This window comes from Burkholderia sp. KL41 (assembly GCF_057005415.2).
Genome location: NZ_CM174446.1, coordinates 1244982 through 2156364, shown reverse-complemented (window position 1 = coordinate 2156364; position 911383 = coordinate 1244982). Strand labels below are relative to the sequence as shown.

Sequence of the window (911383 nt, the reverse complement as noted above, 5' to 3'; positions counted from 1 at the left end):
CGCCGACGCTGCGTCGGGGGATTCCCTCGATGACGATCTGGCCGGCGACGCCATGCAGGCGCCCGTCGTGCCGTCCGCGGCGGCCGACGACGCGCCGCGCGTCGTCGAAGTGCCGCTGTCGCTCGCGGGTGAGCGCCTCGACAAGGCGCTCGCCCAACTGTTCCCTGAATTCTCGCGCAGCCGCCTGCAGAGCTGGATCGAGGCGCAGCGCGTGCTCGTCGACGGCGCGCCGGCGAAGATCCGCCAGCCGGTGCCGCTCGGCGCCAGGATCGAGCTCGTGCCCGACCTGCTCCCCGAGCAGCTCGCCTTTACGCCGGAACCGGTGCCGCTCGACGTGATCTACGAGGACGACGCGCTCGTGGTCATCAACAAGCCGGCCGGCCTCGTCGTGCATCCGGCCGCCGGCAACTGGAGCGGCACGATCCTCAACGGGCTGCTGCATCGCTATGGCGACGCGGCGGCCGGCCTGCCGCGCGCGGGGATCGTCCACCGGCTCGACAAGGAGACATCGGGCCTGATGGTGGTGGCGCGTACACTGGCCGCGCAGACGGACCTCGTGCGCCAGTTGCAGGCCCGCACGGTGAAGCGCCGCTATTTCGCGCTCGTGTGGGGCACGATGCCCGAGGAGGGCACGATCGATGCGCCGATCGGCCGCGATCCGCGCGAACGCACGCGCATGGCCGTCGTCACCGGCGCATCGGGCAAGCCCGCGCGCACGCATTTCCGCACGGTTGACACATGCCTGTGGCAACGTCAGCCGGTTTCGGCGATCCAGTGCGATCTCGAGACCGGCCGCACGCACCAGATCCGCGTGCACTGCGCGCATGCCGGCCACCCGCTGCTCGGTGACCCCGTGTACGGGCGCGCGCGCGGCAAGCGCTCGGTCGCGCCGTTGCCGGACGGTTTCGCGCGGCAGGCGCTGCATGCATGGCGGCTCGGTCTCGTGCACCCGGTCACGGGCAAGGCGATGCAGTGGCGCTGCCCGCTGCCGGACGACATGAACGCCCTCGTCGCGGCGCTCGGTTTCGGGCAGGGCGACGAGGAATTCGACGACGATGACGGTGTCTACGACGATGACGATTTCGGCGGCGAGTATCACGACGATGAGCCGTACCTGGACGATGAGGAGGAGTGAGTGCCGATGACGAACCTGGCGCCGTTGACGTGGCAGGACTGCGTACAGCCCGACTGGCAGGTGTCGCCGCGCGTGCGCGCGCTGATCACGACGCGCGACGGCGGGGTGAGCGAAGGCCCGTACGGGCGCTGGCAGGGCGCGGAAGCTCTGCCGGGCGGGATGAATCTCGGCCTGCATACCGGTGACGATCCGGCTCATGTCGCCGGGAATCGCGCGCGCCTGCTCGCGCTGGCTGGCCAGTCGAGCGCCGCGTGGCTCGAGCAGGTTCACGGCGCGCAGATCGTGCGCGCGGACGAGGTGATCGCGGCGGCAGACGCGGCGACAAACGCGGCGGTCGCGCCGGTGCAGGCCGACGCGAGTGTCACCGACCGTGCCGGTGCCGTCTGCGTCGTGATGGTCGCCGATTGCCTGCCCGTGCTGCTGTGCGACACGCAGGGCCGCGCCGTCGGCGCCGCGCATGCGGGCTGGCGCGGGCTCGCGGCCGGCATCGTCGAACAGACGGCGGCGCGGGTCGCGGCGCTCGCGGGCGGTGCGACGGACGCGCTTCATGCTTACCTCGGGCCGGCGATCGGCCCGCGGGCGTTCGAGGTCGGCGCCGACGTGCGTGACGCGTTTCTCGACACGGCCCCGCAGTCGGAGCATGATGAAACCCGGCTTGCGTTCGTCGCGATCGATGGCGCGCCCGGCAAGTTCCTGGCCGATCTCTACGCGCTCGCGCGCTTGCGTCTTGCCCGTGCGGGCGTGGCGCACGTGAGCGGCGGGACGGCCTGCACGGTCACCGAACAGGCGCGCTTCTATTCGTACCGGCGCGACCGCGTGACGGGCCGCATGGCGGCGGCGATCTGGCTGGCGGATTGACGGGATGCGCATGGGCGCGGAATTTGTCGCGCTGCAAAATCGGGTTATCTCGATTTTGCAGCGGCCATGCCGCGTTACGTGCGCGGCTGAATGAAAAATGCGAAGTCAAGTCAATCAAAATGTTTTATGTTTCGCCGGAACCCTTGTCCCGCCTGTTGCGCGAGGATTATCTCCGTGCGGAATTGTTCAGCGGTTTGATATGGCGCTTCACATGGGGAAAACGATAATGATAAAAATACCGCACTGCGGCAGAATCTGGAGACGCCTCTCCAGAGCATGACGGCCCGGCTCGCAGCCGGCATGCCGCGCGCGAGCAGGATTTCACGATAGACGCTCACGAATCACCGGTAAGGCAGGTAATGACAGCATCGAAAAAATCGTCGACGTCCGCTGAGGCGGGCACTTCCTCGGGCAGCATTGGTTTCGATCCGGCCGCCCAGCCGATGCAGCAGATGTTCGAGTCGTGGTTGAACGCGTGGCGCGGTTTTGCGGATCCGGCACGTGCCGCGACTGCGTCGGCCACCGTGAATCCGTTCGCGACATTCCAGTTTCCGACCTCGTTTCCGTTCCAGGTGCCGTCGATGCCCGATTTCGGCGCGATGGCGTCGCCGTTCGCCGGGCTGAAGCTGCCGGCTGCCGCGATTCCCCCCGAGCGGCTTCAGGCGTTGCAGGCCGACTACGCGCGCGATTGCATGGCACTGATGCAGCAGGCCGCCGCCGCGAAGCTCGAGTCGCCCGAACTGAAGGACCGCCGCTTCAGCGGCGATGCATGGAAGGCGTCGCCGGCGCATGCGTTCGCGGCGGCCTGGTATCTGCTCAACGCGCGCTATCTGCAGGAACTGGCCGACGCGCTTCAGACCGATCCGAAGACGCGCGAGCGCATTCGTTTCACGGTCCAGCAGTGGACGGCCGCCGCCGCGCCGAGCAACTTCCTCGCACTCAATCCCGACGCACAGAAATCGATTCTCGAGACGCAGGGCGAAAGCCTGCGGCAGGGGATGATGAACCTGCTCGGCGACCTGCAGCGCGGCAAGATTTCGCAGACCGACGAATCGCAGTTCGTGGTCGGCAAGAACCTCGGGTGTACTGAAGGTGCGGTCGTCTACGAGAACGACCTGATCCAGCTGATCCAGTACACGCCGAAGACGGACAAGGTGTTCGAGCGGCCGCTGCTGATCGTCCCGCCGTGCATCAACAAGTTCTACATCCTCGACCTGCAGCCCGAGAATTCGCTCGTCGCGCATGCGCTGTCGAACGGCCATCAGGTGTTCCTCGTGTCGTGGCGCAACGCGGACGCATCGGTCGCGCACAAGACGTGGGACGACTACATGAACGAAGGGCTGCTCGCGGCGATCGACGCCGTGCAGCAGGTGAGCGGCCGCGAGCAGATCAACACGCTCGGCTTCTGCGTCGGCGGCACGATGCTCGCGACTGCGCTCGCGGTGCTCGCCGCGCGCGGCGAACATCCGGTCGCGTCGATGACGCTGCTCACCGCGATGCTCGACTTCAGCGACACCGGCATCCTCGACGTGTTCGTCGACGAGGCGCACGTGCAGATGCGCGAGCAGACCATCGGCGGCAAGAACGGCACGCAGCCGGGGCTGATGCGCGGCGTCGAGTTCGCGAACACGTTCTCGTTCCTGCGGCCGAACGACCTCGTGTGGAACTACGTCGTCGACAACTACCTGAAGGGCCGCACGCCGGCGCCGTTCGACCTGCTGTACTGGAACGGCGATTCGACGAGCCTGCCGGGCCCGATGTACGCGTGGTACCTGCGCAATACCTATCTCGAGAACAAGTTGCGCGAGCCGGGCGCGTTGACCGTGTGCGGCGAATCGGTCGACCTGACGCTGATCGACGTGCCGACCTTCATCTACGGCTCGCGCGAGGATCACATCGTGCCGTGGCAGACGGCCTATGCGTCGACGTCGATCCTGTCGGGCCCGCTGAAGTTCGTGCTCGGCGCGTCGGGGCACATCGCGGGCGTGATCAATCCGCCGGCGAAGAAGAAGCGCAGCTACTGGATCAACGACAGCGACCTGCCCGAATCGGCGGACGACTGGTTTGCCGGTGCAACCGAGCATCCGGGAAGCTGGTGGACGACCTGGGTCGAGTGGCTCGACCAGTACGGCGGCCGCAAGGTGGCGCCGCCCGCCCAGCCCGGTTCCGCACAGTTCCCGGTGATCGAGCCGGCGCCGGGCCGGTACGTATTGCAGCGCGATTGACGAAAGACGGACAGCGGCGCACGCTGTCCGATGCACCGCAGTTTTTTTTAACAGGGCCGGTAGCGATGCGCCGTGTCGTGCGGGCCTGGAGGAAAGGGAAATGACGGACGTAGTGATCGTATCGGCCGCGCGGACCGCGGTCGGCAAATTCGGCGGTTCGCTTGCGAAGATTGCGGCGCCCGAACTGGGCGCGACGGTGATCCGCGCGGTGCTGGAGCGCGCGGGCGTGAAGCCCGAGCAGGTGAGCGAAGTGATCATGGGCCAGGTGCTGACGGCCGGCTCGGGCCAGAACCCGGCGCGGCAGTCGCTGATCAAGGCGGGGCTGCCGACGGCAGTGCCGGGGATGACGATCAACAAGGTGTGCGGCTCGGGCCTGAAGGCCGTGATGCTGGCGGCGAACGCGATCGTCGCGGGCGACGCGGACATCGTGATCGCGGGCGGCCAGGAGAACATGAGCGCGTCGCCGCACGTGCTGCCGGGCTCGCGTGACGGCTTCCGGATGGGCGATGCGAAGCTGGTCGACACGATGATCGTCGACGGCCTGTGGGACGTGTACAACCAGTACCACATGGGCATCACGGCGGAGAACGTCGCGAAGGAATACGGGATCACGCGCGAAGAGCAGGACGCATTCGCGGCGCTGTCGCAGAACAAGGCGGAAGCCGCGCAGAAGGCCGGGCGCTTCAACGACGAGATCGTGCCGGTGTCGATCCCGCAACGCAAGGGCGAGCCGCTGCAGTTCGCGACCGACGAGTTCGTGCGACATGGCGTGACGGCGGAGTCGCTGGCGGGGCTGAAGCCGGCGTTCTCGAAGGACGGCTCGGTGACGGCGGCGAACGCGTCGGGGCTGAACGACGGCGCGGCGGCGGTGCTGGTGATGTCGGCGCAGAAGGCGGCGGCGCTGGGTCTGACGCCGCTGGCGAAGATCAAGGCATACGCGAACGCGGGTGTCGATCCGAGCGTGATGGGGATGGGCCCGGTGCCGGCATCGCGCCGGTGCCTGGAGCGCGCGGGCTGGACGCTGGGCGACCTGGACCTGATGGAGATCAACGAGGCGTTCGCGGCGCAGGCGCTGGCGGTGCACAAGCAGATGGGCTGGGACACGTCGAAGGTGAACGTGAACGGCGGGGCGATCGCGATCGGTCACCCGATCGGCGCGTCGGGCTGCCGGATCCTGGTGACGCTGCTGCACGAAATGCAGAAACGCGACGCGAAGCGCGGGCTGGCGTCGCTGTGCATCGGCGGCGGGATGGGCGTCGCGCTCGCGGTCGAGCGTCCGTAACAGGCCGTTCGTAATCGGCCGTTCGCCACCGGCGAACCGAATCCGTGCGCCGGCCGATTGCGGCTTCGGCCGGCGTCACGTGAAGTCAGAGGGGGCTCCGGCAGCTCTCGAAACCAAAAAATGGAGTGAGATTTATGTCTCAGCGAATTGCGTACGTAACGGGCGGGATGGGCGGCATCGGCACCAGCATCTGCCAGCGCCTGTCGAAAGACGGCTTCAAGGTGGTCGCAGGCTGCGGCCCGAACTCGCCGCGCCGGGTGAAATGGCTCGAGGACCAGAAGGCGCTCGGGTACGATTTCATCGCATCGGAAGGCAACGTCGGCGACTGGGACTCGACCAAGGAAGCGTTCGACAAGGTCAAGGCTGAAGTCGGCGAGATCGACGTGCTGGTCAACAACGCGGGCATCACGCGCGACGTCGTGTTCCGCAAGATGACGCACGAAGACTGGACCGCCGTGATCGACACCAACCTGACGAGCCTGTTCAACGTGACGAAGCAGGTGATCGACGGGATGGTCGAACGTGGCTGGGGCCGCATCATCAACATTTCGTCGGTGAACGGCCAGAAAGGGCAATTCGGCCAGACCAACTATTCGACCGCGAAGGCCGGTATCCACGGCTTCACGATGTCGCTCGCACAGGAAGTCGCGACGAAGGGCGTGACGGTCAATACCGTGTCGCCGGGCTACATCGGTACCGACATGGTGAAGGCGATCCGCCCCGACGTGCTCGAGAAGATCGTCGCGACGATCCCGGTGCGGCGTCTTGGCGGCCCCGAGGAAATCGGCTCGATCGTCGCGTGGCTTGCGTCGAACGATTCCGGTTTCGCGACCGGCGCCGACTTCTCGCTGAACGGCGGCCTGCACATGGGCTGAGCGTCCGGGTTGCGCGGGCCGGGTGGCCGCGCAGCCGGGCGTTTTCCGAAGGCCCCCGCCTCCCGGATTCGGGCGGCGGGGATTCGTCACTTGCGCTACGCTGCACTCAAAGGCGTTACATGACTACTACAAAGAAGACGGCCGAACGGCTCATCAAGAAGTACCCGAACCGCCGGCTCTACGATACAGAGACAAGCACGTACATTACGCTGACCGACGTGAAGCAGCTCGTGCTGGAGCAGGAGGATTTCAAGGTCGTCGACGCGAAATCCAACGAAGACCTGACGCGCAGCATTCTCCTGCAGATCATCCTCGAAGAGGAAAGCGGTGGCGTGCCGATGTTCTCGTCGTCGATGCTGTCGCAGATCATCCGTTTCTACGGTCATGCGATGCAGGGCATGATGGGCACGTACCTGGAAAAGAACATCCAGGCGTTCATCGACATCCAGAACAAGCTCGCGGATCAATCGAAGAACCTGTACGAAGGCAACGCGATGAATCCGGAAGTCTGGTCGCAGTTCATGAACATGCAGGCGCCGATGATGCAAGGGATGATGACCAGCTACATCGAGCAGTCGAAGAACATGTTCGTGCAGATGCAGGAGCAGATGCAGAACCAGGCGAAGTCGATGTTCAGCACGTTCCCGTTCAAGCAGCCGGGTGCGCCGGAGCCGGAGAAGAAGTAGCGATTCGCGGCAGGCCGGCCGCGGCGGCGCGAGCCGTCGGGCGTCGGCGCCGCGAAGCAGGGCGGTCGATCGCCGTCGTGCATTCGGGCACGACGATGCGCGGTTGCCGCCTGCCGGAAGAAATCGCCGACGGTCGTCCAGGATCGTCGGTACCGAATGCCCGTGCCCGGTACGCGCGGGCATCGTCGCTCTCCAGTCGATCGAGATCCAGTCCATACGAATGAAAGCCGGGACGCGCCGAGCCTGACGGTGCGCGTTCGTGTCCGCGCGGGCGCTCGCGTGTCGTACCATAAGCGGCGCTGCACGGCGCTGCGTGGAAGCCGCCTCTGGCGAACGCGGTAGCGGTTCCTGCGCACGGCGAGATGTGCGATGCCGCGTCGACGCGGGGCGGCCGAGAAAAACAAACCGACTGAGAGAGAACATGCGAGGGATTCGAACGGCATCGACCGGCAGGCTGACCGGTCTTGTTGCGATGTTCGTGATGGGCGTCGGCCTGGCCTTGCCGGGCTTTGCGATGGATTGCGCGAAAGCCGTCCAGCCGATCGAGAAGCGCATCTGCGCGAACTCCATGCTGCGCGCGGCCGACGCGCGCATGAACGCGGCGTACTCGGGCGCACTGAAGGCCGCGCCGGACACGGCGATCCGCGACATGCTGGTGCGCGGCCAGCGCCGCTGGATCGACGCACGCAACAACCGTCTCGACGCCGATTACGAAGGCCATCTGCTGGCCGTCGACGAAGTGCGCAAGGCCATCGATCGGCGCACCGCCGTGTTGGCCGATCGATCGGACAAAGGGTTGATCGCTCGTGCACTGGCCGAGCGCAAGTGGCTCGCGAATTACACGGGCGGCCCGCTCACCGGTTTCGATGCAAACTGCGATTTCATTCCCGACGATGCAAGTGGCGCGCACGTTTCCTATGCGTGTTTCGGTGCTGTCCATGTGCAGCATCGTGCGCGGGTCTGCAGCCAGAGCGAGGACTGGGCGACCGGCGCGGTTTATCAGTACCGGTCGGTGGGCGCGGCAGACGGCGGGAAGGTGCGCCCGGTTGCGTTCTGCGAGGCGCAGGCGCATGGGCATGCGTGCGATAACGGGGGGGTGCAATCGGGGTGGATGCGTGCGGGGGCGTCCGGTGACGATAAGCGTGCGCCCGCGCCGGCAACCGGTTTGCCGCAACTCGATGCCGAAATGTGGCCGATCGGCGATGGCGACGATGCGATGTGGTTCGAGCGGTGTTTGACTGCGGCGATGTTTCCGTGAGTGCAGGGTTGGATCGAACCCTGCTCCGGCGGGCTTTTTTACGATCTCGTCGCTCGAGTGATTTCACGCAACGCGGGCCGGACGCGTGCGATCGCCGGCGGCAACGCCGACGGTACCGGCCCGGATTGCTTTACAGCGCCGGGAATCCTTGCTCGTCGTCGTGCGGAGGAAGGTCGAGCACGAGCTTGACGGCGCTGTAGTTGGCCTTGAGTGAGAACACGCGGCCGATCACGAGAAACGTCTGCCGCGAATTCTCGAGTTCGACGAAGTCGCCGGGCTGCGGCACGTGCGCGCCTTGATCGTAGGAAAAGCTGGTGCTGGTTTGTTCGCCGATGGCTTCTGCTGCGTGCTCGGTGAATTCGATCGTGATGTGGGTGGTCATGCGAACCCCGTTGGGTAATTGAAGAGAGCGGACGCTGCGATTTTCGCATAGTGACGGGGCCGTTTCGGGGCGATTCCGGCGCGGTGGCGTTTGCACGATCGTGCCCGTCATATCGTCGCGTCTCCCGGAAGGGACGGATCTGGTTCGCCTGTTGACTCGGGGCGCCCGCGAGAGCGCGCACATTGACGTCGAGGTTCGTAGCGTCGGAACCGCCGGTTTGGGTTCGCTGACCGAAAAATTGCTGTAGTCCCACGCTTTTGCTACCACGCCCCCACACGCCAGATGTTCCAATCCCCAAAGTCGGGTTTGTATCCCTCGGGTGCGCTTGAGGCAATAAAAAAACCGATCCCGACGTTGTAAAGGCGAGGGGGCTTGACGGCTTTCCTTGCGGCGGGTGCAGTCTGGGTCACGCTTGGTTTGTCTTTCTCAAAAAAGGTCACTATGGTGATCTTTTCTATTCCTGATAAACCCGCCAGGACTCGGCGGAAGTTTGCAGAAAGTGTATTTGTTCACTGTGCGTGACAAAAATTCAGGAAAGCTAAACCTGATGTTGGCCGAGCTAGGCGACACGAGCCTGGTGTCGAGTCGCTGGCTGCAGGTTTCCGAGGCGGGTGAATATAGTTTCACGAGGTGGTGTGGGGTGCGTGGGCGCTCCGCAGGCGTGACCTACAACGGGGTTTGCGAAGGTTGCACGCCCCCGCGCAAAACTTCCCCGAGGCATTCGAATCCCTCCAGCAGCTTCGCTTCGCCACCAGACGCGTTGCTAACGCTCGCGCGCACGAAGTGCGGTACGGCACCGCGGCCGACACTGAAAGCCTCGGCGATGCTGATGAGGTGATGGCGTTGTCGCAAGTGGTGCTCGACTTCCGCCGACCGCCAAGGGGCGGGTACTTCGATCCAGAAGTGCGGGCTGTGATCGTGCGTCCGATAATTCAAGCCTTCGAGGAGATCGCTGACCAACGCCTTGCGGCGTTCGATTTCGGCGATCTGTTGACGCAGTAACGCGCGGGCCGTGCCGTCTTCGATCCAACGACTGGCGATCTCCAGGCCCAGCGGCGCCGCCATCCACGAACTGGCGCGAATGGCTGCGGCCTGGCGACTCACCAAGGGAGCCGGCACGTGAAGGAAGCCGGCGCGCAGACCTGCCGCTACGGCTTTGCTCAGGCTGCTGATAAGGATACTGCGCTCAGGCGCGAAGTAGCTCAACGGCAACGGGCGGTCCTCCATCAAGACCCCGTGCGTCTCGTCCTCGATCACCATGAGGTTGTGTTCGCGACAGATTGATGCAATGGCGTGGCGGCGTGCTGGGGACATGACCGCTGTCGTCGGGTTCTGGATCGTTGGCGTGCAATACATGGCGGTCACCCGGTTGGCCCGGCAGGCGTCTTCGAGCGATTCGGGCACCAATCCCTCGTCGTCCATCGCGATATCGATCAGCTTGATACCCAGGAATCGCGCTAGGCCGGCGAGGCCCGGGTAAGTGAGTTGCTCAGTGACGAGCGTGTCGCCCGGACGTACCAAGGCCATCAGCGCGCAGAGCAAGCCATGCTGGCTACCGTTGACGCAAAGCACTTGATCGGCGGACGGCGCAAATTCCCCGTGTGCAAGCCAACGTGCGCCGGCCTGTCGATGATGCGGCAAGCCCGCATCCGGCGTGTAGAGCATCAGTTCCTGGAGTGCACGAGGTGACTGCGACAGTTGCGCGAGATCGCGAGCCAACAGCGCTGCCTCCTGTCCGGGAATATGCATGTTGCGGCTCATGTCGTGGCACAGGGCGGGCGCGTCGACGAAGTTGCGGAAGCCGGCGTCGCGCCCCCGCTCCTGTTCGCGCGAGTGCACGTAGGTGCCGTCGCCCACTCGGGCCACCACTAGCCCAAGCCGCTCCAACTCAGAGTAGGCCCGGCTGACGGTGCCAGGCGTGACCGCTAAGGCGTCTGCGAAGACACGGTGAGGTGGCAACTTGGTGCCTTGTGCGATCGCACCGGACTGAATGGCGCTCTGCAGCGCAAGTGCAAGACGCAGGTACTTGGGGCCCTGCCCATTTGCGAGTGCATTTCCAATGATTGACATGGTGTCAATATTTGTTTTGACAGTCATATTTGCCCCAATTTAACCTGTGATTTCAGTGCTTTGTATGAAAATCGCAAGGCAATTATCTCATAATGAATTCATTCTGGTGTATTGATGCGATGTCAATCTCGATTAATGAACAGCCCTCGGTGCGGGACAGGCTGGCCGGGTTGGTGACGGCAGTGCTTTTTCTGATCGTCTGTCTGAGTTGGGGCACGACCTGGCTGGGTATCAAAATCGCGGTGGAGAGCGTGCCGCCGCTGACTGCCGCGGGGCTTCGCTTCCTGCTGGCGTTTCCGTTGTTCGTGTTGTTCGCGCTCGTTCGGCGAGAGCCGATCCGCTTTCCCCGTCATCAGTCCGGCTTCTTCGTTTTCGTCACGCTGTGTTATTTCGGAGCGCCGTATTACCTGCTCAACTATGGGGAGCTCTACGTGTCGTCAGGACTGACGGCACTGTTGTTCAGCAGCATGCCTGTGTTCATCCTGATTTTCTCGGCCGCGTTCCTGCGGGAGCGGGTATTCATTTCGCAGGTCGTGGGCATCGCTGTTGGTTTCGGCAGTCTGGCGATGATCATCCATTCTCAAGGGCTGCATCTCGGCTACGGTGAGTTGTTCGGTGTTGTCGCCATCCTCGTCGCGGCCATCATGCATGCGCTTTGTTACGTGATCACCAAGCAGCGCGGAAGTGTGCTCAGTGTCATTACATTCAATACGTTGCCTATTGGGATCGCTGGGGCGGGTCTCTTTCTTGCCGGCTTGGTCGTGGAGCACCCCGACTTGGCCCAGATCACGTCGCGCTCCTGGGGCGCACTGCTTTACCTCGGCCTTGCTGCATCGGTCGGTGGATTCATCGTGTATTTCTTTCTGCTCAAACGCCTTAGTCCGGTGATCCTTTCGTTCGTGTTCATCATCTTTCCGGTGTTCGCCGTGCTGATTGGTGCGTGGTACGAGAACGTGCCGGTATCACGCGAATTGCTCGTCTATTCGGCGCTGCTTCTGGCGGGCTTTGCGATTACGAAATTGCCTATCGAAACGTTGTGGGCGCGAAGGAGGTAAGTCAACGTGTATCCACTCAACGAACGGAACCTGGCAATGGTCTATCAGCACGCCGAGCAAACCTATCCGAAGGAGTGCTGTGGTTTTGTGCATTTCGATGGACAAGTGCATGAGGGGGTGAACATCCAGGATGAACTGCATGCACGTAGTCCGGAGGTGTATCAGCGCATCGCCAACTACGGATACACCTTCTCCGTAGCCGATACCGTTCTGTTGAACAACAGCTTTCGCACCGACAATCCGGTGGCTGTCATCTATCACTCTCATCCGGACGTCGGTGCGTACTTCAGCCGTGAGGACATCGATAAAGCGCTGTACGACGGGCAACCGATCTATCCGGTGCAGTACCTGGTGGTGGATGTGAAAGCGGGAAAGGCAAAGGGCGCCAAGCTATTTGAATGGCGCAACGGGCAGTTTGTGACGGCGCGTGAATTTGTTGTTTGATTTGGAGTTACGAAGGAGCAGCAGGTCATGGATGAGCGAGCAGTGATTTTCCCCGAAATACTCGGGCGCGTCGCCAAGTTGAATACCACGCGCCTGACGGGGCGAGGCCACACACCGCGCGAGGTGATGTTCGATATTTGCGAACGACACCCGGTGCTTCGGTCGCACCTGTTCTATGCCAATGGGCATTTCAAGGAGCATTTTCTGGTGACAGCCGCAGGAAGCCTGGTCGATCTCGACGCGCCACTGGAAAGTCGGGACGAGATCGAGATCATGCTGGCGACATCGGGTGGCGTCGATGTCAATAAGCTGACCAATGCAGAAGTGCAGCGCTACGTTCGTCACATCACCTTGCCGGGTGTCGGCCGTGAAGGCCAGGCGCGGCTGAAGAAGGCGCGGGTGTTGATTATCGGCACCGGCGGCCTCGGTTCACCTATTTCACTGTACCTGGCAGCCGCAGGGATCGGTACGATCGGTCTGGTTGATTTCGATATCGTGGAAGTAAGCAATCTTCAGCGGCAGATCGTTCACGGGCATCAAACGATTGGTGTCCACAAGGTCGATTCCGCCAAGAGGCGGCTGCTTGATCTGAATCCGCACATCGACATCAGGACGCATGCTTACGCGGTCGACAAGAGCAACGCCTATGACCTGATCGAGCAGTATGACGTTGTTATCGACGGCACGGACAACTTTACATCCCGCTACGTTGTCAACGAAGCATGTGCACGCCAGGCGAAGCCGTTAATCTACGGCGCGCTGTATCGCTTCGACGGACAGGTAAGCGTGTTCAATTTGGCAGGTGGGCCTTGCTATCGCTGTCTTTTCCCGAAGAGTCCTCCTCCGGAATTGGCCCCGAGCTGCAATGCAGGTGGCGTGATCGGTGTTCTGCCTGGCGTTATAGGACTCCTGCAGGCAACGGAGGCGATCAAGCTGATCATGGGCTTGGGTAAACCGCTCTCTGGAAGGCTTCTACGCTTCGATGCGCTCGGCATGGCATTCTCGGAAGTGGCGTTCGAGCGGCGAGATGATTGTCCTACGTGTTCCAGTGGGGCGCGAGTCGATATTGATGACGATGCCGCTGTGTGCCAAACCAGCGGAGTGGCTGCGACACGAATGGAGCCGCATTGCTACATCGCACCCGCCGAGCTTGATGTACTGATGCATGCGGGAGCCTCAGGTGTACGGCTCATCGATGTGCGCGACGCCAACGAGTTGGAGGTATGTCGTCTGCCGGGAGCGTTGCATATTCCGCTGTCCGAGTTGGACGAACACCTCGGGGGACTGCAGCGCTCGGAGCGGTATGTCGTGGTGTGCTATGCGGGTACGCGTGCGGAACGCGCGGCGTCCTCGATGCTGGCATCAGGATTCGCGAAGGTTCAGGTGCTTGACGGCGGAATTAGACGCTGGGCGAAGGACGTCGAGCGCGATATGCCGATGTATTGAAGGAGGCCTTGGGTACCGATGATCTTCGATTCGATCCTTGACCTGATCGGTAAGACGCCGATCGTGCGACTTGCCAGCGTGTCCGCTGACACGGGGCTCTCCGTGTACGCCAAACTTGAGTCATTTAACCCGGGGCGAAGCCACAAGGCGCGGATCGCGCTCGGTATGGTGCTTGACGCCGAGCACAAGGGGCGGCTGGTTCGCGGGCGTGGTCAAACCATTCTGGAGCCGAGCGGTGGCAATACGGGGATCGGCTTGGCCATGATCGGCAACGTGCTCGGATACAAGGTCATACTGGTCATTCCCGACAACTACAGTCCGGAGAAGCGCCGCCTGCTGGAAATGTACGGCGCGACAGTCGTTCTATCGGATAGCCGCCGAGGCAACAATTCGCACGGCGAGAAAGCGATGGAGATGCAGCTGGAGCATCCGGATTACGTGATGCTTAATCAACAACGAAATCCGGCCAACCCGGACGCGCATCGGCAAGCCACCGCCAGAGAAATCATCGACGAATTCGCCGACTATTCACTGGATGCATTCGTCGGTGGTATCGGTACCGGCGGCCATATCACCGGGATAGGCGAGGTACTGAAGCAGTGGCGTCCCGGCTTCCAGGTTTTCGGCGTGGAACCAGAACAATGCGACCTTTTGCGCGGCAAGCATGCGCCTCATGATATCCAAGGGCTCTCGATTGGAATCGTGCCGGATGTGCTGAATCTCTCGGTACTCGATGGCATGATCCGCGTATCCAGGGACGAGTGTCTCGCGATGGTCTCGCAGGTCATGCGGCGTGACGCCATCAGTCTTGGCATATCGTCAGCAGCGAACCTCGTGGCCGTATCGAAGTTGGCGACGATGCTCAAGCCTCGGGCCGATGTGTTGACGATGATTTACGACGATGTGGATTCTTACCTGTCCTATTTCCAGTAGTTTCAGATTGCGAGATCGTGTCGATTTGCGTTCGCGACGTAAAGGACACTGGAAACCACATCCATGTGGTTATTAAACGATGAAAGACATAGTACGGAACCACATGCGCGCAGCGCTCATGGAATGCTGCTCGCCATCGACTGTCGATTGGTTGGAGCAGTCTCAGCCGTTCGAAGCGGCCGTTTGGGCTGCAACGGAAGACCTCATGGCGTTCGCGCAGAAAGATCCTGCGGCGCGTGGCGAAGCGAAGGCGATCGCCTATGGGTACTTGTCGTACAAGGCTGTCTTGCACTATCGCCTTGCTCGTGCAATTTCGGGCATGTTGGACGGCCAGCGCGGTATGCCTGCCGAGTTGGACGCCGCCGTGCTGTTGGTGTCTGCACGAGGACGCATGCTGTCAGGCGCGGAGATTCATCCGCGAAGCATGATCGGGCATCGGCTTGTGCTCGATCATGGATATGGCACGGTGATCGGCGAAACGACGCAGATCGGAGACGATTGCTACATCCTCGGAGGGGTGGTGCTCGGTGCCACGGGAATATCCGCCAACCCGGCAGGAAAGCGTCATCCCACGTTGGGCAATCGTGTTGAGGTGGGCGCCTTCGCCAGGATCTTCGGCAACGTCACTGTCGGAGACGATGTGTTGATCGGTCCACATTGCGTCATCAAGGACGACGTGTCGGCGGGGTCGGTCGTTACGGTGCGGTCGGTGTTGCAAGTGACACGCGGGCGAGCGCTCGATAGTAAATCGAGAGCAGCGATTATCTAAGTTCACCTTCTACGATGACCGGAAAAATTACCGGACGTAAGTTGCGAGAAGCTCTTTATGCCTACAGAAGCACTGTTTCGAACCAATGCCTATCTCCGCAGTTGCGAAGCACGAATCGTCCAGATCGGCGAGGCAGGGGTGATACTGGATCGCACCGTATTTTATCCGCATGGTGGCGGCCAACTCGGTGATACTGGCACCATGACGTTGGCTGACGGCATGCGATTGACGATCGCTGACGCACGCAAGCCAGCACAAGCGAACGCTCATCCCGACGATGTCGTCCATATTCCAGTGTCGGGGCAAGAGGCGGTACTTGCTCGCTTGGCCCCGGGCGATATGGTGACACTCGATATCGATTGGGAGCGCCGATATCGACTCATGCGTTTCCACACCGCGGCTCATTTGATGTGTGGCGTGCTGCCCTATGCGGTCGATGGGTGCAGCATTACGTCGGACTATGCGCGTCTGGACTTCGTGACCAGCGATCCGTTGTCCCGGACGGACATCGATCGGGCGTTGGATGAGCTGGTCTCCGCCGCTAAGTCCGTGCGTAGCGATGTCGTGACCGACGCAGAGTTGCGAGCCAATCCTGAGTGGGTCCGCACGGTGAGCGTGATGCCCCCGGCAGGACACGGCACGGTACGCGTCGTGACTATCGATGGTATCGATCTGCAGCCGTGCGGAGGAACGCATGTCGCGAATACCGCCGAAGTCGGCGCTGTTTGTGTACAGAAGATGGAAAAGAAATCCTCGCGTACGCGGCGAGTCGTGATCGGGTTCAAAGAGGGCGTGTAGGCGCGACGGGTACGCCGCGAACCGGGTGAACCGGGGCGGTGAAGACGTAAGGCCGCCATCACCGGCAGCGATGTGGTTGCCAATAGCCCAGTGGCGGCGAGGTTGAGGGCTTCATGGCGTGCGCCTGGATTGGTGTCAGGGGTGCAGAGTCGACCGGGCATTGCTTACTCAGACCGTCGGAAAACCGCTTTGGCTACCGCCCGCATGGTTGGTTGATCACGTGATGACCGTAATCCCGGTATCGGCGATCTGCGCGGGCTGCGCCAGCGCCGGAATTGGGGGCGGCTCGACTCGAGCGGTCCAGGTCCTGAACGATCAGTACAGAGCCGTCCAGCATCTGACCAATGCCGATCTGCCGGCCGACGCACGACGAGCCCCCCTTTCCGGACGTGGTGCTGACGGCAAGCGCATGCCCCGCTGTTCCGAAGTGAAAGGGCTGCATCACATGCCGTCTCGCACTTGGCTATCCGCCGCACGGTGTATCCGAGTTGAAAGCCTGCGCCGTCCCCAGCCGCTCGTTTTAGGCTGCTGGACCCTAAATCGCTGTAAACTCACGCTTTTGCTGCCACGCCCCCACATTCCAGATGTCCCAATCCCCCAAAGTAGGGTTCGTATCCCTCGGGTGCCCGAAAGCCCTCGTCGATTCCGAACAGATCATCACGCAACTGCGTGCCGAAGGTTATGAAATCTCCGGCACCTACGACGGCGCCGACCTCGTCGTCGTGAACACCTGCGGCTTCATCGACGAAGCCGTGCAGGAAAGCCTCGACGCGATCGGCGAAGCGCTGACCGAGAACGGCAAGGTGATCGTCACCGGCTGTCTCGGCGCGAAGTCGAGCGCCAGCGGCTCGAACCTGATCGAGGAAGTCCATCCGAAGGTGCTCGCCGTCACCGGCCCGCACGCGGTGGGCGAAGTGATGCAGGCCGTGCATTCGCACCTGCCGAAGCCACACGACCCGTTCACCGACCTTGTGCCGGCGGCCGGCATCAAGCTCACGCCGCGCCACTACGCGTACCTGAAGATCTCCGAAGGCTGCAACCATCGCTGCACGTTCTGCATCATCCCGTCGATGCGCGGCGATCTCGTGTCGCGTCCGGTCGCCGAAGTGATGCTGGAAGCCGAGAACCTGTTCAAGTCGGGCGTGAAGGAACTGCTCGTGATCTCGCAGGACACGAGCGCGTACGGCGTCGACGTGAAGTACCGCACGGGCTTCTGGAACGGCAAGCCGATCAAGACGCGCATGACCGACCTGGTCGCCGCGCTCGGCGAACTCGCGGCACAGTACGGCGCATGGGTGCGCCTGCACTACGTGTACCCGTACCCGAGCGTCGACGAAGTGATTCCGCTGATGGCCGAAGGTCCGTTCAAGGGCCACGTGCTGCCGTATCTCGACGTGCCGTTCCAGCACGCGCATCCGGAAGTGCTGAAGCGCATGAAGCGTCCGGCGAACGCCGAGAAGGTGCTCGAGCGCGTACAGAAGTGGCGCGAGATCTGCCCGGACCTGACGATCCGCAGCACGTTCATCGCGGGCTTCCCCGGCGAGACGGAAGAGCAGTTCGAAACGCTGCTCGACTTCATCCGCGAGGCGGAACTCGATCGCGTCGGCTGCTTCGCGTATTCGCCGGTCGAAGGCGCGACGGCAAACGAACTCGACGGCGCGCTGCCGGATGAGGTTCGCGAGGAGCGTCGTGCACGCTTCATGGAAGTCGCCGAGGAAGTGTCGGCGAACCGCATTCAGCGCAAGGTCGGCAAGACCCTCAAGGTGCTGATCGACGAAGTCAGCGAGGAAGGCGGGATCGGCCGCACGGCGGCCGATGCGCCGGAGATCGACGGCGTGGTCTATGTCGAGCCGGCGGCGAAGGCCTCGAAGCGCTACAAGGTCGGCGATTTCGTGTCCGTGAAGATCACGGGCGCCGACGGCCACGATCTGTGGGGCGAGGTGTAAGCGATGGCCGCCGCATTCCCGGAGATCCTCGCGCTCGGCGAAGCGATGATCGAGTTCAACCAGTCGCAGCCGGGCCGGCCTGAATTCCTGCAGGGCTTCGGCGGCGACACGTCGAACTTCTGCATCGCCGCGGCGCGCCAGGGCGCGTCGACGGGTTTCGTGTCGGCGATCGGCGACGATCCGTTCGGCCGGCTGCTGGCCGACATGTGGCGTGCGGAACGCGTCGACACGACGTACGTGCGGATCGATCGCACGGCGCCGACCGGCGTGTATTTCGTCACGCACGGCGCCGACGGCCACCAGTTCGACTATCTGCGTGCGGGCTCGGCGGCGAGCCGCTATGCGGCAGGCGACCTGCCGCTCGACGCACTGGCCGCCGCGAAGGCCGTGCACCTGTCCGGCATCAGCCTCGCGATCAGCACGGCTGCGTGCGACGCCGCGTTCGCGGCGATCGACCACGCGCGCCGCAACGGTGCGAAGGTCAGCTTCGACACGAACCTGCGCCTGAAGCTGTGGCCGCTGCCGCGCGCCCGCGCGGTGATGCGCGAGGCGCTGCGCCAGACGGATATCTGCCTGCCCAGCTGGGACGACGTGACGGCAATCACGGGCGCGAACGATCGCGACGCGATCGTCGACGCGATGCTCGAACACGGGCCGCAGGTCGTTGCGCTGAAGCTCGGCAAGGACGGCGCCTACGTGGCGACGCCGAACGAGCGGCGCGTCGTGCCGGGCTTCGCGGTCGAAGCCGTCGACGCGACGGGCGCGGGCGACTGCTTCGGCGGTGCCTTCGTCGCGCGGATCGTCGCGGGCGACGATCCGTTCGCGGCGGCGCGTTATGCGAACGCCGCGGCGGCATTGTCGACGACGGGCTACGGTGCGGTCGCGCCGATTCCGCAGCGCGAGGCGGTGGAGCGCCTGATGCAAGGCTGATGCGCAATACGCGCGCCGGCCGCGGCCCCGTATGACGGCCAGCGCATCGCCGCAATTTACGAGCGAATCTGAAGCAAGGAGCAACACAAGGTGGGTCGATATTCGCAATGGCAACGGGCGCTCGTCGTCGCGGGCGCACTGGCGGCGGGCACGGCGATGCCGGGCGTGGTCGCGGCGCAGGCTGTCGCGCCGGGCGTGCAGCAGGACGAACCGGCACCGGCGCGGCCGCTGAAGCCGAATCCGGAGTTTGCCCGCCTGCCGCGCTACGAAGGCACGCTCGGCGACCGCCCGATCGTCGTGCATCTCGGCCCGAAGACGGACGAGGAAGGCGTGCACGGCGAATACCAGTTCGCCGATACGGGCGAGGTCGTACTGCTCGCGGGCGATCGCGACGGCGACACGCTTGAAATCGAGGAATCGAACGACGGCACGAACATCACGGGCGTGTGGATCGGCCGCTTCGACGCGACGGGCACCCTGAAGGCCGACCGGATGAACTCGGACGAGTCGGATCCGCAGCCCGTCGTGCTGCGTCTCGCGCCGGGCAAGCGCGCGGCGCTGCAGGTGCGCGACGGCCGCGTGCAGGAAATCGAGACGGTGGGCGGCGTCGTCAACCTGCGCACCGACAACTGAACCCGCGCTGGCTCGGCGCGCGCGGCGCGCATTGTACCGGGCCAATCGTGCCGATTTTGGCTAATCTGGCGACTTATTCCGCAACCGAACGGCCTCGTGCCCGGCTTCCTGTCATGACTGCATCCACTCCCAAGCGCGCGCTGCAAACCCGCATCGTTCAACCCGACGACGTGATCCCGGAAGGTTTCCGTTCGTTCGTGCCGCCGGTCGCGCGCGCGTCGACGGTCGTGTTTCCCGATCTCGCGACGATGCGTGCGCTCGTCTGGCACAACGACAACCAGTGGCGTTACGGGCTGCATTCGACGCCGACGTCGCTCGCGCTCGCGCAGCGGCTTGCCGAGATCGAGGGCGGCACGCATGCGCTGCTGCAGCCGTCGGGCCTCGCGGCGATCATGAACGTCTACTTCGGGATCGTGAAAGCCGGCGACGACGTGCTGATTCCGCACAACGTGTACGGGCCGAACGCCGATTTCGGCAACTGGCTCGCGAAGGATTTCGGCATCACCGCGCGCTACTACGATCCGCTCGTCGGTGCCGGCATCGCCGACCTGATCCAGCCGAACACGCGGCTGATCTGGATCGAGGCGCCCGGCTCGGTGACGATGGAAGTGCCCGACGTCCAGGCGATCACGGCGGCCGCGAAGGCGCGCGGCATCGTCACCGCGATCGACAACACCTTTTCGGCCGGGCTCGCGTTCAAGCCGTTCGAGCACGGCGTCGACATCTCGGTGCAGGCGCTGACCAAGTACCAGTCGGGCGGCAGCGACGTGCTGATGGGCGCGACGATCACCGCGAGCGCCGACCTGCAGGCGAAGCTGAAGCTCGCACGGATGCGCTGCGGGATCGGCGTGTCGGTCGACGATTGCTCGCTCGTGCTGCGCAGCCTGCCGAGCATGCAGGTGCGCTTCGACGCGCACGGCAAGAGCGCGCTCGCGCTGGCGCAATGGCTGAAGGCGCGGCCGGAGATTGCGTCGGTGCTGCATCCGCAGATGGCCGATTGCCCGGGGCACGCGTCGTTCATGCGCGATTTCACCGGCGCGGGCGGGCTGTTCTCGGTGGTGTTCGACGAACGCTACAGCGCGGAGCAGGTCGACCGCTTCGTCGAGTCGCTCGAACTGTTCGCGATCGGCTGGAGCTGGGGCGGCGCATGCAGCCTTGCGATGCCTTACGACGTCGCGTCGATGCGTCCGGACTGGCCGCATCGCGGCACGCTGGTGCGTTTTTATGTCGGCCTGGAAGACGAAGCCGACCTGCGCGCGGACATCGAACGCGCGATGCAGGCCGCACTCGGCTGATCGCCGGCCGGTCAGGTTCCCCGGCACGACAAAACGCCGGCGCGATGCAACATCGCGCCGGCGTTTTTCATTTGACGCGCGGCAGGATCAGAACAGCCGCAGCAGCCCGTCGAGGCCGACGTGATCGAACGCGACCGTCGCCGCGTCGCGCACGACGGGTTTCGCGTGGTACGCGACCGACAGCCCGGCTTCGGCCATCATCTTCAGGTCGTTCGACCCGTCGCCCATCGCGATCGCGCGGCTCGGCTCGAGGCCGAGCGACGCGCACGTCTCGCGCAGCAGGCGGGCCTTCACGTCGGCGTTGACGATCTCGCCGAGCACCTTGCCGGTCAGCTTGCCGTCGACGATCTCGAGCGTGTTCGCATGCGCGTAGTCGAGGCCGAGGCGCGCCTTCAGCCGCTCGGTGAAGAACGTGAAGCCGCCCGACACGAGCAGCGTCTTCATGCCGGCGGCCTTCACGCCGGCCAGCATCGTCTCGGCGCCCGGCGTCAGTTGCAGCCGTTCCTCGTATACGCGTTCGAGCGCGTGCGCGTCGAGCCCGGCCAGCAGCGCGACGCGGCGCGTGAGGCTTTCGTTGAAGTCGCGGATCTCGCCGCGCATCGACGCTTCGGTGATCTCGGCGACCTGCGTTTTCAACCCGCAGAAATCGGCGATCTCGTCGATGCATTCGATCGTGATCAGCGTCGAATCCATGTCCATCACGGCGAGCCCGAAATCGGCGAGCGTGCGGCCGGCCTCGACGAACGCGAAGTCGAGCGCGTGCGTGCCGCAGTACGCGTCGATGTCGAGGCGCTGTGCCGGGCTCGCGTCTTCGATGCGCAGCGCATGATCGTCGGTCTGCACGATGCGGGTGCCGCGCGACAGCGCGAGCAGCGGTTTGTGATGGGCGTCCGACAGCGGCGCAAGGCTCTGGATGACGAGGTTGTGGGTCATGACGGGATGGTTGGGAGACGGATGAAAAGCGTGCGCGGCCAATGGGCGGCCGTCTGCGTGCGTGGCCCCGTTCGACTGCGGGCCATTGCGTCGCGAACGCGCCATTGTAGCCGGTTGGCCGGGCCGGGCGGTCGCGGCAGGGACGAATCCCGCGGCCCGACTCGAGCCGGTACGCCCGCGGCGCGAACCGAACGAAGGCACCTATCGCCCGTCCGCGCGATCCCAGTACGGTGGATCGCCGAAATGCTCGGCCAGGAACGCGATGAACGCGAGCGTCTTCAGCGGCACGTGTGTGCGGCTCGGGTAGACGGCCCAGATCGCGACGTCGTCGGCGAACGGATAGTCGTCGAGTATCGTGACGAGCGTGCCGCTCGCGAGCAGCGGGCCGACGTCCCAGGTCGACTTGATCGCGATCCCGAAGCCGTCGACCAGCGCTTCGCGGATCGCCTCGCCATTGCTCGCGACGAGCCGGCCGCCGACCCGCACGGTCAGCGGGCCTTGCGGCGTCGTGAACGACCAGTCGCGCTGGTCGCCGAGGATCACGCATTCGTGCTGCGCCAGGTCGGCCGGATGGCGCGGCGTGCCGTGCCCGGCGAGATACGCGGGCGAGCAGCACAGCACGCGGCGGTTGGCGGCAAGCTTGCGCGCGACGAGCGTCGAATCCTTCAGCGCGCCGAGGCGGATCGCGACGTCGTAGCCGTCGTCGACCAGGTCGACGATCTCGTCCGACAGCCGCAGGTCGAGCGACACGGACGGATAGCGGCGCAGGAATGCGGGAATCACCGGCGCAACATGCTGCCGGCCGAACGACGACGACATCGACACCTTCAGCCGCCCGTACGGCTCGGTGCGGCCGTGGCCGACCGATGCGCGCGCGGCGTCGGCGGCCGACAGCAGCGTGTCGGCGTGCGCCATGAATACCTCGCCGTCCTGCGTGAGGCTGATACGGCGCGTGGTGCGGTGCAGCAGCCGTGCGCCGAGCTGACGCTCGAGTTGTGCGATGCGCGCGCTCGCGACCGCGGCCGACACGCCGAATTCGCGCCCGGCCGCGGTGACGTTCGCGAGCAGGGCCGCGCGAACGAACAGCGCGACGTCGAGCAGGTCGAGCGGCTTGTCGGGGGCCGGAATCGGATCGGAGGCCATTATTCTGAATTTCCTGAAAATGTTTCAGGAAATATAGCGGTTTTCTCGAATGATCGGGTTGCCTACGATGATGTTCATGGGGCTGCGCCGCGGCCCCCAGGTTTCCAGAAGGAGTTTCGTGATGAAGGCCGTTGGACTGACCCGTTACCTGCCGATCGACGATCCGCAAGCCTTGCTCGACGTGGAGCTGCCGCAGCCCGTGCCGGGCCCGCGCGACCTGCTCGTGAAGGTCGAGGCGATTTCCGTGAACCCGGTGGACACCAAGGTGCGCGCGCCGAAGCCGCAGGTCGAGGACACGCCGCGCGTGCTCGGCTGGGATGCGGCCGGCACGGTGGTCGCGGTCGGTGCCGACGTCACGTTGTTCCGGCCCGGCGACGAAGTGTTCTATGCGGGCAGCATCACGCGGCCCGGCGCGAACAGCGAATTCCATACGGTCGACGAGCGGATCGCCGCGCTGAAGCCGCGTACGCTCGATTTCGCCGCGGCGGCCGCGCTGCCGCTCACCGCACTGACAGCGTGGGAGGCGCTGTTCGACCGGCTGCACGTGTCGCCGCAGGGTGCGGACGCCGGCAAATCGGTGCTGATCATCGGCGGCGCGGGTGGCGTGGGCTCGATCGCGATCCAGCTCGCGAAGGCGCTCGGCAAGCTGCACGTGATCGCGACCGCGTCGCGGCCGGCGTCGGCCGAATGGGTGCGCGCGCTGGGCGCGGATGCGGTGGTCGACCATTTCGACGACTTGCCTGTGCAGTTGCGCGAGGCCGGGCATCCGAGCGTCGACTACGTGCTGATTTTCAACGATACGGATCGTCATTTCCCCGCCGCTGCGGAGGTAATCCGGCCGCAGGGCGGCATTTGCACGATCGTCGAGAACGACAAGCCGGTGCCGGTCGAACTGCTGAAGGCGAAAAGTGCGGCGTTTCACTGGGAGTTCATGTTCACGCGTGCGATGTTCGAGACGCCGGACATGATCGAGCAGCACCGGATCCTCGGCGAAGTCGCGCGGCTCGTCGACGGCGGCACGCTGCGCACCACGCTCGGCGAACAGCTCGGCACGATCAATGCCGCGAACGTGCGGCGCGCGCATCAGCTGCTCGAGGCCGGGCGCGCGATCGGCAAGCTCGTGCTGAGCGGCTTCTGAGCCGGCATCGCGCGTAAGGTTGCGGCGCCGCGAACGCAAGCGGGGTAACACCCGATGCGTTTGCGGCGCACGGCATGCCGCTTGGCGGTAGACTGGCAGCGCATCATGCATCGAAAACCGCGCGGCACGCGCGTGCCGCCGCATACCAAGGAGGTCAGCATGAGCCAACGCAGCTTGTCAGTCGCCGCATCGTGGTCGGTCGTGTTCGCGGCGGCGTGCGTCAGCGCGAGCGTATTCGCGGCGCCGCCGGTCAAGGGCAGCCTGAAGGGCGGCGGCACCGGACAGCTCGAATACACCGTCAAGGTCGACTCGAAGACCTTCGGCAACACGCAGGAGACCCGCAAGATCCGCTCGGGCGAGACGGACGACTTCAACTGGAAGTCGGTGCCGCCGAGCGGTGCGGTCGCGATGCCGGACGGTTGCCCGAACGCGGACAGCCTGCCGCGCGACGCGAACGGCGCGATGGTCCGCCAGACCCAGGTGCGGCTCGCGCCGTCGATCGACGCGAAGGGCGTCGCCAACGTGCAGATGAGCTTCCAGGCGGCCGCGCCGAAAGGCACGCGCAACGTGACGGCCGGCGGCAAGTCGCTGCAATGCCCGGACGTCGCGTCGGTGAGCCAGGTGAAGTGGGTGTCGATCCCGACCAACGGCGGTTCGAAGTCCGTCACGATGAGCGACGGCACGAAGGTGACGGTGTCGATCAAGCGCTGAACGGCGCGCGCGGGACGCTGCCGGAACCGGTGCGCGCGCAACGGGTTCGACGCGCGGGCCGGCCCGGCGGCGCGTGAGCGTTTCGTGTCGCCGTCACGATGCTTTCCCGCGACCCGCTCGCTGTGCCGTGTTGCGGCAACGGTAGGGCAGCAGCACGGCGTGCGGCGGTGTCGCGCGTCGACCTGCGTGACGTCATGTGAATGTCACGCTATGCTCGCCCGCATCATCCACTTCCCGCAACGACATCCCGATGAAATGCCGAATCCGCGCATTGCTGTGCGCCATTGCGTTCGCCGCCATGCACGCGCACGCGGCCGACGATTGCGGTTTCGTGAAAAAGGTCGGGCTGCCGTCCCGGCAGCAGGTGGCCGTCGTGTCCAGCGGCGCGCTCGAACCGTGCTCGACCGGCAGCTACGCGGTGCGGGTGTATTCGACCGCGCATGCCGCCGCCGGCTTCGATACCGACGACTACGTGACGGGCGCGCTGCGTGCGCGTGACGGTACGGTCACCGATGCGTTCACGGCCGACCTCGGCGCGCGGGCGCCGCAGGCGCTCGTCGTGACGACACGCTCGGCCGGCAGCGGCGGTTATGTCGGCGCGCAGGCCTATGTGACGACGTCGCGCGCGGTGCGGCTCGTTGCGTCGGTCGACGGGCTCGCAGCGGACGCGGACATCGCGGCCGCATTGCGGCAGGCGCTCGGCAAGCGTCGCGGCGCGCGCTGACCGGCGAACCGCGCGAACGCGTCGCGCGGCGACTACGCGTGTCAGTGCGCGCGTTCCTCGAGCCGCGATGCGAGAAAGCGGTGATCCGCCGAGAACAGCCGGCGATAGGTCATCAGCACCGCGCCGACGGTGCCGAGCGCGGAAGCCGCGGCGATCAGGAACATGATCACGATCTGGTAGCGCACGGCCTGCAGCGGCGACTGGCCGGCCAGCACCTGGCCCGTCATCATTCCCGGCAGGCTCACGACGCCGACGACGGCCATCTGGTTCAGCGTCGGCAGCATGCCCGCGCGCACGGCCTGGCGCGCGGCGTCCTGCGCGGCTTCCCAGCGCGTCGCGCCGAGCGCGAGTGCGGTTTCGACGCGGTCGCGGCGCGCCGTGAGCTCCTCCATCATCCGCTCGACGCCGAGCGACACGCCCGTGAGCGTATTGCCGAGAATCATCCCGAGGATCGGAATCGCGTATTGCGGTGCGTACCACGGATGGATGCGGATCACGACGAACAGGCCGACCGCCGCGACGAACCAGCTGCTGAACCAGATCGACGCGATGCTGTCGATGCGCTGGCCGCGGTAGGTGCGCTTGCCGCGCCCCGCGCCGGCGAACCCGGCGATCAAGGTCATCAGCGCGGTGAGCGGCAGCACGATGTACCAGTGAGGATGACCGAATACCCAGCCGAGCACGTAGCCGATCGCGAGCAACTGCACGACGGTGCGCACGGCCGCGAGCGCGAGCTTGCGGCCGAGGCCGAGCGACAGTGCCATCGAGATCGCGCCGTTGACCGCGACGAGCGCGGCGGCGATGCCGACGTCGACGAGGCTCAGGTCCTGCAGTGCGGGGCTCATCGTGTTGCCTCCGTCGGGTTGGCAGCGTGTATCACGCCGGCCTGCATCACGAGCCGTATCGTGCCGATCCGTGCGGCCTGGGCGGGATCGTGCGAGATCCACATGTACGCGCGGGCGTCGGGCGCCGCGTCGAACCATGCGCCGACGAGCGACTCGATCGCGCGCGCCGATTCGGGATCGAGCGCGGAGGTCGGCTCGTCGAGCAGCAGCACGTCGGGATCGAGCTGCAGCACGCGCAGCAGCGCGGCGATCTGGGCTTCGCCGCCCGACAGGTCGCTCGCGCGCTTGTCGAGAAAGTCGGGGCCGCGGCCGGCCTGCGCGGCGAGCGCTTCGGCGCGCGCGCGATCGAACGCGACGTCGCGATAGATCGCGAGCGAATACGGATAGCGCAACTGCGATTCGACGGTGCCGTCCATTTGCGCGGGGCGCTGGCGTACGTAGGCGATGCTGCGCCGGTAACGCGGGATCGCGCTGCGCCGGATCCGTTTGCCGCGCCACAGGATGTGGCCGCCGTCAAGCGGATCGAGCAGCGCGAGCGCGCGCAGCAGCACGCTCTTGCCCGACCCGGACGGTCCCGTGACAGCAATTCGCGATCCCGCTGCGAGGCTGAAATCGGTCGGGGCGAGCAGGGTCTTGCCGCTGCTGGCGTCGCGCCGCGTGATGTGCTGCGCATCGATGAGGCCGGTGGGGGCTGTCATGTCACAAATGAAAAAAAGCGTTAATGGCGCCGAAACGTCACCATGGCGTGCGTCATAATACCGACTGAAAAGCCGCGGGTGTCGTGCGCCGTTCGTCCACGCAAGCGGCCCGGCATGGTGCGGCGACATTTCAGAACAACAACGGAACCGCCATGACGCTTACCCGAGCCATCGGCAAATCGGCTGCATGGATCGTCGGTATCGTCGCGGTGCTCATCGCGGCGGCCGGCGTCTTTCTCTTTACGTTCGACTGGAACCGCGCGAAGCCGTGGGTCAACGAACAGGTGAGTGCCGCACTCGGCCGCCCGTTCGCGATCAACGGCGATCTCAAGGTCGGCTGGCGCCGCCCCGACGGCGAAACCGGCTGGCGTGCCTGGGTGCCCTGGCCGAGCTTTTCGGCCACGCAACTCGAGATCGGCAACCCCGACTGGGCGAAGACGCCCAAGTTCGTCACGCTCGATGCCGCGCACTTCGACCTCGCGATCCTGCCGCTGCTCGCGCATGAAATCGTCATCCCGTCGATCGACGTCGTGAATCCGGCCGTCGACCTCGAGCGGCTCGCCGACGGCCGCAACACGTGGACCTTCCAGTTCAAGCAATCGTCGCAGCCGTCGCCGTGGAAAGTGCGGCTCGACAGTTTCGGCTTCGCGAAGGGCACCGTCACGTATCGCGACGCGATCACGAAGGCCGACCTGACCGTCGCGATCGATACGCTCGGGCAGCCGATTCCGCTCGGCGATGTGCTGAAGGAGCAGGAACAGACGTCGCGCGCGGCATCCGCGCAGCGTGTCGGCAAGCGCGGCGCCGCGCAACTGAGCGCGAAGGCCAGCGCTGATGCCGCGTCGAGTGCGGAGGCGGCGAGTGCGTCGAGTGCGGCGTCGGCGCCGGGCGCTTCGGCTGCTTCGCGCGTTGCATCGGCTGCTTCGGGTTCGTCCGCTGCTTCTGCTTCCTCCGCTTCTTCCGCATCGACGGCTGCCGCCGCGTCCGGCGCAAGCGGCGCCGCGGCGCCCGCGAAGCCGTCCGGCCCGACCTATGCGTTCGGGTTGAAGGTCGACGGCCGCTACAAGAACGTGCCGATCAGCGGTACCGGCAAGCTCGGCGGCGTGCTGGCGATCCAGGACGCGTCGCGGCCGTTCCCGCTGCAGGCCGACGTGAAGGCCGGTGACACGCGGCTCGCGATCGTCGGCACGCTGACCGATCCGATGCATCTCGCGGCGATCGACCTGCGGCTGTGGCTGCAGGGCACGTCGATGTCGCACCTTTACCAGCTCACCGGCATCACGCTGCCCGACACGCCGCCTTACGCGACCGAAGGGCGGCTGATCGGCAACTTCAAGCGGCGCGCGAGCACGTTCCGCTACGAGAACTTCAACGGCCGCGTCGGCGGCAGCGATCTCGGCGGCACGCTGGTGTACGAGCAGCGCGAGCCGCGGCCGAAGCTGTCGGGCGAGCTCGTGTCGAACCTGCTGCAGTTCTCGGATCTCGCGCCGGTGATCGGCGCGGATACGGCCGCAAGCAAGGCCAGGCGCGGCGACACGACACGCCAGCCGCCGGGCCGCGTGCTGCCGGTCGAGACGTTCCGTACCGATCGTTGGCGCGAGATCGACGCGGACGTCAAGTTCACGGGCCGCAAGCTGATCAAGAGTTCGAACCTGCCGATCACGAACCTGTACACGCACATCGTGATGCAGGACGGCGTGCTGTCGCTCGAACCGCTGCAGTTCGGCGTCGCGGGCGGCACGCTCGCGACGACCGCGCACCTCGACGGCAGCGGCGCGCCGCTGAAGGGCCGCTTTACGGTGGCCGCGCGGCACCTGAAGCTCAAGCAACTGTTCCCGACGCAGAAGGTCATGCAGTCGGCGCTCGGCGAGATCAACGGCGACGCGTCGCTGTCGGCGACCGGCAACTCGCCGGCCGCGCTGGCCGCGACGTCGACCGGCGAAGTGAAGGCGCTCGTCACGGACGGCCGCATCAGCCGCCTGCTGATGGAGGCGGCGGGGCTGAACGTCGCGAACGTCGTGTACGAGAAGCTGTTCGGCAACAATGACGTGAAGATCAACTGTGCGGCAGTCGATTTCGTCGCGACCAACGGGATGCTCGACCCGAAGGTGTTCGCGCTCGACACCGACGACGCGCTGATCAACGTCGACGGCCCGATCAGCCTGCGCGACGAAACGCTCGACCTGAAGATCCATCCGCATACGAAGGGTTTCCGGATCTTCTCGCTGCGCTCGCCGCTGTATGCGAAGGGCACGTTCAAGAATCCGAAGGTCGGCGTCGATGCGGGCGCGCTCGCGCTACGCGCCGGCGCGATGGTCGGCCTCGGCCTGATCAACCCGTTCGCGGCCTTGATCCCGCTGATCGCGCCGAGCAACAACAAGGACGTGCCGTGCTCGGAGCTGTTCGGGCAGGTGAAGGCGACGGCGGCCCAGAAGGCGGCCGCGAAAGCCGGCAAGTGACGGACGTGCGTCGCGCGGCGAACGCGACGCACGTGCGGCCGATGCAACCGTCCCGTGCTCGGCGCAGGCTCGCAACGACCTGCCGCCTGGCCGTATCGATCCGGCGAACCGTTTCGACCGTTCGTGGCGCGTCAGCTACCCGCGCGCGCCCACAGCAGCACGGCGTCGACTTCCCGGCCGTCGATTCGCACGGGGCCGGCGGTGCCGAGCTGCAGGCGATCGCCGTCGAGCCTGAAGACCCGCTGCTGCACGTTGCCGATCCAGTTCGGGAACAGGCTGACGTCCATTTCGTGGGTCAGCGTGCCGTCGTCGTCGAGATGAAAGGGGCCTGAATAGGCAATGTAGCCGCGAGCGGCGGCCGTGCACTCGCTCTCGGTGCCGCGGTGCAGATCGCCGCTCGCGTACGGCGGGCGGCCGGCAGCCATCAGCTGGGCCGACATGTAACCGTCCCGCGTATAGAGAATCCAGCCGCGCGCGTCGCGGCCGAGCGGATAGGTGACGGCGCTGCCGTCGCGCGGGCGGATTTCGTAGGACACGAGGCGCCACGCGCCGACGAGTTGTTCGCGAAGCTGGCTGGCGAGCATGCGGGATTCCTTTCAGGCGGCGGCGGGGCGCGGGCCGTCGTGTTGGCGGGCCGCCGGGCGGCGGTCCAGGGGGCTGGAATGCGCTGCCGGAACGGCGTGGTCGGCAGTTTCTCCGACACCTGCTAAAATACACGGTTTTCCGTCGATTTATCCTTTAACGGGACCTGCCGTGCTTTCTACTGCCAACATCACGATGCAATTCGGGCCAAAGCCCCTGTTCGAGAACATCTCGGTCAAATTCGGCGAGGGCAACCGCTATGGTCTGATCGGCGCGAACGGCTGCGGCAAGTCGACGTTCATGAAGATCCTGGGCGGCGACCTCGAGCCGAGCGCCGGCAACGTTGCGCTGGAGCCGAACGTGCGCCTGGGCAAGTTGCGCCAGGACCAGTTCGCGTATGAAGACGTGCGCGTGCTCGACGTCGTGATGATGGGCCACACCGAGATGTGGGCCGCGATGACCGAGCGCGACGCGATCTACGCGAACCCGGAAGCCACCGACGACGACTACATGCACGCCGCCGAGCTCGAAGGCAAGTTCGCCGAATACGGCGGCTACGACGCCGAGGCGCGCGCGGGCGCGCTGCTGCTCGGCATCGGCATCGAGGAGAAATTCCACAACGGCACGATGAGCGACGTCGCACCGGGCTGGAAGCTGCGCGTGCTGCTCGCGCAGGCGCTGTTCTCGAAGCCGGACGTGCTGCTGCTCGACGAACCGACCAACAACCTCGACATCAACTCGATCCGTTGGCTCGAGCACACGCTCAACGAGTACAACTCGACGATGATCATCATCTCGCACGATCGTCACTTCCTGAACTCGGTGTGCACGCACATGGCCGACATGGATTACGGCACGCTGAAGGTCTGGCCGGGCAACTACGACGACTACATGCTCGCATCGGCACAGGCGCGCGAGCGTCAGGCCGCGGCGAACGCGCGCGCGAAGGAGCGCGTGGCCGAACTGCAGGACTTCGTGCGCCGCTTCTCGGCGAACAAGTCGAAGGCCCGTCAGGCAACGAGCCGCGCGAAGCAGATCGACAAGATCAAGATCGAGGAATTCAAGCCGTCGTCGCGTCAGAACCCGTTCATCCGCTTCGAGTTCGAGAAGAAGCTGCACAACGTCGCGGTGGTCGCGGAAGACATCACGAAGAAGTACGAGCGCACGATCTTCCAGAACTTCAACCTGTCGGTGCAGCCGGGCGAGCGGATCGCGATCATCGGCGAGAACGGCGCGGGCAAGACGACGCTGCTGCGTTCGCTGCTCGGCGCGCTCCCGCTCGAGCACGGCACGGTGAAGTGGTCCGAGAACGCGAATGTCGGCTACATGCCGCAGGACACGTACGAGGAGTTCCCGAACGACATCACGCTGATGGACTGGATCGACCAGTACCGCAAGGACGGCGACGACGAAACGATGGTGCGCGGCACGCTGGGCCGCCTGCTGTTCTCGTCGGACGACATCAAGAAGTCGGTGAAGGTGCTGTCGGGCGGTGAGAAGGGCCGGATGATCTGGGGCAAGCTGATGCTCGGCCGCCACAACGTGCTGCTGATGGACGAGCCGACCAACCACATGGACATGGAATCGATCGAGTCGCTGCAGATCGCGCTCGAGCAGTTTGAAGGCACGCTGATCTTCGTGTCGCACGACCGCGAATTCGTGAGCGGGCTGGCGAACCGGATCATCGAAGTGCGTACGGACGGCACGCTGTTCGACTTCGGCGGGAATTACGAGGAGTTCCTGACGAGCCAGGGGCAGGAATAAGTGTCCTGAGCGTTCCTCCGGCCATATGTCGCGGCTAGGCAGGCAAGCAGCACCTCCAGCCGTCCCCACGGAGCGAACCGCCGGAAGTACACGGAGCCCGCATCGACAGCGTTGTCGATGCGGGCTTTTTCATTTCCGCTTGCCGCGCGGCCCGGCAGCGTTTCTCATTCCGGTTTCCTCCCGCGAATCGACTTCGGGTAAATTACCCACCGAACGCCAATCATCATTCCCCATTTCGACCCGGAGCCGCTCCCGATGCCGGACCATCCTCTCCCGCTCGACCTGTCCGGCCTTGCGCAAAGCCTGTACGCGCAGGGCACCGAGGAGGGCATCCTGTCGCGCCTGATGGAGCGGATCACGCCGGTCAACCGGTTCTGCGTCGATATCGGCGCCAGCGACGGCCTGCGCAACAGCAACACCGCCCTGTTGTTGCGCGAACAGGACTGGGCCGGCGTGCTGGTGGAAGGCAGCGCGTACCGGTTCGGCAAGCTGGCCGCGCACTACGCGGGTGCAGCGCGCATCCGCCTGCATCACGACCGCGTCCAGCCCGACACGGTCGATCATCTGCTCGCCGACGCGAACACGCCGACCGACTTCGACCTGCTGTCGATCGACATCGACGGCAACGACTACTGGGTCTGGCGCGGCCTGCAGGCGTTCAAGCCGCGCATCGTCGTGATCGAATACAACCCGTACTACACGCCGCCCGAGCGTTGGGTCATGTGCTTCAACCCGGATCACGAATGGGACGGCTCGACCTATTACGGCGCGAGCCTCGAATCGCTCGTGCACCTCGGCAGGCAGAAGGGTTATGAACTCGTCTGCTGCGACGACATGGGCAACAACGCATTCTTCGTGCGGCAGGACCTGTATCCGCTGCTCTGCATCGCGAACAACGATCCTTCGGTGCTGTTCCGGCCCGCGATGTACAAGCTGCGCTATGTCGGACACAACACGTTCCTGACCGGTCATCCGTATCGGCACGGGCCGGCCGAGCACATCTGAATGGGCCCGCTCGCCGCGACCTTCGACGAGATCCTGGAAGCCTGCGCGCTCGGCCGTAGCGGGCCGCCGCGCCAGGTCAGCGAACGCGTGTGGCACCTGCCGACCGATGACGGCGGCGTAGCGGTCAAGCTCTACGCGGCCGGGCATCAGGCGCGTGCGGCCAGGGAAGCCGCGGTGCTCGCGCACTTCGAGACGCACGGCGATACACGTTTCCATGTGCAGGCGCTGAAACGCACGGCAGCCGGCGCACCGCTGTGGACAGGGGCGAACGCCCACGCGATGCTCACGCGCTGGGAACCCGGACAGTTCAGAACCTACGACACGTTTTCGCCGGCCGAATGGGATGCGCTGGGCGCGAGCCTGGCCGCGTTGCATCTGAGTCTCGAACGGCTTCAGCTGCCATCGCTCGACACGATCCGTGCGCGGTTGATCGCGATCGACGCGGATGCGGTGCGGCGCAGTTTGCTCGATGCGCTGAATCACGCGCGCTCGAACGAGAACGCCGCGAACCTGCGCCGCTACGTCGATCTCGCGCTGCGCATGCTCGACCGCTACTATCCGGGCAGCATCGACGCGTTTCCCGCCGACGATCCTCAGCACCCGATCCACAACGACTACAACCAGTTCAACTATCTGTTCACGGGCACGCTGCCGCCGCTGATCCTCGACTGGGAAGCGACGATCGGCGCGCCGCGCGAATACGAACTGGTGCGTTGCCTGAACCATTTGCCGCTGGAAGCGCCGCAACTGGCGGAAGCGTTCGTGCGCGCATACCAGCGGGTGCGGCCGGTGGATCCTGCACGCATTGCCTGGGCGGTCGATACCGCATGCCTGCAGCACGCGCTGAAGCTCTGGATCGTGCAAGGCTGGCTCGACGATCCGTCGCGTTTCGCGTCGCATCTGAGCGGCGCGGTGACGATGGCATCCGCGATGGTGGATGCCCGCGACCGTCTGGTCGATTTCTTTTCCCGTTGCATCGAAGCAGGACGCTGAAGTGAATTCGAACCTGAACCGGATGTCGCCTCCGACGTCGCCGCCGGGCGAGCGGCAGCACGTATTTCCGCCGCCGCTGGATCGCGATTACCGTGTCGAGGACGGGCGCGTCCTGACGCGCTCGCTGGAAGCGCATATCGTCGACCACTGCAACCTGACGTGCGCGGAATGCTGCTCGCTGTCGCCGCTTCTGCCCGAGTGGTACGCGAGCCCGGCATCGCTCGAGGCCGATCTGCGCCGTGCGGCGAAGGTGCTGCGCCCGCGCATGTTCAAGCTGGTCGGCGGCGAACCGCTGCTGCATCTGGCGCTGGTCGAGATCGTCGGGCGCGTGCGCGCCACGGGTATCGCGCCCGTGATCTCCGTCACGACGAATGGCCTGAAGCTCGGCGAGATGACGGACGCGTTCTGGCAGGCGGTGGATGCGCTGACGATCTCGCGCTATCCGAAGCCGTCGCTTTCGGCCGACCTGGTCGCGCACATCGAGCACCAGGCCGCGCGCTTCGACGTGCGCCTGAACTGGAAGGTGCAGGACGTGTTCACGACGATGAACCGTGCACAGCCCGGCACCGACCGGGACGCCGCGCAGCGCCTTTACCACGATTGCTGGATTCGCGAGCGCTGCCATATGATTCGCGACGGCATGTTCTACACGTGCACGCGTCCGGCGCATTTCCACACGCTCTACAAGGGCGAGAAGGATTTTCGATCCGACGGCCTGCCGCTGCGCGACGACGCAGGCATGCTCGACGCGATGCTCGCCTATCTGCAACGCGAGGCGCCGCTCGAAGCGTGCCTGCATTGCCAGGGCGGCAGCGCGCCGGTGGCGCCGCATCGCATCCTCAAACGCATTGAAGTGGACTCCTTGAAGGCTCGTTATCCATGATCGTCGGCACGCGCGACCTGTTCGGCTTCGACCGGCTTCACTACCATCCGCGCAGCGGCACGGCGGCGTCCGGCATCCGGGCCGTCCTGCGCGCGTCGGCGCAACCGGCCGGCGAGCCGGACGCGGCGGCCATCGCGGGCTACCTGAGCGGCGAGCGCCTGGTCGGCCGCACCGTGCTGCGCGACGTGCGCGCGGTGCCGCCCGGCCATGCGCTGATCCGTTCGCCGCAAGGGCTGGCCGTTCAGCCGGCACCCGGGCGGCCGCGGCACGCGGATCTGGAAACCGTGCTGCGCGCATCGCTGCAACGTGCGCTCGACAGCGGCAAGCGCGTTGCGCTGGCGTTGAGCGGCGGGCTCGATTCGGCGTTGCTGCTTGCGCTGCTGCGCGAACTCGGCGCGCAGCGGCACGTGACGTCCTACATTCTCGTGACCGACATGCCGGACTATTGCGAACGCGACGCGGCACTCGAACTGGCCGGGCAGATGCAGGCGAACGTGAAGCTCGTGCGCGTGAACGAGGCGGATTTCGTCGCGGCGCTGCCGAGAACGACCCATGCGGTCGAGGAGCCGATGTTCAACCTGCATCCGGTCGCGAAGCTGCTGCTGGCCGAGGCGATGGCCGCGGACGGCATCGAGGTGGCCATCACCGGCGACGGCGCGGACCAGGTGTTGCGCCGCGACCAGTCGGCCAATTATCTGCCGCTGTGCCATGCGTTGTTCGACGCGGCGTCGGTCGACCTGCATCCGCCGTTCGTCGACGATGCCGTCGTCGCGCATCTGACCAGCATCGCACCCGATCCGGACAAGCAATGCCTGCGCGATCTCGGTGCGCGCCTGAACCTGCCGGACCGGCTCGTGCATGGCCCCAAGCGCGGGCGGCTCGCCCCGGCGATGGATCTCGCGACGCTGCTCGATCGCGACCGCACGCGCGCGCTGGCCGACACGCTCGGTCTGGACGCGCCCACGCTGCAAACGGACAACGAACGCGTGCTGTGGACGACGCTGTCGCTGATCCTCGATCATTTCAACCGCCTCGACACTCCCCTCGATGCCGCGCATCGTCCAACCTGAGCCGCTCATGAAACGCATCCTGTTCTGCGTGGTGCCCGAGAAAGGGCACGTCAATCCGTGCATCGGCCCGGCCCAGCATCTGCGCGCCGCCGGTTGCGACGTCGCGTTCTATGCGCCGGCCGACATCAGCGCCCAGCTCGACGGCGCCGGCGGCTTCGCGTTCGTCGGGCCGCGCGAGACACCCGAGCGTCACGACCTGTCGCGCGGTGCGAGCTTCGCCGCGAACATCCGCGACGCGGACTGGCTGCGGCACTGGATCCGCACGCTGCTGATCGACCTGGCGCCCGCGCAGGTGGACGGCATCCGCGCGGTGCTGCGCGACTGGCGGCCCGACGTGGTCGTGATCGATCCGCTGCTCTATGCGGCGGCGATCGCCGCCGAGCTGGAGGGGCTGCCGTGGGTGGCGATGTCGAATTCGCTGAATCCGGTGCTGCCGGACGATCTCGATTCCGAATTGCTGCGCACGGTGCGATGGCTGGCGCCGGAACGCACCCGGCTGTTCGCGCGCTACGGGCTCGATGCGCGCTTTCGCGGTTGCGACATCCTGTCGCCGCACCTGACGCTCGCGTTCACGACCGACGCGCTGGTCGGCGCACCGCCGCCCGGTGTCGAACTGGTCGGCCCCGCGCTGCCGTCCGGCCCGCGTGGCGACGAGACGCCGTTCCCGTGGGAGCGCCTCGATGCCGATCGTCCGCTCGTCTACATGTCGCTCGGCAGCCAGCTTTATTACCATCCCGATGTGTTCGCGAAAGTCATCGAGGCGGCGCGCGCGACGCCGGCGCAACTGGTGTTGTCGGTGGGCGAGCTGGTCGATGCGGATCTGCTGCCGGCCGACGACGCGCGTGTCATCGCGGTGCGTTACGTGCCGCAACTGGCGCTGCTGCGACGCACGCACGCGTTCGTCAGCCATGGTGGTGCGAATTCGGTGATGGAATCGCTCGCATGCGGCGTGCCGATGTTGCTGTCGCCGTTCTGCAACGACCAGTTTCATTCGGCGCACTTCGTCGAGCGGGCCGGCGCGGGGCGCGTGCTGGATCTGCAGCACGCCGGCGTGGCCGACATTGCCGATGCGCTCGCGTGCCTGTTGCGCCCCGGTTCGTTGCGCGAGCAGGCGGCGCGGATTCGTGCGAGCTACGCGCGTGACGGCTCGGCGGAGGCCGCGCGCCTGATCAGCGAACTCGCTTCAGGAAACCGCCTGGCGACAGCGTCATGAGTACGCGGTCTTCGATGTCGTAGTCGACCTCGAACCGGTCGTCGCGGCCGAGATAGTCGCGCACGGCGGTGGCCGGGTTGTTGCCTTTGCCGTACGGCTTGCCGTCGAACATCGACGCGGGCAGGTATTCCATGACGGTATCCATCACGATCGCGTAGCTGCCCGGCGTCACGAGCGGCGCATAGCATTCGAGTTCGCGCAGCACGTGCGCGTGGGTATGCGTGAGGTCGAGGATCGCCATCACGCGCGCATCGTGCGGGATCTGTGCGCGTACCGATGCGAGCGTGTCGGCCGCGCACGACTCGCCTTCGATCAGCACCATGCGATCGGCGAGCCGATGCGACTGCAGGCGCCGCCTGACGTCGTCGCGCAGGCGCGGCTCGATCGCGACGACACGGCCGCGATCGCCGTTCAGCGCCAGCATCGACGCGGAGAACACGACGCCGCCGCCTGCCGCGATGCCGGTCTGCACGATGCAGTCGGGACGCTCGCGCCAGATCAGTTCCTGGAGCGCGAGCATGTCGCCGGGCAAGTGGAAGAAGCGCTCGCCGAGCCAGCGCGTCTGGAACAGGTGGTCGAATTCGGCGGCACGCATCAGCCATTCGATGTTGATGTCCCGCATGCGGGCCGAAGGACGCTCTGACATGGTCAATGCAACGAGTAGGAGTGACGTGAAAACGCTGGAACCGTGGCTTCACCGGTATTGGAACATCGGGCCTGCACGCGTGCAGGCGCTGGCGTCGGGCCATACTAACAAAACGTATCTCGTCGAGTGCGATGCGGGGCGCGCTGTGCTGCGCGTGTCGTGGTCCGGCAAGCCGGTCGGACAGGTGGATCGCGAGGCGGCAATACTCGGTCATCTCGGTGAGACGCGGACGGCGCCGATGCTGCCGGCGCTGCCGCGCCTGCGGCCGACCGTGGACGCGCAATCCGGCGTGCGACTGCCTGACGGAAGCTGGCTGCATCTGTTCGAGCATATCGCCGGCAGCCCCGGCCTGCCGGCCGAAGCGGAGGCGGGCGCGATCGACGCGATGCGTGCGCTCGCGCATCTGCATACGGCGCTGGCGGCGATACCCGTGACCGAATCGGCGCCGCTGGCCTGGCTGGCGGCGCGGCACGCACGTGTTGCCGCGCGTGCCGCGCCGCCGTTGCCGGGGGACCTGAGCGACCACTACGGGACGACGATCCGTCGGATCGGCGCGCATCTCGACGCTGCCGCACGCTGGCTGACGGGGACGGTGCACTGGCTGCACGGCGACTATCACGCGGGCAACCTGCTGTACGTGGGGGGCGCCGTGAACGGCGTGCTCGATTTCGACGACGTCGGGCAGGGCGCGCAGTGGCTCGAAGCGGCGTTTGCGCTGTTCGCGCTGTCGCGCGATGCGGGCCGGGACGATCGCTTCGTATTCGACGCGCGCCGCTGGGACGCCGGCCTGCAGGCCTATGCGGCGACGCGGCCCGATGCCGTGCCTGACTGGATGCATGACCGCCGCGACGCGCTGATGGCCCTGTTCTGCGCGGACCAGACGCTGATTCACCTGGAAGCCGCGCAGCGCGGCCTGTGGCTGCCGGGGCCCGGCATCGGTTTTCTCGGCGGGTGGCGGCAGTTGCTGGATGGCGCTGCGCCCTGACGCCGGCCGGATGCCATGTCAGCGCGGCCGATTCAGGAACAGGCGCACGGCTTCGACCGTGTTGGGCCGCGCCTCGCTGTGCCGCGATCCGTCGTGCATGCAGAACAGCACGTCGCGCTGCCGTGCCGCGCTGGCGTCGACATGGGCGCACATCGCGTCGAACAGCGCCTGCGGCGACGGCGCCGGCCGCTGCCAGTCGTCGAGGATCGCGGTCCAGCCGGTATGTTCACGTTGCAGCCGTGCGAGCACGCGGGCGCGACTGTCCTGCGGCATCAGTCCATAAGGCAGGCGCAGCGGGATCGCATCCGGCGCGGGCACACGGGCCTCGCGATAGGCATCGCGGATCAGCGCGTCGGTCGTCTCGATCTCGTCGATCAACGCGTCGTCCGACAGCGTGCCCGGCTTCGCGTGCGAACGGGTGTGATTGCCGAGCCGGTGGCCTTCGCGCGCCATGCGTGCGGCCACATCGAGCGCGCCTGCCAGATTCCGGCCGAGCAGGAAGAAGGTCGCGCGGCACGACGCGGCGTGCAGGACGTCGAGCAGGAGGGGCGTCGACGGGCCGGGGCCGTCATCGAAACTGAGGCAAATGGGCATCGCAGGTGGGGGCGCCGTTCAAGGTGTACCGGGGGAACGATAGCGCAAGTCGCGGCGACTAGCCGGCCGGCTACTCGCGCGGCTCGATGGCCAATGGACAGGTGCCGACCCGACGCAAGCGCGTACCGGTCCACTCGTAGAAGAACCGGGCCGCTTTCGCGTCGTTGTAGTCGCAATCGTCGTTGAAGCAGCCCGCGACGATCAGCAGCGTACTGCCGGGCCGGAAATCGACGCGCTCCTCGTCGTTGCCCATCACGCCTGCGATGGCCTGTACGCCGGGCATCGTGTACGTCGCGCCCGTGTACTTGTCGACGATCGCGAAATTCCGGCAATCCGTTCCGCAACCCCAGATCGCGACGCGGTAGTGGCCGGCAAAGTTGGCCGGTTGCGTGAATTCGTCGCGAATGACGGTGCGGTAGAGGCGAGCTTCCCGGGTGGTCAGGCGTGGTGCCGCGGCGGGCTTGCGCGGTGCGCTTGCGGCGGGTGCCGGATAGCGCTCGAACGACGGCGAAGGGCATGCGGCCGTGGCCGTGGCCGTGGCCGCGCCGGCGGTGCCGGCGCCGCAATCCAGCGCGGCCGCTACGCCGGCGAACAGCAGAAATCGATGGGCAAGCGTCACGCGAGCGTCCTTCAAGTTCGGGATCGAGATCGGGCCGGCGTGTCCGGGCGGCCGGCGACGACGATTCTATGACGCTTCGCGCGCGCGGGCGACCCGGGCGGGCGATCGCGCGCGGATGCAAAACCGGCATGTCCGCACGCGGCGCGCCGTCAAGCTTTGTCAAATCGTGGCGATATCACGATGCCTGACGTTTCAGGCCGCCTCCGAAGGCTGTCATGCACGGGTTGATTGAGTATCCTTGGATTCGATTCGCGGTACTCACGCAGTCACAACCGGGAGGCTTCACATGAATGCACGTCTATACCGCGCGACCATTGCCGGTGCGCTGATCGGATTGCTCGCGCCGTTTTCGGTGGCGCATGCGCAGCTGGGCGATGTCCTGAAGCAGGTCGGCGGCGGGGGCGATTCGGGCGGCAGCGCGGGCGGTGCGCTCGGCAACCTCGGCGGCATCGGCGGCGCGTTGACGGGCGGTGGCGGTTCGTCGCTGATGCCGGGCAGCACCGGCAACGTCGCGGGCCTGCTGCAGTTCTGCATCCAGAACAACTATCTCGGCGGGGCATCCGGCGGTGCGTCGTCGGTGAAGGACGCGCTGATGGGCAAGCTCGGCGGCAACGCGTCGTCCGACAGCGGCTATACCAGCGGCGCGAGCGGTGTACTCGACGCCGGCAATGGCAGCAAGCTCGACCTGAGCGGCGGCGGACTGAAGCAGCAGGTAACCAGGCAGATCTGCGACAAGGTGCTGACGCAGGCGAAATCGCTGCTGTAAGCGCGCATTGCGGGTCGGGGGGGCGGTGCGCGACGTACCGCCCTCGTCAGTCTTTCCGGCTGACATTCCCGTCAGCGAAAGGAGCGCCGCGCCGCGCGTGCCGTCCCGATCGTCAATCGGCCAGCCGCTTGTCGGCGAGCGCCTTGCAGCAGTCTTCGTAGACCCATTGCACGAGTTTCGCCCGATAGTCGAGGTCGTCGGTATCGACGATTTCCTCGACCGCGTCGCGCGCCCACGACGCATCGACGAACCCGGCGTGCCGCTTGGCGATGTCCTGCGCGAGCGCCGCGAGCTTGGCGATCGCGAGCCAGTCGGCCTGACGGTGATGGCGGTCGAGCCAGCGGTGCGCGGCCTGGACCTGGAACGTGGCGTCCGGCCACGATTCGTTGAGGTAAAACGCGCCGAGGTTGCCGCAGGTGAGCCAGCAAAGCAGCTCGAGGCGGTCTTGCGAGCCGAGGGTATGGGGTGCGTCGGACATGGCAGCGCTCACGAAATACGTCGATTCCGGGCGGCGCCGGTTGCAACGGGCCGGTGCCGATAGTAAAAACATAGCACGATGCGGGCCCGGCCGCGCACCCGGGCGGATGCTGACATGGCGGTGGCGAAACGGACGCTGCGCCGGCGCGGACGGCCGATGGCGGAATGAGGGGGCGGCGGGAACGAAAAGTGCGCGAGCGCGTGAGGAACGACGCGGGAAGATGCGGCCTGGAAGCGACCAGGAAGCGGCCGCTTGCGCCGCGAAGCGGGCCCGTTGCCGGGCCCCCGCAGCCCGGCGCGCGGGCTGGCGGATGAGCGGGTTCAGGTCGCCGTGTGCGTGGCGCGCGCGATCGAGCGGATGCTGCGCTCGACGCGGATCAGGATGATCAGCACCGCGAGCGACACGAACGAATACAGCGCGACGAGCGCGGCGACGCCGGCGAAGCGCGCGGTCTGGCCGTTCTCGGCAGCCGTTTCTTCCGCGGCCTTCTTCTCGTTGTCGATCGCGGTCCGGCGTGCGTCGTAGCGCTCGGAGAAGTCGCGCATGACCGCCGACACGACGTCGGTGTACGCCTGCTCGCGCGCATATTCGTCGCCGTGCCCGGTGACTTTCTTCTTGACGCTGGCCGCGACGTCCGCGCGTGACAGCACCTTGTCGAGATACGCGATCTGCTGCTCGTAGTACGCGACGTCCGGATGGTCGTCGTCGCCGAGCACGCGCTGGAACGACGGCTCGTACGCGTCGCGATCGACCGCGTAGTCCGGCGACAGGGCCGCCCGGCCGTGCTTCTGCACGATGCCCGACAGTTGCGTCGACAGGCGCAGCGCGGGCGACGCGTTGTCGTCCTTCGCTGCCGCGCCGTCGGCGGCCGGCGTGGCCTTGGCGGTTGCGCCGTTCTCCCACGCGAACGATGCAGGATCGACCTGGATGGCCGAATCGACCTTCGGCGGTTTCGACAGGCGCGCATCGAGTGCGATCGCGCCGAATATGACCCCGCCGATCAGGACCGCGGTCGCGAACAACAGCACGATCACGCGCAATACCTGAAGATAGCCGCCCTCGATTTTGGTCAGGATGCTCAAGGCATTCTCCTTTCTTATGATGAATGAGGCGCCGAGGCTAAAGACCTTTCCAATAGCTGTCAATCGTCACACCGGCCGGCCGAAACGCTCGCTAGAATGTCGGCTTTCCTGGAGGCGGAAAACGATGAAAATCTACGACCAGTTCTATATCGACGGCGCGTGGCGCAAGCCGGCCGGCACCGGCACGATCGACGTGATCGACTCGGGTACCGAAGCCGTGATCGGCCGGATTCCGGAAGGCGTCGCGTCCGACGCGCAGGACGCGATCCGCGCGGCGCGCGCTGCCTTCGACGCGTGGGCGGCCACGCCGGCCTCGACGCGCGCGGGCTACCTGCGCAAGATCGTCGAGCATCTGCAGGCGCGCAGCGAGGAGCTCGCGCAGTCGATCACCGGCGAAGTCGGGATGCCGATCAAGCTGTCGCGCGCGATCCAGGTCGGCGGCCCGATCTACAACTGGAAGGCGTACGCGAAGCTTGCCGAGTCGTTCGAGTTCGAGGCACAGGTCGGCAACTCGCTCGTCGTGCGCGAGCCGGTGGGTGTCGTCGCGGCGATCACGCCGTGGAACTATCCGCTCAACCAGGTGACGCTGAAGGTCGCACCGGCGCTCGCGGCCGGCTGCACGGTCGTCCTGAAGCCGTCCGAAGTCGCACCGCTCAACGCGTTCATGCTTGCCGAGGCGATTCACGAAGCCGGGCTGCCGGCCGGCGTGTTCAACCTCGTGTGCGGCTACGGCCCGGTGGTCGGCGAGGTGCTGGCCACCGATCCGGACGTCGACATGGTGTCGTTTACGGGCTCGACGCGCGCCGGCAAGCGCGTCGCCGAACTGGCGGCCGCGGGCGTCAAGCGCGTTGCGCTCGAGCTGGGCGGCAAGTCGGCGTCGGTGATCCTCGACGATGCCGATTTCGCGACGGCGGTGAAGGGCACGGTCAACGCGTGCTACCTGAACGCGGGGCAGACCTGCTCGGCGCACACGCGCATGCTGGTTCCGGAAGCGCGCTACGACGAAGCGCGCGAGATCGCGAAGGCCGCGGCCGAATCGTACGTCGCGGGCGACCCGCGGCAGGATGCGACGCGTCTCGGCGCGCTTGCGTCGGCCGTGCAGCAGCAGCGCGTGCAGGACTACATCCAGCGCGGGATCGACGAAGGCGCGGAGCTCGTGACGGGCGGCACGGGCCTGCCGGAAGGGCTCACGAAGGGCTTCTTCGTGAAGCCGACCGTGTTCGGCCGCGTCGATCCGAAATCGACGATCGCGCAGGAAGAAATCTTCGGGCCGGTGCTGTCGATCATCACGTATCGCGATGAGGACGAGGCCGTGCGGATCGCGAACGATTCGCCGTACGGGCTCGGCGGCGCGGTGTGGGCCGGCAGCGACGAACGCGCGATGGGCATCGCGCGCCGTATCCGCACCGGGCAGGTGGACATCAACGGCGGCACGTGGAACGGCGCCGCGCCGTTCGGCGGTTACAAGCAGTCGGGGCATGGCCGCGAGAACGGCGTGTACGGGCTCGAGGAATATCTCGAGTACAAGTCGATGCAGCTCAAGCCCGCGAAGCCTGCCTGAGCGCTTCGCACCGCACGAACCGGAAACGGCACGCTGGTGCCGTTTTTTTATTGACGGTCGTCAAGGTGCGCGGCGGTGGATCGTCGATCATCGCGGTTCCGATGTTCCGACGAGGTTTCAGATGACCGTACGCACTTCCTTTCCGCCGCTGACGATCCGCGGCCACACCTTGCTGCCTGTCGTGCAGGGCGGCATGGGCGTCGGCATTTCCGCGCACCGCCTGGCGGGCAGCGTCGCGCGCGAAGGCGCGGTCGGCACGATCGCGAGCATCGACCTGCGTCACCATCATGCGGACCTGCTCGCGCGTTGCCGCGCGCAACCCGATCGCGCGACGCTCGAGGCCGCGAACCTCGAGGCGCTCGCCCGCGAGATCCGTCTTGCGAAGACCTACAGCGAAGGACGCGGGATGATCGCGGTCAACGTGATGAAGGCCGTGAGCGCGCATGCGGACTACGTGCGGGTCGCATGCGACGAGGGCGCGGATGCGATCGTGATGGGCGCGGGCCTGCCGCTCGACCTGCCCGATCTCACGCAAGGACACGACATCGCGCTGATCCCGATCCTGTCGGACAGCCGCGGGATCGCGCTCGTGCTGAAGAAGTGGATGAAGAAGGGGCGCCTGCCCGACGCGATCGTGATCGAGCATCCGGCGCATGCGGGCGGCCATCTCGGCGTCACGCAGATCGACGACATGCACGACCGCCGTTTCGATTTCGCACGCGTGCTCGACGAGACCGCGCAGGTGATGGCATCGCTCGGCATCGCACGCGAAACGATCCCACTGATCGTTGCGGGCGGGATCAACAGTCACGACACGGTGCGCGCGGCGCTCGAGGCCGGCGCGAACGGCGTGCAGGTCGGCACGCCGTTCGCGGTGACGGAAGAGGGCGATGCGCATCCGCACTTCAAGCGCGTGCTGGCCGACGCGACGCCCGACGACATCGTCGAATTCGTCAGCGTGACGGGGCTGCCCGCACGCGCGGTGAAAACGCCGTGGCTCGATCGTTACCTGCGCAACGAGACGCGCATCCGCAGCAAGCTCGGCGCGCTGAAGCAGCGCTGCCCGACCGCGCTCGAATGCCTGAGCGTATGCGGCTTGCGCGACGGCATCGAGAAGTTCGGCCATTTCTGCATCGACACGCGGCTGGCGGCGGCGCTGCGCGGCGACGTCGCGAACGGGCTGTTCTTCCGCGGCCGTGAAGCGTTGCCGTTCGGCCGCGCGATTCGCAGCGTGCGCGACCTGCTCGACCTGCTGCTGACGGGCTGTGCGACCGAGCCTGCGGCAAACCGTCCCACGTTTACGCTGGCTTGACGGATATCAAGACAATGAAAAGACCCTACGAGGAGAATGGGAACCATTCTTTGGGGGTCCGTACCATGCTTAAAACGATTCGAACTTGTGTCACCGCTGCCGCCGCTGCGGCCAGTTTCGTCGCGATGCCTTCACTGTCGCACGCGGCCTCGCCGGGCGACGGCATCAACCAGGGCGACGTCCTGGTCCGGCTGCGTGCGATCAGCATCCAGCCGAACGAACGCGCGAGCGACACGCTGGGCGCGCTCAACGTCGGCGTGAACAACGCGATCGTGCCCGAGCTCGACTTCACGTACATGATCCGCGACTACCTCGGCGTCGAACTGATTCTCGGCACGTCGCGGCACCAGCTGACGTCGAGCCTCGGCAATCTCGGCGGCGTGGGCGTGCTGCCGCCGACGCTGCTGCTGCAGTATCACTTCAACCATGCCGGCAAGGTGCGTCCGTATTTCGGCGCGGGCGTGAACTACACGTACTTCTACAACAACGGGCTCAACGTCGGCGGGCAGGGCGTGTCGATCAACAAGAGCAGCTTCGGCCCGGCATTGCAGTTCGGCGTGGACGTGCAGTTGACGAAGAAGGTCTTCATGAACGTCGACGTGAAGAAGATCTGGATGAGCACCGATGCGACGCTCGGCGACAAGGGCATCGGCACGCTGCACATCGATCCGCTGATCGTCGGCGTGGGCGTCGGGATGAAGTTCTAGACGCGGCGGGAACGGAACAGAAACAGAAACAGAACAGAGTTGGGGTTGGCGGCATGGCGGTCTGCATGCCGCTTTTTTTTGCGCGGCGGATTTACAGCTTGTCGTACTGGAAGCGCATCGCGGTGCCTTCGCGCTGGATGCGTTCCCACACCGCGCGCTTTTCGTCGTCGCTCAGGAACACCCAGTTCGACACTTCGGCCGCCGTGCGGCCGCAGCCCTTGCAGACTTCGTCGAAGAGGGTCGAGCACACGCCGATGCAGGGGCTGTCGGGCAAGTCGTGGAGATTGGAGGCCATCGGAGGGGTTCACGCAGTTGAATCGTCAGCCGCCATTTTAATGCATCGCGGCCGGCCGGTCGGGCGGGTGCGGCCGGCATACCGTACCGGTGCAGCGGCGTGACAGTACGGCCGGGTTCGGGCGCAGCCGCGGCACGGCTCGCGCCCGGCCGGCGAACGCGGTTTCGTCGCTGCCTGTCTTTCCCGGTGGACAGCCGCCGATTACCCGATAGAATTCCCCGGGAACGTCCCGCCGCACGGGCCGCCTGACCGGCCGGCAGCGGGATATCTGTTCCGTTTGCGCGACACCGGCATGATTTTTTTGTGACGGGGCGCGAATGATGGTAGTTTTCGGGGTTTTCGAGGGGCGGCGCGCCAGAATGCGCCGCCATGACGAGGCAGACGGCAGCCGGGCAACGTGTCCGGCCGGAGGGAGAACGGGATGAAAGCAAAGGTAGTGGGCCGGTTCGCAGCGCTCGCGCTGTGCGTGGGTGCATCGGCGGCAGCGGCGAAGGATACGCAGCTCAATGTCTATAACTGGTCGGACTACATTGCGAAGGACACGATCCCGAACTTCGAGAAGCAGACGGGCGTCAAGGTCCGCTACGACAACTACGACAGCGACGATACGCTGCAGGCGAAGCTGCTGACGGGCAGCTCGGGCTACGACATCGTCGTGCCGACCAGCAACTACGCCGGCAAGCAGATCGCCGCCGGCATCTTCGCGCCGCTCGACAAGTCGAAGCTGCCGAACCTCAAGTACCTCGATCCGCAGTTGATGGCGCTCGTCGCCGGCGCGGACCCGGGCAACAAGTTCTCGGTGCCCTGGGCGTACGGCACGACCGGTCTCGCGTACAACCTGACGAAGGCGCAGCAGGCGCTCGGCAAGGTGCCGCTCGACAACTGGGACATCCTGTTCAAGCCGGAAAACATCTCGAAGCTGAAGACCTGCGGCGTGTCGGTGCTCGACGCGCCCGACCAGATGTTCGCGGCGACGCTGCACTACATCGGCAAGGATCCGATGAGCACGAACCCGGCCGACTACAAGGCCGCGATGGAAGTGCTGAAGAAGATCCGCCCGTACATCACGCAATTCAACTCGTCGGGCTACATCAACGACCTGGTCGGCGGCGACATCTGCTTCGCGTTCGGCTGGTCGGGCGACGTCGTGATCGCGAAGCATCGCGCGATCGAGGCGAAGAAGTCGTACAAGGTCGAGTACTACATTCCGAAGGGCGGCGCGCCGGTGTGGTTCGACGTGATGGCGATCCCGAAGGACGCGAAGAACAAGGAAGCCGCGCTGGAGTGGATCAACTACATCGAGGATCCGAAGGTGCACGCGGCGATCACGAACGCGGTGTACTACCCGAGCGCCAACGCCGAGGCCCGCAAGTACGTGCGGCCCGACGTCGCGAACGACCCGGCCGTCTATCCGCCGGCCGACGTCGTGAAGACGCTGTTCCTGCTCAAGCCGCTGCCGCCTGAAATCCAGCGTCTGCAGACGCGTCTGTGGACCGAGCTGAAGTCGGGCCGCTGACGCGAGCCGGCGTTCCCAGCAGTCATGAAGCCCCTGGTGCCCCCGGGGGCTTTGTTCGTTCAACGCAGGAGAGATGCAGCACATCATGAATAGCCAGTCGGGTGCGCCGGTCGCGGGCGCACCGTCCTCCGTTTCCTCCTCCGGCGCCGATGCGCGCGCCGAGAACTTTGTCCAGATCGTCGACGTCGTCAAGAAATTCGGCGACACCGAAGCCGTGCGCAGCGTCAACCTGACCGTGCGCCAGGGCGAGCTGTTCGCGCTGCTCGGCAGCTCGGGCTGCGGCAAGTCGACGTTGCTGCGGATGCTCGCGGGCCTCGAGACGGTCACGTCGGGCAAGATCCTGATCGACGGCGAGGACCTCGCGCAGATGCCGCCGTACAAGCGGCCCGTGAACATGATGTTCCAGTCGTATGCGCTGTTCCCGCACATGTCGGTCGAGTCGAACGTCGCGTTCGGCCTCAAGCAGGAAGGCACGCCGAAGGCCGAGCTGAAGGAGCGCGTGGCCGCGGCGCTCGAACTCGTGCAGATGAGCAAGTACGCGAAGCGCAAGCCGCACCAGCTGTCGGGCGGCCAGCAGCAGCGCGTCGCGCTCGCGCGCTCGCTGGTCAAGCGCCCGAAGCTGCTGCTGCTCGACGAGCCGATGTCCGCGCTCGACAAGCAGATCCGCCAGCGCACGCAGATCGAGCTCGTCAACATCCTGAACAAGGTCGGCGTCACCTGCATCATGGTCACGCACGACCAGGAAGAAGCGATGACGATGGCCAATCGCCTCGCGGTGATGAGCGAAGGCCAGATCGTGCAGATCGGCTCGCCGAACGAAGTGTACGAATACCCGAACAGCCGCTTCTCGGCCGAGTTCATCGGCTCGACGAACCTGTTCGAAGGCGTGACCGTCGAGGACGAACCCGACCACGTGTACATCGAATCGCCGGAGCTGCCGAGCCGGTTGTACGTGAGCCACGGGATCTCGGGCCCGCTCGGGATGCCGGTCACGGTGTCGGTGCGCCCCGAGCGGATCGCGCTCACGCGCAAGCCGCCCGAAGGCGCGTTCAACTGGGCGCGCGGCCGGATCGGCAACGTCGCGTACATGGGCGGCTATTCGCTGTATCACGTGAAGCTCGACGGCGGCAAGACGGTGATCGCGAACGTGTCGAGCCTCGCGATTTCGGAACTCGACACGCCGTCGCTCGGCGACGAGATCTACGTGCGCTGGAGCGCGACTGCCGGCGTGGTGCTGACGTCATGACCTCGTTCAAGTCCATGCTCTCGTGGCCGGTGCGGCGCTTCAACCTGACGGGCGCCACGGCGGTCGTGGCCGGCCCGTTCACGTGGCTCGTGCTGTTCTTCCTCGTGCCGTTCGTGCTGGTCGTCAAGATCAGCTTCGCGGAGCTGCAGCTCGGCATCCCGCCGTACACGGAGCTTGCGTCGTACGCCGACGGCGTCGTGCACGTCGCGCTGAACCTGTCGCACTACGCGTTCCTGTTCACGGACAGCCTGTATTTCGCGACCTACGTGAACTCGGTGTGGGTGGCCGCGATCACGACGCTGCTGTGCCTGCTGATCGGCTATCCGATGGCGTACTACATCGCGCGCTCGAACCCGGCGACCCGCAACCTGCTGATGATGGGCGTGATGCTGCCGTTCTGGACGTCGTTCCTGATCCGCGTGTATGCGTGGATCGGCATCCTGAAGAACAACGGGCTGCTGAACAACTTCCTGATGTGGATCGGCCTCACGCATACGCCGATCGAGCTGTATCGCACCAACTACGCGGTGTACATCGGGATGGTGTATTCGTACCTGCCGTTCCTCGTGATGCCGCTGTACGCGCACCTGGTGAAGATGGACCTGCGTCTGCTCGAAGCCGCGTACGACCTCGGCGCGAAGCCGTGGAAGGCGTTCGTGCAGATCACGCTGCCGCTGTCGAAGAACGGGATCATCGCGGGCTGCCTGCTCGTGTTCATCCCGGCGGTGGGCGAGTACGTGATTCCCGAGCTGCTCGGCGGCGCGAACACGCTGATGATCGGCCGCGTGATGTGGAACGAGTTTTTCAACAACGCAGACTGGCCGATGGCGTCGGCCGTGACCTGCGCGATGGTGCTGCTGCTGCTCGTGCCGATGGCGATGTTCCAGCACTTCCAGGCGAAGGAGCAGGGAGGCCGTCGATGAAGCCGAATCGTTACCTGCAGTTCGCGGCGCTGTTTGCCGGCTTCGCGTTCCTGTACATCCCGATCATCAGCCTGATCGTCTATTCGTTCAACGAGTCGAAGCTCGTCACCGTGTGGTCGGGGTTCTCGTTCCGCTGGTACTCGGCGCTCGTCGAGGACGACGAGCTGCTGACGGCCGCGTGGCTGTCGCTGAAGATCGGCGTGCTGACCGCGTTCGCGTCGGTGATCATCGGCACCTGGGCCGGTTTCGTGCTCGCGCGGATGGGGCGTTTTCGCGGTTTCGCGCTGTTCAGCGGGATGATCAACGCGCCGCTCGTGATTCCCGAGGTGATCCAGGGGATCTCGCTGCTGCTGCTGTTCATCGAACTGGCGAAGTGGATCGGCTGGCCGGCCGAGCGCGGCATCTTCACGATCTGGCTCGGCCACGTGATGCTGTGCATCTCGTATGTCGCGATCATCGTGCAGTCGCGCGTGCGCGAGCTGAACCCGTCGCTGGAAGAGGCTGCGCTCGATCTCGGCGCGACGCCGCTGAAGGTATTCTTCACGATCACGCTGCCGCTGATCTCGCAGGCGCTGATCGCGGGCTGGCTGCTGTCGTTCACGCTGTCGATCGACGACCTCGTGCTGTCGGCGTTCCTGTCGGGCCCCGGCTCGACGACGCTGCCGCTCGTGGTGTTCTCGCGTGTGCGCCTCGGGCTGAACCCGGAGATGAACGCGCTCGCGACGCTGTTCATCGTCGCGGTGACGGCCGGCGTCGTGATCGCGAACTTCGTGATGCTGCGCCAGGAGCGCAAGCGGATGGCGGGGTTCGCGACCTGACGCCTGAATGGCGTCTGCCATGAACAACGCCCGGTGCCGACGACGAGTCGGGCCGGGCGTTTTGTCTGGCGCGACGGGAGAAAGGAATTGAAGATTTCGGAATTGCTTGGTGCAAGCCTGACTGCCGCGATCGTGGCAGGCTTGCTGATCGGCGTTTTGTCCGTCAAGGATTTCGGCGGTGTTTCGATCGTTTTTTCCGCTGTGGCTTTCACGGTTGCATTTCCCGTGGCAATGCTGCTTTCGTATCCGGTCTATCTGGCCAGCACGCTGCTTCCTCGGAGGGCGGTATTGCCGATGCTGGTCATCGTGGGCGGTGTGGCTGGATCGACCGTTCTTGCGGTTCTGACACAGGCAGCATGGCCGGACATCGCAAGGAACGGAGAAATGGCCTTGCTGTATGCGGCAATCGGAATGATGTGTGCGGTTTCTGCGCTGGGGTATGTCGAGCGATCCGGGATTGCCGGCAGGCTGCGCAAATGGCTCAAAAGGCCGAATTGACGGCCATCCGGCATCTGTCTTGACGACGGCGGGGCGTCGCGCCGTTGGCCGGTGGCGCCCGCGATAAAAAACGCCCGGTGTCGACGTCGAGTCGGCCGGGCGTTTTGTCTGGAGGCGCTGCGCGTCGATCGGCGCCGGTCGGTACGCGATTACGCGCCGAACGCCGCCTTCGCCAGCAACCCGAGCGCGACACACACGAGCACGGCCGCGAAGCCCGCCTGCACGTGCCGCGCGGCGAGGTGCCTCGACGCGCCGCGACCGGCGGCCATGCCGAGCGCGGTCGCGACGGTGAACCACAGCGTCACGTCGAGCGGTGCACGTGTGCCCGACACGAGCGTTGCGAACACGCCGCCGGTGCCGACCAGCGCGATCACCATCAGCGATGTTGCGACCACCCCATGCATCGACACGTTCGTGAACTTGCGCAGCATCGGCACGATCACGAAGCCGCCGCCGACGCCGAGCAGCCCCGTCATCAGGCCCGTCATCGCGCCGGTCGACGCCAGCGCCACTCCGACCGGCCAGGACCACACCAGCCGGCCCGTATCGGGATTCACGCGGCCGACGCACAGCGGCGACGCGTCGGCGTCGACCGCCGCCTGCCGCAGCGCCTGCCGCAACAGGCGGCCGGCGACGATCAGCATCGTCAGTGCGAACAGCGCGAGCAGCAGGCGCTGCGGCAACACGTGCGCGAGCCGTACGCCGAGCGTGGTCAGCGGCACGCCGGCCACGGCCATCAGCAATGCCGCTCGATAGCGCACGAGCCCGCGGCGGAAGCCTTCGAGCGCGCCGAGCGCCGCGCTGCCGGCCACCGCGACGAGCGCGACGGGCGTGGCCTGCTGCATCGGCCAGCTCATGCCGACGACGAGCGCGGGCACCGCGAGGATGCCGCCGCCGGCGCCGGTCAGGCCGAGCACGGCGCCGACGAAACCGCCCAGTACGAGGGAAATCAGCATGACGTCATCGGGCTCCGGTCAACGCGCGATCGCGGGTTTCGCGAGCCATTCGCGGCCCTTGAGCATCGCCTTCCAGTAGAGCGGCGGCAGCACGCGTTCCTTGAGCAGCCACGCGAGCCGCGACGGGCGCTTGCCGTCGATCAGCCACGCGGGGAAGGTCGGCGCGACCTTGCCGCCGTACAGGAATTCGGCGAGCACGATCTTGCCGCGCTCGACGGTGAGCGGGCACGAGCCGTAGCCGTCGTATGCGGCGTCGCCGTGCGCGCGGCCGAGCGACACGAGCAGGTTGTGCGCGACGACGGGCGCCTGCTTGCGGGCGGCCGCGGCCGTTTTCGCATTGGTCGTGTTGGTGGCGTCGCCGAGCGCGTAGATGTCCGGGTACTGCCGGTGGCGCAATGTCGCCGGATCGACGTCGATCCAGCCGGCCGCATCGGCGAGCGGGCTCGACCGCACGAAATCGGGCGCCTTCTGCGGCGGCACGACGTGGATCATGTCGAACGAGCGCACCACGGTTTCCTTGCCGCCGTCGGGCAGCGCGCGCGCGAACGTCGCCTGGCGTGCCGGGCCGTCGATCGCGACGAGGTTGTGGCCGAACGACAACGCGATGTCGTAGCTTTTCACGTACTCCATCAGCGCGGGTACGTAGTCGGCGACGCCGAACAGCGCGCCGCCCGCATTCAGGAACTCGACGTTCGCGGCCTCGAGGTGGCCCGCGCGCCGCCAGTGGTCGCACGACAGGTACATCGCTTTCTGCGGTGCGCCTGCGCACTTGATCGGCATCGGCGGCTGCGTGAAGAGTGCGTTGCCGCCGCGGAACGCGCGCACGAGTTCCCACGTGTACGGCGCCAGGTCGTAACGGTAGTTGGACGTGACGCCGTTGCGGCCGAGCGTGTCGGCGAGGCCTTCGATCGCGTGCCAGTCGAGCTTGAGCCCCGGGCACACGACGAGCTTGCGATAGCCGATGCGGCGGCAGCCGTCGAGCACGACCGCGTGCGCGTCGGGCTCGAAGCCCGCGACGGCGGCTTGGATCCGGTGCACGCCGCGCGGCAGCACGTCGGTGATCCGGCGTGCGGTGGTCTCGGGCCGGAAGACGCCCGCGCCGACCATCGTCCAGCCGGGCTGGTAGTAGTGGACGTCGGCCGGATCGATCACCGCGATGTCGAGCGACGCGTCGCGTGCGAGCAGGCTCGATGCGACCGCGATGCCGGCCGCGCCCGCGCCGACGATCACGATGTCGTGCCGCGCGTCGACGGCCGGTGCCGCCTGCTTGCCGCCTTGCACGACACGCGACGCGAGCGCGTGCAGGTCGTAGCCGGCCGCGGCGGCCGTCGCGACGATGTCGTTCAGCGGGCGCAGGCCGGCTTGCGACAACGCCCACAGCGTGGCCGAACGCATGCCGCTGCGGCAGTACGCGAGCACCGGGCCGTCGAGCGACGCGACGAGTGCGCCGAATTGCGCGGCCTGGTCGTCGGTCACCTTGCCCGTATCGACCGGCAGGTAAAGCACGTCGATGCCGAGCGGCGCGGCGGCCGCGCGGATTTCGGTGACGGTCGGCTGGTCGGCGCCTTCGCCGTCGGGGCGGTTGCAGATGATCGCGCGGATGCCGGCCGCGTGAAGCGCGGGCAGGTCGGCCGCCGCGATCTGCGGCGAGACCGACAGCGCGTCGGTCAGCTTGCGGGTGGAGGTCATGTCGGGGGTCTCGGTTGGGGCGCCGGCGCTCAGATCGCGTCGAGCGGGATCTTCAGGTAGCGCACGCCGTTGTCTTCGGGCTCGGGCAGGTGGCCGGCGCGCATGTTGACCTGCACGGACGGCAGCATCAGCACGGGCATGGCGAGCGTGGCGTCGCGCGTGGTACGCATCGCGACGAAATCGTCCTCGGTCACGCCGTCCTTCACGTGCACGTTCGCGCGGCGCTGCTCGGCCACGGTCGTCACGAACTGCACGTCGCGGCCGCCCGGCTGGTAGTCGTGGCACAGGTACAGGCGCGTGTCGGGCGGCAGGCCGAGCACGCGCGCGATCGAGCGGTACAGCGTGCGCGCGTCGCCGCCCGGGAAGTCGCAGCGGGCCGTGCCGTAGTCGGGCATGAACAGCGTGTCGCCGACGAATGCCGCGCGCTGCGTCGCGTCGTCGACGCAGTAGGTCATGCACGCGGGCGTGTGGCCCGGCGTATGCAGCGCGCGGATCGTCAGCGTGCCGAGCGCGAGCGTGTCGCCGTCGTCGAGCAGCCGGTCGAACTGGCGGCCGTCCTGCGCGAAGCCGGGGCCCGCGTTGAACAGCGTGCCGAACACGTGCTGCACGCGGCGCACGTGCGAACCGATCGCGATCCGGCCGCCGACGTGTTCCTTCAGGTACGGCGCGGCCGACAGGTGGTCGGCGTGCACGTGGGTTTCCAGCAGCCAGTGCACGTCCGCGCCGAGTTCGGCGACGCGGGCGATCAGCCGGTCGGCGCTGGCGGTGCGCGTGCGGCCGGATGTCGGGTCGTAGTCGAGCACGCTGTCGATCAGCGCGCATGCGCGGCTCGCGGTATCGAGCACGAGATAGCTGACGGTGTGGGTCGCCGGGTCGAAAAAGCCTTCGACCGACAGCGTGGTGGCATTGCTCACGGGGTGTCCTCGATCGGGTTCTGCATCTGCAATCGCGATCTGTAACTCAAGAAGCGTGCCAGCCTGCATCGCGGCACTGGCCGATCTGCCAGGGATTTGATTCGACTCGGGTTTTCGGCGCAGGCGCGGCGAATCACGGGCATCGCCGGCGCACGGTTGCCGCTGCGGACTGCCACTTATGGCAGTGTCGTGGCAGAATTGGCAGTCCGCCTGGCAGTGCGCCCGCCAGTTCGTCAGGCATCTCCTTCACCGAGCGTCCGCATGAATCCGCACGACACCATCCCGATCGTCCCCGCGCCGCGCCCCGACGTCATGCCCGACGTGCGCGCGCTCGTCGCGTATCTCGAGCAGGATCCGCAGCCGATGATCGTCGTCGATCCCGATTACCGCATCCTCGCGGCGAACGATGCGTACCGGCGCCAGTTCGGCGTCGCGGGCGTCGAGCACGTGGGCCGGCACTGCTTCCAGGTGTCGCATCACTACGACGTGCCGTGCGACCAGGCCGGCGAGCATTGCCCGATGAAGCAGGCGCTCGAGTCGCGTGGGCTGAACCGCGTGCTGCACATCCATCACACGCCGCGCGGCCCCGAGCATGTCGACGTCGAATTGCGGCCGATCTTCGATGCGCACGGCAACGTGATCGCGTACGTCGAGCGGCTGACCACGGTGCGCAGCGCATCCGCGCAGCCGAGTGCGGAAGGGCTCGTCGGCGGCGCCGACGCGTTCAATGCGGCGCTCGGCGCACTGCAGCGCGTCGCGCCGTCGATGCTGCCGGTGCTGCTGCTCGGCGAATCGGGCACCGGCAAGGAATTGTTCGCCCGCGCGCTGCACGAGGCGAGCGATCGTGCGATGGGGCCGTTCGTCGTCGTCGATTGCTCGGGGATCGCCGAGACGCTGTTCGAGAGCGAACTGTTCGGTTACGAGAAGGGCGCGTTCACGGGCGCGAACCAGCGCAAGCCGGGCCTCGTCGAGACCGCGCAGGGCGGCACGCTGTTTCTCGACGAGATCGGCGATGTCCCGCTGCCGATGCAGGTGAAGCTGCTGCGTCTGATCGAGTCGGGCACGTTCCGCCGCGTCGGCGGCGTCGAGGCGCTGCGCGCGGACTTCCGGCTCGTCGCGGCGACGCACAAGCCGCTGCGCGAGATGATCGACGACGGCCGGTTCCGGCAGGATCTCTACTACCGGATCAACGCGTTTCCGATTCCGCTGCCGGCGTTGCGCGAGCGCCGCGGGGACGTCGCGCTGCTGGCCGAATCGATCCTGCGGCGAATCGCGAACGCGCGCGCCGGCGCGGGCGAGACTGGCACACGGCCGTTCGCGGCCCGGCCGTTCGTCCTGACCGAACGCGCGCGCGCGTGTCTCGATGCCTATGCGTGGCCGGGCAATATCCGCGAGCTGCGCAACGTGCTCGAACGCGCATGCCTGTTCGCGGACGACGGGACGATCCGGGTCGAACACCTGCCGGCCGAGCTGGTCGCCGCATCGGCGGCGCCGCAGGATCGCGCGGCCGATGCGCGCGGCGTGTCGGACGCGGAGCTCGTGCGCATCGCGCGCACGTTCGACGGCACGCGCAAGGCGCTCGCCGAGCAGGTCGGGATGAGCGAGCGAACGTTGTACCGGCGGATGAAGGCGCTCGGGCTCGGGGCGCGCGAGCGCTGAACGGGCAGGCGGCTGGCAGAGGCACGCGGCTGTGTCGATAATGGCGCGTTCGATCCTGCTTCCACCTCGCCGATGAAGAGACGCTTCCTTTCGCCTTGCCTGTTTCTTGCCGCCACTGCGCTGTGCAACCCGGCGCAGGCCGCCACCGAATACACGTGGACCGACGCGGCCGGCGCACATGCGGTGACGCTCGCACGCACCGCGTCCGGCGACGACCTCGAGCTCAAGGTCGCCGCGACGCTCGACGGCCGGCCCGACTGGACCGTGCGCGACTACGTGAAGGCATGCCCGGTCGACGTGATTCTCGACGTCGTGCCCGCGTCGATCGAGATGCGCGACCTGCTCGGCAACGGCCGCAAGCAGTTTCTGTTCGCGTACAGGATCGGCTGCCGCGGCGACGTCAGCGCCGACCAGGTCAAGTACTTCCTGATCGACCAGGGCACGAAGTACGTGCTGCGCGGCGAGGAAACCGTCACGGTCAACGGCAAGTTCATGGACGGCGGCGCGGCGCCCGTGCCGAATGCGGACCTGAAAGCCCGACCCGCGTTTCTGCGCTACATGACGAAGCACTGGCACGCGATCAGCGCGCGCGACTACCGATAGGCGCGCGCCCCGCGCTCGTGACGGCGCGTGCGACTCACGCCTGTTGGGGATGAGTCGAACCTGTCGAACAATAAGAAATCATGATGTAACAGCAATAAATTATCGTTTTACGATAATTTTAGACGTACAATCGGCGCTCGTTCATTCGTCGTCGAGGACAAGTCATGCATTCCGATCGCATCGCCCGTATCAGCCAGCAGATGGCCACCGTCACGCTGTGGTTCATCGTCGGCATGCTGGTGCTCAACGCCGCGTGCTGGGCGTTCCCGTCGCTGAACGCGGCGTCGGGGCCCGGCCTCGTATTCGGCCTCACCGATTCGGTGATCTCGAACCTGCACGTCGATGTCGCCGCGTTCCCGTGGTGGCAGAAGGCGGTCGGCATCCTGCTGTCGAGCGTGCCGCTGATCGCGCTCGCGAACGGCCTGCGTCATCTGCGTGCGCTGTTCCGCACCTACGCGCGCCGCGATTATTTCTCCGCGCAAGCGGCCGGCCATCTCGGCAAGACGGGCCGTGCGATCGGGATGTGGGTGTTGCTGAGCCTGCTGTGCGAACCGCTCCTGAGCGTGTGGGCGACGCTGCGCGAACCGGTCGGCCATCGCGTGGTCAGCATCGGTTTCAGCCTGCCGTACGTGGTCGCGCTGTTCACCGCGGCCTGCATCGCGGTCATCGCGCATATCCTCCGGCAGGCGAGCGAACTCGATGCCGAACATCGGCAGTTCGTCTGAGGCGCGCCATGTCGATCGTGGTCAAGCTCGATGTGATGCTCGCGACGCGCAAGGTCCGCTCGAAGGATCTCGCGGCGGCGGTCGGCATCACCGAACAGAATCTGTCGCTGCTCAAGCAAGGGAAGGTCAAGGGCATCCGTTTCGCGACGCTCGAGGCGATCTGCCGTTATCTCGACTGCCAGCCCGGCGACCTGCTCGCGTTCAGCGATGACGGTGTCGGCGAGCAGGACTGACGCATCGCCCTCGCGGCTTGCCGGCGTGGCAGGGCGGCGCCGGCCGCGCATCGTCGCGCTGGCTGTCGTCGCGTCCGTATCGATTCACCTGCTCGGATGGTTCGTGCTGCAGCGGGCGTCGACGGTGGCCCGCCCGAACGCCGGGGCGCGGCCCCGGCTCGCGCTGCGCGTCGAGCTGATTCCCGCGCGGCCGGTGCCCGTGGCGGGCGTGCCTGACGCGGGGCGAACCGGGCCCGCCGCGAGTGGGCGCGGTGCCGAGGGCGCCGTGTCATCGACGAAACGATCCGCCGCGGTCGCTGCGTCGCGCATGACGACGCGGGCGTCTTCGAATACGGAGGGCGTTTCGCGTCGGCATGGTGAAACGCCTGCCGACGCAATCGCGACCCGACGCGACCCCGATCCCGAGCCCGCATCAGGCCCCGATCTCGACTGGCGCCGCGATCTGGACGCGATCGGCTCGCGGCATGCGGCGGCGCGCAGTCCGGCGCAGGCGGCGGTCGGGGCATTGGGCGCGTCGTCCGGCGGCGTGGCCGCGCGCCGTGACAGCGTCGACGCGAGGCTGGCCGACGGCGTGTCGAATGCCCGTCGTACCGACTGCCGTCACGCGTATTCACACGCGGGCCTGCTGGCATTGCCGATGTTCGCGCTGGATGCGGTGCGCGACACGGGCTGCAAATGGTGAAACGGGCGGCACGCGGGAAACCCGCGTGCCGCCCGCACCTTCATGCGCTCAACGCGTTCAGCGCGCGGGCGCAAGCTGCGCCATCGCCTCCCGCACGAAACCGATCAGCGTGTCGTCGACCCACGTATCCTGCGTCAGTGCAGGCTCGTTCATCATCGCCGCGCGGAATTTCGCGTGCGTGGCCGGATCGTGGCCGGCATAGCTGCAGAACAGCTCGAGCCAGCGCTGCGCAAGCGCGCGGCCTTCCGGCGAAGCAGGTCGGGTACCCGCATCGATCGCGTCGCGCACGTCGCCCATCAGTTGCGGCCATTCCATCGCGCGTTCGCCGTAGTGCGCGCGCATGAAGCGGATCTCGTCCGGCGCGAGATACTTCTCGAAGATCCGCATCTTGTTTTCGGACGACGCACGCAGCACATAGTCGCGCAGCGCGGTCGAAATGCCGATCTTCGACTGCATCGCCGGTTCGTGCTCGTGCATCAGGTTCAGCTTCGCCAGCAGCCGCGGGTCGTTGTTCGTGTCGCGCACGAGCAGCGTCATCCAGCGACTGGCGAGCGCACGGGGGCGTTCGTCCTCGGCGGGTACGCCCGCGTCGTGCAGCGCGCGCACTTCGTCGACGAGTGCGATCCATTCGGCGTCGCCCGCCTGGCTTTTCTGGTACATCGGCAGGCGCGCGAGTTCTTCCTCGGAAAAATATTTGTCGTACACGGTCATCAACTCCAGTGTGGTGAGCCAATCGGCCAGCTCCGGCTCCGTGCCCGCGGCGAGCTGCGCATGCAGGCTCACGAGGCGCTCGCGTAGCTGCGCGGTCTGCGCGAGCTGACGGTCGAGCAGCGCGATCTGCTTCGCGACGAGATCGACGAGCGGGGTGCCGGGCTGGTTCAGGTGGTCGCCGATTTCGGTGAGCGACAGGCCGAAGCGACGCAACGCCTGGATCTGGTGGAGCCGGGCGATGTCGTGGCGGTCGTACAGCCGGTAGCCGTTGTCGGCGCGCGCCGAAGGCGTCAGCAGACCGATCGCGTGATAGTGATGAAGCGTGCGGACGGTCAGCCCGCTGCGTTTCGCCAGTTCTCCCACTTTCAGTCGCATTCGTTCCTCCGTTCGGTACGCACACTGGAGTCTCGAACGTTACGCTACGTGAGGGTCAAGCGGAAGATGGGGAGGCGTGCGCGGGATTCCGCGCGCACGCGATGGCGGGCCGGCTTATTGCGGCGAAGGCGGCGAAGGCGGCGTGTCGGTGGCGGCAGTATCGGCAGTGGCGGCGTGCGCTTGCTGGCCGGTTGCGCCGTCGCCGGCGGTGTTGCCGGCCTTGCCGGACGGCCCGCCCTTGTCGACCGGCGGCGTGCCCATCGCCTGGTAGAGCCGCGCGGTATCCGCGAACCGCGCGCCGGTCGCGCGGATCTCGTCGAGCCGTGCATTGCGATACTGCAGCTCGCTGGCGCGCGCGGCCGACGGCGGCAGCGCGCCGAGCCGCACGCGGGCCGCCGCGTCGTCGTACGCGCCCCGCGCGGACAGCGCGGCGCGCGACGACGCGTCGAGCGCTTCCGCATCGTGCTCGAGCGCCGCGAGCGAATCGGCGACGTTCTGGAACGCGCCGAGCACGGCCTGCTTGTATTGGTCGACGGCGGCCTCGTAAGTGGCCTTCGCCGCGCGGCGCTGGGCGAGCAGCGCGCCGCCGTGGAAGATCGGCTGGCTCAGCGACGCGCCGACGTTCCAGATCGCGCCGGCACCCGACAGCATCGTCGGCCAGCTGAAGCCGCCTTTGCCCATCGCGGCCGACAACGACAGCTGCGGGAACATCTGCGCGGTCGCGAGGCCGACTTCGGCCGCGGCCGCCTTCAGCCCCGCGTCGGCGGCCTGGATGTCCGGGCGGCTTTGCAGCAGGTCCGACGGCACGACGACGGGCACCTGTTCGGGCAGGTGCAGATCGGCGAGCGTGAGATCGGCCGGCGGCCGGTCGGGCGTGCGGCCGACCAGCACCGCGAGCGCATGGCGGGCCGAGTCGCGCTGCTGGCGCAGCGCGGGCAGGCTCGCCGCGAACGTGTCGGCGCTTTGCCGCGCGTTCAGCGCGTCGCTGCGCGAGGCGGAACCGAGTGCGTAGCGGCGTTCGGCATCGTGCGCCTGGTCGTTGGCGAGTGCGACGAGCCGCTCGGTCGTGTTGATCTGCGCATTCAGCACCGACACCGTGATCGACGCGGTGACGATGTTCGCGGCCAGCGCGCGCCGCGCGGATTCGAGCTGGAACGCGCTGACGTCGACGCGTCGCGCCAGCGCGCGATTCGCGAAACGCGACGCGCCGAACAGGTCGATCGTGTAGCTCGCCTGCAGCTGGCCGACGAACGTGTCGTACAGCAGCGTCGGCGCGCCGAGTGCGGGGATCGGCACGCCGAGCGCACGCTGGCGCGTGGCCTGTCCGACCGCATCGATCGACGGCAGCATCGAGCTGCCGATCTGCCCGCGCAGCTGTTCGCGCGCGGCATCCAGCGAGTGCGATGCCGCACTGAGCGTCGGGCTGTTGCGCAGCCCTTCGTCGACGAGCGCGTTCAGCGCATCGGAGCGGTACTGCTTCCACCAGTCGGGCACCGGCTGCGCGCCGACCTCGAACTGCTGCGCGACGCCTTGCGCGGACACGGTCTGCTGCACTTGCGGCATGGTGCCGTAGTGCGCGGGCGACGGCATCGCGGGCGGCTCGCCGCTCGGCGCGAACCAGGCGCAGCCCGCGAGCGGGCCGGCGAGGCTCGCGACGGCGAGTGCGCGCACGGCTTTCGTTTTCAGGTTCATCGATCGATCCATGGTCAGGCTCCCGACGGCGCGGCCGGCGTGCTGCCGCCGGGCGGCGGGCCGTTCTGCGGGTCGCGTTCGTCGCGCTTCACGCGGAACCACGTCGCATACAGCGCGGGCAGGTAGAACAGCGTCAGCACGGTCGCGCTCGTGATGCCGCCCATCAGCGCGGTCGCCATCGGCCCGAAGAAGTTCGAGCGCAACAGCGGGATCAGCGCGAGCACGGCGGCCGCGGCCGTCAGCGTGATCGGGCGGAACCGCCGCACGGTCGCGCCGATGATCGCGTCGACGCGGCCGTGGCCGGCGGCGATGTCCTGCTCGATCTGGTCGACGAGGATCACCGAGTTGCGCATGATGATCCCGAACATCGCGATCACGCCGAGCATCGCGACGAAGCCGAACGGCTGGCCGAACATCAGCAGCGTGGCGACCACCCCGATCAGCCCGAGCGGCGCGGTCAGCACGACCATCAGCACGCGCGAGAAGCTCTGCAGCTGGATCATCAGCAGCGTGAACACGGCGATCGCCATCAGCGGCATCTGCGCATTGATCGATTTCTGCGCCTTCGCGCTTTCCTCGACCGAGCCGCCGATGTTGATCTGGTAGCCGACCGGCAACTGCGCGCGCAATGCGTTCAGCTTCGCGTCGACCGCATGCGTGACGTCGATGCCCTGTGCACCGGCGCGTACGTCCGACTGCACGGTGATGGTCGGCTGGCGGTCGCGCTCCCACACGACGCCGTATTCGAGCGTCGGCTTGAAGCGGCCGAGCGAGCCGAGCGGCACCGGGCCGTTCGGGGTCGGCAGCGCGAGGCCGGCGAGCTTCGCGGGGTCGACGCGATCGGCCTTCGGCGCGCGCAGGTCGACCGCGATCAGCTTGTCGCGTTCGCGGTACTGCGTGACGGTCGTGCCGGACAGCGTCATCGCGAGGAAGCTCGAGACGTCCTGCGACGTGACGTTCAGTTCGCGCGCCTTCTTCTGGTCGATCTCGAAGCGCACCGAGCGCTCGGCCGGCTCGTCCCAGTCGAACTGCACGTTGACCGTGCGCGCGTCGCCGCGCATCGTGGCCGCGACCTTCTCGGCGATCGAGCGGACCGTCGCGATGCTGTCGCCGCTCACGCGGAACTGCACCGGGTAGCCGACCGGCGGGCCGTTCTCGAGCCGCGACAGCCGCCAGCGCACGGCCGGGAACTGCTCGCGCAGCGTGGTTTCGAGCCAGGTCGCGAGCTTCTCGCGATCCTTCACCGATTTGGCGGTGATCACGAACTGCGCGAAGTTCGGCAACTGAAGCTGCTGGTCGAGCGGCAGGTAGAAGCGCGGCGCGCCGCTGCCGACGAAGCTCACCGAATGATCGATCTCGGGGCGCTTGTCGATCACTTTCTCGAGGCGCTCGGTCTCGCGCAGCGTCGCCGCGAACGACGCGCCTTCGGGCAGCCGCAGGTCGACGAGCAGCTCGGGGCGATCGGAACTCGGGAAGAACTGCTGCGGCACGAGCGAAAAGCCCATCATTGCCACGACGAACAGGGCACCCGTGATCAGCAGCACGACGAAGCGCCGCTCGATGCACCAGTCGATCCAGCCGCGCAGGCGGCGGTAGAAGCGCGTGTCGTAGATGTCGTGCTCGTGATCGTCGGGCAGGTGCGCCTCGTGCGCGTGCCGCTTGCGCTCGGGCAGCATGTGGTAGCCGAGCAGCGGAATCAGCACGACGGCCGCGAACCACGATGCGATCAGCGCGATGGCCGACACCTCGAAGATCGAGCGCGTGTATTCGCCGGTGCTCGATTTCGCGAGCGCGATCGGCAGGAAGCCCGACACGGTGACGAGCGTGCCGGTCAGCATCGGGAACGCGGTGCTCGTATAGGCGAACGCGGCGGCGCGTGCGCGGGTGTAGCCCTGTTCGAGCTTCACGGCCATCATCTCGACCGCGATGATCGCGTCGTCGACGAGCAGCCCGAGCGCGAGCACGAGCGTGCCGAGCGACACCTTGTGCAGCCCGATGTCGAACAGGTACATGAAGAGGGCGGTGACCGCGAGCACGACCGGAATCGAGATCACGACCACCATCCCGGTGCGCAGGCCGAGCGACACGAGGCTCACGACCAGCACGATCGCGACCGCTTCGGCGACGGCTTCGAGGAAATCGTCGACCGAATGCGCGACCGCGTGCGGCATGCTCGACACCTCGACCAGCTTGAGGCCTGCCGGCAGTTGCGCCTGCAGGTCCTTCGATTCGGCGTCGAGCGCCTTGCCGAGCCGGATCACGTCGCCGCCCGGCTGCATCGTCACGCCGATGCCGAGCACGGCCTTGCCGGCCGAACCTGAGCCGCCCGCGCCTGAGCCGGCCGCGCGCATCTGCGTGACGACCGGGTCGTCGTAGCCGCGCTTCACGGTCGCGAGATCGCCGAGCCGGAACGTGCGGCCGTTGATGCGGATCAGCGTATCGGCGATTGCATTGACGTTGTCGAACTGGCCGCTCGGCCGCACGAACACGCGATCGTCGGCGGTCGTCAGTACGCCGGCCGACGAGATGTCGTTCTGCGCGTTGATTGCCTGGCCGAGCTGCTGCGGCGAGATGCCGAGGCGCGTGAGCTGCGCGTTGTTCACCTCGATGAAGATCCGCTGGTCGGGGTCGCCGAAATAGTCGACCTTGCCGACGCCCGGCACGCGCAGCAGCACGGTGCGCAACTGATCGGCGTAGTCGTGCAGTTGCGCGGGCGTGAAGCCGTCGCCCTCGAGCGTCCAGATGTTGGTGTAGACGTCGCCGAATTCGTCGTTGAAGAACGGGCCCTGCACGCCGGGCGGCAGCGTATAGCCGATGTCGCCGACCTTCTTGCGGATCTGGTACCAGGTCTCGGGCACGTCCTTCACGGGCGCCGAATCCTTCATCGTGAAGAAGATCAGCGATTCGCCGGGGCGCGAATAGCTGCGCAGGAAGTCGATGGCCGGCGTTTCCTGCAGCTTGCGGCCGATCCGGTCGGTCACCTGTTCCTGCACCTGCCGCGCGGTCGCGCCGGGCCAGAACGTGCGGATCACCATCACGCGGAACGTGAACGGCGGGTCTTCGGACTGCGCGAGCCGCGTGTACGCGAGGATGCCCGCGAGCGTCGCGAGCGCGATCAGGTAGACGACCAGCGCCTGGTGGCGCAGCGCCCATGCAGACAGGTTGAACCGGCCTTCTTCGTGCGGAGTGCTCACGATGCGAAGTCCTCCGGATGCAGCGGCGCGATCGCGCGTACCTTCTCGCCCGCGCTGACCGTGTGCACGCCCTGCAACACGACGCGCTCGCCGGGCTGCAGCCCGTGCGACACCGTCACCGTGCGCTCGTTGAAGCGCGCGACGTCGACGCGGCGCAGCTCGAGCGTGTCGTCCTTCGTGCGCACGACCCACACGGCCGGCTGCGCGCCGTCATGGAACAGCGCGGTCGCGGGCAGCGTGATCGACGGCGCGTCGCCGGCGGCCGGTGCGCCGTCGAACGCGACGCTGGCCGTCATCCCGAGCCGGATCGCCGGATCGGGCGCGGCGAGCGTGAGCTTCACGCGATACGTGCGGCTTTGCGGATCGGCGGCCGGCGCGATTTCGCGCACCTTCGCCGCGAACTGGCGACCGGGCAGCGACGGCAGCGTGACGCTGGCCGCGTGGCCGGGCGTGAGCGATGCAAGCGCGGCTTCGGGCACGTCGCTGACGACGTCGACGTCGCCGGACCACGCGAGCTGGTAGACGGGCTGGCCGGCCGACACGTTCTGGCCGGTGTCGGCCTGTTCGGCGGTGATGTAGCCCGCGTGATCGGCGACGAGCGTCGCGTAGCGAAGCTGGTTCCGGGCGAGCGCGAGCTGCTGCTGCGCCTGGTCGCGCTGCGCGAGCGCCGACGTGTAGCTGTTCTCGGTCTGTTCGAGCTGGGCGGTCGCGATCAGGTTTTCGCGCGCCTGTGCGCGGTCGCGGTCGAGCTGCTGCTTCGCGAACGCGAGGCTGTGCGTCGCGGCGTCGAGTTGCGCCTGTGCGCTCGCGGCGTTCTTCTCGACGTCGGACGGATCGAGCAGCGCGACGACCTGGCCGACCTTGACCGTATCGCCGAGGCGCACCTTGCGCTCGATGATCTTGCCGGCGATGCGGAACGACAGCGGGGTGGCATAACGCGGCTGGATCTCGCCGGGGAGCGTGCGGGCGACCGCGGCGTCGTCGGCATGCGCGGGCAGTGCGACGACGGGGCGCGGGGCGGGCGGCGCGGATTCTTTTGGATGACAGGCGGCGAGGACGAGCGCGGTGCCGACCAGCAGCACGGCGCGGGAACCGGAGCGATTCACGAAACCCCCAAGTGAGGTGAGAGCGAGAGCGGAACGAAGCCGGCAAGCGCGGCCGGCGCTTGCCCCGAGCGGCGCCGACAGAGGCGCGCGGACAGCATTTTCAGAAACTGTGGCGAATTCTAATACACACCTGTATCTGAGTGCAAAGATGAATTTGAAAGGGAATCGATGCTAGACTGCGCGCCATGAAACCACAGCGCTTAACCCGCGAGCAGAGCAGGGATCAGACGCGCGAACGTCTGCTGAATGCCGCGCATCGCATTTTTCTGAAGAAAGGCTTTGTGGCCGCGAGCGTCGAGGACATCGCGGCCGCGGCCGGCTATACGCGCGGCGCGTTCTACTCGAATTTCCGCAGCAAGTCGGAACTCCTGCTGGAGTTGCTGGAGCGCAACCATGCGCTGGTGCAGGCCGATTTCCAGGCGATCTTCGACGAGGGCGGGTCGCGCGAACAGATGGAATCGATGACGCTCGCGCATTACCGCACGCTGTTCGCCGACGACGAATTCTCGTTGCTGTGGGGCGAGGCGAAGCTGCAGGCCGCGCGCGACGCGAAGTTCCGCGTGCGCTTCAACCAGTTCCTGCACGCCAAGCGCGTGCAGATGGCCGAATTCATCCGGCGCTTCTCCGAGCGCTCCGGCACGCCGCTGCTGTTGCCGGCGGAGACGCTCGCGTTCGGGCTGATGTGCCTGTGCGACGGCGTGCAGTCGTATTACGCGGCCGATCCGCAACACGTGCCGGCCGACGTGGCCGAGTCGGTGCTCGCGGGGTTCTTCGCGCGTGTCGTGCTCGGGCGCGCGCCCGACTGACGCGGCAGCGGATTCGTCGTGCCGCGTGCGATGCGCGGCACAGGCGGGGTGCGATGAAGCATGCGGCATGCGCCGCGCCTCATCGCGTCGTGCGAATCAGCGCTCGCCGGTCATCCGCCGGTACGCGTCGAGCAGCGACGTCTTGTAGACGACGCCCGCGAGCGTCGGCTCGGCTTCGCTTTCGATCACCGGCAGGCGTTCGCCCTGGAACGCCATGAAGCGTTCGAGCGCGGTGGCGAGCGGCATGTCGGGCGTCAGGAGCGGAAACGGCGTGTGCGCGTAATGCGCGGCCGTCTTGTCGGTCGTGTCGCGCTTGTCGAGCAGGTCCGACGTGATGTCCTTCAGCGCGACCGCGCCGCGAAAGCGCCCGGCATCGTCGGTGACGTACAGGTACTTCACCGGATATTCGAGAAACACGCGCGTCATGTCGGCGACGCTCGCCGTGAGCGGCACGACCGTCTGCGCGGGCTGGATCAGTTCGCGCATCTGCGTGGTGCGCAGCCGCAGCTTCTCCTGCGCGTCCTGGTAATGGTGCTGCGTGATTTCGTACATCGACGTCGTGCCGGTCGCGCGCGCGACGAAATACGCGAATACGCACGACACCAGCAGCGGCAACACGACCTGATAACTCAGCGTCATCTCGAAGATCATCAGGATCGCCATCAGCGGCGCCTGCGTGGCGCCCGCCATGAACGCCCCCATCCCGACGATCGCGTACGCGAAATACGCCGACGTATGGCCGGGCCACAGCGCTTCCATCGCGAGCCCGAACAGCGAACCGAACACCGCGCCGACGAACAGCGTCGGCGTGAACACGCCGCCGATCGCACCCGAGCCGACCGTGGCCGAGGTTGCGATGACCTTGAACACGAGCACCGCGACCAGCGCCTGCCAGGTCCACGGCGAATGCAGGATCTGGTTAACGACGCTATAGCCGTTGCCCCATACGTCCGGCGTCCACACCGAGATCACGCCGACCACGAGGCCGCCGAGCGCGAGCCGCACCGGCAGCGGCACCGGCAGCCGCTTGAAATGGTTCTTCGACGCGTCGAGCAGGTGCAGGAACTGCGGCGCGAGCACGCCGCACAGCGCGCCGAGCACGACGAACAGCAGCACCTCGGGGCCGGTGACGGCCGGAAACACCGGCATCTCGTACGGCGGCCGGTAGCCGGCGAATTCGCGCATCACGATGTTCGCGACGACCGACGCGACGACCATCGGGCCGAAGCTCTCCATCGCGATCGTGCCGAGCACGATTTCCGACACGAAGAATGCGCCGGCGATCGGCGCGTTGTAGGCGGACGTGATGCCGGCGGCCGCTCCGCAGGCGACCAGCAGGCGCAGGCGCGGCGGGTCGAAGTGCGCGAAGCGGCCGACGAGCGACGCGGCGAGCGCCGCGAGCTGCACCATCGGACCTTCGCGGCCGATCGAGCCGCCGCTGCCGATCGTCAGCAGCGACGACACGCTGCGCCACAGGCTCTGCCGTACCGGCACGACACCGTTGCCGAGCGCGACCGATTCCATGTAGTCGGTATTGCCCGCCTTCCTGTCGCCGCGCGTCGCGAGCAGCAGCACGCAGCCGGCGAGGAAGCCGCCCGCGGCCGGCATCCAGAACCGCACGTACCACGGCAGGCGTTTCGCCATCTGCACGAAGCTGCCGCTTTGCCCGGAGATCAGGTGCTGCATCAGGTCGATGCCTTCGCGGAACGCCATCGTGGCAAAGGCGCCGCCGACGCCGACGATGGCCGACCAGATCAGCATCGTATGGGCGTCCGACAGGCGGAACAGCGTTTGGGCGCGAGTGCGCAGCTTCAGCAGGAACGAGAGCACGGCTGAAAGAGGGCGATGGAAAACGACGCGAAGCATAGCACTGCGACGCGCCCGCGGGACCATCCCGGCGGGCGCGGCGCGCGACGTGTCACGGGCGGGCAACTCAGCCAAGCCAGTGCTGCACGGCCCAGGTGATCCCGTAGCCGCCGGCGATCAGCCACACGTACAGGATCAGGCCGGTCATCAGCGCGCGCGGGCCGGCCGCGCGGATCTGCGCCACGCGGGTTTCGATGCCGAGCGCGGTCATGGCCATCGTCAGCGCGAAGGTGTCGAGCACGTTCAGCGTGTGCGTGACGTCCGTCGGCAGCACGTTCAGCGAGTTGACGATCACGAAGCCGAGGAACCCGAGCGCGAACCAGGGCACGGCAACCTTGCGCTTGCCTTGCGCGCCGCCGGCGGTGGCGCGGGCCGAGCGGGCGAGCCACCAGCCGAGCACCAGCAGCACCGGCACCAGCAGCATCACGCGCGTCATCTTGACGATCGTCGCGATGTGCGCGACCTGCGGGCTGATGTCGCTCGCCGCGCCGACCACCTGCGCGACCTCGTGGATCGTGCCGCCGAAGAACAGGCCCAGGCCGGCCGGGTCGAGATTCAGCAGACCGGCGTGATAGGCGATTGGGTACAGGAACATCGACAGCGTGCCGAACAGCACGACGCTGCCCACGGCCATCGCGCTCTGGTGCGGCTTCGACTGCAGCGTCGACTCGAACGCGAGCACGGCGGCCGCGCCGCAGATCGCGCTGCCGGCGGCGGTCAGCAGCGCGGAATCGCGGTCGAGCTTCATCAGCTTCATGCCCGCCCAGGTGCCGATCGCGAGCGTGCTGACGACGACGAGGACCGACACCGTCAGGCCCGGCAGCCCGACCTGCGCGATTTCCTGCAGGCTCACGCGCAACCCGAAGAACGCGACCGCGATGCGCAGCAGCTTGCGCGCGGAGAAATTGACGCCGGCCGCCCAGCTGGCCGGCATGCCGTCGCGCAGCGCGTTGCCGTACAGCGCACCGGCGACGATGCCGACGATCAGCGGCGACAGGCCGAGCCCCGCGATCGCGGGAAGCTGGGACAGGCTCGTGACGGCGGCGGCGAACAGCGCGACGAACAGCACGCCGTTCAACTGGCCGCGCATCGACGGCGCGGCATGGTTGAGATGGGGAGTCGGGGCAGTGGACATGGAAGCACCGTGATGGAGCGTGTTGCGATGCTGTAATCCTAATTTCGTTATATCGATATGAAAAATTGTGATTTGTGACGTAAACTATCCGGAAAGCCGATAATTTATCCCCATGACCCCGGATCAACTGATAACGTTCGCCGCCGTCGCCGAACACCTGAACATCAGCCACGCCGCCGTGGCGCTGCATCTGTCGCAGCCGGCCGTGTCGGGCCAGTTGCGGCTGCTGCAGGACGAATTCGGCGAGCCGCTGTACCAGCGCGAAGGCCGCGGCATCCGCCTGACCCCGGTCGGCGAACAGCTCGCGCAGTACGCGAAAGCACAGCGCGACACGTTCGCGCAGGCGCGCGCGTTTCGCGACGCGGTGCGCGGCCTGGAAGCCGGCACGCTGCGCATCGGCGCGAGCACGACACCCGCGAGCTACCTGCTGCCTTACCTGATCTCGGCGTTCCAGCCGCGCGCCCCGCGCGTGGCGATCCATACGATGAGCGGCAACACGGCCGACGTGGTCGCGGCGCTGCCGTCGCTCGACATCGCGATGATCGAAGGGCCGCCCGGCGAGGCGCTGCCGCCGGGCACCGCGGTGCACGCGTGGCGCGAGGACGAGATCGTGGCGATCGTGCCGACCGGGCATCCGCTGGCCGCGCCCGAATACGCGCCGGGCGTCACGCTCGACGCGCTGGCGGCCCATCCGCTCGTCCTGCGCGAGGCGGGCTCCGCCGTGCGGCAACTCGTCGAGCGCGCGTTCGCGCAAGGCGCGGCGCCGATGCGGGTCGCATTCGAGATCGCGGGTGTCGAGGCCGTGAAGGAAGCCGTGCGTGCCGGGATGGGCGTCGGATTCGTGTCCGCGATGTCGCTGCGTCACGACGATGCCGCGCTCGTCCTGCGCTCGCTCGCGCCCGCGCCGCTCACGCGTCATTTCTCCATCCTCGTGCCGCACGGCGGCGCGCCGTCGCGGGTCGCCGCACAATTCCTCGAAATGAGCCTCGCGCACGATATCGGCTGAGCCTCGGCTGAACGGCCGAAGCCGGCCCGGGCATGCGTGATGCGTGCCGTCGGAGCGTGCGTCCGCGCCATGCCCCAACTTAGGGATTTCCTCTATGGCGTGGGTTCGAGGCGAAGCGCACCATCCGTCTCAAGCAAATGGAACCGGTTCCATTCCGGGGAAAAGAGGGCAGAATGACAGACATCGTGATCGTGGCGAGCGCATTCGGGGTGGACCGCGTGCGTCAGGAGGGCCACAGCGCATTCGTCGCGACCGCGGCGGCATCGGGTGCGACCGGTTTCGAGGTGCGGCGCGAACTGTTCGCGTCGGAAGCGGACGCCGCGCCCGGCGCGCTCGCCGCGCTGGGTGCGCTGCTGGCCGGCCACGGGCTGTGGTCGGTCTATTCGACGCCGGCCAACCTGTACACGGAAACGGGCGCGCTCGATGCGGACGCATTGCGCGGCGCGCTCGCGGAAGCCGACGCGCTCGGCGCGCGCTTCGTGAAATTCCAGCTCGGCGGCTTCGCCGGCGACGCGCACGCGGCCGACATCGTCGCGCTGTCGCGCGACGCGAAGGCCCGCGTGGTGGTCGAGAACGGCCAGCTTCCGGTCGGCGGCGCGCTCGCGCAGTTCCGCGGGCTGTTCGATGCATTGGCCGCCGCGGGCATGCCCGATGCGCTCGGGATGACGTTCGACATCGGCAACTGGCAGTGGCCCGGCGAGGCGCCGCTTGATTGCGCGCAAGTGCTCGCGTCCCATGTGGAATACATTCACTGCAAGGCCGTCGAGGGCGAGGGCGCGCGCCGTTTCGCCGCCGCGCCGGCGCCGAACGACCCGCTCGTGACCGGCGTGCTCGCGGCGCTGCCGCAGCAGGCGCCGCGCGGCATCGAGTTTCCGTTCGACGCGGCCGACCTGGCGGGCGATGCGTGCCGGCGTGTCGCGTGGCTCGCAACCGCGTGACGGCGGAAGGATCCTGGAGAGTTCATTCATGAAAGCAGCACTCGATGTCGTGACCTACGGCGAAGCGATGGCGATGTTCGTCGCGACCGAGCCCGGTCATCTCGCGCATGCGACGCAATTCGCGAAGCGGATCGCGGGCGCCGACCTGAACGTCGCGATCGGCCTGTCGCGGCTCGGCTTCCGGGTCGGCTGGATGAGCCGCGTCGGCCGCGATTCGTTCGGCGGCTACGTGCTCGACACGCTGGCGCGCGAGGGCATCGACGCATCGTGCGTGACCGTCGATCCGCGCTACCCGACCGGCTTTCAGCTCAAGTCGCGCAACGACGACGGCAGCGACCCGACCGTCGAGTATTTCCGCAAGGGCTCGGCCGCGAGCCACCTGTCGTGCGACGACTACGTGTCCGACTACGTGCTCGGCGCGCGCCACCTGCACCTGACGGGCGTGGCGCCGGCGATCTCCGCGACGTCGTGCGAGCTCGCGTTCAAGCTGGCGCGCGAAATGCGCGCGGCCGGCAAGACGATCTCGTTCGACCCGAACCTGCGCCCGACGCTGTGGCCGTCCGCCGACGTGATGGCGAAGACGCTGAACGCGCTCGCGTCGCTCGCCGACTGGGTGCTGCCGGGCATCGCCGAGGGGCGGCAACTGACCGGGCACGACACGCCGGCCGATATCGCGGGCTTCTATCTCGCGCAAGGCGCGCGCGGTGTGGTGATCAAGCTCGGTGCCGAAGGTGCGTATTACCGGACGGCTGACGGCCGTGACGGAACGGTGGCGGGCGAGCGTGTGCGGAACGTCGTCGACACGGTCGGCGCCGGTGACGGCTTCGCGGTCGGCGTGGTCAGCGCGCTGCTGGAAGGGAAGACGATCGAACAGGCCGTGGCGCGCGGCAACCGCATCGGTGCGCTCGCGATCCAGGTGATCGGCGACTCGGAAGGGCTGCCGACCCGTGCCGCGCTCGATCGATTCGAAAACGTCACCAATCACGCCGATCGCTTAGAGGAAACCTTCACCGCGCAATGAGAGGCCGGACACGGCACAATCCGCGGACTCATTTAGTCGTGCATGTATGGGATCGGAGTAAGCGTTAAAGCACTAACTCTGGTCGATCGCGAAGCATGGGATCGGAGTAGGTGCTGGAGCGCGAACTCTGATCGACCGCGAAGCATGGGACCAGAGTAAGCGCTAAAGCACTAACTCTGATCGACCGCGAAGCATGGGACCAGAGTAAGTGCTAAAGCACTAACTCTGGTCGACCGCGAAGCATGGGATCAGAGTAAGCGCTAAAGCGCTAACTCTGGTCGACCGCGAAGCATGGGATCAGAGTAAGCGCTAAAGCGCTAACTCTGATCGACACAGGAGACATTCTGATGGCCAATACACTCGCTGCCCGCCGCTGGTGGACGATCATGCCGATCGTCTTCATCACCTACAGCCTCGCCTACCTCGACCGCGCGAACTACGGGTTCGCCGCCGCAGCCGGCATCAACCAGGACCTCGGGATCAGCAAGGGCCTGTCGTCGCTGATCGGCGCGCTGTTCTTCCTCGGCTACTTCTTCTTCCAGATCCCCGGCGCAATCTATGCGGAACGCCGCAGCGTGAAGAAGCTCGTGTTCGTCAGCCTCATCCTGTGGGGCGCCTGCGCAGCGCTCACGGGCGTCGTCAGCAACATCCCGTCGCTGATGGCGATCCGCTTCGTGCTCGGCGTCGTCGAGGCGGCCGTGATGCCGGCGATGCTGATCTACATCAGCAACTGGTTCACGAAGAACGAACGCTCGCGCGCGAACACGTTCCTGATCCTCGGCAACCCGGTCACCGTGCTGTGGATGTCGATCGTCTCGGGCTATCTCGTGCACGAATTCGGCTGGCGCCACATGTTCATCGCCGAAGGCGTGCCGGCCGTCCTCTGGGCCGTGTGCTGGTGGTTCCTCGTGCAGGACAAGCCGGCCGATTCGCCGTGGCTCAACGCACAGGAAAAACGCGACCTCGACGCCGCGCTCGCGGCCGAGCAGGCGGCGATCAAGCCCGTGCGCAACTATGGCGAGGCATTCCGCTCGCCGGCCGTGATCAAGCTGTGCGCACAGTATTTCTGCTGGAGCATCGGCGTGTACGGCTTCGTGCTGTGGCTGCCGTCGATCGTCAAGAACGGCTCCGACCTCGGGATGGTCGCGACCGGCTGGCTGTCCGCGCTGCCGTATCTCGCCGCGACGATCGCGATGCTCGCCGCGTCGTGGGCGTCCGACAAGGTCGGTTCGCGCCGTGGCTTCGTGTGGCCGTTCCTGCTGATCGGCGCGGCCGCGTTCGCCGCATCGTACGCACTCGGCTCGTCGCATTTCTGGATCTCGTATGCGCTGCTGGTCGTGGCGGGCGCCGCCATGTACGCGCCGTACGGCCCGTTCTTCGCGATCGTCCCGGAACTGCTGCCGAGGAACGTCGCCGGCGGCGCGATGGCGCTGATCAACAGCATGGGCGCGCTCGGCTCGTTCGTCGGCTCGTACTTCGTCGGCTACCTGAACGGTGCGACCGGCTCGCCCGTCGCGTCGTACGCGTTCATGAGCGCCGCGCTCGTCGCCGCGGTGATCCTCACGCTGTCCGTCAAACCCCAGGCGCCCGATACGCATCCGCTCGCGGCGCCGCTGCAAGGAAAATGAATCAGATGAAACCCCGTATCGTCGCGTACAAGCCGCTGCCCGATGACGTCCTCGCGTACCTGCGCGAGCATGCGGACGTCGTGCAGGCCGACGGTGCCGCAGCCCTCGCCGATGCGCTCGGCGACGCGGACGGCGCGATCGGCGCGAGCCTGAAGGTCACGCCGGACATGCTCGACCGCGCACCGCGGCTGAAGGCGTGGTCGACGATCTCGGTCGGCTACGACAACTTCGACGTCGCGGATCTCACGCGGCGCGGGATCGTGCTCGCGCATACGCCGGACGTGCTGACCGAATCGACCGCCGATACGGTGTTCTCGCTGATCCTCGCGTCCGCGCGACGGGTGGTCGAGCTGGCCGAGTGGGTGAAGGCAGGCCACTGGCATCGCAGCATCGGCCCCGACCTGTACGGTACCGACGTGCAGGGCAAGACGCTCGGCATCGTCGGGCTCGGGCGGATCGGCGGCGCGGTCGCGCGCCGCGCGGCGCTCGGCTTCCGGATGCAGGTGCTGTACGCGAACCGGTCCGCGCATGCGGAAGCCGAAACGCAGTACGGCGCACGGCGCGTGACGCTCGACGAACTGCTCGCGCAAGCGGATTTCGTGTGCCTGCAGGTGCCGCTGTCGCCCGAAACGCACCACCTGATCGGCGCGGCCGAATTCGCGAAGATGAAGCGCGGCGCGATCCTGATCAACGCATCGCGTGGGCCGGTGGTCGACGAAGCCGCGCTGATCGATGCGCTGCGCGCGGGTACGATCCGCGGTGCGGGGCTCGACGTGTTCGAGAAGGAACCGCTGGCCGCGGATTCGCCGCTGCTGCAGATGAAGAATGTCGTCGCGCTGCCGCATATCGGCTCGGCGACGCACGAGACGCGCCACGCGATGGCGCGCTGCGCCGCGGAAAACCTGGTCGGCGCGCTGGCCGGCACGCTGCGCACGAATCTCGTCAATCCGGATGCGCTCGCGCGCGCCTGAGCCGCGGCGGGTAACGGGCCGGCCACGAGCAGGTGCCCGCCCGGCGGACGGGCGCCTTCGTTAGAGTCGATGGTCTTGGTGCCGGAGGGCTGGCTGCGTTATGATCCCCGCGCGTCGTATCGACGGCACGGCAGCGCTGCCGGCGGCGTCTCGCGACGGGTATCCGCGCCAGGTCCGGTGCGGCCGACTGCCTGTGCACGTGACCGGGGCGGGTGCCGACGCGCCGGCGCAGATCGACCGCGAAGCATGGGATCCGCGCAAGCGGTGAAGGGCGAACGCGGATCGACCGCGAAGCATGGGATCCGCGTAAGCGGTGAAGGGCGGACGCTGATCGACCGCGAAGCATGGGATCCGCGTAAGCGCTGAAGCGCTAACGCGGATCGACAGGAGATTCCACCGGGTGGCTTACGTTTCCAACAACAAAGATCCGTCTGCTCACGAAGCGGCGCGGATCGAACGTCGCGAGGCACGATAGTGACCGATTCGCAACCAACCACAACGCGTCCGGCGACGATCAGCGATGTCGCGCGCGAAGCCGGCACCGGCAAAACCAGCGTGTCGCGCTACCTGAACGGCGAGACGCACGTGCTGTCCACCGACCTGCGCCAGCGGATCGAAGCGGCAATCGCGCGGCTCAACTACCGGCCGAACCAGATGGCGCGCGGGCTCAAGCGCGGCCGCAACCGGCTGCTCGGCATGCTCGCAGCCGACCTGACCAATCCCTATACTGTCGAAGTGCTGCAAGGCGTCGAGGCTGCCTGCCAGGCGCTCGGCTACATGCCGCTGATCTGTCACGCGGCGAACGAAGTCGAGATGGAGCGCCGCTTCCTGCAGCTGCTCACGACCTACCGCGTCGAAGGGCTGATCGTCAACGCGCTCGGCGCCGATGAGGACGTGCTGCGCCCGCTGCGCGGGGCCGGCATCCCGGCCGTGCTCGTCGACCGGACCGTCGAGGGCTTCGAGGCCGACCTGATCGGCCTCGACAACGCCGACGCGATCGAGACGGCACTCGCGCACCTGGTCGAACACGGTTTCGACGCGATCCATTTCGTCGTGCAGCCGTTCGAGCGCGTCAGCTCGCGGCGCCTGCGCGAGGCCGCATTCCGCGCGGCACTGGGCGCGCGCGGGCTGACGGTGCCGTCGACCGTCGTGCTCGACCTGAACGAGCCCGATGCGACCGCGACGGCGCTCGCCGACATCGATGCCCGCATCGACGACGCGGCACGGCGCGGCGTGCGCGCGGCGCTGTTCGCCGCGAACGCGCCGGTCGCGCTCGCGATCGCGCGCCACCTGCGCGCGCGTTTCGGCGCCGCGTGGCAACAGAAGGCGGCGCTGCTGTCGATCGACGATCCGGAATGGGCCGAGCTGATCGGCATCACGACGATCCGGCAGCCGACCTACGAAATCGGCTACAAGGCCGTCGAATTCGTGCACGAACGGATCGACGGCGCAGCGGGCGACGTACGCGTCTCGCTGTTGCCCGGCGAGCTGGTTGTGCGCGCGTCGACCGCAAGCTGAGTATCATTCGGGGCACGCAGCGCGTCAGGTGCGCTGCCCCGAACAAGGAAATACATGACTGTCGCCCCCGTCACGCTGGCGGTGCTGATCGCCGCCACGCTGATCATCGCGCTCCTGCCGCTCGTCCTCTTCCGTATCCTGCGCAAGCCGCTTGCGCTGAACCGCCGCGACACGATCGTCGGCGTGGCCGTCTTCACGCTGTTCGCGATGATCGTCGAACGCGCATTCCACGGGCTCGTGCTGAGCCAGACGCCGCCCGACGGCTGGCTCACGCAGCCGCTCGCGTTCGTCGCGTACAGCGCGCTTGCGACCGCCGTGTTCGAGGAAGTCGGTCGTTATCTCGGGATGCGTTTCCTGAACCGCCGCTACGGCGCGTCGGCCGGCGACAGCCGCGGAATCGGCTACGGGATCGGCCACGGCGGCGCCGAAGCGTGGTTCGTCGGCGTACTCGTGTGGGGCCAGTGGTCGTATCTCGCGTGGCTCGCGAGCCGCGGCCAGCTCGAGACCCAGCTCGCCGACCTGCCGGGCGATACCGTCGTGCGGCTGCACGTGATGCTCGCGACGCTGTCGGCACAGTCGATCCTGCTGTTGCTGCTCGAGCGCTGCGCGGCGTTCGTGCTGCAGCTTGCGCTGTCGGTGCTGGTCTGGCGCGGCGTGCGCGCCGGCCGCGCGGGCGTGTTGCCGCTCGCGATCGTGCTGCATGCGCTGGCAGCCGCGCCGGCGCTGCTGTATCAGGTGCGCGTGCTGCCGGCCGGCTGGGTCGAGGCCGCGTATTTCGTGCTGGCCGCGCTTCTGGTCGTCGTGCTGGTGAAGACGTGCCGGCCGTCGCAATCGGCAGCCTGACGGGAGAGACGGGATGGACGACTATCTGATCGAATGCCAGAGCGCGGAATTCGACGCGCTCGCACGCGTGATCTGCGATCTCTTTCCGGAGCAGACGCGGTTCGCCGAAAGCAGCGACGCGCGCGGGCGGTTCCTGTCCGTGCACTGGCTCGCGATGCGTTTCGGCGCGACGCCGAAGCGGATGACGCTCGATATCCGCATCGTGCCGGCGGCATTCGCGCGCTATCTGGCGCTCAAGCCGATGCAGCGCGCGCGCAGCCATGCGGTGCTGCATGCGTATACGGAAGCGATGCTCGGGTCGCTCGAGGAGCGCCACGCGGCCGGCGAGGCTGTCGAGCGGGACGCCGAACTCGAGCTCGACGAAGACTTTGCGTGATCGTTCGCGCCGGCGCGATGCCGGCGCGCCGCGTCACGCGTCGCGGTAGACCTGCGCGAAGCGCTGCGCCTGCACGACACCGTAGTCGCCGGGCGCGTATTGCATCACCCAGTCGCCGGCGACGCCGCGCAGCGTGTCGCCGTTTTCCGAGCGGGCGATCGTGAACGGCTCGTCCATCCGGCGGGCGAGCACGACGGCCGGCCGGTTCCGGTAGGCGCCCGGCGCGCCGTGTGCGAGTGCCGGATCGGCGGGCAGGTATTTGGCGTCGAAGCGCGCGCGCGACACGACCCAGCGGTCGCCGGTGGAGCCCGTGATCAGCGCGTCGCCCGCCACATAGCGGTTCGGGCCTTCGAGGCTCATCAGTTCGCCGTCGGCGTCCGCGAAGGAAACGGCGACGGTTTCGTCCTTGACGACGCGACGGGCCTGCGGATCGGTACGCAGGTCGATGTGCTTGAGTTCGAGCATGGCGGGGAAGTGCGGGAAAAGCCGGGAGCTTATCCCGAATCCGGCGCGCCGTGTGACGTGCCGGTCGCCTGTAGCGGTGCCGTTCGGCCCGGACGGGCCGTATACGGTGCCGGCGGCGCCGGCAGGGCGGGCGTCAGGGCTGCGCGGGTGCGCTGGCGGCCGGCGCGGCTGCCGCCTTGCCTTCCTTGCCCTTCGTCTTGCCCTTGCCACGATGCTCGCCGCCGTGGTGCAGCCAGCTGCGGAACGTCGTGTCGGCCAGTGCCTTCTGGTCGGCCGGGAAACTCTCGTAGAGCGGTGCGAAGGCGTCGGCGAGCTTCTTCGCGCCGTCCGCGTTCGCTTGCGACAGTTCCGCATACTGCTTCATGTCGTCGAGTGCGGAGACGTCGTGCCTGGCCATCCGTTCACGATAGAGGCGGCCCATCGTGTCGCCGTTGCCGCGCATCGTGTCGGCGAACGTCTTCCACTGCGGCTCCTGCGCCGACGTGATCTTCAGCTGGTCGTGCAGGTACTTGATGCGCTGCTCGACGCGGGCTTCATGGCGCGCCTCGCGCTGCTCGGCGGTCGGGGCCGAAGCCGCGGCTGCGGCCGTCGTGGCCTGAGCGGGCGCTTGCGGCTGCGCCGGGGTTTGCGCGAACGCGCTGGCTGCAACGGCGAGCGTAGCGAGGGTGAGCGAAATTTTCTTCATGGTTGGCTCTCCGGGGTGGTGTCTGGCGAGCGGGCGCGGCGGCAATTGCCGCAAGCGTGCATCTCGCGTCGCCCGCTATTAGTAGCACGTTGAGTGCGGCGCAGCAGTGAATGCGACACTTGCTTACATCCGATACGAATCGAAATTGAAAGGTTCGAATCGGTTCCGGGCGATGCCGTTTGGGCAGGCCGGCGTTCGGCGCTATCATCGCGTCACCTTCCACTTTGCCGGCACGTCGTGCCCCGGCCCAGCCTCATGCGTCCACCCCGCCTCGACCAACTCGACGATCTCGACCGGCAACTCGTCGCGCTGCTGCAGGCCGATGCGCGCGCCAGCGTCGCGGATCTCGCGCGCCAGCTCGACGTCGCGCGCACGACGGTCGTCGCACGCATCGCGCGGCTCGAACGGACCAACGTGATCGCCGGCTACAGCGTCCGGCTCGGGCAGGACGTGCTCGACGCGAGCATTTACGCGTATGTCGGCATCATCCTCACGCCGAAGTTCGGCAAGGACGTGTTGCGCAAGCTCGACCGGATGCCCGAGGTGCAACTGCTGTGCGCGGTGAGCGGCGAGTACGACTACGTCGCATGGCTGCGCGCCGATTCTCCCGAACGGCTCAACGACCTGCTCGACCAGATCGGCACGCTCGAAGGCGTCGAGCGCACGACGACGTCGATCATCCTGTCGCGCAAGATCGATCGCGGGACGATCGGCGGCTGACGTTCAGGCGCGGCGTTCGTTGCGCCGCGCTTGTTGTGCTGCCGTATCGGCCCGACTGCCGGGCTGCGTCGTGCCAGGCCCCCCGCAAGCGGAATCCGCACCGGGATGTGCCCACCCGCGCGACTGCGCTTCGTTTGCACGGGCGAGCGTGATGTCGACGCTCAGCCGGTTCGCGACGGGCCGCACGATCGCGGTCGGGAACGGCGGGATCGTCCATGCTGCTGCGAAACCGGGTGCGGCATCGTTGCGCGCTTGCGAGAGCAGATCGCCGACCGGCGCGACGAACGCGCGCGTCAGCATGTACACGATCCGGAACGACGGCACCGCATTGACGCCGAACCGCCACATCGCGAACACGGTCGCGATCAACTCACCGAAGCACAGCGCGCCGAACGTGAAGCCGAACCCGATCGTCTCGGTTGCAAGATCGCCCGCGGCGGTGCCGGACGCGAACGTGCACGGGATCGCGGTCGGATAGAGCCGCTTGCATTGCGGTGTGACGATCGTGTCGATCGACAGCGTGCGTTCAATGCGATGCCGCACGATGAAGATCGCCGCGAGCGCGACGACCAACACGGCGCGCTCGCTCGGAGGCTGACGTTCACTCCGACGATCAGCAGGCCGGTGATCCTCGTACCGACGATGTTGACCAGCACCACCGTTGGCTGGCAGATCCACGGCACCTCGCAGTGCGTACGCAACTGCATTCACGGCGCCATCGCGAGCTGCGACGCCATCGCGATGCGTGCCGATCCGGCCGAGCCCCACGTTGACCGCGAGAAAGTCCACGCCGGTTTCGCCGACCGTGGTCGACATGATCCTTGACGATCCGGAGCGACAGCGCGACGTCGGACACCTTGTTCAGCCAGTGCGGCATGCGTTCGGCGGGCAGGGACTGCATGCGATGCCTCCTCGGCAATCGTGTAGTCGGCATGCAGTCCGGCTCGCGAGACTTTGGCCAGTCACCGCAGGCCCGTAGCTGGTGAAAAAAACCTCGTTTCGACGTTTCGACGAAATGTGTCGTCGTAACGTCGAAATTATCGGTCGTTTCGCATCATTCTTCGTCTTGGAACTGATTTTGCGCGTCCCTAAACTGTGTTCATGGCTCAACGCCGTCCACTACATCACACCCATCATCAGGAGATAAGCGCATGAAAATCGCCATCGTCGGCGCAGGTCTGATCGGCCACACCATTGCTCACATGCTGCGTGAAACGGGCGACTACGAAGTCGTCGCGTTCGACCGCGACGCGGATGCGCTCGCGAAGCTGTCGCGCGAAGGCATCGCGACGCAACGGGTCGATTCGGCCGACGCCAACGCGATTCGCGAAGCAGTGAAGGGTTTCGATGCGCTCGTCAATGCGCTGCCTTATTACCTCGCGGTCAACGTTGCCGCCGCCGCGAAGGCTGCCGGCGTCCACTACTTCGACCTGACCGAAGACGTGCGCGCGACCCACGCGATCCGCGAGCTGGCCGAAGGCTCCGACCGTGCGTTCATGCCGCAGTGCGGCCTCGCACCGGGTTTCATCGGTCTCGCCGCACATGAACTGGTGAACGGCTTCAGCGAAGTGCGCGACGTGAAGATGCGCGTCGGTGCCTTGCCCGAGTATCCGACCAACGCGCTGAAGTACAACCTGACGTGGAGCGTCGACGGCCTGATCAACGAATACTGCCAGCCGTGCGAAGCGATCCGCGACGGCCGCAAGCAGTGGGTGCAGCCGCTCGAAGGCCTCGAGCACTTCTCGCTCGACGGTACCGAATACGAAGCGTTCAACACGTCGGGCGGCCTCGGCACGCTGTGCGAAACGCTGTCGGGCAAGGTCGAGACGCTCGACTACAAGTCGGTGCGCTACCCGGGCCACCGCGATCTCGTGCAGTTCCTGCTCGAGGACCTGCGCCTGTCGACCGATCGCGACACGCTGAAGTCGATCATGCGCCGCGCGGTGCCGTCGACGAAGCAGGACGTCGTGCTGGTGTTCATCACCGTGACGGGCGTGAAGGACGGCCAGCTGGTGCAGGACGTGTTCACGCGCAAGATCTTCGCGAAGGACGTGTGCGGGATGCACATGAGCGCGATCCAGATCACGACGGCCGGCGCAATGTGCGCGGTGCTGGATCTGTTCCGCGAGAAGAAGCTGCCGCAAAGCGGTTTCATCCCGCAGGAAAAGGTGTCGCTGAAGGCGTTCCTGTCGAACCGCTTCGGCAAGCTGTACGAAGGCGGCACGATGGAGCGCGTGCACGCGGTGGCCTGACCGTCCGCCAGCCTCCTGCACGAGGGCCGTACGACGCCGGGAGCGCAGCAGCGCTTCCGGCGTTGTTTTTTGCGGGAACGAAAAGGCGGGGCGATCAGGCCGGCAGCGGCGGGACGATCGTCGCTGCGGGCGGAGGCGGCGCGATGCGGTACAGCAGCGTATCGATGTCGGCGTCGGAGGGCGCGGTGTTGTCGAACATCACGATGCCGTCGCATTCGTGGCCGGTCGGCACGAAGCGGCGCTGCCGGTATTCGTCCCAGTGCGCGAGCTTGTAGGCATCGTTCGGGTTGCCGCGTGCGACGATCCGCTGGTGCGCGACGTCTTCCGACGTGTAGACCCAGACGACCGTCAGCGTGACGTCGGGGGCGATGCCGAGCCATGCGCGGTCGAGAATGCGGCGATCGCGCACTTCGCGCGACAACGGGCCGACGACGAGCGCGCCGATGCCCAGCGTGAGGTTTTCACGGGCCGTGTCGAGCAGGCCCTGGTATTCGGGATCGCGCAGGTGCTTCAGGTAGAGCGGGCTGTCGCGGTCGTTCGGATCCTCGGTGAGCGCACCCATCGCGGCCGAGCTGTAGCGGCCGTACAGCGTGTCCTTGTCGAGCAGGCAGAAGGCCTCGCCGGTCGCGCGCATCAGCGGCCCGATGAGCCGCTTCGCGAGCGTGGTCTTGCCGGTGCCGGCGTGACCGCAGAAGAACACCAGGTGCGTCACGAAACCTTGCCTCCCGGCCGCGGGCTCGGCGCACCGTTGCGCTTGTCGCCGCGCGAGAACACTTCCGCCTCGAGCCACATCGCGTTGATGATGCCGAAGCCGAGCGCCACGCCGATGCCGAGTATCCACGAGAAATACCACATGGGTCTGTCTCCTTGACGGTTGGGCCGCAGTGTCCTGGTGCGCGTGCTGCGGCGCACGCAGCCCGATCATGACCAATATCGTCGTGCCGCGCAAGCCGGGCCGCCCGCGCAGCAAACCGGTAAACTGATGCGCAAACCGCAACATCAGAGGCACCATGCTGATCAACTGTGCTGCATACCAGGACGGCCGCAAGCTGGCCGACATCGATATCGACGCCATCAGCGACTACGTGTCGAAGCCCGAATGCTTCGTGTGGGTCGCGCTGAAGGATCCGACGCCCGAGGAAATCGACCTGATGGGCGAGGAGTTCGGGCTGCACGAGCTCGCACTCGAGGATGCCCGCAAGGGGCACCAGCGGCCGAAGATCGAGGAGTACGGCGATTCGCTGTTCGCGGTGCTGCATACGGTCGAGCTCGATGGCGACGGCGAATTCAAGGTGGGCGAGCTGAACGTGTTCGTCGGCCCGAACTACGTGCTGTCGATCCGCAACCACACCGAGCAGGACTTCCGCGACGTTCGCAAGCGCTGCGAGCACGAGCCGCATCTGCTGCGGGAAGGCTCGGCGTTCGTGTTCTACGCGCTGATGGACCAGGTCGTCGACCGCTATTTCCCGATCCTCGAAACGCTCGGCACCGAGCTCGAGGAACTCGAGGATCGGATCTTCGCGAAGGCGACGCCCGCGTCGTCGCGCGCGATCATCGAGGATCTCTATTCGCTGAAGCGCCGGCTCGTGATGCTGTACCAGCACACGGCGCCGCTGATCGAGCCGCTCGCGAAACTCACCGGCGGACGCGTGCCGCAAGTCTGCAGCGGGATGGCGGCTTATTTCCGCGACGTGTACGACCATCTGCAGCGGATCGTGAAGACGATCGAAGGGCGCCGCGAGATGGTCGTCACGGCGATCCAGGTCAACCTCGGGATGATCTCGCTGGCCGAGAACGAAGTGACGAAGCGGCTCGGTTCGTTCGCCGCGCTGTTCGCGATACCGACGATGATCGCCGGCATATACGGGATGAACTTCGCGAACATGCCCGAACTGCACCTGAAATACGGTTTCTACGGCTGCATCGCGGTGATGGTCGTCGCCGACTTCGCGCTGTGGTGGCGATTCAAGCGGGCAGGGTGGCTGTAGTCCTGCGTCGCGCCTAGCGCGGCGCGTGCTTGCCGATCACGACGCGCCACGGACGCACACGCCACGATTTCACGAGGCCGTTCTGCACATACGGATCGGCGCGCGCGAACGACTCGGCCGCCTCCGGCGAATCGCCCTCGAACACGAGCACGGCCTGGTCGGCCGGGTCCGACAGCGCGCCGGCGAGCACGAGTTCGCCGCGCTCGGTCGCGGCCTGTGCAAGCGCGAGATGTTCGGCGCGGAACGGTTCGCGCCGCGACAGGTAATCGTCGACGAGTTCGTAGATCAGCTGGTAATGCATGCGTGGCTCCGGGAAGGGACGGCGGCGCGGTCGTCGTGTCGGCGCGGCTGCCGGTCAGTCTGTTGCGGCCAGTATAGGACAGCCGGGTGGCCGGCGCGTCCCCACCGGGAGCGTAATCCCGTTCCCTGAATTGCAACTAACGGTCAGTCAACTCCGCAACCGGAAATCCCGACCGCGGTCGCGCCTTTGATCCCACCGCTTTTTCTTCTTGCTTTGCAGGGCCGGGAGACGCGGTTCGCATCGACGATGCGGTCACGTCTGCAGGGCAGGCCCTTGCGGAAGCTCGATGTATGCGCCGTGGGCGCTCCGGCGGCCCGCGCCTACGCCTTGTATCCGATCGTGCGCAGCAGATCCTTGCGCCAGCGCACGTCGTCGTCGTTCTCGACGCCGAGCGGCGGAAAGCCGTCGACGACACCGGCGATCCCGCGTCCCTGCGCGCTTTCCGCGACGATCACGTCGGTCGGGTTCGCGGTCGCGCAGTAGATCCGGCAGACCTCCGGCACGGCCTTGATCGCATTGAGCACGTTGACCGGATAGAAACCGTCGCCGAGGAACACGATGAACGCGTGACCGGCGCCGATCGCAAGGGCGTTGCGGCACGCGAGCTCGACGAGTTCCGCATCGGTGCCGGAACGGCGCACGAGACGCTTGCCCGATGCCTCGCAGAACGCGAGCCCGAAACGAATGCCCGGCACGGTGCCGACCAGCGTCTCGTGGATGTCCTCGACGGACTTGATGAAATGCGACTGGCCGAGGATGAAGTTCACGGCCTCGGGTTTGTCGACGGTGACGGTTTCGAATTGCAGCATGGCGGACCTCGTCTGGCGATGCGGCGCGCGCGCCGCAATGGGCTCTCCAAGCTTAGTACGCGGCGGCTGGCGTCGAAAGCGACGCGTCCTATCCTTGGTTGTGTAGGGCGCGCGAGCGCGAATGCAACGGAGGGCAACATGGACGTGCGACACGGCTTCGTCGACTGCGTGGGACGCACGCCGTTGATCCGGCTGGCGAAGCTCAGCGCGGAAACGGGCTGCGAAATCCTGGGCAAGGCGGAATTCATGAATCCGGGCGGTTCGGTGAAGGATCGCGCGGCGCTCTACATCATTCGCGACGCCGAGCAGCGCGGCGCGCTGAAGCCGGGCGGCACCGTCGTCGAGGGCACGGCGGGCAACACGGGCATCGGTCTTGCGCACATCTGCGCGGCGCGCGGTTATCGCTGCGTGATCGTGATTCCCGACACGCAATCGCCGGACAAGATGGCGATCCTGCGCACGCTCGGCGCCGACGTGCGCCCGGTGCCGGCGGCGCCGTATCGCGACCCGAACAACTATCAGAAGATTGCCGGGAGGCTCGCGGACGAACTCGACAACGCGGTATGGGCCAACCAGTTCGACAACGTCGTCAACCGGCAGGCGCACTACGAGACGACCGGACCGGAAATCTGGCGCGATACGGCGGGCACGGTCGATGCGTTCGTCTGCGCAACCGGCACGGGCGGCACGCTGGCGGGCGTGAGCCGCTACCTGAAGGAGCAGAATCCGGAGGTCCGGATCGTGCTGGCCGATCCGCACGGCAGCGGGCTCTACGGTTACGTGAAAACGGGCGACCTCGGTGCCGAAGGCAGTTCGATCACCGAAGGCATCGGCTCGACGCGGGTCACCGCGAATCTGGCCGGCGCACCGATCGACGACGCCGTGAGGATCGACGATTCGCAGTGCGTGACGATGGTCTACCGGCTGCTGCGCGAAGAAGGGCTGTACGTCGGCGGATCGAGCGGAATCAACGTCGCGGCGGCGGTCTGGCTGGCCCGCAGGATGGGCCCGGGGCATACGATCGTGACTTTGCTGTGCGATCGCGGCGACATCTATCGGGCGCGGCTCTTCAACCGCGAATGGTTGCGCGAAAAAGGGTTGGAACCGGGGTTGGAACCGGAACGGGAGCCCGAATGAGCAGAGGGGGAGGCGGCGTTTCCATTGGCTCGAATGCGACCTATGCTGAACAAATCCGGAGCGAACGCCGTTCGCCCGATTCGCCCAGACGAGGTGTGCCATGCCAGTATCAGCCACCCTGCAGGATTGCCTGCGCCAGAAGTCATCGCGGTACGAAGTGGTGTACCACCCCTATAGCCATACGAGCATGGAGACGGCCGCCGCCGCGCATATCCCCGGCGATCGCCTCGCGAAAACCGTGCTCCTCGAAGACGACGAAGGCTACGTCGCAGCCGTATTGCCGACCACGCACGCCGTGCGCCTGTCGGATCTCTGGGTGAAGACGGGACGCCATCTCGTGCTCGCCCGGGAGGTCGAACTGCGCGAGCTGTTCAAGGATTGCGACATGGGTGCGCTGCCGCCGGTCTGCATGGCGTACGGCATGAAGACGTTTCTCGAGGAGCGTCTCGCACAGCAGCCGGAAGTCTATTTCGAAGCCGGCGACCACGAAGCGCTGATCCACATGATGCAGGATGAATTCCTGACGCTGATGGAGACGGCCGAGCGTGCGCATTTCTCGCACAAGATGCAGGGCATGCAGTCCTGACGCCAGCGGTGCACGGGCAATTGTCGGTGCGTGTGTGACAGGGGTGCAGGTCCTGCCAGTTGGCAGGTCTCCGGATAGTTAATTCGATGTGCGAAGTGTTTGGTGATGTGTTTTAGTCCGACGACCAATCATGAATTTATGTCGCATTCCAGATTAACTGTTTTGGGTACCTCGGGTACGGCCTCGCTGGTACGCCGTCCTCGAGGAAACGATCCCGGCCAGTTCGAGGCGGTCGACCGGCATGTCCGTCGACATGCGGGCGATGACGAAGCGGGGGATACATCCGCGAGATTATTGTTCGAATGCCCTTTTTTGGTGCGGTGCAGGAGATATGCCGATATTTATGTTGAAGCGGATCAATATCCGTTTTTGCATATACCCATACAATTCAATTACCAATTGAATAATAAAAGTTGTATTTGTGCTTACCGGAATATTATTTGAATATCCCCTCCAAACTTTGTATTCGGGTATCAAATAAAGTTTGACGGCAAAATTTTTTCCTTGCTATCTTCTGCACCCAAGTGAACGGCGCCAATGACATCACCGTGTAACGAACGGCGAATCGTCATACGAAACGCGCGGCGCCGCCCGCTCAGCTGACAATTGCCTGAACGTGCAGGCGCGTGGTTTTCCGGTGCAACACCGGGCCGCGCCGGCCGGAACGATTCCTTGAAAAAGAATGTATTGGAATTCGAATGCAATTCTTTCAATTCGGATTGCAAATTGAATTTGAAATGAAATGTTCGGGTGGATGCGATGACGATGCCGACCTGGCTTCGTCGCCGGCAGCAATCCGAAACTGGGCGAATCGCTTGGGGGATGGATGGTGGGCATGAAAGTCGAAGAAAGTCTGGTTACGTCGAACAGCGGGCTGGCTACGCTGGGCCGTCCGCGAGAGTTCGGCAAGAAGCAACAGAATCCGGTACGCCGGTTCGGCGGCGTCGGAATCGTCCTGGTGCTGCATGCGGTGCTGATCTACGCGTTGCTCAACGGCCTGGCGACGAAAGTCGTGCAGGTGATCCAGCACCCGATCGAAACCCGCATCATCGAGCCGGTCAAGCCGCCGCCGCCACCGCCGATGCCCGTGGTCAAACTCCCGCCGCCGAAGTTCGCGCCGCCGCCGCCGCCGTTCGTCCCGCCGCCGGAAGTGCCGGTGCAGGCGCCGCCGCAGGCGACGATCACGCACCAGTCGGCGCCGGTACCCTCCGCGCCGGCCGTGCAGGCGCCGGTTGTGGCGCCCCCGGCGCCGGCCAAGCCCGTCAGCCATGACGTGGGTGTCGTCTGTCCGAATTCGGATGCGCTTCGCGCGTCGATCCAGTATCCGAAGGAAGCGCAGGAAAACAACATCACGGGTGACGTGACGATCGAATTCGTCGTGGATGCGGAAGGGAACATCACGAACGAGCGCGTGGCGCAGTCGGCAGATCCGGTCCTCGATCGCGCTGCCTACAACACCGTAAAACGATTCAAGTGCGTCGCGCAGGGCCAGTCGGTGCGGGTCCAGGTGCCGTTCTCGTTCAATCTGAATTGATGCAGTGGGCGGCCCGGCGCGAACCGGGCCGGGAAAAACCATCACGAACTGACGTATTAAGTTCACCGAAATAACTGGAGTGGGGTATGACGAAGCGTTCACTGGCCGCGTTGGCGGCAAGCATCCTGATGTCCGTCGTCGCAGTCGACGGGTTCGTTGCGCCGCAGCTCGCCCATGCGCAGGCAAGCGGCGCGGCCGGCACGGCGGCACAGGCGGCGGCGCCGTCTGCCGCACCGGCCACGGCTCCGGCCGCCGCCGAACCGGCTCCGCCGCCCGCGCCGGCCACGACGGAAGCGGTCGAGAACCCGTACGGGCTCGGCGCGTTGTGGAAGAACGGCGACTTCGTCGCCCGTTTCGTGCTGATCCTGCTGGTGATCATGTCGATGGGGAGCTGGTACATCATGATCACGAAGTTCCTGGAACAGTTGCGCGCCAACCGCCGCGCGAAACTGGCAGATGCACAGCTCTGGTCCGCACCGTCGCTGGCCGAGGGCGCCAGGCTCCTCGACGAGGCGTCGCCGTTCCGGTTCATCGCCGAAACGGCGATCGAGGCCGGCGAGCATCATGAAGATGCGCTGCTGGAAGCCGTGGACCGCAACACGTGGATCGACGTATCGGTCGAGCGCTCGATCACGAACGTGTCGAACCGGATGCAGGACGGGCTCGCATTCCTGGCCACGGTGGGCTCCACGGCGCCGTTCGTCGGGCTGTTCGGCACGGTCTGGGGGATTTATCACGCGCTGACCGCGATCGGCATCGCCGGCCAGGCGTCGATCGACAAGGTCGCGGGCCCGGTGGGCGAGGCGCTCATCATGACCGCGATCGGCCTCGCCGTCGCGGTGCCCGCGGTGCTCGGCTACAACTTCCTGGTCCGGCGCAACAAGTCGGTGATGGAGCGGGTTCGCAACTTCGGCGCGCAACTGCACACGGTGCTGCTGGCCGGCAATCGGCGACCGGTACGCGCGGCGTCCTCGTCGCCGGCCGCGGCGTCGCTTGCGAACTGACCGCCTGACGGAGACGCGCGATGGCCATGAACGTCGGGCAGGACGACAGCGACGAGGTGATCGCCAACATCAACACGACGCCGCTCGTCGACGTGATGCTGGTGTTGCTGATCATCTTCCTGATCACGATCCCGGTCGTGACGCACACGATCCAGCTTCAGTTGCCGAAGGAGACGGTGCAACCGCTGCAGACGACGCCGAAGAGCATCGAGATCGCGGTGAACCGCGATGGCGACTTCTTCTGGGGCGAACAGCTGGTGGATGCGCAGACACTGCTCGCGAAGCTGAAGGACGTGTCGCAGCAGCAGCCGCAGCCGAGCGTCCACGTGCGGGGCGACCAGAACACGCGTTACGAGTTCATCGGCCGGGTGGTCACGATGTGCGAGCGCGCGGGGATCGCGAAACTGTCGTTCATTACGGAGCCGCCCGCACGCGGCGGTTAGTCGTGGGCGGGAATCTTGGTGAGAGGGCGGGCTGGCGGCAGGGGTTGATGCACTGACGCAGGTGGGCCTTGGGGCATGGGGTCGGCGTAAGTGCTGAAGCACCAACGCTGATCGACCACGAAGCATGGGACCAGCGTAAGCGCTGAAGCACTAACGCTGGTCGACCGCGAAGCATGGGATCAGCGTAAGTGCTGAAGCACTAACGCTGATCGACAGGAGTCGACGATGGGAATGAATGTGCCTTCGGGCGGAAGCAATGCCGAACCGGAAGTGATGGTCGATATCAACACCACGCCGCTGATCGACGTGATGCTGGTGTTGCTGATCATGCTGATCATCACGATCCCGATTCAGATGCATTCGGTGAAGATGGACCTGCCGGTGGGTAACCCGCCGCCGCCGGCCACGCCGCCGGAAATCGTGCAGATCGACATCGACTTCGACGGCACGACGACGTGGAACGGCGCACCGGTGCCGGACCGCACGGCGCTCGAGGCGAAACTGACCCAGGTGGCGGCGGAACCCGTGCAGGCGGAAATCCACCTGCGCCCCAACAAGCTGGTGCCGTACAAGGACGTGGCCGCCGTGCTCGCGTCCGCGCAACGCGTGGGCGCGACCAAGATCGGCCTGATCGGTAACGAACAGTTCATGCAATGACGCCACGGACGAGCCGATGAACCAGCGACGATGGAAACGGATGATGGCGGTGGCGGCGCTCGGCGCGGCAGGCTTGCTCGGACGCCCGGCATTGCCGGCGGACGCGCTGCGGCCGGACGTGGCAAAACCGTTGGCGGCCGCACAGGACCTGTACCGGACGCACAAGTATCGCGATGCACTGGGCAAGATCGCCCAGGCGGCGGCCGTGCCGAACCGGACGCCGTACGAAACCTACATGGTGGAGGAGATGCGCGGCGCGGCCGCGATGGCGGCCGGCGATTCCGGCACGGCCGCGCAGGCCTACGAGGCCGTGCTGAACTCGGGGCGGCTGTCGGGCGAGGACGAGCAGCGGACCACGGCAGCGCTGGCCGGCATCTACTTCCAGCAGAAGAACTACCCGCTGGCGATCCGGATCGCCCAGCGCTACCTGAAGGCCGGCGGATCCGATCCGGAAATGCGCACGCTGCTCACGCAGTCGTACTACCTGTCAAACGATTGCACACCGCTCGTGAGCCAGTTGAAGGCGAGCACCGACGCGCAGGCGAACGGCGGACACGCGCCGGATGAAGGGCAGTTGCAGATGCTTGCGAGCTGTGCGCAGAAAGTGAAGGACGGCAACGCATATCGCGGTGCGCTCGGGCTGCTGGTGGCTTACCACCCGAGCCCCGCGTACTGGGACGAAATGGTCACGGCGATTCGCGGCAACCCGGGGTATCTGCCGTCGCTCGATCTCGACATCTACCGGTTGCGCCGGGCCACGGGCTCGCTCGCGACAGCCGACGCGTACATGGAGATGACGCAGCTCGCGCTGGTGGCAGGGTCGCCCGCCGAAGGCAAGCAGGTGATCGACCAGGGGTTCGCGTCCGGCGTACTCGGCAAGGACGCACAGGCGGATCGCGAGAAGCGGCTGCAGGCGCTCGCGGCAAAGCGCGCGCAGTCGGGCGGGGACACCGCGACGCCGGCTGCGCCGATCGACGCGGGTATGAACCTTGTCTTCGCAGGCAAGGCGCAGCAGGGCTTGCCGATGATGGAGCAGGCGATCGCGAAGGGCGGGCTCGAGCATCCGGACGCGGCGCGACTGCGGCTCGGCGAGGCGTATTACGTGGCCGGTCAGAAGGCGCGGGCGGTCCAGGTGCTGCGCACGGTCAAGGGCACCGACGGTTCCGCCGACCTCGCACGGCTCTGGACAGCGGTGGCATCCCGCTAACGCAACGCAAGGGCACGACGGCTCGCAGCGCGGGAGCAGGCGTGGTCGGTGAGCGGAAATCGGTGCGCCGCTGCAATGGCACCGACGCATGAAGGGCAGGTCAGCCGAGGGAAAAGGGGCAGCCTTGTTGATTAGTAAACCGAATGAAATGTGCCGGATCGGCGCGACTGCGCGATGCGGGTGCCGTGCCGCACCACGCGCGGCTTGCGCGCCGCGACAGCGTGCAGCCGGGTATCGCGCCGGGCCGGTTGCGTCACGGCATCGGTCAAGGCTTGACGACATCAAACCGATTTCGACTGCGAGGGACCGTCTTCCCATGGTTGTGCCCCCTGATGAGTCGGTGCTCGTCGCCGTGTCGCTAGGCAACAAGATCCGGGCGCTGCGCCAGCGCCTGAAACTCACACTCGACGAAACGTCGACGATCGCCGGCATTTCGAAGCCGTTCCTGTCGCAGGTCGAGCGTGGGCGGGCGACGCCGTCGATCACGTCGCTGGTCCGGATCGCAAAGGCGCTGGGCGTGACGATGCAGTACTTCATCGACACGCCGACGGAGGCACGCTCGGTATGCCGCGGCGATGCGCTGCAGTATTTCCAGTTCACGAACTCGGCCAGCCGGTTCGCCAGGCTGACGAATCTGGTGGACGGCCGCAAGCTCGACGCGATCCTCGTCAGGATGCCGGCGGGGCAGTTGTCGTCCGAGATGACGACGCACGCGGGCGAGGAATTCGTCTACGTGTTGCGCGGGCAGGTGGCGCTGACGCTCGAGGATTGCACGTTCACGCTGAACGAGGGCGATACCGCGCATTACGAGTCGACGATGCCGCATGCGTGGCGCAATACGGCCGACGAAGAGGCGGTGATCGTCTGGGTCGGCACGCCCAGGCTGTTCTAGCAAGGGCGGCCGGCACGGCGGGCCGTCAGGAAGGAGAGGTACCCGATCGGCAGCGGATGCCGGTCGAATCGGCAGGAAGCAGGTAATGCGCTCAATGTAGGTGTTTAGTATGGCGAATCAAAATAGAAAACGACGGTGACGCTGAATGGTGCTGGTGCCCCGAAGCCGAGCCGTTCGAGTCGTGGCGGTAGAAAGCGTGGCAATCGAAGGCGTGGCAATCGCGGGTTCCGTTACACGGTCACCCAGGACGCGCAAGGAATTCACAAGGTTCCGGCGCGCAGCAGGTGGGGTCTTACTACGAGCGAGAGGGAACAAGATGAAGCAGAGAGTTTTGGCGTTGGCCATCAAGAGGATAGTCTGGGCGGAGCTGGCGCTGACGGCGGTATTGGCGCCGCCGGCGTTTGCCCAGAGCCAGCCGGCGCCGGGCGCCGTCGCGATCGCGGATGCGGTCGCGAACGGCGCGCCCGTGACCGTTGCACAGGCGGGCGGCACGCCGGATGCCGCCGCTGCCACGGGCGCCGCGGCGCCCGACGCGGCAACCGAGGCCGCGCCCGCCGCACCCGGTGCGAACGGGCAGGGCAAGGTCGCGCAGATCAAGCGCTTCGAAGTGACGGGTTCGCTGATCCGGCAGGCCGACAAGACCGGTTTCCAGCAGGTGCAGACGATCACGCCGAAGGAAATCCAGGCCAGCGGCGCGGTGACCGTCACCGACTTCCTGCGCGATGCGGCGGCCAACTCGGCGAACAGCTGGGGTGAAGGGCAATCGGGCAACTTCGCGGCCGGCGCGGCCGGTATCGCGCTGCGCGGCCTGTCCGAGAAGTACACGCTCGTGATGGTCGACGGCCAGCGCGTCGCACCTTACGCATTCTTCTCGAACAGCGTCGACTCGTTCTTCGACCTCAACACGATCCCGCTCAACGATATCGAGCGGATCGAAATCGTGAAGACGGGCGCCGTGTCGCAGTACGGTTCGGACGCGATCGGCGGGGTCGTCAACATCATCACGAAACACAATTTCCGCGGCCTGCAGCTCGACGGCAGCCTCGGCAGCGCGATCAATGCCGGCAACGGCGACGGCACGACGAAGTTCGGCGTGCTCGGCGGCTTCGGCGACCTGAACGCCGACCGCTTCAACGTGACGGCCGCGCTCAGCTACTACAAGTCGAACGGCTTCACGCTGGCCGACCGCGATTCGACGCGCAACCAGGACTTCACGGGCAAGCCGGGCGGCTTCTCGCTGCTCGCGCCGTCGTACTGGAACATGCCCGGCGGCGTCGCGCAGGCGCTGAGCGGGGGCTGCCCGTTCGGCGGCTCGGTGCATCCGGCCGCATCGAATTCGCTGTCGTCCGGCTCGCCGGGCACCGTCTGCGCGTACAACACGGCTGAAAGCACGTCGATCCTGCCGATGACCGAGCGCCTGAACGCGAAGCTCCATGGGGACTTCAAGATCGACGACAAGACGACCGCGTTCGCGGATTTCCTGGAGAGCTACAACACGACCACGACCAACGACGGCCTGTGGAACAACGTGATCGGCAACCCGCAGAACCCGGCGCTCGTCTGGAATCCGCAGACGAAGCTGCTGTCGCCGTTCAACTACACGGTACCGGTCAGCAACCCGTACAACACGACGGGCGCGGCCACGCCGCTCACCTACGCGTTTCCGAACACGGTCGCGCAGAAGACCTGGGCGAACTACTGGCGTGCGGCCGCCGGCATCAAGGGGTCGTTCACGCTGCCGTACGGCGACTGGGACTGGGCGACGTCGGTCAGCCACTCGCAGAGCACGGTGTCGAACGTGTTCACGAACCAGCTGAACGTCAACGCGCTGAACAACATCTACCAGAACGGCACGCTGAACTTTGCGAACCCGGCGGCGACGCCGAACGCGTTCAACGGGCTGTACCAGGAAGCGAACAACCTCGGCATCTCGAAGCTCGACACGATCGACGCGACGCTGTCGACGCCGAACCTGTTCCATCTGCCGGCCGGCGACGTCGGGATCGGTTTCGGCGCGCAGTTCACGCACCAGAGCGAAGTGCTGACGCCGGGCTCCGAATACCTGAGCGGGGCGGTCGTTACCCCGGACCTCGAGACGGTGAACGGCCAGCGTAACGTCGCGGCCGTCTATTACCAGATCAACGTGCCGATCCTCGAGAACCTGACGTTCAGCCAGGCCGGCCGCTATGACCACTACACGGACGTGGGCGGTGCCTTTTCGCCGCGCTTCGCGTTGCGCTACCAGCCGATCAAGGCCCTCACGCTGTATACGTCGTACAACCGCGGCTTCCGCGCGCCGACCTTCGTCGAGGACAGCAAGTCGCAGACGCTCGGCATCCAGGTCGATCCGGCCACCGGCCAGAACTACACGTCGATCACCGTCGGCAACCCGAACCTCGCGCCGGAACGCACGCGCAACTTCAACATCGGCTTCCAGGTGTCGCCGAGCCGCTACACGGATCTCGGCTTCGACTGGTACAAGATCCGCATCGACAACGTGATCGGCCAGGGCGCGCCGTCGCAGGTCGTGACCGATCCGACGACGGGCCAGCTGCTGTACAAGATGATTCCGTACCAGAACCTCGGTTACCTCGACACGAACGGCTTCGAAGGCACGTTCCGCCAGGGCCTGCCGCTCAAGGGCTGGGGCACGGTCACGCTGTCGGGTGACTGGGCGTACATCAACAGCTACAAGATCGGCTTCCCGGGCGGCACGCCGGTCAACGGCGCGGGCAACAACTTCACGATCACGCAGCCGTTCGGCGGCAGCTTCCCGCGCTGGCGCGGCAACACGACGCTGGACTGGAACTACCGGAAGTTCGATGCGGCGCTGACGTGGCAGTTCACGGGCCCGTACGCGCAGAACCTGCTGCCGGCGCCCGCGCCGTCGAAGGTCGGCTCGTACAGCCAGTTCAACCTGATGATGACGTACACGGGCTTCAAGAACTGGACGATCTACGGCGGCATCAACAACCTCTTCAACCGCACGCCGCCGTACGACCCGATCTTCGCGAACGGCACGCTGGACCAGAGCGGGTACGACACGTCGGTGTATTCGTACATCGGCCGGTTCGCGCAGGTGGGCGCGACGTACAAGTTCTGACGGCGATCGTTATGCGCTGACAGGCTTTGGACAGGCCGCTCCACGTCCACTACCCCCTTTTCGGGGCGGCCTTTTTTCGCCTGGCGCCACGACGTCCCGCAACCGGGGCGCGCGGCGGCGCAGTTGATCCGATCGTGTACAGCACGAACCACACGCGGGACGCGGCCGGCATGCGGCGTCCGGCACAGGCATCGACCGTGCGCAGGCAGCGCGCCCGCACGCTTCCGGACAGACTGACCATGAGACTGTTGAATGGGCGACGGGCACGCGTGCCGCGCCACTCGCACCTGAAGCGCCTTCAGTGCCTGAAGCGCACGCATGCGCGGATGCGTGCCGCCACGCGCGCCGCGCTGCTTGCGTGCGCCGCGTGGCTCGTGTCGGGCGGCGTCATGCCGCAGGCCGCGCTCGCCGTGCCGGCGATCTCGCAATACGACCATCCGAAGTATCCGCCGGGCTTCACGCATTTCGACTACGCGAATCCGGATGCACCGGACAACGGCACGCTCGATTTCGAAAACTACGACGAAGCGCAAAGCTACGACTCGCTGAACCCGTTTCTCGTGCGCGGCTCGCCTGCGCCGGACATCAAGAACCTGATGTTCGACACGCTGATGCAGCGCAGCTGGGACGAGCTCGCGTCCGAATACGCGCTGATCGCCGACGATGTCGAGGTCGCGCCCGACGGGCTGTCGGCGACGTTCCACCTCGATCCGGCCGCGCGCTTCTCGAACGGCGACCCGATCACCGCGGCCGACGTCAGGTATTCGTTCGATACGCTGACGAGCCCGCAGGCCTCGCCGCTGTACAACGCACAGTTCTCGATCATCAGGCGTGCGGTGGTCGTCGACGGCCACACGGTGCGCTTCGAGTTCAAGCACGCGGAGCGCGACGCCGCGCTGATCGCGGGCGACCTGCCGGTGTTCTCGCCGAAGTGGGGCATGCGGGCCGACGGCACGCGGCCGCCGTTCGACCAGATCGCGACGGTGCCGCCGATCGCGAGCGGCCCGTACCTGATCGAGCAGCGCAAGAACGACAAGCAGATCGTCTATGTGCGCAACCCGCACTACTGGGCGGCGAACCTGCCGTCGCGACGCGGCATGTTCCGCTTCGCGCGCGTGTCGTTCAAGCTGTACCTGGATCAGTACACGGCGCTCGAGGCATTCAAGGCCGGCGACATCGACGCGCGCATGGAATACAGCGCGACACAGTGGGCGCGCAAGTACGTCGGCAAGAACTTCCGCAACGGCATGCTCGAGCGCGGCGAGTTTCCTGACGGCCCCGCGCAGATGCAGGGCTTCCTGATCAACATGCGCAAGCCGATGTTCCGGGACGTGCGGGTGCGGCACGCGCTCGCGCTGGCGTTCGACTTCGACTGGATGAGCCGGATGATGTTCTACGGGCAGTATCGCCGTACCAACAGCTTCTGGGAGGCAAGCCCGTTCGCGGCAACCGGCATGCCGAGCGAGAAGGAGCGCGCGTTGCTCGAACCGTTCCGCTCGACGCTGCCCCCGGAGGTGTTCGGCCCGATGATCCGGCAACCATCGACGCTGCCGCCCGACTCGTTGCGCGCGAACCTGAAGCAGGCGCGCGACCTGCTCGCGCAAGCCGGCTGGTTCTACCGCGACGGCGCGCTGCGCGACGCGAACGGCACGCCGATGACGATCGAGATCATCGACGACCAGCCCGGCATGGACCGCCTGATCCTGCCGTACACGCAGGCGCTCGCGATGCTCGGCATCCACGCGTACCTGCGCGAGATCGACAGCGCGGTCTACCTGAAGCGGCTCGACAACTTCGAGTACGACATGACGACGTACATCTACCTGCCCGTGACGATCCCGGGTGCGGAGCTGACGCGCCGCTTCGGCAGCGCGGCCGCGTCGCAGCCGGGCTCCGAGAACTATCCGGGCGTGAAGTCGAAGGCGGTCGACGCGCTGATCCGCGCGGCGCTCGCCGCCGACACGCTCGACGATCTCGAGACGGCCACGCACGCGCTCGACCGCGTGCTGATCAACCTGTACGCGCTGATCCCGCAGTATTACCTGCCGAATGCGCGGATCGCGTACAAGGCGACGCTCGGCCACCCGGCGATCGTGCCGGACTCCTATCAGTACGAAGACTGGATCATCGACTACTGGTACGTGAAGCATCCGGCGGCGAAACCCGCGCCGGCAGCCTGACGGGGGAACGACGATGCTGGCATACATACTCAGGCGGTTGCTGCTGATGGTCCCGACGCTGATCGGGGTGGTGACGATCACGTTCGCGGTCACGCAGTTCGTGCCGGGCGGCCCGGTCGAACAGGTGCTCGCGCAGCTGCGCCACGGCAGCGCGCGCGGCGGGGAGGCGGGCGGCGGAGGCGGCGGCTACCACGGCAGCCAGGGCGTCGACCCGCAGCAGATCGAACAGATCCGCAAGCAGTTCGGCTTCGACAGGCCGCCGCTCGAACGCTACGTGCTGATGCTGAAGAGTTATGCGACGTTCGACCTCGGCCAGTCCTATTTCGCGCATCGCAGCGTGTGGGCGGTCATTCGCTCGAAGCTGCCGGTGTCGATCACGCTCGGGATGTGGACGGTGATCCTCACGTACCTGGTGTCGGTGCCGCTCGGCATCGCGAAGGCGGTGCGCAACGGGTCGCGGTTCGACACCGTGACGAGCGTGCTGGTGCTGGCCGGCTACGCGGTGCCGGGCTTCGTGCTCGGCGTGCTGCTGCTGATGCTGTTCGGCGGCGGCACGTTCTGGCAGGTGTTCCCGATGCGCGGGCTTACATCCGACAACTTCGACGACCTGACGGTGATCGGAAAGGCCCTCGACTATCTGTGGCACATCGTGATGCCGGTGACGGCGTCGGTCGTCGGCAACTTCGCGATCGTCACGATCCTCACCAAGAACACGTTCCTCGAGGAGATCGGCCGGCAATACGTGCTGACCGCCCGCGCGAAGGGCGCGCCCGAGCGCGACGTGCTGTGGAAGCACGTGCTGCGCAACGCGGCGATCCCGCTGCTCACCGGGCTGCCGGCCGCGTTCGTCGGCGCCTTCCTGAACGGCAACCTGCTGATCGAGACGCTGTTCTCGCTCGACGGCATGGGGCAACTGTCGTACGACTCGGTGATCCGCCGCGACTATCCGGTCGTGCTCGGCTCGCTGTTCCTGTTCACGCTGATCGGCCTGCTGACCAAACTCATCGCGGATATCTGCTATGTCCTCGTCGACCCCCGTATCCAGTTCAACCGCCTGGACCACTGACCAGGCATGCGCCGCGTGCGCGGCCTCGCCGTCGCCGTGGCGGCGCACGTGGTTGCGCTTTCGCGCACAGCCGCTCGGCTACTGGAGCCTCGTGATCTTCACGGTGCTGTTCGTGCTCAGCCTGGGCGCGAACCTGCTGTCGAACGACCGGCCGCTGATCGTGCGCTACGACGGGCACTATTACTTCCCGATCGTGAAGGACTATCCGGAGACCGCGTTCGGCGGCGATTTTCCCGCGATGACGAACTATCTCGACCCGTACATCCGCACGAAACTCGAGTCGCACGGCAATTTCGCGCTTTATCCGCCGAACCGCTATCGCTACGACACGATCGACTATTTCGCGTCGCGCCCGTATCCTGCGCCGCCGTCGGCCAGCAACTGGCTCGGCACCGACCAGTTCGGGCGCGACGTGCTCGCGCGGCTGCTGTACGGGTTCCGGCTGTCGGTGCTGATGGCGTTCGCGCTGACGGTATCGGGCGTGCTGGTCGGCGTGCTGACCGGTGCGCTGCAAGGCTTCTACGGCGGCCGTACCGACCTGGTCGGCCAGCGCCTGATCGAGATCTGGAGCGCGCTGCCCGACCTGTACCTGCTGATCATCTTCGCGTCGATCTTCACGCCGTCGCTGTGGCTGCTGTTCGTGCTGCTGTCGATGTTCGGCTGGCTCGTGCTGTCCGACTACGTCCGCGCCGAATTCCTGCGCAACCGCGCGCTCGACTACGTGAAAGCGGCACGCACGATGGGGCTGACGAACGCACAGATCATCTGGCGCCACGTGCTGCCGAACAGCCTCACGCCGGTGATCACGTTCCTGCCGTTCCGGATGAGCGCGGCGATCCTGTCGCTGACGAGCCTCGACTTCCTCGGGCTCGGCGTGCCGCCGCCGACACCGAGCCTCGGCGAGCTGCTGCAGGAGGGGAAGAACAACCTGGATGCGTGGTGGATCTCGATCGCGGCGTTCGCGGCGCTGGTGGTGACGCTGCTGCTGCTCACCTTCATGGGCGATGCGCTGCGCAACGCGCTCGACACGCGCACGCGCGGCTCGGCATTCGGCGGAGGGCGATGATGACGAGACCGTTGCTGCAGATCGACGGGTTTTCCGCGCATTTCGGCGCGAACGCGGCCGTCCAGGACCTGAGCCTGTCGATCGGCCGCGGCGAGCGCGTGGCGCTCGTCGGCGAGTCGGGGTCGGGCAAGAGCGTGACCGCGCTGTCGATCCTGCGGCTCGCACAGCAGGCGACGCTGTCGGGACGGATGCTGTTCGACGGCGAGGATCTGCTCGCGAAGACCGAGCAGCAGATGCGCGGCATCCGCGGCGCCGATATCGCGATGGTGTTCCAGGAGCCGATGACGGCGCTCAATCCGCTGTATACGATCGGCAAGCAGATCGCCGAGAGCCTGCGGCTGCACGAGGGGCTGCGCCCGGGTGAGGCGCGCGAGCGCGGGATCGCGCTGCTGCGCCGCACCGGGATTCCCGAGCCGGAGCGGCGTATCGACAGTTTCCCGCACCAGCTGTCGGGCGGGCAGCGGCAACGCGCGATGATCGCGATGGCGCTGGCGTGCCGGCCGCGGCTGCTGCTCGCGGACGAGCCGACCACCGCGCTCGACGTGACGGTGCGCCAGCAGATCGTCGACCTGCTGATCGAGCTGCAGGAGCGGGAGGCCGCCGAGCGCGGGATGGCCGTGCTGCTGATCACGCACGACCTGAACCTCGTGCGGCGCTTCGCGCAGCGTGTGGCCGTGATGGAGAAGGGCGTGCTGGTGGAGACCGGCACGACCGCCGGGCTGTTTGCGGCGCCGCAGCATCCGTACACGCGCCGGCTGCTCGACAGCGCGCCGCAACGGGCGGTCGAGCCGGTCGCCGCCGGCGCGCAGACGATCCTCGACGTGCGGCAACTCGCCGTCGACTACCGCATCGCGGCAAAGGGCTGGCGCTCGGTGCTCGGCAAGACGACGTTCCGCGCCGTGCACGACGTGCAGTTGAGCCTGAAGCGCGGCGAAACGCTCGGGATCGTCGGCGAGTCGGGTTCGGGGAAATCGACGCTCGCGTCGGCGGTGCTCGGCCTGCAGCGGCCGGCGTCGGGCGGGATCGAGATCGACGGCATGCCGCTCGCGTCGCTGCGCACGACGCAGGGCCGGCGCACGCTGTACGGACGCATGCAGGTGGTGTTCCAGGATCCGTTCGGCTCGCTGTCGCCGCGCATGACGGTCGAGCAGATCGTCGGCGAAGGGCTGGGCGTGCACCGGCCGCAGGTGACCGGCGACGCGCGGCGGGCGCGGATCGCCGCGCTGCTGCAGGAGGTCGGGCTGCCGGCCGAGGCGATGCTGCGTTATCCGCACGAGTTTTCCGGCGGGCAGCGGCAGCGGATCGCGATCGCGCGGGCGCTGGCGGTGGAGCCGGAACTGCTGGTGCTCGACGAGCCGACCAGCGCGCTCGACGTGTCGATCCAGAAGCAGGTGCTGAATCTGCTGACGAATCTGCAAAAGAAGTACAAACTCAGCTACCTGTTCATCACGCACGATCTGGCGGTGATGCGTGCGATGGCCCACCGGGTCATCGTGATGAAGGCGGGGCGCGTGGTCGAGGCGGGCGAGACGCTCGACGTGCTGCACGCGCCATCCCATCCGTATACACGGGCGCTGCTCGCGTCGTCCATGCCGACGCCGGCGCGCGGCCTGGAGCAGAGGCAAGAGAGAACCGATGATTGACGAGAACCGGGCGCCGGGCGCCCGAGCCGTACAGGCGGCGCAGGCGTTGCGCAGCGACGCCGATTTCTGGTCGCTGCGTATCGTCGACGAGACGATCGACGAACATGCGGTGCGCAACGACGTCGCGCAGCCGTTCTCGCGCACGCGCGAGCGCGGCGCGATGCTGATGGCCCGGGCCGGTACGGGCGCGGGTTATGCGGCGACACCCGACCTGTCCCCGGCCGGGCTGCAGGCGGCGCTCGACATCGCGACCGCGCGGGCACGGGCCAGCGCGCCGTGGGCGCTGGTCGATCATCGCCAGGCCGCGCGCCCGCAGACGAGCGGCACGTATGCGTCGCCCGATGTCGACGCGGCGCTGCCGTCGCGCGCGGAATGGATCGAGCGTCTCGCGCACGAATGCGCGGCGGCGAACCTCGGCGCGCGCATCGTCGAGCGCGCGGCGAGCGTGATGATCGTCGACACCGAGCAGTGTTACCTGACGAGCGACGGCGTCCGGATCGACCAGCGGTTCCGCTTCCTGATGCCCGAGCTGCACGCCGTCGCCCACGGCGACGGCGACACGCAGACGCGCTCGCTCGGTCAATCGGGCACGCTGGCGCAGGGCGGCATCGACGTGCTGGCGCGCTACGGCTTCGACGGCGCCGGCGCGCGCGTCGCCGACGAGGCGCTGCAGCTGCTGGCCGCACCGAACTGCCCGACCGGCCGGCGCGACCTGTTGCTGATGCCCGACCAGATGATGCTGCAGATCCACGAATCGATTGGCCATCCGCTCGAACTCGACCGGATCCTCGGCGACGAGCGCAACTTCGCCGGATCGAGCTTCGTCAGGCCGGAGATGGTCGGCCACTATCAGTACGGCTCGCCGCTGCTGAACGTCACGTTCGATCCCGAGCCGGCCGCCGAAGCCGCGTCCTACGCGTTCGACGACGACGGCACGCCGGCGCGCAAGCAGTACCTGATCCGCAACGGCGTGCTCGAACGGCTGCTCGGCGGGGCGCTGTCGCAGCAGCGTGCGGGCCTGCCGGGTGTCGCCAATTCGCGCGCGTCGAGCTGGAACCGCGCGCCGATCGACCGGATGGCGAACCTGAACGTCGAACCCGGCGACCAGTCGCTCGATGCGCTGGTCGCGGGCACCGAGCACGGGATCCTGATGCGCACCAACACGTCCTGGTCGATCGACGACCACCGCAACAAATTTCAGTTCGGTTGCGAATTCGGGCAACTGATCGAGAACGGCCGGCTCACGCAGGTCGTCAAGCGCCCGAACTACCGCGGCATCTCTGCGCAGTTCTGGCGCAGCCTGCGCGCGGTAGGCGATGCGGGCACGTTCGGCATCTACGGCACGCCTTATTGCGGGAAGGGCGAGCCCGCGCAGATCATCCGGGTCGGCCACGCCGCGCCGGCCTGCGTGTTCGCCGATGTCGACGTATTCGGAGGCGCGTGATGACGGGATTCGATCCGATGGCACGCCGCGCCGGCATCGACTGGCATGCGCATTTCACCCGGCTCGCCGACGAGGCGCAACGGTTGAAGGCGCCGGCCGAAACCGTCCTGCTCGGTTTCTCGAGCGAAACGTCCGACTTCGTCCGCTTCAACGGCGGCAGGATTCGCCAGACCGGGCGCGTCACGCAGGGGCGATTGTCCGTGCGGCTCGTCGACGGGGCGCGGCAAGCGCACTCGGCGCTGACCGTCTGCGGCGATCCGGCGGCCGACCTGCCCGAACTGGCCGCCGCGCTGGCCGTGCTGCGCGACGGCCTGCGCGATGCGCCGGACGATCCGCACCTGCTGTTCGATACCTCGTCGTGGCTGCAGGAAACCCACCGCACCGGGCGCCTGCCGGATGCGGACGGGCTCGCGCGCGTCGTGGCCGAATGCGCGCGCGGTCTCGATTTCGTCGGCTTCTACGCGGGTGGCACGCTGGCGCGCGGCTTCGCGTCGTCGACCGGCAGCCGCGGCTGGTACGAGGTCGAGAACTTCAACTTCAGCTGGTCGCTGTACGACCCGAGCGGACGGGCGATCAAGACCGCCTACGCAGGCGACGACTGGAGCGATGCGGCGTTCGCCGCCCGCGTCGAGGCGGCCGCCGCGCGGCTGCCCGTGCTCGGCCGCACGCCGAAGGCGCTTGCGCCCGGACGCTACCGCGCGTATTTCGCGCCGGACGCCGTTCACGAGATGACGAGCCTGCTCGGCTGGAGCGGCTTTTCGGCGCGTGCGCTGGCGAGCGCCCGCAGCCCGCTGCATCGCCTGTACGCCGGCGAGGTCGCGCTCGATCCACGCGTGTCGATCACCGAGGATTTCTCGCTGGGCATCGCGCCGGCGTTCAACGCCGACGGCTACCGGCGCGACAGCGTGCCGCTCGTCGTCGGCGGGCGGGGGGAAGGGCAGCTCGTGAGCGCACGCACCGCGCGCGAGCACGGGCGTGTGCCGAACGGGGCGGACAACGGCGAATCGCCGCAGTCGCTGACGATCGCGGGCGGCACGCTCGCGGATGCCGACGTGCTGGCCGCGCTCGACACGGGGCTCTACGTCGGCAACCTCTGGTACCTGAACTTCTCGGACCCGATCGCCTGCCGGATGACGGGGATGACGCGCTTCGCGACGTTCTGGGTCGAAGGCGGGCGCATCGTCGCGCCGGTCGACGCGATGCGGTTCGACGACAGTTTCTACCGGCTGTTCGGATCGGAGCTCGAGCAGCTCGGCGCGGCGCCCGCGCTGCTCGCGAACGACGACACCTACGGCGAGCGCGCCACCGGAGGCGCGCAGTTGCCGGGGCTGCTCGCGCGCGCGTTCGAACTCACGCTGTAACGCGGCTGCCGATACTCGCCGATGCCGTCATTCTTCATCGACCGTCCCGTCTTTGCGTGGATCGTCGCGCTCGCGATCGTCGTCGCGGGCGTGCTGGCCATTCCGCAATTGCCGATCGCGCAGTATCCGCGCCTGGCGCCGCCGCGGGTCGTGGTCACCGCGTCTTATCCGGGCGCGTCGACCGAGACGGTCGATGCCGACGTCGGCAGCGTCATCGAGGAAAGCCTCGACGGCGCCGACGGGCTGCTGTACTACGAGACGAGCAGCGACGGTCACGGCAACCTCGAGATCGACGTGACGTTCTCGCCCGGCACCGATCCGGACATCGCGCTCGTCGACGTCAACAACCGGTTGAAGCAGGTCGAGCCGCGGCTGCCGCAGCAGGTCGTCCAGCAGGGGATCGGCGTGTTCAAGGCGGCGAACACGTTCCTGATGCTCGTCACGCTGACGTCGACCGACGGCACGCGCGATTCCGCGCAGCTCGGCGATTACCTGAACCGCTACGTGCTGCGCGAGCTGAAGCGTGCGCCGGGTGTCGGCGCGGCCGAGCTGTGGGATGCCGACGAGGCGCTGCGGGTGTGGCTCGATCCCGTGAAGTTGCGCGAATACGATCTCGGCGCCGACGACGTGATCGCGGCGATCAGCGCGCAGAACGCGACGGTCACGGCCGGCGCGATCGGCGACGCGCCGTTCGTGCACGGCCAGCAGCTGACCGCGACGGTCGTGGTCAAGGGGCAGCTTGCGTCGCCCGAGGAGTTCGGCCGGATCGTGCTGAAGTCGAAGCAGGACGGTTCGGCGGTGCGCGTCGCCGACGTCGCGCGCGTCGAGATCGGCCGCGACGATTATTCGTTTTATTCGCGGCTGAACGGCCGGCCGGCCGCGACGGTCGGCATCCAGCTCGGCCCGCGCGGCAACGCGCTCGAAACGTCGAATGCGATCCGCGCACGGCTCGCCGAGCTGTCGCGGACGCTGCCGCCGGGCGTCGCGGTCGAGATTCCCTTCGACGGCGCGCATTTCGTCAAGATCGCGATCCACGAAGTCGTGCTGACGCTCGTCGAGGCCGTCGTGCTGGTGTTCTGCGTGATGTGGCTGTTCCTGCGCGACCTGCGCTACACGCTGGTGCCGACCGTCGTGATTCCGGTCACCCTGATGGGCGCGTTCGTCGCGATGTGGGCGTTCGGGCTGTCGATCAACGTGTTCACGATGTTCGGCCTCGTGCTGGCGATCGGCATCCTGGTCGACGATGCGATCGTCGTCGTCGAGAGCGTGCATCGCGTGATGGAGGAGGGCGTGTCGCCGCGCGACGCCACCCGCCGGGCCATGAAGCGGATCGGCGGGGCGATCGTCGGCGTGACCGCGGTGCTGACCGCCGTATTCGTGCCGATGGCGTTTTTCCCGGGCAGTGTCGGCGGCATCTACCGGCAGTTCGCGGTGGCGATGATCGCGTCGATGCTGGTGTCGTCGTTCATGGCACTGTCGCTCACGCCCGCGCTGTGCGCGAACCTGCTGAAGCCGGTCGCGCGACACGGCGGCGGAACCGGCCGGGCGAGGCGACGCGGCGTCGGCGCGCGCCTGGCCGACCGGTTCGGCGCGGCCTTCGCGCGCGCCGAATCCGGCTATCGCCGCGTCGCGGTGTTTGCCGTGCGCCGCACCGGGATGATCGTGGCCGTCTATGCGGCACTCGTGCTCGCATGCGGGCTGCTGTACTGGATGATGCCGGGCGGCTTCCTGCCCACCGAGGATCAGGGGCAACTGCAGGTGATGATCCAGTTGCCGGCGGGCGCCACGCAGGCGCGTACGCTCGCGGTCGTCGAGCGTGTGGAGGTGATCCTGCGCGCGGAGCCGGCGATAGCGAACGTGACGAGCGTGATCGGCTGGAGTTTCGCGGGCAGCGGGCAGAACGTCGGGATGGCGTTCGTGGAACTGAAGGACTGGGCGCAACGCGACGTCGACGCGATGGCGTTGCGCGACCGGCTCAACGCGCGTTTCGGCGCGATCCTCGACGGCGACGTCGAGGCGGCGCTGCCGCCTTCGGTGCGCGGCATCGGGCATTCCGACGGATTCACGTTCCGGCTCGAGGATCGCGGCGGGGGCGGGCTCGACGCGCTGAAGGCGGCCCGCGCGCAGCTTGCCGAGCGTGCGAAGGCGGATCCGCTGCTCTCGGCCGTGCATTTCGAAGACCTGCCGGACGCGCCGCGTATCGAGCTCGATGTCGATCGCGCGAAGGCGTATGCGCTCGGCGTGCCGTTCGAGCGGATCGCGGGGCTCCTGGGCGGCACGTTCGGCTCGAACTACATCAACGACTTTCCGGCGTCGGGCCGGATGCGGCGGGTGATCATCGAGGCCGACCCGGTCGCGCGCGCGACCGACGCGCAACTGATGGCGCTGACCGTCCCGAACCGCACCGGTGACATGGTGCCGCTTTCGGCGCTTGCCGCGCCGCACTGGACGATCGGCCCGGTGATGCTGAACCGGTACAACGGCTATCCGTCGCTCGACATCAGCGGCCGGGCGGCGACCGGCACGAGTTCGGGCGCGGCGATGGCGGAGATGGAGCGGCTGGCCGGTGCGCTGCCGGCCGGGATCGGTTTCGACTGGGTCGATGCGGCGCGCGAGGAGCAGGTTGCCGCACGGCAGACGCCGCTGCTCGTCGGGTTGTCGGTGCTCGCGGTCTTCATGGCGCTGGCCGCGCTGTACGAAAGCTGGACGATCCCGCTGTCGGTGCTGACGATCGTGCCGCTCGGCATGATCGGCGCGATCGCGGCGGCACTCGTGCGCGGCATGCCGAACGACGTGTACTTCAAGGTCGGGATGATTACCGTGGTGGGGCTGGCGGCGAAGAACGCGATCCTGATCGTGCAGTACGCGCGCGACCTGGCCGGTCATGGCGTGCCGCTGCGGCAGGCGGTGGTCGATGCGGCCGCTGCGCGATTCCGGCCGATCGTAATGACGTCGATGGCGTTCCTGCTCGGTGTCGTGCCGCTCGTGCTGGCGACGGGCGCCGGGGCGGAAAGCCGGCGATCGATCGGCACGGGCGCGTTCGGGGGTGTGCTGGCGGCGACGGTGTTCGGGCTCGTGTTCGCGCCGGTGGCGTTTCGTGTCGTGGCGTCGGCCGGGCGACGCGGCCGGCGTGCGGCGGTGGCGACGCGCGACGATCGTCAGGCTGAGGCGGTGGGGGAGTGACGCAGTGCCACGCAGTGCCGGCAGGTGGATTTCGTGCGTTGCGTTGATTGAATGCGATCGTCGTGCGGACGTCTCGCAGACGGCGCGATGCTCAATTCGAATTCAAGTCGTTAAAGAACCGAACGACTCTTCACGACATGTGGGGAATCTGGAAGATGCAAAGTATCGGCACGGCCTTCAACATAATACGGCCGGCGGTCAATGCGACGCCATCAGAATGGTGGGCAATCCCGATCGACGCGCCCAAGCTGGATCACCCGTTCACCCCAGTAGCAATGAAGTTTGGCAGTCCGACCGCACCCGTCCATGACGGCCCCGCAGCAACGAGCCTATTTAACGAGGGTAACGACCCGGTCGCGGCCGCACGCGACAAAAACAAGGCTTCTGCTAACAAAAAGCCGGGAGACGCGATCGACAACTACAAGGGAGCGACGCCTCTTGGGAACGAGGATAGCGAAGCAGGTGTGTGATTGTGAAAGGCGATTCCGATTTCAACGTGGAGGGTAGCTTCGCGTCGTTCGACGGTCACAAGACATCATGCGGCGCGGTGCTGATCACGTCGCTTCCAACGTCCGGGCGAGCCTAGCTTCTCGCACGACCACGCACGCGCCGACGAGCTTGGTATCGCTTGACAGGTCTCGCGTACGCGTTCGATCGAATACCAACGCGGCCCACCGTACTCCGGCCTTGTATTATCGCGGCGCGTAGAGCATGGCAAGCATGCGTACCGTCTCGCCGGGCTCCGGGAGCCGATCGAGATCGCCGCGAAGAACCACACTTTTTCCCATTGATCGTTGCGGAGAGCGTTCGGTTACGTTCGAGCGGCTTCGTTGCCGCCGGATCTCGCGACCCCGACGACCGACAACTACCGCCTTCGGCAACTGCCCGCAGGGCAGGATCGCCGATCACCATCAATCGAAACCACTGATCACATTCAACCGAAATCGTCGGCTACGTTTGCCGAAATACGCAGCTTGACCGCTTCGAGCCGGCGCCACAGCGTGGGCGAGCCGAGCAGCGTCGGATCGGCGGTGGTCATCACCACCGCCTCGCCGTTGGCCCAGAATGCGACGCCCGCCGGCGGCAACGCACCGTCGGACGACACCGCGTCGAAGCGCGGCTCATTGCCGCGCGTGCGGGCGTTCATATCTGGATCGCGTAGTCGAAGCGCAGGTCGGTGGCGGCTTGGCCGCCGCGCATGCCCCAGTTGTCGAACGGTTCCTCGCGCAGCAGCACCAGCACGCAGGCCGGATCGATTCCGCGCAAGGTCGCCACGTTGTCGACGACGCGGCGATAAAGCCGTCGCTTTACATCGAGCGAGCGTCCTGCGAATAGCGTGATCTCGAGCGACACGTAATGCGTCGCCCCGTTGGGCGCGAAGAAATCTTCGGCGTCGAACGTGCTGTATCGGGCCTGCAATTCCTCGTGGTTCACACAGAGCGTGGCCTTCAGCGCGTCGTACGCGGTTTCTACCAGACGCTTCTTTTCCAGCGCGGTGCGTGGGCCGCGCTCCTCGATCTTTACGATGGGCATGTCGTGACCTTTGAAACAAGCTCGACGCCGTCGAGCGGATTGGGGTATGCGCGCGATTGCATGTCGGCCAGACGGCTCAGTGTGCGTGACAGATCGTGCGCACCTTCGAGTCCGTTGAGCACCTCGGCGACCGGCCGGTCCGAGGCCATGAAGAGAGCGCGTTTGCGATCGTAGAAAATATCGATGAGCCACACGAATCGCTGCAGCGTTTCCGGTTTCTCGAGCCAGTGAGTCGCCACGCGATCCACGATCAGACCTCGCCAGCGTTCGGCCATGTCGAGATAGTCCAGGTGGGAGCGGCTGGCCACGCACAGTTCCTGGAAGTCCGTCCAGACCAGCGCATTGCCGGCCGCCCGCACATGCAGGGGCCGCCCTGCCGCCAACAACACGCGCGGCCGCAGCACGTGGTCGGCCTCGTATTGCAGGAAGACGGCCTCCAACGCATCGGCGCTCGTGGTGTCGAGCGGTGCGAAGAAGCGTGGCCGTTCGGCGCGCTCGCCCGCGAGACGATAGTCGCGCGGGCCGTCGAAATGGATCACCGTGAAATGCTTGTCGATGAGTTCGATGGCGGGCTGAAAGCGCGCATGAAATTCCGGATTCGGCAGCAGGCCCGCGGGCGCATAGTTCGATGTCAGCACGATGCGCGTGCCGAGCTTCAGTGCGACCTCCAGGAAGCGGCCTATCAGAAACGCGTCGGCGATATCGTGCACGTGGAATTCATCGAAGCAGAGCAGTTCGACGCCGTCGAGCCATTCGCGCGCGACGTCGCCGAGTCGGTCGTCGCCGCGCGCATGGCGCACGAGTCGCTGATTCATCTCGCGCAGAAACTCGTGAAAATGAATGCGCCGCTTCGGGCAGGTGGCAAGTTCGAATACAGTGTCCACCACCAGGCTCTTGCCTCGGCCGGGCAGGCCGTGGCAATACACGCCGCGCACACCGTCCATCGCGCGCACTTGCCACGGCCAGCTACGTCGCGTACGCGCGCCGAGCAAGACCACCAGCGCGCCGATCGCATTCCGTTGCTGCGTATCCGGCACGATGCCGCGTGCGGCCAGCGCGTCCGTCACTTGACATTCATCGATCATGAGTTTGCGTGTTCCGTGGCGGCAGAAATGTCTCGAGCAGCGGCTTCGGACTGCGTGCGCGGGTCGCCAGCATATGATCCAGCGCGGCATGCTGATCGGCCAGCCCCTTGTCCTGCGAGAGCTTGATGCGTGCTTCCTCGTGTTCCACCAGGACGCGCAGACCAAGCACGTGCGACACGAAACCCTTTACACGCTCGTCGTCGGCGTCGAACTGGTAGGGGGCGTCGTCCGGTTGCAGCCGCGCGGCGGTTTCGCGCAACACGTCGAGCTTGTAAGGCAACGCGTCGACCACCTCCACGACGCCGTTCATATGCACGGACACGTAATTCCAGGTCGGCAACTGGCGCGTGACATAGGCCTCGGGCGGGATGTAGCTGTCCGGCCCCATGAACACGATGCGCGCATGCAGGCGACGCTGGCCGCGAAATTGCGGGTTGACGGCGTCCACGTGACCGAACAGATCGCGCGACCCGGCCACGCGAAATAACGGCACATGGCTGGCGAGAGGCTGCGGGCCGTCGACGCTCACCACCATCGCCAGCGGAAAGCTGTCGACAATGGCGTCGATTCGTTCGGGATCGGTAAAGCGAAAGGCGTCGTAATGAAACGGAGCGGGCGCCGCAGTTGGGACGATAGCTTCGATCGGAATCATGGCTGTATCGGTCGATGTCGGTGTGAGATCAGTCGATTGGAAAAATGGCCGCGTCGTGAATCAGGGTTGCGGCGAGACGGTCGTGCCGCGCGCGCCGGCGGCGTTCGGCGGCAATCAGCCGGCGCGCGAACCACACGCCGAGTTGCGGCGCGCGCACCGGCTTGAGGGGACGCAGCGGAATGGGGATCGACGCCACAGGCGCGTCGGCGGCGAGTTCCGCGAGCCATTGCCCCATCAGGAACGACAACGCGATGCCGCGGCCATTGCAGCCGGTCCAGCCGAACACGGTCGGCGCGAGTTGCACCAATTGCGGCAAGCCGCGCGGCGTTACGCCGACGCGGCCCGCCCACAGGTCCGAAGGCGGTGCGAGGGTAAGGTCGAAGGTGAGTCCGATGCGCCGCTGCAATTCCGCCTCCAGTCCGTCACGCGCAAAACGCTCGCCGGTCGGGAACAGTCCGGTCAGCAAACGGTTGCCCGGCAGCCGGCGAAAGAAAGACATGTCGCGGCCCACGTCCGAAAACGGCTGGTTGGCGCGCAGCACCTGCTCCGCGCCATTCGACGGCAGGTCGTAGGCGGCCAGTATCATCGCGAACGGCAAGGTGGCGGCGGTCAGGCCGTTCGCGCCGCCGTGACCGTAAGCGTTGGTCGCCATTATCACGCGCCGGGCGAAAACCCGGCCGTGCGACGTGTCGAGCGCGGCCAGCCGGTGGGTCTGCGGCACGGCCGGGGTGATTAGACGGCAGCCGTTGACGAGCATGCCGCCGATGCGCCCGAACGCGCGCGCGAGGCCGCGCGTGAAGGCGAGCGGATCGATCTGGCCGCCTTCGGTCAGGCATAGCGCGCAGGGGTAGCGCGCCGTGCCGGTCAGGGCCTGCAGTTCGTCGCGCTCGACCAGCCGTGCCCGCGCGGCGCCGGCGCGCTGCGCGTGCAGGCGTTGCTCCCAAACCGGGTCGTCGGAATCGGACAGGTCGGGTTGCAACCAGCCGTTCTGCCGCGCGTCGCAGTCTATCCGCTCCGCCCGAATAAACTCGAACAGCGCATTCGCCGCGCTGCCCAGTCGTGCGTTGAAGCGGGTCGCACGCGTTTCGCCCCATGCACGCTGGACCTCGGCGGGCCCGACGCGGCCGAGCGCCGGAATCACGAAGCCCGAGTTGCGGCCGGAAGCCCCCGCGCCGGGTTCGTTCGCTTCCAGCACCGCGACGCGCAGACTGCGCCGCGCCGCGTGAAACGCCGCCGTGAGGCCGGTGATGCCCGCGCCGATCACGACCACGTCGAAGGTCTCGCCGTCGAGCGCGGGCGCGTCGTCGGCCGCCTCCGGAGGCGTCGCGTCGCGGGCCCAGCAGGGCGATTCAGCGAGCAACGTCGCTAGCGAGGTCAAGGGCTGCATGCGGCGCCTGCTGGGTGGAAAAAGGCGAGGGGGGACGCGCCGCGCCGTCGGCGAGCCGTTCGGCGAGCGACTGCGCGATGGCGGCCGAGCGCAGCGCCAGCAGGCTGAACGAACCGGAGTCGCCCATTCCGTGCGACGACTCGCACAGTCCGTTCAGATAGAGCGGCGCGGCATGCGCAGGCTGGCCGGAGAAACGCACGCGGTAGTCGATCGATACATCCAGGTGACCGCTGCCCAGTTCGAGCAGGGGCGCCATCGCCGACAGCAGCGGCGGATACGCTTCGCGTTTCGGACCCACGCCGATGTCGAGAAAACCGGTGGCGAGCACCACGAGATCGAACGACTCGACGCTGCGCGCATCCGTGATCGTATTACGCAGCGCCAGATGCACGCCCGCGCCATCCGCGTCGACTTTGTCGACTTCCGTGTTGGTGCGGATTTCCAGTGTGTCGCGCTCGAGGATCCGGTTCGCGTAGAGCTTCACGTACAGCGCTTCGAGCACGTCCTTGTCCGCAGCCGAATAGTTGGTGCCTTCCAGTTCCGCGCGCAGACGGCCCTTGGTTTTCTGGTCCGCGTGAAAGAACGTCTGCACGAACTGCGGAAAATACACCTCGTCGGAAAACGGGCTCGTGTCTTTCTGGCGGAAGCCGAAATTGCGCGTGATGCCCACCACTTTCCTGCAGTCGCCGAGTCCGTGCGCGTGCAGCAGGATCTCCACCGCGCTCTGGCTGCCGCCCACGACCGCGACGCGCGGCGGCCGGCTTTTGCGCACGCGGTTCAGCGCGAACAGATAGTCGTTCAGATGCACGATACGTTCGCCGTCCACGTCGGCGAACTGCGCCGGCACGTTCGGCGTGCGGCCCGGCGCCATCACGACCGAGCGCGCACGCCATTCACGGCCGCTCGCGTCGCGCACGCAATAGCCTTGCAGAAGCCCGCTCTCAGCGTCGACGAGCGGTTCGACGGCGCTGACGTTCACCCCGTACCGCACCTGATGCGCGAACAGTTCCGCAACCCAGCGCACGTACTGTTCGTATTCGATACGCAGCGGAAACGGCAGACCGAGATTCAGATGCTCGAACAGCCGGCCGTTCTCGAACAGGAAATTCGTGAACGAATAGCGGCTGCGCGGATTGCGCGGCGTCACCAGGTCGCGCAGCGGATGATTCTGGATGTCCGAGTCCTCGAGCAACATGCCTTCCTGCCAGCGCGGACTGTCGCGTTTTTCGAGGAACAGCACGTTCAGGCCGTCGGTTAGCTCCTCGAAGGCGATCGCGAGCGCGATGTTCGCCGGACCGAAGCCGATGCCGATCACGTCGAGCATCGGCGCCTGCGTGACGGGGCGGTTCATAGTGCCTCCGCTTTCGGCGCATCGGCCTGTTCCGTTCGAGTGGTGTAGACGGAAAGCGCGATGTCGAGGATGGCAAGAATCTCATCGGCCTGCGCATCGGTCAGCACAAGCGGCGGCAACAGACGCAATACCGCCCCGTGACGTCCGCCGGTTTCGATGATCATGCCCTGCCGCAGGCATTCGCGTTTGATGCGTTTGGCGAGTGCGCCGTCAGCGGGCGGCAGGCCGCGCGCGTCGCGCCGGCCTCGCGGGTCGACGATCTCGACACCGAGCATCAGACCGCGGCCGCGCACGTCGCCGATGCAGTCGAAGCGCGCCTGCAAGGTTTCGAGCCCGGCGCGCAGCCTGGCGCCCACGCGGGCGGCGGCGGCCGGCACGTCGTTCTCGCGCAGATACCGCAGCGTGGCCGCGCCCGACACGAGCGCGATCTGGTTGCCGCGGAATGTTCCGGTGTGCGCGCCCGGATTCCATTTGTCGTATTGCCGGTGATACGCGATCAACGCGAGCGGGAAGCCGCCGCCCACCGCTTTCGACATAACGATGGCGTCCGGCACGATGCCGGCGTGCTCGTGCGCGAACATGGCGCCGGTGCGGCCGAAGCCGGTTTGCACTTCGTCGATGACGAGCGGAATGCCATGACGTGCGGCGAGCGCCGCCAGGCCCCGCAACCACGTCGCGCTGGCGGGAATGCAGCCTCCCTCTCCCTGCACCGCTTCGACGATGATCAGCGCTGGCGGCGTAATGCCGCTCTCCGGGTCGGACAGCAGATGGTCGATATACGCGAGCGACAGCGTATCGCTCGCTTCCCCGCCCATACCGAACGGGCAACGGTATGCGTTCGGATAGGGCAGGAAGAACACTTCCGCCATATGTCCCGCCACCGCACGCTTGGGTTCGATGTTCCCCATCAGGCTCAGCGCTCCCATCGTCATGCCGTGGTAGGCGCCGTGAAAGGCCAGCACCGAGCGTCGGCCGGTGGCGGTCTTGAACAGCTTGATGACGGCCTCCACGGCGTCCGCGCCGCTCGGCCCGCAAAACTGCAGCTTGGCGTTCGCCGCGAACGCGGGCGGCAGGACCTGATACAGCTCGTCGACGAACGCGAGCTTGGCCGGTGTCGCGATGTCGAGCCCCTGCAGGATATGGCCGGACGCAAGGAACTGGCTCGTGCGCTCCATCACGTAGGGATGGTTGTGGCCGAGCGGCAATGCGCCAGCGCAGGCGAGGCAGTCTAGATAGCGGCGGCCTTCGCTGTCGTAGACCACCGCGATTTCTCCTTTGGTCAATACGCGGTCGATCGAGCGGGCGTAGGTGCGCGCATTCGATTCCCGCTCGGCGAGCAGGCTGAGCGCGGAATGCGGCGCGCTGTGCGTGGCGTGGTCATGCATAGGACGTGCTCCTCGACGAATCGGTCTGGGCAGGCTGTATCGGCTGAACCGGGATCAAAGGGGAAGAGGCTGAAGGTGCGGCTTCACCGAGCGTCTTCAGCCAGCGGCGGTATTCGACGGCGAGCCGGTCGCTGCGCACATGCATCTCTTCGCGCAGATCGAGCGGCAACCGGTAGGGCCGCTGCGATTCGACGATGCGGCGGTCCTGTTCGAACACGCGGTCCTGGCGGTCGAGAATCTGCGCCTCGGTCAGGTCTGCGCCGAAGTTGATCGCGACGATAAGGTAGAGCACGGCTTCGTCCTCGTCGGCGGGCGTGGCGTTCAGGAACGTGCAGAAGCGTTCGGTGACGCCGGTCTTCTTCGTGAAGTACGCCGTGGTAGGCTGGAACACGTGATACGTATAGCGCGCCGTCACCGGAATGCCGCGATGGTCGCCGTACGGCTGGAATACCGTGATTTCAGAGGTCTTCAACCCCTGGGGCGTCTTGAAGACGTCGTAGTCGTCGATCGGGTCCGGGTTATCCGGGTCGCCGTTCAGGTTCGCGTGCACGAACGGAAAGTGCGACGCGTCCAGAAAGTTCTCGACCGAACGCAACGCGTTGGCGCGATAGCGGTACGGCCCGGCGTAGACTTTGCGGAACGACGGATCGTCCCATTCAGGAAACGCCGGCACGTCGCCTTCCGGCTGCCCGAGGCTGACCCACACGAGACCGTAGCGCTCCGTCACGCGATGCGGAAACACGAGTCGTTGCTGCGGTGGTTCGTGATCCGGATGGGCGGGCACCTTCACGCACCGGCCATGTTCGGAATAGCGCCAGCCGTGGTACGGACATTCGATCTCGCCGTTGCGCACGCAACCGAGCGAGAGCTTCGCGCCGCGATGGCCGCAATAGTCCTTCCACGCATTGATGCCCGCTGGCCCGCGCCACAGCACGAGCTCCTCGCCGAGCAGACGCACAGGCAACGGTGCGCCGTCGCGCACTTCGTCCGCTCGCGCGACCACGTGCCACTGATTGCGCAACGCCCTGTAGTCGATACCTTCGCGATCCCACTTCCCACTATAGTTCATGATGTGCGGGCTCCGTGCTTAAACCATGAAACCGGCTTCGCGCTGGCCGTCGAAGCGCCACGCGGGATGACGCCAGCCTTCGACGCCGTAGTCGGACAGGCACTGGTCGACCAGCGCCTTGCACCGGTCGATCGCGCCTGCGGCGGTGGAGTGGTTCAGCATGTCGAGCCGCACTTGCTCGTTGTTGCCCGCGTAGTTGTGTTCGTACAGTTCGTGGCGACCACCGAACTCGCTGCCGATGGCGTCCCACAACAGCTTGACGAGCTTCAGGCGATCCTCGGCATTCGAATGGGTGCCTTGGAAGTACGTGTCGATCAGCGGGCGTAGTTCGGGGTTGATCATGTCCGCGAAGCTCGCCACCTGCATGATCGGCGAGCCGCCCAGGATGGTGTCGAAGATCGGCTTGATCTGCGAGATGATCTGCGCGCCGAAGTAGCGCACGGTGGCGGCGGCTTCGAGGCGCGGCACGACCGACCCGTCCGCGCGCGTTTCCGGCGCGCAGCACAGCGCCTCGGTCATCGCCCACATCGCGTTGCGCCAGCCCACCACTTCCGCTACCCGGGTGCGCACGCCGCGGAATTCGTACGTGCCGTTCGATTCGAGCAGCTTGACGAGCACGCCGCACATGAAGTCGAGCTTCACCGCGAGACGCGTGCCGGACTGCAGCGGATAGCGGTTCAGGAAACCCGACGCCGAGTAGAAGCTGCGCGCCTTCGGCACGTTGCGATAGATGAGCACGTTTTCCCACGGCACGAACACGCCGTCGAAAATCAACACCGAGTCGTTTTCGTCGAAACGGCTGGAAAGCGGGTTGTCGAACGGGCTCAGTGCGGACGCCTCGAACGAGCGGCGGCAGACGATCTTCAGGTTCGGTGCATTCATCGGCATGATGAAGCACAGCGCGAAGTCGTCTTCGCGGCCTTCGGCGTATTGCGTCGCGCTGTTCTGCGCAACGAACGTGGCGTTCGAGATCGCCGCACTGGTCGCGACCATCTTGGCGCCGCGCACGATTATGCCGTCGTCGCGTTCCTTCTCGACGTGCAGATAGATGTCACGCATGCTGTCGACGGTTTTCGCGCGGCCCACCGGCGGATTGACCAGCACGTGATTCATGAATGTCACATTGCGCGCGGTCTGGTTGTACCAGCGTATCGCGTTGTCGCGAAACGGGTCGTAGAAATCCGGGTCTGACAGCAGCGTGGCGGTGAAGCCCGCCTTGTAGTCCGGCGTGCGCCCCATGAAGCCGTATGACAGGCGCGACCAGTGCGCGATCGCATCGCGCGCCTTGAGCAGATCGTCCGACGAGCGCGCGGGCGTGAAGTAGCGATGCGTGCGGTAGCCGTGCGGATCGATCGTGGTCATCACGTCGCTCGATTCCGGCGCATGCAGCGCGTCGTACAGCCTTGCGATGGATTGTGCGCTGTTGCGAAACGCCGGGTGGGTGGTCACCGAGCGCACTTTTTCGCCGTAGATATAGATCTCGCGGCCGTCGTCGATGCTGGCGAGATAATCCGCGGCAGTGAACATTTCGTTTTTCTCCGCAATTTCCAGTTTCAATGCGGTGTTTGCGCTCTGATTCATGGACTCCTCCAAATTGATGCCTGCCTGACTGGCGATGCGTGCAGACCGTCCGGGTAGACCGGGACGGCGTGCCCTTCAGTCGTTCGGGGTCAAAGGGATTAGATGACGGAATATCAGGTACTGAATGAACTCGTGATGCGTGGCTACGAAAAGTAACGGACAATCAGGAACAAGCCGGACACGAGAATCACCACGTTCACGAGCTTCACGAACTGTTCGCGGGACAGCTTCAACGTGATATGACGGCCCAGCCAGACACCGGCGAGCATGCTCGGAGCGAGCAGTAGGGCGAGCAGCAGCAGGTTGACGTCCGCATAGACTCCAGCCACGAGGAAAATCACCAGCCGGGTGAGCGTGGACAGACCGATGAGCGTGGTTTGCGTGACGCGAATGCGTTCCTTGCTGTCGAGGCGGCTTTGCAGGTAAATCGCATAAATAAAACCGCCGCTGCCGAACAGTGCACTGAATATCCCGCCCACGAGGCCGAACGGCACCGATAAAACCGGCCCGAATTTGCCGACCGGTTTAAAGCCGCTCAGCGAATATACGGAGTAACCGATCACGAATACGCCGAGCAGCAGCAGAAGCACGTCGGGCTTGGTGAAAAGCAGAATCAGCGCGCCGATCCCGCTGCCCATCATCATCAGCGGCACGAGGCGTTTCAATTCGCTGAGCTCGGCCTTGCGGCCGTCACGCATCAGATTGGTCGTAGCGGCGAAAAAATCGAGTAACGCGAGTAACGGCACGATGTGGGAAACCGGCATGAACTGCGCCAGCAGCGGACTGGCGACCAGCGCGGTGCCGAAGCCCGCGATCCCGAATACCACATACGACAACGCGACGCCCATCCAGATAATGGAAAGATGGGATATGCTCAGATTGATCAGCACGGCCTGGTTTCCTTGTGCGCTGTTGGTTTTTTTATCCTGATTTTGGTTTTCATGATCCGCGTTCAGATACGGATCGTTCAGTCGATTTTCAGGTCATATTTTAATTCCCGTTAATCGCCTGGGGTTTGACTGTAAACCAGTTCGAAGAGGTTGCGATATGTTGCGGGGTGAATAATTGATTTTCGAATGATTATTTTGCGAATCAGAATATATATTGATCCCGGTTCGCGATGCGGGAGGCAACTCAATATATTCTGGCGGCGGCATACTGACCAATATAAAATACGCAAACAGATATCTAAAAAAGGCATAGCCATGGTGTCGATGCGGCAACTACGCTACTTCGTGGAGATCGTCGAGGCAGGCAGCTACAGCCTGGCGGCCGAGCGCCTGTTCGTGGCGCAGTCGGCGCTCAGCCGACAGGTCAAGGAACTCGAGGCTTCCGCCCAGGTTCAGTTGCTTACGCGCGGCGCCCGCCGTTTCGAACTGACGCCGGCAGGCAAGACCTTTTACGACGGCGCAAAGCGTCTTTTATTCAACCTGAATGAAACGCTGGTGCAGACGCGTCATGCCGATCGCGGCGAACAAGGCGTCCTTCGTTTATTGCATTCCAGTTCCGTGCCGCTTGCCGATCCGCTCATCGAACGGATTCAGGCTTACCTGGCCCGGCATCAGGGCGTGTCGCTGGAGGTGTCGCAGATGTCGTCGGAGCAACAGGGCGAGGACATCGAGGAAGGGCGCAGCGACGTCGGCCTCGTGCGGCTGCCCGTGCACGTCAAGTTTCCCGGCGTGCGGGTGGAAGAGTTGTATACCGAGCAGTTGATGCTGGCGGCGCCCAGCGCACATCCGCTCAGTCAGCGCACCGAAGTGTCGGTGACAGAACTGCGCGAGGAGCCGTTTGTCTCGTTGCCGCACGGCGAGCGGGGTGGCCTCAGTTATCGCGTGGCCGAATTGTGCATGCGCAACGGTTTCTTTCCGCGTGCAGCGCGCGCCATCTCGCGTAAGACCACCTTGCTGAGCCTCGTGGACGCCGGCCTTGGCGTGGCGCTTGTACCGGGTAGCATGCGCTCGATCGCCCCCGGAGGCGTGCGCTTCGTTCCGCTCGCCGCCGCGGACTGTTCCACGGCCGTGGCATTGTTGTACCGGCGTGGGGTGTCGCCGCTGGTGGACGGTTTCGCCGCCGCGCTGCGCGCGGAGACGGACTGACGCAGGCCGATGCCGCCGCGGCGCCGGGCGAATGCGGGCGTCCGCGCCGCGGCGAATTCGTGCACGTAACGGGTGAACATCGCGGGGCTCGCCGCATTCATCCCGTGCGACGTGCCGCCGATGGTCCGTCGCTGCGCATCGGCAAAATGCGCCACGGGTAGCGCATCGACGGCGCACCGGCATCCGACGCCGTGCTTACACGCGTGCTGTACGCGCATGGGCGGCGCTTCAAGTTCGGCGAGGTGGCACGTTCGCACGCACGGGGTGCTTTGCCGCTGTCGCGAGCGCAACCAACACGCCAGAATTCGGTGAGAGTGCTGAAGTTGCGGCGGCGGACGCCGCACACGGAGGAGCTTCGTTGGAACTCCTTTATTTGACATAATCATAGTTATCGGCAATTTGTGTTGTAGCAGCTATATCCTAATGTCGTGTTCTGGCTATTTACAGATGTCGTGTTTTTGACTGCTGGCATGCTGGACGGCTCGTTGAGCAAGCACGGGGGCCGACCATGCAGCCAGCCGGATTGGTGACACTGACGATGCGAGAGCTTGATCGACTCAAGGTAATCCAGGCCGTGGTGGACACGGGCTTGAAGCCTGGGCGTGCGGCTGAACGGCTGGGCCTGAGCGTGCGCCAGGTGGAACGGCTGATCATCCGATATCGAGAGCAAGGAGCCAGCGGCGTAGCTTCGGGCCGTCGCGGCCGGCCGGGCAACCGCAAGCTCGACGACGGGCTGGCGTTACGTGCCCTGACCGTTATTCGCGATCGCTACGCCGATTTCGGGCCGACGCTGGCCTGCGAGAAGCTCTGGGAATGTCACGGCATCCGGTTGGCCAAGGAAACGGTCAGGAAGCTGATGACGGAGGCTGGTTTGTGGATTCCTCGCCGGCAGCGACCGCCGAAGGTTTATCAGCCACGAGCGCGTCGGGCGTGCCTGGGTGAACTGATCCAGATCGACGGCAGCGACCATCGGTGGTTCGAGCAACGGGCGCCGGCCTGCACGCTGCTGGTGTACGTCGATGACGCAACGAGCCGGTTGATGATGCTGCACTTCACGCAGACCGAATCGACCTTCAGCTACTTCGAGGCCACGCGGGCATATCTGGAGCGCCACGGCAAGCCGGTGGCGTTCTACAGCGACAAATACAGCGTGTTTCGCAATACGAGTGCCGGCAAGACAGGCCAGAGCGTGACGCACTTCGGCCGGGCCATGTACGAACTGAACATCGACACGTTCTGTGCGAACAGCAGTTCGGCCAAGGGACGTGTCGAGCGTGCACACCTGACGTTGCAGGATCGGCTGGTCAAGGAGTTGAGACTGCGTGGCATCAGCACGGTAGCCGACGCCAACGCTTATGCGCCCTCCTTCATGGCCGCCTACAACGCGCGCTTCGCGAAGCCGCCGCGCAGCGACTTCGACGCGCACCGGCCGCTGCGGGATGACGAGGATCTGGATGTCTTGCTGACGTGGCGCGAAACACGGCGGGTCACGAAGGCGCTGACGGTGCAATACGACCGGGTGCTGTACCTGCTGGACGACACACCGGAGAATCGGGCGTGGATACATCGCGACATCGAGGTGTGGGAGTACCCGGACGGGCGCATCGAGCTTCGAGCGGCGGGTCAGATTCTGTCGGCCCGAGCCTATGACCGGCTGGCCGAGGTGGATCAAGGCGCGATCGTGGATCACAAGCGCTTGAGTCATGCGTTGCAGGTCGCACAAGCGTTTCAGGCGCAGCGCGACAGCCGGCGGATCGGAACCGCGCCGTCGCGAACCCATCGAGGGCTGCCAGTGCGGGCGAACGAAGCGCATCCCGGCACGAAGAAGCCACGCCGGTTCACGGAGGCAGACATGGACGCAGCAATTCTGCAGGTTACATCTCAAGCGGAATCGAACCGGCGGTCTGCCAAGGCCCGCGGGTGAACGTAAGCGCCCTGCTGCTTCAGGCTCGGCGCTTCAACACGGCATGACGGAAAACCGATGAAACATGCGACATCTGTATTTAGCTGGCGCTACGACATCTGAATCCGGGTATGACATGTGTTGTAGTGGCTAGATTGAAATGTCCGCTTTTAGCTACATAGAAATGTCCGCTTTCGTGCCGCGTAAGCTGTTCGGCCGCCGGGTGTCCGGCGCCGGAGGCTGCGATGGCTGCAACGGAGTGGATCACGATGACGATGCGCGAGCTGGACCGATTCAAGGTCATTCAAGACGTGGCGGATGGCAAGCTCAAGCCGTGGCGTGCAGCGGAACGGCTGGAACTGACGACCCGGCAGATTCGCCGGCTGGTCGCCCGACTTCGGGAACATGGCGCGGCGGGTTTGGTATCGGGACACCGAGCGAAGCCGAGCAACAAATGAGCAATGGCAGCGCTATCGAGTCGAGCGCTTCCCATGGATCCGGCGCTTCTTCGCGAGAAGATGATGACCGCCCGCCAGAACGAGTCGCTCCATGAACAGCCGCTCCGATTCGATATCGTCCCGCGACGCGGGATGAAATGCGATGCCAAGATCAAACCAGCGCGCCCCGATCGAGATGCGTGCACAGCGCGATGCGTGCACTCGAACGCACCCTGCGAAGATCCACGCCCGCCTACTCCTGCCGCGACACCCCGCCCGGCAACTACCACTACTGCCAGTACCTCCGCTGTCCGTGCCCCCTTACTCTTGTCGGCATCGCTGGCGCGCCGTCCGAGGCCGCGCCGCTTCGACCGGAGACACGACAGATGCCATTTGACTGGACGCAGGAACAGCATGCGACGCTCGCGCGCTTTCGCGACATCGGCACGGAGATCGCCGCGGCGGAACGCGACGCTCGCGCGCCTGCCGGATTCGATGCAGCCGGCTGGACCCGGCTCGGCCAGGAAGGACTGTGGGACATGATCGTACCGGAGACCTACGGCGGCGACGGTCACGGCTGGTGGCACTTTTCCGCGGCGCTGGAAGGGCTTGCATCGACGATCCGCCGCCCGGCGCTGCTGCTGTCGGTGATCGCGCAGGCCGGCATGGTGCGCGCGCTCGAACGCTACGGCACGGCAACCCAGCAGGACCGCTATTTCGGCGCGATCCTGCGCGGCGAACTGAGCGCGACGGCGATCGCCGAACCGGGCACCGGCACCGACGTGCGCAGCATTGCGACGAAGCTGGTCGAGCACGGCGACGGCTACCGGCTGACCGGCAGCAAATTCAACATCGCGCACGCGCCGATCGCGCGCTTCATCCTCGTCGTCACGCGTGTTGAAACGCTCGGCCGACGCAATACGGCGCTCGTGATCGTCGACCGCGACCAGCCGGGCATGACCGTCGCGGCGCCCGACAGCAAGCTCGGCCTCGACGACCTGCCCACCGGCGCGCTGCATTTCGACGACTGCCCGATCGCGCGTGGCCAGCTGCTGGGCGAACCGGGCGCCGGGCTCGGCAACCTGATCGACATCATTTCGCTCGGCCGCCTCTACTACGGCCTCGTCGCCGCGCAGGTGACGGCGCCGTACCTGCGCGACGCAATCGCCTATTGTCGCGACCGGCGCAGCTTCGACAGCACGATCGACGCGCACCAGTACGTGCAGCGCCGCCTGGTCGACCTGCAGATCGGCATCGAGCGCGGCACGTGGCTCGCGCGCGGCGCGCTCGCGCAGTTGCTGACGGATCACCCGCAAGCGCTGATGACCTGCTCGATCGCGAAGCTGGTCGGCGCGCAGGATCTCGTCGACGGCGCGCTCGGCCTCGTGCGGCTGTACGGCAGCCTCGGCTACCAGGCCGGGCCGGTGGCCGCATTCGCGTCGGACGCGCTGGGTTTCATGAGCGTCGGCGGAACCGAGGAAATGCATCGCAAGAACATCTTCAACCAGATGATGCGCGCCGGCTGAACGCCCGCCATCGACATGCGTACGACGCACCCTACAGGAATCCAAGCATGACAACGACCCACCGACGCCCTTCCCGCCTGCGCCGCTCCTGGCTGTTCCTCGCCGGCGCCGATCACGATGCGCTCGTCGACGGCGCCGCAAGCGGCGCGGACGTATTGATCCAGGAACTCGAGACCTTTACGCCGCCGGACCGGCGTCCGGCCGCGCGCGAACTCAGCGAGCGCGTGCTCGCGGGCTGGCGCGATGCCGGCATCCTCGCGTCCGTGCGCGTGAACCCGCTCGACGCGGGCGGCATCGACGACCTGCGCGCGGCGATGCGCGGCCGGCCGGACATCGTGATGATGTCGTACGTCGCGACGCCCGAGCAGGTCGTCGCGCTCGACGAAGCCGTCACGCGCTTCGAGCGCGAATACGATATCGCGCCCGGCTCGACGGAACTGGTGCCGAACATCGAGTCGACGCTCGGGCTCGTGAACACGATGGCGATCGCGCGTTCGAGCCCGCGCGTGTCGGCCGTGCTCGTCGCGACCGAGGACATGGTGGCCGACATGGGGGCCGAGCGCACCCGCGCGGGCCGCGAGCTCGACTATGTGCGTTCGCGCTTTCGCGTCGAATGCGCGGCCGTCGGCATCACCGCGATCGACTGCCCGTACAGCTATGCCGACAACGAAGGCGCGGAGCTCGACATGCGCGTGTCACGCGGCCTCGGATACCAGGCCAAGGCGATCGTCAACGCGCAGTTCGTGCCGGTCGTCAATCGCGTGTTGACGCCGACGGCCGACGAAGTCGCCCTCGCCCGCCGCGTGATCGACGCGTTCGACACCGCCCGGCGCGCGTCCGGCGGCCGCCGCGTGGCCGCGGCCGTCGTCGACGGTTTCCTCGCGGAAGTCCCGGACTATCTCGCCGCGCACCGGCTGATCGCCCGCGCGACGCAATTCGGCATTGCCTGAGCCCGCCATGGATACGATCGCCACGCGCCTGAAGGCGCTGAAAACCCTCGCGCATGCGGCGCCGCACGTTCCGGCCGAGAACTGGCCCGACACGCCGCAAGCGCAATTCGAACGCTGGCTCGACGAGGCCGTTGCCGCAGGCGCCGTCGAACCGCAGGTGATGACGCTGTCGACGGTCCGCCCGGACGGACGGCCCGACGCACGCTCCGTCGTACTGCTGAACGTCGACGCGCGCGGCTGGCATTTCGCGGCGAGCACGCGCAGCCCCAAGGGGCGCCAGATCGAAAACCGGCCGTTCGCCGCGCTGACGTTCTATTGGCCGGCGATCGCGAGCCAGGTCCGCCTGAGCGGCCCGGTCGAGCGGCTGCCGGCCGCCGAAGGCCGCGCCGATTTCGCGGGCCGCCCGGAGCGGTCGCGCGCGAGCATCCTGGCCGGCCGGCAAAGCGAACGGCTCGACGATCCCGCCGACCTGACGCGCGCGATCGACGCGCAGCTCGCGCGGCTGGCCGCCGACCCCGCACTCGTGTCGGAGGACTGGCACCTGTACACGCTCGCGCCGGACGAAGCCGAATTCTGGCGTGCCGACAGCGCACGCCGCTTCGCGCGGCAGGCGTACCGTCGCGACGGTCAGCGCTGGGAACGGTGTGCGCTATGGCCTTGAAGTCCGCCGCCCCCCCGTCGCGACCGGACGGCACTCGGCACGACGGCATGAATGACCTGATGCACGACCGGATGCACGAAGACACGCGCCTCATGCACGCGGGCCGCGACAGCGCGGCCTGGCATGGCTTCGTCAATCCGCCCGTCTACCATGCGTCGACCGTGCTCAGCCCGACGGTGTCCGATCTGCTGAACCGCACGCAGCCGTATATCTACGGCCGCCGCGGCACGCCGACGACCGACGCGCTCGAGCGCGCGGTGACCAGCCTCGAAGGCGGTGCCGGTGCGGTACTGTGTCCGTCGGGTTTGTCCGCGTGCACGCTGGCGCTGCTGTCGTGCCTGAAGCCCGGCGATCACCTGCTGATGACCGCATCGGTCTACGGCCCGGTACGCCATGCGTGCGAAGGCGTGCTTGCGCGGCTCGGCGTCGAGACGACCTGGTACGACGGCAGCACGCCCGTCGCCGCCTCATTCCGTGCGAATACGCGCGCGCTGTATGTCGAAGTGCCGGGCTCCTATACGTTCGACATGCACGATATCCCGGCGCTCGTCCGGCTCGCGCACGCACACGGCGCGCTGGTCGTCGCGGACAACAGCTGGGCCACGCCGCTCTTCTTCCAGCCGCATGCGTTCGGCATCGACCTGTCGATCCAGGCCGGCACCAAGTACCTGGTCGGGCATTCCGATGCGATGCTCGGCACCGTGTCGGCCACCGAACGCGCGTGGCCCGCGTTGAAGCAACTGCATGGCGATCTTGGGCTGTGCGCAGGCCCCGACGACGTCTATCTCGCGCTGCGCGGGTTGCGCACGCTCGGCGTGCGGCTGCGGCAGCACCAGCGCAACGCGCTGGCGGTCGCGAGCTGGCTCGCGACGCGCCCCGAAGTGCAGCGCGTGCTGTACCCGGCCCTCCCCGGCGACGACGGACATGCGCTGTGGCGCCGCGATTTCCGCGGCGCATCGGGGCTGTTCTCGATCGTGCTGCAGCCGGCGCCGCCGCACGCGGTCGAAGCGTTTCTCGACCACCTCGCGCTGTTCGGGCTCGGTTATTCGTGGGGCGGCTACGAGAGCCTCGCGCTGCCGTTCGAACTGGACGCGCACGGCCTTGCCGCGCGCTGGCCGGCCGGCAGCCGCGGCGTGCGCGTGCATGTCGGGCTCGAGGACCCGGACGACCTGATCGCCGATCTCGCGGCCGGTCTCGATCGTTATGCGGCGTGCGCGCGGCAGACCGCCGCCTGCGAGGATGCCGCGCGATGCTGACCGTCTGGGGGCGCCGCACGTCGTTCAACGTGCAGAAGGTGTTGTGGCTTATCGGCGAGCTGGGCGTGCCGTACCGGCACATCGCGGCAGGCGGTGAACACGGCTCGCTGCAGACGCCCGCGTTCGCGGCGCTGAATCCGACCTGCCGGATTCCGGTGATCGACTGGGATGGCGACGTCGTGTGGGAGTCGCACACGATCCTGCGCTATCTCGCCGCGCGGGTGCCGAACAATCCGTTCTGGTGCCGCGACGCGTTCGCCCGTTCGCGCGCCGAGCGCTGGATGGACTGGTCGCAGACCGCGCTCGAACCCGACGTGATGACCGGGCTGTTCTGGGCGCTCGTGCGAACGCCGCCGGAGCGGCGCGACGATGCGCTCGTACGCGACAAGGCCGCGCGCAGCGCGACGCATTTCCAGCTGCTCGACCGGCTGCTGTCGACCCAGCCCTTCCTGGGCGGTGCGACGCCGGGCCTGGCCGACATTCCGGCCGGCGCGACGCTGTTCCGCTATTTCTCGCTCGACGTCGAGCGGCCGCGGTTGCCGCACGTCGAGGCCTGGTACGCCCGCCTGAGCCGACGCCCCGCCTATCGCGAACAGGTCATGGTGTCGTTCGACGCGTTGCGCGGCCAGCCGGGCTGACGCTCCGCGTGACGACTCACACGGCCTCGCGGTTTCACGAACTCTCGACCTCACGAACTCACGACCTCACGACCTCACGACCTCACGACCTCACGAACTCACGACCTCACGAACTCACGAACTCACGAACTCACGACCTCACGACCTCACGACCTCACGAACTCACGACCTCACGACCCTCTCGACACGACATGACGCACTCCGCCCTTCGTCCGATCCTGATCGTCCTGCACCGCGAACAGTCGAGCCCCGGCCGGATCGGTCGGCTGCTTGCCGCCCGCGGCCATCCGCTCGACATTCGTCGTCCGCCGCTCGGCGATCCGCTGCCGGCGACGCTGGCCGACCACGCGGGCGCGGTGGTGTTCGGCGGCCCGATGAGCGCCAACGACGGCGATCGCTGGATTCAGGATGAAATCGACTGGATCGGCGTGCCGCTGCGCGAGGCGGCACCCTTTCTCGGTGTCTGCCTGGGGGCGCAGATGATGATCCGCCACCTGGGCGGCCGCGTGATCGCGCATCGCGACGGGCGCGCGGAAATCGGTTATTGGCCGATCGCCGCGACGCCCGCCGGCCGGCGTCTCGGGTCGTGGCCGTCGCACGTCTACCAGTGGCATCGCGAGGGCTTCGAACGCGTCGCCGGGCTCGAGATCCTCGCGACCGGCGAGCACTTCGAGAACCAGGCCGTGCGCTACGGGCCGCGCGCATACGGCGTGCAGTTTCATCCGGAAGTGAGCTATCCGATGATGCGGCGCTGGAGTACGGCCGCCGCGCACAAGCTGTCGGCGCCCGGTGCGCAGGATCTCGCGACGCAGGCACGCGAAGGCCGGCGGCACGACCGCGCGACGGCCGCGTGGCTCAGCGCGTTTCTCGACCGCTGGCTCGACGACGCGCCCGCATCAGGTCGGCACGGTCACGTCGGAGATGCTGATCAGCCCCCACTCGACCGCGCGCAGCACGGCTTCGTGCCGACGTGACACGTTGAACTTGCGGCGGATGTTCATGAAGTGGAAATTGATGCACGACTCGGTCACGTTCAGGATGTGGCCGATTTCCCACGACGTCTTGCCGGCCGCGTGCCAGCGCAGGCATTCGACTTCCCGCCGGCTGAGCCGCGGCACGCTGTCGGGCGGTGCATGGCAGCGCGTGCCGGCGATCGCTTCGCACGCGACGTCGCGCAGCAGCGTCAGCGCCGCGAGATGGCGGTCGCAGTGCTCGCGCGTGGCGGCGAGCTCGTCGGTGCTCGCACACAACAGCATGCCGACCTCCCCCTTCGCGCCGCGCACCGGCAGCACGACGCCGCTGCGCATGCCGTATGCGGCCGCCGCTTCGTAACACGGGCGCTGCTCCGGCAGCGCGAACAATGCGTCGTCCCAGACGAGCGGCAGTGCCGAACGGAAGCAATGCCGCAGCATCGGGTCGACGCGGTCGAACTGGCGCTGCCGGTACAGCGCCGTCCAGCCGGGCACGCCGCTGCTCCATTTGCGCGCGAGATCGAACGACGCGCCGCTAAACGGCAACACGATCAGCACGACCTTGTCGAACCCCATTCCGGCGGCCGCGTCGGTCATTCTCTGCCATGACGCGTCCGTGTCGCCGGGTACCAACCATTTCAGACAATCCAGTCCATTCATACAAGCCACCCCGTTCGTTTAGTTGGAATCTGCAGCCAGGCGGACTTGCGCAACCGGTTCGAGACGTTGCGCGTGAACGGGCCGCGCTAGACCGCCTCGGCCAGACGTCGCCGGCCTGCCTGCCTCGCGTCGTCGAGCGACGCCGTCACGTCGAACGGAATGCCGAACGCCTTTTCGATACCGGATGCGTTCGCGATGGCCGCTTCACGCTCGGCCGGGTCCGGTTCGATCGTGATGAGCGCACGGCAGACCGCGGCGAGCGCGGCACGGTTCTGCTTGAGCCACATGCCGCGTTCCTTGCGGTCGTCGTGCGCTTCATCCGGGCGGGCCGGCGGAAAGATCATGACAAACGGCTCGCCGTGCCGCATCAGCGCGTGCATGTCGTCGAGCCAGCGCTGTGCGTAGCCGGCGGATGCGATCGCGTCGTTGCGCACGACGACGAACGGAAATTCCGCGACGTCGAACACGGCGAGCGTCGCCAGGTCGGGGGGCATGGCACCAGCGTGGTGGGTGGGCATCGGGTCAACCTCCATCGAATTGAACAGCATGGGTCGGAACGGGCCGCGCAGCGCCCGCTTCATCGTTTCGCGGCGGCGCCGGGGCCGAACGGCGGACGGGCGAGCCAGACCACCGCGATCACGGCGAGATACACGCAGCCGAGCGCGAACGAAACGTCGTTGAACGAGATCTGGTACGCCTGCGCATCGACCAGGTTGCCCAGCAGCGTCGCCGCGCGCTGCGGATCGCCGCCGCCGAGCCGCGCGACTTCGGCGCGCACGGCGGGATCGAACGCGCTCACGTGCTCGCTGAGCTGCGCGTGGTGCAGGATCGCGCGCCGGTCCCACAGGAACGACGTGATCGACACCGCGAAGCTCGCGCCGAGCGTGCGCAGGAACGTCGACAGGCCGGAGCCGGCGGCGATCTCGTCCGGCTTCAGGTCGGACAGCAGGATGCTGTTGATCGGCATGATGAACAGTGCGAGGCCGAGGCCCTGCAGCAGCTGGATCAGCGCGATGTGCGTGAAGTCGATGTCGGGCACGAAACCCGCGCGCAGGAACGACGACGTGCCGAGGATCGCGAACGCGCAGCACACGAGCGCGCGCATGTTGAAGCGCGGCGCGTACTTGCCCATGAACGGCGTCATCAGCACCGGGATCACGCCCATCGGCGCGACGGCGAGCCCGGCCCAGAACGCGGTGTAGCCGAGCGTGCGCTGCAGCCACTGCGGCACGATCACGTTGACCGCGAAGAACGCCGAATACGCGAGCACGAGCGTCAGCGTGCCGGCCGCGAAGTTGCGATGCGCAAAGAGCCGAAGGTTCACGATCGGGTTCGGCTCGTTGAGCTCCCAGATCAGGAACAGCGCGATGCCGAACGCGGCGACCACCGACATCACGACGATGAACGTCGAGTTGAACCAGTCGGCTTCGTTGCCCTTGTCGAGCACGATCTGCAGCGCGCCGACGCCGACGATCAGCGCGGCGAGGCCCACATAGTCGACGCGCGCGGCAACGGTCGTCTCGACGCGTGCGCGCATCTGCGCGAACACGCACAGCGCGGCGAACACGCCGATCGGCAGGTTGATCAGGAACGCCCAGCGCCACGAGTAATGCTCGGTGACCCAGCCGCCGAACACGGGCCCCGCGATCGGCGCGACGACCGTGACCATCGCGATCATCGACAGCGCGAAACCGCGCCGCTGCGGCGGATAGATCGACAGCATCAGCGCCTGCGTGGTCGGGATCATCGGCCCGGCCACCAGGCCCTGCAGCGCGCGGAACGCAACGAGCTGCGGCAGGTTTTGCGCGAGGCCGCACAGGAGCGACGCGAACGTGAACGCGAGCGTCGCCCACACGAACAGCCGCACCTGCCCGACGCGCTTGACGAGAAACCCGGTCAGCGGCAGCGCGATCGCATTGCTGACCGAGAACGTCGTGACGACCCACGCGCTCTGCGTCGTGCTCACGCCGAAGTTGCCGGCGATCGTCGGCAGCGACACGTTGGCGACAGTGCCGTCCAGCACCTGCATGAACACCGCGAGCGCGAGGCCGAAGGTCGTGAGCCCGACGCTCGACGGTCGAAAGCCGCTGTCGGCGGCCGCCATCGGGCCGCTCATCGCACCGTCTCCGCGCGCGCTGCCGACGGCAGGTTCGCATGGATGACGTCGGCGATCAGGCTGTCGGCGCGTGCCAGCTCGTCGCGGTACACGTCGGTGCGGAAGACCGGCGCGCGCTGCTCGCGACGCGACAGCATCGCGCCGCTGCGGTCGTGCTGGTCGACGCGTGCGTGCATCGACAGGCCGATGCGCAGCGGATGCGCGTCGAGCTGGGCCGGCTCCGTCAGCTCGATGCGCACCGGCAGCCGCTGCACGATCTTGATCCAGTTGCCGGTCGCGTTCTGCGCCGGCAGCAGCGAAAACGCGCTGCCGGTGCCGACGCCGAGGCTTTGCACGCGGCCGGTATAGCGCACCGCGTCGCCGTACAGGTCGGCGGTCAGTTCGACCGGCTGCCCGATGCGCATGTGTTCGAGCTGCTTCTCGGTGAAGTTCGCATCGACCCACAGCTCGCGCAGCGGCACCACCGCCAGCAGCGGCACGCCGGGCGACACGCGCTGCCCGACCTGCACCGTGCGCTTCGCGACATAACCGGTGACGGGCGTGACGACGTCGGTGCGTGCATGCGCGAGGTACGCGGCGCGCAGCCGTTCGGCCGCGGCCTGCACGTCGGGATGCGACGCGACCGCGGTATCGTCGATCAGCGCCTTGCTCGTCTGGTGCTGCTCGCTCAACGTGGCGAGCGCGCTTTGCGCGGCCGCGTACGCGCTTTGCGCGGAGGTCAGCGTGTCGCGTGCATGCGCGAGTTCCTCGCGTGAAATCGCGCCGGAGCGGCCGAGATCCTCGCGGCGGCTGTAGTCGGCCTTCGCCTTGTCGAGCGCGGTGCGTCGCGAGTCGAGTTCGGCGCGTGCGCCGTCGATGCTGTTTGCCAGCCCGCGTTCGTTGCTGTACAGGCCGCGCACCTTGCGCACCGTTGCCGCGAGATCGGCCTGCGCGGTCGCGAGCGCGATCTGCGCGTCGCTCGGGTCGAGGCGTACGAGCGGCGTGCCGGCGCGGACGAGGTTGCCGTCGTCCGCGTCGATCGACACGACGGTGCCCGTCACCTGCGGCGTCAGCTCGACGACGTTGCCTTGCGCGTATGCGTTGTCGGTGGATTCGTACCAGCGTCCGACGATCACGTACCAGATGCCCCAGCCGAGGATGCCGAGCGCGAACACGGCGACAAGCGCACGCACCAGATGCTTGCGCCGTGCCGGCGGTGCGGGCGGCGTCGCGGGTGCGGCACCGCCGGATGCCGGTGGCGTGCGGGTGTCCGGCCCGCCCGGCGCGCGGGGTGCGCCGGTGTGGTCGGCCGCCGGCTGCTGGCGGGCGCTGGCGGAATCGGCGGCGGCCGGCCGCGCGGGAGTCTGCAGGGAGTTGTCGCTGCTCATGGTTCGATATCAAGGACGTTGGGAAGGAGTGGCGGCGAGCGCGACGTCGTCCGGCTCGGCGCGAAAGCCGCCGCCGAGCGCGGCGACGAGCTGCAGCGACTGATCCGCGCGCTGCGCGCGCAGCGCGGCGACCTCGCGGCTCGCGACCAGCAGTTGCTGGCGCACGACGAGCGCGTCGAGGTAGCTGCCGACGCCGGCCCGGTAACGCGCGTCCGCGAGCCGCCACGCATCGGTGGCGGAGTCGAACGCACGCTGCTGCGCATCGGTCTGCACGGCGAGCGAATCCAGCCGGTGCAGATCGTCGGCCACCTCGCCGATCGCACCGATCAGCGTCTTGTTGTAACCGGCGACCGCGAGGTCGTATTGCGCGTCACGCCGGCGCAGCACGCCGCGCCGCTCGCCGCCGTCGAAGATCGGCAGGCTCACGGCCGGGCTGACGTTGTAGGTGCGCGATGCCGCCTGGAACAGCGATGCGCCCCCGCGCGTCGCGAGCCCGATCAGCGCGGTGAGACTGACGTTGGGCAGGAAATCCGCACGGGCGGCCGCGACGTTGCGGCTGGCCGCCTCGACCCGCCAGCGCGCGGCGACGAGGTCGGCGCGCCGGCCGAGCAGCGCGGCCGGGAGGTCGGCCGGCACCGCGAGCGCGGCGGTCGGCAGCGGCGCGGGCCGCACGAGCGCAAGGCCGCGGTCGGGGCCGGCGCCGAGCAGGATCGCGAGCGCGATGCGCGCACTGTCGATTGCCTGGGCCGTGCGTGCCTGCTCGCGCGTCGCGGCCGCGACTTCGCTTTCCGCCTGGCGCTGTTGCGCGACGTTGTCGATGCCTTTCGTGACGCGCTGGCGCGTGAGCGTGAGCGCTTCGTCGGCGCGCGCGTATTCGGCCCGCGCGACGTCCTGCTGATCGAACGCATACGCGAGATTCACGTAGGCGCGCGCAACGTTGACCGACAGCAGCACGCGTGCGGCCTGCGCATCGATTTGCGCGGCGCGCGCTTCGCCGAGCGCGGCTTCCCACGCGGCACGGCGCCCGCCCCACAGATCGAGATCCCAGCTCAGGCCGAGATTGACTTCGCGCGTGTGGCTGAAGAAGCCGCCGCCCTCGCCCGACGAAAACTGGGTGCCGGACAGCCGCTCGGCCTTTGCGCTCGCGCGGCCGTCGAGATGCGGCAGCCGCGCGGCCCGCGCTTCGATCACCAGCGCTTGCGCTTCGCGTGCGCGCGCATCGGCGGTCGCGAGATCGGGATTGCCGGCGAGCGCCTCGTCGATCAGCGCGCTCAGTTGCGCATCGTTCAGCGCGCGCCACCAGTCGGCGGCCGGCCAGTCGGCGGCGGGCACATGCGCGAGGCTGCGCGATGCGGCGAGCGTATCGGCGCCGCGCAGCGTGCCTGCGGGTGCGAGCCCGTCGCGGCTCGCGCACGCGCCGAGCACGACGAGCGCGGCGGCGGCGGCGATTCGCGACATGACGCGCAGTGCGCCGGCATCGCGTGTCCAGGGAGCAAGTGCTGCATGCATCGCATTCCTCTGCTTCGTATCGGTTTGAACACGACACGCATTGTTGGACGCCCCCGGGCAAAGCTGATAATGTTGTTTAGACAAAAAATAATGAATTCCGGCCATGCCCATCCGAGACACTTCTCCACCGCGCACCCTGCAGCGCGCCGATTCCGATCCGAGCGAACGCGAGGACGGCCCGTCACTGATCGCCGTCTGGGGGGAGGACGACGGCAGCAACACGTACCGGCTCGGCACCCGCGAGGTCGACTGGCACAGCCATCTGCGCGGGCAGGTGTTCTGCGTGGAAAGCGGTTTCGCGCACGTGCGCACGCCGCACGGTTCGTGGCTGTTGCCGCCGCATCGCGCGGGCTGGATTCCGCCCGGCGAGCAGCACAAGGTCAGCATCAGCGGCGCGTTGAGCGGCTGGAGCGTCGTGATCGCACCGGCCGCAAGCCGGCGGATGCCGGGGCAGCCATGCGTGATCGCGATCACCGAGCTGATGCGCGCGCTCGTGCGGCGCGCGGTGTCGTGGGCGGACCAGGACAGGCTCGACGTCGAGCAGGCACGCATCAGCGTCGTGCTGCTCGACGAGATGCGCCGCGCGCCGCACGAGCCGCTGCACCTGCCGATGCCGCGCGACCGGCGGCTGCTGCGCATCGCCAACGCGATCCTCGGGCAGCCGCACGACAGCCGCACGCTCGAAGCGTGGGCCGAATGGGCCGGGCTGTCCGCCCGCACGCTGAGCCGGCTGTTCGTCGCCGAAACCGGCACGAGCTTCGCGCAATGGCGCCAGCAGGCGCGCCTCACGCATGCGCTCGAACGTCTCGCGAGCGGCGATAGCGTCGCCAACATCGCCGACGCGCTGGGCTATGCGACGCCGAGCAACTTCATCGCGATGTTCCGCCGCGCGTTCGGCGATTCGCCCGCGCATTACTTCGCGAAGCGCAGGCAGCCGTAGCGCGGTACGGCCCTGCCCCTATCACCCCTGCCAGTACAGCACCCGCATCGACGTCGCTATAGTCGCCGTGCGACCGGCCGGTCGGTCGCTCAATGTGACTTGTGGAGGGTGTCGATGTCGAATGCCGTTGGGTCGGACCACACGCCGATCGTCTCCGAGCAGCAGCTCGCCGATCATCTGGCCGCCGGCTGCAAGCCGGCCGTGCAGTTCCGGATCGGGACCGAGCACGAGAAGTTCGTCGTCGCGCGTGCGACGCACGCGGCCGCGCCTTACGACGGGCCGTCGGGCATCGCCGCGGTGCTCGCGGGGCTGCAAGGCGACGGCGCGCCGATCGTCGATGCCGGGCGGATCGTCGGCGTGATCCAGCGCGACGGCGCCGCGATCTCGCTCGAGCCGGCCGGCCAGCTCGAACTGTCGGGTGCGCCGCTCGAAACGCTGCACGATACGCATGCCGAGCTGCATGCGCATCTCGCCGCGGTGCGCGACGCGTGCGAACCGCTCGGCCTGCGTTGCGCGCCGCTGGGGTTTCACCCTCACCTTGCGCGCGCGGCACTGCCGTGGATGCCGAAGCAGCGTTACGGGATCATGCAGCGCTACATGCCGCGCGTCGGGACGCGCGGGCTCGACATGATGCAGCGCACCTGCACCGTGCAGGTCAACCTCGATTTCGCATCGGAAAGCGACATGGCGCGCAAGATGCGCGTGTCGCTTGCGTTGCAGCCCGTTGCGACCGCGCTGTTCGCGAACTCGCCGTTTGCCGAAGGCAGGCCGACCGGCCTGCTGTCGACGCGCGCGCACACGTGGCTCGACACCGACGAGGATCGCTGCGGGGTACCTGCGCTGTTCCTGTCGCGCAGCTTCGGCTTCGAGCGCTACGTGAGCTGGCTGCTCGACAACGTGCCGATGTATTTCGTGCGGCGCGGCGACCGCTATGCGGACGCGACCGGATGGACGTTCCGCGATTTCATGCGACGCCGCATTCCGCATCTCGAGGGCGAGACGCCGACCCTCGGCGACTTCGCCGACCACCTGACGACGGTCTTCACCGAAGTGCGGCTCAAGCGCTACCTCGAGATGCGCGGCGCCGATGCGGGTTCGCCCGCCATGATGGTCGCGCTGTCGGCATTCTGGACCGGCCTGCTGTACGATCCGACCGCGCTGTCGGAGGCGGAGACGCTGGCCGCCGCGATCGACCGCGGCGCGCTGCTGACCCTGCGGCGCGACGTGCCGCGTTTCGGGCTCGGCGCGTCGGTCGACGGCCGCCTGTTGCGCGCGTTCGCGGCCGATGCGCTCGCGATCGCGCATCGCGGCCTGCGCGCGCGGGCGCGCAGGGATGCGGCCGGCCGCGACGAATCCGTGTATCTCGCGCCGCTCGACGAGATCGTCGCCGGTGCGCCGACCCAGGCCGAGCACTGGCTTGCCCGCTATCGCGACGCGTGGGCCGGCGACGCGACGCGGATCTACGACGAAGCCGAAACCTGACCGCGTCGCGCGGGGCCGCTCATGCGCAGCACGCGAGGAGCGGCTCGTGCGCGAACTCGACGTCCGGCGCCGGCGCATGGCCGCGCCGGCGCGCACGAACCGCGTGCGCGAGCGTCTCGAGGAGCTGCGTGGTATCGGCGAACGAGAGGCACGCGTCGGTGATGCTCTGCCCGTAGCGCAGCGGCACGCCGGGCACGAGGTCCTGGCGCCCTTCGATCAGGTTCGACTCGACCAGCACGCCGACGATGCGCGTATCGCCGGCCGCGACCTGCGCGGCGACGGCCGTGCCGACACCCAGCTGATTGCGGAACTGGCGGCGGCTGTTGCCGTGGCTGACGTCGATCATCACGCGCGGCGCGCAGCGTGCGGCCGCCATGCGTTCGCATGCGGCATTCACCGCGGCCGCATCGAAATTCGGCTCGCGCCCGCCGCGCAGCACGACGTGCGTATGCGGATTGCCGGGCGAGGCCGCCGCGCATAGCCGGCCGCCCGTGTCGACCGACAGGAAGCGATGCGCGCGTGCGGCCGCGCACATCGCATCGACGGCCACCTGGACATTGCCGTCGGTGCCGTTCTTGAAACCGATCGGGATCGGCAGCGACGACGCCAGCTCGCGATGCACCTGCGATTCCACGGTGCGGGCGCCGATCGCCCCCCATGCGACCAGGTCGGCGAGGTAGCGCGGCGACAGCGGATCGAGAAACTCGGTCGCCGCCGGCATCTCCGCGCCGTTGATGTCGCACAGCAGCGCGCGGGCCGTATGCAGCCCCGTGTCGATCCGTTCGCTGCCGTCCAGCAGCGGGTCGTTGATGAGCCCCTTCCAGCCGACCGTGGTGCGCGGCTTCTCGAAGTACACGCGCATCACGATTTCCAGCTCGTCCGCGAAGCGCGCGCGTTGCAGCGCGAGCCGTGCCGCATAGTCGCGCGCCGCGGCCGGGTCGTGCACCGAGCACGGGCCGGCGATGACCACGAGACGGTCGTCGGTGCCGTTCAACACGTCGACGATCGCGTGGCGAGCCAGGTGAACCGTGCGCGACGCGCGCAACGCAGGCTGCAGCGCGCCGGCCAGGTCCGCGGGGGACGGCAGGTGCAGCTCGGCGTCACGGTTCGTCGTCCAGGTATTCGCATGCATGGGGACTGCCCTCCTGTCGATAATTCGGGGGATTTTTTACTACAGCGCGACTGTATTGAATGGCGCTTTCCGTGCGCAACTAACATAGTTGCCAGTTTCTAATTCATAACCTTATGAATGACAGAAATAAGCAAGGCGACCGGAAATTCAGGCATTGGGTTTGCCTGATTTTGAGACACGCCACTGGCCGGGAATGCGATTTTTTATTCTCGGTTCCGGAGCATTTTATGACGCGCGGATGCCGATTGTTCAACCTTTCGAAGCGGGTTGCTATTCGTTCTGATAGTGGCGTCGCGATAGGCGTTCAATTAATTTTCAGATTCCTGACAGGCCGATCAGGTTCATATATATAAATCAACCCAGTCATTGCGGAGAATCACCATGTCGAAACGTCATTATGAAACGCCGATTCACGTCAAGTATCGCGATACCGATTCGATGGGCCATGTGAGCAGTCCCGTCTATTACGACTATCTGCAGCATTCCTATCTCTGCTACATGTTCGATCTCCTCGGCCTGCCGCGAAGCGAGAAGCTGCCGCACATCATGGTGAAGACGCAGTGCGAGTACCTCGCACCGGCGCAATTCGGCGACAACCTGACGATCCGGTCGAGCATCGTGCGTTTCGGCAGCAAGAGCTTCGATCTCGAACACCTGATGGAACGCGACGATCAGACCATCGTCGCGCGCGGCATGTCGACGCACGTGATGTTCGATTACGCGAACAACACGACGCAGGCCGTGCCCGACGAGTTCAAGGCGCGCGTGCTCGAATTCCAGGGTTCGCTGTGATGCGCGCGCGCCATTTCGGGAGCGACACGTGAGCGCCGCGGTGGCGCGCGCCCGGCGCCGGATCGGTGCGATCGTCGAGCGCCGTGACGACCGCGCGATCGTCATCGTCCGGCATGCGGCGCAGGCGTTGCTCGAGCCGGCCGCGCTCGACCGGCATCGTTCGCTCGTCAGCCGTCACGAGGACGAACTCGAGGTGCTGCTGCAGCCGTGCGGCGGTGCGCACGACGGCGTGCGCCCGCTGCTCGGGCGGCTGCGGGATGCCGGCGTGACCGTCGCGCTCGACGCGGCGACGCTCGCTCACGACGCGTCGCTGCTCGAGTTCGCGAGCTGGGTCACGCAGTGCGCGACGCCCGGCGACACGGCGCAGCCGCGCGACGATGCAGCCGTGCCGGGCGGCGGGCTGTTCTGCGGCCTGGTCGTGCGATGGCGCGACTTGCGCAACGGGTGGCGGCGGCCGGAACGCGACGACGCGCCCGAACGCACGCCGCAAACGATCGCGGCGGATGCGGCCGAGCACATCGCGGCCGGCGATCCGGACGGCCAGGTGCTCGGCGTGCTGCTCGACGCCGACGACGCGGCCACCGACGCGGCGCTCGACACGTTGTCGGACGCGGTACGCGCGCGGCGGATCTGCGCGGCGACGCGGGCCGGCTGGCCGCTTGCGCGACGGTTATGAGCGCCGTCGCCACGGCGGTCGACGTGCGTGCCCTGCCCGACCGCGCGTTCCTGGTCGGCATGATGGGCGCGGGCAAATCGACGCTCGGCCGCGCGCTCGCGGCATCGCTCGGCTGGACGTTCGCCGACAGCGATGACGAGATCGCGCGGCGCACCGGCCGCTCGGTCGCCGAGCTGTTCGACAGGGTCGGCGAAGGCGGCTTTCGCCTGCTCGAAACGCAAATCGTCGACGAACTGACGCAGCGCCCGAACGTCGTCGTGGCGACCGGCGGGGGCGCGGTGCTGAATCCGCGCAGCCGCGCGCGCCTGAGCGAGCGCGGCTGCGTGATCTACCTGCATGCGGACCCCGATGCGCTGTGGCGCCGCACGCGCGATGACACGCGGCGGCCGCTGCTGCAGGTGGCCGACCCGCGGCAAACCCTCGCCGCGCTGTACCGGATGCGCGACCCGCTGTATCGCGAATGCGCACATGCGTTCGTCGACACGACGGCGCAGGACGTCGCGCGCGCGACGGCCGACGTGTTGACGGTGCTGCTGGCTCGGATCGATGCGCCGGATTGACGGCGCGTGCGACGGACGTTCGCTCCCCTGCCCCCCGAAGCGATGGCGGGACGCATGGGCGCGGCGCGAACTTCGAGTATCCGACGCGTTTTCGAAACGGCGAGTTTGGATTTTCAATCGTGTTGTTGTGATAAGAAAAGTTATCTCGATGATGTGGTAGGGAACGGAAAAGCGCCGGCAAGGCGTCGCTGGAACGTGCGCCATTTCACGCCGGATTTCCTGGCCTGCGCTTCCACCGGAGCGCCATTTCCGCGGCACGGCCGGATGTGCGTCAGCATGCCGCCGATACGCGTCGTTTCGTCCGCTTTCCGGAGCTTTCCGGAGCACCTCGGGAATGAATTGCGGCTGCCTGCCTTGACGAATTGGCGCATCGTCTCCGGCGAGGTTCGCGGGTCCCGCTGCGCGTGCGGAGTTCGTCGACAACTGCGCTTCGCGCCAACGGGCGACAACTGCCCTCCATCGCATTTGTTCCCGAGACGCAAGACTGTTGCGCCACGGTGGGTGTTCGAGATCGTGACCGGCGTGTCTACAGTGAGCCCATCGGATTCATCGATCCGTTCGGCACTGAAGCCGGGAACCCATCACCTATCGAGGCAAATCATGAGCGCATCCAAGGTCATCATCGTCACCGGCGCATCGCAAGGCATCGGCGCGGAAACGGTCAACGCATTCCGGGCGCGCGGCCATCGCGTCGTCGCGACGTCACGTTCGATCGGCCCGTCAAACGATCCGGATCTCGTCACCGTCGCGGGTGACATCGGCGATCCGGCCGTCGCGCGGCGCGTGGTCGACGCGGCCATCGAGCACTTCGGCCGCGTCGACACGCTCGTCAACAACGCCGGCGTGTTCATCGCGAAGCCGTTCACGCGGTACACCGCGGACGACTATGCGCAGATCACGAACGTCAACCTGAGCGGTTTCTTCCACGTCACGCAGCATGCGATCGCCGCGATGCAGAAACATGGCGGCGGCCACGTGGTCAGCGTCACGACGAGCCTGGTCGATCATGCGAACAGCAACGTGCCGTCGGTGCTCGCCTCGCTGACGAAGGGCGGATTGAATGCGGCGACGAAGTCGCTCGCGATCGAGTATGCGAAGGCCGGCATTCGCGTGAATGCGGTGTCGCCCGGCGTCATCAAGTCGCCGATGCATGCGCCCGACACGCATGCGACGCTTGCGTCGCTGCATCCGGTCGGCCGCATGGGCGAGATGAGCGACGTCGTCGACGCGATCCTGTACCTGGACTCGGCACCGTTCGTCACGGGCGAGATCCTGCACGTCGACGGCGGCCAGAGCGCCGGGCATTGAGTCGCGGCGTCGAAACCGCGAGCCGGCGCGCCTATCGCGATGCGCCGGCCCGTTTGGCGCGCGTCCCGACCGGCTGCCTGGCCGGCTCGCGCGCCAGTTGCTCGACGAGAAAATCGACGAACACGCGCACGCGCGACGACAAAAAACGCGCATGCGGATACAGCAGCATGAAGGGCCGCGACCGGCCGCCGAGGCCGGGCAGCACTTCCACGAGCGTGCCGGCGTGCAGATCCTGCTCGACGATGAAGCGATAGGTCTGGAACAGGCCCGCACCGCTGCGCGCGAGCGTCACACCGCCAAGGTAGTCCCCCGACGTTCCGTAGCTGCCGGTCGTCGTGACATCGACTTCCTCCGCCCCATCGTTGAACAGCCAGGGAATCGGCCGCCCGCTGCTCGGCAGCTCGAACTGGATGCATTCGTGCGCATGCAGATCGTCGATGGCGGCCGGCAGGCCCGCGCGCTTCAGGTAGCCGGGCGTCGCGACGACCACGAGTTCGGCGTCCTCCAGCTTGCGCGCGACCAGGTTCGAATCGGCCGGCGCGCGCCCGCGAATCGCCAGATCGTAGCCTTCCTCCGCGAAATCGATGTTGCGGTTGCTCAGGTGGGTTTCGACGCGCACGTCCGGATACCGCTCGCGAAATGCCGGCAGCAGCGGCAGCACGCGATAGTGCCCGTACGGTGTCGGCATGCTGATCCGCAGCAGGCCGGCGGGCGTGGCCTGCTGGCCGGTTGCCTCGCGCTCTGCGTCGACGAGTTGCGCCAGCGCGTCGCGGCATTGCTCGAAGTAGCGGCGGCCGGGATCGGTCAGGCGGATCTGGCGTGTCGTGCGCACGAACAGCCGCACGCCGAGGCGCTCCTCGAGCCGCGCCACCGACCGGCTGACCGCGGCCGGCGTGACGCTCGCCGCGTTTGCCGCGAGCGTGAAGCTGCCGAGTTCGGCGGCAAGACAGAACAGCTCGATGCTGCCCAGCAGCAGATCGTCGAATTGTCGTTGCATGGTTCCTGCGGTCTCCGGCGGATGGCGCGCGATGGAGCGACGAGTGTGCATGAATCCCGTGCGGGAAACCAGCGGGCGCGCACGGCGAGATTCGTTACACCGCGTCGTGAATCAATTGCGCGACCGACATTTACCGGCTTCGGTCGCGTGACTACAGTGACTCGCAGGCAGTACCGACCGCCCGACCCTTTTCCCGCAAGGAGCATGACATGACCGTCGAACAGAAGCTGGCCGACCTCGGCCTCGCGTTACCCGAACCGCCGAACCCGCTCGGCAGTTATACGGCCGTCAGCGAAGCGGGCAACCTGCTGTTCGTGTCGGGACAACTGCCGCTCGTCGACGGCAAGGTCGCGTATACCGGCCGCGTCGGCGAACGGTTGAGCGTCGACGACGGCAAGCATGCCGCCCGGCTCGCGGCGCTGAACGTGCTCGCGCAGATCCGCCGGCACCTGGGCGGCTTCGAGCGCCTGAGCAAGATCGTGCGCGTCGAGGGGCACGTCAGTTCGGCCGACGGTTTTTTCGGGCAGCCGGCCGTGATCGACGGCGCGTCGGACCTGTTCGCCGCCGTGCTGGGCGACAAGGCGGGACACGCGCGCTCGGCGTTCTCCCAGCGCCAGTTGCCGGCCGACGCGGCCGTGATCCTCGTCGTGATCGCCGCGATCGATCCTGCGTGACGGTTCGGCCGCCCGGCAGGGCCGCAAACGGCCTCCCGCGCGCTATACGGCCGTCAGCGACGCCGGCACGCCGCCTTTCCGAATCAGCACGTCGGGCGTCAGGCCGCTGCACCGTTCGACGCCCAGCATGGCCATGTTCCGGTCCACTTCGTCGCGCAGCAGCCCGATCGCGTGCATGACGCCGGCTTCACCGGCCACGGCCGCCGCGTAATTGAACGGCCGCCCGACGAACACCATGCGCGCGCCCATCGCGACCGCTTTCAGCACGTCCGACCCGCGCCGAAAGCCGCTGTCGATCATCACCGGATAGTCCGCGCCCAGCGCCCGAACCACGTCGGGCAGGATCCGCATCGGCGAGACCGCGCCGTCAAGCTGGCGGCCGCCGTGGTTCGACAGGATGATGCCGTCGGCGCCGGCGTCGCGGGCGATGACGGCATCGTCCACGCTGAGGATGCCCTTGATCACCAGCTCGCCCTTCCATTCCTGCCGGATCCGTTCCAGGTGGCCCCAGTCGAGATGGTCGCGGGCCGAGAAATCCCGCTGCACCGTGGACGACAGGATCGGCGCGCCGCGGGTGGCAAAGGAGTTCTCGAAATGCGGCATGCCGTGCGCGAGCAACGTCCGGGCGAAGGTGCCGGCGAGCCAGCGCGGGCGCACGATGCCGTCCCAGAACAGGCGCGGCCCGGGGCGCAGCGGCGTGGTGAAGCCGGTCCGCACGTTGTTTTCGCGATTGGCGGACACGGGGATGTCGACCGTGATCACGAGCGTCCGGTAGCCGGCACGCGCCACGCGTTCGAGCAGCGCGCCGATGCGGCCTGCGTCCCCGGGCAGGTATGCCTGGAACCAGGTTTCCGGCGCGGCGGCGGCGACCTCCTCCAGTGGAATGAGCGACGAGCCGCTCATGATCGACGCGATGCCCGCGCGCTGTGCGGCACGCGCCAGCACGATATCGCCGCGATAGGCCGACAGCGCATGGATTCCCATCGGCGCGATGCCGAACGGCGACGCATAGCGTCGTCCGAACAGCTCGACGCCCTGCTCCCGCTGCGAAACGTTGCGCAGCACGCGCGTCGCAAACCCGTATTCGTCGAACACGGCACGATTGTCGTCGCGCGTGCGGTTGTCTTCCGCGGCGCCGCTGACGTAGCCGAAGATCGGGCGCGGCAGCGCGCGGCGTGCCGCGGCTTCGAAATCATGGAGGCACAGCATGTTTCGCAGCACGCGCGGCATGTGCGGCGTGCGCGTATCGGCCAGGGGGCGGCTTGTTCCGGAAACGGATGAGGCGGAAGGAGTCATGTCTGAAGCCTGTTTTCGAATCGATGGCGGGATTTTAGGTACGCGCGGCGTGCTTAAAAAGCGATAATCTTCCAATGAATTTGTTCGATAAAAGCGAAAGACAATGGCGACCCCGACTCTCAAGCAGCTCGACGCGTTCTACTGGGCGGCGACCTGCGCAAACTTCTCGACCGCTGCGCAACGGCTGCACCTGTCGGTGTCGTCGCTGTCCAAGCGCATCAACGAACTGGAACAGGTCGTCGAACGCACGCTGTTCGACCGGAGCGGCCACCGGGCCGTGCTGACCGACGATGGCGAGGCGCTGCTGCCGGCCGTGGTGCGGGTGCTCGAGTCCGTCGCCGCGCTGCAGGAATCGGTTGCCAGGGATGAAGGGTTGAGCGGCCGGCTGCGCTTCGGCGTCGGCGAACTGTCGGCGCTGACGTGGCTGCCGCGCTTCGTGGCGGCGGTCCAGAAGCAGCACCCGAAGCTGGCGCTGGAGCCGTATGTCGACGTGGGCGCGGCACTGGAGGAGAAAGTCGATGCCGGTGAACTGGATTTCGCGGTGATCGCCGGCCGGTCGTCGCGCAGCAGCGTGCTGTCGCAGCCGGTGGCGGAAGCGCGGTTCGCATGGATGGCGGCCGAGGCGCTGGTCGGCCGCGAGCGCGTCCTGACGCCGGCGCTGCTCGCCAGCCATGCGCTGGTGCTGCTGCCGTCCGGTTCGGGCGTGACACGTATTCTCGACGACTGGCTGCTCGCGTGCGGCGTCAATCATGCGCGCAGGATCGAGTGCAACAACTGGAGTGCGGTGGCCGGCATGCTGGGCGAAGGCGTCGGCATCGGCTTCCTGCCGGTCGACTGGGCACGCGCGCGGCCGGGCGGCCATCTCGTGCAGCTGACGAGCGAGCCGCCGCTGGCGCCGCTTCAATATGCGTTCCAGTGGCGCCGCGGCGACGTGCGCGGGCTGATTCCGTCGATGCTGTCGCTGGTGCGGCATTACGCGGACTTCCGCTGAACCCGTGCTTGCCGCCCGGCGTCAGGCCCGGGCGATCGCGACGATGCGTACCGTCGTCACGCTTCGTCGATGCGCGAGACCTGCTTGGGATCGGGCATCCACAGGTAGCACAGCAGCGACACGAGCACGCACGCCGACACGTAGTAGAAGAACCACGCTTCGTGTCCGATGCTCTTCATCCACAGCGCGACGTATTCGGCCGTTCCGCCGAACAGCGACACCGTGATCGCGTACGGCAACCCGACGCCCAGCGCGCGCACGCCGACCGGAAACAGTTCGGCCTTGGCCACGGCGCTGACCGACGAATACAGGCTGACGATCAGCAGCGCGGCGACGATCAGCGCCAGCGCGGCGCCGGTTGTCTGAACGCCGCGGAGCGCCTGGAAGATCGGCACGGTGCAGAGCGTGCCGAGTACGCCGAACGCGATCAGCAGCGGGCGACGCCCGACGCGATCGGACAGGCTGCCGAAGATCGGCTGCATCGCGACGAATGCCAGCAGGCTGATCACGGAGACCATCGATGCGTCGGCCTTGCTCATCCCCGCGCTGTTGACGAGGAATTTCTGCATGTACGTCGTATAGGCATAAAACGCGACCGTGCCGCCGAGCGTCAGGCCGGCCACGATCAGGCACTCGCGTTTGTGGTGGAACAGGTCGGCGATCGACGCGTGGCGGCGCTTGCTGCGGCGGTGCTGCTCGAACGATGCCGTTTCCTGCATGTTGCTGCGCAGGAAGATCGCGCTGCAGGCCAGCAGCGATCCGAGCAGGAACGGGATGCGCCATCCCCAGCTTTCGAGTTGCGCGGTGGTCAGGAAAAACTGCTGCAGCACGACCAGCACACCCATCGCGAGCAACTGGCCGAGCGACAGGGTCGCGAACAGGAAGCTCGAATAGAAGCCGCGCCGGGATTTGTCGGCCATCTCGCTCAGGTACGTTGCCGAACTCGCGTATTCGCCGCCGAGGCTCAGCCCTTGCAGCAGTCGCGCGAAGACCAGGAGCACCGGCGCGGCAAGGCCGATCGTGTCGTAACCGGGGGTCAGGCCGATGATCAGCGAGCCGACGCACATCGCCAGCACCGAGACGAGCAGCGCGGCCTTGCGGCCGTTGCGATCCGCGTACAGGCCGACGAGCCAGCCGCCGATCGGCCGCATGACGAAGCCGACGGCGAAGATGGCCGCCGTGTTCAGCAACTGCACGGTCAGGTTGCCGTTGGGAAAGAACGCCTTCGCGAAATACAGCGAAAACGCGGAGTACACGTACCAGTCGTAATACTCGATGAGGTTGCCTACCGATCCGCTGAAGATGGATCGAAGGTTCGCGAGGGTTCCGGTCGGCCGGGAATCCGTGGCCGTTGCAAGAGGGCTGACGCGCGACACGTAATGTCTCCGTTTCGATTGTGCTCGTGATCCGTGCAAGTGCCGGCCGTGGGCGGGCCGCTTGCGATCGGGTGTGGCAAGGTTAGAAGAGACGTTGCGTTGTAGAAAGCGAAATAATGACAAGGAGCCTGTTCGCTTTATGGAAAGTCAGGCCGGCAACTCCCCGCTTCCGTGTCTGTTTCGGCGTCGTTCCGTGTTCCCCGGTTATCAGGGATCGATCGCCGGAAAGGCTTGTCCTGAAAGGCGCTCCGCGTTCCGGATACATTGAAATACAAAATATCGTATGCGATTTAATCGAATGCGCTTGACGCGAGTGGGCGACAAGACCAAACTGCGTCGCATGCGATCGAATCGCATCTGAGACAAACCTCAACTGACGGAGCAAATGATGAGCAAGATCGAACACGTGCTGTACACGGGCAAGACGCATACGACTTCCGGCGGCCGCGACGGCGCCGCACGCAGTTCCGACGGCCGCCTCGACATCCAGTTGTCGTCGCCGGGCAGCGCCGGCACCGGCACCAATCCCGAGCAACTGTTCGCGGCGGGCTGGTCGGCCTGCTTCATCGGCGCGATGCAGCTCGCGGCGCGTGCCGCGAAGGTGACGTTGCCGGCCGATCTCGCCGTCGACGCCGAAGTGGACCTCGGCACCGCCGGCAACGCGTACTTCCTGCAGGCCCGGCTGAACGTGAGCGTGCCGGGGCTCGATCGCGACGTCGCCCAGCGCATCGTCGATGCCGCACACCAGACCTGCCCGTATTCGAAGGCGACGCGCGGCAACATCGACGTCGACATCCGTATCGCCTGAACGTGCGTCGGGCGGCCCGGCGCCGCCTGACCGAATGCCCGGTTCTTTTTCTTTTTTTCGAGGTGAATGATGAATACCCGATTGATCGCCGCCCTTCTCGTCGCTGTTTCGGCCGCCGCCGCCGCACCGGCGTTCTCCAGCGAAGCCACCGTGACGCGTGCGCAGGTGCGCGCCGAACTTACCCAACTGCAACACGTCGGCTACCCGCTGAATCGCGCGGCCGACGCAACCTATCCGGACGATCTCCAGGCCGCACTCACGCGGATTGAGGCGGCCGATGCGGTTGCCGGCAACGACCGGGCGTCCGGCTACGGCGGCAACGGCGATGCGGCCACGCAATCGGGCCGCCGGCATGCAGTCAGCGTGGCCGACCGCTCGGTGTATTTCGGACATTGAGCGTGCTGCGCCGTCCGTCGAAACGCGAACCCTGAATCCCTTCCATCCCCGTTCTGTCGAGGTAAATGATGAAAACCCAATTGATCGCCGCCCTTCTCGTCGCCGTGTCCGCCGCCGCCTCCGCCGCCGCACCGGCGTTCGCCGATGAAGCCGTCGTGTCCCGCGCGCAGGTGCGTGCCGAGCTCGTCCAGCTGGAACAGGCCGGTTATCGGCCGGGCCGCGCGAACGATCCGCACTATCCGGTCGACCTGCAGGCCGCGCTGACGCGCATTCACGCGAACGATGCCGTGGTGGCCGATGCGGCGACATCCGGTTACGGCAGCGAAACCGTCGCCGCGACGCAGTCGGGCCGCCGGCCCGCGACACGCGTCGCCGAACGCTCGATCTACTTCGGTCATTGAACGAAACCGCGAACGGCGCCGGCTGCCGGCGCACGATGCGCAACCGCTGAATCCATTTTTTGTCGAGGTGAATGATGAAGACCCCACTGATCGCCGCCCTTCTTGTTGCCGTGTCGGCCGCCGTTGCCGCGCCGACGTACGCTGGCGAAAGCACCGTGACGCGTGCGCAGGTGCGTGCGGAACTGGCCGCACTGCAAACGGCCGGCTACCTGCCGAACCGCCCCAACGACCCGAACTATCCGGACAATCTGCAGGCCGCGCTGCGCCGGGTTCACGACAACGATGCGGTCGCGGTCGAATCGCAAGCGTCCGGTTACGGCGGCGACGCCGTCGGGGCGACGCAGTCGGGAAACCGCAGCGCGATTCGCATGGCGGAACGCTCGATCTACTTCGGCCATTGAGCATGCGTTGCCGGAATCGTGACGCCTGTTCGGGCGGCTCGGTACGACGTGCGGGGAACGGGGGCGCGCAAGCACGGCGCGCTCCTCGTCGGCCTTCGGCGGAAAGCAGCGATGCAGGCTGATGTACATCCGTTACTTGTGTCGGCCCGGGATTCGATCGCGCGCGGCACCGATGCGGCCGCCGGTTCTCGCGATCAGCGGGCATGCAGGAAAAGACAGCAGCCGTGCCACGCCGAACAACACCCCATTCCCGAGCGTGTTCACGATGATGAACGCGCGTCTGCCGATGGCCCGGCGCCGCTCGAATCGAGTGACGGCGTATGGCGCGACCGGACAATATCGACGCCGTGCAGGATCGTTGCTTCCGCAACCGCATCCCGCTGCGGCGGAGCATCGGGCCATTGACGGCCGATTGCATCGACCCGGCGTTCGAAGCGGTACACGACGGCGGGCGGAAAGTTCATCCACGCAATGCCGATCCGGACGGCGCGAATGCGCATCGCCTCCAGGTAGCGCGCCGGGATCGGGCAGCGCGGCACGCAGGTGAACTGGTCGAACACGCGATCCGCGGCCAGGTGGCGCGCGAACGCGCAGTGAACGATCGCGACGGCCTGTTCGGCCGGCATCGCGACGAGCGGCATCCCGTCGAGGTGACTGCCGGTATCGGCGGGGACGGGCTGGCGGCGATCCTGTCGTTTCCGGTCTGGGTGGAGCCGGCGCGCCGGTAACGCTGGCCCGGGCTTCGCAACACGTGCCGCGCATCCCGCACCGAGCCGGTGACACGATCGATGTTGCGCCGCGCCCTGCCTGTCCGGTCCCGGTCTATGCTGTGCAACCGAAACCTTCAATCGAGGAGCAGCCGATGTCCGATGCAACGACCGGAAACGCAACAGGCGCAACAGGCGCAACAGGCAGTACGCACCCGCTCGACCGTGTGGTGTGGAACGCGCTGACCGGCAGGCAGCGCCGCTTTGCGCTCGGCGACGGCCGTGCATGGCGGTTTCCGGTGGCCATCGCGCCGTTTGCCGCGATCGAGGATACCGGCGTGGCATCGTTCGACGCGTTGCGCGCACTGGTCGCCGCACACGGGCCGGCGGCACTCGTCATGCCAGAGGAGATCGAATTGCCGGCGGGCTTGTCGGCGATCCGGCGCGCGACCCTGTTGCAAATGGTCTGGCAAGGGACGCCCGCCCCGGCACCTGAAGCGGGCCACGTCACGCTCGCCGAAGCCGACGTGCCGGACATGCTCGCGCTGACCACGGCCGCGCAGCCCGGCCCGTTCGGCCCACGCACGTTCGAGCTTGGCCGCTATATCGGCATCCGCAACGAAGGCAGGCTGGCCGCGATGGCCGGCGAGCGGATGCAGGTCGACGGGTATACCGAGATCAGCGCCGTGTGCGTGGATGCCGCGTTCCGGCGGCAAGGGCTGGCGGCACGTCTGATCCGGTCGTTGATCGCGGCCATCGACGCGCGCGCGGAAACGCCTTTCCTGCACGTCCTCACATCCAACCGGGTCGCGATCGAGCGCTATCTCGCACTGGGTTTTGTCGTGCGCCGCGAGATGCACCTGCTGGTGCTGGGCGACGGGCACGCATGACGACGCGGCCGGCACGATGCACGTGCCGGCCGCTGGTAGCCCGTGGGGTTATTCGTCGGTCGAGCGGATCAGGTTGCCGCGCAGCGTGACGATCGCCTTCTGCATCTTCGCGAATTCGTCCGGCTTCAGCCCGGTGGCCTCGACCAGGTTCATGTCGAGCCCCTTCTCGCGCACGCGGCGCCCGCTCTTCGTCAGGCTGACGAGCACCTGGCGCTCGTCCGACGGATCGCGATGCCGCTCCAGGTAGCCCATTGCCTCGAGCTTCTTCAGGATCGGCGTCAGCGTATTGGATTCGAGGAACAGCTTCTCGCCGAGCTGGCCGACCGTCTGGTTGTCCTGCTCCCACAGCGCAATGATCGTGATGTATTGCGTGTACGTGAGGCCCAGCTCCTCGAGGATCGGCTTGTAGGCCTTGCCGAACGCGAGGTTCGTCGAGTAGATCGCGAAGCACAGGAACTCGGACAGCTTCGGCGCGGCGGTGGATGGTGCTTCGGTCGGTTTCATGAACGTCCTCCAGCGACGCGAACGGCCGCAGATGGACGCATTATATATCGCATGCGATCTTATCGGAAGCATGATAAATCGGCCTCGATGAACCAACGGGCGCCGCGCGCCGTCAATCCGGCGTGCGGCGCTTGCCGGTCTGCACGCGGCTGGCCGACAGCAGCGTGCATTGCACCGGATGCGCGATTTCGGTCGCGACCCCGCCTGCCGCAAACAGCAGGATCATCAGCCAGCGTTTCATGCGTCCTCCACGACCGAAAGGCTCGCGCCGTCGGCGACCGTCGCGTCGAGCGCATACGGGTCGATACCGTCGAGGCAGCCGAGATTGACGCGCCAGCAGGCCGGGTCCTTGCGGGTCTGATGGAACGGATAGACGCCGCAATGGCTGCAGAAATAGTGGCGTGCCGTGTGTGTGTTGAAGCGGTAGCACGTCAGCGCGCCCTCGCCTTCGACGATCTTCAGTTCGCTCGCGGCGAACATCGGGCTCATCAGCGCGCCGCGCCGGCGGCACAGGCTGCAGTTGCAGCGAACCGCCGGCGTCACGGCGGTTCGGACTTCGAATCTGACGGTCCCGCAATGGCAGGACCCTTTGAACCAGGTTGCAGACATCGTGCGCTCCGGAAGAGGTCATGCCTGCTTTATAGCGGACGCCCGAACCTGCGATGTATCGCGATGTATCCGCGGTTTGCGCAGATACAGGACGTTTCAAATCGGCGGCGGGCAATCGCGTTGCATTCTCAGATCTCCGGCATGCGCATGCGGCCCGCCGCGCGTGGAGCGCGGATCGTGCGATCAATCCAGCACGTGCTGCATCCGCTCGATCGCCGCCCGCGTCTCGCGTTCGAGCGCGGCGAACAGCTCGGCCGCCGGCAACTGCCGCACGAGCGGCGCCGCCTGCCCGGCCCACTGCGCGCCGTAGCCGAATTCGCCCTTTGCCTTCGCGGCTGCATGCAGCGCCTTGCCGGCGTCGTAGGCGATCGGGTACGCGGGCGTGGCCGGCGCCTGCGGGTCGTCGCCGAGCGTGGTCAGCCGGTTCGCGATGCCGCGCGCGATCCGGCCGGAGATCGCGGCCGTGAACGTCGTGCGCCGTGCGGCGTCGCTCAGCAGCGCGCGGCGATAACCGTCGTCGATCGATGTCTCCGGGCATGCGACGAACGCCGTGCCGAGCTGCGCGGCCTGTGCGCCGAGCGCGAGCGCGGCGGCGATGCCCTCGCCGTCCATGATGCCGCCGGCGGCGATCACCGGCAGCGCGCATTCGCGCACGATCAGGCGCGTGAGCGCGAACGTGCCGAGGCGGTCGTCATGGGCGGTCGAATCGAACACGCCACGGTGGCCGCCCGCTTCGATGCCCTGCGCGACGATCGCGTCGATGCCGGCGGCGGCGATCCGGCGTGCCTCGTCGAGATTCGTCGCAGCCGCGAACAGCGTGACGCCCGCGCGCTTCAGCGCGTCGATCACGTCCGCGGACGGCAACCCGAAATGGAAGCTGACGACGGCCGGCTTCTCTTCGACGAGCAGCGCCTGCATCGCGTCGTCCGCGACGAAACTCGTATAGATCTCCGACAGCGATGCGGGCGGCGTCGCGCCGTATTCGCGGAACACCGGCGCGAGCCAGTCGAGCCACGCGCGTTCGACGGCCGCGTCGGCGCGTGCCGGCTGGTGGCAGAACACGTTGATGTTGAACGGCCGGTCGGTGAGCGCGCGCGTGTCGCGGATCATCCTGCGGGCGCCGTCGGCGTTCGTCGCGCCCACGCCGAGCGAGCCGAGCCCGCCCGCATTCGACACGGCGGCCGCCAGCGCCGGCGTGCTGACGCCGGCCATCGGCGCCTGGACGATCGGTGTGCGCACGCCGAGCGTGCGCAACAGCGTCCGGTTGTCGGTCGATTGATTCATGTCGCTGGCCTCCTGCAAGATCCGCAATCGAAATGCTTCGACCGGATGCGGGCCGAAGCGCGTGGGTCGGGTTCGGATCGGTGCGCGTGGGTCGTGCCTTGCACGCAGCCGGTCGCATGAAAGTTCTGTCGAAAAAAGCGCGCAGCCGTGCGGTGCGGTGTTTGCCGTCGCGGCGACGGTGTACGACATCGCGCGTTGCGCGGCGCGGCACCTGCTGCTGCGCCCATCCTACGCCCGCTCGTGACCCGCCGGCCAGCGGCTATCGGCTATCGGCTATCGGCCGCGCGCCCAATGCGCGAGCCCCGCGCAAGCCGCCAGCAGCGCACCCGTCACGAAGAACACCGAATGCAGCCCGAGCGCGACGCCGATCTGCCCGCCGATCACCGGGCCGATCACCTGCCCGCTGAATTGTGCGGACTGCAGGTAGCCGAGCATCTGCCCGGTCGCGCGCTCGTCGACCGATTGCCGCACGAGCTTGCCGATCGACGGCAGCAACCCCGCGAGGGTCATGCCCATCAGCGCGCGCAGCGCGGCGAGCTGCCACCAGTGCGTGACGAACGCCTGCGGCACCATCGCGAGCGCGGTCAGCAACAGGCAGCCGATGATCACGTTCCAGCTGCCGATCCGGTCGGCCAGCGCGCCGAGCCGGGCGGCGGTCAGCATGCTGCCGAGCGCCGAGCACGCCATCACGACGCCGGCGACACGCGCGAGATGATCGCCCCCGACACCGAGGCCGCCAATATAGACGGTGATGATCGGCTCGATCGACATATTCGCGAGCAGCACCATCATCGCCGTCACCAGCAGCGCGGCCACTGCCGCACGATCCGTGCCGCGCGACGTGCCGGCCGTCGCGCTCGCGGTGCGCGGTTTCGCGTCGGTGCCGGCGTGGAAATCCTCCTTCACGACGAAGATCGTCAGCAGCGCGGCGACGGCGATCATCGCGCCACCGGCGAAGAACGTGCCGCGAATGCCGAGCCAGCCTGGCAGCAGCCCGCCGACGAGCGGCCCGACCAGGTTGCCCGCGAGCGCGCCGGTCGACAGGATGCCGAGCGCCCAGCCCGCGCGTTCGCGCGGCGCCTGTGTGCCGACCATCACGGTCGATGCCGACGCGTAACCACCGACGAGCCCCGCGAGCAGTCGCAGCACGACGAGTTCGACCACGTTGTGCGCGACGCCGATCAGCGACATCACGATCGCCATGCCGATCGCCGCGCGCACGAGCATCGGCTTGCGGCCGAAGCGGTCCGCGAGCCGGCCCCACAGCGGCGCGGTGACGGCCGTGCCGAGAAACGTCGCGCCGAACGCGACGCCCGACCACTGGATCACGGCCGACTGCGCGTCGACGCCGAGTTGCCGCACGTACAGCGGCAGGAACGGCAGCAGCATGCTCAGGCTGACGAGCGTCGTGAACGACCCGAACACGCAGACGGCGAGATTGCGCCGCCAGTAGCGCGCGTTGCGTTCGGCGTAGCCGGCGGCGGGCCGTTCGGCCCTTGCCGCGGCGGGAGCCTGCGAGATCGTGCTCATTGCGCCCTCGCCGTCGCGGTCGTCGGTGCGGCAAACCCTTGCGCGACGAAGTTCGCCGGCAACGGCACGAGGGCGAAACGCGCCATGCCGATGCCGGACCCGGCGCGGCGCGCGCCGAATGCACGGGCGCGGGGCCGGCCGGGAAGCGCTCGATTCATGTTGACCTCCATTCGCTGAACGGGCGCCACGCGCGTCCGTTGGTTGAAGGAAGTCTAGATTGAGCCGATTGCCGAGTGAATCGCCGTCACTCGAAAGCCATTCTTCCGCATCCCGGTTCAATCGCCGTCGGTGATGGCCGCCAGCCGCGCGAAGTGCTCGCGCAGGCGCGGCGCCGCGAAATCGACGAACGCACGCACCTTCGGTACGGAAAGTCGCCCGTAAGGCGTGACGAGATGGATCGGCAACGGCGCGTGTTCGCTGTCGCGCAGCACGATCCGCAGCGTGCCGTCCCGCACCGGTTCGGCGACATGATAGGAAAAGAGCCGCGTGACGCCGTGGCCGGCGACGGCCGACGCAACCGCGCCGCGGATCGTGTTGATGATGAAGCGCGGCGCGAACTGGACGACCTGCGGCAGCGCCGCCGGCGCGGACGGCGGGAAGCTCCACGAATCGAGGCCGAAATGCGTCATCGAGATGATCCGGTGCCGGGCGAGATCGGCCGGCGTTTCGATAGCCGGATGTCTGGCCAGGTAATCGGGCGACGCCACGACGACCCGCCGCACCGCGCCGACCGGAATCGCGACCAGCGTCGAATCGCTCAGGTGCGCGATTCGCAGCGCGACGTCCATGCCTTCGTCGATCAGGCTGACGGGACGGTCGAGCAACTGCAGGCGGATCGACACGGCGGGATGGCGTTCGATGAATTCGTCGAGCAGCGCGCGCAGCACGTCCTCGCCCGCGGCGACCGGCGCGGTGACGGTAAGCATGCCGCGCGGCGCCGAGCGTTCGTCGGCGACCAGCATGTCGGCTTCCTCGAGGTCGGACAGGATGCGGCGGCACGCGGCGGCGTAGCGTTCGCCGGCTTCGCTGAGCCGGATCGTCCGGGTCGTGCGGTACAGCAGCGCGGTGCCCGTGTGCGCCTCGAGAAACGCGATCGCGCGGCTGACCGCCGCCGGCGACCGGCCGAGCTTGCGGCCCGCGCCCGCGAGGCTGCCTTCGTCCAGCGTGGCGACGAACACCTTCATCGCGTCGATTCGATCCATGGTTTGAGCGGGCCGGGTGCGAACGGTCGTGTGATGGGCGGCAGGCAAGCGAGCGAGCAGTCTACCGCACCCCGGTGCGATGCCCGGCCCCGGGGATACTGCACGTGCCGCTTTGGCCCTACAATGCGCAGGCGAAGAAACCGCACGAACGGCCGTCAGGATGCCGCGTTCATCGAACGCAGCGTCCGACATTCAAGCGGTACCGCTGAATAACGAACCACAACCAACCAGCACTCATGAAAAGAAGAACATTTCTCGCGCTGCCCGCCGTGGCCGCGTCCGGCATGCTTGCCGGCTGCTCCAATTTCGGCCCCGTCACCAAGGCGTGGATGAGCGATTCGAAATACGACGAAACCTTGTCGACGTTCCTGATTACCGCGGACGGCAAACAGCTCGTCGTACTCGGCAAGAAGTATCACTACATCTTCGAGATGCCGCCGAGCCTTGCGACGGTGCTCAACGCCCCCTATCGCCCCAAGATTCACACGGCGTTCAGCGATTTCGAGGCGCACGGCGACGCGATTACCGGTCAATACACGATGCGGCTGGACTACGCGGATGCGCCGACCGGCTCCGACGTGCGCGAGCGTGCGCTCGCCGACGGTTTCAAGAAGGACGGTGCCTACCTGGAGTCGGAGGGCAGGATCAGCGGCAAGCGCTATCTGCCGAACGATGTCACGTCTTCGTCAGTCCCGCAGGCGTTCAATCGGCCTTACGAGGTCACGGTGACCGACAAGCTGACGGCTGTCGGCCGCGGCGCGAAGCTGGCCTTGTCGCCGATCGCGATGGCGGCCGATGGCGCGTTGGGCCTGCTCGGCCTCGCGCTGTTTCCGATCGCGCTCACCACCTTCATCATCGTGGCGAGTTGAGGTGCGATCGGCGATGAAATCTCCTGTCCGAAACCTGTTCCGCATCGGCTGCGTGGCGGCCTGCCTCGCGTTCGCGCAACATGCCGCCGCCGAAAGCGACTGGGACGCCGCGCGCCATGTTCGTACCGACTGGGTGTTCGCGTCGATGAAGGAAAGCGACGTGCGGCCCACGCTCGATCGCGCGCTGAAGGACCAGGCGCGCTGGGCCGGCCTGCCCGGCAATGCACCGGATGCCGGTGCGTTCAGCTGCACGAAGCTCGCGTTGCCGCCGCCGTCGGCCGAAGCGCAGGCCGCGTTCGACGCGGCGCCGTCGTCGCGCGGCCGCGACGCCGACAAGGCCTACGCGAAGGCCGCATCGCTCGGTTCGTGGCGTGCGGCCGCGCGCCTCGCGAGCAGTTCGCTCGACGACGAGGATTGGGAAGGCGCGCAGCCGGCGATTGCTTGGCTGCTCGTTCATCACGTGCCGGCCGGCTACAACAAGCTCGCGGATGTCTTGCAGGCGATGTCGGGCTACGACGGCGAAACGCCCGGCGAAGGCATGAGCGGGATGATCGCGTCGCTGCGCTGGCGCGCGGCGCGCGAAGGCGATCCGGTCGCGCAGATGGAAATGGCCGACCTGTTCGAGAAGCTCGGCCAGCCCGATCTCGTCACCGCGTTGCGCACGTGTGCGACGCAGCAGAATCCCGCGCTGAAATGATGCGAGCCGGTATGCCGCAATGATGGGCGGCATACCGGTTCGTGCGGTGACGTTTGCCGCGACGTTGCCGCATCAGACTTCGTACCGCACCGCATGCGCTTCGGTGGGCAGCGGCGGATCCCAGCGCGGCAGCATCGCCTCGAGCGCGCGGTTCGTCAGCGACGTGTCGCGCCGCGCGTTGCGGCGCAACAGCTCCGCACGCGGCTGCTCGAGATAGACGAGCGTCACGTCGGCGCCGTACGCGAACAGCAGGTCGAGCGTCTTCTTGCGCATCAGCGGCGACAGGTTCGTCGCGTTCCACACGAACGGCCGCTTCTCCCGCAACAGTGCCTTCGCGGCGTCGACCGCACGGTGCGCGACGGCGCCCTCGTTCTGGCCATGGCGCAGCCCCAATGCATCGCGTGCATCGTCGAACGACACGACGGGCAGGTCCGGATGATGCTGCGCGACCCACGTGTTCTTGCCCGACGCGGGCAGGCCCGACATCACGACGACCCGCGAGCCCGGCGTGCGGAACAGCGGATAGTCGGGATGCACGTCCGCGCCGCGAAAGTAGCTGAGCGCGGTGTGCGCGTCGGCGAACGCGCGCGGCTGGCCATAACACCCCTCTTCCCGCGCCAGTTCGCGCAACAGTTCGATGTTGTCGAGCACGCGCTGCGTATCGCTGCAGATGCGCCCGCGCATATCGGCTTCGGCGAGCAGGCACAGCAGCGGCAGGCTCACCTGCCACGACAGTTCGCGCGCGATGAACTCGGGCGTGCCGCGGCGCGACCCGCTCATCGCGAAAAACGGCACCTGGTGCACGGCGATCATCCGGCAGATCGCCTCGCGCACCGCGAACGGCACGCCGGCGTCCCACAGCGCGATACGCGCATCGATCGCCCCCTTGCGCGAGTGGCCGGGTTGACCGATCGCGCCCGTGACGGGATCGACGACCGTCGTGCGGTACTTCGCGATGTCGTGCAGCAGCGCGGCCAGGAACACGATTTCCTGGTCGGCGCGCGATGCGGCCTGATAAGCGGGCAACGCGAGCAGCGCATCGATCACCATCGTCGTATGCGTCCACACGTCGCCTTCGCCGTGATGCGCCGGCTCCTGCGGTGTCGTCTTCGCCTGTTCGAGCGCGGGAAACGCCGCGAGGCAGGCGCGGTAGTCCGGCTGCCGTCCGGGCGCGGGCACGAGTGCCTGCAGTTGTTCGTACTTCATGATCAAGACTCCTCTCGAAACGGCGCACGGCCGTTCCGCATTCATGGGTGCGCGCGCGTCGCGGCGATCGATCGCCACGTGACCGTCGGGCGCGGCGCATACAGGTCGACATCCGGCGCGAGCAGGTTCGGGATGAACGGCTGCTCCGAGTGATGGCGCGCCGATTCGAGAATCGCCTGCACGAAATCGTGGCGGACCCACTTCAGGCGCGCGGTCGTCGTGTCGTCCGTCTCGACCTTCACGTAGAGCCCTTCCGCGCGGGCCGACCTGTCGCACTGCTGCCATGCGCGCGCGAGGTCGAGCCCCTGCCGCCGCACCGTTTCCTCGAACGCGCGACGCCAGTCCGGCGTCTTCGCGAGCGACGGGCCGAGCAGTGCCTTCAGGTCGGCGAGCCGCGCCGGGGCGATGCCTTCGTACAGCACGGGCACCGACAGCACGGGCCCGTCGGCAAGCAGCGCGCGACGCGCGCACGTCGACAGGAAACGGCCCGTCGTGCGGTCGAACACGTCGAATTCGAAGAAGTGATGCGGCAGCGCGTCGTAGAACACCGCGTGCTTCTTGCTCATCGTCTCGCCGTACATCACGTAGCGATCGCCGAGGCGGTCGAGCAGCCAGCCTGCATGGGCGGCGGCCCACGTCTTCACGAAACCGAACTGCCGCTCGCGGCCGCCGCCGGCCAGATAGTGGCCGCGCGACTGCAGCAGCAGTTCGCCCGCCGGGCCGAAGCTGATGCCCGTGTTCGCGCCGTCGAGCTTTTCCTCGACGACGATGTGTGCGCCCGCGAGGGTGCGATAGGGAACGTGTTCGCGACCTTCGTCGCCGTCCTGCAGGCGCGAGCCTTCGAGATGCGGCGTGCGCGGGTAGCGGGCGAGGTCGAGCGATTGCGCGTATGCGCGAAAATCCAGCGTCATGGTCTTTCTCCGGAAACAGGGGAAAAAGCCGACGACGTGAACGAACGGTATGGTGTGCGTTGCGGTGTCAGTGCTTGTCCGGGCGCGTTCCTGCAGTCGACGTTCCGGCGCCGCGAGGCAGGCGGAAACGGGCAGGACGACACGCGGCCGGGACGGCAGTCGTCGGCGTATCAGGCGAAGGGACGAATGTTTGCGGGCACTTGGATCACCGGTTCGATGAGGGTTCAGGGATGAAGCAGGCGGATGCTACGAAACGGCTTTTGCACTGTCAAGCGCTGTCGGAACCCGCTGATGCGGCCGTCGGCATGCGTTGAATACCTGCTGCGGCGTGCCGCACGCACCGTCGGCACGAGAATTGTCAGGATGTCTATATGTGTGTTTTTCGCCACATCGGGCGACGATTCGATGGGCAGTGCCGTGCTACCCGCTTGCTGCGCCCGCTGCGTGCATGCTAGAGTCGCCGCCATTCCGATCAACCCCTCACTCGCAAGGAGAAGAACATTATGACGTCACGCCATCGCTCCTCCCGTCGCGGGTCGTAGTCCGGGTTTTTCGCGTCCGTCCGTTTCATCGTTCACGCCACGCAGCAGCACACCGTATCGCCGTCACGGCGATGAGCCGGGTCGTTCCGATCCGGTCGTGCCGCCCTCTTCCCGACTTCCGATGTCGGGCAGCGCATTCGAGCGCTGCCTGCGCCATGGCCCGCCGTTCTACCTTTTCATCGAACGGAAACCTCCATGGGCAATTCCATGCAATACCTGGGCGAGCGCGTCACCTTGTGCGCTTGCGCTACCACCTGGATCGAAGGTGAGGCCATCCGGCAGCTCGAACACGCTGCCACCCTCCCCGGCATGCGGCGTGTCGCCGGCATGCCCGATCTTCACCCCGGACGCGGCTACCCGGTCGGCGCCGCGTTCTTTTCGACGGGCCGGCTGTACCCGGCGCTGATCGGCGGCGATATCGGCTGCGGAATGGCGCTGTGGCAAACCGCGCTCGATGCGCGGCGCGTCAGCGCGTCGAAGCTCGCGAGCCGGCTCGGCTCGATCGACGCCACGCCCGATGCAAGCTGGCAGCCGCTCATCGCGGCCGCCGGGTTCGCGGATCACGCGTTCGCGGCATCGCTCGGCACGATCGGCAGCGGCAATCATTTCGCGGAAGCGCAGCGGATCGACGCGGTGTACGACGCCGATGCCGTCCAGGCGCTCGGCCTCGAGCACGAGCGCCTGCTGCTGCTCGTGCACAGCGGGTCGCGCGGTTTCGGCCAGTCGATCCTCGAACAGCACATGCGCGAGCACGGCTACAACGGGCTCGACGACACGGATGCCGCATGCACGGCATACCTTGCGCGCCACGACGCGGCGTTGCGCTACGCGATCGCGAATCGCGACCTGATCGCGCGGCGCATGCTGGCGCGCTGGCGCAGCGACGGCCGGTGCGTGCTCGACGTGAACCACAACCTGGTGAGCCGCGCGCGCGTCGACGGCGAGCCCGGCTGGCTGCATCGCAAAGGTGCGACGCCGGCCGATGCGGGGCCGGTCGTGATTCCCGGGTCGCGCGGCGACTACAGCTATCTCGTCGCCCCCGTGCGGCCCGACGATGCGGCCAGCCTCGCGTCGCTTGCACACGGCGCGGGCCGCAAGTGGGCGCGCGGCGATTGCAAGGGGCGTCTCGAACGGCGCTTCACGCCGTCGCAGCTCACGCGTACGCCGCTCGGCAGCCACGTCGTCTGCGAAGACCGCGAACTGCTGTACGAGGAAGCGCCGCAGGCCTACAAGCCGATCGACAGCGTCGTCGATGCGCTCGAGGCGGCCGGCCTGCTGCGCAAGCTCGCGCGGCTCGCGCCGGTGCTGACCTACAAGACGTCCGGGGAGGCAGGCCGATGCTGATGCAGATTTCTTCCGCGCACGGGCCGCTGGAGTGCCAGCTCGCCGCGGCCAATGCGTTGCGGCGCCTGCAGGCGGAAGCCGATGCGCAGCGCGTCGTCGTCACGGTGCTCGATGTGCAGCCGGGCGAACGGCCCGGCACGCTGCGCTCGGCGCTGCTCGATCTCGACGGTGCCGGCGCGCAGGCGCTGGCGGACCGCTGGACGGGCACGCTGCAATGGATTTGCGCGAGCCCGTACCGGTTGCGCCATCCGCGCAAGAACTGGTTCATCGGTGTCACGCGCTGCGCCGACGCGCAGCCGCTGCCGGATGGCGACGTGCGGTTCGAAGCGATGCGCGCACGCGGGCCGGGCGGCCAGCACGTGAACAAGACGAGCTCGGCGATTCGTGCGACCCATGTCGCGACGGGCCTGTCGGTGCGCGTGGAAAGCGAGCGCAGCCAGCACGCGAACAAGCGCCTCGCGCTGCAGTTGCTGCAGGTTCGACTGCAGCAGGAAGCCGACCGTCACGCGTCCGACGCGCGCCGGCAGCGGCGGATGCAGCACTTTGCGCTCGAGCGCGGCAACCCCGTGCGCGTGTTTCACGGGGCGGCGTTCGTGCCGGCCGACTGAGCACGAAGGCCCGACTGCCGGCGGTTGTTTCGCCGGCAGTCGCGCAACGGGCCTCATGGTTTTCCCGGCCAGCCGGTTGCGTGAGCGCGCCGGCGGTTCCGGTGCACGACCGCACGCCACGCAGGCTGCACGGGCCTCACGCACGGATGCCGACTGCCGCGTGTTCCGCACCCTTTCTGCGCGGGAAAGGACGCTTGAAACATCCGCAATTATCACGTGCCGCGGATTTGCCCACCATGTGCCGGACGATCGGTACAGCCCGCCTGTCCGGCCCTTTCAACGGGCTTGCGGTGCCTGCCGCCACGTCGTGCGACCGGATGCATCGCGCCGGTCGCGAACGGCCGGGCTTCGCGCCACGGCGTACCGATAATCAGGAGACACGATGAACAGCCATTCCCTCGATCTCGGCGGCAACGCGGGCGAACCCGCGCCCGCACGACCTGCGGCCGCCGCCGCGTCGGCCCTCCCCGCCCGCCGCGTCACGCTCGGCGATTTCATGGACGACCTGCCGGTCGGTGCATTGCACCGGTTCGTCGTCTGGGTGATCGGCATCGGGCTGTTTTTCGACATGTACGAGATCTTCCTCGTCAGCACGATCGGTTCCGCGTTGCAGAACGAATACGGGCTGAGCCGGCAGAGCACCGATTTCAAGCTGCTGCTGGCATCGGCGTTCATCGGCATGTTCGTCGGCGCGATGTGCCTCGGCAGCCTCGCCGACCGCATCGGCCGGCGCAAGGCCTTCCTGCTGACGCTTACGTGGTACAGCGCGTTCTCGCTGGTCGGCGCGTTTTCCGTGAACGCCGACATGCTCGTCGCGTGCCGGTTCCTGACCGGCATCGGCGTCGGCGCGATCTATCCGGTTGCCGACAGCTTCCTGTCCGAGATCCTGCCGAAGGAAAAGCGCGGGCGGCTCGCCGCGTGGGCCTATACGACTTCCTATGTCGCGGTGCCGCTCGTCGGTTTCCTCGCGCTGTGGCTGAATCCGCTGCACGTGGGCGGTGTGGCCGGCTGGCGCATCATCCTCGCGATCGGCAGCCTCGGCGCGGTGTACGTGCTGTTCGTCCAGCACCGGCTGCCGGAAAGCCCGCGCTGGCTGCTCGCACAGGGCCGCACCGCCGATGCATACGCGGCATTGCGGCGCTTCGCGGAGGGCACCGGCGTGCGCGTGCCCGAGCAATTCGCGGAACCGGTCGAGCCGCAACGGCCGCTCGGGCTCGGCGAGCGTATCGCGTTGCTGCGGCGCGAACCGTACGGCGCGCGCTACCTGATGCTCGCGATCTTTCATCTGTTCCAGGGTTTCGGTTATTACGGCTTCGGCACGCTGGCCGGCACGGTCGTGAAAAGCCGCGGATTCGACGTGACGGACAGTACGCTGTTCATCGCGCTGTCGTTCATCGGCTATCCGGTCGGCTCGCTGCTGTCGATTCCGCTGCTCAACTGGATCGAGCGCCGCACGCTCGTGATTGCGTCGATCCTGTCGATCGCGGCGTTCGGGCTGTGTTTCGCGTACTCGGGCCAAACCGTGCTGATCGTCGGCTTCGGGTTCCTGACGACCTGCGCGTCGAACGTGTTCAGTAACGCGTATCACGTGTACCAGGCGGAGATCTTTCCGGCGCGCGTGCGTTCGACGGCGATCGGCAGTACCTATGCGCTGTCGCGCATCGTCAGCGGTGCGCTGCCGTTCGTGTTGCTGCCGGTGCTCGGCGGTTACGGCGCGGGCGCGATGTTCGGCGTAATCTCGGTTGCGCTCGGCATTGTCGCCGTCACGCTGCGCGTGCTCGGGCCGCTGACGACGCGGCGCAGCCAGGACGAGATCAATCCGGTTTGAGCGTGTGTCGATGCGGGGCGCGGGAACGCGCTCACGCATCGTTCCCGAGGCTGCGCCGATGGCCGGGCTATCGGTCGCCCGGCGGCCCACGGCAGGCGGTCGTGTCTTCCGCGCACGGTCACGGTGACGGCCGCGGTCGCGCAACGCCCGCGAGCGTCGACCGCTGGCGCGCGAAATCCGAAGCGGGATGCCCGGCGATCGATGGTTGCGCCCTTCACTGCGCGCCGTCGCGGCAAGGACCCTGCGACGCCATGTCCGCTCGGGAAACGACGACCGTGAATTCGATCCCGGATTCAAAATCCAGCGTCATGGTCGAGAAGCGCGGATCGTCATCGAGATAATGCTTGTACGGTCGAACGGCGTCCTCGGCCGTGTACATGTTATCGGCCAGGACGATCGACCCCGGGCGCAGCAGGCGCTCGATCTGCGTGAACAACTTCAGGTAGGCGTCGGCCCAGACGTCGATGAATACCATGTCGAAGTGCCCGCCCAGTTCGGCAACGGTCTCGAATACGTCGCCCTCCCGGAGGTCGACATGGGCGTCCAGGCCCGCCGTGCCGACGTGATCGCGCAAACGGGCGCACTTGAGCGGGTCGCGTTCGGTCGCGACGACCACGCCACGGCCCAACGTGTGCAGTGCCTCGGCGAAATACAGCGTGGACACGCCGCATGAGCTGCCGAGTTCGAGGATGCGGGCCGGCCGTTGCGAGAGCACCATGTTGCGCAAGAACCCGCCCGTTTCCGGCGACACGGCCAACGATAGCCGGCTGCCTTCCGGGGAGTCGAAGTCGTCGGTGAACAGCCCGAACGTTTCGAGAAACCGCCCCCGCAGACGAGGGGCGATCGCTTCGTATTCCTCTGCTAACGACAGAAGCTCCTCGTTCGATCCCAGGAACTGCGCGCGGGTGCGGGCGATGATTTCGGTCCGGCTCTCTTCGTGGAGCCGTCGCAGAAGAACGGCGGTGGATGAAGCCATGTGCGTTCCTTGACGAGATTGATCACGTCGACGATGTATCCGGCGGCGCTTCTTCCGCCAGGGTTTCGGCGCGGCCGCTCGATATCGGCGACACGCGGAGGTTGTCATGCGATTCGGGCGAGCGTGATGGCGCGCTCGGGGCACGCGGTCACACACAGTCCGCATGACCGGCACGCATGCGCGTTCGGTGTGTAGGCGACTTTCATGCCGTGCACGCGCAGCTTCAGGCGATGCATCAGGCCGAGGCCGACGTAATCGGCCGGGTCGATGCGTCTGACCTCGAACACGTTTTCAGGGCAAACCGCGACGCAATCCCCTTTGCCTTCGCAACGTTTCAGATCGACGACCGGCGCGATCACGCCCGGTTGCTGCTTGCAGTCGCCCGTGGATTTTTCGCGCACGTTCACGCTCCCGTGGGCCGGTCGCCGCCGGAGCGCCACGCGTTGCGGAAATGCTCGCGTTCCTCGGGCGTCATGGATTCCCACTTGCGCCAGTGGCGCCGGCCGCGCCAGCCGTGGTGTCCGCGGAAGCCGCCGAACAGGATGCGGCTCAACACGAGCAGGCCCAGCGCCCGGGCGAAATCGATCGTACGGGCACCGACGAACAGCGCCGGCATCACCCAGTTCCACAACATCATGACGACCCATCCGAGCACGCCTATGGCAATCAAGGCGAGCACCGCCTTGCCCGCGCATCTGATTCGAAAATTCATTTGTCGACTCCTCTAGGGTCTGTTTACATATGGAACGCACATGCGTTGCCACGAGAACGGCCGCTCGCGAGGCGCGTGACGCCGCGAATACTGACGTATTCGCAAGGAGCGCAACGCGGCGAGCGGCCGTTCTCGTGGCAACCCCTAATAAAAAAATTCATTCCACGGGAATGCCCGAAATCGCCCGTATGGCGGCGTCGCTCGTCGCTTGTTTGGCTCGGCCAAACGGCGCTCCTCACTTCTTGCCCTACGCCCCGGAGGAAGTCCCCTTGGGGGACGAGCGATTTCGGGCATTCGCATGTGCGTTCCATATGTAAACAGACCCTAGATATTGTCCAGTTCGTCATGAATGAACTGCAGTCGTGCACGCAGATGCAAGACCGCATAGCGTTTGCGCGCGAGCAGCGTATTGAGCGCGACGCCGCTTTGCGTGGCCATCTCCTTGAAGGAACGGCCCTCCAGTTCGTGCGCGATAAACACCTCGCGCTGATTCGCCGGCAGCTCGTCGAGCGCATCCTGCAAGGCTTCGAGCAGGAGCGTGCGCGCGTAGACGGCTTCGGGGCCGGCATCGTGCGCCGGCAGCACGAGATCCAGCCGGTACTCGCTGTCCGCGTCGTCGTCGGCCTCGGACAGATCGGTCAGCGGCTGCTCCTTCTTCTTGCGAAAGCGGTCGACGATACGGTTGCGCGCCGCGCGGAACAGCCACGCGCTCACCTGTTCGATCGGCGCCGGAAGCCGGTAAGCCTGGACGAATTCGTGAAACACGTCCTGAAGGATGTCCTCGGCATCGTCCGGGTCGCGAATCCGACGCCGGATGAAGCTCACCAGCCTCGTTCGTTCACGCATCACTATCGCGGTGATGTCGCGGTCTGGGTCGGTCATGTGCGTGAAGTGGGTGGCGATTCCATGCACCTGAAGACGTTTCAGGCGCGGGAATATTGTGTCGAGTGCGAAAAATGACTGCTCAACGGGGCGGCTTCAAGGGGGAGATCGGTTACACCGCCCGTCCAGCGGGCAGCAATTGGTCCGGCCCGCCGGTCATCGCCGACACGAGCGGGAACGGTGTAACGATAGTGCAAGGAACGAACCCGCGACGACAAGGCGAAGCATGCGCTTCGCGGCGGCGCAATGTGCGGGCGGCAGGCACGGGCGTTGCCGGGGCCAGACAGGAACGCGCGTGCCGTGCTCGCGACTGTCGGCTGCATCCGGGCCGTACTACTCGCCGGCTGTTCGCAGTCGTCCGCCGGTCGGTCTGACGCGGCTGCTACGAATGGCTTCCCGCAACGGCATCGGCTTCCCGCAGCGGCGAGCCGAACGCGCACCGACGATCGCCCTTCCCCGAAGCCGCACCGCGACAATTCCCGCCGGCTCGCAGGGCGGCCTCAACGCGCCGACATGAAATCGAACAGCTTCGCGATATCGGTCGTCAGCACGGTTCCGGCCTTCACGCCGACCCAAAGCGTGCGCGTCGCCCACGCATCGTCGAGCGTCACGACCCCGAGCCGCGCCGCGCGCTCGCCGGTCACCGCGTCGCGCGGCAGGATGCCGATCCCGAGCCCGGCCTCGATCATCCGGCTCACGCCGTCGAAATTCGATACCTGGATCCGCAGCTTCAGCGAACGCTCGACCGCGAACGCGGCGTCGGTCATGCGCGCGAGCAGCGAACTGCCGTCGCTGAGCCCGACGTAGTCCTCGTCGAGCGTGTCCGCGAAGCGGATGCTGTCGCGCGCGGCGAACCGGTGCGTGCGCGGCACGAGCAGCACGAGTTCGTCGCGGCGGTACAGCCTTCGTTCGATACCGGGGGCCGGCACGTTGTCGGCGAACACGCCGAGATCGGCCTTGCCGGACGTGAGCGCGTCGACGATCTCGTGGCTCAAACGCTCCTCGAGGCTGACCTTGATACCCGGATTGTCGGTGAGGAACGCCGCGAGATCGGCGGGCAGGAACTGGACGATCGCGGACGTGTTGGTCCACACATGGATGTGGCCACGCACGCCGGCGACGTAGTCGCTCATCTCGTGCGCCATCCGGTTGACCTGCTCGATCACCTTCGCAGCATGGTCGAGCAGCGCGCGGCCCGCGGGCGTCAGCTCGACACCGCGCGCATGCCGGACGAACAGCGCGCTGCCCGTCACGCTTTCGAGCTCGGCGATGCGCTTGCTGACCGCGGACAGCGTGAGCTGGCCATGCTCGGCCGCTTTCGTCAGGCTGCCGTGCTCGGCGACGAGCGCGAACACGCGCAGCGATTGCAGATCGAAATGAAGCGGATTCACCATGTCGTGGGTCCTGGGGAGGCCAGGCCGGCGCTTGCCGTCAGCGCGGCGGCCTGACGCCGATCATACGCCCGGCCGCCCCCTCGCGATACGGTGCACGACGGCGCAAAACGGCGCGCCTAGCGCGGCGCGATCGACTGCAACGCGGTGAGCATCGCACCGTCCGGCTTCGCGAGATCGTCGAGCACGTCGAAGTGCCGCATGCCGGGGAGCCCGACGTGGACGATCCGTTCGCCTGCCGCTTCGCATGCGGTCGCATAGTCGCGTGCCTGCCGGACGAGTTCGGGCAGCTCGGCATCGCCGACCGCAACGACCGTCGGTGCGCCGGGCCCGACATGGCGCAACGGGCTGTACGCGTCGACTTCGCGCGCGCTGAGCTGCAGCTTGTCGTTCAGGACGCACAGCGAGATCGGTTCGAGATCGACGAGCGGGCTGATCGCGAGCGTCGACACGACGGCCGGATGCGCGCGGTACACGGCCGTCAGGTGGCCGCCCGCCGAATGGCCGCTCAGGTGGATCGGCCGCCCGGCGGTACCGATTGCGTCGGGGTCGTTCGCCAGGTAGTCGAGCAGCGCACCGATCTCGCCGACGATGCCTGTCATCGTCGCCAACGGCGCCAGCGTGTATTCGGCGAGTATCACGTCGAAACCGCGCGCGAGCGGCCCGCTCGCCGCGTACGCGAAATCCTCTTTCGCGCAGTGTTGCCAGTAGCCGCCGTGAATGAACACGAACAGCGGCGCATCGGGCCGACCGCACGACAGCCAGTCGAATCGCTGCGCGGGCTGCGCACCGTAACGCAGGTCGCGCCGGCCGCGCGTCGTGTCGTAGAGCGCCGCGCTGCGCGCCTGCATTGACGCCAGCAACGCCGGGAAATCGGGTACCACCTTCGTGTTCAGGTAGGCGGCGTCGAGTGCCGCGCGGTCCATGCCGCGATAGAGGATCGTCATCGGAATCGTATGGGTCGGGTTGCGGAAGCGCGGACGCAGGCGTCGCGTCCGGTGCGAAGGCGGCTTCTCAGTCGCCGAAGCACGCATTATCCGCAGCGCGGCATGGGCCGGCTATCCGGAATCGGCGAGCGCGGAAACCGGCTGTCCGTTTTCGGCGGCAGATCGACGTGGCAGGAGGCCGCACCGGTACGATCCGGGCCGCATGCGCGATGGCGCGAGGTGCGCGCCGGTGCGCCGGCGGTCGGATCGAGTCAGATCAGCTCGGAGATCTCGATCAGGTTCAGGTCGGGATCGCGCACGTAGACCGAGCGGATCTTCCGCGTCGCGCCCGTGCGTTCGACGGGCCCTTCGACGATCGGCCATTCGACGCGCTTCAGGTGCGCGATCACGTCGTCGAGCGGCACCGACGCGATGAAGCACAGGTCGAGCGCGCCGGGCACCGGCACATGCGCTTTCGGTTCGAACTCCGCGCCGCGCACGTGCAGGTTGATCTTCTGGTTGCCGAAGCGGAACGCGATCCGGCCGGCTCCGAAGGTTTCGAGCTGCATCTGCAGCACCTCGGTGTAGAAATGCGTCGTCCGGTCGGGATCGACGCAGGTCAGCACGAGATGGTCGAGGTGGTCAATCAGTGCCATGAGATTCGCTCCGGTTGGTCGTTCACGAGAAAGCGCGTTGTGCGGGCATGTCGCCGGCGTCCGCGCGCGGCGGCGGATGAAGGTCCGAGCGGCGCCCGGCCTTCAGGATCTGGCTCGGCACGTCATGGCCGATCAGCGCGGGCAGCCGTGCCGACGCGGCCAGCACGGCCGCGAGATCGACGCCCGTATCGTAGCCGTCGAGTTCGAGCATGTGCACGAGTTCCTCGGTGCACGCGTTGCCGGTCGCGCCCGGCGCATACGGGCAGCCGCCGAGGCCGCCGAGCGATGCGTCGAAGCGGTCGATCCCGGCGTCGAGTGCCGCAAGCGTGTTCGCGAGCGCCATCCCGCGTGTGTTGTGGAAGTGCAGCGTGAGCTGCAGCGCACCGAAGCGCTCGCGTGCACGTGCCGACAGTTCGCGCACTTGCGACGGAAACGCCATCCCCGTCGTATCGCACAGCGTGAAGCCGTGCACGCCGAGATCCGCGAAGCGCTGCATCCACGCGAGCACGCCCTCGGCCGCGACGTCCCCTTCCATCGGGCAGCCCATCGCGGTCGACAGCGAGACGTTGATGGCGACGCCCGTGCCGCGTACCGCGTCGATCACGTCGCGCAGCTGCGCGAACGATTGCTCGCGCGTCATCCGCAGGTTCGCGCGGTTGTGGCTTTCGCTCGTCGACATCACGAGGTTCACTTCGTCGACGCCGCACGACAGCGCGCGCTCGGCACCACGCACGTTCGGCACGAGCACCGTATAGACGACGCCCGGTGCGCGCGCGATGCCGTGCATCACGGCCTCGGCGTCGCGCAACGCGGGGATCGCCCTCGGCGACGTGAACGACGTGACCTCGATCTTCGCGTAGCCGCAGGCGCTCAGCGCGTCGACGAGCGCGATCTTGTCGTCGGTGTCGACGAATGCCGCTTCGTTCTGGAAACCGTCGCGCGTCGCGACTTCGTGGATGTAGAGCCGTGTGCGTTGCCCGCTCATGTCGTCGTCTCCTGGTTCTGGTTCTGGTTCAGATCACGCCGCGCGTGCGCCAGTCGCCGCGCGTCGCCGCATCGATGCCGAGCGCTTCGAGTACCGCGTCGGTGTCCGCGCCCAGCGCGGGCGCGGGGCGCTCGATGCGCCCGGGCGTCGCACCGAGCTTCGGCACGATGCCGGGCACGAGCACGGGCGTGCCGTCGGGGAGCGCGGCATCGACGAGCATGTCGCGCGCGCGGTAATGCGGGTCGGCGGCGATGTCGGCCACGTCGTAGATGCGCCCGGACGGGATGCGTGCGTCGTTCAACGCGGCCAGCACGGCGTCGAGATCGTGCCGCGCGCTCCACGCGCCGATCGCCGCGTCGATGCGTTCGACCTGCGCGACGCGCCCGTCGTTGTGCGCGAGCGCAGGATCGTTGCCGAGATCGGGCCGGCCGATCAGCTCCATCAGGCGCCGGAAGATGCTGTCGCCGTTCCCGGCGATCAGTGCGTACCGGCCGTCGCGGCAGCGATACGCGTTGGTCGGCGCGATGCCGGGCAGGCTGCTGCCGGCCGCCTCGCGCACGGCACCGAACGCCGAGTATTCGGGCAGCAGGCTTTCCATCATGTTGAATACCGACTCGTACAGCGCGACGTCGACGACCTGCCCCTTGCCGCCCTGCTGCTCGCGATGCCGCAGCGCGAGCAGCACGCCGATCACGCCGTGCAGCGCCGACAGCGAATCGCCGAGCGAGATGCCGACGCGCACCGGCGTGCGGCCAGGCTCGCCGGTCAGGTGCCGCAGGCCGCCCATCGCCTCGGCGATCACGCCGAAGCCGGGACGGTCGCGGTACGGGCCCGTCTGGCCGAAGCCCGACACGCGCAGCATCACGAGCCCCGGGTTGATCGCGGACAGCGCGTCCCAGCCGAGCCCCCAGCCTTCGAGAGTGCCGGGCCGGAAGTTCTCGATCAGCACGTCGGTTTCCGCGACGAGGCGGCGCACGACGTCCTGCCCTTCGGGCGTGCGCAGGTCGAGCGTCAGCGAGGTCTTGTTGCGCGACTGCGCGGCCCACCAGACCGACGTGCCGTCGTGCAGCAGCCGCCATTTGCGCAGCGGGTCGCCGAGCGCGGGCGGCTCGACCTTGAGCACGTCCGCACCGAATTCGGCGAGCATCCGGCCCGCGAACGGGCCGGCGATCAGTTGTCCGAGTTCCAGCACGCGGATGCCGTCGAGGGGGCGTGTCATGGCTGTCTCCGATGAAAGCGTGTTGTCGATGACGGCGATCATGACGGCGTTCCCGCCCGGCGAAAATCGATCGATGCTCAACCAGCCTTTCCGAAACGGAAAGGCGTGCGCGACGTCCGTTCACATATGCGGTGCGCCAGCCTTTCCATCCGGGAAAGCGCACTCGCGCAACGGTCAAACGACGGTCTGCGCGCCGCCGGCAGAATCGAACCCGTTCCGCGCCCGCCCCGGGCGCCTGCCAGCGAGGCCCGCCATGTTTTCCGTTTCCTCTCCCGCGAAGATCGTGTTCCTCGACCGCGCGACGCTGTCGCCGCAAACCGTGCTGAAGCCGTTCCCGTTTCCGAACGTGTTGCGCACGTTCGAGCGGACGGCCGCGCACGAGGTCGCTTCGCGCATCGGCGACGCGGACATCGTCGTGACCAACAAGGTGCGGCTCGACGCAGCGGCGCTTGCCGACGCGCGGCGCCTGCGGATGATCGCGATCGCCGCGACAGGCACCGACATCGTCGATCTCGACGCGTGTGCCGCGCACGGCATCGTCGTTAGCAATATTCGCGGGTATGCGGTCCGCACGGTGCCCGAGCACACGTTCGCGCTGATCTTCGCGCTGCGCCGCAGCCTCGTCGCGTACCGCGACGCGGTGCGCGCGGGGCGCTGGCTCGACAGCGGGCAGTTCTGCTTCTTCGATCATCCGATTCGCGACCTGGCCGGCTCGACGCTCGGGATCGTCGGCGACGGCGTGCTCGGGCGCGCGGTGGCCGGCATTGCGCGCGCGCTCGACATGCGGGTACGGTTCGCCGCGCACGGCGATGCGTCGGGGGACGACTACGCGCCGCTCGACACGCTGCTTCGGGACAGCGACGTGATCACGCTGCACTGTCCGCTCACGCCCGCGACGCGACACCTGATCGACGCGGCCGCATTCGCGCGGATGGCACGCCGGCCGCTGCTGATCAATACCGCGCGCGGCGGGCTCGTGGATGAAAACGCGCTCATCGACGCATTGCAGTCGGGGCAGATCGCGGGCGCGGGGTTCGACGTGGTCACGCAGGAGCCGCTGCCGGCCGCGCATCCGTTCCACGCGATCCTGTCGCATCCGGCCTTCATCCTGACGCCGCACGTCGCGTGGGCGAGCGACGAGGCGATGCAGGCGCTCGCCGATCAGCTCGTCGACAATGTCGCCGCGTTCGTCGAGGGCGCTCCGACGCATGTAGTGTGATGCGCAGCCGCGGGGGTCGTTTCGACGGCTCTACGAGAAAAGCCCCGCTCGATTGCTCGAAGCGGGGCTTGGGATCGGGAGTTGCTTACGCCAGTGACCCGGCACGTAGCGGGTTTGTGCATCCGCCCTGTCTTGCAGCGGGTTTCTGAATGCCTGATGAGCGCTACGTCAGGGAACTCGGGCCGCCGATGCTGCAGGGCCGGTCTGACGCTGGTCGGGCCCCGCACTGGAACGCGCCGGTTTCGCCTGCGGCGCACCACCCGGCGCGCTGATCCCGACCCGAATGCGCGCGTTTCAGTAAGCGGACATCTCGACGCAAGGATCGACCTTGGACGGCGAGCAGATGACCGAATACTTGGCGCTCTCGCGCATCAGCGCTTCGCCTTCGTGCAGCGCGATCTTGATCTCGGGGTGACGCTCGTACGCGAGGAATGCCGAGCACACGACCGCGGACATCACGACGAGGGAAAACACAAATTTTTCAAGGGTTTGGAAACGTTCAGGCATGGTTCGACCTATCACTTAGGCCGTGATTATATCTCGAAATAAGGGTTTTCCCTATAAGCCGGCCCGCATACCGAGGATGCATTCGGTCGCGCGCGGACGCGATGCTCGCGCCCTTTTTCCCTGCCAGTCCGCGCCTGAGTGTCGGTCGAACAGGATGGGTCGACCGGTTGCGGGGTTCGCGCCGTACCGGCGCTGCCGGCAACCGTGTCCGGCCACCAGGCCGGTCGCGGGCGCCGCCCCGCCGCTGCGCCAGCCCCGGTGCATCCGGCGATGCGCTCGCGGGCAATCGGTCGGTGGCGTGAAGTCGGTGGAAGGCGCGGCGCGGCGTTCGGGCGCGACAGGCCGCGTATTACCGGAGGGAAACGCCCCGCCCGTCGCCCTCGCAGGTCACCGCGTCACTGCGGTGCCGACGCGCCGCTTGCCGCATTGCCGGGCCATGCCTTGCCGATCTGGTCGACCAGCGATTTCGCGGTGCCCGTCACGATCGCCGCGTCGACGCCGGACGTCTGCCACGAGCCGTCGGCGGCCTTCACGAAGGTCAGGTTCGCGCGCGACGGCTTGTAGTCGGTATTGCGCCACGTGACCACGACGTCGCACGAGTAGGTGCGATCGCCGACCTTCTTGCAGTCGCCGTCGGGCTTCGCCGACACGACATCGGCCGAGACGGGCAGCGGCTGGCCGAACAGCGCGTTCAGCCCGCCGTGGTTTTCCGCCTCGAGCGCGCGGCGCACGGCGGCATCGACGTCGCCCGATCCGGGGCCGTCGTGGAGCAGGTTGCAGGCGGCCAGGAGCGTCGATGCACCGGCGAGTGTCAGCAGCGTCTGGAACTTCATGGATATCCGTTATCGGGGGAACGCCGCGTAGTCTGCAACGTCCGCGTATCGTGCGCGGTATCCATTTGTAACCAATTGCACGGGCGCGATCGCCCCTCCGCTTCGCCCGCGCCTGCTGACGCCCCTACTGCCGCTCCTGCTTCACGCGGCTCACGAGCTGCGTCGGGCTCACGAACTGCAGCGCGATGACCACCCACACGAGCGTGATGGCCATGTAGATCATCGCCATCGCGTCGATCGACTGCGGCGCGCGCACGCCGGTCGAGAACACCGCGTAATACAGCGCGACGACGAGCGTCTGCGTGCTCGGCCCCGCGGTGAAGAAGGTCAGCTCGAACATCCCGATCGTGCGCACCAGCACGAGCAGCCCCGCCGCGAGCATGCCGGGCACGAGCAGCGGCAGCAGCACATGGCGGAAATAACGCCACGTGTTCGCGCCGAAGATGCGCGCGGCGGCTTCGAGATTCGGATCGATCTGCTCGATGAACGGCGTCATCACGAGGATCACGAACGGCAGCGCCGGCACGAGGTTCGCTAGGATCACGCCGGGCAGCGTGCCCGCGAGCCCGACCTTGTACATCACGGTGGCCATCGGGATCCCGTACGTGACGGGCGGCACCATCAGCGGCAGCAGGAACACCAGCAGCGCGAAGCGCTTGCCGCGAAACCGCACGCGCGCGAGCGCATAGGCGGCCGGCACGCCGAGCGCGATCGACAGCAGCACGACCGCGCCGACGACCTCGACGGTCACCCACAGCACACTCGCGAGCTGGAAGTCCGCCCACGCCTTCGCGTACCAGTGCAGCGTGAAACCCTGCGGCAGCGGCGTGCCGAACCAGCGTGTCGCGATCGAGTTCACCGCGACGGTCGCGATCAGCAGCATCACGTTCAGCAGGAAGAACGCCATCAGCCCCCAGACGAGCGCGTGCCACGCACGGCCGGCGAGATGGCCTGCCATCTTCCGCGGTTTCCTCGCGTCGGCGGGCCGCACATCGGGCGGATCGGGCGCATCGTGCTTCGGCGGCCACGCGCGGGCGGCATGATTGTCGGTCGCCATCAGCCCTTGCCCCCCGTCACCGCGCCGGTATAGAAGAAGCGGCGCGCGCCGAGCATCGACGCGACCACCAGCAGCTGCACGAAACCCATCACGATCGCGATCGCCGATGCGAGCGAATAGTCGTAGCTCTCGAACGCCGCTTCCGCCGCCGCGATCGAGATCACGCGCGTGGGCCCGGCCGGCGCGCCGAGCAGCACGGCCGACGGGAACACCGAGAACGCCTGCACGAACGACAGGCACGCGGCCATCGTGAGCCCCGGCACGAGCAGCGGCAGGTAGATCCGCCGGAACTGCTGCCACGGGTTCGCGCCGAGCGTCGCCGCCGCGCGCGCGAGTGTCGGGTCGATGCCGCTGATGTACGAGAGCATCAGCAGGAATGCGAACGGAAAGCCCGACACGATCAGCGACAGCAGCACGCCCCAGTAGTTGTGCGTGAGGCGCACTTCGTCGGTGTACAGGTGCAGCCCCTGCAACGCCTGCGGGAACCAGCCGTTCGGCCCGAAATACGTGAGCATCCCGTCGGCGACGAGCACCGTGCCGAGCGTGACGGGAATCACGAGCAGCGTCGTGACGAACTTCTGGTAAGGCGAATTGCGGCGCAGCGCGAACGCGACGGGTACCGCGACGCCGACGTTGAGCAGCGTCGCCGGCACCGCCAGCTTCAGCGTGACGAGCACCGTGGGCCACATCGCGGTATCGGTGAAGAACTGCACGTAGTTCGCGAGCGCGCCGCCGCCGTTCATCGGCTGGAACGACAGCACGAGACCGTAGGCGAACGGATAGATGAACAGCGCGACGATGAACGCGAGTGCGGGGGTGACGAGCCAGGCTTTCGCGTCGCACGGTGTGCCGCCGGCCGGGAGCGTGCTCACGCGGCCTCCCGGTGGCGCGTTGCAGCGCACGCGATGCGGCGGCCGTTCATCGCGCGTCTCCCGCATAGACGAGCGTGCGCGACGGCGCAACACATAACCGCAAATGCTCGCCTTCCGCGAATTCGCCGGCCACGCGCGCCCAGATCGGGCCGAACGGCGTGGCCGCACGGATCAGCGAATCGCGGCCGCCGTATTCGACCGTTTCGACGGTCGCGTCGAACGCGTTGTCGGCGCCGTCTGCCGCGCGCTCGATGTCGTCGGGACGCAGCGCGACCGCGACGTCCTTCGCGTCGAAGCCGGCCATCGGCACGCCCGTGAGCCGCACGCCTGCGGCGCTGACGTTTACGTGGCCGCCGGCCATCCCGTCGAGCGTGAACGGCAGCACGTTGCGATAACCCATGAAACGCGCGACGTGCAGGTTGTGCGGGCGCGTGTAGACGTCCTTCGGCGTCGCCACCTGCTGTACGACCCCCTCCTTCATCACGACGATGCGATCGGCCATCGACAGCGCCTCGTCCTGGTCGTGCGTCACGTAGATCGTCGCGCGTTCGAGCTGCGTGTGGATGCGGCGGATCTCGGCGCGCATCTCGATGCGCAGCTTCGTGTCGAGGTTCGACAGCGGTTCGTCCATCAGCACGAGCGGCGGCTCGATGACGATCGCGCGTGCGATCGCGACGCGCTGCTGCTGTCCGCCCGACAGTTGCCCGGGCAGCTTGCCCTCGTGCCCGACGAGCTGCACGAGTTCGAGCGCCTGCTGCGCGCGCCGCCGCGTTTCCTGCTTCGGCACGCCGCGCATCTTGAGGCCGAAACCGACGTTGTCGAGCACCGACAGGTGCGGAAACAGCGCGTAGTTCTGGAACACCATCCCGAAGCCGCGACGCTCGGGCGGCAGCACGTCGATGCGCGTGTCGTCGAGCCAGATGCCGCCGCTCGTGAGCGGCTGCAGCCCCGCGATGCAGTTCAGCGCGGTCGACTTGCCGCAGCCCGACGGGCCGAGCAGCGCGATGAACTCGCCGCGCCGGATCTCGAGGTCGAGCCCGTTCAGCGCGGCGACCTGCGCACCTTCCGCATTGGTGAAGCTGCGGCTGACGCCATCGAGCCGCAGCCGTTCGAAACTCTGCTTCATTGCGCGAACTCCATCGACGCGGGCGCCGCGGCGCCCGCCGGCCCATGCGTCACTTCGACTTCTGCGAACCGATCTCGCGATCCCACTTCTGGAACGCGGCGACCATCGCCTGTGCGCTGAGCGGCTGCACGTGCGGGCGATCCGCCAGCAGCTTCGCGTATTCCGGGCGGCCGAACTTGCGGATCACTTCCTGGCTGTGCGCGGGCGCCATCTCGAGCGTCACGCCCTTCACCGCCGGGCCCGGATAGAAGTAACCGTCGTCGTAGGTCATCGCCTGCTGCGCCGGTTCGAGCAGGAAGTTCATCAGCTTGAACAGCACGTCGAGCTTGTCTTTCGGCACGCCCTTCGGGATCACCATGTAGTGCGCATCGTTGACCCACGTCATGTTGTCGAACGCCTGGACCCGGAACTCGGCCGGCACGATGCCGAGCGCACGCGGGTTGAGGTCCCAGCCGGTGACGGTCACGGTCATGTCGCGCGTGCCTTCGCCGAGCTCCTTCATCACCGCCGACGTGCCGCCCGGGTAGTACGGGACGCAGTCGTTGAGCTGCTTCAGGAACGCCCAGGTCTTGTCCCAGCCGTTGATCGGGTCCTGCGGGTTCTTGTCGCCGAGCACATATGGCAGCCCCATCAGGAACGTGCGGCCGGGGCCCGAGTTCGCCGGGCGCGCGTAGATCAGCTTGTTCGGGTGCGCCTTGCACCACGCGAGCAACTGGTCGGGCGTTTTCGGCGGGTCGCTGACCTTCGCCGGGTTGTATTCGAGCAGCGGGCCGGCCGGCATGTAGGTGACTTCGAGGCCGAGGCCCTGTGCGAGGTCCTGCATCTTGCGCGGGCCGGGTGCGTACCTGTCGAGCACGCCGGGGAATGCGCCCGCGTTGTCGGGCAGCACCTTCAGCCACAGGTTCTGCTCGATGCCGGCGGCCAGCGCGTCGGTGCCCGTCAGCACGAGGTCGATGTCGGCGCGCCCCGCCGCCTGCATCGCCTTGATCTTGCCCGGCAGCTGCGGCGCCGGCGCGTTCGTGAACGTGACGCTCGACACGAGGGTCGGGTTCTTGTCCCTGAAGGCTTCGATGGCCTTCTGCGTGAGCTGCAGGTTGCCCGCGACATCGACGATGTTCAGCGATACGGGGGCGGCAACGGCTGCCGAGGCCGACAGCGTGAAGCCCACGGCGAGTGCGATCCGGCGGACACGGCGAGCGATCGTGGTGGCGTTCATGTCTCCTCACTTCGGTCGGTGGATTGGACCTTTCTTTTCAGGAAATCATGACGGCGTTATACGATGTCGGTCAACAAAAAACCGAGGTGGCCGGGGCGGGACTTTCCCTGACAAACACCTTCCGGTGAATGCCAATTTGGTTGCCGGGCAAGATGGGCCGGGGATCGCGGCTGGACGCCAAGTCGTCCTGCGACGTCATATCTCTGCTGGGGGCAATCCCGGCGAAGTGGATTCAGCCGGCCCCGACGGGATCGGGGCAGTCAGCGTTCGGCAGGCCCGGCAAATCAGCGGTTCTTCAGCGCGATCAACACGTCCCGGTGTCCGGAAATGACTTTTCGCGCCGCGCGCGGCACGTCACCCTCCTCGGCTTCGGTCGAAGCCTTGGCCTCGTGGGTGGGACGGATGATCGTGCGGGGTTTCAACGCAACGCCGTACAGCACCTTTCGTTTGGGATCCGTGACGGCATTCCGCAAAAAATGACAGCGATCGGCCGCTTGTCCGTCAATCGGATGGAGCGGTCGCGTCGCTGTCAGTCATGGCGCCCGATGAATGGACGAAAAAGGCCCGAGGACGGCAAACAATGCCCGAATATCAATTCCTCAAGCCTGAATCGCCTTCACCCAACGCCTTCACCTCTTCGATCAACCGTTCCGCATCACGCCACTCGCCATACCCCGACGCCGGATTCAGGTGCCCCACTTCGCCGAGATCGACGAGCCTGCTGCCCCACCCTGCCGCCAGCGTTTCGACGCGCTCGAAGCGCGCGAGCGGATCGTTGCGGCTCGCGGCGACGATGCTCGGAAACGGCAGCCGCCCGGTCGGCACCGGCGTCCAGCCGTTCGCGTCGATCGCGTCGGGCGCCGGATAACCGGCGGGCATCGGCGTATCGAGATCGGCCGGCGCCGCGAGCAGCGCGCCGTGGATCTCGCGCGTGGCCTGCCGCGCCCAGTGCACGGCAATCATCACCCCCGCGCTGTGCGCGACGAGGATCACGGGGCCGTCGATCGCGGCCAGCGCCGCATCGAGCGCCGCGACGCGTGCGGCGCGGCTCAGCTTGTCGGCTTCGAGCGGCGCGACGGCGCGTGCGTTCGGCAGGCGTCGTTCGAGGTGCGTCTGCCAGTGGTCTTCGACGTGATCGCGCAAGCCGGGCACGATCAGGATGGTGGGTGCGGTCGTCAGGGTCATGCAGCCTCCGAAGCGTTCAGGAAAGTCTGGACGCGCGCCGTTCGCGTTCGACGCGCGCGAGGTCGGCCACATAGCTCGCGCGTCCGATCGCGAACAGCACGGCGGCCATGAGCGGCACGACGGGAATCCATTGGAGTGCGCCGACAAGGCCGGCGCGATCGGCGGCCCACCCCGTCAGCAGCGGGCCCGGCGCCATGCCGAGCAGGTTGTTGGCGAGCGTGAGCGTCGCGAACGCCGATGCGTGGATCGCGGCCGGCGTCAGGTTCGCGACCATCGCGCCCGACGCACCGGACGCGCCCGCGCCGACCAGCATGCCAGCGCAGATCAGCGCGAGCTGCAGCGGCCCGGGCGGCAGCCGGAACGCGACCGCGAGGCAGACGCCGGTCAGCACGCAATACGCGATCGCGGTCAGCCACTTGCGCTTGCCGTCGGTTTTGCCGACGCGGTCGGTGACGATCCCGCAGCCGACCATCCCGATACCCGCGAGCAGCACGAAACCGGCGGCGAGCACGGCCGCGCGGTCGGGCGCCATCGCGTAGTAGCGGTTCAGGTAGCTCGGCAGCCATGCGAACAGCGCGCCCGGCACGAACAGGTGCAGCCCGCTGCCGAGATACGCGCAGATCACCGAACGCGACGCGAACAGCCCCGACATCAGCACGCGCACGCTGCCGCGCAGGTCGCGCGGCGTGTCGGTGTCGCGCCGGCAGGGTTCGGCGCCGCATTCGGTGCCGAATTCAGAGCGATATGCGGCGAGCCGCCGTTCGGTCACGACGCAGCGATACGCGACGAGCAGCACGATGCCGAGCGCGGCCATCACGCCGAACGACCAGCGCCAGCCGAGATGCGCGCCGACGAGCCCGCCGAGCGCCATGCCGAACACGGAGCCGAATGCACCGCCGGCCATGAACGCGCCGGTCAGCGTCGCGCGCAGCCGCGCCGGGAAGATGCTGAGGATCAGCGCGACGCCGACGCTGCCATACGCGGCTTCACCGAGCCCGACGAGGCCGCGCGCGACGAGCATCTCCGTGTAATGGGTCGACAGCGCGCAGCCGAGCGTCGCGACGCTCCACAGCGCGGCCATCAGCACGATGCTGCGCACGCGCCCGAAGCGGTCGGCGAGCACCGACAGCGGAAACGTCAGCAGCCCGACCAGCAGCGCGACGACGCCGGAGAGCGAACCGAGCTGCGTGTCCGACAGCGCCCATGCTTGCTTGAGCAGCGGGAACACGGCGTTGAGCACCTGCCGCGACATGTAGTCCGACAGCAGCAGGCCGACGGTCAGCCCGAACACGAGCCACGCATAGGCGGGCGCGCGCCGGCCGGCGGCGGCGACGTCCTGGATCGACGGCTCGACATGATGGATCAGCATGCGTGTCTCCTCCGGCACCGGAGCGATCGTGCTCCGGCGCGGCTTGCGTGGCCCCGCTCCGTTGACCGGAGTCCGCCCCCGCATCACGCGCGGGGATGGGTGCCACGCCACAACGATCGGCGGGCCGCGGCCGCCATGGCCGCTGGCCCGGATGCGCGGCGCGTCAGGCGACCCGCAGCGGCACGTTCGGCTGGCCCGGCCGGCGGTTCGGTGCCATCCCGAGCTGCGCGAGGGTCTCGTCGATGCCGTCGTACTGCACGCCGATCCGGTAGATCGCCTTCGCCTCCTTGCCGGTCGCGATGTCGCGGCCGAGTTCGCGCGCGATCCGTGCGCACTGCTCGACCTGCTGCACCGAGGTCATCCGGTTGCCCTTCTGGTCGATGATCGTGTCCTCGATCCCGCAGCGCGGATGCAGGCCCAGCGCCATCGCGACCGTGTTGATCGGCAGCACGTTCTTCATCAGGGATTCGAGCGTGATGCACGCGCCGTCCGGGCAGCGCCGCACGAATTCCATGAAGTTGTACGGATTCGGGCCGTCGAAGCCGCCGCCGATGCCGACCCACGTGACGTTCAGCGGGCCGCGATAGACGCCGCGGCGGATGATCCGTTCGAGCGTTTCCAGCGCGTGCATGCCGGTGAGCTGGAAATGCGGCTGGATGCCGGCCGCCTGCAGGCGGCGCAGGTGCTCGTCGACCCAGCCGGGGCCGGCCGGCACGGTCATCTCGCGGTACGCGTCCCACAGCGCGGCTTCGTTCAGCGACGTGCCGGCGATGTCCTTGCGGTTCATCAGCTCGGTGATGTTCATCTGCACGGTGTTGATCGCGACGGTCACCTGGTCGGGCTTCGGCGTCAGCTCGGCGAGCATGTGGCGCGTGTCGTCGGACAGCCATTTCGCTTCCGCGCCGTCGCCTTCCGGCGCGAACGAGATCGAGCCGCCCACCTGCAGGATCATGTCGGGCACCGCCTCGCGCAGCCGGCCGAGCAGCTCGTTGAACTTCGACAGCCGCTTGCTGCCCTTGCCGTCGAGTTCGCGCACATGCAGGTGCAGCACCGTCGCGCCCGCGTTGTAGCAGTCGACGGCCTTCTGCACGTGCTCGTCCATCGTCACCGGAATGTCTTCCGGAAAATCGGCGGGCATCCATTCGGGGCCATACGGTGCGACCGTGATGACTACCTTGTCCTGGTTTTCCGGGTGCAGCGAATCGTCGAGAAATTGCATGTCGTCCTCCAGTGGAAATCGTTTTTGTGCAGGCGTACGGGCGTGCGTATCCCGCCGCGCCGGGCGGCGGGCCCGGCGCGTTGTTCGGGGTGGCGAGTCGGTTAAGGTGCGAGCGCGCTCAGAACGGCACGTCGCCGACGATGCCCGCGCGCTCCATCCGGCGCACGCACGGCGGGTAGTCCATGACCGCGTAATGCTGCGTGCTGCGGTTGTCCCAGATCGCGACGCTGTTCTTCTTCCAGCGCCAGCGCACCTGGTATTCGGGGATGTATGCCTGGCTGATCAGGTATTGCAGCAGCTGGCCGGCGCCGGGATTCGCGTCCTGCCCGACCCGCACGCGCGCGGGCGTGTGGTAGTTCGTGAAATGCGTGGTGAACGCGTTCACGTACAGCACCTTCTCGCCGGTTTCGGGGTGCGTGCGCACGACCGGATGCTCGGCGTCCGGGTACTGCGCCTTCAGCGCGAGGCGCTTGTCGATCGGCATCGCCGCACCGAAGCTCGCCTCGATGCTGTGGCGCGCGCGCAAGTCGTCGATCTGCTGCTTCACGTGGTCCGGCAGGCGCTCGTAGGCGAGCACCATGTTCGCCCACATCGTGTCGCCGCCAACCGGCGGACCGTCGATGCAGCGCAGCACGCAGCCGAACGGCGGCGCCACGCGCCAGCTCGCATCGCTGTGCCACGCATTCTCGTAGCGGTCGTTCGGCTGGTCGGGCGACTTGTAGATCCGCACGAGCCCCGGGTGTTCCGGGTCGCTGCCGGCGACCGGATGATCCTCGAGCTCGCCGAAGCGCCGCGCGAACGCGACGTGCTCGGCGCGCGTGATGTCCTGGTCACGCAGGAACAGCACGCGATGCCGCAGCAGCTGCGCGCGGATCTCGGCGAACAGGCCGTCGTCGCGCACGGCGTCGGCGAGGCTCACGTCCAGCAGTTCCGCGCCGAGCGCGCAGGTCAAGGGTTCGACTCGCATGCGCGTCTCCTCAGACGATGAACACCGACGAACCGGTCGTCTTGCGCGATTCGAGATCGCGGTGTGCCTGCGCGGCATCCTGCAGCGCGTAGCGCTGGTTGATTTCGATCCTGATGCGGCCGGCCGCGACGTGCGCGAACAGTTCGCCGGCCAGGTCGTTCTTCTCGGCCGGATCGGCGATGTAGTCGGCCAGCGCCGGGCGCGTCAGGTAAAGCGAGCCCTTCATCGCGAGGCGCTGCGGATCGAACGGCGGGATCGGGCCCGACGCGGTGCCGACGCACACCATCAGCCCGCGCCGCTTCAGCGAATCGAGCGAGCCTTCGAAGGTGTCCTTGCCGACGCTGTCGAACACGACGTCGACGCCCGCGCCGTCCGTCAGCTCGCGCACGCGTTTCGCGACGTCCTCGCGGCTGTAGTCGATCGTATGGTCGCAGCCGTGCGCGCGGGCGATCGCGGCCTTGTGCTCGCTCGAAACCGTGCCGATCACCGTGAGCCCGAGCAGCTTCGCCCATTGCGACACGATCAGCCCGACGCCGCCGGCGGCCGCGTGCAGCAGGATCGTGTCGCCCGGCTCAAACGCGTGGATACGGCGCAGCAGGTAGGCCGACGTCAGGCCGCGCATCGTCATCGCCGCGGCCGTTTCGCACGAAATGCCGGCCGGCAGCCGCACGAGCGGCGCGGCGGGGATCAGCCGCTCGGTGCTGTACGCGCCGAGCGTGTTCAGGAAGCCCGTGTAGGTCACGCGGTCGCCGACGACGACGTTCGTCACGCCGGGGCCGACGGCGTCGACCACGCCGGCCGCCTCGACGCCGATCCCGGCCGGCAGCGGCACCGGATACAGGCCGCTGCGGAAATACGTGTCGGCGAAATTCAGTCCGACGGCCTCGTGCCGCAGGCGCACCTGGCCGGCACCCGGATCGCCGACGTCGACTGCTTCCCAGCGCAGCACGTCGGGGTCGCCGGTTTCGTGGAATCGCACTGCATGTGCCATCGTGTTCTCCGTATGTTGTCAGTCGGATGCGCGCCGCGCATCGTCGGGTTCGTTCATGCCCGGCGGCGTCGCGGCTGCGCCGTCCGCCAGCGGGTCGTCCAGTCCGGCCCAGTCCGCGTCGCCCAGGTAGCGTCGCGCGGCCGGGAAAATCACGCCTTCCATCCGCCCCATCTGCTCGAACGCGCCGTGTGCATAACGGGCGAGCGCCGCGTCGAACGCGGCCGACGGCAGCCCGTCCGCGGCGATCCGCTCGAGCGCATCGAGCGCTTGCGCATCGCGCTGCCGCTGGCGGTCGAGTTCGTCCAGTTCGGCCGCGACGCACTCCGCGCGCACGCGCAATGCCGCGAAGAGGTGCGCTTCGGCGGCCGTGCCGACACGGGCGCGCTGCAACGCGGCGAGCGATGCCAGCGCACGCTGCGCGTCGGCCGCGTGCCGCAGCGGTACGTCCGCGTGTGCGGCGGACGCCATCGGGCCATGCTGCGCGTCGCTCGCTTGCCGCTGCTGCTGTGCATCCACGTCCGCGGCCGCAGCCGCGTCCACGCCGGACGCCATCAGCGCATGCAGCAACCCGCCGACCGCGCGATGCGCATCGAGGCAACGCGCCATCACGCGCGCCTCGGCCGGCGTTCGCCGCGACGTGCACACCAGCACCGGGACACCGCTCGTCGCGAGCAGGTGCCGTCGTTGCGCGCAGGCCGCCGCATCGGCATCGTGCGGCAGCGCCGCGACGCCGATCAGGTCGCAGCCGAGTTCGGCCGCCAGCGCGCCGGGTGCCGCGTCGCCGGCCCCCGGATGGCCGGCCCCCGGAAGGCCGGCCCCCGCGATCGCATGGGACAAACCCTGCGCCCGCGCGGCGGCTTCCACTTTCGCACCGTGTTCCGGCAGCCGCGCTCCGGATAAACGCGAGGCCGGTGCGCCGCCGGCCAGCAGGAACGTGACCCGGGCGCCGACCGCGCGCGCCAGTTCGAGCGCATGGCCGATCGCGTCGATGCCGCCGGGCGCGCCGTCGACCGTCACGAGCAGATGGCGGTACATCGTGCCGCTCCGTTTATCCGGCGAGCGACGCGTTGCGCCGCGTGCCGCTCGATACGATGTTCATGGCCCTCTCCTCGTTGCGTTCGTCATGGATCGGAACCCATGCTATCGACGCGGTGCCGGTACGGCCCCACTCGTCGCGGGGGGGATTGACGCGCGAACGCGGTTCGGCCGATCCTTCCCCCCACACCCACCCCGGACGCTGGCCCGCACGGCACCGCCGGATTCCCACTGCTGCCCGATGGCCCACCCACCCGCTCGCGCCGACGCGCCTCCCACCGAACTGGTCCTGAAGACGACCGCGCCGCGCGTGCCGGCGCAGTTGCTGGCCCGCGCGCGGCTGAGCCTCGCGTCGCCCGCTTTCGACGGCCGGCCGGTCACGCTCGTGCAGGCGCCGGCCGGTTACGGCAAGACGTCGCTGCTCGCGCAATGGCGTCGCGAGACCCTCGCGCTCGGCCGCGCGGTCGTATGGCTGTCGGCCGACGAGCGCGACGATGCGCCCCGGTTGCTGCAGGGCCTCGTGCAGGCGGTGCGGACCGGTTGCGCACGGCCCGGCTTCGGGCGCCTGATCCCGCCCGGCGCGGCCGACGCGGCGCGTGCGCTCGAGGGCGTGACCGCCTGGCTGGCCGAGGTCGCGCAACTGTCGATCGACGCGCTCCTGATCGTCGACGATGCGGAGCGGTTGCCGCCGGCCGGCCTCGAGGCGCTGACCTACGTGCTGCACAATGCGCCGCAAAACCTGCATGTCGTCGTCGCCGCGCGGCGCGGGCTCGACCACACGGCCGGCGACCTGCTCGCCGGCGGGCAATGCACGCTCGCGGGCCCCGACTGGCTGCGCTTCACGCTCGACGAGACGATCGCGCTGGTCGGCGCGCGCTTTGCGCAGCGGGTCGACGCCGACGCGTGCGCGCGGCTGTTCGAACGCGTCGACGGCTGGCCGCTCGGCCTGCAGCTCGCGATGGCCGCGATGGCGCGCTCGGCCGATCCGCGCCAGGCGGTCGACGCGCTCGCCGCCCGCGTGGACGGCACGCGTGACCGCCTCGTCGAGCTGCTGCTCGCGAACCTGTCGGCCGACGACACGGCGTTCCTGATCCGCACGAGCGTCGCCGATCGCCTGCATCCGTCGCTGTGCGCCGCGCTGCTCGATGACGCGGACGCGCCCGGCCGTCTCGCGCGGCTCGCCCGCGATACGCCGCTGTTCATCGCGTCCGACGATTCGGACTGGTGCCGGCTGCATCCGCTCGTGCGCGACACGCTGCGCGACCGCCTGGCCGCGGACGCCGGGCGCAACGCATTGCATGCGCGTGCGGCCGCCTGGCTCGACGCGCACGGGATGACCGAGGAAGCCGCGCGCCACGCGTATGCGGCCGGCCAGTTCGAGGTGGCGTACGCGCTCGCGCAGCGCTGCCTCGAGGATGCGATCAAGCAGGGCCGCATCAACGACGTGCTCGACTGGCTCGCGCTGCTGCCCGACGCGGAGCTCGACAAGCGCCCGACGCTGCGCATCGCGGTCGCGTGGGCACTGGCGCTCGGCGAGCGCCACGTCGAGGCGCAGCGCCAGATCGCGGGCATTCTTGCCGACACCGGCACGCCCGCGGCGATGCGCTATGAATGCGCGCTGATCCTCAGCGCGGCCGCGTATTACGCCGACGAAATCGACCGTTTCGTCGAGCTGTTCGAACCGTGGGCCGACTTCACGCCGCCGGCAGCCACGTGGCTCGCGCAAATGCACGCGAACCGGCTGTCGGCGCGCGCGATCATCGTCGGCGAACCGGCGCAGGCGCGCCGTTTCCAGCACGCCGCGCCGCGCGGCGAGACGGCGGCCGGGTTCGGCTACGTCGCGCGCTGGGGCGAGCTGATCACGGGCCTGAGCTACCTGCGCGAAGGCCAGGTCCGGCTGGCCGACGACACGCTGTCGCCGGCGCTGGCACGCGCGGAAGCCGATCTCGGGCGCCGCCATCCGCTCACCTGCATGCTCGCGGCGATGTGCGCGGCGCTCGCGTACGAGGCCGACCGCGTCGACCAGGCCGCCGCGTTGCTCGCGAACCGGCTCGACGTGCTCGAACATGCGGGCACGCCCGATACCGTGCTGCTCGGCTATCGCACCGCCGCGCGCATCGCGCTGCTGCGCGGCGTCGAGCACCGCGCGATCGACCTGCTCGAAGCGCTCGACGCGATGGGCGTCGCGCGCCGCCTGCCGCGCCTGTCGGTCGCGAGCCTCGCCGAACAGGTGCGCATTCACGCGGCGCGTTATCGCGAGGCGACCTGCCATGCGCTCGTCGAGCGGATCGATGCGATCGCGGCCGCCGAGTTTCCGTCGCACGGGCCGTTGTGGCGGCGCCCGGTCGTGCTGCTTCAGGCGAGTGCGCATGCGGGTGCGGCGCTGGCCGCGCGCCGCTGGGACGACGCGCGCGCGGCGCTCGACGAAGCGGCGGTGCTGGCCCGTGAAATGAGCATGGGGCAGGCGCGCATCGAGATCATGGCGCTCGGCGCGTTCGCGCGAGAACAGTCCGGGGGCGGCGGCCGCGCGCTGCTCGACGAGGCGATGAACCTCGCGGAGCTGTTCGGGCTCACGCGCACGCTCGCCGACGCGCATCCGGCCATCGCCGACTGGGCGCGCCGCGCCGGCGACGAAGCGGCCGCCGGCGCCGGCCCCGCGCGGCATGCGCTGCCGCAACCGCGCATCGTGCCGCCGGCCCCGCGCGGCGCGGCCAGCCCGCGCGCGGTGCCGAGCGTCGTGCTGACGCCGAAGGAGCGCGCGATTCTCGAGCTGCTCGCGCGCAACCTGTCGAACAAGGAGATCGCGGTGGCGCTCGCCGTCGGCGAGGAAACCGTGAAGTGGCATCTGAAGAACCTGTTCGGCAAGCTCGACGCCAGCTCGCGCAAGCATGCGGTGCGCCGCGCGCTGGTGCTCGGCCTGCTCGAAAGCGCGCCGTAACGCCGGTTCCGCCGATCGGACGGCGCCCCCGCCTCCACCTCCTCCGATTCTCCGCAACCCTGCCCCCCGCGCATGGGGGGGAGCGGCCGCCCGCCGTTGCGTAGTCTTTCCGCATGGCTCACGCGGGCGCCGCCTGTCACGTCTTCCCGCCCGCCTCGTCGCTTCCCCGCTTCACCCGGACAGGCTCGATCCCGTCCGGTCCAATACGACCCTGGAGACTTCATGAAGACGAAACTGGCCGCGCTCGCGGCGCTTGCCGGCTGTTCGGCGCTCGCGCATGCGCAATCCTCCGTCACGCTCTACGGCGTGATCGACACGGGCCTGCTGTACCAGAGCACGTCGGCGGCGTCGTTCAGCCCCACCGCGCCGAATACGGGCAAGGTGTTCCGCATGAAGGACGGCGGCATCTACTCGAGCTTCTGGGGCATCAAGGGCAGCGAGGACATCGGCGGCGGCTACAAGGTCAACTTCAAGCTGCAGGGTTCGTTCGACAGCGGCACCGGCAAGCTGCAACTGAGCGATACGCCGGGCGCCGTCGCGATCTTCAACCAGGTCGCGTCGCTCGGCGTGTCGGGCCCGTTCGGCACCTTCACGGCCGGCCGCCAGATCGTGCCGATGATCTACGCGATGGCCGACACCGACGTGCGCAACGCGCAGTTCTTCGGCAGCGTGCTGACCGCGTGGCTCGGCCTGAACACGGCGGCCGGCTGGCCCGGGACGAGCACCAACGGCGCGATCGGCGCGCTGTACGACAGCAATGCGCTCGTCTACCAGTCGCCGGTGTTCGCAGGCGCGTCGATCGCGCTCGAATACGCGCCGGGTGGCGTGGCCGGGCAGTTCCAGGGCGGCACGCGCGAATCGGTCGTGCTCAGGTATGCGAACTACGGGCTGAACGCGTCGGCCGTGTACTACAACGGGCACGACACGAACCCGGCGCCGGGTGTCGCGCCGACCGGCGTCGACAACAACCGCTTCGTCTACGTCGGCGCGAAATACACGATCCGCGACTTCTCGGTGTCGGCGTCGTATGGCAACGGCCGGAATCCGTCGCATGCGGACAAGGTGAACCTCGACATGCTGTCGGCCGGCATCGGCTATCGCTTCACGCCTTTCCTTCAGGTGAGCTCGGCCGTGTATTACCTGAAGGATCGCAACGTCTCGGCGAACAAGTCGACGTCGGTCGTGCTCGCGGCCGACTACAGCCTGTCGAAGCGCACGACGGTCTATGCGCAGGTCGGCCACGTGAACAACCGCGGCACGATGGACCAGATGCTCGTGTACGGGCAACCGGTCGCGCCGGGCGTCGGCACGACGGCCGCGATGGTCGGGCTGCGGCACAACTTTTGACGGCTGCGGGGCATGTGGCGGCAGTTTCGTGGCAGTAAGGTTTGGGGCACTCCCTCCGTGGCGTATACGGCCCGTCCAATCTCCGGCGGGAACACGTAGAACGGCACGCCGTGCTCTCACGCGCGCTGCCACGACTGCACGGTCGCCGGATACTTCGTGCCCCAGGGACCGCCGGCGAAATCTTGCAGCACCTGCCTTGCCGCCTCTTCGCCGGCGGCCGCGTAGATTGGCCGCAACGTGGCGGCGAGTCGGCCTCTGGCGCTTTGTCGGCAACGCGTAACTACGGTCTACGACGCAGCGCCGGGGCGTCAAAGCCAATCAGCCTCACACCCTGTTCAAGCGCACCACCCAGAGCAGGTTATTGTCGTTCTCGTACTTGATCAAAGAAACGGCGTACCTCCCGCACTCGACCACGACCTCGATCGTATTGTCCATGCCGACCGCATCTTCCCAGGCAAACGCCGCGTCGAACACAGCCATGTTCGATGATTTGATCTCGAACTCGAAGGGTTGATCCTCGACGCTCGCCCATCGTCCGTTCACCACTTCACGCACGCACTGCTCGATTTCCTCTTCGCTCCCACCAAACTCGATCTTCACCAACAAGTACGAACCAGAGGAAATTTCATAAAAACCGATCTCCTGTTGCGCCCCACACACCACCAAAACATCGCTGACGAGCACGTTTCTCAACACATTCACGTACTCGTCCGGTCCCACGAGACTACGGCATGCCAGGTCGTAATCGCTGCCACCGATGGCAGCGAGCGTCACACTCGATCCTTCGTTGCCTCGCCATCGCTCGGCAACAGGCATTCCCGTGAAAATGAAATTTCCGCCGCTGGAGTAGATCCATTTCATCATGCAAACCTTGTGAAGAGTCTTGCATCTGAAAGCCCTGCGCACAGGGTGCGCGGGGCCGCAGCCTGACGTTCAAAAACCCGACGCGCCTTTACGCATGCCCTTCTGGGTCCCATCCCCCAGGGAGTTTGACTGCATCGTCCAGAAAACCCCTCCCGGTGGATCTTGCTTGAAGTCGTTCCACACACGAGTGGCGGCTTCGCTGATTGTCGAGCCTGCCACTGCAGCTGCCGCGGCCGCACGTCTTATCGCTCCGCTCACGAATCCACCCTGTGCATTGGAACATGTCAGGCAGCTCGGGAACAGTTGCTGCTCTTGACCGTTCGCCAACTTGGTCGGTTGGATGTGATCAGCAACGAAATTACCTGATTTCGTTCCCGGATCCTTGGTACCACATAAGTGACATCCGCTTTCCTTGCCTATCGCGTTGATGGCTCACCTCGTCAACTTTCCCAGCTTCGCTGACATTTCCAAAATTTATTGTGCCGGAGCTGGTGCCGTCGCGCGCGGCCGCCGCCAGCATCGATCGCCGGGATCGGCTACAGTGGGCGTTTTCGGCGCGCGCCGTCCCGCCGCCGCGCCACCGGTCGTGGCGCGCGGCAGCAAGGCCGGTGCGCAAGTCATTCACTTCGACGAGCGAACCTTCATGCCCGATCTGTCCGCCTTCCCGATCACGCAAAAGTGGCCGGCCCAGCATCCCGACCGTCTCCAGCTCTACTCGCTGCCGACGCCGAACGGCGTCAAGGTGTCGATCATGCTCGAGGAAACCGGCCTGCCGTACGAGCCGCACCTCGTGCGCTTCGACACGAACGACCAGTTCTCGCCCGCGTTCCTGTCGCTGAACCCGAACAACAAGATCCCGGCGATCATCGATCCGGACGGCCCCGACGGCAAGCCGCTGCCGCTGTTCGAATCGGGTGCGATCCTGATCTATCTCGCGGACAAGACGGGCCAGCTGATCCCGAAGGATCTCGCGGGCCGCTACGAGACGATCCAGTGGGTGATGTTCCAGATGGGCGGCATCGGGCCGATGTTCGGCCAGGTCGGCTTCTTCCACAAGTTCGCCGGCCGCGACTACGAGGACAAGCGCCCGCGCGACCGCTACGTCGACGAGTCGAAGCGCCTGCTCGGCGTACTCGACGCGCATCTCGCGAACCGCCAGTGGGTGATGGGCGATACCTACACTATCGCCGACATCGCGATCTTCCCGTGGGTGCGAAATCTTGTTGGTTTCTATGAAGCGGGCGATCTGGTCGGCTTCAGTGAATTCCGCAACGTCAAGCGGGTGCTCGATGCGTTCGTTGCGCGTCCGGCCGTTGCGCGTGGGCTCAATATTCCGGCGCGGGGTTGATGAGCGGCTGGGCGGGTCGCGCGTTGTCCGGCCCGCGTAGCTGTGGACTTGAAACGCCCGCCGCATTGGGCGGCGGGCTTTCGGGGGCTTTGCGATTTTCCGGGGAATGCTGGGGAGACGGTCGGTGTTCGGTCAGAAGCTGTCGGTCGACGTGGGCGCCTACACGGATGACAATCGATCAGACTCACCTTGCACGCGACGTCCCCTACCAAGTTGAACAAGATCCGAGATGAAATCGCCCTCAATAGTCAAGCCACTTGAACACCCCTTGACGGCTTTCGCTTCGAACACCGATTCCGCGCGCGACGTCGCTGTCGCTGGACTACGATGGCCAACTCCATATTGGTGTGATCTCGCGATCGGTTGGTTGGAGCAAGGCCTGGCCGTTGACGACGAGATAGCCGGCATACTGCAAGAAATTTCCCAGAACCGCCGCTTTCCGCAGAGGCTACGGCATCGCGCGTTTGTGCAACACGTACGATTCACGAGGACAAGGCAAGCTGGATAGTCGGTAGATCTGCAGTGGGCCGAGTTTTTGGGGGGAGGCGCGGAAGCCCTGCTCCGCGCTGGCTGCAACGTAATGTCTACGTCGACAGTCGGCCAGAGGCAGCCGCTCAGTAGGTGAAGGAATACAATTTTCTTTGCGCTCAAGGGGAGTCAACCAACGATGCATGGAATGGAAGCTTCTCATTTCTATCTTGGCCGGATAACTGACGCCTCCCGATTTTCAAGCTTTCTCGCAGAACACTACGGCGAAGATGAAAGTCGACCAGTTTCCGAGTTCTACGGCTCCCAGGGTGAGTTCTTCTGTGACCATGATTTCATGGAAACAGGGCTGCGACAGTCGGGTACTTCACTGGAAGAGTTCTTTGCACCTCACTCGTACTCGGACAAATGGTCGGAAGCGCTATGTGAAGCGGCGCGCGCCGCAAATTTGGGAGATGCGAACGCGCTGATTTTCATAAATTGCGAACAGATAAAATCGCCAAGGTCAGTGCAAGGCGAAGGATTCGAACTGGTCTACATCGGAATGTTCGAGTATCCAATTTGAGCTTCTCGAACTTGGTTTCGCCTGATGCGACGCCTAATGCTGGGCGACTGCTTTCGGCCAGAAGCGGTCTTTCGTGCTTCACCACCCAGCGCCTGCTTGTCATCCCGAATCAGCCACCCGGACGCACAATTGGGAGCGCGTGGAGCAAGATCGTTGCCACAGAAAGGCTCTGTCGATGGGCGAATTTTGTCTGGCCCAAAATCTCTGTGATCCATGTACCGGCAGGTCAAATTCAACGGAGCGCTGAATGACGGTCATCGCACAACTTTCGGATATTCATGTCCGGCCTCACGGTGTCCTATATCAAGACGCTGTGGATTCAAATGTCATGTTTTCGGCAGCCGTCGATTCGCTGAACCGCATTCGACCTGAGCCAGACCTGATTGTCATCTCAGGCGACCTTACGGACGAGGGCACCGAAGACGAGTATCAAAAACTTCGCGAATTGCTTGTCGAGTTGAGGCGACCGTTCGTGGTTCTGCCGGGTAATCATGACGACCGTGGCAATTTGCGAGCCGCGTTCTCGGATCACGCGTGGCTTCCGAGCGAGGGTGCACTCTCGTTCGCGCTAGACGTGGGCGAACTACGCCTCGTGGCGTTGGACACCTCCGTTCCTGGACTACATCACGGCGAACTTGACGCCGAAACCTTGGCGTGGCTCGACAGTGAACTTACCGAGCATCGCAGTCGAACCGTGGTTATCGTCATGCACCATCCACCGTTCATGACCGGCATTCCTTATCTGGACATCTACGGGTTGCGAAATGCGGATGCATTTGCCAGGGTTCTTGCGCGGCATAGCAATGTAGATCGCATTCTTGCCGGGCACGTCCACCGGTCAATGCAGACGCGTCTTGGGAGCGTTCCGGTACTCACCTGCCCGAGCACGACCACCCAGATTGCGCTGCGCGTTGAAGCGGACGCGCAGCCCGCTTCTTTTCTCGAACCACCTGCATACATGCTGCATCGCTGGACAGGTCGCGGTCAGTCAGCGGTCTCCCACTTGTGTTACGTGGGGCATTTCGAAGGCCCGTTCCCCTTCGCGTAAGCGCCCTCGTCAAGTACACAGCGGTCGATGACGTACGAGGCATTCGCATGCTATAGGCAGGCGGCGACCGCTTGTTACCACTGATCAGACATCTCGACTTTCGACGTCAAGCTCCGCAACGGGTTGCCTACCGCCGGTCGAGCCGCACCGAGCGCCAACCGGCGACTTCCGGCCAGAAGCGGCCGTACTATGACGCCTGTTTGGAGAATGTCGAATGTCGGATCATGGCTCAATTGCGGCCGCATCGATGCGTGCATCGCTTCATCGTTCAAGGGCGCAGGCGTGGATCGGAACGCGTTACTAGACCAAGTCGGGCTGACCGCTGCCGAATGGGCACTTGGACATGGCTTTGTGCTCCTGACGCTCGCAGAGAGGCTGACGCCCTGCGAACCCCATGCCGACCGGGCCGCGCGAATTCGCGCGTGCCAAGCTTGATGTCGCGCGAATCCCAAACGAGCACGAGCTGTTCGAGTCTGCCGATAGGATCCTGCGTCGAGTACGGGCAATGTTCTTGCGTCGCACTCTTGCCGAACGTCAGATGATCGGAAGCTTTCACGCGGCATCACTCCCGCAGCCATCTGCATGTTCCGCGCCACCCAACTGCCCAACACCCACGACCTCACATGGCCCGCGCCCCGTACGAGGTAGCTGATGACCAGCGCCTCGCACGGACTGCGGTGCTCAGAACCGTTGACGCATCCCGATTGCGACGAGCGTCTGCGTATTGGAGCCCGAATTCAAGCCGTAATCGCCGATCACTGCTTGCGCAGCCACGCTCGCGCCCGATGCATTGAGCGTCGACTCCGAAGCGCGCTGGAAGGCCGCCACCGCGTAGAGATCGGTGCGCTTCGAGAGCGCGTAGTCGGCGGCGGCGTTGACCTGCTGATAATGCGCCGAGTCCGTGCCGGATAGCCAGGTGTAGTGATAACCCAAGCCCAACCGCAGCGCCGGATCCACCTGACAATTCACGAACGCCGAGCCGCTGTTGAAACGCGCGCTTCTTGCAAAGCGGGACGCGCCATCGGGTGCATATTCGGTATGCGAGTAACCAAGTCCGCCCGTCCACGCGGTATAGGTGTATTGGCCCGCCGCGCGTGCGATGCTCACCGAGTGCGCGCTCGCGAAGCCCGCGTTCACCGCCGTGTTGAACGGACTGTCCGCGCTAGCGCTCCAGGTGCGCCCGCCCGTGCGGCCTTGCGTGTTGCCGCCGCTCGCATAATAGTAGCCTGCCGCCAGCGCAAGAGATCCCCTCGCGTAGCCGCTAGCGACGCTCCAGGTTTGCCCGGCGCCGCTGGAGCCCGCCACGCCGCCGAATCCATAAAGCGCTTCGAACTGCACGCCGCCGAAGTTCGGGCTCAGATACTTCACTGAGCTGTTCACGCGCATGCTGCCGTCATAGTTGTCGACGTCGCCGGGCGTGCCGAACGTGAGACCGAAATACAGATCCTCGGTGAGCGCCGACACCATGTCGACGACCGGATCGTACTGGCGCCCAAGCTTGAGCGTGCCCCATCGCGCGCTCGACAGGCCCACGATCGCCGTGCGCCCGAACTCACGTCCGCCCTGCAACGCCGCGCCGGTGCCAATGTTGAAGCCACTTTCGAGCTGGAATACAGCTGCGAGGCCGCCGCCCAGATCTTCGTTGCCCTTGAAGCCCCAACGGTTGCCCGACAACGCGTTGCCGAAGCGCCATGCCGCGCCGCTCGCGCTGTCGCTGCCTGCGGCACGACTCACGTAGGCGACACCCGCGTCGATCAAGCCATACAGCGTGATACTGCTCTGAGCATGTGCGCTCGGGCTTGACATCAGCGCGACACAAGCTGGGATAATAGTTCGCAATACGAATTGATTGATCGAGTTCATGTCGTCAAGCGTGGTCTCAGTGGATTGAAAAACCGGATCGGCTGCCGCGCGATCGTGTCACTACGGCAAACGCCGCCATATGAATTGTTTTCGGCGAGAATGTTCCGGTGATAAAAATGCGGCGTCCAATGCCGTCCAGTTTGGAATTGATGCCAAAGCGCTATGAAAGTCGAAAACTCTGAACTCGAAGCGTTTGTCGCCGTTGCGGAGCTCGGCACGTTTCATCGTGCAGCGGAGAAGCTGCACCTCACCCAGCCCGGCCTGTCCCGGCGCATCCAGAAGCTGGAGCAGACGCTGGGCGTCGAACTTCTTCACCGCACCACGCGCAGCGTCACGCTCACCGGCGTAGGTCGGCAATTTCTGCCGATGGCGCGCGAGCAGATCGCGCAGCTCGGGCTGATGCTCACGTCCATTCAGGAAATCGCGGAAAAGCGCTACGGCAAGGTGCGCGTCTCGAGCATACCCACCGTGGTAGCGCGCCTGCTGCCCGACGTGCTGCGGCTCTACGCGCGCAAGTATCCGCACATCGGCGTGCAGATACTCGACGGCAATCACGATTTCGTGCTCTCGCAGGTGCGCGCCGGCCTCGCGGAATTCGGCGTGAGCCTGCATCCGGGCGACGATGAAGACCTCATGTTCGAGCCCCTTTTCGAAGATCGCTACGTGCTCGCCGTGCATCGTGACGACCCGCTCGCGCAGGCCGAGCAACTCACGCTCGGCGATCTGCGGCATGCGAGACTCGTGATCGGCGGGCGTGACAGCGGCAATCGCCTGCTGCTCGAGATGCTCATGAGCCAAGAGTCGGTGCGGCTACGCTGGTTCTACGAAGTCGAACACATTTCCTGCGTCGCCGCGCTGGTGGCCGCGGGCGTGGGTTGCGCGATCCTGCCCGAAAGCGCCGTCGGCGAAGCGGGCGCGCTCGCCTCTCCCGCGGTGCACGCCGTACCGCTCGTGGGCCCGGTCATCGCGCGCACGGTCGGCATCGTGCGGCATCGCACCGTCTCCATGTCGAGCATGGCCAGCGATCTGTGCGCGCTTCTGAAGGGCGCCGCGACGTGAATTGACGCGACGCAGCAGCCCGCGTTGATAGCAATTGCGCATGAATCGCGAGCAGACTGGCATTGGACGCACGCAATTTGGCCACTGACGATATGAGCGTGACTGACCGGGCCCGTACGTGGCATCCAGCGCGCCGCTGACGCGCGGCCCGGCGCACGCCGCCGCAATTGCGCGGCGGAAGCCAGGAGCCACCATGCATTACGACGTCATTTTTCGCCACGGCGAGCTTATCGACGGCACGGGTGCCGCGCGCTACAGCGCCGACCTCGGCGTGCTCGGCGAACGCATCGCCGCGATCGGCGATCTCTCGGGCGACACGGCTGACACTGTGATCGATGCCCGAGGCCAGATCGTCGCGCCTGGATTCATCGACAGCCACACGCACGACGACGCCTTCGTGCTGAGTGCCCCCGGCGTCGAGCCGAAGGTCTGCCAGGGCGTGACCACGGTGATCGCCGGCAATTGCGGTATCAGCCTCGCGCCGCTCCGTGCGGAGCGCGAAGTGCCGCAGCCGCTCGATCTGCTCGGCGCGTGGCAGGCATTCCGTTTCCCCTCGTTCGCCGCGTATCTCGATGCGCTCGACGCCACGCCAGCCGCCGTCAACACGGTAGCGCTGGTCGGCCATTCCACGCTCCGTGTGCGTCATATGGTCGATCTACGCCGCGCGGCCAACGCGCAGGAAATCGCCGCGATGGCCGCCGACGTGCGCGAGTCGATGGCTGCGGGCGCGTTCGGCGTGTCGTCGGGAACTTTTTATCCACCGGCCGCCGCCGCGACCGAGCAGGAACTCATCGACGTGTGCGCGCCCCTGCGCGAGACCGGCGGCGTGTTCGCCACGCACTTGCGCGACGAGACCGCGCACATCATGGATTCGCTCGAGGAAGCCTTCTCGATCGGCCGCGCGCTCAACGTACGCGTGGTGCTCTCGCATCACAAGGTCGCCGGCAAGGAGAATCACGGCCGCTCGACGCAAACGCTCGCGCGCATCGACGCGCAGCGCGCACAGCAACCGCTATGCCTCGACTGCCATCCCTATCCGGCCACCTCGACCATGCTGCGCGCCGATCGTATCCGTCAGTCCTCGCGCGTGACGCTCGCGTGGTCAAAGCCACATCCCGAGCTCGCGGGGCGCGACTTCCACGAACTGCTGCCGATGTTTGGCGATTCCGTTGACGCTGCGATCGAGGCACTGCGTCCGGCGGGCGCGATCTATTTCGTGATGGACGAACGCGATGTCGAGCGCATCTTCCAGCATGAGATGACGATGGTGGGTTCCGATGGCCTGCCCAACGACACGCGCCCGCATCCGCGCCTGTGGGGCACGTTCCCCCGCGTGCTGGGCGAATTCTCACGCACGCGCCGCCTGTTCCCGCTCGAAGCAGCCGTACGCAAGATGACGGGCCTCACCGCCGAGCAGTTCGGCATCGAAGAACGCGGCCATCTCGCCGTGGGGCATTACGCCGACCTCGTGGTGTTCGACCCGGCGCGCGTGATCGACCGCGCGACTTTCGCCGAGCCGACGCTGCGCCCCGAAGGCATCGAGCACGTGTTCGTGAATGGCCGGGCCGTGCTGACGCATGCGTGGCCCACCGGCGCACGGCCGGGCCGCGCGCTACGCCGTTCGCAGCATGCGCCGCACGCAGCGAAGGCCGAATCTCCCACTACGCCCGAGCACGCCTGACGCCCCGCATCCGACTTCATCTGGCATGGACTCACATGACAACCACCACTAGCACCACAAATAACACGGGGGCGGCCAGCACGCCCGGCACGTATCCTTACCCGGATGCAGGCGGGAACGTCGATGCGCTCTACAGCAAGCTCACGCGACGCATCATTCCGCTCATCCTCGTGTGCTATTTCTTCGGCTATCTCGACCGCGTGAATGTAGGCTTCGCGAAACTGCAGATGGTGAGCGATCTGCAGCTCTCCGACGCCGCATATGGCGTCGGAGCGGGACTGTTCTTCGTCGGCTATCTGCTGCTGCAGATTCCCGCGGGCTGGCTCGTGCGTCGCGTCGGCGTGAAGAAGTGCATCGCCGGTTCGATGATCGCGTGGGGCGTGGTCTCCATCGCCACGCTCGCCACCCGCGACCAGATGATGTTCTACGCGCTGCGCTTCCTGCTCGGCGTGACCGAGGCGAGCTTCTTCCCCGCCGTGATCGCCTACTTCAGCGTCTGGTTTCCGTCGCGCCGGCTCTCGCGCGTGATGGCGCTACTGTTTCTCGCGATGCCGCTGGGCGTGGTGATCGGCGGCCCGCTCTCGGGCTGGATCATGGACGCGACGCACGGCGGCTTCGGCCTGCGCGGCTGGCAATGGATGTTCCTCATCGAAGGCCTGCCCGCGGTGCTGCTCGGTCTCTATCTGATGGTCTCGGTGGCCGAGCGCATCGAAGACGCGCGCTGGCTCAGCGACGCCGAAAAGCGCATGGTGCACGAGGAGATGGCCGCAGAAGCCGAAGGCAAGCGCGCCAGTCTCGGCGATGCGCTGCGCGAGCCCACGCTGTGGCTGCTATTCACGACCTCGTTCCTCTATAACGTGGGCAACTACGGGCTGATCTTCTGGATGCCCACCATGATCAAGGCGCTCGGCACGCTCAGCAATTTCGCGGTCGGCATGATCAACGCGGTGCCCTATCTCGTCGCCTCCGTGGCGATGGTGCTGAACGCGCAGCATTCCGTGCGTACCGGCGAGCGTCGGTGGCACACCGCCGTGCCCGTGATCGCGGGCGGCGTGGCCTTGCTGGCGAGCGTGGGCATGCATGCGCATCCGGTGCTGGCCGTCGCCTGCCTGACCGTCGGCGTGGCGGGCATCATGAGCACGCTCGCGATGTTCTGGAGCCTGCCCTCACGCATCCTCGCCGGCGAAGCGGCGGCGGGCGGCGCGGGCTTCGTGAACATCGGCGCGGCCATCGCGGGCTTCGTCGGGCCGTCGATCATGGGCTATCTCAAGGGCCTGACGGGCAGCACCGAGATCGGCGTGGCCCTGCTCGCGCTCACGCTCTTCAGCGCCGCCGCGCTGATTCTCGCGATTCCACGCCGCTTCATGGGGCGCGCATGAGCAGCGCATCGCCGCTCGACGCCAACGTCGATGCGATCGCGCGAGCCGTACGCACCGGACACCTGAGTGCGGAATCCCTCGCACGCGCCGCACTCGACCGGATTGTGGAATGCGACGCGCGTATCCATGCGATTCAGATGACGTTCGAGACGCGCGCCCTTGCAGACGCGCGCCGCATCGACGAGACCGTACGAGCGGGCCGCAATCCCGGCCCGCTCGCGGGCGTGCCATTTCTGGTCAAGTGCAATTTCGATGTGGCGGGCTATACGACGGTCGCGGGCTCGCCCGCGCGCCTCGCGCTGCCGGCGGCAAGCGCCGACGCGGCGCTCGTCGCGCGCTTGTGCGCGGCAGGCGCGGTGCCTGTAGGCGCGACGCACATGGACGAACTCGCCTGCGGCGCGACCGGTGTCAACCCGCACTTCGGAGCAGTGCATCTTCCGGCCGACTCTGCGCGCATGACTGGTGGCTCGTCGAGCGGTTCGGCGGCGGCGGTAGCTGCGGGCTACACACCGCTCGCGCTGGGTAGCGACACCAACGGCTCGATCCGCGCGCCCGCTGCGCTGTGCGGCGTATGGGCCGTGAAGCCTAGCAACGGCGGGCTCGAGATGCAGGGCTGCTTACCTTACGCACCGTCGCTCGACGTCGCGGGCGGCTTTGCCCGGACGTTCGCCGATCTGGTCGCGCTTTACGATGCGTTGTGCGGAACCGATCGCAGCGCACGCGTAGGGAACATGCGCGCGCCGTTGCGCGTAGCCGTGCTCACTGGAGGCTTCATGGAATTTGCGAACGCGGATGCGCGCCGCGCCGTGCAACGCGCCGCCGCCTGTTTCGGGCACGTCGACGAAACGGCGATCGACGAGGACACGCTCACCGAAATCCGCGCGGCTTCGCTTACTGTCTCGAACTACGAGCTGGCACGCGCGCATCGGATCTTGCTCGACGCGGAGCCATCGCTCGTTTCCGCGCGGCTGCGCGAGCGGATCGTCACCGGCCTCGCGACTGCTGATAGCGCCTATGAGGAGGCGCTCTCGATCCGCGTAAAATGGCGCGCTCGACTGAGCGCGCTGTTCTCGCCTTACGAAGTCCTGATTGCGCCAGCCACGCCGTATGCAGCGCCACTGTTCACCGACACAGCGATCGAAGTGAACGGCACGCCGCTCGAACCCGCAAAATCGCTCGGCAGGCTCACGCAGCCGATTTCGTTCGCGGCACTGCCCGTCGTCAGCGCACCGTGTCACGCCGGTAACGAGTTGCCTGTCGGTGTGCAACTGATCGGCGCCAAGGGTAGTGAGGCGGCGTGCTTTGCCGCCGGAGCGCAGATTGCCCGCGCGCGTGGGGAGACATGAACAACCTCGTGCCAGTAGGCACGATGCCGCCTGATTGCCATTCACCACGAGCCTGTGAACGCCGTGTTTTGACGCCCGCACGCAAGGAAGCTCAGTAAGGAAGCTTATTCAGCCGTGAGCCAAGATTTTCGGATGACGGGGCGGCCAGACTGAGGGGATTGTCGTTGCTCAATCTGGCCGTTGCAGGAGGCATTGTCGATCACACGTCACGCTGCCGGCTCGTTAACGCATCCCGAGGGAGATCGGCGCTCGACCGCGCGAATGACCGAAGAAAGTTGGGAAGCAGACAGCTGGAAGCGGACCTGCCGACTGTCGCCGATGGGCCGATCTGCGCCGGTCATGCGTCACAGACCGGCGGCCGGCCGCTTTCGGCCAGAAGCGGACAATCGATGGCTTCGGCTCACCGCCATTTGAGCGTCGCCTGCTCTCCGATAATCGCGCAGACGGGGAATGCATGATGCTGTTTGAAGTGGTCGAGGCCGGGTGCCCCATTTGAAGACATACCATCAACCCATTTGGCGGACTTCGCTCTTTTCGTCAGTTGCACAGTCGGTCGAACCTCTCGACTACATTGTCCGAAGTTTTCGTTTAGTCTCCGAATTTCCAATTCTAACCTTGTTAATTACGTTATCGTTCGATTTTCTATGACTGGAACCACTCTTCGAAACCGAGCAAGTAAAATATACTCCGCCCACGAAGCGAATCTCCCACCCGCGGTAATTATCTCTATCTCCACGCACATCCAAAGTTCCCACTCGCGCATGATTGGCAAGGTGCAACATTCCACGCCATTCCTGCTTATCATTTTCGAACTCACTGCCGAGATTTTTTATTAAATTCCGCTCCGACTCAAAAGAAAGATTTGAAAACATCAGGCAAAATTTCGGCTTGCGCTTCACTCCATCCACATCGAATTCACAATCGTTGTAGCTAATTTCCTGCCACAGCCCACGACTTGTTTTGCCAGTGAACCCGTCATCCTGGCTAAAATATTTTACTTCAACACCAAACATTCGCTCATCGAATCCGAGATCGACCAAGTGCGATCGTGCTCGCAACATAAAATCGATCCTAACGTTTACTTTTTCAGCAAGGTGCACCCCCCGGAACCTCAGGGAAAATATCAAAATCCTGCGCAAAATGCCTGACAAACCAATTTTTAAGGGCGTCCTCGTCCGCAAATCGGTGAGTTGTGGCGATTGCCTCCTCGCGAGCTTTCTTTTTCAGGCGGACGACCTGCTCTACCAAGAGTCTGACTACATCGACCTCACTCAAGGTCGAGGAGATATTTTCGATCTGCCGGATCAGCTGTGCACTCACTTCTTCTCGTTTTTTATTATCGATAACATGCGGCGGTTGATAATCCATGGCTCCATGCTTGAGATTCACCAAGCGAAAACGCTCAATCTGAAGGCTATTGTATCGATCTCTATCAGGTTTTCTGTTAACTTTCGCTTTTTCTGCTATATACGAATCAAATTCTTGAGGTTGTTTTCCGTTCAGAATTGAGTGTGCCTTGATCTTGCCAACAGAATTCCCCTTTTGATTTCCGCATTTGTTGCACTGGTAAACAAAATGACTGCCTTGGCCGAATTCCCTTTTTCTCAATTCAAGATGATTGTCGCAATCGCAGGCGGCCCAAACCTTTTTTGTCAACTCCTCCATCTCAGCGTCTATTTCTGCGATTTTATCTGTTATCTCTTCGGGCGTCATATTAAGTACGATCACATTAAGTTGTGCAAGCGAGGGATGCAGGCGAGGACAATGTTACATAAATATCTGACGATTGACCATTATTGCCCGATCCAAATCGGGTGTTCATCCGTGCCCACGTATCGAGGGATTCGACCGAACGAATGGCTGTTGTCCTCTCACGAGTTGTCGTCAATCTAGTGTTGGCTCGAACGACTGAGATGGGTGGTGGATTCAACCGGTCGATGCAACACACTAGACGCTGCGTATGCAGTGGAGGTGTTGCAAATGAAACAGCGGCGCAGGATCTACTACACCGAGACTCAAAAGGCCCTGATGTGGGAGCGGTGGCGCAAGGGTGACACGCTTCATCAGATTGCCCAACTGTTCGATCGCCACCATTCCTCTATTCAGGGGATTCTCGTCAGGACTGGCGGAATGCAGCCAGCGCCTCGACACCGTTCAAAGCTGGCCTTGACGCTTGCCGAACGCGAGGAAATCTCGCGCGCAGTCGTCGCCGGCCAGTCGATTCGATCGATAGCAGCGCGGTTAGGACGGGCGCCATCTACTATCAGCCGCGAAGTGCAGCGAAATGGCGGAAGGCAGTACTATCGGGCGACCCAGGCCGACGCGCTCGCCTGGGACCGCGCACGGCGCCCAAAGACATGTAAGCTGGTCAGGAATCGGACACTCGCCCAGGTTGTGGCAAGCAAGCTCCGATTGCAGTGGTCGCCGGAGCAGATTGCGGGTTGGCTCAAGCACGTGTATGCGGTCAACAAGGACTATCAGGTGTCGCACGAGACTATCTATCGGAGCCTCTATATCCAGGCCCGTGGTGCGCTGAAAAGAGAACTGCTGGAACACCCGCGCCGTTCTCGGGCGATGCGTCGATCGCGTCAACACACACTGAAGACCGAGGACCGCACGAACATCCGCGATGCCATATCGATCAGTGAACGCCCGGGCACGGCCGAGGATCGAGCAATACCCGGGCACTGGGAAGGCGATCTTCTGTTCGGCAACGCCAACAGTCAGATTGCAACACTCGTCGAACGCCAGACCCGGTTCGTGATGTTGGTGAAGATTGCCAGCAAGGACTCTGAAGCTGTCGTCAATGCTCTGATAAGACACGCCGGCAAGCTTCCGCAGGAATTGTATAAATCGCTGACGTGGGATCGGGGTACGGAGATGGCTGGCCACAAGCGCTTCACTGTCGCGACGGACATCAAGGTCTACTTCTGCGATCCCCAGCATCCCTGGCAACGCGGCACGAACGAAAACACGAACGGGCTGCTGAGACAGTACCTCCCAAAAGGAACGGACCTCTCTACCTACTCGCAGGCCAAGCTTAACGCCATTGCCCGACGGCTCAACGAACGTCCCCGCAAGACACTAAACTTCGATACACCGGCTGAACGATTCCATCAAGCTGTTGCATCGACCGGTTGAATCCACCGCCAGGAAGAGACACTCGACCCAAGCACGAGGATAGTTGACAATGCCTCGCGCATGACGACCGAATCACCAATCCAGGACGCACGGAAATGAGACACTCCCTCGGATATCTGCATGAGGTTTGGCTATGTCCCGACGGGCACGGACAATCGCTTCCTGCATGCATTCCATATGGACCAGATGGCGACGCCGCTCGTGCGCTTAATGAGACTGGAAGTGAATGGGTCTGGACATTCTGGACGAGTTCACATGCAGAGACTATGGCCGTCTACTATGAATTTGTAGGCTACGGAGAATATAGCGTCCAGGACGATCTCGATCGACAATCCTATTCACCCGCTGCGTACGAGCGCCAGATGGCGTACTTGCTTGGAGACGGCTCGCCTGGGGTCTCAAGCTCGGAAGTCCGGCGCTAACCGCCAGTGAACAAATGGCGGATACGATGTTCCGCCTAGGAAGGCCAGAAATACTTCCACGACCTGATCGGCCATGAACCATTCATCTGAGCGCATCGGAATGTTGCCCGCTCGAAAGACCAGGACCGTGCCATCAGGGCGTACAGGCGAGGGTTTGTTATGGAAGGCTCTCCATCGTTGCGCGCCGAATTCAAAGCGCTCGATCATACAGCTGGCGCCACCGCCGGCTACTTGCACATAGTTGCCGGTGTCGTCAGTCAATGACGCATAAGATGACTTGCCGTAGCTTCGCAGCGACTTGAGCGCACGTGTGATCTGTGCGGGAGTCGGCACAGTGTTTACTGGTCTGCCCTCGATTTCGAGTTTCATCATCGATCTATCTTGATCCCTCTCAACCAGATGCGAATCATACCAACGCGGAAACCCAATAACGAATGACCGCTATCGGCGCATTCGAAGGACCGCTTCGGGTCGCCAAGCGACATCCACGAAAATTCACGAAGAACCTTGTTTTTGCTCGCGACGCTACTTACCTTCCGGCTCTCCCGGCGCCCCGCCCCCCACCCCCGCCAGCAGCTTCTCCAACAGTCGCGACAACTGCGCCTGCTCATCATCCGACAACACGGCCAGCAACTGGCGCTGGTTGTCGATGTGCGCGACGACCGCTTCGTCGATCAGCGCACGACCGGCGTCGGTCAGCGCGACGAGCGTGCCGCGCCCGTCGGCCGGGTTCGGCCGGCGCTCGACCCAGCCGGCCTTCTGCAGCCGGTCGATGCGCGCGGTCATCCCGCCCGACGACATCATCAGCGCGTCGTACAGCGCCGTCGGCGTCAGCACGAACGGCGCACCGCCGCGCCGCAGCGTCGCGAGCACGTCGAATTCGCCCGGCTGCATCCCGTAGCGCGCGAACAGCGGATTGAGGCGGTCGCGCGCGATCACGAGCGCCGCTTCCTGCAACCGCCCCATCACCACCATCGACGACGCGTCGAGATCCGGGCGCTCGTTACGCCATTGCGCGAGCGCATGCGCAGCTCGATCCACCTGATCCATTAACCCTCCTCGGCCTGCCAGTTATCTTGACGTCGAGATAAATCGGCGTTTATCTTGATGTCGAGATACTTTACATGAAAATCGCGCGGCGCCCTTCCGGGGCCGCGCACCGATTTCGAGGGCCTTGCGATGAATCGCTTCACTTCCCCCGGATGGCGGCTCGCCGCCATCGTGCTCGTCGGGCTGAACCTGCGGCCGGCGCTCGCCGCGGTCGGCCCGCTGCTCGACATGATCCAGCGCGCGACCGGCATCGGCGACGGCGCGGCCAGCCTGCTGACGACGATCCCGATCCTGCTGATGGGTCTCGGCGCGCTGAGCGCGCGGCGCCTGCAGCGCGTGACCGGCATCGCGGGCGGCGTGTGGCTCGGCGTCGCGCTGATCGGGCTGGCCTGCGCATCGCGCATCGGCGCGCAGCACGCGTGGCTGCTGCTCGCGAGCGCCTGCTGCGCGGGCGTCGGGATCGCGATGGTGCAGGCGCTGCTGCCCGGCTTCGTGAAGGCGCATTTCGCGACGCGGATCGGCGGCGCGATGGGCGTCTATTCGACGTCGATCATGGGCGGCGCCGTGCTCGCGAGCGTCGTCGCGCCGTTCGCCGCGGCCCGCTGGGGCTGGCTCGCCGCGCTCGCGGGCTGGGCGCTGCCGGCCGCGGTGGCCGCGCTGGCGTGGCCGCTTGCCAGCCGCGGCGGCAACACGCTTGCCGCCGGGCCGGCGTCGGCCACGCATGCGCGGCCGTCGCGCTCGCCGCGCGCGTGGCGGCTCGCGCTGTTCTTCGGCATCGCGACCGGCGCGTACACGCTCGTGCTCGCGTGGCTGCCGCCCTACTACATGCGGCTCGGCTGGTCGCCGACGGCGGCCGGCAGCCTGCTCGGCGGCGTGACGCTCGCGGAGGTCGTCGCGGGCCTGACGATCTCGGCGACGATCGACCGCCTGCCCGATCGCCGGCCCGCGCTGCATGCGGCGATCGCATCGCTGTTCGTCGGCTTGCTGGTGATGCTGGCCGCACCTGAAGCGCTCGCGTTGCCGGCCGCGCTGCTGCTGGGCGCGGGGATCGGCGCGCTGTTTCCGCTGTCGCTGATCGTCACGGTCGACCATGCGGCGACGCCGGCCGATGCCGCATCGCTGACGGGGTTCGTGCAGGGCATCGGCTACCTGATCGCCGGGCTGTTTCCGTTCGCGGCCGGCATCGTGCGCCAGCATCTCGCGAACCTGACGCCCGCGTGGGTCGCGATGGCCTGCCTGTGCGTCGCGCTGTTCGCGCTGGCCGCGGGGTTTGCGCCGCGGCTCGCGCGGCGTGTTGCGCGTGCCTAGCGCGGGCCGGGGAACACGGCCGTTGCCGCTCGGCTGCGGCCGCCGCTCAGTTGACCGGCTCGCAGAAAGACACCTTGTCGCGCAGCGCCTTGCCGGCGGCAACCGGATCCTGCCCTGCCGGCAACGTCACGGAAACCGACGTGTGCTCGGTCGTGCTTTTCGGCTTCAGCCCCGGCCAATGCGTCTCTTTCCAGGTTGCGATCCAGTCGAGCTTGCCGGCACTCGCGCCGGGCACGAAGCGCAGCCGCAGCGAGCCGTCGAAGTCTTCGCTGCAATGCGGCGAGTGCTGGTACTCGCGTTCGGAAAAGCATGCGCGAATCTGCTTGTCGCAACTGAACGGCAGCTTCGATATCCGTGGCGTGCCCGCATGCCCGCCATTCGGCCGCAGTTCGACGAAGTCGGCATTTTCCCAGCTTCCGCCGCCGCCCGAATAGCTTTCGGACCATCCGGCCAGCACCGCGACCGCGAAGCGCTCGCTGCCGAGCGGGTACAGCGCCGGGTAGATCCCGAGCGGTGGCGCCTCGCCATCGCCGTCGACGCGGTCGGCGGGCTGGTAGTCGGAGAAATCCCACCGCTGCAGGACTTTCCAGCCGGTGGCGGACGCAAAGCTCACCTTCAGCAACTGCGGGCCGGGCAGGATCGCATAGTAATTGCCGGGCGCGTCGTTCCTGACCCGGTACAGCGACGGCGCCTTGCTTGCGTCGCTTGGCTGGCCTGCCGTGCCGCAGGGTGCCGAAACCAGTTGGCAGACCCTGGGTATCCAGTCGCGATCGGGCACGGCGGCTTTCGCGACCTCGACGAACGGTATGGCGCGGGCTTCGTTTGCTTCGGCGGTGGCTTGCGCTGCGGATACCGCCAGCAAAGCGGACGTCAATCCCGCCAGGCCGAAAATGACCGATCGAATACGGTGATTCATTCAGCAATGTCCTTGTGATTGACTGCGGCGCGACTGCATGCGCGATACCGAACGCAAATCGTCGACCCTGGCCCGGAAGCAACGTTCGCGGCGCGCGCGACAACGCATCGTACTGGAGCGTGGTCGTGCTCAACCTGATCCCCGTCGTCGGCATCGCAGCGCCGATCTACTTCGTCGGTGGCGCGATCACGATCGGCGCGGCGCTCTGCACGCACTTGCGCGAACGCCCTGCCCGTGCGTAATCAACCCGCACTCGCGTACAACGTCGAATCCGCAAACCCTTCGGCGTCGAGCACACGCCCGATCAGGATCAGCGCGGTGCGCTCGATCTGCGTGCCCTGCACCTTGCCGACGATGTCGGCGAGCGTGCCGGTCACGCGTTCTTCATCCGGCCAGCTCGCGCGATAGATCACCGCGACCGGGCAATCGGCGCCGTAATGCGGCAGCACTTCGTCGACGATGCGGGCGAGATGGCGCACGCCGAGATGGATCGCGAGCGTCGCGCGGTGCGCGGCGAGCGAGCCGAGCGCTTCGCCTTCCGGCATCGTCGTCTTGCCCGCGAAGCGCGTGAGGATCACCGTCTGTGCGACGCCGGGCAGCGTCAGCTCGACGCCGAGCGTCGCCGCGCATGCGGCCGTGGCCGTCACGCCGGGCACGATTTCGTACGGAATCCCGAGTGTCTTGAGACGGCGGATCTGCTCGCCGATCGCGCCGTACAGCGACGGGTCGCCCGAATGCACACGCGCGACGTCCTGCCCTTTCGCGTGCGCAGCGGCGAGCAGCGCGACGATGGCATCGAGGTCGAGCTCGGCCGTGTTGACGACCTGCTCCGCGCGATGGCCGTCGAGCACGGCGGCCGGCACCAGCGAACCCGCATACAGGATCACCGGGCACGTGCGCACGAGGCGCTGGCCCTTCACCGTGATCAGCTCCGGGTCGCCGGGGCCCGCGCCGATGAAATACACCGTCATCGAAAAATCTCCGTCAATTCATGGGATGACCGGCCGCGCGGCGTCATGCGCGCGCGGCCGGATCGAGCGCGTCGATGAGCGCCGCAGCCGAGTCGAACGCGCGGTCGGCGGCGGGCAGCGGCGGCCGGCGCAGCATCACGACCGGCAGCCTGCGTTCGCGCGCGACGTCGAGCTTGGCTTCGGTGGCCGCGCCACCGCTGTTCTTGCTGACGACGACGTCGATGCCCGCCAGCGCGAACAGCGCGCGCTCGCCCTCCGGCGTGAACGGCCCGCGCGCGGCGACGACCTGCGCACGCGCGTTGCCGGGATGCGGGTCGAGGCAGCGCACGAGCCAGAACTGGTGCGGCGGGATCGCGTCGAGATGTGCGAGCGGTTCGCGGCCGAGCGTGAACAGCGGCCGCCGGAACGGCGCGAGCGCGGCTTCGATGCCGGCCCAGTCATCGACCATGCGCCAGTCGTCGCCGGGTTGCGGCGACCACGGCGCACGGCGTAGCGCCCACAGCGGCACGCCCGCTTCACGCGCCGCGGCGGCGGCATTCGCGCTGATTTGCGCGGCATACGGATGCGTCGCGTCGATCACGAGGCCGATGCCGGCGTCGCGCAGATACGCGGCCAGCCCGGCAGCGCCGCCGAAACCGCCGACCCGCACGTCGCAGCGCAGGTCGTCGGGCGTCTTGCCGAGGCCGGCGAGACTATAGACATGATGCGGGCCGAGCGCGCGCGCGATCTTCAGTGCGTCGCCGGTGCCGCCGAGCAGCAGGATGCGCGCGCTCATCGCGCTGTCCCGACGAAGCGGCCCTGCCGGTCGATCGCGAACATCTCGACCGTAACCGACGGCGGCACGATGTCGCGCGCGACGCGCAGCGCATGCGCACAGACGAGATCGCCGAGCGGCACACCGTCGGCGTGTGCGAGCTTCAGCGCTTCCTGGCTCGTGTTCGCGGCGCGCATTGCCGCCTGCAGCGCGTCGCTGGCGCCGGCCTCGGCCGCCCACTGCGCGAGCAGCGGCAGGTCGATGCTCGAATGGCGGCTGTGCAGGTCGAGATGGCCGGCCGCGAGCTTGCTGAGCTTGCCGAAACCGCCGCACATCGACAGCCGCGCGACCGGCGCGCGCCGCAGGTGCTTGAGCACCGCGCCCGCGAAATCGCCCATCTCGATCAGCGCCATGTCGGGCAGGTGGTAGTGCGCGCGCATCGCATCCTCGCTTGCGTTGCCCGTGCACGCGGCGATATGGGTGATGCCGTTCGCCCGCGCGACGTCGATGCCCTGATGGATCGACGCGATATAGGCCGAGCACGAGAACGGCCGCACGATGCCGGTCGTGCCGAGGATCGACAACCCGCCGACGATGCCGAGGCGCGGGTTCATCGTCTTCAGCGCGAGCGCCTCGCCGCCCTCGACGCCGATCGTCACGTCGAAGCCGCCCGCATAACCGTGCTCGGCCGCCAGCGCTTCCAGGTGCGTCGTCATCATCTGGCGCGGCACCGGGTTGATCGCCGGTTCGCCGACCGGCAGCGTCAGCCCCGCGCGCGTGACCGTGCCGACGCCCGGCCCCGCATGAAAACGCACGCCGGGCGCCGCCGCGAGCGCGACACGCGCGAAGATCAGCGCGCCGTGCGTGACGTCCGGATCGTCGCCGGCATCCTTGATCGTGCCGGCTTCCGCGCCGTCGGCCGTCGTCCGGCAGAACTCGAGCCGCATCATCACGCGCTGCCCCTTCGGCAGCACGATCTCGACCGCGTCGTCCGCATGCCCCGCGAGCAGCAGCCGCGCGGCGGCGAGCGACGTCGCGGTCGCGCAACTGCCGGTCGTGTAGCCGAAGCGTAGCGGCGCGGGCTGTTCGGGGGTCTCGTCGCGCATCACGCGTCCGTCGTATGCGTCGTGGCTGGCGATGCCGCCGTGCCGGCCGTGTCGACCGTGGCCGGCTTGCGCACGTCGTACAGCGTGACCGGCAGCGCCTGACGCCACGTGTCGAAGCGGCCGAGCGGCTCGGCATGCGCGAGCGACACGCGCGTGAGCGTGCCGCCGTGCGTCTCGCGCCATGCGGCGAGCGCCAGCTCGCCCTGCAGCGTGACCGCGTTCGCGACCAGCCGGCCGCCGGGTTTCAGCGATGCCCAGCACGCGTCGAGCACACCGGCCGCGGTCGCCCCGCCGCCGATGAAGATCGCGTCCGGCGCGGCGAGCCCCGCGAGCGCCTCGGGCGCGCGGCCCGCGACGAGTTGCAGGCCCGGCACGCCGAGCGCGTCGCGGTTGTGCTCGATGAAGCGCTGCCGCTCCGCATGCGCTTCGATCGCGATCGCGTGGCATGACGGATGCGCGCGCATCCATTCGATACCGATCGAGCCGCTGCCGGCGCCGACGTCCCACAGCAGCTCGCCGGGCACGGGCGCGAGGCGGCCGAGCGTCATCGCGCGCAGGTCGCGCTTGGTGAGCTGGCCGTCGTGGCGGTATGCATCGTCGGGCAGGCCGGGCGTGAGCGCGCGGCGCGGTGCGTCGGGGCCGGCCCGGCAGTCGAGCGCGACCAGATTGAGCGCGGCCGTTTCGGCGACGCGCCAGTCCTGCGCTAGCCCGTCGAGACGCCGCTCGAGCGGGCCGCCCAGATGCTCGAACACGCTGATGCGCGTCGGCCCGAAGCCGCGTGCGACGAGTTCGGCCGCGACGGCGGCCGGCGTCCGGCCGTCGGCGCTCAATACGAACAGGCGGCGGCCCGGCAGCAGGTGGCGCGCGAGCGCCGCAAGCGGACGGCCGACGAGCGAAACCGAGCCGACATCCTGCAGTGCCCAGCCGAGGCGGGCGGCCGCCAGCGACAGCGACGACGGCGCGGGCAGCACGCGCCATTCGTCAGGGGACAGCGAGCGCGCGAGCGTGGCGCCGACGCCGAACAGCATCGGGTCGCCGCTGGCGAGCACGCAGACGGGCGACATGCGCCGTGCAAGCACGCCCGCAAGGTCGAACGGCGACGGCCACGCTTCGCGCGCGGCCGGCAGCCGTGCGGGCAGCATGTCGAGATGCCGCTTCGCGCCGACGACGAGCGTCGCGTCGAGCAGCGCGCGGCGCGCGCTGCGGCCGAGCCCCGCGTAACCGTCGTCGCCGATGCCCACTACCGTCAGCCACGCCGTCATGCACCCTTCCCCATCGTTCGATTCCATCCCGTTTGTTGCGATGCGCGGCTGCCGGAGCGCCGCGCGTTGATTCGTTTCCATGCCGTGCGCATCGCCCGACGGCCGGTGCGGCACGGCCACGACGTCAGCCGAGCGGCACGCCGACGACAAACGTCAGCAAGGCCAGAACCATGCCGCCGATCGACGCGATCAGCAGCCAGCCGAGCAGCAGCCACATGAGCGGCCGCGCCCCGCTTTTCCTGTACAGGAGCGTGCCGCCCGCGACGATCGGCACGCCGAGGCCGGCGAGCCCGACATTCTTCGGCCACTCGGCCGACGGTGCAAGCGGGATCAGCAGGCATGCGAGCAGGACCCATGCGGGGATGGCCAGCAGGCCCAGTGCGATGCCCATGCCGAACAGTTCCGTCCTGCCGAGTTTCATGGCGGATGCCGGCGGTCGCCGATCTGATGTCGAGGCGCCAATCCTACCATTTGCGAGACAGCGCAAAACCGTCTGCGGCCATGCTGCGACGCGGTTGCGCGACGCACCGCCGATGCCGGATCGTCGCGAAAATCGGGTATCCTACGGCCGTTCGTTCGCCGGTGCCCTTCGGGGCCGAAGAGGGAACACAGGGCGCACCACGCGCCGCTGTGGCTGCCCCCGCAACTGTAGACAGCGAGCCGATCTCCCCCTCATGCCACTGGTTTCACCGGGAAGGCCGGGAGCCGGCGCCGACCTGTCAGCCAGGAGACCTGCCGGCCAGAAAGTGCGTGCGTGCCAGTCGGCGTCGGGCGGGGTGTACCGACGCGTTGGCCGCGGCGCGACACTGCCCCGGTACCCCGTGAGTTCCGCCCCCGATTCGATTCCTGCGTCGCCCGTCGCGCGCCCGTCGGCTTGCCCGGGGCTCGTGCGCGTGGTTGCGGCCGCCGACGGCGGGCTGTGCCGGATCAAGCTGCCGGGCGGCCGGCTCGATGCGCGTCAGGCGCGCGCGATCGCCGCCGCCGCGCGTGCCTGCGGCTCCGGCGCGATCGACGCGACCAATCGCGCGAATCTCCAGCTGCGCGGCATTCGCGACGGCGCGGCCGACGCGCTGATACGCGCGTTGCTCGACGCGGGCCTCGGCCCGTCCGTCGACGCAACCGCGGATGCCGTCGCCGATACCGCCGCGCTCGCCGCGAGCGACGACGTCCGCAACGTGATGCTCAGCCCGCTCGCCGGTGACGACCCCGCCGCCCTCGTCGACAGCCGCGCGCTCGCCGCGCCGCTCCTCGACATGCTGGCGCGCGAGCCGCGCCGTGGCGAGCTGTCGCCGAAATTCTCGATCCAGCTCGACGGCGGCGAATCGGTTGCGGCGCTCGATCATCCGCACGACATCTGGCTGGCCGCGTGGCGTCGCGGCGACGGTGCGGTACGCATCGCGGCCGGGCTGGCCGGCTGCCCGCCGGTCGCGCACGACGACCGACCGGCCTCGGTCGATGTCGCGCCCGATCAAGGTGTCGCGCTGGTCCGCGCGCTGCTGCTCGCGTTCCTCGATCTCGCGCCGGCGGACGTCACGCGAATGCGTGCCCTGCTCGCAACCTGCGGCGAACGCGCGCTGCTCGAGCGCGCGCAGCACTATGTGCCGTTCGCGCTTGCGGCCGATCCGGCGCTCGCCGGCTGGCGCCGCGCGCGCACCGATCCGGTGCTGCGTTTCGGCGTACACCCGTCGCGCGATGCCGCGCGCTGCCACGTCGGCGCGCAATTCCCGCTCGGCCGGCTCGACGCCACGCAACTGGAACGGCTCGCCGCGCTGGCCGAAACCGACGGCGACGGCACGCTGTCGATGACGCCCTGGCAAGGCGTGTTCATGCATCGCGTCCCGCGTGAACGCGCGCCGGCCACGCTCGATGCGCTGGCGTCGCTCGGCCTCGTCTGCGCGTCGTCCGACCCGCTGGCGTCGCTCGTCGCGTGCACCGGCAGCGCGGGCTGCGCGAAGGCGCGCGCCGACACGAAACACGACGCGCTCGCGCTCGCCGCGCGCATCGGCCATGCGGTCGACGTGCACCTGACCGGCTGCGAGCGCCATTGCGCGCTGCCGCATCCCGCGACGCACACGCTCGTCGCGGTTGCGCCCGCGCACTACGACCTTTACCGGCGCGATGCGGCCGCGGGCCTCGGCGCCCCGCTCGCGCGCCATCTGACGATTGACCAGGCCGCGGCCCGACTGACGGGCGCACGGCACAGCCAGGACACCACCGATGCTTGACTACATTCGCGACGGGCAGGAAATTTACCGCCAGTCGTTCGCGACGATCCGCGCCGAGGCCGACCTGTCGCAGGTTCCGCCCGACCTCGAGAAACTCGCGGTGCGCGTGATTCATGCGTGCGGGATGGTCGACGTCGTCTACGACCTGCGCTTCTCGGCCGGCGCCGGCACGGCGGGCCGCACGGCGCTCGCGGCCGGCGCGCCGATCCTGTGCGACGCGCGCATGGTCGCCGAAGGCATCACGCGCGCGCGACTGCCGGCCGGCAACCGCGTGATCTGCACGCTCGGCGAGCCGGAAGTGCCCGATCTCGCGCGGGATCTCGGCAACACGCGTTCGGCCGCCGCGCTCGAACTGTGGCGTCCGCAGCTCGCCGGCAGCGTCGTCGTGATCGGCAATGCGCCGACCGCGCTGTTCCACCTGCTCGACATGATCGACGCCGGCGCGCCGCGCCCCGCCCTGATCCTCGGTTTCCCGGTCGGCTTCATCGGTGCGGCCGAATCGAAGGCGCTGCTCGATGCCGACAGCCGCGGCGTCCCGTACGTCACGCTGCTCGGCCGCCGCGGCGGCAGCGCGATGGCCGCTGCGGCGGTCAACGCACTCGCGACGGAGGTCGAATGACGACCGCGCGCGGACGCCTGTTCGGGGTCGGCGTCGGCCCCGGCGATCCCGAACTGATGACGATCAAGGCGCTGCGCGTGCTGCAGGCCGCGCCCGTGGTCGCGTATTTCGTTGCGAAGGGCAAGAAAGGCAATGCATACGGCATCGTCGAGGCGCACCTGCGGGACGGGCAGACGCAACTGCCGCTCGTTTATCCGGTGACGACCGAGGCACTGCCGCCGCCGCTCTGCTACGAGACGGTGATCGCCGACTTCTACGACACGGCCGCCGAGGTCGTCGGTGCACACCTCGATGCGGGGCGCGACGTCGCGGTGATCTGCGAAGGCGACCCGTTTTTCTACGGCTCGTACATGTACCTGCACGACCGCCTCGCACCGCGCTACGACACCGAGGTGATCCCCGGCGTATGCGCGATGCTCGGCGGCACCGCCGTGCTCGGCCAGCCGCTCGTCTATCGCAACCAGAGCCTGTCGGTGCTGTCGGGCGTGCTGCCCGAGCACGAGTTGCGCACGCGGCTCGCGCAGGCCGATGCGGCCGTCGTGATGAAGCTCGGCCGCAATTTCGACAAGGTGCGGCGCGTGCTCGACGAGCTGGGGCTCGCGAAGCGCGCGCTGTATGTCGAGCGCGCGACGATGGCGAGCCAGCGCATCGTGCCGCTCGATGAAGTCGATCCGATGGCGTCGCCGTATTTCTCGCTGCTCGTCGTGCCGGGGGAAAAATGGCAAGGATGACGACCCCGCCCGCGATCGTGATCCTCGGCGCGGGCGCGCTCGATACCGCGCGGCGCATCCAGGCGCGTTATCCGGGGGCCCGCGTGCACGGCCTCGCATCGCGCGTCACCGCCGACGTGCCGTTCGACGATCTCGGCGCGCACTTGCGCGAACTCTATGCACGCGGCCTGCCGATCGTCGCGCTGTGCGCGGCCGGCATCGTGATCCGCTGCATCGCTCCGGCGCTTGCCGACAAGGGCGTCGAACCGCCCGTGCTCGCGGTGGCGGAAGACGGTTCGGCGGTCGTGCCGCTGCTCGGCGGGCTGACGGGCGTCAACGTGATGGCGCGCGAAATCGCCGCCTGCGTCGGCGTCGCGCCGGCGATCACGACGAGCGGCGAACTGCGCTTCGGCGCGTGCGTGCTCAATCCGCCGGAAGGCTATGCACTCGCCGATCTCGCCCAGGGCAAGCGCTTCGTGTCCGACCTGCTCGCGGGTGCATCGACGCGCATCGACGGCGCGGCGCCGTGGCTCGACGATGTCGCGCTGCCGCGCGACGACGCAGCGGCGCATGCGATCCGCGTGACGCCCGAAGCCTGGCTCGGCACGCATGACGAGCTCGTGATTCATCCGCGCAGCGTGGTGGTGGGCGTCGATGCGCACGCTGTTCACGCGGATGGCGCGCTCGCGGCACGCATCGCGGCGTCGCTCGACGCGCACGGTCTCGCCCGGCTGGCGCTCGCGGCCATCGTGGCGCCCGCAGCGGCGATCGGCGATGCCGCGCTGGAGGATGCGGCGCACACGCTCGACGTGCCGCTTCGTTTCGTCGATGCAGACGTCGACGGCGACGGTGACGGCGGCGTACCGGCCGATGCGGCCGCGCTGCTCGGCCGCGCGTTGCGTGTCGTGCACACGCTGCGGGCCACGACGAACGGCATCGCATGCGCGGTCGCGTCGCATCCGGTCGATCCCGCCACGCTCGGCCGTGCGCGCGGCCGCCTGACGGTGCTCGGGCTCGGCCCGGGCGGCGCCGCGTGGCTCACGCCGGCCGCGCGCGCCGCGCTCGCGGACGCGACCGACATCCTCGGCTACACCACCTACGTGAACATGGCCGGCCCGTTCCGCGACGACCAGCGCGTGCACGGCACCGACAATCGCGAGGAGATGCAGCGCGCGCGCCATGCGTTCGAACTCGCGGCCGAGGGCCGGCGCGTCGCGGTCGTGTCGTCCGGCGACCCGGGCGTGTTCGCGATGGCCGCGGCCGTGCTCGAGGCACTCGACGAAGCGCGCGACCCGCACTGGGCCGCGGTCGACCTGCGCGTGGAGCCCGGCATCTCGGCGTCGCTCGCGACGGCCGCCCAGGCCGGCGCGCCGCTCGGCCACGATTTCTGTGCGATCTCGCTGTCGGACAACCTGAAGCCGTGGGACGTGATCGAGACGCGCCTGCGGCATGCGGCGCAAGCCGATCTGGTGATGGCGTTCTACAACCCGATCTCGCGCGCGCGGCCGTGGCAGCTCGATCGCGCGCTCGATGTCGTGCGCGCGCATCGCACGGCCGATACGGTGGTCGTGCTGGGCCGCGACATCGGCCGGCCGGGCGCGACGCTCGCGACGACGACGCTCGGCGCATTGCGCAGCGACCAGGTCGACATGCGCACGATGGTGATCGTCGGCTCGTCGACCACGCGCCGCTTCGCGATCGGCGAGGGTCGCGAGTGGGTCTATACGCCGCGCTGGTATCGCTGAACCCGGTCAGCGCGCCGGCCTGACGCCGTGCGCGCGGGCATACGCCGTGCCGCCCGCCCCCCAGAACCGGTACACGAGCACGCCGACGACGGCCTGCGCGACGACCACGAACGCGACGCAGCCGGCCCATCCCCACCGGTGCCAGCCGGGCACCGGCAGGACCGAGCCGAGGCTGCCGCCGAAGTAATAACAGGACAGGTAGATGCCGATCGCCGTCGAGCGCGCGCTCGATGCCGCCTGCGAAATGAACGTGTTGGCCGACGCCTGTTCGACGAACACGGCGGTCGAGCTGAGCGCGAGGCCGGCCAGGATCACCGGGACGTGATCGGACAGCGTGAGCAGCGCTCCGCCGATCGCGAGCGCGGCCGCGGCGAGCCCCGGTGCGCGCGGGCCGCGATGCCGCGCGAGGCGCCCTGCCAGCGGCGTCACGACCACCGCCACCAGGAACACCGCATAGATCGCGCCGATCCCGACCGTGCCGAAGCCGAACGGCGCGCGGGCCAGGCGCAGGCCGACGAACGTGAACGTCGCGACCTGCGACGCGAGCACGCATGCGCCGATCGCGAACGACGCGAGCAGCGGCCCGCGCGTGACGATGCGCCAGGCCGGCCCCGCACCGGCCTCCGTGTCGGGTTCGACACGCCGCACGATCGCGCCGGACGCCGGCAGGCTCGCGTAGATCGCGATGCCCGTGACGAGACACAGCGCCGCGACGACGTCGAGTGCATGCCGCCAGCCCCACATCGACGTCATCAGGTTGGTCGCGAAGCGGCCGGCGAAACCGCCGAGCGTCGTGCCGGCGACGAACAGCGCGCTGATCTCGGCCGACGTGCCGCGATCGAAGCGCTCGGCGATGTACGCGATCGACAGCGCGAAGACGAACGGCATGACCAGGCCGGCGGCAAAGCGCGCACCGAGAAACGACGCGAAACCTGCCGCATGCGCGGACCACACGACCGGCAGCGCGACGGCCATCGCGGCCAGCGAGATCGCGATGCGCCGCTCGATGCGCGCGGCCAGCACGCCGACGAACGGCGCGATAATGGCGACGGCCGTCGTGGTGGCGCTCACGCCCTGCCCCGCGCGCTCCGCGCTGACGCGGAAGGTGGCCGCGAGTTCGTGCAGGATGCCCTGCGTCGAATACAGATTGAGAAACGCGGCGAAGCCGCAGAGAAAGAACGCGATGCGCGTGGTCCTGTCGTTCATCGGAGCTGCCTGGTCGTCGATGCCGACAGTCTGACGAGCGCGCCGTGCGCACGCCAATACCGTTTTCATCGCGATTGATACCGGAACGACAACAATGCTCGACCTGCGCCGCCTCCGCTATTTCGTGGTCGTCGCCGACGAACTGCACTTCGGCCGCGCGGCATTGCGCCTGCGCGTCGCGCAGCCGCCGCTCACGCGCCATATCGCCGCGCTGGAAAGCGAGCTCGGCGTGCGGCTGTTCGAGCGTTCGACGCGCGCGGTGCGGCTGACACCGGCAGGCGCCGCGTTTCTCGAACAGGCGCGCAACGTCGTCAGCGCGGCCGCCGAGGCCGAGGCGAGCGCGCGCAAGCTCGCGCAAGGCATCGCCGGACGAATCGTGATCGGTTATGCGAGCGCCATTCCGATGTCCGACACGTTTCCGGACGTCATCCGCGCCGCGAGCCGCACGATGCCCGACGTCGAATTCGCGTTCCGCGAGGCGGCGACCGCCAGCCAGCACCGGCAGGTCGCGGACGGCACGATGGACATCGGTTTCGGCTGGGCATGGGGCGACGCGCCTGGCGTGCCGGTGGCGTCGCTCGTCGTGTCGCGTGAACCGCTCGTGGCCGCCGTGCCGGCCGGGAATCCGCTCGCGGGCCGCGCGAGCATCGACGTCGCGGCGCTGGCGAATGAAACCTTCGTGACTTTTCCGCCGGGTTACGGCTCGGCATTGGCCGCGGCACTGGACGACCTGTGCGCGCAGGCCGGATTCGCGCCGCGCATCGGCGCGACCGCGGCACAGATCACGACGCTCGTGTCGCTGGTGGCCGCCGAACGCGGCATCGCGATCGTGCCGGGCTTCACGGCGACGCTGCAGCGTCCGGGTGTCGTGTACGTGCCGCTCGCCGGCGCGCGCGCGGTCGAGCAGATCGTGTCGTGGAGCGAGCCGTTTGCGTCGGCGTCCGTCGAACGCTTCGTCGCACTCGCGCGCTCGCTTGTGCAGCCCGCATCGGCTTGATGCGAGTCAAGCGATCCGGATCGATCCTCCCCGTGGTTTCGGTGTTCCGGCCGCGCGACACCCTTTTCCACACCGATCACGTGTGCCGGAACGGTTGATCGCCCTCAGCGAATGCCGCAGGTGCCGCAGGTATCGCCGGAATGACGCGCGCCGCACTGCCACCGTGACGCGCGTCCCGAATGCCGGCGCGGTCGCCCGCGAAATCGATGAGGGCTGCTCACTACCTCACTGCACCACGATGGTGTAAACCGCTCGCGCGTCAGCCAGTCCCCCGTCATTCGTGGCCGTGACGGTAAACGTGTACCGCCCGGTCTTCCTCGGCGTGCCAATAATCCCGCCCGTATCCTGATTGAACTGGAGGCCTGGGGGCAAACCCCCGTTGGTCACCGTGAAGCGGACGGTCGCAGGCGTATTCGTCGTGATTTTCGCTCCGTAGAGCGCGCCTTGAGTGGCGACCGGCAGGACGGCGGGGCCCAGTTGCGGTGTGGGTGCCGAGACGGTCTGCGGAGCGCCGATCGGGACGCCTTCGGCATTCACCTGCTGCAACGACCAGCTTTGCCCGGGGGTGACGGACTTCAGGGTCCACGAGGTCGTCTGGTCGCGAAGCGCGGCCCTCTGCTTTTCGGTGAACGCGCCGAGATTCCTGGCGGTTTCCCACTGCTTGATCTTGTCGAGGATATCCGGCGTCGATTCTGCCGACAGCAGGAATGCCACCGTGCCCTGGAAGCCAATGCCGGCGTTGAGCGCCGCGCCGCGTGCGAGCCGGGTTTCGATCATGGTCAACGAGACGCCCGTGATATCGAACCATCCAAGCATGCCCGGCAGGTAGTTGGCCTGGTAGAAGGCGTTGTCGCGGTACAGCTGATCGATGTCGGAGTTGGACCAGCTCGCCCGGGTCAGCGTGTCCCATGCGTTCGAGGTCATCCGGCTCGTCTCGCTGATGTATCCGTCGTGCCCGGTCTGGGCGGCGTAGGTGCCGTTGATCAACCGGGCAATGCCGAAGCTGCCCCAGCCGGTATCACTGGCGGATTCCACCCCGTCGAAAGAGTGGGACCGGATGCCGACGTTGTTCCTGAGGGTGCCCAGCCGGGTGGCGATCTCGTCGATGATGCCGAGGCCGCCGATGGCCCCGCCGTACGAATTCACGATCACCCTCGCAACGGGCGTGCCACGCGCGGCTTCGGCCGGGACGGAGCCCCACTGGCCTCGGGTCAGTCCACTGACTTGCCATTCGGTGACGCCTCTTTGGACCGCGTTGAACGAGATGAACTCGTTGCCGATACGCAGCATCTTCTCGTTGATCCCGTCCCGCACCGGCGCGAATCCGCTCAAGTAGAGGATCTTGCTCGTCATGTTCAACGGCCGTGACAAGGCGGCTTGACCGCCCAAGGCCAGACGAGGATCCGCGGGCGGCGAAACGTAGGGGTCGATGGAGGTGGGCGGGCCGACGCTGATGAAGTCCGACATGGTATGGACGCCGACGCGGACGCCGTGCTCCTTTGCCGCCTCCACCAGCTTTTCGGCTCCGTTGTCGCTGTCGCCGAAGGTGGAGTCGAACTGATAATGCCCGGTGTATTTCCAGGGGCCGCGAAAATTCCGCGGCGAGTAGATGTAGTTGATTCCCGCGCTGTTGGCGAATCGGGCTGCCTTGCCGACATTGCCGGTGTCGAGATCGTCCAGCACGAAAGACGATTGGCCGCTGGCCTGCGCCACTTTCTGCCACTGGCCGTTCTGGGTCGGATACGGGAGGTTTTCACCCGAGGCAATGAACGACAACAGGGTCGTCACGAGCTCCGGTGCGCTGCCGTACAGCGCAATCTTCGATCCGATGACCGAGCCCGCGCTGTCGAGCGGGCCGAGCGGGATCGGATAATCATTGGGATTGAGCCGGTCGCGCCGGCGCGTATAGTCGAACGTGAAGGCGCGCAGCACGGCTCCCCATGACGTCTTCGCCGCCACGCACCACGGCTCCAGCGCCGCCACGTCCACGTTGTAAGGGTTGGGGATGACGTCGTTTTCCCAGCCGTATTGCGGATATTCCTTGGGCCACGCGCCTTCGGTGCGGTCGTTGAGCGGCTTGAGGCCGATCGCGAATTCGTTGTCTCGCACCACGCCCGCGGCTTCGCCGACGGTCTGGTTGATCGCGACAGGCAACGGCCCCCACAGCAGCGTCTGAACGTCGGAAGCGGGATCGGTCGACACGCGGGTGACTTCAAAGGTGGCGTAGCCGTTTTTCTGCAGGACGCGGACATCGACCTCGAATGCGAGGCCGGCATCATTCACGAAGGACAGCGTGTTGTCGGCGGACGACCATCGGACGCCGGCGGGCTTCGCCAGTACGCCGTTGATCACGAGCCTGACGAGCGGGACGGATTTCCCGGGCGAGATGTAGTTGCGGCCGCTGCGGGAATCGATGAGTTCGACGACAGCGCCGGTGGAGTCCAGGCCGAGCGTCAAGTAGCCAGCCGGAATGTGTAGAGTGCTTGTCATGTTTCGACTTTCCTGACGAAAATGGCGGGGCCGCAAGCGGCGCAGATGCACCCGTGCCCCCGTCCTTGGCGTACCGCGTGCCAATGTTGGAATTCCGAATCGATCGACCTGACGGACAGATGGCGACAGTCGGCGGATACCCCGGACATTGGACGTAGCGGGTCAGCCCGACCGATTCGAGCGCTCCCGCCTGCCGTCGATGCCGGCATCTTTCATTGGAAGGCCAGCGTGCCGGCTATCGAGCGCGATCCCTTGCGGCATCTGGATCGCGGGATCTGCGTCGCGAGCCCTGGGTCCGACAACGCACCGTCACTGCCTCGACCGCCCTCGACCGCCCTCGCCTGCGCAAACAACCTGCGCGGAACATGCGGCGCGACAGGCGACACCGATGGCGGCCAGCCGCAGTGAATGGCTGCGGCTGGCCAGCCGCCGGAACTGCCTCGTCAAACTTGCGGCGGTGAAGCCGGCGCAGTGGGAAAGAGGCAGCGGCCGCATGATTCCGGTTCGGGTTTTATTGGCTCGGAACTTCAGCGATATACGACACGTAGAGGTTTTGCCCCCAGTCGCTGCCCGAATAGTTGGGGAACACCCTGTCTTCGCGGGTGATGTTGACGTTGAATCCGGTCGTCGTCACCTTGGTCACCGTCACCGAGAACGTGTCCGGATAACTGGATCCGTCGTTGGGGTCCTGGAGGGCGGTCACGACCACAATGGGCGCGGTCGAAAACGTGCCCGGAAACGTGATCTGCGCATTGAAAGGCGGGTTGATCCAGGAATCCCGATTACCGCCTTGAACGCTTCCGACTGCCTGCTTTGCTACGATTCTTTCCAGCATGTTGAGCTCCTGATGGATGGAACGACGTAAGGTCTTGAGTGAGCCTCGCGCGAATGCACTTCGCTCGAAGACAAAGTTATGCCGCGCATGCGTCGAAAGCGATTACACGTGATTACATGATCGAGGCGGCCATCAAGGGGCGTAGAAAGCGACGATTTCATGTCGAAATCGACGGCAATTTTGTCCTGGTTCACACCCGATGCATGACGGAACGATGTCGAATCGGCAAGATCGTTACGTATCGGGAATCAAATAACAAAAAGAACAACTAACCATTCACTATTCGACGCGAATCCTCCAAGATGGGCACGCCGCCGGCCGGGCATGCCCGGTCGCCCGACCGGCGGCGATACGCGGGCCAGCGTATCCCTCTTCCACTTGGAGAACACAATGCACAACAATGTGTTGCCGCGTTTCATCCCGCGCGCGTTTGCCGCGGGTTGCCTGCTCGCCGTGGCGAGCGTGTCCCAGGGCGCCGGCGTCTATGCGCCCTATGTCGACGTGACGCTCTATCCGACGCCGCTCGTCGACCAGATAGGCGTCCGGCAAGGCATCCAGCAGTTCACGCTCGCGTTCGTGGTCGCGGGCAACGGGTGTACGCCGTCGTGGGGCGGCGTGCAGCCGATCGGCAACGGCGCGAGCGGCGGCCTGCTGACCGCGCTGTCGACGTCGATCGCGAGCTATCGCGCGAAAGGCGGCGAAGTCGCCGTGTCGTTCGGCGGCGCGAACGGCACGCCGCTGATGCAGGCATGCTCGACGGTTCCCGCGCTGGCGGGCGCGTACCAGACCGTGATCGACACGTACGGCCTCACGCACATCGACTTCGACATCGAGGGCGCGTCGCAGCTCGACACGGCCGCGGTCGCGCGCAACTTCCAGGCCGTCGCCCAGCTGCAGGCGAGTTATGCGGCGAAAGGCAAGCCGCTGCACGTCACGCTGACGCTGCCGACGATGCCGACCGGGCTCACGCAGGACGGCCTGAACGTCGTCAACGCGGCGATCTCGAACAAGGCCGTGTTCGATGCGGTGAACGTGATGGCGATGGACTACGGCCCCGCGAACATCGACATGGGGGCGGCCGCGATCAGCGCCGCGCAGGCGCTGTACGCGCAACTCGATACGGCCTTCAAGTCGGCCGGCCAGCCGAAGACCCATGCCCAGCTCTGGCAGATGGTCGGCGTCACGCCGATGATCGGCGTGAACGACGTGCAGGGTGAAACCTTCACGCTCGCGAATGCGCAGAGCGTGCTGAACGCGGCGGTCGCCAACGGCTACGGCTTCTTCGGCAACTGGTCGGTCGGCCGCGACCAGGCGTGCCCGTCCGGCGGCACCTATGCGTCGCCGACCTGTTCGGGCGTCGCGCAGCAGCCGTATGCGTTCGCGACGATCTTCAGGCAGCTCGACGGCAAGTGGGGTGCGGGCGTCACGCAGGATCCGAACTACGGCGGCGGCTCGGACGGCGGCACGCCGCAACCGGGCGCGCCCTGGGCGGCCGGCCAGGTCTATACGGCCGGCGCGACCGTCACCTACCAGGGCACGACGTATCAGGCGCAATGGTGGACGCAGGGCGACGTGCCCGGCCAGGCCGCCGTGTGGAAACCGGTGGGCGGCGGCACGGCCACGTGGTCGGCGACCACCGCGTATTCAGGCGGCACCTGCGTGATGTACCAGGGCGCGAAATACTGCGCGAAATGGTGGACGCAAGGCGACAACCCGAGTGCGGGCGGTGTGTGGGTGAAGTCGTGATGCCGCGGATCGGCCGTCGCTAGGCCTGCACGTGCATCGGGGGCCGTTCACGGCGATCGCGGCCCTCCTCCGGCGCGCCCGCCGTCAGCCGCGCGCGTGCTCGGCGAGCAGCCTGGCCTTCGCGTCGACGAGCAGCGCCGCATGCGTATCGCGATGCTGGCGGATCCGCTCGGACGGCCCGACCACCGACAGCCCGTACCAGTCGCCGTCGAGCGTCAGCGCGACCGCGATCGCCGACAGCTCGGGCGCGCTCTCGCCGAAGTTCTCGGCCCAGCCGAGTTCGCGAAACCGTGCGGTTTGCGCGACGAGCGCGGGCAGGTCCGTCACCGTCGCGTCGGTGAAGCGCTCGAACGGCAACTGCGCGCCGAGCGCCTGCTGCGCGTCGCCGGCCAGTTCCGCGAAAATCGCCTTGCCGATCGAGTTCGCATGCAGCGGGCGCAGTTCGCCCGGTTCGCGCGTATAACGGATCGCCTGCTCCGATTCGACGACGTCGAGGTAGGTGACCGACACGCCCTGGATCTTGCCGAGCACGGCCGTCTCGCGGCTTGCGTCGCGCAGCGCGACGAGATGCGGATGGACGATGTCGACGACCGGGTCGGTCGCGTCGATCGCCGCGGCGATCGTCTGCAGGCGGCGCGTCGGGTAGTAACCGCCGCGCCTGCGCACTTCGTACAGGTAACCGCGGCTCACGAGCGTGCGCGCCATCGCGAGGCAGCTCGACGCCGGCACATTGAGCAGGCGCGCGAGTTCGGTGAGCGGCAGCGGCCGCCGTTCGGCGGCGAACAGCTCGAACAGGTCGAGCGTGCGGGCAACGAGTTTGACGTCCATGACGAGCGCTTGAATCGGAACGGGAAACCGCGCGCCGGGCCGGCCGCCGGGTCGGTACGGTCAGTACGACTTCGGCAGCCCGAGCACCTTCTCCGCGATGTAGCACAGGATCAGTTGCGGGCTCACGGGCGCGAGCCTCGGAATCATACACTCGCGCAGGTAGCGTTCGACATGGTATTCCTTCGCGTAGCCCATCCCGCCGTGCGTCGCGACCGCCGTCTGGCACGCCTGGAACGCGGCTTCCGCGCCGAGGTATTTCGCGGCGTTCGCTTCCGCGCCGCACGGCTGCCCCGCGTCGTAGCGCGTCGCGGCCTTCATCACCATCAGCCACGCGGCCTCGAGCTGCATCCACGCCTGCGCGAGCGGATGCTGGATCGACTGGTTCTGCCCGATCGGCCGGCCGAACACGACGCGCTCGCATGCATACTGCGTCGCGCGGCGCAGCGCGGCCTGCCCGAGCCCGATCGCCTCCGCCGCGATCAGGATGCGTTCCGGATTCAGCCCGTGCAGCAGATAGCGGAAGCCGTCGCCTTCGTTGCCGATCAGGTCGCCTTCCGGCACGCGCAGGTTGTCGATGAACAGCATGTTCGAATCGACCGCCTTGCGGCCCATCTTCTCGATCTCGCGCACCTCGACGCGCGACCGGTCGAGATCGGTGTAGAACAGGCTCAGCCCGTCGGTCGGCTTCGCGACCCGGTCGAGCGGCGTCGTGCGCGCGATGATCAGCATCTTGTTCGCCACCTGCGCGGTCGAGATCCAGATCTTGCGCCCGCTCAGCACGTAGTGGTCGCCGTCGCGGCGGGCCTGCGTGCTCAAATGCGTGGTGTCGAGGCCCGCATCGGGTTCCGTCACCGCGAAGCACGCCTTGTCGCGCCCGGCGATCAGCGGCGGCAGGAAACGCGCCTTCTGTGCGTCGTTGCCGAACACCTGCACCGGGTTCAGCCCGAAGATGTTCATGTGGACGGCCGATGCGCCGGACAGGCCGGCACCCGAGGCGCTGATCGTGCGCATCATCAGCGCGGCCTCGGTCATCCCGAGCCCGGCGCCGCCGTGCGCCGGGTCCATCGCGATGCCGAGCCAGCCGGCCTCGGCAAGCGCCGCGTGGAAATCGGCGGGAAACCCGCCCGCGCGATCGCGTTCGAGCCAGTAGTCGTCGCCGAAGCGCGCACAGATTTTCTCGATCGCGCTTTCGATTGCGCGCTGGTCGTCGGTCAGGTCGAACTGCATGGATGGCTCTCCGGGAAAAGGCCGAGCGGCCGCGCCGCTCTGAGGAAAATGCCAGGCGGCGCCAGGGGGTGCGCCCGGCGGAACGTCCCCTTGCGGGATCGCCCCGTCGGGGCGCCGGCACGACGCGGCAGGCCTGGGGCGCTCACAACGGAAACACGCCGACGATCACTGCGGCAAACACCATCAGCACCGTGGCGGCGAACAGGAACGGAATCGTGAATTTCTGATGCTCGGCGAGCTCGACGCCGGTCAGGCCGACGATCAGGAACGTCGCGGGCGTGAGCGGGCTCACCGGGAACCCCGTCGTCATCTGGCCGAGCAGCGCGGCCTGCGCCATCTGGATCGGCGGCACACCGAGCAGCTTCGCGCTTTCCGCGAGCACCGGTAGCACGCCGAAGTAGAACGAATCGGGGTCGAACAGCAGGCTGAGCGGCATCGACAACAGCCCGAGCACGAACGGCATGTGGCGCGCATGCTCGACCGGCACGTGCGCGACCACCACGTCCGCCATCGCCTTCAGCATCCCGGTGCCGGACATGATGCCGGTGAACGCGCCGGCCGCGAGCAGCACGCTCGCCATCATCAGCGCGGCCTTCGCATGCGCGTCGATCCGCTCGCGCTGGGCCTGCACGTCCGGGTAGTTGATCACGAGCGCGGCGACCGTGCCGAGCATGAACATCACCATCGGGTCGACGATGCCGGACACGAGCGTGACGAGCACCACGAGCGTCAGCGCGAGATTGATCCGGAAGCGTTCCGGCCGGCGTAACGCGCGCTCGGCATCGGTCAGCGCACGCGGCGCGATCGCGAGCGGCGCCGCGCCGGCACGATCGAGCCCGAGCCGTTTCGCCTCGCGCACGCCGAGCACGTACGCGGTGCCGAATACGAACACGAGCCCGACGATCTGTACCGGAATCATCGGCATGAAGATCGCGGAACCGGGAATGTGCAGCGCCGCCGACGCCCGCAGCATCGGCCCGACCCACGGCAGGAAATTGACGCCGGCCGCCATCGACGCAACGCACGCGAGGATGCGCCGATCCATTCCGAGCCGCGTATAGAGCGGCATCATCGCGGGCAGCGTGACGAGAAACGTGACCGCGCCGGAGCCGTCGAGGTGAATCAGCAGCGCGAGCAGCGCCGAGCCCATCACGATGCGCGGCGGATGGCAGCCGATCACGCGCAGCACGCCCGCGATGATCGGGTCGAGCATCCCGGAATCGGTGAGGATACCGAAAAAAAGAATCGCAAAAACGAACATGCCGGCGATCGGCCCGATGTTCTGTACGCCGTGCACGATGAACTTGCCGGTCGCGAGCCCGAAACCGGCCGCGAGCGACGCGGCCACCGGCACGACGATCAGCGCGACGAGCGGCGACAGCCGCTTCGTGATGATCAGGCCGAACAGCGCGACGATGGCGATCGCGCCGATCCATGCAAGCATGATGCGTCTCCTCTTCGGCCGGTGCGCCCGTGCATGGCCCGGCGTGGGGTTCGAATGGTCGTGCGGCACAGCGCCGCCGGTCGCGCGATACGCGCCGGCGGCCGCGATGCCGGTCAGTTTCGGCGCGGGGCGTTATCGCGGTCGGTAGCGCGGTCGTTATCGCGGTCGGTAGCGCAGCCGGTCGTGCCCGCGTCGGCGAATACCTGCGCCGCGTGTTCGTTCAGCGCGGGCGGCGGCCGCCGGTACGTGGCCGGCGTGCGGCCGAGCTTGATCGGCGACGCGATGCCGCGATGCCGACCCAGCTCGACTTTCATCGCCCGATGCGCGACATGCGGATGATCGAGCGCCGCATCGAGCCCGAGCACCGGCGCGCACGGCACGCCGCGGCGCATCAGCTGCTCGGCGAGCGCCGCGCCGTCGTGCGCGGCCAGCGCCGTTTCGAGCAGCGTGCGCAGCACGGCGCGGTTCGCGCTGCGCGCGCGGTTGTCCGCGAAACGCGGATCGCCGGGCCAGTCGCGCGTGCCGAGCACGTCGCACAGTGCCGCGAACTGCCCGTTGTTGCCGACCGCGAGAAAGATGTCGACGCTCGCCGTCGGAAAGCTGTCGTATGGCGTGATGTTCGGATGTGCGTTGCCGGTGCGCACGGGCGCGTTGCCCGAATGGAAGAAGTTCGGCGTGTGCGGATGCAGGATCGACAGCGCGCAGTCGAACAGCGTCGCTTCGACGAACTGGCCGCGGCCGCTCGCGTCGCGCTCGCGCAGCGCCATCAGCACGCCGAGCGCCGCGTTCAGCCCGGTGACGAGATCGACGATCGGCACGCCGACCCGCAGCGGCGCGCCGCCCGCTTCGCCATTGACGCTCATCAGCCCCGCGAGCGCCTGCACGGCCGCATCGTAGCCGGGCAACCCGCCGAGCGGGCCGTCCGCACCGAAGCCCGACACGCGGCAATGGACGAGGCGCGGAAACCGCGCATGCAGCGCGTCGAAACCGAGCCCCCAGCGCTCCATCGTGCCGATCTTGAAGTTCTCGACGATGGCGTCCGCGTCTTCGAGCAGGCCGAGCAGCCGCTCGCGGTCGGCCGGTTGCGTCAGGTCGAGCGCGATGCCGAGCTTGTTGCGGTTCACGCCGAGGAAGTACGACGCGGTATCGCCGTCGAACGGCGGCCCCCACGTGCGCGTTTCGTCGCCGGACGGCGGTTCGACCTTGATCACCTCCGCGCCGTGGTCGGCAAGGATCTGCGTGGCGTACGGGCCGCCCAGCACCCGCGACAGATCGATGATGCGCAATCCCGCCAGCGCGCCCTGCTGCTCGTGTTCCGCCATGCGTCCCGCTCCTGGTTCCGGTTGATCGGACTGCCGGTTCCGGCAGGCCAGGCGCCCGCGGCGCGACCGTCCGGATTCGACGAATAATTCTTGTGCGTGAATTTATATTCACACTGGGGAATTGTGTTGTCAACCCCGGCGGCACCCTGAGACCGTGCGGAAGACGTCCCCGTGCGCAAGTGGGGACGACACCGAACACGTGCCGGTTGCGATGGCGCCCCGCCGTTCGCTAAGCTGGCGGGAAACTTCTATCTCGAAAAATCTCGAAAAATTCAGGCGGACTATTCATGAAACGGATGCTGCTGGCGGCCTTCGTGCTGGCGTCGACGCTGGGTGTCGGACATGCGCAGACCCAGACGTACCACTTCGGCGAGGGGCAAACGCAGATGCCGGGGGGAGCGCCGCACGCCACCGCGCCGACCGCACGGCATGCGAGCCCGCCGCCTCATCATCGACGTGCCGTTCACAAGCGCCGCCATCCGCGCCGCGTGAAGCCGACGCGCAACGGGATCTATACGCACACCTGACCCGGCGTCCGTTGCGCGACGCCGTGCACGGAACTGTCATGAACGACCGGTAGGATCGCTGCGGCTGCCTGCAAGCCGTCGCGGCCCGCGGCCGGGCAACGCGCCGCCGATGCGCACTTTCTCCACGATTCAGCACCTGTTTTGCCGAACATGAGTACCGGGCCGGACACCCTCGCCGTCATCAAGGAACGCGCCACGATCGTGTGCCGCCAGCACGGCAGCGTGCTGCTGGTCGCCCGCACCGCGTCGCGCTGGTCGCTGCCGGGCGGCACGATCCGGCGCGGCGAGACGCCGCTCGACGCCGCACTGCGGGAGCTTGCCGAGGAAACACGGCTGGAGGGGCTCGCACTCGACTACGCAGTGCAGTTCGGCGGGCTGACGAAGCTCCACCACGTGTTCGTGGCCGACGTGCCGGCGCACCTGACGCCGCGCGCGAGCAACGAGATCGCCCGCTGCAAGTGGTTCACCGTCGACCGGCTCGACACGCTCCGGGCGAGCGTGCCGACGCGCAAGATCATCGAGTTGCTGCGGCTCGACTGTTTTTCGGCGATCGCGAACGGCCGGCTGCGCTGACGTCGATCCCGCCCGCGCCCGTCACGTGCGCAGGAACGGGCCGGCCTTGCGTTCGAGCAGCGTGACGAGTTCGGGCTGCATGTACGCGTAGCGATCGGGAATGTCGAGGCAGACGACCTTCTTGTGCCGCAGATGCGTACCGAATTGCGCGGTCAGCCTGGTCTTGTGTGCGCGCTCCATCACGAACACGACATCGGCCCAGTCGAGCTGCTCGGCGTACACGTGTGTGTCCGCATCGGGCGCGAGGCCCGCCGAATCGGTTTCGACACCCGGCCACGCGGCGAATACCGCTTCGGCCGTCGGGCTGCGCAGCCGGTTGCGGCTGCAGATGAAGAGTGCCCGTGTCATGTCGCTACGAGGTTCAACCTTGCGGAATCGTGCCCGGCCGAACGTACGCGAGCATGTGCGACACGTAGTCGGCCTTGCCGAGTTCGACGCCATGGTGGCGCAGGATCCCGTAAGCGGTGATCGCGTGGAAATTGAACTGCGGCAATGCCCAGTCGCGCGCGTACTGCTCGCCCGTCATGTCGAACGCGATCCCGTTCGGCATCTCGAGCGCGATCGGCAGCGCGCCGCCGCCGTCGAGCGCATCCGGCGCGAGTTCGCCGAGAAATGCGAGCGTACCGGCGATGATCGCCTGCGCATCGGCGAGCGAGCCGGGCTGCGCATCCGCATTCCATCCCGCCTCGCGCAAGGCCAGCAGTGCAGCCGGCAACGGTTCGCCACGCAGCCGGTGGATGGGCTCCATGGCCTGGAAGCACGAGAAGCGCACCTGTGCCGCGAGCGGATACATGTCGGGCGCCAGCTTCAACGTCATCGCCGCGTCGGGCGCGTCGCCCGCGGCCTGCCGGTGCGCAGCGGCCTTGTCGAGCCACGCGGTCTGTGCGCGCAGCATGTGGGTGAAGGTCGGAACGAGAAGTTGGGTCGGTGTCACGCGTGCGCTCCTGGGTCGGGTTGTCGTTTGCGCCACGATAGCAGCGTCGGTGCAAACGTGCATCCCGGCCCGGGTGACGAGCGCGATTCGATGCGGATTCAACGGTGCGGCATGGCGACGCATGGCGTGCGGGTGTTCCCCCACCGCGGGACGATCACGACGCGCGGCCGTTGCCCCCCGGCTTCAAGGCTTGCCGTGCCGGGCCAGGAACCGGTCGAGCTGCGATGCAAACGCCTTGCCATCGCGCGCGCTGAACGGCGCCGGCCCGCCCGTGTCGATCCCGGCGCTGCGCAACTGGTCCATCATCGCGCGCGTCGACAGGCGTTCCTCGATGTTCTCGCGGCTGAACCAGTTGCCGCGCGGGTCGAGCGCATGCGCGCCCTTGTCGAGGACGGCGGCGGCCAGCGGGATGTCGGCGGTGATCACGAGGTCGCCGGCTTCCGCCAGCTCGACGATCCGCGCATCGGCCACGTCGAAGCCGGCCGGCACCTGCACCGCCTTGATGAACGGCGACGGCGGCGTGCGCAGGAACTGGTTCGCGACCAGCGTCACGCAGATTTCGGCACGACGCGCGGCGCGAAACAGCATGTCCTTGATGACGGCGGGACACGCGTCGGCATCGACCAGTACTTGCATGGCGGTTTTTTCCAGTGGGCAGAAGCAGAAGCGGCGATCATAGCGCACCGCGGCCGGCGATCAGCCGGCGCGGCCCGTGCACAGCGCGTCGGCCGTCACCCACTGCGCACCCCACGCCGCGGCGAGCCGCGCGCCCTGCCCGATCCGCACGGCCGCATCGTCGAAGTCGACGAACACGACGTGATCGGCCGCCGCGGGTTTGGCCGGCATCTCGCGCGTGCGTCCGTCGGACAGCACCCACAGCCAGCGCTGCTTGTCCGGATCGCGCCGCGCCGCACGCGCGAGCAACTGCGCGGCGGCCGCGATGCCGTCCGCGAGCGGCGTACCGCCGCCACCGTCGACCGGTTCGAGCCAGCGCGCATTCCACCAGCGCGGCACGGCCGGGCCGAAGCGCCGCGCGGCGCCGTCGCCGCCGAAACAGATCAGCGCGGTTTCGACCCGATCGCGCGCGGCCTCGTCGAAATACGCGACGATCAGCCCCTTCGCCAGTGCGAGCCGCCCGTGCGACAGCATCGACGCCGAACAGTCGAGCACGAAGCAATGCAGTGCATCCGGTGCGCCAGCCCGCTTGCGGAAGCGCAGATGGCCGCGATGCAACGGATCGCCGCGCTTCGCGGCGAACGTCGCCGGCCATGCGACGGCCGTGCCGGTGCGCGCCGTGCCCGGCACGCGCGCGGCTGCGCCTGGCTGCCATCGAGGACCGCGAACGGCGTTCGCGGCGGCGCCGGCTCGATGGCTCAGTGTTTTTTTAGCGGCAGCGGCACCACGCTTTTCACGTCGCGCAGCCCCGCCGGCTCGGGCCGCAGGTAGCCCCAGTCACCCTGCGCGACGGCGGCGCCGTTTCCGCTTGTGGCCGGTTGATCGTCCGGCTGCTGGCGCACATCCGGCGGCGAACGATCGTCGCGTGTGCGATCCGGCTGCGACGCGCCGGACGACGGCGGCGCACCGGCATGGCGCCGGTGCCGCAGCACGGCTTCGGCCACGCGCGCCACATGCGACACCGTCACCGCATCGGCCTGCTCCAGTGCGGCGAGCGCGCGCGCCGCACGTAACATCACGAGGTCGGCACGCAGCCCGTCGACGGCCGCGTCGATGCACAGCGCGCTGACGTGCGCATGCACCGCATCGCCGAAATCGAGCGTCGCCAGCCGTGCGCGCGCCGCGTGAATCCGGTCGCCGAGTGCGCGCTGCGCGGAGGCATGGCGCGCGCGGAACGCCTCCGGATCGAGATCGAATGCAAGCCGCGCCTTCACGATCCGCTCGCGCTGCGCGGCGTCGAAGCAGTTCTCCAGTTCGACCATCAGGCCGAAGCGGTCGAGCAGTTGCGGACGCAGCTCGCCCTCCTCGGGATTCATCGTGCCGACCAGCACGAAGCGCGCGTCGTGCGCGTGCGACACGCCATCGCGTTCGACGATGTTCACGCCGCTCGCGGCGACGTCGAGCAGCGTATCGACGAGCCCGTCGGCGAGCAGGTTCACCTCGTCGACATACAGCACGCCGAGATGCGCCCGCGCAAGCAGGCCCGGCCGGAAGCGCACGCCGTTGTCGGCGAGTGCATGCGCGAGGTCGAGCGTTCCCGTCACCTGCTCGTCGCTCGCCGACAGAGGCAGCGTGACGAACTGCCCTTCGGGCAACAGCTCGGCGAGGCCGCGCGCGGCGGTCGATTTCGCGGTGCCGCGCGGGCCGCTCACGAGCACGCCGCCGAGCGACGGGTCGATCGCGGCGAGCAGCAGCGCCTGCTGCAGCGCGTCCTGTGCGACGAGCGCCGCAAACGGAAAAACCGCGCGCGCGCGGTGCGTCGTCGGATCGGTCATCGCCGTCCCCCTTCCTGGAGTTGTTCGCTGTCGAGCCAGACCGTTTCGATCCGCTCGCGATAGTCGCCCGGCTGCTGCCACAGGCCGCGCTGCATCGCCTCGACGAAGCGTTCGCAGATGCCGTGCAGCGCCTTCGGATTGTGCCGTTCGAGGAACGCGCGGGTGGCGTCGTCGAACAGGTACGCGTCGGCGACGAGCGCGTACTGGTGGTCGGACAGTACGCGCGCGGTCGCGTCATAGCCGTACAGGTAGTCGACGGTCGCCGCCAGCTCGGCCGCACCCTTGTAACCATGGCGCTTCACGCCGTCGAGCCATTTCGGGTTGACGACGCGCGAACGGATCACGCGCGCGATTTCCTCGCGCAGCGTGCGCATCTTCGGCGCGACCGGGTTCGCGTGGTCGCCGTGGTAGATGCTCGGCTGCTGCCCGGACAGGTGCCGCACCGCCGCGGTCATCCCGCCCTGGAACTGGTAATAGTCGTTCGAATCGAGGATGTCGTGCTCGCGGCTGTCCTGGTTCTGCACGACCACGTCGATCGTCGCGAGCCGCTCGCCGAACACGTCGGCCGCGGCGTCGCCAGCGCTGTTCTGCGCATACGCATGGCCGCCCCACTGGCGGTACGCCTCCGCGAGATCGGCATCGGTCTGCCAGCGGCGCTGGTCGACCAGGTCCTGCAGGCCCGCGCCGTAGCTGCCCGGCCGCGCGCCGAACACGCGCCAGCCGGCGCGGCGGCGCGCTTCGTCCGGCGCCACGCCCTGTGCGACCCACTTCGCGCGTTCGCGCTCGATGCGCGCGCGGATCGGGTTCAGTGCCTCGGGTTCGTCGAGCGCGGCAACCGCCTGCACGGCCGCGTCGAACAGGTGCATCAGGTTCGGGAACGCGTCGCGGAAGAAGCCCGACACACGCAGCGTCACGTCGATGCGCGGCCGGTCGAAGATCTCGATCGGCAGGATCTCGAAGTCCGTCACGCGATGGCTGCCGTGCGCCCATTTCGGCCGCACGCCAAGCAGCGCGAACGCCTGCGCGATGTCGTCGCCGCCGGTGCGCATCGTCGCCGTGCCCCACACCGACAGCCCGATCGCGCGCGGATAGTCGCCGTGATCCTGCAGATGGCGCTCGATCAGCTGCTGCGCGGATTTCAGGCCGAGCGTCCACGCGGCCTGCGTCGGCACCGCGCGCGTGTCGACCGAGTAGAAATTGCGGCCGGTCGGCAGCACGTCGGGGCGGCCGCGCGACGGCGAGCCGCTCGGCCCCGGCGGCACGAAGCGGCCGTCGAGCCCGCGCAGCAGCTGACGCATTTCCTCGCCGCCGCACGCGTCGAGCGCCGGCAGCAGCGTCGCGCGAACGCGCTCGATCACGGCGAGCGTGTGCGGCCAGTCGCCGGGGGGCGGCGCGTCTTCCGCGCCCGTATGGCTGCCGTCGGCTGCACACAGCCTGTCCAGCCATTGCTGCGCGAGCCGTTCGAGCCGCTCGCGCGTATCGCCCGCATGGCGCCACGGCGATGCGTCGAGCGCCAGCAGGATCGCCGGTCGCGGGCCGGCCCACGGCGCGGCCCAGTCGGCCGCGAGCGGGTCGAAATCATCGCCGAGCGCGAGATCGCGCGCGAGCGCGCCGATCAGTCCTGCGCGTGCGCCCTTGCCGTCGCCGACCGGAAAGCGCGCGAGCGCCAGCAGCGTGTCGCGCCGCTGGCGCCCGGCCGGCGACACGCCGAACACGTGCAGCCCGTCGCGAATCTGCGCTTCCTTTAGTTCGCACAGCCACGCGTCGACGCGCGTCAGCAGCGCATCCTCGTCGCCCGCGTCGCGCGGCGGCGACACGCTCAGTTCGTCATGCAGCCGGTGTTCGGCGATCGTCGCGAGGATCGTCTTGCGCAGCAGCTTCGCGCGCCGCGCATCGACCATCAACGCTTCGTAGTATTCGTCGACCTGCCGCTCGAGATCCTGCAGCGGGCCGTAGTTTTCCGCGCGCGTGAGCGGCGGCATCAGGTGATCGACGATCACGGCCTGCGCGCGGCGCTTCGCCTGGCTGCCCTCGCCCGGATCGTTGACGATGAACGGATAAAGATGCGGCAGCGGCCCGAGGGTCAGGTCGGGCCAGCACGCGTCGGACAGCGCGACGCTCTTGCCCGGCAGCCATTCGAGGTTGCCGTGCTTGCCGAGGTGGATGACCGCGTCGATGCGATACGCATCGCGCAGCCAGAAATAGAACGCGAGATACGCATGCGGCGGCACGAGATCCGCGTCGTGGTAGCTCGCGTAGTCGCTCTCGCCGCGCGAGCGCGACGGCTGGATGCCGACGAACACGTTGCCCGCGCGCCAGCCGGCGATCGTGAAGCGCCCTTGCCGCAGCGTCGGATCGGCCTCGGGCGGGCCCCAGCGTTCGTTCAGCGCATCGCGCACGGCCGCCGGCAGCCGCGCGAAATGCGCGACGTAGTCGGCCAGCGGGAAGCTCTGGAAGGCGGGGCGCAGCGCATGCACGGCCGCGTCGTTGGTCACGCCTTCGGTGAGCCGCGCGATCAGCGCGTCGCCGTCGGGCGGCAGGTCGGCCACCGCGTAGCCCGCGTCGCGCAGCGCCGCGAGCACGCGCAGCGCGGACGCCGGCGTATCGAGCCCGACACCGTTGCCGATCCGCCCTTCGCTTTGCGGATAGTTCGCGAGAATCAGCGCGACGCGCTTGCTCGCGTTGTCGAGCGTGCGCAGCCGGCACCAGCCGCGCGCGAGCGCCGCGACGAACGCGATCCGCTCGGCGTCCGGCTGGTAGCGCACGACGTCGACCTCGGTATGCGGGCAGCGATACGCGAGCCCCTTGAAGCTCACCGCGCGCGTGACGATCCGGCCGTCGACCTCGGGCAGCGCGATGTGCATCGCGATGTCGCGCGCATGCAGGCCCTGGTTGTCGGCCACCCACGCGTCGCGATTGCCGCCGGACAGGATCACCTGCAATACCGGCGCGTCCCCGGCGAGCACGTCGTGTTCCGGGCTGTCGATCGCGCCGGCCGCGAACGCGGTCGTGTTCAGCACGAGTGCGACGTCGTGCGTGTCGCAGAGCTGCGTGATGACTTCGCGGCTCACCGCATCCTTCAGCGACGTGACCGCGATCGGCAGCGGATTCAGCCCCTCCTGAACGAGCGCATCGGCCAGCGCGTCGAACACGGCCGTGTTCGCGGCCTGCCAGTGCGCGCGATAGAACAGGATCGCGACGACCGGTGCGCCCGGCGTCCAGCGCGGCCGCCAGTCGTCGACGCTCGCGCGGTTGCGCGCCGGGTGATACAGCGCGGCGGCCGGCAACGGGCGCGGCGGTTCGGGTTCGTCGCCGAAGCCGAGTGTGTGGAATGCGATGCTGCGCAGCAGCGCCTCGGCGTTGTGCACGCCGCCTTCGCGCAGGTAGCGCCACCACAGCCGGCACAGGCCGGGCGCGACGGTGCTTTTCGCGACGAGGTTCGGGTCTTCCTGCAGGTCGCCCGAGAACATCGCGAGCTGCTGCGCGCGCTTCGACGCGAGCGACACGGCCTGCTCGATCCCATACGGCCAGTACGCTTCGCCGCCGAGATGATCGATCACGACCGCCTTCGCGTGCTGCAACACGTCGTCGACGTAGAAATCGACCGACGCCGGCTGCCGCAGGAACGTGACGTTCGCGAGCCGCACGCTCGGGAAGCCGGCCGGCAGGTGCGGCACGACGCTGGCAAGCAGCGACAGCGTCGTGTCGGCCGAGCTCAGGATCACGATGTCGGCCGGTTGCTGGTCGATCCGGACGACACCCTGCGTATCGTCGACGAAGCCGCCCGGCGTGGTGCGCAGCAGATGCATCGTGCGTTACGCCTGTTGCGGTTCGGCCGCGCACGCGGCGTCGAACGCGCGTTGCAGCACGGCCGCGTCGAGATCCTCGCCGATCAGCACGAAGCGGCTCGCGCGCGTTTCGCCGTCCTGCCAGCGGCGGTCGAAATAGCTGTCGAAGCGGCGGCCGACACCCTGGATCACGAGCCGCATCGGCGCGCCGGGCAGCGCGGCGAAGCCTTTCGCGCGGTAGATCGTATGCGCTTCGACGACGCGCTGCAGCGCGGCGATCGTCGCCTCGCGCGTGCCGGCGTCGCCGGACACGACCACCGAGTCGAAATCGTCGTGATGGTGATCGTGATCGCCGTCGTCGGCCGAGCCGTGATGGTCGTGGCGCAGGTGGATCGTTTCTTCCGACGCCGATTCGAGGCCGAGCAGCATCGCGAGATCGAGCTCGCCGCGCGTCGCGCGCACGATCTTCACCTGCGGCGGGATCTCGTCGCGAATCGCGGTTTCGATCTGCGCAAATTCCGCATCGCCGACGAGATCGGCCTTGTTCACGATCACGAGATCGGCGGACGACAGTTGATCGGCGAACAGCTCGTGCAGCGGCGATTCGTGGTCGAGGTTCGGGTCGGCGCGGCGCTGCGCGTCGACGGCCTGCGGGTTTTCCGCGAACTGGCCGCTCGCGGCGGCCGGCCCGTCGACGACGGTCACGACCGCGTCGACCGTGAAGCTGTTGCGGATCGTCGGCCAGTTGAACGCCTGCACGAGCGGCTTCGGCAGCGCGAGCCCGGACGTCTCGATCAGCACGTGGTCGATGTCCGCGCGACGCTCGACGAGCGCTTCCATCACCGGATAGAACTCTTCCTGCACGGTGCAGCACAGGCAGCCGTTCGCGAGTTCGTAGAGCTGGCCCGACGCTTCGCCCTGCGCACCGTCGGCATCTTCGCAGCCGATGCCGCAACCCTTGAGGATTTCGCCGTCGATGCCGAGTTCGCCGAATTCGTTGACGATCACCGCGATGCGGCGGCCTTCGGCGTGTTGCAGGATGTGGCGCATCAGCGTCGTCTTGCCGCTGCCGAGAAAGCCCGTGACGATCGTGACGGGAAGCTTGCGTAGGGTCATGGAATATCCAGGTTGGTAAGGGAGAGTCACGCCGAGATCGTCACGTCGATCTCGTCGTAGCGCTTTAGCCGGTAGATCAGGGCCGACACGAGCCAGCAGGCGAGGAACAGGCCGATCACGACATAACCGAGCATGCCGAAGTGCGACGCCACCATCGACGCGAAGTCCCACACCGGGCCCTGCAGCGACAGCTTGTCCGCGAGCAGCGCAAGCACCTCGATGCCGCCGATCAGCGCGGCGACCAGCACCGACACGAAGGTGATCGTCATGTTGTAGTAGATCTTGCGGATCGGCCGCACGTACGCCCAGCGATACGCACCCATCATCAGGATGCCGTCGGTCGTGTCGACGAGCGTCATGCCGGCGGTAAACAGCATGGGCAGCGCCATCACCGACCAGAACGACAGGCCGCCCTGCACCTGCGCCGCCGAGATGCCGAACAGCGCGATCTCGGTCGCCGTGTCGAAGCCGAAGCCGAACAGGAACCCGACCGGATACAGGTGCCAGCTGCGCGACACGAGCCGGAACAGCGGACGGAACAGGCGCGCAAGCACGCCGCGCTGGTTCAGCAGCATGTCGAGATCGGCGTCGACGATCGGCTCGCCGCGCCGCGCGGCGCGAAACGTCCGGTAGACGGAAATCAGGATCAGCAGGTTCGCGATCGCGAGCACCAGCAGGAAGAACGCCGATACGCTCGTGCTGATCACGCCGCCCCACGCTTTCATGCTCTCGAAGCGCGCGAGCGACGCGGCCGTGAGCGTCACCACGACCGACATCACGATCACGACCGTCGAGTGGCCGAGCGAGAAGAACAGGCCCGCGCCGAGCGGGCTGCGGCCCTCCTGCATCAGCTTGCGCGTGACGTTGTCGATCGCCGCGATGTGGTCGGCGTCGACCGCATGACGCAGCCCGAACACGTACGCGAGCAGCGCGGTGCCGAGCAGCACGGGCTGGCCGTGGAAGGCGGCGAATGCCCAGATCCACGCGCCTGCGTTGAAGGCGATCAGCAGCGCATAGATCGCGACGATCTTGCCGCGCAACCCGGACGGACTGTCGTTGAACAGGCGAAACAGCGAATCGGGCATGACGCTCCCTTGCGAACGGTCGACATGAAGAATGCCAACACGGCCGTCGCTGCGCGGCCCCGCGCGATCCGGCCCTTCGTCGCACCGGAACATGCGCGCTCGCGCAGGCGGCCGGACGTCGGGAATCGGGAAACGCTCGGGTGTCGGGCACGCTGCGGCCGTGGACGATGCGCCGCCTCCCCGCGGCGCTGAACCCCAACGTTTAGGCCGGTATCCGGGCTGACGAACACGCCGCTTCGCCTTCCCGGATGCGCAAGGCATCCAGTGGCGGTCGTCCGCATGCGCGCGGCATGCGGCGAAGCGGCGTTGCATCGCGGCGGGCACGATGCGTTCGCTTACCGTTGCGGGGGCAGCACAGGTTGGCTCGACTGCGATGCAGGCAGGCTCCCTGTTTCCCGTTTAACTGCGCGCGCCGGAGCGGCGCGCGCGAGCACCAAAACGCGTGCGAGTGTAGGCGCCGGGGGCGGGAGCGTCAAGGCGACGAGCGGCCAGGCCGGCCGGATGAACCGGCGGGCAGCGATCCGGCGCGGGTTTGCCGGGGAAATCGTTCGACTGTCTGACGCACCCGACAACCCGTGCGGGATCGAGCGCGAAGCAGTACGACTCGCCATCCGAAGCGGTTTTTCAGAATTGACGGCCGTTCACGTTGTCCGCAATCGCAAGGCCAGCGCCGCAGCAGGTGCAGCGTGGGGTTGCGCGCAGAAACGTTCATTCTCTTTGGAGATTCGGATGATTGACGTTGCGCAGCCGATATTCGATTGTCCGCTTCAGACAGTTTTCGATGATCGAGATAAACCACTGCGACACATTCGTTCAGACCATGAATATTGTCCGATTGTATGTGGCCATCGCCGTATGGCTGTCGATGGCGCTCTTGTTTCCGTTTGCCCTGAAGGGGATGGATTCCCCTCTTGCAACGGTCGCGAAAGTACTGATGTGGTCGTACTGCATTCTGCAAACGCTACGGGAATCGAAGCGGTGCTTGTGAAGCAGCCCGCTGCGACTAAGAGCCGATCGCGTATATCGCACCTGTTTCGCAATCGGCATCGAGCCGCATCGGCCGCCGGCGCACTGGCCGGTGCCGCGGTCTGTGGCCCGAATCGCGGCGGCATCGGCGGCAGTTCCGGCTCGTCCGGAGGCGCGGGCGGTTGCCGAAGCCTTACTTGAAACACCTGGCGACTGTGCGCCGCCGCGCTTTGCGGGATCGGGGCATGGCTTTCATTTGCTCGGCGACATGTTCGCCGAGCGTCGCAAAGACCGACGACGGGTGAGCGCCCACCCCGCATGCGTTTGCGCCGGTGCGCTGTGCTATCGTATGCGCCGCGTTCGGTGCTCGCATGCGCATTCCGTGCATGCAGTTAAACGGGAAACAGGAGGCGGATCGTCGCCCTGCCTGTGCTGTCCCCGCAACGGTACGCCGCCCGCGCGACGCGCTTCCCCGCGCACGCGCCCATGCCGCCCACGATGCCACTGCCCTTCCACCGGGCGGGAAGGCTGCGGCCTGGCAAGCGGCCAGCCCGGATACCGGCCGACGCAAGGGGCGAGCCCGACGCTCGCCGAACGCCCGATCCGCGGGGGACGGATCGGGTGCGCATTCCGCCCGCGTTCGCGCGGGCTTCGCCCGATCCGTTATGCGTTGCCTGTCTGCCGGCCGCCGATGTGCCGCCCGCCTTCCCCTTTCCACTGTTTCGACACGGTGCGCGCCGTGCCGCGCCCGATGAGTCGCGCGTGGCTCATCGGCGCCGGCCCCGGCGACGCCGACCTGCTGACGCTCAAGGCCGTCCACGCGATCGGCTCGGCCGACGTGCTGCTCGTCGACGATCTCGTGAACCCCGACGTGCTGCGCCATGCGCGCGCCGACGCGCACATCGAGCACGTCGGCAAGCGCGGCGGCCATGCCTCGACGCCGCAGGAGGCGATCGTCGCGGCGATGCTCGCGCACCTGCGCGCGGGCCGCAGCGTCGCACGGCTCAAGGGCGGCGACCCGTTCGTGTTCGGCCGCGGCGGCGAGGAACTGGCCGCGCTCGGCGCCGCGGGATTTCGAGTCGAGGTCGTGAACGGCGTCACGGCGGGCATCGCCGCACCAGCCGCGCTGGGCATTCCGGTCACGCAGCGCGGCGACGCGCAGGGCGTGATCTTCGTCACGGGCCACGGCGCGGGCGCCGACGAACCCGACTGGCGCGCGCTCGCGGCCACGCGCATGACGATCGTCGTCTACATGGGCATCCGCCGGCTCGACACGATTGCAGCCGCGCTGCGCGAAGGCGGCCTGCCCGGCGACACGCCGTGCGCGGCGATCGAGAACGCGACGCGCCCCGAACAGCGGCACGTGCTCGCGACGCTCGACACGCTCGTCGAACAGGTCGGCGCGACCGGCATCGGCTCGCCGGCCATCGTCGTGATCGGCCGCGTCGCGGCGTTCGCCGACGATCCCGCGGTACGTGCCGCACTCGGCAGCCGCACATGATGCGCGTCGCGATCGGTGTCGGTTTCCGCGCGGACGTGACGGCCGCGCAACTCGATGCCGCGATCCGCGTCGCGCTGATGCGGTACCCGGCTGCCGAACCGGCGCTCGTCGCCACGCTCGCCGACAAGGCGCGCGCACGCGCGCTGCGCACGCTGTGCGCGAGACGCGGCTGGCCGCTCGTCGCGTTCGACGCGGCGCAACTCGCGAGCCGCCCCGAACTGGCCGTGAGCGGCCCGTCCGATGCCGCGCTCGCCCGCTTCGGCGTCGCGGGCGTGGCCGAGCCGTGCGCGCAGCTCGCGGCGCCGCACGGCCGGCTACTGGGCCCCAAATCCATCCGGGACGGCGTGACGGTCGCACTCGCCGGCCCGCTCTGAACCCTTTGTTTCGCTTTCTTTCGACAGGACGAATCCGATGAAAACCGACGCCGAATCCCATCAACGGATGACCGAACGCCGCCGCGCGGGCCACGAGAAGAAGCAGGCCGCCGCCGTCAACGAAAAGGGCCTGCTGATCGTCAACACCGGCAACGGCAAGGGCAAGAGCACGGCCGCGTTCGGCATGGCCGTGCGCGTGCTCGGCCACGGCATGCGGCTCGGTGTCGTGCAGTTCATCAAGGGCGCGCTGCACACGTCCGAGCGCGACTTCCTCGGCGCGGTTGCCGAGTGCGATTTCGTGACGATGGGCGACGGCTACACGTGGAACACGCAGAACCGCGACGCCGACATCGCGACCGCGCGCAAGGGCTGGGACGAGGCGCGCCGGATGATCGAAAGCGGCGACTACCGGATGGTGATCCTCGACGAGCTGAACACGGTGCTGAAGTACGAATACCTGCCGCTCGACGAAGTGCTCGCGACGCTTGCCGCGCGTCCCGACTCGGTCCACGTCGTCGTGACCGGGCGGCATGCGCCCGATGCGCTGATCGACGCGGCCGACCTCGTCACCGAGATGCGGCTCGTCAAGCATCCGTACAAGGAGCAAGGCGTGAAGGCGCAGCGCGGCGTGGAGTTCTGAGCATGCCCGCCTGCCCCGCGCTGTTCGTCAGTGCGCCCGCGTCGGGCCAGGGCAAGACGTCGGTGACGGCCGGCCTCGCGCGGCTGCACCGCCGGCTCGGCCGCCGTGTGCGCGTGTTCAAGACCGGGCCCGACTTTCTCGATCCGATGCTGCTCGAACGCGCGAGCGGCGCCCCGGTTCATGCGCTCGATCTCGGGATGGTCGGCGAGGCCGGCTGCCGCGCATTGCTTGCCGATGCCGCACGCGATGCCGACCTGATCCTGATCGAAGGCGTGATGGGGCTGTTCGACGGCACGCCGAGCAGTGCCGACCTCGCGGCTGCGTTCGGCGTGCCGGTCGTCGCGGTGATTTCCGCGAAGGCGATGGCGCAGACGTTCGCGGCGATCGCGTTCGGGCTCGCCCGGTTCCGGCCGGGGCTGCCGTTTCACGGCGTGCTCGCGAACCGCGTCGGCTCGGCCCGGCACGCGGAACTGCTGCAACAGGCGCTGCCCGACGACCTGCGCTGGCTCGGGCACGTGCCGGCCGATGCGGGCATCGCGCTGCCGGAGCGGCATCTCGGCCTGCACCAGCCGTCCGACATCGACGATCTCGACGCACGGCTCGATCGCGCGGCCGACGTGCTCGCGCAGACGGCGCTCGCCGAATTGCCGCCCGCCGTCGCGTTCGCCGAACCGGACGCCGCGGCGCCGCTGCCGCGTGCGCTCGCCGGCAAGCGGATCGCGATTGCGCGCGACGCGGCGTTCTCGTTCATCTATCCGGCGAATCTCGCGCTGCTCGAGACGCTCGGCGCGCGGCTGTGCTTCTTCTCGCCGCTCGCCGACGAACCCGTGCCGGACGATTGCGACGCGCTGTTCCTGCCGGGCGGCTATCCGGAACTGCATGCGGCAACGCTCGCGGCGAATGACGCCACCGCACGAACCATTCGCGCGCATGCGGCGGCTCGCCGGCCGATCGTCGCGGAATGCGGGGGGATGGTGTATCTGTGTGAATCGCTGACCGACGTCGACGGCGTCACGACGTCGATGCTCGGGATGTTGCCGGGGCGGGCGACGATGCAGCGCCGGTTCGCGGCGCTCGGCATGCAGCAGCTCGATACGCGTACCGGACCGATGCGCGGCCATACGTTTCATTATTCGACGCTCGCGACGCCGCTGGAACCGGTCGCGAACGCGGCGCGCCCCGACGGCAAGCCGGGCAGCGGCGAAGCCGTCTATCGCCACGGCGCGATCGTCGCGACGTACATGCACCTGTACTGGCCGTCGAATCCGGAGGCGGTCGTGGCGCTGTTCGACGGCACGGCGTTCTGACCGAAAAAACGGCGAGGCGCCGCGATGTCAGGGTTTTTCGCGGCCCGGCGCTTCCGAGCGCGAAGTGCGGATCACGGTGCCGTCGGGCGAGAAATGCGCGTTGAACATCGCGTCGCCCGATACGCCGCCCTCGGCCCAGTGCCAGCTCCACACCTCTTCGTGGCTCAGCGCGTATTGCGCGATCTCGGTCGGCTTGCCGAGCAGTTGGCGCACGTCGTCCTTCGACATCCCGGGCACGACCTTCGCGATGTTCGCCGCCGTCAGCGCCTGCGTGATCGACACGAGCCGGCCGTCGGGCCCGAAATCGAGCATGTAGGTGCTCGTGCCATACGGGCCGCGCGGATATTCGAACCGCTGCGAGCCGTCGTCGCCCTGCCTGACCATTTCCGGCTTGCCCGCCTGGCGGAGCACGTCCTCGGTCGTCGACACGCCCGGCTGCAGATTGCCGAACGCCATCGGATCGGGCTTGATCGCATTCACCGCGTCAGCCACTTTCTGGTCGTCGCACCCGGCTGCCAGAATGGCGACCGCACCGGCGGTCAGCACGGTCAGAAGCTGTTTTCGCATTTCATCCACACCTGTACTCATCGTGCCGGTCCGGCGTCGCGCGCAGCGTAGCACGCGACCTGTTCCGTCGATGTCAAGGAGCGTCAAATGCGGTCACGGAGCGCTTTCCAATGGAACATGAGCCTGGGCGGGGGGCCGCGCTGGCTCTTGCGTAGCGCCTTTGGCGCGTTTCCAATGCAAATGAGCCTGTTGTCGGCCCCGGCCTTGCAGGCGCGGCAGCTCGCACGCCGCCGCGCCGCCGCATCACACCAGGAACGCCTCGGCCAGCTTGACCCAGTACGACGCGCCGGTAGGCAGTGCCGCGTCGTTGAAGTCGTAGCCGGGGTTGTGCACCATGCAGCCGCCCTCTCCGTCGCCGTTGCCGATGATCAGGTAGCAGCCCGGCCGCTTCTCGAGCAGGAACGCGAAATCCTCGCTGCCGGTGAGCGGCACCATCCCTTCGATCAGGTTCGCTTCGCCCACCCACTCGCGCGCGACGCCGCGCGCGAACGCGGTCATATCCGTGTCGTTGACGAGCACCGGGTAGCGGCGCTGGTAGTCGATCGTCGCGGTCGCGCCGAACACGGCGGCTTGCGCATGCACGACTTCCTTGATGCGCGTCTCGAGCAGGTCGCGCACCTCCGGCTTCAGCGCGCGCACCGACAGGCGCATCTGCGCGCGATCGGGAATCACGTTCGGCGCCTCGCCCGCGTGGATCGCGCCGACCGTGACGATCGCCATGTCGAGCGGCGACACGTTGCGCGACACGATCGTCTGCAGCGCAATGACGATCTGCGCGCACACGACCACCGAATCGACCGCCTTGTGCGGCACCGCACCGTGGCCGCCGCGGCCCTGCACGTCGATGACGACGGTATCGGACGACGCCATGAACGGCCCCGGCAGGAAGCCGAATTTGCCCGTGGGGAAGCCCGGCATGTTGTGCATCGCGAAGATCGCGTCGCACGGGAACAGCTCGAACAGCCCTTCGTCGAGCATCTTCTTCGCGCCGCCGAGCCCTTCTTCCGCCGGCTGGAAAATCAGGTTCAGCGTGCCCGAGAAGCGGCGCTCGCGCGCAAGATGCTTCGCGGCGGCGAGCAGCATCGCCGTGTGGCCGTCGTGACCGCATGCGTGCATCTTGCCGGCGATCTTGCTCTCGTACGGCAGGCCCGTGGCCTCGTGGATCGGCAACGCATCCATGTCGGCGCGCAGGCCGAGGCGCTGCGTGCCGTTGCCGACCTTCAACTGCGCGACGACGCCCGTGCCGCCCAGCCCGCGATGCACCGTATAGCCCCACGACTGCAGTTGCTCGGCGACGAGGTCGCTCGTCGCGAATTCCTCGAAGCCGAGCTCGGGGTGGGCATGGATGCGGTGCCGGATCTCGATCATTTCATCGGCGAGGCCTGCGGGAATCACGCTGTGCGTCACGGTGTCGTCTCCTGTTTCTGCGGGGAATGTGCAGGCAAGGATAGTCGGTTCGCCAGCAACCGGACAGACGAAAAGTCGTCGTGGTAGCAACCGATGGTTGCCGTATCTGGTACCGCGCACGATATGAGCTGACCGGCCATCCGGATGACTGCCGCACACGGCTCGGGCGAGCGAGACTGTGGGCTTGACAGCGATTTGACGAGCGCCAGGATTCGATGATGACCGTTCAAGCATCCGGAATAATGCCGACACATCAACGCGTTACAGGTAATTGTTCACTTTTTGACGCCTGTACATTTTTTGTGTACGCTGATGAGGAAGTGAACAAGCAATCGCCTCCGATGCCCGAGAACGCCCCCCTTCCGATGTCGGAACAGCACGTGCTCGACGAAGCCTGCGCCGCGTTCGAACGCGCGACCCGGCGCTTCGGCGCGCGGCCCGTGCGCGTGCCGGCCGCGCATGCCGGGCAAGCCGACGCGATGATCCGCTTCGACGTTGCCGGGCACGTATTCGAGATGCCGGCCGCCGTGAGCCTGCGCGTCGAATCGCTGCCGGGCGCACTCGCGGCACTGCGCCGCCGCGGCGTCGCGACCGCGACACCCGGCGAGCGGCCGCTGATGCTGATCGCGCCCTATCTTTCGGCCGAACTGGCCGCCGGCCTGACCGACCAGGGCATCCCGTTTCTCGACACCGCGGGCAATGCATGCCTGATTCAGCCGGAGGCGACCGTGATGATCGCGGGCCGGCCGAAACCCGCACGCACACCGCGCCGGCTGGCATCGCGCGCGACGACGCCGAAGGGGCTGGCCGTGATGTTCGCGGTCGCGACACAGCCGGGCCTCGTCGCGCAGCCGTATCGGACGATCGCGGCCGCATCGGGTGTCGCGCTGGGCACGGTCAACCTCGCGATGGACGACCTGATCGCGCGCGGCCTCGTCGGGCAGCGCCGCAATGGCGAGCGCCTGATACCCGACTGGCCGCGCTTCGTGCACGAATGGGTTGCGCTGTACCCGAGCCGCCTGCGCGCAAAACTGCCGAGCCGTCGTTATGCCAGCCTTGCGCCCGACTGGTGGCGCGATTTCGATTTCGCGTCGTTCGATGCGCGGCTCGGCGGCGAACCGGCGGCCGACCTGCTGACGCACGATCTGAAGCCGGCCGAGATCACCGTCTATACGCACGGCGCGGCATCGAACCGCCTGCTGCTCCAGGCCCGCCTGCGCCCGGACGACCACGGCGACGTCGAAATCGTCGAAGCATTCTGGCCGCACTCGCCCGTGCTCGATTGGCACGAGCCGCGCGTGCCGCTCGTACCGCCGCTCCTGATCTATGCGGATCTCGTCTCGTCCGGGGACAGCCGCAACCTTGCCGCCGCCGAACGGATCCATGACCGATACCTCGCCCATCCGCCCGCTTGAAGTCGACGCGCGCCGGCCGCTCGACCCGGCGGCGGTCGCGCTCTTGCAAGCGGTGAACCGTGCCTGCGCGCGCGTCGATGCGGCATTCGTCGTCGCCGGCGCAACCGCGCGCGACATCCTGATGTGGCACGTCCACGGCATCCGGCCGGTGCGTGCGACACGGGACGTCGACGTTGCGGTGTGCGTGGTGAGCTGGCCGTTTCACGCGCAGCTCGTCGATACGCTCGTTGCGACCGGGCAATTCACGCGCGCACCGAAACAACAGCAGAAACTGCTGTTCGACAGCGGCACGCACGGTTTTCGCACCGAACTCGATCTCGTGCCGTTCGGGCCGCTCGAAACGCCGCCGGGCGAGATCGCGTGGCCGCCGGGCGGCGAATTCGTGCTGAATGTGCTCGGCTTCCAGGAAGCGGTGGACACCGCGCAGCCGGTGTCGATCGACGCACGCACCGTCGTGCCGGTGGCCGGCCTGCCGGCGCTCGCGCTGCTGAAGTTGCTCGCCTGGAAGGACCGGCGTGCACGCCAGAACAGCGATGCGTACGACCTGCTGTTCCTGCTGCGGAATTTTCACGATGCAGGCAATCGCGAGCGCATCTGGGATGCCGCCCCCGACCTGCTGGAACGGCATGCGTTCCAGCCCGGCCTTGCCGCCGCCGCGCTGCTCGCGCGAGACGCGAAACGGATTGCCTCGCCGCACACGCGCGACGCGATCCGCGTGCTGTTGTCCGACGAAGCGACCTATGCCACGCTCGGCCAGGATCTGCTGGCACGTGCGTTCACGCTGTTGCCGGGTGAATTCAGCGATGACGCCAACCGGTATCTCGACGCATTTCGCGACGCCTTTCTCGAGGATTCACCCGCACCGCACGCATGACACGACGCTGTGGCGCCGCCGCGTCATCCCGCTTTCGCACTGCCGCGCTCAGGCTGCCCAATCTTCGAGCGACAACCCGGCCACCCGGCCGAACTCCCGGCCGTTGTTCGTGACGAGCACCGCACCGGCCGCGATCGCATGCCCGGCGATCGACGCATCGTTCGCGCCGATCGGCATGCCGCGCGCGGCGAGATCGGCGCGAATCGCGGCCGTTGCATCGACGGCCGCCGTATCCCACGACAGCACGCCATCGAGCCGCGAGACAAAGGCCGTCACGAGTTCCGCATGCTTCGGCGAAGCCTTCCTGCCGACTGCGCCGAACCGCATTTCGGCATAAGTGATGGCCGACACGACGATCCGGTGCTGCGCATTGACGCACGATTGCAGCCGCGACAGCACTACCGGCGGCCGCTCGCGCATGATGAACGAACAGATGTTCGTATCGAGCATGTAGAGCGTGGTCACTGGCCGGACTCCGTCGGCGCGGCGCCGCCGGAAAGGTCGAAGCGGCCGGACTCGATCACGGCCGGGCGTTCGGCGAGGAAATCGGCGTCGGCCAGCGGTTCGCTCGCGAACGAGAGCCACGTGGGCCGCACCGGCCGCAGCATCAGTGTGTCGCCCTCGCGGCGGATCTCGAGTTCCGTCACCCCCTCGAACTCCATGTCCTTCGGGATGCGGATTGCCTGGTTACGGGCGTTCTTGAAAATGGAAACGGTGCGCATGAGCCACTCCATGGGAGTACGATGCGCCCATTCTAGACATATGCCAGCATATGTCAAATTGAGGGGGCGCAAATCGGACGTCGCGCCCCACGCTGCCACGGGTGTTTTTGTCATGTTGCCGGCCTGTCGTCGATGAGGAGAGCGATCCATTCTTCACGACGCAGGCCACGCGGTCCATATCCCGAACGGCCGATGCCGGTGCGGCACCGCATCGCGCGCAACGTCGCACCGACGCTGCGCACCCGCGCCGTCACGGCAACCGGAAAGTGTCGAAGAATGTGTCTCGCTCGATCACGGTGAGCGCCGCGCGCTTGTGCGGGAAGTCGAACTCCTTCAGCGTGTAGAACCCGAGCCGGTGCATGTACGCGATGTGCCGCACGTGATCGACGCGCGGCTCGCCGACGAGCCGCTGCGTGCGCGGTTCGTCGACGAACATGTAGTGCAGCACCCCGCTCCACCATGCGTGCAGCTTGCCGGCGCTCTGGAACCGCGAATCGCCGATCAGCAGGTGCAGCCCGCGATCGTAGTCGTGCGCATCGTAGAACGGCGCGAGACGATCCTCCTTCGCCCAGTAGAACTCGAAATAGCCGAACGGCGTGTCGTCGAAATAGCCGATCATCGGGTGCATGTGCGGATCGGCGAGCCGCTCGGCAAGATACGCCGCGTGCTCGTCGCGCGTGCCGCGCTGGTCCCAGAAATGCGCGACGCGATCGAGGTTCATCCAGCCGCTGAACAGGTCCGCATGCGCGTCGATGTCGACGGTGCGCAGGCTGAACGTCATCCCGACCTGCGGCATATGGCGTGCATAGATCTCGCCGGCCGGCGACGGCGGCCGCACCGGGTGCCGGTGGCCGTTCGTGATCGCATGGCGAAGCGGCATCCCGCCCGACGCGGGCGCCTTCAGCCACGGTCGCGGGTTCTGCCAGAAGGTCGTGCGCGATACGGTGAACCGCAACGTGTCGCCCTCGGCCTGCGCGCCGTCGATCACGCCCTCGCGCACCGCGCGCGCGACGAACGACGCAACGGCCGCCGCATCGGCGCCGCCGAGCGGCACCGTGATCGTCGCCGCGTCGTATCGCGTGTCGGTGTTGAAGAGCGCGACGAACGCCGCGAGCAGTGCCTCCGGCGAATCGTCGGGCCGCCACGCGTCGAGCGAGCGCTCGGCGACCGTCATCGCCGGCCCGTGCGCGGCGCCGTCGAGCGCCGCGGCCACTTCACCTTCGACGGCGTCGGCGGCGCCGGCCGGTTTCGTCAGCGTGTCTTGCATCACAGTGCTCCCGCGTCGTGGCGATCGGCGAGAACGTGCAGCCCCCGCTCGAGCGCCGGAAACAGGCTGCGCTGGAAGTTGTTCCAGCGCAGTTCGAGAATCGTGTCGTCCGGTGCGATCGGCGTGTCGAGCACGTCGCAGATCACCTCGCCGGAATCGATGCCGTTGTCGACGTAGTGGAACGACGCGCCCGTCATCATCACGGGCTCGACCGACGACGTCGCGCCGCTCGCCCAGTCGACCCGTTCGCCGCGCGCGCCGTGCAGCGCGTCGAGCGTCGCCCATGCGCCGCGCCGCTGGTAAGGCGAACCGTCGGCGGTGATACCCGGGTGGATGTTGGCGATGCGCCGGTGAAAGCGCGCGCCGGGCCGCACGAGCTCGTCGAGGATCACGAGCAGCCCGTCGAGCACGACGACATCGGCTTGGAGTTCGAGCAGGCGCTCGAGCAGGCGGCGCTCGAACGCCTGTTTGCCGGCTGCACGCTCGCGTGCGTCGCGCGGCAGCCGCCGGTACGTCGACGCAATCGTGCAGAACAGTTCGTCGACCGGCCGGCCCTGCACCGTCAACCCTTCCGGCAGGATCCACGGGCGGCCCGGCGTGCGCGCGAAACCGTAGTCGGCCACCTTCGCGCGGTCGGCCGGCGAACCGTCGTCGTCGTCGACGATCACGCCCTTGAGCGTGTAGCGCTCGCCGAGCGGCGAGTCGTTCAGGCGCTCGACGAGGAATTCGAGCGGCGCCTTCATGTAGCGCGTGCCGCCCTGATAAGCGACCGGCTGGCCGGCGCGATCGGCCGCGCCGTTGCGCAGCGACTGGATGTAGACGAGATTTTTCTTCGGCATGGATGCGTCGTGGAAAAGCGGACGAAGGCGCCGCGGCCGGCCCGCGCCGGCCACGAAGGCCGGCCGGCGGGCCGCGGCGCGCATCGTCACCAGTTGTATTTCGCGGTCGCGATCACCGTGCGGTCGGTGCCGAACACGCAGACGTTCACCGACTGGCAGCCGCTGATGTAGTGGCGGTTGGCCAGGTTCGTCGCATTCACGGCGAAGCGCCAGTTGCGCGTGTCGTAGTGCACGCCCGCGTCGAACAGCGTGACGCTCGACACCGTCAGCGCGTTGTCGGACCCACCGGCCGACGCGCTCTGGTAGCGAACGCCGCCGCCGAAGCCCAGCCCCGCGAGCGCCCCCGTATGCCAAGTCCAGTCGGCCCACAGCGACGCCATCTGGCGCGGACGCGGAATGTCGACCGGCCAGTTGTTCAGCGAGTTGTCGTTCGCCTTGATGACCTTCACGTCCTGGTAGACGTACGAGGCGATCAGCGACAGGTTCGGCGTGACCTTGCCGGTCGCACTCAGCTCGATCCCGCGCGAACGCACCTCGCCGGACTGTACCGACTTGGTGCCGCTGTCGTCCTGGCTCGGCAGCGCCGGCGTGATGCCGTTGGTCTGGTTGATCTGGTAGATCGCCGCGTTCAGCATCAGGTTCTTGCCGGGCGGCTGCCAGCGCAGGCCGGCCTCGATCTGCTTGCCGCGCGTCGGCTGCGGCAGCCCGCCGCCGAGCAGGTTCACACCGATCAGCGGGTTGAACGAAGTCGCGTAGCTGATGTACGGCGACAGCCCGTAGTCGCCCTGGTACGTGAGGCCGACGCGGCCGGTGAATGCCGTCACGTCCGCCTTCGTCGACGTGCCGCCCGCGCGGTCGTCCTGGCGCATGTTGACCCAGTCCTCGCGGCCGCCGAGCGTCAGCGTCCAGCGGTTCCACTTGATCTGGTCCTGCGCGTACAGGCCGAACGTGTTCATCGCCGTGTACGTGTTGGTGCGACCCGTGGTCTCCGGGTTGGAGAACACCGACGTGGTCACGGGCGTGTACACCGGGTTGTAGATGTTCAACGGCGGCGCGGCGGCAATCCACTCGCTGTCGGTTGCGGTCTGCCGGTTGTACTGGAAGCCGAGCAGCAGCGTGTGCTGCAGCGGGCCCGTCGCGAAGCGGCCCTCGACGTTGTTGTCGATGTCGAAGCGGCTGTAGTTCATCTGGAACACGCCGGCCCAGCGGCTGACATCGGTCGTGCTGCCGTCGACGAAGCCGTTGCCCCACACCGAACCATTGTCGAGCGACAGGTGCATCAGGCGGACGTTCTGCCGGAACTTCCAGGCCGAAGTCAGGTTCTGCTCGAACTGGTAGCCGACCGACCACTGCTTCTTGCGGTAGTAGTTGAAGTTCGGGTCGCCTTCGTACACGTCCTTGTTGATCTGGCCGCTCGGATTCGGCAGCACCGTGCCCTGCGCGGGCAGGAAGTTCGACGAGATGTCGCCCCAGTCCTGCAGGTACGTCGCGGACAGCGTCAGCGACGTATCCGCGTTCGGGCGCCAGCGGAACGACGGCGCAAGCGCGACGCGCTGGTCGTTGTTCGGGCCGGTCAGCGCATTGCCGTCGCGCGCGACGCCGACGAACCGGTACGCGTACTTGCCATCCGGGTCGAGCTTGTCGCCCACGTCGATCATGAACTGCTTGCGCGCGTAGTTGCCGATCTGCACGCCGGCCTCGCGCACGCGCTCGCCGTCCGCGAGCTTGGTCTGCACGTCGATGATCGCGCCGGGGTCGCCCGCGCCGTACAGCACCGAGGTCGGCCCGCGCAGCACGGTGATGCTGTCGATCATGTACGGATCGACGCGCCAGCTCGCGAGGTTGATCGTGTTCGGCACCTGCAGCCCGTTCACGTAGGCGGTCGGCGTGAAGCCGCGCAGTGCCGCGTACCAGTCGGAACGGTTGTCCGAACCATACGACGAGAAACCCGGCACGTAGCGCAGTGCCGCGTTCACGTCGGTCGCGCCGGTCATCTCGATCTGCTGCGCGGTGACGACGTTGATCGTCTGCGGGATCTCGTTGATCGGTGTATCGGTCTTCGTGCCGGTCCGGCTGCGCTTCGCGACGAGCCCGACCGTGCTGTCCCCTTCCGAGGCCGCGTTGACGTTGATCGTCGGCAGCGTACCGGTCGACGCACTGGCCGCCGCACCGCCCTGCGCACTGCTGGCCGACGCCGCGGCGCCTGCGTTCACGGCCGGCGCCGTCTGGGCATATGCCTGCCCCGCCGCCGCACCGAACGCCACGCTTGCCGCGGCTGCGATCGCACGCAAACGCGTGCCTGTTGCCCACTCCATCTTTCTCTGCTCCACTTTTTTCATGCGGTCTCCGACCGCGCCTTTGTCAAAGAGCGAAAGCCATCCGGCCCGCGCTCACCCCGTTTTCTTGTCTTGCCTTGGCCGCGCCTTCGTCATGGGCGGGCACGATCCCGTCTTCGAGCGACGCGCAGATTTCGTCCGCGCGGCGTGCCAGCACCGACAGCAGCGTGTCGGACAAACCGTGGCTGTCTTCGCAGCAGCCTTGCAGGTAGATGCGCGGCGCGAAGTGCGCGGGCGTCGCGAGCAGGTAGTCGCGCGTCACGTCGCCACGCTCGAGCGCATCGCCCAGGTGCGGCGCAAGCCCTTCGAGCAGCGCCGAATGGGTGTCGCGGCGGTAGCCGGTCGCGAGCACGAGCGCGTCGAAGCGCTCGACGCGCGTCGCACCGCTCATCCGGTCGCGCAACGTCAGCTCGATGCGGCCGTCGGCGGTGCGCACCGCGCCCTCGATCGCGCTGTTCGCGAGCAGCGCATGACGCGGCGTGCCGTCGATGCGCTGCAGGTACAGCATTTCGTAGATCTGTTCGATCAGCGGCCTGTCGACCACCGCATAGTTCGTGTCGCGATAGCGTTCGAGCAGCGCACGGCGCGCGTCATGCGGCTGCGCATAGACGACATCGGTGAATTCGGGGCTGAAGATCTCGTTGACGAACGGGCTGTCGTCGGCCGGCTTCAGCGCGCCCGCGCGCATCACGAGGCTCGCGTCGACATGCGGGAAGCGGCGCGCGAGATCGATGAACACCTCGGCCGCGCTCTGCCCCGCGCCGATCACCGCGACGCGGCGGCGCTCGCCGTCCGGCGACGCGACGAGCCGGTCGATGTCGGTCAGGTAGGACGACGAGTGGATCACGCGGTCGCGGCCGAGCACGGCGAACGCGTCCGGGATCGCCGGCGTCCCGCCGACGCCGACCGACAGCGCGCGCGTGACGCGCTGGCGCTCGTGGCCGGCGGCGTCGCGCGACAGCACGCGCAGCGCGTCGATCCGTGCGCCGTCGCCGCGCACGGGCTCGATGCCCAGCACGGTCTCGCTGTAATGGACGCGATCGTCGAACGCGTCGGCCACCCAGCTCAGGTAGTCGTGGAACTCGACGCGGGTCGGGTAGAAGTTCTTCAGGTTGACGAATTCGTTCAGCCGGCCGCGTTCAAACAGGTAGTTGATGAACGTGTAGCGGCTTTTCGGATCGCGCATCGTGACGAGATCCTTCAGAAACGAGATCTGCATCCGGCAGTCGTCGAGCAGCATCCCGCGATGCCAGCCGAATTCAGGCTGGCGCTCGACGAAGCAATGGGCGAGCGTACGCGCGCCGCCGCGCTCCGCGAGGCGCACGGCCAGCGCCAGATTCGACGGCCCGAAGCCGACGCCGATCAGGTCGAATACGGTTTCTCTCTGCATGTCTCAGCTCCCTTGTCGGTGAATCCGGCGCGTCAGACGTGACGGCCGGAGAAGAACGTCTCGCGCAGCGTGCGCATCCACAGCGGCTGCGCGTCGGCCAGCGCGAGACGGCGCTGCCGCGCGAAGCCATGCCGCGCGAGATGGTCGGCAACCCGCGCGTGGCCGGCCGGAACGGCACAGCCGACCGCTTCGGTACGCGGGTCGTCGAGAAACAGGTAATGAACGACGCACGGCAGCCAGCCCGCCACGCAATGCGGGCCGCGCCAGCGCGATTCGCCGACCAGCATCCGCAGCCCGCGGTCGTAGTCGCGCGCCGCGACGTGCGGCGCGAGCGCGTCTTCCTTCAACCAGAACGCCTCGAAATACGCGAACGGTTCGCCGTCGAAGCAGCCGACGAGCGGCGTGACGTGCGGGTCGGCATCCGGCGCCGCACCTTGCCCGCCGTCCACGCCAGGCTGCGCGCCCGGCCAGCCGTCGCGCACGCGCGGCTCGTCGAACCAGCGCGCGACGCGTTGGGCATCCTCGGCCGGCTGCCAGCCGCGCAGCGTGAAGCGCACGCCGAGCGCCGGCAGGTCGCGCGCATAGACTTCGCCGCGCGGCGCCGGCGGCCGGCGCGGGTGGCGGCGGTCGTCGGTGAACACCGGCAGCGTCGCGCACGACAGATGCGGGCCGACGAGCCACAGGTCGGCCTGCTGTGCCCAGCCTTCGCGCATGCAACGGCCGGCGTCGGCGAGCACGCCGCTCGCGCGCAGCGCATCGAGCGCGACCGCCGGCCATGCGGCCGGGTCGAGCCGGATCGACGCGTGGCGCGCGCTGTCGGAAAACGCCGCGGCCAATGCGGCCAGCAGCGCACGCCGCTGGTCGGCCGGCGACGCGCGATGGTTGTATGCGACGAGGCGCAGCGCGCCGTCGTCGCCGAGTTGCGCGCGCAACAACTGCGCACCGATGCCGTCGCCCTGCGCGACGCGGATCTCCGCGCCGTCGCGCACGGCGAACAGGCCGTCCGCGAACGCGAGGCGGTAGGTATCGAGCATCGTGAATCCGTCCGGACGCACTTCAGCCAGCATGGCGTTCCTCCTGTCCCGTTTCCGTGCATGCGTCGAGCCGCGCGCCGAGTGCCGCGAAGGTCGGCGACGCGAACAGGTCGGCGACCGTCAGCGCGTGACCGGCGCGGCTGGCCGCGTCGACGAAGCGCACGACGTCGAACGACGTCGCGCCCGCTTCGAACAGGTCGGCATCGGGCTCGGGCGCGGCCGTCGCGAACGTGTCGGACCACAGCGCCGCGAGCGCGGCAGCCGCGTGCGGTGCGCGTGACGACGTTGCGGCGCGTGCGTCGCCTGCCGCGTGCGCGCGCGGCGACGCTTGCGCAACGGCATGCGTGTCGGGCGCGCCGAGCGCGGCTTCCGACGCGCCGGCGAAGCGCGCGACTTCGTCGTGGTAAACGTCGACGAGCACATCGACGAAGCTGCGGTCGAGCAGTTCGTCCGCATACGAGAACGCGGCGCTCACGCGCCCGTCCGGATGCTCGACGACGTCCAGCTCCAGCGTGAACACGACGCGATGGCGCACATCGTCGAACCCGGCCAGCGACAGGCCGGCCCAGTCGCGCGCGGCGGCACCGGTCGGGCGCAGGTAGTTGAACATCACCTGGAACAGCGGATTGGCCTGCGCGGCACGCGGCGCGCGCAGCGCCGCGACGACGTCCGCGAACGGCACGTCGGCGTGCGCATAGGCCGCGAGTGCCGTGTCGCGCACCTGGGCCAGCACGTCCGCGCGACGCGCGGCCGGGTCGATCCGCGTGCGCACGACGACCGAATTGATGAAGAGGCCGAGCGCCTCGCGGGCCGCGTCGCCCGTCAGCTCGCGCGTCGACGCGAGCACGCCGACCGGCTGGTCGGCCGCACCCGTCGCGCGGAACAAGGCGGTGTTGAGCGCCGCGTGCAGCAGCATCGGCAGCGTCGCGTGCGCGGCCGACGCCGTATCGCGTGCGGCGCGGATCAGCGCGCCGTCGAATTCGAACGCGATGCGCGCCGCGCGCCATTGCGGCACGGCCGGCGCGTTGGCGCGCTGCGGCAGCAGGCGCGCCGGCAGGTCGGCCAGCGCATCGCGCCAGTAAGCGACGCGGGCCGGATGGCACGGCGCGGGCAGCACGAGCGGCCGGGCGACCGGTTGGGCGATCTCCCCGGCCGCCACGGCACCGCCCTGCACGCGGGCGACATAGCGTGCGCGAACCGCATCGAGCCACAGCTCGATCGATTCGCCATCCGACACGATGTGATGAATCGTCAGCGACAGCACGTGATCGTCCGCGCCGAGCCGCAGCACCCACGCGCGCCACAGCGGCGCATCGGCCGCGAGGTCGAACGGCGCGAGCGCATCCTCGTCGGTCAGCGCCGCCGCGCGGGCAAGCACATCGGCTTGCGCCGACAGGTCGATCACCGGCAGTTCGACGGAAACGTCCGCGTCGATCCGCTGGCCCGGCAGCGCGCCGTCACGCGCCACGAGCCGCGCGCGCAGCGCCGGATGCACGGCCGCGACATCCGAGAAGGCCGCACGCAGCGCATCGACGTCGAGCGGGCCGCGCACCCGCAGCGCGACCGGAATGTTGTACGCGGCGCTGTCCGGCTGCGCGCGCCACAGGAACCACAGGCCGAGCTGCGCCGGCGACAGCGGCCACACGCCGTGGGCGTCCGGTTGCGCCACCGCAACGCCCGGCGCCGCGGCACCGGCATGCGCGGCGCGCGGCGCATCGGCCACCTGGCGCGCGTACTGCGCGAGCACCGGCGCTTCGAACAGCGCGCGCACCGGCACGTCGCGGCCGAGCCGTTCGGCCACGCGCGTCGCGACGCGCACGGCGGCAAGCGAATGGCCGCCGAGATCGAAGAAGTGATCGCCCCGGCCCACACGCTCGAGATTCAGCACGTCGCACCAGATCGCCGCGAGCGCGGCTTCGTCGCCGTCCTGCGGCGCTTCGTACGCGCGTTCGACGCGCACGGGCGCCGGCAGCCGTGCGCGGTCGACCTTGCTGTTCGCGTTGCGCGGCAGCGCGTCGAGCACGATCAGCTGCGCGGGCACCATGTAATCGGGCAGCGTGCGGCGCAGGTGTGCGTCGAGCGTCGCGGCTTCGACCGGCTGCGCGGCCGCCCGTGCGTCGGCGGTCAGCTCGACGTACGCGACGAGCTGCGCGAGTGCGCCCTGCCCGTGCACAACCGCGCATGCTTCACGCACCGCGTCGTGCGCGGCAAGCTGCGCCTCGATCTCGCCGAGCTCGATGCGCAGCCCGCGCAGCTTCACCTGGTGGTCGACGCGGCCGATGAAGTCGAACACGCCGTCCGCGCGGCGCCGCACGAGATCGCCCGTGCGGTACAGCCGCGCGCCCGGCGCGCCGTACGGATCCGGCACGAAACGCTCGGCCGTCAGCGCCGGGCGGTCGAGATAGCCGCGCGCGACGCCGATCCCCTCGCCGCCCAGGTACAGTTCGCCGATCACGCCGACCGGCAGCGGATGCAGCCGCTCGTCGAGCACGTGCGCGGTGCGTGCGCCGACCAGCGTACCGATCGGCAGGTACGCGGCGTCGCCGAGCTTCGCGAGATCGTCGCCAGGCCGGAACATCCACAGCGTCGGCGTGATGACCGTCTCGGTCGGCCCGTAGCCGTTGACCACGCGCACGTTCGGCAGCGCGCGGCGCAGCATCGCGAACGCCTCGCGCGACGTTGCTTCGCCGCCGACGGTCAGCGACCGCAGTGTCGGCGGCGCGCCGTGCGCGAGCGCCCATTCGGCGAGCTGCGCGGCGCAGCCGGGCGGCACGTAGGTCATCGTCACGCCGTCGCGGACCATCATCGCGCAGGTCTGCGCGGGCGGCCACAGCACGTCGGCCGTCACCGACACGGCGGCGCCCGACATGTATTGCGAGAACCAGCCTTCATGCGCGCCGTCGAAGTTGACCGACTGGAACAGCAGGAACACGTCCTGCTCGCCGGCGCCGTAGCGCTCGGCGATCGCCGCGCAATGCAGCGCGAACGATGCATGGTCGACGATCACGCCCTTCGGCTTGCCGGTCGAGCCCGACGTGTAGATCGCATAAGCAGCATGCCCCGGCAGCACGTCCGGCAGCACGACGTGCGCCGCTTCGTCGAGCGCAGCGACTTCATCGGCGCGCCACACGCGCAGCGCCGGCAGCTCGGGCAACGACGCGGCGCTCGCGCCGTCGGTCAGCACGTGCGCGATGTTCGCGTCGCCGACGATCTGCGCGAGCCGTTCGCGCGGATGAGCCGGATCGAGCGGCACGAACGCGGCGCCCGACTTCAAGACCGCGATCAGCGCGACGAGCAGGTCGACCGAGCGCTGCAGCGCGACGCCGACCCGCATTTCCGGCCGTACGCCGGCCGCCACCAGATGGCGCGCCAGGCGGGCCGCACGCGCATCGACTTCGCCGCGTGTGAACGCACGATCGATATCGGCAACGCCGCGCGCGTCGGGCCGTGCCTGGGCATGCGCGGCGATGCGTGCATGCACGGGCACGAACGGCCCGGCATCGGTCGCGCCGGCCGGCGCGTTCCATGCAAGGAGCTGCGCGCGCTCGGCGGCGGGCAGCCAGTCGAGATCGCCGACCGGCAGGTCGGGGCGCGCGAGCGCATCGGCGAGCAGCGTGACGAAGCGCGCGGCCAGCCGTTCGACCGCATCCGCATCGAACAGGTCGAGCGCGTAGATGAACGCGGCGTCGAACGTGCCGTCCGGCGTCGCCTCGACCGACAGCGTCAGGTCGAATTTCGCGGAAGGCGTACCGGACGGCAGCAACGCGGCCGACGCCGCGCCGAGCGCCGGCAACGCACGACGCTCGCCGTATGCGGCCATCACCTGGAACAGCGGATGGTGGCTCGCGCTGCGCGGCACGCCGAGCGCGTCGACCACCTGCTCGAACGGCACGTCCTGATGCATCTGCGCGTCGACGAGCGCACGCTGCGTGCGCGCGACCAGCGACGAGAAATCGCCGTGCGCGGGCACGTCGACGTCGATCGCCAGCGTGTTGACGAAGAAGCCGATCAGGCCGGCGACTTCCGCGCGTTCGCGGTTCGCGGCCGGCACGCCGACGCAGATCCGCGCATCGCCCGTCGCGCGCGCGAGCAGCGCATCGAGCGCGGCGAGCAGCACCGCGAACGGCGTGGCGCCCGATGCGGCCGCGAATGCGCGCAGTTGCGCAGCGATGCGCGCGTCGAGCGAAAACACGTGGCGGGCGCCGCGCGCACTGCGGCGCGCGGGTCGTGCGGCCGCGCCCGGCAGCGTCAGCACGCCGCGCTGCGGATCGAGCCGTTCGCGCCAGAACGCGAGCTGGCGTTCGCGCTCGCCGGCGTCGAGCCAGCGGCGCTGCCACAGCGCGTAGTCGGCGTACTGGATCGGCAGCGGCGCGAGCGGCACCGGCCGGTCGGACGCATACGTGCGATAGAACGCCGCGAGTTCCTCGAGCATCACGCCCGACGACCAGCCGTCCGACACGATGTGGTGCACGGTGAGCGCGAGCCAGTGATGCGTCGCGTCGAAGCGCACCAGGTGGGCGCGGACGAGCGGCGCCACGCCGAGATCGAACGGCTCGGCTTCCTCGGCCGTCGCGACGGCTTGCGCGCGCGCCGTGCGCTGCGCGTCCGGCAGCGCTTCAAGACCGGTTTCGCGCCACGGGCAGCGCATCGGCGCGTGGATCGTTTGCGCGACGCCGTCCGGCGCTTCGTCGAAGGTCGTGCGCAGCGCCTCGTGGCGCGCGATCAGCGCATCGCATGCAAGCCGCAACGCGTGCACGTCGAGCGGGCCCGTCAGCGCCAGGCGCTCGGTGATGTGGTACGCATCGGGCGCATCGATCAGCCGCGCATGCAGCCACAGCCGCGTCTGTGCGAACGACGCCGGCACGCGGTCGCTGCGCGGCGTGCGCGGCGGGATCGGCAGCACGCGAAAATCGATGCCGGCCGCGCCGAGCTTGTCGATGAACACCGCGCGCTGCGCGTCGGGCAGTTGCGCGAAACGCGTCGCGAGCGCCAGCCAGTCGGGTTGAACCTTCGTCATCCGTCGTCCTTATTGGGTTTCCAGTTCGCCGAGCAGCGCGTCGATCGCGCTCGCCGCGTCGGTCGCGCCGCGTGCCGCGCAGGCCGCGTCGATCGCCTCCGCGCAACGCGCCAGCGTGCGCGTGTCGAACAGCGTGCGCAGCGGCAACGCGAGCCCCCAGTGCAGGTTCGCCTGCGCATGGGCCTGCGTCGCGAGCAGCGAATGGCCGCCGAGCAGGAAGAAGTCGCCGTCGCGGCCGATCGCGTCTACGTGCAGCACGCGTTGCCAGATCCCGGCGAGCGAGCGTTCCGTGTCGGTCGCGAGTGCCGCTTCGGCTACCGTCTCGCGTACCGGCGCGGGCAGCGCATGGCGGTCGCACTTGCCGTTCGGCGTGACGGGCAACGCGTCGAGTTCGACCAGCTGCGACGGCACCATGTAGGCCGGCAGTTGCGCGCGCAGCGCGTCGAGCAGCGCCGCCCGGTCGAGCGGGGCCGCATCGCCGCGTGCGACATAACCGACCAGTTGCTCGTCGCGTACGATCACGACCGCATCGTTCACGCCGGGCGCCGCGCGCAGCAGCGCCTCGATCTCGCCCGGCTCGATCCGCTGGCCGCGCAGCTTGACCTGCGTATCGACGCGGCCGAGGTAATCGAGCGCACCGTCCGCACGCCGTCGCGCGAGGTCGCCCGTGCGGTACATGCGCGCGCCCGGTACGAACGGATCGGGCACGAAGCGCTCGGCGGTCAGCGCCGGACGGCCGAGATAACCGCGTGCGAGGCCCGCGCCCGCGAGATACAGTTCGCCGGTCGCGCCGGCCGGCACCGGCTGCCATGCGGCATCGAGCACATGCAGCTGCAGGTTCGCGATCGGATGGCCGATCGGCACCGCGACCGCCTGCGCGTCGTCGGGGCCGCACGTCCAGTGCGACACGTCGATCGCGGCCTCGGTCGGCCCGTACAGGTTGACGAGCGTCGCGTGCGGCAGCAGCCGCGCCATTTTCTCGACGAGTTCGGGCGCGAGCGCCTCGCCGCTCGCGACGATCAGGCGCACGCTGTCGCATTGCGCGGCGGCCGCGAAATCGTCGAGATGCGCGGCGAACGCGGCGAGCATCGACGGCACGAAGTGCAGCACCGTCACGCCGTGCGCATGGATCGCGGCCGCGAGACGCGCCGGATCGCGATGGTCGCCGGGCGCGGCGATCGCGAGCTTCGCGCCGATCGCCAGCGGCCACACGAATTCCCACACCGACACGTCGAAGCCGAACGGCGTCTTGTGCAGCACGACATCGTCGCGCGTCAGCCGGTACGCGTGCTGCATCCACGCGATCCGGTTCGCGAGCGCGCCGTGCGTGTTGCCGGCACCCTTCGGCTTGCCGGTCGAGCCGGACGTGTAGATCAGGTAGGCAAGCTGTGCGTCGTCGATCTCGGCGGTCACGCCGGCGTTGTCGTCGACCGCTTCGTCGACCGCTTCGTCGACCGTTTCGTCGACGGTTTCATCGGCCAGCAGGTCCGCGACCGTCAGCAACTGCGTCGTTGCACCGTCGCCCAGCGCCGCCTCGACCTGCTCGCGCAGATGGGCCTGGGTGATCGCGACGGCCGGCCGCGCGTCGCGCAGCAGATACGCGATGCGCTCGGCCGGATAGTCGGGATCGACCGGCAGGTAGGCCGCGCCGGCCTTCAGCACGCCGACCAGCGCCATCACCATGTCGAACGAACGCTCGACGCACAGCGCGACCGGCGTATCGGGCCGCACGCCGCGCCGGCGCAGCGCAGCCGCGATGCGCGACGTACCGACGTCGAGCTCGCGATAGGTCGCGCGATGCACGCCGCCGTGAACGTCCGCGTATTCGAGCGCGATCGCGTCGGGCGTCGCCCGCGCCGCATCGGCGAATTGCAGGTGCAGCGGCTGCCGTTGCGAAGCCGGCCATGTGCGCGCGGTGTCCTGCGCCCGCGCCAGTGCGTCGCGGGTGGCGTCGTCGGCGATCGACAGTGTGCCGAGCAGCGCATCCGGCGTGCGTGCCAGCGCCTCGAGTGCGCAGGCGAACGCGCGGTGCCAGGTTTCGACCTGCCGCGCATCGACGCGCGCGGTGTCGTAGCCGTAGTCGATCGTCAGCTCGGCGCCGCTCTCGATCACGAGCGTCAGCGCGAAATCGGTGGCTTCGATGCTGCGCACGCCGCTCAAGACCAGCGCGCGCGGATCGGCGTCGCGCGCCGTGTCGTCGACCGGATAGTTCTCGAACACGACCAGCGTGTCGAACAGTGCGCCGCCCGCGCCGCGCGCCCAGCGCTGGATGTCGGCAAGCGGCGTATGCGCATGCTCGGCGGCCGCCGCGTTGTCGCGTTGCAGCGCCTGCAACCAGTCGGCCGCGCGTTGCTGCGGCGCCGGTGCGGTGATCACCGGCACCGTGTTGATGAAGAGGCCGAGCACCGAATCGACGTCCGCGAGTGCGTCGGGACGGCCCGCGACGGTCGCGCCGAACGCGACGGCCGGCTGGTGCGTCATCCGCTGCAGCGCGAGCGCCCACGCGCCCTGCACCAGCGTGTTGACGGTCAGCTTCAGCGCACGTGCCGTCTGCGCGACACGCGTCATCGCGTCGGCATCGAGCGTCGCGCGCCACGTGACCATGTCGGCATCCGCACGGTCGGCCGTGCGGTCGGCGATCAGCGTCGGGGCGTCGAGTCGTGCGAGGCGTTCGGTCCAGAAGCGTTCGTCGGCGTCGCGGTCGCGCGTGCCGAGCCAGGCGATGAAGTCGCGATACCGGAGTGCCGGGCGGCTCGCGAACGGCGATACGGCGTCCGGGTCGCGATAGTCGCGCAGCACGTCCGCCAACAGGCGCGCGGTGCTCCAGCCGTCGAGCAGCACGTGGTGACGCGTCCACACGACGCGCCATGCGTCGTCGGTCACGCGGATCAGCGTGATGCGCATCAACGGCGGCTCGCGCCAGTCGAAGCCGCGTGCGCGATCGGCCGCGAGCCATGCGTCGAAATCGGCGTCGAGTGTGTCGCCGCGCGTGCGCCAGTCGAGCTGTTCGACCGGCATCCGGGCATGGCGATGCACGCACTGCAGCGGCGCGGCTTCGTCCGGCATCACGCTCGTGCGCAGGATGTCGTGGCGCGCGACGGACGCCTCGAACGCGGCAACGAGCCGGTCGGCATCGAGCGCGGCCGCGGTCGCGACGAGCTGGTTCACGTAGCTGGCGTGACCGGGTGCGAACAGCGCATGGAACAGGATGCCCTGCTGCATCGGCGACAGCGGATAGACGTCGTCGATCGTGCGCCAGTCGAGCGGCGTGCGTTCGATCGCGGCCTGCGTGAGACCGGCGGCCTGCGCGAGCGGGAAATCGCCCGGCGTCGCGCCGGCGCCGCGATGCGCGACGCGTGACGCACACGCGTCGACGAGCTCGCGCAGCGCCGCCGCGAAGCGTTCGGCGCATGCGTCGATCGTCGTGCGCTCGAATTGCGGTGCACCGTAGACCCAGTGCACTTTCAGCGTGCGTGCGCCGTCGCGATCCGTATCGAGGTACGCGTGGATCGCGAGCGCATTGCCGAGCGGCCCCTGGGGGTCGCGCTCGACGCCGGTGCCGCCGAAGCGCGGCACGAGCACGGCATCGCGCGGTGCGTCGAACTGGCCGAGATAATTGAACGTGACGCGCGGACGCGGCACGGCGGCCAGCACCGCGCGCGTCGCCGCATCGCCGTAGTGCGCGAGCACGCCGAAGCCGAGCCCCTTGTGCGGCACCGCGCGCAACGTGTCCTTGACCGCGCACAGCGTGTCGCGCGCGGTGGCCGCGACCGGCAGCGTCACCGGGTAGTGGCTCGTCAGCCAGCCGATCGTGCGGCTCGCATCGGCATCGTCGAACAGCGCCTCGCGGCCATGCCCTTCCAGTTCGACACGGCACGAGGCGGCGCCGCTCGCGCCGGCCAGCGCCAGTGCGAGTGCGGCACCGAGCAATTCGATCGTCTGCGTGCGATAGGCGGCGTGCGCATCGGTCAGCGCCGCGCGGGTCAACGCCGCGTCGATCGTCTGCACGACGACGGCAGCATCGGCGTTCGTCGCCGTGGCGTCGGGGTGGTCGGGCACGACGTCGTCACCCTGCGCCATGCCGGCCCAGTATGTCGCCTCGGCCGCGAACGGCGATGCCGGTTCCGTCGCCGCACGGGCAAGCCGCGACGCCCAGGCATCCGCGCGCAGGCCCGGCTGCGACAGCCGGATGGGCGTGCGTTCGCATGCCGCGCGATAGGCCGAGTCCAGGTCGTCGAGCAGGATGCGCCACGACACGCCGTCGACGATCGCATGGTGAATCGCCAGATAGAGCTGCGTCGAGCCGTCCGGCAAGCGTGCCGCGCATGCGCAGGCCAGCGGCCCGCGACCGAGGTCGAGGCGGCGCTGCAACGCGTCGAAGCGCGCGAGCGCGTCGGCTTCGTCGTGGGCGGCGACTTCGACGAACGGCAGCGCGTCGTACGGTTTCGCGGTATCGCTGGCGTGCCACGTGCCGTTCGCGCCGCGTGCGAAACGCTGGCGGAATGCGTCGTGATGCGTCAGCAATGCGTCGAGGGCGCGCGCGAACGCATCGGCGTCGAACGGCCCGCGCACGTCGAATGCGACCGACTGGTTCCAGTGGCCCGGGCGCGGGATGTCGAGCGCGAAGAAGCGCTGCTGCGCGGGCGTCAGGACCTGCGCCGTCACCGGTGCGCCGGCGGCAGATCCGGCCGCAGGCTGCGCGACGGCGGCGGCGGCGGCGACAGCCACGTCCTCCGTCTTCGCGATGCGTGCGAGTTCGGCGACCGTCGGGCCGTCGAACAGCTGCTTCGGCGTGAAGCGCACGCCGCGCTTGCGCGCACGGGCGATCACCTGCAGCACGAGGATCGAATCGCCGCCGAGTTCGAAGAAGTTGTCGTCGCGGCCGACCTGCGGTGCCTTCAGCACGGCCTGCCAGATGTCGGCGAGCACCGTTTCGACCGCGCCCTGCGGCGCATTCCCGGATGCGGTCGCGACCGGCGCGGCCGCCTGTTCACGCAACGCGGCACGATCGATCTTGCCGTTCGCGGTCACGGGAAGGCGTGCGAGCGCGACGAACTGCGCGGGCACCATGTAGTCGGGCAGCTTCGCGGCAAGCGCCGCGCGCACGGCGGCCTCGTCGAAGGTCGCGCCGTCGCGCATCACGACGAACGTCGCGAGCCGCAGGCGGCCATCGTGTTCGATCGCGAGCGTTTCGGCCTGCGCGACCGGCCCGGCCGCACGCACGGCCGCACTCACCTCGCCCGGTTCGACACGGTAGCCCCGAATCTTCACCTGGTCGTCGATGCGGCCGAGGAACGCGAGACGGCCGTCGGCGCACAACCGGACACGGTCGCCCGTGCGATACAGCCGCGCACCGGGCGTAAACGGATCGGGCACGAAGCGCTCGGCGGTGTGCGCCGGGCGCCCCAGGTAGCCGCGCGCGACGCCCGGCCCGCCCAGATACAGCTCGCCCGTCGCGCCGGCCGGCACGCACGCGCCGAACGCGTCGAGCACCAGCGCGCGCGCATTCGGCAGCGGCAGGCCGAGCGGCACGCCGCTCGCGGGATCGCGCGCATCGGCGGCGATCGACGCCGTATCGCACGCGATCGCACCGACCGTCGCTTCGGTCGGCCCGTAGTGGTTGATCACGCGACAGGCCGGCGCAAGCGCGGCCAGGCGCGCGACGAGCGCCCACGTCAGCGTTTCGCCGCCGGTCACGAGCGCATGGCGCGGCAGCACGTCGGCCGGCACGCGTGCGTCGAGCAGCGCCTGCAGGTGGCTCGGCACGATCTTCAGCACGCCGACGTCACGGCGGCGCATCTCGTCGGCGAACAGGTCCGGATCGAACGCGCATGCGGCCGGCAGCAGGTGCAGCGTGCGGCCCGCGCACAGCGCGCCGAACAGCGTCGTGTGACCGAGGTCGGCCGCGACGGTCGATACCATCGCGAACGATGCGTCCGGTGCGAACGCGAGTTCGTCGAGCATCCCCTGCACGTAGTCGGCCAGCGCGCCGTGCGACACGACGACGCCCTTCGGCGTGCCGGTCGAGCCCGACGTATAGATCAGGTAAGCGCCCTGTTCCGGGTGCGGTGCGACGCGCACGCCGGCCGCGAGCGCGAGCGTTGCGTCCTGCGCGAGCGTGTCGACGTCGAGCGGCTGTGCGTCGATGCCGGCCGGCCACGCCGCGGTATCCGCGACGAGCGCCCAGCGCGCGCCGCAGTCGGCTGCCGCCGCGGCCAGCCGGGCGGCCGGCTGGGCGGGATCGAGCAGCACGGCGAGCGCGCCGGCCTTCAGCGCGCCGAGCAGGCCGACGACGAAGCGCGCGGAGCGTTCGATGCAGACGATCACCGGCGCTTCGGCGCCCACGCCTCGCCCGGACAGCGCACGTGCGATGCGGTTCGATGCATCATCGAGTTCGCCGAACGTCAGCGACGCCGACGCATCGGCAAGCGCAACGCGATGCGGATACGCGGCCGCCTGCCGCGCGAACGCGGCGACGATGTCGGCATGTTCGATGCGCAGCGCACGGCCGTCGCGCGGCTGGCGCGCAGCGGCCGACGCGTCGCACGGCAGGACGGCCGTCGTCTGGTGCGGATCGCGCGCGGCGGCACCGACGAGCGCCGCGTAGCTGTGGAGCCACGCGCGCGCGGTGTCCGCATCGATGCAGTCGGTCGCATAGGCCGCGACCAGTTCGATGCCGTTCGCATCGTCGGTGAAATCCACCGCGTAGTCGAAGCGTGCGGCGAGATCGGGGCCCGGCGTCGCAACGGCCGTCGCGCCCGGCAGCACGCTGTCGTGCCGCGCGTCGAACTGCTGCGCGAATTTCACCCGCAGCCATTCGTCGCCGCGCTTGACCGGCGGCTTCACCGCGTCGACGACACGCTCGAACGGCACGTCCTGGTGGGCGACCGCGTCGAGCGCCGCCGTGCGCGCCGCATCGACGAGCGCGCGGAACGGCAGCGTCGGCGCCACCCGCACGCGCAGCGCGACCGTATTCAGGAACAGACCCAGCAGCGCACGCGTTTCGGGGCGCTGACGATGCGCGACCGGTACCGCGACCACGACATCCGTTGCGCCGGTCAGGCGCGACAGCCATGCGTCGAGCGCGGCCAGCAGCACCGTGAAGACGGTCGCCTGCGCGTCGCGCGCGAGTTGCCGCACGTCGGCCGCGACCGCGTCGGGCAGCCGCACCGACACGCGCGCGCCTTGCAGCGTGCGCGCCGCGCCCGGCTGGCGGTCGACCGGCAGCGCGAGCGGGCCCGGCACGTCGCGCAATGCGCCGCGCCAGTAATCGAGCTGACGTTCGCCCTCGCCGCCGGCCAGCATGTCGCGTTGCCAGTCCGCATAGTCGGCGTACTGGATCGGCAGATCGGGCAGCGACGGCGCGCGGCCTTCCGCATACGCGCGATAGGCGGCCGACAGTTCGTCGAACGCGCAGCGCGAGCTCCAGCCGTCGGTGATCGCGTGATGGGCGGTCAGCAGCAGGCGGTGACGGTCGCCCGCGAGCGCGACCAGCGTCGCGCGCAGCAGCGGGCCGCGCGCGAGGTCGAACGGTTCTGCCGCCTCGCGCTCGGCAAGACGCGCGGCTTGCGCGTCGCGGGCGGCGGGCGGCTGGTCGCGCAGGTCGACGTCGGCGATCGACACCGGCAGGTGCGCATGAATCCGCTGCATCACCACGCCGTCGTCGTTGTCGACGAGCGTCGTGCGCCATGCCTCGTGCCGGCCGATCACGTGATCGAGCGCGCGTTGCAGCGCGTCGCGATCGAGCGTGCCGTCGATCGTCCAGTGCGCGGCGATGTGATAGGCGGCGCTCGCGTCACGCGTTTGCGCGAGCACCCAGAAACGTTGCTGCGCGAGCGAGGCGGCGCGATCGACGTACGGCGCGCATGCCGCGGCTGCATCGGCCGCACCAGTCGTCAACCGGCGCGCGGCGATCGCGGCCAGCGGTTCGCCGGTTTCGCGTTCCGCACGATCGACCGCTTCGGCCAGTTCGGCGAGCGCCGGATCGGCAAACAGCGTATCGAGCCGCAGGTTCACGCGTACCGCGGCCCGGATCGCGGCCTGCAACTGCATCGCCGCGAGCGAATCGGCGCCCAGCGCGAAAAAGCGGTCGTCGCGCGACGGTGCGACATCGAGGCCGAGCAGCGTCTGCCAGAGGCCGGCGAGCTGCTGTTCGGTCGGCGTGCGCGGTGCGTCACCGCTACCCTGCGTCGTGTCGCGCGCGGCGGCAATCTTCTCGCGCAGCGCGGCACGGTCGATCTTGCCGTTCAACGTGTACGGCAGCGCATCGCACCGCACGAACCGGTGCGGTTGCCATGCGGCCGGCAGTTGCTCGGCCACGTGCGCCTTGAGCGCCGCATCGTCGGCCGCCGCGCGCAGTGCGACGCACGCGATCAGGCGCGTCGGCCCGTTGCCGGTTTCAGCGACCACGGCCGCGTCGGCCACGGCCGGATGCGAGCGCAGGCACGCGGCGATTTCGGCCGGCTCCACGCGCACGCCGCGTACCTGGACCTGGTCGTCGAGGCGGCCGAGATAGTCGAATGCGCCGTCGTCGCGCAGCCGTGCGAGGTCGCCGGTACGGTACACGCGCGCACCGGGTTCGCCGTCGGCATCCGGAACGAAACGTTCGGCCGTCAGCGCCGGGCGGCCGTGATAGCCGCGCGCGACGCAGACGCCGCCCAGCAGCAATTCGCCCACGCCGTCGCCCTCGCCGCCCTCGCCACCGTCAACGCGCGCGACGCGCGGGCCGATCACGCGACCGATCGGCAACGACGCATAGGCGTCGTCGGCGGCCAGCGCGGGCGTCTCGCCCGGTTCGACCGGCCACAGCATCGGCGAAATCACGGCCTCCGTCGGCCCGTAACCGTTGATCAGGCGTACCGACGGGAAGGTGCGGCGCACGAATTCGAACGCCTGCTGCGGCAGCGCTTCGCCGCCGAACGCGAGCACGCGTAGCGCCGGCGGCACGCCATCACGTGCGGCCACCGCGGCGAATTCGCGCAGGTATGCGGGCGGGAACGCCGCCACGTTGACCGCCTCGCTCACCATCAGCGCATGCGCGGCATCCGGCGCGAACGGCTGCGGCGGTGCGACGACGATGCTCGCGCCGGTCGCGAGCGGTGCGAGCCAGCACTCGTGCGCGGCGTCGAAATTGACCGACGCGAAATGCAGCAGGCGGTCGCCGGCCTCGATCGGCAGCGCGGCCGCGAGCGCGTCGCAGTGCGCGGCGAGCGGCCCGTGTTCGACGACGACCGCCTTCGGCGTGCCGGTCGAACCCGACGTGTAGATCATGTAGGCGGCCGCACGCGGGTGGACGGGCACGGCCTCGTCGTCCTCGGCGACCTCCTGGCCATCCGCTGCCTCGGCTGCCGCGTCGAACGCGTGCTCGAACGGCGTGCCGAGCGCCGCGCGGCCGGCCGCGTCGACGATGCCGTGCCGCAGCCGGGCATCCTGGACGATCCAGTCGAGGCGCGCGGCCGGATGGCGCGGGTCGAGCGGCACGAACACGCCGCCCGCCTTGAGCACGGCCAGCAGCGCGACGAACAGTTCGCACGAACGCTCGACGCACACGCCCACCCGCACTTCCGCGCCGACACCGGCCGCGCGCAGTTGCCGGGCCAGCCGCGACGCCCGCGCGTCGAGCGCGCCGCGCGACAGGCGCAAGTCGTTCTGGAAAGGTGCCGCGATTGCGGGTGCGTCGGGCGCGATGCGCGCCAGTTCGCGGATTCGGTGATGCAGCGCAGTCGGGAAACTCGTCATGTGCGTGAAGTCCTTCGGTCCGGCCGCTTCGGCCAAGTCTCGGGGCCGCTTGGGGCGGCTTCACTGGTGTGACGAACGGCGCGGCCGATTTTTTACCGTTTTGTGCGCAAAGTGCAGGCGGACGCTTTTTTTTGAACGCGCGGCTAAATATTTGCGCGGCCCGTTCGTCTATCAGGGAGGAAAGCCGCAACGGGGCCCCGCCTCGCCCGCCGCTTTCGCGCCAGTTTTGCCGTTTTGGCGTTTTCGCCTGCCTTCCCTTTACCGACGTTGCCGATGACAGCTGCCCACGAGCCTTCTTCCCCGCCGTCCCTCGACGCCTCCCCCGCCCGCCCCGCGGCGCGGCTGATCCTCGCGCTGCTGCGCGAAAGCCGCGCGTCGCTCGCGCTGGCGCTCACCGCGTGCGTGCTGAACGGCGTCGCGAGCGTGCTGCTCGTCGCGACGCTGAACCGCGCGCTGTCGCAGCCGGGCGCGGCCGACGCGTCGCTCGCATGGCGCTTCGCGCTGTGCGCGGTGATCGCACTCGTCACCCGGATCGTGTCGGGCACCCTGTTCGCGCGCCTGTCGCAGGACACGATGGCGCGGCTGCGCGTGCATCTCGCGCGGCGCGTCGGCGCGGCCGAGCTGCGCGACATCGAGCGGATCGGCGCGGCGCCCGTGCAGTCGGTGCTGACCGACGACGCGACCAACGTGTCGATGCTGTTCTTCGCGCTGCCGAACCTGGTCATGCACGGCTCGATCGTGTTCGGCTGCCTCGGTTATCTCGCGTGGCTGTCGTGGCCGGTGTGCCTGCTGGCGCTGGCCGCGATCGTCGCCGGCTCGCTCGGCTATCACACCGGCGACCGCCGCGCGATCGCGTCGCTCGAAGCGGCCGGCCAGGCGCAGGACCGCCTGTTCGGCTATCTCGGCTCGCTGTTTTCCGGCGCGAAGGAGCTGAAGCTGCACGACGAACGCGCACGCCAGTTCGTCGACGGCCAGCTCGGCGCCGCGATCGGCGAAGTGCGCGACCACCGCCGCCGCGCGTTCAGCGCGTACGCGGTCGGCGTCGGCTGGATCATCTTCCTGTTCTATGCGTTCCTCGGCGTCGCGTCGTTCTGGCCGCAGCTCGGCGTGCATGCCGATCCGGCTACGGCCGCCGGCTACGTCGTCGTGTTCCTGTTCATGCTCGTGCCGCTCGACGGACTGCTGAACAACCTGCCGACCGTCAACGCGGCACGCGTGTCGCTGACGCGGATCGAAGGCGTGATGGCCGAATTCGGCGCGCTGCGCACGGTGCCGCCCGCGGCCGACGCACCCGACGTGCCACCCGCCGGCGCCGTCACGCTGCGCGGCGTCACGCATGCGTACTTCCACGAACGCGACGAACGGATGTTCAGCGTCGGGCCGATCGACCTGACGATCAGGCCGGGCGAACTCGTGTTCATCGTCGGCGGCAACGGCAGCGGCAAGACGACGCTCGCGAAGGTGCTGACGGGGCTTTACGAACCGGAGGAAGGCACGATCGAGGTCGACGGCCGCCCGATCGGCTGGCGCGAGCGCGCCGCCTATCGGCAGCGCTTCAGCGCGGTGTTCAACGATTTCCACCTGTTCGATGCGCTGCTCGGCATCGTCGACCCCGACGATCCGTCCCGCGCGCAGGCCGATGCGCGCGCGAACGCGCTCGTCGCGAAGCTCGCGCTCGATCACAAGGTGAAGGTGGTCGACGGCGCGTTCTCGACCCGCGCGTTGTCGACCGGGCAGCGCAAGCGGCTCGCCCTCGTCGTCGCGTACCTGGAGGACCGGCCGTTCTACCTGTTCGACGAATGGGCGGCCGACCAGGATCCGTCGTTCAAGGCCGTGTTCTACGAACAACTGCTGCCCGAGCTGCGTGCGCGCGGCAAGGCCGTGATCGTGATCACGCACGACGACCGCTACTTCGATCTCGCCGACCGCTTGTTGAAGCTCGACAACGGACGCATCGTCAGCGACACGATGCCCGCGCGGTCACGCGCGCAGGATGGCGTCGACGCGCTGAGCGCGTAATCCGGCAGTCGATGAAAAAATCGCCGGTGGGCTGCAATGGCAGCGCACCGGCGAAATTCGTTTCAGAAGGAAATGTGGGTGGCGCGCGGCGCGATCGTCGCAACGCCCCGGCCGTCCAGCGCGAGTCGGGTCTACCGCCACACCCTGCCCGCCCGGGCGGCATCGACCGCCGCACACTCAACGCACGGCCGGCAGCTTCAGCATCGTGTCGGTCATCACGTCGGCCAGTTTCAGCGCCGACATCGGCCCACCGAACCCCCAGATATTGCGTTCGATCAGCGCGATCCGGTGTTCCTTCATCGCGGGGACGAAACGCCACACCGGCGAATCGAGTTTCGCGGACAGCGGCACGTCCATGCCCGATGCGGTCACGAACAGCACGGCCAGCTCGCGCTGCCTGAGCAGATCGGCCGACGTCACGTACAGCGTGCCTTCCCGCGTCGGTTTCTTCGGCCACGGATCGAGCCCGAGCGCCCGCGCGAGGCCCGCCGACGTGCTGTTGCCCGTATAGGCCCAGTAGCGGTCGGGCAAGCCGAGATCCTGCAGCAGCGCGATGCGCTCGCCTTTCCTGCCCGCGGCCGCGAGCCGCGCCGCATTGCGCGCGATGCCCGCATCGAGTTGCGCATCGACCGCCTGCGCGCGCGCGTCGCGCCCCGTGACCGCACCGATCGTCCGGAAGATCTGCCGCATCCAGTCGAGCTGCGTCACCGGCACGCCGCCGTCCGACACGTTCGGGCTGAACTGGAACAGGATCGTCGGCGCGATCCGGTCGAGCGCATCGAAAATCGGCGCATGACGGAAGCCGACGCCGATGATCAGGTCGGGCTTGACCGCCGCAATCGCCTCGAGGCCCGGCTCCTGGCGCGAACCGATGTCGGTCACGCTGGCGAGCCGGTCGCTTTGATAACCGAGCCAGCCCGGATAGAACGCCGTATCGGCCATCCCGACCGGCACGATGTCGAGCGCGATCACGCTTTCCGCGAACATGAAGTCGAGCGCGACCACGCGCTGCGGCCGCACCGGCATCGTCGCGCTCGCCTGCGACACGACGGGATTGCCGGCCAGCGATACCGCACCCGGAGCACCCGGCGCCCGCGCGCCCTGCGCACGATGTGCATCGAGGGCCGCGGCAACGGCGCCGGACGAGGCCGACAGCGCGCCGCAACACGCGGCGCCGAGCGCCGCGAGTGCGCCGATCGCGCCGAGTGCGTGCCGGCGGCCGGCATCCGTCACCGGATCGCGTCCTGCTCGGCCAGCGCCGCGTCGTCCATCGTCAGTAGCAGGGGGCAGCTTCCACACAGTTGCGTTTCTCCAGGAATTTCATAGCGCAGGCAGCACACGCGTCGCGCGCGGAACGGCGTCGGCAGCAGCGCCGAACGCGGCACCGCATCGCGCACGGGCATGCGCAACGGATTCGGTTCGCATGCAAAGCATGTCGCACCGAACAGCCAGCCCGCGTCGCGCACCGGATCGGCCACGCATGGCAGCGCACGATACGTATCGAGCAGATAGTCGAGCAGGTTGCCCGCGTTGCTCCACAGCACGCGCGGCGTGACGCGCCCCATCGCCGCGAGCAGGTCGATCACCGCGCCGAGATGCGCGACGAGCCCCGCGTAGCGTGGCGCCGGGTCGTCGCAGGGTTCGCCGAGCGCATCGTGCGTGAAATACAGCGCGGCGGGCATCCCGTCGTCGAGCGCGACGAACGTGCGCTCGGGTGTCATGTCGAGCGGCCGGCCGAGCGTCAGCGCGGCGACGACGCCGGCCGGCGCCGCGCGGCCGAAATAGTACTTGCTCCATTGCGACATCAGCGCGCGCGCGTGCTGCGCCGGATCGCCGCCGTAATGGCGGACCATCGCGTCGAGCACGATGTCGCGGTGCGCGGGCAACGCGCTGACCGGCACGACGAGGCGGCCCGGCGCGTGCGCGTCGTCGGGCAAACCGAGCCAGACGGCGTCGAGATGATCAGCGAACGGTTCGGGCGCGAACGCCGAGAAACGCGTGGCGCGCGCGCCGTCGAGCGGCAGCGTCATCGCCCCGCGCGCCGGGCGCGGCGCCCCTCGAGGATCAAGAGCCCGAGCAGGTACGGCGCGCCGATCAGCGCGGTCAGCACGCCGGCCGGCACTTCGCGCGGCGCGACGACCGTGCGCGCCGCGAGATCCGCCACACCGAGGATCAGCGCGCCGCACGCGGCCGCGAGCCACAGCCGCGTACGGTGCCGGCGCGCGCCGAGCATCGTCGCGACGTGCGGCGCCATCAGCCCGATGAAACCGACCGGCCCGACCGCCGCGACGGCCGCACAGGCGGCGAGCGTCGCGATCGTCAGCGCGAGCGGCCGCAGCACGGCCACCGGCAGGCCGAGCGCGGCCGCCTGGTCGTCGCCGAGCGCGAGCATGTCGAGCGGTTTCGCGAGCCATGCGAACACGGGCACCGCGAGCACGCACCACGGCAGCAGCATCGACACCTCGCCCCAGCTGCGGCCATAAGTCCCGCCGACGAGCCACACGACGAAGCGCGCGGGCTGCACGCTTTCCTGCGTGATCAGCCATTGCGCGAGCGTGGTCCACAGCGCGCCGATCACGATGCCCGTCAGCGCCACCGCGAGCGGCGCATAGCGATGCCGGTGATTCAGCGCGAGCGTGATCGCGAGCGACAGCCCGCCGCCGATCAGCGCGGCGGCTGCGAGCGTCACGTGGCCCATCAGCGGCCACGTCGACAACGCGAACAGCGTGACGAGCCCCGCCCCCTGCGTGACGCCGAGCACTTCGGGGCCCGCGAGCGGATTGCGCACGACGCTTTGCATCGCGACGCCGCTCACTGCGAGCAGCGCGCCCGCGAGGAGCGCGCACAGCAGCCGCGGCATGCGCAGGTCGATCAGCATCCGCGCGAGCGCATCGTGGCCGGACAGCGCAGCGGACCAGCGCGCGATCGACAGCCACTCGGGGCCGGCCGACACGCCGACGAACACGGCCAGCACGCCCGCCGCGACGAACAGCGTCGTGCGCAGCGGCCAGCCGAGCCGTTCGAGCCAGCCGACGAGCCGCGTCGAGCCGCTGCCCGCCGCGCGTTCGGCATCCGCATGCAGCACGCCCGACCACGCGGCGCCGCGCCGGATCATCGCCAGCATCAGCGGCGTGCCGACCAGCGCGATCGCGACGCCGGTCGACAGCGTGGCGTCGAGCCCCGACGCGAGCACCGCGCTGTCGGTGACGAGCACGAGCGCACCGCCCGCGAGCGCCGACAGCGGCACGAGCACGCCGAGCCGCGCGGCGCGCGCGCCGCGCACCTGGCGCAGCAGGTTCGGGGCGACGAGGCCGACATACGACAGCGGGCCCGCGATACTGACGGCCACGCTCGTGAACGCGACCGCGACGATCGTCGCGGCGAGCCGCGTCGCGTCGACGCGCACGCCGGCCGCGGCCGCCGCGTCGTCGCCGAGCGTGAGCGGATTCAGCGGCCGGATCACGAACGGCAATGCGATCAGCGGCACGACGAGCCAGCGCGCGGCGAGCGCGAGGCCCGTCGCGCCCGGCTGGTACAGGCTGCCGTTGGTCCACAGCGCGGCGCCCGCGATGTTCTGCTCGAAGAAGGCGAGCACCAGCGTCGACAGCGCGGCGAACAGCAACATGCACACGCTGCCCGCGAGCACGAGACGCAACGGCGTCGCGCGCCAGCCGCCGGCCGCGACGATCGCGCACGCGGCCGCGGCCAGCCCGCACACGAACAGCAGCGGCACCGACGCGACGCCGGCCAGCGCCGGCACGAGCATCGCCGCGAGCAGGCCCAGCTGGGCGCCGCCCGTCACGCCGAGCAAATCAGGCGACGCGAGCGGATTGCGCGTGAGCGACTGGAACAGCGCGCCCGCGATGCCGAGGCACCCGCCCGCGACGAGCGCGGCCGCGACGCGCGGCAGGTTGAGGTCGAACAGGAACACGTGCGCAAGCGCAGCGGCATCGCTGCCGGGCACCGCGCTCCACCACACGCGCAGATCGGGGGCGACGCGCAACGCCGCCAGCGCCGCGATCAGCGCGACGAGGCCGATCGCGATCGCACCGGCCCGGCCCGATGTCGTGCCCCTCCCCGCCGCCGCGAGGCGCTTGCGCATCGCGAACGTGGTCATACGGCGAGATCCCGGTCGAAGACACCGGCCGCCTGCGGTACGCCGTCGGTTGTCGGCCCGTAGGCCGGCACGCACATCGGTGCGCCCGTCTGCGGATGCGCGAGCTTCAGCATCTCGACGCCGAACGCCGCGCGCAGCCGCGCCGGATCGAGCATCGCGTCGGGCGTGCCCTGCGCGACGAGACGGCCCGCACGCATCAGCACGATTTCGTCGCTGTATGCGGCCGCCTGGTTCAGGTCGTGCAGCACCCAGACGATCGTCAGCCCGCGCGTGCGGTTCAGCGTGCGCAGCGCATCGAGGATGTCGAGCTGGTGATGGATGTCGAGATAGGTCGTCGGTTCGTCCAGCAGCACGATCGGCGCCTGCTGGGCGAGCGCCATCGCGATCCACGCACGCTGGCGCTCGCCGCCCGACAGTGCGCCGACGTCGCGCTCCGCATCGCCGGCGAGGCCGCTCGTGTCGAGCGCCTCGTCGATCGCCGCATGGTCGGCCCGCGACAGGCCGCGCAGGAAGCCGCCGTATGCATAGCGCCCGTACGCGACGAGTTCGCGCACCGTCAGGCCCGACGGGATCTGGTTGAACTGCGCGAGCATCGTCAGCTCGCGCGCGAGCGCGCGACGGCGAAACGACGCGAGCGGCTGCCCGTTCACTTCGACATGGCCGGCACGCGCGGGCTGCAAGCCGGCGAGCGTGCGCAGCAGCGTGCTCTTGCCGCAGCCGTTCGGTCCGCACAGCGCGGTTACGCGGCCGGCCGCGATCGACAGGTCCAGCCCGTCGATCACGACATGGTCGCGATATCCCACCGACAGCCCGCGCGCGGCAAGCGCGGCGGTACTACGCGTCATCAATCCTCCGTTCGGTCGCGCGGGACCGTATAACTCTGCGCCATCGCGACGACGACCTTGCGCGGCCCCTCGAACGGGTCGCGCGCATGCGCGGTCAGCATGTTGTCGAGCATCAGCACGTCACCCGTGCGCCACGGGAACACGATGCGCTGCTGGTCGAGCACGCCGCGGATCTCCGCGAGCGCGTCGGCTTCGAGCGGTTCGCCGTCGCCGTAATACACGTTGCGCGGCACGTTCTCGAGCCCGACCGCGTCGACGAGCGCTTCCTGCATGTCGTCGTCGAGCGCCGACAGGTGAAACAGGTTCGCCTGGTTGAACCACACGCGGTCGCCGGTGCGCGGATGGCGCGCGACGGCCTGGCAGCGTTCGCGCGTGCGCAGCAGCAGCTCGCCGTCATCATCGGTGCGCCACGCGCATTCGATGCCGCGCGCCGCGCACATCCGTTCGACCTCGGCCGGTTCGTCGGTGCCGAACGACTGCTGCCACGGCAGGTCGAGCCCCTGCCCGAAATTGCGCACGTACAGCAGCTCGCGCTTCTCGAAACGCGCGACGAGCGCCGGATCGAGCGCACGGTAGACGGCACGGCTGTCCGCGATCGGCGTCGCCCCGCCCTTCGGCGCGGCGAGCGCGCAGTGGAACCAGATCCGCAGCGGCCATTCGCGCGTATACGACTGCTCGTTGTGCAGCGGAATCGCGCGGTGCGGCGGGTACTCCGTCGACGTGTAGACGGCGCCCTCGACCTGGCTGCGCGGTGTCGATGCGTATTCATAGCCGATCAGCGGATCGCCGAACGACGCCGCGAACTGCTGGAACGCGTCGATCGACGGCACGTGAAAACCCGTGAACAGCACACCGCCCGCCCGTTCGAGCGTGTCGGCCGCGATCTCGCGCGCCAGCGGCGCGACGTCGTCGATCGACATCCCGTCGCTGCCGCGCGGCGACACGACGGTGGGCAGCCCCGGCTCGATACGCAGGTCGTCGAGCGTCGGCAACGAAAGCAGGGTCATGCAACGTCCTCTTCAGGTGGCGCGCCGCCCACGCGGCGCGGCGGGTCACGACGCGCGCGATGCGCGCTCGCCGTCCATCGCGCGGCGCAGGCTTGCGGGGCGCATGTCGGTCCAGACGGTCTCGATGTGCGCGAGACAGTCGGCTTTCGGGCCGCTCACGCCCACTTCGCGCCAGCCGGCCGGCACGGGCCGGAACGTCGGCCAGATCGAATACTGTTCTTCGTCATTGATGACGACCGTATAGACGAGATCGTCGGTGTCGGCGGAAGGCGTCGTGGCTTGCGTCATGATCGGAAATCGCTGAGGCGGTTGAAAGTGGCAAAGCGGATGGCAAAGCGGCGGTTTCGGCCGCTCCTGTCTGATAGACGATTGGCCGGCGCGTTTTTTTACCCGCGCTCACCGGCGCCGCGTGCGGCCGCCGAGGAACACCGGGCACGCGACACCGCGATGGCATGCGTCGAGGCATTCCGCGCAGTGGCGCTCCGCGTCGCGCACCATGAAATGCACGAGCGTCTGCGACACGTTCAGCGCGCGCGCCGCGGTCTGCAGCGTCTCCTCGCGCAGCCGCACCATCTCGAAGGCCGCGCGGCTGCGCGCCGGCAGGTCGTCGAGCGCGGCCCACACGCGCCGCAGCGTATCGCGCGTCAGCAGTGCGGCTTCCGGCGTCGGCTCGGGCGACGGCACGTCGAAGCCGTCGTCCTCTTCCGTGTGATAGACGTTCTCGAGGTTTTGCCGGCGGCACGCGTCGATCGACGCATTGCGCACCATCCGCGTCACGTACGCGACCGGCTGGCGCACCGCATCCTGGTTCGGGAATTCGACGAGCTTCACGAACACGTCGTGCACGACGTCCTCGGCACGGCTCGCGCAGCCGACGAAGCCGCGCGCGACGTTCACGAGCATCGCGCGATGCGAGATCAGCACGTCGAGCAATGCGCCCTGCGCACGGGGCTCCGCGGCGCGGCGCGCACGCGGCGGCCGGTCGGGATGACTGCCGAGGAACGGGTTCGCCGCTGCCGCCGCCGGTCGGTCGAGCACTTCCGCCATCGCCATCGATCTGCTCCGTCAAATTCCGAGATAGCGCAATTTAACGTAAACGCAAATCATTCTCAATCTGATTACCCAATGACCCTTTCAGTCGACAGGATTTGTCTGAACAATTGACGAAATCGTTGCCCGCGTGGAGGGGACGCACGTCGGCTGGTTCGGTACGTGGTCATCGGCTAATCCGAACGGCGCGACCGGCCTGCGACCCACCGACACGACCTTTCACGCGTCTGACAACGCGCCTGCACGTGTCATGTGCGGTAGCAACTTCTTACTACGTGAAATTTTGGGGGCTCGTACGATCGGGGGGCTGTTTCCAAGGGAGAAAACCATGAAATCCATCGTGTTGTCCGCTGTCATGGCTGGCGCGCTGTCGAGCGTGATGCTGACCGGGTGCGTTGCCTATCCCGCCGGTCCGGCTCAGGTCACGATCGGCTGGCATGGCGATCGTTACTGGGACGGCAATCGCTACTGGGAGCGCCGCGACTGGGAAGCGCAGCATCCCCGCGGATATGACGACCGCCGGGACGACCGACGCGATGACCGTCGGGACGACCGACGCGACGATCAGCGGCCGCAGTGGTAAGGCGTTCCCGCTTCCCGTGATTCACTTTTCAACGATCAGGACTGCAACATGAAAACGCTACTGAAATCGCTCGCCGTCGCGGCGCTCGCCGCCGCCGTGCTCGTGCCGGCCATCGCCGAAGCGCATCCGCACCGCGTGTGCCACTTCGACCATCACCATCACAGGATGTGTCGCTGGGTGCGGTAAACGAAACAAGGCGCCGGAAAACCGGCGCCTTGTTTCATCGCTTCACCTGCGCGCGGCTGCGCTCGTTAGCGCGTGGCCGGCAACCGCGGCAGGCATCGCGCGAGCTGCGCCGGGCTGACGGGCATGCGGCAGGCACCTCGCTGCATCGCGGCGTTCGGCTTCGCTACCAGCATGCGTGACGCCGCCTTGCGCGACGAAGCCCGCACCCGCAATGCGTCGGCGCCCGGGCTCGCCGGCTGCAACGCGCGCAGGGTCGCCGCATCGATGTGCACTTGCCAGAACTGCGGCCGATAGTCGGGATCGCCGTCGCGATAACCCTGCCCCGTGATGGTCTGCCCGTCGGGGCTCACACCGATCACGTTGGTCAGGTTCAGCGTTCCGACCGACAGGCCGGCCGCTTCGAGCAACGCAACGAGGCTGCGCATGCCGCTTTGCGGCGTCCACACGAAGACGCGCTCGACACCGGTTTGCCCGTTGCTCGATGTGCCGATGACGACCCGCCCGTCCGTGCTGATCGCTTGCGCGTAGCTGCTGTCGTCGCCGTCGAGAAAACCGAGCCGCTGGATGCTGTCGCCGCCGTTCGTCCACAGCACGGCCTCCGAGTCGACCCGTTGTCCATCCGGCGTGACCACCAGGGTGCCAAGCGCGCCGGCGATCGTCCGTTCGTCTTCGGTCACACCACGGGCCTGATCCATTCTCGCCACGCCCGCGTTGATCGTCGGCAATAGTCGTTCACCGATTCGTTCTGTCCAAAGGAGCGCACGCGAGCCATACACGCCGTCGACATTGCCGGCGAACCCCGCTGCTGCATTCCCGGACGAGGTCATCGACAGGAGCTGCACGACATAGTCGCCGCCGGGTGGCAGCTGGCGGAAACCCCTCGGCTGGTCCCACATGAACCGTGCATTCGAGACGCCTATCGTCGAAAAGCGGCCCGCCATCCTCGTGCCGCCGAGGTTCGCGACTTCGACCGATGCGCCCCAGCCCGCCGTATCCGGAACGAGTTTCTGTGTGCGACCGTCGCCAGGCCATCGCACCGCCCATCGATCGAGGTTGCTGCTTTCCGCCTGGCGCGCACTGATCGAGCCGCCGATCACCTGCCCGTCGCCCGACACCGTCTGTGCCATCGAGTCATAGGCGTTCGCCGGCGCCGCCAGCCGCTGCCAGCCCGTCGCAGCCGACCACGAGAAGGCCATCGAGTTACCGGGCCGCGCGTCGCTCCAGTAGGAACCGACGATCGTCTTGCCGTCCGCGCTGACGGCATTCCCGTTGTACTGCATGTCGCGCGGCCCGCCCAGGTCGCCGATCACGGTCAGCGAATAACCACCCGCCGATACCGTCTGTGCGTGAGCCGCGCCCACCGTCGAAGCAACGAACAGTGTCGCTGCCATGGTGCCCTTCAGATGCATTTCCATCTCCCCCGGAAAAAGACGCTCGGCCATCGGCCCGCCTTGCACGGCAGATATCCGCTCGGGCCGCGCTCGCGTGCGTCAGTAGATAAACAACCGAATCGTCGCCGCGCCGTTGAACGGACCGATCTTCGGCGGCCCGAACGCCTTCAGAACGGCATCAAGCGTCACGCTCTGGTAGTTCACGCTTCCCGGCATCTGGGCGAGCACGAACTGTTGGTTGAACGCAATCGCCTTGCCGTTTCTGTCCTCGATGCCGATGCCGAAATTGCTCTTCGGGTCCGGCACGAGCAGCCCGTTCTGCACCGTCTGCGATGTCTCGAAGTAGCCGTCCACGCGCACCGGCACGTTGCATTGCTTGGTCAGCGCGAGACTGAACGACTTGCGCGGCACCGCTGGCAAGAAACCGCTGCCCGTGGCCTGAACCTGGCCGAACTTCACGATGCCGGGTTCAGGCGTGACCTTCACATCGACGAGACAAGGCGTCGGTTTCAGTTTCTGCAGGCCGCTCAGCTTGTAGCGAAAGCTCGGATTGATGTAGTTCAGACCGCCCCTGCCATCGAACTGGAACACCGCATAGATGTCGGATGGCGGCTGCGACCAGTTGCCGCGCTTGCGCACCACGACCTGATAGGTGATGCTCAGCGGAAACTTCTCGCAACGCCCGGCCTTGACCTCCGCGTCGCTCAACGTACATTCCTCCACATAGGTTTTCGTCTGTACGCCATCTCCGGGCTGACTGCTGCGGCCGAAGTAATCTTGACCAAGATAGCGAATGCCGATTTCGAGACCCCACGCAGCCGGGGTCTGCTTTTCAGGGTTCGCATAGAAATAGATCCATTCACCGTACGTCTTCTCTCTGCCGCCGAGATCCTTGTAGCAGTATCCCGTCGTCGTGCGCGGCGGCGACACCCAGATCACGTACCCATCCGGCGCATCGGTCGGATACGACGCAACATTGCCGATCGCTTCCGTCAGCGACACACCGCCGTTGTTTGCGATGCAGCGCACTGCCCACGCCGGCTGCGCCAGCGCAAAGAACAGTCCGAGCACACACCACCTGAGCCACATCGGCGTTCGCAATGCGATCCCGTTTCGTCGCAGGCTGCTCATTTCTTCACGCTCTTGCAAGCACCGGCCTCACACGCATACTCGACCGCCACCTGGCCGCCGTAATCGTCGATGTGCGTGACGAACAGCGTCGCCGGCGTCGCGGCCTTGAACGGCACGTCGGCCGTGCTCATCGGGCTGACCATCACCGGCTCCAGCGGCACGTGCGTCTTCTGCGCACCCGCCGCCACGTCGACGATCGTGATGTGATACGGCGTCGGATTGTCGAACACGAGCTTGTGCGCGGCCGCATCGACGCGCAACGTCATCGGCAGCGTCCAGTCCTCGTCGCGCGCGGGCTGCACGGCCTTCGGCCGGTAGAACAGCTTCATCTGCGTATGCAGCGCGATCTGCAGCGTGTTCGGTGTATCGGTCTTCGGCGGCACTTCGCGGATGTTCAGGTAGAACACCGATTCGCGATCGGCCGGCAGCTCGGTGCCCGGCAGCTTCGCGATCCGCAGCACGTTGCGCTCGTTCGCCTCGACGCGCTGCAGCGGCGGCACGACCATCAGCGGCGACGTGATCTTGTTGCCCTTCGCGTCCTCGAGCCACGACTGCACGAGATACGGGTAGGTCGTGCTCTTGTTGGTGATCGTGACGACCGCCGCCTGTTCGCCTTCGTTGAAGATCACGCGCGTGCGATCGGGCACGATCGCCGCCTGCGCGGCGCCCGCGAGGAGCGCACCGGCGGTCGCGAGCACGCACCATGCGCGTCGCGGAAAGGAAAGGGAGAAGGAGTTTTTCATCGCTGGATCCGTGAATTCATCGTTCGACCCGTGCGGCCGCTGCATGCGACTCGCCGGGCGTCTGGCACGTCACCGGAATCGGCGTGCCTTCGAGTTGGAGCTGGTTCGGCAGCGTGTCGATCGTGCAGAGCGTGCGTTCGCCCGCGCGCACCGCCAGCGTGGATTTCGGTTGAACCTGGGTCAGGAACGCCGCGCCGCCCTCGCCGACGATGCCGAGTTCCTTGCCGTTCGCCATGTCCTGCACCGATGCGCCGAACGGCAGCGGCTTGCCGACCGGGTCGGTCAGTGTCAGGTACAGGTTGCTGCCGCGCGCGGCGGAGAACTTCACGAAGCCGATCGCGCCGTCGGTCAGCACCATGCGCTGGATCGGGTTCGACACCTGCACCTCGAGCGGCAGCTTCTCGACGTTGACCGTCGCGTCGTAGACGTTGTACGGCGAGATGCCGTCGAGCACCGTATAACCGCGCGAATCGGTATGCGAGAGCGTGCCGGACAGCGGCACGTCGGGCACGCCGTCGGTCGACACCAGCAACCGCGTGTCGCCCGCGTTGCCGTTCGCGTGCGCCGCGACGCCGTATTGCGTCGCGACAAACGAACCGTCGACTTCGAGCGACGCGGCCGCATACGCATTGGCGAGCGTCGACGCCTGCGCGGTCAGCTGATACGCCGACGAGCGCTGGCGGTAGCTCGCGTTCGCCGACGCCCGTCCGTCGGTCGCGCCCGCGTTGACCTGGTAGGTGCGGCCATCCGGATCGTCGTAGATATAGCCGGCGTTCACGCTCGTGCTGCCGCTGCCCGTCGTCAGGTTCGACGTGACGGTGTGGCGGCCGCCGATCGGCAGCGTCGCGGTAACCGAGACCTGGTTGCCGCTCGCGCCGGCGCTCTGCGTGCGGAAGGCCGATACGCTCACGTTCAGGTTGCGCAGCGTGCCGATCGAGAACGCGCGCGTCAGCGTGAGGCCGACGCGCTGCTCGTTCGCACGTTCCCAGTAGGTCGTCTGGTCGTACGAGAAATAAGTCGACGTGTCGCCGAAACGCTTCGACAGCGTCGCCGAGTAGCGCTGCTTGCTGTTGGCGAGGCCGTACGCGGTCGGGTCGCCCGAGAACTGCGCGAAGTTCGTGTATTCGCGCTCGGAGAAGCGATAACCGAAGAAACGCACGTCGGCATCGAGCCCGTCGAAGTGCTTCGAATAGTTGATGCGGTACGAGTTGCCGTTGCGCGTCGCGCCGTTCCACCACAGGCGTGCCCGCGCATGCGTGACGTCGGCCGACAGCGCGCCGAACGCGCCGAAGTCGCGGCCCACGCCGAGCGCGATCGACGTGTAGCCCGACGCGGCGATGAAACCGCCATACGCGGTGACGTCGAACGGCAGGCCGTAGGCGATTTCACCGAAGCCGAAGAACGGCGTGATGCCGGCGCCGCCAAAGAGCCGCGGCTTGCCGACGGCGGCCTTGTAGCGCAGTTGCCCGGCGCGCGCGAGGAACGGCACGGCGGCCGTCGTCACCTGGAAGCGCTGCACGCTGCCGTCCTCTTCCTCGACTGCAACGTCGAGCGTGCCCTGCACGCTCGTATTGATGTTCTGCAGCGCGAAGGCGCCCGGCGACACGCGCGTCACGTACAACACGCGGCCCGCCTGGGACACGGTCACGGTCGCGTTGGTGCGCGCGACGCCCGAGATCAGCGGCGCATAGCCGCGCAGCGAAGGCGGCAGCATGCGGTCGTCGCTGCGGATCGACGCGCCCGTCAGCGCGAACGTGTCGAAAATGTCGGACGTCAGGTAGTCGTCGCCGAACGTCACCGTCGACTGGATCGACGGCAGCGCGCGAAATGCATAAAGCCGGCTGAAGCGGAACGTGCGGTCCGCGTAGGCCGTATTGCCCACGTTCGATTGCGCCTGGTAGTCGCCGCGAAAGCGCCATGCATCCCAGTTCGCGCCAACCGTCCCGTAGGCCTGGATCGAATTCGTTTGCCCGCCGCCCGTGCCGAAGTTGCGGTTCGTGTTCGCGATCACGCGATAGTCGAGCATCGCGCCGGGAATCCCTTCCGACCAGCGCTCCGGCGGCAGGTAGGTCGTATCGCTGAACTCGAGCGCAGCCTGCGGAATCGTGATCTTGAGCCGCCCGTCGCTTTTCAGGTAGCGCACGGTCGCCCCCTCGATCGCGCCGAGGTCGACGCAACGTCCGCCCTGGAAGCGCGGCAGGTCCTTCGCGAGCGACGGTTTCAGCCCGAACTGCGCGACGAGTTCCGGGCGCAGGCACGGTTTGCCCGCTCCCGACGCGTCGACGGCGATGAACTCGATCGCCTGCAGCCCGTAGAACAGGTCGTTGACCTGTACGTCGAGCATGTACTCGCCGGGCAGCGTGAAGTCCGCCTGCGAGAACTGCGACAGATCGACGTTGTTCGAGCCGTCGATGTTCAGGAACGACGAATTGAATTCCGTCGCATGGCTCTGGCTGCCGACAACCAGCACGGAGACGCAAAGGAAGGAATGTCTGATTCGCACGCGGCGCTACCGGAAGTCCAACGAAGGGGGAAATGAGGAAAAACGAACGAGGAAGGGTGCGCGCACCCTTCCCCGGTACGGCGGCTTACTGGTAGCGGACGGTGAAGTTCGCCACGCCTTCGGCGGTACCCGGCGTCACGCCGGCTGCGGTCGCTTCGTACATGGCCGCGAAGCGTGCGACGTTCGTGCCGTTTTGCAGCACGGTCGGTGCCTTCTGCTCGGCGCCGTTGTCGAGGTATTCGCCCGACGCTGCCTGCAGGCGGATGCCGACGTTGGTTGCCGAACCGATCGTGGCGAGCAGCTTCGGCTGGCCCGCGCTCGACGTGCCCGTGAACGTGAAGTACGCGTTCTGCGCGACGCTCGTGTCGCAGTCGGTCAGCTTGATGTCGAAGTTGGTCGGCGTGGACTTGTCGCCAGCCTGCTTGAACACGTTGGTCGGCACCTTGCCGAGGTTCACGGTCTGGTTGACCGAGCCCGAATCGATGCCGCATGCGCCCGCGACGATCTCGCCCGTGAAGTTGATCGTGCCGGTGCCCGCTGCGAAGGCCGAGGTCGACAGGGCCGCGAGTGCGACAGCGGTCAGGATGGATTTTTTCATGACGTTTCCCGAAAGGACTGCAAATGGAATAGATGACGTGGCGGACACAAACGGCAGCGTGTGGTGGCTCCCGTCCGTCACGAGGCGGCATTATCGAGATAATCATGAAAGTTTTCTGTAAATCATTGTCAAATGCATCTGACAATGTCCGATTCACCCCTCCAAGCCCGCACTATTTCCTGTCAATTTTCAATCCGGAAATTTTTATCCGCAGTCCTTTTTTATTTTTTGGAAGCAATTGAAGATTAAGGAAATTTTCGATCGACAACCGAATCCACCCCGCTCACCCTTGCCAGCATTGGCTCTGGCAAATCATCCGCGAAAAGGACAAAACATTGTCCAGAGCCGCCATCGTTGCCCGACGACAACGCCAATATCAAATCATTTTCAACAAACAGGAAATTAACCGGCGATTCAATCAATACAATTTTTTCGCGCAAACGATTGCGACATGAATACAAACGTTTTACCGCGACACTTTGCCGCCCTCATTATTTCCGATATATGATTAATTCGTTCTTCAATTCCGGATTGCAAATCGCACGCATCAGCGGCCGCCGGAACCCGATATCGGAACCTCATCGCATGGGAGAAAGAAGTCAAAATGACCCGCACACGTTTGCGCGGAATTGCGACACGAGCGGTCGCAAGACGACGGCTGTTCCGGCACGCGCACGCACGCGTTGCCGCAGGATGAAAAACGTCCCGGCCGGCCTGTCGATGGGGAAAGATATCGCTGGAACCAGCGGTATGGATCGAGGGAAGCGGCGGCAGCACGTCGAAACGTACCGCCGCCGTCATGCCGCCCGACGCGCTGCGGCGTCAGGCGGCGGGCATTACGCGGAAGCCGCGGCCTCCGCCGACGCCGGCGACCAGCCGCCGCCGAGCGCGCGGTACAGCGCGATCGCATTCGCGAGCCTGAGCTGCTTGAGCCTGATCAGTTCCTGCCCCGACTCGTACGTGCTGCGCTGCGCGTCGAGGAGTTCGAGATACGTCGCGACGCCGCCCGCGTAGCGGCGCTCCGCGAGCTTCAGCCGCGCGCCGTCGGCCGCATACACGTCCTGCTGCGCGGCAAGCTGGCGATCGATCCAGTCGCGCGCGGCGAATGCGTCGGCCACTTCGCGGAACGCGGTTTGCACCGTCTTCTCGTAATCGGCAACCGCGATGTGCTTGCGCGCGTTCGCGACGTCGAGGTTCGCGCGGTTGCGTCCGCCCGCGAAGATCGGCAACGTGATGCGCGGCGCGAACGTCCATACGCTGGTGCCGCCGGCAAACAGGCTCGAGAACGCATCGCTGACCGAGCCGTAGTCGCTCGTCAGCGTGATGCGTGGAAAGAACGCCGCGCGCGCGGCGCCGATCTGCGCGTTGGCGGCCTTGAGCCGCGCTTCCGCCTGCCGGATGTCCGGCCGCCGTTCGAGCAGCGCACTCGGTGCGCCGGGCGCCACGGGCGCGATCGACAGCGTGTCGAGCGCGGTCGTGTCGCCCGGCACGTTGCGCGCGAAGTCGCCCGCGAGCAACTGCAGCGCCCGCACCGACTGCGCATGCTCGCGCTGCAGCGCGGCCTGCGATGCGCGCGCGGATGCCACCAGCATCTCGGCCGAGCGCAGCTCGATCGCGTCGCTCGTGCCGGCCGCATAACGACGCTGCGTGAGCGCGGCCATGCGTTCGCGCGCGTCCAGCGTGCGCTGCGCCAGCGCGAGCTGCTCGTGCAGCGAGCGCTCCGACACGTACGCGCCCGCCACGTCGGCGATCACGCCGATGCGCACCGTGCGTTGCGCGTCGGCCGTCGCGAAATACTCGGCGAGCGCCGCGTCGGACAGGCTGCGCACACGGCCGAACAGATCGAGCTCGTACGCGCTGACGCCGACGCCCGCACGATACAGCCCGCTGATCGCGCTTTCGCGCACGACCGGGTCGTACTGGCGCGCACGCTCATAACCCAGATTCGCATCGACCGACGGCATCAGATCCGCGCGCTGCACGCCGTACAGTGCGCGCGCTTCCTCGAGCCGGCCGGCGGCGACCCGCAGGTCGCGGTTATTTGCGAGCGCCGCGTCGATCCACGCCTGCAGCGCGGCATCGGTGAAGTACGTGCGCCAGTCGTCGAGCAGCGCGGCATCGGCGGGCGATGCCGCCGCCGCGGGCGCGGCACTGCCGTCGACCGGCGCATAGGTCGCCGGCACGGGCGCCGCCGGCCGCTCGTAACGCGGTGCGAGCGTGCAGCCGGCCAGCGCGAGCGCGGCGGCCAGCGCAACCTGAACCCGCAGCGCTGCCTGTGCATTCAGCGCAAACATCATTGAGAACCCTCCATCGCCGCCGGCTGCGCTCCGCCGCGCCGGCGCGGGCCGACGTCGAACAGGCGGCCGACGATCACGAAAAACAGCGGAACGAGGAACACCGCGAGCACGGTCGCCGTGATCACGCCGCCGAGCACGCCGGTGCCGATCGCCATCTGCGCGCCGGACGCGGCGCCTGACGCGAACGCGAGCGGCAGCACGCCGACGCCGAACGCGAGCGACGTCATCACGATCGGCCGCAGCCGCAGGCGCGCGGCCTCGAGCGCGGCGTCGACGAGCGACATGCGCTGCGCGACCAGGTCCTTCGCGACTTCGACGATCAGGATCGCGTTCTTCGCGGACAATCCGATCGTCGCGATCAGTCCCACCTTGAAGTAGATGTCGTTCGGCATCATCCGCAGCGTGACGCCGAGCACCGCGCCGATCACGCCGAGCGGCACGACCAGCATCACCGCGAACGGAATCGACCAGCTCTCGTAGAGCGCCGCGAGCGCGAGGAACACGACGAGCACCGACAGCGCGAACAGCATCGGCGCCTGCGCGCCCGACAGCCGCTCCTCGAACGACTGCCCCGACCACGCATAGCCGGTGCCGGCCGGCAGCTTCGCCGCGAGTTGCTCGATCGCGGCCATCGCCTCGCCGCTGCTGTGGCCCTGCGCGGCCGAGCCGTTGATCGTGAACGACGGAAAGCCGTTGTAGCGCGTGAGCTGCGGCGGCCCGAGCGTCCAGTGGAGCGTCGTGAACGCCGCGAGCGGCACCATCTCGCCATGCGAGTTGCGCACGCGCAGCTTCTTCACGTCGTCCGGATCGAGCCGGTGCAGCCCGTCGGCCTGCATGATCACGCGCCGCACCTGCGTGCCGTGCATGAAGTCGCCGATATAGTCGGAGCCGAACATCACCGCGAGCGTCGTGTTGATCTCATCCATGGACACGCCGAGCGCGGACGCCTTCGCGCGATCGATGTCGAGCTTCAGCTGCGGCGCGTCCTGCGTGCCGGCGAACATCAGGTCGGTCAACGCGGGATCCTTGCGGCCCGCCCCGAGCAGTTGCTCGCGCGCGGCGCTGAACGTCGCGTAGTCGAGCCCGCCGCGGTTCTGCAGCCGGAAGTCGAAACCGCTCGACGAGCCGAGATCGGGCAGCGCCGGCGAGTTCATCGCGAACACCGTCGTGTTCGGCGTGCCCGCGAAGCGCTCGTTGATGTGCGCGACGATCGCCTGCACGTGCGCGTCTGCGGCCTTGCGCTCCTTCCAGTTCTTCAGCGTGACGAAGATCATCCCGCCGTTCGGCCCTTCGCCGTACAGGTTGAAGCCGCCGAGCGCGAACGTATACGCGGCCGGCTCGTCATGGCGGATGTACGACTCGACTTCCCGCACGCTCTGCATCGTTTCCGCGAGCGGCGTGCCTTGCGGCCGGATCACCATCACCATGAAGTTGCCCTGGTCCTCGTCCGGCAGGAACGCGGTCGGCAGTTGCGTGAGCATCAGCCCCGCGGCCGCGGTCAGCGCGCCGTACACGACGAGCCAGCGCACCGGCTTCTTCAGCATCTTGCCCACGCGCGTCGCGTAGCGCTGCGTCGAACGCGCGACGAAGCGGTTGAACCAGCCGAAGAAGCCGCGCTTCTCGTGATGTTCGCCGGACACGGGCCTGAGCAGCGTCGCGCACAGTGCGGGCGTGAGCGACAGCGCAAGGAAGGCCGAGAAACCGATCGACACCGCGAGCGACAGCGCGAACTGCCGGTAGATGTTGCCCACCGCGCCGCCGAAGAACGCCATCGGCACGAACACCGACGTCAGCACCACGGTGATCCCGACGATCGCGCCGCTGATCTGCTTCATCGCCTTGACGGTCGCGTCGTACGGCCCGAGCCCCTCCTCGACCATCAGCCGCTCGACGTTCTCGACCACGACGATCGCGTCGTCGACGAGGATGCCGATCGCGAGCACCATCCCGAACATCGTCAGCACGTTGATCGAGAAGCCGGCCGCATACATCACGCCGAACGTGCCCGCGAGCGCGACCGGCACGACGAGCGTCGGGATCAGCGTCGCGCGCAGGTTCTGCATGAACAGGAACATCACGAGGAACACGAGCACGCCGGCCTCGATCAGCGTCGTGACGACCTTGTTCATCGACACGCGCACGAACGACGACGTTTCGTACGGGATCTGGTACTTCACGCCCGGCGGGAAATACGCGGACAGCTCGTCCATCGTCGCGCGCACGCGCTTCTCGGTGGATACCGCGTTCGAGCCCGGCGCGAGCTTGATGCCCATCCCGGTCGCGACCTTGCCGTTCACGTACGACGGGTAGTTGTAGTCGTTGCCGCCGAACTCGACGCGCGCGACGTCGCGCAGATACAGCGCGGAGCCGTCGGCCTGCGTGCGCAGCGCGATCGCGCCGAACTCGGCCGGCGTCTTCAGCGGCGCATCGGCGAATACCGTCGCCGCGATCGGTGCGCTGGCCGGCACCGCGGTGCGGCCAATGTCGCCGATCGTCACGCGTGCGTTGTGCGCGCGCACCGCCGACGCGATATCCGACGCGGTGAGGCCGTGCCCGGCCATCTTCACCGGGTCGGGCCAGATCCGCATCGCATATTCGGCGCCCCAGAACTGCACCCGGCCGACGCCGTCGACACGGCGCAGCGCCTGCACGACGTTCGCCGACGCATATTCGCCGAGCTGCACGTCGGTCATCCGCCCGTCGTCGGATGTCAGCGACACCACGAGCTGGATGTTGTCGGCGGCCTTCTCGACCTGGATGCCGTCGCGCCGCACCGGTTCCGGCAGCCGCGCATCGACCGTCTTCAGCCGGTTCTGCACTTCGACGGCCGCGAGATCGGCGTTGACGCCCTGCTTGAACGTCAGGTACAGCGACGCCGCGCCGGCGCTGCTCGTCGCGGACGTATACATCAGCCCCGGCGCGCCGTTCATTTCGCGCTCGATCAGCGCGGTCACCGATTCCTCGACGACCTGCGCGGATGCGCCCGGGTACGTCGCATAGATGCTGACGACGGGTGGCGCGATGTCCGGGTACTGCGCAACGGGCAGCGAGCGGATCGCGAATGCGCCGCCCAGCATGATGAAGATTGCGATCACCCACGCGAAGACGGGGCGATCGATGAAGAAACGTGCCATGGTGGTGTGGTGTTAACCGGTCAGGTTTGACGGGCGGCCGCCTGCGAAGCGGCCGCTGCCGGCGCCGCTTTCGACGGCGGCGCCTTCTCGACGGGCTTGACGGCCGTATCGGGCGTGAACTGCGCGGCATCGTCGACGATCACGCGCTCGCCGCCCGCGAGGCCGCGCGTGATGCGCCAGTCGTGGCCGCTCATCTGGTCGGCGGCGACCTCGACGTCCTTGACCTTGCCGTTCGTGCCGACCACGCGCACCGACGTGCGGTCCGCCGTGCGCAGCAGCGCATCGCGCGGCACGAGGATCGCCCGCTGGTCGACCGCCGTGTCGAGCGCGATCCGCACGTACGCGCCCGGCAGCAGTTCGCGCTCCGGATTCGGGAACAGCGCGCGCATCGCGACGGTGTCGGTGGTCGGATCGACCGCGAGATCGCTGAACAGCAGCTTGCCCTTCAGCGGATACGCGGTGCCGTCGGCACGCAGCAGCGTCACCGTGATGTCGTGCTGCGCGATACCCGTCGCGCGCCCGCTCTTCACCGCCCGGCGCAACGCGTCGACGTCGGCGGCCGGCTGCGAGAAGTTCACGTAGATCGGGTCGAGCTGCTCGACGGTCGTGAGCGGTGTCGCCTGGTCCTGGCCGACGAGCGCGCCTTCGGTCACGAGCGCGCGCCGTGCGCGGCCCGCGATCGGCGCGGTGACCGTTGCATAGTCGAGCTGCAACTGCGCCCGTGCGAGTTCCGCCTTCGCGGACGCAACGTCGGCCTTCGCCTGCGTGTCGCCGGCAACGGCCTCGGTGTGGTCGCGCTCGCTCACCGCGCGATCGCGCACGAGATCGTCGTAACGGCGGCGCTTGTCGCTCGCCGCGAGCGCGGCGGCCTGCGCCTTCGCGAGCGCTCCTTGCGCGGCGTCGCGCGCGGCCTTCAGCGGCGCGGGATCGATGCGGAACAGCACCGCGCCCTGCTTCACTTCCTGGCCTTCCTCGTAGGTGCGTGCGGTCACGATGCCCGCGACCCGCGCGCGCACTTCCGCCTGCCGGTATGCATCGAGCCGGCCCGGCAATTCGACGGTCATCGGCACGGCCGTCGGGCGCACCGTCACGACCGTCGCCTGTTTCGCGGCCTCCGGCGCGGTGTCCTTGTCGCCCTTTCCACATCCGGCCAGGGCCAGCACGGCCGCCAGCGCGAACGGCGCCAGCCGGTGGCGCAACAGGGAGCGATTGTTATTCATATGTGACCTCGGATCGTTCGCCGCCGATACAATGCGGCGGCTCAGGGTGGCCGATTATAATCAGTCACGATTGATTAAATACACGCCGCTTCAATCTGACCGTCACACTGTCTCAATAAAACGACAGCGAACTGTAAGGAATTTCAGGACATGGCCCGCAAGACCCGCGAAGAATCGCTCGCCATCAAGCACCGGATCCTCGACGCCGCCGAACTCGTGCTGCTCGAGAAAGGCGTCGCGCAAACCGCGATGGCGGATCTCGCCGAGGCCGCCGGGATGTCGCGCGGCGCCGTCTACGGCCACTACCGCAACAAGATGGAAGTGTGTCTCGCGATGTGCGACCGCGCGTTCGCGCGCACGTCGGAAGGCTTCGACGCGGGCGACGGGCTGCCGCCGCTCGCCACGCTGCGGCGCGCCGCCTCGCACTATCTGCAGGAATGCGGCGAGCCGGGCCCGATGCAGCGCGTGCTCGTGATCCTCTATACGAAGTGCGAGCAGAGCGAGGAAAACGGCGCGCTGCAGCGGCGCCGCATGCTGCTCGAACTGCAGATGCTGCGGATCACGAAGGCGCTGCTGCGCCGCGCGATCGCGGCCGGTGAACTCGCCGCCGATCTCGACGTGCATCTGGCCGCCGTCTATCTCGTGTCGCTGCTCGAAGGCGTGTTCGCGTCGATGATCTGGACCAACCGGCTGCGCGGCAACCTGTGGAACGACGCCGAGGCCATGCTCGACGCCGGCTTCGACACCGTGCGCACGTCCGACGCGTTGCGCGGCCGCGCGCACAAATTGCCGGACTGACGAAATTTGTCGTAATAAATGCTGATTTAGCCCGATTTACCGCACTACGAAACGAATGAGCTGACCCTCTTTAAAATTTTTAACGTTGTGCGGAACACCGGTAGACTGGCGCTGTCATCTTTCTTTAGCGTCTTCGTGATAACCGGGTTCGACCCGGTATGCACGCCGCCGTTCGAAGCGGGCCCGCCCCGCGCGTTGGGTCGAACGGAAACGACACAGGCCCCTGGCGGGGCCTGTTTTGTTGCACGCCCGCCGCCCGCCCCCGTCGCTGCCCGACGGATGTGCCGCCGGCGGCCCCTGCCCACACCCCTTTGAACCGCTTTCCTGGATGTGGACACCTTGGTCAAGTCTGCCGCTACCCCTGATGCTTTCGCGCCCGGCCGCGCGCAGCGCGTCGTGCGCGCGCTCGTGCCGGCCGCCGTGCTCGGCGCCCTCGCCGCACTCGGCCTCGCCGCGCTGCCGGCCGTGTCGCAACTGCCGGGCGCCGTCGACTCGGGCACGGCCGCGCTGCCGCAGCGCGTGCTGTCCGACACGCCGTTTCCCACCGCGCAGCATTTCGTGACGAGCGAGCTCGCCCGCACGATCGGCGAGCGCAACGATTCCGACGAACACAACGACCGCAGCCAGCAGCCGGGCCTGTTCGCGCCGCTCAGCGCACACCGCAACGACATGCTCGGTTATGCGAACCTGTTCCAGTTCGCGGCCCCCGAAAATCGGCACGGCATGCGCGCGGGCGACATCGAGCTCACGCTGTCCGACACGCTGAACCGTCTCGACGTGCCGCCCGAGGTGCGCATCCAGCTCGGCGATCTCGTCAGCGGCAAGGTCGCGATGCGCGCGAGCGCGCAGCGCGGCGACTACTACCGCGTCGCGTTCGATACGAGCGACGGCACGCCGCGCCTTACCGCGCTCGAGCTGCGCGTCGCCGGCCGCACGTTCGGCGCGATCTGGTTCCGCGCGCCGGGCGCCGAGCACGGCGCGTACTACGCGCTCGACGGCTCGCCGCTCGAAGCCGCCGCATTCACGATGCCGGTCAAATGGACGCGCATCAGCTCGTTCTTCGGCGAGCGCATCCATCCGCTGTCGCAGGCGATGGCGTTCCACACGGGCGTCGATCTCGCCGCGCCGACCGGCACGCCCGTCGACGCGGCGGCCGACGGCGTCGTGTCGTTCGTCGGCACCGATCCGGGCGGCTACGGCCGCTACGTGATCGTCGATCACGCCGACGGTTACTCGACCTACTACGCGCACCTGTCGGCGTTCGCGCACGGTCTCAAGACGGGCGAAACCGTGAAGCAGGGCCAGCGCATCGGCTCGGTCGGGATGACCGGCGCCGCGACGGGCCCGCACCTGCACTTCGAGGTGCGGGTCGCGAACAATCCGGTCGACCCGCTCGTCACGCTCGCGAGCGCGCAGACGGCGCTGTCCGACATGCAGCTCACCGCATTCCGCCAGGAAGCGGCGCAATGGCGCTTCCGTCTCGCGTCGATCAATACGGCGCCGTTCGCGTTCGCGCAGAACGACGGGCCGCTGTGGGGCGATTTCGCGACCGACACGTCGACGCTGCGCGCAGTCTTCAATTCGCACTACGCCGCGTCGTAACGCACAGGCCGCCCGCCGTCGCTCGACGAACAGCGGTGCGCGGCCGTCCCTCCCCCTTTCTTGTGCGGACTGCCCGCCGGGCCCGACCAGCCCGCCGCGCTGTCCGCCGCGAAGATTCCCCGACACTGCCGCCTCACCGGCACGTCGATGCGGCCGCGGCTCGCCGTTACCGCGCCGGTTCCGTGTACTCGACCGCCGCCGCCGCGGCGCGTTGCGCGCGCGGGCGGCGTGACAACAGCCAGCGTGCCGCGCCGTCGAGCGACGTACACAGCACCAGGTAGATCAGCGCGACGAACAGGAAGATCGGCGCCGGATACACCATCAGCCGGTTGTTCACCTGCGTCGCGACGAACGACAGTTCCGGCACGCCGACGATATAGGCGAGCGACGTGTCCTTCACGAGCGCGACCCACTGGTTGACGAACGACGGCGTCATGATCCGGATCGCCTGCGGCAGCAGCACGTGGCGCACCGTCTGCCAGCGCGTGAGACCGAGCGACAGCCCGGCCTGCCATTGGCCGTCGCCGGCCGCGACGATGCCCGCATGCACCGCGTGCGCGAGATACGCGCCGCCGATCAGCGCGAGCGCGCACACGACCGTCGCGAGCCCCGGCACGTCCATGTGCAGCAGCACGGGCATCAGGAAGTAGGTCCAGAAAATCAGCATCAGCACGGGAATCGCGCGGAAGAAGCCGATGAACGCGAGCAGCAGCACGCGCGCAGGGCCGCGCGCGAGCGCCATGGCAACGCCGAGCGCGATGCCGAGCACGGCCGATGCAACGGCCGACGCGATCGCGAGCAGCAGCGACAGCGCGGCACCGCCGAGCGGCCCCTCCGGGAACGCGCCGACGAGCAGGTACGGCAGATTGGCGAGCAGCAGCGAGAAATCCATGGTCAGCGCCCCGCTCCCAGCCGGTCGCGCCATTGCGTCGCCGCATACGCGCCCGCTTCGATCGCGGCCACCGCCGCGACGTACAGCACGGTCGCCACGCCGAATGCGGCGAAAGTCTTGAACGTTTCGGTCTCGACCTGCCGCGATGCATACGACAGCTCGGCCACGCCGATCGCCATCGCGAGCGACGAGTTCTTCACGAGATTCATGTACTGGCCGAACAGCGGCGGCAACGCGATGCGCACGGCCTGCGGCAGCACCACGTAGCGCAGCGACTGCATCGGCGTGAGGCCGAGCGCGGCCGCCGCATCGTGCTGTGCGCGCCGCACACCGCGCAGGCCGGCTTCGCATTCCTCCGCGACGAACGCGGCCGTATATGCGCTCAGCCCGACCCAGCCCGCGACGAATTCGAACGACGGCCATGCGAGCGTGAACGGGCCCATGCTCAACGCATGGCGCGCATTCAGCCATGCGACCCACGTGTCGGGCAGCAGCGACGCGACGCCGAAATACCAGAACAGCAACTGCACGAGCAGCGGCGTGTTGCGGAACGTGACGACGTACGCGGCGGCCACCGCGCGCGGTGCCATGCCGCGCGCATGCCGCATGACCGCGAGCAGCAGACCGCCGGCGGTCGCGGCGACGGCCGACGCGGCCGCGAGACCGAGCGTCAGCAGGAAGCCCTGCCAGAGCCAGGACAGATATTTGGGAGCCAACCCGAGCATGCTGTGTTGCGGGCGCGAAGCGCGCGATCGGAAGAAAACGGAAAGCGCCGCGAGGCCGATGATCCGGCCGGTCGCGGCGCGCGTGCGATGCTGATCAGGTCTTGTCGCCGATCCGGAAGATGCGCGTGAGCGGCGTCTTCGTCGTCGGCCCGAACCATGCGTCGTAGATCTGCACGGCGCGGCCGTTCGCCTCGAGCCCCTTCAGCGTGTCGTTGACGAAGCCGAGCAGGCGCGTCTCGCCTTTCGGCACGCCGACGCCCATGTAGTCGTTCGAGATCGTGAACGCCGGGATCTCGTAGTTCTGCTTGTCCGGCACGTTCGCGAGCAGGCCGATCAGCTTCGGGCCGTCCTGCGTGATCGCCTGCACGTTGCCGGCGCGCAGCGCGGCGAACGCGAACGGCGTGTCGTCGTACGCAACGATCGTCGCCTTCGGGAATTTCTCGCGCAGCGTGATTTCGTTGGTCGTGCCCTTGTCGGCGCCGACGCGCAGCCCGTTCAGCTGGTCGGCCGATTTCAGCACGCCCTTCTTCGCGAGAAACTGCTGGCCCGACGAGAAATACGGGATGCTGAAGTCGACCTGCTTCGCGCGCTCGTCGGTGATCGTGAAGTTCGCGAGCACGAGATCGACCTTGCCGGACGTCAGGAACGGAATGCGGTTCGCGGGGTTGGTCGGCTGGAGCTGCAGCTTCACGCCGAGCTTGTCGGCGAGTGCCTTCGCATAGTCGACGTCGAGACCGACGATGTGATTGCTTTTGCCGTCGACATAGCCGAACGGCGGGTTGCTGTCGAACGTCGCGACGCGCAGCACGCCGGCCTTCTTGATATCGTCGAGACGGTCCGCATGCGCGACGGTGCCTGCGGTAATGAGCGCAGCCCCGACGAGCCACGTAGCGAGAGTGTGGATTTTCATGAGCACGACCTGATTTGTTATGAAGGCCGCCGCGGATCGCGCGGCGGCCCGGTTCGAAGAACATCGCGACGGAGTGTGTCGTCGCGAAGCCGCTAACGTAGCAGCGCGTGCGGCGAATCCGAACCAACAAATGGTGCTTTGCTCAGCGGGTTTCGTGATGAGGCGCGGCGCGCGGCGTGAGATGCGGCACGCAAAAAAAGACGCCCGCTGCACGCAGCGGGCGCGAATCCCAGTCAAGGAGGTGTCACACGAACTACGGGTTCAGATTGCGGAAATCGCACGCGATAGACAACGAATCGATTTCCATATCGATATGCCGTGGCGCGCTTACGCTGCCCGTCCCTGCGTCGAGCAACGCATTCCGTCGCCCACCGCGCCGAAGGCGCGCGCGGCGATCCGGTTCACCGCGCATCGCGACGCATGAGAGGCGTGATGCCGCCGATGCATCGGCGCGTGCGGCGAATCCGGACCGACAGATCGACACATGGCGGGTTGCGTCTGCGCATATGGCGCGATGAAGGCCGTCGCACGCATCTCCGCTGCACAGGTGCCGTGCCGGGGCCGTTACGGAAACGTGAACGTGAACTCCGCCGCGCCGCCCGCGTAGCCGGCCCTGAGTTCGGTATCGGTGCCGGTCCGGATGTACTGCGCGCTCAACGGCATTACGGCGGTGTCGCCGACGCGCTTCATCGGATACTGCTTCGCGCTGTCCGGTTCATCGTAGCTGATCCGCTCGCCAGTCAGGCCGTTCGACATCACGATGTTGAAGCCGCGGGCGGTCGCCTGCCCTTCGGGCGCGCTGAGTTGCAGCAGCGTCTTGTCCGCATTCGGCTGGACGGCCTTGTCGCGGAAGCTGATCGTCGGTTTCGCCGCCGCCGCGCACCGGCTGAGCGTGATGTTGAAATCGACCGGCTGCGACGTTGCATGCAGGCTCGGGAACTGACCGAGCGACGCTCTGCCGAGATTGACCGGCACGATCATGTTCGACTCGACTTCGCATTGTTTCGGCACAGGAATGCCCCCGCCGCCGCCGATCGTCAGGTTGCCGACACCGGTATAGCTAATCGACTGCTTGCACATGTTCCAAGGAAGCGGAGGGGTCAAGATCACGTTGCTGCCGAGCGACGCGGCGTCTTCCGGCAACGTATACGCGTACAACGTGATGCGTGGCGTCCCGAGCAGGTCGTTCACGACGATCTCGCCCTCCGGCAACGAGGTCGCCGCCTTGGTCAGCATGAGGTGCTGTTCGAAATAGACCATGATCGTGTCGCCGACGGACGTCCCGCCCCCCTCCACGCGATTGATCGCCGACTTCGCGACCGCGGTCGGATAGACACCCTGCACCAGCTTGCGCGATTCGCCGTCGCTGTCGACACCCGACCAGCGCAACGCGATGCCGTCCACGTTCGTCCGCGCGAGGCCGTCGGTAACGACCGTCCCCACCTCCCAGTGCCCGGCAGTCACCAGCTCGTACGCGTAGGGCCCCTGAGGCCCGTACCTGTACGACACCATGAGCGACACCATGCGCTGATAGAGCACGGCGCCGACCGGTGTGCTGTTCGTCAGGCGCGTGACCTGCCTCCAGCTCGTCGCCTGGACGTTGCTGAACGTGCAATCGACGGCCGTCGTCCCCGCCGTTGCCGCATTGACATGGCATGCGCACGCCGCGCACACGGCCGCCCTGAACAAGCGCGCGGGCGTGCGCCCCCATCGACATACGCGCCGCAGTATCGTTGTCATGCTGTCTCCCGTTGAAGCGGCGACGGGCGTCGCATCGCCCGTCGCCGAATGCCTTACTGCTCGATCACACCGAGGTTGACGCCCGCGATCTTTTGCTGGGCGGCGGCACCAACCGCATGGCTCCACCGGAACGTGCCGCGATTGACGCCGACGAGGCCGCCGTAAACCTGCCGCCACGACGAATAGCCGCTGTTGTTGACGCGACCGCTTGCCGCCGAGCTCTCGACCAGCCCCGCGTTCAGCCCGACCAGGCCACCGAGCGTTGCCTGGCAGCCGCCGCCGACCGTGCCCGACGCCGACGAGCCGAAGATCTCGCCGAGGTTGTCGCCGACGAGCCCACCCACGACGCTCGACGTGCCACCTTGAACGTTGCCCGTCGCCGATGCGACGGCGAGCGTGCCCGACGTTGCGTTGGTACCGGCAAAGCCGCCCACCGACGCATACATGCCGGCGGATACGTCGCCGCTCGCATCGTTGTCGGCCAGTACGCTCTCGTTGTAGCCGGCGAAGCCGCCCGTCTTGCTGTAGTTGCCGCCGGTCGTCTTGCCACGCGCGACCGAATGCGCGATCGTCCCGTTGACATGGCTGCCGACGAAGCCGCCGACGGCGCCCTGCCCGCCGGATACCGTGCCGTGTGCCTGTGCGTCGTCAATCAGCGCATCGCGGCCCTGGTTGATGCCGACAAAACCGCCCGTTGCGCCGGACGACGCGCTGGTGACCGCGCCCAGCGCCTTGCTCTTGACCACGGAGCCCTGGTTCAGCCCGGCGAACCCGCCGATGGCTTGCGCGGACCTGCCGTCGACCACACCGCTTGCAGTCGAATCGGAAATCTCGCCGGTGTTGAAGCCGACAAAACCGCCCGCCGTACCGGCCGTGCCGCCCGTCGTGCGTCCGGAGGCGCTGCCCTGCACGACCCCGTTGGCCAGGTTCGCGCCGACCAGGCCGCCGACGTTGACGCCCGACAAGCCATTGGCGGATGTCGAGCCGAGGCTCGTGCCGTTGCGAATCGTACCGTCGCGGTTCAGGCCGACGAGGCCACCCAGCGATGCGACGTTCGACGCGCCGCCCGACACGGTGGCGTTCGCCGTGCCGTCGGATATCGTTGCCACCGGCTGTCCGGCCATCGACGCCTGCTCGCCGACGAGACCACCCGCGGCGTAGGTCATGCCGTTGCCTTCCACCCTGCCGGTAAACGACGATTGCGCCACGCTGCCGCGGTTGATGCCGACGAGACCGCCGAGCACGTTGCTGCGGCTCGCACCGGCTCGCACCTGCGTGTTGTCCGACACGACGACGTTCGCGATCTCGCCGCGATTCTCGCCAGCCACCGCACCGATCGCGACCGGTCCCGGGCCTGTGGCCGCACCGACGCTCGACGATTTCAGCACGAGGTTCGCGATGCGGCCCGTATTGAGGCCGAACAGGCCCGCATAGGGGCTGCCGCTCGTAATCGACAGCCTGCTGACCGAATGACCGAGGCCGTCGAACGCACCGGAGAACGGCGTGTCGGCGCCGATCGTCTGGAACGTGGTGTTGTAATAGCCGCCGGCGATGTCGTTGCCGAGCACGTACAGGCCGCCCAGGTTCGCGTTGATCGCCTGCAACTGTGCGAGGTTCTGGATCACGGTATGGAGAAAGCCGTTCGACTCGAATCCCGCGCCCGCACCGGACAGCGTGACGGATGCGCTGTTGCCGAGCGAATACGTGCCAACGTAATCGAGCTTGAAACGGGCGTTCGCGCCGGTCAGCGCGACCGGCGCGTTGATCTGCGCGCCTTGTGCCGCGTCGATGGCCACCCCGGCGTTCGCACCCGTTGCACGTAGCGCGCCGTTCACCGCGACGCCGCCCTGCCGGCTCGTCAGCGTCAGCTGATTGCCGGTTGCCCAGTTCACCGGGCCGTCGACCGACAGCTTGCCCTGCTCGGCGACGAGTTCGATATCCGTCATCCCCAGGTTGCGCGACAGCGTATCGGCGACGATCGTCCCCTGCCGGCTCGCACCCGGCGTGACCGACAGGTCGGGCGACGCAATGCGCCACACACCGTTACGTCCGTTGGTGGCACGGGTATCGACCGTCGCGCCGAGCGCGACCTTCACGTCCGCGCCGCGCGTGTCGATCGTGCCGCCGTTGCCGGGGGTCGTCGCACTGGCGTTCAGTGTGCCGGCGACGTTGACCGTCCCTGCGTCATGACCGTCCAGCGAGATCCGCCCGGCGGAATTCCTGAGCGTGCGCGCCTCGATGGCGCCCTGGTTGTTCACCACCGTCTGCAACAGCGCATTGGCGGTGCGCGCGCTCATCAGCACCTGTCCGCCATCGGCCTTGAGCAGACGTTCGTTGCTGGCCAGCGCATCGACCGCACGCTCGTCGACCTGCAGGTTGAGCAGCTTGCTGCCGTCGAAGTTCAGCGTGACGGCGTCGCCCGCGGCAAGCGCCACGGTGCCCATCTGGGCCTGGACGACGCCACGGTTCACGACCTGCGCGCCAAGCAACGCAATGGCGCCGCCTTCGGCCGCGACGAGGTTGCCGTTGTTCTGTATGTTGCCGATCGACCGGCCGGAGAACCGGTAATTCCCGGCGGCGAAATCGGCATTCTTGATGTCGAGCGTCGAGGCCACGAGGCCGCCGACGTTGACCTGCGCACCGCGGCCGAACACGACCCCGTTCGGGTTGACGAGGAACACGCGGCCGTTCGCGTCGATGCTGCCGTGAATCGCACTGCCTTGCTGCCCCACGACCCGGTTCAGCGCGATCGACGACGCGGACGGATGGTTGAACGTGACGCGCTGCCCCGCATCGACGTTGAACGACGACCATTCGGTGAGCAGCTTGTCGCTGTGCTGGTTGATCGACATCTGCCGGCCGTTGTCGTAACGCAGGATGTCGGCAGTCCCCGACACGACGTTCTCGCCGACCGGCAACGCATGCGCGGCGCTCATCGCACTGCCGGCAACACATGCGACGGCCAGCGTCCTCCTGGTGCGTGTCGATGCCTTGCCTCGGCGACGCGCGCGTTCACCCGCAACCTGCCACACCCCCTGCCCGCTGTTCCACACCAGAGCGTAGGTTTTATTCATTGTCGATTTGCCTCGTAATGATTGAATCCCTGCCGATATCCCCGGCAGGACGGGTATTGCACGGTTTGCCGGGGTACCGGCGATCAATGCGCATCGAGCCGCCCCCGGTGCTCGTGCGACTGGCCGCCGTCGTCGACCGCGTCAAAGAGGATGTCGTCCACCGGCGGGCCGGACCGCGCATCGAGCGGAATCTCGGTGCGACCGAACGGCTCGACGTCGACCGCGCCGCCGGCCAGCACGACGGGCCGCCCTTGCACGACGACCCGCGTCAGCGTCACGTAGTACGGCGTCGGGTTGACCGACACGAGGACGGAATGCGCCTGCGCGTCCGCCACCGTCCACCTCAGACGATCCGGTGCGTCGCGTGGATCGCCATCGATGCCGCGCGGCCGGTACAGCAGCTTCATGCGCAATCGGTACGCGATGCGCAGCATGTTGTCGGCCTGCCCCGCAGGCGGAACTTCGAGCAGGTTGATCCAGAAGCGGGATTCGCGATCCGTTGCCAGTTCGCCGCCCATCGCACGCACCTGTATCGCCAGCGCCTGCTGCGGGTCGAGCCGCGCAAGCGGCGGCACGACGACGAAGGGCACACGAAGCCCGCCCGGATCGGCGTTCGCGTTGCCGTCGTCGAGCCAGATCTGAACCAGGATCGGCGTGCTGCCGAGATTGCGGGCGGCGATCGTCTGCGCACGCGCGCCGCCGGAATAAATGAAGCGCGTGCCGACGACCGACAGCGCTGCCGACGCCGGGAGGGAAACGATGGCCGGTACGAACGCGGCGGCCACGAGCAACGCCGCCCGGGCCACACGGGGCAGAATGTGCGCGCTGCGTGGCCTGGGCGGCCTGGGCGGCCTCCGGGTCGCGAGCGACACGAAATTGGGGAAAACGATGCGCATCGGACTACGGCCTCCCGGCCTGCGGCGGCAGTGACGCGGGCGAACGGCACACGCGCGTGAGCGTCACATAGCCCGTGCCCGCGCGTTGCTCCGCCGGCACCGAATAGTCGATCGCGCACTGCTGATCCTGTCGCTGCCCCCACTCGACCCGGATTCGGCCGTCCTGCTCGCCGCTGCGCACGAACAGGCGACTGCCCTGACCGACTGCCCCGAGCGGCGCACCCGTCCGTGCATCGAGCGCGCGCGCGGCGAACGGCAACGGACGGCCGTCCTCGGTAGTCGCGTCGATCAGCAGCGCGCGCGCCTTCACCGTATCGTATGAAAGCATCACGACCGAGCCCGCGCGGGGCGCGACGCTGCGTGAGACCGTCGTCATCTCGACGTCGTCCGCCACGTCCTTCGGATCGATGTCGATCCGGTTGAGCTGATAAGGGACGAGGCTCGGGACGATCGCATAGCCGAACCGGTTGACCCTGGCATCCGAATTGCCGACCGACGCGCCTTGCGCGTCCGGCGCGCGCACGACACCGACCGTCTCGCCCAGCGTCGGCCCGGGCGTCACGCCGCCCGGATGCACCACCAGCCCGCCCGACGCACTGAGCGACGCCTGCTGGTAGCCGCTGCCCATCCCGAAGTTGCCCGCGAGCGACGCCGTCGGCATCCGATAGCCGACGCCGACACTGCCCGACGACGCGCGGTTGCTGCCGTCGTAGGTCGCCGACAGCGAGTACGAGCCGTCGCCCTGTTCACCGAAGCGCCCGGACACGCCTGCCATTGCACTCGTGCCCGCGCTGCTGTCGTGCGTGACGAGCGTGTTGAACGTCGGTGCACGACGCGCGTTCCGGTCGAGGGGAATCGACACGCTCACACTCGCGAGCGTATTGCCTTCCGGGCGCCCGAACGACGACATGCCTGCAGACATGTTGCGCACCCGCTGAACCGACGCGCTCAGCGTCACGTCACGCCACTGCTTGCTGTAGCCGAGCGTGAAGCTGAGCGTCTGGCCGCGTCCCGCCCAATAACTGAGCGACGAGCCGTTCAGATAGACATTGCCGGCCTGCCCGATCTGCTGGCTGATGTTGAGATCGACGCGATTGCGCAACCGGGGAAACGCGTCGGCCGACAGCCCTTGGGCCGTCCTGCCGGCCAGTTGCAACGCATCGCTCAGGCCGAGATAACCTTTCGTCGAATAGCGATACGCGAGCAGCGAGAAGTTCGTGCCGCTGTTCGGCAAGTTCTTGCTGTACGACACGCGGATACTGGACCCGTTCATCCGCTCGGCACCGGCCGGCTGCGTGCGCGCGACCGTGACGTCGGCCGCGATGCCGCCGATCGGCGTATTGAACGCGATGCCCATCAGCGCCGACTGGTAGCGCCCGGTGAACGCGCCGCCGCCGTATGCCGTCACCAGGTTGTTGATCCCCCGCTGCACGGTGAACTGGCCGACATACTGCGCACCGCCGCCGGTACCTGAACCGAAATCGATCGCGCGGCCCGCCATCGCGCTGAATCGCGTGCTGCCCGGCCGCAGCAGTTGAACCGTCGTCGCGAACGGCACGATGAAACTATGCGCATCGCCGTTCGCTTCGGTCACCGTCACGCTCAGGTCGCCGCCGTAGCTCATGGCCTGCAGGTCGTCGATCTCGAACGGGCCCGGCGCAACCGTCGTCTCATGCACGAGATAGCCGCGCTGGCGGATCGTCACGCGCGCATTGGACTGTGCAACGCCGCGCACGACGGGCGCGTAGTAGCGCAGCGTATCGGGCAGCATCCGGTCGTCGCTCGAGATCTGGATGCCGCGAAACGCTACGGCGTCGAACAGATCGCCGCTCGTCGAGCTTTCCCCGACGAGCAACTGGGCCCGCCATGCAGGCAGATCCGTCTGCGCGTAGACGTTGCCGCGCTGGTAGCGCACGACACCGCGCTGCGACCAGGTGAAATTGCCCGTATGGCGAATCCGGAACGGCCCGGCGTTCGCTCCCATCGTCAGCCCCGTATAGAGCTGCGCGAACTCGTAGCCGCCGGCGCGCGTCGTAAACGCCATCGCGTTGTAGTTCACGAGTGCGGCCGGCACGCCGTTCGTCCAGGTCGACGGGTCGACGTAAGTGCTCCGGTTCGCGAGCCGCATGTAGAACTGCGGGACGACCAGATACAGCTTCTGTTCGTCCTGATCGAACGACAGCTCGGCCCCTGGAACATGGCGGGAGATCGGCTCGCAAAGCATCCCGTCGGGCATCGGTTCGGGCGGCGCATCGCGATCCTGGCCGCGCTCGCTGCGCGCCAGATCGACGCCCGCGCGCTGCAGCATCGCACGGTCGTAGCACGGCCGCACGCGGCCGTCGCCGGCGCGCCGGAACGAGATCTCTTCCACGCCGCGCCATTGCCCGTTGACGACGAAATCCACGCGCCGCTGCCCTTCCGTCAGCACGTTCGGACGCTCGTAGGGCGTCGTGTCGATCGGTGTGGCCCCGGCTCCGTGCATCAGCATCGATTCGTCGAAGCGGACCGTGTCGCCGGCCTGCGATACCGGCTCCGCCGCAGCCGGCGTGTCGCGGCCGGTGCCGTCGTGCGCCGGCGTCGCGATTTCCGCGGCCGCGCGCTCCACGAGCAGGCCCGCGCTTGCGACGGCGACCGCCACCGGCGTCAGTGCCGATGCGATCGCCTGCCGACGCGATCGCAGTCGGCAGCGCGGCGCCGGTACCGGGCCGCGCAAGGTAGGAATAGCCGAAAAGCTCTGCATGAGGAATTTCGTTTTTTCGCATACCGAATCAACTGGTCGTCGTATCGACCCGTGAAACGGCATGTTGAATCGTGCCTCGATACGGTGTGGACGGACGCCCTGCTCAGTTCTCCAGTTTTTTCGTTATCGTGGTGCGGCCGCCGTAGTCGTCGATGACCATGTACCGCACGGTTGCCGGCTTGCGCGTGGATGCCGCAACACCCGGCAGAACGAACTGCGCGCGGTCGAACGGCGCGACCATTCCGCCGCCTGCCGATACGAACGTGCCACCCGCATCGCTCTCCACCTTGCCGAACGAAACGTAATACGGCGTGGGGTTGGCAACCTCGAGCACGACCCTGCGGCCGCCCGCGCCAGGCGCTGCCGCGGCCGTTTTCCAGACCAGTTGATCGGGTGCGGCGTCCACGCCATCGGCGAGCGCCGTCGGTCGAAAGAAGAGTTTGATGCGCGTCCGGAATCCGAACCGCAGCTGGTTACCGGCATCCTTCTGGCCGGCCGGCACTTCGAGTACGTTCAGCCAGTAAATCGATTCGCGGTCGCCGGGCAGCGATGCCGGCGTATGCGTGATGCGCAGCACGGCACTGCGACCGGGCTCGACGCGCTTCAGTGACGGAGCGACGATGAACGGCACCTGCAACTGCTCGGGCGGCACGTCGACACGGCCATCGTCGACCCAGCTCTGCGCAAGCACCGGCTGCTCCGACGTGTTTTCGACGCGCACCGTCACGTCGCGCTCGCGTTCCGGGAAAACCACACGCGTGCCGTTCAATACAAGCGCTGCCTGCGCCGGCACGGCGCAGGCAGCCCATGCCACGACGCAACACGTCACCACATAATTAACAGTCCGAAATGACAAGATCATGGCACGGAACATGGACAACAACGATCAGTAGTAAGCGAGCGTGTAGCGGATGAACGAATTGCCCGAGCCGGTCTTGATGGCGGCCTGATCGACCGTCGACACGTAGGCGGCCGAATAGGTCAGCGTCGCCGTATTGTCCTTCACGGTTGCGACCTGCGCATCCGCCAGGTTTTGCGGCTTGCCGAGCCAGATCTTGCCGGCCTTGCCGTTGCCGGCGTCGCTGACCTGAATCTCCACGCCTTCGGCCGGTTTCGTCCCGACGAGCTTCAGGTTGCCGGTGGCCGGATTGACGTTGACCGATGCCGGGTCGAAATCGATCACGACCTTGGTATCGTCGGTACAACCCGCGTTGCCGCCGATATTCAGCGCAAACGGCACCGGCGTGGACGTCGAGCCGGCCGTGGCGAACGTGCTGGGGTTGATATGGTCGCCCAGCGACACTTCGCGGATATTGTCTACGCCAGGCGCCTGGCCGTTGATGTTGCACGTCACGTCCGAGATGCTTCCCTCGAACTTGATCGTCCCGTCGTATGCATGGGCAACCGTCGGAACCAGGACTGCGCTTGCGATACCGGCCGCAACCCAGCACCGAAGAAGTTTCATCTTCATTTCCACTTTCCTATGAGATTGATTGGCTTGTGGCATACCGGCCGACATGCGCAATGCCGCTTGCTTCAATGGCATGACGCGAAATGACGGCCGCGCCGTCATTTCCGGAGAAACGGAATGTTCCGCTCCCCTTCGAATATTGACGGTCAAGCAATTCTATTTATCCGAGCCTGAAATTAATATCGTACAAGTAAGAAATTGGCGGAGCCGAAAGCATTCGTGAAGGAATGCTTTCGGGTGGTTTATTTACGCGTCTGCCATCGCAGCGGCTTTTCGGGAAACGAGGCCATTCCGGCACGCCAGTTCCGCCAGCCTGGCAGGGCATTCAACGAATGGCCAAAGCATAAACAAAAGATCGTGTCAATATGCCCAACGACAGAGAATCCCGGGTCAGCAGAAAAGTCCTAATTCAATACATAGAGTCGGGACAAAACTCAATCCAACTCCTGGAATTTAGGATTGGAATTGAAAGCGGCCCCGTCAGCTGGAAAAAGCAATGCGCCAGTGTCCGACGATTTTTCTTTTTATTACTACGGCACGTCGGGAGAACGCGCGGCGTCCATCACCGGAAATCCGAACGGCCTGAACCGGAAGGCAAGGGAATATCGTGATGCAGGCCAGCGCCTGCATGCGTCGGTCGAGCGACCGCGTGCGAAGTCTGCGCGCTTCGGCAGACGTGAAGGGGTCGGTCGATCGTGGCGCCGTGGCCGGCGGCACGCGAAAAAAGACGCCCGCTGCAGGCAGCGGGCGCGAATCCCAGTCAAGGAGGTGTCACACGAACTACAGGCCCAGATTAAGGAAATCGCGTGCAATGGACAACGAATCGATTTCCATATCGATATGACGTGACACGCTCATGCAGGCACTTCCCGCGTCGAACAATGGATGCCGCCGCCGCCCGACGCGATGCCGAGGATGTCGACCTGCACGATCGCCCGATTCCCCACATACGGGCGGACCGCCGCGACCGCGGCCGCATCGGCTGCCGCATCGTTGAACTTCGGCATCACGAGCGCCCCGTTGCACGTGTAGAAATTGATGTAGCCGGCCGCGAAATGCGACATCTGACGGTCGTTCAGCGTGGTCCCGGCGGACGTGCCGAAATTCGTCGGCGGCACCAGTTCGACGATCTTCAGCGGCCGGTCGTTCGCATCGGTCTGGCCCGCAAGGCGCTGCCGGTTCACATCCGTCAACGCGCGCTCGCCGGTCGAGTTCGACGCGTCGTAACAGCACGCGACCACGCCCGGCGCGAGAAAGCGTGCGTAGAAATCAACGTGCCCGTTCGTGATGTCGGTCTCGCCGGCCGGCGTCGCCGCGCCGCCGGCACCGCCCACCCCGCTGCCGCGCGGATAGGTTGCCGTGCCCGGCAGCCAGATGATCTTCCGCACGCCGAGCGTGCGCTTCAATTCGGCGAGCACGGTATCGCGGGCCGTCGGCAACAGCGTCGCGCTGGCGATCGCGCCGTTCGAGATGTCGAACAGATGCGGATTGCGGTTCACGTGCAGCACGGCCGACTCGGTGAGGATCGCCGTCCCGTCGCCGTCGAATTCGATCGCGCCGCCTTCGAGCGTCAACGTGCTGCGGATCAGGTTCGCGCCGTTGGTCTGCGCCATCCAGCCCGCCACCTTGCTGTCCTGGCTGAACGGCTGGAAGAACTTGCCCGCTTTCGACCGGTTGCTCGCGGCCAGGATCGCCGGCGGAATCGTCCCCGCACCCTGACCGGCGCCGTCGGTATTCGCGTTACCCCAGCCGTTGAAATTGAAGCCGATCGCGTTCAGCGCATTGCCGTTCGACGTGTCCCGGACGAACACGCAACCCGTGTCGCGCACCCAGAAATCGTCGAAGCCGTCGGCGAGCGCCACGAGGGTGATCCCGCCGGTACCTGCTGCGCGTGCCGCATAGCGCGCATGCAGGTCGGGATTCGCGACGCTCGCGGTCGCGAGCAACGCGCGGGCCGCATCGAGGTCGGCCGGCAGCACCAGCATGTTGACCGGTTCGGTTGCGCCGATCGCCTTCGCGACGTCCATCAGGTCGGCCCGCACCCGGTCGATCCCGGCATCCGTGCTCTGCGGCGTGACCGGCATCCAGATGCCTTCCGTGCCGGACGCAAACGCCATGTAGGTCGATGCGTGCGGTGCGTCTTCGGCTGGCAGCCGGTACACGGCCTGCCGTGCCGACGGTGTCGTGCTCGGCGTGGAAACCGTGCCGGAGGCTCCGTCGTCGCCGCCGCCACCGCATGCTGCCAGGCTGCCCAGCAGCGGCAAGCCGAGAAAGGCGGCCGAATATCGAATGAAGCCGCGCCGCCCGGTATCCGGCGTGTGCCGTGCACGCTTGCCGGCGTTCGCGTGGGTACGTTGTTTCGTCATGTTTCCACTCCATTGCGCGGGCGGCACGCACGCGTGCGCACCGGCTTCCGTCTTGCAAGACGGATTCCGCATTGTTTTCAGTAGTCCGGAACGAATCGTTGCCCGCAACGGTCGTGCGGACCGGTCACGCATACCGGCCCGCGGCCGCGCTCAGGCCGGCTGCTGCTGCGTGGTGCAGTGAATGCCGCCGCCGCCCGCGGCGATGCCGTCGATATTCAGCTGGATGACCTCGCGGCCGGGGAACAGGTCGACGAGCGTGTCGCGCGTATTGCGGTCGGCACGGCTGTCGCCGAATTGCGGCGCAATCACCGCGCGATTGCACACGTAGAAATTGATGTAGCCGGCCGCGAACTCCGCGTTCTCGTATTGGTGCCGGACGGTCTTCGGGCCCTGCAGCACGACGACCTTCAACGGGCGCCCCTTCGCATCGGTGGATTTCCGCAGGATCTCCAGATGCTGCCGCGTCACCGCGTGGTCGTACGACGAAGGGTCCGTGTCGAGCCCCGCCACCACGACGCCCGGGCTCGTGAAGCGCGCGTAGAAATCGGTATGCCCGTCGGTGATGTCCTTGCCGGCGATGCCCGGCAACCAGATGATCTTCTTCAGCCCCAGCAACCGGCTCAGTTCCGCCTCGCACTGGGCCTGGCTGACGCCCGGATTGCGGTTCGCATTCAGCACGCAGCTGCGCGTGATGATCGCCGTGCCCTCGCCGTCCACCTCGATGCCGCCGCCTTCCAGCACGAGCTTCGTGTCGACCAGCCGCGCGCCGGCGCGTTCGGCCACGAACGGCGCGACTTGCGCGTCCTGGTCGTGTTCCTGCTTGTTGCCCCAGCCGTTGAAATTGAAGCTCACGCCGCCGAGCTGGCCCGACGCGTTCTTCACGAACACCGGCCCCGTATCGCGCATCCACAGATCGTCGACCGGGTGCTGGACGAGCTCGACCGACGAACCGCACAGCCGCGATGCGACCGCGTAGTCTTCCTCCCGCACCAGCATCTTCAGCGGCTCGTGCACGGCGATTGCCTTCGCAACGGCCGCGAGGTTCTCGCGCACCACCGGCAGCAGCCGCGCGCCCCAGATGTCCTCGCTCGGGCCGAACGCCATCCAGGTCGCCGTGTGCGGCGCGCCCTCGTCCGGCATGTGCCAGGCGGCGCCCTGCTGCGCGTGCGCAGCGCGGCCGAACAACCCGCCCATCGCGCCGGCGGCCAGCGCCGCGCCCGATACGGACAGGCCGCGTTTCAACAGTTGACGTCGTGTAGTCATGGCATTCCTCTTTCGCTTGCCGGTTACTTCGATTGTTTCAGGGCGGGCCGTCACGGTCGCGCCGTCTTGAAGCCGAGCCAGGTCCGGCCTTCGAGACGCATCGCGGCCGGCGATTCGGCGATCGGCGTGAACAGCGTGCGCCGCGTCGATTCGTCCGGATAGACACCCGGATCGCGCACCAGCGCCGGATCCATCAGCTTCAGCGCGCCTTGGTTCGCATTCGCGTAGCGCGTCGAATTCGAGATCTTCGCGATCACGTCCGGACGCAGGATGTAGTTGATGAACGCATGCGCGTTGTCCGGATGTTTCGCGGATGCCGGAATGACCATCGCATCGAACCACATCAGGGTGCCGATCCGCGGAATGTCGTACACGACGTCGCGCTTCGGATCGCGCGCCTTCGCCTTCTGCGCGGCCAGGTTGATCGCGCCGGAAAAACCGACCGTCACGCACAGCTCACCGTCGATCAGCTCGTTGGCGTCGGACGAACCCACGAACTCGCGGATGAATGGCCGGATCTTCATCAGCATCGCCTGCGCGGCCGCGTAGTCCTGCGCGGACGGATGCATCGGATCGCGGCCGACATGACGCAGCGCCAGCGGCAGCACGGTGCTCGCGGAGTCCTGCAGGCCCAGGCCGCACTTCGCGGCGACGCGCGACGCGATCTCCGGCTTGAACAGCAGGTCGAGGCTGTCGGCCGGCATGTCCTTGCCGAGGATCGCGCGCACCCTGGCGCGGTCGTAGCCGACGCCCACGGTGCCCCACATGTACGGCACGCCGTACTGGTTGCCGGGATCGGACTGCGCCATCTGCTTCAGCAGCGACGGATCGAGATATTTCAGGTTCGGCAGCCGGTTCTTGTCGAGCTTGCGAAACACACCCGCCTGGATCTGCCTGGCCATGAAGTCGTTGGTCGGCCACACGAGGTCGTAACCGCTGTTGCCGGTCAGCAGCTTCGACTGCAGCGTCTCGTCGCTGTCGTACGCGTCGTAGCGCACCTTGATGCCGGTTTCCTTCTCGAAGCCCGCCAGCGTATCCGGCGCGAAGTAATTGCTCCAGTTATAGAGGTTCAGTACCTTCTCTTCGTCGGCGCGCGCCGTTCCCGCCAGCACGCACAGCGCGAGGCCCAGCGCCGCGACACGCAACCATCCTTGCCGTTTCATCGCGCCTCCCTCATCGATAGCAGGACGATACGCCGTCGCTGGTCAGCAACGTGCGATACATCTCCGGGCGGCGATCGCGGAAGAAGCCCCACGATTGCCGGTCGGCGCGGATCGCGTCGAGATCGAACGTGTGCACGAGCACCGCCTCGTCGGTGCGGTTCGCCTCGGCCAGCTTCTCGCCGGTGTGATCCGCGATGAAGCTCGACCCGTAGAACACGCCGGTGAGCCCCTGCTGCTGCGGATTGCCGTTGCCGAAGCCAGCTTCGCGGCCGATCCGGTTGGCCGCCACCACCGGCACCATGTTGGCGGCCGCGTGGCCCTGCATCGTGCGCTGCCAGTGGCCGGACGAATCGAACGCACTGCTGAACGGCTCCGAGCCGATGATGGTCGGAAAGCACAGGATCTCGGCGCCCATCAGCGCGAGGCAACGCGCCGTCTCCGGATACCACTGGTCCCAGCAGATGCCGATGCCGATCCGGCCGAAGCGCGTATCCCACACCTTGAAGCCGGTATCGCCCGGTGTGAAATAGAACTTCTCCGTATAGCCCGGCCCGTCCGGGATATGCGTCTTGCGATAGACGCCGAGCACGCGCCCGTCCGCGTCCGCCACGGCGATCGAGTTGTACGCGGCATTGCCCGCGCGCTCGAAGAAGCCGATCGGCAGCACGACGCCGAGTTCGCCGGCCAGCGCCGCGAACCGGGCGATCTGCGCGTTGCCTTCGATCGGCTGCGCGAGTTCGAGATGGCGCACGTTCTGGTCGAGGCAGAAGTACGGCATCGCGAACAGCTCCGGGCACAGCACGAGATTCGCGCCCTGCGCGGCGGCCGCGCGGATCAGGCGCTCCGCGGTGGCCATGTTGTCTTCGAGATTCCAGCTGCCCGACGCCATCTGGACGGCGGCGACGGTGATGTGTTTGGACGGCATTGCGATTGCTCCTCGATGGAACCGGAAACCGCTGACGGGACGTCGCTCAGTGCGCGACGGACGGCTGCTGCTGCGTCGAACAGTGGATGCTGCCGCCGCCGATCGACAGCGTCGGGATCGGCAGCATCTGCACCTTTCGCGTCGGGAACGCCCGGCTGAAAGCGTCGCGTGCGGCCTCGTCCTGCTCGACGCCGAATGCGGTCACGATCACCGCGCCGTTCACCAGGATGTAGTTCGCATAGCAGTCGCAGTAGCGCTCGGAGCCGAAGCGTTCGCTGACGATCGGCGACGGCAGGTCGAGCAGCTCGAAACGGCGCCCCGCCGCATCGGTCGCGAGCTCCAGCGCGCGGCGGTTCTCCCGCATCACGCGGAAATAGTCGCCCTGCTCCGGCAGTGCGGTCTGGCACAGCATCCGGCCGGGTGCGATGAACGACGCGATGCCGTCCACGTGCCCGTTCGTCTCCACTTCGTCGGGGTTGCCCGGCAGCCACACGATCTTCTCGACGCCCAGCATGCGGCGCAATTCCGCCTCGATCTCCGCGCGGCTCAGGTGCGGATTGCGGTTGGGATGCAGCAGGCAGCTCTCAGTCGTGACCAGCGTGCCCTGCCCGTCGACGTAGAACGAGCCGCCCTCCAGCACCATGTGCGAATTGAAGATCTCGGCGCCGGCCGCGCGCGCGATGTCCTGTCCGGCCTGCTGGCAGCCGTCGTACGGCTGGTACTTCTCGCCCCAGCAGTTGAAGCGGAACACGGCCGCGCCCAGCCCGCGCCGTTCGCTCACGAGGAAGATCGGCCCGCAATCGCGCAGCCAGTTGTCCTCGGCCGCGACCGGCAGCACGTCGACGCTCGGGCCCACCAGTTCGCGCGCGGCGTCGGCCTGGCTGTGGTGCACCGCGACCACGCAGCGCTGATAGCGCGCGATCGTGCGCGCGACCAGCGCGAATTCGCGGCAGACCTGCGCGTAATGCGTCCCCCACAGGTCCTCGCGATTGTCGAGCACCGGCCATCCGAGCCACGTCGCGTGCATGGATTCCCATTCGGCTGGCATCCGGTAACCGCGCTGGCGAGCATCAAAGCGACCCATCGATCCGACTCCGTTGTGATTGATGAGCGATTTTCCGTCAGGTTAAACTTGATGAATATTGATATTTTTTGGCCGAATCAATCAATTCACCTCATATCTCGATGCAACGCGTTCCGTCCCTGAAACTACTGACCGGCTTCGAAGCCGCGGCCCGGCTGGGCAATTTCTCGCGCGCGGCCGACGAGTTGCACCTGTCGCAGTCGGCGATCAGCCATCAGATCCAGCAACTCGAAGCGCAGCTCGGGCAACCGCTGTTCCGCCGGCGCGGCCGCGGCGTCGAGCTGACCATCGCCGGCGAGGTCCTGCAGCGCAGCGTCCAGCGCGCGATGGACACGTTGCGCGGCGGGCTCGACCGCATCGCGACCTACCTGAACCCGGGGCTCGTCGTGCTGGTGTGTCCGGCGCCGTTGCTGCACGGCTGGCTGCAGCCGCGCCTCGAGCAGTTGCAGCAGGCGCTGCCGGACCTGTGCCCGCTGCTGTCGACCGACGAAACCGCGCGCTACGTCGACGAGATCGACGTCGACATGACGATCGGCACGCGGCCGATGCTGCAGCCGGGCCTGGTCGATATTCCGTTCATGCGGGACGAATGGGTGACGGTATGCGCGACGCCGCTGGCCGAGACACTCGCCCGCGCGCCGCGCGCCGAACATGCACGGTACGCGGGGCTCGTCTGCCTCGAAACGAGCCTGACCGACGAGCGCATGGCGACCGTCTTTCGCGAGCAGTTGTCGGATTTCCGGATGCAGGCGATCTACGACGACCAGCGGCTCGTGCTGGACGCCGTGCAGCGCGGCCGCGGCATTGCGTGCCTGCCGCGCCTCGTCGCGCAGGCCGGCCTCGACCAGCACACGCTGACCGTGCTCGCCGACTACCCGCGCCTGCCCGGCACCACATGGTGGCTGTCGCGGATGGAAGGCCCGTCGCGCTCGCCGATCGTCGAGCAGATGTTCGACTGGCTGGTCCAGCAAGGCATCCTGTCGAGCGTGGCCGACCCGGCGCCCGACCATGCACCGCCTCCGCCCGCGTAATCGAACGCCGAAAAAAAACGTCCCGCCGGCTGGCGGGACGTTCGTCATGAGGCAAATGCGTACGATGCGCGGTCGATCACGGCTCGTGACGCAGGTACCCTTCCTTGCTCGGATCGCGCATCCGCCACGACACGATCAGCGAGATCGCGCACAGCACGGTCACGTACCAGTAGAAGGTTTCCTCGCTGCCGATCGACTTGAACCACAGTGCGACGTACTCGGCCGAGCCGCCGAAGATCGCGTTCGCGACCGCATACGACAGGCCGACCCCCATCGCGCGCACTTCCGGCGGGAACATCTCGGCCTTGATCAGCCCGCTGATCGACGTGTAGAAGCTGACGATCGCGAGCGCAACCGTGATCAGCACGAACGCCGCCACCGGGCTCGTCACGTCCTTCAGCGCGTGCATCAGCGGCACCGTGCCGATCACCGCGAACGAGCCGAACAGGATCATCGACGTGCGGCGGCCGATCCTGTCGGACAGCGCGCCGAACACCGGCTGCATCAGCATGTAGACGAGCAGCGCGACGGTCATCACGTTGCTGGCCGTCTTCGCATGCATGCCGGCCGTGTTCACGAGGTACTTCTGCATGTACGTCGTGAACGTGTAGAAGATCAGCGAGCCGCCGGCCGTGAAGCCGACCACCGTGAAGAATGCCCCCTTGTGCTGCCACACGCCGCGGATCGTGCCCGCGTTTTTCTTGTCGCGCGATTCGGACGTCGACGTCTCGTCGAGCGACTTGCGCAGGTACAGCGAGATCAACGCGGCCGCCGCGCCGACCACGAACGGAATGCGCCAGCCCCACGCCTTCAGTTCGTCGCCCGACAGCGTCTGCTGCAGGATCACGAGCACGAGCAGCGCGCACAGCTGGCCGCCGATCAGCGTCACGTACTGGAACGACGCGAAGAAGCCGCGGCGGCCCTTCAGCGCCACCTCGCTCATGTAAGTCGCGCTCGTGCCATATTCGCCGCCCACCGACAGCCCCTGGAACAGCCGCGCGACCAGCAGCAGCGCCGGCGCCAGCGCGCCGATCTGCGCGTAGGTCGGCAGCACCGCGATCACGAGCGAGCCGCCGCACATCATCAGCACCGAGATCATCATCGCGTTGCGGCGGCCGTGGCGGTCGGCGATGCGGCCGAACAGCCAGCCGCCGATCGGACGCATCAGGAAGCCGGCCGCGAACACCCCCGCCGTGTTCAGCAGCTGCGTCGTCGTGTTGCCGCTCGGGAAGAATGCCGGCGCGAAGTACAGCGCGCAGAACGAGTAGATGTAGAAGTCGAACCACTCGACGAGGTTGCCCGACGAGGCGCCGACGATGGCGAACACGCGCCGCCGGGTGTCATGCGCGGACAGCGCAGCTTGTTCGGTCTGGACGTCCATGGATTGGTCTGTTCCTTGTAGTACTTTCTGGGCGAGGCGGCTGGGCCGCCGCGTGCGATCGAACGTGGCACCGGTTCCGGCGCACGGCGCTACGTGATTTTAGCGAAATGTAAAGTAACAGGCTCTCCGGGTTCGTCCGGATGTAGAAAATTTTTCTCCCGCCATGCGTTCGTCATATGAAAACGCCAGCCCGCAGGCTGGCGCTCGGTGCAAACTTTCCGCAGGCGACGTTCAGATCCGCACCTCCGGCGGCACGTAGCGGCACTCGTAGCGCTTGCGCACGGTACCGGCCTCGTCGACGCTTTCCAGGAACACGTCGAATTGCCAGAGCCGCGCCATGTGCTTGAGCACTTCGTCGCTGTCGTTCGACAGGTGACGGTTGTCGGTCATGAAGTGGCGCAGCGTGAGGCTGCGGTCGCCGCGCGTGTTCACCGCCCACACCTGGATGTTCGGTTCGCGGTGATGGATGTCGTACTGCCTCGACAGCGCCTGCCGCACATACTGGTAGCCCGAATCGTCGTGGATCGCCGACACCTCGAGCGAATCGCGCATGTCGTCGTCGAGCACCGAAAAGAGCCGCATGTCGCGGATCAGGCTCGGCGACAGGTACTGCGCGATGAAGCTCTCGTCCTTGAAGTTGCGCATCGCGTAGTGCATCGCCGGCAGCCACGGGGTGCCCGCGATCTCGGGAAACCACTTGTAGTCTTCCTCCGTCGGCGCTTCGCAGATCCGCCGGATGTCGCTCATCATCGAAAAGCCGAGCGCGTACGGGTTGATCCCGCTGTAGTACGGCTTCGTGACGGGCGGCTGGTAGACCACGTTGCTGTGCGAATGCAGGAACTCCATCATGAAGCTGTCTTCCAGCTTCCCCTGGTTGTACAGCGTATTCAGCAACGTGTAGTGCCAGAACGTCGCCCAGCCTTCGTTCATCACCTGCGTCTGCCGTTGCGGGTAGAAATACTGGCCGATCTTGCGCACGATGCGGATCACCTCCCGCTCCCACGGTTCGAGCAGCGGCGCATTCTTTTCCGCGAAATACAGCAGGTTCTCCTGCGGCTCGGGCGGATAGCGGTCTTCCTGCTCCTCCATCAGCTCGGGCTTCTTGCCCGGCAGCGTGCGCCACAGTTCGTTCACCTGCGACTGCAGGTACGCCTCGCGTTCACGCCGCAGCGCGGCCTCCTTCGACAGCGAAGGCTTCTGCGGCCGCTTGTAGCGGTCGACGCCGTAGTTCATCAGCGCATGGCACGAATCGAGCAGTTCCTCGACACGATCGAGCCCGTAGCGCTCCTCGCATTCCGCGACGTAGTTCTTCGCGTACACGAGATAGTCGATGATCGCGTGCGCGTCGGTCCACAGCCGGAACAGGTAGTTGCCCTTGAAGAACGAGTTGTGCCCGTACGCCGCGTGCGCGATGACGAGCGCCTGCATCGTCATCGTGTTCTCTTCCATCAGGTACGCGATGCACGGGTTCGAGTTGATGACGATTTCGTACGCGAGGCCCATCTGGCCGCGGCGGTAGCTCTTCTCGGTCGACAGGAAGTGCTTGCCGAACGACCAGTGACGGTAGTTGACGGGCATCCCGACCGACGCATACGCGTCCATCATCTGCTCGGCGCTGATCAGTTCGAGCTGGATCGGGTAGATGTCGAGCTCGTATTGTTCGGCGACCTGCGAGATGTGCGTGTCGTATTCCTCGAGCAGTTCGAACGTCCAGTCGGACGGGCACGGCAACGGCTTGCGTTCGGCAACGTTCATACGCGCTTCCTTTTGCCCTGGGCCGGGCAAGTCGGCGGCCGGCGGCGGTGGTTCGGCCTGCCCGCGTTGCTGCGGTGCGGCAGGACCTGCCGTGTCGTCGCCGGAAGGGCGCGGCGCATAGCCGCGCGACTCGTTGTGCAGATGGCGGGTCGTCATGACATTTCCACCTGCTTTTCGAACAATTCGCGAAACACCGGGTAAATGTCGGCAGCCGATTCCACTTTTTTCATCGCGAGATGCGGCTGAGACAGGGCCAGCTGCGCGTATTCCAGCCACAGGTTCTGCTCTTCCGGCGCGACCTGGATATACGCGAAGTAACGCACCTTCGTGAGGATATCCTCTTCCAGGATTTTGCGACACTTGGGCGAATCGTCAGTCCAGTTGTCGCCGTCGGACGCCTGCGCGCCGTAGATGTTCCACTCGGTCGGCGAGTAGCGCTCGTTCATCACCTTGCGCATCAGCTCGAGCGCACTCGACACCACCGTGCCGCCGCTCTCGGTCGAATGGAAGAAGGTGTCCTCGTCGACTTCCTCGGCACGCGTATGGTGGCGGATGAACACCACCTCGATGCGCTCGTAGTTACGCTTGAGGAACAGGTAAAGCAGGATGAAGAAGCGCTTCGACAGATCCTTGCGCTGCTCGTCCATCGAGCCCGACACGTCCATCAGGCAGAACATCACGGCCTGGCTCGACGGTTGCGGCTGCTTCACGCGGTTGATGTAGCGCAGGTCGAACGGATCGATGAACGGAATCCGCCAGATGCGCCCCTTCAGGTGATGGATCTCGGCCTCGAGCACCGCGATCTCCGCGCGCCGGTCTTCCGGGTCGCTCTTCATCGCCTCGAGCTGCGCCTCCAGCTCTCGCAGCTCGTTGACGAGCGGCGAGCCGAGCGCGATGCGACGCCCGAGTGCGCTGCGCAGCGAACGCACGACGTCGATGTTGTTCGGCGTGCCTTCCGCCGACCAGCCCGCGCGCACGTTCTTCCAGCTCGGCACCGTCAGCAGGTGCGTCTTCACGAGGCGAGGCAGTTCGAGATCGTCGAAGAAGTACTGCATGAATTCGTCGCGCGACAACTCGAACACGAAGTCGTCCTGCCCTTCGCCCTCGTTGCTCGCCTGACTGCCTCCGCCGCCCGAGCCGCCCTGCGGACGCGGGATCTTGTCGCCGCGCACGTAGTCCTCGTTTCCGGGGTGCACGTATTCACGACGCCCGCCAGGCGCGTGCCGGAAATTCGGCTCCGCGATGTCCTTGCGCGGGATCGTGATGCTCTGCGTGCTCTGGATATCCTTGATGCTACGGTCGCGCACCGCGTCGGACACGGCACGACGAATGTAGTTCTTGACGCGACGCAGAAAGCGTTCGCGGTTGGCGATGCTCTTGTTCTTGCCGGCCAGCCTGCGGTCGATGATTTGATGAAGCACTCCCGGTCTCCCGCTCGAAAGTCGATCTGCCGGGGCACTCGCCGCGCATGCCGTCTGCCGTCATGCGGGCGGCGCCTCTGAAGGCGCCCGTACGGTCTCGCCGTACGGGCGCGGTACCGCGCGCGTCATGATGACTTGCGCACGCGCAGGTACCAGTCGCAAAGCAGCCTCACCTGCTTCGGCGTATAGCCCTTCGCGACCATCCGGTTCACAAAGTCCTCATGCTTGCGCTGCTCCTCCGCCGAACCCTTCGCGTTGAACGAAATCACCGGCAACAGTTCCTCGGTGTTCGAGAACATCTTCTTCTCGATCACGACGCGCAACTTCTCGTAGCTCGTCCACACGGGGTTCTTGCCGGCGTTCGCCGCCCGTGCACGCAACACGAAGTTCACGATCTCGTTGCGGTAATCCTTCGGATTACTGATGCCGGCCGGCTTCTCGATCTTCTCCAGCTCCGCGTTCAGCGCGGCGCGGTCGAAGCTCTCGCCCGTATCGTGATCGCGGAATTCCTGGTCCTGGATCCAGAAGTCCGCATACGTGACGTAGCGGTCGAAGATGTTCTGGCCGTACTCCGAATACGACTCGAGGTAGGCCGTCTGGATCTCCTTGCCGATGAAATCCGCGTAGCGCGACGCCAGTACGTCCTTCACGAAGGACAGATACTTCTGCTCGGTTTCCGGCGGGAACTGCTCGCGCTCGATCTGCTGCTCGAGCACGTACATCAGGTGCACGGGGTTGGCCGCGACCTCGCTCGAATCGAAGTTGAACACGCGCGACAGGATCTTGAACGCGAAGCGTGTCGACACGCCCGTCATCCCTTCGTCCACGCCCGCATAGTCGCGGTATTCCTGGTACGACTTCGCCTTTGGATCGGTATCCTTGAGGTTTTCGCCGTCGTACACCTGCATCTTCGAGAACAGGCTCGAATTCTCCGGCTCGTGCAGGCGCGACAGCACCGAGAACTGCGACATCATCTTCAGCGTGCCCGGTGCGCAGACGGCCTCGGCCAGTGACGAGTTGCGGATCAGCTTCTCGTAGATCTTGGTCTCTTCCGATACGCGCAGGCAGTACGGCACCTTCACGACGAAGATCCGGTCGAGCAGTGCCTCGTTGTTGCGGTTGTTGCGGAACGCCTTCCATTCCGACTCGTTCGAGTGCGCGAGGATGATCCCGTCGAACGGAATCGCGCCGAAGCCCTCGGTGCCCTTGAAGTTGCCTTCCTGCGTGGCGGTGAGCAGCGGGTGCAACACCTTGATCGGCGCCTTGAACATTTCGACGAACTCGAGCAGGCCCTGGTTCGCCAGGCACAGGCCACCGGAGTAGCTGTACGCGTCGGCGTCGTCCTGCGCGTACTGTTCGAGCTTGCGGATATCGACCTTGCCGACCAGCGACGAGATGTCCTGGTTGTTCTCGTCACCCGGCTCCGTCTTCGCGATGCCGATCTGCCGCAGGATCGACGGATAACGACGCACCACGCGGAACTGGCGGATGTCGCCGTTGTATTCGTGCAGGCGCTTAACGGCCCACGGACTCAGGATGTTTTTCAGGTAGCGGCGCGGAATGCCGTACTGTTCCTCGAGGATCGGGCCGTCTTCGTCGTAGTCGAACAGCCCGAGCGGCGATTCGTTGACGGGCGAACCCTTCAGCGAATAGAACGGCACGCGCTCCATCAGTTGCTTCAGACGCTCGGCGATCGACGACTTGCCGCCGCCCACCGGGCCAAGCAGATAGAGGATCTGCTTCTTCTCTTCGAGCCCTTGCGCAGCGTGACGGAAATATGCGACCACCTGCTCGATCACTTCCTCCATTCCGTAGAACTCACGGAATGCGGGATAGACCTTGATGACCTTGTTCGCGAAGATCCGCGACAGGCGCGGATCGTTGCGGGTATCGATGTGTTCAGGTTCCCCGATTGCTGCCAGCATGCGTTCACCAGCCGTCGCGTACGCGGATGGATCGTTCTTGCAGAGCGCGAGATACTCCTCCAGCGAGAGCTCTTCCTCTCGCGTTTTTTCGAAGCGGTTCGCGAAGCTGCTGTAAATATCCATGCTACCTCCCTCGCCTGAGTCTGAAGACGTGCCTGCCTTCGTACGACTGCGCAGAAGCAAGCGCGTTCGAATTCATCCTAAACCCTTTCTTATTTTTTTTCACGAACTCTTCGTATGAAGTTCGTCATTCTCGACAACACCGCTTGGACAACGCATTTCGTCGTTTTACAATCGATCTCCCGAGCCGCAGAAACTGCATCCGTCACGTCTCGTCGAACAACGGAACGTCTTGTGCGTTGGACACATCCGACGTCGTCACTTCCCCCCTCATCCCTATACGTTCGAGCAGCCGTTTGCGACGACACGTTGCGCGCGCCGTTACAAATTTTTTTCGCAGCGCCCTTACGGAGATACCCGTACGACGGATGCGGGAACTTCACTCGCACCTGTGCGCACCTCCGTCGATGCAGAGCGTTCGATGCACGCAACCTTGCACGATCGTCGTTCATGTACGTCGTCTGTCACATTTCTCCACCGCAGAAACGACGACGCCCGCATGTTGCGGGCGTCGTTCGCTACCAAATGGGATACCAATGGGATACCAAATGGGGATAGATGCGCGGCACGCGCGAATCAGAAGGTTTCCCAATCGTCCGCGCCACCGGTAGCGGCCGCCTGCGCGGGCGCAGCGGCGGCCGCGACGGGCTTGCGCACCGGTGCCGCCGCAGCCGCGCGTTTCGGCGGGGCATCGCGATCGTCGCGCGCAGCAGCGACAGGCACGGCAACCGCAGCGGAAGGCGCACGCGGCGCGTGACGCACCGCAACCGGTCCCGCGGCACCCGGACGCGACGTGTCGTCGGCGAGCTGGAATACTGCTGCCGTTTCACGCAGGCGCCCGGCCTGTTCGTCGAGCGACTGCGCGGCGGCCGCGGCTTCCTCGACGAGCGCCGCATTCTGCTGCGTGACCTCGTCCATCTGCGCGACCGCGCGCGCCACCTGGTCGATCCCGCCGCTCTGCTCCTCGGATGCCGCCGCGATCTCGCCCATGATGTCCGTCACGCGCTGCACCGCACCGATCACGTCGCTCATCGTGCGCCCTGCCTCGTCGACCAGCGTGGAACCCGACCGGATGCGCTCCACCGACGCGTCGATCAGCACCTTGATCTCCTTGGCCGCGGCCGACGAACGCTGGGCCAGGCTGCGCACCTCGCCCGCGACGACCGCGAAACCGCGGCCCTCCTCGCCGGCCCGCGCGGCTTCCACTGCTGCATTCAGCGCAAGAATGTTGGTCTGGAACGCGATTCCCTCGATGATCGCGATGATGTCCGCGATCTTCGCCGAGCTGTCGTTGATCTCGCCCATCGTGCCGACCACCTGGCCGACCACCGTATTGCCCTTGTTTGCAATCTCCGACGCATTCGCGGCCAGCGAACTCGCCTGGCGTGCATTGTCTGCGTTCTGCTTCACGGTGCCGGTCAGCTGCTCCATGCTCGACGCGGTTTCCTGCAGCGCCGCGGCCTGCTCCTCGGTGCGCGACGACAGGTCGATGTTGCCGGCCGCAATCTGACGCGCCGCGGTCGCGATCGACTCGCTGCCGCCGCGCACGGTGCGCACCGTATCGACGAGCCCGCGCTGCATCTTGCCGAGGCCCTCGAGAAGCTGGCCCATCTCGTCACGCCGGTCCACGACGATCGGCCGACGCAGGTCGCCGGCGGCAATCGCGTCGAAATGCGCGAGCGCGTCGGCAATCGGGCGGCCGATCGCGCGGCTCAGCGTCAGCCACGACACCACCGCGGCGGCGAAGCCGGCCACCAGCGCGACGATGGCCAGCAAACGCAGCGTCTCGTACACCGATTCCGCATGATCGAAGTTGGCTTGCGCGTCACTGAACTGGTAGTTGCGCAACGCCTCGCTCGCCGTCGAGAGGTCGGTGTAGCGCGCCTGGAGCTGCTTGGCGCCGTCGCCGACGCGGTCGGCCTGATTCGCCCCGAGCACGCTCGCGAACGCGTCGCACTCGTGCTGCAACGCCTGCCGCTTCGCGGCGACGTCCTGTGCGATGCGATCCTCCTCCGGGCCGCGCGGCAACGCGAGGTACTTTTGCCACCAGGTGTCCGACTGCGCGCGCATCCCGCGGCTTCGCTCGATGGCAGCCGCCGCATCGGGCGTGCCGGCCAGGAGCGCCGCCCGGTCGAGGGCCAGGCGTTCGCGCGCCGAGTAGATCTCGGCAATCGAGACATCGACCGCGCTTGGCATCTGATTCGTGAAGATCTCGCGCGTCGTACCGTTCGCGCGCGTCATTCCATACACGCCGAGCCCACCGATCACACCGAGGAGCACCGCCAGAAACGCCATCGTGAAACCGATGCGCGCACGAATCGTCAGGTTTTTGAACGCCATCATCCTTCCTGTGTTGCGTCGTGATGGACGGGACGGACCCGTCGCTTCAAAGCATTGCTTCACCTGATTCATTTACGACCAGACACCGCACAACTTGATGGCGTTTCCACTATTTTTTCGAATTATTCGTCTGTTTATTACAAATAGCTGAACGAAAATACGTGCGTCACCGTGCACTGGCGTGCACGGCGATGAGAGGCTCTCCGTTGCCGGCGTGCAGCGCGGATACGCGGCCGGCCATCGTTTGCGATGAACCGGCTGCGATGCGTGATCCGGCCCTATCCGGCCAGTTCGGCAAGCGTGGGAATCGACGGTTGCGCGCCCGCCCGCGTGACCGACAGTGCCGCCGCGCGTTGCGCGAAGCGGATCGCCGTGTCGACGTCCGCGCCGGCCGCGAGCCGCGCGGAAAAGCCGCCGATGAAGGTATCGCCGGCCGCCGTCGTGTCGACGGCCTGCACGGCCGGCGCCGGATAATGCCGCGCGACCCCGTCGGCCGTCAGCGCAAGCACGCCGCGTGCGCCCAGCGTGACCAGCACGTTGCGCGCGCCGCCAGCCTGCAGCGCGCGGGCGGCGGCTTCCGCCTCCGCCGGGTCGCGCACCGGCAGCGCGGTCAACGCGGCTGCCTCGACCTCGTTCGGGATCAGGTAATCGACGAGCGGCAGCCAGCCGTCCGGCAGCGGCGCGACGGCCGGGGCCGGATTGAGCACCACCGTGCGGCCGAGCCGCCGCCCGGCCGACAGCGCCGCGAACACCGCATCCGGCGGCGTCTCGAGCTGGCAGATCACGACGTCCGCCGACGCCAGCGCGGCCTCGTGCCGCGCGACTGTATCGGTCGTGACCTCGCCGTTGCCGCCCGCGACGATCACGATCGCGTTCTGGCTCGCATCGTCGACGACGATCAGCGCGACGCCGGTCGACGCCGACGCGCTCGTCGCGAGCCCCGCGCAGTCGATCCCCTCGGCTTCGAGACCCGCACGCAGTGCCGCGCCGTGCGCATCCGCGCCGACGCAGCCGATCATCGCGACCTGCGCGCCGAGCCGCGCGGCAGCGACGGCCTGGTTGCCGCCCTTGCCGCCCGCCGCCTGCGCGAACGCATGCCCGGCGAGCGTTTCGCCGGGCAGCGGCAGGCGCGGCGCGCGCACGACGAGATCCATGTTGAGGCTGCCGACCACCGTCACGCGGCCGGCGCCCGCAGCGGGCGCCGTCATGCGCGACCGCCGGAAGCCGGCGGCTCGCGGTAGATCGCCGTCGATTCACGCAGCACGAGACGCGGCGACACGACGCGACGGCGGCTCGGCACGGCCGACGAGCCGCCGCCGATCCGCTCGATCAGCGTCTGCGCGGCCATTTCGCCGAGCGCGCGCACCGACTGGCCGACCGTCGACAGCGCCGGATACGTGTAGCGGGAGAATTCGATGTCGTCGAATCCGATGATCGAACAGTCGTCGGGCACGCGCATGCCGCGCTCGGCCGCCGCACGCAGCGCGCCGACGCCCATCAGGTCGTTGCCCGCGAAGATCGCGCTCGGCCGCACCGATTCGAACAGCCGCGACGCCGCGTGATAACCGCCGAGGCACGAGAAGTCGCTTTCCGCGATCGCGCCCGGCACGATGTCGACACCGCGCTCGGCCATCGCACGGATGAAACCGTGCACGCGCATCGCGCTGACTGCCGTGTCGGTCGGCCCCGTGATGCAGCCGATCTTCGCGTGCCCGAGCTCGAGCAGGTGGCGCGTCGCAAGGTACGCGCCGCGCTCGTGGTCGATCTGCACGAGGTCGGCCGCGAGCCCCTCGATGTTGCGATCGACGACGACGAGCGGCGCATGGATGTCCGCAAGCGTCTGCGCGAGCACCGCATCCTCGCCCGCCGACGCGACGATCAGCCCGTCGATGCGCTTTTCCTGCAGCACGCGCAGGTAGTTGCGCTGCTTCACGGGATCGTCGTCCGAGTTGCAGAAGAACACGCAATAGCCATTGGCCGCGCACTGATCCTCGATGCCGCGCGCAAGCTCCGCGAAATACGGATTCGTGCTGTTCGGCACGACGAGGCCGATGGTCGCCGTCGCACGCGCCTTCAGCGAGCGTGCCACGGCCGACGGCACGTAATTCAGCTCGCGGATCGCGCCCTCGACCTTCGCACGCACATCCGCAGACACCGGCCGCGAGTTGTTCACCACGTGCGAGACGGTCGTAAACGACACGCCCGCCATGGCTGCCACATCCTTGATCGTCGCCATTTCCCGTTTCTCTCTGGTCTGTTCTGTCTGTCTTTCTACCGCACGCGCGTGCGCCGGCTGCGATACGTATCGAGCACGACCGCCACCACGATCACCGCGCCGGTGATGATCCGTTTCGTCGGCTCGTTCGCGCCGATCTGCGCCAGCCCCGCGGCCAGCACGGAGATGATCAACACGCCGAAGAACGTGCTGATCACCGAGCCGCGCCCGCCCATCAGGCTCGTGCCGCCGATCACGACGGCCGCGATCACCTGCAGTTCGAGGCCGACGCCCGCGTTCGGGTCGGCCGCCTCGAGCCGCGAAATCTGGAACAGCGACGCGAGCCCCGCGAGCGCACCCATCAGCGCGAATACGAGAATTTTATACGGCCTCGGGTTAACCCCGGCAAGTCGGACGGCTTCTTCGTTCGTGCCGATCCCGACGAGATAGCGTCCGAACACGGTGCGCGTCAGCACGAACTGGGCCGCGATCATCACCGCGACCGCGATCAGGAACGCCGGCGAGATGCCGAGCGCGATCGGGTTCGACAGGAAATCGAACGCGTCGCCGATATAGGCGGTGCGCGAATTCGTCAGCTGATACGCGAGGCCGCGTGCGGCCTCCAGCACGCCGAGCGACACGATGAACGACGGGATCCGCCAGCCGACCGTGACCGCACCCGTCAGCGCGCCCGTGACGGTCGCGACCGCGATGCCGATCAGCGCAGCCGGCAGCGGCCCCCACTGCCATTTCAGCGCGGCGACGCTGACCATCGATGCGGCGAGCGCGAGCACCGAGCCGACCGACAGGTCGATCCCGGCGATGATCAGCACGAAGGTCATCCCGACCGACATCACGACGAGATCGGGAATCTGGTTCGCGATCGTGCTGAACGTATCGTAGGTCAGGAAATGCGAGCTCAGCGTCGAAAACAGCACGATCATCGCGGCAAGCGCGCCGGCGAGCCCGAGATAGTTCGACAGGCCGAGCCGCGTGCCGGACAGCGTGCGCGCGCGGCGCCCCGTCACGTCCTGCTGCGCGCCTGCGTCGGTCGGGGATACGGGAGGCTGGGTCATTGCTGTCGTCCTGTCGTCGAAGTGCCCGGAGCGGCGCCTTGCGCCTGCCCCGCGTCCGGATGCCGTGCGCCGTCCGGCGGCGTCTCGCGGCCGAAGCCGGCGAACGCCGCGGCCAGCAGTGCATCCTGGGTCCAGTTGCCGCGCTCGAACACGGCGGTCATGCGGCCGGCCGACATCACGCCGATCCGGTCGCAGATCAGCATCAGCTCACGCAGGTCGCTCGACACGACGACGAGCGCGCGGCCTTCGCGCGCGAGCGCGCCCATCAAAGTGTAGATCTCGAACTTCGCGCCGACGTCGATCCCGCGCGTCGGCTCGTCGAACAGCAGCACGCCCATGTCGCGCGCGAGCCAGCGGCCGATCACGACCTTCTGCTGATTACCGCCCGACAGTTCGCCGACCGCCTGCGCCGCACCGTGCGTGCGGATTCGCAGCGCGTCGATCTGCTGCTCGGCGAGCGCCGTTTCACGCGCGCTGTCGACGATGCCGCCGCGCGCCAGCCGGTCGAGCTGGCCGAGCGACACGTTCGCGGTGATCGACTGCGTGAGCAGCAACCCTTCGCCCTTGCGATCCTCGGTGATCAGCGCGATGCCGTGCTTCACCGCCTCGACGGGCGAGCCGATCCGCACCGGCTTCGGCGGCTGGCCGATCGCGATCGTTCCCGCATCCGGCGCATCCGCGCCGTAGATCAGCCGCAGCAGTTCGGTACGTCCCGCGCCGATCAGCCCCGAGATCCCGAAGATCTCGCCCGCGCGCACCTCGAGCGACACGTCGCGCACCGCCGTCCCGCGGGCGAGGCCCGACACGACGAGCCGCGGTGCGCCGATACGGCGCTCGCCGAGATCGATGTGCTCGCCGATCTCGCGCCCGACCATCAGCGTGACGAGCCCGTCGGACGTCGTCGCCGCCATGTCGCCCGCATGGACGAGCCGGCCGTCGCGCAGCACGGCGACCCGCTCGGCGACACGCGCGAGTTCCTCGAGCCGGTGCGAGATGTAGATGATCGCGACTCCGCGTGCCTTCAGCCGGTCGATCTGCTCGAACAGCAGCTCGACTTCACGCGCGGTCAGCATCGCGGTCGGTTCGTCGAGAATCAGCACGCGGCAGTCGCCGATCAGGTTGCGCGCGATCTCGACCATCTGCTGATGGCCGATGCCGAGCGCGCCCACCGGCGTATCGGGATCGACCATGTCGAGCCCGACCTGGGCCATCGCGGCCCGTGCGTCGTCGCGCAACCGCGCGCGATCGATGATCCCGAAGCGCCGCGGCAGGCGGTTCAGGAACAGGTTTTCGGCGACCGTCAGGGTCGGCAGCAGGTTCAGCTCCTGCATCACCATGCGCACGCCGAGCGCCTCGGCCTGCGTCCGGCTCGCCGGCGCATAGGGCTGGCCGCCCAGCTGCATCGTGCCGGCGGTCGGCTCGACGAGCCCGCCGATGATCTTCGACAGTGTGCTCTTGCCGGCGCCGTTCTCGCCCGTCAACGCAAGCGCGTGGCCCGCGTCGAGCGTCAGCGTGACCTCGGCGAGCACGGGTTCGGCATAGGTCTTGCCGATGCCGGATACGGACAGCACGGGAGCGGCTGCGCGGGAGGGTTGGGAAGTCGGGTCCATCGCGATCCTGGTTGCGGCCGCGCGCACGCGGCGCGCGGGTATGACGCTCACAAGTGCATGTGCATGCAGTGGCCGTGATCGCGCTCACCCCTGATAACGGCCGCCGCGCCCGATTCTTGAGGGCGGCGGCCGTATCGGGGTTGCGTCACTTCGTCACGAGATCCACCGGCGTCTCGACCACGCCCGACATGTCGGCCTGCTTGCGATGCTCGGAGATCGCCTTGAGCGCCGTGTCGATGCCGAACACGGCCTGCTTCGCCGCGTACTGATCGGCCGTCGCGAGCACGCGGCCGTCCTTCAGCATCGGCTTGATCGCGTTGATGTTGTCGTAGCCGACCACGAACACCTTGCCCTGCTTGCCGGCCGCGCGCACGGCCGACACGGCGCCGATCGCCATGTTGTCGTTGCCGCACAGCAACGCCTTCAGGTTCGGGTATTCGTTGAGCATCGCGGCCGCAACCGCATTGCCCTTGTCGATCTCCCATTCACCGGACTGCACCGATACGACCTTCATCCCGCCCGCCTTCATCGCGTCCTGGAAGCCGGCCGTGCGCTGCTGCGCATTGGTCGTCGTCGACACGCCTTCGACGATGCCGACCTGGTCGCCCGCCTTCAGCCGCTTCGCGAGGTAATCGCCGATCTTGCGCGCGCCCTTGCGGTTGTCCGGGCCGACGAACGGTATGTTCAGGTTCTTCGATTTCAGCACGTCGGGATCGAGCCGGTTGTCGATGTTCACGACGATGATGCCGGCGTCGACCGCCTTCTTCACGACCGGCACGAGCGCCTTCGAATCGGCCGGCGCGAGCACGATCGCGTCGACCTTCGACACGATCATCTGCTCGACGATGCGGATCTGGTTCGCGGTGTCGGTCTCGTCCTTGATGCCGTTGGTGATCAGGTCGAACTGGTTCGCGTTGTGCTTCTGGTATTCCTTCGCGCCCGTTTCCATCGTCAGGAAGAACTCGTTGGCGAGCGACTTCATCACGAGCGCGACCTTCGGCTTGGCCGATGATTGCGCATGGACGGCCGGTGCGGCGGCAACCGCGACGGCGGCGAGCGCGGCGGTCAGGAAACGACGGCGAAAGAGGACATTCATACACATCTCCTGGCGACCGGCCCCAGGGGCCGGACTATTGTTTGACTGTTGTTTTAATGTGAGCAAACGTTTGCGCCACACTACCCGGGCAATGGCCATCGATGCTGCTGTCGGTACCACGGAATGGAAGCGAGGCAGACGGCCGACTGCCTGACGCGTGCTGTTGTTTACGCGCCTCCGCCGGCGGGAAGCCGGCGGAGTGAAGGCTATGCTGTACCGATTCGCGCCGGCGCGCAACCTGTCTGATCAATATTTAAGGGTTTATTCGGAGCGCGTGTCACGCCGGATCCCGCGGCGCCGGCTCGTCTTCATCGGCTGACGGCGGCTCGCCGAATCGGTTCGCATGCGGCGTGCCGGCGATGAAGCCATTCATCACGAACAACGCGAGCGCGCCGACGATCGGCACGAACAGCAACAGCATCCACCATCCCGACTTGTCGATGTCGTGCAGCCGCTTCACACCGACCGCAATCGACGACCACGCCGCGACGACGGCGACCACGACGAGCACCAGCATCGCCAGCAGCGGCAGATCGTCATCCGGCGAGCGGTGCGAATCCGCATCGAAAAACACGCTGAGCAACGCGGAAACCAGCGCGTAGATCCACCACGGCAGGCGCCCGATCCGGCCTTCGAAGGAAAAGAGAAACCATTTCAGGTTCATTGTTTACCTCTTCGTCACGCGTGTTGCGTGCTGTGCGCCATGTTGCCGAATGTGTCTGAACGGGCAATCCGCGTGCGTTGTTTTGCGCATGCGAACGGGCTGTCGGTCATGTGCCCCGCGCTTCGTTCCGGCGTCGCGCAGGGTGTCGTTGAAGCGGGCCGGTCGGGATGGTGCCTAGGAGTCGCGTCAACACCCGTCAGCCGGTATTCACGCGCATTGAATCACATACAAGGAGAAACGGGGCGGCCGGTATGCAGGATGGCAAGGCCCGATGCGAGGCGCTCGAACGTGCCGTCTTGATTTCTCGCTGGCAGGCGAGCGCATGTCATGCGCCGAGTGCGGGGATGAATCGGCAGGAAACCGCGATTGCGGCCGGTGATTCGGTGAGTCTGGGTCGAACAACCAGGGAGGCGGCAGATCGCCTGCCGCCGCCTGATGCATGACGGGACGTCGCGCCATCCGCGGTGATCGCGCGGACGGCGCACGACGTACTGTCGTCAAACGGCTTCGCGCAACAGCCCCGCGATTTCGGCTTCGTTCAGGTGCGGCGCGAACATCTCGATCAGCCGGTACGCATACGCACGCAGGAATGCGCCCTTGCGCAGGCCGACCCGCGTCGTGCTCGCCTCGAACAGGTGCTGCGTATCGAGCGCGACAAGCCCCGTGTCGCGCTGCGGATCGTAGGCCATCGCCGCGACGACGCCGATCCCCATCCCGAGCTCGACATAGGTCTTGATCACGTCGGCGTCGATCGCGGTCAGCACGACGTCGGGCACGGCACCCGCCTGCGTGAACGCCTGGTCGATGTGCGAGCGGCCCGTGAAGTCCTGGTCATACGTGATGATCGGGTACTCGGCGATTTCCTCGAGCGTCAGGTTCTCGCGACCGACGAGCGGATGGCCCTTCGGCACGACGACCGTGTGGTGCCACGAATAGCACGGGAACGTGACGATGTCCGGATAGCGGTCGAGCGCTTCGGTCGAGATGCCGAGATCGGCCTCGCCGTTCAGAATCATCTGCGCGATCTGCTGCGGGCTGCCCTGGCGCAGCGCGAGATGCACCTTCGGGAACACGTCGGTAAACTGCCGGATCACCTTCGGCAGCGCATAGCGCGCCTGCGTGTGCGTCGTCGCGACGACGAGGTGGCCGCTGTCCTGGTCGGCGAACTGGCGCGCGACGCGGCGCAGGTTCTCGGCATCGAGCAGCATCCGCTCGATCAGCTGGTGCACGGCCTTGCCGGGCTCCGTGAGCCCCGTCAGCCGCTTGCCGCGCCGGATGAAGATGTCGACGCCCAGCTCATCCTCGAGATCCTTGATCTGCTTCGACACGCCGGACTGCGACGTGTACAGCACGTTCGCGACTTCCGTCAGGTTCATGTTCTGGCGCACCGCTTCGCGCACGAACCGCAATTGCTGAAAATTCATGGGTATGCCTCTTAGGCTGTCGTTGTTTGATTGTCTGATCGGAGCGCGCTCCGCCCCCTGCCCTGCATTCTGGCGTCAACGCGCGGGAAACACACGCACCGCGCGCGGCACGGCCGTCGCACCGTCGCCGACCTGCAGCGACAGCGCACGCCATGCGTCGCGATCGAGTTCCGCCTCGAGCGCGCCGCCTGCGCGCGCCTCGAGCTCCACGCGCACCGAACCGCCGAGCGGAATCACGCGGCGCACGTCCACCGCGATGCCGTCACGGTGCCCTTCGCCCGCCGGCCAGAGCTGCAGGTCGTGCGGCCGCACATACGCGTTCGCAGGACCCGCGAAATCGGCATCGACCTCGATCGGCGCAGCCGCGCCCTCGGCCACGAAGCCGCGCCCGGCGACCGTGCCCGGCAGCCGGTTGGCCGCGCCGAGGAACTCGTAGACGAACGCGCTCTGCGGATGATCGTAGACGTCCTGCGGGCTGCCGACCTGCTCGACGTGGCCGCGGTTCAGCACGACGATGCGGTCCGCGACTTCCAGCGCCTCCTCCTGGTCGTGCGTGACGAAGATCGTCGAGATGTGCAGGTCGTCGTGCAGACGGCGCAGCCAGCTGCGCAGTTCCTTGCGGACCTTCGCGTCGAGCGCGCCGAACGGCTCGTCGAGCAGCAGCACCTTCGGCTCGACCGCGAGCGCGCGGGCGAGCGCGATGCGCTGGCGCTGGCCGCCCGACAGCTCCGACGGATAACGCTGCGCGAGCCAGTCGAGCTGCACGAGCTTCAGCAGCTCGTGCACCTTGTCGCGGATCGCGCTTTCCGACGGCCGCTCGCGGCGCGGCTTCACGCGCAGCCCGAACGCGACGTTCTCGAACACGGTCATGTGGCGGAACAACGCGTAGTGCTGGAACACGAACCCGACCTGCCGATCGCGCGCGCCAACCGACGCGACGTCGAGCCCCTGCAGCACGACCTGGCCGGCGTCCGCGTGCTCGAGGCCCGCGATCACGCGCAGCAGCGTGGTCTTGCCGCAGCCGGACGGCCCGAGCAGCGCGACCAGTTCGCCGGGCGGGAAGTCGAGCGACACGTTGTCGAGCGCCGTGAAATCGCCGAAGCGCTTCTGAAGGTTACGGACGGTGATACCCATTCTGGTTGCCTCTTTACGATTTCGACGAAACGGCGGCGGGGCCGGCGTGTGCGGGAACGGTGTCGCTCGCGCCCGCCAGTTCGGCGGCGAGATGACGCTCGGCGATCAGTTTCAGCGCGAGCGTGACGAGCGCGAGCAGCGCGAGCACCGACGCCACCGCGAACGCTGCCGCGAAGTTGTATTCGTTGTACAGGATCTCGACGTGCAGCGGCATCGTGTCGGTCACGCCGCGGATATGGCCCGACACGACCGACACCGCGCCGAACTCGCCCATCGCACGCGCGTTGCACAGGATCACGCCGTACAGCAGCCCCCACTTCACGTTCGGCAGCGTCACGCGGCGGAAGATCTGCCAGCCCGACGCGCCGAGCACGCGCGCGGCTTCTTCCTCGTCGGTGCCTTGCGCCTGCATCAGCGGAATCAGCTCGCGCGCGACGAACGGGAACGTGACGAAGATCGTCGCGAGCACGATGCCCGGCACCGCGAAGATGATCTGCACGTCGTGCGCCTGCAGCCACGGCCCGAGCCAGCCCTGCGCACCGAACAGCAGCACGTACACGAGACCCGAGATCACCGGCGACACCGAGAACGGCAGGTCGATCAGCGTCGTCAGCAGCGCCTTGCCGCGGAATTCGAATTTCGCGATCGCCCACGACGCGCACACGCCGAACACGAGGTTCAGCGGTACGGCGATCACGGCGACGGTCAGCGTCAGCTTGATCGCCGACCACGCGTCGGGATCGGCCAGCGATTCGAGATAGAAGCCGACGCCTTTTCTCAGCGCCTCGACGAACACCGCGGCGAGCGGCACGACGAGGAAGAACGCAAGGAACGCCAGCGCGATGCCCGTGAGCAGCCAGCGCACGACGCGCGACTCGCTGACGGGGTCGAGCCGCTTCGCGGCGCGCCCTTGCGCGGCCGAAGACGGGGTTTTCAGCACGACGGTGGCCTCCTGGCTCATTGCTGGCCTCCTGCTGCGGCGGCGGTGACGGTCGCAGGCGCGGGACCGCTCGCGCCCTTGCTCGTGCGGCGCTGCAGATACCACTGCAGCGTGTTGATCAGCAGCAGCATCAGGAACGACACGACCAGCATCACGACCGCCAGCGCGGTCGCGCCCGCGTAGTCGTACTGCTCGAGCTTCGTGATGATGAGCAGCGACGTGATCTCGGATTTCATCGGCACGTTGCCGGCGATGAAGATCACCGAGCCGTATTCGCCGAGCGCGCGCGCGAACGCGAGCGCGAACCCGGTGAGGAGCGCCGGCAGCACGGCCGGCAGCACGACGCGGCGGAACGTCAGCCAGCGCGACGCACCCAGGCACGCGGCCGCCTCCTCCTGCTCACGCTCGAAATCCTCGAGCACCGGCTGCACGGTGCGCACGACGAACGGCAACCCGATGAAGGTCAGCGCGACCAGCACACCGGCCGGCGTGAACGCGATCTTGATGCCGAGCGGCGCGAGATACTGGCCGACCCAGCCGTTGGTCGCGTAGACGGCCGCGAGCGAGATGCCGGCAACCGACGTCGGCAGCGCGAACGGCAGGTCGACGATCGCATCGACGAGGCGCTTGAACGGGAACGTGTAGCGCACGAGCACCCACGCGACGAGGAAGCCGAACACGGCGTTGATCAGCGCGCCGCCGAGTGCGGACGTGAACGTCAGCCGGTACGACGCGAGCACGCGCGGCGACGCGACGGCGGTGACGAATTGGTCCCACGACAGCGTCGCGGTCTTCAGGAACGTGGCGGCGAGCGGTATCAGCACCACGAGGCTCAAATAGGCCACCGTGATGCCTAGCGTCACGCCGAAACCGGGCAGCGCGCTCGGCTTGCGAAAGGTGTACGTCGTCATCGGATGCTCTTGCTGGGTCGATGCTGCTCATGGGTCCGACGCAAACGCCGGCGCGATGCTTTGCGCCGGCGGCCCGCCGAGGGTGCGGCGCGCTGTCGTGGCGCGCCGCTGTCGTTATGGTGTTACTGCGGCTTGTAGATCGAATCGAACACGCCGCCGTCCGCGAAATGCGTCTTCTGCGCATTCGTCCAGCCGCCGAAGGTATCGTCGACCGTGTACAGCTTCAGCTTCGGGAACTGCTTGGTCAGCTCCGCCGGCACGTTCTTCGAACGCGGCCGGTAGTAGTTGCGTGCCGCGATCTCCTGGCCCTGCGGGCTGTACAGGAAGTTCAGGTACGCCTCGGCCAGCTTGCGCGTGCCCTTCTTGTCGACCACCTTGTCGACCACCGCGACGGGCGGCTCGGCCAGGATGCTCACCGACGGCACGACGATCTCGAACTTGTCGGTACCGAATTCCTTGACCGACAGGAACGCCTCGTTTTCCCATGCGATCAGCACGTCGCCGATCCCGCGCTGCACGAAGCTCGTGGTCGCGCCGCGTGCGCCCGAATCGAGCACGCCCGCGTTCTTGTAGAGCTTCGTGACGAATTCCTTCGCCGTCTGCTCGTTGCCGCCCGGCTTGTGCTGCGCGTACGCCCATGCGGCCAGGTAGTTCCAGCGTGCGCCGCCCGACGTCTTCGGGTTCGGCGTGACGATCGAGATGCCCGGCTTGGTCAGGTCGTCCCAGTCCTTGATCCCCTTCGGGTTGCCCTTGCGCACCAGGAACACGATCGTCGACGTATACGGCGACGCGTTGTCGGGCAGGCGCTTCTGCCAATCCTTGTTGACGAGGCCCTTGTTCGCGAGCGCGTCGATGTCGTACGCCAGCGCCAGCGTGACGACGTCGGCCTGCAGGCCGTCGAGCACCGAGCGCGCCTGCGCGCCCGAACCGCCGTGCGACTGCTTGAAGTTGACGGTCTCGCCCGTCTTCGCCTTCCACTCCTTGCCGAACGCCTGGTTGAAGTCCTGATACAGCTCGCGCGTCGGGTCGTACGACACGTTCAGGAAGGTCGTATCGGCCTGCGCGTGCGTCGCGACGCCCAGCGCCGCCGCCGCGCCCAGCGCGAGTGTTGCGATCAGGCGGCCCACTCCGCCCACCAGCCCCGTATTGCGCTTGCCCATCCTTGGTTCTCCAGTGTTGTCGGTATTGCGATGTCGGGCCAGTCTAGCGAACGGGTTACATGATTAAAAATAATCGTTCCTCATTTTTTAATACTCAAAAGTGCTAACGCAGACGGGATGGACGGTTGCGGCAGATAAACCGGCGTCCGGACGTCGCAAAATCACGCCGGAACCGGCGTGATCGCGTCGAACCTCACGTAACACTTGAAATTCGCGAACTACTGTATAAAAATACAGCTCACTGTCTATCCATACAGTTGAGCCATGACCAAACTCACCGCCCGTCAGCAACAAGTGTTCGACTTGATCCGTCGCGCGATCGAGCGCTCCGGATTCCCGCCCACCCGTGCCGAGATCGCGGCCGAACTGGGCTTCAGCTCGCCGAATGCGGCCGAAGAGCACCTGCGCGCGCTGGCGCGCAAGGGTGTGATCGAGCTGGCCGCCGGCGCGTCGCGCGGCATCCGCCTGCTCGGCATCGACGATGCCCCGCACCAGTTCACGCTCCCGCACGCCGGCCTGATGCAGCTGTCGCTGCCGCTCGTCGGCCGTGTGGCAGCCGGTAGCCCGATCCTCGCGCAGGAGCACATCTCGCAGCATTACGCGTGCGATCCCGCGCTGTTCACCAGCAAGCCCGACTACCTGCTGAAGGTGCGCGGCCTGTCGATGCGCGACGCCGGCATCCTCGATGGCGACCTGCTCGCCGTGCAGAAGCGCACGGAAGCGAAGGACGGCCAGATCATCGTCGCGCGTCTCGGCGACGACGTCACGGTCAAGCGCCTGATGCGCCGGCCGGGCGGTCTCGAGCTGATCGCGGAGAACCCGGATTACGAAAACATCTTCGTCAAGGCCGGCAGCGCGGAATTCGCGCTGGAAGGCATCGCCGTCGGGCTGATCCGCTCGGGCGAACTCTGACATTCCGTCTCGCTGAGGAGAACATCATGGAACGCCTTGCCCGCCTGCTGCCTTTCCGTCAATTCGGTCGCCTGCGTCACCTGCGCGGCCGCACGCCCTGCGCACCGCTGTCCGTGGCGGCGCCTGTGCAAGAAGAAGTCGCAGTCGAACGGCAGGCGTCCCTGCTGCCGTCTGCGCTCCCCGCTTTCGCGCGGGTATCGCTGAACGCCGGCCTGAATCACGCGGAACCCGCGCGTCGCGCGCCGGTGCGCGTCTATCACGGTCGTTCACGCCTGATCATGGTCGGCACGATCGATGCCGTGTGCCGGATGATCGATCGCTGCATTGCAGAGGAACGATCGGCAACGCCTGGCGGTCTCTGATTGCGGAACATCCCCGCACCGGAGGCAACGTGACCGGATCTTCGGGCCGCGCATGGCGGCTCAAACCCCTGCTGATCATCGTGCTGGCCATCGCCGCCGTTGCGGCGATCGGCTATGCCTACGCGTCGCCGTACGTCGCGCTCGGCCGCCTGAAAACGGCGATCGATGCGCGCGATGCGCAGGCCATCAGTGAATATGTCGATTTTCCGTCGCTGCGCATCAGCCTGAAGCAGCAGGTCACGGAAGAGTTGATGCGCCGGATCGACGCGGTGAAGAAGGGCAATCCGTTCGCGGTGCTCGGTGCACTGATCGGGTCGGCATTGATCGGCCCGCTGGTCGATGCATACGCGACCCCGGAGGGCGTGGCCGCGCTGATGAGCGGATTGCCACCGCGTGGCAATCCGGGGGAGCGTCCACCTGACTTGTCGAATCTGCCATCAGGCAGCGATGCACCGGGCAACACGCCGGCCGCACCGGCACCCAATCAGGCTTCGGCAAGCGCAGCCGCTCCGGGCAGCAACGCGGCAGCCGCATCATCGCCGCCCCCTGCTGCTGCCGCGCCGGCCAGCCAGGTCGATGCAGCGCATTCGCCGCATCAGCAGCAAACCAGCGCCGGCTACCGGAATATCGATGAATTCGTCGTGACCTACCAGCGCAGTGCCGACGGCACGCGCTATGCGGCGATATTCCACCGCTTCGGCCTGTTCTCGTGGAAGTTGTCCGCAATCGACCTGCACGCTTGACAGGGCTCGACAGGGACTTGACTGGCTCGGGGTTAGCGCCCGAGCCACTGAGGCGGCATGACTGCCCGACCGGCACGGTTCGCCAGCCGCGCAGTCATCGAATCATTGGATCATTTGCCGTTCGCCGTGGCCGCTTCACGCTCGCGTGCGATTTCGGCCTTCTGCTCTTGCGCCGACGAACACGCAACCAGAATGCTGCAGTTCACGCGATCGAGCAGTTGCGTGTTGCCCGAGCCCATCCACCACCTCGACAGCCCGCTGCGGCATCGGTGGCCGACGACGACGAGATCGGCGTTCAGTTCCGTCGCGAGATTCGCGATTTCGTCGATCGGATAGCCGAATGCGAAATGGCCTTCGGCCTGCACGCCGCGCTCGCGCAGCCAGTTCACCCCTTCCTGCAGGATTTCACGCGCGGTTTCCTCGAACCGGCCGCACGCGACGTCGGTCAGCAAGCCCGCGCTCTGTGCAATGCTCGAGCGCATGTCGACGACCGACAGCAAATGCGTCTCGGCCTTCAGGTCCATCGCGAGATTGGCGCCGCAGCGCAGTGCCTTGCGCCCTTCGAGCGTGCCGTCGTAACACAGCAGAATCTTGTTGTAGCTAGCCATGAAACCTCCCTATCGCAACAACGAGCCTACGCATTCATCATGGTGCGCCGCAATTCAGGACGCAAGGGATGGAAAACGCGGATTCGCCCCGCGCGGCGCGTGCGCGATGATGCGGTGCACGATCGGTGCGCGCATGCATCGCACCGCGCAGGCATGCCCTGAAGAGACGCAGCCGATGCACTAGAATGGCCCGTTCGTACTCCAGCGGGCCACCAGGCGCCGGCGTCGTGCGCTTCGGTCATGCCCGTGTGACAGGCAATCGTCCGATCGGTTCGCCAACCGGCCACGCATCCGGCAGCGAAACGCTGCCGCGCCCGCATACAACGACAACATACCCATGCTCGTTGCACCGATCGATTTCCGGAACGTCGAAAAGCGCTATGGCGACAAGCTTGTCGTCAACGGCCTGTCGTTCACCGTGCAGGCCAGCGAATGCTACGGCCTGCTCGGCCCCAACGGCGCAGGCAAGACCACCACGCTGAAAATGCTGCTCGGCCTCACGCACCCCGATGCAGGCACCATTTCGCTCTGCGGCGAACCGGTTCCATCGCGTGCGCGACATGCGCGCCAGCGTGTCGGGGTCGTCCCGCAGTTCGACAATCTCGACCCCGACTTCACCGTGCGCGAGAACCTGCTCGTCTTCAGCCGCTATTTCGGCATGTCGGCGCAGGCTGCGCACGCGCTCGTGAAACCCCTGCTCGAATTCGCGAAGCTCGAGAACAAGGCCGATGCGAAGGTCGGCGAGCTGTCGGGCGGCATGAAGCGCCGACTCACGCTCGCCCGTGCGCTCGTCAACGATCCCGATGTGCTGGTGCTCGACGAGCCGACGACGGGCCTCGACCCGCAGGCGCGCCACCTCATGTGGGAACGCCTGCGCTCGCTGCTCGCTCGAGGCAAGACGATCCTGATCACCACGCACTTCATGGAAGAAGCCGAGCGCCTGTGCGACCGGCTGTGCGTGATCGAGGAAGGCCGCAAGATCGCCGAAGGAGCGCCGCACGCGCTGATCGAATCGGAGATCGGCTGCGACGTGATCGAGATCTACGGGCCCGATCCGGCCACGCTGCGCGACGAGCTGGCGGCGTTCGCGAAGCACACCGAAATCAGCGGCGAGACGCTGTTCTGCTACGTGAGCGACCCGGAACCGCTCAGTGCGCGACTCAAGGGTCGCACGGGGTTGCGCTATCTGCATCGCCCGGCCAATCTGGAAGATGTGTTCCTGCGGCTCACGGGCCGCGAAATGCAGGACTGATCGATCATGGACGTGCGCAACTATTCCACCACCGCCCCGTCGGCACCGCCGCGCGTGTCACGCTTCGCGATCGCGATGCCCGCGAACGCAACCAACTGGATTGCCGTCTGGCGGCGCAACTATCTCGTCTGGCGCAAGCTCGCGCTCGCGTCGATGTTCGGCAATCTTGCCGATCCGATGATCTATCTGTTCGGTCTGGGGTTCGGGCTCGGCCTGATGCTCGGCCATGTCGACGGCGTGTCGTATATCGCGTTCCTCGCGGCCGGTACGGTCGGCTCGAGCGTGATGATGTCCGCGAGCTTCGAGTCGATGTATTCGGGTTTCTCGCGGATGCACGTGCAGCGCACCTGGGAAGCGATCATGCATACGCCGCTTGCGCTCGGCGACATCGTGCTCGGCGAGATCGTCTGGGGGGCCAGCAAGGCGATGCTGTCGGGGGCCGCGATCATGCTCGTCGCGGGGGCGCTCGGTTATGCGCAGTTTCCGTCGATGCTCGCGGCGCTGCCCGTGATCGCGCTCGCGGGCCTCGCGTTCGCAAGCATCGCGATGATCGTCACGGCGCTCGCACCGTCCTACGATTTCTTCATGTTTTATCAGACGCTCGTGCTGACGCCGATGCTGCTGCTGTCGGGCGTGTTCTTCCCGACCACGCAGCTGCCGCCGATCGCGCGGCACGCGGCGCAGGCACTGCCGCTCGCGAACGCCGTCGAGCTGATCCGGCCCGCGATGCTCGGCCGGCCGGCGACCGACGTCGCGCTGCATGTCGCGGTGCTCGCCGGCTACGCAATCGGCGGGTTCCTGCTGTCCGCCTGGCTGTTCCGGCGGCGGATGATGCGCTGACGGCCGGCGCACCGGGCGCCGGCTTCATGCGACGACGTTACTCGTCGTCGTCGCTCCACGGGATCTCGACGTCGGTCAGGAACGCGACGGTCGCAAGCGGGCCACCTTCCTGGCGGCCGAGCTTGCCGTCCGCGCGATGCCATTCGACGCGGAACTGCGTGCCCGGATCGTCGGCGACCAGATAAACCGAGCGCAGCTCTTCCTTTTCGGCCTCGTCCACCGGGCCGTCGAACGACACCAGCATCTTCTGCGGCCACAGGCCGTTGACCGGATCGTAAATGCGGTCGCCTTGCGGAATGTCGATGCTGGCCTCGACGCCGATCGTAGCGGAGGCCTCGATGATCATCGTGCCGAGTGCGTTCAGCACGGCAGTCGCCCGCGCGGAATTGGCCTGGCGGATCGCGAGATCGCCGCGCGTCAGCGCCTTTTCGAGTCGAGGATGAATCTTCGGTTGGGTCATGCGTTTTCCTGTTTGCTTCTTGTAAATGGCGCCGCACACGTGAAACGGCGGCACCGGATGAATACGACGATTGCGCCCGGCCGGCGCACCGCCTGCGCGCGTCAGAACCCGAGCGCGACCGCGAGCAGGCCGCTCGCGATCCCGAACACGACGACGAGGATCGCGACGATGGCCAGCATGTAAGGCTTGAACGAACGCGCGAGCATCGCGAGCGACGGCACGCTGATCGGCGGCAGCGTCATCAGCAGCGCGGCGGCCGGGCCGACGCCCATGCCGAGCGACAGCATCGCCTGGATGATCGGCACCTCGCCCGCCGTCGGGATCACGAACAGCATGCCCGCGACCGCGAAGGCGACGATCCAGCCGAGATGATTGCCGATGTCCGGGCCGATATGCGGGAACAGCCATGCGCGCGCGGCGCCGAGCAGCAGCACGAGCACGATGTATTCGGGCACGAGCCGCACGGCCATGCGCGCGAGCAGCTTCATCCAGCGGACGAACGGATTGCCGGCCGCGGCCTGCTCGGCCGCCAGCGCGGCGAGCTGCGCATCGTCGATGCGGGCGTCTTCAGGGCGCGCGATCCGGTTCAGCAGATAGCCGATCCCGAATACCATCGCGACGCCGAGCACGAGGCGCAACGCACTCCAGTGCCAGCCGAGCACGAAGCCCATGAAAACCAGCGCCGCCGGGTTCAGCACCGTGTTGCCGAGCCAGAACGCGACCGCGCCGCCCGGCGAGGCATGGCGCGCGCGCAGCCCCGCGACGACCGGCGCCGCGCAGCACGTGCACATCATGCCGGGCAGCGACAGCAGGCCGCCCGCGGCGACGCTGCCGAAGCCGGTGCGGCCGAGCACGCGCGCGACCCAGTGCGCGGGCAGCAGCGCCTGCACGGCCGAACCGAGCAGCAAGCCGAGCACCATCGCCTGCCAGATCGCCTTGCCGTACGCCCATGCGTAGTCGAGCGCGGCCTTCAGCGACGGCTCGGGCGCGGCCGCCGACGTGCCCATCAGGATCGACTGTCCGATCGAATGATGCTCGGCGGCAACGAACGCCTTGTTGTAGTACGGGAACCATTTCACATAGAACAGCCCCGCGACCGCGATCAGCAGGAAGGTCATCCAGCCGAGTGCCGGACTGGGTTGGGTGCGTGTGGTCGTCATCGTGTGATCGTCGATTGGTTATTGTCGGTGGCGGGCTTCACGCCTGCCGCAAGCGCAGCCGACGCGGGCAGCCCGGCCTGCGCGAGTTGCGCCAGCAGCGTGCGCGCCTGGTCGCACGCATCGGCCGCGTTGGGTCGGAACGTGAACGTCAGCGCCCGGTTCGGCTTGTTGTACGTCGCGCGATAAGTGCGCGCATAGGCGGGATCGTAATGCCTGTCGATCAGTTCGGTGAACAGTTCGGCACGCGCGCCGGCATCGATCAGCGCCTTCCAGTGCGTCACCTGTTCGCGGCTGTGCAGGCCGATCAGCCGGTGCAGCTGCGCCTTGAACGCGTCCGGTTCGTCGAACAGGTGCGCGTAATCGTCAAGGAGGAACGCGATGCGCTCGTCGTGTGCCGCGTCGACATGCACCCACGGCCCTGCGTGAAACGCTTCGATCAACGCGATCGGCAACTGCACGAGCCCGATCCTGCGGCTTTCCGATTCGACGAACACCGGCCATTCGGGGTCGAAACGCCCAAGTGTTTCGACGAGCCCCGAATCGAACCCCTTCTGCGCCGGCTGCGGCTTGCCCGGCAGCGCGCCGAGCAGCGAACCGCGATGGCACGCGAGCGCCTCGAGATCGAGCGTCTGCGCGCCCGCGTCGCGCAGCGCGTTCAGCAGGCGCGTCTTGCCGCAGCCCGTATGGCCGACGAGCGCGATGTAGCGAAAGCGCGTCGGCAGCGAGTCGAGCGTCGCGCACACCGACTGGCGGTACGACTTGTAGCCGCCGTCGAGCTGGCGCGCCTTCCAGCCGATCAGGTTGAACCAGGTCGTCATCGAGCCCGAGCGCTTGCCGCCGCGCCAGCAGTAGATCAGCGGCCGCCAGTTGCGCGGCCGGTCGGCGAACGTCGTGTCGAGATGACGTGCGATGTTGCGTGCCACCATCGCCGCGCCGACGCGCGTCGCCTCGTACGGCGACACCTGTCGGTACATCGTGCCGACGAGCACGCGCTCCTCGTTGCTGAGCACGGGCGCGTTCAGCGCGCCGGGGATATGATCCTCGGCGAACTCGAGCGGCGTGCGCACGTCGATGATCTCGTCGAACTCGCCGGCGCGATCGAGGGTGACAATCAGGTTCTTCAATTTGGCGTCGAACAGGGGCGATGCGGCTCGATGAGCCGCATGGGCACGGAAGGCGGATTGGCGATTATCTCACGGGCCGGCGTCTCGGGCCGCGCACGGCGGCCGGCGGCGGCGATGCGGCCTGCATCGCGTCGATCAGATGGTCGCGGAACGCGCGAACCGACGCGGGCAGATCGCGCCCCGCCATCGTCTGTACCTGGATGCTGCGCTCGCGCAACTGCGGGTTCGTCACGGGCACGACGACGAAGCCGTCCGCGGCGCAGCGGTCGCGCACCGACAGCAGCCCCGTGAACATCACCGCGCCCGTGCGCCGCGCATAACCGTACATCGCCGCCGTGTTGTTGCTCGTCAGTTCAGGCTCGAGCAGCAGCCCGTCGAGCGCGCATGCGATGTCGATCAGCTGGCGCACCGTGGTGCCGGCCTCGGGCAGCACGTGCGGGTGACGCGCGACATCGGCGAGCGACACCGCTTCACGCGTCGCGAGCGGATGGTCGCGCCGCACCAGCGCGAAGATCGGCGCGCGCTCGGTATGCTCGACGCGCACGCCTTTCTCCGGCGCGAGGCTGAAGCTCAACGCGATGTCCACGTCACCGTCGCGCACGCGCCGCGTCGCTTCCGCCGGCGACACGACCCACACCGAGAAATCGACGCCCGGATGGCGCGCCTTGAAGCGCGCGAGCGTGCCGGGCAGGAAATCGATCGCGAACCCTTCCGAGCAGGCGATCTTCAGCAGGCTGCCGTGCAGCGCGTCGAGCCCGCCGATGTCCTTCATCACGTGCTCGGCCTCCAGCAGGCTGCGCTGCGCGAACGCCAGAAGCCGCTCCCCGGCCTCCGACAGCGCCATCCCGCGCGGCCGGCGCTCGAACAGCGGTGCACCGAGCTCGCTCTCGAGTTTCGCGATCTGGCGGCTGATCGCCGAGACGGCCACGTGCAGCCGCGCGGACGCGTCGCTGATCGAACCGGTGCGCGCCACCTCGACGAAATACCGCAACGCCAGGCCATGCAGGAAAGCCGCCATCGTTCTGTCTCCACCCGGCTGCCGGCCGCGCTGCTTTGCCTTTTCGGCAAAGAAAGGTTCGAAATTCGATCATTGTGACAAAAAAAACGGTTTTCTAGAATCGGTCGCACTTCACCCTGCACGCACGATCCGCCACGTGCAGCGAACCCGACAGAGGAGACACGACTTGAGCCGTACCGCCGCCATCCAGCACGCGCTGAACCAGTTCGAATCCGGTGCGTTCTTCACGACCCTGAGCCGCCGCGTCGGCTTGCGGACCGAAAGCCAGGAGAGCGGCAACGGTGCCGCGTTGCGCGCCTACCTGACCGACGAGATCGCACCCGAGGCCGCGCGCCTCGGCTTCACGTCGCGGATCGTCGACAATCCCGTCGACGGCGGCGGCCCGTTCCTGCTCGCATCGCGCCACGAAGACGATGCACGGCCGACCGTGCTGATCTACGGCCACGGCGACGTCGTGCGCGGCTACGACGCGCAGTGGCGCGCACCGCTTTCGCCGTGGACGCTGACGGCCGACGGCGACCGGTGGTACGGCCGCGGCAGCGCCGACAACAAGGGCCAGCACACCATCAACCTGGCCGCGCTGGCGAGCGTGCTCGACGCGCGCGGCGGCCGGATGGGCTTCAACGCGAAGCTGCTGATCGAGATGGGCGAGGAAACGGGTTCGCCGGGCCTCGACGCACTGTGCCGTCAGGAGCACGACGCGCTCGCGGCCGACGTGCTGATCGCGTCCGACGGCCCGCGCATCGCCGCCGCGCGCCCCACGGTGTTCCTCGGCTCGCGCGGCTCGGTCAATTTCAAGCTGAGCCTGCGCGCCCGTGACGGCGCGCATCACTCCGGCAACTGGGGCGGGCTGCTGCGCAATCCGGCAATCGTGCTCGCGCACGCACTCGCGAGCCTCGTCGACGCGCGCGGCGCGATTCGCGTCGCGGGGCTGCGTCCGCCGCCGATCCCGGCCGCCGTGCGCGAGGCGCTCGCCGATCTCCGCGTCGGCGGCGGCCCCGGCGATCCGGCGCTCGACGCCGGCTGGGGCGAGCCCGGCCTTACCGCGCCCGAGCGCGTGTTCGGCTGGAACACGTTCGAGATCCTCGCATTCAAGGCCGGCAACCCCGAGCACCCCGTCAATGCGATCCCGCCCGCCGCGTATGCGCACTGCCAGCTGCGCTTCGTCGTCGGCACCGACTGGCAGGCGCTGCATGCGCACCTGCGCACGCACCTCGATGCGCACGGCTTCGCCGACATCGAGATCGACGTCGAGCGCGGTGCACCGGCGACGCGCGTGCCGCCGGACGATCCGTGGGTCCGCTGGGCGGTCGCGTCGCTGGCGCGGACCACCGGCAAGAAACCCGCGATCCTGCCGAATCTCGGCGGCACGCTGCCGAACGAAGTGTTCGCCGACACGCTCGGGCTGCCCACCCTGTGGGTACCCCATTCGTACCCTGCGTGCTCGCAGCACGCGCCCGACGAGCACCTGCTCGCGAGCGTCGTCAGCGAGGGGCTGCAGATGATGGCCGGCCTCTTCTGGGATCTCGGCGACGACGCACCGACCGTTCGCCGCGCGGCGCCCGCCGCGGCCGGCACCACCCTGTAACGCGCTTCGCCCCTTTCACGGGACCTGCCCACACGATGAACACGACCACCCTGACCTCGCAGGAAGCCGCCCTCCCCAGCGCCGCGAAGATCCGGCGCATCATCTTCGCGGCGTCGATCGGCAATGCACTCGAATGGTTCGACCTGATCGTCTACGGCTTCTTCGCGGTGACGATCGCCAAGCTGTTCTTCCCCGCCACGAGCGAAGCGACGTCGCTGATGCTCACGCTCGGCACGTTCGGCCTGTCCTACCTGATCCGGCCGATCGGCGGCTTCGTGCTCGGCGCGTACGCGGATCGCGCGGGCCGCAAGGCGTCGCTGCTGCTGTCGATCGCGATGATGATGGCCGGCACGCTGCTGATCGCGTCGATGCCGACCTACGCATCGATCGGCATACTCGCGCCGCTCGGGATCATGCTGTCGCGGCTGATGCAGGGCTTTTCCGCGGGCGGCGAATTCGCGAGCTCGACCGCGTTCCTCGTCGAGCACGCGCCGCAGCGGCGCGGTTTCATGTCGAGCTGGCAGTTCGCGAGCCAGGGCCTCGCGACGCTGCTCGCATCGGGCTTCGGTGCGCTGCTGACGTCCACGCTGACAACCGCGCAACTCGAAAGCTGGGGCTGGCGCGTGCCGTTCCTGTTCGGGCTCGCGATCGGCCCGGTCGGGCTGTACATCCGCCGCTACGTCGACGAAGGCGTCGAGTTCAAGACGCAGGCACGCTCGGAAGCGCCCGTGCGCGAACTGTTCGCGGATCAGAAGCTGCGGCTGCTGCTGTCGATCGGCGCGCTCGTGATCTCGACCGCGATCAACTACATGGTGCTGTACATGCCGACCTATGCGATCAAGCAGCTCGGCCTGCCCGCGTCGACGGGCTTCGCGGCGACGCTCGCGACCGGTTTCGTGCTCACGCTCGTCACGCCGGTCGTCGGCCACCTGTCCGATCGCACGGGGCGGATCCGCATGATGGCGGCCGCGGCCGTGCTGATGCTCGTCAGCGTGTGGCCGACGTTCGCCTGGCTCACGCGCCACGCGTCGTTCGCGACGATGCTCGCCGCACTGGTCTGGATCGGCGCGCTGAAGGCGATGTACTGCGGCGCGCTGCCGGCATTGATGGCCGAGCTGTTCCCGTCGCAGACGCGCGCAACGGGGCTCGCGGTCAGCTACAACACGGGAGTCACGCTGTTCGGCGGCTTCGCGCCGTTCGTCATCACCTGGCTGATCAGCGCGACCGGCAACCGGCTGTCGCCGGCGCTCTACCTGATGGGGTGTGCGGTGCTGAGCCTCGTCGCGCTGTTCGTCGCGCGCACCCGGCTCAAGATGCGATAACGGAAGAAACGACGGCGCGGCGACGCGCCGCCGGTGCGGCCCGTCGCGGCATCGTCGCCGCGCGGGCCGCGCGCCGTTTACGGCGCCGGGTTCGGCTGCAGCTCATGCAGCGCATCGATCTCGGCGAGGATCTCGTCGGACAGCTTCACGTCGACGCTGCCGATGTTCTCCTTCAACTGCTCGAGCGACGTCGCGCCGACCAGGTTGCTGCGCACGAATGGCCGGCTGTTGACGAACGCCAGCGCGAGCTGCGCGGGCGACAGCCCGTGACGCCGCGCGAGCGCGACATAGCGCGACGTCGCCTCGACGGCCTGCGGCTTGCTGTAACGCTGGAAGCGCTCGAACAGCGTGATGCGCGCGCCGGCCGGACGCGCACCGTTCTCGTACTTGCCGGACAGCCAGCCGAACGCGAGCGGCGAATACGCGAGCAGGCCGACGCCGTCACGATGCGTGAACTCCGACAGCCCGTTCTCGAACGTGCGATTCACCAGGCTGTACGGATTCTGGATGCTTGCGATGCGCGGCAGCCCGAGCTTCTCGGCCGCGCGCAGGAACTGCGCGACGCCCCATGGCGTTTCGTTCGACACGCCGATCGCGCGTACCTTGCCGGCCTTCACGAATTCCGCGAGCACGCCGAGGGTTTCCTCGATCGGCACCGTGTAGGCGTCGTCGACCCACGGATAGGCCGGACGGCCGAACGTCGTCGTGCTGCGGTCGGGCCAGTGCAGCTGATAAAGATCGACGTAGTCGGTCTGCAGGCGCTTGAGGCTGCCGTCGAGCGCTTCGGTGAGGTTCTTCCGGTCGAACTGGTTGCCTTCGCCGCGAATATGGCGCGGATTGTGCGGCTGCCGCGCCGGACCCGCGATTTTCGTCGCAAGTACGATGCGCTCGCGTTGCGCGCGATGCTGCGCGAGCCACGTGCCGATGTACTGTTCGGTGCGCCCCTGCGTATCGGGCTTCGGCGGCACCGGATACATCTCCGCGGCATCGATCAGCGTCACGCCTTGCCCGATCGCGTAGTCGATCTGCTCGTGCGCATCGCGCTCCGAATTCTGCTCGCCCCACGTCATCGTGCCGAGGCCGATCAGGCTGACCTCGATGCCCGAATCGCCAAGTGTGCGGTATTCCATGCTGTTCCTGTCGCGTCGGTGGAAAGCAGGAACGCTATCACATTGAAGCGACCGCTTCAGACAGGTGCCGCACACGCTTACAGGCGGCCTTCGGTACGGTGCGAGCGTTCACGCGCAGGGCCCTGACGAACGCGTTGCGGCCCACCGTTACTGCGGCCGCTGGATGAAACAGGTCGCCGACGCATGCGCGACGATCTTGTCATCCGGCGTCTTCAGCGTGCCCTCGGCAACGCCCAGCGAACGCGACAGGTGAATCACGCGCCCTTCCGCAACCAGCTCGACGTCGCGCGGCACGGGTCGCAGCATCTTCACATGCAGATCGACCGTACCGTAGCCGACGCCCGCATCAAGCATCGAATGCACCGCACACCCCGTGACCGAATCGAGCACCGTCGCCGCGAACCCGCCGTGCACGCCGCCGAGCGGGTTCAGGTGCCGGCCGTCCGCCCGCGCCGAAAATTTCACATACCCGAGCTCGACGTCGAGCGGACGCATCGGGATCGTCTCGGAAATCGACGCGAGCGGCGCATCGCCCGATACCGCTGCGCGCAGCAGATCGAGACCAGACAGGGAAAGCGGGTTCATCGGGTTGTCTCCGGGTTGAAAGCGCGTCGCCGCGCGAGTAAGTTCCAAATTGGAACTCATTATTCACAACGACCACGGTCGTTGTCAACGTGGCCGGGCTCGTTGCAGTCGAAGGCGGGTTCTATAATCGAGCCCGCTATTTCGCTGAACCGCCGCAAGAGACTCGACGATGAAATGGGATGACATCGGCACGCTGAACTGTTCGGTCGCGCGTACGCTTGCCGTGCTCGGCGACCGCTGGACCATGCTGATCCTCCGCAACGCGTTCCTCGGCTGCCGCCGCTTCGACGCGTTCCAGACCCAGCTCGGCATCACGCGCCATGTGCTGGCGGAGCGGCTCGCGCGGCTCGTCGACGAAGGCGTGCTGGCCAAGCACGCGTATCAGGAACGCCCGCCGCGTTTCGAATATCGTTTGACGGACAAGGGCCTCGACCTCTACCCGACCCTGCTTGCGCTGACCGCATGGGGAGACCGCTGGAAAGACGACGGCCAGGGGCCACCGGTGCAGTTGCGTCACCGTACCTGCGGCCACCTGATGCACGCGGTCACCGTATGCTCGGCGTGCGGCGAGCCGCTCGACGCCCGCGACGTGCAGCCGGAGCGTGGCCCCGGATGGGTCGCAGCAGAAGCCGCCGGAACGGCTTCGGCCGAGGACTGACGCATCGCGCATACGGGAACGCATACGGGAGCGCGTGACGCACACGGATCGTTCGTTGCGTTCGCGCTGCTGTCGCCGGTTCCAGCGAGCCCACCTGGTTGCACTCTCGCACGGCTTGCACGCCGACACCCTGCCGCGCATGCGCATTCACGCGCCGCCATCGCCCCCCATCCGCCGATCGCCCCGATCGCACACACGGATCCCGCACAACGCAACTTTGCGTCACCGCCTCTGCCATCGCCGGTCTTCGCGATGCGTCATCCCTTAGCATCCGCACGTGACCGGGCCGCCACGTGTGCGTTACACTCACGGCCCGCTGTCTCGAAATTATTCGCTGTCCAAGATGTTGTCGCGCAATCGCCTCGCCGCTGCCTGTCTCGCCGCCTCCCTGCTCGCCACACCGTTCACCGCTTTCGGCAAGACGCAAAGCGAATCGCTGCTCCAGCAGGCGATCGACTTCGTGTCGCGGTGGCTACCGGCCCCCACTCACGAAGCGCCCGCAACGCAGGTCGTCGAATCGGCGTTTTCGCCCGATGGCGGTGCCGAAGCGCTGGTGCTGAAAGCGATCGGCGCCGCGCGCAGTTCGATCCGCGTCGCCGCCTATTCGTTCACGTCGCCGCCCGTCACGCGCGCACTGCTCGCCGCCAAGCGACGCGGCGTGAATGTCGCGGTGGTGGTCGACGACAAGGGCAATCGCGCGAAGAGCAGCAAGCAGGCGTTGAACCTGCTCGTCAACGCAGGCATCCCGACACGCACGATCGACGCCTATGCGATCCATCACGACAAGTACCTCGTGATCGACGCCGAGCACGTCGAAACGGGCTCGTTCAACTACAGCGCGTCGGCGGCCAGCCGCAATTCCGAGAACGTCGTCGTGGTGTGGAACAACCCGCAACTCGCGTCGCGCTATCTCACGCACTGGCAAAGCCGTTTCGACCAGGGCACGCCGTACCGCTCCAGCTACTGACACGCGCCGCGCTCACCCCCGTGTTCGAGCCGCCGTGTTGCAGATGATCGGCGAGCATCGCGCGAAGCTCAATTCGGCCGAATGGCCAACGCGTTGCCTGCTTAATGGATTTCAGCCGTCCGCCCCGTCGCGGCACCGGCCTGCGTCATCGGCGTGCAGCGATTCGCATGCGCACCCGCGCCGCGTGCCGACGATGTCGACAAGCCGCTGGCGCCGCCCGGCAACGCGTTGCTCACACATGCGACGCCGAATACCAGCGTGTTCTGGACCATCGGATAAAGAAGATACAGCGCAAACGCGAGATAACCCGCGTACAGAATTCGAACCATGGTGCAATGGAAGGCGATGAACGATTGGACTCGCCCTGTTTACGGCACTGCGCCGGGCACCTTGAGACGTCGCGCACCGGATTGCGCATCGGGGCGAAACGCGGGCCCATGACGCCCGCTTCTCACCGCATCTGCAACGATCCGGGCCAGGCCGAAACCGCCCGCTTCCGGATTGCCGGCATGGCGATGCGCCGCGCAATGCGCGATACTGTCCGGCATACGATCCCGTGACCGGCCTCGCAGCCGGGACAAAGGACACGACCCATGCAAATTGCACCGAAGCCGGCCGACGAGGCCGCCCGGCTCGATACGCTTCATTCGCTCTCGATCCTCGACACGCCGCCCGAAGAACGCTTCGATCGCCTGACGCGTCTTGCGCGCAGGCTGTTCGACGTACCGATCGCACTCGTCAGCCTCGTCGACGACGATCGCCAGTGGTTCAAGAGCCATGCCGGGCTCGACGTCACGCAAACGTCGCGCGACGTGTCGTTCTGCTCCCATGCGCTGCTCGCGGGCAATACGATGGTGATCCAGGATGCGCTGAACGACGATCGCTTCCACGACAATCCACTCGTCACCGGCGCGCCCGGCATCCGCTTCTACGCCGGCCGGCCGCTCGCGGCGCCGAACGGCGCGCCCATCGGTACGCTGTGCCTGATCGACACGCGGCCGCGCTCGCTCGAACCCGACGAGCTCGCGCTGCTCGGCGATCTCGCCCACATGACCGAACGCGAGATCGCCGCGCTGCATTTCGCGACCACCGACGAGCTCACCCAGCTGACGAACCGCCGCGGCTTCGAGATCCTGGCCCGCCACGTGCTGAGCCTGTGCGATCGCCTGGGTCGTCACGCGGTGCTGCTGTTCTTCGACCTGAACGATTTCAAGGCGATCAACGACCGCTTCGGCCATGCCGAGGGCGATCGCGCGCTCAAGGCATTTGCCGACACGCTGACGGGCGCACTACGCGACAGCGACGTGATCGCACGGCTTGGCGGCGACGAGTTCGTCGTGCTGCTGAGTGCCACCGATCCGGCCGACGTCGCCGAGCCGGTCGACCGCGTGACGCAGGCGCTTGCGCTGCGCAACACGGCCGACGCGCGCGGCTACGACATCCGGTTCAGCGTCGGGCATGTCGACTACGACCCCGCGCACCATCACGACGTGGCCGGCCTGCTCGCATCGGCCGACCAACGGATGTACGAGCACAAGCAGCGCGGCAAGACGGCCGGCGCGTGAGCGCGGGCGCATGCCGCCTTGCTGTTCAATTGCGGTGGCGCGGCTGTGTCAGCTGCCGCACGGCGGCGCGCTGGCCATCGCCTCCGCGATCTGCTCGGGCGTCAGGTCGCGCTGGTGCGTCGCGAGCGACCAGCGGTGTCCGAACGGATCCTCGACCTGTCCGTAGCGGTCGCCCCAGAACATGTCTGCGGCAGGAATCGTCACCGTCGCGCCGGCCGCGACCGCCTTCGCGATCGCGGCGTCCGTGTCAGGCACGTACAGGTGCAGGCAGACCGGCGTGCCTTTCAGGGCCTTCGGCCCGAGCGCGCCGTGTTCGGGCATTTCATCCACCAGCATCAGTGTCGAATCGCCAATCACGAGGCACGCGTGCGCGAGCCGGCCGTCAGGCATCGCCAGGCGGAACTGTTCGCTCGCATTGAACGCGCGCTTGTAGAAGTCGATGGCTGCGGTTGCGCCGGCGCAGATCAGGTGCGGCGTCAGCGTACGCATCCCTTCCGGGATCGGTTTGACGGACGTGGACATGGGTGTCGCTCCTTCGTTCGGTTGTCGTATCGGAATCGGGACGGACGCGCGATGCGCACGCCTCCGATGCTACGACGGACGACCCCGGCGAAAATCGACACGGCGCCCTGCATTTTTTTGTTTTCTCGAGTTTCAGGGCGCTCGGGGTCGCCGCATCGGGCGTCACCCGCCCGTTCGGTCGGCCTCGTTGTCCGGCGTGCCGAACTGCCGGCGACATGCCTCGAGCAGTCCTGCCACCGCATCGAGCGGAAGATCGGCAAACCGGGCAATCGGCAGCATCACGCCGCCCGGCACCCTGGTGCGCGACGAATGCGCCGAGAACTGGTAGGCGATGTAGCGATTGCCTGCGACGCTGATGATCCGGAATTCGGTGACATCACGCCACGGCGTGGCGGGTTGTTCGCGTAAACCTCCGATCAGCCTGAAACCCGTCTCGTCGACATGCAGCACCATCCTGCGTCGCGACGACACGAAGAAGGCGGCCCCCGCCAGCGCCAGCAATCCGGCCAGCGCCGCAACCGGCCAGAGTGCCGGAGCGGCCGCATAACCGCACAGGCTTGCCGCGGCCAGCACCATGCACGCGATCGCCCTTCTTTTCAGGCTCCGGCTGTCAACCGCCAGCGTCACCGGCAACTGGCCGGCGATCGTTCCCGCGACCGGATCGACGTGCCAGCCGGAATCGGTGGATTCAAGTGCGTCTTTCATTGTGCGATCGCTCACCTCGACGGCCGCCGGGTGATCGAAGCCGGACACCCTGTCGATGCGCAGAAAAGGTCGGCGTGCCGACGGGAAATGATCGTGATCGAAAAAGGTACGCATCGACCCACGGCAGCACGCACGCGTCCACGCGGAACGGGCAGTGCCCGGCCGGCACCGGTCATGTTCAGTTGCACACCTTGACGGTGCCGTTGGTCGTGCATTGACCGGTGGCCCAGTGACTCTGCCCTGCCAGATGAGGCGCCAGACCGATGCCACGGATCGGCGCGGCTGGTGACGATGCCGGAACGGCTGCGGCCGCCGACGCGGTGTCGGGCGACGGCAGCGGAGGCGGCCCGGACGCCGTCTGGCAAGCCGACAGCGCCAGACAAAGTGCGGATGCCCACGGGGCGATGAGGGATCTGGACATGATCTCGTACGCGTTTGCGAAGTTCGCCTCCGGTAACGGCTCGCCGAAGATCGCGTGCCCCGTCAAACCGTTCGGCACAACCGGCCATGCGGCACGACGATCGTTCAATACTACTCCTCGTGATCGACGTCGTGCGAGCGACCGTTCGGCCAGGTGCCGCCATTCATGCGACGACACGTGCTAGCAACGGCGCATGCCCCTTCGGTCAGATTTGCGGCAGATCGCGCAACGTGCGCGATTCGTTCGTTGCATCGATGTCGAGCTCGATGCCTTCCGATGCATCGCGATACAGCACGCGTTTGAGCCGGGGCCCGATCGCGGTGGCGTCCGATGCCGAAAAGATTGCGCGGACATCGTTGCCGGACGCGAGCGCGCGCGCCACGTCCGCTACCGGCGCCTCGCTCGGCGTCGCCGCCCACGACCGGTCGGACGGATTCACGGCCGCCCAGCGCACGTGCGTCACGCGCGCGCTGAGCGGATCGATTCGCACACCATTCACCGCAAACATCGACATCGGCATCTCCTTCGAATATTTTTGCGGCCCGCCGCACCGATGCACGGTCACGGACGGCCCCAGATCTCGCAGACGTTTCCCGCCGGGTCCGCCACGGAAATCGCAACCGTGCCGTCGCCGTAGTCCCACTCGTTCAGGATGCCGACGCGGCACGACTCGAGCCGTGCGACGGCTTCCGACACATGCGCGACTTCGACGGCCAGCGCAATGCCATGGCCGGTCGGCCGAAACTCCGGATACGGAAACCTGCCGCCGCTGCCGGTGTGAACGGTCAGCGTTGCTCCGCCCATCACAAAGCGGTGCCACGGATTCCCCGCAGCCGACACGCCTTCGGAGTGAACCGGCAGCGCAAGCGCCAGACGGTAGAAATCCACCACCGCCCGAAAGCGATCGTCTTCGACCGGCACCAGGATGCCCAGACTCGCGATCATGTGCGCCCCTCCGGTCAACGCGATTTTCGATGATACATTGGGACGCTTTACAACCGTCAACAGACAATCGTGCACGGGAGAAACACATGACCGACGCCTGGGGAACCTTCCCTGCCAGAATGGGCGACCATCAGGCTTTCATCAGCTTCAACCACGACTTTGCGGAAATCGCGGAAGGCGATCCGCGCACCTCGCTGCTCAGCGTGCGCGTCCCCTTTGCGCATCCGACGCCGGAAGGCCTGCCGACCGGCGACGAATTCGCCGATCTCGCGAAGATCGAGGACCTGCTGGACGCCGCGATCACGGCGAAAGGTGGTGTGCAGGTCGGCCGCATCACCGTCGACGGCCATCGGGATTTCCTTTTCTACGTATCGCTCGACGAAGAGGCCGCGGCGGAGATCATCGACGCGCTGGCCGATCAGACGACCTACGCGTTGCAATACGCGCACCAGGACGATCCGGACAAGGAAGCCTACTGGCAGACGCTCTACCCGACCGACGACGACCGGCAGATCATGCGCGACATGCGCGTGCTGGACGAATTGCGGAAGAAAGGCGACGCCGGCGATGTCAGCCGGCGCGTGATGCACTGGGCGTACTTCCCAGACCAGAGCGACGCACATCAGTTCGCGGACTGGGCCGAAGCGAAAGGCTATCCGGTCGAATCGGTCGCCCCTACCGAGGACGGCAAGTCGGCCGTACGGTTCTCGCACGAGGGCACCATGGCACTGGCCGACATCACACGCCATACGGTCGCGATCAATCGCGAGGTACATTCGTTCGGAGGGGAATACGACGGATGGGAAACCAGCGTCGAACAGGCTGGCCGAGCGGGTTGACCTACCCGCCGCAAGCGACGTGATGCAACGCATCCGGCGCAAAAAACATCCCGGCGGCATTGATGCGCGCCGCCGGGACCAAGGCATCACCGGCCGAAACCGGCGATGGGCCTGAGGGTTCGCTCAGGCACGAGGAAAGCGATACGTGCGGACCAGGCGATCGGATGCAGGGACACGCAACCGGTGCGATTGCGCTGCCCGCCGAACGCCTGTCCGGTTCCGCCGACGCGGCCTTGCGGCGTCGGACGGGCAAAAAGCCCCCGCTCCTGCGCGAGCGAGCGGGGAAATGGTTGACCGGGCCGGGGAAGAACGGTCAACCGGCCAGATTGTGAGCGCCGGCCGCGCAACGATCTGTGCGGCAACTCACCATTTAGTGACGATGCCGCGGCAACCGGCACGCTCGCGTGCCGCTCGGATCGCGTCACGGCCCGAGCGCGACGCCCGCGACCGGCGCGAGCAACACCACGATGACAGGCGACAACACCACCGCCCCGATCATCATCACGCCGTCGGCCGCGAGCGTGACGGGGGTCGCGAGCACGCGCACGGCCTTGCCCGCCGTGGTGATGCGGTCGGTGACGTCGATCTTGTACGAATGCGCAAACGACGACCACGTCTTGCCCTGTGCAAAACCATCGGCCAGATAACGCGAACCGGCCAGTTCACCCTTCATCTCCAGATCGCTGCTCCCGCGCTTCGCGAAGCCGCCCTCCAGCGCGCGGTCCCAGCCCTCATCGGTCATATCGGCGCGACGGAGCTGGAGCCGGAACTTGCCCGATATCTTGCTGCCCTGCGCGACGAATCCATAGAGCGACGCGTTGATCGACTTGCGGTAGGGCGATGCCAGCACGGCACCGAGATGCTCGGGCATATCGAAGATGTAGTGATATTTCTCGCCGAGCACGACGAATTTCTTGCCGTCCTCGCTGACGAGGAATCGGTCGACCGTCTCTTCGTATCGGCCATCTTCGAACAGCATTGCCGTGCAGCCTGTCAGGCCGGCAGCGACAACGATCGCGCCCGCCGTCAGCAGCGCTCTTCTTTTCATGTCTGGAATTTGATCTTGTTTTAATGCAAGCGGATATTTTCAGGCCCGGGGCAAGTCTCCGGCAAGTCGCGGCTGCTGTCAAAGCAGGTTTATTCTATTTTTCCGATCGACACGATTCAGGATTCATTTTTTTCCGCATCCTTTTTTGAAACCATGTTTCGCGAACACAAGGGCCCGCGTCATGACAACCGGGTTTCGTCCTCATACCGGTCAGCTGAAAAGCCATTCGGCAACCATCTCGATCCAGTCGAGATCGACGGCGATGTCGATGACGGTTTCGCCGACGATTTCGGCAGTCGATGTAGGCGATGTAGTTGACGCGGCCGGTGCAGTCGATGCGCCCGCCGCCACCGCGCCGGCAGCGACCACATTCACCTTCGTCATTTGGGCGGAAGCACCCAATCCCGGAGCGGCCAGCCGCTCCAGCCAGTCGACGATATTGGCACGCGCATCCTCTTCATCCGCGAAATCACTCCGCTCGAGATAGCGGTCGAATACGATCCACGCAAGTGTCTTGCTTCGCGAACCGGATTCGAGATGCCAATCGACAACGCCCGTCCGACCGGACTCCCTGACTTCGAGCGTCGCGGTGAAGCAGTAATCGAGATATTCGATCTCAAGTTTCGACGACATGGTTTTCTCCGGCCAATCCGCCCTCTCTGTTCTTGTGATCATCCGCGCTTGCCGGGTTTCGCGACACAGTGTGAATTCTGCATGAAATTCGCGCGACGGCGCATTCCCGCTGGCGGGATCACGATATTCTCATAACCTGTCGATAACGATCGCCGACACATGACTGTACTCGATTTGCCCGCCATTCCCCTCTGCGCTTTCGCTCGTGGTTCAGTTCCGCTGCAAGTCACCGCGCTTTCCTGTTCCGGGTATTGCCCTGCTTCGCCATCGCAACCGCACTGCTAAACTCCGGCCAGGACGGCCGCTTGCAATACCAGAGGAAAAAATGGCACTCGCCCGCGCACAACAGAATGGCGTAGAGGTCTGGATTGTCCAGCTTCCCGGGCACACTCCCTATGCCTATACGCACCTCAAGCGGGTATTCTCGTGCGACGATACGCGACACCGGGTCGTGACGATCGACCTGACGAAACTGCTGGCATGTGCCGACCGGGACACGACGGACTACGTGTTGCCGTCTGTTCTTTACTGGCCACCGGGAAAAGCCGCGGGCATTCGCGAATTCCTCGATCCTGAACAGGACAGGATTCCGGACATGCCGTACATCACGTTTCGCGAGACGAGAACGCGAACGCTGCTCGGCATCCCCGGGCTGTCGAAGGTCGGCGTCGCGTCGTTCCGGAACGGCCAGCATCGCGCGCGCTATCTTGCTTATGCAGGTGCAACGACCCTGCCCGTCGAAGTGCACGAGACGGAAGCCGATTTGCTCGTGCAGTACTGCGGCGAGTCACCGTGAAGTACGTTCGGCTTTCGCCCGGCGATGGCCGCGCATCATGCGGCCGTTCGCTCGAATGTGGCCAGGCGGCTAGGCCTGTATCGCATAGATCCGGTCGGTGACTTCCGTCTGGCCGATGCGGCTCGTTTCGATTCCCGCCAGTTGCCATCCGTTGTGCTCGTAGAAACCGATCGCGCGCTCGTTGCCCGCCAATACCTTCAGATGGACCTGATGCACGCCGAGCGTTCGCGCCCATGCACGGACGGCTTCGATCATGTGCTTGCCGGTGCCGCCTCCGTGATGCGAAGGATGGACGTGCAGGCAGTCGAGCAGCACGCCCAGCGCCGGATCGACGGGGCGCTCGGCACTGACGAAACCCACGGGCTCGCCGTCCGCCTCGGCGATCAGCACCAGGCCCCGCTCGTTTTCGTTGCGATCGAAATATTGCCGCCACCGGGTCGCGTGTTCCGTCGGCACCTCGTCGGACAGGTAGGTCGCCGGCAAGATATGGCTGTATGCGGTTTGCCAGCTCAGCGTGTGCAGGCGAGCGATGTTCTGTGCGTCTTGCGCTGTCGCGGCACGCAGCGTGGCACGGGTTTCCGGCATCGGTGGTCACTCCTTCCACTTGCTCTCTTGATCTGGACGTCTCGCCGCAAAATATACCGTGTGGAGGCATTCGCCTCCGTCACGTTTGACGCGATCGCGTCAGCAGTTGTCTGCCGGACGCCATGTCGGGTTCATGCACCGCTGCAGTTCGTTGCCAACGCAACGAGGCACAGGCAAAAAAAAATCCCGACACTGTCATTGGTTGTCGGGATCGAACGGCCCTGCAAAGCATGAGGGCACGAGGAAGTCGATACGTTACACCAATGTAAGACTGTTGCGCGCTGTCGGCTCGCGCCAAGTCCCTGTCTCATTCCGCCATAAACGAAAAAAGCCTGCTCACGCGAAACGCGAGCAGGCAAGAAAACGGATCAGCATTCGAGGCACGAGGGCTGTCCAGGAAAGATAACGGCACCGCGAGCGAGAACCTTAGTCGAAAAAGGAAAATGCACAACATCACGTCGACTGAATACGGCCATACAATCTCGCGTCGACGATGGATTGACGAATACCGGCGGCACTGTGGCGATATCCTGTCGCGCTCAACCCTGGCTTTCCGTCAATCACGCGCTGTTCGACCTGGCTTGCGCTTGGCGGAGCGCCTGTCCGTTCAATCGGCCATGTATGGCAAACTTCGGCTCCGAATCGACGCAGCGCGCACTCTTTACCGCAGGGGAATCATGTACGTCTTGATCTATATCGCAGCGGTCGCCGTCGCCAACCTGATGGTCGCTCATTTCGGGCCGGCTGCAACACCGATCATCGCGTTCCTGCTGATCGGCCTCGATCTCGCGATTCGAGACCGGCTCCACCTCGATTGGCGAGGCCGCGCGCTTTGGTCGCGAATGTTTGCGTTGATCGCTGCCGCCGGTGTCGTCAGTTACTCACTCAATCCCGCCGCCAAGGAAATCGCCGTCGCGTCCCTGGTGGCGTTCGGTTCGGCAGCCGTGGCGAGCGCAGTCGTCTTTCAACTCGCACGGCGCTTTCCGATACTGGCGCGAGCAAACGGCGCGAACGTCGCGGGTGCGGCTGTCGACTCCATCATCTTTCCGCTTATTGCGTTCGGGGCCGTGTTTCCGACAATCGCCGCGTTGCAGTTCGTCGCCAAGGTGGCTGGCGGCGCCTTGTGGTCGTGGGTGGTGTTTCGAAACACTCGATCGGTTCAGGCGGGAATCGCGAGCAATGTGGTCGATCGTTGAGGACGGGTTTGCTTTTCGCAGCATTCGCTACGTTCGAATGCGCGTCTGGCCGGACGCTCCAAAACGACAAACCCGCTCTGTCGCGCCGTATTCCATCGCCATGCGCTTGCCGTCCGAATAGCGGCGACGACGTTTTGATAGCTGAAGGTCGAAGCGCATCCGGCATCTTGCGCCAGCTTCAGCGCCTGACTCACCTGCTCAAGAAAGGGAAACAGCGCGATGACGTTGCGAGGATGACGCGGATCAGAACCTATCGGGCGGGAGCCCTGGCCAAGCGCCTTACAAGCAGCGTTGCAAGCACTTCCAGCTGATACACGATCGCCACGACGTTGCACGCGATGAGGGCAAAGTCACCAAAATCCACCGGGTGCATGTGATAACCGATTCGGTGGTTATCGACGATTTTTTCAAACGAGGCGATGGCCGACGGGAAGCTGACGACGCTCCCGCAGATCAAGAGAGCGCTGACTCCCGCAACGTGTTTGATCCGTGCCTTTTGCGGCAAAACGCAAGTTGCGAGAAGCAAGCCGATGCCGCCTGCGTTGGAAAAAAGGAAAGACCACGCTATAGGCCAATCCACGGTCCAATCCAGCAAAAAATGGATAAACACGAGCCACGACAAGATCAGCAGGGGCATCGCCGGTGCGACTCCAGCGAGCAGATAAAACGACGCCCTCGCCACCCTGAGAGTCGTCATGACCGTAATCTTTGGCCTTGAATCGGTTTGCCGTTCCGTTGTCTGGGCAACGGGTTTACTCTTTGACCGCATGGATTCCCCGAGAAGCCTCGAATTCCAAATCCTGTGGAGCCCATCAATTTACCGTAGAACGCCGCTCCGCCAATAGCGCGCGCAAAACGCAACCGAAAATTTGACCGCCCGCTCCTTTCGGCGCATTGGCGCGGCTGCGTTCATTCACTCGGATTCCCGGCACCTCAATTTTCGACTGCACGAAGTACGACACGCGCCCTCCGTACAACACGCGGCATGTCTACGCGATCGCGATACCGTTGGCCGGAATGCCCCCGCTCGTGTGAGCGATGCAGCTCAAGCACGACTTCGAGTTGTTCCCGACTGAATGCGCAAAATGGATGGATGGCGAGCAGAACGCTCTGGAGACGACGAGGCTCGAATCGACGCTATTGCGCCTGATTGCCTCCCGCAAAGCAAAACAGGCGCCTAAGCGCCTGTTTTGTTAATGCATTCGGTGGGGTGGCTGATGGGACTCGAACCCACGACGACAGGAATCACAATCCTGGACTCTACCAACTGAGCTACAGCCACCACTGTTACTGCTTTTTGTTCTTCGCTGCTTTTGTGTTTCAGCAGCGAAGAACAAGATTATACGAACACTTTTGAATCTTGCAAAGCTTTTTTTTCAAAAACTTCTTCGGCCTCGTTCAGATGCGCGCGCGCCTCGTCGAACACGGCCAGATCGCCGCGTGCGAGCTTCTTGTTGTCCGACAGCACACGACGCCAGCCACGTGCACCGGGCATGCCGCGATACAGTCCGAGCGCATGCCGCACGATCGCGCCGAGGTAGGTGCCGCGCTTCAGTTCGGCCGCGCAGTATTCGATCAGCTTCGCCTCGGCCTCTTCGCGCGTCGGCGTCGCTGCCGTTGACCCATAGAAGCGTGCATCGACCTCCGCGAGCACGTACGGGTTGTGATATGCCTCGCGGCCGAGCATCACGCCGTCGACATGCTCGAGATGTTGCGCAACCTCGTCGAGCGTCGTGATGCCGCCGTTGATGACGATCTCGAGCGAAGGAAAATCGCGCTTCAACCGATACGCATAGTCGTACTTGAGCGGCGGGATCTCGCGGTTCTCTTTCGGCGACAACCCTTTCAGGATTGCATTGCGTGCATGCACGACGAACGTTTCGCAGCCAGCCTCGGCCACCGTGCCGACGAAGTCGCGCACGAATGCGTAGTCCTCGACCGCGTCGACACCGATCCGGTGCTTGACCGTCACCGGCACCGACACCGCATCGCGCATCGCCTTCACGCAGTCCGCGACGAGCTGCGGCTCGTTCATCAGGCACGCGCCGAACGCGCCGCGCTGCACGCGCTCGGACGGACATCCGCAATTCAGGTTGATTTCGTCGTAGCCCCACTGCTCGCCGAGCTTCGCCGCGCGCGCAAGATCGTCGCGCTCGCTGCCGCCCAACTGCAGCGCGACCGGCGATTCGTTCGGCGTGAACGCAAGATGCCGCTGGGCATCGCCGAACAACAGCGCGCCCGTCGTGATCATTTCCGTATACAGCCACGTATCGCGCGTCAGCGTCCGGTGGAACGAACGGCAATGACGATCGGTCCAGTCGAGCATGGGCGCGACGGATACGCGGCGGGGAGGAAGCGAGGACGGTACGGACATGGATTTCGGGCAACAGGCCAGACGGCGCGGGAACAACCCGGCATTTTACCGCAACAGCGGGCAGGCCTGCCCGGCATGCACGCTACCCCTCGCCCAGCTCCGCATCGACCGCCCGCCGCGCCTCGTCCAGCACGCGCTCGATCACGCGTCGCTCGGTCAGCAGGATCCCGTCCACCTTGACGAGGCGCCAGTCGATCCACACGGCATCGCCCTGCAGCACGCGGTAATGCGCATGCTCGCCGTCCCAGACCTGCTCGGTCTTCACCTCGATCTCGAAGCCGCGGTACGGCTCGCTGAAATCGCCGAGGTCGCTGCCTCTCGGTTCCATCGCACGCTCCGTGGCGACGCAGCACCAGGCCGCCCGCGCGGCCGGCGCCGTGCGCTCAATCGTATTCGTCGGACAAAAAGGATTTGCCATCGGCCGTCAGGTCGACCCGGTCGGCCGCCGCCTGATAGATCAGCCCCTCGTTCAGCAACGCGTAGACGACGTCGTCGAACGCAGCGGGAACCGGCCGGCTTTCACCGAACTGGTCGATCCATTTCAGCGCCTCGATGGCTTCGGGGGAAAGGATGGGGGTCATGCGTGGCCTCCGGCATCGGTGTCGCTCCATCCTAGCACTTCGTCCGGACGTCGAATACCAAGGCAAACGCGCTGCGCAAATGCCGGGCGGCGCCAACGGGCAGGTTGCCCGCGGCGCCGCACCGGCGCGGAACACGCGCTCAGAGGCGTGCGATCGATACTTCGGTCGATTTCACGAGCGCGACGACTTCCGCGCCGACCTTCAGCTCGAGTTCGTCGACCGAACGGGTCGTGATCACCGACGTGACGATGCCGAACGGCGTCTCGACGTCGACCTCGGAGACCACGGATCCGCGAATGATCTCCTTCACCTTGCCCTTGAACTGGTTACGTACGTTGATTGCAGTGATGCTCATCAGGTTGATCGCTCCGAAGAAAAAGATCTCAGAACGGGCGGCCGCTGCCGCCCGGATTTAAACGGCCCAGCGGATCTGCCCGACCGGTCGAACGTTGTCTGCCTCGTGCACCTCGCCCGGTGCGTCCGTACCGGGCCCGCCGGCGAGCACGCGTTTCAGCACACGGTCCTCCAGCGCCGCAAACGCGGCCGATGCGCGGGCGCGCGGCCGGTCGAGCGGCACCGGCTGATCCAGCGCCACGCGCCCCTGCTCGATGAGCAGGATGCGATCGCCGAGCGCGACGGCCTCCTGCACGTCGTGCGTGACGAGCAGCGCGGTGAACCGATGCTCACGCCACAACCGCTCGATCAGTGCATGCATCTCGATGCGGGTCAGTGCGTCGAGCGCGCCGAGCGGCTCATCGAGCAACAGCAGTTGCGGCCGGTGAACAAGCGCGCGGGCCAGTGCCACACGCTGCCGCTGGCCGCCCGACAGTTGCGCGGGCCAGTCGTTCGCACGCTCCAGCAGGCCGACTTCGTCGAGCACCGCGCGCGCTTTGTCGCGCGCGCCGCGTCCGAGGCCCAGCATCACGTTCTGCAGCACGGTCTTCCACGGCAGCAGGCGCGCATCCTGGTACATGATCCGCGTGTCGAGCACGCCGCCGCCTTCGCCACGCGTCACGAGCGCGCCGCTGCTCGGCTGCTCGAGCCCGGCGACAAGACGCAGCAGCGTCGACTTGCCGCAGCCGCTGCGGCCGACAATCGCGACGAAGCTGCCGCGTGCGATGCCGAGCTCGACGTCGTCGAGCACCGTGCGTGCGCCGAAGCGCTTGCTGACACCCGACAGCGTCACCGCGTCGTCGGGTGCCGGGCTTCCTGCCCGCCGCCGTGCGAGCGGAACGATGGACGCACTGCCGTCACGGTCGAGGATCGCCGCATCCCGCGCGTCGCCGTCCGTGACACGCGCCTGCGCCAGTTCGACCTCGAGGTCTGCGCCGGCAAGCGGGCCGTAGGCGGCCGCCGAAGTCGTCGCATTCATGCCTTTGCTCCTGATTGATAAGCCGGGTGCCAGCGCAGCGTCACACGCTCGAGCCATTTCGCCAGCACGTCGGCCAGCTTGCCGAGCACCGCGTACAGCAGGATGCCGACCACCACCACGTCGGTTTGCAGGAATTCACGCGCATTCATCGTCATGTAGCCGATGCCCGACTGCGCCGAGATCGTTTCCGCGACGATCAGCATCACCCACATCAGCCCGAGCGCAAAGCGCACACCGACGAGAATCGACGGCAGCGCACCGGGCAGGATCACGTCGCGGTACAGCGCAAAGCCGCGCACGCCGTAGCTCTTCGCCATCTCGATCAGGTTGGCGTCGACCGAGCGGATCCCGTGGTACGTGTTGATGTAGACCGGAAAGAACACCCCGAGCGCGACGAGGAACAGCTTCGCCTTCTCGTCGATGCCGAACCACAGGATCACGAGCGGAATCATCGCGAGCGCCGGGATGTTGCGGATCATCTGGATCGTCGAATCGAGTGCGACCTCGGCCGCCTTCGACAAGCCGGTCGCGAGCCCCAGCGCGAGGCCGACTCCGCCGCCGATCGCGAAACCGAACAGTGCGCGCCATGTGCTGACTTTCACGTTCGCCCACATTTCCCCCGACGTCACGAGCGACCAGGCCGCTCGCACGACCGCCACGGGTTCGGGCAGCACGCGGGTCGACAGCCAGCCGACGCGGGCGCCGACTTCCCATGCCACCAGCAGCGCGAGCGGCACGAGCCACGGCGCGACGCCGCGCCATGCGCGGGCGGCCAAGGCCGCGCCCGTCGTCGACGTTTTCGTTGTCATCACAGGCCTCCTGTCACTCAGCTCTGGGCTGCCTTCGGCAGATAGCTGTTGCCGACGATCTCGCCGAACGGGCCGGACAGCGGGCCGGTCGCCTTCGCCGCACCGTTGCCCTTGATCAGCGGGAACACGAGTTCCGCGAAACGGTACGACTCCTCCAGGTGCGGATAACCGGACAGGATGAAGGTTTCGATGCCGAGATCCGCGTATTCGCGCATGCGCTCCGCGACCTGCTCCGGATTGCCGACGAGCGCGGTACCCGCGCCGCCGCGCACGAGGCCGACGCCGGCCCACAGGTTCGGATACACCTCGAGTGCCTCGCGGCCGCCGCGCTTGCCGCCGTGCAGCGCGGCCATCCGGCGCTGGCCTTCCGAATCCATGTTCGCGAACGCCTTCTGCGCGCGGGCGATGGTTTCGTCGTCGAGACGGCTGATCAGGCGCTCCGCGTCGCGCCATGCTTCGTCCTCGGTCTCGCGCACGATCACGTGCAGACGAATCCCGAACTTGATCTTGCGGCCGCGGGCTTCCGCGCGGGCACGAATATCGGCGATCTTCTTCGCGACGGCCTCGGGCGGCTCGCCCCAGGTCAGGTAGGTGTCGATGTGATCGGCCGCGATCTGATGCGCGGCCGGCGACGAACCGCCGAACCACAACGGCGGATGCGGACGCTGCACGGGCGGATACAGCGCCTTGCCGCCCTTCGACTGCAGGTGCTTGCCGATGTAGTCGAATCCGCCGTTGTCGTGCGACGCGGACAGCAGCCCGCGCCAGATGTTCAGGAAGTCGTCGGTGATTTCGTAGCGCGTGTCGTGATCGGCGAACAGGCCGTCACCCTCGAGTTCGGCGGCATCGCCGCCCGTCACGACGTTGATCAGCAGGCGGCCACTCGACAGACGGTCGAACGTCGCGGCCATCCGCGCCGACAGCCCGGGCGACGCGATACCGGGGCGGATCGCGACCAGGAACTTCAGGCGCTGCGTCGCCGGGATCAGGCTCGACGCAACGACCCACGCATCCTCGCAGGAACGGCCGGTCGGCAGCAGCACGCCCTCGTAGCCGAGCGTGTCGGCCGCAACCGCCACCTGTTTGAAGTAATCGTAATCCGCGGCGCGTGCACCTTCGGCCGTACCGAGATAGCGGCTGTCGCCGTGCGTGGGGATAAACCAGAACACATTCATCTGCTGCTCCTGCTTGACTGTCCTTGCCGGAATTTGAAAAAACACCGCCCTGCTCGCGTCGCGGATCAGCGGCGCATGCATGGTGTGCGTTCGAATCGGGATGGTTCGCCGGTCAGGCCGTGCAGCGGGCGAGGACGCGATTGCACGGCTGTTTCTGGGAAATCAGTCTAGGGATCGGTACAGGGCTTTGGAACGATTTTTTTGAGCTTAGGTTTTCCGCTTTCGTGATTAGCACGACGCTGGAGCGAATATCACCGCGAGCGGGCCCTATAATGGCGCACCTATCCGAATAACTCCGCGCGTACAGCCCCGGCCGTGCGCGCCTGCGGTGCACTCATCGATGCAGAAAGTCATCCTGCCATTCCTGTCCGGCTTCCTGGCCGCCCTGTTCTTCCGCGAAGCCACGCTCGCACTCCTTCATACGGCCGACCTGATCGCCGCAACCGGCTTCTCCACGCAGCCGTTCGCGCCGCTCGGCATTCCTGAATTTGTCGCGAATGCGCTGATCAGCGCATGCTGTGCGATCCCGATGGCGTGGCTGCTGCGCGTCTCGCCGGAACGCGAGGCATCGTGGATCGGCGCGCTGGTGTTCGGCGGCATCGTGCTGACGGCCGCCCGCGTGTTCGCGATCGATCCGCTGCGCGGGATCTGGCCGTCGGGCAACATGATGCCCGTGCTCGCCGCCGGCTTCGCGGCAAACGCGGTATGGGGCTTCGGCGCGCTCGTGTTCATGCGCGCGTTCATGTCGGACGACGCCGGCGACGAGTAACGCGGGCGCAAGCGCCACGCCCTTCGGCCGCCGGGCGGTCGACATCCACGCAAAAGGCCGCCTGCACCTGCAGGCGGCCTTTTCGTTTCCGGCTCGCGCGTCGGTCGGCCCGACGTCAGTCCTGCAGATTCCGCAGCGGATGCGCGTCAGGTGTCCACGGGCTGTCGAACATCGCGAGCACGTCTGCACGATCGATATCGGCGGACGACTTGAAGCGCCAGACCGGCTGGTGGTCCTTGTCGACGATCAGCGCGCGCACGCCTTCGATCACGTCGCCGCGCGCGAACGTCGAGCGCGTGAGGTCGAGATCGCGCCGCAAGCAATCGGCCATCGTCGCGCCGCGTGCACGTTCGACGACTTCGAGCGACACGGCCATCGACAGCGGCGACAACTGTTCGCGCATCGCATGAGTCGCCTTCTCGACCCATCCGTCGACGGCCGCGCAATCCTGCTCGGCGTCGAGCGACGCGAGAATCGCGACGACGTCCGGCTGCGCGAAATGCCGGTCGATCCCCGCGCGCGCGTCGGCCAGCGCCGACGTGTCGGGCGTCGGCACGACCTTGTGTGCGGCGGCCGCTTCGGCTACGCACGCGACGGCCTGCGCGCCGCTGTCGATGCGCGCATGACGCAGCGTGTCGAGCAGCGCCGGCAGCGCGGCATCGGGCAGATAGACGTCGGCGAGTTGCGCGTACAGCGCGCCGGCCGCGTCGAGCGTCGCGCCGGTCACGGCGAGATAGCGGCCGATCGCGCCGGGTGTGCGCGCGAGGAACCAGCTCATCCCGACGTCCGGGAACAGGCCGATGCGCGTTTCCGGCATCGCCATCTTCGTCGAGTCGGTCACGACACGCAGGCCGCCCGTATGCCGCGCCGCCTGCGAAATGCCCATGCCGCCGCCCATCACGACGCCGTGCATCAGCGCGATGTAAGGCTTCGGATAGGTGAAGATCGCGTGGTTCAGCGTGTATTCGTCGATGAAGAACGTATCGACCGCATCGCGGTCCCCGCGCTGCCATGCGTCATGGAAGAAGCGCACGTCGCCGCCCGCGCAGAACGCGCGCGGATGCGGGCTGTGCACGACGATCGCGACGACCTCGGGATCGTCGCGCCACGCGTCGAGCGCCTGCTGCATCAGCCGGATCATGCCGACCGACAGCGCGTTCAGCGCCTTCGGGCGGTTCAGTTCGAGAAAGCCGATGCGGTTCGCGACATACGCGCGTACGTCGGGCTGTGCGGATTCGGCGGAACCGGCTGCGGAAGTGGAGGTGGAATCGGTCATGAGGGCCATCCGGCAAATGGCAGTCGCACGCTCAGTGCGCCTGCATCTTCGAAAACAGGTTCAGCACCACGACGCCCGCGATGATCAGGCCGAGGCCGATCACGGCCGGCAGGTCCGGCACCTGGCGATAAAGCAGCATCGCGACGAGCGTGATCAGCACGATGCCGGCGCCCGACCAGACGGCATAGATGATGCCGACGGGCATCGTGCGCAACGTGAGCGACAGGCAGTAGAACGCGATGCCGTAGCCGGCGACGACGAGCGCCGACGGCCAGAAGCGCGTGAAGCCGTCCGCCGCGCGCAGCGCGGACGTGCCGACCACTTCCGCGACGATCGCGATCGCAAGCCATGCGTAACCGGGAAGCTGCATCGTTCAGTTCCTTGCGAGGGCCAGCACGGCGTAGTCGTGGCCGAGCTCGGCACACAGCACCTCGACGACGAATTCGTGATCCGCGCGCTGCGGCAGCCCGGACGCGGTGATCGAGCCGATCACGCCGGCGCCGGCGACGGTCAGCGGAAACGAACCACCGTGCGCCGAATATTCGGCGATCGGCAGCCCGTGCTTGTCCGCCAGCGTCGCGCCCGCCTGCTGCATGCGCAGGCCGATGGCGTACGAACTGCGGCGGAAATGCGCGACGACGTTGCGCTTGCGGCGCACCCAGTCGGCGTTGTCGGGCGTGGCGCCGGCGAGCGCCGCGTAGAACAGCGGCTGGCCGAACGTGACGATGTCGAGCGCGACCGCATGGCCGCGAGACGCCGCGAGCGCATGCATCCGGTTGCCGAGCGCCCACGCGCGGGCCGGGTCGAAATGGGGAAACACGAGCGCCTGTTCCTGCGCGCCGATCGATTGCAGATCGTGAGCGATGTCCATGAATCCGTCGATGCAGTAATGAGAGTTGCAACGGCGCCGATGCGATTGCGCAGGGCGTCGCTGGCGAAGAGGCGAAACAAACCGTTCGATTCTAGCGCACGCGCCCGACGTACCGTCCCTACAAGACACGACACGCGATTGTCAGAAAGTGCTTGCACCCGTTCGGGTAACTCCTTATAATTCATTTCTTCGACGGACGCGGGGTGGAGCAGTCTGGCAGCTCGTCGGGCTCATAACCCGAAGGTCGTAGGTTCAAATCCTACCCCCGCAACCAACGTCCCGATTCATGCAAAAAGCCCGGCTCCGTGCCGGGCTTTTTGTTTTCCCGTCTCATTTCCCGCCCCTCTTCGCGCATCCGCACCTTCCGCTTCGCGCGACACGCGGCCGGCATGCGCAGGCGTTCGAGAATGCCGCGACCCGGTGATACACTCGCATCACCTCGTCCCTTCCACTCGACATGAAATTCTGCTCCGTCTGCGGTCACGAAGTCATCGCGCGCATTCCTCCGGGCGACAACCGCGAGCGCTTCGTCTGCGATCACTGCGGCACGATCCACTACCAGAATCCGCGCAACGTCGTCGGAACGGTCCCGGTCTGGGGCGATCAGATCCTGCTGTGCCGCCGCGCGATCGAACCGCGCTACGGGTTCTGGACGCTGCCCGCGGGCTTCATGGAAATGGGCGAGACGACGGCCGAAGCCGCCGCGCGCGAAACGCTCGAGGAAGCCGGTGCGCGCGTCGAGGTGCAGAACCTGTTCACGCTGCTCAACGTGCCGCACGTGCACCAGGTCCACCTGTTCTACCTCGCGCGGCTCACCGATCCGGGATTCGAAGCCGGCGAGGAAAGCCTCGAAGTGAAGCTGTTCGACGAAGCCGACATCCCGTGGGACGAAATCGCGTTCCCGACCGTCAGCCAGACCCTGCGATTCTTCTTCGCCGATCGCGCCGCCGGCGACTACGGCGTGCACACCGGCGATATCTTCCGCTCGCTGCGCAACGGCTGAGCCCTCGCCCCATGGTCCCCTGGCTCGGCCCGGACGATCCGTTTCCGCCCATCGAACGCGCGCTCGGCCCCGCGACCGGCGCGCCGGGGCTGCTCGCCGCGAGCGCCGACCTGCTGCCGTCGCGCCTCATCGACGCATACCTGCGCGGCATCTTCCCGTGGTATTCGGACGGCCAGCCCGTGCTGTGGTGGAGCCCCGACCCGCGCATGATCCTCGTGCCGGCCGAGTTCAAGGTGTCGCCCTCGCTGCGCAAGACGCTGAAGCGCGTGCTGCGCGAACCCGAATGGGAAGTGCGCGTCGACCACGACTTTCCGGGCGTGATGCGCGCCTGCGCGCAGGCGCCGCGCCGCGGGCAGCGCGGCACGTGGATCACGGCCGAGATCATCGATGCATACACGTCGCTCTACCGGTCCGGCAACGCGCACAGCATCGAGACCTGGCGCGACGGGCGACGCGTCGGCGGCCTGTACGGCGTGTCGTTCGGGCGGATGTTTTTCGGCGAGTCGATGTATGCGGACGCGACCGACGCATCGAAAATCGCGCTGGCCACGCTCGTCGCGCACCTTCGCGAGCAGGGGCTGGAAATGATAGACTGCCAGCAGAATACGTCGCATCTAGCGTCGCTCGGCGGCCGCGAGATCGCACGCAAGGCCTTTGTCGCTCACGTGCGCAGCGCGGTAGCCGAACCGCCGATTCCGTGGCAGTTCGACAAGCGCGTGCTCGCCGCGCTGACGGGCCGCGCCGAAACGGCGCCTCCCTCCGGGATCGAGCGCTAGCGCGGCACTCCCTCCCTGCAACGAGAGCTGCCCATGACTCATCCGACTGAGCTGCCGCTTTCACCGCTTTCGGCGCTGCAATTCTATGCAACGGCGCCCTATCCGTGCAGCTATCTGGACGGCCGCGTCGCGCGCTCGCAAGTCGCGACGCCGAGCCACCTGATCAATTCCGACATCTATACCGAGCTCGTGAAAGCCGGCTTCCGGCGTTCGGGCGTCTTCACATACCGCCCGTACTGCGACGGCTGCCGTGCCTGCGTGCCGGTGCGCGTCCCCGTCGACGCGTTCGCGCCGTCGCGTACGCAGCGCCGGATGTGGAAGCGGCACCGCACGCTCGTCGCGACGGTTTCGCCGCTGCACTACGACGAAGAGCACTACGCGCTCTACATGCGCTACCAGTCCGCACGCCACGCGGGCGGCGGCATGGATCGCGACAGCCGCGACCAGTACGAGCAATTCCTGCTGCAGAGCCGGATCAATTCGCGCCTCGTCGAATTCCGCGACCTCCACACACCGGGCGGCGAGCCCGGCAGGCTGCGCATGGTCAGCATGATCGACATCCTCGGCGACGGACTGTCGTCCGTTTACACGTTCTTCGAGCCCGACGACCAGCACACGAGTTACGGCACCTACAACATCCTGTGGCAGATCGAGCAGGCCAAGAGCCTCGGCCTGCCCTACGTGTATCTCGGATACTGGATCCGCGAGAGCCCGAAGATGGCCTACAAGGCGAACTTCCACCCGCTCGAAGGGCTGATCGACGGCCGCTGGAAGATACTCGATCCGGATCGGATCGACCTGCCGCCCGTCGACGCGGCACTGGCCCGCGCGCCATTGCCGGGCGGACATTCCGGCTCGGGCTGACGCGCGCTGCAGGGGCGAGGACGCGAAGCGCGCCTCTGCCGCTCAACTCCCGGTAAAATAGCGGGTTGTCATCCATTCCGGCTGTCCGCCCTATTCCCGTGTTCAGTTCCCTTTATCCGCTGGCCCGCGCATCCCTGTTCAAGATGGATGCGGAAGACGCTCACCACCTCACGCTGCGCGCGCTCGGCGCGGCCGGCCGCACGGGCCTTGCCTGCGCGCTGTCGGCCCGCGTGCCCGACGCGCCGCGCACCGTGATGGGGCTCACGTTCCGCAACCCGGTCGGCCTCGCGGCGGGCCTCGACAAGGACGGCGCGGCCATCGACGGCCTTGCGGCACTCGGCTTCGGCTTCATCGAGGTCGGTACGGTCACACCGCGCCCGCAGCCCGGCAACCCGCGCCCGCGGATGTTCCGCCTGCCGCAGGCCGAGGCACTGATCAACCGGATGGGCTTCAACAATCACGGTGTCGACCAGTTCGTGAAGAACGTCCAGGCTGCCCGCTATCGGGGCATCCTCGGCCTGAACATCGGCAAGAACGCCGATACGCCGATCGAGCGCGCCGCAGAGGATTACCTGTACTGCCTCGAGCGCGTGTACCCGTTCGCGAGCTACGTAACGATCAACATCTCGTCGCCGAACACGAAGAACCTGCGTCAGCTGCAGGGCGCGGGCGAGCTCGACGCACTGCTCGCGGCGCTGAAGGACAAGCAGCAGCGCCTCGCCGACCTGCACGGCAAGCTCGTGCCGCTCGCGCTGAAGATCGCCCCCGATCTCGACGACGAACAGGTCAAGGAAATCGGCGACACGTTGCTGCGCCACAAGATCGAGGCGGTCATCGCCACCAACACGACGCTGTCGCGCGCGGCCGTCCAGGGCCTGCCGCATGCGGACGAAGCCGGCGGCCTGTCGGGCCGCCCCGTGTTCGACGCGTCGAACGAAGTGATCCGCAAGCTGCACGCCGAAGTCGGCAGCGAAGTGCCCATCATCGGCGTCGGCGGCATTTTCTCGGGCGAGGACGCCCGTGCAAAGCTCGCGGCCGGCGCAGCGCTCGTGCAGCTCTATACGGGCTTCATCTACCGCGGCCCCGCGCTCGTTGCGGAATGCGTGAAGGCCGTCGCCCGCGAACGCACCGCGTAATATAGGCATAAACAAACGGTATTTAGAGGTCGATTGCATTTTTGCTATCATCGACCCTCATTATCAGAATCAATGACCCGGACAGGGCAAGGAAACACACGATGAAGATTGCGCTGCTGAAGAAGCTGCTGGTTGCCGGCCTGATCGGCACGTCGCTCGCTGCCGCCACCGCGCATGCGGCCGACCTCCTCGACCAGGTGAAACAACGCGGCACGCTGCGGGTCGGCCTCGAAGGCACGTTCCCGCCGTTCAACTCGAAGAACCCGCAAGGCGAGCTCGTCGGCTTCGACGTCGACATCGCGAAAGCCGTGGCCGCGAAGCTCGGCGTGAAGGCGGAATTCGTGACGACCGAATGGAGCGGCATCATTGCGGGTCTGCAGGCCGGCAAGTTCGACGTGATCTCCAACCAGGTCGGCATCACCGACAAGCGCAAGGAAACGCTCGACTTCTCGCCGCCTTACACGTTTTCGTCCGCGCAGCTGATCCAGCGCAAGGACGACACGCGCGAGTTCAAGTCGCTGGATGACCTGAAGGGCAAGAAGCTCGGCGTCGCGCTCGGCACGAACTACATGGACATGGCGAAGTCGGTGCCCGGCATCGACGTGAAGACGTACCCGGGCGCGCCCGAGTACCTGCGCGATCTCGCGGCCGGCCGACTCGACGCCGCGCTCAACGACCGCCTGATGCTCGCGTACCTGACGAAGAATTCGCAACTGCCGCTGCGCCCGGGCGCGAACGTCGGCTCGGCGAACCCGTCGGGCATCCCGTTCAAGAAGGGCAACCCGAAGTTCCAGAAGGCGATCGACGACGCGATGGCGCAACTTCAGGCCGACGGCACGTTCACGAAGATCTCGGACAAATGGTTCGGCATCGACGTGACGAAACCGATCAAGTAAGCACGCCTGTATTTCCCGCCGGACGGCGGGCCGGAAAGGGCGGCATCCGTAACGATGCCGCCCTTTGTTTTGTTCGTCCGGTTTATGATTGCGCTTTCGCGCACGCATTCGATTCGTATTCCATGTCGACAACGTCCCTGCTCGTCCAATCGCTGCCGGTGCTCGCCCAGGGTGCCGTGCTGACCGTCAAGTTCGCCGTGCTGTCGATGGTATTCGGCCTGCTTGGCGCCGTCGTGCTCGCGATGATGGGCATCCGGCAAAGCGAAGCGCTCGACGGCTTCGAACGCATCTGGGTCAACGCGCTCGCGTGGCTGGCACGCGCGTACGTGAGCCTGATGCGCGGCACGCCGCTGCTCGTGCAGATCTTCGTCATCTATTACGGGCTGCCGAGCCTCGGCATCTCGCTCGACCCGACGCCCGCCGGCGTCATCGCGCTGTCCGCGAACGTCGCGGCGTACATGTCGGAAAGCATGCGCGGCGCGATCAACGGGATCGCGCGCGGTCAATGGCTCGCCGCGTACAGCCTCGGGCTGTCGTGGGGGCAAACGCTGCGCTACGTGATCGGTCCGCAGGCGCTGCGCATCGCGGTGCCGAGCCTGTCGAACAGCCTGATCAGCCTGATCAAGGACACGTCGCTCGTGTCCGTGATCACCGTGACCGAACTGCTGCGCAGTGCGCAGGAAGTGATCGCGGCGACCTATCAGCCGCTGCCGCTTTATCTCGCCGCCGCGGCCGTGTACTGGATCCTGTGCCAGGTCCTCGAATGGGTGCAGCGCTGGTACGAAAAACGCCTGTCGCTGCCGACGCGGCACTGAGCACCGGCCGTTCGCCGGGCCGCCCGCGCGCGCCCGGCGCCTTCCTTCCCGCTTACTCGCCCGAATAGCGCACGCCGAGCGCCGCTCGCGCGGCATCGGTCATCGCGATCATCTGCCGCGAATGATCGTGCGTCATGATCGGGCTTTCAGTCTTGCCCGCGCGCAGCAGGTCGCAGAAGTGCGCGGTCTCGTAGTTCAATCCGCCGCCTTCAGCCGGTGCGTCGAGTTCGACGGTGCGCCCGTCCGCATAGCTGATCGTCGCGCGCACCGGGTTCCACCACTTCTCGTGAATCGTCACGTGGCCGCCGGCTGCGGCAATCAGCGCGTCGCCACGCCCCATCACGTCGAGCCCGCAAAAAAGTTGTGCGATCCCGCCGTGCGCATGCACGCTGTTCAAGCTCGCGAACAGGTCGACACCCGTCGCGCCGACGCGGCCGAGCGTCTGTACGTCGAGCGCCGCACCGAGCCAGTCGACCGCGAGAAAGGTCTCGTAGATCCCGATATCGAGCAGCGCACCGCCCGCGCGATCGAGGCGATAGACGGAATGGTCGCCAGGGACCGACGACGACGCGCACCCTGCCCGTACGAGCCGGATCTCGCCGATCGGATCGCCCTGCAGGTGCGCGCGCAACTGACGGTACAGCGGGAAGAACGGCGGCTTCATCGCCTCCATGAAAAGTCGCCCGGCGTCGCGTGCCGCTTGCAGCACGGTGGCGAGCTGCGCCGCGTTCAGCGTCGCGGGTTTTTCGCACAGCACGGCCTTGCCGGCGGCAAGCGCGGCCAGCGTGTACTGCGCGTGACTGTCATGGAGCGTCGCGATGTAGACCGCGTCGATATCGCTCGCGAGGAGTGCTTCGAGGCTTGCGGCAGGCGAACCGCCGTACGCGCCGCAAAAGGCTGCCGCGGCGTCTGCGCGGCGGGCCCAGGCACCGGCGAGCGTGGCGCCCGGCACATGTGCGAGGCTTTGCGCGAAGCGGCGCGCAATGCTGCCTGCGCCGATGATGCCGAAGCGCACCGGGCGATGGTCGTTGTCGTTCATCCAGATCTTCCGTGTCGGTCGTATGACGGTGGCCGGCACGCTGCCGGCCGGACGTCATGATAAACGGCCCGGCGGCACACGGATGAGCGAAACGCGCCGCGTCAGGCGCGCATGGGCACGTCGACGGAGAAATCGCGCGAGATCTCGTCGGCGCTGAAATCGATCAGCGCGAGCGAAGCGGCTTCGGCTTCGCGCGGATCGCGCCGCTCGATTGCGTCGACCACACGCGCGTGCGCCTTCACCACGACGTCGTGCGCGCCCTCCTTCTGCACGACACGCGGATTCACGAGGCGCACCGCGCCGCGTACGATCGCCGCCATCTGCTGGAAGAACTGGTTACCGCTCGCCTGGACGATCCGCGTGTGCAGCAACTCGTCCGCCGTGTCGTAGCCGGGGTCGCCCGGCTGCAGCACCTTGAACGCATCGAACGCTTCACGGATGCCCGCGATGTCCGCCGCCGTTGCGCGCACCGCCGCCTGCGCAGTCGCGCGCGGTTCGATCAGCATCCGGAACTCGATGACGTCGCGCATGAACTGCGGATCGGGTTTCGCCCGGAAGCGCCAGCTCACCACGTCTTCATCGATCATGCGCCAGTCGCGCATCGGCCGCACGCGCGTGCCGACTTTCGGACGCACGTCGAGCATGTCGCGCGCAAGCAACATCGACAACGCTTCCCGCATCACGGTGCGACTCACATCGAACTCTTTCGACAGCACGTCCTGCGGCGGCAAGATGCCGCCGTACTTGTCTTCGACGATACCCGAGACAAGCCCATCCATCACTTTGGCGACCAGTGACCGGTCTTTGCCCTGCTCCATGACACCTCCCCGTGCGTCGATTTGCGAACACCTGCTCCGCAGTTCCGCCGGCCCTGGTTACGACTGTTCTTATGATCTATAAGTTGATGAGTTCGAGGACATTTCGCTATCTGGTAAACACCTGACAGGGTTATCCCTCTTTTTGACGGGGTGATTTATACGGCTAAAAATAAGGCCCGGGAAGCGCATTGCGCCTACCGGGCCCCGAATTCCACAAGATTTAAACATTCAGTTCATTACGGTACATGCACACCGTTACGGACTGCTTTCTATATCTTTCAATTGGCCGAATAAACGATCGTTTCAACGCCGTTTTCCGTGCCGAGCAAGCACAGATTCGCGCCGCGCTCGGCGAACAGGCCGACCGTCACGACGCCCGGCCATGCGTTCACCTGCGCTTCGAAGCCGCGCGGGTCGGCGATCTGCAGCCCCTTCACGTCGATGATCTCGTTACCGTTGTCGGTGATGTACGGCGCACCGTCCTTCGTCACGCGCAGCACGGGCACGCCGCCGAGTGCGGTCACGCGCCGGCCGATCGCCGTGCGTGCCATCGGCACGACCTCGATCGGCAGCGGGAACGCGCCGAGCACCGGCACGCGCTTGCTGGCGTCGGCGATGCAGACGAACGTGTCGGCCACCGATGCGACGATCTTCTCGCGCGTGAGCGCACCGCCGCCGCCCTTGATCATCGCGCCGCCCGCGTCGATCTCGTCGGCGCCATCGACGTACACCTGCAGCGAGTCGACCTCGTTCAGGTCGAACACCTTGATGCCGTGCGATTTCAGGCGTTCGGTCGTGGCGACGGAGCTCGACACGGCGCCGCGATAGCGTGCCTTGACGACGGCGAGCGCGTCGATGAAGCAGTTGGCGGTCGAGCCGGTGCCGACGCCGATCACGGCGCCTTCCGGCACGTTCTGGATCACGTAGTCGGCGGCGGCCTGGCCGACGAGGCGTTTGAGTTCGTCTTGAGTCATGGAGTGGTAAAGCTGCGGAATTGCGGAAAACCGCCAGTTTACCGGAGTCGGATGACGGCCCGCGTTTTTCCGCGTGCGGTGCAGGTTCAGGGCTCACCCGCCGCGGGCGCATGGTCCGCGGGTTGCGTGCCGGCGAAGTACTTGTCGAGCAACGCCTGCGCGATCGCATCGGTTTCGGCGTCCGGATCACCTGCGTAGTCGGCCGGCCTGAAATGCATCTGAAACGCCGCGAACACGCGTCGCGTACGTGCGTCGAGCATGCCGTCGGTGGCCACGTCGTAGCCGTAGCGCGCAAGCTTGAGCTGCAGTTCGCGCACGTCGACCGGCGCATGCGGATCACGACCGGCGAGCCGCGCCGCCACGGTCGCGGCGTCCGGCCACGCACCGACACCGGCCTGCGCCAACGCATGCCACGGGAACAGCGGCCCCGGATCGATCTTGCGTTGTGGCGCGATGTCGCTGTGCCCGACCACACGCGTCGGCGGAATCGCGTAGCGCGCGACGATGTCCTCCGACAGCCGGGTCAGTGCGGCGACCTGCTCGGGCGGATACGGCTGCCAGGTACGGTTCTGCGGGTCGAGCGGGCCGCGGTTCACGTTCTCGATGCCGATCGACACCGCGTTCAGCTCGGTCGTGCCCTGCCACTCGCTGACGCCCGCGTGCCATGCGCGCTCCGATTCCGGAACGAGCTGGTAGACGACGGGCAGCCCGCGCTCGATGCGCGGCTGCGGCGGGATCACGTAATGCACGCTGACCGAATCGCCCGTCAGCGTGCGCAGCGATTTCGCCTCGTCGCTTTCGGTGTAATGCATCACGAGAAAGCGGATCCGCGAATCGGCACCGCGCGCGTGCAGGCTCGTGTCGGCATAGTAGGTGCCGCGTTCGACGAGCGTCGGCGACGTGCAGGCAGCCAGCAGGCACAGCACGGCGCAGGACGCGCCTATGCGGAACAGGGTCATCGGTCGCGTGCTCCGGAGGGCCGCGTGCCGCACCGGATCGCGGCACGCGTCGTTCGGGTCATTCGAGGCCCGCGCAAGCCGCGCGGGACGGGCTGCGTCAGCCCTTCACGCGCCGCTGGCGCACGGCTTCGTACAGGCACACGCCGCTTGCGACCGACACGTTCAGGCTTTCGACGCTGCCGGCCATCGGAATGCTCATCACTTCGTCGCAGGTGTCGCGGGTGAGCCGGCGCATGCCTTCGCCTTCCGCGCCCATCACGAGCGCGACGGGGCCGTCGAGCTTCGTTTCATAGAGCGTTGCCGAGGCTTCGTCCGACGTGCCGATGACCCACACGCCGGCGTCCTTCAGCTCGCGCAGCGCACGGGCGAGGTTCGTCACCGTGATGTACGGCACCGTATCGGCCGCGCCGCTCGCCACCTTGGCGGCGGTCGCATTCAGGCCGACCGCGCGGTCGCGCGGCGCGATCACCGCGTGCGCACCGGCCGAATCGGCGACACGCAGGCATGCGCCGAGGTTGTGCGGATCGGTGACGCCGTCGAGCACCAGCAGCAGCGCGGGGCCCTGGATGCCGTCGAGCAGCTCGGACAGGTTCTGCGCGAGCGGGATGTCCTCGACACGCGCGACGACGCCCTGGTGGCGCTCGGTATGCGCGAGGCCCCACAGGCGGGTTTCGTCGGCCGCGATCAGCCGCACGCCCGCTTCCTTCGCGGCGTGCAGGAAGTCCTGCATGCGGCGGTCGCGGCGCGTCTGGTCGTACAGCACCTCCGCAACCGTCGATGCATCGTGCCGCAAACGTGCGGTCACCGCATGAAAACCGTAAAGAACCTTCAGACGTGACATGACTGGAACAACCTTCGATCAAACGTGCGGCCGCGCGACGCGCGCAGCCGCGATCCATGGAAAAGGAAAGCGCCGCGTTGCCGGCCGATGACCGGTGACGCGGCGTCTCTCGATACTGCAGGGCGTGCGCATGGCGCCGCCCCGAACGCTCAATACTTCTTGCGGGCGCGGGTCTTCTTCGCGGTCGGCTTCGCCGCCGCACCACCGCCGTTGCCGGCACTACCGCCCTTCTTCTTCGCGGCGGCACGCGCGGCGCGCGCGTCCTTCACCGCGACGCTCGGCGCGCTCGCGGCCTTCTTGCGGCGCGGCGCGGGCTCTTCCGCCTGCGGCAGAGCACGGACACGCGGGCCGTTACGGTCGATACCGCCGCCAGCCGAAGCCGGCGCGGGCGACGGGCGCGGCGCCTTCACCGGCGTATCGCGCACGAGACGGAAGTCGATCTTGCGCGCGTCGAGATCGACACGGCTCACCTGTACGCGCACGCGATCCGACAGACGATAGCGGATGCCCGTCCGTTCGCCGCGCAGCTCGTTCTTGATTTCGTCGTACTGGAAGTAGTCCGAGCCGAGTTCGGTGACGTGCACGAGCCCTTCGATGAAAAGCGTGTCGAGCTGCACGAAGATGCCGAACGACGTGACGCCGTTCACCATCCCGCCGTACTCCTCGCCGAGCTTGTCGCGCATGAAGTAGCACTTGAGCCAGGCCTCGACGTCGCGCGACGCTTCGTCCGCGCGGCGCTCGTTCGCCGAACAGTGCAGGCCGAGTTCTTCCCAGATCGCCGTATTCGAGCGCGAGCGGCCGCGCGTTTCGTCGTCGGCCTGCTGCATCGCACGGGCGCGCGGCGACAGCGCGGTGTTCAGCTCGAAGCCATCCGGCGCCTTCGGCACGTATTTCTTGCCGGACAGGATCGCGTAGATCGCGCGGTGCGTGAGCAGGTCCGGGTAACGGCGGATCGGGCTCGTGAAGTGCGCGTACGCCTCGTAGGCCAGGCCGAAGTGGCCAATGTTGTCCGGGCTGTAGACGGCCTGCTGCATCGAGCGCAGCAGCATCGGCTGCAGCATCTGCGCATCGGGCCGGTCGCGGATCTGCGCCATCAGCGCCGCGTAGTCGCTCGCATGCGGCTTGTCGCCGCCGCCGAGCGACAGGCCCATGCCGCGCAGGAACGCACGCAGGTTCTCGAGCTTCTCCGGCGTCGGCCCCGCGTGCACGCGGTACAGGCCCGGATGCTTGTTGCGCTTCAGGAAATCGGCCGCGCAGACGTTGGCGGCCAGCATGCATTCCTCGATCAGCTTGTGCGCGTCGTTACGCTGGCGCGGCACGATCTGCTCGATCTTGCCCTGCGAGTTGCAGACGATGTAGGTCTCGGTCGTGTCGAAGTCGATCGCGCCGCGCTTCTGCCGTGCGGCGAACAGCGACTTGTAGACGCCGTACAGATCCTGCAGGTGCGGCAGCAGATCCGCGCGGCGCGCGGCCTCCGGCCCCTTCGTGTTCGACAGCACGGCCGCGACTTCGGTGTACGTGAGGCGCGCAGCCGAATGGATGACGGCCGGGTAGAACTGGTACGCCTTGATCTCGCCGCGCCCGGTGATCACCATGTCGCACGCGAGCACGCAACGGTCGACCTGCGGATTCAACGAGCACAGGCCGTTCGACAGCTTCTCCGGCAGCATCGGAATCACGCGGCGCGGGAAGTAGACCGACGTGCTGCGCTCGAGCGCGTCGGCATCGAGCGCGCTTCCAGGTTGAACGTAATGCGACACGTCGGCGATCGCGACGATCAGCCGGTAGCCGTCGCCGCGACCGACCTTCACCGGCTCGCAGTAGACGGCATCGTCGAAGTCGCGTGCATCCTCGCCGTCGATCGTCACGAGCGGCACGTCGCGCAGGTCGACGCGGAAACGCAGGTCGGTCGGCCGCACCTTGTCGGGCAGCGCGGCGGCTTCGTCGAGCGCCGGCTGGCTGAATTCGTGCGGCACGCCGTACTTGCGCACCGCGATTTCGATTTCCATGCCCGGATCGTCGATGTCGCCGAGCACCTCGACGACACGGCCGAGCGGCTGCGAATGGCGGCTCGGGAAATCGGTCAGCTCGACGACGACGACCTGCCCGACCTTCGCCTTCTTCACGTTCTGCGTGATCAGGATGTCGTGGCCGATGCGCTTGTCTTCCGGTGCGACGATCAGCGCGCCGTTCTCGTTGAGCAGGCGGCCGATCACGCGCTTGTTCGCGCGCTCGGTGACTTCGACGACGTGCCCTTCCGGGCGGCCGCGGCGATCGTAGCCGACGATCCGCGCGAGCACGCGATCGTTGTGCATCACCTTCTGCATTTCGCCGTTCGGCAGGAACAGGTCGTCCTGGCCGTCGTCGCGGATCACGAACCCGTAGCCGTCGCGATGCCCTTGCACGCGCCCGGCGACGAAGTTCGACGGATGGGTCAACTGGTAGTGGCCGCGCTTGTCGAGGCGGATCTGGCCGTCGCGCTCCATCGCAGCGACACGCCGGAAGAACCCCTCGCGCTCCTGACGCTTGATCGACAGTGCTTCGGCGATGTCGTTGGCGGCCAGCGGCGCGTCGCTCGTACGCAGCACGCCGAGAATTTCTTCACGGCTCGGAATGGGGTACGGATATTTGCTCAAGGGTTTGTCGATGATTGTTCTCGTTGCGTTGACTGATGGTGCACGGCATCAACATAGAGGTGTCCTTCAGACAGTTCTATATTGACGGCGGCGGGTCATTCTATCACCCGCCTGTGTCGCCAAATGACGGGGAATGCCGCCGGCAGGCGCGGCGGAGCCCGGTTTGCGGTGCATCGCAAAAAAGTGTTGACACGATTAATTGGGGCGCTATAATTTCGCTTCTTTGCAGCAAGCAGCTACTGCAAAACGTGCCCAGGTGGCGGAATTGGTAGACGCACTAGGTTCAGGTCCTAGCGGTGGCAACATCGTGGAGGTTCGAGTCCTCTCCTGGGCACCATCTGTTTTCTAAAAAGGTCGGCTTCTAGCCGGCCTTTTTTCATTTCAAGCCCAGGAAGCAAAGCGCCTGCGCGCTTTGCGCGAGGACTCGAAAGGCTGCGCTTGCAAGCGCAGCCGGGGTCGCGCTTGTGTGACCGAGTCCTCTCCTGGGCACCATCTGTTTTTTTGAAAAGGTCGGCTTCTGCCGGCCTTTTTTCATTCTCAGCGCCAGGAAACGGGCGCCCGGTTTACTCGCCGATGAACTTGCGCAACAGCCGGGTCAGCTCGTCGAACTCGGCCTTCGAAAATTTCCGCAAGCGGGCATTGAGCACCTTCGGCGCAATCTCCGGAATCTGCGCGGCAACCGCCTGCCCCGCTTCGGTCAGCGCGAGGTTCACCACCCGCCGATCGCTCACGCTGCGCGAACGCTCGACGAGCCCCTTGTCCTCCAGCTTGTCGAGCACGCGCGTCATCAGCCCGGTGTCGACGCCGAGCAGCTTCGACAATTCGAAAGGCGTCGCCGCGCTGCCGGTCCGCAGGGACAGCAGGATGCCCATCTGCTGCGCCGTGATATCGAGATCCTTCAACGCCGCATCCATCTCGGACGTGATCAGGTTGCGCGCTTTCACGAGCACAAACCCCACGCTTTCGGTGTGCAGGAAATTCTTCGGCGTGTAGTGTTCCATCGTGCTCGCTGAGTCGCATATTGTTGACCCACACAATAATTGCGACATCACGATTTTTCAAGACACGCGGCGTCCCGCGTACACGCCGCCCGCACCGGCTCAGTGCCCGCCGGCCGCCGCGGCTCCGGCTGCCGCCCCCTTGCCCGGCTTCGTCACCCAGACCAACGGGATGATCAGCACGAAGATCACCGACGACAGCCAGAAAACGTCGTTCAGCCCCAGCATCGTCGCCTGCGCATTCAACGTCGCCTCGAGGAACGTCAGTGCCTTCGGCGCGCCGGCATCGAGCGCGCTCTGCACGCCGGCAACCGCGCTCGTGAAGATCGGATTGTTCACACTGCCCTGCTCGGCCAGTTGCGCGTGATGCAGGATCGTGCGGTCGTTCCAGGCGGTGCTCGCGAGCGACGTGCCGACCGCCCCCATGAAGACGCGCGCAAAATTGGACAGGCCGGCGGCCGCCGGGATGCGCTCGGGCGGCAGCCCCGACAGGATGATCGACGTGAGCGGCGTCATGAAGAACGCCGTCGGAATGCCCTGCAGCAGCGTGGGCACCACGAGCGTCCATGTATCGACGCCCGTCGTATAGCGCGAGCGCATGAAAAACACGCCGGCAAACCCGAGAAACGCAAACGTGACGAGCACACGCATGTCCGATTTCGGCATCACCTTGCCGACCATCGGCGCGAGGATCACCGCGAAGATACCGAGCGGCGCGGTGACGAGGCCCGCATTGACCACCGGATAACCGAGCGAACCCTGTATCCATTGCGGCAGGATCACGAGGTTGGCGAAAAACACCGCGAACGCAATCGAGATCGCCACCGTTCCGCCGAGGAAATTTCGTTGTGCAAACAGCCTGAGATCGACGATCGGACGCGCCTCGGTCAACTCCCAGATCAGGAAGAACACGAAGCCGACCACCGCCACGATGGTCAGGATCCAGATCGTCGACGAATTGAACCAGTCGAGATCCTTGCCCTTGTCGAGCATGACCTGTAGCGCGGCGACCCACACGACCAGCGCGACCAGCCCGACCTTGTCGATCGGCAGCTTGCGGGCCGGCGTTTCCCGGTTGCGATAGAGCGCCCAGATCACGGCTGCCGCGAACAACCCCACGGGCACGTTGATGTAGAAGATCCACGACCAGCTGTAGTTGTCCGTAATCCAGCCGCCGAGCGCGGGGCCGGCAATCGGCCCGACGGTCGCCGTCATCCCCCACAGGGACAGCGCGCTCGAACTCCTCTCCTTCGGGAACGAAGCCAGCAGCAACGCCTGCGACAAGGGCACGAGCGGCCCGGCCACGGCACCCTGAACGATCCGGGCGGCGAGGAGCACGGTCAGGTTGGGCGCGAGTCCGCACGCAGCCGACGACAGCACGAACAGCAGGATCGCGCAGACGAACAGCCTGACCTGCCCGACCCGCTGCGTCAGCCAGCCGGTCAGCGGGATCGACACCGCGTTGGCCGCCGAGAACAGCGTGATGACCCACGTGCCCTCGTCGATCGACACGCCCAGATTGCCGGAAATGGTTGGAATCGCGACGTTGGCGATCGACGAATCGAGAACGTTCATGAACGTGGCGAGCGCCACTGCCAGCGTTCCCAGCATAAAGCGGGCGCCGGTCAGGGGCGCCGGCGTACCCGGACTTTCGGACGGCTTCATCGGATGTCCTTCTGATCGGGCACCACGCGAACAGCCTCGGCACCGATCGAAATTAACTGATAAGTCAGATAAGTGATTGAAAAAAAGCGATCGACGTGCCGCGCGGGTGTTGTTCACGCTTGCGCCAATCACTGACTTCGATATTTCTGCAACGAATATATTTGACTATGCAATCAAATGCAACCCGGAGACATCGATCGACCGTACATGCATGGACGCGCCGCGATCACGGGCACCCCGCCCTTATCCCTTATGCCCGCCAGCAGGATCGATAGCAGAATTTATCGGTTATCGTCCGCTCGCCCTGTTGGTACGTTAGCCGGCTCGCTTCAATGCAACGAACCAGACAAGGAGCACGATCCATGACGCCGATGAACCGCCGCGCATTCGCGCGCGCGATGCTGGCCGCAGGCCTCACTGCCGCCGGCGTCCGGGCGCGCGCCGAGAACGCACCCGATGTGCTGCGCATCGGCTACCAGAAGTCGTCGACACTCATCACGCTGCTCAAGACGCGCGGCGCGCTCGAGCAGGCGCTGGCGCCGCTCGGCTTGCGCGTGTCGTGGCATGAATTCGCGAGCGGATTGCCGCTGACGGAAGCACTCAACGTCGGCGCCGTCGATTTCAGCGCCGACGTGGCCGATACGGTCCCGGTCTTCGCACAAGCTGCCCATGCGCGTTTCGTGTACGTCGCACAGGAAGCGCCTTCGCCGAAAGCGCAGGCGATCATCGTCAAGCAGGACAGCACACTGCGTACGCTCGCCGATCTCAAGGGCAGGCGCATTGCGGTCACGAAGGCGGCCGGCAGCCATTACCTGTTGCTTGCCGCACTCGCACGCGCGAAGCTCGGGCCGGCCGATGCGACGATCCACTACCTGACGCCCGCGGACGGCCGCGCGGCGTTCGAGCGTGGCAGCGTGGACGCATGGATCACGTGGGATCCCTATGTCGCATCGGTCGACCGCAATCCCGACGTACGGATTCTCGCCGACGGCAACGGACTCGCGTCATACCAGCGCTACTACCTCGCGTCGACCAGCTTCGCCACTGCGCGGCCCGAGGTCGTCCAGATCCTGTTCGACCAGCTGTCGCAGGCCGGCACGTGGCTGCGCGACCACCCGCAGGACGCAGCGAATACGCTCGCGCCGATCTGGGGGCTCGACGCGGCGACGATCGCGCGCGCGAATGCGCGACGCAGTTATCTCGTTCGCGCCGTGGTCGCGCAAAACTTCGGCGAACAGCAGAAGATCGCCGACACGTTCCTCGCGGCCGGACTGCTGCCGGCGCGAGTCGACACGAGTCAGGCGCAGCGCTGGAGCTTCGACGCGAAACGGGCGATTCCGGTCGGCGCGTGAGAAGCCGTCGCGCGAGGGGCAATATTTTTATCGCTTCGAATGAAATTGTGTTGACAGGCTGCGAAGACACGCTAGAATAGCGGTCTTCGCATCGCAGCAAGCGAAACGTGCCCAGGTGGCGGAATTGGTAGACGCACTAGGTTCAGGTCCTAGCGGTGGCAACATCGTGGAGGTTCGAGTCCTCTCCTGGGCACCATCTGTTTTCTAAAAAGGTCGGCTTCTAGCCGGCCTTTTTTCATTTCAAGCCCAGGAAGCAAAGCGCTTGCTTGCTCCGAGCGGGGCGTCGAAAGGCTGCGCTTGCAAGCGTGACTCGGGTTACATATGTGCGACCCAGCCGTCTACTTCCTAAAAAAGCTCCTTCCAGTCGGCCCACCTGCATTTCCGGCATCTGGACGGGATCAGCCCGCGCAAACCCGCCCATCACAAGTGTTCGACGATGCACGTCGGTCGCCCCGCCGCGATGTTTGCGCACCTCGCTCGATGCCCAAACAAATCCGTCAAATTATTTTAGTTCGCGACCTCAAATCCTGTTGACAGCCGCCAAAGACGCGCTATAATCTCGCTTCTTTGCAGCAAGCAGCTACTGCAAAACGTGCCCAGGTGGCGGAATTGGTAGACGCACTAGGTTCAGGTCCTAGCGGTGGCAACATCGTGGAGGTTCGAGTCCTCTCCTGGGCACCATCTGTTTTCTAAAAAGGTCGGCTTCCAGCCGGCCTTTTTTCATTTCCGGCTCCGGAAAAACCTCCCCCCCTCATCTTCGCGAGCAGACCCAGCCGCTTCGATTTGCACCGCCAGCGCAAGCAAGCCGCGACGGCATGCTGCGAGTCCGGCAACAACCCATCGCCCCGGGTTCATGCCACCACCCACGCCACCTTTCGCCTGAACGACTGGGCTTCCGCGATCCATCCTCGATTCCGGACGCCCCGAACTACCATCCCCGCCCCACCCCAAACCGGGATTTCCCTAGGCTGACATGCCGGCGTTCACGCGGTTAAATAAATCAACGTGATTTATTTAATGCGCCGCTGCACGGCGCGCCATGGAAGGAGACGCCATGAGAAGCCCGCACTTCGGCCAGGGCAGCAATTCGGCCAACGTGCGCCGTTACAACGAGCGCCTGCTGCTGAAGACGCTGCGCCGCGCAGGCAGCGCGTCAAAGGCCGACCTCGCCCGCCTCGCGAACATGACGGGCACGGCGGTCGGCAGCATCATCACGTCGCTCGCCGACGCAAAGCTGATCGAATTCGCGGGCCGCACCGAAGGCCAGCGCGGTCAGCCGGCTTCGCTGATTCGCCTCGACCCGCGCGGCGCGTTCGGCATCGGCGTCCATCTCGATCGGATGCGCATCGAAACGGCGCTCGTCAACTTCGCGGGCGACGTGCTCGGCCGCCGCTCGCATGACACGCTGCTGCCTCCGCCTGCCGACGTGCTCGAGATCGTCCGCCACGACATCGAAGCGATGCAGGCCCTGCTCCCCGACCACGAGCGCGCCCGCCTGACCGGCATCGGTGTCGCGCAGCCCTACAACCTCGGCGCGTGGATGCGCGAACTCGGTCTCGCACCCGACACGTTCCGCGCATGGGAAGACGTCGATTTCGCCAGCGACCTCGGTCGCATGCTGTCGCTTCCGGTATTCGGCGAGAACGACGGCAACGCGGCCGCGATCGCCGAGCTGTTCTACGGATACGGCCGGCAGTGCGACGACTTCGTCTATCTGTTCATCGGGCCGGCGATCGGCGGCGGCATCGCGATCGACGGCGACTGCCTGCGCGGCGTGACCGGCAACGCGGGGGACATCGCCGTGATTCCCGTGCCGCCGAGCCGGCTCGCTTCCGCGCCGCCGCCGCGTGGCCCGTGGGACATCCTGCTCGCGCGCGCGTCGCTGCATGCGCTCGTGCGCCATCTGCGCCATCACGGCGAGACGGTCGACAACCGGGCCGATCTCGAAACCTGCATCGCTCGCGGCCTGCCCGCCGTCGACGAATGGATCGACGATTGCGTCGACGCGCTCGCACCTGCGTTGCGCGCGGTGCTGTGTGTGGTCGATGCGCCGGTGGTCGTGCTCGACGCCGATACCGACGCAGGCCTGCTCGACGCGGTCATAACACGCCTGCGTGCCGCGCTCGTGGCCACCGCGCCCGAAGCACGCGGCACGCCGGTGCTCGTACGCGGCACGTTCGGTGCCGACGCCGGCGCGATCGGCGCAGCCACGCTGCCGATGTATTTCAACTTCTCCCCGCGGGCCGGCATCCTCAAGGGCGCCCGCACCGACTCGCAGGAGGTCAACCATGTCGCGATCTGAGTCGCCCCGCCCGCTGCTCGAGATGCGCGGGATCAGCAAGACGTTCCCGGCCGTGCGCGCGCTCGACAACGTGAGCCTGACCGTCTATCCCGGCGAGATCCACTCGCTGATGGGCGAAAACGGCGCGGGCAAATCGACGCTGATGAAGATCCTGTCGGGCGCATACCGCGCCGACGCCGGCGGCGAGATCCTGATCGACGGCGAACGCATCGACATCGACGGCCCGCTTGCCGCACGCGATGCTGGCGTCGCGGTGATCTACCAGGAGCTGTGCCTGTCCCCGAACCTGAGCGTCGCGGAAAACATCTACATCGGCCGCGAATTGCGGCGCGGCAACCGGCGCTGGGGCACGATCGACCGCGCGGCGATGGCACGCGGCTGCGAGGACGTGCTCGCGCGCCTGGGCGCATCGTTCGGGCCCGACACGCTCGTCGGCACGCTGTCGATCGCGGAACAGCAGCTCGTCGAGATCGCGCGCGCCGTGCACACCCGCGCACGCATCCTCGTGATGGACGAGCCGACCACGCCGCTGTCGTCGCGCGAGACCGAACACCTGTTCCGCCTGATCCGCCAGTTGCGCGAGGAAGGTCTCGCGATCATCTACATCAGCCACCGGATGGCGGAGATCTACGAGTTGTCCGACCGTGTGTCGGTGCTGCGCGACGGCACGTATGTCGGCACGCTCGAGCGCGCATCGCTGTCGGCCGAGCGTCTCGTCGCGATGATGGTCGGCCGCGACATCTCCGGCTTTTACAAGAAGGAACACGCGCCGTACGACCCCGGCCACCTGCTGCTGTCGGTACGCGACATCGCCGACGGCGCGCGCGTGCGCGGCTGCAGCCTCGACCTGCACGCCGGCGAAGTGCTCGGCATCGCGGGGCTCGTCGGCGCCGGCCGCACCGAGCTCGCGCGGCTGATCTTCGGCGCGGAACCGCGCGTGCGCGGCAACGTGAAGGTGGGCGAACGCACATTTGGCGCGCACTCGCCGCGCGACGCGATCGACGCCGGGCTCGTCTATCTGACCGAAGACCGCAAGCGCCAGGGCCTGTTCCTCGACATGAGCGTACGCGACAACATCAACATCTCGGTATGCAACCGCGATGCGCGGCTCGGTGCGCTCGACCTCGCGCGCGGCGCCGAACGTGCACGCGACGCGATTGCATCGCTGTCGATCCGCGTCCCCCACGCGAACGTCAACGTCGGCGCGCTGTCAGGCGGCAACCAGCAGAAAGTGCTGCTGTCGCGCCTGCTCGAAACGAAGCCGCGCGTGCTGATCCTCGACGAACCGACGCGCGGCGTCGACATCGGCGCGAAATCCGAGATCTACCGGATCATCAACGAACTGGCCCGCGCCGGCGTGGGTGTGATCGTGATCTCGAGCGAACTGCCGGAGATCATCGGCGTCGCCGACCGGGTGCTCGTGATGCGCGAAGGCGAGATCGCGGGCGAACTCGGCGGCCACACGCATACGCCCATCACGCAGGAAGCCATCATCGCGCTCGCCACCGGCTCGCAGGCCGAACTCGCCGACGCGCACTGAGCCCGCCCTTTCAGTCCATTCTTACATTCAGGTTACCGACATGATCAACCCGACCAAGCAGCGGAACCTCGCTTCCGCGACGGCCCATCCGGTGGGCAACCGTACGCCGCTGTTGCGCGGCGCCGATCACCGCGCCCGCATGCAGTCGCTGATCCGCACCGCCGGCATGCTGCCGGTGCTGCTGGTTCTGTGCATCGGCTTCGGCTTCCTGACCGACGGATTCTTCACGCTGCAGAACCTGTCGATCGTCACGCAGCAGGCGTCGATCAACATCGTGCTCGCCGCCGGCATGACCTTCGTGATCCTGACGGGCGGCATCGACCTGTCGGTCGGCTCGGTGCTCGCCGCCGCGGCCGTCGCGGCGCTGCTCGCGTCGACCATTCCGGGCTGGGGCTGGCTCGGCGTACCGTTCGCGCTCATCGTCGGCCTCGTGTTCGGCGCGATCAACGGCGGCCTGATCTCGTTCCTGCGCCTGCCGCCGTTCATCGTCACGCTCGGCGCGATGACGGCCGTGCGCGGCGTTGCGCGCCTGATCGGCAACGACACCACCGTGTTCAATCCGCAGTTGCCGTTCGCGTTCATCGGCAACGGCACGATCCTCGGTGTGCCCTGGCTCGTCGTCATCGCGTGCGCGGTCATCGCGATCTCGTGGTTCATCCTGCGCCGCACGGTGCTCGGGATGCGCATCTATTCGGTGGGCGGCAATCCGGAAGCCGCGCGCCTGTCGGGCATCAACGTGCGCGCGATCCAGATGTTCGTCTATGCGGCGTCGGGCCTGCTCGCCGGGCTCGGCGCGGTGATGTCGGCCGCGCGGCTTTATGCGGCAAACGGCCTGCAGCTCGGCCAGTCGTACGAACTCGACGCGATCGCCGCGGTGATCCTCGGCGGCACGAGCTTCGTCGGCGGCGTCGGCTCGATCGTCGGCACGCTGATCGGTGCGCTGATCATCGCGGTACTGACGAACGGCCTCGTACTGCTCGGCGTGTCCGACATCTGGCAGTACATCATCAAGGGGCTCGTGATCATCGGCGCCGTTGCGCTCGATCGCTATCGCCAGCGCGACTCTGCACGCACCTGACCCTTCCCGTCGATTCAACCTTGCGGCGCAGGCCGGTTCGCCTGCGCCCGTTCACCAACAACTCGGAGACACAACGACATGATCAAGCACAAAGCCGCCCTGACCGCCGTCGCCTGCGCACTCGCCTTCGGCGCTTCCGCCGCACACGCGGCCGACAAGCCGCTCAAATCGATCGGCGTCACCGTCGGGTCGCTCGGCAATCCGTACTTCGTCACGATCGTCAAGGGTGCCGAAGCACGCGCCAGGCAGCTCAATCCGAATGCGAAGGTCACGGCCGTCTCGGCCGACTACGACCTGAACAAGCAGTTCACGCAGATCGACAACTTCATCTCCGCGCACGTCGACATGATCCTGCTCAACGCGACCGATCCGAAGGCGATCGAGCCGGCGGTGAAGAAAGCGCAGGCAGCCGGCATCACGGTCGTCGCGGTCGACGTCGCCGCGGCCGGCGCAAACGCGACCGTGCAGACCAACAACGTGAAGGCCGGCGAACTCGCGTGCGACTACATCGCGAAGAAACTCAACGGCAAGGGCAACGTGATCATCGAGAACGGCCCGCAGGTATCGGCCGTGATCGATCGCGTCAACGGCTGCAAGGCCGTGCTCGCGAAAAACGCCGGCATCAAGCTGCTGTCGAGCGACCAGGACGGCAAGGGTTCGCGCGAAGGCGGGATGAATGCGATGCAAGGCTACCTGACGCGCTTTCCGAAGCTCGACGCGGTGTTCACGATCAACGACCCGCAGGCGATCGGCAGCGACCTCGCCGCGAAGCAGCTGAACCGTCCGGGCATCGTGATCACGTCGGTCGACGGCGCACCCGACATCGAGGTCGCGCTCAAGTCCAACACGCTCGTGCAGGCGTCGTCGAGCCAGGATCCCTGGGCCATGGCGCAGCAGGCGGTCAACGTCGGCTACGGGATCATGAACGGCCAGAAGCCGGCCAATCCGATGATCCTGATCGAGCCGACGCTCATCACGCGCGACAACGTGAAGACCTACAAGGGCTGGAGCTCGCCGCGCTGATCGCGCCGCCTGTCCGCCCGCGCAATCGGGCGGTGCGGGGCCGTGTCGCCATGCGCGACGGCCCCGCACTGCCCGCCTTTTCGGATCAACCGCTGTACGGCCGTGCGCAACGCCACGGCACAAGGTTTCGACATGACGACGACGTTCCCCCGCCTGATCGTATTCGGCGAAGCGCTGACCGATTTCATCCGCGACGACGCGCAGCACTGGCACAGCATCGCCGGCGGCTCATGCTGGAACGTCGCGCGCGTCGGCGCGCGACTCGGCGTGCCGACGGCCTTCGCCGGCACGGTCAGCCGCGACATCTTCGGCGATGAACTGATGCGCAAGAGTGCCGACGCCGGGCTCGACCTGCGCTTCATCCGGCAGGTCGATCGTGCGCCGCTGCTCGCGATGGTCGTGTCGAAGCAGCCGCCCCACTATTTCTTCATCGGCGAGAACAGCGCCGATCTCGCGTTCGATCCGGCGGACCTGCCCGCCGGTGCGCTCGATGCGGCCGAGATCGTGCACGTCGGCTCGCTCGGCGTCGTGCGCGAGCCGCTCGCGGCACGCCTGATCGAAGTCGCGCAGGCCGCGCGAACGGCCGGCAAGCGAATCTCGTTCGACCCGAACTTCCGTGCGCCGATGGCCGCGCCGTCGTATCGCGACACGCTGCGCCGGCTGGCCGGGCTCGCCGACTGGATCAAGGTGTCCGACGAGGATCTGCGCGGGCTGTTTCCCGAACTCGATGAAGCCGCCGCGCTCGCGCAACTGCGCACGTGGGCGCCCGACGCAACGATGCTCGTCACGCGCGGCGCATCGGGCATGCAGCTCCTGCATCGCGACACCGTGCTGTTCCAGCCCGCGTTCCCGACCGAGGTGGCCGACACCGTCGGCTGCGGCGACGCGAGCATCGGCGGCTGGCTCGCAAGCCAGCTGGCGCGTCCCGACGCGTCAGCCGCCGAGCATCTGCGCTACGCGGCCGCGTGCGCGGCAGTCGCCTGTGCGCATGCAGGCGCCTATGCGCCGACGGCGGCCGAGGTGAACGACATGATCGACCGCACTGCCGATACTGCAGTTTCGCAATAGCACGTACCGGCGCACCGCCCCGTCACGCGGCGGTCGTTCCGCCGCTGCCGTCCGGCGGCGTCCCGGCCTGCAGCAGCTGCAGGCTCTCGTCGACGCTCAGTTCGGACATCGCATCGTCGTGAAGCGTATCGTCGGCCGCGCGGCGCAATGCATGCAGGGTGTGCACCTTGAGCCGCACGAGCGCGAGCCGCAACCCGCGCGCCGCGCATTCGGCCGCAAAGGTGCGCAACGATTCAATCGTCGTGCCGTCGACATCCGGCGTTTCCTCGAGGCTCAGCATCACGGTATGCGTGTCCGGCGCGGCCTTCATCAACGCACGCACACGGTTCAACATCCGGTCCGCATTCGCAAAGAACAGCTGCGCCTCGGGCCGCACGATCAGCACGCCCGGCACCGGCTTCGCGTCGGCGTGGCTCGCGACGTCGACGAAATCATGGCTGTCGCGCAGCCTGCCGAGCACGCTGACGTTCGGCTCGGACAACTTGCGCAGCGTCAGCAGCAGGCTCACGCCGATGGCCGCGAGCAGCCCGTGCAGCACACCGAGCACGAGCACCGCGAGCAGCGCGGCGATCACGACGAGCCGGTCGCGATGCCAGGCCCAGTACGGCCGGAATACCGACGGATGCAGCGAGTGGCTGACCGCGAAGATCACGATCGCCGCGAGCACGGGCTCCGGCGTGCGCGCAAGCTGCGGCAGCAGCAGCCACACGATCAGCGCGACCACGCCCGCCGCCCACAGGCCCGCGAAGCGCGACTGCGCGCCGGCCGCTTCGTTCGCCGAGGTCGCCGAATAACCGGCGCCGACCGGCATCCCGTGCAGCAGGCCCGACACGAGATTCGCGCAGCCGAGCGCGACGAGGTCGCGGTTCGGCGACACGCTGTCGCCATGCTTCAGTGCGAAATTGCGGATCGATCCGTACGACTCCGCATACAGGATCAGCATCAGCGCGAACGCAAGCTCGACGGTCTGCATCCATGCGTTGCGGTCGAGGGTCGGCAGGCCGAACTCGATATGCCGGAAGTCGATATGGCCGACGATCGCAATGCCGTATCGCTGCCAGTCGACCGCATAACCGGCCGCGATCGACAGCACGATCACGACGAGCGTCGCGGGCACCCGCGCGCTCCGCCCGAGTGTGAACAGCAACGCCAGCGCGGTCGCGCCGAGCACGACGCTCGCGAGATTCGCGTGCGGCGCGCCGCTGATCAGGTCGAGCGCGACATGCGGCGCATCGCTGTGCTGCACGGAAATCGCGAGAATCTTCGGCAACTGCTTGATGACGATCGTCAGCGCGAGGCCGAACGTGAAGCCGCGCAGTACCGGCCGCGCGACGAAATCCGACATGCCGCCGAGCCGCGCGGCACCCGCCAGGATGAACAGCACGCCCGTCATCGCGACGAGCGCCGCCGCCAGCGCGAGCTGCGCGGCAAGCGCCATTCCCGACTCCGCGAGCACGGTCGCCGCGAGCACGGCAGCCGACGACGACGTCGACGACACGATCGCGAAACGGCTGCTGCCGGTGAGCGCATAGACGACGAGCCCCGACAGCAACGCGATGAGACCGGCCTGCGGCGGCAGGTTGGCCAGCCCCGCGTACGCGACCGCCTCGGGGATCAGCAAGCCCGCGATCGACAGGCCGGCCAGCGCGTCGAGGCCGATGCGCCGCGCCGGCGGCGGCGCGGCCGCGTCGAGCGCGGAGAAATGCTCGGCATGCTGCGGGCCGGCATCGGGGCGGATCGGGGCGGTCGTCATGAAGTGCTCAGGGCCTGACGGCGATGACGCCCGACCAGCCGGGCAGATAGCGTGCATCCTGCTCGTGTGCGCGATGCAGCGCGATATCGAGCGCCTTCGCGAAGTTCTTGCGGATCTGGTCGAGCGACACGTGCTGGCGCAGGTAGTCGGCCCACAGGAATTCGCTGAACGGCGTCGCGTCCTTCGCGTAGCCGCCCGCGGTGCGCAGCTCGCCGGCGAGGCTGCGGTACGGATCGTCCACCAGCCCCGTCAGCGCCTTCGGCAGATTCGCGTAGTCGCGGCGTGTGCCGTCCGCGCCGAACGGATGCACCCACTGGTTGTGTTCCATCATCCGCCAGAAGATCGTGTCGTCGAGCCACGACAGGTCCTTCAGCAGCATCGCGTTCACGCGCGCCTCGCCTTCCTCGATCAGTGCGAGGCCGAGATGATGATGATCGGTGATGTAGTGCAGCCCGCCCGGGCCGAGCACGGCCGGGAACCAGTGCGATTCGATCGCGGTCTTGCGCGCGCGCTTGCTGAGCCCCTTCCAGTGCTTGCGCTTCGCCTTGACTTCGCGATAGCCGACCGTCATCTGCGTGGGCCGCAGATCTTCCAGCTTGACGGGAATCAGGTGAACATCGGTGCCGAGTGCCATGGTCGTACCCCATGTAGCGAAATTCCGGCAACGATACTCCTGATCGCACGAGCCGTTAATACGTCATGACCTCGATGCGCATCCGGTTGACGATCCATGAAAACTGCCCGTGTACGCACGCGCCGCACTACACGCGCAGGTCGTTGCGTTCGAGACGATGTCGAATGTAAGGAATGCCATCGTGCACGACGCTCACCCGGCGCATCCCGAGCTTGCGCGCGACGTTCAACGAGCCGCCGTTGGCCTCCGCAATATCGGCGATCACGCGCGGCAGGCGCACGGTGGCGAAGGCGTGGTGCACGACGGCCGACGCGGCCTCGCTCGCGATGCCGCGCCCCCATGTTGCACGCACCAGCCGCCAACCGATCTCGACGTCGCGCGCGCCGTCCGCATAGTCCGGAATCAGCAGGATCCAGCCGATGAACGCATCGGGCGCGGCCTTCTCGAAGATCGACCAGTAGCCGAGGCCCGGCGGATAGTCGCGCGTGATCCGGTGCGTGACGAAGCGCCGGTGCTCGACGGGATCGTGCCACGGGCCCGCGATGTGCCGCGTGACCTCGGGATCGCGATCCATCGCGATGCAGGCGTCGAGATCGGCCAGTACGCGCGGACGCAGCCACAGCCGCGCGGTTTCGAGCACGGGCAGCGTGGCGGCGGAAGGTTCAGTCATCTGGACTCCTGATTCGGTGACGATGCGCACCGGACGCATTACAAAACAGATACAAACGGCCTTCCGGAATGATACAGATGCCTGTCGCCGGTTTCGCGCGCCGCCGTTGCCGAATCCGAAACAGTTCATTTCCTAGGGATTATTCCCGATTCGGCGTTATCGCGCCCCACATCGCCAGGCGCCGCGGCCTACACTCGATCCATGCCCCCGCACCGCGCGCAAGCCGGGCCGGCATCCGCATGCACATCGTAAGCGCGCAAGCCAACGAGGAGACTTCGGACATGAGCTGGACCCGCGAACAACGCAACGTGACAATCGCCGCCTACCTGGGCTGGACACTCGATGCGTTCGATTTCTTCCTGATGGTCTTCGTGCTGAAGGACATCGCCGCCGAATTCGGATCGACGATTCCCGCCGTCGCGTTCGCGCTCACGTTGACACTCGCGATGCGTCCGCTAGGCGCGCTGATCTTCGGCCGGCTCGCCGACCGCTTCGGCCGCCGCCCGACGCTGATGGTCAACATCGCGTGCTACTCGCTGCTCGAGCTCGCATCGGGTTTCGCGCCGAGCCTGACCGCACTGCTCGTGCTGCGCGCGCTGTTCGGCGTCGCGATGGGCGGCGAATGGGGGGTCGGCTCCGCGCTGACGATGGAAACCGTGCCGACCCATGCACGCGGCTTCGTGTCGGGACTGCTGCAGGCCGGCTATCCGAGCGGCTACCTGCTCGCGTCCGTCGTGTTCGGCCTGTTCTACCAGTACATCGGCTGGCGCGGGATGTTCATGGTCGGCGTGCTGCCCGCGCTGCTCGTGCTGTACGTGCGCGCCCACGTGCCCGAATCGCCGGCGTGGAAGCAGATGGAGAAACGCCCGCGCCCGAGCCTCGGGGCCACGCTGCAGCAGAACTGGAAGCTCACGATCTACGCGATCGTGCTGATGACCGCGTTCAACTTCTTCTCGCACGGCACGCAGGATCTCTATCCGACGTTCCTGCGCGAACAGCATCATTTCGATCCCCATACCGTGTCGTGGATCACGATCGTGCTGAACATCGGTGCCATCGTCGGCGGCCTGTCGTTCGGCTCGATCTCGGAGCGGATCGGCCGGCGTCGTGCCATCTTCATCGCTGCATTGATCGCCCTGCCCGTGCTGCCGCTGTGGGCATTCTCGAGCGGCCCGGTTGCCCTCGCCGCGGGGGCGTTCCTGATGCAGATCTCGGTGCAGGGTGCGTGGGGCGTGATCCCGGTTCACCTGAACGAAATCTCGCCCGACGAGATCCGCGCGACCTTCCCCGGCGTCGTCTACCAGCTCGGCAACCTGCTCGCGTCGGGCAACGCGACGATGCAGGCCTCGCTCGCCGTTTCGCACAACAACAACTACAGCTTCGCGCTCGCGCTCGTGGCCGGCATCGTCGCCGTCGCGATCGCCGTGCTGATCCTGTTCAGCCGCGAGCGGCGCGGCATCGACATGACGCAATCGGTCAATACGCGTAGCACGGTCGCCTGATCCCGCGCATTGCCGCATTGCACCATCGCGCGTGCCCCGCCCTGTCGAAGGCGCGCGCGATACTTTCCGCATTCGCACATCGAACTAGAGGAATTTGTCCAGATTCCCCGCTTGCCCGCTCCGCTCGCCCTTTTTTATCTTAATAAAAACGACTGTTTGAATCAGATAATCAAATCACCAGTTCGCGGCCGGGCGACCGGCATGGGAGGCGGGACATGGCAGTAAGTCAGGAGGGGCGGCCATCCGCGGGACGGCCGTCCGGGGCACGGTCATCCGGCACTCGGCAGACCGGCGGGACGAAGGCGCGCATCCTCGATGCGGCCGAGGACCTGTTCATCGAGCATGGCTTCGAGGCGATGTCGATGCGCCAGATCACCTCGCGCGCGGCGGTCAACCTCGCCGCGGTCAACTACCACTTCGGCAGCAAGGAAGCGCTGATCCACGCGATGCTGTCGCGCCGGCTCGACCAGCTCAACCAGGAACGCCTCGGTATCCTCGACCGCTTCGATGCGCAACTCGGCACGCACATCACCTGCGAGCACGTGCTCGGCGCGATGTTCATTCCCGCGCTGAAGGCATCGCGCAATCCCGAACGCGGCGGGCCCGGATTCCTGCGGCTGATCGGCCGCGCGTACACCGATCCGTCGCCGTTCGTGCGCAACTTCCTGACCGCACACTACGCAAGCGTCGCGGGCCGCTTCTTCGACGCGTTCCAGCGCGCGTTGCCGCACCTGCCGCGCACGGAGCTCGGCTGGCGGCTGCACTTCGCGATCGGCGCACTGTCCGGCGCGCTCGCAGGCGCCGAAACGGAAAGCCTGATCGACGAGTTCTCGCAAGGCCGCACGATGAACGACGTGCAGATGATCGCGCGGCTGTCGTCGCTGATCGTCGCCGCGCTGAAAGCGCCGATGCCCGACAGCGCGCAACTGTCGATCTTCGCGGCCGTGCTCGACGATGCAGGCGCAAGCGAGGCGTTCGGGCTGCCGTCGTCGGGCGCGGCCACCGCCGATACGGCGTCGCTGCATTCCACGAACTGAGCGCGCGAGGCCACGCGCGGCTTCCTGTTCACGATTTGATTGAAACGCGCGGTCATGCGGAGCGCCGAGGCGCCCCGTCGATCGACCGTGCGGCACGGGGCACGGGCCGGCGCTGAAGCGCCGGCCTTCGCCGAGAGCAAAGACCGGAGACATGTCATGTCATCTTCCGCAGCAACCGCAGCGGCCCAGGTTCCGCCGAACACCGACGGCATCTGGTACGCGTCATATCCGCCCGGCGTCCCGCACGACATCGACGTCACGCAATACGCATCGCTCGTGCAGTTCTTCGACGAATGCACGAGCCGCTTCGCCGAGCGCGTCGCCTATGTGAGCGCGGGCGCATCGATGACCTATCGCACGCTCGCGCAGAAAGTCGACGCGTTCGCGTCGTATCTGCAAAGCCTCGGCGTCAAACCCGGCGACCGCGTCGCGATCATGCTGCCGAACACGTTCCAGTACCCGGTCGCGCTGTTCGGCACGCTGAAAGCCGGTGCGATCGTCGTCAACGTCAATCCGCTCTATACCGCGCGCGAACTCGCGCACCAGCTGAAGGACAGCGGCGCGCAGACGATCGTCGTGTTCGAGAATTTCGCGCGCACGCTGCAGGATGCGCTGCCGGAAACGCAGGTGAAGAACATCGTCGTCACCGCGCTCGGCGACCTCCTCGCCGACGGCTTCAATGCGAAAGGACGCCTGATCAATTTCGTGCTGAAGCACGTGAAGAAACTCGTGCCGGCCTACCACCTGCCGCAGGCCATCCGGTTGCGCTCCGCCCTCGCGCTCGGTGCGCGAGGCAAGCCGCAGCCCGTGCAGACGACACGCGACGATCTCGCATTCCTGCAATACACGGGCGGCACGACGGGCGTCGCGAAAGGCGCGATGCTCACGCACGGCAACCTGATCGCGAACCTGCTGCAGGCGAAGGCCTGGATCGCCGACCAGGTATCGGGCGACGTCGAAACCGTGCTCACGCCGCTGCCGCTGTATCACATCTATTCGCTGACGGTGAACGCATTCATCTTCATGGGGCTCGGCGGGCGCAACATCCTGATCGCGAACCCGCGCGACATGACGATGGTGATGAAGATCATCCGCAACGAGACGTTCACCGGGATCACCGGCATCAACACGCTGTACAACGCGTTCCTCGACAACGAGGAATTCCGCAAGCGCGATTTCTCGAAGCTGAAGCTCGCGATGGCGGGCGGGATGGCGATGCAGCGTGCGGTCGCGGAACGCTTCCAGCAGGTGACGGGCCGGCCGGTCGTCGAAGGCTACGGCCTGACCGAATGCTCGCCGATCGTCACGATGAACCCCGTCAACCTGAACGACATGGCCGCGTTCAGCGGTTCGATCGGCCTGCCCGCGCCGTCCACCGTCGTGCGCTTTCGCCGTGAGGACGGCACCTGGGCGCCCGTCGGCGAGCCGGGCGAGCTGTGCGTGCACGGCCCGCAGGTGATGCGCGGCTACTGGCAGCGCCCCGACGAGACGGCCAAGGTGATCGACGCCGATGGTTGGCTCGGCACCGGCGACATCGGCGTGATGGACGAACGCGGCTTCATCCGCCTGATCGACCGCAAGAAGGACATGATCCTCGTGTCGGGCTTCAACGTGTATCCGAACGAGATCGAGGAAGTGCTGGTGATGCATCCGGGCATCAGCGAAGCCGCGGCGATCGGCATTCCGGACGAGGTACAGGGCGAACGGATCAAGGTGTTCGTCGTGCGCCGCGACCCGTCGCTGACGACCGACGATGTGCTCGCGCACTGCCGCAAGAACCTCACCGGCTACAAGATGCCGAAATTCGTCGAGTTCCGCGACGCGCTGCCGCAGACGAACGTCGGCAAGATCCTGCGCCGCGCGCTGCGCGACGAAGAACTCGCCAAAATCAAGGCCGCGAAGCAAGGTTGAACGATCCGTCGCCCAGGGAGACGCCGTCGATGAACGAAGGAAAGAAGCACCACGCGCGGCATGCCGCCGCCGTGGCAGTCGCCTGCCTGCTGTCGCTCGGACAGGCGGGCCTGCATGCACAGGAAACGGCCGACGCCGCAAGCGCGGCCGCGGGCGTCGCGCTGCCGGCGGACCTCGCGAAAGTCGCGCGCGAGCCGGTTGCGCAGCAGGCGCGCTGGCTGCGCACGGCCGCACAGCGCGGCACGCTCGCGCAACTCGACGACGCGACGCTCACGGCGCTCTTCAAGGCACTCGATCCGCTCGCCGTGCCGCTCTATATCCGCAACGGCCCCAACGGCTATCCGTCGTACCAGTTCACGATGGTGCGCCAGGAGCGCATCAGCGGAAAGTGGTCCGATACGCCCGACCGCATGCTCGTGAAGACCACCCGCGAGCCGCTGCGCGTCTATGCGAAATGGCTGCCAGGCGGTGCGCATGCCGGACAGGAGACCATCTACGACACGACGCAGCGCAAGGACGAAATGTACGGGCACCTCGGCGGCCTGCTCGGCAAGATTCCGCTGTGGACGGCACTCGACGGCGCACTCGCACGCGCGCAGTCGAATCACCAGGTGAAGGATCTCGGTACCGAGTTCATCACGAACCTGTACCTGACCGAAGGGAAGAAATACGTGGAAGCCGGCGTGCAGCGGCCGACCGATGTGGAAGCCAGGACGATCGGCGGCGTGCGCGTGGTCGCGCTCACCTACGAAACACCGACCGGCCGACCGCAGTTCTACGCGAAGAAGGAAGTCCTCGGGCTCGATCTGCACGCGCCCTATTTCCGGACCGTCGAGTCCTATGACAACGACGGCAAGATCTTCGAGCGGATCGTCATCGAGAAAATCGCGCCGGCGACGCTAGACGACACCGCATTCGACCCGAAAAACCCCGACTACGCGTTCTGATGCGCGCCGGCGGGGCTGGCCTCGGGCTCAATCGTCATCGTCGTCGCCGTGGTGCCGGTGCCAATGCTTGTAATAGTGCTTGCGCCACTTGCGATAGCGATCGTCGTCCTCGTCGCCGTAGTAGCCGTATCCATAGCCCGGATAGGCGACCACGGCCGGCTGCGGCGCCACATAGACCGGCGCCGGCTGGACATAGACCGGCGCGACCGGTACGCCGATGCCGACCGACAGGTCGACATGCCCCGCCATCGCACTGCCGGAAGCCAGCAACGCCACAACCCCGACCCACCCTGCCCATCGTCTCTTGTCCATGTTCTGAATCCCTGATATACCGGCCCGCCCGGCTCGCGCAGCTAATGTACGCGTCGCGCGGAAACCAAGGTGCTACGGCGCTGCGAGAGTCGTAACGCGGCGTAACGAAATGGTATTGGCCGTTCGGCCGAATCGCGAAAATGCGCTGGAACGTCTATAGTGGGTTACGGTTCGACACAATCACGACTGCGCGTTTCCCGATTGAACAGGGTAGAATCCCGCCAAACACCTTGTGGACGAACACGCCACACACACGCACAACATATTCTCTGACGCAGGCTCCTGCCGCACCTCAATGGCCAATCCCGCAGAATCCCATCCGCAAAACGACTTCATCAATTCGGCGCGCAAGGAACGTAAGCGCGTTGAAATCTATCTCGTCAACGGCATTCGTCTGACGGGGTGTATCGAGTCGTTCGACCAGTACCTGGTGATGCTGCGCACCCCCGTGGGTCTGCAAGGCATCTACAAGCGCGCGATTTCCACGATCCAGCTCGACACGGGCGGCTCGCGCCCGGGCGGCAGCGGCGGCCCCCGCGGGCCGCGCACCGGCGGGCGCCCGGGCGGCCGTGAAGGCGGCGGTCACAGCCCTTACGGCTCGCACGGCGGCCCGCGTGAATCGCGCGGCGACGGCGGCTACGGCTCCCGCGAACCGCGTGAAGGCTATGGCTCGCGCGAACCGCGCGAGGGTTACGGCTCGCGTGAGCCGCGTGAAGGCTACGGCGCCCCGCGCGAACCCCGTGAACCGCGCGAAAGCTACGGCGCACCGCGCGATGCCGGCGACGCATCCGGCAACGCTTCGCCGTCGGATTCCCGCGGCGGCAACGGGCCGGTGATCGTGACGCGCCGCCGGCGAATCGTGCCGGACGGCCAGTAAAACAAAAGGGCAAGCCAACCGGCTTGCCCTTTTTACTTGTGCGGCCGGCGCGGCATGTCGCCGCACCGCTGCCGGGTTCAGCGTGCCGTCGTCGGCAAGCCGGCGTCGGCCTCCCGCTGCAACGAACGCACCTGCTGCTGCAACGCCCGCAGTTGCGACTGAAGCTCGGCCTGCTGTGCCTGCAATGCGGCCGTCTCGTTACGTACGCTCTTCTGACGATCCGCGACTGCCGCCTGCTGCTGGCGTGCGATCGAGATATCCGCCTGCAGACGCCGCGCTCGATCCTGCGTGACTTCGATCTGCTTGTCCATCTGCGCCTTCTGCGATTCCAGCTTCGCTGCCCGCAGTTCGTTTACGGCCAGTCGCTCCGCCTGGTGCGAGAAATCGCGGTAGATCGCTTCCGCACGCGATTCGTCGTAAGTCTTGATCACGCGCCAGAACGCCTTCTGCTGGAACAGCGCGACGAAATACGCGCCGTCCTTTACGTTGAACAGCAGGCTCGCACCGTAGCTGCCGTTGTAGCTCGTGCGCATTTCCGTCAGCGAGTGCGCCTGGATCTGGCGCTGCAGGTCGTCGACCGTGCTCGGCCCCGTCGACTCACCTGCCTGCGGCTGCACCGACGTCTGGACCTGCGGATCGACCACCGGAATCGCAGCCACCGGCGCCGACGCCTGCTGTACTGCCGGCGACCCGCTGTCCGCCAGGCTCTGCGCATAAGCGCCCTGCATGCCTCCCACCACGGCGAGCAACACGCACGCCTTTCCCAACCCCGTCATATGGCTCATGAAGTTCTATTCCCGCCCGTGTCGTTGTAATTCAGCGCGATTTTATCTCATTAATTACTCACTTTCGCGGGTCTCGGGCTCCTCGTCGAAGATCTGATATTTGCGCATTTTTTCCCACAATACCTTGCGGCTGATACCGAGCTGCTGCGCCGTATCCTGACGCCGCCAGCCGTTGGCGTCGAGCGCCGCAATCACGCGGTTGCGCTCGTTCATGTCCCACTTGCTGCGATCGACGAAGACCTCGGCCGCGCTCTCCGCCGGTACCGGCTGCGCCGAACTGCGCGCATGCGCGATCAACCGCTGCAGCCGCGCGGCATCCCACCCGCCCGTCTGCCGCACCGTCACACCGACGCGCTCGGCGAGGTTGCGCAGTTCGCGCACGTTGCCGGGGAAATAGCTGTCCGCGACAGAATCCGTCAGCCAGTACGGCAGATCGGACAACTGCGCGAGCCGTGCCTCGCCGACCACCTGTGCGACGAACGACTTGAACAGCGCGATCTTGTCGACGGCACCGCGCTCTTCCAGCGACGGAATGCTCAGCTCGATCACCGCGAGCCGGTAGTAGAGATCGGCGCGGAACAGGCCATCCTTCACGAGTTGCGGCAGCTTCTTGTTGCTCGCCGCGACCAGGCGGAAATCGACCTTGACCGGCGACGTTGCGCCGACGCGCAGCACCGCGCCGTCCTCGAGCACGCGCAGCAGCTTGACCTGCTGGTACAGCGGCAGATCGCCGACTTCGTCGAGGAACAGCGTGCCGCCGCCCGCCTGTTCGAAATAGCCTTTATGCGCAACAACCGCGCCCGTGAACGATCCTTTCGCATGACCGAAGAACAGCGATTCGAACAGGCCGTCGGGAATCGCACCGCAGTTCACCGGCACGAATTCGCCGTGCCGGTAGCGCGAATGCTTTTCGTGCAGCAGTTGCGCGATGCGCTCCTTGCCGACGCCGGTTTCTCCGTGCAGCAGCACGTTGGTGTCGCAGTCGGCGAATGTATCGACTTCGTGCAGGAGTGCCTGCATCGATTCCGAGTGCGCGACGAGTTCGGTCGGATGCGACGTTTCGGCCGTATGCGCCCGCAACTGCGTGACGAGCTTGCCGATCATGCCGCGCAGCTCGGCGCACGTGAAATCGAGCGGCAGGATGTGCGAATACTCGGGCGGATACTGCGAAGCGTCGTGATCGCGCGCCGCGCCGACCCAGACGACCGGCATGCCGATGTTGGCCTGCCAGTCGCGCAGGAACGCTGCGCCGATTTCGATCATCGTCACGCTGATGATCGCCAGTGACGGTCGCAATGCGGCGCGCTCGGGCGAGATCTCCGCGTTGTCGGCGCGGATCACTTCGACGTCGAAGCTCGCCATGCACCGGGCGACGCGGTCGACAATGTCCGCCTTGCCTTCCCAGACGTACAGGTCGAGCTCTTCGATTGCGGGCGTGGTTCTCATTGTTGATGCTTTCAATGAACGATTTGCGGGGCGTTGCAAGTCAGGCCATGTTGAATCACGGTCACCTGGCCGATTTGCAATCCTAATGCCGTCAACAACGGCGTGACCAACACATTGAGCAACGGATTGACGAGCCCGACCAGCAAAGGAATGAGCTGCCCCGTAAGCGGCTGAAGAATCTGGGTCAAGATCGATAGATCCAGTCCGGCGACGTTGAGCTGGATCGACGTTCCCCCCAAGAGATTGGCCAGCTGCACGTTGAGCGAGTTGGTCGCTGTCGACGATGTGGTCCAATTGGGTCCCGGAGACCACGCGGACGACGTGCATGCACCGTTACTCGGCTTGGTGTTGCAGAACGAGTATTGCGAATTGTTCTGATACAAGACGCCCGTCCCCGACAACGGCAGGCTGGCGCTCAGCGCGCCTGGGGTCGAAGGCAATGGCGGGCCGCTGTAGATCGGCGTGCTGGTGCTACTCCCAACGTACGCGACGGGGTTCGACAACGATAGACTGAGTTGAAGAAGCGAAAAATTCCCGAGTAACCCTGCTCCCGACAGCTTCGCCACGGGAATCGTGCCGGTGCTGGACGCACAGCTCGGGGAATTGAGGTTCAGCGTTCCCCCCGTATTTTGTCCGGCGCAAATCATCGCCACGCCCGGCAATACGCCAAACGTCGCGGTGCTCGACGCCGGGGTCGATTTACAACTCGTATTGGCCAACCAGGCGCGACCCGGGCCGCCCAGAATGACGTAGAGCGGCAAATGCGGTCCCGAAAGCTGAAGCGTCAACAGGCCGGGAATGCCCAGCGGGGGCGGATCCGACAGCACCTGCACATCGACGTAGAGCCCGATCTCCGCTTGCGACGCCTGCGTGCGCCATATGCCGTTCACTTGTCCGGCTTCGCCAATTCCGATCGACGGCGGCGCCAGCACCTGCAATTGCAGACTATTGACTCGGACCAGCGTCGACACCGCCGAAATGAGCGGACAAAGCGCACTGCCGGGGCAGCTTGCTTGACCGACCGATAGCGTCAGCGCGCTGTCATATGCACCGATCTGAGCCGTCGTGAGCAACAACTGCAGCACATTGATACTCGCATTCGCCGCCGCCTCCGCATTGCTGCCCGAGTACTGGAGGAGACTCCCAAGCGAGATCTTATTGAGATTGACGTTGGCGCCAACGCTATTGCTTAGCGCGGTGAGCACCGTGCCCACCGTGGTATTGCTGCCCACCGCCGTGGCGGCGAGATTCAGGATATCCGAGACGGTCAGGTTGAGGCCGAGCAACTTCCCGACGCTGGCTGGACTCGACATGCCCGCCGTGCCGAGTTGGGTTGCGACATTCGCCAACTGCCCCAGCGTGACGTTCGCTCCGGCCAAGGCCTGGTAATTGGCCAGACCGACGTTGACGTTGGCCGAGGCACCCAGCAACCCCGTGAGTAGCGGATCGAGTATCGCGGACGTAGAGGAATTCAGGCTCGCAAGCGTCGAACCCACGCTAAACGTGTCGATCGCCGCCGCACGTGCGGTAGCCGTCGCGGAGACAATCGCCTGCCGCCCGCTCAACTGGTTCAGCAGCCCCAGGAAGTAGTAGTTCACCTGCCGGTACGCCGTCACCTGCGCCGCATTCGCCGCAGTCGACGCGGGCGTCACATAGGCAGTCGACGAATCCCAACTCCCGCAGCTGACGGCAATCTGATCGTTTCCCGTGGAAGGACTTGCCGTCGCCGTCGCGCTGATCAACGTGAACGCATAACCCTTGTCGTTGATGTTCGCACTCGCCGTCACATTGTTTTTTGCATCGTTCAGGCAGCCGCTTGGATCGCTCGTCATCGGCTGCACTGCCGCCAATGCAGCCAGGTCAACGATCCGTTGCAGATCCCGCTTCTGCAAATACAGATTCGCGATGTCGATCACCCCGAGCACGATGATCGCGATCGTGAGCCAGATCGCAGCCATGACCAATATGGAGCCGCGTTGACGTTGTTTGCCCGGCCAGCGAGCGCCGCGCCACCGAACCCCATGTGCCTGATCTGCCCGCATCGTCATCTCGCTTACTGCGCACTCTGCCCGCTACCCGACATGCCGCCGGACGAACTGCCAAGCGTGCTCATCGACTGCGGAATCTTGTTCTTGAACGAATCGAGATAGCGTTGATAAACGAGCGACGCGACATCGCCAAGCATCGGCTGCACCGGTGCCGCCGCGCGGTTGTCTCGCTGCATCGAAAGCCATTCCTTCGTCGAGCGGTCGACGTCGGATGCGGCTGGCGCCGCTGCCTGTTGCGCATGTACGGCTGCGGTGCTCATTGCCATGCAAACGATCGCGCCCAACAGCGCGATCCGCCCCGCGCGCGCGGCTCGATGATGGTTGTTATTCATGTTGTTCCCCACCTGTCTGTTTATTGTGCAAACCGTTGCAGCAACGGCACGGTCTGGTCATAGCCGAAATTGTTTGCCATCGGCGTGATCGGCACAGTCGCTGTACGGCGCGACACCACCGGCGGCGTCGCGACCGCACGCTGCTGCGCCCGTGCAGCGGCCGCGATTCTTGCGGCATCGCCGACGATGTCCTTGCGGATATCCGGCGGTAAATGCTGCTGGTTCATCAACCGCTGCGCGTCCTGCGTGCGCCCGGCGGCGAGCAAATACAGCACGAGATTGCTGACGATCTTCGGATTGCGTTGATCCAGTTCCGCCGCCTTCATCAGCGGCACCCGCGCGCCGACCACATCGCCGCTACGCAATTTCGCATAGGCGAGATCGGATAGCAGCGACGCATCGGTCGGCGCGAGCTCGGACGCCTGTGTCAGTGCCTGTACCGCCTGACCGAAATCGCCTGCCGCACCGGCGATCAACCCAAGGCCCCGATATCCGCGCGCGGAGAGCGGCGTCTTCAGCAGTTGCGTATAGGCCGCTGCACTTGCAGCCGGCTGGTCGGTCATTCTCAACGCGTCCGCGCGCAGCAGGATCGTGTCGGGCGACACGCCGTACGCCTTGTCGTAAGCGTCGATGTGCGCGAGCGACGCATAGTAGAGACCCTGTGCCTGCATCCGCTGAATCAGGCCGAGATACATCGCGGGCGTATCCGGCACCGCCTGCTTCTGATCGGCAGCCTGAATCAGCGCCGCGCGTTCGGTCTGCGCGCCAACGCCATACCCGCTTTCCTTGGTCGCGCAAGCACCAAGCAGCACCGCTGCCGCCACACCTGCGTACCTGGCCATCCTGGTGATCCGCTTCATCGTCTTCCCTTCCACCCATCAATGATGCGCCGACAACGCATGCGTCACTGCCAGCAACCCGGGTCCCGCCGTCACGATCAGCAGCGCGGGTAGCAGCGTCAGGACCATGACGCCCGTCATCTTCACGGTCAGTCGGCCGATCCGTTCGCGAAGCATCGCGCGGCGCGTCTCCCGCAGCCGGTCGCCGAACTGCTTGAGCGGCTCCTGTACCGCGCCACCGTGCTTGTCGACCTGCACCATTAATCGGGTAATCGCGCGCAAATCCTCGTTGTCGAAACCGCCCGACAGCCTCTGCATCGACTGATCGCGCGTGCGGCCCGCTGCGAACTGACGCTGCGCGATTCCGACCTCCGACGACAGCACCGGCATCATCCCTCGGAAGTCGTTGGTCACGACCTGCAGGCTCTGATCCAGCGACAACCCAACGCCCTGCAACAAGCGCAACATGTCGACGAACAGCGGCAGTTCATCGACGACGCTCTGGCGACGAGCGGCGGCACGCCGCTGCACGTATAGCTTCGGCAGCATGAAGCCGAACGCGAATGCAGCGAACATCCCGATCATCCAGTATCCGCCCTTCATTCGTCCGCTGGCGAATACCGCGAACAGAAGCGGCAACCCGATCCCGCAAGCGATCCGCGCGCTCAGGAACAGTCCGCGCGTGCGCGTGTCGACATAGCCGCATTGCTCAAGAATGCGGCGATCCTCTTCCGCGACAATGTGCTTGCCGAATCCGGTATCGAGCAGTCGCATCCCCGCCGCCGACAATCGCGTAAGCATGCGCTCGATGCGCTGACGGCCGGGCGCAACCCGTGTCACTTCTGCCGCACTCTCCGCCGTGGCCCGTTTCTTGGCCGCCTCGAGTGCTGCCATGCGCTGGTCGAGCGCCTCGGCCAGCGCACGTTCAGCACGCGACGTGGCGCTGGCACGCAGCAACGCGATCATTCCAAACAGCAGCACGCCTAGCGCACCAAGCGCCAGAGCAACCGATCCGATCTGAGTTGCCGTCATCGCATCACCTGAGTCGAGCCATCCGATACAACCACACGCTCCCCGCAACCTGCATCAGGAACGCGACGATAAGGAGCATTTGTCCGCGCGGATCGATCCACATTCCTTCCAGATATTTCGGATTGGTCATCACGACAAAACTGCCGATCGCGATCGGCAGCATCACGAGCACGAACGCCGATAGTCGTGTCTCGGCCGACATGGCCGTCAGCTCGCGCTCCGCCTGCTCGAGGTCGCGCATGAACACGGCCATGCGTTCGAGCATCACGTCCGCGCGACCACCATACTTGACCGACAGCCGCAGCACCGATCCGAGCAGCTCGAATTCCTGCGCCCGGTAGATCTTCGCGATATGGAGCATCGCTCGATCGATTTCGACGCCCGTGCGCAACATCCGGGACACGTGATCGAGGCACCCTCGCAGCGGCTCCTCCGTCGTCAGCAACGCTGCCTGAAATGCGGCCGGCACGCTGTTGCCGAGCGTCACCAGTCGCACGATCCCGTCAAGAAACGACGGGATCTGCCGGACGATCTTCAGTCGCCGCCGCTGGATACGCGACGTGAGCCAGATGCAAAAAATCGCGCTCCCGCAGACCAGCGCAGCGAAACACGCGAGCGCGCCGCCGCGGTTACCCGCGATCGACGCAATCGCGACAAGCACGGCCAGCGCAATGATCGCCTTGCCGCGTGCGCCTTCGATCCCGGCGCGGTTCACGAGGTTGATCAGATACTCCTTCGCAACCGCATACCAGTGTGCCCAGAAAGCACGAGATACCGCATTGCGCACGCCACTGGACGACGCTACAGTCCGGGGCGCGGCGGATACCGCCGGCCTTGCGGACGGCGACGCCGCGCGTGCTCCGGGTTCAAGCCGGCTGTCAATGAAGCGCTTCGCATCGGTGCGCACGCGCCGGGTTTCCGCATGCCGCCACAGCATCAGCGCCGACGCCACGCACAGCATCGCGACCGCGAGCATCCAGACCGACGCGCTAAACATTGAAGCCCCCGCCGCGACCAAAACCGTCGCCGCCGAACCCGCCGCCCAGTCCGCTGTTCGTTAACGCCTGGCGGAACCGCGCGAGCTTCGGCGAGTGAGGATGGATACCCAGCGACTCCCAGTGATCGACCTCCTCCCCCTCCGGCGTCACGCGTGCTTCGTAGCGATACAGTTCCTGCGTCGCAATGATGTTGTCGGACAGCCCGGTCACCTCGGTGACCGACAGAATCCGGCGGCGTCCATTCGACAGTCGCCCGATCTGCACAATGAAGTCGATCGCGTTTGCAATCTGGCGACGCAGGCTCGACTCGGTTCCCTGGAAACCAGCGAAACCGGCAAGCATCTCGAGACGGTACAGGCACTCGCGCGGCGAGCTCGCGTGCACGGTGCCCATCGAGCCGTCGTGGCCCGTGTTCATGGCCTGCAGCATTTCGAGCACTTCGCCGCCGCGCACTTCGCCGACGATGATCCGGTCCGGACGCATCCGCAACGTGTTGCGCAACAGGTCACGAATCGTCACGACGCCGGTACCATCGAACCCGCCCGGGCGGCTTTCGAGCCGCACGACATGAGGGTGATTCAGCGACAGTTCGGCCGTATCCTCGATCGTTACGACACGTTCGGCCTCTGGAATGTGGAACGCGAGCGCGTTAAGCAGCGACGTCTTTCCGGAACTCGTGCCGCCCGACACGAGAACGTTGCAGCGTGCCTCGACCGCTGCCTCGAGCAGCGCGCCGATCTCTTGGTTATACGTGCCGTTACCGAGCAGGTCCGAGGGCTTGAGCGGATCTTTGCGGAACTTCCGGATCGACACGATCGGGCCATCGATCGAAAGCGGCTCGATCACGACATTCACGCGCCCGCCGTCCGGCAGCCGCGCATCGACCATCGGGTTCGACTCGTCGAGACGACGTCCGATCGGCGCGAGAATCCGTCGCACGATGCGTAGCAAATGCGCGTTGTCGGTGAAACGCACCGGCAGCTTCGCGAGGATCCCGTGACGCGACACGTACACGTCGTTGTAGCCGTTGATCAGGATGTCCTCGACCGCCGGGTCTGCGAGCAGATCCTCGATCGGCCCGAAGCCCGCGAGTTCCTTCGTCAGCGCTTCGGCGATCGCACGCACCTCGCTCTCGTTGAGCGGAATGCGGCGCAGGCGCACGAAGCTGTCAATCTCGAGATCGACGAACTGATTGATCGCCTGGCGGGACCATCGGCCGAACTCGGCTCCCAGTTCCTCGATACGCGTCAGCAAATGCTCGTGCGCAGCATTCTTGATGTCGTGGAATTGCTGCGTCTGCGAAAACGGCGCTGCGCCGTCGGCAAATTGAATGTCGTGTGCCATCGGTTACGACCGCCTGGACGAGGGTTGAATGAAACGCTTGAGCGCGGACAAGCCCGGCGCGGCGCGCGACGCGCCCGCCATGCCCGATACACCGGGCAGCCGCGCGGCGAGGGTTTCGAGTGCACGCACATAAGGATCGCGCTCTGCCGCATCGACGATGAGCCGTCCCTGGTTCGCAGCATGGCCGATCGCGACGCGACGCGCGGGCAAGGTGCCGACCAGCGACAAGCCGAGACGCTCGGCGATCTGCCCGGGCATCAGGTCCAGCGCGGGATCGTACTGATTGACCACGAGCTTGACACGATCGGTATCGACGCCCGCATCACGCAGCCCGGTGAGCAAATCGGCTGCCGACACGATCGATGCGACACCCTGATCGCAGACAAGCCATGCCTCGTCGGCCGATGCGGCGATCTGCGTGACGAACTCGCGATTCGAGAACCCGCCGAGGTCGACGACCTGCTGGTCGAAAAACGCGCGAAACCTGTTCAGCAAGCCGATGCATGACGCATAAGACACGTCACGCAATGCACCGAGATCCGGCGGCAAAGTCGTCAGTGCAACGCCACTCTGGTGCCGCGTGAGCGCGGTGTTCACGAACGTGCGATCGATGCGGCGCAGGTTCTGCACGGCGTCGATGAAATGGAATTCGCAGCGCGTGTTCAGGAACAGCGCGCCGTCACCGGCCGGCAACCCTAGATCGATCAGCGCGGTTTGGCGGCCGGCCGGCGCGCCGCCGTCCGGACTGCCCGCCGCACCCGGGCCGAGCGCCCGCTTCTGCAGCCAGACCGCGAGATTCGCGGCAAGCGTGCTGACGCCCATGCCGGCACGCGCCCCGAGCAGCGCGACGACCTTCCCGTGGCGGCTCGTCGGCTCGCTGACGTGAGACAGCAAACCACGCGTCGTCCGCAGTGCATCCTCGGCCGGGGCCGATACGTCGATGAAATCGCGCACGCCCGCACGCAGCGCGGCCAGCGTGCTCTCCGGCTGTGCAAGCGAGCCGAGCGCAACGATCGGCAACCCCGGATACGCAGCGCGTACCGTGGCGGCGGCAACGCTCGCCAGGTCGCTGCGTTCGGAGAAATCGATGAACACCAGCGCCGGATTGAGTCCCGTGATGCGTTGCGCAAGCCCACCCGGCTCCAGCGACGCAGCCTCGACCGCTCCGGCCGACACCAACGTATCGGCCAGCCAGCGCACATGCGCTTCCTTTGTCGATGCGCAAACGAAGTAGTCGGTCACGGCGGGTTCACACAATGATTGAGTTCGTGCATTCATGTCGAACACCCCCGATTACGCAAGGCGTGGCGATGTGCCGCAACGCGCAATGCTTCACATTCATTTCGAGAAACCCGGGGCGGCATCAGGCGACACCGCGCCGCCCAGATAAGATCGCCAGACCGGCCCGTCACGTTGCTCGGACAACTCGCCGGGTGTCGCCGGCAGTACCGCCCCCTTCGCAATCGGTGCGACGAGATGCGGGGTCACGATGATCAGCAACTCCTTGTCGTTCTGCTGGTAGTTCAGGTTCTTGAAGAACGTGCCGATGATCGGCAGGTCGCCGAGCAGCGGTACCTTGTTCACGTTCGACATCGTCTGGCGGTCGATCAGACCGCCGATCACGAAGCTCTCGCCATCGCCGAGTTCAACCGTCGTATCGGCGCGGCGCGTCGTGATACCCGGCACTGCAACGCCGCTGATCGTCACGCTGTTCACGAAATCGAGCTGACTCGATTCCGGTGCGACTTTCAGCGCGATCCGGTTCGGACCCAGCACCGTCGGGGTAAGCGACAGCCCGACGCCATATTGCTTCCACTGGATCGCGGTCGATCCGAGCCCCTGCGGCGACGGCACCGGAATCTCGCCGCCTGCGAGAAAGCTGGCGCTCTGGCCGGACAACGCGACGAGCGTCGGCTCGGCGAGCACGCGCGCCATGTTGTTCGCCTCAAGCAACGACAGGTCGGCGAAGATGCCACGCCCCGCAGCATTCACAACCAGATTGAACGCAGAGGCAACCGGTGCGCCGAGCGTCGGAATATACCCACCCGTGCCCGGCCCAGACCCACCGTTGTACGATTGCACACCACCCGGCGAGAACGAGCCGAACGAAAAGCCGTTGCTCTGCTTAAAGAAGTTGAAGCCTACTTGCTTGAGCACCGAGCGGCTGAATTCCACCACCCTCACGTCGACCTGCACGACGTTCTTGCCGGCCAGCGTCGAGCGATCGATCACCGCACCCTTGGGGCTCATGTTTTTGGCAACCGCCGTGGCCCGCTCGTGCGCATCGAGCGATGCCGACGTTCCCCGCAGCACCGACGTCCCGCCATACGCTTTCACCTGCGGTGTCGAACCGTCGAGTACTGCTTGCGCAGCCGCGTCGACGACTTCGACGCTCCAGACCGTCGGCTCGTCTTTACCGCGCTCCCACAACATCACGTTCGTCACCCCCGGCGCTTTCGCAGTCAGCAGCACCGAACCGGACCGACTGCCCTTCATGATCAGCACATCGGCGATCGCCGGATCGCCGACGGCGACCCGCTGCAGCGCGCGGCCGGCGGAAATCTGCCGCTGCGCCCCGACCGCCAGCTCGATCGTGCCGCTCGCGCTTGCAAAGGAGGCGAATGTCAGGGCCCAGAGAGCAATCGCGAATGCAATCAGTGTGTTTTTCATTGTTTGTTGGACCGTCGCACGGCCTTTACTTGTCGTCGCTGATATCGATGGCCATCGATGTTGTTCAATACGCAACCGTTTCCGACCGGCCGCCCCGGATCACCTCGATGCCGCCCCCGCCACCGCTGCCGCCTGGCCGCGCCACCGGCGGCAGGCGCGACGGCAGCGGCGGTATGTTCGTGCTGGCCGCTGCGATCCTCGGCGTGCCGGACAACTGTTGCAGCGACACGCCTGCCGCGGCAAGTGCCGATGGCGACAGCTTGTTGTCGGTGCGCACCGCCACCGTCTGTATCGCAAGCTCGTCGTCGCGCGGATTGCGCAGCGCGAGCGTCAGCCGCCCGCTCGCCTCGCCGAGTGTCAGTGCATCGACCTGCGCGGTCGGCACCGCGAGTACCGCGATGCGCGTGTTGCTCGGCTGGCCGTTATTACCGTTCGTGTTGCTGCCGCTGTCGCGCTCCGCAGTCGCATCTCCGAACGACAGTACGCGAACCTTCGACATCAGGAGCCTCGCCTGCGTCTGCGAAACTTCGCCGTCGAGCATCCCGCCGCCGGCTTCACGCTTCAGGTTCACGAATATGTCGACGAAGTTGCCGGGTCGCAGACGGTTGCCGACCGCGTTGGTCTCGTCGACGCGAACCGCAATCGCCCGTTCGCCTGGCTGAACATCCTCGGCGAGCCCCGACACCAATGCGTCCGCCACGACCGGCGCCGACGCCGGGATGTCCCTCGCCGGAACGCGGCCCACCAGTACCGCCGGATCGGCAAACGCACCTGTTGGCACCGGTGCGGCCGGCTGAATCTTCAATGCATCGGCGGGAATCGGCTGACCGACCGGCAGCACGCGCGTCGCAACGACCACCGGCACCGGGTTAGCAGCGACGGTCTGTTGTACAGGGACGGGGCCCGAGGGACTGCGCCCGAGCAACCACGCGTAGATGCCGAGAAGAACAGCGATCGCAATCAGCAACCCCGCGATGATTTTTGTCAGATTGTTGGCCATGTTGATATGGGAATGCCGGAATCGGGTTCTGGAGCGTGCAACGATCGGGGGACTACTTTCAGTTTCAAAGCATGCTGGGCTGAACCTGTACGGTCGCGCTACTTTGCAACTGCGGCGCATTGAACAGGAATATCCATGGAATCAGCGGATTCGCCGCATATGAATAGGTCATCGTCACCATCACGTTGAAGGCCGACGTGGACGTCGATGTAAATGTCGTGCCGCAGGTCACGCCGGGCGTCGATGTGGGTGTTGGCACCGACGTGGAGACCTGCGCGGCGAAACTGACATTGTTCGACCACGGCGTGCCGGCCAATGCTTGCGCAACGGCGTTCCGTGCATTGACCTGCAGCCGGTCACACGGCGCAGACGTGTAATTCAACGCGGCACGCGCACCTTCGGATGCCGCGAATGTCAGGCTTTGCTGGATGATGAAAACCATCCCGAACGTGACGATCGCGTAGAAGATCAGGAAGAACAAAGGAAACACGACAGCGAACTCGACCGCCGCCACTCCCCGTTGCCGCCGCCATGCGGACGGCTGGCGCGCTTGCGTCCCCCGAGCCATCACATTCCCCTCACATACACAAGATGCAGAAGCCACGCAGCCGCGGGTATCACAAGAAACGCCGCATATGGCGTCGCTCGGCGGCCACCGAGCGTCATCGTGGGCGTCGCGCGTTTGTACAGCGCGAAGACCGACGTCCGCGACAGAAGCATCACCCAGAGCGCGTGGAGGGCTGCGGCGAGGCTCGCGACGATCCAGAGCCACAACAGCGCCGGCGCACCGCACCATGCACCCAGAACGGCAAAAACCTTGACGTCGGCTGCACCCATCGCACGCAATGCGAACAAGGGAATAAAACAAAGCAGTCCCACAGCCGCACCGACCAGAGATTGGGTGAGCGATATTCCGAATGGATTTCGACCGAGGGCCGCAGCCACCAAGGCACCGACCAACCCCGCGACGACAAGCGCGTTTCGAATACGCCGAAAGCGGATATCGCTAGACGCGACGAACGCCGCCCAGCCCAGGAATACCCCGATGAAGAAAAGACGAGCCATCACGTCGCTATCTACCGCGACCAGGACAGCGGGCGAGTTACGTCAATAATTCGCCCGCTGCAAAGCCGCCAGACGATATTCGGAACCGGCAATTTTTTCTTATCAGGTAGAAGGCGCCGCCGCCGACCAGCATGTGGAACTCGGCGCCGACACACACGTTCCGATTTTCGAGAAGGTGCTGCTGAGATTGGTTCCCACCGATGAGGCGCCCGCAATGATTGCAACAGCAATCAGCCCCGCAATCAGACCATACTCGATCGCGGTAACCCCGTCTTCTTCCTTAAGGAAGCGCTTGATGAGTGCTTTCATTTTATTCCTCGTGCCTGTATTTACGTTCTTTGGCCTTTTATACGTATACATCCCCGCATATCCGGCCGGTTGCCCCGCGCTGTTCGCCACATCTGCTGTAACGACAACCAGGTGCACTTTCTTTATAGATTGCCCCGAGGGGCATGGCCCACCATTTGATGCAAGTTAACATTCGCGATAGCAACCCTCCTCGAACGTTGTGTACCGAACCGTACATTTCCTTACATCTGCTCCGGATTCTATATCCGATCCTATTTAAGTTCCAACCTCTTTTAACGTCCTGGATCGAAAAAAATGACCGTGAGCACAACGTATTTGTACGGCGTTTCGGTACGACTTACACATAGGATTTACGATAGGTTAGATGTGCACACCTAATCCACCTGTAAAACAGTTGCCTCGTCCACCAAGCCTGCGCGGCCTCCCACGTTACGTCGCACGCGTAACGCCAATGTTGTGACGTTACGTTACGAAACGATCGAAATCGTTCTCATTCGTCTGCACTTAAACAGATTCAACAATCTTTCAATTCCCGTAACTTCCTTTTCCGACAAGGAATTGCCCCGTTTAAAACCTGTTGCCGAACCGTCGGGCATCGAAATGGCACGACAGTTGCAGAGTACTCCTCGCACCACTCAACACAACGCAGTTCACAACACATTTTAATGCGAGGAAAAAATGGACATTAAGGTTATCCCTCATGGCGTGTTCCGGACGACTCTGATCGCGGCCACCGTCGCAGCCATGCTTTCCCTCTCCGCGTGCGGCGGCTCGGGTTCCATCAGCCAGGGTCTTGGCGGCGGCTCGAGCTCGGGCGGCGGCGATACGATCTCCACGTCCGGCACGAGCGGCACATCGGGCACATCGGGCACGAGCGGAACTTCGGGTACGAGCGGCACCAGCGGCACCTCGGGTACGAGCGGTACGTCCGGCACAAGCGGGACCTCCGGTACCAGCGGTACGTCGGGCACGAGCGGCACGTCCGGTACTTCCGGCACGTCGGGCGTGTCGTCGAACCCAGTGGGAACTGTCCTCGCAAGCAGCAGCAACATCTTGACGGGTGTCGGCGGAACCGTCTCGGGCCTCGGTTCCGTCATCGGCAGCCAGACGCTGCCGGGCGTCAACCCGGCCACCACACAAGCCGCGGGCGGCATCGTGCAAAGCGTCGGCGGCGCAGTGACCGCACTCGGCAACGGCCTCGGCAACGGTCTCGGCCAGCTCGGCGCGACGAAGGACCCGGTCGGCACCACGCTCGCCAGCACGGGTGGCGTGGTCAACCAGCTCGGCAGCGCAGTCACGCAAACGGGGACCCTGGTCTCGAGCCTCGGCAGCGGCCCGCTCTCGCCGCTCGCACCGGTCACGGGCGCCGTCGGCGGCCTCGTGTCGACGCTCGGCGGTGCCGTCTCGAACGGCGGCAACACCCTCACCAACGCACTGTCGACCGGCCCGATCCAGCAGGTCACGCAGACGGTCAGCTCGGCCATCACGCCGATCACGACGATGGTCGGCCAGACGACCCAGACGATCGGCACGGCAACCGGCCTCGGCGCGCCCGTCAACACGCTGCTCGGCACGGTCGGCAACGGCCTGAACCAGGCCGGTGCCCTGCTCGCGTCGACGGGCGGCAACCCCGTCACGACCGGTCTTGGCAACACGGTCTCGTCGACCGGCAACACCGTGAAGGCCGTCGGCGGCCTGCTCACGGGCGGCACCGGCGGCGTAACCAACCCGCTCGCGCCGCTCACCGGCCTCGTCTCGACGGTCACCGGCGCGCTCGGCGGCGCAGCAGGCGGCAGCGGCGGCCCGCTCGCTCCGGTTACCGGTCTCGTCTCGACGGTCACCGGCGCACTCGGCGGCGCAACGGGCGGCGGCAGCAGCCCGCTCGCACCGGTCACCGGCCTCGTCTCGACGGTCACGGGCGCACTCGGCGGCGCAGCAGGCGGCGGCAGCGGCCCGCTCGCTCCGGTCACCGGCCTCGTCTCGACGGTCACCGGCGCGCTCGGCGGCGCAGCAGGAGGCAGCAGCGGCCCGCTCGCGCCGGTCACGGGTCTCGTCTCGACGGTCACCGGCGCGCTCGGCGGCGCAGCAGGCGGCAGCGGCGGCCCGCTCGCACCGGTCACGGGTCTCGTCTCGACGGTCACCGGCGCACTCGGCGGCGCAGCAGGCGGCAGCGGCGGCCCGCTCGCACCGGTCACCGGTCTGCTCGGTACCGTGACGGGCGCCCTCGGCAGCGCAACAGGCGGCGCAGGCGGCAGCAGCCCGCTCGCCCCGGTGACGAACGTCGTGTCCACGGTAACGAGTGCGGTCGGCGCCCCGGCATTGACCGGCGGCACGGGCGCCGTCACGAACTCGGGCTCGGCGTCGAATCCGCTCGCACCGGTCACGTCGCTGATCGGCGGCCTGCTCGGTGGCACGCACGGCAAGTAAACCAACATCCATCCATCGACAAGACAGCGAGGAGTCAATCATGTCCCAGCAACGTTCTCTCACGACAGCCGCCCTGCACCAGTGGCGCGTGCCCCTCACGGCCTTCGCCGCAGCCTGCCTGCTGGCCGCCTGCGGCGGCGGCGGCGTGAGTTCGCCGCCGACCAGCAGCAACAACAACCCCAGCAGCACGAGCGGTACCCCGAGCACGAGCGGCACCAGCGGCACGTCCACCGGCACCAAGGGCGTCGTCAGCACGGTTGGCCAGACGGCCACCGACCTCGGCAGCACGGTCGGCAACATCACCGTGCCCGGCCTCGGCGACGGTGTGACGAAGGGCGTCGGCAGCACGCTCTCCAGCACGGGCACGATCGTCGGCGCAGCTGCCGATGCCGTGAGCAACGGGCTGGGACAGATCGGTACGACTAAGGATCCGGTCGGCACGACCGTCGCGGGCCTCGGCAACGTGGTCGGCGCGACGAGCAACACGGTGTCCGGCCTGAGCTCGACGGTCAAGGCACTCGGCACGGGGCAACTCGCGCCGCTCGCGCCCGTCACGACCCCTGTCGGCACCGTGCTCGACACGGTGGCCAATGGCTTGACGGCTGCCGGCACGACGATCGGCTCGACGCTGTCGTCGGGCGCCGTGCAGCAAGTGACGCAGCCGCTCAGCTCGGCGATCACGCCGCTCGTGATTACCGCAGGCCAGGTCACGCAACAGGTCGGCACGACGACCGGCCTCGGCCAACCCGTCTCGGGTCTGCTCGGCCAGGTCGGCGGCGCGATCAGCTCGGCCGGCAAGCAGGTTGGCGGCACATCGAGCCAGCCGCTCGTCGGCGACGTCGGTCAGCTCGTGACGGCGGTCGGCAACACCGTGACCAACGCGGGCGGCCTCGTCAACCCGAACGGCCCGAACGGCGCGGCGCCGATCCCCGGCCTGATCACGAGCCTCGTCGGCGGCTCGACGGCGACCGTGCAGAACGGCACGTCGTCGGGTTCCGGCTCGACGAATCCGCTCGGCGGCCTGCTGTCGGGTCTCGGCTCGACGCCGCTCGGCTCGCTCACGGGTGCACTCGGCGGCGCGACCGGCGGTTCGGGCAGCAGCCCGCTCGCGCCCGTCACGGGCCTCGTCTCCACCGTTACCGGCGCACTGAGCGGTGCGGCGGGCGGTAGCGGCGGCCCGCTCGCCCCCGTCACGAATCTCGTGTCGACGGTCACGGGCACGCTCGGCGGCGCAACGGGTGGCGCAGGCAGTGCAAACCCTCTCGCGCCTGTCACCGGTTTGCTGAATACTGTCACCGGAGCAGTTGGCGGCGCAGCGGGATCCGGGGGAGCGAGCCCGCTCGCGCCGGTCACGTCGCTGGTCGGCAGCGTCACGGGAACGGCAACGTCGGGCGGCGGCTCGACGGGCCTGCTGGCACCGGTAACGGGGTTGCTGGGTACGCTGGGTAGCGTTGGCAAGTAGGGAAGACGGTCGCACCTTCGCAGCCGGAGCGGATGGTGCGACCGTACAAGCACAACCGGCATTGCGGCACGCGGCGCGCGGCACCCTGGTGTCGCGCGCCGGCATTACAAAGAAGACGAAAAGCAAGGCCTACGAGGAAGAACAATGAAATCCAGACTCGACAGATGGATGATGCTGCTCGCCGCCATCGCGGCAGCCAGCACGGCACAGGCACAAACGCGCGTCGGCGGTAACCCGCTCGACTCCCTGCCCCAGATCAACGCGCCGAAAACCGGCCCGAACGTAACCGTGCAGGTCGCGCCCCAGGCGCCGCAACTGCAGGAGTTGCTGTCGCGCCACCTGACACCGACGACATTCCAGGTCGAAGGCGTAAAGTCGGTACCGTTCGAGGAAATCTCGCGTCGCTTCACCCCCCTCGTCGGCAAGGACATCACGATCGGCGATCTGATCGAAACCGCCAACGGCGTGACGAAGCTTTACCAGGAACGCGGTTACGCGCTGTCGTTCGCGTTTGTTCCCGCGCAGACGTTCGAGAACGGCGTCGTGCGCATCACGGTTGTTGAAGGCTATGTGTCGGACGTCAAGGTCACCGGCAAGCCCGGGGCAATGGAATCGAAGATTCGCGCGATCGCAGCGCATATCACCGACGATCGCCCGCTGCGCCGCGCAACGTTCGAGCGCTACGTGAACACGTTCGGCCTCTTGCCCGGCCTCACGGTGAAGGCGAACGTACCACCGCCGCAAACCACCGACGGCGCCACGACGCTCGAACTTGCCGTCGACCGCAAGGCATTCAACGTCAGCACCGGTATCGATTTCAACCACCCGGGCGTACAGGGCCTCATCACCGCGACCGAAAACGGCCTCACGAAGTTCGGCGAGCAGCTGAGCATCTCCGCACTGGCGCCGCCGGGGCGTGACAAGCAGACCTACTTCGCGTTCAGCGGCGCGGTGCCCGTCGGCAGCAGCGGCCTGATCACGCGCCTCGATGCAAGCACCTATCGCGGCAAGCCTACTGACAATCCGGGCCTGCCGTCGTCCGTCCAACGCACCGTCAAGAACGAGAAGCTTGGTCTTTCGGCATCCTATCCGATACTGCTGAACAACCAGCGCAGCCTGCTCGGCACTGTGTCGGGTTATGCCGCACACAACGAAGACCGCTACCAAAGCCAGACCAACGGCAATACCCTCGAAAACCGGTCACAGGTCCGCGTGATGCAATTGCAGCTCGACTACACGAGCGTCGAACCGAAGCAGGTACGAAAACTGAGCGTCAACGTCGCCAAGGCATTCGACATCCTCGGTGCATCGAAATCACAGACTGGCGTGGTTAACGGTGTGGGGGTTACATACGCCGACCCGACGTCGCTGACCTTCGTCCGTACCGGCGCGACCTTCACGCAAACCAACGAATGGCCGTTCCGGATCGGCACGTCAGTCTCGCTGACCGGGCAATACAGCCCTGACTCACTGCCGACGTCCGAGCAGATCTCGTTCGGCTCGACGCGTTACGCGCTCGGCTATCAGCCGGGCGAAGCGTCGGGCGACTCGGGATGGGGGATGTCGCTGGAGGTCAACCGTGGCTTCACGCCGGGCTGGACGTATATGAAGTCTGTAACGCCGTACATCGCCTACGACATGGCGCGTGTGTACTTGCATTCAGGCACGCCGTCGCCCAACCGCATGTCGTCGGTCGGCATCGGTGTGCGTTTCACGGACAGCCGCTTCTACAGCCTCGACCTGAACGTCGCGAAGCCGGTGGGTGACGCGCCAGTCGAAAGCGCATCACGCAGCCCGCGCATCAACGCCGCATTCTCGTATCAGCTCAACTGATCGGTCACCAAACAACCCGCGCCACGCGGGCTGTTTCGATTAGAGCCCCCTCTATCAAACGTGGCGCGCGGTTTCACGTATTCTGGCGAAGCTCGCAACATGCCCGCCCCATGCAGACGGTCGTGCGGGCAAATCGAACACGACATGCAAAACAAGGAGGATGACAATGATTCAACTGACCCGCCCGTTGCGTGCAATCGCCATCACCGGCGCACTGCTCGCTTGCGCCGCCCCCACGTTCGCACAGGCAGACAGCCCCATCGGCATGTGGCAGACGATCGACGACAACACCCATCAGCCGAAGGCACTCGTGCAGATCGCCGAGGACGGCGACGGTGCGCTGACCGGCAAGGTCGTCAAGGGCCTCGGCGCGAACGATACGCCCGATCGCCGCTGCACCGCCTGCACGGACGAGCGCAAGGATCAGCTGATCAAGGGCATGACGATCATCAAGGCGATGAAGAAGGAAGGCGACCACTGGGACGGCGGCAACATTCTCGATCCGGAAAATGGCAAGGTCTACAAGTGCAAGATGACACTTGAAGACGGCGGCCAGAAACTCGTCGTGCGCGGCTATATCGGTGTATCGCTGCTCGGCCGTTCGCAGACCTGGGTTCGCCAACAATAACGCGGCGCGCGCTGAAACGCGCGGCTTTATGAAAAAACCGGCCTGACGATGAATTCGTCAGGCCGGTTTTCTTTTGGTGCGCGCGTCGGCGCAAACAACGCAGTAAACAGCGGACATCAGGCTGCGTGCTTCATCGCATCCGGCGCATAACTGCCCGGTGTGCGACCCACCGGTACCACGCCGCTACGCGCCTCCGCCGCCTTCGATTGCGTATGCTTGCGCATCCGCACCGACAATTCGTTGCACAGGTTCACGCCCGAGTCGCCGTAGAGTTCACGCATCACGCTCATCAGCGTGCCCGTCTCGTGCCAGACCTTGAAGCGGCGATGGCATGTCTGATACGAAGGGTAACGGCGCGGCATCGCCGACCACGTTGCGCCGCTGTAGATGACCCAGAGCACGCCGTTCATCACGGCACGGGTATTGGCCAGCGGCCGACCGCGCAACTCGGTGCGCGGCTGCATTTCGGGCAGAAGCGGCGCGACGCGGCGCCACTCGTGGTCGGTCAGATCGCGATACGGTGTCATGGACATCTCCAGCCTTGGTAACCATGACACAACGATATCGACTCACCTCAACCATGAATATAAGACAAGTCCGAAAATACCCCGAGATCGCCTGAATTTGACCGGAATTGACGTTTGAATACCGCCAATTGCCGGAAATCGCACTCAGGTCAGCGACGTATCGACGATGCGGCGCGGCGTTTCGAGATACTCCTTCGACTGCATCTCGACGATGCGCGAGACCGTACGCGCAAACTCGTTGGCCATCGGACCTTCGACGTACAACTGCTCCGCCGGCACCGCCGCGGACATCAGCAGCTTGACCTTGTGGTCGTACAGCACGTCGATCAGCCACGTGAAGCGGCGCGCCTCGGACGCCATCCGCGGCGACATCTGCGGCACCTCGGACAGCACGATCGCGTGGAACCGGCTCGCGAGTTCGAGATAGTCGTTCTGCGAGCGCGGGCCGCCGCACAGCGTCGCGAAATCGAACCATACGACGCCGTCCGCCTTGCGCAGCGCCTTCAGTTCGCGCTTCTCGATATGCAGGAGCGGGCTTTCATCGGGTACCGCCGCGAGCTTGCCGAACGCATGGCGCAGTTCGCGATCGGCGTCCGCGCCGAGCGGCGTGTGATACATCTTCACCTGCGCGAGCGTGCGCTGGCGATAATCGACGCCCGCGTCGACGTTCAGCACGTCGAGCTTGTCCTTGATCAGCGCAATCGCCGGCAGCATGCGGTCGCGATGCAGACCGTCCGGATACAGGTCGTCGGGATCGTAGTTGGACGTCATCACGAACTGCACGCCGTTGTTGAACAGGCGGTCGAGCAGACGGTACAGGATCATCGCATCGGCAATGTCCGACACGTGGAACTCGTCGAAGCAGATCAGGCGGTAGCGCTTCGCGATACGCCGCGCGAGTTCGTCGAGCGGATCGGCCTGCCCTTTCAGTTCCTCGAGCTCGCGGTGTACTTCGCGCATGAATTCGTGGAAATGCAGGCGCGTCTTGCGCTGCACGGGCACGACCGCGTAGAAGCTGTCCATCAGGAAGCTCTTGCCGCGACCGACGCCGCCCCACATGTAAACGCCGCGCGGGAGGTCGGGATGATTGATGAGCTTCTTGAATGCGTTCGAGCGGCGCGCCTTGTACTCGACCCACTCGTCGAAACATTGCTGCAGGCGATCGACGGCCGCGCGCTGCGCGGGATCGGACTGATAGCCGCGCGTGGTCAGTTCGCGCGTGTAGTATTCGGTGACGTTCATCGGGCAAACCGGAAAAAACGAAGGCGGACGGGAAACCCCGCCCGCCCTCGTCATGAGACGGCTGCGCCGGCCGATGGCCGGCCGGCGCTATACCGCGCTCAGCTGTTCAGCGAGCGCTTGTCGACGGCGAGCGCCGCTTCGCGCATCACTTCCGACATCGACGGGTGCGGATGGCAGATACGGGCGATGTCTTCCGACGCCGCCTTGAATTCCATCGCCACCACGGCTTCCGCGATCAGGTCCGACGCGTTCGCGCCGATCACGTGCACGCCGAGCAGTTCGTCGGTCTTCGCATCCGCGATCATCTTCACGAAACCGTCCGGCGCGTTCATGCCGAGCGCGCGGCCGTTGATCGAGAACGGGAACTTGCCCGACTTGATCTCGCGGCCTTCCGCCTTCAGCTGCTGCTCCGTCTTGCCGACCCATGCGATTTCCGGGTACGTGTAGATCACCCACGGAATGCAGTTGTAGTCGATGTGCGGCTTCTGGCCGTCGATCACTTCCGCGACCAGCACGCCTTCGTCTTCCGCCTTGTGCGCGAGCATCGGGCCGCGCACCACGTCGCCGATCGCGTAGACGTTCGGCACCGCCGTGCGGCAGTGGTCGTCCACGTCGATGAAGCCGCGCTCGTTCGCCTTCAGGCCGATTGCCTCGAGGCCGAGGTTGTCGGTGTTCGGCACGCGGCCGACCGACACGATCAGGCGGTCGGCGTCGAGCGTCTGCGCGTTGCCGTCCTTGTCCGTGTATGCGATCGACACGCCGTCGGCGGTCGCCTTCACTTCGCCGATCTTCACGCCGAGATGGATGTCGAGGCCCTGCTTCTTGAACAGCTTGGCCGCTTCCTTCGCGAGCGCTTCGTCGGCTGCGCCGAGGAATGCCGGCAGCGCTTCGAGCACCGTCACTTCGGCACCCAGGCGACGCCACACCGAGCCGAGCTCGAGGCCGATCACGCCTGCGCCGATCACGGCGAGCTTCTTCGGCACCGAGTCGAACGTCAGCGCACCTTCGTTGTCCGACACGATCTTGTTGTCGACCGGGATGCCCGGCAGGTGACGCGCCTTCGAGCCCGTCGCGATGATCACGTTCTTCGCGGTGACGACTTCGGTTTCACCCTCGCCGCTCACTTCGATCTGCACGCCGGCGTCGGTCTTGCCGGTGAACTTGCCATGGCCCTTCAGCCAGGTGATCTTGTTCTTCTTGAACAGAAACTCGATCCCGCTCGTCATCTTCTCGACGATCGCGTCCTTGCGGCCGAGCATCTTCGCGACGTCGATCTTCACGCCGTCGACCGTGATGCCGTGGTCGGTCAGGTGATGCGACGCGTTTTCGAACTCTTCCGACGACGCCAGCAGCGCCTTCGACGGGATGCAGCCGACGTTCAGGCAGGTGCCGCCGAGCTTCAGCGCGCCGGCCGGGTTCTTCCACTTCTCGATACAGGCAACGGTCTTGCCGAGCTGCGCGGCGCGAATCGCGGCGATGTAACCGCCGGGGCCGGCGCCGATCACGACGACGTCAAATTCCTTGGACATGACAATCCTTTCTACTTGTACGCCTGCACGTTCGCGCGCGGGCGCGAACGTGCAGAACGGGTCGATGCAGTGAGACTCGGCTTACAGGTCGAGCAGCAGGCGTGCCGGATCTTCCAGCGCATCCTTCATCGCGACGAGCGACAGCACGGCTTCGCGGCCGTCGATGATGCGGTGGTCGTACGACAGCGCGAGGTAGTTGATCGGGCGGATCACGATCTGGCCGTTTTCAACGACCGGACGCTCCTTCGTCGCGTGCACGCCGAGGATGGCCGATTGCGGCGGGTTGATGATCGGGGTCGACAGCATCGAGCCGAACACGCCGCCGTTCGAGATCGAGAACGTACCGCCCGTCATTTCCTCGATCGACAGCTTGCCGTCCTTCGCCTTCTGGCCGAATTCGGCGATCTTCTTCTCGATCTCGGCGAGGCTCAGCTGATCCGCGTTGCGCAGGATCGGCACGACGAGGCCGCGCGGCGAGCCGACGGCGATACCGATGTCGAAGTAGCCGTGGTAGACGATGTCGTTACCGTCGATCGACGCGTTCACGAGCGGGAACTTCTTCAGTGCGTGGACAGCGGCCTTCACGAAGAACGACATGAAGCCGAGCTTCACGCCGTGTTCCTTCTCGAACTTGTCCTTGTACTTGTTGCGCAGCTCCATGACCGGAGCCATGTTGACTTCGTTGAACGTCGTCAGGATCGCGTTGGTCTGCTGCGATTCGAGCAGACGCTCGGCGATACGCGCACGCAGACGCGACATCGGCACGCGCTGTTCCGGACGGTCGTTGAGCCACGTCGTCGCCGACGCCGGCACCTTCACTTCCGGCAGCGACGGCTTCGCCGCGGCCTTTGCCGGTGCGGCAGCCGGAGCGGCCTTCGGTGCGCTGCCCGCGGCCAGCGCGTCGCCCTTCGTGACGCGGCCGTCGCGGCCCGAACCTGCGACGTCGCCCGCCGACAGGCCCTTCTCTGCCAGCAGCTTCGATGCGGCCGGCGATGCCGTAGCCGAGCTCGATGCCGTTGCGGTAGCCGGCTGTGCTGCCGGTGCGGCTGCAGCAGGCGCTGCGGCCGGCTTGACTTCGGCCGCGCCCGCAGCAGCTTCGGCTGCACCTGCCTTCGCTTCCGTATCGATCGTAGCGATCAGTTGATCGGCAACGACGGTGTCACCGTCGTTCTGCAGCACTTGCGCGAGCACGCCCGCGGCCGGTGCCGGCACTTCGAGCACGACCTTGTCGGTCTCGAGTTCGATCAGGATTTCGTCCTGCGCGACTGCTTCGCCCGGCTTCTTCTTCCACTGCAGCATGGTGGCTTCCGAAACCGACTCCGAAAGCTGGGGGACTTTGACTTCTACGATAGCCATGTGATTTTCCTGGATGCTTAATCTGGGGTGTGACGAGGTTCGTGCGATTCCTTCGGCCGGTGCGGCGCGCAGCGCGCCCGGCAGGCCAAAGGAGACGGGAAAGCGCGCTGCGCCTTCCCGTTTCGCTTCCGTCGGTTATTTCGCGATCGATGCGCTCTTCAGGCGGCCGAAAGCACCTTCGATGAGGGCCTTCTGCTGCTCGTAGTGCTTCGCGTAGTAGCCAACCGCCGGCGAGGCCGAAGCCGGACGGCCGCTGTATGCCAGCTTCTGCCCTTCCTTCATGCCTTCCTTCAGGTGGTGCTCGACGTAGAACCAGGGGCCCTGGTTCTGCGGCTCGTCCTGCACCCAGACCACTTCAGTCGCGTTCTCGTACTTCTTCATTTCGGCTTCGAACTGCTTGTGCGCGAACGGATACAGCTGCTCGATACGGATGATCGCGACGTCGTTCGCCTTCGCTTCGCGGCGATGTGCGACGAGGTCGTAATACACGCGGCCCGAGCATGCCAGCACGCGCTTGACCTTCTTCGCGTCGATACCGCCGTCGGTTTCGCCCAGCACCGGCTGGAACGAACCCTTCGCGAGCTCCGACAGGTCCGACACGGCTTCCTTGTGGCGCAGCAGCGACTTCGGCGTTGCGACGATCAGCGGCTTGCGGAACAGGCGGATCATCTGGCGACGCAGCAGGTGGAAAATCTGCGCCGGCGTCGTCGGTTGAACGACCTGCATGTTGTGATCGGCACACAGCTGCAGGAAACGCTCGATACGCGTCGACGAGTGTTCCGGACCCTGGCCTTCGTAGCCGTGCGGCAGCAGCATCGTCAGACCCGACACGCGACCCCACTTCACTTCGCCCGACGAGATGAACTGGTCGATCACGACCTGCGCACCGTTGACGAAGTCGCCGAACTGGGCTTCCCACAGCACGAGCGTGTTCGGCTCGGCGGTCGAGTAACCGTATTCGAAGCCCAGCACCGCTTCTTCCGACAGCACCGAGTCGATCACCGTGAACTTCGCCTGACCGTCCGCGATGTTCTGCAGCGGCACGTACGTGCCGTCGTTCCAGCGCTCGCGGTTCTGGTCGTGCAGCACCGCGTGACGGTGCGTGAACGTGCCGCGGCCCGAGTCCTGGCCCGTCAGGCGCACCGAGTAGCCCGATGCGACGAGCGACGCGAACGCGAGATGTTCACCCATGCCCCAGTCGAGCGGCTGGTCGCCACGCGCCATGTTGCGGCGGTCGTTGATCACGCGCTCGACGAGCGGGTGAACCTTGAAGTTTTCCGGGACCGTCGTGATGCGTTCGCCCAGGCGCTTCAGTTCGGCGAGCGGCACGGCCGTGTCGGCTGCATCCGTCCACTTGCGGTTCAGGAACGGAACCCAGTCGACCGCGTACTTGCTCTTGTAGTTCGACAGGACCGGATCGACCGTGTGGTGACCGTCGTCCATCGCCTTGCGGTACGCCTTCACGTAGTTGTCGGCGTCTTCCGCGGTGATCACGCCCTGCTGCACGAGCTTCTCGGCGTACAGCGCACGGGTGCCCGGGTGCTGTGCGATCTTCTTGTACATCAGCGGCTGCGTGACCGCCGGCGTGTCCTGCTCGTTGTGACCCAGCTTGCGGAAGCAGACGATGTCGATCACGACATCCTTGTGGAACTGCATCCGGTAGTCGATCGCGATCTGCGTCGCGAGGATCACGGCTTCCGGATCGTCGCCGTTCACGTGCAGCACCGGCGCCTCGATCATCTTGACGACGTCGGTACAGTACAGCGTCGAGCGCGCGTCGCGCGGGTCGGACGTCGTGAAGCCGATCTGGTTGTTGATGACGATGTGCAGCGTGCCGTGCGTGCCGTAACCGCGCGTCTGCGCGAGGTTCAGCGTTTCCATCACGACGCCCTGGCCAGCGAAGGCCGCGTCGCCGTGGATCTGCACCGGCAGCACTTGCAGGCCGTCTTCGTCGCCGCGACGGTCCATCCGCGCCTTCGCGGAACCTTCGACCACCGGGTTCACGATTTCGAGGTGCGACGGGTTGAACGCGAGCGACAGGTGGACCGGGCCGCCTTCCGTCGACACGTCCGACGAGAAGCCCTTGTGGTACTTCACGTCACCTGCCGGCAGGTCGTCGACGTGCTTGCCTTCGAATTCGGCGAACAGGTCGGCCGGCATCTTGCCCAGCGTGTTGACCAGCACGTTCAGACGGCCGCGGTGCGCCATGCCGATGATGATTTCCTGCACGCCGCGCTTGCCCGCGTGCTGGACGACTTCGTCCATCGCCGCGATGAAGCTTTCGCCGCCTTCGAGCGAGAAGCGCTTCTGGCCGACGTACTTGGTATGCAGGTAACGCTCGAGGCCTTCGGCGGCCGTCAGGCGATTCAGGATGTGCTTCTTCTCGTCTGCCGAGAAGTTCGGCGTCGCGCGGGTCGATTCCAGACGCTCCTGCCACCAGCGCTTCTGTTCCGGGTCGCTGATGTACATGTACTCGGCGCCGATCGTGCCGCAGTACGTGTCACGCAGGCCCTTGACGATGTCGCGCAGCGAAGCCTGGTCGAAACCGAAATACAGGTTGCTTGCGCTGTACGTCTGGTCGAGGTCGCCTTCGGAGAAGTCGTAGAACGCGGGTTCGAGTTCGGGAATGGCGGGACGTTCGCGACGCTTCAGGGGATCGAGATTGGCCCATTGCGAGCCAAGGAAGCGATAAGCGCTGATAAGGGACTGCACGTGCACTTGCTTGCGCGCTGCAGCAAGGTTGGTGCTACTTTCGCGCGGGATGAAGGCATTGGCCTTCGCACGCTCGGCGAACGATTCGACGATCGGGAAATGAGCGACGTCATTGGCATTCGAGCCGTCCGTTGCAGGCACGTTCTGCAGCGCGTCGAAATACTCTCGCCAGTTCTCCGGCACCGATGCCGGATTGTTGAGGTATGCATCGTACAGTTCTTCAACGTACGAAGCATTGCCGCCGAACAGATAGGAGTTCAGCTGAAACTGCTTCATTACATCTGACATTTTACGCTCACCTTTCTTCGAGCTTCTCGAGAAATAGCGGGTTACTCAACCTTCCGCGACACGGCCTGACCGTTTAGCGGATTGCGAATCAAGTCTTGCTTGGAAGGACCTAAAACTTGCGTGCGCGCAGCATATCACAGAACCGATACCGGAGTTCACGGCGAAATGTGCCTGAAAGCACCGCGCGACGGGGTTTTGCCGGATTGCCACGACCCGCGGGAACAGTGTTTTGCAGCGCACCCGGTTGCACATCGTTCAGATGCAAAAAAGGCCACCCGAAGGCGGCCTTTTTCGTCCTGCACGGGAACGATCGACGCTTAGTCGACCGCGCCTTCGCGGCTCGCGCGGCGACGCTCGTGCTCCTTCAGGAAGCGCTTGCGCAGGCGGATCGACTGCGGCGTCACTTCGACGAGCTCGTCGTCGTCGATGAATTCGACCGCGTACTCGAGCGACATCTGGACCGGCGGCACCAGGCGCACGGCTTCGTCGGTGCCCGACGCACGCACGTTGGTCAGCTGCTTGCCCTTGATCGGGTTCACGACGAGGTCGTTGTCACGGCTGTGGATGCCGATGATCATGCCCTCATAGAGCGCATCGCCCGGCTTCACGAACATGCGGCCGCGATCCTGCAGCTTCCACAGTGCGTAGGCCACGGCAGCGCCGTCGTCCTGCGAGATCAACACGCCGTTGCGGCGCTCGAAGACCGAACCGTCCTTGACCGGTGCGTACGAGTCGAAGATGTGGCTCATCAGGCCCGTGCCGCGCGTGAGCGTCAGGAATTCGCTCTGGAAGCCGATCAGGCCACGCGCCGAGATCTTGTACTCCAGACGCGTGCGACCACGGCCGTCCGATGCCATGTCGAGCATCTCGCCCTTGCGGCGGCCGAGCTCTTCCATCACGCCACCCTGGTGCTCGTCCTCGACGTCGACGGTCAGCAGCTCGTACGGCTCGTGACGCACGCCGTCGATTTCCTGCATCACGACGCGCGGACGCGACACGGCCAGCTCATAGCCTTCACGGCGCATGTTCTCGACGAGAATCGTCAGGTGCAGTTCGCCGCGGCCCGACACTTCGAACACCGTTTCGTCGCCGGTGTCCTTCACGCGCAGCGCGACGTTGTGGTTCAGTTCCTTCATCAGGCGGTCGCGGATCTGGCGGCTCGTGACGAACTTGCCTTCGCGGCCGGCGAGCGGCGACGAATTGACGAGGAAGTTCATCGTCAGCGTCGGCTCGTCGACGGTGATCATCGGCAGCGCTTCCGGCGTATCGACCGCGCAGATCGTTGCGCCGATGCCGACGTCTTCAATACCGTTGATCAGCACGATGTCGCCCGCTTCGGCCGATTCGACCTGCACGCGCTCGAGGCCCGTGAACGACAGCACCTGGTTGATCTTGCGGTTCAGCACTTCGCCTTCCGGGCCGAAGCGCATCGCGACCGGCTGGCCCGGCTTGATGCGACCGCGCGTGATGCGGCCGACGCCGATCCGGCCGACGTACGTCGAATAGTCGAGCGACGTGATCTGCAGTTGCAGCGGCGCGTCCGGATCCGCCGGACGGACCGGCACGTGCTCGAGGACTGCCTCGAACAGCGGGCGCATGTCGCCTTCGCGCGCGGCCGGGTCGAGCGACGCGTAGCCGTTCAGGCCCGATGCGTAGACGATCGGAAAATCGAGCTGCTCTTCGGTTGCGCCGAGCTTGTCGAACAGGTCGAACGTCTGGTTGATGACCCAGTCGATCCGCGCACCCGGACGGTCGATCTTGTTGACGATGACGATCGGCTTCAGGCCGAGCGCCAGCGCCTTCTTCGTGACGAAGCGCGTCTGCGGCATCGGGCCCTCGACCGCGTCGACGAGCAGCAGCACCGAGTCGACCATCGACAGCACGCGCTCCACCTCGCCGCCGAAGTCCGCGTGCCCCGGCGTGTCGACGATGTTGATGTGCGTGCCTTCGTACTCGACCGCGCAGTTCTTCGCGAGAATCGTGATCCCGCGCTCTTTTTCGATGTCGTTCGAGTCCATCACCCGCTCCGCAACCTGCTGGTTCTCGCGGAAGGTGCCGGACTGGCGGAGCAGTTGGTCGACGAGCGTGGTCTTGCCGTGGTCGACGTGGGCGATGATGGCGATATTGCGAAGGGCGCGGGTCATAGAAACCTGGAAATCGTTTGAACGCGCAAAAGCGCCCGCTCGTTTTTCACGGGCGCGCGCATTGCAGCTTGGAAAGCCACAAATTATAGCACGTGAGAATGACGGCAACCGACCGGCACGTTGCAACGCAGCAGGCTGGCCGACACACCCTCCCCTCGAACGCGCCAATCCGTCGAAGCCCGTGTTGCCGTCGGACACAAAAACCTTATTGATATGAGGGATTTTTGTGACGCAAAGCGCGCCCCTTGCCGTTCGATTAACATTTGCCGCGGCAAGCAACTGTGCCTATACTGCTGCCTAGTCAACTATTGCAGCTTCAGGGTTTTATGTCGGATTCTTCTACCCCATCCCCCGTTTCGCCGCTGTCCTCGTATCAGATGAACGACAGCGTCGGTTATCTGATGTCGCGCGTGAAGTCGGTGATGACCAACCTCGTCACGCAACGCACGCAGGAAGAGCTCGGCATCACGGGCACGCAGGCGAGCATGCTGTTCATGATCGCGGTCGGCAAGTGCTCGACGGCCGCCGAGCTTGCCCGCGAGTACGGGATCGACGCCAGCGCAGTCACGCGCCTGCTCGACCGGGTCGAAAAACGCGGCCTGCTGTCCCGTGTCCGCAGCATCGAGGATCGACGTGTCGTGCGCCTCGAGCTGACCGACGAAGGCCGTGCGCTCGCCGAACGGCTGCCGCCGATTTTCCGCAGCGTGCTCGACCAGGTGCTGGACGGGTTCACGCCGGAAGAAGTCGGGTTCCTGAAGAGCATGCTGCGCCGCATTCTCAGCAACTATTGCGAGACCGCCGGCGGCAGCATCACGTAATAGTTGCCATAACAATTACTTTTGACAGATTAATGTAAGGAAATCCTTGCAGTGTCCATCATTCATTCCGAGTCAGGGATCAGCGCGATGAAATCCTCCCCGTTGTCCGTGCGCGCCGGGTCGTGCCGCACCGCCGTCGCCGTCGCGGTCGCCGCACTGGCGCTGGCGGGCTGCGCGAACTACATCGGCATCAAGAGCGACAAGCAGATCGCCCCCGCGTCGCAATTCGAATCCGCCCAGAGCCTGCCGGCCCAGGGCGGCCAGTGGCCGGCGCTCGACTGGGCCAGCCAGTTCGGCGATCCGCAACTGCCGAAGCTGATCGACGAAGCCCTGCAGGGCAATCCGTCGATCGCGCAGGCACAGGCGCGCATCGCAAAGGCGTCGTCGTACATCGAATCGTCGCGCTCGAACCTGATGCCCAAGGCGGAAGCCAGCTATTCGTGGACGCGTGAGCTGTATTCGTCGAACGCGCTGTTCCCGCCGCCGTACGGCGGCCAGTGGTACAGCGAGAACAACGCGCTCGCGAGCGCGTCGTGGGAACTCGACCTGTGGGGCAAGAACCGCGAGCGCCTGCACACTGCCGTGTCGCAGGAAAAGGCGGCCGAAGCCGACATGCAGCAGGCACGCATCACGCTCGCGTCGTCGGTCGCACGCACCTACAACTCGCTCGCGCAGCTCTATGCGCTGCGCGATATCGCCCAACGCGAGATCACCAACCGCGAGACGGTCGGCAAGATCACCGACGGCCGCGTGTCGGCCGGCCTCGACACCAACGTCGAACGCCAGACGGCCCGCGGCAATATCGCGACGACCCAGGCTTCGCTGTCCGATCTCGATGGGCAGATCACGACGGTGCGCTACCAGCTCGCGGCACTGCTCGGCAAGGGCCCGGATCGCGGGCTGCAGATCGCGGCGCCCGTGATGAACCCGAGCGGCGAAATCGCACTGCCCGGCAACCTGCCGGCCGATCTCGTCTCGCGCCGCCCCGACATCGTCGCCGCGCGCTGGCAGGTCGAAGCCGCGATGCACGACGTGAAGGAAGCGAAGGCCGAGTTCTACCCCGACGTAAACCTTGCGGCCGGTTTCGGCTTCGATGCGTTCGGCTGGGGCAAATTCCTGAACTTCGCGAGCCGCCAGGCGCAGTTCGGCCCGGCGATCCACCTGCCGATTTTCGACGCCGGCGCGCTGCGCGCGCAGCTCAAGGGCCGCTACGCGGACTTCGACCTGTCGGTGGCGAACTACAACCAGACGCTGATCAGCGCGCTGAACGACGTCGCGACGCAGGTCGCGTCGATCCGCGCAGTCGATCGCCAGATGGGCGATGCGCAACGCGCCCTCGACGCATCGACGCGCGCATACGACCTCGCGGTCATCCGCTACAAGGCCGGCCTGTCCCCGCAGTTGCAGGTGCTGACCGCGGACAGCAACCGCCTCGCATCGGAGCAGACGGTGACCAACCTGAAGATGCGCCGGCGCGACATGCAGCTTGCCCTGATCAAGGCGCTGGGCGGCGGGTTCGACGCGACCGGCACGCCGCTTGCCGCACCCGACGCGGACAAGCCGACAAAACAGGCCGCCAACTGATCCGGCGCCACCACTACGCAGACACTCGAAATAACGGACGGAGAAAATCGCCATGAGCGACCAACAAAACGCCGCCAGCGCGCAGCCGCAGAACAACGGCAAGCGCAAACGGATGATGACGCTGCTCGTCGCGGTCATCGTGATCGCGGCCATCGCGTATGGCCTGTACTACTTCCTCGTCGCCCGCTTCCATGAAGGGACCGACGACGCGTACGTGAACGGCAACGTCGTGCAGATCACGCCGCAGGTCACCGGCACCGTGATCGCGGTGAAGGCCGACGACACGCAGACGGTGAAGGCCGGCGATCCGCTCGTCGTACTCGACCCGGCCGACTCGCAGGTCGCGCTGCAGCAGGCCGAAGCCAATCTCGCGCAGACGGTGCGCCAGGTGCGCGGCCTGTTCGTCAACGACGACCAGTATCGCGCGCAAGTCGCGCTGCGCCAGTCCGACCTGTCGAAGGCCGAGGACGACCTCCGTCGCCGCGTGGCCGTCGCGCAGACGGGCGCCGTGTCGCAGGAAGAAATCTCGCACGCACGCGACGCCGTGCGCGCCGCCCAGGCATCGCTCGACGCCTCGCAGCAGCAACTCGCGTCGAACCGCGCGCTGACCGCGAACACGACGATCGCATCGCATCCGAACGTGATGGCCGCAGCCGCGAAGGTTCGCGACGCGTACCTGGCGAACGCGCGGAACGTGCTGCCCGCACCGGTCACCGGCTATGTCGCGAAGCGCTCGGTGCAGGTCGGCCAGCGCGTGTCGCCGGGCACGCCGCTGATGTCGGTGGTGCCGCTGAACGCGGTGTGGGTCGATGCGAACTTCAAGGAAGTCCAGCTCAAGCACATGCGCATCGGCCAGCCGGTCGAACTGACGGCCGACATCTATGGCTCGTCGGCGGTCTACCACGGCAAGGTGGTCGGCTTCTCGGCAGGTACGGGCTCGGCGTTCTCGCTGCTGCCGGCGCAGAACGCGACGGGTAACTGGATCAAGGTCGTGCAGCGCCTGCCGGTGCGGATCGAACTCGATCCGAAGGATCTCGACAAGCACCCGCTGCGCATCGGCCTGTCGATGCAGGTCGACGTGGACATCAAGGACGAACGCGGCGACCAGCTCGTAAACGCACCGAATACCGTCTACGAGACCAACGTGTTCGCGAAGTACGGCGACGAAGCCGACGCCGAAATCGCCCGCATCGTCGCCGAGAATGCCGGCGGCAACGCACCGGCGCCGGCTGCGACGAAGTCGAACGCCGTCGCGAAGATGATGTAACCGTTCCGACTCCGGAAAGACAACCGACATGGCACAGGCACCTGTCTCTCACCCGCCCTTGCAGGGCGGGCAGCTCGTGATCGGGACGATCGCGGTATCGCTCGCGGTGTTCATGAACGTGCTCGACACGTCCATCGCGAACGTCGCGATCCCGACCATCTCGGGCGACCTCGGCGTGTCGTCCGACCAGGGCACGTGGGTCATCACGTCGTTCGCAGTCGCGAACGCGATCTCCGTGCCGCTCACCGGCTGGCTGACCGACCGCTTCGGACAGGTTCGCCTGTTCCTCGCGTCGATCATCCTGTTCGTGATTTCGTCGTGGATGTGCGGGCTCTCGCCCAACCTGCCGTTCCTGCTTGCGTCGCGCGTGCTGCAAGGCGCGGTGGCAGGCCCGATGATTCCGCTGTCGCAAGCGCTCCTGCTGTCGAGTTATCCGCGCGCCAAGGCGCCGATGGCGCTTGCGCTATGGGCGATGACGACGCTGATCGCGCCCGTTGCCGGCCCGATCCTCGGCGGCTGGATCTCGGACAACTACTCGTGGCCGTGGATCTTCTACGTCAACATCCCGGTCGGCATCGCCGCCGCCGCCGCGACGTGGGCGATCTACCGCACTCGGGAATCGGCCGTGCGCCGCGCCCCGATCGACGGCGTGGGCCTCGCGCTGCTGGTCGTCTGGGTCGGCTCGCTGCAGATCATGCTCGACAAGGGCAAGGATCTCGACTGGTTCGCGTCGACGACCATCATCGTGCTCGCGCTGACCGCGGTCATCGCGTTCGCGTTCTTCGTCATCTGGGAACTGACCGCCGAGCACCCGGTCGTCGACCTGTCGCTGTTTCGCATGCGGAACTTCACCGGCGGCACCGTCGCGCTGTCGATCGGGTACGGCCTGTACTTCGGCAACCTCGTGCTGTTGCCGCTGTGGCTGCAGACGCAGATCGGCTACACGGCGACCGACGCCGGTCTCGTGATGGCGCCGGTCGGGCTGTTCGCGATCCTGCTGTCGCCCCTCACCGGGAAGTACCTGCCGCGCACCGATCCGCGTTTTATCTCGACGGCGTCGTTCCTGACGTTTGCGCTGTGCTTCTGGATGCGGTCGCGCTACACGACGGGTGTCGACGAATGGTCGCTGACGCTGCCGACGCTCGTACAGGGCATCGCGATGGCCGGCTTCTTCATCCCGCTGGTATCGATCACGCTGTCGGGCCTGCCCGGCCACCGCATTCCCGCGGCATCGGGCCTGTCGAACTTCGTGCGGATCATGTGCGGCGGCATCGGCACGTCGATCTTCCAGACGGCCTGGGACCATCGCAACAACTTCCATCACGCGCAACTGGTCGAGCAGGCGAACGTATACAACCCGACGTTCAACCAGGCCGTCACGCAGATGGGCAACCTCGGGCTGACGCGGGACCAGGCACACGGGCTGATCAACAACCTGGCCACGCAGCAGGCCGCGCAGCTCGGCGTGAACGACCTGTTCTACATCTCGGCGGCGATCTTCGTGCTGCTGATCGGGCTGATCTGGATCACGAAGCCCGAGCGCTCGGGCGGTGGCGATGCAGGTGCCGCGGCATCGGCTGCACACTGAACACGCTGCCTGGACGCAAACAAAAAGCCCCGCTTCGTGAAGCGGGGCTTTTTCATTCAGACGGGTGCGCGTTCGCGCGGCTGCGTCAGGCTGCCGTGACGACGAGCCGCTCCGGTGCCAGTACGCCGTTTGCCTTGCGGGCCACGCCGAGCAGGCGAGTCGCGTCGTAGACGCGCACGCGCCCGCCTTCGGCTGCATCGATCGGGTCGAGCGACGACAGCGGCAAACGCTGGCCGTGCAGGAACCGCTTCGCGCTGGTTTCATCGAGACGAACCAGCGGAAACGTCGACAGCAACGCATCGACCGGCTGGAGCCACGCATCACGCGCCGCTTCGTCGGCATCGGACAGCGCATCGAGCGTCACCGCATGCTCGAGCGTCAGCGCGCCGACACCAGTGCGCCGCAGCATCGTCAGATGCGCGCCGCAACCGAGCGCCTCGCCGATATCCTCTGCCAGCGTGCGCACGTAAGTGCCCTTGCTGCAGGTCACGCGAAACGTCACGTCAGGCAGGTCGCACGCGAGCAGGTCGAGGGCGAGGATCGTCACGTTGCGGCCCTCGCGCTCGACGGTTTGCCCCGCGCGCGCATATTCGTACAGCGGTTTGCCATCGCGCTTGAGCGCCGAATACATCGGCGGCACCTGCACGATCTCGCCGGTGAAGCGCACCAGCGCGGCTTCCACCGCCGCACGGTCGCATTCGACGGGGCGCGTGTCGATCACCTCGCCTTCCGCGTCGCCGGTGGCCGTACGCTGGCCGAGACGCATCGTCGCTTCGTAGGTCTTGTCCGCTTCGAGCAGATCCTGCGAGAACTTCGTCGCCTCGCCGAAGCACAGCGGCAGCAAACCCGAAGCCAGGGGATCGAGCGTACCGGTGTGACCGGCTTTTTTCGCGAGCAGCAGGCGCTTCGCGCGAATCAGTGCATCGTTGCTCGAAAGGCCGACCGGCTTGTCGAGCAGGAGGACGCCGTCCAGCATGCGCCGGGGCACGCGCGGACGTTGGGATGCTGCAGTCGTCATAGGCCGGTCGGGGTCAGTCGTCCTTGGTAGCCGCGTCGGCCTCGTCGTCGTCCTTCGCGCGCGTCGAGTTCGCTTCCTTGATCAGGCGCGACATTTCCACGGCCTTCTCGATCGTCTGGTCGTAGTGGAAATGCAGCGTCGGCACCGTATGGATGTGCAGGCGCTTGAACAACAGGTTGTGCAAGTGACCCGACGCGTGGTTCAGCGCTTCCTGCGTCTTGGCCGGATCGCCGGTCAACGCGGTGAAGTAGACCTTCGCGTGCGCGTAATCCGGCGTGAGTTCGACGCTCTGGATGGTCACGATACCGATGCGCGGGTCTTTGACCTCGCGCATGATGAGTTCGGACAGATCGCGCTGAATCTGGTCGGCGATCTGCACGTTGCGATTGGGGGAAGTACGTTTCCTGGACATGATCGATCCGTGATCCGTTTATCAGGATGAAGCGGCGGCCAGTGTTGGCGCGCCACCATGAAAATGGGCGGGACAGGCCCAAGCCTGCCCCGCCCATGAGCCGATGCGCGAGGATTACAGCGTACGCGCGACTTCGGTCACTTCGAAGACTTCGAACTGGTCGCCTTCGATGACGTCGTTGAAGTTCTTCACCGACATACCGCACTCGAAGCCTTGCTTCACTTCCTTCACGTCGTCCTTGAAGCGCTTCAGCGATTCGAGTTCGCCCGTGAAGATCACGACGTTGTTGCGCAGCACGCGAACCGACGACGAGCGCTTGACGATACCGTCCGTGACCATACAGCCGGCGACCGTGCCGACCTTCGGCACCTTGAACACCTGGCGCACCTCGACCATGCCGGTGACGACTTCGCGCTTCTCCGGCGCCAGCATGCCCGACATTGCCGCCTTCACCTCATCCACTGCGTCATAGATGATGTTGTAGTAGCGGATGTCGATGCCGTTCGCTTCGGCCAGCTTGCGCGCCTGTGCATCCGCACGCGTGTTGAAGCCGATGATGACAGCCTTCGATGCCGTTGCGAGGTTGACGTCGTTTTCGCTGATGCCACCCACCGCGCTGTGCACGATCTGCACGCGCACTTCGTCGGTCGACAGCTTGAGCAGCGACTGCACGAGCGCTTCCTGCGAGCCCTGCACGTCCGCCTTGATGATGAGCGGCAGGTTCTGCACTTCGCCTTCGCCCATCTGCTCGAGCATGCTTTCCAGCTTCGCGGCCTGCTGCTTCGCCAGCTTCACGTCGCGGAACTTGCCCTGACGGAACAATGCGATTTCACGCGCCTTGCGCTCGTCCGGCAGCACGATCACTTCCTCGCCTGCGCCCGGCACTTCCGACAGACCCTGGATTTCGACCGGGATCGACGGGCCGGCTTCCTTCGTCGGCTTGCCGTTCTCGTCGAGCATCGCGCGCACGCGGCCGTAGGCCGTACCCGCCAGCACGATGTCGCCGCGGTTCAGCGTACCGGACTGCACGAGGATCGTCGCGACCGGGCCCTTGCCCTTGTCGAGCTTCGCTTCGATCACGATACCCTTGGCCGGCGCTTCGACCGGTGCCTTCAGCTCCAGCACTTCGGCTTGCAGCAGCACGTTCTCGAGCAGATCGTCGATACCCGCGCCCGTCTTTGCCGACACCGGCACGAACGGCGAATCGCCACCGTATTCTTCCGGCACGACGCCTTCCGCGACCAGTTCCTGCTTGACGCGATCGGGGTTCGCTTCCGGCTTGTCGATCTTGTTGATCGCGACGACGATCGGCACGCCACCCGCCTTCGCGTGAGCAATGGCTTCCTTCGTCTGCGGCATCACGCCGTCGTCGGCTGCCACCACCAGCACCACGATGTCGGTCGCCTTCGCGCCGCGTGCACGCATTGCCGTGAACGCTTCGTGACCCGGCGTATCGAGGAACGTGATGACGCCACGCGGCGTATCGACGTGATACGCGCCGATGTGCTGCGTAATGCCGCCCGCTTCGCCTGCGGCAACCTTCGCGCGGCGGATGTGGTCGAGCAGCGAGGTCTTGCCGTGGTCGACGTGACCCATCACCGTGACGACCGGCGGACGCGGCAGTTGCTCTGCGTCGGTACCGGTTTCGCCTTCGACGAGCAGCGCTTCCGGATCGTCCAGCTTCGCGGCAACCGCGCGGTGGCCCAGTTCCTCGACGACGATCATCGCCGTTTCCTGGTCCAGCACCTGGTTGATCGTGACCATCTGGCCCATCTTCATCATCACCTTGATGACTTCGGAGGCCTTGATCGACATCTTGTGCGCGAGATCGGCAACCGACACGGTTTCCGGCACGTGCACTTCACGGACGATCGGCTCGGTCGGCGCCTGGAAGGACGATGCACTGTCCTGGTGACGGCCACGGCCCTTCGGGCCGCCGCGCCAGCCGCGGTCGACGCCGCCGCTCGAATCGCCGCGCGTCTTGATGCCGCGACGCTTCGACGCGTCGTCCTGCCAGCCGCCCTTGCCTGCGCCCGGCTTCTTGTTGCGGTCGCCCGCGCCTGCCGGCGCCTGCGTCGTTGCCGGTGCCGCACCGGCCGGCTTCTTCACGGCCGGACGCGCCTGCGCGCCTTCCGGCTTTGCCGGCTTGTGCAGCGTGCCCTTCGCTTCGGCCGGCTTCGGCGGCTCGACCGGCTTCGGCGGCTCGACTGCCTTGACGACGGCCTTGCGCGGCGTGTTCATCATCTCGCGAATCGCACGCGCTTCGGCTTCTGCCGCCGCACGGCGCTTGCTGATCTCTTCCTGCTCGGCGCGCGCCTTGTCCGCTGCCTCGCGGGCAGCGTCTTCAGCCTTCTTCGCCGCTTCGCGCTGCGCCGCACGTTCGGCGGCTGCGCGCGCTTCGTCCTGCGCGGACTGCGTCGATTGCGGAGTCTCCGCTTCCTGTTCGGCCGCAGCAGCCTGCTGCGCGGCTGCCTGCTGCTGTGCCGCCGCAGCTTCGGCCGCGGCACGCTTCGCTGCCGCCTCTTCCTCGGCGCGACGGCGCTCGGCCTCAGCCGCTTCCTCGCGGGCACGACGTTCCGCTTCCTCGCGCTCGAGGCGCTCCTGACGCTCGCGCAGTTCCTGCGCCTGCTTCTCGAGCAGCTCCGCCTCGCGGCGCGCTTCTTCCTCGCGACGCTTCAGTTCTGCATCGTCGTCCGCTTCGGCGACCTGCGCCTGACCCTGTTCCGCACCTTCGGCCACGTCGTCGCGCTTGACGAACGTACGCTTCTTGCGGACCTCGACCTGAATGGTGCGAGCCTTGCCCGTCGCGTCAGATTGCTTGATCTCCGACGTATGCTTGCGGGTCAGCGTGATCTTGCGCTTGTCGCCGTCGGTTGCGCCGTGCGACTTGCGCAAATGATCGAGCAGACGCGCCTTGTCCGTTTCGGACAGCGCATCGTCTTCACTCGCTTTCTGGACGCCCGCTGCCTGCAGCTGTTCGAGCAGCACACCAGCAGGCATTTTCAGTTCCGCGGCAAATTGGGCTACGTTGTTACTCGCCATTCATTCCTCTTAGTGCAAGGACCGATTCCTTGCGGTTAGCATCGGGTCAGGCCATACGGCCGCCATCAAATCAGTGCGCCATGGTCATTTCTCACTGGAACCAGTGTTCACGTGCTTTCATGATCAACGCCTTAGCGGCATCCTCTTCCATCCCGGTCATGTCGACCAGTTCATCCACAGCCAGCTCGGCGAGATCGTCGCGCGTCTGCACGCCGTGTTCGGCCAGCTTCGCGAGCAGCTCCGGCGTAATGCCGTCGAGGCTCTTGAGATCCAGCGCTGCGTTCTCGACCTTTTCTTCGTTCGCGATCGCCATCGTCAACAGCGCGTCGCGTGCGCGGTTGCGCAGTTCGTGCACGGTGTCCTCGTCGAACGCCTCGATTTCGAGCATTTCGTTGAGCGGCACGTACGCGATCTCTTCCAGGCTCGTGAAGCCTTCGTCGATCAGGATGTCGGCAACTTCTTCGTCGACGTCGAGACGCGCCATGAACAGCGCACGCAGCCGGTCGCGTTCTTCACCCTGCTTCAGGGCGGATTCGTCCGGCGTCATGATGTTGATCTGCCAGCCGGTCAGTTCGCCAGCAAGACGAACGTTCTGACCGCTGCGGCCGATCGCGACAGCCAGCTCGTTCTCGTCGACGACGACGTCCATCGAGTGCTTTTCTTCATCGACGACAATCGACTGGACAGCTGCCGGCGCGAGCGCGCCGATCACGAACTGGGCGGGATCCTCCGACCATAGCACGATGTCGATGTTTTCGCCACCAAGCTCGTTGCGCACGGCCTGCACACGGGAGCCGCGGATGCCGACGCAGGTGCCGATCGGATCGATCCGCTTGTCGTACGCGATGACGCCGATCTTCGCGCGCACGCCCGGGTCGCGGGCAGCCGCCTTGATCTCGAGCAGGCCCTGCTCGATTTCCGGCACTTCCATCTCGAACAGCTTCATCAGGAACTCGGGCGCCGTACGCGACAGTTCGATCTGCGGGCCGCGCGCGGTGCGGTCGACCTTCGCGATGTACGCACGCACGCGGTCGCCCACGCGAAGGTTTTCCTTCGGGATCAGCTGATCGCGGCGCAGCAGCGCCTCGACACGGCCCGATTCGACGATGAAGTTGCCCTTGTCGAGGCGCTTCACCGTACCCGTCATGATCTTTTCGCCACGCTCGAGGTAATCGTTCAGGATCTGCTCGCGCTCGGCGTCGCGCACCTTCTGCAGGATCACCTGCTTCGCGGCCTGCGCGCCGATGCGACCGAACTCGATCGACGGAACGGGTTCCTCGACATACTCGCCGACTTCGACGTCGGGCTTCTGCTCACGTGCTTCGAACAGCAGGATCTCGCGATCCGGCTCCTGCAAGCCTGCCTCGTCGGGCACGACGAGCCAGCGACGGAAGGTTTCGTGCTCGCCGCTTTCGCGATCGATATGGACGCGGATTTCGGCGCCTTCGTCGAACAGCTTCTTGGAAGCAGATGCGAGCGCGGCCTCGAGGGCGCCCAGCACCACATCCTTGTCGACGTTTTTCTCGCGCGCCAGCGCATCCACCAGCATCAACACTTCGCGACTCATTATTTGCGGCTCCTAAAGTCAACTTGCGGAATCAGGCGGGCTTTGTCGATATCGGCCAGCGTGAAATCCAGCATGGCCGCCTCGCCCTTCTTCCTCTCAAATTCCAAACCGATCGTTTCGCCATTCGGCGCGTGCAGAATGCCCCGGTACGTCTTGCGCCCGTCCAGCGGCTTTTTCAAGGTCACGGAAACTTCGCTGCCGGCGAAGCGCTCGAAGTCGGCCAGCTTCTTCAACGGGCGGTCGAGCCCCGGGGACGAGACTTCGAGCCGTTCGTAATCGATGTTTTCGACCGTCAAGACGTGCTGGAGCTGACGCGTGACCTTTTCGCAATCTTCGAGCGAGATGCCGGCAGGCTGATCGATATAGATGCAAAGCATGCCGCGCCCAGTGCGCTCGAGATCCACCAGCTCGTAGCCGAGCCCGGTGACCGTGGTTTCTATCAGTTCCGTCAGTTGCACAGTGTCCTCTCAGGTGTTCGCGCCCGCCGCTCGCGATTCACCCGCGGGCGCGCGCCTTAGCCGGCGCAGGAAGCGCTACCCGAGATGCCTAACCGTTTCAGCAAAAAAAAATGGGCGGAACGCCCATCTTCTTACTGGTGGTCGCACCTGAGCCGCACATTGAATCCGTACGCCCAGCGACTCCGCGATTATAGCGATTTTTGGCGCAAACGCCAAGCCAGCCGGTAAATGCAGCGTATCGCCTGCCTTTACCGACCCAAAAATGCGAAATCGGGTTATCCGATCAGCCAGCACCATCCTGCCAGGCCGGAGATCGGTCATGCCGGCTGCGACGCAGCGGCACGCGACTAACTATATATAGTCGAAAGCAATCAGCGCACTACGCCGTGCCGGCAAAAATCGGCGGGATGCCGATCGGGCCGGCACGCCGGCGGCTTTGTGCCGCCGTGCGCCAATGTGTGTTTAGCGGCTGCGCGTACGACTGCGCTGCTGTCGCTGGCCACCGCCGCGCGGACCGCCGCCGTTGCCGGCGCCGTCAGCTCGATTGCCGTTCGGATTGCGATTGCCGCCACCCTTGCTGCCGCCACGCTTGGCGCCCGCGCCTTCGCGCTTGGGGCCTGCGCCGTACGACGCGCGGTTGCCGTCGACATCACGGCCGCCACCCGTGCGATTGCCGTCGCGACCACCGCCCGCGCGGTTGCCATCGCGGCCGCTGCCGGCACGATTGCCGTAACCCGACGGCGCAACCGGCAGGCTGCCGTAGCCGCTCAGGCCCGGCAGACCCGGCCCGCCGCGCCGACCGCCGCCGCGACGCGGCTGATCCAGCTGCCCGTGCGCCGTCAGCACCGGCTCGCGGCTGATGAAGCCCATCGATGTCTGCATCGGATCGGGCTGGCGACGCTCGACCTGGCCGGCACCGCCGCGCTTGCCCTTCTCCTCGGACGGCGCCTTCAGGCCGACGGTCGCCATCAGCTTGCGCACCTGCGTGTCGTCGAGCTCCTCCCAGCGGCCGCGCTTCAGGCCGCGCGGCAGCGGAATCGGGCCGTGACGCGTACGGATCAGGCGGCTCACCATCAGGCCGACCGCCTCGAACATCCGGCGCACTTCGCGGTTGCGGCCTTCGGCCAGCGCGACGTGATACCAGTGGTTCGTACCCTCGCCGCCGCCGTCGCGGATGCGCAGGAAGTTTGCCGGGCCGTCATCGAGCTCGACACCATGCAGCAGCTTCTGACGCATGCCTTCGGCCAGCTCGCCGACGACGCGCACCGCGTATTCGCGCTCGACGCTGTAGCGCGGATGCATGAAGCGGTTTGCGAGGTCACCCGAAGTCGTCAGCATCAGCAGACCTTCGGTATTGAAGTCGAGACGGCCGACCGCGAGCCACTTCGCCGTCTTCATCGGCGGCAGGCGGTCGAACACCGACGGACGGCCTTCCGGATCCGCGTGACTGACGATCTCGCCCGTCGGCTTGTGGTACAGCAGCACCCGCGGCGGCTTGTTCGGCAGCTTGCGCTTGACCGGCTTGCCGTTGATCCGCACCTGGTCGGTCGGCATGATGCGCTGGCCGATGTGTGCGGGCTCCCCGTTCACCGACACGCGGCCGGCGACGATCAGCTCTTCCATCTCACGGCGCGAGCCCATGCCCGCTTCCGCCAGCACCTTGTGAAGCTTCGGCGCGTCGTCGTCCGGCGACAGCACGCGCTTGTTCGCCGGCTGGTTGCGGCCGCGACGCAGCATCGGCGCACGCACGCCGCTACCGCCCGCGGAATTGTCGGCGTCGAATGCCGGCGACGTCACGTAGGCGAACAGTTCGTCCTGGGACGCATCGCCTTCCGTCTTCGCCGCACCACCTTCAGCCTTCGATGCGCCGCCGCGACGGCCCTGGCCACCCTGACCGCCTTGGGCCTTGGTCGCACTTTCGCGCTTGCCGGCCGGCTTGCGACTGCCCTTGGCCGCGCCTTCCTTGCGCGGCGCACGTGCCGGCTGCTGCGCTTCGGCGGCTTCGGCCGGCTGCGCGTCAGCGTCTTCGCCACCCTGCGGCTCGCCTTCGGCGCCCTTCGACTTGGCCGCCGCGCGACGTCGCGCGATCAGGCTGCGCGGGCCTCGCCGCAGACCGCGGCGGGGACGCTCGTCACCGCCCTCGGCCGGAGCGCCCTGCTCCGGTGCATCGTCGGCACGCGCTGCCTGCACGGCAGGCGCGGACGACTCAATATCGTGGATATCTGTCAAAACAACCTCAAAATGTCAGGTCTCGCGCCCGGCGCGGGCGCGGCAAGAAGTTGGCCGCGATCAGGCGCGACGCTGTTCGGGTTCTGCTTCGTCGTCCGGCAGCGCGTCGACACCGATGGGTGCACTGGCGCTTCGTACGGCATCGGCGAGACTGTCGGACGTGTCGTCCAGCATCTCGCCGTCCGCGGGACGGGAACGGGAGGCGTCGGCCTGACCAGCCTCGCCGGGCATGTCGCCGGCCGCTTCCGTTCCGTCTCCGGCAACCGCTTCGGCGGCCGGCTTGCGATCTTCCTCGCTCCAATCCGCGCGCAGCGGCTCGGGCTGCACACCGGCCGGCACTACTTCGGCGCCAGCCTGTTCCAATTGTTCCGCCTGCCCGCGATCAGCTTCGAGCGTATCGCGGCTCGCGATTTCCTGCGTCGGCACGACGTCCGCCGCGGAATCGCCCGGCACTCCTGCCGGCTGGCCGGCCGATGCCTCGTCCGCCTGCGGGGCGTCGCCCGCTGCGTCGTCGGCAATCGACATGTCTCCGTCGAAATCCATCGCCTGCTGCGCCAGCAGCGCAGCCTCGATGTTCGCGGCCGGCTCTTCGAGCGCCGGCAGATCATCGAGCGCCTTCAGGCCGAGGTCGTCGAGAAACTGCTTGGTTGTCGCATACAGCGCCGGGCGCCCCGGCACGTCACGATGACCGATCACTTCGATCCAGCCGCGATCCTCGAGTTGCTTGACCACCTGCGTATTGACCGTGACACCGCGAATCTCTTCGATGTCGCCGCGCGTGACGGGTTGCCGGTACGCGATGATCGCGAGCGTCTCGAGCACCGCGCGCGAATATTTCGGCGGCTTCTCGGGATGCAAGCGATCCAGATAGTGACGCATCGCCGGCTTGCTCTGGAAGCGCCATCCGGTCGCCAGCGCCACCAGTTCGACGCCGCGGCCGGACCAATCCTGTTTCAGATCTTCGAGCAACGTGCGGACCGTGTCAGCCGACACGCCGTCGGCAAAGAGCTTGCGCAAATCGCCAAGCTTCAGCGGTTCCTGCGCGCAGATCAAAGCAGTCTCGAGGACGATCTTCGCCTCTTGGGTATTCATGCAGCTAGGCCAGACCCTGTGGTCAAACGAACCGGATCAACAAACAGACGAAAGGAACGGAAGACGCGCTCGCCCGATTCTGATCGGTCATATTGATGGGAGCACGAACCGGGGGCGGCGAACCAACTTCAGGCCAGGCCCAAACCGGACGGAACAGCACGGCTCAACGACGGAACCGCGTGACTGAGCGCCATATTACGCAAAATTGCCCGGTGCGTAAAGATGAGCCGAACCGGCTGCCGCCAGCGCGCTGAATCCGCTCCGGCCCCGCTTCAGCGGGTGGCCGCTCCGCGCGCGAGAAAGCTGCGCAGCCGCTCGACGCCCGCGTCGAGTCGTGCCGGATCGCATGCGTAGCACCAGCGCACGAACCCTTCGCCTTCCGGACCGAATGCGCGCCCGGGCGCAAGGCCGAGCCCCGCTTCACGCACCAGCGTCTTGCAGAACGCCAGACTGTCGGCCGCGCCCGGCAGGCGCAGGAACAGGTACATCGCGCCCGGTGGCGGCGGCACCTCGACGCCCGGCAGCGTGCGCAGCGCGGCAACCAGGTGATCGCGCGCGTCACGCAGCGCCGCGACGAACGACCGCACGAACGGCTCGCCATCGCGCAGCGCGACCTCGCCCGCGGCCTGTACGAAACCCGGCGCGCACGACGTGTTGTATTCGACGAGCTTCGACAGGTCGCCCATCACCGCTGCCGGCGCGATGAGCCATCCCAGGCGCCAGCCCGTCATCGCCCACGCTTTCGAAAACGAATTCACGACAACGACCCGCTCGTCGCGCGACGCGATGTCGAGGAACGACGGCGCGCCGTCCGCACCGAACGCGAGCCGCTCGTACACCTCGTCGGCAACCAGCCAGATGCCGTGGCGGCGGCAATGGGCGAGCACGGCCCGCTGGTCGTCACGCGACATCGTCCAGCCCGTCGGATTGTTCGGCGAGTTGATCAGCAGCATCCGCGTATCGGGCGTCAGCGCCGCAAGCAGCCGCCCGATCTCGAGCTGCCAGCCTGCCTCGCCATAGCCGAGCGGTACGCATTCGACCCGCGCCCCAAGAATCTTCGGAATCTCGACGAGATTCGGCCACAGCGGCGTAACCGCGACGACGCGCTCGCCCGGACCGACCAGCAACTGCGCGGCCAGCATCAGCGCGCTCACGCCCGAACTCGTCACGGCCACGGTGTCGGCCGCCGTCGCACCGTGACGGGCGCTGACGTAGGCCGCGATAGCGTCGCGCAACGGCGCGGTACCGAGGTTGTGCGTGTAGAAGGTTTCGCCGTCGCGCAGCGCCGCCGTCGCGGCGTTGCGGATGAAGTCCGGCGTCACGCGATCGGATTCGCCGAACCAGAACGGCAGCATGTCCGGCACGCCGAAGCCGGCGTTTGCCACTTCCCGGATCAGCGACGGACGCAGCGCGTGCACCACATCGCGCGCCGCCAGCGCGCCAGACACCGAAAGAGAATCTGCAGAATGCGCCATCGAGCACCACCATCGAGGAACACGATCCGCGTAGTGTACCGGCCCCAAGCCGGACCGGCGCACGTCGGTGCGCGTCAGTCGAGGTCCTCCGCCCTCGCCGGCATCTGCCGCACAAGCTCCCAGATCGCCTGAGCGGCAGGCGACAACGACCTGTCGCGGCGGCGCACCAGCTCGACCGTGCGTTCGGTGCGCGGCGTGAGCGGCCGCGCGACGAGCGTCGAGCCGGCCGGCAGCGGCAGCGACAGCCACGGCTGCACACTCACACCGACGCCGGCCTCGACGAGGCCGAACACGGTCGCCGAATGCCCGAGCTCCTGCATGACCGTCGCGTTGACACGATGGGCGGCCAGCGCGGCATCGATCAGCGGCCGGCTTCCCGACGCATGATCGAGGAGCACGAGGCGCTCGCCGTCCAGCGCCGTCCAGGGCACCTCGGCACGCGCCGCGAGCGGATGGTCGGCACGCGCGACAAGGCAGAACGAATCGGTCATCAGCGGTTCGCAGACGAGATCGCCAACCGCGAGCGGCCCGATCACGACGCCGAAATCGACCTCGCTCGACTTCACCTTGCGCAACACGTCGCTCTGCACGTCGTCGCGCAAGCCCAGCGTCACGAACGGGAACTGGCGCTCGCACGACGCAACCACGCGCGGCATCAGCCGGCATGCGATCGTCGGGCTGGCCGCGACGATCACGCGCCCCCGGCGCTGCTCGCCGATTTCGCGAATCTCGCGCAGCGTGTCGTCGAGATCGTCGAGCAGACGAGACACACTCGCAATCAGGTTCGCGCCGACATCGGTCAGCTGCACGTCGCGCGTCGTGCGGTCGATCAGCTTCAACCCGAGCTCGGCCTCGAGCTCGCGCACGCAGCGGCTGACCGCGGACTGCGTGAGCCCGATTTCGTCGCCTGCGCGACTGAAGCTCCTGAGCCGCGCTACCTCGATGAAGACGCGAAGCTGGCGCAGCGTGACGTTCATTTCCTGACCTCATCAATCGTCGATATCGATGCACGATTTTAATGCGCGAATCCGGCGTCGACGTGCGAATCAGGCATCTGCCCCCATGTTTCGCTGCGGTGCAATACCGACGCGAACGCACGCGGTGCGGGCGAACTGCACAAGATTGGTGATTGTCCCGATTTGCTGGCGGGTTATTTTGGCGTCTTATACGCCCCTAGCTGACTTAGCCGTTAGCTCGCTGCCAAGCGGCTCTCGAGGGAATTACCTCCGACATGGCACGCTTCGTGCATCACCTGGCGCACAGGGCGCAGGTTTCGTCGGACGGAAGAGCAGAAACGCCGCTGCCGGCCAACCGGACGCCCCCACCCGGCACTCGACGATCGAGTGCTTGAAGAGTGCGCGGCGCAGGGCAGCGCACCGGAGTTAGCTTCGCTGAGGTGAGGACATGATGCTGTTCGACGATTTGAGAGATAACGAGTGGGCGCTGGTCGAAGGTCTGTTTTGCTCGGAACCCGCACGGAGTGAGCGGCGCGGCCGCCCCCGCGTGGAAGCCCGCTCGGTGGTGAACGCCGTGCTGTGGGTGCTGTCGACGGGCGAAGGCTGGTCGAAGCTGCCGGGCCGCTATCCGTCGCCGCCGACTTGCCGCCGTCGCTTCGACGAATGGCAGGCGGACGGCACGCTCGCCGAAATCGTGAAGCGACTCGGCACGAGCGGCCGGCAGATCTCCCTGCGCGGGCGCATCGGCGCGAGTGCTGCGAAGCCGCCCGCCCCGCCGAGCCGCGACCGGCTGCGCGGCGCCTTCTGGACCAATCCGGAATCCTGGCGCGCGCCCGTCAAGATGGCGTAACGAATGCTCGATCGGGCGGCTTCGGCCGCCCGGTTTCTTTCCGCGACGCGATCTGTTCGCGACGCCAGCGGTGCCGTCGATTACCATTGTCGTGGCGCGATACATCTATTTACCAATATTTACAGCAAGCCTGCACTCCCACGCTTACCTTAGCGACATATCAACAAGCCGCGTGGCTTGAAGGGAGCCCCGCCATGAAACCAATGTCACTGCTCGTTGCATGCGGCATTGTCATTTCCCTGGCGTTGTCCGCTCCAGCCCGCGCCGACGATCGCGCGAAACCGCCCCATCGCCAGCAGGATCACCGGAACACGCTCCGCCAGCCACCCTCCGCCAACCCGTCCGGCCGGCAGACCGTGCCGCGCGGCGACCTGCGCGGCGACATCGCCAGCAATGCGCGAGCGCGCATCGGCTCGCAGCCGTCGGACGTACCGCGTCATCCGTAGTCCTGCCAATTTCAGGATTCACCAAAGAAAATGCCCGCTGCCGGGAACTGCGCCGCATACGGCGAGTCACAACGTTGCCATGAGCACAGCGTGGCAACAGCAAAAGTATCCGGTACGCCCGTATCCTCGCGATACGGGCTTTTTTTGTATCATCCGCCGCGCGGGCGATGCGTGCGGAGAAATGTCGGCCGCTACAGGCGGCTTTCGAGAATCGCCACGGCACTCGCTTCGCTCAATGCGTAGTCGGCCATACGGCGATCGGTCCAGGAAAGTAATTTCTCGTCGCGCTCGAGGCGCGAGAACTCGGCTCGGCCGCTTTCGGTCAGCACGGCAATGTCGACCGGTGCGTGAAAGCCCGGCGCGGGGGCTACGGTTTTCTGCCTGACCGTGTCCATCAGCCCAAGCGAACGGAGATACTCGAACACACCCGGGCGGCGTGCCCACGGTACCTGGCGGTACTGCACTCGTCTCAATGCGTCGAGCACCGCTTCGTTGGAATACGTGGCCATCTCGATTCTTTCTTAAAGTGCAGCGACAATGCGAAGCGGCGCGCCGGGCGGGGTCTCCGCCCGCCGATACCGCCACCGATTCTGGAGGCCGACGTTCGGCGTCGCGTCAGGGCCGGATCGTCAGCCGTCCATAAAAAGACACCATACCCCAATCAAATTGATTCTGTTCGATTCATTTGTACTTCTCTTCATCTGTTTCATGCTCTGCCGCAAGCGGCGGCAAATCATCTCGATGGCCGCCGTTGCGCTGCTCTGGCTGCTCGCGACAGGCTGGCTCACCGCCCCGCTGATCGCGTGGACCGAAGCGGGAGTCGTACCTGTCGAGCACCCGGACATGCATGGGCGGACCACACTGATTCTCATCGGCGCCGGAACACGGCGCACCGACGCCGGACTGCAGCCCCCGCCTGACGGAGCCGCCCGCATCCACAAGGTCGCGGCGCTCTACCACGCGTGCCGGCAGCAGGCCGCACACTGCACCGTGGTGATGTCGGGCGGCGACCCGCAGCATCACGGAGAAACCGAAGCGGCCGTCTACGGGCGCCAGCTCGTCGCGGAAGGCGTCGCTCCCGCGGACCTCGTTCTGGAACCAGATAGCCGCACAACCTACGAAAACGCGAAATTCACTGCACCCATATTACGCTCACAGCATGACGACGCACGCATTCTCGTCACTTCGTCATATCAGATGCGCCGCGCATTGCTCGATTTCCGCCACTTCGGGATCGACCCGCAGCCCGTTTATGCGAATCGCCGGCGCGCGCAAACGGGCTGGCTGCCGCGCTGGCGCAACCTGGCCAACGCCGAACAGGCGCTGCATGAACTGGTCGGCATCGCGCAGTTCCACGTCTATCGATGGCTCGGGTGGTTCTGACTGACGGCTGCGGGAAACCCGAGCGGAAATGAATGCGGCGACGACGATGGCAGGCGCGTGACGAAGGGTGCGAAGTGTTGCGCGACTTCAACGGGGCCTTGCGTCCCGCCTCGATCCGATGCACATTGATCCGTCACTTTTGTTACACTCGACACGCACTCGATTGCAGTCGCCAGACAAAACGGCAACACTCGGGTTCATCACCACTTAGCGGAGGTAAAGCAATGAAGAAGACGTCCCTGGCTATCCTGGTAGCGATGTCGGCGCTGACTGGCGCAGCGTATGCGCAAGAGAGCACGGAAATCAAGACGATTACCGATCCGGCCAAGATCTCCGAGATCGAGCAGCGCGCACAGGCGCTGCAGCAGCAGCAAGCGGCCGAAGCCGCACAGCCGGCGATGCAGGAAGAGCATCACCACGGCAAGAAGGCTGCTCACCACAAGGCTGCCGCAAAGAAGGCCGGCAAGAAGGCTGCCAAGGCCGCAGACGCTGCCAGCCAGTAAGTTCGGCGGTACCGCACAAGAAAAAGCCGAATCCGGGCAACCGGGTTCGGCTTTTTTGATTGCGGCGCGCGTGCGCTGTGCTAAAGTCGCGCACCGAATTTTTCCACCCGTGCGCACCCCGGTGCGGAGGACAGCATGAGCAACATTCAACTCGACATCGAGTGGACCGAAGCCGCCACTCGCCAGATCAAGCAACTGATGCCCCGCGGCTCGGCCGACGCGTTCCTCGCGCTGCCGCCGATCGAGTGCCTGCCGATGGAGGGCGACGTGCTCTTCCTCGGCCCGCAAGGCAAACAGCAACCGTTCATCGTCGCCGAGCGACAGTATCATCACGACGGCGACGCCGACTGGACGATCATCCTGATCCTCGACGTCCCCAACACGTCGCACTGACGCACCCCGCGACCGGACACGTCCGGTCGCCCCACCCGGCTCAGACGAGCTTCGACAGCACGCGGATTTCGGAACGCTCGATCCAGTCCGCGGCCGCTTCGCGATAAGCCAGAATGTGCGCGGAACGGGCATGGGCAGCAAGCGCCTCCTCGCTTTCCCAACGCTCGACGAATACGAACCGCGCGGGCTCCTTCAGATCCCGATGCAGGTCGTACTGCAGTGCGCCTGCTTCGTTGCGGGTCGGCTCGACGATCCCTTCGAGCTGGACGCGCAACTTTTCCTCGGCGCCCGGCTTCGCCACGATCAGCGCCACGACTGCAATTTCCGCCATTCCACCCCCTCATCTGGAAAAGTCCGAGAATACGCGAATCGTGTATCGGCTGCGCCGGCACGGCCCCGCACGACGGCCAAAAAAATAGCCCGCGCTTCAGAGAAGCGCGGGCGAAACCGTCGCCCTACGAGGATAGGCGACGGGGCCATCGGGATCCGCACGCTGGCGCGGATCATCATCAGTTGTGCCGACACTTGTCGCATCGGCATTCGAAGACGTCGATACCGTTGATCGGGCGCTCGCGGCGCACCCCCGGTATCTGACGCCATCCTCCCTGTTTCAACGATTCCAACATATAAAGCAGGTTGCGTGCCAGCCATCACACGCGAATCACCTCGTTGATTTATAAGGATAAATTTTTTGCAGACGACAATACGGCATGTGTTCTGCCGCCGTAACGCGCGGATGTTACGTAACGTCACGAGGAGGGACCGAACACCCCTCTCATGTGTGCGCCGGCGAGCGGCAATGAAAAAGCCCGCCATGTGGCGGGCTTTTTCATTGGTGCGGAGAAACCGCGGAAATCAGCGGAGCTGATTCACGAGCAACCCCATGATCTGGCGAGCCGGCGACGATGAGTCGATCGCACCCGAATCGTCAACGACCGCCACGCGCGTCTGGTCGGCCGTGAGCGCCTTCACGTTGACACGGTACTGCTTCGCCTGCTTTTCCTTCTTGCCGTGGAACAGCTGGCTCCAGAAGCCCTGCTCGGCCGAAGTCAGATCCTTCGGATCGACATAACGCACGAAATACAGGCCCTTCGTGCGATCTCGATCGTCGACCGTGAAGTTCGCACGATCGAGCGCGAGACCGACGTGCAACCACGACCGGTCGTACGGCTCGCCGAGCGTGACCTCCGACGGCACGGCCGCGTCGGCCGCATCGTTGCCTTGCGCCGACGAGCGGGAGACGTTTTGCGCAGCAATCGCGGCAGCCGCCTTCGACGACGCGTCGGTGTCCGCCTTCTTGTCCTTCGGGATCGTGTTGTCCTTGATGTTCGCGATCGGCGGCTCGCCGTTCTTCGCGCGCTGCTCGTTCTGTGCGAGCACGGCCATCAACCGCTTCAGGTATTCAGTCTCGAGCGCCGGATCGTTCGGCTTCGGTTCCCACTTGCTCGAATCGTTGTTCGCGCCCGTGATCGCCTCACGCATCCCCTTCTGGCTGATGAACACGTAGGTGCCGCCATTCGGCGCCGAATCGAGACGCGTACGGTATTTGTTGCGCTCGGCCGTCACGTACGAGTTGCCCATCGCCTTCGAGATCACGCTGCGGATCAGGCCGTCGTTGATCTGCGGATGGGTTTCGTTCCAGTCGGTTTCCATCACGCCCTTGTCGCGCTGGTCGACGACGAGCAGGAAACCCTGCTCCTGCCAGAAGCGGCGAACCTGCGTCCAGACGTCGGCCGGCTGCTTGCCGTCGATCACGAGCCAGCTCTCGGTGCCGTCGCGCTGGATATGCATGCCTGCCACGGCCGGAGCAACGGTGTCCAGCGCAGGCGCCGCCTGCTGGACCTGCTGAAGCGCGGACAGGGAAGTCGCGCCGCCCTGGGGCGGCAGCGAACGCTGATCGGCCGTCTCGTCGAGCATGTTGGGCGGCACTGCGAGCGACGCTTCCTTCGATTTCGAATCGCTCTTGTAGTCCACTTTCGTGGGCGACGACGTACCGCAACCGGCGACGAGCGCGCCGGTGGCGAGCACTGCAGCGAACCGCATGGTAAGACGAAGATCAGTCATGTTCGGGGAATCCTCTTCCGCTAAATCACGGCGCTTTCCGTGGATCAACCTTGCATTTTACCGGGGCCGCGCCGCGATGTGCAAAAAAGCGACCGGCAAGAAAAAACCCGCGTCAGCCCAAGCTGACGCGGGTTCTTGTCTGGTCGGGGCGAGAGGATTTGAACCTCCGACCACCTGCACCCCATGCAGGTACGCTACCAGGCTGCGCTACGCCCCGAAAGAAAAAAATTATAACAGACAGTTTCCCGATTTAGAACGGGTCACATGCATTTTGTGAATGTTCTTGTGAAATTTTTTGGCGTGACGGCTCCGTTGCAGCCAACAACGCGCATGACACGGCGACCTTCGCACCGGCCGCACGGCCCCCGCGCATCGCATTCAAAGCTTGCGCGCGATACAGATGACCGTCAGGCCGGCGACGCGGTTGAAGCGAAACATCGGCAACTCGATCCGGCAGATCGTCTTGAGCAAGCCGTTGACGAACGGATGGTGACGGCGCAATTGCGACGCCGGCTCGCGCGGATGCCGACGCGCCCGCTCACCCAGCCGCAGCGCTGCCGCAAGCGGAAACGTGAGACCGAAATAATAGGCGCCGTGCTCGACGTCGAGCCCCGCGCGGCGCACCACGTCCTCGAGACTGCCGATCGTATATCGGCGCTTGTGCTCGAGAAAATCGTCATGGCCGCTCCAGAGGAACTGGAACGCGGGAACCGTGATCAGGAACCGGCTTCCGGAAGGCGCGCCCGCTACATAACGTGCGAGTAACCCGACGTCGTCGTCGACATGCTCGAGCACGTCCATCAGCAACACGAGATCGGCATCGAATCGTTCGACGGAGCGCCGAAAGTGGATGGGCTTGCCGGCCGCCTCCGCGTCGGTATCGTCGGCGTAGCTCGTATCGACGCACCACGCCTCCGACGCCTGCGTACGCTCGAGCAAGTGCTTCGAGAAGAAGCCGGAGCCTGCACCGACATCGAGTATGCGGTTCGCGCCCGATGCACCCAGGAACCGGCGGATCGCACGCGCCTTCGACGCGTAGTACCAGTGATCGCCCACGCCCGCACCCAGTACGTCGACTTCCTTGAGATCCATGACGCTTCCCCGTGATGGCTACTTGTACTTTGGTCGATACAGCCACTGTCGCCGATCTTACCTCGCCGCTGCCACCGATCCTACCCGTCGACGACGCACATCCGCTATCGGTATCCCGCATTCCGCCCTAATCGAAAAGGACGATGGCCGATTCGCCGCAAGTCGCTACCGTGCGCTTACCCGGCGCGAGACCGATGCGCGCGGGCGATCCGCTCGACTGCATGCCGATCGATCCGGCCTGCCCGGCTTTGCCGCGTCGCGCGCGAGACAAGAGGCGGCGTCGGTCACCACCGCGGTCGCGACCGCTTGCAACCTTCTCCGACAAAGGACATTGAATGCATCAGAAAAACGAAATTTCACGTCGACATTTTCTCCGGCTGGGTGCCGGCACGATAGGTGCGGCGCTCGGGAGCGCGTCATTTCTGTCGGCATGCGGAGGCGACTCGATTTCGGTCGCGCCGGTCGCGACGCCGCGGCTGGGTTCCGCTTCGAATTTTCGCGACACGGCCGGGCCGGACGGAACCGGTTATGTAACGACGAGCGGCGCGAAGATGAAGAAAGGCGTGATCTACCGGTCATCCGCGCTTGCGTTGTCCGCCGCCGACATCGCCACCGTCGGCACGCTCGACATCAGGCAGGTCTGCGACCTGCGCACGCCCGCCGAGATCAAGACGCAACCGGATGCGTCGCTGGCCGGTGCCGCATGGCAAAACCTCAACGTGCTCGGAGCCGCCAGCATCACCCCGATCCCGACGACCGGCGCCACCGCGACAGCGTTCATGTTGAGCATGTATCGTGCGTTCGTCACGTCGGACTCCGCGCACGCCAGCTATCGTGCACTCTTCACCGGCTTCGCTGCCTCCGGCGAAAACCTGGTGTTCCACTGCACGGCCGGCAAGGACCGCACCGGCTGGGCCACCGCCATTCTGCACACGATCCTCGGCATCTCCGGGCAGACGATACTCGCCGACTACCTGTTGACCAACGCCTACAGCGCGTCGGAAATCTCTGCGTCGATCGCCCAGGCACAAAAAGCCGGCGGGCAAAATGCGGCAGACATGATGACCGCGCTGCAAGGCGCGCACGCTGACTATCTGCAGGCGGCATTCGATCAGGTCACCGCGTCGTACGGCTCGATGACGTCGTATATCGCGAACGGCCTGCAACTCGACCAGGCAACGCTGAACGCCATCCGGCAGCACATGCTGGTCTGATCCACCCGCGGGCCGCTTCGACGGGGCCGGATCGTATCTGCGCTTCGATCGCAGCGGCCGCTGCACCTCGTATCCGGCGGAACCCTTACCAGCCAAGGCCTGGGCGGGTTTTCCCGGTCGCAACGAAAGCCGCCTGGGGCGGACCGCGCGAACCAAACGACCGTTTGATCCGCGCGCCCGACCACCCCGAATCCGTTGTCCCGCAGCATGCTGGCCCACTCTGCCCAAGCGCCCGTTGTTTGGTAACGCCGCTCTAGCGTGCTATGCCACACTGCACGGCATCGACGCTCGCGCCGTGCAGTGCCGCGCACCGCCGTCGATCACGACAAGACATGGAGACAGACGATGCGGAATGCGGTCCGGCGCGGCCATCGCTCGCCTTTGGCAATTTTCGACTGGATTTCCAGCCCGCAACGCGCGGCCCGGCCTATCTCGCCCGGAACATCCCGCGTGTTCGGCTGCGGCATGCTGGCGCTCGCGCTGCTTTGTGCCGGTTGCGCGGAATCGTCGGCACAGCGCGACGGCAACACGTCGGTCGCGTCGACGAAGATCGAACGCACCAAAGCCGAGCGCCTCGCCCGCGAACAGCAGGTCGCACGTACCGTGCCGTCGCTCGCATCGATCAGCCTGACGCAACCGCGCCAGTTCACGCTGCGCGACTCGGGCCAGAACGGCGCGATGACGTTCCTGCGCGACGTCGATTTCCGTATCGTCAACAACCTGGGCTTCTTCATCCATCAGTTGTCCGCCACGCTCGTGCCGACGCAGGCCGGCGCGCCGATCGTGTTCGACGATCCGACGAGTTTCGAGATCGACGTGCATGAAGGCACGGTCACGCTCGACAACGCGAAGCTGACCGCGCTCTTCAACACCTACATCTTCGGCTACCGCAACGCGCCGCTGCGCAAGCTCGCCGTGTCGGCCGGCGACGGCGTGATTCACCTCCAAGGCGAGATGCAGCGCGACGGCTGGGTGCCGTTCTCGCTGACCGGCACGCTCGCGATCCGCGACGGCAGCCAGCTCGTGTTCCATCCGACGGGGGTGCGCGTTTCGGGCATCAACGCGCAGCCGGTGATGCGCGCGGCCAACGTGAAAATGGCCGACTTGCTGAAAGTCCAGACGCCGATCGCGCAACTCGCCGGCGACGATCTCGTGATGTCGGTCGACAAGCTGATGCCGCCGCCGCGCCTGAAACTCACGATCACCGCGGTGCGCGTGACACCGGCCGGCCTCGACCTGAAGCTCGACGACGGCACGCACGCCGGCTTCGCGATGCCTGCGAATGCGCCCCAGCAGGCCATGTACATTCGAGGCGGCGACGTGAAGTTCATGCGCTCGATGCCGATGAACGCGGACATCCTGATCGGCCCGGTCGATCCGGCGAAGCGCGACCAGACTTTCGTGTTCGACCTGTACCACTATCGCGACCAGGTGTCGGCCGGCTACTTCAATTTCGACGAAAGCGGTGCGATGGCGATCCGGATGCCTTCGTACACGGGCCCGGCCAGCGGTGCGCTGCTCGGCAACGCGGCCGCGCGCCTGAACGACAGCTTTCTCGCCGCGCAGCAGACTGCGCTGCGTGACATACGCCAGCACTGGGAAGCCTACGCACTCGCGGCGAACGCCACCCACCCCGGCATGCAGAAGGTCGCCATGCGGCGCACGTCGACCACGCCGTTCAACGAGCGGCACGTGTCGAATCGCAACCCGACGATCCATCTGCGCAACGTCGATTTCAACCTGTCCGGGGATATCGGCTTTCACGTCGAGGATCTCGACGTGGAACTCGTATCGAAGCGGCCCGGCGAACCCGTCGATCTCGACGACCCGAACCAGTACGACATCCGGATTCTCGGCGGCACGGTGGTCGAATCGTGGAAGGCGATGTCCGCGCTCTTCAACAACTATCTGCTCGACTACTCGCCGCGCTCGCTCAACGACCTGCAGCTGAGCGCGGACGGCACGAACCTGCGTGTCCAGGGCGGCATCAAGCTGTGGAACCATGTGCCGGGCGTCTGGCTGCCGACCGACATGAAGGGCTCGCTGTCCGTGCTCGACGACCGGCATCTCGCGTTCAAGCCATCCCAGGTGTCGGTGCTCGGGATTCCGCAGGCGAAGCTGCTGCGTTCGCTCGGCATCGAGCTCGCTTCGCTGACGCCGTTGCAGCGCCGCGGCGCGGAACTGCGCGGCGACACGCTCGTGCTCGACCAGTACACCGTGTTCCCGCCCCCCGTGCTGAACGGCAAGCTCGGCCAGGCAACCGTCGAGCGCGACGGACTGCGCCTCACGTTCAGGCGTCTGGCGGGCTCGCCTGCGCCGCAACGGCCGCAGATCGATGCGCCGAGCTACATGTGGATGGAAGGCGGCGACATGAAGATGTTCAACGTGCTCGAACTGAACGTGCGCGCGCTGATCAGGAATTCGGCCGAGGCCGGCCCAATGCGTTTCGACCTGTACGGCTACCGCAGCCAGGTCGCGCAAGGTTCCGTGCGGATGCTGCCGGACGGCACGCTGGTCGTCGACATGGGCCAAAAGAATCCGCTCGCATCGCGTTGATGTGCATGTAAGACGCGCATGCAAAAAGCCCGGTGGCGGGTCGCCAACCGGGCTTTTCATTTCATCCTTCGTACTTCGCGCTCAGTCGTGCTTCAGTCCGTCGATCACGTCGAGCAGCGCCTGCCGCAATGCAATTACGTCGACGGTTGCGCCCGGCTTGCCCGGTGTGCGCGCATCGGCGGCCTGGGCCTCCGGCTCGACGGGTGCCGGCGCGGCCCGCTCGCCGCCCGGCGAATCGAGCCGGTTGCGCGCGCCGTTGATCGTGAATCCCTGCTCGTACAACAACTCGCGAATCCGCCGGATCAGCAGCACTTCATGGTGCTGGTAATACCGACGATTGCCACGCCGCTTCACCGGCCGCAGTTGAGTAAATTCCTGTTCCCAATAACGCAGCACATGCGGCTTGACCCCGCACAGCTCGCTGACTTCACCGATCGTGAAGTAGCGCTTCGCGGGAATCGGAGGCAAGACGACTTTCTCAACCGTAGTGGTCATCGTCGGTTAACCGTCGGTAAAGGGTGCGCGGCGGCCGCGCGGGGACGTCAGCGCGCGGGGGCTTACTCCGCGCCGTTTTCGACCAGCGCCTTCAGCTTCTGGCTCGCGTGGAAGGTTACCACCCGGCGGGCCGCGATCGGAATTGCCTCGCCCGTCTTCGGATTGCGGCCCGGACGCTGCGGCTTGTCGCGCAGCTGGAAATTACCGAACCCCGACAGCTTGACGCTTTCGCCGTTTTCGAGCGCGTCGCGAATCACCTCGAAAAACGCCTCGACCATGTCCTTCGCTTCACGCTTGTTCAGCCCGACGCTGTCGAACAGCAACTCCGCCAGTTCCGCTTTCGTCAGCGTGGGCGTCTCGGTGGACGCCGGCGCCGAAGCATCGCGGTTCATGGCGCTGCGTTGCGCCGTCAGGAGGGCTTCGAATTCACTCGAGGTCATGTCGTTCATATCTGCCATACAGCGCGTTAAATCAAATTACGATCGGAAAAGGCCGCCCGCGAGCGGGCGGACCTCCTCCTTAGCCGCGCAGGCGCGCACCGGCGCGAGCCATCCGCTCGACCAGCGCCTGGATCGCCTGATCGACGACCTCGTCCTGTAGCGTGCCAGCCGCGTCCTGCAGCGTCACGCGGAAGGCAAGGCTCTTCTCGTGCGCGGCAAGGCCACCGGAAGTATTTGATTTTGCACGAAATTCGTCGAAGAGTACAACCTTCTGAACGAATCGGCAGGCCTCTTCGGCAAGCGCCTTCTTCATTTCGTCGAAAAGTGCCTGAACCTCGACCGCCTGATCGACGACAACGGCGATATCGCGACGAACCGGCGGGAATTTCGACACCTCGGTCGGCGTGGGCAACGCACGCGCAATCAGCGCATCCGCGTCGATTTCGAACATTACCGGAGCATGCGGCAGTTCGTACTTCTGCATCAGGCGCGGGTGCAACTCACCGATCCAGCCGACCGCACGACCGTCGACTTCGATACGCGCGCTGCGCCCCGGATGGAGGGCCGGATGTTCCGCCTTCACGAAGCGTGCGGCTGCCGGCGCAAGCAGCGCCTCGAGATCGCCCTTCACGTCGAAGAAATCGACCGCACGGGTTGCCACGCCCCACTGCTCGTCGAGCACCGGGCCATAGGCAAGCGCACCGACGCGCTTCGGCTGCACGTAGCCCTCGACCGTCAGCTCACCGGCCTTCGCCGACGCATCGGCGAGGAACACGCGGCCAGCTTCGAACACGCGCACGCGATCTGCACGGCGGTTCAGGTTGTGGCGCAGCACGGAAATCAGGCTGCCGAACAGCGTCGTGCGCATCACCGAGAGCTGGCTCGCGATCGGGTTCAGCAGGCGGATCGGCTGGTCGTTGCCCGCGAAATCCTGCTCCCACTCCGCATCGACGAAGCTGAAGTTGACGGTTTCCGCGTAGTCGCGCGCGGCAAGCGCATGACGGACATCGTGGATCGAACGCCGCGTCTCGTTGGTCGCGCGCATTTCGCTCGTCGCGACCGGCGGACGCGCCGGGATCTTCTCGAAGCCGTAGATCCGCGCGACCTCCTCGATCAGGTCTTCCTCGATCTCGATGTCGAAGCGATGCGACGGCGGCGTGACGAGGAACGCGTCGTCTTCACGCTCGAACGGCAGGCCGAGGCGCGTGAAGATGCTGGCGATCTCGTCGGCGCCGATCTGCACGCCGATGATGCGGTTCGCGCGCGACACGCGCATCTTCACCGGCGCGCGCTGCGGCAGGTTCACGGACTGATCGTCGACCGGGCCGGCCTTGCCGCCGCAGATCTCGAGGATCAGCTGCGTGATGCGCTCGACGTGCTCGACGGTCGTCGCGTAATCGACGCCGCGCTCGAAGCGATGGGCCGCATCGGTCGAGAAGTTGTACTTGCGCGCGCGGCCGCGGATGCTGTCCGGCCACCAGAACGCGGCTTCCAGGTAGATGTTGGTCGTATCGAGCGTGACGGCCGTGCTGTCGCCGCCCATGATGCCGGCCAGGCTTTCGACCTGGCGGTCATCCGAAATGACGCCGACCGTTTCGTCGAGTTCGACCGTGTTGCCGTTGAGCAGCTTCAGCGATTCGCCGCGCTTGCCCCAGCGCACCTCGATGCCACCGTGGATCTTGTCGAGATCGAACACGTGCGACGGGCGGCCGAGCTCGAACATCACGTAGTTCGAGATGTCGACGAGCGCCGACACGCTGCGCTGGCCGGAGCGCTCGAGGCGCTCGACCATCCACTGCGGGGTCTTCGCACGCGCGTTCACGCCGCGGATCACGCGACCCGAGAAGCGACCGCACAGATCGGGAGCGGCAATGCGCACCGGCAGCGTTTCGTCGAGTTCGACGCGCACCGGGCGGATATCGACCGGCGTCAGCGGCGCACCGGTGATCGCGGCCGTCTCGCGCGCAATGCCGAACACCGACAGGCAGTCGGCCTTGTTCGGCGTCAGCTTGATTTCGAAGATCGTGTCGTCGAGATTGAGCGTCTCGCGGATGTCCTGGCCGACCGGCGTATCTTCCGGCAGCACCAGCAGGCCGCTGTGATCCTCGGACAGCTTCAGTTCACGTGCCGAGCACAGCATCCCCTGGCTCTCCACGCCGCGCAGCTTCGACAGCTTGATCGCGAACGGCTTGCCACCCTCTTCCGCCGGCGGCAGTTCCGCGCCGACCAGCGCGACCGGGACCTTGATGCCGGGCGCGACGTTCGGTGCGCCGCAGACGATATTCAGCGTCGCGCCGGTGCCGGCATCGACCTGGCAGACATTGAGCTTGTCCGCATCCGGATGCTTGACGACTTCGAGCACGCGGCCGACGACGATCTTCGACGTCGGCGGCGCAGCCTTGCTCAGCGATTCGACTTCGAGCCCCGCCATCGTCAGCGCGTGCGACAGTTCGTCGGTCGTCAGCTGCGGGTCGACAAAGGTTCTCAACCAGGATTCAGGGAATTGCATGGATGTCTACGTTCGAAACAGGTTAGATCGACGCCCGGGCCCCGCCGGATCGTCCGTCGGGGCGTGCACGGGCACAGGTCGGCGCGGCGCGCGGCGTTACGCGAACTGGCGCAGGAAACGCAGGTCGTTCTCGAAGAACAGCCGGAGATCCTGGACGCCGTAGCGCAGCATCGTCAGGCGCTCGAGGCCGCTGCCGAACGCAAAGCCGATGTAGCGCTCGGGATCGAGGCCCATGTTGCGAATCACGGTCGGATGCACCTGCCCCGAACCGGAAATCTCGAGCCACTTGCCGGCGTTCTTGCCTTGCTCGAACATCATGTCGATCTCGGCCGACGGTTCCGTGAACGGGAAATACGACGGACGGAAGCGCACGAGGATGTCGTCGCGCTCGAAGAATTTTTTCAGGAAGTCGGTATAGACGCCCTTGAGATCGGCGAAGCTGATGTTTTCGTCGATCCACAGCCCCTCGACCTGATTGAACATCGGCGAGTGGGTCGCATCGCTGTCGACGCGATACGTGCGGCCCGGTGCGATCACCTTGATCGGCGGACGGTTCATGCGCGCGTAACGCACCTGCATCGGGCTCGTGTGCGTGCGCAGCAGCAGCTGGCGGCCGTCGGCATCCTTGCCTTCGACGTAGAAGGTGTCCTGCATCGAACGCGCCGGATGGTTCTCCGGGCTGTTCAGCGATGTGAAGTTGTACCAGTCGGTCTCGATTTCGGGGCCGTCTGCCACATCGAAGCCGATCGAGCCGAAAATCTGTTCGACACGCTCCCACGTGCGCATCACGGGGTGCAGGCTGCCTGCACCGGCGCCGCGGCCCGGCAACGTCACGTCGATCGACTCGGCGGCGAGGCGCTGGTTCAGCAGCGCGTCGGCCAGTGCCTGACGGCGTGCGGTCAGCGCAGCTTCAACCTGCTGCTTCGCGACGTTGATGCGTGCGCCTTCGGTCTTGCGTGCTTCGGGATCGAGCTTGCCGAGGCCCTTCAGCAACTCGGTCAGCGCACCCGACTTGCCGAGAAATCGTGCTTTCTCGTTTTCGAGCGTGGTGATGTCGGCAGCCTGTTCGAAGGACTGCTGCGCGTCGGCGACAATCTGGTCCAGATCCATAGATCCCATCATTTCCAACGTCATTCGGTCTTGGCGAGCGAAATCGCACACCAAACAAAAAAGGGGCTCGGAAGAGCCCCGTTTTCGCTGCAGCGGCCGAAACTACCGGAGCATCGCTGCAACTAACCACGCAGTGCTAATTTCGCAATTAGGCTGCAACGGCGGCTTTCACCTGCTTGACGATCGCAGCAAAAGCAGCCTTGTCGAACACCGCCATGTCAGCCAGCACCTTACGGTCGAGTTCGATCGACGCCTTCTTCAGGCCGTTGATGAACACGCTGTAGGTCATGTCGTGCTGACGAACCGCCGCGTTGATACGCGTAATCCACAGTGCGCGGAACACACGCTTCTTGTTGCGACGATCGCGATATGCGTACTGACCAGCGCGCATCACCGCCTGCTTGGCGATGCGGTAGACGTTATTGCGGCGACCGCGATAACCCTTGGCCAGGTTGATGATCTTCTTGTGGCGGGCCCGTGCGGTTACCCCACGTTTGACTCGAGGCATGTTTCTCTCCTTAGAGTATCGATTGAGGGGTTACGCGAACGGCAGCATTGCGCGGACGGAGTTCAGATCGGAATCATGAACTGCCGTTGCGCCGCGCAGGTGGCGCTTGTTCTTCGTGGTTTTCTTGGTCAGGATGTGACGCTTGAAGGCTTGACCGCGCTTGACGGTACCGCCCGGACGCACCACGAAGCGCTTTGCAGCGCTCTTCTTGGTCTTCATCTTAGGCATGACGAACAACTCCAGTTTATTAGATGGCGATGGGTGTGCGGTTGGCTTGCGCCCTTGACCCGCCCTTCGAAACCCAGTCCACTTGTGTACGGCGAACCGCTTGCGCAGCCGCCGTCATTGCTGGCACGCCGCCCTGACCGGGCAACGCGCCGAACCACTGCGAACCTGCGCGCGAAGCGCGCGGGCCCGTTACTTCTTTTTCTTCGGCGAGAGCACCATGATCATCTGGCGCCCTTCCATCTTCGGCATCTGCTCGACCTGGCCGACTTCCTCGAGATCCGTGCGCAGACGCTCAAGCATCCGCATACCGATTTCCTGGTGAGCCATTTCGCGACCGCGGAAACGCAACGTGATCTTCGTCTTGTCGCCTTCTTCGAGGAAGCGCACGAGATTGCGGAGCTTGACGTTGTAATCCCCGTCATCGGTACCCGGGCGGAACTTGACTTCCTTGACCTGGATGACCTTCTGCTTCAGCTTCGCTTCGTGCTGCTTCTTCGATTCCTGGTACTTGAACTTGCCGTAATCCATCAGACGGCAAACCGGGGGAACCGCTTGCGGCGCGATTTCCACCAGGTCAACATCCAGTTCTTCCGATTTACGGAAAGCATCAGCGAGTTTTACGATACCGAGCGGTTCGTTCTCGAGCCCGACCAGACGCACTTCCGGCGCAGTGATTTCACCGTTGATGCGATGCGACGACTTATCAGTAGCGATGTTACGTTTCCTCTAAAAATTAAAAAAACGAGCCGCGCTGCCAGGGCGGTTACTTGAACGAGCGCAGGTCTTCCTGCAGACGCTCAACGAAGGCTTCGACCGGCATCACGCCAAGATCGACGCCGCCACGGGCACGCACGGCTACCGTTTGCGCATCACGCTCCTTATCACCCACGACGAGGAGATAAGGCACCTTTTCCAGCGTGTGCTCGCGTATTTTATAGCTAATCTTCTCATTGCGCAAATCGGCCGCCACTCTAACCCCTTGTTTTTGCAACGATTGGGCCAGAGATTGCGCATATTCGGCCTGACTTTCGGCGATATTGAGCACAACTGCCTGGAACGGCGCGAGCCAGGCAGGCATTGCACCAGCGTGGTGCTCGATCAAAATGCCGAGGAAACGCTCCATCGAACCGACGATCGCACGGTGCAACATCACCGGCCGGCGACGGCTGCTGTCGTCGGCAACATACTCGGCGCCGAGGCGTTCCGGCAGCACCATGTCGAGCTGCAGCGTACCGCACTGCCACGATCGGCCGAGCGCATCCTTGATGTGGTACTCGATCTTCGGACCGTAGAACGCGCCTTCACCCGGCAATTCTTCCCATGTCAGGCCGCAGGCGGTCAGTGCGTCGCGCAGGCCCTGCTCGGCACGATCCCACGTCTCGTCCGTGCCCGCACGCTGATCCGGGCGCAGCGACAGCTTGATGTCGATGTGATCGAAACCGAAGTCCTTGTACACGCTCATCGCCAGCGTATTGAACGCGATCGACTCCGAGATGAACTGGTCTTCCGTACAGAAGATGTGCGCATCGTCCTGCACGAAGCCGCGCACGCGCATCAGGCCGTGCAGCGCGCCCGATGCCTCGTTGCGGTGGCACGAACCGAATTCCGCGTAGCGCAGCGGCAGGTCGCGATACGAGCGCAAGCCGTGCTTGAACACCTGGACGTGACCCGGGCAGTTCATCGGCTTGATCGCGTAGTCGCGCTTCTCCGACTCCGTCGTGAACATGTTCTCGCGGTAGTTCTGCCAGTGGCCCGACGCCTCCCACAGCGAGCGGTCCATGATCATCGGCGTCTTGATCTCGAGGTAGCCGGCTTCGTTCACGCGGCGGCGCATGTACTGCTCGACCTGCTGCCACAGCGCCCAGCCCTTCGGATGCCAGAACACCATGCCCGGCGACTCTTCCTGCATGTGGAACAGGTCGAGCTGCTTGCCGAGCTTGCGGTGGTCGCGCTTTTCCGCTTCCTCGAGCATGTGCAGGTACTGGTCCTGGTCTTCCTTCTTCGTCCAGGCCGTGCCGTAGATGCGCTGCAGCTGCTCGTTCTTCGAATCGCCGCGCCAGTACGCGCCCGCGACCTTCATCAGCTTGAAGACCTTCAGCTTACCCGTCGACGGCACGTGCGGGCCTCGGCACAGATCGGTAAAGCCGCCGTGCGAATACAGCTTGATTTCGTCGCTTTGCGGAATCGATTCGATGATCTCGGCCTTGTACTTCTCGCCGATGCTGCGGAAGTAGCCCGCCGCCTCGTCGCGCGACACGACACGGCGCGTCACGGGCTCGTCCTTCTTCGCGAGCTCCTGCATGCGCTTTTCGATCTTCTCCAGATCTTCAGGCGTAAACGGACGGTTGTACGAGAAGTCGTAATAGAAGCCGTTGTCGATCACCGGGCCGATCGTCACCTGTGCGTCCGGATACAGCTCCTTCACCGCGTATGCGAGCAAGTGCGCCGTCGAGTGGCGGATGATGTCGAGGCCGTCGGCATCCTTGTCGGTCACGATCGCGAGCGACGCGTCACGGTCGATCACGGCCGACGTATCGACGAGCTCGCCATCGAGCTTGCCACCAAGCGCAGCCTTCGCAAGGCCGGGACCGATCGAGGCTGCAACCTCGGCAACTGTCACCGGATGCTCGTATTGTCGAACTGAGCCGTCAGGCAAGCGTATCGAAACCATAGCAATCTCCGTGATGCCGACAGTGGGCGGCAGACCAGGTACGCGACATAAAATCGCGCGGGAAAATTTCGCGACAAAAAAAATGCGGCCCCGCTTTCGAGGGGCCGCATTCGATACTTCACTCAGACTGAAAGGGCGAAAGGGTTCCTCGACTAGCGTCGCTCCGAAAAGGTTTCGGTCAACGTTCGCGGTGTCATAACCGTATTCGCCTTGTTCGCGTTGAGTTATTTACTGCATCGAACACCCGGAGACCGGGCATTCTCAATTCGTTGGTAGGCTCGATTGGACTCGAACCAACGACCCCCACCATGTCAAGGTGGTGCTCTAACCAGCTGAGCTACGAGCCTAGAGAAGCTAAGATTATATGGAGCCGTTACGGGCTTGGCAAGTGTTTTTATGCGGTCGCAGCAAAATAACGGGGCTCCAACCCCATATCATGCCTTCCGCCCCGCCCGCACGACGCCTTGCACCTCGCCGAGCAGCGTGCACGCGCGCTGCACCTGCGCCGAGTTCGACACCTCGACCGTGAACTGCATGAATGCCGCGTTGCGGCGGCTCTGCGTCTTCACGCCCACCACGTTCATCTTCTCGCGCGCGAACACTTCGGAGATATCGCGCAGCAACCCTTGCCGGTCGCTTGCCTCGATCATCAGGTCGACCGGATAGACGGACGCACCGCGCCCGCCGAGCACGTCGGCCGACCAGGTCGTCTGCAGCACGCGCTCCGGCGCGCGCTCGACCATCCGGCGGAACGTCGGGCAATCGGTGCGGTGGATCGACATCCCCTTGCCGCGCGTGACGAAGCCGCTGATCGGATCGGGCGGCGCCGGACGGCAGCAGCGCGCGAGCTGGGTCAGCAGCGCGTCGACGCCCACGACCAGCACGCCGGTCGACGCGCCGTGCGCCACGCTCGCGCCGCTGCTGCGCTTCTCGAAATCGGCGGGCGCTTCGGGCGCCGGCTCCGGCGGCGGCGCATCGGACAGCGCGTGCTCGACATTGCGAAGGCTGAACTCTTCCTTGCCGACGACCGAGAACAGCTCCTCGGGCGACTTGAAGCCGAGCTTCGCGGCGAGATTGTCCAGGTTGACCGATGTCTTGCCCTCGCGCTGCAGCGTCTTTTCGACGAGCGCGCGGCCATGCGAGATGTTTTCTTCCTGCTCGATCGAGTTGAACCATGCACGCACCTTCTGACGCGCGCGCGGGCTCTTCATGTAGCCGAGCTGCAGGTTCAGCCAGTCACGCGACGGCCCGCCCTCCTTCACCGCGACGATCTCGACCGTCTGGCCGTTTGCGAGCGGCGTGTTGAGCGGCACCATCGCGCCGTCGACGCGTGCGCCACGGCAGCGATGGCCAAGCTCGCTGTGCAGGTGGTACGCGAAATCGACCGGCGTCGCGCCCTGCGGCAACGCGATCACACGCGCCTGCGGCGTCAGCACGTAGATGTGGTCGTCGTCGAGCGACGTCTCGCGCAATTGGGCCCACGCCTTGTCGCCCGACTTTTCCGCGCCGTCCTCGACGTCATCCTTCCACGCGAGCAGCTGCCGCAGCCATGCGATCTTCTCGTCGTATTTGTCGCTCGCCGAGAACTGGCCGCCGTAGCCGCGCGCGCCGGCCTCCTTGTAGCGCCAGTGCGCGGCGACGCCGTACTCGGCGAAACGGTGCATCTCCTGCGTGCGGATCTGCACTTCGAACGCGCGGCCGTCATCGCCGATCACGACCGTATGCAGCGACTTGTAGCCGTTCGGCTTCGGCCGCGAGATGTAGTCGTCGAATTCCTTCGGCACCGGCTGCCACAGGTGATGCACGATGCCGAGCACCGCGTAGCAATCCTTGATGTCCGGCACGATCACGCGAAACGCGCGCACGTCGTACAGCTCGGAGAAATCGAGTTCCTTGCCGCGCATCTTGCGCCAGATGCTGTAGATATGCTTCGGCCGGCCGCTCACATCGGCCTGGATGTTCGCGTCCGCCAGCTCCTGCTGCAACCGGTCGATCGCCTGCGTGACGTACGCTTCGCGCTCGATGCGCTTCTCGTCGAGCAGCTTCGCGATCCGCTTGTAGGTGACGGGATCCTCGAAGCGGAACGCGAGATCCTCGAGCTCCCACTTCAGTTGCCAGATACCGAGACGGTTCGCGAGCGGCGCATAGATCTCGAGCGTCTCGCGCGCGACGTCGGGCGGCGGGTCGATCTTCGCGGCCGCGTAGTAGCGCAGCGACTGCAGGCGCGACGCGAGCCGGATCAACACCACGCGGATGTCTTGCGCGAACGCGAGCAGCATCTTGCGCAGCGCCTCGATCTGCGTACGCCGCTCTTCCGCCGTGTCACGCCCTGCATCGGGCACCGCGTTCTGCGCGGCACGCAGGCTGACGGTACCGAGCCGCAACAGCTTGCGCACGTCGGACACGAGCCGCGCCACTTCGTCGCCGAAACGCTCGGTGAGTTCGCGCTCGGGGTCGCTCAGGTGCGGCGTCAGCACGAACAGCGCGGCCGCCTGCATCGCGGGCGGATCGACGTTCAGCGTGCGCATGATCGACGCCGTGCCCGCCGAGTGATCGGCGAGCAGTTCGCCCGACGACAGGCGCGCGTCGCCGGCCCGTTCGCGCACGAACGCGAGCACGTCGTCGAACGACGGTGCCGCGACGGGGGAAGCGGAAACGGACTCGGTCATTGCTTGGCCTGGCGGAATACGATCATCGTCGGGTTACGTCCGGTTCAGCTCCGCTGTGCGGCGACCACCACGATCTCGACGAGCAGCGCCGGATCCGCGAGCTTCGCCTCGACGGTGGCGCGCGGCGGCGTGTTGCCCTGCGCGACCCATGCATCCCACTCCGCATTCATGCCGTCGAAATTCGCCAGATCGGAAATGTAGATCTGCACCGACAGCAGATGCGCCTTGTCGCTGTTCGCTTCGGCGAGCAGGCGGTCGATGTGGCCGAGCACTTCGCGCGTCTGGCCCTTGATGTCCTGCGTGGTGTCTTCGGCGATCTGGCCGGCCAGATACACGGTACCGTTGTGGATCGCGGTTTCGGAGAGTCGGGCCCCGACGTGGTGACGAATGACTGCCATGGAATGTTCCGGTCGTGAGTGGATGGAGATTCGGGTGACGGCACGGCCCGCGTGCCGTCGAACCGCATATTATGACGCGTTTATGCGCCGCCTTCGACGAAAAACCGCCGCGCGAGCGCAATCTGGCCGGCGTCGATGAACGCCGGCGCATGGCCCGCCCCTGGAATCTCCGCGTGCGTGACGTGCCGGCCACGACGCACCATGTCGGCCACCGTCTCGCGCGACAGCAGGTCGGACGTCTCGCCGCGCACGACGAGCAGCGATGCATCCGTCGTCTCGACGGCGTGCCACAGCGCGGCCTCGCCGAGTGCGGCCAACTCGGGCGTGGTTGCCTTGAACGGCTCGGCGATGCGCGGATCGTAGCGGACCGTCCAGCCGCCTTCGGGCAGTTCGCGCAGCAGCGGCCCGTTGATCTCGCGCCACTCGTCGGCGGTCAGCGCACCGAACGGCAGCGACAGCGACGTCAGATAGTCGACACCCTCCTGCTCGGTCGCAAAGCGCGGCTGCACGCCGAGATATTCGCCGATGCGCGTCAGCGAATCGGGTTCGATGCGCGGGCCGACGTCGTTGACGATCATCCGGCGCAGCGGCGAACCGGGCAGCCCCGCGAACGCCATGCCGATCAGGCCGCCCATCGACGTGCCGAACCAGTCGACCGATTCGACGTCGAGTCGCGCGATCAGCGTCACCATGTCGGCCACGTATTGCGGAATCGCGTAGAGCCGCGGATCGGCCAGCCAGTCCGATTGGCCGCGCCCGACGATGTCGGGGCAGACGACGCGATACGTATCGGACAGCGCCGTGGCGAGCCGGTCGAAATCGCGCCCGGAACGGGTCAGGCCGTGCACGCAAACCAGCACGCGCGGGTTCGCGGGATCGCCCCATTCGGTATAGGCGACGTGGTGAAGGCCGGCCGCGCTCGCACACTGCACGCGCCGCTGACGGGGAATCGGGGAGTTCACGGGGGAAGTGGGCATCGGAGGCGTCCTGCCGAACGGTGCGGCGCGATGGCATGTGGGCCCGGCCCGCCAGGGCAGCCGGGGGATGCGATCGATTGTAAACCCGTTCCGGATCACGAGTCGCCTGACCACCCTTGCGGGCTTGCGGCTCGTGCGAGCGCCAATGAAATGTCACGCGGCCGTGCGGAATCGGGCGCGGTGTTCCGTGTTCAGCAGGCTACCGATCCAGCCTCCCTTGCGGCCGCGGCGACGGCGCCGCGAACGCACCATCGTGCACCGGCCCGTCATGGCCGGGAAAGCGCGGCTATTTCTGCATGACCGCGCCGATGCTCGCACCGACCACGCACAGCGTGCCGGCGACCTGCAGCGTGCTCATCGGCTGCGCCAGCACGACATAACCGATCCCCGCAGCGATCGCGGGCTCGGCGCTCATCAGGATGCCGAATGCCGATGCGCTCATCCGTCGCAACGCAATCAGTTCGAGCACGTAAGGAAACAACGGGACGAGCACCGCCAGATACGCGGCATCGATCAGTTGGCCGGCCGGCAAGTGGCCGCCGCTTTGCGCCAGCCCGAACGGCGTCGTGACGAGCGCGGCCACGAACAGCGACGCGGACAGCCCTTGCAGCCCGTCGAACAGCGTGCCGACACGCTTCATCAACACGATATAGGCGGCCCAACCAAGCGCAGAGCCGACCGGAAAGACCAGCGCGGCCGGCGCCGTCACCCACATGCCGTCCTGCCGCGCCAGCAGCAGCACGCCAGCCAGCGCAAGTGCCGGCCATGCCAGCATCGCCGGCTTGCGCACGCCGATCGTGGCGACCGCCAGCGGCCCGAGAAAGTTGATCGCGACCGCGAGCCCGAGCGGCACGCGACGCACGGCTTCGAAGAAACACAGCGTCATCGCGGCCATCGCCGTGCCGAGCGCGATGGCCGCGATCCAGCGCTGCCGGGAATAGGTGTGGAGCGGCGGCCGGACGACAACGGCCAGCGCGAGCGCGGCGAAACAGAGCCGCAGCCAGGTCGTGCTGACGGTGCCGTACTCGATCGTCGCCGGCCTCGACAGCGCCGCGCCGAGCTGCACGCTGCACATCGACGCGACGGCCAGCAGCGGCGCCACCGCATTCGTGAAAGGCGACGCCGCGCGCTGCGCGACACCCGGTCGTACCGTACTCGATTCCTCGCTCATGCAACCGCTCCGGTTCAGTGACACGCCGATGCTAACCGCGGCCGCAGGCTTGATATAAGCTGATAATTCTTATGTCCGCATCAGGAATATTGATGACCCGCGATCTCGACAGCACCCTGCTGCGCACGTTCGTCACCGTGGTCGAAACCGGCAGCGTCAGCACGGCGGCAACGGCGCTGCATCGCACGCAGGCCGCCGTCAGCATGGCGCTGCGACGGCTCGAGGATGAAGTCGGCCAGCGCCTGCTCGAACGCTCGCCGCGCGGCGTCACGCCGACGGCCGCGGGCAACGTGCTGCTGCCGTATGCACACCAGTTGCTCGGCGTCGGGCTCGCCGCCCGCGCCGCGCTCGCCGCAGGCGACATCTCGGGCACCGTACGGCTCGGCGTCCTAGAGGACATCGCCGTCGGCCGTCTGCCGCACGCGTTGCGACAGTTCGCGGCGTCATTTCCGAACGTCGCGCTCGAGATCGTCGTCGATACGAGCCCCGTCCTGTCGCAGCGACTCTCGAGCCACGCACTGGATTTCGTGATCGGCGACCCCGCGCTGATCCGTGCAGAGCCGCTCGCGACGTGGCAGCATCCGCTGCACTGGGCGGCCGCAGCCACCACCAACCGGCTCCCTCACAACGAACCGGTACCGATCGTTGCGTTCGGCGGCACCTGCCCGTGGCAGGAAAAGCTGTTCTCGATGTTGCGCGACGCCGGCCGTGCGTGGCGCGTCATCTGCACCAGCACGAGCCTGTCCGCGATCCAGTCGGCGGTCGAGGCAGGCCTCGGCGTCGCAGTACTGCTCGACTGGAACGTGCGTCGCGACACGATGCGCGCACTCGATCCGCAGGCAGCCGGGTTGCCCGCGCCACCCGCCGCGGATTTCGGGCTGTTCAGCCGCGCGGACCTCGGCGATCACACGTCGGCGGCAGTCACGCTGCAACGCTTCCTGTTTCATGCGCTGCAGCTAGGTTCGCCCGACGACGGCACGCCCACCGGCGAACAACCCGTGGAATCGTTGCAGACCGCCGTCTGACGCGACCGGACGCACATGCCACAAACATAAACGCCCCGCATGCCTGACGGCATGCGGGGCGAATCGACATGAAAAAACTCAGGCGACCGCGCTGACGTCGAGCGGCGCGCCCGTCTTTGCCTGGATCTCGTCGGCGCTCACGCCATCGGCGAGCTCGAGGACCTTCAGGCCGGACGGCGTCACTTCGATCACGCCGAGATCGGTGATGATCAGGTCGACCACACCGACACCCGTCAACGGCAGGTTGCATTCCTCGAGGATCTTGTGCTGATCGCCCTTCGCGACATGCTCCATCAGCACGACGACACGCTTCACACCGGCGACGAGGTCCATCGCGCCGCCCATCCCCTTGATCATCTTGCCGGGGATCATCCAGTTCGCGAGATCGCCCTGCTTGCTGACCTGCATCGCGCCGAGGATCGCGAGGTTGATGTGGCCGCCGCGGATCATCGCAAACGAATCGGCCGACGAGAAGATCGACGAGCCCGGCAGCGTCGTGACGGTTTGCTTGCCGGCGTTGATGAGATCGGCGTCGACTTCGTCTTCGGTCGGCGACGGGCCGATGCCGAGCAGGCCGTTCTCCGACTGCAGCCACACCTCGACGCCTTCCGGCACGTGGTTCGCGACGAGCGTCGGCAGGCCGATGCCGAGGTTCACGTAGAAGCCGTCCTGCAGTTCCTTCGCCGCGCGCGCGGCCATCTGGTCACGATTCCAGGCCATGTCAGTCTCCTTTCGCGCGTACGACGCGTTGTTCGATGCGTTTTTCGGGCGTCGCGTTCAGCACGATGCGCTGCACGAAAATCCCCGGCGTGTGGATGTGATCCGGATCGAGCTCGCCGTTCTCGACGATTTCCTCGACCTCCGCGACGGTGATCTTGCCGGCCATCGCGCACATCGGGTTGAAGTTGCGCGCGGTGCGGCGATAGATCAGGTTGCCCGACTTGTCGGCCTTCCAGGCCTTCACGAGCGCGACATCGGCCGTCAGCGACGGTTCGAGCACGTAGTGGCGATCGCCGAACTGGCGCGTTTCCTTGCCTTCCGCGATCACGGTGCCGTAGCCCGTGTTCGTGAAGAACGCCGGGATGCCCGCGCCGCCCGCGCGCAGCTTTTCGGCGAGCGTGCCTTGCGGCGTGAATTCGAGTTCGAGTTCGCCGGCCAGGTACTGGCGCTCGAACTCCTTGTTCTCGCCGACGTACGACGAGATCATCTTCTTGATCTGGCGCGTTTCCAGCAACAGGCCGAGGCCGAAACCGTCGACGCCCGCGTTGTTGCTGATGCAGGTGATGCCCTTGACGGCCGAATCGCGCAACGCCGCGATCAGCGCCTCCGGAATCCCGCACAGGCCGAAGCCGCCCACCGCGAAGGTCTGTCCGTCACGGACGATCCCTTCCAGCGCGGCAGCCGCGCTTGGATAGACTTTGTTCATCTGTTGTCCCTTCCTCTATGGAAACCAGCGAAACCGGTTCACGCGCCACGTGGCCCGCAAGCCCGCCGCATCATTCTATGCATGCACGGCGATGCCTGCGTCGAGGCGCGCTGTTTTTATACCGCGGCAAACCGCCACGAGATGCCTGAAAGGGTACGATGCGGCGCGGATGCGGCACAATACGCAAAAATACATAAGCGTTTGCCTCCGCTTGCCTGCGCCATGCCCGCTCTCGATTACCAGACCGCCTTCCACCTCGCGCCGCTCGGCCTCGTCCTGTCGCGCGACCGCGTGATCGAGGATTGCAACGACGCGCTCGCGTCGATCTTCCGCTGCGTGCGGGCCGACCTGATCGGGAAATCGTACGAGGTGCTCTACCCGTCGACGGACGAATTCCAGCGAATCGGCGAACGTATCGCGCGCGTGATGGCCGCGAACGGCATCTACTCGGATGACAGAATCATGAAACGCGCGGACGGCGAGCTGTTCTGGTGCCACGTCACCGGCCGCGCGCTCGACCGCACCGCACCGCTCGCGGCAGGCGTCTGGACCTTCGAGGATTTGAGCGCGACGCGCCGGGTCGCCGTCGAACTGACCCCGCGCGAGCGCGAGATCGCCGCCCAGCTCGCGACCGGCAAGACCAGCAAGCAGATCGGGCGCGTGCTCGACATCAGCTCGCGCACGGTCGACATCTACCGCGCGCGGCTGATGCGCAAGTACGGCACCAACAATACGCCGGAGCTGCTGCAGCGCCTGCTCGGGCAGTGAATGGCGGCTCCCGGATGACAATCGGCCGCGCATGGCGGCCGATTCGTGAAACAGCAGGCATGGCGTGCCGCCGACGCCCGGGCGCCGGCCTCGCCGTGCCGACGCTCAGCCGACCTTCGTCGCGAGCGCGCGCTCGATCGTGTCGCGCAGCAACTGGGGCAGCGGTACCGACTTGCCGAGCGCGTAGTCGACCCACACGCAGCGCGCCTTGCCGCGCGCATAGACGTGCTGCGGATCATCCGCGCGCGTAAGCTCGAAACCGGTGTCGAAGCTGCTCCGGCCGGGTTTCGCGGCCGACATCCTCGCGATCACGTCGCCCGGATAGTGCAGTTGCTTGAGGAATTCCATCGACGCCGTGACGATGACGGGCCCCTGCCCCTCGCCATTGCCGCCGGCGATGCCGAGCTCCTCGAACCACGAGATCCGCGCCTGCTCCATGTAGCGGAAATAGACCGTGTTGTTCACATGGCCGAACGCGTCCATGTCGCCCCAGCGGATCGGCATCGACATCTCAAATACGGGGGAGTAATCGCTTGTTGCGCTCATTGCGGCCTTCTTTGTTGCTGAATGTCATCCGCTCAGGCGAGGCCGAAGCCGTCGTCGGCGGAGATAATCGAGCCATTGATGAACTGCGACTCGTCGGCCGCGAGCAGCAACAACAGCCCGTCGAGATCCTGCGGCTTGCCGACGCGCCGGCGCGGCAGCATCGACTGCAGCTTCTGGCCCTGCTCGGTTTCCCACAGGTAATGATTGATTTCGGTATCGATATAACCCGGACAGATCGCGTTGACGTTGATCCCGTGGCGCCCCCACTCGAGCGCCATCGCGCGCGTCATCTGCACGACCGCGGCCTTGCTCATCGCGTACAGCCCGATCTGCGGGAACACGCGCAGGCCGGCTACCGATGCGATGTTGATGATCCGGCACGGCGGCTTGCCGTTGCCGCTGCCGTTCGCGCGCATGATCATCCGTTTCGCGACTTCCTGCGCGACGAAAAACGCGCCGCGCGTGTTGGTATCGAACACGAACTCGAAATCGGCCGGCGTCACGTCGACGAGCTTCTGCATCGTCGAGACACCCGAATTGTTCACGAGGATGTCGATCGTGCCGGCCTCCGTTTCCGCATGCGCGACCGCCGCCTTGATGCTCTGGACGTCGGTGACGTCGAGCGACACGACGTGCGCAGCGCCGCCCGCCGCCTCGATCTCGGCACGCAACTCCTTCAGGCGCTCGACGCGACGACTCGCGAGCACGACCTTTGCACCGGCCTGCGACAGCACCTGCGCAAAACGCTGCCCCAGGCCGCTCGACGCCCCCGTGACCAGCGCAACCTTGCCTTCCAGATTGATCGAACGACCCATTTGCACATCCCCTTTCGATGTCGTTTCGCCGCTACGGGCAGCACGGCCCGAGCGGCATTACCCTAGCACAAAAATAGAACGATCGTGCTAATCTAGCCGCATGCTGTTGCGGCAAGCGTTTCGTTTCGCAGACAATACGCTCCCGAATAAAAGCATTCTAACGGTTAGAGGAACGCCAATGACCCCCGCAAGCCTCATCGAGCAATACGGCCCGCGCGAATCGATGGAATACGACGTCGTGATCGTCGGCGGCGGCCCCGCCGGGCTGTCGGCGGCGATCCGGCTCAAGCAGCTGGCCGCCGAGAAAGGCACCGAGATCGGCGTGTGCGTGCTCGAGAAGGGTTCCGAGATCGGCGCGCACATCCTGTCGGGCGCGGTGATGGACCCGCGCGCGATCACCGAACTGTTCCCCGACTGGAAGGAACGCGGCGCGCCGCTCGACGTCGAGGTGACGGAAGACCGCTTCCTGTTCCTGTCCGAGAAAAGCGCGGTCACCACGCCGAACTGGGCGCTGCCCGCCAACTTCCAGAACCACGGCAACTACGTGATTTCGCTGGGCAACGTGACCCGCTGGCTGGGCCAGCAGGCCGAGGCGCTGGGCGTCGAGATCTTCCCGGGCTTCCCCGCTGCGGAGATTCTCTACAACGACGACGGCTCGGTCAAAGGCGTCGCCACCGGCAACATGGGCGTGGGCAAGGACGGCGAGCCGACCGAGAACTTCCAGCTCGGCATGGAACTGCACGCAAAGTACACGCTGTTCGCCGAAGGCTGCCGCGGCCACCTCGGCCGCCAGCTGATCGCGAAGTTCAAGCTCGACGCGAACGCCGATCCGCAGGCTTACGGGATCGGCATCAAGGAGCTGTGGGAAATCGATCCCGCGAAGCACAAGCCGGGCCTCGTGATCCACACGGCGGGCTGGCCGCTGAAGTCGGACACCTACGGCGGCTCGTTCCTGTACCACATGGACAACAATCAGGTGGTGGTCGGCTTCGTGGTGGGCCTCGGCTACACGAACCCGTACCTGTCGCCGTTCGAGGAATTCCAGCGCTACAAGACGCATCCGTCGATCCGCGCGTTCCTGGAAGGCGGCAAGCGCGTGTCGTACGGCGCGCGCGCGATTACGGCGGGCGGGCTGCTGTCGCTGCCGAAGACGGTGTTCCCGGGCGGCGCGCTGATCGGCGACGACGCGGGTTTCCTGAACGCGTCGCGGATCAAGGGCAGCCACGCAGCAATCAAGACCGGCATGCTGGCCGCCGACGCCGCGTTCGACGCGGTGCAGGCGGGCCGTCAGTCGGACGAGCTCAACGCGTACCCGGATGCGTTCAAGCAATCGTGGCTGTACACGGAGCTGTACCGCGCGCGCAACTTCAAGCAGTGGATGGCCAAGGGCCTGTACCTCGGTACGCTGATGGTCGGGCTCGAGCAGAAGGTGATGGGCGGCAACGTGCCGTGGACGCTGCATCACAAGCACGCGGACCACGAGATGCTGAAGCCGGCGTCGCAGTGCGAGCCGATCGAATACCCGAAGCCGGACGGCAAGCTGACGTTCGACCGGCTGTCGTCGGTGTTCATCTCGAACACGAACCATGAAGAGAACCAGCCGGCGCACCTGACGCTGAAGGATGCAAACGTGCCGGTGAACGTGAACCTGCGCACGTATGCAGGGCCGGAGGGCCGCTTCTGCCCGGCGGCGGTGTACGAGTTCGTGAAGAACGACGACGGCAGCGATCGCCTCGTGATCAACGCGCAGAACTGCGTGCACTGCAAGACCTGCGACATCAAGGACCCGACGCAGAACATCGTGTGGGTCACGCCGGAAGGCGGCGGCGGGCCGAATTACCCGAACATGTAATCCGCCACGACGCGCCGCCGCGAGCGGCGCGTTTTTGCTGGTCGCCACAAACGAAACGGGGCGCTGCCTGAAGCAGCGCCCCGTTTTGCATTCCCATTCGCGAGGCGTGCCGCGCCCCGCCCGCTTGTGTCAGGTCGCGCTACCGGCGATCTTCGGCGTCGACGTCTCGACGTCCCCGCACTGCGCGCGATGGCGCAGCGCGTGATCGATCAGCACCAGTGCGAGCATCGACTCGGCGATCGGCGTCGCACGGATGCCGACGCACGGATCGTGGCGGCCGAACGTTTCCACCGTCGCCTCGTCGCCCGCCTTCGTGATCGAACGGCGCGGCGTGCGGATGCTCGACGTCGGCTTGATCGCGATCGACACGGTGATGTCCTGCCCCGTCGAAATCCCGCCGAGCACGCCGCCCGCATGGTTGCCGACGAAACCGCCCGGCGTCAGCTCGTCGCCGTGCATCGAGCCGCGCTGCGCGACGCTGTCGAAACCCGCACCGATCTCGACGCCCTTCACCGCGTTGATGCTCATCATCGCCTTCGCGATGTCCGCATCGAGACGGTCGAACACCGGCTCGCCCCAGCCGACCGGCACGCCCGACGCGACGACGTCGATACGCGCGCCGATCGAATCGCCATCCTTGCGCAGCGCATCCATGTACGCCTCGAGCTCCGGCACGACCGCCGCATTCGGCGAGAAGAACGGATTCTCGTGCACGTGCGACCAGTCGACGAACGGCACGTCGATTTCGCCAAGGCCGCTCATGTAGCCGCGCACCTCGACGCCGAAGCGCTCGCGCAGCCACTTCTTCGCGACCGCACCCGCGCCGACGATCGGCGCGGTCAGGCGCGCGGACGAACGGCCGCCGCCGCGGTAGTCGCGGATGCCGTATTTCTGCCAGTAGGTGTAGTCGGCGTGGCCGGGACGGAACGTCTCGACGATGTTGCCGTAGTCCTTGCTGCGCTGGTCGGTGTTGCGGATCAGCAGTGCGATCGGCGTACCGGTCGTCAAGCCTTCGAACACGCCCGACAGGATCTCGACCTGGTCAGCCTCCTGCCGTTGCGTCACGTGACGCGACGTGCCCGGCTTGCGGCGATCGAGTTCGACCTGGATGTCGGCTTCGGTCAGCCCCATTCCCGGCGGGCAGCCGTCGATCACGCAACCGATCGCGGGACCGTGCGATTCGCCGAAGGTCGTGACAGTGAAAAGCGTGCCGAGGGTATTGCCGGACATGATGGAACCGCCCAAAGAGAAATGGGCAAACCGATGCGCTGCCCGGGCCGCGGGCAGATCGATCGTTTGCCGGTCGAGAAAAGTGGTAAGCCGCTATTATGCCAGCCGTCCCGCGCCCGCGGGCCGCGGGCCGCATGAAAGGCAGCCCGGACGCGCGGAACGTGCGCGCGCGGGCCGGCCTGTGCGGCGCAAGCCCGTCCGGCCCGGTTGCAGCCGAACGCATCCGGATGGGCGCCCGCCTACTTCCGCGCGCCGCGCAGTTCGGTTACCGCGGCCTGCAACGACTCGGGCGTCGCGACCGACGCCGGGACCGGCTCGCCGACCGCCAGCGTCAGCCGGCTCATCACGCCGCGCTTGATGGGTCGCGGCATCCGCGCATCGGAATGCCGCGAAAAATAGCTGCCCCACAGCCCGCGCAGCGCCATCGGAATCACGGGTGCCGGCGTGCGGCCCAGGATTTCCGTGATGCCGTGGTGGAACGTGTTGATGTCGCCCGTCTTGGTCAGCTTGCCCTCGGGGAAGATGCACACGAGTTCGCCGTCCTTCAGCGCGGCCTCACATGCGTCGTACGCGCGCGCGAGCATCGCGGGATCCTCGTGGCGCGGCGCGATCGGGATCGCCTTCGCATGCCGGAATACCCAGTTCGCGAAGCGCGTCTTGAAGATCCGGTGATCCATCACGAAACGGATCGGGCGCGGGCTCGCGGCGGCCAGCACGAGCGCATCGACGTAGCTGACGTGGTTGCACACGAGCACGGCCGCGCCTTCCGCCGGAATCCTCTCCGCGTGCACGAGACGAATCCGGTAGAACGTGTGGACGAGCACCCACGCGACGAAGCGGAGCAGGAACTCCGGCACGAGCAGATAGATATAGGCCGCGACGATCACGTTCAACAGCGCGGTGACGAGGAACAGCCCCGGGATGTCGACGCCGGCCTTGGTCAGCCCCATCGCCATCACGGCCGACAGGATCATGAACAGCGCGTTCAGGATGTTGTTCGCGGCGATGATCCGCGCGCGGTGCGTCGGCGCGCTGCGGCTCTGGATCAGCGCGTACAGCGGCACGCTGTAGAAGCCGCCGAACATCGCGAGCAGGAACAGGTCCGCCAGGATGCGCCAGTGGCGCGCGCCGGCCAGGAATTCGCCGACCGACAGCAGATGGCCGAGCGACGGCAGCGCGCGGCTCGCGAAATACAGCTCGATCGCGAACACGCTGATGCCGATCGAGCCGAGCGGCACGAGGCCGATCTCGACGCGCCGCTGCGACAGCCGTTCGCACAGCAGCGAACCGAGGCCGATACCGACCGAGAACGTCGCGAGCAGGACCGTGACGACGTCAGGGCTCGCCGACAGCACGTCCTTCGCGAAATTGAAGAACGACGTGAGGAACGTCGCGCCGACGAACCACAGCCACGAGATGCCGAGCAGGCTCAGGAACACGGTGCGGTTCTGGCGTGCGAGCCCGAGGTTGCGCCAGGTCTCGCTGACCGGATTCCAGTTGATCACGAGATCGGGCTGCGGCGCCGGCGTGGAAGGCACACGCTGCGCGACGAGGCGCCCCGCGATCGCGATGACGAGCACGCTCACCGCGAGCACGCGCTCGCCGGCACCTTCGATGCCCGCGGCCGCGCCGCCGATGATCGTGCCGATCAGGATCGCGATGAACGTGCCCATCTCGACGAGGCCGTTGCCGCCGACCAGCTCATGCTCGCCGAGATGCTGCGGCAGGTACGAATACTTGACGGGCCCGAACAGCGTCGAGTGCATCCCCATCATGAACGTGCACAGATACAGCAGCGGCGCGCTGTGCATGACGAAGCCCGCCGCGCCGACCAGCATCAGCACGATCTCGAAGGTCTTCACGAAACGCGTGAGGGTCGCCTTGTCGTACTTGTCGGCGATCTGGCCGGACGTCGCCGAGAACAGCACGAACGGCAGGATGAAGATCGCGGAAATCAGGAAGGCCGCCGTCTTCGCATCGACACCGGCGAACCGCGCGGTGTGATAGGTGACGAGCGACGTGAAGCCGATCTTGAAGACGTTGTCGTTCAGCGCACCGAGGAACTGGGTCGTGAAGAACGGCGCGAAACGGCGCTCGCGCAGCAGGTCGAACTGCGACGCGTGCGCGTGCCGTTCGTCGCTCCGCCTGGAAGTGGCTTGCGTTTGATCGCTCATGCGGAATACGCGCGCGCCGTCTGGGCGACGCTGCGCGGGCCTTGTATGGTCATTGAAAAAACGGCGGCGCAGGACAAGCCTGCGCCGCCGCGTGCCGGGTGGCGGCGCCCGCGCATGACGGCGACGGGCGCGGCGTGGTTCACGACTTGTGCGCTTCGGCTTCCGATTCCGGCCAGTCGCGGATGTACGCCTTCAGCATACGGTTCTCGAAGCTCTGCGCCTCGACGACCGTCTTCGCGACGTCGTAGAACGAAATGACGCCCATCAGCACCTTCTTGTCGAGCACCGGCATATAGCGCGCATGGCGCTCGAGCATCATCCGGCGCACTTCGTTGACGTCCGTTTCCGGCGTGCACGTGAGCGGCTCGTCCATCACCTTGCGCACCTGCACGTCGCCAATCGCACCGCCGTTCACGTGCAGGCGCAGGATGATCTCGCGGAACGTCAGCATCCCGACGAGATCGCCGTACTCCATCACGACGAGCGAGCCGATGTCGTGCTCGGCCATCGTGTCGACCGCTTCGCGCAGCGGCTTGTCGGGCGTCACCGTAAACAGCGTGTTGCCCTTTACTTTCAGAATATCGCTGACGCGCATCGTAGTCCCCTCATGCTTGAATGCAAAACCTCTTTCGATCCTATCGGAAAGCCTGTCAAAAGGAAAGCGCGGGCCCGTGCGGCGGGCCGCCGCCCCGCTTGCGGAAGCAGGCCGCCGGCAGCACAATGGCCCCATGAACAGCGGCCCGAGGAGACGGCCATGGCGCATACGCATACGGAGCAATTCGCCAGCTTCGCTGATTTCTACCCGTATTACCTGAACGAACACCAGAACCTGACGTCGCGGCGGCTGCACTTCGTCGGCTCGCTCGGCGTGATCGGCTGCGTCGCGATGGCGATCGCGACCGGCGACTGGCTGTGGCTGCCGGCGGCGATCGTCTGCGGCTACGGGTTCGCGTGGGTCGGACACTTCTTCTTCGAGAAGAACCGCCCGGCCACGTTCCGGCACCCGATCTACAGCCTGATGGGCGACTGGGTGATGTTCAAGGACATCTGCACCGGCAAGATCCCGCTGTAACGGCCAGGCACCCCGCTCACGCGGGCCGCGGCGGCCGCGCGTGCGGGTCGGACACGCCGCCCGGCGCCGGCCCCGGGACACCCGCCGCTTGTGCGCCGGCCGGCCGGTGCGCGGCGATCAGCGACGCGAGCGACACGTCGAAGCGATCGCTCGACAGCACCGCGAGCAGCGCCGCGCCATCGACATGGCTGCGGCGTCGCTGCAACTGGTAGGTCAGCTCCGTGCGGTCGATCACCAGCACGTCGAACAACTGCGCGAGCGTCAGCTGCTCCGGGTTCGCGAGCAGGATGTAGCGCGGCGTGGTCTCGCCGCCGCCGTCCAGCCGCGCGATCCATTCCCGCTCCTCCATCGTCGTCAGCAGGCGCTGCGCGGTTTCCATGTCGCAGCGCAGCATGGTCGCGAGCCGCATCGCCGTGTAGCCGCGCTTGCCGGCCGTGCGCGCTTCGGCCAGCCGCGCGAGCATTTCCAGTGCGTCGAGCAGGTCGCTGCCCGGATAGTGGATGCGGTGGAACTGGCCGACGCGGATCGCCGGCAACGCGGAGGCCACCATCGCGCCGAGCAGCGCGATGAACCAGCTCAGGTACACCCATAACAGGAACACGGGCAACGCCGCGAACGCACCGTATACGGCCGTATAGGTCGGAATGCGCCGCACGTAGTAGCCGAAACCGCGCTTCGCGAGCTCGAACGCAATTGCCGCGAACAGCCCGCCGATCACCGCATCGCGCCACGCGACCGTGCAGTTCGGCAGGTACACGTACAGCAGCGTGAACGCGAGCACCGCCAGCGGCAGCGACACGAGCGCCAGCAGCCATTCGACGATCGACGTGGACGACCCGGCGCCGGTAAACGCGAGCGACTGCGTGAACAGGTACGACGAGATCGACAGGCTCACACCGAACAACAGTGGACCCAGCGTGATCAGCGCCCAGTACGCGAGCACGCGCTGCGCGAACGGTCGCGGCTTGCGTACCCGCCAGATCAGGTTGAACGCCGACTCGATCGTCATCATCGTCATCACCGATGTGACGACGAGCACGATCAGGCCGGCCGTCGTCAGCCCCTTGGCCTTCGACGCGAACTGGTTCAGGTACTTGAATATCTGGACGTTGAACTGCGCGGGCATCAGGTGATCCGCGAGGAATCCCTGCAGCGAGATCTGGAACGACGCGAACATCGGGAACGCGGTGAACAGCGCGAACGCGACCGTCACGAGCGGCACGAGGGCCAGCATCGTCGTGAACGTCAGGCTGCCCGCCACTTGCGGGATGCGATCCTCGGCGCTGCGCCGGGCCGCGAACTGCGCCAGGCGCTTGAGGGTGTCGAGATCGACGCTCAACTTCGGCAAACGGCTTCTCCTTCGTGATACCGCGCGCCCGGTGGCGCGCCGCCGCCGCGCTGCGCGACGGCTTCAGCCCCTATAATAGCCGCTCGATTCCAGCAGGGGCCGACTGCACCGGGCACGCGCGCGGCCGCACGCGGTTCCGTCGCCCATGAAAGACATCCTCGTTCTCTATTACAGCCGTCACGGCGCCACGCGCGATCTCGCGCTCGCGATCGCGAACGGCATCGACAGCGTGCCGGGCATGCAGGCCCGCATCCGCACCGTGCCGCCCGTGTCGACCGTCTGCGAAGCCACCGCCCCCGACATCCCCGCCGACGGCCCGCCGTACGCGGAACTGCGCGATCTCGAGGAATGCGCGGGCCTCGCGCTCGGCTCGCCGACCCGCTTCGGCAACATGGCCGCGTCGCTCAAGTATTTCCTCGACGGCACCACGCCGCAATGGTTGTCGGGTGCGCTGACCGGCAAGCCGGCATGCGTGTTCACGTCGACGGGCAGCCTGCACGGCGGCCAGGAATCGACGTTGCTGTCGATGATGCTGCCGCTGCTTCATCACGGCATGATGATCGTCGGGATCCCGTACACGGAATCCGCACTCAGCACGACGCGTACTGGCGGCACGCCGTACGGCGCCTCTCACGTCGCGCAGCACGACCGCTCGGCCGCCGGCGGGCTGTCGGCGGACGAAAAGACGCTCGCGGCCGCGCTCGGCGTGCGACTCGCGCGCGCGGCGGCCGCCCTCTCCAGCGCCCAGGCCGCCGAGGCCGCATGAACGCCCCCGCCCGTCCCGCCGTCACTGCCCGGCCGCGCTACGCGCTGATTGCCGCCGCATGCCTCGTCGCGCTGATCGCGCTGTCGCTCGCGTGGGAGCTGTGGCTCGCACCGCTGCGCCCGGGCGGCTCCGCGCTGATGCTCAAGGCCATACCGCTTGCGCTCGCGCTGCCCGGCGTCTGGCGGCGTAACATCTATACGATGCAGTGGGCGAGCATGCTGATCCTCGTCTATTTCGCCGAAGGCGTCGTGCGCGGCATGTCCGATCGCGGGCTGTCCGCGACGCTCGGCTGGTGCGAAACCGCGCTCGCCGTCGGTTTCTTCGTGACGGCGCTGGCATACGTCGCGCCGTTCAAGCGCGCGGCGAAAAAGTCGCGCGCCGCGTCCTGACCCTTACGCGACAAGGTGATGATGTCCTCCGAAGCTTTCGTTTCCGCGTGCCGCGATGCGATCGGCGCCGATCATGTGCTGACCGACCCGCACGATACCGAACCGTTCCTGACCGACTGGCGCCGCCGCTACAAGGGTGCCGCGTGCGCGGTGCTGAAACCCGCGAACACGGCCGAGGTCGCCGCGCTCGTCAAGCTGGCCAACGCACACGGCATCGCACTCGTGCCGCAAGGCGGCAACACCGGCCTTGCCGGCGGCGCCACGCCCGACGCGAGCGGCAGCCAGGCCGTGCTGAGCGTCGCGCGCCTGAACCGCGTGCGCGCGCTCGATCCGCACAACAACACGATCACCGTCGAAGCCGGCGTGATTCTCGCCGACGTTCAGGCACGTGCCCGCGAAGGCGGCCGGCTGTTCGCGCTGAGCCTCGCGGCGGAAGGCAGCTGCACGATCGGCGGCAACCTGTCGACCAATGCCGGCGGCACCGCGGTGCTGCGCTACGGGAACGCGCGCGAGCTGTGCCTCGGGCTCGAGGTGGTGACGCCGCAGGGCGAGATCTGGGACGGCCTGCGCGGACTGCGCAAGGACAACACGGGCTACGACCTGCGCGACCTGTTCATCGGCGCGGAAGGCACGCTCGGGATCATCACGGCGGCCGTGATGAAGCTGCATCCGCTGCCGGCCGCGCAGGTCACTGCACTCGCCGCGCTCGAATCGCCGCACGCGGCGCTCGATTTCCTCGCGCTCGCGCAGCGCGCGGCCGGGCCGCTCCTGACCGGCTTCGAGCTGATGTCGGATTTCTGCATGCAGCTGGTCGGCAAGCACTACCCGCAACTGCGCTACCCGTTCGCGCAGACGCACGCGCAAACGGTGCTGCTCGAACTGTCCGACAACGAAAGCGAAGCGCATGCGCGCGCGCTGTTCGAGAAACTGATGGAGGAAGCGTTCGAGGCCGGGCTCGTGGTCGACGCGGTGGTCGCGGAGAATCTCGCGCAATCGCGCGCGTTCTGGGACCTGCGCGAGCACATCCCGCTCGCACAGGCCGACGAAGGGCTCAACATCAAGCACGACATCGCGGTGCCGATTTCGTCGATCGCGCGCTTCATCGACGAAACCGACGCGGCGATCCAGCAGGCCGCGCCGGGCGCGCGGATGGTCACGTTCGGCCACCTCGGCGACGGCAACCTCCACTACAACGTGCAGATGCCGGAAGGCGGCGATCCGAAGGCGTTCCTCGCCGCGTTCCAGGCGCCGATCAACCGGATCGTCTACGACAACGTGCACCGCCACCACGGCACGATCAGCGCGGAGCACGGGATCGGCCAGCTGAAGATCGACGACGCGCAGCGCTACAAGTCCCCGGTCGAAACGACGCTGATGCGCACGCTGAAGACCGCGCTCGACCCGCGCGGCCTGATGAATCCCGGCAAGGTCCTGCGCTGAAGCCGTCCACTCCGGAGCCCCGCCCGTGAAAATCCGCGTCCTGTCCGACCTGCACCTCGAAAGCAACCAGCCCGACGCGATCGCGCATGCCGACGCGGATCTCGTCGTGCTGGCCGGCGACATCCACAATCATGCGGAAGGCCTGCGCTGGGCGGCCGAAACGTTCGATCCTGCGGTACCGGTGATCTACGTGCCAGGTAACCACGAGTACTACGACGGGGAATTCGGCGCGCTGGAGACGGCGATGCGCGATGCGGCGCAGGCGCTCGACAACGTGCATTACCTGAACAACGACGTCTACGTCGATCCGGGGCAGCGGTTCCGCGTGCTCGGCACGACGCTCTGGGCCGATTTTTCGCTGTTCGGTACCGACGAAGCCAGCCTCGCGGGTGCAATCGACGCCGGGCTGCGCGTGATGCTCGATTTCAAGGGCTTGATCCAGGTGACCTGGCCGCACGACGCGGCGCTGCATGCGGCGCCGGGCACGCCGGAACGGGATTTCTCGCCGGCCGACGCGATCGCGCTGCATCGACGCAGCCGCGCATGGCTGGAAACGCAGCTCGCGGCGCCGTTCGCGGGCCGGACGATCGTCGTTACCCACCATGCGCCGCATCGGCGCTCGCTGGCGCAGCGCTATGCGGACGATCTTGCGTCGGCGGGATTCGTTACGGACATGGCGGAACTCGTGCAGCCGCCGGTGGATCTGTGGCTCCACGGCCACACGCATACGTCATTCGACTATGTGGCGGACGGTGGCACACGCGTGGTATGCAATCCGCGCGGCTACATCCACCGGCGCACCGGCGAACGGGAAAACAGCGCGTTCACGTGGGACAAGGTCGTCGAGCTCGGCTGAACGCCGGCCCGCCTGGCCGCATTGCGCGGCCTTTTTGCGCGACCTTTTCGACCCGGAGCGTGACCGCGGATCAGCGACCGGGGCGGCGCGGCTCGCGCACCCGTACCGGCACCGGCTTCATCTGCGCCTTCGCCTTCATCGCGCGCAGCAGGTCGCGGGTCGCCGCAGCGGCCGCGGCCGCGCCCAGCAGGACTCCAAGGCCGATCATCAGGTGCGTATCCATCGCTACTCCGGGGTTGCGTATCTCGTTAATTCCCACAGTATCAAACTGTCTGACACGCGTTCGTAAAAAAATGTTGCGTGAAGGACAAATCTCGTCAGATCGCGGCCAACCGCGCGGTCATGTCGCACGCGTGTACTGTTCGAGCGCGGCTTCGTCGGCTGCCAGCGTGGCGGGCAGCTCGTCGCGCAGGAAATCGACCCAGGTACGGATTTTCGCGTCGAGGTACTGACGCGACGGATACAGCGCGTAGATGTTCATCACGTGCGACCGGTATTCGGGCATCACGCGCACGATGTGCCCGCTGCGCAACCAGCCGATCGCCGAATAGAGCGGCAGGCCGCCGATCCCCATCCCTTCGCGCACGGCCACGGCGAGCGCCTCGGCGACGTTCACGCGAAACGGCGGCGCCGTGATCGGGACGACTTCGTCGCCGTTCGGCCCCGCGAGCGCCCATTCGTCGAACTGAAAGCCCGGCGCGACCATCCCGAGGCATACGTGCTGCGCGAGATCCGCGGGCCGCTGCGGCACGCCGTTCGCCTCGACGTAGCCGCGCGACGCGCACACCACGCTGTAGCTCTCGCCGAGCCGCTGCGACACGAGCCCCGAATCCGGCAGGTCGCGGCCGACGACGATCGCGACGTCGTAGCCCTCGTCGAGCAGGTCGGGCATCCGCTGCGCGAGCGTCAGCTCGACGTGCACGTCCGGGTAACGCTCGCGATAGCGCGCGATGGCCGGCACCAGGTAGTGCTGGCCGAGGCTCGTGAAGCAATGCACCTTCAGCTTGCCCGACGGGCGCGCATGCGCGTCGCCCGCCTCGGCTTCGGCCTGGTCGACATACGCGAGGATCTGCTCGCAGCGCTGCAGGTAGCGCTCGCCGGCTTCGGTCAGTGCGATCCGGCGCGTCGTGCGGTTCAGAAGGCGCGTGCGCAGGTGCGCCTCGAGATCCGAGACCGCGCGCGACGCGTAGGCAGTGGTCGAATTCATCTGCTGGGCGGCCGCGGTAAAGCTTCCCGCGTCGACCACGCGGACGAATACCCGCATGTTTTGTAACGTATCCATCCCATTACCCGTTTGAATCCGGACGGATTGTTGCACAGAGGCGAACAAGTATTGTCTCAGGATTCGTAAAAATGACTTGCACCCTTGTCCATATATTCAGGAATCGCTGAAAAATATAATCGCATCCGACTCATCTATATCCGAAAGGGAGAAAATCGTGCAGTCTCCGGCGACAAAAGGGACGCTCGCACTGGCGGTTCTTGCAGTCTCATTAATAATGGCCGGGTGCGCGAGCATGGGCGACAACAAGCCGCAGTCGGCCCGCATCGAAGCGAACGCGCTCGATGCCGGCGCGGCCATCCGCGCGGCCGACCGTGACGCAGGCTGGCCCGCGGCCGACTGGTGGCGCGCCTACCGCGATCCGCAGCTCGACACGTGGATTGCTGCCGCGCAGGCCGGCAACCCGACGCTCGCGGCCGCCGAGGCCCGCGTGCGCGAAGCGCAGGCGATGGCGCGCGTGGCCCGCTCGGCCGAGTTGCCGCAAATCAACGGCAACCTCTCGCTGATGCGCCAGCACTGGCCGGACAACGTCTATTACGGCCCCGGCCCGCTCGCGAACACCGATACCTGGAACAACACCGGCACGCTCGGCCTGTCCTACCACCTCGACCTGTGGGGCAAGGACAAGAACGCGACCGAGCGCGCGCTCGACACCGCGCACGCGACCGCCGCCGACGCACGCGCGGCGAAGCTCGAACTCGAAGTCAACGTCGTGCGCGCGTATGTCGGCATGTCGATGAACTACGCGCTGCTCGACCTCGCGCACGAAACGTTCGAACGCCAGCGCTCGCTCGCCGATCTCGCGCGCAAGCGGCTGCAGGCTGGCCTCGGCACGCAGCTCGAGGTGAGCCAGGCGGAATCGACGCTGCCCGACTATGAGCGCCAGATCGACAGCTACGAGGAAGCGATCCAGCTCGCGCGGCACCAGCTCGCCGCACTGGCCGGCAAGGGCCCGGGCGCCGGCGATGCGATCGAGCGGCCTCGGCTGTCGCTCGACGCACCGGCCGGCTTGCCGTCGGCGATGCCGGCCGACCTGCTCGGCCGCCGCCCCGACGTCGTCGCGGCACGCTGGACGGTCGACGCGCAGGCGCGCGGCATCGACGTCGCGAAGGCTTCGTTCTATCCGAACATCGACCTGCTCGCGACGGTCGGCGGCTTCGGCGTGACCGCGCCGTTCACCGACTTCCTGCGCGCGATGAACGGCGGCTGGACGGCCGGCCCCGCGCTGTCGCTGCCGATCTTCGAAGGCGGCCGGCTGCGCGCGCAGCTCGGCGCGGCGAATGCCGGCTACGACCAGGCGGTCGAGCAATACAACCAGACGATCGTCGGCGCGCTCAAGGACATCGCCGACCAGGTCGTGCGGATCCGTTCGCTCGATACGCAGAAGAAGGACGCCGCGCGCTCGGTGGCCGCCAACGACCGCAGCTACCAGCTGTCGCGCGAAGGTTTCCGCCGCGGGCTGACCGACTACGTCAACGTGCTGGTCGCGCAGCAGCAATTGTTGCGCGCGCAGGAAACGGCCGCCCGCATCGATGCGGAACGCCTCGCCGCGCACGCTCAGTTGATGGCCGCGCTCGGCGGCGGCGTCGAGACGGGCACGGACGTGCCTCCGGCGGGCAGCCATCCGGCGCATGGCGAATCCGCCGCGGGCGCAGCCGCGCCGGCCGCCGCGTCGGGTGCGAAACCCGTGGCAGCCGCCGCCCGGCCCGCGCAGATCGCGGCCGCCGGTGCGTCCGGCGTGCCGGCCGCACGGTAACCCGGAGCGACGCCATGTCAGCCTCCTCCCCCCTCTCCCCGACCGCCGGCGGTCCGTTCGCGGCTTGGTATGCCGCGTTCGGCGACTGGGCCCGCACCGACGGCGCCGCGTGGCTCTACCTGTTCAAGGCGCTGCTCGCGGCCTTCATCGCGCTCGGTGTGTCGATGCGGCTCGACCTGCCGGCGCCGAAAACGGCAATGACGACCGTCTTCATCGTGATGCAGCCGCAAAGCGGCGCCGTGCTCGCGAAAAGCTTCTACCGGGTCGCCGGCACGATTTTCGGGCTCATCGCGACGCTCACGTTCGTCGGGCTGTTCCCGCAGCAGCCGCAGCTGTTCCTGCTGGCGATCGCCCTGTGGATCGCGCTGTGCACCGCCGGCGCCGCGCGCAACCGCAACTTCCGCAGTTACGGCTTCCTGCTCGCCGGTTATACGACCGCGCTGATCGGCCTGCCCGCGTCGCAACACCCGGATGGCGCATTCATGAGCGCGATGACGCGGGTCTCCGAAGTCATCATCGGGATCGTGTCGGCCGGCGTCGTCAGTGCGCTCGTGTTTCCGCGGTATACGGGCGAGCAGATGCGCACGACGGTGCGCAAGCGCTTCGGCAGCTTCGTCGACTACGTCGCATCGGCGCTGTCGGGCCAGCTCGACCGCGCGCACATCGAGACCATCCATACGCGTTTCGTCGCCGACGTGGTCGGCTTCGAGGCCGCGCGCAGCATGGCCGTGTTCGAGGATCCGGACACGCGCATGCGCAGCGGCCGCCTCGCGCGGCTGAACAGCGAGTTCATGAGCGCGTCGAGCCGCTTTCACGCGCTGCACCAGCTGATGAACCGGCTGCACGCGGCCGGTGCGCAGGCGGCGATCGACGCGATCGAGCCGTATTTCCGCGAGATCGCGCCGCTGCTCACGCGCGATGGCGAACCCGTGCGCACGTCGATCGACGCCGCGCACTCGGCCGAGCAACTGCTCGCGTGGCGCGACGCGCTGCCGCGCCGTATCCGCGCGACGCGCGCGGAACTCGAAACGCAGCCCGACTTCCCGCTGCTCGACTTCGATACCGCCGCCGAACTGCTGTACCGCTTCATCACCGACCTGCAGGAATACGCGGCGACCTATGCGTCGCTCGCGACCGCGACGCACGAGCGCGAACGCTGGATCGAACGCTACGAGCCGCGCACCAACAAAACGGCCGCCACGATCGCGGGGATCCGCACCGCGACGGTGATTCTCGCGCTCGGCTGGTTCTGGATCGAGACCGCGTGGCCGAGCGGCGTGATGCTGGTGCTGAACGCCGCGGCGACCTGCGCGCTCGCGTCGTCGGCGCCGCGCCCGACCGCGATGGCCGCGCAGATGGGGATGGGCACGGCGCTGGCCGTTTGCACCGGCTTCCTGCTGACGTTCGGCATCTACCCGCGGATCGACGGCTTCGTCCTGCTGTGCGCGGCGCTCGCGCCGTTGCTCGCGATCGGCATCTACATGACGCTGAAGCCGAAGCTCGCGGGCTACGGCGCGGGCTATCTGATCTTCTTCTGCTTCCTCGCCGGCCCCGACAGCATCACGCACTACGATCCGACGAGCTTCATGAACGACGCGCTCGCGCTCCTGTTGTCGATGCTCGTCTCGGCGATCGCGTTCGCCGTGCTGTTCCCGCCGACCGCGCCGTGGCTCAAGAAACGCCTGTTCGCCGACCTGCGTCACCAGGCCGTCGCGGCCTGCCACGCGCGGCTCGACGGACTGCGCACGCGCTTCGAGAGCGGCGCGCGCGACCTGATGTACCAGGCGCACACGCTGTCGGCCGACCAGCCCGACGTGCAGCGCGACGCGCTGCGCTGGATGTTCGCGGTGCTCGAAACCGGGAATGCGGCCATCGACCTGCGCCACGAGCTGGCAACGCTGCCGTCCGACCCGCGCTATGCGCCGACGACGCCGTGGCGCCGCGCGATCGAGACGATGCGCGCCGGGCTGTCGTCGCTGTTCGCGCGGCCGGACGCCGAACGTTTCGATGCAACGCTCGCCGCGGTGAACGATGCGATCGATGCGACCCGGCAGACGCTCGACGCGTTCACGCCGACACGCGAGGAACGTCACCGGCTGCAGCGCATCCTGAGCCATCTGCATTTCGTGCGCACGGCACTGCTCGATCCCGAATCGCCGCTCGCCGCGCTCAACCGCAACCGCCTCGTGCGCCCCCAACCAGGAGCCTCGTCATGATGCCGCGTGAAATCGCCATTCTCGATGCCTACATGCCCACGGTGGTGCTGATGTTCGTCCTCGGCGCGCTCGCGACCTGGGCCGTCGACCGCCTGCTCGCCTATACGGGCCTCTACCGTCTCGTCTGGCACCCGTCGCTGTTCCGGGCCTGCCTCCTCGTCTGCATTTGCGGCGGACTGAGTCTTGCCGTTTACCGTTGATTCCGAACCATCATGATTCTCAGAAAACTCTTCGGCTTCGTCGCGACCGCCGTCATTCTTCTCGTCGCGATCCTGATCGGGCGCTCGCTGTGGGTGCACTACATGGACGATCCGTGGACGCGCGACGGGCGCGTGCGCGCCGAGATCGTCAACGTCGCGCCGGACGTGTCGGGCGCGATCGTCGAACTGCCCGTGCATGACAACCAGCTCGTGAAAAAGGGCGACCTGATCATGCAGATCGACCCGTCGCACTACCAGATCGCGGTCGAGCAGGCGCAGGCGGCCGTCGCCGCCCGCCGTGCGGAACTGCAGATGCGCCGCGACGACGCGGCGCGCCGCGCGGATCTCGATGCGCTCGTCGTATCGAAGGAAAACCGCGAGAACGCCGCGCACAGTGCGTCGAGCGCCGATGCGCAGTACCAGCAGGCGATCGCCGCGCTCGATGCCGCGAAGCTCAACCTCGAACGCACGCGCGTCGTCGCGCCGGTCGACGGCTACATCACGAACCTGCAGACGTTCAAGGGCAACTATGCAGTGGCCGGCCAGGCGAAGCTCGCGATCGTCGACAGCCACTCGTTCTGGGTCTACGGCTACTTCGAGGAAACCAAGCTGCCGCGCGTGAAGATCGGCGCGCCGGCCGAAATGCGGCTGATGAGCGGCGGCGTGATGAAGGGCCACGTCGAAAGCATCTCGCGCGGCATCTACGATCGCGACAACCCGCAAAGCCGCGACCTCGTCGCGGACGTGAACCCGACCTTCAACTGGGTGCGCCTCGCGCAGCGCGTACCGGTGCGCATCAGGATCGACGAAGTGCCGGCCGACGTGGTGCTGTCGGCGGGTACGACCTGCACGGTCATCATCGATCCGGACAAGCAGAAGAAGTCGTAAGCGCAACGCGCGCCGGGCGGCATCCCGCCCGGCGGCGTCACTCCCAGAAGAACCGGTAAGGCAGGAACGGCGACGGGCCGAGCCCCGCTTCGCCGATCATGTTGCGCAATCGCATCGCAAAGCCGATGGCGCCGATCACGACGAGTGCGGCGATCACATAGGGGCGCCGCACGTACGGCACGCGTTGCAGCGGCACGAACTGGCAGCCCATCGCGAACAGCACGAGCCACTGGAAGCGCAGCCCCGCATAGCTGACCCGCGCGAGCGCGAAACTCGCGATCTCGCAGGCGAACAGGAACACGAGCGTGCGCGGCATGCGGGCAAGCAGCGCCCAGCCGGCCGCGAGGGTCAGCAGCGCGAGCACGAGCGGTGCGATGCCCGACATCTGTGCCGGCGGCGTGAATGCCGCATAGAGTCCGAACTTCGCCAGCAACGCGTCGTGGTGCATCGCGAACAGCACGCCGCCGATTGCGACCGCCAGCCCCGCATAACGCAGCAGGCGCAGCCGCCGCACCTGAAGCAGCACGACGAGCAGCACCGCCGACACGTGCATGCCGGCCGCCGCGGCCGCCAGCGCGATCGACGCGCCATGCCGCCTGCGCGCCCATTCGTCCGACGCGATCTTGGCCGCGCAGAACGCGAGGCCATAACGCAGCCCGCTCATCGCCATGTCGTAGAAGAACAGCGGAAAGATCAGCGCGGCGAACACGCACGCATCCTCGGCCGTCCGCCCGAACGCGACGACACATGCGATGACGATCAGCAGCGACAGGATTGCCGTCACGATGCGCGGGTCGTGCCCGACCCATTCGAGCGCGCGCACGAGCCATACGAAGCCCGGCTCGAGCGTGCGCGGTACGACCTTCAGGTTGCCGCTCCAGATGCCGGCGATGATGTCCTGGTAAATCGCCGTGTCGGTGCCCGTCCGGCCACGCAGCACGGCGAACGTGGCGGCCGGTGCGATACCCGCCGCGAGCCACCGCCACGGCGGCATGCGCGTGCGCATGCCGAGCGCGGCGGAGACGAGGATGCACAGGTATCCGCTCAGATAAATCGTCGTTGTCATTGTTATGCATGACCCGCTCGGCGCAGTGCCGCACCGGTGTCGATGCGCGCGCCGCGGGTTCTGGTCCCCAGCTGTGTGGAAGCGCATTGTAGGGGATCGCGCGGCGCGTGACTGCCGGCTTTGTCACCCATCGGCGGATGAGCGTCGGATTGCGCGTGTCGCGGGTGGCCGGCCCGCGACCGCGCGGCGCTCGGGCCGCGTCAGGCCGCGATACGAAAGCGCCCGACCAGCGACTTCAAGGCCTGCGCCTGCTCGTCGAGCGCATTCGCCGCGGCGGCCGCCTGCTCGACGAGTGCCGCGTTCTGCTGGGTGCCGGCGTCCATCTGCGTGACCGCGCGGCCGATCTCGTCGATCCCCGCGCTCTGCTCGTCCGATGCGGCGGAAATTTCACCGATGATGTCGGTCACGCGCTTGACCGCTCGAACGACGTCGCCCATCGTGCGGCCCGCATCGTGCGCGAGCGCCGCACCGTTCGCGACTCGCTCGACCGACGCGCCGATCAGCGCGCGGATCTCCTTCGCCGCGGTCGCCGCGCGCTGCGCGAGCAGGCGGACTTCGCCCGCGACCACCGAGAAGCCACGCCCCTGTTCGCCGGCGCGTGCGGCCTCGACGGCCGCGTTCAACGCGAGAATGTTGGTCTGGAACGCGATCCCCTCGATCGTACCGATGATGTCGCGGATGTTCTTCGCGCTGTCGTCGATCTCGCTCATCGTCGCGACGACGCGCCCGACGACTTCCCCGCCCGTCTCCGCAACGGCCGAAGCATTGGCCGCGAGCGCGCTCGCCTGCCGCGCGTTCTCGGCGTTCTGCCGTACGGTCGACGTGAGCTGCTCCATGCTGGCCGCGGTGCGCTCGAGCGCGACGGCCTGCTGCTCGGTGCGCCTGGACAGATCGAGATTGCCGGTGGAAATCTCGCCCGACGCGGCCGCGATCGCCTCGGCGCTGACGGCAATCTCGCCGACGGTCGCCGCAAGCCCCGTCTGCATCTCGGCCAGCGCACGCACCATGCTGTCGCGGTCGTGCCGGCCCAGCGTGATCGGTCGCGTCAGGTCGCCGCGCGCGATGTCCGCGGCAATCGCCTTCGCATGCGCGGGCTCGCCGCCGAGCTGCGACGCGAGACGGCGCACGACGCGCTCCGCGATGACGATCGCGAGCACGATCAGCGCAACCGTCATCGCCGCGATCATCGCGAACGACGACGAGAAAATGGTGGCGGACGCATCGAGCGTCGCCTTCGACTTCGCGCCGCGTGTCTTCACGAGTTCGGCGACCAGTTTTTCGAGCTTGCCGGTTTCGACCAGCAGCGACACGTCCTGCGTGCCGACCTGCCAGCTCATCTGCGACAGGTCGAGCGGCTGTGCCTGCACGAGCGCGACGAAATCGCGCAGATGCGCGCTCCACGCGCCGACCGCCGTCGAGAATGCGCGCAGCCGCGCCGAATCGTCGACGTCGGCCGGGTCCGCATAGCGCTGCAGCGTGCCGAGCGCCTGGCCGATCGACGCGAGCCCCGCGCCCACCTCGGCGCCCAGTTCGTCGCGTTCCTTCGCGGTGGTCGCGGTCAGCAGCATCTTCTGGGCACGGCTCGCGCGCAGCACTTCGGCCCGAACCTCCTCGGCCGCGCGGCTCGCGACGTGACCCTGCTCGTAGACGGACGCGATCGACGCATTCAGCCGGCTGATCTGCCAGAGCGAAAACATGCCGATCGCCAGCGTGCCGGCGAGCAGGATCGCGAATGCGGCGCGCAACGTCGCCTTGACGGTCCACGGCCGGCGCTCGCGACGCGCCGCCCGCGGGCGCCGGGCGGCGCGACCGGCGACGACGTCGGGTGCGGCGGCGACCGCACCGGGCTGTGGACGCAAAGATGCTGCTTTCATCGATATATCCCCGTATTGATCACGCGGCCGGAAAGGTCGGTCCCGGCGTACCCGCGATGGCTGGCCATGCCGCGCGTCCTGCGCCCGCACGGCGGATAGCCGGTGCCGGGCGCGGCGCGCCAGTTGTCATTGGGTCGTTCTACGGCCGCCACCGCCGTTTCTTGAGTCCGGTAAACCACGTACCGGCCCCGGGCGCCCGCCCCGCTTGCGGGCCGGGCGTGCCGCCAGCGTTATACCCGGCCAAAAAAGCGGGCATCGACCGATCCGTCGGATGAATGTCCGATTCGCGATAAAACTTGTCCGGACATTCCCGATACGCCACATTACACTTCTTTGACGCAGCAACGATTCAAGACGCGCCGATCCCCAACAGAGCGCGCCCGCCACCTCAACTCGTTCAGCTCTCACATGGAAACCAGCCTCGACACCGGCTCCGCCGGCGCAGCCGCCACCCAGCCTTCCGCGCCACCCGTCGCCCGCACCGTCTACCCGGTGCTCGGCGCGATCAGCTTCTCGCACATGCTCAACGACATGATCCAGTCGTTGATCCTCGCGATCTACCCGATGCTCAAGAGCCAGTTCGCGCTGTCGTTCGCGCAGATCGGCCTGATCACGCTCACCTACCAGATCACCGCGTCGCTGTTGCAGCCGCTCGTCGGCCTCTATACCGACAAGCGGCCGAAACCGTATTCGCTGCCGGTCGGCATGGGTTTCACGCTCGCCGGGCTGCTGCTGATGTCGGTCGCGCCGAATTTCCCGATGCTGCTGGTGGCCGCGGCGCTCGTCGGCTGCGGCTCGTCGGTGTTCCATCCCGAATCGTCACGCGTCGCGCGGATGGCGTCGGGCGGCCAGCACGGGCTCGCGCAGTCGGTGTTCCAGGTCGGCGGCAACGCGGGTTCCGCGCTCGGGCCGCTGCTGGCCGCGCTCGTGATCATTCCGCACGGCCAGCACAGCATCGCGTGGTTCTCGGCAGCCGCGCTCGTCGCGATGATCGTGCTCACGCAGATCGGCCACTGGTACAAGAAGCATCCGTCGATGAAGAAGAAGGCCGCGGCGGCCGGCCACCCGACGCTGTCGCGCGGCCGCGTGATGGGCGCGATCGGCGTGCTGGTGCTGCTCGTGTTCTCGAAGTATTTCTACCTGGCGAGCATCAACAGCTATTTCACGTTCTACCTGATCGACAAGTTCCACCTGTCGGTGCAGGCCGCGCAGATCCACCTGTTCGTGTTCCTCGCGGCCGTGGCGGCGGGCACGCTGATCGGCGGGCCGGTGGGCGACCGGATCGGCCGCAAGTACGTGATCTGGGTATCGATCCTCGGCGTCGCGCCGTTCACGCTGCTGCTGCCGTACGCGAACCTGTTCTGGACCAGCGTGCTGACCGTGATCATCGGCATCGTGCTCGCGTCGGCGTTCGCCGCGATCCTGGTCTACGCGACGGAACTGATGCCCGGCAAGGTCGGGATGGTCGCGGGCCTGTTCTTCGGCTTCGCGTTCGGCCTCGGCGGTGTCGGCGCGGCCGTGCTCGGCCAGCTCGCCGACGCGACGAGCATCACGTTCGTCTACAAGGTGTGCTCGTTCCTGCCGCTGATCGGCGTGCTGACGGTGTTCCTGCCGAACCTCGAAAGCAGCCGGCGCAAGAAGGCGTGAAAAACGGCCGCGGCGCGCCTGCTGGCGCCGCGGCCGTGATGCTCCGATCGACGGGATCGACGGCGGCTTCAGGCCGCCGTCGTCGCATGCAGCGTCAGGAAACGCTTGAGGATGCCGGACGAATAGCTGCTCGCGATCGCCGACAGGAAGTGCGAGAACGACTGCGTCGCGTGGTCGTCGGCCGTATCGGAGATCGTGCGCACGAGCGCGAACGGCACGTCGTGCTCCGCGCACACCTGCGCGATCGCGGCCCCTTCCATTTCGACCGCGAGCGCATCCGGCAGCGCATCGCGCAGCGCGACGACCTCGCGTTCGCTCGACACGAAGCGGTCGCCGCTGATGACGAGCCCCGCATGCAGCGTCGCGCCGGCCAGGCTGAAGCGTGCAGCGAACTGCGCCCCCTCTTCCGCGACGAATTGCGTGCACGCGGCCCGCAGGCGCGCGGTCAGTGCGGCGTCGGTCGCGAAACGCGTGATGCCGAGCAAAGGCACCTCATAGCGCGGAAACAGCGGCGACGCGTCGAGATCGTGCTGCAGCAGCGTATCGGCCACGACGACATCGCCGACGCGCACCGTGCGCGACACACCGCCCGCGACGCCGGTGAACACGATGCCCGACACGCCGAACACGTGGATCAGCGCGCTGACCGTCGCGGCGGCCGCGACCTTCCCGACCCGCGCGAGCGTCACCACACAGGCCGCGCCGTGCACGGTACCGACGTGATAATCGCGGCGGCCGAGCGTGACCGTCTTCATCGCGCCGTCGGCGCGCATCGCGGCGATCAGGTCGCCGAGTTCCTCGGGCAGCGCGGCCAGGATGCCGAGCGGTCGAATCGAAGCGGTACCCACCCTGTCGATGCCCGTCATTCCACCGCCTGCAGTTTCGCGACCGCGAGCGCGAGCCACTTCTCGCCGTGCCGCTTGAATTTCACCTGTGCCTTCGCATCGGTGCCGTTGCCTTCGAGCGCGGTGACCGTGCCTTCGCCGAACTTGGTATGGAACACCTGCTGGCCGACGCGGAAACCGGTATCGGCGGCACGCTGCTTGTTCGCGAACGCCGGCAGCGGCGCGGTCACGGCCGCATCGACGATCTGCTCGCGACTGCCGCCGCCCGGCCGCGCGAACCAGTCGCGCCCGTACCCGGCGTTGTCCGACCGGCCACCCCAGCGCGAACCGGCCTCGACCTTCGGCGTCAGCCACTTGAGCACGTGTTCGGGCAGCTCGTCGAAGAAGCGCGAGCGCACGTTGTAACGCGTCTGGCCATGCAGCATCCGGCTCTGCGCGAACGACAGGTAGAGCCGCTCCTTCGCGCGCGTGATCGCGACGTACATCAGCCGGCGCTCTTCCTCGAGGCCGTCCGATTCGAGCACGCTGTTCTCGTGCGGGAACAGCCCTTCCTCGAGGCCCGTGATGAACACGGCCGAGAATTCGAGCCCCTTCGCCGCGTGCACCGTCATCAGCTGGACGGCGTCCTGGCCGGCCTGCGCCTGGTTGTCGCCGGCCTCCAGCGACGCATGCGACAGGAAACCGGCGAGCGGCGTCATCGTGTCGGGGTTCTGTGCCGGATCGGCAGGCGATACCGGGTCGAGCACGTCGACCGCCTGATCGTCCGCCGCGGTGCCGAGCTCCGGGGCCGCGATCGCGCCCGCGCGCAGCGGAATCGAACGGGCCGGCGTGTCGAGCCCGTAGCCCTCCTCGGCGATGAATGCGGTAGCCGCGTTCACGAGTTCCTGCAAGTTCTCGAGACGGTCCTGGCCTTCGCGCTCGCCCTGGTAGAAATCGGCGAGACCGCTGGCGCGAACGATGTGCTCGACGGTGTCGGGCAGGTTCATCTGCTGCGTGTCGGCGCGCATCTTCGCGACCAGGTTCGCGAACCCGCCGAGGCTCGTGCCGGCCTTGCCCGTCACGTACGGAATCGCGGCGGCCATCGAGCAGCCGTACAGGCGCGCGGCGTCGGCGAGCTGCTCGATCGAGCGCGCGCCGATTCCGCGAGTCGGGAAGTTCACGACGCGCACGAACGCGGTGTCGTCGTTCGGGTTGTCGATCAGGCGCAGGTACGCGAGCGCGTGCTTCACTTCCTGGCGTTCGAAGAAGCGCAGGCCGCCGTACACGCGGTACGGGATGCCCGACGACATCAGCGTATGCTCGATCGAGCGCGACTGCGCGTTGCTGCGGTACAGGACGGCCACTTCGCTGCGCGCCATCCCGGTGTTGATCAGCGAGCGGATCTCCTCGACGATCCAGCCGGCTTCCTGCGAATCGGTGCTCGCCTCGTACACGCGCACGGGCTCGCCGTGGCCGGCGTCGGTGCGCAGGTTCTTGCCGAGGCGGTGCGTGTTGTTCGAGATCAGCTGGTTCGCCGCGTCGAGGATGTTGCCGTGCGACCGGTAGTTCTGCTCAAGCTTGATCAGGTTGCGCACACGGAATTCGTCTTCGAAGTCGCGCATGTTGCCGACGTTCGCGCCGCGGAACGCGTAGATCGACTGATCGTCGTCGCCGACCGCGAAGATCGCGTTCTGGCCGCCCGCGAGCATCTTGAGCCACGCGTACTGCAGCTTGTTGGTGTCCTGGAACTCGTCGACGAGGATGTGCCGGAAGCGCGCCTGGTAGTGCGCGCGCAGCGGCGCGTTGTACGCGAGCAATTCATAGCAGCGCAGCAGCAGCTCGGGGAAATCGACGACGCCCTCGCGCTGGCACTGCTGGTCGTATGCCTGGTACAGCTCGACGAACTTGCGGTTGAAGTTGTCGGTCGCGTCGACCTTGTCGGGACGCAGCCCCTGCTCCTTCGCATTGTTGATGAAGTACTGGACGTTCTTCGGCGGGTACTTCTCGTCGTCGACGTTCGCCGCCTTCATCAGCCGCTTGATCGCCGACAGCTGGTCGGCCGTGTCGAGGATCTGGAAGGTCTGCGGCAGGCCGGCGTCGCGCCAGTGCGTGCGCAGCATCCGGTTGCACAGGCCGTGGAACGTGCCGATCCACATCCCGCGCGTGTCGATCGGCATCATCGCCGACAGGCGCGCCATCATCTCGCGCGCGGCCTTGTTCGTGAAGGTCACGGCGAGCACGGTGGGCGGCGATGCGTAGCCCTGCTGGATCAGCCACGCGATGCGCGTGATCAGTACGCGGGTCTTGCCGCTGCCCGCCCCTGCGAGGATCAGCGCCGGTTCGTTCGGCAACGTGACGGCGGCGAGTTGTTCGGGGTTCAGATTGGCGAGCAGGTCGGGCATGGAGCGGCAGCGAACGGGCGAGAAAAATGCGGACCCGACATTATAAGTCGGCCGGACGATGCCGTTCCCGATCCGTTCGACCGCCCGTCGCGGGTACGTTGCCGGCAGGTTGCCGGCAGGTGGCGGCCGCATCGCGACGGGCTCGCGCCGGCAAGGCGATGGCTGGTCGATGTGCATCCATTTATAATTGTCGGATTCGGCATCCAATTCACGCATTTTTCGGCAGATTTCCAACATGAGCGACAACACGCTTGCGAAGAGTTTCGAGCCCCACACCATCGAGTCCCATTGGGGGCCGGAGTGGGAAAAGCGCGGTTACGCGGCCCCGGCATTCGATCCGGCCCGCCCCGATTTCTCGATCCAGTTGCCGCCGCCGAACGTGACGGGCACGCTGCACATGGGCCACGCGTTCAACCAGACGATCATGGACGGCCTCGCCCGCTACCACCGGATGCTCGGCGAGAACACGCTGTGGGTGCCCGGCACCGACCACGCGGGGATCGCGACCCAGATCGTCGTCGAGCGCCAGCTCGACGCGCAGGGCGTGTCGCGCCACGACCTCGGCCGCGAGAAGTTCGTGGAGCGCGTGTGGGAATGGAAGGAAAAATCCGGTTCGACGATCACCGGCCAGGTGCGTCGCATCGGCGCGTCCACCGACTGGTCGCGCGAATACTTCACGATGGACGACAAGATGTCGGCCGCCGTGCGCGACGTGTTCGTCACGCTTTATGAACAGGGCCTGATCTACCGCGGCAAGCGCCTCGTCAACTGGGATCCGGTGCTGTTGACCGCCGTGTCGGATCTCGAAGTCGTCAGCGAAGAGGAAAACGGCCACCTGTGGCACATCCGCTACCCGCTCGTCGACGGCTCGGGCTCGCTGACCGTTGCCACGACGCGCCCGGAAACGATGCTCGGCGACGTCGCGCTGATGGTCCATCCGGAAGACGAGCGCTACGCGCACCTGATCGGCAAGCTCGTCACGCTACCGCTGACGGGCCGCGAGATCCCGGTGATCGCCGACGACTACGTCGACCGCGAGTTCGGCACGGGCGTCGTGAAGGTCACGCCCGCGCACGACTTCAACGACTACCAGGTCGGCCTGCGCCACAACCTCGCGCCGATCGAGATCCTGACGCTCGATGCGAAGATCAACGACAACGGCCCCGAGCAGTATCGCGGCCTCGACCGCTTCGACGCGCGCAAGGCGATCGTCGCCGACCTCGACGCAGCGGGCTTCCTCGACTCGGTGAAGCCGCACAAGCTGATGGTGCCGCGCGGCGATCGCACGGGCGTCGTCATCGAGCCGATGCTGACCGACCAGTGGTTCGTCGCGATGACGAAGCCGGCGCCAGAAGGCACGTTCAATCCCGGCAAGTCGATCACGGAAACGTCGCTCGACGTCGTGCGCAACGGCCAGATCAAGTTCGTGCCGGAAAACTGGACGACCACCTATTACCAGTGGCTCGAGAACATCCAGGACTGGTGCATCTCGCGCCAGCTGTGGTGGGGCCACCAGATTCCCGCGTGGTACGGCGAGAACGGCGAGGTGTTCGTCGCGCGCAACGAGGAAGAAGCGCGCGCGCAGGCTACCGCGAAGGGTTACGCGGGCGCGCTGAAGCGCGACGAGGACGTGCTCGACACGTGGTTCTCGTCGGCGCTCGTGCCGTTCTCGTCGCTCGGCTGGCCGAACGAAACGCCTGAACTGAAGCACTTCCTGCCGTCGTCGGTGCTCGTCACGGGCTTCGACATCATCTTCTTCTGGGTCGCCCGGATGGTGATGATGACCACGCACTTCACGGGCCAGGTGCCGTTCCACACCGTCTACGTGCACGGCCTCGTGCGCGACGCGGAAGGCCAGAAGATGTCGAAGAGCAAGGGCAACACGCTCGACCCGATCGACATCGTCGACGGCATCGACCTCGACACGCTGGTCGCGAAGCGCACGACGGGCCTGATGAACCCGAAACAGGCCGCGACGATCGAGAAGAAGACGCGCAAGGAATTCCCGGACGGCATCGCCGCGTTCGGCACCGACGCGCTGCGCTTCACGATGGCGTCGATGGCAACGCTCGGCCGCAACGTGAACTTCGACCTCGCGCGCTGCGAGGGCTATCGCAACTTCTGCAACAAGCTGTGGAACGCGACGCGCTTCGTGCTGATGAACTGCGAAGGCCACGACTGCGGCAGCGACAAGCCGGAAGTCTGCGGCGCGGGCGATTGCGGCCCGGGCGGCTACCTCGATTTCTCGGCGGCCGACCGCTGGATCGTGTCGCTGCTGCAGCGCACCGAGGCCGACATCGCGAAGGGCTTCGCCGATTACCGCTTCGACAACATCGCAAGCAGCATCTACAAGTTCGTGTGGGACGAGTACTGCGACTGGTATCTCGAACTCGCGAAGGTGCAGATCCAGAACGGCACGCCGGAACAGCAGCGCGCCACGCGCCGCACGCTGCTGCGCGTGCTCGAAACGGTGCTGCGCCTCGCCCACCCGATCATCCCGTTCATTACCGAAGCGCTCTGGCAGAAGGTCGCGCCGCTCGCGGGCCGCTATCCGCAAGGCAAGGCCGACGGAGAAGCGTCGCTGATGGTGCAGGCGTACCCGGTCGCGAACCTGCAGAAGATCGACGAGGCGTCCGAACAGTGGGCGGCCGACCTGAAGGCGATCGTCGACGCGTGCCGCAACCTGCGCGGCGAGATGAACCTGTCGCCGGCAACCAAGGTGCCGTTGCTTGCCGCCGGCGATGCCGAGCGCCTGCGCTCGTTCGCGCCGTACGTCCAGGCCCTCGCCCGCCTGTCGGAAGTGCAGATCCTCGCGGACGAAGCGGCGCTCGACAAGGAAGCGCACGGCGCGCCGATCGCAATCGTCGGGCCGAACAAGCTGGTGCTGAAGGTGGAAATCGACGTCGCGGCCGAACGCGAGCGCCTGTCGAAGGAAATCGCGCGCCTGACGGGCGAAATCGCGAAATGCAATGCGAAGCTCGGCAACGAGGCTTTCGTCGCGAAAGCGCCGCCGGCAGTGGTCGAACAGGAGCAGAAGCGCGTCGCGGAATTCCAGAGCACGCTCGAAAAACTGCGCGCGCAGCTCGATCGGTTGCCTGCGTAACAAAGGGTAAGGTTGTTTGCGTTCACTATAATGCGGGCGTGAACATAAACCGTCTGACAAGTCGATTACAGAAATAAAGGTTCGATCATGTTGAAAGTCACCAAGGCGGTATTCCCTGTTGCCGGCCTCGGCACGCGCTTCCTGCCGGCAACGAAGGCAAGCCCGAAGGAAATGCTGCCGGTCGTCGACAAGCCGCTGATCCAGTACGCGGTCGAGGAAGCGATCGCCGCCGGCATTACCGAGATGATCTTCGTCACCGGGCGCAGCAAGCGCGCGATCGAGGACCACTTCGACAAGTCGTACGAAATCGAGGCCGAACTCGAGGCGCGCGGCAAGGAGAAGCTGCTCGAACTCGTGCGCAGCATCAAGCCGAGCCATGTCGACTGCTTCTACGTGCGCCAGCCGGAAGCGCTCGGCCTCGGCCATGCGGTGCTGTGCGCGGAAAAGCTCGTGGCCGACAACCCGTTCGCGGTGATCCTCGCCGACGACCTGCTCGACGGCAACCCGCCCGTGATGAAGCAGATGGTCGACGTGTTCGACCACTATCACAGCTCGGTGATCGGCGTCGAAGAGATCCCGCCGTCGGAGACGAAGTCGTACGGGATCGTCGACGGCAAGGAGTGGGAGGAGTCGATCGTCAAGATGTCGGCGATCATCGAAAAGCCGGCGCCGGAAGTCGCGCCGTCGAACCTCGGCGTGGTCGGCCGCTACATCCTGAAGCCGAGGATCTTCGAGCACCTGCGCGCGCTGAAGCCCGGCGCGGGCGGCGAACTGCAGCTCACCGACGCGATCCAGGCACTGCTCGCCGATGAACAGGTGCTGGCCTACAAGTACCAGGGCACGCGCTACGACTGCGGCAGCAAGCTCGGCTACCTGAAGGCGACGGTCGAATTCGCGCTGCGCCACGCGGAAGTCGGCGCGGAATTCGACGCGTACCTGCGCGCGCGCGACGGCGCACACCCGGCCGACTGAACGCGGCAAGGGCACAAGGGCTCACTCCGGCGAGCCCGCCCTCAGCTCACCGGCCGGCGCTCAGCGCGCTTCGGCCGGCTTCACCGAGACGACGCCCGGCATCCCGCCCGCGTCGTCTTTTTTCGTCTTGACGAGCCAGCCGTTGCCCGCGTCGAACGGCATCTTCGCGAGCGCGCTCTTCACGAGCGCCGGCGCGGCCTGCTGCGTGCCCGGCTCGCGATCGCGCAGCGACGCCGTCACGCGATAGACGTCGGCCCCCGACTTCGCGTCGACGAACCGCAGCGTCAGCACGTGGCGGTATACCTTCCCGGCGAACGGCAGCGCGAGCGGCGACGGCCCGTCGACGGTCACGCATGCGCTGCTCGCCGCACCGCACTGGTCGGCGACGGCCGCGACCGCCGTCGGCTGCGTCGCGTAGGCGACCGACAGCCGGTAGCGCGCGTCCTTGAGCGGTTTCGCATCGAAGCCGCGGTGCGCGAGTTCGTCGCGCACGAGCGTCTCGATCTGCCGGTATTCGGCATCGTTGGCCTGCGCGGCCGTCCGCACGAAATCGTAGCCGTGTGCATCGGATGCGAACGCGTTCGGCTGCCCAACCGCACTCACGCCGCTCGTCACGCCGGCGCAACCCGTCAACAGCGACGCCGCCAGCGCGGCCGCTGCCCATTCCTTTCTCATGGCTTTCCCCAAATGCCTGCCGTCGTGCCCGGCCCTATCAGGCGGACGGCTCGTCGATCGCGGGCAGCGACACCGTCACCGCGGTGCCGACACCCACCTCGCTGTCGACCGACACGCTGCCCCCATGGCGCGTGACGACCGTCTTCACGAATGCCATGCCGAGCCCGGAGCCCGAGATTTCGGGCCGCTCGCCGGCATGGAACCGCTTGAAACGCTCGAACAGATGCCGCTGATCTTCCGGCGCAATGCCGTACCCCTGATCGCGAATCGTACAGAACATCCGTTTCGACGCATGCTCGACCGCCAGCGTACACGTGATCACGGTGTCGGACGGACTGTATTTGACTGCGTTGTTCAGCAGGTTCACGAACGCGCGCGTGATCAGCGAGCGGTCCGCGCGCACCCAGCACATGTCGGTGCCGACGTCGGTGTCGATGCGGATGTGCTTCGCCTGCGCCTGCGGCCATACCTCGTCGCTCGCGTCGATCAGCACGTCGACGAGGCTCGTCGCCTCGAGCTGGTACGCCTGCGACTCCGCGCGCGCCAACTGCACGAACTCGTCGGCGAGCGACAGCGCGCGGTGCGCATAGCGCTCGATCCGCGCGAGCAGCCCGCGCATCGCGTCGGTCTCGACGCGGTCGCGCTCGATCTCGACGAGCGCGAGGATCGACGACTGCGGCGAGCGCATGTCGTGCGACAGCAGGTGCAGCGCTTCCTCGCGATGCCGCTCGGCCGCGTGCAGTTCGGTCACGTCGACGAGGCCGGCGATCCAGCCCGTCACGCGGCCCTGCGCGTTCGTGCAGGCCGCGTAGCGTAGCAAATGGTCGAGCCCGTCGCGATCGCGCACCTCGATGCCGCGCGCCATCGCGTCGTGCTCGGCCTCGAGCGTCGGGTCGAGCACGGCCGGCCAGTGCTCGCGGATCGCCGAATCGTGTTCGGCGTTACCGTCGACGGTCTTCATGAACGTCAGCTCGCCGAGCGCGGTGCGCAGCGGCCGCCCTTCCGGCAGCGGCAGCGACAAGCGCGACCCGTAGCGCTTGGCCGCATGGTTCGCAATCAGCACGGTGCCGGCCAGGTCGGTCACGAAGATCGGCTCGGGCATGCTGTCGAGGCTGTCCCACACGAAGCGCTTCATGTCCTGCACGCGCTGCGCGGCTTGCGCCATCAGCGCCATCTGCCGCTCGAGCACGTCGCCGCCGACGCTGCGCGTGCGCGGCGCCTCGGGCAGCAGGTGCGGCTCGTCGGCGAGCCGCTGCAGCTCGCGGCGCAGGTACGACATCGTCATTTCCAGGCGCCGCCAGTTCCAGATCGGGTAGACGGCGACCAGCCCGAAGATCGCGGGCGCCGGCGACAGCCAGATGCGCGCCTCGAACAGCAGCGCCATGCTCGCGACGACGGCGAGCCCGGCAAGGCTCAGCGTGAGCAGCAGCGCGCGCCACGGCGACAGCATCAGGAAGCCGCCCAGCAGCACGGCAAGCGGCAGCAGCGACGCAGCGAACAGCCCGGCGCGCGACGCGGGCGAGATCGCGCTGCCGGTCGCCAGCATGTCGAGCACGTTGGCATGGATATACACACCGGCGAGCGGCCCGAACTCGCCGGACACGGGCGTCGCGAAGCGGTCGTACAGCCCCGACGCCGTCACGCCGACGACGACGATCTTGCCGCGCAGCGCGTCGGGTTTCACGCGCCCTTCGAGCACGTCGTCGAACGACAGCGTCGGATACGCGGGCGTGTTGCGACTGAACGGGATCAGGTAGCGGCCCTCGCCCGCCGCGTCGCGCGACAGGTCGTGCGCGTTCTCGCCCGGCACGCCGCCGACCGGATGCAGCCGGCCGCCCTGGATCGCGCGATACACGGGCACCATCAGTTGCGGCCAGCGCACGCGGCCGTCGCTTTCGAACAGTGCGACGCTGCGTACGATACCGTCGCGGTCGACTTCGAGGTTGATGTGGCCGAGCCCGACCGCGCGCGCCGCGAGCGCGGCCACCGGCGGATCGACCGCGCGCGTGCCGTCCGCCTGTTCAGGGCTCAGCAGCACGGGCAGGAAGGTCGGCACGCGGCTCATCGCGTCCGCGAACGCGCGATCCTCCGCGGACGGTTCGGTGAACAGCACGTCGTAGACGACGGCAGCCGGCTGCGCGCGCGCCAGCGTGTCGAGCAGCCGCGCGTGCACGTCGCGCGACCACGGCCAGCGGCCGAGCGCGGACACGCTCTGGTTGTCGATGTCGACGACCACCACGTCGGGCGACAGCGGCAGGCTGCGCAGCATCAGCAGCCGGTCGTAGATCAGGCCGTCGACGCTTGTCGACAGGCGGCCGAGCGCGCACGCGAGGATCACCGCGATCCCGAGGCAGCCGATCGCGATCCATTCGATCAGGAAGCGGCGGCCGAGGCGCCGCCGCGGGGAAACGGAGTCGGGTTTCATGCGCCGCGGATCAGCGCGACAGCGTGAACGCGCTGACCGGACTGGTCTTCTCGTAGAACTTGCCGCCTTCGAATTCCTCGACGGTCACGGCCCAGAAATAGTCGCCCGGCGGCAGGTGCGCGACGGTGATCTGGCGCGCATGCAGGCCGACCTGGTCGACGACCGGTGCGCTCAGGTCTTTCGAGCGCGACAGCACGAACCGGTAGCGCGCATCCTTGCCCGAACCGTTCGGCGACCAGCGGAACTCGTAGCCGCCGGCGCCGGGCGACGCGCTCGCGTCGAGCCCCATCACGCGGCGCTCGAACGCATACGTGCGCGGCCGGCCCTCGAGGCCGTTCGCGTCGATCGCGGCGACCCGCACGAAGTAGTTTCCGTTCGGCACGTCGTGAAAGACCGCCCGCGGAGAATCGGTGCGCGTTTCGCGGAACAGGTCGAGCAGCCCGGCGTCGTGCGCGAGCTGCAAGCGGTAGGCATGCGCGTCGGCGAGCGGCGCGACGTCGAATGTGACGTCGGGCTCGTCCTGCACCTTGTCGGGATGCGCGAGCGCCGGTGCGGGCAGCAGCTCGACGGGCGCGCCGACCGCGCCGGACGACGTCGCGACGCTGCCGAAATTCGCATGCACGAGCGTCGGGCCGGCCGGCTGCCGATCGCCCGCGACGCCGACGGTGCCGTCGAGCACTTCGACGCGCGTCGACGCGCTACCGGCCGCGTCGTAATTCACGCGAAAGTGCGTACCGCGCACGCCGGCCACGACCGACGGCGAACGGATCTGGAAGCGGTCGTCGCGTTTCTTCAGATGGGTGACCTCGCTGTCGACCGAGCCGCGCGTGAGTTCGAACTCACGATCGAGCGTGCCGGTCAGCACCGTGCGGCGCAACGCCTTCAGGTCGAGCTGGCTGTCGGGCGGCAGGCTCATGTGCGTGCCGTCGGCGAGCTCGAGCGTCACGAAGCCGTTCGGGCCCGTGCGCACGCGATCGCCCTCGGCAAGCGTCGCATCGTTCGCGAGCGGCGCGTAAGCGTCGCCGGACGCGCGTTCGGCCGTCCCCTGTATCGCGACGACGCGCGCGGTCAGTTTTTCCTTGCGCAGACGCGCCACCGGCAGCTTCAGCGCGATGCCGGGCTGCAGGTGCTTCGGCGCGGGTACGCCGTTGATCTGCTGAAGCAGCTGCCAGTCGTCCGCGCCCTGCAGGTAGCGCGCGGCGACGTCGTACAGCGTGTCGCCCGCCTGCGTGCGGTAGACAACCATCTTGCCCGCCGCGGCTGGCGGCTGCGCGGCCGCATGCTGCGCGGCGAACGCAAACGCGACCGCGCAGGACACACGCAGCGCCGCCGCCCGCAGGTTCGCCGTGTGCTGCGTGATTCCCGTGGTCACTCCGGTTCTCCCTGGCCGACCCGTTCGAGCCGGTAGCCGTAGCCGTAGATCGGCGCGAGGCGATAGCCGTTTTCGGGCCGCAGGCCGAGCTTGGTGCGCAGCATCGAGATGTGCGTATCCATCGTGCGCGATGGGATGTCGGTCGCCTGCTTCCACACGAGATCGAGAATGTGCGCGCGCGACAGCGGCCGGTCGAGGTGCTGGAACAGCAGCAGCGCGAGCTCGAATTCCTTCTGCGTGAGGCTGACGGCCTTGTCGCCGACGTAGGCCTGCTTCAGGTTCACGTCGAAGCGGAACTGGTCGAACTCGCGAACGGTTGCCTCGGCGTTGACCGGATACGCGCGGCGCAGCAACGAACCGATGCGCGCACGCAGGATCGGGCCCGACACGGGCTTGACCACGTAATCGTCGGCGCCGGCGTTGAGGATCTGCGTGATCCCCGCCTCGTCGTCACGGCTCGTCATGAAGATGATCGGCAGGCTGTGCTCGGTCTGATTCGCACGCACCCACTTCAGCACTTCCTCGCCGGACATGTCGGGCACGTTCCAGTCGAGCACCAGCAGATCGAAGGTCTCGCGCTGCAGGCGCTTCTTCAGGGCCTTGCCTTCCTTGAACGCATAGCACGTATGGCCGACGGCCGTCAGCGTTTGACTGACGAAATCCGTCTGGGCCGGATCGTCATCCAGTACAGCAATTCTCATAGCACCCCGCAAATCGAAATCGATTCGTCCAGTTCAGCTCCCCGCCCCCACCCCGGCCGCGCAGCACATGCGCGGCTTCCGGATACCGGCCGGCGAGCCGTCGTTCGCCGCTCGCGCCACCTGCGCAAACCGGCGACCCCGGCTAAATATCTCAAAAACGGGGCACGGACGAACCGGCGATTTCATCATAGTAGTATGAAATTCGCCAATAAATTGCGCGGACTACCGTCTTTTCTTCGAATAATGCTTCCCGTCGCGCAATCCGGCGCCTAGTCGACGCCCGCGACCGGCTCGGCAACATCGTCGGCCGGCACGTGCTGCGACAGCGGTTCCGAATGCGCCGGTTGTACAAGCATCCGCTGCAGCTGGCCGCGCACGCGCTCCCACGCGGCGGCCGCGTAATCCGGCTGGCTCGCCGCCCACGCCTGCGCCAGATCGAACACGCGCTCGATCGTCGCACCGCAGTAGGTCAGGCCCGAGCCGTCGTCCAGCGCGGCGTCGCGCAGCCGTTCGTCGAGCCACTCGGCCAGCCACGGCATCTCCGCCGCAGCCGAATCCGCGTAGGCCTCCAGCGCCGCACGCGCGTGACGATCCTGCTGCGGATCGAGCTCGATACGGCTCAGTCCCGATACGCTGCGTTCCGCTCCGGACGGACTTCGAATGGTCCCTGGTCTGAAGGACATGTCCTCTCCCCGTTGTACGACGGTAGCGTCAGGCATGGCCCCCGTGCCCGCCGTAAGACGTACCGTGGCCGGCGCATCCGCTGGGAGCGGACGACCGGCCGGGTCAGTATACGCAGCCGGTCACGAAGCGAGGTTTAAGAATTGTCAGAAAAGCGCGGCCTGGCTGGCGCCAGGCGCGGCCGGCAGCATGACGCCGGCCTTCAGCGGCGGCGCATCAGGAACACGAAGGTCTTGTCCTGCGTCGTCGATTCGACGATCTCGTTGCCCGTCTGCTTGGCGAACGCGGCGAAATCGCGCTGCGAACCCGGATCGGTCGCGAGCACCTTGAGGATTTGCCCGCTTTCCATATCGGCGAGCGCTTTCTTGGCACGCAGGATCGGCAACGGGCAATTGAGCCCGCGCGCGTCCACTTCCTTGTGAATCTGCATCGGCTGTCGACCTTCGAATGTCGCGCCACACGCGGCGCGGGAAGAAGCCGCGATTTTACCGCAGCGCCGCCGCGCCTGCCCGGGCAGGCCAGGGCCCGGCCCTCGCGGGCACCGGGTTCACGCGCCGGAGAAGCCGCCCGCGAGCCGTTCCCGCAGGTGCCGCACGAGCGCGCGCACCGCGCTCGGCACGACCGGGCTGTACGGGCGGATCGCGAAGATGTGGTCGCCGAACGCGCCCGACGGCCGCCAGCCGTCGAGCAGCGCGACGAGCCGGCCGGCGTCGAGATCGCGCTGCGCGCTGAAGTCCGGCAGCAGCGCGATGCCGAGCCCGCCGAGCGCGGCTTCGCGCATCGCCTCGCTGTTGTTCGCCGCGAAACTGCCGCGCACCGGCACGCTCACGCGCTCGCGCCGCCGGCCGTCCGGCTCGAAGCTCCACGCGGCCGGCTCGTGCTCGCGCAGGTAGCACAGGCAGCTGTGCTCGACGAGTTCGCTCGGGTGCCTCGGCGCGCCGCGCGCGTCGAGGTAGTCGCGGCTCGCGACGAGCAGCGAACGCGTGTCGCACAGCTTCCACGCGACATGGGTCTGCGGCGCGGTGGTCGTATGGCGGATCGCGAGGTCGAATCCCTCCTGCGTCAGCGAATGCAGCCGGTCCGACAGGTCGAGCTCGATATGCACGCCCGGATGCCGCCGCAGGAAATCGGGCAGGTGCGGCACGACCTGCTGGCGCCCGAGCGCGACCGGCACCGTCACGCGCAGCAGGCCGCGCGGCTCCCCGGCCAGGTCCTTCACGCGCGCGAAGTGCTGCCCGATCGACTCGAACGCGTCACGCGTGCTGTCGACGAGCGTCTGGCCCGCGTCGGTGAGCCGCACGCTGCGCGTCGTGCGCCGCACGAGCGGCACGCCGGCCGCTTTTTCGAGATCGGCGATGCGCTGGCTCATCGCGGCCTTGCTGATGCCAAGCCGCTGCGCGGCGGCCGTGAAACTGCCGGCCGCGGCCAGCACCGTCAGCGAATGGATATGCGGCCAGAGCGCCTGGACATTTTGCTGATTCATCAGCCGATTATTCAGAATTCTGAACAGTGAATCAAGCTGCGCGGCCTTCTCCCATCCGGCGCGTTTGCCTAGACTGGGTGCCGTCCACCCTACCCGATCCCTCAGGAGACACGATGAATCCGGTTCCCGCGTACACCTCCGACGCCGACGTCGGCCACTATGTCGACGGCGCGCCCGTCTCCGGCCGCAGCGGCCGCTTCCAGGACGTGCTCAATCCGGCGCTCGGCCGCGCGGTGCGCCGCGTCGCGCTCGCCGACGACAGCGAAGTGCAGCAGGCCGTCGCGTCGGCCCATGCCGCGTTCCCCGAGTGGGCGGCGACGCCGCCGATCCGCCGCGCACGCGTCCTGCATCGCTTCCTGCAACTGATGAACGAGCACCGCGACGCACTCGCGGCGATCATCACGGCCGAGCACGGCAAGGTGTTTTCCGACGCGCAGGGCGAAGTCGCCCGCGGCATCGACATCATCGAATTCGCGTGCGGGGTGCCGCAGCTCCTGAAAGGCGACTTCACCGACCAGGTCAGCACCGGCATCGACAACTGGACGATGCGCCAGCCGCTCGGCGTCGTCGCGGGCATCACGCCGTTCAACTTCCCGTGCATGGTGCCGTGCTGGATGTTCCCGGTCGCGATCGCGACGGGCAACACGTTCGTGCTGAAGCCGAGCGAGCGCGACCCGTCGGCGGCCCTGTTCATCGCCGACCTGCTCACGCAGGCCGGGTTGCCGGCCGGCGTGTTCAACGTCGTCCAGGGCGACAAGGGGGCGGTCGACGCGCTGCTCGACCACCCGGACGTGCAGGCCGTCAGCTTCGTCGGCTCGACGCCGATCGCGGCCTACGTACAGCAACGCGCGGTGCAGTCGGGCAAGCGCGTGCAGGCCCTCGGCGGCGCGAAGAACCATCTGGTGGTGATGCCCGATGCGAACCTCGAGCAGGCCGTCGACGCGCTGATCGGCGCCGCGTACGGCTCGGCCGGCGAACGCTGCATGGCGATCAGCGTCGCGGTGCTGGTCGGCGACGTTGCGGACAAGATCGTGCCGCTGGTAGCCGAGCGCGCCCGCGAGCTCGTGATCGGCGACGGGATGTCGCCGGAAGTCGAGATGGGCCCGATCGTCACCGGCGATGCACTCAAGCGTATCGAAGGCTATATCGAGCAAGGCGTGAACGAAGGCGCGCAACTGGTGGTCGACGGCCGCGGGCTGCGCGTGCCGGGCCGCGAGGCAGGTTTCTTCACCGGCGGCACGCTGTTCGACCACGTGACCCCCGACATGCGCATCTACAAGGAAGAAATCTTCGGGCCCGTGCTCGGCTGCGTGCGCGTGAAGGACTTCGGCGAGGCCGTCGACCTGATCAACGCGCACGAGTTCGGCAACGGCGTGTCGTGCTTCACGAGCGACGGCGGCATCGCGCGCGAATTCGCGCGGCGCATCCAGGTCGGGATGGTCGGCATCAACGTGCCGATTCCGGTGCCGATGGCGTGGCATGGCTTCGGCGGCTGGAAGAAGAGCCTGTTCGGCGACATGCACGCCTACGGCGAAGAAGGCGTGCGCTTCTACACGCGCCAGAAGTCGGTGATGCAGCGCTGGTCGTCGAGCATCGGCAAGGGTGCCGAATTCGCGATGCCGACCGCGAAGTAATTGCCTGAAGGCACGCCGATGGCCGGTCGCTGGCCGCCGGTTGCCGGCCGCTCTCGCGGCCGGCCGTCGGCAGGCGACGTCAGCCGGCCTTCGTGCCGTGCGCGCCGTCGGCGGTGGGCAGGTACGACAGTTCGAGCCGATACGCGAGCGCGACGAACAGGCTCTGCGCGAGGCCCATCGTGGCCGTCAGCGCGCGGAAGCCGAACGTCTCGCTGTCCTGCACCATCAGCGTCACCTCGGCCTCCCGTGCAAGCGGGCTCATCCGGCTGTCGGTGATCGCGATCAGCCGCGCGCCGCGCTGCGCGGCCTGCTGTGCGACCTGCACGGTTTCCTCCGCATACGGCATGAACGAGATGACGATCATCACGTCGCCCTCGCGCACCGACCGGATCTGCCCGAGATGCATGCTGCCCAGCGCGCTGAACAGCCCGATGCGCTTGTCGGTGTGCTGCAGCGCGTAGTCGAGGTACACGGCGATCGGAAACGCGCGCCGCGAGCCCGCGATCCAGATCGCCTGGGTTTCGGCGAGCAGGTCGACGGCCTGCGCGAGCGCCTGCGAATCGAGCGTCTGCCGCAGCTGCTGCATGCCGGCAATGCTGCCCTTGATGAATTCGTCGGCGATCTGTTCGGGCTGCAGGCTCGACGAGCCCGACTCGATCACGTCGCGCAGCCGCAGGTTGTACGCGCGCCCCGGCGCGATCTGCTGCGCGAGCCCTTCGCGGAACAGCCGCTGCATCTCGGAGAAGCCGGAAAAGCCGAAATGCTTCGCGAAGCGCACGACGGCCGACGGCTGGACGCCGCACGCCTCCGCGAGCGACTGGATGCCCTCCAGGCCAAGCTGGTCCCGATGCGTTTCCACGTGGCGAGCAATCACCTTCAGGCGATTGCTGAGGCCGTCGTACTCCTGCGTCAGGTGCTGCAGGAACTGCTCGACGGTGGCGGGAGGTTTCTCGGATGAACTCATCGGATAGCGCGAAGTTGACGGCCCCGATGCGCGCGCGACACTGACGGACGCGGCCCGGGGCTCACCTGAACACATGCATGAAGGGCGAATTTAATCACGTTTGCGGCGCGGCCCGCGCCACGTGCTCGCTCCCACGCGCTCGATCATCACTTGCCTACGCTCCACGGCGATACTGGAAGCGATTGTCCAACGCTCTCGCGGCGTCGTAAAGATTAGGGCGTCTACCAAGCCGGCCATCGGGGCGAAGCGGCGAGAAATGGCAAAAGCGGTAGAAGCGGTAGGTGCGGTAGAAGCGACAGAAACGGAGACATGCGGCAAGCAGCCGCCCGCCCCGCAGCCTGCCCGCGCCGCCGGTTCAGCGATAGTCGATCCACACGCCGCCCGCATCGGCGGAGCGCACGCAGTTCTCCACCCAGCGCACGCCTTCCACGCCCGCATGGACATCCGGAAAGCGAATGTTCTTCAGCGCCGCGGCGTCGCCTCGATCGGCCGCATCCATCGCGAGCGCGAAGCGCGCATAGAGATTCGACCAGGCCTCGAACAGCCCCTCCGGATGCCCGGCACCGATGCGATCTTCGCGCAATGCGTGCGGATGCAGATAACCCATCCCGCGATCGAGCACCTGGGCGGGCTGCCCCTGCACTTCGTAGCGCAACTGGTTCGGATGCTCGTCCCACCATTCGACGCTCGCCTTCGCGCCGATCACCCTCACCTTCTGGCCGTGCATCGAGCCCGCGTTCACCGCGCTCGACCACACGTACCCGACTGCGCCCGTGTCGTACTCCATGATCGTGAACGCGTTGTCCTCGAGCGGCGCGCGGCTCTTCACGAAGCTCTGCCGCGAGCACATCAGCCGCCGGATCTTCAGCTCGGGCGCCATCACTTCGGAGATGTACAGCGGATGCGTGCCGATGTCGCCGAGCACGTAGCTCGGGCCCGCGAACTTCGGGTCGACGCGCCAGCGCGCGGCCGCGCTCGCGGCCTCGACACCCTCGCTGTGGAACCCGTGTGCGAACTGCATCTGCACGATGCGGATCTCGCCGAGATCGCCGCGCGCGATCATCTCGCGCGCCTGTTCGATCATCTGGTGTCCGGAATAACCGTACGCGACGCCGACGATCCGGTTCTTTTCGACCGACAGCCGCTGCAGCGCCTCGGCCTCCTCGGTCGTGAAGCACAGCGGCTTCTCGCAGACCACGTGCAGCCCCGCGTTCAGCGCGGCGCGGCAGATCTCGAAGTGCGTGTTGTTCGGCGTCGCGATCGACACCGCGCGAATGCCGTCCGGGCGGCGCGCCTCGGCGTCGAACATCGTCGCGTAGTCGGGATAACAACGCTCGGCGGCGACGCCGAGCTTCACGCCGAACTGGCGGCCGCGTTCGGGATCGATGTCGAACGCGCCGGCGACCAGCTGGAAGCTGCCGTCGCGCAACGCGGCCGACCGGTGGCTGTAGCCGATCTGGCTGCCGAGCCCGCCGCCGACCATGCCCCAGCGAATCGAATGTCCAAGCAGAATCTGTCCGTCAATCATGATGGTGGTGTTCCTGGTCCGTGTTCAGGGGGTTCGGGGGTGCAACGCGCGATGAATCATGCGAAGCCGGCCGACGCGAGAAACGCGCGGCTCGCGGCGACGTCGCGCAGGCTCGTGCCGGCATTGCGCGGGTCGCGCTCCTGTTCGATCGTGATGTACCCGGCGTAGCCGATGTCGTCGAGCGCGTGGCGGATCGACCGGTAGTCGAGCACGCCGGTGCCGATCGGGCACATCACGCCGCGCGCGCACGCGGCGAAGAACGCGATGTGCTCGCCCATCACCGCGTCGTACACGGCCGCGTCGATGTCCTTGAAGTGCACATAGTCGAGGCGCGCCGCATGGCGGCGCAGCCAGGTTTCCGGGTCCATGCCCGAGTAATGCAGGTGGCCGGTATCCAGACAGAGGCCGGCCGTGTCGGCCGGAATGTCGGCGACGATCCGGTCGATCTCGTCCGCGAATTCGATGTAGCCGCCCGCATGCGGATGGATCACCGTGCGCACGCCGAATGCGTCGCGCGCGATCGTCGCGATCTGCCGGATGTGCTCGACCATGCCGGCCCAGCGTGCGCCGGACAGCCGCGGCGCGCGATCGCCGTGGCCGGCCGCGTAGTCGCGTTCTTCATGCCCCCAGTCAATCACGACCAGGTACGGCGCCGCGTAGCGCTGGCCGTCCTGCGTCGGCAGTTTCGGCAGCCGCGTGATCAGCGCGCAGATCTCGCGCGTCTGGCGCAACAGGTTCGGCAGGTTCTCCGGCGCCACGAGATCGTCGAAGATCGTACCGGCGGTGATGCTCAGGCGCTGCCGCTCGAGCTCGGCGCTCACCACGTCGAGTTCGAGCGGGATGTAGCCGTACGGCCCGAGCTCGATGCCCGAGTAGCCGGCCTGCGCGGCCTCGGCGAGCACGTGCCGCCACGGCGGCAGGTGCGGGTTCTTCACGTCGTCTACGCCCCAGCAGCAGGGCGCGCAGCCAATCTTCATCGTCATGTCGGTCTCTCCGGCGGTTCAGCCGCGATAGAACGCGGGGCGTTCGGCCATCGCGATCGATTCGACCGCCCCGCTCTTTTGCGCTCGCACGCATGCGTCGGCCGCGACCGCCGCCGCGTAGCCGTCCCAGGCCGACGGCCCGGTGAGCGCGTGCGCGCGCACGCCGTCGATGAACGCCTGCAGCTCGACGTCGTACGATGCGATGAAACGCTCCTTCCAGTCGGTCATGATCTCGACCGACTGCCGCGCCGCATGCTTGAGCCCCACAGCGGGCGGATCGGGCAGCTTCGCGATGCCCTGCTCGCCGACCACCTCGCACTGGATGTCGTAGCCGTACTGGCAGTTCACGAAGATCTCGACGTCGATGCGCACGCCGCTCGCGGTTTCCAGCAACACGATCTGCGGATCGGCGAGATGCGACGAGGCATGGCGCGTCTTCTTCGGATAGACGACCTGCGTGCTCACGTAGTCCTCGCCGAGCAGCCAGCGCAGCACGTCGAGTTCGTGAATCAGCGTGTCGGTGATCGCCATGTCGGTCGTGTAGCGCTCGCCGACCGACTGGTTGCGGTGCGCGCAATGCAGCATCAAGGGCGCGCCGATCTCGCCGCTGTCGATCACGCGCTTGAGCGCGCGATAGCCTTCGTCGTACGGACGCATGAAGCCGACCTGCACGAGCCGCTTGCCGTGCGCGACTTCCGCTTCGACGATCCGCATGCAGCCTTCCGCCGTGACGGCGAGCGGCTTCTCGCAGAACACGGGCTTGCCGTACGCGATCGCGTCGAGCACGAACGCTTCGTGCGTCGGGCCCCACGACGTGACGAGCACGGCCTGCACGTCGGCGGCCGCGACCACCTCGTGGCCGTCGGCGTAGATCTCGGCATCGAGCCCGTACTTCGTCACCGCGTCGCGCGCCTGCTGCGGATCGATGTCGTTGACGGCCACGACACGCGCGCCGGACAGCGTGCGGGTCAGTCTGCGGATGTGGTCCTGGCCGATCGCGCCGCAGCCGATCACGCCGATTTGCAAGGTCATCTAACAGTCTCCAGTCGTTCATCTGCGGTGCGACACCCGCCGCACCGATCGGCAATAGGTCAGCGCGCCGTGCGATCGAAAAAACGATCGACGTAGCGCCGGATCGTGTCGCGCATGTAGCGCGACGACGCTTCCGCGCGGTCCTCCCACGCGAACACGCACGACGACATCACGCCGTCGAAGCCTGCCGCGCCGAGCGCACGAAAGAACACGTCCCAGTCGATCTCGCCCTGCCCGATGTCGAGATGCTGGTGCACGCGGATCTGGTTCGAACCGGGCGGGTTCACGATGTAGCGCAGCTGGCTGCTCTTGCGGTGGTCGAAGGTGTCGGCCACGCGCACGTGCGCGAGGATCGGCGCGGCCTGCGCGATCATCGCGGCCATGTCGTCGCCGTAGTAGAACGTGTGCGGCGCGATGTACGACAGCTTCAGCGACGGCGAGCCGATGTTCGTGACGATGTCGATCGCCGGCTGCAGCTGCTCGATCCAGTCCTCCGGATGCGGCTCGACCGACAGCACGATGCATTCGCGCTCGAGGATCGGCAGCAGCTCGTCCATCGAACGGAACCACGCGGCTTCGCACAGCTCCTTCGGGTTCGCGCCCGGCCGTTCGCCGACCGAGCGCTCGGGCGACGCGCCGCGCCCGAACTCCGACACCATCAGCGCGCACTCCATCTCGACCGCCACCTCGATCGCCTTCTTCCAGCAGCGCACGGCCCATAACCGCTCGTCCTCGAACGGGCTCGCCCAGCGGTACATCGGCTGCAGCGACGCGAGGCCGACGCCGCTCGCGCGCATCGCCTGCCGGAAAGCGGCCATCCGTTCGCGCGTCGCGCGCGGCATCACCCACCAGTCGAGAAAGTCGCTGCGCGGCGACAGCTCGATCTGGTCGTAGCCGAGCTCGGCCACCGCGTGCGGCAGGCGGTCGAGCGGCAGGTGGCGAATCATGTAGGGGTCCAGCGCGATCTTCATCGAAAGTCCTCGGCGATAGCGGGTTCCGGACGAACGCGGCGGCACGTGCCGCCCTCGTCCGGCGATGCATGACGGTCAGCGGCGCTTCTTCTTGTTACGGTACTGGTCGGCGATCACGGCCGCGACGATGATCGCGCCCTTGACCATCTCCTGGTAATACGCGTCGATGCGGATGAACGTGAAGCCCGACGTCATCACGCCGAGGATCAGCACGCCGATCACGGTGCCCGTCACGCGGCCGAGCCCGCCCGACAGCGACGTGCCGCCGATCACGACGGCCGCGATCGCGTCGAGTTCGTACATCACGCCCATGCCCGACTGGCCCGAGATCGCGCGCGCGGCGGTCACGGTGCCGGCGATCCCGCTCAGCAGGCCCGCGATCGCGTAGACGAAGACCAGGTGGCGCGTGACGTTGATGCCCGACACGACGGCCGCGTGACGGTTCGCGCCGATCGCGTAGGTGTACTTGCCGAAGCGCGTGTAGCGCAGCACGACGTGGAAGATCGCGGCGATCACGAGGAAGATGATCACCGGATTGGCGCCCGCGCCGATGGCCGCGAACTGGTCGGTCAGCATCGACACGGGCATCCCGTTGGTGAACCACTTCGCGAACCCGCGCGCGGCCACCATCGTGCCGAGCGTCGCGATGAACGGCGGGATGCCGGTCATCGCGATCAGCGAGCCGTTCAGCAGGCCGACCAGCAGCCCGACGCACACGCCGGCCAGCACGGGCCAGATGATCGGCAGGTCGGTCAGGTGCGGGAACACCGCGCGCGGGAAGTCGGACACCTGCGCGAGGCTTGCCGACACGACCGCCGCGGCGGCCACGACCGAGCCCGACGACAGGTCGATCCCGCTGGTGATGATCACGAGGTTCACGCCGACCGCGATGATGCCGATCACGGCCATCTGCAGCACGATGATCTCGAGCCGCTCGGTATTGAACAGGAAGCTCTGGCCGACGACGATCCAGCCGACGATCTCGAAGAACAGGCTGATGCCGACGAGCACGAGGAAGATGCTCAGTTCGGGCGGCCACTTCATGTGCCGCGCCTTGATCGTCATGGTCTGCGCATCCGCAGCCGGGTTCAGGTTGCCCATTTCATTTGTCTCCAGTCTTGTTTCGGCTCAGCGCGACGCGAGATCCATGATGCGGACCTGGTCGGCGTCCTTGCGATCGACGATGCCGGTCATGCGCCCTTCGTGCATCACCATCACGCGATCGCTCATTCCCAGCACTTCCGGCATTTCCGACGAGATCATCAGCACCGCGACACCCTTGCCGGCGAGCGCGCTGACGAGCCGGTGAATCTCGGCCTTCGCGCCGACGTCGATGCCGCGCGTCGGTTCGTCGAGGATCAGGATGCGCGGCTGCGTGAGCAGCCACCGGCCGATCAGCACCTTCTGCTGGTTGCCGCCCGACAGGTTCTGGATCTCCTCGTGCAGCCCGGGCGACTTCACGCGCAGCATCCTGCTCATTTCCTCGCAGTCGCGCTTCAACTGCGCCTGCCGCACGAAATTGAACTTCACGTAGCGGTTGCTGAGCACCGCCGCTTCCATGTTCGCGAGCAGGTCGAGACTCAGGAAGCAGCCGGTGTCCTTGCGATCCTCGGTGAGGAAGGCCATCCCGTGCTTCATCGCCTGCGCGGGTGTCGCGATCCGCACCGGCTTGCCGTCGATCCGGATCTCGCCCGACGTGGCGGGCACGACGCCGAACAGCGCCTCCGCGACGTTCGAGCGCCCCGAGCCGACGAGGCCGGCCACGCCGAGGATCTCGCCCGCGCGCAGCTCGAAGCTCACGTCGCGGAACACGCCGTCGACACCGAGGTTCTTCACCGAAAGCACGACGTCGCCGATCGGCACCTCCTCCTTCGGGAACATCTGCGTGATCTCGCGCCCGACCATCATGCGGATGATGTCGTCGCGCGTGACGTCGCTCGACGCATGCGTGCCGATGTACTTGCCGTCGCGGAACACCGAGAACTCGTCGGCGATCTCGAACAGCTCGTTCATCTTGTGCGTGATGTAGACGATGCCCTTGCCCTGCTCGCGCAGCTGGCGAATGATCCGGAACAGGTGCGTGACTTCCTTGTCGGTCAGCGCGGAAGTCGGCTCGTCCATGATCAGCACGTCCGAGTCGAACGACACGGCCTTCGCGATCTCGACCATCTGGCGGCTCGCGACCGTCAGCGTGCGCACGTCGGTTTCCGGATCGATGTCGATCGACAGCCGCTCGAACAGCGCGGCCGTCTGACGGCGCAGCGCCGCGTGATCGATCAGGCCGAAGCGGTTCTTCGGTTCGCGGCGGATCCAGATGTTCTCCGCGACCGTCATGTACGGCATCAGGTTGAGTTCCTGGTGAATCATCGCGATGCCGCGGTCGAGCGCATCGAGCGGGCCGTTCAGCACGACGGGCTCGCCGTTGATCAGGATCTCGCCCTGGTCGGGCGTGTAGACGCCCGCGATGATCTTCATCAGCGTCGACTTGCCCGCGCCGTTCTCGCCCATCAGTGCATGGACGGTGCCGCGACGCACGCGGAACTGCACGCCGTCGAGCGCGACGACGCCCGGAAAGGACTTGCCGACACCGCGCACCTCGAGTACGCAGTCGGCCGCGGAAGAAGCCGGCGGGGCCGACGCGCCGGACAAACCCGACGCACCGGCCGATGCATCGTCGCCGGCCATCGGGCGCGCGATCCTGGCTGTAAACATGGACGTTCCTCGACGAGTCGCGCGCGTGCCCGGTCATGCCGGGCACGCGCAGTTCAACGGATCACCGGTCAGTGCTTCGCGTACTGGCTCATGTTCTCGGGCGTCACGAGCTCGAACGGCACGTTCACGTAGCGGTCGACGGGCTGCTTCTTCGCGAGCTTGAGCGCGGCCGCGACGGCCTGCTGCCCCTGCCCGGACGCGTTCTGGTACACCGACACCTTCAGCTCGCCGCTCTTCATCGAGGCGAGCCCGTCCGGCGTCGCGTCGATGCCGGCGACGATCGTCTTCGGCGTCCACTTGCGCGCGGCCTTCAGCGCATTGATCGCGCCGATCGCCATCTCGTCGTTGTTGGAGATGATCGCGTCGTACTTCGTGCCGGAGCTCAGCCAGTTCATCGTGATGTCCTGGCCCTGCGTGCGGCTCCACTTGCCCTCGCGCTTGTCGACGATCTTCATGCCCGCGCAATCCTTCGTCGCGATCACGTCCTCGATGTCTTTCGTGCGGGCGCGCGCCGATTCGTTGGACAGCTCGCCCATCAGCACGAGGAGGTCCCCCTTGCCGCCGAGCAGCTTGCACACCTGGCGCGCCTGCAGCGTGCCCGACTGCTTCTCGTCGGACGCGACGACCGCGACGCCGGCCGGCAGCTTGTCGAAATCGACCGGCTTGCGGTTCACGTAGACGAGCGGGATCTTCGCGGCCGTCGCCATCTTCGTGATCTTCGGCGTCGCGTCGGTATCGACCGCGTTCACGATGATCGCGTCGACCTTCTGCGCAATCATGTTCTGGACCTGGCTCAACTGCTTGCCGACGTCGTTGCCGCCGTCCTCGATCTGTACCGTCGCGCCGTCCTTCTTCGCCGAATCGGCGATGCTGTTGCGCAGGATGGTCAGGAACGTGTCGTCGAACGACGCCATCGTCACGCCGATCTTCTCGGCATGCGCGAGCGGCGCAGCCAGGATCGCGGCGGCCGCGACGGCCATCAGCTTGGTCTTCATGATCAATCTGTCTCCTCATCTCCGGGGGCGGAAGACGGCGCGTTGCGCGCCGCCGGGCCGAGTCCGATCGAATCCGATACGGACTGAAGCATCCGGATGAAACTGTAGATCACTTCCTCGAAAATTTGGAAATTTATTTCTACGTGATTTCACCTAGGGAACTGGATTTCCAAAAAGTCTAGACTGCGTCCGTAGCCCGATTCCTGGCGGCAGGCAGTCCCGCGTCGTGCAATACACGGTGCGGACGGTCGCGACCGGATCGGTCCCCTAATCCGCCGGCATTGCCGAACGCCGGCCGCGAGCGTGACACGTGATATGAGCCTGCTGAACTTTCCGAGTGACCGCCCCATCGATCTCGCCTGCCTCGGCCGCGTGGCCGTGGATCTCTATGCGCAGCAGTACGGCAGCCGCCTCGAAGACGCGCGCAGCTTCCAGATGTATCTCGGCGGCTCGTCGGGCAACGTCGCGTTCGGCGTCGCCCGGCTCGGGCTGAAGACCGCGATGATCTCGCGCGTCGGCGACGAGCAGATGGGCCGCTTCCTGCGCGAGACGCTCGAGCGCGAAGGCTGCGACACGAGCCAGCTGCAGACCGACCGCGAACGCCTCACCGCGCTGGTGCTGCTCGGGCTGAAGGATCGCGACACGTTCCCGCTGCTGTTCGTGCGCGAGAACTGCGCGGACATGGCCGTGCGCGCCGACGAGATCAGCGAGGACTTCATCGCCGGCTGCCGCGCGCTCGCGATCACCGGCACGCATCTGTCGACGCCGGGCACGCGCGAGGCGTCGCTGACCGCGCTCGGTTATGCGCGCCGCCATGGCGTCGTGAGGATTCTCGACATCGACTACCGGCCCGTGCTGTGGGGCCTGACCGCGCGCGGCGCGGGCGAGAACCGCTACGTGCCGGACGCGCAGGTGACGCGTCAGCTTCAGCAGGTGCTCGGCGAATTCGACCTGCTGGTCGGCACCGAGGAGGAATTCCTGATCGCGGGCGGCGTGCCGCACGACCTGATCGGGTCGTTGCAGGCGGTGCGCGCCATCACGAACGCGACGCTGGTCGTCAAGCGCGGCGCGCTCGGCTGCTGCGTGATCGAAGGCGACGTTCCCGCCCGCATCGACGATGCGCCGACCTTCCTCGGCGAACGCGTCGAGGTGCTCAACGTGCTCGGCGCGGGCGACGCGTTCCTGTCGGGCCTGCTGTCGGGGCTGCTGCGCGGCCGCGACTGGGCCGAGTCGACGCGCATCGCGAACGCGTGCGGCGCGATCGTCGTATCGCGCCACGCGTGCTCCGCGGCGATGCCGACGCCGGCCGAGCTTGCGCACTGGTTCGACGGCAGCCGCAATCCGGTGGTCGATGCCGATCACACGCTCGCGCACCTGCATCGCGTGACGGTGCCGCGCCGCGAATGGGACGACCTGTGCGTGATGGCGTTCGATCATCGCAGCCAGTTCTACGAACTCGCGGTGCAGGCCGGCGCCGACGAAGCGCGGATCAGGACGCTGAAGCGCCTGCTCGTGCGCGCGGTCGAGCAGGTCGAGCGCGATCGTCATATCGAAGGCCATGTCGGCGTGCTGATCGACGGCGGCGGCTACGGCAGCGACGCGCTGGCGTCGGCCACCGGGCGCGGCTGGTGGGTCGGCCGCCCGGTCGAGCTGCCGGGCTCCCGGCCGCTGCGCTTCGACGAAACGCGCTCGGTCGGCTCGTCGCTCACGCACTGGCCGACCGAACAGGTCGTGAAGTGCCTCGTTCACTATCATCCGGACGACCAGGTCGACCTGCGCGTCGAACAGGAGCAGCGCGTGCTGGAACTGTGGGAAGCCACGCGCGCCAGCGGCAACGAACTGCTGCTGGAAATGATTCCGCCGCGCGCGGTCACGCCGGCCGGCACCGAGGACGACGCGGTGCTGCGCACGATCGCGCGCTTCTACAACCTCGGCGTGAAACCCGAATGGTGGAAGCTCACGCCGCTGAGCGCCGACGGCTGGGCACGGCTCGCCGCGCTGATCGCCGAGCGCGACCCGCACTGCCGAGGCGCGGTGATCCTCGGGCTGAACCAGCCGCTGCAATACCTCGTCGACAGCTTCCGCTCGGCGACCAACCCGATCGTCAAGGGCTTCATGGTCGGGCGCACGCTGTGGGCCGATGCGTCGCTGAACTGGTTCGCCGGCCGGATCGACGACCAGGCGCTGATCGATGAAGTGGCCGGCAACTTCGCGCAGCTCGTGGATGCGTGGCTCGGCCGCCGTGCGGCGGCGGCACGCGCCGCCGCGGCGTGACGTGACGTGACGTGACGCAACACGAAGCGACGCCCGCGATGATCCACCCGAATCCTCTTCACCGACCGACATGACCTCTACCGTAAGACTGACCGTCAGCCAGGCGCTCGTGCGCTACCTCGCCGCCCTGCGCGCCGAAGTCGTCCAGCCCGACGGCCGCGTCGAGATCCTGCCCTACTGCGGCGGCGTGTTCGCAATCTTCGGCCACGGCAACGTGGCCGGGCTCGGCGAGGCGCTGCACGCTGAAAAAGACCGGCTGCCGACGTTCCGCGCGCACAACGAGCAAGGGATGGCGAACGCGGCGATCGCGTTCGCGAAAACGAACTTCCGCCAGCGGATGATGGCCGCGACGTCGAGCATCGGCCCCGGCGCGACCAACATGCTGACCTCCGCCGCGCTCGCGCACGTCGGCCGCCTGCCGCTCCTGCTGCTGCCCGGCGACGTGTTCGTGTCGCGCCTGCCCGACCCCGTGCTGCAGCAGGTCGAGGATTTCGAACAGGGCGACGTCAGCGCGAACGACTGCTTCCGGCCGGTGACGCGCTACTTCGACCGGATCACGTCGCCCGAGCAGTTGCTCGTCGCGCTGCCGCGTGCGATCCAGGTGATGACCGACCCCGCGCAGTGCGGCCCCGTGTGCCTCGCGTTGCCGCAGGACGTGCAGACCTTCGCGTACGACTGGCCCGAGGATTTCTTCGCGCCGCCGGTGATCCGGATGCGCCGGCCGCCGGCCGACGCGCTCGAGCTTGCCGATGCGCTCGACGTGCTGAAGGCCGCGAAGAAGCCGCTGATCGTCGCGGGCGGCGGCGTGCTGTACAGCCAGGCATGGGACGCGCTGCGTGCGTTCGCCGATACGCATGGCGTGCCGGTCGCGGAATCGCAGGCCGGCAAGGGCAGCCTCGCGTGGGACCACCCGCTGAATCTCGGCTCGATCGGCGTGACGGGCTCGCCCGCCGCGAACCGCGCGGCCGCGCAGGCCGACGTGGTGTTCGCGGTCGGCACGCGGCTGCAGGACTTCACGACCGGCTCGCATGCGCTCTACGGCAACGCGACGCTGCTGAGCCTGAACGTGCAGCCGTTCGACGCGGGCAAGAAACGCGGCCGGCAACTCGTCGCCGACGCGCGCACGGGCCTCGGCCAGCTGTCGGCCGCGCTGGCCGGCTGGCAAGCCGATCCGGCATGGACGGCCAGCAACCGCGACCAGGCCGCCGCATGGAACGCGCGCGTGACCGAACTCACGACGCACGTGCCGAACGACACGCTGCCCTACGACGCGGAAGTGATCGGCGCGGTGCGCGACTCCGCGGCCGACGCGGGGCGCGACAGCGCGCGCGACGACCTCGTGGTGTGCGCGGCCGGCACGCTGCCGGCCGAACTGCACAAGCTGTGGCGCAGCGGCGTGCCGGGCAACTACCACATGGACTACGCGTACTCGTGCATGGGCTACGAGGTCGCGGGCGGCCTCGGCGCGAAGCTCGCGCGGCCCGAGCGCGAAGTGATCGTGATCGTCGGCGACGGCTCGTACATGATGCTCAACGCGGAACTCGCGACGTCCGTGATGCTCGGCCGCAAGATCGTCGTCGTGATCCTCGACAACCGCGGCTACGGCTGCATCGAGCGGCTGCAGCTGAACTGCGGCGGCGCGAGCTTCAACAACATGCTCGACGACTGCGTGCCCGAAGGCGGCGAACGCTCGACGATCGACTTCGCGATGCATGCGCGCGCGATGGGCGCCGACGCCGTGCACGTGCGCGACATCGGCGAGCTGCGCAGCGAAATGAAGCGCGCCCGCGCGGCGAAGACGAGCCAGGTGCTCGTGATCGACACCACGCACAAGCGCACGACCGACGACGGCGGCGCGTGGTGGGAAGTCGCGGTGCCGCAGGTATCGGAGCGCGCCGGCGTCGAAGCGGCGCACCGCGCGTATCTCGACGCAAAGACCCGGCAGCGGCGCTGATGCCGCGCGCTGCCTGCCCACCCGCCTCGCGAAAAACACATTCGAACCAAGGAAGCACGTCATGAGCTGGAACGTCCGCATCGGTATCAATCCCCTGTCGTGGATGAACGACGACCTGCCGTCGCTCGGCGGCGAGACGCCGCTCGAAACGGCGCTGAAGGAAGGCGCCGAAATCGGCTACGCGGGCTTCGAGCTCGGCAACAAGTTTCCGAAGACGGGCCCCGAGCTGAAGGCGAAGCTCGCCGAGTTCGGGCTCGTGTGCGTATCGGGCTGGTATTCGGGCTTCCTCGCGGAAGTCGAACCGGGCATGACCGACGCCGATGCGGTCGCCGCGGAAATCGAGCGCTGCCGCGCGCACCTGACGAAGCTGCAGTACAACGACGTGAAGGTCGTCGTCTATGGCGAATGCGCGGGCACGATCCAGGGCAGCATCGACACGCCGGTCGCGAAGCGGCCGCGCTTCGTCGACGACGCGGCCTGGCAGCGCTACGCGGCGCGCCTCGACGCATTCGGCGCGCACCTGCTCGACACGTACGGAATCAAGCTCGCCTACCATCACCACATGGGTGCGTACGTCGAGTCGCCCGACGACGTCGACCGGCTGATGGCGTTGACCGATCCGTCGAAAGTGTTCCTGCTGTTCGACACCGGCCACGCGTATTTCGGCGGCGCGGCCGACCCGGTGACGCTGCTGAAGAAGCACGTATCGCGCGTGGTCCACGTGCATTGCAAGGACGTGCGGGCGCAGGTCGTCACGCAGGCGCGCAACGACGGCTGGAGCTTCCTGAACGGCGTGATCAACGGCACCTTCACAGTGCCAGGCGACGGCGCGCTCGATTACGACGCGACGCTGCGCACGCTGAAGGACGCCGGCTACGAAGGCTGGCTCGTCGTCGAGGCCGAGCAGGATCCGGCCGTCGCGCCGAGCTACGTGTATGCGAAAAAGGGCTACGACTCGCTGCGCGCGATCGTCGACCGGTTGAGCGCGTGAGCACGCAAGTGCTCGAATGCTTGAGCCCTACCCTATTGCGGAGCCCCACCCCATGACGATTTCTCCCCTGCTGGTCAAGGCATCTGCCGACCGCGAAATCTGCAACGTCACGCCCGAGTCGGCCGGCTGGAAGCACGTCGGTTTTCGCGCGCTGCGCCTGACGGCCGGCGATACCGAAACGCTCGACACCGGCACGCGCGAGCTGTGCGTCGTCGTGCTCACCGGCACGGTGCGCGCGGACGTCGACGGCGCAACCTACGATGCGCTCGGCAAGCGCGACAGCGTGTTCGAAGACGTGTCGCCGGACGCGCTGTACGTGCCGGGCGGCAAGACCGTCACGCTGGTCGCGACGCGCGACGCGGAAATCGCGCTGTGCACCGCGCCGTACGCGAGCAGCGACAAGCCGGTGCGGCGCCTCGACGGCGAACGGATGCGCCGCTCGGTGCGTGGGCAAGGCACCAACACGCGCTACGTGTGCGACATCCTGATGGGCGACAACCCGGCGGCCGACCGGCTGCTCGTGGTTGAAGTCGTGACACCGGCCAGCCATTCGAGCAGCTATCCGCCGCACAAGCACGACCGCGACGCGGCGCCCGAGGAAACCTCGCTCGAGGAAACCTACTACCACCGGATCGATCCGCCGCAGGGTTTCGCGTTCCAGCGCGTGTACACGGACGACCGCAGCCTCGACGAAGCGTGCGCGGTCGAGAACCACGACGTCGTGATGGTGCCGCGCGGCTACCATCCGGTGGTCGCGCCGCACGGCTACAACCTGTACTACCTGAACGTGATGGCCGGGCCGAGCCGCGCGTGGGCATTCAAGAACGATCCCGCGCACGAATGGATGCTCGACGCGGCGCCGAAGCGCTGAACGAATCACGGGCAAGCGCGCGGCCCGTGACAAGGCGACGCCGGCGCGCGAACCCGACTTGCGACGATACGGAGCCGCCATGGTGACGACCTTCCTGCGCATCGATCACGCGCCCTTCGACGACGACGCGCCGGACACGACGCTGCCGCGCTTCAATGCCGACGTCGCACGCCGGCTCGGGGAAATCGCGGTCAATATCGCATCGCGCCGCGGGCTGCCGATCGCGGTCGGCATCGTCGGCGAAGCGGTGCCGCTGTTCTACTGCGCACTCGACGGCAGCCGCGCGGAAGACAGCGACGCGATCCGCCGCCGGCAGAACACGGTGCTCCGTTTCGGCCTGAGTTCACTCGAGGTCGGCATGCAGTTTCGCCGCGCCGGCTGGTCGCTGCGGTCGCAGGGCCTGTCGGACGACGACTATGCGCTCGACGGCGGCGGCGTGCCGTTGCGAATCGCCGGTGCCGGCCTCGTCGGTGCGATGACGATCGCGGGGCTCGACTCCGAACGCAATCACGCGCTCGTCGTCGAGAGCCTGCGCTGGCACGTCGGCGCGAACGCGCTGGCGATGATCGCGTAACGGCACGATCGGCGCGAGCGGCACGATTGGCGCGCACGCGCCGCTCGTGCCGATGCGCCGACTCGCAGGATCAGTTCAACCCGCCGCTCACGACGAGGTGTTCGCCGGTCATCCACCGTGCGTCGTCCGATGCGAGGAACACGGCGACCGACGCGATGTCGTCCGGCTCGCCGAGGCGGCCGAGCGGCGTTTCGCTGCGCACCTGCTTGTCGAGATCGGAACCGATGATGCCCGCGCTGTGCGTGCCTTCGGTCACGATCATGCCCGGGTTGATCGCGTTCACGCGGATCTTGCGCGGGCCGAGTTCGAGCGCGAGCACGCCGGTGATCGCGTCGACCGCGCCCTTGGTGCCGCTGTACACCGCGCTGGCGGGCGGCGTGATGCTGGTCACCACCGAGCTGATGTTGATGATGCTCGCGCCTTCGCCGAGATGCTTGACGGCCGCCTGCGTCACGAGCAGCACGCCGAACACGTTCGTGTCGAACTGCCGCCGGTAGTGTTCTTCGGTGATCGCTTCGATCGGCGAGAATTCGTACACGCCGGAATTGTTGACGAGCACGTCGAGACGGCCGTACGTATCGACCGCCGTATCGACGATACGCTGCGCGTCGGCTGCCTTCGACACGTCGCCACCGACCGCGACCGCGCGGCCGCCGGCTTCGACGATCGCGCTCACCACCGCATCGGCGCCCGCCTTGCTGCTCGCATAGTTGACGACGACCGACGCACCTTCCGCGGCCAGCGCCCGCGCGATCGCGGCACCGATGCCCTTCGATCCGCCCGTGACGATCGCTACCTTGCCTGTCAGCTTGCTCATGATTTCATTCCTCAGTCCAAGACTCTCGATGGATGGCACCGGTTGCCGCATCGATGCGGCGGCCCGGCATGAGGGGCAATTTAAGCTGCCGCGCGGCGGCGATAAAGCGGCTTGACGCGAATTGTCTGGCGGGGCCAGCCGAACAATCGGGTCGGCGCCGTCAGCCGGCGCTCAGCCACGCGTTGGCGACATCGCCGCCCAGGCCGTCGAGCGCGCCGTCGTAGACGATCCGTCCGCGCCCCATTACCGCGACGCGCCGCGCGAGCCGCGGCGCGAACTGCAGCCGCTGCTCGATGAGCACGATCGCGACGCCGTCGGCCTGCAGCGCGGCGAGGCAGGCACCGACTTCGTCGACCGCGAGCGGCGCGAGCCCTTCGGCCGGTTCGTCGACGATCAGCACGCGCGGGCTGCCGGCGAGCGCACGGACCAGCGCGAGCACCTGCTGCTCGCCGCCCGACAGCCGCCCGGCCTTCACGTCCGCGCGCGCGGCCAGCAGCGGAAAGCGGTCGAACAGGCGTTCGAGCGCCGCGCGTTCGGCCGCGCCACGCGTGCCGCGCAGCCCGAGCTTCAGGTTGTCGCGCACGGTCAGCAGCGGAAACACGTCGCGGCTTTCGGCAACGTAAGCGACGCCGCGCCGTGCGATCTCGAACGTGCGTGCGCCCGCGCATTCGGCGCCGGCGATGCGCACCGAGCCGGCCGTGCGCACGAGCCCCATTACGGCCTTCGCGAGTGTCGAGCGCCCCGAGCCGTTGCGGCCGAGCAGCGCGAGCGTCTCGCCCGGCGCAAGCGCGAGATCGACGCCGTCGAGCACCGGCTGCATCCCGTACCACGCGCGCAGGTCGCGGATGTCGAGAAGTGCGTTCGTCATACGCTGCCCTCCCCGAGATACGCGGCGCGCACGGCCGGATCGGCGCGGATCGCATCGGGCTCGCCGGTCGCCACCACCGAGCCGCGCACGAGCACCGTGATGCGTTCGGCGAAGCCGAACACCGCATCCATGTCGTGCTCGATCATCAATACCGTGCGGCCCTGCGTCGTCGCGCGGATCAGCGCGATCATCCGCGCCGCCTGCGCGCGGCTCATGCCGGCCGTCGGCTCGTCGAGCAGCAGCGTGCGCGCGCCGCTCGCGAGCGCGATCCCGAGATCGAGCGCGCGCTGCTCCGCATAGCTCAGTTCGGCGGCCGGCGCGTCGCGCCGCGCGTCGAGGCCGATGTCGTGCAGCACGCGCGCGGCCGCGAGATCGACCGACGCCGATTCGCGCAGCCGGTTCCACCAGCGCCTCCGCTCGGCCGGCGCATGCAGCGCCGCGCAGCGCAGGTTGTCGAATACGGTCAGCCGCGCGAACGCGCTCGTCTGCTGGAAACTGCGGCCGACGCCGAGGCGGCTCGCGACGACCGGCCCGCGCCCGCGCAGCTCGACGCCGTGCAGCACGACGCGCCCGCGGGTCGGCCGCGTCGCGCCCGCGATCACGCCGAACAACGTCGATTTGCCCGCGCCGTTCGGCCCGATCAGCGCATGGCGCTCGCCGGCCGTGATGCTCAGCTCGATGCCGTCGAGCACAGTCTGCGCACCAAAACGCTGCGTGATACCGTGGAGCGCGATCGCATTGCCGTTCATCGCCCGTCCTCCCGCTTGCCGGACTGCGCGAACCGCGCGCGCCAGCCCCACAGCAGCGTGCCGATGCCGGCCGCCGAGCACGCGACGGCCCAGCCGGCCGGCGTATCGGCGTCGATGCCCCAGGCGCCGAACGCGAGGCCCGTGCCGTCGTCCTGCGCGAAGCGCCACGCATAACCGAGTTCGGCGGCGCAGACGATCGCGACGCCCCAGAACACGCACGCGCCGACGCCGCACAACAGGCGCCACCGCTCGGCCGCCGGCGCGCCGCGGCGCAACGCCTGCGCGAACGCTTGCGCGATGCCCGCGATCCCGCGCGGCGCGGCCACGACGATCACGACGAACAGCACGCCCAGATACAGCGCCCACGCGCGCGACACGCCCGCGACGACGATGCTCAGCATGGTCAGCACGGCCGCGCCCGCCGCCGGCCCGAAGAACGCGCCGGTGCCGCCGATCACCGCGGCGATCAGCACGGTCGCCGAGCGCGCCATCGACACGCTGTCGGGCGTCGCTATCTCGACGTCGATCAGCGTCAGCGTGCCGGCGACGCCCGCGAAGAACGACGCGCAGGTGACCATCGCGAGGCGCACGCGACGCGGATCGGTGCCGAGCGCGGCGACGCGTTCCGGGTTGTCGCGCACCGCGTTCGCGAGCCGCGCGAGCGGCGTGCGCGTCAGCGCATGCATCGCGAACGCCGACACGACGCACCACACGGCAATCACCGCATACGCGTGCGCCGGCGCGCCGAACTGCCAGCCGCCCCACGGCGTGCCGCTCGCGCGGTCGATCGGCACGCCGCCGATGCCGCCGAACCACGCGGGCACGCTCCACGCGGCGGCCGCGACGCATTCGCCGAGCCCGAGCGTGATCATCGCGAATGCGGTGCCTGAACGGCGCGTCGCGAGCAGCCCGGCGACCAAACCGAAGCCCGCGCCGGCCATGCCGCCGACGAGCGGCAGCAGCGGCAGCGGCCCGCCGAAGCGGTTGAACCAGTGCGCGGCCGCGAATGCGCCGAGGCCCGCGAACGCCGCATGCCCGAACGACAGCAGCCCGGTCGTGCCGAGCTGCAGGTTGTACGACAGCGCGAGCACGACGAGCGCGGCCGTCTGCGCGAGATAACCGAGCACCGCGCCGTGCGGCCACAGCCACGCGGGCAGCGCGACGCACGCGGCGAACAGCGTCCAGCGCGCGAGGCCGGCGAGCGCGCGGCTACGCATCGGCACGCTCGCCGAACAGCCCGCGCGGCCGCGCGACCAGCACCGCGACGAGCAGCAGGTACGGCACCAGCGGCGCCAGTTGCGCGATCGACACCGCGGCCACGCTGTCGGGCAGCGCGACGCCGGCCCATAACGCGAGGTCGCGCAACGACGTGTCGCTCGCGGCCGCGAAGGTCTGTGCAAAACCGACCGCGAGCGACGCGGCGAACGCGCCGCCGAGCGAGCCGAGTCCGCCGATCACGACGACCGCGAACACGACCGATCCGACGGTCTCGGCCAGCGCGGGTTCGATCACCGCGAGCGGCGCGCCGATCACGCCGGCCAGCGCCGCGAGCGCGGTGCCAGCGCCGAACAGCGCCGTCATCACGCGCGGCACGTCGTAGCCAAGCGCCTCGACGGCCGCGCGATGCGTCAGCGCCGCACGCACGACGAGCCCGATGCGCGACACGCGCAGCAGCGCGCCGAGCGCGACCAGCATCGCCGTGGACATGCCCATCATGAACAGCCGGTAACGCGGCAACGCGAGGCCGAACACGGTCACAGGCGCGCCGTCGAACAGCGGCGGCACGGGCGCCGGCAGCGGCGCGAGGCCCCACAGCAGTTTCGCGCCCTCGCCGATCAGGTAGGCAAGGCCGAAGGTCAGCAGCAGCTCGCTCGTATGCCCGCGTGCCTGCACGCGGCGCAGCAGCGCGCGTTCGCAGCTGGCGCCGAGCAGCCCGACCGCGAGCGGCGCAAGCACGAGCGCAGGCCAGAAACCCGCGCGGGCCGCGATGCTGTAGCCGACATACGCGCCGAGCATGTAGAAGCTCGCATGCGCGAAGTTGAGCACGCCCTGCACGCTGAAGATCAACGTGAGGCCCGCCGACAGCATGAACAGCAGCAAACCGTAGCTGAGGCCGTTGAAGGCCTGGAGCGCGAATGCGTGCACCGCGAACCGTCAGGCCGCAAGCGGGTCGAGCGCGGCGCGCAGCGCGTCTGGCAGCGGCACCGGGCGGCGCGTGCCGCGATCGACGTACACGTGCACGAAATGCCCCTGCGCGGCGGGCGATGCGTCGCCTTGCGCGAACAGCCCGACCTCGTAGCGCACGCTGGACGTGCCGAGCTTGACGACGCGCAGCCCCGCGTCGACCGACTGCGGAAACACGAGCGGCGCGAAATAGTTGCACTGCGTCTCGACGACCAGCCCGATCGTCTGCCCGTGCTCGACGTCGAGCACGTCCGCGCGGATCAGGTACGCGTTCACGACGGTGTCGAAGTAGCTGTAGTAGACGACGTTGTTCACGTGCCCGTAGACGTCGTTGTCCATCCAGCGGGTCGTGATCGGCAGGAAGTGGCGGTAGGCGTCGCGCGGACGCGGCTGCGGCTTGTCGGACATGGCGATGGCGGTCAGGACGATGGGAGCGATGAGCACGAAGCGCGGCGGCCATGCGGCACGGCGCGCCGGCAAGAAGCGAGGCGCCGCGTCGCGATCGCGTGCGGCACGGCGGATGAAACGCTGCGAACGGGCCGGCCCGTCACTGCCCCGGCCGATCGACGAATTCGAAATCGAGGCCGCGCGCGCGCATCCAGTCGGCGAGCGCGATGCCCGTGCCGGCGCGCCACGGGCGCAGCAGCGGCGGATCGACGAGCCTGTATTCGAGCAGTTCCGGCGACAGCGCGACCGTGCCCGACGCGCGCACGTGATACGCGATGATCAGTTCGTTCTTGCGGATGAATTCGTAGACGCCGACGAGCGACACGTGCTCGGCCTTCAGCGCCGTTTCCTCGAACACCTCGCGCGCGATGCCGTCCTCGGGCGTCTCGCCGTTTTCGAGGAAGCCGGTGATCAGCGCGAACATCCCTTCGGGCCAGGCCGCGTTGCGTGCGAGCAGGATCTTGCCGTCGAGCTCGACGATCGCGGCGACGACGGGCAGCGGGTTGTTCCAGTGCACATAGCCGCAGGTGTCGTCGGGGCACGCCTGGCGGACGCGGCCGCCTTCGTGTTCGGAATCGGCGCGCTCGGTCAGCGGGCTCGCGCAGCGCGGGCAAAAGCGGTAATCGGCGGTGGTCATCGGTGGAGACATGGCGAACGGGGCCGCCTGCATCGGCGGCCCCGTTCGCGCTCGGCGCGGGAAAGTCTCGATTCTAGCGAGTTTGCGCCGCGGCGAGGCTTTCAGCGACATCAGGATGAGCCGGCCGGAACGGCGCGGGCGATGCGATTCGCCCGCGTTCGCCCCGGCCGGGTGACGCGCCGGTGCGCACGCAGGTGCACGCGCCCGGCGCGCCGCGTCCCGCCGGCATGCGGCGGCCTGCCGTCCCGCTCAGGCCGCCGCCGGCGTCCGGGTGGCCGGCATCCGGATCGCCGGCCGGTCGGTCAGACCGTAGCCGGCGCGGACTGCGCCGGTCAGTCGCGGATGCTGCCGTAGTTGATGCCGGCGAGCGGCATTCCGGCGTTGTTGCCGGTCGTGCTGCTGCCGGTCACGTTGCCGAAGTTCAGGCCCACGAGCGCGCCGGACTGCTGCGCGTACCCCGGCGTCAGCGCGACGCGGGTTTTCGTCGTCGAGCTGTCGATCCAGCCGAAGTTCCCGCCCGCCAGGCCGCCGAGCCGCGCGTAGTAGCCGCCGGAAACCGTGCCGGCCGACGACGACGATGCGATCGCCCCGCTGTTGAAACCGACCAGGCCGCCGACCGAGCTGTAGTGGCCGCCGGTTGCCGAACCGGTCGCGCTGGACGCCTCGACCGACGCACCCATGTAGTTCTCGCCGATCAGGCCGCCGACATAGCCGGACGAGCCGGCAGCGACGTCGCCGGACGCACTCGACGCGGACACGCGGCCGGCGTTGAAGCCGATCAGGCCGCCCGCCTTGCCCGCGCCTACCACCCTGACCGCACCCTTCGCGTCGGACTTGCGCACCGAACCCGTGTTGCGGCCGACGAGCCCGCCTGCGATGCTGTCGAATGCGGTCCAGACCTCGCCCGATGCCGACGATCCGTCGACGACGCCGCTGTTGGTCGCCACGAGGCCGCCGACGACGCTCGAGATGTCGCCCGCCACCGAACCCGTCGCGTCGGATGCCTGCACGGTGCCCGCATTGACGCCGACCAGCCCGCCGGCTTGCCCGGACATGCCTGCCACCACGGTGCCGCTCGACGACGACGCGCGGATCGTGCCGTCGTTCACGCCGACGACGCCGCCCGCCGTTGCGTAGTCGGGTGCGAGGACGTTGCCGCTCGCGGACGACGCGAGCACTTCGCCGGTCGCCGCATTGCGGCCGGCAAGCACGCCCGCGATACCCTTCGCGCCCGTCGCGACGTAACCGGTCGCGCTCGACGCATCGATCTTGCCGGCGTTATGGCCGACCAGCCCGCCGGCCACGCCGGCAGTGCCGGCTTCCACGCCGACGCTGGACGTCGATTCGCGAACGCTCGCGAAGTTGGCGCCCACGAGGCCGCCGACGTTCGACGCACCGGCCATCACCCGGCCGGCGGCCGTCGATGCATTGACGACGCCACGGTTTTCGCCGACCAGCCCGCCCACGCGAGCACTGTCGCTCGCCGCCACGATGCCCTTGAACCCGGACGCGTCCACCCGGCCCGCGTTGTGGCCGACCAGACCGCCGACCGATGCGTTGCGTGCGGCCCGCACATCCGCGGCAGCCGTCGATGCGTTGATCGCACCGCCGTTGTTGGCGCCGGCGAGGCCGCCGACACGGGCGCCGGTGCCGAGCGCCGTCACGGTGCCCGTGACCGTCGACGCATCGACCATCCCGCGGTTGTCCCCGACCAGCCCGCCTGCGCTGCCGCTCGACGAACTGACGACCTGGACGTCGGCACGGCTGTTGCGGATCGACGCGTCGTCGAGCGAGATGAACGCGATGTTTTCACCGGCCAGGCCGCCGACGTTCAGCGCATCCCTGCCGCCGTCGACGCGCCCCGCCACGGATGCGCGCTCGATCGCGCCGCCGAAGTTGCTGCCGACGAGGCCGCCGACGATCGTGCGCCCGTCGCCGCTCACGGCGACGTTCGTCGCCTTCACGTCCGAGATGGTGCCCATGTTGTAGCCGGCCAGCGTGCCGACGCTGACGGGCGACCAGTAGGACGGCACGACCGCGCGCGTCGTTACCTTGTCGAGACCGAGGTTGGCGATGCGGCCCGCGTTGAACGCGAACAGGCCGACGGCGTTGCCGCCCTGATTGGAAATCGACAGATCGCCGATGGTGTTGCCGAGGCCGTCGAACACGCCGTCGAACGAACCATGCGCGCCGATGCTCCGGAACGACGCACCCTTGCCGTCGATCGCGTTGCCGAGCACGTAGCGGCCCCTCAGGTTGCGGTCCACGTTGCGCAGGCCCGCCACGTCGTGGATCACTTGATACGCTTCGCCGTTCGACGAGAACGATGCATCGCGGCCCGACAGCGTCGCCGATGCGTTGTCCTGCGTGAATCGGTGGCCCTTCGTCGAGTTCAGTGCGAGTCGTGCCTGCTCGCCCGTCAGCGCAAGCTTGTCGTCCACGCGGATCTCGCCTGCGGCGTTCGCCGATACGCTCGCTTTTGCGCCGCTCGCCGTCAGCGCCTGCTTCAGTGCGACGTCACCTTGTTTCGACGTCAGCGTCAGCGCGTGATCGTTCGTCCAGTTCACCGCGCCGTCCACCGTCAGGTCACCCGTCGTGTTCGTCAGCGCGACGTTCGTCGTGCCCAGCGTGCGCGACAGCGTCTGTCCGTTCAGCGTACCGTCTGATTCAGCGACGTTCGCGTTCGCCGATTCGATCGTCCACGTGCCCGTGCGACCCGACGCGCTACGCGTATCGACCTGCGCGTCGCTCGACACGCGAACCTGTTCGCCGCGCGTCGTCACCTCGCCGCCTGCTGCATTCAGCTTGCCGGCGACCTTCACCAAGCCGCCATCCAGCGTGATCTTCCCGTCGCGCGTGCTCAACCCTTGCGCTTCGATCGTCCCGCTGTTGTTCACCACCGCGTTGAGCAGGCCATTCGCCGCACGCGCCGTCATCAGCACCTCGCCGCCGTCTGCCTTCAGCAAGCCGCCGTTGTGCGCCTGCGCGTCCATCGCGCCGCCTTCCACCTGCAGGTTCAGCAGACCGTTGCCGTCGAAGTTCACGGTGAACGCATCACCCGCGCCCAGCGCCACGCGCCCCGCCTGCGCACGAATCACGCCCGTGTTCGACACCCGCGCGCCCAGCAGCGCCACGCTACCGCCTTCGGCCGCCGTGATCGTCCCCGCGTTTTCCACCGACTGGCCCGATGCACCCGCGAACCGGTAGTTGCCTGCGAGGAAATCCTTGTCCGACACGTCCTTCGTCGACGCCACCAGACCACCCACGTTCACCTGCGCACCCGCGCCGAACACCACGCCATTCGGGTTCACCACGAACACCTTCCCGTTCGCGTCGATCTGACCGTGGATCTGGCTGCCGTTCGCCCCGATCACGCGGTTCAGCGCGATCGACTGCTGCGTCGGCTGCTGGAACGACACGCGCTCGCCGCCGCCCACGCTGAAGTCCTGCCAGTTCGTGATCAGCTTGTCCGTGTGCTGGTTGATCGACATCGACTTGCCGTCCGCCGACGTCGCAATGTCCGCTTGCCCCGACGCTACCGCGCCGCCCGTCGGCAACGCGTATGCGCTCGTTGCCGCCAGACCCAGCAGCGACACCCCCGCCGCCATCAGGCGCTTGCCGCCACCCGCCTTGCCTCGACGGCGCGCCGTTTCGCTCACCGCGCACCAGCCGCCCTGCGCTTCGTTCCACACCAGCGAATAGGCTTTATTCATTTGAAATCCTCTTTAACTTACGTTTCAACCGGCCCGTCTTCGACGGACCTCCGATCACGCCACCCGGCAACGCCGGGCAGCCTGAACCCATACGCCCGACAGGCAAGCCTGTCGGCCCTGAGCGTCGCCGAACGGATACGCGCAGGGATCGATCCGGCATAGTCAGTCGATTTGCATACCTGAATGAATTTAAAAATGGAGGGCGGCAAGAAACGATTCGCGGCCTGCGTCGCGGATGTCGACACCTCATGTGCCCGACCCGCCGGCATCGCTTCGTTCGACACGGGAAAGCCGGCCCGTCGCGAACGGGCCGCCGCGGCTGGATTGCCGCCCTCGGAAAGCGGGATGGGCGGGCGGCGGAGCCGGGCCTCTCGATTGCCGCCCGGCGCCGTGCGCAACGCCATACCCCGCGTTGATGCGGATTACCGCTTGCCGTCGATCATGCCGATATTGAAACCGGTGAACGGTTCAGCCGAAGCCGCGCCCATCGTATGGCTCGATTCGATGGTTCCGGCGTTGACCGCAGCGAAACCGCCGAGAAACACCGGCCGCGCCTGCGCCGCGTATTCGACCTTCGAACTCGTCCACGACGAACGAATCGTGCCGCCGTTACCGCCCACGAAACCGCCGCCCAGCGAAGCCTTGCTCGACACCGTGCCCGACGATTGCGAATCGGTGATCAACGCCTCGTTCCACCCGGCAAACCCGCCGATGAAGCGCGCGCCGACAGCCCCCACGTTGCCGAACGCCTTCGAGCCGCTCACGACGGCGTCCCGGCCCTTGTTGTAGCCGACCACTCCGCCCACGTAGCTGTCGCGCTCTGCGGAAACGTTCGACGTCGAGCTCGACGATGCAATCGTGCCGTGGTTTTCGCCGACGAGCCCGCCGATCCGGTTCTCCAGCCCGCCGCGCACCGCCCCGCTCGACCGCGAGCCCTCGATCTTCCCGTCGTTGATGGCCACGAGCCCGCCGACGAAGCTGTCGTTGCCCGCGCTCACGTTGCCTTCCGCCACACCGTCGCGAATCGCACCGGCGTTCTTGCCGACCAGGCCGCCGACGACGCCGTTCGCAGCATCGGTCACACGCCCCTTCGCCGATACGTCGGCGAGGACGCCGCCAACGTTCTCGCCCGCGAAGCCGCCAACCGACGCCGCACCGCTTCCGTTCACGTTGCCGAACGCATGCGACCTGCTGATCTCGCCGCCGTCGTTGCTGCCGACGAACCCGCCGATGGTGCTGCCGGCCTTCGCGAAGACGTTGCCGCTCGCCGATGCATCGCGAATGGCGCCGTCGTTGTTGCCGACCAGACCGCCGACCTTTGCTCCGGACGCTGCACTGGCGCTGCCGCTCGCCGATGCATCGCGGATGGTGCCGCCGTTGTTGCCGACCAGACCGCCGACCATCGCCCCGGACGTTGCGCTGACGCTGCCGCTCGCCGACACGTTCGACAACGCCGCACTGACGTTCCAGCCGACCGCGCCGCCGATATAGCCCTCTTTGCCGGCCGACACGGCCATCGACGAATTCGAGCGATCGATCGCGCTGCCGGCCGTGAAGCCGGCCAGGCCGCCCGCGAACGTGTTGTCGCCCACCGACAGCTTCCCGCTGCTCGACGAATCCGTTACGGTCGAGTGCCAGTTCATGCCGACGAGGCCACCCACCAGGTACATGCCGACCGACGACGACCCCTTGCTCGCGATCTCTGCGTCGACGCGACTGTTCGCGATCCGCGCACCGGAGACGTTCTGGCCGGTTATCCCGCCCACCGACGTTGCCCTGCTGTAGCCGGTGATGCGCCCCTGGAAGCGCGCGCCGTCGATGACGCCGCCATCGTTCACGCCGACGAGCCCCCCGACATCGTGCTGGCCGCGGTCGGCGGACGAGGACGAGACGCTCATCCCCGTCGCGCGAACGTTCGAGATCGTCCCGCGGTTGTAGCCGGCCAGGCTGCCGACCATCGAATCGCGGGCGTTCGACGCGCCGCTCACGGCAAACGAATCAAGCGCGAGATTGGCGATGCGTCCGCGGTTCTCGGCGAACAGACCGATGGACGGGGTCATCCCGGTGACATACAGTCGCGAAACCGAGTTGCCAAGGCCGTCGAATACGCCGTCGAACGACTCGCCCGGACCGATGCTCTGGAACGCCGCGCCCTTGCCGTCGATCGCGTTGCCGAGCACGTAGCGGCCCTTCAGGTTGCGGTCCACGTTGCGCAGACTCGCGACGTCGTGGATCACCTGATACGCTTCGCCGTTCGACGAGAACGACGCGTTGCGGCCAGACAGCGTCACCGATGCGTTGTCCTGCGTGAACCGCTGGCCCTTCGTCGAGTTCAGTGCCAGTCGTGCCTGCTCGCCTGTCAGTGCCAGTTTGTCGTTCACGCGGATTTCGCCTGCCGCGTTCGCCGCCACGCCCGCCTTCGCGCCGCTCGCCTTCAGCGCCTGCTTCAGCGCGACGTCACCTTGTTTCGACGTCAGCGTCAGCGCGTGATCGCTCGTCCAGTTCACCGCGCCGTCCACCGTCAGGTCGCCCGATGTGTTCGTCAGCGCGACGTTCGTCGTGCCCAGCGTGCGCGACAGCGTTGCCGCGCCGATCGCAGCGTCCGCGCCATCGACGTTCGCGTTCGCCGACTCGATCGCCCACGTGCCCGTGCGACCCGACGCGCTACGCGTATCGACCTGCGCGTCGCTCGACACGCGAACCTGTTCGCCACGCGTCGTCACTTCGCCGCCTGCTGCATGCAGCTTGCCGGCGACCTTCACCAAGCCGCCATCCAGCGTGATCTTCCCGTCGCGCGTGCTTACCCCCTGCGCCTCGATCGTCCCGCTGTTGTTCACCACCGCGTTGAGCAGGCCATTCGCCGCACGCGCCGTCATCAGCACCTCGCCGCCGTCCGTCTTCAGCAGACCGCCGTTGTGCGCCTGCGCGTCCATCGCACCGCCTTCCACCTGCAGGTTCAGCAGGCCGTTGCCGTCGAAGTTCACGGTGAACGCATCACCCGCGCCCAGCGCCACGCGGCCCGCTTGCGCACGGATCACCCCCGTGTTCGACACCCGTGCGCCCAGCAGCGCCACGCTACCGCCTTCGGCCGCCGTGATCGTCCCCGCGTTCTCCACCGACTGGCCCGATGCGCCCGCGAACCGGTAGTTGCCTGCGAGGAAATCCTTGTCCGACACGTCCTTCGTCGACGCCACCAGACCGCCCACGTTCACCTGTGCGCCCGCGCCGAACACCACGCCGTTCGGGTTCACCACGAACACCTTGCCGTTCGCGTCGATCCGGCCGTGGATCTGGCTGCCGTTCGTCCCGATCACGCGGTTCAGCGCGATCGACTGCTGCGTCAGTTGATGGAACGACACGCGCTCGCCGCCGCCCACGCTGAAGTCCTGCCAGTTCGTGATCAGCTTGTCCGTGTGCTGGTTGATCGACATCGACTTGCCGTCCGCCGACGTAGCAATGTCGGCTTGCCCCGACGCCACCGCACCGCCCGTCGGCAGCGCATACGCACCCGACGCCGCCAGACCCAGCAACGACACCCCCGCTGCCAGCAGGCGCTTGCCGCCCGCCTTGCCTCGACGGCGCGCGGTTTCGCTCACCGCGCACCAGCCGCCCTGCGCTTCGTTCCATACCAGTGAATAGGCCTTATTCATTTGGAATCCTCTTTATTTGATTCTTGAACGCTCGCGGGAAACGAGCACCCGATCACGCACGCTCAGAAATACTGGGCGGCCTGAACCCATACGCTCGGCGAACGGGTCGGCGAATCGCCTCCCCGGCCGAGCGGCAATGCGGCCGTCAGCGTGACTTGCCGCTTCGCGCCATACCAGCTCGCGCCGACACCCGCCGCCTGCATGTGCTGCGTATTCCGTTCGCGCTTCCACGGATGCCGGTTGATCTGTACGCGGCCCGCGTCGACGAACGTGCTGACCTGCCATCCAGGCGCGACGAGATAACGCAGTTCGGCGCTGGCCTGCCAGCCCTGATCGCCGCTGCCTTCGCCCAGCGCATACGCGCGCACGCCATAAGGGCCGCCCAGGCTGAATTTCTCGGACGCATCGAGATTGCGCGACGCGAGCTGCGCGCCGATTTGCGCATACACCTGGAACCGGCCGCCCAAGGCCTGAATCCGCTGCACGTTCAGGTTCAGCTTCGTGAAGCTACCGATCGCCTTCGTCAGTTCGTTCGCCGCGAACACGTCGCTGCTGCGCAACCTTCCCACGCCGAACATCACCGAGAAGCCGTTGCGGCCGCCGCCCAGCCAGCCGTCCTGGCTGTTGCCGCTGAGCCCGAAGGTCCACAGGCCGACGTTCTTGTCATTGCGGAGCTCGAACGCGCCGTATTCGTCGTGCAGGTTCTTGTTTTCGTATTGCACCTGCGCGGTGAGGTTGAGATCACGCGCACGCACGAGCGGCTGTGCGACATAAGCGGTCTGCACGCTGGCGCGCCCGCTCATCTCGAGATCGGAAAAACTCCCTGCGACCCGGTAATGCAGCGACGAATACGCGACGCCGACCCGCGTGGACGCCGGCCCGACCGGCACCTGATACGCGGCGCGGTAATAGCGTTGCCGTTCATCGCTGACGAGCCCGCGCAGGCTCAGCCGATCGCCAAGCCGCAACGGCGCATTGACGTCGACGCTGCCGCCGACGCGGTAGCGCCCCGTCGATACCACGCCGAAGTTGTCGAATTCGAGCGACCCGGACGCGAGCGGCCCGCGATCGGCATCGACGACGAGATCGGTGGTGCCGGGCGCGTCGCCGGGGCGCAGCGTGCCGCGCGCGCCGACGCCCGCCAGATCGTCGAGCAGCAGCAGGCTGCGCTCGAGACTGGAGCCGCGCACGACATCGCCCGAATGCAATGCGGAAAGCGGCTGCCGCAGTACGGCGTCGACTACGCGGGAATGGTTCTGGATCTCGATCTTGCCATAGCGCCCTTCGGCGACTTCGATGCGCACGACACCGTCTTCGATGTCCTGCTTCGGCAAATAGGCGCGCGCAAGCACGTAGCCGCGCTCACGATAGTAGGCGGTGATCCGCTCGGCCGCGCGCTGCAGGTCGGCGAACCCGAGCGTGTCGCCGGCGAGCCCGGCGACGAGCGCCTGCAGCGTTGCGCTGTCGAATACGGTGTTGCCGCCGACCTCGAACGCGCGCACGACGATGCGCGGCCCGGCTTCCGGTGGCGGCTGCGCGGCGCTTTCGGACGGGACGATCTCGAGATCGGGTGCGGCTTCCTGCGGCAGGGCCGGCCGCGACGTTTCGACGTCGCGCATCGTCGTGCCGGCGTTCGGCACCTGTGCGTGAGCCTGCCCGGGCAGACTCGCGGCGCCCGCGCCCCACAACAGCGACAGGCACAGCGCAAGGCCGTGCCCCCTGGCTGCGCGTCGAACGCCGGCGGCTTCGACGGTCGCGGCCCGTGAGCCGGCCGCGCGAGAATCGGCGACGAGGAAACCGCCGATGTCGTCACGGTAACGGACGACGATTGTTGTTTGAACGTGATCTGCCCACATACGCCACTGCATCCGAAGTCGAATCACCGGACACGCTCCGGCGATCAATTTATTCGGCGGATGCTACAGACAGACATTCCGGATGTATGTAGATCAGGTACGAAATTTACGCGGCAGCTCTCGTTCAAATACGGTCGCGTACTAAGCCGTGCCGAAGAACAATAGCAATCCTATTCATTTGTCCTGTTCGAATCGACATCATCCGTAGACGGCTCGCGCGTTTGCGGCGAAAGCCGGTTACGCACCGCCCTTCGATGCGGCACGCGGCCCGACGGCGTCGACCGTCGGTTTCACGCGCGCCGATGCGCGACGGCGACCACCGCGATCGCCACGAACCCCGCCGCCCCTGCCAGCAGCGTCGCGGCCGCCACCCACAGCGCGGGCGTGAACGATCCGTATCGCGCGACCAGCGGCGCCGCCACGAGCGGCCCCGCGATCTGCCCGACGCCGTACGAAGCGGTCGCATAGCCCATCAGCCCCGCCGCACGTTCGCCATGCAGGCGGCGCGCCTCGCGCATCGCGAACAGCGTGATCGCGGTGAACGGCAAGCCGAGCAGCACGCAGCCGAGCGAAAAACCCGCCGCGCTGGGCCAGACGATACCGGCCGCGATGCCGAGTGCCTGCGTCGCGCAGCCGAGCGCGAGCAGCAACCGGTTGTCCCAGTGCGCGGGCAGCCGCGCGGCGGCGAGCGCGCCGACGATCAGCGCCGCACCGAACATCGGCCAGAACAGGTCGGGCCACGGCGAGCCGGCCGGCAGCGCCGTGCGCGCGATCACCGGCAGGAACGTCGCCGTGATGATGTAGCCGAAGCCCGGCATCCCGTACAGCACGACGAGCCACGCGGCATCCGCGCGATGGCGGCGGGCGGTGTCCGGCGCGGCAACGGCCGCTGCGTGCGGCACGGCGGCGAGCGGCAACTGGCCCGCCGCAGGCGTCACGGCGAACGTGCGCCAGATCGCGACCGACAGCACGGCCGACAGTGCCGCGAAGCCCAGCCAGCCGAGCGCCGCGCGATGACCGGCCAGCGCGCTGCCGATCAGCCCCGTCAGCACGATGCCTGCGCCCGGCCCCGCGTAGATCACCCCGCTCCACTCCGGCGCGTGCAGTTCCGAGAGCCGGCGCAACCCCCATTGCGACACGAACACGAACGTCCACGCGCTGACGACGCCCGCAACGAAGCGCACCGCAAGCCACAGCGGCAGCAGATGGCCGGCCCCCATCGCGGCCGTGAGCAGCACGGTGGCCGCGAGCCCGAAGCGGACCATCCGCGCGGGCGCGACGCGCAGCGCCGCGCAACTGACCGCGCCGACGAAGTAGCCCGCGTAATTCGCCGAGGCAAGCCAACTGCCGGCCTTCAGGCCGATCGAGCCGTCTGCGAGCATCAGCGGCAGCAGCGGCGTGAACGCGAAGCGGCCGACGCCGAGCGCGACGGCCAGCCCGATCATGCAGGCCAGCGCGGCCGCACGGGCGCGGCGGTCGGCTTCGTCTGACGAAAGTGCGTGGGCGGCGGGCGGTGCATCGAAACGGGACATGGCGGCAGCACGGGCCGCCGCATGCGATGCGCCGGCCGAGACGAGGATCGGGATGGCGTCATCGTAGCTTGACCAACCATTCTCGAAAAATGAATAATTGAGAATCCAGTCATCCCTTGGAGAGAATCATGGATCTGGCGGCGCTGGCAATTTTCCGGGCGGTCGTGCGCGAGAACGGGGTGACACGCGCAGCGGCCAAGCTCAATCGCGTGCAGTCGAACGTCACGACGCGCATCAAGCAGCTCGAGGAAGAACTCGGTGCGGCACTGTTCGTGCGCGACGGCCGCCGGCTCGTGCTGACGCCGGCCGGGCACACGCTGCTGCCGTACGCGGAGCGCCTGCTCGCGCTCGCCGACGAAGCGCGCGACGCGGTGCGCGAGGACACGCCGCGCGGGCGGCTGCGGCTCGGCACGATGGAAAGCACGGCCGCGAGCCGGCTGCCGACCGTGCTCGCCCGCTATCACCATGCGTGGCCCGACGTGTCGCTCGAGCTCGTGACGGGCACGACGGGCTGGCTGATCGGCAAGGTGCGCGACTTCGAGATCGACGCCGCGCTGTTCGCGCGCCCGCCGGCGCCGGACACGCTGCCCGACACGTTCGAGACGGTGCCGGTCTTCCGCGAGGATCTCGTGTTGCTCACGCCGCGCGGCCATCCGCCGGTGCGCACGCCGCGCGACGTGATCCTGCCGACGCTGATCGCGTTCGAGCGCGGCTGCACGTATCGGAAGTACGTCGAGCAGTGGTATGCGGCGCACGGGATGAAGCCGGCGCGCGTGCTCGAACTCGGCTCGTATCACGCGATCGTCGCGTGCGTCGCGGCCGGCGCGGGCATCGCGGTCGCGCCGCGCTCGGTGCTCGACTTGCAGCCGGAAACCGACCACATCACCGCGCATGCGATTCCGGAATTCGAAGGAATCGATACGCTGTTGGCGTGGCGGCAAGGTTATGCGTCGGCGGCGCTCGCCGCGCTGCGCGACGCGCTTGGGGAGGCCGGGCGGCAGCCGGACGCAGTACAGAAACCGCGGAAACCGCGCGTGGCGCAACCGGCCTGAAGCGATCCGCCAACGAACGCGCGACGGCGAACTCGCGCACCATCCGCTTGCGTGCCGGGCAACCGTTCGTGCGTCACGCATGGCGGCGGATCGCCCCCTCGCACCGCGCGTAAACGCAAAACGACCCGACCGGCATCCATGCCGATCGGGTCGTTTCATGCGATTCCGTCGAAAGAACCGCGCGGTGCCGGCCGGTGCGCCGCCCTGGCGGGCGCCGCGCCGGCCAGGCCCGATCAAAGACGCTCTTCGACCCAGCCCTTCACGCCTGCCAGCGCGCCCGGCAGGTTCGCCGGCTCGGTGCCGCCCGCCTGCGCCATGTCCGGACGGCCGCCGCCCTTGCCGCCGACCTGCTGCGCGACGAAGTTCACGAGCTCGCCGGCCTTGACCTTCTTGCTCGCATCCGGCGTGACGCCCGCGATCAGGCTGACCTTGCCGCCTTCGACGGCCGCCAGCACGATCGCCGCGTTCTTCAGCTTGTCCTTCAGCTTGTCGACCGTTTCGCGCAGCGTCTTCGCGTCCGCACCGTCGAGCGTCGCCGCCAGCACATACACGCCGCCGATCTCGACGGCCTGCTGCGCGAGTTCGTCGCCCTGGCTCGATGCGAGCTTCGACTTCAGCGCGCCCAGTTCCTTCTCGAGCGACTTCACCTGGTCCTGCACCTGCGCGATACGCTGCGTGAGTTCCGACGGCTGCGCCTTCAGCGCCGCTGCCGCTTCGTTCACACGCGCGTCGAGTTCCTGCACGTAGCGCAGCGCGTTGTCGCCGGTGATCGCCTCGACGCGGCGGATGCCGGCCGCGACGCCGCCTTCGACGACGATCTTGAAGAAGCCGATGTCGCCGCTGCGGCTCACGTGCGTGCCGCCGCACAGTTCGCGCGAGAAGCCGAGGTCGAGCACGCGCACTTCATCGCCGTACTTCTCGCCGAACAGCGCCATCGCGCCGCCCTTCACCGCTTCGTCGTACGGCATCACGCGCACGATGCCCGGCGCGTTGGCCAGGATTTCGTTGTTGACGATCTGCTCGACGCGACGGATTTCGTCGTCGGTCATCGGCGCGTTGTGCGCGAAGTCGAAACGGGTCTTTTCCGCGTCGACCAGCGACCCCTTCTGCTGCACGTGCGCGCCGAGCACTTCGCGCAGCGCCTTGTGCATCAGGTGGGTGGCCGAGTGGTTGCGCTGCGTGCGCGCACGGCGGTGCGCGTCGATCTCCGCGCGCAGCACGTCGCCGACCTTCAGCGTGCCTTGTTCCAGCGTGCCGTGGTGGCCGATCACGTCGGCCTGCACCTTCAGCGTATCGGCCACCGCGAAGCGCGTCGCGGCGTTCGCGAGCACGCCCTGGTCGCCGACCTGGCCGCCCGATTCCGCATAGAACGGCGTGTGGTCGAGCACGACGACCGCGTCCTGGCCGGTCTTCACTTCGTTGACCGACGAACCGTCGACGTACAGCGCGACGACCTTCGCGTCGTCGAACGCGATTTCCTCGTAACCGTGGAACGTGGTCTTCGCGCCCGTGTATTCGAGGCCCTGCGTGGCCTTGAACTTGCCGGCCGCGCGCGCCTGCTCGCGCTGGCGCGCCATCGCGTCGTCGAATGCCGGCTCGTCGACCGTCATCCCGCGCTCGCGGCACACGTCGGCCGTGAGGTCGAGCGGGAAGCCGTAGGTGTCGTGCAGCTTGAACGCGAGCTCGCCGTCGAGCACCTTGCCGCCCTTCGCCTCGACGTCGGCCAGCGCGGCTTCGAGGATCGACATGCCGTGCTCGATCGTCTCGAAGAAGCGCTCCTCTTCCTGGCGCAGCACGTCGGTCACGCGTTGCTCGGCTTCCTTCAGCTCCGGATAGGCAACGCCCATCTCGGCGACGAGGTCGGCCACCAGCTTGTGGAAAAACGCGCCCTTGCGGCCGAGCTTGTAGCCGTGGCGGATCGCGCGGCGCACGATGCGGCGCAGCACGTAGCCGCGGCCTTCGTTGCCGGGGATCACACCGTCGACGATCAGGAACGAGCACGCGCGGATGTGATCGGCGATCACCTTCAGCGAGTTGTTCGTGAGGTCGCTGATCTCGGTCACGCGCGCGGCGGCCTTGATCAGGTTCTGGAACAGGTCGATCTCGTAGTTGCTGTGCACGTGCTGCAGCACCGCGGCGAGGCGCTCGAGGCCCATGCCGGTGTCGACCGACTGCTTCGGCAGGCGCGTCATGTTGCCCTGCGCGTCGCGGTTGAACTGCATGAACACGAGGTTCCAGATCTCGATGTAGCGGTCGCCGTCTTCTTCAGGCGACCCCGGCGGGCCACCCCACACGTCCGGGCCGTGGTCGTAGAAGATTTCGGTACACGGGCCGCACGGGCCGGTGTCGCCCATCGTCCAGAAATTGTCCGACGCGTAGCGCGCGCCCTTGTTGTCGCCGATGCGGATGATGCGCTCGGTCGGCACGCCGACTTCCTTCGCCCAGATGTCGTAGGCTTCGTCGTCTTCCTGGTACACGGTGACCCACAGCTTGTCCTTCGGCAGCTGGTAGACCGTGGTCAGCAGTTCCCACGCGAACTTGATCGCGTCGTGCTTGAAGTAGTCGCCGAACGAGAAGTTGCCGAGCATCTCGAAGAACGTGTGGTGGCGCGCCGTGTAGCCGACGTTCTCGAGGTCGTTGTGCTTGCCGCCCGCGCGCACGCTGCGCTGCGCCGTCGTGGCGCGCGAGTACGGACGCGGGTCCGTGCCGAGGAACACGTCCTTGAACTGGACCATGCCCGAGTTCGTGAACATCAGCGTGGGGTCGTTACCGGGCACGAGGCTCGACGAGCGGACGATCGTGTGGCCCTTCGATTCGAAGAATTTGAGAAATTTCTCGCGGATTTCGGCAGCTTTCATGGCGTGCGGGGACAGTCTGGCAAAGACGGCTTCAAACGCCGGCGCCCTTGGGCGGCGCGCGGCGGCATGGATTCGGAAACGATCGATTATACGGGATCGGGGCCGGCTTCCGGGCAAAGCGCCGGCAAAGCGGCTCGGCCATCCGGACGGCCCGGCTGGGCCACCCGGATGGCCGATTCGCCTTAAGATGCTCGGCATGCCAATTCGCCTTGCCCGCCAAGGCCAGCCATGAAAGGAGACGATTCGACGATGGGTGCCCTGAGCCATATCCGCGTGCTGGACCTCACCCGCGTGCTCGCGGGCCCGTGGTGCGCGCAGACGCTTGCCGATTTCGGCGCGGACGTGATCAAGGTCGAGCGCCCGGGCGCCGGCGACGACACGCGCCACTGGGGGCCGCCGTACCTGAAGGACGCGGACGGCGCGGATACCGCCGAGGCCGCGTACTACCTGGCGGCGAACCGCAACAAGCGCTCGGTGACGGTCGACATCGCCACGCCCGAGGGCCAGCAGATCGTGCGCGAACTCGCCGCGCAAAGCGACGTCGTGCTCGAGAACTACAAGGTCGGCCAGTTGAAGAAATACGGGCTCGATTACGAATCGCTGCGCGCGGTGAAGCCCGACCTCGTCTACTGCTCGGTCACCGGCTTCGGCCAGACGGGCCCGTACGCGCACCGTGCCGGCTACGACTTCATCGTCCAGGGGATCGGCGGCTTCATGAGCATCACCGGCGAACGCGACGGCGAGCCGGGCGGCGGCCCGCAGAAGGCCGGCGTCGCGATCGCCGACCTCGCGACCGGCCTCTACTCGACGATCGCGGTGCTCGCCGCCCTCACCCACCGCGACCGGACGGGCGAAGGCCAGTACATCGACATGGCGCTGCTCGACGTGCAGGTCGCGCTGCTCGCGAACATGAACACCAACTTCCTCGCGAGCGGCAAGCCGCCGGTGCGCTGGGGCAACGCGCATCCGAACATCGTGCCGTACCAGACGTTCCAGACGAGCGACGGGTGGATCATCGTCGCGGTCGGCAACGACGGACAGTTCCGCAAGTTCGTCGAGGCGGGCGGCCGGCCCGAGCTGGCCGACGACGAGCGTTTCGCGACGAATCCGTCGCGCGTGCGTCACCGCGACACGCTGGTGCCGATCCTCGCGGAAATGGTGAAGGCACGCGGCAAGGCCGACTGGATCGACGTGCTCGAAGCGGCCGGCGTGCCGTGCGGGCCGATCAACGATCTCGACGAGGTGTTCGACAACGAGCAGGTCGTCGCGCGCGGGATGCAGGTGTCGCTGCCGCACCCGAGCGGCGCGAACGCGAAGCTCGTGCGCAACCCGATCCGGATGAGCGTGACGCCGCCTGACGCGCGTACCGCCCCGCCGCTGCTCGGCGCGCAGACCGACGACGTGCTGCGCGACATGCTCGGCTACGACGACGCGAAGATCGCCCGGCTGCGCGCGAAACAGGCGATCTGAGAGGCGATCTGAGAGGTGGCCCGAGCACGGCGCCCGGCGCCGGTGCCGGCGGGCAGGCGGCTGCCGCAGTTGCCGCAGCCGCCCCGCCGCGCGCCGTCAGCCGCGGCGGGCAAGCGCGTCGAGCCAGCCGCGCGCCTCGGGCCAGTCGCCGAGCCCGCTGTCCGCATTGATGTGGCCACGCGGGCCGATATCGTGGAATGCGCTGCCCCATGCGTTCGCGCAACTGCGCGCGAACGCGGGCGAGCCGTACGGATCGTCGCTGCTGGCGACGACGCAGGTCGGAAACGGCAGCCGTTCGAGCGGCACGGGCCCGAAGCCGTGCGCATCGGCCGGAAACGCGGGGCCGCCCGGGTCGGGCAGCGCGACGAGCAGCGCGCCGCGCACCTTCGCGAGCGCGGCCGGGCGCGCATAGCGGGTCGCCCACCACGCGGTGGTGAGCGTGCCGAGACTGTGGCCGGCGATCAGCACCGGCCCGCGCGCGGCTTCGACCGCGCGATCGAGCGCGAGACACCAGCCGTTGCGGAACGCACGGTCCCAGTCGGGCATCGCGACGCGCGAGAAACGTGCATCGGCACGCTCCCAGCGGCTCTGCCAGTGAAGCGGGCCCGAATTGGCGTAACCCGGCAGGACGAGAACGGGGAATGAGCTCATGGAAGGTGCGTCGACGGGTGAAATCGTTATGTGGCGTCGACGCAGTGTCGCACACCCGTTCCTCCCTGATGCTGCCTGTCTGAAACCGGAAGGATGTGCATGGGGCCGGGACGCGTGCGGGACGGCGTCGCGACCGGACGACGAGCCGCGTGGCACGCGGCTCGCGTCATGTCATCGATCAGCGCACGTTCGCGCCGACGATACCGCCCGCCGCGGCGCCGGCGACCGTGCCGAGCGGGCCGCCCGTCACCAGGTAGCCGAGCGCGCCGCCCGCGGCCGCGCCGATGCCGGCATTGCGCTGCGTATGCGTCATGGCGCACGCGCCGAGTTGCGACAGGGCCGCGACGATCACGGCGGTACGAACGATAAACGTGGTCTTCTTCATCATGATTGTTGGTGTCCTCTCGCCGCGCGGTTGTGCGAACGGCGGCATTGAATCGGTGAAGCCATCATAGGCAACGCCAAACGGCCCGGGCAATCCGATTTACGTCGTGTTACAGCCGACACAATATCGAGATAATCCGTCGAAACCCGCGCCTGCCGCGCCGCCAGCCGCGCGGGACGGACCCCGGTCAGGTAGAATCACGGGATTAAACCGGCGCGACGCGCCGACACAACCTGACGCCATCCGCATGAGCACCGAACGCAACGACGCCCCCGCGGCTTCCAATTTCATCCGCAACATCATCGACGACGACAACCGCACCGGCAAATGGGGCGGCCGCGTCGAAACACGCTTCCCGCCCGAGCCGAACGGCTACCTGCACATCGGCCATGCCAAGAGCATCTGCCTGAACTTCAGCGTCGCACGCGACTACGGCGGCGTGTGCCACCTGCGCTTCGACGATACGAACCCGGAAAAGGAAAGCGTCGAGTACGTCGACTCGATCGTCGACGCGGTGCGCTGGCTCGGCTTCGACTGGCGCAAGGACGCGGTCGATCACCAGTACTTCGCGAGCGACTACTACGACAAGCTGTACGAGTTCGCCGAGCTGCTGATCCAGCGCGGCAAGGCATACGTCGACAGCCAGAGCGCGGAAGAAATGCGCGCGAACCGCGGCTCGCTGACCGAAGGCGGCAAGCCGTCGCCGTTCCGCGACCGCACGCCGGAAGAAAACCTCGACCTGTTCCGCCGCATGAAGGCCGGCGAGTTCAAGGAAGGCGAGCACGTGCTGCGCGCGAAGATCGACATGGCTTCGCCGAACATGAACATGCGCGACCCGGTGATCTACCGGATCCGCTACGCGCACCACTACCGCACCGGCGACGCGTGGTGCGTGTACCCGATGTACGACTACACGCACTGCATCTCGGATGCGCTCGAAGGCATCACGCATTCGCTGTGCACGCTCGAATTCGAGGATCACCGCCCGCTGTACGACTGGGTGCTGAACGAACTCGCGGAAGCCGGCATGTTCACGCGCCCGCTGCCGCAACAGATCGAATTCTCGCGGCTGAACCTCACGTACGCGATCACCAGCAAGCGCAAGCTGCTGCAGCTCGTCACCGAAGGCCACGTCGACGGCTGGGACGACCCGCGGATGCCGACGATCGTCGGCGTGCGCCGCCGCGGCTTCACGCCGGAGAGCATTCACCTGTTCTGCGAGCGGATCGGCGTGACGAAGATCGATTCGTGGATCGACATGAGCATCTTCGAAGGCGCGCTGCGCGACGACCTCGACGACAAGGCCGCGCGCACGGTCGCCGTGCTCGATCCGCTGAAGCTCGTGATCGACAACTACCCGGAAGACCTCGAGGAAGCGTGCACGGCGCCCGTGCATCCGCACCATCCGGATCGTGGCGTGCGCACGTTCCCGATCTCGCGCGAGCTGTGGATCGAGCGCGAGGATTTCGTCGAGAACCCGCCGAAGGGCTATTTCCGCCTGTTCCCGGGCAACAAGGTGCGCCTACGCTACGGCTACGTGATCGAGTGCACGGGCTTCGACAAGGACGCCGACGGCAACGTGACGGCCGTGCACTGCAACTACTTCCCGGACAGCAAGTCGGGCACCGAAGGCGCGAACAACTACAAGGTCAAGGGCAACATCCACTGGGTCAGCGCGAAACATGCGCAGCCGGCCGAAGTGCGGATCTACGACCGCCTGTTCAAGGAGCCGCATCCGGACGCGGGCGGCGCGAACTTCCTCGAGGCGCTGAATCCCGATTCGAAGAAGATCGTCCAGGCATACGTCGAGCCGGGCAACAGCGACATCGCGCCGGAAACGCGCGTGCAGTTCGAGCGCCACGGCTACTTCGTGGCCGATCGTGTCGATTCGAAGCCGGGCAAGCCCGTGTTCAACCGGATCGTCGGGCTGCGCGACAGCTGGGGCAAGCCGGCCTGACGGATCGGACAGGCGCGGCGCCGGTCGCCCGCGCCTGACCCGTTCGTCATGCACGACAACGGCTGCGCCGATGCGCAGCCCGACCGGCCGCTCGCCGGGGCAGCCTGCCCCGAATGCCACGTCAGGAACCGTCGCCATGCCCTATTCGCTGCAGGCCATCGTCGCCAGATCCGGCGCATTTGCGTCGGCGCCGCTGCCGCGGGGGCTGCGCGTCGTCCGCCTGCGCGGCGACATCGACATGGTCCCGTTCGACACCGCGTTCCGGAACGCTCACGCCATCCCGTTCTGTCCGTTGACCGACGGGGGCCACACGGTGCTGCCGCCGGCACTTCTGTCGCTGTGTGAACAGCTGAGCGCGCACGCTGCACTGGCCTATGTCGAAGCCGAATTCTTCGGCGGCAGCGGCACCCAGGCGCATGCGCGCTTCGCGGATGGCCGCGCAAGCGGCCCGCTCGTCGTGTCGGACCATGCGATCAACGAAGCGCTTCGCCATCTCGGCGTCGCCAAGGGCGACGCGTTCGACGAGTTCGAAGCAATCGGCCTCGACCAGCATCGCGACACCGATCGATGGCTGACCTGACTCGCCGGCCGCGAATCGCGACAAACCATGAAAAAACCGGCTTGCGCCGGTTTTTTTATTGCATGCCGGGGTTACGCGCCGGTCAACCGCCGATGCAGATCCACCAGCGACAGCTTCGTGCGAAACAGCCGCGCGAGGCTGCGGCTCGCATACGCGTCGATGTCGGCCGGCACGGTCCAGCGATACGCATCCATCTCGGGAATCATCGAGCCGTCGCGACGGCTCGGAAACAGCGACGTGCACGTGCACTGCGCGGGATCGATCTCGCCTTCGGCCACCTGCACCGCGAACAGGTGCAGATCCTTGTCGTGCCGGTACGCGAAGCGGCCGAGATCGAGCAACCGGGCCGGCGCCAGCGCGATGCCGGTTTCCTCGAGCAGTTCGCGCAGCGCGGCGTCGGCCGGCGATTCACCCGGCTCGCCCTGCCCCTTCGGGATATCCCAGTGCGTGGTGTCCGTCGCGTGCGCGAGGAACACGCGGCCGGCCGCATCGAGGATCACGACGCCGCACGACACCGTGCGCGGCGCGTCGCCCCGCTTCATCACACGCGTGCTCAGCGCTTCTGCAACTGCCACTTGCCCGCGTCGGTCTTGCAATAGACGGGCTTGAGCGTCATCGTCTGGCCCTTCGCGGTGATTTCGGTGGCGATTTCGCGGCAGGTCTTGCCGTCCGTCTCGGTCGTGGTCGGCGTGAGCTTCGCATCGATCTGCGTGCCGCGGCCGCTGCTCTGCCACGTCGTGGCCTCGCCGTCCTTGCCTTCATCGCGTGCTTGCACAACCGCCTTCGTGAGCGACGCACGGTCGGCCTTGCTGAAATAGCTGATCGGCGTGTCGTTCAGGAAGTTCAGGTTGTTCTGCGCATGGGCGGGCAGCATCGCGGCTGCGCATGCGGCGCCGGCCAGCACGCGCGTGACGACGGAAAGGGATGCACGCATCGACATGTTGTTCTCCTTGGATGTTCGATCGAACGGCGCGGTGTGCATGCCGGCGAACCGGGGGCCGGCCCTCCGGCACGCACACCGCGCCTGTCAGCGAGCGAGGATAGCATGCGTGCCGTCCGCACCGCCTTCTAGTGGCCGGCCGGCGCGGCCGTTTGCCGATATCCGTCAGTCAGCGTGCCGAGGAAGGCGATCACGTCCTTGATCTCGGCCGCGTTCAGCGCCGGCTGCTCGCCGCGCTTGCGGTCGAACGGCGCCTCGCGGTTGATGTTCGGCCAGTAGCGTTTCGGCAGATCGTCATAGATCTGCACCTTGCCGTGCACGACCGGATAGAACTTCTCCGGATGAATGTCGCGCTCGACGTAGAAGCGCATCACGTCCTCGAGCGTGTGATACACGCCGTTGTGGAAGAACGTCTTGCGCAGCGCGACGTTGCGCAGCGACGGCGTGCGGAACAGCCCGCAGAATTCGTCGCGGCCCTTCAGGTCGGTACGCTCGGGGCCGCACGCGCCGAGGTCGTGGAAACGCGGGTCGCGATTGACCGGCAGCGCGCGATTGCGCGGCACCGCGATCGCGATCAGCCCGAAATCGCTGAACTGCGGCGGCGTGCCGTCGAGTGCGCGCTGGCTGATGTGGCAGCTCGCGCAGTTGCCCTTCTTCTCGTCGTTGAACAACTGCAGGCCACGCATTTCGGCCGGCGTGAGCTGCGCCTGGCCCGCGAGATACGCGTCGTACTTGCTCGTGTACGGCGAAAACAGCTCGGGCGTCTGCTCGAACGTTTCGAGCGCGCGCAGCACGGCCTTGAACGTGGCCGCATCGTCGTCGAGCACCTTCACGCCGAACACCGCGCGGAACTCCTCCGCGTACGGCGCGGCCTTCACGGCCTGCGCGACCTTCGCCGGCGAGCTGTTCATCTCGAACGGCGACGTGAGCGGAATACGCGCCTGCTCGGCGCCCGTGTCGACGCGGCCGTCCCACGTGAGGCCGCCCGTCGGGCCGGCATCGACGCTCTCGTCGCCTTCGTCGTCGGAATCGTGGAAGTGCTCGGTGAACTGCGGCACGCCCTGCAGGTACTTGAGCGACGGCACCGCACGAAAGCCCGGATGCTTCATGTCGTCGCCGCCTAACTGCACGTCCAGCGCATTGGGCGGCCCGAATGCGTGATCGGGGCTGTGACACGACGCGCACGCGAGCTTGCCGGAACCTGACAGCGTAGGGTCGAAGAAAAGTTGCTTGCCGAGCGCCGTCATCCGGCGCACGCCTTCGTAAACTTGTGCCCGCGTCTGCGGCTGGTTCGTCGCGACCACGGCGCCGCTCGCGGCAACCGTTGCGGACGCAACCGGGTGTGCGCCGCCCGGCGCGCTCGCCACGCTCGCGGCCTGCGCGGACGGCGTACCGGCACCGGGCTGTCCGTCACAGCCGGCAACGGTGACGAGCGTGGCGGCCAGCGCGAATGCGCCGGTGAAATGCAGCCACGAACGCGCGAACGCGCCGGCTGTCGGTTGGCGAGGCTTCATCGATTCGTCGGAAAGTAGGTTCAGGAGCGGCCGGAGTTTATGTCAGCCGCATGACCGTTGCATGACGACTCGTCGACAGCCAATCGAAAGGACGCCTACACCCGCCTGTCAAATCGCACCCTCAAAATGCGTGCAGCCGGACATGCCACGGTCACCTCGCGAACCGGCGGTGCACGGATGCGCCGGTTCCCCACGCGACAAGAGAGAGATAGAGAGTACAACGGATGAAAAACCACGCCTGGATTCGCTTTACACCGATCGCCGTTGCCGCGGCCGCCGCCCTCACCGCCTGCGGCGGCGACGACGTGCAGCAGCAGGGCCTGTCGACGGTCAAGAACGTCGTCGTGATCTACGCGGAAAACCGCAGCTTCGACAACCTGTACGGCAACTTCCCCGGCGCGAACGGCCTGCAGAACGTGACCGCGGCCAGCGCGCAGCAGAAGGACCGCAACGGCCAGCCGCTCGCGACGCTGCCGAAGGCCTGGGGCGGCCTGACCGCGAAGGGCGTGACGCCGGCCGTGACCGAGGCGATGACGGCCAACCTGCCGAACGCGCCGTTCGCGATCGACGACCCGAACGGCTTCAACACGCCGATGAGCGTGACGACGCGCGACCTGTATCACCGCTTCTACGAGAACCAGATGCAGATCAACGGCGGCAAGAACGACATGTTCGCCGCATGGGCCGACTCGGGCGGCCTCGTGATGGGCCACTACACGCCCGACGCGACGAAGCTGCCGCTGTGGAAGATCGCGCAGCAGTTCACGCTGGCCGACAACTTCTTCATGGGCGCGTTCGGCGGCTCGTTCCTGAACCACCAGTACCTGATCTGTGCGTGCGCGCCGTTCTACGCGAACGCGAACAAGAGCCCGGCCGCCGCTTCGATCTCGGCCGTCGCCGCCGACGGCAAGTCGCTGCAGCTCGCGAGCAACTCGCCTGCTTCCGCGCTCGACGGCGCGCCGAAGTTCGTGAACTCGGGCAACCTGACGCCGGACTTCTACGCGATCAACACGATGCAGCCGCCGTACCAGCCGAGCGGCAACAAGGCGGCTTCGGGCGGCGATCCGAACCTCGCCGACCCGTCGGCCGCGACGACGCTGCCGCCGCAGTCGCAACAGAACATCGGCGACCTGCTGACCAACGCGGGCGTGTCGTGGGCGTGGTACGGCGGTGCGTGGAACCAGGCACTGCAGGCCGCGCAAAGCGGCACGGCGAACGTGATCTACGGCCCGAACATGACGGCGCCGAACTTCCAGCCGCACCACCAGCCGTTCAACTACTACGCGAACCAGGCACCGGGCAGCACGAGCCGCGCGCAGCACTTGCTCGACGGCGGCACCGACGGCAGCGAGTTCATCAAGGCGATCGACGCGGGCACGCTGCCGCAGGTCGCGTTCTACAAGCCGCAGGGCAACCTGAACGAGCACCCGGGTTACACGGACGTCGCGAGCGGCGACCAGCACATCGCGAACGTGCTCGCGCACCTGCAGGCGAGCCCGCAGTGGAAGAACATGGTCGTGGTCGTCACGTACGACGAAAACGGCGGCTTCTGGGATCACGTGTCGCCGCCGAAGGGCGACCGCTGGGGCCCGGGCACGCGCATTCCGGCGCTGATCGTGTCGCCGTTCTCGAAGAAGGGTTTCGTCGACCACACGCAGTACGACACCGCGTCGATCCTGCGCTTCATCACGCGCCGCTTCTCGCTGCCGCGCCTCGCCGGCCTGCAACAGCGCGACGACGCGCTGAAGGCCAACGGCGGGCAGCCGATGGGCGACCTGACGAACGCGCTGCAACTGTCGCCGAACCTGTAACGGCATCGCGACAGGCGGGCCGGTGTCATCGCCGGCCCGAACGCACGAAGGGCGGCCTCCCGGCCGCCCTTTTTTCATCGGTACGCGCGCGTCACCAGCCGTACTTCAGCTCGACCCCGACATAGTCGGCGTTGTGCCCGCCCGCCTCGCGGATCGCATCGCCGACCTGGAAATGCACGGCCTCGACCGCGCCGATCAGGTTCGCGGCGATCGTCCAGTCGGCACGCAGCTGCACGTACATCCCGGTCCACAACCCGCCCTTGCCTGCCGTGCCCGGCACCACCGCGTTGCCCTGCTGGTAGACGGCATCGCCGGTCGTCTCGCGCCACTGGAAACCGAGCGCACCGAGCAGCGACAGGTTCGGCGACGGCTTCAGCGTCACCGACGGCTTCACGTGGATCAGGTTCGAATACCCGGTGAAGCCGGCGAGCGTGAAGTAATAGCCGTTCGGAAACAGCGGATTGAAGGTCTCGACACGGCCGTCGTGCGGATGCCGGTCGCCCGACGCCGCATCGACCTGCAGCGCGATGCGCGGCGACCACGGCGCGTCGAGCCGGTAGCCGGCGATCGAGCCGACCGCCCACGCGCGGATCGTGCTGCTGCCGACCGTGCCCGTCTGCAGCATCGTTTCGAGATCCCAGTCGAAGCGGCCGTGCGTGCCGGTGTAACGCAGGTCCCACACGTCACGGCGCTCCGCGCCGCTCGCATCGAGAAAGCGCGCGCTGCTGCGGTTGTAGCGCGACCAGTAGCCCGACAGGTCGCCAGGCCCGACCGACTGCCGCTCGAAGCGCACGCCGCTGAACGTGAGGTCGCGGTTCGACACGTCGTCGAACGCGGACACGGTGCGGTTCTGCACCGGCTGCGTCGCATACGCGATGAAGCGCCACTTCCGGTACTCGTAGTCGGCCCACACCGCATCGAACGCCTGCCGCACGTTCGGGCCGTCGCGCGCGGCGATGAAGCGCTGCAGGTCGAACGCCATTTCCTGCCGGCCGACGCGGAACTTGAACGTCCCGCCGCCGAGCGCGCCCGTGTAGGTCGCGAACGCCTGCTCGAGATCGAGCGGGTTCCTGTCGACCGGCGAGATCGTGTTCTTGCCGAATGCGCGGTCGTCCTGCAACTGCACGAAGAACTGCCAGTGCTGGCCGAGATGCGCGTCGGCATGCACCTCGACACGCTGGATCAGGTACGTATCCGATTGCGCGGAGCCAATGCCGAACAGCGGCGCGTCGTTGGTCTCGAGGCGCTCGCGCAGGTTCACGCCGAGCGACAGATAGGAGGCCGGATCGTTGCCGAGCGGGATGTATTTCAAGCCGTCGAGCGGTGCGCGCGGCACGCACGGATTCGCGAGCACCGACCAGTCCTCCTGCCAGCGGTTGAACAGCACGGTCGGCCGCTTGGCCGTGCAGGTCGCGGCGGGTGCGCCGTCGGCGGCGGCCGGTGCGGTCTCCGCATCCGCTCGAGCCGCATCGGTACCCGCGAGCAGCAGCCCCGCGACGAGCGACGCGCGGGCAACCCGGTCGAGGCGACCGGCTCGCGGCATCGCTCGAAGTTGCCCGCCCGCCGCAGCCGTTCGTTCACGCTCGCGTGGATCCGCGCGGCCCGCTCGCCGGTCAGGGTCGCCGCGCAGCCCGCCGCGCCGCCCGATCACGCATGCTCCCGCGCGGCGGTACCGGCGGACATCCCCGCGCAGGCCGCCAGTCCCGCAAGCGCGACGGCCGGAGCCAGCAGCGCCCAGAACCCGAGATAGCGAAAGCCCAGCGCGCCGGCCATCGCGCCGAACGCGAACGCGACGATCGCCGGCCACATCTTCGCGAAGCGCGCGCGTGCCGCCGTGCGCACGCTGTCGGGCGTGCCGGCGGACAGCAGGTCGACGACGTCGAGAATCGCCTGCGTGACGTTGCCGGTCATCACCGTGTTCGGCACGCCGGCGCGCGCGATCACGCGCGGATGCGCGTTCTGGATGCCCATCGCGAACGTGCCGACGATGCCGGCCAGCAGCACCGGCAGGCTGTCGGATTGCGTGACGGGCGACGCCCACACGCCGGCCGCGCAGAAGCCGAGCAGCAGCACGGCCTGGACCGCATGCAGCGCCCGCGTGCCCTGCCACGCGGGCCGCCCGGAAAACGCGCGTGCGATCAGGCTGCTCGCGACGACACCGCACACGAACGCGGGAAACACGCTCAGCTTCAGCAGGACGCCCTGGCCGAACCCCGCGGCCCCCGCGCCGATCAGCACGAAGTTGCCGGTCACGTGCGCGGTGAACAGCCCGAACAGCGCGACGAAGCTCAGCGTGTCGACGAAGCCGGCCACCGCGGCAAGGATCGTATCCTCGTACTTCATCGCGCCGCACCCGCGTGGATTTCGGCGACATAACCGCCGGGGAACCGGACCAGCGCCGCGTCGCGCCCGTCCGCCGTGTACGGCGGCACGAGCACGTCGACGCCGGCCGCCCGGGCTTTCTCCAGCGTTGCGGCCAGGTCGGGCACCTCGTAGCCCGTCGTCTCGTGCCCGTACGGATAAGGCAGGTGGCCGTCCGTCACGAGCACCGTCATCTTGCCGAAGCCCGACGTGATGCGAATGCGGCGATAGGTGTCGTTCGGGCGGCCGATCTCGACGCCGGGCGCCTTCAGATCGTCGGACACCACCTTGCCGTTCGAGAACTTGACGAAGTCGTGCACGAACTTGCGCACGCTCTGCGGCGACACGTACACGCGATTCTCGGGGATCGTCTGCAGTGCGTCGTACTTCGGCGCCTGCGTGTGCCAGTAGAGCTGCATCTTCACGCCGCCCGTCCACGCGATCACCGCATCGCGGCCGATCGGATCGGGGAACGTGTCGACGATCACTTCCGCGCCGTGCTCGCGCGCCACCTTCATCGCTGCGTCCATGTCGGTGACGAGATAACCCGTGCGCTCCGCGCCGAACGGCCAGGGAGTCGGCGTCTTGAAGCCGAACACCGAGATCGTGCCGGCCGGCGTGAACACGAGCTGCGACATCGTCTGGCTCGGTGTCGGCGTGACCTGGAACACGCCCTGCTTCGACTTGCTGCCGCCGAACGTCGCGACGAAGCTGTCGGTGAAGCGATCGAAATCCTCCGGCGCCACGTACACGTGCGTCGTGTCGTATTGCGGCCCGACGGCGAGCGTCGGCGTGGCCGCCGGCAGGACGGGCGGCTTCGCGTACACGGCCGGCGCCGCGACGAGGCCGGCGGCGATCGCCAGCGCGAGCAAGGCGGAACGAATCGTTTTCATGACTGGATGTCCTTGTTGTTGATCGTCATCGAGTGGCACGGCCGTTGCCGGCCGGATACGTCGCATCGGCGAGCCGCGTCGCGAGCACGAGCGCCGCGATCAGCCCGAGATGCTCGAAAAAGCTGTTGAGCGCCATGAAACGCGCGGCACCCGTCTGGTTCCAGAAGTCGTTCGCCACCGCCATCGCGACGAGCGTCAGCATGCCGAGGCCGCCGGCGCCGAGCCACGTGAAGCGGCGAAACACGATGCACAGCGAACCGCCGATCTCGACGACGACCGCCAGTGCAGCCCACAACGCGGGCGGATGCAAACCGAAATGCGCCTGCTCCGCGATTGCTGCGTCGAAGTGCATCGCCTTGTTGATCCCGCCGATCAGAAAGGCGGACACGAGTGCAAGTCGAACCAGCGCACCGATCCACGGCTGCGCGAGCAGCGCACGGATCCACGCGGGGCTGTACCGGCCGGTTGTCGTCGCCATGTCAGACCGCCCAGCAGGAACAGCCGAACGCGCCCCAGAAGCCCTTCGCGTCCGACGTCGGCAATGTGCTGCCCCACGCGCTCGCGTGCGCATGCTGGTGCACGTTGCACGCATTCGCGCAGCCGCACATCGCGGCCGCCGCCGCCGCGCGTTGCAACGGTGCGCCGCTGCGCTGCGTCGCGCCCCAGCCGCCGTACCCGCCGTACTCGCGCACCGGCGACCAGTCCGGCATCGCGGGCGGAATCGGCGCGTCATGCGACGCGAACGGGCCCGCGCCCCACACGATCCGGCCGCCGACCACCGTCAGCAACGCGGTCGTGCCCGCGATGTCGTCCTCCGCGCACGCGAAGAAGTCGCGATCCGGCACGACCACGTCGGCCAGTTGCCCGACCGCGATCCGCCCTTTCTTGCCGACCTCGTTCGAGAACCACGTCACGTATTCGGTCCACATGCGCAGCGCGGTCTCGCGATCGAGCAGGTTGCGCTGCGGATACATGCGCAAGCCACCGATCGTCTTGCCCGTCACGAGCCACGACAGCGACACCCACGGGTTGTACGACGCCACGCGCGTCGCGTCGGTGCCGGCCGACACCTTGAGGCCCTTCGACAGCATCTTCGCGACCGGCGGCGTCGCTTCGGCCGCCTGCGCGCCGTAGCGCTCGACGAAGTATTCGCCCTGGTACGCCATCCGGTGCTGCACCGCGATGCCGCCGCCGAGCGCCGCGATACGATCCATCGATTTTTCGGTGATGGTTTCCGCGTGATCGAAGAACCAGTTCAGCCCTTCGAGCGGGATGTCCTTGTTCACCTTCTCGAACACGTCGAGCGCGCGGCTGATCGTTTCGTCATACGTCGCATGCATGCGCCACGGCCAGCGGTTCTGCGCGAGCACGCGCACGACGCCCTCGAGATCGTCCTCCATCTGCGCGGGCAGGTCCGGACGCGCGACGCGGAAGTCCTCGAAATCGGCCGCCGAGAACACCAGCATTTCGCCCGCGCCGTTGTTGCGGAAGTAGTCGGTGCCGTCGTGATACTTCGTGCTCTTGGTCCAGTTCACGAAGTCTTCCTTCTCGGCGTTCGGCTTCTGCGTGAACAGGTTGTACGCGATCCGGATCGTCATCTCGCCCGCGTCGTGCAGCTTGCGGATCACCTCGTAGTCGTCCGGATAGTTCTGCGAACCGCCGCCCGCGTCGATCACGCCGGTCACGCCGAGACGGTTCAGTTCGCGCATGAAGTGGCGCGTCGAGTTGTACTGGTATTCGAACGGCAGCTTCGGCCCCTTCGCGAGCGTCGCGTACAGGATCGTCGCGTTCGGGTTCGCGAGCAGCAGCCCGGTCGGGTTGCCCGCGGCATCGCGCAGGATCGTGCCGCCCGGCGGCTCCGGCGTGTCCTTCGTGTAGCCGACCACGCGCAGCGCGGCCGCGTTCAGCAGCGCGCGATCGTACAGGTGCAGGATGAACACCGGCGTATCGGGCGCGGCCGCGTTGAGTTCGTCGATCGTCGGCAGGCGCTTCTCGGCGAACTGGTGCTCGGTGAAGCCGCCGACCACGCGCACCCATTGCGGCGCGGGCGTGATCGCCACCTGCCGCTTGAGCATGTCCATTGCAAGCGCGAGCGACGGCACGCCGTCCCAGCGCAGTTCCATGTTGTAGTTCAGGCCGCCGCGAATCACGTGGCAGTGGTTGTCGATCAGGCCCGGCAGCGCGGCGCGGCCCCCGAGATCGACGACCTTCGTCGCGCGGCCCGCGAGCGGCATCACGTCCGCGTCGTGGCCGACCGCGGCGAAGCGGCCGTCCTTGATTGCGACGGCGGTCGCGACGGGGTTCGCGCGGTCGAGGGTCGTGAACCTTCCGTTGTGAAGGATCAGGTCCGGTTGAGTGGCGGGTGCGTTCATCAATGTGTCCTCGATCCAGTCAGAAACCGAGCCAGTGACGGACCGGCGCGACGGCCGCGACGCCGACGAGCATGCCGGCCAGCCCGACCAGGGCAATCAGCGGCGGTGCGGGCGAGCGCACCTTGACCACGCTGTACATGACGCCGACCAGCATGCCGGCACCCAATGAAACGACATACGATTCCATACGCTCCTCACGACTGGATTAGAATGACCCGCATTTCCGCCCGCACGGGCGCCATGCGCTCGCGGCGCGATCCGCTGCCGCCCCACCCGCTTCGCTTGCCTGCCACGCCTTCCAGCCATGCAACATCTTCCCGACCTCGAAGCCTGGGCCATCTTCGCGCGCGTCGCCGAGACCGGTTCGTTCGCCAAGGCCGCCGACCTGCTCGGCGTATCGCAACCGACCGTGTCGAAAGCGATCGCCCGCCTCGAAAAGCGCCTCGGTGCGATGCTGCTGTACCGCACGTCGCGCAAGCTGTCGCTCACGCCGACCGGCGAGCTGCTGCGCGATCGCGCGATCCGGCTGCTCGCCGATGCCGAGCTGATCGAAGGCGAGGCCTCCGCGCATGCGCTCGAACCGCACGGCCTCTTGCGCGTGAACGCGCCGATGTCCTACGGCCTGTGCAATCTCGCGCCGCTGTTGCCCGCATTTCTCGAGCGCTATCCGCGCGTCGACGTCGACCTCGTGCTGACCGACCACTTCGTCGACATCGTGTCCGGCGGCTTCGACGTCGCGATCCGGATCGCCGAACTGAACGATTCGTCGCTGCGTGCGCGCCGCCTGTGCGCTGTGCGCCGGCCGCTCGTCGCGTCGCCCGCGTATCTCGACCGGCACGGCCGGCCGACTCATCCGAGCGAACTCGACCAGCACGTATGCCTGACCTACACGAACATCCCGACGCCCGAATTCTGGCGCTTCCGCCACAAGACGTCGGGCGAGGAATTCGGCGTGCCGGTGCGCGGGCGCATTCGCGCGAACAACGCCGACGTGCTCTGCCCCGCGCTGATCGCCGGCCAGGGCCTCGCGCTGCAGCCGTCGTTCCTGGTGTGGAACGAGTTGCAAAGCGGCGCGCTCGAGGAAGTGATGCATGACTGGAAAATTCCCGATATCAACGTCAACCTCGTCACGCCGCCCGGCATGCTGCGCGCCGCGCGCGTGACGGCGTTGCTCGACTTTCTCGTCGAACACCTGTCGCACGCGCCGTGGGCGCTGCCGCCCGTCTGACCGGGCGGCCGCATGCGGCCGGTTACTTCGCCGGCACGGCCGGAATCGACTCGTGCGGCGTCGCGGTGCGCTGTGCTGCCTTGTGGACCATCGTGTATGCGTAGTCGACGCCCATGCCGTACGCGCCCGAGTGTTCCTTCGCGATCGCCATCACCGCGTCGTAGGTGTCGCGGCGCGCCCAGTCGCGCTGCCATTCGAGCGCGACCTGCTGCCAGGTGACCGGCACGACGCCGGCCTGGATCATCCGCTGCATCGCGTAGTCGTGCGCGTCCTTCGACGTGCCGCCCGACGCATCGGCGACCATGTAGATCTCGTAGTCGCCTTCGAGCATTGCGCAAAGCGCGAACGTCGTGTTGCAGACTTCCGTCCACAGGCCCGACACGACCACCTTCTTGCGGCCGTTCGCGGCCAGCGCGTCGCGCACCTTCTGGTCGTCCCACGAGTTCATCGACGTGCGCTCGAGCGTCTTCTGGTTCGGAAACACGTCGAGCAGTTCGGGATAGGTGTAACCCGAGAAGCTGTCGCTTTCGACCGTCGTGATCGTGGTGGGAATGTTGAATGCCTTCGCGGCCTTGGCGAGCCCGACGACGTTGTTCTTCAGCGTCTGTCGATCGATCGACTGCACACCGAACGCCATCTGCGGCTGCTGGTCGATGAAGATGATCTGGCTATTGTGGGGAGTGAGGACTTCAAGCTTGGCGTTGCTCATGGCGCGAATCATCCTTTGGTCTGGAAACATTCAAGGCTTGCCTCGACCGGGATGGCGGAGGAGCCGGCTGTGCGTTGCCCCGGATTGGCGTGTTCCGGTTGCAGCCATTTAATCGGAAAAGTCGCGGCTCGAACATCCAAGAAATGGAATCGATCGAATTCCGAAAGAGGGGGGCTCCGAGGGCTGTCCGCCCTTTTTTTCCGCACGTAAACCCGATACGCTTCCAGCACATTGAAGGCACCGCCTTCGCGCCCGATCAGCCTATCACGAGAGGTTTTCATCATGAAACCGTATTTTCTGTCGCTGTTCGCCGGCATCCTCGCCGGTGTCATCTACGGCGCGCTCGGCGTGAATTCGCCGGCGCCGCCGATCATCGCGCTCCTCGGCCTGCTCGGCATGCTGGCCGGCGAACAGATCCTCCCGCTCGCGCGCCGGATGCTGTCCGGCTACCGGCTCAATACCGCATGGCGCGACGCACAATGCGGCCAGCACATGTTCGGTACGCTGCCGGGCGGCGCCGCCAACGACCGCAAGCCGTCGTGACGCCAGGCTCATGACCAACGTCGAACTGTTTCATTACCTGCTGCTGTTGATCTGCGGCGCGGGCGCGCTCACGTGGCTCGCCGAACGCATCTCGATTCCGCCGGCCGTCGTGCTGCTGCTCGGCGGCTGCGTGGTCGCGGTCGCCGGCAAGCGCGTGCCCGACATGGACCCGGCGCTGCTGCTCGTGGCCGTGCTGCCGCCGCTGCTGATGTCGAGCGGGTTCTACACCGCGTGGAAGGAATTCCGGCAGGAGCTCGCATCGATCGCGTCGCTCGCGCTCGGCGCGGTGGTGTTCACCACCGTCGCGGTCGCGCTCGCCGTGCATGCCGTGAACCCGGCGCTGCCGTGGGCCGCCTGCTTCACGCTCGGCGCGATCGTGTCGCCACCCGACGCGGTTGCCGCGAAGGCGATCCTGCAGCGCCACCCGCTGCCCGCGCGGCTCGTCGCGGTGCTCGAAGGCGAGAGCCTCGTCAACGATGCGTCGGGCCTGCTGCTGTACCAGATGGCCGTGTCGGCCGCGCTGGCGGTATCGATCACGGCCGCCAGCGCCACCGGCCTGTTCTTCTCGCTGACGCTGATCGGCATCGCGGTCGGCCTCGCGTGCGGCCATGCGATGTGCTGGGTGCTGCCGCGCCTGCGCGACCCGATGCTCGGCATCGTCGTGACCTTCGCGATGGCGTGGGGCAGCTACGGGATCGCGGAAGCCGTCGACGGCTCGGGCGTGCTGTCGGTGGTGACCTGCGGCCTCGTGCTCGGCGTGCGCCAGCATCGCGTGTTCGACGCCGACATGCGGATCAAGGCGAAGGCGACCTGGGAAGCGATCGTGTTCGTGCTCGACGCGCTCGTGTTCATCCTGATCGGCCTCGCGCTGCACGCGATCCTCGCACGCGTGAACCACGAAGGCGCGGTGCTGATGGCCGGCCTGCGCGTCGCGCTGCCCGCCACCGCCGCCGCGATCGGCGCGCGCGTCGTATGGGTGTTCGTCGCGATGTGGCTGCCGGGCCGCCTGCGCGCGCCGCGCGCCGGCCACGCTCCGTGGTCGTGGCGCGAAGCCGTCGTGCTCGGCTGGTCGGGCATGCGCGGTGTCGTGAGCCTCGCGGCCGCGATCGCACTGCCGGCCACCTTCCCCGGCCGCGACCTGATCCTGTTCAGCACGTTCCTGCTGATCATCGCGACGCTCGTCGTGCAGGGCGGCACGCTCGCGCCGCTGATCCGCGTACTGAAGCTGCGCCCGGCCGCGCGGCACACGATGTCCGAGCATGCCGTGCGCGCGCATACGTTCGGCGCGGCGCTCGCCGAACTCGATGCGCTCGAGCAGCGCGGCTCGAGCCTCGAACGCCCTTCGCTCGACCGCCTGCTCGCCGAATACCGGAACCGCGTGACCTTCAACGAACGCGCGCATCGTCATGGCACCGAACCGGCCAACGTGCGGGCGCGCATGCTGCGCGTCGAACTCGACCTCGTCGGCGTGTCGCGCCGCGCGCTGCTCGACCTGCATCGCGACGGCAAGGTCGACGACACGGTGCTGCACCGGATCGAATCGGAACTCGATTTCGAGGAACTGCGCCTGCAGCGCCTGCTCGAACCCTGAAGCCCGGCCAAGCCGCCGCCTCCCCCTTTTCTCCTTATGGAACCGCAATGAGCGAACTGTCCGTCGAAGCAAGCATCGGCGCCGTCGATTACCTCGTCCACTTCACCGACGGCGTCCACCAGTGGCGCGCCGACGAGCCCACGCCGCTCGGCGGCGGCGACACCGCGCCGACGCCCGTCGCGCTGCTGCTGTCGAGCCTCGGCGCATGCACCGCGATCACGCTGAAGATGTATGCGCAACGCAAGGGCTGGCCGCTCGCCGAAGTGCACGTGAAGCTCGCGCACGAATCGGGCAGCGCGGGCAGCACGATCGTGCGCCGCATCATGCTCGACGGCGACCTGTCCGGCGAACAGCGCGAACGCCTGCTGCAGATCGCGAACGCGTGCCCGGTGCACAAGATCCTCTCGCATCCGATCACCATCGATACGGCGATCGCCTGACGCGCCCCGCACCGACCACGAGAATCCCCACCATGTCCGCCTCGATCAAGACCCTGCTCACGCCGCGCGAAAGCGACATCGGCAACCTCGTCGTGCGCCGCGTGCTGCCCGCGCGCGCCGCACGCCTCGTCGGCCCGTTCATCTTCTTCGACGAGATGGGGCCGGCCGTGCTGCCGGCCGGCCGCGGCATCGACGTGCTGCCGCATCCGCACATCGGCCTGGCGACCGTCACCTACCTGTTCGACGGCTCGCTGATGCATCACGACAGCCTCGGCTTCCGGCAGAAGATCGTGCCGGGCGACGTGAACTGGATGACGGCCGGCCGCGGCATCGTGCATTCGGAGCGCTCGCCCGACGAAGAGCGGCCGCGCGAGCAGCCGGTGCACGGGATCCAGACCTGGGTCGCGCTGCCGGTCGAGCATGAAGACACCGCGCCCGCGTTCGTCCATCATCCGGCCGACACGCTGCCGTCGTTCACGCGTGACGGCACGACCGTGCGCGTGATCGCGGGTACCGCGTTCGGGCTCGCGTCGCCGGTCGCCGTGTTCTCGCCGACGCTTTATGCGTATGCGGAATTCGCGGCAGGCGGCACGCTCGCGCTCGATGCCGAACATGAGGAACGCGGCGTGTACCTGGTCGACGGCGACCTCGCCATCGACGGCACGCCGCTCGCCCCCGCGACGATGGCCGTGCTCGAACCCGGCGCGACCGTGGCGCTCGCCAGCGCAAGCGGCGCACGCGTGATGCTGCTCGGCGGTGCGCACCTGCCGGGCGAGCGTTTCATCGAATGGAATTTCGTGTCGAGCGCGCGCGCGAAGATCGACGCGGCCCGCGCCGCGTGGGCCGATCAGACCTTCGGCAAGGTGCCGGGCGAAGAAAACGAATGGACGCGCCAGCCGGAACGCAAGGCGTAATAGGCACAACAGGCACAACAGGCACAACAGGCAGGATCGCCCGCAGGCAACCGATGGCCGGCACGCATGCCGGCCGTCGTCCCGTCCGTGTTACGTCGACGGTTTCAATCCCATCAGCTTCGCCAGTGTCGGCCAGCGGTCGAGCGATTCGATGAACGCACGGCGCGCCTGCTCGTCGACATAACGCCCGGGATCGAGCGCGGGCAGATGCCGTGCGAGGCCGAGCACGTCGTTCGGTTGCGACAGGCGATCGTCGTCGCCGTCACCGTGCAGCATTACTGTTCGTCGATCCATACGCCATCCGGAGTCTTCACCGAGTAACCCTCGGCCGTCTGCATCGTCACCGTGCCCTCGTTCTCGCCGACCATCCGCGTGCGCGGCAGGTCGGCCGCGTATTGCGCGAGCGTCGTGCCCGGCTTGAACGGGCTGTTCGACACGAGGTTCGACAGCAGTTGCGCGAGCGCGAGGAAGCTGGTCGGCTGGTCGATCACGGTCGTCGCGCCGTGATTGCCGGCAAAGCCGACGAGCCGCACGCCCACCGGCCCGTGCACGATCCGCGGCGTCGGGATCTCGCGCAGGCCCGCGACCTGGTACTTGTCGCCGCGCAGCGCGGCGCCGTGCTCGGGCACGAACACGATCACCGCACGGCGGCCCGATTGCGCGATCAGGTCGGCGAGGCGGTCGAAGTCGTCCATCATCTTCGTCACGCGCTGCGGATACGAGTCGATGCTCGTCAGCGAGCTGCCGACGATCCGGTTGCCGTCATGCAGGCTGATCGTGTTGTAGTACAGCGCGACCGGGCCTTGCACCGACGCGCGCTGCGCATACCAGTTCGCGAGCGTCGTGTAGTCGTCCTTGATCGCCGAGCCGTCGAACGCGTGCATCGCAACGGGCGCGGCCGCGTTCGAGATCATCGGCGCGTCGGCCACGCCGATGTTGTCGTGGATCACCTGCAGGAAATTGTCGAAGTGGCCGTCGTGGTTCAGCAGCGACTGCACCGAGTAACCGGCGCTCGCCAGTTGCGAGAACAGGTGGCACTGCTGCGGCGCGGGTTTGTACAGGTCGGCGTGCGCTTCCTGCCCGCAGCTCGCACGCAGCACGCGGATCGCCGCCGGGCCGCTGTAGCTCGCGGCCGTGCTGAAGTTCGAGAACAGGTAGTCGAAATGGCTCAGCATCGGATGGTTGCGCGCCTTCGCGGCATCGAGGTCGTCCCACGACAGCGAGCAGATGTGCAGCACGATCACGTCGAACTGTGCGGCCGGATCGCTGCCGAGGTGGCCGAACGCGACCTGTCGCTGCGACTCCTGCGTGCGGAACGTCGCGAGCGCGGCGTTGTGATCCTCGGGCTGGCCGGCGAGCGTCGTGCCCGCCGCGTTCGCCTGCTGCGGAAGCGGTGCGACGACGCGCGCCATCAGCCCGCTGCCGGCCTGCCACAGCGGCATCACGACCAGCACGGCCAGTACGAAGGTCGCGACGCGCAGCCAGCGGTTGACGATGAAGTAGACGATCAGCACGCCGGCCACCGTCAGCACCAGCACGGGCGGCAGCAGGCGCGGCAGCAGCTCCATCCAGTAGTCGAGGCGGAACGTGCTGACTTCCTGCGCGGCCTCGGCGAGACGGGCAAGCGGCGGCGCATGCAGCTCACGCGCGAGCAGCGGCACCGCGATCGCGATCGCGACGACCTGCCGGACGATGCGCCACGCACGCCGCCGGATCGGCGCGCTCGCCGCGAGCGCCACCGCGAACGCGAGGTTCGCGAGCCAGAACGGCTGCAGGTGTCCGGTCGCGAACAGCGCGAACTTCAGGATGAAATACAGATTCCAGAACGTCATCTAACCCACTCCATGATGAGCGCCGCGTCAGTCGCGCGCCCGATCGAGTTTCGGCGCCAGCATGGCCTGCAGGCCGCGCGCCGCACCCTTCCACATCCGTACATAGCCGTCCAGGCCGATGCGCAGCACTTCCTTCAGCCCGCCGAGCGGCGTGTCGACGCGCTGGCCTTCGTGCCAGTCGAGCCATGCGTCCGCGCGCCCGAACGTGCATTGCACGAGCTGGCGCTCCTGTTCGAGCGTCAGTTCCTCGAAGCTCACGCCGACATGGGTCGGCGTCACGCGGCTCACGCGCACCGGGAACGGGAACGGCCGGTCGCCGCGTGTCACGCACACCGTCAGCGTGTCGCCGACGGCGACCGGGAGCCCCGGCACCGCTTCGAGGCCCAGGCCGCCGGTCGAGTAGTCGCTCGTGAAGCATGCGGCCGTCGAGCCGTCGGCGAGCAGCAGCGTGGCCGGCACGCGCATCGCGATCCGGTGCGTGACGCGCACCTGCTTGGTCTCGCGCGCGACGGCCAGCGCGGCGCCGAGCATCGCGAGGTTGTACACGGTCCAGCCGAGCGTGATCAGGATCGTCGACGCCTCGTCGCCCTGGTCGGCCACGAGCCGCCAGATGCCCGCGAGAATCGCAAGCACGTTCAGCCCGAACAGCACGAGATACGGCTTCGACGTCGACCAGTCGACGTAGCCTTCGTCGATCTTGCCGCCCTTGTCGGTCACGTTGAACTTGCCGTGCTTCGGGCTGAAGAACGCAACGGTGGTCGGCAGCGCGATGTACCACGCGAGCACCGACTCGTAGACCTCGGCCCAGAACGAATGGCGGTAGCGCCCCTGCATCCGCGAGTTCGCGACGTTCGCGAGCACCAGGTACGGGATCACGTAACTCGCGAGCGCGAGCGACGACGCGTTGATGAAGTACAGGTGGAAGAACAGGTACGCGATCGGGATCGTCAGGAACACGAGCCGCGGAATCCCGTAGAAGAAATGCAGCATCGCGTTGCCGTAGCAGATCCGCTGGATCAGGCCGAGCCCGCGCCCGAGGAACGGGTTGTCGATGCGGAAGATCTGCGCCATCCCGCGCGCCCAGCGCGTGCGCTGCTTCACGTGGCCCGCGAGGCTTTCGGTCGCGAGGCCGGCCGCCTGCACGGTCGGCAGGTACGCCGACGTATAGCCGCGCCGGTGCAGCTTGAGCGCCGTGTGCGCATCCTCGGTCACGGTCTCGACCGCGACGCCGCCCACCTCTTCCAGCGCGCTGCGCTTGAGCACCGCGCACGAGCCGCAGAAGAACGTCGCGTTCCACAGGTCGTTGCCCGACTGCACCAGGCCGTAGAACAGGTTGCCCTCGTTCGGGATCTCGCGGAACGTGCCGAGGTTGCGCTCGAACGGATCGGGCGAGAAGAAATGGTGCGGCGTCTGCACCAGCGCGCACTTCGGGTCGCGCAGGAACACGCCCATCGTCGTCTGCAGGAACGAGCGCGTCGGCACGTGATCGCAGTCGAAGATCGCGATGTATTCGCCGTGCGTCTTCGGCAGCGCGCGGTTGATGTTGCCGGCCTTCGCGTGGCGGTTGTCGTCGCGCGTCAGGTAGTCGATGCCGGCCTCGGCCGCGAACGCCGCGAACTCGGGGCGCCGGCCGTCGTCGAGCAGGTACACGCGCAGCTTCGCGCTCGGCCAGTCGATGCTCTGCGCGGCGAATACCGTCGGCTTCACGACCGACAGCGGCTCGTTGTAGGTCGGGATGTAGATGTCGACGGTCGGCCAGGTGTCGGGATCGTCGGGCAGCGGCACGATCGGCCGGTCGAGCGGCCAGGCCGTCTGCACGAAGCCGAGCAGCAGGATCATCCACGTATAGGCTTCCGCGCCGTAAAGCAGGTAACCCGCGACGGCCTCGACGGGGCCGCGGAAATCGAGCGTCTGCGTGGTGCGCCACCACACGTAGCGCACCGTCGCGAGCAGCGCGAGCGACGCGAGCGCGAGCGTCGGCAGATGGCCCGGCAGGCGGCGCAGCGTGAGCGCCAGCACCGCGACGATCGCGAAGAACGCGAACTGCGCGCCGGGCATCAGCGGCGACATGCCGGCCGCGGCCCACAGCAGTGCGCCGGCCACCAGCAGCAGCGGCGCGAGCCAGCGGCGCCGGCCGACGCCGTTCGCGCGCGCATCGAGCCAGCCGCCCCAGCGCACCCATGGCAGACGCTCGAGCAACGCGTTGATGCGCCGGCCGACCGCGCGCCCGGCCACGTAGACGGGCACGACGTACTTGTCGAACCAGGCGAGCGGATCGCGCGCGGGACGGCCGTCGGCCGTGCGCGGCGCCCGCACGATCGCGCGCCACAGCCATTCGCGCGGGCTGAGCGGCTGCAGCACGCCCCACTCCTGCGCGAGCCGCAGCGACGCGACACGCACCCAGCGGCGCACGTGATCGGGCCGGCCGGGCGGCGGGGCGTGGAAGAACAGCCGCACGAGCCAGTCGACCAGCGTGCGTTGCGCGGGCAAGCCGATGCCGCGCGCGATCCAGTCGGCCGTGCGGCGTCCGAATGCGCGCAGGCGCGGCGCGATGCGCGCGTTCATCGCGCTGCTCCGCGGCGAACGGCCGCGCGTGCCGCCAGCCAGGTATCGACCCAGTTCGCGACGCCGTTCAGGTCGTGCGACGCCTGCGAATACGGTGCGTCGTCGAAGATCCAGCTGCCGCGCGCGAGCGCTTCGGGCACGGCCGCATCGACGTGGATGCGCTGCTCGAGCATCGACGCCGGCCCGGCGACCGCACGCAGCATCGCGAGCGCGTCGCGCTGCATGTCGCGCGCCGGATTCAGCCGGTTCACGACGATGTGCAGTTCGCCGCCCGCCCCGAGCGCACCGAGCCGCGCGGCCGTCGTCGCGCAGGCGGCCGGCTCGGGCGGCACGACGACGAGCGTCAGGTCCGCGCGGCGAATCGCCTGCTCGGCCTGCGTCGACGGATAGCGCGCGGTGTCGATCAGCACGACGCCGTCGGCCGGCAACGCGATCTCGTCGAGCGCGCGCGACAGCCACGCCGGATCCGCCGCGAGCCGCGCATCGCATGCGGCCGCGCCGGCCGCGTCGACCTGCCCGTAAGGCACGAACAGCACGCCATCGGCGTTGCGCCACGTGTGCGCATGCCACGGCTCGGCGCCGCCGAGCACGCTCTGCGCGAGGCCGTGCTCGGCCAGCGTGTCGAGGCCGAGCGTCGCGCCCATCAGGTTCTGCGCATCGAATTCGACGGCGACGACCGGCCGGCCGCGGCGCGCCAGCAGCACCGCGAGCGCGGCCGTGAGCGTCGTGCGGCCCGCGCCCCCGGTCGTCGACGTAATGGCGATCGTCTTCATCGGGCCGCCTCGCCGTCATGCTCGCCACGCTCGCGACCGGCGTCGGGCAGCAGCCGCCCGCGCAGCGCGACCGGCACGAGTTCGCACGGCACCGCGTCACGCCGGTCGATCCCGCGCGGCGCATGAAAGCCGCGGCCGATGCCGAGATGCTGCGCGACGATCCACACGGGCACCGCGATCGCGATGCCGACGATGAATCCGATGACGAGTTCGGCGATCATGCGACCCCCTCCTTGCGCAGCGGCATCGCGCTGCGGATGGCGCTGCGCTTGCGCGCGGCGAGTATGACGGGTTCCGGCGCCGAAGCGTCGGCGGCCGCGGCCGCCGGCATCGCACCGATCGCCTCGAGCGCGACGATCGCATCGATCGCGTCGATCGCACCGCTCACTTCGCTCGCGTCGGGCAACGCGTCGCCGGGCCCGGTGCGCGCGAGCGGGGCGCGACTGGCGCCCGCCGGCTGCGCGGCCCCGAACAAGTCGCTGTAGTCGGCGATCGGTGCGCGCCGGTTCTCGGCCTTCAGCGCGTTGAGTTCGGTATCGATGCTGCCCTGCCCGAGACACACGACGCGGTCGGACAGCGTGTCGACCGGCACGTCGAAGATGCGCGCGAGCGCGTCCTCCGCGTCCGCCGGTTCGCACGCGAACAGGAACACGTACAGGTGCGCGGCATCGGCCGTCACGACGTCGCCCGCGCGGCGCGGGCGGCAATGCCGCAGCGCGTCGACGTGCGACACGCCGGGCAGCAGCGCGATCTTCGCGAGCGTGTGCGGCAGCGCGAGCACGGCGCCGCGATCGAGCACCGCGCGAATCCGCAGGCAGAACGCGCCGACCGGCAGATAACCGAGCACCGAATCGCCGAGCGCGGCCGCGAGCGCCGCACGATAGTCGGCCGCGACGGGCCGCGCATAGAGCTGGCCGCGCAGTGCGTGCACGGCCCCCTGCAGTCGCGATACCGGCAGGTCGCGTGCGATGACGCGGCTCGCGCCGACGCTCAGCACGAGCATCTCGAACTGCTGGCGCAGCACTTCGCCGCGCTCGACGACCGCGATCTTCAGCGCACCGCCGCACTGCCGGCGCAGCGTGTGCACGTCCGCGCACAGCGCTTCGAGCTGCGCATGCGAACGGAACACGAGCACCGCGGTCGCGGCCTGCGCATGCGCACAGGCGGCAACGACGGCCGCGTTGTCCTCGACGATTTCCCAGCCCTGCGGCGCGCGGTTCGTGCCGTCGAGCACCGCGCGGCTGACGACGACGCGATCCTCGTCGCTCGCGAGCTTCATCCGGTTCGCCGGCTCGGTCGCGCCGCCGTCGATGCTCGCCGACAGCCGGCCGCCCGGCGCGAAACGCAGCGGCCGTACCTCGCCGGCCGCGAGCGTATCGCCCGCGCGCCAGAAATCGACGATCCACAGCAGCTCGCCATGGGTGCGCTGCAACTGCGCGACGCCCGAGCAGATACCGTGGAAACCGCTGCGCGGCGTGCGATCCGCATCGCGCACGAGCGGTGCATCGTCGGTGCGTGCCGCGTCGTCCGCGCGGGTCGCTTCGGGATCGAGCAGCAGCACGAGCGCGATCCGCCGCGTGCGGCACCAGTCGGCGAGAGCGTGCGCCTCGTCGGCGAGCGCGATCGGGTCGTCCCAGCTGAACCAGCGCTGCGCGCCCTCGACGAAATACAGCGAGCGTGCGCGAAAGCCGTAACGCTTCATCGCGCGCAGGCCGCCGGTCAGCCGCGCGAACGGGCCCGGTGCCGCGCGACGCGGTGCGTCGGCCGTCGCGCCCGCGCCCGCGCCTGCGCCTGTGCCGTCACCGCCGGCCGGCTCGGCCGCGGGCGGCATCGCCAGCACGTTCAGGTTGCGCGGCCAGCCGGCCGGATGCGCGCCGTCCGCGAAGCCGCGCGCCCGCATCTGCTCGGCAACGTGCGCCGCGTCGCGCGCGAGCACGACCGTCACGTCGCGCGTGCGCGCCTGCCGCGCGCTCTCCCACACGAGCGCATCGCAGGCCGGCGTGCCGCCGGCCGCGTAGATCGCGTACAGGCCGCCGGCTTCCAGCTGTGTCCACGCGTCGGGCAAGCCGTCGATCGCGAGCCGGCTCACCGTGCCGGCGCGGCCGCCGGCCGGCCCCGCGCCCAGCAGCGCACGCAGGCGGCCCAGCAGGCCGGCGGCGCCGAGCGCGGGACGGGTGGCATCGATTTCCGTATTCACGGCGCGTTCCCCTAGTAATCCGAATAAAGCCGCACGGGTGTCGGCGTGACGAGCCAGCTGCGTTGCGCACGGGCGTCGAACGCATAGCGCAGGTACACGAGCGCCGAACTCGGCGCGTAGTCGTGCGACCGGTCGACGTGCAGCTGCGCGCCGACGCTCAGGTGCGGGTTCACGCGATACTCGACGATCCCGTTGATGCCGTACGAGAACGACACGCCGCGCGTCGAGCTGCCCGCGTACACGAACCCGGCCGCCACCTGCGCGGCCCGCTGGTCCGAGAACGTCGGGTAATACAGCGAATCCTTCTCGTAGCTGTTCGAGATCCCGCCCGTGACGGTCAGGTCCCACGACAGCGCGTCGTGCCGCCCCGCCCATTCGATCGGCACGCCGAGCGACAGGTAGCGCTGCGGGCTGTAGTAACCGCCCTGCCCGTAGGTGTAGTAGCGCAGGTTCTGCGCGTAATGCCACGCGTTGCCGACGAGCCCCGTGCTGACCTTCATCGTCGCGCGCTCGTACACGGGCACCGTGAAGCCCGTGCGCAGCGTGACTTCCGCGTTGCGCTCGACGTTTCGGCCGGACAGCACGCCCGCGCCGAGTTCCGCGAACAGGTTCGTACGGCCGACGTCGACCGACGCGCGCAGGTTCACGCCGTCGCGGCGCACGCCGCCCCAGACCGCGCCCGTCCACGGGTCGCGCATCCCCGCGTACGACAGCACGCTGCTCGTTTCCGGCCGCCGCGACGCGTTCACCGAGAAGCTGGCCGGGCCCGCGTCGAACCGATAACGCACGCCGCCGACGAGGTAATGCACGGGAAAACCGAGCGGCGACGTGCCGAGGTCGACACGCCATGCGTCCGACAGATAGCCGGCGCCGAGCGCGACGCCCGTCGTCGACTGGTGCAGCGAACCCGGCGGATTCGCGATCGATGCGGGCGTCAGCGCGTTCCGCGCCCTGAGCGCCGCGAACGTGCCGAACGTCTTCAGCGAATACGCATTCGCGTCGCTCGTATCGAGCGTGCCCGGGTCGAGATGCACGGTATCGATCTGCGCGAACACGTGGCCGTCGTAGCGGACCGGCATCTGCATGTAGATCGGCACCTGCTGCGCGCGATACGAAGAGATGCCTTCGTCGCCCGACTTGTAGGCCGGCGTCCAGCCGGTCTCGATCTCGGGATTGCGCCGCTGCTCGAGATCCGCGAACGCGGCCTGCGCGGGCGTCAGGCCGTCACGGCCCGGGCTCACGCCCGTCGCGCGCTCCTGCGATTGCGACAACCGGTACAGCGACGCCGCGTCGTCATAGCGGCCCTGCGCCTCGGCCACGCGCCCGGCCGCGACCGTCACGTCGGCGCGCGCCGGATACGCGGCATGCAGCCGGTCGGTCACCTGCGCGGCTTCGTCCGCGCGGCGCAGCGCGTTCAGGCGGCGCACGGCCGACAGTTGCGTGTCGACGTCGTCGTCCGGCGTGCGCGCGAGTACCGCCTGCACGCGCGCCAGCGCGGCGGCACGGTTGCCGCTGTCCTCGTCGATGCGTGCCAGCGCGAGCTGCGTATCGGCATCGTCCGGCATGCGCGCGACGACCGGCGCGAGCGCATCGCGTGCCGCGTCGTAACGGCCTTGCGCGCGCTCGAGATCGGCCCGTTCGAGCGCATGACGCTTGTCCGCGCGGCCGGCCGGGCTCGCACGATCGAGCAGCTTGCGCGCCTGCGCGTAGTCCTGCCGTGCGATCGCATCGTCGGTCTGCCGCAACACGAGCCGCAGCGACTGGTCCTCGATCCGCGCCGTCTGCGCGGGCGTCAGCGACGGTTCCCGGCGCAGCGTGTCGAGCCACGCGGCAAGCGCGTCGTCGCGCCCCGCGCTGCCGAGCAGGTCGCCATAGCGCAGCCGCACGTCCGTATCGGCTTCATGCGGGTGCGCGGCGATCCAGTCGTGCAACGGTGCGAGGCCGCGATCCGGTTCGCCCGCGTCGATCCACTGCGCGCCGATCGCGGCGAGCATGTCGGGATCGTCCGGCGCGCTCGCCTGGGCCTGCGCGAGCGACGCGGCGAACGCCGTGCGGTCGCCGCGCGCGAGCGCATCGCGTGCGTCGGCCAGCGCGCGTTGCGCATCGAGCTTGCGCGCGAGCGCGCGCATCCCGTCCGTACGATGCGCGTCGTCGACCGGCGCGAGCGCGGCCTGCGCGCCCGCCACGTCGTCGAGCGAATTGCGATACAGCGCGGTCGCGTAGCGCATCTCGGGCGTCGCGCCTTGCGCGAGCCCGTCGTCCATCACCGTGCGGCCGAGCTGCGGCAGCCCCATGTCGCGATAGAGGCGCGCGAGCGCGAAGCGCGTCCACGGCGCGTCGGGCGCCGCGCGCACGGCCGCCTCGTAGCGCTGCGCGGCGGGCCCGCGTTCGCCCTTGTCCGCCAGCGCGCGCGCCTGGTCCGCGAGCAGGTCGGCACGCAGGCCGTCGAGCGCGTGCCGGTCGTCGCGGCCCGTCACGCGACCTTGCAGCGCGTCGAGCAGCGGGCCGATCCGGTCCGCGCGGCTGGTGTTCTGATACAGCGCGGCCGTATCGCGCACGGCCGCGAGGCTCGGCGAACGCGCGGCCAGCAGTTCGCGCAGCAACGGCTCCGCGCGTGCCCAGTCGCGCTGCGCGAGCAACGCATCGGCAAGCTGCAGCTTCGCGTCCGGACTGTCCGGCTGCATCGCGAGTGCCGCACGTGCCGCGCGCTCCGCGTCCTGCGGACGTCCCGCGGCGGCCGCCGCGCGGCCTTGCGCGAGCAGCCCCCAGAACTGTGCGGTGCGCGCGAGGCCCTGCCATTTGCCGCGCTGGTCGGTCGCGAGCGTCGCGGCGCGCGTGAACAGCGCGCGCGCCTCGTCGTGCCGCCCCTCGCGCAGGCGCAGCAGGCCGAGCCCGCCGACCGCGTCGGCGTCGTCCGCACGTGCGCGCGCGGCGCGCGTCAGCAGCGGATCGGCGCCGGCCAGGTCGCCGCGCGCGAGCGCCTGCAGGCCGCGCTGCTGCGCGATGTAGTCGGGATTGCGCTCGAGCCGGCGCTGCGCGTCGCGCTGGCGATCCAGTGCCGCCGCGCGATCGACGAATTCGGTGTCGTCCGGCACGAGCACGAGGTACGCATGCAGCGCATCGAGATACGCGGGATCGCTGCCGGCCGACTGCAGCACGCGCCGCCACTGCGCCATCGCCTCCGTATGGTCGGCGTCGGCGCGCTTCGCGAGCGCCCACGCGAGCCGGTTCGCCTCCGGCCGCGTGTCGGCACGCTGGTTCAGGAGCCGCACGAGCGCCATCGCCGCGCTCGTGTCCTGCGGATCGGCCGCGACCGCGCGACGCAGCGCGGCGATCGCCGGCTCGCGCCCGCCCGGCGCATTCGACACGATCTGGTAGTACTCGGCGCCGAGCGCACCGTCCGGCGCACCGTTCGGAAACAGCGCGACGATCCGCCGTGCCGCCTCGTCGGCACGGCCGCTGCGCGCGAGCAGACGGATCTGCGCCATCTCGCCGCGCCCGCTCGTCGCGACGCGATATTCGTCGGCGACCCGCCGCGTGGCGGGCGCATTCGGCGACTGTGCCTGCAGGCGCGCGAGCGAGGCCTGCGCGCCTTTCGCATCGCCGAGCCGCAGCAGCACGCGAACCTGTTCGGCCAGCAGCCCGGGATCGCCCGGCGCGATCAGCAGCCCCTTGCGCAGCGCGTCGCGCGCAAGGTCGTCGCGATGCTTGACGCCCCACATCCGCGCGGTGTCGAGCTGGCGCTGCGCATCGGCGGATGCGGCGGCCGCCGGCGTCGCGGAGGATGCCATCGTCGTGCCCGGCGCGGTGCCCGGTGCCGCCGCGCACACCGACGACGCGAGCCACGCGAATCCCGCGACGTGCGGCGCGGCGCGCTTCAGCGGGCGGCGCACGAGCGGCCTCCCCAGCGGGCGTCGAGCGTGCCGTCCGCGCCGAACCGGTAGCGTCCGTCGCGCCAGCCGAGCCCGAACAGCGTCAGCACGCTCGTGTAGTAACCGGGCGCCGACTGGCGCGCGAGCGTATCGACACGCGCCGCCTGCGCATCGGCGAGCGCGCGCTGGCCGCGCGCGTCGAGGAACGGCACGGCGGCCGCCGAAAACCCGCCGTTGCCGTCGTTCGGCCCCGCGACGCCCGTCGTCGTATCGACCTTCTCCGGCGGCGCGCCATGCGCGGCGATGTAGTCGGCGAACGGCGCAAAGCGTGCGAGCAACGGCGCGGCGAGCGGATCGGCGCGGTCGAGCATGCCGGCCCACAGATACACGCGGATCGCGTTGTACGCGCTCTCCGCATGCGTGTCGCGATCGGGCCCGAAACCCGTGCCCGCGCGATACAGCGCCCAGTCGGGCGAAAAGCCCTTCGGCGCCGTGTCGAGCAGCACGCGGCCGGTGCTGGCGGCGAGCGCGGCCCAGCGCCGGTCGTCGGGCAGGCGCGCGCCGAGCGCGCGGATCACCTGCGGCGGCGAATAGCTCGGGTTCACGCGCCACTGGCCGTCGGCCAGCTTGAACCCCGTCGGCCCCGGCAGCAGCGTAAGGCCGAGGCCCGGCACGGTCGCGGTCTCGTCGTCGAGCACGCGCTTCGCGAGCAGCGCGCCGCGCGCCGTGTAGCTGCGCTCGTGCCACAGCCGCCCGGCCTCCACGAGTGCATACGCGATCCACAGGTCGGCGTCCGACGCCGCGTTCGCGTCGAGCACGCGCCACGCGCCGTCGGGCGCACGGCCCCACAGCCACGCCGGCAGGTGCGCGCTCAGGTCGCCCTGCGCGAGATTGTTCTCGGTCCATGCGAGGATCGTGTCGAACATGCGCCGGTCGTTCGCGACCAGCGCGAAGAAGAGTCCATACGCCTGCCCCTCCGACACCGTGCGTGAATCGGCCGAGCCGACGTCGATCACGCGGCCGTCGGCCGAGATGAAATCGCGCTTGAACGCGTCCCAGCGCGACCATGCCGCGCCGCATCCCGCGTCGGCCGCGTCAGCCGCGCCCGCGGCGTGTGCGCGCGCGGCCATGCCGGCTGCCGTGCACGTCATCGCCACCGCCAGCGCGAGTGCCGCGCCGACGCGCCGCGCCGGCCGCGTTGCCCGTCGCTTCGCCATAACCCGCGCCATCCGTTACATCCCCCGTCGACGCGCGGCGATTCTCTGCAGCACGCTGAACACGCCGAGCGCGAGCAGCAGCCCCGCGACCACGCCGACCGCGCCGAGCACGACCGGATGCCGCGCCGCTTCCGTCCACACGCGCGCATACCACGGCACGAAGCCGACCACGTAAGGCTCGCCGACGCGCAGGCTGTCGACCTGCCCCGGCCGCACCAGCGCGAGGTCGCCCTGCAGCTGCGACACGAGCCCGGCGTTCTCGAACACGTCGAGCAGATCGCCGAGGCGCGGCTGGTCGGTCGCCGTCAGCGCGACCACGCTGCGCCCCCGGCTGCCCGGCAGCTCGAACCCGGCAAGCGCCGCGAGCGAGCCGGTCTGCTCGATGTGCGCGCCGCCTTCAGCCAGGCCGACGCCGTTGCGCCAGCGCTCCTTCACCGAGAACGCGATGCGCGCGGTGCCTTCGCCTCCCGCGCCTCCCGTGCCGCCCTGCTCGCCGATCACGAGCGGCAGCGCCGAGCGCCAGTGCGCGAGCAGCGGCGACGCGGGCGAGCCGTCGATCACGAGCAGGTCCTTGCTGCCCGACAGCGCGGCGACGTCGCCGGGCCGCGCGACCTGCACGCGCAGGGCCGGAAACCCGGTCCATTCGCCCATGTGGCCGAGCATCGTCAGGTAGGCCTCGAGCTCCTGCGGCGACGGCCGGTCGGGCATCACGACGGCCGTCTGCGACAGGTCGGCGAAGCGCGTGAACGGGAAGCCGCTGTTCGCGAAGAACGCGAGGTTCGGCAATTGCGCGTAATGGACGAAGTGCGAGAAGTCGATCGTCGAATCGGGATCGATCGCCGCGCGCTGCGGCTCGGTCGCCGTGCTCGAGCACAGGCCCGTCTTCTGCGAATCGAGCGTGAAGCGGAACTGCAGCTGGTTGCCGCTGCCGACCCGGAACGCCGGGATGTCGACGTCGCTCGTCACGCGCCCTTCGGGCACCGACAGCAGCGGCAGCTGCATGCGGCCGTGCGCGTCCTCGGCATGAGCCGGCCCGAGCCGGTACGACTTCACGAGCTGCTCGTTGATCTCGACGGCGAGCGTCGAGTTGTCCTGCACGGTCGGCGCCGTGTAGCGGTAGCGCAGCGTGATCGGCACACCCGCGCCGTTCCACGAATGCAGATCGGCCGGCACGCGCAGGTTCAGGCGGATTGCGTCGGGCGTCGTGCCGCGCACTTCCAGCTGGCGCGTATCGGATACGAGCTCGCGGAACGCGATCGGCCGGTTCACGGGCAGCCAGCGCGGCGCGTCGTACGGCTTGCGCGGCGCGCCGGGATCGACGTGCGCGACCGTCGCCGCCGGCCCCGACAGCGCCGCGCGGCCCAGCACGAGCGTCGCGACCGCGTCGTCGACCTCGGCCGCCGTGCGGCCCGTGACGACGAGCAGCTTGCGCCCCGGCGCGGCCGGGTTGTCGGCCACCGCGAGCAGCGGGCCGTTGATCGACGGCAGCGCGAGGCCGGCCGGCAGCGTCGCGGCCGTGCCGATCACCACCGCCTGGTCGTCCGTCGGCAGCCCGGACGACACCGGGAACCGCGCATGCCGATAGTCGGCCAGCGCGCCGAACCACGACGCGAGCACGCCCGCGCTGCGCAGCGTCGCCGAATCCGGCGACGCCGGCAGCACGAACGGCAAGCGCACACGGCCGTTGTCGCGCCGGTCGAAGAACGGCGCGGGCAGCAGCGCGAGATCGTTCGGCAGGCGCACCGGCGACTCGTCGAGGATCAGCTCGCTCTTCGGGCTCACGTCGGCCCACAGCGCCGAGTTCGACGGATCCTCGCAATGGTCGAGCGTGTAGTGCGCGATCAGGCGCAGGCCGATCTGGTTGAAATCCGAGAAATAGCGCGGATCGATCGGGATTTCCTGCGTGACCGTCCGGCCCGCCTGCGCGGCGTCGAACGGAACGGTCGCGATCACCTCGCCGTTCACCGACACCTTCAGGTGCGACATCGGGAACACCAGCGACGGCGAATAGGCGTAGGTCAGGCGCAGCCGCGCGCCGGTGACCACGCGGTCGAGCCGCACGCCCGCGTTGATCGTGCGCGCGTCGTCGGCGCCGCGCAGGCGCAGCGGATCGAACGCACCGAGCGACGCGAACGGCAGGTGCACAGTCGTCGCCGGCAAGCCGGCGGACGGCGCACTGGCCGCCGCGGGCGCGGGCGCGGCCGCGAGCACCGGCGCCGGCATCGCGCCCGAGGCCGCGGCGGCCGGCACGGCCGGCATCGGCGCGGCCGACAGCGCGGCGGCGTGAAATGCGCCGACCATGGCGGCCGACAGGACGAACAGCGACACGGCCGGCTTCATGCGCCGCTCCGTTTCGTCAGGATCGTCAGGTCATCCGTTGCATCGGAACCGATGCGCGCAAAGCAGCTATGCCCGTGAGTGAACAATCCCACTGCTTCCCCTCATATCTATCCAACTGGCCTGATTCATTTATCGAAACGATGCGGCGATTTCTTTAATCGCCTGTCATCATGCTGCGCGCGCGCCTGGCACCGGCACACGCTCATTCGTCACACTATCTCAAAAATAGGACAAAACTTACCCCGATTCGCGACGATGAAGCGAAAAAAACCTCAATCCAGTCGAAAATGCTGCGCGAGAGGGATGAATGGTAAGAATTGCGCCGTTGTCGCCCGACGGGCCGAACGGCATACTGCCGGCGCGGTTCGGCCGGCCGGCGGCGGTCCGTTGCAGACCGCTCCGGCACGCGCCGCCGCGAAGCGGCGCGTATGCTACCGCAATCCCGTGCCGCCGGACGTGCTTTCTTTCACGGAAAACTGACTTGAATCAAATCGCCGACACCGCCACTCCGTCCCCCGATACCCTGCTGCGCATCATTGCCGCCCAGACCGAGATCGCGAAGCTCGGCCTCGACCTCGGCAGCGTGATGGCCTATGTGGCCGAGCAGGTGCCGCAGCTCACCGGTGCGAGCGCCGCCGCGGTCGAATTCGCCGAGGGTGACGACATGGTGTACCGCGCCGCGTCGGGCACTGCGGCCGGGATGCTCGGCCTGCGGCTGCGGCGCTCGGGCAGCCTGTCCGGCCTGTGCGTGCAGCAAGGCGAGTTGCTGCACTGCATCGATTCGGAAACCGACCCGCGCGTCGATCGCGACGCATGCCGGCGTGTCGGCCTGCGCTCGATGCTCGTGATGCCGCTCACCCATGCCGACACGACGGTCGGCGTGCTGAAGGTGATGTCGCCGGAAGTCGACGGCTTTTCGCCAGCCGATGCCGGCACGCTGCGGCTGACGGCCGACCTGATCGCCGCCGCGATGTTCTACGCGGCACGCAACGAGGCGAACGAACTCTACATGCGCGCGACGCACGACGCGCTCACGGGCCTGCCGAACCGCGCGCTGTTCTACGACCGCCTGCGGCAGTCGATGCACACGACGCTGCGCGCGAACGGCCGGCTCGGCATCCTCAACATCGACATGGACGGGCTGAAGCCGATCAACGACGGGTTCGGCCACCGCGCGGGCGACGCGGCGCTGCGCGAGATCGCCACGCGGATGCAGGGCGCGGTGCGGCGCTCGGACACGGTCGCGCGCATCGGCGGCGACGAATTCGCGGTAATCCTGCCGAACATCGGCAACCGCGACGACGCGCATGCGCAAAGCACGCGGCTCGCGCGCCAGGTCAGCGAACCGTTCGAATTCGAGGGGCGCCCGCTGCGGCTCGGCGTCAGCGTCGGGATCGCGCTGCTGCCCGACGACGGCACCGACATGACCGCGCTGATCGAGCATGCGGACCAGGCGATGTATGAGGTGAAGCGCACGCGGTCGCAGCGGTCGGCTCACGCGTAACGCACACTCGAAGGCGGCTTCCTCGATGAACCGGCAGCCGGAACGACGGCGTCGACCGCGCGCGGCGGGCTTGCACGGCCGCTGACTAGCCCACCTGCGGAACAGCGATCGCGAGCCCGACCACGAGCCACTGCACGATCGCGACGAGCACGCCGGCCCGGCACAGCCCGACCGCGCCGCGCACGCGTGCGTCGAGCGCACGGCCGGCCTTCGATGCGTCGATCCAGCCGAGATCGGCGAGCGCGCGGTCGAGCGCGGCGAGGGCGTCGTCGACCGACGCGTCGCCGGCCGCCGCGCGCGCAAGCGCGGCGAACAGCCGGCGGTCGATCTCGATCCGCACCGCAACCCACAGCGCCGCGATTCCCGACCCGGTGCTGACGACGGCCAGCAGCACGCGCGCGACCGTCGCCGGCGCCCAGCCCGACGCGATCCACCAGCCCGCGCCGGCCGCGGCCAGCGCGGCCACGATCGCCCACGCGCCCGCATCGAGCGCGCCGCGCGCGGCGGCAATCCTGAATGGCGCGGACGGGTCGCGCATCACACACCTCCCGCGCCGCGCCGGCGATCGATCCAGTGCTGCAGCACGGCCACGCCGTCGTCCGACCACACCGCATGCGGCCGCACCGCGCGCACCGCGGCCAGCGCGTCGCGCGCATCGCCGAACCCGCGTCGCGCCGCCAGCCACGCAGCCGCGCACAACACGCTGCGCCCGTAGCCGAGCGCGCAGCAGACCAGCACGTCGCGCCCTTCCCCGTGCAGGCGTTCGAGCGCCGCGACGGCCTGCGCGAGTTGCGCGGCCGTCGGCGCGACGAGGTCGAGCTGCGGCACGCTCGCGTAGGCGAGCGATGCGTCGGCCGCCGCCCAGCGCGGCATTTCGGCCGTCAGGTCGACCAGTGCCGTGAAACCGTGGCGGCGCACGTCGGACGTGGTCGGCGTGCGGCCGAGCGACACGCGTTCGTCGATCCGCACCGGCGCCGGCTGCCGGAACGTCCACAGCCGCGAATTGACGAATGCGCCGGCGATCGTCGGCGCGAGCAGCCAGCGGATGACGACCGGGAAACGCCCGTGCGCATCCTTCTGGAACGCGCCGGGTGCGCCGCGCCGGTAGATCCACGCGACACACGCGAGCGCCAGCGCGACCCACCCGGCCGCCAGCGCCCAGCCGGGCGCGCGCGGCACGCACCAGAGCGCCACGAGCGCGACCGCCGCCGCGCCGAGCGCATAACGACGCGCGAGCGCGCGGCCGGCCGCGCCCGGCGACGCATCGGCGCCCGGCAGCCGGCCCGCGGCATCGCGCAGCGGAAACAGGAACAGCGCGAGACAGCCGACGGCCGCACCGGTCGGCACGTCGATCGCGTGATGCTGGTAGGTCGTCAGCACCGACACGCCGATCGCCGCGAACCACAGGTGGAGCACGACGCGCGCGAGCGTGCCGCGCACGTGCTTCGCATAGACGGCCCACAGCACGACGAGCAGCCCGATGTGCAGCGACGGCGCCTGGTTGAACGGCTTGTCGAACCCCATCAGCAGCGTGAACAGCGCACCGGCCACGCCGCCCGCGTCGGGCCGCTCGAACCCGAAGCGCAGCGGCCACGCGACGAAGCACGCGACCGATACCAGTTGCACGGTCAACAGCCGTTTCACGTGATCGAGCAGGTCGGCGCGGCGCGTCCAGAAGAAGAACGACAGCGCATACAGCAGGTCGATCGACCAGTACGGCACGATCGTCCACGGCACGAACGGGATCGCGTGCTCCCAGCCGAACGCGAAGGTCGGCACCGCCACGCGGCGCGCGGCGAGCCAGTTCGCGAAGCCGTAGGTCGAGAAGAACACGGCGCCCATCACCGCGAGCCAGCCGAGACGCAGCGCGAACGACGCGTCGCGTGCGCCGGCCGCCTGCGCCGCCAAGCCGCGCGCGTCGCCGCCGAATTCGCTCATGACGCGTCGACCCGCTGCGCGAGGCTGACCGTGAAAATGCCCATTTCGTCGATCCGCTGGTCGAGCTTGCGGAACCCCGCGCGCGCGACGAGTTCGTCCATCTCGGCCTGCGAGCGGCGGCGCATCACCCAGGTCGCCTCGCCGCGGTGATTGTTCAGTGCGCGCGCGATGAATTCGAGCTGCGGATGCCACGGCTGCCCCGTATAAACGAGATACCCGCCCGGCGGCACGGCCTGCGCGAGCCCGCGCAGCGAGCGCTCGATCAGCGCGTTCTCGCCGAACAGTTCGTAGAGGCCCGACACGATCGCGAGCGTCGGACGCGGCTCGAGCGTCGCGAGCGACGCCTCGTCGAACGCGTCGCCGCGCTCGAAGCGCGCGATCGGCTCGAGGCCGCGCTGCGCGATCAGCACGCGCCCGGCCTCGACGTTCGGCGGGCTGTAGTCGCGCAGCGTGATGTCGTCGGGCGCCGCGCCGTCGCGCTCGGCGGCGGACGCGATCGCGTCGAGCACGTAGCGCCCGTGCCCGGCCGCGATGTCGACGATCCGCACCGGCGTGCCGTGGCCGCGCAGGCGGCCGATCGCCGCGCCGATCAGCTCCTGCAGATGCACCTTGCGCTGGCGGATGCCGACCCAGCCCGGCGAATCGAGATACGTGCGGTCGATCAGCGCACCGACGCCGAGCCGCCCCTGCGCGCGGTTGCGGTACACGTAATCGAGCGTCGAGCCCGAATCGAAACCGAGCCGCAGCCCGAGCGCGATACCGTCCGACAGCGCGCCGCCGGCCTTCAGGCCGGCTCGCGTGAGCGCCCAGTACGCACGCGCGAACGCATTCGCGGGCGGGCGGCCGAGCGCCGCGTATTCGTCGTGGAACGCACCGCGCCGGTCGGCATCAGCGAGCGACACGCGCGGGCTCGGCGCATCGAATTCGCGCAGCACGAATGCGCGCAGCGGCGCGAGCGCCTGCGCGCGATCGCGTTCGCCGAGCGTGTCGTGATAGAAGCCCGGCAGCACGATGCGCTCCTTGCGCGCGGCGCCGAGGCGTTCGAAGAAGCGGTCCTGCGGGCCGCGATGCACGACCCAGTCGGCGCCCGAGATCAGCAGTTGCGTCGGCACGGTGATCGCGGCCGCATCGGCGACGATCCGCTGCGCGGTGTCGTGCAGGTCGAGCAGCATGTTGACCGCGATCGGCCGCGTGATCAGCGGATCGGACGCATAACTCGCGATCCGCTCGGGATCGTGCGTGAGGAATTTCGGCTTCACGTAGCTGTTCACGTAGAACAGCCCGCGCAGCTTGTACATCAGCCGCAGGCCCGGCCGCGCGAACGGCACGTAGAGCTTGATGTGAAACGCCGGCGACGCGACGACGAGCGCGCGGATCGGCGGCGCATAGTCGTGCACCCAGGTGGCCGCGAGCACCGCGCCGACGCTCTGGCCGACCACGGCCATGTCCTCGATCGCGATGCCATGCGTGTCGCGGATATGTTCGACGAAGGTCTGCAGGTCGCGTACCGACGCGGCCGCGCTCGGGCTGTAGCCGCGTGCGCCGGGCGAGCGGCCGTGGCCGCGCGCATCCCACGCGAAGAACGCGAAATCCGGCAGGTCGAGCTCGTCGACGAGATGCGCGACGCGTGCCGAATGTTCGTGGCCGCGATGCAGCAGCACGATGGCGCCGCGGCAGCGCGGGCCCGTTGCGGGCCAGTGACGATAGAACAGCGTTTCGCCGTCGTGCGTGATGAAGTCGGCCTCGCGGGCCAGGCGTGCGCTCATGCGTTTTTCTCTCGTTTCGTTATTCGAATCATGGTGCGCCGCCCTCCGGCGCCCGGTACTGCCACTGCCTTTGACTGCCTTGACTACCCTTTCAAGCGCCCTTTTCCGCGATGCCGGCCTGCACGCGACGCACCACGGTCACGATCGACAGCACGATCAGCAGCCGCCACAGCCATGCGGCGACACCGCCGACCGGAAAGCCGAGCCCGATCCACAGCGCGAACGCGCCAAGGGCGAGCGCGCGGTCGCTCTTGCCGAACGGGCCGTCGTAGCGGCGGCTCACGCCGACCAGCGGGCCGATCAGCCCCGCGCATTCGACGATCACCGCCGTCAGCGCGAACAGCCAGACGTCTGCCGGAGCGAACGCCGGAATCGCGAGAAACGGCAGCACCAGCGCGACATCGGACACGACGTCGCCGAGTTCGTTCAGGTATGCGCCGAGCGTGCTTTTCTGGTTGTGCTCGCGCGCGAGCATCCCGTCGATCGCATTGAGCGCCATCCGGACGAACAGCCACAGCGGGATCAGCAGGAACAGCGCGCGGGCAAACACGCCGAGCCCGGCGAGCGCACCGACGACGATCGAGCCGCCGGCCGCGAACAGCGTGACCTGGTTGGCCGTGACGCCGCGCTCGGCGAGCGAGTTCGCGAACGGGCGCAGGCGGTTCTGGAATTTGGGTTTGAGTGCGTAGAGGCTCATCGTTTCGTATTCGTTCTATTCGCGCGGCACAGTCGGACACCTTTCCCGCCGCCATGCCCCGGGCGGCGAAACGGCCCTGGACGGCCTTTCATGGACGGCCCTAATCGTCGCCGAGCGGCCCCGATGCGTCAAGCATGCGCCCGGCGGGCAAGCATGGCGCCAATCTGGCATTTTTGACGGAAACTCGCGATAATCCGCTGGCCCGAGCGCAGCACGATCTATTCGAACTGCAAACGGGCACTCGTGCAACAGCCGATTATCACGTCGCCGACCGGCGCATTCGCCGCGACGCAACAGCGTGTGGCGGCGAATCGTCCGATTATCGCGGACCTGCGACAGGCAGCCACGAATTTGAAAAAATTTAAACAAGGGCCGTCCGGCGCGCATCCTGCCGCGCCGGCATTCCGGGGTCCCGCCCGCCGCGCAAGCGCCGCGGGCCATGCAGGCAGGCAGGAGGCGCAGCGCCGATGAACATTCTCAACGTCTGGCAGCGCGACTTCCTGCTGTCCATCGTGCGGCTCGTCGCCGGCGCGTATCCGGTCTGGCATCAGGCGCCGCCGTCCCCCACGCAGAAGATCTACTTCTCGAACCACACGAGCCACATCGACACGCTCGCGATCCTCGCCGCACTGCCGCGCGACGTGCGCGCGGTCGTGCGACCCGTCGCCGCGCGCGATTACTGGGACAGCAGCGACGCGAAGCGCCACATCGCGCAGAAGCTGCTGAACGTCGTGCTGATCGATCGCCACCGCGAGTCCGGCGGCGATCCGCTCGACCCCGTGCGCGACGCGCTCCGGCAGGGCCATTCGATCATCATCTTCCCGGAAGGCACGCGCGGCGCCGAGATCCTGCCGCAACCGTTCAAGAGCGGGCTGTTCCACCTCGCGACCGAGTTTCCGGACGTCGCGCTCGCGCCCGTCTATCTCGAGAACCTGCAACGGATCATGCCGAAGGGTGCGATCTGGCCGGTGCCGCTGATCTGCAAGGTGCATTTCGGCGCGAACGATGCGCTCGGTGCCCAGGAAGACAAGCCGACGTTCCTCGCCCGCATGCGCGACGCGGTCGTCGCGCTCGCGCCGCCGCAGCGGCCGGCCGGCTGAACACCGCCCCCTCCTTTCCCTTTTCCGGATATCCCCCATGCGAACTCTCTTCTGGGAACTGGTCGCGGGCGTCACGGGCGTGCTCGTCATCGCCACCGTGATCGGCGCGATCCTCGGCGCGCGCAGCGGCGGCACGAGCGCGACCATCGTCAACCTGAACCAGCGCATCCGTGCGTGGTGGGCAATGATCGCGATCATGGTCATCGCGATCAGCCTCGGCAACAACGTCACGTATCTCGTGTTCGCGGTGCTGTCCTACCTGACGCTGCGCGAATTCATCACGCTCACGCCGACGACCGCGAGCGACCACACGACGCTGTTCATCGCGTTCTTCGTCGCGATCCCCGTGCAATACCTGCTGCTCGGGATCAACTGGTACGGGATGTACTCGATCTTCGTGCCCGTGCACCTGTTCTTCGCGATGTCGCTCGTGTCGGCGCTCACGCAGGACACGCGCGAATTCCTGAGCCGCAACGCGAAGATCAACTGGGCGCTGATGGTGTGCGTGTACGGGCTGAGCCACGCGCCGGCCGTGCTGATCCTCGACATTCCGCGCTACACGGGACAGAACGCGCTGCTGCTGTTCTTCTTCCTGTTCGTCGTGCAGATCAGCGACGTGCTGCAGTATGTCGTCGGCAAGCTGTTCGGGCGCCGCAAGATCGCGCCGCAGTTGTCGCCGTCCAAGACGGTCGAGGGTTTCGTCGGCGGCGGGTTGCTCGCGACGCTGTGCGGCGCGTCGCTGTATCGCGTGACGCCGTTCAGTTTCGGCGCCGCGTTCGGGATCTCGCTCGCGATCGTGATCGCGGGCTTCGTCGGCGGCCTCGTGCTGTCGGCCGTCAAGCGCTCGCTCGGCACCAAGGACTGGGGTTCGATGATCGCGGGCCACGGCGGGATGCTCGATCGCGTCGACTCGATCTGCTTCGCCGCGCCGGTGTTCTTCCACCTCGTGCGGTATCTGTACGTGTGACGCGCGGGCGGCACCGCGCCGCCCGTTCCTTCGCGCGAACGGTCAGTATCCTGCGCGCAATGCCTTCGGCACCACGTAGCGGCCGCGTGCCGCGTCGAACTTCACCGTGTAGCGCGCGTGAATCTCCTTGTCGCCGCGCGAGCCCGTTTCCGTGACCGTCAACGGATAGACGTCGCCGGTGCCGGTCGTGTCGGGCACGATCGAAAACGTGCGGCTCTCGCAACGGGACTTCGCGTTCCCGCAATCGAGCGACCCCGTGTTGTCGAGCGCTTCGTCGATGCGCGCCGCCGCCTCGACGATCGCGTTGCCGACCGGCAGCCAGATCGATCGCATCGCCATCGTATAGCCCTGCAGCGTGACGCCGTCGCCGATCGTGAAGCCGAACAGGTGCGGGCCGTACCGCTCGATGCGCACCGTACCCGGCTCGCCGCGCTTGCCGGACGCGATATCCGTCTTCTTCACCACCGGCTCGAGCGCCCTGCCGTCCGCCACGGGCTTCAGCACGTACAGGTCGATGGTGCCCGTCGTGCCGTCCGAATCCATCCCCGGCATGCCGTCCTGCACGGCTGCCTCGGTCTCGCCGCACACCGCGAGCAGATACCGCGGGCCGTCGGCGGTCGCGACGCGCAGCGACCCGCACGGCGAATGGACGAAATCGCCCGCGTCCGACTGCCAGCCCTTGCGGTCCGCGCGCCAGTTGCCGTAGTGGTCGTGGAGGAACGTGCGCAGCAGGCGGTCGGCCGCGACCGGCTCGACCGCCTGCGCCGTCGCCGGCAGCACCGACGCCGGCACCGCGCACGCAACGGACAGCGCCAGGCGCCGCAACAGGGGATGAACGGATGAAATCATGTCGGCATCGGCGGGAACGGAATGCGGTACGCGAAGTGAACGGCCGGCGGCATCAACGCGTCACCGAGCTTGCGCGACCGGTTCGGGATCGAACGCCGCCAGCCCCGGCCATGCCGCCCGCCCCCACGCACCGTCACCCGGCGCAAGCCAGCGCTGCAGCGTGGCGTCGTCGAACGCCTTGCCGAACGGGTCGGCGCGAAACCCGGCCACCCACTGCTTGCGGCCCGCGATATACGCGCTACCGAAATCCGTCCAGCTGTCGAAACAATCCTGCGCGCGCTGCGCGTTGAGCAACAGCACACGCCAGGCGGTGTCCGGCTCGGTCCAGCCCATCAGCATCGCCACGCGCGCGAGGAACGCCATCCGCGCACCGGCGAACGCGAGTGCGGCACGCGGGTCGTCGGTCGGTTGCAGCGCATGCAGGTCGGCCCGAAACCATTGCGTCTCGAGCACGCGTGCGAGGTGCGCGCGCGCATCGTCGTCCGTCGCGTCGGTGCGCAACTCCATCTGATGCAGCATCTGCGCGCGCAGGAACTTGCGGGACGTGTCGTTCAGGTGGCTCGTATCCGCATCGTCGAAACCCGAGAACCCGGTCGCCTCCACGTACGGATGCGCGAGCAGCAGCGCCCAGTGCTTGCGGGCGGACAAGGTCGAATGGCGCGCACCGCGCCGGCGGAAGTAACGCACGATACGCCACAGCACGAACAACGCGACGATCAGCTTGAATGTCATGGTCTTTGCCCCGTCATTCGCCGGCACGGGCGCCATGCGGCGCGTCGTAGCCGGGCCAGCGCACGTTCTCGGTTGCAAAGGCGGGCCGTGTGTCGTCCCGCTGCGCGGACGGCACCGCGGGCGCCAGCGTCGCGCGCACCGCGTAACGCACCGAGCCGGCACGCGGCGGCCGCGCCTGCAACAGTTCGGGCTGCCGCGCGGCGACCAGCCACTCGACGGTCGGCGTCGGCTCGGCGAGCCGCGCGAACAATTGCGGATGGCGCGCGACGAGCCGTGCTTGCGACGCGGCATCCGTCACGTCCTCGATCCTGCACCACCCCGACGCCGTATGGACCACGCCGAGCGCGATGCAGTCGGGCGGCGTGTTATCCGTCGTCCCCAGCGTATTCAGGCACGCCAGCACGTCGTCGACATAGCGCTCGACCGGCGGCCGGTTCTGCTTGCCCTTGACCTGATCAACGTCGAGGCCGCCGTCCGCGCGCACCGCGACACCGATCGTGATGTGCGGCTGGCCGCTCGCGTCCCGGAAGCTCAGCAGCCGCAACGTGCGCGCCTCGATCGCTTCCGCGTAGCGCCCGCCGTAGCCGCCCGCCAGCGCCTGCCGGTCGGCGAACTGGCCGAGGCAATGGCGCATCACGTAACTCTCGAACGCCATTTCGGCGCGCAGCAGCGCGCTGTCGGGCAGGAATTCGACGAAGCGACCGTTCTCGGTTTCACACCAGGTGCGCAGCGCGTCCGGCTGGCTCTCGCGCCAGCCGCGCGCAATCCGGGCCGCCATCTCCGCATGCTCGCGTTCCCACATCGCGAGCGCCTGCGGGCAATTGACACGGTCGAGCTTGCCCTCGAGCCCGGTCCCCTTGCGCGACTCGAGAAACTCGACGAGCGTGGTTTCGAGCGCGAGAAGCTGCGGATCGCCCGGGTCGACCCAGACGACGGGCGCCAGCCTGCCGGCGTCGGCCTCGCCGATCGTCTTCGCGTCCGCACCGAAGCGCCGCGCGACCCACGCCGGCAGCGCGGCGTTACCGAGCGCCTGCCGCGCGTCGTCGAGCGACCCGATCGTGCGTGCCGGCTCGAAGTTCGCGACGACGTGCCGGTAGAAATGGTTGAGCAGCCACGCGCGCACCGCGTCGGCATCGCCTCGCGCGGTGCTGCGCGCGGCGATCGCCGCTTTCAGCGCATCGGCGTTCAGCGCGTTGCGCGGCGCATAGCCGGCCCGCCGACCGACGGCCGTCATTGCCAGAACTTCCACCAGCGCTTGCCCGGCGCGGCCGTCGTCGCGCCCGGCGCCGCGGGCGGCGCACCGGCCTCGCTGATCCGCCGCTCGATCACGTCCATCTTCAGGTCGAGCGGTTCGGCGGCGTGCCGGTTGCCGGCGAGCACCCGTTCGTAGAAATATTTCGCGTCCGGCTGGCGGCCCAGTTCGTACGCCGCGTCGGCGGCCCGGAGCAGCACGTCCAGATCGCGCGACGCGTCGGCCTGCGCACGCGCGGCGTCGTACAGCGCCGATGCCTGGTCCGGATGCGACTCCGACATGTGGGCCGCGAACACGAGGCGGGCAATCAGTGCCTCGTTAGGCAACCTACCGTCGAGCTGGTCGTGCTCGCGCTGCCAGCCGACGAGGCGCTCGAGCCAGATCGGCAATTCGTTGCAGCGATCGACGCGGTACAGCGCGCGCACCACGTCGCGCACATACCAGTTCGGCTCGTGCCGGCTGTAGCCGTATTCGGCGGCGTAGTGCCACAGCTGCTCGGCGGCTTCGAGCATCTCTTCATCCTTCTCCTGGCACGCGAGCACATAGCGCACCCCGTCGTAATGCTCGGCAAACGAACTCGCCGCGATCCCGCTGCGATGCAGGACCAGCGCTTCGTCGTAGCGCTCCTCGCCGCGATAGAGGATCGCGAGGTTGTTGCAGAGCATCGAATACAGGTGCGCGCACGCATCGTACGGATGCCCGTTGCCCGTCTCGAAGAAGCGCTCCATGCAGGCGCGGCCCTGCTCGTACGCGGCGATCTTCAGGCGCTCGAGATCGGCGCGCACCGGCGCCTGTTCCGCGGCCGGCAGCGCGTCGATCGCCTCCTCGGCCCTGTCCTCGATCGAGCATGCGTAGCCGTAGCTCCACAAGCCGCTGCGCAGCGGCGGCGGCGGCAGCTTCATCGCGGCGGCGACACCCAGCGCCCGAATGCGCGCATCGGTCAGCATGAACCCGGTGCGGTTGTCGTACATCTCGCCTTCCTGCGCGGCCGCGAGCAGGCGCGCGGCCTGGGTCGTCGCGTCGATGCGGCCGGTTTCACCGTCGTAGACGGCCGCGAGCCGCGCGATCCACGGATGGCCGGGCGCGCGCCGCAGTGCGACCTCGCGCGCGGCGTCGGCGATCGCGTAGCGCAACGCGTCGCCTTCGAGCGAGCCGAACGCGGCAAAGATCTCGCCATGGGTCGGCGAACGCGCGGCCAGCGCGTCGGGCCCTTCCGCGCCGAGTTCGACGAGCCGCTCGAGCGTCGGCTGGAAACCCGCTGCGCGCATCGCGCACAGCGGCCACCAGACCGACGTGTCGGTCGGCTCGGCCAGGCGCGCATGGATGATCTGCCCGACCCGGTCGAGCATGCTGCTTTCGATCTGGTACACGTGGAAGAACGCCCGGCGCCCCGCGTCGTCGAAACGGCCCGCCTCGAGCAGCCACGGCAGCTCGTATTCGATGAAGTCGTCGCTGCCATCCGATTCGAGGCTGTGGCGCGCCATCTCGCAACGGGCCAGCGCGCCCGCGAGATCGCCTTGCGCGTGTGCGGCCCGCGCGGCGAGCCGCGCCAGCCTCACCTCGGCCTCGCGGCGCGGCGGCAGCGCCCAGTCGGCAATGCGCGACTCGACGGCCTGGCGAATGGTGTCGAACTGCAGCGGCGCGATCTCGATCATCGCCCGGCCGATCCGCAGCCAGTCGTCGGCGTCGATGTCCTGGTCCGCGCCGGCCGATGCCATCGCAGCCACCGCGGCCTCGGCCGCCGCACGCGCGTCGTCGGCCCGGTCGAGACGCCGCAGCGCCCACGCACGCAGGCATTGCCGGTTCGCGTCGTCCCACGCGCGAAACGTGGCGCGGTCGGCAATCGCGCGGTTCAGCGCATGCCGCAGTTCGATCGCGTCGAGCGCATGCTCCGCGTGGTCGAATTCGAGCGTATCGAGAATGCGTGCGCGGACGTAGCGATCGGCATCGAGCGTCGGCGACGTGCGCAAGACGTCGTGCATCTGGCCGATCGCCTGGGTGACGGCGTCGTTCTCGCCCAGGTGCCGGGCGACCTGCAGCCGGTATAGCGCGAGTTGCATGCGGATGTCGGGCCGCGCCTCGGGCGGCGCCGCGTCGTGCACGCCCGCGCCGTCCTCGTCGAGCACGGCGCGCGCGGCGGCCGGATCGCCGGCGTGCATCCACAGCGTGTGCAGGCGCGCGATCGCGTCGAGCGAATCGGCACGCAACGGCTGCGCACGCAGTCGTGCCGCAAGGTCGCTCTCGCGGCTCGAATCGCTTTCCTCGAGATCGGCTTCGAGCCGGTTCATCAGTGTGTCGAGCGGCTGGCCCGTCAGGGGCATCGTCGTCATATCGATATTGGAATGGGCGTTTGTAGTTGTATTGGCGCTGGGAGTCATCGACTTCTCCATCTCGGAATCGCGATAGCTTATCAGGAGACGGTGGCCGTGCGCGGCCTCGCCATTCGCGTCGCCCGGCGTTACGATCTCGTTCTTCATCCCCGGACAGGTCGATGCGCACGGTGCGACGGCGCGACGCGCGCCGACCGGTCCCGCCGACCCGGAAACCGCATGAACCTCACCTTGCAGGACGTCGCGTGGCATCGTTCGGTCGGGCGGCTCATCGAGTCGCTCGACCAGCCGGGCTTCTGGCTGGCGCTGATCCGGCTGATCGAGGAATACGTCGCGGTCGACAGCTGGGTCGTGCTGACCTTCGGCGACGGCCGCCCGCAGGTGTTCGCCGAATGCCCGTACGAAGGCGGCGGCCCCGACCCACTGTTCCGCGACTACGTGCAGGGCCTGTACCAGCTCGACCCGTTCTACATCGCGAACCGCGACGCGCCGAGGGGCGGCCTGTTCCGGCTGTCGGACGTCGCGCCCGAATGCTTTCGCGATACCGAGTACTACACGCTCTATTTCACGCACAACGTCGTCGAGGACGAGGTGCAGTTCAACGTCGTGCTCGACGATGCGCGCACGCTGTGCCTGTCGCTCGGCAGCAAACGACGCTTCAGCCCCGGGCAGGTTGCGCTGCTCGACCTGATCCGGCCGTGGGTGGCCGGGCTGATGCGGCAGCGGCTCGCGTTCGAGCCCGCCGCCGCGGAGCAAGCGGCGCCGCGCCGGGCCGGCGCGCACGATGGCTTCGAGCAGGCGATGGCGCGGCTCGGCACGCCGCTCACCGCGCGCGAACTCGACGTGATCCGGCTGATCCTCAGCGGCTGCTCGAACAAGGAAGTCGCGAACAAGCTGTCGATTTCCGCCGAAACGGTCAAGGTGCACCGGCGCAACATCTACGGGAAGCTCGCGATCAATTCGCAATCGGAACTGTTTTCACTGTTCCTGAAGGCGCAGACCGACGGATAGCGCGCTCCGTCGCGCCCGTTTGCGCCGCCCTGCGTGCCTCTTTGCGGCGGCCTTCGGCGGCCGCGGCCGGATCATGCCGACGCCGATGCCGTCGCGCCCCGGTGCGCACCCGCGAGCTTGAATTCGCCGACCGTCTGCGCGAGCTGGGCCGCCTGCTCGCGCAACAGCGCGGCGGCCGCAGCCGACTCCTCGACGAGGGCAGCGTTCTGCTGCGTCGAGTGATCGAGCTGCGACACGGCCTGGTTCACCTGCGCGAGCCCGGTGCTCTGCTCGTTCGCCGCAACCGTCATTTCCGCGATCACGCTCGTGATGCCGCGCACGCCCTCGACGATCTCGTCCATCGTCGTGCCGGCCGTCTTCACGAGCCCCGATCCGCCTTCGATCTTCTCGACGGACGACTGGATCAACTGCTTGATTTCCCTGGCGGCCACCGCGCTGCGTTGCGCGAGCGTGCGCACCTCGCCCGCGACGACCGCGAAACCCCGCCCGTGCTCGTGCGCGCGCGCCGCCTCGACGGCCGCGTTCAGCGCGAGGATGTTGGTCTGGAACGCGATGCCGTCGATCACGCCGATGATGTTCGAGATCTCGGCCGACGCCTTCGTGATCTCGTCCATCGTCGCGACCACTTCGCTCACCACCTCGCCGCCGCGCACGGCAACGCCCGACGCCGATTCCGCCAGCCGGCTCACCTGCGTGGCCGCGTCGGCCGAGTTGCGCGCCGTGCCGGCGATCTCCTCGAGCGCCGCCGCGGTCTCCTGCAGGCTCGATGCCGCGTGTTCGGTGCGGCTCGACAGGTCCTGGTTGCCCTGCGCGATCTCCGCGCTCGCCACGCTCACGGATTCGCTGAATCCGCGTATCTGCAGCAGGATCGCGCTGATCTTTTCGGCGAACAGGTTGAAGGCCCGGGCGATCTGCGCGGCCTCGTCGCCGCCGTCGGCCGGCAGCCGCTTCGTCAGGTCCCCGCTCCCGCTCGCGACGTCGGTCAGCGCGTCGCGCACGAGCAGCACGCGCTTGAATGCCGCGTTCGTCAATGCGCCGACGAGTGCCGCCGCGACGCAGGCGACGACGAGGATCGCAATGAGCGTCGTCGTCGCGACGGCGCGCATGCCGGCCGTCACGTCCGACCGGTCGAGCGCCATGACGAGCGACCAGTCCGTCCCGGCGATCGGGCGCGCGCGCAGCAGCTTGGTCACGCCGTCCACGTCGATCGCCACCGGTTCGGTCGCCGTCTGCAGGCCGGCGAGCCGCTCCGGCGTCAGTTCGGGCGACAGCTCGGCGGCCGGCTTCATGATCAGATCGGTCTTCGCGCCCGCGATCAGGCGCCCGCTCCTGTCGACCAGGAACGCGAAGCTCGACGGCGTCGGATGCATCGATGCCACGATCGCGCTCGCGCGCTCCATGTAGAGGCTCGCCGCGAGCACGCCCTTGAGCGTGCCGCCGCGAACGATTGGGGCGGCGAACGCGAACGCGGGCTTGCCGGTCGACGCGTCGCGGTACAACGCCGTGACGACGAGCCGGCCCGCGTCGACCGCCTGCCTGAACCACGGGCGCGCGGTCGGATCGTAGCCGGCCGCGAGCGGGACGTTCGAATACGCGGTGCGATCCGGCAGGCCGAGCGTGAGCACCTGGAAACCGCCCGATTTGCCGAGCAGCGTCAGCGCCGGCAGCGGATCGCCTTCGCCCGGCGTCAGCGTGTCCGCGAGCGCCTGGGTCTGCTGCGCGCGGCTCGCGACCCACTCGTCGAGCGCGAGCGCGTGGCCGGTCAGGACGGACTGCAGGTTCTGGTCGATGGTCGTGTCGTTGTGCTGCTTGACGACGTAGTACACAAGGCCGCCTGTCACGGCCAGGGCCGTGACCACGATGGCGACGCAGGTCGCCAGAATCCGGGCGCGAATCGATGACAGCATGATGACGGTGATCTCCGGTTGCCGCGTTGTTTTCGGTTGGTCAAATGGGCACTCAACCGTCCTTAACGACCGCACGCGATGCAACTTGAGGTTCGACTGGTCAGACCGGCAAAAAAAGTTGAGCCCGGGCCGGCGACAGTACGCGGGATCAATACCCCCGACGGGTTAACACGCCGGCGGGATGGGAAAACCGGCGGTTCGGCGCATACTCGGGCGTTCCGACGTCCAACGTTGCGGAGCCGGCCGCGCCGGCCCCGCCCACCGAAATCGCCCATGAAACTGAAGCTCGACATCGTCCAGCTCGCCGGCCGCGACGGCGACACGCACTACAACCTGCAGCGCACGCTCGACGCGATCGCGACCTGCGCGCCGGGCACCGACATCGTGATGTTTCCGGAAGCGCAGCTCACCGGCTTCCTCGATCCGTCGAACCTGGCCGAATGCGCCGAGCCGCTCGACGGCCCGAGCGTCGGCGCGGTCATCGCGGCCGCACGCGCGCGCGACGTTGCCGTCGTGGTCGGGCTGATCGAGAACGACGGCGGCCGCTTCTACAACACCACCGTGTTCGTCACGCCGGACGGCATCGCGCTGCGCTACCGCAAGACGCACCTGTGGGTAAGCGAGCATGGCGTCGTGCTGCCCGGCGACCGCTACGCGACGATCGAATGGCACGGCGTGCGGATCGGCCTGCTGATCTGCTACGACAACGAATTCCCCGAAACCGGCCGCGCGCTCGCCGAACTCGGCGCCGAGCTGATCCTCATCACCGACGGCAACATGGAACCGTACCGCCCGGTCCACCGCACGTCGGCAACGGCGCGGGCGATGGAGAACCAGGTGTTCACGGTGGTCGCCAACCGCGTCGGCGGCAGCACGCACGACGTCGTGTTCGCGGGGGGCAGCCTCGCGGCCGATCCGTTCGGCAACCTGATCTTCGAGGCCGGCAACGGCGAATCGCGCCACGCGATCGAGCTCGATTTCGACCAGCTCGCCGCGTCGCGCGCGGTTTACGACTATCGCAGGGACCAGCGCCTGCACATCGCCGGCGAACGTATCGAGCATGCGGACGGGCTTCGCGAGTTGCTGATTCCGTGACGGGGCTCGCCCGCCCGGGCGGCGCCATCCGTCATGCCCGTCACGCCGGCTCCGGCACCTCGATCGCCAGCAGCGCCGAACTGACCGACTTGCCGTGCGCGTCGAGCGCGAGCGAGCGCGTGACGCCGCCACCGAGCGCATCGCGCAGCACGAAATTGAATGCCCCGAGCGCCGGCAGTTCGTACCGCACGACGTCGCCGTGCACGATACCCGCGAGCCACGCCTTCACCGCATCGGCACCCAGATGCGTGCGCAGATGATCGTAATGGCGCGGATCGCGGCAAATCACCGACACGTTCAGCGTATTGCCCTTGTCGCCGGTGCGCGCATGCGCGAGTTCACGCAGTTGCATCATGCCTCCACGAATGAAAACGACGGCGTCACGGCCGCGCGCGGCAGCAGCACCGACTGCACGGCGATCACCTCGCGCGTCGACTTGAACGCGCCGCCGCCGCCGGCCGGCCCGTTCGTATAGAGCGTCTCGACTTCATTGCCGATCCGCGCCGCTTCGCCGGCGCTCGCCGCGCGGCCGGCCACCCGCACACGCACCTCGGCCGGCTCGCCGCGCACGGCCGGCGTCGCGTCGCCATACAGCGCATCGACGCCGATCAGGTCGAAGCGCAGCTCGGTCGCGGCGACGCCGGTCAACGCCAGCCGCTCGCGGACGATCCCGAGCGCGAGACGCGCGCGTTCGAGCGCGCCCGGGCCGCCATACGAGATCTGGCCTTCGCCGATCCAGCCGTCGACATACGCCACCGACACCTTGAGCGTGTCGGGCCGTGCCGTGCCGCGCCCGCCCGTCACGCGCACGCGGTCCGCCGCCTCCTCGGCGACGGTGACTTGCGTGAAATCCGCGACGACGTCGGGCTGCAGGTACCGCGCCGGATCGTGTATCTCGTAGAGCAGCTGTTCCTTGCAGGTCGCCGCGCTCACGCGGCCGCCCGCGTGCGGCACCTTGGTGATCACGACCGAGCCGTCCGCCGCGACTTCGCCGATCGGAAACCCGAGCCGCGCGAGGTTCGGCACGTCCTTGTAGCCGGGGTCGGCGAAATAACCGCCCGTCACCTGCCCCGCGCATTCGAGCAGGTGGCCGACGACCGTCGCGGCCCCGAGCGTGTCCCAGTCGTCCATCCGCCAGCCGAACGCATGGATCAGCGGCGCGGCGAACAACGACGGATCGGCGACGCGCCCGGTCAGCACGACGTCCGCGCCGGCCGCGAGCGCATCGACGATCGGCGCGGCGCCGAGATACGCGTTCGCGGACACGATGCGGTCGCGATACGCGGCGACGTCGTCGCCCGATTCCTCGAAGCGGAACGCGCCGCGCAGTACGACGTCGAGCACGTCGTCGCCTTCGACGGCCGCGACCTTCAGCCCGGCGACGCCGAGCGATTGCGCGATCCGTGCGGTGCGCCGTGCGGCCGCACGCGGATTCGCCGCGCCCATGTTCGACACGATGCGCACGCCCTTCGGCGCGGCGACCGGCAGCACGGCGCGCATCCGCGCGTCCAGCAGCGGGTCGTAGCCGAGCGACGGGTCCTGGCGCCGCGCCTGCTGCGCGATCGCGATCGTGCGCTCGGCCAGGCATTCGAAGACGAGATAGTCGAGCTGCCCGTGTTCGGCCAGCTCGACCGCGGGCTCGATCCGGTCGCCCGAGTAGCCGGCGCCCGCGCCGATGCGCACGCGCCGTTCAGGTTGCTTTGCTGTCATGTCCATACCGTCGTCGTCCGGCGGGTGCGCCGCCGGTGAAAATCAAAAGATGCCCAGCACGACGCACGCGACCGTCATCACGATCGACGCGCCGAACAGCAGCGGAAACGTGAACTTCTGGTGCTCGGCCAGCTCGATGCCGCACAGGCCGACGACGAGGAAGGTCGCGGGCGTCAGCGGGCTGACCGGGAAACCGGTGGTCATCTGGCCGAGCAGCGCGGCCTGCCCGACCTGCACGGCCGGCACGCCGAGCTGGCCGGCCACCTCCGCGATCACTGGCAGCACGCCGAAGTAGAACGAATCGGGATCGAACAGCATGCTCAGTGGCATCGACGCGAGGCCGAGCGCGACCGGGATGTGGCCGGCCATCGACGGCGGCACGAAGCCGACCGCCGCCTGCGCCATCGCCTTCAGCATCCCGCTGCCCTGCATGATCCCCGTGAACACGCCGGCCGCGAGCAGGATGCCGGCCATCATCAGCGCCGCGCGCGCATGCGCGTCGATGCGCTTCCTCTGCATGTCGACGTCCGGGTAGTTCACCATCAGCGCGATGCACAGCCCGACCATGAACATGATCGCCGGCGGGATCTTCTCGCCCATCACGACCATCGTGCCGAGCACGACGAGCGTCAGCACGAGGTTGAACCAGAACAGGTGCGGCCGGCGCAGCGCCTGCTCGTCGGGCGTCAGCTCGCGGGTCGGCAACGGAATCGACGCATCGTCGCGCGACAGGCCGAGCCGCTTCTCCTCGCGCCGCCCGAGCCAGTACGCGACGCCGAACACGAACACGAGCCCGATCGCCTGCACCGGGATCAGCGGATTGAACAGCGCCGACACCGGCAGGTGCAGCGAAGCGGACGCACGGATCATCGGCCCCGTCCACGGCAGGAAGTTGATGCCCGCGGCCATCGACACCGCGGCGGCCAGCACGCGCCGGTCCATCTTCAGCCGGTCGTACAGCGGCAGCACGGCCGGAATCGTCACGAGGAAACACACGGCGCCCGAGCCGTCGAGGTGGATCAGCAGCGCGAGCAGCGTCGTGCCCATCACGATCCGCGTCGGCCGCGTGCCGACCGCGCGCAGGATGCGGTCGATGATCGGGTCGAGCGTGCCGGCGTCGGTGATCGTGCCGAAATAGAGGATCGCGAACACGAACATGCCGACCACGGGCGCGAGGCCCTTCAGCCCGTCGACGACGAACTTGCTGGTGTGCAGCCCGAAGCCGCCGATCAGCGATGCGGCGATCGGCACGATGATCAGCGCGACGAGCGGTGACATCCGCTTCGACAGAATCGCGGCCAGCAGCACGACGATCGTGCCAAGCCCGAGTAACGGCAGCATCCGTGTCTCCTACCTTGTCTTTTGTTGGAGACGAGCGTAAGGTCGGCGCAGCGATAGCACAATTGAAATGATTTGATCGCAGCAATCACGAACCGTTATGGATCTGAATCTTCGCGACATTCGCGCGTTCGTCACCGTCGCGCACGCCGGCAACTTCACGCGCGCCGCCGCGCGGCTGCATCTGTCGCAGCCGGCGCTGACCGTGCAGATCCGCCGGCTCGAGGAAATCGTCGGCGCGCGCCTGTTCGACCGCAACAGCCGCAGCGTCGCGCTCACGCAGACCGGGCGCGAGCTGCTGCCGCTGCTGCAGCGTTCGCTCGACGACATGGAGCGCGTGCTGCGCGACGCGCGCGCGCTCGGCGAAGGCACGAGCGGCACGGTGCGGCTCGCGTGCCTGCCGACCTTCGCGTCCAGCGTGCTGCCGGAGCTGATCCAGTCGTTCCGGCGCGACGTGCCGCGCGCGGGCTTCGAGATCCGCGACGGCGTCGCGAGCCTCGTCACCGCGCTCGTGCGCAACGAGGAGGCCGATCTCGGGCTGACGGGCGGCGACACGTTCGATGCGTCGCTGGAGGTGCTGTATGCGGGCGCCGACCGGCTCGTCGCCGTGTGCCCGAAGGATCATCCGCTCGCGCGCAAGCGCCGCGTGAGCACCGCCGATGTCGCGGCCGTGCCGCTCGTGCTCACCGCGCAGGGCACGAGCGTGCGCAGCGTCGTCGATGCCGCGCTGGACGCGGCCGGCTGCACGCCCGACATCGCGTGCGAGCCGACCTACATGATGACGGCCGTCGCGATGGTGCGCGGCGGGCTCGGCGTGACGATCCTGCCGGCGACCGCGCGCGAGGTGCGCGCGGAGCCCGAGCTGGTGGCGAAGCCGATCGACGATCCCGCGTTCGTGCGGCCGATCGCGCTCGTCACGAAGCGCGGCCGCACGCTGCCGCGCGTCGCGCAGGCGTTCGCGGAAACCATGCTGACGGAATTGAAAAAGCGCGCGTGAACCGCGCGCCCGGATCGGGAGAGGCCGCCCGCGCGTGATGCCGGGTTCGGCTTATTGCGCGTCCGGATCGACGTGCAGCGATTCGCCGATCGCATAGAAATTGCCGCCCGCGATGTAGTGCAGGCTGCGCAGTGCCGGATCGGCCGATTCGAAATACCAGTGACCGTCGCGGAACACGCGCGTGTCGGACCACGCCGCGACCACCTCGCCGATGAACAGGTCGTAGGTCTGCTGGTTGTGCGGCTCGGGAACCAGCCTGCACGCGAGCCAGCCCGAACAGCCGGCGACGAACGGCAGGTCGTGGCCTTCGACGTCGAACAGCGTGACGCCCGCCTCGCGCAGCTTGTCCGGACGCTCGGCGAGACTGTGGCTGCCGACCGCGTGCGTGAGCTGCAGTTGCGCGGCCGTCGGCACCTGGATCACGAACGTGCCGCTGCGCTCGACGAGCTCGCGCGTCTTCGCGGACTTGTCGAGCACGACCGTCAGCTTCGGCGGCAGGAAGTCCAGCGCGCACGCCCACGCGGCGGCCATCACGTTGTCGACGCCGTCGTGGCGGGCCGACACGAGCACGGTCGGGCCGTGGTTGAGGAGACGGTAGGCCTTCTTCAGCTCCACCGGAGCGATGTAACTGTCCATACGGATTCCCTGGAGAACGGCGCGCACGGGCGGATGCCGTGCGGCGCGCGGCGCCGGCCGGTGCGCAGGTGCGCGGCCGGGCCGAAGGCCGCATTCTCGCACCCAATTTCAATCGGTGCCGACAACGCCACCCGTCACTTCGCGAACAACTGGCCGATATCGCGGAACGCCTTGAATTCGAGTGCATTGCCGCACGGATCGAACAGGAACATCGTCGCCTGCTCGCCGACCTGCCCCTGGAAGCGCACATACGGCTCGATCACGAAGGTTACGCCGAACGATCTCAGCCGCTCGGCCAGCGCTTCCCAGCCTGCCCAGTCGAGCACGATCCCGAAATGCGGCACCGGCACGTCGTGACCGTCGACCGGGTTCGTATGCGCGCCTTCCTGCGATGCGGTCTTCGGATGCTCGTGGATCACGAGCTGATGCCCGTAGAAGTCGAAGTCGACCCACTGCGCGCTCGAACGCCCCTCCGCCAGCCCGAACACACGGCCGTAGAAATCGCGCGCGGCCGCCAAGTCGTAGACCGGGATCGCCAGGTGAAACGGGGAAAGACTCATGGTTGCCTCGTGATGGAACGCTCGCGTGGCGCGAGGACGGCACCATGGTAGTCAAGGGCGATCGAAAATCAAATCAATATATAGTTTCGTCATTCACAAATGGAATTGATGAATGATCCGCGAACTGAGAACCCTCGTCGCCGTCGCCCGGGAAGGCACGTTCGCCGCGGCCGGCCACCGTATCGGGCTCACGCAGGCGGCCGTCAGCGCGCAGATGCAGCGTCTCGAAGCCGAGCTCGGCTTCGCGCTGTTCGACCGGCAGGGCCGGTCGGCGCGGCTCAACGAAATGGGCCATCACGTGCTCGGCCAGGCGCAGGCGCTGCTCGGCCTGTACGAGAACCTGAGCTCGACGGCCCCCGGCTCGCCGGCCGCCGCGCGCGTGACGATCGGCGCGATCGCGTCGGTGCAGAGCGCACTGCTGCCGGCCGCGCTCGCCGATTTCCATCGCCGGCATCCCGCGTGCCGCACGCGCGTGATACCGGGGCTGTCGATCGAGCTGGTCAACCGGGTCGACGCGGGCGAGATCGATATGGCCGCGATCATCCGGCCGCCGTTTTCGCTGCAGAGCGACCTGCACTGGACGACGCTCGCGCAGGAACCGTTCCGGCTGATCGTGCCGCGTGGCGTGAAAGGCAACGACTGGGCCGAACTGCTCGCGCGCGAACCGTTCGTGCGCTACGACCGCGCATCGTTCGGCGGGCGCCAGGTCGATCGTTTCCTGAGAAAGATGCACCTCGCGGTGCGCGACACGTGTGAGCTCGACGAACTCGACGCGATCGTCAAGCTGGTCGGGAACGGCGTCGGCGTCGCGATCGTCCCGCAGACCGCCGTCTATCGCCGCTGGCCGGCCGGCGTGCGCGCGATCGACCTTGGACACCATACGTTCCACCGCGACATCGGGCTCGTGCACCGCGCGCGGCGGACGATGTCGGAGCCGGCGCAGCAGCTCGCGCAACTGATTGAAGCGGCGTCACGACGGCGCGCGCCGCCGCGGGCGGCATAGCGCCGACGTCGTCGGTCAGCGCCGCCCGGCCGCCCAGTCGACCGCCGCATCGAACAGCGCGACGCCGGCCGGCGACAGGTTCGCGAACGTGTCGTTGTCGAGGAAGAACATCACGCGGCGCGCCGGCGCGAGCGCTTCGTAGTCCATCGTCGCGCCCTTCTCGTACGCGAAGATCGCGGCCTTGTCGGGTTGGCCGTACACGGTCGCGATCGTGATCGCGCCGAGCCCCGGCTTGCCCCAGCTCATCGGCGCCTGCTTGCCGTACACGCTGGTCGCGCCGGCCGGCAGCCCGGCCGAGATCGGGTGCGGCGCATTGACGAGCCACAGGTAGCGTTCCTTGCCCGTTTCGCCGAAGTCGACGTCGTGACGCTTGCCCGTCATCGCGAGATCGTCGAGCAGGTCGTTTTCCCACGTGACGAGCGGCTTGTCGAGCGTGCGCCAGCCGGGCCGCACGTTCTTCGACGACACCGTCGACGAGATCACGACGAGGTCGGCGTCGCGCGCCGCGTCGGGCGTCGAGGACTCGTCGATCAGGCGCACCGCGTAGCCGCGTTCGCCGAGGTGCTGGCCGATGCGTTCGTCGACCTTCAGGTTCGGGCCGCGCAGCTGCACGAGCATCGCGACGCGCGTGACGGCCTGCGGTGCATCGGCCGCCCGCGCGGGAGCAGCCACCCCTGCCCCGAGGCCCAGGCCCGCGCCGATCGCGAGCACCGAGCCCGCGATCGCGCGCAAGGCGCGGCGCCGCGCACCGGCGGCAACGGCGCGCACGGCGCCGGTCTTCATGTTCCGGTTCATCTGGATCTTCTCCGAAGCCGCGCACCGCCGTGACGGCCGCGCGGCGATTGCGTGGTCAGAACTGCAGCGTGGTGAGCAGCGACACCTGTCGCGCATCGCCGATCGCGACGAAATAACGGTTCGCGCTCGACGGGTAATAGGTGCGGTTGAAGAGGTTCTTCACATTGAGCTGGAACGACAGCTTCTGCTTGCCGATCCGCGTGTCGTAGGTCGCGAACGCGTCGGCGAGCACGTACGACGGCAGCGTGAAACTGTTCGCCGAATCGCCGGGCCGCGCGCCGACGTAGCGCACGTCCGCGCCGACGCGCAGGTCGTCGCCGCCGGCCAGCGTGCCGAAATCGTAGACGGCCGCGAGCGACGCCGTATGGCGCGCGACGTTCCACAGCTGGTTGCCCGCGTAAAGCGGATCCTCGGTCGTCTTCGCGTCGATGTACGCGTAGCTCGCGATCACGTTCACGCGCTCGCCGATCCGGCCCGACACGTCGAGCTCGATCCCGCGCGAGCGCGCCTTGCCCGACGTGCGCCAGTCGGTCAGCTTGGTCGCGTCGTTGTATTGCGACACGAGCACGTTCTTCTTGTCGATGTTGAAGAATGCCAGCGTGCCCGTCATCCCGCCCGGCAGGTCGAGCTTGCCGCCCACTTCCCACGCGGTCGCTTCCTCGGGCGGCGTCGCGCCGTCGATGATGTAGCCCGTCATCGGCGCGATCGACGAGGACGGCTTCAGCGACTGCGAATAGCTGCCGTACAGCGAGAACGTATCGGTCCACTTGTAGACGACGCCCGCGCGCGGCAGCCACTTCGAGCCGCTGAGATCGGTGTTCGCGGTAAACGGCCGGCCGCGCCCCGCGACCTGGTTGTACGTGATGTAGCGCAGCCCGCCCGACACGATCCACTTGTCGGTCAGGTGGATCGTGTCCTGCACGAACGCGGACGCATCGTGCAGCGTGTCGGTCTGGTCGCTGTCGCTCGCGGACACGGTGCTCGACGGCGGCAGCAGCCCGTAGACGGGATCGACATAGCTGAACGGCGTCTTCACGGCCTGCCGCAGCATGTCCTTGCGGTAGATGCGACGGTATTCGGTATCGAAGCCGACCTGCACGTCGTGCCGCATCCCGCCGAGCGTCAGCTTGCCGTTCACGTAGCCGATCCCGTAGCTGTCGGTGCTGAGCGAGCCGTGCGTCGCATCGTTGCTGCGCGACAGCGTGCCCTTCACCGGATCGACGCCCGTCGTGCGCAACTGGTTCGCGTCGTAGGTCTCGCGGTTGTAGCTGTAACCGAGATGCGCGCTCCAGTCCGCGTTGAACTGGTGATCGACGCTCAGCTGCGCGAGGTGCGATTCGCCGTCCATGTTGTTGAACGGCTCGTCGAGGCGCCGCCGCGCGGGAATGTCGAGCGGCGCGTTGGTACGCGGGTCGAGCGCCGTGCCGCGATCGAACGGCGAATGGAAGGTCCGGTACTGGTAGGACACCACGACCTGCGTATCGCGGCCGTACCACGCGAGCGACGGGGCGACGAAGGTCTGCCGGTATTCGCCGAAGTTGCGCCAGTACTGCTCGTTCGATTGATCGACGATCAGCCGGTACGCGAGCCGCGAATCGCCGACCGGCCCCGTCGAATCGAAGGTCGCGCTGCCGCCGTTCCTGCCGTGCCCGAACGTCGACGCGCCGAGCGAGATCGCGTTGTAGCGCACGAGCTGCGGCTGTTTCGTGACGACGTTGACCACGCCGCCCGGGTCCATCAGCCCGTACAGCAGCGACGTCGGCCCCTTCAGCACCTCGACGCTGTCGACCGCTGCGTTGAACGCGCGCCCCTGCACGAGCGGCATCCCGTTCTGCATGACCGAGCCGTCGCGATTGCCGCCGAAGCCGCGCTTCATGATCGTGTCCTGCGTGCCCGCGAGCGTGTTGCCCTGCGTGATGCCGCTGACGTTGCCGAGCGCGTCGTCCAGATTGCGCGGACGCTGGTCGCGCAGCACCTGAGCCGGCACGATGTTGACGGCCTGCGCGGTGTCGAGCAGCGGGATGTCGGAACGCAGCACGCCCGCCTCCTTCGGCGCGCGATAGCTTTCGGCGCGCAGCGCGCTGTCGCGCACCGTGATCGCCGGCAACTCGGCGCCCGCGGCCACGCCGGCCGCCACGGGTCGCGCAACCGTGCCGTCCGCACGCTTGAGCGTGTAGCCGCCGCCGGGCTGCCGCAACGCGACGAGCCCCGTGCCTGCCAGCAGGCGGTCGAGCGCACCGTCGACGTCGAAGCGGCCCTGCACGCCGTCGCTCGTCAGGCCGGCCGTCAGCTCGGCCGGAAACGCGAGCAGGATGCCCGCGTCGCGGCCGAACCGGTTCAGCGCCGCTTCGAGCGGCCCGGCCGGAATGTCGAACGCACGGCGTGCCGCGCGCTGCGCGGCCGGCGCCGCATCGGTGCCGGTGTCGGCCAGCGCGGGCAGCGGCAGCAGCGCGGACACCAGCACGGCACCGGCGAGCTGGCGCGCGAGGTGCCCGGGTGCAGCGGGTGCGGCCGGGCGCGCGGCGCGCGGCAGATGTCGGTCGGGCGCCGGACGGCGCCGATACGTGAGACGGATGGAAACCATGATCGGGAAGTCGGTGGACGATGGGCCAGTGCTGCTTTCATTACCCATGTCACGCGAACATCGAGAAACAGCTCAGGTCGGCGGAAATTTTTTTCGACACGCTCAGGAACGGGCCGGCACGACCGTCGCCCAGTAGCGCGTCAGGTAGTGCACATCGATCGGCAACGTCGCCTTCAGCGTGTCGAGCACACGCGCGGGATCGTCGAGCGGATAGGTGCCCGACACGCGCAGGTCGGCCACGGCCGCATCGCAGCGCAGGTTGCCGCGGCGATAACGGTCGAGCTCGGCGACGAGGTCGGCCAGCCGCATGCGCGACGCGACCAGCATGCCGCCCGTCCACGCGGACGCATACGCATCGAGCGGTGCCTGCACGCCGATCGCATCGCGCGTGAAATCCGCGCCTTCCCCGGCCGCGATCACGCGCGTGCCTGCCGCCGCATCGTCCGGCTGCACACGCACGGCACCGGCGAACACTTCGACTCGCGTCGCGCCGTCGCGCTGCCGCACCGCGAAGCGTGTGCCGAGCGGCTGCAACTCGCCTTGCGCGGTCGCGACGACGAGCGGCCGCGCGGGCACGCGATCGTCGTGGCCGCTCGTCACCATGATCGTGCCGCTCAGCAGGCGCAGGCGGCGCGCGGCGGCGTCGAAACGCACGTCGAGCGCCGTGTCTGTATCGAGGACGACGACCGTGCGATCCGCGAGCGTCACCGAGCGCCGCTCGCCGACCGCCGTTCGCAGGTCCGCCGGCCAGATCGCCGCGCGCCGCGCGGGTTCGGCCATCCATGCGGCGCCGCCCGCGAACAGCAGCACGGCCAGCGTCTTCACGGCCGCGCGGCGGCGGCCCGCACGCGGCGACAGCAGCGCCGCGTGCGCGGCCTGCGGGTCGAGCCCGGCCGTGAGCCCGCCCAACCTCTGCTGCATCGTTTCGATATGGCGCCATGCCGCGTCGTGCGCCGGATCCTCCGCGCGCCAGCGCGCGAGCGCGGCGTCGAACGCTTCTCCGGTGCGGCCGGCCTGCCGGTCGACCCACCATTCGACCGCGCGACGCGCAACCTGCGGCGGCACCGCCGGCGCTCCCGGGGCGGCCATCGGTCAGGCCGCCATCGCGAAGAAACACTGCGTGCCGGCCTTCACGAGATAACGCTTCACCGTCGCGAGCGACACGCCGAGTTCGCGCGCGATCTCGGCCTGCGTGAGCCCGTCGAGTTGCGCAAGCAGGAACGCACGCTTCGCCGCGAGCGGCAGGCCATCGAGCAGCCGGTCGATTTCGAGCAGCGTCTCGAGCACGACAGCCCGCTCCTCCGGCGACGGCGCATACGCTTCGGGGCGCTGCGCGAGCGCATCGAGATACGCGCGCTCGATCAGCTCGCGCCGCCAGTGGTTGCTCAGCACGCGCTGCGCGACCGTGGTCAGGAACGCGCGCGGCTCGTCGGCGCCGATCGGCTCGTCGCGTGCGAGCAGGCGCATGAAGGTGTCGTGCGCCAGGTCGGCCGCGCGGTGCGCGCAACCGAGCCTCCGGCTCAACCAGCCGCGCAGCCACGCGTGGTGGCCGGTATAGAGGGCGTCGATTTCTCGATGGAGAGACAGCTGGTCAGCAGACATGGCCGGGTTCCGGGGTGCGCAGGCGTCAACGATCTTGTAAATGAGAATGATTATTATATACAAAACCGGGTCGACGACCGGCGTGTCATGCGTGCCATGCGTGCCACGACAACGCGACAGGAAGGGTGGCGCCGCCGCGATGCCGTCGCCCGATGCGTCGTTAACACATTCATTACACCGCGGCCAAATCGATTCATTAAATAGTTATTTGACGGATCGATAACAATATCCGAACCACCTCGACTCCCCGTCGAATCGGTCGAAATTATCGCGAGATATGCAAGCCGGAATGGCCAAATCGCGAAATGACAATCAATTGATACGCAATTTTCAACAATTCAAATCCCTCGATCGTCGAGACTGGAGCACATCCCTGTCTGCCTCAAGCCACAAAAGAGAATTTCGTTTTTCCGTTTTAATCGCACTCGGTAGTCTCCTGCCATTCCGGATCACGAACACAAGCCAATGCGCAAGGAGATGAAATGAAACGCACGACCCTCTCGCTGATTTCCATCGCGTCATTCGCGACGATACCCGTCGCGCATGCGCAGTCGAGCGTCACGCTGTATGGCGTGATCGACACGTCGATCACCTACGTGAACCATGCGCAGGGCAAGGACAACGCGTGGATGCTCGGCAACAGCAGCGCGGGCAACCTGGCCGGCAGCCGCTTCGGCGTGAAAGGCACCGAGGATCTCGGCGGCGGGCTGAAGGCGCTGTTCCAGCTCGAGAACGGCTTCGACCCGAGCAACGGCCGGCAGGGCCAGGGCGGCCGCATGTTCGGCCGGCAGGCGTTCGTCGGCCTGACGAGCGACCGCTACGGCACGCTCACGTTCGGCCGCCAGTACGATCCGCTCGTCGATCTCGTGCAGGGCATCACCGCCGACAATTATCTCGGCAGCGTGTTCGCGACGCCCGGCGACGTCGACAACTACGACAACAGCTTCCGCGTCGACAACGCGGTGAAGTACACGTCGGCCGTCTATGCGGGCCTGCAGTTCTCCGCGATGTATTCGTTCGGCGGCATCGCCGGCAGCACCGGCGCCGCGCAATCGTATTCGGCCGCCGTGTCGTACAACAACGGGCCGTTCAGCGTCGCGGGCGGGTACTTCCACGCGACCAACAGCCCCGCGTCGAACGCGCTGCGCAACGGCTGGACCAGCTCGTCGGACGGCACCTTCGACGGCCCGATCAACAACGGCTATGCGAGCGCGCACTCGATCGGCATCGCGCGCATCGCGGGCCAGTATGTCGCCGGCCCGTTCACGTTCGGCCTCGGCTACAGCAACGCGCAATACCGCCGCGATGCGAGCTCGGTATTCAACTCGAACGAGCACTACAACACCGGGCAAGGCTTCGTGAACTACCAGGCGACGAACGCGCTGCTGGTCGGCGTCGGCTACAGCTATACGCGCTCGGGCGGCGACACGTCGGCCACCTATCACCAGGTATCGGCCGGCGCGGACTACAACCTGTCGAAGCGCACCGACGTCTACCTGACCGCCGCGTACCAGCACGCAAGCGGCCGGACCGGCGACGGCAACGGCGGCTCGATGGGCGCGCAGGCGTCGATCGGTTCGTACGGCTACGCGGGCACGAACTCGCAGACGATGGTCAATCTCGGCCTGCGTCACCGCTTCTGATGCAAAACGGCCGGCTGCCCGCCGTGCGGCCGGCCGAATTTGCATCGATCGATACGGCGGCACCAGCCGCCGGCGTGTTTACCGATCGCCTTTTCATCGCCCGTTTCACCGCGGATATCGGCTGCCTGTCGATTTTCATCCAGTTTGATTCAGCACCGATTTCCCGGGACGAATGACGCGATGCGTCAGTATTCCGGCGCCGCCATTACCCCGGCATTCACCGTGAAATCCGGCCATATTTACCGATAATGCTTCACCACGCGCCGTGATCGGACACGATAAAAAGGCGTGTCGGGCGCATGGGCAAATGCAAAGGAAAGTTTGACGCGAGCCATTTGCCTGCCCGCTATGGCACACTTCGCGTCTCGCGTAATTTCCTTGCACCGGGCGCCCGGATTCCGCCCCATCCTGCCATGCCGCGTCAGACCACCCGTTCGATCAGCCGAGAAACGCTGAAAATCGCCTCGACGATTGCGCTGTCGTGCGCGCTGCACGGTGTCGCGCGGGCCGATTGCCTCGACGACGCGGCCGCGTTCCAGCACGTGAGCGTCAGCCTGATGCGCGGCATCGCGCAGGTCGAGTCGGGCATGAACCCGAACGCCGTCAACACCAACACGAACGGCACGGTCGACATCGGGCTGATGCAGATCAACAGCACCTGGCTGCCGACGCTCGCGCGCGAAGGCATCACACGGGAGAGCCTGTTCGATGCGTGCACGAACGCGTATGTCGGCGCGTGGATCCTGTCGCAGAACATCCGCCAGCTCGGCGCCAACTGGAACGCGATCGGCGCGTACAACTCCGCGTCGCCCGACAAGCGCCTCGCGTATGCGCGCAAGGTCTATGATGCAATCCGGACCATGCCGGATTCGCCGGATACTCCCATGCCCATCCTTCCACCGTCCTTTACGCCGCCGCAACAGGCCCAGGCGTACAACCCGTTCGCGAGCCTGAGCGTGTCCGCCCCGCAGCAGGTCACGCGCCCGCGCACGATCTCGTCGGCTCCGCCGCCGGCGCCCCCGCAGGGCGGCCCCGCCGGTCCGGCCGGCACGTACAACTTCGGCTGGACGGTCACCGGGGCGGACCAGGCCAAGCCGACCCAGGTGTTCGACGACGGCGCGCGGGTCTACGTGCAGTTCAGCGACATGAAGCACCTGCCGGCGATCTTCACCGAAACGTCGTCGGGCCGCGTGCTGATGTCGTGGGAGTTGCAGTTCCCGTATGCCGTCCTGACGCGTCCCGCGCAAACGTTAATCTTCCAGCTCGGGCCGTTCGAGGCGCGTGCGCAGCGTGGCGGAGCCGGGACGACGGCGCAGGCAACGGCTGCGCCGGGAACGCCGCGTTCGGGCGCGACGGCGGCAACGGCTGCCACCGTGCCGGCTGCGAAACAGCCGGCTGCGAATGCGTCGACCAGGCGGACCGCATCGTCCGATGCGCTCTGGTACATCGACACGGCGTCGACGTCGGGTTCGGCACCGACCGCGAGTACCGCCAATGCGTCGACGACATCGACCCCGTCGAATACGCCGGCGACGTGGCCCACCGCGGTGACGTCGAACACGCCGCCCCCCGTTGCGACGCCTCAGGTGCCGGCCACGACGAAGCCGGCCGCGCGCGTCAGCACCGACGCGCTCTGGTACATCTCGAAGTAACGCACGGGCCAGCCGCGCGTCGGCGGCCGGCGTGGGTCGGCGGCCGGCCGACTATCGAACGACCGTCGTGCCGGGCGGTGCGGATACGGTCGACACCAGCGAGTGGTACACGTCCGCGACGCGATCCAGGAAGGACTTGTCGGGCGCGGTCGCGATCTTCTGCATCGCCCGCGTATTCATGTAGTTCTTGATCGACACCAGGTGGCTCCACACGGCCTCGATATCACTCTCGGCCATGCTGTCGTGCACGTGCTTCACGAACAGCGGATACATCGCTTCGACTTGCGGCAGGCGCTCGCCAGGATTGTTCCACAGCCAGAACAGCGCCTGCGCCTGCGGGTCGGTATTGAACATCGACGCCGGCAACTCGCCGTCGAGCTGCTTCATCGCCTGCTTCCGATCGAACCCGTATCCCGGGCGCGTGCCGTGCTGCTTCTGGTAGTCGATTTCGCGCACCAGCTTCTCGTAGCGGCCGTACGCCAGCGGATTCGCCGCGCCGCCGAGCCACCCCGGCTTGCGCTGTGTCGCGGCCGTGCGATTCTCGGCCCGGTCGTACCACATGCGCAGCCACTGGATATACACGACCATGTGGCCCTTGAGCTCGCCCTGGATGTCCTTCGGCAGGTCGGTCACGACGACCGGGCGCGGCGGCGTCCGGTCGGGCACGCGGCAACCGTCCGTCATGTCGGGCAGCGGCTTCGGATTGAGAAAATCGAGCGGCCCGGTCGACGGCCTGAGCGCCGCCGACGGATAGCCGATGCCGGCGCCCAGCGGCGACAGCGGCGGAATCTCGCGCGTCGTCGCCACGAGCTTCTTGACGGCCACCCGGTAGTCGAGCTGGAAGGCCTGGACCTCCTGCGGCGCGACGATCTGCTGATACAGTGCGCCGTCCTCGTTCGCCAGCGCAGCCAGGTTCGGCATCGGAATGCCGGCGCCGTACGCGCGGTGGTACATCATCTCGAGCGGCAGGCGCGCAAGCTTGTCGGAAATGCCGTCCTCGCCTTCGATCGCACCGCCGCCCACGTCCACCTGCGCGCCGGGAAAGAGGCGCTCCTGCCGCCGGCCGCGCATGTCGGCCGGATCGACGCCGAGCATCGTCAACGGCTTGTACACGCGCAGTTCATGCGCGGCCGCGTAGTGCACGCATTTCTCGATGTCCGGCGACAAGATCAGATCCGACGACACCGCGTTGCTCAACGGAATGTAGCCCGTCAGCAGGTTGTCGTCGAAACGGTTCGTCACGCAGTCGAACAGGCCCATGAACTTGATCTTGACCGCCACGCCGTCGTACTTCCCGCCCTTGCAGGTTTCCTCGAGCAACCGTTTGGCAAAGGCCAGCGCGAGGCCGCCGCCCATGTCGTACCCGAAGATCGCGACATGAATCTTGTTGATCGTGCCCGCCTGCTTCGCGCCCGCCACGGCCGCCTTGAAATCCTCGTCCGCCGCCTTCAGGCGCGTATCGACGCCGGTATTGAACAGCGCGGCGCCGAGCTTCGTGTCGCGCGAGAGCTGGAACGACTCGGCCAGCGCGCCGAGCGTTTCCTTGCCGACCTCCTTCAAGACCGTCTTCGGAATCCGGTACGGATACTTGACGACATCGCGCCAGAACCCTCGCCATTCGCGCTTCAGGTAACGCAACGCGCGGTTCTTTTCCGCCCCCGGCCGCGCGACCGCTCGCTCGAGCCGCTTCCGTGCGTCGCCCACGCCTTCCTTCGCCTTGTCGAACACCGTGCCCACCGTGTCGCCGACGCGGCCGCTCAGCGTGGAATTCCCCTTCCTGCCGCTCTGCTTCCACGCGTCCTCGACCGTCTTCATGCCCTTCTCCTTGGCCTTGTCGACGGTCATCTCCTTGAGCTTGTCGCCGGCCTTTTCGCCGGCGGTGTCGAGCGCCTTGTCCTTCAACACCTGCCGAAGCACGCCGGCTTCCGGGTCGAAATCGGCGCCGAGCCCCGGATAGTAGAAGCGCCGCATGTTCTTGTTCTTCTTGTCGTATGCGGCGTTGAACAGCTTCAGGATGTTGGTTCGTGGTCCTTCCTTGTCACCGAAACCGAATCCGTCGAAATAGAAGCTGACCCACAGCATGTGCTCGCATGCGGGGCACATCTGCTCGGCTTCCGCCCTGACGCGATCCGTCTCCGCGCTTGCGGCGTCCTTCTTCAGGTTGATTTCGGCCATGGCGCTCACTTCTCCTGGGTCGGCTTGAGCTCGGGTGCGTTCATGTCGTCGACCCACTGCAGCTCGGCGGTACCGTTCTTGCGGAAATACACGCGCAGATAGCGCGACGTCGGCGATTCCGGCTGCGGGATGGTCACGTCGATCGTCTTGCGCTCCGGCTGGATGCCGCGCTGAATGTCGGCCAGCGGTTGCGCGAATTCCCAGTACAGCTTCACCTTCTGCCCCGGCGTCACCTTGCAGCCACACGCAAAGCCGCCGCCGCCGCCGAATGCCTCGCCGTCCTCGCGCGCCGCCGGGTTGCCGAAGCACCCGGACTTGTGCTCGTTGTCGAGCCAGAATTCGTGCAGCTTACGGCCGTACTCGTTGTATCCGGTGACGCACACGTTATGCGGCTCCGCCGACACGTCGACGCCGTGCTTGCTGCATGCGGCGAGCACACCGAGCCCGACCAGCGCCAAAACGTGCATCCCTGCCCTGAATTTCATCGATACCCTCGCAAACTTGCGTCGTTGTTGCCTTCACCGCGCGACGGCGGATCGAACCGGTTATGTACGTCGTCGCCACGGACGAACCCGTTCATCGCGATCGCGACGAACGCGCCGACGACGGGAATTGCATGGACGAGCGTCCACCACCCGGACTTGCCGATGTCGTGCCAGCGCCGCACCGACACCGCGACCAGCAGCCAGATCATCACGATCGCGAATGCCCATCCGGCAAAGTCGACGATCGTCTGCGCACGCTGTGCGGCGGGCAGATCGGCGAGCGCGTCGAACACCGAACCGGCGACCAGCAACGGCACCGTCACGCTCCACCATTGCATGCGCCCGGCCCGGCCGCGCAACGAAAACAGCGCAGGCACGCTCATCGCTGCGCCTCCTGTTCCGTCGCGGCATTCGTTGCCTCGCCATGCTCGAGCAGGCGATCCAGCAATGCGTCGCACAACGCGTCGTGATCGTGCCGATGCGCGGCGATGCACTCGGCGACGCTCGCATCGTCGAGCCGCACGTGGCCGACCATCGCGAGGGTCGCGCCGATCCGGTAGGCGAGCCTGTCGTCGTTCAGCCCCTGTGCATCCAGCATGCGGAACAGCGTGAGCATGTGCGCGTATGTGTCGAACGGATCCGCGTCGACCGGGATCCGGCCGTTGCGCCGCAATTCGGCCAGCACGGCGTCCGGCCGGCTGCCGCGGCGCAATGCGTCGAGCTCGCGGGCGTCCATGCGCGCGTAGAAGATCCGCTCGTGCCGGCGCGGATGCCGCACCGTACCGACGGTTCCATCGCGACACACCCAGGTCCACGACACGCACGGCGACAACAGCGCCTGATAGCGCGACCCGGACAGTGCGCCGGCCAGCGTCTGGAACACCGCCGCATCGTAGAACCTCAGCAGGCCGTCGCGATCGTCGGGCAACGTCACGCGCGTCCGGATACCAAGTTTCGGCGCGAGTTCGTCGAGCGGATAGATGCTGACCAGCGACAGAAACGCGAACGGCCGCCGCGCGAGCTGCCGTTCGAGCAACGCCGACACGTGCGGCGCACGATAGTCGCACACCAGCGCGCAGACTTCCGGGTTGCTCGCTTCCGGCTGACCGGCGAGCAGGTTGCGAACCTGCCCTTGCGCGATCAGCTCGCGCCACGGCGCCGCGTTGATCGGCAGTTGCGAAGCATCGGCCAGCAGATAGCGATGGGTATCCGGAAACGCCGTGTGCTCCGCGGCGGCCGTCGTTTCCCAGGTCTGAAGCAGCGTTGTCATCGGCGTCACCCGCGCGTGGCGACCGCTTCGTGGCGATGCGCGAGATCTCGCATGCATTCGACGCACGCGGGCTTGTTCATCGACGGCAGCTGCACGTTCGCGGAACGCGGCCCGGTCAGCGTGTGCTGGGCCGCATGAAACGTCGCCTTGCCGGGCGCGCCGATCACGATGTCGTTGCCTTCCATCTTCAGGAACGCGTTGGCGGCCGTCAGCAGCAGCCGCTTCGGCGACTGCAGCGCGACACTCGCCTGCGCGCTCGACACCGTCACTGCGCGCTGCGCATTGGCGTCGAGCGTCCCGGCGTTCTGCGCCTGCACGGTGACGGCGCCCGTCGCCGCGTGCAGCGCGATGCCGACGGCCGGCACCGGGCGGCTGCCGCCCGAGGTGCCGTGCGTGTACAGCGCGATGCCTTCCTTCGCGACGATGCTCGACTTGCCGTGGACCGTAACCTGCACGTCGCGTCCTGCGCTCAGCGCGGTTTGCGTGCCCGACGCCCACACGTGGCTTCGCGCGGTCATCGCGACGACGCCGGCCTCGCCGTGCGCGACGAGATGCGGATGCTGCCACGCAACCGCACCGCCTCCGCCGGCACCGCCCGCGCCGTTGCCTTCGCGCGTCGCGCCGATCGACACCTGGCTCTGCTGCAGCCCCTCGATCGCCGCGAGCGGCGACGCGGCGCTCGCGCCGGCACTCGCGACACCGGGCTGTGCCGTGCTCACACCCGGCTCCGCACCCTGCTTGCGCGCGAAATCCGCGAGCCCCTGCAGCATCTCGCGTTGCTGCGCGAGCACCTGGCTCGCCGCGCTCGCGTCCATCTGGTTCACGCCCGGCGCCGTGCTGATCAGCAGGCCGGCACCGGCGCGCAGCGCACCGGCCGCCTGCGTCGACAGTTCGGCGCCGTAGCCGCGATCGGCCAGACGCCGGTTGTCCTGCACCTGCTTGATGTGGCCGAGCGTCAGGCCGCTGTCGTGATCGGTCGTGTAAAGGCGCGCACTTGACTGGCCGGCCGTATCGTCGAGCATGAATTGCCGCGAGCCGCCCGCGCCGGTCTGGCTCGCGCTCATGTCCTGCGTCTTGAAGCCTGTCAGCACGGCCGCATGGTCGTTGCCGGCAAACCAGGCCGCCGCATTGGCCGTGCTGCCGCTCGGGCCGCCCGCGAACGCATTGTGCTGCGCGTTGGCGTTGCCCTGCCCGTTGTACAGCGCGGCGACCGCAACCGGCCGGTCCGGCTGGCCTTCCAGCCACTCGGTCCAGACTTCCTGGCCGACGCGCGGCACGCTCACGCCGCCCCAGTTGTCGCCGCCGACCGGCGTCACCATGCGCGTCCAGGTGCCGGCGCCACGATCGGCCGGCGCATTCGCCGCGCGCGGATGCGCTTCGCGACTCGCGGAATTCTGCCCACGCTGCGCGTGATGCTGGATCCGGATCCGGTGATCGCGTTCGGTGTGAACCGGATCGCCCGCGCCGACCACGACGGTTGTCTGCGCGCCCGGCATCACCGCGACCGGATGCACGCGCGCACCGTGCCCGTTCGACGCCAGCGGCCGATAGGCCTGGTCGAACGGCAACGCGGCGAAGCGGTTCCGGTACACCTCGTTGCCGTCCACGAGCGCGCCGCCAGCGTGTGTCGTCGCGTCGAATACCGCATGCAGCGCCTGCGCGCTGCCGTATCCGACTGCCTCGCCGGGTGCGGCGTCGGGCGCCGACGGAATCTCGCCCAGTCGCTGCGCGATCGCACCGTGCACGTCGGCGCCCACGTTCGCACGCGCGTCGTGCTCGACACGCAGGCACACGAACGTGCGCGATGCATCGAGCGACGGATGCTGCGACATCGCGAAGTGCAGCCCCGGCCGCAGATCGCGACGCGTGCCGCTGCCTTCGGCCTGCAGCGCCGCCACCCGCTGCGCGTCGAGTTGCTGCTGCGCGCGCTGTTCGCCGATCGCGGTGGTCTGGAACGCGTACGGGCCGGCGACGTCGCGATCCTCGCCCGGCACGACCGCGCCGTTCGCGCGCACGCCGGACGGACGGGTCGACAGGCTTCGATGATCCCAACTGGCGCGCGCGACGCTGCCGATGCGCCAGCGACGCGCATGCAGGAATTGCCGGATACCGCCGCGCGGATCGCCGTCGCTCGTCTGATGGAACCCGACGACCTCGGGTTCAGCTGGGTCGAAACGCTGGTTCGTATCGGCGAGAACCAACGTGTGCTTGCCGAGGTTCGTCGACTGCGCGTCGCCCTCGTGTTCGAACCAGTAGAAGATGCCCTCTTCCGCCCACAGACGTTCGAGAAACGCGAAGTCCGATTCGCCGGCCTGTGCGGTCAGGCTGCGGCTCGCATATCGCGCCGGGTCGGCGAGCGACCAGCGCCATGCCGGCGCAACCGCGCCACGCGCGTAGTGCGAGAAAACCTGTTCGCTGATCTCGATCACGCTCGCGTTCACGAAGTTGTAGCTGTCGACGCGCTGCTGCAGCAGCGCGAGCCACGGTTCGACGACGAGTCGCACGCGCGCGAGCCCGCCGTTGTAGCCGACGAGTTCCGCGGCCATCACATGGCCGTGGAACGGGCGCCGTGCGTCCTGCCCGTCGGCGGCTTGCCATTCGATGAGGATCACCGCACCGATCAGCTTGTCGAGCGGCACATCGGGACGCTCGGTCAGCGCGGTGACCTGGAACCGGAAGCCGCCGCGATCGAGCGACTCCCATCCGTGCAGGCTCTCGGCGACGAGCTTGTCCGCGCCGAGCGGCGTGGTCAGCCACAGAAACCGGTCGTGCTGTGACCAGCCGCGGAAGAACGCCTGGATGAGGTCAGATTGGGTCGACATGATGGGTGGGTTCGGGGTTCGCGGGGGGTACGTTCAGTTCCTGGAGTCGAAGCATCGGGTTACGCATTATCGTTCGGTCAAATCGACGTCGGACAGTTTGTCCATCTGTATGAATGCTTTGCCTTTCATTTCCGAGGGCGACTGGATGTTGACATTCGCGACGCCGAACATCTGGTAGGTGCCCCCGGGGATCCGTTGCCGCGATGCGCCCGGATCGAACGTCAACGCATCGTGCGGCACGACGAATTCGACCTTCACCGACTGCCCCGGTTTGACCGAAATCACAGACGCATAGGCGCGGGAAGCGGCACTCAGGTACTTCTCGACCAGCGCGACCTGGAAGCGCGCGCCAGCGTCATTGTCCGCGCTGATCAGAAAGTATTGCCCGTTCAGGAGCGCGCGCCGCGACAACCACTTCTCCGGGCCATCGATGACCACTTCCTGCGTCCCGTCGTTCCCGAACACGACATCGACCACCAGATTCCCCGCCTCGGAACGCGCGGCGAACGTCGGGTGCAGATTGATCTCAGGCGTGCCGTGATCCAGCAGATCCTGCGCAAGTTCGTAAAGAAACAACAGCTTTCCGTTGATCTCGTCGCTGGATCGATATTGAAGCTGCCCCTGGTAACGCGTTCCATCCCGATCGAACGAATATGAGAGGACCGATCCGACATTCCGGCCCGGGACCGAAGCGATCTCGTTATTGGCCAGAATCCGCTGCATCTGCTCGATTTCCGGCCGGTAACGATCGTTCAGTTCTCCCGTGTATTTTCCGATTCCTACATACTTCGCCGGCGGCATGAGATCAAGATCCAACCCATGCGAATAGTAGGCGACACGATTGCCGTCAAACGTGAAACCCAATGGAGGCGCAGGCTTGATCTGCCCCGGGCTGCTCCGGATTTCGAAATGACCATGCTCGTCCCGCGCAGACGCCATGTCCGTCGCGCAGGGAAGCAATGCCACCAACACCAGGATTCGTATAACGCGCATCACGTCAGGGTCACTTCCCCGTCAGGTTCACGTTTTCCAGCCGATTCGTCGGCGTGAAGATCCGTCCGTCCATTTCCTGCGGACGCAGGATGTCGACGTTCATCTTGCCGGCGAAGACGTAGGTGCCGGGCTCGACACGGCGCATCGGCGAATTGGCGTCATAGGTCAGATCTGCGTAAGGCACGAGGAATTCCATCTTCTCGGGCTGACCGGGCTTGACGACGATTTCGCGCCGATTACGACGCGATGTGTCGTTCAGATATTTGCTGACCAGCCTGACGTCGAAACCCACGAGTTTGTTGCCGCCGCTGATCTCCATGTATTGCATATCGGGCCTCGCCAGATCTGGCGACCAACGATCAGGACCGTCGATCGCCACATCCTGCTTGCCATCGTTTGCGAACGTCACGTCGACGACAAGATGGTCGGCGGTGGATCGCACCGAAAATTCCGGACGAAAATTGATCTCGTGCGTACCACGCGCCAGCAAATCGTGGGCAAGGTCATAAAGCACCGAAAGGTTCTCGTTGAATTGATCGTCGAACTGATAGTTGTACGTGCCCTCGTAATGGTGGCCGTCCTTGTTGAACGAATAGACGAGCACGGACCCCTTGTTGATTTCGCGGATCTGGGGGATTGTCCTGCTGCTCAACGTCGCCTTGACCATATCGACATGCTGGCGATAGGTTCCCGTGAGATCCGCCGTATATTTCCCGATTCCGACGTAACTCGATGGCGGCAGCGGGTCGATGTCCCGCCCACGCGAAAAGTACGACACCGTTCGACCATCGGCCGTGAAGGCCATCGATGGCGAAGGATTGAGCTGTCCCTGTCCGCTACGAATCTCGAAATAATCCGGACGATCATGTGCAAGCGTCATTTCCGCCACCCCGAAAGAAATCGTTGACATCACCAGGAACAAGATCGAGCGCTTCATTTCAGCACCTCCCATTCAATCCCGGTTTTCTTGTTGAACCAGTTGCGGAAGCTGTACATGTAGTACTTCGCAATTTCCGGATTCTTCGTGTACACCCCCCGGCCCATCACGTTCGTGGGGGTCTCGCGCTGCCAGTTGTCGACAAGCTGGGCCATCTTCACGTCGACTAGATGTTGCGAGTTGATGTATTTGCCATACACCGCCCCGCCATCCAGGAAATACTCATCGGGCCAGCCGAACAGATGGCCGGCCTCGTGCACGATCGTATGTTCCGTTTTGATCGGAACGTACCGATTCTCCCGGCCGTTCCACTCGACGTTCACTTCCCCCCAGTTGCCCGAATCCGCCCGGGTCGCCATCGGAAACAGATTGATCTCCGCATGGCATCGCCCGATTTGAACCAGCTCGACTTCCAGTTTCAGCTTGACCTTGCACGTACATGCTCTGCCAAGCGGGCATTCTTTCGGCTGCATCGAATAGTTCCCTCTATTCAGCCCGTCCTCGATGCGCTTCTTGAAGCCCGATATGGAACCCAGCCCACCCGGCCGGTCCACGACCCTTATCACCCGGTCTTTACGGATTCCATCGCTATTGAACGGTACCGAGAACGGTTTGCCCGTCGATGGATCCATGTAGACGGCCCCGTCATTGATCCAGTACTGGTCCTTCAGGTTGACCTTGATATAGACGGTCGCCGTCACGGTCGCCGTCGCGGGCGCGTATCCGATGTCGTACGAATCCTCCGTGCCGGAAAAATTCAGCCAGATTCGCTTCTTGTCCTTGAGTACCGCCTTGCCGTCCTCTCCCGTCTGGAAATAGCTGACGCATCCGGCATCAACGGTATGAAGCTCGGTGGGAATCGCGGGGACGTGAAGATTGCACGGCCCGCTTTGCGCTGCCGGGCCTTTCTTCGGCATGCCTTCCAGTTCGCTGGACACCGGCGGCGGAGTCGAATAACCGAGCGACGGGCCGGGCGCCGCATTTTGTCCCGACGAAGCGGGTACCGGTGCAGGCATGGATCGACTCGACTCATCTGCCCGTGCCTGCGGGACAAGCGGCAAAGTTCCTGCTTCCGGAACCGGCATGTGGGCCGTCAAACCCGTCGCGCTCGACGCGGCCCCGCTCCATGCCGCTCCCCCCGCCGCCACCGCCCCTCTCCCCGCCGGGCTCGCCGCCAGCGCCTGTACGAGGAAGTCGCACGGATCGCCCTGCGGCAACACCGGCAGCGCCGGCAGCTTCACGCTCGTCGCGCGCGGCCCCGGGAACGGATGCCCGCCCGACTTCACCGCGAACTGCCCCGGTGTCTCGACGATGATGTCGCCGCCCTTCAGCGTGATCCGGTTCGGCCCCTGCTGCAGCACGATCGCATCCTGCGCGAGCACGTCGACGCGCTCGTCGGTCGACGTCACGCGCACGGTCTGGTCCGCGAGAATCTCCATCGTCGACGCGTGCGCCTCGACGCTCACCGGCCCTTCGCCCGCAATCGCCTTGAGCCCGCCCGCCACGCTGTACAGGCTCACTGCATCGCCCGTCGCCGCGGCCACGGTCGCACCGGCGCCCACGTGCGCATCGCCTTGCGACGTCACATGAACATGCTGCGCCGCATACGACACCGCGCTGTCCGGCGTCGTCACCACGATGTTCTCCGGCGACTCCATCAGCACCGCGGGTGTCGCGAATCGCTCGACGGGATCGCCGCCGTCGCGCTGCGTGCCGCTCGGCTTGGTCGCGCTCTGGCCGCCCACGCTCCCCGCATACTTGCCGTCCTGCGCGGGATCGATCGCCTTCAGGAAATCCGTCAGCGCCGCGTTCGCGCTCAGGCCGACTGCCAGCGCGCCGGTGGCCGCCCGGTCGAGTTCCTGCGCGGTTTTCTCGGCGTCCTTCAACTGCTCCACGCGTTCGGCGACGTCCATCTGCGTCGACGCACCGAACTGACGCGCGGTACTCGATACCAGCACGCCCGCGCCGGCCCGCACGACGCCCCAGCCCTGCGTCGCCAGTTCGAAACCTTCGCCGCGATAGGCGCCGCGCATCGTGCCCTGCTGGTCGATCAGATAACCCTGCGCGAGGCGCGTGCCGGCAGTCGAATTGTTCAGCTCGTGGCGCAATTGCCCGGCCGCATCGTCCATCACCCAGCGGCTGCCCGGTTGCCCGTCGAGCGTTTGCGTCTGCAGGCCCGTCAGCGATCCTGAATGATTCGCGTCGCTGCCTTCGCCGGCCGCGAACGGCGGTCGCACCCGGCCGCCGTACACCTGGCCGAGGACGACGGGCGCGTCGATGTTGCCGGACTCGAAGCCGACCACCACCTCCGCCCCCACGCGCGGCGCGAACGCATGACCGAAATTCGGCCCGGCGGCCTGTTCGGCGATGCGGACCAGGATGCCCGACCGATGGTCGCCCGGCGCATGGCCGGCCGGATTGGCGCGGCTCGCCGTATCAGTCAGCCCGCCCGGCAGCGGTGCGACCCCGCGCATCCACGGAAACTGGATGCGGACCTGGTGATCGCGCGTGCTGCTGACGCGGCCGCCCGGCTCGCCGACCACGATCGCGGTCTGCACGCCATGCACCGTCGGCCGGTCGCGATGCGGCGGCACGATCGGCGTGCCTTCCGGCACCGCGACGAAGCGGTTGCGATACAGGCCCTTCTCGAGCTCGCCGCGTCCGAACAGCTGCCCGATCTGCGCGCCGAGATTGTTGACGGCCTCATGCTCGATCGACAGCGGCACGAACCGCACGGGGCCGCTCAGATAATCGTTCAGCGTATGCACCCTGCCAACCTCGAGCGTGCGCGACGATCCGCCGCCACGGTAAACCCGTTTGGCGAGCTGCAGCGCGTCGAGACGCTGCTCGGCGTAACGCTGCGCGTCGCCGCTCGTGTCGAAGCGGCCGGCACGCTGGCCGTCGTAGACCTCCCGCACCGGCAGCAGCGGCGCGTCGGCGTCGGCCGGCTGCTGCGCCTGGCCGGCCAGCGCAACGAGCTCGCTGGCTTTCCAGCTCGTCGTCACCACCCGATCTGGCACGAGCTGACGCCGATCGGAGAATTGCGTCATCACACCGTCCGGATCGCCGACGTCCTGCGCATTGAATGCGATCGCGCTGCCGTCGGGCAGCCGTGCGTGGCGGTCGAACACGACGACCGTATGGTCGCCCGACGGTGCGTTCCCCGTGTCCTGCCCGTGCTCGATGCGAAACGACAACCCGGCTTCCGACAGCTGCCGCAACACGAAATCGAGATCGGTTTCCCGGTACTGGCCGCGCAGGCGGAACGCACGCAGCGGCTCGACTCGCTCGTAGCGCCGATGCGCTTCCGGGTAATCGCCGAACACCTGCTCGCAGATGCCCTCGACGTCAAGATCGACGAAATACAGGCAATTGCGGCGCAGCTGCAGCAGCGCGAGCCACGATTCCATCGTGAGCCGGTAGCGCGTGAACTCGCCGTCGCTCTCCGCATACGCGGCATGCGTGACGTAGCCGTTCCAGCAGCGCTCGCCCGCCGCCGTCGCAAGGCGCAGCCGCACGGCGCTGCCGATCAGCGGCGCCAGATCGAGAAACGGCTCGCTCGACAGCACGTCGATCTCGAACCGGAACGATTCGCTGATCCCTTCACGACCGTGAAAGCGCTCGACCACGAATGCCCCCGGCATCGCGGTATCGATCTGGATATGGCGGGTCGCTTGCCCGTACCCCGTTAATGCGGCAACAAGATCCATGTCGTTTCTCGGCAATCGCGCGCGAATGCGTTTCGCGTCGGCTGGTTCGTATCGAATCGATTCTGCGGTGCAACGGCGAGCGGCCGCCGCGCGCGGGAGACAGTACGCCGCATCATTGCGGGAAGATCCCGTTCATGTTGACCTTGTACTGCAGCATCTTGCGCTGCGCCTCCATTTCTTCCTGCACGCTCGGTACGTGGGGCGCATCCCAGCGCACACCGTTCACGTAGACGGTGCGCCAGCGCAGGTAACCCCAGACGAACGAAAACTCGCGTCCCGAATCCTGCAACGCGAGACCGCCCGTGACATCGGGATCGGTCAGCACGGCACTGTCGGTCGGCGCATTCGCGTCCTTGGCCGCGCGTGCCTTCTGCGCGGCCTGCTGCGCGGCGTCGTAGCGCTTCAGGATATCGGCCTGCCGTGCGCTCAGCGGCGAGCGCGGTTCGGGCTCCTGCACCGCGCTGACCCCGGGCCCGAGCCCGAGTGCACTCGCGCCCATCACCTGCATGATCTGCGACGGCCCCGGCAGGCCAAGTTGCCGACGCGTCTGCCACGCCGCGTGCTCGCGCTCGAATTCCGCCTGACGGGTTTTCAGCGCCTTGATCTGGTTGTAGTTCCAGACGTCGTCGTCGTCGCCGAGCGGCTTGAACCACGCGCGCGAGTCGTGCATGAAGTTGTCGTACAGCGCGCTGATCGCCGCCTCCGGCGGCCCCATGTTCCAGTCGCCTCGCACCTCGAGCCACTGTTGCCACTTCTCGTCGAGCTGCAACTGGAAAAAATCCTCGGCGCGCTTCGCACTCGCGCGTACCACCGGACCGACGAGCGGAAGCGCGGACTGCAGGCCCTGGACGATCGGCAGCACGGCCGGGGAAATGACGGCTGCCGCCTTCGGGTTCTGCGTGAGCTTCTTGCTGACCGCGTTCCCCGCGTAGCGTCTCACGGTCGGGCCACCCTGCTTCTCGCACTCGAGCAGGTCGCGCCATTCGAGCCGCAGTTCCTCGTTCGCGCTGTCGAGATCGACTGCATCCTGCGGATACGCGGCCTTGGCGGCCAGGAACGATGGTTGCGTACGCAAGTTGTCGAGGCGCATCCTGCGCCAGCGCAGGTACAGCCCGTAGTGCGCGCGCATCAGGCCCGGCGTGCCGTGTTCCTTGGCGTAGTAGTAGTCCGCGCTCGTTCTCACGTAGGCGGAAAACGCGCGCTTGAGCGCGGGCGAAATCGCGAACGCCGCAGCTGCTTCGGCGGCGACACCGGGCCCGTTGATGTCGAGCGGAACACCGGCCTTGCGCGCTTCGCGATACATGTCGAGCAGCGGTATCTGCGACAGCTTGTCCGCATCGCCCGTGCCACGCCCTTGCTCGCCCGGTCCATAACCGCCGCCGACGTCCGAATGGACGCCCGGATAGACGATCTCCTCGCGCCCGTCGATCGACGCATCGATCAGGTCGAGCGGGAACGATCCGCGCGGCTCGTGTGCTGCGACCATGTGGACGCAGCGACGGACGGAATACGGCAGCCCCATCAGCTCCTTGCGTCCCCAGCCGCCGTGCCCGTCGAACAACGTCGCGGCCGTGCTTTGCGCGATGCCGACCGACGCGACCGTATCGAACAGGCCGAGAAAGTCGTACGACACCGGCACGCCGCACAGGCTGAAATCGGCGTCGAGCGCATCGTTCAGCCAATTCGAGAACGTGCGCGCTTCGGCCGCGCCGCGCGAAAAGCCGAACACATACAGGCGGATGCGCTGCAGCTTCGGCTTGCCCTTGACCAGCAGATCGCCGACGCGCTCCTTCAGCTGCGCGCAACGGGCCCGCAACGCGGCGCGCCGCTTGTCGTCCCACGCGCGCATGGTCGCGGTCCAGTTCGCCGTATCGACTTCGCCCTTGAGCTGTGCCCAGATCGTGTCGCGATCCCAGGTGAGTTCGATCCCGTTCTGCTCGGCCGCCATCAGCTTGAGCGCGCCGGCGCTCGAACTGCCGCGCGCGTTGATGTCGCCGAGACTGCCCGGCTTCGGCGGCGTGCCGCCGAGATCGATGCCCTTGAAATTCAGGTCGACGCTGACGGCCTTCGCGAGCGCCTTGTCGCTCTTGCCGAGCGCCGCGGACAGCGAATTGCCGAACGCGTGCGCATGCACGACGTTGTGGATCTGCAGCAGCGCCCAGTTGATGCGCCCCTCGCCGGCCCACCCCGTCGCGGCGCCCGCCGCGGCCTGCAGCCCGACACCCTGATCGCCGACCTCGTCGACGAAGGGCGTGCCGACGCCCGCCACGTAGATGGCGCTGTGATACTTGTCGCGGGGAAACACGTCGAACAGGCGGGCGACGTTGCTGTGCTTGCCGCCGGCGCGATCGCGATGGGCGTTGTTGCGCGTGCCGTCGAAGAAGATGCCGACATGCAGCGTCTTGCAGCAACTCATCCCGTCGTCGTCGTGCAGGCGGCGCATGATCGCGTCCTGCTCCTCCGGGGTGACGACCGCAACGTCGGGCCGGTCAGCGCTCGCGAAGCGGAAACTCATCGTGTGATCCTCTTGTCGGGATTCGGGCACTGCGGATCGCCGTTGCGCAACGTGAAGTGTCCCGGACACGCTTCGGCGGGCGCCTGAAGATTTTCGGGAAAACCGCGGTAGCCGGGCATCCACTGCGACGCATAGACCTTGATTCGATCGTGCGGAAAGAACAGGACCCACAGGAAGCCGTCCGAGAACGCGTCGTAGCGCTCGACCGGCACGACGCGGCTCGCGAGCGCCTTCGGATCCTTCCTGTACAGGTTGTCGTCCCGCCACTGCAGGTTGACGGTCAACCCCGGATGCCATTGCTTCGGTAACGCGACGCAGCAGATGATCGCGCCGCCGCCGCTGCCGACGCGAGCCGGAACCGCCCCGCCCCAGGTGCCGTCGACGTAGAACGCGCCGATCGGAACGTCGGTGTAGTTGAGGGCATTCAGCTTCAAGCCCATCGTGTCGGGCTCGGCCGGCGCGCTCGCCCCCCCCGCCACACCCGACACCGCAAACGACACATCGGTGGCACGCGAGCATCCTGCCGTCCCCAGCAGGATGGCCATGAACATCAGCAGCCGAGCGGCAAACGTCGTGGAACCGGCATTCAGACTCATTTCTTGATCCTCTTGTCCGACGCCGTCCGGCGCGGATCGCTATCAACAGTGTGCTCCGTCGCATGCCGCGCAGACACGTCCGTGTCGCCGTTCGCATGCACGCGAACCCGCATTGTTCTACGCGGACGACGCGGCAGGCGCCCGCTCCGTCGCCAGATACCCGGCCGCCGCGAGCGCATCGAGCGCGACCCGCGACGCTGCCGCAGGCGGCCCGTCGTGCCGCGCCCACGCTGCGCTCACGCACGCATGGGCTTGCGACGGCGTTGCCAGCAGCCGGCCGAAACTCTCCGGACGCTGGCGGACATGAAAAAGCAGCGTGTCGATCTTCGCGGCTTGCCGCAGTCGTTCGACCTGGTCCCCGTCGAGCACGTAGGGCTGGCCGCTGCGCCCGGCACCCGCTTCGCCGGCCACCGCTTCGCGTGCGGTGTCGACATCGAGCGCCACGAGCGCCCCGGTGCGATCGAACACATGCCACGCGTCGATGCCGTCCGTGAAGCGGCGACGCTGCGCGGGCGTGAGCGCCTCGAGCCAGGCCGGCAGGCAACGCGTATCGGCGAAACGCACCAGGAACGCCTCGCCGTCGGCCGCCGCGCTTGCCTCCATCTGCCCGCGCAGATGCGCGGCAAGCGCGCCCGTATCGCGCGCACCGCGCAACAGGCTCACCATCGGACGTCCGGACGTCTCGCGCAGCACGGTCCCGAGCATCGCCGCGCGCGCTGCCGCGTCGGCAGGCAACGGCGCGAGGCACGGCGAAATCGCCGCCAGGTCGTCGCCGTCGTACACGCCTTCGTACAGCACGACGACGGCATCGTTGCGGTCGACCGCGGGCATCCGGTCACGCAGCGCCGGCGCGAAACCCATGTCGAGCAGCAGATGCCAGCGGCCGCTGGCCGGCGCGTGCTCGAACAGCGCGTTCAGCCGATCCGGCGTGTCGTCGGGATAGCGGTCGATCCAGTCGGTCGGTTCGATCGTCATGCTCAGATTGCCTTGCCCGCCAGCGCGCTACCCGACTGCATCGCGTGCAGCAGGCATTCGACGCACACCTTCTCGGGAAACTGCGGCAACGGTGTACTCATTTGATCAGGGCCCACGAAAGCATGCTGCGCGGCATACACGACGAATTTGCCCGGGCAGCCGAACGTGACGTCGCCGCCTTCGATCGTCACATGCGCGCCGCCGCTCACCGCGAGATGCACCGTCTTCTTCGCGGCGATCTCGACATCCGCGCTCGCGGACGCGACCTTCAGGTCGTCGCGCGCACGCAGGCCCAGCACGTCGCGCTGCGCCTGCAGCGTCAGCCCGTCCTTGCCGGAGATCAGGCTCATGCCGACGCCGTCCGCATGGCTCGCGCCGCCCAGCCAGCCGATGCCCTGCCCGCTGTGAATGCGCAGCTGCTGCGCGGCGGCGAGATTGAAGTCGGCACCGCTGCCGAGCGACAGCGTTTCGCCGGCCGCCCATTGCAGCGCCTGCCCGGCGATCAACCCGTGTCCGCCCCGTGCCTCGATCCCGAGCACCGCGTCGCCCGTATGCGGCAGTGCGTTGCCCGTCGATCGCTGCGCGGCATCGGCCGATGCCTGTGCGTAGCCGTTCGCGCCGACCGTCGTTGCGAAGCTCTGCGCGAGCGCGTCGAGCGGCGCGGCCTTGCCGTTCAGCGACGACTGGCCCGCCTGCTCCACGCCGCGCTGCGCGGCGAACGGCAGCGTCCCGTGCGTATCGGCAGTCTTGTCGAACCGGCCGACCAGCGCGGCGTGCCGCGCGAGCAGCGCCTGCAGCGCGGATGCATCGCCCGCCGGCTGTGCGGCGCCGGCAAGCGCATAGCTCGACACCAGCAAGCCGCGCGTCGCACGCATCGCACCGTAGGCGTCCGAGCGCAATTCGACGCCCTGGCCGCGAAAACTGCCGAGATAGTTGTCGGACTGATGACGCAGATGGCCGAGGTTCAGTTGCGTCGCCGCGTGCGTGGTCGCCATCTGCAGGCGCCCCATGCCGTCGGAATCGTCCGCGACCAGTTGGTTGTGGCCCTGCCCGTCGAACCCCTGGCTCTTGAAGCCCGACAGCGCGCCGGCGTGATTGTGGCGATCCGCGCCGCCGCCGGCGCCGTGCCACGCGGGGCTCAGCCCGCTCGCGAGATTGCCCTGCGCGCTCGGCGCATGGTCGCCCGCCTGCGTGTAGATCGATGCGTCGAGCGGTTTCCCGGCCGCGCCGCCCGGCGAAGGCGACTCACCGCCTTCGCCGCGGCCGTTGAACAGGCCGCCGAGCACGATCGGCCGGTGGATCAGCCCGTGGTGAAACTGCACGAGGACTTCATGGCCGATGCGCGGCACCTGCTGAAGACCGTGCCCGTCGCTCGCGAGCCGTTGAATCGCGCGCGTCGGATAGGTGCCCGTATCGTCTTCCGCCTGCCAGTGGAACCGGACGCGCAAGCGCCCTTGCGCGTCGGCATGCACCGGCCCCGTCGAACCGGGCTGCGGGCTGCCGGTCGGACCGACGACGATCGCCGTCTGCGCGCCCAGCGCCGTCGCAACCGGATTGAGTCGCTGCCCGGTCCCGTCCGCCAGCGTGGGCCGCCAGACTTGCGAGCGCGGCACCGCATCGAACCGGTTCGCGTAACCGCCGGCCTGCGCTTGCCGGAGCACGCGCGGATCGAGCTGCGTCGCCGGCAGCGGCCCGAGTTGCCGCTCGATGGCTTCCATGACGGTCGGCGGGAGATTGTTAATCCCGACGTGCTCGACGTGCGTCAGCAGAAAATCCTCGGGCGCCGCGGCACCGCGCACGGCTTGCCAGCCGGAATCGACGAGCTTCAGCGCACGCCCGGCGCGCGCCGTGCGCAGCGTGCCGTAGCCGGTCCAGAAACATGCGCGCGACACGATCGCGTCGGCCTGGCGCCGCGCCATGTCTTCCGCGTCGCGCAGGGTGTCGAACGCTTCCGGCCCGACGTCGTCGTAGAGCTCGCGCGTGCCGTTCGGCCGGCCGAGATCCGTGCTCGCGGTGGTCGCGCGGTTCGCGCGGTAGTCGCTGCTGATCAGCGTGACGCGATCGGCCGTCAGCGACAGCGACTGCCCGATCCCGAGGATCACGTCGTCGGCGTCGGTCGCTGTCCCGCTCGAGCGGCGCGGCACCCCGCCGCGTCGCGCCGACGTCTCGTCCTCGGCCAGTTGCGCGCTGTCGTCGAAGACCAGCATCGCATGCCCGGCGGGCGCGTCCTCGTCCTCGACGAAGCAGAACCCGAGGCCGGCCTCGGCCAGCAGATGCTGCACGAATTCGTAGTGCGTATGAGTGCGGTACTGCACGCGATACGCAACCGGAGCCAGCGCGTCGAGACGCCGGCCCGCGTCCGGCGTGAGGCGCCACCGCGCGATCCCGGCGTACGGCGCGAACACCGTATCGAGCACGTCGGCGAGCGTCTGATTCACGAAGGTTCGCTCGTCACGCGCATGCGTGAGCGCCGCGAGCCACGGCACGATCTGGAGATGGTAGCGAGCGAGGCCTGCGTCGTAACCGATGCACTCGGCCTCGGCGACGAGTCCGCTGCGCAGCGTCGTCGTGCCGTTCGCGAGCGTGGTGCGAATCGCGACACGCTGCCCGAGCATCGCGTCGAGATCCAGCGCGGGATCCGTCGACAGCGCATCGACGTTCCATTGAAAGAGATCGGAGAGCGATTCACGACCGGTCCAGCGCTCGATTTGAAATGCAGCAAGCGCGCCGGATCCGTCCAGCGAATACAGGCGATTGAATGCGCCGAATAGAGACGCAAATTCCTTGATGACGCTCATGCGATTCCCGCTCTCTCAGGATTTCGACGTTTTTAAGTGCATAGGCTGCGACGAACACGGGACGATGCATGATTGCCGGCATCGCAATCGCCACGCCGAACCGGCAGGAAACATACCGAATTCCCCTACAGCACTGTCTGGTACGGGCACCTGCCCCGCCATCAGGCGGAACGCGACCAGTTGGCTGAATGGATGCACCCCTTTTTTTGAAGCTTACTATTTTAAATTACACAGTCAGACTCCGCTACAGGAAAACACCTGATAAAAAGATGCGAAACCTTGACGCGCGGGCTTCACACGCGATAATGGCTGCTTTCAGTTCGACAGCTACCTGACTACTCAACCGAATCAGGCAATTATTTCCGAAAGGTAATAAATACCTGATTCGGTCGAAATTGATTCGAAAAGCGTCGCCGATGACATCCGGGATCGGGAAATCCGGATGCATCGCCGACGATCCAGCAAGGAGGCCTATCCGGATGACCCAACCCTTCATCGTCCTTGGTGACAAGCACAGCCATGGCGGCACCGTGACCAGTGCATCCACGCTGTCGTCGGTCGACGGCCGCGGCATCGCTCGCCGCAACGACACGGTGACGTGTCCGGTACACGGCCCGAATCACATCGTCGACGGCGACGACACGATGATCGTGCAAGGCGAAGGCGTCGCACGCGACGGCTACAAGACGGCCTGCGGCGCCGTGCTGGTCGCAAGCAGAACGGCAGGCAGTGACGGCAACTGACACACGCGTCGGCAAGTCACGGGGGAATAGAAGGAAATGATCACGGGGTTGCGCAAAACGGCATTCGTCGCCGCGCTATTCGTTGCGGTGTGGGTCGCCGTGTTCGTCTGGTGGAAGACGACCCGACATGCACCGACCACCGGAGACCTCCTGCTGTGCGGGCTCGTGCTGCCGGCGGCGCTCGCCGTTTGCGTGGCATGGTTGCGCCGGGGGCTCGGCCAGCGCCCGGCGCCCGCGGCGGCCGCACCGGCGACGTCGTCCGCGTCGAAGGACGCGACGGCCACGCAGGATGCCGAGTCGCACACGTGGTCGGCCCTGCTGCTCGACAGCAGCGTCCGGCTGCCGACGGGTGCGACGACCGCGGAAATCGATGCGGCGGCCCGGGAAGAGCACCCCGTCGCGCTTCATCCCGAACTGCAACGCCCGGACGGAACCGGTGTATTCGCCAGCACGGTCGATTCAGTGTCGCCCGACCGGTTCGATGTGAGCCTCCTTGCGCCGGGAACGCAGGAAACACTGCGGGACGAGCACTGGCGCGGGCTGCTGCTGGCCGCCGATGCACTCGACGAATTGCGCGAGCGGCATGCCGCGCTGTCCGGCGCGAACGCGTCGCCGCTCAGGCTCCACCTGCTGATGCCGGACCGCTGGCAACCGGTCGCCGCAACGCTCGCCGCATGGCTCGATGCGCACACGGCACGCGAAGCCGTCGCGCCGGGCATCGTTCGCGCGCAACTGCGCACGGTCGCCGATCCCGTACAAGCGTGGGCGGTCATCGACGAACTGATCCAGGCGTTGCACCAGCAACCGTCCGCCGATCTGCACGTCGTGCTCGCATTCGACTCCACCACAAGCCAGGATGCCGTCGACGCGCTGGATCGCGCGGGCCGGCTCTACGGCCGGGATCGGCCGGACGGCGTAACGCCCGGCGAAGGCGCATGCGCGCTGTTGCTCGCTCATCCCGACGCGCCGCATGCGACGCCCGTGCCGTCGCTCCATCGCATCGCTTCCGCGCGCCGCGCGGGTTCCGCCGATCACGGCAAGGCTGATTCGACGACGCTCGGGCAACTGCTCACTGCGGCGAGTACACGCTTGTCGATGCTGCACCCCGACCTGACGGCACCCGGATTCGTCACCGACGCCGATCAGCGCGGCAGTCGTCGCACCGAAGTCGTGACGGTCGGCGAACAGACCTGGGGCGCCGAGGCCGCCGAACGCAGCCGCCACCTCGGGCTCGCCAACGGCGCAAGCGGCGCGGCGCTCGCGCTGGCGGCGCTTGCGGTCGCCGCCGATCGCGCGACGGAGGAGCGGCAAGCGGTATTCGCGGCATCGGTCAGCGATCCGCTCGCACGCGGCGTGATGCTCGTCACCCCCGCGACGACGGCCGACGCCGCCGCCCCCGCGCGGCAATACGGGACGGCCACCGCATAACCGGACACAGCGGCCGAATCCCTCACCCGCGCCGCACCCAGATCACCTTGCCGTCACGAATGCCGAGGTCGCGTCGCTCCTGGCGATAGTCCATCGTGCCCGGCAGCGATTTGCCGTCGCGCTCGAGCACGCGCCACAGGCAGCCGTCGAGCAGCGCGGCCGCGTCGGCTTCGGTTTTTCCGACCAGCGCGTCGTCCGGCGCGGCGTCCGCCTTGCACGCGCTCACGGCGCCCGACGGCGCGGGGCTCATCACCGCGCCGCCGGCGGTGGCGTTGGGGTGCTTCGTGTTCATGTCCGCACATCCTGCAAAGGTTGCGCTCGCAACGAGTGCAACGAGTATCGCGATCGTGTTCTTCATCGGTTTCTCCCTGTCGCGCCCCGGTGTGACGTGTACGGCCTTCGTGCACGGCCCGGCGTCGCATGAATGATCGGTGCCGCGCGCCGCCGACCGTTCCCCGACGAAGGCCGGCCGGCGAATGTCGGCGGTGACGCGATACGGTCCGGCCGTGTCGGCGAACCGGGTCGCAAGTCCGGCACGGCGCCGGACCCGCCTGCATGTTACCGCACGCGATTTGCCGCGACGGCTGCAACACCGACGCCGGCACCGACGCCCGCGCGTGCGGCATGCGCGCGCCGGCAACTCACTCAGAACTTGTAGGTCACGCCCGCGATGCCGTAATAGTTGCTGCGCGACTGGACGATCGGACTGTCACCGTAGCGACCGAGCAAGCGCGTCACGCCCCCCGTCGCGAGCACCGACCAGTGCTGCGACAGCGTCCAGTTCCACGCGATCGCCATCGACGCGCTGTCGATCCCGCCGCTCGTCGAATACGGCCGGAACCGGCTCGTCATCGACTGTGCGTCGGTCACGCCGTAGAACGTCTGCGTGTAGCGCCCCGAGCCCGCGTGCACGGTTCCCGTCACGATGATCTCGTGCTGCGAGGTCTTGAACACGGGCACCGCGAGATCCACGTGCCCCGACACGCCGCGCGACGTGTGCGTCACCGGTGTGTCGATCGTGACGCTCAGCTCCGCCGCGTTGAAGAGCGTCACGCCCGCGCGCACGCCCACCAGCACCGAGCCCGGAATCCGGCCCATGCCCTTCAGGTAGTCGGAGCCCGGCAGGTCGAAGCGGTTCTCGTCCGCACGGCCCGCGTCGTAGCTCACGGCCGCCGACAGGAACACACCGTGCGGCAGGTCGAGCCGGTAGCCGGCGCCCTCGGTACTGTCGATGAAAAAGCCGTTACCGAACTTCGCGGAAAGCCCCGGCGCAACGACGCCGCGGTACTGGTTGCTGCCCGGGTAGCGCGGTGCGAAACCGCCGCCAAGCGACAGCGAATACTGGTTTTCCGCGTGAGCGGCGGCGGCAAGGGTCAGGCCGGCGAGCGGCATGCAATAGCGGTAGCGGCGAAGTATTGGGCGCACAATATTGAGATAGAAGTGACGGAGCCCGCAGTCTAGGTGCCGCCCTGCGCCGAGACTGTCCTGAATCTTCGGAGAATCTGTGCTCAATTGTGTTCGATTGTTCGAGATTGTCGTACCGCTCCCCCGGCGTTCGGTGCGCCGGATAGAATCTGCGGGCCGCGCCGCACCCCGGCTTGCCACGGCGTGAGATGGCGCGCGCATCCTGAGGAGACCATGAACGAAGATCCGCTCAAATACCGCGTACTGTTGATCGAGGACGACGACCGCCTCGCGCAGCTCGTCCGCGAATACCTCGACAGCTATGAATTCGCGGTGACGGTCGTCCGGCGCGGCGACCTCGCCGTCGCGGCGGTGCGCGAGCACCAGCCGGCCCTCGTGATACTCGACCTGATGCTGCCGAACCTCGACGGGATGGAAGTCTGCCGGCGCATCCGCGCGTTCACCAACGTGCCCGTGCTGATCCTGACCGCGCGCGCGGACGTCTACGACCAGGTCGCGGGCCTCGAGACGGGCGCCGACGACTACGTGACGAAGCCGATCGAGCCGCGCGTGCTGGTCGCGCGCGCCCGCGCGCTGCTGCGCCGTGCGCAGCCGGCCGCCGCCGACACGCCCGTGGCCGCACCCGAAGCGCTCGTGTTCGGCGAGCTGGCGATCTCGCCGCCGAACCGCACCGTGACCTGGCGCGGCGAGCCGGTCGACCTGAAGACCGCCGAGTTCAACCTGCTGCTGATTCTCGCGCGCGCGGCCGGCACCGTGCTGAGCCGCGACGACATCCTGAAGCAGCTGCGCGGGATCGAGTTCGACGGACTCGACCGCTCGGTCGATTCCGGCATCTCGAAGCTGCGCCGCCGCTTCGAGGATGCGTCGTCGGAGCCGCACAAGATCAAGACGATCTGGGGCCGCGGCTACCTGTTCAGCCCTTCCGCGTGGGACGAATAAATGCTGCGCCCGTTGATCAGGCTGTACCTTGTCGTGATCCTGTTCGTCGTCGCGTCGATCCTGTTCATCCAGCTGTCGTTCGACCGGATCTTCTACGAACGCAGCGCACAGGCGCAGCGCGACTCGCTGACGACCTATGCGTTCGTGCTCAACGACTACCTCGAACGCCATCCGGGCGGGCAGCGCGCACTCGCGCTGCGCGAGCTCGCGAGACACGGCAACGAAGGATTCGGCTTCCTGTCGATGACCGCCGCCCGTGCGCAGTTGAGCGGCGCGCCGCTGCGCGACCTCGATGCGGGGCGAATCGCGATCAGCTACAACGGCAAGGATTACTACATGCCGCTCGCGGACGGTACGGTCCTGCATGCGCGGCCGATCGAAGCGTCCGATCTCGACATCAAGATCTATGCGTACCTGCTGCTCGCGCTCGGCACGCTGTTCGCGGTGGTGCTGTGGATTCACTATCACTGGCGCGACCTGCGCAAGCTGCAGGATGCCGCCCGCGCATTCGGCACCGGCACGCTGTCGACACGCGTGAAGCTGTCCGGCAAGTCGAACATCGACGAACTGTCGCAACAGTTCAACGACATGGCCGAGCGCATCGAGGCGTCGATCAAGCAACAGCGCGAAATGATGCACGGCATCTCGCACGAACTGAAGACGCCGCTCGCGCGGCTCGAGTTCGGGCTCGCGCTGCTCGCCGAGCCGGGTGAAACGGGCCGGATGCGCGAACGCCGCGACGCGCTGCGCCGCGACGTGCGCGAACTCGACGAGCTCGTCACCGAGCTGCTGACGATCGGCCGGCTCGAACAGGGCGCGAGCCAGCTCGCGCCGATGGAAGTCGTCGTCGACGCGCTGATCGACAGCGTGGCCGGCAACGTCTCGAACGATATCGCCGATCGCGGCATCTCGCTCGACGTATCGACGCTCGGTGCTCCCGCGACCCACGTGTGCGACCCGAAGCTGGTTGCCCGCGCGTTGCTGAACCTGATCCGCAACGGCGCCCGCTATGCCTCGCGCACCGTGCTGCTCGCCGCCGCACGCGACGCGTCCGGCGCGCTCGTGCTGAGCGTCGACGACGACGGCCCCGGCATTCCGGCCGCCGAACGCGCCCGCGTATTCGAACCGTTCCAGCGGCTCGACTCCAGCCGCGACCGGCGGACCGGCGGCTTCGGGCTCGGGCTCGCGATCGTGAGGCGCGTCGCGCAGGTGCACGGCGGCGACGTGCGGCTCGAGGATTCACCGCTCGGCGGCGCACGCTTCGTGATCACGCTGCCCGTGCGAACGCTGCCGGACAACCTGTTCGACGTGCCGGATACCCTCGCGCAGGGCGACGCATCCGGCCGCGGCACGGGCATGGCCATCCCGCGGCAATGACGCGCGCGGCAGGCGCCCTCGCCTGAGCGCCCGCCGCCGCTGCACACGCGTCGCTCAGCGGCGGCGCAACAGCGCGACGAAGAACAGGCTGCCGAACATCGCGGTCACGATCCCGATCGGCAGATCCTCCGGCGCCGCGAGCGTGCGGGCCGCCACATCTGCCCACACAAGCAGGATCGCGCCGGTCAGCGCGGCAACCGGCAGCAGCCTGCCGTGCTCGGCACCGACGACACGGCGGCACAGATGCGGCGTCACGAGCCCGACGAAGCCGATCGCCCCGCTCACCGCCACCATCGCACCGGTCGCGAACGACGCGACGACGAACACCTCGCGCCGCATCCGCGCGCTCGGCACCCCGAGCGCGGCCGCGGCCACGTCGCCCGACATCAGCGCATTCAGTTCGCGCCGGCGCGCATACAGCGCGCCGCCGGCAAGTACCGCGCATGCGGCCGGCACCGGCAGCAGATCCCAGCGCGCGAGTCCGACGCCGCCGAGCATCCAGAACAGCACCGACGACGCGGCGCGCTGATCGCCGAGATACAGCAGCAGGTTGCCGAACGCGGCCATCATGAACGACACCGATACGCCCGCGAGCAGCAGCCGGTCCGATTCGAGCCGGCCGCGCCGGTAAGCGAGCGCGATGACGCAGGCCGTCGCCGCAAGCGCGCCCGCGAAGGCGGCAGCCGACAGCGTGAACGGGCCGAGTGCCGCGCCGGCCAGCACGGTGACCGCGACGGCGCCGAGCATCGCGCCCGCGCTCACGCCGAGCAGGTGCGGATCGGCCAGGCGGTTCGCGGTCGCCGCCTGCAACGCGACGCCGACCGCTGCCAGCGTCGCGCCGACGATCGCGGCGAGCAGCGCGCGCGGCATCCGGATCAGCCAGACGATGCTGTCGTCGCCCGCCCCCGCCGCGAACACGCCGGCCTCGCCGAACGCCGGCACGATGTGCGTGGCGACGATCCGCACCGCCGCCCGCATCGCGATCGGCGCCGGACCGAACGCGGCCGATACGACGATCGACACGACCAGCAGCAGCGCCAGCGCCGGCAGCACCGTGCGCATGCCGGGCCGGGCCGCGACGCACGCACGCACGTGCCCGCTCATCGCGCCGGCCCGGCGAACGCGGCCGGATACAGCGCGCGGGCCAGCGTCTCGACGGCCGCGACGTTCTCGGGGCCCGGTGTCGCCGCATCGTAGGGAATCACGATGAAGCGCCGGTCGCGAATGGCGGCCACGCGCGCGAGCGACGGCTGGCTCAGCAGGAACTGCTGCTTCTGCGCGGCCGTCACTGCCGAATAGTCGACGATCACGATCACCTGCGGATCGCGCGCCACCACGCTTTCCCAGCTCACCTGCGTCCAGCTGCGCGGCAGGTCGGCCATCACGTTGCGCGCCCCGGCCGCCGTCAGCAGCGCGGTCGGCATCGCGAGCGCGCCGGCCGTCATCGGCTTGTCGGTGCCGCTGTCGTAGACGAACACGCGCAGCGGCGCCGGACGCCCGATCGCGCGCGACACCGCCGCGAGACGCGCGCGCATCGCGGCCACGACCTGCGCGGCGCGCGCGTCGACACCGAAGATCCGGCCGAGATTGTGCAGGTCGCGGAACACGTCGTCGAACGACGCGGCCGTCTGCTTCATCACGTGCGAGCACGATTCGGTCAGCTCGTACGTCCGGATGCCGAACGGCGCGAGGGTCGCCGGCGTCACCGCACCGCCGACATGCATCCCGTAGTTCCAGCCCGCCAGATAGAAGTCGGCACGCGCGGCCGCCAGCACCTCGAGCGACGGATACTGGCTCGCCAGTTCGGGCACGCCGCGCAGCGCGTCGCGCACGCGCGCGGTGCCCGTCTTCCAGCCGCCGATGCCGGTGTAGCCGACGAGCCGGTCCTTCAGGCCGAGCACGAGCATCATCTCGGTCAGGTTCACGTCGTTGCTCACCGCGCGCGTCGGCGCGCGGTCGAACGTCACGTCGCGATCGCAACTGCGCACGGTGACGGGATAGGCACCCGCATGCGCGGCCGCGCAGCCGAGCAGGGTCGCGGCAACCAGCCGGCGGAATGCGGACGACGACGCAGACTGCAACGCGGAGGGCAGGACAGGAAACGGCATGGCGGTCATTCCGGATGAAGCGGCGTGATGCGCGGCCGGCCCGTGACCGGATGGCGATCGACGAGCGCGACGACGCCGAACACGTCACGCAGCAGCGCTTCGGTCAGCACGTCGGCCGGCGCGCCCGATGCGACGACCCTGCCGTGCGCGAGCACGTGGAGCCGGTCGCAATACGCGGCCGCGAGATTGAGATCGTGAATCGTGGCGAGCGTCGCGATGCCGAGGCGCCGCACGCGCGCGAGCAGTTCGAGCTGATGGCGCAGGTCGAGATGGTTGGTGGGTTCGTCGAGCAGCAGCAGTTCGGGCTGCTGCGCAAGCGCACGAGCCAGCAGCGCGCGTTGCTTCTCGCCGCCCGACAGCGACGCGAAGCGTTGCGCGCGGCGCTCGACGAGGCCGACGTCGTGCAGTGCGGATTCGACGATCCGGCGATCGTCCGCCGTCTCCGCGTCGAACGGTCGCTTGTGCGGCGTGCGCCCCATGCCGACCAGTTCGTCGACCGTCAGCCCGAAATCGTCGGGCGTCTCCTGCTGCAGCACCGCGATGCGCTGCGCGACCGCGCGCGGCCGCATGCGCCACACGTCCTGCGCGTCGAGCGCGACACGGCCCGCATCGGGCCGTGCGTAGCGGAACACGCAGCGCAGCAGGCTCGTCTTGCCGCTGCCGTTCGGGCCGACCAGCCCGACGAACTCGCCGTCGGCCACGCTCAGCGTCACCGAATCGAGCACGGCGATCGCGCCGCCGGGAGACCAGCTCACGCGTTCGATGTCGAGCATGTGCGCCACGGGAGGCTCGCCGCGCCGCACTAGAAGCGCATCGTCGCGACGAGCTCCGCCGAGCGTGACGGGCCGAGCAGCCATTGCTCGCCGCCGTTCGACGTCGTCACCGCGTACGTGCGGTTCGCGAGATTGCGCAGGTACAGCGCAAGCTCGGTGCGCGACGTCGGCTGCCAGCGCAGCGACGCATCGAACACCGTGTACGACGGCACCTGTATGCGGTTCGCGTCGTCGCCGTAGGTCGCGCCGACGTAACGCATGCCCGCATTCGCCTGCCAGCGCTCGGCAAACGCCCAGCCGAGCCACAGGTTCGCCGTCTGCTGCGGCACGTTGGCCGGCGCATTGCCGGCGCGCGACACCGTCGCGCTGCCGACCTTCTGGCTGAACTCGTCATAACGCGCGCGCAGCAGCGCGACGTTCGCGTCGACCGTCCAGCCGTGCGGCAGCCGCGCGCCGCCCGTCAGCTCGATGCCGCGCGACGATTGCCGGCCGACCTGCTGGCGCAGCGCGGGATTGAACGGATCGGTGCTGAGCAGGTTGCGCTTCGTGATGTCGTACACGGCGAAGGTCCAGTAGGCGCGGCCGTCGAGCAGCGTCTGCTTGATGCCGGCTTCCCACTGTTCGCCGGTGGCGAGCCGGTAGTTCGCCTGCGACGCGGACAGCGTCAACAGCGAGCCGAGCCCTTCCGCGCCCGTCGTGTACTGCGCATACGCGCTGAGCGTCGGCGCGACTTCGAACACGAAGCCCGTGCGCCAGCCGACGTTCGCGAAGCGCTTGTCGAAGCCGGCGCCGGTCGCGGCCTGCTCGCGGCTGAACGCGATGTGGTCGTAGCGCAGGCCGCTCACCCACGCGAGCCGCGGCAGCACGTCGAGCCGGTTCTCGGCGAACACCGCCGCCTGCCGTGCCCGCGTGCTGAACTGCGGCACCGTCGGGTCGGGGCTCGTGAACACGCCGGGATCGAAACCGTGCGCGGGCACCGTCGATTCGCCGCCATACGGCGAATTGTTGGTACCACTGAACGTGACATGGCTGAATTCCGTGCCGACGACGAAACGGTTCGCGCGGCCGAACAGCGTGCCGTCGAAGCGTGCGCTCAGCCGATCGCCGATCTGCCGCTGGTGATGGCCGATGTCCAGATAGTCGCCGCGCGTGACGAGACCCGTCGCGGTGTCGAGCGCATACGATTCGGCATTGCGCCAGTGGCGGTTCGACGTCAGGTAGTAGAGCTGGTTGTCGATCGTCACGCCGGCCGTCGGCCGGTAGCGGGCCGACAGGCGCGTCCACTGGTCGTAGTAGGCAATCGTCGCATCGCCGACGTTGTAGTTGAGCTTGCGCAGCGACGGATCGAGCACGCCGTTCGGTGCCGGCACGCCATGGTAGGTCGCCGGCATCTGGCGGCCGTAGTCGAAGTCGAGCGTCAGCGTGAGCTTCGGGCTCACGTCGAATTTCAGCGCGCCGCCGACGGCCGTCGTATGCGTATCGGCCCGCTCGGCGAGGCCGTTCGCGCGTGCATCGCTCGCGTAGAAGCGGTAAGACAGCCGCGGGCCGAGCGCGCCCGTCGTATCGAACGCAAAGCGCTTCGCGCCGTCGGCACCGACGCCGGCCTGCAGCGTCGTCTCGCGCGTGCGCTGCGGCCGCTTCGGCACCACGTTGACGACGCCGCCGATCGCCCCCTCGCCATACAGCACCGACGCCGGGCCGCGCAGCACCTCGATGCGTTCGACCGACCACGTGTCGAACGGAAAGGTGATCGTGCCGGCCGCCGGCATCAGCCGCACGCCGTCGAGCAGCGTCATCACCGATTCCTGCCCGCTGAAGCCGCGCACGCTCAATGCGGTGCCGCCGGTACCGGGCGCCATCGCGCTCGCGAACCCCGCGGTGCGCGTCACCGCGTCGAGCACCGTGCGATCGCCGCGTGCCTCGATCGTGCCGGCCGTAACCGACTCGACACTTGCCGGCGTATCGAGACTTGCCAGCCCGAGCCGCGAGCCCGTTTCGAGCGGTTGCGTCAGCGGGTCGGCCGGTGCGGATCGCGCGCTGACGTTGATCGCCGGCAGCGCATGGCGGTCGTCGGGTGCAGGTGCGGCCGCTTCCGCGGCAAGCGCGGCGGACGTCGCCATCGCACACCCCACCCAGGTTGCGCAACCATACGCGGCACGCGAGCGCCATCCCCCGTCGTACCGGCGCGAGCCGGCGTGCAGCCGCGCGTCGCGCGCCCGCCTGTGTTTCGTCTTCGTCACTTCGTATCGGTCTTCGTGTGGTTTCGTCGCACGTGGCTTGCCCGACAGCCTCGGACGGCCGTCGATCCAAACGTCGGATGATACGTTATATCAATTTATCCCGTCAGGGTTTTGTCAGGATTCGTGGGTCAGTACGCCCGGCTCGCGGCCACGCCGAGCGCCACGCGCCTCAGTCGAAATAACGACTTCGCACACGCAGACGACCGCTACGAACCGCCGCCGCGCCCATGACGCGCGCCGCGACCGGCCGGCGCAACGTCGCCGCCTAGATCGGAAAACTGAACTGCACCCACAGCTTGTCGCCCTGCGGCCGGTTGCGCACCGCGAACTCGTGCTGGTATTTCACGACCATGCCCGACGCCGGCCCCCACATGTAACGCAGCTGCGGGCCGATCGCGACCGACTGCCCGCGAAAACCGTCCGACGCGACCTTGATGCCGTCCTGCATATCGTCGGTGAACTGCTTCAGGAACGTGCCCTGCACGCCGACCTGCACGCGCCGGTCGATCGAATAGCCGACCAGGTAATCGAGCACGGCCACCGCACCCGAGTGGTACCGCGTCGCATGGTTCGGCGAATTCAGCTCCAGCAGCGTGGTCGTCGAGATCTCCCAGTCGCGGCCCGGAAACCAGGTCGTGCTGACGTAGGGCAGGAACGCATACGTGTTCAACCCCGTGTTCGCGATCCGGTTCGCCGCATACGCGCCGCTCGGCACCGCGAACGACGGCGAGAAGAATGCGAAGAAGGTCTGCGATGCGTTCGCGTAGTTGATCATGAATGGCTCGAGGATCACGTCACCGAGCGACGTGCGGTTTCCCGTACCGCCCGGCGTCGACAGGTGCAGGTGCACGATCGGCACGATCGCGCTGCTCGACAGCGAGAACGGCCCGAACGTCGCGCCCCAGGTGTGGACCACACGCGGCGTTTCCGCGACGACGCTCAGGTGGAACCCCGGCACCGCGCTGCCGCCGTCCGGCCCGGCAAACCGGTTCGATACCGAGTACAGCGCGTAGTTGAAGTACTGCGTGTTGCCGGGCGGCGGAAGCAAGCCGTTCAGCACGGTGTTGACGCCGAACGGATAGCTGATCTGCCCGTTCTCCGTGGCCGACGCCGGAACCTGCACGGCGCCGGCGATCAGGAATGCCAAGGGTACCCGTCGCAAGGTGAATTTCATGTCGTCTCCAGACCGGATTGTTATCGTGTCATCGCGGGCCGGGCATCGCAGGCCCGGGGAGACGCAATGTAAAGCGCACGACAGCGGCGAAAAAGACGACCTTCAGGAGAACAGTTCTTCGTTACACGGAGAAATGCGCAGCGGCGCGGCGACGGCCCGCGATCAGCGGCCGACTTCCTTCCATTTGCGCGCGAGCCCGAGGCGTTCGAAACGCTCGATCAGAAACTCGGTGAAGACGCGGATCTTCGCCGGCTGGTGACGGCGGCTCTGGTACGCGATGTTGACGGTGAGCGCCGGCAGTTGCCAGTCGGTGAGCACCGGCACCAGCTTTCCCGCGACGATATCCTCGTGGATGATGTAGAGCGGCTGGATCAGGATGCCAAGCCCGGCAAGCGCCGCCGCGCGGATCACCTGCCCTTCGTTCGCATCGAGCACGCTCTTGATCGTGACCGACTGCTTCTTCGCGCCGCGGCGGAAATGCAGCACGTACGGATCGTTCGCGAGGTTGTAGACCAGCAACCGGTGGTCGCACAGCGCATCGGGCGTCGCCGGCGCGCCATGCTTCGCCAGATACCCTGGCGACGCGGCCAGCACGCGCCGTGTCTCGGCGAGCTTGCGCACGGTGATGCCCGAATCCGCTTCATGTTCGCGCGTGCGAATCGCCACGTCGATGCCCGCCTCGATGAAATCCGGGTAGCGGTTCGCCGCGATGATCTGCACGTTCAGGTTCGGGTAGCGCCGGTGAAACTCCGGCAACGCCGGCGCGATATAGATCGACGCGAACGATACGGAAGCGGTCACGCGCAGCGTGCCGGCCGGATTGACGCTCGTTTCGTTGACCGCCGCATCGGCCTCCGACAGCTCCGTCAGGATCGCGACGCAGCGCCGGTGGTATTCGTGCCCCGCGTCGGTCAGCCACAGGCGGCGCGTGGTCCGCTCGACGAGCCGCGCCCCCAGCCGCTCCTCCAGCGCATTCAGGCAGCGGCTCGCCGCCGCGCTCGACATGCCGAGCCGCTCGGCGGCCTTCGACAGGCTCCCCAGCTCGGCGACCTGCACGAAAAATTCGATCTGCGTCCACTTGTCCATGCGTTGGATTCTTCCACTTGGCGGAGAACAAAACTCCTCCAAACCATCTTTTTTACGATCCGGGGAGGAATTAATGTTACGTCAACGCGCCATCCAACGACATCAGGAGACAACCCCATGCGCAATCTCAACGAAGACACCATCACGCAGGCCGTGATCGCATCGCTCTCCGGCTGTCGCGACGAGCGGTTGCGCACGGTCATGACCAGTCTCGTCCAGCACCTGCATTCGTTTGCGCGGGAGACCCGACTCACCGAGGCCGAATGGCAGGCCGCGATCGGCTTCCTGACCGCGGTCGGGCACATCACCGACGACAAGCGCCAGGAATTCATCCTGCTTTCCGACGTGCTCGGGCTGTCGACCCTCGTCACCGCCCAGAACCATGCGAAACCGGCCGGCTGCACGGAGGCGACCGTATTCGGCCCGTTCTATGTCGACGGCAGCCCCGAGTTCGCGATGTTCGACGACATCGCGAACGGCGCATGCGGCGAGCCCTGTTTCGTATCCGGCCACGTGCGCGGCATCGACGGCATGCCGGTCGCGCACGCGTCGCTGGAAGTCTGGCAAGCCGACGAGGACGGGCACTACGACGTCCAGCTTCCGGCCGACGACGGTTCGGTCACGCATCGCGCACGCGGCCGGCTGCGCACCGGCGCCAATGGCCGTTACGCGTTCCGCTCGATCCTCGCCGAACCGTATCCGATTCCGCACGACGGCCCCGTCGGCGCCATGCTCGACGCGCTCGGCCGTCATCCGTGGCGCCCCGCGCACCTGCATTTCATGATCGCGGCGCGCGGTTACGAAACGCTGATCACGCACGTGTTTCGCGACGGCGATCGTTATCTCGACTCCGACGCGGTATTCGGCGTACGGTCGACGCTCGTCGCCGACTGGGTGCGGCACGCGCCCGGCATCGCGCCGGACGGTTCGCGCATGGACACGCCGTTCTACACGCTCGATTACGACTTCGTGCTCAATCCAGCGGAGCGCCGCGCATGATCCGGCACGTCGTGATGTGGAACGTCGCAGGCGAAACCGACAGCGAACGCGCGGCGGCACGCGCCAGCGTGAAGCGTGCATTCGAAAGCCTGCGCGGCCGGATTCCAGGCATGACGCACCTCGAGGTCGGCGCGGATTTCAGCGCGGTCGATTACGCGTGCGACCTGATACTCGTCGCCGAATTCGAGTCGCGCGAAGCGCTCGACGGATACACGACGCACCCTGAACACGCACGCGTACGCGACTCACTGGCCGGCCTGCGCATCGCGCGCCACCAGGTCGACTACGCCATGGAGTGACGACGACATGAATTTCATTTACCAGGCACGCCCCGCACGCGTGATCTTCGGCGCAGGCAGCCTCGACCATCTCGAACGCGAAGTGCTGGAACTGGGCGCGCAGCGTGCGCTCGTGCTCTGCACGCCGGAGCAGCGCGACCTCGCGCAACCCATCGTCGAGCGGCTCGGCGCGCGCGCGGCCGGGTTGTACGATCGCGCGACGATGCACGTGCCGATCGAAATCGCCCGCGATGCGCAGGCGTTCGCCCGGTCGTGCGGTGCGGATTGCGCGATCGCGATCGGCGGCGGCTCGACGATCGGCCTCGGCAAGGCGATCGCGCTCGAAAGCAGCCTGCCTATCCTCGCCATCCCGACGACGTATGCCGGCAGCGAGATGACCCCGATCTACGGCCTGACGGAAGACGGCATCAAGCGCACGGGCTCCGACGCGCGCGTCCTGCCGAAAACGGTGATCTACGATCCCGCGCTCACCGTCACGCTGCCCGTCGAGCTGTCCGTGACGAGTGGGCTCAATGCGATCGCGCACGCAGCGGAAGGCCTCTACGCGAACAACGCGAACCCGGTGATGAGCCTCGTCGCCGAAGAAGGGATTCGCGCGCTGGCGCGCGGCCTGCCCGGCGTGCGCCGCAACACCGCCGATCTCGGCGCACGCGGCGACGCGCTTTACGGCGCATGGCTGTGCGGGATGGTGCTTGGCAACGTCGGCATGGCGCTGCACCACAAGCTCTGTCATACGCTCGGCGGCAGCTTCAACCTGCCGCACGCGCCGACCCATACGGTCGTGCTGCCGCATGCGCTCGCGTACAACGCGGCGCACGCGCCGGACGCGATGCAGCGCATCGCCCGCGCGATCGGCACGAACGACGCGGCGCGCGGCCTCTACGCACTGGCGCTCGACAACGGCGCGCCCGTCTCGTTGAAGGCGATCGGCATGCAGGAAGCCGACCTCGATCGCGCGGCCGATCTCGCGGCCGCCAATCCGTACTGGAACCCTCGCCCGATCGAACGCGACGGCCTGCGCGCGCTGCTGCAGGACGCGTTCGATGGCAACCTGCCCGGCTCGACCGCGCGCTGAATCGAACACACGACAAACCAACAAACACCACCATCATGGAGACACCCCACATGAATACCGAATCGAGCGCGCACGGCGACAGCACCGCCGAACACTGCGACGTCGCGATCGTCGGCTACGGCCCGACCGGCCTCGTCGCCGCATCGATGCTGGGCCGCGCCGGCCATCGCGTGATCGTCCTCGAACGCTGGCCGACGCCCTACGGCCTGCCGCGCCTCACGCACATCGACGGCGAAACCGCCCGCATCGTGCAGGCCAGTGCCGACGTCGATCACGCGCTGCGCAACGCAAAGGCAGTCGACACCTATCACTACTGCGACGCGAACGGCGACCTGCTGCTCGAACTGAACTGGACCGGCCGCGCATGCGGTTATCCCGCGCACATCTCGATCTACCAGCCCGACATCGAGGACGCGATCGATGCACGCGCCAGCGCCTTCAGGAACGTGACGATCCTGCGCGGCTGGGAAGTCGACACGCTGCAGCAGGACGACGACGGCGTGACGCTGACCGCGCATCCGTCCCGCTGCGGCCAGGACGCGCAATGGACCGACAGGCCGCGCGTTTTTCGCGCGCGCTACGTGATCGGCGCCGACGGCGCGAACAGCCTCGTGCGCCGCACGCTCGGCATCGAACGCTCCGATTTCGGCTACAACGAACGCTGGCTCAATCTCGATTCGGAAAACAAGCGCGATCTCGGCGACGGCTGCGCGCGCACGACGATCTACTGCGATCCGGCGCGCGCGTACATGCACATGCCGATCGGCACGAAGCGCACGCGTTTCGAGCTGCGCGTGCTGCCGAACGAATCGACGGCCGAATGGGAAACGGCAGAAGCCGGCTGGAAGTGGCTCAACGACCACTACGGCTACGGCCCGGACGACCTGAAGCTGCTGCGGCACGTCGTCTACACGTTCGAGACGCGCATGGCCGAACGCTGGCGCGCAGGCCGCGTGCTGCTCGCGGGCGATGCGGCGCACACGATGATGCCGTACATGGGACAAGGCGCGTGCTCCGGCATGCGCGACGGCATCAACCTCGCGTGGAAGCTCGACCTGGTGCTGACCGGGCGCGCGTCCGCCGACCTGCTCGACACCTACGAAGCCGAGCGCCGCCCGCACGTGACGGCGATCACGCAGATGTCGCTGTTTCTCGGGCAGGTCGTCAACGAGGACGATCCGCGCAAGGTCGCCGAGCGCGACGCGGCGTTCCGCTCCGGCAACATGCCGCCGATGCCGCCGTTCCCGAAGCTCGGCCACGGCATCGTGCACGCGCAAGCCGACGGCACGCTGCTGCCGACGACGGGTGCACCGGCCCCGCAAGGCCGCGCGAGGCGCGGCGCGGCCGAGGGCCGTTTCGACGACGTGGTCGGCCAGGGTTTCCAGCTCGTCACGCGCGCGCACCCTGCCCGTCATCTCGACGACGCGCAGCGCGCATTCCTCGCGCAGCTCGGCTGTCACGTGGCCGTGCTGGCCGACGACGTGTGCGCGCCGGATGCCGTGGTCGATCTCGACGGCGACCAGCACGCGTTCATGCACGCGCACGGCATCGCCGCGTATATCAAGCGGCCCGATTTCATCGTGTTCGGTTCGGTGACCGACCTGCGCGATCTCGGCGCGCTCGTCGACGCGCTGCGCGACACACTGCACTGGTCCGCCGTCTCGAGCGAACCTGCCGCAGCTTCGGCAATTTCGGCGGCTTCGGCAGCCGTCACCCACGCATCGTGAAGGAGACCGACGCATGACGACCGAACTGTCACCGTTCGCGCTGTCGCTGCAGCGCGCGATGCCCGTCACGCGCCTGCTCGATTGCGGGATGGACTACGCGGACGCAACCGCGCTGCACGCCCGCACGTCCACCGGCGAACCGTGGGACGTCGCGGCCGAAGCGCTGGCCGACGCGCAGCTCGCGCGCGCCGCGCAGGCGGCGGATGCCGGCCACCTGGTCACGGCCGCCGACGCGCAGGCGATGGCCATCGCGAACCTGCTGTTCGCGCAGATGGCGTTCAACCACGACGTCCCGCGCAAGCGCGCGCTCTATGCGCGGCTCGTCGATGCGTCGCACGGCCTCGCGCGCTGGTCCGACAAGCGCATCGAACGCGTCGAAGTGCCGTTCGGCGATGCGCGCCTGATCGGCTGGCTGGTGCGGCCGCCGGCGGAGCGCGTACGCGGCGCCGTGATCGTGTTCGGCGGCCAGAGCGGCTGGGGTTTCGCGTACTGGCCGATCGCGCGCGCACTCGCGGCACGCGGCCTCGCCACGCTGCTCGCCGAGGGGCCCGGCCAGGGCGAGACGCGGCTCGAACAGCGGATCTTCGTCGACGTCGACATGAGCGCCGCCTATCGGCGCTTCGTCGATCACGTCGCCGATCATGTGCCCGGGCCGATCGGTATCTGGGGAAACAGCATCGGCGGGTTGTGGGCGGCGTCGACTGCCGCGAGTGACCGACGGATCGCGGCCTGTTGCGTGAACGGCGCGCTCGCGGCGCCGACGCTGCTGCCGTTCCGCACGTTCGTCGAGCAGGCCGCGGCGATGCTCGGCAACGACGATCCCGATGCCGTGGCGGCGAACTTCGCGCGGATGAGTTTCTCGTCCGAACGCGACCGTATCGCGTGCCCGCTGCTGGTGCTGCACGGCGGCGAAGATCCGCTGATCCGGATCGACGATCAACAGCCGTTTCTCGATGCCGCGACGTCCGGCGATACGACGCTCAAGGTCTGGCCGGACGGCGAGCACACGATCTACAACCACGCATCCGAGCGCACCGCGCTCGTCTGCGACTGGTTCGCCGGGCGGCTGGCGCGGGCGGCAGCCGCGTGAACACGCATGCGGTGCCGGCCGTGCCGACGGTCGACACCGCGCGCGGCATCAGGCATGACGACGTCGCCTCGCCGCCTGCCGCGACGCCGTCGATTTCCACGTGCGTGAAGCCGTACTTCGCCATCCGCTCACGATGCCGGCCGAACCGGGATACGCGCGCAGTCGTGCGGTCATGATCCGCTTCAACTGCCAACCTTGAACGCCGGCAACTGCTGCCCGAGCCGCGCGCCCATTTCCGTACCGAGCGCCTGCAGCGCATTGAACGGCCGGATCATCACTTCGAATTCCACGATCCGCCCTTCTTCGTCGAAGCGGATCATGTCGATCCCCTTCAGCGCCTTGTCGCCGACGCTCGCGCTGAATTCCAGCACCACGCTCAGGCCGTCGTCGGTGACGAACTGGCGGTAATAGACGAAATTCTCGAGGATCGTGATCACCGTGCGTAGCGCCATCAACAGCGCGGGTGCCGGCCCGTACGGCTTGAACGCCATCGGCGAACGGAACACCGCATCCGGGTGAACGATCGATTCGAGTGCACTGAAATCCTTGTTGTCGATCATCGCATGCCACGCGTCGAGCGATTTCGCGACGGCGGGATGAACTTGCAGCGGTGAGTGTGTCATCGAAGTCTCCTGACTCATCGGACGGAAAAGAAACGAATCGGCGTCAAAGCGTCGCGGCCAGCGTCGTGCCCTGGTGAATCGCGCGCTTCGCATCGAGTTCGGCGGCCTCGTGTGCGCCGCCGATCAGATGCACGCGGCATCCGGCGGCCTGCAGTTGCTCCGCCAGTTCGCGCGACGGCTCCTGCCCCGCGCAGATCACCACGTTGTCCACTGGGAGCGTCCGTTCGACGCCGTCGATCGTCACGTGCAAACCTTCGTCGTCGATGCGACGGTACGTCACCGCCGACGACATGCCGACGCCGCGCGCCTTCAGCGCCGTGCGGTGGATCCACCCGGTGGTCTTGCCGAGCCCGTCGCCGATCTTCGACGCCTTGCGCTGCAGCAGATGCACCTGCCGCGCGGCCGGCTCGGGTTGCGCACGGCCCAGCCCGCCGGCACTCGCATACGATCGATCGACGCCCCATTCGTTGAAGAACCGGTCCGCGTCCACCTGTTCGCCGCCATCGCGATGAACCAGATATTCCGCGACGTCGAAACCGATGCCGCCGGCGCCGACGATCGCGACGCTGCGGCCCACGGCCTTGTCGTCGCGCAGCACGTCGAGATAACCGAGCGTCTTCGGATGCCCGACGCCGTCGATCGGCGGCGTGCGCGGCACGATGCCCGTCGCGATCACCACCTCGTCGAATTCGCCCTGCAGCAGCATCTCGGCGCTCGCGCGCGTATTGACATGCAGCGTGATCCCGCGCAACTCGATCTGCCGGCGGAAGTAACGAAGCGTTTCGTTGAACTCTTCCTTGCCGGGCACCTTCTTCGCGATGTTGAACTGGCCGCCGATCTCGGCACCCGCTTCGTACAGCGTCACCGCGTGACCGCGCTCGGCCGCCGTGACCGCGAAACCGAGGCCCGCCGGGCCGGCACCGACCACCGCGATGCGCTTGCGCTGCCGTGCGTGGCGGATCACGAGCTCGGTTTCGTGGCAGGCGCGCGGATTCACGAGGCAGGACGTGATCCTGCCGCTGAACGTATGGTCGAGGCACGCCTGGTTGCAACCGATGCACGTGTTGATTTCGTCCGCGCGCCCTTCCCGCGCCTTGCGCACGAATTCGGCGTCGGCGAGGAATGGCCGCGCCATCGACACCATGTCGCAATAGCCGTCGGCGAGCAGCTGTTCGGCGACTTCCGGCGTGTTGATCCGGTTGGTCGCCACGAGCGGGATGCCGACCTTGCCCATCAATTGCCGCGTGACCCATGCGTACGCGGCGCGCGGCACCTTGGTCGCGATGGTCGGAATGCGCGCCTCGTGCCAGCCGATGCCGGTATTGAGGATCGTCGCGCCGGCCGCCTCGATCGCCTGCGCGAGCCGGATCACCTCGTCGAGCGTCGAGCCGCCTTCGACGAGATCGAGCATCGACAGCCGGTAGATGACGATGAAGTTCTTGCCCACCCGCTCGCGCACGCGCCGCACGATCTCGACCGCGAAACGGATGCGATTCTCGTAGGCACCGCCCCACGCGTCGTCGCGATGGTTCGTGCGCGCGGCAATGAACTCGTTGATCAGGTAACCCTCGGACCCCATGATCTCGACACCGTCGTAGCCCGCATGCTGCGCAAGCGCCGCGCATCGGACGAAATCGGCGATCGTCTCGTCGACTTCGTCGCCGCTCAGCGCATGCGGCGTGAACGGGTTGATCGGTGCTTTCAGCGCACTGGGCGCGGCGAGCGCCGGGTGATATGCGTAGCGCCCGAAGTGGAGGATCTGCAGCGCGATCCTGCCGCCCTCCGCATGCACCGCGCGCGTCACGATGCGATGGCGTTCGGCTTCCGCTTCGGTCGTCAGCATCGCGCCGCCCGGCGCCGGACGGCCGCGCTCGTTCGGCGCGAAACCACCCGTTACGATCAGGCCGGCCTCGCCTCGCGCGCGCTCGGCATAGAACGCCGCCATTCGCTCGAATCCGTGCGGCGCTTCCTCGAGGCCGACGTGCATCGACCCCATCAGGACGCGGTTCCTGAGCGACGTGAAGCCCAGTTCGAGCGGGGTCGTCAAATGCGGATAGCGGGATGCCATCGAGTGCCTCCATTTTTATGCAACAAGTTGCACAGATGGTAGTTCACCGCTTTCGTTTACGCAACAAGTTGCATAAACGTGGCCCATGGCTTGTACTGTGGCCCCGATATGGCAAGATGCGGTTCATTCCGCTGCCTCCGCCGATCCGACATGTCCCTGCCTCACGCACTCCTCACCGCGCTCGCCGAACGTCCCGGTTCGGGGTCCGAGCTCGCCGACCGCTTCGATCGCTCGATCGGCTATTTCTGGCAGGCCACGCACCAGCAGATCTACCGCGAACTGGGGCGCCTCGAGGAAACAGGCTGGATCGAATCGCTGCCCGCCGAATCGGGGCGCGGCCGCAAGCGCGCGTACCGGATCCTGCCGGCCGGAAAAAAGGAACTGCGGCGCTGGATCGCCGAACCGGAAGATCCGACGCCGCTGCGCGAAGCGTTGATGGTGCGCCTGCGCGCGGAAGCGGTGCTCGGGCCGGCCGGCCTCGAGGACGAAATCAGGCGGCGCATCGCGCTTCACCAGGAAAAGCTCGATCTCTATCTGCAGATCGAGGCGCGCGATTTTTCGACGCCCGACGATTCACGCACGAAGCGCCTGCAACATCTGGTGCTGCAGGCCGGCATCGCGAACGAGCGGTTCTGGGTCGAGTTTTCGCAGCATGCGCTCGACACGCTGCGCCTGCCGAAGGACTGAACCGGGTTCGCGCGGCGGCCGCCGGCTCGGCTGCACCGGCGTTGCACCGGTGCACGCGGCCGTCGTGGCACGCTTCGCGCCGCGACGCGCCATACCGTAGTCACGCGTCCGGCAGAATCACCACCTTGCCCTTCACCTGCCGGTTCGCCATCCGCGCGATCGCGTCGGTCGCACCGGCCAGCGACACGCGCTCGGTGATCGCGGGCCGCACCTTGCCGGCCGCGAACCATTCGGCCAGCAAGCGCATGTTCGCGACATGCTGCGCCGGGTCGCGGCGTACCGCGTCGCCCCAGAACACGCCGAGGATGTCGCGCTCCTTGAGCAGCGCGAGGTTCAGCGCGATCTTCGGAATCTCGCCGGCCGCGAACCCGACGACGAGGAACCGGCCGCGCCACGCGGTCGCGCGCAGCGCCGCCTCGGTGTATGCGCCACCCACCGGATCGTAGACGACGTCGGCGCCACGCCCGCCGGTCAGTTCGTCCACGCGGCGGCGCAGGTCTTCGGTCGCATAGTCGATCGTTTCGTCCGCGCCGGCTTCGCGGCACAGCGCGAGCTTGTCCGCGCTCGACGCCGCCGCGATCACGCGCGCGCCGAGCGCCTTCGCGATCTCGATCGCGGCGAGCCCGACGCCGCCCGCCGCGCCCAGGACGAGCAGCGTCTCGCCCGCCTGCAGCCGCGCGCGTTGCTGCAACGCGTGCAGCGACGTGCCGTATGCGAGCACGAGCGCCGCGCCCTGCTCGAACGTCATCCCCGGCGGCAACGGGGCGATCTGGTGCGCATCGGCCACACACTGCTGCGCGAACCCGCCGTGCCCCGTGAACGCGACCACCGAATCGCCGGGCCGCCATGCGGTAACGCCCTCGCCGACCGCGTCGATCACGCCGGCAAACTCGGCGCCCGGCGAAAACGGCAACGCCGGCTTCACCTGATACAACCCCTGGACGATCAGCGCGTCGGGGAAATTGAGCGACGCGGCCTTCACCTTGACCCGGACCTGGCCGGCCGCCGGTTCGGGAATCGCGACGTCTTCGATGCGCAGGCTGTCGATCGGGCCAAATGCAGTACACAACAAGGCTTTCATGCGCTTCTCTCTCCTTGCGCGGCGTGGCCGCGCATCGATGCGGTTTGCGGGATGCTCCCGCGCGCCCGGTTCACGACGCGTGTGCGATGGCCATCCGAGCCGGCCTTCGCGACATCGTCAGCATTCCGGAATGTCGGTGCGGCTACGTTCAGAACCACGCGTCGCGCATGTCGAGCGTCGTCGTGTCGACGCTCGACAGCAGATCGAGCTGTGCGTCCACTTTCGGCAATTCCCAGCGGAAGAAGTAGCGGGCGGCCGCACGCTTGCCGTCGTGGAAATCGCCGGCTTGCCCGTGCGCGGCGAGCGTCACGTCGAGCCACAGCCACGCGACGACGAGATGGCCGAACGCTTCCAGATAGACACTCGCGTTCGCGAGCCGCGCCTGCTGATCGCCGATCGCGCCGAGCTGTCGCGTGACGTCGACCAGCCGCGACCAGCGCTGCGCCAGCGCATCGGCCTGTTCTCGCAGGCCGGCATCGAGCGCCCGCGCGCGTTCGACGCTCGCGCCGATTCTCCCGTCGAGTGCGCGCAGCAGCGCGCCATCGTCCTGCGCGACCTTGCGGCCCAGCAGGTCGAGCGCCTGGATTCCGTGCGTGCCTTCGTGTATCGGGTTGAGCCGATTGTCGCGATAGAGCCGCTCGACCGCGTAATCACGCGTGTAGCCGTAGCCGCCGTGCACCTGGATCGCGAGGTCGTTCGCCGCGAGACACCACTGCGACGGCCAGCTTTTCGCGATCGGCGTCAGGATGTCGAGCAGCCGCTCGGCCTGGGCGCGCACGGTCGCGTCGTCGTGCGCGCGCGCTTCGTCGACCAGCTTCGCGCAGTACAGGATCAGCGCGAGACCACCTTCGACATAGGCCTTCTGCGCGAGCAGCATGCGCCGCACGTCCGGATGCTCGACGATCGGCGCCTGCGGCGCGGCGGCATCCTTGCCCGCCGGCCCCAGCGGACGCCCTTGAGACCGGTTCCGCGCGTAGTCGAGCGCATGCAGATAACCCGTGTAGCCGAGCGCCACCGCGCCCGTGCCGACACCGATGCGCGCCTCGTTCATCATGTGGAACATGTACGCGAGGCCGTGGTTCGGCTGGCCGACCAGATAACCGATCGCACCCGCCCGCCCTTCCGGCCGGTAGCGCGTGCCTTCGCCGAAGTTCAGCAGGCAGTTGGTGGTGCCGCGGTAGCCCATCTTGTGGTTCAGCCCGGCGAGCACCACGTCGTTGTGCTCGCCCTGCGCGGCGCCGTCGGTACCGGGCAGGTACTTGGGCACGATGAACAGCGAGATGCCGCGCGTGCCGGGCAGCAGCCGGCCGTGTTCGTCGGGGATCTTCGCGAGCACGAGGTGGACGATGTTCTCCGTCAACTCGTGTTCGCCGCCCGAGATCCACATCTTGTTGCCGGTCAGCCGGTAGCGCGGGCCGAGCGGCGAGTCGCACTCGAAATCCGCGCGCGTCGCGATGTCGGACAGCGACGACCCGGCTTGCGGCTCGGACAGGCACATGGTGCCGAAGTAGCGCCCTTCCAGCTCCGGGCGCGCGAACGCGTCGATCTGCGCGGGGGTGCCATGCGCGACGAGCAGGTTCGCGTTGGCGACGGTCAGGAACGGATAGGCGGCGGTCGCGATGTTCGCGGCCTGGAAGAACAGGAACGACGCGGCTTCGACCAGCTTCGGCAAGCGCATGCCGCCGAGCGCTTCGTCGTGGCCCGCGGCGATCAGCCCGGCGTCCGCGAAGGCGCGCACGGCCGGCTCGACGTCCGGGATCAGTGTCACGCGCTCGCCGTCGAAGTGCGGTTCCTCGCGATCGCCTCGTGCCGCATGCGGCGCGAACAGGTCTTCGGCAATCCGCTCGCTGGTATCGAGCACCGCGTCGAAGGTCTCGCGACTGTGCTCCGCATAGCGCGGCAGCGCGACGAGCACCTCCGCGTCGAGCCAGTCGTACAACAGGAACGCGAGATCGCGTCGCGACATCAACAAGCTCATCGTGCTGCCTCCCGGGGGCCGGCTTCGTCAGCCGAATGAAGGGTTCCGTGATTGCGAATGCTGGCAGGAATTTAGCACGGTCGTTCGCAAACAACAACGACGGATGAGCTAGTCGGCGTACCCCGGATTGCGTCGATCGAGCCGGCGCAGCAGCCCGGGCCAGACGAGCGCGCCGGCCCCCATGCCGCGCGTCACCGCGGCGATCTGCTGCTTGATGCCGTCGAGAATCGGCTGTGCGATCGGCAACAGCGCGGTGCCGCCGGCCTGCGCGCGCACCTGGATCATGCAGGCCGCTTCGAAGAAATACATCGCGACGAACGCGTCTGCCGGCGTCGCCCCGACGGTCAGCAGGCCGTGGTTGCGCAGCATCAGGTTCGTGTGGGCGCCGAGGTCGCGCACGAGGCGCGCCTTTTCGCCTTCGTTGAGCGCAATGCCCTCGTAGTCGTGATAGCCGAGCGACGCCAGCACGCCGAGCGACTGCTGCGACAGCGGCAGCAACCCGCCCTCCTGCGCCGACACGGCGACGCCGTTGATCGAATGCGTATGCATCACGCACAGCGCGTCGTCGCGGGCCGCGTGCACCGCGCTGTGGATGGTGAAGCCGGCCGGGTTGATCTCGTACGGCGATTCGGACACCTTGCGTCCTTCGAGATCCACCTTCACCAGCGACGATGCCGTGATCTCGTCGAACATCATGCCGTACGGGTTGATCAGGAAATGATGCTCCGGGCCGGGGACGCGCGCGGAAATATGGGTGAACACGAGATCGTCCCAGCCGAACAGCGCGGTGAGGCGGTAAGCCGCCGCCAGGTTGACTCGCGCGTCCCATTCGGTCGGGGAAACTGCCTGCTTCACGCTGATATCGGATGAGGCCACGTCGACACTCCTTGTTCAAGGATGGATGCGTACCGGGCCGCACGATACGGCCCGGCCCGGGGATTGCGTCACCCCGCGCGGGGCTTCGCGAGCTGATCGGCAACCGGCAGGCTGCGGATGCGCGTGCCGGTCGCCGCGAAGATCGCATTGGTCAGCGCGGGCGCGACGGGCGGCAGGCCCGGCTCGCCCACGCCGCCGAGCGGTGTCGCGAAATCGTCGGGCGCGACGAGATGCACGCGGATTTCACGCGGCGCCTCGTTCATTCTCAGCACCTGGAAACCGTTGAAGTTGCTCTGCTCCGGATGGCCGTCCTTGAACGTGATCTCGCCGTGCAGCGCGATGCCCAGCCCCATCACCACCGCCCCCTCGAGCTGCGAGCGTACGCGCTCCGGATTGACCTGCGGCCCGCAGTCGATCGCGATGTCGACCCGCGGCACCGTGATCTTGCCGTCGGCATCGACCTGCACCTCGCACACCGCCGCCGTATACGACACGAAGCTGCGATGCGCGGCGATCCCGAGCCCGCGCCCCTTCGGCAGCCTGCGCCCCCAGCCCGCCTCGCGCGCGACCGTCTCGACCACGCGCCGCAGCCGCCCGGTGTCGACCGGATACAGCGCCGGGTCCTCGCCGTAGTTCACGTTCTTCACCGTGATGTGCGGCTCGAAACGCCGCGCGGGCCCGATCAGTTCGAGCAGGAAATCCTTCGGGTCGCGGCCGGCCGCGTGCGCCAGCTCCGACACGAAACTCTGGATTCCGAACGCATGCGGGATGTTGTAGACCGAGCGGAACCAGCCGATCCGCGTGTGCGCCTGCGCGGCCGGATTCTCGATCCGCACGTTCGGGATCGCGAACGGCAGGTCCGCGATCCCCTGCGCGAGCTCGCCCGGCTGCTCGTGCACGATGCCGGCCCTGAAGGTCGACTGGATCGACGGCGCAACCGTGCGATGCTGCCACGCGACCACTTTCCCCGACGCATCGATCCCGCCGTCGAACGCTTCGAGCGACACGGCATGGAAGTAGTCGTGCGCGAGGTCATCCTCGCGCGTGAACGTCAGCTTGACGGGCGCGCCGACCGCCTTCGACAGCAGCGCCGCCTCCACCACGTAGTCGGGCTTCGACTTGCGGCCGAAACCGCCGCCGAGCAGCGTCACGTTGACCGTCACGCGCTCGCCCGGCAACCCGAGCGCCTTCGCGACCTCGTCGCGCGTGGTCTGCGGCGCCTGCGTGCAGGTCCACACTTCGCATTGGTCGTCCGCCACGCGCGCGACGGCCGCGGGCGGCTCCATCGTCGCGTGCGCGAGATGCGGGATGTAGTAGGTCGCACGCACGCGTTTCGCGGCGCCGGCCAGCGCCGCCGCCGCGTCGCCGTCGTTGCGGATCACGTCGCCCGGTTGGGCCGCAGCCGCTTCGAGCGTCTTCCGATACGCGGCCGAGTCGTAGTTCGCATTGGGCCCGTGCTTCCAGTCGATCTTGAGTTGCGCGCGTGCCTGGATCGCCGTCCACGTGTCGCGCGCGACGACGGCCACGCCGCCGAGCGGCTGGAAGCCGGACGGCAGCGGCGTCGGCGCGAGCGGCACGACCTTGACGACACCCGGCAGCTTCTCCGCCGCCGACGCGTCGAACGACGCCATCGTGTCCCCGTAGGCCGGCGGGCGCGCGACGACCGCGTACAGCATGCCGTCGAGCCGCGTGTCGATCCCGTAGTGCGCGCGGCCGGCGACGATGTCGCGTCCGTCGATCAACGCCGTTTCGCCCTTGCCGATATAGCGGAATTCGGCTGGCGCTTTCAGCGGCACCGTCGCCGGATCGGGTGCCGGCAACGCGGCCGCTTTCGCCGCCAGTTCGCCGAAGCCGAGCTTGCGTCCGCTCTTCGTGTCGACGACCTCATGCACGGTTGCCCTGACCTGCCGCGCATCGACGCCCCACGCCGCGGCGGCAGCCTGTTCGAGCATCGTGCGCGCCGCCGCGCCCGCGCGGCGCAACGCGGCGAAGCTCTGGCGCAAGCTGCGCGAGCCGTCGGTGTTCTGGTTGCCGTAGCGCGGCTCGTCGCCGACGGCCTGCGCGACCTTCACGCGCGCCCAGTCCGCGCCCAGCTCGTCCGCCACCACGAGCGCGACGCTCGTGCGCACGCCCTGCCCCATCTCGGAGCGGATGCAGGTCACGGTGACCGTGCCGTCGGGTGCGATCGCGACGAACAGGTGCGGATCGTCGCGCAACCCGTGCGGCATTCCCGCGCCGCCGTATCGCGGATCTGCACTGACGGGCGGCTGGTTCGGCACGGCCGCGCGCACGAGCGACGGCACGCCGAACGCGAGCAGCAACCCGCCGGACGCAAAGCCGAGCAGCAGCGCGCGGCGGCTTTCGTTATGGACGGAGAGTTCGGGGGCGCTCATGCGGCACCTCCGCGGCGCACGGCCAGGCGGATCGCCGCGCGTATGCGCGTGTAGGTGCCGCAGCGACAGATGTTGCCGGACATCGCATCGTCGATGTCGGCGTCGGTCGGATGGGGATTCGTCTTCAGCAACGACGCGGCCTGCATGATCTGCCCGGACTGGCAGTAGCCGCACTGCGCGACGTTCAGTTCCTGCCACGCCTGCTGCAGCGGATGGGTCAGATCGGTCGACAGGCCCTCGATCGTCGTCACGCGCTTGCCGGAAGCGGCCGCGACCGGGGTGATGCACGACCGGATCGCGACGCCGTCGACGTGCACGGTGCACGCGCCGCACAGTGCCATCCCGCAGCCGAACTTGGTGCCGGTATGGCCGAGAACATCGCGCAGATACCAGAGCAACGGCATGTCGGGATTGCCGTCGAAGTGCTGCTCGCTACCGTTGACGGTCAGCGTGATCATCGTTCACCTCCTGGTTGCGATGCCCGCTTCGGGCAGGCATCGGGTGGGGATTCGAACGGCGCGGCGCACATTCCGAACAACCAGGCAGGGCGCCGTGTCGTGGGCCGTGTTGCCTGCAGGCACGGCCCGGCGGATGCTGCAAACGATGCTGCGGCCCGGTTGCCTGCGCAACGTGGCAACGAATTCCCGGCCGCTCGCTCGTCCGCATGGATCGCCGATCCGCATTATCGAACCATTTCGGATTTGCCGTCGGATCGCGGGGATTCGGGCGTTTCAGGTAATCGGAGCGGGAAATTTGCCCGGAGATGGCGGGCCGCGACCGGTCACGCTTGCCGGAGAGGCGGGCGGGTGATTCTCAGGTTTCGATGTTTCGATACGCGGCCGCAGGCGGTTCGCTCACGTTCTCGCGCGGCGACTGCCCACGTTCGCCGGGCGCTTCGGTGCCGCGGTAGCAAAGCCGGATGACCAGACCCGCCCTGTGCAATCAGCGGGCCGAGAAACCGGAAATGATCGATCGCGCAAACGCAAACGTCCGGCCGGCCTCCCGGCCGGACCGGATCATCCCGCGATTGCAACGAGCGGTTCGGACGCTAGCGCGCCGCGATGCTCACCGCGACCTCAACGCCTGCAACCCCAGCGTGAGCGCGTTGAACGGCATTTCCGCCGTCCCCATCGAAAAGCTCGTCACCTTCGAGGGTACCCCCGGATTACGCATCAGCGCATGAACGATCCGCTCGCTCGCATGACCGTCGCCGTACGGATTGCTCGCGCGCGCCATTTCCCCGTAAGCGCTCTCGCTGTCGAACAGCCGCGAGGCTTCCCACACGATCCGCTCCTGATCGGTACCGACGAGCCGCGCGGTACCGGCCTGGATCGCCTCGGGCCGCTCCGTCGTCTCGCGCGTGACGAGCACCGGCTTGCCCAGCGCGGGCCCTTCTTCCTGAATGCCGCCCGAATCGGTGATGATGAAATGCGCGCGCGACATCAGGAATACGAACGACAGATATTCCTGCGGCTCGATCAGATAGATGTTCGGCATGTTACCGAGCCGGGCGCGCGCCGGCTCCCGCACGTTCGGATTCATGTGCAGCGGATAGACGAACTGGGCGTCGGGGTAACGCTTCGCGAGCGTGCACAGCGCATCGCAGAAATTCTGGAACGGCTCGCCGAAACTTTCACGGCGATGGCCCGTGATCAGCACCACGCGCCGCGACGGCTCGAGAAACGGAAACTGTCCGGCGACCTTCTCCGTCAGCGCCGTCGTGCAGTCGAGCATGCGCTTGACCTCGTGCAGCGCATCGATCACGGTATTGCCGGTCAGCACGACCGCCCCGCCCGGCACGCCCTCGCTGAGCAGGTTGTCGCGTGCCTGCCCGGTCGGCGCGAAATGCCACGACGATACGGCGTCGGTCACGCGGCGGTTCAACTCCTCCGGCCACGGCGACCAGATGTCGCCGCTACGCAGGCCAGCCTCCACATGCCCGACCGGCAAATAACGGTAGAACGCCGCCAGACTGACCGCGAGCGTGGTCGTCGTATCGCCGTGCACCAGCACGACGTCCGGGCGCAACTCGTCGAAGACGACGCCGATTGCCTGCAGAATGCCGGTCGTCACGTCGGTCAGCGTCTGGCTTTGCCGCATCACGTTGAGATCGTAGTCGGGCTTGATGTCGAACAGCGTCAGCACCTGATCGAGCATTTCGCGGTGCTGTGCGGTCACGCATACCCTGGCGTCGACACCCGCCTGTGCTTTTAATGCACGCACCAGCGGTGCCATCTTGATGGCCTCCGGCCGAGTCCCGAACACAAGCAAAATCTTTTTCATCGTTATCCTCGTAGACCCATATCGCGCTGAATGACCCTGCTCGCGGCGCGAAGCATGTAATCAGACGGCACCTTCCGTACTCGCACGCGATCGACACGCTGCTGTGTCGCGAAGCGAGCGCGCCGCCCTGTCCACGTGGTCTGCGCCACGCGAATCGTCGTACTACCGGCGTCTCGTTGCACTTGATCAGTCACGTCATGAGTCGTTCCTCGCTTGGCCAGGCGTCACGTCCGTTCGTCACGTCCCCTCCACTACAGCAATATTCAAACCAGTCGCACTCGGGCCGTGTCCGGTTCGCACCGCATGCACCGCGCACACGCGGCGCACGATGAAATGTTTCACAACTGCTACGTGTGCCGCGTCGACCGTCAAGCGCGATACAGGCAAAAATCCGGGCAGTTTCATGACCCCTTCAACGGCGTCGTCCGACGAATCGAGGACGCGTGTCGCGCATTCGTTTCGTATCGGATCTCACGGATCTGTCGAAGCGCGTTGCGTTTACTCGATCCGCCACTTTTGTCTGTGCAGCGGACGGCACCATCGGCCGCTCGGCCGCGCTCCCGCACGAGGGATTTACCCGGCATGCAACGTCCTTCACGTCGCACGAATCGATGCATGCGAAATGTTGCGAATGTGTAACGCTGGTCCGGAACGGGGCAGATACATCGACACGCGGTCCATGCAGCGCATGCAGCTGCATGAATCGCACGGGCACCCCGGCCGATGCGCACACAACGAACGACACAGCGCGCATCACCGCGCAAAGTCACGCTGCCGGCGCAGCACACGTTCGACAGACAATTCGCTGGACGCATCGAATGTGCGGGCTGCAATCCTGGTCGCGCGCGGGCAATCGGCCTGCACGCAGGCTGATTCTTCGATGAATCAAAATCCGCCGCCACCGTCCGCGCCACGCCCCCGGCCTTCGTCCCTGCCCCTTGCTGCGCGCGGCATCGCGGCAGATGGCTCACGCCTTGCTTAATGACAGTCAGGTGGACCTCGAAGCACGCGCCAGACAGCGGACGAACGGGGACGCCGAAGCAACGAAGCCGGGAGGAAACGCGGCGCGTCCGCCGGGAGCGAAAAACCAGCGCTCCCGCGCACCGCACGTGCCGACGTGTCCCGTTGCAATTCGCGATCCGCGAGCCAGGTTCAGGCTCCGATGCAGGGAACTGCCTCGTGGACGCACATCCCGGTACGAGCCTCGGGTTCACCCGCATTACCGTGAACCGAGCCGCAACGTCGACACGCTTGCCGGGCGCGACGCGGCCAACGCCGCGCCCGGCGACGATTGCACAGGACCCCGCGCAGGAGCCCAGGACATGAAACGGCCCGCGCTTTCCCCGACCGCACGCTCGCACGTCGCGGCCACCATCGCGCTGTGCCGCCTGTGGCACGTCGCCTGCTGTCTCGCCGCGTGCGGCTTCGCACTGCACGCGAGCGCCGCCGAACTCCGGCTCGAAGGGCTGTACCAGCGCACCGACGGTGCGATCACCGTGCGCCTGAACGGCGTCGGCATCGATCCGTATTTCGCGGCAAAAGCGCTGCTCGCCGCGTCCGACGCGCAACTCGACGCCCGTCAGGCCGCACTCGCGTGGATCGCATGGTTGCTGCCGCGCCAGCGCCCGGATGGCGGCTTCGATCGCTACTGCGTGAAAGACGGCCGCTACCGCTCATGCGCCGAAGCGGAAACCGACGACGCGATGATGGCGACCTGGATCGAATTGCTTGCCCGCTTCGCGCCGCCCGGCGGCTTGCCCGCTGCGTGGGAACTCAGCCTGAACCGCGCCGCCATGCATCTGGAGACGCTGCTCGACAAGCCCTCCGGCGTGTATCAGATCTCGTCCTCGCTGCACGTCGCGCTGCTGATGGACAACGTCGAGGTACACAGCGCGTTCCAGGCACTCGAGGCGTACTACGTCCGGCGCGCCGACTACACGCATGCGGGCCCGTGGAGCCTGCGCGCCGACCAGCTTGCCTCCGCGATCCTGAAGGTGTTCTGGCGCGGCACGGCATCCGGTTTTCGCGCCAGCACGCAGCAGGTCAGCGATGCGAGTTTTTACCCGGCGAAGATCGCGCAGATCCTCCCGCTCCTGTCCGGTATTCAGGTTCCCGAACAATCCGGCGAGGCGATCTATGCACGGTGGATTCGGAAGTACGGCAAGAGCTGGCCGCAACTTGCCAACACCGACTACCCGTGGAGCCTGATCGCGCTGGTCGCGGTCAAGATGAACGATTGGAGCACGGTTGCCTGCTGGCAAGCGCGATCGGGGCCATACCGGCACGGCGCGCACTGGAACGTACTGGAGGAGTCGCTTTATCTGGCATTCGAAAGCCGGATGGCCGATCCCGTCATACCCGCTCGATGCGGGCTCACGACGGCGGCGGCAACGGCAACCGCATCGCGCTGACGCAACGGCGCGTGCGGTCCATGATGGCTAAACGGGAAGGAGACGTGTCATGTGTGGCATCGTCGGCGCAGTCGCGCAACGGGACATCGTCCCGATTCTGATTGAAGGTTTGCGTCGCCTCGAATATCGCGGCTACGATTCATGCGGCGTGGCGACGGTCGTCGACGGCCAGGCGCGCCGCGAGCGCAGCGTGTCGCGCGTCGCCGATCTCGACGCGCACGTGCGCACCGCCGGCCTGACCGGCAGCACCGGCATCGCGCACACGCGCTGGGCGACGCACGGCGCGCCGGCCACCTGCAACGCGCATCCGATCTTCTCGCGCGACGAAATCGCGCTCGTGCATAACGGCATCATCGAGAACCATGAAACGTTGCGCAAGCAACTTTCCGACGCGCACTACGAATTCGACGGCCAGACCGACACCGAGGTCGTCGCGCACCTGATCCACAGCAAGTATCGCGGCGACCTGCTCGCCGCCGTGCGCGCGGCAACGTCACAACTTCACGGTGCGTACGCGATCGCCGTGTTCAGCAAGCACGAGCCGCAGCGGCTGATCGGCGCACGGGTCGGCTCGCCGCTCGTCGTCGGCGTGACGGATGGCGAATGCTTTCTTGCATCCGATGCGCTCGCGCTCGCCGGCATCACCGACCGCTTCATCTTTCTCGAGGAAGGCGACATCGTCGAGTTGACGCCGGGCGGCGTGCGCATACTCGATCGCGGCGGCGCACCGGTCGAGCGCGCGGTACAGACCATTTCGTCCGCGCAGGCCGCGGTCGAACTCGGGCCGTACCGGCATTTCATGCAGAAGGAGATATTCGAGCAGCCGCAGGCCGTGGCCGCGACCATCCCGGATGCGGGGCTGTTCGATCCGGCCGTATTCGGCCCCGACGCCGCGCGCGCATTCGAGCAGATCGACAACGTGCTGATTCTCGCGTGCGGCACGAGCCACTACTCCGGCCTGACCGCGCGCCGCTGGCTCGAAACGATCGCGCGCTTGCCGGCCCAGGTCGAGATCGCGAGTGAATACCGTTACAGCGACGCGCTCGCGATGCCGAATACGCTGGTGGTAAGCGTGTCGCAATCCGGCGAGACCGCCGACACGCTCGCCGCGCTGAAGTATGCGCAGGCGCTCGGCCATATCGATACGCTGGCGATCTGCAACGTGCCGACCAGCGCGATGATGCGGCAGGCAGGACTGCGCTTCCTGACGCGGGCCGGCCCGGAAATCGGCGTCGCGTCGACCAAGGCGTTCACGACGCAGCTCGTCGCGCTGTTCATTCTCGCCGTCACGCTCGGGCGGCTGCGCGGCTACGTCGACGATGCGCAGCTCGCGCGCTACACGATGCAATTGCGGCGGCTGCCCGGCGCGCTCGAGGACGTGCTTGGGCTCGAGCCGCAGATCGAGCGCTGGGCGGCGGAATTCTCGCAGCACGAGAATGCGCTGTTCCTCGGGCGCGGGCTTCACTACCCGATCGCGCTCGAAGGTGCGTTGAAGCTGAAGGAGATTTCGTACATCCATGCGGAGGCGTATCCCGCGGGTGAGCTCAAGCACGGGCCGCTCGCGCTCGTGACGCACACGATGCCTGTCGCGACGATCGCGCCGAACGATGCGCTGCTCGAGAAGCTGAAGTCGAACATGCAGGAAGTGCGGGCGCGCGGCGGGCAGCTTTACGTGTTCGCCGACGCCGATACGCGGATCGACAACAGCGAAGGCGTGTCGGTGCTGCGGATGCCGGATTATTACGGGTTGTTGTCGCCGATCCTGCACGTCGTGCCGCTGCAGCTGCTCGCGTATCACGCGGCGTGTTTGCGCGGCGCGGATATCGACAAGCCGAGGAATCTGGCGAAATCGGTTACGGTGGAGTGACGGGGGGTGGGTACCGCGGGCGGACTGGTGAAGGTCTGCAAGTGCCGAGACTGGCCCGCCCTACACGACTCGAACGTGTGACTGCGTTTGGCGACTTCCAGTCTCCCGGACTCGGTCCGGACGAACCATCGATACAACCTGTTGAAGCTTCACAGTTGACCGGCGGTATCGTGCGACTGCCGCGAATACGAAGCCGGCCTTGCCATGCAAAAACTCAACTGCGCACCTGCTCGCCCTTGATAAAGGCAATCAGGGCGCGCAGAGCCTGCGAAACATGGCGATGACCCGGATAGTAAAGACACAGCCCCGGAAAAGGCGGACACCAGTCGTCAAGAACGCGTTCGAGCCGCCGGTCACGCAAGGCTTCGATGACGAGGTGGTCGGGGACAAAGGCGATGCCGATGCCATCCACGGCAGCGTCGACCATCAGCGGTTGGTCCGTCAGAGTAAGCGGACCCGAAACATCGATGGTCTCGCTGACGCCGCGTCGCTCGAATTCCCACTGGTAGATCGCCCCGCTCTCGAAGCGAAAGCGAATACAGTCGTGTCGATAAAGATCGTGCGGCGTAATGGGACGTCCATGTTCAGCGAAATACGCGGGCGACGCGACTGCTGCGAAACGAACGTTGCCCATGAGCGGAACGGCCACCATGTCCTGCGGCACGGCCTCGGCCAGTCGGATGCCCGCGTCGAATCCCGCTGCAACGATGTCACCGAGGCGGCCGTCGCTCACGACGTCGAGATGCACGTCCGGATACGACTTCAGGAAGCTTGCCAGGATGGGACGCAGGATGAGGCGGATTGCGCCTTCGCTTGCATTGATGCGCACGGTTCCGCTGGGAGCCACGCGTAGATCGTCGACTTCGCGCATCGCTTCGTCAATGATCGAAACCGCCGGCCGGAGTTTGGCTGCCAGACGCTCGCCGGCCTCGGTGAGCGAGGTGCTGCGAGTCGTTCGATTCAGGAGCCGGACGCCCAGACGGCGCTCGAGCGCTTTTACCGAATGACTGACCGCTGACGGCGTGATCTCGAGTTCGGTCGCTGCTGCGCGAAAGCTTCGTCGTGTTGCAACGGCCAGGAACACGGTGAAAGAGAAAAAATCGACGTTCCTTGATTGGTGAGCAACTCTCATCGTGTCATCAAGCATTGGTGATCTTGTTTTGATACTAGGGGCTCCCTACACTGGGTGCAACCATTTCAGTCAAGGAGCGCAAGATGTCTCGAAAGATATTGATCACGGGTGCCAGTTCAGGTTTTGGTCGTGGTGCGGCAATTGAACTTGCGCGCCTTGGCCACCATGTCGTGGCGACGGCCGAGACGTGGCCGCAGGTTCGCAGCCTGCGTGCGGACGCAGCCGAGGCCGGTGTGGTGCTCGAGGTGATCAAGCTGAATCTGCTCGACGCGATCGACATCGCTCACGCAGGCTCGTTCGATCCCGATGTCCTGGTGCTGAACGCCGGCGTCATGGAAGGCGGATCGATCGTCGACATCCCGATGCAGCGCGTTCGGGAGTCCTTCGAAATCAACGTCTTCGGCCATCTTCAACTGGTACAGGCGATCGTGCCGAAGATGGTGGCACGCAGGTCCGGAAAAGTCGTATGGACCTCGTCGATGGGGGGCATTCTGGTTGTCCCGTTTGTTGGTGCCTACTGCGCGACCAAGCATGCGATCGAGGCCATCGCCGGGTCGATGAAAGCGGAACTCGAACCCTTTGGCGTCAAAGTCGCGACCGTGAATCCAGGCGTTTTCGGTACCGGATTCAACGACACTGGCGCCGAGAGCTACGTGCAGTGGTACGACGCCGATTCCGCCGTTGTGCCGATGCCGGATTTCGGCGACAGCCTGATGAACCAGGCGGACCCCAAGGAGATGATCGACGCCATGGTCGAGATCATTCCGGCCGATACGCATTTGTATCGAACCATGCGCCCGTTAGCGACGATTGACGCCGCGAAGCAGTGGCAAGAGACGGAGTGGACGCAAAATGCCTGAGCTCACGTTGGAGCGCGCGGATCGGATCGTGGCCCAGGGGCGTGCCGCAGCCCAGGACGCGGGACTCAATGCCGTGTTTGCAATTCTGGATGCGGGTGCGCACCTGGTCACTTTCTCGCGGATGGACGGGGCATGGCTTGCGTCGAATGAACTGTCGATAGCGAAGGCCCGGGCGTCGGTGATGTTCCGGGCGCCGAGCGAAGCGCTCAATGTTCCGTGGCAAGCGGGCCAGCCAGTTCCACACTTCGATCACATCCATGCAGGCGGGCTGTTGCTGATGGGGGGAGGAGTGCCTCTCGTGGATGGCGATGGCCAGCTGATCGGCGCACTCGGCGTGTCCGGCGGTACGCCCGAGCAAGATGCGGCACTCGCTCGGGCTGCGATTGCCCGTGCGCTGGAATAGGCGCGATTCGGATATCCCGGCTACCGCGTCGGATCCGTGGTGACACATCTCGGTTTCGTCGGCAGTGACCTGCGGCGGAATTTTGTAGCCAGTCAGGCGGCGAGTCTCTCGACGAACCCGTTTTGCCACGGACTGCCCGGTGCGATGAAGGCCGGACCGCTGGCAGCATCTCGCAGCCAGCGCATAACCTTGGCAGCGGTAAATTCGGCGCCGTTGCCAGACCGAATGAACGCGGGCTCGCCGTACAGCCGCATCAGTCCCGACGGCGTCAGGATAACGTCCTGCGACCGCAGGCTGGCCCATCGAGCGTCAGAAGCGTAAGCCCCCGTTCGGCGGCAACCTCGACCAGACGGGCATATGCAACATCGGGCTTGCGACGTGTACGTGTCGGAGAAGTACCTTGTCTCATTGTCTTCAGAATTGAGCAGTCACCTGAAAACCGAGCGTCACTCGAGCAGTCGGAAAACCCGACGGCTTGTAGACGGGCGTACCCGCGAAGAGATCGTAGCCGTATCCGCCGAACCGAGTCGTGACACTGCCCTTGACGCCAATCACTGCACCGGCGAGTTGCGTGCCAACCAAGGCAACCGGCTCTGGGCCCCAGACCCGACCGTAGTCGAGACCAGCATAGGCCGACAGCCCGGTCTGCGCGATGGGAACCTGCAATTCGTTGCGCCAGTAGAACCCGCGCGATCCCGCCAGTAGCGTTTCACCGTCGAATCCCCGCACGGTATAACGACTGCCGATCGTGATGCTATCGAGGTATGAAACCGTGTTGCCGGTGTACTGACCATGCAAGGTCGTCACATATTTGAACGGCTGCGCACCGATGACGAACGGTGTCGACAGATTCGCATCGAGCACGACCATCTTGAATCTGTAAGTCTGCCCCCCCTCCGCCGCGAACATGCTGTCGGTCGAGCCGAGCCAGCCCAAGCCCTGACGATAAGCAAGCGAGCCGTCGAACTGCGACGAGCCGAAATAGTGCCGGTCGTTCAGCCCGAATTCGAGAAAGGTTGCATTCTGGTGCGATGACGGAATCGTCGTACCTTCGATGTAGCTGTCGCCGAAACGGCGCGTGAGGCGAACCTGCGCGCCGAACACATCGTTTCGGTTGCGCATCAACACGCGATTAAGCCAGAAGTCGACCGTCTTCATGTTGCCGCTGGCAACAAACGTCTGGTTTACTGCGGCGAGCGGCTGAAAATAAGTGCTGGTATAGGCCGACAGGGTACCGGTCCAGTATCCCCAAGGAATCGAGTAAAACGCATTCCAGCCGTGCGAACCGAAGCGCTTGTCGCCGAATTCTAGGTCCTGGTTGAAACCGACGTTGAAAATGTCGTTCAGGCCCAGCGGATTGTCGATGCCAAGCGATACGTTGCCTTGCAGTTTGCCTGTTGCGCGCGTGCCCGAGTTGTCGATAGATGCGACAACGGTCCATGGTTTGCCGCGCTTCACGTCGAGCACGACATCACTTTCGCCAGGCATGTCGCCCGGTGCGATCCGCATCGACACATCCTGGCTTGAAACGCGCTTCATCTGCTCAAGCCCTTGTTCGATGTCGCGCAGGTTCAACACGTCGCCGTCGCGAGTCGGGAATGCGGTCTTCCACGTGCCGCGCAACTTATCGTCCTCGAAGCGCACGTGGCGAATCACGCCCGGAATCAGGGCAAGCTTCAATGTGCCGGTGGACAAATCCTGCTCAGGCACGAGTACACGGGTCGTGATGTAGCCGCGTGCGAGGATGGCTTGCGATAGTCCCTTTACGATCAGGTCGACGCCTTGCTTACCTACGCATTGGCCGGCGTAGTGCGCAAGCCAGTCGCGCGCAAAGGCGAAGCGATCCATCGGCAAGGCTGACGCGCCTTGCGCCTTTGATGCGGCCGGTAGAGAGTCGGGCACGTCGAGCGCGAAATGATCGATTCGAAAGCACGGTGTTTCGGTCGGCAATACCGGATAGGCTTCCGGGCGCGGCACGTCCGAGCGCACGCCCGGCGCTTGCACGGTGGCTTCTCGCTGCAGCGCATCACGGCGCTGCTGAGCTTGCTGATTCTGCTCGGCGTTCGCGCGGGCAGCGGCGGCCTGGTCACTGGGAGACGGCGCCTGTTGTGCTTGCGCAGCAAGCGTGATCAGAGTAGTGATTGGTAAAACCGCCAGCCGTCTGGTCGTTTTCATTTAATTATGTTTTGAATTGACGGGAATAGACAACAAACATCTCCGTTATCGATACAACACTGATCATCAATCCGCATCAGCGCCTCACCATGACTGAGGTTTAAGTCAATTCCCCGAAACTTCGAGCCGCGCATCCTGCCGCAACTTCTCAATCAATTGATCCCATACATTCTCGTATAGAGGAAATGATTCCTCAGCCTGAGAAGCGGCTCTAGCCCGCATCACAGTCGCCATAAAAATTGACAGCCCGCTAGAGTTCAACGATTCCGTTGAGATAAAGCTCACCCCCCTCTTCCATAGGAAGGTAAACCTCATCCTTAATCCACATGTCGGACGGGTGAAATTGATCACCGATTCGACTGACAAAATAATCCAATTGACTCGTACTCACCTGAACGCGAACGTCTTTAGAAATAGTTATCGATCCCGCCATTTCGACCTCATTTGATCAGAAGTGAAATCAACAAATTTAAATTCACAAATCAAATCTCGCAATAACATCGCGAACCTCTTCCTCTCTTTCAGAGAATTCATCCCCAAAGGCCAGCAATGTCACCTTCAATGCATTTCGAAACGCATGGGCGTCAAAGATACTTTCAGATGGCTCAATTCCACTCACATCGGGATCAGCCCACACCTTGTACCCCCCAGGGTGATCTGCGTCTGGGATATGGTCTATTTCCCATCCAGGATCGCCCCCCAATCCCCCATTAGGCTGCAATATCAGAGTGAGCCAACGATCCAGTGGCACTGACTGTGCGACCACCCATGTAAGAACCCAATATAGTAGTTGCTCTGGTCCTTCAACTTCATGCGCATGACCCCACTTCATTTCACACCTCCTATCGGATATGCGGTAGGAACCGACGGAGGCGAACCCGATGTCACTTTGATAGGCACCGCGAACTCAATCCCGTTCACAACCACTTTTTGGCTCGTACTTCCCGTTAGTTGATACTGTACCAAAGCCTTATTTGCCGCCTCACTAGCCATATTCGGCATATCCGGGTATACAGCGGGATCGTAAATCGTCTTCGTAGCTGGTTTTTTGGCACCCGGAAGCTGATACTGAACCTCGTAGATTCCCGGGCCAGTCTGATTTTTAGAAATCACCGCACCACCTGCATCTTGGAGAGCTGATTCAAAATTTACTGCGTCGTGCCCGCCCGAGAGTTGCTTGCCCGACGGCAATGGATTAACTAAGTGATCGGCCAAGTCAGAGCGGACCGTACCACGACCGGCGAAGTCAGCATCCGGCAGTAGTCTATCTGCAGTACCAAGAACGCGCGTTCCAGTTTGAGCGTCGGCCGCACCGACAGCCGCATCAACTGCACCAGCCGTACCGCCTTTGCCGGCGAGACCCAGCGTCGCCAAGACAGGTGTCCAGAACTCCGTGTCGGGGCCGATCGACGTTCCCGACTTATACGGTTTCTTCAACCCGTCGAGGGAAACGTATCCCGGATCACCAGGCGACGCGAATGGCCCGCCGTTCGGAATATTGACGATCACGCCCGCGACGTTGACCATTCCGTTCCAGACACCGGCCTTGGCATCCGACGCCATCGCAGCAGTCCGATTGAGCAGCCCCTGCAGTCCCGCGATTGTCGCTCGGTCGTCCGTTTTTTGGGGGTCGTTGCCTGCATTGTAGAGCTCGACGTTCGAGGCCATCGCCGCGCCCGCACTGCCGCCCACCAGTGCACCACCGACTGTCGCCGCGACGTTCGCAGCAATATTGCCGGCCAGCGACGAACCGGTCGAATCGCCGACCGACTTGCTGATCCTCTCTGCCTGCCCAGCCAGCAGCGACGACATGCCGGCCCCCGCTGCGCCGCCGATTGCCGTGAGCGCACTGCCGCCGCCGAGCCCGCCGATAAGCGCACCACCGCCCATCTGCAATTCCGCACGCGACGCCCCGCCCTCGTCCCAGCTCTTCGCCTGGTCAATGTACGACTGCATCGCAACAAGGTCGCCGCGCTCGTAAGCGGCCTTGGCCGCGTCGATCGCATCCTTGCGCTTGCCGTCAGCGTACAACCCGATCCCCTGCGAAATCGTCTGTCCGGCCGCCTGCGCCGCGTTCATCGTATCGGCCTGCTGCGACAACGTCTTTTGCACATCGGGCGTCTTCGAAACGGTCCCGTTCAGGTTCGTCGCATCGCGATTCAGGTTCGCGACGTCCTGCGTCTGCTCGCCCGGCTTCGTGATGTAGATCGTGCCGGCGCTCACCGCGCTCTTCGTCGTCGCGCTCTGATCGCCGCTGTCGTTCTGGAACACCATCGGCGTGACGCCGCCCGCGCCCGACACCGACGACGGTCCGACTGCCTTGGTGCTCACCCCGACCGATGCACCGGCACTGAAACCCGCGCTGTTCGCGCTGTAGTGCGAGTGGTTTTCGATGTCGCTCGTCGTCAACGTGCTGGTCGTCAGGGTGTTTTTCGACGGATCGGCCGTGCTGCCGATATACGCGCCCTTCAGGTCTGTGTTGCCCTTCACGGTCACATCGAACCCGCCTGCGTCCGCCTGGATACCGGCCTGCTCGTTCACGCCCGCATAGTTGCCGTCCGCGTGGCCGTTCTGCGCACTGAAGCTGGCCCCGCCACCGGTCTGGCTGATCGTGAAGCCGCCGCCCGCGCTCGACTGATGCGCAGCGCTCACGGTCGCCTCCTGAGCGCTCGCGACGTTCAGGTTACCGCCCACATCGGCCACGACCTTGTTCGCGTTCGACGCCTTGCTTACCGACGCATTGGCCGGCGTAGTGCGCAAGCCAATCGCGCGCAAAGGTGAAGCGATCCATCGGCAAGGCTGACGCGCCTTGCGCCTTTGACGCGGCCGGTAACGAGTCGGGCACGTCGAGTGCGAAATGATCAATTCGAAAGCACGGTGTTTCGGTCGCCAATACCGGATAGGCTTCCGGGCGAGGCACGTCCAAGCGCACGCCCGGCTGCGGCCTGGTCGTTCGGAGTGGGGGCCTGTTGTGCCCGTGCGGCGAACGGAATGACGACGAAAAGTGACCAAAACGCAAACCTCCTCACAATTCCCCTTTTAAGATTGGTCACTTCTGTTCAGGAATATTTCCGACCAACTTCAGCCAGCAATTTTTCCTTGAATTCATCAGGAGAGAATTCATGCCCGGAACACAGATATCCCGCATCGTCGTAAATTTTCCCGCCTGTCACCAACGCGATTGCAGAAACAACAATGGCCGAAAACAATGCATCCCCTCGACTCTCGATCGAGCATGCGTAGGGACAGTCATTAACCATTCGTTGCCCCGGCGGCCATTCGATTACGTTGATCCAACACCATTCGCCTTCTCGCTGCCCCTGTGCGTATAGGGCTGTGCTGGAGTCTCCGTAATTCCTCGGCGTAATGATTGGGCGTGACCGCCCAAGCTCCCAAAAATAATCTTCGACGCACCTCACCAATTGGTCATCAGTGAGACGCTCTTTCATATCTATCAAAGAACTCTTCATTTGCGTCCTCCGGGCGGAGTGGCGATCGTAGATTTTGTCAAACTAACCCAACCGTTAAGGGTCTTGATAACAATATTGTTGACCGCCCCTTCATTCAAGACATTGGAAATTGGGGTGCCTGGCTGAGCCCATTTGGTTACATCTTGAACGTTGACGCCAGCTCTTGTGGCGTCCACATAGATATTTCCAACTTCCCCGGCCTTGCTCATTTGATTCGCTCCGGTCACGATATTTCTCTGAACAGCATTCATTCCATTCCCGGTCACACTCTTCAGACTTGCAGGAACTCCATCTATCCAGCCATCAATACCTGGATAGTTGTTGGTTGGCGCACCGACAAATTTACCCCCCTGCATTGCAACAATGTCATTTGCTTGCGATATCTCGGTGGGGTTCATTGCATTTGCAACTACGACGCCGGGCTTAGCAGCCGGCAGTAGCGCTGTAGCCTTCGCGCCTCCCGTAGCCTTGCCGCCGGCCAATGCACCCGCCACAGACGTGAACGGCACAACAGTCAGCCCATCCTCTTGCCGTTGGGTCAGATTGACTTGACCGACCATCGCTTTCTCTTTCTGCAGTTGCTTCTGCAGATCAGCGATTTCCTTCTGATCCTCGCCTCGGTTCTTGTCTTCCTTGGCATTGTAAAGATCGACGTTCGATGCGGCGGCGGCTCCTGCGCTGCCGCCGACCAGTGCGCCGCCGACCGTTGCCACGACGTTCGCAGCAATATTGCCGACCAGCGACGAGCCGGTCGTGTCGCCCACCGATTTGCTGATCTTCTCGGCCTGGTTCGCCAACAGTGACGACGTGCCGGCTCCCGCTGCGCCGCCGATCGCCGTGAGCGCGCTGCCGCCGCCGAGCCCGCCGATCAGCGCACCGCCAGTTGCTTGCAAGCCCGCGCGCGACGCCCCGCCCTCATCCCAGCTCTTCGCCTGGTCGATGTAAGACTGCATCGCAACAAGGTCGCCTCGCTCGTAGGCGGCCTTGGCCGCATCGATCGCATCCTTTCGCTTGCCATCGGCGTACAGGCCGATCCCCTGCGAAATCGTCTGTCCGGCCGCCTGCGCGGCGTTCATCGTGTCGGCTTGCTGCGACAGCGTTTTCTGAACGTCGGGCGTCTTCGAAACGGTCCCGTTCAGGTTCGTCGCATCGCGGTTCAGGTTCGCGACGTCCTGCGTCTGCTCGCCCGGCTTCGTGATGTTGATCGTGCCGGCGCTCACCGCGCTCTTCGTCGTCGCGCTCTGATCGCCGCTGTCGTTCTGGAACACCATCGGCGTGACGCCGCCCGCGCCCGACACCGACGACGGACCCACTGCCTTGTTGCTCGGCCCGACCGATGCACCCGCGCTAAAGCCCGCGCTGTTCGCGCTGTAGTGCGAGTGGTTCTCGATGTCGCTCGTCGTGAGCGTGCCAGTCGTCAGACTGTTCTTCGACGGATCGGCCGTGCTGCCGATATACGCGCCCTTCAGATCGGTATTGCCCTTCACGGTCACGTCGAACCCGCCCGAACCGGCCTGGATACCTGCCTGTTCGTTCACGCCCGCATAGTTACCGTCCGCGTGGCCGTTTTGCGCACTGAAACTCCCGCCGACGCCGCCAGCCTGACTGATCGTGACGCCGCCGCCCGCGCTCGACTGATGCGCGGCGCTCACGGTCGTATCCTGGACGCTCGCGACGTTCAAGTTGCCGCCCACGTCGGCCAGGACCTTGTTCGCGTTCACGTTCGCGCCGATCACGTTCGTGTCGCCGCCGCTCACGATGGTCGCGGTCTGGCTGGCGTTGATGTGCGTGTTGTTCTGGATCGCCGCGTCCGAATTGCCGTCGCCGTGCGCGCGCTGCATCGACGCGGACACACCGATGCCGTTCGTGCCGATCGACACACCGACGCTCGACCCCGACGACGAGTTCGAGCTTTGCGTCTTGTCGGTATCGGTCGTGTTGACGAGATTGACCTGATTGTTCGCGACCAGCGCCACGTTGGCCGCGTTCACGTTCGAGCCTGCGATCGTGATGTTGCCGTCCTTCGGCGTGCCGTTGCCCGTCGCCACCAGCTTGGCGTTCCCGCCCGCGTTGATGCTTGAGCCCCGCTGAATCGTCTGGTCTTCCGACGACTGCATGGAACTATGGCTCGAACCAACGCTGACCTGCACACCAATGCTTGGGGCCTGCGATCCCTTCGCGCCATCCAGCAGCTTTGCGGCACCCATGCCGCCGAATGCCACGTTCCCGGCCGCCGCGATGCCATGCAACGCCGACGCGCGCCCGTTGCTGTCCTTCGCCGATTCGCGCGCGGCCTGCGTCTCGCTGATCGCGTTGTTGATTGCGTCACCCACCGAGCCCGACAGGCCGACAGTCAGCCCGCTCTTGCTGGTCTGCTGTTGTTGTGCCTGATGCGTGGTATCGGTGGCCGAATCGATCACGATGTTTGCGGCCGTCCCGGTCACGTCCTTGCCCGCGACCAGATCGCTGCCTTTCACGTGCAGCGTATTGCCCGCATTGACGGTCAGATTGCCGTCGACCGAGCCGACCGTGCTGGCGTTGTTCGTCACGCTGGACGATTGATTCTGTTGCGCGAGCTTGCTGTTGCCGACCGAGAACGACAGACCACCGCCCGACATCAGGCCCGAGTGCTGTTCCTGATAGGTGGTCGACGATTGGCTGGTGTCCTGCGACGTCGTTATGTTCACGTCGTGCGCCGCGTTCAGCGCCACATCGTGCGTACCGACGACCGTACTACCCTGGACGTTGATGTCCTTACCGCTGCCGATCGACACGCCGTCCGCCGAAATCAGGCTGCCGTTCGCGACGGTGCTGGTCGCGTCCTGACTGCTGGCGATTTTCGTGCCGCTCACGACGCCGCTACGGCTATGCGTCTCGCGTGAGTTGTACACGTGCGTTTCGGTCGCGGCCCCGACATTCACATCGCCGGCCGCCAGCAGGTTCGCATCGCCTTTCTTCAGGTCGATCGTGCTGCCGATGACATTGATGTCCTTGCCCGACCCCACATTCAGCGTATCGCCGCCCTTGACGGTCGTGCCCGTCAGCGTCTGGTCCGACCCATGCCGGGTTTCCGCATAGCTGCGATTCCCTTGGTCGCCCGAGCTGTTAGCGTTGATGGTCGACGTGGTGCTCGCCGCACCGAAGGTCACGTTACCCTTGGCCGCGACCGTGCCGCCCAGGCCGAAGTCGAGCTGCGCACCTTGCGCCGTCAAGTCACCGCCCACACCGATGGCCGACTTGCCGCCGACGTTCACGGTGCTGCCGGTCGCGCTGTTGAGGTCCGTATCCGACACCCCGTTCGCGCGCTGCACGACCTTGTGCTCGCCGGTCTGCTGCACGCCAAGATTCCAGTTCCCGCCGATGTTGGCGTTCAGGTTCCCGCCGACGTTCAGGTTGCCCGCGTTCTGCTGGAAGTCGCCGCCGGTCTTGATCGACGCGTCGCCAGCCACGTTCAGGTTCGCAGCCGGCCCGAGCGTCGTCTTGTCGCTCGTCGCGCCGTCGCGGCTGACCTGGTGCGTCGTCTGCGTCGCGGTATCCAGAATCAGCTTGTTGCCCGCGTTCAGGTCGAGGCTACCGGCCTTTACATTGGCCGAGGTGAGATCCACGTTGCCTGTCGTGTCGAGCGACATCAAGCCGCCGCTTTGCAGCGCACCGAACGCGTTGTCGATCTGCTTGCCCTGAAGCGCGAGCGTCTTGTCCGCCTTCACGGTCCCGCTGTTCGTGAAGACCTGCGTGTTCTTCAAATCGATATTGCCGGCCGTGATCAGCGGGCCGTTCGTGTTCTGCTGATCCGCCTTCGCCAGATACACGACCGGTACCAATACCTGCTGGCCGCCGACCGTCTCCGTCTGCATGATGATCACGTTGCTCGTGAGCGCGGCCACCTGCTGCGCCGACAGGCTCATGCCGAGCGGCAAGTTCAGCGACTTCGACAATTCAGCGCCCGCGAGCATCAGCGACTGATACATGCCCTGAAGGTCCGTGTACGGCCCCAATACCGCCTTACCCGTCAGTTGCGTGACTTGGTTGCGTACGAGCTGCTGCTCGTAGAACCCGTCACCAAGGCGCTTTTCGGTCGTCAGCGGATTCACGCCGATCTGGTTCAGGTAATAGTCGCTCGACAGGAAATTGTTCATCCGAGTGAACGCGGGGTTCGTCTCGATCAGGTACGTCGGGTTCGGGGCAGGATTCGGCCGGTACAGGCCGCCTTGCGGAATCGTCAGGTTATTCAGCACGTTCACGGCCGTCGCGCTCGCGATCACCGGGTCGATCCAGGTAGGCGTACCGCCCTTGATCGCGGCGGCTCCCGATTGTGTACCGCTCGCGTTGCCGCTGACCGTGCCGATCGTCAGCCCCGGCACGGCCTGACCGGGCAACAGCCCCAGCGACGGAATGGTCGCATTGGCCGCCGTGTTGTTCACGCTCACGCCGTTGCCCGAGATCGTGCCGTTTACGCCCCACGTCGAGCGATAGTCGGGCAAGCTGTATTGCTTCACATCGGCCGGCGCGGCTTGCGTATAGCCACCCGGCCCGCCGACGAACGGCTTGTCGCCGAACGGCAAGGTCCAGTTGTGTTCCGAGTTGTCGTAGTTGTTGTAGTGGTAGTAGCCGGAATACGTGACCGTCACGCCCGGCGCTTGCTGGCCCGTCGCGCCCCAGCCGTCCATATCGAGACTCGCGGGCTGCTTGATGTTGCCGACCGCCGTCACGCTGCTCCAGTAGTTCTGGAATGTCTTGACCGTCGACGCGTCCAGATCGCCGCCCGACGCGATCTGCGCGCCTGGGCTCAGTTTCGTCACGGTGTTGGCGACCGCCTTGCCCTCATAAGTCGTGTACTGATAACCGCTGTTCCACTGACCACCGTTCGGCGGTACCGTGAAGACTCCGCCCGGCTGCAATTTGAGCGCGGCGATGATGGGCGCGGGATCGTAATCGGGGTAATTCGGATCGTGGAACAGGTTGATCCAGTGCACGTCCTGACCACTACAGGCCGCGATGTAGTAAGCGGCGCACCCCGACATGCTGATGCCGAGCTGTTGCAGCAGTGCCGGATCGACCTGGGTCGTATCGCCCGAGGTCTGCATCACGCGCCGCGTATTCGTGACCTCGTCGGCGTGCAGTTCCATCGAACCGCCCGATTGGATCGCCGCCGACGAATTGTTGATCAACGCCGCGTTCGTATAGTTGCCGCTCGAATCCTTGCCCCCCGCCAAAGCCACTTTGCCGAGCCCGAAGATCGTCGCGGTCGGCATCGAATCGCCCAGCGTCGTGTCGTCGCGGTTCTCGATGTCGTGCGCGAGAATTTCGAGCAGGCCCGACGTGTCCGATGCGCCGATCAGCGCGACAGGGCCGAGGTTCGACACCGTGCCGCTTGCCTGGATGGCGACGCTGCCGCCGACCATTGCGCCATAGTTCGTCAGGTCGCCCGAATGCGTACTGAGCAGGCTGCCGGCCGTCATCGCGCCCGTGTTGACGATGTTGCCGGCGTTGACCGTCAGGTTGTGGACCGATTGCAGGTTCGCGCTGTTGGCGAACGTGCCCGGCAACGTGAACGTCAGATCACGACCGATGTTGAATTGTGTCTGCGGCGTGGCCGTGAAGTCGCCCTGCAGGTTGATCGTCGCATCGCGCGCCGCGCTGTATGCGCCGCCGCCGAGCAGCGTGGAAGCCGCTACCGACAGGTCACGCGTTGAGGTGATCGACCCGTTGGTATTCGTCACCGCGCCCGACATCGCGACGTTCACGTCGCCCGTGGCGTTCGCGACGTTGCCGATCTGTCCTCCGGAGTTGTCCAGCGTATTGCCTTGAATCAGCAGGTTCGCGCCCATCAACTGGCCGCCCTGCGTGTTCGAGATCGAAGCCGCACCGATTGTCACGTCGCCCTGACCGGTCATCTGCCCCATGCCGTCGACACCGCCCGCGTGACTGTTCACGATCTGGCTGCCGCCTTGAACATTCATCTTGCCGGTGCCGAAGTCGTGCACCGCGCCATCGGTGTTGTCGATCGACGCGGCCTGAATCGACAGCGTGCTCATATCGCCTGCCGTGCCCGCCTCGATGTGCCCTTGCTGGTTCGACAGCGCCCCGTTGCTGACGATCGACAGCGCCGCGTTCGAGCGCATCAGCCCCTGAGCGTTGTTCATCGCCCCGGCGATCGTGGCTGCGAGCCCCAGTTTCGCAGCGATGACGCCGCTACCATTGTCCAGACTGCCGGCCTTCACGATGGCCTGTCCGTTGGAGCCGATCGTGCCGCCGATATTTCTCAAGTCCCCCGCACCGTTGCCGGGCATGAGCGTCAGCGTGCCGGTGCCGCCGTGCGTGATGGTGCCCTTCGAGTTGTCCAGGGTGGCCGGCGCGAGCGTCAGGTCCGTGCTGTTGGTCTGGATGACGCCGCCGTTCGAATTGTCCAGCGTGCCAGAAACAGCAAGTGTCGTCGGACCGCTCTGCCATTGCGAAATGCGACCGCCCTGGTTTTTCAGGTTCGCGGCCGTCAACACAAGCTGATTGGCTTCGATGTCGCCGTTCTGGCTATTGTCGATCAAGCCGGCGACAGTGGCCGTCAGCGTGGGGGAGACGATCTTGCCGTTCAGATTCGAGAGCGAGGCGCTTTGAATCGTCGTCGCTGCCGTCTTTGAGCCGAGTTCACCGCCGTCGTTGACCAGTGCGCCACCTGCGGTCACGTCGACGTTGGCGTTCGACGTGAGCTTGCCGCCCAGATTCGTAATCGAGTCGGCGGCGTTGACGCTCAGGCCCGTTTGGCCGGACGCCGAACCGGCCGAGTTGTCGATCGTCTTGCCTTGCAGGACGGTTCGGCCGTTGCTGGCGATGGAGCCCGCTTTGTTGCTGACGGAGCCTGAAGCGTTACCAACCGTCAGCGTGCCCGTGCCGACGTGTGTGATCGTACCGCCGTTGTCGTTGATCAGCGCCGCAGGCGTGATCGACAAGTCCGTGCTGCGCGACTGGATCAGACCGTTGTTCGAGTTGTCCAGCGTGTCGGTGATCGCGACCGTCATCGGGCCGGTGCCGGTCTGCGTGACCGTACCGCCATGGTTCAGCAGCGTCGAACCGTTCAGCGAGACCGACACCGCATTGACCGTGCCTTGGGAGTTGTCCAGCGTCGCGCCGTTCATCACGGCGCTTTGACCCTCAACCCGGCCGCCGGCATTCGAAAAATGATTGCCGGCGTCGACGGTGGTGGCCTGTCCGGCGTGCAGCGCGCCATTACCGTTGTCGACGCTCTGGCCGATCACGTGCAGGTTCACGTCGGCCGACATCGAGCCGCTGTTCGTGACCGTGTTCCCCTGTACGGTCACGTCGCCCTTGCCGCCGATGACGCCGCCCGGATCGCCGCTCACGTTCGCGCCGGCCGCGTTCGTGAGTGCGCCGGTTGCCGTCACCGACAGGCCGTCTGCGTTCAGGGAAATCAGCCGGCCTGCCGAATTGTCGACCGATGCGCCAGCAATCGTTTGCTTGCCCGCGCTTTGAATCAGCCCTGCATTGTTTTGGACCGCACTCCCGCGAACGTCGGCCGTGCTTTGGGAACTCAGCATGCCGTTTTGGTTCGACACGGTGCCGGCCATCTGCACCGCCAGCGGGCCTTGCGAATTGGCACGGCCGCCCTGATTCGACAGGTTGCCGCCGCCAAGCGTCATACCCGCGCCGCTGGACAGATTGCCCCGGTCATTGGTGACCGTGCCACTCGCCTGTGCGCTCACGGCGCCCTTGGCGCTGGCGGTCGAGCCAGTCAGGTTCACATCGCCCGCCGTCGCCGTGAGCGCGAGGTTGCCGTTGGCGGCCGTTGCGCTGTTCGACAGATCGACACCGCTACCGGTGAAGGCTGCGTTGCCAGCCGCGCTGTTGGTCCCCGTCGCGGTCAACTGGCCGCTGCTCGTGACGTTCAGATCGCCGCTCGTGCCGACCGTGCTGTCGACGTTGATGCCTGCGCCGAGCGTGCCCGTCGAGTTGAGACTGCCGACGTTAGCGGTCAGGTTTTGTTGGGCGGTCAGCGCGCCGCTGTTGGTCAGATCAGCAGCGCCAGTGTTGACCGTGACCGATTGCTTGCCATACGTGACGCCGCTGTTCTGAATGCCACCCGAGGCCGACAGCGACATGTTGCCGGCCGCATTGGTGTGGCCCGAGAGCACGAGACGACCGTTTGCCTGCAGCGTCAGATCACCCGCCTGTGCCGCGATGTCGCCCGCGTTCGCAACACCGACTCCATTCTCGGAACTCACGAGAAACACCCTGTTCGCGTACATACCACCGAGCTGGCTAACATCGATCGCGATGGTGGGCGCTGCGCCGCTGCCTGCGATCGGCGCGGCGCTCAGCGTGTCGTAGTCGACCTGGTTCGAACCAGCCACCACGTTCAGGTTCTTCGCGTAAGCCTTGGCGTTGATCTGTACGGCGCGGGCCAACAAATCCACCTGATCGACATTGGCCGTGTCGAGCCCCGCGCCGACAACCGAAATCAAGCCCTGGTTGACGCTGAAACCGGTGAGCGACCCGTCAGGCCCGAAGTTCGGATTGCCGGTTGTCAGCGTGGCTCTGCTCGTATTGATGAAGCCGCCACCATCGACGACCAAGCCGGCCTGATTCGCGATCACGAGTTGCGCGGCTGCGCCCCCGATCTCGACTTTGCCGCGAATAAGGCTCGGGTTGTTGCTGTTGACCTGATTGACGATCAGACGTGCCGCGTCGCCGGCCTGAAAATTGGGGTTGCCGCCGATAATGCCGCCCAGTTGAGTCTGGACGTTGATCGGCGAGTTATTGAGAATAATCCCGGGTTTGGGCACGTCGAACTGGTTGTACGTGTTCATCGACACACCCGACGAGCCGGGGCGGTTGATGTTCACCTGTTGAAGTCCGTTCTGTGTCTGAATCACGGACGGGGCGTGCGCGCCGCCCGCAACAACCTGGGCATTGGCCCATATCGGCATCACACCGGCCGCAATCAGTACGGCGAGTGCCACATGACGAAGCGTGAAGCTTGCGAATACGTGCGGCGAACAAACGGCGAAACCGATTTCACCCCTTCCTGCGTTACCTGATGCATTGGCGGTTTCTCCCACCGCAACCAACATACCGCGCACGCGGCTGAATACCAGCCGATAATGGTTTTTATTCATGATCTTGGTCTACTCGCGATTCGTCCGATCCGCTCTCACGGGCCTCGAACATCGCACGGAATCTAATAGAACAGCGTCAACAAGTGTCAAGCGTTGGCGAGATGCGACGGACAGGGCAGTGGATTACATCACGCTACTACTGTCGCACCATCCCAGTTATCTCGATTTATTGAGCGAAGCATTGTCTTTCGCGAGCAGCAACTATTGGCTGAATTTTTGGCAATCGATGCGAATATAACCTCACTCGGCATCTCAAAAAATACTCAGCAGAATTATGAGAGTGGAAATACGCACTGAATTTGCCATCCAATTTCCTGAGTACGGCAAGCTACGGCCGCTCCGTCGATGCATTTCCGCATCGGCGCACTTCGTTCAGGAGTTTCCGTGATCTCTGATCCCCCTATCGTTGTGCTGATCAGACTGCGCATCGCGCTCACCGCCATATTCTGACCTGAGACGTTTCTTGTAGCCAGATGCCTCCAACCCAATTGCTTTGCTGACGACAACACTACGTATAAGCCAGGCGATATCCGGCTCGATATGTGTCCCAAGTGGAAGCGTGTGAGTAACGGTACGATACAGGCATGCGTCGAAGCGAAATTGCGTCTTTACTATGGGAGAGCATCGATCTCAATCGGCGAACGACTCATCTGCCAGTAACGAAGACAGATTCACCCCGCACCGTGCCCCTATCCAGCGTGGCGACCGCGATACTGCAATCCCGCAAGGACGGAGAGCATGTGCCGCCCTTCTACATAACCGCTAACGCGTTCACGCGAGCTTTCCGTCGATCCATACAGCGAGCACGCACCCGGTACGAAGCGAATTGTCACGATCTCAGTCAACCCGACGATTCAAGTATCTCGCCATTTTTCGTTGCCTCAGTCACATCCCAAAACGGACGAATACAGGTGCGCGATCTTCGCCAAACAATCAGCCATGCGGAGCCAAACCTCCGATTAAAAAAGCCAATCTCGCCATCCCTACGCCCACGCACCAGCCCACCAGCAGAGGACCGATTTCGCCTGTGTACTCGCTGTCGTACTTCCAAGCGGCAACGAATAGCAACGGCACTGGAACGCCGATCATTCCGGCCATCCTGGGCCAGTCGGCATATGGAGCGAATACCTGAAGCGCGCTGCTCGCGAGGGCCCAGCACGGCAGCCCAAGGACGAACAGCAACCATCCGAACCCTATCAAGGTCATAGGGTGCGCACGCCGCTTCGCTTCATTAGGTTGGGTCACGTTGAGCGATCTACCTGTCGATTACAAAAGAGTCCATCCGCTTGTAGTCTTCCACCGAGGAACCGAGTCAAGCCTGATCAAGGTATGCAACGAGTTCCCACGCGACATGGGCCATGTGCTGACGCGTACCGAGCATGCTGTCGAGAACCGATAGCCGTCGCGGTTCATGCAAGACGACCGACGGCAACGCGTCGCCTTTGGGAAACAGGCGCTTCGTATCGCCAATCTGACCAGCAACCAGTTTCGCGCACCATACGCCATCTTCTGGACACTGCTGACCGGTATCCTTGATGGAACAGGTGATAGGTGCCGCCCGAATACTTGGTCAGGCGCTGACCACCCTGATTCGTGGAATCGTCGTGGATCAGGGCGTTGTATGCGCCAGTATTACCGAAGCCACACAATTGCTACCCGGAATGCAGGACGTTCGAGTGCCATTGGGGCCGCGTGGTCCCGCCGTTCAGCCGTCCCATGACAAAGGGCTGATCACAATCCCCTTTCCAGTCACACTGGATTGTGACTGACTCTGCAACCGACCGGGAAACAAGCCGCGCGTAACCAGTTGATCCAAAATGAAATTCTGGCCCGCCCTACACGACTCGAACGTGTGACCTACGGCTTAGAAGGCCGTTGCTCTATCCAGCTGAGCTAAGGGCGGTCGGGGAGAAAAGACACGGCCTGCACGAGCCGCATCTGACGCAAGACTTCGAGCACCGGCAAAACCGGCAAACCCACAAACCAGACTCGAAGCCTCGAAACAAAACGGGCCCGGCATGAAGCCGAGCCCGAAATTATACCCGATCATCGCGTCACATCATGCGAGACCGGCCAACGCAGCCTCAAACCGGCTGCGGGTGCAGCATGAACCAGCCGAGGCAGAACACACCGGCGATCACGCAATACACGCCGAACGAAGCCAGCCGGCCACGCCCCTCGAAATAGCGCATCAGGAACCGCACGCTCAGGTACGCGGCGATCGCCGTCAGCACGCCGCCGAGCAGCGCATCGCCGAGCTGGTCGCGCGCATGGAACAGCTTCGGCAGTTCGAGCACGCCCGCCGCGAAGATGATCGGCGTACCGAGCAGGAACGAGAATTCCGCGGCCTTCTCCGCCGTCAGGCCCGCTGCATTGCCGGCGATCATCGTCAGCCCGCTGCGCGAGAAACCCGGAATCAGCGCGCCGATCTGCGCGAGACCCACGAAGAACGCCTGCTTGAACGTCATCTTTTCGGGCGCCTGATGCGCGCGGCTACGCTGGATGCGATCGCCGAGCCACAGCAGCACGCCGTTCACGATCAGCGCGATCGCGACGATCCGCAGGTCGTGGAACACGCGTTCGATGCGCTTCTCGAGAAGCAGCCCGACGATGCCGGTCGGGATCGTACCGATGATGAGCGCCCACATCAGGTGCCCGTCGTCGTTCTTGCGGCCGCCGAGCTGCGCGAAGAAGCCGCCGATCAGCGCGATCCAGCGCGCACGGAAATACCACAGCAGCGCCAGCGCGGTGCCGAGGTGCAGCGCAACGAGGAACGGCAGCAGTTGCGGTGCATGCTTGTCGATGTGCATGCCGAACAGCGCCGGCACGAGCAGCGTATGGCCAAGGCTGCTGACGGGAAAGAGTTCGGTGACGCCCTGCAGGACGCTCAGGAATACCAGAAACCAGAGACTCACGCGTCGGTCCTTTTAATGAAGATTGAGCGGGAAGAGAAGCGGACGATGCGATGCGCGTCCGAAAAAACGCGCCCCGATTATGCCGAGCCCGGATTACTGCGCCAAGGCATTTGGCGGGATATTGCGGCAATGCACACAAACGCTTGCAACCTGTAAGCGCCCAGAAAGCAAAAAGCCCGCCATTTGCATGGCGGGCCTTTCGATTTCGGCAGGAATTGCCGTCAGCGGCCGAGCTGATAGAAAAATAATACCGTGCTGCCCGTGAACATGCCGAACAGTGCGAGTCCCATTGCCATTGCCAGATCCATGGCCCCCTCCACGAAGTGTCATGACCCGGCAACCTCACCGGTTTAGAGGCATTATCCCGACCGTTGACGGTCTTAAAAACTCGCGATTTCCCGAGAAGGGTTTTCCCCAAGCCGCCACGGCCCGATAATGGAGCGCGCCGTTCCCGTTCACCCGCCCAACCCGATTCGCCATGCCGACCTTCCAGCAACACGACATTCACGAACTTCACGCCGGCCCGTCGCTCGTCCGGGTCGCTCCGCAATTCGGCGGCCGCCTGCTGTCATGGGATGTCGATGGCGAACCGGTCATCTTCTGGCCGGAAACGGCCGACTGGAGCAACCTCGCGCGCGTGCGCGGCGGCAACCCGCTGCTGTTCCCGTTCCTCGGCCGTCACCGCGTCGACGGCGAGCTCGGCCGCTGGCGCGACGCCGCCGGCGTGGTGCGCGACCTGCCGATGCACGGCTTCGCGCGCGACCTGCCGTTCGCCGCGCAACCGTCGGCCGACGGCGCCGCGTTGTCGATGACGCTCGACGCGACCGACGCACTGCGCGCGAGCTACCCGTTCGATTTCCGGTTCGAAACGACCTACCGGCTGGCCGACTCGCACACGCTCGAAGTCGCGCTGACGACGACCAATCGCGGCGACACACCGCTGCCCTACTACGCCGGTCACCATTTCTATTTCGCGCTGCCGCACGGCGAACGCGCGGAAACCACGCTCGAACTGCCGCCCACGCGTCGCTGCGCGCAGCAGCCGGACGGTTCGATCAGCCCGCCCGAGCCGGGCGAAGCGCGCTATCGCCTCGACAACCCGGAGATCCTCGACCGCTTCCACTGCCTCGACGGCGTGCCGGCCACGCCGGTGCGCATCGTGATGCCGGGCCGGCGCCGCACGATCGAGATCGCGCTCGACGTGCCGGGCTCGATCCCGTGGTACGCGGTCACGACCTGGACCGAAAAGCCGGATTCCGACTTCTATTGCGTCGAACCGTGGCTCGGCCTGCCGGATGCGATCCACAACGGCCTCGGGCTGCGCATGCTCGCGCCGGGCGCGACCGAAACGGCCACGCTGCGGATTCGCGTCCTCCCGCTCGCCGGCTGAGACGCGGGCCGAGACGCCTGCCGAACCGGCGCCCGACGGCCCCGGCAACGGCACAAACTGCGGTGCGCGGGTCGAACCCGTTAAAATCGGACGTTTTGTGTTGCCTGCCGCGTCACGAGCGGCAGGGTCTTGCGAGGTTCAATGTTCGGAACAACAACGAAGCGACTCTTCGCAGCCGCCTGCGCCGCCCTGCTCGTCGCGTGCGGCTCCGCGCCCGTCGGCCCCGGGTTCTATCGCGTCGAACGCGGCGATACGCTCTACAAGATCGCGCGCGACAACCGCACGTCGGTATCGAACATCGTGCGCTGGAACCAGATGACGAACCCCGACGCGATCGAAGTCGGCCAGGTGCTGCGCGTCGCGCCGCCGCCCGGCACGACCACCGCATCGACGCCGTCGACCACCGGCACCGGCAGTGCCGGCCGGGCCCGCCCCGCGCCTTCCGCACCGGTTGAATCGGCCGTCAAGCCGGCCACGAGCATCGCGCTGATCTGGCCGGCGGCCGGCAACGTGGTCCGCACGTTCGACGGCTCGAAATCGAAGGGGATCGACATTGCGAACTCGCCGGGCACGCCGGTAGTCGCGGCCGCGCCGGGTGTGGTGGTCTATGCGGGTAACGGGCTGCGTGGCTACGGCAACCTGATCATCCTCAAGCACAACGCCGACTACCTGACCGCCTACGCACACAACCGTGCGCTGCTGGTGAAGGAAGGCCAGTCGGTCACGCAGGGGCAATCGATCGCCGAGATGGGCAACAGCGACAGCGATCGCGTCGCGCTGCATTTCGAATTGCGCTACGGCGGCCGGTCGATCGACCCGTCGCGCTACCTGCCGGCGCGCTGAGCACCCGACAGACGACACGCGATGCCGGCACGCATCGCGTGTCGTCGCGGTGAAAATCGGAAAAGGTGATGTCAGCGCTTGCGCAGACGTCCGGTGAAACGGCCGGACAACGGATCGACGCGACAGGCGAACGCTACCAGCACGCCGATTCCGATCAGGCTGAACCCCGCAGCTATCAGAAGCAAATCCATGGTCACACACTGATTTTTAGGTGATCTTATGCGTCATTGCGGAATCGTGCACTGAGCCGCAGCAATTGGACGAGTGCGAGGATTCCCTACCCTCAGGCGTCATTGTGGATTCCCCTGCGTGAAACCCTGATGTAAGCCGTTCGCCTGACGCCACGCCGCCACCCAGGAGACACTGCGATGCTGCCCGCCGCCGACCGCTACGACGACCTGCTCTCCCGCTTCGCGTGGGACGTTCCGGCCCGCTACAACATCGGCGTGGACGTCTGCGACAAATGGGCGGACGGCAGCGGACACCTCGCGCTGATCCACGAAACGGCGCAAGGCGACGTGTCCCGCATCACGTTCGACGATCTGAGGAATGCCTCTAACCGGCTCGCGAACAGCTTCGTGCGCGCCGGCCTGCGGCGCGGCGACCGCATCGGCATCTTTCTCGCGCAGGGCCCCGAAACGGCCATCGCGCACCTCGCCGCGTACAAGCTCGGCGCCATCGCGGTGCCGCTCTTCACGTTGTTCGGCGTCGACGCGCTCGAATACCGGCTCGCGAACAGCGAGGCGGCCGCGCTCGTTACCGACGCGGCCGGCTACGCGAAAATCGCATCGCTGCGCGCGCAGCTGCCGGTACTGCACACCATCTACTGCATCGGCGACGATGCGCCCGACTCTCCCGGCGTGCTGCGCTACGACGCGGCGCTCGCCGCCGAGACGCCCGACTTCGTGCCGGCCGATACGGCCGCCGACGATCCGGCGCTCATCATCTATACGTCCGGCACGACGGGCAAGCCGAAAGGCGCGCTGCACGCGCATCGCGTGCTGCCGGGCCACCTGCCGGGCGTCGAGATGTCGCAGCAGTGCTTCCCGCGCGACGCGCGCCTGTTCTGGACACCCGCCGACTGGGCATGGATCGGCGGCCTGCTCGACGTGCTGCTGCCGTCGTGGCATCACGGCGTGCCCGTGCTCGCCCGCCGCTTCGAGAAATTCGACGGCGACGCCGCGTTCGCGCTGATGGCCCGGCACGGCGTCACCCACGCGTTCCTGCCGCCCACCGCGCTGAAGCTGATGCGCACCGTCCCGGCACCGCGCGAACGCTACGCGCTGTCGCTGAAATCGGTCGCGAGCGGCGGGGAGACGCTCGGCACCGAACTGACGGCCTGGGGGCGCGACGCGCTCGGCGTGACGATCAACGAGTTCTACGGGCAAACCGAGTGCAACATGGTGCTGTCGTCTTGCGCGGCGCTGTTCGATGCGCAGCCCGGCGCAATCGGCAAGGCAGTGCCCGGCCATGCGGTCGCGATCGTCGACGCGGACGGCACGCCGCTGCCGCCCGGCGTCGAAGGGCGCATCGCGGTGCGACGCCCCGATCCGGTGATGTTCCTCGAATACTGGCGCAACGCCGACGCGACCCGCGACAAGTTCGCGGGCGACTACCTGCTCACCGGCGATACAGGCATGATCGACGCCGACGGTTTCGTCCGCTTCGTCGGCCGCGACGACGACGTGATCACGAGCGCCGGCTACCGGATCGGCCCGGGCCCGATCGAGGACTGCCTGCTCACGCATCCGGCGGTGCGGATGGCGGCCGTCGTCGGCGTGCCCGACGCGACGCGCACCGAGATCGTCAAGGCATTCGTCGTGCTGAATCCCGGTCACGCCGGCGACGATGCGCTCGTTCAGGCACTGCAGGCGCACGTGCGCACACGCCTCGCCGCCCACGAGTATCCGCGTGCGATCGCGTTCGTCGACGGCCTGCCGATGACCGCGACCGGCAAGATCGTGCGCCGCGCGCTGCGCGACGCGTAAGCGGGCCGCCACCCGCGCCGCCCGCCCGGCCGGATGGTTTATAGTGGCGCCACCACGCAGTCTTTCCAAGAAAACGATGTCCTCTGATCACCACGCCGCCGCGGGCGCGTCGCACAGCCCGCTCTACGCCAAACTCCTCGGCGAAACCGCCAAGATCGACTGGTGCGATCTCGAACGCTTCTTCGCGCAGGGCAAGCTGCTGTCCGTTGCGCGCGACCTCGATCTCGTCAGCGTCGCGGAGGCGGTTGCCGACGATGACGCCGAACAGGTCACGCGCTGGCTGTCCGCGGGCCTCGTCGCGCGCATGCCGGCCGAAACCGCCGCCGATTACGCGGCGCGCAACCCGGAGCTGTGGGCAGTCGTCGTCTCGCCGTGGGTCTGCGTGCAGGAACGCGCCTGACGCGTCCGCCATGTCCGAATCCGCGTTACCGCACGGGGCCGGCACGGGCTCGGCCACCGTCACGCACCGGCGCGTCCTCGCGCTCGCGTTTCCGATCGTCCTGGCGAACCTGACCCAGCCGATCCTCGGCGCCGTCGACACGGCCGTCGCCGGCCACCTCGACGGCACGCAGTATCTCGGCGGCGTCGCGCTCGGCGGGCTGTTCTTCAATTTCGTGTTCTGGGGATTCGGGTTCCTGCGAATGGGGACGACCGGTCTCGTCGCGCAGGCGCACGGTGCCGGCGACGCCGCCGGGATCCGCCTGAACGTGCTGCGCGCGTTGATCGTCGCGTTCGCGCTCGGCGCCGCGGTGCTGGCGCTGCAGGTGCCGCTGCTGTCGTTTGCGCTGTCGGCGCTCGGCGGCAGCGATGCCGTCCGCGCGACGGCGCTGTCCTACAGCCACGCGCGGATCTGGAGCGCACCGTTCGCGCTCGCGAACTACGTCGTGCTCGGCTACCTGCTCGGTGTACAGCGCGTGCGGCTCGCACTCGTCGCGCAGGTGTTCATCAATGCGGTCAACATCGGCGCCGTGCTGCTCTACGTGTATGGCTTCGGCTGGGGCATTGCCGGCATCGGCGCCGCGACGGCCACGGCAGACGCATGCGGCTTCGCGCTCGGCGCATGGATGCTGTGGCGGCTACGGCCGCACGGCCTTGCGCCGATCGCGGTACGTGCACTCGCCGACCGCGTCGCACTCAAGCGGCTGATCGCGCTCAATCGCGACATCTTCCTGCGCACGCTGTGCCTGCTCGGCGCATTCGGCTGGTTCGCGCACCTCGGTGCGAAACAGGGTGATGCAACGCTCGCGGCAAACGCGCTGCTGCTGAATTTCCAGACGTTCATGGCGTACGGCCTCGACGGCTTCGCGCATGCGGCCGAGGCACTCGTCGGCGCGGCGGCCGGCGCACGCGACCGCAGTGCCTTCCGGCAGGCCGTGCGCGTCACCCTGCTCTGGTCGGCGCTCGGCGCGCTGCTGTTCGCGCTGGTGTACTGGGCCGCCGGCGGCTGGATCGTCGCGCGCCTGACCGACCAGGCCGAGATCCGCGAGGTTGCGCTGCGCTACCTGCCGTGGGCCGCGATTTCGCCGATCGTGTCGGTCTGGGGCTTCCTGCTCGACGGCGTCTTCATCGGTGCCACGCAGACACGATCGCTGATGCGCGCAATGGTCGCGTCGCTGTCGATCTTCGTTGTCGCCACGCTCGCCGCCGTCGGCACCTTCGGCAATCACGGCCTCTGGTTCGCGCTGCTGCTGTTCATGGCCGCGCGCGGCGCGACGCTGGCGCGCTACCTGCCGGGGCTGTTGCGGCGCATCGGCACCGATACACCCGCGGCCCGCGCCTGACGGCGCGCCGAACCTGCCCTGAGCGGCCCTGAGCGGCCCCAAGCGACCCTGAGCCGCCTTGAACAGCCGTTACTGCACCGGTTTGGGCGGCGGCGCATCGAGCATCGTCGGCGGCGTCATGTCGGTCGGCACGCCGTGATAGTCGGCCGGATCTTCCGGCGGATGGCCGCGACGGGCCTGATGAGGATCGCTGGTACAGGCGGCGAGAAAAGATGCGGCCAGCACGGCCAGCATGAAACGGGTCATCGGGTAGGGCTCCGGAAATCGGCGCGCCCATCGCACGCCGGGACCGCGCCGAGTCTAGCGGAAATCCTGCTTCGGAGTCGCGCCGCGCATGTCCTACTATGTACGCATGGCGCTGTGCCGTGGAAAGGAGGCTGCCATGTCGTCTGAGGAAATTGCCGGCCTGATCGGCCTGTTCATCGGCCTGATGGTGTTCGTCGCCCTGTCGTTCTTCGAGTCGCGCGAATACAAGCGCAGCCATGGCGGCGAAGGGATCGTCCATCACTGGATGGCCGAACACCACCTGCTCGACTGGCGGCGCAAGCACTAAGCGCGCCGCTGCCGTCCGGCCCTCCCCCGGGCCGTTCCCGAACGTGCCGTCCCACGGCACGCCGGTGATCGTGTGTCGCCGAAATTAACGGGGCCCGATTCACACACGTTGATCAGATGGACGAACGCCGTCGCGCGGCTCATGCCGCACGACGGCGTTCGCATGGACACACCCGAACCAGCAGGCGGGCGCGACATGGTTCAGACGGCTCAGCCGAGGAAGTGGCGGGCGTAGCGCGCGTTGATGTCGGACAGACGGAACAGCGTCAGGAAATCCGCGCAGTTGAAGTCGGGATCCCAGGCCGGCGCACCGCAGATCTTCGCGCCGAGACGCAGGTAACCCTTGATCAGCGGCGGCGGCGCCACGACGGTGCCCGTCTGCAATTCGTCGACCGGCAGGGCCGTATGCGGGAACGCACGATACTCGGGCGCCGTCAGCGAACCTGCCGACAGCGACTGGTACAGGTTCGCCGCATAGTGACCGCCGTCGGCCATCGACACGCTCGCGCAGCCGAGCATCGTCTCGTAGCCGTTCTGCATCATGTACGTGCCGAGACCGCCCCACAGCGCCATGATGACGGCGCCGCTGCGGTAGTCGCTGTGCACGCACGAGCGGCCGACCTCGACCATCTTGCCGCGCAGGTGCGTGAGGCGCGACAGGTCGAATTCGCCTTCGGCGTACAGGCGGCCGACACGCGCCGCCTGGTGCGGCGGCAGCACGCGATACGTGCCGACGACCTTCAGGGTGTCGAGATCGCGAACCAGCAGGTGGTCGCAGTACGCATCGAACGGATCGACGTCGAGACCGGAGGGGCCGCTGACCTGCGCGCCCATCTCTTCGGCGAACACGCTGTAACGCAGGCGCTGGGCTTCGCGCAATTCGTCTTCCGTACGCGCCCACGCGGCGCGCAGGCGATACTCCGATGTGACGGTTTCAGCAGCGCGCGGCAGGAGGCGCCGCGACGTGTCGAGGGGCAGCGAGGCAAAAGGGAGCGTAGGCGTCGGCAGTTCTCGCATTAGGCTTTCCTGATCGTAAGGAATAGGACGACATGCCCGCCAATGTAGTAATCGGCCGTGACCGTTATGTGGCACGACCGTGTCCTTTCAATGACGTGTCGCCGAATTGACTTTAGCAGAAAGCTTGCGAAACCGTATGACGAAACCCTTCAAAGCGCTTCAGGCGGGCCTCACACCAGGTCGGGCGTCAATACCGCCCGCAGCACGGCCTGCCGGCTGCCGTCGCGCGTGCGGCTCGCGAGCCACACGATTCCGCCCTTCTTGACGCTCCAGCTGTCGTCGCCGCCGGCGATCAGTTGCGCGGCGACGCTGCCGAGCGTCGGCTGGTGGCCGACGATCACGACCGTCGGCGCGATGCCGTCCGGCCAGCCGGCCGCCGCCAGCACGTCGTCGACGCTGCCGCCCGGCGCGAGCGCCTCGACCGTCCGGTACTGGTCGGTCAGCGCCTCGACGGTCTGCACGGTGCGGGCGGCCGGGCTCGCGAGGATCACGGTGTTCGTCTCGAGCCGGCCACGCAGCCACTTGGCCATCGCCTGTGCGTCCTTGCGGCCGCGGACGGTCAACTGCCGCGCGAGATCGCTCGTCGCGTAGTCTTCGGCTTCGGCGTGGCGCCACAGGATCAGGTTCATCATGATGTTCTCCTTGCTTCGGCGAGCGGCCCCGCGCCGATGCGTGCGGGCCGGCGATTACCGTGCGAATTGTCGCAAATTGCGGCTCGTTCGCCGCCGCGGCATTTACCCGCATATAGGGATTGACCGGATCAGCCATTCAAAGATAGAATCTTTGGCTCGTCGGAGCGTAGCGCAGCCTGGTAGCGCATCTGATTTGGGATCAGAGGGTCGAAGGTTCGAATCCTTTCGCTCCGACCACCGGAATCAAGGGGTTACAACACTTCGTGTTGTAACCCCTTTTCCATTTCTGGCCCGTGAAAGATCCCGGGCAACCGCCGCATTTCGCGCCACGTAGTCACTCGATCCGCACGAGATTACGCGTCGCGACCGGCAGTCGATCGACCGGTGCGCTTTCGGTCAGCCGCCCTTCGGAATATCGATAAACCAGATACTTCCCGTCCGTCTCGCCGCCTTCGTTGGGGATGATCACCCACATCTCCCGACGCCCCGAATACAGCCACCGCGGAAGCGCCTTCTCCGCGAAATAGATCCGCTCTTCGACATGCGTGATCGGATTCAGCCGGATTGCGACGCCCTTCAGGTAAGGCGATCCGTAGTTCAGTACGAAGACGAGGGTCTTGCCGACGCACCTCGACAACGCAATCCTGCCCACGAAATCGGTCTCCGGCATGTCAAGGAACGCACGCCCGGTCTTGTGCCCCCGCCGCACGAACAGTGCATCGCCGTCCAACCCATGCGAGCGGGCGTCGAGCGCAATGCGACTCCCGTCCGCCAACGGACAGGAAAGCACCTGACGCAGGCCGCCGGCCTCATCGATTCCCGGCGTCGCGCCGAACGTCGCTGTCGCCACCGATAAAAGACCGACGGCGAGCACTTTCATTCGACCGTTACCAGTCAGTTGCGTCGCGAATCGACTCATTGAGTCGCAGCATCGCGGGTTATCCACTTCGGCACGCTCGCACGAATCACCTTTTTCCAGGAACAAACCGGCGCATCAACGGGGCCAACTCGAACCCGTAGCGGTACCATTATCAGCGCCCCATTGCCAGACCGGAGTTTCGTCAACCATGCCGACATCCCTGTCGTCCCTGCAACTGCCCGAAGGCCTCGGCACCATCGGGAATCTGGCCGTCGAGTTCGTCGAGGTTGAACGGAAAACGTACGAGATGTGGATGCTCGAAACGGACCTACCTTTCGACGAAGCCGTGTCGCGGTTGTCGGCCTTCGTCAAGCGCCATTTCGGCGGCGACGAGCGGGCTTCGTCCGCCAACCGCTTCGGCTTCCGCAGCTGGGCGGCCTCCTGGTCCCGCGAGAGACAGGAGATCTCGGCCCAGCTCACCGGCACCGACGACGGCAGCTCGGGTTACCTGCGCAATGCGTACGACGCGTGAATGAACCCACTTGCCGCCCCCGACACCATCCGAACCTCGCATGACAGCCTCCTCGACTGATCGCCCGGCAAAACCGGCGATGAACATCGCGACCGTCATCGCCATGATCATCGGCGCCGCCGTACTCGCTTTCTGCGTCGTGCAGGCCTACCGGACGACGGTCTTCCTTTCGCATGCCTCTCGAGCGCCCGGCGTAGTCGTCAAGTCGAGCGGACACCCGACCATACGCTTCGAAACGGCCCAGGGCCAGCGCATCGAGTTCGTGCAGAACGGCGGCATGGACGGCCCGCCCGGAACTGTCGTGCAGGTCGCGTACGACCCTGCCGCGCCCGCGGAAACGGCCCGGGCCGCCACGTTCCTGGCGATATGGGGCGATGTGCTGTGGGGATTGCCGGCAGGCCTCGGCTTTCTGGTCCTGCCGCTGTTCGGCGCCTGGTTCGTGCTCACCGGGCGGTACGGGAACGCGATAAGCCGTTAAGCGGCGACGCACGGATTCATGCGATGCCCGGGCATTCGCGGCAAGTCCGGACGCTTTCATCGTCGGTCACGCTTGCGAAGGTCACGAATCGAACGAGGTGGCCGGCCTCGCTGCCGCAACCCGGAGACGACACTTCCGGGAACACGCGATAATGCGCGTGGACAACCTGCATCCGCGCATGACAAACAACACTCTCAAGACCGCCCTGTGCGCATCGCTGTTCGCGCTTGCGACCGCCGGCACCGCTTCGGCCAAGGCACTCGACGACGCACTCGACTGCCACTCGACCGGGCACAAGTTCGTCGCGCCGCTGCTCGCAGCCGGCGATATCCAGTCGGAGCCGATGCACGTCGAATCGAACTCGGTCAACGCATTCCGCACGAGCCACTCGCTGACCGCATACGGCTTCGGCGTCTACGTCGTGCTCGGCTACCAGGCGAACGACCCGATCTTCCGCACGGGCGACGGCACGCCGATCGGTGACTGGGCCTATGGCGTCGTGGTGCGCGGCACGAAAAGCGCGGTGGAGGAAGCCGTGCGCAAGGCCGGCAGCGACGCGACCGTCAGGCAGGCGTTTCCGTTCCTGACCGCGATCGTCTGCTCGTCGGACTGAGCGACCGTCAGGACGATCATGCGGCCATGCTGAGGGGCAGCAAGCAGCCTGCCCCGGCCCTGCCCCGCTATCGGCCTTTTACGCGCCCGTATACACCACGCGATACGGGATTCCGACCTTCTCCCATTCCGCCGCCTCCTGGCTGAGGCTGTAGTCGGTCAGCGGGTTCTGCTCGACCCACGCGCTCGGCAGGCGCACTTCATAGCCGCCCTTCTTCATCTGCGAAACGGAAATGTCGGGCAGCCCCGCGTCGGTTCGGCGCCGGCACAGCAGCGCCGCGAGCCGCAGGCAGAACAGCAGCGGCCACTCGACTTCGCGTGCCTGCGACAGCTTGCCGAGCTTGCCCGCATGACCGAGCACGAGCGCGGCGAGCCGCGCCTGGTCGGTGCGCGAAAAACCCGGCATGTCCGCGTTGCTCGCGATATAGGCCGAATGCTTGTGATACGCGCTGTGCGAGATCGACAGGCCGATCTCGTGCAACGCGGCCGCCCAGCCGAGGAACATCCGTCCTTCCTCGCGCGCTTCGTCGTCGGCTTCCTCGAGTTCGTCGTAGAAACGCCCCGCCAGCGCGCCGATCCGCTCGGCCTGCGCACGATCGACACCGTAGCGGCGCGTAAAGCCCTCGACGGTCACCGCACGCATGTCCTCGTGCTGCGTCCGGCCGAGCAGGTCGTACAGCACCCCGAGGCGCAGCGCGCCGTCGGTCGTATCGACGTAGTCGACGCCAAGCTCCTCGAACACCGCGAGCATGATCGCGAGGCCGCCCGCGAGCACCGGCACGCGGTCGGGCTTCAGCGCGATCAGCTTCAACCGGTTGACGTTCTCCGACTTGATCAGCGCACGCTTCAGGCGCTCGAGGCCGCCGCGCGAAATGCCGTGCGTGATGCCCGGATCGTTGAAGCCGTTCGCCTCGACGAGTTCCGCGAGCGCACGCGCGGTGCCGGACGAACCGATCGCCTGGTCCCAGCCGGCCTTCTTGTACTCGCTCGAAATGATCTGGATCTCGCGCTTGGCCGCGAGTTCGGCCTGCCGCATCGTGTATTCGTCGACGTTGCCGGCGGGGAAGAAGGCGCGGCTATGGCTCACGCAGCCGATATAGAGGCTCTCCATCACGATCGGCGTGTAGTGCGAGCCGATGATGAATTCGGTGGAGCCGCCGCCGATGTCGACGACGAGCCGCTTGCCGGCGCTCGCCGGCACCGAGTGCGCGGCGCCCGCGTAGATCAGGCGCGCTTCTTCGCGGCCTGCAATCACTTCGATCGGAAAACCGAGCGCCGCTTCCGCCTCGCCGAGAAACTCGCCCGCGTTCTTCGCGACGCGCAGCGTGTTGGTGGCCACCGCGCGCACATGATCGGGATGGAAATCGCGCAGGCGCTCGCCGAACCGCTTGAGCGCCTCCCAGCCACGCTCCTGCGACGCGCGATCGAGCATCTTGTCACTCGACAGGCCCGCGGCCAGCCGGACGGGCTCGCGCAGCGCATCGACCGGATAGATCTGGCTGCCCGCCGGCGTTTCCTCGACGCGTCCGACGATCAGCCGGAAGCTGTTCGAGCCGAGATCCACGGCAGCCAGCAAGTGGGGGGTTGTAACCATCAGAAGGGGCTCCGTGCGCGTTCGCCCGCGGCGGCCGGTGCGACAGCCCTGGGCGATCAATCAAAGGCGACATTTTAAGCGTGGAACGCTTGCCGTTGCCACGCTTCACGGGCATGCATACCGCTCGTTTGCATATCGTCGAAACATTTATGGGACGAAACGATTACAGCGTAGAATTTCCCGATATAAATACATCATTGTCATCAGCACGTCATCGTACCGTGAGAGTTTCCGAGCGTCCTTTCGAATCATCGCCCGAATCCCCCCCTACTCTGCCGATGTCCGTCCGTTATCCGCTTCTCAATCGTGAACTCGGCATCCTCGGTTTCAACGAGCGCGTGCTGGCCCAGGCAGCCGATCCGCAAGTCCCGTTGCTCGAGCGCCTCCGCTTCATCTGCATCACCAGCAGCAACCTCGACGAATTCTTCGAAGTCCGCATGGCCGGCCTTCAGGAGCAGATCCGCGACAACCCCGGCGCCCTGACGCCCGACGGCATGTCGTTACAACATGCTTACGATCTCGTGGTCGAACGCGCGCAGCGGCTCGTCCATCGACAGTACACGATGTTGCACGAAACCGTGCTGCCCGCGCTCGAGCAGGAAGGCATCTACTTCCATGCGAGCGACACGTGGAACGACGAGCAGCTCGAATGGGCGCGGCACTACTTCCTCGACGAGCTGCTGCCCGTGCTGACGCCGATCGGCCTCGATCCCGCCCACCCGTTCCCGCGCGTGCTGAACAAGAGCCTGAACTTCGTCGTCGAGCTCGAAGGCCGCGACGCATTCGGTCGCCAGGCCGTGATGGGCATCGTGCAGGCGCCGCGCGCGCTGCCGCGCGTCGTACGCATGCCGCACGCGCTGTCGGGCTTCGAGCACGGCTTCGTGCTGCTGAGCTCGTTCATGCAGCGCTTCGTCGGCGAACTCTTCCCGCAACTCGTCGTGAAGAGCTGCAACCAGTTCCGTATCACGCGCAACAGCGAACTGTTCGTCGACGAAGACGAGATCACGAACCTGCGCGTCGCGCTGCAGGGCGAACTGCCCGCGCGCCACCTCGGCAACGCGGTGCGCCTCGAGGTGTCGGCCGACACGCCGCCGCACATCGTGCGACGCCTGCTCGACGAAAGCGAGCTCGGCGACAAGGACTGCTATCGCGTGGCCGGATCGGTGAACCTCGTGCGGCTGATGCAGATTCCCGATCTCGTCGACCGACCCGACCTGAAGTTCACGCCGTTCACCGCGTCGACGCCCGCCGCGATCACGAACGCGCCGACGATGTTCGACGCGATCGACAACGGCGACATCCTGCTGCACCACCCGTACGAGAGCTTCCAGCCGGTGCTCGAACTGCTGCAGCAGGCCGCGAAGGACCCGAGCGTCGTCGCGATCAAGCAGACGATCTACCGCACCGGCACCGATTCGCCGCTGATGGACGCGCTGATGGAAGCCGCGCGCAACGGCAAGGAAGTGACCGTCGTCGTCGAACTGCTCGCGCGCTTCGACGAGGAAACCAACATCAACTGGGCGTCGCAGCTCGAGGCCGTCGGCGCGCACGTCGTGTACGGCGTGGTCGGCCACAAGTGCCACGCGAAGATGATGCTGATCGTGCGGCGCGTCGTGCAGGGCGGCAAGGCGTCGCTGCGCCGCTACGTGCACCTCGGCACCGGCAACTACCACCCGCGCACGGCACGCCTCTACACCGACTTCGGGCTGATGACGGCCGACCAGAAGATCTGCGAGGACGTCCATCACGTGTTCCAGCAACTGACCGGCATCGGCGGCGAACTCACGCTGCACGAGCTGTGGCAGTCGCCGTTCACGCTGCATCCGCGCATCATCGACTCGATCCGCGCGGAGATCGACAATGCGCGTGCCGGCAAGCGCGCGCGCGTCGTCGCGAAGATGAACGCGTTGCTGGAACCGACGGTGATCGGCGCGCTGTACGAAGCGTCGCAGGCCGGCGTCAAGGTCGACCTGATCGTGCGCGGTGTCTGCGCGCTGAAGCCCGGCGTGCCGGGGCTGTCGGAAAACATCACCGTGCGCTCGATCGTCGGGCGCTTCCTCGAGCACCACCGGATCTACTATTTCCACGCGAACGGTGCCGAGGATGTCTATCTGTCGAGCGCCGACTGGATGGACCGCAACCTGTTCCGCCGCGTCGAAGTCGCGTTCCCGATCCGCGATCGCAAGCTCAAGCGGCGCGTGCTGGCCGAAGGGCTGTCGGTGTGCCTCGGCGACAACCAGTCGGCATGGCAGATGCACAGCGACGGCCACTACCGCCGGCGCCGCGCCGGCAAGACGATCCGCAACGCGCAACTCGGGCTGCTCGCGAAGTTCTGCTCGTGAACCGGCAACGCGGCGCGAGTTGCGCGCCGCGTCGCCAACGAAAAAGCGCAGCCCGCGGGCTGCGCTTTTTCGTTGCGGATCCGGCATGCCGCCGCTCGCAGAACGAGCGACGGATGCCGTTACGCGATCATGCCTCGTAAGTGGCCGGCCGGATCGCGATGACGCGCGAACCCGGGAACCGCGCAGTGAACGTGCTGCCGCGCCCTTCCTCGCTTTGCACGTACAGGTGTGCGTCGTGCCGCTGCAGCACGTGCTTGACGATCGCGAGCCCGAGCCCCGTGCCGCCCGTGTCGCGCGAACGGCTACGGTCGACGCGATAGAAGCGCTCGGTGAGCCGCGGCAGGTCGGCGGCCGGAATCCCGAAGCCGCTGTCCGTGACGGAAAACACGCCTTGCGCGCCTTCGCGCCGCCACGTCACGACGATCTTCCCGCCTTCCGGCGTATAGCGGATCGCGTTCGTGACGAGATTCGCGAATGCGCTGAACAGCTCCGTCTGCGCGCCGGTGACGCCGAGCGTCTCGTCGATCGAGAACGCGATGTCGTGATGCCCGTTCGACAGCGTCTGCGCGTCCTCCTTCAGGTGGTCGAACACGGCGCGCATGTCGATCGCATGATCGAGCGGCGGCTTGCTTTCGCCCTCCAGCTTCGCGAGCACCAGCAGGTCGGTCACGATGTGCCGCATCCGCGATGCCTGCTGCTCCATCATCTCGAGATAGCGCGCGCGGTCTTCCTCGTTCAGCGGCAGCTCGCGCATCGTCTCGAGAAAGCCCGACAGCACGGTGAGCGGCGTCTTCAGTTCGTGCGACACGTTCGCGACGAAGTCGCGCCGCATCGCGTCGGTCCGCTCGAGCTCGGTGATGTCCTGCGTGAGCAGCAGCTTGCGGTTCTCGCCGTACGGAAACACCTGCACTTCCAGCACGTTCTGCCGCGAGTCGCCCATGCCGCGCATCACGAGCGTCTCGTCGTAATGCTGCGCGTTCAGGTAGCGGACGAAATCGGGATGGCGTACCAGGTTGGTGATGTGCTGGCGCAGGTCGCGCTTCGCATCCAGGCCGAAATGGACCTCGGCGATCGCGTTGCACCACTCGATCTGGTCGTGATCGTCGAGCATCGCGACGCCGTTCGGCGACGCCTGGATCGCCTGGATGAAGCGCGAATGCTGCTGCTCGACCTGCCGCACCTGCGCATGCCACTGCTTCGCGAGCTTGTGCAGGCGATAGTAGATCTCGCCCCAGATGCCCGGCGCGCTCGGCACTTCACCGTAGACCGGCGCATCGAGCAGCCGCCACAGACGCTGCGTGTGAAAGGTACTGAAAAAGCCCTGCGCAACCAGCATCACGACCACGAACACGAGGCCCGCGGTCGGGCCGGCGAAAACGCCGACCAATACGCCGATCAGCACGAGCAGCACGAGCGACACCAGAAAGCGCGCCCAGATGATGTTCATGATTCAGCGCCCGAAAGAATGGATGGCCAGCCGTGGCACACGGCAGGCCCGGATACGTTACGCGTGCTTGGCGAGCCGGTAGCCGCTGCCGCGCACGGTCTCGATCATCGCATCGCAACCGGCCGGTTTCAAGGCCGCGCGCAATCGTTTGATGTGCACGTCGACGGTGCGCTCCTCGACGAACACGTGGTCGCCCCACACCTGGTCGAGCAGCTGCGTGCGACTGTGCACGCGCTCCGGATGCGTCATGAAGAAATGCAGCAGGCGGAACTCGGTCGGGCCGAGATCGAGCTTGATCTCGCTGCCTTCCGCATGCGCGGCGACGCGATGCGTGGCCGGGTCGAGGCGCAGCCCGTTGATCGACACGACGTCCTCGGTCAGCTGCGGTGCACGGCGGCGCAGTACGGCCTTGATCCGCGCCATCAGTTCCTTCGGCGAGAACGGCTTCGTCACGTAGTCGTCCGCGCCGATTTCGAGGCCGAGCACCTTGTCCTGCTCGTCGCCGCGGGCGGTGAGCATGATGATCGGGATGTGTTTGGTCCGTTCGTTGTTGCGCAGGTCGCGCGCGAACGCGATACCGGATTTGCCCGGCAGCATCCAGTCGAGCAGCACGAGATCGGGCAGCACGTCGCTGATCAGGTTCTGCGCCTGTTCGGCGTTGTACGCACGAATCGGGCAGTGACCGGCGTGCTGGAGATTCACCGAGATCAGTTCGGAAATCGCGGGCTCATCTTCAACGACGAGAATGTTGCTGGGCATCGGCACCTCTTTTTTCCCTGTACGGAGTCGATTAACTGTTGGCTTCGCGATCGAGCGTGTCGCGCGGCTGGTGCCGCACGTCCGTGCCCTTCACGATGTAGATGATGAATTCGGCGATGTTCTTCGCGTGGTCGCCGATCCGCTCGATCGCCTTCGCGATGAACAGGTATTCCAGGCCGACCGAGATCGTGCGCGGATCTTCCTGCATGTACGACACGAGCTTGCGCACGAACGCACGGAATTCCTGGTCGATCTCCTTGTCGTCCTTGACGATCTGCGCGGCGGCCACCGTATCGAGACGCGCAAACGCGTCGAGCGCGCGGCGCAGGATCGTCACGGCCATCTCGCCCGACACCTTGATCTCGGCGATGTTGACCGCACGCGCGGCCGGCTCGTCGACCAGGCGGCGCACGCGTTTCGCGATCTTCTCGGCCTCGTCGCCGGCACGCTCGAGGTTCGTAATCGTTTTCGAAATCGACATCAAAAGACGCAGGTCACGCGCGGCAGGCTGTCTCCGCGCGATGATGTTGCCGCATTCCTGGTCGATGTCGACTTCCATCGCGTTCAGCGTTTCCTCGGCCGCGATCACCTTCTCGGCCGTATCGCGATCGAATTCGTTCAGCGCGTGCATCGCGCCGACGATCTGCGACTCGACGAGCCCGCCCATTTCCAGCACTTTCGACGACACGGCATTCAGGTCCGCGTCGAACTGGCTCGACAGATGTTTATCCGACATGGCTGTTGTTCTCCGTCATCAACCGAAACGGCCGGTGATGTAGTCTTCCGTTTCCTTGCGCACCGGCTTGATGAAGATCTTTTCGGTCTCGCCGAATTCGATCAGCTCGCCCAGGTACATGTAGGCCGTGAAATCCGAGCAGCGCGCCGCCTGCTGCATGTTGTGCGTGACGATCACGACCGTGTAGTCGCTCTTCAGCTCCGCGATCAGCTCCTCGATGCGGCCGGTCGAGATCGGGTCGAGCGCCGAGCACGGTTCGTCGAGCAGCAGCACTTCCGGACGGATCGCGATGCCGCGCGCGATGCACAGACGCTGCTGCTGGCCGCCCGAGAGGCCGTAGCCGCTCTGGCTCAGCTTGTCCTTCACTTCGTTCCACAGCGCGGCCTTCGTGAGCGCCCACTCGACGCGGTCGTCCATTTCCGAGCGCGTGAGCTTTTCGAACATCTTCACGCCGAACGCGATGTTGTCGTAGATCGACATCGGGAACGGGGTCGGCTTCTGGAACACCATGCCGATACGTGCGCGCAGCAGCGAGATGTCGCGCTTCGTCGTCAGCAGGTTCTCGCCGTCCATCAGGATTTCGCCTTCGGCGCGCTGCTCCGGATAGAGCGCGAACATCTTGTTGAACGTGCGCAGCAGCGTCGACTTGCCGCAGCCCGACGGGCCGATGAACGCCGTCACCTTCCCTTCGGGAATGCTCAGGTTGATGTTCTTCAGCGCATGAAACTTGTTGTAGAAGAAGTTGAGGTTGTTGACCTCGATCTTCGCGTTCAGCGGCTCGAGCGGACGGCCGTGCGCCGCTTCGTGCGTGCCGGCCGGCGCAGCGGTGCGCTCGACAGGATTCAGGTGGCTTTCTGCCATATTCATCGGATTGCTCCGCCGTTACTTTTTCGAGAAGATCGTGCGCGCCAGGATGTTGAGTCCGAGCACACCGAGCGTAATCAGGAACACACCCGCCCATGCGAGCGCCTGCCATTCCGCGAACGGGCTCATCGCGAACTTGTAGATCGTGACGGGCAGGTTCGCCATCGGCTGACTCATGTCCCACGAGAAGAACTGGTTCGACAGCGCGGTGAACAGCAGCGGCGCCGTTTCGCCGGCGATCCGCGCAACCGCGAGCAGCACGCCCGTCACGATCCCGCCGACCGATGCGCGCAGCGTGATCTTCAGCACCATGCGCCACTTCGGCGTGCCGAGCGCGAAGGCCGCTTCGCGCAGCGCGTTCGGCACGAGCTTCAGCATGTTCTCCGTCGTGCGGATCACGATCGGAATCTGCAGCAGGGCGAGCGCGATCACGCCGGCCCAGCCCGAGAAGCGCCCCGACTTCGCGACGACGATCGCATACACGAACAGGCCGATGACGATCGACGGCGCCGACAGCAGGATGTCGTTGATGAAGCGGATCGTGCTCGCCAGCAGGTTCTTCTGGCCGTATTCGGCGAGATAGACGCCCGCGAGGATGCCGATCGGCGTGCCGACCAGCGTGCCGAAACCGCACAGCAGCAGGCTGCCGACGATCGCGTTGGCGAGACCGCCGCCTTCCGTGTTCGGTGCCGGCGTCGATTCCGTGAACAGTTGCAGCGACAGGCCACTGACGCCGAGATGCACCGTCGTGTAGAGAATCCACACGAGCCACAGCAGCCCGAAGGCCATCGCGCCGAGCGACGCGGCCAGCGCGATCGCGTTGACGGCCTTGCGCTTGCGCTGCAGGCGGTTGCGCATCGCGTCGAGCACGGCGCCGTCCGGCCCCGGGAAATTCATGATGGGCTCGCTCATTTCTTGCCCTCTCCCTTCTCGAGACGAAGCAGCAGCAGTTTGGAGATGGACAGCACGATGAACGTGATCAGGAACAGGATCAGGCCCAGCTCCATCAGCGCGGACGTATGCAGGCCCGGTTGCGCTTCCGCGAATTCGTTGGCCAGCGCCGACGTGATGCTGTTGCCCGGTGCGAACAGCGACACGCTGTCGAGCAGGTTCGTGTTGCCGATCACGAAGGTCACGGCCATCGTCTCGCCGAGTGCACGGCCGAGGCCGAGCATCACGCCGCCGATCACGCCGGTCTTCGTATAGGGCAGCACGACCTTCCACATCACTTCCCAGGTCGTGCAGCCGATCCCGTATGCCGACTCCTTCAGCAGCACCGGCGTGACTTCGAACACGTCACGCATCACCGATGCGATGTACGGGATGATCATGATCGCGAGGATCACGCCGGCGGCAAGGATGCCGATACCGATCGGCGGGCCGGCAGTCAGCGGGCCGATAATCCAGACGTCCTTGAACAGGCGGCCGATCGGCTTCTGGAAGTATTCCGCGAAGATCGGCGCGAACACGAGCAGGCCCCACATGCCGTACACGATCGACGGAATCGCGGCGAGCAGCTCGATGGCGATGCCGAGCGGGCGGCGCAGCCACACGGGCGACAGCTCGGTGAGGAACAGCGCGATGCCGAAGCTGACCGGCACGGCGATGACGAGCGCGATGATCGACGTCACGATCGTGCCGTAGATCGGCACGAGCGCGCCATAGAGGTCCGAGTTGGGATCCCACTCGGATTGCCACAGGAAGCCGAGGCCGAACTTCTGGATGGTCGGCATCGACGCGATGATCAGGGAAACGATGATCCCGCCGAGCAGCAGCAGGGTCACGATGGCGGCGAGCCGTGCAAGACCGCCGAATACGACATCCCCGAGGCGGCTCGGCGCGCGTTGCTGCGCAACGTCGGCGGACCGTGAGGACGTATAGGAAATATCAGACATGGGTGCCTGCTTTTGATTGCCGGGCGCCGTAACGCCCGGCTTTACCGCACACACCGCCCGACCGGCACGGCCGGGCAGCGAACCGCTGCAATGCTTACTCGGCGGCGACCGACTTGCCCGAAGCGTCCGTCACCTTGACCTTCCACTGCTTGCGGATTTCCGCTTCGACTGCCGGCGGCAGCGAGATGTAGTCGAGGCTGTCAGCAGCCTTCTCGCCGTTCTTGAACGCCCAGCTGAAGAACTTCAGCGTTTCCGCGCCCTGCTCCGGCTTTTCCTGCTTCGCGTGCAGCAGCACGAACGTCGCGCCGACGACCGGCCATGCTTCCTTGCCCGGCTGGTTCGTCAGGATCTGGTAGAACGACTTCGACCAGTTCGCGCCTGCGGCAGCGGCCTTGAACGTTTCGGTCTTCGGCTCGACCACCGTGCCCGTCGAGTTCTTCAGGGCCGTGTAGATCATGTTGTTCTTCTTCGCGTACGCCCACTCGACGTAGCCGATCGCGCCCGGCAGGCGCTGCACGAAGGCCGCGACGCCGTCGTTGCCCTTGCCGCCCGTGCCCGTCGGCCAGTTGACCGTCGTGCCTTCGCCGATCTTCGACTTCCACTCGTCGTTGACCTTCGACAGGTAGTTCGTCCAGATGAAGCTCGTGCCCGAGCCGTCAGCGCGGCGAACCACGGCGATGTCCGTGTCCGGCAGCTTGACCTTCGGGTTCAGCGCGGCGATCGCCGGGTCGTTCCACTTCTTGATCTTGCCGAGGTAGATGTCGCCGAGCACCGGGCCCGACAGCGTCAGTTCGCCGGCCTTCACGCCCGGCACGTTGACGACCGGCACCACGCCGCCGACCACCGTCGGGAACTGGAACAGGCCTTCCTTCGCGAGTTCGTCATCCTTCAGCGGAGCGTCCGAGCCGGCAAAATCGACCGTCTTCGCGATAATCTGCTTCAGGCCGCCCGACGAACCGATACCTTGGTAGTTGACCTTCGCGCCGCCGGTCTGCTGGTAGTCAGCAGCCCATTTCGTATAGATCGGCATCGCGAACGTGCTGCCTGCGCCCGTGATGTCGGCAGCGTGGGCGGCGACGGCGAAAAGCGCGCCAGCCAGGCCGGCAATCGCGGTTTGCATCAATTTCATGAGACCTCCAGTGTGTGAGCGGATGACTACGGCACCGCGAAGGTTAGGGGCTCCTCATGACGGTAATGTGACAATCGATGAAACTGGCGTGACAGTAACATGACTGGTTGAAAAGGAGTAACAGGGTCGGCGCGCGTGGCGCGCAGACGGCGCCGGAGGGGCGATGGCGGCAGGAATTGCCGGCCTGGAAGGGACGGGATGACGCCCCGTTTCTCACTGTGTGGCGGGATTGCAGCCCCGCGTCGGTGGTACGAAAAGCCTCCACCGGCGGCTGGCCGATCTCGGGGTCGGACGATTCTTCGTCCAGGGAATGCAGCAGTCGATATGCGTTACTTATAGATGTCGCAAACCTTTGCGTCTGACGAAATCGCGGCGCCCCGAAGGCGCCGCATGCCGGTTCACCGGAACGCCGGCGCGCAGGCGTCCGACCGCCTTCGCGCCGGCCTGCGCGTCAGGCCGTCGCCGCGCGCACCGCGTCGGCGATCGTCTCCGCATGGCGGACCGCGTCGGCCGCTTGCTGCGCTTCGACCATCACGCGCAACACGGGCTCGGTGCCCGATGCGCGGATCAGCACGCGGCCGCTGCCGGCGAGCGCGGCTTCGGCTGCGTCGATCGCTGCACGGATCGACGTGCTGCCCTTCCAGTCGGCACCCGGCTTCATCCGCACGTTGATCAGCTTCTGCGGGAACAGCGTGACGCCGTCGAGCATCTGCGCGAGGGTCTGGCCGCTGCGCTTCAGCGCAGCCAGCACGAGCAGCGCCGACACGATGCCGTCGCCGGTCGAGTGGCGATCGAGCGACAGGATGTGGCCCGAGCCTTCCGCGCCGAGTTGCCAGCCGTGCTCGCGCAACTGCTCGAGCACGTAGCGATCCCCGACCGCCGCCCGCACGAACTTCACGCCCGCGCGCTGCAACGCGACTTCGACGGCGAGATTCGTCATCAGCGTGCCGACCGCGCCCTCCACCTTGCCGTCGGTCGCGATCCGGTCCTTCACGAGCACGTAGAGCAGCTCGTCGCCGTTGTACAGGCGACCGGTCGCGTCGACGACCTGCAGGCGGTCCGCATCGCCGTCGAGCGCAATGCCGAGATCGGCGTGGTTCGCGCGCACCGCGCGCACCAGCGCGTCCGGCGCGGTCGCGCCGACGCCGTCGTTGATGTTGAAGCCGTTCGGCGCGACGCCGATCGGGATCACGTCCGCGCCGAGTTCGTGGAACACGTGCGGCGCGATCTGGTACGCGGCACCGTGCGCGCAGTCGATCACGAGCTTCAGCCCGCGCAGGTCGAACGCGGCCGGGAACGTGCTCTTGCAGAATTCGATGTAGCGGCCGGCCGCATCGTCGAGACGGCGCGCCTTGCCGAGACCGTCGGACGATGCGCATTCGAGCGGCTTGTCGAGCCACGCTTCGATCGCGGCTTCGGTGTCGTCCGGCAGCTTGTTGCCGTCAGCGGAGAAAAACTTGATCCCGTTGTCGCGATACGGATTGTGCGATGCGCTGATCACGACGCCCGCCGACAGGCGCAGCGCGCGCGTCAGGTAGGCGACCCCTGGCGTCGGCATCGGGCCGGCCAGCATCACGTCGACACCCGCCGCCGAGAACCCTGCCTCGAGCGCGGCTTCGAGCATGTAGCCCGACACGCGCGTGTCCTTGCCGATCAGCACGGTCGGCCGCGAGCCTGCCGCGCCATCGGCCGAGCTGGCCAGTACCTTGCCGGCCGCGTAGCCGAGACGCAACACGAAATCCGGCGTGATGGGCGCCTCGCCCACCGTGCCGCGAATGCCGTCCGTGCCGAAATATCGACGTCCCATAGCGAATCTTCCTCCTTCGTCTTCTGACTTATCGTTGCCGCGCGGCTTCGCGCACGGCATTCCAGATTTTCAACGCATCGACCGTCGCCGCGACATCGTGCACGCGCACGATCGCCGCCCCACGCTCGACCGCGCACAATGCGGCCGCCACGCTCGCCACGACGCGCTCCATCGGCGGCTTGCCGCCGATCACCGCGCCGAGCATCGACTTGCGCGACATGCCCGCGAGTATCGGATACGCGCGCCCGTCGGGCCGCGCGGGCGCCGTTTCCGGCAGTGCGGCCAGGAGTGCATAGTTGTCGTCGACGACCGCCTTGCCGAACCCGAAACCGGGATCGACGCAGATCCGCTCCGGCGCAATCCCCGCGTCGCGCAGTGCCTGCGCGCGCGCGGCGAGAAAATCGCGCACGTCGGTCACGACGTCGCCGTAATCGGGTTCGCCGACCTGCATCGTTTGCGGCTCACCGAGCATGTGCATCGCACACAGTCCGCAATTGCCCTCGCGCACCGCGTCGATCGCGCCCGGTTGGCGGAACCCCCAGATGTCGTTGATCAGGTCGGCGCCTGCGGCCAGCGCCGCGCGCATCACGGCCGGCTTGTAGGTATCGATCGACAGCGGCACGTTCAATGGGCGCAGCGCTTCGACAAGCGGGATCACGCGCGCGAGTTCCTCGTCGAGCGGCACCGGCGGCGCGCCGGGGCGCGTCGATTCGCCGCCGATATCGAGAAGGTCAACGCCTTCGGCAATCATCCGCTCGGCCTGGCGCTGCGCATCGTCACGCGCGAGGAAGCGGCCGCCGTCGGAAAACGAATCGGGCGTGGCGTTGAGAATGCCCATCACGAGCGGGCGCTCGAACGTCAGTTCGAAGCGGCCGCACCGGAGTGGCGCGGGAATTGGGGGGGAAACAGCGGAATCGGACACGGGCAACTGGCGTGAATGAATGCAAAACGGGCCGGTGTGAAGACACACCAGCCCGTGAACGGTGCTAAAGAGCGGAGATTATGCCGCCGGCGAAGCAGGCGCCGGTGCGTTGCCGGCCTTCACCTCGGCGCTGCTGCCGCCACCCGACGAATCGCCGCCGACAGCCGGCGAGCTCTTCGGGGAGCGCGGCGGACGGCCTTCCATGATGTCGTTGATCTGATCGGCATCGATCGTTTCCCACTCCATCAGCGCGGCGGTCATCGCTTCGACCTTGTCGCGGTTCTCGTCGAGCAGGCGGCGCGCAAGGCCGTACTGTTCGTCGAGCACTCGGCGGATTTCCGCATCGACCTTCTGCTGCGTCGCTTCCGAGATCGTGCGCGTGAAGCCGCGGCCGAACGGCGATGCATCGTTCTCGTCGTCGACGTAGACCATCGGCCCGAGCGCATCGGTCATGCCGAAACGGGCCACCATCGCGCGCGCCGTCTGGGTTGCCTTGTTGAAGTCGTCCGATGCACCGGTGCTGACGAGGTTCATGAACAACTCTTCCGCCACCCGGCCACCGAACAGGATCGCGAGGCGATCCATCAGGTAGTCCTTCGAATACGTTTCGTTGTCATGCTCCGGCAACTGCCACGTGACACCCAGCGCGCGACCGCGCGGAATGATCGTGACCTTGTGCACCGGGTCGGCCTTCGGCAGCAGCTTCGCGATCACCGCGTGGCCCGACTCGTGATACGCGGTCGCACGCTTCGCTTCCTCGCGGATCACGGCCGACTTGCGCTCCGGACCCATGAAGATCTTGTCCTTCGCGTCTTCGAAATCCTGCATCTCGACGATGCGCTTGCCGCGGCGTGCGGCGAACAGCGCAGCCTCGTTGACGAGGTTCGCGAGATCGGCGCCCGAGAAGCCCGGCGTGCCGCGCGCGATGACTGCCGCATCGACGTCGTTCGCGATCGGTACCTTGCGCAGGTGCACGCGCATGATCTGTTCGCGGCCGCGGATGTCCGGCAGACCGACGTAGACCTGGCGGTCGAAACGGCCCGGACGCAGCAGCGCCTTGTCGAGCACGTCGGAACGGTTGGTTGCGGCGATCACGATCACGCCCGAGTTCGCCTCGAAGCCGTCCATCTCGACGAGCATCTGGTTCAGCGTCTGTTCGCGCTCGTCGTTGCCGCCGCCCATGCCGGCGCCGCGATGACGGCCGACCGCGTCGATTTCGTCGATGAACACGATGCACGGTGCATGCTTCTTCGCCTGCTCGAACATGTCGCGCACACGGGCCGCGCCGACGCCGACGAACATTTCGACGAAGTCCGAACCCGAGATGCTGAAGAACGGCACTTTCGCTTCACCCGCGATCGCGCGGGCCAGCAGCGTCTTGCCGGTACCCGGAGGGCCGACGAGCAGCACGCCGCGCGGAATGCGGCCGCCGAGCTTCTGGAATTTCTGCGGATCGCGCAGGAAGTCGACGAGCTCGGACACTTCTTCCTTCGCTTCGTCGCAGCCCGCGACGTCGGAGAAGTTCACCGCGTTGTTGTTCTCGTCGATCAGCCGCGCGCGGGATTTGCCGAACGAGAACGCGCCGCCTTTGCCGCCTCCCTGCATCTGCCGCATCATGTAGAACCAGAACACGATGATCAGGATCGTCGGCCCGAGGTAGTACAGCGCGGACATCAGCGCATTCGGCTCGTCGTCGGCCTTGCCGCTGACCTGCACGCCGTACTTCATCAGATCGCCAACCATCCAGATGTCGCCGGGCGACACGATCTGGTATTTCTGGCCATCAGCCGGAGTGACGGTGAGGTTGCGCCCCTGAACGATGACGTTCTTGACCTTGCCGTTCTTGGCGTCGTCCATGAACTGCGAATAGGACACGCCTTCCTGGACGCGGGGCTTGTCGAACTGCTTGAACACCGTAAACAGCACCAGTGCGATCACCAGCCACACCGCTGCCTTCGAAAACATATTGTTGTTCAAAGCACCACTCCTTCACTCGTAGACGAGCGCCTACATTTTCCTTGCGGCGCCCCTCGGTCATTCTAATCCAGTCCGACCACCCTCGCCATAAGCATTGACAACCGCCGCGATAGCGCTTCGCTTGTCTGGCAAGGGCCGGAGCCCGTTTGCGGCACCCCGCCGCGCATCAGCGCGGACGTTTCAGATGCCGACCCAAAATGAACGTTTCGGACGATTTGTCGCGGGACGCCTTCGGCTTGCGCGGCGCGACGGTCTTAAACTGCTGTTTGAATTTCTCGACGATCTGGCTGTAGCCGCTGCCGTGAAAACATTTCACGAGCAACGCACCATCCGGCTTCAGATGGTTCTGCGCGAATTCGAGCGCCAGATCGCAGAGATGCTCGATGCGCGCCGCGTCCGCCGAGGCCACGCCGGAGAGGTTGGGGGCCATGTCGGAAATAACAAGGTCCACCGCGCGGCCTTCGAGCAATTCCTCGAGCTGGTGAAGGACGTCATCCTCGCGGAAGTCGCCCTGGAGGAAGTGGACGTCGGCGATCGGCTCCATCGGCAGGATGTCGAGCGCGACGATCGTGCCGTCGATGCCGCCTTCGCGCTCCGCGTCGCGCTTCTTGCCCTGCGCGAGCTTGTTGCGGGCATACTGGCTCCAGCTGCCCGGCGTTGCGCCGAGATCGACGATCACCTGGCCCGGACGGATCAGCTTGTCCTGCTCGTCGATTTCCTTCAGCTTGTACGCGGCGCGCGCGCGATAGCCCTCCCGCTGCGCCATTTTGACGTACGGGTCGTTGATGTGGTCGTGCAGCCAGTGCTGGTTGAAGCGGTTTTTTGCCATTCGAAAGAGAGATTGCTGCCAATTGCTTCGTGAAGCCGCGCTTTTAGCGGATAATACGCGTCTTCTTCGCGCGGCTGCGGCCCCTTTTCGGGCCCAAGCCGCGATTTTACGTGGTTTCGGCGCACGGCTGACGCGGTAACTACCCGCGATCGCTTTTCAGTCAGCGCGCCCTTATTTAGATTTCGACATTTCCATGCCCGCCCTTTCGCTTTCTCCCGCCGAGCGCTCCGCGCTGCGCTCCCAGGCCCATGCGCTCAAGCCCGTCGTGCTGATCGGCGCCGAAGGGCTCACCGACGCCGTGCTGAAGGAAATCAAGGTGCACCTCGACGCGCACCAACTGATCAAGATCCGCGTGTTCGGCGACGAGCGCGACGAGCGCATCGCGATCTACGACGAGATCTGCGATCGCCTGAGCGCGGCGCCGATCCAGCACATCGGCAAGCTGCTGGTGATCTGGAAGCCCGAAGCCGCCGTCGCGGCCCCGACCCGCGGCCGTCGTGCCGGCACGCTGCCGAGCGCGGCCGAAGCCGTGGACGACAAGAAAGGCCGTGCCCCGCGCACCGTCAAGGTCGTCAAGGTGTCGCCGAACGCGAGCCCCGTGCGCCGTCCGCGGCCGGTCAAGGTCACGGTGCGCGGCAACGAACGCGTGACGGCGGGCGGTACCGTGAAGCGCGCGAAAAAGCGCCAGGCCAGCACGAAGCGTCCGTTCCAGGACAAGTAAGCATCGGGGCGGCACGGCTGCGCCGTCCCGCCACCCTGCCCGCGGGCCCGGCATCGACCGGGCCTGCGCGGCACACGCGTCAGGCGTCGCGCGCCGGCAGACGCCAGATCAGCATCAGCCCCAGTACGCTCTCGACGAGGTAGAACACGCTCGAGACGCCGTGCAGCATCCCGAAGCGGCTCGCATACGGCGAATTTGCGATATCGGTGCCCGCGTCCATCGCGGCGACCCGCAGCGCGTTCATGAACGGCTGCAGCGCAAAATACCCGACCAGCACGCATACGACCATCGCGGCGACGACCCAGCGCACGCGGCGATATTCGCTGCTGCCGCGTCGAACCTGCTGGTTCGACAGCGCGAGCAGCAGCACGCCACATACGACACCGAGGATCGCCTCGATACGGAACAGCTGGGCGGCGACCGAACCGGCCGTCATCCGCTCCAGCGTCTTGAACAGCACGGGCGCGACCGCATACCCGATCGTCAGCAGGCTGCCGACCCACACGGCCGACAGCAGACGGAACACGCGATGCGGCATCGTGTCGCCCCGCTTCAGATGTAGCTGACCGAGATGATTTCGTATTCGCGCACGCCGCTCGGCGCCTGCACGGCCGCGACGTCGCCTTCGGACTTGCCGATCAGTGCACGCGCGATCGGCGAGCTGACCGAGATCAGGCCGTGATCGATATCGGCTTCGTCGTCACCGACGATCTGGTACTTGACGGTGTCGCCCGATTCGAGATCCTCGAGTTCGACGGTCGATGCGAAAACCACGCGGCCTTCGGCGTCGAGCACGGTCGGATCGATGACCTGCGCGGCCGACAGCTTCGATTCGATTTCCGCGATACGACCCTCGATGAAGCCCTGCTTTTCCTTCGCGGCATCGTATTCGGCGTTTTCGGACAGGTCGCCCTGTGCGCGGGCCTCCGCGATCGCGTTGATCACGGCCGGCCGCTCGACGGACTTGAGGCGCTGCAATTCATCGCGCAGTTGCTCTGCGCCACGCTTTGTCAACGGAATGGTGCTCATAAACGGCTCAATCGCTAAAAACGGCTATAAAAAAAATCACCGCGATTAAGCGCGTTTCCGATGCACTGGAAACACCGCCTAATCGCGGCACGTGTTGCTTCGACAGGTAACTGACTGCTTAGTTTAGGCGAGCGTGAAGACCTTGTAAATCATAGACTTCCAGATCCTTCAGGTAGCGCAAGCCTTCGACTGCCGCGCGCGCGCCCGACATCGTCGTGTAGTACGTGACCTTGTGCGCCTGCGCGCTCATGCGGATCGAACGCGAATCGGCGATCGCCTGGCGCGTTTCGTCGACCGTCGTGAACACGAGTGCGATCTCGCCGTTCTTGATCATGTCGACGATGTGCGGACGGCCGTCCTTCACCTTGTTCACGACCTTCACCGGCACGCCGGCCGCTTCGATCGCGGCAGCCGTACCCTTCGTCGCGACGATCGGGTAGCCGAGGTCGTGCAGCATGCGCGCGACTTCGACCGCCTTCGGTTTGTCCGCATCCATCACGGTCAGCAGCACCGTGCCCGACTCCGGCAGGCGCGAACCGGCCGCGAGCTGCGACTTGAACAGCGCTTCGCCGAACGTCTGGCCGACGCCCATCACTTCGCCGGTCGAACGCATTTCAGGCCCGAGGACCGGATCGACGGTCGGGAACTTGACGAACGGGAACACCGCTTCCTTCACGCTGAAGTACGGCGGCTCGACTTCCTTCGTCACGCCCTGCTGCGCGAGCTTCTGGCCGACCATCGCGCGCGCCGCGATCTTCGCGAGCGGCAGGCTGGTCGCCTTCGACACGTACGGCACCGTGCGCGATGCGCGCGGGTTCACTTCCAGCACGTAGATGATGTCCTGCTTCGAACCGTCAGCCTGCGGCACTTGCTGGATCGCGAACTGAACGTTCATCAGACCGACCACGTTCAGCGCCTTCGCCATCGCGCCCGTCTGACGCTTCAGCTCGGCCACGGTCTCCTTCGACAGCGAGTACGGCGGCAGCGAGCATGCCGAGTCGCCCGAGTGGACACCCGCCTGCTCGATGTGCTCCATCACGCCGCCGATGAACACGGCTTCGCCGTCGCAGATGCAGTCGACGTCGCACTCGATCGCATCGTTCAGGAAGCGGTCGAGCAGCACCGGCGAATCGTTCGACACCTTCACGGCCTCGCGCATGTAGCGCTCGAGGTCGCGCGGCTCGTGGACGATTTCCATCGCGCGGCCGCCCAGCACGTACGACGGGCGCACGACCAGCGGATAGCCGATTTCGGCCGCCAGCGCGAGCGCTTCGTCTTCGGCGCGCGCGGTGCGGTTCGGCGGCTGGCGCAGGCCGAGGTCCTGCAGCAGCTTCTGGAAGCGTTCGCGGTCTTCGGCCGCGTCGATCATGTCCGGCGACGTGCCGACGATCGGCACGCCGTGCGCCTCGAGGTCGAGCGCGAGCTTCAGCGGCGTCTGGCCGCCGTACTGGACGATCACGCCGACCGGCTTTTCCTTGTCGACGATCTCGAGCACGTCTTCGAGCGTCAGCGGCTCGAAGTACAGGCGGTCGGACGTGTCATAGTCGGTCGACACCGTTTCCGGGTTGCAGTTGACCATGATCGTTTCGTAGCCGTCCTCGCGCATCGCGAGCGCCGCGTGCACGCAGCAGTAGTCGAACTCGATGCCCTGGCCGATCCGGTTCGGGCCGCCGCCCAGCACCATGATCTTCTTGTTGGTGGTCGGCTGCGCCTCGCACTCTTCCTCATAGGTCGAGTACATGTACGCGGTTTTCGTCGCGAACTCGGCCGCGCACGTGTCGACGCGCTTGTAGACCGGGCGCACGTTGAGTTCGATGCGGCGCTTGCGGACGTCTTCCGGCGTCGCGCCGAGCAGCTTCGCGAGGCGGCGGTCGGAGAAACCGCTCTGCTTCAGGTAGCGCAGCTCGTCGAACGTCAGCGACGCGAGCGTGCGGCCCGCGAGTGCCTTTTCCTTCAGGATGATCTGCTCGATCTGCTCGAGGAACCACGGGTCGATCGCGGTTTCCGCGAAGATTTCCTCGGCCGTCATGCCGATGCGGAACGCATCACCGACGTACCAGATGCGATCCGGGCCCGGCTCGTGGATCTCGATCGCGATCTCGTCACGGTCGGTCGACTTCTCGTCGAGACCGTCGACACCGACTTCGAGGCCGCGCAGTGCCTTCTGGAACGATTCCTGGAACGTACGGCCGATCGCCATCACCTCGCCGACCGACTTCATCTGCGTGGTCAGGCGCGAATCGGCTTCACGGAACTTCTCGAACGCGAAACGCGGGATCTTCGTGACGACGTAGTCGATGGTCGGTTCGAACGACGCCGGCGTCTGGCCGCCGGTGATTTCGTTCTTCAGCTCGTCGAGCGTATAGCCGACGGCCAGCTTCGCCGCGACCTTCGCGATCGGGAAGCCCGTCGCCTTCGAGGCGAGCGCCGACGAACGCGACACGCGCGGGTTCATTTCGATGACGACCATGCGGCCGTCCTTCGGGTTGATCGAGAACTGCACGTTCGAGCCGCCCGTGTCGACGCCGATCTCGCGCAGCACCGCGAGCGATGCGTTACGCAGGATCTGGTATTCCTTGTCGGTGAGCGTCTGCGCCGGCGCGACCGTGATCGAGTCGCCGGTGTGCACGCCCATCGGGTCGAGGTTCTCGATCGAGCAGACGATGATGCAGTTGTCGGCGCGGTCGCGCACGACTTCCATCTCGTATTCCTTCCAGCCGAGCAGCGACTCTTCGATCAGCAGCTCGCGCGTGGGCGACAGGTCGAGACCGCGCTTGCAGATCTCCTCGAACTCTTCGCGGTTGTACGCGATGCCGCCGCCCGAACCGCCGAGCGTGAACGACGGACGGATCACGACCGGGTAGCCGCTGCCGCCGGTGCCGGCCATGATCTCGGCGTGCACCTGGGTCGCTTCTTCCATCGAGTGCGCGATGCCCGACTTCGCGGAACCGAGACCGATCTTGGTCATCGCTTCCTTGAACTTCTGGCGGTCTTCCGCCTTGTCGATCGCTTCCGGCGACGCGCCGATCAGCTCGACGCCGAACTTCTCGAGCACGCCGTGGTGGTGCAGGTCGAGCGCGCAGTTCAGCGCGGTCTGGCCGCCCATCGTCGGCAGGATCGCGTCCGGGCGCTCCTTCTCGATGATGCGTGCGACGACTTCCCACGTGATCGGCTCGATGTAGGTCACGTCGGCCGTGTTCGGGTCGGTCATGATCGTCGCCGGGTTGCTGTTGACGAGAACGACCTTGTAGCCCTCCTCACGCAACGCCTTGCAAGCCTGCGCGCCCGAATAGTCGAACTCGCACGCCTGGCCGATGATGATCGGGCCGGCGCCGATGATGAGGATGCTCTTGATGTCTGTGCGTTTTGGCATGGCTTGTGAATTCAATAAGTAATCGTTGTCGTGGGTCGGCCGGCTGCGCTCAGCTCATCGTGGCGAGCGCGAGCTTCACCGAGAAACCGATGAACAGGCCGCCCACGCTGCTCGCCGCGCCTGCTGCAAGCTTGCGGCGGCGGCGGAAGTGCTCGGCGAGCCGCGCCCCCGCGAAGATCAGCGTGCTCAGGTACAGGAAGCTCGCGCATTGCGCAATCGCCCCGAGCACGACGAACGACAGCGCGGGATGCGGGAATGCCGGGTCGACGAACTGGATGAAGAACGAGATGAAGAACAGGATCGCCTTCGGATTCAGCAGGCTCACGATCAGCGCCTTGCGGAACGGACGCTCGGCGTCGACCGCGGGCGGTGCATCGGCCAGCGCATCGGCGCGCGCGCGCAGCTTCTGCCACGCGCTGCGCAGCATGCCGGTGCCGATGTAGAGCAGATACGCGGCGCCGCCGTACTTGACGACGGAGAACAGCAGCGGGTTCGCCTTCAGCAGCGACGCGACGCCGGCGGCGGACAGCACCATCAGCACCGTGTCGCCGACGAACACGCCGCACGCCGCGCGATAGCCGGCCTTCACGCCGCGCTGCGCCGCGAGCGACAGCACGTACATCGAGTTCGGCCCCGGCAGCAGGATGATGAAGATCACGCCGAACACGTAGGTCCAGATATCCGTGATGCCGAGTGCGTGGCCGAACATGATGCGAATCTCCCGTCCTTCGGTTGCGTCGGTTGCGTTAAGCGTTGCGCTGCTTCGCCGCGTCCATCAGCGCGGTGAAGCGGTCGAACAGATAGCCGATGTCGTGCGGGCCGGGCGACGCTTCCGGGTGGCCCTGGAAGCAGAATGCCGGCTTGTCGGTCAGCTCGAAGCCCTGCAGCGTGCCGTCGAACAGCGACACGTGCGTCACGCGCGCGTTGGCCGGCAGCGAATCCGCATCGACCGCGAAGCCGTGGTTCTGCGACGTGATCACCACGCGGCCGTCGCCGAGATCCTTCACCGGGTGGTTCGCGCCGTGGTGGCCCGTCTTCATCTTCAGCGTCTTCGCGCCGACCGCGAGGCCCATGATCTGGTGACCCAGGCAGATGCCGAAGGTCGGCACGCCGCGCTCGATGAATTGCTTCGTGGCCGCGATCGCGTAGTCGCACGGCTCCGGATCGCCGGGGCCGTTCGACAGGAAGATGCCGTCCGGATTCAGCGCGAGCGCATCTTCCGCGCTCGCCTCGGCCGGCAGCACCGTCACGTGGCAGCCGCGTTCCGCGAGCATGCGCAGGATGTTGTACTTGACGCCGAAATCGTACGCGACGACACGATACTTCGGCGCTTCCTGCATGCCGTAGCCGCCTTCGAGGCGCCATTCGGTCTGCTTCCACTCGAACGGCTTCGTGGTCGACACGACCTTCGCGAGATCCATGCCCGCGAGCCCCGGGAACGAGCGCGCGAGTTCGATCGCCTTCGCTTCGTCGTCCGAGCCCGTCAGGATGCAGCCGTTCTGCGCGCCCTTGTCGCGCAGGATGCGGGTCAGCTTGCGGGTGTCGATGCCGGCGATCGCGACGACGCCTTCGTCGCGCAGGTAGTCGCCGAGCGTGCGGTCCATGCGGAAGTTCGATGCGAGCGTGGGCAGATCACGGATGATCAGGCCGGCGGCATGGACTTTCGTGGCTTCGACGTCTTCGGCGTTCACGCCGACGTTGCCGATATGCGGATAGGTGAGCGTGACGATCTGGCGCGAGTAGCTCGGATCGGTCAGGATTTCCTGATAGCCGGTGATCGCGGTATTGAACACGACTTCGCCGATCGTGTGGCCTTCGGCCCCGATCGAATAACCACGAAAGACCGTGCCGTCGGCGAGTGCAAGCAAGGCGGGAGTAAAAGACGGCAACACGGGAGGCTCCTTGGGGAACACCCTGCTGCCGACCTGTTTACCCTGCCGCGCGAGCGCCGCGCTGCGTGGGCGCGCGTGGTCGCTTGCTGGACGCGGCCTGCGTTGTCGTGACGCGAACCCGGCGCGTGGCGCACGAGGCTTCGCGGCATCGCCCGGCAGGCGGCGTGCGGCGGATGAACGGGATGTATGAGGTAGGCGCTAGGGTGCGAGGTTGATCAGCACAAACTTTCAAATTATAGCCTGAAAATGGCCTTATCTTCAATCGATATGGCCGTCCGATCGTGCGTGCGCGACGCGCGGCGGCGCGAAGCAGCGCGCTGCGGCCCCGTTTTACGCGGCCGCCCTGCCCCGAGCGTACCGCCGGATCAGTGCACTTGGCCAGCGCCGCGCGCGGGCCATACGTACCAGACCGCGCTCGCGAGCTGCAGCGCGAGCAACACGCCCCATGCCGTGAAGTGCGCGGCGGCCGGATAGCGGCCGTCGACCGCGGGCCAGTGCGACAGCACCGCGCCGACACCGATCTGGAACGCAAAGATCAGCAGGAAGATCACGAGCGTGAGCGTCGTGTTCGCGCGGCCGATCAGATGCGCGGGAAAATGTCCGGCCATCACCGCGTAGGTCAGGATGCCGACGCCGCCGAACATCCCGTATGCGGCCCACAGAACGGCCGGCGGCAACGGCACGCGCGCCACGATCGCAACCTGCGTCGCGACGAACAACGCCATGCCGATGCCGCAGAACGCGTACACGGACACGCCGCGCCGCTCGAGCACGCGCGCCGCGGCGCCGAAGCCGACGCAGCCGGCCATCATCGCGAAGCCGAGCACCGACACGAGGCGCGCCGCATGCGGCGCATCGAACCCCGCGACGTCGCGCAGGTACGGCCCGACCCACAGCGACTGCATCGCGTAGAACACCCCCTGCGTGACGACGGATAACGACGAGATCTTCCAGAACGCACGGCTGCCCAGGATATGCCACGTGCCCTTGAACTGGCTGACGAGCCCGCCCTGGTGACGCACCTGCTTCGCCTCCGGCGCGCCCAGGCCGATCGACGCCGCGACGGCCACCGTCAGCACCGCGAGGCCGAAACAGATCGCGCGCCAGCTCGTCCAGCCGAGCAGCCAGGTCAGCGGCGAGCCGACCATCACGCCGCCGAGGCCGCCCACGGCCATCACGAGCCCGTTCACGAGCGGCAGCCGGCCGACCGGGAAATGCTGCGCGAGCGCCTTGAACGCCGCGCCGAGACACACCGACACGCCGACGCCGATCAGCAGCCGGCCGACCATCATCGTGCCGAGGCTGTGCGCGGCACCGAACACGGCTGCGCCGGCGGCCGCGAACAGCAGCATGCCGGCCGTCACGCGGCGCGGGCCGAAGTGATCGAGCATCACGCCGGCCGGGATCTGCGCGCCCGCGAAGCCGAGGAAATAAAGGCTCGTGAGCAGGCCGAGATCGGCGGCCGACAACCCGAGCTCGTGCGTGACGAACGGCGCGAAGCCCAGATTGACGCCGCGAAACACATACGACACGAAATACCCGACCGAAAACAGCGCGAGCACCCTCACCTGCACCGACGACATCGCCTCTCCTTGTTATATGAAGGCATTCAAGGCGGCGCCCCCGCGCCGCGCACAAACAAAAACGCCGTCACCTCGGTGACGGCGTTTCGTCGCATTTCGTCGGATGATAACGCAACCGCGCGAACCGGGCCGGCCGCGCGATGCGCTCGCGACTGCGTTACTTCTTCTTGCCCTTGTGCGTTGTGGCCTTGGCCGGCGCCGCTTTCGTCGCTTTCGTCGATTTGGCCGCCAGCTTCGCCGCGCCGCGCTTCGCACCGTGCGACTTGCCGCCCACCGCCAGGCTCGCGCGCTCGATGTGCGCACCGGCGGCCGACGTCGCGATCCGTTCCGGACCGGGCTCCGCCGGCACCGAACGGCCGACCGGCACGTGCAGCACGAGCGCCTGGCCCGGCATCACGAGATCGCGGTGCGTGCGGTTCCACGCCTTGAGCTGGCCGACCGACACGCCATAGCGGCCGGCGATCGCCGCCATCGACTGCTTGCGGCGCACGCGGATCAGCATCTTGCGCGTGTCGGGCACATCGGGTTCCATCGCGAGCGCACCGTTTTCGGCGACGTCGGCGCTGATGTCCTCGTCGTCGTCATCGCCGCGCGGCACGACGATCGTCGAGCCCGGCTTCAGGCGCATGCCGGCCGGAATCTTGTTGATCGACATCAGCGTATCGGCGTCCACGCCGATCTTCTCGGCGATCGCGGCCGGTCGTGCACGTTCGCTGACCGTATAGGTGGTCCACGACGAAAGCTGGCCGTTGTAGGCTTTCAGGTTCTTCTCGAACGCCGACGCGTTGTCGAACGGCAGCAGGATCTGCGGCTCGGTCGCACCGAGGATCACCGGCTTCGAGAACGACGGGTTCAGCGAGCGGAATTCGTCGAGCGACAGGTTCGCGAGCTTCGCGGCGACCGCCACGTCGATGTCGCGCGACGTCGTGACCGTCACGAAATACGGGTGGTTCGGGATGTCCGGCAGCGTCAGGCCGTACTGCTGCGGGCTCGCGATGATGTTCTTCACCGCCTGCAGCTTCGGCACGTAATTACGCGTCTCGTTCGGCATCCGCAGGTTCTGGTAGTCGGTCGGCAGGCCGGCCGCCTGGTTGCGCGCGATCGCACGCTGCACGTTGCCCTCGCCCCAGTTGTACGCGGCCAGCGCGAGATACCAGTCGCCGAACATGTCATGCAGGCGCGACAGGTAGTCGAGCGCGGCGCTCGTCGACGCGAGCACGTCGCGGCGCTCGTCCTGCCACATGTTGCGCTTCAGGTTGTAGGTACGGCCCGTGCCGGGCATGAACTGCCACATGCCGGCCGCCTTCGCGACCGACAGCGCCTGCGGGTTGTACGCGGACTCGATGAACGGCAGCAGCGCGAGCTCGGTCGGCATGTGACGCGCCTCGAGTTCCTCGACGATGTGATACAGGTACTTCTGCGAGCGCTCGGTCATGCGCTGCACGTAGTCGGGCCGCTGCGTGTACCAGGTCGTCTGCATGTCGACGAGGTCGCTCTGCAGGTCGGGCATCTGGAAACCGCGGCGGATGCGCCCCCAGAGATCGGAGTCTGCACTGGTCAGGTCGCCGACGGATTGCTTGTCGACGTCGACAGTTTCTTTGGCGGTGGCTGATTTACGGAGGTAGTTGGACGTCGCCTGCGAATCGGCGGCGTTGTTGGCGACAGGGGCCTGGCTCGCACAAGCGGCGAGCAGCAGAACCACCATCGCACTCAATATAAGTCGCATGAAAATCTCGGCTTCCGACGGCTGGAAATTGCAGGCGATACTACGGAAGTGCGTGCTTCACGTCAATAAAAACACCGAAAACTCAGCGAAATCCTACATTTGGAGCAATTTTTACAGACACCGCTTGAGCTTTGGAGTCCTCCGAAAATCGTCATCGGAACCGGTTTTTCCACTCGCGCATCAGCGTGAATGCCGTCAGACGATCCGGCACCGTTTCATGCAACTCGGCCTCGAGCGTGGCATGAATCGCCGCGCTGTCCGCCCGCATGAACGGGTTAACGGCACGCTCGTGAGCAATCGTAGTGGGCAGCGTCGGCACGCCGCGCGCGCGCAGCGCCTGCGCTTCGTCGCGCCACGCAGCGAGCGCCGCATTGCCGGGCTCGCATGCGAGCGCGAAGCGAATATTGGACAGCGTGTATTCGTGGGCACAATGCACGCGCGTGTCGCCCGGCAGCGCGGCGAGCGCGTCGAGCGACGCGAGCATCTGCGCGGGCGTGCCCTCGAACAGGCGGCCGCAGCCGCACGAGAACAGCGTGTCGCCGCAGAACACGTGCGGCGCCGCGTTGCGCGGCCCGGCCGCCTGGAAATAGGCGATGTGGCCGCGCGTGTGACCGGGCACGTCGAGCACGTCGAATGCGACGGACGGTGCGTCGAGCGTCACGCGATCGCCGCCCGCCAGCGGCCGCGTGACCACGCCGATCGCCTCGGCCGCGGGGCCGTAAACCGCGAGCGGAGCATCGTCCGGTTGGCTATCGCGCAGTGCCGCGACACCGCCGACGTGGTCGGCATGATGGTGCGTGAGTAAAATAGCGGTCAACCGCCAGCCTCGTTCGGCAAGAACCCGGCGCACCGGCGCGGCTTCACCCGGATCGACGGCGATCGCATCGCGGCCGTCCGAGACGAGCCAGATATAGTTGTCATCGAATGCCGGAACCGGCACGTATTCCAGCTCGTTCATGGGCGCGCAATCATCGTTATGTCTGACCGTCAAATTATAGACTGGCCCGCCTGGACCGACTCGCCTCCCGGCCGCTACGTGCTGGGCTGGGAGCAGGCGCAGCTCGACCGGATCGTGTCCGACGTCTTCGGCTTCCACGCGCTGCAGCTCGGCCTGCCGCAGCTCGACGCGCTGCGCGAGAACCGCATGCCGTATCGCGGCCTCGTGCTCGACCCGGCGAGCGGCGCGAGCGCGCCCTATCAGTATCCGTGGGCCCGCGAAGCCCATTCACCCGAGCATGCGCCCGCTGATCGCAGCACGACCTGGTGCGACCTGCTCGACCTGCCGTTCGAGTCGCAGAGCGTCGACCTGATCGTGATGCCGCACACGCTCGAATTCACGTCCGATCCGCACCGCCTGCTGCGCGAGGCCGAGCGCGTGCTGATGCCGGAAGGCCAGCTCGTGATCACCGGCTTCAATTCGCTCAGCCTGTGGGGCATGCGGCAATCGTTCGGGCGCATGGCGAACCGTCCGTTCGTGCCGGCCACGCGCGACCAGATCGCGTTCATCCGGCTCAAGGACTGGATCAAGCTGCTAGGCTTCGACCTCGAACGCGGCCGCTTCGGCTGCTACCGGCCGCCGCTCGTCACCGACAAGTGGCTGGCCCGCTACGGCTTCATGGAAGCCGCCGGCGACCGCTGGTGGCCGATCTTCGGCGCCGTCTACATGGTGACGGCCGTCAAGCGCGTGCGCGGCATGCGCCTCGTCGGCCAGATCCGGATGAAGAAACCCGTGCTCGCACCGGGCCTGACGCCGGCGGCCTCCCCGACCACCCATCAAGAACATTCATGACAATCGATACGATCGACATCTATACCGACGGCGCCTGCAAGGGCAACCCCGGCCCCGGCGGCTGGGGCGCATTGATGCGCTACGGCGACAAGGAAAAGGAGCTGTTCGGCGGCGAGCCGAACACGACCAACAACCGCATGGAGCTGATGGGCGTGATCGCCGCGCTCGAAGCGCTGAAGCGGCCGTGCCAGGTGATCGTGCACACCGACTCGCAATACGTGCAGAAAGGCATCAGCGAGTGGATCCACGGCTGGAAGAAGAAAGGCTGGGTCACCGCGGCGAAGACGCCCGTGAAGAACGCCGACCTGTGGAAGCGGCTCGACGCGCTCGTCGCGCAGCACGAGGTCGAGTGGCGCTGGGTCAAGGGCCACGCGGGCCATCCCGAAAACGAGCGCGCGGATGCGCTCGCGAATCGCGGCGTCGAATCGCTCACGGCCTGAACGCGGGCCGCCCCCTGTTTCCTACGTTTTCCCCGACATGCGCCAGATCATTCTCGATACCGAAACCACCGGCCTGAACGCCCGCACGGGCGACCGCCTCATCGAAATCGGCTGCGTCGAGCTGCTGAACCGGCGGCTCACCGGCAACAACCTGCACTTCTACGTGAACCCCGAGCGCGACAGCGATCCGGGCGCGCTGGCGGTGCACGGCCTCACGACCGAATTCCTCAGCGACAAGCCGAAATTCGCGGAAGTCGCCGACCAGATCCGCGACTTCGTGAAGGACGCCGAGCTGATCATCCACAATGCGCCGTTCGACCTTGGCTTTCTCGACGCGGAATTCGCGCGGCTCGGCCTGCCGCCGTTCACCGAACATTGCGGCGGCGTGATCGACACGCTCGTGCAGGCCAAGCAGATGTTCCCCGGCAAGCGCAACTCGCTCGACGCGCTGTGCGACCGCTTCGGCATCAGCAACGCGCACCGTACGCTGCACGGCGCACTGCTCGACTCGGAACTGCTCGCCGAGGTCTATCTCGCGATGACGCGCGGCCAGGACAGCCTCGTGATCGACATGCTCGACGACGCGGGTGCCGACGGCGGCACGGCAAACGGCCAGCGCGTGTCGCTCGCCGCGCTCGACCTGGCCGTGGTGGCCGCGAGCGACGACGAGCTCGCCGCGCACCAGGCGCAGCTCGACGAGCTCGACAAGTCGATCAAGGGCACCTGCGTATGGCGCCAGTCCGCCGACGCGAGCGCCGCCGAAACGGCCTGAAACACGCGGCGCACGCCGCGGCCGCGCTCACGCGCGCGGCTGCAGCGCGATGACCACCATTCCGCCGAGCGCGAGCGCCGCGCCGGCCACGTCCCAGCGGGTCAGCGCGACGCCGTCGACCACCCGCAGCCAGGCCAGCGCCACCGCGATGTACACGCCGCCGTACGCCGCATAGGTGCGCCCCGCCGCACTCGGGTGCAGCGTCAGCAGCCACGCGAACAACGCGAGCGACAGCGCGGCCGGCAGCAGCAGCCACACCGGCCGCCCCTCCTTCAGCACGAGCCACGGCAGGTAACAGCCGACGATTTCGGCCAGCGCGGTGGCGGCGAACAGCGCCGCGATCCTCATCAGTTCGGTCATCCGGTTCCTCGTGAATTCGCCCCCGTCACCGCGAGGCGGCACGGCCCCGCCGCGCGCCGCCGATCATACCCGAGCCGCCCCCGCCGAACGCCCCGCCAGACGGGCGTTTCCCGGCAATTTGCACGATCATCCGTCATCGTGCTATCATGTCGCCTGTTTCAACATTCAATCTCTGTCTATTCGATTTCGAGAGAAGTCCGTCCGCGCGTTGCGGGCCGGCCCTTCGACCGAAATTGCACCCACAGGAAAGCCCGCCCGACAGGCCCGCTTTTCTCGTTTCGTTGCCCCTCCGGGGCGCTTGCCGGAACGCCGGACATCGTCCGCACCGGCATCTGCCGCTTGCATCACGCGGCCCATTCTTCATGAGCGCACTGTCGCGACGGCCCATCGGGCCCGCGTCGAAGCAGCCCCTTACGGCCCTTTACCGCCGCTTGTGCAGTAAGTGCTTAATGGCCTGCCCCGACGCGCCGCACACGACACCGCGCTCGCCGGCAAACCGTGTCGGACGGCCCGCCCGTTCCGGCGCAGTCAAAGGAGTGCATGACCTTGACCGCAACACACGTCAGCCCGACCGCTGCCTCTTCCTCCGCTTCGTCGTCCGGCGAAGCCCCGCTCGTCGCGGACGACATCACCGTCGTCGACCAGAGCCTGCTCAAGCGCGCCGTCAGCGCGATGGCCATCGGCAATGCGATGGAATGGTTCGACTTCGGCGTCTACAGCTACATCGCCGTCACGCTCGGCAAGGTGTTCTTCCCGTCCAGCAGCCCGTCCGCGCAGCTGCTCGCCACCTTCGGCACGTTCGCGGCCGCCTTCCTCGTGCGCCCGCTCGGCGGCATGGTGTTCGGCCCGCTCGGCGACCGCATCGGCCGCCAGCGCGTGCTCGCCGCCACGATGATCATGATGGCCGTCGGCACCTTCGCGATCGGCCTCATTCCGAGCTACGCGTCGATCGGCATCATGGCCCCCGTGCTGCTGCTCGTCGCCCGCCTCGTGCAGGGTTTCTCGACCGGCGGCGAATACGGCGGCGCGGCCACCTTCATCGCCGAGTTCTCGACCGACAAGCGCCGCGGCTTCATGGGCAGCTTCCTCGAATTCGGCACGCTGATCGGCTATGTGATGGGTGCCGGTGTCGTCGCGCTGCTCACCGCGTCGCTGTCGCAGGAGGCGCTGCTGTCGTGGGGCTGGCGTGTGCCGTTCCTGATCGCCGGCCCGCTCGGCCTGATCGGCCTGTACATCCGGATGAAGCTCGAGGAAACGCCGGCGTTCAAGCGCCAGGCCGAGGAGCGCGAAGCGCAGGACAAGGCCGTGCCGAAGGCGCGCTTCCGCGAAACGCTGATGCGCAACTGGCGTGCACTGCTGCTGTGCGTCGGCCTCGTGCTGATCTTCAACGTGACCGACTACATGGTGCTGTCGTACCTGCCGAGCTTCATGTCGTCGACGCTGCATTTCGACGAATCGCACAGCCTCGTGCTCGTGCTGATCGTGATGGTGCTGATGATGCCGCTGACGCTCGCCGCCGGCCGCCTGTCGGACCGGATCGGCCGCAAGCCCGTGATGCTCGCCGGCTGCGTCGGCCTGCTCGCGCTGTCGATCCCGTCGATGATGCTGATCCATGCCGGCACCACGGCATCGGTGTTCGGCGGCTTGCTGATCCTCGGCGTGCTGCTGTCGTGCTTTACCGGCGTGATGCCGTCGGCGCTGCCGGCACTGTTCCCGACCGAGATCCGCTACGGCGCGCTCGCAATCGGCTTCAACGTGTCGGTGTCGCTGTTCGGCGGCACGACGCCGCTGGTCACCGCGTGGCTCGTCGACGTCACGCACAACCTGATGATGCCCGCGTACTACATGATGGGCGCCGCCGTGATCGGCATCGTGTCGGTCGTCGCGCTCGCCGAAACCGCACGCCAGCCGCTCAAGGGCTCGCCGCCGGCCGTCGCGACGCGCCGCGAAGCGCACCAGCTCGTGCGCCAGATGCGCGAGGACGACGATTCGGGCATGTACCCTGCCGTGTCGACCGCACGCGCCTGAGCGTCGCCCATGAAAAACCCCGGCCGAAGCCGGGGCCCGATCGAATCCGATCCGCCCGACCGGCTTGCGCCGGCCGGGCTTTTTTTCATCCCCTCGCCGCGTACGCGTTCATGCGTGCGCTTCGCAGTGGCGGCAGAACAGCAGTGCGCGCGATCGCGACACGGCCGCCTGTGCACCGCGCGTCGCGACGATCAGCCCGACCTGACCGAGATTGAAATCGCGCTCGACCATCAACTGCGTCAGCGCGGCAAGCGGCAACACGACGGACGGGTGGTACAGGCTCGATTCGATCAGGGTTCGCATCATCAGCTCCATCAGGCAAGGCGTCATTCGATGGAGTGGATTCTAGGGATCGGCGCCCGCCGGATAAACCGCACGAATGCGAAGTCACTTGTCAGCCGCGGAGAACAATCGGCCGACGCTTGCCTGGCAAGGCCCGGCGGCCATCCGGCAGCGGCCCGCCGCAGCCGGATGGCCCGCCGGCGAGCCTACGCGAGCGGCGTTTCGACGAAGGCCGGCAGCGCTTCCGCCCGCGCGGAATGCGCGGCGAGCGCCGGATAACGGGCCGGATCGATCCGCGCGAGCACCGGGTAGTCGGCCGCCATGAACTGCGTGAAGCGCCATGCAACCGCCACCGTCACGTCGGACTGCAGCAGGCGCGCGCCGCCGAACCAGCCGTTCGCGGCGGCGACGAGCGGGTCCAGTGCACCGTATGCGCCCTCGATCTGGCTCAGCACGCGCTCGAGCCACGGCGCGTGCTGCTTGTCGGCCGGACGCAGCGCCTGCTCGTAGACGACCTGCACGCTCTTCTCGGCGGCCGCCAGCGCAAAACCGACCGGCACGAGCGTGCTCAGGCGCGCGGCCGCATCCTCGGGCAGCAGCCGCCGCGCGGGCGCGACCCGATGGTCGAGATAATCGATGATCAGCGACGAATCCATCAGCGTCGCACCATCGTCGGTCACGAGCGTCGGTGCCTTGACGACCGGATTGATCGCCCTGAACTGCTCGATATGACGGAACACCGAGATCGACTCGTGTTCGAACGGGAGGTCGAGCAGCTTCGCCGAAATGGCGACACGGCGCACGAACGGGGAATCCAGCATGCCGATCAGCTTCATCGCAAACGCTCCGCTTGAGGGAATGGGATCGACGACTGTAGCAGCGCCGCAGGGCTTCGCCTAGCGCGCCCGTGCGCTTGATGCGCATCAGCCCGCCGCACGCGGGGCTCACGTTGTCCGGCCACAGTGACCATAATGCAAGTTCACGCCCCTTCGGCCCCAAGGTTCGCCATGTGGTACGCCCTCGTCGAGCAGCAGCGGGAATGGATGCGCGCCTGGCGCGCGGCGACGCGGCATGCGTTCGACGCGTGGCCCGCGGCCACGCTGCCGCACGCCGCATCGTCGTGCTACGACGACCTGTTCGAGCCGCTGCTCGGGCCGCCGGGCGAGCCCCCGCACTTCGACATCGGGTGGCCGGCCGTCGGTGAGCGCATCGTCGCGCGCACGCCGTTCTGCGACCTGCGGCGCTTCACGCGCGTCGATGCGCGGCGCACGGTACTGCTGTGTGCGCCGCTCGCCGGGCATGCGGCCGTGATGATGCGGGAAACCGTCGAGACGCTACTCGCGGACGGCGACGTCTGCGTGACCGACTGGCGCAATGCGCGCGACGTGCCGCTCGCGGCGGGCCGCTTCGGGCTCGACGAATATGTCGCGACGCTCGACGGCTTCGTCGACGGGCTCATGCACGACGACCGGCCGCTGCATGTCGTTGCCGTGTGCCAGGCAACCGTGCCGGTGCTCGGCGCGCTCGCACTGCGCGCCGCTCGCGGTCTCGCACCGCCCGCGAGCGTCACGCTGATCGGCGGCCCGCTCGACGCGCGCCGGAATCCGAGTGCGCTCGGCACCGCCGCCGCGGCCCATTCGCTGGGCTGGTGCCGCCGCCACCTGATCGACATCGTGCCGCCGGGTTTCGCGGGGCATGGCCGCCACGTGTTTCCCACCTATCTGCAGCAGGGCGAGATCGCGCTCGTGTACCCGCAGCGCTTCCTGTCGCTGATCGAAGCGTACGCGCTGGCCGCGTCGCGCTTCGACATGACCGGGCTCGCCGGCGCACGGCGTGCGCTGCTCGAATACACGGCGCTGCTCGACATGCCCGCCGAGTATTTCCTCGACACGATCGACATCGTGTTCCAGCGCATGAGCCTCGCGGTCGGTACCTGGGACGTGGGTGGGCGGCGCGTCGAGCCGGCCGCGCTGCGCGGCGTCGCGCTGCTGACCGTCGAAGGCGCATGCGACGCGGTCACGGGCGCCGGCCAGACGCATGCGGCGCTCGACATGTGCAGCGGCCTCGCCGACGACGAGCGCTACCGCGTCGACATCGGCGATTGCGATCACTACGGGCTGTTTACCGGGGTGCGCTGGCGCGGGGAGGTCCATCCGATGCTGCAGCGCCTGCTCGCGTGGGCCGAAACCCGCCGCCCCCGCCCGCGCCGCATCAGGCGCACCTGATGCCGCGTCAGGGCCGGGCCGCGTCGAGCAACGCGCGTACCTCGTCGTCGCTGGTCTGCTCGAAGCGCGCGTAGAACTGGCTGATCCCGAAGAACGGCAGCGGCTGCCACACCGTGACGAACGCATCGGCCAGATCGTCGAACGCGTGCCGCGCGCCCGCCGGCGCGACCGGCGCAGCCGCGACGATGCGCGCCGGGTGACGCTCCCGCAACGTCTGCAGCGCGACGCGCATCGACGCGCCGGTCGCGACACCGTCGTCGACGACGATCGCAATGCGCCCCTCGACCGGCAGCGGCGGCGCGGCACCGCGATACAGCGCCTCGCGGCGATGCAGTTCGACCGTCTCGCGCGCGATCACATCGGCGAGCTGCGCGTCGGACACACTCATCGAGCGGAGCACCGAACGCTGCAGATGAATCGCACCGCCCGTCGCGATCGCGCCCATCGCGAGCTCGGGATCGGACGGCACGCCGAGCTTGCGTACGACCAGCACGTCGAGCGGCGCGTGCAGCGCGCAGGCGACCGGATACGCGACGGGCACGCCGCCGCGCGGCAAGGCGAGCACGACGACATTGCCGCGGCCCGCATAATCGCGCAACGCGTCGGCCAGCTGGCAGCCGGCATCGGTGCGATCGGCAAAACACTCGAACACGTTCGGCTCCCTGCCGTTGCGCCGGATGCGCGAAACCCACGCCGGCGCCTGTCAACGAGCATGGTTCATCGGCAGCGCCGATGCAAGCAGGGTCACACCGACACGCGGTGCACCGAAGGAAAGGGTCAGAGGCCGCCGGCCTGCCGGTACAGCCGCCAGAACGACTGAGCATAGGATTGCGCGAGCTCGGGCGCGCGCTGGAACACGTTCACCGTTTCCGCGTGCGCAGCCGCCCCTTCGGACAGCGTCGTCAGCGCGACGCTGTCGTCGACGATCACGAAGCGCGGCGCGGGATCGCCATGCCGCGACTCGATCGCCACGTCGATACCCGACGATTTCAGATAGCCCGCACCGCTGTACCGGCCCGCGTGCGGCGACCGCACGAGCACGACACGCACCTCGATCCCGCGCGAGCGGGCCGCGCGCAGCGCGCTCGCGACCGCCGGCGGCACGTGCGTATAGCCGGCCAGCAACACGCGACGCTGCGCCTGCTCGATCAGGTCGACGGTCGCGTCGGCCGCCGCATTGTCATACGAAAAGTATGTGCCGACCGATGCGGCGTCGGACGGAATCTGGCTGGCGTGGGTGCTCGCCGCGCAGCAGAGCGCGGCGAGAAGGAAGGCGGCTGGTCTCATGGCGGGCGCCATTTTAGCGACGCCAATTCGTGTGGCAAGCGCCGGCTGCAAGGCTGCTGCGCCGGCGCAACACACAGCGCGAAAGGCGACTCCGGCGAGGGTCTTCCGGGCCGTCGATCAGCCCGCCGCGACACGCGCGAGCCAGCTCGCGACGCCGTCGACGGAACGGAAATCCGCGAGGCTGCGCGCCGGCAGCGCGGGATATGCGCTGCCGGCCATCTCGGCCAGCGCGCGGCCGGGGCCGAGCTCGAGGAACGCGGTCGCACCGGCCTCCACGCACGCGGCAAGACAGGCCGCCCACTCGACCGGCTCCGCGATCTGCCGGGCCAGCTTGTCGAGTCCCGCGTCGACGTCGAGCACCGACGCGCCGTCGATACCCGAAAAGAGCCGCGTGCCGGGCAACGGCCGCCGCACGTGAGCCGCGGCGAGCGACGCACGAAACACCGGCACGGCCGCGGCGAGCCGGCGCGTGTGCGACGCGATCCGCACGCAGACGGGCGCGACGCGCAGCGCACCGTCGCGCGACGCGTCGTCGGCCACCGCATCGACATCGGGCTGGCGCCCCGCGACCACGAACGCGTCGCCCGGGTTCGCGATCGCGATCGCCGCGTCGCGGCCGTCGCACAATCGCGCAAGCCGGGCGCGCGTCAGGCCGCGCACGAACACCATCCGCTCGTCGCCGCCGCTCGCGGCATCCATTGCACGCGCACGCGCATCGGCCAGGTCGAGCGCGGTGTCCGGCTCGATCATCCCCGCGACGCTCCACGACGCGACTTCGCCGACGCTGTAGCCGGCGACGCAGCGCCGGCGCGGCCACACCGCGTCGAGCAGCGCGGCCGCCGCGAGCGCCTGGACCGTGCAGAGGATCTGCGCGGCACGGTTTTCACGCAGCGCGTCCGGCCCGGCCTGCCGCACCCACGCGCGCGGATCGTCGCCGAGCAGCCGGCCGGCGTGTGCGAACAGCGCATCGGCCTGCGGTGCAGTGCCGGTCAGGTCGAACATGTCGGCGCGCTGCGCGCCCTGTCCCGAGCAGAGGATGGCCAGCGTCATCGCTCGCCTCCGTCGGCTTCGAGCGCATCGACGAAGACGCTCATCGCGAGCAGGTCGGCCGCGCCGCCCGGGCTCAGCCGGCGCGCGACGAACGCACGATGCGCGGCGGCCGCGCGTCGCCGCCAGTCGCGCGCCCGCACGCCGCCGCGTGCGACGAACGCGCGTGCGGTTGCTTGCGCGAATTCGAGGCCGTCCTGCCCGCCCCGGTGCAGCAGGTTCGTATCGTCGAGCGCGGCGATCAGCGCGAAGCACGCGTCGACGCGCGCCGCTTCCGGGTCGCCGGGCAGGTCGCGCCGCGCGCGGCGCAGCGCGGGCAACCCGACCGCATAGACGGTCGTGAAACCGTCGGCCGCCTCGCGGCGCGCGCCGCCGACGCCGTAGCGGCGGCTCGCGCGTTCGCCGTGGCTGTCAGGCAGGCGCGGGCCGCCGAGGATGTCGGCGCCCCAGCGGCGGGAGACGAACGCGCCGAGCGTCGTCCCGCCCGGCACGGCGCCCGGCATCGCACGCCGGCCCGCCGCCGCACACAGCAGCCCGAGCCCGAAGATCGCGCCGCGATGCGTGTTGACGCCGCCGGTCGCGGCGAGCATCGCGTGCTCGGCGCGCAGGCCGATCTTGCGCAGCACGGCCATGTCCGCATCGCGCGCGCCTGCGTCGGCCAGTTCCGCGAAGTAAGGCCGCAGCACGGCGGCGCTGCGTGCGAAGGTCGCGGCATCCATGTCGGCATGACTGCCGGTGTCGACGTGACTGACGAGCCCCGGCTTCGGATAGGTCTCGATCTCGAGCACGAGGCTGCGCTCGGCCAGTTCGGCGATGCGCCCGGCTTCGGACGGCGCCGGTATGCGGCAGGCGGCCCATACCCTCATCGTGCGCCCCCGGTGAAGGCGTCGACCGGCATCAGTTCGACGGCGATCGCCGTCTTGACCGCGACTTCAGGCTGCCGCGCATGCAGTTCGCGCCAGTTGACGCCCGCGCCGTCGTTGCGCAGCAGTTCGCCGTCGATGCGCATGGGCGCGCGCCCGTCGATCGCCGCAAGGCCGTCGAGCAGCGGCGCGACCGATGCCGCTTCCGGTAGCGGGAACACGATGTCGAGGTCGGACGACTCGCCCAGGTACGGCTCGCCCGTCAGCGCCTGCCATGCGAGGCTGCCGAACACGCGGCCCTGCACGCCGCACCGCGCGCCGAGTGCATCGAGCTCGCGCAACGGTGCACGCCACGCGTCGGGCGCGGCCGCGAGCACGTCGGACAACGTGGGCAGCGGGCTGACCGTCGCGAGCGCATCGGCCGCTGCGTTCAGCGCGATGCGCCGCTTGCCCGCGGACGGCGGCAGCGGCAGGCCGAGCGGCACGCGGCCGGCATCGGCCTCGTCGGGCGACGCGCGGCGCACGATCAGCGGCCGGCCGCGCGCGGCCCACGCTTGCACGAGCGGATCGGCGGCGAGCGCGGGATCGCGCGCGAATGCCGCGCCCCACCCCGCCGCCGTCAACGTGACGAGCGTGTGGCGGCGCAGCGGCATCTCAGCGCGCGGCACGCGCGAGCGCCTCGACGCGCCGCGCGACATCGGCAGCCACCGGCCGGCCGCGCGCAGCGCGCCGGTCGACGCGTTCGGCCGGCTTGCCGAGCCATTCGCCGACCTGCGCGTCGAGCGCGCGGGCCGGATCGAGCACGGCGTCGACGGCGCCCATCTTCACGAGATTGTCGAGCCCCGGCGCGAACACCGGTGTCGAGCGCGCCATCTCCTTCAGCACGTCGATCGGCAGCTTGGTCACGCGTGACATCGACGGCAGGTCCATCACTTCCGGTTCGGCGCCCGGCACCGCAAGCAGCGTGCGCGTCGCGAGCGCGGTCGCGATGAACGCGCCGGCGGCCGTGTGGCCGTACAGCACGCCGATCGTCCTGTGCCCGGCGAGATCCGCGTGCATCAGGCACTTCGCGAGATGCGACAGCCCCTCGTTCAGGCCGAGCAGTTCGTCGCGCTTGCTCATCCGCTGGCTGTCGCTGTCGACGAGCACGAGGATCGGCGTGTCGCCGCCGCGCGCGATCGTGTCGAGCACGCGCGCCGCGAGCGTCAGCGCCTCGTCGATGCCGAACGGCAAGCGGTCGGCGACGCCGATCACGTCGACGCGCGTACCGGCCAGTTCCGCATGCCCCGTCAACAGGCCGCCGGTGCGGGCGATCGAATGGCCCTGGGGAAACAAGGCATTCAGCACTTCATCGAGCGTCATGCGTGCTCTCCTGCAATTGATCCGCGAGCGACACGAACGTGTCGTCCGGCATGCCCGGAATCGCATCCGGATTGTCGGCCCCGAGCGCGCGCCAGACGTCGAGCGCATCGTTGCATGCGCCGAACCGTTCGACACGCGCCTCGAGACGCGCCTGCTCGGCACGCAGCATCGTTGCATCGAATGCCGGTGCACGCCCGATCAGCTCGAGCGCCGCCGCGCGGAATGCGTCCGGCGTATCGGCCACGTAGCGATCCGCGCCGCCGATCAGCCGCCGGTGCTTGCCGCCCATCGTGCGCCAGATCAGCGCGCGGTCCTTCGAATCGAACTCCTCGACGCCGCGATTGGTTTCGATCACCTCGGGGCCCGACACGCTGATACGGCCCTGCTCCGACACCGCGAGCGCCGAGCAGCATGCGGCGAGCAATCCGCCGCCGCCGTAGCAGCCCGCGCGCCCGCCGATCAGCCCGATCACCGGCACGCCGGCCGCACGCGCTTCGACGAGCGCGCGCATGATCTCGGCAATCGCGAGTTCGCCCGCGTTCGCCTCCTGCAGCCGCACGCCCCCCGTATCGAACAGGATCAGCACCGGCTTGCCGACTTCGCGCGCGGCGCGCAGCAGCCCGGTGAGCTTCGCGCCGTGCACTTCGCCGAACGCCCCGCCCATGAAGCGGCCTTCCTGCGCGGCGACGAACACCGGCTGCCCGTCGAGCCGGCCGTGGCCGACCACCATCCCGTCGTCGAACTGCTGCGGCAGGTCGAACAGCGGCAAGTGCGGGCTCGTCACGCGTTCGGCCGGCCCGAGGAATTCGTCGAAGCTGCCCGCGTCGAGCAGCCCGTCGACGCGCTGCCGCGCCGACGCTTCGTACCAGCTCGCCCCATTCGCGACGAACGCGGGCGTGTCGTGGATCGCATCGTTCATCATGCGTCCCCCTCGATCGCGCGCACGGCCTGCGCGAGCCGCAGCGACACCATGTCGGGCCGCGCGCCGCCGTCGTTGATCGACAGCTTCAGGCCGCCCGGCGTGCGCCGCTCGACGAAATCCGTGACGACGGCCTGCCACACCGCACCGAAACCGACCGCCGCGGTGCGGATGTCGATCTCGCATTCGTTGCCCGGCAGCACGCGCTCGACGAGCACCTCGAGATTGCCGGATGCCACCACGCCGACGAGCGCCGCGGCCAGCTCGCCCTTCGCGCGCTCGCGCGCGGTGAAGCGATAGTTCAACTGTTCCATGCCCTCTTCCTCACCAGTTGCGGAACCGGGCCGGCGGCGCATAGAGCCCGCCCGACCAGTGCACGAGATCCTTGATCGAGCGCGCGGCGAGCCAGCGGCGATCGGCGTCGAGCGGATCGATGCCGAGATCCTCCGGACGGCGGATCACGCCGCGCTCGCGCAGCCGCTCGACCATCTTCCGGTCGCGGCCGCGGCCGATCTCCGTATAACCGGCGACGCCGCGGATCGCGTGCTCGCGTTCGTCCTTGTCGCGACACATCAGCAGGTTCGCGATCCCTTCCTCGGTGACGATGTGCGTGACGTCGTCGCCGTAGACCATGATCGGCGCGAGGTCGAGCTGCAGCTTGTCGGCGAGCTTCAGCGCGTCGAGTTTCTCGACGAACATCGGCACGTTCTTGTCGCCGAACGTCTCGCCGATCTGCACGACGAGCTTGCGGCCGCGCCTGAGTGCCGCCGGCGTATCGGGCTCGGCTTCCGCGCCGGCCTTCAGCCACGGCTCGCTCGGGTGACGCCGGCCGCGCGCGTCGCTGCCCATGTTCGGCGCGCCGCCGAAACCGGCGATGCGCTCGGCGGTGACCGTCGACGAATGGCCGGACAGGTCGATCTGCAGCGTCGAGCCGATGAACATGTCGCACGCGTAGAGGCCGGCCGTCTGGCAGAACGCGCGGTTCGAGCGCAGCGACCCGTCGGAGCCCGTGAACCATACGTCGGAACGCGCGCGGATGTAGTCGTCCATGCCGACTTCCGAGCCGAAGCAGTGGATCTGCTCGACCCAGCCCGATTCGATCGCGGGAATCAGCGTCGGGTGCGGATTGAGCGCCCAGTGCGAGCAGACCTTGCCCTTCAGCCCGAGCTTCTCGCCGTAGGTCGGCAGCAGCAGTTCGATCGCGGCCGTGTTGAAGCCGATCCCGTGGTTCAGGCGCTTGATGCCGTAAGGTTCGTAGATGCCCTTGATCGCGAGCATCGCGGTGAGGATCTGCGTTTCGGTGATCGCGGCCGGGTCGCGCGTGAACAGCGGCTCGACGTAGAACGGCCGGCCCGCTTCGACGACAAAGTGCACGCGGTCGCCGGGAATGTCGACGCGCGGCACCTTGTCGACGATGCGGTCGACCTGCGCGATCACGATGCCGTCCTTGAACGCGGTGGCCTCGACGACGGTCGGCGTGTCTTCGGTGTTCGGGCCGGTGTACAGGTTGCCGTCGGCGTCGGCGCTGACCGCGGCGATCAGCGCGACCTGCGGCGTGAGGTCGATGAAGTAGCGCGCGAACAGCTCGAGATAGGTGTGCACCGCGCCGAGCGCGATCTTGCCGCCGAACAGCAGCTTCGCGATGCGCTGCGACTGCGGGCCCGAATACGCGAAGTCGAGGCGCTTCGCGATGCCGCGCTCGAACACGTCGAGATGCTCGGGCAGCACGACGCCCGACTGCACCATGTGCAGGTCGTGAATCTTCGCGCTGTCGACGTCGGCGAGCGCCGTCGCGAGCAGGTCGGCCTGCTTCTGGTTGTCGCCTTCGAGGCACACGCGGTCGCCGGGCCGCAGCACCGCTTCGAGCAACGCGACGGCGTCGCGCGCATCGACCCGCTTGCCCTGCGCGAAACGCGCACCGGCCGCGAGGCGTGCATCGCGCGCCTGCCGCGCGTGATTCCATCCCGTCATGAACAGTTCTCCCGCTTCGATGGTTCAGCGGCATTCTAAGCCTGGCGCCGCCGCCGATTGATGATGTTGACGAATGCGACTCAGAGGACGCCGCGATGGATGCGGCCCGCACGCTTGCAGCCGCATCGCAGCGCGCTACGCGCCGACCAGTGCGCGCGTCGTGAAGAACAGCACCGACGGCCCGAGCAGGCAGCCGACACCCGTATGAAACGTCGCGACCAGCGCGCCATACGGGACGAGCCGGCGGTCGGTCGCGGCGAGCCCCGCGCTCACGCCGCTGACGGTGCCGGCCAGGCCACCGAAGATCATCGCGGAACGCGGGGTCTTCAGGCCCATGAAGTTGGCCGCGACCGGCGTGCCGACCATCACGATGATCGCCTTCACGAGCCCCGTCGCGATGCTGAGCGCGATCACGTCGGAGCTCGCGCCGATCGCCGCGCCCGTCACGGGGCCGACGATGTAGGTGACGGCGCCCGCGCCGATGGTCGTCATGCTGACCGCGTCGGTGTAGCCGAACGCGCGCGCGATGCACGCACCGACGATGAACGGCAGCACGGTGCCGAGCAGCAGCGACACGACGCCGACGAGCCCGGCCTTGCGTGCCTCGGTCGGCTGCACTTCGAACGCGGTCGCGACGATCGCGAAATCGCGCAGCATCGCGCCGCCCATCAGGCCGATGCCGGCGAACAGCTTGACGTCGGCCAGCCCCTTCTCGCCACCGGTGAATGCGCCGCCGACATAGGCGAGCACGAGGCCGATGACGATCGCGATCGCCGAGCCGTGCACGCGGCCGAAGGTGAGCTTGCGCGACGCGATCGACGACAGCCACATGATCAGGCCGACCAGCGCGAACGACGCGACGAGCCCGTTGTGGGCGACGACTTTTTCGAGCATCTGCAGCATGGCGGCCTCCGTCACTGTTCTTCGAATTGCGGCACGGCCGCGAAGGCCGTGTCGTCGCGCCCGGTGCGCACGAGTACCGCAATGCAGCATGCGCAGATCGCGACCGCGCCGACGGCGGCCAGCAGTGCGACGGGGCCGCCCTTCAGCGCGGCGACGACGTTCTGGTTCGCGGCCATCGCGACGACGACGGGGATGTACATCGCGCCCCAGAACCCGACGCCGGCCTCGGTTTCCTTCGGCAGCCAGCCGCGCCGGTGCAGCCACAGGCGCAGGCAGATCAGCAGCAGCATCGCGATGCCGACGCCGCCGACGTTGGTCTTCACGCCGATCGCGCTGCCGAGCAGGTCGCCGAGGAACAGGCCGGCCAGGTGGCAGAACGCCAGCAGCGCGGTTCCGTAGATGATCATGAGTCGTCTCCAGTCTCTTCGTGACGGGCGCCGGACGCATGCAGGAACCGGCCCCGCACGCCGATCCCGTGCGCGGACTTGTCTCCTGCGGCGGTGCGCCGCGGCCCGGCGGCCCGTCGTGCGGGCGCGTTCTCGGGCGGTCGATGGGATGATGCGGTTTCGGGCCGGACGCCGGATGCCGTAGACTGACCGATGCAGCCGCCGGCACGACGCGGGCTACGCATCCGGTGCGCGCCGTGACGGGCACGCACCGAGGCGTGATCCGATACTAGCGCCGCAATATCCGGCCATTTATGAAGTTGTCGAAACCGATTCAGTGGATTTAGCAATGCGCCCGTTACCGCCCGAGCTGCTGCGCAGCTTCGTCGCCGTCGCCCAGTCCGGCAGCTTCACCGCCGCGTCCGAGCGCGTGAGCCTGTCGCAGTCGACCGTCAGCCAGCATATCCGCCGCCTCGAGGAGCTGCTCGACCGGCCGCTGTTCGAACGCGACACGCGCAACGTGCACCTGTCGCAGCACGGCGACGCGCTGTTCCGCTACGCGGTGCGCATCCTCGAACTGATGGACGAAGCCGTCACGTCGGTGTGCGGGCCGCCGCTGTCGGGCAAGGTGCGGCTCGCGATGTCGGAGGATTTCGCGTCGGCGCACCTGACGGCCGCGCTCGCAAGCTTCGTGCAGCGCAATCCGGAAGTCGAACTCGCGATCTCGACCGGGCTGTCGGGCGACCTGTTCGACGCGCTCGACGAAGGGCGGCACGATCTCGTGTTCGCGAAGCGCATCGCGGGCAGCCGGCGCGGCCGCGTGATCCGCAGCGAGCCGCTGTACTGGTGCACGGGCCCCGATTCGCGGATTACCGGCCACGAGGCCGTGCTGCCGCTCGCGATGCATCCGGAGCCGAGCGTGTCGCGCCGCCGCGTGCTCGAATCGCTCGAAGCCGTCGGGCGGCCATACCGGATCGCGGTAGTCAGCAGCAGCGTCGCGGTGTTGCGCGCCGCCGCGAGCGCGGGGCTCGGCGTCAGCGCGTTCGCGGGCTACGTGATCCCGGCCGGGCTCGCGCGGCTCGACGCGGGGCTGCCCGAGCTCGGCGAACTCGAATACGTGATCGACCGGCCGGCGGCCGCGTCGCGATCGACGCTCGCGCTCGAAGCCACGCTGATCACGGCCGCGTCGGAGTTGTAAGCTCACCGGGCACGACGCGCGCACGCGCGGGCGGCCGCGCCCGCAACTGACCGTTCTGCCCGGAACGCGTCATCGTCCGCGCAGCACCCGCTCACGACAATGGACCCCATCGGAACGCACGGCAGCCGCCGCGCGCATCCGGTGTCCCGTCCCCTTGATCGGAGCACGCCATGAATGTCTTGCGATTCGCCGTCGCGACCGCCGCCGCCGCCCTGCTGTCCCCCGCCTTTGCCCAGACCGACGCCGCTGCGCCCGAACCGGGCCTGACACGCGCGGAAGTCATCGCCCAGCTCAAGCAGGCCTATCTCGACGGCGAACTGCCGACGAACGACGGCAACTACCCGCCGAGCGCCGAGACGCGCGCACGCAACCGCGAACTCGTGCAGGCCGCGAGCCCGTCGTGGCTTGCCCAGACGCCGCGGGCACCGCAAACCGCCGCGCAGCAGTAGCGGAGCGCGGCCCGACCGATCGCGGCCCGACCGATCGCGGCCCGACCGAAACGCTCCGCCCAGGCCCGATCACGGCAGGAAACTGCGGCGCCGCGCGTCGATCAGCTCGACGAGCAGGCGGTCGCGTTCGGCCGCCAGTTCCTGCATCGAGCGCTCGCCCTGGATCGCGCGCAATTCGTCGTTCAGCTTGCGATCGACGTCCGGGTTGAACGAGGGCGTGCCGAGGTCGTCCCACCAGCTCGTGATCGGCCCCGACAGGTGTTCGAGGAAGTGCGCGATTCCGCCCGCGCCGCCACCGAGGTGATAGGTCAGGCATTGCCCCATCAGCCCCCAGCGCAGGCCGGGCCCCCATGCGACGGCCTTGTCCGCATCGGCAACGCTCACGACGCCTTCGCCGACGAGGTGATACACCTCACGGAACAGCGCCGCCGCGAGCCGGTTCGCGACGTGGCCGGTCATCTCCTTGTTGAGGACGATCGTCTGCTTGCCGAGCGCATCGTAGAACGCCTTCACGCGCGCGATCACGTCCTGGCCGGTGGCCTCGCCGCCGACCAGCTCGACGAGCGGAATCAGGTGCGGCGGATTGAACGGATGCGCAATCAGGCAACGTTCCGGATGCTTTTCGCACGCGGTCTGGATGTCCGACATTTTCAGGCCCGACGAACTCGACGCGATCGGCACGTGCGCGGGCAGCACGTCGTCCATCTGCCGGTACAGCGCACGCTTCAGGTCGAGCCGCTCCGGGCCGTTCTCCTGCACGAAGTCGACGCCGTCGAGCGCACGCACGAGATCGGCATCGAACGACAGCCGCGCGGAAAGCTCGGCGGCCCGCTCGCCGAGGAACGCGGCCAGTGCGTCGCGCAGCCGCGCGTCGGCTTGCGGCGCCGGATCGGTCGCGACGACGTCGAAGCCCTGCGTCAGATAGAAAGCGGCCCAGCTGGCGCCGATCACGCCGGCGCCGACGATCGCGATGCGTCGAATGTCCATGGTTGTCCCGTGTCGTTGGTCTGCAGATAGATCGCGGCGATTGTCGCATCGAACCGCACGGGCCTGCATTGATGCAGATTGTGGCCCCCCTCTTGAAATGCGCTGCGGCGGCCACTAATTACGCGTCGTCGGGCAGTGCATCACACCACGCACCGCCCCCGTTTCGACCCAGTGGAGCTCCCGCGTCGCGCCCGCCGCAGGCGTCGCGCCGTCGCGTCTCCCGCGTTCCCTGTTCAGGAGGACTCACATGAGCGGTATCCATTTCGGCAGCGACCTGTTCGACGAATTCGCCCGCGTGCAGCGGCAGGTGGCGAACCTGCTCGGCGATCGTCCGTCCGGCATTCGCGCGGTGCGGCCCGGCGCCTTTCCCGCACTCAACGTCGGCGCCACCGACAGCGCGATCGAGATCGTCGCGTTCGCGCCCGGCATGGCCGCGGCCGACTTCGACGTGTCAATCGACAAGGACCTGCTGACCATCAGCGGCGAGCGCAAGCCGGCGCCAGGCGGTGAAGGCGACGACCTGCGCACCTATGCGCAGGAGCGCTTTCACGGTGCGTTCCGCCGCGTCGTCGAGCTGCCGCGTGACGCGGATCCCGACCAGGTCAGCGCCCGCTATGAAAACGGCTGCCTGCTGATTCGCGTCGGCCGGCGCGAGGCATCGAAGCCGCGCGCGATCACCGTTCAATAATACTCAGGATACCGACATGAATGCGAACCCGACCCTGGCCGAACGCCAAACGAGCACCGTCCACCCCGCTGCCGCCGAAGCGGCGCGCCGGCCCGCGATCACGCCGGCCGTCGACATCGTCGAGAATCACCTCGGCGTCACGCTGCGGGCCGACCTGCCCGGCGTGCCGCGCGAGAACCTCGACGTGAAGGTGCACGACAACACGCTGACGATCGAGGCCGACACGCACCTCGATACGCCGGCCGACCTCCGCGTGCGGCATGCCGAAATCCGCGCGACGCGCTATGCGCGCAGCTTCGTGCTGAGCCCCGACCTCGACACGTCGAGGATCGACGCGAACCTGCGCGACGGCGTGCTGACGCTGACGATTCCGCGCCGCGAGGAAACGCGTCCGCGCCGCATCGACGTGACGGCCGGCAACGCATAAGCATCGGTGCGTGCCGTCGTCCCGCACGTGTGAAAAAGCCCCGCCGGGTACGCGCCCGGCGGGGCTTTTCAACGACATGACGACATCAGCAGAATCAGTCGAAGTCGAACAGATCGAACACCGATTTCCGGCGACGCTGGCCGTCATGCTTGTAACGATCGCCGTGCGAGCGGCCATCGTGCCTGTCCCGGTCGTCGTGAGCGCGGCCGTCGCGCCCCCACCCGCCGTCATGGCCGCGCGGCGCTTGCGCATCGTGCCGCACGGGCGTCTCGTCGCGACGCACCGGCGCGTCGCCGGTCTCGCGCGCGATCAGCTTGTCGAGTTCGCCGCGATCGAGCCATACGCCGCGGCAGGTCGGACAGTAGTCGATTTCGATCGACTGGCGCTCGGCCATCAGCAGGTCGGGCGTCTTGCAGACAGGGCATTTCATCGCGCTTCTCCTTTCCGTGCGAATTTCGTCTGGATGCCGTATGAAACGCGCGAGCCGGGTGCCGCCTGAGCGGCAGCCGGCGTCGCGCGCGGCCGCTCAGTGGCCTTCCGTCCGTGCCGCGCGCTTCGCCTTCGCGCGCCGCGCCAGCATGTTCATGCCCTCGACGAAAGCCGAGAACGCCATCGCCGCGTAGATGTAACTCTTCGGCACATGCGAGCCGAAACCTTCGGCGATCAGCGTCATGCCGATCACCACCAGGAACGACAGCGCGAGCATCACGATGGTCGGGTTGCGGTCGATGAAGCGTGCGAGCGGCTGCGCAGCGAACAGCATCACGGAGACGGCGACGATCACCGCGACGAACATGATCGGCACGTGTTCGGTCATGCCGATCGCGGTCACGATGCTGTCGATCGAGAACACGATGTCGAGCATCACGATCTGGCCGATCGCGGCCCACATCGTCAGGCCTGCCGCGCCGCCGGCACCGCCCGCGCCGTCACCGTCGTGCGACACGTGGTGATGGATCTCGGTGGTCGCCTTCCACACGAGGAACAGGCCGCCCGACAGCAGGATCATGTCGCGCCACGAGAACGCATGGTCGAACAGCGTGAACACCGGTTCGGTGAGGCTCGCGATCCACGCGACGCTGCCGAGCAGCGCGAGGCGCATCACCAGCGCGAGCGCGATGCCGAGGCGCTGCGTGCGGGCGCGCTGCGCCTCGGGCAGCTTGTTGCTGAGGATCGAGATGAAGATCAGGTTGTCGATGCCGAGCACGACTTCCATCACGACGAGCGTCAGAAGCGCCGCCCAGACGGCGGGGTCGGCGGCAAGCGTCAGCAGGTAGTCCATGAAATGGGCCGATTCGAAAGTGGAAAGCCCGATGATATGCCGCCCAGGACTTCGTAAAAATCAGAGAGAATCTGATTTTTGGTTCGGTTTTTCCGAAATTACGATCCGATGCTCAATTTCCGACATCTGTACTACTTCTGGGTCGTCGTGAAGGAAGGCGGCTTTGCGCGCGCGGCCGCGCGGCTCGACATGGCCGTGCAGACCATCAGCGCGCAGGTGCGCGAGCTCGAGAAGGCGCTCGGGCACCAGTTGCTGCGCCCGGCCGGGCGCAGCGTCGCGATGACCGACGCCGGCCAGGCCGCGTTTGCGCGCGCGGAGGCGATCTTCGAGATGGGACGGCTGATCCCCGACGAAGTGCGCGCGGCGGCCAGCCAGCCGACCGTGCGGCTCGCGGTCGGCCTCGCGGACGGCATCTCCAAGCTTGCCGCGCACGCGATCCTGGCACCCGTTCTGGATACCCCCACGCTGCGGCTGCTGTGCCACGAGGGCGAACACGACGCGCTGCTCGCGGAGCTCGCGCTGCATCATCTCGATCTCGTGCTGGCCGGCCAGGGCGCGCCGTCCGGTTCGAACCTGCGCGTGACGAGCGAGCGGCTCGTCGCGTCGCCGGTCGACTGGTACGGCCCCGCGGCACTCGTCACGCCGGCCGCGCGGGAGCACTTTCCGCAGTGCCTCGCCGAGCTGCCCGTGCTGCTGCCGACCGCGCACTCGGCGCTGCGCGCACGCCTCGACCGGTGGCTGGAAGGTGAGCGGATCGTGCCCCGCGTGGCCGGGGAATTCGAGGACAGCGCGCTGATGGCCGTGTTCGCGGCGCGCGGCCTCGGCGTGTTTCCGCTGAGCGAACTCGGCGCGAACGATGCGTCGCTGCTGCGCGGGTTGCGGCGGCTCGGGCGCGCGGGCGACGTGACCGAGGAGATCCACGCGATCCGCTCGCGGCGCGGCGAACACCATCCGCTGACGTCGCAATTGCTGGACGCGGCGCGCGGCGCACCGGCCGACTGAAGCGAGTGCGACATCAAACGAAACTATAATGGCGCCCCGGCCTTACGAGATTGCCGCGCGCTTCATCCAGGCACCGCCGTTGCGCGGCCTCTCGCCAAGCCTTCTGAAAGACGCCATGCACAACCGATTTCGCCTGTTTTCCGTTTCGTGCGCGCTCGCGGCCGCGACCGTGCTGGCGGCGTGCTCGTCGCCGCCCAAGCCGATCTACCAGCAGGAACAGTTCGACGCGACGAGCAGCCCGTATGCGCATACGTTCCATTCGAAATCCGACGCGGCCTGCGAGGCCGCGCGGCGCGCGCTGCTGAGCCAGGGTTATGTGGTGTCGTCGTCGCGCAACGATGCGGTCGACGGCAGCAAGAATTTCCAGCCGAACAACGACATGCACGTCGTGATCGAGTTTCACGTCGTGTGCGCGGACGCGAACGCGGACGGCTCGTCGAGCATCGCGTACGTCAACGCGGTGCAGGATCGTTACACGCTGAAGAAGTCGAATACGTCGGCCAGCGTCGGGCTCAGCGTGTTCGGCTCGCTGTCGCTGCCGATCGGGTCGAGCGACGACGCGCTCGTCAAGACCGCCAGCGAGACGATTCCCGCCGGCGTGTTCTATGAGCGCTTCTTCAATCTCGTCGAGCATTTCCTGAAGATCGACCCGGCCCGCCGCGACCGCGCGACCGTCAAGGCCGCCGAGAAGGAACCCGTCACGCCGCTGCCCGAACCCGCGCCGACGCCGCAGGGCGAGCCGATGAAGATGACGACCCCGGCCGTGCCGACGCCGCCCGCGGCACCGGTGCCGCTTTCGCTGCCGGCCGTCGCCCCCGAATCGGGCGCGCATGCCGTGCCGGCCGCGGCGTCGGCCGTGGTCGCGCCGGCGGCGATGCGTGCTGCCGCACCGGTGGCAGCGTCGGGTGTGGGTTCGGGTTCGGGTTCGGGTTCGGGTTCGGGTTCGGGTTCGGGTTCGGGTTCGGGTTCGGGTTCGGGTTCGGGTTCGGCACCGGCACCGGCACCGGCACCGGCACCGGCTTCGGCTTCGGCTTCGGTACCGGCTTCGGCTTCGGCTTCGGTACCGGCTTCGGCTTCGGCTTCGGTACCGGCTTCGGTACCGGCTCCGGTATCGGCTCCGGCTTCGGGTGCGGCACTGGCTCCAACCGCCGCGTCGACGCCTGCACCGGCGATGGCACCTGCAACGGCGTCCGGGGCGGCATCCACACCGGCATCGGCGCCCGTGCACGCTTCCACGCCTATTTCCGCTGCCAGTCCGGCATCGGCGCCCGCCGCTTCCCCACCCGCCGCTACGACGCCGACGCCGGCACCGGCCGCGCCTGCGCCCGTGTCCGCCGCATCGGCCCCCATATCGGCATCGGCGCCCTCGCGCTCATCACCCGCGCCAGCCGCGGCCAATCCTGTCGCCTCGTCCGCCCCGTCCGGCGCGAGCGCACCGGCCGCAAACTGACCGGCCACCCGTATCGCCGCGCCCGACCGTAACCGGCGCAGCGCGACGATACGCACCCTTCCCCGTCGTTCCTCGCATGAATTTCCACGCTGCCGACTGCCTGTCCGTTGCGTAGCCGGCATTGCGCCGACACTTCACAGCGGGAATACGCGGCCAATGCACGCGTTCGCCGCGCTCGCCGCGATCGACGGCCGCCCCGCCTACCGCAACGTCGCGCGCAGCGTCTGCAACTGCTCGACGGTCGCCGTCACGCCGCCGCAGACGATCACGGCGATATCCGTCGCCGACGCGAGCACGGGCACCGGCCGCTCGAGCGCGGCCAGCGCGGCACCGCAGGCGGGCTCGACGACGATCCGGTGTTCGTCGACGAAGCGCAGCGACGCGGCCACCGCGTCGGCGTCGGACACGACGACCGGATGAATCTCGTGCCGTGTCGCCCATTCGACCGCCGCGTCGCACGGCCGCTTCGCGCCAAGCGACGTCGCGATGCTCGTAATCGCCGGCAATTCGGCCGGGCGCCCCTGCGCGAGCGAGCGCGCATAGCAGTCGGCGCCTTCCGTTTCGGCCGCGACCACCGGCACGTCGTGCCAGCCGTTGCGCGCCAGCCCTTCGAGCACACCGCACAGCAGCCCGCCGCCACCGACCGCGAGCACGACCGCGTCGGGCTTCGGGCCGGCCGCCGCCATCTCGTCGATCATCGTCGCGTGGCCCTGCCACAGCACGCGGTCGTCGAACGGGTGCACGAACGCATCGTGCTCGCCGAGCGTCGACTGCGCGAACGCGTTCGCCTCGGCCCAGCTCGGACCGTGCACGATCAGCTCCGCGCCCTCGACACGGATCAGCTCGCGGGCGCGGGCCGATGCGCTTTCCGGCACGACGACGCGTACCGGCACGCCGAGTGCGCGGCCGCAATAGGCGACCGCGATGCCCGCGTTGCCGCCCGACGACGACACGAAGCGCCGCGCGCCGGCCGCGTGCCGCGCTTCGCAGACGGCACCGATGCCGCGCAGCTTGAACGAGCCCGACGGCTGCAGCGCATCGAGCTTCAGCCGGATGGTCCTGCCGAGCCGGCGGGACGCGATTTGCGAGCGGATATAGGGGGTCGGGATATGAAGCGGCATGGGGACGGAACCAATGGGAACGGAGCGAACGGAAGAAACACACGGAAGAAGCGCACGCGACGCGCGAAGGCGAGCGGCGATGACGGCCATCGTACGGCAGGCTCTCCATGCTTTCCAATACCATTGCATGGCACTTGCTATGCTTCACAGGTATATCAACGAACCGGAACGGATACCGCATGCGCCAGATCGAATTGCGTCACCTGCGCTACTTCGTCGCCGTCGCACAAGCCGGCAGCGTAATGGCGGGCGCCCGTGCGGCCGGCATCGTCCAGCCCGCGCTGTCGCGACAGATCCGCGAACTCGAGGACGCGATCGGCACGCCGCTGCTGATCCGCCGCACAACGGGCGTCACGCTCACGGCCGCCGGCACGAGCTTCCTGCAGGACGCGACCGGCCTGCTCGCGACATTGCAGGACAGCCGTGAGCGCGCGCTGCGCAGCGCGGCCGGCCAGCTGGGCGAACTACGGCTCGGCGCGTTGCCGAACTGCCTGCCGTTGCCTGTCGTCGCGAACGTCCTCAGGGCGTTTCGCGATGCCTGCCCGGACGTCAAGCTGTCGATCGCGCCGATGCTGTCGGCCGAACAGGCGAACGCGCTGGTGCGCGGCCAGCTCGACGGCGGCATCATGGCGTGGCGTCGCGACGAGGCGCCGCACCTGTCCGGCGTACGGTTGCTGAGCGACCGCTTCGTGCTCGCGATGCCCGCGCCGCCGGGCGGACACTTCACCGCGCCGCGCACGCTGGCCGACGTCGCGAACGAGCCGTTCGTGTGGTTCGACGCGCAGCGCTCCGCCGCGCATCACCGGTTCCTGATGGCGCAGTGCCGGCAGGCCGGCTTCACGCCGCGCATCGCGCAGGTCGGCAGCGACATCCCGACGCTGATCGGCCTCGTCGCGGCCGGAATGGGCTGTGCGTTCGTGCCGGAAAGCGCGTCGCCGACCTGCCCGCACACGGTCCGGCTCGTCGCGCTCGACGAGCTCGCGAGCCGCTTCGACATCGAGTTCGTGTTCGACGGCGCCGCCGTGCCGCCGTCGCCCGTCGTCGCGCGGTTTCTGGCGGCCGTGCGCGATGCGGCCGGCGAAGCGAGCTGACCGGACGCGGTTCGACCGAAGACGCGTCCGGCCTACGATCTGGCGGCCGAATTCGCCCCGTCGATCCACGACCGGATGCCCCTCCGTCAAAACGCCGGTTCGACCGGCCTGACGTACTAATCACCAGCATCGCTTGCGCTAAACATCTTTCAAAACGCCGACGGGAGGCGCCGCAGCGCCGGTGTTTTTAAATTGACACCCAAAACGGCCGTTTAACGCCGGTTCGAATTGTCACGCGTCGAAATATACTTCGCGCGCATCCAACCCTCGTGCCAAAGAGAGGATGCGTTTCTGCCCCGGTCACGGTCCCCCTGTGGCCGGGGCTTTTTTTGCCTGCGCGCCTTGTCTGCCAAGGGTTTCCGGCGGTGACGCGACGCTCGCGCCGGGCGATGGCCGCCACCTCGCCCGCCCGCCGGATCCGCGCCGCCGGACGGGCGGCGGACGGCTTCCGGGCCACCGGCCGAAAAAGGGCAAAGCGGGTATCTGTCCGCGTCGAACCGCCCATGGATCGCGCGCTCCCGGTCGAGAGTCACCCGCCAATCTTTACAAAAAGCCTTCGAAAAAAGGCCCTCCGCTCGTTCACCCGCGCCGCCTGCCGGTTTCGCTGTACGCTGCATTGTTGAAATGAAATCAAGATAATTTCGTCCGGATACGGCTTTTTCCGCAAAAGTGAAGCAGGCACACTTCGCACTGTCCTCAATGGCCCCGTGCCGTTGTTTCTCGATTACAGGAGCACATCGCGTGAACCCCACGACTTCCTCTCCTTCCCGCCCGGGCGGCGGCGCCGCGCTGCCGCTGCTGGCGCTCGCCGCCGGTGCATTCGGCATCGGTACGACCGAGTTCTCGCCGATGGGCCTGCTGCCGGTGATCGCCGAAGGCGTGCACGTGTCGATTCCGCAAGCCGGCATGCTGATCAGTGCTTACGCGATCGGCGTGATGGTCGGCGCGCCGCTGATGACGCTGCTGCTCGCGCGCTGGTCGCGCCGCTCGGCGCTGATCGCGCTGATGTCGATCTTCACGATCGGCAACCTGCTGTCGGCGCTCGCGCCGGGCTACACGACGCTGCTGCTCGCCCGCCTCGTGACGAGCCTCAACCACGGCGCCTTCTTCGGGCTCGGCTCGGTGGTCGCGGCCAGCCTCGTGCCGCGCGAAAAGCAGGCCAGCGCGGTCGCGACGATGTTCATGGGTCTCACGATCGCGAACGTCGGCGGCGTGCCGGCTGCGACCTGGCTCGGCCAGATCATCGGCTGGCGCATGTCGTTCGCCGCGACCGCGGGCCTCGGCCTGGTCGCGATCGCGGGGCTGTACGCCGCGCTGCCGAAGGGCGAAGCCGGCAAGATGCCCGACCTGCGCGCCGAACTCTCGGTGCTGACGCGCCCCGTCGTGCTCGGCGCGCTCGGGACGACCGTGCTCGGCGCCGGCGCGATGTTCACGCTCTACACGTATGTCGCACCGACGCTCGAACACCTGACCGGCGCCACGCCCGGCTTCGTGACCGCGATGCTGGTGCTGATCGGCGTCGGCTTCTCGATCGGCAACATCGCGGGCGGGCGACTGGCCGACCGCTCGCTCGACGGCACGCTGATCGGTTTCCTGCTGCTGCTGATCGCAACGATGGTCGCGTTCCCGGTGCTCGCCAGCACGCATGCCGGCGCCGCCGTCACGCTGCTCGTGTGGGGCATCGCGACGTTCGCGGTCGTGCCGCCGCTGCAGATGCGCGTGATGCGGGCGGCCCACGAGGCGCCGGGCCTTGCGTCGGCCGTCAACATCGGCGCATTCAACCTCGGCAACGCACTCGGCGCAGCCGCCGGCGGCGCGGCGATTTCGGCGGGCTTCGGGTATGCGGCCGTGCCGCTCGTCGGCGGGCTGATCGCCGCGGCCGGCCTCGCGCTCGTCTTCCTGCAGATCGCGCAACAGCGCCGCGCACCGGCCGCCGCGAATTCGTAATCACGACACGCCGTCCACCGGCGACGAATGCCGGATCACCACCCCGCACCAACACACGTTCGCGGCCGCTCGATGCGGCCGCGTTCGTTTTCAACCGTCAATTCCACTTCATTCGATCTTCAAGCCCGAATATCCGGAATATCCGCGAATCCCGTTTCGACAAGAATAAAATTCTCTCGCGAATTACAGGAATCAATTCAATCCACTTGAATGATTCATTTTTCACCCCCTCAATTCCGCCAGATTCATTAATCAACCGTTCCGTACAGGCTGATTCATCCCGCCGATTCAGGCAAAAAAATCACGGCCGAATCCAGCATGATTCATGAAGCACTTGCTACATCGCAGGAAAATATTTCATTCAATTCGCACATTGAAATCACAAATAGAAATGCTTTCCGAGTTTATTTACCCAACACCCAATCCAGATGTAACAAAATGAAACAGGGCCGATTTTAATATTGAAAGAATTGCCGGTTCGTATCAGCATCTGCGATACCGTGGCCTGCGAAACGCGGCATAAATCCAACGAAAATTCGATCGATGAGGGATCTGCGTGAAAGTCGCCATCGTATCCACCACATTGTCGCTCGCGCTGTCAGTCGGCCTTTCGACACCCGCCGCAGACGCCGCCATCTATTCGAACGGCACGTCGACCGCCACCTTCAACGTCACGCTCACGCTGCAACCGAACTGCGCGATCACGGCGAACCCGCTGGCCTTCGGCACGAACGGCGTGCTGTCCGCCGCGATCAACCAGCAGACGACCTTGAGCGTCACCTGCACCAACACGACGCCGTACAACGTCGGTCTCGACGCGGGCCTGGTCACGGGGTCGACCGTCGCGAGCCGGCTGATGGCCGGCACGGCAACCGGCAACACGTCGACGACGGTCGGCTTCCAGCTCTACCAGGACGCCGGACGGACGACGATCTGGGGCAACACGCAAGGCACGGACACCGTGGCCGGCACCGGCACGGGGTCCGCACAGTCCTTCACCGTCTACGGCCAGGTGCCCACGCAAGCCACGCCGAAGCCGGACACTTATCAGACGACCATCACCGCAACCGCCTACTTCTGACCGGCGCTGCTTCCCATGTCCGTATTACGTCGAACGCTCGCCGCGCTGCTGTGCGCGGCCGGCGCCGCGCACGCCGCGTCGCTGCAGATTTCCCCCGTCACGATCGAATTCGGCGCCGACGACACGGCCACCGGCATCACGCTCCGCAATCCGGGCGAGCGCCCGGTGTACGGGCAGGTGCGCGTGTTCCGCTGGGATCAGGCCAATGGCCAGGATGCGTTGACGCCCACCCAGGATCTGCTCGCCAGCCCGCCGCTGATCGAGGTCGGCAAGCAGTCCGAGCAGCTGATCCGCGTCGTGCGCGCTTCGCGTACGCCAGCCGGTACCGAGCAGACCTACCGGCTGCTGATCGACGAGCTGCCGCAGCCCGGCGAGGCACCGGCCAACGGCGTGTCGATCCGGCTGCGCTATTCGATTCCGGTGTTCGTCGAGCCGGCCGCCAACGGCGCGCCGCAGCTCGACTGGGCGCTCCTGCGCAGCAACGGCGGCTGGGTGCTGCGCGTGCACAACGGCGGCACGCGGCGCGCGCAACTCGCGTCGGTCGAACTCGTGACCGGCGACGGGCGCGCGTACCCGCTCACGCGCGGGCTGCTCGGCTATGCGCTCGCGGGCCGAACCGGCCAGTGGAGCGTGCCGCTGCCGGCCGGCGTCGCGCTCGGCGGCAAGGTCACGGTACGGGCGGCCGTCAATTCGCAGCCGGCCAGTGCGGTCGTCGCGGTGGAGCCGCCGGGCTAGACCGCCGGTGCGCCGCCCGGCCTCTCCCCCTTCGCCACGCGCCGGCACGCCCCCGGCCAACGGACGCGGAACGCCGCGCCGCTTGCCGCGCGCCGTGCTCGCGGCCGTCGTGGCCGGCGGCCTGCTCGCGCCCGGCCCGGTGCGCGCTGACGAACTCCCGGTGCTCGTGATGACCGACGGCACGCACGACGTGATCCTCGAAGTCAGCGTCAACGGCGAAAACACGACGCTGCTCGCGCACTTCCGCGAACGCGACGGCCGCCTGTCGGCAAGCGGCGCCGACCTGCGCACGATCGGCGTTGCAACCGACCGGCTCGGCCTCGCCGACGCGGCGACGGTCGATCTCGACGCGCTTCCCGGCCTGCGCTACCGCTACGACGCGGCACGCCAGAGTGTCGACCTGCAGATGCCCGACTCGCTGCGCCGGCCATACGCGGTCGACAGCCGTGCGTTGCCGCCCACGCAGGCGGCCAGCGCGTCGCGCGGCGTCGCGATCAACTACGAGGCGTACGCGCAGACGATCGGCGACCGGCAGTACTCGCTCTACACCGACGTGCGCTACTTCGATCCGGGCGGCGTGTTCGACACCACGGGCGCCGCGACCTTCTACAACGGCCAGCGGCGCTACACGCGCTTCGATACGTCATGGAGCCGCTCGGACCCGGCGCGGCCAGGCACGACGCAGCTCGGCGACACGATCTCGGGGTCGCTCGCGTGGACGCGCTCGGTGCGCATCGGCGGCTTCCAGTGGCGCAGCAACTTCGCGCTGCGCCCCGATCTCGTCACGTTCCCGATCCCGTCGCTCGCAGGCTCCGCGGCCGTCCCGTCGGCCGTCGACCTGTACATCAACAACGTGCGCCAGTACACCGGCAACGTGCCGAGCGGCCCGTTCCTCATCCATGACGTGCCGGGCATCAGGGGTGCCGGCCAGGCGACCGTCATCACGCGCGACGCGCTCGGCCGCACCGTCGCGACCTCCGTGCCGCTCTACGTCGATACGCGCATGCTGTCCGCCGGGCTGTCGAGCTATTCGTTCGAAGCCGGCTTCCTGCGCCGCAACTACGGGCGGCAGTCGTTCGACTACGACGCGCGGCCGGCCGTCAGCGGCTCGATGCGGCGCGGCGTCACCGACGTGCTGACCGTCGAGGGGCATGCGGAAGCGACCGGCGGCGTGCTCAACGCCGGCGTCGGCGCGCTGCTGCGGCTCGGCTACGCGGGCGTCGTGAGCGGCGCGGTCGCGGGCAGCGCCGGCCGCTTTCCGGGCACGCAGGTGAGCGTGGGCTACCAGCTGATCGAGCCGCGCTTCTCGATCAACGCGCAGACGATCCGCGCGTTCGGCCGCTACGGCGACCTGGCATCGCGCGACGGCGCGACGGCGCCGGCGGCGACCGACCAGGCGACGCTCGCGCTGCCGTTCATGCACCGACAGACCCTGTCGCTCAGCTATATCGGCTTCCGGATGCCGCAAGGCCCGGGCACGCGGATCGGCACGGTGTCGTACACGCTGGGCTTCGGCGATCTCGCGTCGCTGAGCGTGAGCGCGTACCGCGACTTCGCGCAGCAGGGTGCGAACGGCGCGTTCGTGTCGCTGAACATCGGGCTCGGCCGCAACACGTCGATCAACACGACCGTCGGCCGCCAGCGCGGCCAGTCGAACTACACCGTCGACGCGAGCCGCCCGCCCGACTACGGCGGCGGCTGGGGCTGGGGCGTGCAGACGGGCGGCACGGGCGCGGTGCCCTACCGGCAGGCGCAACTGCGGTATCTCGGCCACGCGGGCGAAGTCATCGCGGCCGCGCAGCACATCGACCGACAGACCGGCGCGTCGCTCGACGTGAGCGGCGCGCTCGTGTTCATGGACAGCAGCCTGCAGGTGTCGCGCCGCATCGACGACGGCTTCGCGCTCGTGTCGACCGACGGTGTCGCGGGCATTCCGGTGCTGCACGAGAACCGCGTGATCGGCACGACCGACCGCGCGGGGCACCTGCTCGTGCCCGACCTGAACGCGTACCAGAACAACCAGATCGCGATCGACTCGATGAAGCTGCCCGCCGATGCGCGGATCGCCCGCACGTCGATGACGGTCGTGCCGCAGGCGCAGTCGGGTGTCGTCGCGCATTTCGGCGTGTCGCGCTATCGCGCGGCGTCGGTGATCCTGCGCGACGCCGAAGGCCGCCCGCTGCCGGCCGGCGCGCGCGTGCATCACGCCGAAAGCGGCGCGGATACGATCGTCGGCTACGACGGGCTCACGTTCATCGACGGGCTGAAGGAGGACAACCACCTCGTGATCGACTCCGGCACGCAGCGCTGCATCACGGAATTCGCGTTCACCGCGCCCGGCAACGGCACGCTGCCGACCATCGGGCCCCTCACCTGCCGGGCGGCGCCATGAGGCTCGCGCTGCTGCTCGTCATCGCGTTCGCCGCGTGGTGCGGCGTGCCGCATCACGCGCGGGCCGAGTCCTGCACGGCCACGGCGTCGACGGTCAGTTTCGGCTCGGTCAGCCCGATCTCCAACGCGCCGGTCACCGCGACCGGCACCGTCAGTGTCACCTGCACGTGGTCGACCGTCTCGCTGGTGCCGAACGTGCTCGTGTGCCTGAACCTCGGCGGCACGAGCCCGCGCAGCCTCGTCAACGGCACGAACGCGATGCAGTACGACCTCTATCTCGACGGCGGACATTCGGTCGCGTGGGGCTCGGTGTATTCCGGCACGACGCCGGCGTCCGTCACGCTCGCCAAACCCGCGCTCGGCACGAGCGCGTCCGCGACGGTCACCGTGTACGGACAGATCACCGGAAACCAGCCGACCGTGCCGACGACCGGCAACAGCACCACGACCTATTCGCAGCAGTTCGGCGGCAACACGACGTCGATCAACACCGGGTTCTACCTGCTCGTCGCGCCGACCTGCGCATCGCTGACGACGTCGAGCGGCACCTTCCCGTTCGGCGCGACGGCGGACGTCATCAACAACTGCAACATCAACGCGACCAACGTGAGCTTCGGCACCGCGAGCATCCTGTCGGGCACGCTCGCGGCAACGGGGACGATCACCGCGCAATGCACCAACGGCGACGCGTGGAAAATCGCGCTGAGCAGCGGCAGCAGCGGCGACGTGACGGCGCGCCAGATGAAGCGCAGCGGTGGCGGCGGGACGATCGCTTACGGGCTGTATACGGACGCCGCGCACTCGATCGGATGGGGCGACGGCACGGGCGGCAGCGCGACGGTCACGGGTGTCGGCACGGGCACGGCGCAGGTCGTGACCGTGTACGGCGCGGTGCCGGCGCAGGCCACGCCCGCGCCCGGCAGCTACAGCGACATGATCACCGCGACGATCAGTTTCTAGCGTTCAACGGCGCGAACGGGCGGGCGCGCCGTTCAGAACGTGACGGTCCATGCGGGCGGCGCGCCCGTGCTGATGCCGCGCGGCGCCGACCGCGCATCGGGCAGCGCCGCGTGGCTGAGCACGAACGGCGTGCCGTGCATGCAACTGACGCTCGGCATGCCGGCATCGGCAGCCGCCTGCGGCGCGCCGGCGTCGATCGTGCAGGTTTCCGGAATGACGAGACTGACTCGCAGCGGAATCGACGGTTCCGCCGCGCTCGCGAGCAACCCTGCGCCCAGTACGGCGAGCGCGATCGCACCGCGTGTGATCTGGCCGGCTGTCATCGTGCGGCCCTCCTTCGTGCATCCATCCAGGCAGATGCGCGAATTATCGGCATGCGCGAGGAAAACCTCAATCCGCACGCATTCGGCCGAACCCCGCCGCGCCGGTCAGCGCGCGGCGGCGAACCCGCCGAAGAACGCGCGCGCGTTGGCGTCGAGGCTTTCGAGGTGATAGCCGCCTTCCTGCACGATCACCGTCGGCAACCCGAGTGCGCCGATGGCCCCGCCGAGCCGTCCGAAACCGTCGGTCGTGACGGCAACCTGCGATTGCGGATCGTCCTTGTAGATATCGAAGCCGAGCGCGAGCACGAGCGCATCGGGCTGGAACCGCGCGAGCGCGCGCAGCGCGTCGTCGAGCCGCTCGAAGAATGCCGACTCGGGCGCGCCGTGCGGCATCGGCAGGTTGAGGTTGAAACCGTCGCCGGCGCCCGCGCCCGTCTCTTCCTCGTAACCCGCGACGACCGGGTAGAAGTTGGTCGGGTCGCCGTGGATCGACACGTACAGCACGTCGTCGCGGCCGTAGAAGATCTCCTGCACGCCCTGCCCGTGATGCATGTCGGTGTCGAGGATCGCGACCCGGCGATGGCGGCCGAGCAGCGACTGCGCGGCGATCGCCGCATTGTTCAGGTAGCAGAAGCCGCCGGCCGCGTCGCGGCGCGCGTGATGGCCGGGCGGCCGGCACAGTGCGTACGCGTCGCGTGCGCCGTCGTTGACGTCGGCCGCAGCCGCAAGCGCACTCTGCGCGGACCAGTACGCGGCGCGCCACGTGTTCGCACCGACCGGGCAACTGCCGTCGGCGAGATAACGCGCGGCCTTCGCGAGCACGCCGCGCAGCGGGTTCGGGTCCCGCACGAACACGTTCGACATCACTTCGTCGCCCCAGTCGTCGGGCATCCGCTTCCAGTCGCGGTGCGCTTCTTCCAGAAAGCGCAGGTAGTTCATGTCGTGCACGGCCGCGATCGGCGCGGTGCCGCGGTCGGCCGGCTCGCGCACGTCGAAGTCGAGCGACCGGACGGCCGCGACGAGCCGCGCCGCGCGCTCGGGCACTTCCTGCGGCTCGCGCATCCGGCCGCGCGACAGGTAGCTGCGCGGATGGTGCAGCAGCTGCTCGGGATGGAAATAGGTGTTCATCGTTTGCCCTCGTCGGTTGTTCTGTCGGTCGATCGATCGGTTCGCGGTGTCACGCATCCTGCGTGGCGGCCGCCACGGCAACGCTCGCCGCGACGCCGGCGCGCGCGAGCACCGCATGAAGGAGCACGTTCGTGCCGCGCGTCACGTCGGCGGGCAGCGCGTCCTCGGCTTCGTTGTGCGACAGGCCGTCGACGCACGGGATGAACACCATCGCGGTCGGAACGCGGCGCGCGAGCAGGATCGCGTCGTGCCCGGCGCCGCTGACGATCCGCTCGTTCGTATAGCCGAACGCCGCAGCCGCCTGCGCGACCAGTTCGACGCAGTCGCGATCGAACGGCGTCGCCGGGCTGCGCCAGCAGGTGTCGATCGCGACCTGCACGCCGCGCGCCGTGGCGACACGTGCGCAGGCATCGCGCAGTTCGCGCTCCATCGCGTCGACTTGCGCATCGTCGTGATGACGGAGATCGACCGTGAACGTCACGTCGCCGGCAATGGTGTTGCGCGACGCGTTGCGGATGCCGACCTGCCCGATCGTCGCGAGCCCGCGCGGCGCATGACCGGCGACGATCCGTTCGAGTTCGAGCGCCATCTGCGCGCTCGCGAAATACGCGTCCTTGCGATACGGCATCGGTGTCGTGCCCGCATGCGCGGCCACGCCCGTCACCGTCACGTCGAGCCAGCGGATCGCCTGCCCGCCCGTGACGACGCCGATCGTCGTACCGTTGGCCTCCAGCACCGGGCCCTGTTCGATATGCGCTTCGAAGTACGCATCGACCGCGCCGCCCGTCGCGCGCGCGCCGCGATAACCGCAGGCGTCCAGTGCCGCGCCGAGCGTGATGCCGTCGGCGTCCTGCTTCGCGAGCGCATCGTCGAGCGGCAACGCGCCCGTGAACACGGCCGAGCCGAGCATCGCCGGCGCGAAACGCGCGCCCTCCTCGTTGGTCCACGACACGATTTCCAGCGGCTTGCCGGTCGCGATGCCTGCGTCGTTCAGCGTGCGCACGAGCTCGAGCGCGGCGAGCACGCCATAAACGCCGTCGAACCGGCCGCCTTCGGGCTGCGTGTCGAGATGGCTGCCGATCAGCACCGGCGCGGCCTGCGCATCGACGCCGTCGCGCCGCGCGAACAGGTTGCCGACCGCGTCGACGCTCACCGTCATCCCCGCGTCGCGGCACCACTGCGCGAACAGGTCGCGCCCGCGACGATCGTCGTCGGTGAGCGCCAGGCGCCGCACGCCGCCGCGAGGCGTCGCGCCGACGCGCGCCATGTCCGCCAGGCTCTGCCACAAGCGGGCGCCGTCGATTTCCAGCAGGTCTTTCATGTGCACTCCGGATGAATTCGTTCGTTGAGGGTCACTGCGAGCCGAGCGCTTCGGCGGCGGCCGGCCGCGCTGCGCGGCGTGCGTCGATCGCGACGATGGAGAGCAGCGAGATGCCGGCCAGGCACGTGTAGAACACCGCGAGCGGCCACCACTGGCCCGCGAAGCGATGCGCGAGCCACGTGCCGACGAGCGGCGTCAGCCCGCCCGCGATCGCGCCGCAGATCTGGTAAGCCAGCGAGATCGCCGAATAGCGCACGTGCGCGGGAAACACGTCGCTCACGAAACCCGCGATCACCGAATAGAAGCCGGCCATGCAGACCACCGCGAGCGCGATGCCGGCAATCAGCGACGCGGACGTGCCGCCCTGCACGAGCATGAACATCGGATACGGCGACAGCATCGCGAGCAGCGCCGCGAGCTTCAGGAAGCGCGCGCCGCCGATGCGCTCGGCGATCCACGCGGCGACCGGCTGCGCGAAGAACTGGATGATCGCGACCGCGAACAGGCTGTCGAGGATCAGCGATCGCGAGACGCCGACGTACTGCGTCGTGTACGCGATCATGAACGTGTTCGTGAAATAGACGCCCGCGATGCCGATCGTGTTCGCGCCGATGCAGAGGAACACGAGCCCCGACGCCGAGCGGAACACTTCCGCAACCGGCAGCTTCACCGTGCGGTTGGTTTCCTTCACGCGCGCGAATTCCGGCGACTCGTTCACGCCGAGCCGGATCAGGATGCCGACCACGAGCAGCACCGAACTCGCGAGAAACGGCAGGCGCCAGCCCCACGCGAGGAAGTCCGCCTTGTCCATCGACGTGACCGCGCGGAACGCGATCAGCGACAGGATCAGCCCGGCCGGGCTGCCGAGCTGCGCGAACGACGCGAAGAACGTGCGGCGCCCCTGCGGCGCATGCTCGCCCGCCATCAGCACCGCGCCGCCCCATTCGCCGCCGACCGCGATCCCCTGCACCACGCGCAGCGCGACGAGCAGCACCGGCGCGAGCAGGCCGACCGTCGAATAATCGGGCAGCAGCCCGACGCAGACGGTCGCGACGCCCATCATCATCAGCGTCGTCATCAGCGCCTTCTTGCGGCCGATGCGATCGCCGAGGTGCCCGAAGATCACGCCGCCGAGCGGCCGCGCGAAGAAGCCGACCGCGAACGTCGCGAACGACGCCATCGTGCTGACGAAGCGGTCATGCGACGGGAAATAGAGTTCGCCGAACACGAGCGCGGCGGCGGTCGCGTAGATGTAGAAGTCGTACCACTCGATCATCGTGCCGATGAACGCGGCCGTCGCGGCGCGTCCCGGCTGGCGGGCGGAAGGAAGGGACTGGGTCATGCGGGCTCCTGACGCGCGCCGCTGCGGCGCGACGCGCAATATCGTGGACGGCCGTCTGTCGCGGCCTTGCGCCGCACGCTGCGGCGCCCCTCCTTTATCGGCGACCGCAAATCATTAGTCAAATTTCAAGTTATTATTCGCCGTATAAATTCAACTAATATCCACCCGACGCCTCGCCCGGAGACCCGATGCGCCCCGACCTCGCCCCGTTCCTGAACGACCGTCTCGACTGGAACCTGTTGCGCACCTACCTCGTCATCGTGCAGGAGCGCAGCGTGAGCCGCGCGGCCGCGCGCCTGCACGTGACGCAGCCGGCCGTGAGCCAGGCATTGCGGCGGCTCGAGGACACGCTCGAACGCAAGCTGATCGAGCGGCGCGGCACGCACTTCGCGACGACGCCGGCGGGCGAAGCCGTGTACCGGATCGCGAGCGACATCTACGGCGGCATCTCGCGCCTCGAAACCGAAATCGACGACAGCACGGCCGACCTGACCGGCTCGATCCGGCTGCTGACGGTGAGCCGCATCGAGTCGCCCGTCTATGACGAATTCCTCGCGGAATTCCATCGCGCGTATCCGCGCATCGACCTGCAGATCGAGGTGATGCGCTCGTCGGACATCCTTTCTTCGCTGCTGCAGAAAACCGCCACGGCCGGGCTCGGCCTGTGCCGCACGCCGCACGACAAGCTGGAGATACGCTGCTTCCTGCGCCAGCGCTATGCGATCTACTGCGGCCGCCATCACCGGCTGTTCGGGCAAACGCAACTGCGCATGGACGATCTGCTCGCCGAGAATTTCGTGTCGTTCACGAGCGACCAGATCGGCGACAGCCTGTCGCCGCTCACCGTGTTTCGCGACCAGAAGGGCTTCACGGGGCGCATCGTCGCATCGTCGCCGAGCCTCGAGGAAGTGCGACGGCTGATCTTCGCGGGTTACGGGATCGGCTGCCTGCCCGAACACATCGTGCGCGACGACATCGCCCAGCAGCGGCTGTGGCGGCTGCCGCCCGACGAAGGGCTCGTCGACGTCGACGTGTTCCTGCTGTGGCATCGCGATCGCAAGATGAACGCGGCCGAGCACGCGTTTCTCGACGCGATGGAGCGCTGCATGCAGCGCCATTCGCTGGCGGAGCGGCTGGGGAAGTAACGGCGCGAGCGCGCCGGAGGAAAGCGCCGGGCGCACCCGGCCCGGCGCGTCGGCAAGGTCAGAAGCGATGCACGATGCCGAGCTGCACGCCGCGCGCATTCGCGCCCGGATACGCGAGCGGCAGGCCGGGGTTCGCCGCACCGGCCAGCGTGTAGCCGGCCTGGTTGCGGTTGCGCAGGTACGACAGCGCGCCGTAGAAGCTCGTGCGCTTCGACAGGTCGTACTCGTACATCAGCCCGAGCTGGTCCGCATTGTTGCCTTGCGACGACTGGTCGTGCAGATACGCGTAGCCGAGCGCCACGTAGCTCGCCGGATTGAACTGGTATTTGACCGACAGCCCGTACACGCGCGAATCGATGCCGAGATCGGCCCACTTCACCGCGGAAAAACCGCCGTACACGGTCGCCTTGCCGATCTCGTACGATGCACCGGCCATGATCGTACGATCGGTCGTGGTCGCCGTCGCGTTCTTCAGCCACTGGCCCGCGACGAACGCACCGAACGGCCCGTGTTCGTAAGTCAGGTCGAACTGCTGGCTGGCGCCCGCCGAGCGCACGCCGCCCGCGTCGCCGAACCCGAAGTACAGCCCGCCCTGGAAACCGGCGATCTCCGGGCTCTGGTACGACAGCGTATTGCTGGTGCGGAACGCGAACACGGTCAGGTTGTCCATGCCGGACGCCTGCGTGACACCGCCGAACGCATCCTGCCCGCCCTGGTCGTTGAACAGCGGCGAATTCTGGCGGCCCGCGCGTACCCTGCCCCACTGCCCCGCGATGCCGACCCACGCCTGCCGGTTGAACAGGCTGCCCGAACTCGCCAGCGAGCCGTCGTTCGGGTTGAAGCCGTTCTCCAGCGCGAACTCGATCTTCTGCCCGCCGCCGATATCCTCGCCGCCCTTCAGCCCGAACCGGCTGCCCCACTGGCCGCCCGAACCGATCGCCGCCGTATAGCCGTTGCCCGTGTTCACGTACTGCGCGAACTCGTCGATCACGCCGTACAGCGTGACGCCGTCCTGCGCGAGCGCCGCGCCCGATCCGGCGGCGCACGCCACCGCCACCGTCACGCGAAGACCAGCGTGCACCATCCGCGCCCGGGAATCGCTGCCGCGGGCTGTCATTTTCTTAGTCATACTATTCAATAGCCTGAGAATGAAACGACACCGCGCGCGGCAGCCGCGCCGCACCGGCATCGTCGAAAGGGAAACGTGTGGAAGAACCCGGCGCAGGCAGCGCCCGGCTCGCGCGGCATTCAGGCCGGCAGCCGGCCGGCCCGATGCGCGTGACGTGTCGTCAGTGGTGAACTTCGCCGCGTTCGAGCGGCAGGATCAGGCGTTCGGGAATACTGCGGCGCGACGCACGCGCGCCGATGTAATATAGCACGGCCGGCACGATCAGGCCGAGGATCCACGAGATGTCGGTGCCGCCGAGCGCATCGACGAGCGGGCCCGTGTAGATGTGCGTCGACATGAACGGCAACTGCACGAGGATGCCGACCACGTAGATCGTGATCGCCATCACGTTCCAGCGGCCGTAACGGCCGTCCGGATCGGACAGCGCCGGCACGTCGTAGCGCGAGCGCGTGAAGCAGTAGTAGTCGACCAGGTTGATCGCGCTCCAGGGCGTGAAGAACGCGAGCAGGAACAGGATGAACGCGGTGAATTCCTTCAGGAACGAATGGCGGCCCGCGAGCGCGATGAGCGTGGATACGCAGATCATCCCGAAGATGTACACGAGGCGACTCTTCGACGACACGGCGCCCTTGCCGCGGAAGCCGCTGACGATCGTCGCCATCGACATGAAGCTGCCGTAGGCGTTGAGCGCCGTCACCGTCACCTTGCCGAACGCGATGCTGAAGTACAGCAGTGCGGCCACGGCGCCGGTCGAGCCGAGGCCGACGATATACGCCACCTCATGGTGCGCGAACTGGCTGCCGGCCAGTGCGGCCGCGAACACGCCGAACACCATCGCCGCCTGCGCGCCGATCACCGAGCCCAGGCCGACCGCGAGAAACGTCGCGACCGACGACGTCGAGCGCGGCAGGTAACGCGAATAGTCGGCGACGTACGGACCGAACGCGATCTGCCACGACGCGGACAGCGACATCGACAGCAGGAAACTCGCGAGCGAGAAATGCCGGTTCGCGAGCAGCGCGCCGATGTCGTGGTTCGCGAACAGCTGCGTGAACATGTAGACGAACGCGGCGATGCCGATCACGCTCGCGACCCGGCCGACGGCATGGATCGCGCGATAGCCGAACACGGTCAGCACGACGATCACTGCCGCGAACAGCAGGATGCCGGCCGCGTCGTCGACGTGCAGCAACTGCGCGACGGCCTGCCCGGCCAGGACCGAGCCGCTGGCGGAAAAGCCGATGTACATCAGGCACACGAGCACGATCGGGATCATCGCGCCATAGACGCCGAACTGCACGCGGCTCGAGATCATCTGCGGCAAGCCGAGCTGCGGCCCCTGCGCGCCGTGCAGCGCCATCACCGCGCCGCCGACGAACTGGCCGAGCAGCAGCGCGACCAGCGACCAGAACACGTCGCCGCCGAGCACGACGGCGAGCGCGCCCGTGACGATGGCCGTGATCTGCAGGTTGGCCGACAGCCACAGGGTGAACTGGCTCAGCAGGCCGCCGTGGCGCTCGGCGTCGGGAATGAAATCGATCGAACGGACTTCGATCAGGCCGCCGGCTTTTCCACTGGGATTCGTTGACACGGGCAAATCTCCAAAATACTCAGGATCACAAATGGTTCGAACAAGACGGGAAGCTGCGAGCCGCCCTTTCGGCTCTGCGGGTGCGGGGCGCCGTGGATCGCCGGCATGCGCCACGCACGCACGGTTTGCGCGCTGGCGCGCAAGCGGCACGACGTGTGCCGACATTGCCAGCGGATGATCTTGTATATACAACTTGTGAGATATCGGTGATTACCCGGTATCGGCCGATTTTCGAAATCGTCCGAATAATCGGCACAGCTTCGGCCGGTTTTTCCGAAAGCTTGACGTCGGAAAAATGAAAGCTCAGGTGCGCGCGGGCGATGCCTGATCGGGTTCGGCCGTCATGTCGTCGGCGGGGAGCAGGTTCAGCATGCGCCGGGCTGCCTCGATATCGCGCACGTGCAGCCACTCGTCGTAATCGTCGCGGCGCAGGATCACGACGCCCCGCTTCTCTTCGCCGGGCCGATGCATCCGCGCGAACAGCGGGTGCGCGTCGGCGTTGACCGTGAGCATCGCCATGCCCACGCGTTCGCGGCCGTCGGCGCCTTCGTAGCGCCGCCAGATCCCGGCGACGCAGCACGGTTGCCAGCCGGCGACGCCGATCCGGTGCCACACGTTGCGACCGGTTTCGTAACAAGGCTCGACGATCCAGCGCACCGGAATCAGGCAGCGCTGGCCGTTGCGCCACGCTGTGCCGTAGAGCCGCGACGAGCCGACCGTTTCCGCCCGCGCGTTCACCGTATCGAGTTTCTTTCTTTTTCGACCGTGCTCGTCGACCCGCTCGGGCTGCATGAATTTCGGCCAGAAACCGAACACGGCCGCGACGACCTCGAGGCCGTCGCCGTCGGCGCGCGCGACCGGCGCCGCGTAGTCGGGATACACGTCGGGTGCCCAGGGGTCGCGGCGGAACAGGTCGCCGATTCCGATCTTCAGTTCGCTGATGCCCGGGTCTTCATCGGGAGCGCGGTAGTGGGTGCACACGGCTCGGTGGACGGTGGAAGCGATGTCTCCATCGTAGGTCAGCGCAGGCGCCGCGGTCACGCGATCGCTTGGTATGACGAAACAGTTTTACGAAGCGACGGATCGACGCAGCGCCTGGCGCCTCCGGCGCGTGCCGTCATGCGTGCCGCGCGATCCGCAGCGTCAGGATTTCGTCGCCGGCTTCGTCGAGCGTGCCCGTCGGCGTCCAGCCCAGATGCCGGTAGAAGCCGTACGAGCGCGACGACGGATCGGTCGAGCACCCGAGAAACAGCGACGTGAAGCCGTTCGCGGCGAACGCGTCGATCACCTGCCGCAGCAGCCGCTTGCCGATCCCCGCCCCCTCGTATTCGGGCAGGATCGCGAGCACGACGATCTCGCCCGATCCGGTGTCGCCGAAGCAGTAGCCGACCATGCGCCCGTTCGCGCAGCAGACCCGGCCCGAGACCAGGCCGTCCCGGATGCCGTCGCCCCAGCTTTCGACGGTGATGCCGAGGTCGCGCAACTGCGCGTCGGTGAATGCGTTCTCGCGCGTCTTGCCGCGCAGTTCGATGCACGCGGCCGCATCGTCGGGAACGGCCTTGCGCCAGGTGAGTTCAGTCATCGTTCGATTTTTCCGTGGTGCGCCGGCGCGACGCATACAGGCAGATCAGCTCCAGCGCGATCGTCGCGCCGGCCAGCGACGTGATTTCCGCATGATCATACGGCGGCGACACTTCGACCACGTCCATGCCGACCAGGTTGATGCCCTCCAGGTGACGCAGGATCTCGAACGCCTGATGGCTCGACAGCCCGCCCGAGACCGGCGTACCCGTGCCCGGTGCGAACGCCGGATCGAGACAGTCGATGTCGAACGTCAGGTACACGGGATGATCGCCGACCCGGTCGCGAATGCGCGCGGCGATCGCGGCGGGCGTCGACGCATGCACGTGGCGCGCATCCTGGATGTCGAAGCCCATCGGCGCGTCGTTGGTCGTCCGGATGCCGACCTGGGCCGACCGTCCGGGCACGACCCATCCTTCCCGCGCCGCGTGATAGAACATCGTCCCGTGATCGATGCGCTTGACGTCGTGATCGGGCCACGTGTCGGTGTGTGCATCGAAATGCACGAGCGACAGCGGCCCGTGCACTTTCGCGTGCGCCTTCAGCAGCGGATACGTGATGAAGTGATCGCCGCCGAGCGTCAGCATCGCGCAGCCGCGCGCGAGGATTCCGTCGGCATGCCGCTCGATCGCGCCCGGCACCGATTCGGGCTGCCCGAGATCGAACGCGCAATCGCCGTAGTCGACCGTGGCCAGCACGTCGAACGGATCGAACGACCACGGCCACGGGCGCTCCCACGCGATGCCCGTCGACGCGATCCGCAACCCGCGCGGGCCGAAGCGCGTGCCGGGCCGGTGCGAAGCGGCGGAATCGAACGGCACGCCCGTGACCGCGAGGTCGACGCCGTCGAGATCGCGGCTGAAACGCCGGCGCATGAAGCTCGTCGCGCCCGCGAAGGTCGGCTCGGCCTGCGTGCCGTAGAGGCTGTCGCGCGTGAATGCGAAATCGTTCTGGCTCATCGTCGGCTTCCTGTCTGAAGGGGGACGGCCGCGCGGCTGGCGACCTCGTGCCCGATTCTGCCGCCCCGGCATCCGACGAAAAATATGAACTAACATAAGCCGACTTCACGAATTGCGACGTATCGCCATGCTGACCCGCTTGAGAGACATGGATGTGCAGCTGCTGCGGCTCTTTCTGACGATCGTCGAAAGCGGCGGCTTCAGCGCCGCGCAGGGCACGCTCGGCATGGCGCCTTCGACCATCAGCACGCAGATGGCCAAGCTCGAGACGCGTCTCGGGTTCCGGCTGTGCGATCGCGGCAAGAGCGGCTTCCGGCTGACGCCGAAGGGCGAACGCGTGCTGCAGTCGACGCGGCGGCTCCTGCACGCGATGGACGTGTTCACGCGCGATACGCAGCACGTGTCGGGCACGTTGCTCGGCGAGCTGCGTATCGGGCTGTCCGAGCGACTGGCGCCGGACGTCGTCGAATCGATCGCGGCAAGCGTCGGCCGCTTTCGCGAACGGGCGCCGGACGTGCTGATCGAGATGGTCGCGGTACCGCCCGACGAGCTGGAACGCCGGCTGCTGAAAAGCGAACTGCAGCTCGCGATCGGCTATTTTTCCGGCCACCAGGCCGGCCTGCACTACACGCCGCTGTTCGTCGAACACCAGTCGCTGCACTGCGGCGCCCGGCATCCGCTGTTTGCGAAAAAGAACGTGTCGGTCAACGACATCGCGGGCGCGAGCAACGTCGCGCGGCTCTACAAGACGAACACGTCGGGTGCGGCGCTGCGCAACGCGCAGCCGACCGCGTTCTCCGAAAACGTCGACGCCGACGTGATCTTCATCCTGTCCGGCGCGCATGTCGGCTTCCTGCCCGACCATGTCGCGGCGCCGTGGGTCGCCGCCGGGAAGATGCGCCGGCTGCTCGCGAGCAAGCTGAGCCATACGGTGGAATTCCAGCTCGCGACACCGCGCAACTGCGACGGCAGCGAAGCGCTGGAAGCGTTCACGGCGGCGCTCGCCGAACAGTTCGGCGAGCTCGACGGCTTCGCGGGCCCGTGACCGACGCGCGCCGCCCGTTGCGCGTCAGGCGAATAACCGGGTAAGCGGGCGACCGAATGCGCGTCAGGCGAGCCGGTCGGACGCGATGACCTGCACGCCCGGCCGCGCGTCGATCGCCGCGTCGAGCAGCGCGCGGGCAATCCGCGACGCGGGATTCACGCGCCACTTCGCCGGCAACACGGGGCGGGCCACGTTCAACGCGAACACCAGCAGCCGCTCGCCGAGCCTGAATTCGTCGCGGCTGCCGCCGATCAGCCCGGGCCGCACATACGTGAGCGACGCGAACCCGACGCCGGCGAGCGCCTGCTCGACCTCGCCCTTCACGCGGTTGTAGAAGATGCTCGATGCCGGGTCCGCACCGAGTGCGGAATTCAGGACGTAGGCCGGGGTGCCGTGGCGGTGCGCGAGCCGCGCGACCGCGAGCGGATAGTCGTGGTCGACGCGCCGGAACGCCGCCTTCGAGCCGGCAGCCCGCATCGTGGTGCCGAGCGTGCAGATCACGGCATCGGCATGCCACCAGTCGGCCGCGTCGGGCAGATGATCGAAATCGACCTCGATCGCACGCATCTTCGGGTGCGGCGACAACGGGCGGCGCGCGAGGACGATCACCTGATCGACCCGCGCATCGGCGAGCGCGACTTCGAGGACGTGACGCCCGACGAGTCCGGTCGCGCCGACGAGCAGCAATTTCATGTCCGGTTCTTCCGTGTGGAGCCTGCGTTGGCGGAGCGGGAACGCCCCGGTTTCCGGCTTCCCACATGATCGTCGGCCGACTCGGCACCGACAAGCGCCCAACATCTCGAAAAGTTACAGGCCGTACTCATTTCCTGTCTCTGACTTGACGCGGCACGACTCCCGCCAGGCTTCGCCGACGCTTCAGTTCCGCGCACATTCGAGATCTTTACCGCATCAAAGCGCTCGATATTGATATTTATTCGACATTGATACGACAGATGACGCGGCCAATGAAAAAGAGAGCGTTCATTTTTCGCCGTCTTTCGAACCCGGTGTCGGCGTCCGCTACGAACCGGTCGTCTCCTGTCGCGACACGCTCGGCGCGACACCCGTCCAGCGCTCGTATGCCTGCGAGAACGACGACATGTCGCTGAATCCCGGTTCCTGCGCGATTTCCTTGATCGACAGCCGCCCAGGTGACGATGCCGGAGAACGCGGGCCGCTATCCGCTCGAGCAGCCCGGGCTGCCGCAGATGGTCGATGCGATCGATGCGTTCCATCGCGACGTGACGGCGCCCCACGTCGACCTGCGCGCGCCGTCATGACGAACGGCGCAAGCGCCGGCGCGGAATCCGGCGCCGCAAACGAAAAGCCGCCGATGCGCGCGTTGCGCACCGGCGGCTTCGTGTCACCTGCGCCCGTCAGATGTGTAACGCATGCCCGAGCGCACGCAGCGCGGCCTCCTGCAGTGCTTCACCCAGCGTCGGATGCGCATGGATCGTGCCGCCGATGTCCTCCAGCCGCGCGCCCATTTCCAGCGACTGCGAGAACGCCGCGGCCAGCTCCGACACGCCGCGCCCGACCGCTTGCCAGCCGACGATCAGGTGGTTGTCGCGCCGCGCGACCACGCGCACGAAGCCGTCGGTCGCCTGCAGCGTCATCGCGCGCCCGTTCGCCGCGAACGGGAACGACGCGCTCACGCAATCGACACCGGCCGCCCGCGCATCGTCCGGCGACCAGCCGGCCGTGACGATCTCCGGATCGGTGAAGCACACGGCCGGGATCGACGCGGGCATGAACTTGCGGCGCTTCCCGGCGATCAGCTCGGCCACCATCTCGCCCTGCGCCATCGCGCGATGCGCGAGCATCGGCTCGCCAGCGACATCGCCGATCGCCCAGACGTTGCGCATCGACGTCCGGCATTCGTCGTCGATCCACAGCGCGCGGCCGTTGCGATCGAGCGGCAACGACTCGAGCCCGAAACCGTCGACACGCGGCCGGCGGCCAACCGCAACCAGCACGCGATCGGCCGGCAGCGTCTGCTCCGCGCCGTCGGCGGCCTGCACGCGCACCGCGCCCTGTTCCGCCAGGCCGAGCACCTTGTGGCCGAGCAGCAGCCGCACGCCGAGCCGCGCGAGCGAATCGGCAACCGGCCGCGCGAGTTCGGCATCGTACGCGGGCAACACGCGCTCCGCCGCTTCGACGACACTCACGTCGACGCCGAGCTTGCGATAGACGATCCCGAGTTCGAGCCCGATGTATCCGGCCCCGACCACGACCAGCCGCTTCGGCAAGGTCGTGGGCGACAACGCCTCGGTGGACGACACGACATGCCCGCCGAACGGCATCGACGGCAGCGCGACCGGTTCGGAACCGGTCGCGAGCAGCAGGTGCTCGCAGCTGATCCGCGTCGTGTGGCCGCCGGCGACGACGTCGACGGTCTTGCCGTCGACCACCTGTGCGTCGCCGTGCAACACGCGCACGCCGTTCTTCTTGAGCAGCGTGCCGACGCCGCGCGTCAACCGGTCGACGATGCCGTCCTTCCATGCGACGCTTTTCGCGATGTCGATCTCGGGCGTGCGCACGCGAATCCCGAGCGCGCCCTCGCCTGCATGGCCGCGCGCCTGTTCTAATGCGTCGGCCACGTGGATCAGCGCCTTCGACGGAATGCAGCCGATGTTCAGGCACGTGCCGCCGAGGCGGTCGCGCTCGACGAGCACGGTCGGAATGCCGAGCTGGCCGGCGCGAATCGCGGCGACGTAGCCGCCCGGGCCGCCGCCGATCACCAGTAGCGTGGTGTGTTCGTTCTTCATTGCGCTCACTCCACGAACAGCAGTGCCGGGCGCTCGAGCACCGCGCGCACCGCCTGGATGAATTCGGCCGCGTCCGCGCCGTCGACGACACGATGGTCGAACGACGACGACAGGTTCATCATCTTGCGTGCGACGACCGCGCCGTCGCGGATCATCGGCCGCTCGACGATCCGGTTCACGCCGACGATGCCGACCTCGGGATGATTGATGACCGGCGTCGACACGATGCCGCCGAGCGCGCCGAGGCTCGAAATCGTGATCGTCGAGCCGCTCAGTTCGTCGCGCTGCGCGCGGTTCGTGCGCACCGCGTCGGCGAGCCGCGCGATCTCGGCGGAAATCGACCACACGTCCTTCGCTTCCGCGTGCCGCAGCACCGGCACCGTGAGGCCGCCGTCCGTCTGCGTCGCGACGCCCATGTGCACCGCGCCGTAGCGCGTGACGACCCCCGCTTCGTCGTCGAAACGCGCGTTGATCTGCGGAAAGTCGCGCAACGCGATCACCATCGCGCGGATCAGCAGCGGCAGCGGCGTGAGCTTGCCGCGCGTGTCGCCGTAGCGGCGGTTCAGATCCGTACGCAACGATTCGAGCTCGGTGACATCGATCTCCTCGACGTAGCTGAAGTGCGGAATGCGGCGCTTCGCTTCCTGCATCTTGCGCGCGATCGCGCGCCGCAAGCCGATGACCGGCACCTCGGTTTCGTCGTTGCGTTCGTCGTAGCCGTGCACCCGCGATCCGCGCGCGCCGCGCGCCGCACCGCCGCCGGTGCCCGCATACGCATCGAGATCCGCGTGCAGGATCCGTCCGGCGTCCCCCGTGCCGCGCACATAACGCAGCTCGATGCCCATGTCCCATGCGCGCTGGCGCACGGCCGGCGACGCGAGCGGCCGTTCACCCGGCGCGAGTGCCGCGCGCGGCGGCTCCACGTGTTCCTTGCGTTCGGCGTGCTTCGCGTGACGCGGCTCCGCAGGCGCGTGCTTCGCCGCCGGCCTGGCGGGAGACTCTGCCGGCGCGTCGGCCGCCGCCGTCGACGGCGCGGCCGCGACCGGTGCAGTTTCTACCTTTGATTCCCGCACCGGTGCGCCGGCCTTCAGGTTGCCGGCACCTTCGACCTCGAGACGGATCAGCTCGCTGCCGACCGCCATCATCTCGCCGATTCGGCCGCCGAGTTCGATCACCTTGCCCGTCACCGGCGACGGAATCTCGACCGCCGCCTTGTCGGTCATCACATCGGCGAGCGGCTGGTCTTCCTTGATCGTCTGCCCGACTTCCACGTGCCAGGCCACCAGTTCGACCTCGGCAATCCCTTCGCCGATATCCGGCATCTTGATGACATGAATCCCCATCTCACGCCTCCATCACGCGTCGCAACGCTTCACCGACCCGGGCCGGGCCCGGAAAGTACGCCCACTCCTGCGCATGCGGATAGGGCGTGTCCCAGCCCGTCGTGCGCTCGACCGGCGCCTCGAGGTGGTAGAAGCAATGTTCCTGGACCAGCGACACCAGTTCCGCCCCGTAACCGCAGGTGCGCGTCGCCTCGTGCACCACGACGCAGCGCCCGGTCTTGCGCACCGACGCGACGATCGTGTCGAGGTCGAGCGGCCACAGCGTGCGCAGGTCGATCACCTCCGCATCGATGCCGGTCTCCTCGGCCGCGGCGAGCGACACGTGCACCGTCGTGCCGTAGGTCAGCACCGTCACGTCGTTGCCGGGACGCACCACGGCGGCCGTATCGAGCGGCACCGTGTAGTAGCCCTCGGGCACCGCGCTCGACGGATGCTTGAGCCACGACGTGACGGGCCGGTCGTGATGGCCGTCGAACGGCCCGTTGTACAGCCGTTTCGGCTCGAGGAAGATCACCGGATCGTCGTTCTCGATCGACGCGATCAGCAGCCCTTTCGCGTCGTACGGATTCGACGGCATCACCGTGCGCAGCCCGCACACCTGCGTGAACATCGCCTCCGGGCTCTGGCTGTGCGTCTGGCCGCCGTAGATGCCACCGCCGCAGGGCATGCGGATCGTCATCGGTGCGGTGAACTGGCCGGCGGAGCGATAGCGCAGCCGCGCGCCTTCCGACACGATCTGGTCGGATGCCGGGTAGAAATAATCGGCAAACTGGATCTCGCACACCGGGCGCAGCCCGTATGCGCCCATCCCCACCGCCGCGCCGACGATCCCGCTTTCGGAGATCGGCGCATCGAACACGCGCGACTTGCCGTATTTGTTCTGCAGTCCTTCGGTACAGCGGAACACGCCGCCGAAATAACCGACGTCCTGCCCGAACACGACCACGTCGCTGTCGCGCCCGAGCATCACGTCCATCGCCGAGCGCAGCGCCTGGATCATCGTCATCGGCTGCGTTGCCGTGCCTGTCTCGTGTTGCGCCATGATCATGCTCCCAGTTCCTGGCGCTGACGGCGCAGGTGCGCGGGCAGCTCCTTGTAGACGTCGTCGAACATCGAGGCCGGCGACGGAATCCGGTCGTCGGCCAGCGTGCCGAATTTTTCCGCTTCCTTCTGCGCGGCGATCACCTCGGCCTCGAGCTCGGCCGTCAACGCCTCGTGCGCGCTGTCCGACCAGATCCCCTTGACGATCAGGTGGCGCTTGAAGCGTTCGACAGGATCGCCGAGCGGGAAATGGGACCAGTCGTCGCTCGGCCGATATTTGGTCGGATCGTCCGACGTCGAATGCGCGCCCGCACGGTAGGTCACCCACTCGATCAGCGTCGGGCCGAGGTTGCGGCGCGCACGTTCGGCCGCCCAGCTCGACGCCGCGTAGATCGCGAGGAAGTCGTTGCCGTCGACGCGCAGCGACGCGATCCCGCAGCCGACGCCGCGCCCCGCGAACGTCGTGCCCTCGCCGCCCGCGATCGCCTGGAACGTCGAGATCGCCCACTGGTTGTTGACGACGTTCAGCACGACCGGCGCGCGGTACACGTGCGCGAACGTAAGCGCGGTGTGGAAGTCGGATTCGGCCGTCGCGCCGTCGCCGATCCACGCGGACGCGATCTTCGTGTCGCCCTTGATCGCCGACGCCATCGCCCAGCCGACCGCCTGGATGAACTGCGTCGCGAGGTTGCCGGAAATGGAGAAGAAGCCCGCGTCGCGGTCCGAGTACATCACGGGGAGCTGGCGGCCCTTGAGCGGGTCGCCCTCGTTCGACATCAGCTGGCAGATCATGCGCTCGAGCGGCACGTCGCGCGCGATCAGGATGCTCTGCTGGCGGTAGGTCGGGAAGCACATGTCGCCGTCGCGCAGTGCCATCGCATGCGCGGTGCCGATCGCCTCTTCGCCGAGGCTCAGCATGTAGAAGGAGATCTTCTTCTGGCGCTGCGCGATCATCATGCGCGCGTCGAAAATGCGGGTCTTGAGCATCGCGCGCAGGCCGGCGATCAGCCGCGCGTCGTCGAGATCCGGTGCCCACGGGCCGACCGCCTTGCCGCTGTCGTCGAGCACGCGCACGAGGCTGCGGGCGAGATCGGCGGTGTCCGCCGCGGCAACGTCGATCGGCGGGCGGCGAACCGCACCGGCCGGCGATAGATGCAGATAGGAAAAGTCCGTCTTGCAGCCCGGGCGCCCGGTGGGCTCCGGCACATGCAGACGCAATGGCTCTGACAGGCTCATCGTGTCGTCTCCACGCTCGATTGTGTCTCACGCTGTTTGGGAACGCGCGACCGGTTGCCGGCCTGCGCGTGGGCTGACGGGCGGATAAGCACGTCAACCTTCAAAATTTATGCCCTGCGGCGACGGACGTCGATGCCCAAGCCGCTCGATCGCGGTGAGCAGATTTGCCATGACGGGTGCGGGAGGGCCATCGGCACGGCAGGCGGGGTAAACCCATGATGCGTTTGCGGCGGTGCGGTACCCGGTGCGCGGCGCACAGTGCCGGGGCATCGGCGCCGAACGGATCGGCGCACCCGGGCTGCAAGACGACACGAAGCAAAAGACCCCGCGGAATCCTGGATATCCGCGGGGTCTTTTGTCGTCTGTTCGAGCGCGTCAGCGCGCCCTTGGCGATCGTTGCAGCGTGCGACGGATCATGCGTCGGGGCGAAACAGGTCGAACCGGCTGTCGGGCTTGACGTGCACGTAGGCCGACGGGCCGCCCGCGCGCAGAATGATGCCGGCGCCGAACGTGTCGAAGATGCCGTCCTTCAGCAGATCCTGCCGGATATGAACGGCGATGACCTCGCCGAGCACCAGCGACGCCGGCGTTTCCACGCCCTGGTGATCGCGCAGGCGAATCACGTCGGTCACCTTGCATTCGAAGTTGACGCCGCTTTCCGCCACGCGCGGCACGTCGACCAGACGCGACGGCACGGCGGTCAGGCCGCCCAGCTCGAACTCGTTCACGTCGTACGGCACCGCGGCACACGTCTGGTTCATCCGTTCGGCGAGCTCGCGCGTCGCGAGGTTCCATACGAACTCGCCGGTCTCCTGTACGTTGCGCAGGCTGTCCTTCGCGGCGACGCTCGAAAAACCGATGATCGGCGGACGGTAATTGAATGCGTTGAAGAAGCTGTAGGGCGCGAGGTTGACCGTACCGTCGCTGCCGCGCGACGAGATCCAGCCGATCGGGCGCGGGCCCACGATCGCATTCAAGGGATCATGTGCAAGGCCGTGGCCTTGCGACGGTTCGTAATAGTGGTGGGTCGAATCGGTCATGACGGGCGGTCTTGCGGCATGCAAACTGCGTTGGATTCCATCGGCGCATCACACGTGCCGATGACGGTAACGGCGTTCAGTACGACGTGCGCGGCCAGTATCACATGGCATCGCATTCGCTGCCTCGAAGGGCCAGTGGACGCAGACGAACCGCAAGGCACCGTCGCGCGGCTCGAACGACCGGACAAAGGCAGCGCGACAACGGCAACGTTCCACGCTCACGCGCGTCCGGACGCACCAAAAACAAAAAACCCGCGAGCGCATGGCTTCTCGCGGGCTTTCGTACCGTCATCGAATCGCGCTGAAAGCGATCGTGGTGCCGGGGACCGGACTCGAACCGGCAAGCCAGTTAAGGCGGCGGATTTTCGTCACACTGCTTCTTTCAAAGCCGGCGTCGCGGACGCGATGCCGTTCGTGCGCTGGACTATGCCTTCACCGTCGCGCGCGGGCGTGCCTGCTGCCCGTGCGCCTTAGGCGCCCCCCGTCTAGTCTCTACACCTTCCTCGCGGATGCCGCGAGGCTTGGCTCGGCGTTGCCTCGATGCGCGCATCAGGGGTTTCGCCGAATTTGAAGGGTTCTGCACCGACCGTTTCCGGCCGGGCACTCAATCTTTTAAGTCCGCTATGTTTACCAATTTCATCACCCCGGCAAGAGGGCGGACGCGATTCTACCATTGCTTGCGCATGCGTTCCCTTATTCTGCGCCGCCGCATGGCGACATCTCCCGGCGCCGCACGGATTCATCCCGTGCAATCGATGCCGGAATAGCGCCGCCCACGATTTTCTCCCGCGCCGCACCATCCCCGATACAATCGAACCCGCGTCGTCCGGCGGCCCCATCCGTCAGATGTTTGTGTCGTGCTTTTTTGCGAAACAGGCATCGCTTGCGTCATCGCGAAGTCACAAACGTTTTCGATAATTTCCCGGCCGAAAACGTTTACATCGCGCTAGTTAATGACCTCGACCATCAAGGACGTCGCTGCCCTCGCGGGCTTCTCGATCGCCACCGTCTCGCGCGCGATCAACGCACCGCATACCGTCAGCCCCGCCACACTGCAGACCATCCGCACCGCGATCGACACGCTGCAATTCCGTCCGAGCCCGCTCGGCCGGCAACTGCGCGGCGAGCGCACGCGGCTCGTCGGCGTCGTCGTGCCGACGCTGTCGAACCCCGTGTTCGCCGACTGCCTGCAAGGCATCGACGAACTCGCGACCGCGGCCGGCTTCAAGCTGATCCTGATGACGACCGAATACGACGCGGCGCGCGAGCGTCACGCGATCGAGACGCTGCGCGAGCAGCGCGTCGAAGGGCTGATTCTCACCGTCGCCGACGCGGACACGCACCCGCTGCTCGACATGCTCGACCACGAAGGCCCGCACTACGTGCTGATGCACAACGACACGCAGCGCCGCCCGTCGGTGTCGGTCGACAACCGCAGCGCCGCCTATGACGGCGTGCGGCTGCTGACCGCGCGCGGTCACCGCCGCGTGCTGATGCTGGCCGGCTCGCTCGCCGCGTCGGATCGCGCACGCCAGCGCCATCTCGGTTATGCGCAGGCACTCGAGGAAAGCGGCGTTGCCACGCTGCCTCCGGTCGAAGTCGACTTCAACGCGCCCGAGCTGCCCGATGCGGTGCTCGCGCATCTCACCGCACACGCGACGCGCCCGACCGCCCTCTTCTGCAGCAACGACCTGCTCGCGATGGTCGTGATGCGCGGCCTGCGCCGCGCGGGCTTCTCGATCCCGGACGACCTGTCGGTGCTCGGCTTCGACGGGATCGCGATCGGCGAATTGCTCGCGCCGCCGCTCGCAAGCATCGCGACGCCGAACCGCGACATCGGTCGCCACGCGTGGCAACGCCTCGTCGAATGCATCGGCGGCGCGGCAATCGAACGCTCGTCGCTGATCCTGCCGCACGTGGTGCGCGACGGCGCAACCGTCGCGCCGCCGGCCGCCGACCTGCAACTGCGCAAGGCCTGAACGCACGCACCGCCCCTGACCGCCTCACCCCAGCGCCTCACCCTCGCCCGGAGATCTACCGTGTCCTTTCGCCTGACCTCGCTGCTGCGCGCGCTTGCAGCTCCCGTAGCCTGCGCCGCGCTCATCGCCGGCGCGCCCGCCGCCCACGCCGATGAAACGGCGATCTGCTACAACTGCCCGCCCGAATGGGCCGACTGGGCCGCGCAGATCGCCGCGATCAAGCAGAAAACCGGCATCCGCGTGCCGTTCGACAACAAGAACTCGGGTCAGTCGATCGCGCAGCTGATCGCCGAGCAGAAGAGCCCGGTGGCCGACGTCGTCTACCTCGGCGTGTCGTCGGCGTTCCAGGCGAAGGACAAGGGCGTGATCGCGCCGTACAAGCCCGCGCACTGGAACGACATCCCCGCGAACCTGAAGGACCCGCAAGGCTACTGGTTCGCGATCCACTCGGGCACGCTCGGCTTCTTCGTGAACAAGGACGCGCTCGACGGCAAGCCGGTGCCGCGCTCGTGGGCCGACCTGCTGAAGCCGGAATACAAGGGCATGGTCGGTTATCTCGACCCGTCGAGCGCGTTCGTCGGTTATGCGGGCGCAGTCGCCGTGAACCAGGCGCTCGGCGGCAGCCTCGACAACTTCAAGCCGGCGCTCGACTGGTTCAGGAAGCTGAAGGCGAACGCGCCGATCGTGCCGAAGCAGACCGCTTACGCGCGGGTGCTGTCGGGCGAGATTCCGATCCTGCTCGACTACGACTTCGATGCGTATCGCGCGAAGTACAAGGACAGCGCGAACGTCGAGTTCGTGATTCCGAAGGAAGGCACGATCGCGGTGCCGTACGTGATGAGTCTCGTGAAGGGCGCGCCGCACGACGCGAACGGCAGGAAGGTGCTCGACTTCGTGCTGTCCGACGAAGGCCAGAAGCTGTGGGCCAACGCGTACCTGCGTCCGGTTCGCGCACAGGCGCTCGGCGCCGACGTCGCGTCGAAGTTCCTGCCGGCGAGCGAATACGCCCGCGCGAAATCGGTCGACTTCGGCAAGATGGCGGCCGGCCAGCAGGCATTCGGCCAGCAGTACCTGCAAGTGATGCAGTAAGCGCCAGGACGCCACCGATGCTCGACCTGACTTTCCCGCTGCGCTGGCGCGTCGCGCTCGTCGCGCCGGCGCTCGCGGTGTTCGCCGCGTTCTGGCTGCTGCCGATGGCGGCGCTCGTCCGGGTGTCCGCCGACGGCGCATTCTTCCCGCACTACGCGGCCCTGCTCGGCAATGCACGCTACATGAAAAGCCTCGGCGAGACCGTCGCGCTCTCCGCGGGTGTCACGCTCGCGACGCTCGTGCTGTCGACCGTCTCGGGGCTCCTGCTCGCGCGCCGCGAATTCGCGGGCAAGCGCGTGCTGCTCGCGCTGCTCACGTTCCCGCTCGCGTTCCCGGGCGTCGTGGTCGGCTTCATGGTGATCATGCTCGCCGGCCGGCAGGGGCTGATCGGCATGCTGTCCGCGAAGCTCACAGGCGACAAGTGGGTATTCGCGTATTCGGTCGCCGGGCTGTTCGTCGGCTACCTGTACTTCTCGATTCCACGCGTGATCGTCACCGTGATCGCGGCCGCATCGAAGCTCGACGCGTCGCTCGAGGAAGCCGCGCGTTCGCTCGGCGCGTCGCCGTGGCGCATCTTCGTCGACATCGTGCTGCCGGCGCTCGCGCCGGGCCTGATCGCGGCCGGCGCGATCTGCTTCGCGACCGCGATGGGCGCGTTCGGTACCGCATTCACGCTCGCCACCGACCTGAACGTGCTGCCGATGACGATCTACACCGAGTTCACGCTGAACGCGAACATCGCGACGGCGGCCGGCCTGTCGATCGTGCTCGGCATCGTCACCTGGGCCGTGCTCGCGCTCGCGCGCCGCTTCACCGGCCACACCGCCGCCGCCGCGGCCTGAGGATTTCCGCATGCAATCGCTTTCCGGCTCTTCCGCGCCGTCGCCGTCGCCTTCGCCGGCACCGGCTCCCGCGCAGGTGAACGGCATCGCCCGCCGCGCGCCGCGCGTCACCGGCGCGCGCATGATCGCCGCGCTGCAATGGGGCGTCACGCTGCTGCTGTGCGCGTTCCTGATCGTGCCCGTCGTGATGTCGGTGCTCGCCGGCCTCACCGTCAACTACTTTCGCGGCCTGTCGAGCGGCCTCACGCTGCGCTGGCTGGAACAAGTGTGGCAGCAGTATCACGGCTCGGTCGCGCTGTCGCTCTACGTCGCGTTCGCGACGCTCGCGATCGTGCTCGCCGTCGGCGTGCCGGCCGGCTATGCGCTCGCGCGCAGCAAGCACCGCGTCGCACGCGCGATCGAGGAGGCGCTGGTGCTGCCCGTCGCGCTGCCCGGCCTCGCGTCGGCGCTCGCGCTGCTGGTCGTCTACGGCGGCTTCACCGCGTTCCGGATGAGCCCGTGGTTCATCGTCGCCGGCCACGTCGTGTTTACGCTGCCGTTCATGGTGCGCGCAGTGGCAGCCGTCGCGGCCGGCGCCGACCTGCGCACGCTCGAGGAAGGTGCGGCCAGCCTCGGCGCATCGTTCGTCACGCGCTTCGTCACGATCGTGCTGCCGAACCTGCGCCCCGGCATCGTCGCGGGCGCGCTCGCGGTGCTCACGCTGTCGATCGGCGAATTCAACCTCACGTGGATGCTGCACACGCCCGACACCAAGACGCTGCCGGTCGGCCTCGCCGATACCTATGCGTCGCTGCGCCTCGAAGTCGGCAGCGCGTACACGATCCTGTTCCTGCTGATGACGCTGCCGCTGCTCGTCGCGATGCAGTGGCTCGGCGTCGATCCATCCGGCACGCGTGCGCTCAAGAAGCGTCCGCGCTGAATTTCTCGCAGACATGAAACTCGATTCCACTCCCATCACCCTGACCCGCTGTGCGAAGACGTTCCGCGGCACGCGCGTGCTCGAACCGCTCGACCTGTCGATCGGCGCGGGCGAAACGCTCGTGCTGCTCGGGCCGTCGGGCTGCGGCAAGACGACCACGCTGCGCCTGATCTCGGGCCTCGACACGCCGGACGCCGGCGGCACGATCGCCTTCGGCCATGACGACGTCACCGCGTTGCCGATCGAGCGCCGGCAGGTCGGCATGGTGTTCCAGAACTACGCGCTGTTTCCGAACCTGACGGTGCGCGGCAACGTCGGCTACGGGCTGAAGATCCGCAAGACCGAGCCGCGTGCGCTGCGCGAGCGCGTCGACGAGCTGCTCGCGATGATGCGGCTCGACGCGCATGCGGACAAGCCGGTCGACCAGCTGTCGGGCGGCCAGCGCCAGCGCGTCGCGCTGGCCCGCGCGCTGGCGGTGCGACCGCGCGTGCTGCTGCTCGACGAGCCGCTGACCGCGCTCGACGCGAAGCTGCGCGACGTGCTGCGTCGCGAGATGAATGCGCTGCTGCGCGAGCTCGGCGTGACGACGGTCTACGTGACGCACGACCAGGCCGAAGCGATGGAACTCGGCGACCGGATCGTCGTGATGGGCGCGGGCCGCATCGAGCAGATCGGCACGCCGCGCGACATCTACTACCACCCGGCGAACCGCACGGTCGCGCAGTTCATCGGCACGCTGAGCCGGCTCACCGGGCAGTGGCGCGACGGCACGCTGGTGACCACGGGCGGCGCGATCGTCACGCCGCACGCGGCCGACGAGTGGTTCTTCCGCCCCGAGGATGCGCAACTCGCCGATCCCGCGCATGCGCCGCTGCGCGGCGCGGTCAGCGCGTGCGCGTTCCTCGGCGAGCGCACACGGCTCACGATCGAGCACGCGGCCCCCGATGCGCTCGTGATCGACGTGCCGGGCCGCATCGCGCTCGCACGCGGTACGGCGGTCGGCCTCGCGATCGCACCGGAAGGCCTGATCGCGCTCGGCGCGTAATCCATCGTTCGGGCATCATTCATGCAGCCCCCTACCGCGGCGCGCGACGCCGTCGCGACAACAACCAGACGATTCCGAGGAACGACGATGCTGCTTGCTCAAATCAGCGATCTCCACATCAAGCGTCCGGGCCAGCTCGCGTACCGGCGCGTCGACACGGCGGCCGCGCTCGCGCGCTGCATCGACAGACTGAACGCGCTCGTGCCGCGCCCCGACGTCGTGCTCGTCACCGGCGACCTCACCGACTTCGGCCACGATGAAGAGTACGGCAACCTGCGCGGGCTGCTCGCGGCGCTCGAGATTCCGTACTACCTGATGATCGGCAATCACGACGACCGCGCCGGGCTGCGCCGCGCGTTTGCCGATCGCGCCGAGCTGCAGGATGGCGAATTCGTGCAGTACGCGCTCGACGTCGGCACGGTGCGCGTGCTCGCGCTCGATTCGCAGGTGCCCGGCGCAAGCCACGGCGACCTGTGCGACGCACGGCTCGCGTGGCTCGCCGCGCAGCTCGACGCCGCGCGCGACCGGCCCGTGATCGTCGCGCTGCATCATCCACCGTTCGCGGCGGGAATCGGCCACATGGACAAGCTGCGCCTCGCGCCCGCCGCCGCCGCGAAACTCGACGCGTTGCTGCGCGCTCATCCGAACGTCGAGCGCGTGCTGTGCGGCCACGTGCATCGCACGATGTTCACGCGCTTCGGCGGCACGCTCGCGTCCGCGGTGCCGTCGCCCGCGCATCAGGTCGCCTTCGACCTGCGAACCGACGCGCCGTCCGCGTTCCGGCTCGAGCCGCCGGCGTTCGCGGTTCACCGCCATGCGCCCGATACGGGGATGACGTCGCATCACGTGTATGTCGATGAAGGCGCCGGGCCTTATCCGTTCTACGAGCCGACGGGCGAGCTGGTCGATTGACGGAGTAAAGCGCGCGCGATGACGGGGCGGCGGACGGCCGGTTTGCCGGTTTGCCGGTTTGCCGGTTTGCCGACTCTGCCGACTCTGCCGACCTGCCGATCTGCCGACTCTGCCGGTCCACCGCACGCCCGGCAGGATTCACGCCGCTCCGGTATGATCGGCAGCCTTGACCGGCCCCCCGCCCGCTTGCGCACCCGATGCGTGCGCCGCGCGCCGCGCCGCCCCACTCCGTCCGCGCAGCCATGTCCACCGCCTCCACCGACCATCCGACCGACGCCGCCTCGCCCCACTATTCGCGCAGCCTGCTGTTGCTGCTCGCGACGATCGCGGGCGTATCCGTCGCGAACATCTATTACAACCAGCCGCTGCTCGACAGCTTCCGCTCCGCGTTTCCCGACGGCGCCTCGTGGATCGGCGCGGTGCCGACCGCGACGCAGCTCGGCTATGCGGCCGGCATGTTCCTGCTCGCGCCGCTCGGCGACCGCTTCGACCGCCGCCGGCTGATCCTGATGCAGATCGCCGGCCTGTCGGTCGCGCTGATCGTCGCGGCCGCCGCGCCGTCGCTGGCCGTGCTCGCCGTCGCGAGCCTCGCGATCGGCGTACTCGCGACGATCGCGCAGCAGGCCGTGCCGTTCGCCGCCGAGATCGCGCCGCCGGCCGAGCGCGGACACGCGGTCGGCACCGTGATGAGCGGCCTGCTGCTCGGCATCCTGCTCGCGCGCACCGCCGCCGGCTTCGTCGCCGAATATTTCGGCTGGCGCGCGGTGTTCGCCGCGTCGGTCGCGGCGCTCGTCGCGCTCGCCGCCGTGATCGTGCTGCGGTTGCCGCGCAGCTCGCCGACGTCGACGCTGTCGTACGGCAAGCTGCTCGGCTCGATGTGGCATCTGGCGGTCGAACTGCGCGGGCTGCGCGAGGCGTCTTTGACGGGCGCCGCGCTGTTCGCGGCATTCAGCGCATTCTGGCCCGTGCTCACGCTGCTGCTCGCCGGCGCGCCGTTCCATCTCGGCCCGCAGGCAGCCGGCCTGTTCGGGATCGTCGGGGCGGCGGGCGCCCTCGCGGCGCCCTACGCGGGCCGCTTCGCGGACAAGCGCGGCCCGCGCGCGATCATCTCGCTCGCGATCGCGCTGCTCGCGCTGTCGTTCGTGATCTTCGCGCTGTCGGGCTCGAGCCTCGTCGGGCTCGTGATCGGCGTGATCGTGCTGGACGTCGGCGTACAGGCCGCGCAGATCTCGAACCAGTCGCGCATCTATGCGCTGAAGCCCGAGGCGCGCAGCCGCGTGAACACGGTGTACATGGTGTGCTATTTCATCGGCGGCGCGCTCGGCTCGTCGGCCGGTGTGGCCGCATGGCACGCGTTCGGCTGGATCGGCTTGTGCGCGACCGGGCTGGCGTTCACCGCGCTGGCGGGCTGGTTCCACCATCGCGGCGGCCGGCGCGACTAAGCGCGACCGGCCACGGCGGCGTCACGCGTCGGTGCGGGGCGCTGCGGGCTCGGCGGCGGGCGGCGGCGCGAACGCCGGCGCCGGATCCACGACCCCGGCGGGGTCCATCACGGCAGCCGGGGTCGGCACGGCCAGCGGAACGGCGGAAGGCGCCAGGATCGGTGCCGCATCCGGCACCGCGATCTGCTCGGGTGCGGACGAAGCCTCCGCCGCCGACGTGGCTGCCGCGGCCGCCGAACCGGCGGCTGCCGCGCGCGCCGCGGGCCGGCGAGCCGGATCGAACACGAACGACAACCCGACGCTGCCGAGGATCGCGACGGTCGCGACCACGGTCGCCATCGTCACCGGCTCGCCCAGCAGCAGCGCACCGAGCGCGACCGCGACGATCGGGTTCACGTACATGCAGCTGCTCGCGATGATCGGGCTCGTGTGGCGGATCAGGTAGCCGTACGCAACGTACGCGGCCATCGTGCAGAACACCATCAGGTACAGGAACGCGAACACCGGCCCCACCATCACGTGCTCGATGCGCTCGCCGATCAGCCAGGCGACGAGCGTCGAGATCATGCCGCCCAGGCCGATCTGCAGCGACGTGGACAGGAACAGGTCGGACGGAAGCTTGAGCCGCGTCGCGAGATGCGCGCCGCCGGCCCAGAACAGTGCGCCGGCCAGCACGCAGATCGTGCCGAGCGCCGAATTCTGCGCGGCCGCGCCGCCCGAATTCAGCACGACGATGCCGACCATCCCGAGCGCGACGGCCGCCCACTCGCCTTTCGTGACCGGCCGCCCGGCGACCGCCGCGATCACGGTCGCGAACAGCGGCACCGTGGCCACCATCACCGCGGCCGAGCCGCTGCTGACCGAACTGATCCCGAGCGCGATCGTGCCGGACGACAGCGCGACGAGCATTGTGCCGACGATCCCCGCATTGCGGATTTCCAGCAGCGTCGGCCATTCGGGCTTGCGCCGCAGCGCGAAGATGAACAGGCCGATCCCGCCGAGCAGGTTGCGCAGCCCCGACAGCAGCAGCGGCGGGAACGACTGCAGCGCGAAATGCAGGCCGCTGTAGGTCGAACCCCAGACGAAATAGATGAACACGAGCGCCAGCGCGACGCGGCCGCCGCGGCTTTGCGGCAGGCGGATCCGGAACGAGAAGCGGGCGAAGAAATCGAGGAGACGGTCGAGCGGCGTCATCGCGCAGCCTGCCCGCACGTCGCGCCGCGTGCTCCGCTGAAAGACGCCGGCGACGCCGGCAAACGGCCCTGGCGGGACCGGGAAGGCAGAGCGAACGTGCGGAACGACATGGCAGTGCGAACGGCGACGAAAGAGAACCGGCAGGCGGCGGCAGAGGGACAAAAAAAATGCGCGCAACCGCTTCGGCTGCGCACGCTCGGCATTATGGCATCAAGGATTCGAAAGCATCATCGGACCTGTCTGAAAGGATCGCGAATGATGTTTCCGCGCGACATTTTACGGCCGGCGGGCGGGTGAAATCGGGGGCCGGATACGCCGCGCGCATGCGCTGCCGGTGCCGGCTCGCCCCCACCACCAACGGCAGTCCGCCGCGCGCGAACCAGGCATCGGCCGAACGGCCAGTCCTGCACACCGGCCACTGCTTCCCCCTTATCGTGACGGTCGACTCACGCGCCGCGCGCCCTGCGCGACCTTCCTTCAAAACCCGCACCACCCATACAAAATTTTGTATAATTCAACCATTCTTCCGCCGAAGCCGGTTGTTTTCGTCGGCAGCGCCCTCGCCGATCTTCGCGGCTTTCCGCTGCCCGCGCGACGCGAAGCCGGCCACCAGATCGACCAGGTGCAACGCGGCCTGGCGCCGGACGACTGGAAGCCGATGCGCACCGTCGGCGTCGGCGTGCGGGAAATTCGCCTGCGCGATGCGAGCGGCGCATTCCGGATCATTTACGTCGCGACCTTCGCCGACGCCGTCTACGTGCTTCACTGCTTCAGGAAGCAATCGGCGCGCACGACCAGGGCCGATATCGATCTGGCCGCCCGGCGCTATCGCGCGCTGATGATGGAGAGGAAACGATGACCAACGAACGTTACGAGAGCGTCTGGGACGCAATCGAGGGCCAGCCGGCCGAAGCCGAGAACATGAAGCTGCGCTCCGAACTGATGATCGCACTCAAGCAGCGCATCGCGCAACTCGAGCTCAGCCAGGCCCAGGCCGCGAAACAGCTGGGTGTCACGCAACCGCGCGTCTCCGACCTGCTGCGCGGCAAGATCAACCTGTTCGGGCTCGACGCGCTCGTCAACATGGCGGCGGCTGTCGGCCTGCGCGTCGACCTCCAGGTGCGCGAATCCGCGTGATGCATCGCGGCACGCGCCGCCACCGCATGCCACGCACCGCTCACGATCCGCCGAACCAGTTGTACCCCTGATCGACCCAATAGCCGCCCGGATACGTATCGGTCACGAAGATTTCCATGATGTGCTTCGGGTTCTTGTAGCCGAGCTTGGTCGGCATCCGCAGCTTCATCGGGAAGCCGAATTCCGGCGGCAGCCGGCGGCCGTCGTAGTCGAACGCGAGCAGCGTCTGCGGATGCAGCGCGGTCGGCATGTCGATGCTCTCGTAGTAATCGTCCGCGCACTTGAAGCCCACGTACTTCGCCCGTGTATCGGCGCCGGCCCGTGCGAGAAACGCGCCGAACGGCGTGCCGCCCCAGCGGCCGATCGCGCTCCACCCTTCCACGCAGATATGTCGCGTGATCTGCTCCGCGTGCGGCAGCGCATACAGTTCGTCGAGCGTCCACACGCGCTTGCCCGTCACGCGGCCGGACAGCACGAGCCGGTACGTCGACGCATCGACGTGCGGCACGTCGTCGATCCCGTAGTACGCATTGAACGGGAACGGTCGCGTGATGTCGGCTTCGGTGTAGGTCGGTGCGAGCCGTTCGCCGCTGAACAGCCACGCCTGCACGCGGTCGTTCATGCGCGACACCGTCTCGAGGAACGTGTTGACCGACGCGTCGTCCTTCAACGTGCAGCCGGTCAGCATCGTCAGGCCGCCGAGCGTCAGGATGCGCCGGTTGAAGAGGCGCCGCGACGGCATCTCGAGCTCGCGACGCACGTCGAGCTCGAGCGACTTCCGGTCGAGCGTCCAGCGCGAACCGTCGCGCTTGTATTCGGATTCCGACATGATGATTTCCTTCGCCCGCGGCTCGCGGGTCAGCGACCGCGCAGCATCGCGAGCAGCGAGCGCGGCACCAGCAGCGCCATCGCGACGTGAACGACAACGAATGCGACGAGCAGCGACATCGCCCAGAAGTGCACGACACGCGCGTTGTCGTAGCCGCCGAACAATTCGCGCAGCAGCGGGAATTGCACGGATTTCCAGATCGTGAGCCCCGACAGCACCAGCACGACGAGATCGACGATCGCGGTCAGGTAAGCGGCACGCTGCACCGCGTTGTAGACGCTCAGGTCGTCGTGCGACAGCCGTCCGCCCAGCGCGGCACGCACGTCGCGCCATATCGACGCCGGCGTGACCGGCAGCATCTTGCGTGCGAGGCGCCCTGTCGCGATCGACATCGCGAGGTAGAACAGCCCGTTGCCGACCAGCAGCCACATTGCCGCGAAATGCCATTGCAGCGCGCCGCCGAGCCAGCCGCCCAGCGTGATGCCGTGCGGAAACACGAACGGCGGATAGATCGGCGACGCATCGTAGATGCGCCAGCCGGACAGCACCATCAGGATCGCCGCGAGCGCATTGAGCCAGTGGCTCGCGCGCACCCACAGCGGATGAATCGGGCGCGCGGGCGGCGTGGCTGTCGCGCGGCCGGTAGCGGGAACGGTTTGCATGATGAAGACTCCGGGAATGAGTCGACCAGACAGGATGCGGTGCGGGCGGCCGCCGTGCGACGCACGCGCCGGCCGCGCCGCGTCCGCTTCCGTCAGTTCGACGGCGCCATCTTGTCGCCCGACGGCTTGCCCATCTCGTCGTGCGACATCGCGTCCTTCTTCATCGCGTCTTTCTTCATCGCGTCTTTCTTCATCGCATGCTTTTTCATGCCGTCCTTCTTCATCGCGTCATGGCCCATTGCATCCTTGGCCATCGCGTCGTGGCCCATCGCGTCCTTCGACATCGACGAACCCGGCTGCGACATCGCGTCGTTCTGTGCATACGCGCCCGTGGCGATCGTGGCGATAGCGGCGACGCAAGCGGCGATCAGTACTTTTTTCATGACATCTCTCCAAAACATGGGTTTAAGGAGCCGAATAGACGGACGACGTCGCGGGAAATGACAGCCGCTGCGAAAATTTTTTTTGAAGTTGCGCGAAAGCGCGCCATGTTGCACCGCTTCGCCCCGGCCGGCCAAGCCGTGGGGCCATGCGGCGGCGACGCGCGCTGCCATTTCGACGGGCCATCGCACCGCCCGCCATGCTGCGGCCGCACCGGGGCAGCCGATCCTCTCCCGGTTGAAACCGCCGCGAAGCCAGTGTATCGTGTGCGCTGCTAACGCGGGGGTCCTGCAATGCGCGCGGTCAAACAACCGGCATTGCGGGTGAGAAATACCCTTTGAACCTGATCTGGATAATGCCAGCGCAGGGAAGCGTACGGATTTCGCCGCCATCCTTCTGACGAAATCCGCCGCCTCACCAAGCCTCGTCTCCTGCTTAGCTCGAGCCCCACATTCGTCAAGGGCTCCGGGCAAGCGCCGAAGCGCCTGTCCGGCGCTCATACAGGAGATTGCATGAACGCCAATCCGAAGTTTCTGTCCGCCGACGCACACGTCGACGCCGCCGCTGTCGCCCCGCTGCCCAATTCGCGCAAGGTTTATGTAACCGGCTCGCAGCCCGACATCCGCGTGCCGATGCGTGAAATCACGCAGGCCGATACGCCGACCGGCTTCGGCGGCGAAAAGAATCCGCCGATCTACGTGTACGACACGTCGGGCCCCTATACCGATCCGGACGCGAAGATCGACATCCGCGCGGGCCTGGCCGCGCTGCGCCAGGGCTGGATCGAGGCACGCGGCGACACCGAAGTGCTCGGCGGCCTGTCGAGCCAGTACGGCCTCGAGCGCGCGGCCGACCCGGCCACCGCCGACCTGCGGTTCCCGGGCCTGCACCGCAACCCGCGCCGCGCACAGGCCGGCAAGAACGTCACGCAGATGCACTACGCGCGCCAGGGCATCATCACGCCGGAAATGGAATACATCGCGATCCGCGAGAACCAGCGCCGCGCCGAGTACCTCGAGAGCCTGAAGGCGAGCGGCCCGAACGGCGCGAAGCTCGCCGCGATGATGGGCCGCCAGCACCCGGGCCAGGCGTTCGGCGCAGCGGCCTTCGGCGCGAACGCGCCGGCCGAGATCACGCCGGAATTCGTGCGCTCGGAAGTGGCATGCGGCCGCGCGATCATCCCCGCGAACATCAACCACCCGGAATCCGAGCCGATGATCATCGGCCGCAACTTCCTCGTGAAGATCAACGCGAACATCGGCAACTCGGCCGTCACGTCGTCGATCGGCGAGGAAGTCGACAAGATGACGTGGGCGATCCGCTGGGGCGGCGACACGGTGATGGACCTGTCGACCGGCAAGCACATCCATGAAACGCGCGAGTGGATCATCCGCAACAGCCCGGTGCCGATCGGCACGGTGCCGATCTACCAGGCGCTGGAAAAGGTCAACGGCAAGGCCGAGGACCTGACCTGGGAAATCTTCCGCGACACGCTGATCGAGCAGGCCGAGCAAGGCGTCGACTACTTCACGATCCACGCGGGCGTGCGCCTGCAGTACGTGCCGCTCACCGCGAACCGGATGACGGGCATCGTGTCGCGCGGCGGCTCGATCATGGCGAAGTGGTGCCTCGCGCATCACAAGGAAAGCTTCCTGTACGAACACTTCGAAGAGATCTGCGAGATCATGAAGGCGTACGACGTGAGCTTCTCGCTCGGCGACGGCCTGCGCCCCGGCTCTATCTACGACGCGAACGACGAAGCGCAGCTCGGCGAGCTGAAGACGCTCGGCGAACTCACGCAGATCGCGTGGAAGCACGACGTGCAGGTGATGATCGAAGGCCCCGGCCACGTGCCGATGCAGCTGATCAAGGAGAACATGGATCTCCAGCTCGACTGGTGCAAGGAAGCGCCGTTCTACACGCTCGGGCCGCTGACCACCGACATCGCGCCGGGCTACGACCACATCACGTCCGGCATCGGCGCCGCGATGATCGGCTGGTTCGGCACCGCGATGCTGTGCTACGTGACGCCGAAGGAACACCTCGGCCTGCCGAACAAGGACGACGTGAAGGAAGGCATCATCACGTACAAGCTCGCCGCTCACGCCGCCGACCTGGCGAAGGGCCACCCGGGTGCGCAGGTGCGCGACAACGCGCTGTCGAAGGCGCGCTTCGAGTTCCGTTGGGAAGACCAGTTCAACATCGGCCTCGATCCGGACAAGGCGCGCGAATTCCACGACGAAACGCTGCCGAAGGATTCCGCGAAGGTCGCGCACTTCTGCTCGATGTGCGGCCCGCACTTCTGCTCGATGAAGATCACGCAGGACGTGCGCGAGTTCGCGGCGCAGCAGGGCGTGTCGGAAACCGAAGCGCTGAAGAAGGGGATGGAAGTCAAGGCGGTCGAGTTCGTCAAGACCGGCGCCGAGATCTATCACCGTCAATAAGCACGCGCGGCGGTCCGCCCGGACCGCTGCGTCTCGCGCTTCGGCGCTGCGCAAGCCCGCTTTCGAGCGGGCTTTTTTTGTGCGTGTGCACGCCGCGTGCCTGCCGGCGCGAGGGAAACAAATGATTACGAAACCGCCCGAGCCTTAACAAGTCCTTACAGCAGCGCCACGGGACGGCGCGTAGATTGGGGTCATGCGCGGTCGCCAGCCGGTCGCGCGACCTCCGTTCACTACCACAAGGACAACGATCATGAACTCGATTCGGCGTTTTGGGGTATGCGCTCTGCTCGTCGCGACGGTGGCCAGCCTGTCGGCCTGCGATTCGATGTCACGACGCCAGCGCGATACGGCAATCGGTGCGGGTGTCGGCGGCGTCGCCGGCGCGGCGATCGGCGGCAGCGCGCTGTCGACGCTCGGCGGCGCAGCGGCCGGCGGCATCATCGGCAACCAGGTCGGCAAGTAAAAGGCGGCGCAGCGCGCCGCAACAGTCGGCCAGACGGCGTTTTCGCGGTGCGAAAGCGCCGTTTTCGCATGCGGCGCCGCAACGTGGCCGGCAGCCCGTGCGGAAATGATCCGTTACCGTTTTGCACACCGTGTCATCGGCGCGCGGCCTAAGCTTAAGCATCTGCCGATTGCCGGCTCCGCCGGAGAGACATCATGAACAGGACCCTCGTCGCCGCGGCGCTCGCCTGCGTGACGCTCGCCGGCTGCTACTACCCGTACGGCTATTATCCCGGCGGCTATTACACGGCTGCACCGGCCCCGGTCTATGTCGATCCGGGCCCCGCCTATTACTATCCGGCACCTGCCTATGCGCCCGCATGGGGCGGCTATTGGGGACCGGCGGTATCGCTCAATTTCGGCTTCGGCGGACACGGCGGCTGGCGCCATCACTGACCGGGCTCGACCGCCGGCACGCGGCTATCCCGTGCCGGCAGCCGGCGACATTCCCGTTTCTTGCCATTTCATCGAAACGTGAAACGACGGGCTGGTAACGGGGTGTAAGATTCTCCGCATCCCTTCCCCGCCCTTCACACTCGATGTCGCCCAAGAACGCCCTTCTGCTGACCGTGCTCGCTGCCCTGTGGGGTGCGTCGTTCCTGTTTATCCGGATCGGCGTCGTCGATCTCGGCGTGGCGCCGCTGATGGCGTTGCGGGTCGGTATCGGCGCGCTGTTTCTCGCGGGCTTCGCGCTGACGCGCTTCAAACCCGCCGATCTCGGCACCCGGCTGCGCCGTCACGCGTGGCCGTTGTTCGTCGTCGGCGCGCTGAACTCGGGCATCCCGTTCTGCCTGTTCGCGTTCGCCGAACTGACGCTGTCGGCCGGCGTGACGTCGGTGATCAACGCGACGACGCCGCTCTGGGGCGCGCTCGTAGCCTACCTGTGGCTGAAGGACAAGCTGTCGCTGCCGCGTGCGCTCGGCCTCGTGATCGGGTTCGCCGGCGTGCTCACGCTCGTGTGGAACCAGATCGCGAATGCGCATGGCGAAACGGGCGCCGCCGCGACCGCGCTCGCCGCCGCCGCCGCACTCGGCGCGACGCTGCTGTACGGCATCGCGGCCAATTACACGAAGCGCAAGCTGACCGGCGTCGATCCGCTCGTCAACGCGACCGGCAGCATGATCGGCTCGACCGTCCTGCTGCTGCCGTTCGCGATCGCCACCTGGCCGGCCGCGCCGGTCAGCGCGCACGCGTGGGGCTCGGTGCTCGCGCTCGGCGTCGCCTGCACAGGCATCGCGTATTTCATCTACTTCTACCTGATCGCGCATGTCGGCCCCGCCCGCGCCATCACCGTGACGTTCGTGATTCCGGTGTTCGGCCTGCTGTGGGGCGCGCTGTTCCTCGGCGAACACGTGTCGGCCGTGATGATCGAAGGCTGCGCGATCGTGCTCGTCGGCACCGCGCTCGCGACCGGCGTGATCAAGCGGATTCCCGGGATCCGGCCGCGCAGCGGCGAAGCGACCTGACGATTCATTCGGGTGCACGTATCGCCATCGGTCGGGCCGTGATGCCTTCCGACCGGGTGCCGGCTGTTCTCCGCGTCGCCGTTGAGGGTACCGCAGCATCGCCGGCATTCGTCTGACGGCGACATGCGCTCGCGGCCCTGCCGGCCGCCGGGATTGCCCGTCTCGCCTCATCGCGCTCACCATGCCGCCGGGTCGTCATGTGCGGCGGCGGCGCCGGCCGCAGCCGCATACCCGCGTGCGTCTGGAGTTTCCCTGATACGCGAGCGGCCCCATTCCCGTTACACTCCGAACACTTACCCGCAGAAGGCGGCCTCGATGTCTCACGTCCTTTCGCGTCCGCCGGCGCGTGCGACCGCTTCAGCGCGGCGGCGCGCTACCGCCCCGCCGCTCGCCCCCGGGCTCCGCTGACATGAAGCCCGCCCGCGACCTCTCGCTCGACTCCCTGCTCGACCGTCTCACGCCGACGCCTGGCGGCTGGGTCGCCACCTATCGCACCACGACGCTGCGCAGCGTGTTCCAGCCCGTGCTGTCGATCACGCACAAGCGGGTCGTCGGTTACGAGGCGCTGCTGCGCGTCGTCGACGCGAACGGCGCACTGATCTCGCCCGCCGCGTTGTTCGACAAGACGCGCGCCGACGCCGACGCGCTGCTGCTCGACCGGCTCGCGCGCTGCCTGCATACGGCCAACTTCGTCGCGCAGGGCATCGGCGACGGCTGGCTGTTCCTGAACGTCACGCCGCGCGTGCTCGACTCGGGCCTCGTGCAGCGCGAATTCGTCGAGGCACTGTGCCGGCATTTCGCGCTGCCGCCGAACCGCATCGTGCTGGAGGTGGTCGAACAGCCGTCGCGCGACGAAGCCGCGCTCGCCCGCACGATCGACATGATCCAGCATCGCGACTTCCTGATCGCGATCGACGATTTCGGCACCGGATTCTCGAACTTCGACCGCGTGTGGCGCGCGCGCCCGGACATCGTCAAGCTCGATCGCTCGCTCGTCGAACGCTCGACCGGTTCGGCCGACGATCGCCGCATCATGCATCACCTCGTGTCGATGCTGCACCAGGCCGGCGCGATGGTGCTCGCCGAGGGCGTCGAGAACGACGATTCGCTGCAGGCGCTGATGGAAGCCGACATCGATTTCGTGCAGGGTTTCCAGTTCGGCCAGCCCGACGCATCGATCGCCCATGCCAGCGCGGCAGCACCCGCGATGCTCGACGCCGCGTGGCAGCGCTTCATCGCCCGCCGGCACACGCCGGTCGTCGCCGAGCAGCCGGGCTTCGACGCGATCGAACGGCTCGTGCTGACCGGCGCGGCCGCGTTTTCCGCGAGCGGCAACCTGCAGGACGCCGCGCAACGCGTGTTCGCGGTGCCGGCCGCCCGCCGCGTGTTCGTCACCGACGAAACCGGCGAGCAGTTCCTGCCGTCGATCGGCGCGCCCGCCGACGACGGCCAGGCCGGCGTCACCCGCCTCGCACCGCTCTTTCCGGAGACCCACAGCAACTGGTCGCGGCGCCCGTATTTCCAGCGCGCGATCGCCGCGCCCGGACGCGTCGCGCTGATGGGCCCGCATTTCTCGCTGACGGAAGGCCGCGACTGCTATACGGCCGCCGTCGCGATCCGCGCGCAGAGCCGGCTCGTCGTGTTCTGCGTCGACTTCGTACTCGACAGCGCCGGCACCGTGATGCGGTAACCGGCGCGGATGCGAACGCCCGACCGCCGCACCCGCGGTTCGTCCGCCCGACCATTCGTCAGTCGATCACCTTCCCTCTTCCCGACTTCACCGCGCTGCGGCGCGACTTGTGCTCGAGCCGCCGCTCCTTCGACGCGCGCGTCGGCCGCGTGGCGACCCGTGCGCGCGGCGTGAACGCAACGCCGGCGATCAATGCATCGAGGCGCGCCAGCGCGGCCTCGCGGTTTTTCTCCTGGGTGCGGTATTCCTGCGACTTGATCACGACGATGCCGTCGCGCGTGATGCGCTGGTCGGACAGCGCGAGAAGCCGCTCCTTGATGACAGGCGGCAACGACGACGCACGGATGTCGAAGCGCAGGTGGATCGCGCTCGACACCTTGTTCACGTTCTGCCCGCCGGCGCCTTGCGCGCGCACGGCCGTCCATTCGACCTCGGCCGGATCGAGCGTATAGCGGATCATCATCGCGACGCCTCCATGCGGCGCCGTGCAAGCGCCTCGTCGACGCGTGCCGCGAGCCCCGAATCGCGCTGCGTGCGCGTCGCGACCGCCTGCGCCAGCACGCGCCGCGGCCCGATCACCTGCACGCGCGTGCGGGCACGCGTGACAGCCGTATAGACGAGTTCGCGCGTGAGCACACGGCCGAACGATGCCGGCAGCACGAGCGCGGCTTCGTCGAATTCCGAGCCCTGCGATTTGTGGACCGTCAGCGCGAACGCGGTTTCGTGCGGCGGCAGCGCGGCCGGCGACACCGCGCGCGCGGTGCCGTCCGCACGCCGGAACCACACGCGCAGCACGCCGTGCGCGTCGGGCAGCGCAATGCCGATGTCGCCGTTGAACAGCCCGAGCGCGTAGTCGTTGCGCGTCACCATGATCGGCCGCCCCGTGAACCAGTGCGCGCCGACCGCCAGCGGCACGCGCGCCGCGTGGCGCACGTGCGCGGCCACGAGCGCATTGACGTGCTCCGCGCCGCGCAAGCCGCTGCGGGTCGCGCACAGGATCCGGAACCGGTTGAGCGCGTCGAACAGCGGCAGCGGATCGGGCACCGGCGCGGCCAGCACGTCGCGCAACGCGTCGAGGTAAGCACCGAACCGCCGCGCGAGCCGCTCGAGCGTCGACGTCGCGAGCGACTCGCCCGCATCGTCATGGAAAGACGCGGCCGCCGAATCGTCGGCGGGCAGCGCGTCGAGCGCGGCCTGCACGTCGCCGCTGCGGATCGCGAGCGACAGCCGCCCGATCGGCGAATCGAGGCCGAAGCGGTAGTTGCGTTCGAGCCAGACGACGCAGTCGGCGAGCGGCGCGGGTGCGGGCGTGGGTGCGGCGGACGCGGCGGCGGGTTCGCCCGGCGGGTTCGATTTGACCGACGCAAGCGCCACGTCGCCTGCGTCGAACGGCGGCAGCTCGACGGCGTCGAGCCACGCCAGTTCGTCGACCTCGATCCATGCGGAGGCCTCGCCTGCATCGCCAGCTTCACCGGTTTCGGCCGGCGGCGGCGCGACGTTGGACGACGAAACTTCGTCATCCTGCGGTTCGTCGTCGAAGAGTGATGCCTGTCTCGCATCGGCCTTCCGTCGCGACGCCGGCTTGCGTGTAGCGGCAAGCGCCGATGGCGGCGCCGGGGCACGGGCCGCGGCGGAAACCGGATGCCCGGCGGGAACGGCCGCGGCTACGGTCGCGGCCTCGTCCTGCACCGGCAACGCCGCGACGAATGCCGCCTCGTCGATGCCGAGCGCCTGCGCGATGCGCGTGCGCGCCGCGGCGGTAAACGCCGGTCGCGCGCTCAGCTCCGCAAATACGGCACCCGCCTCGACCGCGGCCAGTTGATCCTTGTCGCCGAGCAGCACGAGCCGCGCGCCCGGCGCGAGCGCATCGAGCAGATGCGCGGCGAGCGCGACGTCGATCATCGATGCCTCGTCGACGACGATCAGGTCGTACGGCAGCGGATTGTCGCGATGATGCCGGAAACCGGCCGCCCCGCCGCCGCCCAGCAGCCGGTGCAGCGTGTACGACGTATCGGGCAGGCGCGCCGCGAGTTCGGGCGGCAGGTCGCCGGCCCGCGCATGCAGTGCTTCCTGCATCCGCTGCGCGGCCTTGCCGGTCGGCGCGGCCAGCGCGACGCGCAGCCCCGGATGCGCATCGAGCAGACAGGCCAGCACGCCGACGACGGTCGTCGTCTTGCCCGTGCCCGGGCCACCGCTGACGATCGTCACGCGGCCGGTCAGCGCGACGATCGCCGCGACGCGCTGCCAGTCGACTTCGCCGTTCGCCGGCCCGAAGTAACGCGCGAGACTGTCGCGCAACCGGTCGGGCGCAAGACCTTCGTCCGGCATGGTCGCACCGGCCTGCGCGACGAGCGCATCGGCGAGCCGCCGTTCGTAGTCGAAATAGCGCGACAGGTACAGGTGGTCGTGGCGGTCGACGATCAGCGGCCGCTCGTCGCCACGCGCGAGCGTGCCGAACGCGACCACGCCGCTCGCGGCGAGCGCCGCGCGAACCTCGTCGAGCGGTGTTTCGTAGCGCTGCGCGAGCGCGCCGAGCGCAACGCACACGTGGCCGCCCGCGGTCGCACGACTCGTCGCGAACGCGGCGCGCGCCGCCCAGCGCGCGGCCGCGGCCGGTGCGCCGGCGCGGCGAGCGAGATCGCCGATCCGCCGCGCGAAACCTTCCGCGAGCGCGATGCCGAAATCGGCGGGCTCGGGCAGCCGCGCGACGAGGCCGCCGGTGAATTCGAGCGTATCGTCCTGCTCGTTCATGCGCGGCCCCCTTCCATCATCCGGTCGAGTGCGTCGACAAGCGCGCGCGCGGGCCGCCGCGCATGCACGCCGGCCGGCTCGCCGCCGCTGCGCCAGCCGAGCCGCACACCCCGCACGAACAGGTACAGGTAGCCCGCGACATGCGTGTCGTAGTCGTAATCGGGCAGCCGCCCGCGCAGGTAGCGATGCAGCGCGACCGTATAGAGCAGCGCCTGCAGGTGATACGCGTGGTCGGCCATCGCGACGTCGAGCGCGCGCGGGCCATAGGCGTCCGGCGTCGTGCCGAGATGGTTCGACTTCCAGTCGACGATCCAGAAGCGGCCGTCGTGTTCGACGATCATGTCGATGAAACCCTTGATGAAACCGGCGAGCATGCCCGCCTCCAGTGCAACGTCCGGGTAGCCGTGCGCGACCAGCAGGCGGCGTAGCGCCATCAGGTCGAGCGACGGCGCCGGGAACAGGAACCCCATTTCGTCGAGCCGCTTCGCGGGATCGAGATCGACGAGCCGCATGCCCGGCACGAGCTCGGTGTGCACGACGTCATCGACCAGCTGCACCATCATCGCCGGCAGACGTGTCGCGAGTTCGGGCCCGGCCTCGACCGGCCGGTCGTGCAGCGCACCGAGCGCGGCCTTCGGCCACGACTCGGGCTCCGTGAACCGGCTGAGCTCGAACAGGCGGTGCAGGCACTCGCCGGCCGCCGCGCCGCGCGGGAACACGAGGATGTCGTCGTCCGGCGGTTCGGGCGCAACCGTATCGGCCAACAGCCACTCGGCATCCGGCGCAACCGCGGCAAGCGCATCGTGGTCGGGCCGCAGTTCGTCATCCGGCACGGCCGCGACGCCCGCCTCCTCGCGCGCCATCGACGCGGTCAGCGAACTGAAGCTGGCCATCCGCCAGGCATCGCGCAGCACGCGCGTCGCATGGCGCGCCGCGAGCGTCTGCGACGCGTCGTGCCCGGCCGCCAGACGCTCGGGGCGAGCTGGCGCCGGCAGCGGCGCGACGCTCACGGGGCCGCCCGCGAGCGCGTGCCACGCCGTATCGAGCGCGGCTTCGTCGGGCGGCTCGTCGAGCCACGCATCGAACGCCTGGCCCGCGCCGGCGACGAGCCAGTTGAGCACGCTGCGTCGCGCCTCGCGCGTCGAGCGCGACGACAGGTACGGCCCGGCGACGACGTAGCAGCGATAGACCGCACGCGTGAGCGCCACGTAGACGAGCCGCGCGCGTTCCGCGGCCTGCTCGCGCAGCGCTTGCCGCGCCGCGTGTGCGGCCGCCTCGTCGTCGCACCCGTAATGCAGCACCGCGTCGCCCGCATCGTCGTGGTATTCGCGCGCATCGGGCAACGCGGACGCGGGCGGCTCGCGCAACCCGCCGTCGTTCAGGAACGGACAGAACACGATCGCGTATTCGAGGCCTTTCGACTTGTGCACGGTGACGATCTGCACGAGGTTGCGATCGGATTCGAGCCGCAACTGCGCTTCCTCGCCGCCGCCGTCGAGCCGTTGCGCGGCAAGCCAGCGCAGCGTCGGCGCGATGCCCGGCTGCGCGGACGCGCGTGCCTGCGTCAGTTCGGCCAGATGGTTGATGTCGGTCACGCGACGCTCGCCGTCCGCGCCGGCCATCAGCCGCTCGGCGATCCGCAATTCGCGCGTGAACGTGCGCCACATCACCGCGAAACCGCGTTCGCGCCACAGCAGCCGGTACCGCGAGAAGCGCTCGACCCAGCTCATCGCGTCGGCACTGTCGGCCGCGGACGCTTCGTGTGACGCATCACCGTCGCCCTGCTCCATCCGCCACAGTGCGCCGGCATCGAGGCCGAACCAGTCGGCTGCGAGCGCGGCGCGCAGCCGCCGCAGGTCGCCCGGCGCATCGATCGCCGCCAGCACGCGTTCAAGCTGCTCCGCGTCGCCGGTCGAGAACACCGAGGCCTGCGCCAGTTCCACGCTGCCGATGCCCCACGTGGCCAGCACGCGCTTCACGAGACTGCCCTGCCGGTGCGTCTGCACGAGCACCGCGATATCTCCTGGCGACAGCGGCGACTCGCCGAGCCGCACGCGCCCTTCGCGCGCGCCCCGCATCAGCCGGGCAATCTCGGCGGCACAGGCCTGCGCGGCCTGTGCCTGCGCATCACGCTTGAGCAACGTGCCTTCACCGCCAGGCAACGCCCACACCCGGAAGTCGCCGGACGGGCCCGGATCGGTTTCGTCGACGAACGGCGCGCGCACGCGCGTGCCGGCACGCACCGCGTAATAGTCGAGCCCGTCGAGCACGAACGCGCGCGGATTCGACATGAAAAAGCGGTTGCACGCATCGACGATCGCGGGCGTCGAACGCTGGTTGACCGCGAGCGTGTAGCACGCGCTCGCCCGCGCGCGCGCCGCCAGATAGGTATGCAGATCGGCCGCGCGGAAGCTGTAGATCGCCTGTTTCGGATCGCCGACGAGGAATAACGGGCCGCCCGGCGCGAAGATCCGGTCGAAGATCGCGAACTGCAGCGGGTCGGTATCCTGGAACTCGTCGATCAGCGCGGCCGGATAGCGCGCGCGCAGCGTCTCGGCGAGCCACGGATGCGCATGCAGCGCGTGGTACAGGTTCGCCAGCAGATCGTCGAACGACACGATGCGCCGCGTGCGCTTGCGCTCGGCCAGCTCGCCCGGCGCCATGTCGAGCCATTCGGCGATCAGCGCGAGCCAGCGCGCGCGCTGCGCGGCTTCAGCCGCCGCCACGGCCGCCTCGAGCGCGTCCGCCACGTCGAAGAACGCGTGTTCGGGCGTCGCGCCGCCTTTTTTCGTCGCCTTCACGAGCGCGGTGCGCGTGAGCTTCAGCGCGGCCTTCGGCAGCGCAGCCGTCGCGTCGCCTTGCGCGAAATGCGCGGCCCATGCGGCGAGCGCATCGGCAACCGCTTCGGGTTTGTGCGAACGCTGGTTGAGCGCGGGCTGCGCGGCGCGCAGCAACGCATCGATTGCTTCGCGCTCGGCCGCCCACATCCGCCCGGCCTCCGCGAAACATTCGGCCGCGGCGGCCTCGGCCGATTCGTCGGGCTCGGTCACGCCGTCCCAGCGCAGCGCGGCGAGCGGCTTCTTCAGCCGGCGCGCGAGCTGCGCATCGAGCGCGGCCGGCCCGGCGCCCGATTCGACGAGCCAGGTCGCGAAACCCGGCCAGCGCGCGGCCGCCGGTTCGACGCGCGTGCGCCAGAAATCCGCCGCGAGTTCGAAGCGCAGCGACGCATCGTCGGCCTCCATGTCGAACGCGAACGGCATCGCGGCCGCGAACGGCGCTTCCTGCAGCGCACGCTGGCAGAACGCGTGGATCGTATGGATGGCCGCCTGGTCGAACGCGCGCAACGCACGCCGGATCCGCTTCGCGGCCGTTTCGGGATCGAGCTCGCCACCTTCGCCGAGCGTCGTCTCGAGCAGGCGCTCGATGAACGGATCGCCGCCGTCGTCACCCGTGTCGAGCGCATGCGCAAGCTGCGCGAGCCGGCCGCGAATCCGCTCGTGCAGCTCCGCGGTCGCCGCCTTCGTGAAGGTCACGACGAGGATTTCGTCTGCGCCGAGATCCTTTTCCAGCAGCAGGCGCACATAGAGCGCGCAGATGTTCCAGGTCTTGCCGGTGCCGGCCGATGCCTCGATCTGGTTGACGCCATCGAGCGGACACGCGAACACGTCGAGTTCGAGCGCCTGCTGCGGCTGCGACACGGCGCTCATGCGACCTCCTTCAGATGCTCGACGAGCGGATCGAACACGAGCCGCGCGAGCGTGGCGAACGGCTCGTCGAGCGACGCATGCGCGCCGCGCCATGCGATCGCGATGGCCGGATCGTCGGCTTCGCTCACGACCCGTTCGTTGATCCAGACACTCGCGGCCTTGGCCTCGCCGTCGGACACCCGCGCCCATGCGCTGCGCGGGAAAAACCGCAGCGGCATGCGCCGCCCCGCGCGAAACAGCGCGGCAAGCGGTGCGAGCTGCTCGAGCGGCGCGGCGACAGGCGTCAGCTCGAATGCGCCGCCGCTGCCGAACCACAGCGTGCGGCGCGGGCCGCCGGGCTCGATCGCGCAGTAGACGAGATGCGCAAGCCACGCGGACAGGTAGTCGCGCGCACTCGGCCTCGCATAACGGTAGATGATCTGCCCGGCCTGCGTCAGCCGGTTCAGCGTGCCGTGCAGTTCAAGCGGTGCGCTCACCGCGTCGCCCGACAGCAGCGCGTCGTGCGCGCCGAACAGCGTCTGTTCGGTGTCGGGCCACGCGGGCACGACGGTGAGCGAGAACGACCGCCGCTCCATCCCGTCGGCCAGCGCACGACGCACGTTCGATGCCAGTTGCGTCATCGAGCCGAGCGCCTGGTCGCGCCACACGGCGCCTGTCGCGCCGCCCGGCAGTTCGGGGCTCGCGTCCGCGATGCGCAGCGCATGATCGTGCACGCCGCCCTCGTCCGATTCGATCAGCAGCGGCAGCACGCGCTCGGCGAGCGCATCGCTGCCGGCGAAGTCGAGCGCGAACGGTTCCGTATCGAGCAGTTCGGCCTGCGCGTCGGCAAGCACGATGCCGAGCCGGCCGCGCAGCAACGCGCGCGCCGGATGGCGCCAGAAGCGTTCGAATTCGCTGAATGCGACAGGCTCGACCGGTTCGGCCGGCAGCGGCTGCGCGAAGAACGGCAATTCGCGCGGGCCGTCGCGCGACGCTTCGGCGGCGAGCAGCGACGCGAGCGTCGCCCGCTCGGCGTCATAGGAAACAAGCGCGCTGCCGGGCTGGAAATACGCGGCCGCGAACGGTTGCAGCGGATGCTCGACGATGAACGCGCGCCGCGCGGCATCGACCGCGTCCGGCGCGGCGTCGGGGCCCGCCGTGACGAGCGCGAGATGGTCGAGCAATTCGTCGACGAGCGCCGCGGGCGGCAACGGCGCGTTGTCGCGAATGCTGCGGCCCGTATAGGCAATCAGCAACCGGTCGCGTGCGGCGAGCAGCAGGTCGAGAAACAGGTTGCGCTCGTCGTCGCGGCGCTGGCGATCGCCGAGCTTCGGCAACACGGCCATCAGGTCGAATTCGTCCGCGCGCGCGAGGCTCGGCAGCACGCCATCGTCCATCCCGAGCAGGCAGACGATGCGATACGGCAGCCCGCGCAGGCTCGTCAGCGACGAGAACGTGACGCCGCCCCACGGCACCCCGCCGCGCGCCGGATCGTCGAGCGCGGCGGCCAGCCCGGCCCGGACGACGGCCGCCGGCAGCGCTTCGTCGGGCGCCCCCTCCGTCATCGCGGCCAGCATCGCGTCGAGCGCGTCGCGCACGCCCGCGAGCGCATCCGCATACGCGGCGCCCGAATCGAAGAAACGCGCAAGCGTGTCGGCGAACAGTTCGCTCCAGCCGTGCGGCGTATGCGATTCGGCCAGCCGCCGCGCGAAACCGTCGAGATCGTCGGTGAAACGTGCGAGCCGGCCGAGCAGTTCGGCCTCGCTGCCGGTGGCCGCCTCGATCGGCAGCCATGCGCCGACCGGTGCCGCGCCTTCCGGCATCGCATAACCGAGAAAGAGCCGCGCGAGCGCATCGGAGAACGTATGACGCGGCGACGGCACGGCCGCATCGTCGCTCGCGAGCGGCGACAGCCCGCGCCGCGCGCCGGCGGCCGCGAGCCAGGTCTGCACCGTCTCGAGCGCCGTCGCGTCGATGCCGTAGCGTGCCGCCACCGCGTCGACGCGCAGCCATTCGACCAGCTCGGGCGCACCGACCTGCCGCTCCGGCAACGCGAGCCAGTCGAGCAGCACGCGCGCGACCGGGTTCGCCTGCGAAGGCGGCAGGCCGGTGATCCGGTAAGGCACGCGCGCACCGCCACTGCCGGCCGTGCCGAACACCGCATCGATCAGCGGGCCGGCCGCCGCGAGATCGGCGACCGCGACGAGCACGTCGGACGGCTGCAGGCTCGCGTCGGCGTCGAACCATGCGAGCAGCCGGTCGTGCAGCACCTCGAGCTGGCGCGCGAGGCTGTGGCACACGTGCACCTCGATGCCGCGCTCGGCCGGGGCATCGTCGGCTTCGGCCTCGGGCCGCAGCTCGAGGATCGCGTTCTGCACACGCGCGAGCCACGTCGGCGCGGGATTCTCGACGAAACGCGACGCGTCGCCCGACGCGGCGCTTTCGGTCAGTTCGTGCAGCATGTGCAGCTGCGCCTGGGTCTGCCTGCCCCATTCGGCGAGCAGCGGATGGCCGACCTCCTGGTAGTCGAGCCGCCCGGCCGCGTCGAGCGCCTCGGCATGCGCGGCGGTCACGATGTCGAACCAGAATTCGCGGCACGGGTTCAGCGCATAGACGCGCACGTCGATCCAGCGCGACAGCTCGCGCAGCAACGCGACGTGCAGCGGCGGCATCGTCGGCAGCGCGAACACGCTGACCGATTCCGGCCAGTGCGTGCGTGCGCGCGCGACGGTTTCGGCATCGAGATGGCGCGCCTCGACGAGGAAGCGGTGCGCCGGTGGCGTGCCGCTGTCGCTCAGCTCGGCGAGCAGCGCGCGCCACAGCGCGGCCTGCCAGCGCTCGTCGTCGCGCGCGGCGTCGCTGATCCCGCGCGGCGCGCCGTCGCCCGCGAGCACGGACTCGCCGGCCTGCCACGCGGCGAGCCACTCGGGACGATAGGTCAGGTAATGGTCGAGCACGGCCGCGACGCGATGGGCAAGCTCGTAGCGCATCGCATCGTCGGACGCGGACAGATACGCGGCCAGCCGCGGCGACGCGAGCCACGGCGCACCGTCGGATGCCTGCGCGAACAGCCGGTAGCAGCGCCACACGAGGCGGTCGGGTGCGAACGGCGAACGCGCGGGCACCGTCAGCACGCGGCCGATCTGCGCCCACAGCCATTGCGCGAGATACGTGAACTCGACGTTCGCGCATACGCCGTTGCGCGCGGCGATGTCGAGCTCGAGGCGACGGCGCAGCGCCGCGCTCGGCACGATGACCTGTTGCGGCGCCCACGGGCCGTTGCGGGCCGGGAACGCGGCCAGATCCTCGAGCAGCGCGTCGGCCAGCGTTTCGTGACGGTTCGAATAGAAGAGATGGAGCATGAAGCAGGCGTCGGAACCTCGCGCGGGCAGGGCCGGGCGAACAGGATCACCAAGGATAGCAAATGGACCGCCTCCGCGAACCTCGGCCGGAAAGCCAGGTTTTGCGGACCGCGAAATACGATAGACTCGTCGCCAGTCAATACGCCGCCCCGGGCGTCTTCGTCAGCCATTCAGTCCATCGATGCGCTATTCGGTCGAAATCAGAAAGTTTTTCTACAGCCAGTACTTTTTCGGCGGCCTGCGGATCGCGGTCGGCGTTTCGCTGCCGGCCGTGCTGTGCCTGATCGTGTTTCACAACCGCGAGCTCGGCTTCACGATCTCGACCGGCGCGCTCGGCGCCTGCGTCGTCGACATGCCGGGCCCGCTCAAGTACAAGCACAACGAAATGCTCGCGTGCAGCGTGATCGGCTTTCTGGCCGCGCTCGCGACCGGCCTTGCCACACCGAACATCTTCGTGCTGTGGCTCACCATCGTGCCGCTCACCTTCGTGCTGTCGCTGATCGTCGTCTACGGCAACCGCTGGCCGCAGATCAGCTTCGCGACACTGTTCATGATGGTGATGACGCTCGAGGAGAAGTTCACGCCGCTGCAGGCGTTCATCAACGCCGGCTGGATTCTCGCGGGCGGCCTCTGGTACACGTACTGGGCCACGTTCGTGTCGCGATGGCAGGCGCGCCGGATCGAGCAGCAGGCGCTGGCCGAGAGCCTGTTCGCCTGCGCCGACTACCTGCTCGCGCGCGCGCAGTTCTACGACCTCGATGCCGATCTCGACGAGTGCTACCGCAATCTCGTCGCCAAGCAGATCACGGCGGTCGAAACCCAGGAAACCGCGCGCGACATCGTGCTGCGCAACCTGCCGAAACTGCGCCGCGGCAAGCTCGATCCCGGCCGCACGACGATGTACAACCTGTTCATCAACAGTGTCGACCTGCACGAGCTGTTCGTCGGCGCGCACACCGATTACCCGCTGGTGCGCAACACGTTCGGCGGCTCGGACCTGATCATCTTCTATCGCGACCTGATCCGCAAGGCGGCCGCCGATCTCGAGGAGATCGGCCTCGCGGTGCTCGAAAACCGCGCCCCGCATTCGCGGATCAGCGTGAAGGCCGAGCTGCGCGCGATCGAGTACGAGATCGAGCTGATGCGCAAGAAGAACTTCCCGGCCACCAACGCGGAGGCGTATGCGGCCGTGCTCGCCACGTTCCGGCGCATCTGGAGCGCGACGCGCCTGATCGACCGGATGCGCCGCAACCTGTCAGGCCACGCCGATCCGCAGCAAACCGAACTGAAGATCGACAAGGCGCTCACGCGCTTCCTGCAGCGCCGCCGGATGTCGCCACTCCTGATCTTCTCGAACCTGAACATGCGTTCCCCGAGCTTCCGCCACGCGCTGCGCGTGACGATCGCGGTGGCGGTCGGGTTCTGGCTCGGCCGGCTGCTGCCGCTCACGAACGCGTACTGGATCGTGATGACGACCATCATCATCCTGAAACCCGGCTACTCGCTCACCAAGCAGCGCAACGCACAGCGGATCATCGGCACGCTGATCGGCTGCGCGGCCAGCATCGCGCTGATCTACACGGTGAAGGAGCCGCACCTGCTGATCGCGATCATGTTCGGGTCGATGGTGATGAGCTACAGCCTGCTGCTGTTCAACTACGCGGCGAGCGTCGTGTTCACGTCGTCGTACGTGCTCCTGATGTTCCACCTGCTGGCGCCGGGCAGCATGCGGATCATCGGCGAGCGCGCAATCGACACCGTGGTCGGCTGCATGATCGCGATCGCCGCGAGCCGGCTGTTCCCGTACTGGGAATACCGGCTGATGGGCAAGCAGGTGGCCGACATGCTCACCGCGACCCGCAAGTATTTCGAGGCCGTGTGGCGGGCCGGGCGCGGCGTGTCGCCGCCGGCCGTGCCGGCCGCCGACGGCGCGGCCGTCGTGCCGGTCGTCGCCGCGGCCATCGAGGCGCCGGCCACGACCCTCGACGACGACTACCGCTACCGCCTCGCGCGCAAGGACGTACACATCGCGTTCGCGAATCTCGGGCAGGCGTTCCAGCGGATGATGATCGAGCCGAAGGCGCACCAGCGCTTCGTGCCGGAACTGAACGACCTGCTCGTGCAGACCCACGTGCTCGGCGCGCAGATCACGGCCGCCGCGCCGCTGATCCGCACGGCCTGCGCAGCCGACGGCAACATCCTTCACGACGACGCGCTGCACCGCGGCCTCGCCGCCGTGCTCGACAATCTCGAGAAGGCCGAGGCCGGCGAGCCGCCGCCCGCCGATCAGCTCGACGCGTCGAAGCAGATCACGCGCGACCTCGACGCGATGGTCGTGTCCGCGGAGAAATCCGATGCGGTGGGTGCCGAGCTCACGCACGACCTGAAGGTACTCGCACATCAGTGCAAGCAGATGCTCGCGTCGTCGCTGCTGATCCGCAAGGATGCGAGCGTGATCCGCCTGCCCGCCTGACCGCGGCTTTACCCCGCCGGTGGCCGGCCCGCGCATGCCGCGGATCGGCCACCGGCGCTCCCCGATTCAGCGACCCCGAAGCATGACCCGAGCGTTCCAGGCGGCCCGCGCCTTCCATGCGCGACCGCCCATCCCCTGTTGCGCCGGTCGCGCCAGTCAGGGAATACCCGATTCCGGTCACCCGGCCCGGCTTGTTATCATTCGTTCACATTCAAGTTGTCTATACAACTTGACGCAATCGGACCGGCCCCGCTCGCCCGGTCCGTCGCATAACGATATCGGAGACACGATGAAAAACTTGCAGCGCCACCTGAGCGCGCGGCACATCCGCTTTCTCGCGCTGGGTTCGGCGATCGGCACGGGCCTGTTCTACGGTTCGGCGTCCGCGATCCAGCTCGCGGGCCCGGCCGTGATCCTGGCGTACATCCTGGGCGGCGCGGCCGTCTACATGGTCATGCGCGCGCTCGGCGAGATGGCCGTGCGCGAACCCGTCGCCGGCTCGTTCGGCCACTATGCGACCGAGAACCTCGGCCCGTTTGCCGGCTTCGTCACCGGCTGGACCTACACGCTCGAAATGGTGATCGTCGCGATCGCCGACATCACCGCGTTCGGCATCTACATGGGCTTCTGGTTTCCGGACGTCCCGCAATGGATCTGGGTGCTCGGCGTCGTCGCGATCATCTGCGGGCTGAACCTGTGCCACGTGAAGGTGTTCGGCGAACTCGAGTTCTGGCTGTCGATCATCAAGGTCGGCGCGATCGTCGCGATGATCGGCGGCGGCGTGGCGATCCTGCTGACCGGCATGCACTTCGGCCATTCGGCCGACGTGCCGACGTTCGCGAACCTGTGGAACCATGGCGGCTTCCTCCCGAACGGCGTCGGCGGGCTGATCGCGTCGCTGTCGGTCGTGATCTTCGCGTACGGCGGGATCGAGGTGATCGGGATGAGCGCCGGCGAAGCCAAGGATCCGGAACGCGTGATTCCGCGCGCGATCAACGCGGTGCCCGCGCGCATCCTGCTGTTCTACGTGCTGACGATGGTCGTGCTGATGTCGATCAGCCCGTGGACGGGTGTCGGCAGCGACGGCAGCCCGTTCGTGCAGATCTTCTCCGCGCTCGGCGTGAAGCCGGCCGCGACGATCCTCAACCTGGTCGTGATCAGCGCGGCGATCTCCGCGATCAACAGCGACATCTTCGGCGCGGGCCGGATGATGTTCGGGATGGCGCGCCAGGGCCAGGCACCGCGCTTGCTGATGACGACGTCGCGGCACGGCGTGCCGTGGGTCACGGTGCTCGTGATGGCGGTCGCGCTGCTCGCCGGCGTGCTGCTCAACTACCTGATGCCGAAGGACGTGTTCCTGATGGTCGCGGCAATCGCGACGTTCGCGACCGTGTGGGTCTGGCTGATGATCCTGCTGTCGCAGGTCGCGATGCGCCGCCGGCTGTCGAGCGCCGAAGTCGCGGCGCTGAAGTTCAAGGTGCCGTTGTGGCCGGTCGCGCCGGCCCTGACGATCGCGTTCATGGGCTTCGTGATCGTGATGCTCGGCTGGTTCGAGGACACGCGTGTCGCGCTGTATGTCGGCGCGGCGTGGCTCGCGCTGCTCGCGGCCGTGTTCTACGCACGGATCCGCCCGAAATTCGCGCCTGCGTCACGTTGACGCACGGCTGACCTGCGTACGCGGCGCGCCGGTTCCGGCGCCCGCTTCGTTCCCGGCCCCGCGCGGCATCCGCCGCACCAGCAGCCGGGCACTCATCCCCTTCACATCGACGCCACGTGCGCTGCCCGCCGGGCCGCGCATCGGCGCGTCAGTGCGACGCGGCGCTCGCGGCCTCGGCCGGATGGGCTTCGTCGTACGCGTGCTTCTGCGAAATCGCGTTGTACAGGATCGTCCCGATCACGAGCAGCACGGCCACGACGATCAGGATGCTCACGTTGCGGACTGGGTTCTTCTTGCGCTGATCGTTCATGGTCGGGGCGACTCCGTCAAATTCATCGAAGCGGGCATTCTACGCGCTTGCGCCCGTCCCGCGACGCCCCGTTTCCGCTCCCTGTTTCCGCTCCCCTTTCCCGTCCTCCGCCTGCCCGTCGTTATCTTTCATTTGATAACGGTTCCCATTTCGATCTAGAATCCCGAGTCTTTCATTTTGTAATATTCCGGGTCGATCGAGCGGCAGGCGCGCCCCGGAACGCTCCCTTCGTCCACCTGCCCCTCCGGAGTCTTCATGTCGAATCCGCGCATCCGCCTGCTGCCGCTCGCCGGCGCCCTCGCCCTTGCCGCCGCTGCCTTCGCGCCGCCGGCCCACGCGGCCGAGGAAGTCAGCCTGTACACCACCCGCGAACCGAAGCTGATCCAGCCGCTCATCGAAGCGTTCACGAAGCAGAGCGGCGTCAAGGTCAATACGGTGTTCGTGAAGGACGGCCTGCTCGAGCGCGTGAAGGCGGAAGGCGCGCAGTCGCCGGCCGACGTGCTGATGACGGTCGACGTCGGCAACCTGCTCGATCTCGTCGACGGCGGGCTCACGCAGCCGGTGCGCTCGAAGACGCTCGACGACGCGATTCCCGCGAACCTGCGCGGCGCGAACGGCGACTGGTACGCGCTGTCGCTGCGCGATCGCGTGCTGTACGTCGAGAAGGACCTGAAGGTCGATGCGTTCCGCTACGAGGATCTCGCCGATCCGAAATGGAAGGGCAAGGTCTGCATCCGCTCGGGCCAGCATCCGTACAACACGGCGCTCGTCGCGGCGATGATCGCGCACGACGGCGAAGCCGCGACCGAAAAGTGGCTGCGCGGCGTGAAGGCGAACCTCGCGCGCAAGGCGACGGGCGGCGACCGCGACGTCGCACGCGACATCCTCGGCGGCATCTGCGACGTCGGCCTCGCGAATGCTTACTACGTCGGCCACATGAAGAATGCGGAGCCCGGCAGCGACGCACGCAAGTGGGGCGATGCGATCAAGGTCGTGCGGCCGACGTTCGCGAACGCGAAGAGCGGCGGCACGCACGTCAACATCAGCGGCGCGACGGTCGCGAAGCACGCGCCGCACAAGGCCAACGCGGTGAAGCTGCTCGAATACCTCGTGTCGCCGGAAGCGCAGGCGCTGTATGCGCAGGCGAACTACGAATACCCGGTGCGCGCGAACGTGAAACTCGATCCGGTGATCGCCGGCTTCGGCACGCTGAAGATCGACCCGCTGCCGCTGGCGGACATCGCGAAGCATCGCAAGCAGGCGAGCCAGCTCGTCGACAGGGTCGGTTTTGACAACTGACGCAACCACCGCCGGCGCGCGCCGCGTGGTGTGCCGGCCGCGCCTGCTGCCGCGCGCGGGCAGCGTGTGGCTGCTCGCGGCGCTGGCGATCGCCGCGGCGGTCGCGGCGCCGCTCGCGGTGCTCGTGGCCGCCGCGTTCGACGCCGATCTCGCGCACTGGCGACATCTCGCCGAATTCGTGCTGCCGCAGGCGCTCGTCAATACGCTGCTGCTGCTCGCGGGCGTCGGCACGATCGTGTCGATCGTCGGCACCGGCTGCGCGTGGCTCGTCACCGCATACGACTTTCCCGGCCGACGCGTGCTCACATGGGCACTGCTGCTGCCGCTTGCGGTGCCCACCTACATCGTCGCGTTCGCGTATCTCGACCTGCTGCACCCGATCGGCCCCGTTCAGGGCGCGATCCGCTGGCTGCTCGGCTTCGACAGCCCGCGCCAGTTCCGCCTGCCCGACCTGCGCTCGCTGCCCGGCGCGATCTTCGTACTCGGTTTCGTGCTGTATCCCTATGTTTACCTGAGCACGCGCGCGATGTTCGTCACGCAGTCCGCGAGCCTGCTCGAAGCCGCGCGCACGCTCGGCGCGGGACGCATCGCCACGTTCTGGCGCGTCGTCGTGCCACTCGCGCGGCCCGCGATCGCGGTCGGCGTGAGCCTCGCGCTGCTCGAAACGCTGAACGATATCGGCGCATCGGAATTCCTCGGCGTGCAGACGCTGACGGTATCCGTCTACACGACATGGATCACGCGGTCCGATCTTGCCGGCGCCGCACAGATCGCGCTCGCGATGCTCGCGATCGTCGTGGGCATGATCGTGCTCGAACGCTACGGGCGCCGCCGCCAGCGCTATGCGCATGGCCGGCGCATGCGGCCGATCGCGCCGCGCCGCCTGACGGGCACGGCCGCATGGGGCGCCGCCGTGCTCGGCTGGCTGCCCGTGCTGCTCGGCTTCGGCGCGCCGGCCGCGTATCTCGCGGTCGAGACGACCAAGCGGCTGCATCTCGTCGGCGGCGTGTCCGCGAAACTGATGACGGGGCTCGCGAACACACTGACGATCGCCACCGCCGCCACCGTCGCGACACTCGCGTGCGGGCTCGTCGTCGCATGGGCCGCTCGCGCGCAACGCGACAGCGCAGGCGCGGGCCCGGCCCGCGTGTGCGCGAGAATCGCGAGCCTCGGTTATGCGGTGCCCGGCATCGTGCTCGCGATCGGCCTGCTGATCCCGTTCGCGGCGGTCGACCGCCTGTTCGGCGCGGCACTCGGCCGAGACGGGCTGCTGCTGATGGGCTCGGCGGCCGCGCTCGTGATCGCCTACACGGTGCGTTTTCTCGCGATCCCGGCCGGCAGCATCGAGGCAGGCCTCGCGCGCATCCCGCCGTCGCTGGAACAGGCGGCGCGTTCGCTCGGCGAAACGGCCGGCGGTACGCTGCGCCGCGTGCACCTGCCGCTGCTGCGGCCCGCGCTCACCACGAGCGCGCTGCTGGTGTTCGTCGACGCCATGAAGGAACTGCCGGCGACGCTGCTGCTGCGTCCGCTGAACTTCGACACGCTCGCCACCTGGCTGTATGCGGAAGCGGCGCGCGGCACCTACGAGGAAGGCGCGGTCGCCGCCCTCGCGATCGTGCTGGCCGGGCTCGTGCCCGTGATCCTGCTCGCCCGCACCCGCCACAAGATCGGAGCCTGACACCGTGAACCTGCTCGAACTCGATGACCTCTGCCTCGCCTACGACACGCCGCACGGCCGCCGCACGGTGGTCGACGGCCTGAGCCTCGCGCTGCCGCGCGGCGACATCGGTTGCCTGCTCGGTGCGTCGGGCTGCGGCAAGACCACCGTGCTGCGCGCGATCGCCGGCTTCGAACCGGTGCGCATGGGGCGCATCGTGCTGGACGGCGCGCCCGTCGCGGCGCCGTCGCTCGACGTGCCGCCCGAGCGGCGCCGCATCGGCATGATGTTCCAGGATTACGCGCTGTTTCCGCACCTCAGCGCGGCCGACAACGTCGCGTTCGGGTTGCGGCGCATGCCGAAGACCGAACGGCGCATGCGTGTCGCGGAAATGCTCGATCTCGTCGGCCTCGCCGATTCCGGCAGCGCCTATCCGCACGAGTTGTCGGGCGGCCAGCAGCAACGCGTCGCACTCGCCCGTGCGCTCGCGCCGTCACCGGAACTGCTGCTGCTCGACGAGCCGTTCTCGAATCTCGACGTCGATACGCGCGAGCGGCTCGCGTTCGAGCTGCGCGACATCCTGAAACGCACGGGCCACACCGCGATCCTCGTCACGCACAACCAGGCGGAAGCGTTCGCGATCGCCGACCGGATCGGCGTGATGAAGGATGGCCAGCTCGCGCAATGGGATACGCCGTACGCACTGCATCACCATCCGGCCAGCCCGTTCGTCGCGGATTTCGTGCGTCGCGACGCACTGGCCGACGAGCGCGCACGCGCACTGGCGCGCGGCCGCTGAACCCGCGGGCGCGCTGCACGCCCGCGCCGTTTCATTGCCGCGCTACGCCGGCTCGGCAAGGTCGCGCACGGGCAGCGCGGTCGAATACTTGATCTGCTCCATCGCGAACGACGAACTGACGTCGAACAGCGGCACCGTACGAATCAGCTGCTTGTAGACGCGGTCGTAATCGTCGATGCCGGCCACCACGACGCGCAGCAGATAATCGGTCTCGCCGCTCATCCGGTACACCTCGACCACTTCCGGCATGTCGCGCACGGCCTGCGTGAACCGCTGCGCCCATTCCTCGGTGTGCTGGTTCGTCCGGATCGCGACGAACACGGTCGTGCCGACCCCAAGCTTGCGCGGATCGCACAGCGCAACCTGCGCGCGAATCGCGCCGGTTTCCTTGAGCCGCTGCACGCGCTTCCAGCACGGCGTCTGCGACAGGTTCACGCGCTGTGCCAGTTCCGCGATCGGCAGCGTGGCATCCGCCTGCAACAGCTCCAGCAGCTTGCGATCGATGGCGTCCATTTCTCCAGTCCCTCGTAGATAGAAATTTATTCTATTCATCCTGCACAACGGGGAACAATATGAAAACCGCCTCGCCGCGTCGACCGGTATAAATACCGATCCGGTACACGCGCGGGACGAGCGGGTCCGTCGGCACGCGGCCCGCTCCAGACGAAACAGGCGATCCCGCCCGTCAAGGTGGAATCGCCTGGCGTTCCTGCACGTTGCGTGCCGGCCCGACGCTCACGCGCCGGCCGGCGCGCCGCTCAATACGCGACCGTCGCGATCTCGCGCACGAAGCTGCCTTGCTCGAGCGCATCGACGAACGCGACCGCGTAGTCTTCCGTCGAGATCTTGCTGTTGCCCTGCGCATCCACGATCAGCTTGCCGACGCCCGTGCGGAACGTGCCCGTGCGCTCGCCCGGGGCGATCATCGCGGCCGGCGCGAAGAACGTCCAGTCGAGATCGTCGACCGTCTTCAGGTAGGCGAGCGCATCGCGGTGCGCGAGCGCCTGCGCCTTGTACGCTTCAGGAAAACCTTCGCTGTCGACCAGCTGCTTGCCCGGCGCGATTTCGAGCGAACCTGCGCCGCCCACCACCACGAGCCGCTTCAGGCCCGCCTGGCGTGTGCCGGCGACCAGCGCTTTCGCGGCCGCGACGACCTTCGTCGCATCGTCCTGCTTCGGGCCGTACGCGCTCGCGACGACGTCATGACCCGGCAGCGCGGCCGCGATGCTGGCCGCGTCGAACAGGTCGGCCGCCTTCGCGGTGATGCCGTCGCCGGCCGCGCCGGGATGGCGCGACAGCGCGGTCACGCGATGGCCGCGTCGCACGGCTTCCGCGGCAATGCGCGAGCCGATCGTGCCGGTGGCGCCGAACAGCGCGATATTCAGGGTACGTTGCGTCATGTCGATTCTCCAGTAAGCAAAATATGTAACAAAGTCAATTACAGATAAGACCGAAAAAAACGGGGCAAAGCCCCCGTTGCGCCGGTCGCCGCGCGTGCGCGCCGTCCGGCTTCCTGCCCTGCCGCCGGTTACCCGCCGGCGCGCGCCTCATGTTGCGTGCGCTGCTCCAGATCCAGCACGTCGGCCGTGACGTCGGCCAGCGTGCGCGTGGCAAGCGAGGCTTCCATCGCGCGCTGCGCGTCGCCGATGTAGTCGGTCAGCGCGCCCTGGATGTGCCGCCCGACGAGACACGCGGGATTCGGTGCCTCGCGGTGCAGCGCGAACAGTTGCGCATCGTCGACCGCACGATATACGTCGAGCAGCGTGATCGCGCCGGGCTCGCGCGCCAGCAGCGCACCGCCGCCCGCGCCCAGCTGCGACGTGGTCAGCCCGGCAGCCGCCAGCATCGACAGCAAGCGGCGGATCAGCGCCGGGTTCGTGTTCACGCTGCCCGCGATGATGTCGGACGACAGCGGCACGCCTTCCTGCATCGACAGCAAGGCAAGCACGTGGACGGCAAACGCGAACCGGCTGCTGGTATTCATTCCTCACTCACTTGACGACGCCGGCCCATCCTGCGGCCGGCGACATATGTAACTATCATAATTACATTTCGCGGATCATGCAAGCCCGCGTCACTCTCCGCTCGCGGGCTTGGCGCCCGACGCATTCTGCTGGCTCCACTGCTGCAGCTTCTTGCCGGCTTCGGCGATCTTCGCGCCGGCTTCGGAAGCCGCATGCGCGACGACCGCGGAAGCAGCCGCATCGATCTGCGCCTGCGCGGCGGAGGCGAGGCCGCTCGCGGACAGCGGCGGCACGGCCGACGCCGCGGACGCGATGCCGGCCTTCGCGGCGTTGATCTGCTGGTTGACGGTGCTCGCCACCTGGTCGAGCGCCTTGGCCGCATTGTTCGCGGCATCGGCGGCCGCGCTCGCGGCCGTATCGGGTTGCGTGACCGGCGCACCGGACTTCTCGCAGCCCGCGAGCAACAGCAGCGCACCGGCGGCCACGGCCGCCAGTACGGACCCGGGCACGCGACGCGCCCGCGATGTCTTCATCTTCATCAGCAATCTCCGGCCGCGCGTGGCGCGGCCTCGTGGTTGGACCGACGTCGATGATACCGCCTGTTGAACAGGGCCAATCACGCCCCGCCGTTAAAAATGGCTTTCAATTTCGGACTTGTCTGATTCAATCGCGCACGCGAGGACTCTAAAGTGGGCGAGCTTCAACCCGCTTCGGACGTGCCCCCTTTTTCTCATGGATTTCCTCGTCAACTGGCTCATCGCCCTGGCCGCGTTGCTCGCCGCCACGCTGTTCCTGTGTCTGCGCCCGCGGTCGGTGCACCGTCTGGCCGAATCCGGGCGCCCGCGCCGCGTCGCTGCCGCGCGCCTGCTCGCGCAGGCCGTGATCGGCTTCTGGACGGCCGCGCTGATCGTCGCGCAAGGCATCCTCGGCCCCGACGCCGACGGCCAGTCGCTCACAGGCTTCGCGGCGCTCGCGTTCGCCGCGCTCGGGCTGACAACCGTCGCCGCCTACTGGTCGGTGTGTGCGCTGCGGCTGCGGCGGCCGCCCCCGCTGTTCGCGCGCCACTGACGCGCCGGCTGGTGCGCCGCGCCGCACCATCGCGCACCACGCCGCACCAACCGGCTCGTCGCACGCACCAGTTCCGTACGCGCCGCACCACACACGTGCACCCGGCATCGCGCTCGGGCTGCGCCGGCTACGCCCTCTTCCCGTGCACGATTCATCGGAATGCCTCACCACGCGGCGCCCGGGCACCAACTCCATGCGGCGACTCACCAAGTTGGCTCGATATTTGCATTCCTTGCCCGTTTTTTGCGCAAGGAAGCCACGGCATGGATGGTCTGAAATCCGGCGTCGACTCACTGTTCCTGTTGATCGGCGCCGTCATGGTGCTCGCGATGCACGCGGGCTTTGCATTTCTCGAACTCGGCACGGTCCGCAAGAAGAACCAGGTCAACGCGCTCGTGAAGATCCTGGTCGACTTCTCGGTGTCGACGCTCGCGTATTTCTTCATCGGCTACACGATCGCGTACGGCGTCGAGTTCTTCGACGACATCGGCACGCTGTCGCAGCACAACGGCTACGCGCTCGTGCGCTTCTTCTTCCTGCTGACCTTCGCGGCGGCCATTCCCGCGATCGTGTCCGGCGGCATCGCCGAGCGCGCGAAGTTCAATCCGCAGCTCGTCGCGACGCTGATCATCGTCGGCTTCATCTATCCGTTCTTCGAAGGGATCGCGTGGAACGAACGCTTCGGCGTGCAGGCCTGGCTCGCGCACGCGTTCGGCGCGCCGTTCCACGATTTCGCGGGCTCCGTCGTCGTGCACGCGTTCGGCGGCTGGGTCGCGCTGCCGGCCGTACTGCTGCTCGGCGCGCGCCACGGCCGTTACGCGAAGGACGGCCGGATCGCCGCGCACCCGCCGTCGAACATCCCGTTCCTCGCGCTCGGTGCGTGGGTGCTCGCGGTCGGCTGGTTCGGCTTCAACGTGATGAGCGCGCAGACGCTCGACAAGATCAGCGGCCTCGTCGCCGTGAACTCGCTGATGGCGATGGTCGGCGGCACGCTCGCCGCGTGGATGGCCGGCCGCAACGACCCGGGCTTCACGTACAACGGGCCGCTCGCGGGCCTCGTCGCGGTATGCGCGGGCTCCGACGTGATGCACCCGATCGGCGCACTCGTCACGGGCGCGGCCGCCGGCGCACTGTTCGTCGCGATGTTCACCTGCGTGCAGAACAAGTGGCGCATCGACGACGTGCTCGGCGTGTGGCCGCTGCACGGCATGTGCGGCGCGCTTGGCGGCCTCGCGGCCGGCGTGTTCGGCCTGCCCGCGCTCGGCGGCCTCGGCGGCGTGTCGTTCATGTCGCAGCTCGTCGGCACGCTCGGCGGCATCGCGATCGCGACCGCGGGCGGCACGCTCGTGTACGGTGCGCTGAAGGCGACCGTCGGGCTGCGCCTCGACCGCGAAGCCGAGTTCGACGGCGCGGACCTGTCGATCCACCGCATCTCGGCGACGCCCGAACGCGATTGAGCCCCTGACGAACGCCCGGCCTGCCATTACGTTTTCAATTCAAAAAACTTTCATCGAGCGTCCTTACACTTCCGTCCAGTTTTCAATTTGCCTTCGCGACGCTTGCCGAGCGCCTGCTTCGCGAAGGCCATTCTTCCAACAACTGAAACTGGACTCCACATGCCCGCGTTGCCCAATGCTTCCCGTCGTCAGGCCCTGAAGATCCTCGCCGGCGCGCCGATGCTTCCCCTTTCCGGCCTCGCGCTGCCGGCCCTGCTGACGGGTTGCGGCGGCGACGACAATCCGGCGTCGACGCCGGCCCCGGTCGCCGCCGCGTACACGTCGGCGACGTTCTCGGCGATGGCCGCACCCACGCTCGACAACGCGGCCGCGATGGCCACGACGACGGTCGGCTCGACGCTGTCGGTGTCGTTCTCGGACGGTTCGGCGCGCAACTTCAAGCTGGCGTACCGGCCGTTCTTCGTGACGGGCGACATGGTGCCGGACGGCAAGGGCGGCACGACGCTCGCGGGCGGCTACTACGACATCAACAACCAGCCGATCATCGACCGCTCGGTTGCCGGCAAGGAGCGCCAGTTCTATTCCGACTGCCCGGACGGCAGCTCGCTGCTGACGCTGAAGAACGCGAACGTGCCCGGCGTGAAAGGCAACACGGTGTTCGCCGTCGTGCAGTTCGAATACACGACGCGCGACCAGGCGAGCGCATCGCAGTACGGCCAGCTGCCGTCGCCGATCGCGGTGCTGACGCTCGACCAGGATCCGGCCAACGGCGCGCTGAAGGTCGTCAAGTACCACAACGTCGACACGTCGAAGGCACACGGCCTGTGGATCACGTGCGGCGCGAGCCTGTCGCCGTGGGGCACGCACCTGTCGAGCGAGGAGTACGAGCCGGACGCGACCAAGGCCGCGACCGACGCGCAGTTCAAGGCGTTCAGCAAGAACACGTTCGGCGACGAGACGAAGGCGAACCCCTACCACTACGGCCACCTGCCCGAGATCACCGTGAATCCCGACGGCACGGGCACCGTGAAGAAGCACTATTGCCTCGGCCGCATCTCGCACGAGCTGATCCAGGTGATGCCGGACCAGCGCACCGTGATGATGGGGGACGACGCCACCAACGGCGGCCTGTTCATGTTCGTCGCCGACAAGGCCGCCGACCTGTCGGCCGGCACGCTGTACGTCGCGAAGTGGACGCAGACCTCGTCGGCCGGCGCCGGCACCGCGACGCTCACGTGGATCAGGATCGGCCACGCGACGAGCAGCGAGATCGAGGCGCTCGCGAACACGTTGAAGGCGTCGGACATCATGGACCTGGTGACCACCGACCCGAACGATGCGAGCTACACGAAGATCCACTTCGGCGGCAAGTTCAACTGGATGCGCGTGAAGCCGGGGATGGAAAAGGCGGCCGCGTTCCTCGAGACGCACCGCTACGCGGCACTGCTCGGCGGCAGCATGGGCTTCACGAAGCTCGAAGGCACGACCGTGAACGCGAAGGACAAGATCGTCTACACGGCGATGTCGCGGATCGAGACGTCGATGGTCAAGGGCAATGCGGCGTCGCGCGACGTCGCGGTCGACAAGAAGATCGCCGCGGGCGCCGTCTATGCGCTGAACCTGAAGGGCAGCCAGCGCGACACGACGGGCAGCGCGATCGACAGCGAATGGGTGCCGGTCGACATGGGCGCGCCGGCCGCGCTCGTCGGCGAGGATCTCGCCGCGGCCGACGGGCTCGGCAACCTCGCGAACCCGGACAAGATCGCGAACCCGGACAACCTGAAGTTCTCCGAAAAACTGCGCACGCTCTTCATCGGCGAAGACTCGGGCATGCACGTGAACAACTTCCTGTGGGCGTACAACGTCGACACGAAGTCGCTGGTGCGCGTGCTGTCGTGCCCGGCCGGCGCGGAATCGACGGGCCTGCACGCGGTCGACGAGATCAACGGCTGGACGTACATCATGAGCAACTTCCAGCACGCGGGCGACTGGGAATCGCCGCTGCACGACAAGGTCAAGCCGACGCTCGACCCGCTCGTGCGAGCGAACTTCAAGGACCGCTTCGGCGCGAGCGTCGGCTACCTGACGGCCGAGCAGACCAGCATCAAGCTCGCGAAGGCCTGACCGGGCCGCGCGAGGAGGCGCCACCCGCCGGCCGGGGGCGTCCCTGACCGGGCGTCCCTTTCTTCATCACCGATCATTCGTCGGCGCTCCACGCCGTTTGATGCGCGATGCCCAGTGCGGGCATCGCGCTTTTTTTTGCGCGTGCGAATCGCGTCAGGCGCATGCGCGAGCAGACGCCGCGCGGGTAAAAACGGGGGGGTTCGACGATCGGGGGATAATACGGGCCTGACACGTCCGGGCGGGCGAGCAGGAAAACGGGCAAAAAAAAGCGCCACGGAGACCGTGGCGCTAAAAAAGTTCTAGCCATTCCGAGGGCCGTGCTAGAACCTGAGAGACTGCGCGAAACATCGTTGCCGGTTAAACTCTTGAAACGATGTTTCGAAAACGTGAGACATTCTTTCCGTTTCCGCCCGACAAGTCAAGCGGTATTTGCACCGGTTCATGCACTTTCTGGCAACGCTCATTTGAGCGTTTTCCTAATAAACCAAGGGTGAACCCGTAAAATCTCATCCAATGACCGGTTCGCCTGCGGAACATGCATCCTTTGACAATAATCCTACAATACCAACAAAATTGAAATCGAGTTTCGGAAATAGAGAGAATCCCTCGTGTCGACCACTGTAACCCCTCCCGCGTCGCGGGACCGTGAATCCTCGCCCGACGAAATCACCGCCCTCGCCCGCGGACTCGCGGTGCTGCGTCGCATCGCGGCTGCCGACGCGCCCGTCAGCAACCGCGAGCTGACCGAACTGACCGGCATCCCGAAGCCGACCGTCTCGCGCATCACCGCGACGCTCGTCAGCGCCGGCTTCCTGTTCCAGTTGCCCGACAGCGAGCGCTTCGTGCTCACCGCGTCGGTGCTCGAACTGAGCCACGGCTTCCTGCGCAACTTCGACATCCGCGCGCGTTCGCGGCCGTTCATGATCGAGCTGGCCGAACGCACGTCCCTGTCCGTGCACCTCGCGGTGCGCGACCGGCTCGACATGGTCGCGATCGACGTGATCCGGCCGCGCTCGGCCGTGCTCGTCACACGTCTCGAGATCGGCTCGCGGATGGACATCGCGCGCACCGCGGTAGGCCGTGCGTATCTCGCCGCACTCGAGGACGACGAACGCCGCCTGCTGCTCGAGTCGCTGCGCACCACGGCCGGCGACGACTGGCCGCACGTGTCCGCGCGCCTGACCCCCGCGCTGGACGACGCAATGCGCGACGGTTGCGCGATCGCGATCGGCGAATGGCGCGAGGGCCTGAATGCGGTGGCGGCCGGTTTCGTCGGCCCGTCGGGCCAGCGCTATTCGGTGAATTGCGGCGGCGCGTCGCACCAGTGCCCGCCCGAATGGCTGCACGAACACGTGGTACCCGCGCTGCACGAATGCATCGCGAAAATCACCCGCGAGATCGGCGGCGCACCGGCCCGGCGGCACGCCGTGTAATCGATTCGTCATCGTCCAATTGCGTTCTGTAACGACCGTAACCCGTTGAAAGATAGTCCACTGGACTGTAACGGGGACGGGACGTAGGATCATGCCCATCGTCGCGCCGCCTTCGCGGTGCGCACCGCTCTTTTCCCGCGCAGGCCGGCGGGGCCCCGGACCGAGCCGGGCGCCCCCTCCCGGCACCGCCCGCCCACGCGCAGCCCAGCAGTCCGATTTCCGGCACGCCGCGCCGTCTTCCTGACAGAACACGATGGATAACGAACAAAAGCCCACGCCTCCTTCGAACGACCCCGCGTCTCCCGCCGCACGACGCCCGCGCCGCACGCTGATGGCCGGGGCGCTCGCGGTCGTCGTCATCGGCGGCCTGCTGTGGTGGCACCCGTGGAACCGCACGCCGGCGGCCGGCAGTGCCGCGACGGGCGCGGGTGCAAGCGCCGCCGGTGGCGGCGGCCACCGCGGCCGAGGCGGCCCCGCCGCGATGGCGAACATTCCGCAGCCCGTGCAGGTCGCGACCGCGACGCAGGGCGAAATGCCGATCGTGCTGTCCGCGCTCGGCACCGTCACGCCGCTCGCGAACGTGACGGTCAAGACGCAGCTGTCGGGCTACCTGCAGTCGGTCTCGTTCCAGGAAGGCCAGATCGTCAGGAAAGGCGACGTACTCGCGCAGATCGACCCGCGCCCGTACCAGGTGTCGCTCGAGAACGCCGAAGGCACGCACGCGCGCGACTCGGCGCTGCTCGCGACGGCCCGCCTCGACCTGAAGCGCTACCAGACTCTGCTGTCGCAGGATTCGATCGCGTCGCAGACGGTCGATACGCAGGCCTCACTCGTCAAGCAATACGAAGGCGCGGTGAAGACCGACCAGGCCGCGATCGATTCCGCGAAGCTGAACCTCACGTATGCGCGCATCACCGCGCCGGTGTCGGGCCGCGTCGGCCTGCGCCAGGTCGACCCCGGCAACTACGTGACGCCGGGCGATGCCAACGGCATCGTCGTGATCACGCAGTTGCAGCCGATGAGCGTGATCTTCACGACGTCGGAAGACAACCTGCCGCAGATCCTCAAGCAGGTGAACGCGGGCCAGAAGCTGTCGGTCACCGCGTACAACCGCAACAACACGGTGCCGCTCGCGACGGGCTCGCTCGCGACGCTCGACAACCAGATCGACACGAGCACCGGCACGGTCAAGCTGCGCGCGAACTTCGATAACAAGGAAGGCATGCTGTTCCCGAATCAGTTCGTGAACACGCGGCTGCTCGTCGACGTGATGCGCAACGCGACGATCGTGCCGACCTCCGCGGTGCTGACCGGCTCGATCGGCCAGTTCGTCTACGTCGTGAAACCCGACAACACGGTGACGGTGCGCAAGGTCACGATCGGCCCGGTCGACGGCGAACGCACGAGCATCGTCAGCGGCGTGTCGCTCGGCGAGCGCGTGGTGACCGACGGCTCCGACCGCCTGCGCGAAGGCGCGAAGATCTCGATCCCGGCCGACAAGCCGAAAGGCGCGTCGGGCGCGCGCGGCGCCGGTGCGGCGTCGGGTGCATCGGGCGCCGGCGGCCAGCGCGGCGGGCACCGGCACGGCGCGTCGCAGGCAGCGGCCCCCGCGGCCCAGTAACGCGCGGGCCGCTCGATGAATCCCTCCCGCCTTTTCATTCTCCGGCCGGTCGGCACCGCCCTCCTGATGGCGGCGATCATGCTGGCCGGTCTCGTCGCGCTGCGCTTCCTGCCGCTCGCCGCGCTGCCGGAAGTCGACTATCCGACGATCCAGGTCCAGACCTTCTACCCGGGCGCGAGCCCGGAAGTGATGACCTCGTCGGTCACCGCGCCGCTCGAACGGCAGTTCGGGCAGATGCCGTCGCTGAACCAGATGTCGTCGCAGAGTTCGGCCGGCTCGTCCGTGATCACGCTGCAGTTCTCGCTCGACCTGCCGCTCGACATCGCCGAACAGGAAGTGCAGGCCGCGATCAACGCGGCCGGCAACCTGCTGCCGTCCGACCTCCCTGCCCCGCCGATCTATGCGAAGGTCAACCCGGCCGACGCGCCGGTGATCACGCTCGCCGTCACGTCGAAGACGCTGCCGCTCACGCAGGTGCAGGACCTCGCCGACACGCGCCTCGCGATGAAGATCTCGCAGATCGCGGGCGTCGGCCTCGTCAGCCTGTCGGGCGGCAACCGCCCGGCGGTGCGGATCCAGGCGAACCCGACCGCGCTCGCGCAGTACGGGATGAACCTCGACGACCTGCGCACGACGATCTCGAACCTGAACGTGAACACGCCGAAGGGCAACTTCGACGGCCCGACGCGCGCGTACACGATCAACGCGAACGACCAGCTCACGAGCGCCGATCAATACAACAGCGCGGTGGTCGCGTACAAGGGCGGCCGCCCGGTGATGCTCACCGACGTCGCGACGGTCGTGGCCGGCTCGGAGAACACCAAGCTCGGCGCGTGGGTGAATTCGGAGCCCGCGATCATCCTGAACGTGCAGCGCCAGCCGGGCGCGAACGTGATCCAGACGGTCGACGCGATCAAGGCGCAGTTGCCGAAGCTGCAGGAAACGCTGCCGGCCGCGCTCGACGTGCAGATCGTCACCGACCGCACGACGATGATCCGCGCCGCCGTGCGCGACGTGCAGTTCGAACTGCTGGTCGCGGTCGGGCTCGTCGTGCTCGTGATGTACCTGTTCCTCGCGAACATCTACGCGACGATCATCCCGAGCCTGTCGGTGCCGCTGTCGCTGATCGGCACGCTCGCGGTGATGTACATGGCCGGCTTCTCGCTGAACAACCTGTCGCTGATGGCGCTCACCATCGCGACCGGCTTCGTCGTCGACGACGCGATCGTGATGATCGAGAACATCGCGCGCTACGTCGAGGAAGGCGAATCGGGGCTCGAGGCCGCGCTGAAGGGCTCGAAGCAGATCGGCTTCACGATCATCTCGCTGACGGTATCGCTGATCGCGGTGCTGATCCCGCTGCTGTTCATGGGCGACGTGGTCGGGCGCCTCTTCCATGAATTCGCGATCACGCTCGCGGTGACGATCGTGATCTCGGCGATCGTGTCTCTCACGCTCGTGCCGATGATGTGCGCGAAGCTGCTGCGCCATTCGCCGCCGCCCGAAAGCCACCGCTTCGAGGCACGCGTGCACCAGGCGATCGACTGGGTGATCGCGCGCTACGCGGTCGCGCTCGAATGGGTGCTGAACCGCCAGCGCTCGACGCTCGTCGTCGCGCTGCTGACGCTCGCGCTGACGGGCCTGCTGTACGTCTACGTGCCGAAGGGCTTCTTCCCCGCGCAGGACACCGGCGTGATCCAGGCGATCACGCAGGCGCCGCAGTCGATCTCGTACGGCGCGATGGCCGAGCGCCAGCAGACGCTCGCGGCCGAGATCCTGAAGGATCCGAACGTCGTGAGCCTCACGTCGTTCATCGGCGTCGACGGCAGCAACATCACGCTGAACAGCGGCCGGATGCTGATCAACCTGAAGGCGCGCGACGAACGTTCCGAAACGGCCGCGCAGATCATCCGCGACCTGCAGCACCGCGTGGCGAACATCACCGGGATCTCGCTCTTCATGCAGTCGGTGCAGGATCTAACGATCGACTCGACCGTCAGCCCGACGCAGTACCAGTTCATGCTGACGAGCCCGAACTCGGAAGAGTTCGCGACCTGGGTGCCGAAGCTCGTCGCGCGGCTGCAGCAGGAGCCGTCGCTCGCCGACGTCGCGACCGACCTGCAGAGCAACGGCCAGTCCGTCTACATCGAGATCGACCGCGCGAGCGCCGCACGCTTCGGCATCACGCCGGCAACCGTCGACAACGCGCTGTACGACGCGTTCGGCCAGCGCATCGTGTCGACGATCTTCACGCAGTCGAACCAGTACCGCGTGATTCTCGAGTCCGAGCCCAAGGAGCAGCACTACGCGCAATCGCTGAACGACATCTACCTGCCGTCGGCGGGCGGCGGCCAGGTGCCGCTGTCGTCGATCGCGTCGTTCCACGAACGACCGTCGCCGCTCCTGGTCGCGCACCTGTCGCAGTTCCCGTCGACCACCATCTCGTTCAACCTCGCGGCGGGCGCGTCGCTCGGCGAGGCGGTCAAGGCGATCGAGGCCGCCGAGAAGGACATCGGGCTGCCCGCGTCGTTCCAGACGCGCTTCCAGGGCGCGGCGCTCGCGTTCCAGGCATCGCTGTCGAACCAGCTGTTCCTGATCCTCGCGGCGGTCGTCACGATGTACATCGTGCTCGGCGTGCTGTACGAGAGCTACATCCACCCGATCACGATCCTGTCGACGCTGCCGTCGGCCGGCGTCGGCGCGTTGCTTGCGCTGATGATCACCGGGCACGACCTCGACATCATCGGGATCATCGGCATCGTGCTGCTGATCGGTATCGTGAAGAAGAACGCGATCATGATGATCGACTTCGCGCTCGAGGCCGAGCGCGTCGAAGGCAAGCCGCCGCGCGAGGCGATCTACCAGGCGTGCCTGCTGCGCTTCCGGCCGATCCTGATGACGACGCTCGCCGCGCTGCTCGGCGCGGTGCCGCTGATCGTCGGCGCCGGCGCGGGCTCCGAGCTGCGCCAGCCGCTCGGGGTCGCGATCGCCGGCGGCCTGATCGTGTCGCAGGTGCTGACGCTGTTCACGACGCCCGTGATCTACCTCGGCTTCGACTCGCTCGCGCGCCGCGTGCGCGGCTGGTTCGAGCGCCACGGCCCGCAAGCCGGCACGCGCACGGATGCGTAAATGAAACGACCCCCACGCTCACTTCGTTCGCGTGGGGGGGCGCAGCCCCCCCATCTCCCGAAAACGCATCCGTCGGAACACGCGGCGGCCCAGCGAGTGCCGACATGAACCTGTCGCGCCCCTTCATCACCCGCCCCGTCGCGACGACGCTGCTCGCGATCGGCGTCGCGCTCGCGGGCCTGTTCGCGTTCGTCAAGCTGCCGGTGTCGCCGCTGCCGCAGGTCGACTTCCCCACCATCTCGGTGCAGGCGTCGCTGCCCGGCGCGAGCCCCGAGACCGTCGCGACCAGCGTGACGAGCCCGCTGGAGCGGCACCTCGGCTCGATCGCCGACGTCTCCGAAATGACGTCGACGAGCACGGTCGGCAATGCCCGGATCATCCTGCAGTTCGGCCTGAACCGCGACATCGACGGCGCCGCCCGCGACGTGCAGGCCGCGATCAACGCGGCGCGCGCCGACCTGCCCGCCGCGCTGAAGAGCAACCCGACCTACCGCAAGGTCAACCCGGCCGACTCGCCGATCATGATCGTGTCGCTGACGTCGGAAACCTCGTCGCCCGCGAAGCTGTACGACGCCGCGTCGACGGTGCTGCAGCAGTCGCTGTCGCAGATCGACGGGATCGGCCAGGTGTCGGTGAGCGGCTCCGCGAACCCGGCCGTGCGCGTCGAGCTCGAGCCGCAGGCACTGTTCCACTACGGGATCGGCCTCGAGGACGTGCGCGCGGCGCTCGCCTCCGCGAACGCCAACGCGCCGAAGGGCGCGATCGAGTTCGGCCCGCAGCGCTACCAGCTCTATACGAACGACCAGGCGTCCGAGGCGTCGCAATACCGCGACCTCGTCGTCGCGTATCGCAACGGCGCGGCCGTGCGGCTGTCCGACCTGTCCGACGTCGTCGATTCGGTCGAGGATCTCCGCAACCTCGGCCTGTCGAACGGCAAGCGCGCGGTGCTCGTGATCCTCTACCGCTCGCCCGGCGCGAACATCATCGATACGATCGACCGCGTGCGCGCGGCGCTGCCGCAGCTCACCGCGTCGCTGCCGGCCGACATCACGGTCACACCCGTACTCGACCGCTCGACCACCATTCGCGCGTCGCTGAAGGACACCGAGCACACGCTGCTGATCGCGATCAGCCTCGTCGTGATGGTCGTGTTCCTGTTCCTGCGCAACTGGCGCGCGACGCTGATCCCGAGCGTCGCGGTGCCGATCTCGATCGTCGGCACGTTCGGCGCGATGTACCTGCTCGGCTTCTCGATCGACAACCTGTCGCTGATGGCGCTGATCGTCGCGACCGGCTTCGTCGTCGACGATGCGATCGTCGTGCTCGAGAACATCTCGCGGCATATCGAGAACGGCAAGTCGCGCATGCAGGCCGCGTTCGACGGCGCGCGCGAGGTCGGCTTCACGGTGCTGTCGATGAGCATTTCGCTCGTCGCGGTGTTCCTGCCGATCCTGCTGATGGGCGGCATCGTCGGGCGCCTGTTCCGCGAGTTCGCGCTGACGCTGTCGCTTGCGATCGCGGTATCGCTCGCGGTGTCGCTCACGGTGACACCGATGATGTGCGCGCGCCTGCTCCCCGAGTCGCACGAACCGCAGAGCGAAGGCCGCTTCGCGCGATTCCTGGAACGCTGTTTCAGCCGCATGCAGCGCGGTTACGAACGCTCGCTGTCGTGGGCGCTGCGCCGGCCGCTGCTGATCCTGCTGACGCTCGTCGCAACGATCGGGCTGAACGTCTACCTGTACATCGTCGTGCCGAAGGGCTTCTTCCCGCAGCAGGACACCGGGCTGATGATCGGCGGCATCCAGGCCGACCAGTCGACGTCGTTCCAGGCGATGAAGCTGAAGTTCTCCGAGATGATGCGGATCGTGCAGGGCAACCCGAACGTGAAGAGCGTCGCGGGCTTCACCGGCGGCACGCAGACCAACTCGGGCTTCATGTTCGTCACGCTGAAGGACCGTACCGAGCGCAAGCTGACGGCCGACCAGGTGATCCAGCAACTGCGCCCGCCGCTGGCGGACGTCGCGGGTGCGCGCACGTTCCTGCAGGCGGCACAGGACATCCGCGTCGGCGGCCGGCAGAGCAACGCGCAGTATCAGTTCACGCTGCTCGGCGATTTGAGCGCCGACCTGTACAAGTGGGGGCCGATCCTGACCGAAGCGCTGCAGAAGCGCCCCGAGCTGACCGACGTGAACTCGGACCAGCAGCAAGGTGGCCTCGAGGCGATGGTGACGATCGACCGCGCGACGGCCGCGCGGTTCGGCATCAAGCCCGCGCAGATCGACAATACGCTGTACGACGCATTCGGCCAGCGCCAGGTCTCGACGATCTACAACCCGCTGAACCAGTACCACGTGGTGATGGAAGTCGCGCCGAAATACTGGCAGAGCCCCGAGATGCTGAACCAGGTGTGGGTCAGCACGTCGGGCGGCAGCGCGAACGGCTCGCAGACCACCAACGCGGCGGCCGGCACCTACGTCGCGACGTCGGCCGGCACGTCGAGCGCCGGCACGGCCGCGCAGAGCGCCGCCGCGATCGCGTCCGACTCCGCACGCAACCAGGCGCTCAACGCGATCGCGGCGAGCGGCAAGTCGAGCGCGTCGTCGGGTGCGTCGGTGTCGACGTCGAAGTCGACGATGATCCCGCTGTCGGCGATCGCGACGTTCGGGCCGAGCACGACACCGCTATCGGTCAACCACCAGGGGCTGTTCGTCGCGACGACGATCTCGTTCAACCTGCCGCCCGGCGTGTCGCTGTCGCAGGCGACGCAGGTGATCTACCAGACGATGGCGCAGGTCGGCGTGCCGCCGACGATCGTCGGCAGTTTCCAGGGCACCGCGCAGGCGTTCCAGCAGTCGCTGAACGACCAGCCGATCCTGATCCTCGCGGCGCTGCTGGCCGTCTATATCGTGCTCGGGATCCTGTACGAGAGCTACATCCACCCGATCACGATCCTGTCGACGCTGCCGTCGGCCGGTGTCGGTGCGCTGCTCGCGCTGCTGCTGTTCAAGACCGAGTTCAGCATCATCGCGCTGATCGGCGTGATCCTGCTGATCGGTATCGTGAAGAAGAACGCGATCATGATGGTCGACTTCGCGATCGACCAGACGCGCAACTACGGCAAATCGTCGCTCGACGCGATCCACGAGGCGTGCCTGCTGCGCTTCCGCCCGATCATGATGACGACGATGGCCGCGCTGTTCGGCGCACTGCCGCTCGCGTTCGGCAGCGGCGACGGCGCCGAGCTGCGCGCGCCGCTCGGGATCGCGATCGCCGGCGGCCTGATCGTGTCGCAGGTGCTGACGCTCTATACGACGCCGGTCGTCTACCTGTACATGGACCGTTTCCGCGTCTGGGCCGAGAAGCGGCGCAACCGCCGCGGGAATTCCGGCGGACCGGCCGTCGCCGGGGAGTGATGAAAGCGGCCGCCCGCCGGGCGGCCGCTTGCCGCGCTTGCGCATCGGCAGCGATCGGCTATCGTGAGTCCATGCCCACCGCGGGACCCTTCACGGGGACACGCCATGAACGTCCAGCTCAACCATACGATCGTCTGGTGTCGCGACAAGCGCGCGTCGAGCCGCTTCCTCACCGAGCTTCTGGAACTGCCGCCGCCGACGCCGTTCGGCACGATGCTGGTCGTACCGCTCGACAACGGCGTGTCGCTCGATTTCTACGAACAGGCGGGGGACATCCGGTCGCAGCATTACGCGTTCCTGCTCGACGAAGCCGGCTTCGATCGCGTGCTGGCACGCATCCGCGAGCGCGGGCTGCCGCAATGGGCCGATCCCGCGAAGCGGCAACCCGATGACATCTACCGCCACAACGGCGGCCGCGGCGTGTATTTCGACGATCCGGACGGCCACTTCCTCGAAGTGATGACGCAGCCTTATGCGCTGAACGGTCAGCTCGGCTGAAGGGCCGGCACTGCGCCGGCCGCTGTTGCGCTGCGAGAAACCGGCCCGGGTGCCGACCTGCTTCGGACGACACCCGGCCGGCGGCCGTTACCGGGCCACTACCCGGCTCGGCCGTTGCTCGGCCGTTGCTCGGCCGTTACCTCGGCCGTTACCTCGGCCGCTACTCGACCATTACACGACCATTACTCGGCCGCTGCCGCCGTCTTGCGCGGACGCCGCGCGCGCGGTGCCGCCTTGCGGGCCGGTTTCTTCGGCTTGGCTTCGGCGGGCGCCTCGACAGCCGCCTCGGCCGGTGCGGCAGCCACCTCGCCGCCGACGTCGCCGGCCGACGGCTCGGTGTGCGTCACCGCGGCGGGCCACATGTCGCCCTGCTCCGGGTCGCGATGCGTGTCGCCCGCATGCTTGCCGTGCGCGTGCTTGTCGCCGCCGTGCTTCGCCGCGCCATGTCCGGCGTCGTCCGGCCGCCCGGCCGACTCACGGCCTGCGCTCTTCGCGGCGGCGCCCTTCTTCGCGCCGGTCTTCTTCGCCGCGCTCTTGCGCGCACGCTTGCGGCCATCCTTCGCATCGCCGTGCGCCTCGGCTGCTTCGACCGCTTCCACGAATTCGGTCGTTTCAGCCGGCACGACTGCCGCGATTTCGGTGGCGCCGGCCGATTCGGCCATCGCCGCGTCGTCCGCGTCGACCTGCGCGGTTTCGTGCACGACGGCTTCCGCCCGCTGCTCGCGACGTCGCGGCTCGCGGCCGGCCCGCGCCGGCTCCGCCGCGCGCGCGCCGTGGTGGCCGCCATGGTGTGCGGCCCCGCCTTCGCCGGCCTGCGCAACCTGCTCCGCGGCCGCCGACTGGCGTGCCCGCGACACGAACGCGCCCGACTTGTCGTCACGCCCCACTTCGAGCAGGCCGCGCGCCTGCGCCTCGTCGAGCAGGTTGCCGAACGCGCGGAATCCGTAGTACGACTCGTTGAAATCCGGCTTGCGACGCTTGATCGCGCTCTTCAGCACCGACGCCCAGATCTTGCCGACGTCGTCCCGCTCCGACGCGAGCGCGTCGAACGTCTCCACGGCCAGCGCGATCGCCTCGGCCTTGCGCGCGTCCAGGTCGTGCTTGCGCGACGCCGACGGCTCGTCCGGCCGCTTCGCGCCGCCGTTGCCCGCGCGCTGCTGCTGTTCGCGCTTCGCGAGCGTGCGCTGCTGCTCACGTACCAGATCGTCGTAGAAGATGAATTCGTCGCAGTTCGCGACCAGCAGGTCCGACGTCGATTTCTTCACGCCGACGCCGATCACCTTCTTCGCGTTCTCGCGCAGCTTCGACACCAGCGGCGAAAAATCCGAGTCGCCGCTGATGATCACGAACGTATCGACGTGCGACTTCGTGTAACAGAGGTCGAGCGCGTCCACGACAAGCCGGATGTCGGCCGAATTCTTGCCCGACTGGCGCACGTGCGGAATCTCGATCAGCTCGAAGCTCGCCTCGTGCATCGACGCCTTGAAGCCCTTGTAGCGATCCCAGTCGCAATAGGCCTTCTTCACGACGATGCTGCCCTTCAGCAGCAGGCGCTCCAGCACGGGCTTGATGTCGAACTTCTCGTACTTCGCGTCGCGCACGCCGAGCGCGACGTTCTCGAAGTCGCAGAACACGGCCATGCTGACGTTGTCCAGGGGTAATGCCATGTGTACTCCAACCGGTGGGCCGCTGCGTTGTATGACGTAGCGGCGAAAAATGCATCGCGCACATGATAGCCGGTCGGCGCGTCATTCCCGCATCCGTGTGAATGAATGACGGCCGGAAGGCCCGTCGCCGGTACGCCCCTTAATACACACCCGCCGCACGGGCAAATCGACATTACACTTGAGTTATCGGTCGTCCGTCCCTATCTGGGAAGACGACGCATCGAGCAAGGAGCGGTTTCATGACGACGAAGGTACTGCTGATTGGCGCGACCGGCCGAACGGGCCAGGCCTGCGCGGATCTGCTGCTCAAGCAGCCGGAGTTCGAGGTCACGGCGCTCGTGCGCCGGCACGGCTATGCGCTGGCGGGCGCGCGGGTGGTCGAGGCCGATCTGACGAACGATTTCTCGCACGCATTCCAGGGCATCACGCACGTGATCTACGCAGCCGGCTCGGCCGAATCGGAAGGCGCGGCCGAAGAGGAGCAGGTCGACCGCGACGCGGTCGCCCGTGCGGCCGAATACACGCTGGCCTACAACGCACAGAAGCTCGTGGTGATCAGCTCGCTGTCCGCGTACCGGCCCGAACTCGGCCCGGACGCGCTGCGCCACTATTCGCAGATGAAGCGCGAAGGCGACGATCGCGTGATCGCGTCGGGTGTCGACTACGCGATCCTGCGCCCCGGCCCGCTTACGGACGACCCGGGCGTCGGCAAGATCGCACTGACCGACGCGTGGTTCGACGGCGCCCCGCCCGTGTCACGCCAGGATGTCGCCTGGGCCGCGATCGAGGCGATCAAGCTCGGCATCTCGCGCAAGATCGTCGGCTTCGTCGGCGGCAGCGTGCCGATCGAGCAGGCCTTGCGCGCCTAGCGCCCTCACGCGCGCCGCCGCCCGGCGGCGCGTCGATCCGTACCGGCGGCCCGCACGACGGGCCGCCTCGACGCTTGACGCACGCGGGGCCCCGGGGCCCCGGGGCCCGTTTACTGCTTCGGATGGGCGTCGGCCCACGCCTTCACGGCGGCGAGCGTGTTCTCGACGTGCTTGTCGGGCGACATGCTCGTGTATTCGTAGAGAACCTTCCCTTCCGGCGAAATCACGTAGGACACGCGGTTCGCGCGGTCGATCGCCGGCAGTTTCGCGTCGTATTCCCGGATGATCTTCGCGTCCGGATCGGCCGCGACCGGGAACTTGCTCCGGCACTCGCTCACCGAGAACTTCGTCAGCGTGTCGATCTTGTCGGCCGATACGCCGATCACCGTCGCGCCGTAAGCCTTGTAACGGTCGACTGCGTCCGCGAACGCGTGCGCCTCGATCGTGCAGCCCTTCGTGAACGCGGCCGGGTAGAAATAGAGCACGACCGGCCCCTGCTTCAGCGCGTCCGCGAGCGCGTACGTGTAGGTCTTGCCGCCCAGCGACGCCTGCGTCGTGAAATCGGGCGCCGCGGCGCCCGGCTTCAGTTCCGCCTGCGCCATCAGTGCATGACCGGCCACCAGCGCCGCGACGGCGGCGCCCAGCAACAGTTTTCGCTTCATCTGCATCCTCATTTCTTATAAAGTCAGCCTCGATGTGGGCCACGCGGGCGTTCGTCTGCCGAACACCTGGGTGACCGATTCGGACCCGCGGCAGCGCCATCCGCGCCCGGCCCGTTAAAGATTCCGCACAGTCTGCCGTTATTCCTTCCGGACAACCGGTTCCAGCCCTTCACGTCAGCGAGAAACATGGAAGCCAACAGGAAACAGACGTCACGCAAGGGCTCCTGGCGCAGCGCCTTGCATACGCTGCGCCGCTTCGCCTGGTCGGGCGGCGCGCTGATGCCCGCGCGCGCCGGCGCCCCGCGCCGCGACGACTCCGTACGCAACTGGCTGGAACAGACGGTTGGCACGGTGGATTTCCTCGCCCATGTCGACCGCGAACTGCGTTTTCTTTACGTGTCGGACGCAAGCCTGCGCTTCATCGGCTACCACCGCGACTACCTGCACACGCTGACGCTGCGCGACCTGATCGCCGAACAGGATACCGCGGCGCTCGAAGGCCTGCTTGCGCGCGCCGCGCGTTCCGGCCAGGTCGAGAAGGCGACGATGTGCATCGTGAAATCGCTGACCTACCCGCTCGACGTCGAGATCCGCGCGTTCAAGAGCCGCCACCATGGCGTCGACGGGTTCGCGATCGCGGCGTTCGACGTGTCGTCGTGGCGCGCGCTCGAGGCGCGCCTGACCTACGAGATGCACCACGACCCGATGACGGGCCTCGACAACCTGTCCGCGCTCGTGCCCGCGCTGATGCGCGCGCAGCAGGCCGCCGACGAGGGCGGCACCTGCGCGGCGCTGCTGCTGCTCGACCTCGACGACTACCAGCGGATCAACCGCGCGCTCGGCTACGACGCGGGCGACACGCTGCTGCGCGAAACCGCGCAGCGGCTGAAGGCGCTCGTCACGCAGAACGAACAGCTCGCGCGCGTCGCGAGCGACAAGTTCGCGGTCGTGCTCAGTGCGCCGGACCGCACGCAGGCGAGCAATGCCGCCGATGCACTCGCACGCCGGCTGCAGGCCGCGGTGCGCCAGCCCTACGTGTACCAGGGGCAGACCGTGCACCTGTCCGCGAGCATCGGCATCGCGCTCTACCCTGACGAGCGCGCCGCCCCGCATCGCGCGCAGCACCACAGCCCGCTGCTGCGCCGTGCCGACCACGCGCTCGCGCAGGCGAAGGCGTCGGGCGGCAACGCGCTCGCGTTCCACGCGCCCGTCGACGACCCGGCGGATGCCGAACGGCTGAAGCTCGAGGCCGACCTGTACGACGGCGTGCGCAACGGCGAGTTTTCGCTCCATTTCCAGCCGATCACGCGCAGCCAGTCGGGCGCGGTGGTCGGCGTCGAGGCGCTGATCCGCTGGCGGCATCCGGTGCACGGCCTCGTGCCGCCGGCGACCTTCATTCCGCTCGCCGAATCGATCGGCCTGATCAACTATCTCGGCAACTGGGTGCTCAAGGCCGCGTGCATGCAGCTCGTCGCGTGGGATCGCCAGGGGCTCGCACTGCAGTACGTGGCGGTCAACGTGTCGCCGCAGCAGTTCCGCGACCCGCGCTTCACGCAAAGCGTGCGCGAGGCGATCGCGCTGACGGGCATCGACCCGCGCCGCATCGTGCTCGAGATCACCGAAAGCCTGCTGATGCACGATCCCGCGCAGGCGAAGGGGCTGCTCGAGGAGCTGACCGATCTCGGCATCCGCTTCGCGATCGACGATTTCGGTACCGGTTATTCGAGCCTCGCGTATCTGCAGCGCTTCCCGCTCGCGAAGCTGAAGATCGATCGCAGTTTCGTCGAGAACCTGCTGACCTCGCGCAACGACCGCGCGATCGTGTCGGCCGTGGTCGGCCTCGCGCAGACGCTCGATCTCGAGCTCGTCGCGGAAGGCGTCGAGACCGAGGCGCAGCGCGAATTGCTGACGGAAATGGGCTGCAACCATATCCAGGGCTGGCTCGTCTGCCAGGCGCTGCCGTCCGAGGAGCTTGCGCGGCGCTTCGAGGCCCATCAGCTGCACCTGCACGCCGCCGCCTGACGCGCGGCGAACCGGACAGATCCGTATGTCAATCACCGAACACCTGCCCCGCACCGCGTTGCTCGACAAGCTGTGGGCCCGGATGAACGAACGGGGCGATTTCCCGTTGCTGTCGGAATCGCTGCGCGCGACGATGGCCGCGATGAAGAACGACGACCTCGACTTCACCGCGCTCGTGCGCGTCGTGCTGTCGGACTTCGCACTCACGCAGAAAGTGCTGCGGCTCGCGAATTCCGCGATGTACATGGCGTTCGGCGGCAACATCACGACCGTGACCCGCGCACTGATGGTGCTCGGCATGGATGCCGTCGGCCACCTGGTCGTCGGGCTCAAGCTCGTCGACCATTTCCACCACAGTACGCCGCGGCGCATCGACGCGAAGCTCGAACTGAACCGCGCGCTGCTGTCCGGCTGCGTCGCACGCAAGCTCACCGAACGCGTCGAGCTGCGCGCGGGCGAGGAAGCCGTCGTCTGCACGCTGATGCGCCAGGTCGGCAAGCTGCTCGTGGTCTGCTATCTCGACAGCGAATGGGACCGGATCCGCCGCCGCGCGGCCGAACTGAACGGCGACGAAGCGGCCGCCTGCATCGACGTGCTCGGCGTCGGCTTCGACGAGATCGGGCTCGAGGCGGCCGCGCGCTGGCGGCTGCCCGACGTGATCCGTGCGGGGATGGCCGACCACGACCACGTGGTCCGCACCGACGCGTTCGGCAACGACGAGGACGACCTCGATGCGGGCGAGGTGTCCGACGACGGCCCGACCGAGCGCGTCCGCTGGCTGCGCGAGATCAGCCGCTGCTCGACCGACGTCGCGGGTGCGCTCGTGATGCCCGCGAGCCCGCAGCGCGACGCGCGCATCGCCGCGCTCGCGCAGCACTACGGCGCGGAACTCGGCATGGAACCCGACGCGCTCGTCGAGATCGCCGAGCGGCTCGCGCGCGAGGAAGCGAGCGACACCATGATGCGCGAGATCGTCGAGCTGCGCGCGAACGCCGATGCGATCGCGCGCGCGCAGGCCGAGCCCGAGGCGTGCCTCGAAGCCGGCCTCGCGGACCTGCGCGCGCTGCCGTCCGAGCACGTGCTGACGCCGGTACTCGCGCTCGCGTCGGAAAGCCTGCTGGCCGGCCTCGCGTTCACGCGCACCGTGATGTTCGTGCGTCACGACGACGGCATGTTCGCCGCGCGCCTCGGCTTCGGCCCCGGCGTCGATACGATGCTCGACCGGCTGCGCTTCGACGAGCGCTTCGAGCCGGACGTGTTTCATCTCGCGATCTCGAACTCGGTCGGCATCTTCATCGAGCAGGCACGGGAGCCGAAGATGCTCAAGCGCCTGCCCGCGTGGTATCTCGACGCGTTCGACGACACGCGCGCGTTCGTGCTGCTGCCCGTGCGCGTCGGCACGACGACCGTCGCGCTGCTGTACGGCGACTGGGCCGGCGCGCAGCCCGCGCGCAAGATCACGCAGCAGGAGATGGGCGTGCTCAACGAGCTCGCGCGCGAACTGGGCCGGTTCTTTCCGGCGTGACGCGGCGCCGGCCGCTCCCCGCCGTTTTCGGCTGTTTCACATCCTGTCTGACACCCTGATTCATCCCGTTCCCCGCCTGCAAAAGCAAACCGGCCGCATGAGCGGCCGGTTTGCTTGCATCGTGCGATCGAACGCAACGCTTACTTGAGCGTCACGGGCACGCTGAAGTACTTCTTCGCGAGGTTGTCGATCGTGCCGTCGGCCTTCAGGTCCTTCAGCGCCTGATCGAGCGCGGTCTTCAGCGCCGCGTCGTTCTTGCGCAAGCCGAAACCGACGCCCGAACCGAGGATCTCGGCGTCGCTCACGGTACCGCCCGCGAACGCGAAGCCCTGGCCCTGCGGCTTCGCCAGGAAGCCCTTCGAACCGGCTTCCGCGTCCTGGAACGTCGCGTCGAGACGGCCGGACTTCAGGTCGGCGTAGGCCAGATCCTGCGTCTGGTACGGCACGACCTCGACACCTGCCGGCGCCCACTTCTTCTTCGCGTACGCTTCCTGGATCGTGCCCTGCAGCACGCCGACGCGCTTGCCCTTCAGCGATTGCGGGGTCGGCAGCAGGCCGCTGCCCTGCTTCGCGATCAGCTGGTTCGGAATCGTGTAGATCGGATCGGTGAACGCGATCGCATGCTTGCGCTGGTCGGTGATCGTCATGTCCGAGTTGATCGCGTCGAACTTGCGCGCCTGCAGCGCCGGGATCAGGCCGTCGAAGTCGTTCTCGACCCACACGCACTTCGTCTTCAGCTTCGCGCACACCGCGTTGCCGATGTCGATGTCGAAGCCGGTCAGCTTGCCGTCGGGCGTCTTGTATTCGAACGGTGCGTACGAGGCCTCGACGCCGAATCGGATCTCCTTCAGATCCGCGGCAACCGCACTGCCTGCCGCCACCGCCGATGCCGCCACCACCGCATGCGCGGCCACTTTACGCCAATCCAACTTCATCAGGTGCTCTCCTCGATACTCGAATGTTCCGGAACTACGGGCGCTTGCATCATTGCAGGGTCGGATGACCACGACAATCGCGATGCCACGCCGTGATGCGGCGCAACAGCCGCAAGGCCGCGATTGTACCAATCCGCGCGGCCCGATATGGCAAAGCAGGCGACGTCGCGCGATGCTGCGCTGCGTGCGCGGCGCCGGTCAGGCGATCCGCCGAACTTGCAAAACGGTGTCGCAAATACGCAAGCCGGGGGGGGCGCACGCCCTCGGCCCCGGCATGCGGGCGACGACGGGATACCGACAGGTTGCGGGTCAGGCGCGCGCCGCGTGCCGTCGCGGCAGCGCAATCAGCAGCCGGTCGGGACATGCGCTCAAACGAGCGCCGCGAGCGTCTCGCGCGTCGTGTCGACGACGAGCAGGCCCGCGCGCAGGCCCGGCTTCACGGTCGGGTTCGGAAACACGATCCGTTCCTCGTCGTGCGTCACCGTGTAGCGGTAGTCGCCGTCCTGCGCGAGCACCGTGCCGCGTGCAAACGCGGTGAAGTTCGCGACGTCGGCCGCGACGAACAGCTCGAGCGCATCGCTCTGCTTCGTGATCTGGTCGATCACCGTGAACACGCGCGGCAGCGGCGGATGGCCGCCCTGCGCGACCGCATCTCCCCCCGCGCCCGACACGAGCTGGCGCACCGCGCGATCGGCCGGTGCGAAGCGCGTCAGGTCGTTCTGGCCGAACGGGCGCACCTTGCCGAGTTCCAGCGTGCACGCGAGCGCGCCGCAGTGCTCGGCCGTGAAATGCGAATACGTATTGCCCTTCGCGGTATGCAGCAGCACGGCCGCGATCCGCGCGTCGCCGAGCCATTCGAACATCGTGCGCGTCGGCGGCGTGCCCGTGTGCGGCAGCAGTGCGAACTGCTCGAACACCGACGCGCGGATCGCCGTGTGCATGTCGATGTGCCAGCGCGCGGCGCCGGCCGGCGCGTCCGCGAAGAACGCGGCGGCGGCCGCTTCCAGCTGCGCGGCGCGCGGTGCTTCGCGGCTGGCGGGCACCTGCGCATGACGGCCGCTGAACAGGCGGTTCAGGTCGTCGTCGAGATAACGCTCGCCGGCACGCATCGCCGGCACGTTGCCGAGCACGACGAGCAGCCGGCACGCGAGCGGCAGCGCGCCCGATGCGAGATCGCGCACGAGCATCGACAGCAGCTCGATCGGCGCCGTCTCGTCGCCGTGCACGCCGGCCGACACGAGCACGCTCGGGCGCGCCGCGCCGGCGGCCGCGGCCGGTTCGAGCGCGAGCAGACCGTCGCCGCGCCATGACCAGCGCACGGCGCCGGCCGCGCAGGTGCCGTCCGTCACGGACGGCGCGCTACCGGCCAGCGTGAACGCGAGGAAGTCGTCGAGCAGCACGTTGGCCGGCATCCGTGCCTCAGCGCTGGAAGTCATACAGCGAACCGACGCGCAGGATCTGCGTGAGCTCGTCGAGCGCCGTGCGCGATTCGTCGAGCAGCGCCGGATCGGCGAGGTCTTCCGGTGCGAGGCGATCGCGATAGTGCCGGTCGATCCACGTGTCGAGCGACGTGAACAGCGTGTCGTTGATCCACACGTTCGACGTGACGGCCGCGCGTTCCGCGTCGTTGAGCACGACACGCAGGCGCAGGCACGCCGGGCCGCCGCCGTTCTTCATGCTTTCGCGCAGGTCGAACACGAGCACATCGTGAATCGGGCCGTTGCCGGCCGCGAGTTCGTCGAGATAAGCCGCGACGTTCCCGTTCTCGCGGCATTCCTGCGGCACGACGAGCACCTGCGAGCCGTCCGCGCGCGACAGTAGCTGGCTGTTGAACAGGTACGACGTGACCGCGTCGTTCACGCTCACGGCCGCCTCGGGCACCTCGATCACGTTCAGGCGCGCGCCGCGTGCGTCGAGCGCGGCGGTCAGCGTGTCGTAGATCGCCTGCTTGTTGACGAACGCGCGCTCGTGCGTGAACAGCGTGTCGCGGTTGCCGACCGAGATCACGTCGTTGTGGAACACGCCCGCGTCGATCACGTCCGGGTCCTGCTGCGCATACACCGTCGCTTCTTCGGCGAGCCCGTGGCGATGCGCGACCGCGCGGCTCGCCTCGAACGTCTGGCGTGCCGGGAAGCGCTTCGGCTCGGGGCCGCGGCGGTATTCCGCGCGGCCGTACACGAAGAACTCGATGCCCGGCTTGCCGTATTCGGCACAGAAGCGCGTGTGGTTCGCCGCGCCTTCGTCGCCGAGTGCCGGCGTGCCGGTCAGCGCTTCGTGCACCGCGAAGTGCGCGGGATCGGCGAACAGCGTCGACAGCGTGCGGCGCGTCGCTTCGTGTTCGATCGCGCGATGCAGCTTGCTGCAGAGGTTCGCCGGCGTGAAGTGCACGCGGCCGTCGCTCGTGTCGGCCGACGGGCTGACGGTGGCCGCGTTCGCGGTCCACATCGCCGATGCCGAGCTCGCGGCGGCGAGCAGTTCGGGCGCCTGCTTCGCGGCCTTCGCGATCACGTCCGCGTCCTTGCCCGAGAAGCCGAGCTCGCGCAACAGGCGCAGCGACGGCCGCTCCTGCGGCGGCAGCACGCCTTGCGCGAAGCCGAGATCCGCGAGCTGCTTCATCTTGCGCAGCCCCTGCTTCGCGGCGGCCTTCGGGTTCGCGGCCGACTTCTCGTTGTTGAGCGACGCCACGTTGCCGAACGACAGGCCGGCGTAGTTGTGGGTCGGGCCGACGAGCCCGTCGAAATTGGCTTCTTGTGCGTTCATCGTCGTTCCCTCGATCAGAAGTGCAGGCCCGGCGACAGGCTCGCGGGCAAAGTCAGTTGCGTGCTTTCCACCGACGCCATCGGATACGCGCAATAGTCGGCCGCGTAGTACGCGCTCGGGCGATGGTTGCCCGAGCGGCCGGTGCCGCCGAACGGCGCGGCGGACGATGCGCCGTTGGTCGGACGGTTCCAGTTGACGATCCCCGCACGGATCGTGCGGCGGAAGTGGTCCCATGCGTTCGCGTCGTCGGCCAGCAGGCCGGCGGACAGGCCGAATGCCGTGTCGTTCGCGCGCTCGATCGCGTCGTCGAACGTCGCGTAGCGGACGATCTGCGCGAGCGGGCCGAAGTGTTCTTCGTCGAGCAGGTTCGCCACGCCCGTCACGTCGACGATCGCCGCGTTCACGAAACCCAGGCGCGGATCGCGCTGCGTCATCGCGATGATCGGCTTCGCGCCCTGCTCGATCAGGCGCGACTGCGCGTCGACCAGCTTCGCGGCCGCGCGCGCCGAGATCACCGCGCCCATGAACGGCTGCGGATCGGCGTCGAACACGTCGGCCGTGATCTTCGACGTGACGTCGGCGAAACGCGCGAGGAAGCGGTCGCCGAACGCGCCCTGCGGCACGAAGATGCGGCGCGCGCACGTGCAGCGCTGGCCGGCCGACAGGAACGCCGACTGGATCGTGTGATGGACGGCCGCATCGATGTCCTCGACTTCGCCGATCACGAGCGGATTGTTGCCGCCCATCTCGAGCGCGAGCACGATTTCCGGACGGCCGCCGAACTGCCGGTGCAGCAGCGTGCCGGTGTCCGAGCTGCCGGTGAAGAACAGCCCGTCGATCTGCCGGTGATTCGCGAGCGCGATGCCTGTGTCCTTCTCGCCCTGCACGAGGTTCAGCACGCCGGCCGGCAGCCCGGCTTCCTGCCACACCTCGACCGTCGCGCGCGCGACGCCCGGCGCGAGCTCCGACGGCTTGAACACGACCGCATTGCCGGCGATCAGCGCGGGCACGATATGGCCGTTCGGCAAGTGGCCGGGAAAGTTGTACGGGCCGAACACCGCGACGACACCGTGCGGGCGGTGGCGCAGCACCGCGACGCCGTCGGCCATGTCCTGGCGCTTTTCGCCGGTGCGTTCCTGGTAGGCCTGGATCGAAATGCCGACCTTCGCGGCCATCGACGCGACTTCGGTGCGCGCTTCCCACAGCGGCTTGCCCGTCTCGCGGCCGATCGCGGTCGCGATCGCTTCCTTGCGTTCGTTGAGCAATGCGGCGAAGCGCTTGACGATCGCGCAGCGCGATTCGAAGTCGAGCGCCGACCAGCCGGCGAATGCGCGACGCGCGCTCGCGACCGCACGGTCGACGTCGGCCGCCGACGCGCTTTCGCCCTGCCACGCGATCTCGTCGGTGCCCGGGTTGCGCGAAGCGAACACGGGGCCCGAGCCTGCGACCCAGGCGCCGTCGATGAAGAGTTCCGTCATGATTCGTTTATCCCTGTTTGACTTTGAGCGGCAGCACGCGGACCGGATCGCCGGCCTTCACGTCGAGCGCGGCGGCATCGTCGGCCGACAGCACGAACGAGCCGTTCGCGACCACGCCCGGCGCGACGCCGACGCGGAAATCGGTGAGCGACGTGTTCGACACGAGTGACGTCGGCGGATGGTCGCCCTGCGCGTCGGGCACGCCGATCGCGACCGGCACGACGACGCTCTCGCGCACCGTGCGCAGGTCGTTCACGTGGCATTCGAGCACCGGGCCCGCGTCGAAGATGTCGACGTGGTTCTGGTAGCGCAGCCCTTCCGCCTCGAGCATCTTGCGGGCCGGCAGCGTGTCGCGGTGCGTGAGGCCGACCGCGTCCTGCGCGTCCTGCGGCAGCAGGTCGACGTACACCGGGTAGCGCGGCATCAGTTCCGCGAGGAACGACTTGCGGCCGTGCGAGCTCAGGTAGTCGGCCGCGTTGAAATCGATCTGGTAGAAGTGCGAACCGACGGCGCGCCAGAACGGCGACGTGCCGTCGTCGTCGAAGTGGCCGCGCAGTTCCGCGCAGATGCGTTCCGGGAAGCGTTCGCGGAACTGCGCGATGAACATGAAGCGCGAGCGCGACAGCAGGCCGCCGACGCCGCCCGTGCGATAGCGCGGGCTCAGGAACAGCGAGCACACTTCCGCGTAGCCGGTCAGGTCGTGCGAGATGTTCAGCGCGTGCATGCGCGTCCACACGCCGAGCTCCTGGCTCGCATGCACGACCGTGCTCACGCGGTAGTTGTAGAACGGCTGTTCGAGGCCGACCTGCGACTCGATCCCGCATACGCCCGCGATGTCGCCCGTCTTCGATTCTTCCATCACGAAGAAGTAGCCGGCTTCGCCTGCGGCGGCCTCGCCCTCGAGCGTGCGGCGCGTGCGCTCGATGCGCGCGGCGAGCGCGTCGCGGTCGGGCTTGAACGTGGTCAGGCCCGGCCCGGTTTCCTTCGCGAGCGACACGAGCGCGTCGACGTCGCCCGTTTGTACGACCCGAACGACGATCATGCTGCGTCTCCCTTCAAATCTTCATCGTCGCGGCGGTGCAGTGGCACGCAGCGCACGACATCGCCATCCTTCACATCGAGCGCCACGCGCACGTCGCCGGCGAGCGGTGCGTCAGCCGCATCGCCCGGCAGGTCGGCCAGCACGCAGCGGAACGATTCGCCGCTGCCCGTCGACACCATGTACGCGACGTCGCCCTGCTGGTGCGCGGCTTCGCGCACGACGCGCTCCGTGCCCTGCTTCACGCACGCGGTGCGGTCGACCTGCGCGGTGAGCACCGGGCCCGCGTCGAAGATGTCGACGAAGCGGTCGGGCTCGAAGCCTTCCTCGAGATGGATGTCGTAGGCGAGCAGTGCCGATTCGTTCGGCTCGCCGAGCACGCGCTGCGCGGCTTCCGGCAGCAGCGGCACGTAGAGCGGATACGCCGGCATCACTTCCGCGATGAAGGTGCGGCTGCGGCCGCCCGACGCGATGTCGACGTCGGTGAAGTTGCGGCCGAAGAACTTGCGGCCCACCGCTTCCCAGAACGGCGACGCGCCCGTGTCGTCGCTCACGCCGAGCAGCAGCGTGAACACTTCCGGCGTGAAGCGACGACGGTTCGCGGCGATGTACATCATCCGGGCGCGCGAGATCAGGTGCGCGGCCGCGTCGCCGCGCAGCGACGGATCGACGTAGAAGCCCGCGAGCCGGCTCTTGCCGGTCAGCTCGTGCGACATCGTGAGCGCGTGGATCTTGCGGTTCACGTGCAGCTCGCGCGACGCGTGGATCAGAGCGTCGTTGCGGAACGCGTAGAACGGTTCCGAGTAACCGGCCGCGGCCACGATGCTCGCCGTGCCGAGCAGCTTGCCCGTCGACGAATCCTCGAGCACGAAGAGATAGAACTCCTCGCCGGCGAAGTCGACGTCCGCGCGAAACGAATCCTCCGAGAGCGCCACGCGCGCTTCGAGCGCCGCGCGGTCGTGCGGCAGCGAGTGCAGGACCGGTTGCGCGGTGCGCGCCATGTGCGCGAGCGCATCGAGATCCGTGAGTTTGCCGGGGCGAACAAATAGCATCGTCGTTCCTGTCTGCGATGGGTGCGCCGATCAGCGCGCGGTGGCTTCCTGGGCGGCGAGCACTTGTTCGACGGCCTTCTCGAAGCGCTTGACGCCTTCGTCGAGCAGGTCGAACGGGATCACCAGCGACGGGACGAAGCGCAGCACGTTCGGGCCGGCGATCAGCATGATCAGGCCGTTTTCTGCTGCCGCGGTGACGAAGTCCTTCGCGCGGCCATCGAATGCGGCAGTGAGTTCCGCGCCGACGAGCAGGCCCTTGCCGCGCACGTCCTTGAAGATGCCGAAGCGTGCGTTGATGCGCTCGAGCGCGCCTTTCAGGCGCACGCTGCGTTCGCGCACGCCTTCGAGCAGTGCCGGGTCGCCGATCAGTTCGACGACCTTGTCGGCGATCGCCGATGCGAGCGGGTTGCCGCCGTACGTCGTGCCGTGCACGCCGACCTTGAAGTGCGCGGCCAGTTCGTTGGTCGTCAGCATCGCGCCGATCGGGAAGCCGTTGCCGAGCGCCTTGGCGGTCGTGAGGATGTCCGGCGTGACGCCCGTGTCCATGTACGCGTAGAACTGGCCCGTGCGGCCGACGCCCGTTTGCACTTCGTCGAAGATCAGCAGTGCGTCGTTCGCGTCACAGGCTTCGCGCAGTGCCTTCAGGAATGCCGGATCGGCCGGGATCACGCCGCCTTCGCCTTGCACGGGCTCGACGATCACTGCGCAGGTTTGCGGGCCGATCGCGGCCTTCGCGGCTTCGATGTCGTTGTACGGCAGGTGCTTGATGCCGGCCGGCACGGGGCCGAAGCCTTCCGAGTACTTCGGCTGGCCGCCGACGCTGACCGTGAAGAACGTGCGGCCGTGGAACGACTGCACGAACGAGATGATTTCCGCCTTGTCGGCGCCGTGGCGGTCGAACGCGACGCGGCGCGCGAGTTTCAGGGCGGCTTCGTTCGCTTCCGCGCCCGAGTTCGCGAAGAACGCGCGGTCGGCGAAGGTCAGCGATTCGAGGCGCTTTGCGAGGCGCAGCACCGGCTCGTTCGTGTAGCCGTTGCCGATGTGCCAGAGCTTGCGGCTTTGTTCGTCCAGGACCTTCAGCAGTTCCGGGTGGCCGTGGCCGAGCGACGTCACGGCGATGCCGCACGCGAAATCGATGTACTCGCGGCCGGCCGTGTCCCACACGCGGGAGCCCTCTGCGCGATCCGGCACGAACGGCGCGGGAGAAAATACCGGCACCATCACTTCGTCGAATGTCTGGCGGGTCACGGTCGAGGTCGTCATGGTCGTTCCTTTCGGTTTCGTAAGAGGGTTCAACAGGATCAAGTTTAGGTAAGGGTGACGCAAGCGTCTTGCGGAATTGCGACGGGTTCTATCGGAAGCGGATAGTGCGCCTTATTTTGCCCTCTCCGGGCGGGGGCTTTCGTGGAAGCGTCGCTGGTTTTGGGGCTTGTGGGTCGTGTGCTTGCCTTTGTCGTCGTGAAGCACCTGTGATCGTGTCGGTCTATTAGCGTCGCCCCTGCGCGGGGCGGCGGTTACTTTTCTTTGTCTTGCCAAAGAAAAGTAACCAAAAGAAAGGCGCTGTGAACACGCATGACTTCCCGGTGCCATGGTCGTCAGAGTGGTTCGCACCTAAGTGTCCGCGCCAATCAGGAGACCGGAGTGGTTCGAGCAATGGTTCTGACACCACTCCCTACCCAACAGAGCGGTATACCGCCCGCTAGCTCCATCCTCGCTTCGCTCGGCTGCAAGGTACCTCCCGTCGCGTTTCATGCGCTTGCTGCTTTTGCCAGCGCTGGTCAGCAAATCGACACCCTTTACTCACACCATTCGTACCTGTCGGACTGCTTGTCATTGGTGCTTGTTTGATAACGACCGTGACTGTGTTTTCGTGATTGGTCGCTGCGTCCCTTTTTCCTACGAATGAGGGTGTGTCCTTGATTTGCTGAATTCGGGGTGCTTGCGCGCGCGATTGCCGGGAGGATTGACCTTATGCGCTACTGGAGGGGGTGTACCTGTCGGCCGAGCGAAGCGAGGGCGGGGGGGTGTCAGGATTTCCGTGTTCAAGGCGGGTTGAGATTCACACGGATGGTCGAACGAATCGATCCTCGTAAAGGATGGCGAACTGGTTCATAGCCGCCTTCCAGTCATGAGCAGCACGCCCCCAATCGGCGGTGATGTTGCGCAGTGCCAGCCAGATGAGCTTGGTGGCAGCCTCATCGGTCGGGAAGTGTCCTCGAGTCTTGATGATCTTGCGCAGCTGCGAGTTGATGTTCTCGATGGCGTTCGTAGTGTATATAACCTTGCGAACCGCCGGCGGAAACGCGAAGAACGGAATCACACGATCCCAGGCGTTGCGCCATGCCGCACTGACTGTCGGGAATTTCTGGCCCCATGGCCCTGCGGCAAAGGCGTCGAGTTCTGCCTGAGCCGCCTCCGCACTCGGTGCGCAGTAGATTGGGCGAATCACTGCGGCTAATCCTCGACGGTCTTTCCAGCTGGCGTAATCGAGGCTGTTGCGGATCAGGTGAACGATGCAGGTCTGCAGCGTGGTCGCCGGAAACACGGCAGCCAGCGCCTCGGGCATGCCTTTGAGGCCGTCGGTCACGGCGATTAGGATGTCGTGAACGCCACGTGTCTTGAGATCGTTGAACACCTTCATCCAGAACTTGGCGCCTTCGGTGCCTTCGATCCACAAGCCTAGAATATCGCGCGTGCCGTCGGGCAGAACGCCCAGCGCAAGGTAGATCGCCTTGTTGCGCACCACGGCGTCTTCGCGAATCTTGACCCGCAGCGCGTCAAAGAACACCACCGGATACATCGGCTCGAGCGGCCGCGCTTGCCAGGCGGTCACTTCGGCCATGACCTCGTCGGTGACCGAGCTGATGAAATCGGGCGAAACCTCGGTACCGTATTGCTCTTGCAAAAATCCCTGAATCTCACGCACGGTCATGCCCCGGGCGTACATGGCGACGATCTTGTCGTCGAAGCCCGTGAAGCGTCGTTCGTGTTTGGGAATCAGCAGCGGTTCGAAGCTGCCGTCGCGGTCACGAGGCACCTCGATACGGATCGGGCCGTCCTCGGTCAGCACCGTCTTGGCGCCCGTGCCATTGCGCTGATTGGTTACGGCGCTCGGCTTGGCCGCGCCAGGCGGGTAGCCCAGATGATGACTCATCTCACCGCCCAGTGCTCGCTCGATCAGCGCCTTCTTGAGGGCCATCGTTGCGGCGTTGATCGCTTCGGCCGTCATCGGACCGCTGCCGAATTGCTCAAGCAACGCGGCGGGAATCGCCGGCAGGTCTATCGGTTTGGCTTTCGGTTTGCGAGGCATATAGTCTCCTTCGGAGCATCATATGCCTTGAACACGAAATTGCTGACAGGCCCCGAGGGCGGAGCTGGCGGGCGGTATACCGCTCTGTTGAGTAGGGAGTGGTGTCAGAACCATTGCTCGAACCACTCCGGTTTCCTGACTGGCGCGGACACTTAGGTGCGAACCACTCTGACGACCATGGCACCGGGAAGTCATGCGTTTTCACAGCGCCTTTCTTTTGGTTACTTTTCTTTGGCAAGACAAAGAAAAGTAACCGCCGCCCCGCGCAGGGGCGACGCTAATAGACCGACAAGCTCACAGGTGCTTCACGACAAAAGCAAGCACACTGCAAAAAACCTGAAATCAATCCTTCCCACGCTCGACGAGCGCCCCACCCCGCGGTTCACTGCCCCCGCCGGTCTGCTTCTCGAGCCACGCTCGCCGATCCTCCCGAGGCGTGACCCCGAACCTTTCGCGGTACGCGTTGGAAAAATGCGCAGCAGAAGAAAACCCGCAGGCGAGGCTAACCTGCACAACCGACTTGCTGGTCCGCTGCAACTGAGTCCGGGCCTTGAGCAACCGGAGGTTGAGGTAATACTTCGAGGGCATCGCCCCGAGATACTGTCGAAAGAGCCGCTCGAGCTGCCGGCGTGAAACGCCGACGAGTTCGGCGATCTCGTCGGTCGTCAACGGATCCTCGACATTGGCTTCCATGAGCAGCAACGCATCGTTCAACCGAGGATGCCGCTCGCCCGGCGCAGTCACAAAAGGAATCCGCTGCCGCTCCTCGCCGCTCCGCAAAGTCCCGACCCCGAGTGCGTCGGCAATCCGCTCCGCGAGGTCCGCCCCATGTTCCCGGCCAATCATGGCCAGCATGAAATCCACGGTAGCCTGCCCACCCGCGCACGTCGCGCGGTCCCGGTCGATCTCGAAGATCTGCTGCGTGACGATCGACCGCTCGAACTGTTCGGCGAACTGCTGATACGTCTCCCAGTTCACGCTCACCCGGTACCCGGAAAGCTGCCCGGCCATCGCCAGCCACCACACGCCATGATGAATTCCGGTCACGAGCGGCGTGCGCTGCCCGACCCGCGCGAGACTCGCGAGAAACAACCGATAGTCGGCAAACTGCTGAAACCGCTCCGACACGACGATGACCCAGTCGCATGCGATCGCATCGTTGAACGCCGCATCGGCATGCCACTGCGCACCGCCGGCAAGCGGCACGGGCCGCCCGTCCCACGAACACACCTGCCAGCGATACAGCAGCCGCCCGTCGATCTCGTTCGCGAGGTTCAGCGCATCGACGATCGGACCCACGCCCGACATCGACACGGGCGGCAATGCAACGATCGCCACCTGCATCGTGCGGGTGGCGCCTGCGGGACGAGACACCGGTACCACGTATGAAACCCGCCCTGTCGCGTTACTTGAGACTGCCCGACAGGAACTGCTTCAGCCGCTCGCTCTGCGGGCGTACCAGCACGTCCTTCGGATCGCCCTCTTCCTCGGTCCGCCCCTGATGCAGGAACATCACGTGGTTCGACACGTTGCGCGCGAAACCCATCTCGTGCGTGACGACGATCATCGTGCGGCCTTCCTCGGCGAGCTTCTGCATCACCTTCAGCACTTCGCCCACCAGTTCCGGGTCCAGCGCCGACGTCGGCTCGTCGAACAGCATCACGTCAGGATGCATCGCCAGCGCACGCGCAATCGCCACGCGCTGCTGCTGGCCACCGGAAAGATGCGACGGATACTGTTTCTCGACGCGCGGCGGCAAGCCGACCTTCTCCAGGTACTCGCGCGCGCGCTCCTCGGCGTCCTTCTTCGAAATGCCGAGCACGTGCACCGGCGCTTCCATCACGTTCTCGAGCACGTTCATGTGCGCCCAGAGGTTGAAGTGCTGGAACACCATCGCGAGCTTCGTGCGGATGCGCTGAAGCTGCTTGTGATCGGCGACTTCGAGCGCACCGGCGCGGTCGGTCTTCGTGCGCACGGTCTCGCCGTCGACGACGATCTGCCCCGCATTCGGCCGCTCGAGAAAATTGATGCAGCGCAGGAACGTGCTCTTGCCCGAGCCGCTCGCGCCGATGATGCTGATGACGTCGCCGGCCTTCGCGTTCAGCGATACGCCCTTGAGCACCTCGTTGTCGCCGTAGCGCTTGTGAATGTCGACCGCGGCAAGCTTGGTGGAAGCGGACGCGCTCGTTTGAGTGATCTCGGCCAACTGGCTCTCCTCGAAGTGAATCAATGACGGGCGGCCGCGAGATACGCGAGCCAGTGGCGCTCCGCGCGGCGAAACGCCGCGACGAGTGCGAACGATACCGCAAGATAGATCAGCGCGGCGATTCCGAACGACTGGAACGCCATGTAGGTCGCGGAATTCGCATCGCGTGCGACCTTCAGGATGTCCGGCACGGTCGCCGTGAACGCGACGGTGGTCGCGTGCAGCATCAGGATCACCTCGTTGCTGTACAGCGGCAGCGCGCGGCGCAGCGCCGACGGCAGGATCACGCGGCGGTACATCGTGAACGGCGACATCCCGTATGCCCGCGCCGCCTCGACCTCGCCGTGCGGAATCGCGCGGATCGCACCCGCGAAGATCTCGGTCGTGTACGCGCAGGTGTTCAGTGCGAACGCGAGAATCGCGCAGTTGAAGCCGCTGCGGAAGAACGCGTCGAGCAGCGAGTGCGAACGCACGAACTCGAGGCTGTACATGCCCGTGTACAGCAGCAGCAACTGCACGTAGAGCGGCGTGCCGCGGAACACGTACGTGTAGAACCGCACCGGCGTCGACACCCACTTGTTCTTCGACACGCGCGCGACCGCGAGCGGCACCGCGCACACGAAGCCGAGCGAAATCGACGCGACGAGCAGCCACAGCGTCACCGCGAGGCCGGAGAGGCGCTGGCCGTCCCAGTAAAGGAACGCCTGGCCGAATTCCTGGAGGATCTCGATCATAGTTCTGCGTGCCGCACGCCCATGGAATAACGCTTCTCGAGCTGGATCAGCACGAGGTTGGAAACGGTCGTGATCGCGAGATAGATCAGCGCCGCGACGAGGATGAAGAAGAACATGTTGAACGTGCTCTTGCCGGCGTCCTGCGCGGCCTTCACGACGTCCGCGAGACCGATGATCGACACCAGCGCGGTGGCCTTCACGAGCACCTGCCAGTTGTTGCCGATGCCCGGCAGCGCAAAACGCATCATCTGCGGAAACATGATCCGCACGAACACGCGCATCCCGCTCATCCCGTAAGCCGCACCGGCTTCGAGCTGGCCGCGCGGCACCGACAGGAACGCGCCGCGGAACGTCTCGGTGAAGTACGCGCCATAGATGAAGCCGAGCGTGAGCACGCCGGCCACGAACGGGTCGATGTCGATCTGGTCCCAGCCGACGAAGTCGGTGAACTGGTTCAGCCAGATCTGGATGCTGTAGAACAGCAGCAGCATCAGGACGAGATCGGGCACCGAGCGGATCAGCGTCGTATAACCGGTCGCGATCGCTCGCAGCACCCGGTTGTGCGACAGCTTCGCCACCGCGCCGATCAGCCCCAGCGCCACCGCAGTGGCGAGCGACAGCACCGACAGCTCGATGGTCTGCACGGTGCCGGCCCAGAGGACAGGACCAAAGCCGTAAAGGAACACGCGCGTCTCCAGAGTTGGAATGGATGCCGACGCGTCTGCCTGTCCCGCGCCGGGCTGACGCGGATAGTCGCAAGCGAAATTGATTGCCTCAAATCACCCGGCACGCGATTGCTGCATCGCAACAATCCGTCCCATCATTTTCAACCGCGACCTACACCGCTGTTTCAAAAGGAAAAAAGCCGCTCCCTGACAACCGGATAACGGCCGGGGAAGCGGACTTTTTGCAATTTTCCGGTCGCTTTTTCGATATAGCGCCGAAGACGGTCGGGCTTACCGCCCCTTCAGGATGTCGGAGCGCGAAGTCGTGTAGACGAGCCCGTCCGGGCCGAAATGGACGTTGAAGAATGCGTCGGTGTTGACGCCGTCCTCGAGCCAGCGCCAGCTCCAGACCGTCTCGGGCTTGAGCGGATACTGCGCGATGTCGCCGGGCTTGCCGAGCAGGCGCCGCACCTCGTCCTCGTTCATCCCCGGGCGCACCTTCGCGAAATTCTCGGCGGTCAGCACCTGCGTCGCGCCCGTGTAGCGGCCGTTCGCATCGAGGTCGACGAACCACGTCTGGTTGCCCATCGGGCCGCGCGGGTATTCGAGACGTTTCGAGCCGTCGGTGAAGTCGCGCTCGGTCTCGGGCTTGCCCATCGTGCCGCGCACGTCGGCCTCGGTCGATTCGCCGGCCTTCAGCCCCTTCAGCAGCAGCGGCGCGGGCTTGATCGCGTTGAAGAAGTCCCTGATACGTTGCACGTCGAGGTTGCCTTGCTTGTCGTCGCAGCCGGTCAGCGCCAGCGCGGCGGCCAGCATCGTCACGGGGAGCAGCCGGAAACGGAAATTCATCGGAAGAAATGCGCGTCGAGAAAACACGCGGCAAGGATACCCGCGCGACGCCAAAAGCGCGAGACGGGCGCACGGCCCGTCTCGTGGTCAATGCATCGTTTCGGTTTCGGATTCGGTTTCGGCCACGCGGCCCGTCGCTTGCGGCGCGCACGGCATGGCCGGCGGCGCACCGATGCTGCGGCGCGTGCGCACGAGTTCGGCAAGCTGCCACGAACCGAGCGCCAGGCAGCCGAACAGCACCTCGCGGCCACGCTTGACCAGCGCGAGCGACAGCGCCGTCTCGCGGTCGACGCCGAACATCTGCGCGAGCAACACGACGGTCGCCTCCTGCACGCCGAGGCCGCCCGGCACCATGAACGCCGCATGGCGCACGGCCTGCGTCATCGCCTCGATCGCGATCGCGCCGCCGATCGACACCGGATGGCCGAGCAGCGCGAGCGCCCAGTAGATCTCGAGCGCGCCGAGCACGTAGCCGGCCAGCTGCCAGAAGAACGCGCTGAACAACAGGCCCGTGCGCGACATCAGCGCATCGATGTCGGCATCGAGCCGCTTGCCGTCGACGCCCTGCAGCAGCCGGTGCGAATCGCCGAGCAGGCGGCCCGCGAAACGCTCGATCGCATGGAAGATCCCGCCGCGGCGCATCAGCACGACGCCGAGCACCGGCAGCGGCAACGTCAGCAGCAGCGCGAGGCCGATCGTGCCGCCGCCCATGTTGTCCGTCGTCGCGAGCAGCAGCACGAGGCCGAGCGCGGCAAACGCATACTGGACGACGATCGTCACGAGCACCTCGACGATCACCGACGCCGTCACGCGGCTCGCGTCGGGCACCTGCCAGCGCGCGAGCCGGATGCCGACCAGCTCGCCGCCGATCCCGACCACCGGCAGCAGCCGGTTCACCGCTTCGCGCACGGTTGCGATCCACCAGAGGAACGGCAGCGACGAGCGCCTGTCGAGCAGCAGGTGCCACGCGTAGGCGTCGAGCAGCAGCGGCAGCGCGTGGAACGGCACGAGCCACAGCAGCGCGTAACCGGCGCGCGCGAGCATCTGCGACACGTCGCCGATGCCTTCGTGCAGCCCCAGCGCCAGCAGGATGCCGATGCCGAGCGGCCAGCCGAGCCATTTGATCCACTTGATCATGACGGCTGCGCTCCCGGTGCACGCGACGCCTGCCCGCCGCGCCGCGCCGCGGGCTGGCCGAACACGTCGGCAAAGCCGCCGGTCGCGACGCCCGCGGCCTTCAGCGCGGCCGCGACGCGCGGCGACAGCAGCGCATCGAGTTCGTCCACCGGACGGTAGCCGGCCATCGTCGGCGTGATCGGGCCGTCGCCGGCCTCGGCCGGATGGCAGTAGATCTCGCCGACGCCCGGCGGCAGCTTGGCCAGCGCGTCGAGCAGCACGGCCTCGTCCATCGCGCCCGTATGCTCGATCCCGACCACGTAGTCGTTGTGCGCGAGCCCCGCCCGGTCGAGCCGCGCGCGCACGAGCGCGATCCACGGCTTGAGCAGCGCGGGCGCGCTCGTCTCGTACGGCAGCCGCACCGCACGCAGCCCGTAGTCGCGGCCGATCTCGATGATCAGCGACAGCACGGTCGGATGCAGGTGGAAATGCTTGTGCGCGTTAACGTGGTCGAGCGGCAGGCCGCTCGCCGCGAACGCGTCGAACTGCGCGCGAATCTCGCGGCGCAGCTGCGCCCGCACGTGCGGCAGGAAGAAGAAGCGGCAGCCGTCCTTCGCCATCGCGTCGCCGAACCGCCCGTCGGGGCCGACGAGCGCGGGAATCTCATGCGCGGGCAGCGTGGCCGGCCCGTCCGCGAGCACGAGATGCAGGCCGACCGCGAGCGACGGCAGCCGCCGCGCGCGCTCGATCGCATCCGGTGCGGCGCTCGCGCCGACCATCAGGCTCGCGGCGTTCAGCACGCCGTCGCGGTGCGCGCGTTCGACTGCAGCGTTGACGCGCGGGTGCAGCCCGAAGTCGTCCGCGGTGAAGATCAGCGCCCGCGCCGCCCGCTGCGTCGCCACGGATTACGCCTCGTGCGCGCGCAGGAAGCGGAAGAATTCGACGCCCTCGCGCAGACGGCGCTTCATCATGTCCCAGCTCGTCAGCATCTCGCGCACGATCTCCCAGATCTTCGACGGACGGAAGTAGAACTGGCGATAGAACTGCTCGAGGTGGTGATAGATCTCGTCGCGCGACAGGTGCGCGTAGCCGATCGCCGCGAGCTGCACACCTTCCTTGCTCACCAGGTTGATGGTCTTGTTCTCTTCCATCCAGCCGTTTTCCACGGCCTGCTTGTAGAGCGTCGTGCCCGGATACGGCGCGGCGAGCGAGACCTGGATCGTGTGCGGATTGATTTCCTTCGCGTACTCGATCGTCTTCTTGATGGTCTCCTGCGTCTCGCCCGGCAGGCCGAGGATGAAGGTGCCGTGGATCTTGATGCCGAGCTTCTTGCAGTCCGCGCTGAAGCGGCGCGCGAAATCGGTGCGCACGCCCTTCTTGATGTTCACGAGGATCTGGTCGTCGCCGGATTCGAAGCCGACCAGCAGCAGGCGCAGGCCGTTTTCCTTCATGATCTTGAGCGACTTGTACGGCACGTTCGCCTTCGCGTTGCACGACCACGTCATGCCGAGCTTGCCCAGGCCGATGGCGATCGCTTCGGCGCGCGGCAGGTCGTCGGTGAAGGTGTCGTCGTCGAACATCAGTTCCTTCACTTCCGGCATGTTGTCGCGGATCCACTTCGCTTCCGCGAGCACGTTCTCGACCGAGCGCGTGCGGTAGCGATGGCCGCTGACCGTCTGCGGCCACAGGCAGAACGTGCAGCGCGACTTGCAGCCGCGGCCCGTGTAGATCGACACGTACGGGTAGTTCAGGTAGCCGATGAAGTAGTTGTCGATCTTCAGGTCGCGCTTGTAGACAGGCGCGACGAACGGCAGTTCGTCCATGTTCTCGAGGATCGGACGCGCTTCGTTGTGCTCGATCGAGCCGTCCTTCGCGCGCCAGCTCAAGCCCTTGATCTCGGGGAACGGCTTGCCTTCGGCGATTTCCTTGCAGGTGTAGTCGAATTCCTCGCGGCACACGAAGTCGATCGCCTCGCTCGCCGTGAGCGAGTTGTGCGGATCGACCATCACCTTCGCGCCCACCATGCCGACCAGCATCGACGGCTTCATCTTCTTGAGATCCTGCGCGAACATCGCGTCGGTCGGGAACGACGGCGTGCTCGTGTGGATGATCACGAGATCGTAGTCGTTGGCGATCTTCAGCGTTTCCTCGACCGACAGGCCGTCGGCCGGCGCGTCGACGACGCGGCTGCCCGGCACGAGCGCGGCCGGCTGCGCGAGCCACGTCGGGTACCAGAAGGAACGGATTTCGCGCTTCGCCTGATAGCGCGAGCCGGCTCCGCCGTCGAAGCCGTCATACGAAGGGGCCTGCAAGAACAGCGTTTTCATGAATGCTCCGGTAGCCTGCATAGTTCGTTTCGTTACAACGATTCAGTCAAAAAACCGCGGGCCGCCCTCCCGGCGCCCGCCTCTCTGTCATGTCGCGCGGCGCGGCCTCGCCGCGCAGCGCGTGTCGGCCCTCGGGCCGGGTTCGACCGGAACGGCCCTAGCGGCCGTCCACTGCTTCCACGGCCGCCGTCGCGCGCTCGCCGCCGACGACCGTCATCCTCGCGCCGCGCCACACGACATGCGTGCCGAACACGGCCGCGAGCCACTCGAGCTCGAGCAGCGTGTCGCGCACCGCGACGAGCGGCAAGTCGCGCCAGAATGCGCGCCAGCCGTCCTCGCCGCGCGCGTGCAGCACGAGCCGCCCGAACGCGCCCACCACGGCCGCCCAGCCCGCCAGCGAGCCGGCGAAGGTTCCGTCGAGGCGCAGCGCGAGCGCCGCGCCGATCGCGAGCCACGGCACGGTGAACGTAATGAACAGGAACGCGAAACCGGCCGGGTTCAGCGAACGGATCGTGCGCAGCCAGCGCGTCTCGCGGTGCCACAGCGGCCCGAACGACGGCTCGATCACGTCGGTCGCGACCTCGACCTCCGACAGCACGGTGCGGCGCCCGAGGCGGCGCGGCAGCTCGGCCAGCCAGAAATCGTCGGCCAGTTCGTCCTTCAGCGCGGGAAAGCCGCCGATCCGGTCGAGCGTGTCGCGCGTCAGCGCGAGCGTCGCGCCGAAGCCGAAGCGGCTCGAGCGGCCGAGATGCGTGATCCGGACCGACGGCGCGAACCAGGCGTCGACGAACTGCGCGCCGATTCGCGTCCAGAACCCGCCGACGCTGCGCGCATGATACAGGCACGTGACGACGCCGACCGACACGTCGGCGAGCGGTGCCGTCACGCGCTCCAGATAATCGCGCGTCACCGCGATGTCGCTGTCCGCGATCACGATGCGGCCGTATTTCGCGCGTTCGGCGAGGTTGATCAGGTTGCTGACCTTCAGGTTCTTGCCGTGCACGCGCGCATCGATCACGAGCGTGATGTCGCACTCGGGGTAATCGGCGCGCAGCCGTTCGACCACGGCGACGGCCGGATCGGCCGCCGACGCGACGCCAAACAGTACTTCGTAACGCGGATGACGCTGCTCGCAGAACGTCGCGAGGTTTTCGTACAGGTGCGGCTCCGCGCCGCACAGCGGCTTGAGCACGCTGACCGGCTCGAAGCCGTCCCGCGCGGCCGTGCGCGGCGTCCGCGGCCGCGGCGCGAACGCGGCGACGAGCGCATAGACGGCCGCGGCCAGCGTGAAGACGATCAGGAGCCAGTCGAGCATCGTTGCGGTTGCCGTCATGCGCGAGGCCTCCCGGCGACCTGAACGCCATGGAGAACGCTTGAGCGCGATTGAGCGTGATTCGGTATTCCGACAACGACGAACGCGGGCACGACCCGACTCCTTGTTCCAGCAGCGTCTGTATATGAGAGAGGCTCGACCCATCCTTCGGGTGTGGCCATGCCCGGCTTCGCGTGGTGCACCTCCGCGCGAAACCCGGACGAGATGCGGGAAGACTCGTATGGCTACCTTCGGCACAACATGGGCAGGCGCCGGATTTTAGCAGTCTGCGGCACCCCGCGCTCGGCGCTACGAGAAACGGACTTGTGCATTTCCGGCAAAGCTGCGCAGCCGGCGAACCATTTGAGCGCACCCGCGTTCACGTTAGCGTAAGCGGTTTGCAGGCGTATTGCAGTCTTGAAAATCAATCGTTTCGTGCAAATTTGTACGTCGATGCGGATTCACATCCAATCGCCGTAAAGATTGGTAATTAATCGTCGATTGGATTGATTTTTGCAACGATCGCCGGATTCGGCCCTGCCCCCCTGAAAGGCGCATGGGTATCGCGCCGCTCTCAGCAGGTTCCGGAACCCTTTGGCAAAATCCCTGGCATTTGTTGCGTAAGCGCATCACCCAGCCCCCCTGTTCGAAGGCCAACCGATGACTCCGTTTTCCGTACTCGATCTCGCCCCCATTCCGGCCGGCGCCGACGCCTCCCAGGCTTTCCGCAACACCGTCGATCTCGCGCAGCACGCGGAACGCTGGGGTTACCGGCGCTACTGGCTCGCCGAGCATCACAACATGCCCGGCATCGCGAGCGCGGCAACGGCCGTCGTGATCGGCCATGTCGCGGGCGCCACGCAGACGATCCGCGTCGGGTCGGGCGGCATCATGCTGCCGAACCACGCGCCGCTCGTGATCGCCGAGCAGTTCGGCACGCTCGCGTCGCTGTATCCGGGGCGCATCGACCTCGGCCTCGGCCGCGCGCCCGGCACCGACCAGACCACGTCGCGCGCGCTGCGCCGCGACCTGATCGGCAGCGCCGATTCGTTTCCGGACGATGTCGCCGAGCTGCAGCGCTACTTCGCGGAGCCGGTGCCCGGCCAGCGCGTGCGTGCGGTGCCCGGCGCGGGGCTCGACGTGCCCGTGTGGCTGCTCGGTTCGAGTTTGTTCAGCGCGCAGCTGGCGGCGATGCTCGGGCTGCCGTTCGCGTTCGCGTCGCATTTCGCGCCGGATTACCTGATGCGCGCGCTCGAGATCTATCGTGCGCAGTACCGGCCGTCGGCCGCGTGGCCGAAGCCGCATGCGATGGTCGGCGTCAACGTGTTCGTCGCCGATACCGACGACGAGGCGCGGCGCCTGTTCACGTCGCTGCAGCAGCAGTTCATCAATCTGCGGCGCGGCACGCCGGGCAAGCTGCCGCCGCCCGTCGACGTGCTCGAGGCCAATGAGCTCGAGCTCGCGACCGTGGCGCATTCGCTGTCGTTCGCGGCGGTCGGCTCGCGCGACACCGTGCGCGACAAGCTGCGCGACCGCATCGCGCAGACGGGGGCCGACGAGCTGATCGTCACCGCGCAGATCTACGATCACGCGGCACGGCTGCGTTCGTTCGAACTGACCGCGCAGATCCGCGACGAGCTCGCGAGCGAGGTGCGCTGACGGCACACGCCCGCGGCCGCCCCCGCGTCACTGCGGGTGCGCGGCCTCCAGCCCGTCGAGCAGCGCCTTGTGAAACGCGTCCGGGTCCTGGATCTGCGGCGCGTGCCCGAGCGCCGGGAATTCGACGAGCTGCGCGCCGGGGATCGCGGCCTGCGTCCGCTTCGCGAGTTCCGGGTAGCGGCCGAGCTTCGCATGCACGTCGGGCGGCGACACGTCCTTGCCGATCGCGGTCGTGTCCTTGTCGCCGATCATCAGCAGCGTCGGCACGCGGATCGCGCCGAGTTCGTAGACCACCGGCTGCGTGAGGATCATGTCGTAGATCAGCGCGGAGTTCCAGGCGACCGCGTCGCGGCCGGCGCCACGGTACATCCCGGCCAGCATCTGCACCCAGCGCTCGTACGACGGCGACCACTTGCCCGCGTAGTACGTGCCCTGCTCATAGCGGCGAATGCTGTCGGCCGTGGTCTTCTGCTCGCGCGCATACCAGTAGTCGACCGGCAGCGGCGGCACGCCGAGCGCCTTCCAGTCCTCGAGGCCGATCGGGTTCACGAGCACGAGCTGCTCGGTCGCCTTCGGATACATCAGCGCGTAGCGCATCGCGAGCATCCCGCCCGTCGAGTGGCCGACGATCGTCGCCGACTTCACCCCCACCGATTCGAGCAGCGCGTGCGTGTTGCGCGCGAGTTGCTGGAAGCTGTACTGGTAGCGATCGGGCTTCGACGACTTGCAGAAGCCGATCTGGTCCGGTGCGATCACGCGATAGCCGGCACGGCTCAGCACGCCGATCGTGTCCTCCCAGGTCGCCGCGCAGAAGTTCTTCCCGTGCAGCAGCACGACGGTGCGGCCGTTCGGGTGCGCCGGCGGCACGTCGAGATAGGCCATCTCGAGCGTTTCGCGTTGCGACACGAACGTATACACCCGCACGGGTGCCGGATAGGTGAACCCTTCCAGGCGCGGGCCGTACACGGGCCCGTCGTTGCCGGCGGGCGATGCGGCGGCCGCCGCGACAGGCATGGCGCACGCGGCGGCGACACCCGCGCCGAGCACGACGGCGCGCACGGCATACAACATCTTGCGAATCGAAAGCATGGCGATCACGGTGATTGGAGACGCACGCGGGCAGCCGGGCCGCCTCGCGCCCCGCGATTCTACGCGGTCGCGCTGACGACGGCGCGCAACACTCCGGGGCCGCGCGACTTCCGCGCGCGCGACGAACTCGGGTATCGTGTGACGTGACCCTGAAACGCGTGCAGGCGATTCCCATGAAAAACGTCCTCAGCATTCAGTCGCACGTCATCTACGGCCACGCCGGCAACAGTGCGGCCGTGTTCCCGATGCAGCGCCTCGGCGTCAACGTCTGGCCGCTCAATACCGTCCAGTTGTCGAATCACATGCAGTACGGCCATTGGGCGGGCAGCGCGATCGATGCCGCGAAGATGGAGCAGCTCGTCGACGGCATCGCCGCGATCGGCGCGCTCAAGCGCTGCGACGCGGTGCTGTCCGGCTTCCTCGGCTCGCCGCCGCAGGCGCGCGCGGCCGTCGAGATCGTCCGCTCGGTGAAGGCGATGAACCCGAACGCGTGGTACTTCTGCGATCCGGCGATGGGCCAGACGGGCGGCATCCGGCCCGAACCCGGCGTCGAGGAATTCATGGTCCAGGAAATGCCGGCGCTCGCCGACGGCATGTCGCCGAACCACACCGAACTGCAGAAGCTGGTCGGGCGGCGCATCGAAACCGTCGCAGAAGCCGTCGAAGCATGCCGCGCGCTGATCCGGCGCGGCCCGCAAATCATCCTCGTCAAGCACCTGCACGACCGCAACAGCCCGGCCGATCGCTTCAACATGCTCGCCGTCACCGAAACCGAGGCATGGATCGGCCAGCGCCCGCTGTACGCGTTTCCGCGCCATCCGGTCGGCGTCGGCGACCTGACCAGCGCGATCTTCGTCGCATGCCGACTGCGCGGCGACTCCGTGCGCGCCGCGTTCGAGCACACGCTCGCAGCCGTGCATGCGGTCGTGAAGGCGACCTACGATGCACGCCGCTACGAGCTCGAACTCGTCGCCGCACAGGACGAGATCGCACGCCCGAGCGAATGGTTCGGCGCGTGGGTGACGGACGCCTGACGTAGCGGCATCGCCCGCCGCTTCAGCGGCGCGCATCCCGCGCTTTCCCGTTGTCCCGCTTTCCGGCTGTCCCGCTTTCCGGCTGTCCCGCTGTCCTGCTGTCCTGCTGTCCTGCTGTCCTGCTGTCCCGCTGTCCCGCTGTCCCGCTGTCCCGCTGTCCTGCTGTCCCGCTTTCCTGTTGTCCTGCTTTCCTGTTGTCCCGCTTTCCCGCTCTACCCCCTGCGTCACCACGACCGTTCGCGATATGCCCCGACGCTGCGCCGATATCGCTTCGACGCGGATGCAAACGTTTCCGGACTTCACATGAATGACACTGATTCCTCGCTATGCTCGCGGCGGCACCACCCGGCGCAGCCGCATCCTGCGATCCGAGTGCGCCCTTTCAGCAGGTCCCGCCAATCGGCTCCCCCCTTTACCGCACGATAACGACCATGACCCGATCGAACCGTCGTGACTTCCTGCGCGTCGCTGCCGGCACCGCCGGCGCCGCCGCGCTGAACCTGTTCCCGCCCGTGATCCGCGATGCGCTCGCGATTCCCGCGAACCGCCGCACCGGCACCATCCGCGATATCGAACACATCGTGATCCTGATGCAGGAGAACCGCTCGTTCGACCACTACTTCGGCACGATGCGCGGTGTCCGCGGCTTCGGTGACCCGCGCCCGCTGCGCCTCGCGAACGGCAAGTCGGTGTTCCACCAGCCGGTCGGCCCGGCCGAGCTGCTGCCGTTTCATCCGGGCGCGGACAAGCTTGGCCTGCAGTTCCTGCAGGACCTGCCGCACGGCTGGCAGGACATGCACGCGGCATGGAACAAGGGCCGCTACGACCAGTGGGTGCCGAACAAGGGCACCACGACGATGGCGTACCTGAAGCGCGACGACATCCCGTTCCACTACCAGCTCGCCGACGCGTTCACGATCTGCGACGCGTACCACTGCGCGATCCCGAGCTCGACCGACCCGAACCGCTACTACATGTGGACGGGCTACGTCGGCAACGACGGCACGGGCGGCGGCCCGGTGCTCGGCAACGAGGAAAAGGGCTACGGCTGGACGACCTATCCGGAAGTGCTCGAACAGGCCGGCGTGTCGTGGAAGATCTACCAGGACATCGGCACGGGGCTCGACGCGAACGGCTCGTGGGGCTGGACACAGAACCCGTACATCGGCAACTACGGCGACAACTCGCTGCTCTACTTCAACCAGTACCGCACCGCGCTGCCCGGCACGCCGCTGTACGACAAGGCGCGCACCGGCACCAACATCAGCGCCGGCGGCACGCTGTTCGACGTCCTGCAGCAGGACGTGAAGAACGGCACGCTGCCGCAGGTGTCGTGGATCTGCGCGCCGGAAGCGTATTCCGAGCACCCGAACTGGCCGGCGAACTACGGTGCGTGGTACATCGAGCAGGTGCTGAAGGCGCTCGTGTCGAATCCGGACGTGTGGAGCAAGACCGCGCTCTTCATCACGTACGACGAAAACGACGGCTTCTTCGACCACGTGCAGCCGCCGTTCGCGCCGCAGTCGCGCGACAACGGGCTGTCGACGGTCGCGACGACCAACGAGGTATTCCCCGGCGACGCATCGCACATGGCCGGCCCGTACGGGCTCGGGCCGCGCGTGCCGATGCTCGTCGTGTCGCCGTGGACGAAAGGCGGCTGGGTCTGCTCGCAGACCTTCGATCACACGTCGCTGCTGCAATTCATCGAGGCGCGTTTCGGCGCGCAATACCCGGTCAAGGCGGGCAACGTGTCGCCGTGGCGTCGCGCGGTGTGCGGCGACCTGACCGCCGCGTTCGATTTCGCGACGGCCGACGCCGGCTGGCCGACGCTGCCGGATACGAGCGGCTACGCGCCGCCCGACCGCCTGCGCCACCCCGACTACATCCCCGTGCCGCCGGTGCTGCAGAAGCTGCCGAAGCAGGAGGCCGGACTGCGGCCGGCGCGCGCGCTGCCTTACGAGCTGTTCGTGCACGGCCGCGTCGAATCGGTCAACGGCCTGTTCCGGCTGACCTTCGCGAACACGGGCCGGGCGGGCGCCGCGTTCCAGGTGCAGTCACGCAATCGCCTCGACGGCCCGTGGGCGTACACGGTCGAAGCCGGCAAGCGGATCGCCGATACGTGGAGCGCCGCAGCGTCGCTCGGCCTGTACGACCTCGACGTGTACGGCCCGAACGGCTTCTACTGCCATTTCCGCGGCCCGTTCGCGACCGGCGTCGGCAGCGCGAACGTGAACCCCGAGGTGATCTACGGCTATGACGTCGCGAACGGCAACATCACGCTGCGCCTGATGAACCGCGGTCATAAGGCGGTGCGGCTCAAGGTCACGAACGCATACGGCCACGGCCGCGCGCGCACGTTCGATCTCGCGCCGGGCCAGCAGATCGACGACTACTGGGATCTGCGCGGCAGCCACGGCTGGTACGACCTGACCGTCAGCGACGGCCGGCTGCTCGGCTTCCTGCGCCGCTTCGCGGGCCACGTCGAGACGGGGCGCCCGAGCACCAGCGATCCACTGATCCGCACGCACGCATCGCACGACGATGCCGAAGCCGCATCGGACGCGCTGTCCGACTGACGGCCTCATGTGAGGCGGCGCGGCCCCGGCGGGCCGTGCTGCCTCCCCTCACCTCCGCTCCTCCGCTCCTCCGCTCCTCCGCTCCTCCGCTCCCTCCGCTCCCTCCGCTCCCTCCGCTCCTCCGCTCCTCCACTCCCCCTCTCCGCCCGCTCCGTTCGCGACGGGAAACTCCCGATACCGGCTGCCTCCGCACGCGCGGAAGCTATGCGCAAATCCGCATCGAATGCGCGGCAAATTGCCAAGACCCACGCATATCGGCGACCTATATATCGAAACGATCGGGGCTCTTCGCCGAGCCTGACGGGAGATTCTTCCGAGGATCACGATGCCGACCTCCCCGCCCGATTCCGAGAAGCGGTCGAACCGCCCGCCCGTCGCACGCGTTCAGCCATCCCGACCGTGTGCGGTACTTACTCGCAGGTATCGAACAAGAGGAACAACATGAAATTCCGTCATTCCCTGCTGTCGGTGTCGATTGCATCCGCGCTTGCCCTCCTCTCGCAACAGGCCGCCCGGGCCGCCGACACGACCGACGTGAAGGTCGGTTTCGCCGCGCCGCTCACGGGCGTGAACGCCGGCTACGGCAAGGACCTGCAGAACGGCGTGCAGCTCGCGCTCGACGATGCCGCCGCGCAGAAGGTGCAGATCGCCGGCAAGCCCGCGCACTTCAACCTCGTCGTGCAGGACGACCAGGCCGACCCGCGCATCGGCGTGCAGGCCGCGCAGGCGCTCGTCGACCAGAACGTGTCGGTCGTGGTCGGCCATTTCAACTCGGGGACGACGATTCCGGCCTCGGTCGTCTACGACAAGGCCGGCATCCCGGTGATCGATCCGGCGGCGACCAACCCGACGCTCACCTCGCGCGGGCTGGCGAACATGTTCATGGTGATCGCGACCGACGGCCAGAACGCCGGCAACGCGGGCAAGTACGCGGTCGACGTGACGAAGGCGAAGCGCATCGCGATCATCGACGACCGCACCGCGTTCGGCCAGGGCGAGGCCGACGAGTTCGAGAAGGCCGTGAAGGCCGCCGGCGGGAACCTCATCGGCCGCGAATTCACCAGCAACCAGGCGGTCGATTTTCGCGCGCAGATCACGAGCCTGAAGGCCAAGAATCCCGACCTGATCTTCTTCGGCGGGCTCGATTCGCTCGCCGCGAACTTCATCAAGCAGATGCGCCAGCTCGGGCTGAACGCGCAGTTCGTCGGCGGCGGCGGCGTGAAGGACAACGAGTTCATCAAGATCGCGGGCCCGGCCGCCGAAGGCGCGATGGCATGGGAATACGGCCGGCCGCTCGACGATCTGCCGCAAGGGAAGGATTTCGAACAGCGCTTCAGGAAACGCTTCGGCGTCGACGTGCTGTCGTACGCGCAGTTCGGCTACGACGCCGCGTGGGCGGCGATCAAGGCGATGCAGGCGGCCAGCTCGACCGACCCGAAGGTCTATCGTCCGGCGCTGAAGAAGATCGACTTCGAAGGCGTCACCGGCCGCATCTCGTTCGCGAACGACGGCTCGCTGAAGAGCGGGATGTCGACGCTGTACCAGGTGAAGAGCGGCGCGTGGAAGACGATCACGACGAAGGGAGGCTGATCGGCGGTGCCGGCGGCCGGCGGCGGACACGCCGCCCGGCCGCGGAGATCGATGAACGGATATCGATCTCGTATGACGACTGATGTTGACGCGATTCGACCGGGCGGACGCACCGCCCGGCGCATCAGCCGGCCTGCGTGTCGCGCTCGGCCTCGGCCGCCTCGTGCGCGCGGCGCAACCGCTCGCGGCTGTTGGTGAGGTGCGTGCGCATCGCGGCGCGTGCGGCCTCCGGGTCGTGGCGCGCGATCGCCTCGTAGATGTCCTCGTGCTCGTGGTTCAGCCGGCCGACGTACCGCTCCAGATCGTCACCGGCAAAACGGGCCGAATTCACGCGCGTGCGCGGGATGATCGACGTGCCGAGCTGCGTCATGATGTCGACGAAATAGCGGTTGCCGGTGGATTGCGCGATCTGCAGGTGGAACTGGAAGTCGAGCTGCGCCGTGTCGCGGCCGCCGCCCGCCCCCGTTGCGATCGCGTCGAGCGCGCGCCGCAGCGCGACCAGGTCGGTATCGTTCGCGCGCTGCGCGGCGAGGCTCGCGCATTCGCTCTCGAGGCTGATGCGCAGTTCCAGCACCGCGAGCACGTCGCGCAGCGTCGTGATCGTCGCCGGGTCGATTCCGAGCGTCTGACGGCGCGACGGCTCCAGCACGAAGCTGCCGATGCCGTGGCGCGTCTCGATGAGGCCGCTTGCCTGCATCCGCGAGATGGCCTCGCGCACGACCGTACGGCTCACGCCCTGCGCCGCCATGACTTCGGTTTCGGTCGGCAGCTTGTCGCCGGGACGCAGCGTGCCGTTTTCGATCTGCGCGGTCAGCGCGTCGACGACATCTTGTGCGAGGCTGCGTGCGCGACGGCGCGGCGCTGCGGGAAGCGTAGGCACGGACATGAGGCCGGTTCCTTTTTGAATGATCGTAATGTGAGCCGAGGGTTTACGCGGGGTTTGAGCGAAAGCCGATGATTCATTATACTGCGTCACAAGTCATCCGACGACTGATGATCAAAACACGGATCTCCTGTCGACTCAAGCGCGCACGCCGGCACTGCCTGGTCCCATGCCTTACGATCAGCCAGCTTTCGCGTTCTGCGCTCCGCTGGTCAGGTTGTCGCTCCCACCCCGTTCCGGGTTGCGTCGACCTGCGGGGGGCTTGCGCGCCGCGCACGTCGGTTGTCGAATGATCGCACCTCCTGCCGCGCGCGGCAAAGCTTTTGCCGCACGGCATTGCCCACCCTTCTGCCATCGCCGCCCATGAACGCCGTCACTGCCTCGCCCTCCCACGACACGCCGCGCATCGTCGACCTGCAAGCGATTCCGGTCGCCGGCCACGACAGCATGCTGCTCAACCTGAGCGGCGCACACGGCCCGTTCTTCACCCGCAACCTCGTGATCCTGAAGGACAGCGCGGGCCGGACCGGCGTCGGCGAAGTGCCCGGCGGCGAAAGCATCCGCCGCACGCTCGACGATGCGCGTGCGCTCGTCGTCGGCCAGCCGGTCGGCAATTACCATGCGGTGCTCAACGACGTGCGGCGCACCTTCGCCGACCGCGACGCGAGCGGCCGCGGTCTGCAGACCTTCGACCTGCGCACGACGATCCACGCGGTCACCGCGCTCGAGGCTGCGCTGCTCGACCTGCTGGGCCAGCATCTCGGCGTGCCGGTCGCCGCGCTGCTCGGCGAGGGCCAGCAGCGCGAGCGCGTCGAAATGCTCGGCTACCTGTTCTACGTCGGCGATCGCACGAAGACCGCGCTGCCCTACCGCGACGGCAGCGGCGCGACCGACGACTGGACGCGTGTGCGCGACGCAGCCGCGCTGACGCCCGAGGCCGTCGTGCGGCTCGCCGAAGCCGCGCATGCGCGCTACGGCTTCAACGACTTCAAGCTGAAGGGCGGCGTATTCGAAGGTGCGAGCGAGATCGAGGCCGTGACGGCGCTCGCCGAGCGCTTCCCCGACGCGCGCGTGACGCTCGACCCGAACGGCGCATGGTCGCTCGACGAGGCCGTGCGGCTGTGTCGCGACCAGCATCACGTGCTCGCGTACGCGGAAGATCCGTGCGGCGCCGAGAACGGCTACTCGGGCCGCGAGGTGATGGCCGAATTCCGCCGCGCGACGGGGCTGCCGACGGCAACCAACATGATTGCGACCGACTGGCGGCAGATGGGCCACGCGGTGCAGTTGCAGGCCGTCGACATCCCGCTCGCCGATCCGCACTTCTGGACGATGCAGGGTTCGGTGCGCGTCGCGCAGATGTGTCGCGACTGGGGCCTCACGTGGGGCTCGCACTCGAACAACCACTTCGACGTGTCGCTCGCGATGTTCACGCACGTCGCGGCCGCCGCACCGGGCCAGGTTACCGCGATCGACACGCACTGGATCTGGCAGGACGGCGAGCGGCTGACGCGCGAGCCGCTGAAGATCGAGAACGGGCTGGTGGACGTGCCGAAGCGGCCGGGTCTCGGCATCGACATCGACATGGATGCCGTCGCGGTCGCGCACGAGCTGTACAAGCAGCACGGGCTCGGTGCCCGCGACGACGCGGCGGCGATGCAGTACCTGATTCCGGGGTGGACTTTCAACAACAAGCGCCCCTGCCTCGTGCGCTGAGCGCGGAACGGACCGGGCGGCTGAATCGCCCGGCCGGGCCGGGCTCAAGACGAGCGGCGAGGCGCGGCTGGCGGGTGTCTGGCGGAAAACGCTGCTCGAATCGAACAGGATCCGGATCGGGATGGCGATGGGAATCTGGCCGGCCCTATCGGGACTCGGCCGGGCCTGGCCGGATTTGGCCGGCCACACCTATCCGGCCATTCCTGGCCGTCCGCCCCCATCCCCCGCGCCCGCACGCCGTGCGCGGGACTTGTCAGACGATCTGTTTGAGCGCGGCGTCGAGCGCGAGCACCGCGACGCGGTCGCCTTCGGTCGCGAGCGGCGCGCGCATGACGATCTGCCGGTTATGGCCGACGGCCGCCGGCGAATCCCACAGCAGTTCGACCTTCGGTCGATTGAACAGGCCGCCGCGACGCGGCGGCACGACCGAGGGCTGCCCGCCCGTCGCCCCTTCGCCGGCGGCAGGCGCCGTACGGCCGGGCCAGCGCACCGACAGTTCGCGCGCGTCGTACTGGCCGACCTTGCGGCTTTCCATCCAGACGATCGCGGTGCGCGTCAGCACGTCGAGCGAAATCGCATAACGGCCGACCGCGAAGCGGCGGGCCGCCACGTTGGTCCGCCACAGCGGCCGCGGGCGGCAGATCCAGACGATCGCCGCATAAAGCGCCGGCGCGGCAACGAGCCAGCCGTTGGTCGCCGTCACGGCATGCAGCGCGAGACGCCAGCCATCCACCCAGACGAACATGCCGATCGACCAGACCGCGAACAGGAAACCGATCAGCGCGAAGACGCGCAGCGCCTGGCGCAGCCACTGCGGCAGCGGATGGAACGGCCGCTCGGCGCGCGCGACGGCACCCGGCAGCGCGAGCAGCAGGAAGATCAGCAGGAGGTAGACGAACGCCCAGGGCGACGACACCATCGCGGACAGCGACGAGCGATAGCCCATCTGGGACATCGAGAACAGCCAGCGCGCGAGCAGCACGAGACCGATCGCACGCAACGCGAAGATCACACCGGCGCCGGGGGCCGGCGCTGCGCGCGTGGATTTCGTTCTCGCCAAGACTGCTCTCCTCTGGATATTCGTGCGGGGCCGGATTTCACGGCACGGCCATTATAGGGACATTACCGTCTGGACAGACGGCTGGATGCCATGGCGGGACGCTTCGGGGGCCGTTCGCGGCGTCGGGCGCGGCGAGAATACAACAGATCCGCGCCGCGGATGTGACAACGCCCCGCCGGAAACCCGGACGGGGCGTCGTTGGCGAGCCGCGCGCCGCCAGGCGGCGGCCCGCAATCAGCCTGCGTTGACTTCGCGGAGCACCGTGCGACGCTTCTGGCGCAGCAGTTCCTCGTAGCCCTTCACGTAGTTCTGCGCCATCACCTTCGACGAGAAGCGTGCTTCGAACGCGGCGCGGACCTTCTCGCGCGGCAGCGTATCGAGGCGCTTGAGCGCCGCGACGGCCGACAGTTCGTCTTCGACGACGAAGCCCGACACGCCGTTGTCGATCACTTCCGGCACCGAGCCGCGCTTGAACGCGATCACCGGCGTGCCGCAGGCCATCGCCTCGATCATCACCAGGCCGAAGGGCTCCGGCCAGTCGATCGGGAACAGCAGCGCGTGCGCGTTGCCCAGGAATTCCGTCTTTTCGGCTTCGCTGATTTCGCCGATGTACTCGACGTGCGGCAGCGCGAACAGCGGCTTGATCTTCTCTTCGTAGTACGCGCGGTCAGCCTTGTCGAGCTTCGCGGCGATCTTGATCGGCAGGCCGGCCTGCTCGGCGATGCGGATCGCCGTGTCGACGCGCTTCTCCGGCGAGATGCGGCCGAGGAACGCGAGGTAGCTCGGCTTCACGTTCGGGATCGGCGTCAGCAGGTTTTCCGGCAGGCCGTGGTAAACGGTCGACAGCCAGTTCGCCTGCGGCAGCGGGATGCGCTGGTTGTCGGAGATCGACACGACCGGCACGTCGCTGAACGCGTTGAAGATCGGCTGCAGTTCCGGCAGGTCGAGACGGCCGTGCATCGTCGTCAGATGCGGGACCGGCTGGCGCGAGAACAGCGAGAACGGGTAGTAGTCGATGTGGCAGTGCAGGACGTCGAACTCTTCCGCGCGGCGGCGCACCTGCTCGAGGAGCAGCATGTGCGGGGCCATCACGTCGCGGATCGTCGGGTCGAGGCGCAGCGCCTGCGGCCAGCACGCTTCGAGCTTCGCGGAAGTTTGCGAATCGCCGCTCGCGAAGAGCGTAACGTCATGCCCCATCTCGACAAGTGCTTCGGTGAGGTAGGACACCACTCGCTCGGTACCACCGTACAGTTTCGGGGGCACCGCTTCGTGCAACGGAGCGATTTGGGCGATTCGCATGCGTAACTCCTAAAAAATCGGCTAAAAACCAGGTATGGGTCGGCAACCTGCCGGCGGTCCGGGCTGGATGCATTTCGTCCGAAAAGTCGGACGAATCAGCCTGCCGGGGGCGTCAAACCCGCGCTGCTCAAGGAGCGTCGGCGACGCGACAGGCATAGAACGTTTGAAACGAAGACCCGTTGACAGGGGTTCGTAAAAAACCTGGAATCGAACCCGGAGCCGATTATCTAGGGTTAATCCCGATACGGCGCACAACATTTCAAACACTTTACTTTGTTACAAAGGTGCAACACTTTGCAACCCGCGGACTTGGGTGTCCGTTCTAGAGTGGAAGGCCCTTTTGGCATTCCTTGCCCCCGTGACTGCCGGCAGCGTGATTCCGGCACATGAGACAGGACGGGATGCCGGATTTTATCTCAAAATCGATCGCGCACCCCGGGCCGAGGCAAGATTCGCGCAGCGCAGCGCACGGCCTTGTTTACAATGCCGGATTATTCAGTCCGGGCGAACGCCGGCAAGCGATCCCGCCGCCACGCTCAATCACCGAATCACCGCACGCATATTTTGGAATCTCTCACCCCTGCCCAGCGCAACGCCCACAACGCGAAGCTGTCGAGCTACGCGCACCGGCCGATCGCGTTCCTGTTCCGCTACATCCGCCTGCATCCCGTTGCCCACCTGATCGTGCTCTGCAGCGTGCTGGCCGCCGTCGGCTGCGCGCTCGGCTCGCAATACGCGATCAAGCACCTGATCGACGTGCTGGCGACCGGGCGTCATCACCCCGGTCCGCTGTGGAGCGCATTCGCGCTGCTCGTCGGGCTGATCGCGGCCGACAACCTGCTGTGGCGCGTCGGCGGCTGGGTCGCCGCGCATACGTTCGTCGCGGTCACCGGCGACCTGCGGCGCGACCTGTTCCAGTACCTGATCGGCCATTCGCCGACCTACTACTCCGAAAAGCAGCCGGGCACGCTCGCGAGCCGCATCACGGCCACGTCGAACGCCGTCTACACGTCGGAGAACACGATGGCGTGGAACGTGCTGCCGCCGTGCATCGCGGTGATGGGCGCGATCCTGATGATCATCGTCGTCAATCCGATGATGGCCGCCGGCCTGCTCGGCTGTTCGGCCGTGCTGTCCGTGATCCTGTTCAAGCTCGCCGGGCGCGGCTCGGCCCGCCACCATGCGTTTGCGGCGAAGGCCGCCGCGGTCGACGGCGAACTCGTCGACGTGATCGGCAACATGGGCCTCGTGCGTGCGTTCGGGATGACGCTGCGCGAACAGAAGCGCTTCGGCGCAACGGTCAAGGCCGAGATGGATGCGCGCCAGCAAAGCCTGCTCTATCTCGAAAAGCTGCGCCTGCTGCACGCGGTGATCACCGCGATGCTGTCCGCCGGCCTGCTCGGCTGGGCGCTGTGGCTGTGGGACCAGGGCCGCGCGACGTCCGGCGACATCGTCCTCGTCAGCTCGCTCGGCTTCACGATCCTGCACGGCACGCGCGACCTCGCGGTCGCGCTCGTCGACGTCACCCAGCACGTCGCGCGCCTGTCCGAAGCCGTCAAGACGTTGCTCGAGCCGCACGGGATGCCCGATCGCTCGGACGCCCAGCCGCTGTCGGCCAAGGGCGGCCGGGTCGACTTCGAGCGCGTGACGTTCGCGTATCCGCACCGCCGCGCGATCCTCGACCACTTCGATCTCCATATCGAGCCGGGCCAGCGCGTCGGCCTGATCGGCAAGTCGGGCGCCGGCAAGTCGACCGTGCTCGCGCTGCTGCAGCGCTTCTACGACACGCAGGACGGCGTCGTGCAGGTGGACGGCCAGGACGTGAAGACGATCACGCAGGACAGCCTGCGCCACGCGATCGCGCTCGTGCCGCAGGACATCTCGCTGCTGCACCGGACGATCTACGACAACATCGCGTACGGCCGCCCCGAAGCGACCCGCGACGAAGTGCTCGCGGCCGCGCGCGACGCGCGCTGCGCGGAGTTCATCGAAGCGATGCCGGAAGGCTATGACACGATCGTCGGCGACCGCGGCGTCAAGCTGTCGGGCGGCCAGCGCCAGCGCATCGCGATCGCGCGCGCAATCTTGAAGAACGCGCCGATCCTGCTGCTCGACGAAGCGACGTCCGCGCTCGACAGCGCATCCGAGGAAGCGATCCAGAGCGCGCTCGACCGCCTGATGGTCGGTCGCACGGTGATCGCGATCGCGCACCGCCTGTCGACGCTGCGCAACTTCGACCGGATCATCGTGATGAACAACGGCAAGGTCATCGACGACGGGCCGCCCGACGTGCTGCGCAATCGCCCCGGCCTGTACCGCGACCTGCTCGCGAAGCAGCACGGCCGCCATCACGCGGCGCCCGACGGCAGCACGCCGACCGGCGAACGCGTGGCCTGACGCACCGGCCCGCAGCCAGCAAAAAAGCCGCAGTGCTGCTCGCACTGCGGCTTTTTCATTTCCGGCGGGAGACGTCGGTTACACGTGCTGCAGATCGCGCAGGAAGTTGTCGCGCCACACCGACACGTTGTTCTCGCGAAGCTGCGCGATCATGTCCGTATAACGCGCGCGCCGCTCGGCGAGCGGCATCGTCAGCGCCTGCGACAACGCATCGGCCATCCCGTCGATATCGATCGGATTGACGATCAGCGCCCCCGTCAGCTCGCGCGCGGCGCCCGCGAAGCGCGACAGCACGAGCACGCCCGGATCGTCCGGATCCTGCGCGGATACGTACTCCTTCGCGACGAGGTTCATCCCGTCGCGCAACGGTGTCACGTAGCCGACCCGCGCGAGCCGGTACAGCGCCGCGAGCAGCTGGCGGTCGTACTGGCGATGGATATAGAGGATCGGTGCCCAGTCGAGCTCGGCGAAGCGTCCGTTGATGCGCCCCGACTCTCCTTCGAGCTGCAGGCGGATGTCCTGGTACGCGCGCAGCTCCGCACGGGTCGACGGCGCGATCTGCAGGAACGACACGCGATTGCGATGCGACGGCTCGTGCTCGAGCAGCTTCTCGAACGCGCGGAAGCGCTCGACGAGTCCCTTCGAGTAATCGAGCCGGTCGACGCTCATGATCAGCTTGCGGCCCCGCAGCGACGCCGCGAGCGTGCGCACCGCCTTGCCGTGCTCGCCGGCCTGCGCGAGCGCCGCGATCTCGTCCGGATGCACGCCGATCGGATACGCGGCCGCGCGCAGCGTCCGGCCGAATGCGCGCACCGTCACCAGGCGGCCGTCGCGCTCGATCACGCCGTCCGCTTCGGATTCGACGTAATCGCAAAATGCGCGCAGGTCGGGTTCGGTCTGAAAGCCGAGCAGGTCGAACGCGCACAGCGACTCGACCAGGTCGCGATGCGGCGGCACGTTGACGAGCACCTGCGCGGCGGGAAACGGGATGTGCAGGAAGAAGCCGATGCGGTTCTTCACGCCGGCCGCGCGCAGCGCGCGCGCGAACGGGATCAGGTGATAGTCGTGCACCCAGATCACGTCGTCGTCCTGCAGCAGCGGCACGAGCTGCTGCGCGAGCCACACGTTCACGCGGCTGTAGCCTTCGAACTCGTGACGGTCGTACTGGATCAGGTCGGTGCGGTAGTGAAACGCGGGCCACAGCGTCGCGTTCGAGAAGCCGCGGTAATACTGGTCGTAGTCGCGCCGCGACAGGCCGATGGTCGCGAACGTGACCGGCCCGTGCTCCTCGACGCGAATCTGCGGCGCACCGGACGCGACGACCTCGCCGCTCCAGCCGAACCACATGCCGCCCGTCTCCTTCAGCGCATCGTAGACACCGATCGCGAGGCCGCCTGCCGCCGGTTCGCCTTCCGAAATCGGTGCGACGCGGTTTGAAACGATGATGAGGCGACTCATGCGTGCGGCTGCCCCGCACCGAGCCAGTGCGCGATCTGCTCATGCAGCGCGTCGACCGAATCGAGCCGCATGCGGGCGGACGTCTCGCCCGCGCCGACCTTGATCGACAGGCCGCCGCGCGCGTTGACCACCGCGAAGCCCTTCTCGTCGGTCAGATCGTCGCCCGCGAACAGCGGCACGCGGCCCGCGAACGGCGGCTCGTCGAGGAACGCGGCCAGCGCGCGCCCCTTGTCGACCCCCTTCGGCTTGATCTCGAACACCATCTTGCCGGGCTGCAGCACATACGCATCGGCATAGTCGGCGACGAGGCGCTCGGCGGCCGCGCGCGCAGCCGCCTCGCGCTCGGGCGCGTTGCGGTAGTGCAGCGCAACGGCAGCGCCCTTGATTTCGAGCAGCATGCCCGGATGACGGTCGACGACGGCCGCCAGCTCGCGCTCGATGCGCAGCAGGCGTTCGTCGTTGAAGCCGATGCGCTGCGTGTCGCCGTTCGCATCGCGGCGCTCCGCGCCGTGCAGGCCGGCGATCGGCAGGCCGGGCATCTTGAGGAACGTGTCGAGGTTGTCGATACCGCGCCCGGACACGATCGCGACCGCACCGTGCGAGCGGCGCCGCAGCTCGTCGAGCAGCGTCAGCAGCGACGGCGGAACATGAATGCTGTCGGGCGTCGGCGCCAGTTCGACGAGCGTGCCGTCGAAGTCGAAGAAGAACGCGGTATCGGTCAGGGACAGGGAAGCCGGAACGGATTGCATCGATTCGATAGTCTGAGGGCCGGCCGGCAAACGCCGCACCGCCGCTGCGCGAATGGAATTGTGCGCATCTTACCGCGCCTGCGCACCGAGATGGGCGAAACCGGCGCATCGCCAGCCGCGCGCCGCCGATTGCGTCAACTGCGACATATTGCCCCGCTCGCCCGCCCCGTACGGGTTTCGAAAGGACGCAGGCGCGCGAATTGCGCTACAGTCGCAACCGCCTGCCGCGCGACGCATGGCATCGCGCCGGCCGGTCACCTTTCCGTCCGATCGAGCCCCAGGATGTCGTCTGCCCGCCCAGCGCCGCACCGGCGCTTCTCCCGCTTCATCCGCACGGCCGCGGCCTTCGCCGCCGCCGTGGCGCTCGCCGCGTGCACGCACGACGAGCCGCGCTGGAACCTGACCAACGTCACCGGCCACCTGCCCGACCTGTCGTTCACGCTGACGGGCGGCGACGGCCATCCCGTCGACGCCGATGCGTTCCACGGCCAGGTCGCGCTCGTCTACTTCGGCTACACGCACTGCCCCGATGTCTGCCCCGAAACGATGGCACGGCTGATGGAAGTACTGGCGAAGCTCGGCCCGCAGGCCAACGACGTGCGCATCCTGTTCGTCTCGGTCGATCCTGCACGCGACACGCCGCAGGCGATGCAATCGTATGTCGCCGCGTTCGACGCCGCGCATGCGCGCGGCCTGACCGGCACCGACCGCCAGATAGAATCGCTCGCGAAGCGCTATCGCGTCGCGTACCAGATGGAGCAGCGCGATCCGTCCGGCGGCTACGAAGTCACGCACAGCTCGGCCGTCTACATCTTCGACGCAACCGGCCGCGCCCGCCTCCTTGCAACCGACCGCGACTCGCCCGACGCCATCGCCGCCGATGTGCGCCGGATCATCGACACCGCCTCCACCACCTGAATTCCTCTCACGACATGAAGACGAAGACGACACTCAAGACGCTCGCCCTCCTCGCCGCGCTGTGCGCCGGCACCCACGCCTATGCCGCCGGTGCGATCACCGCGCAGAACGCATGGGTGCGCTGGCTGCCGAACAAGCTGCCGGCCGGCGGCTACGTGACGATCGTGAACACGGGCGACAAGCCGGTCGATCTCGTCGACGTCGACAGCCCCGACTACGGGATGGCGATGCTGCACCAGACCGTCTCGAACGGCTCGACGCAGAAGATGGAAATGGTCGACAAGCTGACGATCCCCGCGCGCGGCAAGGTCGACATCGCACCGGGCGGCTACCACTTCATGCTCGAGGAGCCGAAGCACGCGATCAAGCCGGGCGACACCGTGCACCTGCGCCTGAAATTCTCTGACGGCGAAACGGTCGATGCGCCGTTCGCCGTGAAATCGCCGGCCCAGGCGAAGTGATGCGCGCGCGATGAACCTCCTGTACTGGCTCGATCCGTGGGAACCGTCGCCGACCGTGGTGATCGCGGTGCTCACCGCTGCCGTGCTGTTCGCGCGCGGCGTGAAGAAGGCGAAGGTGTCGCCGCTGCGGCAGTTCTCGTTCTGGTTCGGGCTGACGGCGCTCTACATCGCGCTGCATACGCGGCTCGACTATTTCTTCGAGCACGAGTTCTTCCTGCACCGCGCGCAGCACCTCGTGCTGCACCACCTCGGGCCGTTCTTCATCGCGCTGTCCTATCCGGGCGCGGCGATTCGCGCGGGCATCCCGTTTCGCTGGCGGCAGCGCTTCGTGCGCCCCGCCCTCGCGTGGGCGCCCGTGCGCGCGACGCTCGACGTGGTGTTCCATCCCGTCGTCGCGGTCGTACTGTTCGTCGGGCTGATCTATTTCTGGCTGCTGTCGCCGATCCACTTCATCGCGATGCTCGACTGGCGTCTCTATCGCGTGATGAACTGGAGCATGGTGATCGACGGGCTGCTGTTCTGGTGGCTCGTCGTCGATCCGCGCCCCGCGCCGCCTGCCCGGCTGTCGCCGGGCCGCCGGATCCTGATCGTCGTCGCGGCGATCCCGCCGCAGATCGCACTCGGCGCACTGATCTTCTTCACGCCGCACGAGCTGTATCCGATCTATTCGATCTGCGGCCGCGCGTTCACGTGGCTGAGCCCGCTGCGCGACCAGCAGATCGGCGGCCTGCTGCTGTGGATTCCCGGCTCGATGATGAGCGTGATCGGCGCGCTGATCGCGCTGCGGCACTGGCTGCGGCTGTCCGCCCGCGGCCGCCTGATCGGCGAACGGGCCGCGCAACGCGCGGACGCGCCGTCGGTCGCACGCGCCGCGCACTGACTGCCGCGCGGTGCGGCGCGCATTACGCGCGCGCTCTGCTCATCCACACGTGCGGGATGCCGTCCTCGTCGTGCACGTCCGAACTCGGCGTGAAGCCGAATGCCCCGTAAAAACGCTGCAAGTGGGCCTGCGCATGCAGGCTCACCGGCGTATCCGGCCACTGCGCGCGAATATGCTCCAGCGCGCGCGACAGCAGCCCGTTGCCCAGGCCGGCGCCGCGAAACGCGGCGGTCGTCAGCACACGGCCGATGCGGACATCGGTGTTCTGCGCATCCGGCAACAGCACGCGCAGATAGCCGGCGAGGCGCCCGGCCGGATCGAATGCGGCCAGATGCCAGGCGGCCTGGTCCGCGTCGTCGATGTCGCGATACACGCAATTCTGCTCGACGACGAACACGGCGCTGCGGGCTTCGAGGATCGAATAGACTTCGCGCGCCGTCAGCGCGTCGAAGGATTTCCAGCGCCAGTCGAGATCGGCGGCGCTCGGGGATGCGGCGGATGCGTTCATGTGCGGTCCTGATTCGGGCGCGCCGGCCGGCGCGCGGCAATCGTCGATTATGCCCCGAAGCGCACGCCCCGCGCGACCGGCTGCCCGCGCCCGAAAAAAAGGCCCCGCATAACGCGGGGCCTGTCCGTCATGCCGGCATCTGGCCGAAGCGGCCGTTGTTGAAGTCCTCGATCGCGGTACGGATCTCCGCTTGCGAGTTCATCACGAACGGCCCATACCCGACGACCGGCTCGTCGATCGGTTCGCCGCTCAGGATCAGCAGCTTCGCGTCGCCGTTCGCTTCGATCTCGACGTCGCTGCCGTCGCGGCCGAGCTGCACGAACTGCGCTTCGCGGGCGACCGTCTCGCCGTTCACCTGCACGGTACCGCTCAGCACGACCACCGCGAGCGTGCGCCCTTCGGCGACCGGGAACCGCGCATGGCCGCCGGCCACGAGCCGCACGTCCCATACATCGATCGGCGTATGCGTGCGGGCCGGGCCGCGCCGCCCGTCGAGCTCGCCCGCGATGATCCGCGCACGCCCCGCGCCGTCCGGCAGCTCGACCACGGGGATGTCGGCATCCAGCAGCGTCTGGTAGCCGGGCGCCCCCATCTTGTCCCTGGCGGGCAGGTTCACCCACAGCTGGACCATCTCGAGCGGGCCGCCACGCTTCGTGAACCCTTCCGAGTGGAATTCCTCGTGCAGGATCCCGCTCGCGGCCGTCATCCACTGCACGTCACCCGGGCCGATCACGCCGCCCGCGCCGGTCGAGTCGCGGTGCGCGACCTCACCGTCATAGACGATCGTCACCGTCTCGAACCCGCGGTGCGGATGCTGGCCAACACCGCGCGGCGCCGAGGCCGAGCCCGGCTCGAACGTGGCCGGGCCGGCGTAGTCGAGCAGCAGGAACGGGCTCAGATGCGCGCCGTGAGACTGGTAGCTGAACATCGAACGCACCGGGAAACCGTCGCCGACCCAATGGCCCCGCGGCGCACTGTACACACCCTGGATCTTCTTCATTGCCTTCTCCGAATTGCGGCGAAACACGTGTTTCGCATCCTGGGCAGGAATATAGAGGTGGAACGATCGATCCGGTAGACTGCCAAAATCGCACTCAGCGTTCCATTTCATGAACGATAAAGCGCGGGATCTGAACGATCTCTATTATTTCGTGCAGGTCGTCGAACACGGCGGCTTCGCACCGGCCGGGCGTGCGCTGGACATGCCGAAATCGAAGCTGAGCCGCCGCATCGCGCTGCTCGAGGCGCGGCTCGGGATGCGGCTGATCCAGCGCTCGACGCGCCGCTTCACCGTTACCGACGTCGGCCAGACCTACTACGCGCATTGCCGCGCGATGCTCGTCGAGGCCGATGCCGCCGACGAGGCGATCGCGCTGCTGCACGAGGAGCCGCGTGGCATCGTGCGCGTCAGTTGCCCGATCGTGCTGCTCGATTCGCTCGTCGGCGAGATGATCGCCGCGTTCATGGTCGCGTGCCCGCGCGTCGAGATTCATCTCGAAGCGACCAACCGGCGCGTCGACGTGGTCGGCGAAGGGATCGACGTCGCGATCCGCGTACGCCCGCCGCCGCTCGAGGACAGCGATCTCGCGCTGCGCGTGCTGGCCGAGCGCGGCCAGTGCCTCGTCGCGAGCCCCGCGCTGCTGCGCGAGCATGGCGCACCGGCCGTTCCCGCCGATCTCGCGCGCCTGCCGAGCCTCGATCACGGCGTCCCGCAGTCCACGCACGTGTGGCGGCTGCGCGGGCCCGACGGCGCGCATGCGGAAATCCACCACCTGCCGCGCTTTGTGACCGGCGGCATGCTCGCGTTGCGCGCGGCGGCCGTCGCGGGTGTCGGCATCGTACAGCTGCCGACGATGATGGTGCGCGACGAGGTCGCGCGCGGCGCGCTGGTAACCGTGCTGCCCGACTGGGCACCGCGCCGCGAGATCGTGCATGCGGTGTTCGCGTCGCGCCGGGGGTTGCTGCCTGCGGTGCGCGCGCTGCTCGATTTTCTGGCCGCGCGGTTTGCCGAACTCGAACCCGACTGAGCTTGCCGCGTCACGCGCAACCGCGCGCTGCAAACCGTGCGCGCGTGCCGTAGACTGCGGTACGCGCATCGCGCATTCCACAACCCTGATCGCTTTCCCGCCATGTTCACGCTGTCCAACGACCCCAACGCCTCCAAGGCCGATCAATACGCGACGCTCGTCGAGCAAGCACGCGCGCTCGTCGAATCCGAACGCGACCTGACCGCGAACGCGGCCAACTTCGCCGCGCTGGTCTACCACTCGCTCGACCGTCTCAACTGGGCCGGCTTCTACTTCTACGACGGGACGGAGCTCGTGGTCGGGCCGTTCCAGGGCAAGCCCGCCTGCGTGCGGATCGCGCTCGGCAAGGGCGTGTGCGGCACGGCTGCGCAGACGCGCGAGACGCAGGTCGTGCGCGACGTGCATGACTTCCCCGGCCATATCGCGTGCGACGCCGCGTCGGAATCGGAAATCGTCGTGCCGCTGGTGGCCGGCGACGGCACGCTGATCGGCGTGTGGGACGTCGACAGCCCGGTAGCCGCGCGCTTCGACGAAGAAGACCGCCAGGGGATGGAGGCGCTCTGCCGCGTATTCGTCGAATCCGCCTGGCAGAAGGCGCGCGGTTGAGCGGCGGCTGAGCCGCGTTCATCCACCGCGCGGCGCGCAGCACGTCGCCGCGTTCGCGCATGAATCGCGCCGCATGACCTCGAACGAAACGGGCTCCGCAAAGGAGCCCGTTTCACTGTGCCGCCGCACCGCCCTTCGCGGCGCACTTTACGCGTCAGGCAGCGTGCGTGCCGGACAGCGCCTGGAACGCTTGCGGCTTCACATCCTCGGTCAGCACCTCGAAGCCCGTTTCCGTCACCACGACCATGTGCTCCCATTGGGCCGACAGCGAATGGTCCTTCGTGACGACCGTCCAACCGTCCGCCAGCATGCGCGTGTCGCGCTTGCCCGCGTTGAGCATCGGCTCGATCGTGAAGATCATCCCCGGCCGCAGCGGTACGCCCGTGCCCGGGCGGCCGTAGTGAAGCACCTGCGGCTCGTCGTGATAGACGTCGCCGATGCCGTGCCCGCAGTACTCGCGAACCACGCTGAATCCTTCGCGATGCGCGACCTGCTGGATCGCGTAGCCGACGTCGCCGAGCGTGGCACCCGGGCGTACCGCGCGGATGCCCGCATGCATCGCCTCATAGGTCGTCGCGACGAGGCGCCGCGCGAGTTCGTTCGGTTCGCCGACGAAATACATGCGGCTCGTATCGCCAAACCAGCCGTCCTTGATCACCGCGATGTCGAGGTTCACGATGTCGCCGTCGCGCAACGGCCGCGACGTCGGGATACCGTGACACACAACGTGGTTGACCGACGTGCACAGCGTCTTCGGATAACCGTGGTAGCCGATGTTCGCCGGGATCGCGCCGAGCACGTCGACGATGTATTCGCGGCAGCGTGCGTCCAGTTCGTCGGTGGTGACGCCCGGCTTCACGTGCTCGGTGATCATCGTCAGTACCTGCGACGCCAGCTTCGCGGCTTCGCGCGACTTGGCGATTTCCGCCATGCCGCGGATCGGGATTTCTCGCTTCGCCATTACGCCACCTGCTCGATGCCGTGTTCGACCGGTTCCGCCGGCCCCGCGTCGCCGCCCCGTGCTTCGGCCTCGATCAGCATCCGGCAGATGTCGCCGTAGGACAGCGCCGGATTGAGTTCCGCCAGCATCCCGACGCGCAGCCAGTGCTCGGCCTGTGCGTTGATCGAGCGGCTCAGCGCCGTGCTGGTCGAGCGCAGCCGCTCGTGCATGTGCTCGGAAATCTTGATGATGCCCATATATCCCCAATTAAACGAAACGTAGTCGGTTCGTATATTACGCTGCGGTCGGCTGGCGGGCAAGCCATGCGGATTCCGTCGAGCCGTCGGCCGGCGGTCATCCCGTCGCCAGCGTTGACATCGAATTCCAGTTTGCTGGAAAATAAATCCACCATGAAAGAATCCGTCACCGCCGCTGCCGACGACACCGGCATCAACGAACGCATCGCCCGGCGCGTGCGCGACCTGCGCACCGTGCGAGGCTACACGCTCGATGCGCTGGCTGCGCGCTCCGGCGTCAGCCGTTCGATGATCTCGCTCATCGAACGTGCATCGGCCAGCCCGACGGCCGTCGTGCTCGACAAGCTAGCAGCCGGTCTCGGCGTGTCGCTGGCCGGGCTGTTCGGCGGCGACCAGGACGACGCGCCCGCGCAGCCGCTGGCACGCCGCGCGCAGCAGGCCGAATGGCGGGATCCGGCGTCCGGTTATGTGCGCCGCAACCTCTCCCCGGCCGGCTGGCCGTCGCCGATCCAGCTCGTCGAGGTCGATTTCCCGCCCGGTGCGCGCGTCGCGTACGACAGTGGCGGACGCGAAAGCGCGTTGCATCAGCAGGTGTGGATCATCAGCGGCCGCGTCGACGTCACGCTCGGCGAAACGCTTCACGAACTTCACGAAGGCGACTGCCTGGCCATGCGGCTCGACCAGCCGCTGATTTTCAGCAATCCGTCGCCGCACGCCGCGCGTTATGTCGTCGTGATCTGCGATGCGTCCGCCGCCGGCGTGCGCAATCCCTGATGAACGCATCGTCGCAGCAGCCGTGCGCGCGCCCCCTTACTGCCCACAGGAGTCCGTATGAATTCCCCGAAACAGCGCGACGACGTGCGCCTGATCGATTGCAGCGAGGCCGAGCATGCGCCGGCCATCCTCGAGATCCTGAACGACGCGATCGCGAACTCGACCGCGCTGTACGACTACAAGCCGCGCCCGCCGGAAGCGATGGTCGCGTGGTTCGCGGCGAAACGCGCAGGCGGCTTCCCGGTCATCGGCGCGGTCGACGCATCGGGCACGCTGCTCGGCTTCGCGAGCTGGGGCACGTTCCGCGCGTTTCCCGCCTACAAGTACACGGTCGAACACAGCGTGTACGTGCATCGCGACCAGCGCGGCCGCGGGCTTGGCGAAGTGCTGCTGCGCGAAGTCGTCCGGCGCGCGCGGGAAGCGGAAGCACACGTGCTGGTGGGCTGCATCGATGCGGCCAATGCGGGGAGCATCGCACTGCATGCGAAGCTGGGATTCGTGCACTCGGGCACGATCAGGGAAGCGGGCTTCAAGTTCGGCCGCTGGCTCGATGCGGCGTTCTATCAGTTGACGCTCGACACGCCTGCGCAACCGGTGGACGGTTGAGCGGATGTCGCGACGGACAAGCGGCATCGCATGGTCGAAGCCCGTTCGAGAATCCCGCTGCATCTGCCGAAATCAAAAAGCCCGCTCGCAGCGGGCTTTTGTTTTCAAACACGCGCTACGTGCGCATTTTCCTGGAAAGACGCTGCCCGTCGCGCGCGAAACCGTGATGCACATAAAAACGGTGGGCGTCCGGACGTTGGTCACCACTCGTCACCTCCAGCTTCACACATCGGCCGCGCTCGAACCAACGTTGCGCGTCCGCCATCAGCGCACCGCCGATTCCGCATCCCCGGTGACGCTCGTCGACGACCATGCTCGTGATGCGCCCGAGATTCCCGGCCGCGTGAAAGAGCGGAAGGATGTGCAGGCTGATACTGCCGACAATCTCGCCATTCAGAATCGCCACGCAGACCCGGTCACTCGGCTTGTCGGCCAGCGACAGCAATTTTTCATGGATCAGCGCGGGCGTGACGTCATATCCGAGCTGGCGCAACAGCCTCGCGATTGCGGCGCAATCGGAAAGCCGCGCGTCCCTCGTTTCGGGCTCCGAGGTGTTCAATCCGCCTCACCAGGTTTCTGCATCGACAGCCTCGACGTTTCGCTCGGGGCCCAAACGCCCGCGGGTCGCGTCATGCTACCGCATCCATCCCGCCCGTCTCACGAGCCACCTCCGCAACGGGCGCGGAAAAAAGAAAAGCCCCGCCGAAGCGGGGCTTTTTCTCTTCCAACCTGGAGGCGCGAGCCGGAGTCGAACCGGCCTAAACGGCTTTGCAGGCCGCTGCATAACCGCTTTGCTATCGCGCCAAAAGCGGACTGTCCGGATGCCGTGAGGCAAGCGACAGATTTTTTATTCGAGGACCGGAGGTCCATCAAATAAAAAGGGAAGCGTGGCTTCCCCATTACTTGGAGCGGGAGACGAGTCTCGAACTCGCGACCTCAACCTTGGCAAGGTTGCGCTCTACCAACTGAGCTACTCCCGCATTGTCCTGCACCTGCAGCGCTTTGCCGTACCACACGCTGCCAGAAAAATCTGGAGCGGGAGACGAGTCTCGAACTCGCGACCTCAACCTTGGCAAGGTTGCGCTCTACCAACTGAGCTACTCCCGCATGTGTCCTGCATCTGCAGCGCTTTGCCGTACTACACGCTGCCAGAAAAAATCTGGAGCGGGAGACGAGTCTCGAACTCGCGACCTCAACCTTGGCAAGGTTGCGCTCTACCAACTGAGCTACTCCCGCATGCTGCTGCGCTACTGCTTCCCCGTCACACACTTACTTCGTCGTGCAGCGGAGAAGCGAGATTATGTCGAAGGCACATTCGTGTGTCAAGGGCTTTTCCAGCCCTTTTTCCAAAAAACCTGCTCGTCCGAACGCGTGACACGCATCACGCGCCGCCGCGCTCGCGAATTTGCGGCCACGCGAGCTTCATGTAGTACAGCATCGACCAGATCGTCAGCACCGCCGCGAGATACATCAGCCACTCGCCCCACACGCGCGTATCGATCGTGGCGATACCGAGCGGCAGCGGCCCGTAGAACAGCAGCATCGGAATCGCGACCATCTGGCATGCGGTCTTGAACTTGCCGAGCTGGTTCACCGCCACGCTCTTCGACGCGCCGATCTGTGCCATCCATTCGCGCAGCGCCGAAATCGCGATCTCGCGGCCGACGATCACGAGCGCAATCGCCGCGTCGACGCGCGAAATCTGCACGAGGATCAGCAGCGCCGCCGTCACCATCAGCTTGTCCGCCACCGGATCGAGAAAGGCGCCGAACGACGACGTCTGGTTCCACTTGCGGGCTAGAAACCCGTCGAACCAGTCGGTCAGCGCCGCGAGAATGAAGATCGCCGCCGCCGCGAGGTTGCGGTGCGCGCCGCCCATCACCGTGTCCGGCAGATAGAACACGCCGACGACGAGCGGAATCAGCACGATCCGTACCCACGTCAGGAAAATCGGGAAATTGAACGGCATGGCATGCGGGACAGTAAAGGATTCGCAATTGTGCCGTGTCGACCGGCCTGCCACAAGAACGCTGGCGAGGCAGCCGGCCGCACGGCCGCGTCAGTGAAGCTGCTTGTAGATCTGCTCGGCGAGCGCATGCGAGATGCCCTCGACGCTCGCGAGTTCCTCGACACTCGCGGCCACCACGCCGCGCAACCCGCCGAACCGCGCGAGCAGCCGCTGCCGGCGCTTCGCGCCCACGCCCTCGAGCTCCTCGAGCCGCGACGTCTGGCGCGCCTTCGCCCGCTTCGCGCGCATGCCGGTGATCGCGAAGCGGTGCGCCTCGTCGCGAATCTGTGCGACGAGCATCAGCGCGGCACTCTCCTTGCCGAGCTCGAGCGGCGTGCGGCCGTCCGCGAACACGAGCGTCTCGAGGCCGACCTTGCGCCCCTCGCCCTTCGCGACGCCGACCAGCATCGACGTATCGAGGCCGAGCTCGGTGAACACCTGGCGCGCGATTTCGACCTGACCCTTGCCGCCGTCGATCAGCACGATGTTCGGCAGCAGGCTCGACGCCTCGGCCTGGCGCGTCGACTCGCCGTCGATGCCGGCCGCTTCGTCGACAGCCGCCGCCTGGGCCGCCTGCTCGACCATCTTCTCGTAGCGGCGCGTGAGCACCTGCCGCATCGCCGCGTAGTCGTCGCCCGGCGTGATCCCGGTGATGTTGTAGCGACGGTACTCGCCCGACTGCATCTTGTGATGGTGGTAGACGACGCACGACGCCTGCGTCGCCTCGCCCATCGTATGACTGATGTCGAAGCACTCGATCCGCAGCGTCGCGAGATCGTCGCATTCGTAGCTGAGCGTCTCCGCGAGCGCACGCGTGCGCGCCTGCTGCGAGCCCTGCTCGGACAGCAGCCGCATGAGCGCGATCTGCGCATTCTGCTCGGCCATCGACAGCCACGCGCGCCGCTGCCCCTGCGGCTGCCGCACCAGCGACACCTTGTGGCCGGCCTGCTCGGACAGCAATTCGAGCAGGTCGCGACTCGCGGGCGCATGGCTCACGACCAGCACGGGCGGCACGCGATTGCCGAGATAGTGCTGAGCGATGAACGCGTCGAGCACCTCGGCCTCGACCGACGCCGTCGCTTCGCCGCGCGCGCGGCCGGATTCTTCGGCGGGCAGGTCGGGTAATGCGTCGGCCGGTGCGTCGGCAGGCGCGGCGGCCGCCTCCGCCAGTTCGGACTCGTCGCCGAGACCGCCTTCGGCGAGCGTCAGCGCGCTTTCGACGTGCGTCGGGAAATACGCCTTGTCGCCGAGATGCCGGCCGCCGCGCACCATCGCAAGGTTCACGCACACGCGCCCGCCCTGCGCGACCACCGCCAGGATGTCGACGTCGCTGTCGCTGCCGACCTCGATCGCCTGCTGGTGCAGCACCGTCGCGAGCGAGCTCATCTGGTTGCGCACGGCCGCCGCCTGCTCGAATTTCAGCTCGGACGCGAACGCGTGCATCTTCTGCTCGAGCTCCTTCATCACTTCGGACTGCCGGCCGAGCAGGAAACGCGCGGCGTTCGACACGTCGATCGCGTAATCCTCGTCGGAGATCGCGCCGACGCACGGCGCCGTGCAGCGCCCGATCTGATGCAGCAGGCACGGCCGCGTGCGGTTGTTGAAGACCGAATCCTCGCAGGTGCGCAACTGGAACACGCGCTGCAGGATCTGGATGCTCTCGCGCACGGCCCAGGCGCTCGGGAACGGCCCGAAATACTGGTTCTGCTTGTCGACCGAGCCGCGGTAATAGGCCATGCGCGGAAAGCGGTGTGCGGTGAGCTTCAGGTACGGATACGACTTGTCGTCGCGAAACAGGATGTTGTAGCGCGGCGCGAGCGCCTTGATCAGGTTGTTCTCGAGCAGCAGCGCTTCGGCCTCCGAACGCGTGACGGTCGTCTCGATGCGCGCGATGCGCGTGACCATCATCGCGATGCGCGGCGACAGCTGCGTCTTCGTGAAATAGCTCGATACGCGCTTCTTCAGGTCGCGTGCCTTGCCGACATAGAGCACGGCGCCCGTCGTGTCGTAATAGCGATAGACGCCCGGCATGTGCGGCAACTGCGCAAGGATCTTCTTCGGTTCGAACGGGGTATCGGAAGCTTCAGGGGATGTCATGCGTGATCCGGGCGCCTTGTAACGCGGAACGGGTCTATTAGAATCGCCAGTTTAGAGCATTCACCGGCCCGCTTCGATGCTACGCACCACCGCTGCCCCCCTGCCCGCCGCGCCGGGCGAACCGATCGCCTGCGACCTCTTCTGCACCGTGATCGACAATTTCGGCGACATCGGCGTCTGCTGGCGCCTCGCGCGCCAGCTCGCGCACGAGCACGGCTGGCAGGTTCGCCTGTTCATCGACGACTTGCGCACGTTCTCGCGCCTGCTGCCCGGGGTCGATCCCGACGCGGGTCGGCAGACGGTCGACACGATCGTGGTCGAGCACTGGCATGCGGAAGTCGGCGACGCGCTGGAGATCGCCGATGTCGTGATCGAAGCGTTCGCGTGCGAGTTGCCCGGCGCGTATCTCGCGGCGATGGCGCGCCGCGCGCGCCGCCCCGTGTGGATCAACCTCGAATACCTGAGCGCCGAGGACTGGGTCGCCGACTTCCATCTGCGCCCGTCGCCGCATCCTCGCTACCCGCTGCTGAAGACGTTTTTCTTCCCCGGCCTGTCGGCCGGCACCGGCGGCGTCCTGAAGGAGCACGACCTCGATTCGCGCCGCACGGCCTTCGAAGCCGACGCGGCGGCGCGCGACGCATGGTGGCGGCGCGCGACCGGCGGCGCGCCGCCGGCCGCCGGCACGACGGTCGTCAGCCTGTTCGCGTACGAGAATCCGGCCGTCGACGCGCTGCTCGCGCAGTGGCGCGACGGCCCGTCGCCGGTCGTCGCGCTCGTGCCGGCCGGCCGCGTGTCGCCTGCCGTCGCGCGTTTTTTCGGGGTCGAGTCGTTCGACGCGGGCACGCATGCGCACAGCGGCAACCTGACGGCTCACGGGCTCGCGTTCGTCCCCCAGGCTGACTACGATCCATTGCTGTGGGCGGCCGACATCAATTTCGTGCGCGGCGAGGATTCGTTCGTCCGCGCGCAGTGGGCACGCAAGCCGTTCGTGTGGCACATCTATCCGCAGGCCGACGACGTGCATCTGCCGAAGCTCGACGCCGCGCTCGCGCACCTGTCGGCCGGCCTCGCCGACGCGCCGCGCGCGGCGCTCGAGCGGTTCTGGCATGCCTGGAACGGCGCCGGCACGCCAGACTGGGCGGATTTCTGGCAGCACCGCGCCGCACTGGACGCCAACGCGGCCCGCTGGGCCGATGCGCTCGCGGCCGTCGGCGATCTCACGGGAAAGCTGGCGGAATACGCAAAATCTCAGTTAAAATAAGCGGTTATCCGACGGCCGACCGCGCAAGCGCTTGCTTTTGGCGCCCACCGGAACGCGTCTGCTTGGCGCCTCACCCGTTGTGCAACGCTCAGGCACCTATTTATTTGATTTGATCAGGACAGTTTTTTATGAAAACCGCACAGGAACTCCGCGTAGGCAACGTCGTGCAGATCGGCAGCGACGCATGGGTCATCGCCAAGGCTGAATACAACAAGTCGGGCCGCAACTCCGCCGTCGTCAAGATGAAGATGAAGAACCTGCTGACCAATGCAGGCCAGGAAGCGGTCTACAAGGCTGACGACAAGTTCGACGTCGTCGTGCTCGACCGCAAGGAAGTGACGTATTCGTACTTCGCCGACCCGATGTACGTGTTCATGGACGCCGACTACAACCAGTTCGAAGTCGAAGCCGAAATGATGGGCGAAGCGCTGAACTACCTCGAAGACGGCATGGCTTGCGAAGTCGTGTTCTACAACGAGAAGGCGATCTCGGTCGAACTGCCGACGGTTCTCGTTCGCGAGATCACCTACACGGAACCGGCAGTCAAGGGCGACACGTCGTCGGGCAAGGTGCTGAAGAACGCGAAGCTCGCAACGGGCTTCGAACTGCAAGTGCCGCTGTTCTGCAACACCGGCGACAAGATCGAAATCGATACGCGCACGAACGAATACCGCAGCCGCGCGTAATCGCCAGCGATGCCCGCATCGAACAAAGCGCCCTTCGGGGCGCTTTTTGTTTGTCCGGCGCCAACAAGCGAGCGCAGGCGAGGCTCATGTAAAGCACAAAATCCACCGGTAAAGATATTCAATTTGTATCATCGGTAACTGTTTTATAGCGCCGGAGAAATAATGCTCGTTACGCGTTCAGCGGGGCATAAAATCAGTTTTTAATCTGACATGCGGCTGCGGCCCCGATGACCGACAGCCCGCCTCTCTTGACTCGACTCGCGTCCACCATGCCACACGCCCTGATTGTCGAAGACGATCCCAACAGTCTGTCCGGCCTCACCGCGCTGCTCGCCGCGGACGGCTTCTCGGTCGACACGGCCACGTCGCTCGCCGAAGCGCGCACGGCGCTCGGCCGCTCGATTCCCGATGTCGTGCTCGTCGACCTGAACCTGCCGGACGGCAGCGGGTTCGACCTGCTCCAGCACCTGCCGCAGCAACAGCCGAACGGCTCGCTGCCCGTCATCGTGCTGACGGGCAATGCGACGGTCGAGAGCGCCATCGAGGGCCTGCGTCACGGTATCTGGGACTACCTGCTGAAGCCGATCAACATTCCGCGCCTGCGCAGCCTGCTCGCGCGGATCCCCCGCCCCTACGAACTGATCGACGAAGTGCAGTCGTTGCGCGCGTCGCTGCGCCATCTCGGCCGCTTCGGCGCGCTGGTCGGCCGCAGCGACGCGATGCAGCACGTGTACGACATGATCGAGCACAACGCGCGCACCGAAACGGCCGTCCTGTTCTCCGGCGAAGCCGGTACCGGCAAGAAGCTGGCCGCGCGCACGCTGCACGACCTGAGCCGGCGCCGCAAGGGGCCATTCGTGTCGTTCGACTGCAGGACGATCGCGCAGGCCGGCCGGCACGGCGCATCGCTCGACAGCGTACTGTTCGGCCATGAGCGCGGCGCGTTCGACGGCGCCGAGCGCCGCGAATCGGGCCTGTTCGAGCAGGCCGGCGGCGGCACGCTGTTCCTCGACGAAATCACCGCGCTGCCGCTCGTGCTGCAGGAAGCGCTGCTGCATGCGCTCGATTCGCAGAACTTCATGCGGATCGGCGGCACGAGTTCGATCACGAGCGATTTCCGGCTGATCGCGACCACGCGCCGCCCGGCACGCGAAGCGGTCGCGAACGGTACGCTGCGCGAGGATCTGTGGTTGCGCCTCGACGCGGCGTCGATCACGATGCCGCCGCTGCGCGAGCGCGACGGCGATGCACTCGCGATCGGCGACGCGCTGATCGACGAGCTGAACCGCGAAGCGCGCGCAACCGGCCGCAGCACGACCGACAAGCGCGCGGCACCGGGCTTCGTGCGCGAATGCCTGTCCTACGAATGGCCGGGCAACGTGCGAGAACTGCAGGAACGCGTGCGCTTCGCGTACGACGCATCGGGCGATTTCATCGAGACGCTGCGCGCGGGCGAGCCGAGTTTCTCGGCCGGCGCCGCGCTGAACGGCAGCAGCGTGCAGATCAAGGTCGGCACGCCGCTGTCCGACGTCGAGGATCTGCTGATCCGCGCGACGCTCGATGCGGTCGGCGGTACGCGCCACCGCGCAGCCACGCTGCTCGGCATCAGCCCGAAGACGCTGTACAACAAGCTGCAGCGAATGAAGGTGAACTGAGCGGGCGTCGATGCTTGTAGGCACTGGCGGAATCAGACCGTTAGTTGCGCCAAGAGAATCACCGTCCCGGCCCGCTTGACTCGTGACGCTACCCGTTTCGCACCTGCAGTAACCCATGAAAAAGCCGCGCAGTTGCGCGGCTTTTTGTTTCGGCGACCGGGGAATGGCACACGTCGCGCCATCCCCTCCCCGCTCATGCCAGTGCGCTGCTCAACAACGCCTGCGCCTGCAGGTATTCGGGCTGCGCGATCAGCTTGTCCCACTTCGGTGCCTTGCCGCGCGCGCGCATCCGCTTGAGGCGTCGCACCGACTCGTCCGTTGCCCGCGCCTTCAACCCGTTCAGCACGACCTCGGCCGCGTCCGGCTGGTTGCAGACGAGCACCATGTCGCAGCCGGCAGCGAGCGCGGCGTCGGCTGCCTGCGTGAGCGTACCGCCTTCGCGCGCGGCTTCCATCGACAGGTCGTCGCTGAAGATCGCGCCGGTGAAGCCGAGCCGCCCGCGCAGGATGTCCTGCAGCCACACGCGCGAGAACCCGGCCGGCCGCTTGTCGACCTGCGTGTAGATCACGTGCGCGGGAATCACCGCGGACAGCGACAAGCCGAGCCAGTCGTAAGGCGCGACGTCCTGCTTGAGGATCGCATCGAGCGTGCGGTCGTCGGTCGGCAGCGCGACGTGCGAGTCGGCCTCCGCGAAGCCGTGCCCCGGGAAATGCTTGCCGCAGTTCGCCATCCCGGCGAGCGACAGCCCGTGGTTCAGGCTCTTCGCGAGCAGCGTGACGACGCGCGCATCGCGATGGAACGCGCGATCGCCGATCACTTTCGAGTGCCCGTAATCGAGGTCGAGCACGGGGGTGAAACTCATGTCGATCCCGCATGCGCGCAATTCCGCGGCCAGGATATAGCCGACGGCCGTCGCGACCTTCGTCGCGAGCAGCACGTCGCGATCCCACAGCTCGCCGAGGCGCCGCATCGCGGGCAGCACGGTGAAGCCGTCGGTGCGGAAACGCTGCACGCGCCCGCCTTCGTGATCGACGGCGATCAGGATGTCTTCGCGCACCGCGCGGATCGAGTCGGTCAGCGCGGTCAGTTGCGCACGGTTCTGGAAGTGCCGCGCGAACAGGATCACGCCGCCGGTATTCGGATGCGCGAGGCGCCGCGCATCGTCGCGCGACAGGGCCGTGCCGACGACGTCGAGCATGACCGGGCCGGGAGTCGTTTTCATCGAATCGGGAATTCCGTCAGGAGGAGGTTCGGGAAACAGGGGCAGGCGCGGCGTCCGTCTCGGCGATCACGAACGACACCGCGTAGTCGCGCTCGTCGCTGACCGTCACGCGTGCCGTGATGCCGCGAGCGGCAAGCCATTCGGCCAGCTCGCCCGACGCGACCACGTACGGCTCGCCGCTCGGGTGATTGAGGGTCTGCAGCGCACGCCACGTCATCGGCCAGTGCATGCCGAGCCCGATCGCCTTCGAGAACGCTTCCTTCGCGGAAAAGCGCGTCGCGAGGAACGCGATGCCGCGCGCCTCGGAGCGGGCGCGGCGCGCATGGAACACGCGCAGCTCGTCGGGGCCCAGCACCTTCTCGGCAAACCGGCCGCCCGTGCGTTCGAGCACGGCCGCGACGCGGCTCACCTGCGCGATGTCGGTACCGATGCCGTAGATCGCCATGTCAGTACGCGCCGGTGTGGCCCGGCTGAGCCGGGTCAGGCATGACGTGCGATGCGCAGCGGCCTTTCATCTTCAACGCGCGCCGCCATGCAGCGCGGCAACGCGTGCGGCGACCATGATCGCCTTCATTTCGCGCACCGCGTTGTCCCAGCCCGCGAAAATCGCGTGCGCGACGATCGCATGGCCGATGTTCAGCTCGACGATGCCGTCGATCGCGGCGATCTGCTGCACGTTCGTGTAGTGCAGCCCGTGACCGGCATTGACCTTCAGGCCAAGCTGCGCACCGGCCTGTACGCCCGTGACGATGCGCTCGTATTCGCGCTGCTGCTCGGCTTCGTCGTGCGCTTCGGCATAACGGCCCGTATGCAGCTCGATCACCGGCGCGCCTGCTTCGTGCGCGGCACGGATCTGCGTCTCGTCCGGGTCGATGAACAGCGACACGCGCACGCCCACGTCGGCAAGCTGCTTGCACGCCGCACGCACGGCCTCGAAGCGGCCGGCGACATCGAGCCCGCCTTCGGTCGTCAGTTCCTCGCGCTTCTCGGGCACGAGGCACGCGTCGTGCGGGCGCACTTCGCAGGCGATATCGAGCATCTCGGCCGTCACCGCGCATTCGAGATTCATGCGCGTCTTCAGCAGCGGGCGCAGCTTGCGCACATCCGCATCGACGATGTGGCGGCGATCCTCGCGCAGATGCAGCGTGATCGCGTCGGCGCCGGCTTCCTCGGCGGCGAGCGCCGCGCGGATCGGATCGGGATAGGTCGTGCCGCGCGCATTGCGCAGCGTCGCGACGTGGTCGATGTTCACGCCGAGGTCGATGGCGGTGGGCGTTGTCAGGAAGAAGCTCATAGGTTTTGCAGGTCGATCAGGATCTGACGCGTGGCAAGCGGCGTACCGCCGAGATAGGTGTTCAGCAGGAAGCGCATCAGCGTCTTGCTTTGCGCAACCGTCTGGGCTCGATGGTAATCGTCCTGCTCCATGTCGAGCAACGTCTGCCCGGAAATGACCGGCCAGTGCGACGGAACTTCGTCGTCCGCGTTGCGCACGCCGCGCTCGGGATCGAACACGTAGCGGCGGTCAGGCTCGACCGCGCGGCGCGCGACCGTGCGGTTCAGCGCCATCGCGTAGCCGGTCTCGCGCAACAGCACGCGCTCGAACGAGCGCAGTACCTGCACCGCGGGCTCGCCGTGGGCGAGGCGCGTGAGGGTCAGCACGTAGTGGTTGAAGAGCGGCGGCTGGGGATCCTCGCGCGCGCAGAATTTCACGAGCAGCTCGTTCGCGTAGAAGCCGCACAGCAGCCCGTCGCCGCCGAGCGGCAGCATCCCGCCGACCCACTCGGCGCCCGTCAGCGTGCGCACCTCGGATTTGCCCGACCACGACAGCAGCAGCGGCTGGAAAGTCTGCAGTACACCGCGCAGCGCGGAGTGCGGGCGCTTCGCGCCCTTCGCGACGAGCGCGAGCCGGCCGTGATCGCGCGTCAGCACGTCGACGATCAGGCTCGTTTCACGATACGGGTAACTGTGCAGCACGAACGCCGGCTGTTCGGCGACGCGGAAATCGGACGTGCGAGACGTCGCGCGCCGCGCCTTGCGCGGCGGTTCGGGCGGTGCCGGCAACGGCGCGTCGTTCGCGCCGGCCGTCACCGCGTCTTCGGTCGACGTCAGTGCGTCATTCGTACCCATAGGCACGCAGCCCCGCCTCGTTGTCGGCCCAGCCGCTCTTCACCTTCACGAAGGTCTCGAGGTACACGGGGCCGTCGAACAGCTTCTCCATGTCCATCCGCGCCTCGGTGCTGATCTGCTTGAGCTTCTCGCCCTTCTTGCCGATCACCATCGCCTTGTGCGAATCGCGCTCGACGAGGATCGTCGCGAAGATGCGCTTCAGGCGCCCTTCCTCCTCGAACTTGTCGATCAGCACGGTGCTCGTGTACGGCAGTTCGTCGCCGGTCCAGCGGAACACCTTCTCGCGCAGGATTTCAGCGGCGAGGAAACGCGAGCTGCGGTCGGTCAGTTCGTCCTCGCCGTAGATCGGCTCACCTTCCGGCAGGTACGGCTTGATCGTGTCCAGCAGGCGCTTGATGTCTTCCGGACGCTGCGCCGACAGCGGCACGAGCTCGGTGAATTCGCGCAGCGTGCTCATCTGCTGCATGAACGGGAACAGCGACGCCTTGTCGGTCACGCGGTCGATCTTGTTCGCGATCAGCAGCGTCGGCATGCCCGGCGGGATCAGGTCGAGCACCTTCTGGTCGTCGGGCCCGAAACGGCCGGCCTCGATCACGAACAGGATCACGTCGACCGACGTGAGCGTCGACGTGACCGCGCGGTTCAGCGAACGGTTCAGCGCGGTGCTGTGGCGGGTCTGGAAGCCCGGCGTGTCGACGAACACGAATTGCGCGTCGTCGAACGTATTGATGCCGGTGATGCGGTGGCGGGTCGTCTGCGCCTTGCGCGACGTGATGCTGATCTTCTGGCCGACGAGTGCGTTCATCAACGTCGACTTGCCGACGTTCGGGCGGCCCACGATCGCGATCATGCCGCAACGGAAACCGGTAGGAGCGGGAGTGTTCATATCGTTTGGGAGACAGGTTCGGAAACGGCCGCGCGGCGCGCGGCACGATCGATGGGCAATTCAGTGGTCGGCATCGGCCACGCGCGCCTGCGCGGCAGCGAGGCTCACGCCGCCCGGCGGCGTCTCGGAATCCGGTGCCGTCGTGTCGCGCGTGCGCGCAGCCGTGCGCGAAGCGGAGTCGGTACCGGCGGAAGCCTTGTCGGCGGACGCGGGGGCAGGATCGGCGGCCTGGGCAGCCGGCTTGTCGGCTCCGCGTGCGGCGGGCACGGCTTCGGCGGGCTTCTCCGCGGCCTTGTCGGGTCGCTCGGCCGGCTTCTCGGCCGGTTTTTCAGCAGCCTTGTCGACCGCCGGCTTCGCCGCCCGTTCACCCTTCTCGGCAGTTGCATCGACGTGTGCCGCGCGAATCGCGGCCATCGGCGCCGCGGCCGGCTCATTACCGGTCGCCGCGGTTGCCGCGGGCGCCGCACCGGCCGCCCTCGCCTCGCGCGCCGCCGCGCGTTCCTTGCGCTCCGGCGAGCGCAGGTCGAGCGCTTCCTGCACGCCCTTCACGCCCGGCACGATTTCGGGTTCGACATGCTTCGACCCGCGTGCGTTTTTCGAGCGCTTCGGCTTGGCGGCCAGCATCGGCGCGGCCGCCATCACCTCGTCGAGCGCCTTCTTCGCGGCGGCCTGCTCGGCCGCGCGCCGGCTCGCACCGGAGCCCGACACCTTCACGTCGAGCTTCGGCACCGTGCATTCGACTTCGAATTGCTGATTGTGCGCCGCACCATGCGTGGCGACCACCGTGTAAGTCGGCAGCGCGATCTTGTGCCCCTGCAGGTACTCCTGCAGCAGCGTCTTCGCGTCCTTGCCGAGCGTGCGCGGATCGATGTGGTCGAGAATCGGGATATAGAGGCGCTTGATGACCCCTTGGGCGGCTTCGAAGCCGCCATCGAGGAACACGGCCCCGATGATGGCTTCGAACGCGTCCGCGAGGATCGACGGGCGGCGGAACCCGCCGCTGCGCAACTCCCCCTCGCCGAGCCGCAGCCCGTCCGAGATATTCAGGGCCTGAGCAATTTCGTACAGTGACTGCTGTTTGACGAGGTTGGCGCGTACGCGCGACAGATCGCCTTCGTCCAGCTTGCTGAAACGCTGGAACAAAAGGGCAGCCACCGCGCAATTCAGAACGGAATCGCCGAGAAACTCGAGCCGTTCGTTGTGCGTGGCACTGTGACTACGATGGGTCAAAGCCTGGCGCAACAATTCCGCATTGCGAAATTCGTAGCGCAGCCGGCTTTCCAACTGGGATAGGGGCATGTGCAGGAGTATAACGCGGGCGCCGGTCGGGCCGAAACGGCACGGCCGGACGCGAAAAGGCGTGACGAGGCGGTGTTACCGCCGGTTCTTAAAGTAGTTCGGCAATACGCGACGCGGCCCGTGCGTCGCGTATTGCGAGTGACCCGGATGCGATCAGTTGAAGGAACCGATGCGCTTGAGGTCGCTGAAGTTCATCCAGATGAAGAACGCGCGGCCGACGATGTTCTGGTCCGGCACGAAACCCCAGTAGCGGCTGTCCGCACTGTTGTCGCGGTTGTCGCCCATCATGAAGTAGTGGCCGGGCGGCACCTTGCAGATCACGCCGCGGCTGTTGTACGTGCAGTTGTCGCGAAACGGATAGTCGTATGCGCCCATCACGAACGGCGGCACGGCCGGGTTGTTGAGGATCGCGTTCTTCTTGTTGCCGATCGTTTCCTCGAACTGCTTCGCGTAATTCTGGCGCTCGTCGTCGAAGAAATCGGGCAGCGGTGTTTCGGGCACCGGCTGGCCGTTGATCGTGAGCTGCTTGTCCTGGTATGCGACGGTATCGCCCGGCAGGCCGATCACGCGCTTGATGTAGTCGACCGACTCGTCCTTCGGATAGCGGAACACGACGACGTCGCCGCGCGACAGCGGGCTGCCCTGCGTGATCTTCGTGTTCGTCACCGGCAGGCGCAGCCCGTATTCGAACTTGTTGACGAGGATGAAGTCGCCGACGAGCAGCGTCGGCACCATCGAGCCCGACGGAATCTTGAACGGCTCGACGACGAACGAACGCACGACGAACACCGCCAGGATTACCGGGAAGAAGCTCGCGGTGTACTCGAGCCACCACGGCTGGCGCAGCTTTTCGTCGCGCAGCTTCGAACGCGTCTGCACCGCGTTTTCATCCGCGAAACGCTTGTCGATGCGCGACTGCTGGCGATCGAACTCCTCGATCGCCGAGTCGGCCGCCTTGCGTCGCTGCGGCAGGAACACCAGTTTGTCCAGCACCCACGCTACGCCCGTCAAGATGACGAGCACAAAAAGAATCAGCGCAAAATTCATAAAAGGAACAGTCCTGTTATTTGTCTTCGACGCGCAAGATCGCAAGGAACGCTTCCTGCGGGATCTCGACCGAACCCACCTGCTTCATCCGTTTCTTGCCTTCCTTCTGCTTTTCGAGCAGCTTCTTCTTTCGCGTGATGTCGCCGCCGTAGCACTTCGCAAGCACGTTCTTGCGCAGCGCCTTGATGTTCTCGCGCGCGACGATGTGCGCGCCGATCGCGGCCTGGATCGCCACGTCGTACATCTGGCGCGGGATGATCTCGCGCATCTTCGCGGCCACTTCGCGGCCGCGGTATTGCGACTGCGAGCGGTGCACGATGATCGACAGCGCATCGACCTTGTCGCCGTTGATCAGCATGTCGACCTTCACGACGTCCGACGAACGGTATTCCTTGAACTCGTAGTCCATCGACGCGTAGCCGCGCGACACCGACTTCAGGCGATCGAAGAAGTCGAGCACGATCTCGGCCATCGGGATCTCGTACGTGAGCTGCACCTGGCGGCCGTGATACTGCATGTTGATCTGCGAGCCGCGCTTCTGCTCGCACAGCGTGATCACCGAGCCCACGTAGTCCTGCGGCATGTACAGGTTCACGGTGACGATCGGCTCGCGCACCTCGGCGATGCGGCCGGGCTCCGGCATCTTCGCCGGGTTCTCGACCATGATCGTCGAGCCGTCGCTCTGCACGACCTCGTAGACAACCGTCGGTGCGGTCGTGATGAGATCCATGTCGAACTCGCGCTCGAGCCGCTCCTGCACGATTTCCATGTGCAGCAGCCCGAGGAAGCCGCAGCGGAAACCGAAACCGAGCGCCTGCGACACTTCCGGCTCGTACTGCAGCGACGCGTCGTTCAGCTTCAGCTTCTCGAGCGATTCGCGCAGCGCGTCGTACTGGTTTGCTTCAACCGGATACAGCCCCGCGAACACCTGCGGCTTCACTTCCTTGAAGCCCGGCAGCGGCTCGGCGGCAGCCTTGGTCGCATGCGTGACGGTATCGCCGACCTTCGCGGCCGTCAGTTCCTTGATGCCTGCGATGATGAAGCCGACCTGCCCGGCCGACAGCGATTCGAGATTGCGCGATTTCGGCGTGAACACGCCGACGTGCTCGACCGGATACTGCGCGCCGGTCGCCATCATCTTGATCTTGTCCTTCGGACGCAGCGTGCCGTTGACGATGCGCACCAGCATCACGACGCCGACGTAGTTGTCGAACCACGAGTCGATGATCAGCGCCTGCAGCGGCGCGGCCGGATCGCCCTTCGGCGGCGGCACCTTCGCGATCAGCGCTTCGAGCACGTCCTCGACACCGAGCCCCGTCTTCGCGCTGCAGCGCGTCGCGTCGGTCGCGTCGATGCCGATCACGTCCTCGATCTCCTCGATCGCGTTCTCGGGGTTCGCGGCCGGCAGGTCGATCTTGTTCAGCACGGGAACGACCTCGACGCCGAGCTCGATCGCCGTATAGCAGTTCGCGACCGTCTGCGCCTCGACGCCCTGGCTCGCATCGACGACCAGCAGCGCGCCTTCGCACGCGGACAGCGAACGGCTGACTTCGTACGAGAAGTCGACGTGCCCCGGCGTGTCGATCAGGTTCAGGTTGTAGACCTTGCCGTCGCGCGCGCGATAGGACAGTGCGGCTGTCTGCGCCTTGATCGTGATGCCACGCTCGCGCTCGATATCCATCGAGTCGAGCACCTGCGCTTCCATTTCACGGTCGGCGAGGCCGCCGCATACCTGGATGATGCGATCCGCGAGCGTCGACTTGCCATGGTCGATGTGCGCGATGATCGAGAAATTGCGAATATGATCCATTCAGTGCCGATCAAGCGAAAAAGGCGCGCTCGACGACCGCTGAGCACGCCTTGTGTAAGTCGGTGAAAAAACGGCTTATTTTAGCCGAAAAGGCCTTCGCCGGGCGGTATTTCCAACGCCGGCCCGCGCGGCACCCTGCCGGGGCCGCCCGCCGGGCATAGCCCGGTACCAAGCGCCGCCGCAAGGCAGCAGCCCGGCTTCAGCGCCGGGCCGCGAGCGCGCCGTGCACCTTCGCGGCGTCGAACCGGTGGCGGCACACTTCCGCACCGTCCAGCAGCAGCACGGGCACGTCCTCGTCGTAGCGGGCGACGAGTGCCGCATCGGTATCGATGTCGATGTAATCGACCGCAACGCCGAATTCGGCCGCCACCGGCGCCAGTGCGTCGCGCATGTCGTCGCACAGGTGGCACCAGCCGCGGCCGTAGAGCGTGAACATCGGCGCGTTATTTCTGGCGCGGCCGCACGGGCACGAACTGCGTGTTGTCGCCGCGCCGCACGAGTACCGCGACCGCCTTCTGCGGATCGAGCTGCGCGGTCACTTCGGCGAACTGCTTCGCGTTCGTGATGTCGGTGTCGCCGACACGCAGCACGATGTCGCCGCGCTGCAGGCCCGCACGGGCGGCCGGGCCGTCGACGCCGTCGATCTGCACGCCGTTCTTCAGCTTCAGCGTCTTCATCTGCTCCGCCGTCAGGTCGCTGACCGTCAGACCGAGCGAGTTGGCCTGGCGCGGCTTCTGCGGCGCGTTCTTGCGCTGCTCGGCCTTCGCCGTCGATTCGGCCGGGGTTTCCGCGATCGTGATCGGCAGATCGCGTGCCTGACCCTTGCGCCACACGCTGACCGTCGCCTTCGTGCCCGGCTTCGTGTCACCGACCATGCGCGGCAGATCCGACGCCGTGTCGACCGAACGGCCATTGAACTTCAGGATGATGTCGCCCGGCTGGATCCCCGCCTTGTCGGCCGGGCCGCCCGGCTCGACGCTGCTGACGAGCGCGCCCTCCGCCTTCGGCAGCCCGATCGAATCGGCCACGTCCTTCGTCACTTCGCCGATCGCCACCGCGATCCGGCCGCGCGTGACCTTGCCCGTCGCCTTCAGCTGGTCGGCCACGCGCATCGCCTCGTCGATCGGAATCGCGAACGAGATGCCCATGAAGCCGCCGGTACGGCTGTAGATCTGCGAGTTGATGCCGATCACCTCGCCCTGCATGTTGATCAGCGGGCCGCCCGAGTTGCCGGGGTTCACGGCGACGTCGGTCTGGATGAACGGCAGGTAGTCGCCCGTGTTGCGGCTCTTCGAGCTGACGATGCCGGCCGTCACCGTGTTGTCGAGGCCGAACGGCGAACCGATCGCGACGACCCACTCGCCGACACGCACCTTGTTCGAATCGCCGATCGCGACGACCGGCAGGTTCGACGCCTGGATCTTGACGACCGCGACGTCCGTGCGATCGTCGACGCCGATCAGCTTCGCCTTGAATTCGCGCTTGTCGGTCAGCGTCACGTAGATGGTGTCCGCATCGTCGACGACGTGCGCATTGGTCATCACGTAACCGTCGGCCGACACGATGAAGCCCGAGCCGACGCCGCGATTCTGTTCGGTGTCGGGCGGATTGTCCGGCGCCGGCGCGTTCTTCGGGTTGCCGCCGCCATTGCCGCCACCGTTGCCGGGCGCCTGCGGCAGCGGAATGCCGAAGAAGCGCCGGAAGAATTCCGACATGTCGCCGTTGTCGAAGCCCGGCGGGAGCATCCCTCGCGGGCCGCTGCTCGTCGGCACGTTGGCGGTGGTCCGGATGTTCACGACGGCCGGCCCGACCTTTTCGACCAGATCGGCGAAGTCGGGCAGGCTGGCAGCGGGAGCCGTCACCGCGACCGCGGTATGTGGCACGAGCGGCAGGCAGGCAGACAGCGCCGCCGCCGCGAGCCATTTGCGCAGCGTGAGTTTCATCATGTCGGAAGCCGTAGCGTTACTTGGAAGCCTTGTATTCTATGGCAGACGCGAACTGCTGCAACGTAGCCGGCGGCACTTCGCCGAGCACGGTGATCCAGTAGTCGCCGCGGCGCTTCACGAGAACGTTCGTTGCACCGGTGCTGCCCGCGCCTTCCTTGCGCGTATTCTTTTCGGCCGGCTCGATGAAAACCGAGATCGTCGCGAGACCGTCGGTGAAGACGGCCTGATCGACCGGAATCGGCGGCTCACCCGCGTCGCGCGCGGCCATCGGCCGGCGCACTTCGCGAATCTTCTGGAAACCGGCGACACTCGGTGCGAGTTGCCAGCCCTGCGCTTCCATGTCGACCGTCGCGACCGGCGGGCGTACGACCGTCCAGCCGCTCAGGTTGCGCATGCCGGCCGCGATCGCGGCCTTGTCGCCGCTTGCGCCGCCCGTCTGCAATTGCGAGAACGCAATCTGCTCGAGCACATGATCGTTCGCATCGAGCGTCTGCGAACGCAGCAGCAGCCCCGTGCGCGCATCGGCCCACAGCTTGTACGTGAAGCGGTATGCGTCCTTCGGCACGAGCTCGACGACCTGCGCGTCGATCCCCGCGACACGATCCTTGCCGAGCGACTTCGCGTCGTAGACGGACATCACGTGCTCGCCGCTCGCGCCGAGCAGCGCGGGGAACGAGTCGCGCGTCTGACGGCGCTCGACCACGCACAGCTTCCGCTCGGGTACGAACGTGTACAGCTCGTCGTTGTGGCGCAGCAGCTTGCGCGGCTTGCCGTCGAGCGTCTCGATGCGCTCGAACTCACCGTCGCGGGACGCGACGTGCGCAATGCGCGACGACTGCACATACCCGCCGCGCTGATAGACGAACGTGCCTTCGTAGCTCTGCTGCTGCGCCGCTTGCTGGACGCGGTCGAGCCAGTCCGCGGCACCCTTGCGGGTCGCGACGGGATCGTCCGGTTGCTGGGCGCTGGCAGGAAGGGATTGAACGGACAACAGGGCGGCTGCGCAAAGCAGGAGGGCCGGCAGCCGCTTCCATCCGGAGATGGCTTGATTCAACTGCAATGTCCGCATCGGGTTTATTGGCCTGGCGTGGTGGTCACGGCAGCGCGGATCAGCGGCATCGAACCCGTGACGACGGGCTGCTGCGCGAATTGCTGGTGCGCTTCAAGGTATTGGTCGAGGCTGGCGTCGCGGATGATGTTGACGTCCTGCAGCCCTGGCTGGGCCGATGCCTGCGCAACCGTCACGCGCTGCAGGTTGCCGCCTTGCGGCGCACCGGCCGACGCGACCTGGACGGCGCCCGGGGCACCGGCCGTCTGCATTTGCGGGACGACGATCCACGTCAGCGTGGCCGCCGCGGCGGCAACCGCGAACGCGGGCACGACGCGCCGGCGCAGCGACAGCAGCTTGCGCGCGACGGGCGCGGCCGCCGGCGCGAGCAGGTGCGGCTCGCTTTCGAGCGCAGCCGACATGCGCGCGGTGAACGCGACGCTCAGCGCGGGCGACAGCGCCAGTTCGTCCGAGCGCAGCGCATCGCCGATCAGGTGGTAATGGGCCCACGCAGCGCGATCCGCGCGGTTGAGCTCAGCCAGAAACTGCCCGTTGTCCGGGCCATCGAACATTTCGCCATCGACCAGCGCGGAAAGGCGCTCGCCGCGCGAGCACGCTTGCGACTGCGTATTGACCGACCCCATGATGCTCCCCATCTTGCACACCCCGTCGTGACTTCACGACTCTAACCGTAACTAGACCCCGACCCGCGTCGCTCCGCCTGTCGCGCTTACCAGCGCTTGCCTTCGGGCGTATCGAGCAGCGGACGCAATTTGGCAGCGATTGCCTCGCGTGCACGGAAGATCCGCGACCGGACCGTCCCGATCGGACAGCCCATCATTTCCGCGATCTCTTCGTAGCTCAGGCCCTCGATCTCACGCAGCGTAATTGCCTGGCGCAGTTCCTCGGGCAGCAGAGCCATGGCAGCGTTGACCGTCTCGGCAATCTGCTTGCTCATCAACATCGACTCAGGCGTGTTGATATCCCTTAGTTGGTCTGCGTCGGAGAAAGTTTCCGCTTCCTCCGCATCGGCCTCGGTCGAGGTCGGCGCCCGGCGGCCTTGCGTCGCAAGGTAGTTCTTCGCCGTGTTGACGGCAATTCGGTACAACCACGTATAGAACGCCGATTCGCCGCGGAATTGCGGCAGCGCACGATACGCCTTGATGAACGCGTCCTGGGCCACATCCTCGACCTCGGCGGGATCACGCACGAGGCGCGAGATCAGCCGAATGATCTTGCGGTGGTATTTGGAGACCAGGAGTTCGAACGCCGCCTTGTCGCCCTTCTGTACGCGTTCGACCAGAGCCTGATCGATTTCTTTTTCACTCACCTGACAAATCCGTTAACTAGGGATGCAACGCGGAGCGTCATTGTAACGTTCCCGCGCCGGACGCTGGTTACGGTACGTAACCGCGCCGCCGTCATGCCCGCCCCGCCGCGCCCGCCGTCTTCGCCAGCACGGAAAGCGCGCTGAACGATGCGGCGTCGAGCGCATCGGCCGGAATCAGCAGCGGCCGGGCCCGCCGGGCACCCTGCCCGACCGACAGCACCAGCAGCAGGCTGCTCCAGTGCGCATGCCCCGTCACGCGGCCACGGGCCAGCAGGCGCCCGGTGCGGCCGAACGCCGCGATTTCCCCGAACGCGTCGATCCGCAGTTCGGCCGGCAGCCGGCGGGCACAGGCCCGCGCGGCGCATACGGCCAGCAGCGCGGCCGTCACGGCCGACACGCATGCGCCCGCGGCAGCGCCCGCGCGCGGCGCCCAGAACAGGTAGGCCGACGCGGCAGCCGACGCGACGAACGCGGCCAGCACGACATATGACACGGCCGAGGCCCGCAACGCAAAGCGCTGCGGACGCCCGGCCGGCGCATCGAATGGACTCGTCAAGTGACTGCGGCGTCAGACGCGCTTGAACACCAGCGTGCCGTTGGTACCGCCGAAGCCGAAGTTGTTCTTCACGGCCACGTCGATCTTCATGTCACGTGCGGTGTTCGCGCAGTAATCGAGATCGCACTCGGGGTCCTGGTTGAAGATGTTGATGGTCGGCGGCGACACGTTGTTGTGCAGCGCGAGCACCGTGAACACCGACTCGAGGCCGCCCGCGCCGCCCAGCAGGTGGCCCGTCATCGACTTCGTCGAGTTCACGACGATCTTGTACGCATGCTCGCCGAAGGCCGCCTTCACTGCGTCGGACTCGTTCTTGTCGCCCAGCGGCGTCGACGTGCCATGCGCGTTCAGATACTGGACCTCGTCCGCGTTCACGCCGGCGTCGCGCAGTGCCGCGACCATGCAGCGGCGCGGGCCGTCCATGTTCGGTGCGGTCATGTGGTACGCATCGCCCGTCATGCCGAAACCCGAGACTTCCGCGTAGATCTTCGCACCGCGTGCCTTCGCCGCTTCGTATTCCTCGAGCACCATCACGCCCGCACCTTCGCCCAGCACGAAGCCGTCGCGATCCTTGTCCCACGGTCGGGACGCGGTGGCCGGATCGTCGTTGCGGGTCGACAGCGCACGCGCTGCCGCGAAACCGCCGATGCCGAGCGGCGACACCGTCGATTCGGCGCCGCCCGCGACCATCACGTCG

794 protein-coding genes, 13 tRNA genes, 12 pseudogenes and 4 riboswitches (2 of these 823 only partly in view) are annotated in these 911383 nt (G+C 67.1%); of the genes and pseudogenes, 323 read left to right on the top strand and 496 right to left on the bottom strand.

Annotated elements, in window-relative coordinates; genetic code table 11:
* The 7 genes from PQB87_RS10055 to PQB87_RS10025 all read left to right on the top strand — a co-directional run.
* Positions 1–1135: the 3' portion of an RluA family pseudouridine synthase gene (locus PQB87_RS10055; RefSeq protein WP_042977625.1), read on the top strand. 74 nt of this gene lie to the left of the window's left edge; the window shows 1135 of its 1209 coding nt (coding positions 75–1209); its start codon lies beyond the left edge, outside the window; the stop codon is at positions 1133–1135.
* A gap of 6 nt (positions 1136–1141) precedes the next feature.
* Entirely contained in the window at positions 1142–1993 is an 852-nt protein-coding gene (gene pgeF / locus PQB87_RS10050) for a peptidoglycan editing factor PgeF (protein ID WP_059687426.1), read from the top strand.
* A 359-nt stretch (positions 1994–2352) separates the two neighbouring features.
* Positions 2353–4218, top strand: a complete 1866-nt coding sequence (locus PQB87_RS10045) for a PHA/PHB synthase family protein (protein ID WP_042977626.1) — start codon at positions 2353–2355, stop codon at positions 4216–4218.
* 100 nt (positions 4219–4318) lie between these two features.
* The gene (locus tag PQB87_RS10040; RefSeq protein WP_489241613.1) at positions 4319–5500 is read left to right on the top strand and encodes an acetyl-CoA C-acetyltransferase; all 1182 of its coding nucleotides are present in this window, start codon (positions 4319–4321) and stop codon (positions 5498–5500) included.
* A gap of 134 nt (positions 5501–5634) precedes the next feature.
* Entirely contained in the window at positions 5635–6375 is a 741-nt protein-coding gene (locus PQB87_RS10035) for a 3-ketoacyl-ACP reductase (RefSeq protein ID WP_006491801.1), read from the top strand.
* A 119-nt stretch (positions 6376–6494) separates the two neighbouring features.
* Entirely contained in the window at positions 6495–7061 is a 567-nt protein-coding gene (gene phaR / locus PQB87_RS10030) for a polyhydroxyalkanoate synthesis repressor PhaR (RefSeq protein ID WP_011549704.1), read from the top strand.
* Between the two features lie 313 nt (positions 7062–7374).
* Positions 7375–8319, top strand: a complete 945-nt coding sequence (locus PQB87_RS10025) for a lysozyme inhibitor LprI family protein (RefSeq protein WP_233344610.1) — start codon at positions 7375–7377, stop codon at positions 8317–8319.
* Between the two features lie 130 nt (positions 8320–8449).
* Here the strand turns inward: PQB87_RS10025 and PQB87_RS10020 are convergent, their stop codons facing one another.
* Positions 8450–8701 carry a hypothetical protein gene (locus PQB87_RS10020; protein WP_059687961.1) on the bottom strand — a complete coding sequence of 84 codons (252 nt, stop codon included), beginning with the start codon at positions 8699–8701 and terminating at the stop codon, positions 8450–8452.
* 666 nt (positions 8702–9367) lie between these two features.
* Entirely contained in the window at positions 9368–10798 is a 1431-nt protein-coding gene (locus tag PQB87_RS10015) for an aminotransferase-like domain-containing protein (RefSeq protein ID WP_111939826.1), read from the bottom strand.
* 65 nt (positions 10799–10863) lie between these two features.
* Between PQB87_RS10015 and PQB87_RS10010 the strand changes: the two genes are divergently transcribed.
* From PQB87_RS10010 to PQB87_RS09965, 10 genes are all read left to right on the top strand, one after another.
* On the top strand, positions 10864–11826 hold the full coding sequence (locus PQB87_RS10010) for a DMT family transporter (RefSeq protein ID WP_228395600.1): 963 nt from the start codon (positions 10864–10866) through the stop codon (positions 11824–11826).
* Between the two features lie 6 nt (positions 11827–11832).
* Positions 11833–12270: a M67 family metallopeptidase gene (locus PQB87_RS10005; protein ID WP_208450212.1), complete on the top strand. Its 438-nt coding sequence runs from the start codon at positions 11833–11835 to the stop codon at positions 12268–12270.
* Between the two features lie 27 nt (positions 12271–12297).
* The gene (gene moeB / locus PQB87_RS10000) at positions 12298–13716 is read left to right on the top strand and encodes a molybdopterin-synthase adenylyltransferase MoeB (protein ID WP_220091925.1); all 1419 of its coding nucleotides are present in this window, start codon (positions 12298–12300) and stop codon (positions 13714–13716) included.
* A gap of 18 nt (positions 13717–13734) precedes the next feature.
* On the top strand, positions 13735–14649 hold the full coding sequence (locus tag PQB87_RS09995) for a PLP-dependent cysteine synthase family protein (protein WP_111939825.1): 915 nt from the start codon (positions 13735–13737) through the stop codon (positions 14647–14649).
* 103 nt (positions 14650–14752) lie between these two features.
* Entirely contained in the window at positions 14753–15418 is a 666-nt protein-coding gene (locus tag PQB87_RS09990) for a serine O-acetyltransferase (RefSeq protein ID WP_111939910.1), read from the top strand.
* A 57-nt stretch (positions 15419–15475) separates the two neighbouring features.
* Positions 15476–16216, top strand: coding sequence for an alanyl-tRNA editing protein (locus PQB87_RS09985; protein ID WP_111939824.1), 741 nt, complete (start codon positions 15476–15478; stop codon positions 16214–16216).
* 584 nt (positions 16217–16800) lie between these two features.
* Positions 16801–18162, top strand: a complete 1362-nt coding sequence (rimO, locus tag PQB87_RS09980; RefSeq protein ID WP_027787268.1) for a 30S ribosomal protein S12 methylthiotransferase RimO — start codon at positions 16801–16803, stop codon at positions 18160–18162.
* Between the two features lie 3 nt (positions 18163–18165).
* Positions 18166–19092, top strand: a complete 927-nt coding sequence (locus tag PQB87_RS09975) for a sugar kinase (RefSeq protein ID WP_060068414.1) — start codon at positions 18166–18168, stop codon at positions 19090–19092.
* Positions 19093–19182: 90 nt separating this feature from the next.
* Positions 19183–19725 (top strand): hypothetical protein, encoded by a 543-nt coding sequence (locus PQB87_RS09970; RefSeq protein WP_059687984.1) that lies wholly within the window; start codon positions 19183–19185, stop codon positions 19723–19725.
* A gap of 113 nt (positions 19726–19838) precedes the next feature.
* Positions 19839–21020, top strand: a complete 1182-nt coding sequence (locus PQB87_RS09965) for a cystathionine beta-lyase (protein WP_027787271.1) — start codon at positions 19839–19841, stop codon at positions 21018–21020.
* 87 nt (positions 21021–21107) lie between these two features.
* Here PQB87_RS09965 and serB read toward each other — a convergent pair whose 3' ends face one another.
* Together serB and PQB87_RS09955 are read right to left on the bottom strand one after the other, a co-directional pair.
* On the bottom strand, positions 21108–21953 hold the full coding sequence (gene serB / locus PQB87_RS09960; RefSeq protein WP_042975202.1) for a phosphoserine phosphatase SerB: 846 nt from the start codon (positions 21951–21953) through the stop codon (positions 21108–21110).
* 201 nt (positions 21954–22154) lie between these two features.
* Complete coding sequence (locus PQB87_RS09955) at positions 22155–23096, bottom strand: LysR family transcriptional regulator (protein ID WP_111939823.1); 942 nt, start codon at positions 23094–23096, stop codon at positions 22155–22157.
* Positions 23097–23217: 121 nt separating this feature from the next.
* Between PQB87_RS09955 and PQB87_RS09950 the strand changes: the two genes are divergently transcribed.
* The 3 genes from PQB87_RS09950 (at position 23218) to PQB87_RS09940 (ending at position 25669) form a co-directional block, all read left to right on the top strand.
* Entirely contained in the window at positions 23218–24234 is a 1017-nt protein-coding gene (locus PQB87_RS09950) for a zinc-binding alcohol dehydrogenase family protein (RefSeq protein ID WP_111939822.1), read from the top strand.
* 159 nt (positions 24235–24393) lie between these two features.
* Complete coding sequence (locus PQB87_RS09945; RefSeq protein WP_059688027.1) at positions 24394–24945, top strand: DUF6013 family protein; 552 nt, start codon at positions 24394–24396, stop codon at positions 24943–24945.
* Positions 24946–25195: 250 nt separating this feature from the next.
* Positions 25196–25669 carry a PliI family lysozyme inhibitor of I-type lysozyme gene (locus PQB87_RS09940; RefSeq protein ID WP_111939821.1) on the top strand — a complete coding sequence of 158 codons (474 nt, stop codon included), beginning with the start codon at positions 25196–25198 and terminating at the stop codon, positions 25667–25669.
* A gap of 41 nt (positions 25670–25710) precedes the next feature.
* On the opposite strand, the gene PQB87_RS09935 is transcribed toward PQB87_RS09940, so the two are convergent.
* Together PQB87_RS09935 and PQB87_RS09930 are read right to left on the bottom strand one after the other, a co-directional pair.
* A complete protein-coding gene (locus PQB87_RS09935) occupies positions 25711–26514 on the bottom strand; it encodes an ABC transporter permease (protein WP_021159773.1) in 804 nt (267 codons plus the stop codon).
* Positions 26511–27212: an ABC transporter ATP-binding protein gene (locus PQB87_RS09930; protein WP_111939820.1), complete on the bottom strand. Its 702-nt coding sequence runs from the start codon at positions 27210–27212 to the stop codon at positions 26511–26513. The genes PQB87_RS09935 and PQB87_RS09930 overlap by 4 nt, the downstream gene beginning before the upstream one ends.
* 152 nt (positions 27213–27364) lie before the next feature.
* Between PQB87_RS09930 and PQB87_RS09925 the strand changes: the two genes are divergently transcribed.
* A complete protein-coding gene (locus PQB87_RS09925; RefSeq protein ID WP_111939819.1) occupies positions 27365–29671 on the top strand; it encodes an AsmA family protein in 2307 nt (768 codons plus the stop codon).
* Positions 29672–29802: 131 nt separating this feature from the next.
* Here the strand turns inward: PQB87_RS09925 and PQB87_RS09920 are convergent, their stop codons facing one another.
* Positions 29803–30255, bottom strand: coding sequence for a lipocalin-like domain-containing protein (locus tag PQB87_RS09920; RefSeq protein ID WP_111939818.1), 453 nt, complete (start codon positions 30253–30255; stop codon positions 29803–29805).
* Between the two features lie 169 nt (positions 30256–30424).
* Between PQB87_RS09920 and PQB87_RS09915 the strand changes: the two genes are divergently transcribed.
* The 6 genes from PQB87_RS09915 (at position 30425) to PQB87_RS09890 (ending at position 37181) form a co-directional block, all read left to right on the top strand.
* Positions 30425–32017 carry an ABC-F family ATPase gene (locus PQB87_RS09915; protein ID WP_027787281.1) on the top strand — a complete coding sequence of 531 codons (1593 nt, stop codon included), beginning with the start codon at positions 30425–30427 and terminating at the stop codon, positions 32015–32017.
* Between the two features lie 255 nt (positions 32018–32272).
* Entirely contained in the window at positions 32273–33022 is a 750-nt protein-coding gene (locus tag PQB87_RS09910; protein WP_111939817.1) for an FkbM family methyltransferase, read from the top strand.
* Positions 33023–34015 carry a phosphotransferase enzyme family protein gene (locus PQB87_RS09905; RefSeq protein ID WP_111939816.1) on the top strand — a complete coding sequence of 331 codons (993 nt, stop codon included), beginning with the start codon at positions 33023–33025 and terminating at the stop codon, positions 34013–34015. It abuts the gene before it with no gap.
* Positions 34016–34037: 22 nt separating this feature from the next.
* Positions 34038–34898: a GTP 3',8-cyclase MoaA family protein gene (locus PQB87_RS09900; protein ID WP_489242843.1), complete on the top strand. Its 861-nt coding sequence runs from the start codon at positions 34038–34040 to the stop codon at positions 34896–34898.
* The gene (locus tag PQB87_RS09895; RefSeq protein ID WP_111939814.1) at positions 34895–35968 is read left to right on the top strand and encodes an asparagine synthase-related protein; all 1074 of its coding nucleotides are present in this window, start codon (positions 34895–34897) and stop codon (positions 35966–35968) included. Before PQB87_RS09900 ends, PQB87_RS09895 begins: the two co-directional genes overlap by 4 nt.
* 7 nt (positions 35969–35975) lie before the next feature.
* Positions 35976–37181 (top strand): glycosyltransferase, encoded by a 1206-nt coding sequence (locus tag PQB87_RS09890; RefSeq protein ID WP_059688028.1) that lies wholly within the window; start codon positions 35976–35978, stop codon positions 37179–37181.
* Here PQB87_RS09890 and PQB87_RS09885 read toward each other — a convergent pair.
* A complete protein-coding gene (locus PQB87_RS09885; protein ID WP_111939813.1) occupies positions 37138–37827 on the bottom strand; it encodes a cephalosporin hydroxylase family protein in 690 nt (229 codons plus the stop codon). The genes PQB87_RS09890 and PQB87_RS09885 overlap by 44 nt on opposite strands.
* 25 nt (positions 37828–37852) lie before the next feature.
* On the opposite strand from PQB87_RS09885, the gene PQB87_RS09880 reads away from it, so the two are divergent.
* On the top strand, positions 37853–38812 hold the full coding sequence (locus PQB87_RS09880; protein ID WP_111939812.1) for a phosphotransferase: 960 nt from the start codon (positions 37853–37855) through the stop codon (positions 38810–38812).
* A gap of 18 nt (positions 38813–38830) precedes the next feature.
* Here PQB87_RS09880 and PQB87_RS09875 read toward each other — a convergent pair whose 3' ends face one another.
* Both PQB87_RS09875 and PQB87_RS09870 read right to left on the bottom strand, forming a co-directional pair.
* Positions 38831–39406: a polysaccharide deacetylase family protein gene (locus PQB87_RS09875; protein ID WP_111939811.1), complete on the bottom strand. Its 576-nt coding sequence runs from the start codon at positions 39404–39406 to the stop codon at positions 38831–38833.
* A gap of 70 nt (positions 39407–39476) precedes the next feature.
* Positions 39477–40025 (bottom strand): hypothetical protein, encoded by a 549-nt coding sequence (locus tag PQB87_RS09870; protein WP_111939810.1) that lies wholly within the window; start codon positions 40023–40025, stop codon positions 39477–39479.
* Between the two features lie 286 nt (positions 40026–40311).
* On the opposite strand from PQB87_RS09870, the gene PQB87_RS09865 reads away from it, so the two are divergent.
* Positions 40312–40791, top strand: a complete 480-nt coding sequence (locus tag PQB87_RS09865; RefSeq protein ID WP_021159760.1) for a YjjA family protein — start codon at positions 40312–40314, stop codon at positions 40789–40791.
* Between the two features lie 112 nt (positions 40792–40903).
* Here the strand turns inward: PQB87_RS09865 and PQB87_RS09860 are convergent, their stop codons facing one another.
* Complete coding sequence (locus PQB87_RS09860; protein WP_027787292.1) at positions 40904–41269, bottom strand: hypothetical protein; 366 nt, start codon at positions 41267–41269, stop codon at positions 40904–40906.
* A gap of 320 nt (positions 41270–41589) precedes the next feature.
* The gene (locus PQB87_RS09855; RefSeq protein ID WP_059687999.1) at positions 41590–42351 is read right to left on the bottom strand and encodes a hypothetical protein; all 762 of its coding nucleotides are present in this window, start codon (positions 42349–42351) and stop codon (positions 41590–41592) included.
* Positions 42352–42475: 124 nt separating this feature from the next.
* Here PQB87_RS09855 and PQB87_RS09850 point away from each other — a divergent pair, with 124 nt between their 5' ends.
* The 3 genes from PQB87_RS09850 (at position 42476) to PQB87_RS09840 (ending at position 45931) form a co-directional block, all read left to right on the top strand.
* Positions 42476–43912 carry an aldehyde dehydrogenase family protein gene (locus PQB87_RS09850; protein ID WP_048022815.1) on the top strand — a complete coding sequence of 479 codons (1437 nt, stop codon included), beginning with the start codon at positions 42476–42478 and terminating at the stop codon, positions 43910–43912.
* A gap of 121 nt (positions 43913–44033) precedes the next feature.
* On the top strand, positions 44034–45224 hold the full coding sequence (locus PQB87_RS09845) for an NAD(P)H-dependent flavin oxidoreductase (RefSeq protein WP_301861676.1): 1191 nt from the start codon (positions 44034–44036) through the stop codon (positions 45222–45224).
* Positions 45225–45289: 65 nt separating this feature from the next.
* Positions 45290–45931 (top strand): OmpW/AlkL family protein, encoded by a 642-nt coding sequence (locus PQB87_RS09840; protein WP_233344606.1) that lies wholly within the window; start codon positions 45290–45292, stop codon positions 45929–45931.
* A 91-nt stretch (positions 45932–46022) separates the two neighbouring features.
* On the opposite strand, the gene PQB87_RS09835 is transcribed toward PQB87_RS09840, so the two are convergent.
* The gene (locus PQB87_RS09835; RefSeq protein WP_021159754.1) at positions 46023–46226 is read right to left on the bottom strand and encodes a DUF1289 domain-containing protein; all 204 of its coding nucleotides are present in this window, start codon (positions 46224–46226) and stop codon (positions 46023–46025) included.
* A 421-nt stretch (positions 46227–46647) separates the two neighbouring features.
* On the opposite strand from PQB87_RS09835, the gene PQB87_RS09830 reads away from it, so the two are divergent.
* The 5 genes from PQB87_RS09830 to PQB87_RS09810 all read left to right on the top strand — a co-directional run bounded on the left by PQB87_RS09830 (position 46648) and on the right by PQB87_RS09810 (position 51227).
* Positions 46648–47742, top strand: a complete 1095-nt coding sequence (locus PQB87_RS09830) for a polyamine ABC transporter substrate-binding protein (protein ID WP_027787297.1) — start codon at positions 46648–46650, stop codon at positions 47740–47742.
* A gap of 85 nt (positions 47743–47827) precedes the next feature.
* The gene (locus PQB87_RS09825) at positions 47828–48988 is read left to right on the top strand and encodes an ABC transporter ATP-binding protein (protein WP_048022911.1); all 1161 of its coding nucleotides are present in this window, start codon (positions 47828–47830) and stop codon (positions 48986–48988) included.
* Positions 48985–49911 (top strand): ABC transporter permease subunit, encoded by a 927-nt coding sequence (locus tag PQB87_RS09820; protein WP_027787299.1) that lies wholly within the window; start codon positions 48985–48987, stop codon positions 49909–49911. Before PQB87_RS09825 ends, PQB87_RS09820 begins: the two co-directional genes overlap by 4 nt.
* Entirely contained in the window at positions 49908–50729 is an 822-nt protein-coding gene (locus PQB87_RS09815; RefSeq protein WP_027787300.1) for an ABC transporter permease subunit, read from the top strand. Before PQB87_RS09820 ends, PQB87_RS09815 begins: the two co-directional genes overlap by 4 nt.
* An 87-nt stretch (positions 50730–50816) precedes the next feature.
* Positions 50817–51227: a hypothetical protein gene (locus tag PQB87_RS09810; RefSeq protein ID WP_174415337.1), complete on the top strand. Its 411-nt coding sequence runs from the start codon at positions 50817–50819 to the stop codon at positions 51225–51227.
* A 149-nt stretch (positions 51228–51376) separates the two neighbouring features.
* Here the strand turns inward: PQB87_RS09810 and PQB87_RS09805 are convergent, their stop codons facing one another.
* From PQB87_RS09805 to PQB87_RS09795, 3 genes are read right to left on the bottom strand one after another with little or no spacing between them, the layout of a single operon-like run.
* Positions 51377–52183 carry a sulfite exporter TauE/SafE family protein gene (locus tag PQB87_RS09805; RefSeq protein ID WP_153488395.1) on the bottom strand — a complete coding sequence of 269 codons (807 nt, stop codon included), beginning with the start codon at positions 52181–52183 and terminating at the stop codon, positions 51377–51379.
* An 18-nt stretch (positions 52184–52201) separates the two neighbouring features.
* A complete protein-coding gene (locus tag PQB87_RS09800) occupies positions 52202–53872 on the bottom strand; it encodes a bifunctional protein tyrosine phosphatase family protein/NAD(P)/FAD-dependent oxidoreductase (RefSeq protein WP_233344604.1) in 1671 nt (556 codons plus the stop codon).
* 29 nt (positions 53873–53901) lie between these two features.
* Positions 53902–54786: an MBL fold metallo-hydrolase gene (locus tag PQB87_RS09795; protein ID WP_233344603.1), complete on the bottom strand. Its 885-nt coding sequence runs from the start codon at positions 54784–54786 to the stop codon at positions 53902–53904.
* Positions 54787–55047: 261 nt separating this feature from the next.
* On the opposite strand from PQB87_RS09795, the gene PQB87_RS09790 reads away from it, so the two are divergent.
* The 5 genes from PQB87_RS09790 (at position 55048) to PQB87_RS09770 (ending at position 58688) form a co-directional block, all read left to right on the top strand.
* Entirely contained in the window at positions 55048–56445 is a 1398-nt protein-coding gene (locus PQB87_RS09790) for a sigma-54 interaction domain-containing protein (RefSeq protein ID WP_489241590.1), read from the top strand.
* Between the two features lie 72 nt (positions 56446–56517).
* On the top strand, positions 56518–57048 hold the full coding sequence (locus PQB87_RS09785) for a M949_RS01915 family surface polysaccharide biosynthesis protein (protein WP_233344602.1): 531 nt from the start codon (positions 56518–56520) through the stop codon (positions 57046–57048).
* 164 nt (positions 57049–57212) lie between these two features.
* A complete protein-coding gene (locus tag PQB87_RS09780; RefSeq protein ID WP_048022805.1) occupies positions 57213–57773 on the top strand; it encodes a DUF2975 domain-containing protein in 561 nt (186 codons plus the stop codon).
* A gap of 8 nt (positions 57774–57781) precedes the next feature.
* Positions 57782–58006, top strand: coding sequence for a helix-turn-helix domain-containing protein (locus tag PQB87_RS09775; protein ID WP_059710279.1), 225 nt, complete (start codon positions 57782–57784; stop codon positions 58004–58006).
* Positions 57981–58688, top strand: coding sequence for a hypothetical protein (locus PQB87_RS09770; protein ID WP_489241586.1), 708 nt, complete (start codon positions 57981–57983; stop codon positions 58686–58688). The genes PQB87_RS09775 and PQB87_RS09770 overlap by 26 nt, the downstream gene beginning before the upstream one ends.
* Positions 58689–58745: 57 nt before the next feature.
* Here the strand turns inward: PQB87_RS09770 and PQB87_RS09765 are convergent, their stop codons facing one another.
* The 4 genes from PQB87_RS09765 to PQB87_RS09750 form a co-directional block, all read right to left on the bottom strand.
* Entirely contained in the window at positions 58746–59774 is a 1029-nt protein-coding gene (locus tag PQB87_RS09765) for a MerR family transcriptional regulator (protein ID WP_059495857.1), read from the bottom strand.
* 114 nt (positions 59775–59888) lie between these two features.
* The gene (locus PQB87_RS09760) at positions 59889–61478 is read right to left on the bottom strand and encodes an efflux transporter outer membrane subunit (RefSeq protein ID WP_489241584.1); all 1590 of its coding nucleotides are present in this window, start codon (positions 61476–61478) and stop codon (positions 59889–59891) included.
* A gap of 2 nt (positions 61479–61480) precedes the next feature.
* A complete protein-coding gene (locus tag PQB87_RS09755; RefSeq protein ID WP_301861668.1) occupies positions 61481–64660 on the bottom strand; it encodes an efflux RND transporter permease subunit in 3180 nt (1059 codons plus the stop codon).
* The gene (locus PQB87_RS09750) at positions 64657–65766 is read right to left on the bottom strand and encodes an efflux RND transporter periplasmic adaptor subunit (protein ID WP_059710276.1); all 1110 of its coding nucleotides are present in this window, start codon (positions 65764–65766) and stop codon (positions 64657–64659) included. Before PQB87_RS09750 ends, PQB87_RS09755 begins: the two co-directional genes overlap by 4 nt.
* 185 nt (positions 65767–65951) lie before the next feature.
* Between PQB87_RS09750 and PQB87_RS09745 the strand changes: the two genes are divergently transcribed.
* Positions 65952–66572 carry a TetR/AcrR family transcriptional regulator gene (locus PQB87_RS09745; protein ID WP_021160908.1) on the top strand — a complete coding sequence of 207 codons (621 nt, stop codon included), beginning with the start codon at positions 65952–65954 and terminating at the stop codon, positions 66570–66572.
* 96 nt (positions 66573–66668) lie between these two features.
* Here the strand turns inward: PQB87_RS09745 and PQB87_RS09740 are convergent, their stop codons facing one another.
* Both PQB87_RS09740 and PQB87_RS09735 read right to left on the bottom strand, forming a co-directional pair.
* A complete protein-coding gene (locus tag PQB87_RS09740; RefSeq protein WP_220091926.1) occupies positions 66669–68402 on the bottom strand; it encodes a ClcB-like voltage-gated chloride channel protein in 1734 nt (577 codons plus the stop codon).
* A gap of 103 nt (positions 68403–68505) precedes the next feature.
* Positions 68506–69573, bottom strand: a complete 1068-nt coding sequence (locus tag PQB87_RS09735) for a YeiH family protein (protein WP_048022797.1) — start codon at positions 69571–69573, stop codon at positions 68506–68508.
* A gap of 112 nt (positions 69574–69685) precedes the next feature.
* Here PQB87_RS09735 and PQB87_RS09730 point away from each other — a divergent pair, with 112 nt between their 5' ends.
* The 8 genes from PQB87_RS09730 to PQB87_RS09695 all read left to right on the top strand — a co-directional run bounded on the left by PQB87_RS09730 (position 69686) and on the right by PQB87_RS09695 (position 77874).
* The gene (locus tag PQB87_RS09730; RefSeq protein WP_301861667.1) at positions 69686–70579 is read left to right on the top strand and encodes a LysR family transcriptional regulator; all 894 of its coding nucleotides are present in this window, start codon (positions 69686–69688) and stop codon (positions 70577–70579) included.
* Between the two features lie 173 nt (positions 70580–70752).
* Complete coding sequence (locus PQB87_RS09725; protein WP_111939800.1) at positions 70753–71517, top strand: IolE/MocC family protein; 765 nt, start codon at positions 70753–70755, stop codon at positions 71515–71517.
* Positions 71518–71545: 28 nt separating this feature from the next.
* Complete coding sequence (locus tag PQB87_RS09720; RefSeq protein WP_060068441.1) at positions 71546–72538, top strand: sugar kinase; 993 nt, start codon at positions 71546–71548, stop codon at positions 72536–72538.
* A 347-nt stretch (positions 72539–72885) separates the two neighbouring features.
* Positions 72886–74166, top strand: coding sequence for an MFS transporter (locus tag PQB87_RS09715; RefSeq protein ID WP_059688014.1), 1281 nt, complete (start codon positions 72886–72888; stop codon positions 74164–74166).
* A gap of 5 nt (positions 74167–74171) precedes the next feature.
* Positions 74172–75137 carry an NAD(P)-dependent oxidoreductase gene (locus PQB87_RS09710; protein ID WP_021160916.1) on the top strand — a complete coding sequence of 322 codons (966 nt, stop codon included), beginning with the start codon at positions 74172–74174 and terminating at the stop codon, positions 75135–75137.
* A gap of 474 nt (positions 75138–75611) precedes the next feature.
* Positions 75612–76655: a LacI family DNA-binding transcriptional regulator gene (locus PQB87_RS09705; protein WP_021160918.1), complete on the top strand. Its 1044-nt coding sequence runs from the start codon at positions 75612–75614 to the stop codon at positions 76653–76655.
* A 54-nt stretch (positions 76656–76709) separates the two neighbouring features.
* Entirely contained in the window at positions 76710–77498 is a 789-nt protein-coding gene (locus PQB87_RS09700) for a YhfC family intramembrane metalloprotease (RefSeq protein ID WP_111939799.1), read from the top strand.
* Between the two features lie 13 nt (positions 77499–77511).
* Entirely contained in the window at positions 77512–77874 is a 363-nt protein-coding gene (locus tag PQB87_RS09695; protein ID WP_048022794.1) for a DUF3022 domain-containing protein, read from the top strand.
* Positions 77875–77907: 33 nt separating this feature from the next.
* On the opposite strand, the gene PQB87_RS09690 is transcribed toward PQB87_RS09695, so the two are convergent.
* Positions 77908–78339 carry a PGDYG domain-containing protein gene (locus PQB87_RS09690; RefSeq protein WP_021160921.1) on the bottom strand — a complete coding sequence of 144 codons (432 nt, stop codon included), beginning with the start codon at positions 78337–78339 and terminating at the stop codon, positions 77908–77910.
* A gap of 133 nt (positions 78340–78472) precedes the next feature.
* Positions 78473–79024 carry a Spy/CpxP family protein refolding chaperone gene (locus PQB87_RS09685; protein WP_059688017.1) on the bottom strand — a complete coding sequence of 184 codons (552 nt, stop codon included), beginning with the start codon at positions 79022–79024 and terminating at the stop codon, positions 78473–78475.
* A gap of 255 nt (positions 79025–79279) precedes the next feature.
* On the opposite strand from PQB87_RS09685, the gene PQB87_RS09680 reads away from it, so the two are divergent.
* Positions 79280–79744: an Lrp/AsnC family transcriptional regulator gene (locus PQB87_RS09680; RefSeq protein ID WP_006481526.1), complete on the top strand. Its 465-nt coding sequence runs from the start codon at positions 79280–79282 to the stop codon at positions 79742–79744.
* Between the two features lie 3 nt (positions 79745–79747).
* On the opposite strand, the gene PQB87_RS09675 is transcribed toward PQB87_RS09680, so the two are convergent.
* On the bottom strand, positions 79748–80320 hold the full coding sequence (locus tag PQB87_RS09675; RefSeq protein ID WP_489241576.1) for a hypothetical protein: 573 nt from the start codon (positions 80318–80320) through the stop codon (positions 79748–79750).
* Between the two features lie 66 nt (positions 80321–80386).
* Between PQB87_RS09675 and PQB87_RS09670 the strand changes: the two genes are divergently transcribed.
* Positions 80387–80569 (top strand): hypothetical protein, encoded by a 183-nt coding sequence (locus PQB87_RS09670; RefSeq protein ID WP_489241574.1) that lies wholly within the window; start codon positions 80387–80389, stop codon positions 80567–80569.
* Positions 80570–80895: 326 nt separating this feature from the next.
* Entirely contained in the window at positions 80896–81996 is a 1101-nt protein-coding gene (locus tag PQB87_RS09665; protein ID WP_011352168.1) for a saccharopine dehydrogenase family protein, read from the top strand.
* A gap of 94 nt (positions 81997–82090) precedes the next feature.
* Here PQB87_RS09665 and PQB87_RS09660 read toward each other — a convergent pair whose 3' ends face one another.
* Positions 82091–82708, bottom strand: a complete 618-nt coding sequence (locus PQB87_RS09660) for a P-loop nucleotide/nucleoside kinase family protein (RefSeq protein ID WP_489241572.1) — start codon at positions 82706–82708, stop codon at positions 82091–82093.
* Entirely contained in the window at positions 82705–82851 is a 147-nt protein-coding gene (gene cydX, locus PQB87_RS09655; RefSeq protein ID WP_063803114.1) for a cytochrome bd-I oxidase subunit CydX, read from the bottom strand. Before cydX ends, PQB87_RS09660 begins: the two co-directional genes overlap by 4 nt.
* 155 nt (positions 82852–83006) lie before the next feature.
* Here cydX and corA point away from each other — a divergent pair, with 155 nt between their 5' ends.
* Entirely contained in the window at positions 83007–83984 is a 978-nt protein-coding gene (corA, locus tag PQB87_RS09650; protein ID WP_021160927.1) for a magnesium/cobalt transporter CorA, read from the top strand.
* Positions 83985–83997: 13 nt separating this feature from the next.
* Here corA and PQB87_RS09645 read toward each other — a convergent pair whose 3' ends face one another.
* Together PQB87_RS09645 and PQB87_RS09640 are read right to left on the bottom strand one after the other, a co-directional pair.
* Positions 83998–84285 carry a YciI-like protein gene (locus tag PQB87_RS09645; protein WP_021160928.1) on the bottom strand — a complete coding sequence of 96 codons (288 nt, stop codon included), beginning with the start codon at positions 84283–84285 and terminating at the stop codon, positions 83998–84000.
* Positions 84286–84605: 320 nt separating this feature from the next.
* On the bottom strand, positions 84606–85094 hold the full coding sequence (locus PQB87_RS09640; RefSeq protein WP_124475735.1) for an adenosine-specific kinase: 489 nt from the start codon (positions 85092–85094) through the stop codon (positions 84606–84608).
* Between the two features lie 138 nt (positions 85095–85232).
* On the opposite strand from PQB87_RS09640, the gene PQB87_RS09635 reads away from it, so the two are divergent.
* Positions 85233–86231 carry a cysteine synthase A gene (locus PQB87_RS09635; protein WP_059588433.1) on the top strand — a complete coding sequence of 333 codons (999 nt, stop codon included), beginning with the start codon at positions 85233–85235 and terminating at the stop codon, positions 86229–86231.
* A 100-nt stretch (positions 86232–86331) separates the two neighbouring features.
* Positions 86332–86817 carry an aminoacyl-tRNA deacylase gene (locus PQB87_RS09630; protein ID WP_027787328.1) on the top strand — a complete coding sequence of 162 codons (486 nt, stop codon included), beginning with the start codon at positions 86332–86334 and terminating at the stop codon, positions 86815–86817.
* A gap of 473 nt (positions 86818–87290) precedes the next feature.
* On the opposite strand, the gene PQB87_RS09625 is transcribed toward PQB87_RS09630, so the two are convergent.
* On the bottom strand, positions 87291–87530 hold the full coding sequence (locus PQB87_RS09625; RefSeq protein WP_175832033.1) for a hypothetical protein: 240 nt from the start codon (positions 87528–87530) through the stop codon (positions 87291–87293).
* Positions 87531–87652: 122 nt separating this feature from the next.
* Here PQB87_RS09625 and PQB87_RS09620 point away from each other — a divergent pair, with 122 nt between their 5' ends.
* The 16 genes and pseudogenes from PQB87_RS09620 to PQB87_RS09545 form a co-directional block, all read left to right on the top strand.
* Complete coding sequence (locus PQB87_RS09620; protein WP_027787329.1) at positions 87653–88351, top strand: energy transducer TonB; 699 nt, start codon at positions 87653–87655, stop codon at positions 88349–88351.
* An 86-nt stretch (positions 88352–88437) separates the two neighbouring features.
* Complete coding sequence (locus PQB87_RS09615; protein ID WP_048022781.1) at positions 88438–89355, top strand: MotA/TolQ/ExbB proton channel family protein; 918 nt, start codon at positions 88438–88440, stop codon at positions 89353–89355.
* A gap of 20 nt (positions 89356–89375) precedes the next feature.
* The gene (locus PQB87_RS09610; protein WP_021160935.1) at positions 89376–89798 is read left to right on the top strand and encodes an ExbD/TolR family protein; all 423 of its coding nucleotides are present in this window, start codon (positions 89376–89378) and stop codon (positions 89796–89798) included.
* Between the two features lie 225 nt (positions 89799–90023).
* Positions 90024–90455: an ExbD/TolR family protein gene (locus PQB87_RS09605; RefSeq protein ID WP_048022780.1), complete on the top strand. Its 432-nt coding sequence runs from the start codon at positions 90024–90026 to the stop codon at positions 90453–90455.
* Positions 90456–90471: 16 nt separating this feature from the next.
* Positions 90472–91662, top strand: coding sequence for a tetratricopeptide repeat protein (locus tag PQB87_RS09600; protein WP_489241566.1), 1191 nt, complete (start codon positions 90472–90474; stop codon positions 91660–91662).
* Between the two features lie 316 nt (positions 91663–91978).
* Positions 91979–92554 (top strand): helix-turn-helix domain-containing protein, encoded by a 576-nt coding sequence (locus PQB87_RS09595; RefSeq protein WP_042975880.1) that lies wholly within the window; start codon positions 91979–91981, stop codon positions 92552–92554.
* Between the two features lie 316 nt (positions 92555–92870).
* Positions 92871–95657, top strand: a complete 2787-nt coding sequence (locus tag PQB87_RS09590) for a TonB-dependent receptor (RefSeq protein ID WP_222157074.1) — start codon at positions 92871–92873, stop codon at positions 95655–95657.
* Between the two features lie 326 nt (positions 95658–95983).
* Positions 95984–97837: an extracellular solute-binding protein gene (locus PQB87_RS09585; protein WP_489242842.1), complete on the top strand. Its 1854-nt coding sequence runs from the start codon at positions 95984–95986 to the stop codon at positions 97835–97837.
* A gap of 13 nt (positions 97838–97850) precedes the next feature.
* Positions 97851–98903, top strand: a complete 1053-nt coding sequence (locus tag PQB87_RS09580) for a microcin C ABC transporter permease YejB (RefSeq protein ID WP_059688020.1) — start codon at positions 97851–97853, stop codon at positions 98901–98903.
* On the top strand, positions 98857–99969 hold the full coding sequence (locus PQB87_RS09575) for an ABC transporter permease (protein WP_027787338.1): 1113 nt from the start codon (positions 98857–98859) through the stop codon (positions 99967–99969). Before PQB87_RS09580 ends, PQB87_RS09575 begins: the two co-directional genes overlap by 47 nt.
* The gene (locus PQB87_RS09570; protein ID WP_489241562.1) at positions 99969–101612 is read left to right on the top strand and encodes an ABC transporter ATP-binding protein; all 1644 of its coding nucleotides are present in this window, start codon (positions 99969–99971) and stop codon (positions 101610–101612) included. Before PQB87_RS09575 ends, PQB87_RS09570 begins: the two co-directional genes overlap by 1 nt.
* Positions 101605–103056: a TldD/PmbA family protein gene (locus tag PQB87_RS09565; RefSeq protein ID WP_059488445.1), complete on the top strand. Its 1452-nt coding sequence runs from the start codon at positions 101605–101607 to the stop codon at positions 103054–103056. The genes PQB87_RS09570 and PQB87_RS09565 overlap by 8 nt, the downstream gene beginning before the upstream one ends.
* Complete coding sequence (locus tag PQB87_RS09560) at positions 103056–104417, top strand: TldD/PmbA family protein (RefSeq protein WP_059488448.1); 1362 nt, start codon at positions 103056–103058, stop codon at positions 104415–104417. The genes PQB87_RS09565 and PQB87_RS09560 overlap by 1 nt, the downstream gene beginning before the upstream one ends.
* Before the next feature lie 21 nt (positions 104418–104438).
* Positions 104439–107600: a multidrug efflux RND transporter permease subunit gene (locus tag PQB87_RS09555; protein ID WP_489241559.1), complete on the top strand. Its 3162-nt coding sequence runs from the start codon at positions 104439–104441 to the stop codon at positions 107598–107600.
* 137 nt (positions 107601–107737) lie between these two features.
* The gene (locus PQB87_RS09550; RefSeq protein WP_222155898.1) at positions 107738–108070 is read left to right on the top strand and encodes a hypothetical protein; all 333 of its coding nucleotides are present in this window, start codon (positions 107738–107740) and stop codon (positions 108068–108070) included.
* Positions 108064–108186, top strand: a pseudogene (locus PQB87_RS09545) (PAAR domain-containing protein); the annotation flags it as partial. The gene PQB87_RS09550 and the pseudogene PQB87_RS09545, both read left to right, overlap by 7 nt.
* A gap of 348 nt (positions 108187–108534) precedes the next feature.
* Here the strand turns inward: PQB87_RS09545 and PQB87_RS09540 are convergent.
* The 10 genes from PQB87_RS09540 to PQB87_RS09495 form a co-directional block, all read right to left on the bottom strand.
* Positions 108535–108747 (bottom strand): hypothetical protein, encoded by a 213-nt coding sequence (locus tag PQB87_RS09540; RefSeq protein ID WP_489241557.1) that lies wholly within the window; start codon positions 108745–108747, stop codon positions 108535–108537.
* Complete coding sequence (locus PQB87_RS09535; protein ID WP_060063167.1) at positions 108744–109133, bottom strand: tautomerase family protein; 390 nt, start codon at positions 109131–109133, stop codon at positions 108744–108746. The genes PQB87_RS09540 and PQB87_RS09535 overlap by 4 nt, the downstream gene beginning before the upstream one ends.
* Positions 109121–110218, bottom strand: coding sequence for a cell division protein ZapE (zapE, locus tag PQB87_RS09530; protein WP_489241555.1), 1098 nt, complete (start codon positions 110216–110218; stop codon positions 109121–109123). Before zapE (PQB87_RS09530) ends, PQB87_RS09535 begins: the two co-directional genes overlap by 13 nt.
* Positions 110208–110870, bottom strand: a complete 663-nt coding sequence (locus tag PQB87_RS09525) for an FMN-binding negative transcriptional regulator (RefSeq protein WP_060063160.1) — start codon at positions 110868–110870, stop codon at positions 110208–110210. Before PQB87_RS09525 ends, zapE (PQB87_RS09530) begins: the two co-directional genes overlap by 11 nt.
* 28 nt (positions 110871–110898) lie before the next feature.
* Positions 110899–112257 (bottom strand): NAD(P)/FAD-dependent oxidoreductase, encoded by a 1359-nt coding sequence (locus PQB87_RS09520; RefSeq protein ID WP_489241553.1) that lies wholly within the window; start codon positions 112255–112257, stop codon positions 110899–110901.
* A complete protein-coding gene (locus tag PQB87_RS09515; protein ID WP_489241551.1) occupies positions 112220–113608 on the bottom strand; it encodes a lysine N(6)-hydroxylase/L-ornithine N(5)-oxygenase family protein in 1389 nt (462 codons plus the stop codon). Before PQB87_RS09515 ends, PQB87_RS09520 begins: the two co-directional genes overlap by 38 nt.
* A complete protein-coding gene (locus tag PQB87_RS09510; protein WP_489241549.1) occupies positions 113605–114993 on the bottom strand; it encodes a diaminobutyrate--2-oxoglutarate transaminase family protein in 1389 nt (462 codons plus the stop codon). Before PQB87_RS09510 ends, PQB87_RS09515 begins: the two co-directional genes overlap by 4 nt.
* A complete protein-coding gene (locus PQB87_RS09505) occupies positions 114986–116062 on the bottom strand; it encodes an aromatic ring-hydroxylating dioxygenase subunit alpha (protein ID WP_489241547.1) in 1077 nt (358 codons plus the stop codon). The genes PQB87_RS09510 and PQB87_RS09505 overlap by 8 nt, the downstream gene beginning before the upstream one ends.
* A gap of 18 nt (positions 116063–116080) precedes the next feature.
* Positions 116081–117589: a 4-hydroxyphenylacetate 3-hydroxylase family protein gene (locus tag PQB87_RS09500; RefSeq protein ID WP_063803056.1), complete on the bottom strand. Its 1509-nt coding sequence runs from the start codon at positions 117587–117589 to the stop codon at positions 116081–116083.
* Positions 117590–117786: 197 nt separating this feature from the next.
* Positions 117787–118533, bottom strand: a complete 747-nt coding sequence (locus PQB87_RS09495; protein WP_153489011.1) for a sulfite exporter TauE/SafE family protein — start codon at positions 118531–118533, stop codon at positions 117787–117789.
* Between the two features lie 315 nt (positions 118534–118848).
* Here PQB87_RS09495 and PQB87_RS09490 point away from each other — a divergent pair, with 315 nt between their 5' ends.
* Positions 118849–119739 carry a LysR family transcriptional regulator gene (locus PQB87_RS09490; protein ID WP_059682540.1) on the top strand — a complete coding sequence of 297 codons (891 nt, stop codon included), beginning with the start codon at positions 118849–118851 and terminating at the stop codon, positions 119737–119739.
* Positions 119740–119783: 44 nt separating this feature from the next.
* Here the strand turns inward: PQB87_RS09490 and PQB87_RS09485 are convergent.
* Positions 119784–119879 (bottom strand): annotated as a pseudogene (locus tag PQB87_RS09485) (alpha/beta fold hydrolase); the annotation flags it as partial.
* A gap of 368 nt (positions 119880–120247) precedes the next feature.
* On the opposite strand from PQB87_RS09485, the gene PQB87_RS09480 reads away from it, so the two are divergent.
* From PQB87_RS09480 to PQB87_RS09445, 8 genes and pseudogenes are all read left to right on the top strand, one after another.
* On the top strand, positions 120248–121663 hold the full coding sequence (locus PQB87_RS09480; RefSeq protein ID WP_301861659.1) for an ISNCY family transposase: 1416 nt from the start codon (positions 120248–120250) through the stop codon (positions 121661–121663).
* A 224-nt stretch (positions 121664–121887) separates the two neighbouring features.
* Positions 121888–122094 (top strand): annotated as a pseudogene (locus tag PQB87_RS09475) (helix-turn-helix domain-containing protein); the annotation flags it as partial.
* Between the two features lie 371 nt (positions 122095–122465).
* Positions 122466–123605 (top strand): acyl-CoA dehydrogenase family protein, encoded by a 1140-nt coding sequence (locus tag PQB87_RS09470; RefSeq protein WP_489241543.1) that lies wholly within the window; start codon positions 122466–122468, stop codon positions 123603–123605.
* 47 nt (positions 123606–123652) lie between these two features.
* Complete coding sequence (locus PQB87_RS09465) at positions 123653–124555, top strand: HpcH/HpaI aldolase/citrate lyase family protein (protein WP_059488474.1); 903 nt, start codon at positions 123653–123655, stop codon at positions 124553–124555.
* A 7-nt stretch (positions 124556–124562) separates the two neighbouring features.
* A complete protein-coding gene (locus PQB87_RS09460) occupies positions 124563–125216 on the top strand; it encodes a pyridoxine/pyridoxamine 5'-phosphate oxidase (protein WP_063805445.1) in 654 nt (217 codons plus the stop codon).
* 47 nt (positions 125217–125263) lie between these two features.
* The gene (metC, locus tag PQB87_RS09455) at positions 125264–126472 is read left to right on the top strand and encodes a cystathionine beta-lyase (RefSeq protein WP_489241540.1); all 1209 of its coding nucleotides are present in this window, start codon (positions 125264–125266) and stop codon (positions 126470–126472) included.
* Entirely contained in the window at positions 126466–127110 is a 645-nt protein-coding gene (locus PQB87_RS09450) for a glutathione S-transferase family protein (RefSeq protein ID WP_060063148.1), read from the top strand. Before metC ends, PQB87_RS09450 begins: the two co-directional genes overlap by 7 nt.
* Positions 127111–127301: 191 nt before the next feature.
* Positions 127302–128084, top strand: coding sequence for a glutamine amidotransferase (locus PQB87_RS09445; protein WP_063803054.1), 783 nt, complete (start codon positions 127302–127304; stop codon positions 128082–128084).
* On the opposite strand, the gene PQB87_RS09440 is transcribed toward PQB87_RS09445, so the two are convergent.
* The 5 genes from PQB87_RS09440 to PQB87_RS09420 form a co-directional block, all read right to left on the bottom strand.
* A complete protein-coding gene (locus PQB87_RS09440) occupies positions 128007–128678 on the bottom strand; it encodes an autoinducer binding domain-containing protein (protein WP_042975904.1) in 672 nt (223 codons plus the stop codon). The genes PQB87_RS09445 and PQB87_RS09440 overlap by 78 nt on opposite strands.
* A 149-nt stretch (positions 128679–128827) precedes the next feature.
* Positions 128828–129322: a hypothetical protein gene (locus PQB87_RS09435; protein ID WP_225723178.1), complete on the bottom strand. Its 495-nt coding sequence runs from the start codon at positions 129320–129322 to the stop codon at positions 128828–128830.
* Positions 129319–130857, bottom strand: coding sequence for a DHA2 family efflux MFS transporter permease subunit (locus PQB87_RS09430; RefSeq protein ID WP_489241537.1), 1539 nt, complete (start codon positions 130855–130857; stop codon positions 129319–129321). Before PQB87_RS09430 ends, PQB87_RS09435 begins: the two co-directional genes overlap by 4 nt.
* Positions 130854–132224 (bottom strand): HlyD family secretion protein, encoded by a 1371-nt coding sequence (locus PQB87_RS09425; RefSeq protein WP_111940264.1) that lies wholly within the window; start codon positions 132222–132224, stop codon positions 130854–130856. The genes PQB87_RS09430 and PQB87_RS09425 overlap by 4 nt, the downstream gene beginning before the upstream one ends.
* A gap of 9 nt (positions 132225–132233) precedes the next feature.
* Positions 132234–133682 (bottom strand): efflux transporter outer membrane subunit, encoded by a 1449-nt coding sequence (locus PQB87_RS09420; RefSeq protein WP_226127202.1) that lies wholly within the window; start codon positions 133680–133682, stop codon positions 132234–132236.
* Between the two features lie 154 nt (positions 133683–133836).
* Between PQB87_RS09420 and PQB87_RS09415 the strand changes: the two genes are divergently transcribed.
* Both PQB87_RS09415 and PQB87_RS09410 read left to right on the top strand, forming a co-directional pair.
* Entirely contained in the window at positions 133837–134673 is an 837-nt protein-coding gene (locus tag PQB87_RS09415; RefSeq protein WP_060317777.1) for an AraC family transcriptional regulator, read from the top strand.
* A gap of 114 nt (positions 134674–134787) precedes the next feature.
* A complete protein-coding gene (locus PQB87_RS09410; protein ID WP_175926258.1) occupies positions 134788–136155 on the top strand; it encodes a glutamate--cysteine ligase in 1368 nt (455 codons plus the stop codon).
* A 19-nt stretch (positions 136156–136174) separates the two neighbouring features.
* On the opposite strand, the gene PQB87_RS09405 is transcribed toward PQB87_RS09410, so the two are convergent.
* The gene (locus PQB87_RS09405) at positions 136175–137287 is read right to left on the bottom strand and encodes a 3-deoxy-7-phosphoheptulonate synthase (protein WP_063803055.1); all 1113 of its coding nucleotides are present in this window, start codon (positions 137285–137287) and stop codon (positions 136175–136177) included.
* 381 nt (positions 137288–137668) lie between these two features.
* On the opposite strand from PQB87_RS09405, the gene PQB87_RS09400 reads away from it, so the two are divergent.
* The 4 genes from PQB87_RS09400 to PQB87_RS09385 all read left to right on the top strand — a co-directional run bounded on the left by PQB87_RS09400 (position 137669) and on the right by PQB87_RS09385 (position 140623).
* On the top strand, positions 137669–138079 hold the full coding sequence (locus tag PQB87_RS09400; protein WP_021159585.1) for an acyl-CoA thioesterase: 411 nt from the start codon (positions 137669–137671) through the stop codon (positions 138077–138079).
* A gap of 28 nt (positions 138080–138107) precedes the next feature.
* Entirely contained in the window at positions 138108–138755 is a 648-nt protein-coding gene (locus PQB87_RS09395) for a hypothetical protein (RefSeq protein WP_489241532.1), read from the top strand.
* A complete protein-coding gene (locus PQB87_RS09390; protein ID WP_174416109.1) occupies positions 138752–139315 on the top strand; it encodes a shikimate kinase in 564 nt (187 codons plus the stop codon). Before PQB87_RS09395 ends, PQB87_RS09390 begins: the two co-directional genes overlap by 4 nt.
* Positions 139316–139915: 600 nt before the next feature.
* On the top strand, positions 139916–140623 hold the full coding sequence (locus PQB87_RS09385) for an SDR family NAD(P)-dependent oxidoreductase (protein ID WP_489241530.1): 708 nt from the start codon (positions 139916–139918) through the stop codon (positions 140621–140623).
* Positions 140624–140654: 31 nt separating this feature from the next.
* On the opposite strand, the gene PQB87_RS09380 is transcribed toward PQB87_RS09385, so the two are convergent.
* On the bottom strand, positions 140655–141620 hold the full coding sequence (locus tag PQB87_RS09380) for a LysR family transcriptional regulator (protein WP_489241528.1): 966 nt from the start codon (positions 141618–141620) through the stop codon (positions 140655–140657).
* A 209-nt stretch (positions 141621–141829) separates the two neighbouring features.
* On the opposite strand from PQB87_RS09380, the gene PQB87_RS09375 reads away from it, so the two are divergent.
* Complete coding sequence (locus tag PQB87_RS09375) at positions 141830–142294, top strand: RidA family protein (protein ID WP_060063129.1); 465 nt, start codon at positions 141830–141832, stop codon at positions 142292–142294.
* A 42-nt stretch (positions 142295–142336) separates the two neighbouring features.
* Here the strand turns inward: PQB87_RS09375 and PQB87_RS09370 are convergent, their stop codons facing one another.
* A complete protein-coding gene (locus tag PQB87_RS09370; protein WP_489242841.1) occupies positions 142337–143524 on the bottom strand; it encodes an alpha-hydroxy acid oxidase in 1188 nt (395 codons plus the stop codon).
* 169 nt (positions 143525–143693) lie between these two features.
* On the opposite strand from PQB87_RS09370, the gene PQB87_RS09365 reads away from it, so the two are divergent.
* Positions 143694–144581 (top strand): LysR family transcriptional regulator, encoded by an 888-nt coding sequence (locus tag PQB87_RS09365; protein ID WP_027787364.1) that lies wholly within the window; start codon positions 143694–143696, stop codon positions 144579–144581.
* Positions 144582–144637: 56 nt separating this feature from the next.
* Here PQB87_RS09365 and PQB87_RS09360 read toward each other — a convergent pair whose 3' ends face one another.
* Positions 144638–145957, bottom strand: coding sequence for an MFS transporter (locus PQB87_RS09360; RefSeq protein WP_027787365.1), 1320 nt, complete (start codon positions 145955–145957; stop codon positions 144638–144640).
* A gap of 388 nt (positions 145958–146345) precedes the next feature.
* On the opposite strand from PQB87_RS09360, the gene PQB87_RS09355 reads away from it, so the two are divergent.
* The 4 genes from PQB87_RS09355 to PQB87_RS09340 all read left to right on the top strand — a co-directional run bounded on the left by PQB87_RS09355 (position 146346) and on the right by PQB87_RS09340 (position 147963).
* A complete protein-coding gene (locus PQB87_RS09355; protein WP_042975135.1) occupies positions 146346–146765 on the top strand; it encodes an organic hydroperoxide resistance protein in 420 nt (139 codons plus the stop codon).
* Positions 146766–146834: 69 nt separating this feature from the next.
* Positions 146835–147161 carry a DUF4148 domain-containing protein gene (locus PQB87_RS09350; RefSeq protein ID WP_301863673.1) on the top strand — a complete coding sequence of 109 codons (327 nt, stop codon included), beginning with the start codon at positions 146835–146837 and terminating at the stop codon, positions 147159–147161.
* Between the two features lie 68 nt (positions 147162–147229).
* Positions 147230–147562: a DUF4148 domain-containing protein gene (locus PQB87_RS09345; protein WP_301863672.1), complete on the top strand. Its 333-nt coding sequence runs from the start codon at positions 147230–147232 to the stop codon at positions 147560–147562.
* A gap of 71 nt (positions 147563–147633) precedes the next feature.
* Positions 147634–147963, top strand: a complete 330-nt coding sequence (locus tag PQB87_RS09340; RefSeq protein WP_060063127.1) for a DUF4148 domain-containing protein — start codon at positions 147634–147636, stop codon at positions 147961–147963.
* 260 nt (positions 147964–148223) lie between these two features.
* Here the strand turns inward: PQB87_RS09340 and PQB87_RS09335 are convergent.
* Positions 148224–148613, bottom strand: a pseudogene (locus PQB87_RS09335) (class I SAM-dependent methyltransferase); the annotation flags it as partial.
* Between the two features lie 212 nt (positions 148614–148825).
* Between PQB87_RS09335 and PQB87_RS09330 the strand changes: the two are divergent.
* Positions 148826–149560: a GNAT family N-acetyltransferase gene (locus PQB87_RS09330; protein ID WP_153489007.1), complete on the top strand. Its 735-nt coding sequence runs from the start codon at positions 148826–148828 to the stop codon at positions 149558–149560.
* Positions 149561–149608: 48 nt separating this feature from the next.
* Here PQB87_RS09330 and PQB87_RS09325 read toward each other — a convergent pair whose 3' ends face one another.
* From PQB87_RS09325 to PQB87_RS09310, 4 genes are all read right to left on the bottom strand, one after another.
* Positions 149609–150064, bottom strand: coding sequence for a MarR family winged helix-turn-helix transcriptional regulator (locus PQB87_RS09325; protein ID WP_059682567.1), 456 nt, complete (start codon positions 150062–150064; stop codon positions 149609–149611).
* A gap of 112 nt (positions 150065–150176) precedes the next feature.
* Positions 150177–150305: a hypothetical protein gene (locus PQB87_RS09320; protein WP_021159600.1), complete on the bottom strand. Its 129-nt coding sequence runs from the start codon at positions 150303–150305 to the stop codon at positions 150177–150179.
* A complete protein-coding gene (locus PQB87_RS09315) occupies positions 150302–150673 on the bottom strand; it encodes a GFA family protein (protein ID WP_153488353.1) in 372 nt (123 codons plus the stop codon). The genes PQB87_RS09320 and PQB87_RS09315 overlap by 4 nt, the downstream gene beginning before the upstream one ends.
* Before the next feature lie 183 nt (positions 150674–150856).
* Positions 150857–151957, bottom strand: a complete 1101-nt coding sequence (locus tag PQB87_RS09310) for an NAD(P)H-dependent flavin oxidoreductase (protein WP_489241521.1) — start codon at positions 151955–151957, stop codon at positions 150857–150859.
* Between PQB87_RS09310 and PQB87_RS09305 the strand changes: the two genes are divergently transcribed.
* Complete coding sequence (locus PQB87_RS09305) at positions 151956–152201, top strand: hypothetical protein (protein ID WP_489241519.1); 246 nt, start codon at positions 151956–151958, stop codon at positions 152199–152201. The two genes, PQB87_RS09310 and PQB87_RS09305, sit on opposite strands and share 2 nt — an antisense overlap.
* A gap of 29 nt (positions 152202–152230) precedes the next feature.
* On the opposite strand, the gene PQB87_RS09300 is transcribed toward PQB87_RS09305, so the two are convergent.
* From PQB87_RS09300 to PQB87_RS09290, 3 genes are all read right to left on the bottom strand, one after another.
* Positions 152231–153487 carry an MFS transporter gene (locus tag PQB87_RS09300; RefSeq protein ID WP_021159603.1) on the bottom strand — a complete coding sequence of 419 codons (1257 nt, stop codon included), beginning with the start codon at positions 153485–153487 and terminating at the stop codon, positions 152231–152233.
* Complete coding sequence (locus PQB87_RS09295) at positions 153484–153657, bottom strand: hypothetical protein (protein WP_155637207.1); 174 nt, start codon at positions 153655–153657, stop codon at positions 153484–153486. The genes PQB87_RS09300 and PQB87_RS09295 overlap by 4 nt, the downstream gene beginning before the upstream one ends.
* Positions 153658–153762: 105 nt before the next feature.
* The gene (locus tag PQB87_RS09290) at positions 153763–154689 is read right to left on the bottom strand and encodes a LysR family transcriptional regulator (protein WP_060084897.1); all 927 of its coding nucleotides are present in this window, start codon (positions 154687–154689) and stop codon (positions 153763–153765) included.
* 236 nt (positions 154690–154925) lie between these two features.
* Between PQB87_RS09290 and PQB87_RS09285 the strand changes: the two genes are divergently transcribed.
* Entirely contained in the window at positions 154926–155558 is a 633-nt protein-coding gene (locus PQB87_RS09285) for a hypothetical protein (RefSeq protein ID WP_027787377.1), read from the top strand.
* A 13-nt stretch (positions 155559–155571) separates the two neighbouring features.
* Entirely contained in the window at positions 155572–156255 is a 684-nt protein-coding gene (locus tag PQB87_RS09280; RefSeq protein ID WP_489241515.1) for a hypothetical protein, read from the top strand.
* A gap of 72 nt (positions 156256–156327) precedes the next feature.
* Here PQB87_RS09280 and PQB87_RS09275 read toward each other — a convergent pair whose 3' ends face one another.
* Positions 156328–157461, bottom strand: a complete 1134-nt coding sequence (locus PQB87_RS09275) for an AAA family ATPase (protein ID WP_489241513.1) — start codon at positions 157459–157461, stop codon at positions 156328–156330.
* Between the two features lie 41 nt (positions 157462–157502).
* Entirely contained in the window at positions 157503–158372 is an 870-nt protein-coding gene (locus PQB87_RS09270; RefSeq protein ID WP_222154792.1) for an RNA ligase family protein, read from the bottom strand.
* A gap of 737 nt (positions 158373–159109) precedes the next feature.
* Here PQB87_RS09270 and PQB87_RS09265 point away from each other — a divergent pair.
* The 3 genes from PQB87_RS09265 to PQB87_RS09255 all read left to right on the top strand — a co-directional run bounded on the left by PQB87_RS09265 (position 159110) and on the right by PQB87_RS09255 (position 162694).
* Positions 159110–160258, top strand: coding sequence for an RNA ligase RtcB family protein (locus PQB87_RS09265; RefSeq protein ID WP_059682579.1), 1149 nt, complete (start codon positions 159110–159112; stop codon positions 160256–160258).
* Complete coding sequence (gene prfH / locus PQB87_RS09260; protein WP_021159612.1) at positions 160252–160866, top strand: peptide chain release factor H; 615 nt, start codon at positions 160252–160254, stop codon at positions 160864–160866. The genes PQB87_RS09265 and prfH overlap by 7 nt, the downstream gene beginning before the upstream one ends.
* 382 nt (positions 160867–161248) lie before the next feature.
* Positions 161249–162694: an MFS transporter gene (locus PQB87_RS09255; RefSeq protein WP_489241510.1), complete on the top strand. Its 1446-nt coding sequence runs from the start codon at positions 161249–161251 to the stop codon at positions 162692–162694.
* Positions 162695–162908: 214 nt separating this feature from the next.
* Here the strand turns inward: PQB87_RS09255 and PQB87_RS09250 are convergent, their stop codons facing one another.
* From PQB87_RS09250 to PQB87_RS09235, 4 genes are all read right to left on the bottom strand, one after another.
* Positions 162909–163670 carry an O-methyltransferase gene (locus tag PQB87_RS09250; protein ID WP_489241508.1) on the bottom strand — a complete coding sequence of 254 codons (762 nt, stop codon included), beginning with the start codon at positions 163668–163670 and terminating at the stop codon, positions 162909–162911.
* Positions 163671–163774: 104 nt separating this feature from the next.
* Positions 163775–164071: a 4Fe-4S dicluster domain-containing protein gene (locus PQB87_RS09245; RefSeq protein ID WP_059621093.1), complete on the bottom strand. Its 297-nt coding sequence runs from the start codon at positions 164069–164071 to the stop codon at positions 163775–163777.
* 2 nt (positions 164072–164073) lie between these two features.
* The gene (locus PQB87_RS09240; RefSeq protein ID WP_059682587.1) at positions 164074–164382 is read right to left on the bottom strand and encodes a hypothetical protein; all 309 of its coding nucleotides are present in this window, start codon (positions 164380–164382) and stop codon (positions 164074–164076) included.
* Between the two features lie 324 nt (positions 164383–164706).
* Positions 164707–165228 (bottom strand): RNA polymerase sigma factor, encoded by a 522-nt coding sequence (locus PQB87_RS09235; protein ID WP_489241506.1) that lies wholly within the window; start codon positions 165226–165228, stop codon positions 164707–164709.
* Between PQB87_RS09235 and PQB87_RS09230 the strand changes: the two genes are divergently transcribed.
* Positions 165139–165342 (top strand): hypothetical protein, encoded by a 204-nt coding sequence (locus PQB87_RS09230; protein WP_226129744.1) that lies wholly within the window; start codon positions 165139–165141, stop codon positions 165340–165342. The two genes, PQB87_RS09235 and PQB87_RS09230, sit on opposite strands and share 90 nt — an antisense overlap.
* 422 nt (positions 165343–165764) lie before the next feature.
* On the opposite strand, the gene PQB87_RS09225 is transcribed toward PQB87_RS09230, so the two are convergent.
* From PQB87_RS09225 to PQB87_RS09205, 5 genes are all read right to left on the bottom strand, one after another.
* The gene (locus tag PQB87_RS09225; protein ID WP_222154788.1) at positions 165765–166658 is read right to left on the bottom strand and encodes a LysR family transcriptional regulator; all 894 of its coding nucleotides are present in this window, start codon (positions 166656–166658) and stop codon (positions 165765–165767) included.
* A 116-nt stretch (positions 166659–166774) separates the two neighbouring features.
* Complete coding sequence (locus PQB87_RS09220; protein ID WP_489241503.1) at positions 166775–167602, bottom strand: alpha/beta hydrolase; 828 nt, start codon at positions 167600–167602, stop codon at positions 166775–166777.
* Positions 167603–167853: 251 nt separating this feature from the next.
* Positions 167854–168237, bottom strand: a complete 384-nt coding sequence (locus tag PQB87_RS09215; RefSeq protein WP_027787387.1) for a VOC family protein — start codon at positions 168235–168237, stop codon at positions 167854–167856.
* 22 nt (positions 168238–168259) lie between these two features.
* Positions 168260–169222 (bottom strand): hydroxymethylglutaryl-CoA lyase, encoded by a 963-nt coding sequence (locus PQB87_RS09210; protein WP_059653171.1) that lies wholly within the window; start codon positions 169220–169222, stop codon positions 168260–168262.
* Between the two features lie 28 nt (positions 169223–169250).
* Positions 169251–170441 carry a CaiB/BaiF CoA transferase family protein gene (locus PQB87_RS09205; protein ID WP_226146445.1) on the bottom strand — a complete coding sequence of 397 codons (1191 nt, stop codon included), beginning with the start codon at positions 170439–170441 and terminating at the stop codon, positions 169251–169253.
* 253 nt (positions 170442–170694) lie between these two features.
* Here PQB87_RS09205 and PQB87_RS09200 point away from each other — a divergent pair, with 253 nt between their 5' ends.
* Entirely contained in the window at positions 170695–171660 is a 966-nt protein-coding gene (locus PQB87_RS09200) for a D-2-hydroxyacid dehydrogenase (RefSeq protein WP_489241500.1), read from the top strand.
* Between the two features lie 294 nt (positions 171661–171954).
* Here PQB87_RS09200 and PQB87_RS09195 read toward each other — a convergent pair whose 3' ends face one another.
* The 13 genes from PQB87_RS09195 to PQB87_RS09135 all read right to left on the bottom strand — a co-directional run bounded on the left by PQB87_RS09195 (position 171955) and on the right by PQB87_RS09135 (position 184037).
* The gene (locus tag PQB87_RS09195; RefSeq protein ID WP_006497261.1) at positions 171955–172167 is read right to left on the bottom strand and encodes a hypothetical protein; all 213 of its coding nucleotides are present in this window, start codon (positions 172165–172167) and stop codon (positions 171955–171957) included.
* A gap of 395 nt (positions 172168–172562) precedes the next feature.
* The gene (locus tag PQB87_RS09190) at positions 172563–173000 is read right to left on the bottom strand and encodes a hypothetical protein (protein ID WP_021159623.1); all 438 of its coding nucleotides are present in this window, start codon (positions 172998–173000) and stop codon (positions 172563–172565) included.
* A 124-nt stretch (positions 173001–173124) separates the two neighbouring features.
* Positions 173125–174057 (bottom strand): ABC transporter permease, encoded by a 933-nt coding sequence (locus tag PQB87_RS09185; protein ID WP_153488333.1) that lies wholly within the window; start codon positions 174055–174057, stop codon positions 173125–173127.
* The gene (locus PQB87_RS09180; protein WP_489241497.1) at positions 174057–174929 is read right to left on the bottom strand and encodes an ABC transporter permease; all 873 of its coding nucleotides are present in this window, start codon (positions 174927–174929) and stop codon (positions 174057–174059) included. Before PQB87_RS09180 ends, PQB87_RS09185 begins: the two co-directional genes overlap by 1 nt.
* 46 nt (positions 174930–174975) lie before the next feature.
* Positions 174976–176055, bottom strand: a complete 1080-nt coding sequence (locus PQB87_RS09175; protein WP_059495973.1) for an ABC transporter ATP-binding protein — start codon at positions 176053–176055, stop codon at positions 174976–174978.
* Between the two features lie 49 nt (positions 176056–176104).
* Positions 176105–177271, bottom strand: coding sequence for an extracellular solute-binding protein (locus PQB87_RS09170; RefSeq protein ID WP_489241495.1), 1167 nt, complete (start codon positions 177269–177271; stop codon positions 176105–176107).
* A gap of 284 nt (positions 177272–177555) precedes the next feature.
* On the bottom strand, positions 177556–177711 hold the full coding sequence (locus tag PQB87_RS09165) for a hypothetical protein (protein WP_176113734.1): 156 nt from the start codon (positions 177709–177711) through the stop codon (positions 177556–177558).
* Between the two features lie 151 nt (positions 177712–177862).
* Positions 177863–178456 carry an RBBP9/YdeN family alpha/beta hydrolase gene (locus PQB87_RS09160; protein WP_489241493.1) on the bottom strand — a complete coding sequence of 198 codons (594 nt, stop codon included), beginning with the start codon at positions 178454–178456 and terminating at the stop codon, positions 177863–177865.
* A gap of 16 nt (positions 178457–178472) precedes the next feature.
* Positions 178473–179825 (bottom strand): MFS transporter, encoded by a 1353-nt coding sequence (locus tag PQB87_RS09155; protein WP_060306673.1) that lies wholly within the window; start codon positions 179823–179825, stop codon positions 178473–178475.
* A gap of 163 nt (positions 179826–179988) precedes the next feature.
* Positions 179989–181044, bottom strand: coding sequence for a beta-keto acid cleavage family enzyme (locus PQB87_RS09150; RefSeq protein ID WP_226152364.1), 1056 nt, complete (start codon positions 181042–181044; stop codon positions 179989–179991).
* Between the two features lie 118 nt (positions 181045–181162).
* Positions 181163–182011 carry a TauD/TfdA dioxygenase family protein gene (locus PQB87_RS09145; RefSeq protein WP_489241491.1) on the bottom strand — a complete coding sequence of 283 codons (849 nt, stop codon included), beginning with the start codon at positions 182009–182011 and terminating at the stop codon, positions 181163–181165.
* Between the two features lie 10 nt (positions 182012–182021).
* On the bottom strand, positions 182022–183002 hold the full coding sequence (locus PQB87_RS09140) for a quinone oxidoreductase family protein (RefSeq protein ID WP_489241489.1): 981 nt from the start codon (positions 183000–183002) through the stop codon (positions 182022–182024).
* 18 nt (positions 183003–183020) lie between these two features.
* Complete coding sequence (locus tag PQB87_RS09135) at positions 183021–184037, bottom strand: universal stress protein (protein WP_489241487.1); 1017 nt, start codon at positions 184035–184037, stop codon at positions 183021–183023.
* A 241-nt stretch (positions 184038–184278) separates the two neighbouring features.
* Between PQB87_RS09135 and PQB87_RS09130 the strand changes: the two genes are divergently transcribed.
* Together PQB87_RS09130 and PQB87_RS09125 are read left to right on the top strand one after the other, a co-directional pair.
* Complete coding sequence (locus tag PQB87_RS09130) at positions 184279–186975, top strand: winged helix-turn-helix domain-containing protein (RefSeq protein WP_153488324.1); 2697 nt, start codon at positions 184279–184281, stop codon at positions 186973–186975.
* A 222-nt stretch (positions 186976–187197) separates the two neighbouring features.
* Positions 187198–188322: a porin gene (locus PQB87_RS09125; RefSeq protein WP_111999234.1), complete on the top strand. Its 1125-nt coding sequence runs from the start codon at positions 187198–187200 to the stop codon at positions 188320–188322.
* 47 nt (positions 188323–188369) lie between these two features.
* On the opposite strand, the pseudogene PQB87_RS09120 reads toward PQB87_RS09125, so the two are convergent.
* Both PQB87_RS09120 and PQB87_RS09115 read right to left on the bottom strand, forming a co-directional pair.
* Positions 188370–188570: pseudogene (locus tag PQB87_RS09120) on the bottom strand (transposase); the annotation flags it as partial.
* 76 nt (positions 188571–188646) lie between these two features.
* On the bottom strand, positions 188647–189186 hold the full coding sequence (locus tag PQB87_RS09115) for an Imm21 family immunity protein (protein WP_489241484.1): 540 nt from the start codon (positions 189184–189186) through the stop codon (positions 188647–188649).
* Between the two features lie 643 nt (positions 189187–189829).
* Here PQB87_RS09115 and PQB87_RS09110 point away from each other — a divergent pair.
* The 3 genes from PQB87_RS09110 (at position 189830) to PQB87_RS09100 (ending at position 192633) form a co-directional block, all read left to right on the top strand.
* Positions 189830–190534, top strand: coding sequence for a glutathione binding-like protein (locus tag PQB87_RS09110; RefSeq protein ID WP_059653429.1), 705 nt, complete (start codon positions 189830–189832; stop codon positions 190532–190534).
* 676 nt (positions 190535–191210) lie between these two features.
* Positions 191211–191585 carry an immunity 22 family protein gene (locus tag PQB87_RS09105; RefSeq protein WP_166741989.1) on the top strand — a complete coding sequence of 125 codons (375 nt, stop codon included), beginning with the start codon at positions 191211–191213 and terminating at the stop codon, positions 191583–191585.
* Positions 191586–191832: 247 nt separating this feature from the next.
* The gene (locus PQB87_RS09100) at positions 191833–192633 is read left to right on the top strand and encodes a phosphodiesterase (protein WP_059486034.1); all 801 of its coding nucleotides are present in this window, start codon (positions 191833–191835) and stop codon (positions 192631–192633) included.
* Between the two features lie 681 nt (positions 192634–193314).
* On the opposite strand, the gene PQB87_RS09095 is transcribed toward PQB87_RS09100, so the two are convergent.
* On the bottom strand, positions 193315–194496 hold the full coding sequence (locus PQB87_RS09095) for a porin (protein ID WP_489241481.1): 1182 nt from the start codon (positions 194494–194496) through the stop codon (positions 193315–193317).
* A 162-nt stretch (positions 194497–194658) separates the two neighbouring features.
* On the opposite strand from PQB87_RS09095, the gene PQB87_RS09090 reads away from it, so the two are divergent.
* From PQB87_RS09090 to PQB87_RS09075, 4 genes are all read left to right on the top strand, one after another.
* Positions 194659–195555 (top strand): LysR family transcriptional regulator, encoded by an 897-nt coding sequence (locus tag PQB87_RS09090; protein ID WP_124468531.1) that lies wholly within the window; start codon positions 194659–194661, stop codon positions 195553–195555.
* Positions 195556–195748: 193 nt separating this feature from the next.
* Positions 195749–197236, top strand: coding sequence for an N-acyl-D-amino-acid deacylase family protein (locus PQB87_RS09085; protein WP_489242840.1), 1488 nt, complete (start codon positions 195749–195751; stop codon positions 197234–197236).
* 35 nt (positions 197237–197271) lie between these two features.
* Positions 197272–198615: an MFS transporter gene (locus PQB87_RS09080; protein ID WP_489241479.1), complete on the top strand. Its 1344-nt coding sequence runs from the start codon at positions 197272–197274 to the stop codon at positions 198613–198615.
* Positions 198612–199961, top strand: a complete 1350-nt coding sequence (locus PQB87_RS09075) for an amidase family protein (protein WP_059858388.1) — start codon at positions 198612–198614, stop codon at positions 199959–199961. Before PQB87_RS09080 ends, PQB87_RS09075 begins: the two co-directional genes overlap by 4 nt.
* 566 nt (positions 199962–200527) lie before the next feature.
* On the opposite strand, the gene PQB87_RS09070 is transcribed toward PQB87_RS09075, so the two are convergent.
* Together PQB87_RS09070 and PQB87_RS09065 are read right to left on the bottom strand one after the other, a co-directional pair.
* Complete coding sequence (locus tag PQB87_RS09070; protein ID WP_489241476.1) at positions 200528–201001, bottom strand: hypothetical protein; 474 nt, start codon at positions 200999–201001, stop codon at positions 200528–200530.
* Positions 201002–201047: 46 nt separating this feature from the next.
* Complete coding sequence (locus PQB87_RS09065) at positions 201048–201674, bottom strand: hypothetical protein (RefSeq protein WP_489241474.1); 627 nt, start codon at positions 201672–201674, stop codon at positions 201048–201050.
* 267 nt (positions 201675–201941) lie between these two features.
* Here PQB87_RS09065 and PQB87_RS09060 point away from each other — a divergent pair, with 267 nt between their 5' ends.
* A complete protein-coding gene (locus tag PQB87_RS09060) occupies positions 201942–203102 on the top strand; it encodes an IS30 family transposase (protein WP_489241472.1) in 1161 nt (386 codons plus the stop codon).
* Between the two features lie 398 nt (positions 203103–203500).
* Here the strand turns inward: PQB87_RS09060 and PQB87_RS09055 are convergent, their stop codons facing one another.
* Entirely contained in the window at positions 203501–203896 is a 396-nt protein-coding gene (locus PQB87_RS09055; protein WP_225740340.1) for a hypothetical protein, read from the bottom strand.
* Between the two features lie 153 nt (positions 203897–204049).
* The gene (locus tag PQB87_RS09050) at positions 204050–204565 is read right to left on the bottom strand and encodes a MarR family winged helix-turn-helix transcriptional regulator (protein WP_226146726.1); all 516 of its coding nucleotides are present in this window, start codon (positions 204563–204565) and stop codon (positions 204050–204052) included.
* A gap of 138 nt (positions 204566–204703) precedes the next feature.
* On the opposite strand from PQB87_RS09050, the gene PQB87_RS09045 reads away from it, so the two are divergent.
* Positions 204704–205882, top strand: a complete 1179-nt coding sequence (locus tag PQB87_RS09045) for an MFS transporter (RefSeq protein WP_489241470.1) — start codon at positions 204704–204706, stop codon at positions 205880–205882.
* 46 nt (positions 205883–205928) lie between these two features.
* On the opposite strand, the gene PQB87_RS09040 is transcribed toward PQB87_RS09045, so the two are convergent.
* The 6 genes from PQB87_RS09040 to PQB87_RS09015 all read right to left on the bottom strand — a co-directional run bounded on the left by PQB87_RS09040 (position 205929) and on the right by PQB87_RS09015 (position 211312).
* Entirely contained in the window at positions 205929–206798 is an 870-nt protein-coding gene (locus PQB87_RS09040) for a hypothetical protein (RefSeq protein ID WP_021163548.1), read from the bottom strand.
* A gap of 242 nt (positions 206799–207040) precedes the next feature.
* Positions 207041–207769, bottom strand: a complete 729-nt coding sequence (gene cobM, locus PQB87_RS09035) for a precorrin-4 C(11)-methyltransferase (protein ID WP_059682612.1) — start codon at positions 207767–207769, stop codon at positions 207041–207043.
* Positions 207770–207812: 43 nt separating this feature from the next.
* On the bottom strand, positions 207813–208544 hold the full coding sequence (locus PQB87_RS09030) for a cobalt-precorrin-6A reductase (RefSeq protein WP_489241467.1): 732 nt from the start codon (positions 208542–208544) through the stop codon (positions 207813–207815).
* Positions 208541–209629, bottom strand: coding sequence for a cobalt-precorrin-5B (C(1))-methyltransferase (locus PQB87_RS09025; protein WP_489241465.1), 1089 nt, complete (start codon positions 209627–209629; stop codon positions 208541–208543). Before PQB87_RS09025 ends, PQB87_RS09030 begins: the two co-directional genes overlap by 4 nt.
* The gene (gene cbiE, locus PQB87_RS09020; protein WP_489241463.1) at positions 209629–210891 is read right to left on the bottom strand and encodes a precorrin-6y C5,15-methyltransferase (decarboxylating) subunit CbiE; all 1263 of its coding nucleotides are present in this window, start codon (positions 210889–210891) and stop codon (positions 209629–209631) included. The genes PQB87_RS09025 and cbiE overlap by 1 nt, the downstream gene beginning before the upstream one ends.
* 124 nt (positions 210892–211015) lie before the next feature.
* Positions 211016–211312 carry a hypothetical protein gene (locus PQB87_RS09015; protein WP_489241461.1) on the bottom strand — a complete coding sequence of 99 codons (297 nt, stop codon included), beginning with the start codon at positions 211310–211312 and terminating at the stop codon, positions 211016–211018.
* A gap of 142 nt (positions 211313–211454) precedes the next feature.
* Positions 211455–211645, top strand: a riboswitch (cobalamin riboswitch).
* 67 nt (positions 211646–211712) lie between these two features.
* Here PQB87_RS09015 and cobG point away from each other — a divergent pair.
* From cobG to cobJ, 4 genes are read left to right on the top strand one after another with little or no spacing between them, the layout of a single operon-like run.
* Positions 211713–213116: a precorrin-3B synthase gene (cobG, locus tag PQB87_RS09010; RefSeq protein WP_489241459.1), complete on the top strand. Its 1404-nt coding sequence runs from the start codon at positions 211713–211715 to the stop codon at positions 213114–213116.
* Positions 213109–213735 (top strand): precorrin-8X methylmutase, encoded by a 627-nt coding sequence (locus PQB87_RS09005; protein ID WP_027787410.1) that lies wholly within the window; start codon positions 213109–213111, stop codon positions 213733–213735. The genes cobG and PQB87_RS09005 overlap by 8 nt, the downstream gene beginning before the upstream one ends.
* The gene (locus PQB87_RS09000; protein WP_060063054.1) at positions 213732–214466 is read left to right on the top strand and encodes a precorrin-2 C(20)-methyltransferase; all 735 of its coding nucleotides are present in this window, start codon (positions 213732–213734) and stop codon (positions 214464–214466) included. Before PQB87_RS09005 ends, PQB87_RS09000 begins: the two co-directional genes overlap by 4 nt.
* Positions 214463–216190, top strand: coding sequence for a precorrin-3B C(17)-methyltransferase (gene cobJ / locus PQB87_RS08995; protein ID WP_489241457.1), 1728 nt, complete (start codon positions 214463–214465; stop codon positions 216188–216190). The genes PQB87_RS09000 and cobJ overlap by 4 nt, the downstream gene beginning before the upstream one ends.
* Before the next feature lie 6 nt (positions 216191–216196).
* On the opposite strand, the gene PQB87_RS08990 is transcribed toward cobJ, so the two are convergent.
* A complete protein-coding gene (locus tag PQB87_RS08990; RefSeq protein WP_489241455.1) occupies positions 216197–217396 on the bottom strand; it encodes an MFS transporter in 1200 nt (399 codons plus the stop codon).
* Positions 217397–217490: 94 nt separating this feature from the next.
* On the opposite strand from PQB87_RS08990, the gene PQB87_RS08985 reads away from it, so the two are divergent.
* Complete coding sequence (locus tag PQB87_RS08985; RefSeq protein WP_489241453.1) at positions 217491–218393, top strand: LysR substrate-binding domain-containing protein; 903 nt, start codon at positions 217491–217493, stop codon at positions 218391–218393.
* A 225-nt stretch (positions 218394–218618) separates the two neighbouring features.
* Here PQB87_RS08985 and PQB87_RS08980 read toward each other — a convergent pair whose 3' ends face one another.
* Positions 218619–220883: an Ig domain-containing protein gene (locus PQB87_RS08980; protein WP_489241451.1), complete on the bottom strand. Its 2265-nt coding sequence runs from the start codon at positions 220881–220883 to the stop codon at positions 218619–218621.
* A gap of 511 nt (positions 220884–221394) precedes the next feature.
* Positions 221395–221718 carry an H-type lectin domain-containing protein gene (locus PQB87_RS08975; protein WP_489241449.1) on the bottom strand — a complete coding sequence of 108 codons (324 nt, stop codon included), beginning with the start codon at positions 221716–221718 and terminating at the stop codon, positions 221395–221397.
* A 390-nt stretch (positions 221719–222108) separates the two neighbouring features.
* Between PQB87_RS08975 and PQB87_RS08970 the strand changes: the two genes are divergently transcribed.
* The gene (locus PQB87_RS08970; protein ID WP_060063043.1) at positions 222109–223464 is read left to right on the top strand and encodes a chitinase; all 1356 of its coding nucleotides are present in this window, start codon (positions 222109–222111) and stop codon (positions 223462–223464) included.
* A gap of 84 nt (positions 223465–223548) precedes the next feature.
* Here the strand turns inward: PQB87_RS08970 and PQB87_RS08965 are convergent, their stop codons facing one another.
* The 4 genes from PQB87_RS08965 to PQB87_RS08950 form a co-directional block, all read right to left on the bottom strand.
* Entirely contained in the window at positions 223549–224292 is a 744-nt protein-coding gene (locus PQB87_RS08965; protein WP_124544980.1) for an IclR family transcriptional regulator, read from the bottom strand.
* Positions 224293–224352: 60 nt separating this feature from the next.
* Positions 224353–225519: an acyl-CoA dehydrogenase family protein gene (locus PQB87_RS08960; protein WP_021160073.1), complete on the bottom strand. Its 1167-nt coding sequence runs from the start codon at positions 225517–225519 to the stop codon at positions 224353–224355.
* A 142-nt stretch (positions 225520–225661) separates the two neighbouring features.
* Positions 225662–226963: a CitMHS family transporter gene (locus tag PQB87_RS08955; protein ID WP_489241446.1), complete on the bottom strand. Its 1302-nt coding sequence runs from the start codon at positions 226961–226963 to the stop codon at positions 225662–225664.
* Between the two features lie 113 nt (positions 226964–227076).
* Complete coding sequence (locus PQB87_RS08950; RefSeq protein ID WP_489241444.1) at positions 227077–228285, bottom strand: CaiB/BaiF CoA transferase family protein; 1209 nt, start codon at positions 228283–228285, stop codon at positions 227077–227079.
* A gap of 287 nt (positions 228286–228572) precedes the next feature.
* On the opposite strand from PQB87_RS08950, the gene PQB87_RS08945 reads away from it, so the two are divergent.
* A complete protein-coding gene (locus PQB87_RS08945; protein WP_060063039.1) occupies positions 228573–228812 on the top strand; it encodes a hypothetical protein in 240 nt (79 codons plus the stop codon).
* Between the two features lie 150 nt (positions 228813–228962).
* The gene (locus tag PQB87_RS08940; RefSeq protein WP_059710208.1) at positions 228963–229385 is read left to right on the top strand and encodes an NUDIX hydrolase; all 423 of its coding nucleotides are present in this window, start codon (positions 228963–228965) and stop codon (positions 229383–229385) included.
* Between the two features lie 21 nt (positions 229386–229406).
* Here the strand turns inward: PQB87_RS08940 and PQB87_RS08935 are convergent, their stop codons facing one another.
* From PQB87_RS08935 to PQB87_RS08900, 8 genes are all read right to left on the bottom strand, one after another.
* Entirely contained in the window at positions 229407–229733 is a 327-nt protein-coding gene (locus PQB87_RS08935; RefSeq protein ID WP_489241441.1) for a low molecular weight protein tyrosine phosphatase family protein, read from the bottom strand.
* Positions 229734–229746: 13 nt separating this feature from the next.
* Entirely contained in the window at positions 229747–230319 is a 573-nt protein-coding gene (locus tag PQB87_RS08930) for a DUF1993 domain-containing protein (RefSeq protein ID WP_155635631.1), read from the bottom strand.
* A 183-nt stretch (positions 230320–230502) separates the two neighbouring features.
* A complete protein-coding gene (locus PQB87_RS08925) occupies positions 230503–230955 on the bottom strand; it encodes a YaiI/YqxD family protein (RefSeq protein WP_021160082.1) in 453 nt (150 codons plus the stop codon).
* Positions 230956–231015: 60 nt separating this feature from the next.
* Positions 231016–231624 carry a vWA domain-containing protein gene (locus PQB87_RS08920; RefSeq protein WP_489241438.1) on the bottom strand — a complete coding sequence of 203 codons (609 nt, stop codon included), beginning with the start codon at positions 231622–231624 and terminating at the stop codon, positions 231016–231018.
* 68 nt (positions 231625–231692) lie between these two features.
* The gene (locus PQB87_RS08915) at positions 231693–232769 is read right to left on the bottom strand and encodes a magnesium chelatase ATPase subunit I (RefSeq protein ID WP_489241436.1); all 1077 of its coding nucleotides are present in this window, start codon (positions 232767–232769) and stop codon (positions 231693–231695) included.
* Complete coding sequence (cobN, locus tag PQB87_RS08910) at positions 232766–236578, bottom strand: cobaltochelatase subunit CobN (RefSeq protein ID WP_489241434.1); 3813 nt, start codon at positions 236576–236578, stop codon at positions 232766–232768. The genes PQB87_RS08915 and cobN overlap by 4 nt, the downstream gene beginning before the upstream one ends.
* Before the next feature lie 6 nt (positions 236579–236584).
* Positions 236585–237673, bottom strand: coding sequence for a cobalamin biosynthesis protein CobW (gene cobW, locus PQB87_RS08905; RefSeq protein WP_226191782.1), 1089 nt, complete (start codon positions 237671–237673; stop codon positions 236585–236587).
* A gap of 26 nt (positions 237674–237699) precedes the next feature.
* The gene (locus tag PQB87_RS08900; protein WP_256084846.1) at positions 237700–238758 is read right to left on the bottom strand and encodes a HoxN/HupN/NixA family nickel/cobalt transporter; all 1059 of its coding nucleotides are present in this window, start codon (positions 238756–238758) and stop codon (positions 237700–237702) included.
* Positions 238759–238946: 188 nt separating this feature from the next.
* A riboswitch (cobalamin riboswitch) is annotated at positions 238947–239211 on the bottom strand.
* Between the two features lie 856 nt (positions 239212–240067).
* Positions 240068–240305, top strand: a riboswitch (cobalamin riboswitch).
* 110 nt (positions 240306–240415) lie between these two features.
* On the opposite strand from PQB87_RS08900, the gene cobA reads away from it, so the two are divergent.
* From cobA to PQB87_RS08880, 4 genes are read left to right on the top strand one after another with little or no spacing between them, the layout of a single operon-like run.
* A complete protein-coding gene (gene cobA / locus PQB87_RS08895; protein ID WP_233343413.1) occupies positions 240416–241225 on the top strand; it encodes a uroporphyrinogen-III C-methyltransferase in 810 nt (269 codons plus the stop codon).
* Entirely contained in the window at positions 241222–241599 is a 378-nt protein-coding gene (locus PQB87_RS08890) for a cobalamin biosynthesis protein (protein WP_048020586.1), read from the top strand. Before cobA ends, PQB87_RS08890 begins: the two co-directional genes overlap by 4 nt.
* A 37-nt stretch (positions 241600–241636) precedes the next feature.
* Complete coding sequence (gene cobO / locus PQB87_RS08885) at positions 241637–242239, top strand: cob(I)yrinic acid a,c-diamide adenosyltransferase (RefSeq protein ID WP_021160089.1); 603 nt, start codon at positions 241637–241639, stop codon at positions 242237–242239.
* A 2-nt stretch (positions 242240–242241) separates the two neighbouring features.
* Positions 242242–243546 carry a cobyrinic acid a,c-diamide synthase CobB gene (locus tag PQB87_RS08880; protein WP_489241430.1) on the top strand — a complete coding sequence of 435 codons (1305 nt, stop codon included), beginning with the start codon at positions 242242–242244 and terminating at the stop codon, positions 243544–243546.
* A 27-nt stretch (positions 243547–243573) separates the two neighbouring features.
* On the opposite strand, the gene bamE is transcribed toward PQB87_RS08880, so the two are convergent.
* A complete protein-coding gene (bamE, locus tag PQB87_RS08875) occupies positions 243574–244113 on the bottom strand; it encodes an outer membrane protein assembly factor BamE domain-containing protein (protein WP_048020589.1) in 540 nt (179 codons plus the stop codon).
* Positions 244114–244356: 243 nt separating this feature from the next.
* Positions 244357–245520, bottom strand: coding sequence for a M20 aminoacylase family protein (locus tag PQB87_RS08870; RefSeq protein ID WP_489241428.1), 1164 nt, complete (start codon positions 245518–245520; stop codon positions 244357–244359).
* Positions 245521–245861: 341 nt separating this feature from the next.
* On the opposite strand from PQB87_RS08870, the gene PQB87_RS08865 reads away from it, so the two are divergent.
* Positions 245862–246935, top strand: a complete 1074-nt coding sequence (locus PQB87_RS08865) for a type IV toxin-antitoxin system AbiEi family antitoxin (protein WP_489241426.1) — start codon at positions 245862–245864, stop codon at positions 246933–246935.
* A complete protein-coding gene (locus tag PQB87_RS08860) occupies positions 246904–247809 on the top strand; it encodes a nucleotidyl transferase AbiEii/AbiGii toxin family protein (protein WP_489241424.1) in 906 nt (301 codons plus the stop codon). Before PQB87_RS08865 ends, PQB87_RS08860 begins: the two co-directional genes overlap by 32 nt.
* 48 nt (positions 247810–247857) lie before the next feature.
* On the opposite strand, the gene PQB87_RS08855 is transcribed toward PQB87_RS08860, so the two are convergent.
* The 9 genes from PQB87_RS08855 to PQB87_RS08815 all read right to left on the bottom strand — a co-directional run bounded on the left by PQB87_RS08855 (position 247858) and on the right by PQB87_RS08815 (position 270152).
* On the bottom strand, positions 247858–248274 hold the full coding sequence (locus tag PQB87_RS08855) for a PIN domain-containing protein (protein ID WP_021160096.1): 417 nt from the start codon (positions 248272–248274) through the stop codon (positions 247858–247860).
* Positions 248271–248531, bottom strand: a complete 261-nt coding sequence (gene vapB, locus PQB87_RS08850) for a type II toxin-antitoxin system VapB family antitoxin (RefSeq protein ID WP_049096496.1) — start codon at positions 248529–248531, stop codon at positions 248271–248273. Before vapB ends, PQB87_RS08855 begins: the two co-directional genes overlap by 4 nt.
* Before the next feature lie 250 nt (positions 248532–248781).
* Positions 248782–249798: a GNAT family N-acetyltransferase gene (locus PQB87_RS08845; protein WP_059682659.1), complete on the bottom strand. Its 1017-nt coding sequence runs from the start codon at positions 249796–249798 to the stop codon at positions 248782–248784.
* Positions 249798–250637 carry a formyltransferase family protein gene (locus tag PQB87_RS08840; RefSeq protein WP_489241421.1) on the bottom strand — a complete coding sequence of 280 codons (840 nt, stop codon included), beginning with the start codon at positions 250635–250637 and terminating at the stop codon, positions 249798–249800. The genes PQB87_RS08845 and PQB87_RS08840 overlap by 1 nt, the downstream gene beginning before the upstream one ends.
* A gap of 86 nt (positions 250638–250723) precedes the next feature.
* Positions 250724–252952, bottom strand: a complete 2229-nt coding sequence (locus PQB87_RS08835; protein WP_489242839.1) for a TonB-dependent siderophore receptor — start codon at positions 252950–252952, stop codon at positions 250724–250726.
* Positions 252953–252998: 46 nt separating this feature from the next.
* Entirely contained in the window at positions 252999–254363 is a 1365-nt protein-coding gene (locus tag PQB87_RS08830; RefSeq protein ID WP_489241419.1) for a lysine N(6)-hydroxylase/L-ornithine N(5)-oxygenase family protein, read from the bottom strand.
* A gap of 32 nt (positions 254364–254395) precedes the next feature.
* Positions 254396–255430 (bottom strand): GNAT family N-acetyltransferase, encoded by a 1035-nt coding sequence (locus tag PQB87_RS08825; RefSeq protein ID WP_489241417.1) that lies wholly within the window; start codon positions 255428–255430, stop codon positions 254396–254398.
* The gene (locus tag PQB87_RS08820; protein WP_489241415.1) at positions 255420–260414 is read right to left on the bottom strand and encodes a non-ribosomal peptide synthetase; all 4995 of its coding nucleotides are present in this window, start codon (positions 260412–260414) and stop codon (positions 255420–255422) included. The genes PQB87_RS08825 and PQB87_RS08820 overlap by 11 nt, the downstream gene beginning before the upstream one ends.
* Before the next feature lie 9 nt (positions 260415–260423).
* Positions 260424–270152 (bottom strand): non-ribosomal peptide synthetase, encoded by a 9729-nt coding sequence (locus PQB87_RS08815; protein ID WP_489241413.1) that lies wholly within the window; start codon positions 270150–270152, stop codon positions 260424–260426.
* 273 nt (positions 270153–270425) lie between these two features.
* Here PQB87_RS08815 and PQB87_RS08810 point away from each other — a divergent pair, with 273 nt between their 5' ends.
* Positions 270426–272171: a cyclic peptide export ABC transporter gene (locus tag PQB87_RS08810; protein WP_059682667.1), complete on the top strand. Its 1746-nt coding sequence runs from the start codon at positions 270426–270428 to the stop codon at positions 272169–272171.
* A 177-nt stretch (positions 272172–272348) separates the two neighbouring features.
* On the opposite strand, the gene PQB87_RS08805 is transcribed toward PQB87_RS08810, so the two are convergent.
* From PQB87_RS08805 to PQB87_RS08775, 7 genes are all read right to left on the bottom strand, one after another.
* Positions 272349–273404: an ABC transporter substrate-binding protein gene (locus PQB87_RS08805; RefSeq protein ID WP_489242824.1), complete on the bottom strand. Its 1056-nt coding sequence runs from the start codon at positions 273402–273404 to the stop codon at positions 272349–272351.
* Positions 273401–274201 (bottom strand): siderophore-iron reductase FhuF, encoded by an 801-nt coding sequence (gene fhuF / locus PQB87_RS08800; protein ID WP_489242823.1) that lies wholly within the window; start codon positions 274199–274201, stop codon positions 273401–273403. Before fhuF ends, PQB87_RS08805 begins: the two co-directional genes overlap by 4 nt.
* Positions 274198–276288 carry a Fe(3+)-hydroxamate ABC transporter permease FhuB gene (gene fhuB / locus PQB87_RS08795; RefSeq protein WP_174414751.1) on the bottom strand — a complete coding sequence of 697 codons (2091 nt, stop codon included), beginning with the start codon at positions 276286–276288 and terminating at the stop codon, positions 274198–274200. Before fhuB ends, fhuF begins: the two co-directional genes overlap by 4 nt.
* A complete protein-coding gene (locus PQB87_RS08790) occupies positions 276285–277133 on the bottom strand; it encodes an ABC transporter ATP-binding protein (protein WP_059588208.1) in 849 nt (282 codons plus the stop codon). Before PQB87_RS08790 ends, fhuB begins: the two co-directional genes overlap by 4 nt.
* Positions 277133–278140, bottom strand: a complete 1008-nt coding sequence (locus tag PQB87_RS08785) for a TauD/TfdA family dioxygenase (RefSeq protein ID WP_021163603.1) — start codon at positions 278138–278140, stop codon at positions 277133–277135. The genes PQB87_RS08790 and PQB87_RS08785 overlap by 1 nt, the downstream gene beginning before the upstream one ends.
* A gap of 45 nt (positions 278141–278185) precedes the next feature.
* Positions 278186–278428, bottom strand: a complete 243-nt coding sequence (locus PQB87_RS08780; protein ID WP_021163602.1) for an MbtH family protein — start codon at positions 278426–278428, stop codon at positions 278186–278188.
* Positions 278429–278536: 108 nt separating this feature from the next.
* Positions 278537–279193, bottom strand: coding sequence for an RNA polymerase factor sigma-70 (locus tag PQB87_RS08775; RefSeq protein ID WP_059682675.1), 657 nt, complete (start codon positions 279191–279193; stop codon positions 278537–278539).
* A gap of 325 nt (positions 279194–279518) precedes the next feature.
* Between PQB87_RS08775 and PQB87_RS08770 the strand changes: the two genes are divergently transcribed.
* Both PQB87_RS08770 and PQB87_RS08765 read left to right on the top strand, forming a co-directional pair.
* Positions 279519–279773: a hypothetical protein gene (locus tag PQB87_RS08770; protein ID WP_021163600.1), complete on the top strand. Its 255-nt coding sequence runs from the start codon at positions 279519–279521 to the stop codon at positions 279771–279773.
* Between the two features lie 48 nt (positions 279774–279821).
* The gene (locus PQB87_RS08765; RefSeq protein WP_021163599.1) at positions 279822–279959 is read left to right on the top strand and encodes an HHHH-motif protein; all 138 of its coding nucleotides are present in this window, start codon (positions 279822–279824) and stop codon (positions 279957–279959) included.
* Positions 279960–280024: 65 nt separating this feature from the next.
* Here PQB87_RS08765 and PQB87_RS08760 read toward each other — a convergent pair whose 3' ends face one another.
* The 8 genes from PQB87_RS08760 to PQB87_RS08725 all read right to left on the bottom strand — a co-directional run bounded on the left by PQB87_RS08760 (position 280025) and on the right by PQB87_RS08725 (position 292976).
* Positions 280025–281350 carry a calcium-binding protein gene (locus tag PQB87_RS08760; RefSeq protein WP_489242822.1) on the bottom strand — a complete coding sequence of 442 codons (1326 nt, stop codon included), beginning with the start codon at positions 281348–281350 and terminating at the stop codon, positions 280025–280027.
* A 99-nt stretch (positions 281351–281449) separates the two neighbouring features.
* Positions 281450–282481 carry a fimbrial protein gene (locus PQB87_RS08755; protein WP_059700182.1) on the bottom strand — a complete coding sequence of 344 codons (1032 nt, stop codon included), beginning with the start codon at positions 282479–282481 and terminating at the stop codon, positions 281450–281452.
* Positions 282478–283224, bottom strand: a complete 747-nt coding sequence (locus tag PQB87_RS08750) for a fimbrial biogenesis chaperone (protein ID WP_059496201.1) — start codon at positions 283222–283224, stop codon at positions 282478–282480. The genes PQB87_RS08755 and PQB87_RS08750 overlap by 4 nt, the downstream gene beginning before the upstream one ends.
* Before the next feature lie 16 nt (positions 283225–283240).
* A complete protein-coding gene (locus PQB87_RS08745; RefSeq protein WP_456151821.1) occupies positions 283241–285727 on the bottom strand; it encodes a fimbria/pilus outer membrane usher protein in 2487 nt (828 codons plus the stop codon).
* Between the two features lie 85 nt (positions 285728–285812).
* Entirely contained in the window at positions 285813–286325 is a 513-nt protein-coding gene (locus tag PQB87_RS08740; RefSeq protein ID WP_027787455.1) for a fimbrial protein, read from the bottom strand.
* Positions 286326–287161: 836 nt separating this feature from the next.
* A complete protein-coding gene (locus PQB87_RS08735; RefSeq protein ID WP_489242838.1) occupies positions 287162–288619 on the bottom strand; it encodes an efflux transporter outer membrane subunit in 1458 nt (485 codons plus the stop codon).
* Positions 288619–291756 carry a multidrug efflux RND transporter permease subunit gene (locus PQB87_RS08730; protein WP_489242821.1) on the bottom strand — a complete coding sequence of 1046 codons (3138 nt, stop codon included), beginning with the start codon at positions 291754–291756 and terminating at the stop codon, positions 288619–288621. Before PQB87_RS08730 ends, PQB87_RS08735 begins: the two co-directional genes overlap by 1 nt.
* Before the next feature lie 20 nt (positions 291757–291776).
* On the bottom strand, positions 291777–292976 hold the full coding sequence (locus tag PQB87_RS08725) for a MexX/AxyX family multidrug efflux RND transporter periplasmic adaptor subunit (RefSeq protein ID WP_489242820.1): 1200 nt from the start codon (positions 292974–292976) through the stop codon (positions 291777–291779).
* Positions 292977–293126: 150 nt separating this feature from the next.
* Between PQB87_RS08725 and PQB87_RS08720 the strand changes: the two genes are divergently transcribed.
* Positions 293127–293774, top strand: a complete 648-nt coding sequence (locus PQB87_RS08720) for a TetR family transcriptional regulator (RefSeq protein WP_059682682.1) — start codon at positions 293127–293129, stop codon at positions 293772–293774.
* 339 nt (positions 293775–294113) lie between these two features.
* A complete protein-coding gene (locus tag PQB87_RS08715) occupies positions 294114–295376 on the top strand; it encodes a M23 family metallopeptidase (protein WP_233343424.1) in 1263 nt (420 codons plus the stop codon).
* Between the two features lie 166 nt (positions 295377–295542).
* Here the strand turns inward: PQB87_RS08715 and PQB87_RS08710 are convergent, their stop codons facing one another.
* From PQB87_RS08710 to PQB87_RS08700, 3 genes are all read right to left on the bottom strand, one after another.
* Entirely contained in the window at positions 295543–296268 is a 726-nt protein-coding gene (locus PQB87_RS08710; RefSeq protein ID WP_233343425.1) for an amino acid ABC transporter permease, read from the bottom strand.
* A 2-nt stretch (positions 296269–296270) separates the two neighbouring features.
* Complete coding sequence (locus PQB87_RS08705) at positions 296271–296993, bottom strand: amino acid ABC transporter permease (RefSeq protein WP_153488264.1); 723 nt, start codon at positions 296991–296993, stop codon at positions 296271–296273.
* Positions 296994–297087: 94 nt separating this feature from the next.
* Positions 297088–297903 carry an ABC transporter substrate-binding protein gene (locus tag PQB87_RS08700; protein WP_059682687.1) on the bottom strand — a complete coding sequence of 272 codons (816 nt, stop codon included), beginning with the start codon at positions 297901–297903 and terminating at the stop codon, positions 297088–297090.
* A 19-nt stretch (positions 297904–297922) separates the two neighbouring features.
* Between PQB87_RS08700 and PQB87_RS08695 the strand changes: the two genes are divergently transcribed.
* Positions 297923–298327 carry a hypothetical protein gene (locus PQB87_RS08695; RefSeq protein ID WP_233343426.1) on the top strand — a complete coding sequence of 135 codons (405 nt, stop codon included), beginning with the start codon at positions 297923–297925 and terminating at the stop codon, positions 298325–298327.
* Between the two features lie 140 nt (positions 298328–298467).
* Here PQB87_RS08695 and PQB87_RS08690 read toward each other — a convergent pair whose 3' ends face one another.
* From PQB87_RS08690 to PQB87_RS08665, 6 genes are all read right to left on the bottom strand, one after another.
* Positions 298468–299643, bottom strand: a complete 1176-nt coding sequence (locus PQB87_RS08690; protein ID WP_111940136.1) for a fimbrial protein — start codon at positions 299641–299643, stop codon at positions 298468–298470.
* Between the two features lie 53 nt (positions 299644–299696).
* Positions 299697–302717, bottom strand: a complete 3021-nt coding sequence (locus PQB87_RS08685; RefSeq protein WP_489242819.1) for a two-partner secretion domain-containing protein — start codon at positions 302715–302717, stop codon at positions 299697–299699.
* Between the two features lie 83 nt (positions 302718–302800).
* Entirely contained in the window at positions 302801–303502 is a 702-nt protein-coding gene (locus PQB87_RS08680) for a fimbrial biogenesis chaperone (RefSeq protein WP_431207550.1), read from the bottom strand.
* A 115-nt stretch (positions 303503–303617) separates the two neighbouring features.
* Positions 303618–306353 carry a fimbria/pilus outer membrane usher protein gene (locus PQB87_RS08675; protein ID WP_489242818.1) on the bottom strand — a complete coding sequence of 912 codons (2736 nt, stop codon included), beginning with the start codon at positions 306351–306353 and terminating at the stop codon, positions 303618–303620.
* Positions 306354–306456: 103 nt separating this feature from the next.
* Positions 306457–307227 (bottom strand): fimbrial biogenesis chaperone, encoded by a 771-nt coding sequence (locus PQB87_RS08670; RefSeq protein WP_258403779.1) that lies wholly within the window; start codon positions 307225–307227, stop codon positions 306457–306459.
* A 12-nt stretch (positions 307228–307239) separates the two neighbouring features.
* A complete protein-coding gene (locus PQB87_RS08665) occupies positions 307240–307824 on the bottom strand; it encodes a fimbrial protein (RefSeq protein WP_048020632.1) in 585 nt (194 codons plus the stop codon).
* Positions 307825–308283: 459 nt separating this feature from the next.
* Here PQB87_RS08665 and PQB87_RS08660 point away from each other — a divergent pair, with 459 nt between their 5' ends.
* On the top strand, positions 308284–308673 hold the full coding sequence (locus PQB87_RS08660; RefSeq protein ID WP_489242817.1) for a hypothetical protein: 390 nt from the start codon (positions 308284–308286) through the stop codon (positions 308671–308673).
* Positions 308674–308678: 5 nt separating this feature from the next.
* On the opposite strand, the gene PQB87_RS08655 is transcribed toward PQB87_RS08660, so the two are convergent.
* The 5 genes from PQB87_RS08655 to PQB87_RS08635 form a co-directional block, all read right to left on the bottom strand.
* Entirely contained in the window at positions 308679–310190 is a 1512-nt protein-coding gene (locus PQB87_RS08655; RefSeq protein WP_153488259.1) for an agmatine deiminase family protein, read from the bottom strand.
* Between the two features lie 150 nt (positions 310191–310340).
* Complete coding sequence (locus PQB87_RS08650; protein WP_489242816.1) at positions 310341–311453, bottom strand: agmatine deiminase family protein; 1113 nt, start codon at positions 311451–311453, stop codon at positions 310341–310343.
* 50 nt (positions 311454–311503) lie between these two features.
* The gene (locus PQB87_RS08645; protein WP_489242815.1) at positions 311504–312616 is read right to left on the bottom strand and encodes a polyamine ABC transporter substrate-binding protein; all 1113 of its coding nucleotides are present in this window, start codon (positions 312614–312616) and stop codon (positions 311504–311506) included.
* A gap of 10 nt (positions 312617–312626) precedes the next feature.
* The gene (aguB, locus tag PQB87_RS08640; protein ID WP_489242814.1) at positions 312627–313541 is read right to left on the bottom strand and encodes an N-carbamoylputrescine amidase; all 915 of its coding nucleotides are present in this window, start codon (positions 313539–313541) and stop codon (positions 312627–312629) included.
* A 46-nt stretch (positions 313542–313587) separates the two neighbouring features.
* Positions 313588–314625 (bottom strand): agmatine deiminase family protein, encoded by a 1038-nt coding sequence (locus tag PQB87_RS08635; protein WP_059817137.1) that lies wholly within the window; start codon positions 314623–314625, stop codon positions 313588–313590.
* A gap of 101 nt (positions 314626–314726) precedes the next feature.
* On the opposite strand from PQB87_RS08635, the gene PQB87_RS08630 reads away from it, so the two are divergent.
* Positions 314727–315656 (top strand): LysR family transcriptional regulator, encoded by a 930-nt coding sequence (locus PQB87_RS08630; RefSeq protein WP_489242812.1) that lies wholly within the window; start codon positions 314727–314729, stop codon positions 315654–315656.
* Positions 315657–315732: 76 nt separating this feature from the next.
* On the opposite strand, the gene PQB87_RS08625 is transcribed toward PQB87_RS08630, so the two are convergent.
* The 16 genes from PQB87_RS08625 to PQB87_RS08550 form a co-directional block, all read right to left on the bottom strand.
* A complete protein-coding gene (locus tag PQB87_RS08625; RefSeq protein WP_021163178.1) occupies positions 315733–317037 on the bottom strand; it encodes an MFS family transporter in 1305 nt (434 codons plus the stop codon).
* A gap of 231 nt (positions 317038–317268) precedes the next feature.
* Positions 317269–318948 (bottom strand): SpoVR family protein, encoded by a 1680-nt coding sequence (locus PQB87_RS08620; RefSeq protein ID WP_027787471.1) that lies wholly within the window; start codon positions 318946–318948, stop codon positions 317269–317271.
* Positions 318945–320213 (bottom strand): YeaH/YhbH family protein, encoded by a 1269-nt coding sequence (locus tag PQB87_RS08615; protein WP_021163180.1) that lies wholly within the window; start codon positions 320211–320213, stop codon positions 318945–318947. Before PQB87_RS08615 ends, PQB87_RS08620 begins: the two co-directional genes overlap by 4 nt.
* A 125-nt stretch (positions 320214–320338) precedes the next feature.
* Positions 320339–322261, bottom strand: coding sequence for a PrkA family serine protein kinase (locus PQB87_RS08610; RefSeq protein ID WP_021163181.1), 1923 nt, complete (start codon positions 322259–322261; stop codon positions 320339–320341).
* Between the two features lie 573 nt (positions 322262–322834).
* A complete protein-coding gene (locus tag PQB87_RS08605) occupies positions 322835–324598 on the bottom strand; it encodes a methyl-accepting chemotaxis protein (protein WP_489242811.1) in 1764 nt (587 codons plus the stop codon).
* 278 nt (positions 324599–324876) lie between these two features.
* A complete protein-coding gene (gene rbsK, locus PQB87_RS08600) occupies positions 324877–325806 on the bottom strand; it encodes a ribokinase (protein ID WP_059682698.1) in 930 nt (309 codons plus the stop codon).
* Positions 325803–326834, bottom strand: a complete 1032-nt coding sequence (locus tag PQB87_RS08595; protein WP_027787474.1) for a LacI family DNA-binding transcriptional regulator — start codon at positions 326832–326834, stop codon at positions 325803–325805. The genes rbsK and PQB87_RS08595 overlap by 4 nt, the downstream gene beginning before the upstream one ends.
* A gap of 35 nt (positions 326835–326869) precedes the next feature.
* Entirely contained in the window at positions 326870–327889 is a 1020-nt protein-coding gene (locus tag PQB87_RS08590) for an ABC transporter permease (protein WP_027787475.1), read from the bottom strand.
* A complete protein-coding gene (locus PQB87_RS08585) occupies positions 327886–329499 on the bottom strand; it encodes a sugar ABC transporter ATP-binding protein (protein ID WP_059682699.1) in 1614 nt (537 codons plus the stop codon). Before PQB87_RS08585 ends, PQB87_RS08590 begins: the two co-directional genes overlap by 4 nt.
* A gap of 145 nt (positions 329500–329644) precedes the next feature.
* A complete protein-coding gene (locus tag PQB87_RS08580) occupies positions 329645–330595 on the bottom strand; it encodes a sugar ABC transporter substrate-binding protein (RefSeq protein WP_301861854.1) in 951 nt (316 codons plus the stop codon).
* 277 nt (positions 330596–330872) lie between these two features.
* Entirely contained in the window at positions 330873–331259 is a 387-nt protein-coding gene (locus PQB87_RS08575; RefSeq protein ID WP_021157017.1) for a DUF805 domain-containing protein, read from the bottom strand.
* Between the two features lie 497 nt (positions 331260–331756).
* The gene (locus tag PQB87_RS08570) at positions 331757–332683 is read right to left on the bottom strand and encodes a CysB family HTH-type transcriptional regulator (protein ID WP_006484201.1); all 927 of its coding nucleotides are present in this window, start codon (positions 332681–332683) and stop codon (positions 331757–331759) included.
* Between the two features lie 75 nt (positions 332684–332758).
* On the bottom strand, positions 332759–333817 hold the full coding sequence (locus tag PQB87_RS08565; protein ID WP_059682702.1) for a sulfate/molybdate ABC transporter ATP-binding protein: 1059 nt from the start codon (positions 333815–333817) through the stop codon (positions 332759–332761).
* 13 nt (positions 333818–333830) lie between these two features.
* Positions 333831–334778, bottom strand: coding sequence for a sulfate ABC transporter permease subunit CysW (gene cysW / locus PQB87_RS08560; RefSeq protein ID WP_059496072.1), 948 nt, complete (start codon positions 334776–334778; stop codon positions 333831–333833).
* On the bottom strand, positions 334775–335668 hold the full coding sequence (gene cysT, locus PQB87_RS08555; protein WP_027787480.1) for a sulfate ABC transporter permease subunit CysT: 894 nt from the start codon (positions 335666–335668) through the stop codon (positions 334775–334777). Before cysT ends, cysW begins: the two co-directional genes overlap by 4 nt.
* Positions 335669–335790: 122 nt before the next feature.
* A complete protein-coding gene (locus tag PQB87_RS08550) occupies positions 335791–336828 on the bottom strand; it encodes a sulfate ABC transporter substrate-binding protein (protein ID WP_301861855.1) in 1038 nt (345 codons plus the stop codon).
* Between the two features lie 264 nt (positions 336829–337092).
* Here PQB87_RS08550 and lexA point away from each other — a divergent pair, with 264 nt between their 5' ends.
* The 3 genes from lexA to PQB87_RS08535 are packed head-to-tail and all read left to right on the top strand — an operon-like array spanning position 337093 to position 338845.
* A complete protein-coding gene (gene lexA / locus PQB87_RS08545) occupies positions 337093–337740 on the top strand; it encodes a transcriptional repressor LexA (RefSeq protein WP_006754655.1) in 648 nt (215 codons plus the stop codon).
* 26 nt (positions 337741–337766) lie between these two features.
* The gene (locus PQB87_RS08540; RefSeq protein ID WP_301861856.1) at positions 337767–338102 is read left to right on the top strand and encodes a hypothetical protein; all 336 of its coding nucleotides are present in this window, start codon (positions 337767–337769) and stop codon (positions 338100–338102) included.
* 29 nt (positions 338103–338131) lie between these two features.
* Positions 338132–338845 carry a DUF2939 domain-containing protein gene (locus tag PQB87_RS08535; RefSeq protein ID WP_489242837.1) on the top strand — a complete coding sequence of 238 codons (714 nt, stop codon included), beginning with the start codon at positions 338132–338134 and terminating at the stop codon, positions 338843–338845.
* Positions 338846–338955: 110 nt separating this feature from the next.
* Here the strand turns inward: PQB87_RS08535 and PQB87_RS08530 are convergent, their stop codons facing one another.
* Entirely contained in the window at positions 338956–339453 is a 498-nt protein-coding gene (locus PQB87_RS08530; RefSeq protein ID WP_021157010.1) for a universal stress protein, read from the bottom strand.
* A gap of 337 nt (positions 339454–339790) precedes the next feature.
* Between PQB87_RS08530 and nodI the strand changes: the two genes are divergently transcribed.
* Both nodI and PQB87_RS08520 read left to right on the top strand, forming a co-directional pair.
* On the top strand, positions 339791–340705 hold the full coding sequence (gene nodI / locus PQB87_RS08525; protein ID WP_489242808.1) for a nodulation factor ABC transporter ATP-binding protein NodI: 915 nt from the start codon (positions 339791–339793) through the stop codon (positions 340703–340705).
* Positions 340706–340711: 6 nt separating this feature from the next.
* Positions 340712–341545, top strand: a complete 834-nt coding sequence (locus PQB87_RS08520) for an ABC transporter permease (RefSeq protein ID WP_489242806.1) — start codon at positions 340712–340714, stop codon at positions 341543–341545.
* Positions 341546–341582: 37 nt separating this feature from the next.
* Here PQB87_RS08520 and PQB87_RS08515 read toward each other — a convergent pair whose 3' ends face one another.
* The 4 genes from PQB87_RS08515 to PQB87_RS08500 all read right to left on the bottom strand — a co-directional run bounded on the left by PQB87_RS08515 (position 341583) and on the right by PQB87_RS08500 (position 345307).
* On the bottom strand, positions 341583–342005 hold the full coding sequence (locus PQB87_RS08515; protein ID WP_059682706.1) for a hypothetical protein: 423 nt from the start codon (positions 342003–342005) through the stop codon (positions 341583–341585).
* A 101-nt stretch (positions 342006–342106) separates the two neighbouring features.
* Positions 342107–343165, bottom strand: a complete 1059-nt coding sequence (locus tag PQB87_RS08510) for a permease (RefSeq protein ID WP_059682707.1) — start codon at positions 343163–343165, stop codon at positions 342107–342109.
* Complete coding sequence (gene mnmH / locus PQB87_RS08505) at positions 343162–344289, bottom strand: tRNA 2-selenouridine(34) synthase MnmH (RefSeq protein WP_059682709.1); 1128 nt, start codon at positions 344287–344289, stop codon at positions 343162–343164. Before mnmH ends, PQB87_RS08510 begins: the two co-directional genes overlap by 4 nt.
* Before the next feature lie 64 nt (positions 344290–344353).
* Positions 344354–345307, bottom strand: a complete 954-nt coding sequence (locus tag PQB87_RS08500; RefSeq protein WP_174414734.1) for a LysR family transcriptional regulator — start codon at positions 345305–345307, stop codon at positions 344354–344356.
* 166 nt (positions 345308–345473) lie between these two features.
* Here PQB87_RS08500 and PQB87_RS08495 point away from each other — a divergent pair, with 166 nt between their 5' ends.
* Both PQB87_RS08495 and PQB87_RS08490 read left to right on the top strand, forming a co-directional pair.
* A complete protein-coding gene (locus PQB87_RS08495) occupies positions 345474–346895 on the top strand; it encodes a M20 family metallopeptidase (RefSeq protein ID WP_489242805.1) in 1422 nt (473 codons plus the stop codon).
* A 35-nt stretch (positions 346896–346930) separates the two neighbouring features.
* The gene (locus PQB87_RS08490) at positions 346931–348217 is read left to right on the top strand and encodes an MFS transporter (RefSeq protein WP_021157001.1); all 1287 of its coding nucleotides are present in this window, start codon (positions 346931–346933) and stop codon (positions 348215–348217) included.
* A gap of 77 nt (positions 348218–348294) precedes the next feature.
* On the opposite strand, the gene PQB87_RS08485 is transcribed toward PQB87_RS08490, so the two are convergent.
* Complete coding sequence (locus PQB87_RS08485; protein ID WP_059623479.1) at positions 348295–349347, bottom strand: NADP(H)-dependent aldo-keto reductase; 1053 nt, start codon at positions 349345–349347, stop codon at positions 348295–348297.
* 147 nt (positions 349348–349494) lie between these two features.
* A complete protein-coding gene (locus tag PQB87_RS08480) occupies positions 349495–349932 on the bottom strand; it encodes a PaaI family thioesterase (protein ID WP_021156998.1) in 438 nt (145 codons plus the stop codon).
* 169 nt (positions 349933–350101) lie between these two features.
* Between PQB87_RS08480 and PQB87_RS08475 the strand changes: the two genes are divergently transcribed.
* Positions 350102–350590: a winged helix-turn-helix transcriptional regulator gene (locus PQB87_RS08475; protein ID WP_059861784.1), complete on the top strand. Its 489-nt coding sequence runs from the start codon at positions 350102–350104 to the stop codon at positions 350588–350590.
* 343 nt (positions 350591–350933) lie between these two features.
* Positions 350934–351557 carry a phospholipase D family nuclease gene (locus PQB87_RS08470; RefSeq protein ID WP_027787490.1) on the top strand — a complete coding sequence of 208 codons (624 nt, stop codon included), beginning with the start codon at positions 350934–350936 and terminating at the stop codon, positions 351555–351557.
* Positions 351558–351658: 101 nt separating this feature from the next.
* On the opposite strand, the gene PQB87_RS08465 is transcribed toward PQB87_RS08470, so the two are convergent.
* Positions 351659–351886, bottom strand: a complete 228-nt coding sequence (locus tag PQB87_RS08465; protein ID WP_060062980.1) for a hypothetical protein — start codon at positions 351884–351886, stop codon at positions 351659–351661.
* A gap of 6 nt (positions 351887–351892) precedes the next feature.
* Here PQB87_RS08465 and PQB87_RS08460 point away from each other — a divergent pair, with 6 nt between their 5' ends.
* Positions 351893–352117 carry a hypothetical protein gene (locus tag PQB87_RS08460; RefSeq protein ID WP_059682720.1) on the top strand — a complete coding sequence of 75 codons (225 nt, stop codon included), beginning with the start codon at positions 351893–351895 and terminating at the stop codon, positions 352115–352117.
* 33 nt (positions 352118–352150) lie between these two features.
* Positions 352151–353122, top strand: a complete 972-nt coding sequence (locus PQB87_RS08455) for a GGDEF domain-containing protein (protein ID WP_059682721.1) — start codon at positions 352151–352153, stop codon at positions 353120–353122.
* A 48-nt stretch (positions 353123–353170) separates the two neighbouring features.
* Here the strand turns inward: PQB87_RS08455 and PQB87_RS08450 are convergent, their stop codons facing one another.
* The 5 genes from PQB87_RS08450 to PQB87_RS08430 form a co-directional block, all read right to left on the bottom strand.
* Positions 353171–353644 carry a VOC family protein gene (locus tag PQB87_RS08450; protein WP_046545626.1) on the bottom strand — a complete coding sequence of 158 codons (474 nt, stop codon included), beginning with the start codon at positions 353642–353644 and terminating at the stop codon, positions 353171–353173.
* Positions 353645–353806: 162 nt separating this feature from the next.
* On the bottom strand, positions 353807–354349 hold the full coding sequence (locus tag PQB87_RS08445) for an aspartyl-tRNA synthetase (protein WP_174414780.1): 543 nt from the start codon (positions 354347–354349) through the stop codon (positions 353807–353809).
* 178 nt (positions 354350–354527) lie between these two features.
* A complete protein-coding gene (locus tag PQB87_RS08440) occupies positions 354528–354770 on the bottom strand; it encodes a hypothetical protein (RefSeq protein WP_081075923.1) in 243 nt (80 codons plus the stop codon).
* A 205-nt stretch (positions 354771–354975) separates the two neighbouring features.
* Positions 354976–355284, bottom strand: coding sequence for a phosphatidylserine/phosphatidylglycerophosphate/cardiolipin synthase (locus tag PQB87_RS08435; protein WP_048020799.1), 309 nt, complete (start codon positions 355282–355284; stop codon positions 354976–354978).
* Between the two features lie 47 nt (positions 355285–355331).
* Entirely contained in the window at positions 355332–355775 is a 444-nt protein-coding gene (locus PQB87_RS08430) for a VOC family protein (RefSeq protein ID WP_124671839.1), read from the bottom strand.
* A gap of 26 nt (positions 355776–355801) precedes the next feature.
* Here PQB87_RS08430 and PQB87_RS08425 point away from each other — a divergent pair, with 26 nt between their 5' ends.
* The gene (locus PQB87_RS08425) at positions 355802–356554 is read left to right on the top strand and encodes a DUF695 domain-containing protein (RefSeq protein ID WP_059682726.1); all 753 of its coding nucleotides are present in this window, start codon (positions 355802–355804) and stop codon (positions 356552–356554) included.
* Between the two features lie 421 nt (positions 356555–356975).
* Here the strand turns inward: PQB87_RS08425 and PQB87_RS08420 are convergent, their stop codons facing one another.
* Complete coding sequence (locus PQB87_RS08420; protein ID WP_502291551.1) at positions 356976–357533, bottom strand: hypothetical protein; 558 nt, start codon at positions 357531–357533, stop codon at positions 356976–356978.
* Between the two features lie 279 nt (positions 357534–357812).
* Positions 357813–358235 carry a hypothetical protein gene (locus PQB87_RS08415; protein ID WP_489242803.1) on the bottom strand — a complete coding sequence of 141 codons (423 nt, stop codon included), beginning with the start codon at positions 358233–358235 and terminating at the stop codon, positions 357813–357815.
* Between the two features lie 325 nt (positions 358236–358560).
* Here PQB87_RS08415 and PQB87_RS08410 point away from each other — a divergent pair, with 325 nt between their 5' ends.
* On the top strand, positions 358561–359031 hold the full coding sequence (locus PQB87_RS08410) for a plasmid fertility inhibition factor family protein (protein WP_059682731.1): 471 nt from the start codon (positions 358561–358563) through the stop codon (positions 359029–359031).
* Between the two features lie 69 nt (positions 359032–359100).
* Here PQB87_RS08410 and PQB87_RS08405 read toward each other — a convergent pair whose 3' ends face one another.
* A complete protein-coding gene (locus PQB87_RS08405; protein WP_489242802.1) occupies positions 359101–359616 on the bottom strand; it encodes a GNAT family N-acetyltransferase in 516 nt (171 codons plus the stop codon).
* A 443-nt stretch (positions 359617–360059) separates the two neighbouring features.
* Between PQB87_RS08405 and PQB87_RS08400 the strand changes: the two genes are divergently transcribed.
* The gene (locus PQB87_RS08400) at positions 360060–360812 is read left to right on the top strand and encodes a VUT family protein (protein WP_489242801.1); all 753 of its coding nucleotides are present in this window, start codon (positions 360060–360062) and stop codon (positions 360810–360812) included.
* A 250-nt stretch (positions 360813–361062) separates the two neighbouring features.
* On the opposite strand, the gene PQB87_RS08395 is transcribed toward PQB87_RS08400, so the two are convergent.
* The gene (locus tag PQB87_RS08395; RefSeq protein ID WP_489242800.1) at positions 361063–361509 is read right to left on the bottom strand and encodes a hypothetical protein; all 447 of its coding nucleotides are present in this window, start codon (positions 361507–361509) and stop codon (positions 361063–361065) included.
* A gap of 341 nt (positions 361510–361850) precedes the next feature.
* Between PQB87_RS08395 and PQB87_RS08390 the strand changes: the two genes are divergently transcribed.
* A complete protein-coding gene (locus tag PQB87_RS08390; RefSeq protein ID WP_153488234.1) occupies positions 361851–362009 on the top strand; it encodes a hypothetical protein in 159 nt (52 codons plus the stop codon).
* Positions 362010–362018: 9 nt separating this feature from the next.
* Here the strand turns inward: PQB87_RS08390 and PQB87_RS08385 are convergent.
* The 8 genes from PQB87_RS08385 to ssuD form a co-directional block, all read right to left on the bottom strand.
* Positions 362019–362094, bottom strand: a tRNA-His gene (locus PQB87_RS08385).
* 57 nt (positions 362095–362151) lie between these two features.
* Entirely contained in the window at positions 362152–363138 is a 987-nt protein-coding gene (dusA, locus tag PQB87_RS08380) for a tRNA dihydrouridine(20/20a) synthase DusA (protein ID WP_021161571.1), read from the bottom strand.
* Between the two features lie 130 nt (positions 363139–363268).
* Complete coding sequence (locus PQB87_RS08375; protein WP_059682738.1) at positions 363269–363514, bottom strand: hypothetical protein; 246 nt, start codon at positions 363512–363514, stop codon at positions 363269–363271.
* Positions 363515–363569: 55 nt separating this feature from the next.
* On the bottom strand, positions 363570–363767 hold the full coding sequence (locus PQB87_RS08370; RefSeq protein ID WP_027787628.1) for a hypothetical protein: 198 nt from the start codon (positions 363765–363767) through the stop codon (positions 363570–363572).
* A 139-nt stretch (positions 363768–363906) separates the two neighbouring features.
* A complete protein-coding gene (locus PQB87_RS08365; RefSeq protein WP_006476104.1) occupies positions 363907–364122 on the bottom strand; it encodes a TOBE domain-containing protein in 216 nt (71 codons plus the stop codon).
* 57 nt (positions 364123–364179) lie between these two features.
* Positions 364180–365139 carry an ATP-binding cassette domain-containing protein gene (locus tag PQB87_RS08360; RefSeq protein ID WP_059484522.1) on the bottom strand — a complete coding sequence of 320 codons (960 nt, stop codon included), beginning with the start codon at positions 365137–365139 and terminating at the stop codon, positions 364180–364182.
* Positions 365136–365948: an aliphatic sulfonate ABC transporter permease SsuC gene (ssuC, locus tag PQB87_RS08355; protein ID WP_021161567.1), complete on the bottom strand. Its 813-nt coding sequence runs from the start codon at positions 365946–365948 to the stop codon at positions 365136–365138. The genes PQB87_RS08360 and ssuC overlap by 4 nt, the downstream gene beginning before the upstream one ends.
* A 17-nt stretch (positions 365949–365965) precedes the next feature.
* Entirely contained in the window at positions 365966–367123 is a 1158-nt protein-coding gene (gene ssuD / locus PQB87_RS08350; RefSeq protein ID WP_153488233.1) for an FMNH2-dependent alkanesulfonate monooxygenase, read from the bottom strand.
* 340 nt (positions 367124–367463) lie between these two features.
* Here ssuD and PQB87_RS08345 point away from each other — a divergent pair, with 340 nt between their 5' ends.
* The gene (locus tag PQB87_RS08345; RefSeq protein WP_006484223.1) at positions 367464–367892 is read left to right on the top strand and encodes a hypothetical protein; all 429 of its coding nucleotides are present in this window, start codon (positions 367464–367466) and stop codon (positions 367890–367892) included.
* Between the two features lie 115 nt (positions 367893–368007).
* Here PQB87_RS08345 and PQB87_RS08340 read toward each other — a convergent pair whose 3' ends face one another.
* The 3 genes from PQB87_RS08340 to PQB87_RS08330 are packed head-to-tail and all read right to left on the bottom strand — an operon-like array spanning position 368008 to position 370039.
* Complete coding sequence (locus PQB87_RS08340; protein ID WP_153488231.1) at positions 368008–369168, bottom strand: enoyl-CoA hydratase/isomerase family protein; 1161 nt, start codon at positions 369166–369168, stop codon at positions 368008–368010.
* Positions 369169–369199: 31 nt separating this feature from the next.
* Positions 369200–369538, bottom strand: coding sequence for a DMT family transporter (locus PQB87_RS08335; RefSeq protein WP_021161565.1), 339 nt, complete (start codon positions 369536–369538; stop codon positions 369200–369202).
* Between the two features lie 3 nt (positions 369539–369541).
* Positions 369542–370039, bottom strand: coding sequence for a heme-degrading domain-containing protein (locus PQB87_RS08330; RefSeq protein ID WP_027787634.1), 498 nt, complete (start codon positions 370037–370039; stop codon positions 369542–369544).
* Positions 370040–370236: 197 nt separating this feature from the next.
* On the opposite strand from PQB87_RS08330, the gene PQB87_RS08325 reads away from it, so the two are divergent.
* The 7 genes from PQB87_RS08325 (at position 370237) to PQB87_RS08295 (ending at position 375529) form a co-directional block, all read left to right on the top strand.
* A tRNA-Met gene (locus PQB87_RS08325) sits at positions 370237–370313 on the top strand.
* Positions 370314–370496: 183 nt separating this feature from the next.
* Positions 370497–371042: an NUDIX hydrolase gene (locus PQB87_RS08320; RefSeq protein ID WP_021161562.1), complete on the top strand. Its 546-nt coding sequence runs from the start codon at positions 370497–370499 to the stop codon at positions 371040–371042.
* 11 nt (positions 371043–371053) lie between these two features.
* Positions 371054–371818 carry a leucyl/phenylalanyl-tRNA--protein transferase gene (aat, locus tag PQB87_RS08315; RefSeq protein WP_113047242.1) on the top strand — a complete coding sequence of 255 codons (765 nt, stop codon included), beginning with the start codon at positions 371054–371056 and terminating at the stop codon, positions 371816–371818.
* Between the two features lie 33 nt (positions 371819–371851).
* Positions 371852–372682: an arginyltransferase gene (locus PQB87_RS08310; protein ID WP_153488230.1), complete on the top strand. Its 831-nt coding sequence runs from the start codon at positions 371852–371854 to the stop codon at positions 372680–372682.
* A gap of 98 nt (positions 372683–372780) precedes the next feature.
* Positions 372781–373818: a quinone-dependent dihydroorotate dehydrogenase gene (locus PQB87_RS08305; RefSeq protein WP_021161559.1), complete on the top strand. Its 1038-nt coding sequence runs from the start codon at positions 372781–372783 to the stop codon at positions 373816–373818.
* A 101-nt stretch (positions 373819–373919) separates the two neighbouring features.
* Positions 373920–374714, top strand: coding sequence for a cystine ABC transporter substrate-binding protein (locus PQB87_RS08300; protein ID WP_027787637.1), 795 nt, complete (start codon positions 373920–373922; stop codon positions 374712–374714).
* Positions 374715–374836: 122 nt separating this feature from the next.
* A complete protein-coding gene (locus PQB87_RS08295) occupies positions 374837–375529 on the top strand; it encodes an amino acid ABC transporter permease (RefSeq protein ID WP_039358850.1) in 693 nt (230 codons plus the stop codon).
* A gap of 52 nt (positions 375530–375581) precedes the next feature.
* Here PQB87_RS08295 and PQB87_RS08290 read toward each other — a convergent pair whose 3' ends face one another.
* The 6 genes from PQB87_RS08290 to rnr all read right to left on the bottom strand — a co-directional run bounded on the left by PQB87_RS08290 (position 375582) and on the right by rnr (position 382796).
* Positions 375582–376568, bottom strand: coding sequence for a Gfo/Idh/MocA family protein (locus tag PQB87_RS08290; RefSeq protein ID WP_489242799.1), 987 nt, complete (start codon positions 376566–376568; stop codon positions 375582–375584).
* 101 nt (positions 376569–376669) lie between these two features.
* Complete coding sequence (locus tag PQB87_RS08285) at positions 376670–377386, bottom strand: FadR/GntR family transcriptional regulator (protein ID WP_021161556.1); 717 nt, start codon at positions 377384–377386, stop codon at positions 376670–376672.
* A gap of 278 nt (positions 377387–377664) precedes the next feature.
* Positions 377665–378360 carry a ribose-5-phosphate isomerase RpiA gene (gene rpiA / locus PQB87_RS08280; protein ID WP_027787641.1) on the bottom strand — a complete coding sequence of 232 codons (696 nt, stop codon included), beginning with the start codon at positions 378358–378360 and terminating at the stop codon, positions 377665–377667.
* Positions 378361–378446: 86 nt separating this feature from the next.
* Entirely contained in the window at positions 378447–379319 is an 873-nt protein-coding gene (locus tag PQB87_RS08275; protein WP_489242798.1) for an N-acetylmuramoyl-L-alanine amidase, read from the bottom strand.
* Between the two features lie 97 nt (positions 379320–379416).
* On the bottom strand, positions 379417–380160 hold the full coding sequence (gene rlmB, locus PQB87_RS08270; protein ID WP_021161555.1) for a 23S rRNA (guanosine(2251)-2'-O)-methyltransferase RlmB: 744 nt from the start codon (positions 380158–380160) through the stop codon (positions 379417–379419).
* Positions 380161–380309: 149 nt separating this feature from the next.
* Complete coding sequence (gene rnr, locus PQB87_RS08265) at positions 380310–382796, bottom strand: ribonuclease R (protein ID WP_059682751.1); 2487 nt, start codon at positions 382794–382796, stop codon at positions 380310–380312.
* Between the two features lie 250 nt (positions 382797–383046).
* Between rnr and PQB87_RS08260 the strand changes: the two genes are divergently transcribed.
* A tRNA-Leu gene (locus tag PQB87_RS08260) sits at positions 383047–383133 on the top strand.
* A gap of 226 nt (positions 383134–383359) precedes the next feature.
* On the opposite strand, the gene PQB87_RS08255 is transcribed toward PQB87_RS08260, so the two are convergent.
* Together PQB87_RS08255 and PQB87_RS08250 are read right to left on the bottom strand one after the other, a co-directional pair.
* Positions 383360–383797, bottom strand: a complete 438-nt coding sequence (locus PQB87_RS08255) for a MarR family winged helix-turn-helix transcriptional regulator (protein ID WP_059682752.1) — start codon at positions 383795–383797, stop codon at positions 383360–383362.
* 99 nt (positions 383798–383896) lie between these two features.
* Positions 383897–385459, bottom strand: a complete 1563-nt coding sequence (locus PQB87_RS08250; RefSeq protein ID WP_111940082.1) for a DHA2 family efflux MFS transporter permease subunit — start codon at positions 385457–385459, stop codon at positions 383897–383899.
* A 362-nt stretch (positions 385460–385821) separates the two neighbouring features.
* Between PQB87_RS08250 and PQB87_RS08245 the strand changes: the two genes are divergently transcribed.
* The 8 genes from PQB87_RS08245 to PQB87_RS08210 all read left to right on the top strand — a co-directional run bounded on the left by PQB87_RS08245 (position 385822) and on the right by PQB87_RS08210 (position 393822).
* Positions 385822–386811 carry an aliphatic sulfonate ABC transporter substrate-binding protein gene (locus PQB87_RS08245; RefSeq protein WP_111940080.1) on the top strand — a complete coding sequence of 330 codons (990 nt, stop codon included), beginning with the start codon at positions 385822–385824 and terminating at the stop codon, positions 386809–386811.
* Between the two features lie 109 nt (positions 386812–386920).
* Positions 386921–387007, top strand: a tRNA-Leu gene (locus PQB87_RS08240).
* Positions 387008–387405: 398 nt separating this feature from the next.
* Positions 387406–387492, top strand: a tRNA-Leu gene (locus PQB87_RS08235).
* Between the two features lie 373 nt (positions 387493–387865).
* Positions 387866–389113: an ROK family protein gene (locus tag PQB87_RS08230; protein ID WP_489242797.1), complete on the top strand. Its 1248-nt coding sequence runs from the start codon at positions 387866–387868 to the stop codon at positions 389111–389113.
* Positions 389100–390653, top strand: coding sequence for a sugar ABC transporter ATP-binding protein (locus PQB87_RS08225; protein ID WP_021161551.1), 1554 nt, complete (start codon positions 389100–389102; stop codon positions 390651–390653). Before PQB87_RS08230 ends, PQB87_RS08225 begins: the two co-directional genes overlap by 14 nt.
* A gap of 40 nt (positions 390654–390693) precedes the next feature.
* Positions 390694–391731, top strand: a complete 1038-nt coding sequence (locus PQB87_RS08220; protein ID WP_059682757.1) for an ABC transporter permease subunit — start codon at positions 390694–390696, stop codon at positions 391729–391731.
* 78 nt (positions 391732–391809) lie between these two features.
* Entirely contained in the window at positions 391810–392754 is a 945-nt protein-coding gene (locus PQB87_RS08215; protein WP_021161549.1) for an ABC transporter substrate-binding protein, read from the top strand.
* Positions 392755–392886: 132 nt separating this feature from the next.
* Entirely contained in the window at positions 392887–393822 is a 936-nt protein-coding gene (locus tag PQB87_RS08210; RefSeq protein WP_059682858.1) for a carbohydrate kinase family protein, read from the top strand.
* Positions 393823–393844: 22 nt separating this feature from the next.
* Here the strand turns inward: PQB87_RS08210 and PQB87_RS08205 are convergent, their stop codons facing one another.
* The 3 genes from PQB87_RS08205 to PQB87_RS08195 form a co-directional block, all read right to left on the bottom strand.
* On the bottom strand, positions 393845–395575 hold the full coding sequence (locus PQB87_RS08205; RefSeq protein ID WP_111942041.1) for a SulP family inorganic anion transporter: 1731 nt from the start codon (positions 395573–395575) through the stop codon (positions 393845–393847).
* 7 nt (positions 395576–395582) lie between these two features.
* Positions 395583–396209 (bottom strand): ParB-like protein, encoded by a 627-nt coding sequence (locus PQB87_RS08200; protein WP_059682760.1) that lies wholly within the window; start codon positions 396207–396209, stop codon positions 395583–395585.
* 127 nt (positions 396210–396336) lie between these two features.
* Positions 396337–396879, bottom strand: a complete 543-nt coding sequence (locus PQB87_RS08195) for a GNAT family N-acetyltransferase (RefSeq protein ID WP_489242796.1) — start codon at positions 396877–396879, stop codon at positions 396337–396339.
* A gap of 281 nt (positions 396880–397160) precedes the next feature.
* On the opposite strand from PQB87_RS08195, the gene PQB87_RS08190 reads away from it, so the two are divergent.
* The 4 genes from PQB87_RS08190 to PQB87_RS08175 all read left to right on the top strand — a co-directional run bounded on the left by PQB87_RS08190 (position 397161) and on the right by PQB87_RS08175 (position 402276).
* Positions 397161–398381 (top strand): MFS transporter, encoded by a 1221-nt coding sequence (locus PQB87_RS08190; RefSeq protein ID WP_059682762.1) that lies wholly within the window; start codon positions 397161–397163, stop codon positions 398379–398381.
* Between the two features lie 215 nt (positions 398382–398596).
* The gene (locus PQB87_RS08185) at positions 398597–399418 is read left to right on the top strand and encodes a TetR/AcrR family transcriptional regulator (protein ID WP_233343455.1); all 822 of its coding nucleotides are present in this window, start codon (positions 398597–398599) and stop codon (positions 399416–399418) included.
* Positions 399419–399574: 156 nt separating this feature from the next.
* Complete coding sequence (locus PQB87_RS08180; RefSeq protein ID WP_059682765.1) at positions 399575–401329, top strand: AMP-binding protein; 1755 nt, start codon at positions 399575–399577, stop codon at positions 401327–401329.
* 29 nt (positions 401330–401358) lie between these two features.
* Positions 401359–402276 (top strand): DUF1571 domain-containing protein, encoded by a 918-nt coding sequence (locus tag PQB87_RS08175; RefSeq protein WP_021161542.1) that lies wholly within the window; start codon positions 401359–401361, stop codon positions 402274–402276.
* Between the two features lie 27 nt (positions 402277–402303).
* On the opposite strand, the gene PQB87_RS08170 is transcribed toward PQB87_RS08175, so the two are convergent.
* Positions 402304–402588: a hypothetical protein gene (locus PQB87_RS08170; RefSeq protein ID WP_111942037.1), complete on the bottom strand. Its 285-nt coding sequence runs from the start codon at positions 402586–402588 to the stop codon at positions 402304–402306.
* A gap of 295 nt (positions 402589–402883) precedes the next feature.
* Here PQB87_RS08170 and hfq point away from each other — a divergent pair, with 295 nt between their 5' ends.
* Entirely contained in the window at positions 402884–403465 is a 582-nt protein-coding gene (gene hfq / locus PQB87_RS08165) for an RNA chaperone Hfq (RefSeq protein ID WP_048020710.1), read from the top strand.
* Between the two features lie 77 nt (positions 403466–403542).
* Here the strand turns inward: hfq and PQB87_RS08160 are convergent, their stop codons facing one another.
* The 14 genes from PQB87_RS08160 to PQB87_RS08095 all read right to left on the bottom strand — a co-directional run bounded on the left by PQB87_RS08160 (position 403543) and on the right by PQB87_RS08095 (position 417333).
* The gene (locus tag PQB87_RS08160) at positions 403543–404250 is read right to left on the bottom strand and encodes a DUF2968 domain-containing protein (RefSeq protein ID WP_027787660.1); all 708 of its coding nucleotides are present in this window, start codon (positions 404248–404250) and stop codon (positions 403543–403545) included.
* 54 nt (positions 404251–404304) lie between these two features.
* Entirely contained in the window at positions 404305–405696 is a 1392-nt protein-coding gene (locus tag PQB87_RS08155) for a sigma 54-interacting transcriptional regulator (RefSeq protein WP_048020714.1), read from the bottom strand.
* A gap of 11 nt (positions 405697–405707) precedes the next feature.
* Complete coding sequence (locus PQB87_RS08150; RefSeq protein ID WP_489242795.1) at positions 405708–407654, bottom strand: TadG family pilus assembly protein; 1947 nt, start codon at positions 407652–407654, stop codon at positions 405708–405710.
* Positions 407655–407749: 95 nt separating this feature from the next.
* Positions 407750–408076, bottom strand: coding sequence for a DUF3613 domain-containing protein (locus PQB87_RS08145; protein ID WP_060062436.1), 327 nt, complete (start codon positions 408074–408076; stop codon positions 407750–407752).
* 20 nt (positions 408077–408096) lie between these two features.
* A complete protein-coding gene (locus PQB87_RS08140) occupies positions 408097–408936 on the bottom strand; it encodes a tetratricopeptide repeat protein (protein WP_489242794.1) in 840 nt (279 codons plus the stop codon).
* Positions 408937–408954: 18 nt separating this feature from the next.
* On the bottom strand, positions 408955–409947 hold the full coding sequence (locus PQB87_RS08135; protein WP_060154901.1) for a type II secretion system F family protein: 993 nt from the start codon (positions 409945–409947) through the stop codon (positions 408955–408957).
* Between the two features lie 4 nt (positions 409948–409951).
* Entirely contained in the window at positions 409952–410944 is a 993-nt protein-coding gene (locus PQB87_RS08130) for a type II secretion system F family protein (RefSeq protein WP_060062442.1), read from the bottom strand.
* A complete protein-coding gene (locus PQB87_RS08125; protein ID WP_060062444.1) occupies positions 410937–412289 on the bottom strand; it encodes a TadA family conjugal transfer-associated ATPase in 1353 nt (450 codons plus the stop codon). Before PQB87_RS08125 ends, PQB87_RS08130 begins: the two co-directional genes overlap by 8 nt.
* Positions 412290–412292: 3 nt before the next feature.
* On the bottom strand, positions 412293–413567 hold the full coding sequence (locus tag PQB87_RS08120) for a fimbrial protein (RefSeq protein WP_060062495.1): 1275 nt from the start codon (positions 413565–413567) through the stop codon (positions 412293–412295).
* A 60-nt stretch (positions 413568–413627) separates the two neighbouring features.
* Complete coding sequence (locus tag PQB87_RS08115) at positions 413628–414959, bottom strand: type II and III secretion system protein family protein (RefSeq protein ID WP_060062447.1); 1332 nt, start codon at positions 414957–414959, stop codon at positions 413628–413630.
* Positions 414960–415023: 64 nt separating this feature from the next.
* A complete protein-coding gene (gene cpaB, locus PQB87_RS08110) occupies positions 415024–415959 on the bottom strand; it encodes a Flp pilus assembly protein CpaB (RefSeq protein ID WP_489242836.1) in 936 nt (311 codons plus the stop codon).
* A 64-nt stretch (positions 415960–416023) separates the two neighbouring features.
* Positions 416024–416527 carry a TadE/TadG family type IV pilus assembly protein gene (locus tag PQB87_RS08105; RefSeq protein ID WP_060062451.1) on the bottom strand — a complete coding sequence of 168 codons (504 nt, stop codon included), beginning with the start codon at positions 416525–416527 and terminating at the stop codon, positions 416024–416026.
* Positions 416527–417024 carry an A24 family peptidase gene (locus tag PQB87_RS08100; protein ID WP_060062453.1) on the bottom strand — a complete coding sequence of 166 codons (498 nt, stop codon included), beginning with the start codon at positions 417022–417024 and terminating at the stop codon, positions 416527–416529. Before PQB87_RS08100 ends, PQB87_RS08105 begins: the two co-directional genes overlap by 1 nt.
* Before the next feature lie 102 nt (positions 417025–417126).
* A complete protein-coding gene (locus PQB87_RS08095; RefSeq protein ID WP_081075904.1) occupies positions 417127–417333 on the bottom strand; it encodes a Flp family type IVb pilin in 207 nt (68 codons plus the stop codon).
* A 678-nt stretch (positions 417334–418011) separates the two neighbouring features.
* Between PQB87_RS08095 and PQB87_RS08090 the strand changes: the two genes are divergently transcribed.
* The 4 genes from PQB87_RS08090 to PQB87_RS08075 all read left to right on the top strand — a co-directional run bounded on the left by PQB87_RS08090 (position 418012) and on the right by PQB87_RS08075 (position 423683).
* Complete coding sequence (locus PQB87_RS08090; protein WP_489242793.1) at positions 418012–419760, top strand: collagen-like triple helix repeat-containing protein; 1749 nt, start codon at positions 418012–418014, stop codon at positions 419758–419760.
* Positions 419761–419800: 40 nt separating this feature from the next.
* The gene (locus PQB87_RS08085) at positions 419801–421222 is read left to right on the top strand and encodes a collagen-like triple helix repeat-containing protein (protein WP_021162387.1); all 1422 of its coding nucleotides are present in this window, start codon (positions 419801–419803) and stop codon (positions 421220–421222) included.
* A gap of 144 nt (positions 421223–421366) precedes the next feature.
* Positions 421367–423055 carry a ShlB/FhaC/HecB family hemolysin secretion/activation protein gene (locus tag PQB87_RS08080; RefSeq protein WP_021162389.1) on the top strand — a complete coding sequence of 563 codons (1689 nt, stop codon included), beginning with the start codon at positions 421367–421369 and terminating at the stop codon, positions 423053–423055.
* Positions 423056–423221: 166 nt separating this feature from the next.
* Entirely contained in the window at positions 423222–423683 is a 462-nt protein-coding gene (locus PQB87_RS08075; protein ID WP_027787677.1) for a DUF2147 domain-containing protein, read from the top strand.
* Between the two features lie 116 nt (positions 423684–423799).
* Here PQB87_RS08075 and PQB87_RS08070 read toward each other — a convergent pair whose 3' ends face one another.
* From PQB87_RS08070 to typA, 6 genes are all read right to left on the bottom strand, one after another.
* On the bottom strand, positions 423800–424210 hold the full coding sequence (locus PQB87_RS08070; protein WP_060062458.1) for a transposase: 411 nt from the start codon (positions 424208–424210) through the stop codon (positions 423800–423802).
* A 144-nt stretch (positions 424211–424354) separates the two neighbouring features.
* Complete coding sequence (gene zapE / locus PQB87_RS08065) at positions 424355–425452, bottom strand: cell division protein ZapE (protein ID WP_027787679.1); 1098 nt, start codon at positions 425450–425452, stop codon at positions 424355–424357.
* Between the two features lie 98 nt (positions 425453–425550).
* Complete coding sequence (gene lpdA, locus PQB87_RS08060) at positions 425551–426981, bottom strand: dihydrolipoyl dehydrogenase (protein WP_021162394.1); 1431 nt, start codon at positions 426979–426981, stop codon at positions 425551–425553.
* Between the two features lie 81 nt (positions 426982–427062).
* The gene (gene odhB, locus PQB87_RS08055) at positions 427063–428337 is read right to left on the bottom strand and encodes a 2-oxoglutarate dehydrogenase complex dihydrolipoyllysine-residue succinyltransferase (protein ID WP_042977010.1); all 1275 of its coding nucleotides are present in this window, start codon (positions 428335–428337) and stop codon (positions 427063–427065) included.
* A 135-nt stretch (positions 428338–428472) separates the two neighbouring features.
* Complete coding sequence (locus tag PQB87_RS08050) at positions 428473–431337, bottom strand: 2-oxoglutarate dehydrogenase E1 component (RefSeq protein WP_027787682.1); 2865 nt, start codon at positions 431335–431337, stop codon at positions 428473–428475.
* A 317-nt stretch (positions 431338–431654) separates the two neighbouring features.
* Positions 431655–433481, bottom strand: a complete 1827-nt coding sequence (typA, locus tag PQB87_RS08045) for a translational GTPase TypA (protein WP_027787683.1) — start codon at positions 433479–433481, stop codon at positions 431655–431657.
* A 326-nt stretch (positions 433482–433807) separates the two neighbouring features.
* Between typA and PQB87_RS08040 the strand changes: the two genes are divergently transcribed.
* The 4 genes from PQB87_RS08040 (at position 433808) to PQB87_RS08025 (ending at position 438738) form a co-directional block, all read left to right on the top strand.
* The gene (locus tag PQB87_RS08040; RefSeq protein ID WP_027787684.1) at positions 433808–434299 is read left to right on the top strand and encodes a MarR family winged helix-turn-helix transcriptional regulator; all 492 of its coding nucleotides are present in this window, start codon (positions 433808–433810) and stop codon (positions 434297–434299) included.
* 87 nt (positions 434300–434386) lie between these two features.
* The gene (locus PQB87_RS08035) at positions 434387–435883 is read left to right on the top strand and encodes an efflux transporter outer membrane subunit (protein WP_059496140.1); all 1497 of its coding nucleotides are present in this window, start codon (positions 434387–434389) and stop codon (positions 435881–435883) included.
* A gap of 52 nt (positions 435884–435935) precedes the next feature.
* The gene (locus tag PQB87_RS08030; protein ID WP_059682791.1) at positions 435936–437150 is read left to right on the top strand and encodes an HlyD family secretion protein; all 1215 of its coding nucleotides are present in this window, start codon (positions 435936–435938) and stop codon (positions 437148–437150) included.
* 28 nt (positions 437151–437178) lie between these two features.
* The gene (locus tag PQB87_RS08025) at positions 437179–438738 is read left to right on the top strand and encodes a DHA2 family efflux MFS transporter permease subunit (protein ID WP_059682793.1); all 1560 of its coding nucleotides are present in this window, start codon (positions 437179–437181) and stop codon (positions 438736–438738) included.
* An 85-nt stretch (positions 438739–438823) separates the two neighbouring features.
* Here PQB87_RS08025 and truB read toward each other — a convergent pair whose 3' ends face one another.
* The 9 genes from truB to PQB87_RS07980 form a co-directional block, all read right to left on the bottom strand.
* On the bottom strand, positions 438824–439756 hold the full coding sequence (gene truB, locus PQB87_RS08020) for a tRNA pseudouridine(55) synthase TruB (protein ID WP_489242790.1): 933 nt from the start codon (positions 439754–439756) through the stop codon (positions 438824–438826).
* Between the two features lie 13 nt (positions 439757–439769).
* A complete protein-coding gene (rbfA, locus tag PQB87_RS08015; protein ID WP_021162402.1) occupies positions 439770–440168 on the bottom strand; it encodes a 30S ribosome-binding factor RbfA in 399 nt (132 codons plus the stop codon).
* A gap of 114 nt (positions 440169–440282) precedes the next feature.
* Positions 440283–443210 carry a translation initiation factor IF-2 gene (gene infB, locus PQB87_RS08010; protein ID WP_021162403.1) on the bottom strand — a complete coding sequence of 976 codons (2928 nt, stop codon included), beginning with the start codon at positions 443208–443210 and terminating at the stop codon, positions 440283–440285.
* 91 nt (positions 443211–443301) lie between these two features.
* The gene (gene nusA / locus PQB87_RS08005) at positions 443302–444777 is read right to left on the bottom strand and encodes a transcription termination factor NusA (protein WP_006476166.1); all 1476 of its coding nucleotides are present in this window, start codon (positions 444775–444777) and stop codon (positions 443302–443304) included.
* A complete protein-coding gene (rimP, locus tag PQB87_RS08000) occupies positions 444777–445235 on the bottom strand; it encodes a ribosome maturation factor RimP (RefSeq protein WP_014897219.1) in 459 nt (152 codons plus the stop codon). Before rimP ends, nusA begins: the two co-directional genes overlap by 1 nt.
* A gap of 462 nt (positions 445236–445697) precedes the next feature.
* Positions 445698–447464, bottom strand: a complete 1767-nt coding sequence (rluB, locus tag PQB87_RS07995; RefSeq protein ID WP_489242789.1) for a 23S rRNA pseudouridine(2605) synthase RluB — start codon at positions 447462–447464, stop codon at positions 445698–445700.
* Between the two features lie 60 nt (positions 447465–447524).
* Entirely contained in the window at positions 447525–448556 is a 1032-nt protein-coding gene (scpB, locus tag PQB87_RS07990) for an SMC-Scp complex subunit ScpB (protein ID WP_048020761.1), read from the bottom strand.
* 272 nt (positions 448557–448828) lie between these two features.
* Positions 448829–450031 carry a pyridoxal phosphate-dependent aminotransferase gene (locus tag PQB87_RS07985; protein WP_111942019.1) on the bottom strand — a complete coding sequence of 401 codons (1203 nt, stop codon included), beginning with the start codon at positions 450029–450031 and terminating at the stop codon, positions 448829–448831.
* Between the two features lie 74 nt (positions 450032–450105).
* The gene (locus PQB87_RS07980; RefSeq protein ID WP_021162406.1) at positions 450106–451008 is read right to left on the bottom strand and encodes a LysR family transcriptional regulator; all 903 of its coding nucleotides are present in this window, start codon (positions 451006–451008) and stop codon (positions 450106–450108) included.
* 430 nt (positions 451009–451438) lie between these two features.
* Here PQB87_RS07980 and PQB87_RS07975 point away from each other — a divergent pair.
* Both PQB87_RS07975 and PQB87_RS07970 read left to right on the top strand, forming a co-directional pair.
* A pseudogene (locus PQB87_RS07975) lies at positions 451439–451834 on the top strand (transposase); the annotation flags it as partial.
* A 197-nt stretch (positions 451835–452031) separates the two neighbouring features.
* Positions 452032–452283, top strand: coding sequence for a hypothetical protein (locus PQB87_RS07970; RefSeq protein ID WP_060056313.1), 252 nt, complete (start codon positions 452032–452034; stop codon positions 452281–452283).
* A 191-nt stretch (positions 452284–452474) separates the two neighbouring features.
* On the opposite strand, the gene PQB87_RS07965 is transcribed toward PQB87_RS07970, so the two are convergent.
* A complete protein-coding gene (locus PQB87_RS07965; RefSeq protein WP_011351791.1) occupies positions 452475–452792 on the bottom strand; it encodes a hypothetical protein in 318 nt (105 codons plus the stop codon).
* A 157-nt stretch (positions 452793–452949) separates the two neighbouring features.
* On the opposite strand from PQB87_RS07965, the gene PQB87_RS07960 reads away from it, so the two are divergent.
* The 3 genes from PQB87_RS07960 (at position 452950) to PQB87_RS07950 (ending at position 454562) form a co-directional block, all read left to right on the top strand.
* Positions 452950–453666 (top strand): YdcF family protein, encoded by a 717-nt coding sequence (locus PQB87_RS07960; protein WP_021162408.1) that lies wholly within the window; start codon positions 452950–452952, stop codon positions 453664–453666.
* A 224-nt stretch (positions 453667–453890) separates the two neighbouring features.
* Positions 453891–454169, top strand: a complete 279-nt coding sequence (locus tag PQB87_RS07955; protein ID WP_011351789.1) for a hypothetical protein — start codon at positions 453891–453893, stop codon at positions 454167–454169.
* A 135-nt stretch (positions 454170–454304) separates the two neighbouring features.
* Positions 454305–454562 (top strand): hypothetical protein, encoded by a 258-nt coding sequence (locus tag PQB87_RS07950; protein ID WP_021162409.1) that lies wholly within the window; start codon positions 454305–454307, stop codon positions 454560–454562.
* A 40-nt stretch (positions 454563–454602) separates the two neighbouring features.
* Here the strand turns inward: PQB87_RS07950 and PQB87_RS07945 are convergent, their stop codons facing one another.
* The 4 genes from PQB87_RS07945 to PQB87_RS07930 form a co-directional block, all read right to left on the bottom strand.
* Positions 454603–454893 carry a putative quinol monooxygenase gene (locus PQB87_RS07945; RefSeq protein WP_027787696.1) on the bottom strand — a complete coding sequence of 97 codons (291 nt, stop codon included), beginning with the start codon at positions 454891–454893 and terminating at the stop codon, positions 454603–454605.
* A 524-nt stretch (positions 454894–455417) separates the two neighbouring features.
* Positions 455418–456626, bottom strand: coding sequence for an NlpB/DapX family lipoprotein (gene bamC / locus PQB87_RS07940; RefSeq protein ID WP_059682802.1), 1209 nt, complete (start codon positions 456624–456626; stop codon positions 455418–455420).
* Positions 456627–456766: 140 nt separating this feature from the next.
* Positions 456767–456843, bottom strand: a tRNA-Pro gene (locus tag PQB87_RS07935).
* A gap of 161 nt (positions 456844–457004) precedes the next feature.
* Entirely contained in the window at positions 457005–457718 is a 714-nt protein-coding gene (locus tag PQB87_RS07930) for a class I SAM-dependent methyltransferase (protein ID WP_301861877.1), read from the bottom strand.
* A gap of 335 nt (positions 457719–458053) precedes the next feature.
* On the opposite strand from PQB87_RS07930, the gene PQB87_RS07925 reads away from it, so the two are divergent.
* Together PQB87_RS07925 and PQB87_RS07920 are read left to right on the top strand one after the other, a co-directional pair.
* Positions 458054–458932 carry a tyrosine-protein phosphatase gene (locus tag PQB87_RS07925; protein WP_301861878.1) on the top strand — a complete coding sequence of 293 codons (879 nt, stop codon included), beginning with the start codon at positions 458054–458056 and terminating at the stop codon, positions 458930–458932.
* A 345-nt stretch (positions 458933–459277) separates the two neighbouring features.
* A complete protein-coding gene (locus tag PQB87_RS07920) occupies positions 459278–461488 on the top strand; it encodes a hypothetical protein (RefSeq protein WP_222155867.1) in 2211 nt (736 codons plus the stop codon).
* Between the two features lie 81 nt (positions 461489–461569).
* Here the strand turns inward: PQB87_RS07920 and PQB87_RS07915 are convergent, their stop codons facing one another.
* From PQB87_RS07915 to PQB87_RS07855, 13 genes are all read right to left on the bottom strand, one after another.
* Positions 461570–461983 carry a MerR family transcriptional regulator gene (locus tag PQB87_RS07915; protein ID WP_027787702.1) on the bottom strand — a complete coding sequence of 138 codons (414 nt, stop codon included), beginning with the start codon at positions 461981–461983 and terminating at the stop codon, positions 461570–461572.
* Positions 461984–462045: 62 nt separating this feature from the next.
* Complete coding sequence (locus PQB87_RS07910) at positions 462046–462432, bottom strand: integration host factor subunit alpha (protein WP_006486093.1); 387 nt, start codon at positions 462430–462432, stop codon at positions 462046–462048.
* A 70-nt stretch (positions 462433–462502) separates the two neighbouring features.
* The gene (gene pheT, locus PQB87_RS07905) at positions 462503–464932 is read right to left on the bottom strand and encodes a phenylalanine--tRNA ligase subunit beta (RefSeq protein WP_059682809.1); all 2430 of its coding nucleotides are present in this window, start codon (positions 464930–464932) and stop codon (positions 462503–462505) included.
* Between the two features lie 96 nt (positions 464933–465028).
* Positions 465029–466042 carry a phenylalanine--tRNA ligase subunit alpha gene (gene pheS, locus PQB87_RS07900; RefSeq protein WP_021162419.1) on the bottom strand — a complete coding sequence of 338 codons (1014 nt, stop codon included), beginning with the start codon at positions 466040–466042 and terminating at the stop codon, positions 465029–465031.
* 148 nt (positions 466043–466190) lie between these two features.
* Positions 466191–466550: a 50S ribosomal protein L20 gene (gene rplT, locus PQB87_RS07895; RefSeq protein WP_004192938.1), complete on the bottom strand. Its 360-nt coding sequence runs from the start codon at positions 466548–466550 to the stop codon at positions 466191–466193.
* Positions 466551–466580: 30 nt separating this feature from the next.
* Positions 466581–466778: a 50S ribosomal protein L35 gene (rpmI, locus tag PQB87_RS07890; RefSeq protein WP_004191477.1), complete on the bottom strand. Its 198-nt coding sequence runs from the start codon at positions 466776–466778 to the stop codon at positions 466581–466583.
* A 189-nt stretch (positions 466779–466967) separates the two neighbouring features.
* On the bottom strand, positions 466968–467492 hold the full coding sequence (gene infC / locus PQB87_RS07885; RefSeq protein WP_080599380.1) for a translation initiation factor IF-3: 525 nt from the start codon (positions 467490–467492) through the stop codon (positions 466968–466970).
* A 49-nt stretch (positions 467493–467541) separates the two neighbouring features.
* The gene (gene thrS, locus PQB87_RS07880; RefSeq protein ID WP_174414422.1) at positions 467542–469449 is read right to left on the bottom strand and encodes a threonine--tRNA ligase; all 1908 of its coding nucleotides are present in this window, start codon (positions 469447–469449) and stop codon (positions 467542–467544) included.
* A gap of 270 nt (positions 469450–469719) precedes the next feature.
* A tRNA-Val gene (locus tag PQB87_RS07875) sits at positions 469720–469796 on the bottom strand.
* A gap of 87 nt (positions 469797–469883) precedes the next feature.
* Positions 469884–472118 carry a RelA/SpoT family protein gene (locus PQB87_RS07870; protein ID WP_059682811.1) on the bottom strand — a complete coding sequence of 745 codons (2235 nt, stop codon included), beginning with the start codon at positions 472116–472118 and terminating at the stop codon, positions 469884–469886.
* A gap of 44 nt (positions 472119–472162) precedes the next feature.
* Positions 472163–472516, bottom strand: a complete 354-nt coding sequence (locus tag PQB87_RS07865) for a RidA family protein (protein ID WP_021162422.1) — start codon at positions 472514–472516, stop codon at positions 472163–472165.
* A gap of 80 nt (positions 472517–472596) precedes the next feature.
* Positions 472597–473493 (bottom strand): alpha/beta fold hydrolase, encoded by an 897-nt coding sequence (locus PQB87_RS07860; protein WP_111942013.1) that lies wholly within the window; start codon positions 473491–473493, stop codon positions 472597–472599.
* A 286-nt stretch (positions 473494–473779) separates the two neighbouring features.
* Positions 473780–474664, bottom strand: a complete 885-nt coding sequence (locus PQB87_RS07855; RefSeq protein WP_059619493.1) for an EamA family transporter — start codon at positions 474662–474664, stop codon at positions 473780–473782.
* A 92-nt stretch (positions 474665–474756) separates the two neighbouring features.
* Between PQB87_RS07855 and PQB87_RS07850 the strand changes: the two genes are divergently transcribed.
* Positions 474757–475689, top strand: a complete 933-nt coding sequence (locus PQB87_RS07850; RefSeq protein WP_489242787.1) for a LysR family transcriptional regulator — start codon at positions 474757–474759, stop codon at positions 475687–475689.
* Between the two features lie 78 nt (positions 475690–475767).
* Here the strand turns inward: PQB87_RS07850 and PQB87_RS07845 are convergent, their stop codons facing one another.
* Together PQB87_RS07845 and PQB87_RS07840 are read right to left on the bottom strand one after the other, a co-directional pair.
* On the bottom strand, positions 475768–476409 hold the full coding sequence (locus PQB87_RS07845) for a CoA transferase subunit B (RefSeq protein ID WP_021162427.1): 642 nt from the start codon (positions 476407–476409) through the stop codon (positions 475768–475770).
* Between the two features lies 1 nt (position 476410).
* A complete protein-coding gene (locus PQB87_RS07840) occupies positions 476411–477115 on the bottom strand; it encodes a CoA transferase subunit A (RefSeq protein WP_021162428.1) in 705 nt (234 codons plus the stop codon).
* Between the two features lie 222 nt (positions 477116–477337).
* Here PQB87_RS07840 and PQB87_RS07835 point away from each other — a divergent pair, with 222 nt between their 5' ends.
* The gene (locus tag PQB87_RS07835; protein ID WP_021162430.1) at positions 477338–477883 is read left to right on the top strand and encodes a LuxR C-terminal-related transcriptional regulator; all 546 of its coding nucleotides are present in this window, start codon (positions 477338–477340) and stop codon (positions 477881–477883) included.
* 105 nt (positions 477884–477988) lie between these two features.
* On the opposite strand, the gene PQB87_RS07830 is transcribed toward PQB87_RS07835, so the two are convergent.
* Together PQB87_RS07830 and PQB87_RS07825 are read right to left on the bottom strand one after the other, a co-directional pair.
* Entirely contained in the window at positions 477989–478429 is a 441-nt protein-coding gene (locus tag PQB87_RS07830) for an acyl-CoA thioesterase (protein ID WP_059682819.1), read from the bottom strand.
* Positions 478430–478461: 32 nt separating this feature from the next.
* On the bottom strand, positions 478462–479244 hold the full coding sequence (locus PQB87_RS07825; protein WP_011351770.1) for an SDR family oxidoreductase: 783 nt from the start codon (positions 479242–479244) through the stop codon (positions 478462–478464).
* Between the two features lie 178 nt (positions 479245–479422).
* Between PQB87_RS07825 and PQB87_RS07820 the strand changes: the two genes are divergently transcribed.
* Entirely contained in the window at positions 479423–481096 is a 1674-nt protein-coding gene (locus PQB87_RS07820) for an electron transfer flavoprotein-ubiquinone oxidoreductase (protein ID WP_060151308.1), read from the top strand.
* Positions 481097–481225: 129 nt separating this feature from the next.
* Here PQB87_RS07820 and aroC read toward each other — a convergent pair whose 3' ends face one another.
* The 3 genes from aroC to PQB87_RS07805 all read right to left on the bottom strand — a co-directional run bounded on the left by aroC (position 481226) and on the right by PQB87_RS07805 (position 485095).
* Complete coding sequence (gene aroC / locus PQB87_RS07815; protein ID WP_059687303.1) at positions 481226–482326, bottom strand: chorismate synthase; 1101 nt, start codon at positions 482324–482326, stop codon at positions 481226–481228.
* Between the two features lie 239 nt (positions 482327–482565).
* Entirely contained in the window at positions 482566–484500 is a 1935-nt protein-coding gene (locus PQB87_RS07810; protein ID WP_489242786.1) for an MFS transporter, read from the bottom strand.
* 139 nt (positions 484501–484639) lie between these two features.
* A complete protein-coding gene (locus PQB87_RS07805) occupies positions 484640–485095 on the bottom strand; it encodes a CBS domain-containing protein (protein ID WP_006755543.1) in 456 nt (151 codons plus the stop codon).
* Between the two features lie 159 nt (positions 485096–485254).
* Here PQB87_RS07805 and PQB87_RS07800 point away from each other — a divergent pair, with 159 nt between their 5' ends.
* Entirely contained in the window at positions 485255–485572 is a 318-nt protein-coding gene (locus tag PQB87_RS07800; RefSeq protein ID WP_021160807.1) for an Mpo1-like protein, read from the top strand.
* Positions 485573–485588: 16 nt separating this feature from the next.
* On the opposite strand, the gene PQB87_RS07795 is transcribed toward PQB87_RS07800, so the two are convergent.
* On the bottom strand, positions 485589–486920 hold the full coding sequence (locus PQB87_RS07795) for a YihY family inner membrane protein (protein WP_113045810.1): 1332 nt from the start codon (positions 486918–486920) through the stop codon (positions 485589–485591).
* 145 nt (positions 486921–487065) lie between these two features.
* Between PQB87_RS07795 and wrbA the strand changes: the two genes are divergently transcribed.
* Genes wrbA through PQB87_RS07775 form a run of 4 tightly spaced genes read left to right on the top strand, consistent with a single transcriptional unit; the run spans position 487066 to position 490371 of the window.
* A complete protein-coding gene (wrbA, locus tag PQB87_RS07790; RefSeq protein ID WP_060061218.1) occupies positions 487066–487686 on the top strand; it encodes an NAD(P)H:quinone oxidoreductase in 621 nt (206 codons plus the stop codon).
* Positions 487683–488075: a DUF2069 domain-containing protein gene (locus PQB87_RS07785; protein WP_059687300.1), complete on the top strand. Its 393-nt coding sequence runs from the start codon at positions 487683–487685 to the stop codon at positions 488073–488075. The genes wrbA and PQB87_RS07785 overlap by 4 nt, the downstream gene beginning before the upstream one ends.
* An 18-nt stretch (positions 488076–488093) precedes the next feature.
* Positions 488094–489515: an FAD-binding oxidoreductase gene (locus PQB87_RS07780; RefSeq protein WP_027787719.1), complete on the top strand. Its 1422-nt coding sequence runs from the start codon at positions 488094–488096 to the stop codon at positions 489513–489515.
* Positions 489516–489540: 25 nt separating this feature from the next.
* Positions 489541–490371, top strand: coding sequence for a metallophosphoesterase (locus PQB87_RS07775; RefSeq protein ID WP_153488196.1), 831 nt, complete (start codon positions 489541–489543; stop codon positions 490369–490371).
* 70 nt (positions 490372–490441) lie between these two features.
* On the opposite strand, the gene PQB87_RS07770 is transcribed toward PQB87_RS07775, so the two are convergent.
* Positions 490442–490594 (bottom strand): hypothetical protein, encoded by a 153-nt coding sequence (locus PQB87_RS07770; protein WP_006476208.1) that lies wholly within the window; start codon positions 490592–490594, stop codon positions 490442–490444.
* A 117-nt stretch (positions 490595–490711) separates the two neighbouring features.
* On the bottom strand, positions 490712–491653 hold the full coding sequence (locus PQB87_RS07765) for a LysR family transcriptional regulator (RefSeq protein ID WP_027787721.1): 942 nt from the start codon (positions 491651–491653) through the stop codon (positions 490712–490714).
* A gap of 157 nt (positions 491654–491810) precedes the next feature.
* On the opposite strand from PQB87_RS07765, the gene PQB87_RS07760 reads away from it, so the two are divergent.
* The 4 genes from PQB87_RS07760 to PQB87_RS07745 are packed head-to-tail and all read left to right on the top strand — an operon-like array spanning position 491811 to position 496713.
* Positions 491811–493409, top strand: a complete 1599-nt coding sequence (locus tag PQB87_RS07760) for an efflux transporter outer membrane subunit (RefSeq protein WP_301861882.1) — start codon at positions 491811–491813, stop codon at positions 493407–493409.
* A gap of 14 nt (positions 493410–493423) precedes the next feature.
* On the top strand, positions 493424–495625 hold the full coding sequence (locus tag PQB87_RS07755; RefSeq protein WP_153488195.1) for an FUSC family protein: 2202 nt from the start codon (positions 493424–493426) through the stop codon (positions 495623–495625).
* A complete protein-coding gene (locus PQB87_RS07750) occupies positions 495622–495825 on the top strand; it encodes a DUF1656 domain-containing protein (RefSeq protein WP_011351756.1) in 204 nt (67 codons plus the stop codon). Before PQB87_RS07755 ends, PQB87_RS07750 begins: the two co-directional genes overlap by 4 nt.
* A 12-nt stretch (positions 495826–495837) precedes the next feature.
* Positions 495838–496713, top strand: a complete 876-nt coding sequence (locus tag PQB87_RS07745; RefSeq protein ID WP_014897260.1) for an efflux RND transporter periplasmic adaptor subunit — start codon at positions 495838–495840, stop codon at positions 496711–496713.
* Positions 496714–496750: 37 nt separating this feature from the next.
* On the opposite strand, the gene PQB87_RS07740 is transcribed toward PQB87_RS07745, so the two are convergent.
* Both PQB87_RS07740 and PQB87_RS07735 read right to left on the bottom strand, forming a co-directional pair.
* Complete coding sequence (locus tag PQB87_RS07740) at positions 496751–497779, bottom strand: EpsG family protein (RefSeq protein ID WP_489242785.1); 1029 nt, start codon at positions 497777–497779, stop codon at positions 496751–496753.
* Between the two features lie 200 nt (positions 497780–497979).
* The gene (locus PQB87_RS07735) at positions 497980–499653 is read right to left on the bottom strand and encodes a methyl-accepting chemotaxis protein (protein WP_233343524.1); all 1674 of its coding nucleotides are present in this window, start codon (positions 499651–499653) and stop codon (positions 497980–497982) included.
* 408 nt (positions 499654–500061) lie between these two features.
* Here PQB87_RS07735 and PQB87_RS07730 point away from each other — a divergent pair, with 408 nt between their 5' ends.
* The gene (locus PQB87_RS07730) at positions 500062–501300 is read left to right on the top strand and encodes an MFS transporter (RefSeq protein WP_021162356.1); all 1239 of its coding nucleotides are present in this window, start codon (positions 500062–500064) and stop codon (positions 501298–501300) included.
* 68 nt (positions 501301–501368) lie between these two features.
* Here PQB87_RS07730 and PQB87_RS07725 read toward each other — a convergent pair whose 3' ends face one another.
* Positions 501369–502166, bottom strand: a complete 798-nt coding sequence (locus PQB87_RS07725; RefSeq protein ID WP_048025567.1) for a 5'-methylthioadenosine/adenosylhomocysteine nucleosidase — start codon at positions 502164–502166, stop codon at positions 501369–501371.
* Entirely contained in the window at positions 502163–504526 is a 2364-nt protein-coding gene (locus tag PQB87_RS07720; protein WP_059687293.1) for a UvrD-helicase domain-containing protein, read from the bottom strand. Before PQB87_RS07720 ends, PQB87_RS07725 begins: the two co-directional genes overlap by 4 nt.
* A gap of 235 nt (positions 504527–504761) precedes the next feature.
* Here PQB87_RS07720 and PQB87_RS07715 point away from each other — a divergent pair, with 235 nt between their 5' ends.
* Positions 504762–507629 carry a valine--tRNA ligase gene (locus PQB87_RS07715; RefSeq protein ID WP_489242784.1) on the top strand — a complete coding sequence of 956 codons (2868 nt, stop codon included), beginning with the start codon at positions 504762–504764 and terminating at the stop codon, positions 507627–507629.
* Positions 507630–507716: 87 nt separating this feature from the next.
* Positions 507717–508601 (top strand): UTP--glucose-1-phosphate uridylyltransferase GalU, encoded by an 885-nt coding sequence (galU, locus tag PQB87_RS07710; RefSeq protein WP_059687291.1) that lies wholly within the window; start codon positions 507717–507719, stop codon positions 508599–508601.
* Between the two features lie 60 nt (positions 508602–508661).
* Here the strand turns inward: galU and PQB87_RS07705 are convergent, their stop codons facing one another.
* From PQB87_RS07705 to PQB87_RS07675, 7 genes are all read right to left on the bottom strand, one after another.
* Complete coding sequence (locus tag PQB87_RS07705; RefSeq protein WP_027787730.1) at positions 508662–509276, bottom strand: DUF4136 domain-containing protein; 615 nt, start codon at positions 509274–509276, stop codon at positions 508662–508664.
* A 37-nt stretch (positions 509277–509313) separates the two neighbouring features.
* Positions 509314–511701: a CHASE2 domain-containing protein gene (locus PQB87_RS07700; protein WP_059687290.1), complete on the bottom strand. Its 2388-nt coding sequence runs from the start codon at positions 511699–511701 to the stop codon at positions 509314–509316.
* A gap of 10 nt (positions 511702–511711) precedes the next feature.
* Positions 511712–513073, bottom strand: coding sequence for a FecR family protein (locus PQB87_RS07695; RefSeq protein ID WP_059687289.1), 1362 nt, complete (start codon positions 513071–513073; stop codon positions 511712–511714).
* The gene (locus PQB87_RS07690; RefSeq protein ID WP_006490421.1) at positions 513070–513774 is read right to left on the bottom strand and encodes a response regulator transcription factor; all 705 of its coding nucleotides are present in this window, start codon (positions 513772–513774) and stop codon (positions 513070–513072) included. The genes PQB87_RS07695 and PQB87_RS07690 overlap by 4 nt, the downstream gene beginning before the upstream one ends.
* Before the next feature lie 269 nt (positions 513775–514043).
* A complete protein-coding gene (locus PQB87_RS07685; protein WP_489242783.1) occupies positions 514044–514457 on the bottom strand; it encodes a peptidase in 414 nt (137 codons plus the stop codon).
* Positions 514458–514657: 200 nt separating this feature from the next.
* On the bottom strand, positions 514658–514885 hold the full coding sequence (locus tag PQB87_RS07680) for a sulfurtransferase TusA family protein (RefSeq protein WP_006402122.1): 228 nt from the start codon (positions 514883–514885) through the stop codon (positions 514658–514660).
* Positions 514886–515002: 117 nt separating this feature from the next.
* A complete protein-coding gene (locus PQB87_RS07675) occupies positions 515003–515938 on the bottom strand; it encodes a LysR family transcriptional regulator (protein ID WP_048025561.1) in 936 nt (311 codons plus the stop codon).
* A 113-nt stretch (positions 515939–516051) separates the two neighbouring features.
* Here PQB87_RS07675 and PQB87_RS07670 point away from each other — a divergent pair, with 113 nt between their 5' ends.
* Positions 516052–517572 carry a CoA-acylating methylmalonate-semialdehyde dehydrogenase gene (locus PQB87_RS07670; RefSeq protein ID WP_489242782.1) on the top strand — a complete coding sequence of 507 codons (1521 nt, stop codon included), beginning with the start codon at positions 516052–516054 and terminating at the stop codon, positions 517570–517572.
* A gap of 79 nt (positions 517573–517651) precedes the next feature.
* Here the strand turns inward: PQB87_RS07670 and PQB87_RS07665 are convergent, their stop codons facing one another.
* The 8 genes from PQB87_RS07665 to PQB87_RS07630 form a co-directional block, all read right to left on the bottom strand.
* Entirely contained in the window at positions 517652–518536 is an 885-nt protein-coding gene (locus tag PQB87_RS07665) for a MurR/RpiR family transcriptional regulator (protein ID WP_059484325.1), read from the bottom strand.
* A gap of 355 nt (positions 518537–518891) precedes the next feature.
* Positions 518892–520064, bottom strand: coding sequence for a Gfo/Idh/MocA family protein (locus PQB87_RS07660; protein ID WP_021162370.1), 1173 nt, complete (start codon positions 520062–520064; stop codon positions 518892–518894).
* Positions 520065–520120: 56 nt separating this feature from the next.
* Complete coding sequence (locus PQB87_RS07655; RefSeq protein ID WP_489242781.1) at positions 520121–521047, bottom strand: TIM barrel protein; 927 nt, start codon at positions 521045–521047, stop codon at positions 520121–520123.
* Between the two features lie 18 nt (positions 521048–521065).
* Positions 521066–522079 (bottom strand): bifunctional inositol 2-dehydrogenase/D-chiro-inositol 1-dehydrogenase, encoded by a 1014-nt coding sequence (gene iolG / locus PQB87_RS07650; protein WP_111941985.1) that lies wholly within the window; start codon positions 522077–522079, stop codon positions 521066–521068.
* 59 nt (positions 522080–522138) lie between these two features.
* A complete protein-coding gene (locus PQB87_RS07645; protein ID WP_111941983.1) occupies positions 522139–523050 on the bottom strand; it encodes a sugar phosphate isomerase/epimerase family protein in 912 nt (303 codons plus the stop codon).
* Positions 523051–523125: 75 nt separating this feature from the next.
* Entirely contained in the window at positions 523126–524151 is a 1026-nt protein-coding gene (locus PQB87_RS07640; RefSeq protein ID WP_059484329.1) for an ABC transporter permease, read from the bottom strand.
* A gap of 27 nt (positions 524152–524178) precedes the next feature.
* A complete protein-coding gene (locus tag PQB87_RS07635; protein WP_489242780.1) occupies positions 524179–525762 on the bottom strand; it encodes a sugar ABC transporter ATP-binding protein in 1584 nt (527 codons plus the stop codon).
* 68 nt (positions 525763–525830) lie between these two features.
* On the bottom strand, positions 525831–526757 hold the full coding sequence (locus PQB87_RS07630; protein ID WP_059687282.1) for a sugar ABC transporter substrate-binding protein: 927 nt from the start codon (positions 526755–526757) through the stop codon (positions 525831–525833).
* Between the two features lie 315 nt (positions 526758–527072).
* Between PQB87_RS07630 and PQB87_RS07625 the strand changes: the two genes are divergently transcribed.
* From PQB87_RS07625 to PQB87_RS07605, 5 genes are all read left to right on the top strand, one after another.
* Positions 527073–529031, top strand: coding sequence for a bifunctional 5-dehydro-2-deoxygluconokinase/5-dehydro-2-deoxyphosphogluconate aldolase (locus tag PQB87_RS07625; RefSeq protein WP_489242779.1), 1959 nt, complete (start codon positions 527073–527075; stop codon positions 529029–529031).
* Positions 529032–529101: 70 nt separating this feature from the next.
* Positions 529102–530985, top strand: a complete 1884-nt coding sequence (gene iolD, locus PQB87_RS07620; protein WP_489242778.1) for a 3D-(3,5/4)-trihydroxycyclohexane-1,2-dione acylhydrolase (decyclizing) — start codon at positions 529102–529104, stop codon at positions 530983–530985.
* 61 nt (positions 530986–531046) lie between these two features.
* Entirely contained in the window at positions 531047–531976 is a 930-nt protein-coding gene (iolE, locus tag PQB87_RS07615; RefSeq protein WP_153488181.1) for a myo-inosose-2 dehydratase, read from the top strand.
* Between the two features lie 52 nt (positions 531977–532028).
* Complete coding sequence (gene iolB, locus PQB87_RS07610) at positions 532029–532847, top strand: 5-deoxy-glucuronate isomerase (protein WP_153488179.1); 819 nt, start codon at positions 532029–532031, stop codon at positions 532845–532847.
* A 79-nt stretch (positions 532848–532926) separates the two neighbouring features.
* Positions 532927–533421 (top strand): heme-degrading domain-containing protein, encoded by a 495-nt coding sequence (locus tag PQB87_RS07605; protein WP_153488178.1) that lies wholly within the window; start codon positions 532927–532929, stop codon positions 533419–533421.
* Positions 533422–533491: 70 nt separating this feature from the next.
* On the opposite strand, the gene PQB87_RS07600 is transcribed toward PQB87_RS07605, so the two are convergent.
* The 11 genes from PQB87_RS07600 to PQB87_RS07550 all read right to left on the bottom strand — a co-directional run bounded on the left by PQB87_RS07600 (position 533492) and on the right by PQB87_RS07550 (position 549874).
* On the bottom strand, positions 533492–534238 hold the full coding sequence (locus tag PQB87_RS07600) for an SDR family NAD(P)-dependent oxidoreductase (protein WP_153488177.1): 747 nt from the start codon (positions 534236–534238) through the stop codon (positions 533492–533494).
* Between the two features lie 160 nt (positions 534239–534398).
* Complete coding sequence (locus tag PQB87_RS07595) at positions 534399–535106, bottom strand: ABC transporter ATP-binding protein (protein WP_153488175.1); 708 nt, start codon at positions 535104–535106, stop codon at positions 534399–534401.
* Complete coding sequence (locus tag PQB87_RS07590; protein ID WP_153488174.1) at positions 535103–535855, bottom strand: ABC transporter ATP-binding protein; 753 nt, start codon at positions 535853–535855, stop codon at positions 535103–535105. The genes PQB87_RS07595 and PQB87_RS07590 overlap by 4 nt, the downstream gene beginning before the upstream one ends.
* Positions 535852–537072 carry a branched-chain amino acid ABC transporter permease gene (locus tag PQB87_RS07585; protein ID WP_489242777.1) on the bottom strand — a complete coding sequence of 407 codons (1221 nt, stop codon included), beginning with the start codon at positions 537070–537072 and terminating at the stop codon, positions 535852–535854. Before PQB87_RS07585 ends, PQB87_RS07590 begins: the two co-directional genes overlap by 4 nt.
* Positions 537065–538000 carry a branched-chain amino acid ABC transporter permease gene (locus PQB87_RS07580; protein WP_153488172.1) on the bottom strand — a complete coding sequence of 312 codons (936 nt, stop codon included), beginning with the start codon at positions 537998–538000 and terminating at the stop codon, positions 537065–537067. Before PQB87_RS07580 ends, PQB87_RS07585 begins: the two co-directional genes overlap by 8 nt.
* 9 nt (positions 538001–538009) lie before the next feature.
* Positions 538010–538447 (bottom strand): acyl-CoA thioesterase, encoded by a 438-nt coding sequence (locus PQB87_RS07575; RefSeq protein WP_153488170.1) that lies wholly within the window; start codon positions 538445–538447, stop codon positions 538010–538012.
* Positions 538448–538586: 139 nt separating this feature from the next.
* Positions 538587–539123 (bottom strand): NUDIX domain-containing protein, encoded by a 537-nt coding sequence (locus PQB87_RS07570; RefSeq protein WP_153488990.1) that lies wholly within the window; start codon positions 539121–539123, stop codon positions 538587–538589.
* Positions 539124–539455: 332 nt separating this feature from the next.
* Positions 539456–542836: a two-partner secretion domain-containing protein gene (locus PQB87_RS07565; RefSeq protein ID WP_489242776.1), complete on the bottom strand. Its 3381-nt coding sequence runs from the start codon at positions 542834–542836 to the stop codon at positions 539456–539458.
* A 422-nt stretch (positions 542837–543258) separates the two neighbouring features.
* Positions 543259–546486 carry a two-partner secretion domain-containing protein gene (locus PQB87_RS07560; protein WP_489242775.1) on the bottom strand — a complete coding sequence of 1076 codons (3228 nt, stop codon included), beginning with the start codon at positions 546484–546486 and terminating at the stop codon, positions 543259–543261.
* Between the two features lie 62 nt (positions 546487–546548).
* Positions 546549–548105, bottom strand: coding sequence for a ShlB/FhaC/HecB family hemolysin secretion/activation protein (locus tag PQB87_RS07555; protein ID WP_407646392.1), 1557 nt, complete (start codon positions 548103–548105; stop codon positions 546549–546551).
* A 527-nt stretch (positions 548106–548632) separates the two neighbouring features.
* A complete protein-coding gene (locus PQB87_RS07550) occupies positions 548633–549874 on the bottom strand; it encodes a YbfB/YjiJ family MFS transporter (RefSeq protein WP_153488166.1) in 1242 nt (413 codons plus the stop codon).
* Positions 549875–550002: 128 nt separating this feature from the next.
* Between PQB87_RS07550 and PQB87_RS07545 the strand changes: the two genes are divergently transcribed.
* A complete protein-coding gene (locus tag PQB87_RS07545) occupies positions 550003–550926 on the top strand; it encodes a LysR family transcriptional regulator (protein ID WP_126360935.1) in 924 nt (307 codons plus the stop codon).
* A 233-nt stretch (positions 550927–551159) separates the two neighbouring features.
* Here PQB87_RS07545 and alaS read toward each other — a convergent pair whose 3' ends face one another.
* A complete protein-coding gene (gene alaS / locus PQB87_RS07540) occupies positions 551160–553784 on the bottom strand; it encodes an alanine--tRNA ligase (protein WP_174414402.1) in 2625 nt (874 codons plus the stop codon).
* A 249-nt stretch (positions 553785–554033) separates the two neighbouring features.
* Between alaS and PQB87_RS07535 the strand changes: the two genes are divergently transcribed.
* Complete coding sequence (locus tag PQB87_RS07535; RefSeq protein ID WP_048025927.1) at positions 554034–555254, top strand: CaiB/BaiF CoA transferase family protein; 1221 nt, start codon at positions 554034–554036, stop codon at positions 555252–555254.
* A gap of 96 nt (positions 555255–555350) precedes the next feature.
* Here the strand turns inward: PQB87_RS07535 and PQB87_RS07530 are convergent, their stop codons facing one another.
* Positions 555351–555905, bottom strand: a complete 555-nt coding sequence (locus tag PQB87_RS07530) for an RBBP9/YdeN family alpha/beta hydrolase (protein WP_060156198.1) — start codon at positions 555903–555905, stop codon at positions 555351–555353.
* Positions 555906–556083: 178 nt separating this feature from the next.
* Positions 556084–556293 (bottom strand): ornithine acetyltransferase, encoded by a 210-nt coding sequence (locus tag PQB87_RS07525; protein ID WP_011351716.1) that lies wholly within the window; start codon positions 556291–556293, stop codon positions 556084–556086.
* A gap of 244 nt (positions 556294–556537) precedes the next feature.
* On the opposite strand from PQB87_RS07525, the gene PQB87_RS07520 reads away from it, so the two are divergent.
* Positions 556538–558247 carry a glutamine--tRNA ligase/YqeY domain fusion protein gene (locus PQB87_RS07520; protein WP_027787758.1) on the top strand — a complete coding sequence of 570 codons (1710 nt, stop codon included), beginning with the start codon at positions 556538–556540 and terminating at the stop codon, positions 558245–558247.
* Positions 558248–558317: 70 nt separating this feature from the next.
* The gene (locus PQB87_RS07515) at positions 558318–558827 is read left to right on the top strand and encodes a hypothetical protein (RefSeq protein WP_502291550.1); all 510 of its coding nucleotides are present in this window, start codon (positions 558318–558320) and stop codon (positions 558825–558827) included.
* A 71-nt stretch (positions 558828–558898) separates the two neighbouring features.
* On the opposite strand, the gene PQB87_RS07510 is transcribed toward PQB87_RS07515, so the two are convergent.
* The 3 genes from PQB87_RS07510 to PQB87_RS07500 all read right to left on the bottom strand — a co-directional run bounded on the left by PQB87_RS07510 (position 558899) and on the right by PQB87_RS07500 (position 561281).
* The gene (locus PQB87_RS07510) at positions 558899–559369 is read right to left on the bottom strand and encodes an NUDIX domain-containing protein (RefSeq protein ID WP_027787759.1); all 471 of its coding nucleotides are present in this window, start codon (positions 559367–559369) and stop codon (positions 558899–558901) included.
* A gap of 11 nt (positions 559370–559380) precedes the next feature.
* Positions 559381–559767, bottom strand: coding sequence for a hypothetical protein (locus tag PQB87_RS07505; RefSeq protein WP_021160818.1), 387 nt, complete (start codon positions 559765–559767; stop codon positions 559381–559383).
* A 128-nt stretch (positions 559768–559895) separates the two neighbouring features.
* Positions 559896–561281 carry a cytochrome-c peroxidase gene (locus tag PQB87_RS07500; protein ID WP_060061191.1) on the bottom strand — a complete coding sequence of 462 codons (1386 nt, stop codon included), beginning with the start codon at positions 561279–561281 and terminating at the stop codon, positions 559896–559898.
* A gap of 224 nt (positions 561282–561505) precedes the next feature.
* Here PQB87_RS07500 and PQB87_RS07495 point away from each other — a divergent pair, with 224 nt between their 5' ends.
* Positions 561506–563092, top strand: a complete 1587-nt coding sequence (locus tag PQB87_RS07495) for an acid phosphatase (protein ID WP_059687263.1) — start codon at positions 561506–561508, stop codon at positions 563090–563092.
* A 91-nt stretch (positions 563093–563183) separates the two neighbouring features.
* Here the strand turns inward: PQB87_RS07495 and PQB87_RS07490 are convergent, their stop codons facing one another.
* The 6 genes from PQB87_RS07490 to PQB87_RS07465 all read right to left on the bottom strand — a co-directional run bounded on the left by PQB87_RS07490 (position 563184) and on the right by PQB87_RS07465 (position 568905).
* On the bottom strand, positions 563184–564635 hold the full coding sequence (locus PQB87_RS07490) for an alginate export family protein (protein ID WP_489242773.1): 1452 nt from the start codon (positions 564633–564635) through the stop codon (positions 563184–563186).
* A gap of 104 nt (positions 564636–564739) precedes the next feature.
* Positions 564740–565435 carry a YoaK family protein gene (locus tag PQB87_RS07485; RefSeq protein WP_489242772.1) on the bottom strand — a complete coding sequence of 232 codons (696 nt, stop codon included), beginning with the start codon at positions 565433–565435 and terminating at the stop codon, positions 564740–564742.
* On the bottom strand, positions 565432–566346 hold the full coding sequence (locus PQB87_RS07480; protein WP_060061188.1) for a VOC family protein: 915 nt from the start codon (positions 566344–566346) through the stop codon (positions 565432–565434). The genes PQB87_RS07485 and PQB87_RS07480 overlap by 4 nt, the downstream gene beginning before the upstream one ends.
* 25 nt (positions 566347–566371) lie before the next feature.
* Positions 566372–566824: a DoxX family protein gene (locus PQB87_RS07475; protein WP_060206430.1), complete on the bottom strand. Its 453-nt coding sequence runs from the start codon at positions 566822–566824 to the stop codon at positions 566372–566374.
* 1 nt (position 566825) lies between these two features.
* The gene (locus PQB87_RS07470) at positions 566826–568718 is read right to left on the bottom strand and encodes an amidohydrolase (RefSeq protein ID WP_111939764.1); all 1893 of its coding nucleotides are present in this window, start codon (positions 568716–568718) and stop codon (positions 566826–566828) included.
* Positions 568719–568737: 19 nt separating this feature from the next.
* Positions 568738–568905 carry a DUF1427 family protein gene (locus PQB87_RS07465; RefSeq protein WP_060173866.1) on the bottom strand — a complete coding sequence of 56 codons (168 nt, stop codon included), beginning with the start codon at positions 568903–568905 and terminating at the stop codon, positions 568738–568740.
* A 117-nt stretch (positions 568906–569022) separates the two neighbouring features.
* Between PQB87_RS07465 and PQB87_RS07460 the strand changes: the two genes are divergently transcribed.
* Positions 569023–569946: a LysR family transcriptional regulator gene (locus PQB87_RS07460; protein ID WP_059682226.1), complete on the top strand. Its 924-nt coding sequence runs from the start codon at positions 569023–569025 to the stop codon at positions 569944–569946.
* Between the two features lie 22 nt (positions 569947–569968).
* Here PQB87_RS07460 and PQB87_RS07455 read toward each other — a convergent pair whose 3' ends face one another.
* Both PQB87_RS07455 and PQB87_RS07450 read right to left on the bottom strand, forming a co-directional pair.
* The gene (locus tag PQB87_RS07455) at positions 569969–570655 is read right to left on the bottom strand and encodes a hydrolase (RefSeq protein ID WP_027787769.1); all 687 of its coding nucleotides are present in this window, start codon (positions 570653–570655) and stop codon (positions 569969–569971) included.
* Positions 570656–570663: 8 nt separating this feature from the next.
* Positions 570664–570939: a hypothetical protein gene (locus tag PQB87_RS07450; RefSeq protein ID WP_146756298.1), complete on the bottom strand. Its 276-nt coding sequence runs from the start codon at positions 570937–570939 to the stop codon at positions 570664–570666.
* On the opposite strand from PQB87_RS07450, the gene PQB87_RS07445 reads away from it, so the two are divergent.
* Genes PQB87_RS07445 through PQB87_RS07430 form a run of 4 tightly spaced genes read left to right on the top strand, consistent with a single transcriptional unit; the run spans position 570938 to position 574143 of the window.
* Positions 570938–571198, top strand: coding sequence for a DUF1427 family protein (locus PQB87_RS07445; protein WP_059682222.1), 261 nt, complete (start codon positions 570938–570940; stop codon positions 571196–571198). The genes PQB87_RS07450 and PQB87_RS07445 overlap by 2 nt on opposite strands.
* A gap of 10 nt (positions 571199–571208) precedes the next feature.
* Positions 571209–572789, top strand: coding sequence for a cation:proton antiporter (locus PQB87_RS07440; RefSeq protein WP_111939763.1), 1581 nt, complete (start codon positions 571209–571211; stop codon positions 572787–572789).
* A 47-nt stretch (positions 572790–572836) separates the two neighbouring features.
* On the top strand, positions 572837–573229 hold the full coding sequence (locus PQB87_RS07435; RefSeq protein WP_489242771.1) for an OsmC family protein: 393 nt from the start codon (positions 572837–572839) through the stop codon (positions 573227–573229).
* Between the two features lie 32 nt (positions 573230–573261).
* The gene (locus tag PQB87_RS07430; protein ID WP_489242770.1) at positions 573262–574143 is read left to right on the top strand and encodes a pirin family protein; all 882 of its coding nucleotides are present in this window, start codon (positions 573262–573264) and stop codon (positions 574141–574143) included.
* Between the two features lie 90 nt (positions 574144–574233).
* Here the strand turns inward: PQB87_RS07430 and PQB87_RS07425 are convergent, their stop codons facing one another.
* Genes PQB87_RS07425 through bcsB form a run of 9 tightly spaced genes read right to left on the bottom strand, consistent with a single transcriptional unit; the run spans position 574234 to position 588939 of the window.
* Complete coding sequence (locus PQB87_RS07425; protein ID WP_027787773.1) at positions 574234–574437, bottom strand: hypothetical protein; 204 nt, start codon at positions 574435–574437, stop codon at positions 574234–574236.
* Positions 574419–575975: a cellulose biosynthesis protein BcsG gene (bcsG, locus tag PQB87_RS07420; RefSeq protein WP_124475692.1), complete on the bottom strand. Its 1557-nt coding sequence runs from the start codon at positions 575973–575975 to the stop codon at positions 574419–574421. The genes PQB87_RS07425 and bcsG overlap by 19 nt, the downstream gene beginning before the upstream one ends.
* A gap of 27 nt (positions 575976–576002) precedes the next feature.
* On the bottom strand, positions 576003–578540 hold the full coding sequence (gene bcsA / locus PQB87_RS07415) for a UDP-forming cellulose synthase catalytic subunit (RefSeq protein WP_301861906.1): 2538 nt from the start codon (positions 578538–578540) through the stop codon (positions 576003–576005).
* Positions 578537–579313 (bottom strand): cellulose biosynthesis protein BcsQ, encoded by a 777-nt coding sequence (bcsQ, locus tag PQB87_RS07410; protein WP_021164403.1) that lies wholly within the window; start codon positions 579311–579313, stop codon positions 578537–578539. The genes bcsA and bcsQ overlap by 4 nt, the downstream gene beginning before the upstream one ends.
* The gene (locus tag PQB87_RS07405; protein ID WP_059682212.1) at positions 579310–579534 is read right to left on the bottom strand and encodes a hypothetical protein; all 225 of its coding nucleotides are present in this window, start codon (positions 579532–579534) and stop codon (positions 579310–579312) included. The genes bcsQ and PQB87_RS07405 overlap by 4 nt, the downstream gene beginning before the upstream one ends.
* Positions 579531–581510, bottom strand: a complete 1980-nt coding sequence (gene bcsE, locus PQB87_RS07400) for a cellulose biosynthesis protein BcsE (RefSeq protein WP_489242769.1) — start codon at positions 581508–581510, stop codon at positions 579531–579533. Before bcsE ends, PQB87_RS07405 begins: the two co-directional genes overlap by 4 nt.
* Positions 581511–581521: 11 nt before the next feature.
* Complete coding sequence (locus tag PQB87_RS07395) at positions 581522–585403, bottom strand: cellulose synthase subunit BcsC-related outer membrane protein (protein WP_489242768.1); 3882 nt, start codon at positions 585401–585403, stop codon at positions 581522–581524.
* A complete protein-coding gene (gene bcsZ, locus PQB87_RS07390; RefSeq protein ID WP_489242767.1) occupies positions 585388–586611 on the bottom strand; it encodes a cellulose synthase complex periplasmic endoglucanase BcsZ in 1224 nt (407 codons plus the stop codon). The genes PQB87_RS07395 and bcsZ overlap by 16 nt, the downstream gene beginning before the upstream one ends.
* A gap of 3 nt (positions 586612–586614) precedes the next feature.
* Positions 586615–588939: a cellulose biosynthesis cyclic di-GMP-binding regulatory protein BcsB gene (bcsB, locus tag PQB87_RS07385; protein ID WP_489242766.1), complete on the bottom strand. Its 2325-nt coding sequence runs from the start codon at positions 588937–588939 to the stop codon at positions 586615–586617.
* 481 nt (positions 588940–589420) lie between these two features.
* Between bcsB and PQB87_RS07380 the strand changes: the two genes are divergently transcribed.
* Complete coding sequence (locus PQB87_RS07380; protein ID WP_414136999.1) at positions 589421–590443, top strand: diguanylate cyclase domain-containing protein; 1023 nt, start codon at positions 589421–589423, stop codon at positions 590441–590443.
* 85 nt (positions 590444–590528) lie between these two features.
* On the opposite strand, the gene PQB87_RS07375 is transcribed toward PQB87_RS07380, so the two are convergent.
* From PQB87_RS07375 to PQB87_RS07360, 4 genes are all read right to left on the bottom strand, one after another.
* Positions 590529–590981 carry a hypothetical protein gene (locus PQB87_RS07375; RefSeq protein ID WP_489242765.1) on the bottom strand — a complete coding sequence of 151 codons (453 nt, stop codon included), beginning with the start codon at positions 590979–590981 and terminating at the stop codon, positions 590529–590531.
* A complete protein-coding gene (locus PQB87_RS07370) occupies positions 590981–592381 on the bottom strand; it encodes a phosphatase PAP2/dual specificity phosphatase family protein (RefSeq protein ID WP_489242764.1) in 1401 nt (466 codons plus the stop codon). Before PQB87_RS07370 ends, PQB87_RS07375 begins: the two co-directional genes overlap by 1 nt.
* A complete protein-coding gene (locus tag PQB87_RS07365; RefSeq protein ID WP_226214652.1) occupies positions 592378–594147 on the bottom strand; it encodes a bifunctional alpha/beta hydrolase/class I SAM-dependent methyltransferase in 1770 nt (589 codons plus the stop codon). Before PQB87_RS07365 ends, PQB87_RS07370 begins: the two co-directional genes overlap by 4 nt.
* 91 nt (positions 594148–594238) lie before the next feature.
* Positions 594239–594844 carry a CDP-alcohol phosphatidyltransferase family protein gene (locus PQB87_RS07360; protein ID WP_060312186.1) on the bottom strand — a complete coding sequence of 202 codons (606 nt, stop codon included), beginning with the start codon at positions 594842–594844 and terminating at the stop codon, positions 594239–594241.
* Positions 594845–594978: 134 nt separating this feature from the next.
* On the opposite strand from PQB87_RS07360, the gene PQB87_RS07355 reads away from it, so the two are divergent.
* The 3 genes from PQB87_RS07355 (at position 594979) to PQB87_RS07345 (ending at position 596911) form a co-directional block, all read left to right on the top strand.
* Positions 594979–595209, top strand: coding sequence for a hypothetical protein (locus tag PQB87_RS07355; RefSeq protein ID WP_155637115.1), 231 nt, complete (start codon positions 594979–594981; stop codon positions 595207–595209).
* Positions 595210–595311: 102 nt separating this feature from the next.
* Positions 595312–595944: a lysophospholipid acyltransferase family protein gene (locus PQB87_RS07350; protein ID WP_059682194.1), complete on the top strand. Its 633-nt coding sequence runs from the start codon at positions 595312–595314 to the stop codon at positions 595942–595944.
* 37 nt (positions 595945–595981) lie between these two features.
* A complete protein-coding gene (locus tag PQB87_RS07345) occupies positions 595982–596911 on the top strand; it encodes a phosphatidate cytidylyltransferase (RefSeq protein WP_059682191.1) in 930 nt (309 codons plus the stop codon).
* Positions 596912–596953: 42 nt separating this feature from the next.
* Here PQB87_RS07345 and PQB87_RS07340 read toward each other — a convergent pair whose 3' ends face one another.
* From PQB87_RS07340 to PQB87_RS07325, 4 genes are read right to left on the bottom strand one after another with little or no spacing between them, the layout of a single operon-like run.
* A complete protein-coding gene (locus PQB87_RS07340; protein ID WP_489242763.1) occupies positions 596954–597760 on the bottom strand; it encodes a topoisomerase IV in 807 nt (268 codons plus the stop codon).
* Between the two features lie 60 nt (positions 597761–597820).
* Positions 597821–598492: a DUF1266 domain-containing protein gene (locus PQB87_RS07335; protein ID WP_059682260.1), complete on the bottom strand. Its 672-nt coding sequence runs from the start codon at positions 598490–598492 to the stop codon at positions 597821–597823.
* A 13-nt stretch (positions 598493–598505) separates the two neighbouring features.
* Complete coding sequence (locus PQB87_RS07330; RefSeq protein WP_489242762.1) at positions 598506–599726, bottom strand: hypothetical protein; 1221 nt, start codon at positions 599724–599726, stop codon at positions 598506–598508.
* Positions 599723–602074, bottom strand: coding sequence for a hypothetical protein (locus tag PQB87_RS07325; protein WP_489242761.1), 2352 nt, complete (start codon positions 602072–602074; stop codon positions 599723–599725). Before PQB87_RS07325 ends, PQB87_RS07330 begins: the two co-directional genes overlap by 4 nt.
* Positions 602075–602293: 219 nt before the next feature.
* Here PQB87_RS07325 and PQB87_RS07320 point away from each other — a divergent pair, with 219 nt between their 5' ends.
* Entirely contained in the window at positions 602294–603085 is a 792-nt protein-coding gene (locus PQB87_RS07320) for a response regulator transcription factor (RefSeq protein ID WP_489242760.1), read from the top strand.
* Positions 603086–603156: 71 nt separating this feature from the next.
* Here the strand turns inward: PQB87_RS07320 and PQB87_RS07315 are convergent, their stop codons facing one another.
* A complete protein-coding gene (locus PQB87_RS07315) occupies positions 603157–604992 on the bottom strand; it encodes a methyl-accepting chemotaxis protein (RefSeq protein ID WP_059682183.1) in 1836 nt (611 codons plus the stop codon).
* A 273-nt stretch (positions 604993–605265) separates the two neighbouring features.
* Between PQB87_RS07315 and PQB87_RS07310 the strand changes: the two genes are divergently transcribed.
* A complete protein-coding gene (locus PQB87_RS07310; protein ID WP_059497879.1) occupies positions 605266–606087 on the top strand; it encodes a carbon-nitrogen hydrolase family protein in 822 nt (273 codons plus the stop codon).
* 40 nt (positions 606088–606127) lie between these two features.
* Here PQB87_RS07310 and PQB87_RS07305 read toward each other — a convergent pair whose 3' ends face one another.
* The 3 genes from PQB87_RS07305 to PQB87_RS07295 are packed head-to-tail and all read right to left on the bottom strand — an operon-like array spanning position 606128 to position 609138.
* Positions 606128–606439: an AtuA-related protein gene (locus PQB87_RS07305; RefSeq protein WP_027787796.1), complete on the bottom strand. Its 312-nt coding sequence runs from the start codon at positions 606437–606439 to the stop codon at positions 606128–606130.
* On the bottom strand, positions 606439–607797 hold the full coding sequence (locus tag PQB87_RS07300) for an acyclic terpene utilization AtuA family protein (RefSeq protein WP_059855206.1): 1359 nt from the start codon (positions 607795–607797) through the stop codon (positions 606439–606441). The genes PQB87_RS07305 and PQB87_RS07300 overlap by 1 nt, the downstream gene beginning before the upstream one ends.
* Before the next feature lie 42 nt (positions 607798–607839).
* Complete coding sequence (locus PQB87_RS07295; RefSeq protein ID WP_124673299.1) at positions 607840–609138, bottom strand: CitMHS family transporter; 1299 nt, start codon at positions 609136–609138, stop codon at positions 607840–607842.
* A 97-nt stretch (positions 609139–609235) separates the two neighbouring features.
* On the opposite strand from PQB87_RS07295, the gene PQB87_RS07290 reads away from it, so the two are divergent.
* Complete coding sequence (locus PQB87_RS07290; RefSeq protein WP_027787799.1) at positions 609236–610132, top strand: LysR family transcriptional regulator; 897 nt, start codon at positions 609236–609238, stop codon at positions 610130–610132.
* Between the two features lie 51 nt (positions 610133–610183).
* Here the strand turns inward: PQB87_RS07290 and PQB87_RS07285 are convergent, their stop codons facing one another.
* Together PQB87_RS07285 and PQB87_RS07280 are read right to left on the bottom strand one after the other, a co-directional pair.
* On the bottom strand, positions 610184–610768 hold the full coding sequence (locus tag PQB87_RS07285; protein ID WP_489242759.1) for a flavin reductase family protein: 585 nt from the start codon (positions 610766–610768) through the stop codon (positions 610184–610186).
* A 134-nt stretch (positions 610769–610902) separates the two neighbouring features.
* Complete coding sequence (locus PQB87_RS07280; RefSeq protein ID WP_226144838.1) at positions 610903–611328, bottom strand: VOC family protein; 426 nt, start codon at positions 611326–611328, stop codon at positions 610903–610905.
* Between the two features lie 112 nt (positions 611329–611440).
* On the opposite strand from PQB87_RS07280, the gene PQB87_RS07275 reads away from it, so the two are divergent.
* Positions 611441–612331 carry a LysR family transcriptional regulator gene (locus PQB87_RS07275; protein WP_060060837.1) on the top strand — a complete coding sequence of 297 codons (891 nt, stop codon included), beginning with the start codon at positions 611441–611443 and terminating at the stop codon, positions 612329–612331.
* A gap of 15 nt (positions 612332–612346) precedes the next feature.
* On the opposite strand, the gene PQB87_RS07270 is transcribed toward PQB87_RS07275, so the two are convergent.
* Genes PQB87_RS07270 through PQB87_RS07255 form a run of 4 tightly spaced genes read right to left on the bottom strand, consistent with a single transcriptional unit; the run spans position 612347 to position 617312 of the window.
* Complete coding sequence (locus PQB87_RS07270) at positions 612347–613126, bottom strand: hypothetical protein (protein WP_027787803.1); 780 nt, start codon at positions 613124–613126, stop codon at positions 612347–612349.
* A gap of 55 nt (positions 613127–613181) precedes the next feature.
* Entirely contained in the window at positions 613182–615758 is a 2577-nt protein-coding gene (locus PQB87_RS07265; RefSeq protein ID WP_489242758.1) for a TonB-dependent siderophore receptor, read from the bottom strand.
* A 54-nt stretch (positions 615759–615812) separates the two neighbouring features.
* Positions 615813–616799, bottom strand: a complete 987-nt coding sequence (locus tag PQB87_RS07260) for a FecR domain-containing protein (protein WP_489242757.1) — start codon at positions 616797–616799, stop codon at positions 615813–615815.
* 3 nt (positions 616800–616802) lie between these two features.
* Positions 616803–617312 carry a sigma-70 family RNA polymerase sigma factor gene (locus tag PQB87_RS07255; RefSeq protein ID WP_124468867.1) on the bottom strand — a complete coding sequence of 170 codons (510 nt, stop codon included), beginning with the start codon at positions 617310–617312 and terminating at the stop codon, positions 616803–616805.
* A gap of 482 nt (positions 617313–617794) precedes the next feature.
* On the opposite strand from PQB87_RS07255, the gene PQB87_RS07250 reads away from it, so the two are divergent.
* The 3 genes from PQB87_RS07250 (at position 617795) to PQB87_RS07240 (ending at position 620607) form a co-directional block, all read left to right on the top strand.
* Entirely contained in the window at positions 617795–618955 is a 1161-nt protein-coding gene (locus tag PQB87_RS07250) for a porin (protein WP_489242755.1), read from the top strand.
* On the top strand, positions 618955–619131 hold the full coding sequence (locus PQB87_RS07245) for a hypothetical protein (RefSeq protein ID WP_489242754.1): 177 nt from the start codon (positions 618955–618957) through the stop codon (positions 619129–619131). Before PQB87_RS07250 ends, PQB87_RS07245 begins: the two co-directional genes overlap by 1 nt.
* 237 nt (positions 619132–619368) lie before the next feature.
* Entirely contained in the window at positions 619369–620607 is a 1239-nt protein-coding gene (locus tag PQB87_RS07240; RefSeq protein WP_111939744.1) for a lytic transglycosylase domain-containing protein, read from the top strand.
* A 51-nt stretch (positions 620608–620658) separates the two neighbouring features.
* Here the strand turns inward: PQB87_RS07240 and PQB87_RS07235 are convergent, their stop codons facing one another.
* The 12 genes from PQB87_RS07235 to PQB87_RS07180 form a co-directional block, all read right to left on the bottom strand.
* Entirely contained in the window at positions 620659–622782 is a 2124-nt protein-coding gene (locus tag PQB87_RS07235) for a phospholipase effector Tle1 domain-containing protein (protein ID WP_111939743.1), read from the bottom strand.
* A 5-nt stretch (positions 622783–622787) separates the two neighbouring features.
* Positions 622788–623267 (bottom strand): DUF3304 domain-containing protein, encoded by a 480-nt coding sequence (locus tag PQB87_RS07230; protein WP_042973214.1) that lies wholly within the window; start codon positions 623265–623267, stop codon positions 622788–622790.
* The gene (locus tag PQB87_RS07225; RefSeq protein WP_489242753.1) at positions 623264–623650 is read right to left on the bottom strand and encodes a DUF805 domain-containing protein; all 387 of its coding nucleotides are present in this window, start codon (positions 623648–623650) and stop codon (positions 623264–623266) included. The genes PQB87_RS07230 and PQB87_RS07225 overlap by 4 nt, the downstream gene beginning before the upstream one ends.
* Positions 623647–624537 (bottom strand): DUF4123 domain-containing protein, encoded by an 891-nt coding sequence (locus tag PQB87_RS07220; RefSeq protein ID WP_489242752.1) that lies wholly within the window; start codon positions 624535–624537, stop codon positions 623647–623649. The genes PQB87_RS07225 and PQB87_RS07220 overlap by 4 nt, the downstream gene beginning before the upstream one ends.
* Positions 624538–624542: 5 nt before the next feature.
* On the bottom strand, positions 624543–627359 hold the full coding sequence (locus tag PQB87_RS07215; protein ID WP_489242751.1) for a type VI secretion system Vgr family protein: 2817 nt from the start codon (positions 627357–627359) through the stop codon (positions 624543–624545).
* Positions 627360–627425: 66 nt separating this feature from the next.
* Positions 627426–628325, bottom strand: a complete 900-nt coding sequence (locus PQB87_RS07210) for a hypothetical protein (RefSeq protein WP_489242750.1) — start codon at positions 628323–628325, stop codon at positions 627426–627428.
* Between the two features lie 37 nt (positions 628326–628362).
* Positions 628363–629289, bottom strand: a complete 927-nt coding sequence (locus tag PQB87_RS07205; protein ID WP_489242749.1) for a hypothetical protein — start codon at positions 629287–629289, stop codon at positions 628363–628365.
* Positions 629286–632999, bottom strand: coding sequence for a type VI secretion system Vgr family protein (locus tag PQB87_RS07200; protein WP_489242748.1), 3714 nt, complete (start codon positions 632997–632999; stop codon positions 629286–629288). The genes PQB87_RS07205 and PQB87_RS07200 overlap by 4 nt, the downstream gene beginning before the upstream one ends.
* A 112-nt stretch (positions 633000–633111) precedes the next feature.
* Positions 633112–635514 carry a T6SS phospholipase effector Tle1-like catalytic domain-containing protein gene (locus PQB87_RS07195; protein ID WP_489242747.1) on the bottom strand — a complete coding sequence of 801 codons (2403 nt, stop codon included), beginning with the start codon at positions 635512–635514 and terminating at the stop codon, positions 633112–633114.
* The gene (locus PQB87_RS07190) at positions 635511–636110 is read right to left on the bottom strand and encodes a DUF3304 domain-containing protein (protein WP_301837786.1); all 600 of its coding nucleotides are present in this window, start codon (positions 636108–636110) and stop codon (positions 635511–635513) included. The genes PQB87_RS07195 and PQB87_RS07190 overlap by 4 nt, the downstream gene beginning before the upstream one ends.
* Positions 636111–636227: 117 nt before the next feature.
* Positions 636228–637085, bottom strand: coding sequence for a DUF4123 domain-containing protein (locus PQB87_RS07185; protein WP_489242746.1), 858 nt, complete (start codon positions 637083–637085; stop codon positions 636228–636230).
* Positions 637086–637087: 2 nt separating this feature from the next.
* Positions 637088–639883: a type VI secretion system Vgr family protein gene (locus PQB87_RS07180; RefSeq protein WP_489242745.1), complete on the bottom strand. Its 2796-nt coding sequence runs from the start codon at positions 639881–639883 to the stop codon at positions 637088–637090.
* Positions 639884–640362: 479 nt separating this feature from the next.
* On the opposite strand from PQB87_RS07180, the gene PQB87_RS07175 reads away from it, so the two are divergent.
* Together PQB87_RS07175 and PQB87_RS07170 are read left to right on the top strand one after the other, a co-directional pair.
* The gene (locus PQB87_RS07175; RefSeq protein WP_021157217.1) at positions 640363–640626 is read left to right on the top strand and encodes a PAAR domain-containing protein; all 264 of its coding nucleotides are present in this window, start codon (positions 640363–640365) and stop codon (positions 640624–640626) included.
* 36 nt (positions 640627–640662) lie between these two features.
* Entirely contained in the window at positions 640663–642054 is a 1392-nt protein-coding gene (locus PQB87_RS07170) for a hypothetical protein (protein ID WP_489242744.1), read from the top strand.
* Between the two features lie 22 nt (positions 642055–642076).
* Here the strand turns inward: PQB87_RS07170 and PQB87_RS07165 are convergent, their stop codons facing one another.
* Together PQB87_RS07165 and PQB87_RS07160 are read right to left on the bottom strand one after the other, a co-directional pair.
* A complete protein-coding gene (locus PQB87_RS07165; protein WP_489242742.1) occupies positions 642077–642412 on the bottom strand; it encodes a hypothetical protein in 336 nt (111 codons plus the stop codon).
* Between the two features lie 287 nt (positions 642413–642699).
* Entirely contained in the window at positions 642700–643446 is a 747-nt protein-coding gene (locus PQB87_RS07160) for a MipA/OmpV family protein (RefSeq protein WP_060060824.1), read from the bottom strand.
* A gap of 246 nt (positions 643447–643692) precedes the next feature.
* On the opposite strand from PQB87_RS07160, the gene PQB87_RS07155 reads away from it, so the two are divergent.
* Both PQB87_RS07155 and PQB87_RS07150 read left to right on the top strand, forming a co-directional pair.
* A complete protein-coding gene (locus PQB87_RS07155; RefSeq protein WP_059682155.1) occupies positions 643693–644418 on the top strand; it encodes a response regulator in 726 nt (241 codons plus the stop codon).
* Positions 644419–645795, top strand: coding sequence for an ATP-binding protein (locus PQB87_RS07150; RefSeq protein ID WP_489242741.1), 1377 nt, complete (start codon positions 644419–644421; stop codon positions 645793–645795).
* A 54-nt stretch (positions 645796–645849) separates the two neighbouring features.
* Here PQB87_RS07150 and PQB87_RS07145 read toward each other — a convergent pair whose 3' ends face one another.
* The 6 genes from PQB87_RS07145 to PQB87_RS07120 form a co-directional block, all read right to left on the bottom strand.
* Positions 645850–646899, bottom strand: coding sequence for a FecCD family ABC transporter permease (locus tag PQB87_RS07145; protein ID WP_222153910.1), 1050 nt, complete (start codon positions 646897–646899; stop codon positions 645850–645852).
* Complete coding sequence (locus tag PQB87_RS07140) at positions 646896–647912, bottom strand: ABC transporter substrate-binding protein (protein ID WP_489242740.1); 1017 nt, start codon at positions 647910–647912, stop codon at positions 646896–646898. The genes PQB87_RS07145 and PQB87_RS07140 overlap by 4 nt, the downstream gene beginning before the upstream one ends.
* Complete coding sequence (locus PQB87_RS07135; RefSeq protein ID WP_059677656.1) at positions 647909–648685, bottom strand: ABC transporter ATP-binding protein; 777 nt, start codon at positions 648683–648685, stop codon at positions 647909–647911. Before PQB87_RS07135 ends, PQB87_RS07140 begins: the two co-directional genes overlap by 4 nt.
* A 20-nt stretch (positions 648686–648705) precedes the next feature.
* Positions 648706–650796, bottom strand: a complete 2091-nt coding sequence (locus PQB87_RS07130; RefSeq protein WP_489242739.1) for a TonB-dependent receptor — start codon at positions 650794–650796, stop codon at positions 648706–648708.
* A 385-nt stretch (positions 650797–651181) separates the two neighbouring features.
* Positions 651182–652090 carry a SphA family protein gene (locus PQB87_RS07125; RefSeq protein ID WP_489242738.1) on the bottom strand — a complete coding sequence of 303 codons (909 nt, stop codon included), beginning with the start codon at positions 652088–652090 and terminating at the stop codon, positions 651182–651184.
* Between the two features lie 162 nt (positions 652091–652252).
* The gene (locus tag PQB87_RS07120; RefSeq protein ID WP_059682143.1) at positions 652253–653176 is read right to left on the bottom strand and encodes a LysR family transcriptional regulator; all 924 of its coding nucleotides are present in this window, start codon (positions 653174–653176) and stop codon (positions 652253–652255) included.
* 117 nt (positions 653177–653293) lie between these two features.
* Between PQB87_RS07120 and PQB87_RS07115 the strand changes: the two genes are divergently transcribed.
* Genes PQB87_RS07115 through PQB87_RS07095 form a run of 5 tightly spaced genes read left to right on the top strand, consistent with a single transcriptional unit; the run spans position 653294 to position 658366 of the window.
* Entirely contained in the window at positions 653294–654175 is an 882-nt protein-coding gene (locus PQB87_RS07115; RefSeq protein ID WP_489242737.1) for an intradiol ring-cleavage dioxygenase, read from the top strand.
* The gene (locus tag PQB87_RS07110) at positions 654172–654474 is read left to right on the top strand and encodes a Dabb family protein (protein ID WP_059682138.1); all 303 of its coding nucleotides are present in this window, start codon (positions 654172–654174) and stop codon (positions 654472–654474) included. The genes PQB87_RS07115 and PQB87_RS07110 overlap by 4 nt, the downstream gene beginning before the upstream one ends.
* Before the next feature lie 7 nt (positions 654475–654481).
* Complete coding sequence (locus PQB87_RS07105; RefSeq protein WP_489242736.1) at positions 654482–655549, top strand: maleylacetate reductase; 1068 nt, start codon at positions 654482–654484, stop codon at positions 655547–655549.
* Positions 655550–655599: 50 nt separating this feature from the next.
* Positions 655600–657276 (top strand): bifunctional 3-(3-hydroxy-phenyl)propionate/3-hydroxycinnamic acid hydroxylase MhpA, encoded by a 1677-nt coding sequence (gene mhpA, locus PQB87_RS07100; RefSeq protein ID WP_431207403.1) that lies wholly within the window; start codon positions 655600–655602, stop codon positions 657274–657276.
* A gap of 13 nt (positions 657277–657289) precedes the next feature.
* A complete protein-coding gene (locus PQB87_RS07095; protein ID WP_489242735.1) occupies positions 657290–658366 on the top strand; it encodes an alpha/beta hydrolase family protein in 1077 nt (358 codons plus the stop codon).
* Between the two features lie 182 nt (positions 658367–658548).
* On the opposite strand, the gene PQB87_RS07090 is transcribed toward PQB87_RS07095, so the two are convergent.
* Positions 658549–658989, bottom strand: a complete 441-nt coding sequence (locus tag PQB87_RS07090; RefSeq protein WP_059682130.1) for a nuclear transport factor 2 family protein — start codon at positions 658987–658989, stop codon at positions 658549–658551.
* Positions 658990–659032: 43 nt separating this feature from the next.
* Entirely contained in the window at positions 659033–661057 is a 2025-nt protein-coding gene (locus PQB87_RS07085; protein WP_489242734.1) for an oxidoreductase, read from the bottom strand.
* Between the two features lie 150 nt (positions 661058–661207).
* Here PQB87_RS07085 and PQB87_RS07080 point away from each other — a divergent pair, with 150 nt between their 5' ends.
* A complete protein-coding gene (locus PQB87_RS07080; RefSeq protein ID WP_021157238.1) occupies positions 661208–661744 on the top strand; it encodes a PadR family transcriptional regulator in 537 nt (178 codons plus the stop codon).
* Between the two features lie 100 nt (positions 661745–661844).
* Here PQB87_RS07080 and PQB87_RS07075 read toward each other — a convergent pair whose 3' ends face one another.
* The 6 genes from PQB87_RS07075 to wecB form a co-directional block, all read right to left on the bottom strand.
* The gene (locus tag PQB87_RS07075) at positions 661845–662825 is read right to left on the bottom strand and encodes an NADPH:quinone oxidoreductase family protein (RefSeq protein WP_059682127.1); all 981 of its coding nucleotides are present in this window, start codon (positions 662823–662825) and stop codon (positions 661845–661847) included.
* A gap of 148 nt (positions 662826–662973) precedes the next feature.
* On the bottom strand, positions 662974–664803 hold the full coding sequence (locus tag PQB87_RS07070) for an acyl-CoA dehydrogenase (RefSeq protein WP_489242733.1): 1830 nt from the start codon (positions 664801–664803) through the stop codon (positions 662974–662976).
* Between the two features lie 108 nt (positions 664804–664911).
* A complete protein-coding gene (locus PQB87_RS07065) occupies positions 664912–665679 on the bottom strand; it encodes a class II aldolase/adducin family protein (RefSeq protein WP_059649344.1) in 768 nt (255 codons plus the stop codon).
* 68 nt (positions 665680–665747) lie between these two features.
* On the bottom strand, positions 665748–668072 hold the full coding sequence (locus tag PQB87_RS07060) for a xanthine dehydrogenase family protein molybdopterin-binding subunit (protein ID WP_489242732.1): 2325 nt from the start codon (positions 668070–668072) through the stop codon (positions 665748–665750).
* The gene (locus tag PQB87_RS07055; protein WP_021157241.1) at positions 668069–668530 is read right to left on the bottom strand and encodes a (2Fe-2S)-binding protein; all 462 of its coding nucleotides are present in this window, start codon (positions 668528–668530) and stop codon (positions 668069–668071) included. The genes PQB87_RS07060 and PQB87_RS07055 overlap by 4 nt, the downstream gene beginning before the upstream one ends.
* 607 nt (positions 668531–669137) lie before the next feature.
* Positions 669138–670355, bottom strand: coding sequence for a non-hydrolyzing UDP-N-acetylglucosamine 2-epimerase (gene wecB, locus PQB87_RS07050; protein ID WP_059682121.1), 1218 nt, complete (start codon positions 670353–670355; stop codon positions 669138–669140).
* A gap of 1322 nt (positions 670356–671677) precedes the next feature.
* Here wecB and PQB87_RS07045 point away from each other — a divergent pair.
* Together PQB87_RS07045 and glmS are read left to right on the top strand one after the other, a co-directional pair.
* Positions 671678–672766: a hypothetical protein gene (locus tag PQB87_RS07045; protein WP_249452337.1), complete on the top strand. Its 1089-nt coding sequence runs from the start codon at positions 671678–671680 to the stop codon at positions 672764–672766.
* Between the two features lie 49 nt (positions 672767–672815).
* Entirely contained in the window at positions 672816–674633 is a 1818-nt protein-coding gene (gene glmS / locus PQB87_RS07040; protein WP_059682118.1) for a glutamine--fructose-6-phosphate transaminase (isomerizing), read from the top strand.
* A gap of 214 nt (positions 674634–674847) precedes the next feature.
* Here glmS and PQB87_RS07035 read toward each other — a convergent pair whose 3' ends face one another.
* The gene (locus PQB87_RS07035) at positions 674848–675780 is read right to left on the bottom strand and encodes a LysR family transcriptional regulator (protein ID WP_059590014.1); all 933 of its coding nucleotides are present in this window, start codon (positions 675778–675780) and stop codon (positions 674848–674850) included.
* A 68-nt stretch (positions 675781–675848) separates the two neighbouring features.
* On the opposite strand from PQB87_RS07035, the gene PQB87_RS07030 reads away from it, so the two are divergent.
* Together PQB87_RS07030 and PQB87_RS07025 are read left to right on the top strand one after the other, a co-directional pair.
* On the top strand, positions 675849–676625 hold the full coding sequence (locus tag PQB87_RS07030; protein WP_059682116.1) for an SDR family oxidoreductase: 777 nt from the start codon (positions 675849–675851) through the stop codon (positions 676623–676625).
* The gene (locus PQB87_RS07025; protein WP_059682113.1) at positions 676618–677028 is read left to right on the top strand and encodes a GlcG/HbpS family heme-binding protein; all 411 of its coding nucleotides are present in this window, start codon (positions 676618–676620) and stop codon (positions 677026–677028) included. Before PQB87_RS07030 ends, PQB87_RS07025 begins: the two co-directional genes overlap by 8 nt.
* A 107-nt stretch (positions 677029–677135) precedes the next feature.
* Here PQB87_RS07025 and PQB87_RS07020 read toward each other — a convergent pair.
* From PQB87_RS07020 to cdiA-2, 8 genes and pseudogenes are all read right to left on the bottom strand, one after another.
* Positions 677136–677327, bottom strand: a pseudogene (locus PQB87_RS07020) (IS3-like element ISBcen23 family transposase); the annotation flags it as partial.
* Between the two features lie 115 nt (positions 677328–677442).
* Positions 677443–679203, bottom strand: coding sequence for a ShlB/FhaC/HecB family hemolysin secretion/activation protein (locus PQB87_RS07015; protein WP_489242731.1), 1761 nt, complete (start codon positions 679201–679203; stop codon positions 677443–677445).
* 105 nt (positions 679204–679308) lie between these two features.
* A pseudogene (locus tag PQB87_RS07010) lies at positions 679309–679636 on the bottom strand (hypothetical protein).
* Positions 679637–679678: 42 nt separating this feature from the next.
* Positions 679679–680035 (bottom strand): hypothetical protein, encoded by a 357-nt coding sequence (locus PQB87_RS07005; RefSeq protein ID WP_133295620.1) that lies wholly within the window; start codon positions 680033–680035, stop codon positions 679679–679681.
* Between the two features lie 736 nt (positions 680036–680771).
* A pseudogene (locus PQB87_RS07000) lies at positions 680772–681921 on the bottom strand (cell surface protein); the annotation flags it as partial.
* Positions 681920–682196, bottom strand: a pseudogene (locus tag PQB87_RS06995) (ShlB/FhaC/HecB family hemolysin secretion/activation protein); the annotation flags it as partial. The pseudogenes PQB87_RS06995 and PQB87_RS07000, both read right to left, overlap by 2 nt.
* A 66-nt stretch (positions 682197–682262) precedes the next feature.
* Entirely contained in the window at positions 682263–682673 is a 411-nt protein-coding gene (locus PQB87_RS06990; protein WP_133295619.1) for a hypothetical protein, read from the bottom strand.
* The gene (cdiA-2, locus tag PQB87_RS06985) at positions 682670–691801 is read right to left on the bottom strand and encodes a tRNA nuclease effector CdiA-2 (RefSeq protein ID WP_489242730.1); all 9132 of its coding nucleotides are present in this window, start codon (positions 691799–691801) and stop codon (positions 682670–682672) included. Before cdiA-2 ends, PQB87_RS06990 begins: the two co-directional genes overlap by 4 nt.
* A 584-nt stretch (positions 691802–692385) precedes the next feature.
* Here cdiA-2 and PQB87_RS06980 point away from each other — a divergent pair.
* Positions 692386–693009: a site-specific integrase gene (locus tag PQB87_RS06980; protein ID WP_489242729.1), complete on the top strand. Its 624-nt coding sequence runs from the start codon at positions 692386–692388 to the stop codon at positions 693007–693009.
* 104 nt (positions 693010–693113) lie between these two features.
* Here the strand turns inward: PQB87_RS06980 and PQB87_RS06975 are convergent.
* The 4 genes and pseudogenes from PQB87_RS06975 to PQB87_RS06960 form a co-directional block, all read right to left on the bottom strand.
* Positions 693114–693341, bottom strand: a pseudogene (locus tag PQB87_RS06975) (SEL1-like repeat protein); the annotation flags it as partial.
* A pseudogene (locus tag PQB87_RS06970) lies at positions 693328–693549 on the bottom strand (type VI secretion system tip protein VgrG); the annotation flags it as partial. The pseudogenes PQB87_RS06975 and PQB87_RS06970, both read right to left, overlap by 14 nt.
* Before the next feature lie 78 nt (positions 693550–693627).
* Positions 693628–693704: transfer RNA gene (locus PQB87_RS06965), tRNA-Arg, on the bottom strand.
* 181 nt (positions 693705–693885) lie between these two features.
* Positions 693886–694716, bottom strand: coding sequence for an undecaprenyl-diphosphate phosphatase (locus PQB87_RS06960; protein WP_175829127.1), 831 nt, complete (start codon positions 694714–694716; stop codon positions 693886–693888).
* Positions 694717–695194: 478 nt separating this feature from the next.
* On the opposite strand from PQB87_RS06960, the gene PQB87_RS06955 reads away from it, so the two are divergent.
* The 5 genes from PQB87_RS06955 to PQB87_RS06935 all read left to right on the top strand — a co-directional run bounded on the left by PQB87_RS06955 (position 695195) and on the right by PQB87_RS06935 (position 700718).
* Positions 695195–696106, top strand: coding sequence for an aldose epimerase family protein (locus PQB87_RS06955; protein ID WP_233343594.1), 912 nt, complete (start codon positions 695195–695197; stop codon positions 696104–696106).
* Positions 696107–696247: 141 nt separating this feature from the next.
* On the top strand, positions 696248–696949 hold the full coding sequence (locus PQB87_RS06950; RefSeq protein WP_027787858.1) for a peptidoglycan DD-metalloendopeptidase family protein: 702 nt from the start codon (positions 696248–696250) through the stop codon (positions 696947–696949).
* Positions 696950–697317: 368 nt separating this feature from the next.
* Positions 697318–698937, top strand: a complete 1620-nt coding sequence (locus PQB87_RS06945; RefSeq protein WP_174414120.1) for an acyl-CoA synthetase — start codon at positions 697318–697320, stop codon at positions 698935–698937.
* Positions 698938–699013: 76 nt separating this feature from the next.
* Positions 699014–699337, top strand: coding sequence for a DUF2288 domain-containing protein (locus PQB87_RS06940; RefSeq protein ID WP_027787860.1), 324 nt, complete (start codon positions 699014–699016; stop codon positions 699335–699337).
* A gap of 10 nt (positions 699338–699347) precedes the next feature.
* Positions 699348–700718: an MATE family efflux transporter gene (locus PQB87_RS06935; RefSeq protein WP_301863438.1), complete on the top strand. Its 1371-nt coding sequence runs from the start codon at positions 699348–699350 to the stop codon at positions 700716–700718.
* Between the two features lie 69 nt (positions 700719–700787).
* Here the strand turns inward: PQB87_RS06935 and PQB87_RS06930 are convergent, their stop codons facing one another.
* A complete protein-coding gene (locus PQB87_RS06930; RefSeq protein WP_165843489.1) occupies positions 700788–700964 on the bottom strand; it encodes a hypothetical protein in 177 nt (58 codons plus the stop codon).
* Positions 700965–701100: 136 nt separating this feature from the next.
* Here PQB87_RS06930 and PQB87_RS06925 point away from each other — a divergent pair, with 136 nt between their 5' ends.
* A complete protein-coding gene (locus tag PQB87_RS06925; protein ID WP_021157265.1) occupies positions 701101–701271 on the top strand; it encodes a hypothetical protein in 171 nt (56 codons plus the stop codon).
* 209 nt (positions 701272–701480) lie between these two features.
* On the opposite strand, the gene PQB87_RS06920 is transcribed toward PQB87_RS06925, so the two are convergent.
* Entirely contained in the window at positions 701481–702287 is an 807-nt protein-coding gene (locus PQB87_RS06920) for a GNAT family N-acetyltransferase (protein ID WP_021157266.1), read from the bottom strand.
* A gap of 170 nt (positions 702288–702457) precedes the next feature.
* The gene (sixA, locus tag PQB87_RS06915; RefSeq protein WP_027787862.1) at positions 702458–702919 is read right to left on the bottom strand and encodes a phosphohistidine phosphatase SixA; all 462 of its coding nucleotides are present in this window, start codon (positions 702917–702919) and stop codon (positions 702458–702460) included.
* Between the two features lie 160 nt (positions 702920–703079).
* Between sixA and PQB87_RS06910 the strand changes: the two genes are divergently transcribed.
* Positions 703080–703156 (top strand) — tRNA-Pro (locus tag PQB87_RS06910).
* A 97-nt stretch (positions 703157–703253) separates the two neighbouring features.
* On the opposite strand, the gene PQB87_RS06905 is transcribed toward PQB87_RS06910, so the two are convergent.
* Positions 703254–703799 carry a hypothetical protein gene (locus PQB87_RS06905; protein WP_489242727.1) on the bottom strand — a complete coding sequence of 182 codons (546 nt, stop codon included), beginning with the start codon at positions 703797–703799 and terminating at the stop codon, positions 703254–703256.
* Between the two features lie 187 nt (positions 703800–703986).
* On the opposite strand from PQB87_RS06905, the gene PQB87_RS06900 reads away from it, so the two are divergent.
* The 3 genes from PQB87_RS06900 (at position 703987) to PQB87_RS06890 (ending at position 705401) form a co-directional block, all read left to right on the top strand.
* Positions 703987–704310, top strand: coding sequence for a hypothetical protein (locus PQB87_RS06900; protein ID WP_489242726.1), 324 nt, complete (start codon positions 703987–703989; stop codon positions 704308–704310).
* 40 nt (positions 704311–704350) lie between these two features.
* Entirely contained in the window at positions 704351–704788 is a 438-nt protein-coding gene (locus tag PQB87_RS06895) for a DUF3592 domain-containing protein (RefSeq protein ID WP_489242725.1), read from the top strand.
* A gap of 178 nt (positions 704789–704966) precedes the next feature.
* Positions 704967–705401 (top strand): hypothetical protein, encoded by a 435-nt coding sequence (locus PQB87_RS06890; RefSeq protein ID WP_059682246.1) that lies wholly within the window; start codon positions 704967–704969, stop codon positions 705399–705401.
* Between the two features lie 78 nt (positions 705402–705479).
* Here the strand turns inward: PQB87_RS06890 and ppx are convergent, their stop codons facing one another.
* Entirely contained in the window at positions 705480–706994 is a 1515-nt protein-coding gene (gene ppx / locus PQB87_RS06885; RefSeq protein ID WP_027787866.1) for an exopolyphosphatase, read from the bottom strand.
* Positions 706995–707272: 278 nt separating this feature from the next.
* Here ppx and ppk1 point away from each other — a divergent pair, with 278 nt between their 5' ends.
* Complete coding sequence (gene ppk1, locus PQB87_RS06880) at positions 707273–709336, top strand: polyphosphate kinase 1 (RefSeq protein WP_222211701.1); 2064 nt, start codon at positions 707273–707275, stop codon at positions 709334–709336.
* 127 nt (positions 709337–709463) lie between these two features.
* Here ppk1 and phoR read toward each other — a convergent pair whose 3' ends face one another.
* The 11 genes from phoR to PQB87_RS06825 all read right to left on the bottom strand — a co-directional run bounded on the left by phoR (position 709464) and on the right by PQB87_RS06825 (position 721701).
* Entirely contained in the window at positions 709464–710783 is a 1320-nt protein-coding gene (gene phoR / locus PQB87_RS06875; RefSeq protein WP_060062020.1) for a phosphate regulon sensor histidine kinase PhoR, read from the bottom strand.
* Positions 710784–710840: 57 nt separating this feature from the next.
* Entirely contained in the window at positions 710841–711542 is a 702-nt protein-coding gene (phoB, locus tag PQB87_RS06870; protein ID WP_027787869.1) for a phosphate regulon transcriptional regulator PhoB, read from the bottom strand.
* Positions 711543–711573: 31 nt separating this feature from the next.
* Positions 711574–712278: a phosphate signaling complex protein PhoU gene (phoU, locus tag PQB87_RS06865; RefSeq protein WP_021157276.1), complete on the bottom strand. Its 705-nt coding sequence runs from the start codon at positions 712276–712278 to the stop codon at positions 711574–711576.
* A gap of 18 nt (positions 712279–712296) precedes the next feature.
* Positions 712297–713145, bottom strand: coding sequence for a phosphate ABC transporter ATP-binding protein PstB (gene pstB, locus PQB87_RS06860; RefSeq protein WP_027787871.1), 849 nt, complete (start codon positions 713143–713145; stop codon positions 712297–712299).
* Between the two features lie 15 nt (positions 713146–713160).
* Positions 713161–714054, bottom strand: a complete 894-nt coding sequence (gene pstA, locus PQB87_RS06855; protein ID WP_027787872.1) for a phosphate ABC transporter permease PstA — start codon at positions 714052–714054, stop codon at positions 713161–713163.
* Complete coding sequence (gene pstC, locus PQB87_RS06850) at positions 714051–715037, bottom strand: phosphate ABC transporter permease PstC (protein WP_027787873.1); 987 nt, start codon at positions 715035–715037, stop codon at positions 714051–714053. Before pstC ends, pstA begins: the two co-directional genes overlap by 4 nt.
* Before the next feature lie 94 nt (positions 715038–715131).
* Complete coding sequence (pstS, locus tag PQB87_RS06845; RefSeq protein WP_059681994.1) at positions 715132–716166, bottom strand: phosphate ABC transporter substrate-binding protein PstS; 1035 nt, start codon at positions 716164–716166, stop codon at positions 715132–715134.
* A gap of 451 nt (positions 716167–716617) precedes the next feature.
* Positions 716618–717973, bottom strand: coding sequence for a phosphoglucosamine mutase (glmM, locus tag PQB87_RS06840; RefSeq protein WP_021163356.1), 1356 nt, complete (start codon positions 717971–717973; stop codon positions 716618–716620).
* A gap of 28 nt (positions 717974–718001) precedes the next feature.
* Positions 718002–718895 carry a dihydropteroate synthase gene (gene folP, locus PQB87_RS06835; protein ID WP_489242724.1) on the bottom strand — a complete coding sequence of 298 codons (894 nt, stop codon included), beginning with the start codon at positions 718893–718895 and terminating at the stop codon, positions 718002–718004.
* A 78-nt stretch (positions 718896–718973) separates the two neighbouring features.
* The gene (gene ftsH, locus PQB87_RS06830; protein ID WP_059681991.1) at positions 718974–720872 is read right to left on the bottom strand and encodes an ATP-dependent zinc metalloprotease FtsH; all 1899 of its coding nucleotides are present in this window, start codon (positions 720870–720872) and stop codon (positions 718974–718976) included.
* A gap of 166 nt (positions 720873–721038) precedes the next feature.
* Positions 721039–721701, bottom strand: a complete 663-nt coding sequence (locus tag PQB87_RS06825) for an RlmE family RNA methyltransferase (protein WP_021163359.1) — start codon at positions 721699–721701, stop codon at positions 721039–721041.
* 193 nt (positions 721702–721894) lie between these two features.
* On the opposite strand from PQB87_RS06825, the gene PQB87_RS06820 reads away from it, so the two are divergent.
* Positions 721895–722422 carry a YhbY family RNA-binding protein gene (locus PQB87_RS06820; protein ID WP_048025403.1) on the top strand — a complete coding sequence of 176 codons (528 nt, stop codon included), beginning with the start codon at positions 721895–721897 and terminating at the stop codon, positions 722420–722422.
* Between the two features lie 79 nt (positions 722423–722501).
* Here PQB87_RS06820 and PQB87_RS06815 read toward each other — a convergent pair whose 3' ends face one another.
* The 8 genes from PQB87_RS06815 to gloB all read right to left on the bottom strand — a co-directional run bounded on the left by PQB87_RS06815 (position 722502) and on the right by gloB (position 732983).
* Entirely contained in the window at positions 722502–722960 is a 459-nt protein-coding gene (locus PQB87_RS06815) for a DUF4149 domain-containing protein (RefSeq protein WP_021163361.1), read from the bottom strand.
* Positions 722961–722974: 14 nt separating this feature from the next.
* Complete coding sequence (gene greA, locus PQB87_RS06810) at positions 722975–723451, bottom strand: transcription elongation factor GreA (protein WP_021163362.1); 477 nt, start codon at positions 723449–723451, stop codon at positions 722975–722977.
* 118 nt (positions 723452–723569) lie between these two features.
* The gene (carB, locus tag PQB87_RS06805; protein WP_027787877.1) at positions 723570–726824 is read right to left on the bottom strand and encodes a carbamoyl-phosphate synthase large subunit; all 3255 of its coding nucleotides are present in this window, start codon (positions 726822–726824) and stop codon (positions 723570–723572) included.
* Between the two features lie 49 nt (positions 726825–726873).
* Complete coding sequence (gene leuE, locus PQB87_RS06800) at positions 726874–727533, bottom strand: leucine efflux protein LeuE (protein WP_174414116.1); 660 nt, start codon at positions 727531–727533, stop codon at positions 726874–726876.
* Positions 727534–727570: 37 nt separating this feature from the next.
* Entirely contained in the window at positions 727571–728716 is a 1146-nt protein-coding gene (carA, locus tag PQB87_RS06795) for a glutamine-hydrolyzing carbamoyl-phosphate synthase small subunit (RefSeq protein ID WP_027787879.1), read from the bottom strand.
* Between the two features lie 365 nt (positions 728717–729081).
* Positions 729082–730299 (bottom strand): MFS transporter, encoded by a 1218-nt coding sequence (locus PQB87_RS06790; protein WP_489242723.1) that lies wholly within the window; start codon positions 730297–730299, stop codon positions 729082–729084.
* Positions 730300–730456: 157 nt separating this feature from the next.
* A complete protein-coding gene (locus PQB87_RS06785) occupies positions 730457–732025 on the bottom strand; it encodes a transglycosylase SLT domain-containing protein (protein ID WP_489242722.1) in 1569 nt (522 codons plus the stop codon).
* Positions 732026–732176: 151 nt separating this feature from the next.
* The gene (gene gloB / locus PQB87_RS06780; protein WP_027787881.1) at positions 732177–732983 is read right to left on the bottom strand and encodes a hydroxyacylglutathione hydrolase; all 807 of its coding nucleotides are present in this window, start codon (positions 732981–732983) and stop codon (positions 732177–732179) included.
* A gap of 18 nt (positions 732984–733001) precedes the next feature.
* On the opposite strand from gloB, the gene PQB87_RS06775 reads away from it, so the two are divergent.
* The 3 genes from PQB87_RS06775 to dnaQ are packed head-to-tail and all read left to right on the top strand — an operon-like array spanning position 733002 to position 735026.
* The gene (locus PQB87_RS06775; protein WP_027787882.1) at positions 733002–733814 is read left to right on the top strand and encodes a class I SAM-dependent methyltransferase; all 813 of its coding nucleotides are present in this window, start codon (positions 733002–733004) and stop codon (positions 733812–733814) included.
* Positions 733811–734254, top strand: a complete 444-nt coding sequence (rnhA, locus tag PQB87_RS06770; protein ID WP_021163370.1) for a ribonuclease HI — start codon at positions 733811–733813, stop codon at positions 734252–734254. The genes PQB87_RS06775 and rnhA overlap by 4 nt, the downstream gene beginning before the upstream one ends.
* 37 nt (positions 734255–734291) lie before the next feature.
* A complete protein-coding gene (dnaQ, locus tag PQB87_RS06765; protein WP_111939711.1) occupies positions 734292–735026 on the top strand; it encodes a DNA polymerase III subunit epsilon in 735 nt (244 codons plus the stop codon).
* 27 nt (positions 735027–735053) lie between these two features.
* On the opposite strand, the gene PQB87_RS06760 is transcribed toward dnaQ, so the two are convergent.
* On the bottom strand, positions 735054–735386 hold the full coding sequence (locus PQB87_RS06760) for a YnfA family protein (protein WP_111939710.1): 333 nt from the start codon (positions 735384–735386) through the stop codon (positions 735054–735056).
* A 540-nt stretch (positions 735387–735926) separates the two neighbouring features.
* Here PQB87_RS06760 and proP point away from each other — a divergent pair.
* On the top strand, positions 735927–737414 hold the full coding sequence (gene proP / locus PQB87_RS06755) for a glycine betaine/L-proline transporter ProP (protein WP_027787885.1): 1488 nt from the start codon (positions 735927–735929) through the stop codon (positions 737412–737414).
* Positions 737415–737522: 108 nt separating this feature from the next.
* Here the strand turns inward: proP and PQB87_RS06750 are convergent, their stop codons facing one another.
* Both PQB87_RS06750 and PQB87_RS06745 read right to left on the bottom strand, forming a co-directional pair.
* Complete coding sequence (locus tag PQB87_RS06750) at positions 737523–737729, bottom strand: hypothetical protein (protein ID WP_081064585.1); 207 nt, start codon at positions 737727–737729, stop codon at positions 737523–737525.
* Between the two features lie 173 nt (positions 737730–737902).
* A complete protein-coding gene (locus PQB87_RS06745) occupies positions 737903–738532 on the bottom strand; it encodes a glutathione S-transferase family protein (RefSeq protein WP_489242721.1) in 630 nt (209 codons plus the stop codon).
* 171 nt (positions 738533–738703) lie between these two features.
* Here PQB87_RS06745 and PQB87_RS06740 point away from each other — a divergent pair, with 171 nt between their 5' ends.
* Positions 738704–739921: a polyhydroxyalkanoate depolymerase gene (locus PQB87_RS06740; RefSeq protein WP_489242720.1), complete on the top strand. Its 1218-nt coding sequence runs from the start codon at positions 738704–738706 to the stop codon at positions 739919–739921.
* 7 nt (positions 739922–739928) lie between these two features.
* Here PQB87_RS06740 and PQB87_RS06735 read toward each other — a convergent pair whose 3' ends face one another.
* The 11 genes from PQB87_RS06735 to madL all read right to left on the bottom strand — a co-directional run bounded on the left by PQB87_RS06735 (position 739929) and on the right by madL (position 748680).
* Positions 739929–740573 (bottom strand): phosphoribosyltransferase, encoded by a 645-nt coding sequence (locus tag PQB87_RS06735; protein ID WP_059681981.1) that lies wholly within the window; start codon positions 740571–740573, stop codon positions 739929–739931.
* A 125-nt stretch (positions 740574–740698) separates the two neighbouring features.
* Positions 740699–741220, bottom strand: a complete 522-nt coding sequence (locus PQB87_RS06730; protein WP_489242719.1) for a phospholipase D-like domain-containing protein — start codon at positions 741218–741220, stop codon at positions 740699–740701.
* 105 nt (positions 741221–741325) lie between these two features.
* Complete coding sequence (gene mdcH, locus PQB87_RS06725; protein WP_175829478.1) at positions 741326–742258, bottom strand: malonate decarboxylase subunit epsilon; 933 nt, start codon at positions 742256–742258, stop codon at positions 741326–741328.
* Complete coding sequence (mdcB, locus tag PQB87_RS06720; protein WP_489242718.1) at positions 742255–743121, bottom strand: triphosphoribosyl-dephospho-CoA synthase MdcB; 867 nt, start codon at positions 743119–743121, stop codon at positions 742255–742257. The genes mdcH and mdcB overlap by 4 nt, the downstream gene beginning before the upstream one ends.
* Positions 743118–743786, bottom strand: a complete 669-nt coding sequence (gene mdcG / locus PQB87_RS06715; protein WP_111939779.1) for a malonate decarboxylase holo-[acyl-carrier-protein] synthase — start codon at positions 743784–743786, stop codon at positions 743118–743120. Before mdcG ends, mdcB begins: the two co-directional genes overlap by 4 nt.
* Positions 743773–744480, bottom strand: coding sequence for a biotin-independent malonate decarboxylase subunit gamma (mdcE, locus tag PQB87_RS06710; RefSeq protein ID WP_059681974.1), 708 nt, complete (start codon positions 744478–744480; stop codon positions 743773–743775). The genes mdcG and mdcE overlap by 14 nt, the downstream gene beginning before the upstream one ends.
* Positions 744467–745402 carry a biotin-independent malonate decarboxylase subunit beta gene (locus PQB87_RS06705; protein WP_111939705.1) on the bottom strand — a complete coding sequence of 312 codons (936 nt, stop codon included), beginning with the start codon at positions 745400–745402 and terminating at the stop codon, positions 744467–744469. Before PQB87_RS06705 ends, mdcE begins: the two co-directional genes overlap by 14 nt.
* Positions 745399–745713, bottom strand: a complete 315-nt coding sequence (gene mdcC / locus PQB87_RS06700; protein ID WP_021162697.1) for a malonate decarboxylase acyl carrier protein — start codon at positions 745711–745713, stop codon at positions 745399–745401. Before mdcC ends, PQB87_RS06705 begins: the two co-directional genes overlap by 4 nt.
* Positions 745714–745723: 10 nt before the next feature.
* Positions 745724–747370 carry a malonate decarboxylase subunit alpha gene (gene mdcA, locus PQB87_RS06695; RefSeq protein ID WP_111939704.1) on the bottom strand — a complete coding sequence of 549 codons (1647 nt, stop codon included), beginning with the start codon at positions 747368–747370 and terminating at the stop codon, positions 745724–745726.
* A 135-nt stretch (positions 747371–747505) separates the two neighbouring features.
* Positions 747506–748273 carry a malonate transporter subunit MadM gene (madM, locus tag PQB87_RS06690; RefSeq protein ID WP_021162695.1) on the bottom strand — a complete coding sequence of 256 codons (768 nt, stop codon included), beginning with the start codon at positions 748271–748273 and terminating at the stop codon, positions 747506–747508.
* Positions 748274–748284: 11 nt separating this feature from the next.
* Positions 748285–748680: a malonate transporter subunit MadL gene (gene madL / locus PQB87_RS06685; RefSeq protein ID WP_021162694.1), complete on the bottom strand. Its 396-nt coding sequence runs from the start codon at positions 748678–748680 to the stop codon at positions 748285–748287.
* Positions 748681–749008: 328 nt separating this feature from the next.
* Here madL and PQB87_RS06680 point away from each other — a divergent pair, with 328 nt between their 5' ends.
* Both PQB87_RS06680 and PQB87_RS06675 read left to right on the top strand, forming a co-directional pair.
* On the top strand, positions 749009–749857 hold the full coding sequence (locus tag PQB87_RS06680) for a LysR substrate-binding domain-containing protein (protein ID WP_027787899.1): 849 nt from the start codon (positions 749009–749011) through the stop codon (positions 749855–749857).
* Between the two features lie 170 nt (positions 749858–750027).
* Entirely contained in the window at positions 750028–750306 is a 279-nt protein-coding gene (locus PQB87_RS06675) for a DUF4148 domain-containing protein (protein ID WP_048025418.1), read from the top strand.
* Positions 750307–750375: 69 nt separating this feature from the next.
* Here PQB87_RS06675 and PQB87_RS06670 read toward each other — a convergent pair whose 3' ends face one another.
* On the bottom strand, positions 750376–751293 hold the full coding sequence (locus tag PQB87_RS06670) for a 3-hydroxyacyl-CoA dehydrogenase NAD-binding domain-containing protein (RefSeq protein WP_060196199.1): 918 nt from the start codon (positions 751291–751293) through the stop codon (positions 750376–750378).
* 247 nt (positions 751294–751540) lie between these two features.
* Here PQB87_RS06670 and PQB87_RS06665 point away from each other — a divergent pair, with 247 nt between their 5' ends.
* Entirely contained in the window at positions 751541–751981 is a 441-nt protein-coding gene (locus PQB87_RS06665) for an Hsp20/alpha crystallin family protein (protein ID WP_021162690.1), read from the top strand.
* A 16-nt stretch (positions 751982–751997) separates the two neighbouring features.
* The gene (locus PQB87_RS06660) at positions 751998–752408 is read left to right on the top strand and encodes an Hsp20/alpha crystallin family protein (protein WP_060052126.1); all 411 of its coding nucleotides are present in this window, start codon (positions 751998–752000) and stop codon (positions 752406–752408) included.
* Between the two features lie 94 nt (positions 752409–752502).
* Here PQB87_RS06660 and PQB87_RS06655 read toward each other — a convergent pair whose 3' ends face one another.
* Positions 752503–752838: a TFIIB-type zinc ribbon-containing protein gene (locus PQB87_RS06655; RefSeq protein WP_021162688.1), complete on the bottom strand. Its 336-nt coding sequence runs from the start codon at positions 752836–752838 to the stop codon at positions 752503–752505.
* A 96-nt stretch (positions 752839–752934) separates the two neighbouring features.
* The gene (locus PQB87_RS06650) at positions 752935–753690 is read right to left on the bottom strand and encodes a TerC family protein (RefSeq protein WP_489242717.1); all 756 of its coding nucleotides are present in this window, start codon (positions 753688–753690) and stop codon (positions 752935–752937) included.
* Positions 753691–753798: 108 nt separating this feature from the next.
* Here PQB87_RS06650 and PQB87_RS06645 point away from each other — a divergent pair, with 108 nt between their 5' ends.
* Positions 753799–754692 carry a LysR family transcriptional regulator gene (locus tag PQB87_RS06645; RefSeq protein ID WP_060126196.1) on the top strand — a complete coding sequence of 298 codons (894 nt, stop codon included), beginning with the start codon at positions 753799–753801 and terminating at the stop codon, positions 754690–754692.
* A gap of 115 nt (positions 754693–754807) precedes the next feature.
* Entirely contained in the window at positions 754808–756142 is a 1335-nt protein-coding gene (locus tag PQB87_RS06640; RefSeq protein WP_489242716.1) for a DUF2242 domain-containing protein, read from the top strand.
* 200 nt (positions 756143–756342) lie between these two features.
* Here PQB87_RS06640 and PQB87_RS06635 read toward each other — a convergent pair whose 3' ends face one another.
* A complete protein-coding gene (locus tag PQB87_RS06635; RefSeq protein ID WP_059681966.1) occupies positions 756343–757263 on the bottom strand; it encodes a pyridoxal-phosphate dependent enzyme in 921 nt (306 codons plus the stop codon).
* A 179-nt stretch (positions 757264–757442) separates the two neighbouring features.
* Here PQB87_RS06635 and PQB87_RS06630 point away from each other — a divergent pair, with 179 nt between their 5' ends.
* The 6 genes from PQB87_RS06630 (at position 757443) to PQB87_RS06605 (ending at position 765468) form a co-directional block, all read left to right on the top strand.
* Positions 757443–758354, top strand: a complete 912-nt coding sequence (locus tag PQB87_RS06630; protein ID WP_431207377.1) for a LysR family transcriptional regulator — start codon at positions 757443–757445, stop codon at positions 758352–758354.
* Positions 758355–759095: 741 nt separating this feature from the next.
* On the top strand, positions 759096–760301 hold the full coding sequence (locus tag PQB87_RS06625) for an MFS transporter (protein ID WP_489242714.1): 1206 nt from the start codon (positions 759096–759098) through the stop codon (positions 760299–760301).
* 583 nt (positions 760302–760884) lie between these two features.
* Positions 760885–761382 (top strand): Csu type fimbrial protein, encoded by a 498-nt coding sequence (locus tag PQB87_RS06620; RefSeq protein ID WP_060062182.1) that lies wholly within the window; start codon positions 760885–760887, stop codon positions 761380–761382.
* 15 nt (positions 761383–761397) lie between these two features.
* The gene (locus PQB87_RS06615) at positions 761398–762117 is read left to right on the top strand and encodes a fimbrial biogenesis chaperone (RefSeq protein WP_060062047.1); all 720 of its coding nucleotides are present in this window, start codon (positions 761398–761400) and stop codon (positions 762115–762117) included.
* Between the two features lie 82 nt (positions 762118–762199).
* The gene (locus PQB87_RS06610; RefSeq protein WP_489242713.1) at positions 762200–764509 is read left to right on the top strand and encodes a fimbria/pilus outer membrane usher protein; all 2310 of its coding nucleotides are present in this window, start codon (positions 762200–762202) and stop codon (positions 764507–764509) included.
* Entirely contained in the window at positions 764506–765468 is a 963-nt protein-coding gene (locus PQB87_RS06605) for a Csu type fimbrial protein (RefSeq protein ID WP_059681959.1), read from the top strand. The genes PQB87_RS06610 and PQB87_RS06605 overlap by 4 nt, the downstream gene beginning before the upstream one ends.
* 32 nt (positions 765469–765500) lie before the next feature.
* Here the strand turns inward: PQB87_RS06605 and PQB87_RS06600 are convergent, their stop codons facing one another.
* From PQB87_RS06600 to PQB87_RS06585, 4 genes are all read right to left on the bottom strand, one after another.
* On the bottom strand, positions 765501–765791 hold the full coding sequence (locus PQB87_RS06600; RefSeq protein WP_489242712.1) for a hypothetical protein: 291 nt from the start codon (positions 765789–765791) through the stop codon (positions 765501–765503).
* A gap of 105 nt (positions 765792–765896) precedes the next feature.
* Positions 765897–766919 carry a histone deacetylase family protein gene (locus PQB87_RS06595; RefSeq protein ID WP_059498010.1) on the bottom strand — a complete coding sequence of 341 codons (1023 nt, stop codon included), beginning with the start codon at positions 766917–766919 and terminating at the stop codon, positions 765897–765899.
* A 49-nt stretch (positions 766920–766968) separates the two neighbouring features.
* Positions 766969–768240, bottom strand: a complete 1272-nt coding sequence (locus PQB87_RS06590) for a Zn-dependent hydrolase (RefSeq protein WP_489242711.1) — start codon at positions 768238–768240, stop codon at positions 766969–766971.
* A 31-nt stretch (positions 768241–768271) separates the two neighbouring features.
* The gene (locus tag PQB87_RS06585) at positions 768272–769582 is read right to left on the bottom strand and encodes an MFS transporter (protein ID WP_048023682.1); all 1311 of its coding nucleotides are present in this window, start codon (positions 769580–769582) and stop codon (positions 768272–768274) included.
* Between the two features lie 188 nt (positions 769583–769770).
* Between PQB87_RS06585 and PQB87_RS06580 the strand changes: the two genes are divergently transcribed.
* Positions 769771–770727, top strand: coding sequence for a LysR family transcriptional regulator (locus PQB87_RS06580; RefSeq protein ID WP_489242710.1), 957 nt, complete (start codon positions 769771–769773; stop codon positions 770725–770727).
* Between the two features lie 58 nt (positions 770728–770785).
* Here the strand turns inward: PQB87_RS06580 and PQB87_RS06575 are convergent, their stop codons facing one another.
* The 5 genes from PQB87_RS06575 to speB all read right to left on the bottom strand — a co-directional run bounded on the left by PQB87_RS06575 (position 770786) and on the right by speB (position 775987).
* Positions 770786–771856: a porin gene (locus tag PQB87_RS06575; protein WP_489242709.1), complete on the bottom strand. Its 1071-nt coding sequence runs from the start codon at positions 771854–771856 to the stop codon at positions 770786–770788.
* A gap of 160 nt (positions 771857–772016) precedes the next feature.
* Entirely contained in the window at positions 772017–773447 is a 1431-nt protein-coding gene (locus tag PQB87_RS06570) for a purine-cytosine permease family protein (protein ID WP_059590143.1), read from the bottom strand.
* Positions 773448–773750: 303 nt separating this feature from the next.
* Positions 773751–774428, bottom strand: a complete 678-nt coding sequence (locus PQB87_RS06565) for an SOS response-associated peptidase family protein (RefSeq protein WP_111939694.1) — start codon at positions 774426–774428, stop codon at positions 773751–773753.
* Between the two features lie 136 nt (positions 774429–774564).
* Positions 774565–775029, bottom strand: a complete 465-nt coding sequence (locus tag PQB87_RS06560) for a GNAT family N-acetyltransferase (RefSeq protein ID WP_489242708.1) — start codon at positions 775027–775029, stop codon at positions 774565–774567.
* Complete coding sequence (gene speB / locus PQB87_RS06555) at positions 775022–775987, bottom strand: agmatinase (RefSeq protein ID WP_489242707.1); 966 nt, start codon at positions 775985–775987, stop codon at positions 775022–775024. The genes PQB87_RS06560 and speB overlap by 8 nt, the downstream gene beginning before the upstream one ends.
* A 127-nt stretch (positions 775988–776114) precedes the next feature.
* On the opposite strand from speB, the gene PQB87_RS06550 reads away from it, so the two are divergent.
* Positions 776115–777032, top strand: a complete 918-nt coding sequence (locus tag PQB87_RS06550) for a LysR family transcriptional regulator (RefSeq protein ID WP_136469963.1) — start codon at positions 776115–776117, stop codon at positions 777030–777032.
* A 63-nt stretch (positions 777033–777095) separates the two neighbouring features.
* Here PQB87_RS06550 and PQB87_RS06545 read toward each other — a convergent pair whose 3' ends face one another.
* Positions 777096–777725 carry an NAD(P)H-binding protein gene (locus PQB87_RS06545; RefSeq protein ID WP_059620729.1) on the bottom strand — a complete coding sequence of 210 codons (630 nt, stop codon included), beginning with the start codon at positions 777723–777725 and terminating at the stop codon, positions 777096–777098.
* 458 nt (positions 777726–778183) lie between these two features.
* On the opposite strand from PQB87_RS06545, the gene PQB87_RS06540 reads away from it, so the two are divergent.
* Entirely contained in the window at positions 778184–778312 is a 129-nt protein-coding gene (locus PQB87_RS06540; protein WP_269145793.1) for a hypothetical protein, read from the top strand.
* A gap of 96 nt (positions 778313–778408) precedes the next feature.
* Here the strand turns inward: PQB87_RS06540 and lpdA (PQB87_RS06535) are convergent, their stop codons facing one another.
* From lpdA (PQB87_RS06535) to PQB87_RS06515, 5 genes are all read right to left on the bottom strand, one after another.
* Positions 778409–779800, bottom strand: a complete 1392-nt coding sequence (gene lpdA, locus PQB87_RS06535; RefSeq protein WP_489242706.1) for a dihydrolipoyl dehydrogenase — start codon at positions 779798–779800, stop codon at positions 778409–778411.
* A gap of 5 nt (positions 779801–779805) precedes the next feature.
* On the bottom strand, positions 779806–781143 hold the full coding sequence (locus PQB87_RS06530; RefSeq protein WP_489242705.1) for a dihydrolipoamide acetyltransferase family protein: 1338 nt from the start codon (positions 781141–781143) through the stop codon (positions 779806–779808).
* 1 nt (position 781144) lies between these two features.
* A complete protein-coding gene (locus tag PQB87_RS06525; protein WP_059681919.1) occupies positions 781145–782185 on the bottom strand; it encodes an alpha-ketoacid dehydrogenase subunit beta in 1041 nt (346 codons plus the stop codon).
* A gap of 2 nt (positions 782186–782187) precedes the next feature.
* Positions 782188–783420 (bottom strand): 3-methyl-2-oxobutanoate dehydrogenase (2-methylpropanoyl-transferring) subunit alpha, encoded by a 1233-nt coding sequence (locus tag PQB87_RS06520; protein ID WP_027787930.1) that lies wholly within the window; start codon positions 783418–783420, stop codon positions 782188–782190.
* A gap of 413 nt (positions 783421–783833) precedes the next feature.
* Positions 783834–784460, bottom strand: a complete 627-nt coding sequence (locus PQB87_RS06515) for a flavin reductase family protein (protein WP_175829461.1) — start codon at positions 784458–784460, stop codon at positions 783834–783836.
* 953 nt (positions 784461–785413) lie between these two features.
* Here PQB87_RS06515 and PQB87_RS06510 point away from each other — a divergent pair.
* The 7 genes from PQB87_RS06510 to PQB87_RS06480 all read left to right on the top strand — a co-directional run bounded on the left by PQB87_RS06510 (position 785414) and on the right by PQB87_RS06480 (position 792688).
* Positions 785414–786439 carry a LacI family DNA-binding transcriptional regulator gene (locus PQB87_RS06510; RefSeq protein WP_489242704.1) on the top strand — a complete coding sequence of 342 codons (1026 nt, stop codon included), beginning with the start codon at positions 785414–785416 and terminating at the stop codon, positions 786437–786439.
* Positions 786440–786499: 60 nt separating this feature from the next.
* Entirely contained in the window at positions 786500–787528 is a 1029-nt protein-coding gene (locus PQB87_RS06505) for an ABC transporter substrate-binding protein (protein ID WP_021159576.1), read from the top strand.
* A 17-nt stretch (positions 787529–787545) separates the two neighbouring features.
* Positions 787546–788370: an ABC transporter permease gene (locus PQB87_RS06500; RefSeq protein WP_124918624.1), complete on the top strand. Its 825-nt coding sequence runs from the start codon at positions 787546–787548 to the stop codon at positions 788368–788370.
* 10 nt (positions 788371–788380) lie between these two features.
* The gene (locus PQB87_RS06495; protein ID WP_489242703.1) at positions 788381–789289 is read left to right on the top strand and encodes an ABC transporter permease; all 909 of its coding nucleotides are present in this window, start codon (positions 788381–788383) and stop codon (positions 789287–789289) included.
* A 13-nt stretch (positions 789290–789302) separates the two neighbouring features.
* Positions 789303–790334 (top strand): ABC transporter ATP-binding protein, encoded by a 1032-nt coding sequence (locus tag PQB87_RS06490; protein ID WP_489242702.1) that lies wholly within the window; start codon positions 789303–789305, stop codon positions 790332–790334.
* Positions 790335–790421: 87 nt separating this feature from the next.
* Positions 790422–791246, top strand: a complete 825-nt coding sequence (locus tag PQB87_RS06485) for a phosphodiesterase (RefSeq protein ID WP_489242701.1) — start codon at positions 790422–790424, stop codon at positions 791244–791246.
* Positions 791247–791488: 242 nt separating this feature from the next.
* On the top strand, positions 791489–792688 hold the full coding sequence (locus PQB87_RS06480; RefSeq protein WP_048024444.1) for an MFS transporter: 1200 nt from the start codon (positions 791489–791491) through the stop codon (positions 792686–792688).
* 21 nt (positions 792689–792709) lie between these two features.
* On the opposite strand, the gene PQB87_RS06475 is transcribed toward PQB87_RS06480, so the two are convergent.
* Entirely contained in the window at positions 792710–793882 is a 1173-nt protein-coding gene (locus PQB87_RS06475; RefSeq protein ID WP_059681908.1) for an EamA family transporter, read from the bottom strand.
* 505 nt (positions 793883–794387) lie between these two features.
* Between PQB87_RS06475 and PQB87_RS06470 the strand changes: the two genes are divergently transcribed.
* Both PQB87_RS06470 and PQB87_RS06465 read left to right on the top strand, forming a co-directional pair.
* Positions 794388–794741, top strand: coding sequence for a type II toxin-antitoxin system RelE/ParE family toxin (locus PQB87_RS06470; protein WP_060196151.1), 354 nt, complete (start codon positions 794388–794390; stop codon positions 794739–794741).
* The gene (locus PQB87_RS06465) at positions 794738–795019 is read left to right on the top strand and encodes a helix-turn-helix domain-containing protein (RefSeq protein ID WP_021162059.1); all 282 of its coding nucleotides are present in this window, start codon (positions 794738–794740) and stop codon (positions 795017–795019) included. Before PQB87_RS06470 ends, PQB87_RS06465 begins: the two co-directional genes overlap by 4 nt.
* A 40-nt stretch (positions 795020–795059) precedes the next feature.
* Here PQB87_RS06465 and PQB87_RS06460 read toward each other — a convergent pair whose 3' ends face one another.
* The 3 genes from PQB87_RS06460 to PQB87_RS06450 all read right to left on the bottom strand — a co-directional run bounded on the left by PQB87_RS06460 (position 795060) and on the right by PQB87_RS06450 (position 796893).
* Positions 795060–795848: a molybdopterin-dependent oxidoreductase gene (locus tag PQB87_RS06460; protein ID WP_021162060.1), complete on the bottom strand. Its 789-nt coding sequence runs from the start codon at positions 795846–795848 to the stop codon at positions 795060–795062.
* A gap of 29 nt (positions 795849–795877) precedes the next feature.
* Positions 795878–796510, bottom strand: coding sequence for a cytochrome b/b6 domain-containing protein (locus PQB87_RS06455; protein WP_027787939.1), 633 nt, complete (start codon positions 796508–796510; stop codon positions 795878–795880).
* A gap of 92 nt (positions 796511–796602) precedes the next feature.
* A complete protein-coding gene (locus PQB87_RS06450) occupies positions 796603–796893 on the bottom strand; it encodes a pentapeptide MXKDX repeat protein (RefSeq protein WP_153488041.1) in 291 nt (96 codons plus the stop codon).
* Positions 796894–797162: 269 nt separating this feature from the next.
* Positions 797163–797279, top strand: a riboswitch (TPP riboswitch).
* Between the two features lie 124 nt (positions 797280–797403).
* On the opposite strand from PQB87_RS06450, the gene thiC reads away from it, so the two are divergent.
* From thiC to PQB87_RS06425, 5 genes are all read left to right on the top strand, one after another.
* Entirely contained in the window at positions 797404–799335 is a 1932-nt protein-coding gene (gene thiC, locus PQB87_RS06445) for a phosphomethylpyrimidine synthase ThiC (protein ID WP_048024440.1), read from the top strand.
* A 250-nt stretch (positions 799336–799585) separates the two neighbouring features.
* The gene (locus PQB87_RS06440) at positions 799586–799798 is read left to right on the top strand and encodes a YMGG-like glycine zipper-containing protein (protein ID WP_021162063.1); all 213 of its coding nucleotides are present in this window, start codon (positions 799586–799588) and stop codon (positions 799796–799798) included.
* Between the two features lie 194 nt (positions 799799–799992).
* Complete coding sequence (locus PQB87_RS06435) at positions 799993–800232, top strand: hypothetical protein (RefSeq protein ID WP_060225401.1); 240 nt, start codon at positions 799993–799995, stop codon at positions 800230–800232.
* A gap of 143 nt (positions 800233–800375) precedes the next feature.
* Positions 800376–801302 carry a DMT family transporter gene (locus PQB87_RS06430; RefSeq protein WP_027787943.1) on the top strand — a complete coding sequence of 309 codons (927 nt, stop codon included), beginning with the start codon at positions 800376–800378 and terminating at the stop codon, positions 801300–801302.
* Between the two features lie 409 nt (positions 801303–801711).
* Positions 801712–802992: a sensor domain-containing phosphodiesterase gene (locus PQB87_RS06425; protein ID WP_059681903.1), complete on the top strand. Its 1281-nt coding sequence runs from the start codon at positions 801712–801714 to the stop codon at positions 802990–802992.
* A 58-nt stretch (positions 802993–803050) separates the two neighbouring features.
* Here the strand turns inward: PQB87_RS06425 and arfB are convergent, their stop codons facing one another.
* The 4 genes from arfB to recC are packed head-to-tail and all read right to left on the bottom strand — an operon-like array spanning position 803051 to position 812791.
* The gene (gene arfB, locus PQB87_RS06420; protein WP_021162067.1) at positions 803051–803455 is read right to left on the bottom strand and encodes an alternative ribosome rescue aminoacyl-tRNA hydrolase ArfB; all 405 of its coding nucleotides are present in this window, start codon (positions 803453–803455) and stop codon (positions 803051–803053) included.
* Complete coding sequence (locus PQB87_RS06415; protein ID WP_489242700.1) at positions 803452–805743, bottom strand: AAA family ATPase; 2292 nt, start codon at positions 805741–805743, stop codon at positions 803452–803454. Before PQB87_RS06415 ends, arfB begins: the two co-directional genes overlap by 4 nt.
* On the bottom strand, positions 805740–809450 hold the full coding sequence (gene recB, locus PQB87_RS06410) for an exodeoxyribonuclease V subunit beta (protein ID WP_489242699.1): 3711 nt from the start codon (positions 809448–809450) through the stop codon (positions 805740–805742). The genes PQB87_RS06415 and recB overlap by 4 nt, the downstream gene beginning before the upstream one ends.
* Positions 809447–812791 carry an exodeoxyribonuclease V subunit gamma gene (gene recC, locus PQB87_RS06405; protein WP_489242698.1) on the bottom strand — a complete coding sequence of 1115 codons (3345 nt, stop codon included), beginning with the start codon at positions 812789–812791 and terminating at the stop codon, positions 809447–809449. The genes recB and recC overlap by 4 nt, the downstream gene beginning before the upstream one ends.
* Positions 812792–812972: 181 nt before the next feature.
* Here recC and PQB87_RS06400 point away from each other — a divergent pair, with 181 nt between their 5' ends.
* Positions 812973–815264 (top strand): FUSC family protein, encoded by a 2292-nt coding sequence (locus tag PQB87_RS06400; protein WP_233343694.1) that lies wholly within the window; start codon positions 812973–812975, stop codon positions 815262–815264.
* 289 nt (positions 815265–815553) lie between these two features.
* Positions 815554–816921 carry an amino acid permease gene (locus PQB87_RS06395; protein ID WP_489242697.1) on the top strand — a complete coding sequence of 456 codons (1368 nt, stop codon included), beginning with the start codon at positions 815554–815556 and terminating at the stop codon, positions 816919–816921.
* A gap of 148 nt (positions 816922–817069) precedes the next feature.
* Here the strand turns inward: PQB87_RS06395 and PQB87_RS06390 are convergent, their stop codons facing one another.
* The gene (locus PQB87_RS06390; protein WP_006476417.1) at positions 817070–817231 is read right to left on the bottom strand and encodes a hypothetical protein; all 162 of its coding nucleotides are present in this window, start codon (positions 817229–817231) and stop codon (positions 817070–817072) included.
* A gap of 255 nt (positions 817232–817486) precedes the next feature.
* Between PQB87_RS06390 and PQB87_RS06385 the strand changes: the two genes are divergently transcribed.
* Genes PQB87_RS06385 through PQB87_RS06375 form a run of 3 tightly spaced genes read left to right on the top strand, consistent with a single transcriptional unit; the run spans position 817487 to position 820986 of the window.
* Positions 817487–818530 carry a Fe(3+) ABC transporter substrate-binding protein gene (locus PQB87_RS06385; protein WP_489242696.1) on the top strand — a complete coding sequence of 348 codons (1044 nt, stop codon included), beginning with the start codon at positions 817487–817489 and terminating at the stop codon, positions 818528–818530.
* The gene (locus tag PQB87_RS06380) at positions 818520–820208 is read left to right on the top strand and encodes an ABC transporter permease (protein WP_489242695.1); all 1689 of its coding nucleotides are present in this window, start codon (positions 818520–818522) and stop codon (positions 820206–820208) included. Before PQB87_RS06385 ends, PQB87_RS06380 begins: the two co-directional genes overlap by 11 nt.
* A gap of 4 nt (positions 820209–820212) precedes the next feature.
* Positions 820213–820986 carry an ABC transporter ATP-binding protein gene (locus PQB87_RS06375; RefSeq protein ID WP_021159403.1) on the top strand — a complete coding sequence of 258 codons (774 nt, stop codon included), beginning with the start codon at positions 820213–820215 and terminating at the stop codon, positions 820984–820986.
* 42 nt (positions 820987–821028) lie between these two features.
* Here the strand turns inward: PQB87_RS06375 and PQB87_RS06370 are convergent, their stop codons facing one another.
* The 4 genes from PQB87_RS06370 to PQB87_RS06355 all read right to left on the bottom strand — a co-directional run bounded on the left by PQB87_RS06370 (position 821029) and on the right by PQB87_RS06355 (position 823489).
* Complete coding sequence (locus tag PQB87_RS06370) at positions 821029–821499, bottom strand: Lrp/AsnC family transcriptional regulator (protein WP_006484401.1); 471 nt, start codon at positions 821497–821499, stop codon at positions 821029–821031.
* 245 nt (positions 821500–821744) lie between these two features.
* The gene (locus PQB87_RS06365) at positions 821745–822386 is read right to left on the bottom strand and encodes an NAD(P)-dependent oxidoreductase (protein WP_059681890.1); all 642 of its coding nucleotides are present in this window, start codon (positions 822384–822386) and stop codon (positions 821745–821747) included.
* Positions 822387–822514: 128 nt separating this feature from the next.
* Positions 822515–822970: an Rrf2 family transcriptional regulator gene (locus tag PQB87_RS06360; protein WP_027787952.1), complete on the bottom strand. Its 456-nt coding sequence runs from the start codon at positions 822968–822970 to the stop codon at positions 822515–822517.
* A gap of 90 nt (positions 822971–823060) precedes the next feature.
* Complete coding sequence (locus PQB87_RS06355) at positions 823061–823489, bottom strand: BCAL1086 family glycoprotein (RefSeq protein WP_021159399.1); 429 nt, start codon at positions 823487–823489, stop codon at positions 823061–823063.
* Positions 823490–823682: 193 nt separating this feature from the next.
* Between PQB87_RS06355 and PQB87_RS06350 the strand changes: the two genes are divergently transcribed.
* From PQB87_RS06350 to PQB87_RS06315, 8 genes are all read left to right on the top strand, one after another.
* The gene (locus PQB87_RS06350; protein ID WP_059498062.1) at positions 823683–824018 is read left to right on the top strand and encodes a hypothetical protein; all 336 of its coding nucleotides are present in this window, start codon (positions 823683–823685) and stop codon (positions 824016–824018) included.
* Between the two features lie 263 nt (positions 824019–824281).
* Positions 824282–825475 carry an ammonium transporter gene (locus PQB87_RS06345; RefSeq protein WP_059486636.1) on the top strand — a complete coding sequence of 398 codons (1194 nt, stop codon included), beginning with the start codon at positions 824282–824284 and terminating at the stop codon, positions 825473–825475.
* Between the two features lie 159 nt (positions 825476–825634).
* Positions 825635–827599: a PhoX family protein gene (locus PQB87_RS06340; RefSeq protein WP_059681883.1), complete on the top strand. Its 1965-nt coding sequence runs from the start codon at positions 825635–825637 to the stop codon at positions 827597–827599.
* 608 nt (positions 827600–828207) lie between these two features.
* Positions 828208–829032 (top strand): IclR family transcriptional regulator, encoded by an 825-nt coding sequence (locus tag PQB87_RS06335; protein ID WP_057056455.1) that lies wholly within the window; start codon positions 828208–828210, stop codon positions 829030–829032.
* 253 nt (positions 829033–829285) lie between these two features.
* Complete coding sequence (locus tag PQB87_RS06330; protein WP_489242694.1) at positions 829286–830653, top strand: MdtA/MuxA family multidrug efflux RND transporter periplasmic adaptor subunit; 1368 nt, start codon at positions 829286–829288, stop codon at positions 830651–830653.
* Between the two features lie 15 nt (positions 830654–830668).
* Complete coding sequence (locus tag PQB87_RS06325) at positions 830669–833782, top strand: MdtB/MuxB family multidrug efflux RND transporter permease subunit (protein WP_175829449.1); 3114 nt, start codon at positions 830669–830671, stop codon at positions 833780–833782.
* Between the two features lie 104 nt (positions 833783–833886).
* Positions 833887–837195, top strand: a complete 3309-nt coding sequence (locus tag PQB87_RS06320; protein ID WP_489242693.1) for an efflux RND transporter permease subunit — start codon at positions 833887–833889, stop codon at positions 837193–837195.
* 105 nt (positions 837196–837300) lie between these two features.
* A complete protein-coding gene (locus tag PQB87_RS06315; protein WP_489242692.1) occupies positions 837301–837693 on the top strand; it encodes a VOC family protein in 393 nt (130 codons plus the stop codon).
* Positions 837694–837875: 182 nt separating this feature from the next.
* Here the strand turns inward: PQB87_RS06315 and PQB87_RS06310 are convergent, their stop codons facing one another.
* Positions 837876–839360, bottom strand: coding sequence for an NYN domain-containing protein (locus PQB87_RS06310; RefSeq protein ID WP_489242691.1), 1485 nt, complete (start codon positions 839358–839360; stop codon positions 837876–837878).
* 239 nt (positions 839361–839599) lie between these two features.
* Between PQB87_RS06310 and PQB87_RS06305 the strand changes: the two genes are divergently transcribed.
* Positions 839600–840229: an NAD(P)H-binding protein gene (locus PQB87_RS06305; RefSeq protein ID WP_027787962.1), complete on the top strand. Its 630-nt coding sequence runs from the start codon at positions 839600–839602 to the stop codon at positions 840227–840229.
* 110 nt (positions 840230–840339) lie between these two features.
* On the opposite strand, the gene PQB87_RS06300 is transcribed toward PQB87_RS06305, so the two are convergent.
* Complete coding sequence (locus PQB87_RS06300; protein WP_111939776.1) at positions 840340–840891, bottom strand: peroxiredoxin; 552 nt, start codon at positions 840889–840891, stop codon at positions 840340–840342.
* A gap of 279 nt (positions 840892–841170) precedes the next feature.
* Here PQB87_RS06300 and cdpA point away from each other — a divergent pair, with 279 nt between their 5' ends.
* Together cdpA and PQB87_RS06290 are read left to right on the top strand one after the other, a co-directional pair.
* Positions 841171–842913, top strand: coding sequence for a cyclic di-GMP phosphodiesterase CdpA (cdpA, locus tag PQB87_RS06295; protein WP_194290282.1), 1743 nt, complete (start codon positions 841171–841173; stop codon positions 842911–842913).
* Positions 842914–842938: 25 nt separating this feature from the next.
* Positions 842939–844438, top strand: a complete 1500-nt coding sequence (locus PQB87_RS06290) for an HDOD domain-containing protein (RefSeq protein WP_027787963.1) — start codon at positions 842939–842941, stop codon at positions 844436–844438.
* Between the two features lie 140 nt (positions 844439–844578).
* Here the strand turns inward: PQB87_RS06290 and PQB87_RS06285 are convergent, their stop codons facing one another.
* The 17 genes from PQB87_RS06285 to hpnI form a co-directional block, all read right to left on the bottom strand.
* The gene (locus PQB87_RS06285) at positions 844579–845373 is read right to left on the bottom strand and encodes an ABC transporter substrate-binding protein (protein ID WP_048024404.1); all 795 of its coding nucleotides are present in this window, start codon (positions 845371–845373) and stop codon (positions 844579–844581) included.
* 368 nt (positions 845374–845741) lie between these two features.
* Positions 845742–846785, bottom strand: coding sequence for a succinylglutamate desuccinylase (astE, locus tag PQB87_RS06280; RefSeq protein ID WP_226144857.1), 1044 nt, complete (start codon positions 846783–846785; stop codon positions 845742–845744).
* 7 nt (positions 846786–846792) lie between these two features.
* On the bottom strand, positions 846793–848133 hold the full coding sequence (astB, locus tag PQB87_RS06275; RefSeq protein WP_021163198.1) for an N-succinylarginine dihydrolase: 1341 nt from the start codon (positions 848131–848133) through the stop codon (positions 846793–846795).
* A gap of 14 nt (positions 848134–848147) precedes the next feature.
* Positions 848148–849611 (bottom strand): succinylglutamate-semialdehyde dehydrogenase, encoded by a 1464-nt coding sequence (gene astD / locus PQB87_RS06270; RefSeq protein ID WP_489242690.1) that lies wholly within the window; start codon positions 849609–849611, stop codon positions 848148–848150.
* 7 nt (positions 849612–849618) lie between these two features.
* Positions 849619–850653: an arginine N-succinyltransferase gene (gene astA / locus PQB87_RS06265; protein ID WP_060312030.1), complete on the bottom strand. Its 1035-nt coding sequence runs from the start codon at positions 850651–850653 to the stop codon at positions 849619–849621.
* Complete coding sequence (gene aruF / locus PQB87_RS06260; protein WP_301862823.1) at positions 850650–851702, bottom strand: arginine/ornithine succinyltransferase subunit alpha; 1053 nt, start codon at positions 851700–851702, stop codon at positions 850650–850652. The genes astA and aruF overlap by 4 nt, the downstream gene beginning before the upstream one ends.
* Positions 851703–851732: 30 nt before the next feature.
* Positions 851733–852965 (bottom strand): aspartate aminotransferase family protein, encoded by a 1233-nt coding sequence (locus tag PQB87_RS06255; RefSeq protein ID WP_059681870.1) that lies wholly within the window; start codon positions 852963–852965, stop codon positions 851733–851735.
* A gap of 796 nt (positions 852966–853761) precedes the next feature.
* Complete coding sequence (locus tag PQB87_RS06250) at positions 853762–855012, bottom strand: IS256 family transposase (RefSeq protein ID WP_489242314.1); 1251 nt, start codon at positions 855010–855012, stop codon at positions 853762–853764.
* A gap of 342 nt (positions 855013–855354) precedes the next feature.
* Complete coding sequence (locus PQB87_RS06245) at positions 855355–856395, bottom strand: GlxA family transcriptional regulator (RefSeq protein ID WP_027787973.1); 1041 nt, start codon at positions 856393–856395, stop codon at positions 855355–855357.
* Positions 856396–856417: 22 nt separating this feature from the next.
* Positions 856418–857218: an ABC transporter ATP-binding protein gene (locus PQB87_RS06240; protein ID WP_111939666.1), complete on the bottom strand. Its 801-nt coding sequence runs from the start codon at positions 857216–857218 to the stop codon at positions 856418–856420.
* Positions 857219–857238: 20 nt separating this feature from the next.
* Positions 857239–857952, bottom strand: a complete 714-nt coding sequence (locus PQB87_RS06235; protein ID WP_011351456.1) for an ABC transporter permease — start codon at positions 857950–857952, stop codon at positions 857239–857241.
* Positions 857949–858638 carry an ABC transporter permease gene (locus PQB87_RS06230; RefSeq protein WP_021163190.1) on the bottom strand — a complete coding sequence of 230 codons (690 nt, stop codon included), beginning with the start codon at positions 858636–858638 and terminating at the stop codon, positions 857949–857951. The genes PQB87_RS06235 and PQB87_RS06230 overlap by 4 nt, the downstream gene beginning before the upstream one ends.
* A gap of 270 nt (positions 858639–858908) precedes the next feature.
* Positions 858909–859466: a lipoprotein gene (locus PQB87_RS06225; protein ID WP_021163189.1), complete on the bottom strand. Its 558-nt coding sequence runs from the start codon at positions 859464–859466 to the stop codon at positions 858909–858911.
* A gap of 87 nt (positions 859467–859553) precedes the next feature.
* On the bottom strand, positions 859554–860603 hold the full coding sequence (locus PQB87_RS06220; protein WP_489242689.1) for an HpnL family protein: 1050 nt from the start codon (positions 860601–860603) through the stop codon (positions 859554–859556).
* The gene (gene hpnK / locus PQB87_RS06215; RefSeq protein WP_059681864.1) at positions 860600–861484 is read right to left on the bottom strand and encodes a hopanoid biosynthesis-associated protein HpnK; all 885 of its coding nucleotides are present in this window, start codon (positions 861482–861484) and stop codon (positions 860600–860602) included. The genes PQB87_RS06220 and hpnK overlap by 4 nt, the downstream gene beginning before the upstream one ends.
* Positions 861485–861487: 3 nt before the next feature.
* Positions 861488–862909: a hopanoid biosynthesis associated radical SAM protein HpnJ gene (hpnJ, locus tag PQB87_RS06210; protein WP_021163186.1), complete on the bottom strand. Its 1422-nt coding sequence runs from the start codon at positions 862907–862909 to the stop codon at positions 861488–861490.
* Positions 862910–863066: 157 nt separating this feature from the next.
* A complete protein-coding gene (gene hpnI / locus PQB87_RS06205) occupies positions 863067–864242 on the bottom strand; it encodes a bacteriohopanetetrol glucosamine biosynthesis glycosyltransferase HpnI (protein ID WP_489242688.1) in 1176 nt (391 codons plus the stop codon).
* A gap of 639 nt (positions 864243–864881) precedes the next feature.
* Here hpnI and PQB87_RS06200 point away from each other — a divergent pair.
* A complete protein-coding gene (locus PQB87_RS06200) occupies positions 864882–865880 on the top strand; it encodes an LLM class flavin-dependent oxidoreductase (protein WP_059681860.1) in 999 nt (332 codons plus the stop codon).
* A 27-nt stretch (positions 865881–865907) separates the two neighbouring features.
* Here PQB87_RS06200 and PQB87_RS06195 read toward each other — a convergent pair whose 3' ends face one another.
* On the bottom strand, positions 865908–866969 hold the full coding sequence (locus tag PQB87_RS06195) for an alpha/beta fold hydrolase (RefSeq protein ID WP_059681859.1): 1062 nt from the start codon (positions 866967–866969) through the stop codon (positions 865908–865910).
* A gap of 173 nt (positions 866970–867142) precedes the next feature.
* Between PQB87_RS06195 and pdxY the strand changes: the two genes are divergently transcribed.
* The 3 genes from pdxY to PQB87_RS06180 all read left to right on the top strand — a co-directional run bounded on the left by pdxY (position 867143) and on the right by PQB87_RS06180 (position 872169).
* Positions 867143–868003: a pyridoxal kinase PdxY gene (gene pdxY / locus PQB87_RS06190; RefSeq protein ID WP_027787980.1), complete on the top strand. Its 861-nt coding sequence runs from the start codon at positions 867143–867145 to the stop codon at positions 868001–868003.
* 431 nt (positions 868004–868434) lie between these two features.
* Entirely contained in the window at positions 868435–870579 is a 2145-nt protein-coding gene (locus PQB87_RS06185; RefSeq protein ID WP_059681857.1) for a phosphocholine-specific phospholipase C, read from the top strand.
* A 441-nt stretch (positions 870580–871020) separates the two neighbouring features.
* Complete coding sequence (locus PQB87_RS06180) at positions 871021–872169, top strand: branched-chain amino acid ABC transporter substrate-binding protein (RefSeq protein ID WP_059681854.1); 1149 nt, start codon at positions 871021–871023, stop codon at positions 872167–872169.
* 124 nt (positions 872170–872293) lie between these two features.
* On the opposite strand, the gene PQB87_RS06175 is transcribed toward PQB87_RS06180, so the two are convergent.
* Entirely contained in the window at positions 872294–873055 is a 762-nt protein-coding gene (locus PQB87_RS06175) for a FadR/GntR family transcriptional regulator (RefSeq protein WP_021163105.1), read from the bottom strand.
* A gap of 360 nt (positions 873056–873415) precedes the next feature.
* Between PQB87_RS06175 and gudD the strand changes: the two genes are divergently transcribed.
* On the top strand, positions 873416–874768 hold the full coding sequence (gene gudD / locus PQB87_RS06170) for a glucarate dehydratase (RefSeq protein ID WP_048022991.1): 1353 nt from the start codon (positions 873416–873418) through the stop codon (positions 874766–874768).
* 253 nt (positions 874769–875021) lie between these two features.
* On the opposite strand, the gene PQB87_RS06165 is transcribed toward gudD, so the two are convergent.
* Positions 875022–875828 (bottom strand): hypothetical protein, encoded by an 807-nt coding sequence (locus PQB87_RS06165; protein ID WP_021163102.1) that lies wholly within the window; start codon positions 875826–875828, stop codon positions 875022–875024.
* Between the two features lie 234 nt (positions 875829–876062).
* Positions 876063–877127, bottom strand: coding sequence for a glycosyltransferase family 4 protein (locus PQB87_RS06160; protein ID WP_027787985.1), 1065 nt, complete (start codon positions 877125–877127; stop codon positions 876063–876065).
* Between the two features lie 564 nt (positions 877128–877691).
* Between PQB87_RS06160 and PQB87_RS06155 the strand changes: the two genes are divergently transcribed.
* Positions 877692–879524 (top strand): ABC transporter ATP-binding protein, encoded by a 1833-nt coding sequence (locus tag PQB87_RS06155; protein WP_059681851.1) that lies wholly within the window; start codon positions 877692–877694, stop codon positions 879522–879524.
* A 78-nt stretch (positions 879525–879602) separates the two neighbouring features.
* On the opposite strand, the gene otsA is transcribed toward PQB87_RS06155, so the two are convergent.
* Together otsA and otsB are read right to left on the bottom strand one after the other, a co-directional pair.
* The gene (gene otsA / locus PQB87_RS06150) at positions 879603–880982 is read right to left on the bottom strand and encodes an alpha,alpha-trehalose-phosphate synthase (UDP-forming) (RefSeq protein ID WP_059681850.1); all 1380 of its coding nucleotides are present in this window, start codon (positions 880980–880982) and stop codon (positions 879603–879605) included.
* The gene (otsB, locus tag PQB87_RS06145; RefSeq protein ID WP_111939660.1) at positions 880979–881731 is read right to left on the bottom strand and encodes a trehalose-phosphatase; all 753 of its coding nucleotides are present in this window, start codon (positions 881729–881731) and stop codon (positions 880979–880981) included. The genes otsA and otsB overlap by 4 nt, the downstream gene beginning before the upstream one ends.
* A gap of 282 nt (positions 881732–882013) precedes the next feature.
* Here otsB and PQB87_RS06140 point away from each other — a divergent pair, with 282 nt between their 5' ends.
* From PQB87_RS06140 to PQB87_RS06130, 3 genes are read left to right on the top strand one after another with little or no spacing between them, the layout of a single operon-like run.
* Complete coding sequence (locus PQB87_RS06140) at positions 882014–882649, top strand: SCO family protein (protein ID WP_021163097.1); 636 nt, start codon at positions 882014–882016, stop codon at positions 882647–882649.
* A gap of 14 nt (positions 882650–882663) precedes the next feature.
* Positions 882664–883110 (top strand): copper chaperone PCu(A)C, encoded by a 447-nt coding sequence (locus PQB87_RS06135; RefSeq protein ID WP_021163096.1) that lies wholly within the window; start codon positions 882664–882666, stop codon positions 883108–883110.
* A gap of 10 nt (positions 883111–883120) precedes the next feature.
* Positions 883121–883990 carry a cytochrome c oxidase assembly protein gene (locus PQB87_RS06130; RefSeq protein ID WP_021163095.1) on the top strand — a complete coding sequence of 290 codons (870 nt, stop codon included), beginning with the start codon at positions 883121–883123 and terminating at the stop codon, positions 883988–883990.
* 22 nt (positions 883991–884012) lie between these two features.
* Here PQB87_RS06130 and PQB87_RS06125 read toward each other — a convergent pair whose 3' ends face one another.
* Positions 884013–884498, bottom strand: coding sequence for a GNAT family N-acetyltransferase (locus tag PQB87_RS06125; protein WP_489242687.1), 486 nt, complete (start codon positions 884496–884498; stop codon positions 884013–884015).
* Between the two features lie 127 nt (positions 884499–884625).
* Positions 884626–885498 carry a pirin family protein gene (locus tag PQB87_RS06120; RefSeq protein ID WP_027787992.1) on the bottom strand — a complete coding sequence of 291 codons (873 nt, stop codon included), beginning with the start codon at positions 885496–885498 and terminating at the stop codon, positions 884626–884628.
* Between the two features lie 109 nt (positions 885499–885607).
* Between PQB87_RS06120 and PQB87_RS06115 the strand changes: the two genes are divergently transcribed.
* Both PQB87_RS06115 and msrC read left to right on the top strand, forming a co-directional pair.
* Positions 885608–886525 (top strand): LysR family transcriptional regulator, encoded by a 918-nt coding sequence (locus PQB87_RS06115; protein WP_021163092.1) that lies wholly within the window; start codon positions 885608–885610, stop codon positions 886523–886525.
* 102 nt (positions 886526–886627) lie between these two features.
* The gene (gene msrC / locus PQB87_RS06110) at positions 886628–887131 is read left to right on the top strand and encodes a free L-methionine (R)-S-oxide reductase MsrC (RefSeq protein ID WP_301764756.1); all 504 of its coding nucleotides are present in this window, start codon (positions 886628–886630) and stop codon (positions 887129–887131) included.
* Positions 887132–887285: 154 nt separating this feature from the next.
* Here msrC and map read toward each other — a convergent pair whose 3' ends face one another.
* Both map and PQB87_RS06100 read right to left on the bottom strand, forming a co-directional pair.
* Entirely contained in the window at positions 887286–888092 is an 807-nt protein-coding gene (map, locus tag PQB87_RS06105) for a type I methionyl aminopeptidase (RefSeq protein WP_059681847.1), read from the bottom strand.
* A complete protein-coding gene (locus tag PQB87_RS06100) occupies positions 888092–888328 on the bottom strand; it encodes a ParD-like family protein (RefSeq protein WP_021163089.1) in 237 nt (78 codons plus the stop codon). The genes map and PQB87_RS06100 overlap by 1 nt, the downstream gene beginning before the upstream one ends.
* A 153-nt stretch (positions 888329–888481) precedes the next feature.
* On the opposite strand from PQB87_RS06100, the gene PQB87_RS06095 reads away from it, so the two are divergent.
* Positions 888482–889102, top strand: coding sequence for a helix-turn-helix domain-containing protein (locus tag PQB87_RS06095; RefSeq protein WP_059681845.1), 621 nt, complete (start codon positions 888482–888484; stop codon positions 889100–889102).
* Between the two features lie 57 nt (positions 889103–889159).
* Positions 889160–889708 carry a GNAT family N-acetyltransferase gene (locus tag PQB87_RS06090; RefSeq protein WP_489242686.1) on the top strand — a complete coding sequence of 183 codons (549 nt, stop codon included), beginning with the start codon at positions 889160–889162 and terminating at the stop codon, positions 889706–889708.
* Between the two features lie 115 nt (positions 889709–889823).
* Here the strand turns inward: PQB87_RS06090 and PQB87_RS06085 are convergent, their stop codons facing one another.
* From PQB87_RS06085 to uvrC, 7 genes are all read right to left on the bottom strand, one after another.
* Positions 889824–890267: a GNAT family N-acetyltransferase gene (locus PQB87_RS06085; RefSeq protein ID WP_489242685.1), complete on the bottom strand. Its 444-nt coding sequence runs from the start codon at positions 890265–890267 to the stop codon at positions 889824–889826.
* A 171-nt stretch (positions 890268–890438) separates the two neighbouring features.
* Positions 890439–890512, bottom strand: a tRNA-Cys gene (locus PQB87_RS06080).
* Positions 890513–890612: 100 nt separating this feature from the next.
* A tRNA-Gly gene (locus tag PQB87_RS06075) sits at positions 890613–890688 on the bottom strand.
* A gap of 51 nt (positions 890689–890739) precedes the next feature.
* Positions 890740–890815: transfer RNA gene (locus PQB87_RS06070), tRNA-Gly, on the bottom strand.
* A 53-nt stretch (positions 890816–890868) separates the two neighbouring features.
* Positions 890869–890944, bottom strand: a tRNA-Gly gene (locus PQB87_RS06065).
* Positions 890945–891089: 145 nt separating this feature from the next.
* On the bottom strand, positions 891090–891677 hold the full coding sequence (gene pgsA, locus PQB87_RS06060) for a CDP-diacylglycerol--glycerol-3-phosphate 3-phosphatidyltransferase (protein WP_021163085.1): 588 nt from the start codon (positions 891675–891677) through the stop codon (positions 891090–891092).
* A gap of 90 nt (positions 891678–891767) precedes the next feature.
* Positions 891768–893813, bottom strand: coding sequence for an excinuclease ABC subunit UvrC (uvrC, locus tag PQB87_RS06055; RefSeq protein WP_222153963.1), 2046 nt, complete (start codon positions 893811–893813; stop codon positions 891768–891770).
* Between the two features lie 76 nt (positions 893814–893889).
* Here uvrC and earP point away from each other — a divergent pair, with 76 nt between their 5' ends.
* From earP to PQB87_RS06040, 3 genes are all read left to right on the top strand, one after another.
* On the top strand, positions 893890–895074 hold the full coding sequence (gene earP / locus PQB87_RS06050) for an elongation factor P maturation arginine rhamnosyltransferase EarP (RefSeq protein WP_489242684.1): 1185 nt from the start codon (positions 893890–893892) through the stop codon (positions 895072–895074).
* Positions 895075–895202: 128 nt separating this feature from the next.
* The gene (efp, locus tag PQB87_RS06045) at positions 895203–895760 is read left to right on the top strand and encodes an elongation factor P (protein WP_011351421.1); all 558 of its coding nucleotides are present in this window, start codon (positions 895203–895205) and stop codon (positions 895758–895760) included.
* A gap of 269 nt (positions 895761–896029) precedes the next feature.
* A complete protein-coding gene (locus PQB87_RS06040; RefSeq protein ID WP_027788001.1) occupies positions 896030–897415 on the top strand; it encodes a sigma-54-dependent transcriptional regulator in 1386 nt (461 codons plus the stop codon).
* A gap of 193 nt (positions 897416–897608) precedes the next feature.
* Here the strand turns inward: PQB87_RS06040 and nagZ are convergent, their stop codons facing one another.
* The 15 genes from nagZ to fabF form a co-directional block, all read right to left on the bottom strand.
* Entirely contained in the window at positions 897609–898637 is a 1029-nt protein-coding gene (gene nagZ / locus PQB87_RS06035; protein WP_021159684.1) for a beta-N-acetylhexosaminidase, read from the bottom strand.
* A gap of 16 nt (positions 898638–898653) precedes the next feature.
* The gene (gene acpS / locus PQB87_RS06030) at positions 898654–899082 is read right to left on the bottom strand and encodes a holo-ACP synthase (protein WP_059681836.1); all 429 of its coding nucleotides are present in this window, start codon (positions 899080–899082) and stop codon (positions 898654–898656) included.
* A gap of 72 nt (positions 899083–899154) precedes the next feature.
* Positions 899155–899931, bottom strand: a complete 777-nt coding sequence (gene pdxJ / locus PQB87_RS06025) for a pyridoxine 5'-phosphate synthase (protein ID WP_489242683.1) — start codon at positions 899929–899931, stop codon at positions 899155–899157.
* Positions 899928–900764, bottom strand: coding sequence for a DNA repair protein RecO (gene recO / locus PQB87_RS06020; protein WP_021159687.1), 837 nt, complete (start codon positions 900762–900764; stop codon positions 899928–899930). The genes pdxJ and recO overlap by 4 nt, the downstream gene beginning before the upstream one ends.
* Entirely contained in the window at positions 900751–901650 is a 900-nt protein-coding gene (gene era, locus PQB87_RS06015) for a GTPase Era (RefSeq protein WP_027788003.1), read from the bottom strand. Before era ends, recO begins: the two co-directional genes overlap by 14 nt.
* A 60-nt stretch (positions 901651–901710) precedes the next feature.
* Positions 901711–902949, bottom strand: a complete 1239-nt coding sequence (rnc, locus tag PQB87_RS06010) for a ribonuclease III (protein WP_489242682.1) — start codon at positions 902947–902949, stop codon at positions 901711–901713.
* 153 nt (positions 902950–903102) lie between these two features.
* A complete protein-coding gene (gene lepB / locus PQB87_RS06005) occupies positions 903103–903996 on the bottom strand; it encodes a signal peptidase I (RefSeq protein WP_027788005.1) in 894 nt (297 codons plus the stop codon).
* Between the two features lie 16 nt (positions 903997–904012).
* On the bottom strand, positions 904013–905806 hold the full coding sequence (lepA, locus tag PQB87_RS06000; protein WP_021159691.1) for a translation elongation factor 4: 1794 nt from the start codon (positions 905804–905806) through the stop codon (positions 904013–904015).
* Positions 905807–906005: 199 nt separating this feature from the next.
* Positions 906006–906242, bottom strand: a complete 237-nt coding sequence (locus PQB87_RS05995; RefSeq protein WP_059681832.1) for a glutaredoxin family protein — start codon at positions 906240–906242, stop codon at positions 906006–906008.
* Between the two features lie 7 nt (positions 906243–906249).
* Positions 906250–907752 (bottom strand): DegQ family serine endoprotease, encoded by a 1503-nt coding sequence (locus PQB87_RS05990; RefSeq protein WP_021159693.1) that lies wholly within the window; start codon positions 907750–907752, stop codon positions 906250–906252.
* Between the two features lie 16 nt (positions 907753–907768).
* Positions 907769–908821, bottom strand: coding sequence for a MucB/RseB C-terminal domain-containing protein (locus PQB87_RS05985; RefSeq protein WP_021159694.1), 1053 nt, complete (start codon positions 908819–908821; stop codon positions 907769–907771).
* Between the two features lie 5 nt (positions 908822–908826).
* Positions 908827–909444 (bottom strand): sigma-E factor negative regulatory protein, encoded by a 618-nt coding sequence (locus PQB87_RS05980; protein ID WP_027788009.1) that lies wholly within the window; start codon positions 909442–909444, stop codon positions 908827–908829.
* An 86-nt stretch (positions 909445–909530) separates the two neighbouring features.
* A complete protein-coding gene (rpoE, locus tag PQB87_RS05975; RefSeq protein WP_006490873.1) occupies positions 909531–910130 on the bottom strand; it encodes an RNA polymerase sigma factor RpoE in 600 nt (199 codons plus the stop codon).
* 91 nt (positions 910131–910221) lie between these two features.
* A complete protein-coding gene (locus PQB87_RS05970; protein WP_021159696.1) occupies positions 910222–910686 on the bottom strand; it encodes a hypothetical protein in 465 nt (154 codons plus the stop codon).
* 12 nt (positions 910687–910698) lie between these two features.
* Positions 910699–911383, bottom strand: partial view of a beta-ketoacyl-ACP synthase II gene (gene fabF / locus PQB87_RS05965; protein ID WP_021159697.1) — the 3' portion only. Its footprint extends 548 nt past the window's final position; the window shows 685 of its 1233 coding nt (coding positions 549–1233); the start codon falls outside the window, past its right edge; it ends in the stop codon at positions 910699–910701.

What these genes read in the sequence shown, in the direction of transcription:
- pgeF (WP_059687426.1), top strand. Translation starts at nt 1,142, where the DNA reads ATGACGAACCTGGCGCCGTTGACGTGGCAGGACTGCGTACAGCCCGAC.
- PQB87_RS10045 (WP_042977626.1), top strand. Translation starts at nt 2,353, where the DNA reads ATGACAGCATCGAAAAAATCGTCGACGTCCGCTGAGGCGGGCACTTCC.
- PQB87_RS10040 (WP_489241613.1), top strand. Translation starts at nt 4,319, where the DNA reads ATGACGGACGTAGTGATCGTATCGGCCGCGCGGACCGCGGTCGGCAAA.
- PQB87_RS10035 (WP_006491801.1), top strand. Translation starts at nt 5,635, where the DNA reads ATGTCTCAGCGAATTGCGTACGTAACGGGCGGGATGGGCGGCATCGGC.
- phaR (WP_011549704.1), top strand. Translation starts at nt 6,495, where the DNA reads ATGACTACTACAAAGAAGACGGCCGAACGGCTCATCAAGAAGTACCCG.
- PQB87_RS10020 (WP_059687961.1), bottom strand. Translation starts at nt 8,701, where the DNA reads ATGACCACCCACATCACGATCGAATTCACCGAGCACGCAGCAGAAGCC.
- PQB87_RS10015 (WP_111939826.1), bottom strand. Translation starts at nt 10,798, where the DNA reads ATGACTGTCAAAACAAATATTGACACCATGTCAATCATTGGAAATGCA.
- PQB87_RS10010 (WP_228395600.1), top strand. Translation starts at nt 10,864, where the DNA reads ATGAATTCATTCTGGTGTATTGATGCGATGTCAATCTCGATTAATGAA.
- moeB (WP_220091925.1), top strand. Translation starts at nt 12,298, where the DNA reads ATGGATGAGCGAGCAGTGATTTTCCCCGAAATACTCGGGCGCGTCGCC.
- PQB87_RS09995 (WP_111939825.1), top strand. Translation starts at nt 13,735, where the DNA reads ATGATCTTCGATTCGATCCTTGACCTGATCGGTAAGACGCCGATCGTG.
- PQB87_RS09990 (WP_111939910.1), top strand. Translation starts at nt 14,753, where the DNA reads ATGCGCGCAGCGCTCATGGAATGCTGCTCGCCATCGACTGTCGATTGG.
- PQB87_RS09985 (WP_111939824.1), top strand. Translation starts at nt 15,476, where the DNA reads ATGCCTACAGAAGCACTGTTTCGAACCAATGCCTATCTCCGCAGTTGC.
- rimO (WP_027787268.1), top strand. Translation starts at nt 16,801, where the DNA reads ATGTCCCAATCCCCCAAAGTAGGGTTCGTATCCCTCGGGTGCCCGAAA.
- PQB87_RS09975 (WP_060068414.1), top strand. Translation starts at nt 18,166, where the DNA reads ATGGCCGCCGCATTCCCGGAGATCCTCGCGCTCGGCGAAGCGATGATC.
- PQB87_RS09965 (WP_027787271.1), top strand. Translation starts at nt 19,839, where the DNA reads ATGACTGCATCCACTCCCAAGCGCGCGCTGCAAACCCGCATCGTTCAA.
- serB (WP_042975202.1), bottom strand. Translation starts at nt 21,953, where the DNA reads ATGACCCACAACCTCGTCATCCAGAGCCTTGCGCCGCTGTCGGACGCC.
- PQB87_RS09955 (WP_111939823.1), bottom strand. Translation starts at nt 23,096, where the DNA reads ATGGCCTCCGATCCGATTCCGGCCCCCGACAAGCCGCTCGACCTGCTC.
- PQB87_RS09950 (WP_111939822.1), top strand. Translation starts at nt 23,218, where the DNA reads ATGAAGGCCGTTGGACTGACCCGTTACCTGCCGATCGACGATCCGCAA.
- PQB87_RS09945 (WP_059688027.1), top strand. Translation starts at nt 24,394, where the DNA reads ATGAGCCAACGCAGCTTGTCAGTCGCCGCATCGTGGTCGGTCGTGTTC.
- PQB87_RS09940 (WP_111939821.1), top strand. Translation starts at nt 25,196, where the DNA reads ATGAAATGCCGAATCCGCGCATTGCTGTGCGCCATTGCGTTCGCCGCC.
- PQB87_RS09935 (WP_021159773.1), bottom strand. Translation starts at nt 26,514, where the DNA reads ATGAGCCCCGCACTGCAGGACCTGAGCCTCGTCGACGTCGGCATCGCC.
- PQB87_RS09930 (WP_111939820.1), bottom strand. Translation starts at nt 27,212, where the DNA reads ATGACAGCCCCCACCGGCCTCATCGATGCGCAGCACATCACGCGGCGC.
- PQB87_RS09925 (WP_111939819.1), top strand. Translation starts at nt 27,365, where the DNA reads ATGACGCTTACCCGAGCCATCGGCAAATCGGCTGCATGGATCGTCGGT.
- PQB87_RS09920 (WP_111939818.1), bottom strand. Translation starts at nt 30,255, where the DNA reads ATGCTCGCCAGCCAGCTTCGCGAACAACTCGTCGGCGCGTGGCGCCTC.
- PQB87_RS09910 (WP_111939817.1), top strand. Translation starts at nt 32,273, where the DNA reads ATGCCGGACCATCCTCTCCCGCTCGACCTGTCCGGCCTTGCGCAAAGC.
- PQB87_RS09905 (WP_111939816.1), top strand. Translation starts at nt 33,023, where the DNA reads ATGGGCCCGCTCGCCGCGACCTTCGACGAGATCCTGGAAGCCTGCGCG.
- PQB87_RS09900 (WP_489242843.1), top strand. Translation starts at nt 34,038, where the DNA reads ATGTCGCCTCCGACGTCGCCGCCGGGCGAGCGGCAGCACGTATTTCCG.
- PQB87_RS09895 (WP_111939814.1), top strand. Translation starts at nt 34,895, where the DNA reads ATGATCGTCGGCACGCGCGACCTGTTCGGCTTCGACCGGCTTCACTAC.
- PQB87_RS09890 (WP_059688028.1), top strand. Translation starts at nt 35,976, where the DNA reads ATGAAACGCATCCTGTTCTGCGTGGTGCCCGAGAAAGGGCACGTCAAT.
- PQB87_RS09885 (WP_111939813.1), bottom strand. Translation starts at nt 37,827, where the DNA reads ATGTCAGAGCGTCCTTCGGCCCGCATGCGGGACATCAACATCGAATGG.
- PQB87_RS09875 (WP_111939811.1), bottom strand. Translation starts at nt 39,406, where the DNA reads ATGCCCATTTGCCTCAGTTTCGATGACGGCCCCGGCCCGTCGACGCCC.
- PQB87_RS09865 (WP_021159760.1), top strand. Translation starts at nt 40,312, where the DNA reads ATGAATGCACGTCTATACCGCGCGACCATTGCCGGTGCGCTGATCGGA.
- PQB87_RS09860 (WP_027787292.1), bottom strand. Translation starts at nt 41,269, where the DNA reads ATGTCCGACGCACCCCATACCCTCGGCTCGCAAGACCGCCTCGAGCTG.
- PQB87_RS09850 (WP_048022815.1), top strand. Translation starts at nt 42,476, where the DNA reads ATGAAAATCTACGACCAGTTCTATATCGACGGCGCGTGGCGCAAGCCG.
- PQB87_RS09845 (WP_301861676.1), top strand. Translation starts at nt 44,034, where the DNA reads ATGACCGTACGCACTTCCTTTCCGCCGCTGACGATCCGCGGCCACACC.
- PQB87_RS09840 (WP_233344606.1), top strand. Translation starts at nt 45,290, where the DNA reads ATGCTTAAAACGATTCGAACTTGTGTCACCGCTGCCGCCGCTGCGGCC.
- PQB87_RS09835 (WP_021159754.1), bottom strand. Translation starts at nt 46,226, where the DNA reads ATGGCCTCCAATCTCCACGACTTGCCCGACAGCCCCTGCATCGGCGTG.
- PQB87_RS09830 (WP_027787297.1), top strand. Translation starts at nt 46,648, where the DNA reads ATGAAAGCAAAGGTAGTGGGCCGGTTCGCAGCGCTCGCGCTGTGCGTG.
- PQB87_RS09825 (WP_048022911.1), top strand. Translation starts at nt 47,828, where the DNA reads ATGAATAGCCAGTCGGGTGCGCCGGTCGCGGGCGCACCGTCCTCCGTT.
- PQB87_RS09820 (WP_027787299.1), top strand. Translation starts at nt 48,985, where the DNA reads ATGACCTCGTTCAAGTCCATGCTCTCGTGGCCGGTGCGGCGCTTCAAC.
- PQB87_RS09815 (WP_027787300.1), top strand. Translation starts at nt 49,908, where the DNA reads ATGAAGCCGAATCGTTACCTGCAGTTCGCGGCGCTGTTTGCCGGCTTC.
- PQB87_RS09805 (WP_153488395.1), bottom strand. Translation starts at nt 52,183, where the DNA reads ATGCTGATTTCCCTCGTACTGGGCGGTTTCGTCGGCGCCGTGCTCGGC.
- PQB87_RS09800 (WP_233344604.1), bottom strand. Translation starts at nt 53,872, where the DNA reads ATGACCTCCACCCGCAAGCTGACCGACGCGCTGTCGGTCTCGCCGCAG.
- PQB87_RS09790 (WP_489241590.1), top strand. Translation starts at nt 55,048, where the DNA reads ATGAATCCGCACGACACCATCCCGATCGTCCCCGCGCCGCGCCCCGAC.
- PQB87_RS09785 (WP_233344602.1), top strand. Translation starts at nt 56,518, where the DNA reads ATGAAGAGACGCTTCCTTTCGCCTTGCCTGTTTCTTGCCGCCACTGCG.
- PQB87_RS09780 (WP_048022805.1), top strand. Translation starts at nt 57,213, where the DNA reads ATGCATTCCGATCGCATCGCCCGTATCAGCCAGCAGATGGCCACCGTC.
- PQB87_RS09775 (WP_059710279.1), top strand. Translation starts at nt 57,782, where the DNA reads ATGTCGATCGTGGTCAAGCTCGATGTGATGCTCGCGACGCGCAAGGTC.
- PQB87_RS09770 (WP_489241586.1), top strand. Translation starts at nt 57,981, where the DNA reads ATGACGGTGTCGGCGAGCAGGACTGACGCATCGCCCTCGCGGCTTGCC.
- PQB87_RS09765 (WP_059495857.1), bottom strand. Translation starts at nt 59,774, where the DNA reads ATGCGACTGAAAGTGGGAGAACTGGCGAAACGCAGCGGGCTGACCGTC.
- PQB87_RS09760 (WP_489241584.1), bottom strand. Translation starts at nt 61,478, where the DNA reads ATGGATCGATCGATGAACCTGAAAACGAAAGCCGTGCGCGCACTCGCC.
- PQB87_RS09745 (WP_021160908.1), top strand. Translation starts at nt 65,952, where the DNA reads ATGAAACCACAGCGCTTAACCCGCGAGCAGAGCAGGGATCAGACGCGC.
- PQB87_RS09735 (WP_048022797.1), bottom strand. Translation starts at nt 69,573, where the DNA reads ATGTCCACTGCCCCGACTCCCCATCTCAACCATGCCGCGCCGTCGATG.
- PQB87_RS09730 (WP_301861667.1), top strand. Translation starts at nt 69,686, where the DNA reads ATGACCCCGGATCAACTGATAACGTTCGCCGCCGTCGCCGAACACCTG.
- PQB87_RS09725 (WP_111939800.1), top strand. Translation starts at nt 70,753, where the DNA reads ATGACAGACATCGTGATCGTGGCGAGCGCATTCGGGGTGGACCGCGTG.
- PQB87_RS09720 (WP_060068441.1), top strand. Translation starts at nt 71,546, where the DNA reads ATGAAAGCAGCACTCGATGTCGTGACCTACGGCGAAGCGATGGCGATG.
- PQB87_RS09715 (WP_059688014.1), top strand. Translation starts at nt 72,886, where the DNA reads ATGGCCAATACACTCGCTGCCCGCCGCTGGTGGACGATCATGCCGATC.
- PQB87_RS09710 (WP_021160916.1), top strand. Translation starts at nt 74,172, where the DNA reads ATGAAACCCCGTATCGTCGCGTACAAGCCGCTGCCCGATGACGTCCTC.
- PQB87_RS09700 (WP_111939799.1), top strand. Translation starts at nt 76,710, where the DNA reads ATGACTGTCGCCCCCGTCACGCTGGCGGTGCTGATCGCCGCCACGCTG.
- PQB87_RS09695 (WP_048022794.1), top strand. Translation starts at nt 77,512, where the DNA reads ATGGACGACTATCTGATCGAATGCCAGAGCGCGGAATTCGACGCGCTC.
- PQB87_RS09690 (WP_021160921.1), bottom strand. Translation starts at nt 78,339, where the DNA reads ATGCTCGAACTCAAGCACATCGACCTGCGTACCGATCCGCAGGCCCGT.
- PQB87_RS09685 (WP_059688017.1), bottom strand. Translation starts at nt 79,024, where the DNA reads ATGAAGAAAATTTCGCTCACCCTCGCTACGCTCGCCGTTGCAGCCAGC.
- PQB87_RS09680 (WP_006481526.1), top strand. Translation starts at nt 79,280, where the DNA reads ATGCGTCCACCCCGCCTCGACCAACTCGACGATCTCGACCGGCAACTC.
- PQB87_RS09670 (WP_489241574.1), top strand. Translation starts at nt 80,387, where the DNA reads ATGTTGACCAGCACCACCGTTGGCTGGCAGATCCACGGCACCTCGCAG.
- PQB87_RS09665 (WP_011352168.1), top strand. Translation starts at nt 80,896, where the DNA reads ATGAAAATCGCCATCGTCGGCGCAGGTCTGATCGGCCACACCATTGCT.
- cydX (WP_063803114.1), bottom strand. Translation starts at nt 82,851, where the DNA reads ATGTGGTATTTCTCGTGGATACTCGGCATCGGCGTGGCGCTCGGCTTC.
- corA (WP_021160927.1), top strand. Translation starts at nt 83,007, where the DNA reads ATGCTGATCAACTGTGCTGCATACCAGGACGGCCGCAAGCTGGCCGAC.
- PQB87_RS09645 (WP_021160928.1), bottom strand. Translation starts at nt 84,285, where the DNA reads ATGCATTACCAGCTGATCTACGAACTCGTCGACGATTACCTGTCGCGG.
- PQB87_RS09640 (WP_124475735.1), bottom strand. Translation starts at nt 85,094, where the DNA reads ATGCTGCAATTCGAAACCGTCACCGTCGACAAACCCGAGGCCGTGAAC.
- PQB87_RS09635 (WP_059588433.1), top strand. Translation starts at nt 85,233, where the DNA reads ATGGACGTGCGACACGGCTTCGTCGACTGCGTGGGACGCACGCCGTTG.
- PQB87_RS09630 (WP_027787328.1), top strand. Translation starts at nt 86,332, where the DNA reads ATGCCAGTATCAGCCACCCTGCAGGATTGCCTGCGCCAGAAGTCATCG.
- PQB87_RS09620 (WP_027787329.1), top strand. Translation starts at nt 87,653, where the DNA reads ATGAAAGTCGAAGAAAGTCTGGTTACGTCGAACAGCGGGCTGGCTACG.
- PQB87_RS09615 (WP_048022781.1), top strand. Translation starts at nt 88,438, where the DNA reads ATGACGAAGCGTTCACTGGCCGCGTTGGCGGCAAGCATCCTGATGTCC.
- PQB87_RS09610 (WP_021160935.1), top strand. Translation starts at nt 89,376, where the DNA reads ATGGCCATGAACGTCGGGCAGGACGACAGCGACGAGGTGATCGCCAAC.
- PQB87_RS09605 (WP_048022780.1), top strand. Translation starts at nt 90,024, where the DNA reads ATGGGAATGAATGTGCCTTCGGGCGGAAGCAATGCCGAACCGGAAGTG.
- PQB87_RS09600 (WP_489241566.1), top strand. Translation starts at nt 90,472, where the DNA reads ATGAACCAGCGACGATGGAAACGGATGATGGCGGTGGCGGCGCTCGGC.
- PQB87_RS09595 (WP_042975880.1), top strand. Translation starts at nt 91,979, where the DNA reads ATGGTTGTGCCCCCTGATGAGTCGGTGCTCGTCGCCGTGTCGCTAGGC.
- PQB87_RS09590 (WP_222157074.1), top strand. Translation starts at nt 92,871, where the DNA reads ATGAAGCAGAGAGTTTTGGCGTTGGCCATCAAGAGGATAGTCTGGGCG.
- PQB87_RS09585 (WP_489242842.1), top strand. Translation starts at nt 95,984, where the DNA reads ATGCGTGCCGCCACGCGCGCCGCGCTGCTTGCGTGCGCCGCGTGGCTC.
- PQB87_RS09580 (WP_059688020.1), top strand. Translation starts at nt 97,851, where the DNA reads ATGCTGGCATACATACTCAGGCGGTTGCTGCTGATGGTCCCGACGCTG.
- PQB87_RS09575 (WP_027787338.1), top strand. Translation starts at nt 98,857, where the DNA reads ATGTCCTCGTCGACCCCCGTATCCAGTTCAACCGCCTGGACCACTGAC.
- PQB87_RS09570 (WP_489241562.1), top strand. Translation starts at nt 99,969, where the DNA reads ATGACGAGACCGTTGCTGCAGATCGACGGGTTTTCCGCGCATTTCGGC.
- PQB87_RS09565 (WP_059488445.1), top strand. Translation starts at nt 101,605, where the DNA reads ATGATTGACGAGAACCGGGCGCCGGGCGCCCGAGCCGTACAGGCGGCG.
- PQB87_RS09560 (WP_059488448.1), top strand. Translation starts at nt 103,056, where the DNA reads ATGACGGGATTCGATCCGATGGCACGCCGCGCCGGCATCGACTGGCAT.
- PQB87_RS09555 (WP_489241559.1), top strand. Translation starts at nt 104,439, where the DNA reads ATGCCGTCATTCTTCATCGACCGTCCCGTCTTTGCGTGGATCGTCGCG.
- PQB87_RS09550 (WP_222155898.1), top strand. Translation starts at nt 107,738, where the DNA reads ATGTGGGGAATCTGGAAGATGCAAAGTATCGGCACGGCCTTCAACATA.
- PQB87_RS09540 (WP_489241557.1), bottom strand. Translation starts at nt 108,747, where the DNA reads ATGAACGCCCGCACGCGCGGCAATGAGCCGCGCTTCGACGCGGTGTCG.
- PQB87_RS09535 (WP_060063167.1), bottom strand. Translation starts at nt 109,133, where the DNA reads ATGCCCATCGTAAAGATCGAGGAGCGCGGCCCACGCACCGCGCTGGAA.
- zapE (WP_489241555.1), bottom strand. Translation starts at nt 110,218, where the DNA reads ATGATCGATGAATGTCAAGTGACGGACGCGCTGGCCGCACGCGGCATC.
- PQB87_RS09525 (WP_060063160.1), bottom strand. Translation starts at nt 110,870, where the DNA reads ATGATTCCGATCGAAGCTATCGTCCCAACTGCGGCGCCCGCTCCGTTT.
- PQB87_RS09520 (WP_489241553.1), bottom strand. Translation starts at nt 112,257, where the DNA reads ATGCAGCCCTTGACCTCGCTAGCGACGTTGCTCGCTGAATCGCCCTGC.
- PQB87_RS09515 (WP_489241551.1), bottom strand. Translation starts at nt 113,608, where the DNA reads ATGAACCGCCCCGTCACGCAGGCGCCGATGCTCGACGTGATCGGCATC.
- PQB87_RS09510 (WP_489241549.1), bottom strand. Translation starts at nt 114,993, where the DNA reads ATGCATGACCACGCCACGCACAGCGCGCCGCATTCCGCGCTCAGCCTG.
- PQB87_RS09505 (WP_489241547.1), bottom strand. Translation starts at nt 116,062, where the DNA reads ATGAACTATAGTGGGAAGTGGGATCGCGAAGGTATCGACTACAGGGCG.
- PQB87_RS09500 (WP_063803056.1), bottom strand. Translation starts at nt 117,589, where the DNA reads ATGTTCACTGCCGCGGATTATCTCGCCAGCATCGACGACGGCCGCGAG.
- PQB87_RS09490 (WP_059682540.1), top strand. Translation starts at nt 118,849, where the DNA reads ATGGTGTCGATGCGGCAACTACGCTACTTCGTGGAGATCGTCGAGGCA.
- PQB87_RS09480 (WP_301861659.1), top strand. Translation starts at nt 120,248, where the DNA reads ATGCAGCCAGCCGGATTGGTGACACTGACGATGCGAGAGCTTGATCGA.
- PQB87_RS09470 (WP_489241543.1), top strand. Translation starts at nt 122,466, where the DNA reads ATGCCATTTGACTGGACGCAGGAACAGCATGCGACGCTCGCGCGCTTT.
- PQB87_RS09465 (WP_059488474.1), top strand. Translation starts at nt 123,653, where the DNA reads ATGACAACGACCCACCGACGCCCTTCCCGCCTGCGCCGCTCCTGGCTG.
- PQB87_RS09460 (WP_063805445.1), top strand. Translation starts at nt 124,563, where the DNA reads ATGGATACGATCGCCACGCGCCTGAAGGCGCTGAAAACCCTCGCGCAT.
- metC (WP_489241540.1), top strand. Translation starts at nt 125,264, where the DNA reads ATGAATGACCTGATGCACGACCGGATGCACGAAGACACGCGCCTCATG.
- PQB87_RS09450 (WP_060063148.1), top strand. Translation starts at nt 126,466, where the DNA reads ATGCTGACCGTCTGGGGGCGCCGCACGTCGTTCAACGTGCAGAAGGTG.
- PQB87_RS09445 (WP_063803054.1), top strand. Translation starts at nt 127,302, where the DNA reads ATGACGCACTCCGCCCTTCGTCCGATCCTGATCGTCCTGCACCGCGAA.
- PQB87_RS09440 (WP_042975904.1), bottom strand. Translation starts at nt 128,678, where the DNA reads ATGACCGACGCGGCCGCCGGAATGGGGTTCGACAAGGTCGTGCTGATC.
- PQB87_RS09435 (WP_225723178.1), bottom strand. Translation starts at nt 129,322, where the DNA reads ATGAAGCGGGCGCTGCGCGGCCCGTTCCGACCCATGCTGTTCAATTCG.
- PQB87_RS09430 (WP_489241537.1), bottom strand. Translation starts at nt 130,857, where the DNA reads ATGAGCGGCCCGATGGCGGCCGCCGACAGCGGCTTTCGACCGTCGAGC.
- PQB87_RS09425 (WP_111940264.1), bottom strand. Translation starts at nt 132,224, where the DNA reads ATGAGCAGCGACAACTCCCTGCAGACTCCCGCGCGGCCGGCCGCCGCC.
- PQB87_RS09420 (WP_226127202.1), bottom strand. Translation starts at nt 133,682, where the DNA reads ATGTCGCGAATCGCCGCCGCCGCCGCGCTCGTCGTGCTCGGCGCGTGC.
- PQB87_RS09415 (WP_060317777.1), top strand. Translation starts at nt 133,837, where the DNA reads ATGCCCATCCGAGACACTTCTCCACCGCGCACCCTGCAGCGCGCCGAT.
- PQB87_RS09410 (WP_175926258.1), top strand. Translation starts at nt 134,788, where the DNA reads ATGTCGAATGCCGTTGGGTCGGACCACACGCCGATCGTCTCCGAGCAG.
- PQB87_RS09405 (WP_063803055.1), bottom strand. Translation starts at nt 137,287, where the DNA reads ATGCATGCGAATACCTGGACGACGAACCGTGACGCCGAGCTGCACCTG.
- PQB87_RS09400 (WP_021159585.1), top strand. Translation starts at nt 137,669, where the DNA reads ATGTCGAAACGTCATTATGAAACGCCGATTCACGTCAAGTATCGCGAT.
- PQB87_RS09390 (WP_174416109.1), top strand. Translation starts at nt 138,752, where the DNA reads ATGAGCGCCGTCGCCACGGCGGTCGACGTGCGTGCCCTGCCCGACCGC.
- PQB87_RS09385 (WP_489241530.1), top strand. Translation starts at nt 139,916, where the DNA reads ATGAGCGCATCCAAGGTCATCATCGTCACCGGCGCATCGCAAGGCATC.
- PQB87_RS09380 (WP_489241528.1), bottom strand. Translation starts at nt 141,620, where the DNA reads ATGCAACGACAATTCGACGATCTGCTGCTGGGCAGCATCGAGCTGTTC.
- PQB87_RS09375 (WP_060063129.1), top strand. Translation starts at nt 141,830, where the DNA reads ATGACCGTCGAACAGAAGCTGGCCGACCTCGGCCTCGCGTTACCCGAA.
- PQB87_RS09370 (WP_489242841.1), bottom strand. Translation starts at nt 143,524, where the DNA reads ATGCCGCGCGTGCTGCGAAACATGCTGTGCCTCCATGATTTCGAAGCC.
- PQB87_RS09365 (WP_027787364.1), top strand. Translation starts at nt 143,694, where the DNA reads ATGGCGACCCCGACTCTCAAGCAGCTCGACGCGTTCTACTGGGCGGCG.
- PQB87_RS09355 (WP_042975135.1), top strand. Translation starts at nt 146,346, where the DNA reads ATGAGCAAGATCGAACACGTGCTGTACACGGGCAAGACGCATACGACT.
- PQB87_RS09350 (WP_301863673.1), top strand. Translation starts at nt 146,835, where the DNA reads ATGAATACCCGATTGATCGCCGCCCTTCTCGTCGCTGTTTCGGCCGCC.
- PQB87_RS09345 (WP_301863672.1), top strand. Translation starts at nt 147,230, where the DNA reads ATGAAAACCCAATTGATCGCCGCCCTTCTCGTCGCCGTGTCCGCCGCC.
- PQB87_RS09340 (WP_060063127.1), top strand. Translation starts at nt 147,634, where the DNA reads ATGATGAAGACCCCACTGATCGCCGCCCTTCTTGTTGCCGTGTCGGCC.
- PQB87_RS09330 (WP_153489007.1), top strand. Translation starts at nt 148,826, where the DNA reads ATGTCCGATGCAACGACCGGAAACGCAACAGGCGCAACAGGCGCAACA.
- PQB87_RS09325 (WP_059682567.1), bottom strand. Translation starts at nt 150,064, where the DNA reads ATGAAACCGACCGAAGCACCATCCACCGCCGCGCCGAAGCTGTCCGAG.
- PQB87_RS09320 (WP_021159600.1), bottom strand. Translation starts at nt 150,305, where the DNA reads ATGAAACGCTGGCTGATGATCCTGCTGTTTGCGGCAGGCGGGGTCGCG.
- PQB87_RS09315 (WP_153488353.1), bottom strand. Translation starts at nt 150,673, where the DNA reads ATGTCTGCAACCTGGTTCAAAGGGTCCTGCCATTGCGGGACCGTCAGA.
- PQB87_RS09305 (WP_489241519.1), top strand. Translation starts at nt 151,956, where the DNA reads ATGTCGCTGGCCTCCTGCAAGATCCGCAATCGAAATGCTTCGACCGGA.
- PQB87_RS09310 (WP_489241521.1), bottom strand. Translation starts at nt 151,957, where the DNA reads ATGAATCAATCGACCGACAACCGGACGCTGTTGCGCACGCTCGGCGTG.
- PQB87_RS09300 (WP_021159603.1), bottom strand. Translation starts at nt 153,487, where the DNA reads ATGAGCACGATCTCGCAGGCTCCCGCCGCGGCAAGGGCCGAACGGCCC.
- PQB87_RS09295 (WP_155637207.1), bottom strand. Translation starts at nt 153,657, where the DNA reads ATGGAGGTCAACATGAATCGAGCGCTTCCCGGCCGGCCCCGCGCCCGT.
- PQB87_RS09290 (WP_060084897.1), bottom strand. Translation starts at nt 154,689, where the DNA reads ATGGATCGAATCGACGCGATGAAGGTGTTCGTCGCCACGCTGGACGAA.
- PQB87_RS09285 (WP_027787377.1), top strand. Translation starts at nt 154,926, where the DNA reads ATGAAAAGAAGAACATTTCTCGCGCTGCCCGCCGTGGCCGCGTCCGGC.
- PQB87_RS09280 (WP_489241515.1), top strand. Translation starts at nt 155,572, where the DNA reads ATGAAATCTCCTGTCCGAAACCTGTTCCGCATCGGCTGCGTGGCGGCC.
- PQB87_RS09275 (WP_489241513.1), bottom strand. Translation starts at nt 157,461, where the DNA reads ATGAAGTACGAACAACTGCAGGCACTCGTGCCCGCGCCCGGACGGCAG.
- PQB87_RS09270 (WP_222154792.1), bottom strand. Translation starts at nt 158,372, where the DNA reads ATGACGCTGGATTTTCGCGCATACGCGCAATCGCTCGACCTCGCCCGC.
- PQB87_RS09265 (WP_059682579.1), top strand. Translation starts at nt 159,110, where the DNA reads ATGGGCAATTCCATGCAATACCTGGGCGAGCGCGTCACCTTGTGCGCT.
- prfH (WP_021159612.1), top strand. Translation starts at nt 160,252, where the DNA reads ATGCTGATGCAGATTTCTTCCGCGCACGGGCCGCTGGAGTGCCAGCTC.
- PQB87_RS09255 (WP_489241510.1), top strand. Translation starts at nt 161,249, where the DNA reads ATGAACAGCCATTCCCTCGATCTCGGCGGCAACGCGGGCGAACCCGCG.
- PQB87_RS09250 (WP_489241508.1), bottom strand. Translation starts at nt 163,670, where the DNA reads ATGGCTTCATCCACCGCCGTTCTTCTGCGACGGCTCCACGAAGAGAGC.
- PQB87_RS09240 (WP_059682587.1), bottom strand. Translation starts at nt 164,382, where the DNA reads ATGAATTTTCGAATCAGATGCGCGGGCAAGGCGGTGCTCGCCTTGATT.
- PQB87_RS09235 (WP_489241506.1), bottom strand. Translation starts at nt 165,228, where the DNA reads ATGCGTGAACGAACGAGGCTGGTGAGCTTCATCCGGCGTCGGATTCGC.
- PQB87_RS09225 (WP_222154788.1), bottom strand. Translation starts at nt 166,658, where the DNA reads ATGGTGAATCCGCTTCATTTCGATCTGCAATCGCTGCGCGTGTTCGCG.
- PQB87_RS09220 (WP_489241503.1), bottom strand. Translation starts at nt 167,602, where the DNA reads ATGACGATCCTCTATCGCGGCATGGACCGCGCGGCACTCGACGCCGCC.
- PQB87_RS09215 (WP_027787387.1), bottom strand. Translation starts at nt 168,237, where the DNA reads ATGGCACTGATTGACCACCTCGACCATCTCGTGCTGACCTGCGTCGAT.
- PQB87_RS09210 (WP_059653171.1), bottom strand. Translation starts at nt 169,222, where the DNA reads ATGAGCGGGCAACGCACACGGCTCTACATCCACGAAGTCGCGACGCGC.
- PQB87_RS09205 (WP_226146445.1), bottom strand. Translation starts at nt 170,441, where the DNA reads ATGACACGCCCCCTCGACGGCATCCGCGTGCTGGAACTCGGACAACTG.
- PQB87_RS09200 (WP_489241500.1), top strand. Translation starts at nt 170,695, where the DNA reads ATGTTTTCCGTTTCCTCTCCCGCGAAGATCGTGTTCCTCGACCGCGCG.
- PQB87_RS09195 (WP_006497261.1), bottom strand. Translation starts at nt 172,167, where the DNA reads ATGCCTGAACGTTTCCAAACCCTTGAAAAATTTGTGTTTTCCCTCGTC.
- PQB87_RS09190 (WP_021159623.1), bottom strand. Translation starts at nt 173,000, where the DNA reads ATGAAGTTCCAGACGCTGCTGACACTCGCCGGTGCATCGACGCTCCTG.
- PQB87_RS09185 (WP_153488333.1), bottom strand. Translation starts at nt 174,057, where the DNA reads ATGGCGACCGACAATCATGCCGCCCGCGCGTGGCCGCCGAAGCACGAT.
- PQB87_RS09175 (WP_059495973.1), bottom strand. Translation starts at nt 176,055, where the DNA reads ATGAAGCAGAGTTTCGAACGGCTGCGGCTCGATGGCGTCAGCCGCAGC.
- PQB87_RS09170 (WP_489241495.1), bottom strand. Translation starts at nt 177,271, where the DNA reads ATGAACGCCACCACGATCGCTCGCCGTGTCCGCCGGATCGCACTCGCC.
- PQB87_RS09160 (WP_489241493.1), bottom strand. Translation starts at nt 178,456, where the DNA reads ATGACCCTGACGACCGCACCCACCATCCTGATCGTGCCCGGCTTGCGC.
- PQB87_RS09155 (WP_060306673.1), bottom strand. Translation starts at nt 179,825, where the DNA reads ATGCTGATCCATCATGTCGAGCCGTCGATCCAGGACGTCGCCGCCGCC.
- PQB87_RS09150 (WP_226152364.1), bottom strand. Translation starts at nt 181,044, where the DNA reads ATGCAATTTCTCGACGATTCGCTGCACCCGGAAAACCAGGACAAGGTA.
- PQB87_RS09145 (WP_489241491.1), bottom strand. Translation starts at nt 182,011, where the DNA reads ATGCGAGTCGAACCCTTGACCTGCGCGCTCGGCGCGGAACTGCTGGAC.
- PQB87_RS09140 (WP_489241489.1), bottom strand. Translation starts at nt 183,002, where the DNA reads ATGGCACATGCAGTGCGATTCCACGAAACCGGCGACCCCGACGTGCTG.
- PQB87_RS09135 (WP_489241487.1), bottom strand. Translation starts at nt 184,037, where the DNA reads ATGTACCGCCATCTGCTCGTGACGGTCGACGGCGCGCCCGGCGGCATC.
- PQB87_RS09130 (WP_153488324.1), top strand. Translation starts at nt 184,279, where the DNA reads ATGGCCCACCCACCCGCTCGCGCCGACGCGCCTCCCACCGAACTGGTC.
- PQB87_RS09125 (WP_111999234.1), top strand. Translation starts at nt 187,198, where the DNA reads ATGAAGACGAAACTGGCCGCGCTCGCGGCGCTTGCCGGCTGTTCGGCG.
- PQB87_RS09115 (WP_489241484.1), bottom strand. Translation starts at nt 189,186, where the DNA reads ATGATGAAATGGATCTACTCCAGCGGCGGAAATTTCATTTTCACGGGA.
- PQB87_RS09110 (WP_059653429.1), top strand. Translation starts at nt 189,830, where the DNA reads ATGCCCGATCTGTCCGCCTTCCCGATCACGCAAAAGTGGCCGGCCCAG.
- PQB87_RS09105 (WP_166741989.1), top strand. Translation starts at nt 191,211, where the DNA reads ATGGAAGCTTCTCATTTCTATCTTGGCCGGATAACTGACGCCTCCCGA.
- PQB87_RS09100 (WP_059486034.1), top strand. Translation starts at nt 191,833, where the DNA reads ATGACGGTCATCGCACAACTTTCGGATATTCATGTCCGGCCTCACGGT.
- PQB87_RS09095 (WP_489241481.1), bottom strand. Translation starts at nt 194,496, where the DNA reads ATGAACTCGATCAATCAATTCGTATTGCGAACTATTATCCCAGCTTGT.
- PQB87_RS09090 (WP_124468531.1), top strand. Translation starts at nt 194,659, where the DNA reads ATGAAAGTCGAAAACTCTGAACTCGAAGCGTTTGTCGCCGTTGCGGAG.
- PQB87_RS09085 (WP_489242840.1), top strand. Translation starts at nt 195,749, where the DNA reads ATGCATTACGACGTCATTTTTCGCCACGGCGAGCTTATCGACGGCACG.
- PQB87_RS09080 (WP_489241479.1), top strand. Translation starts at nt 197,272, where the DNA reads ATGACAACCACCACTAGCACCACAAATAACACGGGGGCGGCCAGCACG.
- PQB87_RS09075 (WP_059858388.1), top strand. Translation starts at nt 198,612, where the DNA reads ATGAGCAGCGCATCGCCGCTCGACGCCAACGTCGATGCGATCGCGCGA.
- PQB87_RS09065 (WP_489241474.1), bottom strand. Translation starts at nt 201,674, where the DNA reads ATGACGCCCGAAGAGATAACAGATAAAATCGCAGAAATAGACGCTGAG.
- PQB87_RS09060 (WP_489241472.1), top strand. Translation starts at nt 201,942, where the DNA reads ATGAAACAGCGGCGCAGGATCTACTACACCGAGACTCAAAAGGCCCTG.
- PQB87_RS09055 (WP_225740340.1), bottom strand. Translation starts at nt 203,896, where the DNA reads ATGATGAAACTCGAAATCGAGGGCAGACCAGTAAACACTGTGCCGACT.
- PQB87_RS09045 (WP_489241470.1), top strand. Translation starts at nt 204,704, where the DNA reads ATGAATCGCTTCACTTCCCCCGGATGGCGGCTCGCCGCCATCGTGCTC.
- PQB87_RS09040 (WP_021163548.1), bottom strand. Translation starts at nt 206,798, where the DNA reads ATGAATCACCGTATTCGATCGGTCATTTTCGGCCTGGCGGGATTGACG.
- cobM (WP_059682612.1), bottom strand. Translation starts at nt 207,769, where the DNA reads ATGACGGTGTATTTCATCGGCGCGGGCCCCGGCGACCCGGAGCTGATC.
- PQB87_RS09030 (WP_489241467.1), bottom strand. Translation starts at nt 208,544, where the DNA reads ATGAGCGCGCGCATCCTGCTGCTCGGCGGCACCGGCGACGCACTGAAG.
- PQB87_RS09025 (WP_489241465.1), bottom strand. Translation starts at nt 209,629, where the DNA reads ATGCGCGACGAGACCCCCGAACAGCCCGCGCCGCTACGCTTCGGCTAC.
- cbiE (WP_489241463.1), bottom strand. Translation starts at nt 210,891, where the DNA reads ATGACGGCGTGGCTGACGGTAGTGGGCATCGGCGACGACGGTTACGCG.
- PQB87_RS09015 (WP_489241461.1), bottom strand. Translation starts at nt 211,312, where the DNA reads ATGAAACTCGGCAGGACGGAACTGTTCGGCATGGGCATCGCACTGGGC.
- PQB87_RS09005 (WP_027787410.1), top strand. Translation starts at nt 213,109, where the DNA reads ATGCTTGACTACATTCGCGACGGGCAGGAAATTTACCGCCAGTCGTTC.
- PQB87_RS09000 (WP_060063054.1), top strand. Translation starts at nt 213,732, where the DNA reads ATGACGACCGCGCGCGGACGCCTGTTCGGGGTCGGCGTCGGCCCCGGC.
- cobJ (WP_489241457.1), top strand. Translation starts at nt 214,463, where the DNA reads ATGACGACCCCGCCCGCGATCGTGATCCTCGGCGCGGGCGCGCTCGAT.
- PQB87_RS08990 (WP_489241455.1), bottom strand. Translation starts at nt 217,396, where the DNA reads ATGAACGACAGGACCACGCGCATCGCGTTCTTTCTCTGCGGCTTCGCC.
- PQB87_RS08985 (WP_489241453.1), top strand. Translation starts at nt 217,491, where the DNA reads ATGCTCGACCTGCGCCGCCTCCGCTATTTCGTGGTCGTCGCCGACGAA.
- PQB87_RS08980 (WP_489241451.1), bottom strand. Translation starts at nt 220,883, where the DNA reads ATGACAAGCACTCTACACATTCCGGCTGGCTACTTGACGCTCGGCCTG.
- PQB87_RS08975 (WP_489241449.1), bottom strand. Translation starts at nt 221,718, where the DNA reads ATGCTGGAAAGAATCGTAGCAAAGCAGGCAGTCGGAAGCGTTCAAGGC.
- PQB87_RS08970 (WP_060063043.1), top strand. Translation starts at nt 222,109, where the DNA reads ATGCACAACAATGTGTTGCCGCGTTTCATCCCGCGCGCGTTTGCCGCG.
- PQB87_RS08965 (WP_124544980.1), bottom strand. Translation starts at nt 224,292, where the DNA reads ATGGACGTCAAACTCGTTGCCCGCACGCTCGACCTGTTCGAGCTGTTC.
- PQB87_RS08960 (WP_021160073.1), bottom strand. Translation starts at nt 225,519, where the DNA reads ATGCAGTTCGACCTGACCGACGACCAGCGCGCAATCGAAAGCGCGATC.
- PQB87_RS08955 (WP_489241446.1), bottom strand. Translation starts at nt 226,963, where the DNA reads ATGCTTGCATGGATCGGCGCGATCGCCATCGTCGCGCTGTTCGGCCTG.
- PQB87_RS08950 (WP_489241444.1), bottom strand. Translation starts at nt 228,285, where the DNA reads ATGGCGGAACACGAGCAGCAGGGCGCGCTGGCGGGATTGCGCATCATC.
- PQB87_RS08945 (WP_060063039.1), top strand. Translation starts at nt 228,573, where the DNA reads ATGAAACGGATGCTGCTGGCGGCCTTCGTGCTGGCGTCGACGCTGGGT.
- PQB87_RS08940 (WP_059710208.1), top strand. Translation starts at nt 228,963, where the DNA reads ATGAGTACCGGGCCGGACACCCTCGCCGTCATCAAGGAACGCGCCACG.
- PQB87_RS08935 (WP_489241441.1), bottom strand. Translation starts at nt 229,733, where the DNA reads ATGACACGGGCACTCTTCATCTGCAGCCGCAACCGGCTGCGCAGCCCG.
- PQB87_RS08925 (WP_021160082.1), bottom strand. Translation starts at nt 230,955, where the DNA reads ATGCAAGTACTGGTCGATGCCGACGCGTGTCCCGCCGTCATCAAGGAC.
- PQB87_RS08915 (WP_489241436.1), bottom strand. Translation starts at nt 232,769, where the DNA reads ATGACCGATCCGACGACGCACCGCGCGCGCGCGGTTTTTCCGTTTGCG.
- cobN (WP_489241434.1), bottom strand. Translation starts at nt 236,578, where the DNA reads ATGCATCTGCTGCGCACCACGCCGGGCGGCTTCGTCGACGATACGCAG.
- cobW (WP_226191782.1), bottom strand. Translation starts at nt 237,673, where the DNA reads ATGACCCTACGCAAGCTTCCCGTCACGATCGTCACGGGCTTTCTCGGC.
- PQB87_RS08900 (WP_256084846.1), bottom strand. Translation starts at nt 238,758, where the DNA reads ATGCCCGATTCGCTGTTTCGCCTGTTCAACGACAGTCCGTCCGGGTTG.
- cobA (WP_233343413.1), top strand. Translation starts at nt 240,416, where the DNA reads ATGTGCCGCCCGCCTTCCCCTTTCCACTGTTTCGACACGGTGCGCGCC.
- PQB87_RS08890 (WP_048020586.1), top strand. Translation starts at nt 241,222, where the DNA reads ATGATGCGCGTCGCGATCGGTGTCGGTTTCCGCGCGGACGTGACGGCC.
- cobO (WP_021160089.1), top strand. Translation starts at nt 241,637, where the DNA reads ATGAAAACCGACGCCGAATCCCATCAACGGATGACCGAACGCCGCCGC.
- PQB87_RS08880 (WP_489241430.1), top strand. Translation starts at nt 242,242, where the DNA reads ATGCCCGCCTGCCCCGCGCTGTTCGTCAGTGCGCCCGCGTCGGGCCAG.
- bamE (WP_048020589.1), bottom strand. Translation starts at nt 244,113, where the DNA reads ATGCGAAAACAGCTTCTGACCGTGCTGACCGCCGGTGCGGTCGCCATT.
- PQB87_RS08865 (WP_489241426.1), top strand. Translation starts at nt 245,862, where the DNA reads ATGCCCGAGAACGCCCCCCTTCCGATGTCGGAACAGCACGTGCTCGAC.
- PQB87_RS08860 (WP_489241424.1), top strand. Translation starts at nt 246,904, where the DNA reads ATGACCGATACCTCGCCCATCCGCCCGCTTGAAGTCGACGCGCGCCGG.
- vapB (WP_049096496.1), bottom strand. Translation starts at nt 248,531, where the DNA reads ATGCGCACCGTTTCCATTTTCAAGAACGCCCGTAACCAGGCAATCCGC.
- PQB87_RS08845 (WP_059682659.1), bottom strand. Translation starts at nt 249,798, where the DNA reads ATGCAAGACACGCTGACGAAACCGGCCGGCGCCGCCGACGCCGTCGAA.
- PQB87_RS08840 (WP_489241421.1), bottom strand. Translation starts at nt 250,637, where the DNA reads ATGCCGAAGAAAAATCTCGTCTACATCCAGTCGCTGCGCAACGGCGCG.
- PQB87_RS08835 (WP_489242839.1), bottom strand. Translation starts at nt 252,952, where the DNA reads ATGGAGTGGGCAACAGGCACGCGTTTGCGTGCGATCGCAGCCGCGGCA.
- PQB87_RS08830 (WP_489241419.1), bottom strand. Translation starts at nt 254,363, where the DNA reads ATGCAGAGAGAAACCGTATTCGACCTGATCGGCGTCGGCTTCGGGCCG.
- PQB87_RS08825 (WP_489241417.1), bottom strand. Translation starts at nt 255,430, where the DNA reads ATGCTGGCTGAAGTGCGTCCGGACGGATTCACGATGCTCGATACCTAC.
- PQB87_RS08820 (WP_489241415.1), bottom strand. Translation starts at nt 260,414, where the DNA reads ATGACGAAGGTTCAACCCGACTGGCTGGCGCTCGCGACGCGTTTCGCG.
- PQB87_RS08815 (WP_489241413.1), bottom strand. Translation starts at nt 270,152, where the DNA reads ATGACGAGTTTCCCGACTGCGCTGCATCACCGAATCCGCGAACTGGCG.
- PQB87_RS08810 (WP_059682667.1), top strand. Translation starts at nt 270,426, where the DNA reads ATGACAGCTGCCCACGAGCCTTCTTCCCCGCCGTCCCTCGACGCCTCC.
- fhuF (WP_489242823.1), bottom strand. Translation starts at nt 274,201, where the DNA reads ATGACGCTGCCGCTCGACGGCGCGCGCGCCACGCGTTTCTCGGCGTTC.
- fhuB (WP_174414751.1), bottom strand. Translation starts at nt 276,288, where the DNA reads ATGACCACGTTCGCGATGCGCAAGCGCCTCGCGGCGGCGGGGAGGGGC.
- PQB87_RS08790 (WP_059588208.1), bottom strand. Translation starts at nt 277,133, where the DNA reads ATGACGCGTAGTACCGCCGCGCTTGCCGCGCGCGGGCTGTCGGTGGGA.
- PQB87_RS08785 (WP_021163603.1), bottom strand. Translation starts at nt 278,140, where the DNA reads ATGACCCTGCTTTCGTTGCCGACGCTCGACGACCTGCGTATCGAGCCG.
- PQB87_RS08780 (WP_021163602.1), bottom strand. Translation starts at nt 278,428, where the DNA reads ATGACGCAAGCCACGACGCCTTCCGCCGACACCGACGATCTCGTCTAT.
- PQB87_RS08775 (WP_059682675.1), bottom strand. Translation starts at nt 279,193, where the DNA reads ATGGCGATGGCGGAAGTGCTCGACCGACCGGCGGCGGCAGCGGCGAAC.
- PQB87_RS08770 (WP_021163600.1), top strand. Translation starts at nt 279,519, where the DNA reads ATGAAATCCATCGTGTTGTCCGCTGTCATGGCTGGCGCGCTGTCGAGC.
- PQB87_RS08765 (WP_021163599.1), top strand. Translation starts at nt 279,822, where the DNA reads ATGAAAACGCTACTGAAATCGCTCGCCGTCGCGGCGCTCGCCGCCGCC.
- PQB87_RS08760 (WP_489242822.1), bottom strand. Translation starts at nt 281,350, where the DNA reads ATGGCAGCGACACTGTTCGTTGCTTCGACGGTGGGCGCGGCTCACGCA.
- PQB87_RS08755 (WP_059700182.1), bottom strand. Translation starts at nt 282,481, where the DNA reads ATGAGCAGCCTGCGACGAAACGGGATCGCATTGCGAACGCCGATGTGG.
- PQB87_RS08750 (WP_059496201.1), bottom strand. Translation starts at nt 283,224, where the DNA reads ATGAAAAACTCCTTCTCCCTTTCCTTTCCGCGACGCGCATGGTGCGTG.
- PQB87_RS08740 (WP_027787455.1), bottom strand. Translation starts at nt 286,325, where the DNA reads ATGAAAAAATCCATCCTGACCGCTGTCGCACTCGCGGCCCTGTCGACC.
- PQB87_RS08735 (WP_489242838.1), bottom strand. Translation starts at nt 288,619, where the DNA reads ATGTTTGCGCTGAATGCACAGGCAGCGCTGCGGGTTCAGGTTGCGCTG.
- PQB87_RS08730 (WP_489242821.1), bottom strand. Translation starts at nt 291,756, where the DNA reads ATGGCACGTTTCTTCATCGATCGCCCCGTCTTCGCGTGGGTGATCGCA.
- PQB87_RS08725 (WP_489242820.1), bottom strand. Translation starts at nt 292,976, where the DNA reads ATGAATAACAATCGCTCCCTGTTGCGCCACCGGCTGGCGCCGTTCGCG.
- PQB87_RS08720 (WP_059682682.1), top strand. Translation starts at nt 293,127, where the DNA reads ATGGCCCGCAAGACCCGCGAAGAATCGCTCGCCATCAAGCACCGGATC.
- PQB87_RS08710 (WP_233343425.1), bottom strand. Translation starts at nt 296,268, where the DNA reads ATGGATTTCTCGCTGCTGCTCGCCAATCTGCCGTACCTGCTCGTCGGC.
- PQB87_RS08705 (WP_153488264.1), bottom strand. Translation starts at nt 296,993, where the DNA reads ATGCTCGGGTTGGCTCCCAAATATCTGTCCTGGCTCTGGCAGGGCTTC.
- PQB87_RS08700 (WP_059682687.1), bottom strand. Translation starts at nt 297,903, where the DNA reads ATGAAAATCCACACTCTCGCTACGTGGCTCGTCGGGGCTGCGCTCATT.
- PQB87_RS08695 (WP_233343426.1), top strand. Translation starts at nt 297,923, where the DNA reads ATGAAGGCCGCCGCGGATCGCGCGGCGGCCCGGTTCGAAGAACATCGC.
- PQB87_RS08690 (WP_111940136.1), bottom strand. Translation starts at nt 299,643, where the DNA reads ATGACAACGATACTGCGGCGCGTATGTCGATGGGGGCGCACGCCCGCG.
- PQB87_RS08685 (WP_489242819.1), bottom strand. Translation starts at nt 302,717, where the DNA reads ATGAATAAAACCTACGCTCTGGTGTGGAACAGCGGGCAGGGGGTGTGG.
- PQB87_RS08675 (WP_489242818.1), bottom strand. Translation starts at nt 306,353, where the DNA reads ATGCAGAGCTTTTCGGCTATTCCTACCTTGCGCGGCCCGGTACCGGCG.
- PQB87_RS08670 (WP_258403779.1), bottom strand. Translation starts at nt 307,227, where the DNA reads ATGTTCCGTGCCATGATCTTGTCATTTCGGACTGTTAATTATGTGGTG.
- PQB87_RS08665 (WP_048020632.1), bottom strand. Translation starts at nt 307,824, where the DNA reads ATGAAGATGAAACTTCTTCGGTGCTGGGTTGCGGCCGGTATCGCAAGC.
- PQB87_RS08655 (WP_153488259.1), bottom strand. Translation starts at nt 310,190, where the DNA reads ATGACGAAACAACGTACCCACGCGAACGCCGGCAAGCGTGCACGGCAC.
- PQB87_RS08650 (WP_489242816.1), bottom strand. Translation starts at nt 311,453, where the DNA reads ATGACTACACGACGTCAACTGTTGAAACGCGGCCTGTCCGTATCGGGC.
- PQB87_RS08645 (WP_489242815.1), bottom strand. Translation starts at nt 312,616, where the DNA reads ATGAAACGGCAAGGATGGTTGCGTGTCGCGGCGCTGGGCCTCGCGCTG.
- aguB (WP_489242814.1), bottom strand. Translation starts at nt 313,541, where the DNA reads ATGCCGTCCAAACACATCACCGTCGCCGCCGTCCAGATGGCGTCGGGC.
- PQB87_RS08635 (WP_059817137.1), bottom strand. Translation starts at nt 314,625, where the DNA reads ATGGGTCGCTTTGATGCTCGCCAGCGCGGTTACCGGATGCCAGCCGAA.
- PQB87_RS08630 (WP_489242812.1), top strand. Translation starts at nt 314,727, where the DNA reads ATGCAACGCGTTCCGTCCCTGAAACTACTGACCGGCTTCGAAGCCGCG.
- PQB87_RS08625 (WP_021163178.1), bottom strand. Translation starts at nt 317,037, where the DNA reads ATGGACGTCCAGACCGAACAAGCTGCGCTGTCCGCGCATGACACCCGG.
- PQB87_RS08620 (WP_027787471.1), bottom strand. Translation starts at nt 318,948, where the DNA reads ATGACGACCCGCCATCTGCACAACGAGTCGCGCGGCTATGCGCCGCGC.
- PQB87_RS08610 (WP_021163181.1), bottom strand. Translation starts at nt 322,261, where the DNA reads ATGGATATTTACAGCAGCTTCGCGAACCGCTTCGAAAAAACGCGAGAG.
- PQB87_RS08605 (WP_489242811.1), bottom strand. Translation starts at nt 324,598, where the DNA reads ATGGCGTTCAAAAACCTGACGATTCGTGCGCGCATCGGTTTCACGATG.
- rbsK (WP_059682698.1), bottom strand. Translation starts at nt 325,806, where the DNA reads ATGACGGCGCCCGCTGCGGGCGCCGGCCGCGTGACGGTGGTCGGCAGC.
- PQB87_RS08595 (WP_027787474.1), bottom strand. Translation starts at nt 326,834, where the DNA reads ATGGCGACGATCAAGGATGTGGCAGCCATGGCGGGCGTGTCGTTTACG.
- PQB87_RS08590 (WP_027787475.1), bottom strand. Translation starts at nt 327,889, where the DNA reads ATGACCCAGCCTCCCGTATCCCCGACCGACGCAGGCGCGCAGCAGGAC.
- PQB87_RS08585 (WP_059682699.1), bottom strand. Translation starts at nt 329,499, where the DNA reads ATGGACCCGACTTCCCAACCCTCCCGCGCAGCCGCTCCCGTGCTGTCC.
- PQB87_RS08580 (WP_301861854.1), bottom strand. Translation starts at nt 330,595, where the DNA reads ATGAATGTCCTCTTTCGCCGTCGTTTCCTGACCGCCGCGCTCGCCGCC.
- PQB87_RS08575 (WP_021157017.1), bottom strand. Translation starts at nt 331,259, where the DNA reads ATGAACCTGAAATGGTTTCTCTTTTCCTTCGAAGGCCGGATCGGGCGC.
- PQB87_RS08570 (WP_006484201.1), bottom strand. Translation starts at nt 332,683, where the DNA reads ATGAATTTTCAGCAATTGCGGTTCGTGCGCGAAGCGGTGCGCCAGAAC.
- PQB87_RS08565 (WP_059682702.1), bottom strand. Translation starts at nt 333,817, where the DNA reads ATGGGTATCACCGTCCGTAACCTTCAGAAGCGCTTCGGCGATTTCACG.
- cysW (WP_059496072.1), bottom strand. Translation starts at nt 334,778, where the DNA reads ATGAGCCAGGAGGCCACCGTCGTGCTGAAAACCCCGTCTTCGGCCGCG.
- cysT (WP_027787480.1), bottom strand. Translation starts at nt 335,668, where the DNA reads ATGACGACGTACACCTTTCGCAAGCCGAGCGCGCTGCCCGGTTTCGGC.
- PQB87_RS08550 (WP_301861855.1), bottom strand. Translation starts at nt 336,828, where the DNA reads ATGGGCAAGCGCAATACGGGGCTGGTGGGCGGAGTGGGCCGCCTGATC.
- lexA (WP_006754655.1), top strand. Translation starts at nt 337,093, where the DNA reads ATGACCAAACTCACCGCCCGTCAGCAACAAGTGTTCGACTTGATCCGT.
- PQB87_RS08540 (WP_301861856.1), top strand. Translation starts at nt 337,767, where the DNA reads ATGGAACGCCTTGCCCGCCTGCTGCCTTTCCGTCAATTCGGTCGCCTG.
- PQB87_RS08530 (WP_021157010.1), bottom strand. Translation starts at nt 339,453, where the DNA reads ATGGCTAGCTACAACAAGATTCTGCTGTGTTACGACGGCACGCTCGAA.
- nodI (WP_489242808.1), top strand. Translation starts at nt 339,791, where the DNA reads ATGCTCGTTGCACCGATCGATTTCCGGAACGTCGAAAAGCGCTATGGC.
- PQB87_RS08520 (WP_489242806.1), top strand. Translation starts at nt 340,712, where the DNA reads ATGGACGTGCGCAACTATTCCACCACCGCCCCGTCGGCACCGCCGCGC.
- PQB87_RS08515 (WP_059682706.1), bottom strand. Translation starts at nt 342,005, where the DNA reads ATGACCCAACCGAAGATTCATCCTCGACTCGAAAAGGCGCTGACGCGC.
- PQB87_RS08510 (WP_059682707.1), bottom strand. Translation starts at nt 343,165, where the DNA reads ATGACGACCACACGCACCCAACCCAGTCCGGCACTCGGCTGGATGACC.
- PQB87_RS08500 (WP_174414734.1), bottom strand. Translation starts at nt 345,307, where the DNA reads ATGGCGGCTTTCCTGCATGGCCTGGCGTTGCGGTATTTCGTCGAGGTG.
- PQB87_RS08490 (WP_021157001.1), top strand. Translation starts at nt 346,931, where the DNA reads ATGAACACGACCACCCTGACCTCGCAGGAAGCCGCCCTCCCCAGCGCC.
- PQB87_RS08485 (WP_059623479.1), bottom strand. Translation starts at nt 349,347, where the DNA reads ATGGAATACCGCACACTTGGCGATTCGGGCATCGAGGTCAGCCTGATC.
- PQB87_RS08480 (WP_021156998.1), bottom strand. Translation starts at nt 349,932, where the DNA reads ATGAACCCGCTTTCCCTGTCTGGTCTCGATCTGCTGCGCGCAGCGGTA.
- PQB87_RS08475 (WP_059861784.1), top strand. Translation starts at nt 350,102, where the DNA reads ATGAAATGGGATGACATCGGCACGCTGAACTGTTCGGTCGCGCGTACG.
- PQB87_RS08470 (WP_027787490.1), top strand. Translation starts at nt 350,934, where the DNA reads ATGTTGTCGCGCAATCGCCTCGCCGCTGCCTGTCTCGCCGCCTCCCTG.
- PQB87_RS08465 (WP_060062980.1), bottom strand. Translation starts at nt 351,886, where the DNA reads ATGGTTCGAATTCTGTACGCGGGTTATCTCGCGTTTGCGCTGTATCTT.
- PQB87_RS08460 (WP_059682720.1), top strand. Translation starts at nt 351,893, where the DNA reads ATGGAAGGCGATGAACGATTGGACTCGCCCTGTTTACGGCACTGCGCC.
- PQB87_RS08455 (WP_059682721.1), top strand. Translation starts at nt 352,151, where the DNA reads ATGCAAATTGCACCGAAGCCGGCCGACGAGGCCGCCCGGCTCGATACG.
- PQB87_RS08450 (WP_046545626.1), bottom strand. Translation starts at nt 353,644, where the DNA reads ATGTCCACGTCCGTCAAACCGATCCCGGAAGGGATGCGTACGCTGACG.
- PQB87_RS08445 (WP_174414780.1), bottom strand. Translation starts at nt 354,349, where the DNA reads ATGAAAGACGCACTTGAATCCACCGATTCCGGCTGGCACGTCGATCCG.
- PQB87_RS08440 (WP_081075923.1), bottom strand. Translation starts at nt 354,770, where the DNA reads ATGTCCAGATCCCTCATCGCCCCGTGGGCATCCGCACTTTGTCTGGCG.
- PQB87_RS08435 (WP_048020799.1), bottom strand. Translation starts at nt 355,284, where the DNA reads ATGTCGATGTTTGCGGTGAATGGTGTGCGAATCGATCCGCTCAGCGCG.
- PQB87_RS08425 (WP_059682726.1), top strand. Translation starts at nt 355,802, where the DNA reads ATGACCGACGCCTGGGGAACCTTCCCTGCCAGAATGGGCGACCATCAG.
- PQB87_RS08420 (WP_502291551.1), bottom strand. Translation starts at nt 357,533, where the DNA reads ATGCTGTTCGAAGATGGCCGATACGAAGAGACGGTCGACCGATTCCTC.
- PQB87_RS08415 (WP_489242803.1), bottom strand. Translation starts at nt 358,235, where the DNA reads ATGTCGTCGAAACTTGAGATCGAATATCTCGATTACTGCTTCACCGCG.
- PQB87_RS08410 (WP_059682731.1), top strand. Translation starts at nt 358,561, where the DNA reads ATGGCACTCGCCCGCGCACAACAGAATGGCGTAGAGGTCTGGATTGTC.
- PQB87_RS08405 (WP_489242802.1), bottom strand. Translation starts at nt 359,616, where the DNA reads ATGCCGGAAACCCGTGCCACGCTGCGTGCCGCGACAGCGCAAGACGCA.
- PQB87_RS08400 (WP_489242801.1), top strand. Translation starts at nt 360,060, where the DNA reads ATGCACAACATCACGTCGACTGAATACGGCCATACAATCTCGCGTCGA.
- PQB87_RS08395 (WP_489242800.1), bottom strand. Translation starts at nt 361,509, where the DNA reads ATGACGACTCTCAGGGTGGCGAGGGCGTCGTTTTATCTGCTCGCTGGA.
- PQB87_RS08390 (WP_153488234.1), top strand. Translation starts at nt 361,851, where the DNA reads ATGCAGCTCAAGCACGACTTCGAGTTGTTCCCGACTGAATGCGCAAAA.
- dusA (WP_021161571.1), bottom strand. Translation starts at nt 363,138, where the DNA reads ATGCTCGACTGGACCGATCGTCATTGCCGTTCGTTCCACCGGACGCTG.
- PQB87_RS08375 (WP_059682738.1), bottom strand. Translation starts at nt 363,514, where the DNA reads ATGGAACCGAGAGGCAGCGACCTCGGCGATTTCAGCGAGCCGTACCGC.
- PQB87_RS08370 (WP_027787628.1), bottom strand. Translation starts at nt 363,767, where the DNA reads ATGACCCCCATCCTTTCCCCCGAAGCCATCGAGGCGCTGAAATGGATC.
- PQB87_RS08365 (WP_006476104.1), bottom strand. Translation starts at nt 364,122, where the DNA reads ATGAGCATCACTGCAATCAACGTACGTAACCAGTTCAAGGGCAAGGTG.
- PQB87_RS08360 (WP_059484522.1), bottom strand. Translation starts at nt 365,139, where the DNA reads ATGAATGCGACGACTTCGGCGGCCGCCTACGGCCCGCTTGCCGGCGCA.
- ssuC (WP_021161567.1), bottom strand. Translation starts at nt 365,948, where the DNA reads ATGACAACGAAAACGTCGACGACGGGCGCGGCCTTGGCCGCCCGCGCA.
- ssuD (WP_153488233.1), bottom strand. Translation starts at nt 367,123, where the DNA reads ATGAATGTGTTCTGGTTTATCCCCACGCACGGCGACAGCCGCTATCTC.
- PQB87_RS08345 (WP_006484223.1), top strand. Translation starts at nt 367,464, where the DNA reads ATGCAGAAAGTCATCCTGCCATTCCTGTCCGGCTTCCTGGCCGCCCTG.
- PQB87_RS08340 (WP_153488231.1), bottom strand. Translation starts at nt 369,168, where the DNA reads ATGACCGATTCCACCTCCACTTCCGCAGCCGGTTCCGCCGAATCCGCA.
- PQB87_RS08335 (WP_021161565.1), bottom strand. Translation starts at nt 369,538, where the DNA reads ATGCAGCTTCCCGGTTACGCATGGCTTGCGATCGCGATCGTCGCGGAA.
- PQB87_RS08330 (WP_027787634.1), bottom strand. Translation starts at nt 370,039, where the DNA reads ATGGACATCGCTCACGATCTGCAATCGATCGGCGCGCAGGAACAGGCG.
- PQB87_RS08320 (WP_021161562.1), top strand. Translation starts at nt 370,497, where the DNA reads ATGAAATTCTGCTCCGTCTGCGGTCACGAAGTCATCGCGCGCATTCCT.
- aat (WP_113047242.1), top strand. Translation starts at nt 371,054, where the DNA reads ATGGTCCCCTGGCTCGGCCCGGACGATCCGTTTCCGCCCATCGAACGC.
- PQB87_RS08310 (WP_153488230.1), top strand. Translation starts at nt 371,852, where the DNA reads ATGACTCATCCGACTGAGCTGCCGCTTTCACCGCTTTCGGCGCTGCAA.
- PQB87_RS08300 (WP_027787637.1), top strand. Translation starts at nt 373,920, where the DNA reads ATGAAGATTGCGCTGCTGAAGAAGCTGCTGGTTGCCGGCCTGATCGGC.
- PQB87_RS08295 (WP_039358850.1), top strand. Translation starts at nt 374,837, where the DNA reads ATGTCGACAACGTCCCTGCTCGTCCAATCGCTGCCGGTGCTCGCCCAG.
- PQB87_RS08290 (WP_489242799.1), bottom strand. Translation starts at nt 376,568, where the DNA reads ATGAACGACAACGACCATCGCCCGGTGCGCTTCGGCATCATCGGCGCA.
- PQB87_RS08285 (WP_021161556.1), bottom strand. Translation starts at nt 377,386, where the DNA reads ATGGAGCAGGGCAAAGACCGGTCACTGGTCGCCAAAGTGATGGATGGG.
- rpiA (WP_027787641.1), bottom strand. Translation starts at nt 378,360, where the DNA reads ATGACTCAAGACGAACTCAAACGCCTCGTCGGCCAGGCCGCCGCCGAC.
- PQB87_RS08275 (WP_489242798.1), bottom strand. Translation starts at nt 379,319, where the DNA reads ATGACCCTGTTCCGCATAGGCGCGTCCTGCGCCGTGCTGTGCCTGCTG.
- rlmB (WP_021161555.1), bottom strand. Translation starts at nt 380,160, where the DNA reads ATGTCACGTCTGAAGGTTCTTTACGGTTTTCATGCGGTGACCGCACGT.
- PQB87_RS08255 (WP_059682752.1), bottom strand. Translation starts at nt 383,797, where the DNA reads ATGGAACACTACACGCCGAAGAATTTCCTGCACACCGAAAGCGTGGGG.
- PQB87_RS08250 (WP_111940082.1), bottom strand. Translation starts at nt 385,459, where the DNA reads ATGAAGCCGTCCGAAAGTCCGGGTACGCCGGCGCCCCTGACCGGCGCC.
- PQB87_RS08245 (WP_111940080.1), top strand. Translation starts at nt 385,822, where the DNA reads ATGACGCCGATGAACCGCCGCGCATTCGCGCGCGCGATGCTGGCCGCA.
- PQB87_RS08230 (WP_489242797.1), top strand. Translation starts at nt 387,866, where the DNA reads ATGAGAAGCCCGCACTTCGGCCAGGGCAGCAATTCGGCCAACGTGCGC.
- PQB87_RS08225 (WP_021161551.1), top strand. Translation starts at nt 389,100, where the DNA reads ATGTCGCGATCTGAGTCGCCCCGCCCGCTGCTCGAGATGCGCGGGATC.
- PQB87_RS08220 (WP_059682757.1), top strand. Translation starts at nt 390,694, where the DNA reads ATGATCAACCCGACCAAGCAGCGGAACCTCGCTTCCGCGACGGCCCAT.
- PQB87_RS08215 (WP_021161549.1), top strand. Translation starts at nt 391,810, where the DNA reads ATGATCAAGCACAAAGCCGCCCTGACCGCCGTCGCCTGCGCACTCGCC.
- PQB87_RS08210 (WP_059682858.1), top strand. Translation starts at nt 392,887, where the DNA reads ATGACGACGACGTTCCCCCGCCTGATCGTATTCGGCGAAGCGCTGACC.
- PQB87_RS08205 (WP_111942041.1), bottom strand. Translation starts at nt 395,575, where the DNA reads ATGACGACCGCCCCGATCCGCCCCGATGCCGGCCCGCAGCATGCCGAG.
- PQB87_RS08200 (WP_059682760.1), bottom strand. Translation starts at nt 396,209, where the DNA reads ATGGCACTCGGCACCGATGTTCACCTGATTCCCGTCAAGCTGGAAGAT.
- PQB87_RS08195 (WP_489242796.1), bottom strand. Translation starts at nt 396,879, where the DNA reads ATGACTGAACCTTCCGCCGCCACGCTGCCCGTGCTCGAAACCGCGCGG.
- PQB87_RS08190 (WP_059682762.1), top strand. Translation starts at nt 397,161, where the DNA reads ATGAGCTGGACCCGCGAACAACGCAACGTGACAATCGCCGCCTACCTG.
- PQB87_RS08185 (WP_233343455.1), top strand. Translation starts at nt 398,597, where the DNA reads ATGGCAGTAAGTCAGGAGGGGCGGCCATCCGCGGGACGGCCGTCCGGG.
- PQB87_RS08180 (WP_059682765.1), top strand. Translation starts at nt 399,575, where the DNA reads ATGTCATCTTCCGCAGCAACCGCAGCGGCCCAGGTTCCGCCGAACACC.
- PQB87_RS08175 (WP_021161542.1), top strand. Translation starts at nt 401,359, where the DNA reads ATGAACGAAGGAAAGAAGCACCACGCGCGGCATGCCGCCGCCGTGGCA.
- PQB87_RS08170 (WP_111942037.1), bottom strand. Translation starts at nt 402,588, where the DNA reads ATGGACAAGAGACGATGGGCAGGGTGGGTCGGGGTTGTGGCGTTGCTG.
- hfq (WP_048020710.1), top strand. Translation starts at nt 402,884, where the DNA reads ATGGCCAATCCCGCAGAATCCCATCCGCAAAACGACTTCATCAATTCG.
- PQB87_RS08160 (WP_027787660.1), bottom strand. Translation starts at nt 404,250, where the DNA reads ATGAGCCATATGACGGGGTTGGGAAAGGCGTGCGTGTTGCTCGCCGTG.
- PQB87_RS08155 (WP_048020714.1), bottom strand. Translation starts at nt 405,696, where the DNA reads ATGAGAACCACGCCCGCAATCGAAGAGCTCGACCTGTACGTCTGGGAA.
- PQB87_RS08150 (WP_489242795.1), bottom strand. Translation starts at nt 407,654, where the DNA reads ATGGCTGCGATCTGGCTCACGATCGCGATCATCGTGCTCGGGGTGATC.
- PQB87_RS08145 (WP_060062436.1), bottom strand. Translation starts at nt 408,076, where the DNA reads ATGAATAACAACCATCATCGAGCCGCGCGCGCGGGGCGGATCGCGCTG.
- PQB87_RS08140 (WP_489242794.1), bottom strand. Translation starts at nt 408,936, where the DNA reads ATGAAGCGGATCACCAGGATGGCCAGGTACGCAGGTGTGGCGGCAGCG.
- PQB87_RS08135 (WP_060154901.1), bottom strand. Translation starts at nt 409,947, where the DNA reads ATGACGGCAACTCAGATCGGATCGGTTGCTCTGGCGCTTGGTGCGCTA.
- PQB87_RS08130 (WP_060062442.1), bottom strand. Translation starts at nt 410,944, where the DNA reads ATGTTTAGCGCGTCGGTCTGGATGCTCGCGGTCGCGATGCTGTGCGTG.
- PQB87_RS08125 (WP_060062444.1), bottom strand. Translation starts at nt 412,289, where the DNA reads ATGGCACACGACATTCAATTTGCCGACGGCGCAGCGCCGTTTTCGCAG.
- PQB87_RS08120 (WP_060062495.1), bottom strand. Translation starts at nt 413,567, where the DNA reads ATGAATGCACGAACTCAATCATTGTGTGAACCCGCCGTGACCGACTAC.
- PQB87_RS08115 (WP_060062447.1), bottom strand. Translation starts at nt 414,959, where the DNA reads ATGAAAAACACACTGATTGCATTCGCGATTGCTCTCTGGGCCCTGACA.
- cpaB (WP_489242836.1), bottom strand. Translation starts at nt 415,959, where the DNA reads ATGGCCAACAATCTGACAAAAATCATCGCGGGGTTGCTGATTGCGATC.
- PQB87_RS08105 (WP_060062451.1), bottom strand. Translation starts at nt 416,527, where the DNA reads ATGGCTCGGGGGACGCAAGCGCGCCAGCCGTCCGCATGGCGGCGGCAA.
- PQB87_RS08100 (WP_060062453.1), bottom strand. Translation starts at nt 417,024, where the DNA reads ATGGCTCGTCTTTTCTTCATCGGGGTATTCCTGGGCTGGGCGGCGTTC.
- PQB87_RS08095 (WP_081075904.1), bottom strand. Translation starts at nt 417,333, where the DNA reads ATGAAAGCACTCATCAAGCGCTTCCTTAAGGAAGAAGACGGGGTTACC.
- PQB87_RS08090 (WP_489242793.1), top strand. Translation starts at nt 418,012, where the DNA reads ATGGACATTAAGGTTATCCCTCATGGCGTGTTCCGGACGACTCTGATC.
- PQB87_RS08085 (WP_021162387.1), top strand. Translation starts at nt 419,801, where the DNA reads ATGTCCCAGCAACGTTCTCTCACGACAGCCGCCCTGCACCAGTGGCGC.
- PQB87_RS08080 (WP_021162389.1), top strand. Translation starts at nt 421,367, where the DNA reads ATGAAATCCAGACTCGACAGATGGATGATGCTGCTCGCCGCCATCGCG.
- PQB87_RS08075 (WP_027787677.1), top strand. Translation starts at nt 423,222, where the DNA reads ATGATTCAACTGACCCGCCCGTTGCGTGCAATCGCCATCACCGGCGCA.
- PQB87_RS08070 (WP_060062458.1), bottom strand. Translation starts at nt 424,210, where the DNA reads ATGACACCGTATCGCGATCTGACCGACCACGAGTGGCGCCGCGTCGCG.
- zapE (WP_027787679.1), bottom strand. Translation starts at nt 425,452, where the DNA reads ATGAACGTCACCGAATACTACACGCGCGAACTGACCACGCGCGGCTAT.
- lpdA (WP_021162394.1), bottom strand. Translation starts at nt 426,981, where the DNA reads ATGTCCAAGGAATTTGACGTCGTCGTGATCGGCGCCGGCCCCGGCGGT.
- odhB (WP_042977010.1), bottom strand. Translation starts at nt 428,337, where the DNA reads ATGGCTATCGTAGAAGTCAAAGTCCCCCAGCTTTCGGAGTCGGTTTCG.
- PQB87_RS08050 (WP_027787682.1), bottom strand. Translation starts at nt 431,337, where the DNA reads ATGTCAGATGTAATGAAGCAGTTTCAGCTGAACTCCTATCTGTTCGGC.
- typA (WP_027787683.1), bottom strand. Translation starts at nt 433,481, where the DNA reads ATGACCCGCGCCCTTCGCAATATCGCCATCATCGCCCACGTCGACCAC.
- PQB87_RS08040 (WP_027787684.1), top strand. Translation starts at nt 433,808, where the DNA reads ATGTCGGATTCTTCTACCCCATCCCCCGTTTCGCCGCTGTCCTCGTAT.
- PQB87_RS08035 (WP_059496140.1), top strand. Translation starts at nt 434,387, where the DNA reads ATGAAATCCTCCCCGTTGTCCGTGCGCGCCGGGTCGTGCCGCACCGCC.
- PQB87_RS08030 (WP_059682791.1), top strand. Translation starts at nt 435,936, where the DNA reads ATGAGCGACCAACAAAACGCCGCCAGCGCGCAGCCGCAGAACAACGGC.
- PQB87_RS08025 (WP_059682793.1), top strand. Translation starts at nt 437,179, where the DNA reads ATGGCACAGGCACCTGTCTCTCACCCGCCCTTGCAGGGCGGGCAGCTC.
- truB (WP_489242790.1), bottom strand. Translation starts at nt 439,756, where the DNA reads ATGACGACTGCAGCATCCCAACGTCCGCGCGTGCCCCGGCGCATGCTG.
- rbfA (WP_021162402.1), bottom strand. Translation starts at nt 440,168, where the DNA reads ATGTCCAGGAAACGTACTTCCCCCAATCGCAACGTGCAGATCGCCGAC.
- infB (WP_021162403.1), bottom strand. Translation starts at nt 443,210, where the DNA reads ATGGCGAGTAACAACGTAGCCCAATTTGCCGCGGAACTGAAAATGCCT.
- nusA (WP_006476166.1), bottom strand. Translation starts at nt 444,777, where the DNA reads ATGAGTCGCGAAGTGTTGATGCTGGTGGATGCGCTGGCGCGCGAGAAA.
- scpB (WP_048020761.1), bottom strand. Translation starts at nt 448,556, where the DNA reads ATGAATACCCAAGAGGCGAAGATCGTCCTCGAGACTGCTTTGATCTGC.
- PQB87_RS07985 (WP_111942019.1), bottom strand. Translation starts at nt 450,031, where the DNA reads ATGGCGCATTCTGCAGATTCTCTTTCGGTGTCTGGCGCGCTGGCGGCG.
- PQB87_RS07980 (WP_021162406.1), bottom strand. Translation starts at nt 451,008, where the DNA reads ATGAACGTCACGCTGCGCCAGCTTCGCGTCTTCATCGAGGTAGCGCGG.
- PQB87_RS07970 (WP_060056313.1), top strand. Translation starts at nt 452,032, where the DNA reads ATGAAACCAATGTCACTGCTCGTTGCATGCGGCATTGTCATTTCCCTG.
- PQB87_RS07965 (WP_011351791.1), bottom strand. Translation starts at nt 452,792, where the DNA reads ATGGCCACGTATTCCAACGAAGCGGTGCTCGACGCATTGAGACGAGTG.
- PQB87_RS07955 (WP_011351789.1), top strand. Translation starts at nt 453,891, where the DNA reads ATGAAGAAGACGTCCCTGGCTATCCTGGTAGCGATGTCGGCGCTGACT.
- PQB87_RS07950 (WP_021162409.1), top strand. Translation starts at nt 454,305, where the DNA reads ATGAGCAACATTCAACTCGACATCGAGTGGACCGAAGCCGCCACTCGC.
- PQB87_RS07945 (WP_027787696.1), bottom strand. Translation starts at nt 454,893, where the DNA reads ATGGCGGAAATTGCAGTCGTGGCGCTGATCGTGGCGAAGCCGGGCGCC.
- bamC (WP_059682802.1), bottom strand. Translation starts at nt 456,626, where the DNA reads ATGACTGATCTTCGTCTTACCATGCGGTTCGCTGCAGTGCTCGCCACC.
- PQB87_RS07930 (WP_301861877.1), bottom strand. Translation starts at nt 457,718, where the DNA reads ATGGATCTCAAGGAAGTCGACGTACTGGGTGCGGGCGTGGGCGATCAC.
- PQB87_RS07925 (WP_301861878.1), top strand. Translation starts at nt 458,054, where the DNA reads ATGCATCAGAAAAACGAAATTTCACGTCGACATTTTCTCCGGCTGGGT.
- PQB87_RS07920 (WP_222155867.1), top strand. Translation starts at nt 459,278, where the DNA reads ATGCGGAATGCGGTCCGGCGCGGCCATCGCTCGCCTTTGGCAATTTTC.
- PQB87_RS07915 (WP_027787702.1), bottom strand. Translation starts at nt 461,983, where the DNA reads ATGACCACTACGGTTGAGAAAGTCGTCTTGCCTCCGATTCCCGCGAAG.
- PQB87_RS07910 (WP_006486093.1), bottom strand. Translation starts at nt 462,432, where the DNA reads ATGAACGACATGACCTCGAGTGAATTCGAAGCCCTCCTGACGGCGCAA.
- pheT (WP_059682809.1), bottom strand. Translation starts at nt 464,932, where the DNA reads ATGCAATTCCCTGAATCCTGGTTGAGAACCTTTGTCGACCCGCAGCTG.
- pheS (WP_021162419.1), bottom strand. Translation starts at nt 466,042, where the DNA reads ATGGATCTGGACCAGATTGTCGCCGACGCGCAGCAGTCCTTCGAACAG.
- rplT (WP_004192938.1), bottom strand. Translation starts at nt 466,550, where the DNA reads ATGCCTCGAGTCAAACGTGGGGTAACCGCACGGGCCCGCCACAAGAAG.
- rpmI (WP_004191477.1), bottom strand. Translation starts at nt 466,778, where the DNA reads ATGCCTAAGATGAAGACCAAGAAGAGCGCTGCAAAGCGCTTCGTGGTG.
- thrS (WP_174414422.1), bottom strand. Translation starts at nt 469,449, where the DNA reads ATGGTTTCGATACGCTTGCCTGACGGCTCAGTTCGACAATACGAGCAT.
- PQB87_RS07870 (WP_059682811.1), bottom strand. Translation starts at nt 472,118, where the DNA reads ATGACCGAGTCCGTTTCCGCTTCCCCCGTCGCGGCACCGTCGTTCGAC.
- PQB87_RS07865 (WP_021162422.1), bottom strand. Translation starts at nt 472,516, where the DNA reads ATGGCAGTCATTCGTCACCACGTCGGGGCCCGACTCTCCGAAACCGCG.
- PQB87_RS07860 (WP_111942013.1), bottom strand. Translation starts at nt 473,493, where the DNA reads ATGCCCACTTCCCCCGTGAACTCCCCGATTCCCCGTCAGCGGCGCGTG.
- PQB87_RS07855 (WP_059619493.1), bottom strand. Translation starts at nt 474,664, where the DNA reads ATGAGCGAGGAATCGAGTACGGTACGACCGGGTGTCGCGCAGCGCGCG.
- PQB87_RS07850 (WP_489242787.1), top strand. Translation starts at nt 474,757, where the DNA reads ATGACCCGCGATCTCGACAGCACCCTGCTGCGCACGTTCGTCACCGTG.
- PQB87_RS07845 (WP_021162427.1), bottom strand. Translation starts at nt 476,409, where the DNA reads ATGGCCTGGAATCGTGACCAGATGGCCGCGCGCGCGGCGAAGGAACTG.
- PQB87_RS07840 (WP_021162428.1), bottom strand. Translation starts at nt 477,115, where the DNA reads ATGAACAAAGTCTATCCAAGCGCGGCTGCCGCGCTGGAAGGGATCGTC.
- PQB87_RS07835 (WP_021162430.1), top strand. Translation starts at nt 477,338, where the DNA reads ATGCCCGCTCTCGATTACCAGACCGCCTTCCACCTCGCGCCGCTCGGC.
- PQB87_RS07830 (WP_059682819.1), bottom strand. Translation starts at nt 478,429, where the DNA reads ATGAGCGCAACAAGCGATTACTCCCCCGTATTTGAGATGTCGATGCCG.
- PQB87_RS07825 (WP_011351770.1), bottom strand. Translation starts at nt 479,244, where the DNA reads ATGGGTCGTTCGATCAATCTGGAAGGCAAGGTTGCGCTGGTCACGGGG.
- PQB87_RS07820 (WP_060151308.1), top strand. Translation starts at nt 479,423, where the DNA reads ATGACCCCCGCAAGCCTCATCGAGCAATACGGCCCGCGCGAATCGATG.
- aroC (WP_059687303.1), bottom strand. Translation starts at nt 482,326, where the DNA reads ATGTCCGGCAATACCCTCGGCACGCTTTTCACTGTCACGACCTTCGGC.
- PQB87_RS07810 (WP_489242786.1), bottom strand. Translation starts at nt 484,500, where the DNA reads ATGAGCGATCAAACGCAAGCCACTTCCAGGCGGAGCGACGAACGGCAC.
- PQB87_RS07805 (WP_006755543.1), bottom strand. Translation starts at nt 485,095, where the DNA reads ATGCGCGTCAGCGATATTCTGAAAGTAAAGGGCAACACGCTGTTTACG.
- PQB87_RS07800 (WP_021160807.1), top strand. Translation starts at nt 485,255, where the DNA reads ATGGCGCATACGCATACGGAGCAATTCGCCAGCTTCGCTGATTTCTAC.
- wrbA (WP_060061218.1), top strand. Translation starts at nt 487,066, where the DNA reads ATGAAAGACATCCTCGTTCTCTATTACAGCCGTCACGGCGCCACGCGC.
- PQB87_RS07785 (WP_059687300.1), top strand. Translation starts at nt 487,683, where the DNA reads ATGAACGCCCCCGCCCGTCCCGCCGTCACTGCCCGGCCGCGCTACGCG.
- PQB87_RS07780 (WP_027787719.1), top strand. Translation starts at nt 488,094, where the DNA reads ATGATGTCCTCCGAAGCTTTCGTTTCCGCGTGCCGCGATGCGATCGGC.
- PQB87_RS07770 (WP_006476208.1), bottom strand. Translation starts at nt 490,594, where the DNA reads ATGGATACGCACCTGATGATCGGCCTTGGAGTCCTGCTGGGCGCGGCC.
- PQB87_RS07765 (WP_027787721.1), bottom strand. Translation starts at nt 491,653, where the DNA reads ATGGATACGTTACAAAACATGCGGGTATTCGTCCGCGTGGTCGACGCG.
- PQB87_RS07755 (WP_153488195.1), top strand. Translation starts at nt 493,424, where the DNA reads ATGTCAGCCTCCTCCCCCCTCTCCCCGACCGCCGGCGGTCCGTTCGCG.
- PQB87_RS07750 (WP_011351756.1), top strand. Translation starts at nt 495,622, where the DNA reads ATGATGCCGCGTGAAATCGCCATTCTCGATGCCTACATGCCCACGGTG.
- PQB87_RS07745 (WP_014897260.1), top strand. Translation starts at nt 495,838, where the DNA reads ATGATTCTCAGAAAACTCTTCGGCTTCGTCGCGACCGCCGTCATTCTT.
- PQB87_RS07740 (WP_489242785.1), bottom strand. Translation starts at nt 497,779, where the DNA reads ATGACAACGACGATTTATCTGAGCGGATACCTGTGCATCCTCGTCTCC.
- PQB87_RS07735 (WP_233343524.1), bottom strand. Translation starts at nt 499,653, where the DNA reads ATGAAAGCAGCATCTTTGCGTCCACAGCCCGGTGCGGTCGCCGCCGCA.
- PQB87_RS07730 (WP_021162356.1), top strand. Translation starts at nt 500,062, where the DNA reads ATGGAAACCAGCCTCGACACCGGCTCCGCCGGCGCAGCCGCCACCCAG.
- PQB87_RS07725 (WP_048025567.1), bottom strand. Translation starts at nt 502,166, where the DNA reads ATGACGGGCATCGACAGGGTGGGTACCGCTTCGATTCGACCGCTCGGC.
- PQB87_RS07720 (WP_059687293.1), bottom strand. Translation starts at nt 504,526, where the DNA reads ATGCCCGACCTGCTCGCCAATCTGAACCCCGAACAACTCGCCGCCGTC.
- PQB87_RS07715 (WP_489242784.1), top strand. Translation starts at nt 504,762, where the DNA reads ATGAGCGACAACACGCTTGCGAAGAGTTTCGAGCCCCACACCATCGAG.
- galU (WP_059687291.1), top strand. Translation starts at nt 507,717, where the DNA reads ATGTTGAAAGTCACCAAGGCGGTATTCCCTGTTGCCGGCCTCGGCACG.
- PQB87_RS07705 (WP_027787730.1), bottom strand. Translation starts at nt 509,276, where the DNA reads ATGAGAAAGGAATGGGCAGCGGCCGCGCTGGCGGCGTCGCTGTTGACG.
- PQB87_RS07700 (WP_059687290.1), bottom strand. Translation starts at nt 511,701, where the DNA reads ATGAAACCCGACTCCGTTTCCCCGCGGCGGCGCCTCGGCCGCCGCTTC.
- PQB87_RS07690 (WP_006490421.1), bottom strand. Translation starts at nt 513,774, where the DNA reads ATGAGAATTGCTGTACTGGATGACGATCCGGCCCAGACGGATTTCGTC.
- PQB87_RS07685 (WP_489242783.1), bottom strand. Translation starts at nt 514,457, where the DNA reads ATGTCCTTCAGACCAGGGACCATTCGAAGTCCGTCCGGAGCGGAACGC.
- PQB87_RS07680 (WP_006402122.1), bottom strand. Translation starts at nt 514,885, where the DNA reads ATGCAGATTCACAAGGAAGTGGACGCGCGCGGGCTCAATTGCCCGTTG.
- PQB87_RS07675 (WP_048025561.1), bottom strand. Translation starts at nt 515,938, where the DNA reads ATGAATCAGCAAAATGTCCAGGCGCTCTGGCCGCATATCCATTCGCTG.
- PQB87_RS07670 (WP_489242782.1), top strand. Translation starts at nt 516,052, where the DNA reads ATGAATCCGGTTCCCGCGTACACCTCCGACGCCGACGTCGGCCACTAT.
- PQB87_RS07665 (WP_059484325.1), bottom strand. Translation starts at nt 518,536, where the DNA reads ATGAGTTCATCCGAGAAACCTCCCGCCACCGTCGAGCAGTTCCTGCAG.
- PQB87_RS07660 (WP_021162370.1), bottom strand. Translation starts at nt 520,064, where the DNA reads ATGATTGACGGACAGATTCTGCTTGGACATTCGATTCGCTGGGGCATG.
- PQB87_RS07655 (WP_489242781.1), bottom strand. Translation starts at nt 521,047, where the DNA reads ATGACGATGAAGATTGGCTGCGCGCCCTGCTGCTGGGGCGTAGACGAC.
- iolG (WP_111941985.1), bottom strand. Translation starts at nt 522,079, where the DNA reads ATGACCTTGCAAATCGGCGTGATCGGCTGCGGCGCGATCGGCCAGGAC.
- PQB87_RS07645 (WP_111941983.1), bottom strand. Translation starts at nt 523,050, where the DNA reads ATGAAGATCGCGCTGGACCCCTACATGATTCGCCACCTGCCGCTCGAC.
- PQB87_RS07640 (WP_059484329.1), bottom strand. Translation starts at nt 524,151, where the DNA reads ATGGGCAACCTGAACCCGGCTGCGGATGCGCAGACCATGACGATCAAG.
- PQB87_RS07635 (WP_489242780.1), bottom strand. Translation starts at nt 525,762, where the DNA reads ATGTTTACAGCCAGGATCGCGCGCCCGATGGCCGGCGACGATGCATCG.
- PQB87_RS07630 (WP_059687282.1), bottom strand. Translation starts at nt 526,757, where the DNA reads ATGAAGACCAAGCTGATGGCCGTCGCGGCCGCCGCGATCCTGGCTGCG.
- PQB87_RS07625 (WP_489242779.1), top strand. Translation starts at nt 527,073, where the DNA reads ATGAGCCTGCTGAACTTTCCGAGTGACCGCCCCATCGATCTCGCCTGC.
- iolD (WP_489242778.1), top strand. Translation starts at nt 529,102, where the DNA reads ATGACCTCTACCGTAAGACTGACCGTCAGCCAGGCGCTCGTGCGCTAC.
- iolE (WP_153488181.1), top strand. Translation starts at nt 531,047, where the DNA reads ATGAGCTGGAACGTCCGCATCGGTATCAATCCCCTGTCGTGGATGAAC.
- iolB (WP_153488179.1), top strand. Translation starts at nt 532,029, where the DNA reads ATGACGATTTCTCCCCTGCTGGTCAAGGCATCTGCCGACCGCGAAATC.
- PQB87_RS07605 (WP_153488178.1), top strand. Translation starts at nt 532,927, where the DNA reads ATGGTGACGACCTTCCTGCGCATCGATCACGCGCCCTTCGACGACGAC.
- PQB87_RS07600 (WP_153488177.1), bottom strand. Translation starts at nt 534,238, where the DNA reads ATGAGCAAGCTGACAGGCAAGGTAGCGATCGTCACGGGCGGATCGAAG.
- PQB87_RS07595 (WP_153488175.1), bottom strand. Translation starts at nt 535,106, where the DNA reads ATGACGAACGCACTTCTCGACATCCGCGACCTGCGCGCGTGGTACGGG.
- PQB87_RS07590 (WP_153488174.1), bottom strand. Translation starts at nt 535,855, where the DNA reads ATGAACGGCAATGCGATCGCGCTCCACGGTATCACGCAGCGTTTTGGT.
- PQB87_RS07585 (WP_489242777.1), bottom strand. Translation starts at nt 537,072, where the DNA reads ATGCGTAGCCGCGCGCTCGCCGGCCTCGCGCGCTGGACGCTGTTCGCC.
- PQB87_RS07575 (WP_153488170.1), bottom strand. Translation starts at nt 538,447, where the DNA reads ATGTCCGACAAGCCGCAGCCGCGTCCGCGCGACGCCTACCGCCACTTC.
- PQB87_RS07570 (WP_153488990.1), bottom strand. Translation starts at nt 539,123, where the DNA reads ATGACCACCGCCGATTACCGCTTTTGCCCGCGCTGCGCGAGCCCGCTG.
- PQB87_RS07565 (WP_489242776.1), bottom strand. Translation starts at nt 542,836, where the DNA reads ATGAATAAAGCCTATTCGCTGGTGTGGAACGAAGCGCAGGGCGGCTGG.
- PQB87_RS07560 (WP_489242775.1), bottom strand. Translation starts at nt 546,486, where the DNA reads ATGAATAAGGCCTATTCACTGGTATGGAACGAAGCGCAGGGCGGCTGG.
- PQB87_RS07555 (WP_407646392.1), bottom strand. Translation starts at nt 548,105, where the DNA reads ATGCGCGACGTCGAAACGTCGCGGCCGGCCCTGCCGCAGGAAGCCGCA.
- PQB87_RS07550 (WP_153488166.1), bottom strand. Translation starts at nt 549,874, where the DNA reads ATGTCCCGTTTCGATGCACCGCCCGCCGCCCACGCACTTTCGTCAGAC.
- PQB87_RS07545 (WP_126360935.1), top strand. Translation starts at nt 550,003, where the DNA reads ATGGATCTGGCGGCGCTGGCAATTTTCCGGGCGGTCGTGCGCGAGAAC.
- alaS (WP_174414402.1), bottom strand. Translation starts at nt 553,784, where the DNA reads ATGAAAGCTGCCGAAATCCGCGAGAAATTTCTCAAATTCTTCGAATCG.
- PQB87_RS07535 (WP_048025927.1), top strand. Translation starts at nt 554,034, where the DNA reads ATGGGTGCCCTGAGCCATATCCGCGTGCTGGACCTCACCCGCGTGCTC.
- PQB87_RS07530 (WP_060156198.1), bottom strand. Translation starts at nt 555,905, where the DNA reads ATGAGCTCATTCCCCGTTCTCGTCCTGCCGGGTTACGCCAATTCGGGC.
- PQB87_RS07525 (WP_011351716.1), bottom strand. Translation starts at nt 556,293, where the DNA reads ATGATGAAGAAGACCACGTTTATCGTTCGTACCGCCGTGATCGTCGCG.
- PQB87_RS07520 (WP_027787758.1), top strand. Translation starts at nt 556,538, where the DNA reads ATGAGCACCGAACGCAACGACGCCCCCGCGGCTTCCAATTTCATCCGC.
- PQB87_RS07515 (WP_502291550.1), top strand. Translation starts at nt 558,318, where the DNA reads ATGCGCAGCCCGACCGGCCGCTCGCCGGGGCAGCCTGCCCCGAATGCC.
- PQB87_RS07510 (WP_027787759.1), bottom strand. Translation starts at nt 559,369, where the DNA reads ATGAAGCGGGGCGACGCGCCGCGCACGGTGTCGTGCGGCGTCGTGATC.
- PQB87_RS07505 (WP_021160818.1), bottom strand. Translation starts at nt 559,767, where the DNA reads ATGTCGATGCGTGCATCCCTTTCCGTCGTCACGCGCGTGCTGGCCGGC.
- PQB87_RS07500 (WP_060061191.1), bottom strand. Translation starts at nt 561,281, where the DNA reads ATGAAGCCTCGCCAACCGACAGCCGGCGCGTTCGCGCGTTCGTGGCTG.
- PQB87_RS07495 (WP_059687263.1), top strand. Translation starts at nt 561,506, where the DNA reads ATGAAAAACCACGCCTGGATTCGCTTTACACCGATCGCCGTTGCCGCG.
- PQB87_RS07490 (WP_489242773.1), bottom strand. Translation starts at nt 564,635, where the DNA reads ATGCCGCGAGCCGGTCGCCTCGACCGGGTTGCCCGCGCGTCGCTCGTC.
- PQB87_RS07485 (WP_489242772.1), bottom strand. Translation starts at nt 565,435, where the DNA reads ATGAAGTACGAGGATACGATCCTTGCCGCGGTGGCCGGCTTCGTCGAC.
- PQB87_RS07480 (WP_060061188.1), bottom strand. Translation starts at nt 566,346, where the DNA reads ATGAAAACGATTCGTTCCGCCTTGCTCGCGCTGGCGATCGCCGCCGGC.
- PQB87_RS07475 (WP_060206430.1), bottom strand. Translation starts at nt 566,824, where the DNA reads ATGGCGACGACAACCGGCCGGTACAGCCCCGCGTGGATCCGTGCGCTG.
- PQB87_RS07470 (WP_111939764.1), bottom strand. Translation starts at nt 568,718, where the DNA reads ATGAACGCACCCGCCACTCAACCGGACCTGATCCTTCACAACGGAAGG.
- PQB87_RS07465 (WP_060173866.1), bottom strand. Translation starts at nt 568,905, where the DNA reads ATGGAATCGTATGTCGTTTCATTGGGTGCCGGCATGCTGGTCGGCGTC.
- PQB87_RS07460 (WP_059682226.1), top strand. Translation starts at nt 569,023, where the DNA reads ATGCAACATCTTCCCGACCTCGAAGCCTGGGCCATCTTCGCGCGCGTC.
- PQB87_RS07455 (WP_027787769.1), bottom strand. Translation starts at nt 570,655, where the DNA reads ATGAGCAACGCCAAGCTTGAAGTCCTCACTCCCCACAATAGCCAGATC.
- PQB87_RS07445 (WP_059682222.1), top strand. Translation starts at nt 570,938, where the DNA reads ATGAAACCGTATTTTCTGTCGCTGTTCGCCGGCATCCTCGCCGGTGTC.
- PQB87_RS07450 (WP_146756298.1), bottom strand. Translation starts at nt 570,939, where the DNA reads ATGATGAAAACCTCTCGTGATAGGCTGATCGGGCGCGAAGGCGGTGCC.
- PQB87_RS07440 (WP_111939763.1), top strand. Translation starts at nt 571,209, where the DNA reads ATGACCAACGTCGAACTGTTTCATTACCTGCTGCTGTTGATCTGCGGC.
- PQB87_RS07435 (WP_489242771.1), top strand. Translation starts at nt 572,837, where the DNA reads ATGAGCGAACTGTCCGTCGAAGCAAGCATCGGCGCCGTCGATTACCTC.
- PQB87_RS07430 (WP_489242770.1), top strand. Translation starts at nt 573,262, where the DNA reads ATGTCCGCCTCGATCAAGACCCTGCTCACGCCGCGCGAAAGCGACATC.
- PQB87_RS07425 (WP_027787773.1), bottom strand. Translation starts at nt 574,437, where the DNA reads ATGGATCGACGAACAGTAATGCTGCACGGTGACGGCGACGACGATCGC.
- bcsG (WP_124475692.1), bottom strand. Translation starts at nt 575,975, where the DNA reads ATGACGTTCTGGAATCTGTATTTCATCCTGAAGTTCGCGCTGTTCGCG.
- bcsA (WP_301861906.1), bottom strand. Translation starts at nt 578,540, where the DNA reads ATGAACGCGCGCATCGCGCCGCGCCTGCGCGCATTCGGACGCCGCACG.
- bcsQ (WP_021164403.1), bottom strand. Translation starts at nt 579,313, where the DNA reads ATGAAGACGATCGCCATTACGTCGACGACCGGGGGCGCGGGCCGCACG.
- PQB87_RS07405 (WP_059682212.1), bottom strand. Translation starts at nt 579,534, where the DNA reads ATGATCGCCGAACTCGTCATCGGATTCATCGTCGGCATCGCGATCGCG.
- bcsZ (WP_489242767.1), bottom strand. Translation starts at nt 586,611, where the DNA reads ATGGCGCGGGTTATGGCGAAGCGACGGGCAACGCGGCCGGCGCGGCGC.
- bcsB (WP_489242766.1), bottom strand. Translation starts at nt 588,939, where the DNA reads ATGAAGCCGGCCGTGTCGCTGTTCGTCCTGTCGGCCGCCATGGTCGGC.
- PQB87_RS07375 (WP_489242765.1), bottom strand. Translation starts at nt 590,981, where the DNA reads ATGCGCGACCCGTCCGCGCCATTCAGGATTGCCGCCGCGCGCGGCGCG.
- PQB87_RS07370 (WP_489242764.1), bottom strand. Translation starts at nt 592,381, where the DNA reads ATGAGCGAATTCGGCGGCGACGCGCGCGGCTTGGCGGCGCAGGCGGCC.
- PQB87_RS07365 (WP_226214652.1), bottom strand. Translation starts at nt 594,147, where the DNA reads ATGAGCGCACGCCTGGCCCGCGAGGCCGACTTCATCACGCACGACGGC.
- PQB87_RS07360 (WP_060312186.1), bottom strand. Translation starts at nt 594,844, where the DNA reads ATGAGCCTCTACGCACTCAAACCCAAATTCCAGAACCGCCTGCGCCCG.
- PQB87_RS07355 (WP_155637115.1), top strand. Translation starts at nt 594,979, where the DNA reads ATGCGCCCGGCGGGCAAGCATGGCGCCAATCTGGCATTTTTGACGGAA.
- PQB87_RS07350 (WP_059682194.1), top strand. Translation starts at nt 595,312, where the DNA reads ATGAACATTCTCAACGTCTGGCAGCGCGACTTCCTGCTGTCCATCGTG.
- PQB87_RS07345 (WP_059682191.1), top strand. Translation starts at nt 595,982, where the DNA reads ATGCGAACTCTCTTCTGGGAACTGGTCGCGGGCGTCACGGGCGTGCTC.
- PQB87_RS07340 (WP_489242763.1), bottom strand. Translation starts at nt 597,760, where the DNA reads ATGATTTCATCCGTTCATCCCCTGTTGCGGCGCCTGGCGCTGTCCGTT.
- PQB87_RS07335 (WP_059682260.1), bottom strand. Translation starts at nt 598,492, where the DNA reads ATGACATTCAAGCTGATCGTCGCGTTGTTCGTGCTGTGGCGTATCGTG.
- PQB87_RS07330 (WP_489242762.1), bottom strand. Translation starts at nt 599,726, where the DNA reads ATGACGGCCGTCGGTCGGCGGGCCGGCTATGCGCCGCGCAACGCGCTG.
- PQB87_RS07325 (WP_489242761.1), bottom strand. Translation starts at nt 602,074, where the DNA reads ATGACGACGATGCCCCTGACGGGCCAGCCGCTCGACACACTGATGAAC.
- PQB87_RS07320 (WP_489242760.1), top strand. Translation starts at nt 602,294, where the DNA reads ATGAACCTCACCTTGCAGGACGTCGCGTGGCATCGTTCGGTCGGGCGG.
- PQB87_RS07315 (WP_059682183.1), bottom strand. Translation starts at nt 604,992, where the DNA reads ATGCTGTCATCGATTCGCGCCCGGATTCTGGCGACCTGCGTCGCCATC.
- PQB87_RS07310 (WP_059497879.1), top strand. Translation starts at nt 605,266, where the DNA reads ATGAAACTGAAGCTCGACATCGTCCAGCTCGCCGGCCGCGACGGCGAC.
- PQB87_RS07305 (WP_027787796.1), bottom strand. Translation starts at nt 606,439, where the DNA reads ATGCAACTGCGTGAACTCGCGCATGCGCGCACCGGCGACAAGGGCAAT.
- PQB87_RS07300 (WP_059855206.1), bottom strand. Translation starts at nt 607,797, where the DNA reads ATGACAGCAAAGCAACCTGAACGGCGCGTGCGCATCGGCGCGGGCGCC.
- PQB87_RS07295 (WP_124673299.1), bottom strand. Translation starts at nt 609,138, where the DNA reads ATGCTGCCGTTACTCGGGCTTGGCACGATCGTCGTGCTGCTGGCCGCG.
- PQB87_RS07290 (WP_027787799.1), top strand. Translation starts at nt 609,236, where the DNA reads ATGGATCTGAATCTTCGCGACATTCGCGCGTTCGTCACCGTCGCGCAC.
- PQB87_RS07285 (WP_489242759.1), bottom strand. Translation starts at nt 610,768, where the DNA reads ATGGACAGTTACATCGCTCCGGTGGAGCTGAAGAAGGCCTACCGTCTC.
- PQB87_RS07280 (WP_226144838.1), bottom strand. Translation starts at nt 611,328, where the DNA reads ATGAGTCTTTCCCCGTTTCACCTGGCGATCCCGGTCTACGACTTGGCG.
- PQB87_RS07275 (WP_060060837.1), top strand. Translation starts at nt 611,441, where the DNA reads ATGATCCGCGAACTGAGAACCCTCGTCGCCGTCGCCCGGGAAGGCACG.
- PQB87_RS07270 (WP_027787803.1), bottom strand. Translation starts at nt 613,126, where the DNA reads ATGAACCGGAACATGAAGACCGGCGCCGTGCGCGCCGTTGCCGCCGGT.
- PQB87_RS07265 (WP_489242758.1), bottom strand. Translation starts at nt 615,758, where the DNA reads ATGGGTAATGAAAGCAGCACTGGCCCATCGTCCACCGACTTCCCGATC.
- PQB87_RS07260 (WP_489242757.1), bottom strand. Translation starts at nt 616,799, where the DNA reads ATGGCCGCCCCGGGAGCGCCGGCGGTGCCGCCGCAGGTTGCGCGTCGC.
- PQB87_RS07255 (WP_124468867.1), bottom strand. Translation starts at nt 617,312, where the DNA reads ATGTCTGCTGACCAGCTGTCTCTCCATCGAGAAATCGACGCCCTCTAT.
- PQB87_RS07250 (WP_489242755.1), top strand. Translation starts at nt 617,795, where the DNA reads ATGAAACGCACGACCCTCTCGCTGATTTCCATCGCGTCATTCGCGACG.
- PQB87_RS07245 (WP_489242754.1), top strand. Translation starts at nt 618,955, where the DNA reads ATGCAAAACGGCCGGCTGCCCGCCGTGCGGCCGGCCGAATTTGCATCG.
- PQB87_RS07240 (WP_111939744.1), top strand. Translation starts at nt 619,369, where the DNA reads ATGCCGCGTCAGACCACCCGTTCGATCAGCCGAGAAACGCTGAAAATC.
- PQB87_RS07235 (WP_111939743.1), bottom strand. Translation starts at nt 622,782, where the DNA reads ATGGCCGAAATCAACCTGAAGAAGGACGCCGCAAGCGCGGAGACGGAT.
- PQB87_RS07230 (WP_042973214.1), bottom strand. Translation starts at nt 623,267, where the DNA reads ATGAAATTCAGGGCAGGGATGCACGTTTTGGCGCTGGTCGGGCTCGGT.
- PQB87_RS07225 (WP_489242753.1), bottom strand. Translation starts at nt 623,650, where the DNA reads ATGAGCGTGCCTGCGCTGTTTTCGTTGCGCGGCCGGGCCGGGCGCATG.
- PQB87_RS07220 (WP_489242752.1), bottom strand. Translation starts at nt 624,537, where the DNA reads ATGACAACGCTGCTTCAGACCTGGGAAACGACGGCCGCCGCGGAGCAC.
- PQB87_RS07215 (WP_489242751.1), bottom strand. Translation starts at nt 627,359, where the DNA reads ATGTCGACCCAATCTGACCTCATCCAGGCGTTCTTCCGCGGCTGGTCA.
- PQB87_RS07205 (WP_489242749.1), bottom strand. Translation starts at nt 629,289, where the DNA reads ATGAAGCGCTCGATCTTGTTCCTGGTGATGTCAACGATTTCTTTCGGG.
- PQB87_RS07200 (WP_489242748.1), bottom strand. Translation starts at nt 632,999, where the DNA reads ATGGATCTTGTTGCCGCATTAACGGGGTACGGGCAAGCGACCCGCCAT.
- PQB87_RS07195 (WP_489242747.1), bottom strand. Translation starts at nt 635,514, where the DNA reads ATGAGTTTCCGCTTCGCGAGCGCTGACCGGCCCGACGTTGCGGTCGTC.
- PQB87_RS07190 (WP_301837786.1), bottom strand. Translation starts at nt 636,110, where the DNA reads ATGAGTCTGAATGCCGGTTCCACGACGTTTGCCGCTCGGCTGCTGATG.
- PQB87_RS07185 (WP_489242746.1), bottom strand. Translation starts at nt 637,085, where the DNA reads ATGACGATCGAACCGACCGACTGGATCGACCGCTATCCCGACGACACG.
- PQB87_RS07180 (WP_489242745.1), bottom strand. Translation starts at nt 639,883, where the DNA reads ATGAGCGTCATCAAGGAATTTGCGTCTCTATTCGGCGCATTCAATCGC.
- PQB87_RS07175 (WP_021157217.1), top strand. Translation starts at nt 640,363, where the DNA reads ATGACCCAACCCTTCATCGTCCTTGGTGACAAGCACAGCCATGGCGGC.
- PQB87_RS07170 (WP_489242744.1), top strand. Translation starts at nt 640,663, where the DNA reads ATGATCACGGGGTTGCGCAAAACGGCATTCGTCGCCGCGCTATTCGTT.
- PQB87_RS07165 (WP_489242742.1), bottom strand. Translation starts at nt 642,412, where the DNA reads ATGAAGAACACGATCGCGATACTCGTTGCACTCGTTGCGAGCGCAACC.
- PQB87_RS07160 (WP_060060824.1), bottom strand. Translation starts at nt 643,446, where the DNA reads ATGCCGCTCGCCGGCCTGACCCTTGCCGCCGCCGCTCACGCGGAAAAC.
- PQB87_RS07155 (WP_059682155.1), top strand. Translation starts at nt 643,693, where the DNA reads ATGAACGAAGATCCGCTCAAATACCGCGTACTGTTGATCGAGGACGAC.
- PQB87_RS07150 (WP_489242741.1), top strand. Translation starts at nt 644,419, where the DNA reads ATGCTGCGCCCGTTGATCAGGCTGTACCTTGTCGTGATCCTGTTCGTC.
- PQB87_RS07145 (WP_222153910.1), bottom strand. Translation starts at nt 646,899, where the DNA reads ATGAGCGGGCACGTGCGTGCGTGCGTCGCGGCCCGGCCCGGCATGCGC.
- PQB87_RS07140 (WP_489242740.1), bottom strand. Translation starts at nt 647,912, where the DNA reads ATGACCGCCATGCCGTTTCCTGTCCTGCCCTCCGCGTTGCAGTCTGCG.
- PQB87_RS07130 (WP_489242739.1), bottom strand. Translation starts at nt 650,796, where the DNA reads ATGGCGACGTCCGCCGCGCTTGCCGCGGAAGCGGCCGCACCTGCACCC.
- PQB87_RS07125 (WP_489242738.1), bottom strand. Translation starts at nt 652,090, where the DNA reads ATGAAATTCACCTTGCGACGGGTACCCTTGGCATTCCTGATCGCCGGC.
- PQB87_RS07120 (WP_059682143.1), bottom strand. Translation starts at nt 653,176, where the DNA reads ATGGACAAGTGGACGCAGATCGAATTTTTCGTGCAGGTCGCCGAGCTG.
- PQB87_RS07115 (WP_489242737.1), top strand. Translation starts at nt 653,294, where the DNA reads ATGCGCAATCTCAACGAAGACACCATCACGCAGGCCGTGATCGCATCG.
- PQB87_RS07110 (WP_059682138.1), top strand. Translation starts at nt 654,172, where the DNA reads ATGATCCGGCACGTCGTGATGTGGAACGTCGCAGGCGAAACCGACAGC.
- PQB87_RS07105 (WP_489242736.1), top strand. Translation starts at nt 654,482, where the DNA reads ATGAATTTCATTTACCAGGCACGCCCCGCACGCGTGATCTTCGGCGCA.
- mhpA (WP_431207403.1), top strand. Translation starts at nt 655,600, where the DNA reads ATGAATACCGAATCGAGCGCGCACGGCGACAGCACCGCCGAACACTGC.
- PQB87_RS07095 (WP_489242735.1), top strand. Translation starts at nt 657,290, where the DNA reads ATGACGACCGAACTGTCACCGTTCGCGCTGTCGCTGCAGCGCGCGATG.
- PQB87_RS07090 (WP_059682130.1), bottom strand. Translation starts at nt 658,989, where the DNA reads ATGACACACTCACCGCTGCAAGTTCATCCCGCCGTCGCGAAATCGCTC.
- PQB87_RS07085 (WP_489242734.1), bottom strand. Translation starts at nt 661,057, where the DNA reads ATGGCATCCCGCTATCCGCATTTGACGACCCCGCTCGAACTGGGCTTC.
- PQB87_RS07080 (WP_021157238.1), top strand. Translation starts at nt 661,208, where the DNA reads ATGTCCCTGCCTCACGCACTCCTCACCGCGCTCGCCGAACGTCCCGGT.
- PQB87_RS07075 (WP_059682127.1), bottom strand. Translation starts at nt 662,825, where the DNA reads ATGAAAGCCTTGTTGTGTACTGCATTTGGCCCGATCGACAGCCTGCGC.
- PQB87_RS07070 (WP_489242733.1), bottom strand. Translation starts at nt 664,803, where the DNA reads ATGAGCTTGTTGATGTCGCGACGCGATCTCGCGTTCCTGTTGTACGAC.
- PQB87_RS07060 (WP_489242732.1), bottom strand. Translation starts at nt 668,072, where the DNA reads ATGAGCGCCCCCGAACTCTCCGTCCATAACGAAAGCCGCCGCGCGCTG.
- PQB87_RS07055 (WP_021157241.1), bottom strand. Translation starts at nt 668,530, where the DNA reads ATGATCACGCTGACCGTCAACGGTAGCGAGCAGCACTTCGACGGCAAT.
- wecB (WP_059682121.1), bottom strand. Translation starts at nt 670,355, where the DNA reads ATGAAAAAGATTTTGCTTGTGTTCGGGACTCGGCCGGAGGCCATCAAG.
- PQB87_RS07045 (WP_249452337.1), top strand. Translation starts at nt 671,678, where the DNA reads ATGAAACGGCCCGCGCTTTCCCCGACCGCACGCTCGCACGTCGCGGCC.
- glmS (WP_059682118.1), top strand. Translation starts at nt 672,816, where the DNA reads ATGTGTGGCATCGTCGGCGCAGTCGCGCAACGGGACATCGTCCCGATT.
- PQB87_RS07035 (WP_059590014.1), bottom strand. Translation starts at nt 675,780, where the DNA reads ATGCTTGATGACACGATGAGAGTTGCTCACCAATCAAGGAACGTCGAT.
- PQB87_RS07030 (WP_059682116.1), top strand. Translation starts at nt 675,849, where the DNA reads ATGTCTCGAAAGATATTGATCACGGGTGCCAGTTCAGGTTTTGGTCGT.
- PQB87_RS07025 (WP_059682113.1), top strand. Translation starts at nt 676,618, where the DNA reads ATGCCTGAGCTCACGTTGGAGCGCGCGGATCGGATCGTGGCCCAGGGG.
- PQB87_RS07015 (WP_489242731.1), bottom strand. Translation starts at nt 679,203, where the DNA reads ATGAAAACGACCAGACGGCTGGCGGTTTTACCAATCACTACTCTGATC.
- PQB87_RS07005 (WP_133295620.1), bottom strand. Translation starts at nt 680,035, where the DNA reads ATGAAGTGGGGTCATGCGCATGAAGTTGAAGGACCAGAGCAACTACTA.
- PQB87_RS06990 (WP_133295619.1), bottom strand. Translation starts at nt 682,673, where the DNA reads ATGAAGAGTTCTTTGATAGATATGAAAGAGCGTCTCACTGATGACCAA.
- cdiA-2 (WP_489242730.1), bottom strand. Translation starts at nt 691,801, where the DNA reads ATGAATAAAAACCATTATCGGCTGGTATTCAGCCGCGTGCGCGGTATG.
- PQB87_RS06980 (WP_489242729.1), top strand. Translation starts at nt 692,386, where the DNA reads ATGCGTCGAAGCGAAATTGCGTCTTTACTATGGGAGAGCATCGATCTC.
- PQB87_RS06955 (WP_233343594.1), top strand. Translation starts at nt 695,195, where the DNA reads ATGCCGACCTTCCAGCAACACGACATTCACGAACTTCACGCCGGCCCG.
- PQB87_RS06950 (WP_027787858.1), top strand. Translation starts at nt 696,248, where the DNA reads ATGTTCGGAACAACAACGAAGCGACTCTTCGCAGCCGCCTGCGCCGCC.
- PQB87_RS06945 (WP_174414120.1), top strand. Translation starts at nt 697,318, where the DNA reads ATGCTGCCCGCCGCCGACCGCTACGACGACCTGCTCTCCCGCTTCGCG.
- PQB87_RS06940 (WP_027787860.1), top strand. Translation starts at nt 699,014, where the DNA reads ATGTCCTCTGATCACCACGCCGCCGCGGGCGCGTCGCACAGCCCGCTC.
- PQB87_RS06935 (WP_301863438.1), top strand. Translation starts at nt 699,348, where the DNA reads ATGTCCGAATCCGCGTTACCGCACGGGGCCGGCACGGGCTCGGCCACC.
- PQB87_RS06930 (WP_165843489.1), bottom strand. Translation starts at nt 700,964, where the DNA reads ATGACCCGTTTCATGCTGGCCGTGCTGGCCGCATCTTTTCTCGCCGCC.
- PQB87_RS06925 (WP_021157265.1), top strand. Translation starts at nt 701,101, where the DNA reads ATGTCGTCTGAGGAAATTGCCGGCCTGATCGGCCTGTTCATCGGCCTG.
- PQB87_RS06920 (WP_021157266.1), bottom strand. Translation starts at nt 702,287, where the DNA reads ATGCGAGAACTGCCGACGCCTACGCTCCCTTTTGCCTCGCTGCCCCTC.
- sixA (WP_027787862.1), bottom strand. Translation starts at nt 702,919, where the DNA reads ATGATGAACCTGATCCTGTGGCGCCACGCCGAAGCCGAAGACTACGCG.
- PQB87_RS06905 (WP_489242727.1), bottom strand. Translation starts at nt 703,799, where the DNA reads ATGAAAGTGCTCGCCGTCGGTCTTTTATCGGTGGCGACAGCGACGTTC.
- PQB87_RS06900 (WP_489242726.1), top strand. Translation starts at nt 703,987, where the DNA reads ATGCCGACATCCCTGTCGTCCCTGCAACTGCCCGAAGGCCTCGGCACC.
- PQB87_RS06895 (WP_489242725.1), top strand. Translation starts at nt 704,351, where the DNA reads ATGACAGCCTCCTCGACTGATCGCCCGGCAAAACCGGCGATGAACATC.
- PQB87_RS06890 (WP_059682246.1), top strand. Translation starts at nt 704,967, where the DNA reads ATGACAAACAACACTCTCAAGACCGCCCTGTGCGCATCGCTGTTCGCG.
- ppx (WP_027787866.1), bottom strand. Translation starts at nt 706,994, where the DNA reads ATGGTTACAACCCCCCACTTGCTGGCTGCCGTGGATCTCGGCTCGAAC.
- ppk1 (WP_222211701.1), top strand. Translation starts at nt 707,273, where the DNA reads ATGTCCGTCCGTTATCCGCTTCTCAATCGTGAACTCGGCATCCTCGGT.
- phoR (WP_060062020.1), bottom strand. Translation starts at nt 710,783, where the DNA reads ATGAACATCATCTGGGCGCGCTTTCTGGTGTCGCTCGTGCTGCTCGTG.
- phoB (WP_027787869.1), bottom strand. Translation starts at nt 711,542, where the DNA reads ATGCCCAGCAACATTCTCGTCGTTGAAGATGAGCCCGCGATTTCCGAA.
- phoU (WP_021157276.1), bottom strand. Translation starts at nt 712,278, where the DNA reads ATGTCGGATAAACATCTGTCGAGCCAGTTCGACGCGGACCTGAATGCC.
- pstB (WP_027787871.1), bottom strand. Translation starts at nt 713,145, where the DNA reads ATGAATATGGCAGAAAGCCACCTGAATCCTGTCGAGCGCACCGCTGCG.
- pstA (WP_027787872.1), bottom strand. Translation starts at nt 714,054, where the DNA reads ATGAGCGAGCCCATCATGAATTTCCCGGGGCCGGACGGCGCCGTGCTC.
- pstC (WP_027787873.1), bottom strand. Translation starts at nt 715,037, where the DNA reads ATGTCTGATATTTCCTATACGTCCTCACGGTCCGCCGACGTTGCGCAG.
- pstS (WP_059681994.1), bottom strand. Translation starts at nt 716,166, where the DNA reads ATGAAATTGATGCAAACCGCGATTGCCGGCCTGGCTGGCGCGCTTTTC.
- glmM (WP_021163356.1), bottom strand. Translation starts at nt 717,973, where the DNA reads ATGGGACGTCGATATTTCGGCACGGACGGCATTCGCGGCACGGTGGGC.
- PQB87_RS06825 (WP_021163359.1), bottom strand. Translation starts at nt 721,701, where the DNA reads ATGGCAAAAAACCGCTTCAACCAGCACTGGCTGCACGACCACATCAAC.
- PQB87_RS06820 (WP_048025403.1), top strand. Translation starts at nt 721,895, where the DNA reads ATGCCCGCCCTTTCGCTTTCTCCCGCCGAGCGCTCCGCGCTGCGCTCC.
- PQB87_RS06815 (WP_021163361.1), bottom strand. Translation starts at nt 722,960, where the DNA reads ATGCCGCATCGCGTGTTCCGTCTGCTGTCGGCCGTGTGGGTCGGCAGC.
- greA (WP_021163362.1), bottom strand. Translation starts at nt 723,451, where the DNA reads ATGAGCACCATTCCGTTGACAAAGCGTGGCGCAGAGCAACTGCGCGAT.
- carB (WP_027787877.1), bottom strand. Translation starts at nt 726,824, where the DNA reads ATGCCAAAACGCACAGACATCAAGAGCATCCTCATCATCGGCGCCGGC.
- leuE (WP_174414116.1), bottom strand. Translation starts at nt 727,533, where the DNA reads ATGTTCGGCCACGCACTCGGCATCACGGATATCTGGACCTACGTGTTC.
- PQB87_RS06790 (WP_489242723.1), bottom strand. Translation starts at nt 730,299, where the DNA reads ATGTCGTCGGTGCAGGTGAGGGTGCTCGCGCTGTTTTCGGTCGGGTAT.
- PQB87_RS06785 (WP_489242722.1), bottom strand. Translation starts at nt 732,025, where the DNA reads ATGCGACTTATATTGAGTGCGATGGTGGTTCTGCTGCTCGCCGCTTGT.
- gloB (WP_027787881.1), bottom strand. Translation starts at nt 732,983, where the DNA reads ATGAACGAGCTGGAATACGTGCCGGTTCCGGCATTCGATGACAACTAT.
- PQB87_RS06775 (WP_027787882.1), top strand. Translation starts at nt 733,002, where the DNA reads ATGTCTGACCGTCAAATTATAGACTGGCCCGCCTGGACCGACTCGCCT.
- rnhA (WP_021163370.1), top strand. Translation starts at nt 733,811, where the DNA reads ATGACAATCGATACGATCGACATCTATACCGACGGCGCCTGCAAGGGC.
- dnaQ (WP_111939711.1), top strand. Translation starts at nt 734,292, where the DNA reads ATGCGCCAGATCATTCTCGATACCGAAACCACCGGCCTGAACGCCCGC.
- PQB87_RS06760 (WP_111939710.1), bottom strand. Translation starts at nt 735,386, where the DNA reads ATGACCGAACTGATGAGGATCGCGGCGCTGTTCGCCGCCACCGCGCTG.
- proP (WP_027787885.1), top strand. Translation starts at nt 735,927, where the DNA reads ATGACCTTGACCGCAACACACGTCAGCCCGACCGCTGCCTCTTCCTCC.
- PQB87_RS06750 (WP_081064585.1), bottom strand. Translation starts at nt 737,729, where the DNA reads ATGGAGCTGATGATGCGAACCCTGATCGAATCGAGCCTGTACCACCCG.
- PQB87_RS06745 (WP_489242721.1), bottom strand. Translation starts at nt 738,532, where the DNA reads ATGAAGCTGATCGGCATGCTGGATTCCCCGTTCGTGCGCCGTGTCGCC.
- PQB87_RS06740 (WP_489242720.1), top strand. Translation starts at nt 738,704, where the DNA reads ATGTGGTACGCCCTCGTCGAGCAGCAGCGGGAATGGATGCGCGCCTGG.
- PQB87_RS06730 (WP_489242719.1), bottom strand. Translation starts at nt 741,220, where the DNA reads ATGGCGCCCGCCATGAGACCAGCCGCCTTCCTTCTCGCCGCGCTCTGC.
- mdcH (WP_175829478.1), bottom strand. Translation starts at nt 742,258, where the DNA reads ATGACGCTGGCCATCCTCTGCTCGGGACAGGGCGCGCAGCGCGCCGAC.
- mdcB (WP_489242718.1), bottom strand. Translation starts at nt 743,121, where the DNA reads ATGAGGGTATGGGCCGCCTGCCGCATACCGGCGCCGTCCGAAGCCGGG.
- mdcE (WP_059681974.1), bottom strand. Translation starts at nt 744,480, where the DNA reads ATGACGCTCGATGAAGTGCTGAATGCCTTGTTTCCCCAGGGCCATTCG.
- PQB87_RS06705 (WP_111939705.1), bottom strand. Translation starts at nt 745,402, where the DNA reads ATGATGAACGATGCGATCCACGACACGCCCGCGTTCGTCGCGAATGGG.
- mdcC (WP_021162697.1), bottom strand. Translation starts at nt 745,713, where the DNA reads ATGGAACAGTTGAACTATCGCTTCACCGCGCGCGAGCGCGCGAAGGGC.
- mdcA (WP_111939704.1), bottom strand. Translation starts at nt 747,370, where the DNA reads ATGACGGGATGGAATCACGCGCGGCAGGCGCGCGATGCACGCCTCGCG.
- madM (WP_021162695.1), bottom strand. Translation starts at nt 748,273, where the DNA reads ATGCTGCAGATGCTCGAAAAAGTCGTCGCCCACAACGGGCTCGTCGCG.
- madL (WP_021162694.1), bottom strand. Translation starts at nt 748,680, where the DNA reads ATGATCATCTACGGAACCGCGCTGCTGGCGTTCTGCCACCTGGCCGGC.
- PQB87_RS06680 (WP_027787899.1), top strand. Translation starts at nt 749,009, where the DNA reads ATGCGCCCGTTACCGCCCGAGCTGCTGCGCAGCTTCGTCGCCGTCGCC.
- PQB87_RS06675 (WP_048025418.1), top strand. Translation starts at nt 750,028, where the DNA reads ATGAATGTCTTGCGATTCGCCGTCGCGACCGCCGCCGCCGCCCTGCTG.
- PQB87_RS06670 (WP_060196199.1), bottom strand. Translation starts at nt 751,293, where the DNA reads ATGGACATTCGACGCATCGCGATCGTCGGCGCCGGCGTGATCGGCGCC.
- PQB87_RS06665 (WP_021162690.1), top strand. Translation starts at nt 751,541, where the DNA reads ATGAGCGGTATCCATTTCGGCAGCGACCTGTTCGACGAATTCGCCCGC.
- PQB87_RS06660 (WP_060052126.1), top strand. Translation starts at nt 751,998, where the DNA reads ATGAATGCGAACCCGACCCTGGCCGAACGCCAAACGAGCACCGTCCAC.
- PQB87_RS06655 (WP_021162688.1), bottom strand. Translation starts at nt 752,838, where the DNA reads ATGAAATGCCCTGTCTGCAAGACGCCCGACCTGCTGATGGCCGAGCGC.
- PQB87_RS06650 (WP_489242717.1), bottom strand. Translation starts at nt 753,690, where the DNA reads ATGGACTACCTGCTGACGCTTGCCGCCGACCCCGCCGTCTGGGCGGCG.
- PQB87_RS06645 (WP_060126196.1), top strand. Translation starts at nt 753,799, where the DNA reads ATGCTCAATTTCCGACATCTGTACTACTTCTGGGTCGTCGTGAAGGAA.
- PQB87_RS06640 (WP_489242716.1), top strand. Translation starts at nt 754,808, where the DNA reads ATGCACAACCGATTTCGCCTGTTTTCCGTTTCGTGCGCGCTCGCGGCC.
- PQB87_RS06635 (WP_059681966.1), bottom strand. Translation starts at nt 757,263, where the DNA reads ATGCCGCTTCATATCCCGACCCCCTATATCCGCTCGCAAATCGCGTCC.
- PQB87_RS06630 (WP_431207377.1), top strand. Translation starts at nt 757,443, where the DNA reads ATGCGCCAGATCGAATTGCGTCACCTGCGCTACTTCGTCGCCGTCGCA.
- PQB87_RS06615 (WP_060062047.1), top strand. Translation starts at nt 761,398, where the DNA reads ATGTCCGTATTACGTCGAACGCTCGCCGCGCTGCTGTGCGCGGCCGGC.
- PQB87_RS06605 (WP_059681959.1), top strand. Translation starts at nt 764,506, where the DNA reads ATGAGGCTCGCGCTGCTGCTCGTCATCGCGTTCGCCGCGTGGTGCGGC.
- PQB87_RS06600 (WP_489242712.1), bottom strand. Translation starts at nt 765,791, where the DNA reads ATGACAGCCGGCCAGATCACACGCGGTGCGATCGCGCTCGCCGTACTG.
- PQB87_RS06595 (WP_059498010.1), bottom strand. Translation starts at nt 766,919, where the DNA reads ATGAACACCTATTTCCATCCCGAGCAGCTGCTGCACCATCCGCGCAGC.
- PQB87_RS06590 (WP_489242711.1), bottom strand. Translation starts at nt 768,240, where the DNA reads ATGAAAGACCTGCTGGAAATCGACGGCGCCCGCTTGTGGCAGAGCCTG.
- PQB87_RS06585 (WP_048023682.1), bottom strand. Translation starts at nt 769,582, where the DNA reads ATGACCCAGTCCCTTCCTTCCGCCCGCCAGCCGGGACGCGCCGCGACG.
- PQB87_RS06580 (WP_489242710.1), top strand. Translation starts at nt 769,771, where the DNA reads ATGCGCCCCGACCTCGCCCCGTTCCTGAACGACCGTCTCGACTGGAAC.
- PQB87_RS06575 (WP_489242709.1), bottom strand. Translation starts at nt 771,856, where the DNA reads ATGACTAAGAAAATGACAGCCCGCGGCAGCGATTCCCGGGCGCGGATG.
- PQB87_RS06560 (WP_489242708.1), bottom strand. Translation starts at nt 775,029, where the DNA reads ATGACTGAACTCACCTGGCGCAAGGCCGTTCCCGACGATGCGGCCGCG.
- speB (WP_489242707.1), bottom strand. Translation starts at nt 775,987, where the DNA reads ATGAGCCAGAACGATTTCGCATTCACGCGCGACAGCCTCTACGGCACG.
- PQB87_RS06550 (WP_136469963.1), top strand. Translation starts at nt 776,115, where the DNA reads ATGCTGACCCGCTTGAGAGACATGGATGTGCAGCTGCTGCGGCTCTTT.
- PQB87_RS06545 (WP_059620729.1), bottom strand. Translation starts at nt 777,725, where the DNA reads ATGAAATTGCTGCTCGTCGGCGCGACCGGACTCGTCGGGCGTCACGTC.
- lpdA (WP_489242706.1), bottom strand. Translation starts at nt 779,800, where the DNA reads ATGAAGAACGAACACACCACGCTACTGGTGATCGGCGGCGGCCCGGGC.
- PQB87_RS06530 (WP_489242705.1), bottom strand. Translation starts at nt 781,143, where the DNA reads ATGGGGATTCATGTCATCAAGATGCCGGATATCGGCGAAGGGATTGCC.
- PQB87_RS06525 (WP_059681919.1), bottom strand. Translation starts at nt 782,185, where the DNA reads ATGGCGCAACACGAGACAGGCACGGCAACGCAGCCGATGACGATGATC.
- PQB87_RS06520 (WP_027787930.1), bottom strand. Translation starts at nt 783,420, where the DNA reads ATGAGCCTGTCAGAGCCATTGCGTCTGCATGTGCCGGAGCCCACCGGG.
- PQB87_RS06515 (WP_175829461.1), bottom strand. Translation starts at nt 784,460, where the DNA reads ATGACCGATTCGACCCACCACTATTACGAACCGTCGCAAGGCCACGGC.
- PQB87_RS06510 (WP_489242704.1), top strand. Translation starts at nt 785,414, where the DNA reads ATGACCTCGACCATCAAGGACGTCGCTGCCCTCGCGGGCTTCTCGATC.
- PQB87_RS06500 (WP_124918624.1), top strand. Translation starts at nt 787,546, where the DNA reads ATGCTCGACCTGACTTTCCCGCTGCGCTGGCGCGTCGCGCTCGTCGCG.
- PQB87_RS06495 (WP_489242703.1), top strand. Translation starts at nt 788,381, where the DNA reads ATGCAATCGCTTTCCGGCTCTTCCGCGCCGTCGCCGTCGCCTTCGCCG.
- PQB87_RS06490 (WP_489242702.1), top strand. Translation starts at nt 789,303, where the DNA reads ATGAAACTCGATTCCACTCCCATCACCCTGACCCGCTGTGCGAAGACG.
- PQB87_RS06485 (WP_489242701.1), top strand. Translation starts at nt 790,422, where the DNA reads ATGCTGCTTGCTCAAATCAGCGATCTCCACATCAAGCGTCCGGGCCAG.
- PQB87_RS06480 (WP_048024444.1), top strand. Translation starts at nt 791,489, where the DNA reads ATGTCCACCGCCTCCACCGACCATCCGACCGACGCCGCCTCGCCCCAC.
- PQB87_RS06475 (WP_059681908.1), bottom strand. Translation starts at nt 793,882, where the DNA reads ATGACGCCGCTCGACCGTCTCCTCGATTTCTTCGCCCGCTTCTCGTTC.
- PQB87_RS06465 (WP_021162059.1), top strand. Translation starts at nt 794,738, where the DNA reads ATGACCAACGAACGTTACGAGAGCGTCTGGGACGCAATCGAGGGCCAG.
- PQB87_RS06460 (WP_021162060.1), bottom strand. Translation starts at nt 795,848, where the DNA reads ATGTCGGAATCCGAATACAAGCGCGACGGTTCGCGCTGGACGCTCGAC.
- PQB87_RS06455 (WP_027787939.1), bottom strand. Translation starts at nt 796,510, where the DNA reads ATGCAAACCGTTCCCGCTACCGGCCGCGCGACAGCCACGCCGCCCGCG.
- PQB87_RS06450 (WP_153488041.1), bottom strand. Translation starts at nt 796,893, where the DNA reads ATGAAAAAAGTACTGATCGCCGCTTGCGTCGCCGCTATCGCCACGATC.
- thiC (WP_048024440.1), top strand. Translation starts at nt 797,404, where the DNA reads ATGAACGCCAATCCGAAGTTTCTGTCCGCCGACGCACACGTCGACGCC.
- PQB87_RS06440 (WP_021162063.1), top strand. Translation starts at nt 799,586, where the DNA reads ATGAACTCGATTCGGCGTTTTGGGGTATGCGCTCTGCTCGTCGCGACG.
- PQB87_RS06435 (WP_060225401.1), top strand. Translation starts at nt 799,993, where the DNA reads ATGAACAGGACCCTCGTCGCCGCGGCGCTCGCCTGCGTGACGCTCGCC.
- PQB87_RS06430 (WP_027787943.1), top strand. Translation starts at nt 800,376, where the DNA reads ATGTCGCCCAAGAACGCCCTTCTGCTGACCGTGCTCGCTGCCCTGTGG.
- PQB87_RS06425 (WP_059681903.1), top strand. Translation starts at nt 801,712, where the DNA reads ATGAAGCCCGCCCGCGACCTCTCGCTCGACTCCCTGCTCGACCGTCTC.
- arfB (WP_021162067.1), bottom strand. Translation starts at nt 803,455, where the DNA reads ATGATGATCCGCTATACGCTCGATCCGGCCGAGGTCGAATGGACGGCC.
- PQB87_RS06415 (WP_489242700.1), bottom strand. Translation starts at nt 805,743, where the DNA reads ATGAACGAGCAGGACGATACGCTCGAATTCACCGGCGGCCTCGTCGCG.
- recB (WP_489242699.1), bottom strand. Translation starts at nt 809,450, where the DNA reads ATGAGCGCCGTGTCGCAGCCGCAGCAGGCGCTCGAACTCGACGTGTTC.
- recC (WP_489242698.1), bottom strand. Translation starts at nt 812,791, where the DNA reads ATGCTCCATCTCTTCTATTCGAACCGTCACGAAACGCTGGCCGACGCG.
- PQB87_RS06400 (WP_233343694.1), top strand. Translation starts at nt 812,973, where the DNA reads ATGCGCTATTCGGTCGAAATCAGAAAGTTTTTCTACAGCCAGTACTTT.
- PQB87_RS06395 (WP_489242697.1), top strand. Translation starts at nt 815,554, where the DNA reads ATGAAAAACTTGCAGCGCCACCTGAGCGCGCGGCACATCCGCTTTCTC.
- PQB87_RS06390 (WP_006476417.1), bottom strand. Translation starts at nt 817,231, where the DNA reads ATGAACGATCAGCGCAAGAAGAACCCAGTCCGCAACGTGAGCATCCTG.
- PQB87_RS06385 (WP_489242696.1), top strand. Translation starts at nt 817,487, where the DNA reads ATGTCGAATCCGCGCATCCGCCTGCTGCCGCTCGCCGGCGCCCTCGCC.
- PQB87_RS06370 (WP_006484401.1), bottom strand. Translation starts at nt 821,499, where the DNA reads ATGGACGCCATCGATCGCAAGCTGCTGGAGCTGTTGCAGGCGGATGCC.
- PQB87_RS06365 (WP_059681890.1), bottom strand. Translation starts at nt 822,386, where the DNA reads ATGACGCAACGTACCCTGAATATCGCGCTGTTCGGCGCCACCGGCACG.
- PQB87_RS06360 (WP_027787952.1), bottom strand. Translation starts at nt 822,970, where the DNA reads ATGAATACCAGCAGCCGGTTCGCGTTTGCCGTCCACGTGCTTGCCTTG.
- PQB87_RS06355 (WP_021159399.1), bottom strand. Translation starts at nt 823,489, where the DNA reads ATGAAGATGAAGACATCGCGGGCGCGTCGCGTGCCCGGGTCCGTACTG.
- PQB87_RS06350 (WP_059498062.1), top strand. Translation starts at nt 823,683, where the DNA reads ATGGATTTCCTCGTCAACTGGCTCATCGCCCTGGCCGCGTTGCTCGCC.
- PQB87_RS06345 (WP_059486636.1), top strand. Translation starts at nt 824,282, where the DNA reads ATGGATGGTCTGAAATCCGGCGTCGACTCACTGTTCCTGTTGATCGGC.
- PQB87_RS06340 (WP_059681883.1), top strand. Translation starts at nt 825,635, where the DNA reads ATGCCCGCGTTGCCCAATGCTTCCCGTCGTCAGGCCCTGAAGATCCTC.
- PQB87_RS06330 (WP_489242694.1), top strand. Translation starts at nt 829,286, where the DNA reads ATGGATAACGAACAAAAGCCCACGCCTCCTTCGAACGACCCCGCGTCT.
- PQB87_RS06325 (WP_175829449.1), top strand. Translation starts at nt 830,669, where the DNA reads ATGAATCCCTCCCGCCTTTTCATTCTCCGGCCGGTCGGCACCGCCCTC.
- PQB87_RS06320 (WP_489242693.1), top strand. Translation starts at nt 833,887, where the DNA reads ATGAACCTGTCGCGCCCCTTCATCACCCGCCCCGTCGCGACGACGCTG.
- PQB87_RS06315 (WP_489242692.1), top strand. Translation starts at nt 837,301, where the DNA reads ATGAACGTCCAGCTCAACCATACGATCGTCTGGTGTCGCGACAAGCGC.
- PQB87_RS06310 (WP_489242691.1), bottom strand. Translation starts at nt 839,360, where the DNA reads ATGGCATTACCCCTGGACAACGTCAGCATGGCCGTGTTCTGCGACTTC.
- PQB87_RS06305 (WP_027787962.1), top strand. Translation starts at nt 839,600, where the DNA reads ATGACGACGAAGGTACTGCTGATTGGCGCGACCGGCCGAACGGGCCAG.
- PQB87_RS06300 (WP_111939776.1), bottom strand. Translation starts at nt 840,891, where the DNA reads ATGAAGCGAAAACTGTTGCTGGGCGCCGCCGTCGCGGCGCTGGTGGCC.
- cdpA (WP_194290282.1), top strand. Translation starts at nt 841,171, where the DNA reads ATGCCCGCGCGCGCCGGCGCCCCGCGCCGCGACGACTCCGTACGCAAC.
- PQB87_RS06290 (WP_027787963.1), top strand. Translation starts at nt 842,939, where the DNA reads ATGTCAATCACCGAACACCTGCCCCGCACCGCGTTGCTCGACAAGCTG.
- PQB87_RS06285 (WP_048024404.1), bottom strand. Translation starts at nt 845,373, where the DNA reads ATGAAGTTGGATTGGCGTAAAGTGGCCGCGCATGCGGTGGTGGCGGCA.
- astE (WP_226144857.1), bottom strand. Translation starts at nt 846,785, where the DNA reads ATGCCGGCCAACGTGCTGCTCGACGACTTCCTCGCGTTCACGCTGGCC.
- astB (WP_021163198.1), bottom strand. Translation starts at nt 848,133, where the DNA reads ATGAACGCACAAGAAGCCAATTTCGACGGGCTCGTCGGCCCGACCCAC.
- astD (WP_489242690.1), bottom strand. Translation starts at nt 849,611, where the DNA reads ATGACGGAACTCTTCATCGACGGCGCCTGGGTCGCAGGCTCGGGCCCC.
- astA (WP_060312030.1), bottom strand. Translation starts at nt 850,653, where the DNA reads ATGATCGTCGTTCGGGTCGTACAAACGGGCGACGTCGACGCGCTCGTG.
- aruF (WP_301862823.1), bottom strand. Translation starts at nt 851,702, where the DNA reads ATGCTATTTGTTCGCCCCGGCAAACTCACGGATCTCGATGCGCTCGCG.
- PQB87_RS06255 (WP_059681870.1), bottom strand. Translation starts at nt 852,965, where the DNA reads ATGACGACCTCGACCGTGACCCGCCAGACATTCGACGAAGTGATGGTG.
- PQB87_RS06250 (WP_489242314.1), bottom strand. Translation starts at nt 855,012, where the DNA reads ATGCCTCGCAAACCGAAAGCCAAACCGATAGACCTGCCGGCGATTCCC.
- PQB87_RS06235 (WP_011351456.1), bottom strand. Translation starts at nt 857,952, where the DNA reads ATGATCGAGATCCTCCAGGAATTCGGCCAGGCGTTCCTTTACTGGGAC.
- PQB87_RS06225 (WP_021163189.1), bottom strand. Translation starts at nt 859,466, where the DNA reads ATGAATTTCCGTTTCCGGCTGCTCCCCGTGACGATGCTGGCCGCCGCG.
- PQB87_RS06220 (WP_489242689.1), bottom strand. Translation starts at nt 860,603, where the DNA reads ATGATCAAGTGGATCAAATGGCTCGGCTGGCCGCTCGGCATCGGCATC.
- hpnJ (WP_021163186.1), bottom strand. Translation starts at nt 862,909, where the DNA reads ATGAAAACGCTGTTCTTGCAGGCCCCTTCGTATGACGGCTTCGACGGC.
- hpnI (WP_489242688.1), bottom strand. Translation starts at nt 864,242, where the DNA reads ATGACGGCAACCGCAACGATGCTCGACTGGCTCCTGATCGTCTTCACG.
- PQB87_RS06200 (WP_059681860.1), top strand. Translation starts at nt 864,882, where the DNA reads ATGACTCCGTTTTCCGTACTCGATCTCGCCCCCATTCCGGCCGGCGCC.
- PQB87_RS06195 (WP_059681859.1), bottom strand. Translation starts at nt 866,969, where the DNA reads ATGCTTTCGATTCGCAAGATGTTGTATGCCGTGCGCGCCGTCGTGCTC.
- pdxY (WP_027787980.1), top strand. Translation starts at nt 867,143, where the DNA reads ATGAAAAACGTCCTCAGCATTCAGTCGCACGTCATCTACGGCCACGCC.
- PQB87_RS06185 (WP_059681857.1), top strand. Translation starts at nt 868,435, where the DNA reads ATGACCCGATCGAACCGTCGTGACTTCCTGCGCGTCGCTGCCGGCACC.
- PQB87_RS06180 (WP_059681854.1), top strand. Translation starts at nt 871,021, where the DNA reads ATGAAATTCCGTCATTCCCTGCTGTCGGTGTCGATTGCATCCGCGCTT.
- PQB87_RS06175 (WP_021163105.1), bottom strand. Translation starts at nt 873,055, where the DNA reads ATGTCCGTGCCTACGCTTCCCGCAGCGCCGCGCCGTCGCGCACGCAGC.
- gudD (WP_048022991.1), top strand. Translation starts at nt 873,416, where the DNA reads ATGAACGCCGTCACTGCCTCGCCCTCCCACGACACGCCGCGCATCGTC.
- PQB87_RS06160 (WP_027787985.1), bottom strand. Translation starts at nt 877,127, where the DNA reads ATGCGAATCGCCCAAATCGCTCCGTTGCACGAAGCGGTGCCCCCGAAA.
- otsA (WP_059681850.1), bottom strand. Translation starts at nt 880,982, where the DNA reads ATGAGTCGCCTCATCATCGTTTCAAACCGCGTCGCACCGATTTCGGAA.
- otsB (WP_111939660.1), bottom strand. Translation starts at nt 881,731, where the DNA reads ATGCAATCCGTTCCGGCTTCCCTGTCCCTGACCGATACCGCGTTCTTC.
- PQB87_RS06140 (WP_021163097.1), top strand. Translation starts at nt 882,014, where the DNA reads ATGTCGTCTGCCCGCCCAGCGCCGCACCGGCGCTTCTCCCGCTTCATC.
- PQB87_RS06135 (WP_021163096.1), top strand. Translation starts at nt 882,664, where the DNA reads ATGAAGACGAAGACGACACTCAAGACGCTCGCCCTCCTCGCCGCGCTG.
- PQB87_RS06130 (WP_021163095.1), top strand. Translation starts at nt 883,121, where the DNA reads ATGAACCTCCTGTACTGGCTCGATCCGTGGGAACCGTCGCCGACCGTG.
- PQB87_RS06125 (WP_489242687.1), bottom strand. Translation starts at nt 884,498, where the DNA reads ATGAACGCATCCGCCGCATCCCCGAGCGCCGCCGATCTCGACTGGCGC.
- PQB87_RS06120 (WP_027787992.1), bottom strand. Translation starts at nt 885,498, where the DNA reads ATGAAGAAGATCCAGGGTGTGTACAGTGCGCCGCGGGGCCATTGGGTC.
- PQB87_RS06115 (WP_021163092.1), top strand. Translation starts at nt 885,608, where the DNA reads ATGAACGATAAAGCGCGGGATCTGAACGATCTCTATTATTTCGTGCAG.
- msrC (WP_301764756.1), top strand. Translation starts at nt 886,628, where the DNA reads ATGTTCACGCTGTCCAACGACCCCAACGCCTCCAAGGCCGATCAATAC.
- map (WP_059681847.1), bottom strand. Translation starts at nt 888,092, where the DNA reads ATGGCGAAGCGAGAAATCCCGATCCGCGGCATGGCGGAAATCGCCAAG.
- PQB87_RS06100 (WP_021163089.1), bottom strand. Translation starts at nt 888,328, where the DNA reads ATGGGCATCATCAAGATTTCCGAGCACATGCACGAGCGGCTGCGCTCG.
- PQB87_RS06095 (WP_059681845.1), top strand. Translation starts at nt 888,482, where the DNA reads ATGAAAGAATCCGTCACCGCCGCTGCCGACGACACCGGCATCAACGAA.
- PQB87_RS06090 (WP_489242686.1), top strand. Translation starts at nt 889,160, where the DNA reads ATGAATTCCCCGAAACAGCGCGACGACGTGCGCCTGATCGATTGCAGC.
- pgsA (WP_021163085.1), bottom strand. Translation starts at nt 891,677, where the DNA reads ATGCCGTTCAATTTCCCGATTTTCCTGACGTGGGTACGGATCGTGCTG.
- uvrC (WP_222153963.1), bottom strand. Translation starts at nt 893,813, where the DNA reads ATGACATCCCCTGAAGCTTCCGATACCCCGTTCGAACCGAAGAAGATC.
- earP (WP_489242684.1), top strand. Translation starts at nt 893,890, where the DNA reads ATGCTACGCACCACCGCTGCCCCCCTGCCCGCCGCGCCGGGCGAACCG.
- efp (WP_011351421.1), top strand. Translation starts at nt 895,203, where the DNA reads ATGAAAACCGCACAGGAACTCCGCGTAGGCAACGTCGTGCAGATCGGC.
- PQB87_RS06040 (WP_027788001.1), top strand. Translation starts at nt 896,030, where the DNA reads ATGCCACACGCCCTGATTGTCGAAGACGATCCCAACAGTCTGTCCGGC.
- nagZ (WP_021159684.1), bottom strand. Translation starts at nt 898,637, where the DNA reads ATGAAAACGACTCCCGGCCCGGTCATGCTCGACGTCGTCGGCACGGCC.
- acpS (WP_059681836.1), bottom strand. Translation starts at nt 899,082, where the DNA reads ATGGCGATCTACGGCATCGGTACCGACATCGCGCAGGTGAGCCGCGTC.
- pdxJ (WP_489242683.1), bottom strand. Translation starts at nt 899,931, where the DNA reads ATGAGCTTCTTCCTGACAACGCCCACCGCCATCGACCTCGGCGTGAAC.
- recO (WP_021159687.1), bottom strand. Translation starts at nt 900,764, where the DNA reads ATGGGTACGAATGACGCACTGACGTCGACCGAAGACGCGGTGACGGCC.
- era (WP_027788003.1), bottom strand. Translation starts at nt 901,650, where the DNA reads ATGAACACTCCCGCTCCTACCGGTTTCCGTTGCGGCATGATCGCGATC.
- rnc (WP_489242682.1), bottom strand. Translation starts at nt 902,949, where the DNA reads ATGCCCCTATCCCAGTTGGAAAGCCGGCTGCGCTACGAATTTCGCAAT.
- lepB (WP_027788005.1), bottom strand. Translation starts at nt 903,996, where the DNA reads ATGAATTTTGCGCTGATTCTTTTTGTGCTCGTCATCTTGACGGGCGTA.
- lepA (WP_021159691.1), bottom strand. Translation starts at nt 905,806, where the DNA reads ATGGATCATATTCGCAATTTCTCGATCATCGCGCACATCGACCATGGC.
- PQB87_RS05995 (WP_059681832.1), bottom strand. Translation starts at nt 906,242, where the DNA reads ATGTTCACGCTCTACGGCCGCGGCTGGTGCCACCTGTGCGACGACATG.
- PQB87_RS05990 (WP_021159693.1), bottom strand. Translation starts at nt 907,752, where the DNA reads ATGATGAAACTCACGCTGCGCAAATGGCTCGCGGCGGCGGCGCTGTCT.
- PQB87_RS05985 (WP_021159694.1), bottom strand. Translation starts at nt 908,821, where the DNA reads ATGCGGACATTGCAGTTGAATCAAGCCATCTCCGGATGGAAGCGGCTG.
- PQB87_RS05980 (WP_027788009.1), bottom strand. Translation starts at nt 909,444, where the DNA reads ATGGGGTCGGTCAATACGCAGTCGCAAGCGTGCTCGCGCGGCGAGCGC.